The 922,746-nt window shown below is 52.9% G+C and carries 768 protein-coding genes, 12 tRNA genes, 3 rRNA genes, 1 other RNA gene, 3 pseudogenes, 2 riboswitches and 2 other annotated features (2 of these 791 only partly in view); of the genes and pseudogenes, 161 read left to right on the top strand and 626 right to left on the bottom strand.

All coding sequences use genetic code 11. From position 1 onward, the window contains the following. The 8 genes from NSU18_RS29630 to NSU18_RS29595 form a co-directional block, all read right to left on the bottom strand. On the bottom strand, positions 1-2,201 hold the 5' portion of the coding sequence (locus NSU18_RS29630; RefSeq protein ID WP_341150757.1) for an alpha-mannosidase. The gene continues 589 nt to the left of window position 1, outside the view; only the first 2,201 of its 2,790 coding nucleotides appear in the window; its start codon is at positions 2,199-2,201; its stop codon lies beyond the left edge, outside the window. 6 nt (positions 2,202-2,207) lie between these two features. Next, complete coding sequence (locus tag NSU18_RS29625; protein WP_341017866.1) at positions 2,208-3,206, bottom strand: glycoside hydrolase family 130 protein; 999 nt, start codon at positions 3,204-3,206, stop codon at positions 2,208-2,210. Positions 3,207-3,244: 38 nt separating this feature from the next. Further along, positions 3,245-4,564 carry a glycoside hydrolase family 125 protein gene (locus tag NSU18_RS29620; protein ID WP_341150756.1) on the bottom strand — a complete coding sequence of 440 codons (1,320 nt, stop codon included), beginning with the start codon at positions 4,562-4,564 and terminating at the stop codon, positions 3,245-3,247. A gap of 294 nt (positions 4,565-4,858) precedes the next feature. After that, a complete protein-coding gene (locus NSU18_RS29615) occupies positions 4,859-8,002 on the bottom strand; it encodes an alpha-mannosidase (RefSeq protein ID WP_341151118.1) in 3,144 nt (1,047 codons plus the stop codon). Positions 8,003-8,019: 17 nt separating this feature from the next. After that, the gene (locus tag NSU18_RS29610) at positions 8,020-10,314 is read right to left on the bottom strand and encodes a glycoside hydrolase family 3 N-terminal domain-containing protein (RefSeq protein WP_341150755.1); all 2,295 of its coding nucleotides are present in this window, start codon (positions 10,312-10,314) and stop codon (positions 8,020-8,022) included. 40 nt (positions 10,315-10,354) lie between these two features. Next, positions 10,355-11,272 carry a carbohydrate ABC transporter permease gene (locus NSU18_RS29605; protein ID WP_340993735.1) on the bottom strand — a complete coding sequence of 306 codons (918 nt, stop codon included), beginning with the start codon at positions 11,270-11,272 and terminating at the stop codon, positions 10,355-10,357. A gap of 29 nt (positions 11,273-11,301) precedes the next feature. Beyond that, complete coding sequence (locus tag NSU18_RS29600) at positions 11,302-12,228, bottom strand: ABC transporter permease (RefSeq protein ID WP_340752561.1); 927 nt, start codon at positions 12,226-12,228, stop codon at positions 11,302-11,304. A gap of 90 nt (positions 12,229-12,318) precedes the next feature. Continuing rightward, a complete protein-coding gene (locus NSU18_RS29595) occupies positions 12,319-13,824 on the bottom strand; it encodes an ABC transporter substrate-binding protein (protein WP_341017862.1) in 1,506 nt (501 codons plus the stop codon). Positions 13,825-14,083: 259 nt separating this feature from the next. Between NSU18_RS29595 and NSU18_RS29590 the strand changes: the two genes are divergently transcribed. Then, positions 14,084-15,088 carry a hypothetical protein gene (locus tag NSU18_RS29590; protein WP_341150754.1) on the top strand — a complete coding sequence of 335 codons (1,005 nt, stop codon included), beginning with the start codon at positions 14,084-14,086 and terminating at the stop codon, positions 15,086-15,088. A 30-nt stretch (positions 15,089-15,118) separates the two neighbouring features. Here NSU18_RS29590 and NSU18_RS29585 read toward each other — a convergent pair whose 3' ends face one another. The 3 genes from NSU18_RS29585 to NSU18_RS29575 form a co-directional block, all read right to left on the bottom strand. Beyond that, entirely contained in the window at positions 15,119-16,636 is a 1,518-nt protein-coding gene (locus tag NSU18_RS29585; RefSeq protein WP_341150753.1) for a response regulator transcription factor, read from the bottom strand. After that, positions 16,629-18,452: a sensor histidine kinase gene (locus tag NSU18_RS29580; RefSeq protein WP_341150752.1), complete on the bottom strand. Its 1,824-nt coding sequence runs from the start codon at positions 18,450-18,452 to the stop codon at positions 16,629-16,631. Before NSU18_RS29580 ends, NSU18_RS29585 begins: the two co-directional genes overlap by 8 nt. 146 nt (positions 18,453-18,598) lie before the next feature. Continuing rightward, on the bottom strand, positions 18,599-21,406 hold the full coding sequence (locus NSU18_RS29575) for an endo-beta-N-acetylglucosaminidase (protein ID WP_341150751.1): 2,808 nt from the start codon (positions 21,404-21,406) through the stop codon (positions 18,599-18,601). A gap of 517 nt (positions 21,407-21,923) precedes the next feature. On the opposite strand from NSU18_RS29575, the gene NSU18_RS29570 reads away from it, so the two are divergent. From NSU18_RS29570 to NSU18_RS29560, 3 genes are all read left to right on the top strand, one after another. After that, entirely contained in the window at positions 21,924-22,238 is a 315-nt protein-coding gene (locus tag NSU18_RS29570; protein WP_341147862.1) for a helix-turn-helix domain-containing protein, read from the top strand. Between the two features lie 5 nt (positions 22,239-22,243). Then, positions 22,244-23,176, top strand: a complete 933-nt coding sequence (locus NSU18_RS29565; protein WP_341149175.1) for an IS3 family transposase — start codon at positions 22,244-22,246, stop codon at positions 23,174-23,176. 648 nt (positions 23,177-23,824) lie between these two features. Further along, positions 23,825-25,018, top strand: coding sequence for an IS256 family transposase (locus NSU18_RS29560; RefSeq protein WP_341150750.1), 1,194 nt, complete (start codon positions 23,825-23,827; stop codon positions 25,016-25,018). Between the two features lie 311 nt (positions 25,019-25,329). Here NSU18_RS29560 and NSU18_RS29555 read toward each other — a convergent pair whose 3' ends face one another. From NSU18_RS29555 to NSU18_RS29515, 9 genes are all read right to left on the bottom strand, one after another. Further along, a complete protein-coding gene (locus NSU18_RS29555) occupies positions 25,330-26,325 on the bottom strand; it encodes a glycoside hydrolase family 43 protein (RefSeq protein WP_341150749.1) in 996 nt (331 codons plus the stop codon). Continuing rightward, positions 26,322-27,833: a glycoside hydrolase family 43 protein gene (locus NSU18_RS29550; protein WP_341150748.1), complete on the bottom strand. Its 1,512-nt coding sequence runs from the start codon at positions 27,831-27,833 to the stop codon at positions 26,322-26,324. Before NSU18_RS29550 ends, NSU18_RS29555 begins: the two co-directional genes overlap by 4 nt. Before the next feature lie 314 nt (positions 27,834-28,147). After that, a complete protein-coding gene (locus NSU18_RS29545; RefSeq protein ID WP_341150747.1) occupies positions 28,148-34,105 on the bottom strand; it encodes an S-layer homology domain-containing protein in 5,958 nt (1,985 codons plus the stop codon). Positions 34,106-34,286: 181 nt separating this feature from the next. Then, positions 34,287-35,360 (bottom strand): response regulator, encoded by a 1,074-nt coding sequence (locus NSU18_RS29540; protein ID WP_341017842.1) that lies wholly within the window; start codon positions 35,358-35,360, stop codon positions 34,287-34,289. 159 nt (positions 35,361-35,519) lie between these two features. Continuing rightward, a complete protein-coding gene (gene treR / locus NSU18_RS29535; RefSeq protein ID WP_341150746.1) occupies positions 35,520-36,239 on the bottom strand; it encodes a trehalose operon repressor in 720 nt (239 codons plus the stop codon). An 84-nt stretch (positions 36,240-36,323) separates the two neighbouring features. Next, a complete protein-coding gene (gene treP / locus NSU18_RS29530; RefSeq protein WP_341150745.1) occupies positions 36,324-38,309 on the bottom strand; it encodes a PTS system trehalose-specific EIIBC component in 1,986 nt (661 codons plus the stop codon). Between the two features lie 104 nt (positions 38,310-38,413). Further along, a complete protein-coding gene (treC, locus tag NSU18_RS29525; RefSeq protein WP_445321879.1) occupies positions 38,414-40,147 on the bottom strand; it encodes an alpha,alpha-phosphotrehalase in 1,734 nt (577 codons plus the stop codon). A 678-nt stretch (positions 40,148-40,825) separates the two neighbouring features. Then, positions 40,826-41,929 (bottom strand): Gfo/Idh/MocA family protein, encoded by a 1,104-nt coding sequence (locus NSU18_RS29520; RefSeq protein WP_341150743.1) that lies wholly within the window; start codon positions 41,927-41,929, stop codon positions 40,826-40,828. Positions 41,930-41,953: 24 nt separating this feature from the next. Then, entirely contained in the window at positions 41,954-42,613 is a 660-nt protein-coding gene (locus tag NSU18_RS29515) for a ThuA domain-containing protein (protein ID WP_341017837.1), read from the bottom strand. A gap of 206 nt (positions 42,614-42,819) precedes the next feature. Between NSU18_RS29515 and NSU18_RS29510 the strand changes: the two genes are divergently transcribed. The 4 genes from NSU18_RS29510 to NSU18_RS29495 all read left to right on the top strand — a co-directional run bounded on the left by NSU18_RS29510 (position 42,820) and on the right by NSU18_RS29495 (position 47,645). Beyond that, entirely contained in the window at positions 42,820-43,665 is an 846-nt protein-coding gene (locus NSU18_RS29510) for an AraC family transcriptional regulator (protein WP_341150742.1), read from the top strand. Positions 43,666-43,989: 324 nt separating this feature from the next. Beyond that, positions 43,990-45,096 (top strand): hypothetical protein, encoded by a 1,107-nt coding sequence (locus tag NSU18_RS29505; RefSeq protein ID WP_341150741.1) that lies wholly within the window; start codon positions 43,990-43,992, stop codon positions 45,094-45,096. Positions 45,097-45,311: 215 nt separating this feature from the next. Continuing rightward, complete coding sequence (locus tag NSU18_RS29500) at positions 45,312-46,343, top strand: ROK family protein (protein WP_341150740.1); 1,032 nt, start codon at positions 45,312-45,314, stop codon at positions 46,341-46,343. Between the two features lie 102 nt (positions 46,344-46,445). Then, a complete protein-coding gene (locus NSU18_RS29495) occupies positions 46,446-47,645 on the top strand; it encodes an MFS transporter (protein ID WP_341151117.1) in 1,200 nt (399 codons plus the stop codon). 51 nt (positions 47,646-47,696) lie between these two features. On the opposite strand, the gene NSU18_RS29490 is transcribed toward NSU18_RS29495, so the two are convergent. After that, complete coding sequence (locus NSU18_RS29490) at positions 47,697-48,377, bottom strand: GDSL-type esterase/lipase family protein (protein ID WP_341150739.1); 681 nt, start codon at positions 48,375-48,377, stop codon at positions 47,697-47,699. A gap of 238 nt (positions 48,378-48,615) precedes the next feature. On the opposite strand from NSU18_RS29490, the gene NSU18_RS29485 reads away from it, so the two are divergent. The 4 genes from NSU18_RS29485 to NSU18_RS29470 all read left to right on the top strand — a co-directional run bounded on the left by NSU18_RS29485 (position 48,616) and on the right by NSU18_RS29470 (position 51,834). After that, entirely contained in the window at positions 48,616-49,299 is a 684-nt protein-coding gene (locus NSU18_RS29485; RefSeq protein WP_341017827.1) for a pectate lyase, read from the top strand. A gap of 316 nt (positions 49,300-49,615) precedes the next feature. Next, entirely contained in the window at positions 49,616-50,386 is a 771-nt protein-coding gene (locus NSU18_RS29480; RefSeq protein WP_341150738.1) for an amino acid ABC transporter substrate-binding protein, read from the top strand. Positions 50,387-50,415: 29 nt separating this feature from the next. Further along, positions 50,416-51,075 carry an amino acid ABC transporter permease gene (locus tag NSU18_RS29475; RefSeq protein ID WP_036731532.1) on the top strand — a complete coding sequence of 220 codons (660 nt, stop codon included), beginning with the start codon at positions 50,416-50,418 and terminating at the stop codon, positions 51,073-51,075. Positions 51,076-51,090: 15 nt separating this feature from the next. Then, positions 51,091-51,834 carry an amino acid ABC transporter ATP-binding protein gene (locus tag NSU18_RS29470; RefSeq protein WP_341018645.1) on the top strand — a complete coding sequence of 248 codons (744 nt, stop codon included), beginning with the start codon at positions 51,091-51,093 and terminating at the stop codon, positions 51,832-51,834. Between the two features lie 354 nt (positions 51,835-52,188). Here NSU18_RS29470 and NSU18_RS29465 read toward each other — a convergent pair whose 3' ends face one another. The 12 genes from NSU18_RS29465 to NSU18_RS29410 all read right to left on the bottom strand — a co-directional run bounded on the left by NSU18_RS29465 (position 52,189) and on the right by NSU18_RS29410 (position 65,105). Then, positions 52,189-53,343, bottom strand: a complete 1,155-nt coding sequence (locus NSU18_RS29465) for an AI-2E family transporter (RefSeq protein ID WP_341017825.1) — start codon at positions 53,341-53,343, stop codon at positions 52,189-52,191. Between the two features lie 520 nt (positions 53,344-53,863). Beyond that, positions 53,864-54,928 (bottom strand): suppressor of fused domain protein, encoded by a 1,065-nt coding sequence (locus NSU18_RS29460; protein ID WP_341150737.1) that lies wholly within the window; start codon positions 54,926-54,928, stop codon positions 53,864-53,866. A 217-nt stretch (positions 54,929-55,145) separates the two neighbouring features. Beyond that, entirely contained in the window at positions 55,146-56,330 is a 1,185-nt protein-coding gene (locus tag NSU18_RS29455; RefSeq protein ID WP_341017820.1) for an NAD(P)-dependent malic enzyme, read from the bottom strand. A 267-nt stretch (positions 56,331-56,597) separates the two neighbouring features. Further along, positions 56,598-57,956: a 2-hydroxycarboxylate transporter family protein gene (locus NSU18_RS29450; protein WP_341150736.1), complete on the bottom strand. Its 1,359-nt coding sequence runs from the start codon at positions 57,954-57,956 to the stop codon at positions 56,598-56,600. Between the two features lie 482 nt (positions 57,957-58,438). Then, complete coding sequence (locus tag NSU18_RS29445; protein ID WP_341150735.1) at positions 58,439-58,585, bottom strand: hypothetical protein; 147 nt, start codon at positions 58,583-58,585, stop codon at positions 58,439-58,441. Positions 58,586-58,729: 144 nt separating this feature from the next. Continuing rightward, positions 58,730-59,662, bottom strand: coding sequence for an IS3 family transposase (locus tag NSU18_RS29440; RefSeq protein WP_341150734.1), 933 nt, complete (start codon positions 59,660-59,662; stop codon positions 58,730-58,732). 5 nt (positions 59,663-59,667) lie between these two features. Beyond that, complete coding sequence (locus NSU18_RS29435) at positions 59,668-59,982, bottom strand: helix-turn-helix domain-containing protein (protein WP_341147862.1); 315 nt, start codon at positions 59,980-59,982, stop codon at positions 59,668-59,670. Between the two features lie 290 nt (positions 59,983-60,272). Continuing rightward, positions 60,273-60,980 (bottom strand): response regulator, encoded by a 708-nt coding sequence (locus NSU18_RS29430; protein WP_341150733.1) that lies wholly within the window; start codon positions 60,978-60,980, stop codon positions 60,273-60,275. A gap of 109 nt (positions 60,981-61,089) precedes the next feature. After that, positions 61,090-62,688, bottom strand: a complete 1,599-nt coding sequence (dcuS, locus tag NSU18_RS29425; protein WP_341150732.1) for a DcuS/MalK family sensor histidine kinase — start codon at positions 62,686-62,688, stop codon at positions 61,090-61,092. A gap of 82 nt (positions 62,689-62,770) precedes the next feature. Continuing rightward, a complete protein-coding gene (locus tag NSU18_RS29420; RefSeq protein WP_341017815.1) occupies positions 62,771-63,256 on the bottom strand; it encodes a GGDEF domain-containing protein in 486 nt (161 codons plus the stop codon). A 15-nt stretch (positions 63,257-63,271) separates the two neighbouring features. Beyond that, positions 63,272-64,363 (bottom strand): cache domain-containing protein, encoded by a 1,092-nt coding sequence (locus NSU18_RS29415; RefSeq protein WP_341017813.1) that lies wholly within the window; start codon positions 64,361-64,363, stop codon positions 63,272-63,274. A 184-nt stretch (positions 64,364-64,547) separates the two neighbouring features. Continuing rightward, positions 64,548-65,105, bottom strand: a complete 558-nt coding sequence (locus NSU18_RS29410) for a 5' nucleotidase, NT5C type (RefSeq protein WP_341017812.1) — start codon at positions 65,103-65,105, stop codon at positions 64,548-64,550. Positions 65,106-65,288: 183 nt separating this feature from the next. Here NSU18_RS29410 and NSU18_RS29405 point away from each other — a divergent pair, with 183 nt between their 5' ends. After that, positions 65,289-66,362 carry an NAD-dependent epimerase/dehydratase family protein gene (locus NSU18_RS29405; RefSeq protein ID WP_341150731.1) on the top strand — a complete coding sequence of 358 codons (1,074 nt, stop codon included), beginning with the start codon at positions 65,289-65,291 and terminating at the stop codon, positions 66,360-66,362. Next, complete coding sequence (locus NSU18_RS29400) at positions 66,359-67,276, top strand: FkbM family methyltransferase (RefSeq protein WP_341017809.1); 918 nt, start codon at positions 66,359-66,361, stop codon at positions 67,274-67,276. The genes NSU18_RS29405 and NSU18_RS29400 overlap by 4 nt, the downstream gene beginning before the upstream one ends. Positions 67,277-67,380: 104 nt before the next feature. Here NSU18_RS29400 and NSU18_RS29395 read toward each other — a convergent pair whose 3' ends face one another. The 8 genes from NSU18_RS29395 to NSU18_RS29360 all read right to left on the bottom strand — a co-directional run bounded on the left by NSU18_RS29395 (position 67,381) and on the right by NSU18_RS29360 (position 77,873). Then, positions 67,381-67,530, bottom strand: a complete 150-nt coding sequence (locus NSU18_RS29395; RefSeq protein ID WP_238650404.1) for a lmo0937 family membrane protein — start codon at positions 67,528-67,530, stop codon at positions 67,381-67,383. 680 nt (positions 67,531-68,210) lie between these two features. Then, a complete protein-coding gene (locus NSU18_RS29390) occupies positions 68,211-71,018 on the bottom strand; it encodes an alpha-mannosidase (protein WP_341150730.1) in 2,808 nt (935 codons plus the stop codon). Positions 71,019-71,033: 15 nt separating this feature from the next. Continuing rightward, on the bottom strand, positions 71,034-71,855 hold the full coding sequence (locus NSU18_RS29385) for a carbohydrate ABC transporter permease (RefSeq protein WP_341150729.1): 822 nt from the start codon (positions 71,853-71,855) through the stop codon (positions 71,034-71,036). 21 nt (positions 71,856-71,876) lie between these two features. Further along, entirely contained in the window at positions 71,877-72,743 is an 867-nt protein-coding gene (locus NSU18_RS29380) for a carbohydrate ABC transporter permease (protein ID WP_036699600.1), read from the bottom strand. Between the two features lie 68 nt (positions 72,744-72,811). Beyond that, entirely contained in the window at positions 72,812-74,194 is a 1,383-nt protein-coding gene (locus NSU18_RS29375; protein ID WP_341150728.1) for an extracellular solute-binding protein, read from the bottom strand. A 140-nt stretch (positions 74,195-74,334) separates the two neighbouring features. Continuing rightward, the gene (locus NSU18_RS29370; protein ID WP_341150727.1) at positions 74,335-75,648 is read right to left on the bottom strand and encodes a glycoside hydrolase family 125 protein; all 1,314 of its coding nucleotides are present in this window, start codon (positions 75,646-75,648) and stop codon (positions 74,335-74,337) included. A 204-nt stretch (positions 75,649-75,852) separates the two neighbouring features. Next, positions 75,853-77,001, bottom strand: a complete 1,149-nt coding sequence (locus NSU18_RS29365; protein WP_341017803.1) for a GntR family transcriptional regulator — start codon at positions 76,999-77,001, stop codon at positions 75,853-75,855. Between the two features lie 215 nt (positions 77,002-77,216). Continuing rightward, positions 77,217-77,873: a class I SAM-dependent methyltransferase gene (locus NSU18_RS29360; RefSeq protein WP_341017802.1), complete on the bottom strand. Its 657-nt coding sequence runs from the start codon at positions 77,871-77,873 to the stop codon at positions 77,217-77,219. Between the two features lie 151 nt (positions 77,874-78,024). Between NSU18_RS29360 and NSU18_RS29355 the strand changes: the two genes are divergently transcribed. After that, the gene (locus NSU18_RS29355; protein ID WP_341150726.1) at positions 78,025-79,686 is read left to right on the top strand and encodes a ribonuclease J; all 1,662 of its coding nucleotides are present in this window, start codon (positions 78,025-78,027) and stop codon (positions 79,684-79,686) included. 322 nt (positions 79,687-80,008) lie between these two features. Here NSU18_RS29355 and NSU18_RS29350 read toward each other — a convergent pair whose 3' ends face one another. Then, on the bottom strand, positions 80,009-81,316 hold the full coding sequence (locus NSU18_RS29350) for an MFS transporter (RefSeq protein WP_341017800.1): 1,308 nt from the start codon (positions 81,314-81,316) through the stop codon (positions 80,009-80,011). A gap of 152 nt (positions 81,317-81,468) precedes the next feature. Here NSU18_RS29350 and NSU18_RS29345 point away from each other — a divergent pair, with 152 nt between their 5' ends. Both NSU18_RS29345 and NSU18_RS29340 read left to right on the top strand, forming a co-directional pair. After that, the gene (locus NSU18_RS29345; RefSeq protein WP_341017799.1) at positions 81,469-81,990 is read left to right on the top strand and encodes a DUF3231 family protein; all 522 of its coding nucleotides are present in this window, start codon (positions 81,469-81,471) and stop codon (positions 81,988-81,990) included. A gap of 149 nt (positions 81,991-82,139) precedes the next feature. Beyond that, on the top strand, positions 82,140-82,751 hold the full coding sequence (locus NSU18_RS29340) for a LysE family transporter (RefSeq protein ID WP_341017798.1): 612 nt from the start codon (positions 82,140-82,142) through the stop codon (positions 82,749-82,751). Here the strand turns inward: NSU18_RS29340 and NSU18_RS29335 are convergent. Together NSU18_RS29335 and NSU18_RS29330 are read right to left on the bottom strand one after the other, a co-directional pair. Next, positions 82,748-84,190 (bottom strand): amino acid permease, encoded by a 1,443-nt coding sequence (locus NSU18_RS29335; RefSeq protein WP_341017796.1) that lies wholly within the window; start codon positions 84,188-84,190, stop codon positions 82,748-82,750. The two genes, NSU18_RS29340 and NSU18_RS29335, sit on opposite strands and share 4 nt — an antisense overlap. A gap of 103 nt (positions 84,191-84,293) precedes the next feature. After that, on the bottom strand, positions 84,294-85,739 hold the full coding sequence (locus tag NSU18_RS29330) for a glycosyltransferase (protein WP_341150725.1): 1,446 nt from the start codon (positions 85,737-85,739) through the stop codon (positions 84,294-84,296). A gap of 221 nt (positions 85,740-85,960) precedes the next feature. Here NSU18_RS29330 and NSU18_RS29325 point away from each other — a divergent pair, with 221 nt between their 5' ends. From NSU18_RS29325 to dmpG, 3 genes are read left to right on the top strand one after another with little or no spacing between them, the layout of a single operon-like run. Continuing rightward, positions 85,961-87,730: a thiamine pyrophosphate-binding protein gene (locus tag NSU18_RS29325; RefSeq protein ID WP_341150724.1), complete on the top strand. Its 1,770-nt coding sequence runs from the start codon at positions 85,961-85,963 to the stop codon at positions 87,728-87,730. Between the two features lie 5 nt (positions 87,731-87,735). Beyond that, positions 87,736-88,626 (top strand): acetaldehyde dehydrogenase (acetylating), encoded by an 891-nt coding sequence (locus tag NSU18_RS29320; RefSeq protein WP_341151116.1) that lies wholly within the window; start codon positions 87,736-87,738, stop codon positions 88,624-88,626. A 2-nt stretch (positions 88,627-88,628) separates the two neighbouring features. Continuing rightward, the gene (gene dmpG / locus NSU18_RS29315; protein WP_341150723.1) at positions 88,629-89,630 is read left to right on the top strand and encodes a 4-hydroxy-2-oxovalerate aldolase; all 1,002 of its coding nucleotides are present in this window, start codon (positions 88,629-88,631) and stop codon (positions 89,628-89,630) included. A gap of 68 nt (positions 89,631-89,698) precedes the next feature. Here dmpG and NSU18_RS29310 read toward each other — a convergent pair whose 3' ends face one another. From NSU18_RS29310 to NSU18_RS29230, 18 genes are all read right to left on the bottom strand, one after another. Continuing rightward, positions 89,699-90,829 carry a glycosyltransferase family 2 protein gene (locus NSU18_RS29310; protein WP_341150722.1) on the bottom strand — a complete coding sequence of 377 codons (1,131 nt, stop codon included), beginning with the start codon at positions 90,827-90,829 and terminating at the stop codon, positions 89,699-89,701. A 99-nt stretch (positions 90,830-90,928) separates the two neighbouring features. Beyond that, a complete protein-coding gene (locus NSU18_RS29305) occupies positions 90,929-92,215 on the bottom strand; it encodes a collagen-like triple helix repeat-containing protein (RefSeq protein ID WP_341150721.1) in 1,287 nt (428 codons plus the stop codon). Positions 92,216-92,472: 257 nt separating this feature from the next. Continuing rightward, positions 92,473-93,357, bottom strand: a complete 885-nt coding sequence (rfbA, locus tag NSU18_RS29300) for a glucose-1-phosphate thymidylyltransferase RfbA (protein ID WP_341150720.1) — start codon at positions 93,355-93,357, stop codon at positions 92,473-92,475. Positions 93,358-93,377: 20 nt separating this feature from the next. Continuing rightward, on the bottom strand, positions 93,378-94,514 hold the full coding sequence (locus NSU18_RS29295) for a hypothetical protein (protein ID WP_341150719.1): 1,137 nt from the start codon (positions 94,512-94,514) through the stop codon (positions 93,378-93,380). Between the two features lie 96 nt (positions 94,515-94,610). Next, the gene (locus NSU18_RS29290) at positions 94,611-96,323 is read right to left on the bottom strand and encodes a collagen-like triple helix repeat-containing protein (protein ID WP_341150718.1); all 1,713 of its coding nucleotides are present in this window, start codon (positions 96,321-96,323) and stop codon (positions 94,611-94,613) included. Positions 96,324-96,961: 638 nt separating this feature from the next. Beyond that, positions 96,962-98,566, bottom strand: a complete 1,605-nt coding sequence (locus NSU18_RS32465) for a hypothetical protein (protein ID WP_445321830.1) — start codon at positions 98,564-98,566, stop codon at positions 96,962-96,964. A gap of 122 nt (positions 98,567-98,688) precedes the next feature. Beyond that, positions 98,689-99,288 carry a hypothetical protein gene (locus NSU18_RS32460; RefSeq protein ID WP_445321829.1) on the bottom strand — a complete coding sequence of 200 codons (600 nt, stop codon included), beginning with the start codon at positions 99,286-99,288 and terminating at the stop codon, positions 98,689-98,691. 30 nt (positions 99,289-99,318) lie between these two features. Then, on the bottom strand, positions 99,319-100,533 hold the full coding sequence (locus tag NSU18_RS29280; protein WP_341150717.1) for a hypothetical protein: 1,215 nt from the start codon (positions 100,531-100,533) through the stop codon (positions 99,319-99,321). 65 nt (positions 100,534-100,598) lie between these two features. Next, a complete protein-coding gene (locus tag NSU18_RS29275) occupies positions 100,599-101,828 on the bottom strand; it encodes a hypothetical protein (RefSeq protein WP_341150716.1) in 1,230 nt (409 codons plus the stop codon). A 212-nt stretch (positions 101,829-102,040) separates the two neighbouring features. Further along, positions 102,041-103,159, bottom strand: a complete 1,119-nt coding sequence (locus NSU18_RS29270; protein WP_341017779.1) for a hypothetical protein — start codon at positions 103,157-103,159, stop codon at positions 102,041-102,043. Between the two features lie 28 nt (positions 103,160-103,187). Beyond that, entirely contained in the window at positions 103,188-104,291 is a 1,104-nt protein-coding gene (locus NSU18_RS29265) for a hypothetical protein (protein WP_341017778.1), read from the bottom strand. 699 nt (positions 104,292-104,990) lie between these two features. Next, a complete protein-coding gene (locus tag NSU18_RS29260) occupies positions 104,991-106,184 on the bottom strand; it encodes an IS256 family transposase (protein WP_341149639.1) in 1,194 nt (397 codons plus the stop codon). A 361-nt stretch (positions 106,185-106,545) separates the two neighbouring features. After that, a complete protein-coding gene (locus NSU18_RS29255; RefSeq protein WP_341150715.1) occupies positions 106,546-114,000 on the bottom strand; it encodes a hypothetical protein in 7,455 nt (2,484 codons plus the stop codon). A 1,129-nt stretch (positions 114,001-115,129) separates the two neighbouring features. After that, positions 115,130-116,836 carry a glycosyltransferase gene (locus tag NSU18_RS29250; RefSeq protein WP_341150714.1) on the bottom strand — a complete coding sequence of 569 codons (1,707 nt, stop codon included), beginning with the start codon at positions 116,834-116,836 and terminating at the stop codon, positions 115,130-115,132. 189 nt (positions 116,837-117,025) lie between these two features. Further along, positions 117,026-118,093, bottom strand: coding sequence for a sugar phosphate nucleotidyltransferase (locus NSU18_RS29245; protein ID WP_341017774.1), 1,068 nt, complete (start codon positions 118,091-118,093; stop codon positions 117,026-117,028). Between the two features lie 18 nt (positions 118,094-118,111). Then, positions 118,112-118,885 (bottom strand): hypothetical protein, encoded by a 774-nt coding sequence (locus NSU18_RS29240; protein ID WP_341017773.1) that lies wholly within the window; start codon positions 118,883-118,885, stop codon positions 118,112-118,114. A 31-nt stretch (positions 118,886-118,916) separates the two neighbouring features. Further along, a complete protein-coding gene (locus tag NSU18_RS29235) occupies positions 118,917-120,170 on the bottom strand; it encodes a glycosyltransferase family 2 protein (protein WP_341017771.1) in 1,254 nt (417 codons plus the stop codon). Continuing rightward, a complete protein-coding gene (locus NSU18_RS29230) occupies positions 120,167-121,291 on the bottom strand; it encodes a glycosyltransferase family 2 protein (protein WP_341017770.1) in 1,125 nt (374 codons plus the stop codon). The genes NSU18_RS29235 and NSU18_RS29230 overlap by 4 nt, the downstream gene beginning before the upstream one ends. A 179-nt stretch (positions 121,292-121,470) precedes the next feature. Here NSU18_RS29230 and NSU18_RS29225 point away from each other — a divergent pair, with 179 nt between their 5' ends. The 3 genes from NSU18_RS29225 (at position 121,471) to NSU18_RS29215 (ending at position 125,617) form a co-directional block, all read left to right on the top strand. Then, positions 121,471-122,664 (top strand): glycosyltransferase, encoded by a 1,194-nt coding sequence (locus NSU18_RS29225; protein ID WP_341017769.1) that lies wholly within the window; start codon positions 121,471-121,473, stop codon positions 122,662-122,664. A gap of 155 nt (positions 122,665-122,819) precedes the next feature. Beyond that, positions 122,820-124,988 (top strand): glycosyltransferase, encoded by a 2,169-nt coding sequence (locus NSU18_RS29220; RefSeq protein ID WP_341017768.1) that lies wholly within the window; start codon positions 122,820-122,822, stop codon positions 124,986-124,988. A 62-nt stretch (positions 124,989-125,050) separates the two neighbouring features. Next, positions 125,051-125,617 (top strand): acyltransferase, encoded by a 567-nt coding sequence (locus NSU18_RS29215; protein WP_341150713.1) that lies wholly within the window; start codon positions 125,051-125,053, stop codon positions 125,615-125,617. Positions 125,618-125,636: 19 nt separating this feature from the next. Here NSU18_RS29215 and NSU18_RS29210 read toward each other — a convergent pair whose 3' ends face one another. After that, positions 125,637-126,305 (bottom strand): hypothetical protein, encoded by a 669-nt coding sequence (locus NSU18_RS29210; RefSeq protein WP_341017766.1) that lies wholly within the window; start codon positions 126,303-126,305, stop codon positions 125,637-125,639. Next, the gene (locus NSU18_RS29205) at positions 126,295-126,573 is read right to left on the bottom strand and encodes a hypothetical protein (protein ID WP_341017764.1); all 279 of its coding nucleotides are present in this window, start codon (positions 126,571-126,573) and stop codon (positions 126,295-126,297) included. Before NSU18_RS29205 ends, NSU18_RS29210 begins: the two co-directional genes overlap by 11 nt. Positions 126,574-126,782: 209 nt before the next feature. Here NSU18_RS29205 and NSU18_RS29200 point away from each other — a divergent pair, with 209 nt between their 5' ends. Continuing rightward, the gene (locus NSU18_RS29200) at positions 126,783-127,145 is read left to right on the top strand and encodes a hypothetical protein (RefSeq protein ID WP_341017763.1); all 363 of its coding nucleotides are present in this window, start codon (positions 126,783-126,785) and stop codon (positions 127,143-127,145) included. A gap of 106 nt (positions 127,146-127,251) precedes the next feature. Here the strand turns inward: NSU18_RS29200 and NSU18_RS29195 are convergent, their stop codons facing one another. The 5 genes from NSU18_RS29195 to rfbH form a co-directional block, all read right to left on the bottom strand. After that, positions 127,252-127,656 (bottom strand): MerR family transcriptional regulator, encoded by a 405-nt coding sequence (locus NSU18_RS29195; protein WP_341017762.1) that lies wholly within the window; start codon positions 127,654-127,656, stop codon positions 127,252-127,254. 168 nt (positions 127,657-127,824) lie between these two features. After that, positions 127,825-128,925 (bottom strand): glycosyltransferase family 2 protein, encoded by a 1,101-nt coding sequence (locus NSU18_RS29190; protein ID WP_341017761.1) that lies wholly within the window; start codon positions 128,923-128,925, stop codon positions 127,825-127,827. Positions 128,926-128,935: 10 nt separating this feature from the next. Further along, the gene (gene rfbG / locus NSU18_RS29185) at positions 128,936-130,036 is read right to left on the bottom strand and encodes a CDP-glucose 4,6-dehydratase (protein ID WP_341150712.1); all 1,101 of its coding nucleotides are present in this window, start codon (positions 130,034-130,036) and stop codon (positions 128,936-128,938) included. Then, positions 130,018-130,794, bottom strand: coding sequence for a glucose-1-phosphate cytidylyltransferase (gene rfbF, locus NSU18_RS29180; RefSeq protein ID WP_341150711.1), 777 nt, complete (start codon positions 130,792-130,794; stop codon positions 130,018-130,020). Before rfbF ends, rfbG begins: the two co-directional genes overlap by 19 nt. Then, positions 130,791-132,119 (bottom strand): lipopolysaccharide biosynthesis protein RfbH, encoded by a 1,329-nt coding sequence (gene rfbH / locus NSU18_RS29175; RefSeq protein ID WP_341017758.1) that lies wholly within the window; start codon positions 132,117-132,119, stop codon positions 130,791-130,793. The genes rfbF and rfbH overlap by 4 nt, the downstream gene beginning before the upstream one ends. A gap of 523 nt (positions 132,120-132,642) precedes the next feature. Here rfbH and NSU18_RS29170 point away from each other — a divergent pair. Further along, positions 132,643-135,699 (top strand): hybrid sensor histidine kinase/response regulator, encoded by a 3,057-nt coding sequence (locus tag NSU18_RS29170; RefSeq protein ID WP_341150710.1) that lies wholly within the window; start codon positions 132,643-132,645, stop codon positions 135,697-135,699. Between the two features lie 43 nt (positions 135,700-135,742). Then, a complete protein-coding gene (locus NSU18_RS29165) occupies positions 135,743-136,879 on the top strand; it encodes a response regulator (protein ID WP_341150709.1) in 1,137 nt (378 codons plus the stop codon). A gap of 287 nt (positions 136,880-137,166) precedes the next feature. On the opposite strand, the gene NSU18_RS29160 is transcribed toward NSU18_RS29165, so the two are convergent. Next, entirely contained in the window at positions 137,167-138,348 is a 1,182-nt protein-coding gene (locus tag NSU18_RS29160) for a hypothetical protein (RefSeq protein ID WP_341017754.1), read from the bottom strand. Between the two features lie 566 nt (positions 138,349-138,914). Here NSU18_RS29160 and NSU18_RS29155 point away from each other — a divergent pair. Next, positions 138,915-139,442 (top strand): cupin domain-containing protein, encoded by a 528-nt coding sequence (locus NSU18_RS29155; RefSeq protein WP_341150708.1) that lies wholly within the window; start codon positions 138,915-138,917, stop codon positions 139,440-139,442. Here NSU18_RS29155 and NSU18_RS29150 read toward each other — a convergent pair. Then, on the bottom strand, positions 139,422-139,625 hold the full coding sequence (locus NSU18_RS29150; protein ID WP_341017751.1) for a hypothetical protein: 204 nt from the start codon (positions 139,623-139,625) through the stop codon (positions 139,422-139,424). The two genes, NSU18_RS29155 and NSU18_RS29150, sit on opposite strands and share 21 nt — an antisense overlap. A gap of 43 nt (positions 139,626-139,668) precedes the next feature. Between NSU18_RS29150 and NSU18_RS29145 the strand changes: the two genes are divergently transcribed. The 5 genes from NSU18_RS29145 to NSU18_RS29125 all read left to right on the top strand — a co-directional run bounded on the left by NSU18_RS29145 (position 139,669) and on the right by NSU18_RS29125 (position 145,550). Next, on the top strand, positions 139,669-140,424 hold the full coding sequence (locus NSU18_RS29145; RefSeq protein ID WP_341150707.1) for a LytR/AlgR family response regulator transcription factor: 756 nt from the start codon (positions 139,669-139,671) through the stop codon (positions 140,422-140,424). Beyond that, entirely contained in the window at positions 140,411-141,712 is a 1,302-nt protein-coding gene (locus NSU18_RS29140; RefSeq protein WP_341150706.1) for an ATP-binding protein, read from the top strand. Before NSU18_RS29145 ends, NSU18_RS29140 begins: the two co-directional genes overlap by 14 nt. A 117-nt stretch (positions 141,713-141,829) precedes the next feature. After that, positions 141,830-143,869: a serine hydrolase domain-containing protein gene (locus NSU18_RS29135; protein ID WP_341150705.1), complete on the top strand. Its 2,040-nt coding sequence runs from the start codon at positions 141,830-141,832 to the stop codon at positions 143,867-143,869. Positions 143,870-144,111: 242 nt separating this feature from the next. Beyond that, positions 144,112-144,705, top strand: coding sequence for a DedA family protein (locus tag NSU18_RS29130; protein WP_341017745.1), 594 nt, complete (start codon positions 144,112-144,114; stop codon positions 144,703-144,705). A 32-nt stretch (positions 144,706-144,737) separates the two neighbouring features. Then, positions 144,738-145,550, top strand: a complete 813-nt coding sequence (locus tag NSU18_RS29125) for an undecaprenyl-diphosphate phosphatase (RefSeq protein WP_341017743.1) — start codon at positions 144,738-144,740, stop codon at positions 145,548-145,550. 381 nt (positions 145,551-145,931) lie between these two features. On the opposite strand, the gene hflC is transcribed toward NSU18_RS29125, so the two are convergent. Both hflC and hflK read right to left on the bottom strand, forming a co-directional pair. After that, positions 145,932-146,798: a protease modulator HflC gene (gene hflC, locus NSU18_RS29120; RefSeq protein ID WP_341150704.1), complete on the bottom strand. Its 867-nt coding sequence runs from the start codon at positions 146,796-146,798 to the stop codon at positions 145,932-145,934. Further along, positions 146,795-147,838 (bottom strand): FtsH protease activity modulator HflK, encoded by a 1,044-nt coding sequence (gene hflK / locus NSU18_RS29115; RefSeq protein WP_341018639.1) that lies wholly within the window; start codon positions 147,836-147,838, stop codon positions 146,795-146,797. Before hflK ends, hflC begins: the two co-directional genes overlap by 4 nt. 389 nt (positions 147,839-148,227) lie before the next feature. On the opposite strand from hflK, the gene NSU18_RS29110 reads away from it, so the two are divergent. Then, the gene (locus tag NSU18_RS29110; protein ID WP_341150703.1) at positions 148,228-149,625 is read left to right on the top strand and encodes a helix-turn-helix domain-containing protein; all 1,398 of its coding nucleotides are present in this window, start codon (positions 148,228-148,230) and stop codon (positions 149,623-149,625) included. Positions 149,626-150,061: 436 nt separating this feature from the next. Here NSU18_RS29110 and NSU18_RS29105 read toward each other — a convergent pair whose 3' ends face one another. From NSU18_RS29105 to NSU18_RS29085, 5 genes are all read right to left on the bottom strand, one after another. Then, positions 150,062-150,811 carry an amino acid ABC transporter ATP-binding protein gene (locus NSU18_RS29105; RefSeq protein WP_341150702.1) on the bottom strand — a complete coding sequence of 250 codons (750 nt, stop codon included), beginning with the start codon at positions 150,809-150,811 and terminating at the stop codon, positions 150,062-150,064. Beyond that, entirely contained in the window at positions 150,811-151,566 is a 756-nt protein-coding gene (locus NSU18_RS29100) for an amino acid ABC transporter permease (RefSeq protein WP_341150701.1), read from the bottom strand. The genes NSU18_RS29105 and NSU18_RS29100 overlap by 1 nt, the downstream gene beginning before the upstream one ends. A gap of 42 nt (positions 151,567-151,608) precedes the next feature. After that, the gene (locus tag NSU18_RS29095) at positions 151,609-152,940 is read right to left on the bottom strand and encodes a CapA family protein (RefSeq protein ID WP_341150700.1); all 1,332 of its coding nucleotides are present in this window, start codon (positions 152,938-152,940) and stop codon (positions 151,609-151,611) included. Between the two features lie 18 nt (positions 152,941-152,958). Continuing rightward, positions 152,959-153,807, bottom strand: coding sequence for a transporter substrate-binding domain-containing protein (locus NSU18_RS29090; RefSeq protein WP_341017736.1), 849 nt, complete (start codon positions 153,805-153,807; stop codon positions 152,959-152,961). A gap of 596 nt (positions 153,808-154,403) precedes the next feature. Then, on the bottom strand, positions 154,404-154,859 hold the full coding sequence (locus NSU18_RS29085) for a MerR family transcriptional regulator (protein WP_341150699.1): 456 nt from the start codon (positions 154,857-154,859) through the stop codon (positions 154,404-154,406). Between the two features lie 187 nt (positions 154,860-155,046). Between NSU18_RS29085 and NSU18_RS29080 the strand changes: the two genes are divergently transcribed. Next, positions 155,047-155,898 (top strand): aldo/keto reductase, encoded by an 852-nt coding sequence (locus tag NSU18_RS29080; RefSeq protein WP_341017733.1) that lies wholly within the window; start codon positions 155,047-155,049, stop codon positions 155,896-155,898. Positions 155,899-155,969: 71 nt separating this feature from the next. On the opposite strand, the gene NSU18_RS29075 is transcribed toward NSU18_RS29080, so the two are convergent. After that, a complete protein-coding gene (locus NSU18_RS29075) occupies positions 155,970-157,136 on the bottom strand; it encodes a leucine-rich repeat domain-containing protein (protein WP_341150698.1) in 1,167 nt (388 codons plus the stop codon). 759 nt (positions 157,137-157,895) lie between these two features. Here NSU18_RS29075 and NSU18_RS29070 point away from each other — a divergent pair. Then, a complete protein-coding gene (locus NSU18_RS29070) occupies positions 157,896-158,384 on the top strand; it encodes an ankyrin repeat domain-containing protein (RefSeq protein WP_341151115.1) in 489 nt (162 codons plus the stop codon). 218 nt (positions 158,385-158,602) lie between these two features. Here the strand turns inward: NSU18_RS29070 and NSU18_RS29065 are convergent, their stop codons facing one another. From NSU18_RS29065 to NSU18_RS29045, 5 genes are all read right to left on the bottom strand, one after another. Beyond that, positions 158,603-160,723 (bottom strand): serine hydrolase, encoded by a 2,121-nt coding sequence (locus tag NSU18_RS29065; RefSeq protein WP_341150697.1) that lies wholly within the window; start codon positions 160,721-160,723, stop codon positions 158,603-158,605. 70 nt (positions 160,724-160,793) lie between these two features. Then, positions 160,794-162,182 carry a sigma-54 interaction domain-containing protein gene (locus tag NSU18_RS29060; RefSeq protein WP_341150696.1) on the bottom strand — a complete coding sequence of 463 codons (1,389 nt, stop codon included), beginning with the start codon at positions 162,180-162,182 and terminating at the stop codon, positions 160,794-160,796. A gap of 105 nt (positions 162,183-162,287) precedes the next feature. Then, a complete protein-coding gene (locus NSU18_RS29055; protein WP_341017727.1) occupies positions 162,288-163,241 on the bottom strand; it encodes a DUF561 domain-containing protein in 954 nt (317 codons plus the stop codon). A 30-nt stretch (positions 163,242-163,271) separates the two neighbouring features. Further along, the gene (locus tag NSU18_RS29050) at positions 163,272-164,510 is read right to left on the bottom strand and encodes an L-lactate MFS transporter (RefSeq protein ID WP_341017726.1); all 1,239 of its coding nucleotides are present in this window, start codon (positions 164,508-164,510) and stop codon (positions 163,272-163,274) included. Positions 164,511-164,558: 48 nt separating this feature from the next. Continuing rightward, on the bottom strand, positions 164,559-166,142 hold the full coding sequence (locus NSU18_RS29045; protein ID WP_341017725.1) for an acyl CoA:acetate/3-ketoacid CoA transferase: 1,584 nt from the start codon (positions 166,140-166,142) through the stop codon (positions 164,559-164,561). 672 nt (positions 166,143-166,814) lie between these two features. Between NSU18_RS29045 and NSU18_RS29040 the strand changes: the two genes are divergently transcribed. Together NSU18_RS29040 and NSU18_RS29035 are read left to right on the top strand one after the other, a co-directional pair. Continuing rightward, positions 166,815-168,440: a xylulokinase gene (locus NSU18_RS29040; RefSeq protein WP_341150695.1), complete on the top strand. Its 1,626-nt coding sequence runs from the start codon at positions 166,815-166,817 to the stop codon at positions 168,438-168,440. After that, a complete protein-coding gene (locus NSU18_RS29035; protein ID WP_341017722.1) occupies positions 168,437-169,006 on the top strand; it encodes a hypothetical protein in 570 nt (189 codons plus the stop codon). Before NSU18_RS29040 ends, NSU18_RS29035 begins: the two co-directional genes overlap by 4 nt. A 48-nt stretch (positions 169,007-169,054) precedes the next feature. Here NSU18_RS29035 and NSU18_RS29030 read toward each other — a convergent pair whose 3' ends face one another. From NSU18_RS29030 to NSU18_RS28885, 30 genes are all read right to left on the bottom strand, one after another. Further along, complete coding sequence (locus NSU18_RS29030; protein ID WP_341017721.1) at positions 169,055-169,861, bottom strand: Nif3-like dinuclear metal center hexameric protein; 807 nt, start codon at positions 169,859-169,861, stop codon at positions 169,055-169,057. A gap of 19 nt (positions 169,862-169,880) precedes the next feature. Then, positions 169,881-170,774, bottom strand: a complete 894-nt coding sequence (locus tag NSU18_RS29025) for a carbohydrate ABC transporter permease (RefSeq protein ID WP_341017720.1) — start codon at positions 170,772-170,774, stop codon at positions 169,881-169,883. A gap of 12 nt (positions 170,775-170,786) precedes the next feature. Then, complete coding sequence (locus NSU18_RS29020) at positions 170,787-171,716, bottom strand: ABC transporter permease (protein WP_341150694.1); 930 nt, start codon at positions 171,714-171,716, stop codon at positions 170,787-170,789. Positions 171,717-171,786: 70 nt separating this feature from the next. Then, on the bottom strand, positions 171,787-173,328 hold the full coding sequence (locus NSU18_RS29015) for an ABC transporter substrate-binding protein (RefSeq protein WP_341150693.1): 1,542 nt from the start codon (positions 173,326-173,328) through the stop codon (positions 171,787-171,789). A gap of 319 nt (positions 173,329-173,647) precedes the next feature. Further along, on the bottom strand, positions 173,648-175,243 hold the full coding sequence (locus NSU18_RS29010) for a helix-turn-helix domain-containing protein (RefSeq protein WP_341017715.1): 1,596 nt from the start codon (positions 175,241-175,243) through the stop codon (positions 173,648-173,650). 1 nt (position 175,244) lies between these two features. Then, positions 175,245-176,963, bottom strand: a complete 1,719-nt coding sequence (locus tag NSU18_RS29005) for a sensor histidine kinase (protein ID WP_341017714.1) — start codon at positions 176,961-176,963, stop codon at positions 175,245-175,247. Between the two features lie 155 nt (positions 176,964-177,118). Then, positions 177,119-177,919, bottom strand: coding sequence for an alpha/beta hydrolase (locus NSU18_RS29000; protein WP_341017713.1), 801 nt, complete (start codon positions 177,917-177,919; stop codon positions 177,119-177,121). A 26-nt stretch (positions 177,920-177,945) separates the two neighbouring features. Continuing rightward, positions 177,946-179,412: a sucrose phosphorylase gene (gene gtfA, locus NSU18_RS28995; RefSeq protein ID WP_341150692.1), complete on the bottom strand. Its 1,467-nt coding sequence runs from the start codon at positions 179,410-179,412 to the stop codon at positions 177,946-177,948. A gap of 13 nt (positions 179,413-179,425) precedes the next feature. Further along, entirely contained in the window at positions 179,426-180,382 is a 957-nt protein-coding gene (locus NSU18_RS28990; protein ID WP_341017710.1) for a carbohydrate kinase family protein, read from the bottom strand. A 97-nt stretch (positions 180,383-180,479) separates the two neighbouring features. Further along, a complete protein-coding gene (locus tag NSU18_RS28985) occupies positions 180,480-181,412 on the bottom strand; it encodes an alpha/beta hydrolase (RefSeq protein ID WP_341150691.1) in 933 nt (310 codons plus the stop codon). Positions 181,413-181,461: 49 nt separating this feature from the next. Then, positions 181,462-182,436 (bottom strand): LacI family DNA-binding transcriptional regulator, encoded by a 975-nt coding sequence (locus NSU18_RS28980; RefSeq protein ID WP_341017707.1) that lies wholly within the window; start codon positions 182,434-182,436, stop codon positions 181,462-181,464. Positions 182,437-183,024: 588 nt separating this feature from the next. Then, entirely contained in the window at positions 183,025-184,257 is a 1,233-nt protein-coding gene (locus NSU18_RS28975) for an IS110 family transposase (protein ID WP_341148273.1), read from the bottom strand. Between the two features lie 363 nt (positions 184,258-184,620). Continuing rightward, a complete protein-coding gene (locus NSU18_RS28970; RefSeq protein ID WP_341017706.1) occupies positions 184,621-185,610 on the bottom strand; it encodes a LacI family DNA-binding transcriptional regulator in 990 nt (329 codons plus the stop codon). 108 nt (positions 185,611-185,718) lie between these two features. After that, entirely contained in the window at positions 185,719-186,546 is an 828-nt protein-coding gene (locus NSU18_RS28965) for a carbohydrate ABC transporter permease (RefSeq protein WP_341017704.1), read from the bottom strand. Next, entirely contained in the window at positions 186,546-187,427 is an 882-nt protein-coding gene (locus NSU18_RS28960) for a carbohydrate ABC transporter permease (protein WP_341150690.1), read from the bottom strand. The genes NSU18_RS28965 and NSU18_RS28960 overlap by 1 nt, the downstream gene beginning before the upstream one ends. 246 nt (positions 187,428-187,673) lie before the next feature. Further along, positions 187,674-189,038, bottom strand: a complete 1,365-nt coding sequence (locus tag NSU18_RS28955; protein WP_341150689.1) for an ABC transporter substrate-binding protein — start codon at positions 189,036-189,038, stop codon at positions 187,674-187,676. Between the two features lie 110 nt (positions 189,039-189,148). Beyond that, positions 189,149-189,418 carry a hypothetical protein gene (locus NSU18_RS28950; protein WP_341150688.1) on the bottom strand — a complete coding sequence of 90 codons (270 nt, stop codon included), beginning with the start codon at positions 189,416-189,418 and terminating at the stop codon, positions 189,149-189,151. A 38-nt stretch (positions 189,419-189,456) separates the two neighbouring features. Beyond that, complete coding sequence (locus NSU18_RS28945) at positions 189,457-189,735, bottom strand: hypothetical protein (RefSeq protein ID WP_341017701.1); 279 nt, start codon at positions 189,733-189,735, stop codon at positions 189,457-189,459. Between the two features lie 144 nt (positions 189,736-189,879). Continuing rightward, the gene (locus NSU18_RS28940; protein ID WP_341017700.1) at positions 189,880-191,193 is read right to left on the bottom strand and encodes an MFS transporter; all 1,314 of its coding nucleotides are present in this window, start codon (positions 191,191-191,193) and stop codon (positions 189,880-189,882) included. A gap of 29 nt (positions 191,194-191,222) precedes the next feature. Beyond that, positions 191,223-192,683 carry a sucrose phosphorylase gene (gene gtfA, locus NSU18_RS28935; protein WP_341150687.1) on the bottom strand — a complete coding sequence of 487 codons (1,461 nt, stop codon included), beginning with the start codon at positions 192,681-192,683 and terminating at the stop codon, positions 191,223-191,225. A gap of 28 nt (positions 192,684-192,711) precedes the next feature. Further along, positions 192,712-194,199 (bottom strand): alpha/beta hydrolase family esterase, encoded by a 1,488-nt coding sequence (locus NSU18_RS28930; RefSeq protein WP_341150686.1) that lies wholly within the window; start codon positions 194,197-194,199, stop codon positions 192,712-192,714. 48 nt (positions 194,200-194,247) lie between these two features. Beyond that, a complete protein-coding gene (locus NSU18_RS28925) occupies positions 194,248-195,081 on the bottom strand; it encodes an alpha/beta hydrolase (protein ID WP_341150685.1) in 834 nt (277 codons plus the stop codon). Positions 195,082-195,094: 13 nt separating this feature from the next. Then, positions 195,095-196,324 (bottom strand): MFS transporter, encoded by a 1,230-nt coding sequence (locus tag NSU18_RS28920; protein ID WP_341150684.1) that lies wholly within the window; start codon positions 196,322-196,324, stop codon positions 195,095-195,097. Between the two features lie 14 nt (positions 196,325-196,338). After that, positions 196,339-196,854, bottom strand: a complete 516-nt coding sequence (locus NSU18_RS28915; RefSeq protein ID WP_341150683.1) for a TetR/AcrR family transcriptional regulator — start codon at positions 196,852-196,854, stop codon at positions 196,339-196,341. A 293-nt stretch (positions 196,855-197,147) separates the two neighbouring features. Continuing rightward, positions 197,148-198,776, bottom strand: coding sequence for a response regulator (locus NSU18_RS28910; protein ID WP_341017693.1), 1,629 nt, complete (start codon positions 198,774-198,776; stop codon positions 197,148-197,150). Further along, a complete protein-coding gene (locus tag NSU18_RS28905) occupies positions 198,730-200,442 on the bottom strand; it encodes a sensor histidine kinase (protein ID WP_341017692.1) in 1,713 nt (570 codons plus the stop codon). The genes NSU18_RS28910 and NSU18_RS28905 overlap by 47 nt, the downstream gene beginning before the upstream one ends. A 58-nt stretch (positions 200,443-200,500) precedes the next feature. Further along, complete coding sequence (locus NSU18_RS28900; protein ID WP_341017690.1) at positions 200,501-202,207, bottom strand: extracellular solute-binding protein; 1,707 nt, start codon at positions 202,205-202,207, stop codon at positions 200,501-200,503. 104 nt (positions 202,208-202,311) lie between these two features. Further along, on the bottom strand, positions 202,312-203,190 hold the full coding sequence (locus NSU18_RS28895) for a carbohydrate ABC transporter permease (RefSeq protein WP_341017687.1): 879 nt from the start codon (positions 203,188-203,190) through the stop codon (positions 202,312-202,314). Positions 203,191-203,208: 18 nt separating this feature from the next. Further along, positions 203,209-204,168: an ABC transporter permease gene (locus tag NSU18_RS28890; RefSeq protein ID WP_445321878.1), complete on the bottom strand. Its 960-nt coding sequence runs from the start codon at positions 204,166-204,168 to the stop codon at positions 203,209-203,211. 593 nt (positions 204,169-204,761) lie between these two features. Further along, on the bottom strand, positions 204,762-209,090 hold the full coding sequence (locus NSU18_RS28885) for an endo-1,4-beta-xylanase (RefSeq protein WP_341150682.1): 4,329 nt from the start codon (positions 209,088-209,090) through the stop codon (positions 204,762-204,764). A 147-nt stretch (positions 209,091-209,237) separates the two neighbouring features. Here NSU18_RS28885 and NSU18_RS28880 point away from each other — a divergent pair, with 147 nt between their 5' ends. Next, complete coding sequence (locus NSU18_RS28880; RefSeq protein ID WP_341150681.1) at positions 209,238-209,462, top strand: hypothetical protein; 225 nt, start codon at positions 209,238-209,240, stop codon at positions 209,460-209,462. Positions 209,463-209,521: 59 nt separating this feature from the next. Here NSU18_RS28880 and NSU18_RS28875 read toward each other — a convergent pair whose 3' ends face one another. From NSU18_RS28875 to NSU18_RS28810, 14 genes are all read right to left on the bottom strand, one after another. Next, on the bottom strand, positions 209,522-211,891 hold the full coding sequence (locus NSU18_RS28875; RefSeq protein WP_341150680.1) for a glycoside hydrolase family 95 protein: 2,370 nt from the start codon (positions 211,889-211,891) through the stop codon (positions 209,522-209,524). 94 nt (positions 211,892-211,985) lie between these two features. Then, complete coding sequence (locus NSU18_RS28870; protein WP_341150679.1) at positions 211,986-213,719, bottom strand: hypothetical protein; 1,734 nt, start codon at positions 213,717-213,719, stop codon at positions 211,986-211,988. Between the two features lie 8 nt (positions 213,720-213,727). After that, positions 213,728-214,600, bottom strand: coding sequence for a carbohydrate ABC transporter permease (locus NSU18_RS28865; protein ID WP_340752433.1), 873 nt, complete (start codon positions 214,598-214,600; stop codon positions 213,728-213,730). A 27-nt stretch (positions 214,601-214,627) separates the two neighbouring features. Continuing rightward, complete coding sequence (locus NSU18_RS28860; protein WP_341018635.1) at positions 214,628-215,494, bottom strand: ABC transporter permease; 867 nt, start codon at positions 215,492-215,494, stop codon at positions 214,628-214,630. Between the two features lie 132 nt (positions 215,495-215,626). Then, the gene (locus NSU18_RS28855) at positions 215,627-217,219 is read right to left on the bottom strand and encodes an extracellular solute-binding protein (RefSeq protein ID WP_341150678.1); all 1,593 of its coding nucleotides are present in this window, start codon (positions 217,217-217,219) and stop codon (positions 215,627-215,629) included. A gap of 347 nt (positions 217,220-217,566) precedes the next feature. Beyond that, positions 217,567-219,816, bottom strand: coding sequence for a helix-turn-helix domain-containing protein (locus NSU18_RS28850; protein ID WP_341017680.1), 2,250 nt, complete (start codon positions 219,814-219,816; stop codon positions 217,567-217,569). Positions 219,817-219,834: 18 nt separating this feature from the next. Then, entirely contained in the window at positions 219,835-221,013 is a 1,179-nt protein-coding gene (locus tag NSU18_RS28845; RefSeq protein WP_341150677.1) for an MFS transporter, read from the bottom strand. Between the two features lie 31 nt (positions 221,014-221,044). After that, positions 221,045-222,028 (bottom strand): ROK family protein, encoded by a 984-nt coding sequence (locus tag NSU18_RS28840; protein ID WP_341017678.1) that lies wholly within the window; start codon positions 222,026-222,028, stop codon positions 221,045-221,047. A 43-nt stretch (positions 222,029-222,071) separates the two neighbouring features. Further along, entirely contained in the window at positions 222,072-223,250 is a 1,179-nt protein-coding gene (locus tag NSU18_RS28835) for an ROK family transcriptional regulator (protein WP_341150676.1), read from the bottom strand. A 150-nt stretch (positions 223,251-223,400) separates the two neighbouring features. Beyond that, positions 223,401-224,012 carry a GNAT family N-acetyltransferase gene (locus tag NSU18_RS28830; RefSeq protein WP_341150675.1) on the bottom strand — a complete coding sequence of 204 codons (612 nt, stop codon included), beginning with the start codon at positions 224,010-224,012 and terminating at the stop codon, positions 223,401-223,403. A 65-nt stretch (positions 224,013-224,077) separates the two neighbouring features. After that, positions 224,078-224,653, bottom strand: coding sequence for a TetR/AcrR family transcriptional regulator (locus tag NSU18_RS28825; protein WP_341150674.1), 576 nt, complete (start codon positions 224,651-224,653; stop codon positions 224,078-224,080). 237 nt (positions 224,654-224,890) lie between these two features. After that, positions 224,891-226,297 (bottom strand): transposase, encoded by a 1,407-nt coding sequence (locus NSU18_RS28820; RefSeq protein ID WP_341014692.1) that lies wholly within the window; start codon positions 226,295-226,297, stop codon positions 224,891-224,893. Between the two features lie 285 nt (positions 226,298-226,582). After that, a complete protein-coding gene (locus NSU18_RS28815) occupies positions 226,583-228,529 on the bottom strand; it encodes an alpha-L-arabinofuranosidase C-terminal domain-containing protein (protein WP_341150673.1) in 1,947 nt (648 codons plus the stop codon). 86 nt (positions 228,530-228,615) lie between these two features. Then, positions 228,616-229,638 carry a glycoside hydrolase family 5 protein gene (locus NSU18_RS28810; RefSeq protein ID WP_341150672.1) on the bottom strand — a complete coding sequence of 341 codons (1,023 nt, stop codon included), beginning with the start codon at positions 229,636-229,638 and terminating at the stop codon, positions 228,616-228,618. Between the two features lie 179 nt (positions 229,639-229,817). On the opposite strand from NSU18_RS28810, the gene NSU18_RS28805 reads away from it, so the two are divergent. Continuing rightward, the gene (locus NSU18_RS28805) at positions 229,818-230,615 is read left to right on the top strand and encodes a helix-turn-helix transcriptional regulator (RefSeq protein ID WP_341017672.1); all 798 of its coding nucleotides are present in this window, start codon (positions 229,818-229,820) and stop codon (positions 230,613-230,615) included. Between the two features lie 27 nt (positions 230,616-230,642). Here NSU18_RS28805 and NSU18_RS28800 read toward each other — a convergent pair whose 3' ends face one another. The 9 genes from NSU18_RS28800 to NSU18_RS28760 form a co-directional block, all read right to left on the bottom strand. Beyond that, positions 230,643-231,092: a macro domain-containing protein gene (locus NSU18_RS28800; protein ID WP_341017671.1), complete on the bottom strand. Its 450-nt coding sequence runs from the start codon at positions 231,090-231,092 to the stop codon at positions 230,643-230,645. 308 nt (positions 231,093-231,400) lie between these two features. Beyond that, entirely contained in the window at positions 231,401-233,794 is a 2,394-nt protein-coding gene (locus NSU18_RS28795; RefSeq protein ID WP_341150671.1) for a glycoside hydrolase family 2 TIM barrel-domain containing protein, read from the bottom strand. 41 nt (positions 233,795-233,835) lie between these two features. Further along, positions 233,836-235,422, bottom strand: a complete 1,587-nt coding sequence (locus tag NSU18_RS28790) for a DUF3502 domain-containing protein (protein WP_341150670.1) — start codon at positions 235,420-235,422, stop codon at positions 233,836-233,838. 93 nt (positions 235,423-235,515) lie between these two features. Further along, positions 235,516-236,427, bottom strand: a complete 912-nt coding sequence (locus NSU18_RS28785; RefSeq protein ID WP_341150669.1) for a carbohydrate ABC transporter permease — start codon at positions 236,425-236,427, stop codon at positions 235,516-235,518. Positions 236,428-236,439: 12 nt separating this feature from the next. Continuing rightward, positions 236,440-237,408, bottom strand: a complete 969-nt coding sequence (locus tag NSU18_RS28780) for an ABC transporter permease (RefSeq protein ID WP_445321828.1) — start codon at positions 237,406-237,408, stop codon at positions 236,440-236,442. A gap of 267 nt (positions 237,409-237,675) precedes the next feature. Beyond that, positions 237,676-238,725, bottom strand: a complete 1,050-nt coding sequence (locus NSU18_RS28775; protein WP_341150668.1) for a LacI family DNA-binding transcriptional regulator — start codon at positions 238,723-238,725, stop codon at positions 237,676-237,678. A gap of 97 nt (positions 238,726-238,822) precedes the next feature. Continuing rightward, positions 238,823-240,514 (bottom strand): ABC transporter ATP-binding protein, encoded by a 1,692-nt coding sequence (locus tag NSU18_RS28770; protein ID WP_341150667.1) that lies wholly within the window; start codon positions 240,512-240,514, stop codon positions 238,823-238,825. 70 nt (positions 240,515-240,584) lie between these two features. Further along, complete coding sequence (locus tag NSU18_RS28765; RefSeq protein ID WP_341017665.1) at positions 240,585-242,396, bottom strand: ABC transporter ATP-binding protein; 1,812 nt, start codon at positions 242,394-242,396, stop codon at positions 240,585-240,587. 116 nt (positions 242,397-242,512) lie between these two features. Beyond that, complete coding sequence (locus NSU18_RS28760) at positions 242,513-243,178, bottom strand: CPBP family intramembrane glutamic endopeptidase (protein WP_341017664.1); 666 nt, start codon at positions 243,176-243,178, stop codon at positions 242,513-242,515. Between the two features lie 227 nt (positions 243,179-243,405). Here NSU18_RS28760 and NSU18_RS28755 point away from each other — a divergent pair, with 227 nt between their 5' ends. The 4 genes from NSU18_RS28755 (at position 243,406) to NSU18_RS28740 (ending at position 247,371) form a co-directional block, all read left to right on the top strand. Next, the gene (locus tag NSU18_RS28755) at positions 243,406-244,140 is read left to right on the top strand and encodes a response regulator transcription factor (protein ID WP_341017663.1); all 735 of its coding nucleotides are present in this window, start codon (positions 243,406-243,408) and stop codon (positions 244,138-244,140) included. Further along, positions 244,137-245,876 (top strand): sensor histidine kinase, encoded by a 1,740-nt coding sequence (locus NSU18_RS28750; protein WP_341150666.1) that lies wholly within the window; start codon positions 244,137-244,139, stop codon positions 245,874-245,876. Before NSU18_RS28755 ends, NSU18_RS28750 begins: the two co-directional genes overlap by 4 nt. Positions 245,877-246,021: 145 nt before the next feature. Further along, complete coding sequence (locus NSU18_RS28745; RefSeq protein ID WP_341150665.1) at positions 246,022-246,723, top strand: hypothetical protein; 702 nt, start codon at positions 246,022-246,024, stop codon at positions 246,721-246,723. A gap of 3 nt (positions 246,724-246,726) precedes the next feature. Further along, positions 246,727-247,371 (top strand): hypothetical protein, encoded by a 645-nt coding sequence (locus NSU18_RS28740; RefSeq protein ID WP_341150664.1) that lies wholly within the window; start codon positions 246,727-246,729, stop codon positions 247,369-247,371. 98 nt (positions 247,372-247,469) lie between these two features. Here the strand turns inward: NSU18_RS28740 and NSU18_RS28735 are convergent, their stop codons facing one another. Then, on the bottom strand, positions 247,470-247,709 hold the full coding sequence (locus NSU18_RS28735; RefSeq protein ID WP_341150663.1) for a helix-turn-helix domain-containing protein: 240 nt from the start codon (positions 247,707-247,709) through the stop codon (positions 247,470-247,472). A 107-nt stretch (positions 247,710-247,816) separates the two neighbouring features. On the opposite strand from NSU18_RS28735, the gene NSU18_RS28730 reads away from it, so the two are divergent. The 3 genes from NSU18_RS28730 (at position 247,817) to NSU18_RS28720 (ending at position 251,053) form a co-directional block, all read left to right on the top strand. Beyond that, positions 247,817-248,131 carry a DUF6809 family protein gene (locus tag NSU18_RS28730; RefSeq protein ID WP_341150662.1) on the top strand — a complete coding sequence of 105 codons (315 nt, stop codon included), beginning with the start codon at positions 247,817-247,819 and terminating at the stop codon, positions 248,129-248,131. 417 nt (positions 248,132-248,548) lie between these two features. Then, positions 248,549-250,015, top strand: coding sequence for a cohesin domain-containing protein (locus tag NSU18_RS28725; protein WP_341150661.1), 1,467 nt, complete (start codon positions 248,549-248,551; stop codon positions 250,013-250,015). A gap of 141 nt (positions 250,016-250,156) precedes the next feature. After that, positions 250,157-251,053: a discoidin domain-containing protein gene (locus NSU18_RS28720; RefSeq protein WP_341150660.1), complete on the top strand. Its 897-nt coding sequence runs from the start codon at positions 250,157-250,159 to the stop codon at positions 251,051-251,053. Between the two features lie 120 nt (positions 251,054-251,173). Here the strand turns inward: NSU18_RS28720 and NSU18_RS28715 are convergent, their stop codons facing one another. The 3 genes from NSU18_RS28715 to NSU18_RS28705 all read right to left on the bottom strand — a co-directional run bounded on the left by NSU18_RS28715 (position 251,174) and on the right by NSU18_RS28705 (position 253,151). Then, positions 251,174-251,422, bottom strand: coding sequence for a hypothetical protein (locus NSU18_RS28715; RefSeq protein ID WP_341150659.1), 249 nt, complete (start codon positions 251,420-251,422; stop codon positions 251,174-251,176). Further along, complete coding sequence (locus NSU18_RS28710) at positions 251,409-252,125, bottom strand: hypothetical protein (RefSeq protein WP_341150658.1); 717 nt, start codon at positions 252,123-252,125, stop codon at positions 251,409-251,411. Before NSU18_RS28710 ends, NSU18_RS28715 begins: the two co-directional genes overlap by 14 nt. Before the next feature lie 135 nt (positions 252,126-252,260). Further along, entirely contained in the window at positions 252,261-253,151 is an 891-nt protein-coding gene (locus NSU18_RS28705; protein ID WP_341150657.1) for a fibronectin type III domain-containing protein, read from the bottom strand. 207 nt (positions 253,152-253,358) lie between these two features. Here NSU18_RS28705 and NSU18_RS28700 point away from each other — a divergent pair, with 207 nt between their 5' ends. After that, positions 253,359-253,586, top strand: coding sequence for a hypothetical protein (locus NSU18_RS28700; RefSeq protein ID WP_341150656.1), 228 nt, complete (start codon positions 253,359-253,361; stop codon positions 253,584-253,586). Positions 253,587-253,754: 168 nt separating this feature from the next. Further along, positions 253,755-254,138 (top strand): VOC family protein, encoded by a 384-nt coding sequence (locus NSU18_RS28695; protein ID WP_341150655.1) that lies wholly within the window; start codon positions 253,755-253,757, stop codon positions 254,136-254,138. A 16-nt stretch (positions 254,139-254,154) separates the two neighbouring features. On the opposite strand, the gene NSU18_RS28690 is transcribed toward NSU18_RS28695, so the two are convergent. The 3 genes from NSU18_RS28690 to NSU18_RS28680 are packed head-to-tail and all read right to left on the bottom strand — an operon-like array spanning position 254,155 to position 255,795. Next, entirely contained in the window at positions 254,155-254,931 is a 777-nt protein-coding gene (locus NSU18_RS28690) for a DUF4097 family beta strand repeat-containing protein (RefSeq protein WP_341150654.1), read from the bottom strand. Then, a complete protein-coding gene (locus NSU18_RS28685) occupies positions 254,921-255,481 on the bottom strand; it encodes an HAAS signaling domain-containing protein (RefSeq protein ID WP_341150653.1) in 561 nt (186 codons plus the stop codon). The genes NSU18_RS28690 and NSU18_RS28685 overlap by 11 nt, the downstream gene beginning before the upstream one ends. After that, positions 255,478-255,795: a PadR family transcriptional regulator gene (locus NSU18_RS28680; RefSeq protein WP_036724153.1), complete on the bottom strand. Its 318-nt coding sequence runs from the start codon at positions 255,793-255,795 to the stop codon at positions 255,478-255,480. The genes NSU18_RS28685 and NSU18_RS28680 overlap by 4 nt, the downstream gene beginning before the upstream one ends. A gap of 219 nt (positions 255,796-256,014) precedes the next feature. On the opposite strand from NSU18_RS28680, the gene NSU18_RS28675 reads away from it, so the two are divergent. From NSU18_RS28675 to NSU18_RS28665, 3 genes are all read left to right on the top strand, one after another. After that, positions 256,015-256,308, top strand: a complete 294-nt coding sequence (locus NSU18_RS28675; RefSeq protein WP_341150652.1) for a phosphatidylinositol kinase — start codon at positions 256,015-256,017, stop codon at positions 256,306-256,308. A gap of 434 nt (positions 256,309-256,742) precedes the next feature. Continuing rightward, the gene (locus tag NSU18_RS28670) at positions 256,743-257,657 is read left to right on the top strand and encodes an AraC family transcriptional regulator (protein WP_341150651.1); all 915 of its coding nucleotides are present in this window, start codon (positions 256,743-256,745) and stop codon (positions 257,655-257,657) included. A gap of 115 nt (positions 257,658-257,772) precedes the next feature. Further along, entirely contained in the window at positions 257,773-258,828 is a 1,056-nt protein-coding gene (locus NSU18_RS28665) for an aldo/keto reductase (RefSeq protein WP_341150650.1), read from the top strand. A 147-nt stretch (positions 258,829-258,975) separates the two neighbouring features. On the opposite strand, the gene NSU18_RS28660 is transcribed toward NSU18_RS28665, so the two are convergent. The 3 genes from NSU18_RS28660 to NSU18_RS28650 all read right to left on the bottom strand — a co-directional run bounded on the left by NSU18_RS28660 (position 258,976) and on the right by NSU18_RS28650 (position 262,200). Beyond that, on the bottom strand, positions 258,976-260,370 hold the full coding sequence (locus tag NSU18_RS28660; protein WP_341150649.1) for a hypothetical protein: 1,395 nt from the start codon (positions 260,368-260,370) through the stop codon (positions 258,976-258,978). 650 nt (positions 260,371-261,020) lie between these two features. Then, positions 261,021-261,632, bottom strand: coding sequence for a hypothetical protein (locus NSU18_RS28655; protein WP_341150648.1), 612 nt, complete (start codon positions 261,630-261,632; stop codon positions 261,021-261,023). Further along, entirely contained in the window at positions 261,625-262,200 is a 576-nt protein-coding gene (locus NSU18_RS28650) for a hypothetical protein (protein ID WP_341150647.1), read from the bottom strand. The genes NSU18_RS28655 and NSU18_RS28650 overlap by 8 nt, the downstream gene beginning before the upstream one ends. A 229-nt stretch (positions 262,201-262,429) precedes the next feature. Between NSU18_RS28650 and NSU18_RS32455 the strand changes: the two are divergent. Continuing rightward, positions 262,430-262,666: pseudogene (locus NSU18_RS32455) on the top strand (tyrosine-type recombinase/integrase); the annotation flags it as partial. Between the two features lie 63 nt (positions 262,667-262,729). Here the strand turns inward: NSU18_RS32455 and NSU18_RS28645 are convergent. The 3 genes from NSU18_RS28645 to NSU18_RS28635 all read right to left on the bottom strand — a co-directional run bounded on the left by NSU18_RS28645 (position 262,730) and on the right by NSU18_RS28635 (position 264,236). Next, positions 262,730-262,815, bottom strand: a tRNA-Leu gene (locus NSU18_RS28645). A gap of 182 nt (positions 262,816-262,997) precedes the next feature. Beyond that, the gene (locus tag NSU18_RS28640) at positions 262,998-263,474 is read right to left on the bottom strand and encodes a WGxxGxxG family protein (RefSeq protein ID WP_341017633.1); all 477 of its coding nucleotides are present in this window, start codon (positions 263,472-263,474) and stop codon (positions 262,998-263,000) included. 75 nt (positions 263,475-263,549) lie between these two features. Beyond that, positions 263,550-264,236, bottom strand: a complete 687-nt coding sequence (locus NSU18_RS28635) for a M15 family metallopeptidase (RefSeq protein ID WP_341017632.1) — start codon at positions 264,234-264,236, stop codon at positions 263,550-263,552. Positions 264,237-264,415: 179 nt separating this feature from the next. Between NSU18_RS28635 and NSU18_RS28630 the strand changes: the two genes are divergently transcribed. After that, positions 264,416-264,577 (top strand): hypothetical protein, encoded by a 162-nt coding sequence (locus NSU18_RS28630; protein ID WP_200869526.1) that lies wholly within the window; start codon positions 264,416-264,418, stop codon positions 264,575-264,577. 6 nt (positions 264,578-264,583) lie between these two features. On the opposite strand, the gene NSU18_RS28625 is transcribed toward NSU18_RS28630, so the two are convergent. Together NSU18_RS28625 and NSU18_RS28620 are read right to left on the bottom strand one after the other, a co-directional pair. Further along, complete coding sequence (locus tag NSU18_RS28625) at positions 264,584-264,919, bottom strand: YolD-like family protein (protein ID WP_341017631.1); 336 nt, start codon at positions 264,917-264,919, stop codon at positions 264,584-264,586. Positions 264,920-265,090: 171 nt separating this feature from the next. After that, complete coding sequence (locus tag NSU18_RS28620) at positions 265,091-265,693, bottom strand: hypothetical protein (protein WP_341017629.1); 603 nt, start codon at positions 265,691-265,693, stop codon at positions 265,091-265,093. Between the two features lie 201 nt (positions 265,694-265,894). Here NSU18_RS28620 and NSU18_RS28615 point away from each other — a divergent pair, with 201 nt between their 5' ends. Then, on the top strand, positions 265,895-266,386 hold the full coding sequence (locus NSU18_RS28615; protein WP_341150646.1) for a PH domain-containing protein: 492 nt from the start codon (positions 265,895-265,897) through the stop codon (positions 266,384-266,386). 17 nt (positions 266,387-266,403) lie between these two features. Here the strand turns inward: NSU18_RS28615 and NSU18_RS28610 are convergent, their stop codons facing one another. Beyond that, positions 266,404-267,900, bottom strand: coding sequence for a glycosyl hydrolase (locus NSU18_RS28610; RefSeq protein ID WP_341150645.1), 1,497 nt, complete (start codon positions 267,898-267,900; stop codon positions 266,404-266,406). A 142-nt stretch (positions 267,901-268,042) separates the two neighbouring features. On the opposite strand from NSU18_RS28610, the gene NSU18_RS28605 reads away from it, so the two are divergent. Further along, a complete protein-coding gene (locus NSU18_RS28605; RefSeq protein ID WP_341017626.1) occupies positions 268,043-268,483 on the top strand; it encodes a NucA/NucB deoxyribonuclease domain-containing protein in 441 nt (146 codons plus the stop codon). A gap of 86 nt (positions 268,484-268,569) precedes the next feature. After that, positions 268,570-268,758: a hypothetical protein gene (locus tag NSU18_RS28600; protein WP_340752379.1), complete on the top strand. Its 189-nt coding sequence runs from the start codon at positions 268,570-268,572 to the stop codon at positions 268,756-268,758. A 47-nt stretch (positions 268,759-268,805) separates the two neighbouring features. Here the strand turns inward: NSU18_RS28600 and NSU18_RS28595 are convergent, their stop codons facing one another. Next, a complete protein-coding gene (locus NSU18_RS28595) occupies positions 268,806-268,961 on the bottom strand; it encodes a hypothetical protein (protein ID WP_155991357.1) in 156 nt (51 codons plus the stop codon). Between the two features lie 169 nt (positions 268,962-269,130). Here NSU18_RS28595 and NSU18_RS28590 point away from each other — a divergent pair, with 169 nt between their 5' ends. The 3 genes from NSU18_RS28590 to NSU18_RS28580 all read left to right on the top strand — a co-directional run bounded on the left by NSU18_RS28590 (position 269,131) and on the right by NSU18_RS28580 (position 270,262). Next, a complete protein-coding gene (locus NSU18_RS28590; protein ID WP_341017625.1) occupies positions 269,131-269,307 on the top strand; it encodes a YjfB family protein in 177 nt (58 codons plus the stop codon). 144 nt (positions 269,308-269,451) lie between these two features. Beyond that, a complete protein-coding gene (locus NSU18_RS28585) occupies positions 269,452-269,994 on the top strand; it encodes an ImmA/IrrE family metallo-endopeptidase (protein WP_341017624.1) in 543 nt (180 codons plus the stop codon). A 103-nt stretch (positions 269,995-270,097) separates the two neighbouring features. After that, entirely contained in the window at positions 270,098-270,262 is a 165-nt protein-coding gene (locus NSU18_RS28580) for a hypothetical protein (protein WP_155991360.1), read from the top strand. A gap of 39 nt (positions 270,263-270,301) precedes the next feature. On the opposite strand, the gene NSU18_RS28575 is transcribed toward NSU18_RS28580, so the two are convergent. Next, positions 270,302-271,105, bottom strand: a complete 804-nt coding sequence (locus NSU18_RS28575) for an undecaprenyl-diphosphate phosphatase (RefSeq protein WP_341150644.1) — start codon at positions 271,103-271,105, stop codon at positions 270,302-270,304. Positions 271,106-271,284: 179 nt separating this feature from the next. Here NSU18_RS28575 and NSU18_RS28570 point away from each other — a divergent pair, with 179 nt between their 5' ends. Together NSU18_RS28570 and NSU18_RS28565 are read left to right on the top strand one after the other, a co-directional pair. Further along, positions 271,285-271,524, top strand: a complete 240-nt coding sequence (locus NSU18_RS28570; protein ID WP_341150643.1) for a DUF6199 family natural product biosynthesis protein — start codon at positions 271,285-271,287, stop codon at positions 271,522-271,524. 297 nt (positions 271,525-271,821) lie between these two features. Then, positions 271,822-272,181 (top strand): hypothetical protein, encoded by a 360-nt coding sequence (locus NSU18_RS28565; protein WP_341150642.1) that lies wholly within the window; start codon positions 271,822-271,824, stop codon positions 272,179-272,181. 1,161 nt (positions 272,182-273,342) lie between these two features. On the opposite strand, the gene NSU18_RS28560 is transcribed toward NSU18_RS28565, so the two are convergent. From NSU18_RS28560 to NSU18_RS28525, 8 genes are all read right to left on the bottom strand, one after another. Beyond that, positions 273,343-273,588, bottom strand: coding sequence for a hypothetical protein (locus tag NSU18_RS28560; protein WP_341150641.1), 246 nt, complete (start codon positions 273,586-273,588; stop codon positions 273,343-273,345). Next, a complete protein-coding gene (locus NSU18_RS28555; RefSeq protein ID WP_341150640.1) occupies positions 273,527-273,673 on the bottom strand; it encodes a hypothetical protein in 147 nt (48 codons plus the stop codon). The genes NSU18_RS28560 and NSU18_RS28555 overlap by 62 nt, the downstream gene beginning before the upstream one ends. A 706-nt stretch (positions 273,674-274,379) precedes the next feature. Then, positions 274,380-275,740 (bottom strand): IS1182 family transposase gene (locus NSU18_RS28550; RefSeq protein WP_341150639.1). Its coding sequence is split into 2 segments (ribosomal slippage): positions 274,380-275,170 and positions 275,170-275,740, totalling 1,362 coding nucleotides; the frame shifts between segments, so codons are not numbered across the junction. Positions 275,741-276,382: 642 nt separating this feature from the next. Next, positions 276,383-276,559 carry a hypothetical protein gene (locus tag NSU18_RS28545; protein WP_341150638.1) on the bottom strand — a complete coding sequence of 59 codons (177 nt, stop codon included), beginning with the start codon at positions 276,557-276,559 and terminating at the stop codon, positions 276,383-276,385. A gap of 367 nt (positions 276,560-276,926) precedes the next feature. Further along, the gene (locus tag NSU18_RS28540) at positions 276,927-277,220 is read right to left on the bottom strand and encodes a restriction endonuclease (RefSeq protein WP_341150637.1); all 294 of its coding nucleotides are present in this window, start codon (positions 277,218-277,220) and stop codon (positions 276,927-276,929) included. Between the two features lie 591 nt (positions 277,221-277,811). Then, the gene (locus NSU18_RS28535) at positions 277,812-279,599 is read right to left on the bottom strand and encodes a DUF262 domain-containing protein (RefSeq protein WP_341150636.1); all 1,788 of its coding nucleotides are present in this window, start codon (positions 279,597-279,599) and stop codon (positions 277,812-277,814) included. A 247-nt stretch (positions 279,600-279,846) separates the two neighbouring features. Further along, positions 279,847-280,056 carry a hypothetical protein gene (locus NSU18_RS28530; RefSeq protein WP_341150635.1) on the bottom strand — a complete coding sequence of 70 codons (210 nt, stop codon included), beginning with the start codon at positions 280,054-280,056 and terminating at the stop codon, positions 279,847-279,849. A 293-nt stretch (positions 280,057-280,349) separates the two neighbouring features. Further along, positions 280,350-280,616, bottom strand: a complete 267-nt coding sequence (locus NSU18_RS28525) for a hypothetical protein (RefSeq protein ID WP_341150634.1) — start codon at positions 280,614-280,616, stop codon at positions 280,350-280,352. A 74-nt stretch (positions 280,617-280,690) separates the two neighbouring features. On the opposite strand from NSU18_RS28525, the gene NSU18_RS28520 reads away from it, so the two are divergent. Together NSU18_RS28520 and NSU18_RS28515 are read left to right on the top strand one after the other, a co-directional pair. Continuing rightward, entirely contained in the window at positions 280,691-280,993 is a 303-nt protein-coding gene (locus NSU18_RS28520) for a hypothetical protein (RefSeq protein WP_341150633.1), read from the top strand. Beyond that, positions 280,994-281,224 (top strand): hypothetical protein, encoded by a 231-nt coding sequence (locus NSU18_RS28515; RefSeq protein ID WP_341150632.1) that lies wholly within the window; start codon positions 280,994-280,996, stop codon positions 281,222-281,224. Positions 281,225-281,350: 126 nt separating this feature from the next. Here NSU18_RS28515 and NSU18_RS28510 read toward each other — a convergent pair. The 10 genes from NSU18_RS28510 to pyrR all read right to left on the bottom strand — a co-directional run bounded on the left by NSU18_RS28510 (position 281,351) and on the right by pyrR (position 291,367). Beyond that, positions 281,351-281,424: transfer RNA gene (locus tag NSU18_RS28510), tRNA-Ile, on the bottom strand. Between the two features lie 49 nt (positions 281,425-281,473). Continuing rightward, positions 281,474-281,547: transfer RNA gene (locus tag NSU18_RS28505), tRNA-Met, on the bottom strand. 85 nt (positions 281,548-281,632) lie between these two features. After that, positions 281,633-281,797 carry a hypothetical protein gene (locus tag NSU18_RS28500; RefSeq protein WP_167347621.1) on the bottom strand — a complete coding sequence of 55 codons (165 nt, stop codon included), beginning with the start codon at positions 281,795-281,797 and terminating at the stop codon, positions 281,633-281,635. Between the two features lie 657 nt (positions 281,798-282,454). Then, the gene (gene pyrE / locus NSU18_RS28495) at positions 282,455-283,096 is read right to left on the bottom strand and encodes an orotate phosphoribosyltransferase (RefSeq protein WP_341017618.1); all 642 of its coding nucleotides are present in this window, start codon (positions 283,094-283,096) and stop codon (positions 282,455-282,457) included. Continuing rightward, positions 283,093-283,878 carry an orotidine-5'-phosphate decarboxylase gene (gene pyrF / locus NSU18_RS28490; RefSeq protein WP_445321827.1) on the bottom strand — a complete coding sequence of 262 codons (786 nt, stop codon included), beginning with the start codon at positions 283,876-283,878 and terminating at the stop codon, positions 283,093-283,095. The genes pyrE and pyrF overlap by 4 nt, the downstream gene beginning before the upstream one ends. 128 nt (positions 283,879-284,006) lie before the next feature. Further along, positions 284,007-287,228, bottom strand: coding sequence for a carbamoyl-phosphate synthase large subunit (gene carB, locus NSU18_RS28485; RefSeq protein WP_341150631.1), 3,222 nt, complete (start codon positions 287,226-287,228; stop codon positions 284,007-284,009). Between the two features lies 1 nt (position 287,229). After that, positions 287,230-288,411 (bottom strand): glutamine-hydrolyzing carbamoyl-phosphate synthase small subunit, encoded by a 1,182-nt coding sequence (carA, locus tag NSU18_RS28480; protein WP_341017614.1) that lies wholly within the window; start codon positions 288,409-288,411, stop codon positions 287,230-287,232. 84 nt (positions 288,412-288,495) lie between these two features. Further along, positions 288,496-289,776, bottom strand: a complete 1,281-nt coding sequence (locus NSU18_RS28475; protein WP_341151113.1) for a dihydroorotase — start codon at positions 289,774-289,776, stop codon at positions 288,496-288,498. Positions 289,777-289,874: 98 nt separating this feature from the next. Further along, a complete protein-coding gene (locus tag NSU18_RS28470) occupies positions 289,875-290,783 on the bottom strand; it encodes an aspartate carbamoyltransferase catalytic subunit (protein WP_341150630.1) in 909 nt (302 codons plus the stop codon). Positions 290,784-290,785: 2 nt separating this feature from the next. Next, positions 290,786-291,367 carry a bifunctional pyr operon transcriptional regulator/uracil phosphoribosyltransferase PyrR gene (pyrR, locus tag NSU18_RS28465; RefSeq protein ID WP_341150629.1) on the bottom strand — a complete coding sequence of 194 codons (582 nt, stop codon included), beginning with the start codon at positions 291,365-291,367 and terminating at the stop codon, positions 290,786-290,788. Positions 291,368-292,122: 755 nt separating this feature from the next. Between pyrR and NSU18_RS28460 the strand changes: the two genes are divergently transcribed. After that, the gene (locus NSU18_RS28460; RefSeq protein WP_341017608.1) at positions 292,123-292,683 is read left to right on the top strand and encodes a GNAT family N-acetyltransferase; all 561 of its coding nucleotides are present in this window, start codon (positions 292,123-292,125) and stop codon (positions 292,681-292,683) included. Between the two features lie 312 nt (positions 292,684-292,995). Here NSU18_RS28460 and NSU18_RS28455 read toward each other — a convergent pair whose 3' ends face one another. From NSU18_RS28455 to lspA, 3 genes are all read right to left on the bottom strand, one after another. Beyond that, positions 292,996-294,249 (bottom strand): LL-diaminopimelate aminotransferase, encoded by a 1,254-nt coding sequence (locus NSU18_RS28455; protein WP_341150628.1) that lies wholly within the window; start codon positions 294,247-294,249, stop codon positions 292,996-292,998. Between the two features lie 154 nt (positions 294,250-294,403). Next, a complete protein-coding gene (locus tag NSU18_RS28450) occupies positions 294,404-295,378 on the bottom strand; it encodes an RluA family pseudouridine synthase (protein ID WP_341017606.1) in 975 nt (324 codons plus the stop codon). Continuing rightward, entirely contained in the window at positions 295,371-295,874 is a 504-nt protein-coding gene (gene lspA, locus NSU18_RS28445; protein ID WP_036690157.1) for a signal peptidase II, read from the bottom strand. The genes NSU18_RS28450 and lspA overlap by 8 nt, the downstream gene beginning before the upstream one ends. Before the next feature lie 256 nt (positions 295,875-296,130). Here lspA and NSU18_RS28440 point away from each other — a divergent pair, with 256 nt between their 5' ends. Continuing rightward, positions 296,131-296,859 carry a TraR/DksA C4-type zinc finger protein gene (locus tag NSU18_RS28440; RefSeq protein ID WP_341017605.1) on the top strand — a complete coding sequence of 243 codons (729 nt, stop codon included), beginning with the start codon at positions 296,131-296,133 and terminating at the stop codon, positions 296,857-296,859. Positions 296,860-296,976: 117 nt separating this feature from the next. Here the strand turns inward: NSU18_RS28440 and NSU18_RS28435 are convergent, their stop codons facing one another. From NSU18_RS28435 to NSU18_RS28370, 14 genes are all read right to left on the bottom strand, one after another. Then, entirely contained in the window at positions 296,977-297,261 is a 285-nt protein-coding gene (locus NSU18_RS28435; RefSeq protein WP_340995684.1) for a DUF5665 domain-containing protein, read from the bottom strand. A 444-nt stretch (positions 297,262-297,705) separates the two neighbouring features. Further along, positions 297,706-300,798, bottom strand: a complete 3,093-nt coding sequence (gene ileS / locus NSU18_RS28430; RefSeq protein WP_341018627.1) for an isoleucine--tRNA ligase — start codon at positions 300,796-300,798, stop codon at positions 297,706-297,708. A gap of 772 nt (positions 300,799-301,570) precedes the next feature. After that, positions 301,571-302,623 (bottom strand): pseudaminic acid synthase, encoded by a 1,053-nt coding sequence (pseI, locus tag NSU18_RS28425; protein ID WP_341150627.1) that lies wholly within the window; start codon positions 302,621-302,623, stop codon positions 301,571-301,573. Further along, positions 302,601-303,173, bottom strand: a complete 573-nt coding sequence (gene pseH / locus NSU18_RS28420) for a UDP-4-amino-4,6-dideoxy-N-acetyl-beta-L-altrosamine N-acetyltransferase (protein ID WP_341150626.1) — start codon at positions 303,171-303,173, stop codon at positions 302,601-302,603. The genes pseI and pseH overlap by 23 nt, the downstream gene beginning before the upstream one ends. Next, a complete protein-coding gene (pseG, locus tag NSU18_RS28415; RefSeq protein ID WP_341150625.1) occupies positions 303,145-304,239 on the bottom strand; it encodes a UDP-2,4-diacetamido-2,4,6-trideoxy-beta-L-altropyranose hydrolase in 1,095 nt (364 codons plus the stop codon). Before pseG ends, pseH begins: the two co-directional genes overlap by 29 nt. Before the next feature lie 17 nt (positions 304,240-304,256). Further along, positions 304,257-305,054: an SDR family oxidoreductase gene (locus NSU18_RS28410; protein WP_341150624.1), complete on the bottom strand. Its 798-nt coding sequence runs from the start codon at positions 305,052-305,054 to the stop codon at positions 304,257-304,259. A 4-nt stretch (positions 305,055-305,058) separates the two neighbouring features. Continuing rightward, entirely contained in the window at positions 305,059-305,976 is a 918-nt protein-coding gene (locus tag NSU18_RS28405) for an aldo/keto reductase (RefSeq protein ID WP_341150623.1), read from the bottom strand. Continuing rightward, on the bottom strand, positions 305,963-307,762 hold the full coding sequence (locus tag NSU18_RS28400) for an N-acetylneuraminate synthase family protein (RefSeq protein WP_341150622.1): 1,800 nt from the start codon (positions 307,760-307,762) through the stop codon (positions 305,963-305,965). Before NSU18_RS28400 ends, NSU18_RS28405 begins: the two co-directional genes overlap by 14 nt. Positions 307,763-307,785: 23 nt before the next feature. Beyond that, positions 307,786-308,982: a UDP-4-amino-4,6-dideoxy-N-acetyl-beta-L-altrosamine transaminase gene (gene pseC, locus NSU18_RS28395; protein ID WP_341017594.1), complete on the bottom strand. Its 1,197-nt coding sequence runs from the start codon at positions 308,980-308,982 to the stop codon at positions 307,786-307,788. After that, positions 308,979-309,944, bottom strand: a complete 966-nt coding sequence (locus tag NSU18_RS28390; RefSeq protein ID WP_341017592.1) for a dTDP-glucose 4,6-dehydratase — start codon at positions 309,942-309,944, stop codon at positions 308,979-308,981. The genes pseC and NSU18_RS28390 overlap by 4 nt, the downstream gene beginning before the upstream one ends. A gap of 12 nt (positions 309,945-309,956) precedes the next feature. Further along, positions 309,957-310,961 (bottom strand): SDR family NAD(P)-dependent oxidoreductase, encoded by a 1,005-nt coding sequence (locus tag NSU18_RS28385; protein ID WP_341017589.1) that lies wholly within the window; start codon positions 310,959-310,961, stop codon positions 309,957-309,959. Between the two features lie 17 nt (positions 310,962-310,978). After that, positions 310,979-312,403: a CDP-glycerol glycerophosphotransferase family protein gene (locus tag NSU18_RS28380; protein WP_341150621.1), complete on the bottom strand. Its 1,425-nt coding sequence runs from the start codon at positions 312,401-312,403 to the stop codon at positions 310,979-310,981. Positions 312,404-312,443: 40 nt separating this feature from the next. Then, the gene (locus tag NSU18_RS28375) at positions 312,444-313,220 is read right to left on the bottom strand and encodes a glycosyltransferase family 2 protein (RefSeq protein ID WP_341150620.1); all 777 of its coding nucleotides are present in this window, start codon (positions 313,218-313,220) and stop codon (positions 312,444-312,446) included. Between the two features lie 179 nt (positions 313,221-313,399). After that, positions 313,400-314,200 (bottom strand): CgeB family protein, encoded by an 801-nt coding sequence (locus NSU18_RS28370; protein ID WP_341017586.1) that lies wholly within the window; start codon positions 314,198-314,200, stop codon positions 313,400-313,402. A gap of 286 nt (positions 314,201-314,486) precedes the next feature. Between NSU18_RS28370 and NSU18_RS28365 the strand changes: the two genes are divergently transcribed. After that, entirely contained in the window at positions 314,487-314,924 is a 438-nt protein-coding gene (locus tag NSU18_RS28365; RefSeq protein WP_341017585.1) for a hypothetical protein, read from the top strand. A 93-nt stretch (positions 314,925-315,017) separates the two neighbouring features. On the opposite strand, the gene NSU18_RS28360 is transcribed toward NSU18_RS28365, so the two are convergent. From NSU18_RS28360 to NSU18_RS28185, 36 genes and pseudogenes are all read right to left on the bottom strand, one after another. Further along, a complete protein-coding gene (locus tag NSU18_RS28360) occupies positions 315,018-315,503 on the bottom strand; it encodes a DivIVA domain-containing protein (protein WP_341150619.1) in 486 nt (161 codons plus the stop codon). Between the two features lie 131 nt (positions 315,504-315,634). Further along, positions 315,635-316,417: a YlmH family RNA-binding protein gene (locus NSU18_RS28355; RefSeq protein WP_341150618.1), complete on the bottom strand. Its 783-nt coding sequence runs from the start codon at positions 316,415-316,417 to the stop codon at positions 315,635-315,637. Positions 316,418-316,421: 4 nt separating this feature from the next. After that, positions 316,422-316,691 (bottom strand): YggT family protein, encoded by a 270-nt coding sequence (locus tag NSU18_RS28350; RefSeq protein WP_341017582.1) that lies wholly within the window; start codon positions 316,689-316,691, stop codon positions 316,422-316,424. 7 nt (positions 316,692-316,698) lie between these two features. After that, on the bottom strand, positions 316,699-317,142 hold the full coding sequence (locus tag NSU18_RS28345; RefSeq protein ID WP_036690181.1) for a cell division protein SepF: 444 nt from the start codon (positions 317,140-317,142) through the stop codon (positions 316,699-316,701). Then, on the bottom strand, positions 317,142-317,837 hold the full coding sequence (locus tag NSU18_RS28340) for a YggS family pyridoxal phosphate-dependent enzyme (protein ID WP_341150617.1): 696 nt from the start codon (positions 317,835-317,837) through the stop codon (positions 317,142-317,144). The genes NSU18_RS28345 and NSU18_RS28340 overlap by 1 nt, the downstream gene beginning before the upstream one ends. Before the next feature lie 4 nt (positions 317,838-317,841). Beyond that, positions 317,842-318,699, bottom strand: a complete 858-nt coding sequence (gene pgeF / locus NSU18_RS28335) for a peptidoglycan editing factor PgeF (protein ID WP_341017579.1) — start codon at positions 318,697-318,699, stop codon at positions 317,842-317,844. Positions 318,700-318,919: 220 nt separating this feature from the next. Then, entirely contained in the window at positions 318,920-319,264 is a 345-nt protein-coding gene (locus NSU18_RS28330; protein ID WP_341150616.1) for a YlmC/YmxH family sporulation protein, read from the bottom strand. A gap of 164 nt (positions 319,265-319,428) precedes the next feature. Then, positions 319,429-320,211 (bottom strand): RNA polymerase sporulation sigma factor SigG, encoded by a 783-nt coding sequence (gene sigG / locus NSU18_RS28325; RefSeq protein WP_036690188.1) that lies wholly within the window; start codon positions 320,209-320,211, stop codon positions 319,429-319,431. 78 nt (positions 320,212-320,289) lie between these two features. Next, positions 320,290-321,012, bottom strand: a complete 723-nt coding sequence (gene sigE, locus NSU18_RS28320; protein ID WP_036690190.1) for an RNA polymerase sporulation sigma factor SigE — start codon at positions 321,010-321,012, stop codon at positions 320,290-320,292. Positions 321,013-321,031: 19 nt separating this feature from the next. Next, positions 321,032-321,988 carry a sigma-E processing peptidase SpoIIGA gene (gene spoIIGA / locus NSU18_RS28315; protein WP_341150615.1) on the bottom strand — a complete coding sequence of 319 codons (957 nt, stop codon included), beginning with the start codon at positions 321,986-321,988 and terminating at the stop codon, positions 321,032-321,034. 214 nt (positions 321,989-322,202) lie between these two features. Continuing rightward, a complete protein-coding gene (locus NSU18_RS28310; RefSeq protein WP_341150614.1) occupies positions 322,203-323,066 on the bottom strand; it encodes an Rpn family recombination-promoting nuclease/putative transposase in 864 nt (287 codons plus the stop codon). Positions 323,067-323,193: 127 nt separating this feature from the next. After that, the gene (gene ftsZ / locus NSU18_RS28305) at positions 323,194-324,312 is read right to left on the bottom strand and encodes a cell division protein FtsZ (protein WP_036690196.1); all 1,119 of its coding nucleotides are present in this window, start codon (positions 324,310-324,312) and stop codon (positions 323,194-323,196) included. 63 nt (positions 324,313-324,375) lie between these two features. After that, positions 324,376-325,638 (bottom strand): cell division protein FtsA, encoded by a 1,263-nt coding sequence (gene ftsA, locus NSU18_RS28300; RefSeq protein ID WP_341150613.1) that lies wholly within the window; start codon positions 325,636-325,638, stop codon positions 324,376-324,378. A gap of 327 nt (positions 325,639-325,965) precedes the next feature. After that, positions 325,966-326,730, bottom strand: a complete 765-nt coding sequence (locus NSU18_RS28295; RefSeq protein WP_341150612.1) for a cell division protein FtsQ/DivIB — start codon at positions 326,728-326,730, stop codon at positions 325,966-325,968. 65 nt (positions 326,731-326,795) lie between these two features. Beyond that, a complete protein-coding gene (murA, locus tag NSU18_RS28290; RefSeq protein WP_341150611.1) occupies positions 326,796-328,079 on the bottom strand; it encodes a UDP-N-acetylglucosamine 1-carboxyvinyltransferase in 1,284 nt (427 codons plus the stop codon). Between the two features lie 186 nt (positions 328,080-328,265). Next, entirely contained in the window at positions 328,266-329,381 is a 1,116-nt protein-coding gene (gene murG / locus NSU18_RS28285) for an undecaprenyldiphospho-muramoylpentapeptide beta-N-acetylglucosaminyltransferase (protein ID WP_341150610.1), read from the bottom strand. 5 nt (positions 329,382-329,386) lie between these two features. Then, positions 329,387-330,484, bottom strand: coding sequence for a stage V sporulation protein E (gene spoVE / locus NSU18_RS28280; RefSeq protein WP_036724276.1), 1,098 nt, complete (start codon positions 330,482-330,484; stop codon positions 329,387-329,389). A gap of 49 nt (positions 330,485-330,533) precedes the next feature. Further along, positions 330,534-331,955 (bottom strand): UDP-N-acetylmuramoyl-L-alanine--D-glutamate ligase, encoded by a 1,422-nt coding sequence (murD, locus tag NSU18_RS28275; protein WP_341150609.1) that lies wholly within the window; start codon positions 331,953-331,955, stop codon positions 330,534-330,536. A 3-nt stretch (positions 331,956-331,958) separates the two neighbouring features. Beyond that, positions 331,959-332,924, bottom strand: coding sequence for a phospho-N-acetylmuramoyl-pentapeptide-transferase (mraY, locus tag NSU18_RS28270; RefSeq protein WP_341150608.1), 966 nt, complete (start codon positions 332,922-332,924; stop codon positions 331,959-331,961). A gap of 15 nt (positions 332,925-332,939) precedes the next feature. Then, positions 332,940-334,352 (bottom strand): UDP-N-acetylmuramoyl-tripeptide--D-alanyl-D-alanine ligase, encoded by a 1,413-nt coding sequence (locus tag NSU18_RS28265; protein WP_341150607.1) that lies wholly within the window; start codon positions 334,350-334,352, stop codon positions 332,940-332,942. Continuing rightward, positions 334,349-335,836 carry a UDP-N-acetylmuramoyl-L-alanyl-D-glutamate--2,6-diaminopimelate ligase gene (locus NSU18_RS28260; protein ID WP_341150606.1) on the bottom strand — a complete coding sequence of 496 codons (1,488 nt, stop codon included), beginning with the start codon at positions 335,834-335,836 and terminating at the stop codon, positions 334,349-334,351. The genes NSU18_RS28265 and NSU18_RS28260 overlap by 4 nt, the downstream gene beginning before the upstream one ends. A 124-nt stretch (positions 335,837-335,960) precedes the next feature. After that, a complete protein-coding gene (locus NSU18_RS28255; RefSeq protein ID WP_341018623.1) occupies positions 335,961-337,889 on the bottom strand; it encodes a stage V sporulation protein D in 1,929 nt (642 codons plus the stop codon). A gap of 90 nt (positions 337,890-337,979) precedes the next feature. After that, on the bottom strand, positions 337,980-340,211 hold the full coding sequence (locus tag NSU18_RS28250) for a penicillin-binding transpeptidase domain-containing protein (protein WP_341150605.1): 2,232 nt from the start codon (positions 340,209-340,211) through the stop codon (positions 337,980-337,982). A gap of 42 nt (positions 340,212-340,253) precedes the next feature. Continuing rightward, complete coding sequence (locus tag NSU18_RS28245) at positions 340,254-340,652, bottom strand: hypothetical protein (RefSeq protein ID WP_341017556.1); 399 nt, start codon at positions 340,650-340,652, stop codon at positions 340,254-340,256. Positions 340,653-340,675: 23 nt separating this feature from the next. After that, positions 340,676-341,629, bottom strand: coding sequence for a 16S rRNA (cytosine(1402)-N(4))-methyltransferase RsmH (gene rsmH, locus NSU18_RS28240; RefSeq protein WP_341150604.1), 954 nt, complete (start codon positions 341,627-341,629; stop codon positions 340,676-340,678). A gap of 39 nt (positions 341,630-341,668) precedes the next feature. Further along, entirely contained in the window at positions 341,669-342,106 is a 438-nt protein-coding gene (gene mraZ / locus NSU18_RS28235) for a division/cell wall cluster transcriptional repressor MraZ (protein WP_036690220.1), read from the bottom strand. Positions 342,107-342,316: 210 nt separating this feature from the next. Further along, positions 342,317-343,588 carry an adenosylhomocysteinase gene (locus tag NSU18_RS28230; RefSeq protein ID WP_341017552.1) on the bottom strand — a complete coding sequence of 424 codons (1,272 nt, stop codon included), beginning with the start codon at positions 343,586-343,588 and terminating at the stop codon, positions 342,317-342,319. Positions 343,589-343,613: 25 nt separating this feature from the next. Then, positions 343,614-345,245, bottom strand: coding sequence for a bacillithiol biosynthesis cysteine-adding enzyme BshC (bshC, locus tag NSU18_RS28225; RefSeq protein WP_341150603.1), 1,632 nt, complete (start codon positions 345,243-345,245; stop codon positions 343,614-343,616). Between the two features lie 193 nt (positions 345,246-345,438). Beyond that, a complete protein-coding gene (locus tag NSU18_RS28220) occupies positions 345,439-346,359 on the bottom strand; it encodes an ABC transporter ATP-binding protein (RefSeq protein ID WP_341151112.1) in 921 nt (306 codons plus the stop codon). Positions 346,360-346,367: 8 nt separating this feature from the next. Further along, a pseudogene (locus NSU18_RS32450) lies at positions 346,368-346,908 on the bottom strand (peptide ABC transporter ATP-binding protein); the annotation flags it as partial. Positions 346,909-346,934: 26 nt separating this feature from the next. Then, positions 346,935-347,882: an ABC transporter permease gene (locus tag NSU18_RS28210; RefSeq protein WP_341150601.1), complete on the bottom strand. Its 948-nt coding sequence runs from the start codon at positions 347,880-347,882 to the stop codon at positions 346,935-346,937. Between the two features lie 3 nt (positions 347,883-347,885). Next, positions 347,886-348,818 (bottom strand): ABC transporter permease, encoded by a 933-nt coding sequence (locus NSU18_RS28205; RefSeq protein ID WP_036724388.1) that lies wholly within the window; start codon positions 348,816-348,818, stop codon positions 347,886-347,888. A 224-nt stretch (positions 348,819-349,042) separates the two neighbouring features. Then, positions 349,043-350,755 (bottom strand): peptide ABC transporter substrate-binding protein, encoded by a 1,713-nt coding sequence (locus tag NSU18_RS28200; RefSeq protein ID WP_341150600.1) that lies wholly within the window; start codon positions 350,753-350,755, stop codon positions 349,043-349,045. Between the two features lie 150 nt (positions 350,756-350,905). Then, positions 350,906-351,265 (bottom strand): DUF3397 domain-containing protein, encoded by a 360-nt coding sequence (locus NSU18_RS28195; protein WP_305954367.1) that lies wholly within the window; start codon positions 351,263-351,265, stop codon positions 350,906-350,908. Between the two features lie 33 nt (positions 351,266-351,298). After that, the gene (locus NSU18_RS28190; RefSeq protein ID WP_341150599.1) at positions 351,299-352,279 is read right to left on the bottom strand and encodes a ketopantoate reductase family protein; all 981 of its coding nucleotides are present in this window, start codon (positions 352,277-352,279) and stop codon (positions 351,299-351,301) included. Positions 352,280-352,418: 139 nt separating this feature from the next. Further along, a complete protein-coding gene (locus NSU18_RS28185) occupies positions 352,419-353,066 on the bottom strand; it encodes an RsfA family transcriptional regulator (RefSeq protein ID WP_341150598.1) in 648 nt (215 codons plus the stop codon). A 345-nt stretch (positions 353,067-353,411) separates the two neighbouring features. On the opposite strand from NSU18_RS28185, the gene NSU18_RS28180 reads away from it, so the two are divergent. Continuing rightward, positions 353,412-353,648, top strand: coding sequence for a DUF2626 family protein (locus NSU18_RS28180; protein WP_340752288.1), 237 nt, complete (start codon positions 353,412-353,414; stop codon positions 353,646-353,648). A 173-nt stretch (positions 353,649-353,821) separates the two neighbouring features. Continuing rightward, a complete protein-coding gene (locus tag NSU18_RS28175; RefSeq protein ID WP_341150597.1) occupies positions 353,822-354,958 on the top strand; it encodes a coiled-coil domain-containing protein in 1,137 nt (378 codons plus the stop codon). On the opposite strand, the gene NSU18_RS28170 is transcribed toward NSU18_RS28175, so the two are convergent. Together NSU18_RS28170 and NSU18_RS28165 are read right to left on the bottom strand one after the other, a co-directional pair. Further along, positions 354,950-356,182, bottom strand: coding sequence for an extracellular solute-binding protein (locus tag NSU18_RS28170; RefSeq protein WP_341150596.1), 1,233 nt, complete (start codon positions 356,180-356,182; stop codon positions 354,950-354,952). The two genes, NSU18_RS28175 and NSU18_RS28170, sit on opposite strands and share 9 nt — an antisense overlap. Positions 356,183-356,584: 402 nt before the next feature. Then, positions 356,585-357,916 (bottom strand): PhoH family protein, encoded by a 1,332-nt coding sequence (locus NSU18_RS28165; protein ID WP_341017524.1) that lies wholly within the window; start codon positions 357,914-357,916, stop codon positions 356,585-356,587. 106 nt (positions 357,917-358,022) lie between these two features. Here NSU18_RS28165 and NSU18_RS28160 point away from each other — a divergent pair, with 106 nt between their 5' ends. Continuing rightward, entirely contained in the window at positions 358,023-358,598 is a 576-nt protein-coding gene (locus NSU18_RS28160; RefSeq protein ID WP_341017521.1) for a YhcN/YlaJ family sporulation lipoprotein, read from the top strand. A 34-nt stretch (positions 358,599-358,632) separates the two neighbouring features. On the opposite strand, the gene NSU18_RS28155 is transcribed toward NSU18_RS28160, so the two are convergent. The 6 genes from NSU18_RS28155 to NSU18_RS28130 form a co-directional block, all read right to left on the bottom strand. Then, the gene (locus NSU18_RS28155) at positions 358,633-359,085 is read right to left on the bottom strand and encodes a pyridoxamine 5'-phosphate oxidase family protein (RefSeq protein WP_341017520.1); all 453 of its coding nucleotides are present in this window, start codon (positions 359,083-359,085) and stop codon (positions 358,633-358,635) included. Between the two features lie 100 nt (positions 359,086-359,185). Continuing rightward, complete coding sequence (locus NSU18_RS28150) at positions 359,186-360,289, bottom strand: LCP family protein (RefSeq protein WP_341017518.1); 1,104 nt, start codon at positions 360,287-360,289, stop codon at positions 359,186-359,188. Positions 360,290-360,376: 87 nt separating this feature from the next. Continuing rightward, complete coding sequence (locus NSU18_RS28145) at positions 360,377-360,673, bottom strand: YlaH-like family protein (RefSeq protein ID WP_036724304.1); 297 nt, start codon at positions 360,671-360,673, stop codon at positions 360,377-360,379. Positions 360,674-360,828: 155 nt separating this feature from the next. Continuing rightward, positions 360,829-362,673 (bottom strand): translational GTPase TypA, encoded by a 1,845-nt coding sequence (typA, locus tag NSU18_RS28140; protein WP_341017515.1) that lies wholly within the window; start codon positions 362,671-362,673, stop codon positions 360,829-360,831. Positions 362,674-362,927: 254 nt separating this feature from the next. Then, positions 362,928-363,440, bottom strand: a complete 513-nt coding sequence (locus NSU18_RS28135) for a hypothetical protein (RefSeq protein ID WP_341017513.1) — start codon at positions 363,438-363,440, stop codon at positions 362,928-362,930. A 162-nt stretch (positions 363,441-363,602) separates the two neighbouring features. Beyond that, entirely contained in the window at positions 363,603-364,262 is a 660-nt protein-coding gene (locus NSU18_RS28130) for a TerC family protein (RefSeq protein ID WP_341017511.1), read from the bottom strand. Positions 364,263-364,444: 182 nt separating this feature from the next. On the opposite strand from NSU18_RS28130, the gene NSU18_RS28125 reads away from it, so the two are divergent. Continuing rightward, positions 364,445-365,134, top strand: coding sequence for a TerC family protein (locus NSU18_RS28125; protein ID WP_341150595.1), 690 nt, complete (start codon positions 364,445-364,447; stop codon positions 365,132-365,134). On the opposite strand, the gene thiI is transcribed toward NSU18_RS28125, so the two are convergent. From thiI to NSU18_RS28095, 6 genes are all read right to left on the bottom strand, one after another. Continuing rightward, positions 365,116-366,357 (bottom strand): tRNA uracil 4-sulfurtransferase ThiI, encoded by a 1,242-nt coding sequence (gene thiI, locus NSU18_RS28120; RefSeq protein WP_341151111.1) that lies wholly within the window; start codon positions 366,355-366,357, stop codon positions 365,116-365,118. The two genes, NSU18_RS28125 and thiI, sit on opposite strands and share 19 nt — an antisense overlap. A 57-nt stretch (positions 366,358-366,414) precedes the next feature. Then, the gene (locus NSU18_RS28115; protein ID WP_341017505.1) at positions 366,415-367,566 is read right to left on the bottom strand and encodes a cysteine desulfurase family protein; all 1,152 of its coding nucleotides are present in this window, start codon (positions 367,564-367,566) and stop codon (positions 366,415-366,417) included. A gap of 114 nt (positions 367,567-367,680) precedes the next feature. Next, a complete protein-coding gene (locus tag NSU18_RS28110; protein WP_341150594.1) occupies positions 367,681-368,391 on the bottom strand; it encodes a lytic transglycosylase domain-containing protein in 711 nt (236 codons plus the stop codon). A gap of 155 nt (positions 368,392-368,546) precedes the next feature. After that, the gene (locus NSU18_RS28105; RefSeq protein WP_341150593.1) at positions 368,547-368,957 is read right to left on the bottom strand and encodes a hypothetical protein; all 411 of its coding nucleotides are present in this window, start codon (positions 368,955-368,957) and stop codon (positions 368,547-368,549) included. 13 nt (positions 368,958-368,970) lie between these two features. Continuing rightward, positions 368,971-369,186: a DUF1540 domain-containing protein gene (locus NSU18_RS28100; RefSeq protein WP_341017501.1), complete on the bottom strand. Its 216-nt coding sequence runs from the start codon at positions 369,184-369,186 to the stop codon at positions 368,971-368,973. A gap of 156 nt (positions 369,187-369,342) precedes the next feature. Further along, entirely contained in the window at positions 369,343-369,840 is a 498-nt protein-coding gene (locus tag NSU18_RS28095) for a YpuI family protein (protein ID WP_036724316.1), read from the bottom strand. 287 nt (positions 369,841-370,127) lie between these two features. On the opposite strand from NSU18_RS28095, the gene NSU18_RS28090 reads away from it, so the two are divergent. Beyond that, complete coding sequence (locus NSU18_RS28090) at positions 370,128-371,999, top strand: S8 family peptidase (protein WP_341150592.1); 1,872 nt, start codon at positions 370,128-370,130, stop codon at positions 371,997-371,999. Between the two features lie 12 nt (positions 372,000-372,011). Here NSU18_RS28090 and pdxR read toward each other — a convergent pair whose 3' ends face one another. Continuing rightward, positions 372,012-373,445 carry a MocR-like pyridoxine biosynthesis transcription factor PdxR gene (pdxR, locus tag NSU18_RS28085; protein WP_341150591.1) on the bottom strand — a complete coding sequence of 478 codons (1,434 nt, stop codon included), beginning with the start codon at positions 373,443-373,445 and terminating at the stop codon, positions 372,012-372,014. A gap of 96 nt (positions 373,446-373,541) precedes the next feature. On the opposite strand from pdxR, the gene NSU18_RS28080 reads away from it, so the two are divergent. Then, entirely contained in the window at positions 373,542-374,756 is a 1,215-nt protein-coding gene (locus NSU18_RS28080; RefSeq protein ID WP_341150590.1) for an aminotransferase-like domain-containing protein, read from the top strand. Positions 374,757-374,900: 144 nt separating this feature from the next. Here the strand turns inward: NSU18_RS28080 and rnpB are convergent. The 31 genes from rnpB to NSU18_RS27925 all read right to left on the bottom strand — a co-directional run bounded on the left by rnpB (position 374,901) and on the right by NSU18_RS27925 (position 415,935). Next, an RNA gene (rnpB, locus tag NSU18_RS28075) (RNase P RNA component class A) lies at positions 374,901-375,318 on the bottom strand. Between the two features lie 63 nt (positions 375,319-375,381). Further along, positions 375,382-376,497 carry a Nif3-like dinuclear metal center hexameric protein gene (locus NSU18_RS28070; protein WP_341150589.1) on the bottom strand — a complete coding sequence of 372 codons (1,116 nt, stop codon included), beginning with the start codon at positions 376,495-376,497 and terminating at the stop codon, positions 375,382-375,384. Beyond that, positions 376,473-377,252, bottom strand: coding sequence for a tRNA (adenine(22)-N(1))-methyltransferase (locus NSU18_RS28065; RefSeq protein WP_341150588.1), 780 nt, complete (start codon positions 377,250-377,252; stop codon positions 376,473-376,475). The genes NSU18_RS28070 and NSU18_RS28065 overlap by 25 nt, the downstream gene beginning before the upstream one ends. After that, positions 377,249-378,073 carry a hypothetical protein gene (locus tag NSU18_RS28060; RefSeq protein ID WP_341017492.1) on the bottom strand — a complete coding sequence of 275 codons (825 nt, stop codon included), beginning with the start codon at positions 378,071-378,073 and terminating at the stop codon, positions 377,249-377,251. Before NSU18_RS28060 ends, NSU18_RS28065 begins: the two co-directional genes overlap by 4 nt. A gap of 138 nt (positions 378,074-378,211) precedes the next feature. After that, positions 378,212-379,345 (bottom strand): RNA polymerase sigma factor RpoD, encoded by a 1,134-nt coding sequence (rpoD, locus tag NSU18_RS28055; RefSeq protein ID WP_238654605.1) that lies wholly within the window; start codon positions 379,343-379,345, stop codon positions 378,212-378,214. Positions 379,346-379,385: 40 nt separating this feature from the next. Further along, complete coding sequence (dnaG, locus tag NSU18_RS28050; protein WP_341017490.1) at positions 379,386-381,221, bottom strand: DNA primase; 1,836 nt, start codon at positions 381,219-381,221, stop codon at positions 379,386-379,388. A 24-nt stretch (positions 381,222-381,245) separates the two neighbouring features. Next, positions 381,246-381,719, bottom strand: coding sequence for a YaiI/YqxD family protein (locus NSU18_RS28045; protein WP_341017489.1), 474 nt, complete (start codon positions 381,717-381,719; stop codon positions 381,246-381,248). 182 nt (positions 381,720-381,901) lie between these two features. Continuing rightward, positions 381,902-383,983, bottom strand: coding sequence for a glycine--tRNA ligase subunit beta (gene glyS, locus NSU18_RS28040; protein WP_341150587.1), 2,082 nt, complete (start codon positions 383,981-383,983; stop codon positions 381,902-381,904). Further along, on the bottom strand, positions 383,976-384,863 hold the full coding sequence (gene glyQ / locus NSU18_RS28035; RefSeq protein WP_036724333.1) for a glycine--tRNA ligase subunit alpha: 888 nt from the start codon (positions 384,861-384,863) through the stop codon (positions 383,976-383,978). The genes glyS and glyQ overlap by 8 nt, the downstream gene beginning before the upstream one ends. A 446-nt stretch (positions 384,864-385,309) precedes the next feature. Next, complete coding sequence (gene recO / locus NSU18_RS28030) at positions 385,310-386,065, bottom strand: DNA repair protein RecO (RefSeq protein WP_341017485.1); 756 nt, start codon at positions 386,063-386,065, stop codon at positions 385,310-385,312. A gap of 36 nt (positions 386,066-386,101) precedes the next feature. Next, positions 386,102-386,245, bottom strand: coding sequence for a YqzL family protein (locus NSU18_RS28025; protein ID WP_076075837.1), 144 nt, complete (start codon positions 386,243-386,245; stop codon positions 386,102-386,104). Between the two features lie 111 nt (positions 386,246-386,356). Further along, positions 386,357-387,247 carry a GTPase Era gene (gene era, locus NSU18_RS28020; RefSeq protein WP_341017482.1) on the bottom strand — a complete coding sequence of 297 codons (891 nt, stop codon included), beginning with the start codon at positions 387,245-387,247 and terminating at the stop codon, positions 386,357-386,359. A gap of 838 nt (positions 387,248-388,085) precedes the next feature. Continuing rightward, complete coding sequence (locus tag NSU18_RS28015; RefSeq protein ID WP_340993992.1) at positions 388,086-388,505, bottom strand: cytidine deaminase; 420 nt, start codon at positions 388,503-388,505, stop codon at positions 388,086-388,088. Positions 388,506-388,581: 76 nt separating this feature from the next. Further along, the gene (locus NSU18_RS28010) at positions 388,582-388,977 is read right to left on the bottom strand and encodes a diacylglycerol kinase family protein (RefSeq protein WP_341017480.1); all 396 of its coding nucleotides are present in this window, start codon (positions 388,975-388,977) and stop codon (positions 388,582-388,584) included. Further along, positions 388,977-389,477 carry an rRNA maturation RNase YbeY gene (gene ybeY / locus NSU18_RS28005; RefSeq protein ID WP_341017479.1) on the bottom strand — a complete coding sequence of 167 codons (501 nt, stop codon included), beginning with the start codon at positions 389,475-389,477 and terminating at the stop codon, positions 388,977-388,979. Before ybeY ends, NSU18_RS28010 begins: the two co-directional genes overlap by 1 nt. Further along, complete coding sequence (locus NSU18_RS28000; RefSeq protein WP_341017478.1) at positions 389,449-391,728, bottom strand: HD family phosphohydrolase; 2,280 nt, start codon at positions 391,726-391,728, stop codon at positions 389,449-389,451. Before NSU18_RS28000 ends, ybeY begins: the two co-directional genes overlap by 29 nt. 17 nt (positions 391,729-391,745) lie before the next feature. Then, positions 391,746-392,717: a PhoH family protein gene (locus tag NSU18_RS27995; protein ID WP_341017476.1), complete on the bottom strand. Its 972-nt coding sequence runs from the start codon at positions 392,715-392,717 to the stop codon at positions 391,746-391,748. Positions 392,718-392,732: 15 nt separating this feature from the next. Continuing rightward, entirely contained in the window at positions 392,733-393,914 is a 1,182-nt protein-coding gene (yqfD, locus tag NSU18_RS27990) for a sporulation protein YqfD (RefSeq protein WP_341017474.1), read from the bottom strand. Then, positions 393,911-394,204: a sporulation protein YqfC gene (yqfC, locus tag NSU18_RS27985; protein ID WP_209872075.1), complete on the bottom strand. Its 294-nt coding sequence runs from the start codon at positions 394,202-394,204 to the stop codon at positions 393,911-393,913. The genes yqfD and yqfC overlap by 4 nt, the downstream gene beginning before the upstream one ends. 182 nt (positions 394,205-394,386) lie before the next feature. Then, complete coding sequence (locus NSU18_RS27980) at positions 394,387-394,983, bottom strand: hypothetical protein (protein WP_341150586.1); 597 nt, start codon at positions 394,981-394,983, stop codon at positions 394,387-394,389. A gap of 16 nt (positions 394,984-394,999) precedes the next feature. Next, a complete protein-coding gene (floA, locus tag NSU18_RS27975; protein ID WP_341017471.1) occupies positions 395,000-396,001 on the bottom strand; it encodes a flotillin-like protein FloA in 1,002 nt (333 codons plus the stop codon). A 36-nt stretch (positions 396,002-396,037) separates the two neighbouring features. After that, positions 396,038-397,375, bottom strand: a complete 1,338-nt coding sequence (locus tag NSU18_RS27970) for an NfeD family protein (protein ID WP_341018616.1) — start codon at positions 397,373-397,375, stop codon at positions 396,038-396,040. 201 nt (positions 397,376-397,576) lie between these two features. Next, positions 397,577-398,020, bottom strand: coding sequence for a GatB/YqeY domain-containing protein (locus NSU18_RS27965; protein ID WP_341017469.1), 444 nt, complete (start codon positions 398,018-398,020; stop codon positions 397,577-397,579). A gap of 15 nt (positions 398,021-398,035) precedes the next feature. Then, on the bottom strand, positions 398,036-398,209 hold the full coding sequence (gene rpsU / locus NSU18_RS27960; protein ID WP_005547957.1) for a 30S ribosomal protein S21: 174 nt from the start codon (positions 398,207-398,209) through the stop codon (positions 398,036-398,038). Between the two features lie 142 nt (positions 398,210-398,351). Then, complete coding sequence (locus NSU18_RS27955) at positions 398,352-398,711, bottom strand: histidine triad nucleotide-binding protein (RefSeq protein WP_341017468.1); 360 nt, start codon at positions 398,709-398,711, stop codon at positions 398,352-398,354. 963 nt (positions 398,712-399,674) lie between these two features. Next, the gene (locus NSU18_RS27950; protein ID WP_341150585.1) at positions 399,675-403,253 is read right to left on the bottom strand and encodes an AAA family ATPase; all 3,579 of its coding nucleotides are present in this window, start codon (positions 403,251-403,253) and stop codon (positions 399,675-399,677) included. 1 nt (position 403,254) lies between these two features. Continuing rightward, the gene (locus NSU18_RS27945; RefSeq protein WP_341150584.1) at positions 403,255-404,436 is read right to left on the bottom strand and encodes an exonuclease SbcCD subunit D; all 1,182 of its coding nucleotides are present in this window, start codon (positions 404,434-404,436) and stop codon (positions 403,255-403,257) included. A 375-nt stretch (positions 404,437-404,811) separates the two neighbouring features. After that, positions 404,812-406,218 (bottom strand): transposase, encoded by a 1,407-nt coding sequence (locus NSU18_RS27940; protein WP_341015997.1) that lies wholly within the window; start codon positions 406,216-406,218, stop codon positions 404,812-404,814. A 370-nt stretch (positions 406,219-406,588) separates the two neighbouring features. Continuing rightward, a complete protein-coding gene (locus NSU18_RS27935; RefSeq protein WP_341150583.1) occupies positions 406,589-410,746 on the bottom strand; it encodes a UvrD-helicase domain-containing protein in 4,158 nt (1,385 codons plus the stop codon). Further along, positions 410,743-414,303 carry a helicase-exonuclease AddAB subunit AddB gene (gene addB, locus NSU18_RS27930; protein ID WP_341150582.1) on the bottom strand — a complete coding sequence of 1,187 codons (3,561 nt, stop codon included), beginning with the start codon at positions 414,301-414,303 and terminating at the stop codon, positions 410,743-410,745. Before addB ends, NSU18_RS27935 begins: the two co-directional genes overlap by 4 nt. Before the next feature lie 228 nt (positions 414,304-414,531). Continuing rightward, positions 414,532-415,935, bottom strand: a complete 1,404-nt coding sequence (locus tag NSU18_RS27925; RefSeq protein ID WP_341150581.1) for a class I SAM-dependent rRNA methyltransferase — start codon at positions 415,933-415,935, stop codon at positions 414,532-414,534. 100 nt (positions 415,936-416,035) lie between these two features. Here NSU18_RS27925 and NSU18_RS27920 point away from each other — a divergent pair, with 100 nt between their 5' ends. Further along, positions 416,036-417,025 (top strand): Na/Pi cotransporter family protein, encoded by a 990-nt coding sequence (locus NSU18_RS27920; protein WP_341150580.1) that lies wholly within the window; start codon positions 416,036-416,038, stop codon positions 417,023-417,025. A 152-nt stretch (positions 417,026-417,177) separates the two neighbouring features. Here the strand turns inward: NSU18_RS27920 and NSU18_RS27915 are convergent, their stop codons facing one another. The 13 genes from NSU18_RS27915 to NSU18_RS27855 form a co-directional block, all read right to left on the bottom strand. Next, positions 417,178-418,053: an Rpn family recombination-promoting nuclease/putative transposase gene (locus NSU18_RS27915; RefSeq protein WP_341151110.1), complete on the bottom strand. Its 876-nt coding sequence runs from the start codon at positions 418,051-418,053 to the stop codon at positions 417,178-417,180. 236 nt (positions 418,054-418,289) lie between these two features. After that, positions 418,290-420,497: an Ig-like domain-containing protein gene (locus tag NSU18_RS27910; protein WP_341150579.1), complete on the bottom strand. Its 2,208-nt coding sequence runs from the start codon at positions 420,495-420,497 to the stop codon at positions 418,290-418,292. Positions 420,498-420,823: 326 nt separating this feature from the next. Continuing rightward, positions 420,824-422,158 (bottom strand): tRNA (N(6)-L-threonylcarbamoyladenosine(37)-C(2))-methylthiotransferase MtaB, encoded by a 1,335-nt coding sequence (gene mtaB / locus NSU18_RS27905; RefSeq protein ID WP_341150578.1) that lies wholly within the window; start codon positions 422,156-422,158, stop codon positions 420,824-420,826. A 3-nt stretch (positions 422,159-422,161) separates the two neighbouring features. Then, complete coding sequence (locus tag NSU18_RS27900) at positions 422,162-422,926, bottom strand: RsmE family RNA methyltransferase (RefSeq protein WP_341150577.1); 765 nt, start codon at positions 422,924-422,926, stop codon at positions 422,162-422,164. Positions 422,927-423,089: 163 nt separating this feature from the next. Next, positions 423,090-423,773, bottom strand: a complete 684-nt coding sequence (locus NSU18_RS27895; protein WP_341150576.1) for a site-2 protease family protein — start codon at positions 423,771-423,773, stop codon at positions 423,090-423,092. A 2-nt stretch (positions 423,774-423,775) separates the two neighbouring features. Beyond that, positions 423,776-424,831 carry a 50S ribosomal protein L11 methyltransferase gene (gene prmA, locus NSU18_RS27890; RefSeq protein ID WP_341017456.1) on the bottom strand — a complete coding sequence of 352 codons (1,056 nt, stop codon included), beginning with the start codon at positions 424,829-424,831 and terminating at the stop codon, positions 423,776-423,778. A gap of 136 nt (positions 424,832-424,967) precedes the next feature. Further along, positions 424,968-425,576: a DNA-3-methyladenine glycosylase I gene (locus NSU18_RS27885; protein WP_341150575.1), complete on the bottom strand. Its 609-nt coding sequence runs from the start codon at positions 425,574-425,576 to the stop codon at positions 424,968-424,970. A gap of 108 nt (positions 425,577-425,684) precedes the next feature. Beyond that, positions 425,685-427,346 carry a DUF4179 domain-containing protein gene (locus NSU18_RS27880; RefSeq protein WP_341150574.1) on the bottom strand — a complete coding sequence of 554 codons (1,662 nt, stop codon included), beginning with the start codon at positions 427,344-427,346 and terminating at the stop codon, positions 425,685-425,687. Next, a complete protein-coding gene (locus NSU18_RS27875) occupies positions 427,306-427,803 on the bottom strand; it encodes an RNA polymerase sigma factor (protein WP_445321877.1) in 498 nt (165 codons plus the stop codon). The genes NSU18_RS27880 and NSU18_RS27875 overlap by 41 nt, the downstream gene beginning before the upstream one ends. A gap of 248 nt (positions 427,804-428,051) precedes the next feature. Beyond that, entirely contained in the window at positions 428,052-428,963 is a 912-nt protein-coding gene (locus tag NSU18_RS27870) for a methyl-accepting chemotaxis protein (RefSeq protein WP_341017449.1), read from the bottom strand. 112 nt (positions 428,964-429,075) lie between these two features. Beyond that, positions 429,076-429,435: a hypothetical protein gene (locus tag NSU18_RS27865; RefSeq protein WP_341017447.1), complete on the bottom strand. Its 360-nt coding sequence runs from the start codon at positions 429,433-429,435 to the stop codon at positions 429,076-429,078. A gap of 122 nt (positions 429,436-429,557) precedes the next feature. Further along, positions 429,558-429,737: a YfhD family protein gene (locus tag NSU18_RS27860; RefSeq protein ID WP_341017446.1), complete on the bottom strand. Its 180-nt coding sequence runs from the start codon at positions 429,735-429,737 to the stop codon at positions 429,558-429,560. 44 nt (positions 429,738-429,781) lie between these two features. Next, positions 429,782-430,141, bottom strand: a complete 360-nt coding sequence (locus tag NSU18_RS27855) for a hypothetical protein (RefSeq protein ID WP_341017445.1) — start codon at positions 430,139-430,141, stop codon at positions 429,782-429,784. Between the two features lie 571 nt (positions 430,142-430,712). On the opposite strand from NSU18_RS27855, the gene NSU18_RS27850 reads away from it, so the two are divergent. After that, positions 430,713-434,789 (top strand): S8 family serine peptidase, encoded by a 4,077-nt coding sequence (locus NSU18_RS27850; protein WP_341150573.1) that lies wholly within the window; start codon positions 430,713-430,715, stop codon positions 434,787-434,789. A 426-nt stretch (positions 434,790-435,215) separates the two neighbouring features. Here NSU18_RS27850 and dnaJ read toward each other — a convergent pair whose 3' ends face one another. The 10 genes from dnaJ to gpr form a co-directional block, all read right to left on the bottom strand. Beyond that, a complete protein-coding gene (gene dnaJ, locus NSU18_RS27845; RefSeq protein ID WP_341150572.1) occupies positions 435,216-436,343 on the bottom strand; it encodes a molecular chaperone DnaJ in 1,128 nt (375 codons plus the stop codon). A gap of 118 nt (positions 436,344-436,461) precedes the next feature. Beyond that, a complete protein-coding gene (dnaK, locus tag NSU18_RS27840) occupies positions 436,462-438,309 on the bottom strand; it encodes a molecular chaperone DnaK (protein ID WP_036732232.1) in 1,848 nt (615 codons plus the stop codon). 108 nt (positions 438,310-438,417) lie between these two features. Further along, positions 438,418-439,005 (bottom strand): nucleotide exchange factor GrpE, encoded by a 588-nt coding sequence (grpE, locus tag NSU18_RS27835; RefSeq protein WP_341150571.1) that lies wholly within the window; start codon positions 439,003-439,005, stop codon positions 438,418-438,420. A gap of 48 nt (positions 439,006-439,053) precedes the next feature. Continuing rightward, the gene (gene hrcA / locus NSU18_RS27830; protein WP_340994015.1) at positions 439,054-440,085 is read right to left on the bottom strand and encodes a heat-inducible transcriptional repressor HrcA; all 1,032 of its coding nucleotides are present in this window, start codon (positions 440,083-440,085) and stop codon (positions 439,054-439,056) included. Positions 440,086-440,375: 290 nt separating this feature from the next. Next, the gene (locus NSU18_RS27825) at positions 440,376-440,885 is read right to left on the bottom strand and encodes an N-acetyltransferase (RefSeq protein ID WP_341017439.1); all 510 of its coding nucleotides are present in this window, start codon (positions 440,883-440,885) and stop codon (positions 440,376-440,378) included. 74 nt (positions 440,886-440,959) lie between these two features. Beyond that, entirely contained in the window at positions 440,960-442,144 is a 1,185-nt protein-coding gene (gene hemW, locus NSU18_RS27820) for a radical SAM family heme chaperone HemW (protein WP_341017437.1), read from the bottom strand. Between the two features lie 143 nt (positions 442,145-442,287). Further along, positions 442,288-444,099, bottom strand: coding sequence for a translation elongation factor 4 (lepA, locus tag NSU18_RS27815; protein WP_341017435.1), 1,812 nt, complete (start codon positions 444,097-444,099; stop codon positions 442,288-442,290). Positions 444,100-444,325: 226 nt separating this feature from the next. Continuing rightward, positions 444,326-444,841, bottom strand: coding sequence for a hypothetical protein (locus tag NSU18_RS27810; protein ID WP_341017434.1), 516 nt, complete (start codon positions 444,839-444,841; stop codon positions 444,326-444,328). A gap of 29 nt (positions 444,842-444,870) precedes the next feature. After that, positions 444,871-446,250, bottom strand: a complete 1,380-nt coding sequence (locus NSU18_RS27805) for a stage II sporulation protein P (protein WP_341150570.1) — start codon at positions 446,248-446,250, stop codon at positions 444,871-444,873. A gap of 195 nt (positions 446,251-446,445) precedes the next feature. Next, the gene (gene gpr / locus NSU18_RS27800; RefSeq protein ID WP_341017431.1) at positions 446,446-447,456 is read right to left on the bottom strand and encodes a GPR endopeptidase; all 1,011 of its coding nucleotides are present in this window, start codon (positions 447,454-447,456) and stop codon (positions 446,446-446,448) included. Positions 447,457-447,636: 180 nt separating this feature from the next. On the opposite strand from gpr, the gene rpsT reads away from it, so the two are divergent. Next, entirely contained in the window at positions 447,637-447,909 is a 273-nt protein-coding gene (gene rpsT / locus NSU18_RS27795; protein WP_341017430.1) for a 30S ribosomal protein S20, read from the top strand. Between the two features lie 181 nt (positions 447,910-448,090). Here the strand turns inward: rpsT and holA are convergent, their stop codons facing one another. The 5 genes from holA to NSU18_RS27770 form a co-directional block, all read right to left on the bottom strand. Next, complete coding sequence (holA, locus tag NSU18_RS27790) at positions 448,091-449,110, bottom strand: DNA polymerase III subunit delta (RefSeq protein WP_341017429.1); 1,020 nt, start codon at positions 449,108-449,110, stop codon at positions 448,091-448,093. Between the two features lie 294 nt (positions 449,111-449,404). Next, the gene (locus NSU18_RS27785; protein ID WP_341150569.1) at positions 449,405-450,661 is read right to left on the bottom strand and encodes an anti-sigma factor family protein; all 1,257 of its coding nucleotides are present in this window, start codon (positions 450,659-450,661) and stop codon (positions 449,405-449,407) included. After that, a complete protein-coding gene (locus NSU18_RS27780; RefSeq protein ID WP_036690462.1) occupies positions 450,658-451,209 on the bottom strand; it encodes an RNA polymerase sigma factor in 552 nt (183 codons plus the stop codon). The genes NSU18_RS27785 and NSU18_RS27780 overlap by 4 nt, the downstream gene beginning before the upstream one ends. 136 nt (positions 451,210-451,345) lie before the next feature. Continuing rightward, a complete protein-coding gene (locus NSU18_RS27775) occupies positions 451,346-451,603 on the bottom strand; it encodes a hypothetical protein (RefSeq protein WP_341017426.1) in 258 nt (85 codons plus the stop codon). Between the two features lie 204 nt (positions 451,604-451,807). Further along, positions 451,808-452,449 (bottom strand): bifunctional 2-keto-4-hydroxyglutarate aldolase/2-keto-3-deoxy-6-phosphogluconate aldolase, encoded by a 642-nt coding sequence (locus NSU18_RS27770; protein ID WP_341017423.1) that lies wholly within the window; start codon positions 452,447-452,449, stop codon positions 451,808-451,810. A gap of 410 nt (positions 452,450-452,859) precedes the next feature. On the opposite strand from NSU18_RS27770, the gene NSU18_RS27765 reads away from it, so the two are divergent. Next, entirely contained in the window at positions 452,860-453,819 is a 960-nt protein-coding gene (locus tag NSU18_RS27765; RefSeq protein ID WP_341150568.1) for a sugar kinase, read from the top strand. A gap of 128 nt (positions 453,820-453,947) precedes the next feature. Here the strand turns inward: NSU18_RS27765 and NSU18_RS27760 are convergent, their stop codons facing one another. The 10 genes from NSU18_RS27760 to NSU18_RS27715 all read right to left on the bottom strand — a co-directional run bounded on the left by NSU18_RS27760 (position 453,948) and on the right by NSU18_RS27715 (position 467,085). Then, complete coding sequence (locus NSU18_RS27760) at positions 453,948-455,906, bottom strand: carbohydrate-binding protein (protein WP_341150567.1); 1,959 nt, start codon at positions 455,904-455,906, stop codon at positions 453,948-453,950. A 60-nt stretch (positions 455,907-455,966) separates the two neighbouring features. After that, positions 455,967-456,977, bottom strand: a complete 1,011-nt coding sequence (locus NSU18_RS27755) for a glycoside hydrolase family 130 protein (protein WP_341017419.1) — start codon at positions 456,975-456,977, stop codon at positions 455,967-455,969. A gap of 49 nt (positions 456,978-457,026) precedes the next feature. Further along, positions 457,027-457,863, bottom strand: a complete 837-nt coding sequence (locus NSU18_RS27750; protein WP_341150566.1) for a carbohydrate ABC transporter permease — start codon at positions 457,861-457,863, stop codon at positions 457,027-457,029. A 14-nt stretch (positions 457,864-457,877) separates the two neighbouring features. After that, entirely contained in the window at positions 457,878-458,780 is a 903-nt protein-coding gene (locus tag NSU18_RS27745; protein WP_036693549.1) for a carbohydrate ABC transporter permease, read from the bottom strand. Positions 458,781-458,885: 105 nt separating this feature from the next. Then, on the bottom strand, positions 458,886-460,271 hold the full coding sequence (locus tag NSU18_RS27740) for an ABC transporter substrate-binding protein (RefSeq protein WP_341150565.1): 1,386 nt from the start codon (positions 460,269-460,271) through the stop codon (positions 458,886-458,888). Positions 460,272-460,443: 172 nt separating this feature from the next. Continuing rightward, complete coding sequence (locus NSU18_RS27735; RefSeq protein WP_341150564.1) at positions 460,444-462,063, bottom strand: response regulator; 1,620 nt, start codon at positions 462,061-462,063, stop codon at positions 460,444-460,446. Positions 462,064-462,066: 3 nt separating this feature from the next. Next, positions 462,067-463,875 carry a cache domain-containing sensor histidine kinase gene (locus tag NSU18_RS27730; RefSeq protein ID WP_341150563.1) on the bottom strand — a complete coding sequence of 603 codons (1,809 nt, stop codon included), beginning with the start codon at positions 463,873-463,875 and terminating at the stop codon, positions 462,067-462,069. Positions 463,876-464,249: 374 nt separating this feature from the next. Then, positions 464,250-465,266 carry a LacI family DNA-binding transcriptional regulator gene (locus tag NSU18_RS27725; protein ID WP_341017413.1) on the bottom strand — a complete coding sequence of 339 codons (1,017 nt, stop codon included), beginning with the start codon at positions 465,264-465,266 and terminating at the stop codon, positions 464,250-464,252. A gap of 134 nt (positions 465,267-465,400) precedes the next feature. Next, positions 465,401-466,552 (bottom strand): hypothetical protein, encoded by a 1,152-nt coding sequence (locus NSU18_RS27720; RefSeq protein ID WP_341150562.1) that lies wholly within the window; start codon positions 466,550-466,552, stop codon positions 465,401-465,403. Beyond that, positions 466,549-467,085: an RNA polymerase sigma factor gene (locus NSU18_RS27715; RefSeq protein ID WP_341150561.1), complete on the bottom strand. Its 537-nt coding sequence runs from the start codon at positions 467,083-467,085 to the stop codon at positions 466,549-466,551. The genes NSU18_RS27720 and NSU18_RS27715 overlap by 4 nt, the downstream gene beginning before the upstream one ends. A gap of 589 nt (positions 467,086-467,674) precedes the next feature. On the opposite strand from NSU18_RS27715, the gene nrdI reads away from it, so the two are divergent. From nrdI to NSU18_RS27695, 4 genes are all read left to right on the top strand, one after another. After that, positions 467,675-468,034, top strand: coding sequence for a class Ib ribonucleoside-diphosphate reductase assembly flavoprotein NrdI (gene nrdI / locus NSU18_RS27710; protein ID WP_036732265.1), 360 nt, complete (start codon positions 467,675-467,677; stop codon positions 468,032-468,034). Then, complete coding sequence (gene nrdE, locus NSU18_RS27705; protein WP_341150560.1) at positions 468,021-470,105, top strand: class 1b ribonucleoside-diphosphate reductase subunit alpha; 2,085 nt, start codon at positions 468,021-468,023, stop codon at positions 470,103-470,105. Before nrdI ends, nrdE begins: the two co-directional genes overlap by 14 nt. Before the next feature lie 36 nt (positions 470,106-470,141). Then, positions 470,142-471,101: a class 1b ribonucleoside-diphosphate reductase subunit beta gene (gene nrdF, locus NSU18_RS27700; protein WP_341017409.1), complete on the top strand. Its 960-nt coding sequence runs from the start codon at positions 470,142-470,144 to the stop codon at positions 471,099-471,101. 501 nt (positions 471,102-471,602) lie between these two features. Then, on the top strand, positions 471,603-472,334 hold the full coding sequence (locus tag NSU18_RS27695) for an alpha/beta fold hydrolase (RefSeq protein ID WP_445321876.1): 732 nt from the start codon (positions 471,603-471,605) through the stop codon (positions 472,332-472,334). A gap of 22 nt (positions 472,335-472,356) precedes the next feature. Here the strand turns inward: NSU18_RS27695 and NSU18_RS27690 are convergent, their stop codons facing one another. From NSU18_RS27690 to NSU18_RS27660, 7 genes are all read right to left on the bottom strand, one after another. Beyond that, entirely contained in the window at positions 472,357-473,121 is a 765-nt protein-coding gene (locus tag NSU18_RS27690) for an ABC transporter permease (RefSeq protein ID WP_341017407.1), read from the bottom strand. After that, entirely contained in the window at positions 473,114-474,040 is a 927-nt protein-coding gene (locus tag NSU18_RS27685; RefSeq protein ID WP_341017406.1) for an ABC transporter ATP-binding protein, read from the bottom strand. Before NSU18_RS27685 ends, NSU18_RS27690 begins: the two co-directional genes overlap by 8 nt. An 80-nt stretch (positions 474,041-474,120) precedes the next feature. Next, on the bottom strand, positions 474,121-474,834 hold the full coding sequence (locus tag NSU18_RS27680; protein ID WP_341150558.1) for a response regulator transcription factor: 714 nt from the start codon (positions 474,832-474,834) through the stop codon (positions 474,121-474,123). Further along, positions 474,806-475,756 (bottom strand): sensor histidine kinase, encoded by a 951-nt coding sequence (locus NSU18_RS27675; protein ID WP_341150557.1) that lies wholly within the window; start codon positions 475,754-475,756, stop codon positions 474,806-474,808. Before NSU18_RS27675 ends, NSU18_RS27680 begins: the two co-directional genes overlap by 29 nt. Before the next feature lie 449 nt (positions 475,757-476,205). Continuing rightward, positions 476,206-478,926, bottom strand: a complete 2,721-nt coding sequence (locus NSU18_RS27670; protein ID WP_341150556.1) for a ComEC/Rec2 family competence protein — start codon at positions 478,924-478,926, stop codon at positions 476,206-476,208. A 153-nt stretch (positions 478,927-479,079) separates the two neighbouring features. Further along, positions 479,080-479,598 (bottom strand): deoxycytidylate deaminase, encoded by a 519-nt coding sequence (locus NSU18_RS27665; RefSeq protein ID WP_341017401.1) that lies wholly within the window; start codon positions 479,596-479,598, stop codon positions 479,080-479,082. A gap of 577 nt (positions 479,599-480,175) precedes the next feature. Continuing rightward, entirely contained in the window at positions 480,176-481,039 is an 864-nt protein-coding gene (locus NSU18_RS27660; RefSeq protein ID WP_341150555.1) for a ComEA family DNA-binding protein, read from the bottom strand. Positions 481,040-481,177: 138 nt separating this feature from the next. Here NSU18_RS27660 and comER point away from each other — a divergent pair, with 138 nt between their 5' ends. Continuing rightward, entirely contained in the window at positions 481,178-482,029 is an 852-nt protein-coding gene (comER, locus tag NSU18_RS27655) for a late competence protein ComER (RefSeq protein ID WP_341150554.1), read from the top strand. Between the two features lie 138 nt (positions 482,030-482,167). Here the strand turns inward: comER and leuS are convergent, their stop codons facing one another. Beyond that, positions 482,168-484,597, bottom strand: coding sequence for a leucine--tRNA ligase (leuS, locus tag NSU18_RS27650; RefSeq protein ID WP_341017398.1), 2,430 nt, complete (start codon positions 484,595-484,597; stop codon positions 482,168-482,170). 1,476 nt (positions 484,598-486,073) lie between these two features. Next, positions 486,074-487,141: an AI-2E family transporter gene (locus NSU18_RS27645; protein ID WP_341017397.1), complete on the bottom strand. Its 1,068-nt coding sequence runs from the start codon at positions 487,139-487,141 to the stop codon at positions 486,074-486,076. A 229-nt stretch (positions 487,142-487,370) separates the two neighbouring features. Here NSU18_RS27645 and bglS point away from each other — a divergent pair, with 229 nt between their 5' ends. Beyond that, positions 487,371-488,060: a beta-glucanase gene (gene bglS, locus NSU18_RS27640; RefSeq protein ID WP_036732455.1), complete on the top strand. Its 690-nt coding sequence runs from the start codon at positions 487,371-487,373 to the stop codon at positions 488,058-488,060. 273 nt (positions 488,061-488,333) lie between these two features. Here the strand turns inward: bglS and NSU18_RS27635 are convergent, their stop codons facing one another. Beyond that, on the bottom strand, positions 488,334-489,914 hold the full coding sequence (locus tag NSU18_RS27635) for an extracellular solute-binding protein (RefSeq protein WP_341150553.1): 1,581 nt from the start codon (positions 489,912-489,914) through the stop codon (positions 488,334-488,336). Positions 489,915-489,998: 84 nt separating this feature from the next. On the opposite strand from NSU18_RS27635, the gene NSU18_RS27630 reads away from it, so the two are divergent. Next, positions 489,999-491,747, top strand: coding sequence for a sensor histidine kinase (locus NSU18_RS27630; RefSeq protein WP_341017394.1), 1,749 nt, complete (start codon positions 489,999-490,001; stop codon positions 491,745-491,747). Continuing rightward, positions 491,725-493,332, top strand: a complete 1,608-nt coding sequence (locus NSU18_RS27625; protein ID WP_341017392.1) for a response regulator — start codon at positions 491,725-491,727, stop codon at positions 493,330-493,332. The genes NSU18_RS27630 and NSU18_RS27625 overlap by 23 nt, the downstream gene beginning before the upstream one ends. A 9-nt stretch (positions 493,333-493,341) precedes the next feature. Here NSU18_RS27625 and NSU18_RS27620 read toward each other — a convergent pair whose 3' ends face one another. The 6 genes from NSU18_RS27620 to NSU18_RS27595 form a co-directional block, all read right to left on the bottom strand. Next, on the bottom strand, positions 493,342-496,311 hold the full coding sequence (locus NSU18_RS27620; RefSeq protein WP_341150552.1) for a GH36-type glycosyl hydrolase domain-containing protein: 2,970 nt from the start codon (positions 496,309-496,311) through the stop codon (positions 493,342-493,344). A gap of 208 nt (positions 496,312-496,519) precedes the next feature. Then, complete coding sequence (locus tag NSU18_RS27615) at positions 496,520-501,094, bottom strand: carbohydrate binding domain-containing protein (RefSeq protein WP_341150551.1); 4,575 nt, start codon at positions 501,092-501,094, stop codon at positions 496,520-496,522. Between the two features lie 554 nt (positions 501,095-501,648). After that, positions 501,649-501,858: a hypothetical protein gene (locus NSU18_RS27610; RefSeq protein WP_036690502.1), complete on the bottom strand. Its 210-nt coding sequence runs from the start codon at positions 501,856-501,858 to the stop codon at positions 501,649-501,651. 14 nt (positions 501,859-501,872) lie between these two features. After that, a complete protein-coding gene (locus NSU18_RS27605) occupies positions 501,873-502,394 on the bottom strand; it encodes a PRC-barrel domain-containing protein (protein WP_341017387.1) in 522 nt (173 codons plus the stop codon). An 87-nt stretch (positions 502,395-502,481) separates the two neighbouring features. Continuing rightward, on the bottom strand, positions 502,482-503,633 hold the full coding sequence (locus NSU18_RS27600) for a cysteine desulfurase family protein (RefSeq protein WP_341017385.1): 1,152 nt from the start codon (positions 503,631-503,633) through the stop codon (positions 502,482-502,484). A 131-nt stretch (positions 503,634-503,764) separates the two neighbouring features. Then, positions 503,765-504,235 (bottom strand): DUF523 domain-containing protein, encoded by a 471-nt coding sequence (locus tag NSU18_RS27595; RefSeq protein ID WP_341150550.1) that lies wholly within the window; start codon positions 504,233-504,235, stop codon positions 503,765-503,767. A gap of 102 nt (positions 504,236-504,337) precedes the next feature. Between NSU18_RS27595 and NSU18_RS27590 the strand changes: the two genes are divergently transcribed. Both NSU18_RS27590 and NSU18_RS27585 read left to right on the top strand, forming a co-directional pair. Beyond that, positions 504,338-505,036, top strand: a complete 699-nt coding sequence (locus NSU18_RS27590; protein WP_341150549.1) for an SOS response-associated peptidase — start codon at positions 504,338-504,340, stop codon at positions 505,034-505,036. 112 nt (positions 505,037-505,148) lie between these two features. Further along, positions 505,149-506,963 carry an alpha-glycosidase gene (locus tag NSU18_RS27585; protein WP_341150548.1) on the top strand — a complete coding sequence of 605 codons (1,815 nt, stop codon included), beginning with the start codon at positions 505,149-505,151 and terminating at the stop codon, positions 506,961-506,963. A 114-nt stretch (positions 506,964-507,077) separates the two neighbouring features. Here the strand turns inward: NSU18_RS27585 and NSU18_RS27580 are convergent, their stop codons facing one another. Genes NSU18_RS27580 through NSU18_RS27520 form a run of 13 tightly spaced genes read right to left on the bottom strand, consistent with a single transcriptional unit; the run spans position 507,078 to position 519,019 of the window. Further along, complete coding sequence (locus NSU18_RS27580) at positions 507,078-507,503, bottom strand: GNAT family N-acetyltransferase (protein ID WP_341017379.1); 426 nt, start codon at positions 507,501-507,503, stop codon at positions 507,078-507,080. Positions 507,504-507,519: 16 nt separating this feature from the next. Further along, a complete protein-coding gene (locus NSU18_RS27575) occupies positions 507,520-508,278 on the bottom strand; it encodes an amino acid ABC transporter ATP-binding protein (RefSeq protein WP_341017376.1) in 759 nt (252 codons plus the stop codon). Next, positions 508,271-509,011 carry an amino acid ABC transporter permease gene (locus NSU18_RS27570; RefSeq protein ID WP_341017375.1) on the bottom strand — a complete coding sequence of 247 codons (741 nt, stop codon included), beginning with the start codon at positions 509,009-509,011 and terminating at the stop codon, positions 508,271-508,273. The genes NSU18_RS27575 and NSU18_RS27570 overlap by 8 nt, the downstream gene beginning before the upstream one ends. Before the next feature lie 12 nt (positions 509,012-509,023). Next, positions 509,024-509,881: a transporter substrate-binding domain-containing protein gene (locus NSU18_RS27565; RefSeq protein ID WP_341017374.1), complete on the bottom strand. Its 858-nt coding sequence runs from the start codon at positions 509,879-509,881 to the stop codon at positions 509,024-509,026. Positions 509,882-509,911: 30 nt separating this feature from the next. Further along, positions 509,912-510,922, bottom strand: coding sequence for a glutathione S-transferase C-terminal domain-containing protein (locus NSU18_RS27560; RefSeq protein ID WP_341150547.1), 1,011 nt, complete (start codon positions 510,920-510,922; stop codon positions 509,912-509,914). A gap of 18 nt (positions 510,923-510,940) precedes the next feature. After that, entirely contained in the window at positions 510,941-511,930 is a 990-nt protein-coding gene (locus tag NSU18_RS27555) for a glutathione S-transferase family protein (protein WP_341017369.1), read from the bottom strand. A 42-nt stretch (positions 511,931-511,972) separates the two neighbouring features. Beyond that, positions 511,973-513,169 (bottom strand): aminotransferase-like domain-containing protein, encoded by a 1,197-nt coding sequence (locus NSU18_RS27550; protein ID WP_341150546.1) that lies wholly within the window; start codon positions 513,167-513,169, stop codon positions 511,973-511,975. Positions 513,170-513,194: 25 nt separating this feature from the next. Further along, the gene (locus NSU18_RS27545; protein WP_341017364.1) at positions 513,195-513,968 is read right to left on the bottom strand and encodes an ATP-binding cassette domain-containing protein; all 774 of its coding nucleotides are present in this window, start codon (positions 513,966-513,968) and stop codon (positions 513,195-513,197) included. 16 nt (positions 513,969-513,984) lie between these two features. Continuing rightward, positions 513,985-514,770: an ABC transporter permease subunit gene (locus NSU18_RS27540; RefSeq protein ID WP_341017362.1), complete on the bottom strand. Its 786-nt coding sequence runs from the start codon at positions 514,768-514,770 to the stop codon at positions 513,985-513,987. A gap of 19 nt (positions 514,771-514,789) precedes the next feature. Then, positions 514,790-515,902 carry an ABC transporter substrate-binding protein gene (locus NSU18_RS27535; protein WP_341150545.1) on the bottom strand — a complete coding sequence of 371 codons (1,113 nt, stop codon included), beginning with the start codon at positions 515,900-515,902 and terminating at the stop codon, positions 514,790-514,792. A 53-nt stretch (positions 515,903-515,955) separates the two neighbouring features. After that, positions 515,956-517,065: an iron-containing alcohol dehydrogenase family protein gene (locus NSU18_RS27530; protein WP_341017357.1), complete on the bottom strand. Its 1,110-nt coding sequence runs from the start codon at positions 517,063-517,065 to the stop codon at positions 515,956-515,958. Between the two features lie 14 nt (positions 517,066-517,079). Next, a complete protein-coding gene (locus NSU18_RS27525; RefSeq protein ID WP_341017355.1) occupies positions 517,080-518,042 on the bottom strand; it encodes a glutathione S-transferase family protein in 963 nt (320 codons plus the stop codon). Continuing rightward, positions 518,039-519,019 carry a glutathione S-transferase family protein gene (locus NSU18_RS27520; RefSeq protein WP_341017353.1) on the bottom strand — a complete coding sequence of 327 codons (981 nt, stop codon included), beginning with the start codon at positions 519,017-519,019 and terminating at the stop codon, positions 518,039-518,041. The genes NSU18_RS27525 and NSU18_RS27520 overlap by 4 nt, the downstream gene beginning before the upstream one ends. A 233-nt stretch (positions 519,020-519,252) precedes the next feature. Here NSU18_RS27520 and NSU18_RS27515 point away from each other — a divergent pair, with 233 nt between their 5' ends. Continuing rightward, complete coding sequence (locus NSU18_RS27515) at positions 519,253-520,092, top strand: helix-turn-helix domain-containing protein (RefSeq protein WP_341150544.1); 840 nt, start codon at positions 519,253-519,255, stop codon at positions 520,090-520,092. On the opposite strand, the gene NSU18_RS27510 is transcribed toward NSU18_RS27515, so the two are convergent. From NSU18_RS27510 to NSU18_RS27500, 3 genes are read right to left on the bottom strand one after another with little or no spacing between them, the layout of a single operon-like run. Continuing rightward, the gene (locus NSU18_RS27510; RefSeq protein WP_341017347.1) at positions 520,089-520,571 is read right to left on the bottom strand and encodes a hypothetical protein; all 483 of its coding nucleotides are present in this window, start codon (positions 520,569-520,571) and stop codon (positions 520,089-520,091) included. The two genes, NSU18_RS27515 and NSU18_RS27510, sit on opposite strands and share 4 nt — an antisense overlap. Beyond that, positions 520,568-521,827, bottom strand: a complete 1,260-nt coding sequence (locus NSU18_RS27505; protein WP_341017346.1) for a DNA polymerase IV — start codon at positions 521,825-521,827, stop codon at positions 520,568-520,570. The genes NSU18_RS27510 and NSU18_RS27505 overlap by 4 nt, the downstream gene beginning before the upstream one ends. Further along, on the bottom strand, positions 521,820-522,017 hold the full coding sequence (locus NSU18_RS27500; RefSeq protein ID WP_341017345.1) for a hypothetical protein: 198 nt from the start codon (positions 522,015-522,017) through the stop codon (positions 521,820-521,822). The genes NSU18_RS27505 and NSU18_RS27500 overlap by 8 nt, the downstream gene beginning before the upstream one ends. Before the next feature lie 295 nt (positions 522,018-522,312). Between NSU18_RS27500 and NSU18_RS27495 the strand changes: the two genes are divergently transcribed. Beyond that, a complete protein-coding gene (locus tag NSU18_RS27495) occupies positions 522,313-522,693 on the top strand; it encodes a hypothetical protein (RefSeq protein ID WP_341017343.1) in 381 nt (126 codons plus the stop codon). Between the two features lie 329 nt (positions 522,694-523,022). Here the strand turns inward: NSU18_RS27495 and NSU18_RS27490 are convergent, their stop codons facing one another. Continuing rightward, on the bottom strand, positions 523,023-523,430 hold the full coding sequence (locus NSU18_RS27490; protein ID WP_341150543.1) for a hypothetical protein: 408 nt from the start codon (positions 523,428-523,430) through the stop codon (positions 523,023-523,025). 223 nt (positions 523,431-523,653) lie between these two features. Between NSU18_RS27490 and NSU18_RS27485 the strand changes: the two genes are divergently transcribed. Then, complete coding sequence (locus NSU18_RS27485) at positions 523,654-524,655, top strand: VanZ family protein (protein WP_341150542.1); 1,002 nt, start codon at positions 523,654-523,656, stop codon at positions 524,653-524,655. 109 nt (positions 524,656-524,764) lie between these two features. On the opposite strand, the gene cymR is transcribed toward NSU18_RS27485, so the two are convergent. Then, entirely contained in the window at positions 524,765-525,184 is a 420-nt protein-coding gene (cymR, locus tag NSU18_RS27480; RefSeq protein ID WP_173128615.1) for a cysteine metabolism transcriptional regulator CymR, read from the bottom strand. A 321-nt stretch (positions 525,185-525,505) separates the two neighbouring features. On the opposite strand from cymR, the gene mnmA reads away from it, so the two are divergent. Continuing rightward, positions 525,506-526,627, top strand: coding sequence for a tRNA 2-thiouridine(34) synthase MnmA (gene mnmA / locus NSU18_RS27475; protein WP_341017339.1), 1,122 nt, complete (start codon positions 525,506-525,508; stop codon positions 526,625-526,627). Between the two features lie 171 nt (positions 526,628-526,798). On the opposite strand, the gene NSU18_RS27470 is transcribed toward mnmA, so the two are convergent. From NSU18_RS27470 to NSU18_RS27455, 4 genes are all read right to left on the bottom strand, one after another. Then, the gene (locus NSU18_RS27470) at positions 526,799-529,735 is read right to left on the bottom strand and encodes a glycoside hydrolase family 48 protein (protein ID WP_445321875.1); all 2,937 of its coding nucleotides are present in this window, start codon (positions 529,733-529,735) and stop codon (positions 526,799-526,801) included. Between the two features lie 36 nt (positions 529,736-529,771). Then, positions 529,772-532,507: a glycoside hydrolase family 9 protein gene (locus tag NSU18_RS27465; protein WP_341017338.1), complete on the bottom strand. Its 2,736-nt coding sequence runs from the start codon at positions 532,505-532,507 to the stop codon at positions 529,772-529,774. 643 nt (positions 532,508-533,150) lie between these two features. Beyond that, positions 533,151-534,455 carry a replication-associated recombination protein A gene (locus NSU18_RS27460; protein WP_341017337.1) on the bottom strand — a complete coding sequence of 435 codons (1,305 nt, stop codon included), beginning with the start codon at positions 534,453-534,455 and terminating at the stop codon, positions 533,151-533,153. Positions 534,456-534,613: 158 nt separating this feature from the next. Continuing rightward, positions 534,614-534,904, bottom strand: coding sequence for a CD3324 family protein (locus tag NSU18_RS27455; protein WP_209987564.1), 291 nt, complete (start codon positions 534,902-534,904; stop codon positions 534,614-534,616). Positions 534,905-535,518: 614 nt separating this feature from the next. Between NSU18_RS27455 and NSU18_RS27450 the strand changes: the two genes are divergently transcribed. After that, the gene (locus NSU18_RS27450; protein WP_341017336.1) at positions 535,519-537,534 is read left to right on the top strand and encodes a methyl-accepting chemotaxis protein; all 2,016 of its coding nucleotides are present in this window, start codon (positions 535,519-535,521) and stop codon (positions 537,532-537,534) included. A gap of 437 nt (positions 537,535-537,971) precedes the next feature. Here the strand turns inward: NSU18_RS27450 and NSU18_RS27445 are convergent, their stop codons facing one another. From NSU18_RS27445 to NSU18_RS27400, 10 genes are all read right to left on the bottom strand, one after another. Continuing rightward, a complete protein-coding gene (locus NSU18_RS27445) occupies positions 537,972-540,185 on the bottom strand; it encodes a HelD family protein (RefSeq protein WP_341150541.1) in 2,214 nt (737 codons plus the stop codon). A gap of 271 nt (positions 540,186-540,456) precedes the next feature. After that, the gene (locus NSU18_RS27440; RefSeq protein WP_341017334.1) at positions 540,457-541,758 is read right to left on the bottom strand and encodes an NCS2 family permease; all 1,302 of its coding nucleotides are present in this window, start codon (positions 541,756-541,758) and stop codon (positions 540,457-540,459) included. Positions 541,759-541,863: 105 nt separating this feature from the next. Next, complete coding sequence (locus NSU18_RS27435) at positions 541,864-542,622, bottom strand: tRNA threonylcarbamoyladenosine dehydratase (protein ID WP_341017332.1); 759 nt, start codon at positions 542,620-542,622, stop codon at positions 541,864-541,866. Between the two features lie 76 nt (positions 542,623-542,698). Continuing rightward, positions 542,699-544,477, bottom strand: coding sequence for an aspartate--tRNA ligase (gene aspS, locus NSU18_RS27430; RefSeq protein WP_341017331.1), 1,779 nt, complete (start codon positions 544,475-544,477; stop codon positions 542,699-542,701). A 50-nt stretch (positions 544,478-544,527) separates the two neighbouring features. Next, on the bottom strand, positions 544,528-545,787 hold the full coding sequence (hisS, locus tag NSU18_RS27425) for a histidine--tRNA ligase (protein WP_341017330.1): 1,260 nt from the start codon (positions 545,785-545,787) through the stop codon (positions 544,528-544,530). Positions 545,788-546,571: 784 nt separating this feature from the next. Next, positions 546,572-547,033: a hypothetical protein gene (locus NSU18_RS27420; protein WP_341017329.1), complete on the bottom strand. Its 462-nt coding sequence runs from the start codon at positions 547,031-547,033 to the stop codon at positions 546,572-546,574. 59 nt (positions 547,034-547,092) lie between these two features. After that, on the bottom strand, positions 547,093-547,599 hold the full coding sequence (locus NSU18_RS27415) for a type 1 glutamine amidotransferase domain-containing protein (RefSeq protein WP_341017327.1): 507 nt from the start codon (positions 547,597-547,599) through the stop codon (positions 547,093-547,095). A 157-nt stretch (positions 547,600-547,756) separates the two neighbouring features. Continuing rightward, entirely contained in the window at positions 547,757-547,912 is a 156-nt protein-coding gene (locus NSU18_RS27410) for a hypothetical protein (protein ID WP_341017325.1), read from the bottom strand. 575 nt (positions 547,913-548,487) lie between these two features. Further along, positions 548,488-548,931: a D-aminoacyl-tRNA deacylase gene (dtd, locus tag NSU18_RS27405; protein WP_036690534.1), complete on the bottom strand. Its 444-nt coding sequence runs from the start codon at positions 548,929-548,931 to the stop codon at positions 548,488-548,490. Positions 548,932-548,961: 30 nt separating this feature from the next. Next, positions 548,962-551,142 (bottom strand): RelA/SpoT family protein, encoded by a 2,181-nt coding sequence (locus tag NSU18_RS27400; RefSeq protein ID WP_036690535.1) that lies wholly within the window; start codon positions 551,140-551,142, stop codon positions 548,962-548,964. Positions 551,143-551,454: 312 nt separating this feature from the next. Between NSU18_RS27400 and uraA the strand changes: the two genes are divergently transcribed. Then, a complete protein-coding gene (gene uraA / locus NSU18_RS27395; protein WP_341150540.1) occupies positions 551,455-552,765 on the top strand; it encodes a uracil permease in 1,311 nt (436 codons plus the stop codon). 118 nt (positions 552,766-552,883) lie between these two features. Here the strand turns inward: uraA and NSU18_RS27390 are convergent, their stop codons facing one another. From NSU18_RS27390 to NSU18_RS27365, 6 genes are all read right to left on the bottom strand, one after another. After that, positions 552,884-553,402 carry an adenine phosphoribosyltransferase gene (locus NSU18_RS27390; RefSeq protein WP_340757639.1) on the bottom strand — a complete coding sequence of 173 codons (519 nt, stop codon included), beginning with the start codon at positions 553,400-553,402 and terminating at the stop codon, positions 552,884-552,886. 80 nt (positions 553,403-553,482) lie between these two features. Continuing rightward, a complete protein-coding gene (gene recJ / locus NSU18_RS27385; RefSeq protein ID WP_341150539.1) occupies positions 553,483-555,885 on the bottom strand; it encodes a single-stranded-DNA-specific exonuclease RecJ in 2,403 nt (800 codons plus the stop codon). Positions 555,886-555,914: 29 nt separating this feature from the next. After that, entirely contained in the window at positions 555,915-556,880 is a 966-nt protein-coding gene (locus NSU18_RS27380; protein WP_341017320.1) for a cation diffusion facilitator family transporter, read from the bottom strand. Between the two features lie 123 nt (positions 556,881-557,003). Continuing rightward, a complete protein-coding gene (gene secF, locus NSU18_RS27375) occupies positions 557,004-557,903 on the bottom strand; it encodes a protein translocase subunit SecF (RefSeq protein WP_341017318.1) in 900 nt (299 codons plus the stop codon). Beyond that, complete coding sequence (gene secD / locus NSU18_RS27370) at positions 557,893-559,146, bottom strand: protein translocase subunit SecD (RefSeq protein WP_341017316.1); 1,254 nt, start codon at positions 559,144-559,146, stop codon at positions 557,893-557,895. The genes secF and secD overlap by 11 nt, the downstream gene beginning before the upstream one ends. 233 nt (positions 559,147-559,379) lie before the next feature. Then, positions 559,380-559,631 carry a post-transcriptional regulator gene (locus NSU18_RS27365; protein ID WP_341017315.1) on the bottom strand — a complete coding sequence of 84 codons (252 nt, stop codon included), beginning with the start codon at positions 559,629-559,631 and terminating at the stop codon, positions 559,380-559,382. Positions 559,632-559,845: 214 nt separating this feature from the next. Between NSU18_RS27365 and spoVB the strand changes: the two genes are divergently transcribed. Continuing rightward, entirely contained in the window at positions 559,846-561,447 is a 1,602-nt protein-coding gene (gene spoVB / locus NSU18_RS27360; protein WP_341150538.1) for a stage V sporulation protein B, read from the top strand. On the opposite strand, the gene NSU18_RS27355 is transcribed toward spoVB, so the two are convergent. Further along, positions 561,444-562,253 carry a DUF421 domain-containing protein gene (locus NSU18_RS27355; RefSeq protein WP_341150537.1) on the bottom strand — a complete coding sequence of 270 codons (810 nt, stop codon included), beginning with the start codon at positions 562,251-562,253 and terminating at the stop codon, positions 561,444-561,446. The two genes, spoVB and NSU18_RS27355, sit on opposite strands and share 4 nt — an antisense overlap. A gap of 201 nt (positions 562,254-562,454) precedes the next feature. Between NSU18_RS27355 and NSU18_RS27350 the strand changes: the two genes are divergently transcribed. Both NSU18_RS27350 and NSU18_RS27345 read left to right on the top strand, forming a co-directional pair. Beyond that, positions 562,455-562,847: a TIGR04086 family membrane protein gene (locus NSU18_RS27350; RefSeq protein WP_341017312.1), complete on the top strand. Its 393-nt coding sequence runs from the start codon at positions 562,455-562,457 to the stop codon at positions 562,845-562,847. A gap of 72 nt (positions 562,848-562,919) precedes the next feature. Next, entirely contained in the window at positions 562,920-563,786 is an 867-nt protein-coding gene (locus NSU18_RS27345; RefSeq protein WP_341150536.1) for a phosphatase PAP2 family protein, read from the top strand. Between the two features lie 88 nt (positions 563,787-563,874). Here NSU18_RS27345 and yajC read toward each other — a convergent pair whose 3' ends face one another. The 9 genes from yajC to NSU18_RS27300 all read right to left on the bottom strand — a co-directional run bounded on the left by yajC (position 563,875) and on the right by NSU18_RS27300 (position 573,391). Continuing rightward, a complete protein-coding gene (gene yajC / locus NSU18_RS27340; protein WP_341017308.1) occupies positions 563,875-564,189 on the bottom strand; it encodes a preprotein translocase subunit YajC in 315 nt (104 codons plus the stop codon). Between the two features lie 45 nt (positions 564,190-564,234). Next, positions 564,235-565,371 carry a tRNA guanosine(34) transglycosylase Tgt gene (gene tgt / locus NSU18_RS27335; protein WP_341017307.1) on the bottom strand — a complete coding sequence of 379 codons (1,137 nt, stop codon included), beginning with the start codon at positions 565,369-565,371 and terminating at the stop codon, positions 564,235-564,237. A 21-nt stretch (positions 565,372-565,392) separates the two neighbouring features. Then, positions 565,393-566,421: a tRNA preQ1(34) S-adenosylmethionine ribosyltransferase-isomerase QueA gene (gene queA / locus NSU18_RS27330; RefSeq protein WP_341017306.1), complete on the bottom strand. Its 1,029-nt coding sequence runs from the start codon at positions 566,419-566,421 to the stop codon at positions 565,393-565,395. Positions 566,422-566,438: 17 nt separating this feature from the next. Next, a complete protein-coding gene (locus tag NSU18_RS27325) occupies positions 566,439-568,541 on the bottom strand; it encodes a SpoIID/LytB domain-containing protein (protein ID WP_341150535.1) in 2,103 nt (700 codons plus the stop codon). 95 nt (positions 568,542-568,636) lie between these two features. Continuing rightward, entirely contained in the window at positions 568,637-569,644 is a 1,008-nt protein-coding gene (ruvB, locus tag NSU18_RS27320; RefSeq protein ID WP_036732369.1) for a Holliday junction branch migration DNA helicase RuvB, read from the bottom strand. A 31-nt stretch (positions 569,645-569,675) separates the two neighbouring features. After that, positions 569,676-570,299, bottom strand: a complete 624-nt coding sequence (gene ruvA / locus NSU18_RS27315) for a Holliday junction branch migration protein RuvA (RefSeq protein WP_341017304.1) — start codon at positions 570,297-570,299, stop codon at positions 569,676-569,678. Further along, positions 570,296-570,799 (bottom strand): crossover junction endodeoxyribonuclease RuvC, encoded by a 504-nt coding sequence (ruvC, locus tag NSU18_RS27310; protein ID WP_036690559.1) that lies wholly within the window; start codon positions 570,797-570,799, stop codon positions 570,296-570,298. The genes ruvA and ruvC overlap by 4 nt, the downstream gene beginning before the upstream one ends. A 515-nt stretch (positions 570,800-571,314) precedes the next feature. Further along, positions 571,315-572,112: a BofC C-terminal domain-containing protein gene (locus tag NSU18_RS27305; protein WP_341017303.1), complete on the bottom strand. Its 798-nt coding sequence runs from the start codon at positions 572,110-572,112 to the stop codon at positions 571,315-571,317. Between the two features lie 37 nt (positions 572,113-572,149). After that, on the bottom strand, positions 572,150-573,391 hold the full coding sequence (locus NSU18_RS27300) for a serpin family protein (RefSeq protein ID WP_341150534.1): 1,242 nt from the start codon (positions 573,389-573,391) through the stop codon (positions 572,150-572,152). 193 nt (positions 573,392-573,584) lie between these two features. Between NSU18_RS27300 and fabV the strand changes: the two genes are divergently transcribed. Next, on the top strand, positions 573,585-574,775 hold the full coding sequence (fabV, locus tag NSU18_RS27295) for an enoyl-ACP reductase FabV (protein ID WP_341150533.1): 1,191 nt from the start codon (positions 573,585-573,587) through the stop codon (positions 574,773-574,775). Positions 574,776-574,893: 118 nt separating this feature from the next. Here fabV and NSU18_RS27290 read toward each other — a convergent pair whose 3' ends face one another. The 3 genes from NSU18_RS27290 to NSU18_RS27280 all read right to left on the bottom strand — a co-directional run bounded on the left by NSU18_RS27290 (position 574,894) and on the right by NSU18_RS27280 (position 577,448). Then, complete coding sequence (locus tag NSU18_RS27290) at positions 574,894-575,604, bottom strand: ABC transporter permease (RefSeq protein ID WP_341150532.1); 711 nt, start codon at positions 575,602-575,604, stop codon at positions 574,894-574,896. Continuing rightward, the gene (locus NSU18_RS27285; protein WP_341017298.1) at positions 575,601-576,446 is read right to left on the bottom strand and encodes an ABC transporter ATP-binding protein; all 846 of its coding nucleotides are present in this window, start codon (positions 576,444-576,446) and stop codon (positions 575,601-575,603) included. Before NSU18_RS27285 ends, NSU18_RS27290 begins: the two co-directional genes overlap by 4 nt. A 105-nt stretch (positions 576,447-576,551) precedes the next feature. After that, a complete protein-coding gene (locus NSU18_RS27280; RefSeq protein ID WP_341150531.1) occupies positions 576,552-577,448 on the bottom strand; it encodes a LytTR family transcriptional regulator DNA-binding domain-containing protein in 897 nt (298 codons plus the stop codon). Positions 577,449-577,596: 148 nt separating this feature from the next. On the opposite strand from NSU18_RS27280, the gene NSU18_RS27275 reads away from it, so the two are divergent. Both NSU18_RS27275 and NSU18_RS27270 read left to right on the top strand, forming a co-directional pair. Next, entirely contained in the window at positions 577,597-578,055 is a 459-nt protein-coding gene (locus NSU18_RS27275; protein ID WP_341150530.1) for a hypothetical protein, read from the top strand. A gap of 107 nt (positions 578,056-578,162) precedes the next feature. Continuing rightward, complete coding sequence (locus tag NSU18_RS27270; RefSeq protein ID WP_341150529.1) at positions 578,163-579,305, top strand: glycoside hydrolase family 88 protein; 1,143 nt, start codon at positions 578,163-578,165, stop codon at positions 579,303-579,305. On the opposite strand, the gene NSU18_RS27265 is transcribed toward NSU18_RS27270, so the two are convergent. The 20 genes from NSU18_RS27265 to NSU18_RS27170 form a co-directional block, all read right to left on the bottom strand. Then, positions 579,300-579,959 (bottom strand): response regulator transcription factor, encoded by a 660-nt coding sequence (locus tag NSU18_RS27265; RefSeq protein ID WP_341017290.1) that lies wholly within the window; start codon positions 579,957-579,959, stop codon positions 579,300-579,302. The genes NSU18_RS27270 and NSU18_RS27265 overlap by 6 nt on opposite strands. Then, complete coding sequence (locus tag NSU18_RS27260; RefSeq protein WP_341150528.1) at positions 579,937-582,318, bottom strand: ATP-binding protein; 2,382 nt, start codon at positions 582,316-582,318, stop codon at positions 579,937-579,939. The genes NSU18_RS27265 and NSU18_RS27260 overlap by 23 nt, the downstream gene beginning before the upstream one ends. A gap of 33 nt (positions 582,319-582,351) precedes the next feature. After that, positions 582,352-582,531, bottom strand: coding sequence for a competence pheromone ComX (gene comX / locus NSU18_RS27255; RefSeq protein ID WP_341150527.1), 180 nt, complete (start codon positions 582,529-582,531; stop codon positions 582,352-582,354). 145 nt (positions 582,532-582,676) lie between these two features. Next, complete coding sequence (locus NSU18_RS27250; RefSeq protein WP_341150526.1) at positions 582,677-583,594, bottom strand: polyprenyl synthetase family protein; 918 nt, start codon at positions 583,592-583,594, stop codon at positions 582,677-582,679. A gap of 109 nt (positions 583,595-583,703) precedes the next feature. Next, a complete protein-coding gene (locus NSU18_RS27245) occupies positions 583,704-584,486 on the bottom strand; it encodes a hypothetical protein (protein ID WP_341150525.1) in 783 nt (260 codons plus the stop codon). A gap of 18 nt (positions 584,487-584,504) precedes the next feature. Continuing rightward, positions 584,505-585,332 carry a SagB family peptide dehydrogenase gene (locus tag NSU18_RS27240; protein ID WP_341150524.1) on the bottom strand — a complete coding sequence of 276 codons (828 nt, stop codon included), beginning with the start codon at positions 585,330-585,332 and terminating at the stop codon, positions 584,505-584,507. Beyond that, positions 585,316-586,230 carry a thiopeptide-type bacteriocin biosynthesis protein gene (locus tag NSU18_RS27235; protein WP_341150523.1) on the bottom strand — a complete coding sequence of 305 codons (915 nt, stop codon included), beginning with the start codon at positions 586,228-586,230 and terminating at the stop codon, positions 585,316-585,318. Before NSU18_RS27235 ends, NSU18_RS27240 begins: the two co-directional genes overlap by 17 nt. Before the next feature lie 12 nt (positions 586,231-586,242). Continuing rightward, complete coding sequence (locus NSU18_RS27230) at positions 586,243-588,183, bottom strand: YcaO-like family protein (RefSeq protein WP_341017283.1); 1,941 nt, start codon at positions 588,181-588,183, stop codon at positions 586,243-586,245. Continuing rightward, positions 588,180-589,490, bottom strand: a complete 1,311-nt coding sequence (locus tag NSU18_RS27225) for a hypothetical protein (protein WP_341150522.1) — start codon at positions 589,488-589,490, stop codon at positions 588,180-588,182. The genes NSU18_RS27230 and NSU18_RS27225 overlap by 4 nt, the downstream gene beginning before the upstream one ends. After that, positions 589,471-590,571 (bottom strand): hypothetical protein, encoded by a 1,101-nt coding sequence (locus tag NSU18_RS27220; protein WP_341017280.1) that lies wholly within the window; start codon positions 590,569-590,571, stop codon positions 589,471-589,473. Before NSU18_RS27220 ends, NSU18_RS27225 begins: the two co-directional genes overlap by 20 nt. Then, a complete protein-coding gene (locus NSU18_RS27215) occupies positions 590,552-593,110 on the bottom strand; it encodes a lantibiotic dehydratase (protein ID WP_341150521.1) in 2,559 nt (852 codons plus the stop codon). The genes NSU18_RS27220 and NSU18_RS27215 overlap by 20 nt, the downstream gene beginning before the upstream one ends. Before the next feature lie 39 nt (positions 593,111-593,149). Next, positions 593,150-594,313 (bottom strand): M20 metallopeptidase family protein, encoded by a 1,164-nt coding sequence (locus NSU18_RS27210; RefSeq protein ID WP_341150520.1) that lies wholly within the window; start codon positions 594,311-594,313, stop codon positions 593,150-593,152. Continuing rightward, positions 594,297-595,022 (bottom strand): hypothetical protein, encoded by a 726-nt coding sequence (locus NSU18_RS27205; protein ID WP_341150519.1) that lies wholly within the window; start codon positions 595,020-595,022, stop codon positions 594,297-594,299. Before NSU18_RS27205 ends, NSU18_RS27210 begins: the two co-directional genes overlap by 17 nt. Continuing rightward, on the bottom strand, positions 595,019-595,879 hold the full coding sequence (locus NSU18_RS27200; RefSeq protein ID WP_341017274.1) for an ABC transporter ATP-binding protein: 861 nt from the start codon (positions 595,877-595,879) through the stop codon (positions 595,019-595,021). Before NSU18_RS27200 ends, NSU18_RS27205 begins: the two co-directional genes overlap by 4 nt. A 42-nt stretch (positions 595,880-595,921) precedes the next feature. Next, complete coding sequence (locus NSU18_RS27195) at positions 595,922-597,763, bottom strand: YcaO-like family protein (RefSeq protein ID WP_341150518.1); 1,842 nt, start codon at positions 597,761-597,763, stop codon at positions 595,922-595,924. Then, the gene (locus NSU18_RS27190) at positions 597,760-598,818 is read right to left on the bottom strand and encodes a hypothetical protein (protein WP_341017272.1); all 1,059 of its coding nucleotides are present in this window, start codon (positions 598,816-598,818) and stop codon (positions 597,760-597,762) included. The genes NSU18_RS27195 and NSU18_RS27190 overlap by 4 nt, the downstream gene beginning before the upstream one ends. Positions 598,819-598,822: 4 nt before the next feature. Next, positions 598,823-601,237 (bottom strand): hypothetical protein, encoded by a 2,415-nt coding sequence (locus tag NSU18_RS27185; RefSeq protein WP_341150517.1) that lies wholly within the window; start codon positions 601,235-601,237, stop codon positions 598,823-598,825. Between the two features lie 73 nt (positions 601,238-601,310). Then, entirely contained in the window at positions 601,311-601,469 is a 159-nt protein-coding gene (locus NSU18_RS27180) for a thiazolylpeptide-type bacteriocin (RefSeq protein WP_339219784.1), read from the bottom strand. A 55-nt stretch (positions 601,470-601,524) separates the two neighbouring features. Beyond that, positions 601,525-601,683, bottom strand: a complete 159-nt coding sequence (locus NSU18_RS27175; RefSeq protein WP_036732414.1) for a thiazolylpeptide-type bacteriocin — start codon at positions 601,681-601,683, stop codon at positions 601,525-601,527. Positions 601,684-601,741: 58 nt separating this feature from the next. Next, the gene (locus NSU18_RS27170; RefSeq protein WP_339219785.1) at positions 601,742-601,900 is read right to left on the bottom strand and encodes a thiazolylpeptide-type bacteriocin; all 159 of its coding nucleotides are present in this window, start codon (positions 601,898-601,900) and stop codon (positions 601,742-601,744) included. Positions 601,901-602,139: 239 nt separating this feature from the next. Between NSU18_RS27170 and NSU18_RS27165 the strand changes: the two genes are divergently transcribed. Together NSU18_RS27165 and NSU18_RS27160 are read left to right on the top strand one after the other, a co-directional pair. Further along, a complete protein-coding gene (locus tag NSU18_RS27165) occupies positions 602,140-602,715 on the top strand; it encodes a DUF6609 family protein (RefSeq protein ID WP_341017270.1) in 576 nt (191 codons plus the stop codon). A gap of 89 nt (positions 602,716-602,804) precedes the next feature. Next, the gene (locus NSU18_RS27160; protein ID WP_341017269.1) at positions 602,805-603,770 is read left to right on the top strand and encodes an MBL fold metallo-hydrolase; all 966 of its coding nucleotides are present in this window, start codon (positions 602,805-602,807) and stop codon (positions 603,768-603,770) included. A gap of 407 nt (positions 603,771-604,177) precedes the next feature. Here the strand turns inward: NSU18_RS27160 and NSU18_RS27155 are convergent, their stop codons facing one another. Beyond that, on the bottom strand, positions 604,178-604,834 hold the full coding sequence (locus NSU18_RS27155; RefSeq protein ID WP_341017268.1) for a class I SAM-dependent methyltransferase: 657 nt from the start codon (positions 604,832-604,834) through the stop codon (positions 604,178-604,180). Positions 604,835-605,238: 404 nt separating this feature from the next. Between NSU18_RS27155 and NSU18_RS27150 the strand changes: the two genes are divergently transcribed. The 4 genes from NSU18_RS27150 to NSU18_RS27135 all read left to right on the top strand — a co-directional run bounded on the left by NSU18_RS27150 (position 605,239) and on the right by NSU18_RS27135 (position 609,681). Further along, positions 605,239-605,943, top strand: a complete 705-nt coding sequence (locus NSU18_RS27150) for a response regulator transcription factor (RefSeq protein WP_341150516.1) — start codon at positions 605,239-605,241, stop codon at positions 605,941-605,943. Beyond that, on the top strand, positions 605,940-606,941 hold the full coding sequence (locus NSU18_RS27145; RefSeq protein WP_341017266.1) for a sensor histidine kinase: 1,002 nt from the start codon (positions 605,940-605,942) through the stop codon (positions 606,939-606,941). Before NSU18_RS27150 ends, NSU18_RS27145 begins: the two co-directional genes overlap by 4 nt. A 117-nt stretch (positions 606,942-607,058) precedes the next feature. Further along, positions 607,059-607,826, top strand: a complete 768-nt coding sequence (locus tag NSU18_RS27140; RefSeq protein WP_341017265.1) for an ABC transporter ATP-binding protein — start codon at positions 607,059-607,061, stop codon at positions 607,824-607,826. Then, the gene (locus NSU18_RS27135) at positions 607,798-609,681 is read left to right on the top strand and encodes an ABC transporter permease (protein WP_341150515.1); all 1,884 of its coding nucleotides are present in this window, start codon (positions 607,798-607,800) and stop codon (positions 609,679-609,681) included. The genes NSU18_RS27140 and NSU18_RS27135 overlap by 29 nt, the downstream gene beginning before the upstream one ends. A gap of 330 nt (positions 609,682-610,011) precedes the next feature. On the opposite strand, the gene NSU18_RS27130 is transcribed toward NSU18_RS27135, so the two are convergent. From NSU18_RS27130 to NSU18_RS27105, 6 genes are all read right to left on the bottom strand, one after another. After that, positions 610,012-613,782: an Ig-like domain-containing protein gene (locus NSU18_RS27130; protein ID WP_341150514.1), complete on the bottom strand. Its 3,771-nt coding sequence runs from the start codon at positions 613,780-613,782 to the stop codon at positions 610,012-610,014. A 130-nt stretch (positions 613,783-613,912) separates the two neighbouring features. Then, positions 613,913-615,460, bottom strand: a complete 1,548-nt coding sequence (locus tag NSU18_RS27125) for an ABC transporter substrate-binding protein (protein WP_341017262.1) — start codon at positions 615,458-615,460, stop codon at positions 613,913-613,915. Positions 615,461-615,498: 38 nt separating this feature from the next. Next, on the bottom strand, positions 615,499-616,383 hold the full coding sequence (locus NSU18_RS27120) for a carbohydrate ABC transporter permease (RefSeq protein WP_036690583.1): 885 nt from the start codon (positions 616,381-616,383) through the stop codon (positions 615,499-615,501). Positions 616,384-616,398: 15 nt separating this feature from the next. Further along, a complete protein-coding gene (locus NSU18_RS27115; RefSeq protein WP_341150513.1) occupies positions 616,399-617,385 on the bottom strand; it encodes an ABC transporter permease in 987 nt (328 codons plus the stop codon). Positions 617,386-617,656: 271 nt separating this feature from the next. Next, a complete protein-coding gene (locus tag NSU18_RS27110) occupies positions 617,657-619,966 on the bottom strand; it encodes a helix-turn-helix domain-containing protein (protein ID WP_341150512.1) in 2,310 nt (769 codons plus the stop codon). A gap of 33 nt (positions 619,967-619,999) precedes the next feature. After that, on the bottom strand, positions 620,000-620,746 hold the full coding sequence (locus NSU18_RS27105; RefSeq protein ID WP_341150511.1) for an SGNH/GDSL hydrolase family protein: 747 nt from the start codon (positions 620,744-620,746) through the stop codon (positions 620,000-620,002). 133 nt (positions 620,747-620,879) lie between these two features. On the opposite strand from NSU18_RS27105, the gene NSU18_RS27100 reads away from it, so the two are divergent. Beyond that, positions 620,880-621,746: an AraC family transcriptional regulator gene (locus tag NSU18_RS27100; RefSeq protein WP_341017257.1), complete on the top strand. Its 867-nt coding sequence runs from the start codon at positions 620,880-620,882 to the stop codon at positions 621,744-621,746. Between the two features lie 19 nt (positions 621,747-621,765). Here the strand turns inward: NSU18_RS27100 and NSU18_RS27095 are convergent, their stop codons facing one another. Continuing rightward, positions 621,766-622,677 (bottom strand): AraC family transcriptional regulator, encoded by a 912-nt coding sequence (locus NSU18_RS27095; protein WP_341150510.1) that lies wholly within the window; start codon positions 622,675-622,677, stop codon positions 621,766-621,768. Between the two features lie 132 nt (positions 622,678-622,809). Here NSU18_RS27095 and NSU18_RS27090 point away from each other — a divergent pair, with 132 nt between their 5' ends. Further along, positions 622,810-624,801, top strand: coding sequence for a beta-galactosidase trimerization domain-containing protein (locus NSU18_RS27090; RefSeq protein WP_341150509.1), 1,992 nt, complete (start codon positions 622,810-622,812; stop codon positions 624,799-624,801). 6 nt (positions 624,802-624,807) lie between these two features. Here the strand turns inward: NSU18_RS27090 and NSU18_RS27085 are convergent, their stop codons facing one another. Next, complete coding sequence (locus tag NSU18_RS27085) at positions 624,808-625,692, bottom strand: LysR family transcriptional regulator (RefSeq protein ID WP_341150508.1); 885 nt, start codon at positions 625,690-625,692, stop codon at positions 624,808-624,810. Between the two features lie 141 nt (positions 625,693-625,833). Between NSU18_RS27085 and NSU18_RS27080 the strand changes: the two genes are divergently transcribed. Beyond that, the gene (locus tag NSU18_RS27080; RefSeq protein WP_341150507.1) at positions 625,834-626,781 is read left to right on the top strand and encodes an NAD(P)-dependent oxidoreductase; all 948 of its coding nucleotides are present in this window, start codon (positions 625,834-625,836) and stop codon (positions 626,779-626,781) included. Between the two features lie 408 nt (positions 626,782-627,189). On the opposite strand, the gene NSU18_RS27075 is transcribed toward NSU18_RS27080, so the two are convergent. From NSU18_RS27075 to NSU18_RS26845, 47 genes are all read right to left on the bottom strand, one after another. Beyond that, a tRNA-Leu gene (locus NSU18_RS27075) sits at positions 627,190-627,268 on the bottom strand. 86 nt (positions 627,269-627,354) lie between these two features. Further along, positions 627,355-627,431 (bottom strand) — tRNA-Arg (locus tag NSU18_RS27070). A 6-nt stretch (positions 627,432-627,437) separates the two neighbouring features. Continuing rightward, positions 627,438-627,512: transfer RNA gene (locus NSU18_RS27065), tRNA-Gly, on the bottom strand. Positions 627,513-627,575: 63 nt separating this feature from the next. Then, positions 627,576-627,653: transfer RNA gene (locus NSU18_RS27060), tRNA-Asp, on the bottom strand. Positions 627,654-627,729: 76 nt separating this feature from the next. Further along, positions 627,730-627,803, bottom strand: a tRNA-Met gene (locus NSU18_RS27055). A gap of 40 nt (positions 627,804-627,843) precedes the next feature. After that, a tRNA-Val gene (locus tag NSU18_RS27050) sits at positions 627,844-627,919 on the bottom strand. Between the two features lie 72 nt (positions 627,920-627,991). Continuing rightward, positions 627,992-628,066, bottom strand: a tRNA-Glu gene (locus NSU18_RS27045). 426 nt (positions 628,067-628,492) lie between these two features. Beyond that, positions 628,493-628,756: a hypothetical protein gene (locus NSU18_RS27040; RefSeq protein ID WP_341150506.1), complete on the bottom strand. Its 264-nt coding sequence runs from the start codon at positions 628,754-628,756 to the stop codon at positions 628,493-628,495. 223 nt (positions 628,757-628,979) lie between these two features. After that, a 5S ribosomal RNA gene (gene rrf, locus NSU18_RS27035) occupies positions 628,980-629,096 on the bottom strand. 147 nt (positions 629,097-629,243) lie between these two features. Then, a 23S ribosomal RNA gene (locus NSU18_RS27030) occupies positions 629,244-632,172 on the bottom strand. 370 nt (positions 632,173-632,542) lie between these two features. Next, positions 632,543-634,103: ribosomal RNA gene (locus tag NSU18_RS27025) — 16S ribosomal RNA — on the bottom strand. The 16S, 23S and 5S rRNA genes sit together here, the layout of an rRNA operon. Positions 634,104-634,612: 509 nt before the next feature. Continuing rightward, complete coding sequence (locus NSU18_RS27020) at positions 634,613-636,154, bottom strand: LysM peptidoglycan-binding domain-containing protein (protein WP_341150505.1); 1,542 nt, start codon at positions 636,152-636,154, stop codon at positions 634,613-634,615. A gap of 213 nt (positions 636,155-636,367) precedes the next feature. Beyond that, a complete protein-coding gene (gene ilvE / locus NSU18_RS27015) occupies positions 636,368-637,249 on the bottom strand; it encodes a branched-chain-amino-acid transaminase (RefSeq protein ID WP_340752117.1) in 882 nt (293 codons plus the stop codon). A gap of 3 nt (positions 637,250-637,252) precedes the next feature. Further along, positions 637,253-638,140, bottom strand: a complete 888-nt coding sequence (gene pheA, locus NSU18_RS27010) for a prephenate dehydratase (RefSeq protein ID WP_341017243.1) — start codon at positions 638,138-638,140, stop codon at positions 637,253-637,255. Then, positions 638,137-639,117 (bottom strand): homoserine kinase, encoded by a 981-nt coding sequence (gene thrB / locus NSU18_RS27005; protein ID WP_341017241.1) that lies wholly within the window; start codon positions 639,115-639,117, stop codon positions 638,137-638,139. The genes pheA and thrB overlap by 4 nt, the downstream gene beginning before the upstream one ends. 62 nt (positions 639,118-639,179) lie before the next feature. Then, positions 639,180-640,466, bottom strand: coding sequence for a homoserine dehydrogenase (locus NSU18_RS27000; protein WP_341017239.1), 1,287 nt, complete (start codon positions 640,464-640,466; stop codon positions 639,180-639,182). 8 nt (positions 640,467-640,474) lie between these two features. Further along, a complete protein-coding gene (locus NSU18_RS26995; protein WP_036698990.1) occupies positions 640,475-640,912 on the bottom strand; it encodes an ACT domain-containing protein in 438 nt (145 codons plus the stop codon). A gap of 161 nt (positions 640,913-641,073) precedes the next feature. Beyond that, positions 641,074-641,832, bottom strand: coding sequence for a hypothetical protein (locus tag NSU18_RS26990; RefSeq protein WP_341150504.1), 759 nt, complete (start codon positions 641,830-641,832; stop codon positions 641,074-641,076). Between the two features lie 15 nt (positions 641,833-641,847). Beyond that, complete coding sequence (locus NSU18_RS26985) at positions 641,848-642,603, bottom strand: hypothetical protein (RefSeq protein WP_341150503.1); 756 nt, start codon at positions 642,601-642,603, stop codon at positions 641,848-641,850. After that, on the bottom strand, positions 642,600-643,775 hold the full coding sequence (locus NSU18_RS26980; protein WP_341150502.1) for an SPFH domain-containing protein: 1,176 nt from the start codon (positions 643,773-643,775) through the stop codon (positions 642,600-642,602). Before NSU18_RS26980 ends, NSU18_RS26985 begins: the two co-directional genes overlap by 4 nt. 225 nt (positions 643,776-644,000) lie before the next feature. Then, entirely contained in the window at positions 644,001-645,308 is a 1,308-nt protein-coding gene (gene obgE, locus NSU18_RS26975) for a GTPase ObgE (protein WP_341017233.1), read from the bottom strand. Between the two features lie 15 nt (positions 645,309-645,323). After that, the gene (locus tag NSU18_RS26970) at positions 645,324-646,064 is read right to left on the bottom strand and encodes a Spo0B domain-containing protein (protein WP_341017231.1); all 741 of its coding nucleotides are present in this window, start codon (positions 646,062-646,064) and stop codon (positions 645,324-645,326) included. A 256-nt stretch (positions 646,065-646,320) separates the two neighbouring features. Next, positions 646,321-646,632 (bottom strand): 50S ribosomal protein L27, encoded by a 312-nt coding sequence (gene rpmA / locus NSU18_RS26965; RefSeq protein ID WP_020429282.1) that lies wholly within the window; start codon positions 646,630-646,632, stop codon positions 646,321-646,323. A gap of 17 nt (positions 646,633-646,649) precedes the next feature. Then, positions 646,650-646,985, bottom strand: coding sequence for a ribosomal-processing cysteine protease Prp (locus NSU18_RS26960; RefSeq protein ID WP_341017229.1), 336 nt, complete (start codon positions 646,983-646,985; stop codon positions 646,650-646,652). A gap of 12 nt (positions 646,986-646,997) precedes the next feature. Continuing rightward, on the bottom strand, positions 646,998-647,309 hold the full coding sequence (gene rplU, locus NSU18_RS26955) for a 50S ribosomal protein L21 (RefSeq protein WP_341017227.1): 312 nt from the start codon (positions 647,307-647,309) through the stop codon (positions 646,998-647,000). Positions 647,310-647,509: 200 nt separating this feature from the next. Next, positions 647,510-648,751 carry an Rne/Rng family ribonuclease gene (locus NSU18_RS26950; protein ID WP_341017226.1) on the bottom strand — a complete coding sequence of 414 codons (1,242 nt, stop codon included), beginning with the start codon at positions 648,749-648,751 and terminating at the stop codon, positions 647,510-647,512. Positions 648,752-648,785: 34 nt separating this feature from the next. After that, positions 648,786-649,628 carry a M50 family metallopeptidase gene (locus NSU18_RS26945; RefSeq protein ID WP_341017224.1) on the bottom strand — a complete coding sequence of 281 codons (843 nt, stop codon included), beginning with the start codon at positions 649,626-649,628 and terminating at the stop codon, positions 648,786-648,788. Beyond that, positions 649,621-650,487 carry a M23 family metallopeptidase gene (locus NSU18_RS26940; protein ID WP_341017222.1) on the bottom strand — a complete coding sequence of 289 codons (867 nt, stop codon included), beginning with the start codon at positions 650,485-650,487 and terminating at the stop codon, positions 649,621-649,623. Before NSU18_RS26940 ends, NSU18_RS26945 begins: the two co-directional genes overlap by 8 nt. A 165-nt stretch (positions 650,488-650,652) precedes the next feature. Next, positions 650,653-651,447: a septum site-determining protein MinD gene (gene minD, locus NSU18_RS26935; protein ID WP_341017221.1), complete on the bottom strand. Its 795-nt coding sequence runs from the start codon at positions 651,445-651,447 to the stop codon at positions 650,653-650,655. 5 nt (positions 651,448-651,452) lie between these two features. Beyond that, a complete protein-coding gene (gene minC / locus NSU18_RS26930; protein ID WP_036698972.1) occupies positions 651,453-652,112 on the bottom strand; it encodes a septum site-determining protein MinC in 660 nt (219 codons plus the stop codon). Between the two features lie 81 nt (positions 652,113-652,193). Beyond that, positions 652,194-652,724, bottom strand: a complete 531-nt coding sequence (gene mreD, locus NSU18_RS26925; RefSeq protein WP_341150501.1) for a rod shape-determining protein MreD — start codon at positions 652,722-652,724, stop codon at positions 652,194-652,196. Then, positions 652,724-653,593 (bottom strand): rod shape-determining protein MreC, encoded by an 870-nt coding sequence (gene mreC, locus NSU18_RS26920; protein ID WP_341017219.1) that lies wholly within the window; start codon positions 653,591-653,593, stop codon positions 652,724-652,726. Before mreC ends, mreD begins: the two co-directional genes overlap by 1 nt. A 67-nt stretch (positions 653,594-653,660) precedes the next feature. Then, positions 653,661-654,695, bottom strand: coding sequence for a rod shape-determining protein (locus NSU18_RS26915; protein ID WP_036698969.1), 1,035 nt, complete (start codon positions 654,693-654,695; stop codon positions 653,661-653,663). Between the two features lie 39 nt (positions 654,696-654,734). Continuing rightward, positions 654,735-655,424: a RadC family protein gene (radC, locus tag NSU18_RS26910; protein WP_341017218.1), complete on the bottom strand. Its 690-nt coding sequence runs from the start codon at positions 655,422-655,424 to the stop codon at positions 654,735-654,737. A gap of 26 nt (positions 655,425-655,450) precedes the next feature. Continuing rightward, positions 655,451-656,053 (bottom strand): Maf family protein, encoded by a 603-nt coding sequence (locus NSU18_RS26905; protein ID WP_341150500.1) that lies wholly within the window; start codon positions 656,051-656,053, stop codon positions 655,451-655,453. A 36-nt stretch (positions 656,054-656,089) separates the two neighbouring features. Then, the gene (locus NSU18_RS26900) at positions 656,090-656,335 is read right to left on the bottom strand and encodes a DUF4321 domain-containing protein (protein ID WP_341017214.1); all 246 of its coding nucleotides are present in this window, start codon (positions 656,333-656,335) and stop codon (positions 656,090-656,092) included. 199 nt (positions 656,336-656,534) lie between these two features. Further along, positions 656,535-657,893, bottom strand: coding sequence for an SPOR domain-containing protein (locus NSU18_RS26895; RefSeq protein WP_341150499.1), 1,359 nt, complete (start codon positions 657,891-657,893; stop codon positions 656,535-656,537). A gap of 76 nt (positions 657,894-657,969) precedes the next feature. Beyond that, on the bottom strand, positions 657,970-659,157 hold the full coding sequence (locus tag NSU18_RS26890; protein WP_341150498.1) for a glycosyltransferase: 1,188 nt from the start codon (positions 659,155-659,157) through the stop codon (positions 657,970-657,972). 175 nt (positions 659,158-659,332) lie between these two features. After that, positions 659,333-660,514 (bottom strand): glycosyltransferase family 4 protein, encoded by a 1,182-nt coding sequence (locus NSU18_RS26885; protein ID WP_341150497.1) that lies wholly within the window; start codon positions 660,512-660,514, stop codon positions 659,333-659,335. 161 nt (positions 660,515-660,675) lie between these two features. Next, the gene (locus NSU18_RS26880; protein ID WP_341150496.1) at positions 660,676-661,872 is read right to left on the bottom strand and encodes a GGDEF domain-containing protein; all 1,197 of its coding nucleotides are present in this window, start codon (positions 661,870-661,872) and stop codon (positions 660,676-660,678) included. A 57-nt stretch (positions 661,873-661,929) separates the two neighbouring features. After that, positions 661,930-663,087, bottom strand: a complete 1,158-nt coding sequence (locus NSU18_RS26875; RefSeq protein WP_341017207.1) for a GGDEF domain-containing protein — start codon at positions 663,085-663,087, stop codon at positions 661,930-661,932. 193 nt (positions 663,088-663,280) lie between these two features. Further along, positions 663,281-664,657 (bottom strand): UDP-N-acetylmuramate--L-alanine ligase, encoded by a 1,377-nt coding sequence (gene murC, locus NSU18_RS26870; protein ID WP_341017206.1) that lies wholly within the window; start codon positions 664,655-664,657, stop codon positions 663,281-663,283. A 7-nt stretch (positions 664,658-664,664) separates the two neighbouring features. Continuing rightward, positions 664,665-666,041, bottom strand: coding sequence for a bifunctional folylpolyglutamate synthase/dihydrofolate synthase (locus NSU18_RS26865; RefSeq protein WP_341150495.1), 1,377 nt, complete (start codon positions 666,039-666,041; stop codon positions 664,665-664,667). Positions 666,042-666,046: 5 nt separating this feature from the next. Then, positions 666,047-668,683, bottom strand: coding sequence for a valine--tRNA ligase (locus NSU18_RS26860; protein ID WP_341151108.1), 2,637 nt, complete (start codon positions 668,681-668,683; stop codon positions 666,047-666,049). Between the two features lie 160 nt (positions 668,684-668,843). Beyond that, positions 668,844-669,128: a binding site (T-box leader), on the bottom strand. Positions 669,129-669,220: 92 nt separating this feature from the next. Next, positions 669,221-669,883 carry a stalk domain-containing protein gene (locus tag NSU18_RS26855; RefSeq protein WP_341150494.1) on the bottom strand — a complete coding sequence of 221 codons (663 nt, stop codon included), beginning with the start codon at positions 669,881-669,883 and terminating at the stop codon, positions 669,221-669,223. A 201-nt stretch (positions 669,884-670,084) separates the two neighbouring features. Continuing rightward, on the bottom strand, positions 670,085-671,338 hold the full coding sequence (locus NSU18_RS26850; RefSeq protein WP_341017201.1) for a LysM peptidoglycan-binding domain-containing protein: 1,254 nt from the start codon (positions 671,336-671,338) through the stop codon (positions 670,085-670,087). A 135-nt stretch (positions 671,339-671,473) separates the two neighbouring features. Then, positions 671,474-672,895: a glycosyltransferase family 4 protein gene (locus NSU18_RS26845; RefSeq protein ID WP_341150493.1), complete on the bottom strand. Its 1,422-nt coding sequence runs from the start codon at positions 672,893-672,895 to the stop codon at positions 671,474-671,476. Between the two features lie 197 nt (positions 672,896-673,092). Between NSU18_RS26845 and NSU18_RS26840 the strand changes: the two genes are divergently transcribed. Next, entirely contained in the window at positions 673,093-674,334 is a 1,242-nt protein-coding gene (locus tag NSU18_RS26840) for a GGDEF domain-containing protein (protein ID WP_341150492.1), read from the top strand. Between the two features lie 388 nt (positions 674,335-674,722). Here the strand turns inward: NSU18_RS26840 and ypfJ are convergent, their stop codons facing one another. The 11 genes and pseudogenes from ypfJ to hemA form a co-directional block, all read right to left on the bottom strand. Further along, positions 674,723-675,589 (bottom strand): KPN_02809 family neutral zinc metallopeptidase, encoded by an 867-nt coding sequence (gene ypfJ / locus NSU18_RS26835; protein ID WP_341150491.1) that lies wholly within the window; start codon positions 675,587-675,589, stop codon positions 674,723-674,725. A 194-nt stretch (positions 675,590-675,783) separates the two neighbouring features. Continuing rightward, positions 675,784-676,335, bottom strand: a complete 552-nt coding sequence (locus NSU18_RS26830; protein ID WP_341017196.1) for a hypothetical protein — start codon at positions 676,333-676,335, stop codon at positions 675,784-675,786. Positions 676,336-676,453: 118 nt separating this feature from the next. Further along, positions 676,454-676,873: a hypothetical protein gene (locus NSU18_RS26825; protein ID WP_341150490.1), complete on the bottom strand. Its 420-nt coding sequence runs from the start codon at positions 676,871-676,873 to the stop codon at positions 676,454-676,456. A gap of 777 nt (positions 676,874-677,650) precedes the next feature. Further along, positions 677,651-678,370, bottom strand: a pseudogene (locus NSU18_RS26820) (RluA family pseudouridine synthase); the annotation flags it as partial. A 125-nt stretch (positions 678,371-678,495) separates the two neighbouring features. Continuing rightward, the gene (hemL, locus tag NSU18_RS26815) at positions 678,496-679,797 is read right to left on the bottom strand and encodes a glutamate-1-semialdehyde 2,1-aminomutase (protein WP_341150489.1); all 1,302 of its coding nucleotides are present in this window, start codon (positions 679,795-679,797) and stop codon (positions 678,496-678,498) included. Positions 679,798-679,815: 18 nt separating this feature from the next. Beyond that, on the bottom strand, positions 679,816-680,814 hold the full coding sequence (gene hemB, locus NSU18_RS26810; RefSeq protein WP_341017191.1) for a porphobilinogen synthase: 999 nt from the start codon (positions 680,812-680,814) through the stop codon (positions 679,816-679,818). 162 nt (positions 680,815-680,976) lie between these two features. Continuing rightward, complete coding sequence (cobA, locus tag NSU18_RS26805; protein WP_341150488.1) at positions 680,977-682,524, bottom strand: uroporphyrinogen-III C-methyltransferase; 1,548 nt, start codon at positions 682,522-682,524, stop codon at positions 680,977-680,979. 101 nt (positions 682,525-682,625) lie between these two features. Continuing rightward, positions 682,626-683,570 (bottom strand): hydroxymethylbilane synthase, encoded by a 945-nt coding sequence (gene hemC / locus NSU18_RS26800; protein ID WP_341150487.1) that lies wholly within the window; start codon positions 683,568-683,570, stop codon positions 682,626-682,628. 404 nt (positions 683,571-683,974) lie between these two features. Next, on the bottom strand, positions 683,975-684,613 hold the full coding sequence (locus NSU18_RS26795) for a precorrin-2 dehydrogenase/sirohydrochlorin ferrochelatase family protein (protein ID WP_341151107.1): 639 nt from the start codon (positions 684,611-684,613) through the stop codon (positions 683,975-683,977). 308 nt (positions 684,614-684,921) lie between these two features. Then, positions 684,922-685,749 (bottom strand): cytochrome c biogenesis protein CcsA, encoded by an 828-nt coding sequence (ccsA, locus tag NSU18_RS26790; RefSeq protein WP_340950627.1) that lies wholly within the window; start codon positions 685,747-685,749, stop codon positions 684,922-684,924. 5 nt (positions 685,750-685,754) lie between these two features. Further along, on the bottom strand, positions 685,755-687,146 hold the full coding sequence (gene hemA / locus NSU18_RS26785) for a glutamyl-tRNA reductase (RefSeq protein WP_341017184.1): 1,392 nt from the start codon (positions 687,144-687,146) through the stop codon (positions 685,755-685,757). Between the two features lie 331 nt (positions 687,147-687,477). After that, positions 687,478-687,580: riboswitch (purine riboswitch) on the top strand. A 125-nt stretch (positions 687,581-687,705) separates the two neighbouring features. Between hemA and NSU18_RS26780 the strand changes: the two genes are divergently transcribed. Genes NSU18_RS26780 through hpt form a run of 3 tightly spaced genes read left to right on the top strand, consistent with a single transcriptional unit; the run spans position 687,706 to position 690,372 of the window. Next, positions 687,706-688,266, top strand: coding sequence for a phosphoribosyltransferase (locus NSU18_RS26780; RefSeq protein WP_341017182.1), 561 nt, complete (start codon positions 687,706-687,708; stop codon positions 688,264-688,266). Between the two features lie 33 nt (positions 688,267-688,299). Continuing rightward, positions 688,300-689,814: an IMP dehydrogenase gene (locus NSU18_RS26775; protein ID WP_341017181.1), complete on the top strand. Its 1,515-nt coding sequence runs from the start codon at positions 688,300-688,302 to the stop codon at positions 689,812-689,814. A gap of 30 nt (positions 689,815-689,844) precedes the next feature. Further along, positions 689,845-690,372 carry a hypoxanthine phosphoribosyltransferase gene (gene hpt / locus NSU18_RS26770; RefSeq protein ID WP_341017179.1) on the top strand — a complete coding sequence of 176 codons (528 nt, stop codon included), beginning with the start codon at positions 689,845-689,847 and terminating at the stop codon, positions 690,370-690,372. An 83-nt stretch (positions 690,373-690,455) separates the two neighbouring features. On the opposite strand, the gene NSU18_RS26765 is transcribed toward hpt, so the two are convergent. The 6 genes from NSU18_RS26765 to NSU18_RS26740 all read right to left on the bottom strand — a co-directional run bounded on the left by NSU18_RS26765 (position 690,456) and on the right by NSU18_RS26740 (position 694,820). Then, positions 690,456-690,722, bottom strand: a complete 267-nt coding sequence (locus NSU18_RS26765) for a hypothetical protein (protein WP_340752076.1) — start codon at positions 690,720-690,722, stop codon at positions 690,456-690,458. A gap of 129 nt (positions 690,723-690,851) precedes the next feature. Then, on the bottom strand, positions 690,852-691,184 hold the full coding sequence (locus tag NSU18_RS26760; RefSeq protein WP_341017178.1) for a DUF3139 domain-containing protein: 333 nt from the start codon (positions 691,182-691,184) through the stop codon (positions 690,852-690,854). A 221-nt stretch (positions 691,185-691,405) separates the two neighbouring features. Next, on the bottom strand, positions 691,406-692,185 hold the full coding sequence (locus NSU18_RS26755; RefSeq protein ID WP_341017177.1) for an SDR family NAD(P)-dependent oxidoreductase: 780 nt from the start codon (positions 692,183-692,185) through the stop codon (positions 691,406-691,408). Between the two features lie 116 nt (positions 692,186-692,301). Beyond that, positions 692,302-692,619 carry a hypothetical protein gene (locus tag NSU18_RS26750; protein WP_341017176.1) on the bottom strand — a complete coding sequence of 106 codons (318 nt, stop codon included), beginning with the start codon at positions 692,617-692,619 and terminating at the stop codon, positions 692,302-692,304. 412 nt (positions 692,620-693,031) lie between these two features. Beyond that, complete coding sequence (locus NSU18_RS26745) at positions 693,032-694,219, bottom strand: hypothetical protein (protein WP_341017175.1); 1,188 nt, start codon at positions 694,217-694,219, stop codon at positions 693,032-693,034. A 202-nt stretch (positions 694,220-694,421) separates the two neighbouring features. Then, positions 694,422-694,820 carry a hypothetical protein gene (locus tag NSU18_RS26740; RefSeq protein WP_341017173.1) on the bottom strand — a complete coding sequence of 133 codons (399 nt, stop codon included), beginning with the start codon at positions 694,818-694,820 and terminating at the stop codon, positions 694,422-694,424. A 172-nt stretch (positions 694,821-694,992) separates the two neighbouring features. Here NSU18_RS26740 and NSU18_RS26735 point away from each other — a divergent pair, with 172 nt between their 5' ends. Continuing rightward, positions 694,993-695,172 carry a hypothetical protein gene (locus NSU18_RS26735; RefSeq protein WP_341017171.1) on the top strand — a complete coding sequence of 60 codons (180 nt, stop codon included), beginning with the start codon at positions 694,993-694,995 and terminating at the stop codon, positions 695,170-695,172. A 25-nt stretch (positions 695,173-695,197) separates the two neighbouring features. On the opposite strand, the gene NSU18_RS26730 is transcribed toward NSU18_RS26735, so the two are convergent. The 5 genes from NSU18_RS26730 to NSU18_RS26710 all read right to left on the bottom strand — a co-directional run bounded on the left by NSU18_RS26730 (position 695,198) and on the right by NSU18_RS26710 (position 700,794). Next, positions 695,198-696,151: a sugar phosphate isomerase/epimerase family protein gene (locus NSU18_RS26730; protein WP_341150486.1), complete on the bottom strand. Its 954-nt coding sequence runs from the start codon at positions 696,149-696,151 to the stop codon at positions 695,198-695,200. Positions 696,152-696,195: 44 nt separating this feature from the next. Continuing rightward, positions 696,196-697,218, bottom strand: coding sequence for a LacI family DNA-binding transcriptional regulator (locus NSU18_RS26725; RefSeq protein ID WP_341017168.1), 1,023 nt, complete (start codon positions 697,216-697,218; stop codon positions 696,196-696,198). Between the two features lie 65 nt (positions 697,219-697,283). Further along, the gene (locus NSU18_RS26720) at positions 697,284-698,855 is read right to left on the bottom strand and encodes a DUF3502 domain-containing protein (protein WP_341017167.1); all 1,572 of its coding nucleotides are present in this window, start codon (positions 698,853-698,855) and stop codon (positions 697,284-697,286) included. Between the two features lie 79 nt (positions 698,856-698,934). After that, positions 698,935-699,831, bottom strand: a complete 897-nt coding sequence (locus tag NSU18_RS26715; RefSeq protein WP_341017166.1) for a carbohydrate ABC transporter permease — start codon at positions 699,829-699,831, stop codon at positions 698,935-698,937. A 27-nt stretch (positions 699,832-699,858) separates the two neighbouring features. Beyond that, positions 699,859-700,794 (bottom strand): ABC transporter permease, encoded by a 936-nt coding sequence (locus NSU18_RS26710; protein ID WP_341017164.1) that lies wholly within the window; start codon positions 700,792-700,794, stop codon positions 699,859-699,861. Positions 700,795-701,199: 405 nt separating this feature from the next. On the opposite strand from NSU18_RS26710, the gene NSU18_RS26705 reads away from it, so the two are divergent. After that, the gene (locus NSU18_RS26705) at positions 701,200-704,532 is read left to right on the top strand and encodes a GH36-type glycosyl hydrolase domain-containing protein (protein ID WP_341150485.1); all 3,333 of its coding nucleotides are present in this window, start codon (positions 701,200-701,202) and stop codon (positions 704,530-704,532) included. A 29-nt stretch (positions 704,533-704,561) separates the two neighbouring features. Further along, positions 704,562-706,727, top strand: coding sequence for a beta-glucosidase BglX (gene bglX, locus NSU18_RS26700; RefSeq protein ID WP_341150484.1), 2,166 nt, complete (start codon positions 704,562-704,564; stop codon positions 706,725-706,727). A 269-nt stretch (positions 706,728-706,996) separates the two neighbouring features. On the opposite strand, the gene NSU18_RS26695 is transcribed toward bglX, so the two are convergent. Continuing rightward, positions 706,997-707,767: a DeoR/GlpR family DNA-binding transcription regulator gene (locus tag NSU18_RS26695; RefSeq protein ID WP_341151106.1), complete on the bottom strand. Its 771-nt coding sequence runs from the start codon at positions 707,765-707,767 to the stop codon at positions 706,997-706,999. Between the two features lie 1,301 nt (positions 707,768-709,068). Here NSU18_RS26695 and NSU18_RS26690 point away from each other — a divergent pair. From NSU18_RS26690 to NSU18_RS26680, 3 genes are all read left to right on the top strand, one after another. Beyond that, positions 709,069-710,037 (top strand): metallophosphoesterase family protein, encoded by a 969-nt coding sequence (locus NSU18_RS26690; RefSeq protein WP_341150483.1) that lies wholly within the window; start codon positions 709,069-709,071, stop codon positions 710,035-710,037. Between the two features lie 26 nt (positions 710,038-710,063). Beyond that, a complete protein-coding gene (locus NSU18_RS26685) occupies positions 710,064-711,008 on the top strand; it encodes a DMT family transporter (protein WP_341150482.1) in 945 nt (314 codons plus the stop codon). 69 nt (positions 711,009-711,077) lie between these two features. Next, positions 711,078-714,233, top strand: a complete 3,156-nt coding sequence (locus NSU18_RS26680) for a hybrid sensor histidine kinase/response regulator (protein WP_341150481.1) — start codon at positions 711,078-711,080, stop codon at positions 714,231-714,233. Between the two features lie 86 nt (positions 714,234-714,319). On the opposite strand, the gene NSU18_RS26675 is transcribed toward NSU18_RS26680, so the two are convergent. From NSU18_RS26675 to lonB, 42 genes are all read right to left on the bottom strand, one after another. After that, a complete protein-coding gene (locus NSU18_RS26675; RefSeq protein ID WP_341150480.1) occupies positions 714,320-714,571 on the bottom strand; it encodes a hypothetical protein in 252 nt (83 codons plus the stop codon). A gap of 20 nt (positions 714,572-714,591) precedes the next feature. Beyond that, complete coding sequence (locus tag NSU18_RS26670; protein ID WP_341150479.1) at positions 714,592-714,756, bottom strand: hypothetical protein; 165 nt, start codon at positions 714,754-714,756, stop codon at positions 714,592-714,594. Positions 714,757-714,968: 212 nt separating this feature from the next. Next, positions 714,969-715,184: an Hsp70 family protein gene (locus tag NSU18_RS26665; protein WP_341150478.1), complete on the bottom strand. Its 216-nt coding sequence runs from the start codon at positions 715,182-715,184 to the stop codon at positions 714,969-714,971. After that, the gene (locus NSU18_RS26660) at positions 715,181-715,312 is read right to left on the bottom strand and encodes a hypothetical protein (RefSeq protein WP_341150477.1); all 132 of its coding nucleotides are present in this window, start codon (positions 715,310-715,312) and stop codon (positions 715,181-715,183) included. Before NSU18_RS26660 ends, NSU18_RS26665 begins: the two co-directional genes overlap by 4 nt. Positions 715,313-715,361: 49 nt before the next feature. Continuing rightward, positions 715,362-715,673, bottom strand: coding sequence for a hypothetical protein (locus NSU18_RS26655; protein WP_341150476.1), 312 nt, complete (start codon positions 715,671-715,673; stop codon positions 715,362-715,364). 68 nt (positions 715,674-715,741) lie between these two features. After that, positions 715,742-716,551, bottom strand: coding sequence for a Fic family protein (locus NSU18_RS26650; protein WP_341017150.1), 810 nt, complete (start codon positions 716,549-716,551; stop codon positions 715,742-715,744). A 161-nt stretch (positions 716,552-716,712) separates the two neighbouring features. Further along, complete coding sequence (locus tag NSU18_RS26645; RefSeq protein ID WP_341017149.1) at positions 716,713-718,902, bottom strand: S-layer homology domain-containing protein; 2,190 nt, start codon at positions 718,900-718,902, stop codon at positions 716,713-716,715. Between the two features lie 150 nt (positions 718,903-719,052). Next, entirely contained in the window at positions 719,053-720,837 is a 1,785-nt protein-coding gene (locus tag NSU18_RS26640) for an aminopeptidase P family protein (RefSeq protein WP_341017148.1), read from the bottom strand. A 98-nt stretch (positions 720,838-720,935) separates the two neighbouring features. After that, on the bottom strand, positions 720,936-721,088 hold the full coding sequence (locus tag NSU18_RS26635; RefSeq protein WP_156949675.1) for a hypothetical protein: 153 nt from the start codon (positions 721,086-721,088) through the stop codon (positions 720,936-720,938). Positions 721,089-721,209: 121 nt separating this feature from the next. Then, positions 721,210-722,547 (bottom strand): helix-turn-helix domain-containing protein, encoded by a 1,338-nt coding sequence (locus tag NSU18_RS26630; RefSeq protein ID WP_341017146.1) that lies wholly within the window; start codon positions 722,545-722,547, stop codon positions 721,210-721,212. Positions 722,548-722,934: 387 nt separating this feature from the next. After that, positions 722,935-724,275: a transcriptional regulator gene (locus NSU18_RS26625; RefSeq protein WP_341150475.1), complete on the bottom strand. Its 1,341-nt coding sequence runs from the start codon at positions 724,273-724,275 to the stop codon at positions 722,935-722,937. Between the two features lie 493 nt (positions 724,276-724,768). Further along, positions 724,769-725,362, bottom strand: a complete 594-nt coding sequence (locus NSU18_RS26620; RefSeq protein WP_341017142.1) for a hypothetical protein — start codon at positions 725,360-725,362, stop codon at positions 724,769-724,771. Next, positions 725,337-726,110: a hypothetical protein gene (locus NSU18_RS26615; RefSeq protein ID WP_341017141.1), complete on the bottom strand. Its 774-nt coding sequence runs from the start codon at positions 726,108-726,110 to the stop codon at positions 725,337-725,339. Before NSU18_RS26615 ends, NSU18_RS26620 begins: the two co-directional genes overlap by 26 nt. A gap of 1,078 nt (positions 726,111-727,188) precedes the next feature. After that, the gene (locus NSU18_RS26610; protein ID WP_341150474.1) at positions 727,189-727,809 is read right to left on the bottom strand and encodes a YdcF family protein; all 621 of its coding nucleotides are present in this window, start codon (positions 727,807-727,809) and stop codon (positions 727,189-727,191) included. A gap of 30 nt (positions 727,810-727,839) precedes the next feature. Then, positions 727,840-728,835 carry a dTDP-glucose 4,6-dehydratase gene (rfbB, locus tag NSU18_RS26605; RefSeq protein ID WP_341150473.1) on the bottom strand — a complete coding sequence of 332 codons (996 nt, stop codon included), beginning with the start codon at positions 728,833-728,835 and terminating at the stop codon, positions 727,840-727,842. A 41-nt stretch (positions 728,836-728,876) separates the two neighbouring features. Continuing rightward, entirely contained in the window at positions 728,877-729,437 is a 561-nt protein-coding gene (rfbC, locus tag NSU18_RS26600; RefSeq protein ID WP_341017137.1) for a dTDP-4-dehydrorhamnose 3,5-epimerase, read from the bottom strand. 20 nt (positions 729,438-729,457) lie between these two features. Beyond that, a complete protein-coding gene (rfbA, locus tag NSU18_RS26595) occupies positions 729,458-730,336 on the bottom strand; it encodes a glucose-1-phosphate thymidylyltransferase RfbA (protein ID WP_341150472.1) in 879 nt (292 codons plus the stop codon). A 470-nt stretch (positions 730,337-730,806) separates the two neighbouring features. Continuing rightward, positions 730,807-732,354, bottom strand: a complete 1,548-nt coding sequence (locus tag NSU18_RS26590) for a lipopolysaccharide biosynthesis protein (protein ID WP_341150471.1) — start codon at positions 732,352-732,354, stop codon at positions 730,807-730,809. Position 732,355: 1 nt separating this feature from the next. Continuing rightward, positions 732,356-733,171, bottom strand: a complete 816-nt coding sequence (locus tag NSU18_RS26585) for a GT-D fold domain-containing glycosyltransferase (RefSeq protein ID WP_341150470.1) — start codon at positions 733,169-733,171, stop codon at positions 732,356-732,358. Positions 733,172-733,178: 7 nt separating this feature from the next. After that, complete coding sequence (locus tag NSU18_RS26580; RefSeq protein ID WP_341150469.1) at positions 733,179-734,126, bottom strand: glycosyltransferase family 2 protein; 948 nt, start codon at positions 734,124-734,126, stop codon at positions 733,179-733,181. 45 nt (positions 734,127-734,171) lie between these two features. Further along, positions 734,172-735,008, bottom strand: a complete 837-nt coding sequence (locus NSU18_RS26575; RefSeq protein WP_341150468.1) for a glycosyltransferase family A protein — start codon at positions 735,006-735,008, stop codon at positions 734,172-734,174. A gap of 16 nt (positions 735,009-735,024) precedes the next feature. Beyond that, positions 735,025-736,323, bottom strand: coding sequence for a hypothetical protein (locus NSU18_RS26570; protein WP_341150467.1), 1,299 nt, complete (start codon positions 736,321-736,323; stop codon positions 735,025-735,027). Beyond that, positions 736,316-737,248 (bottom strand): glycosyltransferase family 2 protein, encoded by a 933-nt coding sequence (locus NSU18_RS26565; protein ID WP_341150466.1) that lies wholly within the window; start codon positions 737,246-737,248, stop codon positions 736,316-736,318. Before NSU18_RS26565 ends, NSU18_RS26570 begins: the two co-directional genes overlap by 8 nt. Before the next feature lie 80 nt (positions 737,249-737,328). Next, positions 737,329-738,417 carry a glycosyltransferase gene (locus NSU18_RS26560; protein WP_341150465.1) on the bottom strand — a complete coding sequence of 363 codons (1,089 nt, stop codon included), beginning with the start codon at positions 738,415-738,417 and terminating at the stop codon, positions 737,329-737,331. A gap of 28 nt (positions 738,418-738,445) precedes the next feature. Continuing rightward, positions 738,446-739,576 carry a non-hydrolyzing UDP-N-acetylglucosamine 2-epimerase gene (gene wecB / locus NSU18_RS26555; protein ID WP_341150464.1) on the bottom strand — a complete coding sequence of 377 codons (1,131 nt, stop codon included), beginning with the start codon at positions 739,574-739,576 and terminating at the stop codon, positions 738,446-738,448. Positions 739,577-739,579: 3 nt separating this feature from the next. After that, positions 739,580-740,695 carry a polysaccharide biosynthesis C-terminal domain-containing protein gene (locus NSU18_RS26550; RefSeq protein ID WP_341150463.1) on the bottom strand — a complete coding sequence of 372 codons (1,116 nt, stop codon included), beginning with the start codon at positions 740,693-740,695 and terminating at the stop codon, positions 739,580-739,582. Continuing rightward, positions 740,695-741,717, bottom strand: coding sequence for a polysaccharide biosynthesis protein (locus tag NSU18_RS26545; protein ID WP_341150462.1), 1,023 nt, complete (start codon positions 741,715-741,717; stop codon positions 740,695-740,697). The genes NSU18_RS26550 and NSU18_RS26545 overlap by 1 nt, the downstream gene beginning before the upstream one ends. A 26-nt stretch (positions 741,718-741,743) precedes the next feature. Then, on the bottom strand, positions 741,744-742,877 hold the full coding sequence (locus NSU18_RS26540; protein WP_341150461.1) for a glycosyltransferase family 4 protein: 1,134 nt from the start codon (positions 742,875-742,877) through the stop codon (positions 741,744-741,746). 65 nt (positions 742,878-742,942) lie between these two features. Then, positions 742,943-744,088 carry a DegT/DnrJ/EryC1/StrS family aminotransferase gene (locus NSU18_RS26535; RefSeq protein WP_341150460.1) on the bottom strand — a complete coding sequence of 382 codons (1,146 nt, stop codon included), beginning with the start codon at positions 744,086-744,088 and terminating at the stop codon, positions 742,943-742,945. Further along, positions 744,088-744,735: an acetyltransferase gene (locus tag NSU18_RS26530; protein WP_341150459.1), complete on the bottom strand. Its 648-nt coding sequence runs from the start codon at positions 744,733-744,735 to the stop codon at positions 744,088-744,090. The genes NSU18_RS26535 and NSU18_RS26530 overlap by 1 nt, the downstream gene beginning before the upstream one ends. 18 nt (positions 744,736-744,753) lie before the next feature. Further along, the gene (locus tag NSU18_RS26525) at positions 744,754-745,296 is read right to left on the bottom strand and encodes a sugar transferase (protein WP_445321874.1); all 543 of its coding nucleotides are present in this window, start codon (positions 745,294-745,296) and stop codon (positions 744,754-744,756) included. A gap of 176 nt (positions 745,297-745,472) precedes the next feature. Then, positions 745,473-746,525 carry a stalk domain-containing protein gene (locus NSU18_RS26520; RefSeq protein ID WP_341150457.1) on the bottom strand — a complete coding sequence of 351 codons (1,053 nt, stop codon included), beginning with the start codon at positions 746,523-746,525 and terminating at the stop codon, positions 745,473-745,475. A 2-nt stretch (positions 746,526-746,527) separates the two neighbouring features. After that, complete coding sequence (locus tag NSU18_RS26515; protein ID WP_341150456.1) at positions 746,528-747,208, bottom strand: hypothetical protein; 681 nt, start codon at positions 747,206-747,208, stop codon at positions 746,528-746,530. A gap of 23 nt (positions 747,209-747,231) precedes the next feature. Then, a complete protein-coding gene (locus NSU18_RS26510; RefSeq protein WP_341150455.1) occupies positions 747,232-749,064 on the bottom strand; it encodes a polysaccharide biosynthesis protein in 1,833 nt (610 codons plus the stop codon). A 35-nt stretch (positions 749,065-749,099) separates the two neighbouring features. Next, positions 749,100-749,786 carry a CpsD/CapB family tyrosine-protein kinase gene (locus tag NSU18_RS26505; protein WP_341150454.1) on the bottom strand — a complete coding sequence of 229 codons (687 nt, stop codon included), beginning with the start codon at positions 749,784-749,786 and terminating at the stop codon, positions 749,100-749,102. Next, positions 749,767-750,549 carry a YveK family protein gene (locus tag NSU18_RS26500; RefSeq protein WP_341017114.1) on the bottom strand — a complete coding sequence of 261 codons (783 nt, stop codon included), beginning with the start codon at positions 750,547-750,549 and terminating at the stop codon, positions 749,767-749,769. The genes NSU18_RS26505 and NSU18_RS26500 overlap by 20 nt, the downstream gene beginning before the upstream one ends. Before the next feature lie 91 nt (positions 750,550-750,640). Beyond that, the gene (locus NSU18_RS26495) at positions 750,641-752,650 is read right to left on the bottom strand and encodes an S-layer homology domain-containing protein (RefSeq protein WP_341150453.1); all 2,010 of its coding nucleotides are present in this window, start codon (positions 752,648-752,650) and stop codon (positions 750,641-750,643) included. Positions 752,651-752,736: 86 nt separating this feature from the next. Next, complete coding sequence (locus NSU18_RS26490; protein ID WP_341150452.1) at positions 752,737-753,519, bottom strand: tyrosine-protein phosphatase; 783 nt, start codon at positions 753,517-753,519, stop codon at positions 752,737-752,739. A gap of 101 nt (positions 753,520-753,620) precedes the next feature. Beyond that, entirely contained in the window at positions 753,621-754,208 is a 588-nt protein-coding gene (locus NSU18_RS26485; RefSeq protein WP_341150451.1) for a non-ribosomal peptide synthetase module, read from the bottom strand. Between the two features lie 30 nt (positions 754,209-754,238). Further along, the gene (gene yihA / locus NSU18_RS26480; RefSeq protein ID WP_341017109.1) at positions 754,239-754,904 is read right to left on the bottom strand and encodes a ribosome biogenesis GTP-binding protein YihA/YsxC; all 666 of its coding nucleotides are present in this window, start codon (positions 754,902-754,904) and stop codon (positions 754,239-754,241) included. A 12-nt stretch (positions 754,905-754,916) separates the two neighbouring features. After that, a complete protein-coding gene (gene lon, locus NSU18_RS26475) occupies positions 754,917-757,310 on the bottom strand; it encodes an endopeptidase La (protein ID WP_341150450.1) in 2,394 nt (797 codons plus the stop codon). Positions 757,311-757,551: 241 nt separating this feature from the next. After that, positions 757,552-759,261 (bottom strand): ATP-dependent protease LonB, encoded by a 1,710-nt coding sequence (gene lonB, locus NSU18_RS26470; RefSeq protein WP_341150449.1) that lies wholly within the window; start codon positions 759,259-759,261, stop codon positions 757,552-757,554. 188 nt (positions 759,262-759,449) lie between these two features. On the opposite strand from lonB, the gene NSU18_RS26465 reads away from it, so the two are divergent. From NSU18_RS26465 to NSU18_RS26450, 4 genes are read left to right on the top strand one after another with little or no spacing between them, the layout of a single operon-like run. Continuing rightward, on the top strand, positions 759,450-760,913 hold the full coding sequence (locus NSU18_RS26465) for a spore germination protein (protein ID WP_341150448.1): 1,464 nt from the start codon (positions 759,450-759,452) through the stop codon (positions 760,911-760,913). Positions 760,914-760,932: 19 nt separating this feature from the next. Beyond that, positions 760,933-762,141: a Ger(x)C family spore germination protein gene (locus NSU18_RS26460; protein WP_341017103.1), complete on the top strand. Its 1,209-nt coding sequence runs from the start codon at positions 760,933-760,935 to the stop codon at positions 762,139-762,141. Continuing rightward, positions 762,138-762,350, top strand: coding sequence for a hypothetical protein (locus NSU18_RS26455; protein WP_341150447.1), 213 nt, complete (start codon positions 762,138-762,140; stop codon positions 762,348-762,350). The genes NSU18_RS26460 and NSU18_RS26455 overlap by 4 nt, the downstream gene beginning before the upstream one ends. A gap of 42 nt (positions 762,351-762,392) precedes the next feature. Then, on the top strand, positions 762,393-763,496 hold the full coding sequence (locus tag NSU18_RS26450; protein WP_341017101.1) for a GerAB/ArcD/ProY family transporter: 1,104 nt from the start codon (positions 762,393-762,395) through the stop codon (positions 763,494-763,496). Between the two features lie 114 nt (positions 763,497-763,610). On the opposite strand, the gene ispG is transcribed toward NSU18_RS26450, so the two are convergent. The 5 genes from ispG to NSU18_RS26425 form a co-directional block, all read right to left on the bottom strand. Next, positions 763,611-764,750 (bottom strand): flavodoxin-dependent (E)-4-hydroxy-3-methylbut-2-enyl-diphosphate synthase, encoded by a 1,140-nt coding sequence (ispG, locus tag NSU18_RS26445; RefSeq protein ID WP_341150446.1) that lies wholly within the window; start codon positions 764,748-764,750, stop codon positions 763,611-763,613. A 129-nt stretch (positions 764,751-764,879) separates the two neighbouring features. Further along, complete coding sequence (gene clpX / locus NSU18_RS26440) at positions 764,880-766,136, bottom strand: ATP-dependent Clp protease ATP-binding subunit ClpX (protein WP_341017099.1); 1,257 nt, start codon at positions 766,134-766,136, stop codon at positions 764,880-764,882. A gap of 12 nt (positions 766,137-766,148) precedes the next feature. Next, positions 766,149-766,739: an ATP-dependent Clp endopeptidase proteolytic subunit ClpP gene (clpP, locus tag NSU18_RS26435; RefSeq protein WP_036697575.1), complete on the bottom strand. Its 591-nt coding sequence runs from the start codon at positions 766,737-766,739 to the stop codon at positions 766,149-766,151. Positions 766,740-767,022: 283 nt separating this feature from the next. Beyond that, on the bottom strand, positions 767,023-768,363 hold the full coding sequence (gene tig / locus NSU18_RS26430; RefSeq protein ID WP_341150445.1) for a trigger factor: 1,341 nt from the start codon (positions 768,361-768,363) through the stop codon (positions 767,023-767,025). A gap of 95 nt (positions 768,364-768,458) precedes the next feature. After that, positions 768,459-769,388, bottom strand: coding sequence for a hypothetical protein (locus NSU18_RS26425; RefSeq protein WP_341150444.1), 930 nt, complete (start codon positions 769,386-769,388; stop codon positions 768,459-768,461). A 153-nt stretch (positions 769,389-769,541) separates the two neighbouring features. Here NSU18_RS26425 and NSU18_RS26420 point away from each other — a divergent pair. Next, a tRNA-Arg gene (locus tag NSU18_RS26420) sits at positions 769,542-769,615 on the top strand. Positions 769,616-770,779: 1,164 nt separating this feature from the next. Here NSU18_RS26420 and NSU18_RS26415 read toward each other — a convergent pair. The 7 genes from NSU18_RS26415 to NSU18_RS26385 form a co-directional block, all read right to left on the bottom strand. Then, on the bottom strand, positions 770,780-771,382 hold the full coding sequence (locus NSU18_RS26415) for an RQC-minor-1 family DNA-binding protein (protein WP_341151105.1): 603 nt from the start codon (positions 771,380-771,382) through the stop codon (positions 770,780-770,782). Further along, entirely contained in the window at positions 771,352-771,561 is a 210-nt protein-coding gene (locus NSU18_RS26410; protein ID WP_341150443.1) for a hypothetical protein, read from the bottom strand. Before NSU18_RS26410 ends, NSU18_RS26415 begins: the two co-directional genes overlap by 31 nt. Positions 771,562-771,796: 235 nt before the next feature. Next, entirely contained in the window at positions 771,797-772,678 is an 882-nt protein-coding gene (pstA, locus tag NSU18_RS26405) for a phosphate ABC transporter permease PstA (RefSeq protein ID WP_341017093.1), read from the bottom strand. Further along, positions 772,678-773,622 (bottom strand): phosphate ABC transporter permease subunit PstC, encoded by a 945-nt coding sequence (gene pstC / locus NSU18_RS26400; RefSeq protein WP_341150442.1) that lies wholly within the window; start codon positions 773,620-773,622, stop codon positions 772,678-772,680. The genes pstA and pstC overlap by 1 nt, the downstream gene beginning before the upstream one ends. 90 nt (positions 773,623-773,712) lie before the next feature. Then, positions 773,713-774,576 carry a phosphate ABC transporter substrate-binding protein gene (locus tag NSU18_RS26395; RefSeq protein WP_341017090.1) on the bottom strand — a complete coding sequence of 288 codons (864 nt, stop codon included), beginning with the start codon at positions 774,574-774,576 and terminating at the stop codon, positions 773,713-773,715. Positions 774,577-774,620: 44 nt separating this feature from the next. Then, positions 774,621-776,057: a stalk domain-containing protein gene (locus NSU18_RS26390; protein WP_341150441.1), complete on the bottom strand. Its 1,437-nt coding sequence runs from the start codon at positions 776,055-776,057 to the stop codon at positions 774,621-774,623. Positions 776,058-776,228: 171 nt separating this feature from the next. After that, positions 776,229-776,672, bottom strand: a complete 444-nt coding sequence (locus NSU18_RS26385) for a hypothetical protein (protein ID WP_341150440.1) — start codon at positions 776,670-776,672, stop codon at positions 776,229-776,231. A 184-nt stretch (positions 776,673-776,856) separates the two neighbouring features. Between NSU18_RS26385 and NSU18_RS26380 the strand changes: the two genes are divergently transcribed. From NSU18_RS26380 to NSU18_RS26365, 4 genes are read left to right on the top strand one after another with little or no spacing between them, the layout of a single operon-like run. Next, a complete protein-coding gene (locus NSU18_RS26380) occupies positions 776,857-777,588 on the top strand; it encodes an ABC transporter ATP-binding protein (RefSeq protein ID WP_341150439.1) in 732 nt (243 codons plus the stop codon). Continuing rightward, on the top strand, positions 777,585-778,622 hold the full coding sequence (locus tag NSU18_RS26375) for an ABC transporter permease (RefSeq protein ID WP_341150438.1): 1,038 nt from the start codon (positions 777,585-777,587) through the stop codon (positions 778,620-778,622). The genes NSU18_RS26380 and NSU18_RS26375 overlap by 4 nt, the downstream gene beginning before the upstream one ends. A 57-nt stretch (positions 778,623-778,679) precedes the next feature. Beyond that, positions 778,680-779,390 (top strand): TetR/AcrR family transcriptional regulator, encoded by a 711-nt coding sequence (locus NSU18_RS26370; RefSeq protein ID WP_341150437.1) that lies wholly within the window; start codon positions 778,680-778,682, stop codon positions 779,388-779,390. A gap of 6 nt (positions 779,391-779,396) precedes the next feature. Then, positions 779,397-782,741, top strand: coding sequence for a DEAD/DEAH box helicase (locus tag NSU18_RS26365; RefSeq protein ID WP_341150436.1), 3,345 nt, complete (start codon positions 779,397-779,399; stop codon positions 782,739-782,741). 489 nt (positions 782,742-783,230) lie between these two features. Here NSU18_RS26365 and NSU18_RS26360 read toward each other — a convergent pair whose 3' ends face one another. Further along, the gene (locus NSU18_RS26360) at positions 783,231-783,590 is read right to left on the bottom strand and encodes a hypothetical protein (RefSeq protein WP_341017080.1); all 360 of its coding nucleotides are present in this window, start codon (positions 783,588-783,590) and stop codon (positions 783,231-783,233) included. A gap of 192 nt (positions 783,591-783,782) precedes the next feature. On the opposite strand from NSU18_RS26360, the gene NSU18_RS26355 reads away from it, so the two are divergent. Together NSU18_RS26355 and NSU18_RS26350 are read left to right on the top strand one after the other, a co-directional pair. Further along, positions 783,783-784,088 carry a hypothetical protein gene (locus NSU18_RS26355; protein WP_341150435.1) on the top strand — a complete coding sequence of 102 codons (306 nt, stop codon included), beginning with the start codon at positions 783,783-783,785 and terminating at the stop codon, positions 784,086-784,088. 234 nt (positions 784,089-784,322) lie between these two features. Next, positions 784,323-784,545: a binding site (T-box leader), on the top strand. A 54-nt stretch (positions 784,546-784,599) separates the two neighbouring features. Continuing rightward, positions 784,600-786,618, top strand: coding sequence for an arginine--tRNA ligase (locus NSU18_RS26350; RefSeq protein ID WP_341151104.1), 2,019 nt, complete (start codon positions 784,600-784,602; stop codon positions 786,616-786,618). A 519-nt stretch (positions 786,619-787,137) separates the two neighbouring features. On the opposite strand, the gene NSU18_RS26345 is transcribed toward NSU18_RS26350, so the two are convergent. Continuing rightward, positions 787,138-787,211, bottom strand: a tRNA-Arg gene (locus NSU18_RS26345). 187 nt (positions 787,212-787,398) lie between these two features. Beyond that, the gene (locus tag NSU18_RS26340; protein ID WP_076083164.1) at positions 787,399-787,755 is read right to left on the bottom strand and encodes a hypothetical protein; all 357 of its coding nucleotides are present in this window, start codon (positions 787,753-787,755) and stop codon (positions 787,399-787,401) included. Positions 787,756-787,903: 148 nt separating this feature from the next. Between NSU18_RS26340 and asnB the strand changes: the two genes are divergently transcribed. Continuing rightward, complete coding sequence (asnB, locus tag NSU18_RS26335; RefSeq protein WP_341150434.1) at positions 787,904-789,748, top strand: asparagine synthase (glutamine-hydrolyzing); 1,845 nt, start codon at positions 787,904-787,906, stop codon at positions 789,746-789,748. A gap of 232 nt (positions 789,749-789,980) precedes the next feature. Then, positions 789,981-790,658, top strand: a complete 678-nt coding sequence (locus NSU18_RS26330; protein WP_341150433.1) for a CPBP family intramembrane glutamic endopeptidase — start codon at positions 789,981-789,983, stop codon at positions 790,656-790,658. Positions 790,659-790,722: 64 nt separating this feature from the next. Here NSU18_RS26330 and NSU18_RS26325 read toward each other — a convergent pair whose 3' ends face one another. From NSU18_RS26325 to NSU18_RS26285, 9 genes are all read right to left on the bottom strand, one after another. Beyond that, positions 790,723-791,559 carry an aldo/keto reductase gene (locus tag NSU18_RS26325; protein ID WP_341017074.1) on the bottom strand — a complete coding sequence of 279 codons (837 nt, stop codon included), beginning with the start codon at positions 791,557-791,559 and terminating at the stop codon, positions 790,723-790,725. Positions 791,560-791,754: 195 nt separating this feature from the next. Further along, a complete protein-coding gene (locus NSU18_RS26320) occupies positions 791,755-792,213 on the bottom strand; it encodes a cupin domain-containing protein (protein ID WP_341017073.1) in 459 nt (152 codons plus the stop codon). A 145-nt stretch (positions 792,214-792,358) separates the two neighbouring features. Beyond that, positions 792,359-793,294 (bottom strand): SPFH domain-containing protein, encoded by a 936-nt coding sequence (locus NSU18_RS26315; RefSeq protein WP_341017072.1) that lies wholly within the window; start codon positions 793,292-793,294, stop codon positions 792,359-792,361. Beyond that, positions 793,294-793,728: an NfeD family protein gene (locus NSU18_RS26310; protein ID WP_341017070.1), complete on the bottom strand. Its 435-nt coding sequence runs from the start codon at positions 793,726-793,728 to the stop codon at positions 793,294-793,296. Before NSU18_RS26310 ends, NSU18_RS26315 begins: the two co-directional genes overlap by 1 nt. A gap of 601 nt (positions 793,729-794,329) precedes the next feature. Next, a complete protein-coding gene (locus NSU18_RS26305) occupies positions 794,330-796,252 on the bottom strand; it encodes a glycosyl hydrolase family 18 protein (RefSeq protein ID WP_341150432.1) in 1,923 nt (640 codons plus the stop codon). Between the two features lie 279 nt (positions 796,253-796,531). Further along, entirely contained in the window at positions 796,532-796,678 is a 147-nt protein-coding gene (locus tag NSU18_RS26300) for a hypothetical protein (RefSeq protein ID WP_341150431.1), read from the bottom strand. Between the two features lie 119 nt (positions 796,679-796,797). Then, on the bottom strand, positions 796,798-797,439 hold the full coding sequence (locus tag NSU18_RS26295; RefSeq protein ID WP_341017067.1) for an XTP/dITP diphosphatase: 642 nt from the start codon (positions 797,437-797,439) through the stop codon (positions 796,798-796,800). A 1-nt stretch (position 797,440) separates the two neighbouring features. After that, positions 797,441-798,199, bottom strand: coding sequence for a ribonuclease PH (gene rph / locus NSU18_RS26290; protein WP_340938506.1), 759 nt, complete (start codon positions 798,197-798,199; stop codon positions 797,441-797,443). 192 nt (positions 798,200-798,391) lie between these two features. After that, complete coding sequence (locus NSU18_RS26285; RefSeq protein ID WP_341150430.1) at positions 798,392-799,513, bottom strand: GerMN domain-containing protein; 1,122 nt, start codon at positions 799,511-799,513, stop codon at positions 798,392-798,394. 239 nt (positions 799,514-799,752) lie between these two features. Here NSU18_RS26285 and NSU18_RS26280 point away from each other — a divergent pair, with 239 nt between their 5' ends. Both NSU18_RS26280 and NSU18_RS26275 read left to right on the top strand, forming a co-directional pair. Then, positions 799,753-800,352 (top strand): phosphatidylglycerophosphatase A family protein, encoded by a 600-nt coding sequence (locus NSU18_RS26280; RefSeq protein WP_341017065.1) that lies wholly within the window; start codon positions 799,753-799,755, stop codon positions 800,350-800,352. A 42-nt stretch (positions 800,353-800,394) separates the two neighbouring features. Further along, positions 800,395-801,219, top strand: coding sequence for a hypothetical protein (locus tag NSU18_RS26275; protein WP_341150429.1), 825 nt, complete (start codon positions 800,395-800,397; stop codon positions 801,217-801,219). 47 nt (positions 801,220-801,266) lie between these two features. Here NSU18_RS26275 and NSU18_RS26270 read toward each other — a convergent pair whose 3' ends face one another. The 16 genes from NSU18_RS26270 to nifB all read right to left on the bottom strand — a co-directional run bounded on the left by NSU18_RS26270 (position 801,267) and on the right by nifB (position 819,034). Further along, positions 801,267-801,851, bottom strand: coding sequence for a TetR/AcrR family transcriptional regulator (locus NSU18_RS26270; protein ID WP_341150428.1), 585 nt, complete (start codon positions 801,849-801,851; stop codon positions 801,267-801,269). A gap of 59 nt (positions 801,852-801,910) precedes the next feature. After that, positions 801,911-802,060, bottom strand: coding sequence for a hypothetical protein (locus NSU18_RS26265; protein WP_341150427.1), 150 nt, complete (start codon positions 802,058-802,060; stop codon positions 801,911-801,913). Positions 802,061-802,931: 871 nt separating this feature from the next. Then, complete coding sequence (locus tag NSU18_RS26260) at positions 802,932-803,927, bottom strand: MBL fold metallo-hydrolase (RefSeq protein WP_341150426.1); 996 nt, start codon at positions 803,925-803,927, stop codon at positions 802,932-802,934. A gap of 41 nt (positions 803,928-803,968) precedes the next feature. Beyond that, on the bottom strand, positions 803,969-804,706 hold the full coding sequence (locus NSU18_RS26255) for a class I SAM-dependent methyltransferase (protein WP_341150425.1): 738 nt from the start codon (positions 804,704-804,706) through the stop codon (positions 803,969-803,971). 292 nt (positions 804,707-804,998) lie between these two features. Beyond that, complete coding sequence (locus tag NSU18_RS26250; protein WP_341150424.1) at positions 804,999-806,705, bottom strand: glycoside hydrolase family 13 protein; 1,707 nt, start codon at positions 806,703-806,705, stop codon at positions 804,999-805,001. Between the two features lie 247 nt (positions 806,706-806,952). Beyond that, positions 806,953-807,723: a Cof-type HAD-IIB family hydrolase gene (locus NSU18_RS26245; RefSeq protein ID WP_341017055.1), complete on the bottom strand. Its 771-nt coding sequence runs from the start codon at positions 807,721-807,723 to the stop codon at positions 806,953-806,955. A 265-nt stretch (positions 807,724-807,988) separates the two neighbouring features. Further along, the gene (locus NSU18_RS26240) at positions 807,989-809,131 is read right to left on the bottom strand and encodes a homocitrate synthase/isopropylmalate synthase family protein (protein WP_341150423.1); all 1,143 of its coding nucleotides are present in this window, start codon (positions 809,129-809,131) and stop codon (positions 807,989-807,991) included. Further along, entirely contained in the window at positions 809,128-809,880 is a 753-nt protein-coding gene (locus NSU18_RS26235; protein WP_341017052.1) for a HesA/MoeB/ThiF family protein, read from the bottom strand. Before NSU18_RS26235 ends, NSU18_RS26240 begins: the two co-directional genes overlap by 4 nt. A gap of 34 nt (positions 809,881-809,914) precedes the next feature. Continuing rightward, positions 809,915-810,481, bottom strand: a complete 567-nt coding sequence (locus NSU18_RS26230; RefSeq protein ID WP_341150422.1) for a DUF269 domain-containing protein — start codon at positions 810,479-810,481, stop codon at positions 809,915-809,917. Next, positions 810,465-810,875, bottom strand: coding sequence for a nitrogen fixation protein NifX (gene nifX / locus NSU18_RS26225; protein WP_341017048.1), 411 nt, complete (start codon positions 810,873-810,875; stop codon positions 810,465-810,467). Before nifX ends, NSU18_RS26230 begins: the two co-directional genes overlap by 17 nt. Beyond that, the gene (nifN, locus tag NSU18_RS26220; RefSeq protein ID WP_341150421.1) at positions 810,850-812,178 is read right to left on the bottom strand and encodes a nitrogenase iron-molybdenum cofactor biosynthesis protein NifN; all 1,329 of its coding nucleotides are present in this window, start codon (positions 812,176-812,178) and stop codon (positions 810,850-810,852) included. The genes nifX and nifN overlap by 26 nt, the downstream gene beginning before the upstream one ends. Then, positions 812,168-813,532 carry a nitrogenase iron-molybdenum cofactor biosynthesis protein NifE gene (gene nifE, locus NSU18_RS26215; protein WP_341017045.1) on the bottom strand — a complete coding sequence of 455 codons (1,365 nt, stop codon included), beginning with the start codon at positions 813,530-813,532 and terminating at the stop codon, positions 812,168-812,170. Before nifE ends, nifN begins: the two co-directional genes overlap by 11 nt. 214 nt (positions 813,533-813,746) lie before the next feature. After that, a complete protein-coding gene (gene nifK / locus NSU18_RS26210; RefSeq protein ID WP_341017044.1) occupies positions 813,747-815,306 on the bottom strand; it encodes a nitrogenase molybdenum-iron protein subunit beta in 1,560 nt (519 codons plus the stop codon). After that, on the bottom strand, positions 815,303-816,760 hold the full coding sequence (gene nifD, locus NSU18_RS26205; RefSeq protein WP_341017042.1) for a nitrogenase molybdenum-iron protein alpha chain: 1,458 nt from the start codon (positions 816,758-816,760) through the stop codon (positions 815,303-815,305). The genes nifK and nifD overlap by 4 nt, the downstream gene beginning before the upstream one ends. Positions 816,761-816,793: 33 nt before the next feature. Next, entirely contained in the window at positions 816,794-817,660 is an 867-nt protein-coding gene (gene nifH, locus NSU18_RS26200) for a nitrogenase iron protein (RefSeq protein WP_036695744.1), read from the bottom strand. A gap of 6 nt (positions 817,661-817,666) precedes the next feature. Beyond that, positions 817,667-819,034, bottom strand: coding sequence for a nitrogenase cofactor biosynthesis protein NifB (gene nifB, locus NSU18_RS26195; RefSeq protein WP_341017041.1), 1,368 nt, complete (start codon positions 819,032-819,034; stop codon positions 817,667-817,669). Between the two features lie 688 nt (positions 819,035-819,722). On the opposite strand from nifB, the gene NSU18_RS26190 reads away from it, so the two are divergent. Further along, on the top strand, positions 819,723-820,550 hold the full coding sequence (locus NSU18_RS26190; RefSeq protein WP_341017040.1) for a TerC family protein: 828 nt from the start codon (positions 819,723-819,725) through the stop codon (positions 820,548-820,550). A 143-nt stretch (positions 820,551-820,693) separates the two neighbouring features. On the opposite strand, the gene NSU18_RS26185 is transcribed toward NSU18_RS26190, so the two are convergent. The 3 genes from NSU18_RS26185 to NSU18_RS26175 are packed head-to-tail and all read right to left on the bottom strand — an operon-like array spanning position 820,694 to position 823,174. Beyond that, positions 820,694-821,446, bottom strand: a complete 753-nt coding sequence (locus NSU18_RS26185; protein ID WP_341017039.1) for an ABC transporter permease — start codon at positions 821,444-821,446, stop codon at positions 820,694-820,696. Further along, positions 821,440-822,222: an ABC transporter ATP-binding protein gene (locus NSU18_RS26180; RefSeq protein ID WP_341150420.1), complete on the bottom strand. Its 783-nt coding sequence runs from the start codon at positions 822,220-822,222 to the stop codon at positions 821,440-821,442. Before NSU18_RS26180 ends, NSU18_RS26185 begins: the two co-directional genes overlap by 7 nt. Then, on the bottom strand, positions 822,203-823,174 hold the full coding sequence (locus NSU18_RS26175; protein WP_341017036.1) for an ABC transporter substrate-binding protein: 972 nt from the start codon (positions 823,172-823,174) through the stop codon (positions 822,203-822,205). Before NSU18_RS26175 ends, NSU18_RS26180 begins: the two co-directional genes overlap by 20 nt. Before the next feature lie 280 nt (positions 823,175-823,454). On the opposite strand from NSU18_RS26175, the gene NSU18_RS26170 reads away from it, so the two are divergent. Further along, positions 823,455-824,000, top strand: a complete 546-nt coding sequence (locus tag NSU18_RS26170; RefSeq protein ID WP_341150419.1) for a hypothetical protein — start codon at positions 823,455-823,457, stop codon at positions 823,998-824,000. A 252-nt stretch (positions 824,001-824,252) separates the two neighbouring features. Further along, on the top strand, positions 824,253-824,438 hold the full coding sequence (locus tag NSU18_RS26165; RefSeq protein ID WP_036695723.1) for a hypothetical protein: 186 nt from the start codon (positions 824,253-824,255) through the stop codon (positions 824,436-824,438). 108 nt (positions 824,439-824,546) lie between these two features. Here NSU18_RS26165 and NSU18_RS26160 read toward each other — a convergent pair whose 3' ends face one another. From NSU18_RS26160 to NSU18_RS26150, 3 genes are read right to left on the bottom strand one after another with little or no spacing between them, the layout of a single operon-like run. Continuing rightward, the gene (locus NSU18_RS26160) at positions 824,547-825,383 is read right to left on the bottom strand and encodes an alpha/beta hydrolase (RefSeq protein ID WP_341150418.1); all 837 of its coding nucleotides are present in this window, start codon (positions 825,381-825,383) and stop codon (positions 824,547-824,549) included. A 51-nt stretch (positions 825,384-825,434) separates the two neighbouring features. Further along, complete coding sequence (locus NSU18_RS26155) at positions 825,435-825,857, bottom strand: MarR family winged helix-turn-helix transcriptional regulator (protein ID WP_341150417.1); 423 nt, start codon at positions 825,855-825,857, stop codon at positions 825,435-825,437. Positions 825,858-825,915: 58 nt separating this feature from the next. Further along, positions 825,916-826,272 (bottom strand): winged helix-turn-helix transcriptional regulator, encoded by a 357-nt coding sequence (locus NSU18_RS26150; protein WP_341150416.1) that lies wholly within the window; start codon positions 826,270-826,272, stop codon positions 825,916-825,918. Between the two features lie 194 nt (positions 826,273-826,466). On the opposite strand from NSU18_RS26150, the gene NSU18_RS26145 reads away from it, so the two are divergent. Beyond that, positions 826,467-826,997 carry an NAD(P)H-dependent oxidoreductase gene (locus NSU18_RS26145; RefSeq protein WP_341017030.1) on the top strand — a complete coding sequence of 177 codons (531 nt, stop codon included), beginning with the start codon at positions 826,467-826,469 and terminating at the stop codon, positions 826,995-826,997. Between the two features lie 7 nt (positions 826,998-827,004). Here NSU18_RS26145 and NSU18_RS26140 read toward each other — a convergent pair whose 3' ends face one another. From NSU18_RS26140 to NSU18_RS26130, 3 genes are all read right to left on the bottom strand, one after another. Further along, positions 827,005-827,766 (bottom strand): SagB/ThcOx family dehydrogenase, encoded by a 762-nt coding sequence (locus tag NSU18_RS26140; protein WP_341017029.1) that lies wholly within the window; start codon positions 827,764-827,766, stop codon positions 827,005-827,007. A 367-nt stretch (positions 827,767-828,133) separates the two neighbouring features. Continuing rightward, on the bottom strand, positions 828,134-828,382 hold the full coding sequence (locus tag NSU18_RS26135; RefSeq protein ID WP_341150415.1) for a hypothetical protein: 249 nt from the start codon (positions 828,380-828,382) through the stop codon (positions 828,134-828,136). Positions 828,383-828,543: 161 nt separating this feature from the next. Continuing rightward, positions 828,544-828,768 carry a helix-turn-helix domain-containing protein gene (locus tag NSU18_RS26130; protein ID WP_019908812.1) on the bottom strand — a complete coding sequence of 75 codons (225 nt, stop codon included), beginning with the start codon at positions 828,766-828,768 and terminating at the stop codon, positions 828,544-828,546. 424 nt (positions 828,769-829,192) lie between these two features. Here NSU18_RS26130 and NSU18_RS26125 point away from each other — a divergent pair, with 424 nt between their 5' ends. The 7 genes from NSU18_RS26125 (at position 829,193) to nagA (ending at position 838,439) form a co-directional block, all read left to right on the top strand. Next, positions 829,193-830,170 carry a LacI family DNA-binding transcriptional regulator gene (locus NSU18_RS26125; protein ID WP_341150414.1) on the top strand — a complete coding sequence of 326 codons (978 nt, stop codon included), beginning with the start codon at positions 829,193-829,195 and terminating at the stop codon, positions 830,168-830,170. A gap of 415 nt (positions 830,171-830,585) precedes the next feature. Further along, positions 830,586-831,491, top strand: coding sequence for an iron uptake system protein EfeO (gene efeO / locus NSU18_RS26120; protein ID WP_341017026.1), 906 nt, complete (start codon positions 830,586-830,588; stop codon positions 831,489-831,491). Between the two features lie 5 nt (positions 831,492-831,496). Further along, positions 831,497-832,846 (top strand): iron uptake transporter deferrochelatase/peroxidase subunit, encoded by a 1,350-nt coding sequence (gene efeB / locus NSU18_RS26115; protein WP_341150413.1) that lies wholly within the window; start codon positions 831,497-831,499, stop codon positions 832,844-832,846. A gap of 348 nt (positions 832,847-833,194) precedes the next feature. Then, positions 833,195-835,018, top strand: a complete 1,824-nt coding sequence (locus NSU18_RS26110; protein ID WP_341151103.1) for an FTR1 family iron permease — start codon at positions 833,195-833,197, stop codon at positions 835,016-835,018. Positions 835,019-835,651: 633 nt separating this feature from the next. After that, positions 835,652-836,530, top strand: coding sequence for a MurR/RpiR family transcriptional regulator (locus NSU18_RS26105; RefSeq protein ID WP_341017023.1), 879 nt, complete (start codon positions 835,652-835,654; stop codon positions 836,528-836,530). After that, positions 836,530-837,258 (top strand): glucosamine-6-phosphate deaminase, encoded by a 729-nt coding sequence (gene nagB, locus NSU18_RS26100; protein ID WP_341150412.1) that lies wholly within the window; start codon positions 836,530-836,532, stop codon positions 837,256-837,258. The genes NSU18_RS26105 and nagB overlap by 1 nt, the downstream gene beginning before the upstream one ends. Further along, a complete protein-coding gene (gene nagA / locus NSU18_RS26095) occupies positions 837,246-838,439 on the top strand; it encodes an N-acetylglucosamine-6-phosphate deacetylase (protein ID WP_341150411.1) in 1,194 nt (397 codons plus the stop codon). Before nagB ends, nagA begins: the two co-directional genes overlap by 13 nt. A 198-nt stretch (positions 838,440-838,637) precedes the next feature. Here nagA and NSU18_RS26090 read toward each other — a convergent pair whose 3' ends face one another. Continuing rightward, a complete protein-coding gene (locus NSU18_RS26090) occupies positions 838,638-839,381 on the bottom strand; it encodes a YhcN/YlaJ family sporulation lipoprotein (RefSeq protein ID WP_341150410.1) in 744 nt (247 codons plus the stop codon). 191 nt (positions 839,382-839,572) lie between these two features. On the opposite strand from NSU18_RS26090, the gene NSU18_RS26085 reads away from it, so the two are divergent. Next, positions 839,573-840,643 carry a glycosyltransferase family 4 protein gene (locus NSU18_RS26085; protein WP_341017017.1) on the top strand — a complete coding sequence of 357 codons (1,071 nt, stop codon included), beginning with the start codon at positions 839,573-839,575 and terminating at the stop codon, positions 840,641-840,643. Positions 840,644-840,785: 142 nt separating this feature from the next. On the opposite strand, the gene NSU18_RS26080 is transcribed toward NSU18_RS26085, so the two are convergent. The 11 genes from NSU18_RS26080 to NSU18_RS26030 all read right to left on the bottom strand — a co-directional run bounded on the left by NSU18_RS26080 (position 840,786) and on the right by NSU18_RS26030 (position 851,887). After that, positions 840,786-841,829 carry a glycosyltransferase family 4 protein gene (locus NSU18_RS26080; RefSeq protein WP_341017016.1) on the bottom strand — a complete coding sequence of 348 codons (1,044 nt, stop codon included), beginning with the start codon at positions 841,827-841,829 and terminating at the stop codon, positions 840,786-840,788. Then, the gene (locus NSU18_RS26075; RefSeq protein ID WP_341150409.1) at positions 841,826-842,548 is read right to left on the bottom strand and encodes a glycosyltransferase family 2 protein; all 723 of its coding nucleotides are present in this window, start codon (positions 842,546-842,548) and stop codon (positions 841,826-841,828) included. Before NSU18_RS26075 ends, NSU18_RS26080 begins: the two co-directional genes overlap by 4 nt. 24 nt (positions 842,549-842,572) lie before the next feature. Then, positions 842,573-843,148, bottom strand: a complete 576-nt coding sequence (locus NSU18_RS26070; protein ID WP_341017012.1) for a class I SAM-dependent methyltransferase — start codon at positions 843,146-843,148, stop codon at positions 842,573-842,575. A gap of 72 nt (positions 843,149-843,220) precedes the next feature. Then, on the bottom strand, positions 843,221-843,937 hold the full coding sequence (locus NSU18_RS26065) for a glycosyltransferase (protein WP_341017011.1): 717 nt from the start codon (positions 843,935-843,937) through the stop codon (positions 843,221-843,223). Continuing rightward, complete coding sequence (locus NSU18_RS26060; RefSeq protein WP_341150408.1) at positions 843,934-844,932, bottom strand: NAD-dependent epimerase/dehydratase family protein; 999 nt, start codon at positions 844,930-844,932, stop codon at positions 843,934-843,936. Before NSU18_RS26060 ends, NSU18_RS26065 begins: the two co-directional genes overlap by 4 nt. Next, positions 844,929-845,768, bottom strand: a complete 840-nt coding sequence (locus NSU18_RS26055; RefSeq protein WP_341150407.1) for a dTDP-4-dehydrorhamnose reductase family protein — start codon at positions 845,766-845,768, stop codon at positions 844,929-844,931. Before NSU18_RS26055 ends, NSU18_RS26060 begins: the two co-directional genes overlap by 4 nt. Further along, entirely contained in the window at positions 845,765-846,751 is a 987-nt protein-coding gene (locus tag NSU18_RS26050; protein WP_340938402.1) for a polysaccharide biosynthesis protein, read from the bottom strand. Before NSU18_RS26050 ends, NSU18_RS26055 begins: the two co-directional genes overlap by 4 nt. After that, positions 846,741-847,835 (bottom strand): non-hydrolyzing UDP-N-acetylglucosamine 2-epimerase, encoded by a 1,095-nt coding sequence (wecB, locus tag NSU18_RS26045; RefSeq protein ID WP_341017008.1) that lies wholly within the window; start codon positions 847,833-847,835, stop codon positions 846,741-846,743. Before wecB (NSU18_RS26045) ends, NSU18_RS26050 begins: the two co-directional genes overlap by 11 nt. A 51-nt stretch (positions 847,836-847,886) precedes the next feature. Then, on the bottom strand, positions 847,887-849,425 hold the full coding sequence (locus tag NSU18_RS26040) for a glycosyltransferase family 4 protein (protein ID WP_341150406.1): 1,539 nt from the start codon (positions 849,423-849,425) through the stop codon (positions 847,887-847,889). Positions 849,426-849,623: 198 nt separating this feature from the next. Beyond that, a complete protein-coding gene (locus NSU18_RS26035; protein ID WP_341017005.1) occupies positions 849,624-850,757 on the bottom strand; it encodes a CgeB family protein in 1,134 nt (377 codons plus the stop codon). A 32-nt stretch (positions 850,758-850,789) separates the two neighbouring features. Next, a complete protein-coding gene (locus tag NSU18_RS26030) occupies positions 850,790-851,887 on the bottom strand; it encodes a CgeB family protein (RefSeq protein WP_445321826.1) in 1,098 nt (365 codons plus the stop codon). Between the two features lie 255 nt (positions 851,888-852,142). On the opposite strand from NSU18_RS26030, the gene NSU18_RS26025 reads away from it, so the two are divergent. Further along, positions 852,143-852,907, top strand: a complete 765-nt coding sequence (locus tag NSU18_RS26025; RefSeq protein WP_341150404.1) for an AAA family ATPase — start codon at positions 852,143-852,145, stop codon at positions 852,905-852,907. Between the two features lie 85 nt (positions 852,908-852,992). Here the strand turns inward: NSU18_RS26025 and NSU18_RS26020 are convergent, their stop codons facing one another. From NSU18_RS26020 to NSU18_RS25980, 9 genes are all read right to left on the bottom strand, one after another. After that, positions 852,993-853,166 carry an aspartyl-phosphate phosphatase Spo0E family protein gene (locus NSU18_RS26020; protein WP_341017000.1) on the bottom strand — a complete coding sequence of 58 codons (174 nt, stop codon included), beginning with the start codon at positions 853,164-853,166 and terminating at the stop codon, positions 852,993-852,995. A 116-nt stretch (positions 853,167-853,282) separates the two neighbouring features. Further along, positions 853,283-854,695, bottom strand: a complete 1,413-nt coding sequence (gene wsfD / locus NSU18_RS26015) for a glycan biosynthesis hexose transferase WsfD (RefSeq protein ID WP_341150403.1) — start codon at positions 854,693-854,695, stop codon at positions 853,283-853,285. Positions 854,696-854,704: 9 nt separating this feature from the next. Further along, positions 854,705-856,603, bottom strand: coding sequence for an LTA synthase family protein (locus NSU18_RS26010; protein ID WP_341016997.1), 1,899 nt, complete (start codon positions 856,601-856,603; stop codon positions 854,705-854,707). 243 nt (positions 856,604-856,846) lie between these two features. Then, entirely contained in the window at positions 856,847-858,184 is a 1,338-nt protein-coding gene (locus NSU18_RS26005) for a 5'-deoxyadenosine deaminase (protein WP_341016995.1), read from the bottom strand. Positions 858,185-858,246: 62 nt separating this feature from the next. Next, a riboswitch (purine riboswitch) is annotated at positions 858,247-858,345 on the bottom strand. Between the two features lie 156 nt (positions 858,346-858,501). Then, positions 858,502-859,026 (bottom strand): GNAT family N-acetyltransferase, encoded by a 525-nt coding sequence (locus NSU18_RS26000; RefSeq protein ID WP_341150402.1) that lies wholly within the window; start codon positions 859,024-859,026, stop codon positions 858,502-858,504. A gap of 194 nt (positions 859,027-859,220) precedes the next feature. Beyond that, positions 859,221-859,622 carry a hypothetical protein gene (locus NSU18_RS25995; protein ID WP_341150401.1) on the bottom strand — a complete coding sequence of 134 codons (402 nt, stop codon included), beginning with the start codon at positions 859,620-859,622 and terminating at the stop codon, positions 859,221-859,223. Positions 859,623-859,641: 19 nt separating this feature from the next. Beyond that, a complete protein-coding gene (locus NSU18_RS25990; RefSeq protein WP_341016990.1) occupies positions 859,642-859,929 on the bottom strand; it encodes a hypothetical protein in 288 nt (95 codons plus the stop codon). Continuing rightward, positions 859,926-860,261 carry a hypothetical protein gene (locus NSU18_RS25985; protein WP_036727122.1) on the bottom strand — a complete coding sequence of 112 codons (336 nt, stop codon included), beginning with the start codon at positions 860,259-860,261 and terminating at the stop codon, positions 859,926-859,928. Before NSU18_RS25985 ends, NSU18_RS25990 begins: the two co-directional genes overlap by 4 nt. A gap of 33 nt (positions 860,262-860,294) precedes the next feature. Beyond that, positions 860,295-860,588: a nucleoside-diphosphate sugar epimerase gene (locus tag NSU18_RS25980; RefSeq protein WP_081751236.1), complete on the bottom strand. Its 294-nt coding sequence runs from the start codon at positions 860,586-860,588 to the stop codon at positions 860,295-860,297. A gap of 261 nt (positions 860,589-860,849) precedes the next feature. Here NSU18_RS25980 and NSU18_RS25975 point away from each other — a divergent pair, with 261 nt between their 5' ends. After that, complete coding sequence (locus NSU18_RS25975) at positions 860,850-861,374, top strand: GNAT family N-acetyltransferase (RefSeq protein ID WP_341016987.1); 525 nt, start codon at positions 860,850-860,852, stop codon at positions 861,372-861,374. Here the strand turns inward: NSU18_RS25975 and NSU18_RS25970 are convergent. The 6 genes from NSU18_RS25970 to NSU18_RS25945 form a co-directional block, all read right to left on the bottom strand. Further along, on the bottom strand, positions 861,315-862,244 hold the full coding sequence (locus NSU18_RS25970) for a hypothetical protein (protein ID WP_341150400.1): 930 nt from the start codon (positions 862,242-862,244) through the stop codon (positions 861,315-861,317). The genes NSU18_RS25975 and NSU18_RS25970 overlap by 60 nt on opposite strands. A 287-nt stretch (positions 862,245-862,531) precedes the next feature. Next, positions 862,532-863,263 (bottom strand): sugar phosphate nucleotidyltransferase, encoded by a 732-nt coding sequence (locus tag NSU18_RS25965; protein ID WP_339220012.1) that lies wholly within the window; start codon positions 863,261-863,263, stop codon positions 862,532-862,534. A 47-nt stretch (positions 863,264-863,310) separates the two neighbouring features. After that, the gene (locus tag NSU18_RS25960; RefSeq protein ID WP_341150399.1) at positions 863,311-864,048 is read right to left on the bottom strand and encodes a glycosyltransferase family 2 protein; all 738 of its coding nucleotides are present in this window, start codon (positions 864,046-864,048) and stop codon (positions 863,311-863,313) included. Beyond that, entirely contained in the window at positions 864,045-865,034 is a 990-nt protein-coding gene (locus tag NSU18_RS25955) for a glycosyltransferase family 2 protein (RefSeq protein ID WP_341150398.1), read from the bottom strand. The genes NSU18_RS25960 and NSU18_RS25955 overlap by 4 nt, the downstream gene beginning before the upstream one ends. Continuing rightward, positions 865,034-865,879, bottom strand: a complete 846-nt coding sequence (locus tag NSU18_RS25950) for a glycosyltransferase family 2 protein (protein WP_341150397.1) — start codon at positions 865,877-865,879, stop codon at positions 865,034-865,036. Before NSU18_RS25950 ends, NSU18_RS25955 begins: the two co-directional genes overlap by 1 nt. Before the next feature lie 329 nt (positions 865,880-866,208). Continuing rightward, the gene (locus tag NSU18_RS25945; protein WP_341150396.1) at positions 866,209-870,663 is read right to left on the bottom strand and encodes a WIAG-tail domain; all 4,455 of its coding nucleotides are present in this window, start codon (positions 870,661-870,663) and stop codon (positions 866,209-866,211) included. Positions 870,664-870,882: 219 nt separating this feature from the next. On the opposite strand from NSU18_RS25945, the gene NSU18_RS25940 reads away from it, so the two are divergent. The 5 genes from NSU18_RS25940 (at position 870,883) to NSU18_RS25920 (ending at position 875,270) form a co-directional block, all read left to right on the top strand. After that, positions 870,883-871,980 carry a YheC/YheD family endospore coat-associated protein gene (locus NSU18_RS25940; protein WP_341016981.1) on the top strand — a complete coding sequence of 366 codons (1,098 nt, stop codon included), beginning with the start codon at positions 870,883-870,885 and terminating at the stop codon, positions 871,978-871,980. A gap of 91 nt (positions 871,981-872,071) precedes the next feature. Then, entirely contained in the window at positions 872,072-872,863 is a 792-nt protein-coding gene (gene asd / locus NSU18_RS25935; RefSeq protein ID WP_341016979.1) for an archaetidylserine decarboxylase, read from the top strand. 204 nt (positions 872,864-873,067) lie between these two features. Beyond that, the gene (locus NSU18_RS25930) at positions 873,068-873,370 is read left to right on the top strand and encodes an ArsR/SmtB family transcription factor (protein WP_341016967.1); all 303 of its coding nucleotides are present in this window, start codon (positions 873,068-873,070) and stop codon (positions 873,368-873,370) included. Between the two features lie 28 nt (positions 873,371-873,398). After that, positions 873,399-874,790: an aldehyde dehydrogenase gene (locus NSU18_RS25925; protein ID WP_341150395.1), complete on the top strand. Its 1,392-nt coding sequence runs from the start codon at positions 873,399-873,401 to the stop codon at positions 874,788-874,790. 33 nt (positions 874,791-874,823) lie between these two features. Continuing rightward, positions 874,824-875,270 carry a DUF1569 domain-containing protein gene (locus NSU18_RS25920; protein ID WP_341016962.1) on the top strand — a complete coding sequence of 149 codons (447 nt, stop codon included), beginning with the start codon at positions 874,824-874,826 and terminating at the stop codon, positions 875,268-875,270. A 7-nt stretch (positions 875,271-875,277) separates the two neighbouring features. On the opposite strand, the gene gpmA is transcribed toward NSU18_RS25920, so the two are convergent. Continuing rightward, positions 875,278-876,027, bottom strand: a complete 750-nt coding sequence (gene gpmA / locus NSU18_RS25915) for a 2,3-diphosphoglycerate-dependent phosphoglycerate mutase (protein ID WP_341150394.1) — start codon at positions 876,025-876,027, stop codon at positions 875,278-875,280. A gap of 224 nt (positions 876,028-876,251) precedes the next feature. Continuing rightward, on the bottom strand, positions 876,252-877,037 hold the full coding sequence (locus tag NSU18_RS25910) for an AraC family transcriptional regulator (protein WP_341016960.1): 786 nt from the start codon (positions 877,035-877,037) through the stop codon (positions 876,252-876,254). A 223-nt stretch (positions 877,038-877,260) separates the two neighbouring features. Here NSU18_RS25910 and NSU18_RS25905 point away from each other — a divergent pair, with 223 nt between their 5' ends. Continuing rightward, a complete protein-coding gene (locus NSU18_RS25905) occupies positions 877,261-878,562 on the top strand; it encodes an aminotransferase class I/II-fold pyridoxal phosphate-dependent enzyme (RefSeq protein ID WP_341016959.1) in 1,302 nt (433 codons plus the stop codon). Positions 878,563-878,715: 153 nt separating this feature from the next. After that, the gene (locus NSU18_RS25900; RefSeq protein ID WP_209875980.1) at positions 878,716-878,829 is read left to right on the top strand and encodes a YjcZ family sporulation protein; all 114 of its coding nucleotides are present in this window, start codon (positions 878,716-878,718) and stop codon (positions 878,827-878,829) included. A gap of 186 nt (positions 878,830-879,015) precedes the next feature. Here NSU18_RS25900 and NSU18_RS25895 read toward each other — a convergent pair whose 3' ends face one another. From NSU18_RS25895 to NSU18_RS25875, 5 genes are all read right to left on the bottom strand, one after another. After that, complete coding sequence (locus NSU18_RS25895; protein ID WP_341150393.1) at positions 879,016-880,236, bottom strand: ABC transporter permease; 1,221 nt, start codon at positions 880,234-880,236, stop codon at positions 879,016-879,018. Position 880,237: 1 nt separating this feature from the next. Continuing rightward, entirely contained in the window at positions 880,238-880,984 is a 747-nt protein-coding gene (locus tag NSU18_RS25890) for an ABC transporter ATP-binding protein (protein WP_341150392.1), read from the bottom strand. Next, on the bottom strand, positions 880,981-882,471 hold the full coding sequence (locus NSU18_RS25885) for a DEAD/DEAH box helicase (protein ID WP_341150391.1): 1,491 nt from the start codon (positions 882,469-882,471) through the stop codon (positions 880,981-880,983). Before NSU18_RS25885 ends, NSU18_RS25890 begins: the two co-directional genes overlap by 4 nt. A gap of 173 nt (positions 882,472-882,644) precedes the next feature. After that, positions 882,645-883,421: an SDR family NAD(P)-dependent oxidoreductase gene (locus NSU18_RS25880; protein WP_341016953.1), complete on the bottom strand. Its 777-nt coding sequence runs from the start codon at positions 883,419-883,421 to the stop codon at positions 882,645-882,647. A gap of 28 nt (positions 883,422-883,449) precedes the next feature. Continuing rightward, a complete protein-coding gene (locus tag NSU18_RS25875; protein ID WP_341016951.1) occupies positions 883,450-883,905 on the bottom strand; it encodes a chemotaxis protein CheX in 456 nt (151 codons plus the stop codon). 387 nt (positions 883,906-884,292) lie between these two features. Here NSU18_RS25875 and NSU18_RS25870 point away from each other — a divergent pair, with 387 nt between their 5' ends. After that, a complete protein-coding gene (locus tag NSU18_RS25870) occupies positions 884,293-885,195 on the top strand; it encodes a LysR family transcriptional regulator (protein WP_036701586.1) in 903 nt (300 codons plus the stop codon). A 44-nt stretch (positions 885,196-885,239) separates the two neighbouring features. Continuing rightward, the gene (locus tag NSU18_RS25865) at positions 885,240-886,049 is read left to right on the top strand and encodes a histidinol-phosphatase (protein WP_341016950.1); all 810 of its coding nucleotides are present in this window, start codon (positions 885,240-885,242) and stop codon (positions 886,047-886,049) included. 224 nt (positions 886,050-886,273) lie between these two features. Here the strand turns inward: NSU18_RS25865 and NSU18_RS25860 are convergent, their stop codons facing one another. The 7 genes from NSU18_RS25860 to NSU18_RS25830 form a co-directional block, all read right to left on the bottom strand. Then, positions 886,274-887,014: an NADPH-dependent oxidoreductase gene (locus NSU18_RS25860; protein ID WP_341018602.1), complete on the bottom strand. Its 741-nt coding sequence runs from the start codon at positions 887,012-887,014 to the stop codon at positions 886,274-886,276. Between the two features lie 584 nt (positions 887,015-887,598). Then, entirely contained in the window at positions 887,599-888,141 is a 543-nt protein-coding gene (locus tag NSU18_RS25855) for a GNAT family N-acetyltransferase (RefSeq protein WP_341150390.1), read from the bottom strand. A gap of 52 nt (positions 888,142-888,193) precedes the next feature. Continuing rightward, positions 888,194-889,129 (bottom strand): metallophosphoesterase, encoded by a 936-nt coding sequence (locus NSU18_RS25850; protein WP_341016948.1) that lies wholly within the window; start codon positions 889,127-889,129, stop codon positions 888,194-888,196. 66 nt (positions 889,130-889,195) lie between these two features. Further along, on the bottom strand, positions 889,196-890,029 hold the full coding sequence (locus tag NSU18_RS25845; protein WP_341150389.1) for a DUF3891 family protein: 834 nt from the start codon (positions 890,027-890,029) through the stop codon (positions 889,196-889,198). A gap of 376 nt (positions 890,030-890,405) precedes the next feature. Next, positions 890,406-891,170, bottom strand: a complete 765-nt coding sequence (gene sdhB, locus NSU18_RS25840; protein WP_340751908.1) for a succinate dehydrogenase iron-sulfur subunit — start codon at positions 891,168-891,170, stop codon at positions 890,406-890,408. Between the two features lie 38 nt (positions 891,171-891,208). Continuing rightward, positions 891,209-892,951, bottom strand: coding sequence for a succinate dehydrogenase flavoprotein subunit (sdhA, locus tag NSU18_RS25835; RefSeq protein ID WP_341016946.1), 1,743 nt, complete (start codon positions 892,949-892,951; stop codon positions 891,209-891,211). 207 nt (positions 892,952-893,158) lie between these two features. Continuing rightward, positions 893,159-893,824, bottom strand: a complete 666-nt coding sequence (locus tag NSU18_RS25830) for a succinate dehydrogenase cytochrome b558 subunit (protein WP_076162220.1) — start codon at positions 893,822-893,824, stop codon at positions 893,159-893,161. Between the two features lie 414 nt (positions 893,825-894,238). Between NSU18_RS25830 and NSU18_RS25825 the strand changes: the two genes are divergently transcribed. After that, complete coding sequence (locus NSU18_RS25825; protein WP_036701597.1) at positions 894,239-895,138, top strand: LysR family transcriptional regulator; 900 nt, start codon at positions 894,239-894,241, stop codon at positions 895,136-895,138. A gap of 114 nt (positions 895,139-895,252) precedes the next feature. On the opposite strand, the gene NSU18_RS25820 is transcribed toward NSU18_RS25825, so the two are convergent. From NSU18_RS25820 to NSU18_RS25780, 9 genes are all read right to left on the bottom strand, one after another. Further along, positions 895,253-896,902 carry an ABC transporter substrate-binding protein gene (locus tag NSU18_RS25820; RefSeq protein ID WP_341150388.1) on the bottom strand — a complete coding sequence of 550 codons (1,650 nt, stop codon included), beginning with the start codon at positions 896,900-896,902 and terminating at the stop codon, positions 895,253-895,255. Positions 896,903-896,967: 65 nt separating this feature from the next. Next, on the bottom strand, positions 896,968-897,867 hold the full coding sequence (locus tag NSU18_RS25815) for a carbohydrate ABC transporter permease (protein WP_341016941.1): 900 nt from the start codon (positions 897,865-897,867) through the stop codon (positions 896,968-896,970). 14 nt (positions 897,868-897,881) lie between these two features. Beyond that, complete coding sequence (locus NSU18_RS25810; RefSeq protein WP_341016939.1) at positions 897,882-898,841, bottom strand: ABC transporter permease; 960 nt, start codon at positions 898,839-898,841, stop codon at positions 897,882-897,884. A 524-nt stretch (positions 898,842-899,365) separates the two neighbouring features. After that, positions 899,366-900,223 carry an IS3 family transposase gene (locus tag NSU18_RS25805; RefSeq protein WP_341018673.1) on the bottom strand — a complete coding sequence of 286 codons (858 nt, stop codon included), beginning with the start codon at positions 900,221-900,223 and terminating at the stop codon, positions 899,366-899,368. Between the two features lie 11 nt (positions 900,224-900,234). Beyond that, complete coding sequence (locus NSU18_RS25800; RefSeq protein WP_341016938.1) at positions 900,235-900,531, bottom strand: transposase; 297 nt, start codon at positions 900,529-900,531, stop codon at positions 900,235-900,237. A gap of 112 nt (positions 900,532-900,643) precedes the next feature. Then, on the bottom strand, positions 900,644-900,850 hold the full coding sequence (locus NSU18_RS25795; protein WP_341150387.1) for a hypothetical protein: 207 nt from the start codon (positions 900,848-900,850) through the stop codon (positions 900,644-900,646). A 165-nt stretch (positions 900,851-901,015) separates the two neighbouring features. Next, complete coding sequence (locus tag NSU18_RS25790) at positions 901,016-903,283, bottom strand: AraC family transcriptional regulator (RefSeq protein WP_341150386.1); 2,268 nt, start codon at positions 903,281-903,283, stop codon at positions 901,016-901,018. 245 nt (positions 903,284-903,528) lie between these two features. Next, complete coding sequence (locus NSU18_RS25785) at positions 903,529-904,197, bottom strand: potassium channel family protein (RefSeq protein ID WP_341016935.1); 669 nt, start codon at positions 904,195-904,197, stop codon at positions 903,529-903,531. Between the two features lie 12 nt (positions 904,198-904,209). Next, on the bottom strand, positions 904,210-905,580 hold the full coding sequence (locus tag NSU18_RS25780; RefSeq protein WP_341016934.1) for a TrkH family potassium uptake protein: 1,371 nt from the start codon (positions 905,578-905,580) through the stop codon (positions 904,210-904,212). 255 nt (positions 905,581-905,835) lie between these two features. Here NSU18_RS25780 and NSU18_RS25775 point away from each other — a divergent pair, with 255 nt between their 5' ends. The 4 genes from NSU18_RS25775 to NSU18_RS25760 all read left to right on the top strand — a co-directional run bounded on the left by NSU18_RS25775 (position 905,836) and on the right by NSU18_RS25760 (position 910,297). Further along, positions 905,836-906,216: a GntR family transcriptional regulator gene (locus NSU18_RS25775; protein WP_341016933.1), complete on the top strand. Its 381-nt coding sequence runs from the start codon at positions 905,836-905,838 to the stop codon at positions 906,214-906,216. Between the two features lie 4 nt (positions 906,217-906,220). Beyond that, positions 906,221-906,952, top strand: coding sequence for an ABC transporter ATP-binding protein (locus NSU18_RS25770; protein ID WP_341016932.1), 732 nt, complete (start codon positions 906,221-906,223; stop codon positions 906,950-906,952). Then, positions 906,949-908,517 carry a hypothetical protein gene (locus NSU18_RS25765; RefSeq protein ID WP_341016931.1) on the top strand — a complete coding sequence of 523 codons (1,569 nt, stop codon included), beginning with the start codon at positions 906,949-906,951 and terminating at the stop codon, positions 908,515-908,517. Before NSU18_RS25770 ends, NSU18_RS25765 begins: the two co-directional genes overlap by 4 nt. 76 nt (positions 908,518-908,593) lie before the next feature. Continuing rightward, positions 908,594-910,297 carry a CPBP family intramembrane glutamic endopeptidase gene (locus NSU18_RS25760; RefSeq protein WP_341016930.1) on the top strand — a complete coding sequence of 568 codons (1,704 nt, stop codon included), beginning with the start codon at positions 908,594-908,596 and terminating at the stop codon, positions 910,295-910,297. A gap of 58 nt (positions 910,298-910,355) precedes the next feature. On the opposite strand, the gene NSU18_RS25755 is transcribed toward NSU18_RS25760, so the two are convergent. From NSU18_RS25755 to NSU18_RS25745, 3 genes are read right to left on the bottom strand one after another with little or no spacing between them, the layout of a single operon-like run. Next, complete coding sequence (locus tag NSU18_RS25755; protein WP_341151102.1) at positions 910,356-910,841, bottom strand: sensor histidine kinase; 486 nt, start codon at positions 910,839-910,841, stop codon at positions 910,356-910,358. 2 nt (positions 910,842-910,843) lie between these two features. Further along, on the bottom strand, positions 910,844-911,092 hold the full coding sequence (locus tag NSU18_RS25750) for a hypothetical protein (protein ID WP_341150385.1): 249 nt from the start codon (positions 911,090-911,092) through the stop codon (positions 910,844-910,846). Positions 911,093-911,097: 5 nt separating this feature from the next. Continuing rightward, on the bottom strand, positions 911,098-911,247 hold the full coding sequence (locus tag NSU18_RS25745) for a hypothetical protein (protein ID WP_341150384.1): 150 nt from the start codon (positions 911,245-911,247) through the stop codon (positions 911,098-911,100). A 36-nt stretch (positions 911,248-911,283) separates the two neighbouring features. Here NSU18_RS25745 and NSU18_RS25740 point away from each other — a divergent pair, with 36 nt between their 5' ends. Beyond that, positions 911,284-911,424: a hypothetical protein gene (locus NSU18_RS25740; protein ID WP_341150383.1), complete on the top strand. Its 141-nt coding sequence runs from the start codon at positions 911,284-911,286 to the stop codon at positions 911,422-911,424. A gap of 56 nt (positions 911,425-911,480) precedes the next feature. On the opposite strand, the gene NSU18_RS25735 is transcribed toward NSU18_RS25740, so the two are convergent. The 6 genes from NSU18_RS25735 to trxA all read right to left on the bottom strand — a co-directional run. Then, positions 911,481-916,055: a galactose-binding domain-containing protein gene (locus NSU18_RS25735; protein WP_341150382.1), complete on the bottom strand. Its 4,575-nt coding sequence runs from the start codon at positions 916,053-916,055 to the stop codon at positions 911,481-911,483. A 370-nt stretch (positions 916,056-916,425) separates the two neighbouring features. Continuing rightward, positions 916,426-916,704, bottom strand: coding sequence for a hypothetical protein (locus tag NSU18_RS25730; RefSeq protein ID WP_341150381.1), 279 nt, complete (start codon positions 916,702-916,704; stop codon positions 916,426-916,428). A 183-nt stretch (positions 916,705-916,887) separates the two neighbouring features. Beyond that, positions 916,888-918,120, bottom strand: a complete 1,233-nt coding sequence (locus NSU18_RS25725; protein ID WP_341148273.1) for an IS110 family transposase — start codon at positions 918,118-918,120, stop codon at positions 916,888-916,890. A gap of 373 nt (positions 918,121-918,493) precedes the next feature. After that, positions 918,494-919,726 (bottom strand): IS110 family transposase, encoded by a 1,233-nt coding sequence (locus NSU18_RS25720; RefSeq protein ID WP_341148273.1) that lies wholly within the window; start codon positions 919,724-919,726, stop codon positions 918,494-918,496. Positions 919,727-920,315: 589 nt separating this feature from the next. Next, a complete protein-coding gene (uvrC, locus tag NSU18_RS25715) occupies positions 920,316-922,439 on the bottom strand; it encodes an excinuclease ABC subunit UvrC (protein WP_341016924.1) in 2,124 nt (707 codons plus the stop codon). 177 nt (positions 922,440-922,616) lie between these two features. Beyond that, positions 922,617-922,746 carry the 3' end of a thioredoxin gene (trxA, locus tag NSU18_RS25710; protein ID WP_036701616.1) on the bottom strand. It continues 188 nt past the right edge of the window, so the window shows 130 of its 318 coding nt (coding positions 189-318); its start codon lies beyond the right edge, outside the window; its stop codon occupies positions 922,617-922,619.

Raw genomic sequence — 922,746 nt, 5'->3', positions numbered from 1 at the left:
TGCGCATTGCTCGGGTTCTGCCATTCCGGTGCCGGCTCATTCGGACGTTCCGCAAGCTCGAACATCGAATCCACACTGTGCGAGGCAGTAGCCAGATCCGCAGGGAAAAGCATCCGCAGACGGTGGTCTTTAGCCGTATTATCGATATAGCTCTTTACTTCCAGTCCTTGGCCGCTTCGCTCCAGTCTTAAGACTGTCCGCAGCTTAAGGGTTACAGTAGTGGCACTACGCTTAGCTTGCCGCTCCGGGTAATAGACCAGCGCCCGCTGCTCTTCTTCCAGCAGAGCAGCGGCCGAAGCCGGGATCTCCCAGGCATGGGTGATTTCAATGGAAGCGCGGTATGGCGTATCTTCAATGACAGCGATCTGCGCGTCAAGCCCCAGAGTCGTCAGCGGTACTTCACCCGCAGGCTGTCTGTACATGTATTCATTCCCGATGTCCCCGGTATTCTCATAGACACCAAGGTCACGATAAATCTTGCCGCTAGGCTTATGCTCCAGCGTGAAAGAGCCGTCAGCCATAACCTCGACCCGCAGCGTGTCGTTCTCCAGCACGCGCGCGCCGCGAACCAGCGAAGCCGGGGCTGAAGCCACCGCTTGCAGATTCGCCGCCGGAGCGCTTCCGGTAGACGAACCTTCAGCGGCAGCCGCCCCAACGAAGCGGACCCAGGCATAGGTGCGCAGCCCCAGGGCAGGCACATCCGCCGCCTCGAAGGTCAGCCGCACCTTGCGGCAGCTGTACGGCTGGCGGAAGCGGTCATCCGGCAGGTCATAGCCGAAGGACAGGCCGAGATCCTCTACCGTACAAGGAACCGGCTGGCCTTGCTCATCAACCAGGACCCGTCCGGCCAGGTCCATGGTTTTCATCAGCCGGGCATTCTCTTCGAGAGGCAGCCCGTCGCGCAGATATTGGCGGGCTGCGTCCAGCTCAACGGTTACCGTACCGGTGCGGCTCCAGCCGCTGGTATTCGACACAACAAGCGGAAGGGCCTCTTCACCGTAAGCAGCGAAGCCGGAGGTGTCCACCGCTGCGGTGATGGCCTGCATACTATCCGCTACGATACCCTCGGCGGTGTGGTAGCTCTTGTCGAAGCGGGCGACCATCTCACGGTGCACCTCATCCACGCTGCAGCCGCAGATGGAATCATGCGGATGGTTCTGCAGCAGCGTCTTCCACGCATAATCCAGCAGATGCTGCGGATACTCCCCGCCGTGCAGCTTAGCGATAACCGCCAACGGCTCAGCCACCTTCTCAAGCATGGCCTGGCCCCGCTGATTGAGCTGCTTCAGGTACACGCGGGCGGAAGCGGTATTAACCAACGTTCCCCAGCCGTCCGTGCGCTGGCTCCGCAGCTCGCCCTTCACCGTGGACAGGCTGCGGCCAGCCAGTGAAGCTTCCACTGCCTTGATATAATCCGGGAAGTTGGAATGAACGAAGGAGACCTCCGGGTGCAGCTTCTCCGCCGTGCGGATCGCCTCCGGCAGGTCGGTCTGCAGCGGCTGGTGATCGCAGCCGTTCATGAACAGCAGCTGATCGGTCGCTGCATATTGCCGGGCATCGCCCAGCTTGCGCTCCCAGAAGCGCCGGGCTTCATCCATCTCAACGGGAACCTCATTCCCGTTGGAATACCAGTTGGCGAACAGGATGCCCAGCACCTGCGAGCCGTCCGGCCCTTCCCAGACCAGCTCCGAGAACGAGGATTCATAGCCGTCATCCGAGACCATATTATTGAAGCCCGTCGGCTTCACGCCGCGCCCGAAGAAGGCGTTGGTGATACCCGCCTGCTGCATGAGCTGCGGAATCTGTCCGGTCAGACCGAAGGTGTCCGGGAAATAACCGATTTTGGACACTTCCCCATAGACTGCCGCATCCTGATGTCCCAGCTGTAAGTTACGCACATTCGCTTCCGGGCTGGTCAGGAACGCATCCTGAAGAATGTACCACGGTCCGATAAATATCCGGCCCTCCCGGATATGCCGTATCAGCCGCTCCCGGTTCTCCGGGCGGACCTGCAGATAATCCTCGATGATAATCGTCTGCCCGTCGAAGAAGAAGCTGCGGAAGTCCGGGTTCTGCTCCAGTGTATCCAGCAGCGTATCCACGAGCTGAATCAGCCGGATGTGATGGCGCTCATAAGGCAGATACCATTCCCGGTCCCAGTGCGTATGCGAGATAATATGTGCCGTCTGTTGTTTGGTCATAACCGGTTACCCCTCAATCTCCAGCGGATATTCATCCATATAGCTGATCAGCTCATCCACGGTCGTGAAGGCCAGCCCCGTCACCGTATCCGCACAGCCGTAGTAGATGGCAATCCGTCCGGTAGCCGCATCGGTCAATGCCGCGCAAGGGAACGTCACGTTCGGCACATCGCCGACACATTCATACAGCTCTTCCGGGCCGAGAATATAGTTGCGTGAGCGGGCTTTTACCTTCCAAGGCTGATCCAGATCCAGCAGCGCGACCCCCATGCGGTAGACGAACCCGTTGCAGGTGTTGATCACGCCGTGATAGATCAGCAGCCAGCCCTTGTCTGTTTCAATCGGAATCGGTCCGGGACCAATCTTCTTGGACTGCCACGCGGAAGCGTCACCGTCAACCGTACCCATCACATAGCGGTGCTTTCCCCAGAAGGTCAGGTCAGGACTCTCACTGTAAAAAATATCGCCAAACGGCGTATGCCCCGTATCACTCGGACGGCTGAGCATCGCATAGTTGCCGCCGATTTTGCGCGGGAGCAGCACCCCATTGCGGTTATACGGCAGGAAGGCATTCTCCAGCTGGTGAAAGGTTTTGAAATCGAAGGTATACGCCAGTCCAATTGTTGGGCCGTGGTAGCCGTTGCACCAGGACACATAATACCGGTCGTCGATCTTGCAGACACGCGGATCATAGCGGTACTCGCGCTTGGTGATCTCTTCATCACCCTCGAATATGATTGGCTCATGGTTGATTTTCCAGTTCACGCCGTCTTCACTGAAGCCCGCGAAAATATCCATGCTGACCGACCGCGAATCACAGCGGAACACGCCTGCGAAGCCGCCCTCAAACGGGATTACCGCCGAGTTGAACACACTGTTCGAGTTCGGAATGGCGTTGCGCGGAATGATCGGGTTGGCGGAATATCTCCATACCGGGGAATTCGTGCCCGCAGGCTTCTCCTGCCAAGGGATGTTCGGTAGTGCTTCTCCAATAATTGTACTCATGATCTGGTCTCCTTTATCTGTGAAAAAGTATGTTTGTGTTAGAGAATGCCTTCCTTCAGCGCCCGCAGGATGAGCTGCGAGAACAAGCTGTTCGACCAGGCGAACCACTTGCGGGTGAACACGGACGGATCGTCGGCGTGGAAGCCTTCATGCATATAGCCGGTATCGGCATCGGTCGCTTCCAGCATGGCGATTACCGCCAGCCGCTCTTCCTTGCTGTCTGCTGTGATGCCCTGCATCGACAGCGCCATATGCCAGATATAGCCCGGAGGGGTGTGCGGACTGCCGATTCCTTTGGCAGCTTTGCCCTCGAAGTAGAACGGATTCTCCTTGCTTAGCGCAAACCGTCTCGTATTCTGGTAGACCGGATCGTCATTGTTCAGGTAGCCCAGATACGGAATGGACATCAGGCCCGGCGTTCCGGCGTCATCCATCAGGCTGAAATTACCATAACCGTCAGTCTCGTAGGCGTAGATCGGTCCGAATTCCGGGTGGCGGTAGGTGCCGTACAGCTTGATACCGTGATCGACCTCCTGCTCCAGCTCCTTCAGCTCAGCCAGGAAATCCAGATCCCGGAACACCCATTCGGCAAAATCCTGCATCTGCCGCAGCGCCACCACGGCGAACATGTTTCCCGGAATGTTGTAGTGGAAATCGCAGGCGTCATCACTGGAGCGGAAGCCGGACCAGATCATGCCGGTGTAATTCACGGGCATCCCTAAGCCGCCGTTGCGGATGGAATCCTCGATAATCCCGTTGCTGCGCGTGAAGCGGTACGGGGACTGCTCGGCATGATGCTGCTCACGCTTGAACAGGTCGGTGATAACGCGCAGCATTTTTTTGAAGTCAGAGGTGAAGAAATCGGTCTGCTTCGTCTCTTCCCAGTAGGCATGAGCCAGCCGGATCACGAAGCACAGCGAGTCGATCTCGAATTTGCGCTCCCACACCCACGGCGACATCTCGGTCACATCGGCGGCATTCCAGTGCCAGTCGTTGGCCGATTCATTGAATGCGTTAGCGTAAGGATCGATCAGTACATACTCCGTATGGCGCTTGATCAGCCCGCCGATAATCCGCTGCAGATCAGCATCTTTTGCGGCAAAGGGCACATAATGAATGACCTGCTCCACCGAATCACGCAGCCAGCAGGCCGGGATGTCACCCGTAATGACAAAGGTAGTTCCGTCATCAAGCAGCTTGGTAGTGGTCTCCAGTGTATTCGGGAAGCAGTTGCGGAACAGCCGCTGGAGCTTGGGCCGGTGGGCCAGCTTCGCTTCGGCGTCGGCCAGCACGGCCTGAATGGATGACGGCAGCGTGAGCTCCGGCATCTCGATGCGGGGAAGTCTGAATTGTTCCAAGGTAGTAGTCTCCTTATCGCTAATCTATAGTTTGGATGCTGAATGTCTTGATGGGAGCGGGAATTGCGATTGGCTTAATTGCACATTGTACAACTAAAGCATCTGATTTATAGCCGGCTACCCGTTTAGTTGCATTTCATACATTTAAAAAAGCCTTAAGCTGTTGATTCTCACCATTTTGGCAGTTTTAGTTGTACAGACTACACTTATACGATAAAAGAATACATTTCCGCTGTTTTTAAGTGTACTTTCTGCAACTATCCGAGTACCTTGTGCTCAACCCCTCATTTACCTCTATCCAGCATGAATAATCTTAATCGTCTTAATCTCGAACGGATGGAAGTCTAGCGTCAGCACGCCGTCTTTATCCGGCAGCAGCACGGTCTCTTCCTCCAGCGCATTGGACAGATAAATAGCGGAGTGCGGCAGCGGCCAGCTGATCCGCACGGTCTCGCGTCCTCCGGCGGATTCATACAGCCGCAGGATACTACCCTTACCATCTTCCGCCAGCTTGACGGTATCTAGCACCACCTGCTTCCCTTCATAAGGAAGGAAGGAGCCGGTAGACGGATGCTGGCCCGCACTTGCCTCGCAGGCTACTGCATAGGAAGCGTGATTCAGCTCGGCGGCCTTGCGCTGGGTATGAGCCGAACGCCAGTCTCCGGTATGCGGGTAGAGCGAATAGGTGAATTCATGCTCTCCCTGATCGGCCGAATGGTCCGGCCAGCGCGGTGCGCGCAGCAGGGACAGACGGATGGTGCTGCCCTGCGTATCATAGCCGTATTTGCAGTCGTTCAACAGGCTGACGCCGTAATCATGCTCCGACACATCGACATAGCGGTGCCCGCAGACCTCATACTGCGCCTGCTCCCAGCTGGTGTTGCGGTGCGTGGTCCGCTCCAGTGCACCGAACGGAATTTCATACGTAGCCTTGCTGGTCACTACATCAATCGGGAAGCCAACCTTCAGCAGCTTGTGGGCTTCGTGCCACTGGACCTGTGTCTTGAAGTCGATCCGTTTGTCGGTGTGGTACAGGATCAGCTCCTGCTGTATTTCCGATTGGCCTAGACTCCAGCGGAAGAACAATACATCACATACAGGACCTGTGGACAGCAGCAGCTTCTCCAGCAGCACCGCTGCTCCGGCGGGCTGCTCCTCATAACGGCTGTCGATATCCCAGGCATCCCATAGAATCGGACGGTCGTGGAAGAAATGCAGCCGGTTCAGCGCTTCCCCGGACTTCACAATCTCACGCCCGGCTTCCTTGTCATACAGGTTGATGATCTCGCCCAGTTCATTGAACTGGAGCCGGTAATAGCCGGTCTCCCAGCGATCCTCGAACGCAGCGGAATTCGCCGCAGAGATTGAGTTATTGCCTGCCTCCGATGCGTCTGCCCCCTGCTGCTCCTCTTCCCGCAGCCATATGGTTGCATAACCGAATGCCGGAACCTCCGGCACCTGGACACGCAGCACCGTTTGCTTTCCTGCTGTAGTCAGCTCTGCCGGAAGCCGTGTTCCGTTTCCGTCATAAATCGCCGGAGCGGTTAGCGCTGCTCCTGGAGCAACCGCAAGCTGGGCTACCATATCCCGGGTCCAGCCCAGTCCGTTCAGGATGACATAAGGCTGTCCCTCTCCACGGGTATCAATGTCCGATACGGCAGCCTCCATGACGGACTTCAGACTGCTCTCTCCAAGGACAAAGATATTCTTGTATTCCTTGTCCGAAGTCTCATAGACCTCGGGAATCGACGAGCCGGGGATAATATCATGGAACTGGTTGAGGAGAATCAGCTTCCAGCCTTCATGCAGGGCTTGCCCTACCTCTTCCCGCCGCTGCGGGGACAGCCCGTGCCCAGCCAGAGTCTGCCACAGCTCCGCTTCCCGGTACAGAATCTCAGCCTTGCGGTTATTGCGCTTGTTCCGCGCATGGGTCGTATAGGTTCCCCGGTGCAGCTCCAGATAGAGATCACCCTGCCAGACCGGAAGCTCAGGTGCTGCCTGCTCGATGCCGGTGAAGAAATCCGCCGCCGTGCTGTAGCCTGAGGCAGGCTGACCTACCATCAGCTCGGAGCGCGACAGGTATTCCAGCATCTCCCGCGTCACGCCGCCGCCGCCGTCCCCGTGTCCGTAGAGCAGCATTTGTTCGCTGTGAACGGCTTTTTGGCGGTAGGACTGCCAGTGCTCGTGGATATCCTTCGGCAGCGTATTCTCATTCACGCCATGGTTCATATAAGATAGTAGCGCTGTCCCGTCGATGCCGACCCAGTGGAACAGATCATACGGGAACAGGTTCGTGTCATTCCAGCCTAGCTTGGTGGTCATGAAGTACCGGACCTTGCCGTGCTTCAGAATCTGCGGCAGGGAGGCGCAATACCCGAAGGTGTCCGGCAGCCATTCAATTTCGGACTGCTGCCCGAACTCCTCCTGATAGAAGCGCTGTCCGTACAGCATCTGCCGCATCAGCGATTCCCCGCTCGGAATATTCAGATCCGGCTCGACCCACATGCCGCCGACCAGCTCCCAGCGGCCTTCCTGAATCCGTTCCTTCACCTTCGCGTACAGCTCAGGATCATTGTCCTTCAGATAAGCGAACAGCTGCGGCTGGCTCTGGGCATAGCGGTATTCCGGGTACTCCTCCATCAGGGCATTCACCGTCGAGAAGGTCCGGCTGGTCTTCCGCACCGTCTCCCGGGCAGGCCACAACCAGGCGATGTCGATATGCGACTGCCCGATCATATGAATGAAGCCCTCACTGTTGCCGCCGATGGCCTTCACCTTCGCGGCCAGCTCCTGCTCAATCGCCTGTATGCCGCTGCTGTCCCCCCCGCCTGCCGCTCCCAAATTCACATAAGCGTCCATCGCCTGATGCAATGCTTTCAGCATACGGACGCGCCGGAAGTCCTGCTCCGGCAACAGCAGCATCGAATCCCGGATCACGGTCACCGTGTACATCAGCGACTGGACCGGCAGGTTCACTCTAACCAGCGCTGCGGTAATGGAGCGGACCGGCGGCTGAATCACCGCCTGCTTATTCAATGGGTCATCCGGCTCAGGGATCGGATCATACAGCTCAATCTCAATCTCCGGGTGTCTGCCGCCCGTCTCCGGGTTCAGCGTGGCATAGGTATGATTGCGGTCAATACCCTGCTGCGAGACTCCGTTCACACGCAGCAGCCCTTCGCCGCCGGAATAGAAGATCAGCCCGGTGTCCTTATCAGTCCAGTCCGCCGGGATATCCAGGGTGGTGCGGAAGTAATAGGTGGTGCCTTGCACACTCGGAAACAACCCGAACGATTCGCTGCCCGAATAAGGCTGTGCTTCGTCATAGTGGCCCGGCTGCCGGTAGATAGTGGAGAAGACCTTCCAGTCATCAAGCACCCGGTATTCCAGCCACTGCTGCTGCGAGCATTCCCGAATGAACCGGTTAATCCGTTCGATGTTTATCTGCTCCATCTTTAGTCCTCCGTAACCGTAAGATCTATATTCAGTGTGTCGTTCACATTCCTGCCGACGCCGATGCGGAAGCTTCCCGGCTCAACCACCAGCTTATAGTCCGTCCCGATATAGCTCAGATGCTCTGCATTCAGCGTGAAGCTTACCTTCTGCTTCTCTCCCGGCTCCAGTACGAGCTTGCGGAAGCCCTTGAGTTCCTTGGCCGGTCTAGTCACCTTACTGACCAGATCGGAAATGTATAGCTGCACGACCTCCGCACCGCTGCGGGAGCCTGTATTCTCCACTTCCACTGTAACCTCAGCCGTTGCGTCAGTCCCGATCACCGCAGGCTCGACCTGTAGTCCGCTATAGCTGAATTCGGTGTAGCTGAGTCCGAAGCCGAACGGATAACGCGGCTGCGAATTCCCTTCCAGATAGCGTGCTCCCCGGGAACGTTTGCCTAAGTAATACACTGGCAATTGTCCTACATCCTCAGGGAGAGAGAGAGTCAGCCTGCCGGACGGGTTGACATCGCCGAACAGAATGTCGGCAATGGCGTGGCCGCCTTCCTGCCCCGGATACCAGGCTTCCAGAATAGCGTCCGCCTGCTCAGCAATCCAAGGCTCAGCAATGGGACGGCCGTTGATATACACAACGACCACCGGCTTGCCGAGCGCCTTAAGCTCCTTCATCAGCTCCAGCTGAACGCCGGACAGATGAAGCGACATGCGGTCGATGCCTTCGCCACAGTCCATATCGCTAAGCGCATTCTCCGTCACCTTCGAGGCTCCGGTCCGCAGATCGATGCTGCCTTCGCCGAAGTCACGGGCGCTCGACCCGCCGAGGGCCAGTACAACGATATCCGCTTCGCTTGCCACCTTGCGCGCAAGCCCGAAGCCCTCGGTGGAGCTGTCCTTGATCCGGCAGCCCGGCGCATAACCTACGCGCTCCGGCTGCGCGGCAAGCTTGGCCCGTATTCCGGCCAACACTGTAACCACGCGGTCACGCGGCTGCGGAGAGGTGTAATCGCCAAGCTGATTGTAGCCAATATCTGCATTCGGCCCGATAACCGCAACCGTCCCCTTGTCCTTAGACAAAGGAAGCACTCCGTTATTCTTCAGCATTACAATTCCCTCTGCCGCCACGCTGCGCGCCAGCTCTGCATGTTCCTCGCTGCCGATCACCTGCTCGGCCACCTCGGGATCGGCATACGGCTGTTCGAATAAGCCCAGCCGGAACTTCAGCTCCAGAACACGCGCTGCCGCCTGATCCACCAGCTGCTCATCGAGCCGCCCGGAGCGCAGCGCCTCCAGCAGATATCCGCCGAACATCACGCCGGACATCTCCATATCAATTCCGGCGGAGAGTGCCTGCACTGCTGCATCCTCTCCTCCGTCCGCTGTATCATGGCCCGAAGCCAGCATATCGATGGCACCGCAGTCGGTAATGACCATGCCGCCAAAGCCCCATTCGCCGCGCAGAATCTCTTCCAGCAGCTCCCGGTTCGTCGTACAAGGCACGCCGTCAATCTCGTTGTAGGCCGGCATGATGGAGACTGCTCCGGCTTCCACTGCTTTGCGGAACGGGTACATATCGATTTCCAGCAGCTCACGCTTGCCGATATGCGCCGGACCGGCATTGCGGCCGCCCTCTGAGCTGCCATAGGCTACGAAGTGCTTGAGGGTTGCTCCCACACTGGACGCGCTGTCAAGCCGTTCGCCCTGTAATCCTTCCACCGATGCTACGGCATATTCGCCGATGAGATACGGGTCTTCGCCGAAGCATTCCTCGGTCCGGCCCCAGCGCGGATCACGCACCACATCCAGCACAGGGGAATACGTCACGGCTCCGCCCTGCGCCCGGGTCTCACGCGCTACTGCCCGGGACATCTCCCGGTAGAGGTCCACATTCCAGGTGCTGCCGATCAAGAGCGGAACCGGGAATACCGTAGCCCCGATGGCCATGTGTCCATGCGAGCATTCCTCACCGATCAGGAGCGGAATACCCAGCCTCGAATGCTCCAGCACATAACGCTGAATTGCATTGACGGCCTCTGCTCCAGCCCGCGCATCCAGTCCGCTCTCCAGCGTAACCCCTGTCCAAGGATCGGCCCGCAGAGTTCCGTATAGTGCGCCGACACCGCCTTCGCGGATCTGGCGTTTGAAGTCTTCCGTCAATTCTATCGTTCCATCTGTATGATTATAGGTCTGCCATCCGAACAGCTGCACCAGCTGGCCGACCTTCTCTTCCGGCGTCATCAGCCCAAGCAGATGCTTCGTCCGCTCTTTGACGGGCTGTGTACGGTCTCTATATAACATCCTGGCTCCACCCTCTCCTGTGATCTTAATCTATATATCTCTACTCCTTAACCGCACCCACGGTAAGCCCTTGAATGAAGTAACGCTGGAAGAACGGATATGCGAAGATAATTGGCCCGGTTGCCAGCACCACCATCGCCATACGCGAGGTATCCTGCGGCATGTTGCGAAGAGCCTCCAGACTCAGCGAGCTGTTCTGCGAGTTCTGCAGAATGAACTGCATGCTGGTCTCGATCCGCATCAGCATCGACTGCAGCGGCACCAGGTTCGGATTGTCAATATAGAGCAGCGCGTTGAACCAGTCATTCCAGTACCCCAGCGTGCTGAACAGACCAATTGTAGCGAGACCCGGCAAGGACAGCGGCAGCACGATTCCGAGGAAGGTGCGGAACTCTCCGGCGCCGTCGATTTTGGCCGATTCGATCAGCGCATCCGGCACACTGGTAATATAGAAGGTACGCAGAATCATAATGTAAAAAGCATTCACCGCCAGCGGCAGCACCAGCGCCCAAATGCTGTCCTTCAGGCCCAGCATCTGTGTTACCACAATATAGGTCGGAACCAGCCCGCCGTTAAACAGCATGGTGAAAAAGGAAAAAAACGCGAAGAAATTGCGGTATTTGAAGCTTTTACGTGAAATGGCATAGGCATAAAGCGAAATAATAAGCAGGCTGACAATCGTACCAATGACCGTTACCGCAATAGTCACTCCGTAAGAACGGAGCAACGTGTCTCCTGAGCTAAATACATATTTGTAGGCTTCCAGACTCCATTTAGCCGGAATTAACCGGTAGCCGTCCCGCGCAAGCGCCCCTTCGTCCGTGAACGAGATGAGGACAACGAACAGGAACGGGAAGATACACAGGATGGCAAAGCCTCCGGCGATACAGTTGAAGATGGTATTCAGCACCGGCGACAGCCGATGGAAATCGCGCGATTTCACAGAATTAGCAGACATTTGGATGACCTCACTTTCCTTCATTTTCCCTAGAATAATGCACTGTCCTTATCGAATTTGCGCACGATGTAATTAGAGGTAAGAACCAGCACGAACCCGACCACTGATTGATACAAGCCCGCAGCCGTACTCATTCCGATCTCGCCGGTAGTCTTAAGTCCACGGTATACATACGTATCGATTACATTAGTCACGCTGTAGAGCGTCCCCGAATCTCTCGGCACCTGATAGAACAGCCCGAAGTCGGCATAGAAAATCTTCCCGATCGCAAGCAGCGTCATGATGATAATGATCGGCTTCAGCATAGGCAGCGTAATACTGCGGATCTGCTGGAGCTTGCTGGCTCCGTCGATCATTGCGGCTTCGTAGAGGGATTTGTCTATGCCCATAATGGCGGCGAGATAGACCACGCTGTTATAGCCGACGGCCTTCCAGAGGAATACGAATATAATAATGAACGGCCAGTATTTCGATTCCGAGTACCAGGCGATATTGCTGCCGAACAGGGAGTTAAGCAGGCCCCGCTCCGAGCTCAGGAAGCTGAACGCGAAGTATCCCACAACGACCCAGGACAGAAAATACGGCAGGAACATGCCTGTCTGATAGAACTTGGCCAGTTTTTTATTGGCAATCTCGGACAGCACCACCGCCAGCAGCACCGACAGAATCAGGCCCAGGCCGATGAAGGCTATGTTATATAAAAGAGTATTGCGTGTGATCAGATAGGCATCATTGGTGCTGAACAGAAATTTGAAATTATCCCAGCCGACCCACTTGCTATTGATGATGCTGGCCCAGAAGCCATCCCGGCTGAAGCGGTACTGCTTAAACGCAATGACCGTACCCACCATCGGCAGGTAAGAGAAGAATAAAAACCACAGTGTGCCCGGCAGAACCATAAACAGCAGCACTTTATTTCTCAATATATCCTTGGCGGACTTTCCTATTTTCCCCATACTTCTAGTTCCTCCTATGCCGGAAAATTCTTATATTTACAAAAAAGATCGGGCCAAGTCTAATCACCCGCCCGATCCTCTAATAGAATGCTACTTATTATTCGCTGCTTTCCAGGCGTCGATCTGTGTTTGAGCTTCGGCAATAATTTTATCCAAACCGGCAGCCTTCAATTTCTCGTTAGCCTTGGTCAGGTATTCTTCCGAATCTACAGATCCGGTCATCAGCGGTGCCCAGAATTCTTCCTTCACGTTCTGAACAGCGGCGATTTCATTCGTCACCTTGGACGTATCGAAGTTGAAGCCGAGCAGCGGTGCGTTGATACCGGCATCATTGAACTTCTTGAATTCTTCCCATTTGTTCTCAGGGTCGCCTTCATTCAGATAGGTAATCATGATGTTGCCCAGGGAGAACGTAGACATATCATAGTTCTTCGCTTCCGGCAGATTCTTCATCATATTCTCACTGATTTTTTCGTAATGCACACCTTCGATCCCGGAGTCAATCATGTTGCGCAGCTTAGGATCAGTGTTAAGCAGGTTCAGGAATTCCATCGCTTTCTCAGGATACGCGGAGTTAGCCGAGATAGCCTGCATGGAGCCCATTACGGACCAGTTGTAGATATAAGGCTGACTGGCTGGTGTGGACACGACCGGATATCCGTAGCTTGCGGACCACAGATTATCGGCCATCGGCTGGGTGGATGCACGGTCAGTGAACCATTTGCCTGCTTTGTACAAATCATCTACCGACGAGGTACTTGCTACTTCAGGAGAGATGTAACCCGCCTGATAGAATTTGCGGACGGTCTTAAGCGCTTCCTTGATCTCTGGAGTTTCCAGAATGTTGATCACTTTGTAGTCCTTGGTATCCATATAGACAGCCATTGGCATCTTCTCAATCACATAGTCAAAAGGCATGATCGGCATGAAGTCCTTAACCATCGCATAAGGAGTGATTCCAGGCTCGTTTTCCTTGATCGTTTTGAGCAGCGGCTCCAGATCCGCCATTGTCTTCACGCTGGTTATATCCAGCTTGTATTTGTCGAGCAGCTCTTTATTGAAGCGGAATACTTCTTGAGCCGGAAGCTCTTTGTTCGCAGGAATCGCATAGTTGTGGCCGTCTACCTTGGAGCCTTCCAGGAAGGCCGGATCAATCGTATCCACAATGCCCTTGCCCTGATTCTTCAGCAGATCATCGAGCTGCAGGAAAGCGCCCTTACGTGCATTCTGCACATAATCAAATGCCCAGGAAGAGGTGAACAGGATATCCATCGGCTCACCGGAAGCTGCCATAACCTGCATTTTTTGCGTATAGTCCCCGAAGTCGATCATTTTGATATCGAGTGTTGCGTTAATTTTCTCAAGCGTGTATTTATTGACTTCTGTGAGCACCTTGTCCATATCTTTCTGCGGTGGCCCGATCGTGTACCAGATCAGTTCTACTGGCTTTTCGGTAGCCTCCGAGGCTTTGTTGCCGCCTGAAGCTGCTTCCCCGCCTGCATTGTTCTTACTGTTTCCCCCGCACGCCGTCAGCGCCAGTGAAACGGTTAAAAGCGTTGTCAACAACAAGGAGAAGTGTTTCTTTTTCTTACTCATTTGCCGTACCCCCTTTTAATTAGCTGTCCGGACCTTCAGACCTACCGGATCTTTCCGGCTGCTGCTTTCCTTGAGCTATACATTAACTTTATAAGATGAAAGCAGTTTCAAATAGAAGAGAAACTATATATATTCAGGTATGAAATAAAGAAAAACTATACTAATTCGCTGCTTTCAACGACTAACGGGTCTGCCTTTTTCCAAATATATGCTGTATACTATTAGGACAAAGGCTTAAGGGAAGGTGGAGAATTGGACATTGAACGCAAAAAAACTGCCTATTCAAAAACCAATGATTCGGGGACATTTGTATAATGCTTTTCCGTTAAGCGTGGCATCCTTTCACCCCAGCTTCTATGACTGGATTTACACTAATTTTACAAATCTCAAAGTTTTTGAGCATGATTCAAGCTTGGACATTGTATTTGATACCGGAAATATAATTGATCACCCTGAGTCCTGCCCGTTACTGAACGTAGAGAGAATTAAAAATACAGATTTTGTCCTTTCAGATTTATTCCAGACCTTCAAGCATTACATTGACACCGGGAAATATATTTATTTATTCATGGATGAATTTTATGTAAACAACAGATCAAGCTACCAAAAAAGACATTTTATACACGAGACATTCATTTACGGATATGATGACCTTAAGGAAGAATTTGAGGTCTGCGGGTTTGACGATAGGATGATTTATTGTACTAACCCTGTTCCGTATGCTTCCATTTATGAGGGGCTTGTGAATAACCTGTATACGGACGGCTGGGCGGGGTTCACCTACATATTAGAATTGGATAACGAGCAAATTTTTGATCTTAATTTAGACAAAATTTATCATTCATTTGAACATAACGTGAACTTGTCTCAGGACCAATATTCCACATTCGGCCTTGAACATAATGTAGCTGCATACGGAAATTCTATCTACTCCTTTCTGGAAGATGTATTTCTTAACAAAAAGCACAAAATAGAGCAATCTTCTGCAGTGCGAAATATGTATGTCATCCAAGAATATCATTTACTTAAGCAATGCAGCATTGAGTTCCTGCAAAGTCACGGGTACATCCATCGCCTGCCTGAAGAGCTGTTGACCAGCTATGCCTGTAATGTTAAAAATTCCAAAAATGCCGTAAATATTATTCTAAAAAACTACATTGCTAATACGCCTGATAATACAAAAAATATATTAGGGCTGTTAAAAAGCATCTCAGAAAAAGAGAGTTATTGTTCAAACTATATTCTCCAACAATTACATGGCTAATGTATGCAGCGATTTAACTCTGGGGCTGCCTCACAGCAGCCCCTTGAATTCCGTAGGCGAGATGCCGACATATTTCTTGAATTGCTTGTAGAAATAGCCCATTTCCCAGTAGCCTACATTCCTGGCAATCTCCTGAACCTTCAGGTTCGTTGAGCGGAGCAGCTCCTTGGCCTTATCAATCCGGTAGCGGTTCATATACTCGGCAAACGATTCGCCGGTCGTCTTGTGGAACAACTGTCCCAGATACACCGGATGGATGTTGAACATGAAGCCCAGCTTCTTCAGCGACAGGTCCTCACTGTACGATTTCTCGATATAATTCAGTACCTGATTCACCACCGGGCTCTTCAGCTCCCGGTCCAGCAGCCCGATGATGCCTGCCGAAGTCTGCCGGAGCGCAGCGGACAATGCGGGCAGCGAATTCGCTCTGCGGATCGCCGTCAAGCCCTCAGTAATACACTCCCGCTCCGTCTCACTGCGGATATCCTTGATCAGCACCCGGAAGAACAGAATCCATTCCAGCGAGATCTCCTCCAGCATCGCAGGCGTTAATCCTTCCATACTTGGGGCGGCAAAATACAGCTCCAGCTGCTCCTCCAGCCCCTCCGCATTCTTGGACATAATGAGCTTGGCGTAATCGCTCCAGTCCTCAGGCAGAACCGACCCCAGATCCTCCTTCCGGTCCCGCAGCTGCTCATAATAGATGCTGCTGCGCTCCGGGTGAATCTCCAGGAACTCCTGAGCCTGCTTGGCCTGCTCGTAGCTTGCGGGAGCGGCGTCCACTCCGAACACAGGCGAGCCCACTGCTGCGCGCAGCTTCTCTCCGCCGGTGCACAGGCCGGTAATCTCCTCCAGCATGGAGGCCATCTCCGCCGCCCCGGCGGAGGCTTCTTCATAGTTATGTATCAGCACCAGGTCATTGTCCGAATCCCAGAACATGAAGAACGAAGCCCCGGCCCCGGTGAGATCGGATACCCTTTTCCTGAAGGCATCCGTTGCCGGTTCTACCTGCAGCAGGGCAACCTGCACATAACGGCTGGTGAGCGGCAGACCGATCAGATTCAGCCGTTCGGAGCGCTCCTGCGGATCAATCTGCCCCCGCAGCCAGCGCAGCAGCACATTATCCTTCAGCACGGAATTCGTATATTCCCACCACTGCATATCCAGCCTGGAGACATTCAGCTTCTCTACAATCGTCTCCAGTGTCTGCTGGAATTCCTCCAGATTAATCGGCTTCAGCAGATAATTCTCTATGCCGAGCGACAGGCCTTCCTTCACATACATGAATTCATCGAAGCCGCTCAGCACCACCACCTTCATGTCCGGGCGGAATTCACGGACGGCGCGGATCAGCTCCAGGCCCGTCATCACCGGCATGGAGATGTCGGTAATCAGAATATCGGCGGGATTCTCCCGCAGCTGCTCCAGCGCCTCCTGCCCGTTCTCCGCCTGCCCCACAATCGTCAGGTCAAGCTGCTCCCAGTTGAGTATATCCTGCAGGCCGCTAAGAATGAACGGCTCATCATCCACAATAAACACCTTATACATCTGCGTTCTCCTCCTTCAGCGGGTATGGAAAAGTAATCGTAACCTCTGTTCCCGCGCCTTCCTCACTATCCAGCTCTACCCCGTAAGGCTTGCCGTACATCAGTCTCAGCCGTTCATGAATGCTGCGCAGCCCAAACGACTCGGACCCGGATAATTCGCCGTGATCCTCCAGCACCTCGCGGAGCCGGGCCAGCCGCTCCTCAGCAATCCCCTTGCCGTTATCCGTAACCGTGACCCGGATATGCACCGGCTCCGCTGTGATCACAATACGGATCACATTATCAGTCTGCCCTGTCCGCATGCCGTGCAGAACATAGTTCTCGATGACCGGCTGCAGCGACATTTTGAGTACAGGAAGCTCTTCCAGCTCGGAACTGCATTCGATCGTATAGGAGAACCTGTCCTTGTACCGGATACGGAATAGCTCCAGATACAGGCGGCAGGCCTCCAGCTCATCCTTGAATGTATATTTCAGCTTCGGACGGACATACGACTTGAACAGCATGGACAGGCTGTAGATCATTTCCCCCACATCCTTCGCCCCGCTCGAAATCGCCCGCATCCGGATAACCTCTAATGTATTATACAGAAAATGGGGATTCACCCTGGCCTCCAGCGTAGCGATCTCCGTATGCTTCTGTTTGATTTCCGCCTTATAGACCTGGTCGATATATTGGTTCAGTTCATCCAGCATGCTGTTGAAGCTCTTGGCAATCTGGCCTAATTCATCTTCCTTACTGTCCACAATCCGGGTATTCAGATCCCCGTTCTTGACTTTGCGGGTGAAGCGGATAATGCGGTGGGTCCGTTTGGCAAAATTAGAAATGAACATCGCCGGCAGCAGCACGGCAAACAGAATACAGACGAGTGCGATGGACACAATGGTGCTCCGCGCATTGCTATAGGTCTCGGCCAGCTCCTTCTTCGAGATCAGGCTGACCACCGTATATCCCGCCTGACTCTGCGTCTGGCTGGTGACGACCATCCCATCCACGGTGACCTCCTCACCGGCGTTCATTCCTTGCAGCTTCGGCAGCTTCCGGCCGTATCCCTTACCAGATGAATCGAAGATCACTTCATTCTGGGCCGAGAGCACAAGGATGTCACCCTTGAAATCCTCCTTATAATTATTCATGGCCTGCCAGATTGCATCCGAGTCGAAATAGACCAGAAGCTGGCCGATATTGAGCAGCGAGGACTTATTGTTGACCGGCAGCTTCACCGAGTACAGAGGGGCTGTCTGCATACCGATGCTTTTCAGCACCCAGATATTCGGAACAGAGACGACACTCTCCTCACCCAGCACCATCGAATCGGGGACAAAAGAATGCGCCGCATTGGTCGAGATCCGCTCGAACTGCCTGCGGTTGTCGTAATAATACATCACCTGCTGGTTGGCGCTGTACAGGATCAGGGCGCGGATATCGGGATCATCGTCAATCTTGTTCTGGAAATACTGGATGGCGTTCGAGGTGGACTGTTCCCCCAGCAGAAAGCGGTCCAGCCGGTGCTCGATATAATCGCTTAACGGATTCTCCAGCAGGAAGGTCGTATTACTGGCCAGACTCGCGTCCCTGTAGACATCACGGAGCATATCCTGAACAGATTGATATTTGTTCTCCACATAATTGCTGACGCTCTCCATGCTCTTGCGCTGGATATCCATCTGGCGCTGTACTGCCGAATCCGAGATTAGCAGCAGCACCAGAAAGGAGAAGGCGATAATGGTGGCTATGAAGATACAGGACACGATCAGCGTGAAGCGCAGGAACATATTGTCTTTAAAATACTTGCGGTACAGCGAAAGGCTTCGCATCATTCACCTCCTAACATACTTGATAGACTTGCAGGCGCGGCTAGCCGGGATACACAAGAAGCGCTCCCCCCTGCTAATTTTGCCAGAGGGTGAGCGCTTTGTGTATGTTGTGCAGAATGGGCGGTACTTATTCCCTACCCGCGGCCTTACGGCGTTGGTTGGCCCTTAAGGTATACAGGCTGCGACTTGTTGCCGCTGTAATCCTCCATGACCACTGTAACTACTGCTGCGGTAGAGGTGAAGCTCAGCGCAGCCTTAGTCGTGCGGCCGCGGATAATCATCGGCTTCATGCCCGCAGCACCGGACAGATAGGTGACCGGGAACGACCGGTTCTGGCCGTCTTCCTTAATGTACATATACCGCCAGTCCCGGGTGCTTGGCATCGGCAGGTTCAACGTATTGCCGTTCCAGGACCAGTTCTCTGCATAAGGCTCGGACACCTTGTCGGTGAACGTTCCGTTATAGGTTATTTTATCGGTATTTCCGGCTTGAACGGTAACCGTATACTCATCTCCGTTAACGGGCATATTCTGGAACAGCGCTGAGGCCGCCCCCTGCGGCACGGTCAATTCCTTCGATACCGGCTGCGGCGTGGTCGTCCAGTTCACCGACTTCACCGTAACCTTGGTGCTGCCCTGAGCACCGGCGGGATTCGTCCACTTCACCAGGAAGTCTCCATTCGCAGCGGATTCGGCAGTCACCTTGGATACCGCAGCATTCAGGTCGAAGGACAGTGTCGCCGCATCGCCCTCCAGCCCGTCTGCACCGACCGCCGCCACCTTCAGCACGCCGGATTTGGCCGGAAGCTTCTTGATATAGAAGGTCTCATCATACTTCCCGCCCGCATAGATATCATTCACGTAGATATTGTATTGCTTCACCTTGGAATAATCGGTGTCCATGCTCCACTTCACGATCATCTCATCCGTGCCCGGCAGCGCCTGTGCAATAGAGAGACCGGCAGGAGCCGATGGTCTTACCGCTGAGCCGTCATGAATCCGCAGCTGGCCAATGTTCATCTGGTAATTGGCTGCTGTAGTGGCTCCAGGGGTGAAGACCAGGCCGAAGGCCGCGATCTCCCGTCCGTCATAAGCGCCAAGATTAAGCTCGGCTGTGGTCCAGCCCGTGGTATGCTTTCCGCTATTCGCAACAGGAATCTTCACAACTTGATTCGGGTTGTCGCGGAAGATGAGACCTGCACTCAAGACAGAGCCATCATCGGCAGACGGCTTATTGTAGACGATGGACAGCTTGGAGCCCGCCTTCATGGCAAGATCGCTCTTGTAGAGACGCAGGAAGTTCTCGCTGTTCAGATTCCCGCTCACTGCCAGCGAGCTGCCGCCGCTATAACCGCCAAGCTGCTGGTAGTTCATGCGCGAATTGGCGGTCTGGTCATAACCCGGACCATAATCGAAGTCCACCTTCAGGCGGTTACCGGTAGTATCCTGCCACCATTGCCAGGTGACCGGAACATCCTGCAGGCTCATGTTCGACCACTCCGCTGCGCTGGATACCGCTCCATCCTTGTAATAGGAGAGGCCGTGGCCGGTATTGAAGCTTGTATAGAAGTTAGAATCCTTCACCACCGAGCGCTCGGCAATAACCGAAGCGATCCCCGGCCAATAGCGGTTATCGGCATACACATCGGCTACCGTATTATTGGAAGACACGGCTGTATTCTTCGGATTCACCTGCGGTCCTGACCACCATAGCTGCTCACGCAGATTAGTCATCCATTGGTAGTTGTTATCCGTGCGGTTAGAGACAGGCCAGGACTTATTCATGTCCTCATCCAGACCGGCATGGACAAAGTCCGCGCCCAGTGTCGCCAGGCTGGTCCGTGGAATTCCCCCGGACAGCTTGCTGCTCAGCGCTGAGCCCTGCACGCTCTTGAAGCGGTCGCGCCCGGCTTCCAGCCCTGCGAAGCCGGTCTCAAAGAGATTGTAGCTCGTCCCCTGAGCTGCATTGAAGGTATTCAAGTAATTCGCAGCTGAGGTAATCTGCGAGCTGCCCATCCCATAATCGAAGAAGAATGAATTCGAGACCGGCTTATGGGCCGTTTTATCATAGAGCATGGAGATATTGTTGTTATTGAAGGTTCTGGCGAAGACATTGGCTCCTGTTGCGGTATTCAGCGAATCATACCACTGCACATACAGCCCGCCATCCTGGAGCGCTTTCATAAAAGCAATATAATCAGGAAGATCCGCCGTCGCCACATTCGGATTCTGCTCCTCCTGATTCAGGAAATACCCGTCATACCCGAAGTATTCGGCCATTTCAATCATTTTCTCAGCCACCGGGAACTTGCCGGCTGCATCCTTCACAATCATCTGTTTATAAGTCTGCTGCCCGCGGTCATTGTTCGAGAAGAACACCCCGGCCAGTGACATAACCCCATTCTTATGCGCGGCATCGGTATACGCCGGATTCGGAATGTTCAGCATACCGAACTCGAACCATTTCTGCTGCCAGTCGGACTGGGCCAGATCGTCGTAATATTCCGGCGGTGTATACGCTGTTGCTGTTCCATGCCAGTAGGAATAATAGTCAATGTACTGCCAGAAGTTGAAGTGGTACTGGGCGAACTTGTTGGTGTACGGGGCATTCTCGATAAAAGCATTGCCATAATCGCCCGCAACATTCATCATCTGCACCGCCGGATTCAGCGCCGGATTGGCCTGGGTCTGCTGGAAAGGTGCAATCCGCTGCTGCAAGGGTACCCTGGAGCGCAGCAGCGCCGCGTCCTGATCTCTCTGCGGACTCCAGTCCGCTATGTGCTGGCTGGTATAGCCGTGTACGCTGGGCTGATTCGCACCGTGTGCGCTTTCCCCTTTGAACGGCCAGGTGTCTCCGGCCATGGCTGTCTGCGGCAGCAGGGTCACCAGCAGCGCTGCACCTAATACCGCTGAAGTCAGCTTACGAATTCTGTGTGTCCGGGATGTAGCTACCATTGTTCACTCTCCTCATTCTTCAGATTGATGAGAACGCATTCATAATAACTGGCTACTTGATCAACGAAATGATCACACTAACTACTCGCCACTAACCAATTCACAATAAATCCCAGTTTCCTCCTATTTATTGTTCATCCAACCCTACTATATAGCAGCTCTTCCCTGCTCTAATAGAAGCCAAATTAAAGATTTGCTGGTCAAATTAAAGGAAAAGTATAGTGCAGGGGGCCAGAACGGCTGCCTTACTGACTAGTTACTGGCTATGTTCGGTTTTTCGACTACATCCACTCCACTCACCCCACGCCTGTACATTCCTAATCGATTTTCCGACTACATTTGTCCCACACACCCTGCGCCTGCACATTGTAATCGGTTTTCCGACTACATTTGGCCGACATACTCTGCACGTGCAAAATGTAATCGGTTTTCCGATTACATTCTCCACAGCCCCCTAAAGAAGTTGGAGTCCTCCCCCACAAAAATGTAGACTAGAAACAGGAGGAGGATGAACGGTATGGGACACTTAACAGGAACAAGAGAGAAAGCCGCGCAAGAGGTGTTGTCTGGCATTAAGGCAGCGGTGGTTGCCCGAAAGTATGGGGTGACCCCATCGACGGTGAATCAGTGGGTGAGAGATTACCGCGAAGCCCATGGGGAACAAGAGCATCCGTATCCCCAGGAGCAGGTGGAGGAATTGAAGCGCCTCCTGGACGTGGAGCAGAAATACGAGAAGGCGGTCAGGATCCTCGGCGAAAAGGAGCTAGAGATCGAAATTCTGCGTGAACTGCTAAAAAAGCCAACCCCTGCTTATCCGAAAAAATCGAGGTAGCCGACATGTTCATTAAGCAGGGGAATACCGCAGCGTTGGTACTCCGTCTCGTGGGGCTCGCAGAGTCTACGTATTACGACCGTAAGAAACGCAAGAAGCAGGAGGCACAGGCCGTACCTCAGGGACGCGGAAGACCCGTACCCGGCTACTCCCTGACCGAGTCTGGAGAGAAGATTAGCGACGAGGAAATCCAGGAATGGCTGCTGGAATTAATCGCTGGAGAAGAGCATGTGTACGGATACAAACTGCTGGCCAAGTGCTTGTGGAACCAGCGCGGGCTGAGGCTCAATCACAAGAAAAGCTACCGGCTGTGCCAGGCGCTGGATATCCTGCAGCCGCAGCGCCACAAACGCTTTAAGCATCCCCGGAAGCTGCCGGAGAACCGGGTCATTACCGGAGCAGGCCAGCTCTGGCAGATGGACATTAAGTATGGGTACGTGGCGGGCCGGGACCGGCATTTCTTTGTCCTGAGTATTATCGATGTGTTTACCCGTGTCATCGTCGGCTACCACCGCGGAGCGTCATGTGAGGCCAAGCACGCCTGCCAAACGCTGGGACGCGCCATGGAGCAACACTGCGCCCCTGGCAGCGCACGCCCGGTGATCCGCACCGACAACGGCCCACAGTTCGTCAGCCACCTGTTTGGCGACATGTGTGAAAGCTGGGAAATGACCCATGAACGCATTCCGCCTCGAACGCCAGATTTAAATGCTTTTATTGAATCGTTCCACAGCAATATCGACCGGGATTTGTTCCGAAAAGAGGCCTTCGACACCTTCGAAGAGGCCTATGAAGCCGTGGACCGGTACATGGACTTTTACAACAATCGCAGAATGCATACGAGCCTTCGGAACATGCCGCCAGCTACCTTTGCGGAGTGGGTCCTGACTCTAGAAGACCGCTCCCGCTTCTTCTGGCCGAGAGAAAAAGCGAAATAAAGAGCATAGCTACGACAAGTACCGATTTGATACGGAGGACTCCGGGATAAGGGGGTCGCACCGCATTCGGCTCACACACCCCGTGCCTGCACATTGTAATCGGTTTTTCGACCATATTTGGCTCACACACCCTGCTCCAGCACATTGTGATCGGTTTTTCGACCATATTCACCCGACATACTCTTCACGTGCAAAATGTAATCGGTTTTCCGACTACATTCGGCTCACGCACCCGTACCTCCACATTGTAATCGGTTTTTCGACCATATTTGGCCCACACACCCGTACCTCCACATTGTAATCGGTTTTTCGATTACATTCGGCCCACCCACCCCAAGCCTGCACATTGTAATCGGTTTTCCGATTACATTCGGCTCACACACCCCGTGCCTGCACATTGTAATCGGTTTTTCGACCATATTCACCCGACATACTCTTCACGTGCAAAATGTAATCGGTTTTCCGACTATATTCGGCTCACGCACCCGTACCTCCACATTGTAATCGGTTTTTCGACTACATTTGGCCGACATACTCTGCACGTGGATGGCGTAAAGTAAGTTGTGTACCAAGATTTGGAGTCTAGTCAGACACCAAAAAAGTAGGGTATCCTCGGGATTGCGAAACCACCAAGGAGGAACCCTACCAATGAATATTTTACCCGAAAGTTCTCTGAATAATCTATTTGAAAAACTTGTTAAAGATTTTGTGAAAGACAACATGGAACGCCTGTTGCGCGCCGAAATCCAGGGGTTTATGGACAGTGAAGAAGCGGGTGCCAGTAATAGTCGTAACGGCTATTATACGCGAGACTTACACACGAAATACGGCCATATCGAGGATCTTCAGGTGCCCTGGGACCGCCAAAGCCTTTTCCAAACGCAGATGTTTGAGCCGTATCAGCGGCGGGACGGATGGTTAGAAGAGGCTGTCATCCAAATGTATAAATCGGGCATGGGCACGCGGGATGTGGCCCGGTTCATTGAAAGTATGTTTGGCAGCCACTACTCCCCCACCACGGTCAGCAATATTACGGCTACGGTGCTGGACGATATCCACCAGTGGCAGAAACGGCCCCTGAGCAAACGGTACTCCGTGATCTACTTGGATGGGCTGTACGTGAAGCTGAAACGGGGCACGGTCCGTGGCGAAGTGGTCTACTTTGCGATGGGGATTGACGAGGAGGGACAGCGTCAAATTCTCGGGTTTTACGTGGGCGGCCAAGAGAGTTCGAATGGCTGGCGGGAGGTACTCAAAGACCTGTACGACCGCGGAGCGCAGGAAGTCCTGCTGGGTGTGTTTGACGGACTACCGGGGCTGGATGCGGCGTTTAAAGAGACCTATCCTCAGGCAGATGTACAGCATTGCGTAGTGCACAAAGTGCGGGCCACGTTCCCTAAAATCCGGATGGAGCACAAAACTGATGTCCTTGAAGCGTTGAAAACCGTATATACCGCACCGGATGAAGTGGTAGCCCGGGCTAACTTTGATACGGTCAAAGCGAAGTGGAACAAGCTATATCCGAAGGAAATGAGGTCCTGGGAGGAACAGTTATCCACACTCCTGACGTTCTACAAGTATCCGGAATCGATCCGTAAAGCGATCTACACGTCGAACCCCATCGAACGGATGAACAAGGAAATCCGCAAGCGTCTGAAACCGATGAACAGTCTGACGAACATGGATGCGGCAGAGAAAATCGTGTACCTGGAGATGCTGGAATACAATGAACGTCATGCAGGGCGGGTCGCCCAAGGCTTTGGCATGGATGCCGTTAAAAAGAAGCTAAAAGAGCTATTCGAAACACGCTATCCCTCTTTGCCCACACCGGAAGAGACATAGCAGAGAAATCCAGTTTCTGGGGGTCGGGGTTCCCCCTCCCCCCAGAAACACTACACCCCAACCCGTAACCCCGGGGAGGTACTTCTACTCTCTTACACAAACTTCTTGACGCTACCTGCACGTGCAAAATGTAATCGGTTTTCCGATTACATTCGGCTCACACACCCCGTGCCTGTCAAATGTAGTCGGTTTTTCGCACACATTCCGCCCACACGCACCCTTGCCACGCCAAAAAAGCAGCCCCGTCAGGAGCTGCCTCATTTTACGCCTCATCTATTATCCTTATCTGCTCTGCTAATCTATCCGCCAGCTTACTCCGCATCCGGATAAGGATTGATCTTCTGGATCGTTCCGTCGGCGTTGTACTTCAGCTCGGTGTACTTCACGCAGCGCTTATGGTTGACGCCTTCGGACAGGGAGCTGTCGTGGTAGAACAGATACCATTTGTCTTCAACCTGCACGATGGAGTGGTGAGTTGTCCAGCCAATAACGGGAGAGAGAATCTCGCCCTTGAACGTGAACGGTCCCATCGGGTTCTTGCCGACCGCATACACGAGCTTATGCGTGGTTCCTGTAGAGTAAGACAGGTAGTAATCGCCGTTATATTTGTGCATCCATGGGCCTTCAAAATATCTGCGCTCTTCATCTCCAGCGAGGATCGGATTCCCGTCTTCATCGACAATGGAGATCTCGGCAGGCTTGCCCTGGAAGGACAGCATGTCGTCGCTAAGCAGAGCAACCTGCGGTCCAAGTGCAGGCTGGTCCAGCGCCGGTCCTTCCGCATCCGCTACGAAGCTGCCGGTCTGCCACTTCTCCAGCTGGCCGCCCCAGAGTCCGCCGAAGTAGATATACGACTGGTTGTCGTCATCCACCAGCACGGCCGGGTCAATACTGAAGCTGCCTTCCATATAATTCGGCTGCGGCGTGAACGGGCCTGCCGGGGACTCCGACGTAGCCACTCCCAGGCGGAAGATGCCGTCATGGTCACGGGCCGGGAAGAACAGATAGTAAGTGTTGTTCTTATAAGCGGCATCCGGTGCCCAGAGCTGCTTGGAAGCCCAGGGAATATCTCTCAGATGCAGCGCTTCACCATGATCGACTACCGGGGAATCGAAGCTGTCCATCGAGAGGACATGATAATCTTCCATCTTGTACTGGTCGCCGTTATCATTGCTCGGCTCGTCATGATCCAGATCGTGGGAAGGATAGATATAGATTTTGCCTTCATAGACATGGGCGGACGGGTCCGCGGTATAGATGTGAGTTACAATCGGTTGATTAGGCTTAGGGGGTTGTTGCTGATTCATAAGGCATCTCCTTTGATATTGGAATAATAGAATCCTTCATAATAAGCAGGGCTGGCATCCTCAGTGCCGTTGCCCGAGGCATGTACACCAAGGCAGACACCAGTGAAGCCGCCGTTGACTTCCGGAGACAGGACCGATACATGAACTGTCTCCGGTACTTCATGCCAGGAGACCCCGTCTGCCGAATAGGAGCAGTGGTAGTAATGACCATCACAGCGCAGACGAAGCTGAACGGGACCTTGACCGCTTACCTCGTACTGGTGAACCTGCCGCTCCTCACCGTTCTTCACTACAAGCTCCATCACCCGGCGGCCGCTGCGCAAGGCCAGTCCCCAGAAGAGATAGCCCCGGTTATTGAGCCGCGCGGCCAGTCCGGCATGCTCGCCTTCGATCACCGGTGTGAAGTCAAGGCTCATGCCCAGCTCCATCCGGTGATGCTGCTGGCGTAGGCATGCGAACACAGCCGGTGCTTCATCGTCCAGCGTGTAAGCATTCCCGCGCATAGCGAGGCTTCCTGTGCGCTCGGTCCAGGAATAACGCTCCGCTTCATAAGCGCGGAGGAAGGCCCACTCCGGCCCGAAGCCGTCCTCTGGCGTAAAGCGCCGCACCTGGTCCTCCAGGCTGGACTCGTCAGCGGCTATAACGGTGCCTTCATTATTGTCAATCATCGGCCAGCCGTCCTCTGTCCAGGTGACCGGAGCCAGGAAGGTCTCCCGGCCCAGCGGGGAATACCGGCCATCTACAGGACGCATGCCCAGGAAGACCGCCCACCACTGACCGGATGTATCCTCTACCAGATCGGCATGCCCAAGGCATTGAACCGGATGGTTCTTCAGTCCCCGGTGGGTCAGGATCGGCTCCGGCTTGTCCTCGAACGGGCCGTATGGGTGGCTGCTGCGGGCAATAATCTCCCGGTGATCACCCGCCGTGCCGCCGGAGGCGGTCATCAGATAGTAGACGCCCTTGATCTTGTACAGATGCGGACCTTCGACCCATGGGCCGTCATCCCCGCTCCAGATGTTGACCGGCTCCGACAGTACTTCGCCGGACAACGGATCAATCTCGTACTGAATAATATGCGATTCATACCCTGCACCATTCTGTACCGTGACATAGGCGCGCCCGTCATCATCGAAGAACAGAGACGGATCAATGCCTCCGTGCGGCAGCAGAATCGGATCAGACCAGGGACCCTCGGGCTTGTCCGCAGTCACATAGAAATTGCCGATGCCTCTGACATCTGTAGTAATCATGTAGAAACGCCCGGCATGATAGCGGATGGTAGCGGCGTAGATGCCTGACGAGCTCTTGGTGGTCCGCAGATCCAGCTGGGACTGGCGGGTCAGCACATGCCCTATCGGGGTCCAGCCGGTCAGATCCCTGCTATGGAAGATAGGCACACCCGGAAAATATTCAAAGGTACTGTTAATCAGATAAAAATCTTCATTCACACGGACCACACTGGGGTCCGGATAATACCCGGCAATCACGGGATTCCGCACGTTCATGGAATGCATCATACCCTCCTCTGGAATGAAAGCAAGCGTTTACAATCGCTAGTGTTATTGTACAAGCCCGGATTAAGCTTTCCTATGCGCAGACTAAAGGATTTCCCCCGAAAAAATGTACAACTTCCGCCTCTCACCGATTCTACTGGAAATAAACACCGTTTGCTCGCCATTTTGCTTGAGCGAATGGTCATTTTTTGCGGATTTTTAATAACAGACCTTCTCCGCACAGCAAAAAGCCGCCCCCCAGCCATGAGTCTGACATGAGGGACGACCTTAATCTTGCTCATATAGTACTTATGCGATGCTTATACTTACGGATTAATCAGATTGGATTGAATCAGCAGTCTGCGGATCGCCGCCGATGCCTCGGCACGCGTAATATTCTCTTTAGGTGCAAGACGCTGCTCGTCTCTGCCCAGAATAATGCCCGCTGATAGATTCTGTTTCACATTAGCAATCGCCCAGCCCGCTACGGATGCAGAATCGGTGAAGGACTTCAGCAGCTGCTGAGCCTGCTCTTCGCTGCGCGAAGACTTCAGCTCTGTAATACTAATCGCTCTGCTGACAATTGCCATCGCTTCCTGTCTGGAGATGTTATTGTCCGGTCTGAAGGTTCCGTCCGGATAGCCGGTGATCAGGCCGTTCCGGGTCGCAACCTGAAGCTCCAGCCCATACCATCCGCCTGCGGAGACATCGCTGAATGTAACCAGCCGCTCATCATGGGTGACAATACCGAGCGCTCTGGCCAGCATCGCTGTGAATTCAGCCCGGGTGATATTCCGCTGCGGTTCAAAGACTTCTGGCTTCGTGCCGCTGGCCACGAGTCTTGAGCCCATGTCATTCACATCCGCCTTGCTCCAGTGCTTCGCCACATCCAGGAATTCCAGCGGATTCCAGATCAGACCGAAATCGCCGTTCTCCAGGCTGTTAATCGTAGCGTAATAACGTCCGTCTTTAATGGTTACATAGGTAGGCTGGTGATAGATTTTACCATCCCGGTAGAGTACACCGGTCGTAATCTTCATATCTGCCGGAACCGGCAGCGTATATTTCACCCAGCCGTGGTTGTTTATTGTCACAGTCTGCCCCTGGTACTTCGCCTTAACGGAGAAGTTCGCAAGAAGGCTGCCGGGCTGTACATTCTGCTTGCCGGCAGCAAGCTTGAAAGCGTCCAGGCTTCCAGGAGCAGATGCGGCCAGTTCAGTATAGATGACGATGTCATCTGTATTCACATTCGTAAGACCGAACTGCTTGCTGATCTCTGCCAGATTCAGACCTGCGGCAGCCAGACTCGCTGTACCCAGATCAGACTCAACGACAATCTCGCCGCCTTTGTTCTGCAATTCCTTCAGGCTGCCGGCAGTAAGCTCTTCGCTGCGTGCCGGAACGCCAGTACCGGTTGCTTGCGGAGCCGGTGTAGCTGTCGGCTTAGGTGTTGCGGCCGGCGCAGGCTCAGGACTCTTATCTGTAATCCGCACAATCTGGAAGGTGCTGAACTTGTTAATCTGAATCTCCAGCGCTACAGGCTCACCGCTGGTATTGTACACGATCTCTGGAGTGTAGACGGCAATTTCGCCGTCGCTGTGTTCAACGTATACCCGCAAGCTGTTCAGGAAGGCATCACGCGCCCCTGAGCTTTGCAGCGGAATGTCGCCTGCGATTTCATACAGCGGCAGCAGAATCTTGGTATTGATCTTGCTGTAGTTGGCTTCAATCTCTCTTGGCGCTCCAAGCGTCTGAAGCGTCTTGTCGCTGGTCAGCGCCAGCTTGGAGACACCGCTTAGGATCGCATTGCTCTGAACCTTGAGCTGCTCCAGCATATCCTGCACCGGTACAACCCGGAAGTACAGGTCTGTAGCAGTTGCTTCGAGCTGCTCCAGGCTGGCTGCATCCAGACGGATGGAACCCAGTGCTGTGACAATATCCAGTGAAGCCTTGCGTCCGGCCAGAACCGATACCGCGCCGGAAGGAATCTCCACTGCAATCTCATCCGCCTGTGCTGCGGAATCATCCACATGATTAATGGTTACCTTCCGGTTGGCTGCATCCGGGTCATTTGGATTCACGCCTTCCACCAGGTTATACATTTCATTCTCATCAATCACAATCGTATCGATCTTCGTTCCGTTTGACAGATTCGTTCTAAGAATCGTTACGCCCTGCTGAAGCGGACTTCCATCATTCGGAGTAGACAAGCCAGCCTGTCTGGAGGTCGGCTGACGGACAGTGCCTTCCTTGGTCACGCCTTGTGCCTTAACGATCAGCAGATAATTCTTCACTGCACTCTTGCCGCCCCGGGTGAAGGTTGCGGTCAGAATGACATTCGTATCCTGGACCGGAAGAGTTACATTGCCCTTGGCCTGGTCCGCATTCTGCTGGACAGCGATGACCGAAACTTCACTCGAAGCCCAGGTAATCTTCGTATCGTATTTGCCGGTTTGCAGCAGTACGAAGGCTTCGGTGACACTCTCCCACGTATCCCCGGGAGCGAAGGTGGCCGCCGTGTTGATTCCGGTGCTTCTTGCCGCATCCTCTGCGGCTTCCTGGTCACTGAGCTTTTTGACAACAATCGTAAAGGTCTTAACCAGGGTCTCGCCCGGACGGTCAGGGTCGGCCAGCTTCACGCTAAGCTTTACTGTCACATCCTGTTCATCCGGTCCCGGCCGCTTAACCCGTCCGGTATTCGTAACAACATCCGGATTGCTGGAGGTCCAGGTCAGCACCGATCCGGTCTCTCCTGTCTTCGGCAGGAACAGATTCCGGGTCACCGACTCCTCTGAATCTCCCGGAGCATAAGTGATGGCAATATTCAATTCATCCTGAGGAAGATTGACCGGGCTGGTTCCTTTAACAGTAATGTAGAAATCCTTCTCCCGGAAAAAACCTTCCTTCGCCACACGCGCCGTCAGCCGGACTACTGTATCCTTCAGCGGACGCTGCACTTCGCCTGCGCTGCTGACAATATCGCTGCGGTGGCTTGTCCATACGACGTCGGAATCGTAGTACCCCTTCGAGATCAGTGTGATCGCTTGCGTTACGCTCTTCGCGGTATCCTGTCCTTGATACCCGATAGCCAGGAGCTGGGCAGCTTCATCAAGCTGAGCATCAAGGCCTTCACGCTTCTCCTTGACCGTTACAGCGAATTCTTTGGTCACGGTGACATTGCCTTTAGTAATGGTTGCAGTAAGGATCACCTTACGGTCCCCAATACCCGAGCCGGGACGGTTCACTGTACCGTCTGTACCCACTACGGACGGCTCCGTGGAGGTCCAGGTAATCGCGCTGTCATAGCGGCCTTGTGTCATCAAGTCCAGCTTCGTCTTCACCTGCTCCGGTGTCTCATTGCCTGCCCTGATCATGTCCCAGGTCAGCGCTTCGAGGCTCTCCTTCACAGACTCTTCATCCGTCAGCGGATGCTTGACTGCGGTGAGTACGAATTCTTTCGTTTCTGTTACATCACCCTTGGTGATAACCGCCGTCAAGGTAACAGTACGGTCGCCATCCAGGTAGGCAGGCGCCTGAAGCTTGCCATCCTTCGTAATGACCCCTTCATCTGAAGAAGTCCATTCGATGCTGCTGCCATTCTCGCCGGCCACCGGCAAGTATACATCGGAAGTTACTGATTCCTGGCTGACATTCTCTTCGCGGATCGTATCCCAAGTCAGCAGGTCTGTATCTTCGGTTACCGATTGTTTGTCGGTGCCGGCTTGTTTTTTGACTACCAGTACGAAGGTCTTGATCTGTTCAGAATCTCCGTTCTTCAGCACTGCAGTCAAAGTAACCTCCTGATCCCCCTCTGCAAATACAGGGCGTGTTACCGTTCCGTCCGGCCCAATAACGGCCTCGTTGCTGGAGGTCCAGGTAATCGTGCTGCCGAGAGCACCTGTCTCCGGTAAAAGCAGCTCTGACACAACAGACTTCTGCACCACATTCTCTTGCCGGATAGTGTCCCAGGTGATGGCTGCTGCATCGCGGTTCACCAGAGAGACTGTGCCCGGAAGCTGCAGGTCAAAGTTATTCGAGGTCACCGGTTTGACGCCGTCTACAATGACGGACGGATCTACAGTCACTGAAGCAAAGGCCGAGGCCTCAAGCTTGCCGGCTGCTTCTCCGGTGATCTGGATCTCCAGCACAGTGTCGCTGATCCGGACCACCTTGTAATCCAGACCTTCCGGCAGATTGTTGATGTTAACGCCACCGGTAACCTCTTCGGTGAATACACCATTACGCAGGGTAACCGTCAGCTTCTCTGCCGCTGTCCCGTCGCCAGCATCGTGAATCACTTCAGGAGACACCGCAATTGCTGCCGGAGGCGAGCGGAAGAGGATGGCGAAGGTTCCTGACGGAATTCCTGCCACCGTAACTGCTGCCCTGTCCACGCTGTCAGCGGACTTATGGCTGGCTGCCTGTCCGGCAAAAGCTACCGTAATCTGATTCGGACTGTCCACGGTAACCTTACCCGGCGTCAAGCCCGGCGGCCAATTCACCGCTTCAATGGCCTCGATCACTGAATCGTCGAAGGAACCGTTCTTCAGCTCCAGTACAAGGGCTCCCTCAATCGAGCCGTCATTCAGCTCAGACTCATAGAGCAGCGGTGACTTGACCACCAGATAAGGCTCTTTGTCCATGAAGTCGAATTTGAAGGTGTTCGAGCTCAGCTCTGCCGGTGCTCCTGTCAGCTTGCCGGATGCCACGGTTACATAAGCGCCGTAGACATCGCTGGTCACTGTTGCTGAACCAGTGAATTTGAGCTCCAGCTCGGTGTCGGAGACTCTGGTCACGCTCGTGCCGAGACCGGCAGGCAGGCCATGCACCTGTACATCGGCTGCATTAATTGGTGCGGCGAATTTACCGCCTGTAAGCTTCACACCGAGCGTCTCAGTAACCTCACCTGAGCCGTAGACTGCTTCAGATACAATGCCTTTATTCAGACTGAGCACCGCAGGGTCTCTGAAGGTTACACTGAAGGTCTTGGTCGTCAGACCGGAGGCGTTCCCGATTAGATTCTCCTTATCGACCGTAACGGACAGATCGTTCGTAGTCGCATCCTTGCCGTGATTAGCGGCAGCACCCTTCAGCGTGAAGTTAAGCTCGGTATCACTCAGCCGGGTCACGTCAAAATCAAGTCCTTCCGGCAGATTATTAACACGGATGTGGCTCACATCAATAGGATCTGCAAGGGTGGCCCCGACAATGTTGACCATCTGATTGCCGGTAACCGTTCCATCATTAGCCTTAGCCTCCGTCAGATCTGTACTGTCTTCCTCATCCAGCTCGATTTCCGAGATGACCTCACTGAAATCCCTCTCGTCCAGACTTGTATAATAGGTGAATTTCTTGCTCTCACGGGCAGCCATCGCACCTGAATCCCAGGTGATGGTAATTCCTGTGTCCGCTACAACTTCCTTGTCCTTGGCCGCCGGGATGTCATAAGCGGCTTCTGCATAAGGGTTGCTGTTGCTGAACCCGAAGACAGAGGCCTTCGCCCGCGGATTGCTGGAGTAGAAGAAGATCGGCGCTCTTGAATTGAAGGCCTTGTAGAGCGGATCATTATCTCCGGTGGTATTCGCTCTAACTACAGCGGCACCATCCTCTTCGATAGTGTGAGTCACCATATTGGAAGTGACAAAGGCTCCTCCCTGATCCACTGTGTTATCCGGGTCCATGGTACGCATATACCGCGCCCCGTCCCATTTTTTACCCGTCAGGTTGGTGATAGTTACCTCATTGCGGTAGAACTTCTGATCCTCTTTGAAGCTGATCACTTGCTTAATCTCCATTGCGCCAGCCCAAGTGGATACCGTAGTCGCACTTAGAGTCCCTTTATTCGTCTGCGAGGTATTTACAACTCTAGTAGGCATATCGTGGGCGTTCATCAGAGCTGAATTGGACTTCGCATATGTATTTCCCTCGCTCTGGTATCCTACCGCGAAGCGTTCTTCCGGTGTGCCCGGCAGATAATAATCGACCGGCAGGTCTTTACCTGTCCCATAGCCGTCATGGTCGGCACTCATCCCCAGATTCGGTCTTGAATTCGTGCCGCGGAAGTTAGCGGGCTTATTGCCCATCGTACCGAAATTCCCCCAGTTACTTATGCCCAGTTCAATGAACTTGCCTCCCAGGAAAAGCTCTGTTCCGCCTTCCCCGCCGTAAGCGGCACGGGCACTCCAATCCGCTGTATCTGCATACGCTGATTCAGGTGCTGCCGGGAACATAGACAACAGCATAGTGGGCACCATGACCAGCGCCAGCAGCTTCTTAAGCTTCATTGTCTCACTCCATTCTAGTAGGTTAACTTGCATGTTTATCTCTATAAAACCAAATCATTCTCACAAAATTCTCACAAATGATCGAAAAATGTCGGTAAATTGGACAAAAAGTCAAAAAAAGAAGCAGAGCACACGAGTACACGTGAACGCTCTGCCTTATGTTGATTTATATTCGCTGCGGTCAGGAATAGCCTTCCTTAAGCCGGGTATACATCTGCTGCATGCGCCGGTGCTGGTCTTCAGCCGGAAAAAGCTGCAGCAGCTGGCGGTAAAACTCCTCATTCTGCGGATCGGCCAACAGACAGGCATAGAACCGGTCCTCCGCTGCCTGAAGGGAACCACCTGATACCGCCTCGCCAATCAGCCGGAGACTGAGCTTCTCATAGATCAGACGGTATTTCTCTTCCAGGGAAATCTTCCATACATATGGCTTCCCCTGGAACAAAGGTCCCCGGTAGAGGCCAAAGAGCTTCTCCAGCTGCTCTGCCTCCAGACGCGGACCTGTCAGCATCTGTCCCGCCTGCTGATATTGCATAACGTCGTAGACGAATGAACCGGTATCCAGCGTATAGCCCTCCGGGGTCTTCTTGATTCTCATGGGGAGGGCTGCTGCTTCCATGACTCTTTTCACCCTATAGATAGCTGTGTGCAGATTGCGAAGAACCCGCTCTCCATCCATATCCGGCCAGAGCAGCTCCGACAGCTTCCATTTATCCACCTCACGGTTAGGATGACAGAGCAGATAGGCGAAGAGTTCCTCCGAGATCCGCGTAGGGAATTGGAGCAGCTGTTGCTCTTGGTTACGCACCTCCAACCGTCCAAATCCCGTAACTACCGGGGCTTGGGCTTCTATATTAGAAGCAGCTGCCTGCCGCCCCGGCGTTCTCCGGGAAGATTGCTGTCTGGCTATACGGCCGTACACCCGCTCAATCGCTTTCGGGGTAACAGGCTTGACAATGTAATCCAAGGCCTGAACATCGAAGGCTTCCAGCGCATAATGCGCATGACCTGTCGTAAACACAATATGCGCCTGCTCCGACACCTCACGAATTCGATGGGCAAGCTCCAGTCCGTTCATCTGCGGCATCTCTACATCCAGAAAAATAATATCCGGCTGCAGCTCCGGCAGCTGTTGCAGCGCCTCGGCAGGATTGGTGAACGTACCGGATATCGTGAAGCTCTCATGACGGCTGACCAGCACCTCCAGCAAATCCAGTGCAGGAATCTCATCTTCCAAAATTACGGCAGTGTACACCTAAGCCACTCCTATGATCGAGTTTGACTATTTGTATCAAGTATGAATATAACTGATAATTTTACCAGTATTATTAATAGTATAGCTTAACTGCCGGATAGACATCTATAATTAATGAAATTTTAAATTAATTGTCTGATCTGTTCCTGACCTGACCGTTCACCGCCTAACCCGTCTCGCAAAATCCACAAACTGAAACTTGTCCAGCCGGTGCCGGGATTCGGTGTATTGGAACAGCACAGTATTCTCCAGATACACATAGTTCCGCACCACAACAATATGCTGGTATTGCTTCAGGTCCAGCAGACGCTGATCCTCCCCGGTCACGGGCTCAACGGAGATCAGCTTTTTGGCATAACTGATCTTCAGACCCAGTTCAGACTCAAGGTATTCAAAAATAGAGCCTGCTGCGATCTCCTTGCTGAGAAAGGGAACGATATCGGACCGGAAATAATCCTTATCCAGAATAATCCGCTCGGCTTCGATCTCTCTGGCACGAACCACCTTCCACACCGGAGTCTCTTCAGCAATGCGCAGATGCCGGGAGAGCAGGGAGCCTGCCGGCTCCAGGACTGTCTCTTCTACCAGTGTCCGTGAGGGAACCCCGAGTGTCCCGGTCAGCTCCTGAAATGAGATCAGTCCGGTTACGGGGAAATCCATCCGCGTCATATCCAGCACGAACGAGCCCCTGCCTTTGATTTTGTTAATATAGCCCTCGCGGTACAAAAGATTCAGCGCCTTGCGCACCGTCTCCCGCGAAGTGTTATAAGCCTCAGCCAGCTCACTCTCAGAGGGCAGCTTGGTCCCGGGTGTGAGCTGGCCGGACTGGATTAGGCTGCTGTATTCCGTATAGATCTGCACAAATATATTCTCTCTCATCGAACATCACCGCCCTTAATGGTAGAAAAACAGCCCCGCAGGGCTGTCCTACATTCCTTATATTGCATGTCTGATCCGCACGGGTCAACCCTTAAGATGAACGGTTAGAATACGGGTCTGCTTCGCCGTGGCCGGTCCGCTCTGTTCCTCGATCCGTTCCACCATCTCCTGCCCGGCAGGGATGATAATTGGAGTAATTAAAGGATACCCGGCGGCACGGATGGCCTCCATATCGAATTCCAGCAGAAGCTCGCCAGCCCGGACCTTATCGCCGACCTGCTTCGTTGTGGTGAACCCTTCGCCTTTGAGCGACACGGTGTTAATTCCGACATGGATCAGCACCTGGACTCCGCTGGCATGCTCCAGAATCAGCGCGTGCTTACTCTTGATCACGTGGGCTACCGTAGCATCAAAGGGAGCATAGACCTTGCCTTCGGAAGGTTCAATCGCAATCCCATCCCCCATCTGCCGCTCAGCAAAAGCGGGATCAGGAACCTGCTCCAGCGGTACCGCTGTTCCGTTAAGCGGTGACGCCAGCTCCAGGATATTCACCGGCTCCGGCTCCTGCGAGCCTTGTACGGAACTGCGCCTGCTTAGCTCAGGGGCTGTAACAGAAGAATCGGCTGCTGCTACGCCTGCTGTTGCTTGCGCTTTGTTCAGTGCACGCTGTGCAACCGCCCGGCCATACAGTACAGTGGCCGCAAACGGCACGATCAGGACAATCGCCATCCCGATGAAGAATACGCCCCACTGGTTAGGGAAGATCGACAGGAAGCCCGGTATCCCTCCTACCCCGATGGAAGTGGCCCGGACCTGATTCAATGTGAGCAGCACCCCGCCTATCGCGGAGCCGATCATTCCGAAGATGAACGGATAGCGGTAGCGGATATTCACCCCGAAGATGGCCGGCTCGGTAACTCCTAGGAAGGCCGAGACGGATGAGGTCACCGCCAGCCCCTTAGTCTTCTGTTCTTTAATCACGAACATCATCGCCAGTGCGGCCGCACCTTGGGCAATATTGGAGAGCGCCAGCATTGGCCAGAGGAAGGTGCTTTTCTCGCTGCCGATTAGCTGGACGTCCACGGCCAGGAACGTGTGATGCATGCCTGTAATGACGAGCAGCGAATAAAAGCCGCCATAGATCAGGCCGCCAAGGATGGCGAAATGATCGAAGATATACACCAGACCGGAGGTGATGGCATTCGCAATGCCGAACGTAACCGGACCGATGATGGTGAAGGCCAGGAAGCCTGTAATGAGCAGCGTCACCGGCGCAACGACCAGCAGCTTAATGGAATCATGGACCCGCTTATCCAGAAATTTCTCAATTGCGGACAGAATATAAGCCGATACCAGAACCGGCAGCACCTGCCCCTGGTAGCCGATCCGCTCCAGATGCCAGCCGAACAGGTTCCAGGTTGGAACCGTCCCGTTCGTTGAAGCTTCCGCATACCCGTAAGCACTTAATAAATCCGGGTGAACCAGAATCAGACCCAGCACAATCCCGAGCAAAGGACTGCCGCCGAAGCGGGTCACTGCCGCCCACCCGATCAGTGCGGGTAAGAATGTAAATGCCGTACTGGCAATCGTATTAATGATAGCAGCAATATCCTTCCACTGCGGATAGACATCCACCAGCGAATCGCTGAAGAAGATCCCCGGGCCGGTTAGAATGTTGTTGATTCCAAGCAGCAGACCCGCAGTGACGATGGCCGGAAGAATGGGAATGAAGATATCGGCCAGTGTCTTGATGATCCGCTGAAGCGGATTCAGGTTGCGGGCGGCAGCCGATTTCACGTCATCCTTGGAGGAACGGGCGCCGCCGGTCAGCTTAATCATCTCATCATATACTTTATCTACCGTCCCCGGTCCGATGACAATCTGGAATTGCCCTTGGGAAGAGAATTGTCCCTTCACCAGATCATTGCGGTCCAGCGCCGCCGCGTCCACCTTACTCTCGTCATAGAGCGAGAACCTCAGGCGCGTCACACAATGCGTAGCTACCTCAATGTTCTCCTTGCCACCCACCGCCTGGACGATCTCTTCAATATTTTTGCGGTCTATAGCCATATTGTCACTCCTCGCATAGTTAATGAATGCCTGGTAGCCTATCCGATTTCAACTTGTGAACATGGGGATAAGTCTGAAGTACATTCCTGCAATTCGGGTCTCCTCTAGTCCTGGCTGATTAGCCACAGGTATGAAGCGTATGGCAGAAGCTGAAGCTCTTGCGTCAGTGCAGGATGTTCTCCGGTATTGCCAAGCAGGAGCTTATCCTTCCCCTTAGCACTTAAGTCTGCCCAGTGATCCTCCGGGAGCCGGAAGGTAATCTCTTTGCTGCTGAAGTTCGAGACCACAACAAGCGCTTCATGATCTCCGGTCCGCGCATAAGCGAACACCTCGGGATGTCCTTCGTCCAGCCTGCGGTATATTCCGTCCGCAAAAATAGCGTGCGATTTGCGCAGAGCGATCAGCTTGCGGTAGTGATGGAAGATCGAATCCGGCTGCGCCAGCGCCTGACGCACATTGATGTCCGGGTACCTTTCATCCACTTTTAGCCAAGGCGTTCCGGTGGTGAAGCCTGCATTCGCGCCCTCATCCCACTGCATCGGCGTCCGGGAGTTGTCCCTTGAACGTTCCTGCAGAATCGCGAGCGCCTCTCCGGGGCTTGCTCCCTGCTCACACAGAATCCGGTACATATTCAGCGACTCAATATCGCGGAATTCTTCAATCCCCCGCCATTTGGGATTCGGCATCCCGATCTCTTCTCCCTGATAGACATAGGGTGTACCCTGTAATCCGTGCAGTGTAGTCGCCAGCAGCTTGGCACTCTCCTCGCGGTACTTAGTGTCGTCAGTGAACCGGGAGAGTGCGCGAGGCTGATCGTGATTGTTGAAAAATAAAGCGTTCCAGCCCCCGCCCTCCTGCATCCCGGTCTGCCACTCGCTGAACAGCCGCTTAAGCGCTTCGAAATCGTAAGGCATCAGCTCCCACTTCCGGCCGTTCGGATAATCCACCTTCAGATGATGGAAGTTGAAGGTCATTGAGAATTCCCGCCGCTCGGGACTAGAATAACGGATGCACTGCTCAAGTGTGGTAGAGGACATCTCGCCCACCGTGACCAGCTCATGCGGGCCAAACACCTCATCGTACATCGCCCGGATGTATTCGTGGACCCGCGGGCCGTCTGTGTAATACTTCCGCCCGTCGCCCGGCGGCACACTCCCGTCATCATCCGGAAAGCGCTGGTCCTTGGAGATCAGGTTGATAACATCCATCCGAAATCCATCCACACCCTTGCGGGCCCAGAACAGCATCATCCGGTTCACCGCGCTGCGGACCTCTTCGTTCTCCCAATTCAGATCCGCCTGTGTCTTGTCGAACAGAGTAAGGTAATATTGGCCTGACGCCTCGTCGAATTGCCAGGCGGGACCCCCGAACTTCGACTGCCAATTGTTTGGTACTCCCCCGCCCGGAGCCGGGTCCTTCCAGATATAATAATTGCGGTAATGATTATCCCGGCTGGAGATCGCCTGCTTGAACCACTCATGCTCTGTCGAGGTATGGTTGACTACGATGTCTGTCATCAGCTTCATTTCGCGCCGGTGCAGCTCCGCTACGAGTTCGTCGAAGTCCTCCATCGTACCGAATTCCGGGTTGATCCGCTCATAATCCGCCACATCGTAACCGTTATCATGTCCGGGCGAGACATAGACCGGCTGGAGCCAGACAATGTCAATCCCCAGCTCCTGCAAATAATCCAGCTTCTCCGTCAGTCCTCTGATATCACCGGTTCCGCTCCCTGTCGTATCCTTGAAGCTCTTCGGATATACCTGATACACCGTAGACCGCCGCCACCATTCCGTTGGCCGGGCTTGACTCTCTTGATTCACATGAAGCACCTCCATGAAGAATTTGTTGACATACATTACACCTGTATATACAAGTTCAAACAGAAGGGAGCCTGATTAGTTGAGGAGGATGCTCCCGCACCAACGGATACATTAGGCCCATGTGCCTGCTTGCGGACACGATGTATGCTGTTTTTCACATACATTCGGGCCGGGTGCCTGCATGCGGGCACAATGTATGCTATTTTTGACATGCATTCGGGCCGGGTGCCTGCTTGCGGAACTATGTATGCTGTTTTTGATATACATTAGGCCCATGTGCCTGCTTGCGGACACGATGTATGCTGTTTTTGACATACATTCGGGCCGGGTGCCTGCTTGCGGAACTATGTATGCTGTTTTTGATATACATTAGGCCCATGTGCCTGCTTGCGGACACGATGTATGCTGTTTTTCACATACATTCGGCTCACGTACCCCCTACCTGCAAATTGTGTTCGGTTTTCCGCATACATTTGCCCCTCGCCCACCCCAACCTGCACATTGTGTTCGGTTTTCCGCATACATTCGGTCCACGTACCTTCACGCCGAGTCTCCTCCACTCCACCTCACAAAAAAACAGCGCCCCTCCCCGCAACCGGGGACAGAACGCTGCCTGTTGAATTCCTATTATCTTTACACTCTTCGCTTCATCGCTTATTCGCGCTGCTTTTCGCTATGCTTAGCTACTATTCGCTACTCCAAATATCCCTTAATCAGTCCCGGAGCCAGCGGCTTCGGCTGGTCGCAGGTGGTGGTCAGCTCGGCATAACGCTTCGAATCGGAGCTGGTGTGGAAGGCGTGCATGATCTCCAGCACATGGTTCGCCAGCTCGCCGTTAGCGCGCGGGGTCTCACCTGTCTCGATGCAGCGGGCCATATCAGCCACGCCAATGCCCCGGCTGTTGCCTTCATAGCTGTGCACCACCGGAATCTCCTTGAACTCTGCGCTATGCGCCGGACGCAGGAGGATCGGGCCGCCGAAGGTGTTCGGGTCCGGCACAATCAAAGTGCCCAGCGAGCCGTAGATCTCAATGCGCGGCAGTGTGCTGTGCCAGACATCGAAGCTGGTAATCATCGTGGCGACAGCACCGCTGGCGAACTGAATCGTTCCGGCCACATGCGTAGGGACTTCAACCTCAACTACCTTGCCGAACTTCTTCTCACTGGTGATCGTCCGGGTAGGGAACGAGGTTTTGGTCATGCCGCATACCGTAGCTGCCGGACCCAGCAAGGATACCAGAGCCGTCAGATAATACGGTCCCATATCGAACATCGGGCCGCCGCCGGCCTGGTAATAGAACTCAGGGTCCGGGTGCCAGCTCTCATGCCCGTGGCAGAGCATGAAGGCTGTCGCCGCTACCGGCTCTCCGATATAGCCGTCTGCGATCAGCTTCGCACAGGTCTGCAGGCCCGCTCCGAGGAAGGTGTCCGGCGCGCAGCCGATGAACAATCCTTTTTCCTTAGCCAATTCAACCAGCTCAGTCCCGTGCTCAAGCGATAATGACAGCGGCTTCTCCACATAGACATGCTTGCCTGACAGCAGCGCCAGCTTACACACCTCGAAGTGGTAATTCGGCGTGGTCAGATTCACGACAATCTCAATCTCCTCCGAAGCCAGCAGCTCCGCTGTCGTCCATACATTCGGAACCCCGTACTGCTCTGCAGCCTGCTGCGCCCGCTCCAGATTCAGATCCGAACAGGCGTAGACCTCCGTATTCTTGAAGGTTCCGGTCAAATTCTCAAAATAAATACTGCTGATATTTCCGCAGCCGACAATCCCGATTTTCACTTTACGCACGCTGTTTCCCACCTTGTCCTTCATTTATTTGGCTGCCCACAAGAAGCCCCGGCGCATCAGTTCCTTGGCCTCCGGAATATCGAACACATCCGCATGATGTCCAAGCGCGTTATAGAATACCTTGCCCTGGCCCCATTTCTTCGTATAGACCACCGGCATCGTGATCACACCATTGGCCGAATGCTCCCCTTCACTCATCACAAAAGTGGTGGTAGCCAGTACATTCACCGCCGGATCCACATGCAGATAATACTGCTCCGACTTCACCATGAAGTCCTGCATACCTTCCACAATCGGGCTGGAGCCGGATTTCACGATATTCACTTCATAATCCACCCCATCATTGAAGGGATGTGCCACCCATTGCGATCCGGTCAAAAATTGCCATTCCGTATTAGTACGGAAGGAGTCGCACATCCCGCCGTGACAGCCTGCGATACCTACGCCGGAAGCCACAGCCGCCAGAACTGCCGAGCACTGCTCCCCCTTGATTTCGCCCATGGTCCACACCGGTACAATCAGGTTCAGCGCCTTCAGCGCCTCCGCATTATTGAAGCTGTCCAGCGTATCAGAGACTTCAACCTCGAAGCCTTCGTTCGTAAGGATATCTGCAAAAATTGCCGCTACCTCATTCGGTTCATGCCCGTCCCATCCACCTTTTACAATCAATGCCTTCTTTGCCATATCAAGCTCTCCTTTTTGTCCTATTTATCCAAGTCCGGGTTATAGATTGATTAAGATCAGGTCTTCCTGAAGAAATTGTAATCCATTGCAGCCGTTCCTGCTCGTCATTTTGCTTGTGGGAATGGTCAATTTTTGCTAAATTTAAGACTGCATGATGTGGCAAGCATCTAATTACTGAAACCGCTTCCTGACGAACCGCCGGGAGGATGAGAACAGGAGTAACCATGAGAGCGTTTCACGAGAACCGGACGTACGGCTATGCGTTTCCCTTCACGGCCTTTGTTAGCCGGAACATTAATTTCCTGGCCCACTGGCACAATGATCTGGAGATTGTCTATTGTCTGGAGGGTTCGATAAGAATGGGGATCAACTCCGAGACACGGGTGCTGACCGCCGGGGATCTGGCCGTATGCAGCAGCGGAGATATCCATTATTATGACAGCAAGAACAGCGAGTCCAAGCTGCTGATGATTATTTTCAATCCTTCCCTGATCGGATATCCGGCAGGCTGGCCCCTGAATAAGCGGCTGATGTCTCCTTTTCTGGACCAGGGCAAGTCTCCTTCTGAACAAGGTAACCCCCGTCTGCCTGCAATTATGCAGGAGCTGCTGGAGGAGTATCTGGAGAAGCCCCCGCATCATGAACAGCTGGTGACCGGTCTGCTGCATGAGCTGTGTGCGCTGATTCTGCGGCAGATGCCGCTGGATATCGTGAATCCGCATAAGGATAAGCGGCGCATTACGAATATGAAGATTATGCAAGAGGTGCTGGAATACCTGGATGTCCATTACATGCACCCTATCACCCTGGCCGATGCCGCCCGGCATGCCAATATGAGCCTGTTTTACTTCTCCCGCTTCTTCAAAAGCATCACAGGCATGAGCTACGTGGCGTACCTGAACAGCATCCGCGTCAACCAGGCAGAACGGCTGCTGCTGGGTACCGACAAAAGCATTCTGGATATCGCGCTGGAATGCGGCTTCACCAATATCCGCACCTTCAACCGGGTGTTCAAGCAGGTCAAGCTGAGGACACCGGGCGAGCTGCGTTAGTATTCCGATTCCGGTGCCTCTTTTACAGGAAATTAGAGAATATTGGATAAGCATAGGTCGAATCCCAATACTCCTGACATCAGCCCTACGGTTACGTTAACTAGGGACGATGTCATTAGCCTCCTGATACACTCGCGTAGGTGCCAACCTTACAACAATGAACAAAAAGAGACAACTCCGGAAGCTTGGTCACTTCGGAAGATGTCTCTTTTTTTTATCCATATGCTTGGTTGGAGCAGATTCTGATACTAACTCCGCACCAAACCATGAAGTCTGAATATTCATATATTAATTTCAAATATAATGACAGGAAGGGATGAAGGAATGGCCATTTTATCAACAGGACCGATCGAAAATAGCCCGGTTAACGGGATGAGGCCCACTCAGCAGGTTACTGTTAAAATCGTTAACCACAGCGTTGACCCGGCTTCCTCAATATCCATTCAGGGTTATTATCTAAACGCGGAAACAAGGATTATGTATGTTAATGAAGTACTCTCTATTGCAGAGAATCAAGTCATCACGAAGGATTATTACGCTGATTTTAATGGTTTTGAATTTATATTTGTTACACCTGATCATCTTATTGATATGAATGAACCTGTTCAAATATCGGTATGGGGCAAGAATAGCACAGGTCAACTGGTAAGCGCACACCGCTTGGTATCTGAAGAACTGCTTGGAAATCATAACGGCGGAGAGAAAGGAGCTACTGGAGCGACAGGACCTATGGGAGAGCAAGGTCCTCCTGGAACCACTGGACCTACCGGAGCAGGCGCAACGGGTCCTACCGGATCAACAGGTCCACAAGGATCAACAGGACCAGCAGGCTCAGGGGCAGGGGCTATAGGCCATACCGGGCCTACTGGCATCACTGGAATGACAGGCATAACCGGACTCACGGGTGTGACTGGACTTACAGGCGTCACTGGACTTACCGGCTTCACCGGACTTACAGGCGTCACTGGACTCACTGGTGTCACAGGAGTCACCGGGGCTACTGGCACCCTTTCAACAGCTTATGCCGTTAGCTTTGCAGATTCTCCTACTGCAGCCGTTATTCTTGCTTCAAATGAAAAAATAAATTTCGTCGCACCCGCTCAATCTCTTGGTATTACATGGGATGCCACATCAAAAGATTTTACAGTTACTGCAAATGGGGTTTATCAAGTAACGTGTACTGTTTTTGTTGCAAGTGGTTCGGACGGAGTATTTGAGTTGATGAGTGGGCCTGTACCCTCACCTGTAAGTAGGTCAATCGCATATGCAAGCTCCTCTGGTTCTGTTACCATGTTAGATATTTTCTCATTGAACGCTAACGACAAAATTGCCGTTAGCAATGGCGGCAATGTCAGTGTTACGATGCTAAGCGGCACTTATGACGGAAGAACTCCAAATTATGCAATGATCACTATCGTCAAAATCTCCTGAGCCTAAGTATCACGTAAAAATGCAGTTGGATTTCACTAAATCATAATTAAGGTTCGTATTGGCAGGGAAGTCAGAGAACCCTGCCAATATGAGCTTTTTATGCGTTATACGACGAAATAATTAGCTCTTGCCCTTTCACTGTAAACTGACTACAATACACTTATTACAACTCTTTTAATAACCTCGATAAAATTATCCCGGAGGGAAAATCCGCTATGGCCCAGCCGTCTCATAATACACAACTGATCAAGAGAATAAATGTAGAGCTAGTGAAAAATGCGCTGCGCACCTCCGGCACCGGCACCAAAGCTTCGGTCGCAGGTCAGACACGGCTAAGTGTGGCTACCTGCGGCACCATCCTGAATGAATTGGTCCAGACGGGTGAAATTCTGGAACTGGATTGGGAGGAATCCAGCGGCGGCAGACCGGCAAGGAAATATCAGTTCAATGCAGATTACTCTTCTATCATCTGTATGATTGTGCGTGCGGAGGGCGGCCGGCAATCCATTACCTGTGCGCTTGCCAATCTGAACGGTGAAATCATAGAGGAAACTGTTAAGGAATGTGACGAGATTACTCCAGATACCCTTGGGGACTGGCTGGATGAGATTATTGCGGCCCATCCGAATGTGCAGGCCATCGGCATCGGCATTCCGGGGGTAATCCAGCAGGACCGCATAGGGATTTGCGATGTCCCTGCGCTTGCAGAGCAGCCGCTCGGACTTTTCCTGAAGGAACGCTATGAAGAGGTAGCGATCATCATTGAGAATGATATGAATCTGACGGTGTACGGCTTGTATCAGAAGCTTCTCCTGGACGAAGAGAGTCATTTTGCCGTGCTGACCTTCCCCAAGAATCATTACCCGGGGGCCGGCTTCATGGTGAACGGACGTTTGCTTAACGGCAACAGCTTTTTTAGCGGCGAGGTCTCTTACCTGCCTTACGGTATCCCCCGAGAAGAACAGCTCCGGCTGCTCCAGGGTGCAGGCGATCCCCGCAAGCTGGCCGTACATGCACTGGTGTCGATCATCAGCATCATCAACCCGGCCACCATTGTTATCACAGGCGATAATATCTTGCCGGAGATGCTGGAGGATCTGCGCAGCGGATGCCTGGACATTATTCCGCCCGAACATATGCCTGAGCTTATGATTCAGCGGGATACCCGGCAGGAGTACATGAGCGGACTGATTACCACAACCACGGAAAGCCTGAATTACCGGTTCCACCTGGTTGAACGAAAGTAAGACAAATCTATTTTATTATCATCCAGGAGGCTATTTACTGTGAAAGCTCAATCCGGCAATTCCGCCAGCGTACCAGGCAACAAACGTAACACCGTCTATATCATGCAGCTCGTGACAATCTTTCTGGGCTTTGTCGTCTTTGGCATCTCAGAGAATATTAAAGGGCCCGCCATTCCGCGGATTCAGCTGTCGTTCAATCTGGATGAAGGCCAGCTCGGCACCCTGCTCTCGCTGAACGCGCTGGGCTATCTGATCGCCTGCTCCTTCACCGCTGTGCTTGTCCGCAAATGGGGCATCAAGGCCGTCACTATGATTTCATTCGCTTCCATGGTCCTCTCGGGGGTGCTGATCTACCTGTCACACAGCTATCCGCTGTTCGCCTCCTCTTACTTCCTGATGTATATCGGGAACGGGATGCTGGAGATCGGACTAGCAATTCTGGGGGCACGTATTTTCGTCAAAAACACCGGGTTCATGATGAACTTATCCCACTTCTTCTATGGATTAAGCTCCACCGTGGCGCCGCTGCTCGCTACCGGAGTCATGTCGATGAGCGTGTTCGGACATCTGCTGGACTGGCGGGGGATGTATCTGGTCATGCTATCGCTCTGTCTGCTGCCAATTCTCTCGGCGCTGCGCAGCACGTATCCCGGAGATGATCTTCCGCAGGAGGACCGCACCTCCTTCCGCACTCTGACGCGTGATCCTGCACTCTGGATGATGGTGATGATCCTGTCCTTCGGCGTGGTCTCGGAGCTGGCCGTGGGCGGCTGGCTGGTTAACTTTCTGGAAAAAGCCTATGCCTGGGACACCATCCGGGCTTCCGGCCTGCTCTCTGCTTTCTTCCTTGTATTCTCTCTCGGGCGGCTCGTGCTCGGCGCACTGACGGACCGGATCGGCTTCGTCCTCTCGCTGATCATCTTCTCCTGCTTCTCGGCGGTCTGTACCTTCGCCGCCTTGGCGGGCGGGGAACGTCTCGCCTTCCTGTTCGCATTATCCGGGGCCGGGATTGCTATTATCTATCCCACCGTTATGGCCTTCATCGCCCGCCGGTACCCGAACGGAAGCGACACCGCCATTACCTTCGTCGTGACCCTGATGGGCCTCGGCAGCGTCATCGGCAATTACATTATCGGCTGGGTGATTGAAGCCGTCAAAGCATTTTACGGCTCCACCACTGAGCTCGGCCTGCTGCGCGGACTCCAGGCGGGGTACGGCTTCATCGGCTTATGCGCTGCCGTCTGCTCCCTGTCGGGCATCGTACTGTACGTGTATTTGAAGCGGCGGCGGGAGTTGATTTGAGGGAGGGAGCATGAAAGAGCAGACGGGAGGTGCCCGTCTGCTCTTCCCTTTTTACAAATACCCCTTAAGATTATTCAGCACCACCGCATACCCGTTAGCATACATATGAACGCCGTCCATCGTATACTCTTCCTTCAGATTCCCTTCGGCGTCCATCAGTCCCTCATTCACATTAATGAACTCATAGCCGTGCTTCACCGCGAGCTCCTCCACGGCCCGGTTCGCTTCGAGCAGCGCCGCATTGGTTCTCGTTCTGAAGTAGTTCGCCCGCAGCTCCTCATCCATTCCGGGGAATTCAGCCTTGGCATTCACCGGGTAATAGGCCATGACATACACCTTGCACTCCGGCAGCCGTTCCCCGATCCGGGTCAAGATCTCATTGTAATTCGCAAGCAGCTTCCCGAGCTCATACTCCCCGTCCGCTGAACTGATGTCGTTCGTGCCGATATTAATGAACAGCCGCGAAGGCGCAAGCTCTAGCACACATACCTCCAGCGCTTCAAGCAATTCCCGGGTCACATAGCCCGCAATTCCGCGGTTATAGATGACCGTCCGCTTCTCCAGCGTCTGCTGCAGTTCATTCACCGGAAAAAACTCCATCAGCGAAGAGCCCGCCAATACGGTCTGCCCTTGCAGCGCCAAGGTGTTCAGAATGCTGTACTTCTTCACCTTCTCTTCTTTCTCCTGTTGCATTTGCTCCTCCCACATTGCGTCAAGCTCTTCCTCAGTCATTCTCAATTCCTCCGTTTCTGTGCTCTACTATTCTACTATTGTTATCCTTTATCTCTCAGCTTGCAACCCTTACCTAATTGTGTCTGAAATATGTAAATTTTTTTCATTAAAAGGATTTTGTTCTATGCACACGTGTTCTGAATAGGCTAGATATCGGGTGCTGTCAGAGGTGCACATCTGGCTGGTTTGCCCGCAAAGGACCGGTACGCCGGACCTAATTCTAGAGTTGAAGGGCGGAATGTTTTTGAAAAAGGTAGTTGGCTTGCTCCTGTCGGTTGCACTGTTGTCTTCGTTCTATGTTGCCAGTCCCCCCGAGGTATCTGCCGCAACGCCCATTGTGGTGAACTCGACGATTGTCGTACCGGCCGGACAGACGTATGACGGCAGCGGCCAGACATTTGTCGCCAATCCGAGTACGCTTGGAGACGGCAGTCAGGCAGAGAACCAGAAGCCTATCTTCCGGCTGGAGAAGAATGCCACACTCAAAAATGTAATTATCGGCGCTCCCGGCGCAGACGGGGTGCACTGTTACGGTAACGCTACCATCTCCAATGTAACCTGGCAGGATGTCGGCGAGGATGCCCTGACCCTGAAGGCCTCCGGCACCGTCAATATTACAGGCGGAGGTGCGTACAAAGCCTACGATAAAGTATTCCAGATCAACGCCGCAGGCACGATCAACATCAAGAATTTCAAAGCGAATGACATCGGTAAGCTGGCCCGCCAGAACGGCGGAACTTCGTTCACGGTGAACTTCACTCTGGATAACTCTGATATCTCGAACGTCAAGGATTCCATCTTCCGCACAGACAGCAGCAGCAGCGCCGCCAAAATCACCAATACCCGCTACCGCAGTGTGCCTGCCTTATTCAAGGGCTTTGCCTCAGGCAAGACCAGTCAATCGGGCAACACGCAATATTAAAGGTGGAAAAGTAAGAAAACTGGCTTAAATACAGCAGCCTGAGGCTTAACGCATATAGCTGTAATCTGAAACCGTCTTCATTCCGGCCTGCCGGGAGGGAGACGGTTTGGTCGTTCAAACGGACGGCCAAGCACATGTGAACACGCTCAGCTCGCAGATGGAGGAGTTAGATTTATTTTGGACACATCTGCCCCTCTTAACTCTCTCAACTCTATCGACATGAACTCACATGATATGTTATCATGATACACTGATAACGTATTAACGAACTAAAGCAATCGGATGCGGCAGGCAATCTACTAGGGGGATTAGAGAGATGAAGAGACAGGGAATATGGGTTCTACTTGTAATTATGGCGCTTGCAGTGGTCACTGGCTGCTCCAGTTCAGGCGGTAAGGACGGGAAGCTGGTGATCGGCATCGACGATAAGTTCGCCCCGATGGGCTTCCGGGATGATAACAATGAGATTGTAGGCTTTGATATCGATTATGCGAAGGCGGCTGCCGCGAAGATGGGCCGGGAGGTTACCTTCCAGCCGATTGACTGGTCCGCCAAGGAGTCTGAGCTGAACAGCGGACGGATCGATATGATCTGGAACGGATACACCATCACGGATGAGCGCAAGGACAAGGTGTTATTCACGAAGCCTTATCTGGAGAACAGTCAGGTGGTCGTTGTGCTGGCGGATTCAGCACTTGCGAAGCTTCAGGATCTGGCCGGTAAGGAAATCGGACTTCAGAGCCTCTCCTCTGCCGCCGATGCCCTGGATGCGAATCCGATCAAGGCCGAGCTTGGCGGCGTGTCTGAATTCACCGACAATGTACTGGCACTGACCGACCTGAAGTCGGGCCGTCTGGACGGGGTGGTCATCGATGAGGTGGTTGCCAGATATTACATAGCCAAGGAGCCGGATACGTACAAGCTGATGGAAGAATCGCTGGCCCCTGAGCAATATGGCATTGGTATCAAGAAGGGTAATGAAGCTCTGCTCGATGAGCTGCAGAAGGCGCTGGATGAACTGGGCAGTGACGGAACAGCCGCCGGGATTTCCACCAAGTGGTTCGGAGAGAATAAGGTATTGAACTAGATGCTATCGTTTAGGAGCCGGGTGTAGACATGGATATCGATTATATTATTAGAATTTCCGGACCGATGCTGGAAGGCGCCCGGACTACGGTGCTGCTGTTCCTGATCGTAATCGTGCTGTCCATTCCGCTCGGGATGGTGGTTACGCTGATGGCCAAAAGCACGTTAAAGCCGCTGGCCTGGATCGCACATGCTTATATTTACGTCATGCGCGGAACGCCGCTCTTGCTGCAATTGTTCTTCTTCTGCTTTGGCCTGCCGCAGATTCCCGTGATCGGGGAATATCTGGTCATGGACCGTTTTGTAGCGGCCAGCCTGGGCTTTATCCTGAATTACGGCGCTTATTTCGCCGAGATTTTCCGGGGCGGGCTGCTCTCGATCGATAAAGGCCAGCATGAGGCGGCCAAGGTTCTGGGGCTTAGCCGGTGGCAGACACTGCGCAAGGTCATTCTTGCTCAGATGTTCCGCGTGGCACTGCCTGCGGTTGCCAATGAGTCCATTACGCTGGTCAAGGATACCGCTCTGCTGTATGCCGTAGCGGTGCCGGAGCTGCTGAATTTCGCCAAGACGGCGGTGAACCGTGATTTCACGGTCACGCCTTTTGTCGTAGCGGGCGTCATTTATCTGCTGATGACCCTGGTGCTGACCTTGTTCTTCAAGCTGCTGGAGAAACGTTTCAAATTTGAGTAGAAGGGCTGTATGGCTATGAGTAGCATGATTGAAGTACGGCAATTGAAGAAGGACTTCGGCAGCCTCAGTGTGCTGAACCAGATAAGCTTTGACGTGAAGCCCGGCGAAGTCGTTGCGGTGATCGGGCCCTCGGGCTCCGGTAAAAGCACCATGCTGCGCAGTCTTGTGCATCTGGAGGAGGTCACCGGCGGCAGCATCTCGATCTGCGGCAAAACGCTCGTTGAGAACGGGCGCTACGCCAGTACGGCGTCGATCAGAGACATCACCTCAAGCATGGGGATGGTGTTCCAGCATTTCAATCTGTTTCCGCATCTCAGTGTGCGGGACAACCTGGAGCTTGCCCCGCGCACGCTGAAGCGGGAGCGTGTGCAGCAGATCACGGCCAAGAGCCGGGAGCTGCTCGCCAAGGTTGGCCTCTCTGACAAAGCAGACGTCTACCCCTCCACGCTGTCAGGCGGGCAGAAGCAGCGGGTTGCTATTGCCCGGGCAATGATGCTCAGCCCGGACATTCTCCTGTTCGATGAGCCGACCTCGGCGCTTGATCCTGAATTGACCGGCGAGGTGCTGCGCGTCATCCGCCAGCTGGCCGAGGAGAACATGACGATGATGATCGTTACCCATGAGATGAGCTTCGCCCGCGATGTCGCGGACCGCGTCTTCTTTATGGACAACGGGGACATTGCCGAATCCGGCACGCCGGAGGAAATCTTCGGCAGTCCGAAGCTGGAGCGGACGCGGGCGTTTTTGATGCGGGAATAGCAGCGGGTAGAGCTTGACAGCTCGAGTAGTGCGTGGCAGCTTTGCGGCTGAAGCCTCATGCTGGTCAGAACACAGAGCGGCCACCCTACTCCTCATGGTGATTCTAATTGAAGAAGGCCTATCCCAGCCATATGATGGCTTTTGGGATAGACCTTTTTTGGGGTTCAGATCAGTATGCGGTTGTATCGGATATATACGCACAGCTCAGAACGCAACGTGTGAAGCAAGTGGATTTAGTCCATCTAATTTCGCGCTACAGACACACTTTCAGAGATTAGTTGGATAAACAACACTTACTGGGGCCGACTTTCGGCGAATCCTTAGAATTGGGCAGATTAGGTGTACTTTTTCCACCTACTCCCCCGCTTCCGCAGAAGACACCGTCCCCCCGGGCACCTGCTCCAACGGTCCCATAGGCGCTGCCGGCTCCGGCTCCTCGTCCCAGCGCTTGCGGAGGAACAGCTGGTAGAGCTTGATGATGATGATTTTGAGCATCATATAGACCGGAATAATAACCAGGATACCGATGATTCCGCCGAAATCGCCGCCTGCCAGGACGAGAATGATGGTGGTAAGCGGGTGGATATCCATGCTTTTGCCGAAGATATAAGGGGCCACCAGGTTGTCTTGGATCTGCTGTGCAACGAGCACGACCACAATCGACCAGATTGCCGTAGACGGGGACTCGATCAGACCGATGATGAAGATCGGCACAGTAGACAGAATCGCTCCGATAAACGGGATGAAGTTCATCAGCACCGCCACCAGCGTCAGCAGCAGCGCATACGGCAGGCCGATAATCAGGAACCCGATGTACATGAGCACGCCCAGCGCCAGATTGACCAGCACTCTGCCGACGATGAAGCTCCCCATCACGTTGTCAATCTCGGCAACCACCCCTGCGCCTTCCTCATGATAACGTTTGGGGAAGAAGCTTACGACCTTATCGCCGAACTTCCCGCCCTCCTTCAGCATGTAGAACAGCAGGATCGGAAAGGTGAACAGCACAATCGCAAAATTAGAGACAAAGGAGAACAGCCCGGTCACATAGCCCGTTGCCAGTGAGAAGCCTGTATTCAAATAGCCTATCAATTGGCTGGACAGGTTCATATTCTCAGGAAGCAGTCCCGACAGCAATTCAGTGTTCTCCAGCTTGCTCAGCTGCTCCCCTACTGCCCTCAGCACACCCGGCATATTGTTGACCAGGTTCAGCAGCTGACTTTGCAGCGAAGGCCAGACCCCTACCGTGAAGCCCAGTAACAGCATAGCAATCACCAGATAGACCAGCAGGATCGCCAGCGTCCGCTTCATTTTGCGGGAGGACAGGAAGTCAATCAGGGGCCGAAGCAGATAATAGAAGAAGACGGCGAGCATTAACGGCACCATCACAACCTTGAACAACGAGATAATGGGGGTAAAAATAAAGTCTACCAGTGAGCTGACATAGATAATGCCCAGCACCAGCAGCACGGCAATACACACGCGGATAAACAAATTCAATTTGGCCATAGTGGACTCCCGTTCTTATATTTTAAGCAGCGTGTCTTATTCACTTAAATATAGCCGGGGATTCTTAATTCAGACTAAACCAAGTCTAAAGATAAGCTAAAGATTGGGTCTTCAGGCTGTCTATCCGTTAGAATGATGACAAGTGGAAACGGTACCATCCTTTTAAAGGGCGGTAACGTTTCGGCGAGAAATAGAAGGATAATTTGAAGCATTTTAAAAATCATCCTAACGGATGAATAAGATTACCTTTGCGCGAACACAATGTATGCTGTTTTTGATATACATTCAAGCTGTGTGCCTGCTTTCGAACACAATGTATGCTGTTTTCCATATACATTCTAGCCATGCGCCTGCTTGCAAGCACAATGTATGCTGTTTTCCATATACATTTTAGCCATGCGCCTGCTTTCGAACACAATGTATGCTGTTTTTCATATACATTCAGGCCGTATACCGCTATACCAGCCCATTCTATTCGGTTGTACGCATACATTATCCAGACTTCAGGCCTTGGCTCTGATTATCCGATAGTTTGGACCACATTCCCTTCCTGGTCTTTGATGTAGGTCTTGCGGATCTGCACCTTCAATGCTTTGGCGGCAGACAGCCGGAGCTCCCCTTCCTTGGGCTGAAGCTTCTCCTCCAGCTCCAGGACCGCCTCTTCCGTCAAGCCGAGGCTCACAAACTCCTCGTTGACCACACTATCGTTATCGGGTCTGCGCTCCAGCATCACCTGCAGCTTCTTGCTGGTCAGGGTCAGCGGCTTCCCCTTCAGCAGACGGCCGCGCAGCAGCTTGGCTATAGTCGGTGCCTGCCTTGCGCCTATGGTCAGGACAGCAGGTGCTGTGCCGAACAGACGGCTTGTGCCGGGCTCATAATCCAGTTCATCTACATACAGAATGCCCGTCTGTGATCCGTCACGCCGGGTGCCCTGACGCACCGCTTCCTGGATGGTAGAGAGCCGAAGCAGCGAATCCCGGGCAAGCTCGGTGATATAGAGAGGGAGCACCTCCTGACTGGCCTCCAGGAAGGCATTGGTATTCCAGGACATCATCGCTTCCAGCTCGTCCGCTGTGATTCCTACCATCTGCAGGAATTCCACACGGCCGTTCGGCGTATCCACAGCCGGAAGCTCCGGGTCATCAGTGAACGCCAGCGCCGTCAGCCGGGTATCAGCCCCGAGGCATATCGGGCCATTGGCATCCAGATGATGGCCGGAAGCAAAGATATTGCCGCTGGAGAATACATATCTGGCCATGTTCTGCAGCAGATTGATCGCCCAGGCTGGAGGCTCCTGCTCGCTGCTGCTACGCGCCAGACGGAAGGTCAGCTCGAAGCCGTAGCCGCTGTATTCAAGGTCTTCAGACTCCTTCTCATACAGCTCGGAGAAGCCGAAGGTTACGAAATGCCAATGCGGGTATGGCTGCTCCGCTGCATAGGCGCTGATTCCGTTCAGCGGGTCATTGCCCCCCAGACTATAGGGCAGCATTGCAGCATAATGCTTCGGTTCCTGTTGTCCGTATAGCCCTGTCATCTGTTCCTCTATCGCATCCCAGCCGATGGCTTCCACTTCTTGCTCACTCATCTTGTTCCCTCCGATATCAGATTTATGTACAACCGGCTGCTTCCATATCCGGCCCTGAATCTCCCGTTCATTACCCCAAATTCCGAGATCATAACCAGCGCCAAGCGGCTCTCTCGCCTACAGTAGCACACTTCCTGAGCAACACCTCCAGCTTGCAAAGAAAACGGCAAGCTCATCTGACGAGCTTGCCGTTTGTGTATCTTCATTAATATAGGAATCAGTTAATGCCGACCAGCAGGTTCTTGCGGGCTACACCGCTCTTAGCTGCCGCTTCAGCTACAGCCATGCGGATTCTCTCTACTACACGCGGGTCGAAGGCATCCGGGATGATATATTTCTCATGCAGCTCAGACGGGTCAATGACGGAGGAGATCGCCTCTGCAGCCGCCAGCTTCATGTCTTCATTAATATCCGTAGCTTCACAATCCAGCGCCCCTCTGAATATCCCAGGGAAGCACAGCACATTGTTAATCTGGTTCGGATAGTCGGAACGGCCGGTCGCCATAACTCTTACATGCGGCGCGGCAATCGCAGGATCAATCTCCGGCATCGGGTTCGCCATGGCGAACACAATCGGGTCTGCGGCCATGTTCAGCACATCTTCCAGCTTCAGCACATCCGGTGCAGAGACTCCGATGAAGACATCCGCGCCTTTGATCACATCGGACAGACTTCCGATTTCCAGATAAGGGTTCGTAATCTGGGCAAAATCGCTCCAATGGCTGCGCTCATAATCCGCCAGCCGGTTAATCGCGCCCTCCCGGTCCACGCCGATCAGGTTCACCGCTCCGGCATGCAGCAGCATTTTGGAGACGGAGATGCCTGCTGCACCGATGCCGTTGACTACGATTTTGACATCCTTGATATCCTTGCCGCATACCTTGAGTGCGTTCAGCAATCCGGCAGTTACGACAATTGCCGTACCATGCTGATCATCATGGAATACCGGAATGTCCAGCTCCGCTCTTAGTCTGGCTTCAATCTCGAAGCAGCGCGGAGAGGAAATGTCCTCCAGGTTAATGCCGCCGAACGTCGGGGCAAGTGCTTTTACAATCGCAATAATCTCTTCGGTATTCTTGGTGTCCAGGCAGATCGGCACGGCGTCTACGTCCGCGAACTGCTTGAACAGCGCTGCCTTACCTTCCATAACCGGCATGGCCGCCTTCGGCCCGATATCGCCAAGCCCCAGTACAGCTGTGCCATCGGATACGACAGCTACGGTATTCTTCTTCGTGGTTAGCTCGTAAGCCTGGGACTGATCGTCGGCAATCGCCTGACAGACCTTCGCCACACCCGGCGTATAGACTTTGGACAGGTCGTCTTTGCACAGAATCGGATGCTTCAGGGTAGTTTCAAGCTTACCGCCTTTATGTAGCAGCATAATTTCTTCTAATAGTTCCATATTAACTCCTCCATTCAACTGGTTAACCATTGGTTGCATCTTTCTCGGATCTTTCTATATATAGCGGAGCTTCCTGTATCCGAACCTTTCCAGACCCGGTTGCAGCTCCGTCAACTATGCATTTCATATGCTCCTGTAGTCATTCTCCGCGATAATGAATAGATTGGCAATACAAAAGCTGACATCCGCAAATTGTCCATGATTTAGACACGTTTGGATGCGATTTCATGTGATTCAGGCGTCTCTTTTGCTGATTGAGCACCCTGCTCAGCCGCCCCATACCGCGATGAGCAGCGTGGCCACAACTACTGTAATCGCACCGCCGATCCGGGTGGAGATCTGTGCGAACGGCATCAGTTCCATGCGTCCGGAGGCTGACAGAATCGCTACATCGCCGGTTCCGCCAAGGCCGCCGCGGCAGCCGGTAACAATGGCCGCTTCAACCGGATACATATTGACCCATTTGCCGGTAAAATAGCCGGTGATCGTCATCGCTACGATAACGGTAGCGCAGACAATAATATAAGGAAGCGAGATCAGGGCGGCGACATCCTTCAGCGGAATGTACAGCATCCCGAGGCCGACCATCAGCGGCCAGGTCAACGTGCCGGAAACCAGCTTATAGAGCTGATAAGCACCCTGCTCAATTTTGGCAGGCAGCAGCTTGGAAATCTTCAGCAGTGCAGCTGCGAAGATCATCAGGATCGGACCCGGAATGCCGACGAACGGCGACAGCAGGTGTCCGGTGATGAACAATCCGCAGGCGAACAGCAGTCCCGCGCCCATCAGCAGGAAGTCCGGCTTCAGGCTGTCATACGTGCTGCCGGCCAGCTTCTGGCCGTCCTTCGCCTTCACGAGTACACCGTTACCGGTGATGGACGGATTTTTGTCAGCCATCCGCTTGAGCAGGCCCGCTCCGATAATCGCAAACACGTTGCCGATCACCGCCGCCGGAATCATCTGGGCTACATAGGAGCCGGATTCCCCGCCGAGGATCTGCGAGAACGCGATGGACAGCGGGAGAATACCTTCCCCGACGCCGCCGCCTATAATTGGCACAACGATGTAGAACAACGTCCGGTGTGCGCTATAGCCGAGCAGCATCCCTACTCCCATCCCCGCAGCGACTGCGGCAATCGTTCCGGCCATCATCGGAATGAAGATACGAATGAAACCGTTAATCAGCGTAGTGCGGTTCATCCCGGTAATACTTCCGGCTACCAGAATTGAGATGTACAGGTAGAGGAAGTTCGATGTCTTCATCAGCGTGTTGACCGATTCGAGCACCGAAGGATCAAGCACATTCCAGAATACCATGAACGATGGAATCATTAACGAAAGAATTGCCGGACCGCCGATATTCTTGAGAATCGGAAGCTTGAAGCCCAGATCACTGAGCAGCACCCCCAGTACAATAATTACTGCAAAGCCGCCGATCATGTCGTTTGGCAGTTCACCAAGCACAGAAGCCGCAAAAATAATGAGTGCAAATACCACGTAGAGCGGGAGCGGAATAACGCCTACCTTTAAATGCAGAACCTTCTGTACGAAACCCTGTTCTCCTTGCTTCAGTACAACAGGCTGCTGTTCCGGTACCGAAAGTGGGGGTTGAATTGCTTTTTGCATGTTAACCTTACCTCCTTAACTCTTTTACAAATTCATCATAGCTGCTTTGAAAGCGCTTTTGTTTTTATGAAAGTAATAAAGGGGTTTTGTAAATTATTAAAGTAAGCGCTATCAGGAGTGAAGTAGGAGTGAGGGCGGGGGGATTGACGGTGAGTATTAGAGTACTCTACATGGTCGAATTTGATTATAGGTGCTGGGGAGGAAGTATGGTGGAGTTCCGGCGGGTCAGAGCCTGGTAGTATCATGGGAAGGCAGGTAACATTAGTTAGTATGGGAGCTTAATACGTAGTCTGATTAGTTCAGGTGCACTTGTGCTCCTCATTTGCGCTTACCGCTGACTTTTGGCTAATTCAGGTGCACTTGTGCTCCTCATTTGCGCTTACCGCTGACTTTTGACTAATTCAGGTGCACTTGTGCTCCTCATTTGCGCTTACCGCTGACTTTCACCGGGGCTGAAAGGGATTTATCCCTTTCATTTTCGCCTACCGCCCACTTTTGGCTAATTCAAAGGGATATATCCCTTTCTTTTCAGCATCCAGCCTACTTTTGGCTAATTCAAAGGGATTTATCCCTTTCTTTTCAGCATCCAGCCAACTTTTGGCTAATTCAAAGGGATTTATCCCTTTCATTTCAGCATCCAGCCAACTTTTGACTAATTCAAAGGGATTTATCCCTTTCTTTTCAGCATCCAGCCAACTTTTGACTAATTCCGGTGCGACCCCCTTATCCCGGAGTCCTCCGTATCAAATCGGTACTTGTCGTAGCTATGCTCTTTATTTCGCTTTTTCTCTCGGCCAGAAGAAGCGGGAGCGGTCTTCTAGAGTCAGGACCCACTCCGCAAAGGTAGCTGGCGGCATGTTCCGAAGGCTCGTATGCATTCTGCGATTGTTGTAAAAGTCCATGTACCGGTCCACGGCTTCATAGGCCTCTTCGAAGGTGTCGAAGGCCTCTTTTCGGAACAAATCCCGGTCGATATTGCTGTGGAACGATTCAATAAAAGCATTTAAATCTGGCGTTCGAGGCGGAATGCGTTCATGGGTCATTTCCCAGCTTTCACACATGTCGCCAAACAGGTGGCTGACGAACTGTGGGCCGTTGTCGGTACGGATCACCGGGCGTGCGCTGCCAGGGGCGCAGTGTTGCTCCATGGCGCGTCCCAGCGTCTGGCAGGCGTGCTTGGCCTCACATGACGCTCCGCGGTGGTAGCCGACGATGACACGGCTAAACACATCGATAATGCTCAGGACAAAGAAATGCCGGTCCCGGCCCGCCACGTACCCATACTTAATGTCCATCTGCCAGAGCTGGCCTGCTCCGGTAATGACCCGGTTCTCCGGCAGCTTCCGGGGATGCTTAAAGCGTTTGTGGCGCTGCGGCTGCAGGATATCCAGCGCCTGGCACAGCCGGTAGCTTTTCTTGTGATTGAGCCTCAGCCCGCGCTGGTTCCACAAGCACTTGGCCAGCAGTTTGTATCCGTACACATGCTCTTCTCCAGCGATTAATTCCAGCAGCCATTCCTGGATTTCCTCGTCGCTAATCTTCTCTCCAGACTCGGTCAGGGAGTAGCCGGGTACGGGTCTTCCGCGTCCCTGAGGTACGGCCTGTGCCTCCTGCTTCTTGCGTTTCTTACGGTCGTAATACGTAGACTCTGCGAGCCCCACGAGACGGAGTACCAACGCTGCGGTATTCCCCTGCTTAATGAACATGTCGGCTACCTCGATTTTTTCGGATAAGCAGGGGTTGGCTTTTTTAGCAGTTCACGCAGAATTTCGATCTCTAGCTCCTTTTCGCCGAGGATCCTGACCGCCTTCTCGTATTTCTGCTCCACGTCCAGGAGGCGCTTCAATTCCTCCACCTGCTCCTGGGGATACGGATGCTCTTGTTCCCCATGGGCTTCGCGGTAATCTCTCACCCACTGATTCACCGTCGATGGGGTCACCCCATACTTTCGGGCAACCACCGCTGCCTTAATGCCAGACAACACCTCTTGCGCGGCTTTCTCTCTTGTTCCTGTTAAGTGTCCCATACCGTTCATCCTCCTCCTGTTTCTAGTCTACATTTTTGTGGGGGAGGACTCCAACTTCTTTAGGGGGCTGTGGAGATTCAAAGGGATTTATCCCTTTCTTTTCAGCATCCAGCCAACTTTTGGCTAATTCAAAGGGATTTATCCCTTTCATTCCAGCCCCCAGCCTACTTTTGGCTAATTCAAAGGGATTTATCCCTTTCCAGCCCCCAGCCCGCTTCCGCTGCCTGCGCAACTCAAAAAGCTCCGCCGCAGGTTGCGCGGCAGGAGCTCCAGAATTAGTTAGTTACACCTCAAATATACTTAGTAATCAATCCCTTACCGTTCGGAGCGAGCCGGTATTTCTGCACCGGACGGCCGATGCTGCCGTAGACGAGGTCCATCTCCAGCACGCCCATCTCGGTCAGACCGATCAGGTATTTGCCGGCGGAGACGCGGGAGATGCCGGATACCGCCGAGATATCCTCAGCGGAGAACAGCTCGCTGCCGCAGGCCTCCACAGCACGCCAGATGGTCTGTAACGTCTGGCGGGTGAAGCCCTTCGCCAGCTCCTGCGAGGTCGTCCGTTCCTGCTTGAACCGGGACAGCCTGTCCAGCTCCGACTGGTTCAGCCGCTCCTGGCTGCGGAACAGCTTGTTCTGCTCCCGGTATCCGTTCAATGCGGCCCGGAGCCTGGAGAATTCGAACGGCTTGATCAAGTAGTCCACCGCCCCGTTCTGCAGCGCTTCCTGAATGCTCTCCTTGTCGCTCGCCGCCGAGATTACGATAACATCGATCTTCACGCCCCTGCGCCGGATCTCGGACAGCAGCTCCAGCCCGTTGCTCTCCTTCATGTAAATATCCAGCAGGATCAGGTCATAGGCCTGCTTCTCCAGCATACTCAGCACTTCTTCCGCCGAGCTGGCCCAGCCATCGGCTCGGAAGCCCTCCACCTGCTGCACATAGAACTTGTTCATCTCTGACACCATGGGATCATCTTCAACAATAAGTACTTTGATCATAATGGCTGATCACCACTCTTCATGGGCTTTCCACCCTTTTCATTCATTATCTTCACTATTCATTCATTATCTTTACTCTTCATCATTCTCACATGCTTCATTCATTATCTTAACTCTTCGCCCTATACGGGATCTGCACCGTAAATTCGGTGCCTTCCCCTTCCCGGCTGTCGTACGTAATCGTTCCGCCCAGCTTATCTACACTTCGCCGCACCAGATACAGCCCTACTCCCCGGTCGCCGCCTTTGGTCGAATAGCCTTGTTCAAACAAATGGGCTCCATTCTCCGCAGATATACCTGTCCCATTATCACTAACCTTAAGAGTAAGCTGGTTGTCCTTATGCCGGAATCCAATCTCGATCTGCTTATTGTCCGCGCCTTGGAGCACTTCCAGCGCATTGTCCAGCAGGTTACCTGCAATGGTGACCAGTTCCCGCGCTACCTCATGATCTGCTGCTTCAGGCAGCATACCTTCATCCCGGATCACCAGCCGCACATCGGCTTCCCTGATTCTGCTGAGCTTGCCGAGCAGGAAGCCGACCATCACCGGGTCTTTGACCTGCCGGACGACCGAGTCCGCCTCTGTCTGGATGCTCTGCACAATATCCGTGAGATATTCCTCAAGCCGGTCGTATCTGCGCATCGTATTCAGTCCCATAATGACATGAAGCTTGTTCATGAATTCATGGGTCTGGGCACGCAGCGCCTCGGCGTACAGGGAGATGCCGGAGAGCCGCTCCATCAGAATACTGATCTCAGTCTTGTCCCGGAACGTAGCAATGGCGCCTTCGATAATTCCATTCACCCGGACCGGGACCACATTCACCAGCAGCGTGATGCCGCTCTGCTCCACTTCCTTGTCCTGCAAGGCCTCTCCGGTCTCCAGCACCTTCTCCATCCGCAGCAGCGGCCAGAACTGCCCGGCCTGCTTGCCTAACGGTTCCTGGTTCAAGCCAACGCTGCCCATCAGTCTCCGGGCCTCGGCATTCACAAGGGTAATCCGCGATTCCTTATCGACGGCGAGAATACCCTCCTTGGTCGATTGCAGCATAGCGCTGCGCTCCTCCAGCAATTTGGCGATTTCTCCCGGCTCCATGCCGAACATCATCCGCTTGATTTTGCGGGCGAGCAGGATGGCACCGAATATCCCCATCAGCCCGCCGACCAGGATGCCCGAGTAGATAATCCAGCGGTTCTGCTGTACGGCGGAACGGACGCTGCCCAGCGATATGCCTACAGCTACTGCTCCAACCTGCTTGCCGTCAGCGGCAAAGATCGGTGAGAACGCTCTCACAGAATAACCGAGTGAGCCTTCTGCCACGGATATGGTCTCCTTGCCGTGCAGCGCCTCCGTCTCATCCCCGCCCATGAAGTGCCTGCCAATCAGGGACGGGTCGGGATGGGAACGGCGAATCCCCAGCATGTCCATCACCACCACGAATTGCACATCATTGATAGCACTGATATCCGTTGCATATTGCTGTATACTGCCGGAAGCCGGCTCCGCAAGCAGCCCGTCCACCACTCCCGGCGTACGGGAGACCGTACGGGCAATAGTGATGGCCTTATTCTCCAGAGAAGCCCGGGCCTCTTCGGAGAATCTCATGCCGAACATCATATACACAATCAGCAGCACCAGCACAACGATCAGGCAGATCATCAGAGTGATGGTCGTCTGAAGGCGTAATCTTTTGGTACCAATTCTCACAATGCTCCACCTTCAGGAAATTTTTCTCGATTATAACGCAAAAGCACTCAAAGCGCGATAATCACAATTCAAAGTAATTCGGCTAAGACTCCGTAATCACCGACTGGTTCCGCCCTCTGCTCTTCGCCAGATACAAGGCCTGATCCGCCTTCCCGAGCAGTCCCGTAAGGTCGGCGGCATGCGATGGATAGTGGGCAATCCCCTGTGAAATTGTAAGCTGCGCTGCAATCGGCGCCTGGCTCCGCTCGACAGCAAGACGGATTCGCTCAGCAGCGCTGAAGGCTTCCGCAGGCGTAGTCCGGGCCAGCAGAATAACGAATTCCTCCCCGCCATAGCGGTAACAGACATCATCCGGGCGAAGCGAGGTTACAATGACCCGGACGACATGCTTCAGAACTTCATCGCCCAGGTTATGCCCGTAAGTATCATTGACCAGCTTGAACTTATCGATATCCAGCAGCACCAGTGAAAAGGGAACGCCTGAGCTCATCCGCTGGCTGATCGTATGCTCCAGGGACCTGCGGTTCATCAGACCGGTCAGCACATCTGTCTCGGCTTCATGGGTCAACAGCTCGGTCTGCTGCTAGATATTGGCCAGGGCAAGCGACACTCCGTCTGTCAGTAAGTAGGCCTCCCGGCTCCAATAGCGCTTCGCTTCCTGCAATTCTATCTGTTCCGTGCCCATTCGGCTCACGACATCTGCCAGATAAACAAAAGGACGCGCAAACTTGCGTGCCAGCATAATAACGCCCAGCAGCAGCAGAATGAACGGTATGGAGGAAAACCCGATCAAGGTACGAAAATGCCCGATCAGCTCTTGATGAATCTGGCTAATCGGGGAGACAACCACAATGCCCCAGCCATTAGCGGGCACACTGGAGTAACCGGCCAGCACCTCAATGCCACGGAGGTTCGTAACAGGCTGTTCTCCGCTTCGCTTATTCATCAGCTGCTGCACAACCTCATTACTGCTGACATCGGTGCCGATCCGTGCTTTATCCGGGTGATAGACCAGATGCCCTTCAGAATCCACAATATAATAATAAGCCCCCGAATCATCCTCCTGCCCATTGTCAAAAATCTCAGACAGCACGTTATTCTCCTGAAGATAGATAGTGCCGCTAAGAATTCCGGCATAGGTACCCGCAGCATCGAAGATGGGCTGGCTCAAAAATACGATTAACCGCTTGGTATTGGCTGTCAAATAAGGGGAAGAAATATATGGCTTGCGGAGCGCTAAGGCTTCCTTGCTGTTCGCTGAGCTAACGTGCATGCCTGTTGTTCCTATGCTGGCTGGTGAGACATTGCGGATAAGTCCGCTGGCATCAACCACGGTGATGGAATTGAAGAAATTGCTGCTGCTGCGCATCAGATCCAGAGAAGCATTCACTTCCTGCGGCGGCATAGCGTCTATGTCAGACAACCTGATAGCGTTGTATTCCAGAGTCCCGTGCATAGATTGAAATAATGAATCCATCGTCTTGGACATCCGGTCAGCATTGAGGTAATTCAGATGAAGCGTGGTCTCCATTAAGGATCGCTTCTTGGACTCATACGAACCGAGCAGAAGAATACTTGAAGTCAGCAGAACCACCAGTGTCACCAGACCTGTGAGCAGCGTGGTCAGGCTCAGCTTGTGATTTTGACGAAGCTTACGCTTCAAACTTATATACAACCCGCAATCCTCCTTGGAGCAAAAACGCAATGATATATTCATCATACCGCAAATACTGATAATGTTCGACAGCGGATTTATCGCAGGACAGGCGGCAGACAGGTCTTCCGGACATAACAGAATAAGCCCGCAGCAGCAAGGCTTATCTTCAGACGGTTATTCAAGTTCAAGGTTCACGTTCACCCTAAGCCTGCAAAATCTCATCCACCCGTTCCTTGGCACCCTCCCAGGAGGTCATCAGCGGAAAAGCATACTCCTCACGCGCCCTCAGGTTCCAGGGATGCGGGATGCACAGCACCTTCCTTCCGGCCTTCACGGCGGGCAGCAGGTTATGCGGACCGTCATCAATCAGCAGGTCGTAGCCGATCAGATGCTTGCGCCGGGCGGTGAAGAAATTCTCAGGCGGGATATACGGCATGTGCTTCTGCAACCAGTTCCATTTCTCACCCACCGTCTTCGGCGCGGCCGCCGTAACAATGATGACATCATACGCATAGTGAAGCTTCTCCATCTCTTCCACTACATATTCATCGAACAGCTCCAGTTCTTCATATAAGCCCGGTCTCCCGAAAAAGAGCTCCATCGTGCTGTCCGGGTGCCGCAGGTGGTCCGTATTCCAGTCCGTCATGTCCTCGTATCTAAGCGGATGCGTAGGAAACTGGATATTATTGTGGTAGATCGCCCGTTTGACGAGATGGCAGATCGTATCGTCCATATCGACGGCGATGATCGGTTTACGCATTGCTTGTCCTCCAAAATGCATTTTCATCCATTATAGGCATCCGGGGGACGGGTGTCCAGACTGTCGGGCAATACGGGCTTTGTTCCAACTGCTTTCTGCACCAAATCCGCGAAGTCCACCTTTTTCATATTCCGTTAAACCATTCATATACTGTTACTGAAAGAAAGGAGGTAATACAGCCTAATGAATAATTCTGTCATTGAGGAGGATCTGGAAGCCATTCTTGGCACCAGCTTACCCTGGCAAGAACTCTCAGGCCGCACAGTACTTATTACCGGAGCCAGCGGCCTGATTCCCTCCTATATGGTGGACACCTGCATGGCCTTGAACAGACGGCCGCTCCTGGACTCTCCGGTGCATGTCCTTGTGCTGGTAAGAAATGAAGCGGCAGCCAGGAGCAGGTTTGCCCGTTATCAGAATAATCCCCATTTGGAATTTCTGGTTCAGGATGTCTGTGAACCTGTAAGCTGGCCCGGGCGGGTGGACTTTATTATCCATGCTGCCAGCCAGGCAAGTCCTAAATACTACAACGCCGATCCGGTAGGCACCTTATCTGCCAACGTGATGGGAACCCTTAATTTACTCAAGCTTGCAGTGGAGAAGCAGGTGGAGTCGATGCTTTTTTTAAGCTCAGGCGAAATATACGGACAGGTTCCAGATGCCTTTATTCCCACAAAAGAGGAGGACTGGGGTCATGTCAACCCCATGAGCGTCCGCTCCTGTTATGCGGAGAGCAAGCGAATGGCTGAAACCATGTGCGTATGCTGGCATCATCAGTATGGTGTTCCCGTTAAGGTTGTACGTCCTTATCATACTTACGGGCCGGGAATGAAGCTGGATGACGGGCGGGTCTTCGCTGACTTCGTCGGCAATATTCTGAACCGCCAAGACATTGCCATGACTAGCGAAGGGACTGCAATACGCGCCTTTTGTTACCTGGCAGATGCCACTGCCGGGTTTTTCACCATTCTTCTTAATGGTGTGAACGGCGAAGCCTATAATATTGGAAATCCCGAAGGGGCAGTCAGCATCTCCGAGCTTGCCTCGACCCTGGTAAGCCTGTTTCCCGAGTATGGACTGAAGGTAGTAAGATCGGCTCCCTCAGGCCAGTATGTTCCCAGTAAGATCGATAAGAATATTCCGGATATCACTAGGGCTATGAAGCTCGGCTGGCGTCCTTCGACAGGGATAACGGCTGGTTTCTCAAGGACAATTAGAAGTTATTCTGCCAATTATAGAAAGGAAGGTACAATATGACAACACCGCTAATTTCAGAAAAACAAGCATTTCTCGAAGGAAGTTTCGCAAAGTCCGAATTTATCACGACCATGCATGAAAGATATCACCAGCTCTTATTTGCCTATAGCCATTACCTAAAGGAGACCGATATTGCCAGAATCGAAATCATAGACGGCAGTGTCATTATGGTCACCAGACAGCATGGCTTCAAGCTATTATGTAATCCCCAAGATCAGAGAACCGTTCCCATCGAAATCCTTAATTTCGGCGCATACGAGCAGGAAGAACTGGAATGTATCTTCAATCTTCTAACTTCGACCTCAGTCATTCTGGATATAGGAGCCAATTGCGGATATTACTCACTGCATCTGGCACGGCATTACCCGCTCAGTAAGGTGTACGCCTTCGAACCTATTCCTGCCACCTTCGAGAATTTGCAGAAGAATCTGGATTTGAACCACGTTTCCAATGTGACAGCTTATAATATAGGACTATCCGACAAGTCAGGTACACTTCCTGTCTATTTCTATAAACAAGGGTCAGGCAACAGCTCATTGCAAAATTTATCGGGCGGTGAGGAGGTCATGCAGGTGGATTGCGAATTCCGTACTTTGGATTCTTATATTGAGCAAATACCAGAGCAGATTGATTTCATAAAATGCGATGTGGAAGGCGCCGAGCTTCTCGTTCTGGAGGGTGGACTTGACATGATCAGTAAGCACAAGCCGATCCTGTTGTTTGAGCTGCTACGCAAGTGGGCCGCCAAATTCAGCTATCACCCTAATGATGTGCTGCAAATTCTGGAAAAGCTTGATTACCGCTGCTTCGCAGTGGAGTCTGGACAAATTACTCCTATTGAAAAAATAGAGGATCATACAAGGCAAACCAATTTTGTGTTTCTGCACAGGGATAAACATGCTGATAAATTCTAATTTTTGCAGGCAAAATAAATAAACACATTGAAAAAGCACGCCTCATCCTTTGCGGGAGAGCGCGTGCTTTCTCTATAAGATTGAATTAAGGCAAATTAAAATCGTTATGATCTTCGAGATCTGCCTTTAAACAGGTTCACCACGAACAGCACCGCTGCCACGAACAGCAGCAGATGGATCAGGTTACCCATGAAGTTAAAGATGACGCCGAACAGCCAGATTGCCACTACGAGTCCAATGAGTCCCCACAGCATAAGATGTACCACCTTTCTCCTCTGGGTTGTTTGACTCTATTTTACCCGTGTGGAGAAGAAATCAAACGGCTGCCCCAGGACATTGCTTAATTAGGGGTTGGACTGGTATACTCTTTTTAAATAATACAATTGTATTGTAAAAAAGGAGACGAACCCGCCACCATGAAAATCTTCCAGTCATCCGAAACCCGCTGCCCGAAAACTGCGGAACAGGCTGCTTAAGCTACTGCTGATCCTTGTATCTGCTGTCCTATTTCTCGCAGGATCAGGGTTCCTGTATGAAGCCCTTGCCGCAAGCTCCGCCCGTAAAAGCTATCCTGCACCGGGTCAACTGGTGGATGCCGGAGGTTATAACCTCCATATCCGCCAGTTAGGAGCGGGAGCACCCACTATTATTCTGGAAGCAGGAAGCGGCGAAACCAGCCTGTCGCGGAGAGATATTCCTGAGAAGTTAGCTGAACATGTCATGCGCAGCAGATGGGATATCCCGGGGTAATAGGTGGCCGACAAGGATAGCACGGTGGGATTGGCTTGGATATCTGTAACCGCCAAATCCGGTAAACTTCAAGAGGATCTAGACGATGTATCAAATAAAAGCGGTACAAACCCAAGACTCATTCCTGAATGAGCTTGGAGGTTGTACCGCTTATTTTCGGTTTCTATACAATTATTGCTATAGCCTATTTCTCCAACTGGTACACCTGTGTGACGATCTTGAAGCCGTCCACAGGCTGCTCCGCTGCCGCAAGCTTCGAAACACGGCGCTCCAGCACATCACTCTCATAGACTGCCTCTGCACTGAAGGATGGCTGGACTGTAAGCTCCGCAGGTTCGCCGCCCAGATTGTACCAGCGGGCCACGAGGTCGCCTGTCTCCTCAGCCATCTTCAGGGTCGAGAAGGCCAGCGGCGAAGCGCTGGAGTTCCAGCTTAACCACTGCCCGGATACAGGCAGGGTCAATCCGCCTGAATGCGGACGTCCATTCACGACCGGAACGCGTGTAGCAGGACCTTGAGTCTGAAGGACCGTCCACGGAATCTGGTACTGGTAGGCTTGTGCATAAGCACCAGACACCGCTCCGTCACCTGTATAAGGGATGATCGCGTATTCTACGGATTGCTGGCCCAGGCACTGTGCCTCCGGCGTCTCGAACACACCCCAGTCTCCGAGTTCAGAGGATGAGCGCAGCAGGGTTACAGCAATGGTGTTTTTGCCGTCCAGCAGTACTTCATACTCATTCAGTCCCTTGTTCGCAACCGCAAGCCCATGGACTCCGTCCGCTACGCTGACGAAGACCTGCTGATGCTGGGCATTACTCGGATTGATCCACTCCGCCGCAGGCTGGTTATTGCGTCTGGCCACCTCGAAGACAGAGTCCGCATAGTGGTGGTCCGCTTCAAGCCCTGTAGGGAACAAAGCTCTGAGCCGCTGATCCTTGGCCTGATTATCGAAGCTGGTGCTTACCTGTAACATTCCGCTTCCAGCTTCCAGTGTATAGTGTGTGGTCAGCACTAGCGGCACCATCTGAGCCGAACGCTGCGCGGTACGCTCAGTGAACGGAACCATCTGCTGCTTCTCGGTGAGGAAGGTCTCGTCTGCACTGGCCGGAACCTCCCAGCGCAGCACCGTCTCCATCACCACACGCGACGGGGACTGCTCCTTGACTGAAATCTCAGCCGTTAAGCCTTCGGTGGTCAGCACCTCACTGCCTTCCGGCTGGCGGTACACATACTCATTGCCGATGTCACCGGTGTTCTCATAGACGTTCAGTCCGGCATAGACCGCACCTGACTGTTTGTCTGTAACGGTCACGGTACCGTTACTTGCAACCGCCACGATAAGCTTCCCGTTCTCCATCGTATGGCCTTGTACACGTACACTATCCAGCCCGGCTGCTTCCGCTCCGGTGGCAGCCGCAGCGGGAACCAATGCATACGTACGGTAACCAAGCGCAGCCACATCCACTGCCGGGAAGGTCACCCGGACCTTACGCGCCATATAAGGCTGGCGGAAGCGGTCCTTGGGCAGCTCGTACCCGAAGTGAACCCCGAGATCCGCAAGGTCAGCCGGATAGACTTTGCCCGCTTCGTCCATAACCTGCCATTCGCCCAGCGGCTCCTGCGCAAGCTCCCGTGCAAGCCCCTGCGGGGTTGGGCCTTGCGGGAAATATTTCTTCGTCGTAATCAGCTCCACCGTAACCGTTCCGGTTCTGGACCAGCCGCTGGTGTTAAATACGGTGAACGGAACCGCATCCGTTCCCCAGGCCGCTACTCCGGCCACATCAATGGCTTCAGTAAGCGCAGCCGCGCTCTGCGCGGCAATCGCCTCAGCCATCTGGCTGCTCTTGGCGAACCGGGTCACCATCTCGCGGTGCACCTCATCCACGCTGCAGCCGCAGATGCTGTCATGCGGATGATTCTGCATGAGCGTCTTCCACGCATAGGTCAGCAGCGCATGCGGATAGGCCTGTACGCCGGCCAGCGCAGCGAACGCCGCCAATGGCTCAGCCACCTTTTCCAGCAAGGTCTGGCCGGATTGGTTCAATTGCTTCAGATACACCCGTGAGGATGCCGTGTTGACCAGTGTGCCCCAACCATCCGTATGCTGGCTGCGCAGCTCCCCTTCCACCGTCACCAGATCGCCGGGAAGATCAGCTTCCAGTGCCTTCAGGTACTCGTCGAAATTGGAGTGTACGAACTCCACATCGGGATACAAGCTGGAAGCTGTGCGGATCGCCTCGGACAGATCGGTCTGAATCGGCTGGTGATCGCAGCCGTTCATGAACAGCAGATGCGGAGTAGAAGCGAACTTCCCGGCGTCTGCGAGATTCTTGTCCCAATACGCCTTCGCAGCAACCGGGTCTGCCGGAACCTCCATACCGTTGCAGTACCAGTTGGCGAACAGCACACCCAGCACCTCCGAACCGTCCGGGGAACGCCAGACCATCTCGGAATAAGGAGACTCGTAGGTATCGTTCTCGCTGACTTCATTATTGAAGCCTGTCGGCTTCACGCCGCGTCCGAAGATGGCATTCGTAATTCCGGCCTGCTGGAGAATCTGCGGCGCCTGGCCCATGTTGCCGAAGGAATCGGGGAAATAGCCGGTTTTGGAGATGATCCCGAAGGGCCTTGCATCCATATGCCCGATCAGCAGGTTGCGCAGATTCGCCTCCCCGCTGGTCAGGAATTCGTCCTGGAGCACGTACCACGGACCAAAATGAATGCGTCCTTCACGAATGTAGCGGTCCAGCCGCTCTCTCTGCTCCGGGCGGACCTGGAGATAATCCTCGCGGATAATGGTCTGTCCGTCCAGATGGAAATAGCGGTAATCCGGATCTTGATCCAGCGTGCCCAGCAGCTTATCCATCAGTTCAATCAATAACAGATGATGATGTTCATAAGGCATATACCATTCACGGTCCCAGTGGGTGTGCGAGATGATATGTGCTGTTTTTTTATTAGCGATGTTGTTATCTAGGTTGTTAGCCATATCGGTAACCCTCCATTATCCTTTAGTTGCTCCGCCCATGCTGAACCCCTTGGACATATACCGCTGGGAGAACATATACAGCACTACGGAAGGCATCGTGTAGAGCAGTGAGAAGGCAGCGAGTCTGCCGTATTCGACCATGCCGTGGCTGCCGAAGAATTGATAGATGGTAACGGATGCCGGCAGCTTCTCCGGTGTCTGGAGCAGAATATACGGTACGAAGAAATTCCCCCAGCTGCCCGAGAAGGTAAAGATCGCAATCGTTGCGATACCTGGAAGCATTAGCGGAGCCACGATTCTACGTAATCCGCCCCAGACGGAGGCCCCGTCGATCCAGGCTGCTTCCTCCAGGTCGATTGGCACAGAGTCCATGAAGCTCTTCATCATCCAGATCCCGTAAGGAAGCGAGGAGGATGTGAGGAAGAGCATGGTTGCGAAGATTGAGTTCTGCAATTTGAAGAACAGGAACATTTGAAATACCGGAACCATAACCGCCGTAATCGGCAGAGCCGTCATGAAGAGGATGCTGAGCAGGAAGCTTTTTTTGAAGCGCATCTCATAACGGGATAACGGGTACGCAGCCAGGACGGATGCAAGAACAACAAGGGTTGCCTGACCTCCGGAGAGAATGATCCCTACGCCGAACGAACGCAGATTGCCGCTGTCTCCGAGCACTGCCGAGAAGTTATCCAGCGTGAAGTTCGGGAACTTAATACCCTGCTGGGCATTTGTATCAAACGAAGCGAGCAGAATCCAGAATAACGGCAGCAGGAAACAGAGTCCCAGAATGACCAGAATTCCGTATTGGATATTACGTTGAAGCCTATGCTTGACCACAGTGATGCACCTCCTTCAGGGTTAGACCTTGACTTTCATAGATTTCATATAGAACAAGCTTGCAACAATTCCGATCACCAGCAGTACGAGTGAGATTGCAGTGCCGTATCCGAATTGATAATTGACGAAGGCCTGGTTGTACATAAATACCGGTAAGGTCTGAGTGGCCGTTCCCGGTCCCCCTCCGGTCATGGTATAGATCAGTGTGAATACGCCCAGTGTCTGGAGCGTGACAAGCATCATGTTGGTGACGATCGAGCCTTTGACCATAGGAATGGTGATGTAGCTTAGAATCTTGAAGTTGCTTGCGCCGTCAATCGTGGCTGCCTCTTCAATGTCCTTAGGAATCTCATCCAGAGCAGATTGATAGACCATCATTGAGAACGCGGTGCCGTGCCAGATGTTGGCAATGATGACACTCACCATCGGGAAGCTGAACAGCCAGGAGACCGGGCTAATGCCGAACCAGCCGATGATCTGATTGAGGGACCCGTTATCACTGAAGAAGGCCACCATACAGAAGGCGACAACGATCTCAGGTGTTACCCAGCCTGCAATCACGATGATGCCGATGATCCGGCGGAAGGTTACATTCTTTTCTTTCATTAATAGGGCCAGAATGAAGCCGAGCACAACCTGCCCGATGACCGCTGAGAAAATCAGGAACACCAGGGTTCTCCAGACACTGATCCGGAAATCCGGGTCCTGGAACATATTGGTGAAGTTCTGGAAGCCGATGAATTGCAGGTTACGGGCAGCACTGCCCGTCAGAGCCATATTGGTGAAGGCAAAGCAAATGGTCAATATAATCGGTACGATAAAGAATATCAGCAGCAGCAAGACAGAAGGCGTCAAGAATAAAAATGCGCCCCGTGACTTCCTTTTCATAGGTCACTCCCCCTCCAAATCCGAAAGAGGAGAATCGCTTCTCCTCTGCGCTCGAATTCTCAATTCCTCTATTTGACTTCTACTTTATCTTCGCCAAGGGCGCGGACTACATTATCCTTCAGCTGCTTCACAGCGTCCTCCGGTGTCAGCTTGCCGGAAGCAATGCTCTCGACAATGCTCTGAATCTGGGCGGATACGGTAGCATACTCGTCATTGGCCGGGCGGAATTTCGCCACCTCCAGCAAGGCTTGCGCCTCGGCGGTATACGTGCGGTCGGTATAGCCTGCTACGTCCACAGAATCATTACGCGGGCTCAGGTTCCCCTCAGCCATTACGCGTCCGGTAGCGTTCTCCTGATTCATCAGGAACTCCATGAACTTCCACGCGGCTTCCTTGTTCTGCGATTGTGCCGGAATCGACCAGGCCCAGCCGCCGGACATGGTGATCGCTCCAGGCTCTTGACCGTTCTGTGTCGGGAATGGCGCGAAGCCCATCTTGTCTGCCACATTCTCAATCGGTGCCGCACCGTTCTCGAACCAGGTCGAACCGGCCCAGCTTCCGTCCACGGCCATCGCCAGCTTGCCTTGCGGGAACAATTGCTGGAAGGCAATGCTGCCGGCTTGTCCGTTCAGTGCTACCTGCATCGTCGGTCCAGTCTTATCTACATTGAACAACTGATCAATGAATTTGAAGGAATCTAATAGTCCGGGGCTGCTTACGACCCATTTCTTGGTTTCATCGTTGTAGAGCGTGTCATTCGTGCCGTACAGAAGCATCTCCAGCGTCTGCATCGTTACGCCTTCACCGCTCGATTTGCCCACGATCATATTCAGCGGGGTTACGCCAGGCAGCTTATCCTTAATCGTGCGTGCTGCTTCCAGCACCTCATCCCAAGAGGCAGGCTTGAACGGTACCGGTAATCCTGCTTGCGCCAGCAGTTCCTTGTTATACCAGATACCGCGTGTATCCGAGGTGGCCGGAATGCCGTAGATTTTGCCGTCTTCACCGGTCACACCGGCCTTCAGATTCTCAATGAACTTGTCCTTCCAGTCACTCCAGCCCGCAACCTGAGTATCGAGCGGCTCCAGATATCCGGCGGCGGCATCCGATTTAATAATGGAGGTATCTTCGGCTACAATATCCGGCGCGGTATCGGGCGACTTCATCTGCAGGACGATTTTGGAGGTGTAATCCCCTTCACTGGCCAGCACCGGAGCGATCTTGATCTTGATATCCGGGTTGTCCGTTTCGAACTTCTCAATCAGTCCCGATTCAAAATACTTGGTCAATGTATCCTCAGAGCCCGACGAACGGAAGGTAATTGTGACCTCCTGCTTCCCTTCGGCTGCGCCCGAACCGGAATTCGAATTGCCGCTTGAACAAGCTGTAGTCAACAGAAGAAGAGAAGCCATTGCCGCAGTCATTGAAACTTTGAATTTATTTATTTTCATTTGTCTTTGCCCCTTTTGGTTGTAATTTCTTTATCATGTGCAACATATAAATCCTTATATTTAACGCTTTCATAAAAGCTTCGAAAAGAACGGACAAGCCGTCTTTTCTACTTCGCTATCTGGTCTACTTACTATCCGGTCTACTTCACTACCCGTAATCCGCAATAATCCATAATCAGTTCGCTGAACAGCATATTCGACCAGGAGAACCACGGACGGGTGAATGCTGCGGCATCGTTGACAGAGAAGCCTTCGTGTGTCAGGCCTGTGCCGCCATCCGTATCCTGAATCAGCTGCAGTAAGCGTTCTTTCTCGCTGCGTTCCGGTGACGTAAGTCCTTGCATAGACAAGGCGATGTGCCAGATGTAACCTTCCGGGGTATGCGGACTGCCGATGCCTTCTGCAACCTGCCCTTTATAGTAATAAGGATTGTCTTCGCTGAGGATAAATCTCCGGGTATTGCGGTACACCTCGTCATTCTCGTCGGTATAACCCAAGTAAGGCAAGGACAGCAGGCTTGGCACATTGGCATCATCCATCAGATTATAGTGGCCCAGCCCATCCGTCTCATAAGCATAGATTCTCCCATAGACCGGATGATTATAGATGCCATACTCCTGAATCCCCTGATTAATCTCCTGCCCCAGCTTCTGTGCCGCTGCCGCAAGCTCCTGGTCCCCGTAGATCGCTTGAGCGATCTCTTCCAGATAGCGCAGGACCACCACAGCGAACATATTGGACGGCACCAGATAACCGTATTCACAGCAATCATCACTTGGCCGGAAGCCTGACCAGGTCATCCCGGTATACGCAGTTTCGCTGCCTTTGCCTTCACGGGTCAAGGTATCCGTGAGCGGTGCATCCAGCCGCTGGAACGTATAGGGAGAATCTGTCTCGTGATGCTGCTCCACTCTCCACAGCTTCATGATTTCAAGCGCTGCCTTGCGGAAGGTCTCGTCGAACTGCGATACGCAGCCGCTATTCTTCCAGAGCAGATAACTGAGCTGAATCGGATACGCCAGCGAATCAATCTCATACTTGCGTTCCCAGATCCATGGGCTCATGTCTGTAAGATCCGATTGATGTCCGTGGCCGTTCGACTCTTCATTGAAGGCATTGGCATACGGATCAAGCAGAATATAGTTCATCTGCCGCTTCACCAGACCCGCAATCATCGCCTCCATCTTAGGATCTTCTGCGGCAAGCAGCAGATACGGGCGAACCTGGGCGGCGGAATCACGCAGCCACATAGCTGGTATATCACCTGTTATAACGAAGGTGGTGCCATCTGCTTTCTGCGAAATGGTGGTACCAATGGTATTGATAATGCAGTCCTCGAACATCTTGGCCAGCTTGGAAGAGTCTGGCAACTCCCCTTGTATCTTGCCGATCAAATCATAGACTGACTTCGGAATTTCATTCTGCAGCTTCACGGGTGTATGTTGCACCTCCAAATGGTATATATCAGTGTTTCAAACGCTTTCATTAAAGTAAACAAATAATATCAATATGTCAATATATTATTGGTATATTTATAGATTAGTATGTCATATTGATATATTAGTTATGTTTAATTGGGTTGAGAATGCAGCAAAAAAGCCTTCGCGATGAAGGCTCATTCATTTCCGTTATGATGAAAGCGGCCTGTTGCAGTGAGGTCATTGCTTACGGACCTTCGCTGTAGACCGGCCTGAGATTAATACCGCCGGCAGAAGAATGCGGGTAATCGGCTGTTCATTCCCTTGCATCGTCAGCACATTCTCAAAGGCCTGCTTGCCGATGCTGAACTGATTCTGCCGCATATGCGTGATCCGGCAACCCTCTTGCAGCTCGGGGCTGTCGAAGCAGATGACCGATAAGTCCTCAGGAATCCGCAGGCCCAGCCGGTCTGCCGCCTCCTCCACCAGCAGCGCGATGTTATATTCGGCAGCGAACAGCGCGGTAATCTGCGGATGCTGGCGGAGATGCTCCACCAGCCGGTCCACATCCTCTATGCGGGCCTGCGGGTCAAACACATTCGGCATCGTAGAAGTGATCGTCTCCATCCATAATTCACGGTTCACCAGCAAATTCTGCCCGACATGAGCTTCGATAATACCATCGATGCGTTCCTCAATAGCGGTGGTATTCGCCGGAGGTGGTGCCAGGAATCCGATATGACGATGTCCCAGCCCAAACAGATATTGTGTGGCCTCCTTGGCCGCTTGAATATTGTCCGTACTCACAGAGGAAGCAGGAATTCCCTTCAAGTACCTGTCAATCATCACGAACGGGAACTTCTGAATCACCAGCTTCAGGATCTCTGCACTGAAATATTCACCCTGTGCCGGGAAAATAATCAGTCCGTCTACACCGAGTCCCAGCAATTGCTGTATCGCCTTCTCCTCCAGCTCCGGAATCCCGAAGGACCGCCGGACGACGAGGAACGCGTCATGGTCGCGCGAAGCCTCCTCCATCCCGTAGATCAGCTCGGTTCCATACATATCACTGAAGTGTGTAATCACCAGCCCGATAATCCGTTTCTTGCCCGTTGTCCGTACCGTCTGCGGAAGTTCAAACGGTTTCATGATTAGGGAATTCGCATCCGCTACGAACGATCCTCTGCCCGGCTGGCGGACAATCAGATGTTCGTCGGCCAGCATCTTAAGTGCTTTTTTAGAAGTAATCCGGCTCACCCCGAACTCACTGCATAGCTCTTTCTCCGAGGGAACCCGTTCCCCGGCTTTATATTCATTTTTGTTGATCCGCTCGCGCAGCGTCTGAAAAATCTTCTCGTACATCGGCATCGAGCCTGAGTCGCCCGCCATAGTCAAGCACCTCCATTACCGCTTTCTCTCGGAAAGACATATCCTAATATACCATGTTATATTAGGATTGTGAAGAAAATCCCCACTATTGAAAAAGCGCGCCTCATCCTTTGTAGGAGAGCGCGTGCTTTTTGTGGCTTGTGTATACAGTTAGCCTCATAGATGTCCCTATCTTCCACTCTCGCTGAGGAATTCAAACGGCTGGCCCACAGGGATCAGATGTATAGAGGTTTAATCTTATCCCATTTAGAGAGCATATAAGACATAACTTGCGGGCAGCCTTTGGGCATGAGAATGCCTAGACCATGGGAATGTTCAAATTGGGCAGCAGGGTGCAATTCCTGTAATTCATCCCAGAGCTGGTATACACCGAAATCATCCATGTGCACAGTAATATCATGAAATAGAACGACACCGTTGTCAGCCAGCTTGGGCAGCCACAATTCATAATCATGCTTGACCGCTTCGTAGGTGTGAAGACCGTCAATATGCAGAAGATCGATGCTGTTGTCTTCAAAATTCTCTACAGCCTCGTCAAAGGTCATACGGAGTAAATTAGAGATTCCGGGATAGAATTGCTCTCCTAGCTCGTGCACCGAATCATAAATGGTACCCGTGAAGAAGCCGGAATGCTTGTCGCCAATCCATGTATCCACCGCATAACATTTCGTATCCAGCCCCTCATCCTTCACGCCTTGACAGAAGGAGAAGAACGATGCCCCATAATAAGTTCCTAATTCCACCAATTTACCCGGCTTTAAATTACGAACCAGATCGTAACCGAACCTGCAGTGTCCCCGCCAAGCGCTATACAGATGTCCCGTTATCGAGTCCGTTTCAAAAAAAGGTTTTTCACTTTTCCATATATTCATTTATTCCCCTCCCGATGAAGTACAGTCAGTTTTTGCTTTGTTAACTTCCTGATAATAGTTAGTCTATTCGCGGGCAACGTAATTAAGAATCCGTATGATCCGCAAAATCCGGTAAATCCTAAGAACACCGAGACAAGGAGGAGTTGTAACAATGGCAAAAGAACGTCTACAGATTGCCGCCCTGGGCGGCGTCCATGAGATTGGCAAGAATATGTATATCCTGCAATACGGTGATGATATTATCGCTATCGACTGCGGGTCTAAATTTCCTGATGAGAGCCTGCTGGGTATTGACCTGATCATTCCCGATATTACCTACCTGCTGGATAATAAGGATAAGGTGAGGGCCCTGATTGTCACCCACGGGCATGAAGACCATATCGGCGGTATTCCTTATCTGCTCAAGCAGATGAATCTCCCGCTCTATGCCTCGCGCCTGACGCTTGGCCTGATCGAGACTAAGCTGAAGGAGCACGGGCTGCTCCGGGATGCCAGGCTTCACTGCATTGATGCAGATTCCGAGCTCACCTTCGGGGCGGTGACGACCACCTTCTTCCGGACCAATCACAGTATCCCGGACTGTCTGGGCGTGGTGTTCGATACCCCTGAAGGGACGGTTGTCCATACGGGTGATTTCAAATTCGATATGACCCCGGTGAACAAGCAATACCCGGATATTCACAAAATGGCGGAGATCGGCACCCGCAGCGTCCGCTTCCTGCTCTCTGAGAGCACGAATGCGGAACGGCCCGGCTTCACCCCCTCCGAGCAACTGGTCGGCGCGCATATGGAGCAGGCCTTCAAGCAGGCGGAGCGCCGGATCTTCGTCTCAACCTTCGCCTCCAATGTCCACCGGCTCCAGCAGATTGTGGACGCTGCCGGACTTACCGGACGCAAGCTGGCCCTGCTGGGGCGGAGCATGGTCAATGTGGTCAACGTCTCCAGGGAGCTGGGGTATCTGGACGTCCCCGAAGGAATGCTGGTCGAGCCTGCGGAGGCCGCCAAGCTGCCGCCGGAAGAGGTTGCTGTGCTATGCACAGGCAGCCAGGGTGAGCCGATGGCCGCTTTATCGCGCCTGGCGAATGCCAGCAACCGGCAGATGGAGATTCAGGCGGGAGATACCGTACTGCTGGCGGCGAATCCGATCCCGGGCAATGAACGCAATGTATCCCGGATTGTGGATAATCTCTATATCCTCGGGGCCAAGGTGATCTACGGCTCACGCAGCGAGCTGCATGTCTCCGGCCACGGCAGCCAGGAGGAATTGAAGCTGATGCTGACCCTGATGAAGCCGGAGTACTTCATTCCGATTCACGGCGAATACCGGATGCTGCATCACCATCGGCTGCTGGCTGAAGGGGTGGGAGTCCGGGGAGACCATATCTTCCTGCTGAAAAACGGAGATTTGGTGGAATCCGCAGGCGGTGTGGTCCGCCAGTCGGGGCGGATTACAGCGGGGCAGATTTTCGTCGACGGACTGGGAATTGGCGATATCGGCAATGTAGTGCTGCGGGACCGCCGCCAGCTCTCAGCCGACGGGGTGCTGATCACGGTCATTACCTTAAGCCAGGCCGACGGGCGGCTGCTGAATGAGCCGGATACGATTTCCCGCGGGTTCATCTTTGTCCGCAATTCTGACACCCTGATGGATGAGATCAACCAGCTCGTCAAAACCACGCTGCAGAAGATGAGCCGCGCCGATCTGGGCCAGTGGAATCTGATCAAGCAGACGCTGAAGGATACGCTCAGCAAATTCCTGTATGAGCGGACGAAGCGCCGTCCGATGATTCTGCCGATTATTATCGAGGTGTAGAGTGAAGGATACTGGTGCCTTCTCTCACCGACTGCTTATATGGAGAATTGTTGCAATTTTTGCAGGAATCCTCTATACCAAGTTTCTGGCTGGAGAGCAATGTTGCATCATTAGCAGGATTTCCGATAATTAGAGCAAGTTAGCGCTGGATTTGTTGCAATTCGTGCAGGATTTCAGCTTTGATCGCTGCTGTGGAGCAGGAATGTTGCATTTATTGCAATATTCCTCTATACGGCAGACTCCTCAATCTGATGTTCAAAAAATATTTATCCACAAAAGCACAAACAAGGGGCGCCCCACCAGGACGCCCCTTCTTTCAACCCTACCGCGCCCGCTGGCGCAACGCACCACTCTTCTTCGCCTTGAACGCACTCCGTTCTGCTTGCCCCCCGCCGTCCGCATCCTTCTTACTCGGCGTAACCGCGAAGAAGCTCAGCAGCCCGCCGACAGCACCGACACCGGCCATGGTGCCGAACAGGACCCAGTGCCCCCGGTTCATCAGCAGGGAGACTACCGGCGGACCCAGCGCCACCCCGATGAACCTCATGCTACTGTACAGGGAGGTGATGGTGCCCCGGTTCTCCTTCTCGATACCTTCCGTAATCAAGGCATCCATGCAAGGCAGAACCACGCCGATTCCGATACCGCCCAGACTTAGGAGGCCAACCATGAAGTAAATGTTCTGGCTGAAGCCGGTGACCAGCATAGACGCGGTCAGCAGGGCCATACCGCCGAAGCCGAGCCATTTCATGAGCGGTTTGTTTTTGCCGATGATCTTGCCGCTGCCGTAAGAAGCCAGACATAGCAGCGCCAGCGGAATGGCCAGCACAAAGCCCTTGGAGGCTCCATGCAGATTATATCTCGACTCCAGAGTCTCTGATAAGTAGAACAATACCCCGAAGGTTGCATACATGCAGATGCCGCCGATGGCGAAGATGGCGTACAGCCACCGGCCCCGTTCATGGAGCACTTCCTTGATGCCGCTCAGGAATTGCCGCAGACTCTGCTTACCGGCTTCCTCCTCCCTCTTCGGCGAATGAACCAGAAAGATCACCAGCGCGCAGGAGATCAGACACAATAGCGGGATCGCTATGAAGGGCGCATACCACAGCAGGGTGCCCAGGTAGGCTCCCAGGATAGGACTCAGTACTTTGCCGAACGTGTTCGAGGTCTCTATGATCCCCAGCCCTTTGCTGACCTCCTTCTCATCCTTGAACAGATCGCCTACGAACGGAATGACAATCGGGAAGGCGCCCGCTGCTCCAATGCCCTGCACAAATCGTCCCGCAAGGATAATCCAGTAAGCTGTGATTCCGCTGAAGAACCAGGCGGCTGCTACGCATCCGGCTCCGCCAATGGCGGCCAGGATAAGGCTGGGCAGAATGACCCTTTTGCGGCCGAAGCGGTCTGACAGATATCCGGCAACGGGAATCATTAGGATGGCAATCAGTCCATAGACCGTAATGATCATACTGACCTGGAAAGGGCTCACCCCCAGCTCCTTGGAGATCTGCGGCAGGATCGGCAGCAGCATAGAGTTGCCCAGTGTCATAATGAGCGGGATAGAAGCGAGCGCAATGAGTGCCGCTTTGGAACCTTTTTTCCCTCTGGACTCTTGTGACGCTTTCATGGACGAACCACCTTCATTCATAATCGCACCTGCTTATTGTGGTTCTAAGCGCTGTAATTATGCAGCTTCCAGAGAAAAAGCAGCAGCATAACAGACAGGTCTGCAGGGGTATGCTATACCTTGTTCAAATCCAACCGAAAAGGAGCTTACTTATGACAGGCATTCTAGGCGGTAACCCGAAGGAAGAACCGATGCATTATGGAGAAATTTTTATGGTGTGGGAGACCTCTATGGCTGCCAAGGGAGCCTTATCAGCCTACAGAGCTTACATGTATCACGCCGGAGACAGTGACCTGAAGAAAATTATCGCCGCAATGATCGACCAGGCAGAGTTAGAAATTAGCGAGTGCGATTCGCTGCTGTCTGAGCAGGGTATTGCGGCCGCTCCGGCACTGCCGAATCGTCCAGAAACCCGGCTGGAGGATATCCCGGTGGGCGCACGGTTCTCAGACCCTGAGATCGCAGCTATGCTGGCCGCCAATCTGGCGACAGGGCTTGTAGCCTGCAGCCAGGCTATGGGGCAGTCCATCCGTGAGGATATCGGCGCGCTGTTCGCCAAATATCATCTGACCAAAGCGGCCATCGGCGTCAAGAACCTGCATCTGCTGAAGAAAAAAGGCTGGCTGATTCCCCCGCCGCTGCTCGTCAAGCGGCCAGAGCCGGTCCACGCGTAACGCATTTAGTTCCCGCCACTTTATAGTAAAAGGCCCGCGATTCTTCGCGGGCCTCTTTCGGGTCTGGTTGTCCTATTCTCTCCTCTTGCCGAATAAGCTATCTATATAGAATAAAGGAGGAGGACATCATTAACATTTTCATAGGTTATATGGTGCTGGGATTATCCCTGTCAGCACCTATAGGCCCTATTAATGCTGCACAATTGGACAAGGGGCTGCGGGGAGGCTTCATGCCCGCCTGGGTGGTGGGTCTTGGAGCCATCAGTGCCGATATTATCTACATGCTGCTGGTCTATCTGGGGATGATTCATCTGCTGGATGCTCCGTTCATCAAGGCCTTCCTGTGGCTGTTCGGCTTCTTCGTGCTGGTCTATACCGGGATCGAGAGCATCATGCACTCGGGAGAGATTACGGCGGCAGAAACAAGAGGCAGCGGGGTCTCCCTGTCCAAATCCTTCGTATCGGGATTCCTCATGTCGCTGTTTAATCCCCTCTCCATTCTGTTCTGGCTCGGAATCTACGGCTCTATCTTGGCCAAAGCGGTGAACGAATACCCGATGCAGCAGCTCCTGATCTACAGCGGGGCTATTGTCCTCGGCATCCTGCTCTGGGATGTGACCATGGCGGCAGCCTCCAGCCTATTCCGCTCCTTCCTGACTTCGCGGGTGCTGAAGGCTATCTCCGTCCTGTCCGGCCTGTCACTGGTCGGCTTCGGCTGCTATTTCGGGATTCAGGCTGCCCGGCTGCTGTTCTTCCATTAGATCTTGTTCTTCCTCAGCCGGATGCCCTTAATCCGGAAGCCGGGTCCGCCCGGCAAGGAGTGGAAGCTTCCCGCTTGCACTTCCCGGCGCTGCTCCTGTTCCGCTGCCTCCTGCCCGTGCTTACTGCGGTGATGCTGGAGCATCCAGTCACTTAACCCAATCAGAGCTACGATCAGCAGGCTGATATAGAAGCCCGGGCGGCTGAGCTTATGGAACAGGGTGCCTGTAACGGCAGCCAGAATCAGCACCAGCCCGCTCCAGCGCTTCACACTGCTAAGCACGCCCCGCTTCAGCAGCTTGCCCGAGGAGAGCAGGATGAACGCCCAGTTATACAGAATCATCAGCCCGGCGGCGGTGGTGACATATTCATATACTTTTCCCGGCAGCAGCAGAGCCATAATGACCGTACCCGTCAGACCACCTGCAATCAGGCACAGCGCCAGCAGCGGGTACTTATCCTTCCACTTCCTGGAGAACACCTTGGGCGCATCTCCCTCCTGGGCCAGCGTAATCATCATCGAGGTAATCGCGTACAATGACGCCGTCATGGTGGAGAACCCGGCGATAATCAGCACCCCGTTGAACAGATGCGGCACGAAGGCCAGATGGTCGCTGCGCAGAGCCAGTACGAACGGACTTTCCTTCGGGTTAAAAGCGCTAAGCGGCACCATAATCACCGCCAGTCCAATCGACAAAATATAAACGGTTCCCAGCCCCAGCAGCATCACCTTCCCCGCCTTCGGCGCTTCCTCCGGCTTCTGGAGCCGGTAAGACATAATTCCCAGCACCTCAATCCCGCCGTAGGCATAGAAGGCGAAGATGAAGGCGGACCATACCCCAATGCCCCCGGACGGGAACACCTCCTTATAGCTGAGCGGAACCTTCGGGGTGAACTTGCCGCCGCCGATCCAGCCTGCCAGCAGCATAGCCGCTATCACCAGGAACATAAGAATAGCCGCCACCTTGATGACGGCCAGCACATTCTCCACCCGGTCGAAGCCCTTGTTGCCGAAGAATACAATTCCCAGAGCGACTACCGCATACCCCGCTGCAAAAATCCACATCGGTACGCCCGGGAACCAGAACCGTGAGAAGATGGACAACGCAGTCAGCTGGCTGCCCATAATCAGCAGCTCCGAGAACCAGTATACCCAGCCGCTGCCGAAGCCCGCCCAATCCCCGAAGGCCTGCTTCGCATAGGAGCGGAACGAGCCTTGCTCCGGCTGCGCCGCCGTCATCCGCGCCAGCGCATCGAACACCGCATAGGTTCCCGCTGCCGCCAGCAGATACACCAGCAGCACCGCCGGCCCGCCCATCGAGATCGCCAGCCCCGAGCCGAGGAAATACCCGGTCCCGATCGTCCCCGCAATGCCGAGCAGACTGAGCTGCCACCACTTCAGTTTCTTGTCTTTGCCCGTTGATCCAGAAGTCTGCTTCATGAACTCCGTCCTTATCTTGTCAGAATTAGAGAGGTCTCTCACCCTCTATCCTTCCCTGCGGGCGGGGTTTCATGAATTTAGTTTTCGGGCCAGAGTATTCTCTTCATGGGCGTAACGTTGAGATTTGCCGCAGCTTCATAAGGCCATCTTCGTAATAATCTTCATTCGCGTAAGAATCTGTGTAATAATCTTCAAAATTGGATACATCGCTTGGCAGATTGTATTTCACAATGATTTCGTATACCCGGAGGAGCACTTTATACAAGTGCCGTTTCTTTGCCATATGAATAGCCTCACTGCTGAGAAGCGAGCCTTCGTAATGTTGTATTGCTTCCAGATAATTCTTAATCCCCACTTCTCCTACGTTGTATCCCATTGGAGCTATTCCTGCACCCCTGTGCAGATTGCGGTTGATGATACAGAATTTAGGGTTCCTGATGAGAATTTCATAGAACCAATAGAAGTGATTGAGATTCGTGTAACCAAATTTCAGTTTATCACCAATTTGCTCCCAAACGGAACGTTTCATAGTATTCATAGTCATAGACACCGCATTATTACCTGTAAGAGTCAAAAAGTTATCACCACCCTCCAGACAATACACCTGTCCATCAGATTTGAACTGGTTCGTGTGAATCAGTGCACAATCCAAATGATTCATAATAATCCCTAAGAAATCAGGCAGCGCCCCATCAATCCAGTAATCGTCGTCTCCCTGCAGCTTGATGAAACTGCCTTTAGCCAGGGTACTGACAAGAGCAATATTACGGTCTGCGCCAATATTCTCCGCGTTTCGGCTGTATCGTGCGCTAGAGAAAAGTCTCGTATATGCCGCACTTACCTGTTGTGTCTGATCTGGGGAGGCATTGTCTGAGATCACTACTTCTACTAAATCCCCATCACAGATCTGAGTATAAATCGAATGGAGATTATTGTTCAGATGACGTGCACGGTTAAATGTCGGCATCACAATAGACAGCAATGGATGTCCATGGCGGCTGGCAAGGGCTGATTCTCTTTCCTCCTCGCTGCTCACTTTAACCCAATCAAGCAGTTCAGGAACGAATACTTCCGTAACTATGGCCGGATTGCCCGATACCCGGCAAAAGCTGGGAACATTGTCCACAACCACACTATGAGGCTCTACAATGCAGAATATTCCGATCATAATGGGTCCAGTAATTACAGAATGTGCTCCAATTATGCTTCCATCCCTTATCATTAGCTCTCCAGCAGGTCTGGGATCTTTCTCTGGTTTGGCCCAGGTTGGATAACCCGGATGTTTTGAATGTGCTGCGTGGTCTGATAGGCTGACATAGGGCCCGATCTTCACGTTCCGGCCTATGTGGACTTTATGGCTGCATTGGACATGCGAACCAGCCTCTATCTGGCTGCCATACCCGATCATTAACTGGGGAAGATTAACCGAATCCTGCTCAACAATGTTCCAGTAATACCCTCCCTGTACTGTTACGTCAGGACCTATTGACACGCAGGAAGGACGTGATATATAACCTGTCTCTTTCAGAAGTGATGGTGTAGCGTCCATGAGAAGAGCCCCCTTTTCGATAAAAACACTTTACATATAGGTATTCGTTTTACATATAGGTATTCGTTAACAGCCAAATGTGGAACCGGCAGATCTATTGGAAAATCCGGATGAAGCGAATCTTATGGACCTATTCCTGCAACATCCGCATATAAATAAGCTTATCAAGTAAACGCAGGCAGGCATGGGTATAGTTGTGTTCTTAAAAGGAGGCAGCATGAATGAGAATGAGAGTAGCGGATTATATAACGCACTCTTTATATGATGAAGGCGGGAAGACTGTATTTCTGGTCACCGGAGGAATGATTATGCATCTGACCGATGCGCTCTACCAGCATGGCAGGCAGGAGTATGTCTGCTGCCATCACGAGCAGGCAGCAGCTATGGCGGCCGAGGCCTACGGAAGGATGACCGGCAAGCTTGGCGTCGCTTACGTTACAGCAGGGCCCGGAGCTTTGAATACCATTACAGGTGTAACCGGCGCGTACGTCGATTCTTCCCCAATGGTTGTTGTCGGCGGGAATTCCAAGACTGCGCTTGCCCAGGTAAAAGGACCGCGGCAATTCGCCCTTCAGGGCTTCGATTCTCTGGATATTTTTCGCCAGATTACCAAATATGCCGTCAGGCTGGAGAATCTCTCTCAGGTCCGCTATGAAGTGGAGAAATGTATCTATCTGGCCAAGAACGGCCGCGTAGGTCCAGTCTATCTGGAGGTGCCGGTGGACCTGCAGGGCGCAACCTTTGACCCGGATGACTATGCAGGCTTCACAGAACCACTCCTCATAGTACCAGAGATTACGGATGCTGTGCTTGAGCAGGTACTGGATGCGCTGAAGCGCAGCAAACGGCCATGTCTGCTGGCAGGGGCAGGCGTCCGGCAGGGAGATGCGGTAGAAGCCATGCATGAATTCGCGGAAGCAGCCGGAATTCCCGTGCTGACCTCCCGGCTGGGAATGGATCTGATGGACCATGAGCACCCCTTGTTTGTCGGCCGCCCCGGTACTTATGGTGACCGCCCGGCGAACTTCACCGTGCAGAACTGCGATCTTCTGCTGACCGTTGGCTGCCGGCTTGGCATCGGGCTGGTGGGATATGATTTTGCCGATTTCGCCAAGAATGCGTTCAAGATCCATGTGGATATTGATGCCAAGGAATTGAATAAGCCCTCAGTGGTCCCAGACCTTCCTGTGCAGGGGGAGGCCCGTGATTTCTTCAGCCGGCTTACGGCATTATGGAGCGGAGATCCCTCTTATGCCGGGTGGGTCCGTCAGACACAGTTCTGGAAGCGGCGTTATCCTGTGAACCTGCCTGAATACGACGATGACAGCAGAGGTATCAATTCTTACCGCTTCATGACCCGGTTCTCGGAGCTTGCACCGGAGGATGGCCTGTTCGTCGTGGATACCGGCTCCTGCTTCCATGTCCATGCCCAGGCCTTCAAGGTGAAGGCCGGGCAACGGCATATCATCACAGGCGGATTATCCACTATGGGCTATACCCCTGGAGCGATAGGTGCATCGGTAGCCGCCGGCCGCAGAGAGGTCTATTGTATTACAGGTGACGGATCCTTTCAGATGAACCTGCAGGAGTTGCAGACCATCCGCCATCATCAGCTCCCCGTGAAGTTCATTCTGCTCAATAATGGCGGATATCTGCTGATCCGGCACACCCAGTCTAACTTTATGGGCGGGCGCTATCTGGGAGAAGGACCAGATTCCGGGGTAAGCTTCGTTCCATTCGAGCGGATGGCTGAGACATTTGACTTCGGCTATATGAGGATTGAACAGCTTAATGGGCTGGATGAGCAGCTCGCGGAGCTGTTCCGGCTCCCGGGACCGATGATTTGCGAGATCATGACACCAACCGATCAATTGCTTATTCCCCGGGTATCCTCCCGCCAATTGGAGGATGGAACGATGGTATCTACAGCCTATGATGATATGTTTCCTTTTCTCCCGCGGGAGGAATACCAATCTAATTGCTTGGAGTGACTGCTATGCACACGAATCCGCTGAACGTTGCCATTCTGGGAAGCGGCAATATCGGCACCGATCTGCTCATCAAGGTTCTCCGCTCCGAGTACCTGACCTGCACCCTCTTCACAGGAAGAAACCCGGAATCCAGAGGACTTCAGCTTGCCAGGAAGCTTGGTATTCAGGTGTCCGACAGAAGCATCGATGCCATTCTCGACAATCCCGGATGCTGTGATATTGTGATCGATGCCACTTCGGCCGCTGCCCATACCCGTCATTATCCCTTGCTGAAGGCACTGGGCAAGTTCGTGATTGATATGACTCCCTCACAACTGGGCACAACGTGCATCCCGGCTGTGAACCTGCGGGAGAGCCTTAATAGTGACAATGTAAATATGATTACCTGCGGCGGGCAGGCGTCTGTACCCCTGGCCTATGCCATCGCACGGTCCCAGCAGGAAGTATCGTATATAGAGGTGGTATCCAGCATTGCCTCGCTGAGCGCAGGACCTGCTACAAGAATCAATCTGGATGAGTACATCGAAGCTACAGAGGATGCGCTCCGCAGCTATACCGGCTGCGGGAAGGCCAAGGCCATTCTTAATCTGAATCCGGCGATTCCCAGCATTGATATGCAGACAACGCTCTTCGCTGTTGTCCCTGAGCCCGATATGGAGAGTCTTACTAGGGCAGTAGAGGAGATGGTTACCCGAATCCAGCACTATGTGCCCGGCTATCAGCTTATTGTTCCACCTGTAATTGAGAACGGCAGAATCGCCATGATGGTCAAGGTTGAAGGGCTCGGTGACTTTCTCCCCGCCTATGCCGGAAATCTGGATATTATTAATTGCGCAGCGATCGCCCTGGCCGAAGAATATGCCAGACGCTCGCTGATTGCACACAAAGGAGAATGACCATGCACCCACTGATCATTAGCGATCCTACGCTCCGGGACGGCTCACATGCCGTGAAGCATCAGTTAACCCGTGAGCATCTGGACCTCTATTCCCGGTTGGCGGAGAAGGCGGGTCTGGCCGTGCTGGAGGTCGGTCACGGCAACGGGCTCGGTGCCTCCTCCCTCCAGCTTGGCGAGAGCCTGCTGTCCGATGCAGAGATGCTGTCCATCTGCAGAAGCAATCTCCATCATACGCTCTTGTCTATTCATGTCATCCCCGGGTTTGCTACAATTAACCGTGATCTGCGGGCAGCATTGGAGCTGGGGGTCGATATCGTGCGCGTCGCCTCTCATTGTACAGAGGCTGATCTGACGAAACGTCATATCGAATATGTGCGTAATCAGGGACGAACAGCCTACGGCGTGCTTATGATGTCCCATATGGCATCCGCTGAGGTTCTGGGCATTGAAGCCTTGAAGATGCACAGCTACGGGGCACAGGCCGTTATTCTGATGGATTCCGCAGGAGCTTACTTGCCCAATGATGTAACCGGGAAAATTCAATACTTGCGCAGCATCCTGGATATCCCTGTCGGCTTCCATGCCCATAATAATCTCGGCCTCGCCATCGGTAATTCACTGGCTGCCGCCGGGGCAGGGGCAACCATCCTCGACGGCACCGCCCGCGGATTCGGTGCCGGAGCAGGCAATGCCCAGCTGGAAGTGCTGGTTGCAGCGCTGCACCACTCTGGCTGGAATACCGGAATTGAACTCTATGCCTTGCTGGAAATGGCCGAACAAGCGGAGAAAGCCTTCGCCAAGCCCCCTAAGCTCGGCAGCATGAGTATTATAAGCGGTATGGCTGGAGTATTCTCCGGCTTCGTGAAGCCGGTGGAACGAATCTCCAAGGAATACCATGTCGATCCTAAGGCGGTCATAGTGGAGCTTGGCCGCCGCAAGGTTGTGGCCGGGCAGGAGGACTTGATTCTTGAGGCCGCTCTGACCCTGTCACAGCAGGTTTGACCTTGTTATATATTTCAACAACATAAATACAGCAGGCAGCTTGAATCTCCCGGCCGCCTGCTTTTTTATTACTCTGGGCTATTTCGCCTCATCTCTAGAACCTGCTTCAATTTCTTTCGCTTGCTAAGCAGTACCTGGTCACCCGGCAGATAAGCTAATGCCTGCTCATTATACTGGTAAGCCTGCTGCCATTCTCCTGCAGCGGCCAGGCAACGACTGACCAGGGCATGAGGCATCCAGGTATAATAGGCCTGGGAGACCGGACGCTCTCCTGGTCCGGCGGCCTGCCGGGCGATTGCCTGAAGATACCAATAGATGGCAGCTTCCCATTCCTGGCGCTCCTCGAAGAACCCGGCGACACTGCAACAGGCATCCGCCTGGGGCAGCCCGAAGCCGAACGAACGGAAGAGGCTGTTCAGCCTAAGCTCCGCCATGCCCAGCTCCCGGTAACATTCAGACAGCCGCAGACAAGCTGTAATCCGTTCATCCTTGCTGTTGCTTGGGTCTTGTAACAGCTTTTCATAGGAGGCTGAAGCAGTTGGATAATCCCGGGCATCGAAGCATTCATTCGCATAGTGGAAGAGCAGTGTACCTGTAGCTTCGCCTTCCTCAGCGATCCAGCGCTTCATAATCTGCAGGTTACGTTCCGTATGGACGGCGGACGGACGATGGTCAATGCAGATATCCGTATTCATGGCGGCGCTTGTGCCAACTTCAAGCTTCTCATGCACCCTGCCCCGCCAGTGGAAACGCCCGTTTCTGACAATCCTGGGATGGCGCTCTGAATGCACCGGCACGAGAGCTGAAGCAGCCTGGGTGGGCTGGGAAAATAGCCGGGTCCCCATCCAAATCACCTCCACACCATTTTGTTCATGCGCCAATTGCTGCTTCAGCCGGGCCAGCTTCTCCGCTTCCCGGGCCGCCAGCAGCTCATCGGCATCCATCCAGAATACATAAGGCATTGTCGCCTGTGCAAAGGAATAGTTGCGGGCCGCTGCGAAATTCTCATCCCACGAATAAGTAAATACCTTCTCTGTATACCAGCCCGCAACAGTGAGGGTCCGATCAGCCGATCCTGTATCCACAATGATGATCTCATCCATCAGATCTCTGACCGAATCCAGACAGCGTCCCAGCACCGCTTCTTCGTCCTTTACAATCATACACAGACTGAACAGGCCCTGCTGCTCTGCTTCCATCTTCCCGCCTCCTGAGAATAATCAGATATAAATAAAGAAAACCATCCCGTGAAGGATGGTTCTGAAGCTTGCTGAATCATTGACCAGGCTCCTCCAGGATCAGGTTAATCTGTGAACAGACCATACTACACCAGAATCTGTAGCACCCAGATCCACATCCAGCGCCAAACCATTAGACTGATAGATGAGGCTGATAACATCACCTGCTGTAAGCTCGACTTCACCTGCCAAGGTGACAGAACCGCTTCTAAGAAGTGTTCTAAGAGTTAAAGTTCCTCCAATAGCTACATCCAGTACCGGTAATAATCCGGTCACCAGATCTGTTGCCGGAGCTGGCGCAGTTCTCTGGACTACTAAAGACGGATTCACATCCGGGTCTAAAGCAGCGCCGATCGCTGCGGTAAAGGCAAAGTTGACAGTGGCTTCAATAGAATATCTGCCTGTTTCTGGAATGGTATACTCACCCAGTACCGCGTCAAATGCCGCATTGCCGTAATATGGTGCCGTTTCTTCCCAACCGACAAATGTTGCTGTGGTTCCAGTCACCAAGGTTGGCAAGAGTACAGAGAAGCCTTCAGTTGCCAATATGGGACCAGTTGTTCCAGTGGCTCCTGTCAATCCTGTAAGCCCTGTGACTCCTGTAAGCCCTGTAAGTCCTGTAAGTCCTGTAAGTCCTGTAAGTCCTGTAAGTCCTGTAAGTCCTGTAAGTCCTGTAAGTCCTGTAAGCCCTGTAAGCCCTGTGTCTCCCCGATCTCCTCCGCCGGGACCTGTGGTTCCTTGAGCACCTTGGAATCCTGTAGTCCCTGTAGGTCCAGATTCTCCTGTTGTTCCTGTAGGTCCAGGGGCTCCTGAGGTCCCTGTAGGTCCAGTAGCCCCTGAATCTCCCCCTCCCGGACCGGTGGGGCCGATGGGTCCTGCTGGCCCAGGCTCACCTGCCGGTCCCCTTTCTCCTGCTGGGCCTGTAGCTCCTGCTGGGCCCGTAGCTCCCGCCGGCCCTGTTGCTCCGCCGCCGCTGCCTTTGTCAGCACCCAACAATTCCTCCGCTACTAACCGGTGTGCTGTTACCAATTGCCCCGATGAATTCTTGCCCCATAGCGAGATCTGCACCGGCTCAACTTCCTCCGAGGAATTCGGTGATGTAATAAACGTGAATTCATACGCATTAACGTCGGCGTAGTAATTCTTCGTAATAACCTGATTCGCTGCAATATTGAGCAATTCGCTTACGTACATCACTCTCGTTCCGCCGGTCAATTGATAACCCTGAATGGTGAGTGAATACGCTGAGGCCTGGCTGCGGTTATCAATCTTCACGGTAACCTGCTGAGTCGGTCTCACTCCATTCACCGGGTTATTCTCAATAGGCCCTGTTGACAAGAAAGCCATTACATGGTCACATCCTTATAGAATTGGATTTCATTCCAGTATGCGCCGGGAACCATGCTAAGTCTGCATGTACAAGGATCCCCCGGTCAGCAGCATACTTAATGATTAATATAGTAGTATTCAAGCTTACAGGTTTGGTGTGGACTTAGCGGGTAGCCTCTTCACAATGGGCTCCATTACTCCCACCAAATCTCCTCTGCTCTGTGAATACCAATATATGCGCCAAGTCCGGAATGTGTCCGTTGGCCCCATAAACCTCATACGCGAGTGATAATCGCTTCTTCTGCTATGCTTAACAAGTATTGCCCGTAGGCCAGCTTACGCAGCGGCCTTGCCAGCTCCAGAAGCTGCTCTCTGGTAATGTATCCTTTATTGAAAGCAATCTCTTCAATGCAAGCCACGTACAGCCCTTGCCGCTTCTGGACAGTCTCCACCAGATTGGCCGCTTCCAGCAGCGAGTCCGGCGTTCCGGTGTCGAGCCAGGCCATACCCCGGCCGAACAATTCCACGTTCAATTGTCCTCTGCTTAAATACTCCTGGTTCACATCCGTGATCTCAATCTCACCGCGCCGGGAAGGCTTAATATGCCTGGCAATCTCCACAACCTGCCGGTCATAGAAATACAAACCTGGCACTGCATAATGAGAGCGGGGATACAGGGGCTTCTCTTCCAGTGCCACAGCTCTGCCCGTATTGTCAAATTCAACGACACCATAGGCGGAAGGATCTTGTACCCGGCAGCCGAAAATCGTGGCCCCCTCCCGCCGCTGGATGGCTCTTCCCAGAATAGAGCTGAAGCTCTGTCCGTAGAAGATGTTATCCCCCAGAATCATGCACACCTGATCTGTGCCGATGAATTCTTCTCCGATCAGGAACGCCTCCGCAAGTCCGCGCGGCTGCTCCTGCACTGCATATTGAAAGGTTAGCCCCAGTTGTTCGCCATTGCCCAGAAGATCCTGGAACAGCCGGATGTCCCTTCCGGTCGAGATAATCAGGATATCCCGGATGCCTGCCAGCATTAAGACAGACAGCGGATAATAGATCATCGGCTTGTCATACACCGGCAGAATCTGCTTCGATATCGACTTCGTCAGCGGATGGAGCCTTGTTCCCGAGCCTCCCGCCAGAATAATTCCCTTCATAATATTCACGCTCCCAACTCTTACCTTCTGTAGACTCCGTCCGTGAGAGAGCCAGGATACAGGGAGAGATTATCAAACGTACGGACTGTGAGATCATCCACACTTATGGAGTAAATATGCTCTTGCCCAGTAGTGATCAAATACCGGCTGTCTCTTGTAAAACTTAATCCACCATAGTTGTAATCGGGCATTAAAACGACCTTGCTCTTAGTGTTATCATGAATCGGAATCAGCTTCACCGCTTCAGTCCCCTGAATACCCAACCATTGCTGATCGGAAGATAAAATCATAGCGAATTGACCGATTGCTCCTGGCAGATGAGCAATGTCATCCCCAGTCTCCAAAAAAATTCCTGTATAATTGTAATTTCCATAATGGTAATCTCCCGTTCCCATTATAAAGGTATCACCGGTATCGAGCTGAGCCATGCCGGAGGTAGTATACTGGCTCGGCACAGAATTAACATTAGTCCAGTCAGGAATGTTGGCATACACATAATAGGATCCGAATACACCGGGTGCATATTGGATTTCCTTGCCGTCAAGTGAAACTGTTATTGGATTAGAATTGAATATTAGCACATTATTCTGAAAGTCCTTGAAGATATTTTCTATAACTGTATTCGTCGCCATCTCATAGCCATACACCCTATTCTGTCCTGTAAAAAAGAAGGCATAACTCCCGTCTGGAGAAGCGGTGGAGAAGCGGACACTAAAATTATCAAAATTCGAAAAACTATTGACCGTATTATTCTCCACAAGATCATAGAGATAATTAGTTCCTGTAATAATAAAGATATGTCTCTCGTCAGGCATCAACAGCAGATTAGATATTTGTAAATAAGAGGGAATATCAACGCCACTTACAAGATTAACCTGCTCTAAAAACGTATCGAAACGATACAACTTATTCTGTACTCCATAGTAAATATAATGGCCATCTAGTGTAGCAGCGTTGGCAACGGAAGGAGAGCCGGTGATATCTCCGTTTAGAGGGACTGATTTTCTTACGCCAGATATGGCATCGAATATTTGAATGGCACCCGAAGCTATAAAATACACCACACTGTCCGTGCCCAGTTGCTCCGCCAATAAATAACTGTCATCCACTATTAAATCTAAATCATCCTGCACATGCTGATCTATCTTCACTTGCATCGAATATGCCCCCGTTCCTGTTGCATTAATGAGTCAGCCTCGTCCCCGAGCCGCCCGCCAGAATAATGCCCTTCATAATATTCACGCTCCCAACTCTTACCTTCTGTAGACTCCGTCCGTGAGAGAGCCAGGATACGGGGAGAGATTATCGAACGTACGGACTGTGAGATCCTCCACACTTATGGAGTACATATGCTCTTGCCCAGTAGTGATCAAATATCGGCTGTCCCTTGTAAAACTTAATCCACCATAGTTATTATCGGGCATTAAAACGACCTTGGCATTGGTGATATCAGGAATCGGAATCAGCTTTACCGCTTCAGTCCCCTGAATACCCAACCACTGCTGATCGGAAGATAAAATCATAGCGAATTGACCGATTGCTCCCGGTAGATAACCAATGTCATCCCCAGTCTCCAAAAAGATTCCTGTATAATTGTAATCTGCTGCTCCCATTATAAAGGTATCACCGGTATCGAGCTGAGCCATGCCGGAGGTGGCATACTGGCTGGGCTTAGAAATAACAGGAAACACCAGCAAGTTATCAATTTCGCAGTACACATAATAGGATCCGAATACACCCGATGCAAATTTGATCTCCTTACCGTCGAGTGAAACTGTTAATGGATTAGAATGAAATATTATATCATTATTTACAAAATCACCGAACATATTAAGCCAGTATTTATTCAACGAGCGGTCATGGGCATACACCCTATTCTCATCTGTAATAAAGAAGGCTAAACGGCCGTCTGGAGAGGCGGTGGAGAAAGTGACACCACCACCAACCATCAACCCAAGAGTGACCGCACTATTATCTACAAGATCATAGAGATAATTAGTTCCTGCAAAAATATAGATATGCCTCTGGTCAGGCATCAACAGCAAATTAAAGATTTTTAAAGAAGAGGGAATATTTATACCATTTAAATTCACCTGATCAACCTGCTCTAAAAAAGTGTCGAAACGATACAGCTTATTCTGTACTCCATAGTAAATATAATGACCATCTAGTGTAGCAGCACTGGCAACGGAAGGAGAGCCGGTGATATCGCCGTTTAGAGGGACTGATTTTCTTACGCCAGATATGGCATCGAAAATTTGAATGGCTCCCGCAGCAATAAAGTACACGACACTGCTCGTGCCTTCCTGTTCCGCATATAAATAACTATTCTCCGCCCTAGGATCGAAGTCATCCGGCACAGGCTGATCGATCTTCACTTGCATGGAATACTTCCCCGTTCCTGATGCATTATAATGGGTCAGACTGAATGGGCAGTCCACGCTAGCCCGCTCACCGCCCGGGAAGCTGTCTGAGCTCTGCTGAATGGAATAGAAAGAGAATTGTTGGATGACAGTAGTATTGAAGAGTACACTGACAGTGACCGCAACCCGTGTGGGGATCAAATAAGGTTGAAAGCTCACCTGGAAACTCCCTTTTAGTAACACATTCCCTACATTCTTAATGGCCAATTGGGGTAAAGCAAGCACGGTCTGGAAGTCATAGGTCAGGCCGATTGGATCTTCTATATATAGATACTGGGCATTAGGCAGCTCTACGCCCGTAATTCCCGCCGGACCAGTGAATCCGGCCGGCCCCATGGGACCTTTCTCCCCCGTACCTGTTACTCCCTGGTCACCTGGGAATCCTGTGGTTCCACGGGGGCCTGTTCCCCCCTTGCGGCCTCCGCCTGTTGTTCCTCTTATAGCCAGGCCAGTGGCACCGGTTGCCCCTGCACCCGTCGGTCCCGTCAGGCCGGCCGGACCGGCGGGGCCGGCAGCCCCCCCGGTTCCCCCGGTAGCATCCATTCCTGTTGCTCCGGGATCACCAGTTGGACCGGTCATCCCGTACCCTGTCGCCCCCGTTGGCCCATGGAGTCCCCCATCCCCATCAAAGCCTCTGTAGCCCGTTAACCCTGTAGGACCGGTCGGACCAGTCGGGCCGGTTATTCCTGTATCCGCTCTAATTGCGGTTATCGAGGCAATTCCGGCAACAGCCCTTCCTATTAGGGGATTCGCCTTAATGTTACTATAACTAATCACTCGGGCCTGGATGATGTAAGCATACGTTCCCGAATCTCCCGGATGATTGACTGTAACCTGCAGCGTTCTGGCTGCTTCCTCTGTACCGTTATGGGACAACGTGACCAGCTGAGTCTGAACGGGACTGCCGGCGAGGCGGGTCTCCAGCTCAATCCTTAGCTCTGACGGGCCGGTCGTGAGGTTATAGAAGACAAGCGGGATATGAAAAGTTATCTGTGTCTGAGGCTGAGATGCTGTAATTTGAAGTGTCTCTGCCAGATGGATTGCCGGTCCCGGCGTTCCCAGTGGAAGAGACGTAAGATTCGACATATCTTCGCCACTCCTTTCATCGGCACAGAACAACTCCCTAAACCTGCCGGTTAAAGGAGTTGTTTTAAGATGCTTTTGCAGGCACTAGCCCCTTTTTACTTGCTTTGCGCCTTATAGACACCGCTGGAAAGGGTATACGGCAGCGGCTGATTCGAAGGGTCAGTTGAAAGCTCTACGGATTGAACGTACAGATAAACCACATCTATTGAATAAATTTTTTGGGTCCCTATAACTACAACATATCGGCTGTCCCGGGTGAAATTAATGCCTCCTTGGAAGGTGTAGTCTGTCAACGGGATCCTGCGTGTTGTGAACTCACTGGTCGAGAAGAGGACCAGTTCCTGGGTTCCCTGGATGCAGATCCACCGCTCATCAGGCGAAAGAACTATTGCGAACTGATCATCCGTACCAGGGTAAGTCTCTAGTTTGGTGTTTTTACGAAACCGGGTTATTCCGGTCACATTGTTCTCTGATAATCCGCGCCCCATTACGTAAGAATCGCCATTCTTCAAATGAACCAAGCCTGAGGTTTGAGCAGAGTCCCCTGTGATCCCATAACCAAGAAAATTTATATTACTTAACTCGAGATAATTGTAATAATAGGAAGGTTCATTAGCAGTAAGCCACACCTGTTCATTATCAGGGGTCACTCCCAGAGGATTCGAAAAGGATACATTTTGTGATGAAGGATCCGGTACTTGCATAAGAGGCCCAATGTATACATCCGATTCAATATTATAAAAATAGACTGGCAGCGTGTAATTACCCGAAAAAGGGGTAGAGTATATATAAAAGAAGACATACTTGTTGTCAGGAGAAGCTGCGGAGAATAGAACATTGGTTTGATAATTAAGAGTTTTATAAAAATTTTCATTATTAATATCATATATTAGAGTTTTAGCGCTGGCCTCGTCTGAGATGAAGAGATATCTCTGGTTCGGAAGCAGCAGCAGATCAGAAGCTTTCATTCCGTTCTCCAAAGTGATTGACCTGTCTACTGTCTCCTCCTGTATGTTGAAGCGATACAACATATCGGATACAGCATAGTAGATATAATTCCCGTCAACCGATGCGGCGTAGATGGAATTGGATGGTCTAACGGTGTTATCGTACATCGAGACGGTGCTGATTGAATTCATCCCTGCATCGAAAATTTGAACCCCGCCGGCCGCAAGATAATAAGCTATAGATACACCCGCAAAAGCACCTTCCTGCTCAACCTGTTCCGCGTATAAATAACTGTTCTCCACTCTTAAATCTAAACCATCCTGCACAGGCTGATCTAACTTCACTTGCAAGGAGTATGATCCGGTCCCGCCTGCTCCATAATGCGTCAGACTGAACGGGCAGTCCTCACTGGCCCGCTCTCCGAAGGGGAAGCTATCCGAGCTCTGTTGAATGGAATAGAAGGAGTAGCTTTGAATTATCAGATCATTGAAGAGAACATTGACCACAATAGGAACCCTTATGGCGGTTAAATACGGCAGGAAAGTTACCTGAATATGCCCTTGCAATAACACATTCGCTCCCTCGTTAATGGTAACTTGAGGTAAGGTGAGAACCGACTGAAAGTCATAGGTCAGACCAATGGGGTCTACTGAATACTGATACTGGACAGGTGGAACCGTTGCTCCTGTAATTCCTCGTGCTCCAGTGAATCCGGCAGGGCCGGTAGGACCTTTTTCACCCGTACCGGTCACTCCCCGTTCTCCCGGTAATCCTGTAGTTCCCCGCGGGCCAGTTAATCCTTTGCGGCCTCCGCCTGTTGCTCCTGTTGTAGCCGGGCCAGTGACACCGGTCGCCCCTGCACCCGTCGGCCCCGTCAGGCCGGTCGGACCGGCAGGGCCGGCAGCCCCCCGGTTCCCCCGGTAGCATCCATTCCTGTTGCTCCGGGATCACCAGTTGGACCGGTCATCCCGTACCCTGTCGCCCCCGTTGGCCCATGGAGTCCCCCATCCCCATCAAAGCCTCTGTAGCCCGTTAACCCTGTAGGACCGGTCGGACCAGTCGGGCCGGTTATTCCTGTATCCGCTCTAATTGCGGTTATCGAGGCAATTCCGGCAACAGCCCTTCCTATTAGGGGATTCGCCTTAATGTTACTATAACTAATCACTCGGGCCTGGATGATGTAAGCATACGTTCCCGAATCTCCCGGATGATTGACTGTAACCTGCAGCGTTCTGGCTGCTTCCTCTGTACCGTTATGGGACAACGTGACTAGCTGAGTCTGAACGGGACTGCCGGAGAGGCGGGTCTCCAGCTCAATCCTTAGCTCTGACGGGCCGGTCGTGAGGTTATAGAAGACAAGCGGGATATGGAAAGTTACCTGTGTCTGAGGCTGCGCTGCTGCGATTTCAAGTGTCTCTGCCAGATGAGTAGCTATCCCCGGCATTCCTAAAGGAAGAGACGTAAGATTAGACATAACTCCACCACTCCTTTAAAAGGTGCAAAATCATACATTATCTGGAATAACGGTTGCAGTTAAGGTACCAATGACTGTTACACTCCACTGATCATTTACATCGGCTGTAGTCACTAGATCAAGATACATCGTCGTTGGAGGTCCACTATACATAGCTATAAATGGTATATTTTGTATCATTTGGACTCCTTGTATTCCACTGTAATTCCCATACTGATAGTAGGTATTCCCGTCACTATCGTTGAGAAATAATCCAATCTTCAGACCCTGATTGGGAGACAGTTGAGTATGTGGGCCTGACCAGCGGAGCTCCACACTGCCGGCAATTTGGCAGCGTCCAATATCCGTGGAACTCACCGGAAGTGATACAACTCTAACAGGCATATTAAATTGAGGCAGAGATAAAAATACTGAGTTAATTTTATAGATCAGGGTTGGAATATAGGAACCGTCCGCTGCCGCTCCTGTTGGTCCCTTGGCTCCCGCAGGCCCCGTGGCTCCTGTCTCATTCCCTGATCCGGCCGGACCGGGGGCACCTGTCGCTCCAGTCCAGCCAGTAAATCCTGTATTTCCTGCTGCTCCCACTCCTGTCGCTCCAACAGCTCCGATTCCAGTTCTGCCGGTGGGGCCAATAATACTTCCTCCGGTGACTCCCGTAGCCCCTCTCGGTCCGGGAGATCCTCCATTATATGCAGTTGCTCCCATTGCCCCGGTAGGACCTGTCGCTCCGGCCGCTCCGGGGAGTGAAGGACCAGGATCTCCCGGAAACCCCTCAGGTCCTTGGTAGCCCGTTGGACCAGTCATTCCTGTATTGCCTGTTGGACCCTTAGGACCAATTGGACCCGCTAAGATGACCGGACCCGGGCCGGTCTGCAGCAGCGGCGAGCCAACCCGGATATCTGAAGCGATATTCTGATCAGGCAGCCCTTTCAACCTAAGTTCATATCGATGCACTCCCGCAGGCAACTGATCGCTGAATCTTATGATTGCTTCAGCCTGGATCAAACCTGCAGCGGTGGTCTGCGACTCAACCGTTACAACACCCGCTGCAACAGGCGCATTACCTCTACGCAACTCATAGTCCAGATGCAGCCGATAGTCCCCCGGACTTAGGATATCCAGCAGCACAGGAAGAGCCAACCGTAATTCTGCGTTCGCAATCTGCTGCTCCACATCCGTCCGTATGCCCGTAAGAACCAGCACGTTGCCGCTTCCCAGAAGAAGCGACGAATAGATCTCCGTCACGTACACTCAACTCCTTATACCTAAGATACATTTCTTTGCTGCATAATTAATTCATTGGTACAAGCTCAGTTTCCATCCAGAAACACTTTTGCGGATGCATTGAGCGACGTATAGCTGATTGTTGTGTTAATTGAGCTGTCAAATATCTGCGCTGTCAGTGTATATTCGGTAGGTCCAACCGGCGGATTATCATCGATATCGAAGTAAGCCAACCCGGCAGTCGAGGGAATGGAATTGTCTGCACCGCTGTAGCTGTACCGTAATAACCAGAAATGTGGAGGATTTATGGGTTGACCATTTCGCAGGACTTGATAGATTATAGTATTATAAAAAGAATTGTTAGGCGGATTGCCGAAGCTGATCTGTAGTGCTCCCTCAATAAGGACACAGCGGTCAGCCGCATCGATCTGCAACGGTGGAAGCTTACCAACAACAAGAGCCCCTCGATTTGGGCCTGGATCTTTTACCAGCAAATCATCACTTATGACCACCGGCAAGGATCGGCTGGACCCGGGAGCACCTGTATCTCCGGTCGGTCCGGTTGGGCCGGTAATGCTTGATCCCGGGCCGGTAAGGCCGGTCACTCCCTTGGCTCCACTCGCTCCAGTAGGTCCGGCTGGACCTGGACCTGTTGGACCGGTTGCCCCGATCCCTGTCGCACCGGTTGGGCCGGTAATACCTGGACCGGTCACGCCTGTATACCCTGTTGGCCCTGTGTCACTCCCTAGGTTAATTACAACACCTGTTGCTCCTGTTGCACCCCGCAGCCCTGTTGTTCCTGCAATATTAGTGCTCCCCGGGGACCCAACCGGTCCTTGCGTACCCGTCGTCCCTGTCACCCCCCGGTTGCCGGGATTCCCCGTCTGGCCGGTTGGCCCTGTAGGACCCACCTCTTCAGCCAGCACAGAGGAGGCTTGAATGGATATGGCCGGGACACCCAACAGTGGACTCGACACGATATTCTGATAGGACAACACCCTTAGCTCCAGTTCAAAATGCTGTTCCCCCTGGCCGAAACTGCCAGTGATGCTTGCATTCACATCGGCAGATAAGATACTACCCGCTGAATTAGCGGTGCCTATATAAGGATCGGACAGGGTATGAAGAACCTTACCGTCCTTCAGAACAGACAACTCGATAATTAAGTGATAATTGCCGGACGCAACCGGCTTGAACGACAGTGGTACGCTGAAATCAATTTGGGATAAGGGACGGCCAACTTCCAGCAATACAGGACTACTCAGCCTGACTGCTGCTCCCGGATTTCCCAGTTCAACCGGAATCAATGATGACATATCGTCACAACCCTTCTTTCTCTTTCCTATTTTGCTGCTTCGCAGAAAGGCAGTATTGCCGCAAGCACTTCCACTTCCAGCTTATGCAGCAGCCAGATTGTCCAAGTCCGTTATATAAGATATTTATTTATCTCCACTAAGTCCGGCAACATGGTACCCGCAACGAAGACGCCGAAATTGGATTCTCGACGCCTTGCTGCTCTCCAAATATATTAATTGATTCGGATCAGTTGGATGTTGGCATTAACGGGTATACCTTCTCCGATAGGCTCTCCGGTATCATTGAACAATCCCAAGCCGACCTGGGTTGCGTCTGTCACTACAATAGCTCCGCCGGACACGGTTGCTATAGAAGTATTTGCTATATCTGAGCTTGCACCTCCCCCTTCAACAGCATCAATCCGTGCTCCTGTTAAATCTGTGGTATATAACTGGAAAACCATCGGGCCAGCAGGGTCAAGGGGGTTCTGCCCACTGACATAAAATTGCACAAAAATAGTAGAATTCACCGGTAGTACAAAGAAATTACCAATATTCGTATCAAGAATAATATTTCCGCTCTGCGGACCTGGTTCATTCCATATCACTGCATCAGGTGAACCCACAGTAGCTTCGCTGGCTACTGCAGAACTATAGTCGGCAAAGAAGGCGTCTCCTGTATCACCAGTCGCCCCGGTTAAGCCGGTTAAGCCGGTTAAGCCGGTTAAGCCGGTTAAGCCAGTTAAGCCGGTTAAGCCGGTAAGCCCGGTTAAGCCGGTAAGCCCGGTTAAGCCGGTTAAGCCGGTAAGCCCGGTTAAGCCGGTTAAGCCGGTAAGCCCGGTTAAACCCATGTCACCAGTCTCTCCGGTCTCTCCAGTCAGCCCAGTAAAACCTGTGATTCCCGTCTGTCCGGTTAAGCCGGTAAGTCCCGTCTCTCCCGTTTGCCCAGTGGGGCCTATTGGACCTTGTTCTCCGGCAATACCTTGAGCTCCTACGGGTCCTGGAGGGCCACCCGGATCCCCCGTCACACCGGTTGCCCCTGTGGGACCTACCATTATAGAAGCTGAGAGTACTGTTTCCAGCTTATTGGTAAGAATAAATTCCTTCTTGACAATGTCGCGCATCATATTTCTTACACTATCATTCATAGCCAGCACTTCGCCAATCGTCGCCTCGGGAGCTGTAACCCCGGGTAAGGTGCCCAGGATATATTGCAGCTTCTCTCCTTCGGCATTAATGATATGGCTAAGCCCTAATTCTTCCATCGCAATGGACGACAGCAGCAGGTTGACAGCATCATCCCTACTAATGTTTATCGTTGGGGTGATATTAGGCAGGTTCGCCTGAGACATGGAATCAACTCCTCTGTATTAAGATGGGTTAGAGCAATTTAATGATTGAGATGGTAGCAGAGAGATTGGTGAGATCGTCCCCCAAATTTGACACTACCAGTGTATTAGGATTCTCGGCTGTAACTGTGGGAAAGACGCTTCCGCCCTTCACTACATTTGGAGCTCCTAGAATAGCGGATGTTGCCTGACTTCCATCAATGCCGGTTCCGTTGAGAAGCAGCCCGAGGTCCATCCCGGCGCCTGCTGCAGAAACTGCATTTGCTGAATATTGGACATAGTATAGCGCAGGCTCATTTACACCCCCCACATCATTATTCAGTAAATTAAATGTTCCTGCTCCAGCACGAAAGATGCTCGTACCTGAATTAGCTCCGTCATCGGTAAACACCACTGGATCACCTGCAGTTACAGTTGCTCCAGTAACATAAGATACCAGCCGGTCTATTTCAGGCACACCGGAGACGCCAGGTAAGCCTGTAGCACCGGTAAGACCAGTCGCTCCGGTTGCGCCCGTTTCCCCGGTCAGACCCATTAACCCTGTCAGACCCGTGGCACCCGTTTGCCCTGTAAGTCCAGTTTCTCCTGTTAGACCAGTAGCTCCGGTTAGACCCGTAAGCCCGGTCATGCCAGTCACACCAGTCACTCCTGTTTCACCTGTGAGACCTGTGGTTCCGGTTAAACCTGGCAGACCGGTTAGACCAATAGCGCCGGTGGGGCCGGTCACCCCTGTAGCACCCTCATCTCCGGTGTCTCCAGTTACACCGGGCAGGCCTCTTGGACCTGGTGGACCTTCGTCTGGACCTGTTGGTCCGGTTACTCCGGTAGCCCCGTAATCCACAGGTGCTGCAAGCAGACTCTCTAGTTGGCTGGTCTGTAACCAAGCACTTTTAACCGTCTCCCCCAGCATATTCCTTATGCTTGAAGTAATGTCCTGAAGATTGGAAATGTTCACGACCGGAGCGGTTACTCCAGGAAGAGTACCCAGTGCATATTGCAGCTTCTCTCCTTCTGCATTAATGACATGGCTAAGTCCCAGTTCTTCCATCGCGATTGCCGATAGCATCATATTGATAGCGTCATTTCTGGTGAGAGAAATGGTTGGTGTAATATTCGGCAGATTGGCTTGAGACAAATCAATCCTCTCCTTTCTTGATTAGAATAGTCCATCATATGCCGTTCAGAATAAATGGTTCGTTAATCCGTCCAAGCTATTTAAGGAAAATCCCTTTTTTCTTTCTTAATGTTTAATAAAGGAACAAAACGCCTGCGGCATCACTATTATGGTCGGTTTTTCAACCACATCCGGCTCACGCGCCTACGCGCACAACTTATTCAATCCAACGAACATCATAATTCCTGATCAACAAGTAGAAACAGCTTTGCCGTCCTTTTAAGGACGGTATCATTTCAGCGAGAAATATAAGGATAAGTTATCGTGTGAAACATATTCATTCTTTTATTTGAACAAAATCACCCTAACGGGTGAATAAGATTACCTGCGAGCGAACACAATGTATGCTGTTTTAGCCATACATTCGGTCCATTTCCCTGCTTGCGGGCACAATGTATGCTGTTTTAGCCATACATTCGGTCCATTTCCCTGCTTGCGGGCACAATGTATGCTGTTTTAGCCATACATTCGGTCCATTTCCCTGCTTGCGGGCACAATGTATGCTGTTTTAGCCATACATTCGGTCCATTTCCCTGCTTGCGGGGGTAGCGTCAAGAAGTTTGTGTAAGAGAGTAGAAGTACCTCCCCGGGGTTACGGGTTGGGGTGTAGTGTTTCTGGGGGGAGGGGGAACCCCGACCCCCAGAAACTGGATTTCTCTGCTATGTCTCTTCCGGTGTGGGCAAAGAGGGATAGCGTGTTTCGAATAGCTCTTTTAGCTTCTTTTTAACGGCATCCATGCCAAAGCCTTGGGCGACCCGCCCTGCATGACGTTCATTGTATTCCAGCATCTCCAGGTACACGATTTTCTCTGCCGCATCCATGTTCGTCAGACTGTTCATCGGTTTCAGACGCTTGCGGATTTCCTTGTTCATCCGTTCGATGGGGTTCGACGTGTAGATCGCTTTACGGATCGATTCCGGATACTTGTAGAACGTCAGGAGTGTGGATAACTGTTCCTCCCAGGACCTCATTTCCTTCGGATATAGCTTGTTCCACTTCGCTTTGACCGTATCAAAGTTAGCCCGGGCTACCACTTCATCCGGTGCGGTATATACGGTTTTCAACGCTTCAAGGACATCAGTTTTGTGCTCCATCCGGATTTTAGGGAACGTGGCCCGCACTTTGTGCACTACGCAATGCTGTACATCTGCCTGAGGATAGGTCTCTTTAAACGCCGCATCCAGCCCCGGTAGTCCGTCAAACACACCCAGCAGGACTTCCTGCGCTCCGCGGTCGTACAGGTCTTTGAGTACCTCCCGCCAGCCATTCGAACTCTCTTGGCCGCCCACGTAAAACCCGAGAATTTGACGCTGTCCCTCCTCGTCAATCCCCATCGCAAAGTAGACCACTTCGCCACGGACCGTGCCCCGTTTCAGCTTCACGTACAGCCCATCCAAGTAGATCACGGAGTACCGTTTGCTCAGGGGCCGTTTCTGCCACTGGTGGATATCGTCCAGCACCGTAGCCGTAATATTGCTGACCGTGGTGGGGGAGTAGTGGCTGCCAAACATACTTTCAATGAACCGGGCCACATCCCGCGTACCCATGCCCGATTTGTACATTTGGATGACGGCCTCTTCTAACCATCCGTCCCGCCGCTGGTACGGCTCAAACATCTGCGTCTGGAAAAGGCTTTGGCGGTCCCGGGGCACCTGAAGATCCTCGATATGGCCGTATTTCGTGTGTAAGTCTCGCGTATAGTAGCCATTGCGACTATTGCTGGCACCGGCTTCTTCACTGTCCATAAACCCCTGGATTTCGGCGCGCAACAGGCGTTCCATGTTGTCTTTCACAAAATCTTTAACAAGTTTTTCAAATAGATTATTCAGAGAACTTTCGGGTAAAATACTCATTGGTAGGGTTCCTCCTTGGTGGTTTCGCAATCCCGAGGATACCCTACTTTTTTGGTGTCTGACTAGACTCCAAATCTTGGTACACAACTTACTTTACGCCATCCTTGCGGGCACAATGTATGCTGTTTTTCGCATACATTTGGTTCATAGGCCGTTGTACCCTCCCATTCTATAGGTTCTAAGCCTACCTCCGAATCATTCCAAGAGCTCTTATCCACAAATCTACACACACCTCTGCCGCAGCAGCAGGAAACTATAGTTTCCTATACAATAAAAAAGTCAAGATCAGCTTAGTTTCATGCTGATCCTGACTGAACGCTTAGATTACATAATCAAATTCATATTCATATTTATTGTTACTTTAACCAAGTAGAACTATTGTAACTTTAGCCGCGAAAAACGCATTAGGCATTCCTGTGGCTCTACTGGTTACAGAAGTTCCCTCATACATAAGGGCTAGTTGGATTGTTGTGGGTTCATCCGCTTCAAGGATATAGGTTCCATGTACTATAGAAGCAACGTTGTTCATTGGAGCGGCAATTTGAGACAAAGATTCCGGCATGCCGTCTAATAAAAGTTCCAGACCAGCCGGTCTGATATCACTAGACTGAATATTGGCCTGATACATGATTAGATAGCTTCCGCTTTGGACAACAAATGCATCTGTATCCGTACTATCCGGACCTATAGCATCACCACTGCTGGATGTATTAACGTAAGTGAAATGAGGAATAGGAAAATGATCACTGGTTGCTACAGCCACGGGTTCATAAAAAGCAAATTGTGCATAGCTTCGGGACATGGAACCCGTCGGGCCCACTATCCCAATCCCGGTAGGTCCTGTAGCACCTGTATATCCCGTAGCTCCAACTGGACCTGCCAGCCCGGTCGTCCCTGTTGGGCCTGCATACCCGGTGGTTCCTGTCGGGCCTGATAATCCGGTAATGCCGGTTGGACCTGTGAATCCAGTCGCTCCGGTTAGACCGGTATATCCCGTAGCTCCTGTTCGACCGTCATCGCCGTTATTTCCATTTGCGCCGTCAATTCCCTTTTTCCCCTGTGGTCCTGTTGTTCCTGTTGGTCCAGTAGCCCCTGTAGTTCCTGTTGGCCCTGTTAGTCCTGTTGCACCTGTCTCTCCTGTTTCGACAATACTTAATCCCGTAGCCCCTGGAGGACCCGTCGTACCCGTAGCCCCTGTTAACCCGGTGAGTCCTGTTGAACCTGTGATTCCCGTCGTGCCGATCGGACCGTCCAGTCCCGTCGTTCCTACCGGTCCATCTACACCCGTCGTGCCCACCGGACCATCGAACCCTGTTGTGCCTACTGGACCATCCAGTCCCGTTGTACCGACCGGACCATCAAGTCCCGTCGTTCCCACTGGACCATCGAGTCCCGTCGTTCCCACTGGACCATCCAGTCCCGTCGTTCCGACCGGACCGTCCAGACCTGTCGTACCCACCGGGCCGTCCAAACCTGTCGTACCCACCGGGCCGTCTAAACCTGTTGTGCCCACTGGACCGTCTAGACCTGTCGTGCCCACCGGACCATCCAGTCCTGTTGTACCTACTGGACCATCGAACCCTGTTGTGCCCACTGGACCGTCGAGTCCCGTCGTTCCTACTGGACCGTCTAAACCTGTTGTGCCCACCGGGCCATCCAGTCCCGTCGTGCCCACCGGGCCATCCAGTCCCGTCGTGCCCACCGGACCATCCAGTCCCGTCGTGCCCACCGGACCGTCGAGTCCTGTCGTGCCCACTGGACCGTCTAAACCTGTCGTGCCCACTGGACCGTCTAGACCTGTCGTGCCCACCGGACCATCCAGTCCCGTTGTGCCCACTGGACCATCCAGTCCCGTCGTGCCCACCGGGCCATCCAGTCCCGTCGTGCCCACCGGACCATCCAGTCCCGTCGTGCCCACTGGACCGTCTAGACCTGTCGTGCCCACTGGACCGTCTAGACCTGTCGTGCCCACTGGACCGTCTAGACCTGTCGTGCCCACTGGACCGTCTAGACCTGTCGTGCCCACTGGACCGTCTAGACCTGTCGTGCCCACCGGGCCATCCAGACCCGTTGTGCCCACTGGACCATCCAGTCCCGTCGTGCCCACCGGACCGTCTAATCCTGTTGTGCCCACTGGACCGTCGAGTCCTGTCGTGCCCACCGGGCCATCCAGACCCGTCGTGCCCACTGGACCGTCTAGACCTGTCGTGCCCACCGGACCGTCTAACCCTGTCGTGCCCACTGGACCGTCCAGTCCTGTTGTGCCCACCGGACCGTCTAACCCTGTCGTGCCCACCGGGCCATCCAAACCTGTTGTGCCCACTGGACCGTCGAGTCCCGTTGTGCCCACCGGGCCGTCGAGTCCCGTCGTTCCTACTGGTCCATCTAGACCTGTCGTGCCCACTGGACCGTCCAGTCCTGTTGTGCCCACCGGACCGTCTAAACCTGTTGTGCCCACCGGGCCATCCAAACCTGTTGTGCCCACTGGACCGTCGAGTCCCGTTGTGCCCACTGGACCATCTAAACCTGTTGTACCAACCGGACCGTCTAGACCTGTCGTGCCGACTGGACCGTCCAGACCCGTTGTTCCCACTGGGCCATCCAGTCCCGTCGTGCCCACTGGACCGTCTAGACCTGTCGTGCCCACTGGACCGTCTAGACCTGTCGTGCCCACCGGGCCATCCAGACCCGTTGTGCCCACTGGACCATCCAGTCCCGTCGTGCCCACCGGACCGTCTAAACCTGTTGTGCCCACTGGACCGTCTAGACCTGTCGTTCCCACTGGGCCATCCAGTCCCGTCGTGCCCACTGGACCGTCGAGTCCCGTCGTGCCTACCGGTCCGTCCAGTCCCGTCGTGCCCACCGGACCGTCCAGACCCGTCGTTCCTACCGGACCATCTAACCCTGTTGTGCCCACCGGGCCGTCCAGTCCCGTCGTGCCCACCGGTCCGTCTAAACCTGTTGTGCCGACTGGACCATCCAGACCCGTCGTGCCGACTGGACCATCCAGTCCCGTTGTACCTACTGGACCATCCAGTCCCGTTGTACCGACCGGACCATCCAGTCCCGTCGTTCCCACTGGGCCATCCAGTCCTGTTGTCCCCACCGGGCCGTCGAGTCCCGTCGTTCCTACCGGGCCGTCGAGTCCCGTCGTTCCTACTGGTCCATCTAGACCTGTTGTGCCCACTGGACCGTCTAACCCTGTTGTGCCCACCGGACCATCCAGTCCTGTTGTGCCCACCGGACCGTCCAGACCTGTCGTTCCCACTGGACCATCCAGTCCCGTTGTACCGACCGGACCATCCAGTCCCGTCGTTCCCACCGGACCGTCCAGACCTGTTGTGCCCACCGGACCATCCAGACCTGTCGTCCCCACTGGACCGTCGAGTCCCGTTGTACCTACTGGACCGTCCAGTCCCGTCGTTCCCACCGGACCGTCTAAACCTGTCGTACCGACTGGACCATCTAACCCTGTTGTGCCCACTGGACCGTCCAGACCTGTCGTTCCCACTGGGCCATCCAGTCCAGTCGTGCCCACCGGGCCGTCCAGTCCCGTCGTTCCTACTGGACCGTCTAAACCTGTTGTCCCCACTGGTCCATCCAGTCCTGTTGTGCCCACCGGACCGTCGAGTCCTGTTGTGCCCACTGGACCGTCTAGACCCGTCGTGCCTACCGGTCCATCCAGTCCCGTCGTGCCCACCGGACCATCTAAACCTGTTGTCCCCACTGGACCGTCTAGACCCGTCGTGCCTACCGGTCCATCCAGGCCTGTTGTTCCGACTGGACCGTCCAATCCCGTCGTTCCTACCGGACCGTCCAGACCTGTTGTGCCCACCGGACCGTCCAGTCCCGTCGTTCCTACCGGACCATCCAGTCCCGTCGTGCCCACCGGACCGTCTACACCCGTCGTGCCCACCGGACCATCTAACCCTGTTGTGCCCACCGGACCATCCAGTCCTGTTGTGCCCACCGGACCGTCCAGACCTGTCGTTCCCACTGGGCCATCCAGTCCCGTTGTGCCCACCGGGCCATCCAGTCCTGTTGTCCCCACTGGGCCATCCAGTCCCGTCGTGCCCACCGGGCCGTCCAGCCCCGTCGTTCCTACCGGTCCATCCAGTCCCGTCGTGCCCACCGGACCATCCAGTCCCGTCGTGCCTACTGGTCCATCCAGTCCCGTTGTGCCCACCGGACCATCCAGTCCTGTTGTTCCGACTGGACCGTCTAAACCTGTTGTTCCCACCGGACCGTCGAGTCCTGTTGTTCCGACTGGACCATCCAGTCCTGTCGTTCCGACTGGACCATCTAACCCTGTCGTGCCCACCGGGCCATCCAGTCCTGTTGTTCCGACTGGACCATCTAAACCTGTCGTGCCCACCGGGCCATCCAGTCCTGTTGTTCCGACTGGACCGTCCAGTCCCGTTGTGCCCACTGGGCCATCCAGTCCTGTCGTACCCACCGGACCGTCCAGACCTGTCGTGCCCATTGGACCCTCCAGTCCCGTCGTGCCCACCGGACCATCCAGACCTGTCGTGCCCACCGGACCGTCTAACCCTGTTGTTCCTACCGGACCATCTAAACCTGTCGTGCCCACCGGACCATCCAGACCCGTCGTTCCGACTGGACCGTCAAGACCTGTCGTGCCCACCGGACCGTCGAGACCTGTCGTGCCCACCGGACCGTCTAACCCTGTTGTGCCCACTGGACCGTCGAGTCCCGTCGTACCGACTGGACCATCTAAACCTGTCGTGCCCACCGGGCCATCCAGTCCTGTTGTTCCGACTGGACCATCTAAACCTGTCGTGCCCACCGGGCCATCCAGTCCTGTTGTTCCGACTGGACCATCTAAACCTGTCGTGCCCACCGGGCCATCCAGTCCTGTTGTTCCGACTGGACCGTCTAGTCCTGTTGTTCCCACCGGACCGTCGAGTCCTGTTGTTCCGACTGGGCCGTCTAAACCTGTTGTTCCGACTGGACCGTCGAGTCCTGTTGTTCCGACTGGGCCGTCTAAACCTGTCGTTCCGACTGGACCATCCAGTCCTGTCGTTCCGACTGGACCATCCAGTCCTGTTGTTCCGACTGGACCATCCAGTCCTGTCGTTCCTACCGGACCGTCTAAACCTGTCGTGCCCACCGGACCGTCCAGACCTGTCGTGCCCACCGGACCGTCCAGACCTGTCGTGCCCACTGGACCGTCCAGTCCCGTCGTGCCCACCGGACCGTCCAGACCTGTCGTGCCCACTGGACCGTCTAAACCTGTTGTTCCGACTGGACCATCCAGACCTGTCGTTCCTACCGGACCGTCGAGTCCCGTCGTGCCCACCGGACCGTCCAGACCTGTCGTGCCCACTGGACCGTCTAAACCTGTTGTTCCGACTGGACCATCCAGACCTGTTGTTCCGACTGGACCATCTAACCCTGTCGTTCCTACCGGACCGTCTAAACCTGTCGTGCCCACCGGACCGTCCAGACCTGTCGTGCCCACTGGACCGTCTAAACCTGTTGTTCCGACTGGACCATCCAGACCTGTCGTTCCTACCGGACCGTCGAGTCCCGTCGTGCCCACCGGACCGTCTAGACCTGTTGTGCCGACCGGACCATCCAAACCTGTTGTGCCCACTGGACCGTCGAGTCCTGTTGTTCCGACTGGACCATCCAGACCTGTCGTTCCGACTGGACCGTCGAGTCCCGTCGTGCCCACCGGACCGTCGAGTCCCGTCGTGCCCACCGGACCGTCCAGACCTGTCGTGCCCACTGGACCGTCTAAACCTGTTGTTCCGACTGGACCATCCAGACCTGTTGTTCCGACTGGACCATCCAGACCTGTCGTTCCTACCGGACCGTCGAGTCCCGTCGTGCCCACCGGACCGTCTAGACCTGTTGTGCCGACCGGACCATCCAAACCTGTTGTGCCCACTGGACCGTCGAGTCCTGTTGTTCCGACTGGACCATCCAGACCTGTCGTTCCGACTGGACCGTCGAGTCCCGTCGTGCCCACCGGGCCATCCAGTCCCGTCGTGCCTACTGGACCATCCAGTCCCGTCGTGCCCACCGGACCGTCGAGTCCAGTCGTTCCTACCGGACCATCAAGTCCCGTCGTGCCCACCGGGCCATCCAGTCCCGTCGTGCCTACTGGACCATCCAGTCCCGTCGTGCCTACTGGACCATCCAGTCCCGTCGTGCCTACTGGACCATCCAGTCCCGTCGTGCCTACTGGACCATCCAGTCCCGTCGTTCCCACAGGACCATCCAGTCCTGTCGTGCCCACCGGGCCATCCAGTCCTGTCGTGCCCACCGGGCCATCGAGTCCCGTCGTTCCTACTGGACCGTCGAGTCCCGTCGTTCCGACTGGACCGTCCAGACCTGTCGTTCCGACTGGACCGTCGAGTCCCGTCGTGCCCACCGGACCATCCAGTCCTGTCGTGCCCACCGGTCCATCGAGTCCCGTCGTTCCTACTGGACCGTCGAGTCCCGTCGTGCCTACCGGACCGTCCAGTCCTGTTGTGCCCACTGGACCATCTAACCCCGTCGTGCCCACCGGACCGTCGAGTCCAGTCGTTCCTACCGGACCATCCAGTCCCGTCGTGCCCACCGGGCCATCCAGTCCCGTCGTGCCTACTGGACCATCCAGTCCCGTCGTTCCCACAGGACCATCCAGTCCTGTCGTGCCCACCGGGCCATCCAGTCCTGTCGTGCCCACCGGGCCATCGAGTCCCGTCGTTCCTACTGGACCGTCGAGTCCCGTCGTTCCGACTGGACCGTCCAGACCTGTCGTTCCGACTGGACCGTCAAGTCCCGTCGTGCCCACCGGACCATCCAGTCCTGTCGTGCCCACCGGTCCATCGAGTCCCGTCGTGCCTACTGGACCGTCGAGTCCCGTCGTGCCTACCGGACCGTCCAGTCCTGTCGTGCCCACCGGACCATCCAGACCCGTCGTGCCCACTGGACCGTCAAGTCCCGTCGTTCCTACTGGACCATCTAACCCTGTCGTGCCCACCGGACCGTCCAGACCTGTCGTTCCGACCGGGCCGTCGAGTCCCGTCGTGCCCACTGGACCATCTAACCCTGTTGTGCCCACTGGACCATCTAGACCTGTCGTGCCCACCGGGCCATCCAGTCCCGTCGTGCCCACCGGGCCATCCAGTCCCGTCGTGCCTACTGGACCATCCAGTCCCGTCGTTCCCACAGGACCATCCAGTCCTGTCGTGCCCACTGGACCATCTAACCCTGTCGTGCCGACTGGACCATCTAACCCTGTTGTGCCCACTGGACCATCTAGACCTGTCGTGCCCACCGGACCGTCCAGTCCCGTCGTGCCCACCGGACCATCTAACCCCGTCGTGCCGACTGGACCGTCAAGTCCCGTCGTGCCCACCGGACCTTCCAGTCCCGTCGTGCCCACCGGACCATCTAACCCTGTCGTTCCTACTGGACCGTCCAGTCCCGTCGTGCCCACTGGACCATCCAGTCCCGTCGTTCCTACCGGACCATCAAGTCCCGTCGTGCCCACCGAGCCATCCAGTCCCGTCGTGCCTACTGGACCATCCAGTCCCGTCGTGCCGACCGGACCATCTAACCCTGTCGTGCCCACCGGACCCTCTAACCCTGTCGTTCCGACTGGACCATCTAACCCTGTCGTGCCCACTGCACCCGACGGTCCAGTGGTTCCTATCGAGCCTGTAGTCCCTGTTCTCCCTCCCGGTCCTGTTGACCCTCTCGGACCTTGAGCACCCGGTCCTACTGGTCCGGTGGTACCTTGAGGCCCTGTAGTCCCTGGAGGTCCTGTTGTTCCTCTAGGTCCTGTAGGTCCAACCCCCATATGCTTTCAACTCCTCGCAATGATGATGGATATATCTTTTACCGTAAGAGAATTAAGAAACGAATACACTTCGGTTCTAAGGAAGGTATCCGTTTCAAATTTAATAATAAGTAGTCATTTAAATTAATTTAGGGCAAAAATAGTGACAGCAGCATATTGGAATGCTTGTGCGACAGTTTGCACATTGGTTGCTGTAGACGTACCTTGGTCTCGAAGCACTACCTGCAGATCAGTAATCGGTCCATTCGTTGCATCTATAATTCGGACAACTGACACCGGACTAATCAATCTAGTCGGATCACCAATTGCACCCGAATAAAAAATGGATGAATTATCTAGCGATCCCTCATAGTAAAGTGCAAGGCCAGGAGCAGTTGTTGCTGTATATCTTATAGATGCTTGATATGAGATGTAGTACATATGGCCGCCTGGCAGAGAAAAGGTACTACCTCCAGAAAGTCCTATAGACTCACCGGGATCTGAATTAGCTCTTTGGAAACTCCCAATTGGCGTGTTAGCAGCGGAAGCTACTGTACTGCTATTGCTCAAGAATGTTCCAAAAATAGCTGAAATGGAACCAGTTGCTCCCGGACTTCCCGGACTTCCTGGTGCCCCCGTAGTTCCCGCTGCTCCCGGACCTCCTGGTAACCCCGTAGTTCCCGCTGGTCCCACACCTCCTGGTAACCCCGTAGTTCCCGCTGGTCCCACACCTCCTGGTGCCCCCGTAGTTCCCGCTGGTCCTACACCTCCTGGGAATCCCGTAGTTCCCGCTGGCCCCGAACCTCCTGGGAATCCCGTAGTCCCGGCTGGTCCCACACCTCCTGGTAACCCCGTAGTCCCGGCTGGTCCCACACCTCCTGGTATCCCCGTAGTTCCCGCTGGTCCCGGACCTCCTGGTAATCCTGTAGTTCCGGTTGCTCCCGAACCTCCTGGTAATCCCGTAGTTCCCGCTGGTCCCGGACCTCCCGATGCTCCCGTAGTTCCGGTTGGTCCAGTTCTTCCATCAATACCGTTTCCCCCGTTAGCTCCGTCAGTTCCTTTTTTCCCCGGCGCCCCGGTTGGGCCTGTTGGTCCTGTTATTCCAATTCCCATATTCCTTTTCCCCTTTCTGACACTATGTTTATAATCTTCATCTCGTGGATAACAGTCTGTTCTGAACAATAACAGAACTGATCTCATTCATACTTCCAGGCACAGACACAAATTCTCCGCTGACTGGATTACAGCTAAGCACTGTCTCGCGGTGAGCCAGACGATTCCTCTGAACCATCCAGTGCTTCTGGTCTATTCCCTCTTCCTGCAAGCATAGATTAAAAGAGATCATAGTTTTACGGCTGATCAGTGATTGCTTGAGGCTTCCCAGTGCATCAAGATCTTTTCCACAAACCTCATCATATGGATTCAACCACAGCACATAAGGAGTTGTGAGCACCTCCTGTATATTATCCCAGAACTGAAATGCACCCTCGCCATTAGTGAAATGAAGGATCTGTGCTTCCAGTTCTTCGGCAAGCCCCCTGGCGTCCTTCCCCATTCCCGCATCGATAATGATCCACTCATCAGCGAGCAGCTTCCACTTCTGAGCCCAATTAATCAGAGCTGAGCGCGGACCATCTTCGCTGCTTATCAACACTACAACGGACCACTTATTTCGCTCCAAAGTTGCAGATGAAGGACAGGTCTTCTTCAGAAGAGGATGATTAGAGGCACAACGATTGCCAGAAAGATGCCCATCCGTCCCTTGCATTCCTACCCTCAGCTGAAATAGCTTAACCGCAGCTTCAGCCAGTGCAGGCGAATACTCCAGCGCTCTGGAGTACCAGGCAGCGGCATCGCCAGGCTCTCCGAGCATTTCATAGCAATTGCCCAGGTAATAGCAGGGATAGAAGGTTCCCGCACCTCTAAGAACCATATGATGAAGAGCATTCTCTCCTAGGGACAGACAATGCTCGAAAGCGGAGATTGCAGCTTCCACTTGCCCGATATGCATAAGAATGCATCCTTTGTATAGATGCAGATCCACATAATCCGGGTAGAGACTGGTCGCCTTGTCGATACCGGGCCAGCCCTCCCTGAAGCTGCCCGATGCCAGTAAGCAACCATATTTAAGCTTGTAAAAGAGGGAAGGCGGCAGCTTCCGCTGACCCAGCGATGCGGCAATAGCCAGATTTGCCTGCCGGAAGGCATTAGCATAATCCCCAATCCGTTGATATTCACCCGCAATATGATAAAGAGTCCACGGATCGGGATTCGGTTCATCTGCAATGGATTGCTGGAGCAGCTTCAGATTACGTCCATGTTTGGATTTAATGGATGTTACGGACTGCAGGTAGCCGTAATGGAACAGCCTGAGCGGCAGCAGGAATGGTGTGTCGGAATCCTTACCGTCATGCAGCCCCGACAAGCTTAACTGTTCATGGATACCGCCGGTGAAATGAAACCCTTCCCCATTGCGGAATAGGCGGCATTGGGACAATCTGTAAGCCTCATGCGGTTTGGGCCGGAATGCGCTATTGAAATGAATGGTTTCGAGAGAGGCAAGTCTGCTGTTCCTGATACTGCTTACCTCCCTAAGCTTCGGGGCATCGGCAAGTGCAATTTCTTCATCGGCATCCATCCATAGCAACCAGTCGCCAGTCGCATGCCGAAGACTGTAATTGCGGGCCTCTGCGAAGCTCTCCGTCCAGGGGAATTGGAGAATCTTGGCACCGAGGTCATGAGCGATATCCATTGTTCTGTCATGAGAACCTGTATCCACGACAATCATCTCATCCACAGCCTCCCGCACACTCAACAGGCTGCGCGCGATCCATGGCTCCTCATCTCTGACAATCATGCACAAGGAGATTAGAGGGACGTTCGCCTTCGTTGCTTACTGTCATGCTGGAGCTGCCTCCTTTCCTGATGGATGTACCGGACCTCATGAATGGACCGGACAGGTGGATGTGAATTCAGATTGACATCACCTCTCTAACTTATGATGTCTTTCGTCAGGATAGAACGATGTCGGATAAAGTCGGACAGCCTAAGGATAAGTATTAGGCTGATTTAATCCGCTGCATTGAATACTCTCCTTGTCCGTTGCAGGAAGCAGATGCTTCAGTTGATCCGCAGCATCTTTGCGGGTAATCAGAATTCCTGCCGGACCAGCTGCAACAATCACATCATCAAGACCCACTAGCATCACAGGAATATCAAGCTCATTGACAATCTGACAGTTCATTGAATTAGCACTGATCTGGCCCCGCCCAAGAACGGTAGCTGCGAGTTCTTCAGAGAGAGTATTCCAGGTGCCTAGATCCTTCCAGGTATTCAGATAAGGTACACAGATCAGGCGGCTGTTTCTCTCCAATACCTCATAATCGAAGCTGCTCTTGGGCAGGCTGTGATATTGGTTCTGTAATTCCGTATAATCTGTCGTGAAGCCCGATGACTCCAGCCGGTTCAGAAGGTCACATAGACGAAAGGCAAAGATTCCGCAATTCCACATCGCTTGCCGCCCCAGAAGTGCTTCCGCCAGCTTCCTGTCCGGCTTCTCCACGAAGGAATCCACCTGCATATACGTTTGGTTCTCATGTACCTGGGCAGAAGATTCTGAAGAATTCACCGGAACGATATATCCGTATTTCTCTGAAGGTTCTCTTGGCTTAGCCCCAAGCAACGCAATCTCAGCTTCGGAGTGACGGAGCGCATAATCCAGTTCTGTAAGCTTGCAGAAGAAATCATCACCCACATAAGCGTCTACCGGCAGGACGATAACCGTCTCATCCAAGGAAGCCTTCTCCACAGAATATAGATAAGCCGAAGCCAGACATACTGCAGGAAATGTATCTCGGCGCCGCGGTTCAATGATAACCGGTGGCGTCGCTTCACCAAGCTGCTTCCGAATCAGTGTTTCCTGCCCTCTGGAAGTGGCAATATATGCTTCTTGGTTAAGACCTGAAGCAGTCAACTGCCGCCAAATCCGTTGGAGCATCGATTCGCGGCCACCATCTGGAGCAGGCAGTACCTGCAGGAACTGTTTGCTTCGGATACTGCCGGAGAGTGGCCACAGGCGTGTGCCGGAACCACCGGATAGAAGTACCAGCTTCATATTGTCAACTCCGTTCTCCTAATCGAAATTGTCCGCTGTAAGTCCAACCGCCAGAAATTGTTCTTCTGTATCACAGAAGGTTAACATCCCATACTTCTTGCGGTTGTCCAGATATTGCGGGATTCCCGCTTTTCTCAAACCATCGCTTACAATGACATACTCAAAACGGCCGCTGCCGTCCTCGTACTGGACTTGATCCAGAATTTCGTGCCGCATCAGATAAGTGCAATGAATAACATCGACCTGTAGCAGCCCCTTTACCCCCTGATACAAATACTGAAAATACAAATCAGATGGTTTGAAATAACCGAATTCATCTGCCACGTTGTGAAAATTGGAATAATAACTTAATGGTGACTCCGCGACCGTAAGCAAAGGACCTATTACCGGAAGATTAGTGGAAAGCAGGCTTTCGAGCGTATCGGATGCAATGAAGTTATCGCAGTCCGGAACAAAATAATGAGAATTTCTTGCTTTGGCCCATTCGACAGATTCCTGCCGTAACCTGGCCAACACTCTTAGACGGAGATAAGTCCATTCATGCGGAGCAAAATCCTGTACATTTTCCTCCACATCGCTGGCATCAAAATGAACCTCATGATATCTTTCTCCTACCCGCTCCACCCATTCTTCGAGAATTTCTTTGGTGCGGTCTTTATTGTTGTTGGTACGAATATACAGATTGATCCGGGAGGCCGGATACGTCTGCCTCTCAATCAATTCTAGATAGAGCGGAAGTACATGAGCTTTCTCCTTAGCCAATATAGCGATAGTAACCAAATCCCGTTCCATAACTTACCTCCGTTCTAATTGGCGTGATGTGCTAAATATCTGAGGATATTGCCGCGACTGCCTCATGATCTGCATGCTCAGATCTGCTGATAGTAATTCCGCTGGAATAACCAAAAAAAGTGGTCAGGCGCGGAATTTCGATATTCTCCGGATAAATTCTCTCTCCAGCTTGCCTTGTCATATAACGGGCCCCGCCCGCACCTCTGAGAGCTACAACCTGATATTCGTGGAATAACGAGAGCTTAAGTCCCATGAATCTCCGGCGTTCATCTGCCGTTAGTGTATCGCCTTCCTGAAGCCAGAGAATATAGGGCTCTACCGACATACGGGTAATCCATTCGCGGCAATCTCTCATGCTTAGCTCACCCTTAACTGAATAGACCTGTAAGGTATAGCGGGCGGCGGTTTCGGTAATGTTCTCTTTCCCTGAGAGGTTAATCACAATGATCTGTTCAGCCACATCTGCAAAAGAAGCCAGCGTATCCTTCAGGGCAGCTTCATTGCCGGATGAAATAATACCCGCGCACAGGCGTGTGGGAGGAGTATAAATTAACGAATGAATATCCGCTCCCCATTTCTGAAAAGCCTCTTTCTTGTTCTTCTGCAAAAGCGTCGGCAAATCGAAGGAAGGATTCTGCCCCATACTGGCATGACCGATATGGTGGATATATGAATCCTCTGCGATAAGCAGCTTATAGCCGTGCTGTATCGCCCGGAGACACAGATCATCATCTTCGTAATTTCCAAGCCCGTAGCGTTCATCAAACCAACCAATTTCATTCAAGACACTGCGCTTAACCAGCAGGCAAAAGCCAATCAGACGACGCACCTCTACTACCGATCCGCGTTTCGTTTCACAGTAATCCTGTGCAAATTGCTCCATATCCTTCACATCACTGTAGGTCACAGGAATACGCTGATGTCCGCTGATGTAGTTGGTCACGGGACCCGACATACCGACCGAACTGTCGCTGTAAAGTGCCTTTAGCATAGGCGTTAGCCATCCAGGCGGGACTACGGTGTCATTGTTCAGGAATAATATCGAATCTCCTTCTGCTACTGCAATCCCTTGGTTGCAGCCCTTGGCAAAGCCCAGATTTTCTTTGTTTTCAATCACTTTTAGCTCTTTGTAATGAGTCTTAAGGTACTGTGCGGTTCCATCTGTAGAAGCATTGTCGACGATAATAATCTCATGCTCTTCCGGAGTTCCGCGCTTGATGCTCTCCAGACATTGAATGGTTAAGGGAAGCTGATTTAGCGTGAGAATAACGATGCTCGTCTTCATGGGGCTAACTCCTCTCGTTCTTTAAGCTTGGGGCCGTCTATTTGTACATGCTTGTCACCCAGAAATTTAGTATAGTAATCCCGGTTATATTGGGCGCTGGGATTGATAGCGTATTGTGCAAGTGAAATCTCATTGCAATAGTCAGCATGTCTGTGTTGCCCAACCTTGTCATAACAGACACAGAGCTGCAGATGAGGCAGCCAGGTCCGGGAAGAAACATCCGCTAATCCCAGGTCATCTCTTCTCGGCAACGATACCGCAAGCTCGAACCAGTAAATTGCCTGTTCATACTGCTCTAAATCCATAAAATAATAGCCCATTTTGCAGCAGTTTTCCGCTTGTGGAATATCGTAATCGAAGGTGTGGCTCAGAGACAGCAACTGGTCCGCTTTCTCCCCGAGCGCCCCGTAGCTGTCCGCCATCCTCGTATATGCTTGAATATGCTCCTGTGGCGTACCTTTGCCATCTGCCAGGAAGATCTTATAGTTCTCCAGCGCCTCATGATAGTAACCATGATCAAATAGCTCATTGGCGAAATATAACTGGTCTCTTGGTGAGAATTCCTCTCCAGCAGACTTCATCTTCCGGTAAATATCCAGATTCCGTTCGGTGTATTCTTTGTCTTTTTTGTGCGTAATACATACATCGCTCTCCAGCGTGGGCGGCGTAACCTCAATATATTCATGAACAGCACCTGTCCATTGGAAATGGCAATCGCGTCTGAGCAGACGGTTTCGTCTTAAGATCCCTAACGGCTTACCATCGGAATCAGTAAGCAGAATATAGCTCATGGCCACCGAATGGTATTCTGAAGACAAAGAGGTCTTTAAAGCCTTGAAACGGACCCTGTCTGCCTCTTCAATGACATCATCTGCATCAAGCCATAGAAGATACTCACTGGTTCCCAGGCTGAATGAGTAATTACGTGCGGCTGCGAAGTTGTAAGTCCACTCAAAGTCATAAATACGGGCACCAAAGCTGGCTGCAATTTCCTTAGTGCGATCTGTGGAGCCGGTATCCACGATAACGATCTCATCCACTATGTCCGCAACCGATGCCAGACATCTGCCCAGGCTCTTCTCTTCATTGCGGACAATCATACACAAACTAATAGTCGGCAAGTCTTCTCCTCCTTCTTGCATATTCTGAAAATCGGATTTACCGGATTTCTCGTATATGTATATGTCGGCCTTGCTGGATCATTCAAACGGATTTGCCCGCATGATTTCTATTCCGGTTCATAAGCTAGTACAGATTCATCGCCATGTGTACTTATCTCACCTGATTGAAGGAGGATCATATGAAGTACATCCCCCCCTCGCTCTATTATCGTTTCTACAGCTATGGCAAGGACTGCAGGATTGCTTCAAACGGGGTAATGTCATTGCCGGAACAGACAGCCTTCGGCACCGGCGTAATGGTTAGGGAGGGCTACCGGTTGGATATCACTGTACCTTCTGCCGGAGAGAGTTCTCTCAGAATCGTTATCGGAGACCGCTGTGATTGCAACCGCTTCTTGACCATTCACGCTGTGAACAGGGTGGAACTGAAGCCAGGTGTAATCACAGGACCCCATGTGTTTATAAGCGATGCCAGACAAATATGGGAAAAGGAGGACAATAACCTTTCTAAGTTAGTAATCGGTGAAGGCTCATGGATCGGTGCACATTCCTCTATCTTAGGCAATGTGAAAATTGGCAAAGGGTGTGTAGTCGGAGCGGGGAGCGTTGTTATGCGGGATATACCGGATTATTGCGTAGTCGCAGGTAATCCGGCTGAATTCCGCCGGATTTACGAGCCTTCGAGCGGAGAATGGGTCCGGGTGAACAGCGAAACAGAAGCCCGGGAACTGCTGGAGAATAGGAGAGAGGAACCTCTATTGTCCATATGCTTGGCGGTACGCAATCAAGCTGGCGGGCTGCGGCGCTGCCTGGAGTCCATCTATGCACAAACCGATGATGCCGGATTAATCGAGGTCTGCGTCCTGGACGATGCCTCGGAAGATGATACAGAGGATGTAGCGCGCCACTATGGAATTCAGCACCGCAGCTTTCACTATCATCATAAACCGGTATCTTCAGGGAAAGACCTCTTTAAGGTGGCGGATATGGCACGCGGGAAATTTGTAATGCTGCACGATCCGGAAATCCCCTTCCTTCAAGGCTCTCTCACTCCGTTTCTGAATGTGCTGCACACTCATTCTGAGTGTGCTATCGTGCTGATTCAGCCCGCGGCTATCCACCGCTCTCCGCAGACAGAGGAGCTGGAAGGATTATCTGAGTTTGTCAGACATTCTGCAATAGGCGACCCTCCGTCTCTCCCCTTTGTTCTAAACAGAGAAGGGTGGGAGTCGACTGCCAATTTGGTGCAAGCCGGTAACTATATTAATCCAATGGTATTCCGGCAATATGAACTCCTGCAGTCCAATCCGCATTTCTGCCTCTGCCGTTCCAAATTGACTGATCCGCCAATCTATTTGCACCAGCTATTGTAATTGCCTTTGATAAATTTGATTGATGTTTGGGCATTACCTGAATATACATAGACTATGCCCATACAGATGGCAAAACCGAAAGCCTCAGGTCCACTAAATCCGGCAAATAACAACGATGTCAGACCTTGAGGGTTAAAGGAGAGAGCGTGAGCGACATGGATGACCGTAAAGTATGCTTTATTATTTGTGTAAATAACGAGGAGCTGGCTAAGCGCAGTGAGCAGAATCTGAGGCAATTAATCATTCCGGACGGATATAAGGTAGATATTCAATTGGTGAGAGGAGCCCTAAGTATAACGGCTGGTTATGATGAAGCTATGCGCCAGTCAGATGCCAAATATAAGGTGTATCTGCATCAGGATGTCCATATCCTTAATCCGCAGTTTATTTCGGATATCATCCGTCTGTTCTCCAATCATCCGTCACTGGGTATGCTTGGAGCAGCAGGCGCCAAAGTCCTGCCGTCGTCGGGAACCTGGTGGGAAGCAGGGCACAAGTATGGCAGAGTGATTGACAGCCACACTGGAATGCTCAAGCCGCTGGATTTCCTGCAGCCGGAAGGAGAATATGAGAGTGTGGAATCCATCGACGGAATACTGATGGTCACCCAGTATGACCTTCCCTGGCGCAAGGACTTGTTCACCGGCTGGCATTTCTATGATGCCTCGCACAGTCAGGAATTCATTGCCCACGGCTATGAGATTGGCGTTCCCAAGCAGCATCTGGCCTGGTGTCTGCACGATTGCGGAGTTGCGGATCGAAATATCGGTTATGCCGATGCCCAGCGCATCTTCCTGGAGTATTACGGATATGGAGAAATCCACGGCCAACACCGGTTCCACCGTATCGGCAAGGGATGCAATATCCACCCTACCTGTGATCTGTTTGGTATGGGAGGGGTCGCTCTAGGCAATGGCGTTAAGCTTCAAGCAGATTGCTGGATCATGCTTCCCTACAATAATGTTGTCAGTGAACCGCGCATTCAGATTGGTGCGGGAAGTGACATCGGCCGGCGGTGTAGTCTATCGGCAGTCAATCGTATCATTATCGGCTCCCATGTTGCCATTTCTCCTAATGTGAATATAGCGGATCACAGCCTGGCTTACGAGAACATCCATCTGCCCATCATTAAGCAGGGAGTAGATTCCTTTAGCCACACTGTGACAATCGGCTCCGGAAGCTGGATCGGTGCTAACAGCGTTATTTCCGGGCAAGTGTCCATTGGTAAGGGATGTGTCATTTGTGCTGGCTCGGTCGTTGTATCCGGTACAGTAATTCCCGACTATTGTGTAGCAGCCGGCGCGCCTGCCAAAGTAATCAAGCAGTATGATCCCATTTCCCGGCAGTGGCTGAAGACGGATGTCTCATCCAGTGAACCAAAGATCCCGTCAGAACCAGAAGAGATTGTACCAGTTGAAAGCAACAGCCCGCCTTTGCTGCTCAGCATTTGTATTCCTACTTATAACCGCGAAGCAGAGTTGGATTTATGCTTGAACAGTATCTACAGCCAGAACACTAGAATGCAAGATTTCGAAGTAATCGTTTCCGACAATGCCTCTACAGACCGAACCAGAGACATTGTCCTTAAGTACCAGTCACGCTTTACTAATTTGCGCTACTACCGCAACGAATTCAATGAAGGTGCAGACTCCAACTTTCTGAAATGTGCTGGATATGCCCGCGGTGAATACATTAAGCTTCAAGGTGACGATGACTATTGGCTGCAGGGTTCCCTGGAAGAGATATTCCGCCTAATAGAACAAAACAAGAACTGCAGCCTGTTCTTCATTGATATTCTTAGCAACACCGGACAGGTTGACCATTCTGCCGGGGTAAGCAATTATGTGCAGCATGTATCGATTTACAGCACATTTGTTTCGGGAATCATCATGCGTAAGCGGGAATTTGCGCAGCTTCCCACGCCGGAGCTTTTCGTAGGCTCCAATCTCAATCAAGTCTACCTGACGTTCTCTATTCTTGGAATTACACCGGATTATTGCGTGTATCGCCGCAAGCTATTAACAAGCAGCGGCAAGATTGAAGGAGGATTCAGCTTCGCCCAGACATTCATTCAATCATATTTGAATATTCTAAATTATTTCCTGGACAAAGGATTGAGTGAAGAGGCATTGGCAGCTGAGAAGAAACATATTGCCTACTCTTTCCTGCTCTGGTGGTACAATTATATATTGGAGAATAACCTCCAGCAATTGCAGCCCAAAGATTTTGAAGAAGTCTTAATTGAGGCCTACCACAACGAATCATACTTTACCGATCTCCTTACACATATAAAAACCATTCAGGCCAGGCACCACTTAATCTGACAAATTGAACACTGGGCGGGTCTGAGAAGGGCTCGCTTAGTTTATTGAAAGGTGGAACTAAGATGGACTTCATCAGCGAGGATTTTCAAAATCTTTTTTACCGCTACGGACCCGGCAGTCTGATCATGCAAAAAACCGATATCAACTGTCCAGAGAAAGTCGCTATCGGCAGGAATGTACTTATACTTGAGAATAGCTGGTTCACGGTCGTTCACCCCGGCCAAGGAGAGCCGCCCGCCATTTCGATCGGGGACGGCTGCAGCTGCAGCCGCAACTTGATCATTACCTCCGCGAACAGTGTCATTCTGGAGGAGAATGTCGTCGTTGGTCCGGATGTATATATTGCCGACACGGACCACCAATACCGCCAGGTCGGCATACCGATCCGCGACCAGTGGATCACCTCCACCAGCCAGCAGGTGCGGATTGGCGCCGGCAGTGAGCTTGGCGCCCATTGTGTCATTGTGGGCGAAGTGACGATTGGTAAGGGCTGCAGGGTCACACCTAACAGCGTAGTAACACGCGATTTACCCGACTTTTGTATCGCGGCAGGTAACCCTGCCAAAGTGGTGGACACCTTCGACCCCGAAGCAGGACTATGGCAGGTGTCCGGTGAGGGCAGCTGTTGATCGTAGAATAAGAAGTACATTATAGGGAGTACTTCAGGTTGGACGAGATTCTGATCCCTTGATAGTCAACGGGCGGCTGTCTATTCATAGATTGCGTACTTCTTGGCTGCTGCCGTTCCACCGTCTGCTTCGGCTGCTTCTCCGCCGTCTTCTTAGACTGCTGCCGCTCTGCTGCTTTCTTCGGCTGCTGCCACTCCAATGCCTTCTTCGGCTGCTGCGGCTCCACTGCCCTCTTCGGCTGCTGCGGCTGAAGAGAAGGCTTCAGCTGTTGCCGCTGCTGCCGCTTGCGTTCGCTGGCTGCGCCTACTCCTATTGTCTGCCCACGCTTCTTGTGGGACGTCCGTTTGCGCGTGGCCTGCGCAGATCGACGCTGGATGAACCGGACGGACTTACCCGTATTATAAAGATACTTGCCCCCGGATACATAGGCATCCGCAGGACGAATAGTCTGCTTGATAACGGTGGAAGCCTGCTCCCTATGCTCCGGTTCTTGTCTCTCAATCTCCTGTCCTGTGGACTGAGCCCGTTCAAGCAGCCGTTCTGTCTCGCGCATGAACAGCGCCAACTCATCATCCGCCTTGACTGAGAGCCGCAGACAAGCCTGCTTCAGCTGCTCCATCTGTCCCATGGTTTTATGAATCGCCTGCACCAATAGCTCATCCTCCGATTTCCGGGCTTCAGCCTTCATACCTATTCACCTCACGCCCCAGCCGTCTGCTGGTTTCCAGTGTCCGGCAGATCATGGCCTGATGCTGGGCCAGGGCCGTGATGATTCTTGCCACCGCCTCTTGCAGGGCCTCAAGCCCCCCCATATCTAATTCTTCATCCCAGCCGTACCCATCGTCATACATATATTCCAGCTTGCGGATTTCAACCGCAATCAGAGCCGAGACCGCTTCTTCCTCCAGCGCCGCAGCCAGAATAATCGCTTTGATCAACCGTTCCCGCTGTAGCATTGCTTCATCCCCCCTGTTGCCTGCTTTGATTTAGCTACTGTTATATATATGTGCTTTTGAGTTGTCCCTATCACCATTCGTCCAAGGTATATCGGATTTGGCGGATTTCAAAGAATAACAGGAATAGGACAATCTTAGTCTGAGGTATACATATCTATAACTGGATAACAAAGCGCAAGGCAACCTTTCAAGTTCTGGAGGAGATCTGCATGTCAATGCCTCACATTCCCAATATCACCCCCGATATCTCGCTTACACGAGAGGAAAGCATCTCTCTCCTGCTGACCTCAATCGCTATTAATGAGATGTCCTTGTCTCACATCATCAATGCCGAAGCTGAAGCGATGCAGGCCTTCGTGCAATCCAATCCCGGAAATATGAATTTTAACAACATTATTAAATTAAATAACACAACCGCCAGATTGTTAGAAGAGATAACCAAGGGCCAGTGGCTTAGTCTAAGCAAGATGGACCGGATTCTGCGACTGCTGGGCGATTCTGTCAGTCTCTCTGAGAAATTGATAGATGAGCTTACGGAAACTGAGACAGATGTGGAGGAGGATGAAGAATAACGGGCTCCCGTTGTTCTTCGGCGTTACACCCTTGAAACTGGCAGCTGTAGAATGGACAAGCCCCGGGCACATCAACAGTCTTATCCACCGTTCAACCGGCTTGGTTCTACTGCACCTTCCATTGCTTCAGATGATCGGCAAGCCGGATCAGCTCATTGGCCAGTGCCGACAGAGAGGTCACGAGATGCTGCTGCCGGTCCGTCTCCGCAGCCGCGGCTACAGGAATGCTGTTCTGCTGTGGCTCTGAAGCAGGGGCGTCCAGCTCTCCTTTACTATACATCGGGAATCCTTCTTCTATCAGCAGACGTACAATGGTGCTTAAATGGTAGCGTTCCATGCGCAGCTCACTGATCCGTTTTAACAGTTTCAGAGTTTCATAGGGATAGAGCATCTGGTCGCCCTGGCGTATTCCTTGCACGAAATAAGAGAAATAATCTAGCCATCGCTTCACAGTAGTCGGTGGCAGCTTCGATAAATTAATTAATTCCAGTTGTGTATAATGGCGTACCATAACATCTCTCCTCAATATTAAGTGGACTTATTTACTTTAATGGTATTCATGTGACCTGAAATAAATGTGTAAAAATACCTATTTGTTATTTGGAATCAAAAAAAGAACGGATAACTGCCTACCTGAGCAGTTGTCCGTTCTTTGATTTGGCAATGGAAATATTAGCACTTATGAAGAAATTGGAATTAAATTCACATATGATTCGCCTAGGAGCTCCTGGAAATATTTACGGTTACTCAGCATACTTGAGTGCGACGGATAGTAGGAAAGTGCGACTTCGTTGTGGTAATTTGCTTTGACATGCCGGCCTAAGCGGTCATAACATACACATAATTGCAGATGGGGAACCCAAGTAGTGGAAGTCATATCCTGTAGGCCCATGGTTTCCCTCTTGGGAAGGGTAGTAGCCAGCTCAAACCAGTAAATGGCGTGATCATAACGGCCTTGATCCATCAGATCATACCCAAGGCGGCAGCAGAACTCTGAACGGGGAATATCGTAACTCAAGGTTCGATAAAGCGCCTGCAGCTTTCCTTGTTTGTCCCCGAGGCGGTCATGGCATTCAGCCATCTTCAGGCAGGCTTGATAGTTGTCCTCAATCCATCCTTGACCAGTCTGTAGAAACTTTTCGTAATAATCCAGCGCTTCTTCATTGAAGGCATGATCCCGAAGCTCATTGGCGAAGTAATATAAATCCCGCGGTGAAAATTCCTCTCCTCTGGCCTCGCGTCCACGGTAAATGCGCAGGTTGCGGTCCGTATAAGATTTGTCTTTCTTATGTGTAATGCATACGTCGCTCTCCAAAGTAGGGCCACCTGCTGCCAAATACTCATGTACCGGGCCTATCCATTGAAAATTGCATTCCCGCCGGACCAGCCGGTTCCTACGGAGGCTTGAGGTGACCCTCCCCTCGCTGTCTACCGCCAGATTGTAGGGCATGTTTACTGAATGGTATGCTGTGGACATCGTCGCTTTCAGCTTCTTGAATTTCTCACGGTCAATCTCTTCAATGGTATCGTCTGCATCCAGCCAAAGAATATATTCCTTTGTGGCTTTGCTGAAGGCTTCGTTACGGGCCGCTGCGAAGTCGTCAATCCATTCAAAATCATAAATCAGCGCACCGTACTCTGCAGCAATTTCCTTAGTCCGGTCCGTGGAGCCTGTATCGACAATGACGATTTCATCGACAATATCTTTGACACAATCCAGGCAACGGCCCAGGCCGTTCTCTTCATTGCGTACGATCATACATAGACTGATGGTAATCATTAGTATCCTCCTATAGGTTAACTGTCATATATTCCCGAATCTGCTGCTCACTGATCCGCCGCATGTCCTGTTCTGCATCCAGTGCCCGCTGCCAGTCAACGGTCTTTTGCAGCGCTTGTTCTACCGTCCATCGCGAGCGCCAGTCCAGCAGACGGCGGGCCTTGGTGCTGTCAAGCTGCAGCTCCCCGGCCTCGTGCAGCACCGGGGAATTGACGATATCCACACAGGCTCCTTCTCCCCAGAGCTCTGCCAGCCGGGTGGCAACCTTCTGCACACTGTGGACACTCTGCTCCCCGGGTCCAAAGTTCCAGGCAGCAGCATACTCTGCTCCTCCCTGCACCAGCTTCTCTGCCAGCAGCAGGTAGCCGCCAAGCGGCTCTAATACATGCTGCCAAGGCCGCGTCGCCCCCGGGCTGCGCAGCAGCGGCCTCTTACCTGCTGCGAATGCCCGCAGGCAGTCCGGTACCAGCCGGTCCAGGGAATCATCGCCGCCTCCGATGACATTCCCCGCTCTCGCGGTAGCGATAGCTACGCCATGCTCGGCATAGCGCACCGGATGGAAATAGCTGTTGCGGTAAGCCTGCGTCACCAGCTCGGAACATGCCTTGCTGGAAGAGTAAGGATCATAGCCGCCCAATGGATCGGTCTCGCGGTAGCCCCAGATCCATTCACGGTTGTCATAGCATTTATCTGTTGTAACGTTGACGACGGCCTTCACTGAAATGCCGGAATCAACGGCGCTCGCGACCGCCTCCAGCAGGTTCACCGTTCCCATCACATTCACCTCGAAGGTGTCGGCAGGGAACTGGTAAGAGGTACGGACCAGCGGCTGGGCAGCCAGATGGAACACCACCTCCGGGGCCGCTTCACGCAGCGCCGCATCCAGGCGTTGCCGGTTCCGCACATCCCCCCAGACCGTATGAACTTCCGGCGCAGCTCCGATCAGCGGGAAGAGCTTATGCTCATCCCGGTCCCAGGCATAGCCGCTCACACTTGCGCCCAGCATTGTCAGCCACCGGGTGAGCCAGCTTCCCTTGAAGCCGGTATGCCCGGTCACGAAGACACGGCGGCCCTTCCAGAATTCTGCAGGTATCATTGCGTTCTCATCCATGGGAGGCTTCCCTCCCGCCATAACTGCTCCAGGTTCCGCTTGTCGCGGAGTGTGTCCATCGGCTGCCAGAAGCCGTGGTGCTTGTAAGCTCTTAGCTCATCCCTTGCGGCCAGCTCCCGGAGCGGCTCCTGCTCCCAGACGGTGCTGTCACCTTCGATCATAGTGAATACTTCGGGCTGGAGTACGAAGAACCCGCCGTTCACCCAGCCTTCATCCCCTTTGGGCTTCTCTACGAAGCCGGTAACCTTGGTGTCCTCTACAATTTCCAGCGCACCGAAACGGCCTACCGGCTGTGCAGCGGTAACCGTCGCTAATTTTCCGTGAGAGCGGTGGAAGTCCAACAACTCAGGTATATTGACATCTGCAATACCGTCGCCATAAGTCAGCATGAATGGTTCATTGCCGGTGTATTTGTGGACTTGCCGGATTCTTCCTCCAGTCATTGCCTCCCTGCCCGTGTCCGCGAGCGTTACCTTCCAATTCCGCTGCTGCCGGTTATGGCGGGTGATCTGATTGCCGTTGCCGAAATCGAACGAAACATCCGAGCTCTGCAGGTAGAAATCGGCAAAATATTTCTTGATGACATGCCCCAAATACCCCAAACAAATGACAAAATCATCGAAGCCATACGAGGCATAATGCTCCATAATATGCACAAGCAGCGGCTTATCGCCGATCTCAATCATCGGCTTGGGCTTCACATCGGTCTCTTCACTGATCCGGGTCCCGTATCCCCCGGCCAGTATGACTACCTTCATGCTTTTCCCCCCTTGCCTTCAAGCAGACCTAGAAGCACTTCTGCCGTGTAGTCCAGCATCTCCGGTGTAACTCCCGGATAGATTCCTGTCCAGAAGGTATCGTTCATAATCCTGTCCGTCTGGGTCAGCGGTCCGGCTACACGGTAAGACGCGCCGGAATAAGCCGGCTGCTTCAGCAGATTCCCGGCGAACAGCAGCCGGGTGCCGATGCGGGCCTCTTCCAGCTTGCGGACGATCTCATTGCGCGTTAAGGGCGACTCTTCCCGCACTGTCAGCGGGAAGCCAAACCAGCTCGGCTCGCTGCGCGGCGTGGCTTCCGGGAGAATAAGCCATTCCTCCGCAGGCTTCAGCAGCTCCTTCAGATACTCGAAGTTGCGTTTGCGGACTGCATGGAAGCCACCCAGCTTCTCCAGTTGGGCTACGCCGATGGCTGCCTGCATATCGGTAGCCTTCAGATTGTAGCCGATGTGGCTATACGTATATTTGTGGTCGTATCCGGCAGGCAGTTCACCTTTGGTCCAGTCATACCGCTTGCCGCAGGTATTGTCGGCCCCCGGCTGGCACCAGCAGTCCCTGCCCCAGTCGCGGAAAGATTCGACGATTTTCTTAAGACGGGCGCCGGAAGTAAGCACTGCGCCACCCTCGCCCATCGTCATATGGTGGGCCGGGAAGAAGCTGACGGTTGCCAAATCCCCAAAGGAACCGGCCGGCTGTCCTTCATACAGCGATCCTACCGCATCGCAGGTATCCTCGATAAGCCACAGACTATGACGGTCTGCAAATGACTTGACACTGGCGAGGTCAAACGGATTGCCCAGTGTGTGCGCCAGCATTACTGCTCTGGTACGGGAACTGAGCGCCGCATCAAGCTGTGAAGTATCTATATTGTAAGTAGGCAGCTCTACATCAACGAACACGGGAATCAGCCCATGCTGAATCAGAGGGTTCACTGTAGTGGGGAATCCGGCGGCTACTGTAATGACCTCATCCCCCGGCCGCAGGCGGCGTTCGCCAAGCTGCGGCGAAGTCAGTGCCGCAACGGCAAGCAGGTTCGCACTGGAGCCGGAATTGACCAGCAGCGTATGCTTTTTCCCCATGATCTGGGAGAAGCGGCGCTCGAACTCAGCGGTATACCTGCCTGCGGTTAAATGAAAATCCAGGGAAGCGTCAACTAGATTGATTAACTCCTCCCCGTCGAATACCTTACCGCTGACCGGTACGTAGTCCCGGCCTGCCACGAATGACCGTCCAGGCCAACGGCTGCCGTAGAACTGGCCCGTCAATTCCAGTATTTGCTCACGCAAGGTTGAAGCTTCAGTAGGCAATGCCTCTCCTCCTTTACGATGGTGACTTGTTTAGTTTTATGGATTTAATGGACTCGGTACATCATCTATATGCAATGGGAACGAGAAATACGATTGAAAAATAATGGAATAAAACTTCCATTTTTGTTCAGTTCTTGTCTATGAGGGTTCTCTATAATGGGCTTGACTTGAAATGAACCGTTATGGAGGGATGCACATATGGGAAGACTGAGAGCCGTCAACGAAAGAAAATGCACGAAAGAGGACTGCAATAGAAGACATTATGCGAAAGGGTTATGCAAGCAGCATTATTGGCCCGCCTGGAAAGCAGGACAAAAGAACGAGACCGAATCACAGCCCCAGCGCCAGAATCTTTCGTGAATTTTTCGCACAGTCCTCTGATAATTGTTCAATAATTTATTTAATTTTTATGCAGGTGCTTCCTTTAGGTTGTCGAACTCTCTAATTTATGATGAATAAAAATTCCAGATATTACTTAAAACATCTGACCTTAGTGGTCATATATATCTCCCTGTTGTTAGGCATGCAAAGGGTATGGCAGCAGATTTTTGCCCTGCCGGAGCAGCCCGGTGCGGCTGCAGGCGTGCTTGATCTGCGCGGCTGGACCTTCAAGGATACCCATTCAGTTGTTCTTGACGGGACTTGGTCTTTCTATCCGAACCGTCTGGTCAGCGAAAGCGATATCCGCTCAGGCGCCGCCGGAGCCGCTGTCCCTGTTGAAGTGCCAGGCAACTGGAAGAATTCCCTGTCCGGCTCCTCTCTGGGCTATGGCACATTTGCCCTCCGCATTCTGGTAGATCAGCCGCTGGATGAACCCTATAGCTTCTGGGTCCAGCAGATCCAGGCCTCTTCCCGGATTGAGGTCAACGGCCGTGTCCTGCGGACCATGGGGCAGCCGGCTGCTGACAGGGAGCTGTACCAGCCCAAGGCGGTTCCCTATACCGTTCACTACTTCTTGCCTGAAGGAACACAGGAGATGCTTGTTCTGGTTCAAGCCGCCAATTTCGATCATGAGGCGAAAGGCGGAATCTCCTATTCCATCCGTCTCGGCGCGCAATCCTCTATTATCAAAGAGCGGTGGTATTCCTCTGCTTTTCAATTGACCACCATTGTTATTCTCCTCCTCCATGCGCTGTACGTCTTCATCCTGTATCTGCTGTCCCAGAAGAACTGGCCCCTGCTGCTGTTTGCCCTTATGCTGGTCACAATCGCCGTCTCTGTTGGCACAGATAATGATCTTCTGTTATATATTGTGCTGCCGCTTGGCTATAGCTGGGGGATCAAGCTCAAGATGCTGTCTTATCTATGGATGGTCTATTTCATGCTGCTGCTGACTTACAGGTTCTATGGAACCCCGGCGTCCGGCCGCGTATTTAAGCTGTATAGCTTCCTTCTTGCGCTGTACACGCTTGCCCTGTCTGTATTGCCTATACATGTCGCCTTAACCCATGCCATCCTATTCTTCAATCTGCTGTATATGATTCCGCCCTGCTGGATGTTCGTTGTCTTCGCAAGGATGGTCTATCAGCGCAAAAAAGATGTCGCCTTCCTGACCTTCACCGCCTGCTGCCTGATCTCGGGCGTGGTCTGGGGAGCTACCGTGAATAATTATCACAAGAATCTTCCCTTCTATCCGGTCGATATTCTGGCTGCGATCATTGGATTCTCTTCCTATGCCCTGAAGCAATATATCCGGCGCTCCAATGAGAACAGGCTGCTCTACGAACAGCTCTTGCAGGCAGACAGGCAAAAGGATCAGTTCCTGATGAATACCTCACATGAGCTGCGGACTCCGCTGCACGGCATGATGAGCATTGCCCAGTCGGAATATGACCAGAAGCGGATAGCCTCTCCGGAAGAAGACGCCGGAGACCTGGAGCTGATGGTGCGGATCGGGCGGCAGATGTCACAGCTGCTGGATGATCTGCTGGATCTCACTCTGCTGCGCGAGAACCGGATGGTCCTTCATCCTGCTCCGCTGTCCGTCCATACCATCGCCGCAGGAGCTGCGGATATGCTCCGTTACTTAACGGACGGCAAGAACCTGACGATTCATGTAAGCGTATCCGCTTTGCTGCCTCGCGTCTGGGCTGATGAGAAGCGGCTGATTCAGATCCTCTTTAATTTGGTACATAATGCAGTGAAATGGACAGAGCACGGCAGCATCCTTGTGACTGCCGAAGAAGCGGACGGGCAGCTGCTGGTCAGCGTGGCCGACACGGGTGTGGGGATGGAGGAAGAAGCTCTCGCCCGCATCTTCCTCCCTTATGAACAGGCTGGCGGACAGAACCGCGGCGGTCTGGGTCTGGGTCTTAGCATTACCAGGCAGCTGGTGGAGCTGCACGGGGGGAGCCTGAGCGTGGAGTCCAGGCTTGGGGAAGGCTCAGTCTTCCGCTTCACCCTGCCGCTGGCACACGAAGCCTTCTGCATAGATGAGCGGCTCGGCAGGGCAGAAGCAGTGGACCCAGTGGAAGCCCTGGGTACTGCATCCACCGACTGGAGTATCCGTTTGCGTAATAAGGACGAAGAGCCGTTCCTGGCGGGGGTACCACCGTCCCCCTCCGGCCTCTATGCGGATGAAGACGTACTGAAGATCTTGGCCGTAGACGATGACCCCGTTAATCTGCGGGTGCTCTCGACCATTTTGCATGAAGATATCTATCAGTTGACCTCTGTGTTAAGCGGGGAGGAAGCCCTGATCCGGCTGGAGGAGGAAGCCTGGGATCTGCTCATTACCGATGTGATGATGCCCGGGATGTCCGGCTATGAGCTGACCCGCCGGGTAAGGGAACGGTATCCTGCGTCGGAGCTGCCTGTGCTGCTGCTGACGGCGCGCGCTATGCGCGAGGAGATCTACTACGGATTTCAGCAGGGGGCGAATGATTATGTGACCAAGCCGGTAGACAGCCTGGAACTCAAATACCGGGTGACCGGACTGGCGCGGCTGAAGCAGACGATCGACCATAGCCTGCGGCTGGAGATCGCTTATCTTCAGGCGCAGATCCGCCCCCACTTCCTGTTCAACGCCCTGAACTCTATCGCCACACTCAGCACCATTGATATCTGCCAGATGCAGCAGCTGATCGAGGCCTTCTCCGCCTATCTGCGCTCAAGCTTCGATCTGATGAATACCGGCTCATTGGTTCATTTGAGGCAGGAGCTGTCATTAGTAGAAGCCTATTTATATATCGAGCAGGTGCGTTTCGGCGAACGGCTGGAGGTCAAGTGGGAGCGGAATGATACCGGACTGCTGCGGGTTCCTCCCCTGATCCTGCAGCCGCTGGTCGAGAATGCCGTCCGTCACGGGCTGCTCAGTCTTATAGAGGGCGGCCTGCTGACTATCCGTATTGAAGAGGAGGAGGAGCAGGTCCGGCTTACGGTGCAGGACAATGGCAAAGGCATGGAGCAGGCGCAGATTGACCGCCTGCTGATGAAGCACAAAGACAAGAGCTCCGGTATCGGGATCTGGAATACGAACCGGAGGCTGATTGAACGCTATGGGCAAGGCTTGTCCATTCAGAGCCGCCCCGGCTTTGGAACCACCGTCTCCTTCATGATTCCGCTCCGGCGTGCGGAGTGAACCCTTCCTCCAGCCGCTATAACCTGTACAAGGAGGTGCTACAATGCTTCGGGTAGTGCTGATCGATGATGAACGACTCGCCCTGATTCAGCTGGAAGCAACGCTCAGGGCGTTAGGCTCGAACATTGTAACGGCAACCTATACCAATCCCTTGCTGGCCTTAAGCGAAGCGTCCGGCTGGGAGGCAGATATTATCTTTCTCGATATTGATATGCCGGGAATGAACGGCATGGAGGTTGCGAAGCAGCTTGAGGAGTGCTGTCCCGGCTCAGCCGTTGTCTTCGTCTCCGGCCATAACAGCTTCGCTCTGGAAGCCTTCGAGGTCAGCGCGCAGGATTACCTGCTCAAGCCGGTCTCCAGGGAACGGCTGAGCCGGACCCTCCAGCGGATCAGGAGCCGGAAGAAGGTTAGCCTTGAGCACACGGACAAGCCAGACACGCTGCTGATCCGCTGCTTCAATGCGATCCAGTTCGAACGGGGAGGCGTGCCTGTCCGGGATTTCCGCTGGCGGACCTCCAAAGCCCAGGAGCTGTTCGCCTTCCTGCTGTATCATCATGACCGGATCGTCGTTAAGGACAAGCTGGTCGAGCTGCTCTGGCCCGAGGTCTCATTCAAACGTGCCTCTACCCATCTGTATACGGCCATCTACCAGATCAGGCAATCGCTGAAACGGGCGGACATCGGCCTTGTGATCAGCAATGCAAGCGTGGGCGAAGGGTATATGCTGGAGAGCGGCGACGCACAGATCGATGCGGTGCTGTGGGAGGAAGGTGTCGTCTCTCTGGACTCGGTGGATGATTATAACGCCGCAGAACATGAAGAGCTGCTGAAGCTCTACACCGGCGATTACCTGGGGGACTATGAGTATCTGTGGGCCGAGAGTGAACGTCAGCGGCTGCGTAACCTCTCCTTGCAGCATGCCACGGAGCTGGCTGATTATTATACCGTCAAGGATAACATCACCAAAGCGGTTAACACCTATCAGCGGATTGTAGAGCTGCATCCCTACCACGAGCCGGGTTACCTGGCGCTCATGGAATTCTATAACCGGCTGGGCGAGCTAAGCTTCGTACAGGAGCAATATGAGAAGCTTCGCAGCTTGCTCTGGCGGGACCTGAAGCTTACTCCGTCCGCCAAGGTCGAGCGCTGGTATGCGAACTGGAAGCGTCTATATACTTGATTCCGTGCCGGAACTACTGCGATAACAGAATCCATACAAAAACGGTATGCCGCCCCCCGGTCAGAGGTTAGGCATACCGTTTCTTGTTGCACCCGCAGCTTCCATTATAGCGGCAGGACCTGCGCATGCGCGCTGTCCCGTCCTTTCAGTGAAGAGCTGCAGGACATGCGAATCCGCTGACATAACCGGTGTACACTGATTCTCGTGCAGTAGCTACCCATGCCAAACGGACCCTCACTCTTTCAATGTACCCGTTATGGAAAAGTTAAAACGCTCTGGCGCAAGGTTTAGAAATTCATGTAGACCACCGTGTAATCGGGAAAACCCTCCATCCATTTCACAATCGTCTTCGGCAGCTTGCTGGTGCCCGGAACATTGGTATAGAACCGCACAAAGGTCTCAGGAATCTCCTCTGAATCTGAGGGTTCATCCGAATCGAGCGCAGCCGCCCAGAAATGCCCCTGCTTATCATACATGATAATGGCTTCCGTAAGGGTGAACAGCCCTCTTACGCCGCCCTCTATCACTTTTGCCCCTTTACCGTCCAGATCCTTCGGCTCATTCAGCAGCTGCATACTGTACAGAAACAGGTCATAATCTTCCCCTACCAGCTTACGGAAGGCCTTATCATCTGCGGCTGTCTTGAAGACACCGGTGTCCCGCAGCGTGTAGACGGTCTCTTGCGGGTCTCTTGTATAGTGGCCGGTATAGGTTACATTCGCCCCGGCGGAATATACCGGTGAAGGGCTGGTAACATACAAATTGCCGTTCAGCAGATAGAAAAAGACCACGGAACCGTCCTCTTCCTTGTAGACGGCCATCCGTTTGCGGACTACTGCCGATTCTTCATACAGCTGGCCGGAATGGGCTCCATCATAGGCATCCACCGAGAAGACCAGCTTATCGCTCTTCACATTGCTGAATTCAACATAAGCCCCGAAGAAGGGCGAATAAGATTCCATATACCATTCCCCGCTCCAGTCCGCTGCGGCCGGAACCTTGGCGCTGGCTGCGGCGGCAGCCGTCAATGCCTCCACCGGAAGCTGGCGGGTGCCGTCCGGGTTGCTCCACACTCCGGCGAAGCCGGTGCCGGGAATCCACCAGCCCTCGAAATGGCCGGTTTCCTTGCCCTTCGCATCGTATTCATACATATTTGCGTATTTGCCGCTGACTGTACCGGTGAGCCTGATCGTCTTCTTGTATTTATCATAATAATAGCTTCCGGTCAGCTTCCCGCCGCTCTCCACCTTAATGGACATATGAATCGGCAGATTGCCGTTGATGGCGCCGGTCAGCGGCACCAGCCCGTTCGTGGCCAGACTCTGGGCGGGTGCAGCGGCAGCGGCCACCGTCCCGGACGGTGCAGCTTTCGCCCCGGCGGGTGCAGCCTGTGCCCCCGGCGGCACCAGAATGGCAGGCAGCAGCAGCGCGGCTGCCAGCAGGGTACTGATTTTACGGATAATTCTCACTATATTCCCTCCCTTTCGCAACCCTCTATAACAGCTACGTTACACTGTATGCCATCAATTACCCTTTTACAAGCAGGTAGAAAATAGCCCCGCTATATTATTTGCACTTATAATTTCACCAATCGCAGGCTGAGGAGCGCAGAGTCTCATTCGCGCAGCAGTCATTCGGATGCTGTAGGCGCTGGAACGATAGTAACTGCATTTTGTACAATAGAATGCTGTAAAAAAGGCTTCCCAATAGAATCTATTGTATTCGGTACAATGGAATGTTGAACAAAGGCCTTTTTTCAGCCAAAACCCAACATTCCACTGTATGAAATACAATAGAATCTCATTTTGCGGTCAGATATTCCTTTTCTATTGCAGGAAATACAATCAGTTACAAATTTAAGAGTAGAGGTCGGCTCCGGGTGCGGTATCAGCCTAACATTAGCTCAACGTTCATGCTCAGCTTTAACATCCCTGAGGTTCAATATTATAGTTTTAAAGCTATTTTCAGAAGTTACATTACCAACCTTAGGGTAATTCTATATATATACCAAAATTCACGCAGGAGATGATCCGTTATGTCAGAACACAATTCGGTAAGCCGGGAGCAGAACGAATCTATAATGAAGCTCAGCTTCGAGCCGGATGGGCTGCTGCCGAACAACCAGAAGCTTCCGGTCCTGCTGTATAAAGGTGTTCTCCGGGACCACCCGGAAGACACCGAACAGATCTTCAATGCCAACGGCTGGCTGAACAGCTGGGTGAATGGCGTCTTCCCCTATCACCACTATCACAGCAACGCGCATGAGGTACTGGGCGTGATCTCCGGCAGCGCCAGCCTCCAGCTTGGCGGAGATGCCGGATACACTGCCGAAGTTGAGGCCGGTGACGTCCTTGTGCTGCCTGCCGGAACGGCACACAAAAAGCTCACGGCCACGCATGACTTCCGTATCGCCGGTGCTTATCCCGGCGGCATGGACTATAACACCCGTCAGGCCAATGCAGACGACTTCGCGGCGGCGCTCCCCGAGATCCGCGAAGTTCCGCTGCCGGAGCGTGATCCCGTCTATGGCGAAGCTGGGCCGCTACTGCGGCTGTGGAAGTAGCAGCAGTGCCTGAGACATACGCTTAAACAGCGGAGCGGGCGGAACGACCCGCGTACCAAGCGAAGCGTTCGCCTTAATCTCCTGATTTTCACCGCTCCCCTTCTGCAGTCCAGGGATTAACTTCTGCGTTTGGCCCTTGATCCGCTCATTCCGCTGGACAATACTATATAATGTTGTGTACAACTATCCACTTAGGCCGTGCGCCTGAATGAAGGGGGCCCCTCGAATGTATCGAGTAGCGGTATGTGAGGATGAAGAACAGCAGCGGGAGCTGGTGAAGAGAATTCTGGTCGGCTTATCCGTCAAGACGGATACCGAATTTGAAATCGATCTGTTCCCTTCGGGAGAGGACTTAATCTCCCACTACGAACGGGGCGAAGCCCCCTTCCATATCCTGATTCTGGATGTGGAGATGGGCGGCATGAACGGGATTCAGGCGGCGCACCGGCTCAGAAGCCGGAAGCATTTTGACGAGCAGATTATCTTCCTGACCAGCTACCCTGAATATATGGTGGAGAGCTTCGACGTGATTACCTTCCAGTATCTGATCAAGCCCGTCGCCCCGCAGCTGCTAGAGGAGAAAATTCTTAAGTTATGTGACTACTTCCAGGCGCAGGATAAGAAGTTCATCGTCATCAAGTCCGGGTATGAGGAGGTCGTCCTGCGGCATGATGATATTATCGGGATTGAGGCGGCCAAGAGCCTGACGGTCAAGAGCAAGCTGAATGTGATTACCACCACGGGAATCTATGAGACCAGAGGGATTATTGCCGAGTACGCTTCAGCACTGCGGGACAGCAATTTTCTGCATATCCACCGTTCGATTATTATCAACCTGTTGCATGTCCACAAGTTCGGGGGCGGCTGTGTGCTGATGTCAGGCGGGCAGGAGTTCCCCATCGGCCGGTCCAAAATCAAAGAAGTTAAGGACTTCTACACCAAATTCATGATCATGAAGGGCAACTCCTATGACTCATTATAATCTGACCCTCGTCATTTGTGTGATGCTGGTGATGTGCTTTCAGACCCAATTCTTCTTTGCCTCCGTATTTGACAAGTCTGCCAGGAAGCCTAACCGGATCATGTACTTCCTAATCTACGGGGTACTCTGTTTCCTCTACCTGGTCACCCCGCTGTCCCCTATATTATCTTCCGGCGTAGCCCTGCTGATGATTTTCAGTATGGCGCAAGCCTATAAGGTGGAGGTGAAGACCCAGGCGATCTTTTCCCTGCTGTACGCTGTGCTGATGACGGTGGTCAGCTTTATGTCGCTGTATATTTTCTCAATGATAGATTCGGTTGACTACACCAGTATGGACGCGGGTACGGGGATTGACCGGCCGGCCTTCATCAAGGGGCTGATCCTGAGCTGTATAATTATGTTCCCGGTGATTCAGATCATCCGGCTGATCTCTAAGCGGCGAAGTGTCTCCTTGCCCTACCGGTATTATGTGATGTTCCTGCTCGTCCCGCTCATCAGCACCTATCAGATCAATGTCCTCACCGAAGACTCCAAGAAGAATATCTATTATTTCATGGCGATTCTCGGCTTCCTGTTCCTGAATGTGATGATCGTCTATATCTTCGATACTATTACCGACAAGTTCCAGTTCATGCATGAGAATGCCCAGCTCCAGCACCAGATGAACTATCAGGACGCCAACTATGAGAAGACGGTGCACAGCTTCAAGTCGATCAAAAGAATCATCCACGACACCCACCAGCAGTTCCTCTACATTGAGGAGTGTATCCGGCGCGATGATCCGGCCGCCGCTCTTGCGCATATCAAGCTTACGCTGAATAAAGTGGAGGATGCCTACCAGCGGGTCAACACCGGCCATCTGGCGGTGGATGCGCTGGTCACGAACACACTGAATATTGGACAAGCGAACGGCATCCGCATCGATACCCGGCTCAAGCTGCTGCCCGGTGAGCTTCACATCGACCGTTATGACCTATGCGTCGTGCTGGGCAACATGCTGGACAATGCCATTGAAGCCTCCAAAAAAGTACGGCTCGCCGAGGACCGCTACATTCTGATCCAGATGCACTCCACTGAATCCGCGCTGTTCATCCGCATCCTGAATCATACTGCCCCGGAGACTACCTCTTTGCAGAGCCGGAAGCAGGACCCGGAATACCATGGCATCGGCCTGACCAATATCTCCAGAATCTGCGAGAAGTACGGCGGGAATATGACGATAGAGGCCGGGCAGCGGGAATTCAACAATATGGTGGTCCTCCCCTTCTCGCGCGAAGCTTCTATATAAAATGCGCTTAAGGGATCGTAATCCGCGTTTCAGGGTTATTCGGGCGTAGCTCTTCTCTTCTGTCTGTATGATAACTTCAGGAAGGTTATCTAAGAGACACAAGAGGAGGAATTCAAGATGAACAAGTTAACTTCAGTCGTACTGGCCGCCATGCTGGTGATTCCCGCAGCCCCGGCTTCAGCCCAGGAAAAGGAGTCGGCAGCGCAGGCCAAGGCGCAGGAGCTGGGTGAGAAGATCTTATCCGATTACGGAGTAAGCGGACTCCAGTATGCCATCCGGGACCAGGGCAAGGTTACAGTGTCGGGCGGCTTCGGTGTATCCGATAAGGCAGCCGGGACGCCCATCACCAAGGATACGATGTTCGGCATCGGCTCCATCAGCAAAATGCATGTCTCCGCTGCCACCATGATGCTGGCAGAGGATAAGATCATCGACATCGATCAGCCGCTGACTACGTATCTGCCGCAGTTCAAGATGGCCGATGAGCGCTACAAGAAGATCACGCCGCGCATGCTAATGAACCATTCTTCGGGCCTGTACGGCAGTCACTACGGGAATAGCATTCTGATGGACGATAACGATACACAGAATCATGATGACCTGCTGACAAGGCTTCAGTCCGAGCGGCTCAAATCCGATCCCGGCGCATATTCGGTATATTGTAATGACGGCTTTCAACTGCTGGAGCTGATGATTGAGCAGGTGACGGGGAGCAGCTATACAGAGTTCCTGGATAAGCACATGAGTAGCCCGCTGAAGTTAAGCTCCACCAAAACGCCGCTGGACACCTTTGACCGGCAGAAGCTTGCCAAAACCTACTTCCCAGGCCTTACACAGGCAATGCCTGCCGAGAATGCCAATATCCTTGGAGCAGGCGGCCTCTATTCCACAGCCGAAGATCTGACCACATTCGCCGAGATGCTGAACGGCAAGATCCCGGATGTTCTGTCGAAAGCCTCCGCTACAGCGATGCAGCAGCCCGAATACAAGAATGGGCTCTGGGTGCCTGAAGAGAGAAACAGCTTCAATTACGGTCTGGGCTGGGATGCCGTAGATCTGGCACCATTCGGTGATTACGGAATCAAGGCCTTATCCAAAGGCGGAGATACCATCATGTATCACGCTGACCTGATTACCCTGCCGGAATCCGATATATCCATCGCAGTGCTCTCGTCGGGGGGAAGCTCCATTTATAACACCATTTTTGCCTCCAATGTGCTGCTGGCCTACTTGAAGGACACCGGGAAGCTTCAGAAGATTCTGCCGGACGCTACCTTCACTCCTCCAGTCAAAGCGGCGATGCCTGCCGAGCTGGAAGCCTATTCTGGATTATACGGGACTGTCGGCTCAACCACTGCCATAACCATTAAGGACGGAGCGCTTAACCTGCCTGAGCTGGAGGGCGGACTCATTCCTGCGCAGAAGTATATCTATACCGGCAAGGGACAGTTCACGAGCCCGGACGGCAGTGCAGCCGTGAGCTTCGGCAAGCAGAAGAACGGCAAAACCTATCTGAAGCTGAACACCCACGTGACTATCCCCGGTATCGGTCAAATGCTGATGGTCACATATGAATATCAGAAGCTGGATGCAAATCCCTTGAATGCTTCTACGAACCAGGCCTGGGCACAGAGAGACGGGAAGCATTACTACGCTGTGGATGAGAAAATCAATTCCTTCTTCTACCTCTCCCCGTCCATCTTGACGAAGACTGTTAAGGTTGAACAGGGCTACGCCACCGGGACGCGGATTGTGGACGAGAATACCGCCGTCAATGCGGCTGAGATTCCGGTCATGAACGGCAGAGACGCCTTCGATCTGACCTTCTCCAAGCAGAACGGTGCCGAATATCTAACCATAGACGGCAATGAGTATATCAGCGGGGATGCCGTGAAGCCCATCTACGGAGGCCGGGCATCGGTCAGCACCGTTCCTGCGGACGGCCAGAGTGTATGGTTCAAGATCGACAAGAAGGCCGCCGGCAAAACTATGACCGTTACAGCTCCTCCAAGCGGCGGATACGTTGTCTATGATGCAGACGGGATGATCGTAAGCCACTCCAGAGTGAGCCAGGACCCTTCAGTGAAGTTGCCGCAAGGCGGAATGGCCGTCTTCGGCGGGCAGGCGGGCGATGTGTTCAAGATTGAACTGAGATAACGCCCAAACTTGCTTAATGGGTTACAGTTGTGTTTTAATGTTATCAAATTGAATAATACTCTTATCCAGAGTTCGGTGGAGGGCTTCGCCCGATGATACCGCTGTGACCGGCATGCTATAAGCATATCAGGCACAGCACTAGAGGCATCCCGGATGCCTTGCAAAGATGAGAGGGTGCTGACAGTTGATGAGACTGCCCCCTTTAAATAGGGGGCTTTTTGTTTGAGAAGGGAGAGAACAGCATGACAGAATGGATTACGGAATTTATACTTTTCTTTAAGGATTTGTCGTATGCGGGAATCATGATCGCCTTGTCGTTTGAATTTGTGCCTGCTGAAATCGTACTTCCGCTTGCCGGATATTGGGTGTATCTGGGGGATATGAAGCTTCTGCTGACCATTCTGGCCGGTACGGTCGGCGGTACCCTCGGTCCGCTGACATTGTATGCCCTGGGCCGGTTCGGCGGCAGACCTGCAATTCATAAGTACGGGAAGTACTTTTTCATCCGTCCGCATCATCTGGAAGCCTCTGACCGTTTTTTTGATAAATACGGCAGCGGTGTGGCCTTTTACGGGCGCTTCATCCCCGGTGTGAGAACACTCATCTCCATTCCTTGCGGGATTGCCAAAATGAATGTGTTCAAATTCAGTCTGTACACCTTCCTTGCCATGCTTCCGATCACTTCGATCTATGTCTATCTGGGCTACAAGCTGGGTTCGCAGTGGGAGCATGTGGACGAGATCGTCAAGCCTTACATTCTGCCGTTGGCCACCCTGTTCCTGTTAGGGTTCGGGCTGTACGTCCTGTCCAAGCGGTACCGCAGACGGCAGGCTTAATAATAATGCATTTTCAACTTTAGGAGGAAAATATGGAATCTGCGTTCGATTGGCTGAAATACCTGCTCTTAGGCCTGGTCCAGGGGGTTACGGAACCGATTCCCGTCTCCTCCAGCGGGCACTTAATCATTGCCCAGCGGCTGCTCGGGATGAAGCAGAATGGACTCTCTTTTGAAATCTTAACGAATACGGCTTCATTGATCGCCATCTGTTTTATTTTCCGCAAAGATATCAAGGACTTAATCACAGGGTTCTTCCGTTATCTGAAAACGCGCGATGCCAAGTACCGGTCCGAATTCATGTTCTGTATCTACATCGTTATCGGCACAATCCCTGCAGCGGTTGCTGCCGTATTCTTCAAGGATACGATCGAACGTGTCTTCACCTCTGTACATACCGTATCCATCAGCTTACTTATTACCGGGGTAGCCCTCTGGCTGATCCGCAATCTGCGCGGCCAGAAAAGAGACGGCAACCTCAAAGTGAAGGACGCCATCATCGTCGGGCTGGCTCAGGCAGTCGCCCTGATTCCCGGCATCAGCCGTTCCGGTTCAACAGTCATCGCCTCGATTGCCGTCGGGATGAAGCAGGAGACCGCACTCAAATTCTCCTTCATGCTGTACATTCCGATCAGCATCGGGGGCCTGATCCTCGGCGCGTCTGATATTGCGCATGATCCGAACCGTGCGGCGCTGGCGATGCCCTACTTGATCGCCTTCCTCACCACGCTGGTCGCCACGTACTTCGCCATGCGCTGGTTCATCGGTATTATGGCGAAGGGGAACCTGATCTACTTTTCATACTACTGCTTCGTGGTGGGTACACTGCTGCTGATTTTCTTGTAACCAGGACTTGTAAAGGGGCCCGGCTTGAAGGGAATCCACCTCCTTCTCTGGCTCCTGAACCTTCTGTTTTGCCCCTCCCCCGAGTTGTATCACTTACCATAATTGGATAAACGTATCTTAATTCTGCGATTAATGCAGGATCGACGGAAGCAAGTGGAAAAACAACAACTAAATCAGTCCATACCCGCCATTTTCGCTGAATTGGGTTAATTTAAGTGCTGTTTTTCCAACTGCTGTTTTCGTATCGCCCATTTGCTGATCAGCAAGTGCCGGAAATCCAACTATTTTCCGTCCAAGCGGGAAGCTAGCGCTTCCTCTCAACGAAAAGAGCAGCACTCCTCCTAAGATGGAAGAAGTGCTGCTCTTGTATTTGTTACACTATTACTGTCCCATCAGGATCTTCGCATACGGCGAATCGATCGGGATCATGATCACCGGCTCATTCTTCAGCGTGGTCACATAACTCTGCAACGTGCGGTAGAAGCTATAGAACTGGGGAGATTTTCCATAGGCTTGGTTATAGATTTTGGCAGCTTCCCCTTCGCCTTCGGCGATAATCTTCTTGGAGTCGGCTTCGGCCTGGGCCATCAGCTCCCGGGAAGCACGGTCCGCCTTGGAGGTAATCTTCTTGGATTCCTCGTCCCCTTCGGACAGGTAACGCGCAGCGATGGACTGGCGGTCCGAGATCATCCGGTTGTAGACGCTCTGCTTGTTCTCTTCCGGCAGGTCGGTACGCTTGATCCGTACATCAATGACTTCAATGCCATAGTTATCACGGGACAACGCGTCACTTACATCCTTGGTAATCTCATCATTAATATTGCCCCGGCCGGTATCCTCACTGATGATATTCTCATAATTGATCTCCGACAGCTTGCGTCGCACCGAGTTATAGACGGCTTCATCGATACGCTGGACCCCGCCGCTGACCGATTGAACGGTTCTCAGGAACTGTGAAGCATTGGTGATTCTCCAGACGGTATAATTATCGACCACAATCGGCTTCTGGTCCTTGGTCAGAATGCTGGTCGGCGAGCTCTCGTACGTCATCTGATACTTGGGCAGCTCCGAGACATTCTCGACAAAAGGCAGCTTGAACTTCAGCCCCGGCTCCTCCACCGCACGCATCGCTTCACCGAAACGGAGAACAACCTTATATTCCCCTTCCTTCACGATGTACATAGAGCCGGCCAGCAGAATAATCAGAACGATAGAGGATATTAATAGGATGATCGGGTTTTTTTTCACTTGGCATCTCCTCCTTGCGGTGCGGCTGAAGGGGCCGGATTTACAGCGGCAGGGGCAGAGGTGCTATCCTTGGTGCTGCGCATCAGCTCATTCAGCGGCAGATAGTTCACCGTATCACTGTTCGAGTTGGTAATGAAGATTTTGGCATTAGGCAGGATCTGCTCCAACGTCTCCAGTACCAGCCGGCTCTCGGTGACGCTCTGATTGTTGGCATATTCGGCAAAAATCGCATTGAACCGCGCCACATCCCCCTGCGCATTCAGGATACGCGACTTCTTCTCGCCTTCGGCCCTCTCCAGCAGGGCCTGCGCTTCACCGCGCGCCTTCGGAATGATATCGTTCTCATACTTCTTAGCGTTGTTGATCTTCGTATTCTTCTCTTCACGGGCGTTCGTCACCTCGCGGAAGGCTTCCTCCACCTGGCCGCTTGGCGGCTCAATATCCTGGAACTTAATATCGATGATCTGAATACCGGTGTTGTATTTCTTCTGCAGATCCACCAGCAGCACGCGTACCTTATCCTGAATGACCGTCTTTCCGTCGGTAATCGCATAGTCCAGCTTCTCGGATCCAATCACCGCACGGATCGAGGAGCTGGCTGAGTTACGCAGGAAATGCTCCGGGTTATCGATGTTATACAGGTAATCACGGATATTGCTGATCTTCCACTGGACTACAGCATCGGCAGAGACAATGTTCTCGTCGCCCGTAATCATCATAGCTTCATCATCCACAGGCACCGCTCCATCCGACTCCTGGCGGTATCCGATATGAATCCGCTGGGTCAGCTCGGCAGGAACGGTAATTACATCCTGGATGGGATAAGGCCATTTGAAATGAAGCCCGGCTGAGCTCTCACCCGTATACTTGCCGAAGGTCAGAATAGCTGCACGTTCCTGCTCCTGCACCGTATAAAATGAGGTCGCGCCGATATACAAGAGTACAGCCGCTGCGGCTACCCCCACCCCTATCCTTTTGTACATGCCCGGCTTCAATTTCGGCAGCTTGAACCCTGGGATATTATCGCCATTCTGGTTCATGAAATTCAAGATGCATCGCTCCTTTTGGCGTATTTTAGTCGTATTAAAGGTATATATACGGATACAAAACAAAAAAGTCTCAAAAATTGCGACTTTAATGAATGTAGCTGAATATTGCTGCGATTCTCGCGGGTTTGGCTGGTTGACCGCAACGGAAAATGAACTCCCAATCAGGAATATTTTAACCTTAAAAGCGGAAAATTCACAGATTCTTAACTTATCTTTACTCTACTATTGGAACTTCCTCAGGCGCTGCGTTTCTCTCGGTCAATTGCCACTATTTCACGGTTTGTACTCATTTGAAATATTGACCATTGGAATATTATAGAATAATATTACAGCTATAAAATAAAAATATAGTTCTTGGAATCTAGTCAGGTGGTGAGTACATGGTCCCGACACTAACGACCATTCGCGATGCATTAACAGGGTATCTGTCCCAGCAGAAGATGACTATTAATCAGTTTGCCGGACAATCCGGAATCAATTCAGGAACGCTCAGCCGGCTTATTCATGGTCAGCAACCCATTGCCATGAACCATCTGGAGCGGATTACGAGGGCAATGGGGCTTCCTGAGGATCACTTTTACAGCCTTTATGTGGAAGAATGCTTCGATCATTCCCCGCCAACCTGGCGGCGGTTACGGCCGTTTCTAGTACGTTCAGCCGAGCTTGGGCGTCTGGATTGCATTGAACAGGTGGTTCAGCAATTGCTGGAGAAACTGACCTACGCTCCCATGTTATTTGAGGTGGCAGAAGGGCTGTTTCAGGAGGGTCTATGGCAAGCAGCAGAATTGCTGTATAAGAACGTGAGCGACAGTGAGAAATACCAGAACTCTGAACGGCTGGCCTTGTGTCAATACCGTCTCTTCCGCATTGCCCTAGGAGACGACCAAACCCGGAATCTGCAAGCGGCTCATATCTTTGAATGTTATTTGGATAAGCTCGATGAGGCGGATCAGTTGGATGGAATTAAGCACTTAGTAAATGTGTATTATTCACTGCATAAATGGGAAAAAGCTGATAAATTAGCTCAGGATATGCTTCATCTGGCTACTCTTCGCTATAATCTTCAACGTCAATCAAACCGCAGGATGGGTGAAGAGAAAAAACCTGAAAAACCGCTATGCTTCTATATTTATTACTCTCATCTCATGCGCGCAAGTATATGTGAGGAACATAATGATTTTACATCGGCTTTGAAATTTGTCAGTCTGTATACAGATACAAGCTGGATACAAAAAGATGATAAAGAGGCAAAACGAACAATAGCTCAGTTTCAGGAATGGGGCAAGGCAAATACTTTGCTCTATCAGGTTATGTCTGGTAAGCAGGATGTCCTTTCAGAGTATATTGAACATATTTCAACCCAAAGAGATGAATTATTTGTAGCTTTATCTAATATCCTAGCTTCAGCTAACCGTTATGGCTGGAATGTAGATCACGTTCTGGAACGGTTTGCTGACTACATTCCATACCAGACATATGCTACAGAGTTTGGTGAGTACAACCAGTTGATTATATCGGATCAACACACACGGTTCCTCGTAGAGCTGGCTGCCTATTATATACGAAATAAGCGAAATGAAGAATTCAGCTTCGTACTGCAAAGTTTAGAATCTGCTTCCAAGATTAACAACGAGAGCATAGCACTCGCTTGTATCAATATGTTTGAACAATATCGGTATGAAGCCGGACAAGAAGAGCTGGAGCGATATAAACTGCTGATCAGAACAGTGAAAAATTCTAATACTAAGAATTTCTATTCGGCTTCTAGCTCTCTGTAGTCTGGGTATTGCAATTCTTATACCCGTGATACCCACAGAACCTATAGTAAATGTAAGCACTCCATTGTCAATTTCAACTATGGGACACGGTACGGGTGGAGGCTGAACCTTTCCTGCATATTCATAATTTGATACAAATTATCTTACTGCCCTTTGCTCGCATGAAAGCCCACAGACCAACAGACATTCCCGCAGAACCGGGGACGTCTGTTTTTTGCTTCGCGGCTATCCTCAAAGAAGGATAGCTATAGAAGTGGAACGAAAGAAATTAACGAAAAGCAAAAAGGGGATATTGGGAACTGTAGGAGCGGTAGCGTCCGCCTGAAAATGTTCACCTCAGTGACAACGAAGCTTCGATTACCAATTTAATTGCACATCCAAAAAAACCCGAAAAAGCGCAAACCTGCGCCTTCTCGGGGTTTTTACTATAATGCTCTTAAATACTAGACTTATTGCGGAAATAATTATGCAGGAACTCCTTGGCCCGCTCGGACTTCGGATGGTTGAACACCTCGTCCGGCGTTCCTTCCTCGACAATCTTGCCTTTGTCCAAGAAAAGCACCTTATTCGCCACTTCATAGACAAAGCTCATCTCATGCGAGACGAGAATCATGGTCTGGCCGGTAGCGGCGGTCTTCTTAATCGTCTGCAGCACCTCGCCCACCAGCTCAGGGTCAAGCGCTGAGGTCGGCTCGTCCAGGAGCAGCAGCTTCGGATTCATCGCGAGCGCACGGGCAATGCCCACCCGCTGCTGCTGGCCGCCGGACAGATGCTTCGGATAATAATGAGCACGCTCAGCAAGGCCTACCTGCTCCAGCTGCTTCTGAGCAATCTGCGCGGCCTCGCGGTCATTCATCCGCTTCACAATCTTCAGGCCTTCCTTGACATTATCCAGCGCCGTCCGGTGCTGGAACAGATTGAATTGCTGGAATACCATCGCTGTCTGCTTGCGCAGCTCCAGCCGCTGCTTGTTCGTGATCGTGCTGAAATCGACCTTGAAGCCTTCGAGATCCAGCGTGCCCCGGTCCGCCTGCTCCAGGCAGTTAAGCGAACGCAGGAAGGTGGATTTGCCCGCACCGGACGAACCGATGATGGCCACGACATCTCCCTTGTTAATCTCGACAGAGAGATCGTCCAGAATCAGATTGCCGTGAAAAGACTTGGATAAATGGCTCACCTTTATCATCAGATCTCCCTCCTTCCCCAAGAGAACCAGCCGCGGTTCATGGCTCCGGTAGCGGAGTCCGGAATGGAGAATCTTCGCTCCAGGAATCTCAGAAGCTGCTCAATCAGAATCGTCATGATCCAGTAGATAATCGCCAGCGCGAGATACACCTCGAAGAAGCGGAAGTTGCTGCCGGAGATGATTTTCCCCTTGGCGGTCATTTCGATTACACCCGCAACGAAGGCCAGTGAGGTTCCCTTCAGCAGTCCGATCAGGGCATTGCCCAGCGGCGGAATCGCCACCACAAGCGCCTGCGGAACAATGACTCTTCTCAGCACCTGAAGATACGTCATCCCCAGGGATTCAGCGGCCTCGATCTGGCCCTTATTCACCGACTGCAGCGCAGCACGGATCGTCTCCGAGTTGTATGCCGCTTCATTGAACGCGAAGGTGACCAGCACGAAGATCATCGCCGGAATGGCATTGATATTATAATCCGTTCCGTACTGCTGATTAATGAATTTGAGTAACAACGGAATTCCGTTATAAGTCAGATATAGCTGCACAATGATCGGCGTTCCACGGATGAACGAGATGAAGAGTGTGACTAGCTGGCTTAGCACGGGAATTCGGCGCATACGGATAATGGCGAACAGCAGGGCAAACACAAGACCGACGATCATCGAGATGACCGTAATCTGCAGACTCACAGGAAGGACCTCTAACAGGCGAGGAATCGCTGAGAACACCGCGTTGATATCAAAAATCTCTCCCATAACGACTGACTTCCTTCCACGTTCAATTTACAGGGCGACGCTCTAACACGGTCTGACCGTCAACCGTCTGCCCTCATAGATAATTTCAGTATGATACCGTTCGTTGCTTACCTTATTCAGCCGCTCTACCAGAGAAGCCGCCGCTTCGTCCGAAGCCAGTACCGGAAGCCCGCGCTTCGTTACTGTCTCATGGGTAAGTCTGAGATCAATCGGAATCAGCTCATAGCTGAACCGCTTGTCCTCCACACTCAGATCGAACATGACCAGGAAGTTCTCCGAGAACTTGCGGTCGCTGTAGAAGCCCTGCCAATTCCCTTCGCTGTCCTTGGTTCTGTTCTTGTGCAGAGTAGATGGAGCTTCATTCTCAGCATACCCGTAGGCGGTGAACATCTCTGGAGATACAATCGACTCTCCTGCTTCGAACTCCATGAACAGACTGCCCAGGTTATAAAAAATCGGCTGCCCCTTATACAGCTCCACCCCACGGGTGAAATGAGCGCCATGCCCGAAGACACAGCTCGCCCCGGCATCCACCGCACCCCGCGCGAAGGTCTCAATGAACTCTGCCGGATAATCGGAGTACCAGTTCTCGTTCTCCCCTTCATGCGTATGGAGGCTGACAAAAACATAGTCACTGCGCTCCGCCGCATCCTGGATGCTGCGGTAGATTTCCTGCTGATCCTGCTCATGCGCTGCCGTCTTGACGCGGGACTGTTCACCCTTCTCGAAGGTTAAATAGCCCTCAAACAGCGAGCCGAATTCATAGTGGTTCTCCGACTTGCTTTTATACGTCTCAATCCTCTTGCCTTCCTCCATGCTGGAAGCGATGCCGATACGCTCACTGATCTCCTGGAGCGTGCTGAAATCCTGATCGTTCACGACATACGTACGCGACCAGCGCAGCGGGTTGACCCCCGGACGGGCCGGAACGCCGTTCCCCGGATTCGAGGCAGCGAACACTTCGCTTCTCGTCACATCGATGGTGATGATCGCAATCCGCCCGTCTGGCGTATCCACAAACACCGGCTTACGCGCTTCATGCAGGCTCATGCCCACTCCAAGCGGGGTCAGACCGCGGGCTTCCGCCTCTTCGATCGTATCCACAAGACCCTGGGTCCCATAATCCCCCGTATGATTATTCGCAAAGCTCACATAACGGATATTGAGCTTCCCGAATTCGTCCAGCGCCTTGGGGCGCACACTGGTCTGGTAGCCGCGGCCTGCCGCCGGAGCGGTATTGAGGCGCGGAGTCACGAACTCTGCATTGGTAAAAGCTTCATCGGCCCCTTGCAAGAGAGCCAGCAGCTCCGGGTCCATCGTCTTATCTAAATTGCTGCTGGAGAATAATGCATCTCCCGAGACTAGAAATTTCATATGCTCACCTTCCTCCGGTTACTCCATCAGCTCTTTTTTAGGCAAATAATCGCCGCCAAGCTGCTCTTGGCTAATCTTCAGCAGGGTGCCGTCTGCATACATTTCCTTGATTCTCTTGTTGACGGTATCCAGCAGGGTGCTGTCCGCAGACTTCGAGAGCAGGATATAAGATCCTGGATCGCTATTCTCTGTAGAGAACGCAACCACCTTCAGGTTGGTGAAACCGTGCTCCTTGATGGCCTTCTCGGCAGAGACACGGGAAATGATGCGCACATCGTACTTGCCGGCTTCAATACCTTCGAACTGCTTCACGAAATTCTCGTCGGTGTAGATAATCTCTGCTTTGGCATCCGGGTTCGCTTCATTATAATTCTCCAGCAGGGTGGCACCGGAGTTGCCTACTTCGGTTACGGCTTTATAGCCCTTCAGGTCTTCTACCGCCTTAAGGGTGTTATCGTCCTTGCGGACTACGAATACATTGGCATTCTCAATAATCGGGAGAGAGAAATTGTATTTGCCGCGTCTCTCGGGGTTCGAGCTGAAATTGTTCGCCCCCAGCTGGAAGCGTCCATTATCCAGGCCGGTCAGAATCCCTTCGAATTCAATCGCCTGCACCTCTAGCTTATATTCCGGAAGGTCCTTGAAGATCGCCTTCATTACTTCCACATCGTAACCTGTCAGCTGGCCGTCCTTCTCGTAGCTAAAAGGATTACTTACCCCGCTCGTTGCAGCAATGATGGTCTTCGTACCGGCTCCCGCGCCGTTTGTCTCTGCGGAACCTGCGTTATTCTTATTTCCATTACCGCAGCCTGCAATAACCAATCCGAGCAACATTATCAGAATACCTGGCACAAATTTCTTCTTCATTATAACTTCCCCCTCGTCTAGTAAAAGCTCTCTCTTGTTGTCCTATGATGTCCAACTTATCATAGTCTTTTAGTCTGGAATTATTATGTCACGGGGTATACAGTGTGTCAAGGTAAACGGGCAAAGGATTTGACGAATGCTGGCGAATAAAGTCGATTGGGAGCTGGAGTGTGCTTGGTTGATCTGCCTAATATATGTATCCCCCAGGTAACCTGGGAGTATTCCAAATTAATGTATACCTGTCTACTTATGCTCGATGAGATCAGGTGTATTAGTGCTCTTCATTTACGCCTTTGACCCCGATTTGTGAAAATCAAGTGCACTAATGCTCTTCATTTGCTCGTTTGGCCGACTTTTGTGAAATTCAGATGCACTAATGCTCTTCATTTGCTATCCGGCCACATTCTGCACCACCAAAGGGATTTATCCCTCTCATTTCGACCATTTGGCCTTTTACAGCGCCACCAAAGGGATTTATCCCTCTCATTTCATCCATTCAGCCTCTTTCGCCGCCACCAAAGGGATTTATCCCTCTCATCCGCCATCTTCCCACTTCCAGCAGCCCGAAGCCCGCTCTTCTCACTATCCCCTGACTCCTAAGAAGACCGAACCACTCTCTTCCGGCGCGCCGGAACCTTGACACCCTGCTCCAGCAGCTTGCCCCAGTTGCCGGGATTGGTCAGGTCGGGGATACGCTGCTCCAGAATGGCCTGATACTGAAGGGCCTTCTCTTCCAGATGGGCAACGCGCTGCTTGGCCTCTTCCAACTGAATGAGCGCCGCTTCCCTGTATTCCATCATCATAGCGAAGCGCTGGGGGATGGTCGAATCCCCTTCGAGGCAGAGATCGACATAGGTTTTGATGCTTTCAATGGGGAGACCTGTCTGCTTGAGGCATTTGATCCCGTACAGCCAGTTCACCGATTCATCGTCGAATACCCGGATGTTGTTCTTATCACGCTGAATGCTCGGCACCAGACCTTTATCCGTATAGAAGCGTACCGCATGCTCAGTGAGTCCGGTTATAGCGGCAGCTTCTTTGACCGTATACATAATATCCCTCCCGGAAAAAAAATAATAAGCCCTGCTTGACTTCGTGTTACACGAAGGCGATAGGCTTATTGTATAGCAAATTGGCAGCCGGCGAAATCCCCGCTGAGGTGCCTGCTGTTCGGGATTACTTTTCCGGGATAGCTATCCGTTTGCCATAACTATAAATATACCATAGGAGGACAAGATCATGCAGACTGTAACTTTGAACAATGGAGTGAAAATGCCGATTCTCGGCTTCGGTGTCTATCAGGTTCCAGATAGCGAAGAATGTGAGAAGGTAGTGTACGAAGCACTGATGGCAGGCTATCGACTGATCGACACCGCTGCCGGATATCTGAATGAAGAGGCGGTGGGCCGCGCCATCAAGCGCAGTGGTATACCGCGCGAAGAGCTGTTCATCACCACCAAGCTGTGGATTCAGGATGCCGGATACGAGAGTGCCCAGCTTGCATTCGCCAAGTCCCTGAAGAAGCTGGGGCTGGACTACCTGGATCTGTACCTCATTCACCAGCCGTTCGGGGACTATTACGGAGCTTGGCGGGCGATGGAAGAGCTGCACCATGAAGGGAAAATCAGAGCGATCGGGGTCAGCAACTTCCTCCCGGACCGGCTGATGGACCTCATCGTCCATAATAAGGTTGTGCCTGCGGTCAATCAGGTGGAGACGCATCCGTTCCATCAGCAGACGGATAATGCTGCTTTTATGAAGGAACAAGGAGTGCAGATTGAATCATGGGGACCATTCGCTGAAGGACGAAACAACTTGTTCAGCAATGAAGTGTTATCCGGGATTGCCGCTAAGCATAACAAATCTGTCGCACAGGTTGTGCTGCGCTGGCTGATCCAGCGTGATATCGTGGCGATTCCGAAGTCTGTGCGCAAAGAGCGGATTGTGGAGAACTTCGATATTTTTGATTTTGCGCTGAGTGCAGAGGATATGGCGCAGATTACCGCGCTCGATACAGGCGAGAGCCTGTTCTTCTCCCACCGGGACCCGGAAATCGCAAAGCGGCTGGGTAACTGGAAGGTTGAACTGTAAAAGCTCCATCATACCTCAGCAGCACAAGGCCCATGCTTAATCGCATGGGCCTCTGTCTATGGCATACCTGCCTAATACATTTCATAGATCAGCTCAGGGTCCAGCTCCCCCTCAGAATCAAACGCTGCATAGATACATAACCGGCCCGCCGGTGTGTCCCCGGCATCATAGCCGATACGGAAGGAACCGTCATCAGCGAAGTTAAGCTCGGCCAGCTCCAGCTCATTCACATCTTCATCCGGATGGGCCCCGGCAATCTGTAGCAATACGCGGTCAAGCAGCTTGTCCAGTTCAGCCCATACTTTTTGAATCTGGGAGGTCAAATGCTCCGCATCCGTCTTGGTCTTAACCTCCGCGGTCACGGGAAGCTCATGGCCCGAATAGGAAAAAGCTGCGCTATAGCATGTGAAGGTATTATCATACCGCAAGGTTCCGACACCCTCCACCTCATGATCGGGCTGGATGATAAGATTGTTGGCATAATCCAACTCCGTAAGCTGCGGATTATGGCTCGTATCCAGTACCGTCAGCTTGTTCTCCGAGCAATAGAGCTTGGTCAACTGCTTATTGTGGCTGAGGTCCAGACCCGTAAGATGATTATTGAAGCAACGCAGACCTGTAAGTCCTGGATGCTTGCTGGTATCCAGGCGGGTCAGATGATTATGATTGCAGCGGATTTCAAGAAGCTCCGTACACTCTGCGATATTCAGAGTAATGATATAATTGCTGCTGCAATCGAGCTGCTCCAGTGCTGTATTGTGCCCGAGGTTCAGTTCATGCAGCGAGTTATAGGAGCATTGGAGTACCATGAGTCCAGGATTATTGCTTAAGTCCAATCTCGATATCATATTCTCCTGACACTCCAGCTTCTCCAGCCTGGTGTTCCGGCTGAGGTCCAGGGTACGGAAAAGATTCAGGCTGCAATCCAGCTCTTGCAATAACTGATGAGGCGACATGTTCAGCTCGATCAGCAGGTTACTGCGGCAGTTCAGCTTAACCAGTTCCCGGTTCTGCCTAAGATCAAGTAAGGTTAACCCGTTATAGGAACAATCCAGCTTCTGAAGGGCCGTAAAATGCTCAATTCCTTGCAGACTTGAGATTCCAAGGCCACTCAGGTTTAATGCGGTTACTGTGTCTATGTCACTCTTAAGTATCGATTCACGTTCACCGCAGAAGTTCTCCTGTACAAACTCCCGGAAACGTTCATCTGCGAAATCATGAGTAATCTCAAATTGCATGGTTCTCCTCCTCCCGGATCGTTGGAATTATTCTACCATACCTTGGAGAGTTGATCACTCTGGATGAAGTCGCCTCCATCATTAGGCGTTTGATATTCTGTTATAATGAAGGAAATCTAAAGATGCTGGCAGATGCCGGGATGATTATGGGACACTGCCGAACCGAAAACGGAGGAATTACCGGATGAACACGGAGCGTTCTCAGACATGGATGACATATGATGATCCGCTGGCGAAGTCTGTGGTACAGGCGATTCGTACCGGCGATGTACCGGGATTGACAGAATTACTGGCTGGAAACCCGGGGCTGGCTACAGCCCGGATTGTTGGGACTGAAGAGGGACGGGCAAGTAACGAAGGGACTGGCGGCGGGGAGACTGGCGATGCCGGGAATACAGAGACTGTCGGTGTGGGCGTTAGTAACACTGGGGCTAGTAGCGAAGGCACTGGTAATCCTGATGATGGCGGGGGCGTTAGTTACACCGAGACTGGCAGCAGGGACACTGGCAATGCTAACAGTGGCGGCGACGCTGGGGCAAGCGCAAACGGTAAGAACACAGGCGGCGGCACTGAAAGCGAAGAATCTGGAGCAAAAAGCGTGAACCCTGGCAGCACTGATCGCGGGATGTCGCGCACGCTGCTGCACATCGCCACGGACTGGCCGGGGCATTATCCCAATAATGCAGCGGTCGTTGGCGTGCTGATTGAGGCAGGCGCGGAGGTGAATGCGCAGTTCAGCGGGGGCACCGCGAGACGCCGCTGCACTGGGCAGCAAGCAGCGATGACACCGAGGTGCTGGACCTGCTGCTCGATGCCGGTGCCGACATCGAGGCCCCAGGTGCGGTCATCGCCGGCGGCACCCCGCTGGACGATGCTGTGGCCTTCGCGCAGTGGCGGGCGGCGCAGCGGCTGGTGGAGCGCGGTGCGCAGCCTGCACTATGGCACGCGGCGGCGCTTGGTCTGCTTGATGCGCTGGAGGCCCACTTCGCCGGACATCCGCTCCCGCGCCGCTATCCTTGGGGCGCAAGCTCTGCTTCAGCAGCACCGGACGAGGTAAACGTCGCATTCTGGTGCGCCTGCCACGGCGGACAGCGCACCGCCGCCGAATATCTGCTCGGCCGGGGAGCCGAGCTAAGCTGGCCCTCCCCATGGGACGGCCTCACTCCCCTGGACGCCGCGAGACGCTGCCAAGCCACAGAACTGGCCGCATGGCTGGAGGGCCTGGGCGCTAAGTCCGCACATATGTAAGCTGTGCCGGTGGATTCAAGTGTATTAATGCACCTCATTCGCTCATCTAGCCGACTATTACGAAATTCAAGTGTACTTATGCACCTCATCTCCGCTCTACGCCCGCTTCCCGCAACATTCCGAAGCGCCAGAAATGAAACAGGACCGGCCCAAGGCCGGTCCTGTCATTCATTATCCAGAAGGCTGCCCCTCGGGACAGCTTCCAACCCATTAATACGTTACTTCCCCCCGTCCCCAGCCTGCTGCGACAGCTTGGATACGATCTGGTCGATCGGCTTGGTGAACAGGGCGTACAGAATGGCGGCGTTCTCCTTTTTGCTCAGCGCTTCTCTGGACTTATAGTCCACAGCGCCCTTGGCATCCGGCTTGAAGTCCGGTCCGTACAGGCCCAGGGCGACAGCCATCTTCACGGCCGGAACGGCCCATTTGTCTGTAGTGCCGGACAGCTTCACCTTCTCGAACAGCTTATCCGGGTATTGCTTATTATATGCTCTCCATATCAAGACCGCAGCCTCCTGGCGGGAGATCACCCGGTCCGGCTGGAATTCTCCGCTGGCCGTTCCTTCAATCATGCCCAGCTCAACAGCCTGCTGAATGAAAGCGGCATCGGGATGGCCCTGCAGATCCGGGAAGGCCAGCTTCTCAGTCGAACTTCCCTTGAGTCCGCTGCTCTCCATCATCAGCCGCACATACTGGGCGCGCGTAATGCCCGCCTCAGGCTGGAAGCTCAGCGTAGCATCATTCGGCAGATAACCCAGCGACTGGAGCATCTGAACCGGAGCGGCATAAGGATGGCTCGCCGGAACATCGGCATAACCGACGCCGTCCGGCCCCTTTTGCCCGTAGCTGAACGGATTGAGGTAAGGCTCCTTGAGATAAGCGCTGCCTCCGTCATCCTTAATGGTGAAGCCCGTAAATTTGCCGGTCAGCTCATCCGTGAACAAATTATCGTCTACCTGAATCAGCTTGCGGGAACCCAGAAAACCATCGTTAATCATTAGCGCACCATTCTGCACAGAGACTGTAGACACCAGACTCTTCATACGGAGATCCGCATAGTAGCCAGTGAAGGCCTTCAGCGCTTCAGTGCTCTTCGGCTTGTAGGCATCCAGCTTCACCGGTGCGGCATATTGCGGGAAGAAGCTCTGAATAAAAGCCGGATAAAACAGCTCCCGCAGTGTACTCTGCTGATTATAGGCAATGAATACCCCGGTGTTCTGCTCGGGGATCAGGAACATATAAGTGCTGAAGCCAATTAAATCGCCAGCCTTGGTGATAATCTTGGAACTGCTGCCGGCTCCCGGAAGCTGTAAAGGCGCTTCAAAGCCGTAGGTGGTATTCGGTAGCATAGGATGAATGGAAGAACGGTATTCCTCCATCGATTGTACGGTGTCAGCCTTAAGAATGCGGTTATTGTCAACCGCTCCTCCGTTCAGAAATGCCGTCATGAACTTGGCAACATCATCGCCAGTAGACAGCATGCCGCCTTGAGGCATCACGGTTGGCGTCACATTGTACAGATCGACCTCTTTGCCCGTGGCATCATAAGCAGTAGCAAGATTGTCCTTCAGCTTACCTTCCAGCAGGAAGCCGCTTGAATCCATCTTCAGCGGGGCGAAGACATGCTGCTGCATGTAATCCTCATACGGCATGCCGCTGGCCTTCTCTACCACCAGACCAAGCAGCATCGAAGCGAAGTTGTCATACATGTAAGAAGTGCCCGGCTCACGCACCACCGGCGGCATATGCTTCACCACATAATCCTCAATCGACACCTTGGTGGTGAAATCCTGGTTGATATCCTCCGGCAGCGGGTCCTGAATACGGAAGCCGGTGGTGTGAGTCAGCAGATCCGCAACCGTTACCGGAACTCCGAAGGGATTGTCGAAGGCCATCTTGCCGGTATAGGTTTGAAAATCCGCCTTCAAATCGAGCTTGCCCTGCTCCACGAGCTGCATGGCAGCAGTGGCGGTGAAGGTTTTGGAGACAGAGGCCATACGGAAGACGGTCTTGTCAGGGTCTACCTTGGTTTTGGCAGCCTTATCTGCGTATCCGAAGCCTTCCTTCACTACGGCCTTGCCGTCCTTAACGACTACAACAACGGCACCGGCAAGCTGTGCCTGCACATCCTTCGAGCCGAAGAACGGCTTAAGGAAGGCATCCACATTCTCAGTAGTCAGCGGCTTGCCCGTTACAGCGGCAGCGGCCGGAGCGGCCGAAGAAGCAGGGGGAACAGCGGCGGCATGGACAGCCGGGGCCGTCAGTGTCAGAACCAGTGCAGCCGATAACACAGTCCTCGTCCACAAGGCAGAGCGGGAACGTAACCATGACACATTCATTTAATTCACTCCATTTCCATAGAATTATAGGCATAATAGTTAATACGCCTAATCCTGGAAATTGGTTCACTTAATTCCCCAGCACCTCTTCCATCTTCTTCAGCTTTCTGTAAATCACCGACCGGTCTACGTTCAGGCGCTTGGCCGCCTCGGTCCCGTTCCCGGCACAATCCTGCAGCACTTTTTTGATATAATGGCCCTCCGCTACGGCAGTGAAATCCTTCAGGGTGGAGAGCTGGTGCTTATTCTTCTCGATGAAATGGTCAAGGGAGAACCAGTCGCCGATCTGCTCTTCCTCCTGCGGGCTCTGGCCCACATGCTCGGTCACCACCAGCCTCTCGATGTAATTCCTTAGTTCTCTCACGTTTCCATGCCAGGGCTCGTTCAGCATCTTATCGAACTCTTCGGCACTGAGCACATATTTCTTGCCGTACATCTCATTGAAGCCGGCGATGAAGCTGGAGATTAACCCTACCAGATCCAGCTTGCGGTTGCGCAGCGGCGGGATATGAATCGGGATGACGTTAATCCGGTAATACAGATCCTCGCGGAACAGCCCCTTCTTCACCAGACTCCACAAATCGCGGTTCGTCGCGGAGATCACCCGGCAATTGACCGGAATATTTGTAAGACCGCCCACCCGCCGCACTTCATTGTTCTCCAGCACCCGCAGCAGCTTGGCCTGCATCTCCATCGGCAGATCAGCAATCTCATCGAGGAACAGTACGCCGCCGCTCGCAATTTCAATCATACCGGCCTTAACCTCCGTCTGCCCCTCGAGCACGCCCTTCTCATACCCGAACAATTCGTATTCAAAAAGAGCCGGAGCAATCGCAGCGCAGTTAATCGGAATGAATGGCCCCTTCCACTTCTCGCTCTTCAGATGGATGTACTTGGCAATCACTTCTTTGCCCGTCCCGGACTCGCCGTAGATCAGCACCTTGCTGTCGTAAGACGCAATCTGGTTACAGACCTTGATAATCTGCTTCATCGCCAGACTCTCGGCCACGATGCCCTTCTTCTTCTCCGCCGCCATACCGCCTAACTGCTTATGGATCTGCTGGGCGACAGGCACATTTGCTTCATAATAGTTCTGCTCCTGGCTGAATTCGTTGGAGGTGGTAACGACCAGCTGTACCTCCCCGTCCTTGTCCAGAATGGGAATCGCCGACGAGAAGACATGGAAGCCTCTGGAGGTATTGACGGTCCGGGATACCTTCTGCTTGGTCGCGATAGCCTCCATCGTGATGGAATGGCTGTAATAGCCCGCCTTCACCAGATCCTGGACATTCGCCTTAAGCAGTTCTTCCAGATGGATACCGATGGTTAGCGCGGTGAATTCATTCGAGATGAGGATATTCCCGTTCTGATCGGTCACAAATAATGTAGACGGATATTCTTCCACGAACTCGTCGATGGAGGGTTTATTGGTATTTTTGTTTTTTTTGGTCACATTCATCAGTCCTATACCATAATATGGACGCTTACATTCCGGCTAGACAAAAAGCCAAACCGCATCATTATATAAATGATACCATTTGGCTAATGGTTAGCAAAACCTTAATTAGGCGTGTGCTACAGCTTCAAAGGTTACTTTGCCCATCTTGTCCATGACTTCCTGCGCCTCAGCGAACATGGTGGTGATCATCTCTTCCACGGTGGTAATTTGGTTGACCATCCCGCAGATCTGTCCAGCCATTACGGAGCCAGTATCGGTATCTCCTTCATATACAGCTCTGCGCAGCGAGCCCAGGCTTAAGCTCTCCAGCTCCTCACGCGATGCCTTCTCATTCTCCATTCTTAGGAATTCGGCAATCATGCTGTTCTTAATGCTTCTTACAGGTCCGCCCAGACTGCGGCCGGTTACGGTTGTGCTGGTATCATCGGCGTTGATAACCGCCAGCTTGAAGTTCTCATGTGTCGGGCATTCCACAGTTGCGAGGAACCGGGTTCCAACCTGAACCCCCTGGGCTCCGAGTGCAAAAGCAGCGGCAATCCCGCGTCCATCGGCAATCCCGCCGGCCCCGATTACCGGAATCGATACCGCGCTGGCGACTTGCGGCAGCAAGGCCATCGTCGTAGTTTCACCAACATGTCCGCCAGCCTCCGTTCCCTCAGCTACAATCGCATCGACACCGAGCGCTTCCATTTTCTTGGCGATTTTGACGGAAGGGACTACCGGAATCACGATAATGCCATGCTCCTTCAGAACCGGCATATAAGGAGCGGGGGTGCCTGCGCCTGTGGTTACGATCTTCACGCCTTCTTCTATAATAACCTGGATCAGCTCAGGAATATTGTTCATCATCAGCATCAGGTTAACGGCAAACGGCTTATCGGTGCTTGCTTTGGCCTTGCGGATCTCGTCACGGAGACGGTCGGCGGTGAATCCGCCGGAGCCGATGATGCCCAGCCCGCCTGCGTTGGATACAGCGCCTACCAGCGGAGACACGGCAATCTGAGCCATACCGCCCTGGAAAATCGGATATTTAATTCCTAACAGTTGTGTAATCGACATTATAATTACCTCCATATATTAATAAATTTTTTAAGCCGCCTTAGCCACTTCCGGCTCGGGCTTCTGCTTGTTCTCCATCGCTTTGTAGACGAAGGTTAAGGCGAAGCCGACCAGGGAGATGACCAGCGCGATGTAAAAAGCATTCGTGAAGTTGCCGTCATTGGCTGCCGCTACACTGCCGGCAATTCTCGGTCCAAAGAATGCGGCTCCCGAGTAGCCGATGAAGGTGACACCGTAGTTCACGCCGTAATATTTCATGCCGAATTTCTCACCGACAATGGACGGGAAGATGCCCATCGTTCCGCCGAAGCATAAGCCGATTCCGGCAATGGCGACAGCAAATCCGGCAACAGAAGAGGATAAAGCAATCGTGAGCATCATAGCTGCAATGACAAGGTAGATCATCAGCAGGCATTTCACCCGGCCGATTCTATCGGACACTGCGCCCCAGAATACACGGCCCAGACAGTTGCTCAGGGAGTACAAGCTGACATAGAGCGCTGCGGCGGCTGCGGTTAAGCCGAACATTTTTTGACCGATAACAGATGCGTTCGAGGTCACCATCATACCAGACAGGGCGCCGATCAGGAACAGGCAGGCAATCACATAGAATATCGGCTTCTTAATCATCTCGTTCCACCGGATGTTGGCTCCGCCCTTTACAGCTGCGGCAGCCGGAGGCGTCCAGCCCTCAGGAGCATAACCGGCAGGAGCAGGCTTCACCAGCAAGCCAAGGCCCAGAATAACCACCAGGAAAGCAATACCGAGCGTAATTAAAGCAGATTGTACACCATTGCTAGTGATCAGCGCATTAGCGATAGGAGCGATAGCGATGGTGCCGCCGCCATATCCGGCGGTAACGATCCCCGCTGCCAGCCCTCTTTTATCCGGAAAGAGCTTGACGCTGTTCCCGATGGTCGAGGAATACACGATTCCCTGGCCAATCCCGGTAATGACGCCATAAGTGATATACAGCATCCAAGGTGCAGTAGCCAGACCCGAGAGAATGAAACCAATCCCGAACATTGCACCGCCGATGAAGACCGCCTTCTTGGCCCCGCCTTTATCCACCAGCTTGCCGCCCAGAATCATCGGAATCGGGGAAATCGCCCCATTAATTGTAAAAGCAATCATAATAACCGGCATCGTCACATCAAATACCTTGGTCAGCGGCAGTGCAAAAATACTAAAAGCATAAATCGCGCCTACACAGATGTTAATAATTGTTGAGGCAATGAGTATCCTCCAGCGGTTCAATTCTACGTTCATGATCTCATCTCTTTTCTGATATGGTTTATGATTAGAGCTTGCTAATGCTTACACTTCCTGCAGCACCCGGTTCTTATCGGCGATAATCGACTTCAGCATGCCCCAGTTCTCTTGGAACATAGCCGCGTCCATCTCCTTCAGATTCGGTGAAATGACCGGCTTGAAGTCCATCTGATCCAGAATCTCTGTCTGCAAGTCAATGCCTGGCGCGATTTCGGTTAAGGTCATTTTCCCGTTCAGAAGTTCAAAGACAGCGCGCTCCGTAACATACACAACCGGCTGCTGTACCTTGGCGGCATAAGATCCGCTGAAGGTGATCTGCTGTACCTTTGAGATGAATTTCTTGGCCTTGCCCTCTTGAATGATGTGCAGCTTACCGTTCTCTACCTTGATCTGCAGCCCGCCCGCTGTAAAAGTACCCGCGAATACCAGCTTCTTCGCCGCCTGAGAGATATTGATGAATCCGCCGCAGCCCGCAACGCGTGTGCCGAATTTACTGACATTCACGTTTCCCGACTCATCCGTCTGGGCCAGGCCAAGGACCGACAGATCAATGCCGCCGCCGTCATAGAAATCGAACTGGGAATCATGATCTACAATCGCCTCGGAGTTGTAGGCATGCCCGAAATCCTTCAGACCTGCGGGAACACCGCCAATCGAGCCTGCCTCTGTCGTCAGAATCAGTTGGTCGTCCACGCCCTCTTCAGCAGCAATGTTCGCTACATTCACCGGGATGCCGACGCCGAGATTCAGAATGGTATTCGGCTGAAGCTCGACGGCTGTGCGGCGGGAGATGATTTTGCGTTCATCCAGCGGCAGGACTTCAATCGAATCCACAGGCACTTTCACATGACCGGAGAATGCCGGGTTATACTGCGTATTCTCGGTCTGGTAATGATTCTCCGGGGTGGACACGACGAGGTAATCTACCAGAATGCCCGGCACCTTCACATCCTTCGGATTCAAGGTGCCGTTCTTGGCCACGGTCTCTACCTGGGCAATCACGATGCCGCCGGAGTTGCGGACCGCCTGGGCAATCGGCAGCACCTCCATGTGCAGTCCTTCTTTTTCCAGCGTCAGGTTGCCGTTCTCGTCCGCTACGGTTCCGCGGATGAGGGCGATCTGAATCGGGAAGGTCTTGTAGAACAGCCACTCCTCGCCTTCCAGTTCAATCACCTTCACAATGTCTTCCTTCGTAGAAGGGGACATCTTGCCGCCCTCCACGCGGGGATCGACGAAGGTCTCCATGCCTACCTTGGTAATCACACCCGGACGCTTAGCGGCAATCTCGCGGTAGAGCTGGGTAATGACTCCCTGCGGCAGATTGTAGGCTTCGCATTTATCTTCTTCGATCAGCTTAGCTAGCCCTGGGGAAGCGATGGCGATACCGCCAATCCAGCGTTTGATGAGGCCTTCATGGCCCAGGTGGCTCATGCCCTTGTCGCGGCGGTTGCCGACGGCACTGGCGTGCATCACGGTCAGATTCTTCGGTTGTCCGGTCTGCAGGAAGCGCTCTTCAATGGCGATCCCCATCTCTTCTGCCCAGCAGGATAATCCAAATCCGCTCGCTGCTACGGTGTCCCCGTCCTTGATGAGTTCTGCTGCTTTGGCTGCTGAAATTACTTTTGTCATTTCATCTGCTCCTCTTTATGTGAATTATTTCACTACACATATTAAAAAAATAATAGCCTTTCTGTGTGTCTCATTTTTGCTGATTTGCGAGACTGAATTTCCTTGTGAAACTTTTCTCAATGTCATCGTAATACAGAATAAAAGACCGGTCAATAGCTCCAAAATACCTTGAATTCAAGGCATTTTTCTGTTGTTTTTTTGCGACTGGCCTTGGCGGCTTCACAAATTGTTGGGGAGCTGTTCTCTTAATTCAAGCCTACTTAGGTTTGAACTCAAAGCTTGGCCGTCGCTGCGGTGAACATTTGGACTTCCGGCCGCTGCCCGCCATAAGATTTCTTGATTTGTACCGCTAAGTATATTTTCTGCGTTTCCGCGGGACCCGCCAGTCGCAAAATAACCACACTATTTTCTCCAGCCGGGCCGGATGGGCATTAAAATGAACAAGGTCCATGACCTATCCTGTCCGGCGGATCTGACAAAGGGTTGGAGATAAGACTTCAAGACATTTTAGCGTGGCCAAAAAAAATAAAATATTTTTCTTACGGAGGGTTTATTGCAGATTTGCAACAGCCAATCAGGATAAAGTCAGTTCAAAAAAGAGCCGAGGGGTTGTACACTATTGCTTGTATATGTTATATTCTGGACAATTTTAGCCAGAGGGGGAACGCTATCATGACGCATTCCATCAAACAGGCGATTGTTCAGGGAGAAACGTCGCTCGGAATTGAGTTTGGGTCTACGCGAATCAAGACTGTGCTGATCGATCACCATTTTGAAACGATTGCCTCCGGCACCTATGAATGGGAGAATCAATTCACTAATGGGTACTGGACCTACGATCTCAGTGAAGCAGTTCAAGGGCTGCAAGCAGCCTACCAGCAATTACAGCAAGCGGTTCAGCAGACCTATGGTGTCACACTGCAAACCGTCGGCTCTATAGGCTGCTCGGCCATGATGCAGGGGTATATTGCGCTGGACCAGGCGGGAGAGCTGCTCGTTCCATTCCGTACCTGGCGCAATGCTACCACAAGCGCCGCTGCATCGGAGCTAAGCAGGACATTCCAGTTCAAAATTCCAGAGCGCTGGAGTATCGCCCACTTGTATCAGGCTATTTTGAACAGTGAAGAGCATGTGGCCGGAATAGATTATCTTACGACTTTATCGGGTTACATTCACTTGCTGCTGACGGGCCGCAGGGCGCTCGGGATCGGGGATGCCTCCGGGATGTTCCCCATCGACGAAGCAACGAAGCAGTACAATGAAGAAATGGTGAAGCAGTTCACCACTCTAACTGCCGGCAGGGGTTATCCATGGAAGCTGCAAGATATCCTGCCTACAGTGTATACAGCTGGTATGAATGCAGGAAATCTCAGTGAAGCAGGTACCCGGCTGATCGACCCGTCAGGCCGTTTGCAGTCCGGTATTCCGCTATGCCCGCCGGAGGGCGATGCCGGAACAGGCATGGTCGCTACAGGCAGCGTCAGGAAACGCACCGGCAATATTTCCGTGGGAACGTCGGTCTTTGCCATGTTTGTGCTGGAGCAGAATCTAAGTGCGGCCCACCCCGAGATTGATATCGTAAATACACCGGAAGGCAGCCCGGTTGCTATGGTGCTTGCCAATAACTGCTCCAGCGATTTGAATGCCTGGGTCGGCTTGTTCCGTGAATTCTATGAGGCCATGGGCTTTACGCCAGACATGGACCAGTTATTCAGTGTCCTGCTGAACCAGGCACTGGAAGCGGATGCGGATGGCGGCGGCTTGCTGAGCTACGGTTACTATTCAGGCGAGAACATCACCGGAATTGCCGAAGGGCGTCCGCTATTCGTCCGTTCGCCGCAGAGCCGGTTCACTCTGGCTAACTTTATGAGAGCGCACCTGTATAGCGCCTTCGCTGCGTTAAGACTCGGAATGGAGATTCTGACCGGGCAGGAACGGGTAACTATTGACCGTATTTCAGCGCATGGCGGATTGTTCCGCACCCCGCAGGTTGGCCAGCGGATCTGTGCAACTGCTCTCAATGTTCCGGTCTCAGTCCTGTCTACGGCTGGTGAAGGCGGCGCATGGGGAATAGCCATTCTGGCCTCTTATATGAGGCATAAGGAGCCGAACGAGAGCCTGGCGGATTACTTGAGCTCTAAGGTGTTCTGTAACATGGAAGGACAGGAGGTAGCGCCTGACCCTGCCGATGTGGATGGCTTTGCCCGCTATATGGAGCGTTACACCAGCGGGCTGCCCATCGAGCAGGCGGCGGCAGAGCATTTACTGGAGAACCGGAAGAGAGGAGAATCTCTATGATGAAGAATAAAATGCTGTTTGCTGCATTGCTGGCGCTCGTGCTGCTGGCTGCGCCCACTCCCTTTGCTTACGCTAAGGCACCGGATGCTAAGGCATTGCTCAAGCAGAAGTTCCCTGGAGAAACGGTACGGTTGCTGAAGACCGCAGACCTGAATAACGATCAGAAGAAGGAGAGCTTCCTGCTCACCGAGTCGGGCAATTTGTATCTGGTGAACTCCAAGGGTGTAGTGGTGTTAATTGATAAGCAGATTATGGAGTTCGAAGAGGATGAAGCGGATATGCATATCTTTGCCGTCTCACCTACGGAGAAGCAACTGGCGGTTACCGTGGATTATCTGCCCTCGAACACCCAAGTCTCGGTCTACCGCCTGAACTATGGCACTCTGACCAAGAAGCTTCAGTTCATGGGCGATCAGGGAGCCGAGATCGATAAGAAGGGGCGCCTGCACCAATACTGGAAGGACTTCAAAGACGAGGGCGGCGGCTGGGACCTGGCAGAGGGGATCTTCACCTGGGACGCCAAGGCGGGCAAGTACAGAGCTACGGGCAATTACGTCTTGCAGTAGTATAAAAAGCAGCCATCCTCCCGGTAGCGGGGGATGGCTGCTTTTGTCTCACAAATACACAAACGGCTCCCTCGTATCTACGAATGTAACCGGAAGCCCGTCCACCAGCGGCGCCAGCCACTCGGCCATATACTTCATGCCCCATTCCTCGGAGCGCTCGTGACCGATCACGATCATCGCCTTGTTCATGCCCAGCATCGCGGCGTCATTGATGTAAGCACATAAGGTCCACTCCGTAATGTCACCGCAGACCATCACATCCAGATTCTTCTCCTGCATCAGCTCCATCGGCATCTGCTCCCGGCCCAGACCCAGACTGCCGCCGCCGACAAGGATACCGATACGGGAGCAGAGCGCCTCCGGGTTGCCGACGATCTGAATCACCTTCATACCCAGCCGCTGCTTCAGGAAGCCGGCCAGCCCGCCCACGGTAGTCTCCTCGATCAGATATCCCCAGGCGTCCTTGTCGTCCAGCTTCTTATCTGCCCAATCCAGCTCCTTCAGCAGTCCATCATAGATCCGGTCCGTATCCGCCAGATGCATATGGTCATGGAAGCGCCAGATTGTAATGCCGTGCTCCTCGATCAGCTTTTTTTTCGCCAGATATACGGGGTCCTGCTGCAGCCAGTCCAGCGTATCCTTGCCGGTATAGTAGGTTGGCTCATGGGTGATAATCAGGTTGGCGCGAGCCGCAATGGCTTCCTTAATGACCTCTACCGTGGCCATGAATGTTGTGACAATCCCTGTGACCTCCATCTCTTCACTGCCGCTCGCCAGCACATCACAGGTCTGCTCCAGCCTCCGTCCCCCGCAGCAATCGAGCAGAATCCGGTCAATCACCTCTTGCACTTTCATACGCTCATCTCCTTCATATTTAGCCTTTGACAGCTCCGATCACCACGCCGCGGGTCAGGTACTTCTGCATGAACGGCAGCACGAACAGCACCGGCACAATGCCCAGCACCGCCATCGCCATCCGCACCGCTGTACTTGGCAGCGAGACCGTGTCGGCTCCGAGCACACTCCCGGCCTGGCCGGAATTGAGGAACTGGATATTGCTCATGAGCTGCATCAGCAGATTCTGAATACCGTACAATTGCGGCTTAGATACAAAATATAACGCATTGATCCAGTCATTCCAATAGGCCAGGCCCATGAACATCCCGACCGTTGCCATGACCGGCATGGACAGCGGAAGCATGATGCGGAAGAAGGTCCGCAGCTCCGAGGCACCGTCGATCTGGGCAGCTTCGATAATCTCCAGCGGCACATTATTCTTGAAGTAGTTACGGACCAGCAGGACGTTGAACCCGTTCGCCAGCAGATTGGGCAGGATCAGCGCCCACAGCGTATTTTTGATATGGAAATACTGGGTCCACATGATGTACGAAGGCACAATCCCCCCGCTGAACAGCATGGTGAAGAACACGACAAAAGCCAGCGTATTGTGATATTTGAAATCAGACCGCGACATTGGATATGCGAGCATGCTTGTTATAAGCAGTCCAATGGCGGTTCCAAGAATCGTCACCAGAAAGGAAACCCCGTATGCTCTGATGAAAATATACGCCGAGGACTTAATGTACCGGTACGCCTCCAGGCTGGTATGCTCCGGGAAGAAGCTGTAGCCGTTGCGGATCAGGGCCGTCTCCTCCGTGAACGAAGCAATTACAATCAGCAGGAAGGGCAAAAAAGCAAAAACCGTCAGCAGGATCATCACGACCGCAGAAAACACCGTAAACGTTCGTTCTCCTCTTGTTTGGATCATCCGAATTTCCTCCTAGAACAATGCGTTTTCTGGATTGACCTTTTTGACGATGGCATTGACCGTAAGCACAAGTGCAAAGCCGACCAGCGACTGATACAGACCGGCGGCAGCCGACATTCCGATATCATTGAGCTGCATCAAGGCTCGGTAGACATACGTATCAATCGTCTGGGTAGTGCTGTACAGCGCACCGGAGTTCATGGGCACCTGATAGAACAAGCCGAAGTCAGAGTTGAAAATCCGGCCCATCGACATCAGCACCAGCACAATAATGGTCGGCTTCAGCAGCGGCAGGGTAATCATGCGGATCTGCTTCAGCTTCCCGGCACCGTCGATTTTGGCTGACTCGTAGATGCTCTTGTCAATTCCGGCAATCGAGGCAAAATAAACAATCGATCCGTAGCCTGCCGTCTTCCAGATCTGTATAAGAACCAGCAGGTAAGGCCAGTACTTCGCTTCGGAATACCAATTGATCTCCGGGATGCCCAGCGGACGCAGAATCGAATGGTTCACGAACCCGCTGTCGGCATTCAGAAAAGCGAAGACGAGCAGCGAAAGCACGATCATCGAGATCAGGTTCGGCAGAATCAGCCCGGTCATGAACAGCTTCGAATACAGCTTATTCAGCAGCTCCGACATCAGAATGGCAATGATAATGGAGACTATAGTTCCAAGCGCGATAAAGGCCAGATTGTACAGCAGCGTGTTGCGGGTCATAATCCAGGCGTCACTGGTCTGGAAGAGAAAGGCGAAGTTCTTGAAGCCGATCCAGTCGCTGCCGAAGATGCCCTTCGCATAATTGACATCCTTGAAGGCGATGAATACCCCGAACATGGGGAAATAGCTGTTAATGAGAAAATACAGCAGGCCTGGACCCGCAAGTATAAGGAGCGGCAATGTTTTTTTGAGCGGCTTGGATGGGGACTTGCGTCTGGCAGTCATGCCGGTTCACCTCCATGGCCGGGGGCAGAGCCTCAGTTACTGCTCCGCCCACAGCGCATTCATATAATAATTATTGCTGTTGCGCGGCAAGCCACGCATCCAATTGCTGCTGCTTGCTGTCAATAATAGCCTCTGCACCTGCATCCTTCAGCGCACTGATGAATTTCGGAATGATGGTCTCCGGGTCCACCGATCCGCTGACGAGTGCCGGCAGGAACTGGCTGACCACGTTATTCACAGCACTGATCTGCGTCTTCACTTGGCCCTGGTCGAAGATGAAGCCGAAATACGGCGATCTTGCGGTATCCTTATTCTCCTTCAGCTTCAGCTCGACATCCGACCAGTCAATTCCCTCCAGCTGATACTGGAGCGATTCAGAGCCTACGATCCCTGAGCTAAGCATGGCTGTATAAGGCACCGTATTGGCGTCCATGCCTTCAGGGAATTTCACATGATGCTCATCTACCTTGAGGTAATCCTCCCCTTCGATTCCGAAGAGAATGGTGTTAATCAGCTCCTTATCCGTGTAGAGCAGGTTCAGGAACTTCACAGCGGCCTCCGTTTCCTTCGAGGTGCTGGAGACCATCCAGGTTACCGAGTTCACGGCGCTTGTATCGAAATAAAATGGGGCGATGCGCTTCGTCTCAATATTTTTGCCGACCTGCGCACTCAGCTGCTTGCCAACCTCCATGCCGCTGTAGCCGCCCAGGAAAGAGAAGCCGCGCCCGGAGGACACCATCTCCATGGCTGTAATGGTTGTGGTTGCGGTATCCTTCTGCAAATACCCGGCCTCGAACCAGTCTCTCATCATCTGAATTCCGTTCTTGAAGACATCCGATTCGTAGAAGTTAACGACCTTGCCGTTGTCACCGATCACCACGCCGACCCCGGTCGTATCGGTCAGATAATCCACCTTGCTTGCCCCCTTCATCCAGTTCACAAGTCCCGTATCCGTCGGATTCACGTTGATCGGGCCAAAGGGAACCACATCCGGCAGCTTCTGCTTCACCGCACCGAACACGGCAGGCAGATCCTCTACCGATTGGATGGAGTCTGCTGCTACGCCCGCCTCTGCCAGCATATCCGCGTTGTAGATGATATTGGTCGGCAGCGCCATCCCTTTATTCACCGGAATGCCGTAGATATGTCCGTCCATCGTGGTGGTTTTGAGAATATCCGGCCCGAAATCCTTGTCCAGAATGGCCGTCAGCTCTTTGCCGTGTTCGGGAAGCAGCTCTTCTAGCGGAGCTACCTGGCTCTTGGATACATAGTTGGAGAATTGTCCGAGGGTGGTGAAGACATCCATCTTCTCCCCGCTCTGAAGCGCAAGATTGACCTTCTGGGCATAATCCGCCGGGCCGAAGAGACGGAAGTCCACCTTCACCCCGATCTTCTCCGTTGTGATGGCGTTGATCGCATTCGTTACCTTGCTGAGATCATCGGGAATCCGGTTGAAGGAGGGCAGCGCGAATACAATCTCAGCCACCTTGGCCTTAGCTTCCGTATCCCCGGAATTCTTGGACGATGTATTGGAATTGCCGCCGCAGGCGGAGAGCAGCGAACCGCAGATTACCATGGACAGCAGCAGTGAACCTAACCCCTTGTTCTTCATTATCATCATGCCTCCTGTTCTGTATTTACACTCTCATTGTAGCGGTCCTGGAGGGGGGCGGTCTTTCAATAATACGGGCTGTTTTTATAAAAAACCGCACTGGGCGGGTAGCGAGGATGCCCGGCTCTGCCTAGCTAATTAGCTCCCTGGGGGATGACGGCAGAACGCCCGGCCTTGGCAAACAAACAAGTGGAAAAACAGTCAGTCAATCAGCAGGATGCTGCACACCTTAGGCATGATACCTGCCTGCTCAGCAAGAAGCCCCGCCTCCGGTAGGAGAAGCGGAGCTTCGTAAGCATAAGGGTCATCATTATCATGACTATAAGGCGGATTTGTGCCTCAAGCGGTAGGCTGCCGGGGTTTCGCCAGTCCATTTTTTGAATACGGTGGAGAAATAGGAGAGGGTATCGAAGCCGGTATCCATGGCAATCTCCCCGATGCTCGCCGTGCTCTCGACCAGCCTCTGCTTCGCCGCTCTGATCCGGCAGTCGTTCAGGTACTCCTTCACAGTCTGGCCGGTCCCGATCTTGAACACCTTGGCCAGATAATCGGCGGTCAGATATACGCTGGCTGCTACATCCTCCCGGCTCAGATCCTGGGTATAGTGCTCCTGAATGAACCGCTTGGCCCGCTCGACAACCCCTTCGGACTGCAGCACCTCCTTGATGGCATCCACCGTCTTGTCCGTCAGCGCCTGTGCCCATCTCATGAAGTCGAACACACTGCTCTCGGCATCCTGGGCCAATTGCTGACTGAGCTCGCCCTCGAAAAGGCGGTGCGCCTGAATATGGTGCCGCGCGAGCAGCGAATACACTACCTGAAGCAGGTCCTCGCGGATCGAATGAAGCGTGGCCGCATCCAGCTTGTTCAGACTCGTCAGCAGCTCCAGTTCTTTCTTGAGCCGGTTCACAATCTGCGCCTTCTCCTTCTGGACGAACAGCAGCGTGAACAGCTCCGTATCCAGGGTGAAGCGCTCAGTCAGATCCACATGGAAGGGCTTATTCGGCAAATGCAGCTTGCCCCGGAAAATAATATTCGACTCGTCTGCCTGCTCCAGCTCCGTCTTAAGCTGCGCCAGGCGGGAGATCGCCGCAGGCTCACTAAAGTAACAGGTAGCCGTACATTTCAGATACTGCCTCGACAGCCGGATGATCTCTCCGGCGTCCGCCTCCAGCTCCTTCATATCCGCCGGACTCTCGGCAATGATCGCATTGTAGAATACTTTATCCACCTGATAGGCAATCATCCGTCCGCAGCCCACCCGGCTGCTGAGAATTTCCGAGACCAGATTCGAGAGAGCATAATGGAAGATACTCTCATCCCATTCCCGTTCAATCTGGGAGCGGGGAACACTTACCAGCAGCAGCCTATATTCCGCATGCACCTGAACGGACAGCTCCCGCTTCTGCACCTCACTCTGGATCAGCTCACGCCGGGGAGAGATCGTCGCCGTCAGCACATCGCTCCAGAAGCTGCGTTCTATCAGGTCCTGGTTCTTCAGCCATGCATGGCCGAGCTTGCTGTATTCGCCTAACATGATTTTGTTCTTCAGCGTATCCATTGACTTACGCAGCGCTGCCTCCAGCTCCTGCTTGTCCAGCGGCTTGACCAGATACGAGTCGGCGTCATACGAGATCGCCTTGGAGGCGAAGGTGAAGCTCTCATGACAGGTCAGGAAGATAAATCCGCCTTCATAATGACGGTCTCTGGCCCACTTGATCATATCAATGCCCGATCCGCGCGGCATTTCAATATCACAAATAATCAGATCCGGCTCGCCGTTCTCGAATAGTTGCTTCGCATCCTGTATATTATGAGCGGACAGCACTTCCGTAATTCCGTATTCCTCCCAATTCACAATGCCGCGCAGCGCTTCAATTGTAGGAATATCATCGTCAATCAGCATACAACGCATATTATCCTCCCTCTAAGCCGGGCTGGCTCCATTCCGTTGGCTTCACAGGAATCCACAGCTCAACCCTGGCACCTGACGACTGGTTGTTGGACAGCTTCAGCAGATCCTCCCGTTTATAGAGCAGTCTGAGAGTCTTACGGATATTGGCAATTCCCACTCTGCCTCCGTTCTCCCCTGCCTCTTCGCGTTCCGGCTGATCCAGCCATTCAGAAGCGAAGCCTGCCCCGTTATCTTCAATGACAATACTGACAAATGAACTATCATCCCGCTGCTCCATCCGCACTCTGATGAAGATAGACAGCAGTTCCTGAACGAACATAGCATGCTTGAACGTATTCTCCACAAAGGTCTGAATCATGAACTGCGGAACCGGTACCTGCCGGGCTTCCTCCTGGATCTCAATCATGAAAAAAATCTGCTCAGGATAACGGATCTCCTGCATCCGGATATAATTCTCAGTATGCCGGATCTCCTCCTCCATCGCCACTTCCATCAGCCCCCCTCTGAACATATACCGGAGATGCTCGGAGAGGCAGTGGATCAGCGTGCGGATCTCCTCGTTTTTATTCTGATAGGTTAGGCTGGTGATCGTTGAGATCGCATTCAGGAAAAAATGGGGCCGGATCTGCATCTGCAGATACTTGATCTCGGCGCGGCTGATCTCGATCTGTTCTTCATAGGACTGGATCTTCAGATCCTTGATCTCACTGACCATGGACTCCAGCGCATGGAACAGCTTCAGGAATTCCAGAGAGTAAGGGGTATTCTGCGGAATCTGGTATTCCAGCTGCCCCTGCTCAACCGCCTTCGCCGCCTTCACCAGCTCCAGAATCGGCCTCAGTACATCCCTCGTCAGGAATCTCAGCACCAGCGGCACCACGATGACCGAGAGCACCGCCAGCAGGGCGATCCCCCACTGAATCAGCTTCAAGCCCGAGAACAAGCTGCCTTTGGCAACCATTTGGGTCATCTGCCCGAACTCGCCGATCGGTTCCGATACAATCAGGGAATCCCGCTTATACTGCCTGCTTAAGCTATCAAGCGTCGTCTCTCCTTCCTGCAGAGAGATATTACTCGCTGCCAGTATAGTTCCCTTCGAATCACTGAGCACATACCGGTTCTGATCATTCCCACCCCTGTCGACCATTGCCAGCAGCGTGTCCGCTTTCACCAGCGTTCCGAAGCTGACCCCTGAATACGAAATATATTTGAACAAGTAGGACTCGCCGCGGATCTGGAAGACCTTCCATTCCCCGCTGTTTTCTGCCGGAGCCGTACTGAATGTATGCATATTGATAAAATCCACCAGAGCCAGCTTATCCTCCGATTGAATCCGGCGGTTGAACTGCTCCAGCACCAGCTCATCCGAGAGCCTGATGAACAGGCCGTCGCTTGAATTATCGCCTGCCATTTTGGCTTGAAGGCTATTCTTGAGCTGCTGGACCCTGAAATACCGGCTGTTCTCATCCATCCCCGCCGAATTCACCGCAGCATCGATGTTATGGTCGAATACCTCTATGAGGTCCTTGGAGAAATTGTTGAAGTTATTATGAATGTTGGCCTGATAGAGGGCCAGAGTATTACGTGAGCTGGTCAGTGCATTGCTCCGCACCACCTCCAGGGAGTAGATGTTACTCAGAACAAGGATGGACAGCAGGATCGCAAGAATCACTGTCATCTGCAACGAAAATTTGAACACGATACTGTTGGTTCGGATCATCCCTGCCTCTTCCTTTCCCCGGAATTCAGCACGCCCCTGAGCCGATACCTTCTTAGGCCAGACCCAGGGGCGTATAAGTATGCAATTTGCTGTTGATTACGTGAACATGATTCGCATTGGGATAGCCGTGACTCGCCACTTTTCCCAATTATTATTCAGCTCACAGGAGCAGCCGCCCAGCTTAAAGCAGCTTCAATATGCTTATCCCAGTACATCCAGTTATGGTCGCCTTGGCCCTCTACATAGTAATGGGCAGCCTGCTCGCTTTCCAGGAACTGATGGAACCGGCGGTTCACATCCAGCAGCATATCCTCGGTTCCGCAGGCCATGTACAGCTCCGGCAGGGCAAGTCCCTGCGCCTTCACATCACGCACCAGCTGCTCGGGGTCCTTGTCGCTGCCAAGCAGCTTGCTCAGATCGCCGAAGACGCTGGCATAGTAGGAATAACTGGCAATTCCGTCTTTATAGTCTGGGGCAATATTGGCTACTCTATACGGAATTAAGGCCGAGGATAAGGCAATAATCCGGCCGAAGCGCTCGGCGTATTTCAGGCCGTTGCGGATCGCACCGTAGCCGCCCATCGATAAGCCGCCGATCCAGGTATCCTCTCTGGCTGCTGATAGCGGGAACAGCTTGCGGGTGAAGTCTACCAGCTCCCTGCCGATATACTCACCGTAATATTCTTCCCTAAGCTCATCATTGACATAGAAGCGGTTCTCTCCGGCCGGCATGAATACTGCCACCTGATGCCTGTCCGCCAGCTCCCTGATCCTGGAGAAGTTCAGCCAGTCGTTCTGGCTGCCGGAGAAGCCGTGCAGCAGATAGAGCGATTTCAAAGGCTGCCCCGACCAGGCAGGTAATCCCCAGCCCTCCGGCAGATCCACCGGCAATATGGCCTGGATCGTGACCTCCCGCTTCAGACTTGCCGAGAACAGGCTGATTTGCATTGTAGCCATCATCATTCCCCCTTAACGAATTCGAATCAGACCCAGTATACCGCTTCTTGTCCCTGCTGATCTATATATTCGATAACAGTCTTATAATTCTGCAGGTTAATATGCAGCCGGCAATATGCTGTTCCTTGCTCCCACATCAGCCTGATTTCATCCGCCTCTGCCTCCAGCACCCGGAAGGTTCCATTGAAGGCGCTATACTCATTGCGGAAGCGGATCAGCTTCATCAGCCGCTGCACAACCTCGCGCTGTGATTCGGCTTCAATCTCCTCCAGCGTATAGTTATGGCGGTTAATCTCCCGGCCTTCTCCCGTCAGGGCGACCTGCTCCAGATCATTGCGTCCAGCCAGCAAGCCTACATAATAGACCTGCGGAATACCCGGCGCGAAGAATTGAATCGCTCTGGCTGCCAGATACGCATCGTCATCCTCGTTCAGTGCACTGTAATACGTGCAGCGGATCTGATGGACATCGAAGCCATCCGGCGCTTTATGCTCCTCGGACAGAATCAGGCTTAGGTTCGCCCCGCGCTCCACGCAGAGATCCACCAGCTCCCGCGCTTCCTTCGTATCGATCAGACCATCCAGATCCGGCTTCACCGGAACACCGTCATGACAGTCCAGCATCGTGAACTGCTGATGCGGGCGGGTCCGCAGATAGTCGTACAGCGCCGTATTGGATCTGCTAGTAAGCGCCTCAAGCACGCGGTAAGGCAGAATGAAATCATAGATCCAGCAGCCATATTCCGATAGCTTGGTCTGGATACTGTGGTGAGCATGAACCTCCGGCAGCAGCTCTATGTCCAGCGAATCCGCCATCTCCTTGATCCAATCCAGGAATTCATAAATTTCCGGCTCCACATAGAAACAACTGGTGCCCAGCTTCTTGATCACGTACCCGACTGCATCCAGCCTGACGATCTTGACCTTCTGCTCTTTGAAGTTCAGGAAGAACTGCCGCAGCAGGTCGCGGGTAAGCGGAGAATGGATATCCAGATCAATCTGTTCGGAAGGATCGGTTTTGCCAAAAGTGGTCCAGACCTTCTCTTCCTCCCCTCCGGAGGTTGTGAAGGTAGAATACGGCAGCGGCCGCCGCAGGAACATCTTCCCGATATCCGCACGCACAGGCTCCCCATTCTTCCAGATTTTGTCCAAAGTAATGAACAGATCCGCATATTCAGAAGACCGGCCATGCTCCAGGAAGTCCTGGAAATACGGCGATTGCCTGGAGATATGATTGACCATCAGATCCACCAGCACATCGAATTCTTCCCCAAGGCTGCGGATGTCCTCCCAGGTGCCGAATTCGGGCTCGATCTCCAGATACGTCAGCGGCGCAAAGCCGCGGTCCCCCGAAGAAGGAAAGGGCGGAAGGATATGAATCCCCCCGGCAAACAGTCCGGCGAAGGGACCTTGGAGCACCTGATGCAGCTGCTTCAGGTCTCCCCCCAGCGAATCGGGATAGGTAATTAACTGTACTTGATTCTTCAGTGTCATCTTAAGAAGCCTCCTACAGGTTGAATAGTTGCTTAATGACTTCAAGCGCAGGCAGATCGACTACCGCACCCGTGAATTTCAGTTTGTATGCGCTGACAGCAAATCCAAGCTCCAGCGCCTCTGTGAGCGTATACCCTTTGATCATAGCTGTATAGAATCCGGACCAGAAGGCATCCCCTGCTCCAGTCGTATCTTCAATCTGCGTAGCCTTGGTGGCAAACGATATCGTTTCGCTGCCGGTGGAGACGAGTGCCCCGTCCTTGCCCAGCGTCAGAATGACCAGCTTCGCGCCAAGCGCAAGGAATCTGGCGATCTGCTCCTCCGGCGTGCCGGGTCCGAACAGACGCTCGGCGTCATCCTCGGAAGGCTTGATGATATCCACCTGCGGGATGATGCTTTTGACATAGGCTACGCCGTCCTCCCCCTTCTGCCAAATCGAGGGATGATAGTTGGGGTCGAAGCCGATCAGCACCTTATGCTTCCTCGCCGTCTCGATCACCCGCTCTACCGCCCTACGGGACGGGTTCCTTGAGATCGGCCAGCACGAGAAGTGGACAATGCTGGATTGAATCAAGGCTTGCTCCAGTGCCTCATTGTACTCCAGCCGGTAATCCGCCGCACGGTAAAAGATTGGAACCGGTGTAGCCTGACTCTTCGTAATCACCACCATACTGGTAGAATCATCGACCTGCTGGATGCCGCTTGTCGCCATTCCGGCGCTCTGCAGCCGGTTCATCAGAAAGTTGCCCAGGCTATCCCTGCCCACCGCCGAAGCCACATGCGACCGGATGCCCAGCTTCCCTGCATTAATGGCAATATTCGAAGGCGATCCGCCAAAATAACGGGTATATCCATCACATACCGTGTCCTCGCCATACTCATTGGAGATCATATCCACGAGCAGCTCGCCCACTGTTAACACATCGTTCGCCTGTTCTTCAAACCGTATTGTCTCTCCGAGTCTAAACACCCGTACTCCCCCTTGGCACTCCAATATCCTTGCGTCCTATTCATTCTATGGTTTCTGAGTACGCAATACTTTCAAAAACCCGTCCTCTTTTTACAATTTAAGAGTTCAAGGCTCTTGCTAAGGCATGGATATAGCCTTCTCTGGCTCTGCGGGCGACCTCGGCTGCAGGAACGACATGCTCGAAGCCATGATAGCCCCCCGGGTAGAGATGAAATTCCACTTCTACACCGGCCTGTGCCAGCCGGGCCACATAGTCAATCGTCTCATCCCGGAACGGGTCGAGCTGTCCGACGCAGGTATAGGCGGGCGGAAGCCCCGCCAACTGATCCGCACGGCCGGGTGCCGCATACGGGGAGGTGTCTGCGCCTCCCGCAGGGCCGCCCAGGTACATCTCCCACGCTGCCAGATTGTTGGCCCGGTTCCACACCGCAGGATGCGTCACCTCATAGCTGGAAGGTGTAATGTTGCGGTCATCCAGCATCGGGTACAGCGGAAGCTGGAAGCAGAGGGCAGGGCCGCCCTTATCTCTAGCCATCAGGGCCAGGGCCGCCGCCAGACCGCCGCCTGCACTGGCGCCACCTACGGCAATCCTGGCCCCGTCAATCTGGAGATCATTCCCCGGATCTGCAAGCCACACTAATGCCGCGAAGCTGTCTTCCACCGCTGCCGGGTACGGATGCTCCGGGGCAAGGCGGTAATCGGGCGACACGACAACACAGTTGGCCGCTATAACAAAGCTCTCGCATAACGCATCATCGCCGCTAGGCTGGCCCAGAATATAACCCCCACCATGAGTCCACAGCAAGGCAGGCAGCTTATGCTTACTCCGCTTCGCCGATTCATAGATTCTGATCCGCACCGGCCCGGAACCGGCAATCAGGACCCGCTCCGTAATGCGGACGCGGTCCGACGGTTCAGCAGGCAGCGGGGCCATATTCCGGGCTGCGGCCAGATCCCCCGGCAAATGCAGCGGCGGCAGGCCAGCGATCCCTTCCCTTAATTCCGGGGCTACGCGGTGAATGAAATCCATGTATTGTTCCTCCATATCGTTCGTAGTGAATGAATCCTGTGTACGTTCATCATGTGGTTCCCTTCTCCGCTAACCGGACGGGAAGAATGGTCTCCAGCGGGACCGGCTCGCCGGCAATCTGCTGAAGCAGATATTGAACAGCCAGCTCACCCATCTTTTTAATCGGCTGTACGATGGTAGTCAGATCCTCCGCATCCATGGCGGCAATTCCGTCATAGCCTACGACCTTGACTTGACCGGGCACAGCTCTGCCCAGCCTTCTGCATTGCTTCAGCACCTGCAGCGCCAGCATATCGCTGCTCGCGAATACACCGTCCAGCTCAGGGCGTTCCTCGAAAAGACTGCTAACCAGCTTCTCGTAATCCTTATACTTGAATCCGTTAAGATCGGTTTGCCGGACAGTATATTCAACCTCTTGTCCACTGACCTGCTCCAGGAAGGCGTCATGCCTTTGCTTGGCCAGCAGACTCAGGCGCAGATTCCCGCTGAGATAGGCGATGCTCCGGCATTTTTTGCGCAGCAGCAGCCGGGTCGCCAGCACTCCCCCCTGATAGTTATCAGAGGCAATGAACGGAATTGACTTAGAGATCTGCCGGTCCAGCGACACCAGCGGCAGGTTGATCGACTTGTAATCGTTCACGCTCATCGTATGGCTGCCCATGATAATGCCGTCAACCCGGCTGGCCCGCAGCAGATCGATATACTCTTTCTCTTTTTTCTTGTGATGCAGGGAATTGCACAGCATAAGCTTATAGCCTTGTTCATAGGCATAGGCCTCAATATGCTTGGTTACCTCCCCGAAGAACGGATGGGAGATATCCGGCAGAATCAGGCCGATTATATTGGACTTCTTGCGCAGCAAGGAGCGTGCCACCTCACTCGGATGGTAATTCAGCTCCTCCATGGCATCGTTCACCTTTTGCTTCAGACTCTCACTGAGGTATCCCCGGTTATTAAGCACACGGGAGACGGTAGTGACGGAGACGCCGACCTTCTCGGCAACATCTTTGATGGTTACAGCCATCCGTACCTCCTGACCCGGGTCAGCCATCCTGTTCAGCGGAACAGGGCAAGGCTTTATGTTAACCGGTTGAAATAATAGGGCAGCAGCAGCTTGAAAACTATAATGAACATCGAGGGCCTACTCCTACTCCTACTCCTACTCCTAAATTCAAGTGGGTAATTGTATTTCCTGCAACAGAAAACGCATAGCTGACCGTAAAATGAGATTCTATTGTATTTCATACATTGGAATATCGTTTTTCGGGAGAAAATGGGCCTTTTTCCAACATTCAATTGTACGGAGTACAATAGATTCTATTTTAAAGCCTTTTTTGCAGCATTCTATTGTACAAACTACATTTGCTACCGTTCCAGCGCCTACAGCATCCGAATTACTCTTGCGCGAATACTCACGATGCTAACTCTGATGCTCTAATAGGGCAGCGTCAGATTTAAATGCTGGATTGGATCAGCAAGACGAAACCACCTACTATTGTATTCGGTTTAATACGAAAATAAAAGTACCGGAAAATGCGCAGCAGAACGGGTTTTGACAAAAAAAGACCCACCGCCCCAAAAAAACGTTTCGTTTTTTTTGAAAAAGGGAAGACTATTGGATAGGATTTAATTGCACGCTATATCCTAACTGCTGGATATAGTTCACGTACCTATCTAACGTGTTTTTCTTGGACGTCTCATCGCCTAGTGAGACGTCTATTTCTTGGTATGACCTCTTCTCCCGCATCAGGGCATGGAGGATTCGAATCAGCAAATGCGCGGTGGCGACGTTTGCTTTTTTATCGCCTCTTCTCTTACGTATTCGTCGAAAAAATTGGCCGATCCGGTTCGAGGAGCGAGAGTTCGCCCAAGCCGCCTGACACAAGGCCCCTTTCAGATGCTTGTTCCCTTGCATCGTTTTTGACTTTCTTCGCTTTCCCGCGCTTTCGTTGTTCCCTGGACACACCCCCGCCCATGATGCAAACTGCGCATCACTCGGGAACATTTCCGCGACATGCGGCCCCACTTCGGCAAAGATGGTCACGGCAGACGTCCGCTCAATTCCTGGAATGGAGTCAATTTGTTCAATCACCTCCAGGTACGGTTCTGCCTTCGCCTCGATTCGAGCTTCCAGCTCCGTGATCCTTTTCTCCAAATAGACCAAGTGGTCCCAGTGGTCTCGAATCATCTCGCGGTGATGACGGCGCAACTTGCCATTGAGCGCGTCTAGCAACTGCGGAACTTTCTTTTTCAAACGGGTTTTGACCAGGTTTTTAACGGTCCCTTCGTCGATGACCTCGCCGTCCATGATCTTCTGGAGCAGGCCCCGTCCCGAAACCCCATATAGATCGGACATAAAGGTGGTTAGCTTAATGTTGGCATCCTGCAGGATTTTGTGAATGCGGTTTTTCTCCGCCGTCACCGCCTGCACCATCTTACTCCGGTAACGGGTCAAGTCTCGCAAATCCCGGATGTCTTGTTCGGGCACCATACTGCCTTCAATGAGCCCGCAACGGTGCAATTGCGCTAACCAGCGCGCATCTTGCATGTCACTTTTTCGACCCGGCGTATTCTTTACCCGCTGGGCGTTGGCCAAGACCAGATCACAACTGCCCTCTAAGATGTTCCATACCGGTTTCCATAACACGCCCGTACTCTCCATCACCACCTCCCGACAGCCTTGTTCACTCAGCCAATCTTGCAGGCCTAGCAATTCTTTGGTTGTCGTCCCAAAGGTTTTCAGGTGACATTGGGGTTTCTGTTCGATCGGTCCTTTCAACACGCAGGCCACAACGGTTTCCTGGTGCACGTCCAGACCGGCGCAACACATACGTACAGCATCCATTCCAATCATCCTCCATCGTCAGCTTACAAATCATGCGCTCGAGTGAGTGTAATTTAATACACGTACTTTTGGGGGCTACAATAGGCGATGCTCGAAAAGCGCAATAGAACAGTTTTTCGCACGGGGTGTATCCCAGTAACCGTTTCCGCCCTTTGATTTGTATATGTAGTGTTGACGACTACAGCCTCTTTTAGAATGGATGCGACGGATGCCACCCACTTATTTTCATTCCTGGGGGTGACAAGGTCTCTGTCTTGTCATGCCTGTTTTTCGCATACATTTGTCTCATCCTGCCTGTTCCACTATATTAATCTGATACTCTATTAGGGCATATGCTGGCAGGAGGTCTGCCAGTCCGGCGTATCAGGTCGTGCCGCGTTCCACAGCCGTTACCGGGAACGTATTGGTCATCGCCACCGCCTGGCCCTCGATCTGCTGAACCGCCAGCTCCATAATGGCTTCGCTCATCTGCTGAATCGGCTGCCGGACCGTGCTTAAGCGCGGTGAGATCATGGAGGCGAGCTGCACATCATCATAGCCCACAATGCGCATCGCGGAAGGAATCTCCTTGTTCAGCAGGTTGCAGGCATGAATGACCTCGGCGGCAATCACATCACTGCTGGCAAACACGCCGTCGATCTCAGGATGCTCCTGGAGGTAGGCGGCAATGGCGGTGTCCCCTCCGGTATAGCTCCCCTCTTCAACCTCCAGCTGCAAGTACAGCGGCGCAAGTCCGGCGCGCTTCATCTCCTCTTCGTACCCCTGCCTTCTCAGACCGGCCAGCATGAAGTGATGCTGGGGACCATCGATCCCCCGCTGGATATAGACCGTGTGCCGGCAGCCCTTGCCGGTTAATAACCGGGCAGCCAGCCGTCCGCCCTCCAGATTATCCGAGGTGACCACCGGGATGTCCTCCGAGATTACACGGTCGAAGGAGACAATCGGCAGACCGAGATGCAGATAATGCTGCACATCCAGCACGGCACTGCCCATGATGATGGCATCGACCTGGTTTTTTTTGAGCATCTCGATATAATCTACTTCCTTGGAGACGTTGCGGTTGGAATTGCAGAGCAGCAGCTTGTAGCCCTTAAGGTCTGCATAATATTCGAGATAGGCGGTCAGCTCGGCAAAAAAAGGATGGGAAATCGCCGGGATGATCAGCCCGATCATATTGGATTTTTTGCGGAACAGGGCCCGGGCCATTTCATTCGGCTGATAATTCATTTCCTTCATCACCCGGTAGACCTTCTCCTTCGTCTTGTCACTGATATACCCTCTATTGTTAAGGACTCTGGACACTGTATTCACAGAAAGTCCTGCCTGCTTTGCGACGTCTTTCAGATTCGCCATAGGAACCACCTTGCTTTTTAGTTCCAATTATAGAGGAATTTCGCATGGATTTCAGCTATTGAAGCGTAATCGTCGCTACGGTGAACATTTGGACTTCCCCATTTCCCCTTATTTCAGCGCACCTTCCGTGATCCCCTTGATGATCTGTTTTTGCAGGAACAGATAGATGATCAGCACAGGAATAATTGTCATAATCAGCCCGGCCATCAGCGGCGCATAGTCCACAGAATAGGAGGAGAAGAAGGTATACGTGGACAGCGGCAGGGTCTTCTGATCCGGCGACAGCAGCACGAGACTGGGCAGAAGATAGTCATTCCAGATCCAGAGCACATCGAGCACCAGCAGGGTGACGAATACCGGCTTCAGCAAGGGCAGCACAATACTGAAAAACGTCCGCAGCGTGGTGCTCCCTTCGATAAACGCCGATTCTTCCAGCTCATATGGAATCCCTTTGATAAAGCCGTGGAACGTGAACACACCAAACGGCACCCCGAAGCCGAGATACATGAACAGCAGCGTTAGCTTGGTATTCAGCAGCCCCATATTCCCGTACAGCATGACCATAGGAATCATCAGCACCTGGAAAGGCAGAGCCATGGAGGCCAGCATGAGGAAGAAGAAGATGGAATTCACCTTCCATTTGTAGCGCACGAACAAGTACCCGGTCATCGCCGAGAAAATAATAATGATCGTTACGGAAATCCCCGTAATGATCAGCGAGTTCATGAACCCCTGCATAAAGTCCATATTGTCAAATGCGCTCGCATAGTTCTTGAAATTAATCGTTGTCGGCAGGGACAGCGGGCTCTCGAAGAATTGCTGGGTGGTCTTGAAGGAGTTCATAATAATCAGCAGGAACGGTGTTAAAAAAGCGAACAGCAGCAGGTACAGGAATCCTGTCCGCAGGCCCGAGAGGATGCGCCGGTTAGCATTCATTAAGATTCCACCTCCAGCTTCTTCAGCAGATAGGATTGCGTCAACGCGATAATCGCTACGACAGCGAACAGAACGACTGCCTCTGCCTGGCCGACACCGTATTGATTGGAGAGGAAGGCTTTTTGCACGATATGGTAGGTGGCCAGCTCCGTTGAATTGAACGGTCCGCCCTTCGTTAAGGCCAGGTTGATGTCATACGTTAAGAAGGACCGGGACAGGGAGATGAAAATACAGATGACGATCGCAGGAACCGTCAGCGGCAGAATAATTCTGCGGATTACCGAAGTCCGCCCTGCCCCGTCGATGTTTGCCGCCTCCAGCACATCATTCGGAACGCCTGTGAAGCCCGCGATATAAATGATCATCAGATACCCGACCAGCTGCCAGGCGGTCGCAATAATCAGCGCCCAGAATGCCGTTCCCGTATTCGTCAGCCATGAGGTCTGAAACAGCTCCCAGCCGTATTTAGCGCCAAGGTAAGGCAGCACTTGTGAGAAAAGCGTCTGCCACAGGTAGCCGAGTACGATCCCGCCGACCAGATTGGGTGTGAAGAAGCCTGTGCGCAGCCATTGCTCGCCTCTCCCGCCTCTTGTCAGGGTAAGCGCGATGAAGAAGGCGAACACATTGGCAATCACCACGGTGAAGAAAACATACTTCAGGGTGAACCACAGCTGCTGAAGGAACACCTTGTCCCTGAACACCTCCAGATAATTCGTGAAGCCGATCAGGCTGCTGTCGCCTGTACGGACATCCCAGTTCGTGAAGGTCAAATATAAGCCGACGATGAACGGTATGATCACAACGGCGGCAAAAGCGAAGATAGAGGGACCTCCGAAGACCAGAAACGTCCCCGCATTCTTCAGTGATAGCTTTTTGTTCATAGTGCTGCCCCCTTTCCTCTTAACAGGCTGAACTGGAGAATTTTTTATGTTTTGGGATTAGCCGCGACCCCAGAGAAGTTTTGGACTTCCGGCCGCTGCCCTTCTGCAGATTTCTTGATTTTCATACCGTTTTTAACGGTTGAAATCCGCAGACAAAGGCGGTCGCTATCGCTCCTTCAGTTCCAAAATTCCCCTCCGCCACTTTTCCCTTAACTTAAGTCTTCAAGTTCAATAAATAGAAATTCTCTATTTCCCTGCATACGATTTCCAGTAATCCTGAACCTCCTGCGCAAGCCCCTGGCGGTCGATATTGCCTACCAAGTACTTCTGCATAGCAGCTCCGGTCTTGGCCCAGTAATCCTGCGGCAGGTAATTAATCACACCGATATTGATAATCTTCCCTTGCTTCACGTATTCGCTGACGGCATTGGACATGATGTTCGTGCTCTTCGCCTTAAGATCCTTATACGGCATGGACAGCCCCATATCGCTAATGATGGCCTTCTGCCCGTCCTCGCTGCTGACCATCCATTCGATGAACGCTTTGGCGGCTTCCTGCTGCTCCGGCGTAGACTTAGAATCATCAATGGCGAACAGCTTAGGCTCGCTGTAAGCGACTTGCGTGTTGCCGAAGTCCTCCGGGTTATTGCTCACCGGCAGCGGCAGGATACCGAAGTCGGCATCGCGGCCCTCCAGCGTTCCGATGACCGCCCAGCTCCAGTCCCCCATGAAGTAGAAGGCGGCAGCTCCCTTGGCGAAATCTGCACTGTCGCGGTTATAATCGGCAACGAGCGGGTCGCTCTTACGCGCGTTGTATTTTTTCAGCAGATCGAAGGTATCCATCAGTCCGGTGAACTGCGGATTCTCCGTCAGGTTAACCTGCCCGTTCTTCAGCTCCTCTACGAACTTCCGGTTGTCCTCCACCTTCTGCGACTGCAAGGAATAGGTTAATCCCAGATAGTGGGCGCCGAGCGACCAGTCTGCTCCGTGAAGCATGACCGGTGCTTTGCCGGCCGCTTCAATCTTTTTGAAGACCGCTTCCAGATCATCACGGGTCTTCACGGATGCAGGATCAAAGGCACCGTCGATACCCTCTTCTACCGCACGCTTGTTATACAGCAGACCATAGCCTTGGGCAGTCCAGGGAATACCAAGGAATTGTCCGTCCAGCAATGCGCCGTCGATGGCTCCCGGATTGGTGAGGGCTTCATACTTCGCCTTCTCCGGCTCTAAATCCAGGAAATCATCCTTATATTGAAGTATGGTGCCTGCATCCAGATTCACGATTGTCGCCGGATTGCCGGAGGCCAGCAGGGATTGGAACTTCTCAAGCTGCGCACCGCCGATCGGTGTAGGAATCAGTTCAATCGTCACCTGCGGATTCTGCTCATGATATTTCTTGAACAGCTCCTCGAATACGGTATTGACTTCTGCGGAGGTATTGAAGAAGGTGAGCTTAACGTCCTTGGAGGCTTGCTGTGTCTGTGTTCCCTCATTCCCCTTGTCTTCCTTGACGGCACTATTAGCTGAATTCCCCTTGGAGCAGCCTGCGAGTAATCCGGTGACCACCGTCAGAGCGATAGCGAAGCTTGCAGCTTTTCTCAATTTCAAATGAATTCCCCCCGTACTTATGATTGTTTTGAATGCGCATACATTTTTCGGATGCAACTTTATGATAACCGGTTAACATATTTATGTCAATCGGTTATCATATTTAAATTTTAGCTAATAAAACCCGCCGCCGCTTCCGGTGGTATTGTAATCGGTTTTTCGATTACATTCCGCCCACGCGCCGCTCCCGGTCCAATTGTAATCAGTTTTTCGATTACATTTGGCCCACACGCCGCTCCCGGTCCAAATGTAATCGGTTTTTCGATTACATTCCGCCCACGCGCCGCTCCCGGTCCAATTGTAATCGGTTTTTCGATTACATTCCGCCCACGCGCCGCTCCCAGTCCAATTGTAATCGGTTTTTCGATTACATCCGGCACACACGCCACGCCCGGTCCAATTGTAATCGGTTTTTCGATTACATTTGGCCCACGCGCCGCTTCCGGTCCAATGTAATCGGTTTTTCGATTACATTTGGCTCACACGCCACGCCCAGTCCAATTGTAATCGGTTTTTCGATTACATCCGGCACACACGCCGCTCCCAGTCCAATTGTAATCGGTTTTTCGATTACATTCCGCCCACGCGCCGCTCCCGGTCCAATTGTAATCGGTTTTTCGATTACATTCCGCCCACGCGCCGCTCCCGGTCCAATTGTAATCAGTTTTTCGATTACATTCCGCCCACGCTTTCCCACAGTCCTCGCCGCTGCCCATTGTATTTGCTTTTACCCGGCCAGCAGCAAAAAAGGCTTCAGCCCAAATGAGCCGAAACCTTTCTGTTATAAGGGATAACGCTTACAAACTATATCTGTATAAACTCTGCCCCTTCCTACACTCCGTTATGGCACGGTGGAATCCGGTTCCACAAGCGGGCTTAGCTCTTGCGCAGCCGGTTTCTCCCCCTTGAATTGTCCAATCTCCGGCAAATATCTCACGCATACCATGCTGAGGAGCAGGAAAATCCCAAAGGTCAGGAAGTAGGAGGACCATCCGACCAGGCCTATTACTAGTGGAGCAAGAGCGGGTACGATGGACTGCGGCAATGTATTCGCCACGTTCATAATTCCGAAATCCTTGGCGGCATCTTCCTTACGCGGAAGAATTCTGGCTACAAGTGCGGTATCCACTGCCGAGAAGCAGCCTGCCCCCAGACCGAGGATAACTGCTGCTGTCATGATTGCCGGGAATTGCGGAACAAACGCAAAGATCAGAATTCCAATGATCATAATCGCCGCTGAGGTATACAGGAAAGGCTTTTGCTTCCGTACCTTGTCCGACCAGGCTCCCCCCACAATGCTCATCAGTGCCATCGCCAGAATCATCGCAATATTGATGACTCCTAATCCTTTGGTCGCTTCCTCTTGCGTATAGTTCATCCGGTTAACCAGCATAACTGTAAGATAACTGGCACTGCCGAAACCCAGCATCAAAAAGAACTTAGCTACAATCGCGAAGGTAAACGACGGATATTTTCTCGGGCTGGGATAAATTTTGCTGATCTGCTCCATAACCTTTACCTTGGATTTGGGAGCAGCTGTAATCGTTACTTTACCATCCTTGATCAGGAACAGGCTGACCACAGGTCCGATTACTCCCAGCAGAATTAGCAGCGTCCACTTCACCTCCGCGCTAACGGAAGTCATCACCATCATCAGCACCATACCCGCCGATGCAGCAGCCGGACCCACAAGACCGATAATTCCCGAGATCGTCCCCTGCTTCTCCGGTTTCACCTGTTCCGGGATAAGGGCCATATAAGAGGCCATCGCGAAATTGAAGAAGAATTGTGCAGCAGACCAGCCGATCACGATTTGCCAGATGGCGGTCCCGAATCCGACCAGAACGAGCCCGGCGCTGCCAAGCAGCGCCCCAAGCAGAATCCACGTACGGCGGCGTCCAAACGCGATATTCGTCCGGTCACTGACTGCACCGCCTATGGGATTACCAATCAGGGCAAAGAAAGCCCCAATCCCGGCAACCATACCGTATGATTTTAAATATCCGTCCGGGTCAATATCCATCATTCGGAAGGTCAACAGCAGGATTCCTGGCGTCAGCAATGCGAGCATCATTAACCCGAAACCAATAACGATCCCCACGGTCAACCGGCCTAACGGTGTAGTGGCCTGGCCGTCAATTCTTGTCTCACTCATTCTTAATTCCCCCTATTATTGGTAAAAGGCTACAGAACAACTTTCATCTTATTCTCGTTGTTATAAGCAATATGGAAGTCTTTAGTTCTGAAATCAGCCCAAAGGACCGTCTCGTATGCCTCATTAGCCCAGGTAATCTCCAATTGCCCATTCTCTAACTGATCGTTAACGGCAATAGTTCCGTCAAAGGCCGGATAGCTGTTGCGGAAACGCATAATCTCATACAATCGCTGAAGCAACGGAAGCTTCAACCGGTCCTTAATCTCGGACGTCGTATAATTGTGGCGGTTAATACTTCTTGGTTCCCCGATACGCTTCAGGCTATCCAGATCATTCTCGCCTGCCAGGAGACCGACATAATAGACCTGAGGAATTCCCGGAGCAAACAGCTGCACCACCCGTGCAAGCAGATAGGCCTCATCATCTTCATCCAGTGCAGAGTAATACGTTGACATCAACTGATACTGCTTGGCTTGCGAACCAGACATTTTGACAATTCCGGCTGGCCTCTTGATATACTGCTGGGCTTCTGTTAATTTCTCGTTCACCTTGTCTCTCACCAGGTCGATCTCGCTCTCCTCCAGCAGGCCTGCTACATCGACCACTCCGATCCCGTCATGCGTATCCAGCGTAGTAAATTGCTTGCGGGGACAGATGTTGAACCAATGGATCAGCCTGTCGGTCCGGCCTGTCATTAAGCCATGGAGCATCAGCATCGGCAACGCAAAATCGTACACCCAATGTCCCTGATCAGCCATCTTAAGCTGGACTTTATAGTTCTCATGAATCTCAGGAAGCATCTCCGTGCCGTACGCCTGAAGCGGCTCCATCCCAATGTCCAGCACCTCCCATACGTCCGGTTCAACGAAGAAGCAACTGGTCCCCGGTTTCTTGGTTGCATAGGCAAAGGCATCGAACCGGATTAACGGAACATACTGGGCAATATGCTCTAAGTTACGCTTGAAATAGTCCTGTGTAGCCGGTGCCCAAGGGTTAACATCCACCTGCTCTTCAAAAAAGGTATTCCAGAGCTTCACAACCTTGCCGTCATCCCGGGTGAATTCCTTATACGGCCCCTGCAATTTGCGGCGGTACAGAGCTTCCATTTCTGCTTCGGTCGGCTCTCCGTCAGGCCAGAACTCGTCCCAGTGAATGAACATTTCCCGGTAAGGCGAGGAATCTCCGTTCTGCATATAGTCCTTGAATTCTTCACTGCGGATGGATACATGATTAATCATGAAATCGGCCATCAGATAATATTTCTCCGAGAATCTGCGGATATCTTCCCAGTCGCCAAAGGCCGGATCTACGATATCATAATTAATGACGGCAAACCCCCGGTCCCCCGACGAAGGATAAAAAGGCAGAAGATGGACACCGCCGATAACTCCCTCATAATGGGTATCCAGCACCTCGTACAGTTCCTTGAGATCCCCTCCCATACTATCCGAATACGTGATGAGCATAATTTTGTTCTGCACCTTTTGCATCCTGGTTCCTCCTGGTTAGTAAGTTTCATTAAGAGTCATTTAGAATTTCATCCCGGATCAGACGGGCCATATGAAGCGACAGCTCCGCATGATGATCGGTGATATACAGCACATCTTCGCAGGAAGAGACATGATAATTGAAGAGCCGCTGGCAGATCCACTGAATCGGAAGATAGAGCTCCCCGTCCTTGAATACCGCTTCACACAGCATCGAGTACACCCGGTTCTCCACCACACAGCCAATGCTTCCACGAGTGAATTGCAGTGTTCTTCCATCCCTCAGAACCATCTCCACCGATTGCCCTTCATTGGAAATGTTGCAGCGCTCGCCGCCGAATACATCAGCCACAAACGACGCAGGCACCAGCAGATATTCCCCCCGGATAATCGCGTTTCCATTCAGTCCGTGATACTTCAGCTTCTGATGCTTCAGGGCCGGACCACTCATCCGAACCAATGTGTTGTTAAAATACACCTTAGCGCTCCCGGATGCGATCGCTATAGCGAACCCGTCCCCTTGTCTTGGAATGTTAGGCTCGGTATGGACAAGGCGGCCCTGTTCATCCCTGCTGACACCGGAGAACAAATAATCCCAGACAATCTCGGCATCATCAATGGTCTGGCCGTGGTCCCGGTTCTTCACATCGCGGAAGACCAGGTCGGCATATTCACCCTTGTAAAAAGCAAGGTTATCCTCGCCTGCAATTTTGATTTCCGGTAAAGTATAACAACGGTTAATCCGCTTCCAATACTCCCGGTTGCGCTTGATCACTTCAGCGGAATCACCCGGGTAATGCGGCGGTACCTCATCCAGCTCAAGACGGGTCTGCCAGACGGCCAGCGGTCCTCCCTGATTGATCACTTCATCCTTCCCGTCAAACAGAAGGCGGGGGTCCGCCGGACCGGCAGACCCGGCTTTACCGGCAAACACCGGAGCATGATAACGGGCCATCTGGCTGGTCATCAGATTTCCCATCGACATTCCCTGAATGAAGACTCTGCCCGGATCAATGTTATATTTGCTCTTCATCTGCCCGATAAGGGCCAGCACCAGCTTCATATCAGGGTTGTTCCCGGGATCAGCGGGCGGAGGGTTCAAGAATATGCCTTCCTCATTGGGCGCAGTGGCCGCCTTGTGCTGCTCTGCATCACATTCTACCGTCCAGAATCTGCGTTCACAGGCATTGGGGAACAGGACAATAAATCCTTCACGGTCGGCAACCAGTGTCCACGAGCTGTACACAGCCTGCCCCCACCCCGTCATTAACCCTCCATGCATCGATATAATTAGAGGGACTTGACGCGTCCCGTCGTATGAGGCCGGCACATATTCATACCAGATATTATGCATTCCCTCCACCACCACGCCGGTATGCGCCGTTAATCTTGCCGGATAGACCTGAGAGTTATTTCCGTTCTCGTTTACAACCATATCGGAGCCTTTTATCGCTTCCGGAAGAAACTCCCGATTCTCATAATTGGTAGTTCCTGGAAGAATGACAATCTTCCTGTCCATAGAGATCCATCCCTTATGTTTAGATATAGTGTCCTTGACAGCCGGAATTCAGAACGGGCGATACTCTGCATGCTCCAGCCCGAAGAAGTCCAGGGCATGTTGTATCGCCAGGTCCCAGAATCTCCATTCATGTCCGTACCCTTTCAGCGTCCAGAACTCGGCCTCAAGTCCAATCTCCTGTGCATGGTCCTTGAACAATTTCAAGTTATCATAAATCAGCGTATCCTCGGTGCCGCAGGCGAACAGCAGGCGCGGAAGCTTACCGCTGTCCGCAAGCGAATCCATAATCGCCCATACATTCTCATTAGAATGAATAAAGGCATCCAGTCCACCTGCATTAATCACCATCCCGCGCAAACGCTGCGACATTGGGTCGTCCTGTAACAAATCGGCTTCCGTCAGGTGTTCCATATTCACAGGGGCTGCGGACAATACCGCCGCCGCAGCGAATTTCTCGGGATAATTCACTGCATACTTGATCGTCCCCCGCCCTCCCATCGACAGTCCTGCAATGAAGTTATCCTCGCGCTTGCCGGATGCAGGAAACCAGTTGTAGACCATGGGCATTAGTTCTTCCGTCAAATAGTCATACATATCAAACCCCAGCATGCTGCTGCTCCAGTTGGAATAATTGCTGTTGAGCGCACTGGGCATCACTACGATTAGATCCTTCTCGCAGGCGTATAATTCGATATTGGTTTTTCTGAGCCAGTCCGAATGATCGCCAAAGGTTCCGTGAAGCAGCCAGAGTACCTTGTATTTCCTGGAATCGTTATAATATTCTTTTGCAGGAACATGTTGAGGCTTGTTTGGTAAAATAATCGTAATCTCATGATTGGACTTCAGATACTGGCTCTCAAAATTCATGTTCAGAACGGACATACCTATTTCCTCCTCAGGATTGATCCACAGCAGCCTTACTTGCAGTCAAATGCTTCCGGTTCCATAAGAAAACGGCAAAAGCTATTAAAATCGGAATCGTCATGAACCGGTACATCGCTGCATACCCGTTAACTTCAGTGCCTCCCTTATCCTGTACCATGGATACAATGAATCCGGCAATGGACGGCGTGATCAGGTATCCGGCATCTACACCTATATAATTCGTATTTCCTGCAACTCCGCGTCTCTCGCTGGGTACAAGCTTCATGCAGAGGGTCTGGATCGAAGGCTGGCAGATACCATATCCGCAAGCAGAGACCGCTCCGGCGAAGATAAACATGGGCAGAGACCGGGAGAAGCTGATCACGACAAATGACAGGGCAAAAATCAACATTCCTGGAATGATCGTTGCACTGACGCCGTATCTTTCACTGATTCTGCCGCTGACGGGTCTGGTGAATAACAGACAAACCGCATAGGCTGTAAAGAACAATCCGATTTCTTCTATGCCGATGGCCCCTCCATAGATCAGAATAAAGGAATTAATACAGGAGAACGCACCTGCCAGGAAAAACATGATAATTGTCGGTATGATGACCTCAGGTGCAATAATATTATCCAGGGAAATGGTAAACCTCTGATTGGGAGCCGGTGCTTCAGTCTTCAGTCTCAGCGAGAGCACCAGCACAAGACAAGTTGCACCTGCACTAATCAGGAATACCGCAGTGTATCCATAGGCTTGGACCAGCTCCAGGCCCAGCATCGGGCCTATAGCCGTGGCGATGGCTTGACCTAATGAAAAAACACCTATTCCCGAAGCAATTCTGCTCTCCGGCAGCGCATCACTGGCTAATGCTAAACTGACCGGAGCAAGAAACCCCATGCCGATTCCGTGAAGCAGACGTCCGGCGATAATCATGGAGATGCTGCTGGCCAGGCTGTAACAGATAAACGCCAGAATAATGATGGCGGTAGAGGCAGCCAGTAAATTATTTTTTTTGAAATAGCTGCTTGAGGGGCCAACGATTGGCCGTACACCCAGTGCAGTGATCGCGAACATGCTGGTAACTATTCCGATAATAGTAGCAGTAGCCCCTAAATGGGCAGCAAACTTGGGAATCAGAGCCGTGGTCATAAATTGGTTCAGATTCAGAATGATATTAATCACAAAAATACTAATAAAAGCAGGACTCCAGATACTTTCCTTGCCGGCAGTACTTTTACTTTTGTAAGACCTTCTCATATTTAGCTTCTCCATCACCTCAGACTATCAACAAATAATTGAACCACCATAATAAAGCTCTCATCAATAGACACGTTAGACATCTCGAAATATCCGGTAATCTCCAATGAAACAAAGCCGTGAATCATACTGCGGTAGGCTCTTAACAGATTAATATTGTCATAGCCATCCTTCGAAAAGCCCCGCAGTGCATCCGCCATCGGATCGAGAATCACCTTGAGATATTCTTTGCCGTGGACGGAGGGCATGTTGATAATGACTTTATATAGCTCCGGATGCTGAAGAGCATACTTCCGGTACCCGACCGCATACTCCATTAACAAATACCGGCTGTCCTCCCCATCTTTGGTGGCGGCTGTCATAGACTCATACAGTTTCGATACAGCTACTTTCCCTACTTCTACACTTAAGTGGGCAGCACTCTCTATGAAGTTATACAGCGATGCTGTTGTGACTCCAAGCTTCTTAGACAACCTGTGCAACGAGAAGTTATCATACCCTTCCTCTTCAATCCATGATACCGCTGTCATCACGATCAGCTCTTGGGTTAACCCTTTTCTGCCAATATCAAACGCCCCCAAAGTTAATAGTGTTAACTTAAAAACTCATGTTATCTTCCAACTAAGTTAACAGTGTTAACAACACAATAAATTAACACCGTTAGTTTGTCAACATAAAAAATAATTCTCCTGCTCTATAGGCTGAGAACCTCTTCACTCTCCTAATGAATCCGCTTGCAAAAATGTGCACAAGCAGGCTAGGCTAACTGATCCGGTAGCCCCGGCAGCAAGTTAGCCCGTGTTGCCTGTTGTCCGCCTAAGTGCTATAATTTCCCCCGGTAATCCTGGGGCGTCATGCCGAATTGCTCCTTGAACACTTTGATAAAATATTGGCTGTTGGCGTAGCCGAGCTGCTCAGAGATCTCATAGATCTTCAGATCGGAGTTGCGGAGGCTTGCTACGGCCTGCTCCATCTTCATATTCAGGATATATTCGCTGATGCTGATCCCGCTGACCTGCTTGAACAGTCTGGAGACATATGCCGGATGAAGCGAGACCGCGTCCGCAACGAATTGCTGGCTGGCCTCCGCCAGATTAGCCGCGATACAGCTCTGCATCTCCTTGACGATGCCCATCCGGTTATTCTGTGTATCCCGTTCGAGCTTGCTCTGCAAGGTATCCACCAGCGCTTCTCCCCAGCTGATCAGCTGGGACACGGAACGGAAAAGAGTCTTATCCAGCAGCTCCCGCCCGACCAGATCAGACAACAGACTATGATTCTTATGGGCAATATAGTGAAAGGAGCCGAGAATCATGGTGCGGATCTCCTCAATGTATTCTTCGTTATAGGCCGGCAGATTGTTGCTGAATTCCTTCATCTGCTGCAGCCGTTCCTTATACCCCTGCCACTGGCCGGTTTCCAGCAGATGCATCAGTGTCGGAGAAGCATATAAGTCCTTGAGCGGCTGGACCGGCGAACTCTTCTGCTTATCCGTCAAGGAGATGAAATAGCCCTTGTCATTGCCCACTTGCTGCCTTAATGCCGACTGGGAGTCCTCATACATGGCGCGGAGATCAAGCGGGAATTCGCCCGGGTAGGACAGAATGACCGAGATTCCGCCATTCAGATATTCATTCACACTGCTATGCAGCTGATGGGTATTATGGGTAAGCTGCTTCAGGATCTTGCCCTGGTCACCTCCCCCTGCTTCATTACTCTTCACAATAAACACCAGGTTCTCGTATGCATCCCGGCCATGCCACATCTCGAAGCCCGGGCCCAGCAGCTCGCAGGCAATGTTCGTCACCGCGTATTCAAAGAGCAATTGGCTGTCCAGCCCAAAATTCGTGAAATGCTCCTCCAGACGGATCAGAATCAGGAAGACCCGGTCGTTCAGCTGAAAATCAATCTGATATCCGCTAAGCTTGTCCTTCAGCCGTTCCTGCGGATAGGCTTTGCCCTGAATCAGCTCGGCCAGCAGCTTGTCCTTCAGCGCCGGAAGATGCTCACGGAAGGCCAGCATCGCCTGCTCATAAGAGGCCGTCCGGTCAAACTCCCTCTTAAGGGTTTTAATCGTGCTCTCCAGAGCCGTCCGCAGCTTCTGATGATCGAGCGGCTTAACGAGATACTCTACCACCCCATACTGAAGGGCTTCCCGGGCATATTCGAACTCGGCGTAGCCGGTTAGCAGAATACACTTGATTCTCCGGTGAGTCCGCTGTACCTGCTTAACCAGTTCCAGCCCGCTCATCCCGGGCATAGCAATGTCCGTAATGACTATATCGACCGGATTTTGCCCGATCATCTGCATGGCCTGGGCGCCGGAATAGGCTTTGTATACTTTTTCAATCCCGAAGTCCTGCCATGGAAAAGCAAGCTCCAGATCATCTACGACATATTGTTCATCATCTACCAGCAGAATTTGCAGAATGAGCTTCTCCCTCCTTTTCAATACGAATCCGGTAACAGGTGCCTTCGGACAGCACGGAGTCTACGAATAACCCGGAGTCCTTGCCAAAATACAGGCGCAGCCGCTGATTCACATTCCTTAGCCCGGTTCCAAGCTGTTCATTACTGATGATATTGTCCTCGATATGGCGGCGGACCGCGCCGAGCCGTTCCTCCGTCATGCCGATTCCGTTATCCTTCACGGTAATCAGCAGATACGAAGCATCTTCTTCGGCGGCAACCGAGATGATGCCAGGCCTCAGGCTAGGTTCAATCCCATGCTTGATGCAGTTCTCCACCAGCGGCTGCAGAATCATTCTTGGCAGCCGGTATCTGGCCGCCTCTGCCGTGACGCCGAATTCGAAGGTGATTTCTTTTTTGCGCAAATGGACCATATGCAGATAATGCTCGACGAAATCCAGTTCATCCTGAAGCGTGGAATCGAGCTGTTCAATCTTGTGAATGTACCGGCAGTACGAAGCCAGATGCAGCGTCATCGCGGTGACCGCATGATAATCCTCAATACTTGCTTTGCTCTGAATGAAATTCAGGCAATTATAGAGAAAATGCGGATTAATCTGCGCCTGATACTGCTTCAGCTTCGCTTCCTTCACTTCAATCTCGCCCAGCAGGACCTGCTCAATCAGAATCTGGGTATTCTGGGCCATCCGGTTAAAGGAATTGCCGAGTACCTTGAATTCATTGACCTGCAAGTCGACGGCACGGCTGGAAAAGTCGCCCCGGTCGAACCGGTCAATCGCCTTGCGCAGCATGATTACCGGCTTCTGGACCTGCTTGCGGAGCAGCAGTGTGTAGAACATAATACCAACCAGCACCACCAGTACCGCATAGAGGAACAGCCGGTTATTGCGGTTAATCGGTTCGATATACTGGCGCTTGGGATAAGCGTCTATGAAATACAAATCCAGCATGTCTGACTTCATATAGTTAATCTGGTATTCTGTACGGTTCTCTGTAGCGGAGATGGTTCCTCTGTTCCCGTTGATCCCAGGACGGATCGACTGTAGCAGCTCCTGCGGAAACGCCGCCCCCGGCTGAATAAAGGCCTGTTCAGAGGCATCGTACAGCAGCGGCATACCCGAGACATACTGATCCATCATTTTCACAAGGTTATCCAGAGAAATCCTGACTTCAATTAACAGCGAGCTGATATGACTGCGCATGATGTTGGAGTAATATCCCTTGCCTTCCTTATCCATGTGCAGCACCCAGCGGTTGCGCGCCTGCTCCGGGGGGCTGAAGGTGCTGAAGGAGAAGGAGGAATCTGAGGATACTGTCTCTTTCTCATCCTCATAGTACAGAATCACTATATTCTTCCAGGAGGTGGAGGCCGTGTTCAGGGCCAGCTTATCGATGATGGTCAGCTTCATCTCATATTTGGAATATTGGTCCCCGAACTTCAGAATATAAGGATATCCACGCACAGACTGGTCCTGTGACAAAGTAATAGTATTTGTCAGCACCTGTTCAAACTGCGTGGATAGCTGGGAGGTCATGAACTCAACCTCGTACATTTTATTTTTTCTCAGCTCGTTCTGAATGTCCTTGACGTTCAGCCTGTAGATGAGCCAGAACGCCCCTACAATGATCAGGAGCATCAGCATCAGAACTAACGACAACCACTGAAAGATAGACAGGCGATATTTCACATTTGGCTCCTCCGAATGAAAGGACGGCCTTAGGGGCCGCCCTTGTCTGCAGATTCTGTTACTTCTGAATGGATTCGTACCATTCATTGACCTCATCGGTCACTTTATCGCCGCCTGTGGTTTTCCATTTCTCTACGAAAGTATCGAATTCATCCACAGAAGCTTTGTCATAAATGATTTTGTTCAGAATTTCCTTCTCCAGCTTCTCCAGCATATCTCCACGGGAGAGCTGAGTCTCTGTAGGTGTACCTGTGAACATCTCAGGCATTACACTGTCCTTCTGATCGATGATGATCTTGGCAGCTAAGATCTGCTCAGGAATACGTTCGGACAGGTTCTTCTCGTACTGGTTAGCAGGCTCAGCGCCGCCGGCCAGCTTGGCCAGTGTATTCATCATCAGGTTAGGAATAATAGCTCCATCGTAAGTCAGAGTATAACGGATCGCATCCACCCAGCCGCCTGGAATCTTATCCGTATCCTGCTCTTTCAGGACGGTTCCGTCTTCAGCGATATCATAGTCGTAGCCTTTGGCGAAGCCGTTCACGAAGGTTGTGCTGTCCGGGTTAGCCCAGTTATCAAACAGATAGTTCTGGTAGACGAAGAAGGCGTCCTTGTGCTCCATGTCCTTGTTGATCAGAACGGCGCCGGAGGCGATCTTCGTACCGTGTCTGCCCACCTTGCCGTCAGGTCCTGCCGGAAGCGGATAAGCCTTATGCACTGCACCCGGAACGTTCTTCTGCAGATCCGGCAGCGGCCAGCCCGTCATCCAGTAAGGGCCGACAATAATACCGGCTTTGCCTGCTGTGAAGGCTTCTGTCGCTTTGTTCTCATCATACAGGCCGGATTCCGAGGAGATATATCCTGCCTTCATCCATTTTTGCATGGTTGCCAGGCCTTCCTTCATCTCCGGCTGAACCGAGCCATAAGCCAATTTGTTATCGGCTGTCTTGTTCCACTGGTTCGGCATAGCGCCGAACATTCCGAAGATCCAGCCGGATTCAGACATCCAGGTATTCAGATTATTTTTGAAGCCTACTGCGAGTCCAGTCGTATCCTTTTTGCCGTTGCCGTCAGGGTCCTGGTTCGTGAACGCATCGAGGACAGTTTCCAGCTCAGCCAGATTCGTCGGAGCCTTAAGGTTCAGCTTCTTCAGCCAATCCTCACGGATATACATAACCGGATCATTATTATAAGCGTTTTCCAGAATCGGGATACCCATACGCTTGCCGTCTCTCATGTAAGGATTCCATACGGTTGGCTCTTCGGCCATCGCTTTTTTGTAGATATCGGAAGCATATTTATCGAACAATTCGCCCGCATCCGTGAACTGGCCGCTGTCGATCAGGTCAGAGATCAACGAAGGACTTCCGCGGAAGGAGATAATATCCGGCATCTTCTCGCCTGAAGTGAGCATCAGACGCAGCTTGGTCTCATAGGCGTTATTCTGGTCGCTTACCGTCCAGAGATACTTGATATCAATGCCCAGTGTATCCTTAGCCCACTTGGTGTGTACGTTATTCTCAATATTCTCGCCATTCTTGAATTTCAGGCTGCTTGCGATGGGAAATACCGTTGAAATGGTTACCGGTTCTGTATATTTGCCATTCTCAAAGGGAGCCGAATACATAGCGTCTTCGCTTGCCGCCGGCTTGTTGTCCCCTTCTGCCTTCTTGTTGTCAGCATTGCCGCCGCATCCGGCCAGCAAGCTGCCCAGCATGACTGTGGATAACACTGCTGCCGCAGAGAATTTCATTTTCTTTATCATTTAATCTTGCACCCCTTTAATTAAAATTTAATCACATTAATTATATGAGTCAATCTTTTTTCGCTTCCAGCGCGTGCATCACCCCCTTTAGTTAGGAAGGGCGGCTATTCCTTAACCGCCCCGAGGACAATTCCTTTCACGAAGAAACGCTGCAGGAATGGATACACGATGAGAATCGGTGCCATCCCGATGAAGATCTGGGCGGCTTTGACCGTCCGCTGCGAGATATTCTCCAGATCCTCCGGACGCACGGTCACTTTACTGAAGTCCTGCTGGACAATGACCGACTGCAGGAAGGTCGCCAGCGGATAGTTGCGGTGATCAGTCATATAGAGCAGGCCATCGAACCAGGAGTTCCAATGCCCGACGATCGTGAACAGCGATAGTGTGGCAATGGCCGGCATGGATACCGGGAGATACACGCTGAACAGTGTTCTGAAATGACCGGCGCCGTCGATGAAGGCGGCTTCCTCCATTTCCTTAGGCACAGCCCGGAAGAAGTTAAGCAGCAGAATGATGTTCCAGACCGAGACAGCACCCGGCAGAATCAGCACCCATAAGGAGTTCATCAGATGCAGCTTTTGAATCAGAATGTACATTGGTACCAGACCGCCGCTGAACAGCATCGTGAACACCAACAGCCAGATATAGAGATTCCGGCGTCTGAACCGGGCGCTATCCTTGGACAAGGCATAGGCAGCCAGAAGGACGATTCCCATGCTAAAAGCAGTTCCCAGCACCGTCCGCTGCAGCGTCACCCAGATGGACCGGGTGAAATTCTCATTGGCTACGGTCTTGGTATAAGCGTCCACTGTGAAATCTACCGGCCACAGTCCGACCAGGTTGGCATTGGCTGCCGATTTGCCGCTGAACGATACAGCAAGGACGTGAATCAGCGGAACAAGACACATGATCGAAATAGCGATCATCAGAGTATAGTTGAACACGGTGAAGATGCGGTAAGATTTTGTTTTATGATACATGCCCTATTGGCCTCCATTCTAGAAAATACGGTAGTTAGCAAATTTATACGAAAGGCGGTAAGCTGTTACGATTAAGACAAAGCTGACTACGGATTTGAACAATCCGACCGCTGTGGAGAAGCTGAACTTACCGTCAACAATTCCTAGTCTGTAGACAAATGTGTCGATGATGTCCCCTTTATCGAAGACAAGCGCGTTGTACAGGTTGAAGATCTGGTCGAAGCCGCCGTTAAGCACGTTCCCCAGCGCCAGCGTTCCAACCACGATGGTAATCGGCAGCATGGCCGGCATTGTAATCGACCAAGTCTGCTGCCAGCGCCCTGCTCCGTCCACTTCAGCCGCTTCATAGAGCGCAGGGTTGATGCCCGCCAGCGAGGCCAGGAAGACAATCGTGTTGAAGCCGAACTCTTTCCAGACGTCACTCACTACAACAACGAATCTGAACCAGTTCCCGTCACCCAGGAAGAAGATCGGCTGGATGCCGAATACACTCACCAGGACCTGATTGATTAAGCCTCCATCTCTGGCCAGCAGGTCGGAGAGGATACCGCCCAGGATTACCCAGGACAGGAAGTGGGGCATATAGACAATGGTTTGTACCATTTTCTTGAACGCCATCTTGCGGATCTCATTCAGCAGCAGTGCGAACAGGAACGGAACGATCAGGTTGGCGAGCATTTTCAGCCCGGCAATAATCAGGGTGTTCCAGATGACCTGCACGTTCTCGGGAATGCTGAACAGATATTCGAAATGCTCCAGCCCCACCCACTTGGAAGCGCTAAAGCCTAAGCCCGGCTTATAATTCTTGAAAGCAATCGCAAGTCCTGTCATTGGAATGTAGGCGAAGATCACAGTTAGGATCAAAGCCGGCAGAACCATCAGATCTAGGCTAAGGTTCTTGGTCCATTTCGATTTTTTTCGGGGACTCCCCGCATTTACATCCAGTTTCTCGCCTTTTACGCTGGCTGGCGTAACCAAGTTTTTCATGCTTCTGCTCCCCTTTGCTGGTCAACGTGTATCCGTTTACTTTGTTTATAAATTAATCATACCTAGCCGGACATGACAGTTACATGATAAATACAAAGCATTGATAACAAAATGATAACCATCAACTTCAAACAGCCATGAGTAACTTCAGCAACTCCGAGTAACCCCGGCAACATCGAGTAACTTCCAGTTGCGCCGCCGCCCAAACAATGATTGCACAGCCTACTACAGAATTAGTTGAAAAACGTATCTTAATTTAGCCGGTTTGGAGCTTTTGAGGAAATTAGGTGGATTTATGCTATTTATTTTTGCGGAATTCGTTTATTTGTCCTGATCCCGGCGCAACAAGTGCCTTTTGTCCAACTACTGTCTGGCCGGGTCCATTCCGCGCGCGAACAAGTGCCCAAAATCCAACTATTTCCTGACGTAGAAGTCGGTTATTCGCCCGCTCCAAAGCGACATTCTCCACCCATCAATATTCGCCCGCCCGGATGGCATACTCCCTTCCATCACAAAAAGCAGCGGCCTCCTTATCGGGAGAACCGCTGCTCGATGAACGCTATAGACTCGCGGATACTACTCTGCTAATTGAGGCTGATAATCCGGTACACTACCACGGCAGCCTGCTCCTTAGTCATCTGGGCCATCGGCAGGAAGTTGCCGTTCTGTGCGCCTTGGATGACTCCGGCAGCCTGTAGCTTCTCAATAGCGCTTGAAGCTTCTGCGCTCAGCTGGTTCAGATCCTTGAAGCTGGGAACAGCAGCGGGATCACTCTTCAGCTTGATCTGCTCCAGCTGGAGGAGCCGGTTCAGCATGACCGCCATTTCCTGACGGCTGAGTGCATCGCCCGGACTGTAAAGTCCGTCTGCTCTACCTTTTACAATACCCAAGGCTCCAGCAATGTTGATAGCCTCGGCATATGGGGAATCCTTACTGACATCCTTGAAGCCTGGGACTGCTGCTCCAGCTTGGAGGTCAAACGCATCGACCAGCAGCTGGGCAAATTCCGCCCGGTTCATCAACACCCCTGCCTCATAGGAAGCCTCTGCTCCCAGAGGAAGTATTCCGCTTGCCGCCAGAGCTTCAACGCTCTCGGCAGCCCATTTGCTGCTCTTGTGACCCGGCAGCTTCACTGTGGCCGCCGCATATTGTCCAAGCTCCTTGGTCTTGAAGGAGACATAGCCTGTCGCCGGATCATATTGACGATCCTTCACAACTGCAAGCTTGCCATTCTCCTGCACCTGATAGACCGCAAGCTGGTGCGCCCGCTCGCCTGGCTTAAGTTCATAAGGCAGCAGCAGGGTAAGCGCAGCAGCGTCCACCGCTGTGTTCTTGGCTCCACGGATCGCAAGCGAGAAGTCCAGTACAGCCGCTCCATCCAAGCGGGTCTTCACTGCTGCCGGCCATCCGTCCTGGCCTACACGCTTAACTTGAAGCTGAAGAACATCCCCGGCCAGCATATCCTGCAATTTCAGCAGTTGTGTGTTCAGGCTCAGCACTGCCCCGAAGCCGCTCTCAATTCGAATCTCTTTAATCTTCGGCTGTGCGGCCAGACCCTGAAGCGGAAGCCCCAGCTGCAGCGCTTCGGTCCCGGAGGCAGGCTTGACGGCAATCTTCAGAATGCCGCTGTCCAGCGACTGAAGCACGGCCTGACTTACTGCATCCGGCGTGAGATCAACATTCAGCACTCCAGCCTTATCCGGGGAAGTCTGAACGGTCAGCTTGCCATCTGCGAAGACCGCTGCCGGAGCAGGTGATTTCACAGATGGTGCCGAGCCTGGCGATGGAGACGAAGAAGTGTTATCTGTAGGGGTTTGCGGTGCCGCCTCAGGCAGCGCAAAGGTCAAAATCCCGAAGTTTGAGGTATCCCGCCACGTATCCTCTCCCCTGTCATTCCATTTACTCGTACTGCGGGTGCCGTCGCCCCGGTCATCATTGATCTGGAGATCAAGCCCGATGGAGCTTCCCGCCGCCCCCTTAATCGTGCCGAAATTAATCTTGGCTTCGACGCGGTACCCGGTGTCCGTATGGACCACCGCGCTGGTCAATCTGCTGTCCGAGGCTCCTCCGCCAAAGGACGCCACATTATTGATATTAATCCGGTATTGGCCGTCATCCCCCTCATAATACGGGGTTCTGCTGAAATTCTCATCGATGAAGATCTCCACGGAGTCCTGGTCCCATGGATTCGCGGCATCCGCCTTCAGCAAGGCGTCCTTCACATCAATGATCAGATAGAGGCTGTCCTCCGTCCACATCGATCTGGCTTCTGCGGTGGTGCTGTATGGAGCGGCAGACATTGTCACCTGAAAAGGCTTCGCCTTCTCCCACTCCGCATCCATCTGTCCGTCGATCTTCACCTGACCCTTCAGCGATTCCGCTGAATTAGGCATTGCAGAGAGTCGGAGAACACCGTAATGACTGGTGTCTGTGTCCTGAGACCGGCTTCTGTCATTCCAGTAGGCAGGAACAGAATCCGGAACACCGGCGTCACTGACACGGATATCGAGACCCAGTTCAGCGCCAGCGGCACCCTTGACGCTTACGAGCGGAATTCTCGCTTCAATGATATAACCGCCCTCACGTTCGGTACTGGTGAAGCTGACTCCTTCGGTCCCGGAGCCCGAACGCGGCAGGCTGATCTTGCGGTCATCCGGCTGATACGCCGTAGTCTTCCCATTGTTCTCATCCAGGAAAAGCTCAACCTTGTCTTCCGCGTTCCGGCTAGCATCGGTAACGTCGACCTTCACATACAGGTTATCTGTATCCCAGAGCGTATGAACCTTGGCAGTTACTGTACTGCCCTGTTCCAGCGGAATCCCTGCTGTTTTGCTCCACAGGGCTTTCCCGGCTTCGCCGCTCTGAGGTGTACCCTCAAGCGCCACGGCTACATTGTGAATAGCCGGCAGCTTAGACGGGTCCACCGCCCCCCAGAAAGCAGGCTTGGCCTTCAGCTGCTCATCGAACAGCATGGCATGGTTGTTGTAGCTTTTCTCATCCTGCACGCCCCAAATGGAGACCGAGGAGATCGTGTCCTTGTACTTCTTGTAGAGCTCGAACAGATCATTATAGCGTTTGCCCTGCCGTGCAGCGATATCTGCAGGCAGCGGAGCAGAAGGGCTAATGCCCGAATCTACGTCCAGCTCAGTGATTTGAATGTCCAGCCCAAGCTGCGAGAATTGCTGAATCGTCTTTTCAATCTCCGAAATGGATGGGGAGAACAGTCCGTGATGAGACTGGAGGCCCACGCCGTCAATCAGATTCTTCGCCTTGAGCGTCTTCAGCAGCTTGTAGATATGCTCACGCTTTTCCGGTACCTCTGTGTAATAATCATTGTAATAGAGCTTCGCTTCCGGGTCCGCCGCACGGGCGAATTCAAATGCCTTCTCGATATAGTCCGGACCAATCAGCTTATACCATGGGGACAGTCTCATCCCGTCCGGGCCGCCGCCATTGTCGGCAATCGCTTCGTTCACTACATCCCAGGCGTAGATTTTGCCCTTATAGCGGTGCATAACAGTCTCGATATAACTCTGTAGACGCGTAAGCAGCAGCTCTCTGCTTGCCGGCTGGCCGTCAGGACCCGTGAACATCCACTCGGCAGCATCCACATGCCACAGCAGCGCGTGTCCGCGAAGTCCCATTCCATTCGCCTCTGCAAAATTCACATATTTATCCGCCCCGTCGAACACATAAGTGCCCTCGGAAGGAGCAAGGAATTTGGGCTTCATTTCATAAGTAGCTGTGATGCTGTTGAAATGCTTCTTCAGCAGCTCACCGTAGACCCCTTCCATTTGCCAGGAGTACGCAGCAGCACCAATGGCGAAATCGTTCGCATAGATGTCTTTTAGCGCAGGGATATCCTGTTCAATGCTCATCTCAGGCGCAGGTTCAATAACCACATCATCTACATAAAAAGATAACGTATCCACAGTCTCCTCTGTAATATAAGGAGTCTCCACGAACAGGTTCACCTCAGACGGCTGGTCGCTGTACTGGAAGGTCCCCTTCAGCAGATGCCACTGATCCCACTGATCGGCCTTAATGTCAACCTTATCAATCGCATTCCAGCTCTCGGAGCCGGCCTTTTTATACACTGTCATCTGCAGGCTTTTGTCGGCCTCCGGCTTCTCCTTCAGGCGGACATACAGCGAGAACTGGTAGCTCTTGCCCGGCCGCAGATGCTCCTTCACACTCAGGCTTGGCCCATGGAAGCTGCGCTCTCTTCCTTCGACCTGCATACTGTGAGTTCCGGTATTAGCCGTATCCTGACTCACCGACAACGATTCCGGGCCAATCCGGTTCTTCCAGCCCTGAAGCGATCCGTCTTCAAAATCCGTGCGCAGCCCTTCCTCCCCCTCCGGGACTTCAGCCGCTGCGGTGGTAATCTTGATATCATCCACGTAGAATGCAGTTCCTGCTGCTGCTTCTGCATAAATCTCCGTGAAGCCTACCTTATCTCCTGTAATAAAAGTACCTTCCAGATACGTCCATTCCCCTGACCCCTTCGCTCCGCTAAGTTCCGCTACAAGCATCCAGTCCTCTTTTTCGCCGATTTTGGTATGTACCGTGAATTTGACCGGCGCCGGAGATTTCACCCATGCTCCCACGGTGTAGGCTGTGTTCGGAGTCATGTGATCTGTCAGAACCTGATTGGGCCCTTCCCAAGCCTTGGTCCGCCCATCTACGTACAGACTGTAGGAGCCTCCATGATAGACCTCCTTCGTTACTGTAAGCTGTTCGTCGCCCTTCTTGGTCCAGCCCTGTGCGGTGCCGTCCTCAAAGTCCGAAGCAAGAACAACTGCCGGGCCTCCCTCAGCCGCAGCATAGACCGGTGTCCGCATCGGCAGCACCGAGGCCGCCAGGACGACCAGCGCCAGCCCTAAGCTCATCATTCGTTTACGCTTGAGCATCTGTACCCTCCTAAGAATCTTCTTTATAAAGCGTTTACAGATTGAATTATAGCTCTGTGGAAATCGTTTACAAATAACAATTTGATAGTATTGATAACAAAATGATAAGGGGAGCAGAAAAATTAGCGGTTTTCCGTATCCCCCCTCGTGCCAGCACATGATTCGGACCACACGCCTCCGCCTCTGCATAATGATGTAATCGGTTTTTCGATTACATTTAGCCCGCATGGCACCACCCGGCGCAATGTAATCGGTTTTTCGATTACATTCGGCCCGCACACCACCACCCGGCGCAATGTAATCGGTTTTTCGATTACATTTAGCCCGCGCACCTACCTGAACAACACAAAAACAGCACACTCCACAATCTGAAGCGTGCTGCAATCTTCATAACTAATATTCACTCTGCCATATTAACTCTGTCTTAACTACTAAACATACCGTACACTTACACGTTCCCCCGCCTGCATCTCAATACTCACCAGGCTGTCTGAATCCGGGTCCAGCAATAGCCGGTCTTCTCCGCGCGTAATCTCCAGAGGGCGCTCTGCCAGAACCCGGCACTCTCCACCAAGATGAGCGGTAACCTCCGCTTGCCCGAGAACGCCACCGCTCCAGGTCAGGTTCACCTCATAGCCGCCTCGTGCCCGAAGGCCCTTCACTCTACCTTCACTCCAGCTTGAAGGCAAGGCGGGCAGAAGCTCCAGATATCCCTGGTGGGATTGCAGCAGCATCTCGGCAATTCCGGCTGTAGCTGCGAAGTTCCCGTCAATCTGGAACGGCGGATGAGCGTCGAACAGGTTCGGGTAGACGCCGCCGCGCTCATTGTTAACGGCCTCCGGCTGAACCAGCGTCAGCAGGTTCGTGATCAGCTGCTTGGCGCGGTCACCCTGTCTGAATCGGGCCCATAGTCCGATTTTCCAGCCCAGGCTCCAGCCGGTTCCGCCGTCTCCGCGTATCTCAAGCGAGGTTCTGGCGGCTTCATACAGCTCGGGGACTAGCTTCTCCGTTACCGATCTGCCGGGGTAAACTCCGACCAGGTGGGAGACATGGCGGTGATGCACATCCTCATCCTCCATATCCGCCGACCACTCCTGAAGCCGCCCTCCGGCACCAATCTGCAACGGCAGCAGCCGTGCGCGTGCCTCCTCCAGCTCAGCCGCGAATTCGCCGTCCAGCTCAAGCAATCCGGCAGCAAGGCTGCAGTTCGTGAACAGCTCCGCGATCAGCGACAGATCCATGGTTGCCGCTTCGCTGACGGCATACTTCTTGTCGCCGTCTACGATTTTGTGCTCAGGAGAAGTAGATGGTGAGGTAATCAGGTACCCGTCCGGGTTCTCGATCAGCCAGTCCAGGCAGAACAAGGCCGCTTCCTTCATTACCGGATATGCGGTCTCCCGCAGATAGGACAAATCGCCGCTGAAGGCATAATGCTCCCACAGATGCTGGGTAAGCCATACCCCGCCCATCGCCCAGGATGCCCAGACCGGATCTCCATCGCCGTAGCCGCCAACGGGAGCCGACTGTGCCCAGAGATCGGCGTTATGATGGGCTACCCAGCCGCGTGCGCCATAGTTAATCCGGGCCGTCTCGCTGCCGTTAGCCGCCAGCCTCCGGGTATAGTCAATCAGCGGCTGGTGCAGCTCGGACAGATTGCAGATCTCCGCCGGCCAATAATTCATCTCCGCATTGATATTCAGCGTGTAATTGCTGCTCCACGGCGCCCGGGTATCCTGATTCCAGATGCCCTGGAGGTTCGCCGGCTGTGTGCCGGGACGGGAGCTGGCAATCAGCAGATAACGGCCGTAATGGAACAGAAGCTCTACCAGCCCTGGATCATTGCTGCCATAGGCGGCAATTCTCTGATCTGTCGGCATGCCCTCTGGAGCCAGGCTCTCTCCCAGATGCAGCTCTACCCGGTCAAACAGCTCCCGGTGATCGTCAAGATGACGGCCCAGCAGCCCGGCATAAGGCTCACCAATGATCCGCTGTACAGCCCCAGCTGTCTGCTGACTTACATCATAATCCGCCTTCACTGTGCCGGATTCCGCATCGAAGGAGGTTGCCGAACTGAAGTACAGAACCGCTTCCGTTGCGCCGGTAACCTGGATACCGTCTGCACTTGCTTCCAGACGGCCTCCAGTCTGGACCGCAGCCAGACGGCCGTGGAACTTCAGACTCCGCGGGGACGCTCCGCCGTAACGGACCGGCTGATCAACTTCGTAATAATTCGGCGCCACATATTCAGGAGCATGTCCGCTAATCGTGTAGTGCTCACCGTCTGCTTCCGAACAGTGGCGGAGCGGACTGTCCAGCTTCGCCCGGAAGCTGAGCCGGTGCTCCTCGCTGGCCGTTAAGCGGACAATGATCGCCTGGTCCGGGTGAGAGGCGAAGACCTCCCGGGTATACCGGACACCGCCGATTACATAGGAGACGGTACCAACACCCGTGGACAAGTCCAGCTTCCGGCTGTACTCCCCGTCTATGGTCTGCCCGTGCTCCATCGTAAGCAGCAGATCCCCGAATGGCAGATAGGACTGGGCGTAGGGGCCCATCATTTTTTTGCATAGTTCATCCGCTTCTTCATTCCTGCCTTCTGCAATCAGCGCCCTAACCTTAGGAAGAACCTCACGGGCTCCCGGATTATTCCAGTCAGTCTTGTACCCGGACCACAGCGTGTCCTCATTCAGCGCCAGACGCTCCTTCTCAATGCCGCCAAAAATCATGGCTCCCAGCCGTCCATTCCCGACTGGAAGCGCCTCCACCCAAAAAGTGGCAGGGGTATTAAATGAAATATTCATTGCGCAGCTTACCTCCATACACCGTAATTTCTAATCTGGCTGAACCCTTCCATCCTGATAAATCCTGATAACCCTTTCATTATATAGGCATATGTCAGGAAAGACGAATCCGCAGAGTATATTCAAGCGGAGTGATGAGCGTTACAATGACTTTCTGGCAGCCTTCGGGATAGCTCATCCCCCGGATATCGGCCAGGTGATGCTCATGACAGCCCTGCTCAAGCTCCATCCAATCCTCCCCGGAGCTGTAGCGCAGCGTCCCGGCGGTCCAGAAGGATGCTCCGTTCATGTCCGGCACCGGGACCAGCCCCGGACTGTCCAGGATACCCTCGCTGCCGAAGAGCAGCACGACCTGGGTCAGCACATCTGCCGGGGACGGTGCTGAGAAATGCAGATCCCAGCCTGCTTCCCGCTCGCTTACCTTCACGCAGACCCTGCTGGTCTGGTTATGGGTGAGCGGCCGCTCGCTATGAGGCAGCAGATACCACGGGCTGGCAGGCAAGCCGGTGCGCGAAGGCAGCTTATCTGCGGGAATAGTGCCATAGTAGCCCTTATCGGCAGCAGACTCCAGCTGGAATCCGTCCGCTGTCTCCGTAAGTGAATCCATCGTAATCAGACCCGGCCCGAAGCTTGAAGCCAGCTGAACTCCCAACAGCCTTGCCCGGCCATGCCGCAGCGAGAACAGCGAGGAAGCCTCGGTCATCACGCTTACACTGGTCTCTCCGCTGCGCACCCGGGCAACCGGAGCGCCGAATTCTGTATGCTGCTTGCTGTGGCGGACAGGCCCGCCGTAGCCGTCCTGACCGATCCGGCCGATCAGCTCCTGACGCTTGAACGCGCCATCTATTACCTTGCGGTAGCTGTCCGGCAGTTCTCCCGGCGCGACTGAAGCCGCCTGCATCTGCGGATAGAGCAGGAATCCCAGCATAATCTGATTGGGCAGCGAGCCCGGGTGCATCACCGAGCGGCTTGCCAGCTCCGCAAGCGCGGCGAATTCCGGGTCGCGGTCCTGCTCTGCCATCAGCTGATAGCACAGATAGTAGTCAGCCAGCGAGTAGACGCTGCCGAAATCCTGCCGCCCCGAATAATCGGTGACCACCTCACCGCCCGGGTGAACCAGATATTTCATCATCCGCAGATTCAAGCGGACCGGCTCCAGCAGCTCAGGGCGGTTCAGATCCTGCGCGGCGTAATAGAGCATAATGTCACTGACCGTATTGTAGATACCGTTACTCCGCTCCGTCCATTCCCCGTCCGGCGTAATGTCCATCCCCTCCTGAAGCCATTCTCCGGCTCTTGCCTGCAGCTCCTCCAGGCCAAAAATCCGGTACAAAGACCCCAGCGCGGCAGTCAGCACCCAGCGGTGATTGGGGGTATGTACACCCCCGGTCAGCATCGCCGGAATCGTCCGCATAAGGAAGGCTCTAAGCTGATCCGTCACCGGCTGGAGCGGCGGCCAGCTCTGCCGCTCCAGCAGCGTGAGGATATTGGCTAGTCCGACTACCACGAACGCCGTATCCGGCGGGGAATGATAGTTCGTCCAGCCCGGCGAGATCGTGCCGTCCTCATGCTGGAACCGCAGCATGAACGCCATCCCCTCATGCAGCTGCCCCAGCAGCGCCAGATCCCGGTAATACCGGGACTGCGGATTCACCAGCGCTGCCGCCCATGCCGCCAGATACTGGGCCGTGCCGGTATGATTCGGCCAGGCTACGCCGCTCAGCGGATCACGCACACCCCCGAAGTACCGGCTCTCCCGGTCATTAATCTGCAGCTCCATGGATTCCTGTGTCCATTTGTCATTAATGTCCGTTATCTTCTTGAACATCTGTCTGCTCACCCCTTCACAGCCCCGGTCATCACACCCGAGACAAAGTATCTTTGCAGCCATGGATAGACGAGTAGAATAGGCACTGTGGCGAACACTACAGTAGCCGCCTTCAGACTCTCCGGCACAACCGTACTGATCGCATTCCCTTCCATTCTCATCATATCGGTGACCTGGCTGTTCTGGATCATATGATAGAGCTTAAGCTGAAGCGGATACAGCTCCGGCTTCGTGATATACATCAGCGTATCCTGGAATCCGTTCCATCTGCCGACGGCATAGAACAGGCTTAGGGTAGCAAGCACCGGCATGGATAATGGCAGAATAATACGGATCAGCGTCCCGAATTGGCTGCTGCCGTCAATCTCAGCGGACTCCTTGAGCGCGTCCGGAATCCCGGCCAGAAAAGAAATCAGGATAATCATATAGAAGGGGCTGATCAGTCCGGGCAGCACCAGTGCCCAGATCGTATTCAGCAGATGCAGCTCCCGTGTCAGAATATATTCCGGAATAATACCGCCGCTGAAGAACATGGTGACGACAATGATGAACATGAAGATTTTACGGCCCTTCAGATCCTTCTTCGACAGGGCATAGCCCGCCGCAACCGTCATCATCATGCACAGCGCTGTGAACAGCACCGTCAGAAATATCGTGAAGGCCAGCGAGCGGATCATCGCGGCATCACCGAACACTTTTTTATACGCCTCAATATTGAAGTCCATAGGGAATAAAGTCACTTTGCCCGAAGCAATCGGGACCGTTCCGCTGAAGGATACAGCGAGAATATGCACGAACGGAATCAGACATGCCAGCACCGATAAGGTCAAGCAGATCACAATCCATGTATCAAACGCCTTGTTAGCTGCTCTTTCATTCATAATGTACACTCCCGATCCAAAGGTTGATTATAGGATGCTCTCGTCTGTTAGCTTCTTGGAAATATAGTTCGCTGCCAGCAGGAATAGAAGTCCGACCACCGCCTGGAACAATCCAACCACCGTAGCCAGCGTATACTGCCCCGATTCCAGACCGATCCGGTAGACGAAGGTACTCAGCACATCCGAGTATTCCATAACCGCAAGGTTACCGATTACGAACGGCCGCTCGAAGCCAATCGAGATCATATTGCCCAGATTAATGATCAAGAGCGTAACAATCGTCGGCTTGATCCCCGGAATCGTGATATGCAGAATGCGCTTGATTCTCCCGGCCCCATCGACCTCCGCCGCTTCGAACAGCTCTTTATTGATGCCCGCCAGTGCCGCCAGATAGAGAATCGTCCCCCAGCCTGCGCTCTGCCAGACACCGGTCAGCAGGTAAGTGATCAGCCAATAATTTTTGTCAGAGAGAAAAGGAATGGCATCCAGTCCCAAGCTCGTTAACAGGTTGTTAATCATTCCGGACTGCTGGCCAAAGAGCTGATACACAATCCCGCCGATGATTACCCAGGAAATAAAATGCGGAATATACAGAATCGTCTGAGACAGCTTCTTGAACCAGACCACCTTCAGCTCAAACAGCATGATTGCAATAATTAAAGGGGCGGGAAAAGAAACAATCAGATCCAGAACGTTCAGCATCAACGTGTTGCGTAAGGTTATATAAAAGTCCTGATTCGCAAATACCTCGCGGAATCCGTCAAGACCAATCCATTCACTGCCACCGATACCTTTGAAAAAGTTGAAGTCCTTGAACGCAATCTGCACACCATACATTGGACCGTACTTGAAAATAATAAAAAACAGGATGGGTAAGACCAGCAATGCGTACATCTGCCAATTTCTGCGGAAATAACGGGTGTATCCCACAACGATTCCTCCTCCACTGTACCCCTGAGGGTGTAAGGGGAAGCAGCCAAGACCGGCAGCCCTGCCGCTCCCCTCCCTCACGGACCGCTAATTCAATTATTTCTGCTCGCTGTAGGCAGCCTTGCGTTCATCCAGAATAGCCTGTCCGCCGCTCGACATGTAGTCCTTCAGCATACTCTCATAGGTGACTTCGAATTCGCCTGGGGAGACCATTGTAGATTTGACCATCAACTGCTTGATTTTATCGCTAAGAGTCGTACCATATTTGCTCTCCGCCTCAATAGGACGGCTGGTGAACACCGGCTCAATCGGGTTAGTGGTGGAAATCGTCAGTGATTTCGCGATGATGTCCTGATACTGGGTGCGGAAGCTCTTCACAAAGGCTTCATTATTCTTCTCCTGGCTCTCAAAAATCCGTCCGTTCGCGATAATCCCGATATCCCCGCCGCCTGACAGCTTATTGGAGGATTCGACAGACATATCAGGAATAGAGACCGGCACGCCGCCTTCCAGCGTGTAATGCTCGCCTTCAATCCCGTTCTGGATATATTGCAGATGACCATCTGTAGCCATCCAGTCCAGATACTTAATAGCTTCCACCGCATGCTTGCTGGACTTCGGAATCATAATATACATCCCGTTTGGAGCAGATACCGGCTTGGCTGTCTTCCCCTCGCTGTTCGTGAACGGATCAATGGCGCTCAGTACAGCCTTCGGGTTATTCTTCGTCATAACATCGTAAGCACCGTCAGGGTAGAAGATCGCATCGTTATCATCGCTGAATGCGCCCACAAGCCCGTTCCCGATATTCTGTGTAAGAGTCTCTTTATTCTCATCCAGGGCAAAATCCTTGCTGATCAGCCCTTCGTTATACAGCTTGTTCATATATTGAATGGCATCCTTGAATCCGGGCAGCAGAATCGGGTAGTCCCGGGAGCTCAGGTTCTGTGTAAGCTCGAAGCGCTCCTGCTCACTGACCGGCTTAATGAAGGACCAGACCAGCGAATCATACTGCGCCGCAGCAATCGTCATGCCCAGCGGAATCACCTTGCCGCCGGTTTCACCCGGATCTTTGGTCTTGAAGGCGGTCAGTGTATTGTACAGCTCCTCTGAGGTAGCCGGAACGGGAAGCCCCAGCTTATCCAGCCAGTCTTGACGGATGAAGGAAGCATATTTACCTACCGTAGAACGTTTGGCGGGAATGCTATACTGAACACCGTCGTATTGACCATAGCGCAGAGTATCCTCGCCAAGGAACTTGGTCAGGTTCTGTCCATGTTCCTTCAGCAGCGGAGTCAAATCCGTCAACCCGCCTTGCTCGGCATATTTATTGAAGGTACCTGAGTCATAGGTGAAGACGATATCAGGAACATCGGTTCCGCTGGCCATCAGGACATTAAGCTTGGTCACTTCTTCCGAGCGGGGGATAGGGACGAATTCCACATCGATATTGTTCGCCTTGCCGAAATTCTCTTTCACATAATTGGTGAGGAAGTTATCGGATGCCGTAACACCGGCCGGCGCATTGCCACGGTCAAAAATTTCAATCTTCAAGCTGCCGGCTTGTGCTGCACCGTTGCCGCTTGCTTCATTGGAATCTTTAGACGAGCATGCAGACATTACCACGGAAGACATAAGAACCGCTGAGAGACCGAGAGCCAACTTTCTTTTACCGTTATCATTTGTCATATTTCCTACCACCTATCCCTTTCGATTTCTGATTTCAATCAGCCTGTTGTCTCTGTATGATGCTTACGGCTTGACCATGTGATGAATTATTACATCGTTTGCGGAATTCGACAATATACATGTTTCTTATTGAATTTTCATGAAAAAACCAATGAAATTGCAGCATTTTTCATTTCGGATATACAATTATCGTAGGAATACTTCACGAAAATTGTATGATAAACCAAAATACCTAACTCATATATTACTCATTATGTTATGTAATTATCATTCTTCGCCTCATATCTCCCCCAACAAATAAAAAAAGCGCAAACCCGGAATCAGCGGAAGCCGGATTTACGCAGTGCTTATTCATCTTTAGGAAGCTTCAATTTGCGGTAATCCCCCGGAGTCATACCCGTAATGCGTTTGAAGACCCGTCCGAAGGTAATAGAGTTAGCATATCCAATCTGCAAGGCAATATCCTGAATGCTCTCTGAAGTCGTATCCAGCAGTTCCTTGGCCTTCTTCAGCCGCAGCTCTGCGAGAAAGTCCACGAACTTCATATTGAATTCTTCCTTGAACAGGTAGCTGGCGTATTTCGCAGAGATCTGGAACCGTTCGCTCAGATGATTCAAGGAGAGATCAGGATTGGCATAATGCTCCTCAATATAATGCTTAACCTCGGTAATCATCACCCGGTGGCTCTTCAGCTCATTGACCGACACATAGACATGGTAGGTTTCATTCAACCAGCCAGTCAGCAGCTCCCGGATCTCTTCAAGGTCGGTGCTACCCCGGATGCGTTCCCGCAGACCGCCGGTCCATGCTGCGGCAAGCTGACGGTCGAGCGTCTCCGCTATACCCTTAAGCTCCTGCTCCAGCGCCTGAAGCAGCACTTCCAGCAGCATATAGATCTCTTCGTCCTTCAGGCGGTCCTTGCGGAAGGAATCGAAGATTTCGTCCAGCCGGATTCGCCAGTTCTCGCCCGAGAGGCGGAATTCACGGACAAGCTGGGTGAAGCTCCCGAAGTATTTATAGCTCTGCAGTCTCGAATCGTCCTGCTGATTCATTTGGACTGCAGCAATATCTGTTCCCAGAGCCAGCCTGTGACTCAGCACCTCAGCCGCTGCTGCGTAAGAATTCCGGATCTCCCGCCAGTCCCTGACGACCGTCCCCACTCCGAAGGTCAGAGATACCCGCAGATTATCCATAATCCAGCGGTGGCAGTCTCTTGCCAGCTCCAGCATTGTATCGCTGTTATTCTTCACCGGCTGGAATCTGAGGCCAATAATAATCCCTAACCGCTCCCCGCTGATCCATTCGGCCCAGGCCTGAAGCTGCTTATCTGCCATCAGGTCTCCCAGTACATTGGTTAAGGCGAATTTCAGCAGGTTCTGATCCTGAGCAGGCAGCGCATGCCAGTCCTTCTCCCGGTTAAGCTCGGCTGCGAATACAACGAAGGCTTCGAACTCCCTGGTGCCCTCAAAAGGGTCCAGCGACTCCAGCCGCTCTGCCGCATCCTCCAGCCGCTGCCCGCTGAGGAAATCCTGGAACAGCTCCCGTCGCTGAATGACCAGATTCTCGTAGCGTTCCCGCTCATAGTCGGTAGTGATCTGCACCAGCCGGTCCAGTGCGTTATGCATCAGGGCCAGCTCATCGGAAGCCACGGCAGGCGCGGCATGCTGGGCTGCAGGCTGGAGTCCTTGAATCCGCACCATCAGTTGATGGATGGGCCGGTAATTCCGCCGGGTGATGTAGATGATATACACTACGCCCAGCGCAATCGTGAGCAGCCCGAGAATGAACCAGACGTAGGAGATCACCGAGATCCAGTCGAATAAGCGCCCGGCCCGCAGCCCGCTCTCGAAGGTCCAGCCGAGATCCTTCGCCTCGACCTTCGAGAGCGTTCTGTTATTCCCGCCGTCTGAGGCCGGAGCAGAATCATAGACCGGTGTCCCCGAGACATCCATGATCCGCAGGAAGGACAGGTCTCCACTCGTCAAGCTGTCCACCAGACGCTGTATGCGGTACACACTGACATTAATAACAATATAACCGTCGGAGCCCCATGGAATCGGCAGTCTGCTGGCCAGGCTAATCACCGGCCGTAAGTCCTGAGAGTTCCTGGGCTGAACCATCCGTACAGCCCCCCACCCCTGCTGCTCCTTATTCGCGGAGAGCTGCTGCAAATATTCTGCCTCCAATCCCTGGCCCTGTCCCGGATTCACGTATCCGCTCTGGCCCAGCATCAGCTTGTCCTTGTTACGGTAGACATAGATTGAATCAATGAGGCTGAAGCGTTCAGATAGACGGTTCATGCTCTGCACAATTTCATATGAACTGCCTGCCGGTGATTCCGTGCCGGAGGGCGCATCCAGGAAGTCATTATAAGAATAGTTATTTCCGATCTCCTGCAGCACCCCCAGCTCTATATCATTCAAGGTCCGCTCTACCGTATCCGCCACATAGCTGGTGGATATGTAGTTGGCCTTCTCCGTCTCGCTGCGTGACAGCTCCGTAATGACCATGAAGGCCAGGAAGATTAGAACAGTGACTACAAGCAGGAAGACAGGGAAGTATGAGAATAGCATCCGACTATACCAACTGCGCTTCATAGAGCTTCCCCCTTCTTCTTATTCAGACTGCTGCTTACGTGAAATTGAGCTTACCTTGTACAGCAGCAATGCGCCGAGTGCGGCGCTGACCGTACAGGAGAAATACATCAGCCCCGGGCCGCCGGTCTCCAGCAGATACCCGTTCAGCAGATTCCCGGCAATGCCGCCAAGACCGACAAATACCATATTGAACAGGCTTTGTCCTGTGGCTTGCAGCTCTTTGCCTGTAATAGAGGCCACATATTCCACAGCTGCAATGTAAAAGAAACCAAACGACATGCCGTGCAGCGTCTGGACACCTATCATAACACCGGGAACAGGAATGAGCCATTGGATCGCCCAGCGGAGCATGTAGACAACAGAGGCCAGCATCAATGTTTTCTCATAACCGTACTTCTTCAGGACTCTTGCGGCCACAAGCATTGCCGGAACGCTGGTAATGGAAGCAATCATCAGGGCGATGCCTGACCATGCGAAGCTTCCGCCCGCCATCTGGAAGGTCAGGACAAAGAAGGAGTTGAAGGCCGTTAGCGTCTGGTTCACCAGAAAACAACCGGCGAGAAACAGCAGAAAGACCCGGTTGCCCAGCAGCTGCCTGATTCCGCTGGTGAAGGTTACATGCTGCGTCCGCCGCTCCACATTCACCGGGATGGTAATCACGAGCAGAAGAGCAAGCAGGTTGAAGACCAGGAAGGGAATCCATAGCTCTGTAACTCCCATCCAGTTCAGATACAGTCCGCCGAAGTACCCTCCCAGCGCCGTGCCGATACTGCCGAACAGCCGGATGGTGCCGAACGAGGTACCTGCGGCTGAAGCTGCATTCACTGCATAAGAGTCGGCAATCGGCGTCTGTGTACTCTGAAAAATTGTGTACAAGCTGTATACAAGCACAATAACGACAAGCCATTTTACATTGTAGAGATAGACTATGGTGCCGGGAACAATCAGGGTAAGCATCAGTACCAGTCTTGTCCGTTGATAGCGGTCCACCAGAATTCCCCATAACGGCTGAAACAGAATCGCCAGCAAGGTGCCGAAGGCCATCATCACTCCGATCCTCTGGCTCGTCATTCCTTGATGAACCAGAAGGGAGGTGACATACGGGTTGAAGCTGCCCCCGGCCAGACCTGTGAACAGATACAGCCCGCGCATCTTCAGCAGGACCTCACTCTCCTTGCTGCCTACAGAGAATCTCATTATACTTGTTCCGCGTCTCATTTTCATACCCTCAATTCTGCCCGGTTCCTGCGTTCAGCCTGCTTCGGGCCGCGGCCGCAGCACCTATCGCTCCCGCCTGATTACCAAGCACCGCCTGCCGGATCAATAAAGATTGCTTGGGTGTATACCGGCTGACCCGCGCTGCCACCTCCTGCACATAGCCAGGGTTCTTCTCCACGACACCTCCGCCCAGAACCACCAGCTCCAGATCGAGCGTAATCGCAATATTCTTGACTGCCGCTGCCATCTGTTCATACGCATGATCCAGCAGCGCAAGTGCGGTCTCATCCTGCTGCTGCGCCGCTGCAAATACATGCTCCGCCCGGACTGTACCGCCCTGGGCCAGCTCCCGGATCAATGAACTGCTGTTATTCCCGTGCAGTCTGGCTGCCGCCTTCGCTCCGATTCCCGTGCCGGATACCTCCATCTCAAACGGGCCGAACTCACTGTACTCCGGATCGGCAGCAGCATGAACGGCTCCCGGCTCAACGATGAGATAGCCGATCTCACCCGCAGCGAAGCTGGCTCCCCGGTAGAGCTGGCCGTTCAGGAACAAGGCGCTGCCCACTCCCGTCCCGACCGTGATCATCATGAAATGCTCAGACCCGGCAGCCGATCCCGCTGCATACTCGCCCATTGCGGCCATATTCACATCATTGTCGAGCACCACCAGTCCGGGATAATAAGCGGCAATTATCGGACGGATATCCATAGCTCCTGGCCAATTAAGCGCCGGTGCGCTGGTCAGTGTGCCGGTGCGCTCATTCATGACTCCCGGGAACCCGATGCCCACTCCCTTCAGAGAAGCGAGCGTAGTGCCGTTACGCTTGCAGAGCTGCTCCAATTCGGCGAATAACCAGCGGAAGAACACCTCAGGCTCCCGGCTCAGCTGCGTCTCCACCTTGTACTGCTCAAGCACCGTTCCATCTTCATCCGTCAGGCATAGCAGTGTTTTGGTTCCGCCCACATCAATTCCTGCTGTTAACATATTCATCTAGGATTCCCCCGTCATTCTATAAAATATAAGCTTATGCTCCTTAGGCCCGCATCTCACCAAAAGCCAATTGGACCGCGGTCAGCACCGCTCCAAGCACCACATCCCTGTCCCCGTGGCTGGACGCAGCCAGCCGGGGCTTCCGGTGAAGCCCGCTTACCCGGGATTCCAGCTTCTCCAGCAGGATCTCCCCATGGCTGCCCAGTTCGCCTCCAAGGACCACCGTTGTTGGAGCCATCACGGTACAAATACTGCCTATTGCCTCTGCAAGCAGATTGCAGTAGGCCTCGATAATAGCAAGTGCAAGAGGCTCACCTCTGCGCACTTCATTCCATATCTGCTCCGCCGGTCCTCCCGGTATGGACAGCAGATACGCTGTTTCACCTGCACCGGTGTGTTCTTTTGACATCCGGTTAGCCAGCTGCCTTAATCCGTCCGTAGACAGTACATCCTCCAGCCTGCCCGCGCTCAGCATCAGATTGGCTAATTCACCTGCACCGCCGCCAAGCCCCCGGTAGATCTCCCCGTGGATAATGAGGCCGCCCCCGGTTCCTGCGCCGATGGAGAAGTACAGGAGAGAGGCGCTTGCCTCCATCCCCGAAGAGGTATATTCCGCCAGCGCCGCGAGGTTGACATCATTCTCCGTCACAACAGGCACGGGGAGCAGCCGGGCCAGATTAGTCCTTGAGAGCACCCCTTCACACCCGCGCAGCGGGGCAACGAGGTCAGACACGCTGCCATCTGCCGGGTCCACTACGCCTGGAATTCCGAAGGCCGCGGCCCGCAGCTTCTCCCGGGAAATCCCGGAATCCGCAAGCAGTCCCTCAATGCTCTGCACCAGAAAATCTTGACACACCGCCTCTGTCAGCCCTCTCTCCGGCATAGGCAGCTGCTTGTAATAGCAGATCTCTCCGCTCATATCCGCAAGCGCTATCCGCAGGCTGCTTCCCCCTACCTCAGCCCCCAGGGTATAGAAGCATTTCGGATTGAATTCCACTAGAGTCGCTTTGCGGCCCTGGGTATTCTCCGCTCTGCCGGTCTCTCTGACCAGTCCGCGTTCTATAAGATGAGCAATGGCCGAGGATACCGTAGGCTTGCTTAAGCCGGTATACCGGCTAAGATCCGCTCTGGATTGCGGTCCGCCGCCGATGATCCGGTCCAGAATCAGAAATTCATTCAGATTGCGCATGACCTTGGGGGTCCCCGCCGTTTGAATTTTCACGATTCATACTCCGTTCTATATATAGTTAATTAAGTTTACTAACTTAATGTTTAGTCTAATATACAGTCTTTCGGGCGATTTATCCAGCCCCTATCACCCCATAAAACGCAAAATCCCCGATCCTCCTGCGGACCGGGAATAAGTGCCAGGCTAATTTAGCATTTTCTCCATATGCAGCACTTTGTGGAAGCCGGCCTGCGAGGAGAACAACCGGGTATTCTGCACCTTGAAGGTCCGGAAGCCCACCCGCTCATACAGCTTCTTCGCCAGCGGATTGGTATCGACAACCTCCAGCAGCACCTTACTGCGGTCCGCTTCCCGGGACCATGCGAAGACGGCCTCCAGCAGCCGGGTTCCGACACCCAATCCTCTGGCCTGCTCGGACACTACAAGCGGATCGATATGCACTGCATTAGAGGGGGTATTGCCATGAAGCAGGCGGAAGATGCCATAGGCTGCATAGCGCCAAGCGCCGCCGAACAACCCGAAGGTCTGTCTGAGCGAACGGTAACTCAGCGTCATGAAGAAGCCCTTTCCCGTCTCCATACCGGCAAAGCCTACGACCCTTCCCTCATACACCGCATACAGGGCCTTGTCATAATGCAGGCAGCGGCTCAGCACGTCCACAATCTCCTGCTCTTTACGGGAGAAGATCCATATTCCGCTGAATTTCAAGGTGAAAGCCTGATAATATAGCCTGGCGACCTCAAGTTTCTGTTCTTCATTCAGGCGGCTCACAATCTCTACTTGCAGTGTTGACATAATGCATCCTCCTTATTGTTCGGCTCCCGATTCTATCCGCCTTGTTGAACATTCCCTCTTCACAGTTACCTGCCCTCCCCATGCCCTGTTCTGCCGAAGCCTTGGAGGACTGTAGTAACCAGCAGCTTCGGAGCATCATTCTTCGCAATATTCCCCTTCTGGATCTCCTGCCAGGCAACGAACAAAAGATTATACATGACCGTGATGATCCAGTGGGCGCTCATTCCGGCATTCAGCAATCCGCGTGCCTGCCAGCCCTCCACCGCTTCCCGCAGCGGCTGCTTGATCCGTGCTTCTTCGGCTACAATATGCGGATTCTCGTCCACTGAGGCTGCAGAGCTGAGAAAAGACACCTTGCCGCCCAAAGGAATCAGCGCCTCGAACACTTCCGTCAGGAATAGCAGCATATCATGGTCCTCTGCGGTAACTCCCCCGAGCGCTTCTTCCACCAGCCCGATCGCATTAAGCGCCAATGCATCCAGCAGCAGCTCCCTGGTAGAGAAATACCGGTGCAGCGTTGCAATGCCGATCCCTGCGTGATCCGCGATCTCCTGCAGCGTAGCCGTCTGCTTGAGCGCCAACAGCTCCGTAGACGCATCCAGAATAGCCTTTCGTTTGGTATCTTTGACACTGATTTTCATGAATTTAGGCCTGCCTCTGCTGTAGGGTGGGTGATAGTTTTCAGTGAAATGATATTTCAGTTATTATAATGATATGTTTATCTATCATTTTAATTTATTTTATACCGGGATGTTGGTGGTGTCAAAATTCCAATGCGCGTCGGCTGAAGGTTAACTGTAATTCGGAGTCAATTTCATAATTCAGTTTACTGAAATGCAAGATTGGTCCAAAATCTAAGGTCATATTTTTTAAAAAAATCAGGCCACTTGCTGGGAGTCTCTCAACTGCTGATTCAATTTGTCTAATGCAAACTTACTCAAATTGTACGCGAGCGTACTGAGCTGGAAATCGACACTTGCCCGGACACCCCGGTGACGTGTGCGTTTCATCCCGAAATACTCTTTGAGATAGGCAAACACACGCTCCACGGCCGTCCGCTTGTTGTACAGGGTGGTAAAACTTTCGCTACCTCTGGCGGGATAAGTGTGCAACCGCAAATCCGTTTGCATGCGAATTTTAAACACTTTTTGGCAATCGGAACCGGAAAGCTCACAGCCTTTGCATTCGCTAGGCCGGGTGTACTTCAGGGTCTCATACTTGGCATCAAAACTGTCGTAACGGTACGTATGTCCTTGAGCGCACACCGGCGTGTAATCCAGATTCATTCCTGCAGGCGGGTCTTTATGGTGAATCAGGGAAATCGCAGGATAGGCGCCGAGCGTATGAATCAACTGGTAGATTGCCGCGCAGTCGTAGCCTTTGTCGCCCAAGATATGCTTGACCTTTAGCATCGGAAACTTTAGGAGCAGGCCTTTGAGAAGGACGACCGCCATACGCTGGTCATTCGGATTGGCCGAACTAAAGAGCCCACTGAGGATATACTGGCTGTCCGTGTCGACCAGCAGATTCGCCTTGAACCCGTAATAGCTGGTCATTCGGCCCTTCGTATTTTTCTTGTCACAACGCGCAGCATGCCGGGGCAACTCGGTCAGCAGTTCATCGTACGTGTACGGCAACATCGCTTCAATGGTTTTCTGGAACGGTCCGAGACTTTGTTCATAGGCTTCCATTTCCTCGCGCCGACGTTCCTTTTCGGCCTGGGATGGACGACCTGGCTTGCTGTACCTGGGTTTCTTCAGCGGCGCGTTCACCGCCTTCGGCTCAGGCTCTTGATGTTCGAGCTGAAGTTGTTCGGCCCCCGGAGCTTCGCCTTTCTTTTGCTCCCGGCGAGCCGCACGACGCTTGGAGGCTGATTCGCTAAATTGGCAATCCCATGCCTCAACCATCGAGGAATCCACAGCCAGATGGGTGCCGCTCACAAAACCTTCTTCTAGGGCAGAGGTGACTAGGCGATCCTGAAGTTGTTCCAGCATTCCCGTTTGCGCTAGGGCATGAATCAAACGAGAATAGGAGGCCTGACTGGGAATATTGTCCGAGCCCGTAAACCGGCACTGGACTCGAAATTCGTGGCTATGATTCAATCGCCGGACCAAGGCAGAGACAAACTCGATGTTCTCCATTTTGGCAATCAGCAGCGAGTAGATCATGGCAGGTACGTTTAGTTTTTCAGGCCGTCCACGGTGGCTCTTTTTCCGCAGTGCGAACAGAACTGGAGCTAAATGTAAGTGTTCAAAGATTTGGCTATATTTATCTTCCGGAGCCATCTGGAGCAATTCCTCAAAGGAAAACAGTTCTTCTTGTCGAATAGAATAGATAGGGATTACCTCTTTTCTTCTCGGGTGTTGGTTTCGTCACCTATAACTTCGAGAATTTGGGGAGGTACTCCTTTTTCTATGCTCAAAAAAACCAGGTATAGCAAGGGTTTTGAATTATGAAATTGTCTCCGGAATACAATTAAACTGACTCCTCGAAAAAGAAGGGGAGACGGCAACCTCCCGTCCCCCCCATATTCCTTTTATTTGATCTTGCGAGCACTACTTTCGCCCACATTACCTTACCCCGCACTCCATCCGCAGCACATGGAACGACTTCGGCTCAAGTGTATAAACCATCCGGCTTGCGGTTTCAAGCGGCACACGCTTAGGCGCGATGTTGCGTGGAGCCTCAATCGAGTTCACTTCCGTCTCCTCGCCCTGCATCACATAGGCTTCGCCGCTTCCGGTCAAGAACAGCGCAGTCTCCAGCTCCACCTGAATGGTACGGTCCTGCGTGTTCACCAGCTTCACATAGAGGGCCTGCTGCTCCTCATCATAAGATACAGTGTAAGGAATCTCCTCCTGGTCATGTACCGTCTGCAGCACCTTCGTTCCCATCAGCGTACTGTACAGTTGCTGCACATAGTAGCTTGGCGTACCGTAGCTGTTCTCGCCATCGAACCAGATCATGTCCGGCGACCATTGGGCATAGCCGAGTCTGGCAAACAGCGGCGCATAGGAGGCCAGCACGACGATATCGGCATTGCGCTCAAGGCCCGTCAGGAATGCGGCTTCTGCCAGCGCAGCGCCCCAGCTGTTGAAGTGCGGCGAATTCATCCCGTTGCCATAGTGGCCCGCATATTCCCCGGCGAACACCTTGATATCCCGCGGATATTGATCATAGAAATGCACGTTCTCGCACAGCCATTCCGGCTTCACATAATAATGCTCATCGATAGCGTAGACAAAGTTTGGATTGCCCTCAGCCCGCTTCCGGTAATATTCCCAAGCCCGGGTGTAGTTGTCAGAGCTGACATCCGGCCCGGCAGAGCCGATTAGCTGCACAGACGGGTAAGCCGCATGAATCGCCTGCTCGAACAGATCGTATCTGATGAAAAAGTCCGCATGCTCCGTCTCCCACTGCTCATTGCCGATTCCGATCATCTCCAGACCGAACGGCTCCGGGTGACCCATCTCACTCCGCAGGCGGCCCCACGGTGAATCGACCGGTCCGTTGGCGAATTCCAGCAGGTCCAGCGCATCCTGAATATATTCCTGGAAATCTTCATCATGTACGCCCACATGCTCAGTAGACTGGAACTGGCAGGCCAGCCCCACATTCAGCACCGGAATCGGCCGTGCCCCCAGGTATTCACACAGCAGGAAATACTCATAGAACCCGATCCCCAGGCTCTGATTATAGTGGCTGTACTCGCTCGTGTACTGATTCTCTTCATTATTCCCGTGCAGCGCCCAGCGGCTGCTGTTATTCTTGCGCTGCTCAGCGGCTCCCACACTCCGCTTCCATTGGTAGCGGTTCTCCAGGTTATAGCCCTCAACAATACAACCACCCGGGAAACGCAGGAAGCCCGGCTTCATCTCCTCCAGCAGCCCGACCAGATCCCGGCGGAACAAGCCCAGCACCGCATCGGAGGGAATCATGGAAATGAAGTCGAAGCAGACCGTGCCCGGCTCATCCAGCCGGATGACGAAATCCCCATACGATACAGGCTCACTGCTGCTAAGCTGCGCCGTATAGCGTGTCCATTCACCACTCACCGCTGTCGCGATGACAGCCTGCGCCATAACTGTGCTATTTCGCTCAACGGAAACTTCAATACCCCCTGCATACCCCTCCGCTCTGGCATAGAAGGATACCCCATACGTAAGTCCCGGCTTCAGAGACACGCCATCATAGGCCTTATTGGTAAAAGCGTTCTGCATCTCCCCGGCGGTAAACGCCAGGTAATGGGGATTGACCTCATTCTGCGGATGCTCCGTCCCAATCTGAAGGGTGGCTCCGCTGGCCTCTGCGGGATAAGCCGTCCAGCCATAGAGCCCGTCATGGCTCTCACTGTAGCTCCCTCTATCGCCCTGCGCCTTCATGAACTCGAAGGAACGGTTCTCAATCATCTCAGCATGCAGCCCGCCGTCCAGCCCATAGTTGATATCCTCGAAGAAGAGCCCGATCATCCCCTTGGAGATCGACACTCCGGGTTTATCTGTAATTTGTATTTTCATTTATAAGACCTCGCTTAGAAAAAAGTAGTTAAACTGTGAAGTTTCCATTACGGGGTAGCCGTGACTCCAGAGAAGTTTTGGACTGCTTATAAATAAGCAATAATCTCAGACGTTATACTGCTGTCGTACCGGTCCGAGATGCCGAAGTCCATCTTTTTATACGTCCAGGCGGCCCGGCCTATCTTGTATTGCTCGAATACCCCATGCACATCCCGGTACCAGTTCACCACACCCTGCGGCGGAGCTTGCTCAATGACCCCATATTCGCCGCAGTACAGATACACATTCCGCTCCGCAGCAACGTCGATGGCGTTCTGAATCAGGCTGGTCATGTACGCTGGACCCATCTCGCTGATCCCATCTGCATGAAGCCCGGAGCCAAAAGCGCCAATAGCCGCCGAAGTGCTGCGGTAGTTCGCAAGGTCCCCCGGATACTCCATGCTGCTCTTAGGCATCTGCTCCACCCAAGCCGCACGCTGGTGTGTGAACAGGAACGGCTCATAGAAGTGGAATGTGTACACGATATTCTCATCAAAAGGCTGATCCAGCAGCACGAGGGTGTGCACGCTGTTCCACTGGATGCCGCCGATAACGATTTTGGTCTCCGGCGCATGCTTGCGGATCTCCGTAATCGTCCGGTGGGCCAACGCATTCCAGCGGCTGCTGTCTTTCTCCACAATCTCATTGAGCAATTCAAAAGCCACAGTATCCTTATAGCTGGCATACCGGCTGGCAATCGCCTTCCACAGATTCAGGAACCGCTCCTGGAGCGCCGGATCATCGAACAGGGAATTCGCGGCCACGCTGTCGAAGGAGAAGCCCGGTGTCTTATGCAGATCAATAATGAGATTCAGCCCATGAGCAGCACACCAGCGGATGCAATTGTCGATATGCTTGAACCCGGCGTAAGTCTCTGCATTCCCCGTATCCTCTATCACTTCATAATCCACCGGCAGCCGGACATGGTCCAGACCCCAGGAGGCAATCGTCTCGATATCCTTCTCTGTAATGAAGCTATCATAATGGGAATGCTGATACGGACACTGGGACAGCCAGCCTCCGAGATTCACCCCTCTGGTATAACCAATCCATTCTTTCATCTCGATCATCCTCTCAGGCCTCAGCCTTCATTGTATACTCACCTTGCTTACCTGCCTTAAGCATAGATAAACCCTGGCCCCAGAACAATTACACATCGTGCGTAAGTACTAACTTATTGTGCAATCGATGATTGCAAGACAGCCTGTTTGCTTCTACAATAGATCTATCTGCTATGCGGGAGGCTCCTATGAACATACACAACATCGGCTATAATCACAGCCATGACGCGGATTTTATTATCAACAGGCCTCAAGGGTCAGGAGACTATATGCTGCTGTTGCTGAAGACGCCGGCCATCTTTACTTTGGAGGGAAAGAGCCGGGTGACAGGTCCGGACTCCTTCATCCTGTACAGTGAGCATACGCCTCAGTTCTACCGGGCATACGGGTCACAGTTCACCAATGACTGGTTCCATTTCCGGCTGGACAAGCCGGGGGATGAAGCGCTGCTGGACCGGCTGGCGATCCCCAGGGATGAAGTGATCCCGATTGGCGACCTGAACGAGCTGTCGATCATCATTAACCATTTGTGCTATGAAGCGTATTCCGGAAATCCGCATAAGGACGAGACGATTGAATTATATCTGCGGCTATTCTTCATTAAGCTCAGCAACCGGATTCATTCGACCCAGAGAGAAGTCGGCAACACACACTACAACAAGATGTCCATTATCCGCACCAAAATCTACAATCAGCCCTTCCTCAACTGGACGATCGATGGATTATCCCACGAGCTGACCATGAGCCGTTCCTGCTTCCAGCACCTGTATAAAGACTACTTCGGTGTAAGCCCGATGGCCGACGTCATTGCCAGCCGGATCGAACATGCCAAGTACCTGCTCGCCACCACAGATATCTCCGTCAAAAAGACCGCCGAAATGAGCGGCTACGCCAGCGAGATTCACTTCATGCGCCAGTTCAAGCAGCAGACGGGGCAGACGCCCACCCAGTACAGGGAGCACAAAATAAAGCCAGACCGCTTGTGAGCAGTCTGGCTTTATTTTTAATCATATTTAAATCTTATACAACGTAACTTCATAGTCTGCAAAAACCTTCCCAATCATCTCCTCTACCAAACTCCACTCCCCGTTCGCCAGTCCGCAGCCAATGTTGTACGGGAGCGCGACAGACAGCCCCCTCGCCTGTGCTTCTGTCTTCAGTGTAGTTAATGCTCGCTCCAGCGCACCATAATCGGTGTACCGGGTTTTGCTCCTTCCATAGTTAAGCTGGCCGAACAGATTCGCCGTGTGCTTCTCGCCCGTCTGCACCAGCTGGCAGTGTCCGAGCAACCCGTCAGGCGTGTGCTGGTCACAGTATTTTTTATACTCAGGATATAAGTTCGGATAACGGTCCCGCAGGATCTTCGCAATCCCCGACCCCATCACTCCCTGACAATTCACCTGATGTCCCAGAATATCTTCACTGGCTTCTAATAGATCGCCGTTTACGAGTTGGATGGTCATGGTTTTCTCCTTGTTGTGGTTTGGGTGTTTGATGAGGAACCCACGTAGCCATATAGCATTCCTCCTGAGAATAACTATACTCCGATAGCATGTACTTTCAAGTTTGGTATCTTATGAACCTGCACATTGTATGTTGTTTTCCGCATACATTTACTGCGATGATTCGGCCCGCGGGCTTCACAGAACCTAAAAGGTGGGAGAAGAGGATTGCGGTTTTATCCCGGCACAAGGCGGTGAAATCGTAAACAAAAAAGACTGCGCCAGAATTGGCAGCAGTCATTTCATTAGAACCGATTGTGGTATTCCCTCTAGGGGTGAATATAAGAATTTATTTCAAGCTCTGCCGGCGATAGCCCTGGAGTGACCGCAGTGACCTTAATCGTTCCGGGGACTGCTCCGGCCCGGATATAGGCCAGCAGCTTACCGTTATGGGTATTTCGTGTATGGGAACGGTAAGGCTCCAGATCCTGCACATTTCCATTCTCTAGTCCCAGAAATTCACCCGCTCCCTCTACGGTCACCGTGACAGGAACCTCCGCGCCATAGACCCCAATGCCCGCCGCATCCACAATTTCGAACTCCACATGGACGATATCACGCAGGTTCGCCCGCAGCTGCAGGGTATCGGCTGTCAGCCTGAGCTGCTCAGGCGCTGCCGCCGTGTGCAGCTCCCGCTTGACTGTTCGGCCCTGTTCGTCTGTCCCCGTTAAAAGCAGCGTCCCCGGTTCAAAGTTCACCTCCCAGCTCAGCAGCAGCTCCCCGCTCTCATCAGGACTTCCTCCCCCCAGCAGCTTGCCATTGAGGTACAGTTCCGCAGCAGCAAGATTGGTATACCCGTCTACAATTAACCGCTCGCCCGGCTCCCAGTTCCAGCTTGGCCCGCCGCCTGCCCGTCCACCAGTGTCTGATATTCCCGGTTCACCTGCTCTGCGGACGGCGAGATAAGCCATCGGCGTATCGCTCCACAGGCTCTGGCGGTAATAATAGCTTGGTTTCGGGAAACCGGCAAGGTCTATGAATCCTGCCTGCGAGGCCCGTATCGGCCAGCCATGCGCTTCGCCCAAATAGTCGATTCCGGTCCATATAAACTGTGCGCAGATATCGGTGTTATCGCGGACCGCCAGCCACTCCTGCAGCCCCGGAGAATTCTCGCTGCCGTAGAGCACACGATCCGGATAAGAGCTCCGATCCTTTTCATATAAAGACTCCCTGTAGTTATAGCCAACCACATCGAGTGTATCGGAATAACCGATCAGATTAGCTAGTTCGGGATAAGCCAGCGCTGCCGTTACTGGCCGTGTCTTGTCACAGGCCTTCACTGCCTGCACCAGCTTTCCGGCTATGACAGTAAGACGTTCAGCATTCGGCTTGTTCGGATCATAGACACGTTCTGCAGCAGACTTGTTGGCATCATTGTTGCCGGTCATCGTCTGGAAGGAGGGGTGACAGTAAGGATCGTTAGGATAGTCTACCTCATTGCCAATACTCCACAGAATAATAGAAGGATGGTTTCGGTCGCGCAGCACCATCTCTTGAATATCCGTAATGCCCCATTCCGGGAAATCCACATAATAACCGAAGTGCTTTGGAGGATAGACATTATGTCCGGTAGACCACTTGTTCTTGACACCCTCCCATTCATCAAAAGCTTCGTCCATCACCATAAATCCCATTTGATCGCATAAATCCAGGAGAACCGGAGCCGGCGGGTTATGGCTCATGCGGATGGCATTGCAGCCCATGTCCTTAAGGTAGCGCAGCCGCCGGACCCAGACATCGCCAGGAACGGCAGCGCCGAGGCACCCGGCGTCATGATGCACACAGACTCCCTTGATCTTAAGAGACTTTCCATTCAGCTTGAACCCATCCGCCGGATCGAAGTGAATGCTCCGGAGACCGACGGGAGTGCGGACCTCATCAACCGTTGCACCCTTCCAGATTATTTCTGTAAGGAGTGTATACATGTTGGGAGCTTCCGGCGACCAGAGCTTCGGTTCCTTCACTTGAATGACTTGTTGACTGCATTCCGTACCGCCCGCCGCCGGCAGCAGCTCAAATGAGGTTCCCGCATCGATGCCCTCCTCATCCACAAGAGTATGACGTACACCAATCTCTGCCGGTTCCCCTGTTTCGTTCAGAATTCGGGTCTCTACCTGCAGCTCCGCCCCATCCCGGCCAATCTCAGCTGCCCATGCAAAAACACCGTACTCTGCAACATGAATGTCATGCGTAAAGGTCAGATATACATCGCGGTAGATACCCGAACCGGTGTACCAGCGGGAGTCTGCTGTCTCCGCATGGTTCACTTTTACAGCAATGGTATTCACAGCTCCTCCATACGCCAGCAGATCCGTGATTTCATAAGTGAACGTGCTATAACCATAAGGACGTTTGCCCAAATAATAGCTGTTAACCCAGACCTGCGAATGGTTGTAGACGCCCTCGAAGGTAAGGTACGCACGTTTACCCTCCAGCCGGTCCGGCAACACAATATGCTTGCGGTACCAGCCGGTTCCACCGGGCAGATACCCGCTGCCGCTGGAATAATCTCTGGAGAAATCAGCCTCGACGGCCCAATCATGCGGAATTGTGACTTTACGCCAATCGTTGTCGTCATATCCCTTGTACCATGCCTGGGGTACATCCCCGTTATGGAAACACCACTCCGCATTAAGCCATAGCTTGCTTCTGGACTCGTTCATGCGCTTCTCCTTAAATTTTTTAGTTCAATCTATATAGCCGTTTATTGCGCAGCTTCCATTTTTTGCTTAAAAGCATCCAGCTGCTTCTGCAATTCCGCCTTGACCTTATCGTATCCGGCAGTCTTGATTTTCGCTCTGAACTCCTCCACTGCTTTGGCTGGATCGCTTACCTTCCCGAAGTTGATAGCCGGCCCAAGCTCCCCGGCCACCTGCGAGATCGCAGTCAATTCACTCTCTACAGGCGTTTTGTCGAAGACAAACTGGCCGTAAGGATACGGAATTTTGATTTTGTCGTATTCGTCATAGAGGGTGCCGATTTCACTCCACACCGTTTCGCTTGGGATTTCGAATTTGTCCATCCGGCCGCCCCAGAAATCGGCATAGAAGCTGTCAGAAGCTTCGTTGTAGTTGGCCGGCAGCGTTCTTTTTCCATCCTTGATCTCATATTGCACGCCTTCGATACCATAGTTGATCAGGTGATAGATTTCCTCGTTGTTGCGGATCAAATCATACGCCATCAGCGCCCGCTCCGGATTTTTGCTATGCGCGCCCAGGGAGGTACCGCCGTGTGTAATCGACAGCTCCATGAGATTCTTCCCGCCGGTCCGGTTGAACGGGAACATCTGCAGCTCGGAGCCTGGCTGTGCTTTGTCCATCTCTACACGGAGCGTGGAGAAGGTTTGAGTGTGATGCTGATCCAGACCGGATAACCCGGCTTTGAGAGCTATGCGGTTGTCATTTTTGTTATTGAGCGCATCCTCGCGCCAGAATCCTTTGTCGGCCCATTCCTTCATCAGCTTGGCATAATCCAGGAAGAGATCGCTGAAGATGGGCTCAGCTACGGTATATTTCTCATCGTTCGATTGCGCTGTAAATACTGGCATGTAGCCTGTAGAGATCGGGAGGTCAAGGTTATCCGTGTAGGACTGAATATAGCCGCCCCATGTCACCGCACCTGAAGCCATATCCCATGGAATGACATCCGGCTTGTTGTCCTTGATATATTGCAGATACTGGCCGATTTCTTCCCAATTCTTGATCGGCTCGCTCAGCCCGGCTTCCTTGGCCCAGTCGCCGCGGTAGAAGAATCCATGATTGACCCATTGCGTGTAATCGTTCTCAGGAATCAGCACAATTTTGCCGTTGTAACGGCTCTCGTTCCAATCCTCCTCCGGGATGGATTTCCAGGTTTCCGGTGCATACTTGGGCAGCAGCTCATCCATATTCATGAAGGCTCCGCGCTGCGCATTGGCCCAGGTATCCAGCCAATCCGTGCCGATGGTGATCAGATCAACTGCCTCCCCGGAGGCCAGCAGCAGGTTGTATTTGGTCTGCCAATCGGCCCATTCGACCCATTTCCATTCCAGCTCGGCATTGATTTTTTCCTTCATAATTTCATTGACCTTGGCCAGCACCTTTTCGAATTGCCCATTCTTCGGCTTATCACCCAGGACCACATAACTGACCTTTACGAACTTGGAGGTGTCCGGCGCCGAGCTGTCTTGCTTTCCAGCGTTATTCGTCGTCTTAGCCCCATTGTTAGCCGCATTATTCCCGCCACCACAGGCGGCCAGTGTAAACAGTAAGAGGAACGTCAACAAAATCCCTGATGCTTTTTTGATCCCCATTCTTGTACAACCTCCCTGTATTTAATGTACTCTATGTGAGAAGGCTTGATGGCCTTGGCACATCGTTGCAGTGGAATTGAAGGGTCTGGAAGATCAGCCCTTTACGGCCCCTACGGTGATACCCTTAATGAAGTAGCGCTGTACGAACGGGTAGAACAAAATGACAGGACCCGTGGCAACTACGGCTGTCGCCATCTTCATGGACTCGAGTGGCACATCGCGAAGCTGCACATTCGAGGCGGCAGCGGAATTGCGGACAAAATCAGCGCTGGTGATCACGTTATACAGAAAAAGCTGCAAGGTGCGATATTTCATATCCGGCGACAGAAACAGCATGGAGTTATACCATTCGTTCCAATACCCCAAGGCGATGAACAGCCCGATTGTGGCCAGGGCGGGCGTGGTCATGGGCAGAATCAGCCGGAGGAAAATCGTAAAGTCGCCTGCCCCGTCGATCTTCGCCGATTCCGTAATGGCATGAGGAATAGAGCGGACGAAGCTTTTCATCATAATGATCAGGAACGGACTTAGCAGACCAGGGAGCAGAACCGCCAGATAGTTATCTTTTAAATGGAGATACTGGGTGATTAACAGGTAGAACGGCACCAGACCTCCAGAGAACAGTGTAGTGAAGTAAATGAAGAAAGAAATTTTGTTGCGGTACATGAAGTCCGGCCGCTGCAGCGCATATCCCGTCATAGCCACCAGCAGCAAACCAACCGTTGTTCCCACAATCGTCATAACTATGGTTACTATATACGATCCGATGATCAGATCGGGATTCTCAAATACAATTTTATAAGCGAACGTACTGAATTCTTTGGGCCAGAAGTTGAAGCCGGAGAGCTTAATGGCCGATTCGGAGGTGAAGGAGGTCCCCAGCACCAGCAAGAACGGCAACAGGCAGCAGAGGGCGAAGAAGCCGATAAACAGATATCCAATCCACCGAACGACAAGTCCGCTGGCGTCGGTTTTTTTGTGTGCGCTTACAAAAGTCTCATCCATGGGCAAGTCCTCCTAAAAAAGTGAATTGTCAGGCGATACCTTTTTGACCAGCCAGTTAGCAGTTAGCACAACGATGAATCCGAACAAGGATTGATACAGACTGACCGCACTGCCCATCGAGAAGTTGAAGTTGGTCATCAGCGAGCGGAACACATAGGTCTCGATAATATCCGTAGAGGCGTATAATGCTGTGTTGTTAGCACCCACCAGATTGAAGAATAATCCGAAGTTCCCCTTAAGAATTCCGCCAAGCGAGAACAGCAGCAGAATGATGAAGGTCGGTTTGAGCCAAGGCAGTACGATATATCGGATACGCTGAAAAGCATTGGCTCCATCGATCTCCGAAGCCTCCACAATCTCACTGTCCAGCCCCATAATAGCGGCAAAATAAACAATGGAGCCATATCCGGTGCTTTGCCATAAATACGTGATAACAATGATAAAAGGCCACGCCCCCGGACTAGAGTAAGCCTTCACCGGATCAAGTCCCAAGGAGTGCAGGACCGAGTTCAAAATGCCATAATCATAACTCAGAATGTTGTAGGCGATGAGGCCGATCAGAACGGCGGATACGAAATACGGCAGGAACATCATGGTCTGGGATACTTTCTTAAACCATTTGGACCGCATCTCGTTCAGCAGCACAGCGACCGTAATCTGAAGCATGTTGCCAAGGAGGATAAACGCGATGTTATAAGCGATGGTATTGAACGTCAGGCGCCACAGATCACCCGTCATGACAAGGAACCGGAAATTCTCCAGCCCGGCAAAGGCGCTTCCGAAGATGCCGTCAGAATAGTTGTACTTGATGAACGCCAGATACAGCCCAGGCATAGGCATATAGGAAAAGATAAGAAAAAACGCTACAGCCGGAAAGCACATCAGCAGCAATGTCTTGTTGTTCTTAAAACGTTTCCAGCGGCCGCGCTTGGGTGTGGTATACCTCTTCTCTGTCAATTGGGCAGGTGAAGCAGTGGACATAAGACCCCTCCTTAATTGATTAGATAGCAGCTACCGGCTGTTAAATTTATGAAACCCATTTCACAAGAAAATAAAAAAATGAAACCTGTTCTTCATCCTGTCTCTCTTCTTCTCGCAAATTTCCCAGGGAGTTTCCTTGTTCATTCAGCAAGTAATCGGATTATAGGTGAAATGGGTTTCATTAAAAAATAAAATGTAAGGGCTTTCTTCAACAGAATAAGCCCTCGTTATTTCAAAGTCAACTATTAATTTATGTTCACGGATCAATTATTTCCGGGGAGGTGCTGTCGTCTGGCGTACCCTTAGCTCGGGAATAACCGAATGTAAACGGGACACCTGTTTGCCGGCGATCAGCTTATGCAGCATGTCTGCCGCCAGACCGCCGATCTCGCTGGCCATCAGCGAAACCGTGGTCAGCTCAGGAATGCTGAAGGACGCAAAAGGAATATCGTCGTAACCCACGATGGACAATTCCACCGGCACAGCGAGGCCTGCCCGGTCAGCCGCTTTCAGTGCGCCGATGGCCACCAGGTCGTTCATGCACATGATCGCTGTCGGCCGGTCCGGCAACTTCAGCACCTGCTCTGCAAACTTAAAGCCCATGTTGACAGAGAATCCCCCTTGGACCATCCATTCCTTACGAACCTCCAGACCGTTGTTCCGCATGGCCGTCCGGAATCCCTGAAGCCGCTGCTGCGTATTGGACATATGCAAGAAACCGCCAATGACGGCGATATCCCGGTGTCCAAGATCGATTAAATGCTGTGCAGCCAGCTCCGCTCCCAGCCTCTGGTCGACCGCCACCCGGTGAATCTTCGTGTTGGGCAGATTCCCGTTAATCATCAGCACCGGAACACGTTTGGCCGCTTCCTCTACCTCACGCACCAGCGCCGCATCCGGCTTGGACAGATCCAGTCTGCCGCCAATCATCACGATGCCATCGACCTGCTTCTCCATCAATATCCCCAGATACTGTGATTCCCGCGCATACTGGAGGTCGGTCTCCTCGTCCGAAGAGACGGTATCGCACAAAAAACAGGTGTAGCCCAGTTTTCTCGTCTCCCGGTCAAAGCTGGCCAGTACCTCCGGAAAAAACGGATTGGTGATATCCGGCAGGATGAACCCGATCATCCCGGTTTCTTTGCGGATCAGGCTTCGCGCAAGCGCATTGGGCTGGAACTGGTGCTTGTCGATCAGCGCAGTAATCCGCTCCCTCGTTTCTTTTTTGACCGGGGCGGTATTATTAAGCACTCTGGATACGGTGGCAACCGAGACGTTGGCTTCCCTGGCGATATCATATACGGTAACGGGTTTCATTCTGTTCCCTCTCTTCGCCCATCGGCAATAACTGGTTTTGGCTTCATCTTATCGTTAAGCTCTGTATTAGTAAACCATTTATTGCTATTTGGCTCCCCTACACATACCACTTCCGCTGCGCCTCATACATCGTCCGGTATTCACCCGGCATGCTCATGAGCTGCTCATGCGTGCCGTCCTGCACGATCCTTCCGTCCTTCATCACGAGGATTCGGTCCGCGAGCTTCACGGAGCCTAACCGGTGGGAGACGAGGATTGCGGTTTTGTCCCGGCATAAGGCGGCGAAGTCGTTATACAGCCGTGTCTCCTCCAGGGGATCGATGGCCGCTGTAGGTTCATCCAAGATCATGTAGTCGCTGTCCCGGAACAATCCGCGGGCAATCGCTACACGCTGCCACTGGCCGCCGGAGAGATCCGTGCCGCCGAACTCGCGTCCCAGCATCGTATCCAGCCCTTCCTTAACCCCTTCACCGGACAAAAGCACCCCGGCCTCTTCACAAACGGATACTATTGTAGCATCATCTGCTGGTTTGGAATGTTGGCTGATCCGCACATTCTCCCGCAACGTCTCCTTATACTTGCGATAATGTTGAAAAACTGCCGATGTTCGCTCATAGCCAGTCTGCGAAGCCTCCACGTTCCCGTACCACACTTCCCCTTCCGTAGGCGGGTATAAGCCCATAATGATGCGGCATAGCGTGGTCTTCCCGCTTCCGTTCTCCCCTACAATCGCCAGCGTCTGCTTACTCGGAAGGATCAGATTGATCTCCTCCACCGCATTCCGGGTCGCCAGCGGATAGCGGAACCGGACAGCTTTTAGCTCAATATCACTGTCTGCGGGTCTTGGCAGGTTGTTCGTCCTCTCAGCAGGTTCGTCGATGAAATCCAGAAAATTCTCAGTAGACCCGATATTCTCCGTAGCCCAGGCAATTCTCTCGGTGATCAGCTTGTTCATGAACCGGTATAGACTGCCAATCGAAGCCAGCACCGCCGCAAAAGCTCCAATCGAAATCTCCTGCCTCATCACAGACACAAACAGCATATATACGATCAGGCCGTAGCCCATAACCGTCACTATATTCAGAATGAGCTGAACAAGCTGCTTGCGTACCTGCGTCCGAAGTACAATAGCGTTCAACCGTTGCAGAGCCGAGGTATACAGGTTATTGAAAAATGAAGTAGCCCCCAGCAAGCGGGTCTCTGCCAGATACGACTTATCCGTCAAGCACTGCTCATAATACTCAGCTTCCCGCCGGATCGGGGCCGAAGCCGCCTCCAGATTCTTGAACGCTGACATCATCACCCACTGGGATAGCATCACCGGAACGAATACGACGACAATACTTAGCGCAAGCACCGGCTTGAGCGTGAACAGATACCACCCGATGAACACGAAATAAGTCGTATAGTAGAACAGAATGTCCAGTAAGGTCGTCCCGATCCAGATCAGCTTGCCGCTCCCGTTCACAGCCTTGTGGATATAATCCAGCCGCTTCGTGTCCTCGAATTCAGAGACCTGCAGAGAATCTACTCGCTTAAAAATCATCAGGTTCAGGTGCTTGCCCACACTTAGCCCGTAAATCTCCTCATAACAGTTCCCGAATCCGTCCATGACGTGATAGAACAGATACATAAGGGCCAGTACGCCCAAGGAAAAGAGCATCATTTTGAAGTCTATCCGGTCCGTAGCATAGGCAGCGGCATCATCCAGAAACTTTTGCATAAATAATACCTGCAAGACCCAGGAGACCGCCTGGAGCAAGGCAATGCCGATGTATGTATAGGTCATCCCGGGATTCACCTGGAATAAAAGCCGCAGGCATCTGGCCCCGTTCCTCAGGAATCCCTGCCTCTGTATTCTATCCATGCTGCACCATACTCTCTGCCTCATACCACGACTTCTGGCTGGCGAACATCTTCTGGTATAAGCCATCCGGGTGTTCCATCAATTGCTCATGTGAGCCCTGCTCCGCAATCCGCCCGCAACTCACCACCAGAATCTCATCCGAGATTCTCGCAGCACCTAGCCTGTGGGTGATGTAGATCGTGAACCGGTCTGCGCGGATGCTGCTGAACATTTCATATAGCCGGCTCTCTTCTATGGGGTCCAAGGCAGCTGTTGGCTCGTCCATGATATGGATGGCAGAGTCAGAGTACAATAGTCTGGCTATCGCTAAGCGTTGCCACTGCCCGCCGGAGAGGTCCAGGCTGTTCTCTTTGATTTTGCCGACATAAGTATCGAGACCGGCTTCCAGCCCCTGAACCATCTCACCCAGATTCATCTTGCTTATGCTGTGACGGATTCGCTCTTCATCCAGCTTCAGGATATTCCCCAACCGGATATTATCCTGGATCGTCAGCGCGTATCTGGCGTAATTCTGAAACACCACAGCGATGATGCTCTTCAGCTCAGGGTAACTATACTCCCGGAGGTTCCTATTATTTATGTAGATTTCGCCCTCGTAGTTATCGTACAACCCGGTAAGCAGTTTGATTAGGGTGGACTTACCGGCCCCGTTCTCCCCGACAATGGCATAGCTCTTCCCGCTAACCAGGGTGAACGAGCATTGATTCAATATGTATCTTTCCGTATCCGGGTAGCGGAAGCTCACCTGCCTGAACTCCAGCGATTGAAAGACGAAGCCGCCCAACTCCACAGGCAGAGCAGCGGCATCCGTCTTCTCACTGAGTCCGGCAAAAGCAGAGAAGTCCTGCAGATACTCCTTCATGCGCGCATGCTCCTGCATCGTCTCGGCTAACTGCCAGGACATCCTCTGCACAAGACTGAAGATCGCGGTCACCAGCGAGATGTACAGGCCAATCGTTAGCTCGCCCAAGTGCAGCGCAGGCAGCAGCAAGGCCACTATGATGATGCCGATCAGTAGGGCGATGATCGAGCCGCTTTTCAAATGAATAAAGCTTCGGATCTGTATCTTCTTCTCCACTGCGTACGTCTGATCATACAGCTTGCCGTACCGATCCCTGAGCGCCGGACTATATCCGAATAACGTGCGTTCCTCCGCATCCTCCCGGCTAGTCAGAATATGAGCCAGATCCGCACTCCTCCTCCGTATCCGCTGCGCCTCCATCCCCAGCACATAATTCGCCTTGCCCGTCTTCATGGCAATATAGAACAAAGGCACCGCAACCAGCACAATCACAATTCCCGTAATGAACGTGGAAGACATCACAATCACAAGCAGCGAAGCGGTCCCAATCAGCAGATTCAGTCCACTCATCAGATTGTTGAACCCGCCCATGAAATGACCCACCGGATCACCGCACACCCTATGGATTAACTCTGCGGTCTCCTTATTCTCAATATGCTGATACGCAAGCCGCGCCCGCTTGAGCACCATCTCCCGCTTCAGCCGCATATTCAGCCGATTGCGTCCCGTCAGCTCAATTAACTGCATCAGGCTGGGGAGCAGATGAGTGACAATCACATAACCTATAATCAGCGCAAGCGGCCTATAGATTAACGAATACTCGGCCTGGCCATTCACAATCTGGGTCGCCGTATTAATGAAATAAGCCATCACCAGCGTCTGATACGCAGGCAGCAGGGCATCCACCAGCATATACCCCATCGCTGCCACCGTCTGCACCGGAATCACCCGGAGCGGAATCCCGATCAGATCGAATACCGTATATTTTCTTGCAATAAGCATGCAGCAGTCTCCTTGTTGGAATGAATGATAGTGGGGACGAATCACAATAGAAAAGACTCGCAAAGCGTGCCCTAATTCATAGTATCATTTCCATCAATGAGGAATAACCTGTCAGATTATAGGGATAGCGTGGAATAATAAAGAAGATTAAGACCGTTATACACGATATGCACCACAACTCCCGGCCAGATAGAGCCGGTCTTGCGGAACAGGTATGCTACCAGAACGCCGACCATGAATGCGTCTAGCAGGATAACGGTGAATCCATGCACCACGCCGAAGATTGCAGCGCTGCCTACGATTCCGGCCCATGGGCCATAACGGTTCAGGGCATTGGCAATGACGCCGCGGAATACAAATTCCTCGCTGAGCGGCGTTAGGATCGCCCCCGTGATAAGCAGAATAAACATGGAGAGCGGGCCGCCTTGCGCTGCCGTCTGGAAATCCGCCTGGGTATTGATCTCGGTAATAAAGTGATAATAGATTCCTTCGATCACAAAACATCCCCCGAACGCAGCAATCCCGATGACGACCGCCACCAGCAGCCATTTCCGCTCCGTCGTCCGAAACCCGAAAGCGCGTAAATTGCGAATCCGCAGGGCGTAGGCTGCGAACAGAGCCAGGAAGCCAATCAGACCATTGCCCGCACCTCCGATATTAATCCGTAGGATGGCTTGCTCATCAGGAATTTGAAGCATCCAGACCCCAAGGATAACAACGCCGATCATATAGAGGGACAGTGCAGTTAGGATCTCTGGCCAGCCGGGCCGGGTGTGTGGCATTTCAGACAGAGATGGACTACTCATTGCCATCCCCCCGATTGCGGTCTTTTTTACTCATACTATTTTCCTCCTACTCTTCTCATCGAAGCTCGAATGTGTTGCTCAAACCTATCCTACTAACCCCACTAGAACAGAACTTAAACGAACCTTTGAATTTTTGCTTAATTTTGTCCCCGCTGTTTAGGTTCTGTTAAGATAAATATGCTATTTTGAACAAGGGTGACAAAATGCCAAATCTATCCGATATTAAAATCGCTATCATCGACGACGAACCTTCAATCATCACCATGCTGCAAATGGTGCTTCGCCGTGAAGGTTTTCAACAACTGTACGGGGCTTCCACTTGTGCTGAAGCTATCAGCTTGGTACAACGCGTGGCCCCCGATATCGTCCTGCTCGACATTATGTTTCCCGATGGCAGCGGGCTGGAGCTCTGTTCCAAGATCCGCGAATACGGGAATCCTTATATCCTGTTCCTGACAGCCAAAGCCACTGATCTCGATATTCTACGAGGCTTCGCCATGGGCGGGGATGATTATATCACCAAGCCCTTCAACCCCCTGGAGGTAGCCGCAAGAATTCAGGCGCGCATACGCCGGTTGGAGCCGGAAGCCTTGGCGTCCGCTGCTGCGAAGGTTCCCGGTGCGGGAATTTACCGGTTCGGCCGCTTCACCATTAACGAGTCGGAAGGTGAGCTGACCGTAGAGGGACAGCCTATTCCTTGCCCTGCACAGGTCTTCCAGCTATTACTGCACTTCTGCCGGCATCCCGGAATCGTCTTCTCCAAAACCCAGCTCTACGACAAAGTCTGGGGCATCAACGGCCAGGGCGATGATTCGACCGTAATGGTGCATATCCGCCGAATACGGGAGCGGATCGAACTCGATCCCGGCGACCCGAAGCTGCTGCTTACCGTACGCGGACTCGGCTATAAGCTGGTGAAGGAGCCGGACGAACGATGAAGATTCAGCAACGTATGGCTTTCCACTTCACGTATCAGTTGATTTTCTATGCGCTGGCGATTGTGACCATTGCCTTGGCTGCCTGCATCATGTTCTTCCAGAACATGACCAGCAATGAGATCCGCCGGAACTTTCCGGTTGGCGTCCTGGAGCAGATCTCCCAAGAAGCCCAGTATAAAGACGGGAAGCTTCACATCTTCTCCCAGTGGAGCAAGCTAATTGAGGAGAAAGAGATGTGGCTGCAGGTGGTTAATGCACAAGGAGACGTAGTATACAGCATTAATACAACACAGTATTCTGCCCTGCCTGCCTCCTACTCCACCGCTCAATTGCTCGATATCCAGGAGACACGGAGACTCGGGGCTTATGATGTACAGACACAAATGAACTTCTCGTTTCAGGACCCGCTGCTATATGTGCTCGGCTATCCAACCCCTGACCTCGACCAGCTTACGGCGTGGTTCAACGCATACGAACAGCAGGGTGTGGTAAGAAGAGAAGCCGTTCCCCTCTTGGAACAGCAGCTTCGGGAGACTGGCAGTTATCTGCAAGTGATTAATTCTGAGAGTAACACCGTACAAGGTATTGGCGATCAATCATATGTACAACGGGCATATCGGCCTCTGGACATTCTGGCCATCCAGCAGTCTCCAGACAACTACGACGCGGGGATTGTGGCCCACCGGGATGAACCGAGCGGAATGACCTGGATCGTCTATACGCCCCATGCAGCGGGACTCCCTCTGAAGCATCCTGTATTAGAAAATGTAACGCCGAGACTCATCTGGATTGCAGTGCTAATCCTGATCCTCGCGCTGTCGATCTCCATCTGGCATGGCTACCGCTTCGGGCGGCCCCTGATTCTGTTCGCAGGCTGGTTTGAACGGATGGGCCAAGGACAATATGACGAGGTGCTGACCGCCAAGGACAAGCGCAAGGTCTTCCGCCGCAACGGCACGATGCGAACCCGCAACCGGCTCTACCAGGAAGTCATTCAAGCCTTTTATCAGATGACTCATCAATTGGCTCAGATCGAGCGGGACCGCAAGAGGCTGGAAAAGGAGCAGGCGGAGTGGATGTCAGGAATCTCCCACGATCTGCGCACCCCTCTGGCCACGATTCAAGGCTACGGATATATGCTGGAGAAGCTGCCTGAGCAATGGAGCCAAGAGGAAATGCGGATCATGGGCGCGACTATCCGGGAAAAAGGGGATTACATGCTGGAGCTGATCTCCGACTTCTCGCTGATCCATCAGCTCAAGCAAAGCAATTCCATCATGGTGCGCCGGGAGACAGATCTGGCAGAGTTGGTGCGCTGCTCCGTATTGAAGTATGTCAACGACGCTACGATGTCTGAATATCTGTTCCACTACACCGGGGAAGAGGATTCCCTGCTCATACAGGCAGATGTAACCTGGTTACAGCGGCTGATGGACAATCTGCTGTCCAATGCCGTCAAGCATAATCCCCCAGGCACAACCATTACCGTCACTCTTACCCGAGTCCACGACAAGGCTTGCATACGGGTACTCGATAATGGAAAAGGGATGGACGAGGAAACACTGCATCACCTGTTCAACCGCTACTACCGCGGAACCAACACCGAGGAATCCACCGACGGCTCCGGCCTCGGCATGAGCATCGCCAAGACTATCGTGGAGGCACACGGCGGCGAAATTAAGGTTCAATCGACAACCGGGCAGGGTACGGAATTTGAGATTATTTTGCCGTGCTGAGCAAATAAGGTTTCCAGCTCTAATGAGTTGGAAACCTTATTTGCTTAAAGAATGCTTCTTACAGGAATTTCCTGTCAGATTATAAGGTGAATCAGAAGTAACTGTCGCCATTCTTTATAATTAAAATAACAATTTTTTAAATATTATGGAATCAAAAAATATTAAATGGTATAATTATACATGGAATTTATTTGAGGAAAAATTAGATTATTCCCATAATGAATTCCTATTAAAAAACCATGAAAAGGCGGTGTATTTTAGAATGATCCGTAGACTTATGTCAAAGAAGAATTGTTTGCTTTCATTATTTATTGCTTCATTTATGATTTTAGTCCCCATTGCAAATGCTGAAACTTATCCAGGTGGTCGAAATTCAGCTGTTTTCTATGCATATTATGATTCATCCGTTGCAAGTTATGGTTACACTGCTCAATATGATGCAGCACGTTCTAACTGGGCAGGACTCTCTTCCAAAGTAGCTGTTAACAAAAGTGGTTCTATAACTTCTGGTACAGATAAGTATTATGTTGGATTAACTGCGAATGTAGGGTATTTAGGTCAACATATTCCTTACAATAGCTCTGGTATTCAAACAAATAATAATTCATCTTGGGGATATTCTACCGTAGCAATATATCACAATACTATGACTAATCCCCCGCCTCCTTACAGTCCTTTAAGTTATTCAGAAGTTGTATCTAATGCTACACATGAAATAGGCCATAGTCTTAGTTTAGACCATACGAGTCAGTCTAGTTCAGCAATTTCGGTAATGAAGCAAGGAATTCAGGCAATCGGCCCTCAATCGTACGATATCAATTCACTTCGATCCAAATGGGGGAACTAAATTATGATGAAGAATAAAAAAACTATTTTTGTTATTTCAGGTGTAGTCGTTCTCCTTATCTTAGCTTCAGGTGCATCTTTCTTTAAAAACTCCAGTTCTGAATCAGCAACTTCAGAACCCACTTCAAATGAAATAAAAACTGTTTCAGTGAGTACCAATTATCTGAAGTTTGAAAATGTAGATGCGTTGGACACGGCTGCGGATTTGGTTGTTATAGGAGAAGCCACTCAGGATTTTAGTAAACGTAAACACATGACCACTTATTTCGATGATGGAACAACGCTTCAGGACTTTTACACATTAACAGAGATCAAAGTCGATCAAGTTCTCAAAGAATCTGATGACATTAGTAAAGCAGCAGACGGGCTGACCCTTGAAATCGTCGAACCCTTAGCCCTGGTCCAAAACGCAGGAGAAACAATAAAGTTAACACATGAGAACTATACTGAACTCCAAAAGGGTGAGAAGACAGTTATTTTTCTCAAGAAAAACACGTTCGGACAGTATTCTATATTCAACCAGAATCTTGGCAAATTCAGCTTAAATTCATCTGGAACATCCAAAGCTCTAATCGGAGATGAGGCTGCTGAATACAATACATTTAAAAGCGATGTATTAAAGAAGTATGGGGTGCAGGAAGTAGAATAGTTCTTGAATAACCTATCAAATTATAGATTTAAAATTGAATGGATAAAACCAAAAAAGACTGTGCAGAAATCTGCAACAGTCTTTTTTGTGTTATATATTCACTTGGCTTCCGCAATCTCTTCCTCCACAAGCCTAACCAATTCCGATGCCTTCATATTCAACGCCTCAGCAAGCGCCAGTAATGAGTTCAGCGTAGGCTGGTGAATCCCTCGTTCAAGCATCGATATGTAAGTCCGATCAAGATTACTTTCAAAGGCTAACTTCTCTTGACTCATCTTGTTTCTCTTCCGAATCGTCTTTAATACTTGCCCAAAGATCTCTTCTGATTTCAAGGCCATACCTCTTTTAGGTTAATTATCTAGTTGTCCGAACATCCAAATCCACGTAGTATACTCTACAAAAAGATAATAATTCATGTTATAATTTGCATAAAGGGGATGAGGAAATGAAGAGTCTTTTAGAGAAGCTATATCATGGCCATTTGCATCCGAGCGAAAACGTAATACCTAGTGACCCACAATACACTGAATTATGTCAACAAACATCTGAAATCATAGAGACCTGGAAGAGACGACTTACGGAAGAGGAGTTCCAACAACTTGAAGCATTGTTAGACCTAAATGCACAAACACACGGCATGGAGCTATCCTCGATTTTCAAATATGGCTTCCGTCTGGGAGCAGGCATTATGGTAGAGGTTTTAACGGGGGAGGAGGATCTTGCTAGTAGATTGAGTAGTGTTGGTGATAAAAATCAGTGATTAACAGAATGAACTCTGCGTGGTTCATAAATGTTATACATAAAACCTCACTTAAAAGTAATCAGAAACCTTGATTTCTCAAGGTTTTCCTCGTAACTCCAGGGACGGGTTAGCTTAGATCTTTTACTGAGCTCCCGGTCCCTGGTCCTTAACACCTTAATTTTCCACTCTATGATTTTCCCCGCTTTATTCAGGCATACCACTGCCTACATTCCCATAATTATGTACTTTTAATGTCTTCAATCTATATATCCCAAATATAAGAATTATTGTTTAGACGTATTACAATTATTGCCTTAGGATAGTCCAGGCAACTAAATACAAATTAATCTACGAAAGGGGAAATAAGTCTGCTGATTAATGAGTACATAGAAAATCTATTAATGATGACTTGAAAATTAATGTGAGGTGGGTCAATTGAAAAAGGTATTATTAATCATCGTTTTACTGTTTGCGGCGCTGCCTTTGCAGGGGGCTTTTGCAGACATTTCGTCTGGTGATAAGCCAAAGACGATAAGAATCAATTTCGGTAAAACCTATAGCATAAATGAATTTCATGTTAGTGGAATGGGCAGGTTTGATTCTTTTAAATTTTTCGACAAAAATGGCGACCAGACTTTCAACGTTAATTTCGCTTCAACTATTCCGTTAAATGCAAGTACTAGTTCAACCTTCAGTACCGAGTATATGGTAATTACGCTATCTGCGAATTCATCACTTAGCACGGTGGAACTGTTTAACGGAGGCGGTAGTCCAATAGGGGTTTTTACTGATACTGATTTTATTGATCTTGACCCGACACCAACACCTAAACCTAAAGGGCTTTTGTATGGACTGAATTTGAATCTCAGTAGAGCTCCTGGGGTTCTTGGAAGTTATTACAATCAACCTACTGATGGTGATGATACTACTTTTATGAGCATAGAATCCGGGCAGTATCTATGGTATTCCTTCCCTACTCCCCAGAATTTACACACTTTACGTGTTGTAAGCGAGGAATCAGGTGGTGTGTACTTTGCGGCATTGGATTCAAGTGGTAATGCGATAGCTTCGGTTACAAGCGTTCCTGGTGGTGATCAGACTATAAAAATAGATGCAAAAAATGTTAAAACCGTTTACTTGCTTAGACAGTATAGTGGTAGGAAAGTTATGACTTTTGATGTTTTCGGGGAAAGGTCAACGCCGACACCAACGCCGACACCTACTGTTGCACCCGAACCAACACCAAGCCCTACGCCAACTGCTACACCTGAACCAACACCAAGTCCTACACCAACACCGGCCTTGAAGCCAACTCTTGATGTAGCTATTACACCAGAAAAGATTGGTTTAGGCAAAGAATTTACAGCTGATGTATCACTGAAAAATGTGAAAGATATTTATGCTGAAGACTTTGAAGTGAAGTATGACAAAGAGCACTTGCAATATCTCGGGTTTGAAGAGGTAGCCGGTTATAAAGTATACAATAAACCCGTTGATCAAAACGGTGCTGTCCGTTTTGTAGTAGCCAGTCAGGGTGAAGAATACGGCATCAACAAAGATACGGTTGTCGTAAAACTCAAATTCAAAGCCAAGGCTAAAGGCACAGCAGTCGTCGATGCAACTAAAGCGAGGATTGCAGATACCGAAGAGGAATATGACTTGGAGAAGGATAACTGCCTGGAAGACAGTATCATCATTGAAGCAACTGACGTCAACAAGTCTGGTACGTACACCCTTGTTGACCTTGCGATTGATGCCAGATACTTCAAGTATTTCGCCCCCGATGTTGATCCGGTAAAGTATAATGCTCAGCAAGCCGGTGATGAATATGTCAATGATGATGACCTGCTCTTTATTGTTGATCAAATTCTAAACAATCCAGATTATCTGCCTAATACTTAATTATACAAAAACAACCCGTTAGCCTTAAAGTCTGACGGGTTGTTTTTCACATATATTTATTAATCTCCAATATAAGCAATAAAGTTTAGTATTGTTTAATTCTTCACACATTTTATTCAATTACAAAGGTGGTATTTAAAAGTGTCAAAATCATTTAAGATTATCGTTTCAACTTTAACCGTTCTATTACTTATCGGTGTACTTTCCTCGTTTGCTTTTCCTTTATCAATATCCGCTGAAGAGAGTTCAGCGCCAAAAAATTTGATTCCTATCATGACTTCAAATGATTCTCCACTTGGTCATACTACTGCAAGTAGTATTTGGGCAAGCAGACACCAACCTTTTAACCTTTTCAATGGAATTAAGGACGATGCATATGGATGGGCGAGTAGTCAGACAAAGCCGTTTGGATGGGTCTCATATGAATTTGACAGCCCTGTTGTTATTAATCAATTTGCATTATGGCCTCGTTCCGACATTACTCAAGATGCTTATAAAAATGAAACTCCTAAAGACTTCACCTTTGATGCTTGGGATGGTGATAATTGGATTCTACTTCATTCAGAAACAAACGTTACTGATTGGCAAGCACACGTAGAGAAAGTTTTTTCTTTCAGTAATGAAAAATCCTATACAAAATATAGATTGAATATTTTAAATAATAACGGTTTATCTGGTTTCACTGCATTAGGAGAAATGGAAATGTACCACACTGTTACTGCAACGCCTGAACCGACTGCACTTCCTACATCATCCCCGCCCCCTATTCCAACTAATTTACCAACACCTACTCCAGATGTGTCATCTGGTGATCGCGCATTACTTACTATCGAACTTTCAAGTGGTGCAGAAAAGGAATACGATCTGTCTATGTCAGAAGTTAATGCTTTCTTGAACTGGTACGATTCAGCAAACGGATCTAGCCGGTACGGTATTAATAAACACAACAATAACAAAGGCCCTTTCAGTAACCGTACTGAATATGTGATACATGATAAGATCCTAACCTTTGAAGTAAGTGAATATACAGCTCAATAAACAAAAAGAGACCCGTCAGGCATAAGCCCGGCGGGTTATTTTTTCTTTTTTCGATTTTCCCATAAGGTATTTGTTATAAGATCAACAATTAAGTTCTAATATAGAAAACAATCACTCACCTCATTTATGAGAAGTCCGCAGGGATACGCGAAATTCAAAATGCTCCCGATTAAATAGAGCACCGGCTATCTTTATTGACTCTGGTGTATATCCCTCAACTAAACCACCATAGTCCATCAAGTGGCCAATTGGGTCCGGTTCTGCCTGATACCATACTGATACCTTAAACTGTGCTAGGGCGGCCAGCAGCAAGTCTGTATCGCTTTCAAGGATTTTATGTTTAGTGGTCAAAAGCTCAATCCCTATCAAACGTTATCTTCTTTTTTTTATAAAGATTATTAGTTTTATTGTAAAACTGATTGTTATACAGAACTGCAAAAATATACAAAATAAAAATTAGCAATGATATGGCTAAAGCTGATCCTGCTATCTCAACTGAAAAAGCATCTAATTTAAATATTATGTTTGTCGCAATTAGAGCCCACATAACAATGGAACAACTTAATCCAAGTTCACTTATAAACTTTAGAGTTGCTAACAAATCTAAGAATAATGATTTTACTGGATGAAAATGATGATTTTTGTAACGTATATGTTCTTTATAGATGATATTGTGAGCATCCCAAAATTCCTTATTTATCTCATCATTGAATTTTTCAAGGCACTCAAGAAATTTTTCCTCATAGCTTTCCTTGTTATTTTTATATGCTCTATAAAATCCTGTCAATTCAAAGTAAATATTTAATGTTTTTACTGCTCCTATTAAGTGAGTCTTTGAATTTACCAAACCATAATCATTAAACATCTTATCTATAAGCGCTTCTTTTTCTTGTCCCTTGGGAGTTCCATTTATTTCTTTTAACAAAAAAAGAATGGGCGAGTACACTTCCCCGTAACTCTTCAAAAGTTCTGCATGAGCCAAATCTCGCTTTTTCTCCCTAATTCTAAATTGATATGCAACGAATGCAGTAAAAACGGCAACAACTAAGACTGAAATTTGTATCCCGAACAATAATACCCCTCCGTGTTTATATATGTACATCAAATATAAATCATTTGGAACATTATGTATATGTGAGTAAGGAAACTTTTCCTGAATGCAAAAAAACATCCCGCCATTACTGGCGGGATTGGCTAAGACAAAATTCTATTTTGTAGAATACTCGTCCACACTGAACGTGAGTATCTTATCAAAGATTACATAATCAATACGACTGGTAAATGGCCCTTTGTTATTGTCGTGCTTATTAATTCCATAACGGGCCGATCCAGAGGCTGTATCGTACCAGTTTAAAAAGGCATTGACCTCAGACATAGGAAGATCAAATTCTTTTTCAAGTCCAGTGTTCATCGTTACAACCAGGATTGCGCGATCTCCTGTAGGTTGTTCGGGAGTTGGTGACGGTGTTACTGTTGGCGTTGGCTCAATAGTTGGTTCTGGAGTAACCGTTGGTTCTGGTGTTGGTTCTACTGTAGGTACAGGAGTTGGATTAAGTGTTGAATATCCTACCGTGATTTCGCTAATAGCGATCCAAGTACTACTTCCAGTACATTCTATCTTAATACCGTTATACTTTCCGGGTTTTACAACAAAGGGTTCTAAAATAGTGTATTTTTTAGTTGCATGATTCTCTACATCCCTATTAACTTTTCCAGATATATCAACCCAAGCTCCCGACTGTAAACCATATATCTTGTAAGTAACATTCGTTTTGGGACTAGCAGAAGATGCTATTTGAACAAAATCCAAATATAATTCTTCAGGAAATTTCATTTCTATAGAACCGTTATACCCACCGCTATTCCAAAAAGTCTCTAAATTTGAATCTACTACATTGTTAGGTGTCATCCCACCGTATGAGTTATTTGCAGATACTATTGTTCCATCTGGAGGTAATGCTCCCTGCATCCCATCAGCTACTGTCCCACCCTCGGCATATGAAACATTCCCTTGCACTGTTGGGTGGATCAAAATAATAGATAACAATAGACTCATCACCATTGCCAACTTACTTATAATGCCTATTTTCTTTTTCACAAACTTCCATCTCCTTTAATATGTATGCATCAAGCCTACACTAAATAAAGGCGAACAAACAGTCTGTTTCTCGACAGGAATTCACAATACACTTAAGGGTTATTGAGGTAATATGTGGAATGGTAAAGAAGTGAGAATCATGTAAGGAAAATTTTCCTTAGCTATAAAGTGGCTGTATAATAATCAGAAAAGCTCCGGGGTGCAATAATGGATAAACAACTTAAACAAAGCATTAAGACTGCGGCCGTAAACCGAGAAATGATTGTTGTATGGCTTCATGGTGGAGGAAAGGCGAAAGGCATTCCGGAGGTATCAGCAGATCCTGATCGGGTAAAGATCAATACCATCGAGGGGCCGGTTTGGGTGCCATATGTGGATATGAAAAGTATTTCACCAGTCATTAGACTGCGGGTTGAAGGTAAAACGAATGAATAAACCGTCCCCCAATTAAGATGGAGATGGTTATTCTGGTAACTATTTTCTAACCTTTATTGTTTCCAGCATGGCGGACTGACGATCTAGCAAACTAATTACCCGAGCACCGCCGTCCATTTTAAACCTTACTGATAATTGGTTAGGCAAATAACAAGGAGGTCCAACTCATTGATACATCATATCGAAATTAACGTTTCAGACCTTAGACGTTCGGCAGAGTTCTGGGGATGGTTTCTGTCTGAGCTGGGTTATACTCTATATCAGCAATGGGAAGAAGGCATCAGTTGGAAATCAGGTAACACCTACCTTGTCTTCGTTCAAACCAAAGAAAAATACCTGGAAGCCTCTTATCATCGCAGTCAGATTGGATTGAATCATCTGGCATTCCATGCAAATTTAAGAGAACAAGTAGATGAACTGACTACAAGGATTCGTGCTAAAGGTATGAATATTCTTTACGAGGACAGGCATCCTTTTGCAGGCGGAGAACATTATTATGCTCTATTTTTTGAAGACCCCGATCGAATTAAAGTAGAAGTAGCCGCTCCTTAAAATGATAAATATATATCTATGCACCTTCGCCTGAATACTGTTCCACCTTAAGGTCTCCGGTGTCAGAGATCAGCTCGACGAGCGGCCCGCCCTCACCGATAGAACCTTCCTGATAATCCGGCAGCGTGACCTGAACCGTTCCAGAATCCGCAGAGAACTGGGTGCGAAGGGCCTTAGGCGCTTCAGCCGTCTGGATAGTAATATCTCCACTGTCCGAGGTGGCATGGATATCCTGACTAATGTGCTCAACCGAGGCGGTGATTTTCCCCGTATCCGTCTTCGCATGGATAATCCCCTCTGCGATAACCAGCTTGATCGCTCCCGAGTCGCTTACCACCCGGTATTCCTTCGCCAGGACGGGGCCGATATCAATTTTTCCGGAGTCCGTTACCACCTCAAGCTGGTCTAGCCGGGTCGCAGGAATCCCAACCGTGAGCTTAAGCTCCGTATAGATGTCAAAAAAGCGGTAGCGGTTATCCTGAACAACCTTTATCCGGGTCTGCCCCTGATCCTGAGTAATGTCCAGCTTGTAATCCTTCATTAATGCCTTGGTCGTCTTCCCGCCTAAGGTTGCCTTGATTTCATCTCCCTGAATGGGAACCACATCAATCGTTCCAATCTGATTTTGAAGAAGAACGCTGGTGGTCTGGTCCATCCGGACAGGCTGTTCAAACGATAGCTCATGCACATTGAAGGGTGAATTGCCTAACAGATACAGCACTACATTTCCAATAACTCCAGTTGCAATCAGGAGCAGGGCAAGTCTGGTTACGTTCCGGGATCTATTTTTCAAAAGAAACCACATCCTTCTTGATAACTGTCAGATTATACTTCAGGTACCGGATCACAAGATGGTAATACAGCCGGGTGAGCTTCAATGTTCCAAGGGCTACTAGCAGTCCCACGCCGACCATGCCCAGCATCAGAAAAAGGCTATTGATAGACAGCGCAATCGACTGATACTGAAGAATTAACAGAACCGGAGAAATAAGCAGGGAAATAGCAACCACGAATACCCCGGCAATCACAGTTAAGGAAGTGATAAAAGGTAGCAGAACGATAACCAAGTTGAACAATCCTAAGCTCACCGTGGCCATAACCGCTCTCGTCACGCTTACGAGGGTTGGGGATTTGTCCGCTCGCTCAATCTGTGACTGGGTCAGTAGTTCACGGGCAATCACCCGGGGGTGGCCCAGCTTGGTAATTACGTCTGCTTCAGACCGCCCGCTTAACCGGGCAAACTCGAAATGCTCCTTGAACTCCCCCATAAGCTCGGCACATTCCTCAGGAGGAAGCAGCTTCAGATACCGTGCCAATTCATTCAGATAGGCCTCTTTATTCAATCCGATCCCCCCTTAATAATCTCCTGCACCCCTATTGCAAAAGCATTCCATTCCTCAATCATGTCGTGCATGACTCTCCTTCCTTCATCGGTAATCTTATAGTACTTCCGGGGCGGCCCCTCCTCCGATTCGGATAAATAGGTTGAGAATAACCCGTCTGCCGCCAGCCTTCTTAACAATGGATAGATGGTTCCCTCCGCAATGGCAAATTTCTGCGAGATCTGCTCCACCAGCTCATATCCGTACCGGTCCTTCTGTGAGGTCAACACAAGCACACATAGCTCCAGCACACCCTTCTTGAACTGAACATTCAATCCTTATCACCACGCTTTACTTAGTACTGTGTAATAAACAGTAGTCCCTGATACAAAGATTACCATTGACTACTGTTTATTGCAAGGTAGCTACTGGCAGCAGTTATATTTTACAGGATTAATTCATTATGAATTTTGTGTGCTATAGGCATATGCCGTGATGGATATAGGTTATAGTCCATAGACTATTGACGAGATAGTATTTGAGGAGGTTACCCCATGGAAACGAATTATCAACAAGTTGCCTGGAATTGTATGAATAAGTATGTCGGTATTACTACAAGTGATGGTCAGTCTCACGACGGGTTTATTGCTCAAATCGATCAGAACAACGTTATACTTGCCATTCCCACCAATGAAATGGTTGGCCAGATGAACGGAATGCCTGCTAACGCAACAACCTACAGACAATTCGGATACTATCCGGGTTTCTACCCGCGCCGCCGCTTTTATCCAAGACCTATCCCCTATGGTGCCATTACAGCTTTGTACTTGCTTCCATTTTTCATTTAATAATGATTAAGGAATACGTTATTGCGTGGGTACCCGCCCAGCTCTTGAAGTGGGCATTAGCATAGGATGATGTATAACCATTTGGGAGGTAACAAAGTGCTGAATAATCAAATGTATCCCATGTGCGAGATTGTCTGGATCATGCCAGAATAGTTTTTGTGAGGGAGCTACGACAGTAGCTCTTTTTTTGATAGATAAGAATCTATAAGTTTTGGGGTCCCCGCAAAGTACCTGAGTCATCACCTACGCTAAAGCCCCACTTTGTGGGGTTATTTTGCATACAGCAGTTGTTCATGCGGCAATAAGGTTGACGGGGTTTCTGTTATTAGCTTTTCACATTCCTATGTTAAAATAAGGTACGCGAATAACAACGGATGGTTATCATGATGAACATTACATAGACCTAAAGATAAAGCTTTTACAGGAGGAACCCTATGTTTGACCTTAATGATTATTTGCAAAAAGAGCTTGCGGAGCTCGTGGATCGCCATACTCCTATAGATGGTCCCCACTCTACATTAGTTTCGTCCCTCAGCTTTTCCCGTTGTTCTATTCCTTACCATTCTACCGAGACTGAACCTCCCTTCAAGCTTAACAACCCCTCACTCTGTATCGTCGTTCAAGGTCTAAAAGATATAGTTATTGGTAATGAGCGCTACCGGTATGGTCCCCCACACTACCTTGTAGCCTCTATGGATTTGCCGATCGTTGCCGAAGTGCTGGAAGCAACGCCCGAAGTGCCCAACTTAACCTGTAGGATTGAATTTACGCCCGGCCACATTTTAGAGCTAGTAGGCGATGATACACTCAAGGGGAACTTCAAAGGAACATCCAAACGCGGTATGAATGTTGGCGAATTGGATGTCCCTCTGTTAGATGCTGTTGTGAGGCTGGTTCGGCTGCTGGATACACCTGAAGATATTCCTGGTCTGGCGCCGCTTTTTGCCAAAGAAATTCTATACAAGATACTGCATGGTGAACACGGTGACTCCTTAAGACAAATTGTAACGGAGGGGAGTCCAAGCGTTCATATTAAAAATGCCATCGAGCACATTCTGAATCATTATCAGGAAGCATTCCGCATCGAGGATCTGGCACACATCGCGAAGATGAGTGTTCCGTCATTCCATCGGCATTTCAAGGAAATCACCGGCATGAGCCCGATTCAATTTCAAAAACAGCTAAGACTTCAGGAAGCCCGCCGCCTATTACTATCCGGGTCAGAGAATGCAGCGGGTGCTGCTTATCAGGTAGGTTATGAAAGTCCGACGCAATTCAGCCGGGAGTATTCCAGGATGTTTGGCTCTCCACCCAAAGAGGACATGAAGAAGTTTAAAAGTCGTCCGTGATAGGATTAGGCAACCTTTTGATCGGATCGGAGTACCGGTGGTTTGGGCATTCGCTGTATATTATGGATACCTTCAATAAGGTTCAACAAGAATAAAATTTATTCAGGAGGTATTCATGCAATATATTAAACTAGGCCACTCCGGCCTCGAAGTTTCACCGGTCTGTATCGGCTGTATGGGTTTTGGTGATCCCCTCATTGGTTACCCTGGCTGGGCGCTGGGCGAGGAAGGCAGCCGTCTTGTGATCAGACATGCGCTTGAGGCGGGAATCAACTTCTTCGATACCGCTAATCTGTATTCGCACGGAACCAGCGAGGAGAGCCTCGGCAGGGCGATCAAGGATTACGCTACACGGGAGAACGTCGTCATTGCCACCAAGCTGGGGGCTCCCATGCGTTCAGGACCTAACTCATTCGGGCTCTCTCGCAAGGCGATTATGACGGAAATTGACCACAGCCTGCGGCGTCTTGGGACAGATTATATCGACCTGTACCAGATTCATCGTGCGGACCCTTTTACACCGTGGGAAGAGACACTTGAAGCCCTTCATGATCTCGTAAAAATGGGCAAAGTGCGCTATCTGGGCGCCTCCACCATGAGAACTTGGCAGTTCGCCAAGGCTCTGCATCTCCAGAAAAAGAACAGTTGGGCCCGCTTCATCACCATGCAACACAACTACAACCTGATCGCCCGCGAGGAAGAGAACGAGATGCTCCCGCTCTGTGCTGACGAAGGGATTCAGACCATGGTCTTCAGTCCGCTGTCGCGAGGCGTCCTTGCCCGGCCTTGGGGTACACAAACGCCCCGCTCCGAGACCGAAGCCGGTGCTGCCCAATACTATCAGGCAACTGCGACAGCCGACCAAAAGATTGTGGAAGCCATCGGTCAAGTTGCAAAGGAACGCGGAGTTAGCCGCGCCGAAATCTCACTCGCCTGGCTGTACCGCAACCCAGTCGTTGCCGCCCCCATCGTGGGAGCTCTCAAAACCAGTCATATTGACGATGCGATAAAAGCCCTCTCGATCAAGCTATCCGACGAAGAAGCTGCAAGGCTGGAAGCCGCCTACACCCCCCGCATCGACGTAAATGTTAGAAATTCCGATCCGAAGTCGATTGCCCGCATGGCCGCAACCGTTGGGCATGAGGTTGTGCTTCCGGGTGGGGGGAAGTGAAATGAATGGATTAAGGGGCCCGTGCAGTTGCATGGGCCTGCTTGATAAATGGGAAAAGCAATAAATTTTCTATCCTGCCGCCTGATTTATGACACGTTGGCCAAGACAAGCTAATCAATACAATATAGTCAAGTAGCGCAAATGTCATCACAAAACTTTTATATAATGTGTTCTGACTCTTTCTTCTTGGGGATTGTAGGGACGAACAAAAGTATGCCCTAACGGAATTTCAATACCATGCTCAGTTGCGTGACTTACAGCTTCTCGACTTGCACTTTGCCCTTCTGGTAACTTTCTTACATGTCCTGGTACAAAATGTTTTTTCAACTCATTCTCATAGTCGCCGATACTTGTTGAAATTAATTTTGCTTTTTGATGTATAGGTCTCGGTACAAACCTTTTACCTATCGTTTTTTGTTCTTTAGATAAGTCATTAGCTTCCTCGCTGTTTAAAGAACTTACGTTAATTGATTTCATCCCGAATTTCCTAAAAATAAAGTCAGAACCACATACTATATCAGCATAGCACTCCCAAATGAAATCGTACAAAATGAACTCAAACTCAAGAAAGTCAACAGTATGTCCAAATTGACTTGTAGGGAATCCAAGCAAACTAAAGTATCCACAAAACTCAGATCCGCTTGAATCTTCTATTAATTCATCTTTATGATTTAATTTATGACCAAAAGAAGAAAAATGAACTTTGAATAACAAATGCCCTTTTCTTTCCAACAGAATGACTTGATCTATATCCCCTGCATTATAGCAATCAATTACAACTCCGTTAGGATTCATAGTAAACTTTCTATTATTCTCCAAAATATCAGTTTCATATTCACTCCATTTTATTGTTCTGGGCAAGGAAATTTTGTTGTTTTTTAACATATCATAATTTAACTGTGATTTCGAAAGTAAGTCCAAACTGTCCTCATCGTATAGTCCGAAAGAAAATGAATGAAAAATTAACAGTTCAGCAGCATGCAATTGGATAGTATACAGTTCTTTGGTCTTTTTTCTTCCTATTGATAGTTGATCATCAAACATATTCAACACTTTTTCTGTTATATAAAATGGAGGTTTATCAATAATCAGTTTTCCATACTTATCAATTCCCAATGGAACCTTTTTACTAGGCATGAAGTACCTAAATAAATCCATTAATTCAAACTGAATTTGGGTGTCTATGATACCTATTCCTTCGGTTATTAGATGTTTCTGTATTAGGTAATAGGATCTCCATAAATCAAACCACGCTTTATTATCTAGAGCGAACTTATATATTATTTTTAGAATGCTAATTCTCTCACTCACATAATATCTTGGTTCTTTTTTTGCTTTAAATAATAAAGTTGTCAGGTAACTTCCCAATACCGTTTGATTGATATTTTCATATTCTATTAAATGCTGCATCAGATCTGCGGCACCTTCTTTTTGTTCTGAGTGAGACAATGTGTTTTCATGTACAGATTCAATTACATACTTTCTATATCTAGATTCAAAATGCTTGTTATTTTTGACATAAAACGACCCGCTTTTTTTCAAAAACCTCACCTCCAAGAAATTAAGAAAAATAGATATCAACTATAAACTTAATATATGGCACTAGGGATATTATGTAAATGCTATACTCGCGAAGTTCACATATTAATTAAAATAAATACCTTCTCCCAAGTAATGAGGAATCTTATTTCAAAGATTTTCAATGAATTTCCGAGTTCTGCTGTGTAATGAGTTAGCCGTATTCTAATCTCAGTCCTGATGACATCCCGGACTGCTCATCAAGGATAAATCGTATATTCCGCTGTTTAAATTCCTTCTGCAACTGCTAGGTATCCTGGATCGGCGGCCAACATTTATGTAGGCCCGCTGAAGCATCTTTATTGTTGATAATATTTTTCATACCAATGGCATTAAATAATATTATGTGGATTATAAGGCCGACAGACAACGTTTTGAGGGTGAAACAAATGAATTAATTGTCCCCCATTTCTAGTGTGAGAAACGTTTTTTATGTATATGACGGTAAGAAAATATTCCTGAACGCAAAGAAATACCCCGCCAGTAATGACAGGGTGGCAAAATTTCTTCAGCATAATCTTATTATGATCCATTTTAAAAATGTTACTATTTTTACTAAAAAACCTACTTCGCCTTAATTTATAGAATAGATTTTCAATAATTCTGCAAATATTTCAACCACCCTTTAAAGCTGCCCATATAGTGAAACAAATGGTTGCTGCTATGCCTATTACAGCTACTATAGTAGAAATATTACCCCAAAAATTTTGTCTAACAAGACTTTGGACATGTTTCACATTTTCATTAACTTCTTGTTTTACTTCTTTTAATTGATCCTCAATTCGTTTTGAGCTCCCATTAACAGCCGCGAGAATCCTCTCTTCTCGCTCCTTAGCTTCTTCCCGTAATCTACGATCCTGCTCTTTCATTTCTTCGCGATAGCGATTTTCCCGTTCTTGTGCATCTTTATGATAACGATTCTCTCGTTCCCTTGAATCTCGCTCCATTCTTTCAAACATCATCTTTGTTGAATCATCCATGATATCATCACCGCCTCTTTCCAATGAATCATCCATTTTAGGCGCTACCTCTGCCGCCCCTCTGTAAAACTCTTGTGCAGCTCTTCTCATCTCCCCATTATTTGCCTGAGAATCAAAAACGGTAGAAGTGGCACTACGACTTGCCCTTATTAATGAATTAACCATATCTCTCATATATTTCTCACTATTTAGAAGTCCGCCAGTATGAACCTCGGGCTTCCAACGTTCACGAGAACTTTCACCCATTTGTATCCCCCAAATCTAAGAAAATTTCACTTATCATTTCAGAAAACTCCTTTGATCTTTGTTCTATGTATTCTTTATCTTCATCGTTCAAACTTTCACTATTATATTGATTTGCTAACACAGAAAGGCTGACATTCATTAAATGAAAAGCTGCAAATCTATCTAATTCTACATCATAGTAACTATTATCCACTCTGAAAATTCTAAATAAATTTCTTTTATTATTAATTTGATCTATTGTGAACAAGGCCAAAGGTGACATTATTTGAGCACTAAAACCCTTAAGAGCTCTCTCTTTAAAAAGAGTATTTATACACATATAAAATGTTTGATGGGGACTCTGAAGACCTTTAAAATTATCAGATTCATCAATTATTATCCTCATTAATGAGGCACCAATATTATCACCAAAAACCTCATCCATTTTGGTAATAACTTTCTGATTTGGTCCGTCAATAAACTGTTCAATTATTTTAAAAATGAATTCTTTATTCAGTGGATCTTCAGATAATATTACATCTATTTTTGAAAAATCAACACTCAAGTTACTAACCACATTATCACTCATATTTCACCCTCCAAATCTATGATCTTACCATCAATATACCAGAAATTTTTACCAATGCCACTTAATTTTTAGTCAAGTGACATTTTTCTATTATGTATGAAGAAAAGCAACCGGAACATGGGAAGGCGGAGATCGAAACTTTGTCTGTCATTCATGAACCGGTAAGCCATATTACCACACAATACTCTCGCAACAATTGAAAGTCTAGTGTAAACGGAATGGTTTCCGCGATGTATCACTGCATGGCCTGCGCCAAACTAACGCAACCTTCTTGCTAGGCCAAGGCGCATCCATTAAAGAGATCCAACATCGGCTACGGCACTCTACGTACCAGATAACCACAGACACATATGCACATGTCACAAAAAGGCTGAGTCGTAAAACAACATCACACCTTGATGTCTTCGATCCTAAAGTTCGCCCCCAATCTGTCCCCCAACCCGAAAAAAATTCCCATTCTCTATAAGCTGGCTTAAGCCATAAAAAAAGAAACCCCTTATATATCAAGGGATTCCCTGTTTTTTTAGTATGCCGAGGACGGGGGTCGAACCCGTACGAAGGTCACCCTTCGCAGGATTTTAAGTCCTGTGCGTCTGCCTGTTCCGCCACCCCGGCATGTTGTGTGCGCGTTATACGCGACAAGAGATATAATATCATGTATCTGGAGGATACGCAATTCCTTTTTCCAATATTTCTTCTTCATAAGCAGCAAATAGCCCGCTCAGCCGAGACTGACACGGGCTTTACTGCTTGGCGCTGCTGTTCCTTACTTGCAGAACTGCGGTGCCCTGCTCCGGCTAGTGGCGGTCGCGCTCGCCGGTTCTGCTGCGCATGCCTGCAAGGCCCAGGAGACCTACAAGACCGAGCCAGCCCCAGTTGGAGCGGTTGTCGTTGTTAGTGGTGCCTGTGGTGGTTGTGCTCTGTGCCCGGTAGCGGCCCGTCCGGTTATCGTTGGACAGCGGGGAGACGGAGCTGTTGTCGCCGGTACGGATTTTGTCCTTCATGATGGATTCGGTCTTATGCATGGAATCTCTGGTCTCGTTCATCAGAGTATTGCCCCGATTGTCCATCGTCCGGTCGTCCATATCGCGCATATTCATGTTGCCCATCCGGCCATCAGTGGTTGTGCCGTTCATGCCCGGAGCGGTGGTGCTCATAACGCCAGGAGTCGTAGTAGTCATACCGCCCGGTGCTGCTGCGGAGATGTCACCTGCTCCGAGCAGACTCATGGACAGGACGGTACCGCAGGCAAGACTTGTGATCAGCTTGTTCAAAATGTTGTGCCCCCTTCATGGATGTGGTTAATCGCTGATAATTTCCCCATCCGGCACAGCATCTATGCAGAGAAGTTATTCCTTCACAATGTTCACGGTCTTACTGGACGCATTATACGTGACCTTGGCTCCAAGCGCTTCGGCAATCGCACGTACAGGCGCATAGGTTACCGCATCGTCCATAACACCGGTCGTCAGCTTCTTACCATTAAGCGTAATATTTACAGGGATATCCTTGTTCACCTCTGGCTCACCTCCGGTTATGCGGCTTAGTGCGGCTGCACTCTGCTGGGCGGTCGGCCGTCTGCCTGCCTTCAGATCCTGGATGCTAAGACCGAAGCTCATCTGCAGATGAGCGTAATCCTTGAAGGAGGTCCAGTCCCCGCCCCATTCGAACCCCAGCTTCTTCCCCTCCTGCGCCACCTCCTGCCAGTCTGCCACCTTATCGCCATCCCCGTCACGGTTCATATCCCAGGACACATTCCTGCCATCCGGCAGCAGCAGCGCGAAGTCTATTGCCAGTCCGTAATTATGGTAGCTGTCGCCTCCCCGGGCATTGGTTACAATGTCGCCCTTCTTAGTTCTCCCTTGAGCATATAGCTCATTCTGCTGCGCTATCGTGCGCATGCCCTGCGTAATGAGGATTGGCACCCCCCGGTTATAACTGCGTCTAATCAGCTCGTTCGCCCCGGCCAGTACAGCCGGATGCAGCTTCGTAAGCCTTGCGGCCGACTTCTGCTTGACCTGCTCCAAAGTAAGCATCTACTCACCCCCTGGTATAGTATATGCCCGCTTTGGCCGGGCGGCTTACGCCAATGACCGTTTTTTCGTCAAAAAGAAGCGGTACCGCACCTGATCTCCCCGGATGAACTGTGCACCAACAGGCCAGAATAAGAATGCAGACCTGTCGTCAGGTCATTCTAACGGAAAGGGGGATGAACATGGAGATTCACAGCGACAGCTACAGAATAGCCCCGCTAAGCGACCAAGAGGATGTGGTGGAGGTGATCCGCCAGGCCGAATCGGAGATTGCCCGGATGACCGGGAACCCGGAGGTCACGCTGATTGCCTATGAGAAGACGGACGGACACCGCAGCAAGTAAAAGCTGTCAGACAATATAAGCCTCCACAATGTCATCTACAAGCAGCCACTTCCATTCCTCTGCCCACTGCAGCTTGATTTCCCGCGAGTGGGTATGGATGGAGGTCACGAACCCGCTCAGCTTCACCTGCTCCAGAGGACCATACAGCACCAGAGTTACCCGTACATGACTACGCAGCGATAAGGCCAGCGTATGCTCAATCTCCTCAAGCTTCTCCTCATCCAGCACCGGCTTCAGGCTATGCCAGGTCTCCCGCTGCTCTCTCCCCATCCGTCCGATCTGCTCCGGAAGCACCCTTCCGCTGCACTCCGGCAGACGGTTCCCTTCAAGCTTCTTGCCCATAGCCGTTCCTCCTATTCTTCATACAGAACATATGTTTGTATTATATCTGCGCTTTAGCAGCTTAGGCAAGCAGAAATATTTAGGTATTCCTCCATAGCAAAAAGACGCCCACAGTTATGCTGTACAGCGTCTTCCTTTGAACCCTTTTGCTATAACAAGTCTTGTCTCTGCCTATTTCACTGACGAAGTCCCTGCGCTTCCGGTACCCTGTTCCTGCTTGGCATCTGTGCCTGCATCTGACACAGTTCCTGGTACGGATTGCTCCGGATCAATCAATCCGGCGGCTTCTCTGGCTTCATTCAGCTTGGAGATGCCGTAGAGCATTGCTACGTCCGCCTGCTGATTCATCGCATTGAATTCCTCAGCGGTTACATCGGGCGATACAGCGCTCTTCGAAGCTTTCTCCTTGATCTGATAGGCACTCTGGAAAGCGATCATCGAATCTCTGAGGAGCTTCTCGATCGTATCCGGCAGGCCGCGCGCAATTTTAATATCGTTCACATGATCTGCAAGCTCGGAGGCGGTATCCTGGAAGCTGTCTACAGCCTTCTGGAATTCTTTGTCTGTCGCTTGTCCGGTGGAATAAGAGGTAAATGTCGTGTTGAAGTTCTCTAGCGAGGATTTGCCCATTTCGTCGAATTTCGACATTTCATCGTAAAAGTTCTGTACCGTCTCCTGCACCGCTTCCGGGGAAGCCGGCTCGGCGCTGTTATTGCTGCAGGCACTGAGGATCATGACGGCCATTAGCAGTCCTGCAAGTAAAGCTTGTCTCATAGTTAATATCCCTCCACTTAACAGAATAATATCGATTTTTGTTAAGTGCAAATGAAATTAATGTAAAATTCGCGGTAATGAAACATCTGTCAGCGGTTAAGCGTATTCATAGGAAGAAACAGCGGTCCATAACCCGTTGATGACTGGCAATTCCTGTTATACTATAATGAATTTATCCCTTCAAGGAGAGGAAGATTTATCATGGCTTATTGCACAGCATGTGGTGCGGAATACAAGCAAGGTGCCAGATTCTGCGGGGAATGCGGGGCAGGCACAGAAGAAGCCGGTTCTCCGGCAGCAGCACGCCGTCCGGCGGCTGGCCATAGCTCCGGTCCCGAACAAGAATTATGGCAGGGCAAGCCTGCCGGCATCTCTGACCGTCTTAAGGGACTGATCGGGCTGAATACCACCAGGTATACGATTACGTCCCAGCGGATTATGGTGAAGAGCGGACTGATCGGCAAGGATGTCGAAGAAATTGAGCTGCTGCGGGTCAACGATTTCTCCGTCACCCAGTCGGTTATGCAGCGTATGCTGGGCATCGGGACGCTGATCATTTTGTCGGATGATGCTTCATCTCCGCAGCTCCCATTCTATAGAATCCGTAAGGTTCAGACTGTCAAGGATACGCTGCGTCAAGCCGTCCGCGACGAGAAAATCGCCAACAACATCAGCTACCGCGAGCATATCTGACGCTTCGTTACACTTTGTTATGGAAGGTAGAGGGCTCCTGCCGGAATTACGCCTTTGGCCTGGCTGGGGCTCTCCCACATCAGTACCGCCCGCGCATCCCCCTGGTTCTCATAGTACTCCACCTTCAGCTCATGCAGCTTCCCCGCAATCAGACTTACGGTGCCTTGCCGCTCCTGCCCGCTCTGCTTGATCCAGCTGTCAATAATCAGCTTCCCGTCGATCCATATCCGTATTCCGTCATCTGAATAGGAGTAGATCGTGTAGGTCTCACTGTAGGCAGCGCTTATCCGGCCGCTCCAGCGTACCGAGAACAGATCTGCGTGAACAGCCGGATCAGGCGCCGCCTGCCTCCAGGCGAAGTTAATATTGGCATCTGTCCGGGTGAGGGCAGGCGTGCCGCTAAGCGTAATATTGTTATAGTACTGTCCGTAGAGGCCCGGCTTGGGTAGCACCCCTCCTGAAGAAGCATACGCCGCTGCCTTGGCCGAGTAATCATCTCTGGAGAATACTGCACTATTTTTCATAAAAGCCTGAATCACTGCCTCCTTATTGCGCTCATACAGCATCTTGCCCCAGGTCATCTGGTAGCTCCATTTGTTCTGCGGGCCTGCCAGCACAGCTGGCGGAGGAAGCTCCCCGTTCTCGCCGATGGCGATCAGCTTGCCGCGCCCCAGGTCCCAGAGCGTATCGTGATGGATTGCCTTGTAATCCCCCTCGAAAATATCCGCCGCCAGCACATCCACCCTGCCGCTGCCCGGATAATACTTTGCCGGCTCCTCACTGTTCTTGTTCTTGGCATTCGGACTCCACACCCACAGCAGATTGTGCAGCTTATGGTAGACCGTGTACCGCTCGAACATGATCTCCCACAGAGTCACGAAGGAGGCTTTCTGACCCCACCAGAACCAGCCGCCGTTCATCTCGTGGTAGGGTCTCCAGAGTACGGGGACACCGGCGTCATTTAGCTTTTTCAGGAAAACAGCGACCTTATCGAGCTCTGCAATCATTGCCGTATACTCTGGCGTTCCCGGTGTGATGTATTTGCTGAAATTAGCTTCGCTGAGACTCATGGAGACATTCGTCCAGGCTGGAGCCGTGCCCGGCAGGTTGGCATGATAGGTCATCGCTACGATGCCCCCGGCCTTGTGCCACCGGATCGCACTGTCGGTTACGCCCTGCCGCTGACTGCTGATGAGCTTCTCCGTCTGGCCGCTGATCGGCCCCATCTCATAGCCGTGCAGCCCAGCATAGGTGCCCGCCGTATTCTTCAGCTTGTTGTTGATATCATCCGGGCTCTCCAGGTAATCATGCTGGCCGCTGATCATTCCCTGGCCCTGCAGCCAGTACAGCGTCTCCAGCAGCTTCCGTGCGGGCGCCCCCAGCTCCGCGTCAGCGGGAGCCATCTGTATTTTGCGAAAAGCCGCTTGCCACTGCACATCACCAATCAGCCGTGAGGCTGCATCCAGCAGGTCCCTGAGGTTGCGCTGTTCCACATTTTCCACCATCCTTTTCATTGTGTTTGTACATATTATGACGAATTATGGAACTTCAGCACGGCTGCTGCACAGAATTCGGGCTGTCACAATCCGTTATTCTTACGCTATACTATTCAAGGCACAGGCATTATACCCCATACCCATTTACAAAGGAGCAGATATGAAAGCCAAAAAGTCCATCATCAGTCTCATCATTATTGCCCTGCTCAGTCTGTCCGCCTACCTCCTGGAGGAGAACGGGCAATGGCTGCCGCAGACCCCTTCCGGCCACTCTTCGGAGGTCATGAAGCTGAAGTTCCCGTCAGACCGCTACCCGGAGACCGCAAGGCACATCCAGAAGGCCATCCGTAAGGGAGAGTCAGCCATCTGCACCATCGACCGCAAGAATGCGGAGGAGAACCGCAAAGCGTCTCTGAAGGGAGTTCCCACGAAGAAAGGCTATGACCGGGACGAATGGCCGATGGCCATGTGTGAGGAAGGCGGAGCCGGGGCCCATATTGAGTACATAACCCCCAGTGATAACCGCGGAGCGGGAAGCTGGGTCGGCAATCAGCTGGAGGCGTTCGCAGATGGTACGCGTGTAGAGTTTATTTTTAAATAAGCTGGCCTGTGGGGGATGTTATTCAATTTCACTGCGATAAAGCGTAGAATGAAATGGGATAATATAACTTAGATGGAGAGCCGCATGTGTTCTATATCTGTTACCGGGGCAAACGGCTGTACGGCCCTATGTCCGAAGCTGAAGCCCTGCAGGAATGGTTTGCGCTTGCCGGAACAATCAAGGAGCTCTATATCATTGAAACGGATGCAGCAACAGGCAGAATCAAACGCCAGATCGGGCCAACGGTCCGTGCTCATAAGAAAAAAAAGAAATAGCCCTATCCGGCACAGGCCGGACAGGGCTACACTGGCTATAGGCTGTTCTAGAACAAACAGGCTTTTGTGATGATAACCAGCAGAATGAACAGAACCAGAATTGCACCTGTCGAAGTCCAAGGGCTTACTACCGGAACGATTGGAGGTCCCTGATTCACTCCACCTACGTTATTTCCACAACCGCAACCATATTCTGCTCCCATGATTAATTCCTCCTCTTGAATATTGAATACAGCACAGAATATGTGGAATTCTGCTTCATTGCATGGGCCAATTGGCAAAGAAATACCATTCACCTAACGGACAGGCGTCCAGTGGTCGATATAGAGTATGAAGCCATAGCTTCACAACAAATGGAGGGAGGAATGCCGGATGGATATTGCTGCATTATCCGTAGTGATGAGTCAGTCATCCTTACAGCAGGCCGCAGGGCTGCAGGTCATGAGCCTTGCCAAGGAGCAGGCGCAGAGCGGTGCCCAGGATATGGTTCAGATGCTGAGTCAGGCCACGCACCCCACCTTGGGAAAAACACTTGATATTCGAGCGTAATTCCTTTATGCTTACATACACAGGAACACCCGTTCCATATTTCAGCCGATGAAGAGTCGCGTGCTGAACTGCTGCTTAGCCCTTACGGGCTTTTCTTTTGGCCAATAACACGAACACACGATCTTATATATGGGGTGATGGATTATGCAAGGCTATTATCAGATGACCGCATTGGAGAAATGGACAGAGGATTTATACCAGCGCATTGGTGTCCGCAAGCCGTCCGACATCTCCATTGATTACATATCGAAGCGGCTCAATATCTGGGTACACTATCTCGATGTCCGCAGCAAGGCGATTGAGGCTACGGCCGGAATGTACAGCATGTTCATCGACAACCGGCTCCCTCCCGAGCTGCAGCGGCTGGAATTCCTCCACGAGCTGTGTCATCTGCTGCGGCATGCCGGCAAGTCTACGCTTATGCCCGGAGAGTTCACTCAGGCACAGAGAGATGAATCCGACCGGTTCATCCTGTATGCCTCCATGCCGTACAGCATGATTTCTGCGAACACGCTGCCCGAGCTCCGTGAGGATGCCGTTACTGAGCTTGCTGTAGCGTTCCAGGTCCCCGTCCCTCTCGCGCTGCAGCGGATCGACCAGATCCAAAGACGTATTTTCCAGGGGCAATTAATGGCTGTTATGGAACGTAACGAAGACAGAAATATCATCCACAGACATATTCGCTAAGCGCTGCGGGGATAATACAGACCATAGCTCAGCACAACAATGCAGCTCCGAACAACAAGCAATGTCATGATGAGATTCTACTGTAAAGGGGATCAAGATCAACGTGGAAGCCCTGAAAGTCATTCAATTATTGCTGACTCATCCTGAATACAGCGTGGATGCCGTTCATCCTGAAATTCCGGATTTTGTGGGTATCGAGACGATTGAAGTGGACCACGTGACCCAGACCTTCTCCATCCTGCTCCAGGAGCCTAAGGAATACGGCTGAGTAATGAACCGCCGGAGCTGATCACACCAGAGGGACCCATTACATGATAACAATTACATAGAACAGCCCCGCTAACACGAACCGGTAGAGCGCGAACCATTCCAGGCGGAGCCGCTTAATCAGCTTGATGAATGTGACGACTGCAATCATGGCTACGAGGAAGGACGTCACGAACCCGATCAGCATCAGGGTCAGTGAATCTGAATTCAGCAGATCCCGGCTGTCATAGAGGTCCAGAAGGCTGGCTCCGAACATTACCGGTACTGAGATCAGGAAGGTGAAGTCCGCAGCGGCTTTCTGGCTGGTTCCCAGCAGGAGGCCCCCTGAAATCGTCGAGCCGGATCTGGAGAACTCGGGCCATAGCGCTAAGCACTGGAACAGCCCGATGCCGAAGGCTTGCGTATAGTTAAGACCGTCCACCGTCTCTGACGTAACGGTTCTCCTGCTGCGCGCGGCGAAGATCATCAACAGGCCACCGGCAATCAGACCCATGAGGACCGGCTTAGGGCCGAACAACTGGCTCTTGATCGTATCTTTGAAGAGCAGATATACCACCAGTGCCGGAACCATAGCCAGGATCATGTGGATGGCATTCAGTCCCTTGCTCTTGGTGAAATCCAGCTTCAGCATATTCATCCCGATGTTCACATACTTTTTCCAATACAGCAGCAATACGGCCATTACCGCACCCAGCTGGATTACGATTTTGAAGGTAACCGCAGCCTCCCCTTCGAACTTCAGCAGATCCCCTGCCAGGATAAGGTGCCCGGTAGACGAGACCGGCAAGAATTCAGTCAACCCCTCAATAATCCCTAATAGTATTGCTTTGATAGCTTCAGTCACTGGTGAATAGCCCCTTTCGGAAGTAAATCAATATATTTCCAGTATAAGAGACGCAGATAGAATTCCCCATCGAATGGGCTAACAATATGGGGGTTGGTGTGACATAAGTGTCATGTGGGCCTGGAAGAATTCCGCGTTGTTAATTTGAAGCTGCATCCAGAAATATGCAACTTCATGCAATGAGCTTTCGTAAATGGAGAAAGGAGCTGGTAAAAATGGTTGTTATTTTCGCTGTTCTCTTCGTATTGATTGCAGTATTGAATATCTTCTTCCCGGCCATGGGCTGGCATATGCGTTACGGCTGGATGGTCAAGGGCGACTCCGGGCCCAGCGAGGCTTATCTTATGATGAGCAGAATCACCAGCGTGATCGTTCTTATTCTCTTTTTCTTGTTCTTCTTGCCTTCTATGTTTGGTTAATTCCCTAATTTAAAGCATTAAAAATCAAATATTGAAATTTAGTTGAACACGCGGGCCACAAAATGGCCCGTTTTTTCATTAGTAAAACTTATATATAATTGCATTTTAATAATAACCCTTACAAAGTCCTAGGACATATTATTCAAATCCAATTAAAAATCAACAAACGACATTAACCTCCAATATATTACAAATAATATCATTAAAAACCATACTTATTACTTATATACATATAAATCCATTTAATCTATTATTACTTATGTAACACACAAAATACTCATTTTGGAGGTTTGAAGTATGAAAAAGAAACTTTTAGTTGGCCTTTTAACCGTTACAGCTTGTTTCGCTTTAGGCTCCACCTCTTTTGCAGCAACTGCATCCATTCAGACTCCTGATCTTCCCGCAGTATCTACTCTAAACAAGGTTACTCCACAAGATGTGAGTGCTAAGGCTAGTTTTGAACAAATTATTGTTCACATGAATTCAGGATATTGGAAGTATCTCCCCGGATCACTTGAACTAATTTTTAATGATGGGGCTATTGTATTGTATGAAGATGGATGGGTTCAAGCTGTTCAATATGGAGCCTCAACTATATTTTCATATGATGAATTCGGGAACATAACTGCATATACTATTTTAGTAGATAGAAATTAAAACTAGCTCTTCTTTAAGACAGAACGTACATAAGAAAAGGAGCCGCCGACGCTTCCCTATCGGCAACCCCTTTTCTTATTTTCTTTTAAAATCCTTATTCCAGTTTAAAGTTAATTTTTGAAGGCTAACGGGTCTGTTCCAACTTCTACCATTGGTCTCCCATTCCTTGACCGCTTGCAAATAAGGTGTGTAAAATCTCCAATCGCTTATATCCCACGAACAATAAATTTTCCGATAGAATTTACCATAAGGAATACCTCGGGAGTATCTTCGCACAGCCTTGCTTGCCTGTCGTTTGGTCCAGGGATTTGCCTGATCTTTACTTACGGTTGTTTTCTTAACGCTTCTACTCAACTCAGCTCTAACCTCCTTCAGGGAAGCTAGAGACCGTCCAGTAATTTCATTGTTTCACCCCTTGATCAAATCATACACTGATTATATTTCATCTCCTTTAATTTTCACAAGATAAGGCTTACGCAACAAATTATATTTGTAAGCCATAAAATACGACTCCTTTTCCTTCAAAAAGGCCAGACGATTGACGGCACTTTAATATTTTCAAGGGTCCCGTTTTCCAACTTCACTTCAATATATAAATGATTATTCTTTTCCACTTTCTTTTCTATTCTTCCAACCGCAGCAGTACCTCCGCTTACGAAAAAACAATAAAAAATACATATGATCAGAATAATCACTGTTAAATTAACGATTTTTCTCTGGTTCGTAATTCCTCCTTATTGGGATAATGGAAAACTAAAGATCAGCTTGAAAGCGATACATGCTGATTCTATATTGTATAATTATAAAATAATGTATATGAAAGGTGAAATAATGAAGAACAGTACTAAATGGTTTGTTTACATATGTTGGTTCGGGGCTCTTGCTATTAATATTCGGTTGTTAATACGATCAATTTCAAACAATGAGCCTGTATTCTCTAATATAGTAGGTGTAATTTTATTGGTAATTGCTATTATTAGCTTACATTTCAGTGAGAAAGCTAAAGAACAAGAGAATGGAAGTAACAAGCTTTAAAAAATTTTAAGAAGTTCATGAACATAGTTATTGAGCATTTGCAAAAGCTATAAAATAAACCCGCCTGGCTTAATGCCAGACGAGTTTATTGTTTGAAAGTGTTTGAGAACACATATAATAGGCCCTCTAAAAACACAACTGCGCCAGCGCTTCATTATCCCAGCGGCCAGACACTTTGTTCAGCGCCAGATTCAGCAGACGCTCCCGCTCGGGGTCCAGGTTGACAACCGATACAGCTAGCTCCGTGTGGCCCTGCTCATTGACCAACACCTTACACCGCTGATGGCCTCCGACCATATTGCCGGTCTGCTCATTCCAAACAATCGGGTCGAATATAGCCGAACTCGTCCAGGCTGCGGCGAAGCTTCTCATACTCAGGATCTCCCGGCTGAAGATCGACGAGGGGATTATAGACAGCTGCGTTAAGCTGGTCAATCGGTATGATTCTGATGTCCATAAGGACCCTCCTTGGTAATATTTATTTTGTGTCAATATTAGTAACACCCTATAATCCTCACAACAATTGCTCATGCTAAGTTCGATCCCAAATCAGAAAGGATGAAGATAAGTGCCTCATGACCACCATCCTCACCACAATCACTTAATACCGATGCAGATCGAAGAGTATCACGAAGCTCACTGTCACCCTGACCATTGCCATGTTGGATCTTTTGTCCAAGGTCACACGGCTTTCGTCGACCCTCACACTTCTATCCCCACCACAAATCCTCCTGGACCAGCTCCCGGTGGATATCACTGGGCCTTTAATCCAAGACATACTGATGATCCAAATGGTGGCCACTTCCATGATCCGGAATGGGTATTACATCACAATGGACATTAAACTAATTTAATTGAAAAGACATATGCCTATTTTTTAGGTGTATGTCTTTTTCCCATTTGAGTTGAGTTGGTTTTTCATCTTTGGTCAGGCGAAAATCCAGCAGGAGACGGAGAGAACCTGCCCGTCCTGCCCTTTTTCACCCTCTTCAAAAACACACGTTCCTGAAAACAAGCCCTGAGAACGGCTTATAGAAGGTCATTTATATGCATAAAAAAAGCACCCGTTAAGGTGCTCAGATTGTCGAGAAACCCAGGTCATTTAAAGACCCTGGGTTTCTTTTGTATTTCAATGACTACCTGCAAACGGGACAACGAGGGGGTTACCCCTGTTTTTCCCGGCGATCCAGTTGAATCGCCATCTTCTTCATGTTCTGCACGGCTGCTGTCATCAGTGCTTGTTCCCTGACATTTGGCAACCCGCGCAACCGGCAATAGCGAAACCCATGGAGCTCTTTAGCATCCGCGAAGCTTCGCTCAATCGTTTCTTTTCGTTTGCGGTACAACTGCTTACCTGACTTACTAAGCCGGTTGTTCCGGACCCACTCCTTGCTGTCCTCCCAGACATGCCGGGTCACCACTTTCCGGTGGTTCTTGGACTGCGTACACTCGTTTAAAAACGGACAATTTTTACATTGCTCCGGATCTGACGCATACTGCTGGTAGCCTTTGCGGTCCGTCGTCCGGTACTTCAATTCTTGGCCGGCTGGACAGACGTACAACTCTCGCTCACCATCAAAAGTAAACTTCCATTTGGGAAACAGTCCTTGCTTGGGATGGAATCTCCGGTGAGCAATAACGGCAAATATCTTTCGGTTCTGTAAACCGCGGCAAATCGGCGTTGTTAGATACCCTGAATCTAGCGCAATAGCTTCCACTTGAAATCCAAAACGTTCCCTCTGACGGTCCAGACGCGACAAATACGGCACGGAATCATGGACATTTCCGGGCGTGACATGGACATCTGTAATGAGATTGTATTTCAGATCTACCGTCCGGTGGTCCAGATAAAAGAAGCCTTCCGGCTTACCGTCGCGGATCATATACCCGCTGTCGGGATCCGTCTTGCTCACTTTAATTTCTTTTTCTTCGTTCACTTCCTCTCTAGGTTTCAGGGCTTTTTTTCATGGTTTTTCCGGTCTGCTTCTACGGTAGCATTGAGCTCGTCCACATAATCCTTGGTACTTTGCAGTACCATTTGTTTCGTGTATTGGTGTTTGTTCGCACTCGCCTTGACGTGAGTAGAGTCTGAGACAAGAACCCGTCCGCCCACCATCCGGTGCGAAATGGCCTGAAGCACAATCTCATCGAAAATATCCTGAAAAATGTTCGTATCTTTAAATCGGGTTCGCCGATTCCAGCTAATCGTAGAGTGGTCTGGAACCTTGTCGGTTAACCCCAGCCCCAGAAACCAACGGTAAGCTAAGTTCGTTTGGACCTCACGTTCTAACTGACGTTCGGAACGAATGCCGTAGAAGTACCCCAGGAAAATCATCTTGAACAGCACGACTGGATCAATCGCAGGGCGTCCGTTATCCGAGCAATACAGGGGTCTAACCTTCTCATCGATAAACGAAAAATCAATATATTTATCTACTTTGCGAAGCAAGTGGTCTTGAGGAACCAAATCTTCAATAGAAACAAATTCGTAAGCTTGTTGCTTTTCTCGATTGGAACGCAGCATGTCGACACACCATCCGTTCTATAAATAGTTACATATATTATATAACATTAACGCGGTGTCGTGTGAAATCAAAATCACATAAAGAAGGCTGTCGAGACTTTCTCGACAGCCTGAGCACCCGTTAAGGTGCTCTTCTCTCTTTCATTAATCTTCATACCAGATAAATGCAACGTGACTATTTTGTTCTCTTTGGTACTGGATAGACTTCACCGTGACATTCTTATGTCCATGAAGCCATGAGTTTACAGTTGTTTGAAGACTCTGGATGGTTGCATGATGGATAATTTCGACGCTATTTTTCATTATTCTCACCTCCATAAGTCAATATTCGACGATTAGGAATTTTTCCCCTTCTGACATTTCAATCTGCCACAAAACTGTGCTGTCCCTTCCCAACGGCCCCATATGCATCCTGTACACTTCTTTGGTTGTATGGGAGGATCTTTCAGCGAATGACGAATATTATTCTGTTTTTTCCTCATGATCATTATCCTTCCGTAAATATAAGTACATCCACTGGTTCACAGCACACTTGGATACTGATCTTGATTTAAGAGCAGACTTCGAATCACGTTTCCAGGCTTCCGAACCAACAGCTTCGATCTTCCGCTCCAGTCCGGGTCTTGTCTTTCGAAGCAGAGTCTAGGCGGTGATCTTAAGCGCCTTGCAGATATCGCCGATCTTCTTGCTTTTGTTATCATCCAGCAGATAAGCGAGCAGGCGCTGCTCCTTTGTATTGAGCCTATAAGGTCCGGCCAGTTCAACTGCGACCTCCTCGCAGGTCATTTCCAAATCATGAAGCTCTGCTGCTATCTCCACCAGAATCACCCTTTCCTCATAATAAAAAGCCACCCAATAATGAGCGACTTCGGAATATGTATATAGTTAATATGTGCTGAAAGCCTGGCCAGATTAGAGGCGTCCGCTCCGCATCCGCAGCAAATACACTGCGCTCTTTGCTTAAAACCTTTGCGGACTTTGTAACAAAGGAGGACAAGACCATTTTACAGAGCCGGCGAAATAAGAGTCTAAGCCACCAACAGTGAATATCAGCCTTGAGCAGATCTATTCACTCATCATGCTTTTCATTGCTCACTATTTCGCTCAAGCGCTCGTCTTAGCATTATTGGATTTTTTAGCAGCTACCATCTTCTCTCTCATTTGAAGAAGCATTTCGATAAGCTCTTCACGGCCGCACATTATTTGACTTTGCTAGCTTGTAAGCCTGCTCAGTATACTCTCTATTCGTTACAACCCAGGTAGCCGAAGCGCCATAATGTGAAACACCTCCACGAACTTCTTGCACTGCCTTCAATCCAACGTTCTTTCTGTACCGCTTAGCCTGGACAACAATTCGCTTCCCGTCTTTGGAAAGGACCAGATCAGCACCGTAATCACCGGCTGCTTGTGTAACTTCAGCTTTGTATCCTTGAGAACGGAAGAGATGGCCAAGATATTGTTCAAATTGTACACCTTCCATTTTATCAATCTCAGCAATACCAGATTTTTCAAGCGCTCAGCCCGCTTCTGCCCTACCACAATCATCAATGCAACTACAATAGCCACACCGACAGCAGCGCCAACTATAGCACCTTGTATAGTTTTGGTTAAATAGTATCCTCCGAGTGCTAATCCCATTGCTGCTAAGCCCACCAACCCTTGGAAAAACTCCTTTTCCTGCTTTGCCTCACTCTTTCTTCTTGCCATTTGTAACCCCTCCGCTAATATGATCGTATAGGTCTGTATTCGTCACAAAGGAAGGAATTCCCTCTTTTGGTATCGAACTTTAGTCCTATAAATAATGGAGGTGACTATCTTATGGATAGAGTGAGCGAAGCTTTTAAACCAGTCATATTAAAAATGCTTTTTGGTGGTGCATCAATAGCCATGATCTTCAAGCTACTTCAAATATTTTCATAGAAAAAGCGAGAGGAGGTACGCCCCAGTTAATCGCCGCAGGTACGGTCGTGCGTGTCAGTCTCGCTTGATTGCCACATTACATATATATCATGCTATATGCTAATGAACGGCTATTGTCCGGTCAATAATCGGTCAAAAAACGGTCAAAAGATTATTGACTAAATCTTCTAAAGAAGCTTGGATAATCTTTAGGTTCCACTTCATTAATATTTGCTCCATGCCGTGTATAGTACTTATCCTGATAAATCATAGGATTTGCAGTAGATTTAACAGTAATTATCAATACATCTTTCTCGAAATAATTAATTATTCTAATGTTCCGCGACAATATATCTTTAGCCTCATCAGAAATAGGCTGTTTTTTAATTTCTTGAATTATCCATCTATAGAAGGAATCAAGATCCTTTTTTAAAATCTGTGCTTCATGCCCTATTCCTGTTATAAAGAACCCTCTATAATTCGTTGGTTCAACTCCATATATTTCTTTTATTCGCTGAGCATCTGTAAATTTATCAGAAACACCCACGCACACATATCCAACTGAATGAGGGCTGTTATTAGCCATAGCAGTCAACGTTTTAACTATTTTAGCGAAACTATTAGTATCAAAAGCATTAGATGAATCCAATACTGTAAAACCCTGTTTGAAATCATAGAGCGTTTGTTCTGTCTTTGACTGCATTAATAATGATTCAAATTCAGTTAACCATCTATGACTCGCTGGATCCTCCACGGATTTATTCTTAAAACAACTTTGCAAGATGCCAGAAACAGCATTAACATTATCATTTTTATTAGAGGCGCTCCAATTTCCACCTTCAGTTATTCTAATGTGGGAAGCTATGCCTGTTAACTTCTTTTCCAATTCTGTATAACTACTTATTTGTTTATTTTCTCTAATTAATAATTTATGAAAAGCTAAGAATACAACATGGAAATATCTAGGCAACTTCAGAGCAGGATCACCAAATACTATTTCTCTAAAATTTTTGGTACTTATATGCAGAACCGCTCGTATCTCATCATATACATTTATAAATTGCTTTTCTAGATTTTCAATGCCTATTTTTCTAAGCTGTAATTCCAATTCAAAAGATCTTTCACTCTCTTTCAAACCATAGTACTGATCCGATATTGTTGAACTAGAGGGTGGTATATCAGAGAAAGCCATTGCTGCTATAATATCAGATATGAGTTCCTCGTCCCTAGCCTCTCTTACCATTTCTTTAGTTAAGACATTATTCTTAACCCAAAAAATTTCCTCAACAGGTATGCCATAATCTAATCCAGTACTAGTTATACTAATCTGTTTCATTTTGTTTAAATTAAGAATATTCCCTGGTGAAACATCCGTTCTTATCTCAGCAGCTAGTTTTTTTACCAAATCATTAAATATTCCGAGTGTTCCAGCCGACCTTAATTCTTGCCTAGATAAATGTTTGCCATAACTATTTATTCTAATAAATATTTCATCTACTTTCTTTTCATCATTAAAGGAATAAATAGACAACGGTAAGACATAACTAGAGAATACTTCACAGACATTTCTATCAAGCACCGGTTTTTTTTGAATCAAAACACCTTTATCTAATAAAGACTTTGATTCGACCATAGTTTCAAGATCAAAATACATGTCATTATAACTAAATTCTCCCTCAATAAAAGACATTACTGCGTTCAATCTTTGCATACCGTCAATAATTTCAAAAACAGAGGTCCCGTCATTAACACTATCTGCTAATAGTATTAAAGGGACTGGATATCCTTTAATTAAAGAATCTACAAACTTCCTTTTTTCTTCGATAGTCCAGATAAGCTTTCTTTGATACCTTCTATTAACATAAAATAATTCGTTCTGATAGAAATTAAAAAGTCTTTGAATTGTCTCACTACGAATAGAAAGCTCCCGCTGTAGTGAAGACACTATTTTTTTCTCCATAGTTTACTCATTCCTTTTACAGAGTATTTTTTTAAAACCCCTTAAGTTCTATAATAAAATTCGCTATAATTATTTTAATACCTTTTAATTGACTGGATTAATTTCCCTCCATTAGAACCTCTAACCCTAATGCACACGCTAAAATATAAATTGCCCTCGACTTTACCCGCCGATACTTGCGTTCACTCATACCTAGTTCCCCTCACAGTATGGAATCATACTCATCCTCATGCTCCAAATAGCGCAGCTAAATGATCTCCCGCTCCGCCTTCTTAAGCCGGCTAACAGCAATATCCAACAGTTTTGACTGTCGTTCCAATTCTATCTCTCTATCCGTATTCCATACCGCTATATTCTCCGTCATCCGGCTTATCGCATTGGCAGATCCATGATACCGCGGCTCCGGGCTGGCCGTGAGTGCCGCCTGGCGCCGTACGAAGCCAATCTGTCGATACACACGAACCGTCTCCAAATATCCATCCACCCGGCGGCGGGTCTCTTTTTCGTCGACCGGGAGGATGTCAAAAGCCAGTTGGATTGCTAATTTGTCGCTTTTCCCAATGATAATCCCCTCACTCGTGGTATAATTCGAATGAAGGTAAGAGATTGGACCCCAGTCCCAGCCAAGGTAATGGGGGTTTTTGTATTATTGCTTCTCACTGACTGCAAGCTTTTCTCGCAGTTCTGCATTCTCCTGCAGTAGCCGGACAAACAGGTGATTATTCAAGTCTCCTAAGGTATTCCGCATTTTCAGCCCCCCACTGATTTGAGTTCAGCACCCTCTGTTTCTTCCATTGTAATTGTAGCCATACCGTCCCAGGTCTCGCGGATCCCCTTAGCCTTGGCAGACACAGCTGCAGCCTGCTTCGGCTGAAGGACAATTCCTATCGATTCTTCGTAATGCTGCTGGGCCTTGGCATAAGCCCGGGAGTGAACGAAATTCATCCAGTTCCAAAACTTAATATTCGACATCGACTTTACTTTTTGAAATATACGCCGGCGTTTTTGCTCATTCATTTACGCGCACTCGACTCCTTCCATATTATTGAATCCATTCTCCTAAATCTCCGTATTAGATTCGAGGTGATATAATGACGATCAAAAAAATAAAATTATGGGCAAGAAGGATATCTGCAATAATATTTATGTTTGCAATAGTTGGTGTGATTTTCATGATCTCAATCATGATTTTCTTAGCCTTCTTTGATGATCAAGCTATTACCAATGCAGCAATAATGAATCGACTAACCCTCATACTTGCCGCTTTATCATTACCGGGATTGTTCATCCAGTTAATCTCTTTGCTCACTATTAACGATAAGAAGACATTTACCCTAGAAAAAAAGTGCCCTCATTGCAAACATCTTATTGAATTAAAACTTACCGAAGATTGAATGGATGGGATTTACTCCATCCGTTTCCATGATCAGCGTCATACCCATGCTTCATTTCTCCTAGCGATTGGCATAAATCCAAAGGTTGCTGCCGAACGGCTTGGTATGACTCCAGCGATGTTCAATGAGAGGTACTCGCATCTGCTCCCGATCATGCAGGAAGAGGCCGTTGACAGAATTGAAGATGAACTCAATAAATTCGCAGAAAAACAGTTGCAAGCTGTGAAATAAAAGCCCTCGTTAGCAAATCCGTTAGCAAGATAAAAAAACGGCCTTTCCCTGCTCAAGCATATTCTATTCACTCCTATGAGCCTAATTACAGCAAAAAACCCTTACAAAGTAAGGGTTTAAGTGAAGTGGGCCCTACAGGACTCGAACCTGTGACCAATCGGTTATGAGCCGACCGCTCTAACCAACTGAGCTAAGGGCCCGGACTAGGATATCCGTATTAGACGAGTGCTGTCCGGTGTAATAAGGTAATTGCGGGGGCAGGATTTGAACCTGCGGCCTTCGGGTTATGAGCCCGACGAGCTACCGGGCTGCTCCACCCCGCGTCAGTTAAGAATTATTTAAACAGCGACAATAGATAATATACAATATAGCCATGGATAAAGTCAAGGATGATTTTGGATTTTCTGTCTAAGGCAGAAAACGCACACCATAACGGCCCTTGCGCGAACGGTATATTTCCACAAAACTCGGATCATGATACCCATAGATCCATCCGTCCTGCTCCAGTCTTTTGGCAAGGCAGCCCGCTTGAAATCTGGTCCTGAATAACTTGGCAAAATAGATCCAATTCATGATACCCTCTTCTCCTTCATCGCAATAATATATGTCCCGGTGCTATTTATCATGCCCAGTTTTGCAAGAAAATTAGAGGAATGCTCTGCGGAGTGGATGGCAATTTCTGCCCGTATGCTTAGGTGACTGGTTGAAGCATAACGCTGGTATGAAGCAGATTACTGGGATATGGAGTATAACAAATGAGTTAAGAACAGGAAGAGAGTGCGCAGCTAATTAGGGGCTGTGGAGATTGGAGATACTGAGCAGTTAAGGGAAACAGTTGGATTTTGTACACTTGCTTGGGCGAAAGTCGCCTCTTCAAAGGAAATAAGTGGATTTAGGTCATCTATTTCATGCGGTAATTACGCTATTGTCCATATCGAGACTCAACAAGTGTATTTTTTCCAACTAAAGTCACCAGAAGTGCGCTAAGCGATTGAATAGATGCTGTTTTTCCACTTCTTTCCCTTGAGGGGGAGCTTCTACTTGTTAGTCAACATCCACTTCTCCAGCCAGCCTACAACTTAGCCAGCCTATCAGCTGACTGGAGTATGAGCGTACGCTCTACATCAAGCCCAAAAACTAATTATAAGCAATAAAAAAAGAAGCCCAGCCCCTGGCAAATGGGCAATGCTTCTCATCTTCTTCCTATTCTCTTCTTCCCTGTCTCCTGCCCTACACGCCAAACGCCGCAGGGTCCTGGCGCCAGGATTGCAGCAGCGCTACATCGCTCTCAGCGATTTTGCCTTGGGCCAGCGCCACATTAATCAGCGTGCTGTAGTTAGACAAGCTCTGGAGCGGAAGCTCGGCAGCGGCGAAAGCCTGTACGGCGCGGTCGAGCTCGTAGCTGAAGATAGCCAGCACGGCCAGCGGGAGGCCGCCTGCTTCTTGTACGGCCTGTGCGGCTTTTATGGAGCTGCCGCCAGTGGAGATCAGGTCCTCGATCACGACGACCTTCTGCCCGGGCGTGATCAGTCCTTCGATCTGGTTCTGCTTGCCGTGGCCTTTGGCCTTGTCACGGATGTAAGCCATCGGGAGACCGAGCTTATCGGCCACCCAGGCCGCATGCGGGATACCGGCGGTTGCTGTCCCGGCAATCACCTCGGCGTCCGGGTAGCTGGTTCTGATCAGCTCTGCGAAGGCCTCCGCAATGTAATTGCGGACTGCCGGGAAAGCCATGGTCAGACGGTTGTCGCAGTAGATCGGCGATTTGATGCCGGAGGTCCAGGTGAACGGCTCCTGCGGGCGCAGGGCTACCGCTCCGATCTCCAGCAGATGACTTGCGACCTGTTCACTTCGATTCTCTAATATGCTCATGCTTGGCTCATCTCCTCAATAATAGTCAGTGCTGCCGTACGCGGGTCTGGCGCTGCGGTAATCGGCCGGCCCACTACCAGGTAGTGGCTGCCTTGACGGATAGCCTGTCCGGGTGTCATGACCCGGGACTGGTCGTCTAGTGACGCACCTGCAGGCCGGATACCTGGTGTAACCGTACGGAATTCGGGTCCGCAGGCTTCTGCAATCACCAGAGATTCCTGTGGGGAAGCTACGACTCCATGCAGGCCTGCTTCTGCGGCGAGCTTGGCGTAACGCACCACTGCATCAGTCACTGTTCCGGCTATGCCGATTTCGCGGTTCATCACTTCCTGGCTGGTGCTGGTAAGCTGGGTTACTGCAATGATCAGCGGCATGTGCAGCGACGGCTTCAAGCTGACCGCCTGGGCCGCTCCTTCCAGCGCAGCCGCCATCATGGCTGCGCCACCGGCGGCATGTACGTTGAACATGTCCACGCCCAGCCCGGCTAGGCTCTCTGCCCCGCCCCGGACCGTGTTGGGGATATCGTGCATTTTGACATCAAGGAATACCGAATATCCGCGCTCCTTCAGCTCCCGGATGAAGTCTGGACCGGCTGCATAGAACAGCTGCATGCCTACCTTCATGTAACAGGGGATGCCTTCGAGCTGTTCGATCAGCGCCCGCGCCTGGTCTGCATTCGGGTAATCCAGGGCGACCATCAGCCGTCCGGCCATTTCATTCCATTTCTCAATCTGCCAAGCATTCTCATGTACGTGCTGCTGCTCTGCTGCTGTCCGTTCCATTCGCCAACCTTCTTTCTTAGTTATCTTATCCAACACCTTCGATATTAAGGTCCCGGGCATAGGGGAACGGTCTGCGTTAACGCAAACCGTTCCTGTAGCAGCCTGTTACAGCTGCCTCACCCTCTATCTTATTGTCCGACAAAAGCAGGCATCGACTGGGACGAGAAGTTAATCGTCTGCAGCATTCTCAGCAGCGCCGTTACCGTATCGAGCGAGGTCATACATACGACTCCGTTCTCTACCGCTTCACGGCGGATGCGGAATCCGTCACGCTCAGGCGTTTTGCCCTTGGTCAGTGTATTGAAGACGAAGTTCGCTTGACCGCCGCGGATCAGATCCAGAATAGTCGGCTCGCCCTCATCCAGCTTGTTAACGTTCATCACGTTCAGTCCCGCCTGCTCCAGCGCCGCTGCTGTACCGCCGGTGGCGATGATTTTGTAGCCCATGGCATGGAAGCCCTTCATCAGCTCAACCGCTTCAGCCTTGTCTTTGTCGGCTACGGTTACGATGATTGCTCCGGTAGCCGGAATCTTCATTCCTGCACCGATCAGGCCTTTATAGAGCGCCTTGGCATACAGCTTGTCGCGGCCCATAACCTCACCCGTAGATTTCATCTCCGGTCCGAGCGTAGGCTCTACTCTGCGCAGCTTGGCAAAAGAGAACACCGGCACTTTTACCGACACATAATCGCTCTCCGGCCACAGGCCTTCTGTGTACCCGTCTTCCTTCAGCTTGCCGCCCAGAATGATCTTGGTCGCCAGGTTCGCCATCGGAATACCGGTTACCTTGCTCAGGAACGGAACCGTGCGCGAGGAGCGCGGGTTGACCTCAATGACATACACTTCATTCTGATAAATAACGAACTGGATGTTCACCAGACCGATGGTCTTGAGCTCCTTGGCAATCTTGATGGTAATCTCGGCAATCTTCTGCTTCAGACCTTCATCCAGATATTGCGGCGGGTAGACAGCGATGGAGTCGCCGGAGTGAACCCCTGCGCGTTCCACATGCTCCATGATGCCCGGAATTACAACTGTCTCTCCGTCGCAGATGGCGTCCACTTCCACTTCCTTGCCCAGCATGTAACGGTCGATCAGCACCGGATGCTCCGGATTCACTTTGACCGCTTCAACCATGTAGCTGAGCAGCTCTGTGTCGTTGTAAACAATCTCCATGGCGCGTCCGCCCAGGACATACGATGGACGAACCAGCACCGGATAACCGAGGGATTGCGCAGTTTCGACGGCTTCATCGATGTTGATTACAGTCTTACCCTTAGGTTGTGCGATATCCAGACGGGCCAGCAGCGCTTCGAACTTCTTGCGGTTCTCGGCTTCATCAATGCTGTCCAGGCTGGTACCCAGAATGTTCACACCCGCAGCAGCAAGCGGTGCAGCCAGGTTAATCGCGGTCTGTCCGCCGAACTGTACGATGACTCCTATCGGATTCTCCTGGGCAATGACGTTCATGACATCCTCGAAGAACAGCGGTTCAAAATACAAGCGGTCCGAGGTATTGAAATCCGTTGATACGGTCTCTGGATTGTTATTGATAATTACAGCTTCGTATCCGGCATTCTGAATCGCCCACACGGCATGCACTGTGGAGTAGTCAAATTCAATCCCCTGGCCGATACGGATTGGACCGGAGCCGAGGACAATAACCTTCTGCTTGTCGGAATGGATGACCTCATTCTCTGTCTCATAGGTCGAGTAGTAGTACGGCGTAGTGGCCTCAAATTCAGCGGCGCAGGTATCTACCATTTTGAATACCGGAACCAGACCCTGCTGCAGACGCAGCACACGTACCTCTGACTCCTTGGTGAATGCTCCGCCTGGACGGCCTTCGGCACGGATCTCGGCAATTGCCCGGTCTGTGAAGCCCTTGCGCTTGGCCTGATACAGCGTGTCAGCAGACAAGGTCTCTTCAGCCCGCAGCTCATCCTCGAACTTGACAAGTCCTTCGATCTTGGAGAGGAACCACCAGTCCACATTCGTAATATCCTGAATCTCCTGCAGCTCATAGCCGCGGCGGAAGGCTTCCGCGATCAGGAACAGGCGCTCATCATCGGCTTTGGCCAGTCTGGTGCGCAGCACACTCTCTTCCAGCAGCTCTGCTCCCGGCAGGCGGAAACGGTGAACACCGATCTCCAGCGAGCGGATCGCCTTGTGAATCGACTCTTCAAAGGTACGGCCAATCGCCATGACCTCACCGGTCGCCTTCATCTGTGTGCCCAGCTTGCGGTTCGCCGAGGTGAATTTGTCGAACGGCCAGCGCGGGATTTTGCTGACGATATAGTCGAGTGTAGGCTCGAAGCAGGCATACGTCTGGCCGGTTACCGGATTGACGATTTCATCCAGCGTATAGCCGAGGGCAATCTTGGCCGCCATCTTGGCAATCGGATAGCCGGTCGCCTTCGACGCCAGCGCCGAGGAGCGGCTGACACGCGGGTTCACTTCAATCACGTAGTACTGGTAGCTCTGCGGGTCCAGTGCGAACTGAACATTACAGCCGCCTTCAATATTCAGCGCGCGGATAATCTTCAGGGAAGCACTGCGCAGCATCTGATATTCACGGTCGGACAGCGTCTGGCTCGGCGCCACAACGATACTGTCGCCCGTATGTACGCCAACCGGATCAAAGTTCTCCATGTTGCAGACTACGATACAGTTGTCGTTCGCATCACGCATAACCTCATACTCGACTTCCTTCATTCCGGCGATGCTCTTCTCGACCAGACATTGGCCAATCGGGCTGTAACGGATACCCGCCTTAACGGTCTCACGCAGCTCTTCTTCGTTGTCGCAGATCCCGCCTCCGGTTCCGCCCAGCGTGTAAGCAGGACGAACGATCAGCGGATAACCGATTCCGGATGCGAAGCCCAGGGCTTCTTCCACACTGGTGATGATTGCACTTTCCGGTACTGGCTGATCCAGCTCGCGCATCAGCTCGCGGAACAAGTCCCGGTCCTCTGCTTTCTCGATGGAGTCGAGCTGGGTGCCCAGCAGCTTCACATTCTCCTGCTCCAGGACTCCGGCGCGGGCCAGCTCTACGGCCATATTCAGACCAGTCTGTCCGCCGAGGGTCGGCAGCAGTCCGTCCGGACGCTCCTGGCGGATAATGCCGGTGACGAAATCGAGTGTAATCGGTTCGATGTATACTTTGTCAGCCATATTGGTATCGGTCATAATCGTCGCCGGGTTACTGTTGATCAGTACAACCTCGACGCCCTCTTCCTTAAGGGCCTGGCAAGCCTGTGTGCCTGCATAGTCGAATTCGGCAGCTTGACCAATAACGATCGGGCCGGAGCCGATAACCAGAATTTTTTTGAGTTTGTTGTTCTTAGGCATGTTATAGAGCTCCTTTCACGGCTTCAAGCTGGGGTGATGATGATTTCGGTGCCGTGATTCTGGCATTCGCCGCAAGCTGTGCCTGGCGCGATCCGGCCGGCCGCTGCGCCTTATGTTCTGCGATCAGCTGCAGGAAGCGGTCGAACAGATAACTGCTGTCATGCGGTCCCGGGGCCGCTTCCGGATGGTACTGCACCGAAAAAGCAGGGTAGCGGGTATGCTTCAGTCCTTCAACGGTTTTGTCATTGTTATTGATATGGGTAACTTGAAGGTCTGTGCTCGCAATCGATTCCTCATTCACGGTGTAGCCATGATTCTGGGAGGTGATGAAGCAGCGTCCGCTCTCCAGCTCCTTCACCGGATGGTTCCCGCCGCGATGGCCGAACTTAAGCTTCTCTGTATCAGCGCCGCAAGCCAGTGCAAACAGCTGGTGTCCCAGGCAGATGCCGAAGATCGGGTATTCGCCGAGCAGCTCGGAGATCGTCTGTACCGCATAAGGCACATCCTTCGGGTCCCCAGGGCCGTTCGAGAGCTGAATGCCGTCCGGGTTCAGGCGGCGGATCTCGTCTGCGGTGACATCATGGGGGACAACCACCACATCGCAGCCGCGGTTGTTCAGCTCGCGCAGGATACCGGTCTTCGCGCCGTAATCGACCAGCACGATGCGTTCCTTGGTGCCCGGGCTGCTGTAGGCTGCTGTAGTTGAGGTACGTGCAACCTGATTGCGCAGCTCCTCAATCGTAGTGTCGCCCATCATCTCCATCAATTCTTCCACACGCTTGTTGGAAGTGGTGAGGATCGCCTTCATAGTGCCGTAGTGACGGATAATCCGGGTTAGCATACGGGTATCAATCTCGCTGATGCCGGGAATGTCATATTCCTTCAGCAGATCGTCTACACTGTATTCAGCACGCCAGTTGCTGGGTACGGATTCGTGACGCCGCACAACAAAGCCGTGTACAAAAGGGCGCACGGACTCGAAGTCATCACGGGTAATGCCGTAATTCCCGATCAGCGGATACGTCATGGTGACGATCTGGCCGCAGTACGAAGGGTCCGATAGTACCTCCTGATAGCCTGTAATTCCTGTGTTAAAAACAACCTCGCCCGTCTTCTCGCCTTCCGCGCCAAATGCGGTGCCTGTGAACAGTGTTCCGTCCTGAAGCAGCAATCTCGCCTGCATGCCTTCCACTCCTTCTTGTTTCTGTAGTCTGATTCTTATGTCACAGCCATGCAGCCGGGCTGCATGGGCTACTGCTTACTTCTGTTAAGCCTCACTCCATACGGCTCTGCCGTCTACCCAGGTCTTCACCGGCCAGCCCTTAAGCTTCCATCCGGTAAAAGGTGTATTGCGGCCCTTGCTCGCAAATGCTGTAGGGTCTACTTCCTTCTCTTCATTCAAATCAATCAGGGTCAGATCGGCAGGCGCCCCTACTGTAAGGCTGCCTGTATTCAGTCTGAACACCCGGGCCGGATCAGCGGTCATCCGCTGCACCAGCAGGGACAGATCCCATTTGCCTGTGGCCACAAAAGCGGTATACAGCAGCGGGAAGGCTGTCTCAAAGCCGACGATGCCAAAAGGCGCAAGCTGCATGCCCTTAGCTTTCTCTTCTTCGCTGTGCGGGGCATGGTCGGTCACGATGATATCCAGCGTGCCGTCCAGCAGCCCTTCGATGCAGGCTTCCACGTCGCGGCGTGAGCGCAGCGGCGGGTTCATTTTCCAATTGGCGTCCATGCCCGGAATATCCTCTTCCGAGAGCAGCAGATGATGCGGGCATACCTCAGCGGTCACCTTAATGCCGATTTGCTTCGCCTGGCGGATCAGCCGGACCGATTGCTCGGTGCTGACATGACACACATGATAGTGGACACCCGTTGCTTCAGACAGCAGAATGTCACGGCCCACATGAATGGCTTCCGACTCATTCGGAATTCCCTTCAGGCCATGCTTGTCGGCAAAAGTGCCTTCGGCTACCGGCGCTCCTTCCACCAGCGAGTTATCCTCACAGTGGGCAATCACCGGCATATCCAGTTCCTTCGCCAGCTTCATCGCATCCTTCATCATCTGTGCGCTCTGCACGCCTACGCCGTCATCGGTGAAGCCGATCGCCCCTGCTTCTTTCAATGCAGCAAAATCCGTCAGTTCGCGTCCCAGCTCATTCTTGGTAATGGCCGCGTAAGGCAGCACCTTCACAAGCCCTGCTTCGCGCGCCTTATCCTTCACCAGCTGTACGATCTCTGCACTGTCAGTTACCGGGCGTGTGTTCGGCATGCAGGCTATTGTAGTGAATCCGCCCTTGGCCGCCGAACGCGCACCCGTCTCAATCGTTTCCTTATGCTCGAAGCCCGGCTCACGCAGGTGCACATGCATATCGATCAGTCCCGGTATCAGCAGCTTACCTTCCGCTTCAACGGTCTCTCCGGCTTCCTCTACCGCCTCGGCGGCATCCTGAATCTTCGAGATAACTCCGTCCTGCACAACAATATGCTTGCGCTCCAGCACGCCTGCTTCGTTCAGTACACTGGCATTTTTGATGATCACGGTTATGATTCTCCTTTGTGCCTTCCGGCCGCAGCCGTAAGCTCTGTAGTTATTATATAATAAAAATTCATCTTTGTGTATATTTATTAATACATTTCTGACCGCTATTGCAGCGCCCGTTCCATGACCGCCATCCGTACCGGCACTCCATTCGCCATCTGCGGGAAAATCCGGGACTGGCTGCTCTCCACCACCGCATCGTCGATCTCCACATTGCGGTTGACCGGCGCCGGGTGCATGATGATCGATGCCGGATTCAGCTTGGCTGCCCGTTCTTCGGTCAACCCGTAGTCTCTCCGGTATTCCTCTGCCGATAAAATAATTCCCGAAGCATGACGCTCCAGCTGCACTCTCAGCATCATGACCACATCCGCCTTCAGCGCTTCTTCCATTGACACGTATGGAGCGTAGGCCGCAAGCTCAGGTGCCTGCATATTCGCAGGGGCGCAAAACTGCACGCTTGCCCCCATTTTGGTGAGTGCCCAGAGGTTGGACCGTGCTACCCGGCTGTGCATAATATCCCCGATGATCGAGACCTTCAGGCCCTTCAGTCCGCCAAAATGCTTGCGCATCGTGTACAGGTCCAGCAGCGCCTGGGTCGGATGCTCGTTGTTGCCGTCCCCTGCGTTGATGAGCGGAACGCCTACCTTCTCGGCAAGCTGCTGCAGTACCCCGGCGGGCTTCAGCCGGACCACTCCGGCATCGATGCCCATCGACTCTAGTGTGCGCACTGTGTCGTAGATGGACTCGCCCTTCTCCACACTGGAGGCCGCAGCCGTGAAGTTCAGTACTTGTACACCCAGGCGTTTCTCGGCCATTTCGAAGGAAAAGCGGGTTCTTGTACTATTCTCGAAGAACATATTGGCAACAAAATGTGCTCTCAGCACCGGCGTGAGCTTCTCGCTCTGATTATCCCAGTAGGCTGTTCTGTTTAACAGCTGGTTAATCTCCGACTCCGCCAGCTCCTTCATCCCCAGCAGACTGCGTTCCTTCACTTTGGTTGCCGTCATCATTGTTATCGTTCCTCCCGGTTTGAAATAATGTACACTTCGTCCTTGCCGTCATATTCGCTCAGGGACACTTCAATCTGCTCATGCCTGGAGGTGGGTACGTTCTTGCCGATATAGTCGGGGCGGATCGGCAGCTCCCGGTGGCCGCGGTCAGCCAGTACAGCCAGCTGGATCATCCGGGGCCGTCCGCAATCCATCAGCGCATCCATTGCCGCGCGGATCGTTCTTCCGGTGTACAGTACATCGTCGAACAGGATCACTTTCTTGTCCCGGGTGCCGCTTGAGCCCGGAGGGAGGATCAAATTGCTGTTCACAACCGCCTTGTCCATCGCTTCCCGGTTGTCCCCGCCGCCTTCGCGGTCATCGCGGTAATGGGTAATGTCCAGCTCCCCGTAAGGGATGTCCACGCCCTCGATTTCCTTAATGCGCTCCGCGATCCGCTGAGCTAGGTAGATCCCCCGGGTCCGGATGCCGACCAGCAGGCAATTCTCGATACCCTTGTTTTTCTCCAAAATCTCATGTGCAATGCGTGACAGTGCCCGGCGAATCGCCGTTTCGTCCATAATGACATTTTTTTCAGTAACCATCCTCTTTGCCATCCTCCTGCTTGATCGCCTGTTCAAGTTCCCCGGATAAACTAAAAAACTCCTTGCCCAAAGCAGGCAAGGAGTGAAATCCGCAGATTCAAAAAGATGGCGTGTCCGCGCGCAGAAAAAGGCCCTCCGTACTCCTACGGATTCCTGCTTTCTTACGCGAACCTCGATTCACGTTACCTTGCCAGCCTCACGGGACTGAATTAAAGGCGCTATTCAACTATAGGGAATTATGACAGATGGACGGGGGGATGTCAAATTTTCTTCACAGACATTTCATTTAGGTGAAGGGCGCGGCTGCGGTGATTTTGGACTTTCGGTCGCTGTTGTCTCCAGATTGATTTGAATTAACCGCTAAGCGGATTAAATCCGGAGACAAAGGCGAACGCTATCGCTCCTGCAGTTCCAAAATCCCCTCCGCCACTTTCACCTAAACGGTGCAAGGGACAAAGACTTGCCATCCCCCTTGGGAGAGAGGCAGGTAGATAAGCACTATAGCGCTGCGCTGATAGTGCATTTTCGTGTATGGCGGCGATTGCCGCCATACTGCAACAACTGCGGAATACAGGAATTGCACAAATGGCACAAGACACCGCATCAGCGGCAATATCCCGGCTCATTTTAAAAAAGTGACCGCCACAATCAAACTTAGGAACAACACGGGGATACACGAGCGATCTACCCTGATTTCGTTCCAGCCCCTGCTCTGTTATGATAAAACTGGAATGGAACTGGAGGCGAATACAATCATGAACATGGAGTTTATTACTATAGAAGAGTGGGATGAAGCGTGGTGGGGGCGGATGGAGGGGATCTACCATGAAGCTTTTCCGAGCGGGGCTAAGACCAAGGGAATTCTGCGCAGTATGCTGAACCGGGGGATTGGTTACTTACATGCTGGGGTTCAGCAGGGGATGGTTGTTGCGATGGCAGTTACGGGTGTTGTCGGAGATGCTGCGGACAAGATCCTGATTATCGATTACCTGGCGGTAGATAAGGCCTTGCGCGGGCAGGGTACGGGGACCTGGATGCTGAAGCAGATCAAAGCTTGGACGGTGCAGGAACATGGTGTCCGGGGAGTCATCATTGAAGCGGAATCGGGGGCTACGGGGTCGCATAAGGAGCGTATTCATTTCTGGGAGCGGAACGGGTTCGTCCTGACCTCCTATGTCCATCAATATCGAATGGTACCGGAGCCTTATCAGGCCATGATGCTGCAGCTGGGTGGCACGGGGAATGTGCCGGATGACGGCAAAGGATTGTTCCGTTATATCAATGCTTTTCATAAGGTGGCTTACCGGAAGGGATAGGCTGCACTGATGCTTTACTAATGCTCTACTCATGCTCTGATGTTGCACATTATGCAGGAATTCTTCCGCTCCTGTGTGCTGCTGCGCCAATTGTTGCAGTTTTTGCAGGATTCATGCCAAATATTCATCATCACCGAATGGATTGTTGCAAAAAGGGCAGGATTAGCGTGTCCAAACTTGGTTTGAGCGGTGCAAGGCTGCAATTTGTGCAACAATTCGGGCCGGGCTGGGCGGGAGTTCGCTATGTTGATAGACGGAACTACAAAGAAGCCGCTGCAGTTTTCTCCGCAGCGGCTTATTCACTATCTACATTTAAAATTCAAATTCAACGTCGCTCAGACGTCTTTGGATTTCGGAGATGACACGTTTCTCGTCTTCCTCGCCCTTGGCGATAAAGGTCACGGAGAAACGCACGAACGCGCCGGCATCATCCCAAGGCACGGTGGAGATGAGCTTCTCGCGGATCAGGAACTGCGAGAAATCCTCGCCGGATTCAAAGCGGCGTCCGCCCTTGACGCCTTTTGGCGCGGCAACATAGAGGAAGAAGGAGCCCTTCGGCTTCTCGGCCTTGAAGCCCAGGCTGTTCAGCGCATCCACCAGCATGTTGTGGCGGCGGGAGTATTTGGCGGCAATCGCTTCGGTAATCTCAGGATGAGAAAGGCCGTAAGCGGCAGCTTTTTGAATCGCGATGAACTGGCCGGAATCATTGTTGTCCTTCACATCACTGAACGCCTTCACGATCAGCGGGTTGCCGGCCACAAAGCCGATTCTCCAGCCGGTCATGTTGTAGGACTTGGACAGGGAGTGCAGCTCCACGCCGACATCCTTGGCACCAGGCACGGACAGGAAGCTCAGCGGCTTCACGCCGTCATATGTCAAAGCAGCATAAGGAGCGTCATGGATGACGACTACATCATATTTTTTGGCCCAAGCTACCACTTCAGTGAAGAACTCAGGTGTGGCACTTGCACCCGTAGGGTTGTTCGGATAGTTGAGGTAGAGCAGCTTCGCCTTGCGGGCAACCTCTTCAGGAATGGAGTTCAGGTCAGGCAGGAAGTTGTTCTCCTTCTTCAGCTCCACGGAGTAGACTTGTCCTCCCAGATACTTGGTATGGGTGCCCAGCACCGGATAGCCCGGAATGGTCATGATTGTGATGTCGCCCGGATTAATGAATACGGATGGCAGCATAGCCAGCGCAGGCTTCGAGCCGATGGAATGCACGATTTCCGTTACAGGGTCAATTCCGTCCACCTGAAAAACTTCCTTAAGGTACACAGCCGCTGCTGCCTTGAATTCAGGAATACCGTTATCGGAGTAGCCGCGGTTCTCTTCCTTGGCCGCTTCCAGCGCAAGTCTGGACACGATGCCTTCATCTGCCATTTCGTCCGGCTCGCCGACGCCCATGTCGATCAGCTCAATGTCCGGAAAATCCTGCTTCGCCGAGGCTTTGGCACGTTTGATTTTCTCAAATTTGTAGATGGACGTATCCTTGCCGTATCCTTCGCCGCCGATGCGGTCTGCAAAATTCGTCTGAATGAATGTTGCCTGATATTGTTCAATGCTCATAATCTTCTACTCATCTCCTGGGCCTATGTTGTGAATCTATATAAGCTGAACTTAAGAATGGAGCAAGCTGGATTCTTAAGTTCACTCTGTTATGCTCTAAATATGACGCAAATCCGGCCGCTGTACCATGGATTTATAATCTATTGATTTGTACTTATCTGCTGCGCAACGTATAAAGAAGTTCTTCCATATCCGCCGGAATCGGCGCGCTGAACTCCTTGTATTCGCCTGTAGAAGGATGCACAAAACCGAGTACCGCTGCATGCAGGGCTTGTCCGTTCATGGTAGTTCCCTTGCTGCGGCCGTAGATCGGGTCCCCCACCAGCGGATGGCCGATGAACTTCATGTGAACACGGATCTGATGCGTGCGCCCTGTCTCAAGTTGTAGCTCCAGCAGTGTGCAGTCGCCAAACCGCTCCAGCACGGTAAAATGCGTCACGGAGCGCTTGCTGTTCTTCTCGGTTACGGTATACAGCTTGCGGTCATGCGGATCACGGCCGATCGGAGCATCTACGGTTCCCTTGTCATGAGACAGATTGCCGTGCACCACTGCGATATAGCGGCGGGTCACACTGTGCTCCTTAAGCTGGGCGGACAGCGAAGCATGACTGGCGTCATTCTTGGCCGCCATAATCAGACCGGAGGTATCCTTGTCGATCCGGTGGACAATGCCTGGACGAATCTCCCCGTTAATGCCGGACAGATCCTTGCAATGATACATCAGCGCATTGACCAAAGTGCCGGAGGGATGTCCCACTGCCGGATGCACAACCATGCCGCGCACCTTGTTCACCACAATCACATCGCTGTCCTCATAAGCCACTTCAATCGGGATATCCTGTGCGATCAGGTCCGTAACCTCGGGTTCCGGCACCGTAACGGTTACCTTATCGCCTTCATTCAGCTTATAGTTCGCTTTGACCGGCGCGCCGTTGACCACGACATGGCCGCTGCTGATCCATAGCTGAACCTGGGAGCGTGAAATCTCGTCTTCCATGGCCTCTGTAACGTATTTATCAATCCGCTCCCGCGCATTGTCCTCGGCAACGATCCATTCGGTGACGTCTCTTCCTTCCTCGAGGGCGCCAGAATCCGCCAGCTCTTTGACGTCTTTGTTCAAATCATTCATTCCCTTCTTTGACTTCCTGTGATTCCTTCACCTCGGTGACTTCCTGTTCGCCCTTCACTTCCAGCAGCGTGTCCAGAATAATCAGACCCACTCCGACCACGATACAGGAATCTGCTACGTTGAAGATCGGGAACGTATAGCTTCCGAAATTGAACATGAGGAAATCCACAACCTCACCGTTAAGAATCCGGTCCAGGAAGTTGCCGACAGCTCCGCCAAGGACAAGCGCCAGCGCGGTAGGCAGCAGCTTGCGGGTCTTGCGGGCCTTGTTCAGATACCAGACGATTCCGCATACAACGATTACTGTAATCACAATGAAGAACCACTGCTGTCCCTCCAGAATTCCGAAAGCGGCTCCACGATTACGGTGTGACGTAATAATGAAGAAATCCTTGATTACCGGAATCTGCTCTGCGAGCTCCAGCCGGGTGGCAATCAGATATTTGGTACCCTGGTCAATCAGAAATACAATTAGCGCAATCAGAAAGTACACCACAGAAGTTGTCACTCCGTTCTTATTTTTCCCGCGGCTTCGCGGTCCGAATACTGTATAAAGACTTGTATATTGTAGCACAGGCCTCAAGATAACGTCCATGGCATGGCCATACGGATCTGTAAAGTCAGGGCACTATTTGCCAGCGCTAAAAAAGGGCCCGGGAGGCCAAGCTACCTATAGAAGCGGAAACGGTTTGGCCGTCCTTTTAAGGGATAGTACCGTCTCAGCGATTAGCTACCGAAAGGAGCTCACAGCAATGAGCCATCTGACACCACAGCAGCTCTCCGGGCTGCGTACTGCTCTCCTGCAGCAGCAGGAGGATATCAAGCACAGGCTGAGCAATAGCGGACAATATGGACTGCAGGAGGCGATGCGGGACAACACCGGAGAGCTGTCCGAAATTGACAACCATCCCGGTGATGCCGCCACAGAGCTGTATAACCGTTCCATGGATATCTCCCTGCTGGAGCGCGATGAGCATGAGCTGGACGATATTGAATCGGCCCTGCGGGCGATGGACGAAGGAACCTACGGTATCTGCATCGCCAGCGGCGAACCGATTCCCTATGAGCGCCTGGCTGCCCTTCCCTCCACCCGCTACACGAAAGAGCATGCTCCCCGCCAGAGCGCTCCATTCACCCGTCCGGCCGAGGAGGAGCTATTGTCTCCGCCGTTTGGCCGCACCAGTCTGGATGAGCGGGATGACCAGAATGGCTCGGGTGGCGAGGATGCCTGGCAGATCGTGGAGAGCTGGGGCAATTCGGATTCCCCTGCCATGGCTGAAGGCAGCAACATCGGCTCCTACAATGATATGGAGATCGAAGCGGACGAGACCGAGGGCTTCGTGGAGCCCTGGGAGAATTTCGTAGCCACCGACATTTCCGGCAATCATCTGATGATTATCAAGGGCAACAGCTACCGCCATTACATGGATGACGAGGAAGGCGACTATCTGCTGGACCCGACCCGAAAAGGACGGAAGTAGCACAGCTGGCACATCAAATTAGTAGAAGCCATGTCAGTTAATGCTTGGAAGGGGTTAGGAACGATCCGCTGAAGAGAAAACCCCACCATTGTGGGGTTCTTTCAGGTTCAGCCGCGCTTAGAACGTCTTCAGCTCCAGCTGATGCTGGACAATCCGCACAATGTCCGCGATATAATCGCCGATGATCGGCAGATTGAGCGCACCCAGCACCTGAAGCACATAAATAATCGTCGCCGCAAAAAAAGTGAACCCAAGCGCAATCCCCAGTCCCCTGGCCACTCCGGAGAGGATGTTCAGCCAAATCAGCCGGAACGGGGAATACAGCAGCTCGGTATATTCCGAGATTCGTGACTTCTCCATCTGCTGGGCCAGACTCGTGGTCATCCGGTACAGGGCGTTCAGCTTCTCTTCCGGGGGAAGACCGGCCGGATCAACGGCTCCGGTGACAGCCGATGCAGGCTTGAGCTGAGAAGCGGCGGGGTGATTTTTCTCAGGATATTCTGTGCCCGGATCTGTCTTGCCCGATGGTTGGCCTGCTTCAGAATGCATGGGCTGCTTCTCTTGCGGTGCTTCCTCCCTGTTGTTCCCTCTGTCAGTGGTTCTATTTGAAATTCTACCCGGCCCTTCCGGCTGCTCAGCAGGATTCTTCCCGCTTTTCCATCCACCCACGCCCCTGCACCTCCTGGTTGTCTATACACCGCAAAACAAACGAGCCCGGTCGAAGAGAATTTTCTCTTCAAGCACAGGGCTCGTCATTTGCATTCTAACCCGTGGAAACTTTTCCTTTGCGGCTAGTATATACCATACATGGACAAGTAATGCAGGAAATGCGCGGCCGCTCTGGAGTTAAGCGCCGATATGAATACCGAAGCTCTTGCCTCCGGCGTCCACTGTCTCATAGATATAATCTCCGTCAAAATCCACCGTAGTCACAAGTACGTTCTCACGCAGCACATGCTCGAATGCGGTCACCGCCGCCTTCAGCTCGTCATCGACCTGCAGGGTCAGGGCAATCCGCTTGTCGATCGGCAGATCCAGACGTTTGCGGTAATCCTGCACCGCACGTACGACTTCGCGTACCCAGCCTTCCTGTACCAGCTCCGGCGTGATTTCTGTGTTCAAGGCCACTGTCAGTCCATAGCCGGATGCGGAAGCAAAGCCTGGTTTGGCCTGCTTCTCAACCAGCAGCTCCTCGGACGTAATCTGCAGCTCTTCTCCATCTGGTGACACAATGGCGATAACGCCTTCTTGTACCGCTTTGCGGGTAGCGTCACTGTCCATCGCTTTGAGGAAGCCTTGCAGGAAGCCGACGCTCTTGCCGTATTTCTTACCTGCCACCTTCAGGTTCAGCTTCAGGGTGAAGTCAACGAAGCCGCTGTCGCTGTGCTCAATGACGATATTTTTGACATTGATCTCTTCTTTGATCAGCTCTTCATAATCCGCCACGTTGAAGTCATCCGGAGTGGATGCGATCAGCTCGGACAACGGCTGGCGGTTCTTGATGCCGCTCTCGTTGCGGACGTTACGGGCCAGCTCGACGATGCCGCGGGCGTACTCCATATCTTTTTCCAGGACGAGATCGATCAGGTTCTCATCCGCTGCCGGATAGTCTGCCAGATGCACACTCTCCCCGCCGCCCAGGTTCGTGAAGATATCCTCGGACAGCATCGGAGTGAATGGAGCCATCAGCTTGGCTGTGGTCAGGAGGACATGCGTAAGGGTGCGGTAAGCATCCAGCTTCTCTTCGCCCAGCCCGCTGCCCCAGAACCGGTCACGGGATCGGCGGATGTACCAGTTGCTCAGCTCATCCACGAAGTTCTCAATAGCCTTGGAGGTGTTCACGAAGTCATTTACGGCCAGCCCTTTATCAACCAGCACAATCAGGCTGTTCAGACGGGACAGAATCCAGCGGTCAAGCTTATGCTCAGACACCTTGAACGGGTGATCCGCAGGATCATAGCCGTCGATTCCGGCATACAGCGTAAGGAAAGCATGCGTGTTCACCAGAGTATCCACTACCTTGGACTTCGTCTCCCCAACCAGACCGCGCGAGAACCGCTTGTTGTTCCACGGCGCACTGTCAGACAGAATCGCCCAGCGGAAGGCATCCGTGCCGTATTCGTTCATGATTTCCCATGGATCGATGACATTGCCTTTGGATTTGGACATCTTCTGGCCGTTCTCATCAAAGATATGTCCGTGGGCGATAACCGCCTTGTACGGCGCCTTGCCCGTGAACAGGGTTGATACCGCCAGCAGGCTGTAGAACCAGCCGCGCGTCTGGTCGATCCCTTCGCAGATCATATCCGCCGGATACTGGTCCTCGAACCGGTCTTGATTCTCGAACGGGTAATGACTCTGGGCGAACGGCATCGAGCCGCTGTCGAACCAGACGTCGATCACTTCAGGAGTGCGGACCATGATGCCGCCTTCGCTGAACGGGCTGCGCAGCTGGATATTATCCACGTACGGCTTATGCAGCTCGATATCCTCAGCGACCTCGCCGATCGCCATCTCTCTCAGCTCGGCAATGCTGTGCGGCGCGAACTCCTTGCCGGTATCCTGGCAGACCCATACGTTAAGCGGTGTCCCCCAGTAGCGGTTACGGCTGATATTCCAGTCCACCAGCTCCTCCAGGAACTTGCCGAAGCGCCCTTCGCGCACATGGTCCGGGTACCAGTCCACACTGTTATTGTTGGCAATCAGCTGATCCTTGATCGCAGTCGTCTGGATAAACCAGCTGTCTGTTGCGTAATAGAGCAGCGGGGTGTCGCAGCGCCAGCAGAACGGATAGCTGTGCTCGTATTTCTCCTTGTGGTAGAGCAGTCCGCGTTCGGACAGCACCTTCACGATATCCAGGTCACAATCCTTCACGAACCGCCCGGCAAAATCACTCACTACATCCGTGTATTTCCCGGAAGCATCTACTACATTCACGAAGCTGATCCCATTCTCGCGGCAGCTCTTATAGTCGTCTTCCCCGTGTGCCGGAGCCATATGTACGATCCCGGTACCGCTGGAATCCGTTACAAAAGAGGCTCCGACGATTACATTATGCTTCTCCGCCTTGATATAACCGAACGGCGGCGTATAGCTCTGGCCGATAAAGTCAGCGCCAGTGTGTGTAGACAGGATGGTGTACTCGCCCTTCAGCACTTCGTCCACCAGATTCTTTGCCAGTACATATACGCCGTCTTCCTGCTGTGCACGCACATATTCCATATTCGGATTCATCGCCAGCGCCATATGCGCCGGAAGTGTCCAAGGCGTGGTCGTCCAAGCCAGCACATAGTCGCCGCTGCCGTCCAGCTTGAACTTGGCGGTAGCACTCAGATCCTTAACCGTCTTATACCCCTGAGCAACTTCATGGGAGCTGAGGGTCGTCTGACAGCTCGGGCAGTACGGGCTGACGCGGTGCCCCCGGTACATCAGGCCTTTCTCATGAACCGTAGCCAGGATGTTCCACACGCTCTCGATGTACGTATTGTCCAGCGTTACATACGGATGATCCAGATCGGTCCAGTAGCCGATCGCTTCTGTGAATTCCCGCCACTGCTTCTCATAGCCGAAGACACTTTCCTTACATTCCTTGATGAACTTCTCGACGCCGTATTCTTCGATATCCTGCTTGCCGGAGATGCCAAGCTTCTTCTGCACCCCGAGCTCTACCGGCAGGCCGTGCGTATCCCAGCCCGCTTTGCGGATGACGCGGAAGCCCTTCATGGTCTGGTAGCGGCCGATAAAATCCTTGATGACCCGGCCCAGCACGTGCCCGATATGCGGCACCCCGTTCGCCGTCGGCGGCCCTTCATAGAACACATAGTTCGGGCGTCCCTCGCGGTTCTCCATCGAGCGGCGGAATGTGTCCTCCTCGCTCCACTTTTTCAAGATCCGGACATCTCTGGCCCGGGCTTTTTCTTTGACGTCTACCTTATGCATAATGGTCAATCCCTTCGTTTAGTCTTAAACCTTATTCGGATTACATCCGAGCCTGTTTTTTTAGAAACTTAAATTCTTTTTACAAACTAAATTCTTTAAAGCTTTTCGATCCCTCCCAAACCCTCCCTTCGCCAAGGGAGGGCCCCAAGGGCGCTGCCCTCTGGACACCCTAAATCAGTGCATCGTGTAAGGAGCAGGGTCAGTGGACGGGAAGGATTACTTTGGCGGAGTCCTCAGCCCTTCTTAGGCTGCCCTGACGGGTACGCCTAAGAAGGGCCGGTCCTACGCCGAACAAATTTTTCCCCTTCCGCGGACGCCCCTCCAACCTCGATAAGCACTTATTGCGGGTGTCCAGAGGGCGGCCAGCCCTTGGGGTCCCCCTTGGAAGGGGGATTTAGGGGGATGCCCACCACACAAATAAACGCCGCCCCGCCCCCAAAGGGGCGAGACGACGCTCGCGATACCACCCTAATCTGCACTGCACGCACATCCTAAGGGGTGTGAATTCAGCACAATCTCAGTCCGCAGGCAATAGACAACCTTGCGGGTCCGGGATAACGTCCGGCAGACGGCGGAGCCTACACACGTATACACGCTTCAGCTTAGCTTCTAGGGGAGGATCTTCGGGTAAGGCGTGAACGATCGGCTCGCAGCAAGCACCGACTCTCTGGAGAACGTTACCTTATCGTACTTGTCCCGTCATCGAATTTGGATTCAATGGATACAGATATGTTCTAGTTATAGACGTTTTCGCCCCAATTGTCAAGGCGGATTACAGCAGCAGGTCCCAGCTCAGCGGGGTGCCGACGGGCAGATCGGTTCTCAAGCGTTTGCCGATGAGCAGATCATAATATTTGGGCGCGAGGCCGTAGCCGGGACGGATGACTTTAAGGTTATCCGCAGTGAGCAGGTCTCCGGCCTTGATATCCTTGGAGGTATAGACAGACCGTCTGAACTGCAGGGATTTCTCTTCTTCGGGGGTGGGGCCGATGGAGACGCCGCCGAGTGCCCTCCAGGCCGTATCTGTCTCCCGGATCAAGGAAGCGAACTCTGCCGGCTCCAGGGAGAATGCAGCATCCACCCCGCCTTCCGCACGGTTCAGGGTGAAATGCTTTTCGATCACAGTACTGCCCAGCGCTACGCTTGCTACTGCTGCCCCTACACCCAGAGTATGGTCGGACAGGCCCACCTGAGCACGGAAGACGTCACGCAGATACGGAATGGTATTGAGGTTGGTATGCTCGGGCGAAGCCGGATAGCTGCTGGTGCATTTGAGCAGTATATATTCCCGGCAGCCTGCCCCGGTTATGGTGCGGACAGCTTGCTCAATATCGCCGAGCGAGGCCATCCCGGTGGAAATAATCATCGGCTTCCCTTTGGAGGCCACCTTCCGTAATAAGGGAATATCATTATTTTCAAAGGAAGCAATCTTGTAGCAGAGGGCGCCGAGGCTCTCCAGGAACTCTAGCGAGGACTCATCGAACGGGGTGCTGAATGGAATCATCCCGAGTGCCCTGCACGAAGCAAAGATTGGCTCATGCCACTCCCAGGGCGTATATGCTTCAGCATACAGCTCATACAGCGACTTCCCTTTCCACAGCCCGTTCGATTCCCCAATCATGAAATCCTTATTCCGTAGATTAAGCGTCATGGTGTCCGGCGTATAGGTCTGGATTTTGAACGCATGTGCACCAGACCGGGCGGCGGCCTTAACGATTTCGAGCGCACGGTCCAGGGACTGATTATGATTACCGGACATCTCCGCGATGACAAAAGGCGGATGTCCGCTGCCGATGGTGCGGTTACCGATCCTGATTTCCTTCATGGCTTGTCGTTGCCTCCTCTGTCAGCCGTAGCCTGCGGCTCTCCCATTGCTCCCGGAACAGGGCCATCAAGACCACATCCACTGGCTGATGATTTCTGATCCGTTGCCTGCATAGCCTGCCTTCCTCTACGAAGCCTAGTTTCCGGTGATAGGACAAGCTCCGCTGATTGAAATCCAGAATTTGCGCGCATACCTTACTTAGCTGCTCTACCTGGAAAATATGCTCCAGCGCCAAGATTCCCATCATGGTGCCGGAGCCGGGGGGACAGCTCTTCTCCCCTATATAAAAGCCCCATTCACAGATTTTGTGGACCCTGTCGATCTGCGAGAACTGCACGAAGCCCACCGGTGTGTCCAGATAGTAACAGATCCGGACGACCCGGCTGGTATCCTCCGCTATGGCATCCATCCAGCTAAGATGCTCTTCCAGTGGAATCATCCCGTCATGATTCATATAGGGCCGGATGTGATCGGCATTGCGCCATTCCCATATTAGCCGGCTATGCTCCCGGCTCAGCTTCTCAAGCCTGTAATCCCTTAGGTCTGCCATAGTCCCCTCCCATAATCCTGTCTATAACCTCATCCCATTTATCCTCGCCCATCAGGCGGAGCGCCTGATCTGACATGACCCGTACCCTCGCCGGGTCAGCCAGCATAGCCTTAAGCCCCTGCTCAATTGCTTGGGCTGTCACTTCATTACTCTTCCCCAGGCTTAATGCAGCCCCCTGCGCATGAACCAAGGCCGTAATCTCCCGCTGATTATCCGCCGTAATAATGCACAGCGAAGGCAGGCCCAGGTAACAGCGCTCCCAGGTAGTACTTCCGCCTGCTCCGATGGAGAGGTCCGCCTTCTTCATCAGGTCAGCCATGTAATCAATCTGACAATGGAAGGTGGAATTCGGCATCGAGCCGCATAGGAAGGCAATCTCATCCTTGCGGCGGTTCATTCCGCCTGCTACGACATCCAGCCGCAGGTTAGCGAAGGCGGGACTTTGCAGGGCCTGCAAGGTTTTGAGAGTCTCCCCCGTAGGATCGGTGCCGCCAAAAAACACCAGAACCCGGCTTATGCTTCCGTCCCGTTCAGCCAGCCCCCTCTTAGCCGCGCGGAATTCAGGCCGGAGCAGTGTATAGCAGGTGCCTGTCAATTTCGTGCAGTAAGCAGGCAGCAGCCCCTGGTAACGGTCTCTGGCAGCGGATGGATTGGGGTCCAGCAGCAGATCACACTCATGCGGGCGGTCCGCCAGATCGTCGATGGCTACTATCTTTTTCACTTTCCCCTGTACCCATGTCTCCCACCGCTTATCAATCCCATAATGGTCGATAATGAGGCAATCCGCAGGAGCAGCCCCCTCCAGCCGCTGCACCGTCTCCATAGCATCGGTCCGCCAATCCACCTGAAGCCAGAATGCGGCGTACGACGGATCATCCGGGGGCGGCAGCAGCTCCACCGCATAGCCCTGGCCTCTGATATAGTCGGCCAGATTCCCCGGCAGCTCGCGGCAAATGAACGTGATCTGCCCGCCTCTGGCGGCAAGCCCGCCTGCAAGTGTCAGGCAGCGCATGATATGGCCCGTGCCCATTGAATACGAAGAATCGGCCCGAATCCATATATTCATTGGATTAGCTGCTGTGCTTACCATGCGGTCCAGCCTCCGTCAACAGAAATATTCTCACCTGTAACATAGCTTGAGGCGGCGGAAGCCAGGAACACCATCACTCCCTTTAGATCTTCAGGGGTACCGATTCTGCCCAGCGGATTCTTCCGTTTCAGATCCTGGATGAACTGCGGATCAGCAGCTTGAACCGCTGCATTAGGAAAGGGCCCGGGCGATACCGTATTCGCTCTGATTCCGTGTTGCCCGAAGTGGCAGGCAATGTAACGGGTAAACTGGCCTATCGCTGCTTTACCGGCTCCGTAATTAGCGGGATTATCCATCCCGCTGTCTCCGTAGACCTCCGGGTTAGGCGAGACCAGCCCGTACATCGAGGAGACGTTAATGATGGAGCCTCTCTTTTGCTCAACCATATAGGGCAGGACCGCTTTGACACATCTGAAGGTTCCGTTGATCGTCCCGTCCAGCCCGGCCAGCCACTGTTCTTCACTCATATCCGCAAGCCTTGCGGCTGAGCTGAATGCGGCATTATTCACCAGGATATCGATGCTTCCGGCCGCTTCAGCGATGCTCTGAATACATTCTCTGACTGATGCTTCCTGCCGGATATCCATCGCCTTGCCGAAGCAGGCTGCTCCGGTGGTGCGGGCGATCGCCTCAGCGGTCTCCTTGCAGCGCTGCCCATTCGAGCTTACCAGATAGACCGCCGCACCAGCCTCAGCCAGCCCCTCCGCTATAGCTGTACCCAGATAACCAGCCCCTCCGGTCACAACCGCTGCCTTGCCTTGCAGATTAAATAATTCTTGAAGAGTTCGCATCCGGTTACTTCCACCTCCTGGGGTCAATGATCTCTACAGGCATATCCGTAAAGGATTCACCAAGCGTCTGCCTCACCGCCCGGCTTAGAGGGGGCAATGCCATCATCCGCAGGTTCTCCTGCACCTGCCGCGCCGTCTCGCAGCCAATCACCAGCCCGGATATCCCCGGAAGATCCCTCACATAGAGGAAGCACAGCTCTTTAACAGGTATCCCGGTTTCCTTGCTGTAGCTGTTTAATCGTAACAACGGCTGCTTCGCTCGCCTCAGCCCCGCCGGAAGCTGCTCCGGTGCCATCAGCAGCAGACCTTGCAGATAGACGCTGCGGACGAAGATTTCTGTTCCCTTCCGGGTGAGCTGCTCCAGCATTCCATTCGCGAGCCATCTCTGGTCCAGGACATTCAGCGGAATCTGAATGCTGTCCAGCCCCTCCACGCGCATAAAATCCGCAATATCCTCCGCATCATACACAGATACACCGATTCTGCGGATCAGCTGCAGTTGCTGCATTTCCTGCAGCGTTTGCAGGATTTCGCCGCCCTGGTAAGTCAGATCGAGCGGATCATGCAACAGACAGACATCCAGCGCAGAACACTTCAGCCGGTTCAGGGAAGTATGCACGGAAGAGATGACGAACCTCCTCCGCGCTTCCTCCGTATGCAGCCGCAGCCGCTGGACGGAAGGGAGCTTCGTCACAATCTGCGGCCGGCTCTGCGGATCTGCACCTTCCAGGCAATCTCCGATGACAGACTCGCTGTCCCCGTATCCCGGCGCGGTATCCAAATAACCGATCCCTGCAGAGAGGGCATATTGGAGCAGCTCGTTCCTCTGTTGCACAGAGGGATTCGCAGCTGTATTCGCAATCCCGTAATTTCCGCCCAGCTGGGCCGTCCCCAGCACAAGACCCGCTTTATTGATCATCATTTGACGCCCCGCTAACGTTATCATTATTGTTCAAGGTGGTAGCTGCATTCAGCTCCTTGACCAGCTCCGTATCATCCCGCCATTTCACCTGAATGCCCCGGTTGCGCTCAGCCACCTCAGGGTGTTCCTGAAGGAATGCCTTCAATTCTTCGAAGAACAGCGGTCTTGGCCCCACATCCAGTGCCTGGTAGGCCGCCTCGAACAGCTCCAGATCCTGAATCTCATCCATGGTTAACCGCCACTCGGGATGCACCCACTCCGCAGGAAGGTCCACAGCATTGATCTTGAAGAGATGCGGATTGTTGAAAAAGTAAAAGGACAGATACTCCGCATGCGTAAGCGGATTGGAATAGTGCAGCAGCCTTCTCAGCGCTTCAACGGTAAATATATCCCCGACCGTCCCCATAGTTGATTCCTTGGCGTAGGTGAAATCTGCACCGCTTGCCAGATGCCGGCCTATTAGAGTCTTAAGCATCTCCGGAGAGACCGCCGGATTGTCGCCGGTCACCCGGACTACGATATCCGCCTGGACCGCTTCAGCCACGCTCAGCATTCTTGCAGCCACATTGTCCGGGTCACCGGTTACCACCTTCACCTGACCGTTCAGGGTGAACGCCGTAAGCGGCTGGTCGTCCGGCAGATTCGAGGTGGCTAGAACTACCTCATAGCCGCCCGGCACAGCCAGACAATTCATCAGGCATCTCTCGATGGCCGCAATGCCGTGAATCTCGCGCAGCGCCTTGCGGCGGAGCCGGGTGGATTTCAATCTGCAGATGACAGCAATGCAGATTTTGGGTGCTTTTACCTTCCCGGGCGTGATGGGTGTGTTCGCAGGAATTACCGAGGTGGCAATCATAGGAAATTGTACGGAAGCATTGCGGGCCATGAAGGCATCCGGCATAGAGGAACGTTTATAGCATATGTTCTCAGGCGTGATCATTTCACCCGGGCGCAGCTCTCTGCGGGAGACGATCCTCAGAGAGGAATCCTCCAGATACCGTCTTTCCGAGTCCTTAATTTCGAGGATGCCCTGTACACACTCTGCACGGCGCAGCTTCTCCACCATCCGCCCGAATTCCTCCGGCGTAAGCGCCGAATAATAGTCAATCCCTTTCTCGGCACGGTTCAAGGTAATGTGCTTCTCAATGACACTGGCCCCCAGCAGATAGGCATACACCGGAAGATCCACTGCCATTTCATGATCAGCATCCTCATGATCCGCGAAGCCCACCTCCAGCTGATAGGTCTGCTTGATATGGGCGATGCGGCTCAGGTTGGAATCCTCTGTCCGGGTCGGATAGCCCTGGAAGCCGTGCATGAGCACGATTGGACCTTTGAAATGGCTCCGAATGTAGGATAATTGCGTATCCATCTCTTCCTTCAGCCAGCCGCTCACACCGATGAGTAAGGGCTTATTGAACTTGTGCAGGCCTTGAATCAAGGGGAGTGACTGCAAGACGGTTGTGGGTAATTTCAAACCGTCCACCTGATCTTCAAGCTCCGCGAGCAGCCCGACTCCCCATTCATCATATAGGTCTACCCAGACCTCCAGTCCCTCAGCCTTGGCAAGCCGGACAGCCTCCGCCCATTGCTGCTTACCGATGAACAAATCAATATACGTCTGATAATGGATGAAATCCGGCGCCGCCAGGCTGTCGTAATGGAACCATTGAAATTTCACCCCGTCAGCGCCGCTGCGTGCGGCTGCGAGGATCAGCTCCCGCAGCCGGCGGAGGTCGCCCCAATGGGCATTGGCAATTTCGGCAATCACCTTCACTTTGCCCACATTAATCCCTCCCTTCTCTATTGTTACTTGGAGTAGTGGCGGATCACCTTCTTGACTGCGGCGACCACATCCATCACATCTTCAGCTTCCATGCCCGCATATAGCGGGAGTGTAATGAATTCCTCGTAGCAGCTTTCAGCGACCGGACAGATTCCCTTGCGGAACCCCAGGCTTTCGTAGTACGGATGCAGATAAGCGGGGATGTAGTGGACGTTGACTCCGATGTTCTCCTTTTGCAGCGCCTGAAAGACCGTCTTGCGGGTGGCCTTCAGCCTTGCGAGCTGAAGTCTGACAATGAACAGATGCCAGCTCGACTCCGCCTCTGGAAGCTGATGCGGCAGAATAAGCTCCTTGGTCCCGCTCAGCTCCTGCAGATACAAGGCGGCAAGCTGCTTACGCTTCTCGATGAAGCCCCCGATTCTGCGCAGCTGGGAGATGCCGAGTGAGGTCTGGATATCTGTGATCCGGTAGTTGTACCCGAGGAATTGCATCTCATAATACCAGGGTCCGTGGTTCTCCCTTAACTTGCGCTCATCCCTGGTGATGCCGTGGGTGCGGAACTGCAGCAGCTTCTCATAATACACCGGGTTATTGGTCGTAATCATTCCGCCTTCTCCCGTTGTTATATGCTTTACAGGATGGAAGCTGAACATGGTCATGTCCCCGATAGCCCCAATACTTCTATTCTTATATCTCGCACCAAGCGCATGGGCCGCATCCTCAATCACGATCAGATTATGCTCCCCTGCAATCTCCAGAATCTCATCAAGCTGTGCCGGCTGGCCGGTGAAATGGACGGGAATAATCGCTTTCGTTCGGGCCGTAATTCTCTCCCTGATCCGCTGCGGATCAAGATTATACGTCCGCGGATCGATATCTGCGAATACCGGTACGCCCCCCTGATACAGTACACAGTTCGCAGTAGCGGCAAACGTCATGGGAGTCGTAATCACCTCATCCCCTTCGCCGATCCCGGCGGCATAACAGGCCCCGTGCAGGGCCGCAGTTCCGCTGGAGAAGGCCACCGCATATTTTGCCCCGGTAAACGCTGCGATCTCTGCTTCGAATTGCTCAATGGCCGGGCCGCTGGTCAAATAATCACTTTGCAGCACCTTGACCACGGACTCAATATCCTCGTCATCGATCATCTGTCTCCCATACGGCAAGTAGTGCGCACGTACAGGCTTCCCGCCGTCAATGGCCAGTTTGCTTTTACTCATGATTGGTTCGGCTCCTTTCGGTGAAAGGTCTCAAGAATCCATTGCTCTGTCTGCCGGATGCCCTCCTGGATGGTAACCTTAGGTGTCCAGGACAATTGCTTCTCTGCCTTGTTATAATTGCATAACAGCTTCTGGATCTCACTCTGCGGGTGGATATGGGGAACATGCTGGACTGGTGCCTGCCCGTCTGCAATCAGCTCGGCCAATTGATTGACGGTGATATCCTCACCTGTGCCTGCATTGATAATTTCTCCATGCAGCTTATCGCTGTAACCCGCCTCCACTACGAAATCTGCACAGTCTCCCACATATAATAGATCCCGTGACTGAGTGCCGTCCCCGTAGATATTCAGCGGCTGGCCTTTTAATTTGCTGTGGATGAAGATCGCCACGACCCCGCCTTCGCCGCCGGTTTTCTGATAGGGACCATACGTATTAAATGGCCTTACGACCACCACCGGCAGATCATAGGCATAGAAATAGGATAGTACCATATTCTCCGCAGCGATCTTGGCCCCGGCGTAGGGAGAGGCTGGCTTGATAGGGGATTGCTCATCAATTCCCTGTTCATCCGCCGCTCTGGCATAGACCATGCAGGTACTCATGAAGACCAGCTTCACCTGCTGCTTGCGGCATTCCTCCAGCAGATAGAAGGTCGCCAGCGTATCATTGTTGAACGTGGTCTCAGGATCATCTATGCTGTCTTGCACATTAATGCTTGCCGCGAGGTGGTAACACAGGTCGAACGAATTCTCCCGGAAAAGCTCCTTCAAGGCTGCTCTGTCCTTAAGGTCCATAATCTGCACCTTCTGCAAATGCTCGTTATCCTCATACTCCTTCAGATTATCCAACGATGAATTCGCCAGATTATCAACGACCCATACCCTTTGTCCATCCTTTAACAAACGTCCGACCACCCATCTGCCGATGAAGCCGGCACCTCCGGTTACAAGTATATTCATAGTAAGCCTCCACTAGATTAGATTTTGTTCCGATGCCAGCTTCTTGACCTGCTCCTTGGTCAGCGGGGTCTCTCCTTCGGAGCTGTAGGTGCCCGGCTTCGGCCTGGTTGCTTCCCGGTAGGACTGCGGTGCAGCATAGGGGGAAGGGACAATGTATACATCCTTCAATTCATAAGCGCTTAGTGATTCCTCGCGGGTCATCAGTTCTTCGTATCTCTTCTCGCCTGGCTTCAGGCCGATCTCCAGGATCGTCACCGTAGCCGGGAGGGTCCCATATTTCTTCGGCACCTCCTCGGCTACAACCTCAGCCAGATCCTTCAGCCTGATCACCGGCATCTTCAGAATAAAAGTCTCACCACCCTTCGCCAGCTGCAGGGACTGAACGGTCAGCCGGGTCGCCTGCTCCAGCGTCATCATGAACCTTGTCATGGACAGATCTGTTACGGTGATCGCCCTGCCTTCTCTCGCCTGCTTCACAAACAAAGGAATAACAGACCCTCTGGAGCCCATCACATTCCCGAACCGTACGGTGCAGAACACCGTTTGGCCGGAGCCGCCCGAGGTGACGGCAGAGGAAATCAGCTTCTCCGCAGACAGCTTGGTGGCTCCATAGTTGTTGGTCGGTGAAATGGCTTTATCTGTGCTTGTAAAAACGACCTTGCCTACCTTCTGCTGCTTCGCTGCCTGAATCACGTTATGAGTGCCGATAATGTTCGTAAGTACAGCCTCGAACGGGTTAGTTTCACAGAAGGATACATGCTTCATAGCAGCAGTATGGAACACATAATCTATCCCCTCCATTGCCGCCAGCACACGGTCATAATCCCGGACATCTCCAATCAGGCAGCTAAGTCTTGCGTTCCCTTGCAGCTCATCCTGCAGCTCGAACTGCTTATACTCGTCTCTGCTGAGAATCCGGATGATCTCTGGCTCCTGCTTCAGCAGAAGCTTCGCAATACTTTTCCCGATGGTGCCGGTACCGCCGATGATCAGAATCCTTTTATTCCGGAAGAACATGCTCTCCACCTCCCGCTTCATCGATTCCCGCTTCCATGGATCAGCCGGTCCATGAGATCCGCAAGCGCTTTGCCGGAGTCAGGAATCTGATAGGATTGCTGCAAGAATTTCTCTTTTACAATCTTGTAGTTTGATTTCTCTATATTGCTGGAATAATAACGGGCGATGATACGGGTTAAGTCCGCCGGTTCTTTTTGAATATAGCGGTCAAGGGCATCATAGTAATCATATTCACGGTTAGCCTGAATGAATTTATAGACAAATACAGGCTTGCCGAATAAAAGGCCTTCGAGGGCAACTGTAGAGAGGGTGGCGACCACAGCGTCCGATTTCATAATCAGCTCACGGGTATCTGCCTTCCGGTCAGTAACCACATGAACATTGCTATATTCTTCTTCGTACCCGGTATACAGCGAGATCAGCTTCTTGGACAGCTCCCAGGGATGTGGCTTGATGATCAGCTGGAACTGCGGATGTGAGGCCAATTGGGTGAGCAGGGTACGGATCTTGTATTCATCCAGCGTCGGTCCGGTAGCGATCAGTAAGGTGATTTTATGAGGATCAAGCTGGTAGGTTTCTCTAAAAGACTCTGTAGACGTAACCTTCGAGGTAAAGATATCATCGTAACGGGCATGGCCGGTAATCACGATCCGCTCAGCTTCAAGCCCTCTGCGCACATACCAATCATGTTCATATTGCCCGTAAATTGCGATATGGCTGGAGAATACAGGAATGAAGGCTTCCTCTCCCATCAGAATTCCGTGCTGCAGACATACGCTGGGAATCCCCTTAATCCCTGCAACGACGGCAAGCGCCCGGCTGGCTACATCTTCTGTCGTACCTACCATTACAGCGGCTACCGGCAGGTCATTGTAGAGATTAAATACCATTTCAATGGTATCTACAATGGAAGGAATCCGGCTTAGGAAGGTCTGGACAAAAAATTCATTACTGAACGCAGGATGTCCTTCGGCCTTCGCAAAAAGGTCAGCAGCGCGCCGGACCAGCTCTTCTGCAGCAGCTTTGGTATCCTGCTTGTAGCCCAGGCTGTATACATTGGGGATGCCAAATAGCTCCTCCGCTCTGGAGCGGGATAGAATCATGGCCGAATCTCCGCTGAAATACTCACTGATTGTTTGCTCCGACATTCTGATATAGTCCAGATTGATCAGTATTTTGCCCTTCAGATTGGACTTCACAGGCTGATAGAGCAGCGCAACCCACTTTTCAAAGAAAGGCTGAATCTGGTGCTGCTCATGAATACCGGAATGCTCCAGCTTCAGCCTGAACCCGCTGCTCCCCATCTCGCTCCTAAGCTCATCGTTGATTTGTTGATAGAAGTTTGTCATCAGGGCCAGAGGGATATTCCTGTACTTCAGTTCCTGCGCAGTATGGATAAATTCACTATAGAGTGACCAGTAATTGGACAGATAGGTGGACAATCCGTTCTCCCTCCTCGTGGTTCCTGTCTAGACAGAGATTTTATTTCTTTTGCTGCTGAATGAGCTTTAGCTCTTCCCTGAGTTCCTTGCAGGTCCGCTGCGGAGGAAGCATCTGGATGAACTGGCTCTTCTCCTGATGCTGCAATTGATAATGAATCGACAGCTCGGTGATATAGTTATCATCCAGAACCTCGTCAACCGGGTAGAAATCCCAGAACTGGTTAAGCCGCCAAAAGAACCTGCCGTCACCTATTCGATAGAACTCCGGATTCTCATCCCAGTAAGACCCGAACTTGTCATGAATGACCGGAAGAATCGAGCTTCTGTGCAGGATGGAGCAATGATCGATGACACAAGGGGCCACCGAAACGATTTTTTTGGCCGGTCTAAGCTGGCTGCGGGTCACTTCATCCTGTTCGTTCAAGTAGTTGACCAGCGACGCAGAGTAGGCAATCATGACTTCGGGATTCTCCTCCAGATAGTCCACCATCTGCTCAAGTCTAGTATTTCTGTAACGGTTGTCATCGGTAGCATAGGAAATATACTCTCCCTGTGCTTGAGCGAGGGCTTGATTGATCAGCGCGGAGTATCTGACCTTTTCTACTCTCTGCTGCAGGGTTTCCGTATCGCTTCTGAAGAATTTGATTCTCTCATCCTTGAGATAGGGCTCAATCACTTTCAGAGTTTCTTCATTCGAGTTATCATCCATCAAGTAGAATTCAAAGTCTGTAAGCGTCTGATTCAGAATGGATTCAATGGACTTTGCGACATATGCGGCCTTATTGTAGCTGGTCATAATAATCGTAACCTTTGGCAATCGAATACCTCCCCCGCTGTTTACTTGCTATCATATGTATCCTTCTTCGAAACGTTATAGGTTAGAAGACTAAATTTTCAACTGGAGGACAAAATAGCGGACTTAGTCTATGGGCAAACCTGAATAAACGCCCGGCAGATGAACTGCGGAGCGTCTATCAGGTCCGGTGAATCCGTCTATTAAGCTTGCACGTTCATCAACAAAACATGCAGCCGGTGCTCAAAGGTATGGGCTGCCAGCACCTGTTGCCTCGCTGCTTCAGCGATCCGCTTGCGCTCCTCGTCATGCGCCATGTAGTAATGGATCTTTTGCAGCAAATCCTGCTTATCCTGATAAGAAACCACCTGTGTGCCTTCCTCGAACTGATGGCGGAGCCCGCTTTTATGATCGGTAAGCTGGAACGCTTCGCAGCTGGCTGCGTCAAAGGTGCGGTTGTTGATGCTTGTGGCGATAATCCCTGCCCGGTTCCGGTTGTACTTCTCAGCGGAAGGGCGGTGGACATTCAGCACAATCTTCGCCCCGTTATAAAACTTAGCAGCCGTCTCCGGCGGGACCCAGGCATTCACCAGCTCCACATTGCGCTTAGCGCCATGCTTCCACTCATGATAGTACCGGCCCCACCCCCGCCCCACTAGCTGGATGTGATAGGCTGTGCCTGCAAGTAAGGCTTCTATAAGCTCAATCCGGTTACTGTAAGGCACGCCTACTAAGCAGATATCACATCTATACTCCTCGGATACGGCTGCGGGGTGAAACAGCTCAGGATCTGTGCCCAGCGGCAGATGATAGACCCGGGGGTGCCCCAAGGCTTGATAATGCTCCACTGCAGCTTGGTCAATAGTGAAAATATAATCAAAATAAGCAATCAGCGGAGCTGTCCAATCCATGTAATAGGGGTCCTCTGTCATCCATACCGCTGATTTCACCCCGGATTGTCTGATGCACTCCAGCACAGGCTCTGAGACCTTCAAACCAGCCATAAGCAGAATTAGCTCCGGCTGCCAAAAAGGCTGGTTAAGCTTTAATTCACCTAAAGCACTGTCAGGCTGCAAAGCTCTGCAATGGTGCCCCGCTTTCTGTAAAGCCTCTGCAATACGCTGTTCGAAGAAAGAATACACGCCCTGGAAGCCTGAAGTTATAAATAGGATATTCATAGCTATCACCACCAAAATTTCCGATATTTTTCCAGTCCATAGGGTGTTGTCTCTAACATAATATTCACTTAAAACATAGGATGGAACTATGCCATAATATGGAGGTGAAAAAATGCCGCATACCCTAGTAGAATTTGCCCGAAGTGTCAGTAGCAATCTATCTTTTGGACCTCCGATTCCAATCGACGGAACACAGCACCTGATCTTGGAATTCGGTATGCCCGTTCCTCCTGCTCCAAGCAATTTCGTAGAGCTGTCTACAACTGTTGGCTGGGAGGCTACTAACGTCTTTGCCACACCGCCTGTTCAACCCACTCTCCTGCTGGAAGTGCTTGTAAATGGAATTCTCGTAGGCAGTGCCGAACAATCCGCTATCCCGGCGGACGGAGATCCGATCCGAATGACCACCATGTTCCAGACGATCCTTACCGATCTGCCCGAAGGCTATTATGCTTTTCAGGTCTTTGCCTCTAACCTCGAAGATCTTCAAGGCGAAATTAACCTTAGGGGCCCTATCCACATTACAGGAAAAGTGATCGTGCCCGTGTAGAATGGACAAAAAAACTCCCTAGCAGAGGTCTTGATTGACCTACTGTTAAGGAGTTTTTGTGTATTATAGTACAAGCTAACTGTCATCTTAGGCTCAGAGCGCGTTCTCGCTAACCTCGCGGCTCTCCAGCGCATTCCAATCATCCTGGGACAGCAGCTCCAGCTGGGCTTCCAGCAGCGTCCGGAACCGGGTACGATAGATCGAAGCCTGCTTGCGCAGCTCCTCGGTCTCGATCGTCACCTTGCGGGATTTGGACAACGCTTCGTTGATAATCCGGTCGGCATTCTTCTCCGCTTCCTTGAGGATCAGCTGGGATTCCTTCTTGGAGTTGTTCTTCACATCATCTGCAGCCTCCTGGGCTACAAGAATAGTCTTGGACAGACTCTCTTCAATATTGACGAAATGATCCAGGCGTTCCTGAAGGGTTAACAGCTGGTTGTGCAGTTCCTTATTCTCCCGGATCACGCTCTCGTAATCCTTAATCACCTGATCCAGAAATTCATTGACCTCATCTTCATCATAACCGCGGATTCTCCGGGAGAATTCCTTGTTATGTATATCGAGCGGTGTTAATGGCATGCTGTGCACCTCCTAGAAATTTCGGTGAAGATTATAGATGAAAGACAATTACCGGCGCACGGCCTGCTAAATGTCCATATTTCCCTGAGTTTATCAATTTCGACAAGCACAGCTGTAATCCTGCAAAGACTTCAGACAAATTTGCCTACCAAAATCCGGTAACGGCCCTTCTTCGTCAAGCTGCCGATCTCCAGCACCTTGAACCGTCCGAAGCCCTGGATCGAGACCATGTCCCCGTCCTTCAGCGAACGGGACGGATCTTCCTCAACCTTCCAGTTCACCCGGACGCGCCCGGCCTTGATCGGGGCCAGAATCTTGCTCCGGCTCAGCCGCGTGACATCCGCTGCAATCCCGTCAAGCCGGAGGGACGCCACTGTGAATTCCAGCTTCGTAAGCTTGACCTCACTGCTGCGCAGGTCCGATAACGGCAGGATCTCCGTACTGACATTAATCCGGTGTACTCCAGTCAAATGAATGGACAGGTAATCCGCGATGTCAGCAGCCACCACTACGTGGCAGCCGTCTTCCAGCACATGAATATCACCGATCTTGCCTCTTTTGATGCCAAGTCCCAGGATTGCTCCCATATAATCCCCATGTTCCAGCGAGAGAAATTTCTGTTCCCCTGAGGTGATATTCAGCACGCTTAATTCCATATCCTCATTCGTTAGGTCACGATAATCCGGAGCCACCATGCCCCGCTTCCGCTCGGCATCCGAAGAACCGCCCTCCCAGCGCACAATCACATCAGGATGGCGGTTCACCAGACTCTGCAGAATATAGGCCTGACGGGGGTCCAGGAATTCGGTCAGCTTCGTCTCATGATACTCCCCGGCATTCGTTACCCACTCCCAGGCCTTGTCCACAAACGGACGCTCATCCGGGTGGAAATGCCCGTAGATTTCAATCTTCATGGGATTAACCGAAGACCGAAGCCAGGATTGATTTAAGCCCGACTGCGGCAAAGCGCAGCAAGATAATCGCGACAATCGGGGAAATATCCAGCGTTCCAAACAATGGAGGGATAATTCTCCGGAACGGTGCCAGATACGGCTCCACCAGCTTGCCCAGCAGCTCACCGATAAAGTTCTCACGCAGATTCGGCAGCCAGGACATCAGAATGTATACGAGGATCATGTAATAGTAAATCTGAAATAGGATGTCTATAATTGAAGATATTTCATTCAAACCCTGCTCACCTCATTCGGTTGTAGTCTTGCTCGTCACCCAGGATCTCGGTAATGGAGCCTTGAATCTCCACGGTGTCCGGTGTGCACATAAATATATTGCCCCCAATTTTGGATATTCCTCCACCCAGAGCATAAACAGTTCCGCTGAGAAAATCGATAATTCGCATCGCCTGGTCATTGCGCACCCGCTGCAGGTTAATGACTACCGTGCGGTGTGAACGCAGATGGTCAGCGATCTCCTGCGCCTCGTCATAAGAACGCGGCTCGTAGAGCACAACCTTCACATTTTTTTGGGAATGAATGCTAACGACGTTGGCCCTCTGATTCTTGCGTGTTTCTACAGGGGCGGGTTCGTATTCATCCTCATCACGGGAAATTTGCTCCCGCTCCACAATCTCCTCTTCCTCCTGCAAGCCCAAGAAACTCATAAACCGGTTCATCACGCCCATCATTCTCCCTCCTCATGACCTACTAATACCGTTCCCAGACGAACCCGGGTGGCTCCTTCCTGTATCGCCACTTCAAAGTCATTCGACATGCCCATCGACAGCTCTTGTATTGGCTCAGGTGTCAAACCCAACAGATTCAAGCGGTCACGCAGCTCGCGGAGTCCGCGGAATACCGGCCGGGTCGCCTCGGGGTCTTCCTCATGAGGGGCCATCGTCATCAGACCGATGACCTTCACCCGGTCAAGCGGGGTGATCTCCCGCAGGAAGTCCTCCACCGCTTCCGGCGCCAGGCCGAACTTGGTATCCTCGCCTGAAATATTCACCTGCAGGAACACCTTCACCTCAAGTCCGGCAGCTTCCGCCTTCTTATGCAGCTCCCTGGCCAGCGACAGCCGGTCCAGAGAGTGAATATATTGAAATTTACCGATAACGTCCTTCACCTTGTTCGTCTGCAAATGCCCGATAAAATGCCATATTCCCTTATGCCCCAGCGCATTCCATTTCGGCTCCGCATCCTGCCAGCGGCTCTCGGCGATCTCCTCAAGTCCTGCCTCCAGCACAGCGGCAACCGTATTCAGCGATACGTATTTCGTTACCGCAATCACCTTGACTTCACTGGCATCCCGGCCGCTGGCCGTGCAGGCCCGTGCGACACGTTCCCGGGTAGTGGCTATTCTTTCTTGTAGCGAGGCCAAAATTTCAACTCTCCTTTATTCCGATCCAGCTCGTCATTCTCCCAGTGACCCCGTTTTCCTTCCGGTAGGAAAAGAACAGATCACTGTTACAGCTTGTACACCAAGTTGTACATTCGATATGAGTCGGCAATATTCCTGCTTTTATCATAATGCGTTGATTCAATTCTTTCAAGTTCAGCAGCATTTTGCTGCTGTCTGTCTCGGATGGTCTATATATAGCCCGTTCGCCTTCTGCAGGAGCCGGCAGGTTCAGCCTGGCCTCCAGGCGGCGGACAGGGTCCATTACATAATCATCCACCTCATAGCAGCAGTCTCCGATGGAAGGTCCTATAGCGGCCTGTATGTCCTGTGGACGGCTCCCATACGTGAGCCCCATACGCTCCACCATCGCGGACGCGATTTCCGCTACGGTCCCCTTCCAGCCTGCATGCGCCAGCCCCACCACCTGGTTCAGCGGATCATGGAAGAACAGCGGTACACAATCAGCGTAGAAAGAAGTCAGCAGCACTCCGGGCACATTCGTCAGCAGTCCGTCAGTGGCCTGAAAGGCAGAGGCCCGGTCCAGGCTGCCCCGGCCGCGTTCCTTTTCTGTAACGACAGCGATCTCTTTGCCATGGGTCTGTTCTCCGCAGGTCCAGTCAGCCAGCCGGAAGCCCAGACCCGCAGCCAGCAGGCTGCGGTTAGCCAGCACATCCGCCGGATCATCGCCTACATGAAAAGCACAATTGAAGCTGTCATACGGTTCTTTCCCGCTGCCGCCTGCTCTGCCGGTGAAGCCTGCAGTAATGCCCCTGTACGGCTCACGCCACGGCTCCAGATGCAGCAGCATGGGCGCTGCGCCATTTTGCATAAACGGTTCCATCTCTTCACCTCCGCTTAAGTGTACCACACTCAGCCCCACAAACTTATCCCCACAAACTCTACCCCACAAAGTGAAGTAATGCTTCGGAGTGAATTCAAGTACTTTGCGGGGGCCCCGAAAACATACTTCGTAAACATACAACACAAACTCAGCCCACGCCGTACATTTCTCAATCCACTCTATGACTTTACCCAGATAGGCAGAAAAAAGACGCACCTCATTAATAAGTGCGCCGTTCACTGCGTTCCGGCCGTTCCAGGTACATCATCTCGCGGTCTTCCTGTCCCTGCGGCATGCGGGGCTCCTCCAGCTTCACGAGCACGACATCCGCACCGATCTTCACAATATTCCGCCACGGAATCACCAGATCGGCACCGCCGCCGAACAGCCCCATGAACCTTGTATACCCCGGGACAATCACAGCGTCAATGACGCCTCTGCGCAAATCCAGCTCCAGATCGCTGATCTGGCCCAGCCGTTTGCCGTCCACAATATTGATTACATCTTTAGTTTGGAAATCGGATATTTTCATCTTTTTACCCGAAGCTGACGTTTCCTCAATCATCCTGCCACCCCTGTACATTCAGACCTATAGCTTCAGTATATGTCCTTAGGGCTTGGCCGCATGACTGTATTCCAGCCTCTGTGCCCCGGACATATAAAAGGATATCCCGGATGGCCGCCAGGTGCCGCCATCCGGAATATCCTCCGCTCATTTATAGACTGTGGTCAGGACTTTACATGCTTTTGCATTTGCTGGATCGCTGATTTCTCAAGCCGTGAGACCTGGGCCTGCGAGATGCCAATCTCGTCAGCGACCTCCATCTGGGTCTTGCCTTCGAAGAAGCGCATCGACAGAATGCGTTTCTCGCGCTGCCCCAGCCGCTGCATGGCCTCCCGGAGTGCAATCTCCTCAATCCAGGAGACATCCTTGTTCTTGTCGTCACTGATCTGATCCATCACATAGATCGGGTCCCCGCCGTCATGATAGATCGGCTCGAACAGGGATACCGGGTCCTGGATCGCATCAAGCGCGAAGACAACATCCTCCTTCGGAACGCCGAGCGCTTCGGATATTTCGAAGATCGTCGGCTCCCGCGAATTCTGGTTCGTCAGGCTGTCACGCACCTGCAGCGCCTTATAGGCAATATCGCGCAGGGAGCGGGATACCCGGATCGGGTTGTTGTCGCGCAAGTAGCGGCGGATCTCTCCGATGATCATCGGCACCGCATAGGTGGAGAACTTGACATTTTGCGATAAATCGAAATTATCGATGGCTTTCATGAGTCCGATGCAGCCTACCTGAAACAAATCATCCACGAACTCTCCACGATTATTGAACCTTTGGATTACGCTTAGCACAAGCCTGAGGTTGCCATTTACCAATTTCTCTCTGGCGGATCGCTCGCCCTGCTGCTGCAGCGAAGTGAACAATGCCCGCATTTCCACGTTCGTAAGAACAGGCAGCTTGGCGGTATCCACACCGCAAATCTCGACTTTATTTCGGGTCATGATGATTAACCTCCCAAGGAGAAACATTACTGTACATTATCTCCCCGGTCCGGCATTTTATTCCTCAGCTTTCATCACTTACACCATCTTGTTGAACTCCTTGCGCAGCCGCTTGATAATTCGTTTCTCCAGGCGGGAAATATAGGATTGGGAGATGCCCAGCAGATCGGCTACATCCTTTTGTGTTTTTTCTTCGCCGCCGCGCAGCCCGAATCTCAGCTCCATGATCAGCCGTTCCCGCTCGCTGAGCTTCTCCAGCGCCTTCTGCAGCAGCTTGCGGTCCACCTGCTCCTCGATGTTGCGGTAGATCGTATCATTCTCCGTACCCAGCACATCCGAGAGCAGCAGCTCGTTGCCGTCCCAGTCAATATTCAGCGGTTCATCAAAAGAAACCTCGCTTCGGGTCTTGCTGTTACGCCGCAAATACATCAGAATCTCATTCTCGATGCAGCGTGAGGCGTAGGTGGCGAGTTTGATTTTTTTCTCCGGATCAAAGGTGTTGACCGCCTTAATCAGTCCGATCGCGCCAATGGATACCAGATCCTCAATGTTAATTCCGGTGTTCTCGAATTTCCGGGCGATGTAGACCACCAGCCGCAGATTGCGCTCAATCAGCATGGCCCGGACCGCCGCATCTCCGCTGGAGAGGCGCTGGAGCAGGAATTCCTCCTCCTCGCGTGTCAGCGGCGGCGGCAGCGCCTCACTTCCACCGATATAATAAATCTCCTGGCTCTTCAGACCGAGCAGAAACAGCATGCGGTAATACTGCAGTTGCAGCACAAGCTTGAATTTGACCATTATTGTTCCTCCTATAGGTTACTTAGCCCATCACCTTGTCAGCCGGCACTTCTTGCGCACTCTCTTTATGGGTCAGGTCAGGATGTATGACCGCCCGGTATGCGCCGTCTCCCGACAGTGTCCCGCCATCCAGCCCGATGAGTACCCTTGTGCTGCAAAAGGTATCACCGCCAAGCTCTATCCTTACCTTATCCGGCTTCAGCGCGAGCATGAAGGATGCCCCGCGGTTGACGCCCCTGTACGGCACCAGCCGCACTCTGTCCTGCCAGGGGAACGACTGCCCGTCCGTTTCCAGTACAAGTGTATCTGCACCCGTCTGGGTTAGCCTCCCTTTCCAGGAAGCCGGCAAATGCCCTTCCCACAGCGAGGCTTCCATCACCATGACCGGAATCCTCGTCAGCGGATCGCTGAGCCGGTTCCCGGTATCCAGCAGTCCGGGGCAGGTAACCGACACTCCGCCGATTTCTACTGTCACTTCCCCGATATAGGAGTCCAGCTGCTCTCTGTGCCGGCGGGAGGACTGGATCCCCTTGAAGAGCAGCAGCACCAGCGGAAGCAGGGTAAGCACGAACCAGAACCCGATCTTCAGCCGGTAAGCTTGGCCTCCCGATGAGGTGAAGATCATGCCCTTCCAGAGGTCACCAGAGCTTTGCAGCAGATAATGAACGCCTATGATCCCTCCCGCCGCCGCAAAATTAATGATATAAAACGCCCCGAATGCCCGAAGATAGCTTTGCAGACTTCTAAATCCAAAGGCTATCCAGATCATCAAAACCGATAGACCGAATTTGACGAGAAAGGTATACATAAAGGACAGCTCCGGTACAAACATCATGACAACATAGAGCGCCCCTGCCAGCGCTGAGAGAGTCAGGCGCCACCAGGATATCTTGTGCTTAACCAGCCAGCTTGTCAGCCACAGCAGGACTCCGTCGATCAGCAGATTGGCGGCAAAAATCAAGTCAATATACACAACCATCGCTCTCACCTGCCTGCAAGCGGATATCTATCCGGAGGCCGGGGTGCAGGCTCTCTTTTTAGACGATAAGATTAGTATAGAAACTCCCGCATCCAAAGTCTGTCTAAACATGGGGGGCGTTCTTGCAGTTTTTTTGTCGAGTTATGGGCCTTAAGAGGAACCTTAATGCACAACAAAAGCCAACCTTGGGCGGCTGGCTTCATGCATGACGTATTTAATTGTTGATAGATTTCAACTCTTCTTCGGAAAGTCCGGTTGCCTTCTGCACAGAAGGACGATCCATTCCCATAGACAGGAGATTCTTCGCTATTACCCGCTTGGCCTCCTGTTTACCCGCCATAGTGCCTTCCTCCACGCCCTTAGCAAAGCCTTCTCTTAGCGCACCCTCCCGCTGCGAGGCTTCGTCCATCAGGAACTTCTGGCGGTCCTCATACTTGCGGCGGGCCTCCGAATCCTGGCTCAGAAATTCCAGCGTCTCCATCGCCTTCTTCAAGGCCGGCTCATTCATTTGCAGCACCTCCCAATCAGAGTAGTCAATCCCTTTCAGGAACAGCAGCCAGTTCACAAGGCCGCCCTCGCCGGGCGTAACCGGCTTGTTTAGCTTAGGCAGCTCCAGGAAATGAATCTCGATATCATCTGTCAGCGGCGCTCCGCTGCTGTCCTCCCGCAAATGAAATACACTGTGTGTATGTTCATTAGGCAGCACCTTGTAATTCAGAATATTAATCGTCACGCATTTCTTAAGCTCGGTATATTTCCCGCTGACCTGAAGCTGCCCGGCATAACGCTTGCTCCAATAATACAGCGTGCGTTTCTCAATATCATATTTGTTGAACAGCTGCATCTCAATATTGATCATCTTGCCGCCCACCGTCTTGGCCCATATATCAAATATCGCTTGCTTATCCAGCGGATCATCCTTATCTGTATAAGGATTGAGCAGCACCACTTCCTCCAGCGGAAGATCGCCCGCATCCAGGAATATCTGATTCAGAAAGGCGAGCAGTACATCCTTGTTGCTCTCGCTTGCAAAAATCCGCATAAATACAAAATCCACCCGGGGGTCCAGCATTTCCATGGTATCGTCTCCCGTTATCGTTATTATACAGCCTGAAAAGCAAAAAAACACCATACCCCGCAGTTCAAAGCTGCGTGATACGGTGCTTCCGTAACAGTCTATGCTATTAATAGCGATTTAAAGGCTCTTAATCATTATTGCCGCGTGTCCGGTTGCGCAGGAAGGTCGGAATATCCAGCTGATCAGAGCTTGTCTGATTCCCGAACGGACGAAGATTCTCACTCTTGCTCTTATTATCAGCAGCCGGCTCGCTGTTTGCCGCAGGACGGCGTACAGGAGCTATTGGAGAAGGCTTGTGTTCAAATCCGGTCGCAATCACAGTAACCTTGATTTCATCCTTCATACTCTCTTCGATAATGGCACCGAAGATCATATTCACTTCAGGGTCGGAAGCAGAGGTAACAATCTCGGCAGCTTCATTCACTTCGTACAGGGAGAGGTTAGAGCCGCCTGTAATGTTCATAATAACACCGCGCGCACCTTCGATGGATGTTTCAAGCAGCGGGCTCATAATCGCCTTGCGGGCCGCCTCAGATGCTCGGTTCTCGCCGGTGGCAATCCCGATGCCCATAAGCGCTGAACCGCGCTCGGTCATAATCGTCTTCACATCGGCAAAGTCAAGGTTGATCAGACCGGGAACCTGAATAAGGTCGGAGATGCCTTGTACTGCCTGCCGGAGTACATTGTCCGCTTCACGGAACGCTTCCAGCATTGGAGTCTTCTTATCCACAATTTCCAGGAGGCGGTCATTCGGAATCACAATCAGCGTATCAACCTTTTCCTTGAGCGCTTCGATTCCAAGCTCTGCCTGATTGGCACGTTTTCTGCCTTCAAAAGTGAACGGGCGGGTTACAACGCCTACCGTCAACGCTCCACACTCCCGGGCGATTTCAGCAATGACAGGCGCTGCGCCTGTTCCGGTACCGCCCCCCATGCCTGCGGTAACGAAGACCATGTCCGCGCCCTTCAGCGTATTCGAGATCAGATCGCGGGATTCCTCTGCCGCCTTCTTGCCGACCTCAGGATTCGCTCCTGCGCCAAGTCCGCGGGTCAATTTATCCCCGATTTGTAATTTATGCTCCGATTTGGCCATATGCAGCGCTTGGGCGTCTGTATTAACCGTGATGAACTCAACACCCTGAACGCCATTTTCAATCATCCGGTTCACAGCGTTGCTTCCTCCGCCGCCGACGCCGATGACTTTTATTTGCGCCAAGCTCTCCATTTCAAAATCAAATTCCAACATATTGTTTCCATCTCCCCCTCGAGTAGTGCTTGGATGGCCAATCCAAGTATATCTGGATTACTCTTATATGAACTCGCTAAACATATTCTTTAGTCGTTCCACCAGACCCGGCTTCTTGGAAGAATCCTGAACCGGCGCTGCGCTCTGCTTGCTGCGGTTAACGGTCTTCTTGTTGGCACTTCCGCCGCTGCTGCGTCCACGGTAGTTGCGCACCACATTATGAAGGATGCCTACACCGCCGGTGAAGCCGGGGTCACGCACTCCGATATAATCCGGCACAGCGATCCGTACGGAGGCTGCCAGCTCGTTCTGGGCTACCTTAAGCACCCCTGGCATCGAAACTGTGCCACCCGTAAGTATATAACCTCCCGGGAGCTCCGTATAACCAAGCCGCTTCACTTCCTGACGGATCAGGTGGAAGATTTCCTGGACTCTCGGCTCGATAATCGCTGCCAGATCCTCCTGGTTGAATTCCTTCTCCACATTACTGCCGATACGCAGAACCTTGAAGACTACCTCAGAAGCGGCATCATCGATCCAGGCACAGCCGTATTTCAGCTTGACCTTCTCCGCCTGGTCGGTAAGTGTACGAAGTCCGTACGCAATATCATTGGTTACGAATTCTCCTCCGATCGGAATCGTGGAGGTTGCACTAAGGGAACCTTCTTCATATACAGCTATCGTGGCTTGTCCGGCACCGATATCCACCAGTACAGCCCCCATTGATTTCTCATCTTTGGAGAGCGCTAATCCGCTAGCCCCGAGAGACATAAGGACAAGATCTTTAACCTTCAGACCTGATTTCTCCACGCAGCGGAGCAGATTATGTATGGGGGTCTTGGCACCGGTGATGATCGTAGCCTCCACTTCCAGGCGGACGCCGATCATGCCGCGCGGGTCCTGAATGCCTTCAAGGCCGTCGACGATATACTGCTTGGCGACAACATCAATGACCTCGCGTTCCGGCGGAAGTGCAATCACCTCCGCAGCCTTGATTACGCGGTCGATATCATCTTCGCCGATCTCACGGTCCTCATTCTGAACGGCAACTACGCCGTGGCTGGATTGCAGGCCGATATGGTTGCCGGATATGCCGACATACACCTCGGATATTTGAATACCGACCATTTGCTCCGCATGCTCTACGGCACTCCTGATCGATTGCACAGTCTGATCGATGTCTACAATCGCACCCTTGCGTATCCCTTCCGAATCAGCAGATCCAACGCCAATAATATTGAAGGTTCCACTAGTAACTTCCCCGATTATTGCCCGAACTTTGGATGTACCGATGTCCAAACTAACAATGATGTCATTGTTGCTCAAGCCCTATGGCACCTCCTGTTATAATCATAATAAACATGTCTTTGATCCCGGTCGCGGGAAACATCTCTGTACATATTCAACATCCCTAATCCTTTCCCTCTTTTTTCAACAAATTTTTTGAGAGGAATAATATGACAAGGTATTCACGTGCAGGCAGGCACCCTCCGCTTAGCGGGATCAGCACCTGACATTCAAACAAGTGGAAACTAGAGAACAGCGGCTATATCCTGGATTACATCTCAAAAAATCCGCAGAAAAAAGAGGGATATTGCTTATTACCCGTAAAACAGATTGTAGCATTTTTTCCGCCCTATTAGTAGGGACTATTTACTCCCCCGCATCTGCGTCTTCCCCGGTGTCCCCGGCTTCGGTATGGAACGGAACATAGGAGTCCGCCTCCAGCATTTTGATCAGTCCCGGCTCCTCCGTATGAATCACCTGATTCAAATAGCCTACTTTATCCTTGAGCAGCGAAATCGCCGTTATGACCTCAAACCGTGAACGTGTATAGAGCTTAATCCGGTCCGGAAAAGACAACGTCGGGGAAGGTACAATCTCCGATATATCACTGGTCAGCTCATTCGGAATTCCAGCCAGCGCCTGGCACAGCTTGGCCTTAAAAGGGTCTTCAGCCTTCCAGTTAGTCAATATCGGCTTCTCTACAGCAATTCCCGTATCCGTCACAGAGACGGCGGCCCCGCTCGACAGAATAGCTTCCAGCACGCCTGCCTGGTCCAGCTCATAAGCAACCGCCGGGTACTCCTTCACGGTAATTGTAACCACTCCGGGGAACTTCTTGCTTACTTGGGCCTCCTGAACCGTATCCAGCTCCTCCAGCGCCTTCCCCACAGAATCTCCGGAGACGGCGAAGAACTGTCCCCCGATCTTCAGGCCGCTTGCAGCCAGCAGCTGCTCACGGGACGTATATTTATCCCCCTGCATTTCAATGGCTGTAATCTTGCTGATCGACGAACGGAAGAAGATTACAGCCAGCAGCGCAGTAAACAGCAGTGCCAGAATGATGATGATTTTACGGTTTTTTCTCTTGCTAGGCTTGTCCTCTTTCAAAAGAGGTATTCGCGTTTTTGGCATTCTCATATCTCCGTAATAAGGCCCTGTCTCCTTCCTCACGGCTACGCCGAAGGAGACAGGGAGCTTTAATTGGCCAAATCCAGCGGGTCAGGCACAGGCACCTTGCGGGTAATGCGCGCCCCCAGCTTTTGAAACAATAATTCGATGCCGTCATATCCCCGGTCAATATGATGCGCCTGCTCAACAATAGTCGTTCCCTGAGCAGCCAGCCCGGCGATTACCAAGGCAGCTCCGGCCCGCAGGTCAGTGGCCTCAACCGTGGCTCCATACAACCGCTGAACGCCGCGTATGAAGGCCCTGCTCATATCAATAGAGATATCCGCTCCCATCCGGGCCATCTCCTCCACGTGCTTGAAGCGCCCCTCAAAAACCGTTTCCTTGATTACACTGAATCCTTCCGCCAGGGACAATAGAACCATAACCTGGGATTGCAGGTCTGTAGGAAAAGATGGGTACGGAGAGGTAACAATACGCTCAACTGCACGGGGACGTCCCATGCAGCTGATATTAATTATATCATTGCATACTGTTATTTGAACACCGGCGCGCCTAAGGATGTGGATCAGGGAGGTCAAATGTCCTGCATTGGTGTGGGTCAGTGTGACATTTCCCCGTGTGGCGGCGGCGGCAATCATCACGGTTCCGGCAACAATCCGGTCGGGGATCACCTCATAGCTGCAGGCATGGAGCTTGCGGACACCCTGAATGGTGATCGTATCGGTCCCTGCGCCGATAATTTGTGCCCCCATCGCATTGAGGAAGTTCTGCAGATCCTGGATTTCCGGCTCTCTCGCTGCCCCGGAGATAGTGGTCGTGCCCTCAGCCATGGCGGCGGCCATCATGATATTCTCCGTGGCGCCTACGCTGGGATAATCCAGATGAATATCACAGCCTCTCAAGCCGGCAGCCCGGCAGCAGATCCGGCCGCCCGTCTCCTCAATCTCTGCCCCGAGCAGCTTGAGGCCATGCAGGTGAAGGTCGATCTTGCGCTCACCGATGGCACAGCCCCCCGGCTGATAGATCGTCACTTCCCCGAACTTGGCCAAAAGCGGGCCCATCAGGAATATGGAGGATCTCATCTGCCGCATCAGGTCCTCCGGAACATGAGAGGTCAGGAGAAAGGATGTATCTACGGTGACCGTCTCCTCTTCATGCACTGTCCTGCAGCCCAGCCGCTGCAGAATATGCAGCATTGTTTCGATGTCCAGCAGCTTCGGCACATTATGCAGTGAGTGAACTCCTTCGGCCAGCAGGCTGGCTGCCAGAATCGGCAGTGCCGCATTCTTTGCTCCATGGATACGTATGGTGCCTGACAGGGGGGTTCCACCCTCAATCACCAATTTGTCCAATGTATCACCTCCGAGATTACCGCTCACCCACCGTAAGCACTTCCTGGCCCCGCTGTCCTGCGTAATGGGCCGGAACGGATTCCGTCTCCAAGGCTCAGACATCAAGAAGCGCTCTGGGTGATTGTCACGATTATAGGATCATCCTATGTTAGGAGTCCCGTGTGTGTGACAATGTAAGCCCGGATTCTAGCGTTTACGTCCTGCAGCCAGCCTGCGCAGCTCGCTGACTACCAGGGAGGCGGAATCTCTTTTGCCCAGGCGCCTTGAGGCCTCCGACATGCTATGGCGCAGCGTATCCGCTCCGATGATCTTCTGAACCGCTGTGAACAGCGCCTCGCCGCTTAAGTCCTTCTCCAGCAGCACCACTGCCGCCCCTTCACCTTCCAGCGCTCTGGCGTTGGCTTCCTGATGGTTGTTCGTTACATTGGGAGACGGAATGAGCACAGAGGGTATGCCAAGCGCGGTAATCTCTGCAAGAAAAGAGGCGCCGGCCCGGTTAACGATCAGGGAAGTGCAGGCCAGCACCTCAGGCATATTGTGAACATAGGGGAGGACATGCAGCCAGTTCGGAATACCGCCGAGCTGCTCGCGTACCGCTTTGCGGGTATCCTCAAAGTAAGATTCTCCAGTCACATACACATAGTGAACACCATTACCCTTACCCACAAATGGTGCCATTTCAATCATGGCGCGGTTAATCGCCTTGGCTCCTCCGCTTCCTCCGACAACCAGCACCACCGTGCTTCCTTCGGGAATGCCGAGTGAAGCAAAGCCGCGCTGCGGGTTCGCCGTCATGACCGTAGTGGCCCGGGGATTGCCCGTATAGATTACATTTTTGGCCCCGGGAAAAGCCGGCTCTGTGCCTTCAAAGCTCACCGCGACTGTGCTGGCATACCGGCTGAGAAAACGGTTGGTCAGTCCCGGAATTGCATTCTGTTCATGGATCAGCGTCGGGATGCCGAGCCGGGAGGCTGCATACACAACAGGTCCGCAGACATACCCCCCGGTACCGACAACCACATCAGGCTTGAACTCGCGCAGCATGGCCTTGGAGGCTTTGACCCCCTTAAGGAACCGCATAACCGTCTTCACATTATCTATCGACAGCTTGCGGCGGAAGCCTGTAATATCAATGGACTGGAAAGGCAGATTCTCCTGGGGAACCAGCTTGCTCTCCAGACCCCGCTTGCCTCCGATATACAGGAAGACAGAATCCGCATCTTCGGATTCCAGTTGTCTGGCTACGGCTACGGCAGGATAGATATGTCCACCCGTGCCGCCGCCGCTAAGTACAATACGCATGTCTTTCACCTCGCATAACGGGATAAATTAAGCAGAATGCCAAGAGCTGTGAGCATCAGAGTGAGTGATGAGCCGCCATAGCTGATCAGCGGAAGCGTGATGCCGGTTACCGGAATCAGACCGATCACCACACCGATGTTGATGACCACCTGAACCGCAACCATACATACTATGCCTACAGCAAGATAACTGCCGAAGCGGTCCGGCAGGCTCATGGCTACCTTCATTCCGCGCCAGATCAGCAGCAGGAACAGCAGCAGCACAGCAAGCCCCCCGATGAACCCCAGCTCCTCGGCCAAGATAGAGAAAATAAAATCAGTCTGCGGCTCCGGGACGTAGCTGTATTTTTGCCGGCTCATCCCGAAGCCCAGTCCGCCCAGCCCGCCGGGCCCCACCGCATAGAGTGACTGGATGATCTGATAACCCGCACCCAGCGGATCGGACCAGGGGTCCAGAAAGGCGGTAATCCGCTGCAGCCGGTAAGGCGCAGCGGCAATGAGTCCGGCGAACCCGGCCAGCCCCAGCGCACCGAGGGAGAGCAGATGCTTCATCCGCGCCCCCGCTGTGAAGACCATCATCATGGCTGCGCCGAACATGACAGTGCCTGTACCGAGATCCGGCTGAAGCATAATCAGTGCGAATGCGGAGCCGATCAGCGCAAGCGGCGGAAGCAGCCCGCGCATGAAGCTGGAGATGTCATACTCCTCGGTTCCAAGCCATTTGGCCAGGAAGAGGATCATCCCCATCTTCATGAACTCCGAGGGCTGAATCCCGAAGGAGCTGATGCCGAGCCAGCTGCGTGCACCGCCGCGCACCACGCCGATGCCGGGGATCAGCACCAGCACCAGCAGGGCGAAGCACACGAGCAGGAGCGGCCGGGCGAACCTTTTCAGCACCAGATAATCGGTGTTCGCCGTAATGAACATCGCGATGAGGCCGAGGCCTGCGAACAGCATCTGTCTTTTGACAAAATAAAACGAATCGCCATAATTGCGGAAGCCCAGAACGGACCCGGCACTGTATACCATTACCATACCGATAGCCAGCAAAGCCAGTATCGGAAGCAGCAGCCAGATATCGGGCGCATGACGGGATTTGTTCATCAGGAGCACACCTCTTGCATCCGTAGTAGGGGCTTATCCACCCCCCTACTTAAAGGTTATGCACCGCCTCTTTAAAAATACGCCCGCGCTCCTCATAGGAGGTAAACATATCCCAGCTGGCACAGGCAGGGGACAGAAGAACTACATCCCCGGCTTCCGCCAGGGCCGAAGCCTCCCGCACAGCCTGCTCCAGCACAGCAGCGGCACTCTCCCCATTATCGACGGAGATCACCGTCTTTACTCCTGCCAGCCGGGCTACAGCCGCCAGCTTGTCCCGGGTCTGCCCAAGCGCCACCAGGGCTTTGACATTCTCTCCAAGGACAGGCAGCAGCTCCATATAATCCGAGCCGCGGTCCAGGCCCCCGGCAATAAGAATGACCGGCTTCCGGAAGGAGGCCAGCGCCATGGAGGTAGCTTTGGAATTGGTAGCCTTGGAATTGTTATAATAGGCGGCCCCTGCCTTATCTGTTACATACTCCAGCCTGTGCTCCACCCCGCGGAAGGAAGCCAGCACCGGGCCCAGCACCGCCGGGTCCGCCCCTGCGGCAATGGCAATGCCGCAGGCAGCCAGCGCATTTCCCACATTGAAGCGGCCGGGAAGTCCGATAGAATCGACATCTGCTATTTCAGTCTCGCTCTCGGTGTAATCGCGGTAGATAATGACCCGCTTCAGCTCGTCTACCGTATCCGCCACGTAGGACGGGCGGACGAAGATGCCCTGCACCAGCTCCTCGTTCATGGAGAAGGGCAGAATACCCGCCTTAAGATAGGGCACCAGTTCGCGGCAGACCGGATCATCCCAGTTCAGCACAGCGGTATCCTCCGGTCCCTGATTCGCGAACAGCTTGGATTTGGAGGCTACATAATCCTCCATGCCCCCATGGTAGTCGAGGTGGGTCTCCGCGACATTCAGCAGGGCAGCAATCTTTGGCCGGAACGCTTCCGTGCCCTTCAGCTGGAAGCTGCTTAGCTCGACCACCATCCAGTTGTCCGCGTCAGCCTCCTGTGCGGCCTGGGAGAGCGGTGTTCCTATATTCCCGGCCACAATGGGCCGCATCCCCGCTGCTTCCAGCATATGGCCCACCCAGGTCGTTGTGGTGGTCTTGCCGTTAGAGCCGGTGATGCCGATCATCGGGGCAGCGCAGAGGTGATACGCGACCTCTACCTCGGTCACCACCTCAATCCCCAGCTCCAGCGCCTGCTGTACCGGAGCAACCGAATAAGGAATCCCCGGATTCTTGACAAGCAGCTCCACTCCCTCGTGGATCAGACTCTCCGGATGCCCGCCGCATATAACAGAAATTCCCAAAGATTCCAGTTCGGAAGCTTCGGGACTCTGATCTCTTTCCTTTTTATCATTGACCGTCACCACAGCGCCGTGTTCATGCAGCACCTTGGCCACCTGGACGCCGCTTTTGGCGAGCCCCAGGACAACCACCTCTTGACCACGGTACAGATCCGGATGTTTCATTCGTTACAACCCCTTGATGAGATATAGTCCAGCTGCCGCCAGCACAAGGCCCACCGCCCAGAAGGAGACGACTACACGCCACTCCGACCAGCCGCCCAGCTCAAAGTGATGATGGATCGGGCTCATTCTGAATACCCGTTTGCCGCGTGTCTTAAACGAAGCAACCTGAATAATTACAGACAGCATTTCAACCACGAAGACTCCGCCGATTACCACAAAAAGCAGCTCGGTCTTGGTGACAATAGCAATCGCGCCAATCGCCCCGCCGATCCCGAAGGAGCCGAAATCGCCCATGAACACCTTGGCAGGATGGGCATTGAATACGAGAAAGCCAAGCACTGCGCCAATCATCGCAGCCGCACAGACACCAGCGGCAATCGAGGTGGCCTGCATGGCTACCACCGCGAAGGCAGCGAGCGCAATCGCGCTTACGCCTGACAGCAGACCATCCACGCCGTCCGTGAAGTTAACAGCATTCGTAACCGCCATCATCATCAGCACAATGAACGGATAATAGAACCAGGGGCCCCAGTCGAAGCTGAAGGAGGTTCCCGGAACGCTGATATTCGTAAGATGTCCGGCCGAGATCAGCAGAACGCTGAGCACGACGCCAACCAGCAGCTGGCCCAGCAGCTTCTGCCGCGCCGTAAGGCCTAGGGAGCGCTTGAACACAATTTTGATATAATCATCCAGGAATCCAATGAGTCCATAGCCCAGCGTAGCGGCCAGCAGTACATAGAAGTCCGAATTAATGACCGAGAATTTCAGAAAAGACAGCGTGAACGCGACCATGATAATTACGCCGCCCATGGTCGGGGTTCCCGCCTTTTTCAGATGGGTCTGGGGCCCGTCGTCACGAACCTGCTGCCCCAGCTTAAGCCGGCGCAGCAGCGGTATGATCAGCGGAGCGGCAATGACCGCAAGGATAAAGGACACAGCAATAGTCAGCAGAAGTAATTGATAATCCATGGGTACACCCCTCCTTTAGTTAGCATTCGCTTCAGAATGTTCTTTCAAACGCTTCAGCACTTCCTCCAGCCGCATCCCTCTGGATGCTTTGAACAACACAACATCGTCATTGCCGCACTTCGCATTCAAGGCATCGATCAAGGCTTCTTTATCCGTAAAAGCAAAGATATGCCCGGCCTCGAACCGCTCCGAGGCCGCCGCCGCAAGCTGCGCCGACAGCGGACCGAAGGTGAATACATCATCCGTCAGCGCCGGATCGAGATAGCTGCCGATCTGCCGGTGGAACTCCAGCTCCTCCGGCCCGAGTTCCAGCATGTCCCCCAGCACCGCGATTCTGCGGCCGCTGCATTTCATGGACTGCAGCACATCAATCGCCGCTCTCATCGAGGTGGGACTGGCATTATAGGCATCATTCAGCAGAACCAGTCCGCTGGCCGCCTGAACAACCTCAATCCGCATTCCAGTCAGCTTGAGGCTGCTTAGTCCTTCTGCCATATTCTCATCCGTCACCTTATAATGACGCGCCACTGCAAGCGCAGCAAGCGCATTAATTACATTGTGCTGTCCGGGCAGCGGAAGGGTAAAGGCACGCTCCCCGTGCCGCAGCGAGGTAAACGTCATCCCCGCGCTGTGTGTCATCAGGCCGGTCGGATAGTCATCATTGTCAGCCGACTGCCCGAAGCGGAAGGTCTGCAGCCCTTCAGGCGTGCGGAAGCCCGGCTCTGCCAGAACCTCGGCAAGCAGCGGCTCATCGCCGTTATAGATCAGCAGCCCGCCCGGCTGAAGTCCGTCCACAATCTCCAGCTTCGCTCTTGCAATCTCCTTGCGGGAGCCAAGCTGGAGCAGATGGGATTCGCCGACATTGGTAATCACCGCTACGTCAGGAGAAGCGAGCAGAGACAGCAGGGCGATCTCTCCCCGTGAGCTCATGCCCATCTCCAGCACAGCGATCTCCACATCACTGTCCATGGAGAGAATCGTAAGCGGCAGGCCGATATGATTGTTGAAGTTCCCTTGGGTCTTGTGTACCTTGTACTGCACTTCCAGCAGTGCCGTAATCATATCCTTGGTCGTCGTCTTGCCGTTGCTTCCTGTTACGGCAACCACTTGGGGGGCCACCTGAGCCAAATAGGCGGAGGACAGCTTCTGCAGTGCCGCTAGAGTGTCCTCTACCAGTATAACCCCGCCGCCTGCGGGTGCAGGCCCCTTATCCCTCTGCCAGAGGGTAGCGGCAGCTCCCGCCGCCAGCGAAGCGGCCGCATAGTGATGGCCGTCGAAGTTCTCCCCAACCAGCGGGACGAACAGGCAGTCCGGCGATATTTTGCGCGAGTCGGTTACAACTCCCTGAATCTCTATATCCTTAGCTTCGGATGAGGACAGCTCTCCTCCGCACATTTCCGCGACATTATACAATGTTCTAATAATCAATAGCTTCGGCCCCTTATCACTTCTTTGGCAACGATTCGGTCATCGAAATCATGAACGACTCCCTTGATCAGCTGATAGGTCTCATGACCTTTCCCCGCAATCAATACTACATCGCCGGGGCTTGCCATTTCAATAGCTTTTGTGATGGCTTCCCGCCGGTCCGGAATCATCTCATAGCGCTCACGCGCCACGCCATCCTCACGGAGGCCGGCCTCAATATCAGCCAGTATCTGCAGCGGGTCCTCTGTCCGCGGGTTGTCGGAGGTGACCAGCACATGGTCGCTGTACTTCGCAGCAATTTTGCCCATGAGCGGCCGTTTGGTCGTATCGCGGTCCCCGCCGCAGCCGAAGACCGTGAGCACCTTGCCTGCTGCAAATTCACATACCGCCTTCAGCACATTCTCCAGACCGTCCGGCGTATGCGCATAGTCAACGATGACTGCGAAATCCTGTCCGGCATCCACCGATTCGACACGGCCGTCCACGCCGGCAACCGACTCCAGACTGGCCTTGATATCCGCAAGCGGCACATCCTCCAGCAGCGCAGCCGTAATCGCCGCAAGCGCATTATAGACGTTGAATTTACCGACCATGCGAAGCGAAATATCGGTCTCTCCTCTAAACGTCTCCACATGGAAAAAAGTTCCTTTGGCGGTGATCGATATTTGCGATGCCCGGACATTGGCGGTCTTGTCGATACCATATGTAATGACCTCCGCTGCGGTCTGGGCGGCAAAATAGGCGCTGGCTTCATCGTCGGCATTCAACACCGCATACTTGCGTTCTTCCTTCCACGGGGAGATCACATTGCCGAGCCGTGAGAAGAACAAGCCCTTCACTGCGCGGTACTCCTCCATTGTATGATGGTAATCCAGGTGATCCTGGGTCAGATTCGTAAAGATCGCGGTGCGGTAGTCGGTCCCCTTTACCCGGCCCTGCTGGAGCGCATGGGAGGAGACTTCCATTACACAGCACTGCACACCCTTAAACGCCATATGATTCAGACTGCGTTGAAGCTCCAGAGATTCCTGTGTCGTACCGGACACCCCATAGCTCTGACCGTCATACCGCATCTGGATCGTTCCGATCAGGCCGGTCTTCACCCCATGATCCTGCATGATCCGTTCAATCAGATAGGTGGTGGTCGTCTTGCCGTTGGTACCTGTGATGCCGATCAGCTTCATCCGGCTGCTCGGTGAACCGAAGAAGGCATTGGACAGCACAGACATGGCATACCGGCAGTCATCCACCACGATCTGCGGCAAGTCAATGTCCAGCTTCCGCTCGCAGACCAGAGCAGCCGCACCCTTGGCGGCAGCCTGAGGTGCGTAATCATGTCCGTCCACTGTATGTCCGGGCAGACAAATGAACAAATCGCCCGGACCCACCTTGCGTGAATCGGCCTGCAAATCTGAAATTTCTATGTCTCCGTCCCCGTATAGACGGGCAGCGGCCAGACAAGAAGAGAGTTCTTTAATTAACATAGCTATCCCTCGCTCTGCATTTGTACTTGTAAGTATTTCAGTATGGGATTACCGTGACTTCCGCCACTTTTCCCTGTCTGTGTATTTTCAAGTTAAATTTATATAAACCTTTATATGATACGATTTAGGGTTCGCTTGGCGTTCCCATATAAATCCGGATGGTGGAGCCCTGCTGCACTCTTGCCCCGGCCTTCGGGGCCTGATTGATCACAGTATTGCCGGTGCCGGAACGGACCAGCATGAAATTCATGTTCAAGTCCTCATAGATATCCTGAACTGTTGCCCCCGTAAGATCAGGGACCGTCACTATCGGAGTCTCTCCGTATTTATAGGTTCTCGGCAGCTGATCCTTACGCTCCGGAACCTTCAAATACAGAAGAGAATCCTCAAGAATATTCTGGACAATCGGAGCGGCAACTACACCCCCGAACTGAATTCCCTTCGGGTTATCGACTGCCGTATAGACTACGATCTGCGGATCATCCGCCGGCGCAAAGCCGATAAAGGATACGATATGCTCTGTAGGAGAATACCGGCCGTTGATTACCTTCTGTGCTGTCCCTGTCTTGCCGCCCACACGGTAGCCGTCAATAAATGCCGGCCGGCCTGTGCCTTTGGCAACTACGCTCTCAAGGGCAGCCCGCACTTTCTTCGAGGTCTCCTCCGAGATCACCTGCCGCACTTCCTCCGGCTCAGTCTCGGAGACAACGTTCCCGGTATCCGGGTTAATCCAGGCTTTGGCCACATGCGGAGTATACAGCTTGCCGCCGTTGATCGCTGCCGATACCGCAGCAATCTGCTGAATCGGCGTGACGGATACCCCTTGGCCGAATGCCGTGGTTGCCAGCTCCACCGGGCCCACCTGGGCGGGCTTGAACAGAATTCCGTTCGCTTCACCGTTCAGATCGATGCCCGTCTTGCTCCCGAAGCCGAAATCACGGATGTACTTGAACAGCGTATCCTTACCCAGACGCTGCCCCAAGGCAACGAACCCCGGGTTGCAGGAGTTCTCGACCACTTCAAGGAAGGTCTGACTTCCGTGACCGCCCTTCTTCCAGCAGCGCAGCTTCGCTCCGCCGACTTCAATGTAACCCGGATCGAAAAAATGCTCATGCTGCAGATCTACCTTCCCCTCCTCCAATGCCGCAGCCAGCGTGATGATCTTGAAGGTGGAACCTGGCTCATACGTCATCCAGATCGGAAGATTACGGTTATATACCTCAGCATCGTATTCCTGGTAGCTCCCTGGCTCATACCCCGGCCGGCTCGCCATCGCCAGAATCTCGCCGTTACGGGGGTCCATGGCAATAGACCAGGCGCCCTGCGCCTGATATTTCACCATGGCCTGATCCAGCTCGCGTTCCATAATGGATTGAATCTGCTTGTCGATGGTCAGCTGCAGGCTAAGTCCATCCTGCGGCTGCGTGTACTTCTCGGAGGACCCGGGCATCAGCCGGCCTCCCGCATCGGAGAGATAGGAGATATTGCCCGCACTCCCCTGAAGCAGCTTATCATAGATGCTCTCAATCCCGGTAATCCCCTGATTGTCGATTCCGGTGAAGCCCAGAATATGTGCGGCCAGATCCCCGAAGGGATAATACCGTTTGTTATCCTCAGCGACAACGATGCCCGGCAGCTGCAAATTACGGATGCTCGCGGCAAGCTCCATCGTAATTTTGCGGCCGCCGGGCTGCAGTTTCACTGAGGCTTTCTTTTGGGTGAGCAGCTGGGTCAGCTTCTCCTCGGTCATGCCGAGCAGCGGAGCCAGCTGCTTCGCAGTCTGTTCCTTCTCCTTCACCTGTACTGGAATGGCATAAACCGTGGGTGAGCTGATGTTATACGCCAGCGCCACACCCTCCCTGTCCAGAATCTCACCGCGTTTGGCGGTGAAGGGGATATTCCGCCGCCATAAATCCTCGGCCTTCTCGCTCAGCTTCTCGCCTTGGGTCAACTGTACATAGGCAAGGCGCACAGCCAGCGCACCGAACAACACGGCCAGTCCCAGCAGCGTCCACAGCATTCTCCGCCGGCTAACGACTTTTGATACCTTCACTCTGTTCTCCCCGCTTTCGCTCATAGACATGATCTCTTACCTTCATGACTATTCAGGACAAACAGGGGTTAGAACAAGCCTATAGGTCTGCTACTTTGCAGCTTCATCCTTATCGGCATCACCGGCTAAGGCAACAGGGATATTCTCCCCATACTCATTAAGCGGGCTAAGCGTCAGTGCAACCTGGGTTTTTCCGTTATTCTTGGTCTGCGTCTGCTCCGTGACATAACCTTCTCCATTGACGGAGATCCCCACCTTCAGCAGGTTCAGAATCTCCAGCGCATCGCGCAGAGATTGCCCTCGCAGATCAGGAAGCGTCACGTTCTCTCCCTGCTCACTTAACAGATAGATGCGCTGCCCGGCGGTCAGGGCGGTGCCCTTCTCAGGGTACTGGCTGACTACATTTGCCCCTTGACCTACGGCTTCAAAATCAAAGCCCTGATTAATGAGCAGCTGTCTCGCCGCCTTCACCGTCTTGCCGGTCAGTTCCGGCGCTTTGCGCTGGGTGGCAGCCTCGGCCTTCACTGTCTTCTTGTCAGCAGGACCCGTAACATCTCCCGCTTTGGGCACGCCCATATAAGGAAGCGCCTGAGAGACGATATCCTTGAAGACCGGCCCCGCAGCGGCACCGCCGCCGGCAGCATCAGCAGGCTCGTCAATAATGACGAAGACTGCGATCTTCGGGTCATTGGCCGGTGCGTAACCGAGGAAGGAGGAGCGAACCTTGTCACGGTCATACCCGCCCTTACCATCCGGCTTAATCGCCGTACCTGTCTTGCCGGCCACCCGGTAGCCCTCAATGTAGGCATGCCGGCCGGTTCCGTGCTGCTGATCGGCCACTACCTGCTCCAGGTAGCTGCCCGTCTCCCGTGCGCTTGCCTCGGAGAGCACCTGACGTACAACCTCCGGCTGGGTGACCATGGTCTTACCGGTATTCGGATCGGTAACCTCCTTCACCACATGCGGCACCAGCAGCTTGCCGCCGTTCGCAATCGCAGCGACGGCTGTGAGCTGCTGGATCGGGGTCACCAGCAGCTTCCCGTGTCCATAAGCAAGGGTTGCATTTTCCACTGCCCTGTTTGGATCAGGGTTGACAACACCCTTAACCTCTCCAGGGAGGTCAATGCCCGTCTTTTCCGTGAACCCGAAATCCGTGATATACTGCAGCAGCTTCTCCTTGCCCAGCATCTCATAGCCAAGCTTGACGAATGCAACGTTACTCGAGCGCTTAACCCCTTCCAGGAAGGTAATGGTTCCATACCCGGCTCTGTTCATATCATAGATAGGCTTGCTGTATCCCTTAATCCGTACAGAACCGGACTGGAAGGTGGCATTCGGATTGAACAGCTTCTCCTGCACGGCACCCGCCAGCGGGACGATCTTGAATGTTGAACCCGGCTCGAATCTCGTCATAATAGCGTGGTTATAGAAACCGGCCGCATCCTGATTCAGATCATAGTACTCATTCGGGTTAAAAGTTGGCATATTCGCCAGACCCAGAATCTCCATCGTCTTCGGGTCGGCCGCAATCACACTGATCGACTTCGGCTTATACTCCGCATACGCCTTTTTCATAGCCTCTTCAATATAGAACTGAATCGTGCTGTCAATCGTCAGCTTGTAGTTGCTTCCATTCACCACAGGCTGGAACGTATCCTTGGAATCGGGCAGCTTGATGCCCTTGCCGTCACTCTGGTAATTCAGCTTGCCGTCCGTCCCGGAGAGCTGTTTGTCCAGGAGCTTCTCCAGTCCCATCATTGCTTTGCCGTCTCTGTCGGTGTAGCCCAGAATATGCGCAGCAAGCGAATCCTTAGGATAATAGCGCTTCTGCTCCCTGACGAGCCCGACCCCAGTCTCCAGCGTATCATGTTCTTTCTTAAGCTTCTCTACAAAAGCCGTCACTTTATCGGCCAGCTCCTGGTTAATCTTCCAGCCTTCATTACGGATCTCGCGGTTCTTCAGATATTTCCCGTCTTTATCCTTGGCCTCCACCAGCTTCTTCAGCTCATCCGCCGGTTTGTTCAGCAGCTCATGCAGGCCCTGAATGACCTCTTCACCGATTTTTTTCTCGGCAATGACCTCAGGGTTAACCACTACCGTATAGGCAGGCACATCGCTGGCCAGAACATTACCGTTACGGTCCTCAATCACCCCGCGGACGGCCTTGATGGTTGAAGTATGGGCCCACTGCTTAGCCGCGGTCTCCTGCCACTCCTTACCTTGCAGAACCTGAATCCAGAATACTCTGGCGACTAAAACAAGAAAAAAGAGGGTAATACACCCTCCTATAAACAGCGTGCGAAGTTTGATTCTCTTAACCATAAGGTACCTCACAACCTCTATTATTGCGATTGCCGTTCATCGCTATTTTTTTCCGGCTTGGTCAGTAGCCTGGCTGCTTAGCGGAACATAGATGGTAGAATCCACAGAAGGGACCACATAGCCCATTTCCTTCGCCCGCGGGACGATCGTCTGCTCGAGCGTCTGCTTCTCCATCTTGTACGTGGCAATTTGCTTCTTGTTGACCGCGATTTCGCTGTCCAGCTTCTGGGCCTGCATATTCAAATCGTAAATATGGACGTAACGCCAGATCAGGGAGGCTGCTACCAGAATAAAGGCTCCCAGCGTCAGCATGTACAAAAGCTTCTCCTGCAGCGGCAGCACTCTGCGTCTGGTGACAACTTTCGTTTTCTCACGGTACAGCGGGTTTGCCTCTTGTTTTCTCTTAGGTTGAACTGCTAAATTTCCGCGGGTATAAGCCATCTCTGATTCTCCTTTATCGTCATCTACAATTTCTCTGCGATACGCAGCTTGGCTGAACGGGCACGCGAGTTAAGCTCCAGCTCTTCTTCCCCCGGCACAATAGGCTTGCGGTTGATCAGCTTCAGGGTGCCTTCGGCACCGCACACGCAATACGGAAGGTCAGGCGGACAAGTGCAACGGCTTAAGTAGCTGCTGAAAATCTGCTTGCAGATCCGGTCCTCCAGCGAGTGAAAGGTAATAACGGATACCCTGCCCTCAGGAGCCAGACAGCGTACAGCCGCATGCAGCCCTTCCTCAAAAGCACCCAGCTCATCATTCACGGCAATCCGCAGCCCCTGAAAACTCCGCTTCGCCGGATGTCCTCCGGTCCTTCTTGCCGCCGCAGGAATGCCTTCCTTGATCAGCTCGGCCAGCTCTCCGGTGGTCTCTACCGGGCGTTCTTCCCTGCGCTCTACAATCTTCCGGGCAATCCGCCGTGAGAATTTCTCTTCTCCATACTGGAAAAGCACCCTGGCAATCTCCTGCTCACTCCAGGTGTTGATGATATCTGCCGCACTCAGCTGTGCCGACTGGTCCATCCGCATATCCAGCGGGGCGTCATGGTTGTAGCTGAAGCCGCGTTCCCCTTCATCAAACTGCGGAGAGGATACCCCCAGATCAAAGAGAATCCCGTCTACCTGGGGAACTCCGTCCTTCTGCGGAACAAACGGCAGTTCCTTGAGCACCTGCTCCAGATCGCGGAAGTTAGTCTTGACGGTTACCACCTTGTCGCCGTATCCGGACAATCTCTCTTTCGCGTTGTTCAGCGCCCAGTCATCCTGATCCAGACAGATCAGCCGTCCAGTGCCGCTAAGCTTGGATGCGATAAGGGCGCTGTGCCCGGCTCCCCCGAGCGTACAATCTACATATAGGCCATCCTTCTTGATGTGCAGCCCTTCTGTCGCTTCTTCTTTTAGTACCGTGATGTGGTGAAACAAGCTGCATCCCTCCAAGGCAGTAATTCGAAATGTTATGTTCTATAGATCAAAATTGAAATCCACCAATTTCTCGGCGATTTCGTTGAACGATTCCTCTGACTGTTCGAAGTACTGCTCCCATAGCTCCTTGTTCCAGATCTCCACCCGGTTCGAAACGCCCAGAATAACACAGTCCTTGTCCAGCTTGGCATATTGCCGCAGATTCCCCGGCAGATTCACCCTGCCTTGCTTGTCCCATACACACTCCGTCGCTCCCGAGAAAAAAAAGCGGCTGAAGGCACGGGCATCCGATTTCATCAGTGAAAGGCTTTTAAGCTTTTGCTCCATGATTCCCCATTCTTCCATGGGATAAACAAACAGGCAGGAGTCCAGGCCACGGGTCGCTACGAAGGAGGTTCCGAGCATATCACGGAACTTGGCAGGGATAATGATCCGGCCTTTATCGTCAATGCTGTGCTGGTATTCCCCCATGAACATGCTCATTCCCCACCCCTGAATCCCGATTCCCCACTTTGCCCCACTTTTCACCACCTAAGCATAATAGATTCGCCATTAAAAACCAAAAACCTTTTTCCGGAGCAAGGTAATTTTTTCTTGTTTGTCAAGAGGCTATTCTTTACACCCCATGCGGACACGCAAAAGCCCGGGCCAATGTGATTGGCTCCGGGCTCGTGCAGATCCATATCCTTAGTCGTTCAGATTCCAGCTGTCCAGATACTCCACTTGCGCCTGTGTCAGACTGTCGATGGATATCCCCAGACTTTCCAGCTTGTAACGCGCTACCTGCTCATCCAGCACATAAGGTACATTCTCCACTTTGACACCAATACTCTTATAATTATCGTTAACATATTTAAGGGACAAGGCCTGGAGTGCGAAGGTGGTATCCATAATCTCTGCCGGATGACCATCGGCTGCGCCCAGGTTCACCAGACGTCCTTCAGCCAGGAGGTACAGCTTGCGTCCATCCTTCAGCTGATACTCTTCGATGTTCTTGCGCACCGTCCGCTGGGACACTGAGCGCTCAGCCAGCTCCGGCTTGTTGACCTCCACATCGAAATGTCCGGCATTGCAGAGAATCGCGCCATCCTTCATCACATCATAATGCTCTCCGCGAATGACGTACCGGTTCCCGGTAACAGTTACGAAGAAGTCTCCTTGCTTCGCCGCTTCCAGCATCGGCAGGACATGGAATCCGTCCATATGCGCCTCTACCGCCTTGATCGCATCCACTTCCGTAACAATTACGTTCGCTCCGAGTCCCTTGGCCCGCATCGCTACACCTTTACCGCACCAGCCGTAGCCCACCACAACCACAGTTTTGCCGGCTACAATCAGGTTGGTAGTGCGGACAATGCCGTCCCATGCCGACTGTCCTGTGCCGTAACGGTTATCGAACAAATATTTGCAATAAGCGTCATTTACGGCAACCATAGGGAATTTCAGCATGCCCTGCTTCTGCAGCGCCTTTAAGCGGATAATACCTGTGGTTGTCTCCTCAGCTCCCCCGCGGATATTTTCCATCAGATCGGGGCGCTCGGAGTGCAGCAGGGTGGCGAAATCGCCGCCGTCGTCGATAATCAGATCCGGCTTGCTCTCCAGTGCCCGGATGTTCAGTGCCTTGAACTCTTCCGGGGAAGGATTGTACTTGGCAAATACGGTAATGCCATCCTCAACGAGTGCAGCACACACATCGTCCTGCGTAGATAACGGGTTGGAGCCTGTAATCGTTACTTCCGCGCCACCAGCCTGCACTACCTTGGCCAGATAAGCGGTCTTGGCTTCCAGGTGAAGGGTGATCGATACCTTGAGCCCCTTGAACGGCTGCTCGGCTTCGAACTGCTCACGGATACGGTTCAGCACCGGCATATGCTGGCGAACCCAGTCGATTTTGAGATGCCCCTCGGGTGCAAGCGACATATCGGCAACAATACTGTTTTGCTTGGATAATGAACTCATAGTAGGACCCCCTAGAATAATTTGCTTACATATAAATAATACGGTGTGTTCCGCTGTAGTCAGCAGGCACAGCCATCAATTCCTCCAGCCATTCCAGCCCGTACCGGTTCAGATAATACATCATATTATAGACACGCTCCTGAAGCTTGCCCAGCGGCATGAGCGACAGCTCGATCCGTTCCCACTGGCGAAGCGCAGCCTCATTCTGTTTCTCCATCGCATCCAGTGCTTTGCCCTGCAGGAAGGAGATCTGGTCGATAATCTTATCCTTGTTATTGCCGCCCAGCTTCAGCAGCCCCGCCTGAATACTGCCAAGCTGTTCAATCAGCGGCTCGTACATCCCGGAGAATGCTGTCTTAATCTCTTCGAATTTGTCTTCTAGCTTCAGCTCATCCTGAGCACTTAGCCACGCCTTGCGTTTATCATCCAGACCTCTCTGCACATCTGTGAAGGACAAGCTGTATTTATCCATATGCTTGCGAAGCGTTCCCTCAATCACTGTAAAAGACATGCGCGGAATAATCAGCGGCATCTGTCCGTCCAGCACCCTGAAGGCTTGATGCGGAATCGCCCAGTAAGCCATTTCCCCTTGTCCGAGCACTGTAGCGAGCACAGGAAGTACATAGTCCTGCATCAGCGGGCGGGTTAGCACATTGTTGCTGAACCGTTCGGGATGGCTCTCCAGCAGCTCCAACAGCTCAGAACGGGAGAACGAGACCGTGGCTTTCCGGTCTGCGAACCGTCCCTCCGCCTTATGGAGCAGAAGCCGTGCACCCTCATGAATATAGAAAAGATTCGCATTTCCGGGCGTCACATCGGCCTGCAGCTCATATCCGCTGTCTATAATCCGTTCAGCTGCGGCAAGATAAGCTGCCTCCAGCTCGTCATTCCGCTCAATCATGGAAGCGAACATGGGCGCTTCCAGCCTGCGCAGGGCAGGATCGGCCGAATCCAGCAGAATCAGTCCGAATTTGCCGAACAAAGCTCCCATCAGCTTGGCGAACGCCTCCGTCATATTGCCGGCGCCCGTAGATGCAGCCGTAACCAGCTCCATCAGCTGCGGTTTGAATTCACTGTCCTGCAATAAGCCATCCAGCTGCGCAACCGCCTGAAGCCAGCTCTCAGCATCCACCTTGATCTCGCTGACCGAGGACCGGGGGCCTTCGCCTTTATCCAGCTTAATCCGGGTAATTTCGCCGCTCCGGTTCAGCACATAGGTATGATTGACCTCATCCCAGTCATGATCCTCACCCGCAATCCAGAACAGCGGAACGACCGGCCGGCCAAGCTGGGCCGCAGCCTCCCGGGCTGCCTGAATGGTAGTAATGGCCTTATAGACCACGAATAGAGGGCCTGTGAACAAGCCGCTCTGCTGGCCGCCTGTCACTACAAGGGTCTCCGGCTGTTCCAGCAATTCAAGCGAACGGACAACTGCCTCATCAGGATTGTGCTTATTGTTATAGCTGCGCAAATATGAGACAACCGCTGCGCGGTCTGCCCGCAGGCTTCCTGTACGATCAAGCCACGCTGCGCGTTCAGCCCGGCTCTCCGGGCTGCGGAAGTCCCCGCCATACAAATGTCCTACGGTTTCGTATTGATGTATATAGTCACTGGCGAGCGCAGATCCGCCCGGCAGTGGTTCCGGTACAACATTCATTGATAATGGCCTCCTTGTTCTGCAATAACCCGCTGCTATATGTAATTCATAAATCGGTAAACCCTTTATGATTGTATCCAATGTTGGGTGCGGCGTCAAAGTAATATACGCCATCCTAATGAAGGATATCCCTTAATCGAAAGAATAGGCGAGAGCTGAATGCTCCCGCCTACGTTCCGCTGCCATCTTAAGTTTAAGCAAATTGCTTGGCTACGAAATGCCCCTTGGACACCTCTACCAGTTCATAATCGCTGTCATTTGTCTTCTCGCCGGCCGCATAAATCGGGCTGCCCAGCTCATCATGCAGATGAATGCGTTTTTTGTTCGCTTCAATCTCCGGGTCTGGAACCGGAATCGCCGAGAGCAGGGATTTGGTATACGGATGGATCGGATTAGCGTATAACTCTTCGCTTTCCGCCAGCTCAACCATTTTGCCCAGGTACATAACGGCCACACGGTCACTGATATGCTTAACCATGGACAAGTCATGGGCGATGAAGAGATAAGTAAGTCCAAGACGGTCCTGCAGCTCCTTGAGGAGGTTAACGACCTGCGCCTGGATGGATACGTCGAGTGCCGAGATCGGCTCGTCACAGACGATGAACTTAGGGTTCACGGCAAGCGAGCGGGCAATCCCGATACGCTGACGTTGACCACCGGAGAATTCATGCGGATAACGGGTAGCGTGATCATGGTTAAGGCCAACCATATCCAGCAGCTCTTCAATCCGCTTCTTGCGTTCCTGGCGGCTTCCGGCCAGACCATGAATGTCCAGCGCTTCACCGATAATGTCAGACACCGTGAACCGCGGGTTAAGCGAAGCATACGGGTCCTGGAAGATCATTTGCATATCACGGCGCATCGTCTTCATCTTGCTGCCGGACAATTTGTAGATATCTGTACCATTGTATTTCACGCTGCCTGCAGTCGGCTCATACAAACGGAGAACGGTACGGCCTGCAGTAGTCTTTCCGCAGCCGGACTCCCCTACCATTCCCAGGGTTTCGCCTTCACGGATGGAGAAGCTAATATTATCAACTGCCTTAAGAACTCTTCCCTTGCCTACATTGAAATATTTCTTAAGACCTTCTACTTCAATCAGATTCTTGCTCAGATTCTTACTCAAACGAACTGCACCTCCTTGGCCATCGAATGCAGATTCCAGCAGTGCGCGATAAGCGTATCACTGAACTCTGTGATGCCGGGATCAATCCACTCCTTCACAGGAGGCACTGCTTCGCTGCAGTGCGCTGTATAGGGGCAACCGACCGGCGGCTTAATCAGATCAGGGTAAGCTAAAGTGATTGGTATCACCGGCCCGCCCTTCTTCGGGTAAGCTGCGGCACCAGCCGCACAAGACCCTTGGTGTACTACGATAACCCGGTCACATCTCCCGGCATTTACGCCAGGAATATGTTATCAGGATGATGGAGGTCCCAAGCGAATGTTGCACATCGCCAGAGAGTTCTTGGGGATATTGGTTAAAGCGAGCCTCCGCATTCACAATGCTCACTAGCTTCAGCATTTCAATAGCTTGATTATTCGCTTCGGCCGCTGATATATTCTGATGTTAGATCAAAACTTCGGTTATCTGTTTGCCCACTTGGATCATTGGGTTCAAAGAAGTCATCGGGTCTTGAAATATCATGCCAATATCTTTGCCGCATGGGTTCCACCATTGTTTAATTCCTATTTCTTCAGCTTAGGATCAAGCGCATCACGCAGGCCGTCACCAAAAATATTAAAGGAAAGCATCGTTAAACTGATAAGAATAGCCGGGAACAGGAAGCGCCACGGATAATAAAGCCAGCCGGTCAGTGAGTCATTGATCATCGAACCTAGTGAAGCTACCGGAGCCTGTACACCAAGACCGAGGAAGCTCAGGAACGCTTCGGCAAAGATGGCATTCGGCACGGACAGCGTAATCGTTACAATAATCGGTCCCACAGCATTCGGCAAAAGATGCTTGAACAGCAGCCGCTTGGACCCTGCACCCATCGAACGCGAAGCGAGTACGAACTCACGGTTCTTAAGCTGCATAATCTCGCCGCGCACAATCCAGGACATCGTAATCCAGCCCGTTATCGTCAGCGCCAGGATAATGGTACCAAGGCTTGGTTCAAGTACTACCAGCAGCAGGATAACTACCAGCAGGTATGGAATGGAGTACAGAATTTCAGAGATTTTATTCATGATATTGTCAACACGGCCGCCGAAGTAACCCATGATTCCGCCGTAGATAACCCCGATGAAAAGGTCGATCGCAGCAGCGGCAAGGCCGACAATCAGTGAGATTCGTGCACCGTACCAGGTACGGACAAAGATATCGCGTCCCAGATCATCTGTACCGAACCAATGGTCGGATGAAGGGGGCTTATTCGTGTTGAGCAAATCGTTAGAATAGTAATTGAACTTTGAGAAGAATGGCGCAAAAATAGCAGCCAGTACAATCAGACCAAGAACTCCCAGAGCTGTCATTGCCATTTTGTTCTGGCGCAGACGTTCCCAGGAATCCCGCCAGGCGGACAGACTTTCACGCTGAATGACTTCAGCCTGCCGTTCGTCAATTCCAACCTTACGGAAATCTTCCGGTTTCAGGTTCGCATCCTGCGATACCAAGTTTTTGTCAGAAGCCACTCGTTAGCCCTCCTTTCCGCCAGATAGTTTGATACGCGGATCTATAAACACATAAGCAATGTCAGTGATGAACCGGGCTACCATAAGCAGTACACCATAGAAGATGGTAATCCCCATAATAACGGTATAATCGCGGACACCGATCGCTTCAACAAATTGCTTGCCGATCCCGCCGACACCGAAGATCTGCTCAATAACAACAGAACCGGTTACGATGTTAGCTGTCATAGGTCCCATATAGGTTACTACAGGCAGTATTCCGTTACGCAGCACGTGACGGCTCAGGATAGCTGCCCAGCTTAGGCCCTTGGCCTTAGCCGTCTTGATGTAATCCGCATGTAGGACCTCCAGCATACTTGAGCGCGTCAGCCTCGCTATGAAGGCTATAGGCTGCGCTGATAACGCGGTTACCGGCAAGACATAATACATCGGCCCTTTAAACCCGGAGACCGGGAACATGTGGAACTTGTAAGCAAACACATATTGCAGCAGCGAGGCGACTACAAAGCTCGGAACCGCAATTCCCAACACCGCCAGCACCATTGCTGCACTGTCAATAAACTTGCGGTGATAGAGTGCCGCCATCATGCCGAGGAAGACTCCGACAATAACCGACACAAGAATTGCGATAAGCCCCAGCTTCAGAGACGCCGAGAATGTCTGGCCGATCAAGTGTGTTACATCCTGATTCAGACGCTTCATGGATACACCCAAATCACCCTGGGCAATTTCACCCAAATACTTGAAATACTGATGATAGAGCGGCTTGTCCAATCCATATTGCTCGTATAAACGCGCTTTTATTTCTGGTGGAATCTTCTTTTCAGAAGTAAACGGGTCCCCCGGAATAGCTTTCATCAGAAAAAAGGTCGCTGAAATCAGCACAAATAGCGAAACAAGCATATAGAAAAACTTATTGGCAATATAACGAACCATCCCCATCAACACCTCCTTTTACTTTTTTGAGACACATAATTAGATTTTATGAAAAAAATGGCCGTTTGTCTAATTTCTTATTTTGTAAGTTCGTGAAATCTTTAACAAAAAGCCCGAAATGCAAAAAAAAGGGATATATATGGAATTCCACATATATATCCCGAAGTGTAAGACTCCCTTCAGACTATCACTATTCAGTTCATAAGCTGAAGGTTCTGCATTTCTTAGTGCTCAAGCAGGTAAGCACGAGTGAAGTCAATGGCACCGCTGAAGTCAAGAGTTACACCTTTGAGGTACTCTTTAGTCAGGGAGTTGTTGGTGTAGTAGTAGAATGGAATCAGGATCATGTCATCCTGAATGATCATTTTCTCAGCCTGAGCAAACAACTCTTGGCGTTTTGCCAGGTCAGAGCTTGTTTTCGCTTCTTGAATCAGCTTGTCATACTCAGGGTTAGCGTAACCTGTATCATTGTTACCGCCGCCTGTTACCCACATATCCAGGAAGGTCATTGGATCATTGTAATCCGCAGTCCAGCCGGCACGTGCGATCTGGTAGTTCAGGTTCTGACGGTTGTCGATGAATACTGCCCACTCCTGGTTCACCGTGTTAACAGTGATACCCAGAGCCTGTTTCCACATATCAGCTACAGCCAAAGCGATTTTCTTGTGGCCTTCACTTGTGTTGTAGGACAATTCAACTGGCGGCAATGCAGTCAGACCTTCTTCAGCCAGACCTTCTGCCAGCAATTTCTTAGCTTCTTCTGCATCTTCTTTGAAGTAATCGTCTTTAACCGCATTACGGAATTCACCGTCAGCGCCAGCGATACCCGGAGGTACGAAGCCGAACGCAGGAAGCTGTCCGCCCTGTGCTACGTTGTCAATCAGCGATTGACGGTTAACTGTCATAGCCAATGCTTTACGGATTTTAACGTTATTGAATGGTTTTTCAGTGATGTTGAATTCATAGTAGTAGGTACTTGCGATACCTTTTCTCTGGAATTCGTTAGGAAGCTCTTTCTGTACGATTGGCACCTGTTCTTGCGGGATTTCACCGTGAGGTGCACCAGCGCGGTCCAGTTCGCCGTTCTTGTAGCTCAAGAGTTCAGTTGCTCCACTGTTAACCAGGGAGAAGTCGATTTTAGCCAGTTTGATGCTTGCAGCATCCCAGTACTTATCGTTCTTGCTAACTTGCAGAGATTGGCCGGTAGTCCACTCAGTCAGTGTGAACGCGCCGTTAGTGATCATAGTATCTTTGCTTGTAGCCCATTTAGCATTACCCTCAACGGATTTGTGTACAGGGTAATAAGTATAGAAGGACAGAAGACCAAGGAAGTAAGGAGTTGGTGCTTTAAGCGTAACTTCAAGAGTTTTCGCGTCAACAGCTTTTACGCCCACTTCGTTGAAATCTGCAACTTTCTTAGTATAGTATTCTTCACCATTCTTCAGGTAGTACAATTGATAAGCGTAAGGTGCAGTAGGATCTGTGTTAGGGTCGAGCACGATTTTCCATGCGCGAACGAAATCAGCAGCTTCTACAGGGTCACCGTTGCTCCACTGTGCATCGCGCAGGTGGAACGTATATACCAGTCCGTCAGCGGAAATATCCCACTTCTCAGCAATACCCGGCTCAGCTTGGCCAGTTTCATCATTCATGCGGGTCAAGCCTTCATACATAGTTTTCAGGACGGTGTTGGCTTGGCTGTCCTGAGCTTGTGCAGGGTTAAACGTAGGTGGTTCTGCAGTCAGGTTGACTCTAAGTGTCTGGTCAGCAGCCAGCTTCTCGTCACCTGTTGTTCCTGTGTTCGTGCTGCCCTCTGGTGCAGTCGTCGCCGCAGCATTAGTACCGCTATTGTTCTTGTTTCCGCCGCAGCCAGCAAGCACTGTGCCGATCACCAGAACTATTGCGATCATGAGCAATAGACTTTTACTCTTCTTCATCTAGCAGTTCCCCCTAAATAGAATGTGGTATATGGTTTATGATTATACAACCAGTGGTCAAAAAAATCTAGAGCAATATTTTCTGAAAACGACTTTTTTTTAATTCTTTAAAATTTTGTGACGTTGACGCTTCACCGGAGCAGTGGAACGTTACATCGCTTGTGATATGTATTGAATGAGGCCTACAACCATAAATAATACGTAACCTACGCCCAGGAAAAAGAAAGAAAGCCGCCACACAGCACGAAGTAACCGTTTTCCGTCCACCCCTCCTTTGAGGCGGTTTTGGGCGCCGCCAATCAGTCCGGCGGATATTAATACAATAAGTAGTATAAGAAAGAATCCAAAGGTTGAGTCAAAAATAATATTAAACAGTCCCGAAACTGACAGCAATAAAAATAAAGTAGTTACGTCCATCGCCAGCATCATTGTTTTCCTCTTATCATGCCTGAGCCCGATTCCTGCGAAATATACAATCAAAAAAGGAACAATCGGAATAACGCTTAACACGCCGAACGAATTCCGGAGAAATTCCAAACAGCCTCACCCCTCCCTCACAGTCATGCCTTCTACCAGTCCGCAAATCCAGCGGTGCAGCGGAGCCTGAATGCCCTGCCGCAGCCCCATATTCACAATACTTCCATTAATCCAGCGGATTTCCGTTTCCCTTGAAGCAAGCACATCAGCCAGCATCGATGATGTATTGCCCGAAGTCGCGCGGCATACTTCAAGAATGGTGTCCCAGACATCGTGCTCAGGGGAAATCCCGCAGGCCTCTAATATTCCGGCTGCCTCTGTATACAGTTCCTTCATAAGCTGTACACGTGCAGCGGAGGCCAGTAATTCGCCGTTCCTTACCCGCCAAATGGCGGTTAGAGGATTAATGACAGCATTGATCAGTAGCTTCCGGTAAATGATGGTATCCACTTCTTTCGACAGAGAAGCGCGAAATCCTGCTGAGGCAAGAGCTTCTATGAAACTAATTATGGCCTCAGGCTCAGATGCCTGCAGATCAGTTTCATGAATATTTATAGGAGAGCTGCTCTTCCCTATACATATTTCCCCTTTACCCGTATGAATAACCTCTGTTAATGTTTTCCTCTTGGCCGCCTCTGTTGTTACAGCCGCCCAGATGGATGACCCCGGCAACAGCCCCCTAAGCAGCTCCAAATGCCCGCAGCCGTTCTGGAATCCTATGATTACAAGCTTCCTGCGGCTTAGCGGCCGGAGAATCTCAGGCAGAGCCTCATGAAGCACCTTTTGCTTTACCGTTAACAGTGTAACCTCCCCGGGTTCATCCAGCTGACACCGGGTATATCCTTCTACCGGTGCAGCAGAGAAACTTCCGCCTGGAAGCCGTGTTGCCTCCCTGCCATCTTCATAGCTGACAGTCAGCCCCCGTTCGGATAGCGCCCTGCTCTGCTCCTCGCCCCTGCACCATATCCGCACTTCAGCCCCGCCGGCGATCAGCCGTCCTGCAAGCAGCAGCCCCAATGACCCCGCGCCTATCACATCTATTCTCATGCTAATCCTGCCCCCTGCCATGCATTGCTCCAATAATTTTCCTAATTATATCCTGCCTGTCTCTGCAAAAGCAAAACAAAAAACCCTGCTAATCCGGTGCTGTAACGCACCTGGACGCAGGGCTTGCTGCCTAACTATTCTATTCAATCCGTTCCAGGTTTCCGTTCGCATCCATTTTGAAGCGGGTCTTCTCATCATCCTCTTCATTAAGAAAGGCCAGCCTGCGGGCACGGTCCATAATCTGGATCAGCGCCTTGTAATCATCGTTAACCACACGGTAATCGCTCTGGGCAAGATTCACTTCTCTGGATAGACGTTCATTCTCAACTCTCAGTTCAGAGAGCTCCTCTTCCTTCTCCCGCAGATCACGCTCTAGCATCTTAAGCTGTCTGCCGGCCTCCTGGAATGTCCCCTTCCACTGCCGCAGGAAGCGGATGACGGCATCGATGGATAAGCTATTCTCGCTTAATCCTTCGCTGCGGCTGTAGTCTTCCTCAATGTCACCGAGAATCAGTCCGGCTACCTGAGCCCCGCGCGAGGAAGGCTGTTTCTTCAGATAGCTCCGTTTCTGCCGCTGTCCTTTGGCAATCCCGATAGCATCCTCGTAGCTTTTGCGCACGCAGCTGTTCCAGCGGAAACCGCAGGCCGCCGAGGTTCTGCCGATTTTTTCACCCACCTCTTCAAAAGCAGCAAGCTGTGTGCTGCCCTCGCGGATATGACGCAGCGTTATTTCTGCCAATATCAGATCATCTTCTGCACTCCAAGCATCCTGTCTAACGGCTGTCATAAAGCCTAACCCTCCTAACAACATCATGAAATAACCATCTTCAGAACCGGCAGCTCCGCCGGGTAGTGAATAGGGATAAAAGCTGCTTACTCCATTTCTATGCCTCTATTAGAGTTCATAGAATCTATTTGATACTAATTTGTATTGCCAATTTGTCTGCACCTCATACTACCTTTGCTATAAATTCCTCTTTTCCGTCCAGAAGGCTTGTGTCAATAATAAAAATCATATATTTTATGAATTTTGAATTTTTTTCAATGAATTCGTTTACAGTGTTTTAGACAGCCGTTATAATAAATGGTAAGCAGCTGTTAGCCGGATTCATACTGGAAGGGGGACCCTCTCTTGGACCGCATGTTTCGCGTTTTAGGATTTTTCACACTCACCATCGGACTTATGGCTTTTGCCGGTAATCTGACGGAAATGGCCCTGCTATTCTTTTTGCAAACCGCTTTTTTTGTGATTCTGGGCTACATGAAATTTACGGAAAAGACCTACATCCTGCTCTTTTGGGGGTATATGATCCTGACGTTTACAGGCTTCAGCTATTGGACGATATTTGAGATGGGATTGCCGCTATAACGAATATATATAGGAATGAACGGATATGGCTTCTTGCCTTAAGGGAGCATTTCCGTTCTTTTTGTTTGCAAAATTGTAGTTCGGGGAGACGCAAAACAGGGTATGATATTTTAACAGGCTGAAACATATTAATAGTACATACCTGTCTAACTCTGTTCAAGGTGGTGGTGCAAGTGTTATCCCGTAAACCTGTTCGCCGGTTATTCGCAGCAATATTGATCCTCACCTGCATCGCTATGCCGCCGGCTTCTCCGGTGTATCTGTCCGCCGGTTCCGGCTCCGCTTCAGGAGTCAGCGCTCCGCCGATCTCCATGCCGGATGATGAAGAGACCCGCAAGCTGCTGGAGCAGACGCTGTCCTCCGCAGAGATTGAACGTGAGATTGCCCGGATTACCGCAGAACAACAGACGCTGGAGCGCAATGCCGCAGACCTGGAAGAGCAGGCAGCCGCCAAGCAGAGTAACATCGCGGATCAGCAGGAACGGGCGGGTGCTGTTGTGCGTGCCTATTATATGGGGGAACGGGATGGGCTTCTTACCGCATTCCTCTCCGCCAAAAGCATCAGCAGGCTAATCGCTCTAGTCGATTATTATGAGATTATTATGGGGCAGGACCGGAAGACGCTCACGGAATATGAGACTCAGTACAAGGATTTGAAAAGCACACTCACAGCCGCACAGCGCAGCAGCCAGGAGCTGGCAGAGCTCAAAACGGCGCTCGAAGAGCAACAGAAACGTGTGTTTGCCTTAGATAAGGAGATTGCAGGCGGGATTCAGGCCAGTACAGATCCTGAGAGTATGCAGCGGCTGCTGGAGGAGTTCAGTAAATATTGGGAGAACATCGGTCTGCATGAGGTGCGGAAGTATTTCAAAGCGCTGGCTTCTGCCATGAAGCAGCTGCCGGAGTTTGTCCAGGGCCGGGATGGCGTGCTGGTGCGCAAGGGGATGACCTATAATCTCGCCCTGTCCGAAAAGGATCTGAATGAGTTTCTGGTTACCCAGAATCCGCTGTTCCGGGATTTCCGGTTTACGTTCAAAGACAATTCAGTCACGGCGACGGGTAAAAGCGGGGGGTTGTCACTGTCGCTGACCGGCCGCTATACCATACAGCAGGAGCCTGTCAACGGCTTGATGTTCCATGTTGATCATGTGGTGTTCAATGGTCTGGAGCTGCCGGATACCACCCGCCAGGCACTGGAGGAAGAATTCGATCTCGGCTTCTATCCGGCGAAGATCGTCTCCTTCCTGCAGGCCACCGAGGTCACAAGCTCGGACGGCATCCTGCATGTAAAGCTGTCCCTCTCATTCTAAAGGAGGCTTCACCACTGCTTCATAATCGGCGGCATTCAGCTTGCCGGTTAACAAACCAAGCACCGCCTCCGCCTTCCGGCTCCACTCTGCCTCAGAGCCGGGACCGGGGGTGTTATCTTCGGCAAGAAACCATCCGGCTTCCATCGGCAGCTTCCCCATCTTGGGCTGAGCGGAGCGATATAGCTCATCCAGTGCCGGCAGACGGTCCGTATTCTCCAGCCATTCCAGCTGGGCCGTGCTTGATGTGACGTAGGCAAGCCATTTGACCGCCGCTTCCGGACTGCCGGATTGTGCAGGAAGCGCAAAAAAGCGGCTGTGAATGACCTCATAGCTCGGTACACCCTCCTGCTTCTTAGGCATCTGCACCGCAAGTGTAGAATTTCCGTGCTTCTTCCACTCCGATAGCGGCACAGCCGCCACCGCAAGCTTCCCATCCTGCAATAGCTCCCAGATCTCCTTATTAAACCGGCTGGTCAGATATAAATAGCTGCGCGCCGCTTCTGTCCACTGAGCCTGCCCAAGGCTGGCGGAGCGCAAACTGCTGCCCATGCTATGCAGCATGGCGGCATAGCCGTATGGATTCCGCTTATCCATAGCCAGCAGATAACGCTTCTTCTCCGGGTCCTCTTTCAGCCGGACCAGCAGCTCATTCCACTGCTCCAGGCTTGCGGGCACCTCCGCAAACCCCATCCCGGCGAGCCGCTCCGGCGAATACACGAGGACATAGGGATCGATATCCAGCGGCACTCCCCAGTTATATCCGTTCCACTGCATCTGTGGAATAAGCATCGTAAGCGGTGTACTGCCGGGAACACTCTGGTAGATATCTACAGGCAGCAAATAGCCCCGGGTCGCCAGATCATAAATACTGTGACCGTCCAGCATCACGATATCCGGGCTTGTCCCAATGGTTAGTTCTTCACGCACCAGTGCTCCCCCGTCTTCCGTCTCTACATTTTTAAGGATCACGCTGACTCCGCTGGATAAAGTGTACTCTTTGCTAATCTGCTCGAGCACGCTGAATTCCTCCACACTGAGCGAGACGCGGATCTGCAGACTCTCGACTTTCCCTGCTTCCCCTGAAGGAGGACGCTCTGATTGGTCCAGCGGCTGTCTGGGCGGATAGCTGCCATGATCCGTATTCAGCTCCATGCTGGGTGACAGGCTTGTCAAGGCCAGCAGCAGAACTGCAAACAGCAGCCAGTAATTTTTGCGTTTCAGCACATGCGCTCTCTCCTTCAGCGTTTCTTATTCCTCATTTTAGCAGAGATGCCGGCGCTTGTCTTGGGTTGTGAAACCGTTCTCTTTATATAGAAGGAAACGGCGGAAAGGGAGCGCCTGAGGAACATGGTAGCAAGTTGGCGGTAGCCGCACCTACGGTGAATATTTGGACTTCCGGCCGCTGTTGTATACAGATTTCTTGATCCAAACCGCTGTTCGCGGTTGAAATCCGTATACAAAGGCGGACGCTCCCGCTCCTACAGCTCCAAAATTCCCCTCCGGTGCTATCGCCATGTTGCTCCAGCTAACCCCAGCCAAATCCCCTCCCGCCGCTTCCGGGGGCGGGCAGGAAAAAGCCGGGAGTGGTGATCTCCCGGCTGGAATAAAGTTTGTTGTTGGTGCGGGTTAGAGCAGATCGGCGGCCAGCTGGGCCAGATGCGAACGCTCGCCCTTTTCCAGTGTGATATGTCCGCTTATGCCCTGCTGCTTGAACTTCTCCACGATATAGCTGAGCCCGTTGCTCGCCGCATCCAGATAAGGGTGGTCAATCTGCTCGGGGTCCCCCATCAGGATCACCTTACTGCCCTCGCCGGCCCGGGAGACAATCGTCTTCACTTCGTGGCGGGACAGGTTCTGCGCCTCATCAATGATGATGAACTGCGACGGGATGGAGCGGCCGCGGATATAGGTCAGCGCCTCTACCTGGATACTTCCCAGCCCCATCAATATTTTATCGATATCCCCTGCCTTCTTGGTGTCGAACAGGAATTCGAGGTTATCATAAATAGGCTGCATCCACGGACGGAGCTTCTCATCCTTCTCTCCCGGCAGATAGCCGATATCCTTACCCATCGGTACCACCGGGCGGGCAATTAGCAGCTTCTTGTATTTGTGTTCATCCTCTACTTTGAACAATCCGGCGGCTAACGCCAGCAGCGTCTTGCCTGTACCCGCCTTGCCGGTAATGGTCACCAGCGGAATATCATCATTCAGCAGAAGCTCAAGCGCCATCCGCTGCTGCGCATTCCGGGCACTGATGCCCCATACCGCATCGTTGCCCAGATAGAGCGGCTCCAGACGGGAGGCATTGCTGTTGACCTTTAGCAGCGCTGATTTGCCGCTTCCGATCTCATCCTTCAGAATTACGAATTCATGCGGATACAGCGGATAGGACAGCGACAGCTGCTTCGTGGACAGGAACCGGTGACTGTAATACTCATCAATCAGTGAAGGATGGGCCATCAGCGACTGGCAGCCGGAATAAAGCTCATTCAAATCGCCGGTGCGGTCGGACAGATAATCCTCCGGAGTTATACCAAGCACATCCGCTTTGATGCGGACGAGAACATCTTTACTTACAAGTACCACAGGACTCGGGTCAGCCTTCTCATTCTCTTCATGAAGATAATTGAGCGCTACAGCCAATATCCGGTTGTCATTAGAGACTTCGCCGAACATCTCCTGTACCTTGACGAAGCTGCGGTGATTAAGCTCTACCTTCAGCGTGCCTCCATGGTCAAGTACCACCCCGCTATGCAGGTGGCCCAGCTCCCGGAGTCCGTCTAACAGACGCGATACGGTGCGGGCGTTACGGCCGATTTCATCGGCATTACGCTTCTTGGAGTCGATTTCTTCCAGGACTACAGCAGGAATGACCACTTCATTCGCCTTGAAAGCAAAAATCGAATTGGGGTCGTGCAACAGCACGTTGGTGTCCAGTACGAATATCTTTTTCATGTTATCCCCTCCACAGCGCCTGGTTTGATTGATCATACATAACTCTTTTCAGCAAGGGCAACATAAGGTAAATCACTAATTCTCAGGCTGAAAGGAGTACGCACATATGAGAAAATCAATGTGTCTGCTAATGGTACTGCTGCTGCTGACAAGCTGCGGTATCGCTAATAAAGAGACATCACCCTCTCCTCAGGATAAACAGTCGGCTGAAGCGGTGCACAGTCAGGGGAGCCGCGGAGTACGGACATTGTCGGAAGATGGTACAGCCGTACAAGAGCCCGCCCCGGATTCGGGACAACCTTCAGAAGACAAGCATGACAATGATGTGGCACTCAAGGATCATTTTGAACAATTAGCGCGAAGAGTCCCGGGTGTAGAAGGCGTCCACTGTGTCGTTATGAACAACGTTGCTGTGGTCGGTATTGATGTGGACGGCGCCCTTACCCGTTCGCGGGTAGGAAGCGTGAAATATTCGGTAGCCGAAGCGATCCGCAAGGACCCCAGGGGCGTAAGAGTTCTGGTGACTGCCGACATGGACCTCAGCAGCAGGCTGGCCGAGATGGGCAAGCATATCTCCAAGGGCAACCCGGTCTCCGGCTTCGCCTCCGAGATGGCCGATATTATCGGCCGGATCATTCCGCAGCTGCCAGAGGATATAGAGCCGCAGGGCAATACCCGGTAGATGCAAATTTCAAAAAAAGCCTAGTGATAGCACACTAGGCTTTTTGCATGGCGGCAAACACTTGTCCGTCCAGCTTCTCGGCCGCACGTGCATCGTATACCTTCGCATATTTCGGAGCAGATTCCAGGTGCGCGCCATAGAACAGCGCATTGCGGACCGCTTCAATCTCAATATCAAAACAGCACATCTTAAACGGAACATCCGGCAACGGGTCCAGCCGAACCGCAGCATGACCGTTAATGGCATGCACCGTCCCTTCGCCAAACACGGTAATCGTTACTCTCGGGTTAACCTTCATGTTGTTTACCAGTCTGGAGCGGTGGTCCACAGCCAGCCGGACAACGGAAGGGCTCACAGCATAGATCCATGAGATCGCAGTCGACGTAGGTCCGCCTGATTCTGCATCCACAGTGTTTAGAAGAACAAACGTCTCCGATTGCAGCATAGCTAGCAGAGTTTCATTGAGCTGAGCAACGGCTTCAGACATAGTTACAGGCCCCCTATGCGGCAAGAATACATTCAATTTATTATATTATAGCACAGGACGAAACTTGCATTCAATTTACAGATTGTACCCTGACCGCTGCTCAAGGCTGACCTGAGACCGCTGCAGCAGACACTCCGGATATCCGGTCCTGGAGGCTTTTCTTGGCTGCGTCCAGCTCCTTATCGTTAATATATACATAGGGGCTGCGCCAGGTTCCGGTTACCGGTACATATTCGACATTCTCCTTAGAAATATCCCAATAAGTGGCGATCAGACTCTTAATCTGCGCATTCTCGATATCGCTCTCCAGATTATTATCCACTGCATCCAGCACCCGGCCGATTTTGAGGACACCGCCCAGCGACTGCATCTGGGAGATCAATGAAGTCAGCACCTCGTTCTGGCGCTTATTGCGTTCAAAGTCATCCGAAGGCTTCGTCGCCGGCTTGCAGTTGGACTTGCGGTAACGCACATAATCCAGCGCTTTGTCTCCGTTTAGTTGGGCTTCGCCTTTTTTGAGATTAATATTGGTGCCGTCCACACTGTCCGTGTAACACATATTGGCGCTGATATTAACGTCCACGCCGCCAAACTCATCTACGATATCCCGGAAGCCCTGGAAATCCAGCACCGTCGTGTAATCAACCGGAACCCCAAGATACTCACCCATCATCTTCTTCATCTGGTCCTTGGCAAGCACGCCGGATTCCTTCTCCTTGCTCTTGAAGCGGGAGTAGAACGCATTGATCTTCGTCTTCTTGTATCCGCCAAGCTCGACATATGTATCGCGGGGTAAGGAGACCACCGTAGCCGATTTGGTCTCCGGGTTCAAGGCCGCGACCATGATCACATCCGTCAGATTGGACGGGTGCTTCGGACGGTTGTCCGTACCGAGCAGCAGCATCGTCAGCGGCTTCTCCGAGGCAGATTGCCCTGCAGCAACCGGCTCATCCACTCCGAATCCTCCGTGGTCCACCTTCCAGTACAAATACCCTGCATAGCCTAATGCTGCTATAACAGCAATCAGCAGAATGATGAACAGCACTCTCATCAGCCGGGCGAAGAATCCGCGTTTTTTTGGTTTCCGTGCTTTTTTCTTTGCAGTTGTAGCTGAAGCAGCAGACCTCGGCTGCTGCCGGTTAGTGCTGGTGCTTCCTTGCTGGCCGTTCCTTCTGGGTGGCAAATTGCCCTTGCTTGTATTCATAATCCGTTTAGTTCCTTTTCATTCAACTGGAATTGAAGTAGATAACTTCGTAATAACTTAGACGAACCCTATCATCAAAAGTTGCGCCTACTGCCGTTTTGCAGCCGCTGCAGCCTTCCGCTTCTGCCGGGCTTCCACCAGGTAGCGGACCCGCACAAGCAGCATCAGCCCGACCGCTACCAGCAGGCACTGGATGATCGGCAGCTTATCATGCTGGAAGATAAGAAGCATGCCTGAGCCTGCCGCCATCATCACATACAGTACGATCTCTTTGCCGATCGGCAGCTTCTGATTGACGCGGAATACTCGGTTATACACATAAGTGAGTAAGATGAAAATTACAATATAAGCGATAACTGGATGCTCAGCGAACCAGCTTTGCATAGCCGCTCACTCCTCCCGGATCATAAGTTACGCTTACATTATATCACCCGCCGCCGCTTTATACTGCTATTAATCTCTGCAATTTGAAAGATCCGGTGCCGGGAAAATAATAAAAGCCGCCGGATTGTTCATCCGGCGGCTTCATTGTCATCCGCTTATGCCTGGCTGGCTTGCGCCGCCTTACGTTGCTTCTCTACACGCTCGCGCTCGCCCTTATTCAGGATCTTTTTGCGCAGACGTACAGATTTAGGAGTGATTTCACAAAATTCATCATCATTCAGGTATTCAAGCGCGCCTTCCAAAGAGAAGGTACGTGGGGTCTTCATTTTTACAGTATCATCTTTGCCTGAGGTACGCATGTTGGTAAGTGCTTTTTCTTTGCAAATGTTGACGATAATATCGTTATCACGTGTATGCTCGCCTACAATCATACCTTCATAAATTTCTGTACCTGCATCCAGGAATAGAATACCGCGATCCTCAACACCAACGATTCCGTATTGTGTTGTTGTTCCACTTTCGCTTGCTACAAGCACACCCTGATGACGTCCGCCAACTTGGCCGCCAACCAGTGGAGCATAGCTGTCGAAGGCATGGTTCATTACACCGTAGCCGCGTGTCAGCGTCAGGAAGTGTGTGTTATAGCCAATCAGGCCGCGTGCCGGAATCAGGAATTCCAGACGGACTTGGCCGGTGCCGTGGTTGATCATGTTGACCATCTCGGCTTTGCGGCTGCCCAGACTTTCCATAACGGAACCCATGCTTTCTTCCGGAATGTCAATCATGAGGCGCTCAAGCGGCTCGGATCTGACACCGTCGATGTCTTTAATGATTACTTGCGGTTTAGACACTTGCATTTCATAACCTTCACGGCGCATATTCTCGATCAGGATACCAAGGTGAAGCTCACCGCGTCCAGAAACGACAAACGCATCAGGACTGTCAGTTTCATCTACACGCAAGCTTACATCCGTTTCCAGTTCTTTGAACAAACGCTCACGAAGCTTACGGGAAGTAACCCACTTGCCTTCCTTACCTGCGAACGGACTGTTGTTCACGAGGAACGTCATCTGCATAGTCGGCTCGTCAATCTTCAGAACAGGCAGCGCTTCAGGATGCTGCGGATCAGCAATCGTCTCACCGATGTTGATGTCCTTGATACCCGCAATAGCGACGATATCGCCTGCGCCGGCTTCTTCTGTCTCTACGCGCTTCAGACCCTGGAAGCCGAACAGCTTCTCGATACGGGCAGTCTTGCTCTTGCCGTCACGCATGATGACTGTAACGGATTGGCCTTGCTTGATTACACCGCGGTTCACGCGGCCAATGGCGATACGGCCCAAGTATTCATTGTAGTCCATCAGAGTTACCAGGAATTGCAGCGGTTCTTCAACCTTCTCAGTTGGAGCCGGGATATGCTCAACGATGGTTTCGTATAGTGAAAGCATCGTCTCATCCTGCTTCTCTGCATTCATGCTCGATGTGCCGTTAAGCGCAGAAGCATAGACTACAGGGAATTCAAGCTGGTCGTCACTGGCTTCAAGCTCAATGAACAAGTCCAGCACTTCATCAATAACTTCCTTCGGACGCGCAGCCGGACGGTCAATCTTGTTCACGACTACGATCGGGGTCAGGTGCTGTTCCAGCGCCTTGCGCAGTACGAATTTGGTCTGCGGCATGCAGCCTTCATAAGCGTCAACAACGAGCAGTACGCCGTCAACCATCTTCATAATCCGTTCTACTTCGCCGCCGAAGTCAGCGTGTCCAGGTGTATCTACGATGTTAATCAGGAACTCTTTATAAGTGATTGCTGTATTTTTAGCCAGGATTGTGATTCCACGTTCCCGTTCGATATCGTTAGAGTCCATGGCGCGTTCTTGAACGTGCTCGTGTGCGCTGAAAATCCCGGACTGCTGGAGAAGCTGGTCGACGAGTGTTGTTTTACCATGGTCAACGTGGGCAATGATCGCAATGTTGCGGATATCTTTTCTTGAATGCATGATTTGTATCCAAATCCTCTCATTTATCAAATTAAAACTGTTTAAATTCTTAGCATGTCACGGCAGTCTCACAAAAGAAGCGCCAGGCAGAAAGCCGACGCTCCAACATTCCTTAATTTTATAGTGAAAGTACTATGAAAAGCAAGTCTTTTTCTGAAAAAAAACGTTGCCAAGTCCGCTTAATTTTTCTAATTTTGCCTCATGTCCGGCTCAGCGGTCTTGAATTGTCCTATCAAGGCGTGTTGACGATCTGTTTACCAGCCACCGTTCCACTTCTTGCGGCTTCCCGGTCTGCCTCTTCCCAGCATCAGCCACAGTCCCGCAGCAACCAGCACAGCGCCGAGCAGATAGAGCGCCCCAGTACCTAAAAGGGTGAAGATAACCAGCACTACACTAAGCAATCCAAGGATAACAGCGGCTGATGTTAACCCTCCGGTTCTGCCGGAGGCATACAGCGAATATTCATATAGTCCAACTGCGATTCCGAGCAGAAGTACAGGCCATAAGTGTCTCATGAGGTCCCAGCCCCAGGTATTGCATAAGCCGAAGAGCAAGCCGTACACCGATAGTATGCCCGCTGGAATAAGTACAGATGCAGAAGCGCGGCGGGTGAAAAAGAGCACATGCAGGAACAGGCCAGGAACCAGAATGATGAGCGGCCATAAGGCCCGTCCCAGAAAACCGAACACCCCCAGCTTGCCCAGCAGAATCACGAGGCCGGCGGCGGCGATGAACACACCCAGTTTCATGTCATTTTTGGAAGACATCTTTCACCTATCCCTTCAAAATTTCGTGTCTTTATTTTAGCTGATAAACGCATAAAACACCATCATTCTTCACACATCGCGGCGGAGCATGCTCAGGAAAAATGAAATAAGGCTGTACCAATAGCTTTCCAGCTTTTGGTACAGCCTTATTATTGCCGGTTATCAGCCTGCGGATACTTTCCGGTGCTTCAGCATGCCCGTAACAACCACGATAATGCCCAGCAGGATCGGCAGCATAGCATGAAGCGACGGCAGCAGGAACGAAATCACCGGACCGAATTTGGCATCCTGCAGCAGCATGTTCCCGGCGGTATACGCCAGAATATAGGCACCGATGAACACCAGCACCGGGAAGCGGTGCAGCCAGCCCACGATAATACCGCTCCCCCAGACAACAATCGGAATACTGATCGCAATCCCGATTACGATAAGTGCCAAATCCCCTTTGGCAAGCCCGGCAATCGCCAGTACATTATCCAGGCTCATGATGAAGTCTGCCAGCAGAATGGTGCGCACCGACTTCCAGATGCTGGGGCTTCCCTCAATTCTCAGCTCTCCCTCGTCCTCGAGCAGCAGCTTGAAAGAAATCCATAGCAGCAGCATAGCCCCTCCGGCTTCAATATAGGGAATCTTGAGCAGCAGCACTGCGGCGAAGGTCAGGATACAGCGGAGCGCGACCGCTCCGGCTGCCCCCCACCAGACAGCCAGCTTCCTGTGCTTCTCCGGCAGATTTTTGCTGGCCATCGCTATGACCATGGCATTGTCTCCGCTGAGCACCAGATTAATCATCAGAATTTCACCAAGCAGCAATAATGAATCCATCCACCTCAGCCTCCCTGAACTCCATGTATCTACATGTATGCCGGGGGGCGACAAGCTATGCTTCTTGTCCCGCTATTTTAGAAACTGCGCATGTGCGGCCGGATTGCCGCGTATATCTATAGTCTACGGCCTGACTGGCTGTAAGGGACTGTAAGCCACCAAACCTATAGGAGTGACCCGGGATGAATACATCTGCTGCGGATTTCATATTATCTCTGCTGAATATTGTGTTCCTCGATCTGATTCTGGCGGGCGATAATGCCATCGTCATCGGCCTGGCCGCTCGGAACCTGCAGGGAAAGCGGCAGAAGCAGGCGATTCTGCTTGGTACAGGCGGTGCAGTGATCCTGCGGATCATCGCGACGATTCTTGTGGTGTGGCTGCTTAAAATTCCATGGCTGCTGGCAATCGGGGGGCTGCTGTTAATCCTTATAGCTTATAAGCTGCTGTCCGGCGGCAGTGCAGAGACGGATATTCAGGCCGGCGGAACTCTGTGGGCAGCAGTCCGGACGATTGTGATAGCCGATGCAGCCATGGGACTGGACAACGTTATTGCTGTTGCCGGTGCAGCGAATCATAATATTACGTTAGTGGTGCTGGGACTGCTGATCAGTGTGCCTATTGTGGTCTGGGGAAGCACCCTGTTTATCCGGTTAATCAAGAGATATCCATGGATTATCTATCTCGGGTCAGGCGTACTTGGCTTCACAGCCTCCACCATGATTTCCGGCGAGAAGGTCATTGCCCCTTATTTCAAGGCGCATCCCCTGCTGCACATGCTGTTCATCGCCGCAGTAATTGCCGGTATTCTGGCTGCGGGTCACTGGAAGCGCCGCCGGATGGACTTCGCTCTTCAGAACCACTCTTCCTGAAGGCCTGCCTGTGCCGGAACTAAGTCCGCCGGCTTCTCATCGCCATAAGGTGTAATAAGCACGGTCTCGGTTCCGGCAACCGCCGTATCGAGTAACGCCTGATAGCCCGGCAGCGTCGCTTCAATCTTGTCTACAATCCGCATGTTCGGATTCGTCGTCGGCGATTTGGGTACGAACAGTGTACAGCAATCCTCATATGGCAGGATGGACAAGTCATACGTACCGATGGTCTGCGAGAGCTCCACGATCTCACTCTTGTCCATCATCACCAGCGGACGCAGCAGCGGCAGAGCCGTTGCACGTCCGATTACATTCATACTTGGCAGGGTCTGACTGGCCACCTGGCCCAGACTGTCGCCGGTAATCAGCGCAAGCGCCCCCTCCTTCTCCGCAAGGGCAGTAGCAATCCGCAGCATAGCCCGGCGCATCAGTGTAATAATCAGATTATCCTGACCGATCCCGGTAAAAGAGGTCTGCACCTCCGTGAACGGAACCAGATGCAGCTTAATTACACCGGCATAACGCGACAAAATACGCGTCAAATCTACAACCTTCTGCCGGGCAAGCTCGCTCGTATAAGGATAGCTGTAAAAGTGAACGCACTCTACCTCCAGCCCTCTGCGCATCGATGACCAGCCCGCAACCGGACTGTCGATCCCGCCGGAGAGCAGCAGCATAGCCTTGCCGTTCGTTCCCAGCGGGAAGCCGCCGACTCCGGCAATATTCTCGCAGAAAATAAGAGCATGACCTTCCCGAATCTCAATCTTCAGCTCAAGATCGGGAGACTTCACATCTACCAGCAGCCCCGGATAGCCTTGCAGCAGCGGGGTAGCTATAAGCTTATTCATTTCTATGGAGCCATAAGGGAAGCCCTTCCACACCCGGCGCGCGCTGACCTTGAAGCTGGTTCCCGCTCTAGGAGCGATAAGGTGCAGGAAGGTCCGGCTGGCATCAAGAATATCCTCGAAGTCCGGCCGGGAGACCTTCACCGGGCTAATCGAGGCGATTCCGAATACTTTTACGAGCGCCTCCGTTAATTCTCCTGCGGGATCACCGTTCAATTCGACGTAGATCCGCCCGAATTCCCGGGTCAGCTTCACGTTCGGATACGGCTTCACCATCTCCTTCACATGCCGCAGTACGGTCTTCTCGAACCGGCTGCGGTTCTTGCCCTTCAGAATGAACTCCCCGAAGCGCAGCAGGAGCATATCCGCATAATCCATGCTGCTCCCGTATCCGGCTTTCTGTGCTCCGCTACCTGTCTCTGTTGTTGTCATTGGTTATTTCATGCCTCCTTCTGCAATCTTCAAGGATTGGACGGCTGCCAGCAGCGCCTGCTCCAGCCGGCTCACATCCAGCTGTGTGTGGCTGTCGCCCAGGCTGATCCGTATACCGCCAAGCGCAGCCGCATTATCCCTGCCCATGGACAGCAGAATCCGGCTAGGCTCAGCCAGACGCGAGGAACAGGCGGAGCGTGTGGCGACTGCCATCCCGAGCTCCTCCAGCCTGCGCGCCAGAACCTCCCCCTTCATGCCGGGGTAAGAGAAGTGGACAATATGCGGCGCCCCGTCCTTACTACTGTTCAGTACAAGCTCCGGTATCCCTGCTATATAATTCTCCAGCTGAGCCTTGAGCGGACGAATCCGGGCGCTGAAGGTCTCCCGCTGTTCCCCGCTCATCCGCATGGCCTTAGCTGAAGCTACAATATTCGGCACATTCTCTGTCCCGGCGCGCTTGCCCTGTTCCTGGGACCCGCCCGTCAGCAAGGGAAACAACGTAACTCCTTCTCTGACATAGAGAATTCCCGTCCCGCGCGGACCGCGGAATTTATGTGCGGACAAGCTGTACAGATCTGCCTGCCAAGCCTTCAGTGGAGCCTCAAGCTTCCCGTAGCCCTGCACGCCGTCTACATGGAACAGGGTCCGGCGGTTCACCGCCTTGACCTGTTGTCCGATCTCGCGCAGCGGCTGTACCGTGCCAATCTCATTATTCACGTGCATCACACTGACCAGCACCGTATCCGGCCGGACCGCAGCAGCAATCTGCGAGGGTTCAACTACTCCATGAGAGTCAGGGGCTACGAAGGTAACCTCCCAGCCCAGCTTTTGCAGCTGAAGACAGCTCTCGTAGACCGAAGGATGCTCCAGCTCCGTGGTTACGATATGCCGCCCTCTGCTCTGATACTGCAGTGCAGCTCCTTTGACCGCCAGATTGTTACTCTCGGTAGCACCTGAGGTAAATATAATTTCCTGCGGCAGCACATCAAGCGCAGCTGCGCATACTTCGCGCGCACGCTTGATCAGCTTGTCCGCCTCTTCTCCCGCCCGGTGCAGGGAAGAGGGGTTGGCGAAGTGCTTCCTCATCACCTGCTCCAGCGTCTGCACTACCTCCTCATAGGGAGGGGCAGCAGCGGCATAATCCCAATACAGCATATATCGGCGTTCTCCTTTGTGGATTAGAATTCGTAACTGCTTATAGGTTGCAAAAAGGATCAAACGGCCCGCCCCCTAAAAGAACAGGGGTACAAATTCCGTTTGATCCTTATATTATACCGCGAATTGCGCGCGGGCGCGTTCTATTTTGGCAATGTAGGCCTGGGTCTCCTTCGGAAGCTCAGAGAGGTTCGCCATAAGCTCAGCATCGCTGCTGACTCCAAGCTTGTTCACCCGGCCCGGTCCGGCATTATAGGCGGCCAGTGCCATCTTCTCCTGTCCGTCATAGCGCTTAAGCTGGTACGAGAGGTATCGGACACCGCCGTCTATGCTTTGGGCAGGATCGAAGGGGTCGGAGACACCCAGTCCGTTAGCCGTTCCGTCCATTAACTGCATCAGTCCTTTGGCACCGGCAGAAGATACAACATTCGGATTAAAGGAGGATTCCGTATCAATAACCGCCTTGATCAGATCAACCGGAACGCCATATTTCGCACTGGCCGTCTGAATCAGCTGTTCATAATCTGTCGGCACAGTCTGCGTTATTTCCCCGGAAATGTCACTTTTGGGTTCTGCTGCTTCCCCAAGCTGCTGCCACAGCAGATTATCCGTCGAAGAGGTACCTGCAAGAGCAACGTATGTGCTTTTATTGCTGCTGTTAGTGGCTTGAGACGTTCCGGCCGCCTGCTGGAGCATCGCGGTGAACGCTGCCGCGGAAGAGCCGGTAACTCCGGGGTTCGCTTTGGTATCCTCACGCTTCATGCTTGAGCTTCTTAAGTCTACCCATTTCAACTGACCGCTTGGCGCAGCGGCATTGATTGACATGCATCCATTCCCTCTTTCACAAGAAGTCTTATATTTGAACTTTACTATTTATTCTCAGTAATTACTATATGCCTAAGCGAAAAAACAGACTTCAGACCTGCATAGTTAGGTCTGATAGCCTGTTTTGAAAAGCGGATGTGCGGATTCAGCGTGCTCTAACGGGCAAAAGGAATTAAGACAAAATAGCTCAAAGTGGATACAATCCCCAGCCCCATCGACCAGGCTCCGGCTGATTTTTGACCTCTGGCATACGCATAATACCCCAGAACAGCGGCAATCGGCCCCAATATAATGGACCAGATGAATAAGGATACGACACCGAAGCCCAGCCCGATATAGCCGATACTCCGGTCCTCTCCCTCTCTTACACTGCCCGTAGTCCGCTGAGCTTCCCCGCTCCGTTCCATCGTGCTCTGAAGCTGCGACGGGAGCGGACTGAGCTCGGCGGCATACTCCTCATTGTGGCTTCTGTCCCGGCGGGGGTAATCGACTCTGCTGCGCGGGCGCAGAATAACTTTTCTGCGGGCGGAACGGTCCACTTTGGGTTCATCATTCGGATTATCCATAAGGGCCTCCTTCTCAGGCGTTCGGCTTGAACGTCAGACAACAGGTTGCGGACGAGGTTCCGGCATGATCCTGATGATTACCCGCCGTCAGTTCCTCTGCGTATTCCTCCATGTAACGGCTGCCTGCATGCTGATCGATCTCAATGACAATTTCCTCGGCACGGCACAGGTTCTGTTCTCCCCAAAAATGACAGTTGCTCACACTACACTTCACAAGCGGTTTTGTCATAATGATCACCTCGTCATGTATTATGCCCGCCGGACAAATCGGCTATGCGGCTGAAGGCTGCTCACCCGGGGAACAACAAAAAGACCGCCCCAAGCAGCCATATTGGCAGTTGGGACAGCCTTTTAACAGAAATAAGGTTATAGACCGGACAATGGATTACACCTGATTCTGCATCCGCTTCTCCGTCAAATAATCATTCTCATAATAAGTCAGATCATCACGCAGTTCCTCATAGACCTTGGTGATCTCCATAATGATATCGCGTGCCGGACGCACAGGCTTCTTGCGGAAACGGATCGCATCCTGCCCGGTATAGGCATAACGTCCATCCTCCGAATAACTCTCATTCTTAGGATAGAAGAAGTTGTTAACTCCGAGATGATATACATTATATAGCGCTTTTTGCGCGAAAGGTTCATCAAAGGTAGCGCGGCGCAGTGCAAGCCCAAGCTTCTCATAAGACATTTCCGAGAACACCAGCAGATGGCGGAGATCGGACAAGAACCCCCGATAGAAATGCAGCGTTTCTTCATCCTCTTCGGTAACAAGCTGCGGCAGCGCATGCTCGTTCAGGAACAGTTCCATTTTGTCGATAACGGATTTAAGCTTCTCTCTCGTCGATTCACACAATTTCTGCACACTTACTGCTGACATGGCGGTTGCTCCCCCTTATTGTTCCTTGCATTAGTGGTTGTTAATGACACTTAGACATTGCAGTTGTACTCTCTTGATAGTATCACAAAATCTCTTAAGCCTCCACCGTACTGATACCGGAGAAGAATCCTGCTTGTGAAAAGAACGGTACAAACCCCGGAAGGCGCTTTCTTTTTGATATTAACATAAAACCAAGGACGGCGGTAGCCTTTTCGTAAGATGCATAAAACCGGCTTCAGCTCCGAACCCTAACCCGTATATGAAACCACCAGAAAGGAGCGGAAATCATGTCACGTAAAAATTTAACCGTCGCCGGTATAGTCACTGCTGCGTTGACCGTACTGCTGCTCACCTTCGCCCTGCGGCCGGAAGGCAGCGGCGGCACCCTTCGGCAAGCGTCTGTGCCTAATCCCTCTGAGGAAAAAGTAATCAAGAAAACCACCCTTGTGCAGGATGTTACAGCCACTGACAAGCTGAACCGCGTTGATGTAAACAGACATCTGAGCACCTTTCTGGCCGATATGCACCACGCTTCGCCTGAAGCTATCTCAGCATATGCGCAGAGCCTTCAGCAGGGGCACGGGCATATCACCATGCTGATGCTGGTTGATTTCAACACCCGTAAGACAACCACCTTCAAATCTTCTCTGCCGGAAGGCACTGACCAGGAGAATAAGCAGCTGCTTCATTATCTGAACACCGCCAAATCTGCGATCAAAGGCCACCAGTCCTATGAATCACCCTCGTTCATCATCGGTGACAAAAAGTATTATTTCGTAGCCCAGCGTAACCGGGAGGGTCAAATGGCTGTCATCGCCCTGATTAACCAGAAGATTCTGGACCGCGTTGCACTGCATCAGCTTAAGAATCTGCGGCTCATTCCGTACCCGAAGGAAGGCAAGTACCGGATAGAATCCGTCCACGCTGATACCTTGAAGGACATCACGGTCAAGACCGGACATGACAATGAGAACGCCAGCCATTACTACGAGAATGAGATTGTCGTCCGTTTCCCGAACGGACATCCCACAGCGGCACAGCTTCAGACCATCACCGCCGATATCCGCTGCAAGGAGCCGCGCAAGCTGGGGTATGCCTATATTTTCCGGTCGGAGCAGATGAGTTACTCCCAGCTCAAGACATACTTCGCCAATAAGTGGCATCCGCTCTACGCAGAGCCTCACTATATGTACTTAACCAATGATACGGTCAGTGAAAATACGGGAGCTAATGTGATTACCCCTAACGACCTGCTCTTCTCGACTTACCAGTGGAATCTGCCGGCGATCGAAACCCCGCAGGGCTGGAATCTGTCCAAGGGCAGCAAGGAGATCGTAATCGCCGTTGTGGATACCGGTGTTCAAGCAAACCACCCGGATCTGAAAGGGCAGCTGCTCAAAGGCTACAATGCGATTACCAGCGGCAGCACACCGGATGACGATGTCGGGCATGGCACCCATGTGGCCGGAATCATCGGAGCGTTAACCAATAATGAGGAAGGCGTCGCCGGCATTAGCTGGTACAACAAGATCCTTCCGGTAAAAGCGCTCGATAATTCCGGGGCGGGCACCACCTATTCGGTGGCCGAAGGCATTATCTGGGCGGCAGATCAGGGGGCCAAGGTGATTAATCTCAGCCTGGGCAACTATGCCGACTCACAGTTTATGCATGATGCAATTAAGTATGCCTATGACCGGGATGTGGTGATTGTCTCCGCTTCCGGCAATGACAATACAGAGCGGCCGGGATATCCGGCAGCCTACGAAGAGGTGATTGCCGTCGCCGCAACGAATGCCGCGGGAGAGCGTGCTTCCTTCTCCAATTACGGGGACTACATCGATGTGGCTGCACCCGGGGAGAGCATTGCCAGCACCTATCCCGATAATCAGTATGCAGCGTTATCCGGCACCTCGATGGCCAGTCCCCATGTAGCGGCGCTGGCCGGGCTGGTGCGCTCCTTGAACCCTGCGCTTACGAACAAGGAAGTGGCTGCACTCTTGACCTCTAATGCCATCGATCTGGGTACCGCCGGCCATGATAAGTATTACGGCTGGGGCCAGGTGGATATCTACCGCACCCTGCAGGCGGCAGGAGGAGGCCAGGTTCCGCTCCAGCTGTTCCCGCAGCAGGTCGGCAAACAGCTCGATTCCATACAATAAGCTGCTGCCGTGTTAAGAGCCCAGATGCCGTTCCAGCAGCAGCAGGAACCGGCGGAGTCCGCGCTCCATCCCCTCCTGCGTCAGCTGCGAGTAGCTTAAGCGGATATGCCTGGAGGGTATATCCCCGGCATAGCAGACATCCCCAGGCAGGAAGGAGATCCCTTCCTGCTCAGCCAGAGCGTGCAGCTCCTCAATCGCGGGGGATTCCGGCAGCTGCAGCCACAGATTGAGTCCTCCCCCTGGCAGCTGCCAGCTTACCCCGGCTGGAGCATACTGCTTCAGCAGCCTCGCTGCCGCCTCCTGGCGGACACGCAGCGCTGACCGCAGCTTCGCTGCGTACCCGTCATACTGGCGCGCGATGAAGGGCAATACAGCCCGCTGGGTCAGCAGCGGACTGCCCAAATCACTGGCCGACTTCGCGGCGATCAGCCGGGAGAGAATATTGCCTTCAGCGGCGACACAGGCGATCCGGCAGCCGGGGGCGAGGACTTTGCTGAAGCTTTTCATGTAGACGACATGCCCGGCGGTATCCAGCGATTTGATGGACGCCGGAGGCGGTTGATGAAAGTACAGGTCACTGAACGGATCATCCTCCACAATGAGACAGCGGTAACTGCGGGCAAGCTCCAGCAGTCGCTGTCTTCTTGGCATGCTCATGGTGACCCCGCTCGGATTCTGGAAGGTCGGATTGGTATAGATGAGCTTCGGCGGCCTCCGGTCACACATCGCTGTAAGCCGGTCCACCCGCATGCCGTCCCCGTCCATCGGAACGAAGATCATCTCAGCCCCCCGGCCGGCAAAAACATCAATCGCCCCCGTATAGCTGGGTCCCTCCAAATACACCGTGTCCCCCGGGCCGACAAAGGTCCGGGCAACCAGATCAATCCCCTGCTGTGCGCCGCTTGTGATCATCAAATCATCCGCGCCCAGCAGGATTCCCCGGCTCTGCAGATGCCGGCGCATTACCTCGCGCAGCTCAGGATCACCCTGAAAATTACCATAGGTGGCCATCAGCTCAGGCTGCTCCTTCACCAGTGCAGCCATAGTCGTGCCAATCGGCCCGAGCGGAAGCAGGCTGCTGTGAATGGAGGCCAGATGAAAGGGATAGTCCACCTCGGAATAATCGAAGTTACGCCAGAGCTGGGCCCGTGGCAGGTAGTCATCATAACCGTCCTGCCACCTTCCCTCTGCACCTTGCCTGCTCCGGTCCCGTTCCGCCACATAACAGCCCTTCCCCTGGCTGCATAGAATATGCCCGCGCAGCTCCAGGTCAGCGTAAGCCTTGCTTACCGTTACCTGGCTCACCTTCAAGGAGGAGGACAGCCCTCTGACGGACGGCAGCCGCGTACCCGGCTGGAGCAGCCCCGAGGTGATCCGCTGCGCGATCGTCTCGCTGATCTGCCGGGGCAGCGGTTTGTCGCCGCTGCGGAGTAAATCAATATGCATGGCCCGTCCCCTCCCAACTGTTATATTTACCGCTTTACTGTTATACCGCTATACCGTTATGATACTACAAAATTCAGAATAGCAGGGAGCATGAATATGAAGATCAATTACGCGGATATGACTAACCATCTGGGGTCCTCCGCAGTCCGCGATATCCTTAAAATCACACAGGGCAAGGACATCATCTCGCTTGCCGGCGGACTGCCTGCCGAGGAGCTGTTTCCGGCAGAAGCGATCCGGGAGGCTTACAGCCGTGTTCTGAGCGGCGACAGCTCTGCGCTGCAATATGGACTGACAGAAGGCTATCTTCCGCTCCGTGAACAGCTGGCCGCCAGACTGGGGCAACAGGGCATCCTAGTCTCCGCCGGGGAAATGATCCTCACTACCGGCTCCCAGCAGGCCATAGATTTGCTATGCCGAATTCTGCTTGATCCGGGAGACACCGTACTTGTAGAGGCACCGACCTATCTGGCCGCTTTGCAGGTACTGGGCTCTTACCGTGCAGACATCCAGGTTGTAAAGGGGGATGAGGACGGGCTGCTGCCGGAGCATCTCGAAGAGCAGCTCCGAGTACACCGCCCTAAGCTGTTGTACGCTGTTCCCACCTTCAACAATCCTTCAGGCGCAACCTGGAGCAGGGCACGCCGTGAACAAGTGGTGGAGCTATGCCGGAAATACGGGGTGCTGATACTGGAGGATAATCCTTACGGAGAGATAAGGTTCGATGAATCCCCGGAGGCCTATCCGCCTACCCTCGCAGCCATAGACAGGAATCTGGGCGGGGATACCTGCGTGGTCTATACAGGTACTTTCTCCAAGATCGTAGCTCCGGGACTGCGGACAGGCTGGATCATTGGCCCTGCCGGGCTGGTCTCAATGATCGCCAGAGCCAAGCAAGCCGCCGATCTGCACTCCAGCACCATCGATCAGCGAGCCTTGCATGAGCTGCTGCTCACCTTCGACCTTGAAGCCCATATCCGGCTGGTCTCCCGGGAATATAAGTCACGGATGAAGCAGCTCTCGGCTGAGCTGGCTTCGCAGAGCTGGCAGGGCACATCCTTCCTGGAGCCGCGCGGCGGCATGTTCCTGTGGCTGAGCCTGCCGGCCCGGATTCATACCGCCGAGCTGCTGCCGCTTGCCGTGGAGCAAGGAGTTGCCTTCGTTCCCGGCGAGGTCTTCTATCCGGAGCAGCCCATGAAGAATACGATGCGCCTGAATTTCACCCATACCCGGCCGGAGCTGTTGCCGCTTGCGGTGCAACGCTTGACTACCGCGCTGTCCCGTTATGAGGAGCGTGTGTTGTCTCTATAATGGGATCAAAGCCCTCATTCGTAGCGATATAGGGGTCCAAAGCTTAGGAAATAACAAAAAGGCGGCCCCCGTCAGGAGGCCGCTGTCTTATTGTCTGTGTGTGTAATAATTAATTACTGCACTGTTCTTATTAGAGTTGTCAGTTAGGAAAGTTTGCCGTAAGCCGGGTTCTGTGCTCGTTGTGGTTCAGACGGGAACTACCCTCCCACCATAAGCGACAATCATCTATCTAGGCCATACATTACTGCACAGCTCCAGCGACCAACCTAGACACGCCTCAGGCGAAGGCTGCGGCTTCCGGTTAGGGAAGCAGCTGCGTCTCATTAGGTCTTGCTCCAGATGGGGTTTACCAGGAACGAAGTCACCAGCGTTCCTCGGGGTCTCTTACACCTCGGTTCCATCCTTGCCTGTGCCGCCCGAAAGCGGCCATCGGCGGTCCATTTCTGTGGCACTATCCTTCAGCTCGCGCCGACTGGACGTTATCCAGCACCCTGCCTTGTGGAGCCCGGACTTTCCTCCCGCATACGCTCTCACGCATACCGGCGATTGTCTGTCAAACTTTCCGAAACAACATTGTATATTATACAGATTTGCCGCCTAGTGCACAAGTGTAAATAATGGCGGCTTACAGAAATGTAAAAGGCTCGGTATCCGGCTGCGAGGCATGCACTGCCGTGCCGTACTTATGCTCCGTCAGCTTGCCGGCCAGAAACTCCGCTACCTTCACCTTCATGATCTTCTCCGCATTATGGCCCGGATCGATCAAGGCGATTCCCGCGAGGTGGGCATCCTGTGCGGTATGGTAATCGATATCGCCGGTTACCAGCACATCCGCTCCCTTGAAGATAGCGCTGCTGTAGTACTTGGCACCGGACCCGCCCATGACTGCCGCCTTGCGGATCGGGCGGTTCAGATCTCCAACCACACGCACGCTCTTCACATCCAATCCGTGTTTGACTGTCTCGATGAACTCACCAAGCGTCGCCGGCTCCTTCAGCTTCCCTACTCTTCCGAGTCCAAGGCTGCGTCCCTTAAGGTCCATGGAGTAGAGGTCATAAGCCACCTCTTCATAAGGGTGGGCCTTCAGCATGGCCTGTACCACCTTGTTGCGGATGGGATGCGGGACAATCGTCTCGATGCGGACCTCTTCCGCCCGCTCCAGCTTGCCTGGCGTACCGATATACGGGTCTGTTCCTTCCTGGGGAAGAAAGGTGCCATAGCCTTCAATATTGAAGCTGCAATGGCTATAGTTCCCGATCTGGCCTGCCCCGGCGTTCAGAATGGCATCCAGCACCTTCTGGTGATGATCCTTCGGCACGAATACAACCAGCTTGGACAGCTGCTCGGTATGAATATCCTTGATCGGCGCACCGTTCTCAATGCCCAGCGCATCGGCCATCCAGTCGTTCATTCCGCCTTCGGCCACATCCAGATTCGTATGGCTGATGTACACGGCTATGTCGTTTTTGATCAGCTTCTCATATAAGCGGCCTGCCGGGGTATCCGTCAGAATTCCTTTGATCGGCCGGAAAATCACCGCATGATGGGCAATAATCAGATTACAGCCCTTGGCAACCGCTTCATCCACAATGCTCTCGTTGACATCCAGCGCCACCAGCACCCCGGTAATTTCCTTCTGGAGACTGCCGACCTGAAGACCGACATTATCCCATTCTTCAGCCAGATGCTTCGGGGCAAGCTGTTCCATATATCCAATTACGGTCTGTCCTTTGGCAAACATTCCAGCACCTCCGCAATCTGTTTAATCTGAAGCTTGATTCTGCTGCGCTTCTCCTCAGCCGCCTCCAGCTCCGAACGTGCGAGTGAGGCCAGGATGCTCTCCAGCTTGGAGATTTCACCCTGCCATTTGGCAGCGAAGACTTCATTCGGCGCTTGCAGCAGCAGCGGTCCCATCTCCAGCAGCAGCGCCTGATTAAGGGCCTTCTTCCCTCCGGCAAGCAGTCGTTCGCTGTACAGCTCTTTATTCGTCGCCGCCGCTTCAGCGCCCTCAGGGACAGCGGTCAGGATCTCATAGATTTTGCCGTCTTCCTCCAAAATATGCTCCGAGACCAGTACCCAGCTGTTAGCCAGCAGCCAGCGGCGCAGAATATCCTCGCCTACATTAGGCTGTAGCGCGAGCGTCTTCACCCCGGCCAGCTTGCCTAGCTTCTGCCCTCGTTCCAGAATCGCCGCGATCAGCGACCCGCCCATCCCGGCAATGGTAATGCAGTCCGCTTCCCCCGGCTCCAGCACCTCCAGCCCATCTCCGCGCCGTACAGCGATCCTTGCACCGAGTCCTGCTTCCGCAACGCCGCGAAGCGCCGCTTCATAGGGTCCCGGATTGACTTCTCCGGCAATAGCCGAAGGCACACGGCCGCTCTTCACAGCGGCAACAGGCAGCAGGGCATGATCTGAGCCGATGTCGGCAAGTCTGCTGCCCGCAGGGACCTGCTCCAGCAGCAGCTGAAGCCGGTCTGATAATTTTACGTTGTTCATGAGGCCACCCACGTTATCCATTTTTTTCTGAAGAGGAACAGCAGCGCAAGGCCCACTGCAATCTTCAGTATTAATATAAGCGAGGTCCATTCCGGGAATCCTGCTCTGAGCCATAGCGCGTCTACCTCCGGCATCAGCCAGAGGGCAGCTCCAGCCCCCAGGTACACCCCTGAGACCCCGCTAACCTTGTGATACATCAACCAGCTCATCCAGATCATAAGCACACACAGCGGCAGCCAGAGCAGCTCCAGCTCCAGAAGAGAGGCATCCGGCCGGACATGCCCGAAGAATCCTGCATAGAGCAGAGCCCAGAAGGCATATCCGCAGAAATGAAGCAGCCCGATGCGCAGAAAAAAACCAAGCACACACCACAGCAGCCCGCAGGCCGCAATCAGCAGCGGTGTCCAAAAATCAGCATCCAGCTTATGCAGCTCAATCAGCCACAGTCCGAATCCCAGCGTTAAAATGCTGCCGATTCCTGCCAGCATCAGACTGATTGTCTTGTTGCGGTTCAGGTAAATCGCTGAATATCCATAACAAATAATTAGGACACTGAGCGCTGTAGCAAGTTGCAAAGGCCAGGGAAAAACGCTAAAATAAAGACTAATCAAGAAAATCAAGGAAATAATTCCAAAACCAAACAGCCAAATTTTGATGCTTCCCTGCTGGAGATTCCGTAACGATACCGGATTGCTGTCCTCCACCTCTGCCTGATCATCATACAGGTTGGTCAGGAAGTCACAGTATTGCTCCGGCAGAAGCTTGCTTCTTCTCCAGTATTGGATTTCTCTTAATATAGTATCACGTTTCTCCAGGTTCAACCGGCATCCCTCTTTCCAGAACTTGCCTTCACTTCATTACAAGCTCCCGCACATGGCGGGGCTCCAGCATTGGTGAATCCCCTTGACAACATAATAGGACCTCCTGCCACCGTGCAGCAGAAGGTCCAGTTGTAAGGTCTATTCGAGGAAATCCTTCAGCCGCTTGCTGCGGCTAGGATGACGCAGCTTACGAAGCGCTTTGGCTTCGATCTGGCGAATCCGCTCACGGGTTACGCCGAACACCTTGCCCACTTCCTCAAGGGTTCTCGTCCGTCCGTCATCCAGTCCGAAGCGCAGGCGGAGCACATTCTCTTCACGCTCAGTCAGCGTGTCCAGCACATCCTCCAGCTGTTCCTTCAGCAGCTCATATGCCGCTGCATCGGCAGGCGCCAGCGCCTCCTGGTCCTCAATGAAATCTCCCAGATGCGAATCATCTTCCTCACCGATTGGTGTCTCCAGAGATACCGGCTCCTGGGCGATCTTCATGATCTCCCTAACCTTCTCAACGGTAAGCTCCATCTCCGCTGCAATCTCCTCCGGCGACGGCTCGCGTCCCAGCTCCTGCAAGAGTTGGCGGGAGACCCGGATCAGCTTGTTGATGGTTTCAACCATATGCACCGGAATACGGATCGTACGCGCCTGGTCGGCAATCGCACGCGTAATCGCCTGACGAATCCACCAGGTCGCATAGGTACTGAACTTGAAGCCTTTGTTATGGTCAAACTTCTCAACCGCCTTGATCAGACCCATATTGCCTTCCTGAATCAGATCCAGGAACAGCATGCCGCGTCCGACATAACGCTTGGCGATACTGACCACGAGCCGCAGGTTCGCTTCTGCCAGTCTCCGCTTCGCCTCCTCATCACCATTCTTGATGCGCATCGCCAGTTCCACTTCATCGTCAGCCGATAACAGCGGCACGCGGCCGATTTCCTTTAAGTACATCCGGACGGGGTCGTTGATCTTGATACCCGGAGGCAGCGACAGGTCATCGTCGAAGCTGAAGTCGTCACCTTCTTTGTCCTCATTGTCATCGCTTGGACGGAGGCTGTTCACCTCTTCATCATTCTCATTCACAACCTCAATCCCCAGATCGCTCAGTTGTTCGTAGAATTCCTCCATCTGCTCGGGGTCCTGATCGAATGGCGACAATTTCTCCATGATATCTTTGTAATTAAGTGATGATCTTTTCTTCCCGTGATCAATAAGCTGATCCTTAACCTGATCCAGAGTAAATTCCGCTTCCAGTTCAGTGTGCTGATCGTTCGCCATAATTCGACTCCCTCCTCCCTAGGTACATCCTGTCAACAGCTCATTGTCTCTCTAGGGCTAAAATTTCACTTGCTATTTGTGCTGCACGCAAAAAGTCACCGGATTTCTCCGCCTGAATCATCTCTTCACGCCTATGTTCAATTTTGCGCTGCAGAGGATACTTCCGCACTTCACGAATACAATCGTCCAGAACCTGGGTATTCCAGTCTGGAGGGGTGTCCATCATGGAGATCGCCGTTGCGGTCTTCTCCAGACGGTCGTCCTGAAGCGATGATAGAAACCGGCTGATGCCGGGTGGTTTGCCTTGCGCATAATAAGCATATAGATAAGCGGCGATTGCCGCATGATCATCAATATTGAACTCTTCCCCGAGCCGTTCACCCACATAGGCCGCCGCTTCCGGGTCTTGAATCATGAATGATAACAGGCGCCGTTCTGCAACATGGTAAGCAGGCAGCAATGTAGGTGTCTGCACTTGCCCTTTTTTATGCCTACCATTATTCCACCTATTATCGTTATTATCCCCTTCGGGATTGTTTTTTTGCATGGAGGCCCGAAGTAAATTGCAATCCTGCTTCAGACTGTCGTAGGACAGCTCAAGCTCGGAGGCGATTTCCCGCAGGTACACCTCCCGCTCCGTTGAAGAATGGAGTCCGGCGATAATCTCCAGAGCCTCCTTGACATAGGCAATTTTGCCGTCTTCCTCTAGGAGTATATGGTTTTTTTTCAGATATATAAGCTTAAATTTGATGGAAGACACGGCAGAGTCAATCACCTGTTCTCTGAATCTGTCCCCGCCATGACGGGAGATGAATTCATCCGGATCGAGGCCGCTGGGAAGCAGGGCAACCTTGACCCGCAGACCGCTGGACTCCAGAATAGGAATGGCCTTAAGGGCGGCAGCTTGTCCAGCCTTATCTCCATCATAGGCAAGCACAATCTCATCTCCAAGGCTCTTCATTAAGCCCACGTGACCCTCAGTAAGCGAGGTTCCCATCGTGGCTACCCCGTTCTGCACACCTGCCTCCCAAGCCGAAATGACATCACCGTATCCCTCGAACAGGACGATTTGCCGCGTTTTGCGGATGGATGCTTTGGACTGGTGGAGATTGTACAGAATCCGGCTTTTGTTGAATAAGCGGCTCTCGGGAGAGTTAAGGTACTTCGGCTGCCCCTCCCCGAGAATACGTCCGGCGAAGGCAATCGTCTTGCCCATACGGTTCGCAATCGGAAAAATAACCCGGCCGCGGAAGCGGTCCAGATATCCTTTGCCTTCCCCTCTGGCAGACAATAGCCCGCCCTTCTCCATCTCGGCGAGATCGAAGCCGCGCTTCTCCAGAAACTGCAGCAGCGTATCCCAGCGGTCCGGCGCGTAGCCGATCTGGAACTGGTCAATCATTTTGTCGCTGAACCCCCGGGTTCTTAAGTAATCCATGGCGGCAGTGCCGTATTCCGTGTTCTTCAGCAAAAAATGATAAAACTTCGCCGATAATTCATACGCCTGAATCAGCCGGTCCCGCTCAGGGTCGGGGGCAGCCAGCGCCCCGCCTCTACCCTCAGGAACAGGGATATCACTCTCTTCCGCCATGATTCTGACTGCTTCGGGGAAGGATAATCCTTCGATTTCCATCCTGAATTTGATGGCATTTCCGCCCATACCGCAGCCAAAACAATGAAAGACTCCCCGGTCAGGGGTAACAGTGAAGGAAGGGGACTTCTCCGAATGGAACGGGCAAAGGCCCCATAAGTATTTACCCTGCTTGGACAATTGGACAACCTTGCTGACTGTATCGACAATATCATGCCGCGCCAGCACGTTCTCGATAACCTCTTCGGGAATAGGACCATGTCCGCTAGCCACATTAGCCACCTTCATCTCTTAACAGTTAAATATAATTCGCTATAGCTGGACATTCTCCTGCAAAATTGTTAAAAGTTTTGTCAGTTTATGTTGAAAAAGATTTTTTTCCTCTGCGGTAATCGCTTTGGGACCCTTGGAATAGTGCCCGCGCCTGCGTTCAACCGCCTTGGCATGCCTGCTCTCCAGCATAAAATCCATGGTAGAATTCTCATATTCCTGGCCCCGGTTCGAAAGTGCAAGGCAGCGTTTGCCCAGCGCCAGCGCCGCCAGTCCATAATCCTGCGTAATTACGACATCTCCTGCAGAAATATGATTGGCGATATAGAGGTCGGCACTATCCGCCCCGCGGTCCACCTGAACCACCGTAACGCCTTCTTCCGCCCGCAGCACATGATCGTAGGAAGAGACCATCAGCACCGGAAGCCCGAACCTGCGCGCCACAGCAATAATCTCCTGCTTAACCGGACAGGCATCACCGTCCACAACAATCTTCCTTAGCCGGGAAGTTTCCAAGCTCAGCCTCACCAAATTCCTGTGTAATATATATTACGCTCTAACCATTCAAAAATCCTTCTTTGGTAAAGCATAAATACGGAACGAATGTCAACTACGCATTGGCACCGTTCCGTATATTTATACCCTAAACCCTCGATCTATACCATAAAATCGCAAACATTACTTAAAACCTGCCTAAATTACCACACCAGCTTGCCGAAATCAGCAAACAATTTGGAATCCGTATGAATGCCGGCCAGCAGCGCCAGACGGTTCGAGCGGACGGCTTCGTCTTCGGCCATAACCATAACCGAATCGAAGAATCCGGTAACGGCTGCTTCAAGTCCCGACAGAATCTGCAGGGCTTCAGCGGCATGTCTGGAAGCAAGGGCTGCGCGGTAAGGCTCATGAATACTCTGCCAAGTCGAGTACAGCTTCTGTTCCGCTTCTTCCTTAAGCAAGGCCGGGTCGATAACTGCACCCTCCGGAGCTTTGGCGGCCAGATTGCTGACACGGGTCAGTGAATCCACGGTGATTTTGAAATCAGCCAGATCGGTTACTGCATTCATCAAAGCAAGACTTCTGCCTACTACGTCAACGATATCATCGAATCCTGCGGCAAGCGCTGCATCCACAACATCATAACGTACATTGTTGTCGGCTAACAGGCGTTTGACGCGCAGACCGAAGAACTCATACAGGGTTATACGCAGTTCGGGGGAGAAATGTTTCTCTGTACGGAAACTTCCATGGACTTCCAGTGCCGCTGCAAAAATCTCCTGCAGGCTTAGGCTCAGCTGATGCTCCAGCACGATCTGGACAATCCCTGCCGCCTGACGGCGCAGAGCATACGGGTCCTGGGAGCCGGTTGGAATAATTCCGATGGAGAAGCAGCCGACAATCGTATCGATTTTATCAGCAAGGCTGACTACAAGACCTGCCTGTGTAGAAGGAACGGCATCTCCGGCGAAGCGCGGCTGATAGTGCTCGAAGACCGCTTTGGACACCTGCTCTGCTTCCCCGGCCTTACGGGCATAATCCTCACCCATCGTGCCTTGAAGCTCAGGGAACTCTCCTACCATCTGGGTTACCAGATCGAATTTGCAGATATCCGCTGTACGGCTGACTTCCGCAGCAGCCTCTGAAGACAGCTCAAGCTTCACAGCCAAGCGGTCAGCAATGGCACGGATACGGCGCACTTTGTCACCCACACTGCCCAGCTCTTCATGGTAGACGATATTCTCCAGCTTAGCCAGCGCATCGTTAATCTGCAGCTTCTGGTCCTCTTCATAAAAGAATTTGGCATCTGACAAGCGGGCGCGCAGCACCTTCTCATTCCCCTTGGCGATGACATCCAGCGATACCGCATTCCCGTTACGCACTGTTACGAAGAACGGCAACAGCTTGCCGTCTTCACCGAACACCGGGAAGTAACGCTGATGCTCACGCATAGAGGTGATCAGCACCTCCTGCGGAATATTCAGGAAGGCCGGATCAAAGGTACCGAACAGCACCGTCGGCGTCTCTACCAGGAACAAGACCTCTTCCAGCAGATCCTCTTTGACCGCAATCTTCCAGTTTTTCTCTTCCGCAAGCTTATGAATACCGCTTAGAATCAGCTCTTCGCGTTCCTTCACATCCACCAGCACATGCTGGCTGCGCAGAGCTTCAACGTATGCAGCAGGCTCAGCGATCACAGCTTCTTCCCCGAGGAAACGGTGGCCGCGGCTCACATTGCCCGCCTTGACTCCGGTAATCGTAAGGTCAATGATCTCTTGGCCGAAGAGGGCCACCATCCAGCGGATCGGACGGACGAACTTGAAATCATAAGCGCCCCAGCGCATATTCTTCGGGAAGGTCATGCTGCTGACAATGCCAGCCAGGCCTTCGGAGAGAAGAGAGGCTGTCTCAATGCCGGTGCTGCTCTTGGTCACATAGATGTATTCTACGCCTGCCAGTTCCTTGAACGTGAACTGCTCCGGGGTTGCACCCTGACTGCGGGCAAAGCCCAGGGCCGCCTTGCTCCACTCGCCGCTGGCATCCAGCGCAATTTTGCGTGACGGTCCTTTGACCTCTTCGCTTACATCCTCTTGGCGCTCTGCCGCATCCTTCACCAGTACGGCAAGGCGGCGCGGTGTTGCATATGCACTAACGCCCTGATGACTGATGCGTGAGGCCTCCAGCCATTTCGCCGTTCTGTCCTTCAGTTGCTCCATCGCCGCCCGGATAAAGCGTGCAGGAATTTCCTCCAGACCGATCTCGAACAGAATATCCTTAGACATGGTCAGCACCTTCTTTCTTCAGCAGCGGGAAGCCCAGCTTCTCGCGTTCCTCCAGATATGTCGCCGCTACGGTGCGGGCCAAATTGCGTACTCTCGTGATGAAGCCTGTGCGTTCCGTTACGCTGATTGCGCCGCGCGCATCCAGCAGATTGAAGGTATGCGAGCATTTCAGCACGTAATCATAGGCCGGGAAAACCAAATGATTCTCCATCGCCCGGCGCGCTTCCTCTTCATAGGTGTTGAACAGGGTGAACAGCATTTTGACATCCGAGACCTCAAAGGTGTAGGTGGAATGCTCAACCTCCGGCTGATGGAATACATCTCCGTACGTCATGCCGTCCACCCATTCCAGGTCAAAGACATTCTCCTTATCCTGAATATAGGAGGCCAGACGCTCCATCCCGTAAGTAATCTCCACCGCTACCGGACTTGCTTCAATTCCGCCAACCTGCTGGAAGTAGGTGAACTGGGTAATTTCCATACCGTCCAGCCACACTTCCCATCCGAGGCCCGCACAGCCCAGGGACGGATTCTCCCAGTTGTCTTCGACAAACCGCACATCATGCAGCAGGGGATCTACGCCCAGTGCCTTCAGACTGTCCAGGTACAGCTCCTGAATATTGTCCGGGGACGGCTTGATGATCACCTGGAACTGGTGATGCTGATACAGGCGGTTCGGGTTCTCCCCGTAACGGCCGTCGGACGGACGGCGTGAAGGCTCCACATAGGCAACCTTCCACGGCTCCGGACCCAGGGAACGCAAAAAAGTCATAGGGTTCATCGTGCCCGCCCCTTTTTCCGTATCATACGGCTGGACGAGAATACAATTCTGGGCGGCCCAGAATTGCTGCAGGGTCAGAATCATCTGCTGAAAGTTCATAACTACCGGCTCCTTCGCTATACAAGTGTGGTACTGCCTCTTGCTTATGACTGGCTCTTGCTGCTACGCGATGGAGGCGGCACTAGCTTCTATGTACTTGCGGTCTGTGATGGAAGAAGGATCTCCCGCACAGCCACAAGTCAAAAAGCTCCCGCCCCCATGCCTGATGAACAGACATAGGGACGAGAGCTCAAATATGTTCTCCCGCGGTTCCACCCTACTTGATTACGCAAAGATCACGCAATCCACTTTTCATGCTGCCGCTTCCGTACTCCCGGGTGCCCTGTTCATGAACGTCGTCCCGCCAGGCTTCCACTACCCCCGGCTCGCTGCTGCGACCATACGCCCACTACTTCCCCGATCCACGCACTCTCTCCAGTTCTGGAGCAAACACGGCAATCTTATAAAAGAAACTGAACTTATAGTAACGGATAATTTGCGATTCGTCAAATATTGTATTTATCGAGCTGGTCCAGGAAGCTCTGGGACTTCAGTCTGAGCCCCAGCTGCATATCCATGAATCCCCGCATAACGGTCTTCAGTTCTGCACGGGTCTCCGGCCTCACATCCACATTCCCCAACCTGGTCAGATCCAGCGCCGCGAAGATCCGCAGCAGCTTCAACGCACGCGGAGAAATCTCCATGGCCGGCGGATCATTATGCCGGCAGCTGCGGCAGAGGACTCCCCCCAGACGGGGGCTGATTCTAAGCTGCTCATCCGGCTTGTCCTTGCCGCAGACGATACAGGAATCGAGCTGAGGCCCGTAACCGGCAGCCTGCAGCACCTTCATTTCAAATACATTGATGATAATACCCGGTTCCTTGTCTTCCTCCAGTGCATTCAGACAGGCGGTCAGCTGGCGGTACCAGAAGCTGCCTGTCTCTTCATCATGCAGCACCCGGTCCAGCAGCTCGCAGGCATAGGATGCATACGCCGCCTTAACCAGATCCTCGCGCAGCGGATGATGGGACTTCGTGATCTCTCCGGCGTTCAGTGTTCCCAGTCCGCCGTTGTTGCGGAAGAAAACGAATTCACCTGTTGTGAACAGCTGGATCAGGGCAGCATGACGGCTTTTGACCTTCTTGGCGCCCCGCACCAGAACCCCTACTTTACCGGCGTTCTCGGTGCAAAGCGTAATAATGGCGTTCCCTTCGCCGTAGTCCATGCTGCGGATGACGATCCCTTCCACCCTGTATAGCATGCCTCTTCCCCCAACCACTCGGCAAGCAACCAGTCCTTATTGCGCTTCTTCATCGATAGCCATCTCTTCCTCCGCCGGCAGCGGTCCGCTGCCCTCGGGCGAATCCCCAGCTTCCCTGTACAGCAAATACGCATCGAGATCTCCAGTCATTGCAAAATACTTCCACGAAAAATTCCGCATTCGTATTCATCCTTTCTTCGGAAACACGATGTCTCTCCAGATGTAGGATGTGCGATGCCCCAGGATCTATCCGTGCAATTCCTGCCAGGAAAGAGGCGGCGAGAGAGGTGATCATTCTTTATGGAAGCCCAAATCCCGCAGGACGCGGTCCTGGTTACGCCAGTCTTTTTTCACCTTCACCCATAATTCCAGAAAGATCTTCGAGCCCAGCAGGTTCTCAATATCCGTCCGTGCGCGGCGTCCGACTTCCTTCAGCATCGCTCCCTGCTTGCCGATAATGATCCCCTTCTGGGAATCGCGCTCCACAAAAATAACCGCCGAAATATGCACGACCCCATTCGGCTCCACCTTCATATCCTCAATCGCCACGGCGATGGAATGCGGCACCTCTTCACGGGTCAGATGCAGAATCTTCTCGCGGATCAGCTCGGCGCAGACGAACTGCTCGGGGTGATCAGTAATTTGGTCGTCCGGATAATACTGCGGGCCTTCCGGCAAATATTTCTGCACCTGCTCCAGCAGCGTGTTGACGTTATTGCCCATCTTGGCAGAGATCGGTACGATCTCGGCGAACGTGTGCAGCTTGTTATACTCCGTAATCATCGGCAGCAGCGCTTCCGGTTCAATCTTGTCAATCTTGTTCATGACGAGAATGACCGGAGTCTTAATGCTTCCAAGCTGTTCCGCGATAAAACGGTCTCCGCCGCCCATTCCTTCAGAAGCATCCACCAGGAACAACACCGCTTCCACTTCATGCAGCGTGCTCATCGCGGTCTGATTCATGTAATCACCGAGCTTGGACTGTCTTTTATGGATACCCGGGGTGTCCAGGAATACAATCTGTGAGTTATTGGCCGTATAGACCCCGTGAATCTTATTGCGGGTGGTCTGCGGCTTGTCCGACATAATGGCAATTTTCTGGCCGATTACCTGGTTCATGAGTGTTGATTTGCCTACGTTTGGTCTGCCGATAATGGCGACAAACCCTGATTTGAATTTCATATGATCTTCCTTCCTTACTACGTGGTTATAATTGTCCATGGCGTTTTAGATGGATCTGGTTTAAGAGCGTTAAATCCCCCTTCGCCAAGGGGGACCCCAAGGGCCCCGGCCCTCTGGACACCCGGAACTAACGTGGGCGCAGCGGTTGACGCGGTAAGAGACTTTGGAGCATGAGCGCTTGCCGTTCCCTGTGGGAACACGCTTGACTGCGGCGTGCAAAAAGAAACTGGTTACTTAACAAACCAACTAGTGCCTTAATTGTATTTTGTACACTTATTCTGCTCCAAAACAGAGGTTATTAGAGTTTAGTTGTAATTCATACATCTATTCTCCGCATCAAAGTAACTTTCAGCGATATCCGATAAATTTAGTTGTACAATTTACACTTAAATCAACTTTTGGAGGGAACAGGGGGAATTTAGTTGTACAATATACAGTTAACTCCCGAGCACGAGCGCGTGCAGCTCCCTGCGGGAACACGCTTGACTGCGGCGCGCAAAAGAAATTGGTTACTTTAACAACTAACTAATGCCTTAATTGTATTTTGTACACTTATTCCGTTCCAAATTAGCGGTTCAAGCGGTTTAGTTGTAATTCATACATCTATTTTGCTCATAAACGTCACTTTCGGCGATATCCGATGAATATAGTTGTACATTTTACATTAACTCAACTTTTGGCGGGAATAGGGGAGAGTTAGTTGTACAGTATACAGTTACCTCCGGAGCGCGAGCTCTTGCAGCTCCTGCGGGAACACGCTTCAGTGCGGCGCGGTTGATTGGTCAGTTGCAATACTTAGACCCACGCGATTCCCGCACGCATACGCTAGCTCCTGCCGTCACTCCGCGCTCTGTCCCTGCGCCAGATCCGCCGGGCCGAAGGCACCAGGGAGCAGGTCACGCACAGTAGTCTCCACAATATCGCCCTTCAGGTTGCCGAGAATGACCGGCATATCGGGGCCGCACAGCTCGACCATCACCTGGCGGCAGACGCCGCAAGGCGATACAGGACCATCCGTGTCCGCTACGACTGCGATAGCTTTGAAGGTACCGGGCTTATGCCCGTCCGCAATGGCGCGGAACATGGCCGTCCGTTCGCCGCAGTTGGTGGGACCGTAAGCGGCATTCTCGATGTTACAGCCGTGGTGGACCTTGCCGTCCTGATCCAGCAGCGCTGCACCCACCCCGAAGCGGGAATAGGGTATATATGCATTGGCTCTTGCCTTAATCGCTTCCTGAAGTAGTAGCGCAGAATCCATAGTTGTCCTCCTAATTAAAGATGACGGAGCGCGCAAAGCGGGTCCGCCTCTTACACCAGCTAAAGTTGTAAACTGATTATGACATAAGACCGGTGATCCAGTCCATCACGGGATGATAAAAAACATAGATTCCGGCAATCACGGCAAACACCGCCGTAAGCAGCACGGCGCCTGCGGCGGTATCTTTGGCCTTCTTGGCCAAGGGATGTATCTCAGGCGAAACCAGATCAATTGTTGCTTCAATCGCCGTGTTCAGCAGCTCCGCAGTCAGAACCAGCGTAATGGACAGCAACAGCAGCATCCAGCTTGCCAGCGGAAGCCTGAACACAGCGGCGGCAATCACTACAAGAACAGCAAGGCCGCTGTGCACCTTCATGTTCAGCTCCGATTTGAAGGCTGCTGCAATCCCGTGTGCTGCGAAGCGAAAGGAATGCCAGAATTTTTTATGGCCCACCGCCGTATTTTTGACCATTAGCGTGTCAACCCGACCTGAGCCAGCGCCTTCTCCTGCTTGGACATCATTTCGGCCTCAGCCTCCGGCTCCTGATGGTCATAGCCCAGCAAATGCAGGAATCCGTGGACGAACAGGAAGCCCAGCTCACGCTCCAGCGAATGGCCGTATTCCTCAGCCTGCTCCTGCGCCCGCGTAACCGAGATGATAATATCCCCAAGCACATTCGGTACTTCTTCCAGCTCTTCGTCTTCATCTGCTAAGCCGTACCGGATCTCCAGCTCGTCTTCTCCTGCCTCATTCATCGCGAAGGAGAGCACATCTGTCGGACGGTCAATGCCGCGGTACTCCAGATTCAGCTCGTGAATGCGTTCGTTATTGACGAAGGTCAGATCCACTTCCCCGGAGTCAATCCCTTCAGCATCCCCTGCTGCCCGAAGAATCCGCTCCAGCAGCTCGATCAGATCGCCGTTAATTTCATATTCATCCTGTTCATTGTTCCAAACGACGCTCAGGCTCATTTTTGATGGCCCCTTCCTCTTTTTTGGGCTTGCGCACATCCTCGGGGTATTCAATCCGGGAATGGAAAATGCCCATTACTGTCTCTTTCAATGTCCGCGAAATAATATCCAGCTCCTTGAGCGTCAGATCGCATTCATCGAACTGATGGTCATCCAGCCGGCTTTTGATAATCTTCTCAATCATGGTCTCCACCTGCACCACGGTTGGCTTACGGAGCGAACGGACGGCGGCCTCCACACTGTCGGCGATCCCGACAACGGCGGATTCCTTCGACTGTGCCTTCGGGCCGGGATAACGGAAATCCTCCTCCGTGAAGTCCGGCTCTACACCCTTGTCCTCTGCAAGCTTCAATGCCTTATGATAAAAATAATGCAGGAATGTCGTGCCGTGATGCTGCTCCGCTATATCGCGGATCGGCTTTGGCAGCTTGTATTCCTTCTGCATCTCCACCCCGTCCCGGGCGTGGGCCACAATGATCGATTTGCTCAGCTTCGGCTCAATCGAGTCATGCGGATTCTCCATATTGTTCTGGTTCTCTATGAAATAGAACGGGCGCTTCGTCTTACCGATGTCATGATAATACGAGCCTACCCGGCACAGCAAGCCGTCTGCACCAATCGCTTCGGCCGCAGCCTCGGACAGATTGCCTACCATTACGCTGTGGTGATAGGTTCCCGGCGTCTCAGTAAGCAGCTTGCGCAGCAGCGGGTGGTTCGGGTTAGACAGCTCTACGAGCTTCAGCGCCGACAGAATGCCGAACGTCACCTCGAAGAACGGCATCAGGCCAATAACCAGCACTGCGGTAAGCAGCCCCCCGGCAAAGGAAAAGCCCAGGGCATATAACGTATTCGTCTCGTTCCATACGCCCCCGCTCAGCATCGTCAGAATGGCTACGGTCAGGCAGCCTAGCAGGGACACCATAATACCGCCCTTTAGCAGTGTTGAGCGCTGTCCGGCACGGTGCGTCGAGAAGATGGCAACATAACTTACGATTAGGGCAAAGAAGCCGAAGGTGAAATCAAAGATAGTATTCTGCTGAACATTCAGCAGGATACTGGCCAGAATGCTGAACAGAATGGAACAGAAATAGGCTAAAGTCATGTCCAGCAGCATGGAGATCAGCATCGCGCCTAGAGCCACGGGTGCCAGATAGCCGATATACGTCCGCACATCCGTCTGCAGGAAGGCCGTCAGCTTCATCATAACAATCGTAATAATAAAGACCAGTACCAGCATAAGCAGCTGGGAGTTATTGTATTTGAAGCCTGAGGCTCCGCCATTGTAGCGGATGAAGGTCATCAGACCAAAGGACAACAGTGCAGAGAGCAGCAGCAGCCCAAGTTGCGGCCAGTAATTAATCTCTTTGCTGAGCAGCCCGTTCTCATCCAGCAGCTTGTACAGCTCAGGGGTAATCTCCTGATTCTTGGCAACCAGCACATCCCCCTGCTCGATGAACACATCCGGCGTATTCTGACGGGCCTGCACCTTCGCTTCCTTGGTGGCATCCTCGTCATAGAATTTATTCGCAGTGATTACCAGCCGCACCAGCTCCTGCACCACCTCACGGGCGGTCCGCTGGCCCAGCGAACTGACGCTGACCTGCTCGGCCACCTTGGCGCGAGCGCTCTGGGCATCGGTAATCTGGTCATTCATCAGCTTGGTGACAATATCCCGGGCCACCGGCTTCATTTCGATGATATCCTGCTGAGTCAGGCGCGGGATCTTGATATAGGTCTCTTCCGGAATGACGTAGGCCTGATCCTTGATGACGGACTGCATTTCATTCAGCAGATGCTCGGAGTAAGTCCCGGCCTTCTGGCTGGCAGCCACGAAATTAAGAATAAAATCATTCGCCCGCCGCGGAATCTCCTCCCGGTAAATCTCCGTCTTCTCACTCTGTGAAATCGTATCATCCTGATTCAGCCCGCCGATCCGGTCCAGCAGCAGAGTTACTAGATTCTCCGCCCGGATAGGAATAATGGCATAACGGTTGGTCACATTCTCTGCAGCAGTCTCCTGGGCCTTGAGCTTGGCGTTGGTGTCCAGGATTTGCTTGGGAGCTGTAATCTCCTTGGCACTGCGTGTTCCCTCTTTGATATCATACCTTTTGGGCAGCAGATCAGAGGACAGGCTGAGGTAGAAAACAACGGCCAGTAACAGGAAAAGAGCATAGCGTGTCACCGCGCTATACTTCCATCCGCTGCTGCTATATACAAATCCGCTTAATTTCGATGGTTGCTTTGAGGCCATGAAGACAATCCCCTTTTTTATTGGAGGTTTTCGGCAGAGCGGTCATAGGCAACGATAATTTTCTGCACAAGGGAATGACGGACAACGTCCTGCTCTGCAAAGTAGACAAAGCCAAGCTCCTCGATACCGGAAAGAATCGTTTTGGCTTCGATCAGCCCTGACTTCTTGCCGCGCGGCAAATCGATCTGGGTCACATCGCCCGTGATGACCATCTTGGAGCCGAAGCCCAGACGGGTGAGGAACATTTTCATTTGTTCGGGCGTGGTATTCTGTGCTTCATCAAGGATGATAAAAGCATCCTCCAGCGTACGCCCGCGCATATAGGCAAGCGGTGCAATCTCGATCAGCCCGCGCTCCAGCGCCTTCGCCACCTGATCGGGCCCCATAACGTCGTACAAGGCGTCGTAGAGCGGCCGCAGATACGGATCTACCTTCTCTTGCAAATCTCCCGGGAGGAAGCCCAGGTTCTCCCCGGCCTCTACAGCCGGGCGCGTAAGCACGATCCGTTTGACCGAGCCTTCCTTCAGCGCCGTCACCGCGAGGACCACAGCCAGATAAGTCTTGCCTGTGCCCGCCGGGCCGATGCCGAAGACGATATCACGCTTTTTGATGGTGCTCACATAATGCTTCTGGCCAATGGTTTTGACACGGATCGGCTTGCCGCGGAATGTGGTTGTAATCTCGCCCTTGAACAGGTCCAGCAGCTGGTCGGCACGGAAATCCTTCGCCAGCTCCACGGCGTACTGCACATCGCGTTCGCTCAATATGTAACCCCCGCGAACGAGTGACAGCAGCACGTTGAAGAGCTGGCCCAGCATGTCCACTTCCCGCTCCGTACCTCGAATCGTAATTTCGGCCTCGCGTGAATTAATAACTGCCGGAATTTCTTTCTCAATGATTTTCAGGAATCCGTCCTGCGGGCCGAACAGGGATTGCGCTTCTCCCGCATTGTGCAAAGATATTTGAATGCTTGTAGTCTGTTCTGACAAGTAGCCTCATTCTCCTCAATTGTTTACTATCGGAAGTTCTTCCGCGATTCTCTCTTCCACCTCAAACAGCACTTTCATATAAACTTTACCATTCTCTTTCTTCTCATGCAAAATTTTTTGACTTTTGATGACGCTATCAGCGCCGTAACGCGCGAAAATATCGCTCCTCACCCGCGTTAATCCTTCCGCCCTGGCTGCCTCTGGAGTAAGCGCTTCAGCTGAAGCTTTGATCTCCAGCTCCTTCTCGGTCATCAGGCCCAGCGGCAGCTGAAAAGAGCGCCACGACAGCATGTCGGGCTCTGAAAGCGTGCGGGACTTCGCAAACCCGGAGTCCCCGTAGCCCCACAGCTGAATCGCCCATTTGCCGAGAACAAGATAGGTGCGGTCCTTGCGTTCTCCTGTATACACACTGCCCGTTCTTTTGAGCGGTACCTCCAGATTATATTCATGCCATACAAGGCCTTTAACTATGCCTTTAGCGACTACAAACTCGGTATTCTCCTCGTCACCAAGCGCTCCGGAGATGAGGATGTCCCCTTTTTTGACCCGCGTATTCCGGCTGACCACCGGCCTGCCCTGCTCCGCATAGATTTCGGTCACCACCGCATCGGTCCGGCTGATGAGATGGCGCTGGCTGAGCAGCGGTTTATTATCCGGGCGGTCGGCTTCGACTACCTGGATGGTAATGCTCGTCCCGTTCCGGTGGAACCCGGCCCATGTCAGGCCCGGAACCAGGGTGGTCAGCTCCCGGGACAGCTCGTCCGACTCCTGCATGCGCCAAATCCACTGAAACGGATAGACGCCCTCCTTGCGTGCAGCTTCCAGAATGTCCTCGGTCGGAATGCGGGTATTCCCTTCCACCTTGACACTCCAGATCATCGAGGAGAGCAGCAGCAGGCCTACACCGAAGATCAGCATCCCTGCGGCAAAAAACTTCCGTCTCCACAAGCGCGCGAGGCGAAACGGAAGTCCGTGCCTGGCTGTAACATGCATGCGGCAGCCTGTCTTTTTGAGGAGCGGGCGGAGCCGGAAAAAGTCATCCAGCAGCAGATTCAAAGAAGCGCCGTCCCCGGCAGGCCTCACATCCCAGATGATGATGCCCGCTCCGGTTACAGCATTAATCAACTTCTCCACCTGCGGTCCGCTCACATGCAGTGTAACGAACCCCCGCAGTGATGACAGAGGCGGTTCTTTCATGGATTCTCCCCACTTTCCTTATATCTGATTTCACCGATTACTCCAATGACGGCAAGCTCCTGGCCCAGAATGTTGCGGATGACCAGTCCTTCGCCGGAAATCTCCAGCACTCCTTGGGTTAATGCCAGCCTGAGCTGCTCCGAAGAGAAATGCAGCACGCCGCGGTGGTTCTCAATATACAGCTCCTTATTGCCGATCAGGGTGATCCGGGGCATCTCCTGCAGCACATCCTGCGGTAGATCCAATATCCCGTTTGTCCATCCCCGCAGCCTGCGGCCGATACGGGTCATAAGTAGACGCTCCCCCTTCCTGCCTTCTGTACACCTTATGCGGCGGGGCAGCCGTTTATGAGAAGAACTCACATGCGGTCTCCTTGGCAAAATAGCAAAAAAGCCTGAATCCTTTCCCGCTAAGGAATAGATCCAGGCTTATGTGCAGCATTACATGTTGATCAGGAAGCGAAGGCAAGAACTTAACGCCGCGTGGAATGCGGCTGGCGGGCACGGGGCGGACCCAGCACTTCCGCCCAAACCAGGCCGCTGCGCAGCGTGTCAGGGTCGCCTGTGAGCGGATGGCGGGCGAATGCCGGTGAAGCTGAGCCACTGCTCTCTCCGCCTGCTTCAGAGCCCGCAGACGGTACAGCAGCCGCCATTCCGTCGAAGGCAGCCTGCAGCTCCTCCAGCTCCTGCTGCATGCGTTCTGTGCGGGCCTCCACGCTGTCTGGGTCATCGGCCTGCTCCAGAGACACCCCTTCGCCGGTCTCATCAGCGGCAGCCGGCTGCTCAGACCATGCTGGCGAAGACGGGACCTCCTGTGCAGCCGGCTGCGGGGCAGGCTGGTCCGTGTCTTCCCTTGCCGCTGCAGGCACCGGGAATCCGCTGCCCTGCTGCTCCTGCTCCGCACGCCCGGCCTTCCGGCGGCGGGGCAGCGTATTCCCGATGTCCCCTCCGCCGCCGCCAAAGGTAGGCATCCCCCCGCGCGGGGCCTGTTTGTCTTTGCCCTTTCTCTTGTTCAGATTAGTGATGATCGCTATAGCCGCAAGCACCAGGAAATAGATCACGCTGCTCATGGGAGCTCACATCCCTTTATTTGTGGGGCGGACGGCTGGTGTCGTCCCCATCGTTTAGTTTGCCGAGGGAGCCGCGCATCTGCGTATCTGCCTCGATATTTTTCAGATTCATATAATCCATCACGCCAAGCTTGCCGGAGCGCAGGGCTTCGGCCATCGCCAAGGGAACCTGGGATTCAGATTCAACGACCAGCGCCTTCATCTCGACCACGCGGGCTTTCATCTCCTGCTCATGGGCAACCGCCATGGCCCGGCGTTCTTCAGCCTTCGCCTGGGCGATGCGCTTATCCGCTTCTGCCTGCTCAGTCTGCAGGTACGCACCAATGTTCTTGCCTACATCCACATCCGCAATATCAATGGACAGAATCTCAAAGGCCGTCCCGGAGTCCAGACCCTTGGAGAGAACGGTGCGGGAGATAGAATCCGGATTCTCCAGCACATCCTTATGCGAGTTACTGGAGCCGACTGTGGTTACAATCCCCTCGCCTACACGGGCAATAATCGTCTCTTCGCCTGCACCGCCGACCAGCCGGTCGATATTGGCCCGCACCGTTACCCGTGCTTTGACCTTGACTTCAATTCCGTTCTTGGCCACAGCCGCAACAATCGGCGTCTCAATGACACGCGGGTTAACGCTCATCTGAACCGCCAGCAGCACGTCGCGTCCGGCCAAATCGATGGCGGCGGCACGTGTGAATTCCAGCGGAATATCCGCTCTCTGGGCGGCAATCAGCGCGTTCACTACCCGGTCCACGTTCCCTCCGGCCAGATAATGGCTCTCCAGCTGATTGATATTCAGCCCCAGCCCGGCCTTGGTCGCCTTAATCAGCGGATTGACAATCCGGCTCGGCGTTACCCGGCGCAGGCGCATCGCTACCAGCGTGATAATGCTGATTTTGACCCCGGAGGCCCAAGCAGATACCCACAGCATGACCGGGAAGAAGCTGAAGAATACGCTTAGTACAATAATCACGGCTACCGCGATCAGCAAAAAAGTAATCATAGATGCTTCCAACATACGCTTACCAACCTCCTATATTTTGATAGACAACGATCATTTCGTTGCTTCCTTCACGACCACGCGGGCACCTTCAACCTTCACTACGGATACGGCGGTCTGCGCCTCGATGAACCCGCCTTCTGTCACCACATCAATCCGTTCACCGTCAAAGTTGGCGGTTCCGGCCGGACGCAGCGGGGTTACGCTCATGCCGGAGGCTCCAATCAGACGTAGCTTCTCCGGGACAGGCACAAATCCTTTCTCTCTGGTTAGGCTATCCTGAAGAATGAACCGGTTCCAGATCCCCCGCTCCTTGAACACCACGGCTACAATCACAATGACCACAGCCGCCGCCGAAAAAGCAATGCCAAGGCTGAACAGCGCATGTGTAAAGCTGTAAGCAGCTCTCACAACACCCGCCACCAGACTGATGGACCCGAGTATCCCCAGAATACCGAAGCTCGGCACGAACAGCTCCAGAATCAGCATTACGAGTCCCAGAATGAACAGCAGCAGCGTCTCTGCCCCGGCGAAGCCGGCCACATAGTTGCCGAAGAAGTAAAGGGCGAACGCCAGCGTACCGACAATTCCGGGCACCCCAAAGCCGGGCACCAGCAGCTCGATGAATACACCGGCAATGCCCACGAAGAGCAGAATCGTCATGACCACCGGATGGGTCAGAAATTGCGACATTTTCTCCGCACCGGTATGCTCAATGCGGAAAATGTCGCCCGCTGAGTAGCCCAGCCAGGTAATCGCCTCCTGCTCCGTTCCGGCAATCCGGTCGGCGTACCCGGCCTGAAGTGCCTCATCGCTGCTCAGAGCGATAATCTCGCCTGCCTGCTTGTTCACGCCCAGCTCCGGGCGGTTAACTACCAGATGAACATCCATCATGCCGGCAGCCACTTCAGGATCACGCCCGTTCAGCGAGGCTGCTCCGGTCATTTTGGATTTCCAGTACGATACCATCTTGGCATCCTCCACGCTCTTCCCGTTCATGTCCACCAGCGAAGCGGCCCCGATCATGCTGCCCGGCTTCATGATAATGGCGTCCGCGCTCAGTGCAATATAGCTGCCTGCGGAAGCGGCGTTGCCTTTGATATAGGCCACCACCGGAATTTTGCTGTCTCTGACCAGGGTACCGATTCGTTCGGCAGAATCCACCCGTCCTCCAGGTGTATCGATCTCCAGAACAATCAGAACTGCGCCGTAATTCGCGGCCTCCTGAAAGCCCCGTTCCAGAAAGCTCTGCAGCCCCCGCTCAATCTCCTGGTCCACCGGAATAATGAACACAGGTCCGCTGACTACTGTACCCGAAGCTGCTCCCGGTGCACGGACCGCTTCATTATCCGCCTGAACGGTCCCCGCCAGTGGCAGGAACAGAAGAAGCATCAGCGCCGCGATACAGGAGAATATGATGGTGCGTAACTTATTCAAGCCTGCGCCCCCCTTTTGTACATGAACCATTTGCATTCTCAACTTATCATTGTATGTACGCCTGCATATAATTCCTAGTATACCTTATACGCAGGTCTATCCAAAAAGCTCCACATAATGAAAAACACCCCTTATAAAAGGGGTGCTAGCGTTATATTATTGCAGAAATTGCTGAACCGCCTGGTTCACAAGTTTACCATCGGCGCGACCTTTGACCTTAGGCATCAGTGCGCTCATCACCTTACCCATTTCACTTTTCGAAGAAGCACCGGTTTCCTGGATGGTCTGCTGTACAATTACTTTAATTTCTTCTTCGGTAAGCTGCTGGGGAAGATATTTAATGATAATCTCGATTTCTGCCTTAGTACTCGCGGCAAGCTCATCGCGACCCGCTGCTTCAAATTCTTGGAGGGCATCTTTGCGCTGTTTGATCTCACGACTAAGGATATCAAGCACTTCGTTGTCGTCTAATGTTCTCTTCAAATCTATTTCAAGATACTTTATTGTAGAACGAACCATTCGAATGGTGGAGAGTGTGAACTTGTCCTTACTCTTCATCGCTTGCTTCATATCTTCGTTCAATCGTTCGCTAAGATTCATGCGTGGGTAATCCTCCTAAAACTTTCTCTTACGAGCAGCCTCAGACTTCTTCTTGCGCTTTACGCTTGGCTTCTCATAATGCTTGCGTTTCTTCACCTCAGCCAAGACACCATCCTTAGCAATGGAACGTTTAAAGCGACGAAGTGCAGCATCAATTGTCTCGTTTTTGCGAACTTTCGTTTCAGACACCAGTTTTCCCTCCCTCCGACCAGACCGTCCAAGAGCATAACAACACGGTTCATCACCTTTCATTATAGGTCAAACCTAAATAAGGTGTCAACCTTCGCGTTATTCTTTTTTCAGTCAGGCAGTATATGGTTACATTGCTTACTCAGGCATGAGAACTGGAGTTTCCGGTCAGGGCCCCAAGCTTGGCTCCGCCCAGCAGATGATAATGCAGATGGGGCACTGCCATTCCGCTGTCCGGACCGCAATTGTTAATCAGACGGTAGCCGCTATCGGCAATTCCAAGCTCTGCGGCAAGCTGCTGTGCTACGGCATGAATCTCGCCAATCAGCGGCAGATCCTCAGGTGTAACCTCATTCATGGAAGCAATGTATTTCTTCGGGATAATCAGCACATGCACAGGGGCCGCAGGCTCAATATCGTGGAACGCCAGAATCCGCTCATTCTCGAATACTTTTTTGGACGGAATTGAACCTTCAATAATTTTGCTGAATACAGTTTCCATACCACGCTTCCTCCCAAAAAATTTGTAATGCAGAAGCTTGCATCCGGCACTTTCCGCAGCACTGGCTGAGATCACAGACACGAACACTACTATCCTTCGTGCAACGGCCACCTGCCACACACAGGCGATGATCTGTTATCGTTCAATACAGCCTGAGCTCTGCGGGACGCACACGCCTGAAGATCTTCTGGCTTCCGGCCTGATCGGCTTCGCGACAAATTTCATTTTATGGAACTAATCATACAGGATGTTGAGCAATTACGAAAGGCGGAAGGCTATATTCCGGTAAAATCCATTGTTCGGGGCGGATTACGCTGGGATTGTGAGGGAAAGTCGGCGGGAGCTATGTATAGGTATACTGGGGAGAGTAACAAGGAGCGTGGGGTCAGGGATGAGGAGGGAATAGGGAGAGAAGCCTCGAAGGGAGGACTGGAGTATCACGATAACAGTGAGTATAGGGAGGACAGACTGTATTATAACAGGTCTAGCGGCACGTTGTGTTCGTTTTTTTGAATACAATAATCCGGTAACACCACCATCAGCCTAGTTGGCTTTCTAACCCTTGCGGTGGCGCATTGTACTCGGTGTATCGTATACATTCGGTCCAGAAACACCTTCATTAGCAGAGTTATCCCTCTAACCTCGCGAGCACAGTTGTCCCCCTAACCTAGCGGTTGCAAATGTATTCGTTTTTTCGCATATATTTTGTTCGATTGCCTTAAAGGAGGGTGCTCCTTCCTTGGGGTATGATCGTTGCTAATTTTGAGCTTGTACACAAAAAAAGACAAAAAAAAGGAAACACCCTTCACAGCTCATATGAGCTGCTTCGGCGGCGGACGTATAAGAAGGAGTAGATTCCCTTTCATACGTCCGCCGAGGTGTTTCAAATAATGTCGGCTTAGCTGTATTATAACAGGGGGTTGGAGGTGTATCTGTGATTCTCATCACAACCAACCCCGTCTTTCACATTTTTTCCAAAAGAATGGTTGAACCCCCGCCGCCCTGCTCTGCAGGAACTACAATCAGCTTGCGCGGCAGGCGGGCCCGAAGCTCGGGAACATGGCTGATGATGCCTACGGACAACTGGTCATTATGCAGTCTCTCCAGTGATGTGATGACGGTGTCGAGCAGATCCGGGTCCAGGGTGCCAAAGCCCTCATCCAGGAAAAAGAATTGCAGCGGATATTGTCCGCGCAGCTGAATCTGGGCTGACAGGGCAAGCGCCAGCGACAGGGAGGTCAGGAAGGTCTCTCCTCCGGATAACGTGGACACCGGACGTCTTACGCCGCCGTTCCCGTCATCCCGGATGACGAAGCCGCCGCCTGAATCCACCTCCAGCGCGTAACGCTGCTTACTCAGGAACCGCAGACGCTGCGACGCAGCCTGGCATACCTGCATCAGCTGCTCCTCTGCAATATACTCCACAAAAGCATTGCCGCGCAGCACGGTCTGCAGCTTGGACAGACGCTCCTGCATCGCCGCATGTCCAGCCCGCTTGTCCTCCAGCTCTACCCAGCGGATATGGCGCTGCTGCAGATCCTCCAGATCCCGCTCTGCCCGCGCCCGGGCCTGAAGCGAGGCTTCATCCTCCTCTTTGCTCCTAAGCAGCATGTCCTGGCTCTCCTGCCATTCTTCACTGCTGAGCTCAGCTCCAGCCAGCTTCTCTTCAATGCTCCGCAGCTGCAGCAGGCACTCTGCCTCCTCTTTGCGGTAGGACTTCACACATTCGGCGGCCTGTGCCCGTTCTCCAGTCTCCAGCGATGAGGCCTCCACCTCTGCGGCCGAAGCAAACGGCGAAGACTGCAGACTCTCCTCCCACTGGGCGGCGGCGGCGGTATAATGCTCCTGCGCCGATTCTGCCGCCTGGCGGGCTACCGCAGCTTCGCGGGTCTGCTGCTGCGCCTTGTCCGCTGCCCGGCGGTGTTCCTGCCGGCTGCGTTCCAGCGCAGTCTGCAGCTCCAGCAGTCTGCGTTCACATGCGGCCAGCAGTTCCCCGGCAGGCTGGCCGCCGGTCCCTTCGCGCAGGCGCTGCTCTTTATCACGGGCAAGCGCTTCTTTGCCCTCAAGCTGCGCATCCCACTGCGCCAGCTCCTTATCCAATCCGGCCAATTGCTCGTTCAGCGTCTGCACGGCAAGGCTTTTGTCGTCCAGGAACTTGACACTGATCTCCAGCCGGCTGCGGATCTCCTCAGCGCGTTCATCCTTGCCGAGCATTTCCTGATACGTTCTCTCCGCTTCCTCCGGGGCAAGCTCCGGGAAGAGACGGCTCCATTCCTCTCTTAGCTTGCCGGCTGAAGCTGCCAGCTCCTCTGCCTTGGCAGACAGCCCCTGCAGCCAGGTCTTCTCTGCTTCGGCACCCGCCGCCTCCTTGTGATACACCTGCTCCAGCTCCTGCAGGGAACGCTGCCAGTCTGAAGCTGCGCGGCGCAGCTCTGCGGAGCGTCCCCGCAGCGCGACCAGCTGCTCATTCAAGCCAGACAACCGGCCATCCATTGCGGACAGGGCTTCTTCATCCGGGAGGAGCGTGGTTGCCAGGGGGCCGGGAGACTCCGAGGTGCTTACAGAATCAGGTTCGGCGTGGAAGCCGGAACTGTTCAGAAAGTCAGGTCCTGCATAAGAGCCGGAATTGCTGGAGAGCTTGGGTGCGGGCGGGGCTTGGAACGACATGCCTGCCGTCTTGTCCGCAGCCGGCTCTGCGCCGGCCGCACCCGCGGCGGACTGGTGCAGCGCCTCTTCGGACGTGCCTCCCGCCAGCCCAGCGAGCCACGAGCTGTCCTGCTCCAGCAGGCTGCGCAGCAGATGGCGCGTCTCCAGCGCCTGACGGGCCTGAGCGCGGACATGGCGGAGCCTATTGTCCAGCTCCTCCGGGTTCCCCTGCTCCTGCTGAAGCGCAGGGGAAGGGTGATGCTCACAGCCGCATACCGGGCAGGGAACCCCTTCCCGGAGTTCACCGGCGAGCGCCTGCGAGAGCCGGTGAACCTCCTGTTCCTTAAGCGCAGCCTCCAGCGCGCTGATGTGCTCCTCCAGGCGGCCGGCAGCGTCTCCCGCTGCCCCTTCGGCCGTACGCAGCTCTTCCTGGTGCAGGGCGGCGGCGGCCAACAGCTCCCCGCGCCCGGCATCCAGCGCCTGCCGCCGGGACCCGGCGGCGGCCAGCCGCGCTTCCGCCGCCGCGAGCGCCGCCGCGCGGCCCTGGCGTTCACGTTCTGCCGATTCCCGCTGGGCCTCGGCAGAACGCAGCCCCTGCAGTCTCTGCATGGCTTCCTGCAGAGACTGCCGCTCCTGGGAGCGGACCGCTAGCGGCTGCAGGCTCTGCTGCAGCTCGTGCTGTTTCTTTTGGCCGCGGGCCAAAAGCTCACGCTCCCGGGCCAGGCTCTCCCGCCCGGCGGCTAAGGACCGGGCGGCTTCCCCGCGGCGCGCCTGCAGCGCCGCCCGCTCGCTGTGCAGCTCGCCGAGCTCGGCCTCCAGCTCGAGCGCGCGCCGATACCGGCCCTCCTCCTCACGGAGGGCCGGCTCGCCTGCGGATAGCGCGGCCTGGGCCGCTGCTTCCGCTTCTGCCCCAGCCGCCGCCTCCTGCACGGCGGCGGCGGCCAAGGCCTCAAGGCCCACTGCGTGTGCCGCCCGGGCCTTCCAAGCCTCCTCCGCGCTGCGCCAAGCCTTCAGCGCGGGCAATCTGCGCTCGGCCTCGTCCGCCTTGCCGAGCTTCTGCTCCAGGAGGAGGATCTGCTCCTCCTGAGCCAGCAGGACCTGCCGCTGCGACTCGCGGCGGGCCCGTTCCTCTTGCAGCTCGCGGATGCGGACGAAGCGCTCGGCGCGCTCCGCAGCCTCCGTGAGACGCTTACGGCAGTCCGCCGCATGACGGATCGCCTCCTGCACACGGACAGCGGCCGCTTCCACATCCGTCTTGCCCGCACTGCCCAGCCCCTGCTGCTCTGCTTCCAGAGCGCGCAGCGCCGCCTCGTTGTCCTTGACGCGGCGGCTCAGCTTCAGTGCCAGCCCGTCACCGTACTGTTCCAGATGGAACAGACGCTGGAGCATCTGCCTGCGGTCCACGCCCCGCAGCGACAGGAACTCGGCGAATTTGCCCTGCGGAAGCACAACGGCCCGGGTGAAGTCGTCCATCTTCAGCCCGATGTGCTCTTCGACACAGCGCGTAACTTCCGCCAGCTTGTCGGCCATCACAAAATCGCCGTCCGCCTTGACCTCGATGAACCGGCTGATCGTATTGCTGACCGACTGCTCCCCGGTGCGTTTGAACTTCCGTTCCACGCGGTAGCGCCGTGCCCCGGAAGAGGAGTTCAGCTCGAAGGTGAAGGCCACGCTGAGCTGGTCCTCGGAGTGGTTCATAATCCCCTGGGTTCCGTTCACGGCGCGCTCCACTTTACCGTACATCGCCAGTGTAATCGCGTCCAGCAGACTGGATTTGCCGCTGCCCGTCGGACCAAAGATCCCGAACAGCCCCGTCTCGGTCAGGCTGGCAAAATCAATCTCCTGCTCCGCCCGGTAACTCTGCAGCCCGGATAGTTTCAACAATATCGGCTTCAAGTCAGTTCTCCTCCCCTTCCGCAGCATCATGCCGCTCTTCTTCCGCCAGCTCCAGGAACAGCGCAATCAGGCTGTCATCCGGCTCCGCACCGCCGGTCTGGCGCTGATAGAACCTGCGGAACAGCTCCTGTACAGGCATACGGGAGCGGGACATCTCTTCCAGCTCCTGCTCCATCTGCGGATAGATGGGCCGGATATGGACGATGCCCTCCCGTGACTTGCGCAGCCGCTGGATATCATTCATGGACATCGCCTCGGTCAGCCGCAGCTCCAGATCAATAAATGCCCCGGCGTCCCTGCCCTCATCCAGCCAGCCGTAGACCTCCTGTAATCCGCCCGTGGACTTCCAGTTCACCAGCGGACGCCCGCAGGAGAGATAGATCTCCTCGAACACCGGCTCCCCGCCGGGTGCGACATCAATCATAGCCACCGACTTGGCCTGGCCTGCTTCAGAGAAGCTGTAAGCCAGCGGAGAGCCGCTGTAGCGGATCATCCCGTCTCCTTTGACCCGCTGGGCGCGGTGAAGGTGTCCAAGTGCTGTATACTGCGCGCCGCAAGCGAGTGCCAAAGGATCAACGGTATAGGCACCGCCGACCTGGATCGGCCGTTCGGAGTCGCTCTCCACGCCGCCCAGCACATAGATATGGCTCATCGCCAGATTGACGGTCTGCGGGGTGAACTCGCGCCCAAGCAGATTCATCAGCCGCCCGACCCGGGCGCTGTAAGCCAGCCGCAGCTCCGCCTCTCCGCTGTCTCCGGCAAGCAGCTCGCCCAGCCGGGCTTCGGAGGGGTAAGGGAGCGCAGCGATTTTGGCAACTTCGCCGGTTCTGGCCGCATGCACTGTGACCGGTTCCGAAGTCGGCATTCCGACGAGCGTAATCCCCTGTCTGCGGACAAGCGGAGACACGGAAGCTACGCGCTCCGGCTGGTCGTGATTGCCCGAGATAACCACCAGCGGACGGCCGCCTGCCGTCAGTCTGGCCGCCGCGTCATAGAACAGCTGCTCCGCAGCCGCCGGAGGATTCACCGAATCGTAGACATCCCCCGCCATCAGAATCAGATCCGCCCCGGAGGAATCCGCAATCGTAACCAGCTCATCCACGAACTGCTCCTGCTCCTTCTGCCGGCTCCGGCCCTCCAGGGTCCGACCCAGATGCCAGTCTCCCGTATGCAATATGCGCATTTCCGCCCTCATTTCCCCGCCTGTCTGCGGCAATCATAGATTCAACTATTATCTTTAAAATGAAACTTCTATCCAGTACCCAGGCTTACCCTCCACACGGTTCCGTCAGCAGTTGCACCGCTTATCGACCAGGAATCCTGCACTAAATACAACTTCCCTGCGCTAAGAAAGTTCTTCTACCGGAATTGTTGCAAGAAAGGCAGCATTCCCCCTGCTTCAGGCCGATGTACAGAGCTATTCTTGTATTTCATGCAGCAATTCGGTCCAATACACAGCGATCTCTACACTGAAGCTGTAATAAGGAGACAATTTCATAATTCAGTTTACTGAAAAGCAAGATTGGTCCAAAATCTAAGGTCATATTTTTTAAAAAAATCAGGCCACTTGCTGGGAGTCTCTCAACTGCTGATTCAATTTGTCTAATGCAAACTTACTCAAATTGTACGCGAGCGTACTGAGCTGGAAATCGACACTTGCCCGGACACCCCGGTGACGTGTGCGTTTCATCCCGAAATACTCTTTGAGATAGGCAAACACACGCTCCACGGCCGTCCGCTTGTTGTACAGGGTGGTAAAACTTTCGCTACCTCTGGCGGGATAAGTGTGCAACCGCAAATCCGTTTGCATGCGAATTTTAAACACTTTTTGGCAATCGGAACCGGAAAGCTCACAGCCTTTGCATTCGCTAGGCCGGGTGTACTTCAGGGTCTCATACTTGGCATCAAAACTGTCGTAACGGTACGTATGTCCTTGAGCGCACACCGGCGTGTAATCCAGATTCATTCCTGCAGGCGGGTCTTTATGGTGAATCAGGGAAATCGCAGGATAGGCGCCGAGCGTATGAATCAACTGGTAGATTGCCGCGCAGTCGTAGCCTTTGTCGCCCAAGATATGCTTGACCTTTAGCATCGGAAACTTTAGGAGCAGGCCTTTGAGAAGGACGACCGCCATACGCTGGTCATTCGGATTGGCCGAACTAAAGAGCCCACTGAGGATATACTGGCTGTCCGTGTCGACCAGCAGATTCGCCTTGAACCCGTAATAGCTGGTCATTCGGCCCTTCGTATTTTTCTTGTCACAACGCGCAGCATGCCGGGGCAACTCGGTCAGCAGTTCATCGTACGTGTACGGCAACATCGCTTCAATGGTTTTCTGGAACGGTCCGAGACTTTGTTCATAGGCTTCCATTTCCTCGCGCCGACGTTCCTTTTCGGCCTGGGATGGACGACCTGGCTTGCTGTACCTGGGTTTCTTCAGCGGCGCGTTCACCGCCTTCGGCTCAGGCTCTTGATGTTCGAGCTGAAGTTGTTCGGCCACCGGAGCTTCGCCTTTCTTTTGCTCCCGGCGAGCCGCACGACGCTTGGAGGCTGATTCGCTAAATTGGCAATCCCATGCCTCAACCATCGAGGAATCCACAGCCAGATGGGTGCCGCTCACAAAACCTTCTTCTAGGGCAGAGGTGACTAGGCGATCCTGAAGTTGTTCCAGCATTCCCGTTTGCGCTAGGGCATGAATCAAACGAGAATAGGAGGCCTGACTGGGAATATTGTCCGAGCCCGTAAACCGGCACTGGACTCGAAATTCGTGGCTATGATTCAATCGCCGGACCAAGGCAGAGACAAACTCGATGTTCTCCATTTTGGCAATCAGCAGCGAGTAGATCATGGCAGGTACGTTTAGTTTTTCAGGCCGTCCACGGTGGCTCTTTTTCCGCAGTGCGAACAGAACTGGAGCTAAATGTAAGTGTTCAAAGATTTGGCTATATTTATCTTCCGGAGCCATCTGGAGCAATTCCTCAAAGGAAAACAGTTCTTCTTGTCGAATAGAATAGATAGGGATTACCTCTTTTCTTCTCGGGTGTTGGTTTCGTCACCTATAACTTCGAGAATTTGGGGAGGTACTCCTTTTTCTATGCTCAAAAAAACCAGGTATAGCAAGGGTTTTGAATTATGAAATTGTCTCATAAGTACAACATTTCACATCATTCTAAGGGACATTGACTGGGGCGGACAGTGATTTTGATAAACAGCCATATTTAGTAAGCAGCCACTTCATTCTTTGATCCAACGATCGCCAGGCCGCAAGAATATAATTTGTCTCAACTACCGCTCAGCACCTATATCCGCCGCAGTTATAGCATCAATCCCCCCACTCACAATCTCACAGCATGTCCGCCGTCGAAAAAGTACAGCCAAACCTCGCTGACCGGCTCGCCCAGAATATCCAGCAGAGCCTTGCTGTACAGCTCCAGCTGGAAACGGTATTTGTCCGACAGCTGTGCCAGCCCATCCCCGTGCGGAGGGATATGATCTGTTTTGTAATCCAGCAGAATCAGCCGTCCCTCTTCCCGGAACAGGCAGTCGATCACCCCTTGAATCAGTACCGTCTCCGCAAAATCACCGCCGCCCGGCTCATCCGCAAGTCCGGCAGCCGCTTCATCCAGATAGTCAAGCCCCCGGTAGGCTTCACCGGCTGGCATTGTGTAGCTGAAGGGCTGTTCTCTGGTCTTCCAGGCAGAGTGGAAGAGTCTGTGGCCCAGCTCACTCCGGCAGAACTGCTCTACTTCCTCCAGCACTACCGCTTCCGCCTGTTCCCTGCTAAGGATCGCAAGCCTTTCAAGACGCACAAGCGTAGCCTCCAGCACAGACCGGTCTACCGGCTCATCCAGCGGAATATGCTGCATCACCGTATGGTAGGCCGTTCCGCGCTCGGCAGGGGTAAGTCCCCGTTTTTCCATGAATTTCGGCCGCTGGAGATGCAGGCTGTCCCTATACCCGCGTTCGTTCCGTTCATCCGGCCTACCTGGGAGCTTCCGCTCCTCCAGCTGGTCGTACGACGGCTGCTCCTGCATCGACAATAACCCCTTGAGCTCGGTGACCGAGGTCTTAGCAGGGATGCTTGACGCTGCCGCATACCGGTAAGTCCAGCCCAGTCTCTCTGCAATCTGCGCAGCTGCCAAGGTCTCGGGTGTTGACACCGCCCTGCCCCTGCGGAGCGCCTCCAGCATCACCCGGCGTTGTTCGTTTTTGTCCTGATCGCCGTCCCCGGCAAGAAAGGCACCCGGGCTAAGCTCCGCTGCACCAGTCACCGTAATGCTCCAGTTCGACTCATCGCCATGCAGCACTGTGGATACCGGTCCCTCACTGCCTGCCAGCTTGCGCAGAATAGCAGCGGCAGGGTGGCGGATCAGCGCTGGCCCCACCCAGTCCAGATAGCTGCGGCCCCTGGCCAGCAGGTGATCCGCCAGCAGCAGTTCCTCGCGGCCCTGCATCGCGGCCCAGCCGGACACCGTGCGCGGCAGATCCCTGACCGTGCCGACCAGAATCATTTTGTCGCGCGGACGGGTCAGTCCGACATAGAGCACGCGCATCTCCTCAGCGAGCAGCTCCAGCCGCGAACGGCGGTTAATCGCCAGATAGGGCAGCGTCGGGTAGCTGACCCGGGTCTCCCGCTCCACGAAGCGCGGTCCGAAACCAAGCTCCTTGTGCATCAGGAACGGAGAGTGGAGGTCCTGACGGTTGAACATTTTGGCCATACCTGCCAGGAAGACAACAGGGAATTCCAGCCCCTTTGACTTGTGGATCGTCATAATTCTGACGCCCCCGGCCTCCTCGCTGCTTCCTCCCGCAACCCCCAGATCGCCGCCGTTCTCTCTCAGCCGTGAGATAAACACCAGGAAGCGGAACAACCCTCTGGCCGAGGTCTCGTTCTCGAATTGAACAGCCCGGTCATACAGCGCCTTTAAATTGTTCTGGCGCTGAAAGCCTCCGGGAAGCCCCCCGACCCACTCCAGATACCCGCTCTCACGGTAGATCCTCCAGATCAGCTCGCTTAAGCTTCCTTGCCGGGCCGCATTTCTCCAGTTCTCCAGCATGTCCAGGAAGGCCTTAAGCTTACGCTGCAGCGTAAGCGGAATATCCCGCAGCGCCGCTGAAGCATCGGTTCCGTCAATTATATCTTCCTGTACCCCCTCATTTCCTGACGATGGCGTAAGCTCTGACGCAGCGGCCGTCTCACCGGCTGTGTCACCAGTACCGGCATCCTGCCCTGCCAGCAGCCCGGCCTCCCCGAACAGATCCGGCGGATCGTCCCGCAGTGCCGCCCCTGCTTCAGAAGCCGCAACCAGCGCATCGTAGAACGTCCCTCTGCTGCACAGCCGCACCTTCGCCAGCTCCTCCTCCCGGAGATTCACCACCGGTGAGCGCAGCACTCCAGCCAGCGGAATGTCCTGACGGGGATTATCGACAATCTGCAGCAGGGAGAGGGCAATTTCCACCTCGGTAGCCTGAAAATACCCCTTGTTCTGGTCCCCGTATGCCGGGATGCCTTCACCCCGCAGCTCCTCAATCATCAGCGGCGTCCATACCCGGGCCGAACGCAGCAGAATGACAATGTCGCCATATACTACGGGACGCATGATCCGCAGTCCTTTATCATAGATCAGCAGCGGCTCACCGCCGGTCATTCCCGTCATCTGCGAGATGCGCCGGGCAATAGCCCGTGCTTCCAGCTGTGCAGTCTCACTCTCGGCAGCCTCCAGCTCCAGAAGAGGCAGCTCATCGTCCTCTGCTGCTTCATCCGCCGGCCCCGGGGAAGAGCTCCCCTTGTCGATCAGCAGCAGCTCCGGCGCAAAATAAGTATCCGGCCCTTTCTCTTCGGCTCCCGGAAAATTCGCTCCGTACACCAGCTCTGCCCGCTCGTCGTAACTGATCTCCGCGACATTGCTGTCCATAATCTGCCGGAAGACCATATTCACCGCATTCACCACTTCCAGCCTGCTGCGGAAATTGCGGGCCAGATCGATGACGAGACCATCCTCCTGTCCCTCCAGTCCCAGATTAGCCTCCGCCCGGCCATCTGGCTTGTCTCCGTAGGACAGCTCATTACTGAACCTGCGGTATTTGTCCAGGAACAGGCCCGGCTCCGCCAGGCGGAACCGGTAAATACTCTGCTTCATATCCCCGACCATGAAGCGGTTTCCGGGGGCTTCCCGGGAGATCAGCCGGACAATCTCCTCCTGCACACTGTTGGTATCCTGATATTCATCCAGCAGCACTTCGTCGAACTGGCTGCGGTACTCCATCGCCGCATCCGACGGGAGCGAATGCCCCGGCTGTGAATCCGGATGACGCAGAATCTGCAGGCAGTAATGCTCCAGATCACTGAAGTCCACCAGCCCCCGGCCCGCCTTCTCCAGACGGTAGCGTTCACCGAAGGCGATTACGGTCTCCGCCAGCTCCTGCATCAGCGGAGCCGCTGTATGAAGCTCACCCAGGAAGGATTCTGCCGGACGGCCGAACAGGGATTTCTGCAGCTCCAGCAGGCTCTTCTTCACCTGATCCCGGATCGCCTTCACGCTCTCCTGAAGCAGCGGAACGGTAGCATCCTTCTTGCAGGGCTTCAGCTTCCCGAAGGAGATCTCCATGAAGATATCATATAATCCGGCCCAGGGCTGCGAGTCCACCGCGTCCAGCAGGCCCTGCGCCATCTCCAGATCGGCCGCAAGATTCTCCGCATAAGGCGCCGGACCGCCGGGCTGAAGCGCGATCTCACGCCCCTGCTCCAGCTGGCTGATCGCCCCCTTCAGTGTAAGCCGGGCTTCGGCAAGAATGCTCTGCACCCAAGGCGTATGGCTCAGAGCCTCGGCATCCGGCAGCGCAAAGTCGGCTGCGGTATCCCGCAGCCACTGCGCAGGCCAGGGATGGCTGCGCGCGAAATCATGCAGCCGCTGAATCAGCGAGTGCACCGCATCATCGCTCCGTTCACCGCTGAACCAGTCTGCGAGCTGCACGAACAGGGTATCTTCTCCGTCCCCGGCAACCTCGCCGTATTTCTCCTCCAGCAGCTCTTCCAGCAGCTCCTGGCGCATCATCTCCGCCTCATGCTCATTCAGGATACGGAAGCCGGGATCAATCGGAATCATCTGGTAATACCGGCGGATGACTTCAAGGCAGAAGGAATGCAGCGTGGTAATGGAGGCTCTGCCCAAGAGAGCAAGCTGGCGGCGCAAATATTCGTTCCCGCCTTCACTGTCCTCCTCAAGCTTACGCTCAAGCGCTTCCCGGATACGCTGGCGCATCTCGGAGGCGGCAGCCTTGGTGAAGGTTGCCACCAGCAGCCGGTCTACGCTGAATCCTGCTTCCTCATTGCTAATCTTGCGGATTATCCGCTCGACGAGAACCGCCGTTTTGCCGGAACCGGCTGCCGCCGCCACGAGAATATCGCTGCCGCTCTCGGCAATGGCACGCCACTGGTCATCACTCCACAGACTGCCCTCCGGCTTCGTTTCGGGTACAGGTCTTGTGCTCACAGCTTCTCTCCTCCTTTGCGGGACAGCAGATCCCAGATCACTTCTTTGCCCGGCTTGCTGAGAATGTTATAACTATTGCCCTCCACCGCCTCATCGAACTGGCAGACGGGACGGAAGGAGCAGAAGGTGCAGGCTGTTTCCTGCTGGATGCGGTAAGGCTGTATCGCCACATCCCCCTCTGTAATGCTGGTCCCGATCTCAGAGATTGTGCTGCGCACCGAGGACCGCAGCTGCACCCATTGCTCCGGGGTAGCTACGGATGCACTGCTGTAGAAGCTGCCGTCACTCTTCAGCGCTACCGGAACAATAGAGGAATACCCTTTGTCGAGTGTGGTATCCATCAGCGATACCACCTCGCGGTCGGCGGTCAGCAGGCCCTTCATCTTGAAGCGCTTCATCAGCTCCTGCTCCGCCTGTTCCCGGTTCATGCCGTTGGCTGAGGTCAGGAGCGGATCATGAACGTGGAAATAGAGCGCACCGGCAGGCAGTGCTGCCTGGCCAAGCCATTGCTCGGAATAGGTCAGCAGCACATCAAGATACGTTAACATTTGCAGCGACAATCCATAGTAGACCTCATGCAGCTTGAGATCCTTCTGGCTTGATTTGTAGTCGATAACCCGCAGCAGAATTCCCTGCTCTCCTTCAGCCTTATCCACCCGGTCAATCCGGCCGACCACCTCCATGACACAGCCGTTCGGCAGTGTGATTCTCAGCGGAGGCAATTCCTGACCCGGGCCAAAATCCAGCTCCAGCCCGACCGGCTCGAAGCTCCCCCGGCGCGAATGCTCCCCGAGGATGACCGAAGCGCGGCCGACAATATTCTTCAGCTTGCGCGAGATATAGCCGTAGCGCTTGCTGCTCATCAGAATCTCTCCCTGTAACAGCGGAGACAGCTTGTCTACGGTCTTCCCCGCTTCCGTGCGGCACTCCTCCGCAGTCATGCTGCCCCAGCTGCGGCCTTGCTCCTGTAGCCGCTTCGCCATTTCACTGAGGGCCGCATGGAAAAGCTGTCCGATATCCGGGGCCTGGAGCTTGTAGAGCTGGCGCTCCTTCAGCCGCAGACCGTAGGAAGCGAAATGGGAGAAGGAGCAGGCAACGAACCGCTCCATCCGCGACACGCTGCCGCGCAGCGTGGAACCGCCATACAGGCGCAGACTGGTCTCCTTCTTCAGCCGTATCCCCTCATTGCGGTAGAACAGCGAGCCGAGCAGCCGCTCCAGCTTCAGCTTCATGGACAGATCCGCATGACGGTATTCCGCTGCCTGTTCATCCGCAGGCTTGTCTGCACCCTGCTCCGCCGCAAACCAGTTATAGACCTCCCACCACATGCCGGGTATCTCTGCTCCTTGACGCCACTGGCGGAGCTGAAGCAGCAGCATGCGCAGCGTCTGCTCAGGATGGCCGATGAAGTCCATATGGACTTCATCGTCATCATTGCCGCTCTGCGGGAAGCCGGAGAGGAATTGTTCATCTAACTGCTGCGGGAACATTCCCTGCAGCTGGCGGATGACCTCCGAAGGCAGCAGCGCCTTGCCCTCATCGTCAGCTACGGCATAGCTGATCCACAGCTTCCTGCTGGCCGTCGTAAGCGCATTGTAGATCAGGAAGCGTTCATCCAGCAGCTTCCTGGATGAGCCCGGTGCAAGCTCCATACCGGACTTCTCCAGCAAGAGGCGTTCCCCTTCGGACAGAATGCCGTCTTCCTTGAACTGCGCCGGAACCACGCCTTCGTTGAAACCGAGCAGGAAGGCGTACTTCACCCCCGACACCCGGGTGCGGTCCATCGTACCTACCAGCACCTGGTCAAGTGCAGGCGGGACGAGCCCCATCTTAAGCTCAGCCAGCCCGGTCTCCAGCACCCCGGCGAACAGGCTGAATTCTATCCGTTCCTTGCCCATCATCTCGGCAATCTGGTCCAGCAAGCCCAGAACAGCGCCCCAGAGCTGGCTATGCTCCCGGGCGGCTTCGGGACGTCCTTGCTTCAGAGACTCTGCTCCCATCTCTTCGAGCTTGCTTGCCGCTTCCGTATCCTCCAGCAGCAGATATACTGCCTTGCACAGCTCCAGGCCGCTGCGGCTGGCCTTGATTCTCTGCTCAAATGCCTGCAGCGGTTCAACAACGGCCTTCCGGCAGGCCTCCATTCTTGCCAGCATCGCTTCATCTACAGCTTCACTGCCCTCCAGCGATAGGCGCGGAATGCCCTTCCAAGAGCGCCCGTTCGTCCAGCGGGAGCCGTGAATGCCGCAGGCCAGCACGTAGTTCTCCAGCTCATCCATATGAGCGCGGGTAATGCTTCCGTCCAGCGGCAGCAGCAGCTCCGTCTTCACGCAGCGGAACACATCTTCATAACGCCAGCGGCGGCGGACGACATCCAGGGCGGAGCGGATGAATTCCACCAGCGGATGATGCAGCTCACTCTGCTTCTGATCCAGGAAGAACGGAACGCCGAAGTCCTGAAACAACGGGGCAATCAGCGGTTCATAATCGGCCATATTGCGCATGAATACCGCCATTTCCCCATATTTGGCTCCAGATTCTCTGGCCAGGGCCTGCATCTCGCGCAGCACGCCCTCCACCTCGGTGCGGCGCGAAGCCGCAGCCCGGATGCTGACGGCTTCCTTCACCTCTTCAGCCGGTCCTGTCCAGGAACGCCGGCGCTGTAACCCGCGCTCCAGATGGGCAAGTACTGGACTGTCCTGGAACCTTGGCAGGACGGGCGGGGCGAGCAGCTCATCCCATACGGTAAGCCCCATCTCCTCCGCCATTCCCCGCAGCTTAATGTAAGTTACCGCTGCCGGATGGAACAGCTCCAGCTCATGCGGGGCAACATCAGGAGGATAGATCCGGTCCAGTGTGAGCGCAATGTTCATTGTGCCGGCATACTGCATCAGCTCACGTAAGACGACAATTTCCTGGTTGCTGAAGCCGTGGAAACCGTCCACCCAGATCTCGGCGCCGCGGATATAGGCAGAGTCCGCAATATGCTCAGCGAGTTCGGCCAGCCTGTCCTCTTCATCTATGTAGAGCTGTGACATCTCCTGGTCCAGCTCGCTGAAGACGAGATGCAGATCATCCAGCTTCCCGGCCAGAATAGGGCTGCCCAGCGTGGCATCCCGCATTCTGCCGATCTGCTCTTCCAGGTCTCCGGCTCCAAGACAACAGCGCTTAAGCTCCGTGTGCAGACTGCTGAGCCGCTCCACAAATCCCGGCCGGTCCGAGGAAGCACCGAACAGCTTCAGCTCCTCTTTGCGCTTGCTGATAATCTTGTAGATCAGCATCTTTTTGCCTTCTTCACTGATGGGCAGACTCGCGCTGCCGCCGGTCTCCTGCTTCACCCGGTAGGCGAGACGCGAGAAGCTGAGCGTCTGGGCACGCAGACTTCCCTTCACGCCGCCTGCCGCCAGCAGTCCCCTTTCCGCTCCGAACGATCCCTGCTCGGGAACAAGTATAATGATCGGGGCCCCCAGCGGCTCTGCCTTTAGCCTGGAGGATACCCGCTCCCATATTGTAGTCGTCTTGCCGCTGCCCGAGCGGCCGATGATGAAGTTAACCGTCATTTCAGCAGACTCCTTCCGTTGAACCCTGGTACTCTATGCAGCACCAGAATCTATGAAACTTCTCGTCTCCATAGTATAGCACACCTCCATCGCACGCTCCAGAACGTACGTTTGCCATTGTTTGCAAATGCACCAAGTGGACACGGTACAAATACATCAAAAAAGAGCCTCCTTAAAAGAGACTCTTCCCGCAAAACCGGCTGCCCCGCCGGTTCTGACACTTCTATTCTATTTGCTGCGCACCTCAAAAATGGCGAACTTCAGATAATGGCCCTCGTCCACGCCGAGAATCTGCGGATGATCCTTGCCTGCGGCCCGCCATTCGATCAGTCTCAGCACCTTGCCGGCATCCTTGGCTGCTTCCATGATCGTATCAAGGAACAGCTGCGGCTGCATGTGGTACGAACAGCTGGCCGTGACCAGATATCCGCCGTCATTCACCAGCTTCATGCCCTGCAGATTGATGTCCTTGTAGCCGCGTACGGCCCCTGCCACTGCGCTTTTGGTCTTGGCAAAAGCAGGCGGGTCCAGAATCACGACATCCCACGTACGTCCGCCCCCGGCAGTCATCGGCTTCGCAGTATCCGCCTTGGCACCCGGTTTGCTTCCGGTTTTCCCTTCTGCCGTCGCGCCGCCCGTAGCACGCTCAGTGCGTTCCTCCTGGCCCTTGACCTGATTGCGCAGGTAGGCAAATGCATCATCTACCACGAATTCCACCCGGTCATTGAACCCGTTGATCTCCACATTGGCCTTCGCACTCTCGATGGCATGCGCAGACACATCCAGACAAGTTACCTTCTTAGCGCCGTACTTGCAGGCATGCAGTGTGAAGCTTCCCGTATGTGCAAAGCATTCCAGCACAGTTGCACCATCCCAATATGGGAAGGTGACAGGCTTGCCGCTTTTGTTGACCGGCAGCATCTGGAGTGTACCGTCCTCTGCTGCTAAGTTCTGCAGTGTAATTCCGCTGCGCCCGCCCCAGCCCTTCATCAGCGGAGCAATCGATGCTCTATTCTCCCGCTGATCGAAGAAGTAGCCGGTCTTCTGCCCCTCTTCAATATCGACGATCACCTTCAGCCCGTTCTCGCTTACGGTAATATGTCGCGGGCATTCACCGTAGAGTACACCCGTGGTCTGTTCCAGTCCCTCCAGCTCCCGCACACTGACATCGCTGCGCTCGTAGATGCCGCGCGGCGCCATCACCTGCACCAGCGCCTCCACAATCTCGGAGCGATGCTGATCCATAGCCAGGGTCAGCAGCTGAACCACAAGGACTTCACCGAAACGGTCAATGATCAGCCCCGGCAGAAAATCCGCCTCCCCATAGACCAGACGATAAGCGTCCGCCCCCGGAAGGAAGCGTTCCCTGTGCCGCAGACAGTCCGCGAACCGCTCTACAAAAAACGCCGTGTCCATTGCCGCCAGCTTATGCTGCGACAGAATTCTTACCCGGATCTGTGAAGCCGGATTATAATAACCGGTTGCCAAGTACCGCCCCTGATGGGTCAGAACATCCACCAGTCCGCCTGGCTGCGGATCTCCGTCAACAGATGCTACTTCACTGGCGAAGACCCATGGATGGCCCTGCTCCAGTCTTTTTTTACGGTTGCGTTCCAGAATTACTGATGCCAATACCTTCAACTCCCTATTCTTGTTGCCAGATTAATATACATGTCCTATGCCTGGCATTCATATATTGGTACAACCCCCGTTCAAAAAGGAGCCTGTCCTTATGATCCGTGAACTGTTATTCCCTGTCCTCTACGGTCTTGTCATATTCCTCGCCGGCATGAAGGTGATGGAAGCCTCACTGTCGCGGCTGGCCGGTCCGCTGCTGAAGCGCAGCCTGCACAAGGCTACCTCCACACCGGCCAAAGGCCTGATCGTCAGCGCCCTGCTGTCAGCGCTGCTACAGAGCAGCACCGCAGTAACGGTGCTTACCATCGGCATGGTCAATGCCGGGCTGCTGACTTATGCCCGCACGCTTGGCATTATTCTCGGCAGCAACATCGGCACCTGCCTGACCACGGAGCTGATCAGCCTGCAGATCAGCACGCTGGCCGCGCCGCTGCTGATCGCGGCGCTCTGCCTGTGGGCCGCCGCCGTGATGGCCGGCGAGCTGGCCCCGCAGTCCCGGCGGCTGTTTGAGCTCTGCCGCCGGATCTCGGGACCGCTGCAGTTCATCTGCCTCGCGGTCACCGGCTTCGCGCTCGTTCTATGGGGCATCGCGGTCATGCAGTCCATCGGCCCCGCTCTGGAAGGCAGCGCCCTGTTCCGCTGGTTCCTCGGGCATGCCGCAACCAGCGCACTCTGGGGGCTGGCCGCCGGGGCTGTGCTGACGGCGATGGTGCACAGCAGCGCCGCAGTTATTGGCATGGCGATGGGCCTCGCCGCCAGCGGCGTGATGCCGCCTGCGCTTGGCATCGCCATCGTCCTCGGCGCGAATATCGGCACCTGCGTCACCGCCGTCATTGCCGCCATCGGCAGTACGCCTTCCGGCGTATTCGTCGCTTGGTCGCATGTGGCACTGAATGTCGGCGGCGCCTTACTCTTTCTGCCCTTCATAGGGCCGCTGCAAGCTCTGTCCGCCTCGATCAGCGGCGGACCTGCCGCCCAGCTCGCCCATGCCCAGACTATTTTCAACATCGTCTGTTCGCTTGGGGTACTCCCCTTATGCTATCTGCGCGTCTGGTCCAGGCTGGAGCAGCGGCTGCAGTCCTGAGTCTTCCAAGAATCATAATCGCAGTCCTCATTATACTTCAAATCCGCCGGACAGTACTAATCCAATTTGCAAGGGAAGCATAATCAACAAAGGCGAAATTCACGCAAGCCTATAGAAAAAAGACCTAGGGCGCCATCGCCCCAGGTCGATATTTACATCAGCTTCTTAATCTTATCCATCGGTAATTCAGCAGCCTTAGAGACCTCTTCGGGAGAAAATCCATTGAGTAGCAATTTACGGATAAGCTCCGCTTGGCCTTCAGCTTTTCCTTCCTCAATACCTTCAGCTTTTCCCTCTTCGTATCCCCAACGCTTCCAGGCAGGCATCAATTCCATGATAGCTTCTCCCTCCTCCGGGTAATGATCAATTAATTCTCTTAGAATCTCCTCATCCTGTGCCCGGTCCGGCTTAAAATACAAATCCGCCACTGACATAATCAGCGCCAGCCGTCCCTGGTCCAACCGGGTCCTCAGCTTGATGAACATACGCAGGAATTCCCGCCGTACTTCTCTCGCTTCTCTTGTAGTATACCCCATCTTCGCTAATAACGCAGCAGCCACTGCATTGTCTGAGTCGATGAAGCGCCGCCAGTTCTGCTTACGCAGTTCCACCTTAAGGAACTGGAAGCGCAGAATGGAGTGCTCGGGAATAGACATCTCCAGTGTATCTACCTGTTCCCGTACTTCATCTGAGGTAAAGATCGCAATCGGTATAATCAGCTTATGATCTTTGCGGTAACGCTCGAAAAGACGGCTGAAATAAATAAACATTCTCTCATGAAACGCGGTATCCCTATACGATTGCGGCTCCAGGTGAATTAGAATATAACCGTCCAGCCCTATGTAACGGGTCTCCAGCAGCAAATCAAGCTCCCTAGCTTCCTCGCCGACAATATCCACCAGCAGTTCCTGCATCAGAAACCGGGTCTCACTATAGTCGAGCATGGCGTCCAACTCAGGAAAAAACAGCTCAATGAATTCCTGAAAAAATGTCTCCAGCAGCTTTTTAAACGCTTCATCATGCGGTATGGAAATATGTGTCCCCTCCTGTTATGGGTTTGAGCTTGTTCTGTGTGATTATATTCCATTTATTTGGGTTTGTATATAATAAAAGGAACATACATTCGCGTCTAAATGTGATCTCTCTAAGTTCTTTATCTTGAGCCTTCCGATTCCTCACCATAAACAAAAAAACCGCACACCGTCCACATGGACGCATGTACAGGTCTTCTTGTGCCCGCTCAAACCGCCGGCAGCATTACACTCTATTTCACGCTAACATATACCGAGACGGTCTTAGTTCCCAGTTTTCCTTTAATTGATGCGCTTCCCTTGCTCACTGCTGTAATCATCCCGTTAGCATTCACCTGGGCGACAGCAGGTTTGGAGCTGGTCCAGACCATGCTTCCTGTGACAACCGCAGTGCGGCCGGTATCATACAGCGCGGTTACCACTACGTTTTTGCCTGCACCCGGTGCAAGATTCAGCCGGTTCTCACTGACCGTAAGCTTCATCAGCTTGGGAACAACCGTAATCTTAACCGTCGCCTGAATGCCCTGGTAGGAGCCGGTCAGGGTTGTAGTTCCCTCAGCCAGCGCTTTGACCGAAGTCCCGTTAATGGTAGCCACAGCAGGGTTTGAGGATTCCCAGTTCATTGCACTGGAGAAGTTGGCAGATTTACCATTTGAAAAGTATCCGGTCGCCTTAATGGACTTGGAGGCCTTAATATTCATTTCCAGCGTTGCCGGGTCCACCACCAGCTTCACGACCTTCTGTGCAATCGTCACCGGAACACTGATAGTCTTATTGGAATAAGTCCCCTTCAGGGTTGCTGTACCTTTGACCAGTCCCTTGATAGTCTTCGCAGTGCTTGTCTGCTTAAGAACAGCATTGCTGCCGCTCAGCTCCCACTTAATGCTTCCTGATACGTCCAGCTCGTCGCCATTCTCCAGTACAGCCTGGACAGCAGGCAGCGGCAGTTCTTCGCCAATGACTACGCCCAGTGCTTCATCAGGCCCGATCAGGACCAGCACTTTGTTCTGAACCGTAACATTAAACTGAACTGTCTTGGACCGGATAGCTGTAGCGGAAGCGGAAGTCACTTCGCCGTTCTTGAGCTTACCTGTCAGGATAGCCGTGCCTGCCTTGCCGCCGACAAACTTCCCGTCCTTGATGGACACAATCTCTTCATTCGCAGAGGTCCACTCCATCTCATCACTGATGTCGAGCTTGGTTCCGTCATACTTGGTTCCGTTCACCTTCGGCAGGCTTACTGCATCCGCCGTGTATATTTCCTGCTCTGTCTTCTCCAGGCCCAGCTCAGTCAAGGTCGGATAGACAGTGATCTTGAAGCTTTTGCTGATTCCCAGATAGCTGGCCTTAATAATTGAAGTTCCTACTGCTTTACCCGTAACAGTGGCATAAGCATTGCCTGCATCTGCCGTATTGGCTGTTACTGTTGCATTCATCAGGTTATCCGAGGTCCAGACTGCGGACGCTGATTCGTTGGAGGTCGAATTGACGGCATTACGCATTTCTGCGGTTACATTCAGACTCTCTCCCAGGAAAAGCGACTGGTCGCCGGAAGGCTTCAGCACAAGCGCTTCATAAGGCGCACGCACATAGACATCCACCGACTGGGTGACACCCAGATAGCTTGCGGTGATGACCGTTCTACCCACACCAAGGATGGTAATCTCGCCGCCTTTAACAGTAGCTACGCTCTCGCTGGAGCTGCTCCATTCCACCTCATTGCCCAGGGTGATTTCTGCACTTGCCGAAGTGGCTTTAGTCTTGGCGTTCAGCTTGACCGGGTTGTCCCCGACCAGCATTTCCATTTCCTTGACAATGTTGTTCTTGATGTCTTGCAGTACAATAGCGGCATAAGGAAGTACTACCTCCACTTTTAAAATCTCCGTTAATCCTTTGTACTTAGCGGTAATGGTAGCCTTACCTTCACCGACAAGCGTAATTTTGCCCGCAGCAATGGTCAGCACACCCGTATTCGAGCTGCTCCATTCCGCATCCTTCGTGACATCCTTCTCCGCAGTGGCCGAAGTTCCGCCGATGGCGGTTGCCGTAACAGACAACAATTCATCTTTATCGCCTAATTTATAGCTGCCCTCTGTGCTGCGGGTCAATTTCAGTTCCTTGAAGGAATGGGTGACCGATACCTCTACAGAGGCTATCGCATTATTGTAGGTTGCTGTGATCATCGCCGTTCCGGCACTTACCGGTCTAAGCTGCCCATTAATTACTGTAACTACGTCGGTCTTGGAAGAAGTCCAGGTCGCGGCTGCCGTTACATCCCGTTTGGACGCGGAGCCCTCTACATTGGCATATACCTTAAGCTGCTTCGGTGACTGGCCCATGGTAAGCTCAACCTTGGCTGCACTGTCGAATTCAATAGAGATAGTGTCTCCAGCAGCGGCAAAGACGTTTACCGGAAAAGCGGCTACAACGAGCAATATCATAATGAGGAGCGTTTTTGTCATTTTCCTGTACACGGTCATCTGTTCTCTCCTTAGACGGTCTGATTATCGGTGGACTTTTTTCCCACTCTCTTCCACTATATCGACAAATCCGGACCAAGTCTTTACCCCATTTTCCGTATTTCACGAATCCCGGGCAAATTCAGGTCTTTGTAACTATATAAATTGTAGTTCCAAAATTCCCCTCCGCCACTTTTCCCAATCTGTTTTTTCAAGTCCAATTTAAATAGATAATTTCGGTATAACGAAAAAAAGGATGTCTTTCTGCCGTCGAAGGCACAGAAGACATCCTGTAGCAGTCTGTCCGGTCAGGGGGTTGGCACTGCCCGGCTAACACTAACAAGCTCGCCGCGGCATTCATTCACGCCGGCTTCGGTTACCTTCACCTGGCACAGCTCGCCCTGCAGCGAATCGTCGCCGCTGAACAGCACCTGAAGATAGTTGTCGCTGAAGCCGTGCTGTACGCTGCGTCCCGCCGAGCCCTTGGCGGCCCGTTCTGGAATGACGGACAGCGTCTTGCCGACGAACCGCCGGGCATAGGCCAGCTGCATCTCTTCGGAGAGATCGATCAGCTCCTGCACACGCGCATTCTTAATCTCCTCATCCACCTGATTCAGCATCCGCGCAGCCGGGGTTCCGGTCCGTTTGGAATACGGGAAGACATGCATCTCCGAATAGTTGACCGCCTTCATGAAGTCGTAGCCTGCCCGGAACATCTCATCCGTCTCACCCGGGAAGCCGACGATCACATCGGTTGTGATCCCTACATCAGGCATGGCCTGACGGATCAGCTGCATTTTGGCAAAATACTCTTCCGTGGTATACTTCCGGCGCATCGCCTTCAGCACCTCGTTATGGCCCGCCTGGAGCGGAATATGCAGATGGCGGCACATCTTGGTGCTGCGGTTCAGCACCTCCAGCAGCTTCTCGTCAATCTGGCTCGCTTCAATGGAGCTGATGCGGACACGTTCCAGCCCGTCCACCTTATCCAGCTCCCAGAGCAGGTCGGAGAGACGGTAGTTGTCCAGATCATCCCCGTACCCGCCGGTATGGATGCCGGTCAGCACGAATTCCTTGTATCCGGCCTCCACCAGCTGATGCGCCTGGGCGACAATCGATTTCGGATCACGGCTGCGCGAGAGACCGCGCGACCACGGAATGATGCAGAAGGTACAGAAGTTGTTGCAGCCGTCCTGAATCTTCATGAACGCCCGCGTCCGGTCAGCGAACCCGGGCACATCCATTTCCTCGAACTCACGCGTCTTCATAATGTTGCGGACCGCATTCACCGGCTGGCGCGACTCCTGAATATTCTTCACATGGGTCATGATCTGTTCACGGTCCTGGTTGCCGATGACCAGATCGACTCCTGGAATATCGAGAATCTCTCCCGGTGAGGTCTGCGCATAGCAGCCGGTAACCGCTACGATGGCATCAGGATTGCGGCGGACCGCCCGGCGGATCATCTGCCGGCTTTTTTTGTCGCCTGTATTGGTCACCGTACAGGTGTTAATCAGGTAGACATCTGCGGAACCCTCGAAATCTACCTGCTCATATCCATCATTCTTAAAGAGCTGCCAGATGGCCTCGGTATCATAGAAATTGACTTTGCAGCCCAGTGTATAAAAAGCTACAGATGGCATGGTTTAAGCTCCTCCCATTTCTCCGGATTCATATAAAATGCAGGCGGCGGCAACCATACCTGCGGTTTCACAGCGCAGAATACGCGGCCCCAGCCCGACACAGACTGCTCCAGCCTCCTCAGCCAGCCGGCATTCCTCCGTACTGAAGCCGCCCTCCGGCCCTACAACGATCATCACTTTGGCCGCAGCCTCCTGCGGAAGCGATGCGAGCCATGGTGCGGCTGCGCTGCGAAGCTGGAGACCCTCTTCCTTCTCATAGCAGAAATAGACGGCGTCATAGCCGCTGAAGCTCTGAAGCAGCTGCTTCCAGCTAAGCGGTGAATGCACCTGCGGAACAATATTCCGGTGCGCCTGTTCGGCAGCCTCCTTGCAGATTTTGCGCCAGCGCTCTACCCGCTTACTCTCCTTGCGCTCATCGTACTGCACGATGGTCCGCTCTGAGAGGAACGGCGTGAAGGCTACCGCCCCGATCTCCGTGCATTTCTGAATGACTGTCTCCAGCTTGTCCCCTTTAGGGAGGCTCTGGGCAACAGTAACCTGGATGCGCGGCTCATGAGTCATAGCCAGAGGCTCCAGTATGCTCACGGTGACCAGGCCGATCTTAATTTCAGCAATCTCAGCCAGCGCCTCGCGGGACACACCATCGCTGACGATCAGCTTATCCCCGGCCTTGCCGCGCATGACCTTGGCGATATGGCGGGCGTCTTCACCGTCAATGCTAACCTTGTCTGCTCCGAACTGTGCCGGAGTTACGAAATAACGCTGCATCTCTCATCCTCATCCTGTCCGTTATTCAGCGTAAAAGCGGCGTAGTCCCCGTCAAATCAGGTCCCGGCCGCCGCTTCACACGTATCATTCATCTACTTAATAATCACATTATATTCTACAACGTTTGCCTTGCACTGAACAGCCCCTGTCCGTACTGCTCTGATCAGACCCCGAACATGCGCAGGAACAGCTGGAAGAAATCATTGCCCGTCCGGGTCGCCCAGTAGCTAAGCGGTTCAATCGTATAGGCGCGCAGACCCGGAATGAAGATGATCAGCAGGAAAAGGAAAACGGTATATTGCTCATACTGCTGAAGTTTTCCCCGGATCGGACGCGGTGCGATATCCTCTACAATCCGGTAACCGTCCAGCGGCGGCAGCGGAATCAGGTTGAACACAAAGAGGAAGAAGTTGAAGTGAATGAACATCCCGAAGAACCAGATCACCGCCCGGAGCACCTGCTCGTTCTTGATCGAATCCATCGTGCCCGTGCCCACAAGAATCGCATAGATCAGCGCGCCCAGAATACCGAGCAGCAGATTGCTGATTGGCCCGGCGGCCGAGACGATGACACCCATCAGGCGGGGACGGCGGAAGTTATCCCGGTTCACGGGAACCGGACGCGCCCAGCCGAAGCCTGCAATCAGCAGCAGAATGATACCGAAGAGATCAAAGTGCACTGCCGGATTCAAGGTCATACGGCCCAGAAGGCGCGCTGTAGGGTCCCCGAACTTATTGGCAAAATAAGCGTGGGCGAATTCATGCACCGTAAACGCAATAACAATCGTAATCAGAAAAAACGGAAGCTGCTGCAAAGGATATACTAAAATTTGATCCAGTGAACCCATGTCTACCTCTTTCCGGCTGTGAACGCCACCCAATCTTCTTCGCGGGTTACTTCTAAAATCTCGAAACCGGAGGACATAAGCGCTTCCGCGACCAGCTCTTCCTTATCCTTATAAATCCCCGAGGTAATATAGATCCCCTCCGGCTGAAGCGCGCGGTAGACATCATCCGTGAACAGCACAATGATCTCGGCCAGAATATTCGCCACGACAACCCGGACCGGCAGAGTCACTCCCAGCCCGTCTGCCGCCGGGGCAACCGCAGGCACAGCCTCCTCAGCCGCATTGCTTGGCCGGGCTGAAGGCCACATCTCTCCGGCTGCGGTATCCGCCGCCCCCTCACCGCCCAGCAGCGAGAGCAGATCGCTCTCCTTCACGGTGATCGCTGACTCCAGCCGGTTCAGCGCCACATTGTCGCGGGCGCTCACCACAGCGACCGGGTCCAGATCCAGCGCCAGGACGGAGGCTGCACCGAGCAGCATCGCTCCAACAGCAAGGATGCCGGACCCCGTACCTACATCGATGACTTCGTCGCCGCTGACAATATGCTTCTCAAGGGCGCGAAGGCACAGCGCCGTTGTCGGATGCGTCCCGGTTCCGAAGGCCATACCGGGGTCAATTTCAATGATTTTCTCATCGGCAGTAGCCGGGGTATATTCTTCCCATGTCGGCTTAATGGTCAACCGCTCGGAGACGCGCAGCGGCTTGAAGTACTGCTTCCAGGCATGAGCCCAATCATCCTCATCCACCGTCTTCCAGGAGATCCGTGCCAGTCCGGGGTCGATGCCGAACTCTCTCAGCTCTTCCACCCTTGGCGCCACCTCGGCCACAACCGCGTCCATGTCCACCGATTCCGCATAATATCCTTTAATGACCGCTTCCCCTTCGGGGATGTCATTGAGCGGTTCATCGTATAATTCACCGTAACGTGTATCCCGGGTTTTATTCAGCGTCCCGGATTCCTCAATAGAGACTCCGCCCGCTCCCGCCTCAACCAGCAGATTGGAGATCATCTCCTGTGCTTCCTCCGTTGTATGTACCGTCAATTCGTGCCATAGCATGGTAATAAATCCTCCTAAAAGTTTGTAAGCGTTACTTCTCTCGATTCTGCTTCGAACAAACTTACTTCGGAAGCATAGACTTAAGTTTTGCGAGCATAATCTCCCTCGAAGCGTATCTTAGCTAGTATAGCATTTCTTACCCGTTCAGCGCCAAACTGCGTTCAACTCTCAACGGCAGACGGGTGCTGCGGCAAAAACAATCCAGCGCATGGTCATCTACCATCCCGGAGGCCTGCATAAACGCATAGCAGATCGTTGAGCCGACGAACTTCATCCCTTTACGCTTCAGTGCCTTGCTCATCTGATCGGACTCAGGGGTGGTGGCGGGGACCTCCGCCCTGTTCTTCCACTGGTTTACAACCGGCTTTCCGCCGATGAAGCTCCACAGATAACCTGAGAAGCCTCCCTCTTCCTCGCGGCAAATCTGCTGGTACACCTGTGCATTGGTAATCACTCCCTTAATCTTTAGACGGTTGCGGACAATCTCCGCATTTTGCATCAGCTCTTCGACTTTGTCCTCCCCATACAGCACGATCTTCTCCGGATCAAAGCCGTCAAAGGCCTCGCGGAAGCCCTCCCGCTTCTTAAGCACCGTATACCAGCTCAGTCCGGCCTGCATCCCCTCCAGCATCAGCAGTTCGAACAGCTTCACGCCGTCAGTCAGCGGTTTGCCCCATTCTTCATCATGATAAGCTATGTATAGCGGGTCCGTGTTCACCCAATCGCAGCGCTTTAATTCCACCATGTCTCTCTCCTCTGCCTTATGTTCCTTCATCATTTGTATAGCCGTATCTTTTAACTGTATACGAAAAAAAGAGAAGAACACAAGGTTCTTCCCGTTAAAATAATGTTACTACTGTCCTTGCAGCTGTACCCGCGTCTCTTTGTCCGGTTCATTTGTAGTGTAATAGAACATATATATTGAAGCTTCTGTGCCTTTGAAATCCTTGTATACATCAATATTCCGGTTATTTCCGTCTCCACGGAAATTCGTGGTTACAATGCTGCCGATGAGCGCATCCTTGCCCTTGCCGATGTGCGTCTGATTAACGCCGCCAAAGTTAGGGTCGTCGCTCTTCGTCTCCACATAAAGATCGTTGCCCTGCTTATAGTAGGTCCACTGTACCGGGTACCCGCCGGTTTGCCGGATCATGGTCTGCTTCTCGGCCGAGATGTTCTTCAGCAGCAAAGGCTCCTTGTCATCCTCATGCGTAGTTACTTTGTATTTCGCGACAAGCGCCATGGGGGTTGCTGTAGTGATCTCAAGACCTGCCGGCCGCTCGAAGCGGAGAGTCGTCAAATTTTTATCCTGGGAAGGCGAATACCACATTCCACCCTCCAGCTGCCGCCCGTCAACCTCAAGTGTATAGTTCACATAAGGCAAGTCTGCATACTTCTCCTTGCTCCGCACCTGCACACGGACTTGAGTAGGCGTGACTACCATCTGCTCGATAATGTTGCCCTTGTCCCCCGCCTCCAGCGGCAGATCCAGCGCAGTCTTGAGAGTAGCGCCTGACATCTGCTTCTTGCTAAGTTCAAAATCAAATGCCCATGGACCGGCGATATTCCGTTCCAGCTTGGTGTAGCTGAGCTTATACGTGGTCTCCGTCTTAGGGACATCGCCGGGCTTATAGTACTGGAGCGAGGTGTATTCCCCGTTGTCTCCGGGCTTGCCCATTGTACCCGGCTTAGAGTTGTTCACCAGTTGCCCGCCTCTGTAGGCTATGATTTGCGGAGAAGCCACGCCCCGTGCACCCGGATCATTGAAGATCGCGGCCGTAGACAGCATCAGACGCTCATTCCCTTCCTTGAAGGGTTGGACACTGAAGGACTCCAGTCCATCCCGGTTCACAGGGAAGCTCTGCCGTTCCGGCGAGTCCGTATCCAGCTTCAGCTCCACCTCCTGCTGGGAGTAGGACTGAATTCCTGTTGCGGTAAGGCTCACCTTGACCATCTCCTGGCCCAGGCTCCAGTCTGTCTCGAAATAGCCGTTGTACCGCTTGGTTTTCTCGTCCCACTGCTGATAGTGGGATTCCATTTCATCGTTGTTTCCCTTGGCATCCTTCAGCGACATTCCGTTCACGTCCCAGTATCCGTTACCCTTATCTCCCCCGACATCCAGGGTATAGAGAATCACTGTGCGGTTCTCATCCGAGAGTGCCGTGTGCAGCGTCAGGGTTACTCCATCCTTCGTGATCGTCTGACCCAGCGGCTGACCCAGGTTCTTGGACAGCGCAGCCTGTACACCACTTCTATGATTGAGCAGATTCCCCCAGTCATATTGCACAGCGGCATATACAGGAACAGCCATCAACACTACGCTGAAGGAGGCTGCGACAGTGATCTTACGCCAGTTACGATGGCGGACTTGGCTATTCGCTCCCGCACGGCTGCCGCCCTTGGAGGAAGTATATCCGGCTTGCTCCATCCGGCCCCACATTTGCTCGAAATCAGGGTAATTCAGCTCCTGATCCTCATTTAAGCGACGCTTTAACTGTGCTTCGGTTCTGTCCATATTCATCGTCCTCCTTCGTTATGGGCTGAACGCCCGCTTCTTCAAGAATCCTCTTCATCATCCGCAGCCCCTTGTGCTGTCTGGACTTCACGGTCCCCAGCGGGATATCCAGCATCTTGCGGATTTCCTCCAGACTGAAATCATGCATATACCGCAGAGTCAGCACCGCCCTGACTTTCGCCGGGAGCCGGGACATGTAGCCCGCCCATTCCAGCTTCGTTTCCTTCTGCTCCACCAGCTTGTCTACCAGCGGCTGCGGATTCTCCCTGAACATATGGAGATGGGCCGTCAGCTTCTGCTGCAGGCTGTTCCTGCGCTTCAGATGGTTCAGGCAGGTGTTGACGGTGATTTTCATAATCCAGGCCTTCAGATATTCAATGCCTTGCCACTCGCTGCGGAAGAGAGTGATGAATACCTCCTGACACAGATCCTCAGCATCGGCAGCATCATGCACCATATAGTAGCAGGTGCGGTAGACCTCCTTGCTGTAGGTCTGGAATAATTCCTTGTTATCCACTTGAGTATCCCCTCCTTTCTTGTTCGTTCTGTTCTTATAACAACTCCGGGCGGTAAAAGGTTCATTTTCAGCAGCATATCCGGCAATGTGTATTAAAAAAGCAGCATGTCCACCTGAAAAGCACAGGCTACATACTGCTTACGATAGATTGTACGCGAATAAAGGCTTCTCTTCAGAACAAGCACAGCTTAGATAATGTTCATAACCTCGCGCGCCTGATTGTCCAGCTCCTGCGCAGAGCTTGCGATCAGCGTGAATTCATCCAGCGCCACTTGAATCTGCTGCTGGCTGAGCTGCACATTATCCTGCACCTGGTTCAGTCCCGTGGATATTCGGCCGACCTCTTCTGTAATGGCCTGGACACTGTCCCGGACTTCGGTAATCTGGTCCTGCACCATCGCGGACAGCTTTCTTACCTCTTTGGCCACCACATCGAATCCCCGGCCGAATTCTCCGGCATGTGCAGCCTCAATAGCTGCGTTCAGGGCAAGCAGATGGGTCTGGGATGCAATATCACGGATGGTCTGCACTACGCCGCGGATCGCGGCAGCCTGCTTTTGCAGACTTAGCAGTGTTTCGGTGTTCTCGCCCGATACCTCGGCAATCCTGTCAATACTGAGCAGCAGCTCCTGACTCCGCTCGATTCCTTTGTCCGCACGCTGATTGAGGCTATCCGCCATTCCCTGCATCAGTTCCACAACATGGCTCATGTTATTCTGTCTCTCCGTAATGTTGGTGGCCACCTTGGATACGCCGATGACATGGGTCTCTGTCTCATCAAACACCGGCATATAGGTAGCCTCCAGCCAGACTGAATTCCCCTCTGCGTCCATCCGTTCAATTTTGTCCTGGAAGCTCCGGCCAGCCATTAAATTCTGCCAGAACAATTCATAATCCGGGCTGTTCACCAATGAAGGGAAGCACAGCTGGCTATGCTGCATGCCGTACATATCCTCCGCATTGTATTTGACCGACCGGGCAAAAATCTCATTGACGTAGGCGACACGGCGGTTCAGGTCAAACCGGATCATGGCGAGGTTCTTTTCCAAAGCTTTGACAACCAGTTCGTCTGTAACTACTTGGTCTGCTAGATTTTCCATGTTGACTGCTCCCTATACATCTCATTTTTTAACTATTATGCCGGACGACATTCGCTTATTTCACTTTACTCTTATTAACGGCTGTTTCGGCTTTTAAAATGATATGGTTTTTCTAATTCCCTATCTTAATCCCCCATACGCTGTCCTTCCGGTGCGCAGCCGCTTCCCGCAGCTCTGGAAGTCTCGTGTCCTGCGGATAATGCCGCTCCAGATACTGGACGAAGACCTGGCGCAGGCCGATCTCCTTGTCCAGCTTGTTGAATTCATTGGGGTGCTTTTCCATTTCGGCAATAGAAGCTTCCCAGCGCCCAAGATCTGCCGCCTCCGACTGTTCTGATTGGACCTTATCGGCGAGTATTCGCAGCTCCCGGTAAGCCTGTTTTACTTTGGAGGAATAGACCTGCTTCTGGTTCAGAAAGGTTAACAGCGCAACCAGCAGCGCCAGCCCCACCCACATTATCACTGTATTCACTTATGTATCCTCCCGGCCTCGCATATCCCTCCATTATACACGCCACAACACAAAAATACACCACTTTCGCGGGGTATCGACAGCAACAATTCGCCTGTTCATCTCTTCTTGACTTTACTGAATTATTCCTTCTTCATAATCTCATCCAGCTGCCGCTTGTCCGCCTCCCGGGAACGGTCCATGGCTTCAATATCATCCTGATCTGCTTCAGCCGCTGAGAATTCAACATCCTCGGCCTTCGCCTCATAGAGCATTTTCATTTTTTCGGTTTTGGAAAAGATTTTCGAGTTCTCTCTGTCCATAGCTTGCCATCAGCCTCCAATGTATTTATCTGATTCTCTAAGCTTCAAATCATTCCGCCGGCTTCCTCAATCAGCGACATCGCCTGACCATAGACAGCCGTATCGACAATAACTGTCAGCAAAATATTTCTGCCTGTCGGTCCGCCATCCCCGCCGTGGCTCATTCCGCTCCCGCTCGTATGCGCCGCAGCTAATATGCCCGTATGGTCACTGACTGCCGTCATCGAATCCATGCTCGCCAAATTGCCGGTTACCGGATTCACTCCCGGCTCCTGCCCGCTCCCCCCAAACCTGCTGAACCGGTCAATCGAAATCTCCTCTGCACGCAGGGCCTGGAGCTTACGGGAGACCCCTTCCGCTTCTTCCGGGGTTTTGAAGTAGGCCAGTATACTTTTTTCAGACATCGGAATTCCCTGCTTTCTGCCTGGTATTCTCTCGTTCAGCTTACTTGGGTATTTTGGATTTTCGGACAGGAATTTATACATTTTGGTTTGCTGTGACTCCAGTGAATATTCGGAGTTCCGCCCTGTGTTATCTGTTGATTTCATAATTCTAAAGCCATACTTCTAAATGTATAGCCCTGTTTTTCGTCCAGCATCCATGTCAGCATTTATGACGAATTTTGTTTTTTCATCTGTTTTTTTGTATATTTTTGTCTTTTAAGATTTCGTAAGTAGTTTCAAAAGACTATTTGTGTCAACTAACATTCCACATTAAACGAAAATATTCTCAAAACTCTATAAATTTTGTGTGGATTTTACAAATAACCAGTGGTAAAATCTTCTTAATATTTTTCCTAGTAAACTTGACGGAAATAAACCGGATTAATAGAAAAGGAGAATCCGCCTACTGTCTGTAGCAGGAGAGATGTAAGCCAGAACCAACATCATATTGTGGAGGGGATTACATTTGGAGTGGACAAAATTACCTCGTAAACTATCAATACTAACTTTATCATTAGGTGTGGCTGCAAGTATGATTCCAGGCGCGGCATTCGCCGCCAGCAGTTTGAAGACACCCGTATCAGGCAATCATCTTCCAGCCGTGATTCCAGCGAATCAGCCTTATATTTCTCCACAGATTAATACCAAATCCTCAAATCTTGTCCGGGTAATCGTTCAACTCAGCGGTCAGCCTGCTGCGGTCGGCAAATATGCTGCCAGACAAGGAATTACAGCGCTCGCCAATACAGCGACTGAAGCTGCGGTAAATAGCCAACAGGAAGAAGTACTTGATAAGGCTGATGCCAAAAAGATTGACCTCACCGTCAATTACAAGTACGACACCGTATTGAACGGCTTCGAGGTCACGGTTCCGGCAGACAAAATTCCTGATCTGGCCAAGATTTCCGGCGTAGCTTCCATCTATCCGAACAGCACCTGGTACGCGCTTCCTGATCAGACAGTGACCGAAGTGACTTACAGAAACGACAACGCTCCACTGAAGCAGATTCATGCCGACTGGGCAGCAGACCAAGGCCTCACCGGAGCCGGACTGAAGGTCGGTGTGATCGATACCGGTGTCGACTACACGCATCCGGATATTGCAAAGGCCTATAAGGGCGGCTATGACTCCTTTTACCAGGATGAAGATCCTTATGAAGAAGTACCGCTGACTCCGGGGGAAGATAAAGAATACGGTGTAGGCTATGCGGGAACTTACCACGGTACGCATGTAGCCGGCACAATCATCGGTCAGTATGCAGCTAAAGGCGATGTTGCGCAAAAGGGCGTTGCTCCGGGTGCGGAACTGCACGTCTACAAAGTCTTGGGGCGCAATATTGATAAACCAAACACCTCCTCCGGATCTTCCGCCCAGGTCATTGACGGAATTGAGCGTGCGGTGAAGGACGGCATGGATGTCATCAACCTGTCGCTCGGCTCCGATTCCGAGAAGGACGTAAACTCCCCGGATTCCATTGCGATTAATAACGCTGTACTCTCTGGAGTAACTGCTGTAATTGCGAATGGGAACAACGGAGAAAACGGTTATTTCTCCATGGGCTCACCGGCTGCCTCGCAATTGGCCATTTCAGTAGGTTCAGTAACCAGTCCTATTGATGCCTATTCCGGCAAATTTAAGGCGGAAATTGCAAACTCGGTAACTTCTGTTACTTATGACACTTATTTTCCATTCCATATGATGGCGTATGAGCTGGCAAATGATGATTTCGCTACTATTATTGGTACTAAGCCCGTACGCGTTGTGTATGCCGATCTTGGAGCAAAAGAAGATTATCCTGCCGAAGATATCAGCGGTTCCATCGTATTGGTATCACGTGGTGAATTGGGCTTTGTAGATAAAATTGCGAATGCCAAAGAGCGTAAAGCTAGAGCAATCGTAATTTTCAACGGAAATGCCCACAAGGTGGATGGTAAGAGTGAAGCTATTCTAGACGAAGACTACAAAGATCGTAGTGATTTCATCGATGTGAATCTAGGTAATGGATACCAAAATATTCCTACGTTTGACATTGAAGGCTCCAAAGGACGACAATTAGCCAGAGCCATTCTGAAAAATGGTAATAATCCAACCTATTTCACTTTTGGTCCCGAATATTATCATGAAATGACGACTGGTGATACAATGAGTAGTTTCTCTTCATTAGGACCAAACTTTGACGGTAATCTGAGCATCAAGCCGGATATTGTTGCTCCTGGTGATGGAGTATTGTCTACATGGCCGGCTTATGGCAAAGGTCATCCTGACACAGATTATTCCAAAGCATACAATCGTATTAGTGGTACAAGCATGGCAACACCGCACGTTGCGGGTTTAGCACTGCTAATCAAACAGAAACATCCAGAGTACACACCATTTGATATTCGGGCAGCTCTGGCGAACACTGCAACACCAATTCTTTACGAAGGCTCTCCTGAAGACTTCTATCGTCAAGGCCCTGGACGCGCCAATGTAGAAGATGCCATCAACACACCGGCACTGCTGCAAGCGATTGAGCCAATCTCCATTCTGGACAAGAACTTTGTCTCCCAGAATGTGATCAACTACAATCCGTCCACAAGCTTTGGCACATTGCTGCCAGGTTCTGAAGCTGCGAAAGTCCTGCAGTTGAAAAATATGAGTGATAGCTCGCTCACCTACTCCGCCTCCGTGGAATGGAACTATGGTGACCCTAAGGTATCTGCGGTTCTCGATAAATCATCAGTAACTGCTGCTGCAAAAGGTGCCTCCACGTTCAACCTGAAGGTCACCGTTGCTGCTGATACCGAGCCGCAAATGCTGCAAGGTAATATCGTACTAAAAGCAGACGGACAGCCAACACTTCACTTGCCGTTTGCAATCAATGTAGATAAGACAACCGAACAACCTAACTGGGGTACAGGTATTCAAGAGGCAGCACTGAGCCAGCCGATCGTCTACACCAATTCAAGTGCTGTTCTGAACTACAAGCTCAAAGCCAAGAATATTAACTACTATGAAGTGAATCTGATTGGCCTTGATGATATCAAGATGGGCTCTTTCCAGGTATCCACGACCGGTGCGCCAGATAAATTCTTTGCACCTGGCAACTATAGCACGGTGATATCATCTACTTATCATCCGTATGACCACAACGGTGATCCAATCCTGGATGCCAGCGGCAACCCGGCAGTAGCCAGCCTGACCGACGGCGTATACAAGCTGGAGGTTCTCGGCATTACCGCAGAGGACAACACCAAGACACCAATCAAGATCGACTACAACAATGATAAATACTACAGCACATACACCTCATTCCGCTTTATCACTGTTTCTGGCAGTGGAAGCAATGGTGGCGGCGGTAGTGGCAGTAGTGGAGGTGGTGGCGACACAGTAGCAACGCCGACACCTGTAGTAGTTCCAGAACCTGTGAAGTCCCTTGTTGAAGAAGGGGTTCAACAGGTAACGGTAACACCTCTAACTGCATCGAAGGACGGTGTAACGACAGTAACCGTCAGCGACAGCGACCTAAAGGCGGCTCTGGCCAAAGCCGCTACTGTCAAGACAGCCGTTGTTGTCTCTCTTATCAGCATCTCAGATAAGTCTGCTGAACTAAGCCTGACTGCTGATCAGGTGAAATCACTGGCCGCCATTCAAGCAGGCAGCACCATTATCGTGAATATTGGCGGATCTGCTGTAGCCCTGCCGGTATCCTTGCTTGCGGCTTCCCCTGCAGGCCAGAGCTTGAAGCTAGTAATCAAGCAAGAGCCGGATGCGGCCAGCAAGCTGATTGCAGGTACTCCGGATGCCAAGGTCATCGGAACTCCGGTATCCTATGAAGCTTCATGGACTACAGCTACAGGCAGCACTTACTTGAACGTACCAACCAACGTATTCATCAAGCGCACCTTTACTGTACCAGGCAAGATTGAATCCAAAACTGCGGGTGTATTGTTTGAGAAAGACGGACTGGTGACTCCGGTTGCTTCGGTCTTCACACCGCAGGCCGATGGAACAACCCTTGTGACCGTAAGCCGTCCAGGCTTCTCTGTGTATGCAGCAGTCAGCAAACCGGCAGCAGCCTTCACCGACATCGCTAATTCCAAATCAGCTGTTGCCATCCAGACGTTGGCCGACAAGCTGATTATCCAGGGAACCTCGGCAACTACTTTTGCACCGCAGAGCAACCTGACCCGCGCTGAGTTCACAGCACTGTTGACCCGTGCACTGGGTCTGCGTACCGATGCCAGCGTAACCTTCTCCGATGTGAAATCAACGGACTGGTACGCCAAGGATGTAGCCGCAGCCTCCAAGGCTGGTCTGATTCTCGGCATCGGCAATGGTAAATTTGCACCTACGCAAAAAGTAACCCGCCAGGAGCTCGCTGTCATTTTGGACAGAGCAGTGAAACTGACAGGCACTGAACTGAAGGCTGTTGCCAATCCTTCGTTCACAACCTACTCCGACAGCGCTAAGGTAGCCCCTTACGCCAAGGACAGTCTGCAAGCCCTGACCAAAGCCGGCGTCTTCGCCAGCGAGTCGGGAATTGCCTTCAATCCAACAGCTCCTGCAACCCGTGAGACAGCAGCCGCTGCACTCTATGAATTGCTGAGCAAGAGCGGATTGATCTAGTAAGCAGAATACGCATAATAAGCATAAGAGGCTGTCCCAGTAGTCATTACAGACTACTCGGGTCAGCCTTTTTTTGTTAGGTTAAGAGCTGTTTGAGCAATTGAACAGAAGCTACACTGCCACAATGTACTTACTCCTCTGATTGCATTTACTACATTAGATTTCCATTTCATTCGTCCTAAAAGGTATTCTGTTGTATTTCATACATTTGATTTTTAGATTTCTGTTTAAAAATGCCCCTTTAAAGAAATTCTACTGTACGTTGTGCAATAGATTCTCATTTTGGTGCATTTTAAAAGCATTCTGTTGTAGCAAGTACAACAGGACCACAAATGCAATGCAAAAAAACAGCGCTCCGCCTCCAATAATGGAGATGGGGCGCTGTTGTACAAGCTCTTCCAACCGTATTTCACATTACCTAAAAGTTCAGTCTCCCCGGAACGCCTTCTTCACGCGGTCGAAGAACGACTGCTCCTGCTCATGCGTGTTCTCTCCGTTGTGGGAGGCGAACTGGCGGAGCAGGTCCTTCTGCTCTTCGCTGAGCTTGCTAGGCGTAACGACGATGACGCGGACATGCTGGTCACCGACGCCGTTGCCGCGAAGATGCGGAACCCCTTTGCCTTTGAGACGGAAGAAGGTACCGGTCTGGGTGCCTGCCGGGATCTTGAGCTTCACCTTCTCGGTCAGCGTTGGGATCTCAATCTCATCGCCAAGCGCCGCCTGAGCGAACGTCAAGGGAACCTCACACATAATATCGTTGTTCTCGCGCTCGAAGAAATCATGATTCTTCACGCGAATCACAATGTACAGGTCTCCGGCCGGGCCGCCGCGTGTGCCGCCTTCGCCCTCACCGGTCATGCGCAGCTGCGCGCCGTCATCGACACCGGCAGGGATACGCACATGGATCTTGCGCTGTCTCTTGACCTTGCCCTGGCCAGCGCAGGTGGTGCATTTCTCTTTGATGATTTTGCCTGTGCCGCTGCAATGGGAGCAGGGACGGCGGTTGCGCATCTGTCCAAGCGGTGTATTCTGTACGAATTCCTGCTGCCCGCTGCCATGGCAGACGGAACAGGTCTCAGGCTTCGTACCCGGCTTGGCTCCGGAGCCAAAGCAGGTATCGCAGGTCTCCGTGCGCGGAATGGTAATGTCGGTCTCTTTGCCGAACACCGCTTCCTTGAACTCAATGGTCATTGTATACTGCAAATCTCCGCCGCGCTGTGGTGCATTCGGATCACGCCGTCCACCGCCGCCGCCGAAGAACATATCGAAGATATCACCAAGACCGCCGAAATCTCCGCCACCGCCGCCAAAGCCGCCGCCCATACCCTGATTAGGGTCAATATGCCCATATTGGTCATACCGCGCCCGCTGCTGCCCGTCACTCAGAACGTCATAGGCTTCCTTAACCTCTTTGAACTTGGCCTCAGCATCACTGGCCTTATTCACATCGGGATGGTACTGGCGCGCCAGCTTGCGGTAGGCCTTCTTTACTTCGTCTTCTGAAGCATCTCTTCCGAGGCCCAGAACCTCATAATAATCACGTTTATCTGCCACTGCTTTCACCTCCGCGCATCGTTAATTTCCCCTATATACATGGTAAAAGGAAAGCCAAAACCCGGGATGCCCCGGTCTTGACCTTCCCTCTCACCACATTAGAACTTATCGTCTAAGGTTACCCTTGATTCTTCTCATCGTCAACCACTTCGTAATCAGCATCTACCACATTATCCTTCTTGGCATTGCCTTCAGAAGCATCCTGACCCGCTTCAGCGCCCTGCTGTTCCTGTGCAGCCTGCTCATACAGCTTCACGGACAACTGTTGTACAATTTCATTCAGCGCCTCTGTAGCGGCAGTGATTTCTTCCAGGTTGTCGGTTTCAAGTGCAGCCTTCACCTTGTCCTTGGCTTCATTGGCTTTGTCGATCTCGGAAGCATCGACCTTGTCGCCCAGATCCTTGATTACTTTATCTGTGGAGTATACGAGCTGGTCAGCACCGTTCTTGGCTTCGACCAGTTCTTTACGCTTGCGGTCTTCCTCAGCGTGCAGCTCGGCATCCTTCATCATCTGTTCCACCTCTGCGTCGCTCAGGCCGCTGGAAGAAGTAATGGTGATTTTCTGGCTCTTGTTGGTGCCTTTATCTGTAGCAGAGACATTAACGATACCGTTGGCATCGATATCGAAGGTAACTTCGATCTGCGGTACGCCGCGCGGTGCCGGTGGAATCTCGTTCAGCATGAAGCGTCCCAGCGTCTTGTTGCCGTTCGCCATCTCGCGTTCACCCTGCAATACGTGGATTTCCACGCTAGGCTGGCTGTCTGCGAAGGTCGAGAAGACCTGCGATTTGCTTGTAGGGATCGTAGTGTTACGCTCAATCATCTTCGTGAACACGCCGCCTGCAGTTTCAATACCAAGGGACAGCGGAGTTACGTCGAGCAGAACTACGTCTTTTACATCGCCAGTCAGTACGCCCGCTTGAACAGCAGCACCCAGGGCTACTACTTCATCCGGGTTAACGCCCTTGTGAGGCTCTTTGCCGGTAAGCTTCTTAATTGCATCCTGTACAGCAGGAATACGGGTGGAGCCGCCGACCAGGACGATTCTGTTCAGATCCGCAGGGGTCATTCCAGCATCCTTCAGCGCTTGACGTGTAGGGCCCAGTGTACGCTCAACCAGACTTGCAGTCAGCTCGTCGAACTTGGCACGGGTCAGGTTGATCTCCAAGTGCTGAGGCACTCCGTCAACAACCGTGATGAACGGAAGCGATACTGTAGTTGTAAGTACGCCGGACAGCTCTTTTTTCGCCTTTTCCGCAGCATCCTTCAGACGTTGAACAGCCGCCTTGTCCTTGCTCAGGTCAATGCCTTGCTCTTTCTTGAATTCAGCTACGAGATAATCCATAACCAGTTGGTCAAAATCATCCCCGCCCAGACGGTTGTCACCGCTGGTAGCCTTTACTTCAAAGAAGCCGTCGCCCAGCTCAAGGATAGATACGTCAAAGGTACCGCCGCCAAGGTCATAGACCAGGATGGTGTGATCTTCGGATTTCTCCAGACCGTAAGCAAGAGCTGCTGCTGTTGGCTCGTTGACGATACGCAGCACTTCAAGGCCGGCGATTTTACCTGCATCCTTGGTGGCCTGACGCTGGCTGTCATTGAAATAAGCAGGAACTGTAATAACCGCCTGAGTTACAGGCTGGCCCAGATAAGCTTCGGCATCGGATTTCAGCTTCTGAAGAATCATAGCCGAGATTTCCTGTGCAGAATAGTCTTTGCCGTCAATGCTTTCTTTGTGGCCTGTACCCATGTGGCGCTTGATCGAAGCGATCGTACGGTCCGGGTTCGTAATGGCCTGGCGTTTTGCCGTTTCACCGACGATGCGCTCGCCGTCTTTCTTGAAGCCTACAACCGATGGGGTTGTACGCGCGCCTTCCGGATTCGGGATAACGACGGCTTCGCCGCCTTCCATAACGGCAACGCAAGAGTTCGTGGTTCCTAAGTCAATACCGATAACTTTACTCACTGTAATGTGCCTCCTCAGAAATAATGTGAAGCCCGGGGCTTCATCCATTTATATTATTGTGGAAATTGATTTCACAAGCTCTACCCGCTTATCTTATATAGAACAGAACTACATGCTGACTTTGACCATGGCCGGACGAAGAACCTTATCCTTCAGGAGATAGCCCTTCTGGACCTCCTCCGTCACGATGCCTTCCTCGTGCTCCTCGCTCTCCACCTGCATGATCGCCTGATGATATTCAGGGTTAAAAGGCTGTCCTACCACTTCCATAGCTGTAAGTCCTTCAGTCTTGAGGACTCCCTCCAGCTGACGGAAAATCATATTCACGCCTTTGATGAACGCTTCAGCGTCTGCACCTGCTGCAGGTGTCGCCAGTGCGCGTTCAAAGTTATCCATTACCGGAAGCAGCTCGGTTACAAGCTTGGACGTTGCGTACTGCGCCAGCTCTTCCTTTTCTTTCTGGGTCCGGCGGCGGAAATTATCGAAATCAGCCTGCACACGCAAGGTGCGCGCCTGATGCTCATCTGCCAGCTCCTGGAGCTTTCTGTATTCCTCATTGCCTGAAGCCGCCTCGCCGGCCTCTTCAGCCGTGAATGTACCGCTACCTGCTGTGGTGTCAGCCTCTTCAGCCGCGTGATTCTCATTCACCGAGGGATCATTCTTCTCATTCATTTCCTGAACCTCTTCCTCTTTCAAGTTGTCTTCACCTCCTTAATATCATTCACATGGACTAGTACACTCTGTTCACTTATACCAGTGTGCCAGCATCGCTGTCAAATCCCGGGACAAAATCCCCAGAATACCCATTACACGTGCGTACTCCATACGGGTCGGACCCAGGATACCGATGCTCCCCAGCGGCTTGCCGTCCAGCGAATAAGTGGCGGTAATCAGACTGCAGTTGGCAAAAGCCTCATGCTTATTCTCTGTACCGATACGCACCTGCATTCCTGCTTCGCTGCTGGCCGGGGTGAGCATCTTGAGCAGCGTAGGCGTCTCCTCCAGCAGATCGAGAATCGTCTTGACCTTGTCGACATCCTTGAACTCCGGCTGGGTCAGCATATTCGTGGCTCCGCTTAAGTAAATCCGCTGATCCTGGTCGCTCTCAAGCGCCTTATCCAGCACCTGCATTAATTCTTCATAATGGGAGATGTGGCGCTGCATTTCTTCGCCCAGCTCAGAATAGAGCTGACTCTTCAGCTTGTAGAGCGGTACATTGACCAGCTTGCTGTTCAGCAGATTCACGACCTTCTCCATCTCGGACACAGAAATCTCCGGAGGAAGACTCACGGTTCGGTTCTCTACCTGCCCGGTGCTGGTGACGATAATCGCCACAGCGGTCTTGTCATCGAGCGGAAGCAGCTGGAAATGGCGCAATGAAGTATGAAAAACCTCCGGTCCCAGCAGGATGGAAGTATAATTCGTCATATTGGACAGGATCATTGCCGCATGTTGGATAACCTGCTCTGTAGCATTCAGCTTCTCGGCGAAAAAAGCGCGGATCGTGCCCAGTTCGGCCGTTTCGGCGGAATTCCACGGTACCAGATGATCCACATAATAGCGGTAGCCCTTATGGGACGGAATTCTCCCTGCCGACGTATGAGGTTGCTCCAGATAACCCAGATCCTCCAGATCGGCCATTTCGTTGCGGATCGTGGCTGGACTGTAGCCCACATCCCCGCGTTTCGAGATACTGCGCGAGCCCACCGGCTCAGCTGAAGAAATGTAGTCATCGACAATGGCATTCAGTATCATTCTCTGGCGTTCAGTTAACATGTTATTCCCTCCTATCCGGCTGTGGCTCCGATTCGTTAGCACTCTAACGAGATGAGTGCTAACCACTAATACAAAAATACCAAACTGACCTCAGCATTGTCAAGTGAGTTCAGCAACTTGATTGTGCCTATTTTAGTTAAAGCAATATAACATCCATACATCCGTCAGGCATCATTGTTGTACGTTGTGCTTGTATCTGCAAAAAACCACTCTCCTCCTGAAGCATCAGCTTCCCCGGAGAACAGTGGTTTCTTATTATATAGTTTACCGGGAGCTATTGTCCCGCCGGATTAGTCCAGTCTCTTCAGCACGGCGATCTCATCGCAGGCATGCTGCTTCTTGCAGTTCACACAATCGGTCCAGACCTTCTCAGGGAAAATCTCCTTCTGCACCACATCGAAGCCGTTCTTAAGGAAGAAGTCCACGGCATAAGTCAGCGCCATAATCTTCGGGATTCGCTGGCGTCTCGCTTCTTCCACCAGCTTCTCCAGAATCATCGTGCCCACGCCCTTGCCCTTGCCTTCATCACGCAGTCCGATGGAACGGACCTCAACAAGGTCACTTCCGAGCCGGAACAAGGAACCGCAGCCGACAAATTTGCCGTCAATCTCAGCAATTACGAACTGGTCAATCTGGCGGGTCAGTGCTTGCCTTGAACGGGGCAGCATAATCCCCTGCCTGGCATACTCCTCTATCATCAGATACAGCGGCTCTACATCCTCCACCGTAGCATTTCTGCATATCACTTGCTGCTCTCCCTCTGGAGAAGCCTTTTGGAAATGATCCGTTTTGACAAGCACCTTGACTCACCCCTTGTTGTTAATATGAATAAATATACAACACAGTGAATTACAATTCAAGAGATATTTCAAAATTAAACCTCTGTCAAAGCACCGACAAATTCCCCGAAAACATCGTTGCCAAACAGGATTCCCTGCTTGCTCAGGCGATAATTGCCACCGGACTGCTCCAGCAGTCCCGCCTTCAGCATTTTATGCAGCGGCGTTGCAAAAACAGCCTCCAGCGGTTGTCCAAATTGCGAGCGGAACGCCTGATCCGATATCCCTTCGCGCATCCGCAGGCCGACCATCATGAAATCCTCCATCGCCTCCTGCTCGGAGATCCGGTAGGTGTCCAGACGCGGCAGCCCGCTGCGCGAAGCCTCGTTATACGGGTTCACTCCCTTGATATTCATGTGCCGCTGACGGCCCACATATCCGTGCGCCCCTGCGCCCAGACCGTAATAATCCTCGTTGCGCCAGTACGTGATATTGTGGCGGCTCTCCAGCCCCGGCTTGGCAAAATTACTGATCTCATACTGCGTATACCCTGCGGCCTCCATCGTAGACATCAGCAGCAGATACATCGCCAGCTCATCCTCTTCATTCGGCAGCGGAAGCTTATTTTTGTTAAACAGCGTGTGGAACAGCGTGTTCTCCTCCACCTTCAGGCTGTAGATAGAATAATGAGGAAGGTCCAGCGCTAACGCCTTGTCGATACTCTCTTTGAGCATATCCACCGTCTGATTCGGCAGGCCGAACATCAGATCCAGCGACAGGTTATTCAGGCCGACCGCACGGGCATTCTCCAGACTGCGGTATACATCATTCACATCATGGATGCGGCCGATTCCGCTAAGCAGCTCATTCTGGAACGCCTGCACCCCGAAGCTGACCCGGTTGACGCCGCCTTCCTTCATTACTCTAAGCTTGCCGATATCGGTAGTGCCGGGGTTAGCCTCCATCGAGAATTCAATGTGCTCATCCCACTGCGGGAAATGCCTGCGGACCGATTCCAGGAAATAAGCCATCTCATCAGGCCCCAGTACAGTAGGCGTACCTCCGCCGACAAAAATCGTCTTGATCACACCCGGAGGCGTGTGCTGCACCGTCAGCTCCATCTCGCGGTCAAGCGCGTGAAGATAGTCCATCACCGGCTGGTCCTTCAGCACGTAAGAATTGAAATCACAATAGAAGCATTTATTGGTGCAGAACGGGATATGAATATATACGGCCTCAGGGGGACGGCCATGGTGTGCAGTGCTCGTAGATGTATTCATTAGCTGTCTCCTTTGTTCTATTAATATACAGGCCTGTCACAGTACCTGCTGCTGAAAAGCAAGAAGAAACGGCTGCACCGCCCTGCGAAGGACGGCACCCGTTTCTGTGATAAACCGGAAGCTCCGGGGGAGCTTATATGCTGCTACTCAATCTGAAGCACGGCCATGAACGCTTCCTGCGGCACCTCAACGCTGCCGACCTGCTTCATGCGCTTCTTCCCTTCCTTCTGCTTCTCCAGCAGCTTCCGCTTACGCGAGATATCGCCGCCGTAGCATTTGGCTAATACGTTCTTGCGCATGGCCTTAACGGTCTCACGCGCAACCACCTTCGTGCCGACGGATGCCTGAATCGGCACCTCGAACATCTGGCGCGGGATAATGCCGCGCAGCTTCTCACAGATGACCCGGCCGCGGTTGTAGGCGCGGTCCCGGTGAACGATGAAGGACAGCGCATCGACTTGCTCATTGTTGAGCAGGATATCCATCTTCACGAGATTGGACTGGCGGTAACCGGAGATCTCGTAATCATAGGATGCATAACCCTTCGTGCCGGATTTCAGCTGGTCGAAGAAGTCGTAGACAATCTCTGACAACGGAATCTCGTACGTAATAGTTACACGGTTGCTGTCCAGATACTCCATGTTGACGAATTCACCGCGTTTGTTCTGGCACAGCTCCATAACGGTACCCACGAAGTCGTTAGGCACGATAATGGCTGCTTTGACATACGGCTCTTCAATGAAGTCAATCGTTCCGATCTCCGGATAATGCGACGGATTGTCGATCTGAATGGTCTCCCCGTTCGTCAGCTTAATGCGGTAAATAACGCTTGGCGCGGTAGTAATCAGCGGCAAGTTGAACTCGCGTTCGATCCGCTCCTGAATAATCTCCATATGCAGCAGTCCCAGGAAGCCGCAGCGGAAGCCGAAGCCCAGGGCGCTGGAGCTCTCCGGCTCGAAGCTCAGGGAAGCGTCATTGAGCTGCAGCTTCTCCAGCGCTTCACGGAGATCATTGTAATCGGAGGTCTCAATCGGATAGAGACCGCAATAGACCATCGGATTAATCCGGCGGTAGCCCGGCAGCGGCTGCGGGGTCGGATTCTTCGCATCCGTCACCGTATCCCCGACACGGGTGTCGCCTACATGCTTGATCCCGGCCACAATGAAGCCGACATCGCCGATGTTCAGCTCCGGCACAATGGTCATGCGCGGCATGAAGGCTCCGACCTCGATCACCTCAAAGGTTTTGTCGGTGGCCATCATTTTAATCTTGGAACCGGCACGGATACTGCCGTCAATGACACGGACATAGACGATAACGCCCTTGTACGGGTCATAATGGGAGTCGAAGATCAGCGCCTTGAGCGGTTCTTCCGAGCTGCCTGACGGCGCCGGAACCTGCTTCACGACCTGCTCCAGAATCTCCTTGATGCCGATGCCCGCCTTGGCGGAAGCCAGCACGGCTTCACTGGCATCCAGCCCGATGACATCTTCAATCTCCTGCTTCACGCGTTCGGCGTCAGCATTCGGAAGATCGATTTTGTTGAGTACCGGAAGAATCTCCAGATTGTTGTCAAGCGCCAGATATACGTTAGCCAGCGTCTGGGCCTCAATCCCCTGCGCCGCATCCACGACCAGCAGTGCGCCTTCACAGGCCGCCAGACTGCGGGATACCTCATAGGTGAAATCGACATGCCCCGGTGTGTCAATCAGATTCAGATAATAATCCTGTCCGTCATCGGCACGGTACGTCAGACGTACGGCCTGCAGCTTGATGGTGATGCCGCGCTCGCGCTCCAGGTCCATCTGGTCCAGAACCTGCTCCTGCATTTCACGCGAAGTGAGCGCACCCGTATACTCCAGAATACGGTCAGCCAATGTCGATTTGCCATGGTCTATATGTGCAATAATCGAGAAATTGCGAATTTGTTGTTGTCGTTTCTGAACGTCAGTCATTCCTTACCCCCACAGACAGCCTAATGTTAATCCACTTATTATAACAGTACGGGCTTCGCCCATCAATCCCGCCAGCCGCCGGAAAAGAAAGAATCCGCCCGGACCCTCCACAATCGCAGGCGGAATCCCGCAAAAAAAACGCACAAACGGGTGCGGGCTTCCATCATCCGCAGCCGTTTGTGCCCTCATTCTCATGGTAGCCCGGGAGATTCCAGGCTGTTCCCGCTCACTCTTCCGAAGAGTCGAAGAGTGAGACCACCCAGCGGATGCCCTTCTGCGAAGCCTGCTGGAGCAGACCGGCGGTCTTATCAGCCAGCACATCCACTGTCGGCTTCTGCTCCTCCGGGATCAAAAGCTGCTCGGGACTAAGCGCAGAGTAGTCCTTCACCTCCTGCTGCGGGAGACTGTCCGTGCCGCCAGCCGTCTGAGCCTGTGTACCTGCAACCGGCTGCTGCATCGGCAGCACGGTGTAAGCGCCCGTTACCGGATCAATAGTCACGGGTACGTATACATAAGCCTGGCCGCCCGGGGCCGTGCCGGCAGCCGGAACGTACGCAGTCCCGGCTCTGCCGTTCTGGCCGGCAGGAAGCTGACTTCCAGCTGCACTGCTCCCGGCCGGCTTACTCCAGTCCGGCAGGATACCGGAGACTCCCGAACCACCGCCGCCGAACTGCAGGCCGGCCAGCAGCCCCACGCCCGCCCAAATTCCGAACATCACCATCTTTTTACCGAACCGTGTCATAGTCTCCGCTCCTTTTCAGCTATTATCCGTCAGGAAGCCTCTCCTGTTGATGTCTCTCCCCCGGAGCCTCCAGACTGTGTACCGGCCTGATCTGGCGCAGCTGCCTTTTCAGCATCCCGGCTGCTCCAATACACATCAGCAATCGCATCTGCCAGAAGATCGGCCGTCCGCTTCAGCTCATCGGCGCTGTTGTCAATTCCTCCTACCTCAATCAGCACACTGTTCGGGGACAACGTCTGGTTATATTCCCCATTATTCCCGTTTCCGGATGATTTCCCCCATATCCCGCGTGAAATTCCAGGATAATTTTTCTCCAGCAGCTGATGGATTTTATTGGCGAAGGCCTCGTTTTGCTTCCAGTTTTTATTCGCATGCCCCAAAATAAAATAGACCTGGGCATAATTTTTCCCGTTAATGACAGCTGTGGTTTTGCCGTGCCGCTGCGAATCGCGGTGGATATCAATCAGCTCACTCATCTGCTGATTGGAGGCCATGGCGGATTTCACCGTCATACGTGAATATTTATAAGAGAAGTTCCAGTTGTAGCCCGGCACCTCTGTAGCATAATCCTCCTGGGCATGGACCGTTCCGATCCCGCGTTCTTCCAGCCTCTTGGAGATATAGGAGCCTACCAGCATCACATTCTTGGAAGGGACGGCCGAGCTGGGGTTGTCGCTCTGTGCGCCAAGCAGCGGATTATAGGCCTCCCGCGGATGGGAATGATAGACGAGAATACGTTTGACCGAAGTATCTCCCGTGCCGTTCTCGGCATCTCCGCTTCCGGAGTAACCCTCGTCAGGCCCTGCATCAGGCGGGTCCGGAACAGGCGAAGCCTCAGGCTGTACCGTGCCTTCCCCCGGATTGTCATGGCCATTATCAGCCGCTGTACCATTCCCTGAATCTGGAGAAGATCCAGGACCCTCCCCCGCTCCGGAATCTTCCCCTGTGGCCAGTTCATCTCCCCCCGGATGGTAGTCTGCCGGCGCTCCTGCACTTCCTCCTGAGCCTTGCCGCAGCAGGAAGGGATCATCGGCAGCAAGTCCGGGCATCTCACGCGAGACCAGACTCTTGGGATCACCAGGATCAACACTGGTAAGCAGCCGGAATACGAAGGAGGTCACCTTGTCCCCGGAGAAGGCCGAAGGCTCCTCGCCCTTCGGCAGATGGGGAACCTCCATGCCCAGCAGCTCCATGAAGAATCCGCTGGAGAGTGAGGCCGCCAGACCTTTCATTGAAGGAATGGGCGAAGAATTCAGCTTTTGCCCGGCCAATCCGCCGGCTCCAAGCAGCATGAACAACACAAGCGAACCTCCGGCCAGCAGCAGCATCGTCCTTCCCAGCGACAGAATATCCATCAGCCGTCCGCGCAGCCGCCCTATATTCCATAGCTGAAACCATTTTCTGTTCATGATTGTTATGTCCTCCTCTAAGCCCTCTGTAATCTCTCATACTCCAAATCTATGAGCGGAAGGGTTATGCTAGAACCACAGAATGAGAGATAGCAGGGAGTATAGATAGAGAAGTGCAGCGGCAATTCATACAAAAAACCCGCAACCCGTTCTGCGTTATAGCAGGGCGGTGCGGGCCAGGTGATAAGTGACAGATCAGTGAGTATAAGCTCCGACATTGCCCGGATCTACCGCTTCATGCAAGGCGGCATTCAGTCCGCTTGCCACAATGTTCGCGATCTCTTCAATGAATTCATCGATTTCTTTGGGGGTCACAATCAGGTCATGGCCCAGCGGCTCAAGCACTTCTTTCACAAGGGCAAGACGCTCCTGCTCGGAGATATCGTCAAGGAGACCCATAATCTCTTTGGTATGGGCGCCACCGTCAGCCATCTGTCCGAAATGGGTCCGCATCATCTCCAGCACGTTGTTGACAATCGTGGAGGCATAGCAGACTGTAGGGACGCCGATGGCAATGCAAGGCACGCCCAGCACCTCCTTGGTCAGCCCTCTGCGTTTGTTCCCGATCCCTGAGCCGGGATGAATGCCGATGTCAGCAATCTGGATAGTGGTATTGATTCTCTCCAGTGAACGGGAGGCCAGCGCATCAATGGCTATAATGACATCCGGGCTGGTACGGTCCACAATTCCCTGCACAACTTCGCTGGATTCAATACCCGTCAGGCCGAGGACTCCGGGAGCAATAGCGCTGACATTCCGGTAACCGGGCGAGACCTGGTCAGGCACCAGCTCATAGAACTGGCGGGTAATCAGCGAATTCTCAACGACCAGCGGGCCAAGCGAGTCGGGCGTCACATTCCAGTTGCCGAGGCCCACGATAAGGACCTTAGAATCGCGGTCAATGCCGATTTTATCCAGAAAGTGCTCGAATTCGCGGGCAAACACTGTAGAGACCTTCTGCTGGAGCCCGGTATCCCCGCCGCGCAGCCCAGGCACCTCCAGGGTCACGTAATTGCCGATAGCCCGTCCAATCGCCTGAGAGCCGGCAAGGTCTGCTACAGCAAGTCTCGTGACCTTGATGCCGCCCTCTTCTTCCACTTCCTCATTGACACCCGGGATCGGTGCATTGGCGTGCCGCTCTGCCATTTCCTTCGCTTCCACCGCCAAGTCCGTACGTACCGAATACAGCTGAAGATCCAGTTCCATTCTTAGTTCAGCCTCCTTTTGCATATTGCTGATAGTGTGCGAGAGAAAGCCGCCGTTTATACAAACCTCACTAAGGGAATTCTAAAGCTTTTTATCTTGCTTTTTACTACCCTTCATGCTAAACTATTTTAAGTTGTGAATCATTTGTTGATTTCGAATGTCTTTCAGGAGGTGAATGCAATGCCAAATATCAAATCCGCGGTAAAACGCGTCAAGACGATCGAGAAACGCCGTGCACTGAACGCTTCCCAGAAGTCCGCGCTTCGTACAGCTGTGAAAACTGCTGATGTAGCAGTGACTGGTACGGAAGTTGAAGTAGCTCAGGCTGCTTTCCAAGCGGCTTCCAAAAAGCTGGACAAGGCTGTATCTAAAGGCCTGGTTCATAAAAATGCGGCTGCCCGCAAAAAATCCCGCTTGGCTAAGAAATTGAACGCTCTCAAGGCTCAAGCCTAAGCCAAGGGCGACAATCATAACGAGCACTGAAGAACCTGACCGCTATGCTTCATACGGTTAGGTTTTTTTATGCCTGTTAGCTTCACTCATTGAAATCCGCTGTACAATTAAAGAGCCTGCCCGCCCGCATGTATCACGGGATGGACAGGCTCTTCGATGCGTTCCAAAAGAGGCCCTCTGTTCAGGCTCCGAGGCGCAGCATGAACATCTCCAGCCCCAGCACCTTATCGACAGCCCCCGTCTTCATCTGATAGTCCAGATCCGCCAGAATACTCAGGATCTGCCGCAGCCGCTGGCTTCCGAACTTATGCGCCTGCTCTCCGGCCAGCTTCACTGCATACGGATGCAGTCCGAGCTGGGAGGCAATCTGTCCCTGCGAATAGCTGAGGGCTGACAAATCCTTGACCTGAAGGATGATTCTGAACTGCCGGGCAATCAGCGAAGCGATCTTGATCGGCTCCTCCCGCTGCTTAAGCAGCTCATAGAGCGTATTCAGCGCCTTGTCCAGGCGCAGATTCGCAATATCCTCCACCAGCGTGAAGATATTCTGCTCGGTTCCCCGGTGGACCAGACTCTCCACTGCTGCCGCATCCACCCGCCCGCCAGTACCGGCGAACAGGCACAGCTTGTCCATCTCCGCAGACAGGCCCTGGAGTCCGGTGCCGCTGCTTGCGATCAGAGCCTCTGCCGTCCCCGGCGCAAGAGAGCAGCCGCGTTCGCGGAAGCCCTTCTCCACCCAGCGCAGCAGCTCCTCCGCACCCAAAGGATTGAAGGCCAGTACGGTGCCGGAGGCTTTGATGCTTTTGACGATTTTTTTACGTTCATCCAGCTTGTCGCCGTTCACCATAAATACAATCACGCTGAAATCAGCAGGGTGCTGCATATATTCGCTTAGCATCTCCACGTTATGCTCCAGCTTCGCCTTCTCCTTGCCTGCCGTGAACAGAGCCGCATCCCGCACCAGCAGGAGCTTGCGTTCTACCATGAACGGAACCGTCTCCGCCTCTTCAATGACCGCCTGAACCGGGGTTTCAGAGAGATCGAACGGGATCACCGCGAAATCGCGGTCTTCTTTGGCTATCAGGTGTTCTTCCAGCATGGCCGCGAACTCATTCATCCGGAACTTCTCACTGCCGTACAGCAGGTACAGCGGAGAGACCTTTCCTTGCTTGATGTCTTTGGCTGCCGTTTTGGCATCCATCCTGCCACTTCCTTTTTTAAGTTCTTGAGTGATACATTCGTACATTTTATCAAAAAAACGGCTCAAAACATAGGCATCTATAGCAAAGTATTCTGCCAGGAACGCAAGCAAAAACGGAGCAACCTTGGCAGCCAGGGCCAAAGCCACTCCGTTTCAGCGGCGCATCTATATAAACGACGGAGGGAGCAGCTCTAGAAACTGTCCCGGCCGCCGGTCATACCGATGATACTCGCAAAGCCTGTAATTCATGTCCTCTTGCCTTAGCATATTCCGCAGGCTGGAAGAAGGTTCCGGTTATTTACCGGACGTTGCCGCGTCCGGGGTGATAGCCGGGCTGGGGACCGCTGACGCAGAGGCCGCAGGAGAAGCGGTAGGCGCTGGCGAGTTGGCAGGAGCCGGGGAAGCGGATGGAGCAGGTGTTGCGCTCTCAGCCGGAACCGTGTATACCTTCGTCGTCTGCGTACCATCCTCAAGCTGTAGTACATAAGTGAACTGGGTGCCGTCTTCCGACCACACACCGGAGACCCAGTTCCCCTCCAACGGGAGCGAAGCCAGTGTTGTCCGTTGTTGTTCTTCTCCCTCTGTGGCTAAGCTGTAGATTACCACATGCTGGCCAGTCAGCTCAGCCATATGCTGCCCGTCCGGTGAAGTCCACGAAGACTCTGCAAGCATAAACGACATGGCTCCTGCCTCGTTAGCATCTGGAGTCGGTGCTATCCGTGCATCCCCCGCAGACGCTTTATCGTCCGCTATATTGTCTTGCGTTGGCGCACTCGACTGCGTGCTTTGGGGTTCCGCTGACCGGCTCTCCGCTTTCTTGGTGCTCTTGGGGCGGTCCGCCGGAGACGCAGTAGCGGCACGGTTGCTGACCGGAGCTTCGCTTACCGCAGGCACCTTGTCTGAAGCCGTACCGCCGCCAGCTGCGGCCGGCTGATCAGCACCCTCACTGGGAGCAGGCGGTGCAGATTTCAAATTAACGTCCGCAGTTTCACCCGGCGCGGTCTGGTCCGTCTTTTGAAGCTCACTGCCGCCGCTGTTATTCTGTCCGTCGACCTGCGGGGTGTCCGCACTGCTCTCCGTACTCACGCTGGAATTCGCTGCCCCGCCGCTCATTAACTGGGGTGACATATCCATATCTGCGCCCGGCAGGCTCTTCGGCATATTGAATACGGCGATAAGCAGAATCACAGCTGCCGCCGCAGCACCAATGCCTGTCCGCGCAGCCAGTGAAGGTCCCTTGGGCTTCTTGCCCCGGTTATTTGAACGGGAGAAAGGAATAACCTTCGGATCTTCCGGCTCCATTACAGCAGGCTCTTGCGGGACACCACGGTCCAGCTGTTCAAGCTGAGGCAGGATAGAGTCAACCAGACTGAAGGGGGGCTTCACATCGGGAAGCTGCTCCAGCTGCTGGGAGAGCAGCGTCAGCCGGTCCAAGACTTCCGCGCAGGAAGGACAATCGTCGATATGACGGAACATTTCAAGCATTTCTTCCTGACTGAGATCATGATCTAAATAGCGGTGCATCCATTCCATCACCTCCGCGCACTTCATCCTGACACACCACCTTTCTGATACTCCTGAAGTCTATTCTGCAGCTGCTGCCGCGCCCGGAACAGGTATGATTTGACCGTGTTCAGAGGCAGATCCAGACAGTCTGCAATCTCGTTGTAAGAAAAATCCTGTAAATAGCGGAGCACGATTACCGTCCGGTGATGCTCCGGAAGCTGGTCGATGGCCTCACGGATATCCTCCGCCAGGTAACCCGACATCACTTCGCGCTCTACATTATGTTTTTTATCCTGGAACACCATTTCGTGTTCATCGATAGAAACGGTAGGCTTCGTTCTCCGGAATTTGTCTATACATATGTTGGTTACTATTCGCTGAACCCATGTTTTGAACTGCGCCTTCTCCTCATAGGAGCCGATCTTGGTGTACACCCGGATCAACGCTTCCTGGGAGGCATCCAGAGCATCCTGTTCATTATGCAGAATGTAGAAGGCCGTCTTATATACATGCCCTTCAATTTCTCGCAATAGGGTGATTAGAGCGTCGCGATCGCCCGCTTGAGCGGCTCTGATGAGTCCCTGCTCCACCACGAAGGTTCCCCCTCTCTATGCAATCTTACTGACGCGCAAGACTGCGAAATTGTTGCAAACCTGTAATGATTATTTTAAAAGATAAAAATTCGCTTGTAGTCCACAATCCCTACTAAGCATACAAGGGATGCTGCAATCATTCAAATACTCTTTTTAATGTATATAATGTAGTTGCGCACACCAGGAGCACCGCATAATTCTCTCTGGAAGCATCATCAAGCACATATACTTCTCCCTGCTCAAAAAGTTGCGGATGATTATAGTTACGATACAGCTTATAAAGGGCTCCCGCCGTCACCCTGCAGCCGTGGACTGCAGTCCGGACCTCCACATAATCGGCTTCTTCCACTACCAGTGTCGGGTACAGCTTGCTGCGAAGATCGTCGCCAGTCATGGCATCACCTTTCAGGTATACTTCTCAATGTCCGCAGGCGCTTAGGGCACTCTGCCTCTATTATAAGTATTGCCCGAAGCGGCAGCAATTCCATCATTTAGGCTTATCTAACATTCAAGCGGAAACGGCTTTGCTCATTTCTTATATTTCAATAAAAAAATGCCCTGCCCCTTAGAGGCAAGACATTCCTGTTGTACATGTATGTTACTGGCCTTGAATCTCCTTGAACTTCGCTACATACTGTGCAGCCAGCTCTGTGATCTGGTCATAACGGCCTTCCTTGGCCGGTGCGGTCAGGTTGCCGCCGATGCCGACAGCGATGCAGCCGTTCTTGATCCATTTCTCCATATTGTTCAGATCCACGCCGCCGGTAGGCATAATGTTCACATGCGGCATCGGCCCCTTAACCGCCTTGACATAGTCCGGTCCGAACGCACTGCCCGGGAACAGCTTCAGCACATCCACGCCCAGCTTCAGGGCTTCCTTCATCTCATTCAGCGTCATGCAGCCCGGCATATAAGGAATGCCGTACAGATTACACATCTTGGCGGTATCCTCTTCAAAAGAAGGACTGACCACAAATTCCGAACCCGCCAGAATAGCGATTCTTGCCGTCAGCGGGTCAAGCACGGTGCCGGCACCAATCACGGCGCGGCCCCCGTATTCTTCCACCAAACGTTTGATCGCTGCTTCGGCTCCCGGAGTCGTGAAGGTAACTTCGATATTATTCAGTCCGCCCTCGATACAAGCCACAGACATGGCATAAGCATCATCGGCATTATCCGCACGGATAACAGCTACTACCCCAACAGAGGTGATATTCTGTAATACTTTGATTTTCTTCATGGTTGTTACTTCCTCTCTGGTTATATTCCACTTAAGAATATTTATTTAGATAAACTAATTTATCTATTTTACTAACATCAGGCTTTATCCTTCTAAGAAAATAGTAATAACATTGCCGCTAACAGTCAATATATATTTATTCAGGAAGCGGTAACATTTCTTCGAAAATCGTATGAAACCCTTATGTATCAAGGATAAACGAATCTACCCGCCTGCTTCCTGTACAAAATAAGACAGCAGAATGAGCATTGCTATATTGTACAAAACCGTTTTATGTGATAATTTCAACTTATATTCTATCCCAAACCATAAACTAGGATCCAATTATACCCCTGCTATGCTTCCGAAGCGAATTTTGCGAAGAAGAAGCAAGGAGTGTATGCTATCAAAACTTTTAGGAGGAACTATTCATGAATAAACAGCTGGATGCAGTCACCTTCGGGGAGCCGATGGCCATGTTCTACGCCAATGAAGCCGGCCCCCTGCATGAGGTTACTTCCTTCTCCAAAGCGCTGGCAGGAGCGGAGAGCAATGTAGCCACCGGGTTATCGCGCCTTATGCATCTGACCGGTTATGTGACCAAGCTCGGCGAAGACAACTTCGGCCAGTTCATCACCTCGGCACTGAATAAGGAGAAGATCGATACCGCGAGCATCACAACGACCAAGGAATTCTCCACAGGCATGCTGATCAAATCCAAGGTACTGACCGGAGATCCCAAGGTCGAATATTTCCGCAAAAATTCCGCCGCCTCCAAACTGAGCCTCGCCGACTTTAATGAAGATTATTTCGCTTCCGCAGGCCATCTGCATGTGACCAGCATCTCTTCGGCACTTTCGGCTTCGTGTCACGAGTTCTCGCTGCATGCCATGGAGTTCATGAAGCAGCGCGGGAAGACTGTATCGCTCGATCCGAATCTGCGCCCGACCCTGTGGCCGGACACAGGAACTATGGTTAGTACGATCAACGACCTGGCTACCCGCTGCGACTGGTTCCTGCCCGGACACGGAGAGGGCAAGATCCTTACCGGTCTTGAGACGCCGGAGGAGATTGCCGGGTACTATCTGGAGCGCGGCGTATCCCTTGTAGTGATCAAGCTCGGCCCTGAGGGCGCTTACTATAAGACCTCCGCTGGTGAAGAGGGCTATGTGGACGGCTTCAAGGTCGAGCAGGTTGTCGATACAGTCGGCGCCGGAGACGGCTTCGCAGTTGGGGTGATCAGCGCCATGCTGGAGAAGCTCAGCGTAGCGGAAGCCGTGAAGCGCGGCAATGCGATTGGCGCACTCGCCGTGATGTCGCCTGGCGATATGGACGGACTGCCTACCCGTGACGCGCTGGAAGCCTTCATGAGCACGGGCGTTAAGAAATAAACAGGCTCTCCGCAGGGCGTGACTGTAACAGAAACTGCAAAAAGGTGTCCCACAAGCCGGCCGGCTTGGGACACCTTTTTGCGAACCATCAGAGATAAGTGCTGCAATGAATTCAAACCGTTTCCATCCTATTTGAACTGGAACCAGGTTAAATTGGCCACTGTGGTTGAATCGGACTTCACAAAAGTAACATATACCGTGTGGGTTCCTACAGCGGTCCCGGCAGTAAGCGGGATATTCTTGAGGGACCATGTCTGCCATCCGCCTGTGCTTTCTGCCGTCCAAGAACCCAGCATAGTGCCTGTAGGACTGTCCAAGTGGAATTCGATCCTTCCGCCGGAGTTAGCAGATGCAACCTTTAGATCAATACTTGTTTTAGCTGTACTGCCAAAGTCAACATTTTTGAATGCGATATAGTCGCCATTACTCCCGGCACCCACATTCAGCCCGCCGTCAGTGCTTGACTCATAGGAGAGAACACCTGAACTAAGGTTATAGCCTTCCGCTTCAAATTTCAATGTGTTGAATTTGGGATCAGCAGCATAGCTGTTCGTATCTGTTATTTTCAAATCTGTCAAATTATTTACCGCAGCTCCACCGACGCGGACATTGTTTAAGGTAACTCCGGAGACCGTAGAGGTGTCACTCCAGCCCTTCATGATGGAAACTTCACCCAGAGCGCGTAAATTGATATTATTATAGACCACATTTTTGATCGGACCGGTTTTTGCCGAAAGATCAAACCATCTGGAGTGAACACCGGATCTTGGCCAGAAGCCTTCTACATCTATATTATCAAATACGATGTTCTGTGCTGCCGGAGTCCCATACAGATGACCTACCGCTAAAGCGCGCCAGCACCGGTATACAAAAGAGTTTTTAACAACGATGCCATCCTGAAGCTGTTTCACTCCATCTCCAACCTTGAATGCCCCGCATCTGCTCCAGGCCAAAGCATCATCCACAACTACATTGGACTGGTTCTCAGGAGTTCCCGGCCAGTTAGCAGCGATATCCGTAGTGGCTACATCCCAGGTCTTAAAGGAGTAGGTGTCATCCTCCGATACGGCTACAGTGTGCTTGATGAGTACATTCTGGCTCTCTTGAATATCGATTGCATCATTTTCATAATCCAGCTCATTGTTATTGAAGTGCTTGGTATTCTGGAAGGTTACATTATTAGATCTTGTCACGATTGTAGCCCAGCCGCCGCTGTCTCTGATGGTTATGCCGTCAACCGTGAAGTTGCTGCACTGCAAGGGTACAAGAATATTGTTCAAATAATTGTTTGTATTCCTCATATAATGGCCATTGCCGTCAATCGTTCCCCTGCCGTATATCTTAATATTGTTGGCATTGGTTTCGGTATAAATAAACCAGGTTCCATCCTTATTCAGAGAATTTTTATGGAAATGGGTAGTGTAATCACTTGGATTTCCTGAACCCCTTATCACAGAACCACCCGCCAGATAAACCGAGACATTGCTTTTTAGAACAATGTTGCCGCTCTTGTACACGCCGGCTGGAACGTATACGATACCGCCGCCTGCTGCGTTAGCCGCATTGATGGCGTTCTGTATGGCGGTTGTAGCCAAAGTAGCACCGGTACTGTCAGCACCGTACTGGGTTTTAACATTGTATATTCCTGTACCGGATGAGGCCGGAATATTGGTTTCAAGCGCATCTGCCGCAATCACCAGATCTTTCAGGTTATTGATTTTAACGATAAGGTAGGTTGGTGATGAAAGTGTAAAGGTAAGTGTGTTTCCGCTCTTGGTTGCAGTGATTCCCAAGGCTTTGGGAGAGATATTATAGGTATTGATGGGCTCGCTTGCTGTTATTGTGATTGTAGTCGTACCCGAAAAAGAGAAATTACAATAATTATAGTTTACAAATACCTCTGAAGTGTCGATTACCGGTATATTAGTAGAGTCTGCTGTTACCGTGTATTGATTGGTTGCGTTATAGACCGACGGTAACGGATAGCTTACAATGGTACCCGCTGCGCTTGCTGTCAAAGGAAAGACTGGTAACAGATTGGCCATACAAAAAATTAATAATGCACTTAATAATTTGAACCTTTTCAACATCATTAAACACCTCTTTCGTTAAGTTGATATATTTCTGCCCTCAGCCAGCTTCCAATCTTATTGATTCCCCGGCTCCAGACAGAGCCTGAGCAGATCGTCCACATGGGCTGTTGCCAGACATTCCACCGTATCCGCAGAGCCATAATAGATCTTGACCTCGCCGTCATCCTCCAGAATCATCCCACCCGGGAAAATCACATGATTGCGGAAGCCGCCGCCAATCTCATAGTCTGTCTCCGGTGCCAGCAGCGGCTGCCTGCTCATGCCGATCACCTTGCGGGGGTCCTCCAGATCCAGCAGCATAATTCCGGCGGTGTAGCGTTTCTTCCAGGTGTCTTCCCAGCCGTGCTTGCCTCTGGCCGGGTCCACATCCACCGCATGGAAGGTGGTCAGCCAGCCCTTATCCGTCCGGACCGGAGGTGCAGCCGGGCCAACCTTATCATTGGCAAACGGCACCTGCTCGACGGCGAGCAGCAGGCTGGAGTTGCCCCAATGCTTGAGGTCCGGCGACTCGGAGATCCAGGCGTCGAAGCGGTCCCGGCCGCCCCGGCTGTACACCGTAAAGGGACGCTCCAGCCGGACATATTTGCCGCCGAGCAGCTCGGGAAACAGCACCATATTGCGCAGGTCCGGTGTAGACAGGCTAAGCACCTCGAAGTGTTCCAGATCATCGGTAACGGCAATCCCGCCGCGGATGCCATGGCGCGTATCCACGGCAAAACACATATAACAGCGGCCGCCGAGCACGGTCAGGCGCGGGTCGTAGGCGCGGATAGTCTCCTCGTCATGCATTTTGAACACCGGCTTCGGGCCGGCGGTCCAGCTCAGTCCGTCATCGCTGTAGGCAATGCCGAGATCCGTGGTGTGGTGCGGCGCAAGGCTCTGATCGGCCAGTGAGCCGTAATCATTGCGGAAGATCATCACATATTTGCCGTTGAATTTCGTTACACCGGCATTGAATACCAGTGCGGTGGGGTAAGGAACCTTCGCTGCATCCAGCACCGGATTGCCCGGATACCGCTGGATGCACGGGGCGGAATGCAGAATTGGCGGAACGTGTTGAGTCATGGGGTGTACCTCCTTGAATATTGAATGTTATGTGCGCAGAACCGGACAGCTACCCCTTCAGGGAACCGGCTGTCATCTGCATGAAGGATTTGTTGGCGAACAGATAGGCCACAAGAATCGGCAGAATGGATAAGCAGGCACCCGCCATCATGTAGTGGGTCTGGGAAGCGGCCGAAATCCCGTACTTCAGGTTCGCCAGCCCGACGGTCAGCGTCTGCAGCTCCGGCTTCGTCATCGTGAACACGAGCGGCAGCAGATATTCATTCCACGCGCCGCGGAAGGTGAACAGGGCACCTACGCCAAGTCCGGGTCCGAGCAGCGGCAGAATGATCCGCCAGAAGGTCCGGCCGGGAGAGCAGCCGTCGATCAGCGCCGCCTCGTCCAGCTCGCGGGGAATTCCCTTCATGAAGCTTGCGAGAATGAAGAAGATCGAAGCATGGGCGGAGATCAGAATCAGGATAACCCCCCACAGGCTGCTGTGCAGATGAAGCTTAACCATCAGATCGAACTGCGGACGCAGCACGACCGCCCCTACAGCCACGAACATGGTGAAGGACTGCAGTCCGATATACCATTTTTTGCCGGCAAAATCCATCCGGTCCACCACATAAGCCGCCATGGATGAGACCAGCAGCGTGCCGGCCACTGTCGCCAGAGAGACAATCAGGCTGTTCAGGGTATACCTGGAGAAATTGGCCTGCGACCAGGCTTCGGCATAGTTCGAGAAGTGCCAGCTCTTCGGCAGGAAGGTCGCACCCGCAGTCAGCTCAGCATTGGTCTTGAAGGAGCCCAGGATAGTGATCACTACCGGAATCAGGGTGATAAAAGCAACGGTCAGCAAAAAAATCCACAGAATGGTTTTGCCCAGTATGGTATTTAGTCTCATAATAGCCTCTCTCCTCAATCGGTCTGATTCATGCGTCTGGATGCGTAGAAATAAATGAGTGAGATCATCCCTACAATGACCGCAGACACAAAGGCAACCGCACTGCCGTATCCGAACTCCTGGACCTGGACCGCCGCGCTGCCCCCGCCGACAGGGAAAAATAATTTGTACAAATACAGGAACATGACCTCCGTCTTGCCTACAGGACCGCCTTCGGTCAGAACCATGATGCTCTCGTAGCCCTTCAGGGCTGTAATGATCGCCAGCATAATAACCATCTGCATGACAGGCCCTAGCATCGGCAGGGTGATATAGCGGAACTGCTGGATTTTGCCTGCCCCGTCCAGGGAAGAGGCCTCATACACATCCTCGGGAATATTCTGCAGACCGGCGAGGAAGAGCAGCATATAATTGCCGACCGCCCCCCAGGCCGCAACCAGAATGACGGTGAGCATGGCATATTTCGGCCCCAGCCAGTCCACGCCGGAATCCGAGAGGCCCGAGCGGATCAGGAACTGGTTGAGAATCCCGTTATACGAGTTGAAAATCGTGAAGAAGACTACGGCCATTACGGCGGTACTGATGACGGTCGGCATGAAGAAAATCCCCCGCAGCAGCTGTCTGCCCCGCAGCCCCCGGTTCAATATGGCTGCCAGCAGCAGGGCCAGCGGAATAGTGATCAGCAGCTTGCCGCCTGCATAGACAAATGTATTCACCACCGAATCCCAGAACTGGGTGTCCTTCAGGATGCGGCTGAAATTGGCCAAGCCGGTAAACCGGGCCGTTCCGAACCCTTTGTAATCATAGAACATATAGCGGAACGCCCAGGCAATCGGGTAAATTCCGAGGACCAATGTGAGCAAGGCACTTGGAAAGATAAAGCTATATGAAAATAAGGCATGTTTCGTTTTGTTCATCTGGTTTCTTCCGGCTCCTCTCCCTTGCGGCCAGAGCAGAGGGATGGGAAAGCTGCTTCCCCATCCCCGTTATCCCGGCCTGTATCTCTATCCCTAACCTTCTGTCTACTTGGCGAACTTGCCGCCCAGAGCGGCGGGATCAAAGCCGGCATCCGGCTCGGCCTTCACGCCGTCATTCGCAATCACACTGTCCAGTGCAGCGTTGTAGCGCTTGTTCAAATCAGCGATAATCGCCTTCAGGTCGCCGCCGTTCAGCATATATTTGAAGAAGGCGTCATCCGATTTCATTCCTTCCGGTGCTACAGACGGATAGACCGGCCATACCCCATCGTTCTTGTTCGGCAGGAAGCCTTCAATGCCGTTCACATCCGGTGTCTTGGCTGCTGCACTAATGGATGGAACCATGGAGATGCCGAAGCCTTTTTCCTGATAATCCGTCAGCACCTGATCGCCGTACATGAACTCCATGAACTTCCAGGCTGCTTCTTTATGCTCTGTTTTTGAGCTCAGCGCCAGCCATTGGCCTCCGAGGAAGCCGGAAGCCCCCTTCACATTGCCGTCGATGGTCGGAACCGGAGCAGCCGCCCAGTCAATTTTGGCCGGGAACTGATTCTTGTAGACGCCCGGCTCCGAGGAGTAGGACATGTACATTCCGATCTTGCCTTCCGCAAACTGTGCCCGCAGCGGATCAATATCCAGCGATTCTACACCCGGCAGCATGCTGCCGTCGTCCTTGATCTGCTTAAAGGCATTGATGATCGGCTCGAAGCCGCTGAAGTCGTAGCGGGCCGTCTTGAAATCATACCCGAAGCCGCCATAGCCGCTCATTTCCGCAACCACCCGCGCCGAACGCGCGAACGCACTGCCGGGGCTCTTGAAGTTAAGGGCGAAGCCGTAAGCGCCGTCGGCTTTGCCGGCTGCTGTCAATTTCTTAGCTGTATCCACCAGCTCCTGTAAGGTAGTCGGCGGATGCTCAATGCCCGCTTTGGCGAACAGATCCTTGTTGTACACCAGACGCATGGTCGTTCCATAGTTCGGCAGACTGTAACGCTTGCCGTCGAATTCGTTCAAGTCCGGCATGGCCGGGAATTTCGCCTTCAGCTCATCGTTCAGGAACTCGTCAATCGGAGCAAGAAAGCCTTTTTTGTAGAAGGTCTGGACGGTGTTCTCCTTCACCCGGATCACATCCGGTGCATCGGAGGTCTGGAAGGACAGATCAAGCGCGGTATCGAAGTCATCGCCCTTGACGACCAGTTCCACCTCAATCCCGTCTTTATTAGATGCGTTGAACTCGGCTACCTTCTCCTTCACGAAATCCGCATCGTGGCGGTCGCCTGTCCAGTAGCTGATTTTAGTTTTTTCCCCCGAACCAGCTTTCGCCCCGTCTCCCTTGCCTTCAGTTGCATTGCCGCCACTGTTACCGTTGCCGCAGGCTGCTAAGCCAAGTGCCAGGACCAGGCTCAGAGATGTCATTAGCGTACGCTTCATCATTGGTAGTTCCCCCTTATATATCCCTTCTGTATTCGCTTACAAATTGATTATAGACGGATTGGCGCATCCGGATAAGGCGGGTAAGCCCACATTAAGGGCAGATATTTGCAGGAGTTCTATACAGATAAGGGAGGTAATCTCCGCCCTGCGGAAATCCCTCCCCTGCTGATTCCTATTCTTTTCCAAGATAATGCAATTTGAACTCGGACGGGGTCATGCCGGTATATTTCTTGAACACCTCGCTGAAATAGCGCCTGTGCTCATACCCCAGATCCTGGGCGATCTCCTGAACCTGCCGGCCGCTAATCAGCATCGCCTTCGCCTTCTCCATCTTCTCATGCATCACATACTGCTGGAACGAAATCCCCTGCACCTTCTTGAACAGATTGGAGAAATACCCCTGGCTTAGGTTAATCTGCTTCGCCATCTGCTCCAGCGACAGCCCCGTATCCAGATGACTACGGATATATTCGACGGCCTGGCGGATAATCCGCGTGGACTCCAGGGAACGGGCCTCTGTAACCATTGCACAGGCCTCCCGGCACAGCCAGGACAGCAGGTCCCGGATATCCTGCAGGGAAGGATGCACCTGATTCTTCATGGCGGCAATTCTGAGTTCCAGCGGCTCCACCTGCCCGTAAGGGAACTGCTCCAGCAGGACCCGGCAGATCCTGGAGCTCAGCTCATAGCCGACACTTTCAACATAACGCGGATCAGGCAAAAGCCCGCTGTCCAGCAGCTCCGAGAACAGCTGGTCCAGCACCTGCAGGCTTTTGGCGGAATTGCCGGAACGCAGCGCGAACAGCAGCTCCTGCTCGGCGGCGGCGGAATAGCTGTGGAGCGAGAGCGGTTTATTCTCGATGTTGCTATAATGATAGACCCCGCCCCCCCCGGTATAGAAATGATACCCCAGTGCGCTAAGCGCCTGCCTGTAGGCCGTGCCCAGCTCCTGAATCGCCGCCGCGCCCAGACCCACGCCAATAGAAATGGTATGCCGCGAGAAGCGGCTTACATTCATGCAGCAGGCCTCCGTAATCAGCGCGGCGGTCTCCGGGTCCGAGCCGTTCATGATGCAGATATACCGGTCTGTCGCCTCCCGGATAATAACGCCGCGGGTCAGGGCGGAAATCGTCTCTTCGAGAATATTGTGCAGGCTGAACCTTAGCAGCTCGACCTCCTGCACAGGCTGTCCGCTCAGCTTCTCCGCGAAATGATCAATCTCGGCGACAAACACGAAGAAATCATGCTGGTCCAGCGGGATATCAAGGTAGGCCCAGCGGGAACGGGCATCCGCCTCTGTCGTCTGGTGGTGCAGCAGGAAGGTGAGATATTCCTGGCGGAGGATGGGCAGACTTTCCCTGATTTTGGCCTCCATCACAGCAAGTCTGGCGCTCTCCTGCCGCTCCTCCCGGCACAGCTCCCTGGCCTTAAGCACCGCATTCACAATCTCCTCCAGGGAAAAGGGCTTCTTCACGAAATCCAGCGCTCCCAGCCGGATGGCTTCCTGGGCATAAGAGAACTCCGAGTAGGCGCTGAGGATAATAATCTTGCAGTCCGGCAGCACCTCCAGAATCGCCCGGGTCATCTGCAGGCCGTCCATTCTTGGCATCCGGATATCCGTCAGCACAATGTCCGGCCGGGTCTCGCGGATGAGCTGCAGCCCCGCTTCGCCGTCAAGCGCCGTACCGGCGACCTCAATACCGTGCTCTTGCCACGGCGGCTTGCGCGAGACCATGTCCACCACACTTTTGATATCGTCAATTACACATAATTTGAACCTGTCCGGCTCCATGCCTCATCGCTCCTCCCCTGACGGAATCCACAGATCCGTCTGTGATCCCTTACCTGGCCCGCCGCTAACGTCCATACGGGCTTCGGCCCCGTAATACAAGGCCAGCCGGTGCCTGATGTTGAACAGGGCATAGCCTTTTCTGGACTGCGGGGCTATGGCCATCCCCTGCTTGACCTGTGCAGCATCGAGCCCCCGTCCGTTGTCGGTAATGCAAATATGCAGCAGCCCCTGCTCCCGGGTGACCGTGATGTCTATGCTGCCTCCTATTGTCCGGTCGCTGAAGCCATGCTGAATGCTGTTCTCCACCACCGGCTGCAGGATAATCTTCGGCAGCAGGCAGGACAGCAGGGCTTCGTCCTCTACCGTCACCGTGTATTCAAACAATCCTTCATAGCATTTCTGTTGAATGGCGAAATACTCCCGCATGTGGGACAGCTCATCCTCAAGTGTAATCAGATCCTTGCCTCCGCTGAGCCCGATCTGGAACATCTGCGATAAGGACAGGATCATCTCATTCACATCGTCATTCTCGCCCATGACCGATTTGCAATAGATGGTATTCAGGGTATTGTACAGAAAGTGCGGCTCCATCTGCGCCGTAAGGGCACGGATCTCTGCATGCCGTTTACCCTCCTCCTTGGTCTTCACATCCGCGATCAGCGTCTTAATCTCCGACATCATCCGGTTGAACTGAAAGCCGACCTGGGCCACCTCGTCCTCATAACGGCTCTCATACACCACACTGAGCTGGTTCTCTTCGACTCTGCGCATCAGCCGCCGCAGCTTGAACAGCGGCTTCAGCAGCACAGATGTCAGCTGATTGGAGATCAGCCAGGTGGCCAGCAGGAAAACAACGATGACATAGAGGGTGATGCGCTGCACCCGCTGCAGCTTGCCCAGCAGCTGGTCCCGTGACTGCATCCCGGAGATGATCCAGTCTGGCGATGAGGCTGAGCCTGTATAATTAACCAGATATTCCTTGCCTCCGTAGCTGTAATAGTGATCCTGCGGATCGGCTGCTGTCCCGGCTTCGGCAAGCACCGGCTTCCAGGGGAACCTGCCCCGGAACGGCCAGCGGGACTCCACCACCGCCTCTCCTTCCCTGCTCACCAGATAATAATTCCTCCCTGCTTGTTCTCGGCCTGTATTCAGCAGCTCATCTATCCGGCCCTCCCTGATATTGACCACAATAAATACATTACTGATCGGCGTGTAAGGGTATTCATAAATCCCCCTGACTACGAAGGAGACCACCCGCTGGTTGCCTGTGAACAACCGGTCATAATGTCCTTTGGCCCAGTAGCCGCCCGGCTGCTCCTTGCTCAGATCATATAATTCCGAACCGTAGAACGAGTTGTCCTGCGCCCGGATCTGCGTAGTGGAATAGAAATCGCCAATCGGGGTAACGATCAGCACATTCTCAATGATCGGCTGGTTGAACGTTGCCTGGGAGAGCACATATTGCAGATCCGACAGATGCACATAGTAATTTGACACATCGTGGCTGAACACATCAAGCATCATTTTGCGGTACGCATCGCTCAGCATCAGGGACTGCACGGACAGCGCCACATCATTCAGGCGGGAATCCAGCAGCTGTGCCGTCTTGCTTACCGTCTCCCGGCTGCCGGCGTAGGCGTTATCCTCGATCTCCTGCGCGGCAATCCAATACGAGAAGGTGCCCATTGCACCGATGGACAGTGTGATCAGCACGATGAACGAGAACAGAATTCTCTGTTTGATGGATATCCGGTAATACCTGCCGGCGATCTGCCGCCAGAGCTTGCGGCCATAGGCTGTCAATGTATTCATAACATTCCCTTCTGAAGCATGTACCCTGTACCTCCCTTTGGTTGTCGGTTCTTGTCACTTGTACCATACGGCTGCTGCGGCCCGGCGTCAAGATAACTTGCTCGTTAGACAGCAGAAGTTAAGTCCAGGAAGGGGGAAACAACAAAATGACTGCGGCATCCCCATTGTGGTCGGTTTTTCGACCATATCCAGCTCACACGCCTCCACCGCATCGAACGAAAATCACGATTTCCTAATCAATTAAAAAACCGCTAAAATCCTTAAATCAAGGTTTTTAGCGGTTTTCCGGTCTTTTCGGAGGCCCGAAAAGGTTCGCGGCATCCGGGCAAAATAAAGCCTTACGGGGACGTTCATACCGCCTGTTGCTATTCCGGCTAAGCGGGAGGCTGCACTGAATCGCCCTGCTGCAAGGAAGGCGGGAATCTGTAGGTGATGGGGATCGCGCCGTCCGTGTCGTTGATCAAGGAGAGCATGATCTTCGCTGCCTGCATCCCCATCTCGTAGGCGGGCTGGCGGATCGTTGTAATATCGGGATTATAGATCCGGGCGAATTCCGCATCGTCAATGCCGATCACTGACAATTGGCCGGGGATGGAGATGGCCTTACGGTTCGCATATTTAAGGACCTCGCCCAGCACCAGATCATTGGCGGCAAGCAGCGCTGTCGGCGGCTGGGGCAGCTGCAGCAGCTCGTCCAGTGCGGAAGCGATATCTTCGCGCGACACACTGCGCATATACGAATCTAGCAGCGGCAGACCTGCTTCCTCCATCGCTTTTTTGTACCCGCTCATTCGCTCTTTACGCGGGGTAATCGCATGTACGCCAAGCGGCAGGGATAGAATAGCAATCGCTTCATGGCCGTGGCCGGTCAGTTCCCGGATAGCAGTCTTTACCGCCATTTCATTATCCAGCAGCAGGCTCTGGGTCGTAATGCCGTCAACCAGCCGGTCCATGAAGACCAGCGGATATTCTGCTTCAATTAACCTTGTGTAAGGCGCAGGCTGATCTCCCGCCGGGAAAATAATCAGGCCATCCACCTGACGGGCAACCAGCGTCTCCACATAGGTATTCTCCTTGTCCGCATTCTCATCCGAGTTGCAGATAATCACCTGGATGCCGTGACGCTGCAGCTCATTCTCAATCGCCCGGATGCACTGAATGGACAGCGAATAATCTATATTGGCCACAATAATGCCAACCATATGCGTGCGGTTCTGCTTAAGGCTGCGGGCAAGCCCGTTAGGCTGGTAGTTCAGCTCATCGATAACCTCCGCAATACGGTTTTTGGTCGCCTCACTCATATACTTGAACCGTTTATTCAAAAACTGCGAGACTGTGCTTTTCGATACACCCGCTTTCTGGGCCACATCCTCAATAGTCAGCTTCTTCATTGATCCCGCTCCACTCTTCGATATCCACTCCAGAAGTAAACATTAACCAAGTTTACTTAGAGAGATTATCAAAAAGTATAGCTTTTTTTTAGTAAATTATCTATAAGATCCACGTAAAATAATTAGGAGCCCCGTCACTTCCCTGTCTTGGCAGGATCAATCTGCTGTCCGTGCTCCTGATAAAACCAATCATAATACCACTGCTGACCGAGGAGCAAAACGACATCCGCTTTCCGCTTCTTCCCGTTTACTTCATAAATTGCCGTCTGCTGCTGGCCTTGAACATCCATGCCAATTTTGCTGTTTATATTCTGTACCGCTCCAGTAGCAATATCGTACAGATTGCCATGAATGTCATAACCATTCTTTTTATCATCACTGTAATATACAAGCAGCATCTCGCTATTATATTTATCAATAGCAATAAAGGATCTGTACAAGGAATATTTGTCACCTAAGCTGCTTAAATCTAACAGTTCCTGCGGGGTTATTGTTTCACCTGCTGCGGCTGATTTTAAATTCAAAACGGTTAACTTTTCAGGTGTCATTCCTATCCCTTTCCCCAAGGTGATCGTCCCGATACCCAGCACTATATAGTCCCCTCCATCACAGATCCCCGTAAGCTCATAATAACGCTGCGAACCGCCTGCATACAGCGGTAAGGTGTAGATCCGTTTAGCCGTAGCTTCAGATAGCTCGGACTGGCCTTTTGGTGACAGATACAATGTGTAAGGTTCCGTAGGATGGGTGTACTTGGGCTTGCTGTAATTGACCATCGGAGGCGGGGGCGACCAGACAATCCCGGCGTTGGTCTCAACGGCACGCGCACGGGTCTTATCTCTGTCCAACGATAAGGGCATGTAATACTTCCTTCCGCCAAGCTCGAACTCTGCAGAACCAACCGGCGGGTTGTAAGCTTGCGGCGATGCTGGTGAAGCAGCGTTCTGAGTAGCCGAAGGTGACACCGCCGGCTGCACCACAGCCGCTCCCGAGTCAGGCTTAAAGACCGCTGCGAGCCTCCCTGCCGGATCAAGCCCGGCCCCTGGGCCAAATGGCCAGACCAGCGCGCCAAGCAGCAGGATGGCTGCCAGTCCGCCGAAGGCAGCCATACGGCTGAAGCGGCGGCGGCTTGTACGATTAGAGGATTCATGGGCAGCCTCTTCAATCCGCGCCATAAGCTGTGGCGTGAATCCCGGTTCTACAAGCGGACTCCGTCCGGCTTGCTTATACCAGTCCTTCTCCCCGCTCATCACCTTCACTTGCTCATGCTCTTGTCTTGTCTTCACTGGTCTTCCTCCTTCATCGCTGCTCTCACTTTCATTCTGGCCCGTCCGAGCCTGGATTTGACCGTCCCCTGCGCGATTCCAAGCAGCGCGGACAGCTCAGCGACTGACAGATCCTGCTGAATATCCAGCACCAGCACCTCCCGGTACTTGTCCGGCAGCTCCATGATGATCTCCCAGATGCGGTTCGCATACTGATTGCCGATAGCCTCTTGTTCTGCGGACAAGGCACCCCCCTTATCCTGATGGCTGCCCAGCGGAACGAACCTCCGCCAGAAGCTGCTCTTCCTTAAGCTGAACGCGGTGTTGCGGGTAATGGTGAGCAGCCAGGTTTTCAGAGTGGACTGTCCCCGGTACTTGCCGATGCTCTTGTAGGCCTTGAGGAATACCTCCTGGCTGATATCATTCGCCTGCTCCCGGCTGCGGGTTAAGAAAAAAGCATAATTCCATACATCCTGCCCGTAGGTCTCCATCATCTCACGCAGCGATACCGATGAGGCACAGGTCATGCTATACGTTAGTTCTTTACTCTGCATGTTCTCTCCCCTCTCACCTAATAAGACTCCTGCCGACCGATATGGTTCCCTGTTATTGAAAATCTTGGGGCACGCCGCCCTCGCCATCAATTATTGTTTGCTGAATGTACTGATTGCAGTTCCTGCATTAGAATTTCGAGAATCTGCTCAATTAGCCCCTGTTAGCTGAAATCAAGTGTACAAAATACAACAGATCTGATCCCCCAAAAAATTGGAGCAGCGTCTAATGTAAGAAGTGCCATCAAAACTCCATCCGCCGACGGCAGAGCGCTTTCAAATTTTATAGCCGCTTCCCCTTCTCCAAATGCCCCGTTCGAGCCATTCCTCAACGCAGCAAAATGCTTAAAAAAAATACTAATTAATTATAAGAGAATAGAATGCAGGCGGGGCGTGGGATTGGCGATTTAGAGAGGCATTTTGGGCGGCTGTGAGGGCTTGTTCACCGCTTGACTTTTCAATATATGGTATATAAAATGATTAAGCATTACTAAATATAGTGTATATAAGAGCTAAGCCCATAAATCTAGTAAAACCGCTATTCTTCATTTGTCAAGTAGAATGGGCTACATGTTATAGGAGGTTAGGAGCCATGTTGATTGCTTACGATTCCAAGACCGGCAACGTTAGAAGATTCATTAATAAATTGAAGCTTCCGGCGGTTCAAATCGAAGAGCATATGACGATCGACGAGCCTTACGTGCTTGTTACATACACTACCGGATTTGGACAGATTCCAGAGAAGGTGTCAACATTCCTTGAACGAAACCATTCCAGGCTGAAGGGCATCGCCGCAAGCGGCAACAAAAACTGGGGTGAGCTATACGCGCACAGCGCAGATCTGATTGCACAGCGTTACAACGTACCGGTGGTCGGCAAGTTTGAATTGTCTGGAACCTTCGGGGACGTACAGCGCATAAAACAGGAGGTGGACCGGGTTGCGGCATATTGAATTGAACAACATGTTGATGAAGAGAGACGAAAGCGGCTTTTTCCAATTGGATAAGGACCAGGAGGCAGTAGCCGAGTTCATGCAGGATGTGGAGCGGCGCAGCCTGACCTTCACAGATACGAAAGCCAAGATTGATTATATGATTGCAAATGACTACTACGAGGACCTGTACGACCGCTACTCCGCTGCTGAGATGGAGGATGTCTACCGGATCGCCCATGAATATAATTTCCGCTTCCCTTCCTATATGGCGGCTTCCAAGTTCTATACCGACTATGCCGTCAAAACCAATGACCGTAAGCAGTACCTGGAGCATTATCCGGACCGCGTAGCGGTAGTGGCTCTGCATCTGGGACGGGGCAACGTGGAAACTGCCTGTACTCTCGCGCGCTCGATGATGGAACAGCGCCTGCAGCCGGCGACACCAACCTTCCTCAATGCCGGCAAAAGCCGCCGCGGCGAGATGGTCTCCTGCTTCCTGCTGGAAATGGATGACTCGCTCAATTCGATCAACTATGTGCTGAATACCTGCATGCAGCTGTCAAAAATCGGGGGCGGCGTTGCCGTCAATCTGTCCAAGCTGCGCTCGCGCGGCGAGACGATTAAGGGTGTCGAGGATGCGGCCAAAGGCATCATGCCTGTCCTGAAGCTCATGGAAGACGGCTTCTCCTATGCGGACCAGATGGGCCAGCGTAAGGGTTCGGGTGCGGCTTATTATAATATTTTTGGCTGGGATGTACTGGAGTTCCTGGACAGCAAGAAGATTAACGCCGACGAACGGACACGCCTGAAGACGTTGTCTATCGGCCTGATCGTGCCTAACCGCTTCTATAAGCTGGCGCAGGATAATCAGCCGCTGCATGTGTTCGCTCCTTACACGGTCTACCAGGCGTATGGTACGCATCTGGATGACATGGACCTGGATGTCATGTATGATACCCTGCTTGCCGATCCGCGTGTGAAGAAAAGAATCGCCATGAGCGCACGCGACATGCTGACCAAGATCGCCATGATTCAGCTTGAATCGGGCTATCCATATATTATGAACAAGAGCAACGCCAATGCTGCTCATGCCCTGCGGGGTGTGGGCCAGATCAAGATGTCGAACCTGTGCACGGAGATTTTCCAATTGCAGGAGACTTCGGAGATTAACGACTACGGACAGCAGGACGAGATCCGCCGCGATATCAGCTGCAACCTGGCTTCCCTCAACATCGTGAACGTGATGGAGCACGGTAAGATCCGTGAATCCGTACATGAGGGCATGCTCGCACTGACGGCTGTCAGCGATATGACAACTGTCTCCAACGCTCCAGGCGTGGCTAAGGCGAACAAGGAAATGCACTCCGTGGGTCTGGGCGTAATGAACCTGCATGGTTATTTTGCCAAGAATAAAGTCGCTTATGAGAGTGAGCAGGCCCGTGATTTCGCACGCACCTTCTTCATGACGATGAACTTCCATTCCATTGAGAAAAGCATGGAGATTGCCGCTGAGACCGGCGAAACGTTCTATGGATTCGAGCAGTCCGACTACGCCAGCGGCGTGTATTTCGACCGTTATCTGACTACAGACTACCGTCCGGTTACGGCAAAAGCGCAGGAGCTGTTCGAGGGCATCACCATTCCTACTACAGAGGATTGGAAAGAGCTGCGTGACAAGGTGATGAAGCACGGCCTGTACCATGCCTACCGTCTGGCAATTGCGCCGACTGCGAGCATCTCGTACATCCAGAATGCTACCTCCAGTGTCATGCCGATTGTAGAGCAGATCGAGACCCGCACGTATGCCAACTCGACCACCTACTATCCGATGCCTTACCTGCGTCCGGACAATGTGTTCTATTATAAATCCGCCTACCAGATGGACCAGTTCAAGGTCATTGATCTGATCGCGGAGATTCAGCCTCATATCGACCAGGGTATTTCAACAGTCCTGCATGTGAACAGTGATGTCACCACCCGTGAGCTGGCCCGTTCTTACCTGTATGCGGCGCACAAAGGGCTGAAATCCCTGTACTATACCCGGACCAACAAATTGTCTGTCGAGGAATGCCTGGCCTGCTCCATCTAAGAGGGGCACAGGTACAGAAAGGGAGAATATACGATTATGAGCGCAATTCAAGCCGTGAACTGGAACCGTCCCGACGACGATTTCTCGCTGATGTTCTGGAACCAGAATATTATGCAGTTCTGGACCGATGACGAAATACCACTATCCGATGACAAAATGTCCTGGCTCACGCTAAGCGAGACCGAGAAGGACTCTTATATGAAGGTGCTGGGCGGATTGACCCTGCTGGATACGATTCAGGGCGGCGTAGGGATGCCGCAGATTATGGAGCATGTGGACGGCTTGCAGCGCAAGGCGGTCCTCGGCTTCATGGGCATGATGGAGCAGATTCATGCGAAGTCGTACAGCAGCATTTTCACCACACTGGCTTCGACGGAGGAGATTGACGGGATTTTCCGCTGGGTGGAGGACAATACGTTCCTGCAGTTCAAGGCGGAGACGATCTCGGAGTATTATCAAAAGATTGAGACGAAGAAAGACCTCTACCTGGCGATGTCCGCCTCGGTCCTGCTGGAGAGCTACCTGTTCTACAGCGGCTTCTTCTACCCGCTCTATCTGGCCGGACAGGGCAAAATGACCTGCAGCGGCGAAATCATCGACCTGATCCTGCGCGATGAGAGCATCCACGGCGTCTATGTCGGCGTGCTGGCCCAGGAAATCTTCGAGGAGCTGTCCGAAGAAGACCAGAGCGATGTCTATGAGACCCTGGTCGGCCTGCTGCGTCTGCTCCACGCGAACGAGGAGCAATACACCGAGCAGATCTACGCCCCGATTGGCCTGGTGGAGGAAGTGAAGACCTTCCTGCGCTACAATGCCAACAAGGCGATGATGAACCTCGGCCATGATCCGCTGTTCGATGAGGAAGAGATCAACCCGATTGTGCAGAACGGAATCAGCACCCATACGAAGCAGCATGACTTCTTCTCGAAGAAGGGGAACGGGTATGTGCGGGCGATGAATGTAGAGCCTTTGCGGGATGAGGATTTTCAGTTTTGAGTGGGTAGATTGAACTTGTACATTCCGATTTCGGGATAGTCGTGGCTCCAGAGAAGTTTTGGACTTCCGGCCGCTGTTAGGTTTGGATTTCCTGATTTTAAACCGCTGTCTGCGGTAGAAATCCAAACCTAAAGGCGGACGCTACCGCTCCTACAGTTCCAAAATTCCCTTCCACCACTCACCCTGTATTAGTTATTAACAAGTTCAATCTATTGGATTGGTATGTAGATAAGCACCCGTCAGCTTGGATAAGCTGCCGGGGCTTTTTTTGTGATACACAGTTCTAGGCCCTGCGAAGGTCCTGAGTAAACATCGAAACCCAAGCTTCACTTTTCACTGAAGCGGTACCGTCCTGAAAAGGAAAACAAAGCCGGTTCTACTTATGAGACCATATTGTTACTGGGACGTAGGAGTAGGGAAGGTTCATTCATTTACAGGAATGAGGTATGCGGAGTGGCTATACATATTCAAGAGTACGGTGACCCGAATGGGGAGTGTCTGATGGTCTTCCTGCATGGCGGCGGCGTAAGCGGCTGGATGTGGGAGAAGCAGGTAGCGGCGTTCGCCGGTTATCATTGTCTGGTCCCGGATCTGCCGGGGCACGGGTTCAGCCGGGAGGATCAGGAGTTCACGATCCGCAGCAGTGCAGAGGAGCTTGTATCCATTATTGAGGAGCGGGCTAAGGGACGAAAAGTCATCGTTACCGGATTCTCGCTGGGTGCACAGGTGCTGGTTCAGATGCTGGGGATAAGACCGGTGCTGATTGACTATGCCATCATCAACAGCGCATTGGTGCGGCCGATTCCCTCTGCCAGCAGGCTGATCGGACCGGCGGTCAGACTGTCTTTTCCACTGATTAAGTACAGATGGTTCGCGAAGCTGCAGGCCAAGACGCTCTATCTGGGCGAGGAATACCTGGAACGGTATGTTGAAGAGAGCCGGCAGATGGAGCTGATGACGCTGATCCGGGTGCTGGAAGAGAATATGTCGTTCCGCATTCCAGCCGGGTTCAGTGAAGCCGCAGGCAAAATACTGGTTACTGTAGGTGAACGTGAGAAATCTGTCATGAAGCAATCCGCCCGTGATCTTGTAGCTGTGAATCCCCGCTCCATGGGTGTGGTGATTCCCCGGATGGGACATGGCCTCTCTCTGGCGAAGCCGGAGCTGTTCAATAAGCTGGTCAAGGCCTGGATTCAGGGCGGGGAGCTGCCCGGGGAATGCAGAAGAATCTGATCCCCTCAGGCGCAGAGTGACGCTAGTTCAGATCCTCCCGCATTTTATAGCGGACAGCAAGATAGCTTAAGAATAGAATCGCCGTAATAGCTACTCCAAACGTATGAATCAGGTCTGCTGTACTGCCCAGATCCTTGACCCGTACGAGCGTATTGATCAGCAGATATTTCGTTAGATGAGTGCTTGTAAGCAGAGTCTCTAGCGCACCCAGTACCATCCCGATCACATTCAGGGCCAGCACGAGGCCGGCACTCAAGCTGATAAGCAGGTTCCTCGTCATCATGGCAATGCAGAGAACAAGCAGTGAGAACGCCCAATGCAGCAGGAATTGGCCAGCCAGCAGAGTAATGAGCGTGCCTAGATCTCCCATATCCGTCTGTCCCATAAACAGCCTTCTGCCGATTCCGTCTGCAATTAGCAGGGTCAGGAACAGCATGGCAATAAACAGGGCGAGAATCGCCATTTTGGAGAGGACGGAGTGGATTCTTGCCTGCCTCATAGAAACATAATTCTTATGGAAGCCGGAATTCCATTCGCTCATATAGAAATAGATCGTGAACACCGCAATATAGATCAGCATCCAGGAAGGCGGCTGTGAGATCGTATACTGGATGAAGCCTATCTCTGTTAAATTTCCGATCTGAACTCCGCCTTCCTCCACTGGCTGCGCGTATTGCTTCATCATATAAATACCAAAGATCTGGAAGGCACAGAACAAGAGCAGCAGCAGGTACATAATCTTGTTCCGTGTGAAGCGGTACAGGTCCATTTTAAACAGATTAATCATGGCGTCCACCTGCACTTTCCGTGCGCTCCAGGAAATATTGCTCCAGACTCTGCTTGTGTCTTGAAATGGAATCCACCATTACCCCATGCTGCGCCAGTACCTGGACAATCTGCCGAATGTGGATATGCTCGTCGTATACGTACACGGTGCGGCTGTCCACCACTTTATATTGTGTAATCTTCAGTTCACGCTCCAGCACCGGAAGGACCTCGCGGGCTTCCTCTACCTCCAGTTCAATCCGTTCCTCACAGCGCTGCTGCAATTCTTCCTTGGAGATCACCTCGGCGAATTCTCCCTGATGAATGATGGCGTACTTGGTGGCGATTTTGGAGAGCTCCTCCAGAATATGGCTTGCGATCAGAATCGTCAGCCCCCCGGCGTTCAGCTCCAGGATGAGCTCCCTAATCTCTACAATCCCCTGCGGATCAAGCCCGTTAATCGGCTCATCCAGAATCAGTACATCGGGACTCCCAAGCAGAGCCACCGCGATGCCCAGCCGCTGCTTCATGCCCATCGAATAGCTTTTAACTTTGGCGGTATTCTTAGGGTCCAGTCCTACGAGCCGCAGTAACTTCTCTATCGTGGTACCCCTGTCACTTAGACCATATGCGATGGCCAGCAGCTTCAGGTTCTCATAGGCTGAGACGTTCGGGTATAATCCGGGCTGCTCAATCAATACCCCCATCCGCTCAAAAAAAGACTGTTCCCCCGCCGCCGCACGGTTGAAGAAATGCAGCTCTCCCGAGGTCGGATACACGTGCCCGCTGATCATTTTGAGCAGGGTAGATTTACCCGCCCCGTTCTTCCCGATGATGCCGACAATCTCTCCTCTGTAGATTTTGAGATTGGCATTGCGCACGGCCGCTTTCGATGGGTACAGCTTGGTCAGTCCGCATAGTTCAATAATGCAATCAGTCATGTCTGCCACCTCCTTACCCTAAGTTAACAGGATGAAGACTAATTGTTCGCCAACAAAAGGTTAAGAAAGTTCAAAGTTCATCATGGACTCAGCCGGAAGCCGATGCCCCAGACCGTATCGATATAGGCTTGGCTGTCGTGCGCTTTGATTTTATTGCGGATATTGCTGACATGTACCGTTATCGTCTTGTCCTCGCCCAGATAGATCTCCTCCCAGGCCAGCTCATAGAGATCCTGCTTCGTGAACACGCGGGTAGGGTTCCTGACCAGCAGCTCGACAATCCGGTATTCCTGACGGGTCAGAGCAAGCACGCTGCCATGAATCCTGACACTGTAGGATGTGCAGTCCAGCACCAGATTTTTATGCCTGAACTCCTTCACCGGCTCATCGGCAGCCGACCGCTGGATATGAACATGGATGCGGGCAATCAGCTCCTCCAGCTCAAACGGCTTGGTCACATAATCATCAGCGCCCAGCGTGAACAGATCCAGCTTATCCCCCAATTGATCCTTGGCCGAGAGGACAATTACCGGAATCCGGGACTTCAGCTCCCCGCGCAAGCGTTGCATGAATGCCTCCCCGGACAATCCGGGCAGCATCAGGTCCAGGACAATCAAGTGGTATTCACGCTCTGCCAGATTCAACATCCCCTCACTGCCTGAATAGGACTGGGTGCACTGATACCCTGCGGCGGTAAGCCCGTCGTGCAGAATTGCGTTAATATGCCCGTCATCCTCAACGATGAGAATGCTCCTGCGCTGCCCGTTATCCTTGAGATGGGTGCTCATGGCCATGCTCCTCCCTCCTTTTTGAGAATCCGATCCGTATGCTGAAAGTATCCGCCGTACACCCGGCCTCTGCATGACCGTTCATTTTCTCCATCAGCGCCTTCACAATCGAGAGCCCCAGACCTGAGGAATGCCGGGTACGCGACGGATCTTCTTTGTAAAAGCGGGTAAAGATCTTCTCCGTATCCACTCTGCTGCCTGCCTTAAGCCGGTTCGTGAAGCGTATACCCAGCATGTCCTGCCTGTCTTCAACCTCTATGGCCAACGTGCCTTCGCCGTGAATGAAATAGTTGCCGATGATATTGGTAAAAATTCGTTCCAGCGCATGGAGTTCCCCCATCACCCGGGGAGAATGCTCCGGCAGCCGCAGCTCCGGCTCTTCCCCTGACCGGTTGAAATCATCAATGAAGGTGAACAGGTTCCGCTTCAGCACCTCCATAACGTCCACTGGCTGCAGCTCCAGACTGTATTCGGGATTCTGCAGCTTGGTATAGAGGAACAGCTCATCTACCAGCTTGATAATCTGCTGTATTCTCGACTGGGCCAGCCGCACGTACCGTTCCTTCTCCTGCTCCGCCTCCGTCCGCAGCGCCAATTGCAGATACCCGTCCAGGGAAGTGAGCGGGGTCCTTATATCATGTGACAGGCTGGTGACCGCCAGATTCATCTCCTGATTCTTCCGGCTAAACTGTTCCCCCATCGCGCTCTGTCGGCTTAACAGGTTGTTGCAATCCTGTACCAGTCTGCCGATCTCCTTCGGCTTCAGTTGGGTAACTATCCGCTTACGGGAATCGTGCTCCATGATAAAAGAGAGCTGGCTGCTGATCTGCTTGACCTGTCTCCGATAATTCAGCAGGTAGATGGTCTGAGTAATCAGCAGCAGCAGGAGTCCTGCCAGAACAATAAGGATACGATCAACTCCTCTCATATGGTTTTATTATATACGATTACAGAGAATGACAAAAAACGACCATAACAGAACAATGAATTCTGTTAGGCCGTTAAAACAAGAAATATTATTTTAGCTTCTTTCATTTCTTTTTTGAATAAGGTAGATAATCCCGCCGACCACAATTCCACAAACAATTCCAGATATAATAGATTTGAATATGGCTAGAATTATTTCATTTGTGGATGACCCAATAGCAACTATGTTACCAATGAACAATATACTAAATAGTGATGCTGAGATTAGAAACGGCTTAGAATTAAGGAATTTAATCATTTATTCGCCCTCCATCCAAAACAATTTACTTTTTTTCTATTTTCTATTTTCTTTTCGGTTTAATACAAGTGTACTACGATAACAAATAGTTTTTCATCAATAAGTCTTCTTTTTGTTGATTTAGTTTACTACGTATTTTCAAGAATTTAATTTTACTCCTTGTCTCCCAGTCTGTATCTCACTGCTATCCCTTCGCTACGGACTCTCAACTGAATCTCCCCCTGCTGATCCGTCCGGTAGACGCTTGCTTCGGTAACGGCCAAACGCTCCAGCACGGTCCCATGCGGATGTCCGTACAGGTTATTCACGCCGGCTGAGATTACAGCAGCACTGGGCTTCCAGAAGGCGAGCCAGTCTGCGCTGGTGGCGGTTTTGCTGCCGTGGTGGGCGACCTTGAGGACGTCAATGGGGCTGACTTGCTTAATCCCGGATTGACTTGCGGACCGCAGGATCGCTTCCTCTGCCGCCTCATCCATATCTCCTGTGAAAAGAAAGCTCCGGCCGTTCATCTCCAGCCGGAACACCACCGATTCGTGGTTCTGGTCCTCCACTTCCTCCGGCAGGGTCTGTCCATCCGCTGGAAGCTCCGGCCAGAGGAAGTTCAGCCGCGTGGCCTCGTCCGGGGCCAGCGTCATGCCCTGCTGTACGGGATACAGCCGGACACCCGCGTCCAGCGCAGTCGTCATCAGCTTGGTGTAGGGCTCAGTATCTGCTAATGTTCCGTTGAACAGCAGCGCCGATACCGGCATACCTTCCAGCACCGCCTGCAATCCTCCGGCATGATCCTGATCGCCATGTGTCAGGATAACCGCATCCAGCCGGTGGATACCCCGCTGCTTCAGGAGCGGCAGCAGCGTTTTTGCCCCGACCTCAAACGGGCTGCGGCGGATACGCCATTCCTCCCGGTTGCCAAAGCTCACGGTCCCGCCGCCGTCCACCAGGATATGGGCTCCGCCCGGTGTAGTAATCAGGCTGCTGTCTCCTTGCCCTATATCCAGGTAGCTGATGGAACCGGAGCCATCGCGTATAACCTCGGCGTTATAGCCTTTGTAGAGCAGAATGGTCAGGCCTACAGCGCACAGTATCGCTGCGGAATTGCTCCAGCGCGTAGCTCCAGTCGGCGGATAGGTTTGGAAGGCCCGCGCGGCTCTTCCGCTGTTCGCAGCCCCCGCAGAGTTCAGAACGTCATTGCGTTCAGCTCTGCCACGGATGTTACCTGGCAGTTCCGGCCTCTCCAGCTCAGCCAGCGGGCGGGTCTCATCGTCCATGAACTGGGGAACAAGCTTGGCCTCAGTCCTCCGTTTCAACATGTGTAACAAACCATATAACAGGCAGTAGTAGAGGCAGATCCACAGGATTGACGGCGAAGCCCAGATCAACACCCCGGAGGTGAACCCGTTCACCCACTCTACTGCCGCAAAAGTGATATTATTCAGTATTTCCGCAAGCTGCGCAGTCAGGAGTGCAGCTGCACTCCAGACCCTCCCCAGGAGCAGCGCCAGTGTTCCCAGTGGCAGCACCAGGAAGGTGATGAAGGGAACCAAGAGCAGATTGGCCGCAACGGATAACAGCGAGAATTGGTTGAAATAATAGATTGTCAGCGGAAACGAGACCAGTTGAGCAATAATCGTTACCGAGAGGCTGCTGCCCAGCCAGCCCGGTAACCGCCTGAATAGCGGCGCAGCGAGCGGTGTATACACCATGAGTCCGGCCGTCACCAGAAAAGACAGCTGAAAGCTGACACTAAGCAGCAGATAAGGATTCCAGACCAGCATCATCAGAGCGGATGCGGCCAGAATATTCAGTCCATCCTTGAGCATGCCCAGCCTTGCCGCCAGCAGGGCAATCATGCTCATGATCCCGGCGCGGATCACAGACGGTCCGGCCCCGGACAGCAGCACATAGACAGGAACCAGCAGCAGGGTCACCGTCAGTGCGGTTTCTCTGGTCAAGCGGCAGCGGCGCAGCAGAACCAGGATCACTCCGACGTACACCGCCACATGCATCCCCGAAATGGCCAGGATATGGGTGAGCCCGAGCTGCGAGAACTGTCTGAAGGTCTCCGGGTCCAGTTCCTTTTGGATGCCGATGACAAGACCCTTCATATAACCCGCATGAGGCTCCTGAAATAAGCGGCTCATTTCTGCACCGAGCACAGATCTTGCCTTATCATTCCAGCGCAGAATCGTGGACGGCTCCCACGAGACTTGAGGGTTAACGGTTACACTGGCTGTTCCCGTTCCTTTTAGCAGCCAGTGAATCTTTTGGGTGAGCAGATAGGCACGGTAGTCGAATCCGCCGAAGTTGCGCGCTATCTGGGGCTGGATTAATTCCCCCTCGATGACCACCCGGTCTCCCCGCTGCCACTGCGCAGCCACCGCAATTTCACTCTTCTCCTGGAGCTTGAGCTGTACGATTACACATTCACCTTCAGGGTCACTCCCCACCGCTCCCGCTGCCGTCTCGCCTTCCTCCACTTCTGCGGCAGACTGTTTCCCTTGCTGATGCAGCCTGATCCCGGACAGCTTCACGACAAAATCAACCCTATCCCCGTCCCGCTCCACCGGAGAAGCAATAACGCCTGCGGCTGTTATATAAGCCTCATTCAGTTCGCTCACCGATTGCCCCAGCACCTCAGGCAACAGACTCACATTCCGGATCTCACTATATTCCCAGTATAGGGCCGACACAATCAATCCCATAACCAACACCGCTGCCGCCCTCCAGCGTATGCCGCCGCTCACCGCCCAGACTACAGGCAGCAACAGCATAACGGCGAGGCAGAACAGCAGACTGCGGCCAGAAAACAGACAACCTGCGGCAATTCCCGCCACCCAGCAAACCGTGAAGCTTAATAACGGCCTTCTGTTCATGATTATCTCTCCTTCCTATTAGCTCTAGACGCCAAAAAACCTCTGCATACGCATACTACATGCGTGTACAGAGGTTCTTCCCCTGGGGCCAGTCCATATTCTAGCGGGATCTTGTTCACTCGAACTAACATTGAATCCTGCCGTTGTACGCCGTTACTCAGATATCGAAATCATTGTTTCCTTAGGCGGCTCGTAGTTCTCCAATTGGCGGAACACGATTCCTTTGGAGGAGAGCATCGCCTGCACCTTCTCCATGTCTTTCTTGTAAGGACGCAGGTAGACGATCTCCACGATCCCGCTGTTAGCAAGCATATTGGCACAGGTCCAGCACGGCTCATCCGTCACGTACACCGTACTGCCTTCCCGGTCGCTCCGGTCGGTGAACAGCAGCAGATTCTGCTCGGCATGGATTGTGCGGATGCAGCGCTGCTTTTTAACCATTGTCTCTACACCGTCAACCAGTTCACGCTCGTATTGCTCAGAGACCATACAGCCTGCTTCCGAGCAGTCAGGAACGCCCATCGGTGCACCGTTATAGGCCGTACCCAGCAGCTTCTTCCCCTGCACCAGCACCGCACCGACATGGCGGCGGGGACAGCGCGAACGGGTGGAGACCATGCAGGCAATATCCATGAAGTATGTATCCCAGTTCTTGCGGTAAGCCACAGTCATCAGCAATCTCCACTTTCTCTAAATAGTTGTTCATTATTGTAGCATACCTGGCTGCGTTTTCACTAGGATATTGATAGTACGCAACAACGTACATTTCCCCTGACTCTCGCTCAGATTTCCCGTCCAGCCACTTCTACACCTCATGTGCTCATCCCCAGAGCAGGGGTGATTGCACTTCATATAATAGAAATGGCATTCACAGCGCCTAGGTAACGTTCTGCTGCACTTCATACAATTGGTTCTCTTCTCTCATTTAGTATCCAAAGACCCTCTTTTGCAGAATTCTAATGTACGAAGTGCAGCAGATTCAGTTTCCAGGCAGATTTATGGCTAATCTAATGTACAGAGTGCAGTTGAAACTTACTTTGCCTAGGCCCATGCTCTGAGAATGAAGCCCGTTAAGTGGAAAACTACACTTCTTTCGTTACAAATCGCTGATTCTGCGCATTCGGTCCAAATTAGATGCCCTAAATCCACTTACTGTTCGTCAGGGAAACGTTAGAGATTTATTAAGTGTATGAAATCCAACTGCTTCCCATGGCAGACAGATTACTCGTATACAATCAGGACGGCAGCCTTAAAAAGTCACCAGCGGCTTCAGCTTCTCCAGCAGCTTGGGGCCGATGCCCTTCACCTTGCCCAGCTCCTTCACGCTGCGGAACGCTCCCTTGCTGCTGCGGTAGTCGATAATCGCCTGCGCCTTCTTCTCTCCAATGCCTGGCAGGTCCATCAGGAGCTTGATGTCGGCAGTGTTCACATTAATCCGGCCGTCAGCCGCTGCCGGGGCTGCAATGCCAGCGGCTTCTACTGTTACAGCCGCTGCGCCACTTGCACCGCCGCTTTCTGCGGCTCCTACGGCCACTCCAGTATCCGCCGCGCCCGCACCCGCTATCCCAGCACTCACCGTTCCAGCGCCTTCCGTTCCGCCACTGGTAGACGCACCGTCAACAACTCCGCTACCCGCCGCGCCTGCATCATTCCCGCCAGTACTCCCACTCCCCGCTGCTGTATTACCACCTGCTACACTCCCGCCAGCCACTCCACTCCCTGCCGCTCCGCCACCGGTGACCGCACCACCTGCCGCTCCATTCCCCGCAGCGTTGCCACCTGCTACACTCCCGCCAGCCACTCCACTCCCTGCCGTTCCGCCACCGGTGACCGCACCACCTGCCGCTCCATTCCCCGCAGCGTTGCCACCAGCCTGATTCCCGCCAGCACTTCCACTCCCCGCTCTAACTGCTGTCACACTCCCGCCATCAGCCCCGGCGGCTGCACTGCTGGCCTCACCTTCAGCCGCCACTCCCAGCGACTGCGCCATTCCGGCGTTCAGCGTCGACCATCCGGCGATGCCGGCATCCTGTGCTCTGTGGTCTGCGGCCCACACCAGACCGCCGCCCAGCAGCGCTGCGGTGATGGCGCAGATGATCATTCTTCTATCCATCAGGTTGTCCTCCCTCATCAAACTGGAATTTTATTCAAAAATCCGGTTAAAACCTGTCATTGGTCCAAGTCCGGCCTGCATACACTTAACGAAGAGTATTCCTGTAAGCCAGCAGCATAAGAAAGGAGGTACCACAGGATGAAAGTGGGATTTATCGGAACAGGCAGCATGGGAAGTCTGCTGATCGACACCTTCCTTCGGTCGGGAGCCCTTGATCCATGTGATGTGATGGCCAGCAACCGCAGCCCGGGCAGGCTGATGGAGCTGAAGAAGCTTCATCCCGGAATTACGATATGCTCCGGCAACATTGAAGCCGCCTCAGAGAGCGACCTCGTGTTCCTGTGCGTCAAGCCTTTGCAGTTCAAACGGGTAACCGATGAGGTCGCCCCTTATCTGCGCAGCGACCAGATCGTTGTATCTATTACAAGCCCTGTGCAGCTCTACCATCTGGAATCGGTCCTGCCCTCCAAGGTCGCCAAAATCATTCCCAGCATCACCCATTCCGTCAGAGGCGGGAGTTCGCTATGCATTTTCGGAAGCCGATTAAATAAAAAAGACAGGCTGCTGCTGCTCCAGTTATTCTCCTGCATTGGAGTTCCTGAGGAAATTCCAGAAGGTCATACGCGGATTGCCTCAGATTTCTCCAGCTGCGGTCCGGCCTTTCTGAGCTATTTCCTGGAGCGGTGGATTGAAGCGGCTGTTGAAGCAACCGGCATCGACGAAGCCCTGGTCACCCGGCTGGCGGGTGAGATGCTGCTGGGTACGGGTAAGCTGCTGACCGAAGGCTCGTTCACCCCGCAGGAGCTGCAGGAACGGGTTGCCGTCCGCGGGGGTATTACCGCGCAAGCCCTCAATCACTTGCAGACCAGTCTGGAGGGGGTATTTGAACGCCTGATTACCACCACACATGACAAGTACGATGAGGATGTGGAAAAGCTCGACGAGCTGTTCGGACTCGGCAGCATCGCCCAGAGCCGGCTCGACCGCTAGCAAAATGTATCCATTATGAAGGCTATTTCCTCCATATAGCAATCAGCAGTCCCTTACACCTCCGCAGAAAGTGCCCGAAACCAAGAAAGCCCGCAGCACGGAACCCTCCGTTGCTGCGGGCAGAATTGCGTTCTTCGCTTAACCCACTACGATATTTACCAGCTTGCCGGGAACGGCAATGATTTTGCGTACGGTTTTGCCTTCGACGGCCGCTTTCACATTCGGCAGGGCCAGAGCGTGGTCCTGCATCTCCTGTTGGCCCATATCCGCCGGAATCAGTGCGCGCTGGACGATTTTACCATTCACCTGCACCACGATCTCAACCTCAGCATCTACGGTCAAGGCTTCATCATAAGACGGCCAGGCAACATAGCTGATGCTTCCTTCATGGCCCAGCAGCTCCCACAGCTCTTCGGCAATATGCGGTGCCAGCGGGGACAGCATCTGCACGAAATGTTCAGCAGCTTCCTTGGACAGACTCTCCTGCTTATAAGCATCATTGATGAAAATCATCAGCTGGCTGATCGCCGTATTGAAGCGCAGCAGCTCGAAATCCTCAGTGACCTTCTTCAGCGTCTTATGCCAGGTGCGTTTGAATCCATCCGTGCCGCCGCCCTCTGTAATCTTCGCGCTGAGGCTGCCGTCTTCATTCACGAACAGGCGCCATACGCGGGAGAGGAAGCGGTGAATGCCTTCAACGCCCTTCTCATTCCAAGGCTTGGTGGCCTCCAGCGGCCCCATGAACATCTCATAAACGCGCAGGGTATCTGCCCCATAAGCTTCCACGATCTCATCAGGGTTAATGACATTGCCGCGCGATTTACTCATCTTCTCGTTGTTGTTCCCCAGGATCATTCCCTGGTTGACCAGCTTGTGGAACGGCTCCTTGGTATCGACTACGCCGATATCATAGAGTACCTTATGCCAGAAGCGGGCATACAGCAGGTGAAGCACCGCATGCTCGGCTCCGCCGATGTACAGGTCAACCGGCAGCCATTCCTTCTGCTTCTCCGGTGAACACAGCTCCTGATCATTGTGCGGATCGATATAACGCAGGTAGTACCAGCAGCTGCCGGCCCACTGAGGCATAGTGTTGGTCTCGCGGCGGGCCTTCATGCCGGTCTCGGGATCAACCGTCTCCACCCACTCGGTCACATTCGCCAGCGGAGATTCACCGGTGCCCGATGGCTTGATCGCATCCACATCCGGCAGAACCAGCGGTAGCTGATCCACAGGCACGGTCTTCATCGTGCCGTCCTCCAGGTGCAGAATCGGAATCGGCTCGCCCCAGTAACGCTGGCGGCTGAACAGCCAGTCGCGCAGGCGGTAGGTCACTTTGCCCTTGCCGCTGCCCTTCTCTTCCAGCCAGGCGATCATCTGAGCCATCGCTTCTGTATTGGACAGGCCGTCGAGGAATCCCGAATTGACATGCGGACCGTCGCCGGAGTAAGCTTCTTCTTCGATATTGCCGCCCTGCACCACTTCGATAATGTTCAGGCCGAACTGCTTGGCGAATTCCCAGTCGCGGGCATCATGGCCCGGAACGGCCATAATCGCTCCGGTTCCGTAGCCGGCCAGCACGTAGTCGGCAATCCAGATTGGCACCTGTGCACCGTTCACCGGATTAATCGCATACGCGCCAGTGAACACACCGCTTTTCTCCTTCGCCAGATCCGTGCGTTCCAGATCGCTCTTGCGGGAAGCCTTATCGCGGTATTCGGCAACGGCGGCCTTCTGCTCCTGCGTGGTAATAGCATCCACCAGCTTATGCTCGGGTGCGAGTACGCAATAGCTTGCTCCGAACAGGGTATCAGGACGGGTAGTGAACACTTCAAGCACAGCCTCATGCCCCTCAATGGCAAAGGTCACCTCAGCGCCGGTCGATTTGCCGATCCAGTTGCGCTGCATATCCTTGATGCTCTCTTCCCAGTCCAGCTCCTCCAGATCCTCCAGCAGGCGGTCGGCGTATTCGGTAATCTTCAGAATCCACTGGCGCATCGGTCTGCGGACGACGGGATGGCCTCCGCGCTCGCTTTTGCCGTCGATGACTTCTTCATTCGCCAGAACGGTTCCCAGCGCCTCGCACCAGTTCACCGATACTTCGGCTACATAAGCGAGTCCACGGTTATAGAGCTGGATGAAAATCCACTGCGTCCACTTGTAGTACCCCGGATCGGTCGTGCTGATCTCGCGGTCCCAGTCGTAGGAGAAGCCCAGCGACTTGATCTGGCGGCGGAAGTTATCAATGTTCTTGAAGGTAATGTCACGCGGATGCTGGCCGGTATCCATGGCATACTGCTCAGCCGGAAGTCCGAAGGCATCCCAGCCCATCGGGTGCAGCACGTTGTAGCCGCGCATCCGCTTGAAGCGGGACACGATGTCGGTGGCGGTATACCCTTCCGGGTGGCCTACGTGCAGCCCTGCGCCGGAAGGATACGGGAACATATCCAGGGCGTAGAACTTCGGCTTGCCTGCTTCTTCACTGGTCTTAAAGGTCTTGTTCTCGTCCCAGAATTTCTGCCATTTCGGCTCGATGGTCTGGGCGCGGTATCCAATATTGTCGCTCATCTTGTGCTCCTCCTTGGAGTGTTGCTGTATTAGGTGATACTGCTACTGTCTTAAAAAGTTAAGAGATTAGTCTCCACTACAAGAAAGTTTTGGGCCTCCGGTCGCTGTTATTCTCTGATTTCTTGATTTGATCCGCTTCTATATAGATTGAACTAATGTTTTTATGTTTTGGAATTACCGTGACTCCAGAGAAGTTTTGGACTTCCGGCTGCTGTTGTCTACAGATTTCATGATTTGTTACCGTTATAACGGTTGAAATCCGTAGACAGCTGATGCTTCCGAAGTGAGCTTTCCTACGGAAAGCTTTAAGGCGGTCGCTGCCGCTCCTCCAGTTCCAAAATTCCCCTCCGCCACTTTTCCTTTAACTTAATTTTTTTGTTCAATCATATATTTGTTCAATCATATAGCGGTAGAAATCCGAGAATAAAGGCGAAGATTTCTCCAGCTCCAAAATTTCTTTCCGTTCCGTTTCTCTGTAACTTAGGTTAACATCATCTGTTCACCCGGCGGAACAGCAAAGCCCAAGAGCCGCCCATGATTCGCCGGGCAAACGGGGACAAAATCATCCGAACAGATGAATAAGTATACCTTTGCGCGAAGACAATGTATGCTGTTTTTCACATACATTCTGGCCGCGTGCCTGCTTTCGAGCACAATGTATGCTGTTCTCCACATACATTCAGGCCATGCGCCTGCTTTCGAGCACAATGTATGCTGTTTTCCACATACATTCAGGCCATGCGCCTGCTTTCGAGCACAATGTATGCTGTTTTTCACATACATTCAGGCCGCGTGCCTGCTTTCGAGCACAATGTATGCCGTTTTCCACATACATTTGGTCCATATGCCTCATTTCGAGCACAATGTATGCTGTTTTTCACATACATTCAGGCCGTATGCCGCTATACCAGCCGATTGTATTCGGTTTTAACCAGAACTTCAGTCACATTCAGCAACATAGTCATTATACGAAACCTTCCAAGAACTCTTATTCACAAATTCACACACACCTTTTTCACAGCAACAGGAAACTATAGTTTCCTATTACAGCAAAAAAACCTCCCATCCCTAGCGTATAATCGCTAGGGACGAGAGGTTTGAATTCCCGTGGTACCACCCTAGTTAGCGCGGACATTCTTTGCCCGGCACTCACTTTGACACCCTGTATCGGGGGTGAGCCGACGGCGGTTCACTCGCATGCCCCCTATAAGGAACCTGCGGCTTGCGCCATTACTCGGAGGTGAGTTCACTGCGGCCCGTTAACCGGCTCGCACCTTAGGTGCCGGCTCTCTGCAATAACGGTCTCACGAATTAATACTCCTCTTCATCGCACTGCTATGATAACTCTTCTTATCGTAATATTCACCACATTATAACCAAAAGATACATCTACAGTCAATCCTTTCACATGAAGTCACGGCGAAGAAGCCGCCATTGCCCATATAACTGAAGCGGTGGCGGGATCGGCTGCCGCTTCTACGCCGGCCTTCTGCGGATGTAATAGCCGATGATATGCTGAATGACCACCTTGGCGGCGGCGAAGAAGGGCACGGCCAGAATCAATCCGATCATTCCGGCGGTCTCCCCCCCGACCAGCAGCGCGAAGATGATCAACAGCGGGTGCAGATGCAGCTTCCGGCCTACAACCTGAGGAGAGATCACGTTGCTCTCCAGCATTTGGCACAGGGTATTCACCACCGCCACCAGCAGGACAAGCCGCCATGACAAGGTCGAAGCCATTACAATAGCCGGAGCCGCCCCCAGAAACGGACCCATATACGGAATAATGTTGAACACCGCGACCACACAGGCGAACAGCAGCGCATAAGGCATGCCGATAATTGCGTATCCGATATAAGCGAGCACGCCGATGATGATACAGACGAGAAACTGCCCGCGGATATAGTTGCCGAGCGCTTCATCAATGTCTTTTAACAGCATCACAATCGACTTGCGGCGCGAACGGGGCAGACAGGATACCACCATCCGTTCGAACACCTCGAAGTCCTTCAGAATATAGAACACGAGAAAAGGCACAATGAATGCGTTGAACAGCACGCCAATGGTCGAAGCGATATTATTAAGGAAGTGGGAGATGCCTTCGGCCAGGCGGTTCTCCAGCTGATAGAACCAGTTATTCATTCCCGTCTCCACCCCGGGCGGAATCAGTCTGGAATTCATGCCCTTCATCAGCCCCTGCGCGTGCAGCGTCATCTCCGGGAGATGCTCATTCAGCTCTTCCAGCTGTTCAATGAACATCGGGATCAGGTTGATCAGAATCACCGCAAGCGAGGTCAGGAACACCGCATAGATCAGCAAGACAGCTACGCTGCGCGGCATTTTTCTTCTGGAGAGCATAGTGACCACCGGATTCAGTACATAGGAGATAATCATGGCGGCCAGGAACGGGGCCAGGATCGCTTTTAGAAACAGGAATACCCCATTCAGCATCGGACGGAGCAGCCAGACGAAATATAGAATAATCAGTGAGAGCAGCACGCCGGTCATCCAGCGGAGCCATTTACTGCGGAACCACTCCTCCATAATCTCCCTCCTGAACGTGTACAGCCCTTAACCATCATGCCCTATTAGTATGTGTGGGAGGGGAATGAAATACTCTGCTCTGCAAAAAATTGGTTTTTTGTTATTTTAGTTCGCAGGTTGGTATAGTGCCGGGGTTCAAGGTTCGCTACAATCATAATGTAAAACGCTTACATTATTGAGGAGGGTATTGTATATGAGGAGAAAGCTACACAAGTTATTCGGTGCAGGAATGACCCTGCTGCTTGCCGGTCTGCTGACAGGAGCTCCGTCCGTTTCGGCGGCCACCGTCTTTGATGAGCCTCTGACTTACTTCAACCCCGCAACCTGGCAAAAAGCAGACGGATACTCGAATGGCTCCATGTTCAACTGTACCTGGCGTGCGAATAACATCTCATTCACCAGCGGCGGACAGCTTCGTCTGGCCCTGACCAGTCCCAGCAATAATAAATTTGACGGCGCGGAATACCGCTCTGTCTACAAGTACGGCTACGGCAAATATGAGGTCAGCATGAAGCCGGCCAAGAACAGCGGGATCGTCTCCTCCTTCTTCACCTACACCGGGCCTTCAGACGGGACGCCTTGGGATGAGATCGATATTGAGTTCCTCGGCAAGGACACCACCAAGGTCCAGTTCAACTATTACACCAATGGCGTTGGCGGCCATGAGAAGATTGTCAATCTTGGCTTTGATGCTTCCCAGAGCTACCACACGTACGCCTTCGACTGGCAGCCGGGTTATATTAAATGGTATGTAGACGGGGTCTTGAAGCATACGGCCACCAGCAACATCCCCTCCCGGCCCGGTAAAATCATGATGAACCTCTGGAACGGAACGGGAGTAGATTCCTGGCTCGGTTCCTATAACGGGGCGAACCCGCTATACGCCTATTACGATTGGCTGAAATTCACAGGCAACTAACTTGCAGGCAGGTGATGGACCCCGGCGATGCGCAAGCGGCATCCGCCGGGGTCCTTTTGTCAATGCGGATCATAGCGGATTATCTTCAATATTTGTTATTCCAATCGCCACATTGTTATGGCGGCTGCAGCCGCCCTTCTGTACGATATATAGAAGAATGCAGCACAGGGGGAACAGAATTATTGGGGCCGCCTGGTACGTTAGCAGGAGCCCCATGTGTATCTACGACAAGAAACCGCCTTTTATTGAGGCGGTTTCTTGTCCCTGCGGCAACTAGCGGCTGCTGCGGTCCCAGGCATTGACCTCCAGGGTTTCAGTAAGCCCGCCGTAGGTGTTCCACTTGTGCACGAATTCGTCGAATTCTTCAAGCGGGCTGTCCGCGAAGATGATTTTGATGAAGCTTTTCTGCTCCAGCTTCTTCAGCAGCTCGCCGTCGCGCTGCATCGTCGCTGTCGGCGGTCCCGTGAACTGCTCCTTGCGGGAAGCCTCCTTCTGGCCCAGCAGCACAGGAGCAATGTCCTTCGGGATCTCCCGGATGACGCCGGAGGGAATCCGGGCCCCGTCGAAGGTTAGCGTGTACGAGGCTACGCGGATGCCGCCCAGCGGCAGCGCCGGAGACTGTGCGCTCGGCTGGCCGCCCGCCATGGTAAAGTCATAGCCCTCTGCAAGACCATGAGCGAATTCACCAGTCGAGGTAGCATATGAATCGAACAAATAATTCTGATACGTAAAAAAGATCTCAGGGTGCTTCATCTTCTTATTGATCAGAATGGCACCGTTAACAGGCAGGGTCCCTCTTCTCATAGTGAGGCCGCCCGGTCCTGAAGGGATGGCAATTGCCCGGACACGCGCCTTGGCGTCACTCTTGGCCAAGGAGGACAGGGGCCAGCCACCCATCCAGTAGGGTCCGGCAATGATACCCGCCTTGCCGGAGATGAACTGGTTCGCCGCTCCCTCTTCATCCAGCCAGGCACTGTCAGCGCTCAAATAACCGCGCTGTACCCATTGCTTCATGAGCTGGACAGCCTTCCTTGCCTCGGGCTGGACGGAGCCGTACTCCAGGGTGCCGTCACTCCGGCGGTTCCACTGCTCAGGAACCGTTCCATAGGCGCCGAACACCCAGCTGCTGTCTCCCATCCAGGTACTGGGGCCGTTGCGGAATCCGGCCGACAGACCGTAGGTATCCTTGATCCCGTTGCCGTCCGGGTCCCGGTTGACGAAGGCATCCATGACCTGCTCCAGCTCATCCAGGGTCTTTGGTGCTTTCAGATGAAGCTTGTCCAGCCAATCCTGGCGGACCCAGAGCAGCGGATCGGAGTTATATTCATAATCCATAATGGGAATAGCGTACCTGTGCGCGCCGCGCACGAAGGGGTCCCATGCCGAAGCATCCTCGGCAACAGCCTTCTTCCACACCTCGGACGCATGCTGTTCGAACAGGTCGCCGACTTCCATGAATTGCCCTGAATCAATCAGCTCCTGGATAATATCGGCATCTCTGGTCGTTACGATGTCGGGCATATTGCCTTTGGCCAGCTCCAGCCTCAGCTTGTTGGCGTAGGTCTCTGAGGTGCCGGAGATTGTCCATAGATAACGGATACGGATGCCAAGCCGCTTCTCGGCCCAGGCTGTATGTACGTTGTGCTCCAGGCTCTCCCCTTTGATGAAATTGAGATTGGGGTTCACGGAGCCGACCGTATACAGGTCTACCGGAGGATCATATTTGCCTTCCTTAACATCGAAGTGAGGGGTTGTACTCTGCGGTGAAGACGGCGGCTGACTATATTCGGTGCTGTGCCAGGAGCAGCCTGACAGGATCAGGAGCAGCAGCAACAGCGGGGAACGGACTTTCATGAAACCACCTTCTTTTCGTAGAGTTCATATTCTTATGATACACTTCTCCATATTACAGCAAATGTCTTGAAAAGGATGATCTTTATGGTGGCATTTCGTCCCAACCTGTTCCTTAAAATGGTGGCAATCCTGCTCTCGCTGATTGCTGCCACACTCTTGTTCTACGGAATGTCCTACCGTAAGGATGTCGGAGTCATTACCAGTCAGATCAAAATCACCGACCTTAATCATCTGGAATTCCTGACCCAGCAGATGGATAACAACATCAACCAGCTCGCGGGCAGCATGTATGCGCTGCAAAGAGATCCCACCATCCGCGATTATGAGCAGATTACGCAGCTGGGCCATCTTATTGATCCCGCCCAGACGATTATGACGGTGCTCGAGAAGCTGTCCCTCCAGACCAGCTCCAGTACGTGGGAGAACCGGATTGTCTTGTACAAGCCCTTCAGCGGAGAGACCTTGGGCTCGGATTCCTCGCTGTCCTTCGATGTCTCAGTCCTGCACAAACCGCTTCCGGCAGGCTGGGAGTATATCTCGGCGGACAGGGCCGGCGCGGAGGCAGGCTTCCGGCTGCTCCTGTCGGACCCCGCCCAGGCAGCAAGCCGGCCGCGCGAGGCGCAGCTGCTGATGTCCATGTATCTGCCGGTCTCCAATATTGAACGGATGTTCGATGCCTACCAGTCGCGGAACACGGGGGACACCTTCTTGTACCATCCGTCATTCGGGGTCATCCTCTCGCGGAGTTCGGACCGGCAGATGGCGGAGCAGGTCACTGCGGCACTGAATATCACAGCCGGGAAGAGTACCTCCGACATCTTCGACCTTACGCAGGGCAGCTTCCTGGTCAGCTCGGTGCCCTCCTCGGCCATCGACTGGCACGTCGTGCATTATTCACCGCTGAAGGAGATTCTTGAGCCAATCCGCAGCAGCCGCTCTTCCTTTCTGACAGGCTCGGCCATCCTGCTGGTGATGAGCCTGCTATTCTCCTTGCAGCTCTACCGCCAAGTGCAGCGTCCGGTGAGCCTGCTGCTGCGTTCACTGAACCGGATGAAGGAAGGCCGCTGGTCTACACGTATCCATACCCGGACCAATCCGGAGTTCACGCTGCTTAATGAGGAATTCAATGACATGGCCGAGAAGATTCAGTCACTGATCGAGCAGGTCTATCTGGAGCAGCTCCGGGCCAAGGATGCCCATCTGAAGCAGCTTCAATCACAGATCAATCCGCATTTCCTGTACAACTGCCTGTTCTTCATCAAGAGCAAGGCCGCTATAGGAGATACAGAGTCTGTCGAGGCCATGGCACTCAGTCTGGGCGAATATTACCGCTATATTACCAGGGTTGATCATTCCCTCACCACCCTTCAGGATGAGCTGAAGCTGCTGGAGACTTACCTGAAGATCCAGAACCTGCGGAAGCAGCGTATACGCTACGAGGTCGATATGGAGAGCGGGCTGCTGGACCTGCACATTCCGCGGCTGCTGATTCAGCCTCTGGTAGAGAACAGTATAATTCATGGCATTGAGCGAAAAATCGGCCCCGGCTCCATCCGGATCACCGGCCGCCATACCCGGGAAGCCATTCTCATTACCGTAGAGGACAACGGTGCCGGTATGACAGAGGAAGCTATTGCAGCACTTCAGGTGCGTATCAACGAAACCACGCGTGAGGATGGAGGCTGCGGGCTATGGAATGTCCAGCAGCGTCTCAAATTACATTACGGCGAGGCATCCGGCCTGATAATTTCCCCTTCACCTGAAGGCGGTCTAATAACAACTCTCCGTATGGAGAAGAAAGAGGAACCTGATGCACCAAATTCTATTGGTTGACGATGAACCTTATGTGGTCGATGATCTGTCCATTTCAATTCCCTGGGCAGAGATGGGCTTCGGACAGGTCCACAAAGCTTATTCCGGGTATGAAGCGCTGGAGCTGCTCCAGCGTTATCCTATCGATATTGTAGTCACAGATATCAATATGCCGGAGCTGTCCGGCACCGAGCTGATTGCCGCCATCCGCAAGCGCTGGAAGCATATCCGGGTGGTGATGCTGACCGGCTATGCGGAGTTTGAATATGCCCGCAAGGCTATTGAAGAGCAGGCCAGCGCCTATCTGCTAAAGCCGATAGCGAACGATCAGCTGATCGCCGTTATCGGTAAGCTGCAGGAGAAGCTGCGCAGTGACTGGGAGGCCTGGTCCTCCCACCAGCGGACGATGCAGACCTTCCGCGAGCATCTGCCGATTCTGCGGGACCGCCTGCTCGGGGAGCTGCTGCAGGGAAGGAAGCTGCCCGGGCCGCAGCTCCAGGAGCGGCTGGACCAGTTCGACCTGCCGCTCAGGGCCGGACTGCCGGTCTGTCTGGCCGTCGTCCGTCCCGAGGAATTCTTCCGGCGCCAGGATATGCACAGCATGCTGCTGTTCGAATATGCGATCATTAACATCGCTCAGGAGCTGTTCCAGGACCGGTTCCTGATCTGGTCCTGCAAGGATGTGCATGATTATCTCGTATTCCTGCTGCAGCCCAGGGAGGATTCGGAACTCGGCGGCAATCCTGGAAATGAGGTGGCCCAGGCTGCCTATCAGCTGCAGAATCATGTCAACACCCTGATGGGAGGCGGCCTGTCCGTGGTGACCACCGGCTGGGGCGACTTCCCGGATCAGGTCTACACTCTCTATCAATCTGCCATCTCCGCGATTCGCCAGCATATCGGCAGCGAGACCGGCATCTATCTCGATACCACAGATAACAGCAGCTCCCAGCCGGTGGAGATTCTCCAGCCGCTGTATGAGCCTCCGCTGCTGTTCCACATGTTCGAAGCGAACAACTGGCAGGGTATTGAAGACAAGCTGAACGCTATCGTCTCGGAGCTGGCCCATAGTCCGGAGCGTTCACTGGAGCATATTCAGGAAGCACGTCTGCACCTGGAGACCGCCTTCTATTACTTCGCTCATAAGAATAACAAGCTGCTGAGCGAGATTGTCGGCAATCCGCTGCTGGAGCAGGCTCCCTTTCAGACACCGGACAAGCTGCGGGAGTGGGCCATGGAGGTTATCCTTCTGCTGAGAGAGCATACAGATTCCGAACGGCGGAACAGCCGGACCGTGCTGATCAGCAAGGTTCATGAGTATATCAACCGCAATCTGCACTATGTCTCGCTACAGGCCATCGCCGACCATGTCCAGATGCATCCGGTGTATCTCTCCAAAATGTACAAGCTGGAGACCGGCAAGCGGATCAGCGACTACATCAGTCAGGTAAAGATGGAAAAAGCGGCGTATCTGCTAATCCATACGCCGCTCAAAATTTATGAAGTTTCCTCGGAGCTCGGGTACTCCAATGCCCATTATTTCATCAAGCTCTTCAAGGAATATGCGGGGATGACCCCGCATGAGTACCGTGACCGGGCGCTGTAATTCCGTCAGTTACGCGAAGATAAGCTCTACCTCATGGGCGAAGCCGTCATCTACGGCCGGTACCAAGCCGTTCTCCAGTACCCGGCCGTCCAGCGTCAGGCGGGCTGCCCCGTCCTGCATGCGGTGGAAGCCCTCCGGCTTGCGGACCTGAATCCGGTAGGAGGAGCTGCCCAGCTTCAAGGTATAGGTAAGCTCCGTCTGCTCTTCCCGCAGCACCGGACTCAGTGCTATGCCCTGCTCCGTATATTCAATACCCAGCGCTTCCATCAGCGAGAGGGTGAGCCAGGTCGAGGTGCCGCTAAGCATCGGACCGATGTTCTCACCAGTCTCGCTGTTGTTGTATTGGGTACAGAACCGCGGATTCCCGCAGACGGCAAAGGGATCATCCATCGTCTTGAACGGCATAATCCGGTCCAGCAGCCAGTAACCCAGGCGGCAGAGCTCAGCAGCCAGATCCGGGCTGGATACTTCCTTGGCTCCCTTGAACATAGCCGCAGCAGCCATCATGCAGGCATGCTTGAATACGCCGCCGTTCTCACGGTCACCCGGGAAGTATTCATCCGATGCCGTGTGCGTGGATACCCGGCCCAGCGCCACCGGAGAGACCAGCTTCATGCCGTAAGGCGTCATCAGATGTGCCTTCATTGTGTCCAGCATTACCGCAATCTGTTCTTCATCCGCACAGCCAGCCAGAATGCTCCAGCTGAACGAATTCAGAAAGTACGAGCCGTCCTTCGCCGGATCGGAGGACATCCCGTCCCCGGCAGCGCCGAGATACGTATATTCTCCGTTCGGATAACGGTTGAACAGCACACGGGCGAAGAAATCTCCCTTCCAGGCATGCTCCTGGATGCGTTCGCGCAGCTTGGCTCCGAAGCCCGTCAGCTCGTCTGCATATGCCTGCTCGCCTTTGCGGGCGGCCAGGGCGGACAATTCATCGACCGCCACCTTCAGCAGGAAGGCGTTCATGACGCTCTCGGAATAATCACTCTCCAGCGAATCCCCGAAGACACCGCCGGCCTCCAGCTGCTTCCGGTAGAGTGCTTCCTTGGCCGGGCCGTTCAGATAAGTGTCATCGAGCTTCAGACAGTCGTTCCAGTCTGCGAAGTCGAGCAGCGGCAGGCCGTGGCGTCCGATCGAGATCTGCCCGGAATAGACAATAATCGCCTTCAGGGTCTCGAATACAGGGCGTTCGGTATCCGTGCCTGCTACCGGACAAGACTCATCCAGGAACTCCGTATCTCCGGTCAGCATGACATAACGGTAGACAGCCTGGATCAGCCATAATGCATCATCGGACCATTTGCCAGGTTCTTTGCCCACCCAGAAGAAATTGTGATACGCATACCCCAGCTCAAATACCATGCTGGTCCACTCTTTCAGCAGGCTCTTGACGAGGCCGCCCCGGCCCATCCCGACGAAATAATACATCGAGGCATACATATCCTGAATTTCACGGAAGCCGATCTCCCGGTAGCCCTTCTGGGTCTGACAGAAGGAGCGGGAGACAAAGCTCTGGTAGAGCACCTGAAAAGGCAGGTTGCGGTTCACGAACTGGTCGAAATCCGCGTCCCCGGAGGATACCTGCAGGAACCTGGAGTAATTCCGCACGAACTTCAGGGATTGCACCAAGGCTTCTTCAGCCGCGCTGCGGCTTGTGAAGCGGGCGATCAATGCACCTACTTCTTCCTCCAGTACTGTATCGCTCCAGGTAGCACCGCTCTTGTCGGAGACAAGGCCCGTCAGCTGGTCAACCGCTGCAGAGGCTCCGGCAGCAACCTGAATCTCCCCCGCTACCGCAAAGAAGCCCGGGCCCTTGCGGTGCAGAATGCTGCTCAGCTTCAGCGCACCGGATGGGCGGTGAAGCGAGCCGGTGCCGACGAACTCATTGTAGCTGACGCAATATTCGCGCGGCAGCACCGGTCCGTCTTCCCCGTGGATAATCATCGTGTGGAAGCGAAGATCATGACGCCCGCCTTCCGGGTAGTAGTCAGGGCTGATTGCAGCCACGGCACCATCAGCGTCCTGCAATACGCCGCCTTGCATAATAACATTGCTATACAGCACATCCTCGAACAGAGCGCCCGGGGCTGCCGAGCCGAACATGCCCGTATACACCAGACGAAGCTGGCGGCTGCTCTCTCCATGGTTCGTAATCGTAACCCGCTGCATCTCGGTCGCCAGCGGCAGACCTTCAGCATGCGGCAGAATGAAGATCGTGCGTGTAATCTCAAGTCCGCCGGACAGGCGGTACGTGATGATGGTTACATTCTGTGAATGGCGGCAGACCGCCGATTCAATGCCTTCTCCGCCCGGATCAGCGGAATAGAAGATCTGCTTCCCGTCCTCGAACAGATAGAATTGACGGTTGGCCGGGAAGCCGTTCTCCTCCTGGCGCATATCCCAGCGGGTCGCCAGCACCTGGGTAGCCGCATGGGAACGGAAGCTGCCCCCGCCAAGGCGGTCGACCACGCTCTTCGGTGTAGTCTGGAGCGGATGAGGGAACTCCAGACGGTTGCCCAGCAGCAGATTGACCGCGAAGTGAGGACCCGGAACGGGGGAGCGCAGGTCAATGACATGTTCGCCTTCTGCGTTAAGGGCACCAGCCCAGCCCGGCGCAGCCTGAAGCTGTACCAGCGCCGCGCTTGCAGCCGCCTCCGGTATAGCTATTGCCTGCTCCTGTCTTCCCGCATGACGGATATGCAGGGATAGTGCCGTACCAGTATCATTCACGGTGAACAGTGCGGATGTGCCAGCTTCCTTCGGCAGCAGCGCTGCCACTTCCGGGAGCTTCAGCAGTTCCTGAATGGCAGGCAGCCAGAGCGGAAGGCCCGCTACACCAACAGCTCCGGTGCACTGGGAATCCGTGAAGACGGCGCTTAGCCGGCCGCCCTGGTCTATCCGGTCTGCGAATGCCTGTCTCAGGATATCCTCAGGCGAAGCAGCCGCCGCTCTTGCGGTATTGAATTTCAGCATCATGAATGGTTCTCCTCTTTTCCTGTTTTCTGTTGAACGATATTCATTCCCTGTTATGTATACGCATTGGGCTGCAGAATTGGGGGAAGTTCTGAACAAGCATGGAGAACGGTTGCCCGTCCTCCATGTAATAATTATAGAAGTGTCTGCGTCCAGTCTAAATACCAAATCGTAAGCCTGAATAACAAAATCCAAAGCATGTTCAAGATGCTTAAGGTGCTGCTGTTCCGTTATTCGTGAGCACGATATCATCCACGTTCACAATCAGATGCCCGGTGCCGCCATCCTTGATATCTCCCAGCTCGAAGGAAATGCGGCCGATGGAGGTGCTGCCCCCGGCAACATCGAATTCTACGGTATATTCCTGATATTCACTGTTCAGATCAACAATTTTGCTCGTATACCCGTGCCAGTTGTAATTGTCCGCTACATCCAGCCAGCCGATGCTGATATTCATTTTGCGTTCAGCCGAGGCCTTGGCCTTGAAGGTAAGTGTATAATGATTGCCTTCGTTATAAGCGACTCCCTCATAAAAGACCTGCCGGTCCCAGGTGTTCGTTCCGGTGGAGCCCACCTTGATCTGCAGCGCTCCATCCACATTGTCAATGGATAACTCTCCGTTGTCGGAGGAGTAGCTGCTCCAGCCCTTAAGCGGCGCCGAGAAATCGCCGTTTGGAATCAGATTCTCCCCGTAAGCCTCACCGTCCAGCACCGGGCTTACCTGAAGCAAGGAGATATTGCTCAGGTTGACCGTATGCGCTCCGAGCTCTTCGGTAATCTTGCCCAGACTGAACTGAAGCACGGCTGCAGGATCAGTGGCCTTCGCGGTGAACAGGTATTCATAATGCCCGCCGTCCGGGCTGAGTCTCAGCTCCTGTTCCAGATAAGGAGTCCAGTTGCCATCCTCAGTCCCGTCACGCTGAACCAGCGCTCTAATATCCCGGGCCAACGAAGCATCCGCATCGAAGCGCAGCAGATATTTCTTGCCCTGCTCGACCGGAATGCCCGCTTGCTTCACCTGTGCATGCCAAGCCTCCGTTCCAGTTCCGCCGAGGCTAACCTGCAGTTCTCCATACACAGCCTTCATTACAGTGCTCTTCCCGGGATCATCCGGTTCCCAGTCCTTCTTGAACAGCGTCCAGTTGTCGGTGGAAGCATCCTTGAAGCTGCCGTTCACCACCAGCTCGCGGGACAGATCCAGCCAGGCCAGATTGTAGCCGCTGCCGCCAAGACGGATGTAATAGCTTCCCGCAGGCAGCGTAAGCGGGGCTCCAATGATCGCCCGGTAGGACTGAAGGCCTCCGGTATCGCCAACTGCCGTGCTGTAGACAGATTCCGTCACTACATTCTGCTTGCCGGCATCCAGCACTGACAGCGTAAGCTCCGAATCGGCGCGCACACTGGATACGCGGGTTACCGGAACAATGCTTCCTGCCTGAGGCAGTACCACCTTGTATTCCACATAGTCGCCCTTCTCCATATCCGTGATATCCTTGCCGCCTTCACCGCTTGGAATCAGGCCGGTTCCCGAGGCTCTCCAGAACTGGTCACCACGCAGATGCAGGTAGTTATCGAGCACTGGCGGATCGGTCATCCGTACCAGACGCACATTGTCAATCTCGGTCTGTCCCGCAGCCGCGCCCAGAAGGAATGATAACGCAGCTTCCGTGCCGGACCCGCCGGACAGCTCAATTTCTGCTGTATAGCTCTTCCACTCCGGTGTCAGAGTGAAGGTGGTTCCGTCAGGATAGACCGTCTGTCCGCCGCTGCCTGCCAGTTTAATGCCAAGCGGCTGCGCCTCGGCCGATCTCGCATCGAAGGCAAGCTGGTAGACGCCTGCCGCGGACACAGGAATTCCTGCCTGGGTCAGCGTCACATCCTCCGGCGATCCTCCGGCCTGCTGCACGTCCGCCCGGAACTCCCGCTTCATCATCGGCAGAGCAAGTGTATTGGTTACACTGGCCTTCGCCGCTGCTTCCGAGCCCTGCTTAACGGCAAAGCTCCAGTATCCAAGCCGTGCTTCTCCCAGATCGAAGCCTCCGTTATAGATCAGGTTACCGTCAGCAAGCGGGGTGCGTACTACCGGCGGCGCTTCTGTCTCTACCACCCTTACATTCGCGAAGTAGGCAGATATGTTGTTCAGACCCAGGTTGAACTCAAAGCGGGCATTATTGTCTGAAGCCTTCGTCATCGTAAAGCTGTACTCATACGGCTGCCAGTCCGGTGTAAGCTGGAAATTACGCTCTCCGGAATACGCCGTCCATCCGCCGCCGAATTCGGTCAGCTTGCTCATCAGCGGCCGGGCTGCGTCCGCTTTGGCATCGAAGGTCACCTTGTAGGCTTTGTCCCTCTCCAGCAGCAGCGGCTTCTGCGCAAGCTGAATGGAGTAGTTCTGGGTTCCGGCCTCATGGACAGCAACCTTCACCGCCTTGCCCTTATCCTGATCCTCAATAACGGAGACGGTTCCGCTTCCGCCTTCATTCGCAATCAATTCCCAATATTCGGGTTGACCCTGGGCTGCTGCAACACCCTTGAAGTCCCCGTTGTAGATCTGATTCCCGTCTGCCAGGGCAGGACGCTGCGGGGTCGACAGTCCCGGATCTACCGGCCGCTTCCCTGTTACATCCGGCCATTGATCCAGGTCCTTGTATTTGTAGACCCGTACGTAGTCTACATACATTTTATCCGACTTGAAGTCGGCCTTCGGATCACCCGGCCAGTCGCCGCCCACAGCCAGATTCAGAATCATATGGAACGGCCTGTCAAACGGGGCAGGGTACGTATAGTAATCCGGCTGGCCTTTGGCCATCGTCCCCCAGTCACTTGTCTCAAAATACATTTTATCGTCCACATAATACCGGATCAGACCCGGAAGCCACTCCAGCGTGAAATCGTGATAATCATCAGCGAAGGTCTGACCTTCCGGCAATACATAGGTCTTGGTCTGGCTAGTTTGCGGAATGTCATAGTGAATCGAGCCATGGACCGTTCTTGGATACAGATCTGCTCCTGCCTTGCCGGCGACCGGTCCCGTCAATTCCATAATGTCCATCTCGCCGCTTCCCGGCCATGGTCCATACTGCGTCTCATCATCGGTTGGCATCATCCAGATGGCTGGCCACATGCCCTGCTGAACCGGCAGCTTGGCCCGAACGGTGAATTTGCCGTAGGTCCAGTCACCCTTCATCTTGGAGGTCAGCTTAGCTGAAGTATACTTCTTCCCGCCGTAAGCCTGGTTCCGGGCTTCCAGCTCCAGTACGCTCTGCCCGCTCTCTGTTGTAAGTGAAGCATTGTCCGGGTGATAATATTCCAGCTCGTTATTGTACACCGTGCCGGTATCCTGTACATTCCATTTCGTCTCATCAATGGTCTGACCGTCGAATTCGTCATTCCAGACCAGCTCCCATGGATTGTTCTGGATTGGCGGGGTTGGAGTCGGTGTTGGCGTTGGTGTCGGTGCCACCGTTGGCTCTGCGGTTGGCGCTGCCGTAGGCTCTGGCGTTGGTGCTACTGTAGGTGCGGCTGTTGGTTCAGGCGTTGCCCCGCCTGCACTTCCGCCGCCGCCCGCTTGGACTGGGGCAGTGGTTGCCTTGGCACTTGCCTGCGCTGTAGCTTCCGTTCCCGACAAGTCCTGAAGCGTCTCGCCGGGCTTGAGCGCCTGGCCGTTCAGCAGCACACGGTCCGCCTGGTTCTCAAGCCGGCCGATCTGCCCCCGGCTCACGATCTCTGATCCGGCAGCGCCTGCACCGATGACCACCGTCTCTGCGCGGGAGCCCGCTCCGATCTCCACCTTCGCCGGCTTAAGCAACTCTATCCGGGCTGCGGTGCTGCCCTCCTCCAGTACCATTCGTACCAGGTTGGTGAGCTTGTTCAGCTTGATCCGCCCCAGGGTGGATTGGCGGAACACCACCGAATGGTCTCCTCCTCCAGAGAGATGTGCCGTTCCCTGCACCTTGATGCCGGAGAAGCCAACTTCCCCTTCTCCTGCTCCGGCTGTGACGTAAAGATTGCCGCTCACGGTTCCGTCTTCAAGCTGCACATTCGCCCGGTTAACAATCACATTGCCGGACACCGCGCCAAGCTTCTGGCTTCCCTCGCCGGAACTGATCCACCCGACCATCCGGCTCAGCAGCTCGGCGAGCTCAGCCCGGGTCATCTGCGCCTGCGGATTCAGCTTGCCGCCCGCATCGCCGCGCAGGTAACCGGCGTCCAGCATCGCACTCACGGCTTCCCGGGCATAGCCGCTGACCGCTGCCGCATCAGACTGCGCAGCCAGCGTACCCGGGGAGCCCGCCTCCAGTGTGAATGCCCGGCTCAGCATGGTTACAGCTTCCTGGCGGGTGACAGCCGCTCCCGGCTGGAACCGGCCGTCCGCGTAGCCTTGAATAACGCCTGCGGCATTCACACGGCTTACATCCTTGCCATACCAGGAAGAAGCGCTTACATCATTGAATACAGTGCTGCCTGAATCCGCGTAACGGAACACACGGCTGATAATGGCGGCCATCTCTGCCCGTGAGACCGCTTGTCCCGGTCTGAATTGTCCTGCCTCGTCGCCCTGCAGAATTCCTGCGGCTGACAGCCTGTTCACTGCGGCTGAAGCCCAGTGCTGCTTCATATCGGCGAACCCAGCCGCCCGGACTGCCTCTGCCTGTTCTGTACTTGCAGACAGCCTGTCTGCGTCTTTCCCGTTATCTGCCTGCACTATTCCTGTAGTTCCCGGAAGCTGAATCCCTGACAGCAGCAATCCGGCAATCAGAAGCTTGGATATTCCTTTGCGGTACATCTGAACATTCCCCCTCGTGATAGAACCTTGTTGAATTCTGGTCTCGTGCCAGTCGATTTCAGTATAGGGTCCGTATCCCGGAGACGACATACCAATTCCTTATCACGTATAACAAAGATGCAACTTTGTCCGGAGCTCCTGTAAACGCCGCTCGCGCGAGTCCAATGTAATCGGTTTTTCGACCACATCCCGCCCACACATCTCCGCCGCCCCGAATGTAGTCGGTTTTTCGATTACATCCAGCCCGCACGCCCTCGCTTGGCGAAATCTCATCGGTTTTTCGATTACATCCAGCCCGCACGACCTCGCTTGGCGAAATGTAATCGGTTTTTCGATTACATTTGACCCGCACGCCCCGCACCTGCCCATTGTATTCGGTTCTCTACGTACATCCGGCCCACACGCCCGTTAGCCTGCCGAATATGTTCTTTTTTATCCGCACCAGAAGAAAGCCTAAAAAAAGCCCAAACACCCGGGCAGCTTAAACAAGCAACCCCTGTGTTTGGGCATAGCGGAACTATGTAACTGTTGTCACATTATAAATCAGGCAATGCTCAGGAGGAAGCGTGGATTTGCGGGAAATCCTGTGCAACCTCTTCACCCGAGAACAGATCGTCAAGCGAGCTGAGCGTGCCATCCTCTTCAACCTGATACACCGACATTTTCTCGCCGTTGACCGTTAGTTCGATGAAACAGCCCCAGCAATAGAACTGGTGGGAGCCGATCTTGCCGATATCCTTGGAGTTGCAGTTTGGACACTTCATATAATACATTCCACCTATCCGTTAACAATATTAATGGCATTTTGGAGCCGTTCTTCACTCATCGCGGGAACCAGTACAGAATCCTCTCCGATAGTCATCTCTTCAGAACAAGGCAGCCATTTGCGGCCTTCGATCAAATCAGTTACAAGCCCGTCACTGATTTCCAGCGCTACTATTGTGTTTCCCAACTTTTGGTCAAAATAAACATCCGATATTCGCCCAAGCACCGTTCCCGATGCTGTAAGCACCTGCCTGTCCTTCAATTTGTTCTTTCCCAAGAGGAAAGTGTAGGATATATGGTCAGCGTCGACCTTAACAATCGACTCTTTATTGCGGATCATGACAGCATCTTCGCCATAAGCGGCAATATTATCCCATGCCACAACTTTCACATGACTAGAGAAAAAAGATTTGCTCTCCAGTTCAATACCCGTAATATTCCAGTTTGAATCCAGTCCGATATCGATTATTTCACCGACTTCAGTACCCTCTTCAACTTCATACACAGTGAGGCCAATCATATCTTGCAGCTTCATGGTATCCCAAGTCCCCTCACCTTAGTATTGCATACGGGTTCCCATGGGCCGGAGTACCTCTTAAGCGGCTGCCAGAATGCACGGACGCTAGTCTCTAGTACGCAGCCGGCTCAAAACGGTTCCAACTTTTTGGGCAACAACCTGCATTTCTTCATTAGTATTACCCAAACCTGTACTAAAGCGAATCGCCGAGTTCAAAAGTTCTTCCGGAAGCTTCATTGCCCGGAGAACATGCGAGATTTCCAGAGATCCTGATGTACAGGCTGAGCCGCTGGCCGCCGCAATCCGTTCCATGTCCAGGTTCATCAGCAGCACATCTGTTCCGGTTCCGGGAAAGCTGATATTCAGGATTCCAGGCACCGTATGCTGTTCATTTCCGTTGACGACATATCGCTCTGCTCCGACCTGCTTGTCCAGCTCCTTCAGCAGCGTGCTGCGTAGCTCCAGTGTCTGCTCATGATGACCCGGCAGCCCTTGCACAACCAGTTCAACGGCTTTGGCGAACCCGGCGGTATGAGCCAGACTCTCCGTGCCCGCCCGCCGGCCGCGCTCCTGAAGTCCGCCATGCTGTATTGGCGTAAGCGGCGCGCCCCGCCGGACGTACAAGCCTCCAATTCCCTGCGGACCTCCGATCTTGTGGGCCGAGAAGCTCATATAGTCGACCGGCAGGTCGCGGAGCACCAGGGGCAGTGTTCCCAGAGCTTGTACACCATCTACATGCACAAGCACACCCCTTTCGGCCGCCAATCTGCCAATCTCTTCTATAGGCTGTACAGTTCCCACTTCATTATTCACATACATTATGCTAATCAGTACTGTATCCTCGCGCAGAGCCGATTCCACATCCTCCAGAGAGACACGGCCGGTAGAATCAACAGGAAGATAGGTGACCTCGAAGCCCTGCCCCGCAAGCTCCGCACAGGTATGCAGCACTGCATGATGCTCAACCGCTGTAGTAATGATATGTCTACCCTTGGAAGCAGAAGCATAGGCTGCGCCGAACAGCGCAAGATTATCACTCTCCGTGCCGCCGCTTGTGAAGACCCACTCCTCAGGAGAACAGCCCAAAAAGCCCGCGATTCTGTCGCGCGCCCCATTAATAATTCTCTTGGCAGACCGTCCGAACTGGTGCACACTGGACGCATTGCCGTACTCGTTCAACAGCATATCATACATAACCGCTGCCACCTCCGGATGAACCGGTGTTGAGGCGGCGTGGTCCAAATAGATGGGTTTCATAACGAAATTCTCCGCTTCTTGAAATTCAGGATTTTCTTACAGGACTACTAGATTATACTGCTGAACTGCCTGTTTTACCACCTGTTAATAAACACAATATTGTAACATTTGTCCATGGTCAGTGCCCCGGATCAGCCCTCTATTCCCGGTAACCGCGCCGCGAGCTGCTCCTCGGAGATCACTTCAATACCATGCAGCCGCAGGAGAGCTGTGGTCACCCCTTCTCCGGGGATTTTCATGCCCGCAAATTCTCCGTTATAAATCCTGGAGCTGCCGCAGGAAGGGCTGTTCTCCTTCAGGACAACAAGCGTGGCAGCTAAGCCCCGTACCTGCTCCAGCGCGGCATACGCACCCTCTACATACATTGCGGTTACATCCTTCCCTGTTCTGTCAACCACCCGGGCCTGCCCCTCCAGCACATCCCTGCCGCTGCCGCCTATAATCTCTGCCGGTTCTCGCGGGGTAGAGAAGCCGCCCAGCAGCTCGGGACATACAGCAACCGCCTGCCGGCTGTCCAGCAACTGCCGGATGCCCTGTTCCAGACAATCCGTTCCATTATATCTGACCTTCATTCCTGCCAGGCAGGAGCTTACGATAATCATTGCCCGCCCTCCCCCTTCGCAATCCTCAGTCTCATCTTATATAATGCTAAGACAAGCTGTCCGGTCTGTAAACCATTAACGATCCAGGGAGGTATAGACAATATGTGCGGAAGATATACGATCACGGTAACGCTGGAGGAGCTGATCGCCAAGTATTTCATCCGGGAGCATCCGCTCATCCAATATGCACCGAGGTATAACGCGGCTCCGATGCAGCATATTGCCGCTGTTATTCATGACGGCACACAGAATAAGCTCGGAGAACTTCGCTGGGGGCTGCTCCCTTCCTGGTCCAAGGAGGACAAGAATGCTGCCAAGCTAATCAATGCCCGCAGTGAGACTCTGCTGGAGAAGGCTTCGTTCAAAGGACTGGTGGCCTCCCGGCGCTGTGTGATTCCCGCAGACGGCTTCTATGACTGGAAGGTCCAGGAAGGCGGCAAGCAGCCGATGCGGATCACGATGCGGGACGGTAAGCTGTTCTCCATGGCTGCTCTGTATGATATCTGGACCGGCCCCGACGGGGGCAGAATCTCCACCTGCACGATCATCACCACCGCCCCGAACACTCTCATGAAAGACATCCATGACCGGATGCCGGTCATTCTGGGTGCGGACGGGGAGGCGCAGTGGCTGGAGCGCAGCAACCGGAATATTCCCGCCCTGATGAAGCTGCTGCGGCCTTACGATGCGGAGCAAATGCTGGCCTATCCCGTCTCCGCAGCCGTGGGCGATGTCAGGAGTGACTACCCGGAGCTGATCCGCAGAGCCGGGCCGGAGCCGGTGCAGGGGACCCTATTTTGACTACGGCCCTGGAAGTAATATCTGCTGTTTGAAACCTCTGGTCCCAGGGTATTAACTAAGGCTCATACCTCATAATATCCATCCACTATACGAATCCCAGGAGGAAATTCATATGACTCTCAGCAGACAATCAGTGTCCCCCCCCTCATCCGCCTCCTCCATCGAGCTGGAATGTCTCTATCATTCAACACAGGGGAGATGGGCGTATGCTTATAACAAGGACATCTTCCACTTAAGAATCCGCAGCAAAAAAAACAATGTAGACCGGGTATTCGCACTGACCGGCGACAAATACGACTGGAAGCAGCATCATCAGGAGCTGAGCATGCGCAAGGTGGCTACCGACAGCTTCTTCGATTACTGGGAAGCAGAAATCTTCCCCGAGTTCAAACGATTCTCCTACGGCTTCCGGCTGGAATCCGGCCAGGAGACGGTATGGATGCTGGAATCCGGCTTCTTTACAGACGGGCTGCCCGAGCCTGCCGGAGGGTATTATGAAATGCCTTACCTCCATGAGGTTGACCTGCTCCAGGTTCCCGAATGGGCGAAATCTGCGGTCTTCTATCAGATCATGCCGGACCGGTTCGCTAACGGCGATCTGGCGAATGATCCCGAAGGAACGCTCGAATGGGGCGAAACGCCCACCCATGACAGCTATTTTGGCGGAGACCTGCAAGGGATGATTGATCATCTGGATTATATGGTGGAGCTTGGCGTAACGGCGCTGTATCTGACCCCGATCTTCCAGGCTCCCAGCAACCATAAATATGATACCGTTGACTACGCAGCGGTCGATGCCAGCTTCGGGGATCTCGATAAGCTCAAGCAGCTGGTGGACCTGGCCCATTCCAAAGGACTTAAGGTGGTCCTCGATGCCGTCTTCAATCATACCAGCTCCGAGTTCGCACCGTTCAAGGATGTGCTGGAGCATGGAGCAGACTCCAAATATGCAGGCTGGTTCCATATCCATGATTATCCTGTACAGGTGGTGGACGGCAAGGCCAACTATGATACCTTCGGCTTCTTCAGCGGAATGCCCAAGCTCAACACTGCCAACCCGGAAGCCAGAGATTATCTGCTGGATATCACCAAGTTCTGGCTCAAGGAGGTACACATCGACGGCTGGCGGCTGGATGTCGCTAATGAGGTAGACCATGTGTTCTGGCGGGATTTCCGCAAGGCGGTCAAGGAGATTAACCCGGAAGCGTTCATCATCGGCGAGGTGTGGAGCGACTCCCTCAGCTGGCTGCAGGGCGATCAGTTCGATTCGGTGATGAACTATCCCTTCTCTGACCGGCTGCTGAAGTTCTTCGGCGCGGACAACGACATGGATGCCGACACCTTCGCCGCGCAGATCTACGGGCTGCTCATGCGTTATCCGCGCCAGGCGAACGAAGTGCTGTTCAATCTCCTGGCGAGCCATGATACGCCGAGAGTGCTCACCCGGCTGGGCGGAGACAAGCAGCGGCTGAAGCTGGCCATCACCTTCCTCTTCACGTTCACCGGTACGCCGTGCATTTTCTATGGAGATGAGATCGGAATTAGCGGCGGGGATGACCCGGATTGCCGCAAATGCATGATCTGGGATGAGGACCGGCAGGACCGGGAGCTGCTGCGCTTTTATCAGAGCCTCATTGCCCTGCGCCGCGAACACGAGGTGCTGCGCACCGGCCAGTTCCGCTTCCTGCTGAGTGATCCGGGCAGCCCGGGCCTGGTGTATGAACGCTGGAATGAGCACACCCGCTTCACGGTCTGGATGAACAGCTCTGACAAGCCGCTGACCCTTACGCAATCACTGAGCGGCGGAGCTTGGCTGGATGCCTTGAACGGCGAGCCCGTGGAGCAGGATGGGGAGCTTATCCGTATGACGCTGGAGCCGCTGGAATACCGGATTTTGTATAGTGGACAAGCTGGCGGCGAAGGCTGAGAACTAAATGAACTATACTGAGAGCTCTATAATATAGACAAGAACAAGCCCCGGGAAGGGGCTTGTTTAGTTATAGCCGTTTGTTACACTTTAAGGACAACCGGGAGCCGCCCTCTATATGAACTCCATCCGCTCCATTGCCATGACTTTATCCGGGTGATACAGCACCAGACCTGTCTTCATTCTCCTGAAGCTCTGCTGCTCATACCAGGAGACGGTATCGGGATGTGTGTACAGAATCACATTGCAGCCCGCCGTCTCCTCCAGAATTAGCGCGATGAGCTTTTTGCCGAGTCCCTGTCCATGATAAGCCTCATCTACAGCAATGTTATAAATCGCCGCCTGCGAGATTCCATCGGACAATGCCCGTCCGCACCCGATCAACTTGTCCCCGTTGAGAATGAACACATTCACCGCACTGTTCTGAAATGCCCGCTCCGTCTGAGACGGTAACCAATTCGTTAATCCAAAGCCGTTCAGCAGGCTGGTCACTTGCGTCCAATCTATATTGTTTCTGTCTTTCCGGTAAGTGTAGGTCATCACAGTTCCTTCTTCATTAAATGGTAAATTCCGGTTCCTGATCGCGGTAGTAATTAGCGAGGAATCGCTTGGTGCGCTCTGACTTTGGATGGGAAAAGACTTCCACCGGTGTTCCGTCCTCCACAATGACACCCTGATCCAGAAACAGCACCCGTGTAGCCACCTTACGGACAAAGCTCATCTCGTGCGAAACGAGCAGCATGGTATTGCCTGCCTCCGCCGCCTTACGAATGGTATCAAGCACCTCACCGACCAGCTCCGGATCAAGCGCCGAGGTGGGCTCATCGAACAGGAGGATTTTGGGCTGCATGGCGAGCGCCCGGGCAATGCCGACACGCTGCTGCTGTCCGCCGGATAGCTGCTTCGGATAATGGTGCATCCGGCCGGCCAGTCCTACACCTTCAAGCTGCGCCGCTGCAATCCTCCGCGCTTCATCCTTGGACATACCCCGGACCACAATCAGTCCTTCCATTACATTCTCTAAGGCCGTCTTCTGCCGGAACAGATTGAACTGCTGGAACACCATCGCCGTACTCTTCCGTAATTCCAGCACATCCGCTTTCGTTTTCCGGGCAAAATCGACCTCCAGCCGGTCCAGTCTGATCGTTCCCGCATCCGGCACCTCAAGCAGGTTGATCGACCGCAGCAGGGTGGATTTCCCGGCACCGGATGAACCGATGACTGCCACCACCTCCCCCTTGCGTATCGTCAAATCGATATGATCCAGAACCTTGTGCTGGTGAAAAGACTTCGTTAACCCCCGGATCTCAATCAAGGATCACATCTCCTTTACGCTTCCTCAGGCTCTTGAAGTCAATATCCAGCCGCTTCTCCAGCAGGGCAATGACCTGCTCAATCAGAATTGTCATCGCCCAATAGATCAGGGCAAGCGAGCAATAAGATTCGAAGAAGCGCAGATTATTCCCCGCCAGAATTCTGGACTGCGCCGTAATCTCCACCACCGAGCAGACGAAGGCCAGCGAAGTCCCCTTCATCAGTCCGATCAGGGCATTACCCAGTGTGGGCAGCGCAACAATGAAGGCCTCCGGCAGAACAATCCGTTTCAGCACTTGACCGTAGGTCATACCGAGGGAATGCGCAGCTTCAATCTGCCCTTTGTCTACCGACTGCAGGGCCGCACGAATAACTTCAGAGTTATAGGCCGCCTCATTCAGCGATAATGCCAGCAGCACATAGAAGATGGACGGAATGGAATTCACATTGTAGCTGGTCTCATGATAGTAATTATAGTATTTCAGAATCAGCGGAATGCCGGCGTATGACAGATACAGCTGCACCAGAATCGGAGTTCCCCTGACAAAAGAAATGAAGACAGCACTGAGCTGATACAGCACGGGAATGCGCTTCATTTTGATGATGGCCAGCAGAAGCCCCAGAAGGAGCCCTGCCAGCATGGAGAATACCGTCAGCTCAAGCGTAACCGGCAAATAAATCAGCAGCTTGGGAATCAGGGTGAAGACCAGCTCCAGATCAAATATATTAGGCATGGTAATGATCACCTATTGAGCTTCCGGTGCAAAATCACCATTCAGATACTGCTCGCTCAGCTTGGAAATGCTGCCGTCCTTAATCAGCTCCTGAATGCGCCCGTTGACATCCTTCAGCAGCTGGTCGCTAATCCCTCCCTTGCTGAGAATCAGATAGCTGTACGGCACGCCAATCCGGTCCGTATCCTCCTGGGACAGCGGAATCGCCTTCAGCTTGAGGCCATACTCCTTGATATAGAGCTGCAGCATGGCGGCATCGATCAGATTGAAGTCATCGGCTCCGCTCTCGACATTCTGCAGAATGGTCACCAGCTCGGCATCGCTGTACTTCAGCTTCACCGGGGTCTTGGCACTCTCCTTGTTGTACTTCTCCAGAGCCACCGTATAGTTCACACTGGGGCTGACCTCCGTTGTCTTCCCTTCCAGATCAGCGAAGGACTTTATGTCCTCACGGTCGTCCTTGACGGCAATCACGAACTGGTTCTTGAAAATCGGATCAGAGTAATTGTATTTCTCTCTCCGCTCCGGATTGCTGGCGAAATTATTCGCCCCGATCTGATAACGGTCAGAATCGAGTCCCGCGAAGATGGACGGGAATTCAGTCTTTTCAATGTGAAGCTCATACTCCGGCAGCCCTGCAAAAATCGACTTGACCACCTGAATATCGTAGCCGTCAATTTCATTCTTGTCATTCACATAGGAGAACGGTCTCGGCGCGCCGCCTGTCGCCACATTCACCGTAATTTTCTTGTTGTTAGCTGAACCTTCGGCTGCAGCCCCTGCCGGCTCCTTGTCATTTCCGCAAGCGACGATCCCCGTAAGCAGTACTGCCGCTGTAAGTCCCAGTCCAAGCCTTCTCCATGTCTTCATCTCTGTAATCCCCCTATAATCTGTTGATTTCTATGATTGTAGCTTGAATTTCTGCTCCGGATGACCGCTCTTCTCCTGCCGGTTATGCGGCTGTGACCAGCGTCCCTCGTAATCGATCTGATCCCAGAAGCGTGTGTTGTAGTCGATAAAAAGCGCTGATTTGTCTCCGTTTCCTCTGGCCAGATCCCGCAGATAGGTATTATTCCTGAACGCCGGAATTTCGTACAGATCGCGCGCGTACCCCCAGATATTCTTGAAATCTGCAATCCGGTTGCGCAACGGGCCGAGATTCCGGAAATAGTAGGTATCGAAGCGGGCCAGGGTAACGAATAACCGGATATCGGAGTCTGTCACGTAGTCGCCGAACAGAAACCGCCGGTCCTCCAGCCGCTCTTCAATGGAATCCAGAGCCGCATAGAGATGTTCGTAAGCATCGTCGTAGGCCGCGATTGACTGGGCGAACATCGCCTTGTAGACGCCGTTATTCACATTGTCGAACAGGAAATCATTATACTTGTCGATATCCGCCCTCAGCTCTTCCGGATACAGATCCGGAGCACCAGCCTTATGGAACGGGGCAAATTCATTCTCCAGGTAGTTTGTCAGCCAGACATAGTCGTTATTGACCACTTTGCCGGTCTCTACATCGATAACTGCCGGAACTGTCGGTCTGCCCTTATAGTCCGGATCGGCTTTGGCATATAGCTCGCTTAGAAACTGCACGCCCAGCACAGGATCAGTCTGATTCTCATCGTATACAAACTCCCAGCCGAGATTCTGCTCATGCTTGCCGTGGCCAACCAGATTAATGCTGATGACCTCCTCCAGACCGAGCAGCTCTCTGACGATTGAGGCACGGTTCGACCAGTGGCAGCCCTTGGCCCAGATCAGACGGTAACGCCCCGCTTCTACAGGCAGCTTGCCCTCCCCTTCGCCGAAGGGAGTATTGAAATGATTCTTTTGACGGACAAAATATCCCTGCTCATTAATCTCATGCTCCGTTTCTTTCGGCCGCACACGTACATTAGCTTCAGTGCTCATAGGGAATGCCTCCTCTTGTTATTGTTTATCAGGCTTACTGAACCGGCTGCGGTCATGCGGGTCGTTCCAGATCGAGAGATCCGGACCTTTGGCCAAGAGCTGATGGGGATTATTCGCATGGTTGCCGAGCTGATAGCCTCTTTTGATGGAATCGAAGTCTGTTGTATCCCCGAAGCCCGGCGTCTGGTACAAATCCTTGGCATAATTCCAGAGGTTCGGATAATCAATGATCCGGTTCCGGTTCGTCCGGAATACCGAATAATAGGCGGCATCGAAACGCACCAGTGTTACATATAACCGGACATCGGAATCGGTGATGGTATCGCCGAACAGATATCTCTGCGCAGACAACCGCTCCTCCAGCTGATCCAGCCTGGCGAACAACACATCATAAGCCTGCTCGTAAGCCGCCTGGGATTGGGCGAATCCAGCCTTGTAGACCCCATTATTCACTTCATGGAACAGCAGTTCGTTGAAATCGTCGATATCCGCCTGTAAATGCTGCGGGTACAGATCTGGAGCATCTGCCTTATGAAAAGGCTTGAACGCCGTTTCGAAGTAGTTGGTTAACCGGAAATAGTCGTTGTTCACGACCTTCCGCTCCAATACGTCCACAACCGTCGGCACGGTCGCTCTGCCGCTGTACCCGGGATCAGTCTCCGCGTAGATTTCCGGCAGATAACGGATACCGAGTACAGGGTCAACGCCGCCCTCGTCGAGTGTAAATGCCCAGCCGTTCTCCGTCCGCACCGGACTGGCCGTTCCAAGGCTGATGACCTCCTGCAGCCCCAGCAGCTCACGGACAATGACTGCTCGGTGCGCCCAAGGGCAGATTTTGGCCCAGAGCAGACGATAGCGCCCATCCTCTGCCGGCAGCTCACCGGGCTGATTACCGAAGGGGGTGATGAAACGGTTCTTTTGCCGGTTGAAGGCCCCCTCCCCCGTGATCTCCTTGGCGATCTCATGATTCACAAGATTCGAGCCTGCGATAGTATGGTTACTGGACATAATGACGCTCCTCTGCTTGTTCGATTTCTTTCTCGGTATGCCCTACCCCTTGATAAGCAGCCGATACGCTGCAGCCAAAGCCCGCACACCGCGTGCGATCTCCTGTTCATTCGAATAGCTGAAGCAGAGCCGGAGGAAAGGGGCAGGCGCCTGGTTACCGGCGAAGAACTGCTCGCCAGGCACAACAAGTACACCTTGCTCCTTCGCTAACCGGGCAATTTCCAGCGCACTTACGTTCTCCTTAAAGGACAGCCACAGGAAAAATCCGCCCTCCGGCACATGGAGGCTAACCGCCTCCTCAAATTCGGCCGCCAGACACTCCGCCATGAAATCCCTCCGCGCGCGGTAACAGTCCCTCAGCCGGGAGATTTGCGCATCATAGTCATAGGTCTGCAGCAGGCAGCCCACAATCTCCAGGGTGAACGGGGTCGGCGGGCTATTCAGGGTAAGGACCCGTAACCGTTCGGCTACTTGAAGGGGGGCGATAACGGTACCCAGCCGAAGTCCGGGGCCCAGCGTTTTGGAGAACGTAGTCAGGTAGATGACCCGCTCCGGCGCAAAAGAATACACCGAAGGCAGATCATGCCCTTCATAACGCAGCTCACCGTAAGCGTCATCCTCCAGAATGAACAGATGGTACGTCCGGGCCAGAGCCGCAAGCTTCTGCCTTCGATCTGCCGGCAGAGTGGTTCCGGCGGGATTCTGAAAGTTCGGAATGACATAGATCAGCTTCGGAAGAGCAGCGCCCGCAGCCTCGGCCGATCTCAGCAGCTTCTCCACCTGGTCCACATCCAGCCCGTACTTATCTGCACGTAATCCAACGGTCTTCGCCCCCGCATGACGGAAAGCGTCCAGTGCGTTGAAGAAGCTCGGTGCCTCCGTCCACACTGTATCCCCAGGATTAAGCAGCACACGTGCTGCAAGCTCAATGCCCTGACCGGCGCCGTATACCGCCAGATAGTTCTCAGCCTCTGCCTCAATGCCGAATTTCCGCAAGCGGTTCAGCTGCCATTCCTGAACCTGAGCAACGCCTTTGCCGCCGGTATAGTGCAGAGCATCCGCACCTTCAGGATTCAAGCTTTCAGCGGCGGCGCGGTTCAGCGCTTCCACCGGCAGCAGTTCGGTAGCCGGGAACCCAAAGGACAGATTCACGCTGTTCTTGGCTGCCGCAGCCCCCCTGCCGACAGGCCGCACAACAATCTCTCTGTTATACTCGTACTCCGTTTCTTTAACACTCATTGCTGCTCCCCCTTCACGTTCCCTGTCAGATGGAGTACTGAACCGGCCGGACAAGCGGCGTTTCTTCCTCATCCGCCGCTCCCATGACATGCCTCAGGATCAGATTCTCATAGTGGGCGAATCCGGAGTCACGCACGCGCGGCCGGCCCAGCGCAATTCTCTCATCCAGTGTAATCTCGCCCTCCCGGATGAGCAGCACCCGGCTGGCCAGCGCCACAGCTTCACTGACGTCATGGGTGACCAGCAATACCGTGAAGCCCTGCTCTGCCCAGAGCCGCCCGATTAGCTGCTGCATCTCCAGCCGGGTCAGCGCATCTAGCGCACCAAACGGCTCATCCAGCAGCAGCAGCCGGGGCTGGCCGGCAATAGCCCGCGCCAGAGACACGCGCTGCTGCTGCCCTCCGGATAATACCCCCGGCCATTCTCCAGACCGCTCGTTCAGTCCGACAAGCCTCAGGGCTTCCTGCGCCCTCAGCCGGTCCCGTCCGGGCGCACCCATCCGGACATTCTCAATGACCCGCTTCCACGGCAGCAGCCGGGATTCCTGAAACAGTACCCTCGCCTCCGGATGAATGCCGGACACAGCAACACCATCCAGCTCAACGGTTCCGGCAGAGGGTTGCTCAAGTCCGGCGAGCAGGCGGAGCAGGGTGCTTTTGCCGCAGCCGCTCTTCCCTACAACTGCGATGAATTCTCCCGGCTCCACCCTCAGGCTAATTTCGTTCAGCACTGTGCTGCTTCCGAATGATTTGCTCAGACCCTGGGTCTGCAGCCTAAAGCCCCGTTGTGATCTATCCATTCCATTCATAGCTCCCTTATCGTTGTGCGGCATAATTCGAATGCCAGCGCAGCCAGCTTGCCTCCAGCAGCTTCGCCAGACTGTCCGACAGCTTGCCAAGCAAGGCATACAGCAGGATGCTGAGTACGATAATATCCATCCGCATATACTCCCGGGCATTCATCGCCATATAGCCGATACCGGAATCTGCTGCCACTGTCTCCGCCACAATCAGCGTCAACCACATAATGCCAAGCGATTGCCGGACGCCTACCAGGATGGCAGGCAGTGCTCCGGGCAGAATAACATGTCCATATAAGGAAGCTCCCCGGTAACCGTAAACCTTGCCCATCTCCACCAGCTTCGGGTCCACCGAGCGGATGCCATGGAAGGTATTGAGGTAGATTGGAAAGAACACCCCGAGCGATACCAGCACCAGCTTGGTCTCCTCTCCGATACCGAACCACAGGATCGCAATCGGAATGAGCGCCAGATGAGGAACATTGCGGATCATTTGAATGGTTGTGTCAAGCAGCAGCTCCGCCCTCGCCCATACTCCGTTGAACAACCCGAGCAGGAAGCCTATCGCGCCTCCGGCCAGGAAGCCTAGAACCGCCCGCCTTGTGCTGATTGCTACGTTATCCAGCAGTTGTCCGTTCTTCAGAAGTTCGACTGCTGCCCGCCCGACCTCAACCGGCTTCGGCAGAATGTTACCGGCCAGGAAGCCGGTAGTGGTGAAGATCTGCCACAGGATCAGGACAAGGATAGGCAATGCCCAGGGCAGAGCCGCCTGCGGAAGCCTTTTCCCATTTCTGTTGTTCATTGCTCCTTCCACCCTTATGCTATTTCTTCAGAATAGCGTTGATATCGTCGTCAAAGGCATGGCTCCAAATTATAGATACATCTACCTTCTTAGGCAGCAGTCCTAACCCGGTGAAGGTATCGGCAATATCCTGCTGTGAGGCAATCGCCTGCTCTGAGATACCCTCAAGCTTCAGCGGTCGCTGCTTGTCGCCGTTCACCAGAGTATCCAGCACTTCGGCCTGCTTCTGATGTGTATTGCTGGCTGTAATCTCAGCCCACTGCTCCTGATGATTCTGCGTCCAGGTATAGTAGCGGGTTAACCGCTCCAGGAAGTCAGCTATTGCGGCGTGCTTGGCTGGATCATCAATGGACTTCGTGTTGACGTTAACCGGGAAATTACCGGATAGAATATCCGCTGCACTGGCAAGAGTTGTGGCCCCGTTCTGGCGTGCCGCAATAATGGAGTTGCCATAGCTGGCCAGCGCGTCAACCTTGCCGCCGACCAGTGCGCTCAGCCCTTCGGCTGTTGTCAGCTTGACCGGCTCGATATCCTTCCAGCTCAGACCGGCGCCCTCCAGCATTTTGACCAGGAAATACTGCGCCGTTGTATTCGGCACATAAGCTATCTTCTTGCCCTTCAGCTCCGCAACACTGGTCACCACTGAACCCTTAGGGATCACCAGCTCCTGATTCAGCGTATTCCACCGCTGGACTCCGATCACTTTGAAGCTCCCCTGATTGGCCGCCTGGGAAGCGAAGATCGGCGGGATTTCACTCGTAATGGCGAAATCCAGCTGGTCAGCGGCAATAGCTTCGAGCTCCAGATTCCCGCCCTGGAAGACACTGAAGCTCAGGTGGTACGGTGTGTCCAGCAATCCGGCTGCCTTGAAGCCTTCCTCCCATTCCGGCCAGCCTACTTGGCCGATCCGCAGGGTGACTCCGCTAAGATCCGCTTCCGGCGACGGAGCACTCGCGGGTACAGCCGTGGCTTGGGCTGCGGGTTCACTTGCAGCCCCGGCCGCAGGTTCGGCCGAAGGCGACACTGCAGCCGCCTCCCCCGAGCTGCCGCAGCCGCTGGCTGCCAGCGCGATAGCGAGTAAGGGCATGAACAGCAGGGTGTGCTTGAGTCTGACTGTCTGTATGATTTTCACTTGTCTATCTACCACCTTTGAGTAAATATGAACTCAGTTCAGGGTTCGCGCCTCTACTTGCCAGTGATTGCACTGAAGATAAGGCTGTTCTTCTTGGTCTGGCGGCCTAATTCATCCGCTTCCCTTATCGCCTGCACTATACTGCTGTTGTCATATGCAAAAGCCAACCCTCCAGGCGCCGGAACGATTTCACTGCCTGCGGCAATGCGGGCAATCAGCGCCTCCTCTTCAATACCAAGCTCCGCAAGTGTAACTGGCAGCTCATAGCGAAGCAGCGTACCCATCAGCTCAGGGATATCTTGCCGGCCTTCCAGCAGTGATTGCACAATGAGGCAGAACCCCACCTTCTCTCCATGCAGCGAATCATGCACCTCCTCCAGATGAGTCAGGCTGTCATGAATGGCATGAGCGACAAGCGCGCGCCGCTTTCCCGCCCCCACTGTACCTGCCAGTCCTGTCAGCATAATGATTGCGTCCGCCACTTCCCGGAATGCTTCATCAGGTGTACCCGTTTCTGCCTGCCGGTAGGCGGCATCGCCACTGCGTCTAATAATCTCAAGCGCCAGCCTGGCCGGTTGCAGACTCAATTGAATATCCAAGCCGTCTGCCCCGTCCTGCCGGTTCAGAGCCACTTCATACCACTTCGCCAGGGTATCCCCGATCCCTGAAGCCAAATACCGCCTTGGAGCCTTGGCCAGAACTGCCGTATCAGCAATAACCAACCGGGGAGCGGCCTTCAGGAACAGAGCGCCATCCGCTCTGCCTTCATCATCGTACAGGATACTCAGAGCCGACCAGGCGGCGCAGGTGGCTGCGATTGTCGGAACCATGACTGCAGGAAGATCCAGACGGTCGGCCACAGCCTTGACCAGATCCAGCACTTTGCCCCCTCCGGCGCCCACGACGAAGTCTGGTGCGGCCGCAGAGAGCTTATCTGCATATTTGTGAATATTAGCCAAGGTAACTTCACCCGTGTGGATCTCCACAGCCACCTCAATGCCTTCAGCCTTCAGGCTGGACTCCAGGACGGCCCCTGTCTGCTTCAACGCATTCTCCCCGCCGATCAGATACGCCTTGCGGCCATAAGGGCGGGCTAAGGCGCCCAGGCGCTGCAATGCCCTCGGTTCGTTCACATAGATATCCGGTGATTTAAATGTCAGCATCCCTGTCCACCCTTTCAGCTATGACGGCCATGCGGAGTGTTCCACTGGCTTACATCGGGTCCCTTGGGCAGAATCCGGTATGGATTGGACCCTTCAGCGGCAAAAAGTGCAGACAGATGATAATGCCGTTTGATCGCATCGAAATCCGTGGTATCTCCAAATCCTGGAGTCTGATATAAATCCCGGGCATAAGCCCACAAGTGGCGGTAATCGGCAAGGCGCTGCCGGTTGGCCCGGAATGCCGTGTAATACGCGATATCGAAGCGGGCGAGCGTCGTGTACAGGCGGACATCGGAATCCGTCAGCTGATCCCCGAATAAGTACCGGCTAACGGAGAGGCGCTCCTCAAGCTCATCCAGCCGCTCGAATAAGGTATGATAGGCCGCCTCGTAGGCTTCCTGCGAGCGGGCAAACCCGGCCTTATATACACCGTTATTAACATCATGGAAGATCTGTTCGTTCAGTTGATCAATCTCCGCCCGCAAATGAAGAGGATACAGATCGGGTGCATCCTGCTTATGTAGCGGAGCCCAGGCGGTCTCCAGGTGATTGGTCAGCTTAAAATAATCGTTCTGAACTACCTTCCCTGTCGCAACCTCCACAAGGGCCGGAACGGTAGGACGCCCGGAGTAAGCGGGATCGGCTGTCCGGTAGGCCTCACTCAGGTAGCGGATACCCAGCACAGGATCAACGCCGCCGGCATCCAGTGTGAACGCCCAGTCCGTATGCGGAAGTGCCGGCCGGAGCGGGTCCACTGTACCCAGGCTGATCGCCTCCTCCAGACCGAGCAGACGCCGTACAATGACCGCACGGTGCGCCCAGGGGCAGGCTGCTGACCAGATCAGGCGGTAGCGGCCCTGCTCCACTGGAAGCTCATCAGGGCCATCACCAAAGGCCGCAAAGAAACGGTTACTCTGTCTTACAAAAGCGCCGTTTGCGATAATTTCTGCCGGGGAATTCTGAACTTGTTGACTCATCGGGAATACCCTCCTTTTAAATGTGCCCGCCCATGGGGAGCAGCCCAATCCCGTTCATCGGGACCCAGGGGATAAATACCGTACGGATTGCGGGCAAATCCCCTTAGATGAGGAGAGGCATGATAGCTGCTGCGGATCGCTGCCAGATCGGTGGTATCGCCAAAGCCGGGAAGCTGATACAGATCCCTCGCATAGCCCCACAAATTCGGGAAGTCCGTCAAGCGGCTGCGGTTCGTGTTAAATACCGGATAATAGGCCGCATCGAACCGGACAAGGGTGGTATAGAGCCGGACATCGGCATCCGTAATGAAATCTCCAAAAAGATAACGGCTGTGTTCAAGACGTTGCTCCAGCTCATCCAGCCGGTTGAACAGGGTATCGTAGGCCTGTTCATAAGCGGCCTGCGAATGGGCAAAGCCCGCTTTGTACACCCCGCTGTTGATATCGCTGAAGATCAGGTCATTAAGTGCGTCAATTTCGCCGCGGAGCCGCTGCGGGTACAGATCCGGCGCTCCCGCCTTATGAAATGGCGACCATACCGTCTCCAGATAGTTGGTCAGCCGGAAATAGTCACTGTTCACGCCACGGCCTGTCTGCACATCCACGATAATAGGTACAGTGGGACGTCCCTTATACTGCGGGTCCTCTGCATCATAAATCTCCTTGATATAGCGGATACCCAGCACAGGGTCAACGCCGCCCTCATCAAGCGAGAACTCCCAGCCGTATTCCGTCCGGAAATGGCTGGCCGTGCCCAGGCTGATCACTTCCTCCAATCCCAGCAGGCTGCGGACAATCACAGCACGGTGGGCATAGGGACACGCCTTCATCCAGAGCAGCCGGTAGCGTCCGGACGCTGGCCGGTGCTCGCCCAGACTATAGCCGAACGGGATGGTGAACAGATTGGCTTGCGGAACGAAGGAACCATCCGCCTTCAGTTCACCGGCAAATACAGGATGCCTGCTGCTTACACTCATGCTCCTTCCCCCTTTTTCAAGTTCTAAATCCCACCCTAATAACCAACTAAATTTATAGGTTTATACGATTATAATTCCATAGGCCATTCACTTATAGTAAAAATCGGAACCCCCTGTTCACACTTTCGTTGCTTGACTTGAAGATCGGAACTCGTTTTAATGTGAATATCTTATCTAATACTTATTTTTCCCACTGGTTAAATGTGTTTTCGGATAAAAGGAGGTCCCTTCATATGTATTTGCCAAACAGAGCATCTGAGCTCTACCGTCCCGTTCAGCCAACCTTTAAAAAGCATCTGCCCTCCTACTCCGAGTACGTTCCTTCCTTAACTGCCCCCTTTGGCGGCGGCATTCAATTCCACGGATTTTTCATGGATGACTTCAACATGGAGCAAATGTTTGTCTTTCCGGAGGGGTGCATGAATCTGGTCATTTGCTGCTACCCGGATCAGCCGTCAGCCAATATATGCGGTACTCTGTACAAAGGCAGACAGGGAATTTTCGTGCGGTCGGGGTGCGAATACTTTGTGATCCGGTTTCTTCCGGGCTATGCGGAGCATTTCTTCGGGTATCCGGTCGGTGAGTTCAGCGAGCTGGAGATTCCGATCGGGGACGTTCTTCCTCATGCTGCAGAGCTGCTGGAGCGGGTGGTGGAGAAGAGGACTTTTCCTGAACGGGTTCAGGCGTTTGAGGACTACTACAACCTCTATGTACTGGGGCGCATGGAAATCCCGCGGCTGATTGACTATTTGACCCGTCAGATTATCCGCAGCCACGGTACCTTGCATGTTAACGATTTATCGAGGGATACAGGCTATTCCAGCCGTTATATGATCAAGGCCTTTGAGCGGTATATCGGGGCATCCCCCAAGCTGTTCAGCCGCATTATCCGCTTCCAGCATGTACTGGAGCTATTGGAGGGCAATGATTACAGGAAGACGCTTGAGCGTATCTTCGAGCTTGGTTATTTCGATCAGAACCATTTCATCAAAGAGTTCAAGGAATTCAGCCTGACAACGCCAAAAAAATACATCATCCAGCGTACCTCGGGAGCTGCAGCCGATGAATGCTAGACATGTTCTTTCAGATACTCCTTCAATGCCTTTCCCAGCTCTGCCGTATACCGGGTCAGCCGCAGGCTGATCTCCGTGCGCATCACGTCCCGGGTGAGTCCGAAGCGTTCCTGATAGCCCCGGCAAAAGATTTTGTAATACACCAGGAACTCCTCCTGCTCATCGGGCACCACCCGGATATTGCGTTGCTTCAGCTCCTTCTGCAGCCGGTGCGTATCATCCATAATGCGCTGCTGAATCGCCTGGCCGGCAATCATGGAGGCCCGCTGGAGAATGCTGCCGGACAGCTCAATCTCGCGCAGGCTTTTGCTGACCATGGTGTCCAGGTAAGGGAGCAGAATGAGGTCACGCACCATCGTCCGTTCCTCGACCGTAATCATTCTTCGCCCCTCTCCCCCCTGCTTCTGTTCATACTGCTGAACATGCTCTGTCATAAGCATCTTGGATTTCCAGCGTTCGTTGCCATCCAGCTTGCTCATTTGTAATGGCCCCCGATCTGCTCAGCCCGTTCCAGGGCAACCGCGGATTCCAGCAATGAAGAGGCGCGGATCAAGGCCTGGCTGCCATACCGGGTCTTGATCTGGTCAATCGCCTGTTCCCTGCCCAGCGTTCGCATACGGTCATCGAACAGGGTCAGCTGCATCACGCGGTCATCCGTTAATTCGGAGATGGTAATCGCCAGACGGCTTAGCGGCATCCCCGTCCAGTGGTCCACGAACAAGCGGTACGCTGCCGCCGCCACCTCATGGGTCAGCGCGGACGGCTCGGGCAGTGTCGTCTGACGGCTGTAGGAATTGGAGGTATTGCCGTCCGTCTCGACTACTGCAACAGACACCACCGCGCCCATGTACCGGTATTTCCGCGCCCGCTGGCAGACCTCAATCACCAGCTCCAGCAGCACCACCTCAATCTCCTCCAGCCGGGTATACAGATTCCAGCGCAGCGCCTTCCCGTGGCCGACAGACTTCATCTGGTGGCGTATCCCGGTTACCACCGGGCTAGGATCGATGCCGCGTGCGGTCTGCCAATAATATTCCGCCTGGATATCGCTCTGCTTGCCCATAGTCCTGCGCATCCGCTGCTTGAACTCCCCCAGCTCCATCCGGGCAATATCTCCAATAGTCGTAATGCCCATACGGTAGAAATTCTTGGTCATCCGGCCAGCCACCATGAACATTTCATGCACTGGGCGCGGCCATAGCTCTGTGTCCAGATTATCGTAATCCAGCCGGAAGATTCCGCCCGCCTTCTTCTTGGCGAAGTTGTTGGCCATTTTGGCGAGGATTTTGGACGGCCCGATGCCCACCCGGGTCCACACTCCGGTAGATAACAGAACGTGCTGCTGGATGGAGTGAATCAGCTCCGGCAGGTCTCCTCCGAACGCGCGCAAGGAGCCGGTCACATCCAGGAACTGCTCGTCGATGCTGAACGCCTCCACCAGATCGGTATATACTTGGTAGATCTCGGAGATCAGGAGGGAGACCTTAATGTAGGTCCCCATCCGCGGCCGGATGACTATGAGCTCCGGGCATTTCGTCAGGGCTTCCCCCACACGCGAGGCGGTGGTCACCCCGCGGGATTTGGCGAGCGGACAGGCCGCCAGCACAATCCCGTTCATCCGCGTGGGGTCGCCGACCGCCACAGGCTGATCCGCATATTCGGGATGGGCCGCCTTTTCGACGCTGGCATAGAAGGACTGGCAGTCGGAGAGCAGAATAATCCGCTCTCTAGGCATACCGTTGCCCCCGTACCGGGCGCCACGACAGAATATTCGCGGTCAGGAACACACGGGGCTGGCCGGTGCTCAGACAGGTGGCCCGAATCCGGCCGTCCCGCATCCCGCACACCTCAATTTTCCGCTGCGTAATCCGGCCCGCCTTGTCCAGATATATCATTTCTATAGTTTGGCCGATGCTCATCTTCATGATTGATCGCCTCCGGATAAAGTGGGAACATCTGTTTGTATTATAACCAGCATTAAGTTTTTTAAGCAATGGTAAAATAGAACAGGCGTTCTCTTTTCGAAACAGTATATGCAGCTAGGGGGATAATTAGAACCGGGAAGGGAAATTAAAGGGTAAGAAACGCTGGAACAAACAGGAGATTTACCGTGTTTCTTAGCTGGAACTTAAACCCAAAAGGCGGTAAAATTCATATTAAAGCTAGCGGAGATTATAACTGTATCAACCGATATTTGTACAAGGAAGAGGTTCAAGCATAATGAGAAAAATCGCCGTTGGCGGACACACTTACTGGTGGAGTTATCAAACGGTCAGAGATGTGCATTGCCGTTCAAAGCTGACGCTGATCACAGAGGACAGAAAGACCAAATGGATTGTTAAGTTTACCACTGTAGACCCCATTACTGCCGGAAGTCCTCTGAATGAAGGATTACGGGTCATCAAAGAGGGGCAATCCTATGCTCTCAATCTAAACCAGCCCAAGTATGTTGCCGAAGTGTTGCAGTATGTACTAGGTATGGAGCTGGATACATCTGCGAAGAACGTGCATGAGCTGAACGGTAATGATCTGCTGGCTGGCATGGGGTACCGGGACACTACGGGGATGTTGATACCCGCAGCATTCAACCGGATGCTTTAGGCGCTGGAACGATAGCAACTGCATTTTATACAATGGAATACTGTAAAAAAGGCTTCGAAATACGATCTATTGTATTCCGTACAATGGAATGCTGAAAAAAGTCCCTTTTTCACCCGAAACACAATATTCTACTGTATGAAATACAATAGAACCTCATTTTATGGTCAGATATGCCTTTTCTATTGCAGGAAATACAATCAGCTATGATGTACTGGAGACGCAAACCTAAAACTTAAGCCTACACTGATCAAGGAGAACAAAGGATGAATGGAACGATCTAGTATAAAAAATCCCGCCGGCCAATTAAGGCTGACGGGTTGTTTGCTCTTTTATCCAGTCGAAACTCCTGAGAACGTCACGGGGCCGGTAATGCTGGCCGTATTAAGCAGAATATTGGTGCTGTTATTGGCTACCCCCAAAGAATAGGCATGATAACCGCTTGGAACATTTAAATCCAAATAAGAGATCGTAACCGGCTGTATTGCGAGTATAGCAAGTCCGCTTGCTCCTACATTAAAAATTGGCTGGTTATCCCGATATAACGTAAAAACTACATTCGGGACGCCAAGCGTAGTCTGAAAACCAATGGTTGCATTCAGCAAAACATCGCCGTTTGTAACCGTTGCAATTCCGAACTCCGCCAATATCTGATTCTGACCCGGTGCGAGAATTGGAATGGACAGGGTCTGAGTGCCTGTAGATGCTGTACTCCGTCCTACATCAATAACTTGTGCCACGATCAAGCCACCTCCCTTCCTGTAATCTATTAATAGATTATGTATGGAAAACAATTCCAGATTGGATAAATGGCAAGTATGATTGACACATTATTATGTGATGATAGGAAAAGCTGAATGTAAAGCCCCCACCCCGCCTTGCTGGAGATATCAGGATAGCTTATACTTCCTATGTTATCCCTGCAAAGGAGACTAAACTAAGGATAAGGAGAGGTCAAACATCATGTTTCAAGGCAAAACAAGGACCGCCGTCTGGATCGGTCTCGGTCTGTACACTGGCCTCATCTTATTTTTCTTGTTTGCCGGCTTCAACCGTTCATCGGCTCTGCCCGAGACAGGCTTACGGTATCGCTTGGCTTTTGACGGCATTCCGTTGCATTTTCCGGGCGGGGGTTATTCGAATCTCTGGGTCTTCAATCTGGGTAACTATCTGGCCTTCGTACCGTTCGGCCTCGTCCTCCCGCTGCTGATCCGCTGCCGGTTCCTGCCGTTCCTCTTGGTCTTCTTAGCAGCCATTACAGGAATTGAGCTGATTCAGATGGTAACGGGTCTGGGTTCGTTCGATATCAACGATATCGTCATTAATACGCTGGGCGCGGTTGTCGGCTACGGCGCCCAGCGGCTAATCCGCCGCGACCGTACAACCACAAAAGGTATGCTCAAGCTCCTGTCATCAGGCGCTGTCTTGACGTTAATCGTCTACTCCGCTGTGAGCGGTATCAACTATTATCTGGATCATGGCCGCGGGGAGATCCGAGCGCTGGACCAGCTCCCTATTGAGCAGGGTGAAATACGGTGGGAACAAGGACTCCATAGTTTCACTATGGCACAGGAGCAGGTCGAACCGGTGATCAATCTCTATAGCCCTGAACATCCGGGACTTCATGAGTTCTCACTGCGCCTGGATGGACAATATAAGGAGTTATCCGGGAATTTCGGCGTCCCTGACGATGCTATACCTGCTAAGGGCAGCGGCACCAGCAGTGTCATAATCAGCGCCGACGGAGAAGAGCTTTACTCCCTGGAGGTGAATATCGCACCGGGCGAGAATCAGCCGCTGTCTTTTCAGGTGCGGCTTGAAGGCAAACAGCAGCTGACTCTTGCAGTCAAAACCGATGCTGCCGACCCGCGAACCCATGCGGTATTGTGGGACCTTACGCTCACAGAGGCCAATACCGGCCAAAAGCTGGCCGCGCGGCTTCACCGGCTGCTGGGCGGGGGATAAAATAACCAGGTCCGCTAGCCAAATAGCTCCTGCGCCCCTGAAAGCAGGCTCAATCCGTTATAGACAAAAGACCCTTCAAAGCCGGATGGCTTGAGGGGTCTTTCCATTTCTAGATATAGAACATGTAATTATCCGCTTGGCTCTCTTCCTTGAAGTTGATCAGGTCGGATAGCGTGGTGGAGTCCAGGACGTCCGCGATGCTGTCGCGGATGCGCAGCCAGAGGTCGCGCTTGGCCGGGTCGTCTTCTTCGGTGAAGTCCACCGGGGAGATCGGGCCTTCCAGGACACGGATGATATCTCCGGCGGTAATGGTGCTGGTCTCGCGGGACAGTATGTAACCGCCGTAGGCTCCGCGGATGCTCTTCACCAGGCCTGCATTGCGCAGCGGGGCGATGAGCTGCTCCAGGTAATGCTCGGACAGTCCGTTTTTCTCGGCGATGCTCTTAAGTGATGTAGGCCCTTCGCCGAATTTCAGGGCAAGCTCCATCATAATGGTTAATCCGTAACGTCCTTTGGTTGATATTTTCAAAGGGGCACCTCTTTCGTATAGTTGCTGGTTCTGCCTGTGTCTGTTCAGCGTGACTGGACATGCGATATGTCATATCAACGTATTCCGATGTCTGCTCTCAGCTTATGTTATCATATCTATAGATACATTTGGAACAGCAAACGGTAATAATTCGCGATTTTGTTCGCCACTGGTGGACAAATTGTCAATTTCGGACTGTTTTTCGCTATATTTTATAGCCTGGGTGTCCTCGTTTGGGGTAGACAGGTATGTTATAATACACAATGAGCCGGGTGTTCAGTGAGAACGCCGGTATTTTGTGTACAGAAAATGGTGATCACGATGACAAAAGCTAATCAGGATATCCGGGTCGTCGTCGGGATGTCGGGCGGTGTGGATTCCTCTGTTACAGCGCTGCTGCTGAAGCAGCAGGGATATGACGTCATCGGCATCTTCATGAAGAATTGGGATGATACCGACGAGTTCGGCGTATGTACGGCCGAGACCGATGCCGAGGATGTGCGCCGCGTCTGCGAGCAGATCGATATTCCTTACTATACCGTTAATTTCGAGAAGGAATACTTTGATAAAGTCTTTTCCTATTTCCTTGAAGAATATAAGGCTGGCCGGACCCCGAATCCGGATGTGATGTGCAACCGCGAGATCAAGTTCGGCGAATTCCTGAACAAGGCGCTGCAGCTTGGCGCAGAATATGTCGCTACGGGGCATTACGCCCGGGTCGTGGAAGAAGACGGACTGTTCAAGCTGCTGCGCGGCGTGGACAACAACAAGGACCAGACGTATTTCCTCAATGCGCTGAATCAGTACCAGCTCTCGAAGGCCATGTTCCCGATCGGACATCTGCCGAAGCCGGAGGTACGCCGGATTGCCGAGGAAGCCGGACTCTATACCGCGAAGAAAAAAGACAGCACCGGCGTCTGCTTCATCGGCGAACGCAATTTCCGCGAATTCCTCAGCCAATACCTGCCTGCACAGTCAGGCAATATGGTCGATATCGCTACGGGCGAAGTGAAGGGCCGGCATGACGGCCTCATGTACTACACGCTGGGCCAGCGCCAGGGGCTGGGTATCGGCGGCTCGGGGACAGGCGAGCCCTGGTTCGTCGCCGAGAAGGATCTGGCCAGCAACACCCTGTATGTGGTGCAAGGCGAGAAGCATATCAGCCTGTACTCGACCAGCCTTATAGCCTCAGGAGTGAACTGGATCGATCCGGACACTCTTGGCGATGCGCCGCTCAAATGTACGGCCAAGTTCCGCTACCGCCAGCCGGATCAGGGAGTTACCCTGACGAAGCAGGCCGATGGAACCGTCCATGTCGCCTTTGATGTTCAGCAAAAGGCGATTACGCCCGGACAAGCCGTGGTCTTCTATCTGGGCGAGACCTGCCTTGGCGGCGGAACGATTGAGACGGCCGACAAGGTTGTGCCGCTGGCGCAGGCCTGATTGGGGAACAATGGCGTGGTGCTCAGTCTAATGTGATCGGTTTTTCGCATACATGCTGCTTAGTACATCCAAAAAAGAACCTTCAAACCACAGCGCGTGGAGTTGAAGGTTCTTCGTCATTGATGGGCAGGATACAGAGTCACGCCGGGGCTGACTCACAGGGCGGCAGTCTTATTGCGGCTGAACACCCCAGACCAGTACACCGTTGAGATACAGCGGTACCCGGTTCCAGTCTGTGAAAGATGTTTTGGTTGCATCATAGGAGTAATCGTCAGCCTCATTGTAATTACTCCAGTCGGTCTTGTTAATGCGCAGTTGAATCTCGCCGGTGTTCGCACCTGCTGCCAGACTGCCGGCACCGGCGCTGAAAGAGATTTCCAGATAATGGTCTGCGCCTGTAACTGCAGATTCAAGCTTCACGAAGCTGCCCAGCACATTGCTGCCGCCGAGAGCCGCATAATCGACATTGAACTGCTGTGCCCGCTCGCCGTCAATCGTGTAGTAATACCGGACCTTAACCTTGCTGAGGTCTACCGCTGTGGTCCCATTATTGACAATCCGCAGCTGTGGACGGAACTGCGGGTCGGTGGCGTTCGTATCCGTTGTACGGTATTGAACGACCAGATTTCCTACGGCAGGCGTAGCGGTTGGTGCGACTGTCGGTGTAGCCGTTGGTACTGTTGTCGGTGTAGCCGTCGGTGCGACTGTCGGTGTAGCCGTTGGCACTGTTGTCGGTGTAGCCGTTGGCACTGTTGTCGGTGTAGCCGTCGGTGTAGCTGTCGGTGTGGCTGTTGGCACTGTTGTTGGTGTAGCTGTCGGTGTTGGTGTAGCTGTCGGAGTGGCCGTTGGCGTGGTTGTAGGGGTAGCTGTCGGCATAGGGCCGCTGCCGTTATTAATCAGCCGGTCATATTCGGCGTAGGCTGTAGCCATGTCCACCTGTGACCAGAAGCGGTGATAGGTGAACTCAGGCGCGCCATTGTCCCAGGTCTTGGTGGTTTTATTGTAGGAAGTATTGTATTTTCCTTCGAGATAACTCCACTTGGGATCATTTTTGATTTTCGGGAGAATATCGGTGTAGCTCGCATACACTCCATTGCCGCCCTTAGCCGGGTCAGATGGAACTGTCGCGTTCCCCGGAATGGTATTGCCCTGGCCGAAGGTACCGCTCCAGCCTGCCGGGAAATAGACCTCTTTGGTGAAGAACCGGAAATAATCGGCACGCTTCTCCAGAGTGGTAATTCCAAGGCCGTCATTGTAGCCCCAGGCGGTATCCAGCATCGACTTAGCCAGCTGCGAAGCGGTTCCGCCGAGCGCAGTGTAGTTGCCGTGCTCTGCCTTGTTCCCTGCGGCGAAGAACGTGAGGGCTTTGATATAGCTGCCCAGTACGCCGGTATCCTGCCCTGGGTCCTTGGTCACTGCCTTCAAGCTGCTGTTGCCGTTAAAAGAGCTGAAGCCGTTCCAGGTATCCGGCTGGCCGTGCCACTCTACATTGCCCGGAATCCAGAATTCGCCCGGTGCAGCCACAGTAGCCACCTGCGGGTTGGCTCCGCCCAGAATCCGGTTGCCCTGCTGATCCAGATAATAGCCGGCGGCATCCGATACGGGACGGCTGCCTACAAAAGCATAATCTGAAGACCAGTCAATCCAGTTCTCAATGACCCGTTTGGCCATTTTGAAATTATCCGAGGTGGTATCCCCGCTGGAAGCCAGGATATAATACAGCTCTGCTACGCGCTCCATACTCCAGGACTGCATCCCGAACCAGTTGTTGGATGGCGGGTCCTGATAGACAGGTGCCTCATCGTAGAGCATGCCGTAGAACGTGCTGGCTCCGGCAGGATAAGCACTGTAAGAACCGCCGTAGCTGTTGGTGGCACCGCCTGCAATCGCTCCTTCAGAGGATTGCAGCCAGTTGTAGAATTCCAATTGGCGGGTCAGCGATTTGCTCCAATCCGTTCCGGCTGTAGCGGAAGACGGAACCAGCCCTGCAGTTGCAGTGGACAGCGCATAGGCTGCAACCACATTCTGGTACCCTTGGTGCGCATGGCTTGCGCCGATTCTCCAGGCCCAGTCTCCGCCGCTGCCCAGACCGCCGCCCCAGGAGGTATACCAGGCCATCAGGTACTGGTTGGAATCCTTGCCGGTTCCCGGCTGAGGCGAACCGTTAGCCGCACTTCCAACCTTCTGGAAGTACTTATCGTACATACCGTAACGGAGGAAGTCGCCCATTTTCTTGGCTTTGTTCAGATAGACCGTATTGGTATAGCCAAGATCCTTGGCCCAGTACATCGCCTGCACAGCGCGTGCATCGGCGTCTGTAGCATTCGTGTAACGCCACTGCGCGGAAGGCGCACTATTTTCCTTGGTGAACAGGCTCATGAAGCCTTCATTCGGCTTGCCGAAGGTCTTGTTATCCTGCGAAGGATGGGAGACCGCCTCCCACACCGATTCCTGCACGCCGCGCTGGAAGGTGTTCACATAGCTGGCGGTGTGCTTAGGATTCAGCAGGTTGCCGAACCCATACCAGTTGTCCACATCCACCAGCCAGTGCATCAGATAGGTCTGGTTATTGCCGTAGGTGGCCTTCAGCTCTGCATCGAGCGGGTCCTTACCCGGAGTGTACTTGCCGTTCAATGCACTTGGATACTGATCCGGCTGAGGGAGCTCCGAGGCGTAGGTGGCCGGGCTGTTCGGGTTGTAGCTGCTCATCGTCGGCTGCTCCTGCACACCGTCGCCTTCATTAATTGGAATGATGTATTTCTCCATGTTATCCCAGGCTGATTCGAGCTTGCTCCAGTCCCCGGTGTTATGGCCATACAGCACTTCAAGCCACATCCAGTAGCTATAGGCCTCGGAGGTAGTCATATGCCCATAGTTGGGCGCCTCGCTGAGCAGGGTCTCTACCGCATGATACGGGATGCCTTCAGCCGAGAAATACCCGCTGGCCGGGTCCTTCAGCTGGTCATACAATTGCAGGAACCGGGTCTTCTCCACCGATGCCGCCTTGGCGGTTCCAGGGCTGAAGCTTAGGATTCCGCTGGTGAGGGAAAGGGTCAGAACGGCAGTCATGACTATGGAGGCCGGTTTCTTGAATGAACTTAGCTTCATCTTCATCATTTCGGCATACTTCCTCTCTGGTATGGTTTAGGGTTCGAGGCCCCAGACAAGTGTTCCTCCACGGTACAGGGTGACTTTGTTCCAATCCGCGAAGGTCTGCTGGGTACCGCCATAGGAATAGTCATTGCTCTCATTGTAGGCCGTCCAGTCTGACTTGTTGAAGCGCACTTGAATCTCCCCGCTGTCTGCCCCTGGCGCCAGGCTTCCTGCTCCTGCCGCAAAAGAAATCTCCAGATAAGAGTCGGCCAGGGTAACAGGTGCACTAAGCTTCCCGAAGCTTCCGTTCAGGTTCCCGCTGCCGACAGCTGCATAGTCACAGTGGAATTCCTGCGGCTTGTCCCCGTCAACAGTGTAATAGTAACGCAGCTTCAGACCGCTGAGCGGAATGGCCTCGGTTCCTGTATTGATAATCCGGAACTGGCTGCGGATCTGTGAATCGCCGGGACTGGTATCATTGGTGCGGTACTGCACGCGCAGAGCGCCGGCAGGCACTGTAATCTCGCGCGGCTTGGCGCTCACCTGTACGGACGCTGTACTCTCCCCTACGCTGTTCGAAGCGGTTACCACATAATAATAGTCCACTCCGTTCGTTAGTCCGCTGTCGCTGTAGACTGCTGAAGTAGCCGTACCCACTGTAGTGTACGGTCCGCCGCTCACCAGAGAGCGCTTGACGGTATACTTCGTCGCACCGCTGACTGCATTCCAGCTCAAGGCTACGCTGGCATTGCCGGGCTCCGCCTGGAGGCCGGACGGACGTCCCGGAACCTGCGGTTCACCTGGCGTTCCGCCGCCGGAAGGCAGCTCCCCGTACACTTTGACACCTGCATCGTACACCGGGATATAAGGGTTCTTCGTTGCCGCTGAAGCATTCGCGGCCACTCCCTTGAAGGAGAAGTCATTGCTGTTGTCCCAGAAGGTGGTGTTCAGCGGTCCGGCAATCCGGAACTGAACCTCCTTGCGGTAAGCTGACTGTCCTCCCGGGTAGATCGGGGTGCCGGAGAAATCTACTTTGGTGTAGTAGATATGGTTCGCTTCATCGTAAGGCAGCAGTTGGGAGACAGTGGCTCCCTGGTTGTAGCCCCCTGCCTTAACCGTGATATCGCCCGGACCATATCCCGCAGCAACAGCCTCGCTGATGTCCAGATAGTAGTTGAAGGACAGCTGGCTGCTGGAGCGGGCAGGCCATGCAGAACGGTTATTGAGAACCGCGCGGATCTCCACAAAATTGCTGCCGCTGGCATTCACGGAAGTCTCCGTGAACATCTCATCCTCACGCGTTTCGGCCGGAGGGAAGTTCGCAAGCGGGCTCTGCCCCTGCCCGTGAAGCATCATCATCCGGGCCAGAGAACCGGTAAAGGCTGAATTGTAATCGGTTGCAACTTCATTAGAGACATAATCGCTGATTGCATCTGTGTACGCATCGGTCTTGGAGGGTCCGCCAACGAGTGCGCCGTAAAGCACATGCCGGTGGTTGGCCGGGGTGGTCTGGCTGTCGCTCCAGGAGCCGTGTGAGGTACGGTGGTGAGGATGCTCAGGTGCATTCGCGCCGTAGCCGATAACATAGCTGCTATTACGCGGATTGTCGCCCAGCATATAGTTAATCTGGCGCTCTGCGAAGGCCTGGGCGGTATTCTTTTTCACCGGATCAGTCACCCAGTCTGCATAGACAAAAGCAAGGAAAGCATGGTTGGCTGCATACCGCAGCGCCCCCCATTGATCCAGATGGGCCAGCCCGCCTGGAGTATACGTTACCCGGTCAGAGGTGCCGTTCACCCCGGTCGTCCAGAACTGCATATTGCGTTCCGTGGACTGGATGAACTTGGGGTCCTCGGTGATGCGGGACAGCAGGAGCTGTGCCCCGTAATGCTTGTCATCCCAGGATTGGGTCCATTGGTAGCCCCAGTCACCGGCCTGGTTGGTGCCCCACAGTTCACTGGCGGCAACCGCCTTGTCCAGATAGGTCTGCTCACCGGTCGCCAGGTATAGCCAGACACCGCCCCAGCTTAATTCATCGGCATAGCTGCTCCATGAATTGTAATACTGCTTGGCGTCCGTGATGGTATCGGAGTAAGCCCCCCGGTACGTATCGGCAAAATTGTATAATTGCTTGGCATGCAGCAGGAGCTTGTCCGCATAAGCGGGATCTGAATCCCTGAAAATAATGGAAGCCGAGGCAAGGGCGGCGGCAGTCTCACCAGCCAGATCCGAGCCGGGATGTGCAGCATCAATCTTGTAGGCCGGGCGCGCCATAGGCATGACCTCCGCCGGTCCCCACCAGTTATGGTCCGCCGTGCCGTTACCCACCTGTCCCCACAGCTCATTCGGTGCAGTATGCGCTTTCACAAAATAGTCTGTGGCCCAGCGGATATTGTCCAGAATCTCATCCAGCTGCCCGGACTGCACGTAACCATCCTTGTATTCATAGACCGACCATGCCAGCATGGTCGCAGTATACGCCATCGGAAAGCCGAATTTGACATGATCTCCTGCGTCGTACCAGCCTCCCGTCAGGTCATGGCCGACATCGGCACCATCCTGCAGCCCCGAGTCGCCTCTCCATTCCACGCGGTTGTCCGCCGGCAGTTCACCCGAGCGCTGGGCCTCGTAGAAATAGATCGATTTCTGCAGTGCCTCTGCATAATTAAATCCGGCGCTTGCCGCTTCGGTGACAGACGGGCGGACTGCCGTCCCTGAACCAATGGTGAAGGCTAACATCAGGCTTAGTGTAGCGATACAGCCGGTCTTCCGTTTACTTTGACTCATCCTTGCTCATCTCCCTTCGATTTCTTGATTTTTCAGTCCGTCAGGACTCAGGCACGCACAAATACCTCCCCAGTGTCCATAATTAGACATCATATTTAGGCACGTTCCATATACCACCTCTATCTTACAAATTAAGGTAAAATACCTCTACCTACACATATACCACATATAGTAAATTAATTCTATATATTTACATTACAATTTTCTGAGGATACCGGTTTTTTTGCCAAAATATTTCTATTTCTATCATATTTATCGCCTGCAGGGTTGTTCCTGTTCGCCTGCAAATTCGCTTACATACATTCGTCCTGCGCATTGTGATCGGTTTTCCGATTACATTCCGCCCTCTCGCCTCCGCCACGCCCATTGTGATCGGTTTTTCGATTACATTCCGCCCACTCGCCTCCGCCATGCCCAATGTGATTGGTTTTTCGATTACATCCGGCCTGCGTGCCCCCATCCTGCGCATTGTGATCGGTTTTTCGATTACATTCCGCCCACTCGCCTCCAGCACGCTCATTGTGATCGGTTTTCCGATTACATCCGGCCCGCACAGGCTCATCTGGCGCATTGTGTTCGACAGTCCGCAAATACTTGCACGCACAAAAAAACCACCGTATGAAATACATACGGTGGTACAGAGCTATTGCCCGCGCCGCAGCTGCTGGTTATGGCGGATCTTCGCCTCATTGCCCTGCTCGGTGGCCTGATAGAAGACCTTGCGGGAGATTGCCTTCGGCAGATAGTCCTGCTTCACATAATGGCCGGGGAAGTTATGCGGATACTGGTAGCCCTCATGGCCCAGCTGGGCCGCACCTTTATAGTGCGTATCCCGTAAATGCAGCGGCACCTCGGCCGACTTCAGATCCTCCAGACTGTTCATGACGTTCGCGATAGCGGTCACTACCCCGTCTGATTTCGGGCTCTCTACGGCGAACAGAATCGCCTGCGCGATATTCAGCTTGGCCTCCGGCCAGCCGTTATTGCGGTAGGCATCCAGCGCGCTGACTGCCTGGACCATCGCTTGCGGGTTCGCCAGGCCGATATCCTCGCTGCTGGCCGCGATCAGTCGGCGGATGAAGGTCATCGGGTCCATGCCAAGCTTCTCCACCGCGTAGAGGAACCAGAACAGGGCGGCGTCACTGGAGCCGCGGATGCTTTTGTGAAAAGCGGACAGCACGTCGTACTGCGTCGACTCGTCCGCCTTCACAATCGGGCGGCGGATCGACTCCTCCGCCACCGCAAGCGTAATATGCACGCTGCCGTCACGCTCCGGCGCCGTAGTCATCGCCGCCAGCTCCAGAGCATTCAAGGCCCGGCGGATATCGCCGTTCGCCATGGCGGCGATATGCAGCAGCGCGTCTTCATCAGCCTTCAGGTCCATGAAGCCGAGCCCCCGCTGATCGTCAGCAAGCGCCCGCTTCATCGCAATCAGGCTATGTTCGCTTGTCAGGGACTCCAGCTGAAACAGTGTCGAGCGGCTCATCAAGGCCCCATTCACGTAATGGAACGGGTTCTCCGTTGTCGCACCGATGAAGGTAATCGTCCCCTTCTCCACGGCCGGCAGCAGCGCATCCTGCCGGGAGCTGTTGAAGCGGTGTACCTCGTCCAGGAACAGAATCGTCTTCGAGCCGTACAGCGCCTTATTGCTCTGTGCGCGTTCAATGACCTCCCGCACATCCTTCACCGAAGCCTCCACCGCATTCAGCCGCACGAATTCACCTTGGGTGTGATGCGATATGATATGGGCCAGAGTGGTTTTGCCGCAGCCCGGAGGCCCGTAGAGCAGGATAGAAGAGACCTGATCCGCTTCAATCGCTCTGCGCAGCAGCTTGCCCCTGCCTACAATATGCTCCTGTCCGATATATTCATCCAGATTGCCGGGCCGCATCCGGTCTGCAAGCAGCCGTCCGCTCCCGTTGTCTTCACCCTGCGAGAATAAATCCATCCCTACACTTCCTTGCTATCATCTAAGATTTCGATAGAATACATACACTTCTCCTATCATACCATACCTGTAGCGGTCGTTAAAAAGAGCATGACCCCGCCGCCACCGGCGGGAGCCATGCTCTTTGTTCTAGAATTAGAACTCATATACGTTCCAGACTAGCGGTTCATCGCCAGCCGCATCTGCCGCATTTTGGAAATAATCTTGCGGATGCTTTCTTCGGATAAGTGATATCTCTTCTGCAGCTCGTTCACCGAGCAGCCGCTGCTGTGACTACAGAAGATCTCTTCGTTGCGGGCAGCAATCTCTTGCCGGGAGCCGCTGTTCTCGCCCCATCTCACCCGTTCTTCCGCTTTCTTCGGGATGTATAACAGCTCACCCTGTATGTAACCCTGCAGCTCTTCGAGCAGCCCCGGGGGGAGCACATCCTTTCCATTGACGTAACTCACGTTCAATTTCCTCCTTCAACAGGTGTATTCCGTTCAGTCCGATCACTGTACTGTTCTGAATAATCATTCCACCTGCCTCCTTTCTTCTCCTCAAATTTGGTAAATCACCTAAATTCATTATATTAAACCCTGCGGTTATCGTCTACATTCATTATAAATCAGCAGCAATCTGTCAGTGGTTGGTCAGTAACATTCTATATAATATAGTAACCGGAATTACATATCCGCTCGTGTTCGCTCGTTATACATAAGGAGGCCTCGCGGCCTCCCCCTAAACAGGTTTCCGTCTTAGACGGAAACCACCTCGTATTCTGAAAACATATCTTCAGCCTCCTTCCAGAAGTAATCTTGCCCGGCCGGACACTTATTATTAAGCCACAGGCCGCCCGGGGTTACAAGTTCAAGAATAGTTATAATCGTTCTCCACCTGAAAGGCTGGCGCGCGTACTACTTGGAACGAGGAAGAAACCGGGAAGAATGCGAGTTAATTTTTTTGACGAAAAACTAATTATTTAGTCGATCTCTGTCGAAATATATATTAAAATATCTAGTTACTTCGAGATATGGAAATAAATTTTAACCGCCATCCATTCAGAAATTCAGGAGGAACTTCCATGCCAACACCGAAAAAAACCCGAAAGCACCTATTTCGTATCACGAAGCTCAGAACTGAACTGATGCTGCTTATCATTACAGCTATTGTGCTGCCCTCACTGGCTCTGGTGGCTATATCAACACAAACCTCAGAATCGGCTCTGCGCTCCAAAATGGAAGACACCACACGTTCAAGCATCCACCTCCTGGATAAAACACTGTCGCAGCTGATCCTGCTGGAGAGTGCCGCAGTGAATGAGCTGGCGTACGAGATGAGCAGCGCCGGGCTGACGAACAACTCTCCACAGCTGCGCAAGCTGATCGACAACTTCAAGCTCGAGCATCCTGAGGTAGATATCGTGGCGATAGGCAACGAGGACGGGAAATACATGTTCGCGCCGGATTCCAAGCTGGACAATTATGATCCCCGGATACGCGATTGGTACATAGATGCACTTAAGACTCCGGACAAAACATCGGTAATTAATCCCATTTTCTCCAAAGTAACGAACAGCTACATTCTACCGGTCTCCAAGGCTTTTCCGGACGGTAAAGGTGCTATTACAATCAGCATCAGCATGAAGGAGCTAATGGAGCTGGCGAAGAATGTCAGTCTGGGCGACAGCGGATATGTCTTCATCCTGGACGGCAATAACAAGGTGATCTACCACCCTGCCATGGAGGTTGCTTCAGAGGCCACAGGCGCAATGACGGCTGGAACCAAGCAAGGCCCGGCGGGCAAAATCTCCTACAAGGATACGGCAGCCGATACGCAAATGGACGGATACTACATTACCAATGATCTGACCGGCTTCACTCTGGCCGGAGTGCTTCCGGAGAGTGAATACACGAAAGCGGTCTACCCGATTCTGTACAAATCAGCTATCGTTCTCGTGGTCGCGCTGCTGCTTGCTGCAGTGATTACCTTCCTGATTATCCGCCGGATTACCGGGCCGGTAGAACGCCTGAACCGTTCGGCCAAGCGGGTAAGCGAAGGATATCTGGATGAATTCGTCCAGACCAGCCGCAGGGATGAGATCGGTCAGCTTGCCGGCAATTATAATGAAATGGTCTCTTCACTGCGCACCATGGTGCAGGAGGTTGCCGAGACCTCCGGCCAGCTCGCCGCTGCCAGTGAACAGCTCACAGCCAGCACGGCTGAGAACAGCAAGGCGGTCGAGTATGTGACAGAGCTGGTGGAGGAATCCACCCGGGGCGTGGAGACCCAGGCGTATGCTTCCGCCGAAGTCGCTACAACGATGGAGGAGATGTCTACCGGTATCCAGAAAATCGCTTCCGCTTCAGAGGCAATTGTGAGTGCCGCTATGCTTACGGAAACGGATGTCGCAACCGGCAGCTCCAGAATGCAGGAGACCCTGCAGCAGATGAAGACGATCCGCGAATCGGTGCAGCAGTCCGGCACCCTGATCGCTGAGCTTAACGGCTTAAGCACCCGGGTCGCTGAGACCAGCACGGCGATCTCCGCCATTGCCAAGCAGACCAATCTCCTGTCGCTGAATGCCGGTATCGAAGCGGCCCGGGCCGGAGAACACGGGCGGGGCTTCGCCGTCGTAGCCGGTGAAGTGCGCAAGCTATCGGAGGCTACGAATAGCAGTGCCGGACAGATTCAGGAGACCATCTCCGATATGGTCGGCCTGATCGCCAGCGCTTATGATGTAATGAAGCATAAGGTGGCAGAGGATGTGGAGCAGGGCATGGCGCTTACGCTGGAGGCAAGCGAAGCCTTCCGGCAGATTGAGCAGTCCACACGGCAGGTCGGCGAGCAGATCCATGAAGTCTCAGCCATTACAGAGCAAATGTCGGCCAGCAGCTCCGAAGTAGCCGCCTCCGTCCAGGAGATGGCTACCATCGCCCGGTCCGCGCTTGACTCCTTCCAGAGCGTAACGGCAGCTACCGAGGAGCAGCTTGCTTCGATGGAGGAAATCACCTCCTCCTCTGCGGCACTCTCCGGCATGGCTGCGGATATGCAGGGACAGGTGGAGCGGTTCCAGTTCGATGCGAAGGGTAAGGCTTAAAGAGAACAAATTCACTCTGCGGTTGAATAGGATTACCTTCGTGCGAGCACATTGTATGCTGTTTTTCGCATACATTCGGGACATGCGCCTGCATGCGAGCTCAATGTATGCTGTTTTCCACATACATTCGGGCTATGCGCCTGCATGCGAGCTCAATGTATGCTGTTTTCCACATACATTCGGGCTATGCGCCTGCATGCGAGCTCAATGTATGCTGTTTTTCGCATACATTCAGCAACATAGTCACTGTGCGAATCATTCAAAGAACTCTTAGCCACAAATTTACATTCACCTTATCCACAGCAGGAGGAAACTATAGTTTCCTATACAATAACAAACAAGGGGTGCCGTTCAAAGCCATCAATCCGGCTTTGAACGGCACCCCTCTTTTTGACGCAACAGTTCCGCGCTGTTATCCCTCATACGCTCTGAACGTCTTAATTCCCCTCTTCAAGCTCCGGCCAGCCGGAGACGGTCTCCTCTGTGTTAAGCTGCACGTAGGACGGAAGCGCTCCGCTGCGCAGCAGCCACAGCTCATGCAGGGCACGCGTACAGCCCACATACATCAGCTTCGCATCCCAGGCCGCCGCTCCATAATGGTCACTGTCGGCATCTGCCAGAATGACGGCATCGAACTCCAGTCCCTTGGACAAGTAGACGGGCAGAATCGACAAGCCGCCGCGGTATTCCGTGATGCTGCCGTCAATCAGATGAAGATCCTCGAATTGACCAGCGAGCTCAGCGTACAGCTCGGAGGCTTCCCGCAGGCTGCGGGTCAATACCGCCACCGTGCGGTATTCGCGCCCGGAGAGCTGCGCCAGCGCGCTCTTAACCGCGCTGAGCCGCTGGTCCGCCGGAGCAGCAGCAGCCGTTCCCGGCAGCACATCCTCCTCATAGGAGATCAGCCGCACAGGATTCCCGCTGCGGAAGACCGGAACGGCCAGCAGCTCACTGCCTACACCCGCAGACAGAATGCCGTTAGCGAACTCAATAATCTCCATCGTTGAACGGTAGCTTCGGGTAAGTGCATGGTAAGCAGTGTGTTCTTCGGCGAACAGCGTCTGCATCTCTCTCCACGCATGCACTCCCTTGTAAGCGTGGATGCCCTGCGACAGGTCACCCAGAATCGTGAAGGAATGCCCCTTCACATACAGATCCAGTACGGCAATCTGGAACGGGGAGAAATCCTGCGCTTCATCGATCACAATATGGTCAAAGCGCTCAGTACCTTCGTTACCGTTCAGAAGATAATGGATATAGAGCAGCGGGGGCAGATCCTCTTCGCGCAGAATGCCCTTTTTCAGCTCCTTGACGGTCTCCTTCAGCACGGCAGGCGGAATCTCTTCCGGCGCTCCTGCCGGCCAGTCCTCCGGCGTCTTCGCCGCCCGGAAGATCTGCTTGTAGATGGCGAGCGGCTCGTATTTCGGCCACTTGGCGCTGTAAGCCTTCTCACGTGCCGTGCCCTTCTTCTTACGCTCCTTCAGCGCAGCCGCCGAAGGGCTCTTCTTCAGCTCCATCTCGATCCAGCGGTGAAGCCGCGCCATCACCCGTTCCTTGCGCTTCGCCGGAGGATACGGTGCGTATTCCTCATTGTGCCAGCGCAGAATCACCTGGCGGCTCAGCACCGCCCCGTCCCAAGGGCTGAAATCGCCCTCCGGCACAGCGCTGGTCTCCAGCAGCTTGACGCTGGATTCAATGACGCTCATCAGCACCGTTGAGCCCTTGAAGCGCCCGGGGGTCTCTTCCGTAATGACTGGCATCGCTCCGGCCGTCTCGAACCAGCGGCTCATGACCTCCGAAGCATCCTGCTCCGGCAAGTCCACACCCAGCACCTCTGCCGCCCAGTCCGGGAACGTGCTCTGGGCAATATTGCCGACGCCCAGCTCCGGCAGCACATCTGAAATATAGTCCAGGAACATGCGGTTCGGGGCGAAAATAATCATTTTCTCCGCCGATACCTGCTCCTTGTATTGATACAATAAGAACGCCAGCCGGTGCAGCGCGACGGTGGTCTTGCCGCTTCCCGCGACCCCCTGGATGATCAGCGCCGTGTTCTTGGCCGCCCGGATAATCTTGTCCTGCTCCTCCTGAATCGTGGAGACGATATCCCGCAGCCGGTTATCCTTGTTCTCCCCCAGCCGGTAGACCAGGAATTCATCCGATACCGCCGGCGCGTCGCTGTCACGATTATACGTATCCGCCACCCGCTCCAGGATCTGCCTCCGGATCACCACGTTACGCTTGAGATAGACCAGCCCTTCGATCAGCCCCTCCGGCGCTTCATACGAGGCGGCTTCCGTTCCTCCGGTAAAAGAATAAAACAGGCTTGCCACCGGTGCCCGCCAGTCAATGACAAGCGGACGGTCGCTTACCTGCTCGCGGTCTACGCCGATTTTGCCGATATAGAGTGCCTTGCGGTCTTCCTCATCATTGCCCTGAAAATCAAGCCGTCCGAAATAAGGCTCCTGCCTAAGCTTGGCAAGATCTTTGCGCCTCTGCTCCCTTGAATCCTCCAGCACCTGCTCGGTATAATCGTGTCCTGTGTACACTGGTGTTGAGCGCAGCCGCTCAAGGGTGGAATCAATCTCTGTCAGCACGTGGTTCAGCCTGTCTTCTTCCTCTTGATAGGCACTTTGAAAGTTGTCTTCCAATTTCAGTTACCTCCTAAAAGTTTTGCGAGCGCTACTTCACCCGACTTTTCTTCGCGCAAAACTGCTTCGAAAGCATACGCTTAGTTTTGCGGGCATTCGCTTCCTGAATCACTACGAGCATAACTCGCTTCGGAAGCATGCACCTTAAGTTGTGTGAGCAGTCCATCTTATCACAACAGGATAGGGAAAGCCATATATTTCTAGCAACTGCCCAAGCTGCGGATAAGAGGAAGAGGAAGAGGGAAAAGGAGCCCCCCTTCCACCTTAGCCGTCAGCCCATCAGCGCATGCAGCACGAAGTTCGCAATGAACAGCCCGGCAATACCGTACAAGGCAGGAGGAACCTCTTTGCCTTTGCCGGTAGCCAGCTTCACCAGCGGATAGGTGATGAAGCCAAACGCCATGCCGTCCACGATGCTGTAGGTGAAGGGAATCATCACCATGACCAGGAAGGCCGGGAACAGCTCCGTCATGTCGCCGAGATCCATCTCGCGCACATTCTGCACCATCAGCCCGCCGATTACGATCAGAATCGGCGCAATCGCGCTGTCCGGCACATAAGCCAGCAGCGGGATGAACAGGAAGGTCGCCCCGAACAGCAGGCCGGTGACGAGTGAAGTTAAGCCGGAGCGGCCTCCTGCCGCAATTCCGGCGGTGGATTCGGCAGCGGCGACCACCGGGCTGCTGCCGAACAGACCTGCCGCGATGTTGGCGAGCGACAGCGCCCGCAGACTGCTTTTGAAGCGTTCCGGACGTCCTGCCATCAGCGTCTGGGAAGAGATCAGGCCGATATTCTCAAACACCACAATCAGCAGCAGCAGGAAGACGGCAATCCAGAAGACAAGGCTGACGAAGCCGCTCCAGTCCATACTGGCGAACACGCTGCCGTAACCGCTGAACACATGTCCCGGCTCTGTATTCTTCGGCGCATGGGCGGCCCCCAGCAGATAGGCAAGACCTGTGCCCACGAGCATACTGATCAGCAGACCGCCGCGTGTGCCCCGGATGAACAGCACCAGCGCCAGCAGCAGCGTCACCACCGAGGTAATGACCGCAGGATCACTGAAATGCCCGATGGCGACGAAGGTGGTGGCGTGGGCAATGACAATCCCGCTTTTTTGCAGGCCGATGAAGGTCAGGAACAGCCCGATGCCGACGGTGATCGCATGCTGCAGATTATGGGGAATCGCATCGCTGAGAATGCGGTAGAGCGAGGTGAAGGCCACAATGGCAAACAGCACCCCGGTCACCACCACCACCGCCAGCGCCTCGCGCCAATCCAGCTTCATAGAATGCACCAGCGTATAGGTGAAAAAGGCATTGATCCCCATGCCCGGGACGACGATAATCGGCGTTTTGCCGCCAAAAGCCATCAGCAGACAGCCCGTCACCGCTGTCAGCAGCGTGGCAACCATCCCGGCCCGCAGCGGCATGCCTGCATCTGCCAGGATCGCCGCATTAACCATTACAATATATACCGAAGCGAAATACGACAGGATACCGGCCGCCCATTCCTGCTTCCAGTTGTCGCCCGGCTCCATTCCCACACTATTCCGCCAAATATTCGATTTCATGTTACAACCTCCACTTAAGTTCTTCTCATAGGATGCCATGTATATCTCCGTAATAAAAGGGCATATAGCCGGAAGCCGGCTACACACCCTTTTACCTGATAGCATTCATTCAAATGTAATGCCGCCCGTTTCGAGCAAATCCCGTACCGTTACACTGACCATAATCAGGCCGACTACAGGGGGTACAAAAGAAGTACTGGCCGGAGGCTGCTTCGCCTTGCGCCGGTCCGGCGCATTCGCAGGCACGATCTGCTCCGTCACATCCTCGCGCGGCTTCACAGGCTTCTCGGTGGAGAAGACCACCTTCACGCCCTTCTTAATGCCTTCCTTGCGCAGTCTGGTGCGGATCACCCGGGCAATAGGGTCCATGCTGGTCTTGGAGATGTCGGCGACCTGGAAGCGGGTCGGGTCCATCTTGTTGGCCGCACCCATACTGGAGATCATTGGGATCTTCCGGGCCAGACATTCCTTGATCAAGTGAATCTTATAAATAATCGTATCCGAAGCGTCAATTACATAGTCCAGCTTGTATTTGAACAGCTCCTCATACGTCTCTTCGGTGTAGAACATATTCAGCGCAATCGCTTCGCATTCCGGGTTGATCAGCTTGATGCGGTCTACCATCAGATCCGTTTTATTCTGGCCGATGGTCGTGGTCAGCGCATGAAGCTGGCGGTTGATGTTGGTAATATCCACCGAATCCTTATCAATCAGAATAATCCGGCCGATGCCGGTCCGGGCCAGCGCTTCCGCCGCCATGGCGCCGACTCCGCCGATCCCCAACACAGCCACTGTGCTGTTCTTCATAATCTCCAGGCCCTCCGGCCCGATCGCCAGCTCCGTACGCGAGAACTGATTCAGCATGATGCCAGCCTCCTTGGGCAAGGCTTCCGGGACGTCCCTCTGCTCTATTGGTGCGCCCCGTCAGTCCATAGTTGATTTATTTCTTTTCTTTCTCCGGTTTCGGTGCCAGCTTGATGTGCAGCTGCTCCAGTTGTCCCGCATCCACCGGGGATGGGGCATCCATCAGCAGGTCCGTTGCACTTGCCGTCTTAGGGAAGGCAATGGTCTCACGCAGGTTCGTGCGGCCCGCCAGCAGCATAATCAGACGGTCGAAGCCAAACGCGATGCCGCCATGCGGAGGCGTGCCGTATTCAAAGGCATCCATCAGATAGCCGAATTTCTCATAAGCCAGCTCCTGCGAGAAGCCGAGTGCATTGAACATTTTCTCCTGAACGTCACGCTTGTAGATACGCTGGGAACCACCGCCTACCTCGTAGCCGTTAAGCACCAGGTCATACGCCTGTGCGCGGATGGCCCCCGGATCGGTATCGAAGAGATGCAGGTCTTCATCCATCGGGCGTGTGAACGGGTGATGCTCAGCCACATAACGCTTCTGATCCTCATCGTAGCCGAGCAGCGGGAATTCCGTTACCCAGGCGAATTTGAACACACTGTCGTCGATCAGACCAAGCTGACGGCCAATCTTCAGACGCAGAGCACCAAGCACATCGGCTACCACCTTCTTGGTATCAGCGGAGAAGAGCAGCAGGTCGCCATCCTCGGCACCTGTGCGCTCCTTCACGGCAGCGATTTCTTCCTCGGAGAAGAACTTCACAATCGGTCCCTTGAACTCGCCGTCTTTGACCTGAATCCAGGCCAGACCCTTGGCCCCGTAACGGGCAGCATATGGTCCAAGATCGTCAATCTCCTTACGGGTCCATGTGCCGCAGCCCTTGGCGTTCAGACATTTCACTTCCCCGCCCTTCTCAATCACGGAAGCGAACACCTTCACACCGCTCTCAGCCACGATATCATTCATCTCTACCAGCTCCAGGCCAAAGCGCAGGTCCGGCTTGTCAGAGCCGTATTTGCCGATTGCTTCGGCATACGTCAGCCGCTGGAACGGTGCGGATACCTCTACTCCCACCGTCTCCTTCAGCAGGCGCTGCATGAGCTTCTCCATCATCGCCAGCAGCTCATCCTGCGGCATGAACGAGGTCTCAATATCGAATTGTGTGAATTCTGGCTGGCGGTCAGCGCGCAGGTCCTCATCGCGGAAGCAGCGGGCCATCTGGTAATAACGCTCGATGCCGCCAACCATCAGCAGCTGCTTGTAGATCTGCGGCGACTGCGGAAGCGCGAAGAATTCCCCTTCATGCACACGGCTTGGCACGAGATAGTCACGTGCGCCTTCCGGCGAGCTTTTGGTCAGAATCGGCGTTTCTACATCGATGAAGCCCTCATTGTCGAGGAAATCGCGGAAGATCTTAGCCGACTTGGAACGAAGCAGCAGCGTCTTGTGCATCTCCGGACGGCGCAGATCCAGGTAACGGTATTTCATGCGCAGGGATTCGTCTACTTCCACCCCGTCTTCGATGAAGAACGGAGGTGTCTTAGCCGCATTCAGCACTTCGATGTCTGTAATCTGCACTTCGATCTCACCGGTCGGCAGATTGCGGTTGATGGTCTCCTCATCGCGCTTAACCACAGTACCCGTCACGGACAGCACATATTCACTGCGTACCTTATCGGCAATCTGCAGCGCTTCACCGGAATAGTCAGGGTTGAATACAATCTGTACAATCCCTGTGCGGTCGCGCAGATCAATGAACAGCACGCCTCCAAGGTCACGGCGGGTCTGCACCCAACCGTTCAATGTTACTTTCTCACCGATGCTCGCTGTCGTTAATTGGCCACAGTTATGACTTCTGGTCATCTTATATCCTACCCCTTCATGTTTAAAATTACATATGCTCGCCTGCTCGCTTAATTCTGAATCAGCGCCTCTGCCAGCTCGTCCAGCTTCACCGTCCGCTGCTCGCCGGTCTCCATCGACTTGAGCGCGATGACGCCGTTATTCAGCTCGTCTTCACCGAGAATCGCCGTATACCGGGCTGACATGCGGTCCGCCGACTTCATCTGCGCCTTCATCTTGCGTCCCAGGTAATCGCGCTCCGCAGAGAAGCCCAGGCTGCGCAGACGGAACAGCTGCTTCGTAATCTCCAGATCTGCTGCTTCGCCCAGTGCAACGAAGTACACATCCAGCGGCTTCGCCGCTTCCAGCTCGACACCCTGATTCTCCAGAATCAGCAGAATCCGCTCCAGGCCAATCCCGAACCCGATACCCGGCTGATCCGGCCCGCCGATCTCCTCGACCAGACCGTTGTACCGGCCGCCGCCGCCCACCGTGTCAATGGAGCCAATGCCTGCCGCTTTATACTCAAACGCCGTATGCGTGTAATAATCAAGGCCGCGCACCAGGCGTGGGTTGATGCTGTATTCCACACCCATCACATCAAGATGACCTTTCACCTTCGCAAAATGCTCTGTACACTCTTCATCCAGACTATCCAGAATAGAAGGCGCTCCGCCGAACTTGTCCTGATCGACCTTGCAGTCCAGCACACGCAGCGGGTTGCGCTCCATCCGCCGCTGGCAGTCGCTGCACAGGCTCTCTCTCATCGGTCTCAGGAAATCCAGCAGCTTCTCGCGGTAAGCCGCACGGCTCGGCGCGTTGCCGACCGAATTCAGCTCTACCCGCACATCCTTCAGCCCCAGATCAATATAGAACTGGTACCCCAGTGAGATGACTTCAGCATCAATCGCCGGGTCCACCGCGCCGAAGGCCTCGATGCCGAACTGATGGAACTGGCGGTATCTGCCGGCCTGCGGACGTTCATAACGGAACATCGGTCCGATGTAATACAGCTTGCTGACATCCGGCTCACCGTATAGCTTGTTCTGGACATACGCACGTACCACGCCTGCTGTCCCTTCGGGACGAAGCGCCAGATCACGGTCGCCCTTGTCCTTGAAGGTATACATCTCACCTTCTACAATATCCGTTGTTTCGCCGACTCCGCGCTCGAACAGCCCGGTGTGCTCGAACAGCGGGGTACGAATCTCCCGGTAATTGAAGCGGCGGCACAGCTCTCTTGCCTTGGCCTCCACGACCTGCCATTTCTCTACTGCACCCGGCAGCACATCCTGTGTACCTGTTGGTTTCTCGAATCTTTCTTTAGCCACGCCTATCCCTCCTGAAAATAACCCCTAAAAACAGCAAAAAATCCCTCATCCCTGTTCAATTACAAACAGGGACGAGGGATTATCATAACCAATAATTCACCCGTGGTACCACCCACATTCCGGGCTTAGCAACTTGCTCTGCCTAAGCTCCGCTCTAAGCGGTTAACGCCCGCCTACGCGCATCCGGCTACTGACTGTAGGCAATCCTGCTGCCTGCGTTCGCCGTGCGTTCTCGGGGAGGTCATTCGTCCGTTCATCAACAGAATCCTTACAGCCTTGCGGATCAGTATACGGTCCTTCTTACCTGGACGACAGCCATGATCTGCGGGATTCCTCTCTGGGGTTGTGGGTTACGGATTACTTGGTCCCGTCATCAAAACAATATAAACTTACCTATACTGTTAGATTCTACTGAACCACTGCGCTAAAGTCAAGGATTGAATTAGTGTGAACCTTTAAAATAAAAAAGTGACCTGCAGCCGATTGCTGCAGGTCCATCATCATATATTATAAAAAAGGGGGTCATGCTTCTATTATAAACACGCTATATTAAGGAATCATGTATGTAGTGTTACAGTTGCATTACAGAAAAGAAAGCGTTTCACCAAGCCGTTCAAATCCCCGCTGTCATGCTAATCCATAGGTTACACCATCCCCATGCTCCTGTCTACACCTATCCTGCCGTCCTCTCTTTTATGCTGCATATAAAACAGCTCCAGCCTCTCTATACCAGAGGGCTGGAGCTGAAATGAACTGTATACCGGCAGTGATTCCGCTTGCCTTTTTAATCAAAAATCTCTACATAGGCCTGCTTGCCGCGCAGCACCTCAACAACCTCGTTGTAATGATTATCGGCTACCTTGAGATCCATGACATAATGCAGGTGCTCCAGGTCGCTGCTTGTCAGCTCTTCCCCTCTATGCACTTCGCCCTCCGTACGTACTTCATCGGCACGTACTTCATCCGTACGATTCAAATTATCATCTGCTGCAACTGCGGGGACAATGGCCGCACCGGAACCCATACCCGTTGCACCTCCGGCAGCGTACACGCCCCCGGCACCTGTTGAAGCAGTATTGGTGGACCCCAGCGGAATCAGAATGTTACGCCGGTTATTTACTCCATTATCCAATGGGTCGGTTAAAGCCGACACCTCAATCCCGTCTACACCGTAAGGAATCAAAGAAGTCTTAGCACCTTCCGCTGCATCTTCTGTACTGAAATAGGCCTGGATTCTTCTTGTCATTGTAAATCCCTCCCATAAAGTTGTATTATGCCAAACGGGTTATGCATGTATTTCATGTATTACAACACCTTAAGCAGCTCACGCACAAAAGCGGGCTCATCCTTGGGTGTGCGTGAAGTAATGTAGTTGCCGTCTACGACGACCTCTTCATCCTTGAACTCCGCGCCGGCATTGATCAGATCATCCTTCAGCGGCGGATAGGAGGTAAGGGTGCGGCCTTGCAGCAGTTCAGCACTGATCAGAATCTGCGGGCCGTGGCAGATCGCGGCAATCGGCTTGCCTGCACGGTCAGCATCCTTCACGAATTGCAGAACATCCGGGTCAAGACGGAGATTCTCCGGCGAAGATCCGCCTGGAATGACTATCGCATCATACTCTTCCGCTGTGACCTCGCTGACCGCTTTATCGGCGGCATAGGATACGCTCCCTTGTTTGCCGAGCAGGGTCTCATTTTTCTTCAGACCGATGATTTCTGCCTGATGTCCTGCCTGTAAAACTTCTTCGTAAGGAACCTTCATTTCAGAATCTTCAAAGTCATTGGCAAGCAGAAAAGCTACTTTACTCATGAGATCCATATCTCCTTTCTGGGCTGCTATCGTCTCGTCAATCTATTACCCTCATTCCCCCGCTTTATAACGAAGCCTAAGCAGTTACCATAAATTCTGTTCCGTACGTACTGCCTCCCTGCTTAAAAAAATCCGCTCCCGCATACCTTCTCCCCGGTCAGGTACGCGGCAAAAGACCGCGGCCTCTGCGCTGGAGTCCCTGCGGCTCCTTCGGGTCGCCGGCTTCCTTGGCTGTCGCTGAAGCTTCGGTCATCGACCCGGCCACATGGGCCTGAATCATGTTCCACATCCATGCTTGTGGTGCTTGTCTCATTTTGCTTGCTCCCCGCACTTGAATAATGGTGCATCATTCATAGTCTATCCAAGCAGGGCTGCTGCTATCCCGCTTGCTAATTCTCTGAACAGACACCGCGGGCAATTGGGAATTCCACACCATCCAGATGCTACTCTCCCGACGAAAGAGTTGGAAAAAGCACACTTAATTTTGTCTTTTTACTGTAGTTAGGAGCAGCAGTTGGATAATGTACAGTTAATTCTTTCAATATCAGGCGGTGGAGAATAAAGAGGATAATTAAGTGTTACTTTTCCATTTGCTATGGCGCAGTATGACATTCTCGAGTAATTAGTTGTACAAATTCCACTTGCGTTCCCGCCCCCACTACTCCAATGCACCTGTATCCCCCCGTTCAGCGCAATCAAGCGTTCTTTCACCCAAGCGGAAACGGCTATGCCTTTGTAGAGAAGGTACCGTTTCTGCGGGAAATAGAAGGATACATGATGAGATACCATACATACATAAGTTTTGCTATCTCGGCAAAAAAGGACCCCACCATGTGGAGTCCCGTGATATATCATATACAGTTAAGGCGGTGTCTGCCGCCTCCATTTCTAACCCTTGCTGTCCAACAGCAGCGTAACCGGTCCCCAGTTGGTCAGGGCGACATCCATCATCGCTCCGAACACACCGGTCTCTACCTGCAGTCCTCCGGCACGCAGCTCCTGGTTGAAGTAGTCGTAGAGGCGCTCTGCCTCAGCCGGAGCCGCTGCTGCCATGAAGTTGGGACGTCTGCCCTTGCGGCAGTCCCCGTACAGCGTGAACTGTGAGACGGACAGAATGGCCCCGCCGGCCTCCGTCACACTGTGGTTCATTTTACCAGCCGCATCTTCAAAAATCCGCAGTCCGGCGACCTTGTCAGCCAAATACTTGGCATCCTTCTCCGTATCCTCATGGGTTACGCCGACCAGCAGCAGCAGGCCCTCTCCAATCGCTCCGGTCACTGCTCCGTCCACCGTCACACTGGAGTTCTTGCAGCGCTGCACAACTACTCTCATCTCATTCTTCAGCTCCTTGCCTTAGCACCTCTATTGCATAATGCGGTTAACAGTATAGACATCCTTGACCCGCTTCACTTTGTCGACCACAGACTGCAGGTGATCAGTGTTGCGGATCAGAATCGTCATATGGATCATCGCCATCTTGTTCTTGTCGGAGCGCCCGGTGACCGCTGAAATATTGGTCTTGCTCTCCGATACCGCCTGCAGCACCTCATTCAGCAGCCCATTGCGGTCATGGCCGGTAATCTCAATATCGACGCTGTAATTAGCCTCCATACTGCCTTCCCACTCCACTTCGATCACGCGGGCCGCTTCCTCTCCGTCCATCTCGTTCGGAATGTTCGGACAATCCTCCCGGTGTACCGATACGCCCCGGCCACGGGTCACATAGCCGATAATATCGTCGCCCGGCACGGGATTACAACATCGTGCGAAGCGCACCAGCAGATTGTCAATCCCCTTGACACGGACCCCGTTGGTCGGCTGGTTGCGCTTCTCTCCGCTGGATTTGATTGCCTTCATCTCAGAGGTAAGCTCCAGATGGCCTGCGGCCTCCTCCTGGTCCTTACGCAGCTTCTCGGTCAGCTTGGAAGCGATCTGCGCCGCAGTAATCCCGCCGAAGCCGACCGCCGACAGCATATCCTCCACATCATTGAAGGCGAACTTCTTCGCTGCCTCCGATAATTTGTCCTCCGTCAGCCAGTCAGAGACCTCTACGTTCAGGCGCTTCAGCTCGCGTTCGATAGCCTCCCGGCCCTTCTCGACGTTCTCCTCGCGCTTCTCCTTCTTGAACCACTGCTTGATCTTGCTCCGCGCATGCGAGGACTGGGCAATCTTCAGCCAATCGCGGCTCGGACCGTACGAATTCTTTGAGGTCAGAATCTCCACGATATCTCCGGTCTTCAGCTTATGGTCAAGCGGCACGATACGCCCGTTCACCTTGGAGCCGATCGTCCGGTTCCCGACCTCGGTATGGATGCGGAACGCGAAATCCAGCGGCACCGAGCCGGCAGGCAGCTCTACTACCTCACCCTTAGGCGTGAATACGAAGACCAGATCGGAGAAGAAGTCCATTTTGAGCGACTCCACGAATTCTTCGGCATCCTTGGCTTCATGCTGCAGCTCCAGGATCTCGCGGAAGAACGGCATTCGGTTCTCGGGATTGACGTTGTTGCTGCTGCCTTCCTTGTACGCCCAGTGCGCGGCGATCCCGAATTCGGCCGTGCGGTGCATCTCCCAGGTGCGGATCTGCACCTCCGTCGGCTCTCCTCCCGGACCAACTACGGTTGTATGCAAAGACTGATACATGTTCGCCTTGGGCATAGCAATATAGTCCTTGAAACGACCGGGCATCGGCTTCCAAAGCGTATGAATAATACCCAAAGTGGCATAACAATCCTTAATATTGTCGACGATAATGCGGATAGCGAGCAGATCATAGATCTCGTTGAACTGCTTGTTCTTCGTGTTCATCTTGTTATAGACACTGTAGATATGCTTCGGGCGTCCCGAGAGATCGCCTTCGATGCCCATTTCATCCAGCTTGGCGCGGATGCGGCCGATGACACTGTCAATGAACTGCTCACGTTCTGCCCGTTTCTTGTGTACAAGGTTGGCAATCCGGTAGTACTGCTGCGGATTCAGGTAACGGAGCGCAATATCCTCCATCTCCCACTTGATCGCAGAGATCCCCAGCCGGTCCGCAATGGGACAAAAGATCTCCAGCGTCTCATAAGAAATCCGGCGCTGACTCTCTTCGGACTGGTATTTGAGCGTACGCATATTATGCAGACGGTCCGCCAGCTTAATCACGATTACCCGGATATCCTGCGCCATAGCGATGAACATCTTGCGGTAGTTCTCGTTCTGCTGCTCCTCCTTGGAGCGGAAGCGGATGCGTTCCAGCTTGGTCAAGCCGTCCACAAGCATTGCGCAGGTATCGCCAAATTTCGTGCGGATCTGCTCCAGGGACACTGTCGTATCTTCCACCACATCATGCAGCAGCGCAGCAATAATGGATATGACATCCATTTGCATATTGACGACAATATCTGCGACCGCGAGCGGATGCAGAATGTATGGCTCCCCCGACTTCCGGACCTGCCCGTGATGAGCCTGATCGGCGAATTCATAAGCTTCACGGATGCGGAGAAGATCTTTTTCTTTTATATAGGCGCCAGCCTTTTCGGTTAATTGCTCTATGCCCATTCTCGTCGTATCCGTTTCCCTTCTATAATAAAATGAACCTGCAAGCATGCAGAATTTGCAGGTTCCGTGCGTTCCCGGCTGCATTACGCTCAGGTTAAAGTTGTCTATAATTATGACGCTTACGAGGGATTCCGTCAACACTTGCCATAGCGTGGTATTCCTGTCAGGGAAAGGGTCAAGAAAAGACAATTTTGTGGCACGGGTAAAAATGTTGTTGTAAAAATCCGCCGATCTATTTAATCTAGTAAAGGCGGTTTTTTATAAGATAAGAATTGTCAAATCAAATTAGATCAGAAAGAGAAGTGAACTCCATTGCAACGCGAAATTCAAGTTAACGAAAGACTCCCTTGGGGCCCGGGCTTCCTCCTGAGTCTTCAGCATCTGTTCGCCATGTTCGGCAGCACCGTGCTTGTTCCCAACCTGTTCGGGGTAGATCCCGGCATGATCCTGCTGATGAACGGTATCGGCACCTTGCTCTACATTCTGATCTGCCGCGGCAAAATCCCCGCCTATTTGGGTTCAAGCTTTGCCTTCATCTCTCCCGTGCTGCTTGTGCTCAAAGAGCATGCCGGCGATCATGAGCGCGGATATTCGCTTGCACTGGGCGCTTTTATCGTGACTGGCGTTATATTCATTCTTGTGGCCTTAATTGTACGTTATGCCGGTACCGGCTGGATTGATGTCGTGTTCCCTCCGGCAGTTATGGGAGCAATTGTTGCCACGATCGGACTTGAGCTTGTGCCTGTAGCCGCACGGATGGCCGGACTCATTGCTCCTGAGGGTGTAGCTACCGCTGAATGGACGCCTGACGGCAAAGCCATTACCCTGTCGCTCGTCACACTCGGTGTTACCGTGCTCGGCTCCGTGCTGTTCCGCGGCTTCCCCAAAATCATTCACATCCTCATCGGTATCGTTACCGGTTATGTACTCGCTTATATCTTGGGTGAGGTGAATACTGGTGCCATCTCTCAAGCAAGCTTCCTCTCGCATCCCACTATTATTACCCCATCCTTCAACTGGCAGGTTATTCTGACGATCATTCCGGTATCACTTGTAGTCATTGTAGAGCATATCGGCCATTTGCTGGTTACCAGCAATATCGTCGGCAAGGACCTGACCAAGGACCCGGGACTGGACCGCTCACTGATGGGAAACGGGATTTCTACTGTACTGTCTGGATTCCTGGGGTCTACGCCTAATACCACTTATGGTGAGAATATCGGCGTAATGGCTCTGACCAAGGTATACTCGGTATATGTTATCGCGGGGGCTGCTGTAATCGCCATTGTGTTGTCGTTCTCCGGAACATTCTCCTCGGTCATTGCCAACATTCCTCTGCCGGTCATGGGCGGTGTATCCCTGCTGTTGTTCGGGGTTATTGCGGCATCAGGCCTGCGTATCTTCGTTGAACAGAAGGTCGATTTCTCCAAAGCCACCAACATGATTCTGGCTACGCTCGTCCTGGTTGTCGGCATCAGCGGCATTTCGCTGAAGCTTGGCGGTGTAGAACTGAAGGGAATGGCACTGGCGACTATCGTCGGTATGGTTCTCGCCCTGCTCTTCAAGCTGATCGAGGTTCTGGGCCTGTCCAATGAACAGGAAGCTGACAAATCGGCACATTAAGTAACTCTCATCCTTTATTGTCCACCCACTTCGGCCAATAACTAAAAAAGCGGACTGCTGTCTTCATTCGACAACAGTCCGCTTTTTATTTCCCGGGAAAAGTTGCCGGGCACCGGGATTAATCCTCGTAAGTCAACAAGGTAACCACTTCAATATCGGACAGCTTGTCCCGTCCGGACAGAGCTGTCAATTCGATCAGGAATGCAGCGCCGACCACCTGGCCGCCAAGCTGCTCTACCAGGTTAACAGAAGTAGCAATCGTACCGCCTGTAGCCAGCAGATCATCCGCAATCAGCACCTTCTGGCCTGGCTTGATCGCATCGGTATGCACAGCAAGGGTATCCTTGCCGTATTCCAGATCATAGCCTACTTCGATTGTCTCATAAGGAAGCTTGCCGCTTTTACGGATTGGCACGAAGCCTACCCCCAGCGCATAAGCCAGCGGCGCACCCACTACAAAGCCGCGCGCCTCCGGTCCGGCAATGACGTCGATCTCCAGGTGGGCTACCAGGGCCTTAAGCTCATCGATGGCAGCACGGTATGCAGCGCCGTCCTTCAGCAGCGTAGTAATATCTTTGAAGCTGATTCCTGCCTGGGGGAAATCCGGAATTACGCGAATATTGTTTTTGAAATCCAACATCATCATCTCCTAAAAGTAAGCGGGGATCACCCCGCTGAAGTTACTCAAACCAATGACCGTGACAGCATGTACAGCTGTTATGAGGCCCCTAAACGTCGTGACAGCATGAATTCCTGCAATTCACTGCGGCTGCCTTCCATGAAATACTGCTCCATCTCCGCCGTCTTGCCCAGTCTGACGAAATGCTCTGATGTGCTCAGACTCTTGGCGGCAGGCTGCGGAACAAAAGTAATTGTGCCGCCGCTGCGCTCAATGAAGTCAAGCTCATCGAATACATCCAGCATTCTGCTCACCATACGCACACCAAGCGCCGACTGGCGGCTGAGCCGCAGCAGCACTTCATGCTCAGGAGTTGGAGCTGCAGCGATTGCGGCAATCCATTTATATAACAATTTGAAATGATCACGGGTAGGAACCTGCAGACGGTCACGCCCGTCACGGATCGAATGCAGCAGGGCAATGTTCTCCGCCTCAGGAAAAGCAGTAAACAGCGCTTCCAGCTGTTCCGGGGACTCGGGCATATCCAGCACACAGAGCAGCGACAGTCCCTCTTCATCATGCGCGCCTTCCGGCTGATGTACAGCAGAGATCCCGGCAGACTCATCGTATACCCAGAGGGACATGCCCTTAAGATCACGCAGCGGCGTCGTCCGGCTGTTCTGGAAGACCGCAGCACTCCGGCCCGGATTGCTGCCGCTATAGGTGCGGAGCAGCTCCTGAATATGCGCTGCCTGCTTGACAGCATCAGCTGCGCCGCGCAGATCGAACAGCTGCGCCTTCGGCACCGCCAGATCCTGCAGCATCAGCTGAGGCTTGCGCGAGCCGTTCCATTCATTGACGGACAGCTCTGCCAGTACATCCACGGCTGTGCCGTCCGGCAGCAGCTCAGCCAGTGGACCCTTGCCGAAGGCTACAGCTTCAATCGTCAGCTTGTCCTGCTGGAGCACAAGCTTCAGGTGCTTACCCTCCTGGCCCATCTTCCTTGTCTCCTTCACAACCGCTCCGCGCAGAATGAATCTTGGCAGCGGATTAGCCATGCCGAACGGCGCAAGCCGCTCCAGCTCAAGCGCAGCCTGGAGGGTCAGATCGGCAATGGAGACTTCGCCGTCCGCAGCTGTAACCGCTACGAAGTCCTCCGGTGTCAGAACAGACGCAGCATAGCTATTCAGCGCAGCATCGAAGGCTTCCAGCTTGCCCTGCGGCAGACTCATCCCGGCAGCGGCCGGATGTCCTCCGAAGTGGTCCATCAATTCGGCGCATGAGGATAAGGCCGCATAGATATCGAGACCCGGGATGGAGCGGGCAGAGCCCTTGCACATCCCGGTCTCCGGATGAATGTCCAGAATAATGACCGGACGGTAATACCGCTCCAGCAGCTTGGAGGCCACAATGCCGACTACGCCGACATTCCAGCCCTGGTCCGCCAGCACAATAATATCCGGCAGCCCGCTCCGGCTGATTCTCTCCTCCAGCTTGGCCGAGGCTTCGGTGACAATTCGCTCCACAACCAGCTGGCGTTCCTTGTTCAGCAGATCCAGCTCTCCGGCAAATTGCTCAGCTTCTGCCGTATCTTCCGTGGTCAGCAGTGTAACAGCCCGGCCTGCATGATCCAGTCTTCCGCTGGCATTAATACGCGGAGCCATCCCGAAGGCGATATTCACCGCACTGACGGTGTTCATGGCAATACCGCCCACCGAGAGCAGCGCCCGGATGCCGGGGAACGCGGAATTCCGCATGCTGCTGAGGCCTCTGCGCACCAGACTGCGGTTCTCGCCCAGCAGCGGCATCAGGTCAGCTACGGTACCGATGGCGGCAATCTCACACCATTCCTCCGGCACTTCGCTGCCCAGGAGCGCCTCAGCCAGCTTGTAAGCCACCCCCACTCCGGCCAGACCCTTGAACGGATACGGGCAGTCCGGCAGCTTCGGGTTAATCAGGGCATAGGCCTCAGGCAGCAGCTCCGGCGGCTCATGATGGTCCGTGACAATAACATCAATGCCAAGCTCAGAGGCGTAGGCAATCTGATGATAGGCACTGATACCAGTATCAACCGTAATGACGAGAGATACACCCTGCTGGACCGCCCAGTCCAGCGCATGATTATGCAGTCCATAGCCTTCATTGGAGCGGTGGGGAATATAAATGTCAAAGGAGGCGCCGAGATGACGCAACAGGTAGATCATCAGCGCTGTGCTGGATACCCCGTCTGCATCATAATCACCGTACACCAGAATATGCTCTTCCTCTTGCAGTGCCTTCTGAATCCGCGGCACCGCTTCCGCCATTCCTTTGAGCAGGAATGGATCATGTCTATCTTCCGCTCCTCCATCCATGAATACTCGCGCCTTGTCAGCGGTATCCATACCTCTTTGCACCAGCAGTGAAGAAAGGAGCGGAGAAATAGAAAGGCTCCGGGCCAGTTCCTGAATACGCTCGGAATCGGCTGCCGGAGATTGCCAGCTTGTTTTTGAATGAAGCAATACAGCTCACCTTTCTCTCACCTTGCAGACTACTGAAGCAGCGTGGGAATATCGTTGTCCACGAGCTCGTGATTGCTTTTATAAGGATAACCCGGATCATACGGCACAACATCCATATGAACCTCACCGACATGAACGAACCGGTGCTGCAGCAGCTTCCTTGCGCATTCCGAAATATCCTGTGCCTCCATCACGCTGATCCGCGGATTCACACTAATCTTCACATGCAGATTCACATAGTTGCCTTCCTCCAGCGCCCGGAGCTGCTCCACCCGGATGACTCCGTGTACCCGCTGAACCGTCTCAATGAAGCTGGCTGCTTCCTCGGAAGGAAGCTCCTGAATCTTCTTGCTGTATACAGAGGAAGCAATTAATGAATAGCCTTTGCGGAGAATCAGACATCCGGTCAACAGAGCTGCGATGGGGTCCATGTAGAGCAGAGGATGCCAGTTCAAGTATCCTCCGGTTATGGCCAGGGCAATCCCGATAAATACAGTTATAGATGTATACAGGCTGAACCGGTGGCTGTCGGCATAAGCCGCGTGACTGCCGTCACCCTTTTTTTTGAAATAACGGTACTGGTATTGAAATACAGCCTCTTTGAACACAATGCACAGCAGGACAGCAACAAGTGCTGACTCCTCCGGTGCCGACAGATGTCCCCTTGTCAAATCACGGATAGCCGAGAAAGCAACCTGCAGCCCGCCCATAATAATCAGCACGGAGAACAGAATAGCCGCCATCGGCTCCCTGCTTCCTTGCGCAGTCCGGCCGCGTTCCGCTGAGCCTGCCGCCTTGTGACTCTGCTTCAGGTTCCACGGAATCACCCCTGCCGCTCTGGCAGCGGCATCTGCTCCGGAATAGATTGCATCCCCCAACAATGCTTTGCTGCCTGATATATAACCGATACTTCCCTTAGCTACAGCGAGCAGAACATCACTTAGGATTCCGGTCCAGGCAACAGTTTGTTTCCGGGGTAATGGTTTGTCATTCATAACGAGGCCCTCCTTACCACTAGCAAGTAAACTCATGATGATGAAATCAAGCAAGACGCCCTGACCCGAAGATTCCGAAAAGCCGCGTCGCTACAGACGCGGCTTTTACAGAATAACCGGTTATTAGGCTTTGGCCGGGGTCTTCGCCGCAGGCTTCTGATTCTTTTTCAGGAGCAGCCAGAGCGGACTTGCAATGAAGATCGATGAATATGCTCCGAAGAGCAGACCGATAACCATGGCCAGCGAGAACATGCGGATCGACTCCCCGCCCATAATCAGCAGGAAGAATGCAGCAATAAATACGGTGAAGGCTGTATAAAGAGAACGCATGAGTGTCTGCATTACACTTTTGTTAACCAGGTGCTTCAAGTCCTCATACGACTTCTGCTTGCCGAAGCGCAGATTCTCGCGTATCCGGTCAAAGATAACGATCGTATCATTAATCGAGTAACCGATAATGGTCAGCACCGCGACAATGAAGGTAATATCAACCTCCAGACGGAAGATCGAGAAGACCGCCACTACCATGAATGCGTCATGAAGCAGTGCCACAATGGACGCCAGCGCAAAACGCCATTCAAAACGGATACTTACATAGATGATAATCCCGATACTGGAGAGCAGCACGGAATAGATCGCATTACGGGCCAGCTCCTTAGCCATCTCGGTATCTACGGTATTGATTTCAAAAGACGCCTTGTCATCAATCTTGTTGATTGACTTCTTGAGGGTCTCACTTTGTGCATCACTCAGCTCTTGATCATAGCGGATGTTGACGCGCTTGTCGCCGACGGTAATGGTGGGTTCATGCTCGATGCCCGCATCCTTTAAGGCTGGCTGAAGCTCAGCCAGCGTAACACTCTTCGAGAGCGCTACGTCTACATTGGACCCGGCCTTGAAGTCAACGCTGTAGTTCAGGCCGAAGGTTGCCAGAAAGACCAGACCCGCTACAGTAAGGGCAATCGAGAAGATATAGAAGAATTTACTTAAATGTACGAAATCAAGCTCTTTCTTAAAGCGCACTGATGTCACTCTCCTTTACCCCAAATTGCTTCGGCTTGTTGAGTGCGCCGGCTTTAACCAGCACTGTCAGCAGCCAGTGGGCAAAATAAAGGTTTGTTACGATACTAAGTACAATTTCCACGATCAGAATCAGCGCGAAGCCTTTGACCGCACCAGTACCGAAGGCGAACATGACAGCCGCTACGATAATAGTGGTTACATTCGCATCCATAACTGTACGGAAGGAGGTCTTGTTCCCTGCTTTGACGGAAGACATAATGCCCTTACCGCTGCGCATTTCTTCCCTGATCCGTTCATTGGTAATGATATTGGCGTCGACGGCCATCCCTATACCGAGAATGAACGCGGCGATCCCGGGAAGTGTCAGCGTAAAGTCCGCCAGGACAAATACCAGAATCAGCAGCCAGGTGTGCAGGATCAGCGCGAAGCTGGCCAGTACGCCCGGAAGACGGTACATAAGCAGCATGAAGATCAAAATAATCACAGAACCGACAATACCGGCTCTGACGGTCTCATCCAAAGATTGCTTACCCAGTGTAGCCCCTACGCTCTGGGAATATTTCTCTGTCAGCTTCAGCGGCAAAGCACCGAGGTTGATCGTATCGGCAATCTCACGGGCTTCATCCAGGGTATATCCCCCGGAGATCGAAGCCTTACCATCGGTCAGGACAGCTCGTACCGTTGGAGGCGCAGATAACAGGTTCTCATCCAGGTAGATGGCAAGTTCCTTACCCAGCAGACGCTCAGTAATCTCTGCGAATTTCTTCTTGTCTTTGATGGAGATGCTGATTTCGGGACGGTTGAGCTGATCGCGTTGAACCTCTGCCGCACCTTCCACGAAGTCACTGCCTACAAGCTCAATCTTACTGAATACTCCGGGAGCATCCCCTTCCTTGGCACTGCGGAAGGTGAGAACTGCGGGTTCTTTCATTTTCTTGCGGACCTCTGCTTCGTCGGTAACACCTGCGATCTTCAGACGGATGCGGTCCGTTCCTTCGGTGGTCACCTCAGGCTCGCTGGTTCCGAGTGCATTCGCCCGCTTCTCGAGACTCTCAGCAGTCTTCTGCAGCGAAGCGCGGGTCAGAGTTCCTCCCGTATCCATTGGCTCTGCGTGGTACAGAATTTCGAATCCGCCCTTGAGGTCAAGACCCAGACGGACTCTGTCCAGCAGCCCGGGAGTAGTAAATACCATGACGCCTGTTAGAACGACCACGGTAATGATAAAGCTCAACATTCTCTTCATGCTCTAGCTAGTTCCCCTTTCATTACATCAATATTCCTATTATAGCTACGTGCGAAATGACCGTCAATTCAGGAGGAATGACGGTGTCTTGATTCACACAAAGAAACGGCAGGTTCTGCTGCACAGCGAGGATACCTCCGTTTGATAGGACAAGTCTGAACACTCTTTACTTACTTTACTGCTTCCCGTACCCGTTTGCAAAAGAAAATCGTTCCTTTTGGCAAATCCCCCCGTTAATTCAATCCCCGGTAGGCCGCCAAGGTCAGATAAGTCATATAACTGCCTGACTTAAGCGAGTAGATGTCATTGACCAGCCTGTGCAGGGGAGGTCTTCCCTCCTTGGCATAGTTGCGGCTGATGCAATCCCAAATATCCTTACCGGTCACATATTCATAGCCGAGGAGCCGGAATTCCTCCGCTTTGCTGATGCACATGGCTTCGATCTCTTCACTAAGCTCGTCATATGTCCATTGTTCCGATTCCACGTGCAGGCACCTCCAAAGATTCCTCAATTACGTATGCTCAGTGGTACGTATTCGACCTTGCGCTCATACTTTCCTGCTTTCGGCCAAAAAACTTGTCTATAGAATGCTTGTCATGCAGCGCACCGGTACCGGCATATCCTTATACAAGCCTGGCTTGATAATTGCGGTAATTCACCTGCAGTTTCATCTCATATGTAGGAAGAAGGAGTGCCCTGTGAGAAAACAGACCTTTATACAAGGAACGATCATCCTGCTGCTCGCCGGTATCATTAACCGGATGCTTGGCTTCATTCCCCGGATTGCCCTGCCCCGGATCATCGGCGCTGAGGGGGTGGGTCTGTACCAGCTCGGATACCCGTTTTTTATTGTCCTTATTACGGTAATTACAGGAGGAATCCCGCTGGCTATTGCTAAGCTGGTAGCGGAAGCCGAAGGGGAGAACCGCCCGGAGCAGTCCCGCAAAATTCTGCAAGCCGGCCTTGCCCTCAGCTTATCGCTGGGCATTGTGTTCACCTTCGTCGCCCTGTTCAGCGCCTCCTGGGTATCCAGCGTTCTTCTGACGGACCAGCGTGTCTACTACACCTTCGTCAGCATGACCCCCATGATCGCCATCGTCGCCGTCTCATCCATCTACCGGGGATACTTTCAAGGCAGGCAGAACATGATTCCCTCGGCCTTCTCCTCCGTGCTGGAATCGGTCATCCGGATCTTCTTCATGCTGTGGTTCTCCTGGATGCTGCTGCCGAAGGGCATCGCCTTTGCCGCTGCAGGTGCCATGCTTGGCGTGACTGTGGGGGAGATCGCCGGAATGCTGGCCCTGCTGGGACAATATTATTTTAACGACAAAAAAGACAGGTCCGAACCCCCGCCTTCCGTGGATGTAACTGCTCAGAATATACAAGGCGGTGCCGGAAGCGAGCCCGGACAGACAACCACACCTGTCTTAAAACGTCTGATCGGTATTTCTGTGCCGGTAACCGCCGGACGGCTGATCGGCTCATTCTCTTACCTTCTGGAATCCATTATTACCGTGCGTAGCCTCGCGCTTGCCGGAATCGCGGCCGCCGCCGCAACTGCACAATATGGTTCCCTGCAGGGAATGGTGATTCCGCTGCTGCTGTTGCCAGGTGTGCTTAGCTCCTCGCTGGCCGTCTCCCTCGTCCCTTCCTTATCCGAGGCCGCCGCCCGCAACGACCTCCCCACGATTCATAAAAGAATGCACCAGGCGCTGCGGCTCGCCATGGTGACCGGTGCCCCGTTTGCTGCCGTTATGTATATTCTTGCCGTACCGCTCTGTACACTAATGTACGGCAATGCGGCGGATACGGCACCTATGCTTAGAATGATGGCCCCGTTCGCTGTGTTTCTCTACGTACAGGCTCCATTGCAGGCAGCCCTCCAGGCCATGGACCGGCCGGGCAAGGCTCTGATTAATACACTGATAGGCGCCGTTGTCAAAATCCTGCTGATTCTCCTGCTGGCCTCCCGTCCCGAATACGGCATTCTGGGCGCCATCATCGCCATTATGGTTAACAGCCTGCTTGTCACGCTTCTGCACGGCTACAGTGTGGTCAAGCTGACCGCCATGTCCTTACGCTGGTCGGACCCGCTCAAAATCCTGGCCGCTACGGTCATCATGGCCGCCGGGATGTCATATGTCTATACATCTGTTCCGATCTCACAGTCGCAGTGGATACAATTTCTGGCCGCTGGTACTTGTGGCATGGCCATCTATCTAAGCATCTGCCTGTTATCCGGGCTGATCTCCAGGCGTGACCTGGAACGGGTGCCCTTTTTTAGACGCTGGCGCAGTTAGGTCTGCTTCCCCTTATGGGGACTAATCGGGGCAATATAGAGCTCCCCCTTATGATCCACAGAGCACAGGAACACATCCCGGAAATCAGAGACACCCTTCTGCCGGATCTGGGTTCTAAGCCAGAAACGGTTCTTCCCGATCATCTCCAGATTGCCGTCCTGCACCTTCCCGTCCATAATCAGCGGAATCGGCAGACCTTCATAACGGATCTTATGCTTCGGCAGCTTCACAGAAGCAGAGTCACCGCCGGATGATTCAGCATCGCCGGAGTCCTTCTGGTTATCGCCGTTCTTCTCCTTCCGCTCTGCGCCGGAGCTGCTGTTGCCCGACTGATTGGATGAGGTGACATTGGCATTCTTCTCAATCACCGTTAACTGCCCGCTTGTCTCCAGGATCGCGAACTCCACATCAGCGGGACTGACAATATTCTGCCCGCGGAGCTGCAATAGCAGATCATCAATGTTATACCGCTGCCTGCGCATTTCGCCCCGGTGAATCTTCCCGTCCGAAATCAGGATGCTGGGTCTGCCATCCACCAATAAGCGCAGCTTCCGGCTTTTCAGACTGAGCTGTGCGACGATAACCTGAATCAGCACCAGAGTCGCCATAGGAACGACACCATCATAGATGGGGCGCTCGATATCCTCAATTACAAAGACAGCGATCTCGGCAATCATGATGGAAATGGTCAGGTCAAATACAGACAGCTTGCCGATTTCGCGTTTGCCCATGATGCGCATGCTCAGGAAAATGAAGATATACATCAGCACGGTGAGAAAGACATGGGTCGTAATATGCTGGAACATATTCTCTTCGCTCCCCTTCCGCTACTCCACCGTATAGGCGGATTAATGTAACCCTATTCTGACCTGACCTCCTAGGGAACATTCGGAAAGCTGCTGCTTAATTACTGGTAAAAGTCATCCCGCCTATTCTTGTACTATTGGGGCAAGCCTCCCCATACAATAATTAGTATCTTGGTTAACAAACTTTTAGGGGGTTTTACCATGTCTCTGATCAGGCGTCTATTCTCATGGAAAATATCTAGTCCGGTATTATCGGGTTTAATCCGCTCGTTCCTGTGGATGATGCTGGGTGCGTTCATCCTTTCCCTCCTGCTCTGGGGCAGCGGACTGCAGGAACAGGACCTCACGATGTACACCTACATTGTACACGGCGTCGCTGCCGCATTCGGAGGCCTCACCGCAGGCAGCAGAGCCATCCGCAGAGGCTGGTACCAAGGAGGACTCACAGGCATGTTATACGGACTGGCTGTGCTCCTGATCGGATTTCTCGCGCTTGACAGTTCACCGGGAGGAATGGACTTCCTGTGGGTTCTGGCGGCTGCAGGCATCAGCGCACTTGGAGGAATGTTTGGAGTTAATTTACAAAAATCCTAATTAATATAATTTTCGAAATTTGAAACCTTCCCTTGAAAATATGGTACACTACCTATATCTGACTTCATAAGAGTGATTATCAAGGAGGCTTCGAATGCTTTGCTGTACCAGTCCATGAATCTTGTAGTTGTGTATACCGTAGCCATTGTTGTAATCCTAATCTGGATCGGCGCAGGGCGCAATCCGCTGATGGCCTTAGTTGAAATCGGGAGAGAGCTGCTGCGGTCCTATAAATTTACACTCATTATTATAGGAATGTTCAGCATTCTTGCCCTGAATAAATATGAGCTGCAGATCGAAGAGAAGATGCGGCTGACCGCAGATTACACCGGCTTTATCTTCGGCCTGGAGGGGCATTTCGTCCGGATGGTTCAAGAGCTATTCTACGCTCCCTGGCTGACACCGGTAATTGTCTTCTTCTATATCTTCATGCTGCAGGCCGTGCTGGCGGCCTCGCTCGGGGTCTATCTGCTGGACAAAAACCGTGTGATCCTCTATGCGACCTGCTACACCATTATTTTAACCTATGCTATCGCTATTCCGTTCTATCTGTACTTTCCGGTTAACGAGGTATGGTCCTATGCGCCTGCAGGGGTACGGTTTGTCATGCTTGATGTTTTCCCGAAGTTTGAACAGGAATACCGGCCGCTATCCGGTCTCAATAACTGCTTCCCGAGCCTGCATACCGCTATTTCCGTATCCATGGCCCTGCTCGCTTACCGCTCCGGCAACCGCCGCTGGATGGTGATCAGTACAATCTCAGCTGTTATTATCGTGTTTGGAATCTTCTATCTTGGCATTCACTGGCTGACCGACATGATTGGCGGCACTTTGCTGGCTGTGCTGTCCACGGCTATCGCCGTACCGCTTGCCAAGCTTACCCTGCGCAGCGGGGAACAGGGCCTTAGAGTGCGGGGCCGGGTCACGAATACACGGTAGTGCCAGCAATTGATAAGCATTATATAAAAAAATCGGCGTTTTCTCCTAGGAGAAACGCCGATTTTTATGTAATTTGGCAGAGAGACTATTACATCTTGTCTTCTACTTCCACAACCGCGTGACTGATCGAGCCCCGGTCAAACGTCAATCGGGTCACATCATTAACCCGCAGAATAACGATGTCATCCGAAATCTCCATGATCGTTCCGTGCAGACCGCCGATGGTAACTACCTTATCGCCCTTCTTCAGCGCTTTGAGCATTCCGTTGCGTGCCTTGGTCTTCTTCTGCTGCGGACGAATCAGCAGGAAGTAGAACACGACAAACATCAGTACAAAAGGACCTACTAGACCCAGAATACTGCCTCCGCCGCCTGAACCTGCTGCCATATAAAATTGTGACATATCATTTCCCCCCTTTCAAGAATAAACATGAACACTCCGTACGCTCTAGAAGCCTTTTAGATTATCATATAATCCGTATTGTGCAAAAAACTCATCGCGAAAATCAAGCAGCCGATCTTCCATGATGGCTTCACGCACTTTACGCATCAATTCCAGCAGGAAGTGTAAGTTATGGTACGTTGTCAGCCGCAAGCCGAAGGTTTCGTCGGCCTTGATCAGATGACGCAGATAAGCACGGGAATAGTTCCGGCAGGTGTAACAGGTACACTCCGGGTCCAGCGGCCCGAAATCACGGGCATACTGCGCATTGCGCACGACGAGTCTCCCCTGACTGGTCATCGTTGTTCCATTACGGGCAATGCGGGTAGGCAGAACACAGTCGAACATGTCTATTCCGCGGATTGACCCTTCCAGCAGCGCATCCGGTGAACCTACGCCCATCAAATAGCGCGGTTTGCCTTGCGGCAGCAGCGGAACCGTGTAATCCAGCACTTCATACATAAGCTGCTTGGACTCTCCGACGCTGAGTCCCCCAATAGCATACCCCGGGAAATCCATGGAAGTCAAATCAGCCGCACTCTGGCGGCGGAGATCCTCATGCATGCCCCCCTGCACGATGGCGAACAGCCCCTGGTCATTTGGACGGGCATGGCTCTTGAGGCAGCGTTCGGCCCAGCGGGTGGTGCGTTCAAGCGATTTTTTCACATACTCATATTCTGCCGGATAAGGCGGGCATTCATCGAAGGCCATCATAATATCGGAACCGAGCGCATTCTGGACCTCCATAGCGACTTCGGGAGACAGAAACTTCTTGTCCCCGTTCAGATGGGAGCGGAAATGAACCCCTTCCTCGGTGATCTTACGCATATCGCTCAGGGAGAATACCTGAAAGCCGCCGCTGTCGGTCAAGATCGGGCGGTCCCAGTTCATGAACTTATGCAGGCCGCCCGCTTCGCCGATGATTTCATGTCCCGGACGAAGGAACAGATGGTACGTATTGCTCAGAATAATCTGCGCTTCCATCTGCTTAAGCTCTTCAGGACTCATCGTCTTGACAGTAGCCTGAGTGCCGACCGGCATGAACGTAGGTGTCTCAATAATTCCGTGCGGGGTGTGGACTCTTCCGAGCCGTGCCCCGGATTGCTTACAGGTCTTAATGTGTTCGTAAGTGATGGCTGCCATTAGTTTAACCCTTCCTCTTGCTTAATAAATGAACATTGCATCGCCGAAGCTAAAGAACCGGTACTGACGCTTAATCGCTTCTTCATACGCAGCGAGAATCAGCTCCCGGCCAGCCAAAGCGCTTACCAGCATGACCAAGGTTGACTTGGGCAGATGGAAATTGGTGATCAGTGCGTTAACAACAGTGAATTCATAACCCGGATAGATAAAAATATCCGTCCAGCCGCTGCATGCCTCAACCGGCCCGCCCTGGCATTGTCTCCCTACGGTCTCCAGGGTCCGGCAGGAGGTTGTGCCTACAGCTATTATTCTTCCGCCCCTTGCTCTGGCTTCATTAAGCGCATCTGCCGCAGCCTGGGACAGCTCGAAATACTCGGCATGCATGACATGCTCTTCCACGGTCTCAACAGACATTGGACGGAAAGTCCCCAGACCGACATGAAGTGTGATATAGACGATATTCACACCGATGGCTGCAATCTGCTCCAGCAGCTCTGTGGTGAAATGCAATCCGGCTGTCGGTGCTGCCGCTGAGCCTTCATGCCGGGCATACACGGTCTGATACCGCTCACGGTCATCCAGGGTTTCCTTGATATAGGGAGGGAGCGGCATGGAGCCGAGCCTGTCCAGAATCTCCTGGAAAATCCCCTGATAGATGAAGCGGAGTGTCCGCCCGCCCATATCCGCCTCATCTTCAATCACGGCACGAAGCTCTTCGCTGAAGACGATGACCGCTCCGGTCTTCAGCTTCTTGCCGGGCTTCACCAGCGCTTCCCAGCGGTCACCCTCCAGATTCTTAAGCAGCAGGACTTCTGCCTTGGCTCCGGTATCTTCCTTGACTCCGAACAGTCTGGCGGGAATAACCCGTGTATCATTAAGTACAAGCGTATCTCCCGGGCGGAACTGCCCCAGTATATCCGTGAAATGACCGTGGTCCAGTTGTCCATTCTCCTTGTCTACCAGCAGCAGTCTGGATGAACTGCGGTCGGCAAGCGGAGTCTGGGCAATCAGCTCCTCCGGCAGATTGAAATCATAAAGTTCAACATTCATAATAGGATCTTCATTCCTTAATTCTTAATTATAGTAACGTTATTAAAATAGTGTTGCAATATTTGCTTATAATCATACCCTTTGTCGGCCATTCCCTTCACGCCCCATTGGGACATGCCGAGTCCGTGCCCGTAACCCCAGCCGATGAAATAGAAGCCCGGACTGCCAGTGACGACTCTTGCGGTCTGATCCGCGCCCATTACAACCGTTCCGCTTCCGCTGGACGTCACTTGACCCGATGCAGACAGCACTCCGGCCGAGCTTGTTCTGCCGATAGCAGCTGTAGAGCCGTCAGCGCCTAATACAGTATAACTTCCGGCAGGTACAATATCAAACAAGGTGCTGGGCAATCCGCCGAAGGAGGAACGGAACAAATCGGGGTACTTCACCTGCAGGATCTGGCCGTTCGCCTTGACCTCCACTGCTCTTCCCGATGGTCCGCGCCGGGTAACCTCCAGAGTGGTTATGGAAGAGGGCAGAGTGCCGCTGGTCTTGCCGGCCAGGCTCTTCAGCAGCTCTGCTGAAGAATACGGCCCCTTAATCCAGCTGTAGCTTCCAGATTCATAGACCTGATTCAGCACGACGGCGTTCTGGCCGGGATTCAGCTTGCCTGCCGGAGCAGCACTGCTGTCAACAACAGGAAGTGGCCGGATATTCACATCCTTGGCTGTGGCTGTGGCAATGGAGAGCCCTGCGGCTGTCTTATCGCCTGTTAATTTGATGTTATCTTCCCGGGCATAGCCGGAAACGCCGCTGTCCAGCAGTACATAGTACCACTTCTTGGCCGAACCCACCGCAGCCACATCCTCTGCGCTGGCCACACTGGCATAATTGCCGCCGCTGTTCCATACTTCCGACGGGTCAGCCGTAACGCCGCCGCTGTTCGAGGAGAATACCGCCTCTACGACCTTGCCGCCGCTCTGCAGCACTTCACCTGCGGTTGCATCGACTGCCTTGATGATAGTGGGTGCTTCTGCACCAATTCCGTTATAGACCTGGCTGAGCGTTGTATCCACCACATTGGCAACATCAAAACGGTTCCCTTGGGACAACGCGTAGCTGCGTGCCGCTACAGCCTGGGCCTTGAGCGCTTCTTCCGGCCAGCTAGAGGATACCTCTCCTCCCACTACGGCATACAGATATTGCTCCAGCGGAACCACGTTAATGACTGACAATGAACCATTCAGATTGCCAAGCTCCATATCGCCGCGATAGATCCGCTTGGACCTTTCTGTAAGCATAATTCCCTTATCATTGCCGGACAAAATGAACTTTGCGTTACTTCCGGATAACAGATAATGAAAGGCCTGGACTTCGCTGTTGAAATCAAGCCCTGCGTCCATGCGGATCATTACTCCCGGTGCACCCGGAGCCACAGGCGTCAAAGCAAGCTGAGGAAGCAGCGCAGTTGCCGAAGCAGAGACCGCTGCCAGCTCGCTGTCACTTGAAGCCTCGCCTACCCATACCTCGGTCCGCGCACTGCCGCCCTCACCGGATATGAATACCGGCCAGGCATCTAAGCCGGCAGTGGTCAGACTGCTCACTACCGCCTGGGCTTCCTCAAGTGTAGCGTAGGAGCCCGCAGACAGATGCTTGGTTCCGGCCACCGCCGGTGTCTGCCCCTCAGGAATCGCCAGACCGGCTTTGAGGACTGCGTTCAGCCCGTTATTGGCTGCACTCTCACTGGCATAGCCTCCGGTATATAGCTGATATACCTTAGCTCCGCCTCTTGCAGCCATGAAGATCTGCGGCTTATTGGAAGAAGACTGAAGCTTCTTCGCCGCATCCGCAGCGGTCTGCCAGCTTGGCGTCTCCAGCACCTTCACCCGGAACCCGTCCAGACTGACACGGACCTTATTCTGGGCCGGAACCGACAATAACGGGCTGCCGCCGGCTGCCGGAAGCAGGCTGAAGCTCTGCTCGGACTGCAGGGTTACCAGCGGTACGGTAGATTTATATTTGCTGCCAATGTCGGCATACAGTGCAACCCGGATAGGCCCGCCGGAATCGGCGCGGGCGTGATCTGCCGGAATGAGCAGACTGCCTGCTGCAAGCAATGCAGCCAGAGCCCCCCGGCCCAGCAGCCCGATTCCTGTTGTTGTCCACTTCGCAAGTTTCATTGTAGGCCTCCTATAAAGTATTAGTGATAAATCAACTTTGGTTTGTAGCCCAGATCCTACGCAAGATGTTGTACTATGGGCAGGCTTCTCAGCAATCAGTTCTGCTGCGGGGGAAGCGGAAGGCCCAGATGGTGATACGCCGCAGGCGTAACAATGCGGCCGCGCGGCGTACGCTGCAAGAAACCGATCTGCAGCAGATAAGGCTCGTATACATCCTCAATGGTCTGGCTCTCTTCGCCTATCGTAGCGGCGATGGTATCCAGTCCGACAGGCCCGCCCCGGAAAGAGCTGATCATGGACTGCAGCATCTTATGGTCGATGCTGTCCAGCCCCCGGGGGTCCACCTGGAGCATCTTCAGCGATTCGGCGGCAATCTCCGGGGTGATGATTCCGTCGCCCCGGACCTGGGCGTAATCGCGTACCCGCTTCAGCAGGCGGTTGGCAATCCGCGGCGTCCCCCGGGCCCGCAGGGCAATCTCCTCCGCTGCATCGCCCAGAATCTCGATGCCCAGCAGTTCAGCGTTGCGCGCCACGATGAAGCTCAGTTCATCGATGGTGTAATACTCCAGCCGGCTGACCACTCCGAAGCGGTCACGCAGCGGAGCAGACAGCAGTCCCGCGCGTGTCGTCGCCCCAATGAGCGTGAAGGGCGGCAGATCGAGCCGGACCGACCTTGCACTCGGCCCCTTGCCAATCATAATATCCAGCGCGAAATCCTCCATCGCCGGATACATGACCTCCTCCACCGTCCGGTGCAGACGGTGGATCTCGTCAATGAACAGCACATCGCCTTCCTGAAGGTTCGTCAGCAGCGCCGCCAGATCGCCGGGCCGTTCAATTGCCGGGCCGGAGGTGGTCCGCAGATTGACTCCCAGCTCGTTGGCAATAATATTGGCCAGCGTCGTTTTGCCGAGACCCGGAGGTCCGTAGAGCAGAACATGATCCAGTGCTTCGCTGCGCATCTTGGCCGCTTCTATATATATTTTCAGGTTCTCTTTCACCTGGTTCTGGCCGATATATTCACCCAGATAACGGGGGCGCAGACTTAATTCCACCGCCTGCTCGTCCATCATCAGATTAGCCGATATAATCCGGTCATCCATTCTTCCTCACTCCGTTCTTCAGGGACCTATCCTATTTGGCGATATACAGCAGCCCCAGCGCCTTCTTCATCAGCACATCCACCGGTCCGGTGTCCGTGCCTTCCTGCTTCATCTTCAAGTGCACCCGGTCCAGCTCGGCATCGGTGTAACCAAGCGCCTTCAGCGCATCCCGGGCTTCTTCCCACGGCAGTGCCTCTGCCTTGCTCTGCGCTTCAGCCGCCACTGCGAACAATCCTGTCTGCAAGGCTGCCCCGCCGAAGCCGTCCAGCTTGTCCTTCAGATCCAGAATCATCCGCTGCGCCGTCTTCTTGCCGATCCCCGGCAGCTTCGTCAGGAAGGTGATATTCTCCTGATAGATCGCCGCGATCAGCTGGTCCGGCGTTCCGCCGGTCAGAATGCCCAGCGCGACACGCGGGCCGATGCCCGATACCTCAATCAGCTTGCGGAACAGCCTCTGCTCCTCACGTGACGGGAATCCGAACAGCAGCGTAGCATCCTCGCGGGTCTGATAATGAATGAACACAGTCACCGGACCCTCAGTCTTGGCGAAAGCATAAGGGTTCGGGCAGAATACCCGGTACCCTACGCCCTGCACATCCAGCACAACATATTCCGGCTCCAAATGTGCAACCGGCCCTCTAAGAAAATCTATCATTTTCGCAATACCTCATTTAATTTGGAATTAAGACTCACGGAATGGGCATGGCATACGGCTACCGCCAGCGCATCCGCCACATCATCGGGCTTCGGCACAGCCGTTAGCTTGAGCAGCAGCTTGACCATCTCCTGCACCTGCTTCTTCTCCGCCTTGCCGTAACCGACCACAGCCTGCTTCACCATCATTGGGGTGTACTCTGCCACCGGAAGCCCGCGCTGCACGGCTGCCAGAATCAGCACCCCGCGTGCCTGCGCCACCGGCAGAGCCGTGGTCACATTGCGGCTGAAGAACAGCTTCTCTACCGCTACCGCATCCGGCTTATATTTATCTATCAGCTGTACCATGCCTTCATAGACATGCAGCAGACGCTCTTCTTCCGGGGTATGTGCCTCGGTCTGGATGCAGCCGTATTGGACGGGTGTTAATTTGTTGCCAACCTTATCTACGAAGCCAAAGCCGACAATCGCCAGCCCCGGATCAATCCCCAAAATGCGCAAGATCCTTCTCTCTCCCCTATGCCCGGGCGGATAATCCGGCCCTAAAGCGAACATATGTATTCCTTCCACCCATTATAGCAAAAAAAATTCCCCGGGAGACAAAAAGTTTGTCCCCGGGGATTTGTAACGCTATTGTTTGTCTACATGTCAGGGCCCAGGAGATTCAGGGGCACTAATGCTCCTCGTTTGCTCAGTTGGCCCGTTTCTGGTGAATTCAGGTGTACTAATGCTCCTCGCTACGATCCTTTAGGCGCACTTGGCGCACCGTATGGGATTTATCCCTTTAAATTTCACGTTTGCCCCTCTTTCAGCCGAATCTATGGGATTTATCCCCTTTATTTACTCATTCAGCCTACTTTCTGCATCACCAGAGGGATTTATCCCTCTCATTTACTCATTCAGCCCACTTTCTGCATCACGTATGGGATTTATCCCCTTCATTCCCCGCACAAAAAGACCCGCAGGCCACTTGCGCGCCGCGGGTCTTCATGCTGCCGCTAATTCTATAGTCTCCCTCACTCCGGATGCATCACCTGTTCCGAGGAATCACGCGCATAGTCGCTGAAGGTGGAGAGTACGCTGTTGTACTCCTCCAGATCCTGCACCCGGATGCCTTGATGAAGCTGCTCCCAGATGCCCTTGGGCAAAGAGGATTTAATCGAGCCCATGTCCATTTGGAAAAAGGTCTTCATGACCCGCTCCGCCTCGGGCGGTCCTTGGAACAAAGTCAGGTTGCCTTGCTCGTCCACCCCGAAGTAAGCTTCCTTCTTGGTCAGCGGCGACAGGTCATTGACCCGCTGCTCCAGCCACAGGTCTCCTTCCCGGCTAATCCTGCCGCTCCAGCCCGCATGGCGGACAATCAGCTCGTTAAGCTGGGCCGGGGTCTGCTTGCCGGGCAGGGTCTGCACCTCTTCACCAGCTACAAAGAGGGTCCTGAGATGCACCGTTCTGCTAATGGCTTCCTTGCCCACAGCCTTCAGCAGCTCCTGACTGTTCATCACGGCGGCATCCTCTCCGGTATCATCGTCTGTATGGTTATATACGGCGGCTACAGCCGGCAAGCTGCTTCCGGGCTCCAGGTTCTGCCCTGCGCTGCCGCTCAGGAATGACGAAGATTTAAGCAGCGTGCTGATCTCTTCCGGAACCTGCATGCCGCGCCAGGCGAGCAACGTCAGCACGAGGCATGCCGCACCTACCCAGGGAGCTTTTTTCCAGCGTCTCCACCGCCGCCACAGTTGTTTTTTCAGGCGAAAAGCATTCACGTTAATCCCTTCATTCTGGTTTTTTCCTATTGTGACCTGTGAAGGGATCATTTATGCGTAAATGCTTGAAATTCATCCCAGGGCGGATTCAATCCGTGCGCTGCGGATTCTCAATTGCTCCAAGAAACAGCACGACTCCGGTCTGCGTGTCCCGGATAGCGTACAGGAACGGCCGGTTAACATTCATTTCAAAGGGCTTATCTGCTGGAGGCGCTGCTCCGGCATCCATTTGAATTAGAGTAGAGGCCGCTGCCTCCGTTCCCTGCTCGTTCACATCGATATAGGTTCTGTGGATGACCTGTGCAAAATATATCGGGTCGTCCAGATCCGCCATAAGGGAGAAATCGCCCCGGTTCGGATCAAAAGCCAGCTTCACGCCCAGCGCCTGCAGCGCCTTGGAGAGCTCTGTCCCATAGCTGGCCGTAAATCTTGGCAACAGCAGCGTCCCCGGGGTACTGGAGAACCCTTCATCCAGAGGCAGAGTCCCCTGCTCCAGATGACTCACAAGCTCCGCGAGCGAAGCTTGTTCACCCGGGAGAACCACTACCATCTCCAGCTGTCCCTCTCCGTAGGGAAGCTTTACCGCCTGCCAATCCTCATGCGCTGCATACTCGAACATTCCGCCCCGCTTCATCATCATCACCTGCACTGCCGGTCCGTCCGGTGGATAAAAGTCCGCCTGCTTCGTAGCCTCTTCCTCGAACACATCGGTCCAGCCGCCTTTGAAATACAGCGCATTGACAAGGACGGCCACAGCCTGCGGTCCGGGCGGCTCCGTGAGCATCTCCTGAATCTTATCCCCCGTATGGTCTGCCACCCATCCGTTAATCTCCTTCACAGACTTCTCTGCAGCCAGGTCCGTGGTCTTAATCTGCGCATCATAGAAATCCTTACCGGTCTTGAGATAGTCTCTGCGCAGCGGCAGGCCCTTCATCCCCCAGACCGAATTCGCGATCTTCAGCTCCACGCCCGGTCCTCCATGATTCATGAGCTTCATTAATGACTGATGGCCGGTATTCAGCTTCTGCCGTTCGCCCGGCGCATAGCCCAGCAGCTTCCCCAGCTCCTCTGCCGTCTCGCCGGCACTGCCGTTATAGGCCAGGGCCAGAGCGGCAGCTACACTGTAAGGGGATATCGTCAGGTTCCCGCCCCCTTGCTTCCATAACTGGCTGAACAGCTTCACGCCCAATTGGTTGCTGCTCTCAGCCAGAGCCGGATCAAGCTCTGCTGCGGCAGCCTGTCTCTCCGTGTAATTCATGCCCGAACCTCCTCCACTGCAGCCGCCCAAAATCAGCACGGTTAGTATAAGTACGGATAATCTTTTACCCATGCCAAGCCCTCCCCGAATTCTCCATAGCCTCTCTATCCACTGACGCTGCGGATTGGGAAAAGTTGCAAATTATTAGCGGCAGGCCTACAAAATTGCTATTCGTTATATTGAAGGCTTATCTTTCTATGCCATCATTTGCTATACTCTATATTAACGAAAAAAGTTAAAAACTAAAACAAAGGGGATATCCTTGATGATTATTCAGCCAAAAACACGCGGCTTTATCTGCACAACAGCTCACCCGGAGGGATGTGCCGGACAAATACAGGAACAGATTGATTATGTACGTTCCCAAAAGAAGCTTACCGGCCCGGTGAACGTGCTGGTCATCGGCGCTTCCACAGGCTATGGACTGGCTTCGCGGATTGCCGCTGCCTTTGGCGCGGGCGCGAACACCATCGGCGTCTTCTTCGACAAGGCTGCTGAAGGCACCCGCACCGCCTCCGCAGGCTGGTACAATTCTGCTGCCTTTGAACGTGAAGCAGCCAAGCAGGGGCTGAAATCCTTCAGCATCGTCGGCGATGCCTTCTCGGACGCCATCAAAACCACAACCATTGATCTGATCAAAGCCGAATTCGGCACCGTTGATCTGGTCGTGTACAGCGTGGCCTCCCCTCGCCGCACCCATCCGGTAACCGGGGAGTTGTTCTCCTCGGTAATTAAGCCGGTAGGCCAAGCCTATTCGAACAAGACGATGAACTTCCATACCGGAGAGGTCACCACCGTTACCATTGAACCGGCTACAGAGGATGAAGTCCGCCAGACCATCGCCGTGATGGGCGGAGAAGACTGGGGCATGTGGATCAGCCAGATGCAGGAGGCCGGTGTGCTTGCAGATGGAGCAACTACCGTAGCGTACTCTTATATCGGCCCCAAGATTACGCATCCTATCTACAAGGACGGAACTATCGGCCAGGCGAAGAACCATTTGGAGCAGACCGCTATTGCCTTGAACGAACAGCTCTCCGCTACCGGGGGCCGGGCCTTCGTATCCGTGAATAAGGCACTGGTTACCCAGTCCAGCTCGGCGATCCCGGTAGTGCCGCTGTATATCTCTGCCCTGTACAGAGTCATGAAGGAGAAGGAGCTGCACGAGAACTGCATCCAGCAGATGTACCGTCTGTTCGCGGACCATCTGTATAACGGCGGTGAAGCCGCTGCGGACGGCAGCCACCTGATCCGCATTGACGACTGGGAGATGCGCGAGGATGTGCAGATCGAGGTCATGAGACGCTGGAATGAGCTGGAGACGGGTAATGTGCCTGAGCTGGCGGATCTGGCAGGCTATCAGGACGACTTCTTCCATCTGTTCGGCTTCCGTACCGAAGGCGTAGACTATGAAGCGGAGACAGACCCTGCCGTAGAGATTCCTAATATGGTGTAAAAGCTTGAAGTTTGCTGTACGCAGCGCAAGAAAGCCGCCCCCTCCCGGGAGCGGCTTTCTTGGCGTTCTATCCAGCCTTCGGCGCGGCCTGCGCCATAATCCGCACAGCACCGCCAGTCTATTCGTCGCGGAGCCGCTTCTGGTACAGCACTACAGACACAAGCGTCAGCACAACTGTCCATGCCGCAATAATCAGCAGAGGCGACCACACCTCTGCTGCCGGATAACCGGCAGGGCTCAGGTTCAGCAAATGTATTAATTGGCTGCTTGGCATATAGTCCAGCACTCCTAATACTGGATAATCCTTCGCCAATACTGCTACCAACGGTGCACCCATGAAGATGCAGGCTACCGGGATGATCGATAAGGACGCATCCAGCAAGGTTTTGGAATAGAGACCGCAGATCGTCCCGGCTGCCGTGTAGAGTACAATGGAAAGCACGATCGCGGCTATAAATGCCCCTATATTTGCAGGCTCATAGCCAAATAACAAGGCAGTGATGGTGAGAACCACCGCTGACATGACAAAGACCAGACTGCTTTTGCCCATGAGCACATCCATTGTAGTAGCCGGAGTCATCATAAGGGACCGCAGCGTGTTACGCTCCTTCTCTTCCGCAATCAGACAGGCTTGAGCGAAGCAGGTCAGCAGCACAAACGAGCTGTTGAACAGAAGTCCGGCGGCTCCCGGCAAGGATGTACCTGCACTTTTGAACAGCAGCGCAAACATAATCGGAAACAGCAGCATAATGGATAGCGCATAATTGCGCGAGAATTCCTTGTAATCCTTCACAAAGATCGCGCCGGCCCGCTTATAGGAGATGTTCATAGCAGCTCACTTCCCGTCATTTTGATAAAAATATCACCCAGACTCGGTTCCTTCGTCTCTACCCGCTCAATGAGCCCCCGCTTCATCCAATCCGCGATCCGGTCCGCCGTATCCCCGTCCACCGGAAGCTCATGAGCCTCTCCGCTGGTCAGCTCCACCCGGATCACGTTCTCCCGGTGCTGCCGCTTCAGCTCCCGCGGAGAGCCGATGGTCTGGATGCGTCCCTGGTAGAGAATCGCCACACGGTTACAGAGCAGCTCTGCCTCCGCCATATCATGCGTGGTGATGAAGATGGTCGTGCCCTTCTCATTCAGATAACGCAAGCCCTTATAGATATGCGCTGAATTCACAGGGTCCAGTGCCGAGGTCGGCTCATCCAGGAACAGCAGCTCCGGCTCATGGATAATGGCGCAGGCCAGCATCACCCGCTGACGCATTCCTTTGGACAGCGTATTTGTTTTCTTTTTGCGCTCACTGCTCAAATTAACGAACTGCAGCACCTGATCCACCGCAGAGCGGGGAAGCTCATACAGCTTCCGGTACAGCTCCAGATTCTCCTCTATGGACAACCGCTCGTACAGGCCGCTGTTATCGGTCAGAATGCCAAAACGCATCTTCTGGGCCGACTGCTGCATCGCCTCTGCCGGCTGATCGAATACTTTGGCCGCTCCGCCTGACGGCTTCAGCTGTGCAGTCAGAATCTTAATCAAGGTGGTTTTCCCTGCACCGCTCGGACCAAGGAACCCGAAAATCTCCCCCTTTGGAATACTGAAGGACACCTCTGTCAGCGCATCTCTCGCCCCGAAGGTCTTGCGGACCTGCTCTACCTGAATAACCGCCATCTCGCCACATCCTTTAGTTGTTGATGGCTTAACGTTATCCAGAATTCAGCCTTTCAGCCACCAAAACCGGGTGAATTGTACCCATTCCGGCCTGAACGGTACCTTTTACAGCTTAAGCAGTGCCTTAAGTTCCTGCAATTTGGAGCGGGATAACGGGACCACGGCCTCCTTGCCGGTGTTCAGCCGCAGACTGTAGCTGTTCTTCGTCCAGGTAATGATCTCGCGTACCTTTTGCAGATTGACGATGTAGGACCGGTGGCACCGGAAGAAGCCGAAATTCAGCAGCCGCGCTTCGAGCTGGGTCAAGGTCAGGGCACAGTCATAATGCTCACCGCCGACATGCACCAGGATAGAGCCTTCTACACTTTCAATAAAATCAATCTCAGGCGGGTCAAATAAGATCACCTTATCCTCCCGTTTGGTCGAGACCTTCTGTAAGGTGATGTTGGCCTCATCCTGCTTCTGTGCCTCCTGCCTGTCCTCTTCCGAATCGCGGATATCCAGCTGATGAAGCCCGGACCCGCTCAGCCGGTAGATGACATCACAGGAGATCAGCGCATCCTCCAGATTCGAGGTCAGAATGAGCAGCCTTTTCTGCTGCGCCAGGTCATCCAGTATCCGCTTCAGCTGGCGGCGGTCCTGCTCCTCCAGATAGAAATACGGCTCCTCCAATACGAGCGTGGACTGATGGGCGAAAAAAGCCCGCAGCAGGGTCACATACACCCTTTTCGAAGAGCTGAGCTGCATCAATCTGACCTTCCGTTCCTCCTTCAGCGCAAAATAATCAGTTAACACAGCCGCCCGCTCCTCGCGTCCCGACATCCGGATCAGAAACGAGATCAGCTCCTCTACCGTGAGCCGCATATATTCGTTCTGCCCGGCCCACGACAAATAATTGCCGGAATCCCGGGACAATTGCTCCATTAACAATTGCTTGCGCCTCAAATCTGTGATAATACCAACCGAAGAGTTCGCTGACAGATCAAGCTCGAGCTTCGGCATTATTAATTCTCCGTCTTCATATATAGGTTGAAATTGCATGTCTTCCTCCCGCTCCAGGCTCTCTAGGATATATAATGCAATTATAGAGTTTTGCCATGTATTTGTCAGGTATGGTCACTATCTATGCAAAGGAAGAAGGATTTCTGCGATGGGACTGCATGCTCAGGGTTTTATCATCTCATTACTCGTATTACTGCCGAATCTGATATTCCTATTCTTCCCGCCCCGGAGTGTTCCTGGCTCCCTGGACTCCGCCCCGCTGGTCTTCACGCTCCTGGAACGGGCAGGCCAGATCACCTGCTTCATGATGCCTATTCTCTTCGGCCGAATGATTTCTGCTCAGCCCCTGGGAGTATCCGCTGGAATGATGGCACTCTGCATGCTGGTTTACTACGGCTGCTGGGTGCGTTATTACCGGAGCGGGAGAGCTTTTGCGGTGCTGTTCAAGCCTTGGCTCGGCATCCCCATTCCTATGGCCGTCTTCCCGGCCCTCTATTTCCTGCTGCTTGGCGTTTGGCTCCAGTCCTGGCTGTTCATTGTTCCGGCCTGTCTGTTCGCCGCCGGTCATTCAGTCAACAGCTGGAGCGTCTACGGGCAGGTCCGTTGATAGCAGATCCGCAATATATCTATAGATTTGTGCAACAAACCTACAGCTTGATCGGCTTATAATGTGGTTGAGCACACTATAGCGATATTATGGAGGTTATGGCGGGTATGATGAACTGGGAGCAGGCGATTGAGCAGACGCTTACGACTACGCGGCTTAATGTGAAGCGATTTGGGGAGAGGTTTCCGATTGTAAGTATGGGGGACGGCAAATATCATCTGACCGACCACACCAACTGGACGGAGGGCTTCTGGCCCGGCATTCTATGGCTAAGCTATGAATACAGCCGGGACCCGGAGATTCGTGCCGCCGCCATCCAGGCGACTGACTCCTTCCGCCAGCGCATGCGGGACGGGCAGGCGCTGGATCACCACGACATCGGCTTCCTCTACTCGCTCTCGGCCAAGGCCCGCTGGATTGCAGACAAGGATGAAGCCTCGCGCCTGCTCGCCTTGCAGGCAGCGGACCAGCTAATGAAGCGCTGGCGCCCCGGTCCGCAGCTCTTTCAGGCTTGGGGGGCCGAGGGCGATGAAGACAACGGCGGACGGATCATTATCGACTGCCTGATGAATCTGCCGCTCCTCTGCTGGGCCAGCGGACAGACCGGCGACCCGGCCTATGCCAGGGCAGCCCGTATTCACGCCGAGACAAGCCGCCGCTTCCTGGTGAGGGGCGACGACTCTTCTTACCATACCTTTTATTTCGACCAGCAGACGGGGGATGCCCTTCGCGGGGGAACAGCACAAGGGTATCAGGACGGCTCCACCTGGACGCGGGGACAGGCCTGGGGTGTCTACGGCTTCGCTCTCGCCTACCGCAGCTTCCAGGAGCCTCATTACCTCGAAGCCTCCAAAAGAATGGCCCGCTACTTCGTGGAGCATCTCCCTGCTGACCATGTAGCTTATTGGGATTTCGATGCTCCGCAGGAGGAAGGTACCCCGCGCGACAGCTCCGCCTCCGCCATCACCGTATGCGGTCTCTTGGAGCTGCTGGAGCATCTGCCGGGGAATGATCCGGACAGGGACTATTTCAGTAATGCTGTGAACCAATCCATGGACTCGCTGATCAGTCACTACTTCACCGCAGGCCACCCGTCAGAAGAGGGATTTCTGCGGCACGGCTCCTATTCGGTCAGAGGCAACGCCTCCCCGGATGATTTCATGATCTGGGGCGATTATTTCTTCCTGGAAGCACTGCTGCGTCTTGCGCGGGGAATTCCGGGGTATTGGTACGAGCGGGGAGGCCTATAAGAAATTGCGGTCTCCGATTAGTCCCAGTTGCTTGGCCTTCACCGTAGCCTCGGAACGGGAATGAACGCCAAGCTTCTCGAACACCCGGGTCAGATTATACTCTACGGTACGCTGGCTCATCAGCAGCTTACTGGCAATGTCCTTATTGCTGCGGCCGTCCGCCACCTCCTGCAGAATCTCCTGCTCCCGCTCGTTAATAGAGATATCTTCCATCTGCTGCTCATCACGGGAGGCAGACACCCGCATGTCACTGCGGCGAAGCTGCCTGAGCAGGCTGACAGGGATAACGGATTCTCCCCGGAGCGCACAGCGGATGGCGGTAAGCAGCTGTTCTCTGCTCGCTGTTTTGCTGACTATGCCCGAGACGCCGGCTTCCACCAGAATGTTGAAGTTTGAGCTGATCTCGTAGCCTGTATAGATCAGAATCCGGAATTCCGGATTGATGCTGATCAGCCGCTTGGTCAGCTCAAGTCCGCTTAGTACAGGGATATTCAGATCAAACAGCATCAGGTCGTATTCCCCCGATTTAGCCATTTCCAGGGCCTCCGGTGAGCTGTACGACACGGTTACATCCATCTCGGGGTCCTGCTCGATCATATTTTTGGTCCCTTCGCAAACCGATGGATGATCGTCAACCAGTAATATACGAATCATCATCATAACCTCCTTCTTGAATGCCGGCTGTCAGCGGAAGCACAAGCCGTACTTCAAAACCCTGATCCGGCGCCGATGCAAATTTGATCTCGCCGTCCAGACTCCGCACACGCTCCTGAATACCAGATATCCCCATGTGACCGAATGAATCCTTGAGCTCCTTGAGATCCAGCCCTTTCCCGTTATCCTTATAATAGAAGTATAATCTACCGCTATGGGATTCCAGCGACAATATGATGTGTGAGGCCTTGGCATGTTTGTCTGCATTTCTGAGCAGCTCCTGAACGATGCGGTACACCGCCAGAATCTGGACATCATCCATTTCTATGGTATCAGGCTCCGTCTGAAGCTCTACCGTGTAATCGGAACGGATCTGCTCCTGCTGGATCAGCTGCTTCAAGGCTTCCACAATCCCCATCTCCATTAACAGCGGCGGCCTAAGCTCATTGCAGGTCTGCCGGATCTGATGGATTACATCAAGGAGCCCTTCCTTAATCTGGTCGAGCTGAACAAGCAGGCCAGGCTCCATCGGGTAGTCCAGCATCAGCGATTCCAGCTTGCGGTACCAGATCAGCTGATCCTGAAGTGCCGCATCATGCAGGTCGGAGGCCAGCCGGCGGCGTTCGTTCTCTGACAGGGTGAAGATCAGACGCAGCACCCATGGCGGAGCCAGCGCATTGCGGTTCTTGATTTCACCCTCCAGATTCTCAATCAATCCCGCTACAAGATACAGGTTCTCGTAGATAATGCTGCTATAATGCGCTAAGGTTTTCAGCCAGTTTTTCTCAGCATAGTTAAAACTGGTGTAGTTTGTTTTGTCATCGAGCCAGAGAATATGCCGGGAGGGACCATAATTTCCAATCACCAGGCAAATCCCCTGATACATCCGGGTCATTTCACCAGCGGCAAGACCATTGACCGCCTGCTCCAGGTCCTGCTCTATCCGCGGATCGGCTCTCCCGTCACTGGTCACACTCGCCTTACCCTGCTCACTCCCGCGCGTAATCTCCAGAAAAGAAACCGTACGTACCGCCAGCACCAGTCCAATCTCCCGCTCCAGAAATTGCTCCAGGTCCGACCGCTTCATCACCTTCGAGATGCGTTTGGAGAAACGGTCAATACTCCCCTGGAAATCCTGTAAATCCTTCATGAAATAAGGACGCAGCCGGTAATCCATCAGTTCCTTGAAGAACAGAAACAGCGTGATCATCAGATATACCGCGAGAAAAATTTGCACCCAGACAATCCAGCCGTACGGATTCTGGTGAATCAGCAGGCCCATAACACCAAGGATCAGCAGCGCGGGAACCAGCGACAGCGCCGTATAATAGAACAGCCGGTTAAGCAGAAAATCGATATCAAACAGTCTATGGGTCACGAAAAGGTAAAAGTAGACCACAGGAATCGCATATACAAAGATCGCGGTCATTTCTGCGGAAATAAACGTCACGCCAAACAGTCCTGGCAAAGCGTTAAACAGCAGGAACGGTGAAAAAGCCACCGCATGCGCCGTCAAGGCAAACTTGAACAAGGTATGCAGCTCACCTGCCCGGTGCTGGCGGAAGCCCGAAATCAGCTTATAGACAATCAGGAAATTAGCGGCTACAAAAAAGATCAGCAGCGTTTGCGTTTCAAGCGGATGAATCCGCCGGGTCAGCGCCACATCCAGAATCATCAGCACACTTACCAGACCTGCACAGACATACATAACGTTCAGAACGGCTCTGGACAGGAACGGCTCCTTGAACCTTTGAAGATAAGCCTGCATAAAGTGAACGAAAAAAACGGGAACAACAGCGAAGCTGGTACCCAGACACACTCTCCCAACCTTATCCGCCATCCCGGAGGGCGTTGAACTGAAGTAGCTTAGCCCGATACTGAGAAAAAACAGAATGAGCTGCAGCGCAGCACGGTCATTCCGCTTTTTCCGGTATACGTATACGGAGAATCCGAAGAGCAGCAGCAAAGAAATGCCGGGGATCACCAGACGGAAGATCAGCTCATGCGCAGACAAGCCCGGCTCAACCTCCAAGCTGGAAGTCACCGGGTTGCCGCCCGGTTCCGTATGCTGAATGACGAGTGAATCCACATTCTCAATACTGTTGTATTTGCGGATCGTCTCCAGAAGCAGCGGATCTTCCCCGTTAGCCTTAAGAACCGTATCTCCGGGGTGAATTTTATGCTCGCTCCAGCTGCCCGCTGCAACGCTAGTTACAGTAACTCCGCCTTGCGGCGTTAACTTCACATCGATTCCTATCACAGGGCGTGATAGAATCACATAGGTCAAATATGCGGCCAAGAGAACAAAAATGGACAGGCCCGCAATAATTTTGGGATGATGGCTAGATAATTTAGGCAATGAGACAAGCCTCCAGGAATAAATTATATGCTTTTAACACCAGTACATCTCTCTAAGAAGAGTCTGGCCGTTATCTTTATCGCGGCTGTTCATAACATCCATCAGGGCCCGCTCTTCCAGCACAGACATTCCGGCAAGCTGAAGCTGTCCGCTCTGTAGCTGCATTAGGGACCCCGGCTCTTTTACCAGCTTACGGATGATTTCTTGTAACATAATTTGCTCCCCCTTATTATTGGTTCGTTTCTTCTTCCTGCAACCAATATATCAGGTTATCCCCCCGGGCAAAACGACATTATAGCCCGTAATTACCGCCAATCTGTTGCGGTTCCCCGCATGCGGTATTGCGTGGCTCCGGGCACTACATTGCGGCCTCAATAATGAGATCCCGCCACTTGGAATCCAGTTCCATACGTTCAATGACCTCCAGAAACCGGTAATAATGCGAACGCATCCGCACCGAGGTATACAGCTGGGTGCCCGTACGTTCCACCGCCTCGCCGAATTCCGCGAACCGGTGCAGCACATCCTCCGGCTCCAGGCTGCCGGCAAAGCATTCCGCAATCCACTTATCGTTCTCCCCGATCTCTGCAAGCAGGAACAGCAGGGGCAACGTCCGCTTGCGGCGGATGAAATCATTTTTGCCATCCCAGTTCAACAGATCCCGGTAGTCATTCTTGATCTGGGCAGCAATTCCGATCTCTTCGGCATATTCGGCTACGCGCTGATCTGCACTTCCCGTAGCCAGAATTACACCGGTCATACAGGCACATACAAGGAGCGCCGCTGACTTCTGCCGCACCATGCTGAGGTAATCCTCTTCGGTCTCAATTTCATTGAGCAGGTCTAGCGTCTGTCCGTTAATGGCTGCCAGAAGCTGATCGTTGAATAATGCTGCAATGCTTCGGACCTGTTCGGCAGGCCAACCACTGCGGAGCAGAGCCTCCTGGGAGAGGCTGAGGAAACCGAGGGCCAGATTAAGGGCGATCTCCTTGGGCATCCGGCACCACGGCATATCTGTATGATCCTCATCCTGTATGTCATCGATAATATCAAGCGCCAGAATCATCATTTCCACGGCAGCAGCCGCTTTATATATCCCGGTATCCTTCCCGCCGAACATCCGGTAGTGCAGCAGGGTCATTTTACCAAACAGCAATGATTCTGAACACTTTATCTTGATGGCCGCCTGGGCCGCTTCGTGCAGCAGCTTCACCCTGAAGTACCGGTCGATCTGAGTCTGAAATTCGGTCATTACGTTTACTATAAAATACTCCATGAACCGTCCCCCGCCTCTGTATCTATCATCTTCTGCTTCTCATGGTTCATTTTAATAGATACGGCCCGGGAATTCCATTGTTTTCCTGTAAAAGAAATCCTCTCATTCTCTATTTCTGACATTGACAATGAGCGGAACGCGGGGAAATCAGGCTGGTGTAATGCATTGCACCAGCATCTAATACAATTTTACGCTCATGTACGTTAGAGAGAAGCGTAATGTATGAGCTGTAATGATCGACCAGCGCGCGCAGGAATTCCTCCTCCAGCACAGCAGACCGTTCCCCTGACAGGGGGCTTGTCCAGCGGATATGATAGGTCTGAAGCCTGTCGATAAGGCAGTCGAAGCAAAAGGATGGATGCAGCGCGTAGACCGGCCCGATCTCCGTAATCCCGCCTTCTGCTACCCGGCAGAGAAATATAGTATCCCTGCGTTTCAAATCAACCTCCTTACGCAGTCTCCGCAGCTGCAAGGGATCACTGTACATTACAAGATGATGCTGCGGGGCATTCTCATCCTTGATTAAAGGGGCTGAAGCATAAGCAAAGGGGACACCGGCTCCGGCATACCGTATGACCCGAATCTCGGAGCGCAGATACCCGCTGGTCAGCACAAGTGATAGAGCATACGGGTCCACGTCGGCATCCACACCTGTGAACATCTCTTTGAAGCGCTCAAGCGCCGCCAGATGAACAGGGTCCACCAGGATGCCATTCTCATACAGCCGCCCCGCCCCCTTGGAGTCAGCAGAGAGCTGACGGTCTTCAAGCACCCGCTTCAGCCGCACCGGATCACGGTGGGAGATCGTGTAGAGCGGGCTGGTCCGGCGGTAGCAATTCATGACCTGAAGAGTATCCTCTGCTGCCTGCAGTTCAAAAAAAGCATTCAACATGTTCTTCTCCTCCTTCGTTTAGCCAAGCACTATGCCATACACACAGTGCTGGTATTTATGCTCCCTTAACAGCAGAAGCTCCTCAACCTTGTCCGCAAAATACCCGCAGATCGGCAGCGTATTCTTATCCATGGCGGTGCTGAGCAGCTGTACATTCTGGGCAATATGGCCGGCTTCGAGCAGGGCAAGCTTATAGGCCAGACGGCCGTATTTCTTGAAGCTGTATTTCAAATCCGCCATGAAGAACAGCAGAATGGATGCCCCTTCCAGCGCCAGGCTTCTCGCATCCGTCTTGTACAGGGTCATGGGGAAAAGACGCTCCAGTTCTTCCGGCGGCAGTGCGCTGCGGAACCGGTACAGCTCTTTTTGCAGCGGCGCATAATAGTACACACCGTCCTCAAGCCCTTCCACTCCGCGGATATACATATACAGCTTGATCGAATACATCGCCCCGCCCGAAGGATAGGTCCGCATGGAGATCTGTTTGCCTGCATGATGGCTGCCCATATGCCGCTGCTCATCGCGCGGTCCGGCGGACCAGCACAGCAGGGCAGCCAGCTCGCCCAGTGACCAGGACGCCCCCATCTGGCCCAGCAGTGTAGATCTGCGCTTCAGCAGCAGCTTGTCGAGCCGTACCTCGTATTCCTCCGGCAGGGACGGGCCGCGTTCCAGGCTGACCTTGTCCAGGTATTCCTCCAGCGGGACTTCATTGCCGGGGAACTCGTAGTTGTCCAGCGGCCGCTGGTTGAATCTCCAGGCCACAGAGCGAGGCTCCTCCCCGGCTATTTCCCCGAACAGCAGATCATAATCATAGAACTCGGATATCTGATTATGGGACGGTAACATTTGAACCCACCTCCTGATTAATTGTGAGACTAGAGAGCGTCCGGTACAGCGCATATTCATATTCCGGACTGATTCCGCAGCGGTTGTTCAGCATATGCAGGTGCGAATACAGAATGGATCTTACCCGCTGTTCATTCTGCTCCGCTGCTGCAATGGCGGCATAGCCCTCCAGCAGAGCGGTCCGCAGGTGTCCGTAATTCCCCTCGCTGAGCAGCAGACGATCCACCGGTTCCCGCCAGTCCGGGTGCGCTGTACACCAGCGGACCAGCTTGGTTATCAGCTCCATGTCACCGAGCTGATACAGCCGCTGCCAGCTCTCCGCACTCTTGCGGTAAAAGGATTGGAGCTCCCCCAGACGGGGAAGTCGTGTAAAGAGACTCTCCGCAAGCTCTTCCAGCACCCGCATTCCCGTCAGCAGGCGCCGGGTGAAGGCACTGCCGGCCGTCAGCTCCAGGATACAGGCGGCCAGCCTGCTGGACTCCATGAACAGGGATTCCGTCAGCGGCATCAATGCCGTACCGCCGTAGCGCTCAAATTCCGGTTCATACGGCTTGCTGATAATCTCGCCCTCCTCATACCAGTCCAGTTTCTGCAGCTCCAGCGGCTCCCCGTCGAATTTATGACCCTGGAAGTATTCTTCCTTGCTCAGCCTGCGGGCCGAGGGATAACGCTGTATATAGGCTCTCACCCTGTCAAACAGCTCGTCTTCCCCAAGCTCTCCATCCATCAGATACCGCACCCGGATATGCGGGCCGTCTTCCCAATACCTCAGGAAGAACCATTTCGAGATTCTTCCCGTGGCCGCAAGCCGCTCCAGTTGTTCGGCCAGCAGCAGAATCAGTCCGTCATACCCCGGCTGGAACTGGTAATACACCCTGTAGCTTTTCCACGTTTGCATAAATGTCCCTCCTTACGGGAATGGATGCGGATCGGGGTTCACCGTGAAATCTTTTCCCAGCCCCCGCCGCTCTCTTTCCCGGATCAGTCTTTCCATAATCACGCGTCTATGCTGCTCCCCGAACGTCATGGGCAGCATGCCGGGAACCAGCACCTTGGCCGCGCGGTACCCGAAGTCCGCCACTTCATCCGGAGTCACATCGGCTATATACAGCTCCCCGTAATGGTCAATGACGGCAGCGGCCAGCTCCTCCAGATCACCGGCCAGATCATCATGAGTGAACCGGCCTCCGGGGTCATAGGCATCCGGGTAGAGTTCCTCCAGAGAAGCTTTCTGCCGCCCATCCCCCCGCAGTACAAAATCCAGTCCCTGGCGGCAGTTGCTCTCGCTGGCATAATACAGAACATGGTCCTCGAATTCGGTGACCGCCCCCGGATTATTCTCAAGCTGCTGCGCTCTTGTGAATGCATGGCCGCCTTCCTTCAGCTCTGCCGCATAGATCGGCAGCGAGGTGATGACTTCCATCGCTGCGGATTCCACAGCCTTACCGGGAATAATATGGGCGGCGGCGGCATTATAGGCCTTCATGACAGCCCCCTCGCGCGTATCATACGCCAGCGCCCATACACTGGGCACCTTAAGCTCCATTGAAATATCGAAGAAGCGGATTTGAATGCCTTCCAGCTCCAAGAAATAGATGAGCTGCTTCAGCTCCTCCAGCGGACTGCCGGAAATGTCAATCTCCCGCAGGGGAAGCCGGTTGTACCAGGCGCAGAGGAAATTATCGCGTTCGATGACCTCGAACAGGCCATGCAAGGCCGCCTCTTCCCAGGTGCTGCCCAGTGCCAGGCCATTGGAGCTGTCGTAGACGAACCTGTTCGTTCCGCTTCTGAAATGTCCGTCTGCGAAGTACACCAGCTGCTCCGGCACCAGTACTTCCCTGCGCTCCTTCATGGAAAGCACCGGCGTCCAGTATACAGGCAGATTTTCCTTGTACTGCAGCAACCTAAAGGCCGGATGCGCCATGGCTATAACGTCGTGCAGACCGAATACCGCAGGGTCCACCGCCTGCTCAGAGACCTGCTCATAGGAGAACCTCTTCGCCGCAGGTGCGGTTCGGTCACACATTCCGCAATACCGCTCCAGGGCTTCAAGCACCGCCAGCTTCATGGCATCCTGCCGCCGGTAAGCCCGGCCGAAGCCGGTCTCCACATAAGCCGGACCGATCCGCAGCTCCATTCCGCCCGCTTCAATATAGGAGGAACGCAGTTCGCGGTAGCGGTGGGTGATCGTTCCGCCATCGGGATCATACCACTTGCGCAGGATCGCCTCTGTATTCATCTCTGAGCGCAGCCGGTAGATACGGCTGCCCTGCTTCACCGTATCTGCCGTCTGTGGATGGCGCGGTGCAGTCACAGATGGAGCCGTGCCGGAGCATACGGGACAGCCGTCATGCCTGCGCAGCAGAACCCCCTCCACGCGCAAGGCATCCCAGTGGATATGCTCAACATGGCCTATGTAACGGTGAAGATGATCCGCCGCAAGGAGGGCACCGCGGATACAATCGGCAGCGAATCCTGCCGCCTGCGGCTGAGGCACATACTCCGTCTTCTCGCCATAGAGCAGCGGCAACAATCCTTCCCTTCCGGTGTCCTTATATTTTTGCGCCAGGCAGGCCATGCAGCCCCCGGCGTCTGCCTGATGGTACAGGGGACCCGCAAGCAGCGTGTCCAGCAGATGATGGAGGAAGAAGATTCCGCCCGGACCGGGAGTCTCCCGGTAGAAGGGACTAAGTTCCTCCGCCAGCAGTTGATCCAGGATGACAAACAGCACGGAGCCGTCTGCTGCAGACCGCTCATCCGTCAAACGGTAAGGGATCTCCTGCTTCTCCAGCTCAAGAACAACCTCCCGCAGAAACAGACTGTCCGTCCGGTATAACACGGCTTCCTTCATAGCCCCTCCTCCTTTCGCTGCACCTGCAAGATGGTTATTCCCGTATTCTCCAGGACCGGGATCAACAGCTCCCGGCTGTCATATCTGTCCTGAAAGGCTTCCGTGAGCTCCTGCTCCGGCTGTCCCGCCGGTGCAGCGCTGGTCTGCTCACCTGCGGAATATGCAAGCGAAGTGCGGATACCATTCTGCTGCACCTGAGCGTAGAAGCGGATTAACGCTTCCTGAATGGCTTCCTGCTGATCGGGAGCGCAGCAGCAGCCGGTCCAGGCGCCGCCTGCTCTCCCGGCAGCAGCACGGTAAGCGCGGATTCCCGGAATCCGCTCCACATAGATCTCAAGCTGCTCCGCATCAGGTACGAAACGGCGAATCATGGCCTGTATCCGCGTATTCCCCGCAAGCGCTGTGAAAGCAAGCATCCGGCCTTCCAGCGCTGCCGGGCCTTCCTCAGCTTCCCATGCCATGAAGAGCTGCCCGGCCAGCCGTTCCAATCTGTGCTGCCGCCCGGCCGTAACCAGCCATTGTCCGGGCGGGCCGGGATGAACCTGATTCAGCAGCCGCTCCAGATTGCGGCAGGAGGCGCGGACGATCTGCTCTGCATTCCCCTCGCCGCTATGGTAGCTTCCGTCTGAAGCGGTGGCTATTTTATAGGGAATCTGCAAGAGATCATTTCCATGAAACACAAAGCTGTGCACAAGCTGGTTCTCCAGACGCTCCAGGGCATCCAGGCAAGTGGTCCAATTCACAATCTCCGCCGGTTCTGCAGAACAGCTCCCCTCTTCCCGCGCAGCAGAACGCAGAATATCGGCCAGCAGCCGTTTGGGCTCAACCACTCGCTTAGCGCCGCTAAGGTCAAGCTGAATGACGCGTTTGGCTGCCTGTGCTTCCTCCCCCTTCAGTCCTTCGCAGGCCGCTGCTATACTTCCGGCATAGCTGAGCAGGAGCGGCTGTGCCGCTGCACTCTTCCACTGCGGATTGCCTTCCTCCACGGCAGCGCTGATCTCCGGTTCGTCATCCGGGGACAGATTGCGCAGCAGCAGCGCTTTGTCCGGAGTGATCACCCGCAGTTGCCATTCCCCGCAGGAAGTAAGAATACCATCTGAATTCCCGCCAGCAGGCACAGAGCGCTGCTCCCCGGGAAGCAGCCGCGCCGCCAACGCCTCATCAACCGGCATCCAGTTTGCGGAGCGGTTACCGAACACGGCCTCCTTAAGCTTCCCGGCGGTTTGCGGGTTCACTTTTAACTGGTGCAGCCCCTGCTTGCCATATAGATACAGCCGCTCCTCCCGTCTAATGAACCAGTGTGCCATGTCCGCTCTCTCCCGCCATCTTCATCTCCAGATAACTGTAAGCATCCTTCCAGTCCATCCCGTAGCCTGACTCCACGCTCTCGGAGGCCACACCGGTGATACGCTGCTTGCGCATAGGCGAGATTTCCAGCATCGGCATTAAGGAATACAGGACAGCGGCTACGAAACGGTAGACGACGAACCCTTTGTCGTGATAATGCTTCAGGAAATCGGGGTTAGAGAAAAAAGTCTGATGAAACGCACTGACCTGATCATGCCGCTCGAAGAAATCATCGCCGTAATACAGCTTGTCATGCACCAGCTCTCCCCGCTCATACGCCTGCTCCAGAATTGTCCACAGTGAACTGATGAAGATCCGCAGCCGCCCGAAAATAAACTCCCGCTCAAACCGGCCTTCTGTGAAGCTTTGCACTCCGCCTGCTATAAATTCCTTTTCGGTATCCGTCCGTCCGTGCAGCGCTTTGTGAATTCTGGACTCCATCTGTTCATCTTTTCTGAACTCGGCCAGCTGGGTTTTGAAATATTCGAAATTGGAGCGGAGTGACAGGTACCCTATCTTAAGCCCCCCTGGACTGTGACTGCCGGTAATAAAAAACATCTTGGCCGCCTCCACATTCTGTCTGTCTTCAGGCAGCTCCGCCCAGGACTCATAAATATCCGCAATCAGCCGGCTCTTAAGCAGCTCAATGCTGTAATTCACTCTGGCGCTGCACAGCGGGTTCCCGTGGGTCAGCATACTGCCCTCCTCAACCGTCACCTCACCGTCACGGCGAAGCGGCAGGAACGTCCCGGAATACTCCTCCATCAAGGCCAGCTTATTCACCATACGCTCGTATTTCACATATTCCTCCTCAGACCGCTCACGGGAATATCGCGCAGCATGGCGGCGGATCAGCTCTTCAAGCTGCGGATTAGCATTAGAGGCATCCAGCGTAACCTTAAGATGGAACCCATAGACCCAGCTTTTCTGAAGAATGAGATTCTCCAGCTTAGAGGTCTGAACGAACGACAGGATGGACCGGACCAGTAAGGCAACCGCTTTGCTGTCGTATAAATAACAATTAATAGTTCGCAGCTGCATATTCCTCTTCCCCCCCGCATGTAATTTCGTAGGTATACTCCAGCACATGATCCCGCTCCGGGTCCGCCACCGGATATTCCTCTTCGATTAAGAGATGTTCTCCCTTGGCCGCAAGCTGCAGGAAGACCTGGAAGAGCAGCGGCGAGGACAGATTGATGAATTGCGGCTTACGTTCCGTCGCCTCTGAAGCCGGTTCAGTGCTTGTGCTGAACGGCCTGGCGAAGAAGCGGGCAGGAATTCCGTTACTGTCACAATAATCAAGGGTGCGCTTCCAGGCTGCGAAGCGGTCCTTCTCACTGAGCGCTCCCGATAAGGCTGAAGTACTGAGCAGCCATTTCTCCCGGGAAACCATCAGTTCATGTTCGCCCAGCCAAATCCGGGGAACATGGATAACCGTCTCATTCATTCCTGCTTCCGGCTTCAGCCGTTCACGCAGAACCAGCTCCCCAAGGTCGAAGTAACTGGTCCCATGCGAGGACAGGATATCGAAGGTCGTCAGAATGGCCGGGGCGGCTACCAGCACCAGCGTACCCAGAAATTGCGGACGTACGGTGTTACCCGTCGCAGGATCAAAGAACTCAGGGCTTTCTGTGGAGGGATTGTACCGGAATCCCAAATCCAGCCATGAGAGGGACTGCCCGCTCTCGGTCATAGACTGAATGGGCAAGGCGATCTCTTTCTGCACCGTTCTCTTACGGATATTGGCATTGAAGCCGAAGGTATTGCGGATATCTGCCACCTGATTACCATCGAAGCATTCGCGCAGATAAGCGGCGTATTCGCTGCCGGAGTCCTCCAGATATTTCAGGAAGCGGGCGAAATAAATCGAGAATCCCTTATACATATGGTTCAGTACCATACGCTCACCGCTCTCCTGTACAAAAAACGAGTGCGAGAGCAGCCGGTCCCCGAGCACCTCCTGAATCTCACTCTGCCAGGCTGCTGTCTGTGTGTCGGAGATGAGAATCTCATCCTGTGCGGCGGCTTCGTTCAGGAATCCCGTCAAGCGGCTGGCGATATTGTGCAGACGCTGAGTCTTCTTATGGCTGAAGGCTTTATCCCAGTTGAACAGTCCCGACGTCTCCTTCAATAACTCCGGGTCCGAGAAGAATACCTGGGCCATATCCCGGAGTACTCTTGAGGCCTCCTGCGAGTTCCCGGGAACGTAACTTGTACCGTAATGGCTCTTGAAGAACTCCCCGGCGGCGAATTGCATCTTAACGACCGTATCAAAGCACATCATCAGCCATTGATAACGGGACAGCTGGGCCAGCCGGCCTTCACGGCCCGGATAGTCCTGGGTCTGCACCGTCTCATTGATGCCGTCAATATACAGCAGGCTGCGGCGGGGCATCGGCTCCAGACCGAACAATGCGGCCAGCGCTTCAGCACAAGCATACAGGCGGTCCGTAGCTTCCACATCCAGTGTGTCGCTGAATTGTCCGGTCAGGGCGTTCAGTTCGTGCAGCAGCGGAATACACGCATGATCAACCCCGTAATACTCCAGCTTCAGCAGCAGCTCTTCCGTCAGATTGCCGGCCTGCTCATTCAGATAGTCCGTCCGCTCCAGCACTCCGTTACTGATCAGCTGGCACAGCGTATTGTCTGCCTGTTCACCGGAGACACCAAGAGCACCGAATACCTCCCGCATCGCCGGATACGGGAGCACCTCCGCCTCCTTCAGACTCCCGAACAGCTCACGCAGTGCTTCACTGGCGCGCAGTGTGACCAGCCCCTGTCTGGATTTGTACAATTGGCGTTCACCCTTGGTGTTCTGCAGCACGGTAATATAATATTTCCCCTCAAGCTCCACGCAAGTAGCATTCAGGCGGTATTCGAGCCGCGTAATCCACTCCGGCTCCAGAAATAGCTTGTCGTAGATTTGCAGGATCAGCGAATCATTCAGCCGGGGATAGAGCCGCTTGGCGCCTGTCTTCCTCACTCCACTGAAATTCCCGATTCCGGAATAAGTGAGATTCGCGAAGGGGCTGGTCTTCATACTGGCCCGCGTCAGAAATTTAACCAGGGTATAATCCAGCTTGCGCAGATTCCGGTCATGCTCCTCAGCCGGAGTCCGCAGGTATTTATCAAGCTTGGCGGTAATCGCACTGTTCACAAACGTCAGCGCATCCCGCAGCTCCCGGTCCTCCAGATAGATTCGCTGCAGCCAGCGGCGGTCCGCTGCGGCAAGCGCCTCGAATGCCTTCTGCACCTCTTCCATCCGCTCCCGTTGCTGCTGCCGCAAGGCGAAGACCTGCCGGATCTCGCCGCGCAGCTCCTCTGTGAACAGAGCCTCCACTTGGCTGTACCGCTTCTCGGCACTGGCCCGCTCATTGAAGAAGTCACGCTTGAACCGGATCGCCTCCATCCGCTCGTCATCCTGCTCCAGGCTGCCGATCTGGCGCTGCATTTCTTCCGTTATCTCAGCCAGCCGCAGCGCCGGTTCTCCCGCGCTTTGCCGCACCGCTGAATACTGTCCGCTAAGATTACCCATATACTGGGCTACATATCTAAGCGGGAAATTGGTTTGTCTGTACATATAAAGGGGGGCTACCCGCATTTTTCCCACTCCTGTCTATTATTCGGGGACCCTCCGGGACCGGCCGGCCTGCCCGAACATTTGAATAATGGCCTGATAACTTTGGAGTCCAAACAGCAATGCATGCTCGTCAATGTCAAAAGCTCCGGTGTGAACGTTGTTATTCTCCCGCACATAAGCGCCAATGAAATAGTAACAGGTCTTCACGCCAGGCAGTTCCCTGGCATAGAAGGCAAAATCGTCGCTGGAGAACAGGAACGGTGCCTCCAGCACCTGCTCCCGGCCAAACCTCCTGCCAAGCAGCCGGGCGGTGAGCCCCGCAAGCGCCGGATCATTCACGCAGCAGGGATACTCGGAAATAATCCGGCTACCCAGAATCCCCCGCACCTGAGAGGAGGCGGATACGGCATCTATTAGCTGCTGGTACCCGTCCCGGAGTGCGGCTGCTTCCGCAGAGCGGAGAGTAAGATACAGCTTCAGCCGGTCCGGGATCACATTGTAGTAGCCATTCGTTTCCACATGCGTAACCTTGCAGAACTGCCCGGCTGTATGATAAGCCTCTTGGAAATGCTGCACCTCAGCAAGTACCTGGAGAACATCCGGCTGGTCAGAAGCATGGCCGGAGGCCAGCTCCAGCAGCAGCTCAGCGTTCAGACAGCCTGCCAGAGCAAGACCGGGCCGCAGGGAGAAATACCCGGCATACAGATCTGGTGTGACATGAAGCGAATACAGGTATTCCAGCTTCTGCGCCTGAAGCAGGGGGAGGAGCTCCCGCGCTCCCGCCATCACTTCCTCGGCTGCCTGAAAGATAAAGCAGCAGTTCACGGCCGGTGCGCTCCGGTCCACCCAGCGGATGAGCTGCAGCAGAATGGACATATGGGCATCATGTCCGCACGCATGGCTTAAGCCGGGATGCATGCTCCGGTAAGGAGCATCCGCCTTGGCATCCTCAACCGGCAGGGCATCCAGCTCTGCCCGGAATCCAATGACCGGCAATCCGGCGCCGCCCTGATATGAAGCAATGATCCCTTTATCCGAGGAATGCTCGATCCTGATTCGGCTGGTATGCCTAACGATGTAATCTTCAATATATGCCCGGGTCTTCTTCTCCTGCCGGGCAAGCTCGGGGATACGGTGCAGCGCCCTGCGGGTCATCCGCAGCTCTTCCAGCTCACCGGCTCCTGGCTTAAGCGGCGACTGCATTCTTTTTGTAGCGGTAGACTACGAGAGTTACGATCAGCAGCAGCCCGATGTTCAGCGTCATCATCAAGATGCTCTGAAGGGCATCGCCTCCGGTATAGAGTGTCTTAACCGCTTTGCTCAGATAATAGCCCGGGAAGAAGCGCTGGATATGGGTCATGAAGCCCGGCACCGAGAAGCCCAGATCATTCGTGATGTTCATAGACATGAAGGCCAGGTACAGCGGGAAGGAGATGGATTGCAGCGACACAATGTCCAGCAGGAACCCGAGAATCAGGCCGAGGAAAATATAATATAAGCTGGAGTACAGCGCCAGCAGCTCCATCTTCAGCAGCACCGTGTCCATTCTCAGGTGGAAGACAGCTGCGCCAAACGTGATGATTACAGCCGCGATAACCACATTCAGAATCAGTTGAACCAGAGCGGTGACGAAGATGAACTTGCCCTGCGAGTAAGGAGTGACAGTGTAGATGCTGCTGATATATGACTTCTCTTTGGCTACCCGGGTGCTCAGCGTATTCAGCCCGCTGCCCGCTGTTCCGAACAGGGTACAGAATACCGCCAGATAAGTAATAAACTCCCCTTGGCTGTGATCCGGCTTCACGAAGGCATTCAGTGCAAGGAAGAACCCAAGCGGCATCACGAGTGTGAAAAATACAAATCTCTTGTTACGCAGCACCTTGAGAATTTCATAGCGGATAATTGTAATCATGCCTGCATCACTCCTTCTTCATAGTGGTCATAAATTTCACGGTAGCAATCCTTAACTTCCTTAAGCCGTTCTTCATAAGGAATATGCCGCTCCTTCAGGACATCCACCAGCCGGGATTGCTCTGCCGGATGAAATACATACAGCCGTCCATCCTCCACCAGACCGCCGAACCGGCGCTGCAGCTCCTCTGCTTCCTCTGCTTGCGCGGGATGCACAACGAGGATTTTCTGGGCATTCAGATCCTCCTTGCTGACAACCGCAGCGACCTTTCCTTCTTTAAGGAAAATAAACCGGCGGCAAAAGTCGTTCAGCTCATCCAGATGATGTGAGGTTACAAATATGGATTTGCCCTGCCCCTGCAGCTCCTTGATCTTGCTCCAGAACATTCTGCAGGCGGTGACATCCATGCCGACCGTCGGTTCGTCCAGGAACAGCAGCTTCGGATTGGCCGCCAGAGAGAGGGCGAAGGACAGTCTGCGCTTCTGCCCGCCGGACAGGCTCTGCACCATGCTGCGGGTCTCTTGCACCAGATCCCCGGCCTTCAGCAGCTCATTCGTATCCACCTTGGATCTGCTGTAGCTCTTATGCAGCTCAATCAGCTCCTTGACCCGCAGTCCGTCGGGAAAAAGATCCTTTTGCAGCATTATTCCGACATCCTTATGGTTATCGAAATGCCGCTCTATGACCCCGGCATCGATACTGGTAAGCCCCAGAATGGAACGGATCATCGTCGTCTTCCCCGCCCCGTTCGGTCCGATTAAGGCGATACTTTCGCCTTCCGCCACATCGAAGCTCACTCCGGCCAGCACCTGCTTATCCTTGAACCGCTTCTCTACATCTTCTAATTTCAGCAGCATTTGCAAGTTGTTCTCCTTCTTTCTGTTATCGTTTATTGTGTTTCAGGGAAATGGATGGGGCGCCTGATAGGCCTCTGCCGAGTCCATCCTCCAGTGCTGCGCAGCCTGCCGGATACGCCGTCCGCAGAGCATCCGGCTGGCTTCACCGAACCACATGGGCTGCATCTGAGGCACAAGCACTTTGACTGCCTCCAGTTCAAGCGCCTTGTATCCTTCGGGTGTCTGACGGACGATGAACACTTCGCCGTAATGCTCTGTCATCCGGTCCAGCAGCCTTGAGGTTTCTTCTGCCAGATCAATCACCGTATGCTGAAGCTCCCCGTAGAACCGGGCAAACCGCTCGCGGATGCCATATTGACCGCCACCGGCCAGGAAGCCGAAGTGATGCCGTTCCTCCTGAAGGAAATAGAGAATCGGATGATCCTCGACCCGCTGTACCCCTTCATGGCGGATGCGCCGGGCTTTCTCATGAATCTCTGCGGTATGAGTGCCGTAGTATTCCAGCGCCAGCAGCATTTCCTCCAGCGCCGAGAGGATGGCCTTCTCCGGATCGGGATGGGCACCCGCCGTACTGTAGGCCGCGAACTGGTTCCCGGTCTGTCCCAGACAGAGAGCCCAAATGACAGGAATCTCTGTCTCCATCGTGATGTCGAACAGCTGTACGGTATACCCGAGTGCCGTAAGCCGTCCGGTCATATAAGTGATCTGTGCATTCTCTGCCGAATCCGGCAGAATCTCAGGCGGTGAACGCCGCAGGTACCAGTGATTCAGGAAAGCATCCCGCTCAATCAGCTCCAGACAGGCATAATAGATACCGTCAAGCACGGTTGTGCCCAGTGCATTCCCGTTGGAATTGCCTTTGTAAATCCGCGGCCCGGCTGAATATCCGTCATCCGGCTTATAATAGGCCAGGCATTCCGGGACATAGACTGTGCCTTGCCGCTTCCAGCCGAAGGCAGGTATCCAATTCAAGGGCAGCTCCTCATGGTAAGCGGCTATCTGTCCGCTTCCCTTCACCGCACCGGTGAACAGCAGCGGATCGATGGCTGTCTCCCGCTTCTGCAGACTCCGGGTGCCGGATCTGATACTCAGCCCTTCCCTGCCGCGCGGGTGCATTCCCGCATAACGTTCCAGCGCCTCACACCTCGACTTTAGCTCGCTGGCTCTATAATCAGTAGAGCTGCCGATGCCCAGCTCATAGGTCTCCTCCCTGTAGATCCTGAAGAAGCTGGTCAGCGAAAAGAAGGAACGGGTATTTCGATCCCGATAAATCATAAAATTGGAGTCGGCATTGCCTGGCGCGAACACGGCATCGCATACCGCAGTGGACTCAGCCCGGTATGAACTGCCATACCGGAACATCGCTTGCCGTTCGAACGCCTGGCGGATCACGGCGGTGTCGTCCTCCGGTTCAGCTTCAGCACAGGACTTGCAGCGCTGTGCGGGCCAGAAGGAATACCTGCGGACATTACCGCCGCCAGGCTCCAGCCGGTAATAATCCAGCACTCCGGGCGTTCCAGCCTGCCGGAGCAGCAGAGCCAGACACTCCTGCACCAGCTCTTCATCCACGCTGTAGCTGCCAACAAGTTCGCTTCGGCCTTCATCTCCAGGCAGCCGCTCATTCGCTCTAAGGTTCTCGTTCCTCCGTTGCGCGAAGCAGGACGGACAGCCTATCCCGCCCGGATTGAAGACAGGTCCGGCAAGCACTTCGTGAACATCCACGTGCAGAAGTGCAAATCTCTCCTCCCGGGGCCAGTTCCGCTCCCTGCCCCGCTGGTGGGCGTAGGCTATGAAGCATAGCAGCCGTTCCCCGCCGAGCTCAAGCACTACCTGTTCCTCCAGGCGGTGTATCGCCTGATCCAATGTCATTGCAGCTGTCCTCATCGCCATTCACCCCCTAAGAGAGCGAAGCCGAATTTGCGGGACAGACCGTCCTCATACCTGCACAGCGTACCACCGGCCGTCTCAGGAGAAGGAGACGGGTAAGGCCAGGCAGGATCACAATCCTCTCTACGAATCCGGCTCCATACCCGGAACACCGCATCTTCCAGGTCTTCACCAATTGCCCTGTACAGCTTCCCCTCATATTCAGCCTCCATAAGATACACAATCATCAGGGCTTGTAACTTCTTATGCCTGACCTGTGAAGGAACCGGCTGCTCCGTACCGGGCCAGAAGGCAAGGCAGCCTGAAGTCCAATCCCCCTGCTCCAGTTCTTCGGCATCCCCGGCTCCGTGGCGGTTCAGGTAATGCAGGTAGGCGGCCTGGTCAGTTAACCCCGGCGATAGCTGACGATAGCTGTAGCATTGCTCCAGTACATAAGCATACAGATCCTCCAATACCCGGCGTTTGCTGGACCCGGCGAAGCTCACCACCCTGCCGCAGACTTCAGCGTCCAGCCTCCAGTAACGGTCGAAACGGAATTGAATGTTCTGGACCACAGCGCTTACCAGCTCCTGTGAAAGAACCCCCTCGTCAACGGCTCTCTCCTCCAGATGCTCCAGCGGACTGCAATGAAGCGGGCAGCATTCGGCATGAGCCACTTCAGGCAGGGACTGGATGGACTGAAGTCCGCAGGCATCCAGTCTGACCAGCTTGTTACCGGTATACTTCCTTGCACTCATAAAGGCAGGAAGCTGTAATCTGAACCGGCTTGCTACAGGATACTGCAAGCCAAGACAGCGCGGGCAGACTCCGGCGGACAGAATCACCCGGTCACCCAGTTCATACGCAGCTGCCTCTATGGATATCTGCTCTTCTCCGTTCAGCTTGTGCCGGAGATCCTTCAGCCGCTGTGCTTCGGCAGGAGACGGCTGCGGATTGGTAAAGAGCCGGACAAGCGGCTCATAACCTGCCGTTTTGAGCCTGAGCCTCCTTTTGCGGCCAATGACTTCAGCGCCATCTTTCGTTTCCAGAATACGTACCGGTTGCTCACCCATCGTTTCATCCCCCCATTCTGAGCGGTTCTTCATGCATTTCGTACACAACCTCAGCGGTATATTCATTGTCATACGGGTCGGGAAGCGCCTCCTCGAACACAACAGCTAATTCCCCGTACTTCCTGCGGCAGCGTTCCATATGCTTAAGCCATTCCATACAATACTGCGGCTCCTCAGCATCCAGAAAGATCGGCTTGTGCAGCCCGGACTCCCCATATTCGATGTGCAGCCTGTTGTTACGGACAGGAAACAGCCGGATGAATGAATGCAGCGGGACAGCATGGGCCTCAAGCACCTCATGAAGCCGCAGGTATCCGTCCAAATCCGGGGTCACTCCGGCAAACAGCTTCTCATGAAGAATAGTTCGCCTTCTGTGCAGGATCAGCTTCCCGTAACTGATTCTGCCGATATGCCGGTATTCATCAATGCCGAGCTCATCATAGTCCAGCCCGGTTCCCGTGATGAAGCCGGATTGGGTGAGCAAGGCAAGATTCCTGTACTCCTCCGGCAGGCAAGCCGGTGCAAGTGATCCTGTATATAACGGAACAATCCGCTGCTTTCCAAGCTGGAGCTCGAAGCTATGACGTTCAGTATTCCAAATCAGCCCGGCAGCCTTAAGATCAGCAGCGATACTATTGCCTTCTGCAAAACCATTCATATTGGGATTGAACCCGCAGGAGGGGGAGTAGGTGATTAGCTGCGCCTCGTCCCCGCAGTGGAGCACATCTTGCAGCCGTTCAGCTATGGCGTCATGACTCTCGGGCAAATGATACATGGCATAGGCCAGATAGCTGTTCTTGCAATCATTCACTACAAGCTCTCCCGTACCGCTCCGCTGAAGCCAGAATCCTGCTACAGCAGGCTGGCGGATGCGGAGTTTCCGCAGCCCTGCCGTAAGCGGAGCCAGATCCGCACGCTCCAGCACAACATCCTCTCCCGCTGCTGCCGCAGCCAGCTTCATCCGGTATTGATCTCTGAGCTCCTCCAGGCGCGCTACTGCGGGAGCATTCTCAAATATACTTCCTTTGCAGGTTCGGTTGAGTGCCACATGCTGCTCATACTCTGCGGCATACCTGGACAGGCCGGGCTCAAGGGAGGTATACGGCACAGGGAGCGTATCATGCAGCTGATGCTCCATATAGAGCCGGAACTTCAGACGGTTATCGAAGACTGGCAGAACTTCAGCCCATTCCGCAAGCGGATCACCGAACGGCTCCACTATAGCAGACGGTACACCTGCTTCCGCATAGCTGTCCTCATTGAACGGGTTAGCCGGATATTTGCCCTCCCATCCGAGCAACTTACAGCAGCGGTTCACATGCTTCCGGGTAATTTCCAGCAACCGCTCCCTCTGCGGAACCTCACTTGTCTGTTCGAGCTGACCGGACAACAGACGGATGGCTTCCAGATGCTGAGCCAGGGACTGTATCCTGCTGCTTCCGTGACGCAGTGCAGAGACGGCTTCGATGAATAACTCCAGCGTAAGCGGCTCGCTCTCCCTGTAATTCGCATGCTTGAGGTATCCGCAGCGCAGCAGTGCAACAGCCTTGGCTGTCATAGCTTCTATGCTTTCATTCCATATCTGTGCCAGCTCATCCAGGCTGACTACGCTGCCGGGTTTGATCTTAGCCGCAGCCGGTGTCTTCAAGCGGTAGCTTCGCTTCGTTCTGCTATATATTCCGGGCTCCGCCGTTTGCGGTCCGGTACTTCCCTCCGTCAGGAGGGTCCCTTCTTGCTCCCTGTAATCCACCTTATAGCAGCTGGCCCGTATCACCTCAGGAAGCAGCAGCCATAACTCATACCAGTGAAGGAGAATCCATTGAGCGAAGCTGATCCGGCTCTTCTCTCCTGTTCCCGGTCCCCGGCAGATGGAAGTGAAGGAAGAGAGCGGGGCTGTTTTGGCAAAAGAACGCATCATTATTTTCCATACCTTTCCGCTTTTTTTCGAGCTATACGATTTGTTCAATGAACAATACATTTCATAGTTAGTTAGCAGCAGTGCATTCTGCACACTCGGTTGCTCCCGGAACAGCTTATACAGCTCCTGTTCCTGCATTTTACATTCACTCTTGAACCGGATGGTTAATGCCTGATACCGCTGTATCAGTCCGCTGCCGGTCTGCTCCAGAGAGAGTGCCTCCTCCATGAGCTCCGGTGCGATTAGGTTTACCTTCGGAATCTTTCCGGGCTGGATATGTCCTTTGCGGACTCCCTGTTGCAGCCGGATATAGGCAATCCGTACCTCCGGCTCTTGTTCTATGCGCTCAGACAGCCGCTGGTGCAGCCATTCCTTACGCTGATTGAATCCTTTACGTTCTTCACAATAAGCTAGAAGCTCCTGGTAGAAACCATGCTTAATCTGCATCAGGTCACTGGAAGGAACATGATTCCGTCTTTCAAACAGGAAGGTTCGACTCAACACGGCTCCCCCTTCTGGGATTGTTTTTGGATGGGCGCGGCTGATGCCGCCCCATCCATGGTTTAGCTAACAATTAGGCACAGGAAGAGGAACACGACGAACATGACGACGAGCCGCAGGTGGAAGAGCTCCCGCTTCCGCTGGATGCCGCCGTTGACGGAATAGCCTCCACTTGATCCAGTTCAATCAGCTCCAGGTCCAGATCTTCCAGTTCTTTATTCAAATCTTTCATGATTTATCATCCTTTTCATAATTAGTATTTTATTATCATTACGATACTGTTAATCTTAAGCACAGGAAGAAGAACACGACGAGCATGAGGACGAACCGCAGGTTGAGGAGCTGCCGCTGCCGCTGGTTGCCGCTGTTGACGGAATAGCTTCCACTTGCTCAAGTTCAATCAGTTCCAGGTCCAGATCTTCCAGTTCTTTGTTTAAATCCTTCATTTTTTCATCATCCTTTTCATAAAATTAGTGTTTAAGTATTCTTGTGAATCGGTCTGTCTTACGCGCAGGAAGAGGAACATGACGAACATGATGATGATCCGCAGGTGGATGAACTGCCGCTGCCGCTGGTTGCGGCTGTCGATGGAATGGCTTCCACCTGATCGAGTTCAATCAGCTCCAGGTCCAGATCTTCAAGCTCTTTTTCGAATGGTTTCATAGGTTACTTCACCTCCTTCAGTCCGTCCGGAATGCTGCTTATCAGGCGCTCCGTTTCAGTGGTTATTTTCTTTCTGAAGTAAGAGTATCACAGCTTATTCAAGCCTTCACCGACTACCATTCCAGTAATTCCCACAAATAAATTGCGGTGCGGCTGCAGGTTTTTTGCGGGTTAACACGCTCATTCAGGTGTCAATACTGATAAAGCTCAACAAATATATCCATAAGGGGAAGAAGACAATGAAGGCAGACGGAAGACAAGTACGGAGCAGAAGCTATCTGAATAAAAGAGTGTGCGGATTGTGGCTCATCTGGGTGGCCGCCATCCTGTTTGCGGGGCTGCTTGCGGGGGGAGCGCAGCTGATCTCCATGCCGGTATTTTCACTCGGGTATATGGCCGGTTTTTTCTGGATCCTGACCGGCAAAACGGTCAGCCGCAAGCTGTCCTACGGACCGCAAACGGCCTTTCAGGGCAAGATGACTCTCTACTCTATCCTTCTAATGTTCGTGATTATGGTGCTGGTAGGCGGTCCTCACTTCGGGGACGGCAATTACCGGATGGTCTGGCTGGGGGCTTTTTTGGCAATAGGTCTTCATTTCATTCCGATGGCCTGGGTGCATGGACGTTCCATGCTTCTGCTGGCTGTCCTGCTAAGCGCTAATGCTGTGGCGGGGATGGTGTGGCCTGAGCTGTCTTTTCACACCCTGGTCTATGTGGATCTTGCTGCCAAAGTGCTCTGGGGGACTCTGCTGCTCTTGTCTGGCCGCCCGGCTGCTGCAGAACCGTTCGCAGGCTCTTCGAATATCGCCAACTAAACGGAGATCAAATGGAAATCCAGAAAAATATTGTCTAACAGACTGAGATAGCGTATAGTATATTCCCATGTTGGAAGGGAGAGATTACTATGCTCAACAGGATTGAATCATTTCAAGGCTCCAGGCATTTCCGTCTGCAATATATTGCAGATAGCACCGTTGCAGCGGTTGCGGTTCCAGGCACAGGCTCACTCGCAAACGCGGCCATTATTGACCTGGGGGGACTCACGCTGGTGGTAGACACATTCGCGACGCTGGAGGCGGCTCAGGATTTGAAGGCTGCGGCTGAGCATCTCACAGGGAACCCTGTATCCTATGTGATCAACACACACTGGCACAGCGATCATACCACTGGCAATCAGGTGTTTGTGCCTGGTGCTCAGCTGATTGCAACATCCGGCACCCGTGAGACGATGAATACATTCGCCAGAGACCGGGTAGCCCAATACCAGAACAACAGAGAGAAGATGCTAGAGGCGATCAGAGAGGCAGAATTGCAATGTGCGCAGGAGACGGATCCTAAGCTGCAACAGGAAATGGCCTGGGAGAATGCAACAGACCGTGAATTTGTGAATATGCTGCCGCAGCTGGTGCATACGGTACCGACGATCACTTTTGACCAGCACATGACCCTTCACGGCAGCAACCGCAGCGCTCAGCTCATTACATATGGCGGAGGGCACACGCAGAGCGATGCTATTGTGTACCTCCCGGAAGATAAAGTGCTCATTATCGGGGATCTTGTGCTCTCGAACCACCATCCGGTGCTGGCTAATGCCAACCCTCAGGAGTGGCTGCATATTTTGGAGCAGATTGAATCGCTGGACGTGGAGACGATTATACCGGGGCATGGTGAGGTCTGCTCCCTGCAACAGCTTCATGCGGTGAAAGGGTACATAAGCAGGATGATCGCCATCGTGACCGAAGCCGTTCAGAATCAGCAGAGTATTGAAGAGATCGAAATCCCCGAAGAATACCGCGCTTGGTATTTCACAACCTATTTCAAGACAAATTTGAATAAGCTCTATGGCCTGATTACTGCTTCAGGGGAATAACAGAGAGCATTCGGCGTATATCGTGTAACCAGTAGAGGGAACAAAATCAACCTCCGGATGAATAATGCTGGCGCCTTCTTTTATCGGTCGCTTGTGAGGAACAGCATTGTTGCACATTTTGCAGGATTCCTTTATAAATGTTACTGACTGAAGTACAATGTTGCATGATTTGCACAAATTCAAGTGTTTAGAGCAAGTTAACGCTGAATTTGTTGCATTGCTTGCAGGATTTCAGCAGAGACTGCTTCTATGGTGCAATATTCTTGCACTTTTTGCAAAATTCCTCTATAAATGTTATTGGCTTTAGAGCATAGATTTGGCCCACATACCTATGTGGTAGTCATAATTTCCTAAACTACAAGAAAAGAAGAGCATATCCCTTCTTTTCTTGTTTTTCTCTATGCAAGCTATCCCTTCCTAAGTACAAAACATAGTGTGTCTGCTCCCCCCGTATACGGACTGCCGCAGCTATCATCGTAAACACTGTCCAGCTGGAATCCCCAAGGCAACACTTCCTCCGCAAGGGTCTCCTGTGTAAACACCGTGTTCCAGATCAAATAATGATGCAGCCTATGATCGGTAAGGATGACGGTCTGACGGGCCTCCACGGTATGCTCCTCGAAGAAATAAGACGCTTCGAGACATACATGCGGTTCAGCATTCCAAAAGCCTCCGTCTGGCTGAACCGACCACGAAGTGCTATCCTTCTTACTCTGAATCGTCTGATGCGTAAATACATCCATAATAAACAAACCCCCAGGCTTTAACGCACGGTGCAGCTTGCCCAGCAGAGTGTACCGCTCACTCTGTGTAAGTGCGCCATAATCACAATAAATCAAGGTAATCATATCGAACGCTTCCGAATAATCCAGCTCTAAATAATTCTGATAGATGTACCGGCTCCGCGTATCCTGCTCTTGGGCATAGGCGATGGAGCGGCTTGAGAAATCAAGCCCCGTTACGTTATATCCCTGTTCAGAGAGACGCTTGGTATAGAGTCCAGGTCCACAGCCAAGGTCAAGAATACGGCTCCCCGGCAGGATCAGACCGCTAATCCACTTCACTGAACAGTCAATATGCAGTGCCTGCGGCTCGCCGCTTCCCAGTCCGGATTCAGATGTGCTTCCAGCATTTTCTTCGAGATATGCCCGTCATTCCAAAACGGTTCAACGCTTCGTTGCCACAGCACAGGTTGTACAGCAAGTGAAAACAGGTGATTTAGCATATGGTTTCCTTTCATAAAAAGATTCCGGGCCGTTATACTCTCATTAACTCCCTGTCCTAAATGGTAAGCGATCCTCTATGTCTGTCTCCAGGCACAGAATGAGTATAATAAAAGTTGCTGGTGCAGGGCAGTGAGCCCATTCGTATAGCCGCTTCTACCCACTCTGACTCCCCCTAACTTCCCTTACACCCTCACCCGTGTTATATATGTACTTAACTGAACAAGACAAGGAGAGCCGTGAAGATGTCCAGAATCATGATTGTAGAAGATGATCCGAAGATTGCAGACTTGCTGCACTCGGCTGTTGAGAAGTACGGATATGAGGTCGTCAGGGTCAGAGACTTTCGCCTGGTATTGCAGGAATTCGAGGAGATGGGACCGGAGCTGGTGCTGCTGGATGTGAATCTGCCCAGCTATGACGGTTATTACTGGTGCCGGCAGATCCGCAAGGTCTCCACTTGCCCTGTGCTGTTCATTTCGGCGCGGGACGGGGAGATGGACCAGATTATGGCGCTGGAGAACGGCGGGGATGATTATATTCCGAAGCCCTTTCACTCCGGGATTGTACTGGCCAAAATCCATAGCCACCTCCGCCGGGCCTACGGGGAATATGCGGCAAAACGCGAGGAGCTAATGCTGGAGAAGGAAGGGCTTAAGCTCTATCTGGAACGGCTCGAGTTGCAGTATGAACAGTCGGCCGTGAGCCTAACCCGCAAGGAAGCGGATCTCACCCAGAGCCTGATGGAGCGTTATCCGCGGGTGGCCAGCCGGGAAGCCCTGCTGGAGAAGCTGTGGGACCCGGAGGCATTTGTGGATGAGAACACGCTGAATGTGAATATTGCGCGGGTACGGAAGAAATTTCAGGAGCTTGGGCTGCACGATGCCGTGCTTACAGTCAGAGGTTCGGGCTACCGGCTGAACCCAAGCTGGACCGAGGCTAAGCCATGAAGCTGTTTATCCGGGAGCACGCGCTATTATTCGCAGTTCAGCTGATGCAATTCGCTGCTATATTGTCTATTTACTGGCTCGACGGCTACCGTGATCTGCCCACCGCGCTCTATGCAGTCTTCATAGGCTTCTTCTTTCTCGGCTGCTATCTGATCTATCAATATATCAGCAGGCGGCGTTATTATCTCCGGCTCAGCAGACCGCTGGAGGCACTGGACGAATCCTTCCAGATCCTGGAGGACCAGCCTGCCTCTAAGGCGCTGGAGCAGCTCCTGCACTCTCAGTACCGCCATTATCAGCAACAGCTCACTGCGGTGAAGCTCCAGCAGGAGCAACACCTAACCTTCATAGACCAGTGGGTGCATCAGATGAAGACCCCGCTGTCGGTGATCGAGCTGACTGTACAGAACCTTGACGAGCCGGAGGCTGCCAGCATCCGGGAGGAGCTGGAGCTTATGCGGCGGGGATTGCACACTGTGCTGTACATGGCCAGGCTGCGGGCGTTTGAACAGGATTTTCACATTAAGCCTGTGGTCCTGCCGAAGCTGGTAAGCGAGGTGGTCCATGATCACAAGCGGCTCTTCATCCGCAACTCTATCTTTCCCGAAGTGAAGGTCTCCTCTCCCGGCATTACTGCCCAGAGCGATGAGAAGTGGCTGTTCTTCATGCTGTCCCAACTCATAAGCAACGCCATCAAATATTCCGCAGCAGCGGACAAGACCGGTAACGGTCAGAAGGTTACGGTATCCTGCTATCTCAGGGGAGCACACGCGGTCATTGAAGTGAAGGATCACGGCATCGGCATTCCAAAGTCCGATCACAAGCGGGTGTTCGGCCCCTTTTTCACCGGTGACAACGGGCGGGGACTGCGGGAATCTACGGGAATGGGACTGTACTTGACCAAAGAGGCGGCCGACCGCCTCGGACACCGGCTTGAGCTGGAATCGGCGGCTGGTGAGGGAACGGTAATCAGGATTATTTTGACGGCCCAGCCTTAGCTTACCTTACAAGCGTGTAATAAAAGTGAAATCTTAATCGATAGCTGCACGGCTGCTGTCTCCGCTATAGTGGTCCTACAACCATTCTATTGCTTATACAGAGAAGGAGAGAACCCTATGCTGGAGGTACAACAGGTCAGTAAAATATATGAAGGAAACGTAGCCTACCGGGCGTTGACCAACATTGATCTAACGATAGAGTCCGGAGAATTCGTAGGGATTATGGGTCCATCGGGAAGCGGCAAAACCACGCTGCTGAATCTGATTGCCACCGTTGATGCTCCGACCACAGGAAGCATTGTGATTGGCGGGAAGGACACCGGCACGCTGGACAAAAATGAACTGGCGGTATTCCGCCGCCGCGAGCTGGGCTTTGTCTTTCAGGATTTCAACCTGCTGAACACCTTGACGGTGGAAGAGAATATCGTGCTTCCGCTCACACTGGATGGAACAAAGGTGCGTGTGATGAGGCAGAAGGCGCAGGAGATTGCGAGGAAGCTGGGCATTGAAGACATTATGAAGAAGCGTACCTATGAGATCTCGGGCGGTCAAGCCCAGCGGACAGCGGTCGCCAGAGCGATGATTCACTCTCCGAAGCTGCTGCTGGCGGATGAGCCTACCGGCAATCTGGATTCGGGTGCAGCCAGGGATGTGATGAATCTGCTGGAGACAATCAACGAACAGCAGGGAACCACCATGATGCTCGTGACGCATGACGCTGTTGCGGCCAGCTATTGTCACCGTGTGGTCTTCATTAAGGATGGCCGATTCTATACAGAGATCCACCGCGGGGACAACCGCCAGAGCTTTTTCCAGAAAATCATTGATACACTTTCGCTGTTAGGGGGGTATAGCCATGACGTTCCGCCAGTTCGCATTCCGTAATGTCACCCGGAACAAACGGCTGTACACCGCCTATTTTCTCAGCAGCATGTTTACGGTAATGGTCTTCTTCACCTTCTCCATCTTCGCCTATCATCCGGTATTCAGCGCAGACCGTCTCCAATCCAGCGCTGCTCTGGCGCTTTCGGTCGCCAAATGGATTATTTATGTGTTTTCCTTTTTCTTCGTGCTGTACTCTATGAGCTCCTTTCTGCAATCGCGAAAACGGGAGTTCGGGCTGATGATGATGCATGGCATGACTACCCGCCAGCTGCGGCGGATGATTTTCCTGGAGAATATGATGATCGGGGCGGGGGCTACGGTCAGCGGCATCGGGCTCGGCGTGATTTTTGCCAAGGGGATTCTGCTTGCCGGAGAGCGTGTGCTTTCCCTTCATGAGCGTCTGTTGTTCTATTTCCCGGTGAAGGCGATTGTGCTGACCCTGATTTCCTTCATGCTGCTGTTCGCCCTTATCTCCCTCTTCATTTCGGCGGTGCTGCGCAGCGGCAAGCTGATTACGCTCATCAAGGCAAGCCGTCAACCCAAACCGGAGCCAAAGGCCTCTATTCTGTTGTCTCTGCTGGTGGTCCTGCTGCTGGGAAGCGGCTACTTCCTGGCGCTGCGGACCAGCGGACTAAATGTAATGCTGATGCTCGTGCCCGTTGCCGTTATGGTGATCATCGGCACCTATCTGCTGTTTACACAGCTAAGCGTCTACCTGATCCGGGAGCTGAAGGCGCGGGAGGGGCTGTTCTGGCGCAGAACCAATATGCTGCTGCTCTCAGATCTCTCCTTCCGTATGAAGGATAATGCCCGCTCGTTCTTCCTGGTGGCTATTATCTCTACTGTTTCTTTCAGCGCTATAGGAACCCTCTACGGATTTCAGTCCATGCTGAACGGGGCGCTTAAGGAAAAGAATCCTTATCTGTTCACCTATCTGTCTGCACAAGGAGACAGCAAGGCAAAGGCCCATATCCAGCTGATTGACGAGAGCCTGCTCAAGGCCGGGATTACAGCAGGCAGAACAGGTCTGGCGCTGAGCTATTACAAGACCGCGGACGGGGGCCGGTCACTGATTCTGGTGAAGCAATCGGAATATAACCGCCTGGCGGAGCAAATGGGAATGAAGCCCATCCGGCTGAACAGCGGGAAGGCGGCCATTGTGGATTTCGGACTGTCCCGTAAGGGGGAAGAGCTGCTTAACCAGCCGGTAAAGCTGCAGTCAGGGGCTGTAATCGAGGCGGATCAGGCCGTCGTCTCTGCGGCGCTCCGGGCGGTCAGCGGGTATTATGTCGTCTCCGACGAATGGATGGCCCGGCTCGCCCAGCCGCTCAAGGTAAGCCATTATTACGCGTGGCTCGGGGAGATTGGACAGCCAGGGATTGAGAGTATAGGGCAGCGGCTGACGAACAAGCTCCCCTATAATGAATTCTATAATTTCTATGCGCTGGAATATGAGACCTCCAGAATTAATGATTACTTTGGCCCGCTGATGTTCATAGGACTTTTTGTCGGGATCGTCTTCTTCGTCTCCGCCGGCAGCTTCCTCTATTTCCGTCTGTACAGTGATCTGGATGAGGATAAGCTGAAGTTCAAGGCGATTTCTAAGCTGGGGCTGAGCCACAAAGAACTGGGTCGCATATTGAACCGCCAGATCGGCCTGCTCTTCTTCGCCCCTATTGTAGTCGCTCTTATCCATGGAGCCGTCGCCCTTACAGCACTGTCCCATATGTTCCAGTATTCCCTGTTCAGGGAATCTCTGCTTGTGCTGGGTCTGTTCTTTTTCATCCAAGTTATCTACTTCCTCATTGTCCGTTTGTTCTACACGAGACAAATCCGGTCGGCCTTGGCCGGATAAAAACCTGCAAAACACAAACAAGGGGCTGTCCCAAAAGCCATGAAACGGCTGCTTGGGATAGCTCTTTATGCTGGAGCAAATTCAACGTGAACACTTGGGGGAGTGGGGAAGCTCCGATTCGGGCCTCACACCTGCGTGAGTGCAAATGTATGCTGTTTTCCACATACATTTGGCTCCTCGCGCCTTCAGCAAGCCCATTGTATGCTGTTTTCCACATATATTCGGTTCTCAGGCCTGCGCGTCAGCAAATGTATGCTGTTTTCCGCTTACATAATTCCCGCAATAAAAGGAGCTGTCACTTTTGGGACAGCTCCCTCTTTCCGCTAAGACTTAAGGCAGAACCGAGAAGACAATATCGTCGAACAGCATGTAGGCGAAGCCGCTGGTGTAGAAGCCGACCTTGCCGGACGGGCGGTGGCCCGGATCGCTGCCGGAGAGCCTTGGTGCGCCGTCCACGGTTACAGCGATGTCCCCGCCCTTCGCCGTTACCTTCACCGCGTACTCCGTATCCGGCTGCAGGTCATGTCCCGGCAGCACCGTCTCGGTCAGCTTCTGCCATGCAGTGTCATAGAGTATCCAGGCCGAAGATCCGTCTGCCCGGGTCCGGTAGCCGATCCGGGTCGAGCCGCTGCTGTCCTGGCGGTCGAAAATGTACAGGATGCCGTTATCCGGCATCACCGCCGGTGTCTTCAGCTTGAAGTCCAGCTGATAGGCGGTGAAGCTGCGGTCAAGCAGTCCGGTCGCGCCGTTCAGCAGCTTATATTTGCGGTTGCCGTCCGGGTCAGCGGCAATGCTGCGGTTCGGGTCGACCGGCCAGCCGTTGCCGCCGTTCTCGAAGTTCGTCTCATGCATGATATTGGAGACTGTTACGGCAATATCAGCTTTTATCAGCGGATTTACCACCGACACAGCGGTGATTACCGTATCCCCTTCATACACTGCGCTGACCACTCCAGTCTGATCGACTGTTGCCACCGCCGGGTTGGCGGACTGCCAGGTCACCCCTGTATCCGGCGTATCCGCAGGATCGTAGGAGACCTGCAGCGGCCGCTGCTCTCCGGCGGCCAGACGCACGCTGTTCTCTGCCGGGATAATCCCGGCCAGCGTAGTCGTCAGCTCCTTGAACTGGATGTCATCGAAGTGCATCTGGCTGACACCCGCGACATAGAAGCCGACCTTCCCTTCCGCATTATGCCCCGGGTCACTGCCCTTCAGGCGGAACGCTCCGTCCAGATAGACGCTGATGTCGCCGTCCTTCACCAGCATGCGGACCGTATATTCCGTATCCGGCTGCAGGTCATGTCCCGGCAGCTTCACTGCCTTCAGCACCGTCCAGGCAGAATTGTACAGCAGCCAGGCGGAGCTTCCGTCCGCACGGGTCTTATAGCCGATCCGGGTAGAGCCGCTTCCGGCCTGACGGTCGAAGATATACAGAGTCGTGTTATCGCCCATCACCGCCGGGGTTTTCAGCTTGAAGCTCAGCTCATAGTCCGAGAAGGATTTGGGGCTAAGGGCGGAGGCTCCATTCAGAATCTTATACCAGCGGTTCGTGCCGAGCTTCTCGATGCTGCGGTTCGCATCCTGCAGCCAGCCGTTCGCGCCGGACTCGAAATCCGTGTAGTCCATCACGCCATCGCCGGCCTCCACGTGAACTGTAACCGTGGCACTCAGCAGCGGATTCTCCGTTGAAGCTACCGTGATCACCGTGGTCCCGACCGCCCGGCCGGTAACAACACCTCCACTATCTACAGCCGCAACCCCAGGATCTGCCGATGTGAAGGTCAAGGCGGGATTATCCGCATTCCAGGGCAGCACTGCCGTGCGCAGCTTCACCGTTTTCCAGCGGTCTACAGTAATCTCGCTGTCATAGACACTTACCCCCTGCACGGGATAGCTGTCCGCACCGGCTGTCGTGCCTGCCTTACCGATAACGCCGATCTCAGCAAACGGAATTTCCGGGAAGCCGGGAATCATATCATATACGTCCGCATCCGGCCGCAGCGACAGATCGCCTCCCGCCAGATCGGTGAAGCCGGGATCACCCGCAGTCACCCAGTTATTCGCATACTGGACCAGCCCGAATTTGTCGTACGCGCCATACACATTAGTGGTTACACTGCGCGGAACCGACGGGTTGTAGACGACATTGCCCTGGAAGGTATTCGTGTCAGGATAATAACGGTTCTCCGTGAAGAAATCCGCCAGCTCGGGATACTTGGCCAGATAAGGCGTTCCGGTGAAATTATTGTTCGCCGCGAACAAAGCCTGCCACTTCGGCATATAATTCAGCGGCACCTGATCATCCGGCTCATCGCCAAGGAACATATCCGCATAGTCATACGGAATCTTGCTGTCAATGAAGATATTGTTGCGGGTCAGGATATGGGCACCGCCGTTATTTTTGATAGCCGAATTGCCCATCTTGTAAAATATATTCTCGTCGATCGTCAGTCCCATCGTGAAATTATCCGGGTACACGCCCTCTACCCCTGCTTTGCTCTCGCCGATGTTATGGAAATAATTGCGCCGGATCACCGTGCCCCGCTCATGGGGCTGCTCCCCTGCGTTCATGTAGATCGCTCCAAGATCGGAGAAGGTCGTACATACATCATAGATCTCGTTATACTCCACGGTATGGTCATTGCCGAAGATCAGCACGCCGGGATGGGGCGCATCATGCAGCTCATTGTGCGACATGCGGTTGCCGACACCGGACAGCAGAACCCCCGGATTATAGGCTTTGTGATAGTAGGCAAAATCGTGAATATGCGAATTCTCCACCCTGTTGTTCCCCGGCGCAAGCGTGGTTTTGTTGCCGCCGGTCAGCGTAACGGCCGTGCCGCCGATGTGGTGAATATGGGTGCTGATAATAGCGTGGTCTGTCCCCGGTGCCCCTTCAAAATTATTATAGTAAAACCGGCTCTGGGTGTTGACCAGCACTCCGCTGTTGGTGAAATTGTGGATCTCGCTGTTCAGGATACGCAGCTGCTTGCCGCCCATGAACACCGCTGCCGAATCGCGGCCGTTCTCCAGCACCAGCTCGGAGAAGTCGATGTACGAGGCGTTCAATGCGTTGATCATCGGCGTCTTCAGCATCGTGACTTCAATATCCGGGTCCGCTGAGGCGGCAAATCCGGCATTCGGCAGAAAATACAGCTTCCCGGCCTGGCGGTCAATATAATATTCGCCGGGCATGTCGATCTCCTCCAGCAGGTTCTGCGCGAAGTGGAAGTCCGGATACCAGTTCTTGAAGATACCGCTCATTTCGCCGTAGCGGAGGGTGATGCTTTTGGCCGCGGTATCAATAGAAGCAATCTTGTTATACGACCATTCCCAGCTGTAGCCGAAGATCCCGTCCAGCCAGATGTCGTCGGCCTGCGTCCAGTATTGGGGACGGTCATACGTATAGGTGAAGGTGCCGCCGCGTGTATGCACCTCCCCGTTCGGGTCCTTGCGGGTCGGGCCGGGATCGAGAATCTCGTCCATCTGGACCGTGCCTTCATTCGGCCAGCGGGCCAGCGTCATTCCCTGCCCAGCCACGTACAGCTCCATCGGCGGGACCTTGCTAAGGTCATTAGCCAGATAATAGCCGTGGCGGCTGAGCTCGCCGTAATCGGTAATCCCGAGACCCGCGAGATCCGCCTCCAGCACCTTAGTTCTCGCTTCAGTGCTGATGATCCGGCTGAGCACGGCGTTGTCCGTGACCGGAACGAACGCTGATTTCTCCAGCTTCTCCGATCCTGACAGAGTGACCTCTTCCCCCGGATATGCCGTGTACGTGATGGGCTTATTTGCCTCGCCGGAATCCTGCTCCCGCAGCTCGAAGCTGCTGGTCCGCTCATACCTTCCTTCCCGCAGATACACGGTAACCCCGCCCTCAGGCAATCCCTCCTCCGCCTTCAGCGTACGGATCGTATCGCGCGCCTTTTCAAGACTCTTGAATGGGGCATTCAGCGTCCCGGAATTGGAATCGCTTCCATTGGTGGCTACATAAAAAGCCGTCCCGGACGTCCCCCCCTCAGCATAGACAGGGGCTTCAAACGGCAGAGACGGCATCAACAGCAGACTGGCTGCAAAGGCGGCAAGCAAACGTTTTTTCACCAAGGCTCCTCTTCCTTTCAACTTGGGATGTAGGGGCTTACGCCAGCTTAAGCCTGGCGAAGTCCCTCATGAGCAGCAGGTTTCTTTCGGTTCTCCTCAGCCGTGCAGATCTATTCTGTTTCCTTACACCTTATTTCTTCAGACCTTTATCCTTCAGGAATTGTTCAAACTGCTTAGTAACCTCAGCCACATACTTCTCTTCGCCCGCTTCCTTCAGCTTGCCATAGAGGGTAGGCCAGGTTTCTTCAAAATCAAGCGTACCGGTCACAAGTCCCCGCTTATATTCCCCCCACACCGCATTCAGATTGGCGATTTCGGTATTCACCGGCTCGGAATTGAACTTGAAGGCACCGACCGGGTTCACCTCTGAATCGGAATTGATCTTCTTGGTCTCTTCCCATACATTCTCCGGCTGTCCTTCCTTCAGGTAGGAGTTGAATACGCTGCCGAACACCCAGTCCATATTCGGCAGGTAGCGGGAATCCGCTTTGGCCTTGATGTACTCTCCCTCTGCCTTATCATAATGCTCACCGGCAATCCCGTTACAGAGCAGATTGTACAGCTCCTTGTCGGTATTCACCAGATTCAGGAACATCATCGCGCGCTCCGGATTAGGGGCGGTACGGCTGATCGATTGGTTGGTGGTAGCCGAATAACCGTTGGAGAACCAGTCGCTGAGCGGTACAGTGATGACGTCATTGCCGCCGTTTTTGGCCTTCACCTCAGCCTCAACGCCCGGCTTCAGCGTCACGTTGAAATCGACTGCAAGCTGGCCTTTGGCGAGGTAATCATTCGCTTTTTCAGTAGCGGCATCCTTGTAAATATAGCCATCCTTATACCACTTGCTGGCCAGCCGGAAATTGTCCAGTTCTTCTTCCGGGTACCGCTGGAGCGTATAGGAAGGATCATCTGTCTTAATATAGAAATGGTCATCCAGACCCGGAACTACCCAGTACTTGTCGTCATGCGACTGCGGATTGATGAAGGAAGTGCCGAATACGCCAAACGGAATGATATCCTTCTCGTTCTGCTTAATCTGGGCCAGGAACGGCTCGATGTCTGCGATTTTTTTGATGGAAGCGGTGTCAAGTTTATACTTGTCAGCGAAGCGCTTCTGGATGATGAAGCCGTACCGGGAACCGTTAATCTGCTGGTTCGGAATGCCGTAGATCTCCCCGTCCACCGAGAGGCCATCCCACATCACCTGCGGCACCTCCTTCTTCAGCTCCGGCGCATACTCCTCAAGCAGCTTATCCAGCGGCTGGATCGCACCCTTGCGCACCAGCTCCTCCGGCTTCAGCATATAACCGGTCCAGAGAATATCGAACTTCTCGCCCGCTGCAAGCACGGTGTTCATCTTCTGCACGTAATCCCCAATCGCTACAGGCATCAGCTTGACGGTGGCGTTAATCTTGGCCTTCGTAAGCTTGTTTACTTCCTCCTGCACTTTATCCTGATCGGCCTGAAGCTGGGACAGCGGATAGTACCAGGTCAATTCTACCGGCTTCAGCCCGCTTGCATTTCCCGATTCAGGAGCCGCACTTTGCGCGGCATCCGTTCCGCCGCCTTCCGTACCTTTCCCGGCATTCGTGCCGCCATTATTGTTGCCCCCGCAGCCTGACAGCACAGATGCAGCCAGCATTACAGATGCCAATACGCCAACCAGCCCTTTTTTCATGTGAGTGACCTCCTGTACTTTGTACATGTAATTGTATGTTAACCCTTTAGGGAGCCAACCGTAAGCCCTTTGACGAAAAACCGCTGAAAAAACGGGAAGATGACCAGCATCGGTCCGCCGGCCAGTACCGCAATCGCCATCCGGGCCGAGCTGTTCGGAAAACTCGACAGATCAATGCCAAGCTGCCCGGTGAATTCCGAGTTCGTCGTCAGAAACTCAATACTGTTCAGCGTCCGCACCAGCAGCAGCTGCAGCGGCACCTTGTTCGGATCGTCAATGTACAGCATCGCGTTGAACCATTCGTTCCAGTAGGTGAAGGAGATCAGCAGACCCAGCGTCGCCAGCGCCGGAGTGGACAGCGGCAGGATGATCCGGAAGAAAATGCGGAACTCCCGCGCCCCGTCGATTTTGGCCGACTCAATGATCTCCAGCGGAATTTTGGACATGAAGCCCTTCATGACCATAATGTTGAACGGCGACAGCAGAATCGGCAGAATCAGCGCCAGCAGGCTATCCTTCAAATGCAGGTATTGCGTAATTAGGATGTACGAGGGAACAAGTCCCCCGCTGAACAGCATGGTGAAAAATACATAGAACGTCGTCGCCCGGTTATACCGGTAATCCTGCCTTGAAATCACGTAGGCGGTCATCGCGGTCAGCAGCAGTCCGGCCAGCGCGCCGATAATCGTCACCGTGAACGTAACGCCATAAGCCCGGAGCAGAATATCAGGAGCGTCCAGCAGATAGCGGTAGGCATCCAGACTGAAGGATGAAGGAATGAACTGGTACCCGTTCTCGGTCAGCGACTTCTCATCCGTCAGCGAGACCACGATGACCAGCAGGAATGGCAGAATCACCACCAGCGACAGCACGATAAACAGCAGATTAATGAACAGCTTCGAGAATTCAAATTTTTTGCCCACGCTTCGGGCACCTCCTTACCAAAGGGAATTATCGGGATCGACCTTGCGCACAATTCCGTTAGCCGTCAGTACCAGCACCAGACCGACAACCGACTGATAGAACCCGGTAGCCGCAGACATGCTCACATTGCCGACCTCACGCAGCGCACGGTACACATAAGTATCAATGATATCCGTAGAGCCATAGAGAAAACCGGAGTTATTCGGGATGAAATAATGCAGGCCGAAATCCCCGCGGAACATATTGCCGATCGACAGAATCAGCATAATAATAATGATTGGGGCCATCAGCGGGATCGTGATTTTGAAGGCCATTTGCCGCTTGGTTGCCCCGTCGATCCGCGCCGCCTCGTAATACTCACTGTTAATGCCAATAATGCCCGCAAAATAAATCAGCGTGTTGAACCCCACCACTTTCCACAATTGAACCAGAATCAGAATGACCGGCCATGGTCCGGGGTTCTGATACCAGCTCACCGGATTCAGCCCGAAGGATTCCAGCGTGCGGTTGATGAAGCCGTCCGAGTGGTTCAAGAAGGCATAAGCCACATAACCTACCAGCACCCATGACAGAAAATGGGGCAGAAACAAGGCCGTCTGATAGAACTTGCTCCACTTAGCCTTAATCTCATTCATCAGAATAGCCAGCAGCAGCGCCGCTGAGGTGCCAATCAGAATATAGGCGGTGTTATACAGGACGGTATTCCGGGTAATCCGCCACGCCGTGTCCGTAGTGAACAAATACCGGAAGTTGTCCAGCCCTACCCATTTACTGCCGAAGATCCCAAGATCATACCGGTAATTCTTGAAGGCGATAATCAGACCAATCATCGGAATATACGCGAAAATCAATTTGTACAGCAATCCCGGCAGCGAGAGCAGGAACAGCTCCCGGTTGCTTTTGAAATGAGTCAGCTCCCTTCGGAGCCAGGATTTTCTGCGCGTGGCCGGCAGCGCTCCTGAACTTGCCTGCTGTTCCGCCAGCGGAACCTTATTCAACATAACCTTGAGCCCCTTCCTTTCCTTCCTTAGCTGCAGCTGTGTGCCTATTGTCCCAGGCTTTGCACGACTAACAATAGCGCAGAATCAGGCCGCTGCGTTACTGTACAATTGCAAGAATGCTGTAAAGCCGGGCTGTATTGTTGCCAGATTCCTGTCTAGCGGGAAGCAGACTCCAGCGCGGCACAGCAAAAAGCCCGCCAAATGAATAGTGCTCATGTAGCGGACCCTGCTTTACGTATTGGACGCTGCTTGACCCATTTGGGTAAAGGAATCATCTGCTGCGGTCAATGGCTGATTTCAGGCGGTACTCCTTCGGCGTGGTGCCATAGCAGCGCTTGAACAGGCGGTAAAAATAACTCTCGTTCCCGAACCCGACCTTCTCCATAATCTCTGTTACGGTGAAGTCCTCTTGCTCCAGGTACTTCTTGGCACTGGCCAGCCGGGCGGCGTTGATCTGATCCACCACGCTCGTGCCTTCCTGCGCCTTGAACACCTGGCCCAGATAGACCGGACTCATCTTGAGCATATCGGCAATCCGCTTCACATTCAGGTCAGGATCGGCGTAATGCCTGTCAATAATCTCCTTCACCGTGTCCGCGAGCAGCCGGTTCTTGTCCTCGCGCCCGCTCCGGCGCTGCCCGGCGACTTCCCGCACCACCTCCAGCAGGACCGTCTCCATCTCATCCAGCGTCTCCTTCTCCAGAATCCGGCGGTTGATCGCCTGCAGGTTAAGCGAGACCGGATTGACACTCCGGCTGTTCATCTCGGCTAGCGTCTGGCTCAGAGTCACGGCCAGATGAAGCACCGCAGAATACATATTCTCATAGCTGAAGCCGCCAAGCAGCGCTCTCCACTTGCGGATCGTCTGCTCAGTCTCGGCCAGATCCCCGCCCTTCAGCCCTTCCGTCAGCTGCCGCTCCAGCTCCTGCGGAATACGCAGCGCTTCATTCTCTTCATTCGCCCGGAGCATTTCAGGCTCCAGCACTGCTCCTTTGCCGTAGATCATCCGGTAATTGGCATGGCGCTGCGCCAGATTATAATGCGCCGTGATGCTGCGGTAATCCGTGAAGACCTCGCTTAGCGTGACTGTAAAAGTAATATGATAATAGTTGCCGATCGTCTGCTGGAGCTCCCTGAACCGCTCCTCCAGCTTCGCCAGCTCCCCGTCCGCACTCCCGGCAATGAAGACCAGATGCCCGCTCTTCATATCTGCAGCTTCACAGGAGCCCTGAAGGCGCAATAATTCCTGTCCGATGTTGGAGATGGCGAAGTACAGCAGCGATTCCATCGGCAGTCCCGGCTCTGCCGCCAGCCCCTGCAGGTTGTCGATCTGCACGAGCGCCAGCCGGAGCGGAGACGGATGGGCAATATCGATGCCGTGCTGCTCCCTAAGCTGCAGGAAGGACTGCTCATCCAGACTATGGCTTGAAGCGATCAGGCTGCGGAGCTGATAGAGCTTGGCAATATTGGACTGCGAGGCCCGCTCCAGCTCCAGCCCCTTCAGCTTGCTGATCATCTCCGTAAGGTTGGCTGCAATTAGTGACAGCTCATCCTTAGCCTGCGGCGCACCCCGCACATCGCCTGGAACCAGAGTCAGCAGCTGGCCTACCGGCTTATACAGCCGCACCGCGAAGAACACGGACAACAGCACGGCCAGCAGAACAACAGACAGCGTGACCGCGATCTCCGTCCATTTCATCTGCCGGACACTGCCCAGCACCACATCATAATCCTGCATGCTGATAATCTGCCAGTTGTTCAGGGCTTTGCTCAGATAAGTCACTTTATATTTCCTGCCGTCATGACTGTAGTTGAAGGAATCCAGCGGTCTGCCCGAAGCACTGATCCGCGGCAGCAGCTCTCCCTTCAGGTTAAGCCCTTCAGGAACCTGCCCGCCGGTTGCGATCAGCACCTCACCGTCGGTATCGGTCACGAATAACACATCATTCTGCCGTTCCGCTACTTGGTTAAGCGCTTTCATATTATCAAGCATCCATCCCGGCTTGACCGTGAGGATCAGCACATTGTCATTGATTGAACCCAAGGTATCCCCGTCATACAGGAAGAAGGCAAAGACATCAATCCCCCCGCCCTTGCCGTCCAAGTCGAGCGGAATGAGCTGGAGCTTCGGCAGATCTGCCCGGGAATCCATATAGTTCTGCAAGGAGCTGTACAGAAGACTATTGTTAATCTCATGATTCAGCGACGAGAAGAACCGGTGCTGGGCCCCATTATAAAAGACGGCCGCATGCAGATACGGTGAGGCTGCGACCGTATGATTCAGCCGCTCAATCTTGAGGATGCTCTGCCTGTAATCCGCGCCGGACTTCAGCGCCAGCAGCTCCTCGTCATTGTACAGGGAGACCGCCAGATCTTTTACAATTCCGTTCATGTTCTCGATATTGTAATTGATCTGGGTCAGCAGCTTGCGGTCCGCTTCATTCTGGAGGCTGAGCACCTTGCTGCGGGCACCCGAGTTCATCAGCAGCGAAGCCACAGCCAGAATGGCGACAACAAGCATAAAACTGAGTAGGATCCGCTGCAAGTATTTACGCGAACGGATCGTCTGCAGTACGTTCATGTGATCCCTCTCCCGGCTCTTAAGGTGTCCTTACTATAATCCCGCGCCAAAATACTTGTCAATCTGCAGTTCCGGCTCCCCGCCGGACAATTCCCGAAGCAGCGTCCGTGCGATCACCCGGTGCCCCGGGGTGTCCGGATGGATACCGTCGCCATATCTGTAAGCGGTGTTCTGCGAGCGCTCATGCCGGATCAGCTCCAGCAGCGGTGTGCGCAGATCGATTACTTTGTCCGCAGGGCAGCCCCCGGACAGCAGCCAGTCCGCATAACGTTTCAGCACCTGATCGTAGTCCCTGTATGGCGCAAGATAACTGAAGTCCGCCGCGTCTGTGGGCTGTAGCTCCCCCGTCATGGAACGGGCATCGAACGGCGGAGGTGTCATGAGTACGATCCCGGCTCCTGCTTCACGGATCCGGGTGCTGAGTGCCAGCATACCCGCCTGATAAGCGGCGAACCGCTCTTCCGAGAAGGGATGATAGATCCCGTCATTCATGCCATAGCAGGCTATAACCACATCTGGAGCAGCCTCCGCCAGCTCTCTGGCCAGCCGCTCATGCACGCAAGGGCGCGGATTGGGATGCGCCGCTTCGCTCAGACCCGAGACCGTCTCGCTGGGAACACCGGATGGAATCAGCTCGGCGGTCCATTCCGGCCGGTGCGTGTTCAGCCATTCCCGGATCAACCTTATATATTGTCCGTCAGCAGTAATGCTGTCCCCGAGGAACAGTATCCGGGGATTTCTGTTATTCTGTGTAATTCTATCCTTAAGTATATTCCGCATTCTTTGCCCTCCTGACCTTGGCACAGGTCTCACTGCCGGCCACAGCCGGGCCGGTACACCCGCCACCCTAATGGTAGCGCCGCCGGCACCTTTGCGCCTTGACGATCCCGACCTTCTTTAGCATAATATGGCCATGACTACCAAAATCCTAGCGCGGGATATCGGCCTTGAGCCGGGTTTTACCTTTCGAATCCAGAAATGCCCGCTGACCCATGATTACTACGTCCACAGCCATGATTTCTCTGAGCTTGTCGTTATTCTGTCGGGACACGCCATACACATCATTGAAGGGAGAGAGGTGCCGGTTAAGGCCGGACAGGTTTTTCTAATCCACAGCAACGTTTCCCACGGCTACAAGAATGTTGACGGAATTGAATACGTGAATGTGATGTTCCAGCCGGAGCAGCTGCTCCAGCAGTCCGAGCTGAGGCTCCTGCCCGGCTTTCAGGCCTTATTCTATATTGAGCCGTTCTACCGGAAGGAGATGTATTTCAAGGGGATGCTCTCGCTGGAAGCGGGACAGCTCCGGGAAGCTACACGGCTGCTGGATGAGATTCTTGAGGAGCATGACCGGCAGCCTGAGGGCTACCGGCTGATGATCCGTACCTATTTCACCGCTCTGGTAGGCATGCTCTCCCGCTATTATCAGAACAGCAGCAGTCATGAGGATAACAAGGCGCTGCGGATCGGGGAGACCGTCACCTACATCGAAGAACACTTCCTGCAGCCGATCACGCTGCAATCCATGGCAGACCGGGCCTATATGTCCACCCGCCAGTTCCTGCGGGTCTTCACCCGCAACTACCAGACCACCCCTATGGATTATGTCATCCGTAAGCGGCTGGATTATTCCTGCACCCTGCTGCGCAGCCCGGGTCTGAGCATCTCACAGGTGGCGATGGACAGCGGCTTCCATGACCAGAATTATTACTCCCGCCAGTTCCGCAAGGTATTTAACTGTAGTCCCAGCCAATACCGCGAGCGGATGCTGGGTTCCTGACGGCTTCACGGCCGGGTGCTCAGCCCTCCCCCGGACCGTTCACGGCAGCAGCCTCATCCCGCTGGCGCAGCCGCTGCCGATAGGCTCCGGGGGTTACTCCGAATCTGGCGCTGAACAGCCGGGCCATATAATTGGGGTCCTGAATGCCTACCCGTTCGGCAATTTCCGAGATGCCAAGCACCGTACCCCCCAGCAGCTTCTTCGCTTCTTCCAGCCGCAGGTGCAGCACATACTGCAGCGGCGTGGTGCCGATATGCTGCTTCATGCATCTGGTAATGTAATCAGCCTGGAAATGCAGCTCCTCCGCAAGCCCCGCCAGATGAAACGGCTCCCGCCAATGCTCCGCCAGATAGGCTGCGGCCGCCCGGGCCAGCCGGACCGCCGGCTCCGGCGGCTGAGCTGTACGCTCACATTCCGCCTGAAGCGCCGCCAGCAGCCCGGCCAGCAGCAGATGAAGCCGCATGGCATTCTCTGCGCTGAGCCGGTTATGAAGCTCGTTCATCTCCTGCAGGATCGGCTCCAGCCCCCCCAGATCAACGGCTGTGAACTTCGGCAGATATAGCCGCTGCTGTACCGAAGGCTCCTCATCCTCCACCGTTCCCTTTGCCAGTAGTGTAGACCAGGGGATATCCCCGCGCCGGATATACGCCGGTTCAGGAGCGTGAATGAAATGCACCCAGTAAATCTCCGTATCCTCCTCACAGGCACGGTATCCGTCATGCGGTAATCCAGCCTCAAGCAGCAGCACCATCCCCGGCCCCACCGCATATTCCTTATCCGATTCCATCATATAGAGCGTCCCCCGCTTGACCAGCAGCAGATCATATACATTGAAGGTGCGGGCGAAATGCCGGTCCCCCGGCGACCAGACGGCATGCCCTACCGTGACAAACTGCGGCAGCGGCGGAATCGGAAACTCCAGGCACAGCATGCTCTCCCCCTCCTCTCCAAAGTCGGTTTTGTGCTATTCCAAGTCTATATTATCACTGGCTGATCCCGCAATAAAGAGGTACAGTGACTGGGAATCTTCTTTTCATTCCATTCCATAAGGGGTTGTGTATCCATGCGTTTTCGTCAGGTTCATCTTGATTTCCATACCTCAGAAGCCATTCCCGGCATTGGCCGGGAGTTCTCCAGAGCCCAGTTCCAGTCCATGCTGCGTACAGGTCATGTAGACTCGGTCACCGTATTCTCCAAATGCCATCACGGCTGGGCCTATCACCCCAGTGAAGCCAATGAGATGCACCCTGAGCTCACCTTCGATTTGCTGGGTGAGATGATTGAGGCTGCCCATGAGATCGGAGTCCGTACACCCGTGTATTTATCGGCCGGCCTGGACGAGAAGCTCGCCCGCCGCCACCCGGAGTGGCTGATCCGTGACGCCGAGGACCGGACCCGGTGGGTGAAGGATTTCATGACACCGGGTTACCACGAGTTCTGTATGAACACCCCTTATCTGGATATTCTGCTGGCTCAAATCCATGAGGCGGCTTCCCGCTACGATGCCGATGGTATCTTCCTGGATATCGTTGGTTGCCGTAAATGCCGCTGCCAATATTGCGTCGCCGCTCTGCGGGCTGCGGGCCAGGACCCCCGGGATGAAGCCGCCGTCATCGCCCTCGGGGAGCAGACTTACCTCCACTATGCCCGCCGTGTGCGGGAGACTCTGGATGCCGTGAAGCCCGGACTTCCCGTCTACCACAACAACGGCCATCAGCAGCGGGGACGCCGTGACCTTGTACAGGTCAACAGCCATCTGGAGCTGGAGTCCCTGCCCACCGGCGGCTGGGGTTATGATCATTTCCCGCTGTCCGCACGCTACGCCCAGACGCTGGGCATGGAATTTCTCGGCATGACCGGCAAATTCCATACCTCCTGGGGAGAGTTCGGCGGCTATAAGCATCCGAACGCGCTGCGGTTTGAAACTGCGCTTAGCCTGGCTCACGGTGCCAGATGCTCCATCGGTGACCAGCTCCATCCCTCCGGCCTGATGGATGAAGCGACTTACGCCCTGATCGGCGCTGCCTACAGCGAGGTAGAGGCGAAGGAGGAATGGTGCAGCGGGGCCACTGCTGTGGCCGATATTGCCGTCTTATCGCTGGAAGCGGCACGGGAGGCCTGTCCCGGCGGGCAGGCACGCAAGGGAGAGCGTAATCTGGCTGACGCGGGAGCAGTGCGGATGCTGACCGAAGGGCATTACCTGTATGATATCGTAGATACATTCAGCGATTTGAGCGCGTACAAGGTGCTGATTCTCCCGGATGAGGTATCTGTATGGCCTGAGCTGGCCGATGCCATAGTGAACTTCACGGCTGGTGGCGGCAAGGTGCTGGCTACCGGACGCTCAGGATTGAATCTGGCCGGGGATGCCTTTGCCCTGGACCTGGGAATCACCTGGCTTGGAGAGAACTCGTATCAACCTGCGTATTTCAAGCCCTATTTCACTCCCGGTGCGCTATTGCCTGCCTCTTTTGTCATGTACGGTGAAGGGCAGCTAATTGAATTACAGGAAGGCCGAGGAGAAGCACTCGGACATCTGGAGAACCCTTATTTTAATCGTGACGTCTTCACCTTCTGTTCCCACCAGCATACCCCGGGCGCCATGGCGAACAATGGTCCAGGGATGGCCGAGAGCAGCAGCGGCATCTATATCGCCTGGAAGGTATTCAGCGAGTACGCCGAAGCCGGCTCACTTATCCTGAAGGAGCTGGTACTGCATGCCCTATCGCGGCTGCTGCCTCAGCCGTCACTGCGTACGAATCTGCCGGCCCGCGGCATAACGACCCTGCAGTATCAGCAGGCAGAGCAGCGTTATGTCAATCATCTGCTTTATGCCGCGCCTGCCCTGAAGGGCCGGATTGAAGTCATCGAGGACCTCGTGCCGCTCCATGATATTACCGTCAGCCTGCGGCTCCCGTCTCCCGGCCCCGTCCACAGGGTCTATCTGGCCCCGTCCATGACAGAGCTGCCGTTCACGTTCAGTGAGGATGGCGAGATTACCTATACCCTTCCTTACCTGGAGAATCACCAGATGGTAGTGGTTGAGCTGGTGTAGATCAGGTCACTGGACTCCAAATGTATCTCGCAGATAGTGATCAAGAATCTGAAGGGGCTCCTGTAACGCCTGGTTGGGAAACTTATGAGTGACCTTATAGCCTACTCTGGGGGGCACTGACACCGCCAGCTTCTGAAGAACAAATTCTCCCATACCCATCATATGGACGCCAATCGAAGCAGGCACAATCGTCCATTGTCTGTCATTCGTCAAAAAAGTAGTGATGAGTCCCGCTGAGTCCAGATGTACACGGGAAGGACACAGCGGGTCCCACCACTGGTCATGCCTGAATTGAAACTCCCGATTCCAATTGACGAGGACCTCATGCTCTGCCGCCAATTCTTCCATTTCCACCGTATCTCCAGCCAGCCGCCCTGGTGCAGCTAAACGCAACAGCACCATTTCTTCAGTGAAAAATGGTTGAACAGTAACGCTAGGCGATACAATTTCCCGTACCACAAACGCCACATCCATCTCACGCCGTTCAATACTGTCAAAGGCCTCCTGAGTATGCTGCGTACGAATCTGCAATCGGATGGAAGGAGTGTGCTGATTAAGCATTCTATATACCGGAGGCAAGACGAAGTGGCTTATACTTTCGGCAGCGCTTATGGCCAGACTTAACTGCGAACCATTCGCCTTTAAAATTTGAGTTTCCCTCCAGAGCGCCTCCCATCTTTCCGCAATACTAAAAAAGTTCTCCCCTTTTGGGGTCAGGCTGATTTTGGCTGCCCCTTTTCTCCGCTCCACCAACAGGCCGCCCATCCCCTGCTCTAATATCTTTAACCGGTAGCTTACCGTTGCTTGTGACAGGTGCAGCAGTTCAGCCGCTTTACTTATACTCCCAGTCCGTACGATAGCTAAAAACGCTTCTATCCCAGGAAAATACATCGAATACCTCCTCAATATATAGAAAATATTAATATAGTTCACAAAATATTTGCGTTTTACAGCATTATTCTTTATGTCTAAAATTATCATTAACACAGACAAGGGGTCAAATAGTCCAGGTTAGGAAAAGGTGGTTTAGCCATGAAGGTTCTCATCGTTGGTCATTTTAACGAAACTGCACAATCAAAGATTGCCGGACATCTTCCGCAAGACTGGAACGTTGTCATTGTCCCGCCCGGACAAGAGATGCTGCATCATATTGAAGATTGTCAGGTCCTCATCCCTGAACATATCCAAGTGGACCTTAGCCTGCTCGCTAACGCCAAAAAATTAAAATTAGTACAGACAGGTGCAGGTTATGATAATGTCGATATCCCTGCCTGTACAGAGCTCGGCATTTGGGTGGCCAATGCGGCAGGAGTGAATGCACAGGCCGTGGCCGAGCACGTAATGGCACTAATGCTGGCTTATTATAAAAACATACCGTTTCTTGATCATTTCATGAAAACCCGGATGGATGAACACCACTTGGAGTACACAGGGAGTGAACTAGAGGGCAAAACCATTGGGATTATCGGGCTAGGGGCTATCGGAAAGAAAGTCGCTGCATTTTGCAGCGCTTTTGATATGAAGGTGATAGCTTATGCGCGAAAGACAGTAGTACAGGCCGACGGTTTGGTAACAATGACGGATCTCGATACTCTTCTAAGCACATCGGACATCGTCAGTGTACATGTACCCTTGACTGAGCAGACCAAGCACCTGATCAACCAGACAGCATTTCAGAAAATGAAAAGTAGCGCTCTGTTCATCAACACGGCCCGCGGCGGGATTGTTAACCAGACAGATTTGATAGATGCCTTAACAACCGGAGTTATTTCCGGCGCCTGCCTGGATGTGTATGAATCCGAACCGCTTCCCTCAGATAGTGAGTTACGCACACTGGGTAATGTGGTCCTTACTCCCCATACCGCAGGAATGCCTGACGGCCGGAAATTCCACCAAAAAAGATATGATTTCTTCATCAAAAATATAAAGCGTGTACAAAACGGGGAAGAGCCTGAAAGCAGGCTAAATCAGTTAGTATAGTTGCGGTATATTAAAAATAGAATAAATCACCCTAAGGACTGCTTGTATCGCATTGTTGCACACTTTGCAGGATTCCTCTAAAAATGTCACGGGCTTCGGTAGATTGTTGCATCATTTGCAGGAATTCCGGTGTTTAGTGTAACTTAATGCTGGCATTGTTGCGTTTCATGCAGAATTTTCACCATTGTTTGCTTCGATTGAGTAGAAATCCTGCACTTCTGGCAGTATTTCTATACAATGTTACGGGCTCCGGAGCATGGGGCCTCCCCCTCTTCGCAGCAGTACCGATTGTATTCAAATTTCAGCATACATGTGGCCGCTTATCCCCAACAAAAGAAAATTATACTTTCCTAAATACTAAAAAAGCTTATGACATTGTACAAAATACAATGTCATAAGCTTTTTTAGTACCGGCGAGAGGACTCGAACCTCCACGGTTTCCCACTCGATTTTGAGTCGAGCGCGTCTGCCATTCCGCCACGCCGGCTTAATATTATATATACCCACTATGGATAATTAAATTTTAGATCGTTCGAATCTGAAGGATACTTTGATAAATCAGAGAAGTATTAATGGCGCGCCCTGAGAGATTCGAACTCCCGACCTTTTGATTCGTAGTCAAACGCTCTATCCAGCTGAGCTAAGGGCGCAAAATATGGAGCGGACGACGGGAATCGAACCCGCGACCCTCGCCTTGGCAAGGCGATGCTCTACCGCTGAGCCACGTCCGCACACGGTATGTATTCAACTGCTTCAACGAACCCAGGGAATTCTCATTCCTTAAGCCATTAAAATGGCGGAACCGACGGGATTCGAACCCGCGATCTCCTGCGTGACAGGCAGGCATGTTAGGCCAACTACACCACGGTTCCAAGGTAAAAGGGTTTGGGGCCCCCGTAAAGTATTCGGAATATGCTACAGAGCACATCTTCACTTTGTGGGGATTAATTGCGGGGGCAGGATTTGAACCTGCGGCCTTCGGGTTATGAGCCCGACGAGCTACCGGGCTGCTCCACCCCGCGTCAGTAATAAAATATTCTCTTCTGGCTTGCAAAGTCTGCATGGTGGAGGCTGAGGGGTTCGAACCCCCGACCCTCTGCTTGTAAGGCAGATGCTCTCCCAGCTGAGCTAAGCCTCCATCGAAGAAGCAACTTAATGATCATAACACATATCCATAAGATATACAACCATTAATTTATCAAGATAAATGTGGTGACTCGTATGGGATTCGAACCCATGTTACCTCCGTGAAAGGGAGGTGTCTTAACCCCTTGACCAACGAGCCAGATAAGTAAACAATCTTTCGACAACAAAAGATATTATATCAAATATATGAGAATAGTGCAATAGGAAACAACATTATTAATAGAAAACTAATGAGCTTCTAGTTCAACTTCAATGCTAACCTGAACAGACGATTCACGCTCTCACTGTCCTAATCCTGTGTTTCTATCATAGCTATAATAATCTCAGCAACCTGTGAAATCGACTTATACTCCGTATCCACATGATGTTCGAAGACCTTGTTCTTAAGCCCTTTAAGACATCTCTGCATCTGTAGAGCAGCCCAGGAGTCCTCTGCCTTCTCCACGGCTCTTAAGTCTGTCAAGCAGGGTCTCAGGTGAAGCAAACAACGTAAAATGACGAACTTGCCGGCCATCCCTTCTTAGTCTACCCACTATCTCCATAAAATAGTCCGGATCCACTAGAGTCATAGGTACAATAATCGTTCCTTCATACTCTGAATAAATGCATTTAAGCATCGAATAGGTAAACTCACGCCACAGATAGTGATTTTGGAAATCATCCTCTGCCATTTCAGCAGGAATATTATCACGGATATAATACCTGCATTCTCCGGGTCGAATACATAAGAATCTGGAATTCTCCTGTGGAGCTCAGCCGCCGTCTGAGTCTTCCCCGAACCAAAGGTTCCATTCAGCCAAATAATCACACCTGCACCTCTTTCATACATATATCCCTCCACCTTGTTGTACTAAATACAACTTGGCTTCCCCGAAACCATTGCACAACCAATCAGCTCATAACCCCATCCTGAGTGTATCAAGTTACGCCTGTTACAGAAATAGCCAATAGCTCCATATTCCCTAAGGTGGAAGTTAAGATAAATGATAATATGTAGGTTCAGCTTACCCACAACAAAAAACCACCATTGATAATCAACAGTGGTCTTAAGTGCTTGGCAACGTCCTACTCTCCCAGGACCCTTCGGTCCAAGTACCATCGGCGCTGGAGGGCTTAACGGTCGTGTTCGGGATGGGTACGTGTGGAACCCCTCCGCTATCGCCACCAAACGGGCATTTGAATATCAAATGCTATTATTCAGGTCTCAGCATCGCCAAATGCTGAAAACAAATTTTCTTTACCGAGCTACTTGAGCTCCATAAATTACAATTTGATTCCTGAAAACTGAATCCGAAACGAATCTGCGTGATCGAAATTTGGATAAGCCCTCGACCGATTAGTATTGGTCAGCTCCATGCATTGCTGCACTTCCACCTCCAACCTATCTACCTCGTCGTCTTCAAGGGGTCTTACATGTTGGGAAATCTCATCTTGAGGGGGGCTTCACGCTTAGATGCTTTCAGCGCTTATCCCGTCCGTACGTAGCTACTCAGCCATGCTCCTGGCGGAACAACTGATGCACCAGCGGTACGTCCATCCCGGTCCTCTCGTACTAAGGACAGCTCCTCTCAAATTTCCTGCGCCCACGACAGATAGGGACCGAACTGTCTCACGACGTTCTGAACCCAGCTCGCGTACCGCTTTAATGGGCGAACAGCCCAACCCTTGGGACCTACTTCAGCCCCAGGATGCGATGAGCCGACATCGAGGTGCCAAACCTCCCCGTCGATGTGGACTCTTGGGGGAGATAAGCCTGTTATCCCCAGGGTAGCTTTTATCCGTTGAGCGATGGCCCTTCCATGCGGTACCACCGGATCACTAAGTCCGACTTTCGTCCCTGCTCGACTTGTAGGTCTCGCAGTCAAGCTCCCTTATGCCTTTGCACTCTGCGAATGATTTCCAACCATTCTGAGGGAACCTTTGAACGCCTCCGTTACTCTTTAGGAGGCGACCGCCCCAGTCAAACTGCCCGCCTGACACGGTCCCCGTACCGGGTTACGGTACTAGGTTAGAACCTAGATACGATCAGGGTGGTATCCCAACGGCGCCTCCACAGAAGCTTGCGCTCCTGCTTCAACGGCTCCCACCTATCCTGTACAGATCGTACCCAAATTCAATATCAAGCTGCAGTAAAGCTCCATGGGGTCTTTCCGTCTTGTCGCGGGTAACCTGCATCTTCACAGGTATTAAAATTTCACCGGATCTCTCGTTGAGACAGCGCCCAAGTCGTTACGCCATTCGTGCGGGTCAGAATTTACCTGACAAGGAATTTCGCTACCTTAGGACCGTTATAGTTACGGCCGCCGTTTACTGGGGCTTCGGTTCACAGCTTCGGACTTGCGTCCTAACCGCTCCCCTTAACCTTCCAGCACCGGGCAGGCGTCAGCCCGTATACTTCGCCTTACGGCTTCGCACAGACCTGTGTTTTTGCTAAACAGTCGCTTGGGCCTTTTCACTGCGGCCCCCTCGGGCTATTCACCCTACCGAGGCACCCCTTCTCCCGAAGTTACGGGGTCATTTTGCCGAGTTCCTTAACGAGAGTTCTTCCGCGCGCCTTAGAATTCTCTTCTCGCCTACCTGTGTCGGTTTGCGGTACGGGCACCTTCTCCTGACTAGAGGCTTTTCTTGGCAGTGTGAGATCATGACCTTCGCTACTGTAATTTTCGCTCCCCATCACAGCCCAGCCTTCACGGTGTGCGGATTTGCCTGCACACCAGCCTCACTGCTTAGACGGACATCCATCAGTCCGCGTCACTACCCTCCTGCGTCACCCCATCGCTCATAGCGGATTACGGTGGTACAGTAATTTCAAACTGTTGTCCTTCGACTACGCCTGTCGGCCTCGCCTTAGGTCCCGACTTACCCTGAGCGGACGAGCCTTCCTCAGGAAACCTTGGGCTTTCGGCGGATCAGATTCTCACTGATCTTTTCGTTACTCATACCGGCATTCTCACTTGTATGCTGTCCAGCGCTCCTTACGGTACACCTTCAACCCACATACAACGCTCCCCTACCCCAGATGCAAAGCATCTAGCCATAGCTTCGGTGGTGTGTTTAGCCCCGTTACATTTTCGGCGCAGAGTCACTCGACCAGTGAGCTATTACGCACTCTTTCAATGGTGGCTGCTTCTAAGCCAACATCCTGGTTGTCTGTGCAACTCCACATCCTTTCCCACTTAACACACACTTGGGGACCTTAGCTGATGGTCTGGGCTGTTTCCCTTTTGACAATGGATCTTAGCACTCACTGTCTGACTCCCGGCAAGAAGTAAATGGCATTCGGAGTTTGACTGAGCTTGGTAACCCTTGCGGGCCCCGCACCCAATCAGTGCTCTACCTCCACCACTCCATTCACCGAGGCTAGCCCTAAAGCTATTTCGGGGAGAACCAGCTATCTCCGAGTTCGATTGGAATTTCTCCGCTACCCCCACCTCATCCCCGCATTTTTCAACATGCGTGGGTTCGGGCCTCCAGTGCGTGTTACCGCACCTTCACCCTGGACAGGGGTAGATCACACGGTTTCGGGTCTACGTCCACATACTCATTCGCCCTATTCAGACTCGCTTTCGCTGCGGCTCCGGCTTCTCACCTTAACCTTGCATGTTAAACGTAACTCGCCGGTTCATTCTACAAAAGGCACGCCATCATCCATAAAGAGGACTCTGACTTTTTGTAAGCACACGGTTTCAGGTTCTATTTCACTCCCCTTCCGGGGTGCTTTTCACCTTTCCCTCACGGTACTGTTTCACTATCGGTCGCCAGGTAGTATTTAGCCTTAGCAGATGGTCCTGCTGGATTCATACGGGGTTTCACGTGCCCCGCACTACTCGGGATCCGTCTCGGAGAGAATACCATTTCGGCTACAGGGCTTTTACCTCTATCGCGGGCCTTTCCAGACCTCTTCGCCTACCGTATTCCTTTGTAACTCCATGTGAGACGTCCCACAACCCCAAGAGGCAAGCCTCTTGGTTTAGGCTGTTCCGCGTTCGCTCGCCGCTACTGACGGAATCACTATTGTTTTCTCTTCCTCAGGGTACTTAGATGTTTCAGTTCCCCTGGTCTGCCTCTGCGTATCCTATGTATTCAGATACGAGTAACTGCGAATTACCACAGCTGGGTTTCCCCATTCGGACACCCCCGGATCAAAGCTTGCTTACAGCTCCCCGAGGCAGTTTCGTTGTTCGCCACGTCCTTCGTCGGCTCCTGGCGCCTAGGCATCCTCCGTGTGCTCTTAGTAGCTTAACCAAATCGCTCCGGTATTGGCTTATTCGCTCATCTTGTTTTGAATAGCGCAACCGGATTACTCCGCCTGCTAGAATATTCAAAGCCAAAAGTCCCTCATAATCCAAAACCATCGCTCAGTATCGCTAAAAACTTCAAAACTTGTTTACACAAGTTCAGCTTAAAGGAATGTTCTAAAACGCAAATTCGTTTCGGTATCCAGTTTTCAAGGATCAAGTTGTAGTCTGAAACGTTTAACGGCACTTTCGTGATCGTCCAAACCTTTCAGAAACTGAGAGCTTAAACTCTCAAAACTGACCAACGAGTGAGTAACTAGCCGACCGGCTAGATTTAAAATTTGAATGTCTTCATTGCAGAAGACGATTCTCCATAGAAAGGAGGTGATCCAGCCGCACCTTCCGATACGGCTACCTTGTTACGACTTCACCCCAATCATCTACCCCACCTTCGGCGGCTGGCTCCCTTGCGGGTTACCCCACCGACTTCGGGTGTTGTAAACTCTCGTGGTGTGACGGGCGGTGTGTACAAGACCCGGGAACGTATTCACCGCGGCATGCTGATCCGCGATTACTAGCAATTCCGACTTCATGCAGGCGAGTTGCAGCCTGCAATCCGAACTGAGACCGGCTTTGCTGGGATTGGCTCCACCTCGCGGCTTCGCTTCCCGTTGTACCGGCCATTGTAGTACGTGTGTAGCCCAGGTCATAAGGGGCATGATGATTTGACGTCATCCCCACCTTCCTCCGGTTTGTCACCGGCAGTCACTCTAGAGTGCCCAGCTTCACCTGCTGGCAACTAAAGTCAAGGGTTGCGCTCGTTGCGGGACTTAACCCAACATCTCACGACACGAGCTGACGACAACCATGCACCACCTGTCTCAACTTTCCCCGAAGGGCACCTGATGCATCTCTGCTTCGTTAGTTGGATGTCAAGACCTGGTAAGGTTCTTCGCGTTGCTTCGAATTAAACCACATACTCCACTGCTTGTGCGGGTCCCCGTCAATTCCTTTGAGTTTCAGTCTTGCGACCGTACTCCCCAGGCGGAGTGCTTACTGTGTTAACTTCGGCACCAAGGGTATCGAAACCCCTAACACCTAGCACTCATCGTTTACGGCGTGGACTACCAGGGTATCTAATCCTGTTTGCTCCCCACGCTTTCGCGCCTCAGCGTCAGTTACAGCCCAGAAAGTCGCCTTCGCCACTGGTGTTCCTCCACATATCTACGCATTTCACCGCTACACGTGGAATTCCACTTTCCTCTTCTGTACTCAAGTCACCCAGTTTCCAGTGCGACCTCAGGTTGAGCCCAAGGTTTAAACACCAGACTTAAATAACCGCCTGCGCGCGCTTTACGCCCAATAATTCCGGACAACGCTTGCCCCCTACGTATTACCGCGGCTGCTGGCACGTAGTTAGCCGGGGCTTTCTTCTCAGGTACCGTCACTCCGGCAGCAGTTACTCTACCGGACGTTCTTCCCTGGCAACAGAGCTTTACGATCCGAAAACCTTCATCACTCACGCGGCGTTGCTCCGTCAGGCTTGCGCCCATTGCGGAAGATTCCCTACTGCTGCCTCCCGTAGGAGTCTGGGCCGTGTCTCAGTCCCAGTGTGGCCGTTCACCCTCTCAGGTCGGCTACGCATCGTCGCCTTGGTGGGCCGTTACCCCACCAACTAGCTAATGCGCCGCAGGCCCATCCCCAAGCAGCAGATTGCTCCGCCTTTCATTCTCTCCTCAGGAGAAGAAAGAAATTATCCGGTATTAGCTACCGTTTCCGGTAGTTATCCCAGCCTTGAGGGCAGGTTGCCTACGTGTTACTCACCCGTCCGCCGCTAAGTCTGAAAGGAAGCAAGCTTCCTCTCAGACTCCGCTCGACTTGCATGTATTAGGCACGCCGCCAGCGTTCGTCCTGAGCCAGGATCAAACTCTCCAAATTGGTATTTAGAAAGAGCGATTGCTCATTTTGAAACATCTGACGAGAATTTACATTCTCACGATGAATTTCTAAAGCGTACAAGACGCTGTGAAAATCATCATTTTTGGATCTCACCGAAGTGATCTCCAGATACTCACTCGTTGTTCAGTTTTCAAAGATCAAGCTCGTTGTCAGTGCCGCTCACCGCGTCACCAGCAACTTTTATAATATAACACGTTCATCTTCTGAATGCAACACTTATTTTTGAAGAAGCGAAATGTGTATTCATCAGAGCAACATGTCCAATCTTCTTGCAAGGCACCCGCCTTGCGACTGGATATATAATATATCATGATATATACCTGCTAACAACCCTTAATTTTATACCATTTTTCAGATAGTACTATAGCCTTTCATAGATATCCTATACAAGCCTCTGTACCTGCATAACCACGTCCCAAAAGCACATGCCGGCCCTCATATCCAGCAGGACCTGCATGTGCCGCTCTCTCCTAAGGGGACTCCCCCTCTTAATTCGGAATCCAAGGAGTCTGATTCTTTTTAGCTGTACTAGAACGCCCATTTGAGTTCGAACGCGGCTTGGCGTGGGCTTTATCTTTGGCGGCAGAAGCCTGGCTGGAAGTTTTCGCTTTTGCCGCTGCCGGTTTCGACTTCCCTGGTTTTGTATCCTTTGCCGCTGTGGCTTCAGTGCGCCCCTTATCCGGCAGTTCCTCCGCTTCCTCCACCACAGGCTCAGGAATCTGAATCTCGGGTACGCGGTTGTGAGCGAAGTTCTCCATGCCCGGATAAGCCGGATATGGCGGAATGTTAGATACCATAGGCTGTTCATACACCGGTGACACCGCGTTAGGCATGGCATTCATTCCTCCAGCATAAGGAGAAACCATCCCCATCGGCGGCATGCCGTACACCGGATACCCGTTATACATCGGCTGCTCATAAGGATAAGGCTGAATCGACATTGCGCCGCATCCGCAGGAAGGCCAAGGAAGGTAAGCCTGCTCGCTCAGGTACTGCGGAGCAAACGCAGCATTGTCACTGACAGGGCTGACTGCAGACATATTCATATTATCATAATCCGGCGCTGCATTAGGATACCATGCTCCGGGATATTGTCCAGGTGGACAAGGATTAACCGGCTGGGCATAGAACGGCGGGCAATCCGGCATAAATGCTGCAGGCTGAACATAACTCGGAGCGTTATTCATATTGTTCATACCCATATTGTTCATATCCATATTGGCCATGGGCTCATATACGGGATACACCGGTGCATAATTCATGAAATACGGATTCTCGCTGAGGCCGGGATAGCCATCGGTCTTTCCCCACGGTGATGTTTTACCCTCATCCCAGGCGGTAGGCTGAACCTCGGTCTTATTATGATGCACTTCCTTGGTTTTCTCCTCCTGCGCGGGAACAGAGATTTGTACATACAAGCTTTGTTTCTCATGGACGACTTCCTGAACCGGCTTGACTTCCGGCGCTTTATTAGGTGCAGGGTTAGGTGCAGGAACCGCCAACGGGATAGGGACTGCTTCTGCAGCAGGTGCAGGAGCTGGCGCAGGAGCCGGCTTTTCGATCACACCGGTGTAGGTTTTACCGCCAATGGCCGTTTTATCAACCACTGCCGGAGCGGTGGACTGAGCCTGAATGGGGGTCGTATTAGCTTTTACCGGATCGATGGATTGGGCCTGGATTGGAGAAGTACTGACTTTCTTAGGGATGTTCACGACTTCCCCAGTCATCAGCGCATTAGGGTTCTTAAGCTGCGGGTTGGCATCAATCATATCCTTGAGTGTAATACCCCAAGCCTTGGAGAGCTTCCATAAGGTATCGCCTTGCTTGACTGTATGCTTATAGTAGATATCGTTGTTGTCCGGAACAGGCAGAGCTACGGGCGCAGCCGGGATCTTAACCTTGTCTCCTACCGCAAGCACATCCGGATTGGTGATTTGCGGATTGGCCTCGATGATTTTTTGCAGCGGCACTCCATACTTCTGTGATAACGCAAACAGCGAATCACCTTGCTTAACAATGTGTATTTTCACGCAGCATTTACCTCCTAAAAGTATCTATTGATCGGCACTGCACCCCGGTTCAGGGATGATAGCCCTCCAGATTCGGTAGTTGCGGTACAGCCGCCTCCTTCGTTACTACATCTTATGCAGCCCATGGGCGAATGACATCCCTATATGCAAAAAAATCCTTCCATGCTTGGCATGAAAGGATTTTTCTCTATTCGCTCCCGCGAAATTAATGTGCTATTCCCAAACCTTATAACCGTCTTTATCAACCACATTGCGGAATTCTTCCAGCAATTGCAGGGTAATCGGCCCGGCCTGGCCGGAACCGATGACTCTGCCGTCGATCTCACGGGCAGCAATAACTTCAGCCGCTGTTCCGGTGAAGAAGACTTCATCGGCAATATAGACATCATGCATGGTGAACGGTTCTTCCTTAAGCGGCAGTCCCAGCTTCTCACACAGCTCAATGATCGCCAGACGGGTGATTCCCTCCAGGGCGCCCAGGTAACAAGGCGGTGTATAGACTACGCCTCTTTTGATAATGAAGATATTATCGCCTGAGCCTTCGGTTACATAACCCTGAGCGTTCATCATGATTGCTTCATCGGCTTCCGCCAGATTCGACTGAATCTTCACCAGAATATTATTCAGATAGTTCAGCGATTTGATCTTAGGATTCAGGGCATCCGGGAGATTGCGGCGCTGGGAGACCGAAACGGCACGAAGTCCGTTCATATAAGCCTGCTCCGGATAGATGGCAAGCTGCTCAACAATGATGATTACACTTGCTTTGGGGCAGCGGCGCGGATCAAGACCCAGGTTGCCGGGACCGCGTGATACGATCAGCCGGATGTAACCGTCCCGCATGTCGTTCAGGCGGATGGTCTCAGCCATTGCCTCTAGCATCTCGTCATACGTCAGCGGAATGTCCAGCATTATCGACTTCGCCGAATCATACAGCCTGTCCAGATGCTCCTTGCACTTGAAGATGTTGCCGTTATAAATACGGATACCTTCGAAGATTCCGTCTCCATATAAAAAACCGTGATCGAATACGGACACCATTGCCTTGTCCTTTGTTACATGTTGTCCATCCAGATAGATCCATTGCTCAGCCATGAACTACTGCACCTCCGCTTTCTCTTCCTCATAGGTGTATGTGGGATAGGACCCCAGAATCCGTACCTGACAGCCCAAGGCTTTGATCTCTTCGATCGCGCCCGGTAGCAGTACCGACTCTATCGGTTCCAGCACATCAATATAGAAATAATAAGTACCCAGCTTCTTCTTCGTCGGCCTTGATTCAATACGGGACAAGTTCAGCTTACGCCAGGCAAAAGCAGCCAATACCTGATGCAGGGCACCAGGGAAATCCTCAGGCAGCGTAACAAGAATACTCGTCTTGTCTCCACTGCTCTTCTGCGGAAGCTCCAGCTTCTGCGGGCCCACCAGGACAAACCGCGTGTAATTGTTATTATGATCTGTAATCTGTCGTTCCACAACCTCCAGTCCGTGCGTAGCGGCTCCAAGTGCGGTACCGATGGCAGCCCAGCCTTTGCCGGGATTGCCCTTCACAATCTCCACCGCTTCAGAGGTGCTTCCCACAGACTCCAGCTCAGCCCAGGGCATAGCCTTACGGATGAACTGCGTGCATTGGGCCATAGCCACCGGATGGGACAAGATTTTGACAATCTTCGTATAATCCTTATCCCCGTTCTCCTTCGTGAACTCCTGCGGACAGCTGATCAGATTCTGTATCGACGGGAAAATCCACTCCGCCTGCATCGGCAGGTTCACTTCATTAATGAGCCAGTCGATATGCAGGCTGACCGAGCCTTCTATCGTGTTCTCAATCGGAATGACACTGTAATCGGTGACTCCGCCAGCCGTGGACAGGAAGACATCGGAGATGAGCTTATGATGCTCCAGATGAACAGGGTTACCGCCAAATAAATGCAGCAGCGCTTCATGCGAGACAGAACCCTGAGGCAATAACGCTATCGATTTCATGGCTGTAATTCTCCTTTTATCATATCCAAAAATGATTCGTTGTGCATCCCGTTTCTTTCAAGCAGCTCCGCAGTGACACCTGTGGTGCATGGGGACAGCCATACGGTACGGGCAGAGATCCCGTTCTCCTGCATGGTCTCTGTCAAAAACAGCTCCAGCTCCTGCTTCCGCTGCTCGCTGCGGTCCACCATACATAACAGAGTCGGGCCAGCACCGCTGAGCGCAATCCCCAGCGCGCCGTGGCCCGGAGCTTCAGCCAGCAGCTTCTCCATTCCCGGCACCAGCGGTGCACGGTAGGGCTGATGCAGCCTATCCTGCATCGCTGTACCAATCAGATCCAGACGTCCTGCGGCTAACGCTGCAGTGAGCAGTGAGGTACGGCTGATGTTATGGACAGCATCACTGACCGTAACCTCAGCAGGCAGCACACCTCTTGCCTTGACAGTCTCCAGCTCGAATTCAGGGATGACCACAAGCACTTCAAGCTCCTGAGGAGGCTCGATCCGGATGTAATCGGCATGTTCGCCGTCCCACACGGCCGTAATAATTCCCCCGAACAGCGAGGCCCCGACATTATCGGGATGCTTCTCGATCGCTGTAGCCATATCGAACAGCTTCGCCTGACTCAGCGGTGAACCTATCATAGCATTCGCCGCAGCCAGCGCGCCAATAATGGCCGAAGCACTGCTGCCAAGCCCGCGGGTCAGCGGGATTTCCGAATACATGGAGATGGACAACTCCGGAACCTGAACCCCGGCCTCTGCAAAGACCATTTGCGCAACCTTGTAGAGCAGATTGCTTTTGTCCCGGGGAACGCCGGCCATCTCATCTCCATGCAGCTGAAATACCGTTTCAGCGGCTTCCTCCATTTCAATCCAGGCATACAGCGACAGAGCCATGCCCAGCGTATCGAAGCCCGGACCGAGATTGGCGGTACTCGCAGGGACCTTCACTCTAGACCTTCCGTAAATACTCATGGCGGGTAAATCTCCTTCATTATATTTGCGCGCAGGGCTGTGTTCCAGGGAACCTGCGATATTTAGCCTTCTACACGGTAATGGCTTTTAATGCGGTGAATGACATTCAGTTGTTCCAGGTGGCGCAGCACTTTGTTCATACTGGCTCTGCTGGCGTTATGGGTGACAATGATAATTTCGGCATCAGGATTATTAGGATTGGCCTGCTGCACTACGGAATCCAGACTCACATCATATTCGGCAAACACCTGGGTAATCTTCGCCAGTACCCCGGCCTTGTCGTCGACATGGAGCAGGAGGAAGTTTTTGTAATAGATATCCTCGTCGCTCTTCAGCTTCTTCTGCTTATACGGCACAATCTGCTTAAGCCCGTTGACCCCCAGCTTCAGGTTCTTGATGACCGCCACCAGATCCGCCACAATCGAGGTTGCCGTAGGCATCGCCCCTGCCCCCGCACCGTAGAACATCGTCTCTCCTACAGCCTCACCATATACATATACCGCATTAAACACACCGTTAACGGAGGCAATCGGGTGGTTCGTACGGATCATCGTCGGCTGAACGCTAATGCTGAATTCTTCATCCTGGCGTTCAGCGATCCCGAGCAGCTTCATCTCGTATCCCAGCCGTTTGGCAAAAGCCATATCCTCCTTGCTGACCGAGGAAATTCCGCTTACACTGACGTCGCTCAGCTCCACATTTGTCCGGAAGCCCAGCGTGCCCAGAATGGCCATCTTGCGGGCTGCATCCAGCCCCTCCACATCGGAGGTCGGATCAGACTCGGCGTACCCCAGCTCCTGCGCTTCCTGCAGGACGTCCGCGTAAGATGCGCCTTCCTGGCTCATTTTGCTGAGGATGTAGTTGGTTGTCCCGTTCACGATCCCCATAATCTTCATAATCTTATCCGAGGAAAAGCCTTCGATCAGGGTGCGGATAATCGGAATGCCTCCCGCCACACTCGCCTCATAGAACACATCGCACTGCTTCTCCTGCGCCTTAGCCAGAATCTCCGAGCCGTGCAGGGCCATCAGGTCCTTATTGGCGGTTACGATATGCTTGCCGCGCTCCAGCGCCTCCAGAATGTACTCCTTCGTCCCTGCGATCCCGCCCATGACCTCAACAATAACATCAATCTCTGGGTCACGGATAACCGCCCATGGATCATCGGTAATCTTGGACGGGTCCACTTCAATATCACGCGGCTTCTCCGTATTCTTCACGGCAATACGTTCAATCAGAATCGGCGAGCCCACCTGGCTGCTCAAATCCTCCTGATTCCCTTCCACAATACGGACAACGCCCGTACCCACAGTACCCAGACCCAGCAGACCTACTCTAACCGGCTTCATTCGTATTCTCACCCCTGACCAATAATTAACGCACGCTTCACACCGGGAATTGCCTTGAGACTATCCAGCAAATCGCCCAGCTCTTCATTCAGATGGGAGATCTCGACAGAGATCACCACGTTGGCCCGCCCTTGCAGCGGGATACTCTGATGGATTGTCAGCACATTCGCCCCGTGGACCGCCACGGAACCGAGCACCTTGGACAGCATACCCGACTCGTGCTCCAGATCAATCGAGATCGTCACAATGCGCTCGCGCTCCAGCTGATGAATTAAGTGTATCCCATCTTTGTATTTATAAAAAGCACTGCGGCTAAGCCCGACCTGTTCCACGCCCTCGTGTACGGTTTTGGCATCTCCTGCTTCCAGCAGCTGTTTGACCTGCATGGTCTTCAGCACCGCATCGGGCAATATGTCCTCCCGGACCAAATAATAGCGTTCTTTCACGAACGTCCTCACCCCAAAGACTTTTGTATGTACATAGTGGACATTATACGGGATTGAAGGCTTTTATTGCAATAACTTTCTGCAAACAAGCGAAAAAGGCTATTCCCCCTATCATCTAGGAGGAACAGCCTTCTGAAAAAAGTAATACTTACCGCGCATGCTCAGCTGTAAGCAATGGTCGTCCCGCAGTAATCACAGCTGGTGGACTGGTTAGGAGCTACTGTATTCTGTGCCCCGCAGCCCGGGCAGCGTACCGATTTCGGCAGTTGCTGCGGACCGCGCTGCTGATGTTGCGGTCCGCCGGCAGGCGGCGAGAACGGAGATGACGCCGCCTGGCCTCCCTGCGCCGCCGAAGCTGCTTCATCCGCCCCTTCATGAAAGAGGAGGCCGGAGTCCAGCACTCCATACTTCTGCAGATAGAGGAGGTCTCTGTTCACATCCGCTTCGCTCTGTCCGCTCCGGTCTGCCAGATCTCCGGTATAGCGGACTCTCTCCACCGTGATCAGATGTACATACTGATTAGCGAGCTGCGAGAAGCGGAATCTGGCCTTGGCTGCGCTTCTGGCAAATACGGCCGCAGGCAGAAGCGTTATCAATGAGAACATAATTAACATTCCAATCAACGTACCAGTATCAACAGCGACTTCACTGAAGATGGAAAAGACGATAAATCCCATCATCTGCACGAAGCCGCCCACAAACACATGATGCATCAGACTATAATTCACAGCCTTGCGGTAATTTTTATAGTGGGTACTTAACATGCGTACCAGTGCAAGCACAAGTCCGAGCGGCATAAACAAATATCCTGCACCGATAGTTACAACATCCAAAGTAGTCCGCTCATACTTAGGCAGACTATCAGACGGTTGCCCTTCCCGGCCCGGCAGCAGTCCGCCCGGCTGATTCCCTATCCCCATTGCTGTCTACTCCTCCTATTTAAGCGCCGCCAGCTCCAGGTTACGCCGCTGGAGCGTGCCGGCAATACTCCCGGTTAATTCTTCTGTCTCCGTGTCCCAGCTGGCCGGCAGCTCCTTCAGGACAAGCAGCAGCGCCACATGGTCATGCAGCAGAGAGATCTGCTGCCTAATGATATCTTCCGTTGCATATAGTCCCGGTCTCGATACCGGGTCACTGTAGAGGAATTTCTCCTCCAGAGCCCCGATCAGCTCCACCAGCCTGCCTGCTTCAGGATGCTTCCAGCTGCCGGCAATCCCTCTGATCTCCTGCAGCTCCTGCATATGACTACGCAGGCTCCGCGAAGCGTCCGCAGCCCTGCGCTCCCCGGAGGCGGCATTCCAGCCATATCCCGCTGTAGCTGCAAGCACGATCACAGCCATAATCAGGATAAGCAGCTGCTCTCCAGCATACCAGAGCGGGCTCAGCTCCAGAATCCAGTCCAGCAGAATAGCCGAAGCTAGTACCGCAGCCAGATAGAAGGCTATAATTACAACTCCGCTGATGAATACTGGCGAAGTCCTGCCTGCTTCAGGAGCACGGCGTAGCCATAGCATACAATATACGTAAACCACAGTCTCTGCCATACCTACAGCAAGCAGAGTCACTACGAAGCGCAGCAGCGATTCCGAGAATCCAAATGTGAAGAAGGTGCCCGCAGTAACTGCCAGAACAGCAACATAAATGCCAGTGACAAGACCGGTATATGACCTCTGCCTCTGCATTCCGTTCACCCGTTAGCCGCTCTGGTACCGCACTCTGGACAGAATTTCTGTCCGGGCTTCAGCTCATGCCCGCAGCCTGCACATTTCAGGATCAGGCCTTCTCCGCAATGCGGACAGAATTTGGCACCAGGGATGACCGCCTTGCCGCAGCTGGGACATACCTTATTCTCCGCTTCCGGCGGCGGTTGCAGACTGCGGCCGCAGCCGGTACAGAAGCGTGCATCTGCCGGATTAAGGGTTCCACAGCCCGAGCAGGATTTAGAAGCAGCAGATGCCGGCTGGCTGCCCGTACTGCCGTCCAGGGACATGCTCCGGGTCATCCGGGTGGCTATCTCAGCCGCAGGTCCGGCCAGCCCGAAGCCCATGCCGAGCCCCAGCCCCGCATTCATCATGCCCACGCCTGCGTTGCCCGGATTGCCTGCGGCCTCCTCCATAGCATCGAAGCTACGTTCCTGCTGATAGGTGAAGCCGATAATGTCCATCTCCGCTTTTTTGGCCAAGGCCTCCTTAAGGCGCTGCGTTGCCGGATCATCATCGGGAATATTGATCGAGTCAATATAGAAATTATTAAGCTCAATCCCGCTGTCCAGGAACGTGGAGAATAAGCGCCCTTGAATGTGCTTGGAGATTTCAACCACGTAGGCATTGATCTCCAGGATGCTGATTTTTTTGTGCACCAGATAAGAAGATATAAGTTCATTAATATTGGACATCAGCAGCCCGCGGAAATAGTTGATCAATGTATCCTGATCGAAGACCGGCAGCGTTCCTACCAGCTTCAGCAGGAATTTGCGGGGATCTTCGATCCGCACGCCAAACTGCCCGAAGGCACGGACCGCTACCATGATCTTGTATTTAGGGTCCTGCAGCTGAAGCGGTGCACTGGTCCCCCACTTCACATTCATGGAGTTTATCTTGTTCACAAACCATATCTCTGCGGTGAATGGAGACTTGCCGCCGAACGGCAGGTTCACCACATTCGACAAAATTGGAATATTCGCTGTGCTTAAGGTGTGGCGTCCGGCTGTGAAGGAATCCAGCGCCTCTCCACCCTTGAACAAAATCGCTTCCTGAGATTCATTTACGATCAGCTGTGTCCAGGTCCCCAGCTCCTGATTCGGATACTTCCAGGCGAAGACACCCGGAGGTCCGTCATATTTGACTACTTCAATAATTGCCATCTGTCCATTCCCTCTTTCCTGACAGGTATGTATGATATACGCAGATTACACCCTTTGGATTCAACTTAACATCACTTATATAATGATTGTAGTAAATTAATCCAGATATATAAAGAAAACTTTATTAATATAAATGGCTAAACCCTCTGTGAAGCCCACCTGACTCCCATTAAAAAAGGCCGCATCCCCCTCTCGGAAGATACAGCCGGTATACTTGAGTCTCTATTAATAGTAGCTGCTGTTCTCGACAAATTCGAATTCAAAATCAGCAATGCGCACGATTGTACCTTCAACAGCGCCGCGTCTGCGCAGTTCGGCATCCACACCCATGTGACGCAAAGTACGGGCCAGCCTGAGAATGGCATCATGTGTGCTTAGCTGCATTCTCTTAATCATCCGCTCAATCCGCGGACTGTTGACTACAAAGGCCTCGTTGTCACGGGTAATCGTGAATGAGTTATCCTCTTCCGCTTCGAGCTTATACACCTTGCGCTCTTTGCCGGCTACTTCTTCAACCACCGGAGCCACAGGAATACTGTCAAGAATATCTGTAGCACGGTAGAGCAGCTCCTGAACGCCCTGACGGGTCAGGGAAGAGATCGGCATAATCTCAAGGTCCGGACGAAGCTCCGCGATACGTTCACGGAAGGAAGCCAGGTTCTCCTCGGAATCAGGCATATCCATCTTGTTCGCCGCCACGATCTGCGGACGGTCAATCAGCGCCGCATTGTATTGCTTCAGCTCATCATTAATCAGTACCCAATCTTCAAAAGGATCGCGGCCTTCCGAGCCGGACATATCCACGACATGAATGATGATACGCGTGCGTTCAACGTGGCGCAGGAACTCATGCCCCAGGCCCACTCCTTCACTCGCGCCTTCAATCAGTCCAGGCAGATCCGCCATTACAAAGCTGCGGCCATCCCCGACATCAACTACACCCAGATTCGGGGTAATCGTGGTAAAGTGGTACGCTCCGATCTTCGGCTGGGCAGCAGATACGACCGACAGCAGCGTAGATTTACCTACGCTAGGGAAGCCTACAAGGCCTACGTCGGCCATGACCTTCAGCTCCATTACGATGTACCGCTCCTGGCCCTCTTCCCCATTCTCAGCCAGCTCCGGCGCTGTATTGTTCGCCGTCGCAAACCGGGTATTACCCCGGCCTCCCCGGCCTCCGCGGGCCACTACAACCTGTTGTCCATGACGGGTTAGGTCGGCAAGGATCTCCTGGGTATCATCATCAATCAACACAGTTCCTGGTGGAATCCGCACGATCATATGCTCGGCGTTTGCCCCGTGCTGGCTCTTGTTGCGTCCCTTAACTCCCTTATCGGCCTTGAAGTGCCGCTGATAACGGAAATCCATCAGGGTCCGCAAGCCTTCATCCACGCGGAAAATCACATCTCCCCCACGGCCGCCATCGCCGCCGGCAGGACCGCCATCCGGTACATATTTCTCCCGGCGAAACGCTACGAGACCATCTCCGCCGTCTCCGCCTTTTACATAAACCTTAGCCTTATCTACGAACATAAATGTTCACCTTCCTTACATCTCCAGCGGTAACCGCAGTTCCAAATAACCCTTGGCAGGCTGAACCTGCTCCGCCTTCATGATTTTTCCTTGTACTATATTATAAATTTGCTCCTGAAGCAGTTCGGGATTCCCTTGTTCTCCCTCACCTTTGAAAGAGATCAGAATGTCCCTGCCCTCCTGTGAAAAGCTGAGTTCAAGCTTCCGCGTGTCTCCATGCTGTGTTATTCCGCTGTACTGGTACGCCCTGACCGTCTGCATAATGACCGAAGTCAGCTCAGCCCCTGCCTCAGGACTCAGCTTGTCCTCCAGCTGGAGCTCTTCTTCCACCTGTATGTCCAGCTCCAGACTGCTTCTGAACGTACGGAAGGATTGCAGGTAGAACACCAGGGAAGGCACTCCCAATTTGGCAATACGGCTGTCGAGCGCAATACGCTCCTTTATTCTTTCCACACATTGTACGGATTTATCAGGCTTGCCCAGCTGGATATATCCGTAAAGCACCTGCAGATCATTCATCCAGTCATGACGATGATGATTCAGTGTCCGGTTTGCCGCCTGCTGCAGAGTATTCTCCTGTATACGCAGTTCCTCTTCATATTGACGCCGGTTGTAAACAAAGCTGAATGCAAGCACTGCCGCTACCCAGACTCCGAGCAGCAGGCATGTGAAAAGGGAGGTTTGCCAATACACGAGACCTAAAGGAAGCACTGCGGATAACATGACTGCCCAGACCTTACTTTTCCAGGATTTCATTCCTTCTCCCCGTCCCTTGGTTCGCAAAATTGTTTCCAATGTAAGCACTGCTTATCTTGCTTCATATTCACCATTTCCCAGTATAACACAGGCTTTCTCTGCAATCACCAGAATCCCGTCACAAAGTGGGGCTTAAGCTTCGATGCTTACTCAGGTGCTTTATAAGGACCCCGAAACATATAGATTCACTTTACATTTCAAAAAAAGCCCCCGGCACTGATGCCGGAGGCTTCTCATCTTCATAGGTTCCGTAAGCTTACGCTTCCAGTGCCGCTGCTACCGGAGCGACATCCACCGGATATACGCTCACTTTTTTGCGGTCGCGTCCCCAACGTTCGAACTTCACTACGCCATCCACAAGTGCGAACAGTGTGTCATCTTTACCGATGCCCACGTTCGTGCCCGGGTGGATTTTGGTTCCGCGTTGACGAACCAAGATGTTGCCGCCGGTTACTGCTTGACCGTCAGCCCGTTTCACGCCAAGACGCTTAGAGTGGGAATCACGTCCGTTCTTTGTGGAACCTACACCTTTTTTCGATGCGAATAATTGAAGATCCAATTTCAACATGTTGTCAACCTCCTTCTTCAAATGATAACTTCCTGTATCTGAATATATTTCTTATAGGATTTAGCAATATCCTTGAGCATCAGCACCATGGATTCCAGCAAGAGCTGTACCTTGGCGGAGACTTCGGAATCATTCACGGGAACCAGCGTTCCGCTTAAGAACCCATCCTTCATCGAAGTATCCAGAACTACACCCGTCAGGCTCTCAATCGCATTCACTGTTCCAACGGTAACCGTCGAAACACCCGCGCAGACGATATCCCTGCCATTCCTTGCGTATTCCGCATGCCCCTTGACGGCAAAACCGACAATGACACCCTGAGCAGAAGCCCGTGTAATCCGCACGTTAATCATTAACGCACCTTCTTACGCTTGAATCTTCTCGATAGTTACTTTGGTGTACGGTTGACGATGGCCTTGCTTCTTGTGGTAGTTCTTCTTAGGTTTGTATTTGTAAACTACAACCTTCTGTCCCTTACCATGTTTCTCGACTTTGGCTGTTACAGACGCGCCGCTTACCAGCGGAGTTCCTGCAGTCAAACCACCTTCGTTAGAAACAGCCAAGACACGGTCAAACGTTACGCTTGCGCCGTCTTCAGCTTCCAGCTTCTCAATGAACAAAACATCGCCCTCTTGGACTTTGTATTGTTTACCGCCAGTTTCGATAATTGCATACATTGTACTTGCACCTCCTCATGTCTCAGACTCGCCTAGTCAAGGTGGCAATCCCCGGAGGAATCACGCTTCATCTACCCGATCGGAGCGGTTACAGCATGTGCAGGAATGGAACAACCAAACACATACTTGAAGATATTATCACACATATGGGTCCTAGTCAATATCCCCTTACAAAACATATACAACCTGACTGTCTCTTCCTACTCCAGCCAAGTCCCGACCTTGCCTGTACCGCCGCAGCACTGGCAGATCACCGGGGCAAACCCCGCGGAATCATGTCTGGCCTTCTTACGGGTCATCTCCAGCAGACCGAGATGGGTCCAGCCGAGAATATGCGTCTTGGTCCGGTCGCGGCTGATAATGCTCTCCAGCTTGTCCGTCACCTGCCTGCGGTGCTCTTCCCGTTCCATATCAATGAAATCAACAATAATAATACCGCCTGTATCCCGGAGCCGGACAAGCCGCCCGATCTCCTCCGCAGCCAGCAGGTTAGTACGTGTTACTGTATCCTCAAGGTTCGTCCCGCCGGTGTACTGCGCTGTGTTAACATCAATCACAGTCAGGGCTTCTGTCTCGTCCCAGATCAGCGTAGCGCCGCCTTCGAGGATGATTTTACGGCTGAAGCTCTTGTGCAGCTGATCCGTCACCCCGTAAGCAGAGAAAATGGGCTCCTGTCCCCTGTAGAATCCCACAGGCTTGTACCCTTCCGGAGCCATATCCGTCAGGAAGGCTTCCGCTTCCTTAACCGCCTTGGCCGAATCAATCATCAGCTCATCACGCTGCGGATTGAAGGCATCCCGGATGAACCGCTGGACGATGCTCAGATCACAGTGCAGCAGAGCCGGCGCCTCCACTTCCTGGGAACGCCGGGTAATCACTTCCCACTGCGCCCGCAGAAAAGCCAGATCTCCCTCCACGGCTTCCACCGGCTCATCCTCGGAGACGGTGCGCATAATGAGTCCTTCCTCACCCTGACGCAGCCGCTCGCCGATGCCTTTAAGCCGGCTGCGCTCGGATTCCCGGCATATTTTCTTGGAGACCCCGACATATTCGGCAAAGGGCATGTACACCATCCAGCGTCCGGGCAGCGTATAATGCGTGGTTACCCGCGCGCCCTTGCCGCCCCGCGGTTCTTTTCTCACCTGAACCACAATCTCCTGACCGGGCTGCAGCAGCGTCTCAATCGAAGGCTTGACGGCCGGCTGCTTGTCCAGATGGGGATGGAGTACATCATCTACGTATAGAAATGCATTCTTTTTCTGTCCGATATCTACAAAGGCCGCCTGCATACCAGGCAGCACATTCATTACCCGGCCTTTATAATAACTCCCGACCAGACCCTGCTGCTGATCGCGTTCAGCCGCATATTCCACCAGCCTCCCGTTCTCCAGAAGTGCCATGCGGGTAATATGCTGTGTACAGTGAACGATCATTTGTTTCATGGCTTCACCTCTGGTTTGAATCGTTTCTCGCTTGTTACTTTCCGAAATACGAAGCAATCAGACGCTGCTCCGGCACAACGGCTACGATATCCCTATCGTTGTTCATCACATAGATATAATGATAATGGTTACGTTTAAATAGACGCAATATCTCATCCAAAGGTTTCGCGAGCGTGGCAACTATTGGGCGGGCAATGTTCTCCGCCACTAGATACCGCTCATAAATCCGCTCACGGTTCATCAAAAACCCGACAAACCGGTACGGCAAATTGCGCTGGTCCGTCCAATTAGAATAGAGCAGAAACGCTCCGATCATGAGGAGGTTAAGCCGGAGTCCATCTCCGTTCCCAAGCGGAAGCAGAGCGAACCCTATCACAAGCAGACTGGCCGCAATGCTGACTCTGCCGGTCCACAGCAGTGTGTAATAATACGGAAGCAGCAGACTCAGGGCCGCCTGAAGAATTTTGCCACCGTCCAGCGGAAGCACCGGAAGCAGATTGAATAGAGCGATCATGGCATTAGCTCCGATAAAATAATCCAGATAGGCGATATTTCCATACTCCACCTGCTTAAGCGCCAGCGCCATCAGAATCATAATTCCGTTCTGCAGCGGACCAGCCAGGGCAATCCCGATCTCACGGACAGCTGTAAGCCGTCCATGATCCTCTATAACCGCAACGCCGCCGAATGGCAGAAGCTCCACCGATCTGACGGTAACGCCGGCCAGCAGCGCCGCACATACATGTCCAAGCTCATGAATGAATACGATCAGGAACAAGGTGAGCAGCTCCAGGAACTGTCCGGTAAGCACGGAGACCATGAGAATCAGCACGAAGAGCGGATGCAGTGACAATTCAATGCCGAAGACCCTAATCAAACGATACCACTTCGGCCGGATCAATATAAGTCTTGTCTTTCATAACTGCAAAAAACAGCAACGGGACCCGGGCATCCTCCGTCCCCTGAATCCAGCCTATTTCGTCTCCGCTCTGCACCCAGTCATCCACTGCGAGCCGTGTCCCGCTAAGATGACCGTATTCTGCCGTGATCTCCCCGGTATGCCGGACCGTAATACGGATGCCTCCCCGGGCTTCCTTCGAAACGGCCAGCACACGGCCCGTATCTACACTTTTCACCGTGACGCTGGCACTTGAATCGTCTGCCGGTATAATTTCGATGCCATTAAGCGAAGCAGCAAAGGGACGAACAATGCTTCCTGCAAGCGGAGCGCTAAGCTCATGAGCAGCCGTCACCTTCTCCGCCGGTACCTGTTCATCTCCGAAAATCGGAATAAAGGACGGGGCTCCATTGAAATGTTCCTCGTACCACACCTGTGCTGCTGCAAAATCCATATCATTGCTGAGGATGTCTGTAACAAAGTACTGTGCCTTCACTGCCCACGGCTCCTGCACGGCAAAAATGCCCCATACAGCGCCGAAGACCAGCAGACTGGCCACCGTCCGCCGCAGCAGACCAGCACGGAAGCCCTGCCCCGGTCCCTTGCTGCCTTCATCTTCCCAGTGGTTGCGCTGCTGCTTCCACATTGTCTCGGGGTCAGGCTCAAGGGAAGAGTCAAATTCATTCCTGTCCCCAGCCCCCCATGCTCTGAATGAGGAAGGACTGCCCGGCAGACCGAGCCGCTCTGGTGCTGGTGCTGCTCCGGCTGCCGGCTTCTCCTCCAGCAGATTTTGTATACGTTTCTTACGGCGGTTCTTGGACTCTCTCGGGTATTTCATATTGATCCCTCCGGCGGGCTTGTTTTACTTCCATTTTATGAGTGGCGGAAGCCGCTTTAGAACAAGCCCTGTCCAAGTTACTGCACAACAAAAATAAGCCCGCCAGCGATTTCTCGTCAGCGGGCTCCTACGGAAGAATGCCATATATAAGTGCCTGGCCGGGATTCAGCCCATTCCAAAAAATTTCTTGAGCTTCTTGAAGGCGCCCGTCTTCTGATCAAGCTGCATCAGCGGCACCGCATCGCCCAGAATACGCCGGGCAATATTACGGTAAGCTATCGCAGCCAAGGAGTCCGGATTCATCACGGTAGGCTCTCCGTTGTTCGCCGCCCGGATGACCTGTTCATCATCGGGTACAATCCCGATCAGATCGATATTCAGCACCTGCAGAATGTCTTCAATATCAAGCATATCCCCGGACTTGATCAAGCCCTGACGAATCCGGTTGACCACCAGCTTCGGAGATTCCACCGCTGACTGCTCCAAGAGACCGATAATCCGGTCTGCATCCCGTACCGCAGCATGCTCCGGAGTGGTGACTACAATTGCTTTGTCGGCACCGGCAACCGCATTGCGGAAGCCGTGCTCAATGCCGGCCGGACAATCGATCAGAATATATTCATACTCCTTCTTGAGCTCCAGAATGATATCCCTAACCTGCTCCGGCGTAACTGCAGTCTTGTCCTTGGTCTGGGCAGCGGGCAGCATGTACAGCTCATCGAAGCGCTTGTCCTTGACCAGCGCCTGATTCAGCCGGCAGCGGCCCTCTGCCACATCGACCAGATCATAGATAATCCGGTTCTCCAGCCCCATGACAACATCCAGATTCCGCAGTCCAATGTCCGTATCCACCAGACATACTTTTTTGCCCTGCAGGGCAAGCGCGGTCCCAATGTTGGCTGTTGTGGTTGTCTTGCCAACTCCGCCTTTACCCGAGGTTACGACAATCGCTTCTCCCATGGAGGCTACACCCCTTTAAACACATTTAAATCCTGACGTAACTTCACTATATTATGAATTTTGTCGATTTGCATAGCACCGCCCGATAAATAGGCAAATTCCATACTGCTCTCCCGGGTTCCCCATTCATCAGGCGGTCTGCTGATAATCTCAGCAATCCGGAGTTGGGTAGGCGCCAGAAGGGAAGCGGCAATAATGGCCTCCTGGTTACCGTTGATTCCGGCGTGTGCCATTCCTTTGAGTGCACCAAGAATATAGATATCTCCTGAACAGGTAATCGTGCCTCCCGGATTCACATCGCCGAGGAACAGCAGATTGCCCTCATGATGCAGTACCTGGCCCGAGCGGAGCATTCCGCTCATCATGAACAAGGCCTCTGTATCCTTCTCTTCAGGATCTTCAATAGCTTCAACCGAACGGATCAACAGATTTCCCTGACTCTTGAGGATCTCAAGTACCGCCTCTTTATCTTCTTCGGTAACAGCACGGTTGCCCAGCTTAATATCCACATGCACAATCGGTCCGGTCAGAATATTTTGATGGCTGTGCTCCAGCTTGTAGCGAAGCTCGCTTAAGAGATCTTCAAAGGGACACTTGTCGTCTAGCAGGAATACCAGGCCATCCTTGATGCCCTTAATCCTTACGTGCTTGGATTTAACTGTCATATGCCTGTCCCCCTATCCTCATTCATTCGTGCCGGGCCGGGCAAATTCCTTCTTTGGGCGATAAGAAAAAACCGCTGCCGCTTAGGCAGCTTCCTCATCAAGTGTCTCTTTCTTCAGCAGCTCCAGCTGTCGCCGGAGCGGAATGTAGAGAAGCAGGCCTGCAGCAAAATGAATGAGCATGGTAGGCAGCATATGATGCAAGAGCGCCCAATTATATGGCTCCTGGCTTAGATTAAACACATTATAGATGGCAAAAAGAATGCTGTCTTCCAGCAGACTGCCCAGCAGCACCACTGTCATCATAAGCGGCAGCGGCGCGCGGGGAATCTGGAATACCAGCCCGATCAGGTACGCAGATAGGCCCATAGCGAAGGAATGAGCACCCAGTATGCGACCATAGAAGACCACATCATGCAGCATACCGAACGATAAGCCCAGAATAAGCGCTGTATGCCGGTGATGGTATACCGTTACGAACAGAATGACGATGAAGACGAGATTAGGAATAATCCGCATCTGCCAGCCGTCAGGAATCAGCCAGGGAAGCACTGTGCCTTCCAGAATAAATAAAATGAATAACAAAAGTACCAGGACAGGTCTGCGCATCCTCACTATTCTACACGCTCCTCCGTATAGACAACGAAGAGTTCCTTCCAGTCCTGGAATCCTGCCGCCGGCTTGATAATCGCTGTAGAGGTTAATCCGAATTGTCCGATCTTCACTTCTTTCACCGTACCGATAGGCATACCGCGCGGATAGCGTCCGCCAATCCCAGAGGAGATAATGACATCATCCTTGGCAATCGGATCGCCTACGGGGATTTTGTTCATCAGCAGCATCCCGGTCTGCTGGTCATAGCTCTCAATCATTCCAAAGGTCTTGCCTTCCTTGTTAACAGCGGTTGCTGCTATAGGAGGCTGTGAGTTGGGGTCGTTGATATCCATCATCGTCATCAGCTTCACGGTAGAGGTGAAGTTACTTACATTGCTTATAACTCCTACAAGCCCCTCGATAGAAGTTACGGACATATTCAGTCTAATGCCATCTTTCGCACCCAAATCAATAACAAGTGTATTATTCCCCGGTTCTGTCGTAACACTGACCACATTGGAGATCAGATATTCATATTTATACATGTTCTTTTGAGCTTTAGTGAATTGAAGATCCTTTTCATATTCTTCATTCTTGGCTTTAATGAAATTAAATTGCGCCTTATCCCGGGCGTACTGTGCAGCCAAAATCTTAAGCCGCTTGTTCTCTTCGGCCATTTCGCGGAGATTGCCAATATCTTCGAAGAAGCCCGCTACGTATCCAGCGGGCTTGTAGAACAATTTCTGCACGAATCCGGTCGTATCTCTGAGGAAATTCTCCGGCCAGGACAGGGTCTTCCTCTGCCCCAGGCTGAAGCCCATCAGAACGATAAACGTAACCAGCGTAATCAGCAATATAAACAGTCGTTTATTGTTAAACAGCTTGAACAATCTCGAGCACCCTCTAATAACCGTATTTCTCCAACCTCAGGGGTTGACGTTCACAGTCCGCATGTTCCTAGCGTTTGGAGCGGAGACCCGAACTGCTGCGGCTCTTGAACAAGTGGATATTCTCCAGCGCCTTGCCTGTGCCGATTGCAACACAGTCCAGCGGATTCTCGGCCACAATCACCGGCATTCCGGTCTCACGCGCCAGCAGCTTGTCCAGGTTGCGCAGAAGTGCGCCGCCGCCCGTAAGCACAATGCCGCGGTCCATAATATCGGCGGCCAGCTCCGGCGGACATTTCTCCAGCGTAACCTTCACGGCTTCAACAATTGCATTCACAGTGTCGGACAGAGCCTCACAGATTTCATCGGAGGTAATGGTCAGCGTCTTCGGCAGACCGGTTACCAGATCGCGTCCGCGGATCTCCATCGTCTCAGCCTTCTCAAGCGGCAGGGCGGAGCCCACATCCATCTTAAGCTGCTCGGAGGTGCGTTCACCGATCATAAGGTTATACTGGCGCTTGATGTATTGGATGATAGACTCATCCGCATCATCTCCAGCGACACGTACAGAACGGCTGGTAACAATACCGCCGAGTGAGATTACCGCAACCTCGGTAGTTCCGCCGCCGATATCTACAACCATACTGCCGGTTGGTTCCCATACCGGAAGATCTGCACCGATCGCAGCAGCGAATGGCTCCTCGATAATATAAGCTTCCCGTGCTCCGGCCTGCTTCGTAGCATCCTCGACCGCACGTTGTTCAACGGCTGTAATTCCGGAGGGCACACACACCATGACATTCGGATGGCGCTGGAACATCGAGCGCTGCTTCTGGGCCTGGCGGATGAAATATTTGATCATGGTTGCTGTAGTATCGAAATCAGCGATGACCCCGTCCTTCATTGGACGGATGGCACGGATGTTGCCCGGCGTGCGTCCGATCATTTTTTTGGCAGATTCTCCTACGGCTTCAATCGTCTTGCTATCTGTATTAATGGCTACCACGGACGGCTCTCTGACAACAATCCCTTTACCGCGCACGTAGACAAGCGTATTCGCTGTCCCCAAGTCAATTCCTAAGTCTTTCGTAAAACCACCTAACATCTTGTATGCTCCTTTTCCATGTGAATCTAGACAATTGTATTACATGTAGCCTTTCTCTTTCAAACTTACGTAGCTGCCGTCTCCGATCACCAGATGATCCAGCACATCAATGCCGACAATCTCGCCTGCCTGCATCAGCCTTGCGGTCAGGGAGATGTCTTCAGGGCTCGGCGTAGGATCACCGCTCGGATGATTATGTGCGCATATAATTGCTGCGCTGCTGCATTTCATGGCTGCCCGGAACACCTCGCGGGGATGCACAATGGAGGCATTAAGGCTACCCATGGACAATGTTTCCTGCGCAATAACATGATTCTTCGTATTCAGGAACAGGCAGATAAAATGCTCCTTCTGCAAATAACGCAGCTGTTCGGTCAGAATCTCCGCCGCGTCCTGGGGACTGCGGATAATAACCGGTTCGGTAAGCCGGGAATTCGCCATGCGTCTTCCCAGCTCTATGCCTGCTTTGAGTTGCACGGCCTTGACAGGGCCGATGCCGTTGATTGTTGTCAATTCTTCAATGCTCAGATCCGCCAGTCCGCGGAGACCGCCTGCATGGCTCAAGAGCCGCTGGGCGATAAGAAGGGCTGATTCACGGTGCGCACCTGTGCGCAGCAGAATAGCCAGAAGCTCCGCTTGACTTAATGATTCCGCCCCATAATGCATCATGCGCTCTCGTGGTCGTTCTTCATGGGGGAGGTCACGCAGCATAAATGTTTGCGACTCCATCCCTAACCTTCTTTCTTCGGCTACCCTTACCGGTTCAGCACTGAAATGCCAAACCCGGACAACATGCCGCTCAGCAGTGACAGCGGCAGACCGACCACGTTAAAATAGCAGCCTTCAATTTCTTCCACCAGGGTGGCGCCCAGTCCTTGTATCGCGTAAGAGCCGGCTTTGTCGGCAGGCTCCCCGGTCGCTATGTAGGCGGAGATTTCCTCTTCGCTCATTGCTCTCATAGTTACAGAGGTTACCCTATGATCTACCAGGGTACGTCCCTCTGCGGAACCGATGCAGGCCACCCCGGTGTATACCTGATGCGTCCGGCCTTGCAGCATCTCCAGCATTCTGGCGCTGTCCTGCTCATCCGCCGGCTTGCCGAGCACCATTCCGTCAAGCACAACAATCGTGTCGCTGCCGATAATAACGGCATCACGGTCTCCGGCAACAGGAACCACAGCTTCTGCCTTACGCAGAGCCAGATTCCGTACAATAGCTTCAGGATTCCATTCGGGCGGTGTACTCTCATCAGCATCACTGGACAGCACCTCGAAAGGCAGTCCAAGCGAGGCTAACAGCTCACGCCGCCGCGGTGAACCTGAAGCCAGAATAATATGCCGTGAATTGTCATGCTCCACTGTAATTACGTCCCTTCCTGATGCTGCCAGCTAAGGCTACAGCCTGCGGTACAGCCATACGGCTGTAATAATTCCGGCAAGACTGAGCAGGCACAGTTTCAAATGGATTGTGATGTCATAGGTTATGATGTCTAAATCGGCTTGCGGCGACCACTTGAGAACAGTCGAAGCTGTAAGAAAAGACAGAGCCCGTACAGGTTCCAGCAGCTTGGCAATCCAGGCTCCGGCCAGCCAGCCCAGAATAAGAAATAACAGCAGTGTTCCTACATTTTTCTTCTTCATTCAAGTCTTCCCTCGCCATTTTTTGACACCCTAATTATTATACGGTGAAACGGAGTGCAATACAAACTCAAAATCCATCCAGGGAATGTTTACCACGTAACCGGCAGCCTCTGGAAATGCAACACTCCCCCGCCGGGCATATGCCATACGGGGGAGTGTTTATTTAGTCTATAGTCAGCGGTTCGTTACGCCTCTGCTGTCAGCTCATGGCGGACAACAGGCTTTTCTGGCCGGTCAGGAAGCTCATCATGGCCTCCTGCACCTCCCAGAGCAGCCCCTCCGCCTTATTCTTATTGTATTCGTTCAGGGCGGCTATCCCCTGGCTCATGGATTTCTCCAGCCCGTCAGCGATTCCCTGCCCTTCCGGTGTGAGGCCCGGCTCCAGTGCCTTGACTGCCTGGGTCCACTGCATATGGAGATCGCTTACCGCTCCGCCAGCGTCCCCGCTGCTCCCCCCGCCAAGCAGGGAAGCGGACAAGCTGCTCAGCCTGCTTAACAGCTGGCTGCTGAGCGCGAAGTAGCTGTCTACTGCCGCTGCCGTTCCGGTATAGCGGACCTGATTCACAGCGGGCAAAGCCACTTCTCTCACATACAGCTCGATGCCTTGGCCCTTGAGCCCATTGCTAAGCAGTTTGGCCTGTTCACGGTCAGGAGACATTCCGGCGTACACACGGTTGCCGTCTGCCGGGTCAAGACCTGCGGCAAGGCCGGCGGTCAAGAGCTCCTGCCGGGCTTGCTCCGCTCCTGCCGGTGTGCTGAACACGCCATATTGCAGCAGATAATAGCTCTGGGGCGCAACCTGAACCGGAATCTGCGCGCTCACCGCTTCTCCCGTCTGCTCAGCAGGCACGCCCGTTATGTCTGCTGCATTAGTGCTGGTTGCCGCCTTCTGCCCCTGAGTGATTCCCGCCTTAACCTCCGCATTGCCGGGAGCTTCAGCAGTCTCCCCCGTCCCTCCTGTGATGAACGACAAGGCTGCGTATCCGAGCAGAATCCCCGTTCCCAGCGCTCCAGTTATGGACAGTGCGAACTTCCACCAATACGAGGGACGGTGGGTATGATAAGAGCCGCCGTAGCTATCCCGGTGAGCGCCGGATTGCTCATAACTGTCTGTAGCAGATTCACGGTTATCTTCATACAGCGGATAGTGGTCGTCTGTTGAATGCAGCAAACCTTGTTCATCCGCCCCTCCATAGGGGGAATCCTCCTCCGAGTCTTCCCTCTGTTCCCACAGATTCCTTGCAGAAGCAGGACGGACAACAGAATACAGTCCCAAATCATAGTCATCCTCAGGAGCTTTCGGTTTCCGGCGGCCGGCGCCCGGGGGCTTCATGTAAGCTGTCTCTAATGGCCGGGGCAACTCCACCTTCTCCAGATCCACAATATATTCATCGGCCTTGGTATAGGAGGATGCCTTCCCCCCCCCGGGCTGTACCTTGTAAGTCCCCTTATCCTCAAGAACAACACCGGTTTCGTTCACCACCCGGAGCGCTGCCTTCTCTGTCCGCTGCCTGCCCTGGTCCCCGTCGAAGCGGAAAGTCATTCTTCCGTTATTCAATGCCCTCACCTCGCGATCTTCAGTTCTATACTGAAAGATATGAAAGATGCGAGAGAGATATGCTATTTTAATATATTTACACCAGACTAAGCAGCTTCGCCTTCACTCCGTCTGCGGCATAATGCCTGCTGAGCGTACGGTAGGCCTGATCCGCAATAATAGAACCAAGCTCCGGCGACGTCAGCAGCCTGATCAGATGATCGGCAGTGCCCGCCGTTGTTCCTGCCAGCAGAATGTTCCGCCCCGGCTCGCAGATCAGCTCCTCCGAGCCCTTCGGGGTGCTGACCACCGGCGTGCGGAGGGCCCAGGCCTCCAGAATGCTGCTCTGACTGCCGCAGTCCTCACAGCATGAAGCAACCACAGCTCTGGCCCTGCGGATATAATCGGCTGTCTGCATAGCTTCTCTGATGATTAGAATAGAAGAGTTCTTCTCGGCGGCAGCTGCGACCTCAGCATGCACCTCACTGCTGATAATGCAGCAGCGGGTATCCGGCACTGCCGCCCGAATCAGCGGATATACCTTCTTGAAGAACACCAGCGCTGCATTCTTGCCGTTAGTGGAATGCATGTCCCAGTGCAGAACGATGGAGTTATCCTTGGCAGTATCTCCGGGAGCCGCATACGGCGGGGCGCTCAGATCAACGTACGGAGGAACTACATGCACCTTGCCTGCGTCGGCAAAGGATAACGCCTTAAAGGACAGTGCCTCTTCTTCTGAAGCGGCCAGCAGGAGGCTGGTCTTGTTCATTAACCGGCGCTCTTCCCGGCGGATCAGCGCATCGTTCAGCTTGCGGTAGCCTGTGCTGATTCCCCGCTTGACAGCCGCCCGTCCCTGCAGCCGTATGCCGCCTGCACGCCGGGCATCGGTGACGATAACAGCTTCAGGAAGCAGCGAAGCGACCAGGTCCAGCCCGTTGCCGAGCATGGCATAGGAGACAAACACATGGCTGTAGGCGTGCTGGCTGCACAACTCGCTAATTACCGCCCGCAGCGACTTGTCATTGCCGAGCATCGAGGCATCCGTACGTAGTCTGTTCAGCGGAAACAGCAGGCTTCTGCGGCTGGACGCAGGCCGCTTCACCTGATGCACGGTCAGGGCAGGACTGCGCAGAATTTGCGTCTCGCGGCGGTGGTGGCAATACTCCAGCAGATCAATATCAAACCGCTCCAGCAGCATATCAAGGAAATTCTCTGTTCTGATGTCTCCCTCCCGGTCTTCCGGCGTGTGACTCCGGGCAGAAAGGAACAACATTCTCTCTCTCATGGCTATAGCTCCTTGGTTCTATGTAAATGTGTATGAATGTGTACGAAACAAAAAAGGCCGGATGACATCCAGCCCAGAAATGTGAAACTATCGATGTAGATCTATAGTAACGCAGTCCTCCTGAGAAGGTTGTCGATTTATGGGGAAAAATAATTATTTTACATTCCATACCCCTTCAGACCAGACGAAGCAGCTTATCCTTAACACTTTCCGCCTCATAATTTACCAGCAGAGTCTCGTATGCACGGTCCGCGAGCACTATTCCTCTTTCATGATCCTGAAGCAGCAGTGTCACACTGTCGGCAAAGGAAACCGGGTCATCGGCAATCATAATATTCTGCGAATGCTCATAGAGCAGCCCTTCTGCCCCTTTGGAACTGGATACGACAGGGGTCCTCAGGGCCCAGGCCTCCAGAATTTTCAGCCTTGTCCCGCTGCCTTCCAGGAGCGGAGCTATGACTACCTGCGCCTTACGTATATAATCCGCCACACTGTCCACATACCCGGTAATGACGATAGAGGAATCCTCCAAGGCGAGCGCCGCTAATTCCGGGTGTACGTCCCGTCCGACAATATACCACTGGATATCCGGCACGCTCGCCTTAACCAGAGGATATACCTCACGGTAGAAGTAGAGGGCTGCGTTAATGTTAGGGAAGTAGTTCATATTACCCGGAAGAATAATCCATTTCTCCTTGGGCAGCTGCGTCTTGGTCCGGTAATCCTCCATACGTATGAAATTGGGAATGACATGGACCTTCTCTGCCTGGCTGGGGGCCAGTGCCTTGAAGGCCAGAGCATCCTCTTCCGAAGTGGTCAGCAGCAGATTCGTCTTGTCCATCAGCCTCAGCTCATCCTGGCGCGTCCATACAGCATTAAGGGAATAATAGACCTTGGCGATCCCCTTTTTCCCGCCTGCCAGCTGTGCAGACAATCCGCTCTCGAAATTATGCGCATCGGTAATGATCACAGTGTCAGGCAGGCAGCGCTGTACAATGTCGATGCAGCAGCCCAGCAGGCTGTGCGAAATGAATACATGACCGTAGGAATTCCGGCTGCAGAGCTCTATAATCTTCGCCTTCATGTCCACATCCACATGGCTCATATACGAGCAGTTCCGCCAGGTATACAGGGAACGGAGAAGCGCTTTGCGGTAGGTGACCGTACGCTCTACTTCATGCACTGTAAGTGACGGAAGTCCCTCCAGCGTCCCTGTCTTCCGGGAATTGGCATAGGTGATGAGCTCTACCTCATATTTGCCGAGCAGAAGCTTCAGAATATTGCCTGTTCTCAGCTTGCCCCCGCTATCCTGCGGATATGGATTCTCTGCAGAAATGAATAGCAACGGTTCCTTCATGGCCTCTTCTCCTACTTTCCATTGATCAATTGGCCCTGGACTCTCCGGGACACCCTAGGATCTATTACCCAAATTCAGGTGGTGCCGTCATACAAAAAAGGCGGTCCCCCGATAACCGGAGAATCGCTGTCATGCGGCATACTATTGAAAACCGGCCCTTCCTATTTCGTCAGAAAACCGGCTTCCGGCACCTTCCCCTTGTAGCTGTCACTCCTGACCACGCAGTTCCTGCCCCGCTGCTTCGCCTCGTATAGAGCGTTGTCGCTCAGTTTGTATAAGGTGCCTAGCGGCACTCGTTCACCTGAAAGAATCGTAATCAGACCGATGCTGACTGTATAGGACAGCGGCATGCCTTCGACCGTCGCACCAAGCACAGAGCAACGCAGCCGTTCCGCTATTCGTTCACCGTCTTCCTCATCCGACCGGTGCAGCAGCACCGCGAATTCCTCGCCCCCGAATCTTCCGAAGAGATCTCCGCTGCCAAGCTGGCGCTCAATTCTGCGGGCGAAATCCTGCAGCACCCGGTCTCCCGTATCATGGCCATAGGTGTCATTCACCTGCTTGAAATGGTCCACATCCAGCAGCATGAACGAGAAGGGCGTCATCTCCTTGGCCGCGGCAGCAATCAGAGGCTGGGCGCGCAGCACGAAGGCCCTGCGGTTCAAGACGCCCGTCAGCTCATCATACGTTGCCACACGCTCCAGCTCCGCATAGGACTGTTCCCGGGAGAGCAGCATGAAGCCCGCAGTTCCGAGGAACATCAGCAGATAGATCCCGGCATAGTAAAAGCTCTGCAGCCACACCGCTGCAATCGAGCCTGCCGGCGGAAGATAGAACAGGCTGCTGGCCTTACTGAGCAGAGCGAGGATCGCCACGCCGTACAGCATACCCGTAATTTCCTGCAGCGGGGTCTTTCTGACCTTCCAGGATAACAGATAAGCCGGATAGAGCAGCAGAATCGCACCCGTAAGTGCAGATACTGCAATCAGACGGGGGACATCCGAATGCATCAGGTAGAGTATGAGCAGACCTATCGCAGATATCCCCGCCAGCGTGTAATACCTCTGCTTCATTCGTTCGGAATCGGCTTCAAGCTTCTTCAGCAGAGCCAGAATCTCCGCAGTACCTGCAGCCACGCTCAAGAGAATAAGACTTGGAAGCACGAACGGAATATCATGAATTCCCTGTAATAACAACAGCTGCAGAATAGCAAGCTGCAGAATTTTGGCTGTCAGGAACAACGGGGTTGTCTTCTCTTTCGGATAACTGGGCCGGTATGCCAGAATAAGCAGAACCGTAAATAGATTGCCGAAAAAAAGACAAGCCAGCAATGTCTTCAAATCCAAGCCGGCGGTCATCATGTCCACCCCTTTGTTTAACGATATATCTATTATGATATGTATTTGAGGGTCCGTTTACCCGGACCGGACCACACGGTCCCGGCCTGCCTGCTTCGCCTGATAGAGCGCCAGATCACAAAGCTTGTAGAGTGCGTTCAAGCTGGTCTGCTGATCAGGCAGCACAGAGACTATACCAATGCTAACCGTATACCCGCAGGGCAGGCTGTGCACAGAAGCCTCCTTAAGCGTCTCCCGCAGCGCTTCTGCCTGATGGGTGCTGCTCAGCTCATCCTGCCCGTACAGCAGAATGGCGAATTCCTCACCGCCTACCCGTCCGAGCAAGTCACCGCCCGCAAGCGTACTCTCGGCAGTAAGGGCGAAATCCTGCAGCACACTGTCGCCGGTGTCATGCCCGTAGGTATCATTCACTTTTTTGAAATGATCCAGATCCAGCAGCAGCAGGGAACAATATTCCCGCTTCCTGGCGGCAAACGCCAGCTTCAGTTCGGCTTCCAGCAGGAAGGCCCGGCGGCCCAGAATCCCGGTTAGGCTGTCATAGGTGGCGATACGCTTCAGCTTCTGGTAGGAATGCTCATTGGAGAGCAGGATGAAGGCGGCAATGCCACCAATCAGCATCAGGAACATCCCGAGATAATACAAATACTGCGCCGGATTAGCCGTGAGCGGGCCCATATCCGGTTCCACCGCCAGCGCAACGAACGACCTGAGCAGCATCACCGCTGCAATCGCATAAAAAACGGTGGCGAGTATCTTCTGAAGCGGAGAGCGCTCCGGGCCCGCTGTCAAGCGGCAGCCAGGGTAGAGCACAAACAGCATGACCCATAATGAGGTCGTTGCGACCCGTATATTCGGATGGTTAAAGAACAGGGCAACGATAACGAAGCTGAGTATGCTTCCTGCCGTAATTGCCAGATAAAAGAGCTTCGCCCTGCGGTCCAGCATGCCCATCATCAGCAGCAGCGCAGCGATCTCCAGCCCTCCGCCGGCCAGAATGAGCGCATTGCTCAGAGGTACAGCAATTCTATGGGGAATATAGTCCCACAGCAGAATGGAGCTCCAGAAGACCACCTGAATCCACTTGGAGGCAATAAATAGACTGGAGGCAATGTCTTTGGGGAAGTGGTAGCGGTAAAACGTAATCATCAGACCGGAAAATAAATTCCCCAGAATGAACAAGTATAACAGCGACTTAATATCAAGCTGAAAGCCCATCAACACACCACCGAACTATCCGGATATACCTGCTCTATTCCGAACGATAACATTCACAGCTTATATCGGCAATATCATTATTATCTATGACCTCTAATTTCTTGTCCGCCGGATGCAAAAAGGAGCTGTCCCAATTAGCCTTTTATGGCTTATGGGACAGCTCCTTTTTTAAAATTCAACGGTTCCTGAAATCTTACCGGCTCTTCAGGCTGTCTGCCAGTGCATAACCGACCTTCCAGATATCCCCCGCACCCATTGTGATAACCAGATCACCGGGAGCAATGCGGTTCTGCAGATCTGCCAGCACAGCTTCCTTGGTCGGGAGATGACGCGCACCGGCATTGCTGTTCTGCACAATCAGCTCTACCAGCTTGGCTGAGGTGACGCCCTCTATCTGCTTCTCACCCGCAGGGGAGTAGATATCGGTAATAATCACTTCGTCCGCTTCGCTGAACGCCCGGCTGAACGCATCCAGCAGGAAGAAGGTACGCGTGTAGCGCTGCGGCTGGAACACGGCGATAATGCGTTTGCCTGTTGCCTTAGCGGCGCTGATCGTAGCCTGAATCTCTGTTGGATGATGCGCGTAATCATCAATGACGAGAATCTCGTCAACCTCGCCCAGCACCTGGAAGCGCCGTTTGGCGCCGTGGAACTTCACAATCGCAGCCGCAATGGCTTCAAAGGCAATGCCCGATTTCAGACAGGAAATCACTGCCGCCATGGAGTTATACAGATTGTATTGTCCCGGAATAGAGAGCTCAATACGGCCTAATACCTCTTTTCCATGATTCATGGTATAAGATACCTGGCGGTCACCGAGCACAATATCAGTCGCTGTATAATCGGCCGTCTCCGATTCGATCCCGTAGCTGATCACTTTACCTTGCACCTTAGGCAGCAGGGATTTCAGATTCTCATCATCCGCACATACGATAGCTGTTCCGTCCTCGCGCAGCTGATTCATGAACTGAACATAAGCATCCTTCAGCTTGCCGAAGTCGCCGCCGTAATTCTCCAGATGGTCAGCTTCAATGTTCGTCACGATTCCCAGCCAAGGATGGTATTGCAGGAACGAGCCGTCGCTCTCATCGGCCTCGGCCACGACGAATTCCCCTTGTCCCGCTTTGGCATTCGTGCCGACATTCATAATCTCCCCGCCGATAATGTAGGTAGGGTCCACGCCGCAGTCTTCCATAACCAGAGCAATCATGGATGAGGTGGTAGTCTTGCCATGCGCTCCGGCCACCGCTACGCCCTTGCGCTCATTCAGCAGCCGGGCCAGCATCTGCGAGCGGTGCAGAACCGGTATCTTCAGACGCTCTGCTTCCACCCATTCCACATTATCCGCGGCAAGCGCCGTGGAATAGACGACCAGATCCGCACCTTTTACCTGCTCCGCCGTATGCCCGATGAACACCTTGGCACCTTTGGCTATCAATTTCTCCGTTAACTCCTGGGCAGCTACGTCAGAGCCTGTAACTGTATATCCCATCTCCAGCATCACCCGGGCAATCGCGCTCATACCATAGCCGCCGATCCCTATAAAATGCACACGTTCAGTAGTATCCAACAGTTCGTCACCAGCCTTTTTCAGAATCGGGTTGCCGTAAAAGCGTACTGCGCACATCAGAAATCAAATACAGCGTTCCGGACACAACTGCGAGGTCATCGTCCGCTGTGATCGTCTGCAGCTTCTGCAGCGCTTGGCCCCAATTACGTTCTACTATGATTTCCAAGTTTTCCTTGGCATATTTACTCCGCAGACTTTCTGCGATCGCCTGCAGATCTTCCGCGTCCATTTTCTTACGGAAATCCGGTTCGGTCAGGATGAGCGTATCCACTATAGGCAGTATATGCTTGAGATACGACTCGTGATGCTTATTTGCCAGCATCCCCATGAGCAAATTTAATTTACCGTAAGGCTGGAACTGCGGAAGGCTCTTTGCGAGGCTCTCAGCCCCTTCCGGATTGTGCGCGCCGTCCAGAATAATTCTGGGCGAGGTGCTCACTTCCTCCAGTCTTCCGGCCCAGAAGGTGCCGCGGAAGCCCTCCAGCACATCCTCGTCCTCCAGCATGAAAGCCATATACTGACGCAGCACCTCAAGCGCCATCATTGCTCCGGCTGCATTCTGCAGCTGGTGTTCGCCTTTCATGGCAATGTCCAGCTCAAGCCCCCGGAATGGCCCGTTGAAGGTGAAGTGCTGGCAGCCATCTCGCTGCTCAACTCCGCTATAGCTGAAGTCTTCTCCCGCTAAATAGAGTGTCGAACGGGTAGCCGCCGCCTTGGCCTTCAATACAGCTACAGCTTCGGGCTGGCTCACACAGCTGACTACTGGAACGCCCGGCTTAATAATCCCGGCCTTCTCGCCGGCGATCAGTTCCAGCGTATCTCCCAGCACATCGGTATGGTCATGTCCCACGTTAGTAATGACCGACACCACCGGAGTAACGATATTCGTTACATCCAGCCTTCCCCCAAGCCCCGTCTCCCATACGACTACATCGGGATAACAGACTTCGCCGTAATAGAGAATCGCCAGCGCCGTCGCCACCTCGAACATGGTCGGTGAGCCCAGCTCAGTGCCCGCAATCTCCTCTACCAGCGGACGCAGCTGATTGGCAAGCGCAAGCAGCGTCTCCTCAGGAATATCCGTCCCGTTGTACTGGAACCGGTTCGTGAACTTCGTGATATAGGGAGAGGTAAAGGTCCCCACCGAATATCCGCTCTGAATAAGGACCGAGGTCAAAAAGGCGCAGGTCGAGCCCTTGCCGTTCGTCCCGGCCACATGAATGAACTTAAGCTTACGGTGCGGATGTCCCAGCTTCTCCATTAGAAGCTCTATCCGCTCCAGGCCCGGCCGGATTCCAAAAGGAATCAGACTGTTGATCCAGTCTACCGCTTCTGTATAAGAACTTAAGGGAGCGGCAGCGCCGCTCCGGGTGATCTCTTCCATGTCTGTTATCCTCTCAGCTCTGCAATACGGGCCAGCACTTTCTCGCGTCTGTCGGAATAATCCGCCTGCTTCGCCCGTTCTTCTTCGATGACTTTCGCCGGAGCTTTGGCTACAAAGCCCTGATTACTGAGCTTCTTTTCCACACGCTCCACTTCGCTGTTCAGGGTCTGGACTTCTTTCTCCAGACGGATAATCTCCTGATCGATATCGATCAGACCGGACAGCGGCAGGAGCAGCTCCGCTCCGGTAACCACGGCGGACATCATTTTATCCGGCGTCTGCGGCGCAAGGCCTGCTTCGAAAGAAGAGGTGTTGCAGAAGCGCCCGATGTAATTGTCGTTGCGGGAAATAATGTCCAGGGTGTCCTGGCTGCCGGCCTTAATGATCAGCTCAACCTTCTTGCTCATTGGCGCATTCACTTCCGCACGGATACCGCGAACAGCCCGGATGATATCCATCAGCAGGTTCATCTCTGATACCGCCTGCGGATTCTCAAGCGCCGCATCGTACTTCGGCCATTCGGCCAGCGTGATCGATTCTCCTTCATGCGGCAGATGCTGCCAGATCTCCTCCGTAATGAACGGCATGAACGGGTGAATCAGGCGCAGTGTACGGTCCAGCACGTAAGCCAGAACAGACTGGGTCTTGGCCTTGGCGGCTGCGTCCGCTCCGTACAGTGAGAGCTTGGCGAATTCGATATACCAGTCGCACAGATCATCCCAGATGAAGTTGTAGAGCAGGCGTCCGGTCTCGCCGAACTCATACGAGTCAATTAGACGCGTAATATCGCGGGAAGTTTCGTTCAGGCGGTGCAGAATCCAGCGGTCTGCTGTGCCAAGCTCACCTGTAATGTCAATATCTTCAAAGGCTACGCCTTCCAGATTCATCAGCGCGAACCGGGAGGCATTCCAGATCTTGTTGGCAAAATTGCGCGCCTGCTCTACCTTTTCCATCCGGAACCGCAGATCCTGGCCCGCTGTACTGCCGGTAGTAATCATATAGCGCATGGCGTCAGCGCCGTACTGCTCGATAACATCCAGCGGATCGATACCGTTGCCCAGCGACTTGGACATCTTGCGTCCTTCGGCATCGCGTACGAGTCCATGCATCAGCACATCCGAGAACGGCTTCTGTCCTGTGAATTCCATGGCTGAGAAAATCATGCGCGCTACCCAGAAGTAAATGATATCGTAGCCGGTAACCAGTACGTTGTTCGGATAGTAACGCTGATAGTCACTGCTCTCCCCGTCAGGCCAGCCTAAGGTAGCGAACGGCCAGAGGTTGGAGCTGAACCAGGTATCCAGAACATCCTCATCCTGCTTCAGGTCGGACAGCCCGCTGATACGGCGTGCTTCTTCCTCGTCGTGCGCAACTACAAGCTCCCCGGTAGATTCGGAGTACCAGGCCGGAATCCGGTGACCCCACCACAATTGGCGGGAGATACACCAGTCGCGGACATTCTCGATCCAGTTCAGGTACGTCTTCTCGAAGCGGTCGGGCACGAAGTGGACCCCGTCACCGTCCTTCTGTGCAGCGATGGCTGCTTCTGCCAGCGGCTGCATTTTGACGAACCACTGGGTGGACAGATAAGGCTCTACAACAGCCCCGGAACGCTCACTGTGCCCAACCTGGTGTACATGATCCTCAATGGAGATCAGCACGCCTTGCTCCTTCAGGTCGGCTACGATGGCCTTACGGCAGTCGCTGCGGTCCATTCCCTGATAAGCGCCCGCTTCCTCATTCATCACTCCGCCTTCATCCATTACATTGATCTGCGGAAGGTTATGGCGGACACCCATCTCGAAGTCGTTCGGATCATGCGCCGGTGTAATCTTAACCGCACCGCTGCCGAACTCCTTATCTACGTAATCATCAGCAATAACCGGGATCTCCCTGCCAATAATCGGCAGAATCAGCGCCTGGCCAATCAGATGCTTGTAACGGTCATCCTCCGGGTGTACGGCTACGGCTGTATCGCCCAGCATCGTCTCAGGACGCGTGGTAGCCACCGTGATATGGCCGCTGCCATCCTTAAGCGGATAACGCAGATGGTACAGATGCCCGTTCACTTCCTTGTATTCTACCTCGATATCCGACAGCGCTGTACGGGCAGCCGGGTCCCAGTTAATAATCCGCTTGCCGCGATAGATCAGACCCTTCTGGTACAGCTCCACAAATACCTTGCTTACCGCCTTCTTCATTCCATCATCAAAGGTAAAGCGTTCGCGGGAGTAATCGAGGGACAGGCCCATCTTGGCCCACTGGTCATGAATAGTCTTGGCATACTGGTCTTTCCAGTCCCATACCTGCTCCAGGAACTTCTCGCGTCCCAGATCATGGCGGGAGATTCCCTGCTGACGCAGCTTCTGCTCTACCTTGGTCTGTGTAGCTATCCCTGCATGGTCCGTACCCGGCAGCCATAGGGTATCATAGCCCTGCATCCGCTTGGTGCGGATCAGCACATCCTGAAGCGTGAAATCCAGCGCGTGTCCGATATGCAGCATTCCTGTTACATTCGGCGGCGGAATCACGATGCTGTAAGGCTCCGCATCCGGACGCTTGCCGGCTTCGAAGAAGCCCTTCTCCATCCAGTAAGCATACCATTTCTTCTCTGCCGCTCCCGGATCATATGTAGTCGGCATATCGCTCTGCTTGTGATTAGCTGAAGCGGTAGCTTCTGCCGCATCCTGCCCGTTCGGCAGCTCTGCTGCTGCATTGTTGTTATCAGCCATTGTGAACCCTCCACTGTTAAATGTATTGAGTAGCTAGCGGTTTTTCGAGAATACAAAAAGGCCCTTCGTCTCAAAGGACGAAAGGCCATTCTTTCGCGGTACCACCTTTGTTTCGCGCCAATAAAAAATAAACCACTGCCTTAAGTTCCCTTGCAGGTTCCCAAAGCTTAGCGCGACACTCATGCAGGGTAACGGCTGCAACCGGCCGCATCCTAACCGGTCTTCATGATGAAGACAAGCTCAGAAGGGCAACTCCGGGGCGACTTCGGGGGCTGCATCCTGCGGAAATTCACACCAATGATAATCCCGCTCTCTGAAGGGCTGACCGCCTACTCTTCCCGTTCCCAGTCTTTATGCTAGTTATTACTTAGTTCAATAATACATTCAGTGTTATCCCTAGTCAACCAGCATATACACAAAGGGCGCGCAGCAGACGTACCTTGGCGCTTACTCCCCGCTCCAGATCACTTGAACCACGTTGAAGCCCTGGCGGCTGCCCGTTCCGGGAGCCCCGTCCACGGTAACAGCAAACGTGCTGCCTGCATCAATAATCTGGAAGGCGGCCGCAGAGACTTCTTCCGATTTGGAAGTGGCGCCCTTTTGCGCAAAATAGTCCTTGTACGTATTGCCGAGCGTCTCCAGTCCTTGCTTGGTGGTGTAGCTAAAGGTAGCTGACGGCTTGCCGGTCGCCGAGCCTTCGATCAGATCAAATATCTTCGCGTCCGCCGGAAGCGGGAAGTCCGCCGGCAGACTCTTCGGCCGCTTCACAGAATCGGCTGGTGTTCCTGCGGACGAGCCGCCGGAGGAGACAGCCGGAGCAGCCGCATCACCGATGATGACCCGGCTGGTCGCAGCATCGTAAGTGACAGCGGTGTTCAGCGCTTCGCCGATGGAGCGTACAGGCAGATAAGTGATGCCGTTGTAGGTAATCGGGGCGAGGGTTTTGCCGTTGCCGTCTTTGGGCGTATATGCCTGACCGTTTACGACGATCCCGATTTTGTTGTTCAGGAGCGCCTTGATCTCCTGCAGATTGCTGGCGGCGTAGACACCGGCCGAGACTGTGAGCGTCAAGCTTAGTGCGGCCGCAGTGGCTGCCACTTTTCTCTTCATGTGAGTTATCATCCTTCCAGAAGTGGTGTACCAGCGCATAGCTGCCTGAATGTGTAATGTATGTAGGCCGGTATTGACTATTACCCCGGCTTAAGCGTTTTGTAAACCAGAAGCGGAAATCATACACAGAAACAGGAACAGCCCCATCCGTAAGGCAAGGGCTGTTCCTGTTAAGCCTGAATTCTCCGCACATCATCAATCTCAAGGGATGTATAGTACCTGTCCCTCTTCTACAATCTGACCGGACAGCCGGTTGTACATGGTCAGCTCCCGGGTGCTTAGCTGGTATTTCTCGGCTATGGTGTCCAGCGTCTCTTCCCGCTGCACAATGCAGAGCCTTACCTTGCGGAACAGCTCCGTCCCGCCCATGCCGCCGATGAACCGGCTCTTCCACGCTGTGTCATTGCCGGCCTCAGGAACAGCCTCCGCTACAGAGTCTAAATTGCCCGACAGCAGCTCCTCCTGCTCTCTGTTGGCACGGCTTGCGCTGAGCAGCGAGGAGAAGGTGAGCGGCTCCTGCTCGGCGGCTCCCGGTTCTTTTTTGCTGCCAAGGGCAACCTTGAGATCCTGCTTCTCCTCAGGGGGAGTCAGAGATTCCGCAGACAGGAAGACTTCATTGTCTGTGGCCTGGATCTCCTCTGCCGCCTCGCCTTCTTCGTTCCCGGCAAACAGCGCAGCAGCATCATTGGCAGCGGAGGTTAGCACCGGCTCCGGCTGCGCGGCGGAATGAAGCTTCGCATTGCCCCAATGATCCACTGTGTTCAAGGCGGCGGTGCCTGCCGGAGAAGCCGTATCCAGGCTATGTGTCCTTGCTCTGGGTTCCTTGTCCTTCAGGGGTGGAGAGAGATAGGCGGCGGGCTGGGTGTACGTAGTCTCTTCAGCATACAGAGGTTGGACTACAGCCTCAGCCGGGTTAGCGTAGCTCTGATCTTCTTCAGAGCCCTCGGCTGCCCCCTCGCCATAGGTCCAGAGCGAATTCTCATACAGGGTATCATTCTCCGGACTGCGGAATTTCTCCTCAGAGGCATTACCGTCTCCTGCCTCCGGCGAATAGGCTACCGTATATTCCTCCTGCTGCCAGGCCGGCTGTGCATCTGCACTTCCGATTCCGCGCAGCGAGAGCACACCGGTAATGTTAACGGTTCGCATCGTCAGCAGATCAATATCGAAATTCTCGATCTCCACCCCTATGTCATCAAGTGAGCTGACCCGGGTCAGCGGAACAGTGATTTCAACAGGAATTGCATGCTCCAGACGCTGTGTAAGGTCATCCTCCCCCCGGTAGAGTCCGGTGAGCAGCAGTTGTCCGTGCAGCTCGGCCCGGTCCTCCCGCTGGATGACCTGGATGTCGGGAACCAGCTCGACTTCCTCCAGCTCTGCTATTCCCGGAAGCTCTTCCGAAAGGTGAATGCGTTCATAAATATCAAACCGCAAGCCATGGGACTGGTCAAACACGGGAAATGTCCTCCTTCTTGGCATAATCTATCCCTGAGACAAGCCCAGAGTATAAGCCCAAAATGTTACTCCCCTCATGTATATGCTTCAATCAGGCAGGCATGACAACTTTGCCGCTTCAATTGCGGACAGCGCCTATGCCAGGGGAGGAAGAGCCGTACGTGCATCAGGAATAGAGTAGTGGTGTGGAAGCTTGACACGCAGTGTTACGGCAAGCGGATTCCCCGGACTACACTCGTTAACCACATCCGCCGGATGAAAAGCTGCCGGCAGCGCACCCGCTCCCGGTTCTTCCTCAAAGCGGAGGTGATCCGGAATTCCCGGCCGGCCCGCCCGCAGACTTAGCGCTCTCTGGTATACATTAAGTGTACCCGCAGCCATAACATCCAGAGAACGGGTCTGCTCTGCCCACTGCTTAGCCTGGAGGCCGGTGCGTCTTCTCAGTTCCTCATTCCCCAGCAGCTGCTCGATCTGCAGGGCAAGCTGCCCGGCATCTCCGGGAGGAACAATCCAGCCCGTCTCTCCCTGCCGGACCATCTCCGGCATGCCTGCCGTTCCGGCGACAATCGGCGCGATCCCGGCAAGCTGCGCTTCCGTAACCGAGAAGGGCTGCGTGTCCTGGAGGGAGGGCTGCACATAGATGTCGGCTGCCCGGAGTGCAGCGGGAATGTTGTTCAGCTTCCCCGTGAAATGGACCTTCCCCGCGATACCCAGCAGGCGGGTCTGCTCCATGAGCTCCTCCAGGAGGCTGCCGATTCCGGCCACTGCACAGATCCATTGCTGACAGCGCTGCTGCAGAATGCCCAGCGCCTCTATCAGCACATGGACGCCTTTGATATATTCAAGTCGTCCGGCATACATGATCACAGGAATTCCTTCTGCAAATTGAAGCGGCGGTGTCTCCGCAGCACGGGCTGCGTATTGATGCAGGTCCAGCCCGTACGGCAGGGTATGGATACGGTCTTGGCTGACGCCCAGGCTCTGCGTAAGCTGTCCGATCCACTCCGAAGAGACCAGAATCTGGTCGGCCGCCTGGGCCCCCAGCGTCTCAAGCCTGCGGAAATATCTCCAGATCGGCCGCTGCTCATAGGCCTCCCGGGTCAGTCCGGGCTCAAGTCCCTTGTACTCATAGTAGGTCTCCTTGGTCAATGCCCCATGCACACTTGTAACCAGCGGAACAGGACGGCGCATGATCCGCCGCAGTGCATAGGAGGCGATAGGGTCCTGGGCATGAATGACATCATAGTCCTCCAAGCCCAGCACAGCAGCGCCGCCCTCGAATACATAACGCCCCAGCTCAAAGCTGAAGATGCCGTGCTCCAGATGCAGCGAGGGAAACCGGCCGATATCAAGCTGCGGCAGCAGCAGCGAATAGAACGCTTTTTTATCAAAAAACTCTGTCCGGTTCAGCAGATACAATGTATTGTTCTCCACATGGCTGCCCATCACTGTAACGGAATGGCCCTGCTCGCCCAGCTTGTCAGCCAGTTGCTTCATATATGTCCAAATTCCGCCCATATTGGTAAGGCCCCAGTAGGTGACCAGCAATATCTTCATGCATTCCTCTCCCCGGCTTACAGATTTATTTAGACACAGGTGCAGTCTGCTCCACCTTAATCAGAATAGTATATGTAGGCTGCGGGCAGGCGGAAAGGGATATATGATCATTCCCTGCAAAATTTCAAAAATATCTTTTAATCAAGATTCATCTTTTCGGGTATAATCGGTATAAATCCTGAAAGGAAATTTCCGACATGTCAAAAGCGAGGGTATTTGACCTTTTCCTATTTGTCGCAGCCCTGGCTATAGCCTTCATTCCCGCGCATGCTGTAGTCCTGGACGCTACCTATATAAAAGCATTATTGCTATACACTATCTTCTCAAGCATCTATTTCCAATTGCGGATTGTGACCCGGAGCGGGAACTCTACAATCGATTATGCGATCAGCTATACCTCCTCCTTCGGGATTTTTGCCGGTCCGCTTGGCACGCTCCTGTTCGAGACGGTATACCGGTTCATCGTATATTTCTATAAAAAGAAAACGAAGACCGCCGATCCCGGAGAGTTCCTGGATACCTTCTACAATATCGGCTCGTTCACACTGGGCGGCTCTGCTGCGTACTATCTGTATACGGCGCTATCTCCTCTGGCGGACAAGCTTCCGCTCGGATACTGGCTGCTGTTCCTGCTCGTGGTCTGCGTCACCACCCTGCTGTCATCCACCTTCCTGGTGCTGACCTTCGCCCTGTCGGGAGATATCAAGACACGCCGGGAAGCGCGGAACCTGTTATTTCGAAGCCGGAATCTGCTGGACTTCAGCAAGGTGGCCCTGAGTAACGCCCTGCTGCTGCGGCTGCTGCAAATGGAGAAATGGGAGATGCTGATCGCCTTGTTCGTGCTCAATTATGTAGTCAGTATCTCGTTCTATTCCAAATCGCAGAGTGCCCAGCACAAATATGAACGCGACAAATTCGAGCAGATGGCCTACCGCGACTTCCTCACCGGAACCTATAACCGGGCGCATATGGATAAGATGATGAAGGAGCTCAACCAGAGCGGGGAGTACATCGGAATTGTAGTGGCGGACATCGACCGGTTCAAAAAAATCAATGACACCTACAACCACGCCGTAGGCGACCGGGTCATTGTTCATTTTGCGCAGACGCTGCAGAAGCATCTGCAGGAGGGAGACATCCTGTTCCGCAGCGGCGGGGAAGAGTTCACGCTGCTGCTGAGGGACAAGACCTTCGAGGAATGTCAGATGCAGATTCAGGATATTCTGGACAGCCTTCACGATCACAGCGTAAGTGCGGAATTCGAGGAGCAGATGATCCGCGTGCCGTATTCGGCATCCTTCGGACTCTTTTACTATAAGGCGGACCCGGACCAGAAGACTTCTATGGAAAAAGGGTACGTCTACGCCGACCAGCTCCTGCTGGAGTCCAAGAAGCTTGGCCGCAACCGTCTCTCTTACCGGAACGATGTGCAGCCGTAAACACACGTTCCCGCGCAGGGGGGCGGGCTGTGCGGGCCGGTCCGAAGGTATGCTGTTTTTGGCATACATCCGGCCCGGGCGCTTGCGCGGCGGCCATTGTATGCTGTTTTTGGCATACATCCGGCCTGGGCGCCTGCGCGGCAGCCATTGTATGCTGTTTTTGGCATACATTTGGCCCGGGCGCCTGCGCGGCAGCCATTGTATGCTGTTTTTGGCATACATTTGGCCCGGGCGCCTGCGCGGCAGCACAATGTATGCTGTTTTTGGCATACATTCCAGCTGCCCGGTGGAGCAGACACGGCTCCTCATCATAATATTCCAAATAAGAATAAGAGCCGTCCTCCGTCAAGCGGATGGGCGGCTCTTATGTTGACAGAACAGCTGCAGGTTACAGCTCAGCAGCTTTGAAGGTATCTCCGCCGGCAATCGTGCCGGAGTTGAAGCCCTTATAGAACCAGCGCTTGCGCTGTTCGGACGTTCCATGTGTGAAGCTGTCGGGCACCACATATCCCTGCGCCCGCTTCTGGATCGTATCGTCCCCCACCGCACTCGCGGCAGTCAGCGCCTCCTCCAGATCTCCTTCCTCCAACAGATTCTGGCCCTGGACATGATGGGCCCAGACCCCGGCATAATAATCGGCCTGCAGCTCGAAGCGGACCTGAACCTTGTTGAATTCAGTCTCGCTCAGGCGCTGGCGCTCTGAATTCAGCTGCTCGGAAGCGCCCAGCAGTGTCTGCACATGATGACCCACCTCGTGGGCAATTACATACGCCATGGCGAAGTCGCCAGGCGCCTTGAACTGCTGCTGCAGCTCATCATAGAAGCTGAGATCGATATACAGCTTGGCATCCCCGGGACAATAGAACGGGCCGACGGCTGAGCTTGCGGTTCCGCAGGCAGAGTTCACACTGCCGCTGTAGAGCACAAGCGTCGGGTCCTGGTAAGTCATCCCCTGCTTCTTGAAGATATCGGACCAGACATCCTCGGTATCGGCCAGCACCACGGATACGAACTCGGATAGCTCCTTCTCCTGCGCGCTCTGTTCATAGGGAGCACTTGAGTTCGTACCCGAACCGGTTGAGGTCAGATTCCCCATAATATCGCCGATATTCCCGCCGCTCAGCAGCGTAACAATCACTATGATCACGATCCCGCTAATTCCGCCGCCAATCAGCTTGCCCCCGCCCCCGCCCCCGCCCCCGCGGCCTCTGCGGTCTTCCACATTAGAACTGCCTCTTCTGCCCTGCCATTTCATGGCCTTCCCCCCAGTTATGAATACTCGCGTATACTGACGCCTTTGTACTTATTACTGTTATACCCATAATTGCAGGGGTGCCACTCTCTTGAATAGCGGAGCCGGTCTGGTGACAAATGGAAACCGCATAGCAAAACCCCTCCACAGCCGCAGCCATGAAGGGGTTAACATCGGTTAAATGATGGAACAGCCGTTTATTTTGCAGCTTTGGCTGCGTCTAGAATCGCTTTCAGGTAGCCCTGGGTATCCACCAGAGTTGCACCGCTTACAGCATCAACGACTTGCTCTTTGGTTTTTTTAGTCAGTGTAGCTTCTAGGGATTTAATCGTTTTGCCAGTTGCAAATTTCTCGATGGCCGCCAGGTTCTTGTCATAGGCTACTGTCGATTTGGCTTCTTCCTTCATGTGCTCACTGTAGTATTTGGCATTGGTCTTCTTGGAAGCCAGCACCATGTTCGGATCTTTGTAGTTCTGGCCAAAATCCTTGTCCGAGTTCGGTACGCCAGTGGCTACATCGGTGCCCAGGAACTGATAATCATCGAGCGAAGCCGCAACGATTACGCCATTCTGTACTACAGCAACCGCTACAGTGAAGCATTTGGTGCCATGGGCAGCCGCTTCCACCCGGCCTACCTTAAGCGGTGCGCTCGCTGCCGAAGTGACGTTGTTCAGGGCGCCGCTGTTCCCCACCCCGACAAGTGCCAATGAGATGCCGGCCACGAGCATTAACTTTGTAATTTTTTTCACAATAATTCCCCCAGTTCATCGATTAGACTGCGCTTACACTCTATATTTATCAATATATTGGAAGGCCGTCAGTTACAAATGTTACTAGGAATCTGCAAATATATGGATTACTTATAGATTAGCTGCAGTTTTGTTCGATTGTCACCTTGTCATTCGTAATAATAACCTTGGAATATCCGGATAAAGTCTCGGTGTAGGAGCATACTCCGATGGTTTTGGGAACGTCGGGTTCCCTAGAGTCTGAATACTTCAAATAAATACCGCCCTCACCGCTTAAGGTTAGCTGGGGTTTAATTTTTACTGTTTTTTCGCTTTTGAGTATCTTGCCAACTTCGTCTACTGACGCCTCCGCTGCTGAGCTGGTTGCCACTCCTGTCTCCAGTATACGCAGCTCAAAGTCCGATTGATTGTCTACCCTCAACTGGAAGCTCTGAAGCTGGGCAACCAGACCCAGAACGCCATATTTGTTGTCCAACTGCACAACCCTCATTATTCCGGCGGCAATCACCAGAGTGGAGGCGGTTAAGATCACTAACACTAAGCGATTCCTTCTTATTCTCACAGCCAGATCATCTCCTCATACTAGTAAGACAGGCTTGAGCGCGGAAATGTATCAGAGGGGACGCGGGCTAACTGGTGGCTTCAATGAAATAAGTGGAAAAAGAGCAACTGTTCAACAGTAAGTCTACGAATATCCGGCAACAGTTGGATAAACAACACTTAAATAAGCTGAAAATAAATATATAGGACATATTGAGAAAATTAGATGCCCTAAATCCACTTAACGTTCCCTGGAGAGTACTGTTACGTAAATTAAATAGCATAAATCCACTTATTGTTCGATGTTTCGGCTGGGGGAGGCCGCACTGGACAACAACCAAAAAGCCGGGCCGCACTCCTCCAGAGTTCAGAGAAACGCGGTCCGGCTGGGCATGGCATGTATTGAGTTAGCTTAACCTCACAGAACCCAATGGTTAATAGTCTACTCCTGATCTACGCCGCCGATTTGCTCACGCAGACGCCGCATATCCTTCGGCCAGGGATCGGCTACCTCCAGCTTGCTGCGGGTCCAGGGGTGGGCGAAGATCAGCTTCTCTCCGTGCAGCGCCTGGCGGTCAGCACTATCCTTCTTCGCCTTGACTCCCGGCTTGGAAGGTGGAGCCGGCTGCTTGCCGGGGACTTGCAGACCCGGGGTAAGGCCTGCCTTCTCCTGCTCTTCAAACCAGGCTGTAATGGCAGACTTCACCTGACCTGGCTTCGTACGCGGGGGCTTCTCATCATATAAAGAAGGAATACCCGCAGTATGCCAGCCTGATCCGCCGTAAAGGTCATCCCCGAAGAGCGGATGCCCTGCATGGCTGAGGTGGACACGAATCTGGTGCGTCCGGCCCGTCTCCAGCTGCAGCTTCACTACGGTTCCGCCGGGGAGGGCTTCGCGCCCTGCAATCCGTGTTACCGCCGGCTGCCCTCCAGAGGATACCCGTCTGCGCGCCGCATGATGGCGGTCACGGCCGATGGGGGCATCGATCACCGTAAGCTCAGGCGGCACTGTGCCTTCAACAATCGCGGCATACAGGCGGGCTACCTTCTTCTCACGCATATCTTCATCCAGCACAAGCTGGGCGTATTCGTTCTTCGCATACAGCACGGGTCCGGTAGTATCCTTGTCCAGCCGGTGGATATGGCGGACGGCAATCCCTCCGCCGGAAGCCGCATAATGCGCAGCGACGATATGATCCAGCGTCACCTCGGTGCTGCTGCCGTCCGGATGAACTGCCATACCCGCAGGCTTGTGGACCACGAGGCAAAAGTCGTCCTCGAACAGCACCTCAGCCGCAGCTTCCTGCCATACCGACTCTATTCCCGCTTCCCGGCGGGGGAACAGGGCCAGCCGCAGCCGGTCGCCCCTCCACTGGATGCCATCCTCGTGGCGCAGCCGGGCGTGCAGCTTCTCCGGCATCCCGGCTACGCCCAGCAGCCAGGCATCGATGGCTGCCGGTCTGTCGGCAGCCCCCGTAATGACCCGGCCAGGCATGGCTTCCAGCCATTCCCCGCGCCGGGTCCACTTGCCGCCCCCCGCGAAGGGGGCGCTGGCGGTATCACTTCCGTCTTGGCCCGCGCCGCTGCCCTGCTGGCCGGACAACTCCTCCGGTCCGGCCGTCATAGCGATTTCAGGGCCTGGTAATGGCCCGCAATTGTATCGTCAATATCCTGCTCGCTATGCGCAGCGGATACGAACATTCCCTCGAACTGGGACGGCGGAACGCTGATGCCCTGATCCAGCATTTTGCCGAAATAACGCTTGAACAGCTCCAGGTTACTGGTCTTGGCTGTCTCGAAGTTAATGACCGGCTCCTCCGTGAAGAACGGACATACCATCGAGCCCACGCGGTTAATCGTCAGCGGAATTCCCGTCTCCTGCGCATTGCGTTTAAGTCCGGCTTCCAGCCTTGCGCCAAGCGACTCCAGACGGGTGTAGACCTCAGGGGTCAGCAGCGCAAGCGTGCTGTAGCCCGCCGCCATCGCCAGCGGATTTCCGCTGAGTGTGCCTGCCTGATAGATCGGGCCGGACGGGGCGATCTGCTCCATGATCTCTCTTTTCCCGCCATAAGCCCCTACAGGAAGCCCGCCGCCGATCACCTTGCCGAAGCAGGTCAGGTCCGGGTCCATTCCGAACAATCCCTGCGCACATCCCCGGTCCACCCGGAAGCCGGTCATGACCTCGTCAAAAATCAGCAAAGCCCCGTACCCCGTCGTCACCTTGCGGAGACCCTCCAGGAAGCCCGGAAGCGGAGGTACAACGCCCATATTCCCGGCGATCGGCTCAACGATGACAGCGGCAATCTCGTTGCCGTAGCGTTCAAACGCGATTTTGACCCCGTCCAGATCATTATAAGGGACCGTGATCGTGTTCACTGCCACACCTTCCGGCACGCCCGGACTATCCGGCAGCCCCAACGTAGCCACCCCGGAACCGGCTTTTATCAGCAGGCTGTCGGCATGGCCGTGATAGGAGCCTTCGAATTTGAGGATTTTGCTGCGTCCGGTGTAGCCGCGGGCCAGTCTGATCGCGCTCATCGTCGCCTCCGTTCCCGAATTCACCATGCGGACAATGTCCACCGAGGCTACGCGTTCTACCACGGTTTTGGCCATTGCGGTCTCAAGCAGGGTCGGCGCGCCGAAGCTTGTCCCTCTGGCCGCAGTCTCCTGCAGCGCCTTCACCACCTCAGGATGGGCATGTCCCATAATCAGCGGTCCCCACGAGCAGACGTAGTCAATGAAGCTGTTGCCGTCAATATCGTAGATCCGCGAGCCTTCGCCCCTCTCCACATAGACCGGGGTCAATCCTACGGATTTGAATGCCCGGACCGGACTGTTCACCCCGCCGGGAATATATTGTTTTGCCTCTTCAAAAGCGGTGCGGGAAGCCTCTTCCCGGCGGTTCAACGGAATATTGCCCATATTCGTTCCCTCCTGATCCTAGCCGCGCAGCCAGCGGGCTGCGTCCTTGGCGAAATAGGTAATAATTATATCTGCTCCGGCACGCTTCATGCCGGTCAGCATCTCCAGCACCACCGCCTGCTCATCGATCCAGCCCTGCTGCGCAGCTGCCTTGACCATCGAGTACTCACCGCTGACATTGTAGGCTACGAGAGGCAGATCGAACTGGTCGCGGATCGTACGGATCACATCCAGATAAGCCAGAGCAGGCTTCACCATCAGCATATCCGCGCCTTCCAGCACATCGGAATCCGCTTCGCGGATGGCTTCCCGCAGATTGGCCGGGTCCATCTGATACGTCTTGCGGTTGCCGAACTGGGGAGCGGAATCCGCCGCTTCGCGGAACGGGCCGTAGAAGGCGGAGGCGTATTTTACCGAATAGGACATGATCGGCACCTGCTCGAAGCCATTCGCATCGAGTCCGGCACGGATCGCCTGCACGAATCCGTCCATCATGTTGGACGGCGCGATAATATCCGCCCCTGCCCGGGCCTGCGAGACCGCTGTGCGGGTCAGCAGCTCAAGCGAAGCATCGTTGATTACATCCCCGTGCACTACACCATTCACCGTATGGGTATGCACCATGCCGCAATGGCCGTGATCGGTGAATTCACACAGGCAGGTGTCGGCGACGACCAGCAGGTCGGGATACCATTTTTTGATTAACCGTGTTGCCTCTTGCACAATGCCATCATCTGCGAAGCCGGACGAGCCAACCGCATCCTTCGTCTCGGGAATACCGAACAGCAGCACCGCCGGAATGCCCAGGGAAGCAATCTCATCCACCTCCTCCTTCAGCGTATCCAGCGAGAAATGATAGACGCCGGGCATGGAGCCGATCTCATTCTTCACACCCGTTCCATAGGTTACAAAAATCGGCTGGATGAAATCCAGCACATTCAGCACCGTCTCGCGCACCATGCCGCGAATACCGGCCGACCCGCGCAAACGGCGGTGTCTGGTTATTGGAAAGCTCATTGCTGTAAACCTCCTGTTCAGTAAGTAGTTAATAAGCAGTTTAAGTAGTTACACACATCTATTCGGCTTAAGCCGTATTGAGATGTTAAAGTTAACGAAGCTAATAGGCCGGACCCGATTGTAACGCTCAGAAGCAGCACTGACAGATCTGGCAGGAACAGACTAGTTAAGCCTCGTCGATTCATTCCAGCGGCACAGCTCCTGCACCAGCCCTTCGATGGTGGATTCCTCCGGGAGCAGTCCCGGAGTGAGTCCTGCTTCGACTGCGGTCTGCTCGGTAACCGGACCGATGCAGGCAATCTTGATGCCCGCCAGCATCGCCAGCGGATCTTCCAGGCCCATCCGCTTCAGGATGCCGAGGAAGTTGCGCACCGTGGACGAGCTGGTGAAGGTCACCGCATGAATGCGCTTCTCCTCCAGCAGCTTCACCAGTTCAATATCATCCTCGCCGGTAACCACCGTCTCATACGTATCCACTTCGGTCACTTCCAGCCCCAGCTCCCTCAGCTTACCAGGCAGCCATTCACGCGCCAGGTCGCCGCGAGGAAGCAGCACCTTTTGCCCTGGCAGCAGCTGTGAGCCAAAAGCTTCAATCATCCCTTCCGCCTGGAAGCGGCCGGGCAGCTCCTCGGAGATCAGCCCGCGCTCTGCGAGCGCTGCGGCCGTACCCGGGCCCACCGCGCACAGCCGCGCCCTGTGCAGGCTGCGGATATCCAGCTTCTGCTGCGTCAGATGACGCATGAAGAAGTCCACGCCGTTCGGACTGGTGAAGAACACCCAGTCATACGACGCAAGCCCGCCAAGTGCCGCAGCGATCTCCGCCTGCTTGTCCGCATCGCGCTGCATCACCGTCTCAATGACCGGGAACTCGTACGGCTCGCCGCCCAGCTCCTCGATCCGGTCCACCAGCTCACTTGCCTGGGCGCGCGCCCGCGTCACTACAATGCGCTTGCCGAACAGGGGGAGCGCCTCCACCCACATCAGGTGCTCCCGCTGGAGCACAACATCACCGACCACAATAACCGCCGGCGGCTGAAAATCCGCTGCCGTAACCTTTGCCTCAATATCGGCCAGCGTGCCGGTCAGCGTCTCCTGATCCGCACGGGTCCCCCAGCGCACCAGCGCCACCGGTGTCTCCGGCGGACGGCCGTGCTTCATAAGCTGGGCGCTGATGTAACCGATTTTGGCGACACCCATCAGGAACACCAGCGTGCCGGTCGCATTCGTTACTTTATCCCATTGAATGGAATGATCCAGCTTATCCGGGCTCTCATGGCCGGTAATAATCGACAGGGAAGACGACGCCTCCCGGTGGGTCACCGGAATACCGGCATACGCCGGGACGCTGATGGCCGAGGTAATGCCCGGCACAATCTCATAGTAGATACCGTTCCTGCGCAGCAGCTCTGCTTCTTCGCCTACCCGGCCAAAAATCACAGGGTCCCCACCCTTCAGCCGAACCACCGTTTTGCCCTCAAGCGCGAGATCCACCAGCAGCTGATTAATATCCTCCTGCTTCATCGTATGGCGGTCCGAGAGCTTGCCTACGTATATTTTCTCACCGCCGGGCTTCATCCATTTCAGCAGCCTTGGACTGGCCAGCCTGTCATAGACCAGCACATCGGCCTTCCGGATACATTCCAGCCCCTTGACTGTAATCAGCTTCGCATCCCCCGGACCTGCACCTACCAGATATACCTTCCCCGCCATCTCCGTCATCCCCTTATCCCTATACACATGCGATTCTGCCCTGCATAAGCTTCTCGGTAACCTGCGCTGCTCCCCTGTATAACCCGTACCCCATGTACTCCTTATTCCCTTACATCGGCCAAAATCTTCTCCGCACCTCGGGCCACCAGCTTCCGTGCAACCTCCGCACCCAGCTCCACCGGATCATTGCCGGTGCAGGTCTCCTTCAGAATAACCGTACCGTCCGGTGTCCCGACCATTCCGGTTAACGTTATAGACGGCCTCGCAGCTTCGCCTTCCGGCTCAAGGATCGCGTAAGCGCCAATCGGTACCTGGCAGCCGCCGTTCAGAGCGCCCAGGAAGGTACGCTCCGCCGTCACCGTAAGCGCCGTGCGCTCATCGTTATACAGCGCCAGCAGCCTGCGCAGCTCCTCATCGTCCTCACGGCACTCAATACCCAGTGCTCCCTGGCCTACAGCGGGCAGGCAGACCTCAGGCGGCAGATATGCCGTAATCCGGTCCTGCCACCCCATACGCGACAGCCCCGCCGCTGCCAGCAGAATCGCGTCATATTCGCCGCTCTCCAGCTTCTTCAGCCGCGAATCAATATTGCCGCGTACCGGCTCAATGAGCAGATCCGGCCTTAGCGCAGCCAGTTGGCTGGAGCGCCGCAGACTGCTGGTGCCTACGCGAGCACCTTGCGGCAGACCCTCAAGTCCTGCGCCGCTGCCCGAGATCAGAACGTCGCGCGGATCTTCCCGCTTCGGCACCGCACCATTCATCAAGCCTTCCGGCAATTCGGAAGGCATATCCTTCATACTATGTACTGCCATATCAATGTCCTTCGCCAGCATCGCCTGTTCAATCTCCTTGACGAACAAGCCTTTGCCGCCCACCTTGGACAGGGTCACATCGAGAATCCGGTCACCCTTGGTAACGATCTTATGCACCTCAAAAGTAAAATTAAAACCATGCTCCACGCTAAGCCGCTCCAGGTCAGCAATCACATGCCCCGTCTGCGTCAGAGCCAGCGCACTTTGTCTGCTGCCCACGATAATCTTCCGCATGTCCATTCCCCCTGTTCAAGTCAGTCCCTTATTCCAGCCCCAGCCGTACAACTTTACCCTGGATTTGCTCGCTTGAGCCGCTTTCGCTAAATTCAAGGGTATTTATACTCTTCATTTGCTCAATTGAGCCGCTTTCGCTAAATTCAAGGGTATTTTTACACTTCATTTGCTCGCTTGAGCCGCTTTCGCTAAATTCAAGGGTATTTTTACACTTCATTTACTCGATTGAGCCGCTTTCGCTAAATTCAAGGGTATTTATACTCTTCATTTGCTCGCTTGAGCCACTTTCGCTAAATTCAAGGGTATTTATACTCTTCATTTGCTCGCTTGAGCCACTTTCGCTAAATTCAAGGGTATTTATACTCTTCATTTGCTCGACTCGGCCGCCCAGTCACTTCCGCCGCCTATTCCACCCGGTTGCGCGCCACCCAAGCTTCAATCTCCTCGGGCGTCCACGGTATAAAGGTTCCCTGCCGCAGCTCATTCAACACATCCAGCTTCCCCAGCCGCCGCAAGAGCCGCGCCCGGGTCTCTGCCGCTGGCTCCAGCTGCTTAATCGCCGTCCGCAGCTCATGCAGGAAATCCAGATACGGCTCGTAATCCTCGCCGAGCAGCCCCGCAATCTGCTGCGTAATCTCCGCAGCCGCAGACGGTCCCGCCCCGGAGGTCGAGACCGTAACCGTCAAGCGCCCGCGGCGGAGCACGCCGGGCGTAATGAACGTGCCCGCCTCCGCATGGCTGGCCACATTAACAGGCAGCCCCAGCTGCCGGGCTTCCGCAGCAACAGCCTCGTTCACCGCCCTGTTATCGCTGGCGGCATAGACCAGAACAGCTCCCTGGAGATCCCCGGGAGCATACGGGCGGCTGATCCATTCCAGCCGCCCCTCATCAGCCAGCGTCCCGCTGAGCGAGGGGCTGATCACCACCAGCTCCGCGCCCGCTTCCAGCAGAGGAGCCGCCTTGCGCATAGCCACCGCCCCGCCGCCAACGATCACCACCCGCCGCCCTTCCACATCCAGCATAATCGGCAGATACTTTTTCATCACGCTCACTCCACCTATCCCAGCACTTCCAACTCGCTCTCATCCAGCGTCCACCCCACTGGCTAGCCTCTCCATCACGCTCACTCCACCCATCCCAGCACTTCCAACCCGCTCTCATCCAGCGTCCATCCCACTGGCTAGCCTCTCCATCACGCTCACTCCAGCTCCCCAGCACTTCCAACTCACACTCATTCTACGTCCATCCGCAAGCTACTCTCCAGCCCGATCACACTCACTCCAGCTCCCAGCAGTCCCAACCCGCTCTCATCCATCTTCCTTCCCACTGGCAAGCTACTCTCCATCACGCTTCACTCCCCGCCCCAGCCATGGAACTCCGACCAGGAATTCAGCAGGAAGTTAAGAATAATGAAGCCGTACCCGGCAATCGCCCAGCGGGCCATGACTGTACCGCTTCGGCGGCCGGAGAACTTCAGCACAAGATATACAATGTAGACGCCAAGGCCCGTAAGCGTAGTCAGGACCTTCGTATCCTGAAACAGCGGCGTCCGCCCTTCCGCAACAATCGACAGACCCGCCAGAATCAGCGAGGCCAGCAGCAGCGGAACTCCGGCCAGGATCGCCGTGTAGGAATATTTGTCCATCGTCTCCAGGCTGGGCAGCCTGCGGACGCGGTCATCCCACTTCTTATTCTTCAGCTTCGTATGCAGGAATAGATACATTATCGCAAATACCGTCCCCAGTGTCAGTGCGGCAAAGCTCAGATTCGCCAAAATCACATGCATTGCCAGCCACCCGTGCACCGCACTCCAGCTCTGCAGCGTATGATCCTCAGCCGTCAGCCATACCCGGTTCAGCAGGAATACGCTGAAGCCCGCCATGCTGAGCAGCAGCACCGTGAACTCACCGCCGCGAGTATACGTCACTGCGAACGAGGTAACCACCATGCTGAAGGAGAACCAGAACAGGAAATCGTAAGGTGTGAAAATCGGCAATCCGCCCTCCTGGGAGAAGCGGATCGCAAGTCCGGTCAGCTGCAGCAGGCCCACAACAGCAAGAAGCCCTGTGCCCAGCCGCTTTCCGCCCGGATTACGCCGAAGGCAATCCGAGAAAACAAACAGCAGGCTCAGGGCATATAGCAGCAGAGCGGCATCATATATTCCGTTCAGCAGTAGCATGCGGCTCACCCGCCCAGCAGACCGGCTGGGGTAAGCACCGCTCCCGGCATACGGATCTCTCCGCCGGAGGGCCGTTCAGCAGCGCTGCGCTGAAGCGGTTCAACACTTTCACCGGCCGGACCTGCATCCAGCTGCTCCTGCAGGGCGAAGATTTGAGTGAAATACTCCAGCGCTTCATTGCCCTGCTTGCCGCCGGACATCTCCTTGATTACGTTGATCGGATCATGCATCATCTGGTTGACGATGCTCTTGGTCAGCCGGCGGATCACCTTGCGCTGATGCTCATCCAGCTCAGGCAGCTTGTTGAACAGGCTATCCATCGTTTCTTCATATATTCCATTCGATTTGTCCTGCAGCGCACGGATTACCGGTCTGACGCCCAGCGTCTTCAGCCATTGCTGGAAATCCGCCATTTCGCCTTCAATCATAACCTCGATCTTGGCAGCTTCACTGCGGCGCATCTCCAGGTTGCTCTCCACAATGCCTTCCAGATCGTCGATATCATAGAGGAATACATCCGGCACACTGGCAGCAGCAGGGTCAATATCGCGCGGTACCGCAATGTCGATCATGAACAGCGGCCGTGAAGGGCGGCGCTTCATGCCCTCGGCTACCTGGGCAGCCGTCAGCACATAGCCGTCCGCACCCGTGGAGCTGATCACAATATCCACTTCATCCAGACATTTCAGCGCCTCTTCAATTGTGCTGGGCTTCCCCGAGAATTTCTCGGCCAGCTCGATGGCACGGGACAAGGTACGGTTGGCGACAATTACTTCCGCCGCGCCGCTGCTGTACAGATGCTTGACCGTCAGCTCGCTCATTTTGCCGGCGCCTAGAATGAGCACTCTTTTGCCGGTGAACATGCCGAAGATCCGCTTCCCCAGCTCCACAGCCGCATAGCTGACCGACACTGCACTCTCGCCAATCGAGGTCTCACTATGCGCACGCTTGCCGAGCGTCACCGCCTGCTTGAACAGCCGGTTGAACCAGGTTCCGGTAACCCCTTCCGCCTGAGCCGTCAGGAAGGCGCTGCGCACCTGACCCAGAATCTGTGTCTCGCCAATCACCATGGAATCCAGACCGCAGGTGACACGCATCAGATGGGCAATCGCCTGCTCGTCTTCATATATATACATATGTTGCGTAAATACATCACTTCTTACTCCGAACCACTGCTCCATGAAGCTGCGGATGAAATATCCGCACATATGAAGGCGGTCCACGACCACATAAATTTCCGTCCGGTTACAGGTGGCGACAACGACCCCTTCCAGAACGCTCTTCGTCTGCAGCAGCTGATGAAGCGCGGCAGGCAGATCCTTGTCAGCAAAAGCGAACTGTTCCCTCACCTCTACGGGAGCCGTACGGTAATTCAGGCCAACGACGACAATATGCATCGCTTGTTCACCATCCTAATCTATATTCATTGGTGTAGGCGCTGTTACTGCTTATCAGCTAATAATAGAATTAATTTCACAAGATCTCAAAACGCTGTGTTAAGTATATCACATCAAAATACGGCTTTTAACAAAACCTTTGAACTATTTATGAATTGCAGATAATAATTATTATAAATAAGCGCATAAGTAAATAAATATAACATATTGATGAAATATTGACACACTTTATTGCGGATGATAGCATATAACAAATGATCCGAGTTAACTTTTATGACATATGTAGCAAAAACGATCTGATTATCTGTTCCCAAGTTAACATCGCGTTAGTTATGTCCTTTCAAACCTCTCTTGTATAAGCCCGTTAATCCGGAATGGGCGTATCTACAGGCAACCGTAAATTGCCCCAGGCTACAAGAGGCCAGACCCCTGCTGGATAAATCAGTGTGAGCTTACGGGTGAAACCGGGCTTTTCTCTGCTGATGTATCCTGCTTTGGACTGCGCCTCCTTTAGCCTGGGTTTTTTTGCATCCATTATATATAGAAGGAGTGAGGGCAAATGAGTGCATCCTACGCAAGCTTAAGTGAATCAATCCGTAAGGCCAGAAATGTGAGGATCTATAAGAACAAGGACACCGCCTATGACTTCAAGCTCTACCCCTTCGGAGAACGCGGTACGTATATCGCCCCCGAGCTGATCCGTGAAATCACTCACAAGCTGGCGGATGCGGTAACGGAGCAATTTCCCGATTTTGATTACATTGTCTCCCCTGAACCCGGCGGTCATACCTGGGGGATGCTGGCTGCGTACAAGCTGATGAAGCCGATGAATATTCTGCGCCTCAGCACTGAGCTGTATGAGAATTATGAGGTTAGTATCCGGCGCGAGACGGCGTATAATGAGAATTATATTTATTTTGACGGCTTCTCTTCCGGTGACCGCGTGCTGCTGCTGGATGATGTGATTAGTTCAGGCGCTACGATCCGCTGCATTGCTGCTCAATTGTCCGTGATGGGCGTTACACTTGCCGGAGTGCAGGCTATCTTAGCCAAAGGAGAGCATTACAAGCAGCTGGAAGCGGACATTGGAGTACCCGTCAGGTTCCTGTCCCAGGTATGAGTTGTCCAAAAAATCGCAGGGGAGTGACAAGCTATGGCTTATTATTATGAGCAGCCTTCAAGAACCTTCAGTGAGTTCCTGCTGGTGCCCAGCCTGACCACCAAAGATTGCATTCCCGGAAATGTGGATCTTAGCACACCGGTAACCAAATTCCGCCGGGGAGAGACTCCGGCATTGACCATGAACCTCCCTGTGACTTCAGCGGTCATGCAGGCGGTGTCCGACCATAACATGGCAATCGCGCTGGCCAAAAGCGGGGGCATCTCCTTCATCTATGGCTCCCAGTCTATCACGCAACAGGTCGAAATGGTCCGCCGGGTCAAAAAGTTCAAAGCCGGATTCGTCCTCAGCGACTCGAACCTGCGCCCGGAAGATACGCTTAAGGATGTGCTGGTGCTAAAGGAGCGCAGCGGCCACTCCACTATTGCCATCACAGACAACGGAGAACCGACAGGCAGACTGAAGGGCATCGTCACCAGCCGGGATTACCGCGAGAACCGCCTCCCTCCGGAGTGCCCGATTACAGAGTTCATGACCCCGCTTGCTTCGCTCATCTACGCCGAAGAAGGCATCACGCTGACAGAAGCGAACGACATGATCTGGGATCATAAGCTGAACTGCCTGCCGATTGTGAATGCCAGCGGCCATCTCGTCCATCTGGTCTTCCGCAAGGATTATGACAGCCATCAGGAGTATCCGCTGGAGCTGCATGACGATAACAAACAGCTCATCGTGGGTGCCGGAATCAATTCGCGGGATTATAAAGAGCGTGTACCGGCGCTGGTGGAGGCTGGAGCAGATATCCTGTGTATCGATTCCTCTGACGGATATTCGGAGTGGCAGGCAGAGACCATCCATTATATTAAGGAGACTTTCGGGGAAAGCGTGAAGGTCGGCGCGGGCAATGTTGTCGATAAGGAGGGCTTCCTGTATCTCGTGGAGGCGGGAGCTGATTTCATCAAAGTCGGTATAGGCGGCGGCTCCATCTGCATCACCCGCGAGCAAAAGGGCATCGGCCGGGGCCAGGCCTCCTCCGTCATCGAAGTGGCGGCGGCGCGCCAGGAATATTATGAGCAGACCGGCATCTATGTCCCCATCTGCTCTGACGGCGGAATTGTTTATGACTATCATATTGTGCTGGCGCTGGCGATGGGCGCGGACTTCGTGATGCTTGGGCGCTATTTTGCCAGATTCGATGAGAGTCCCGGACGCAAGCTGCTGGTCGGCGGGAACTTCGTGAAGGAATATTGGGGCGAGGGCTCCAGCCGGGCCCGCAACTGGCAGCGTTATGACTTCGGCAATGCTGATAAAGAGAGCAAGCTGGAATTCGAGGAGGGGGTGGATTCCTTTATCCCCTATGCCGGACGGCTGAAGGATAATCTTGATCTCAGCATCAGCAAAATCAAGTCCACCATGTGCAATTGCGGCGCGCTGACCATCCCGGAATTGCAGCAGAAGGCCAAAATCACCCTTGTCTCCTCGACAACGATCTTTGAAGGAGGCGCACATGATGTTATGCTTAAGGAAAAGGACAGATCATCTTCCTGATCCCATCCTGATCCATAAGGAGCGTCAACCATGAGCCAAATTACCAAAGTTCTCGTCAGCAAAGACCAGCTACAGCAGCGAGTACAGGAGCTGGGCGCTGAAATATCGCGCGACTACGAAGGCAAGGAGCTTGTGCTGATCGGTATTCTTAAGGGCGGCGCTGTATTCATGTCCGACCTGATGCGCGAGATTACTTTTCCGGTTGGCATTGATTATATGTCGGTCGCAAGCTACGGCGCCAGCTCCACCTCGTCCGGTGTCATCACGATCAAGAAGGATATCGACCTGGATATCCGCGGCAAGCATGTCTTGCTCGTCGAGGATCTGATTGACACCGGCCTGACGCTTCAGCATCTGAAGGAGCTGTTCGCCCTGCGCGAAGCTGCCAGCGTGCGGATCTGCACCATCCTCAGCAAGCCTTCCCGCCGTCTGGTCAATGTTCCGATTGATTACAGCGGGATTGATATCCCGGACGAATTCGTCGTCGGCTACGGTCTCGACTATGCCGAGCAATACCGTAATCTGCCGGAGGTCTGGATCATCAAGACTAACGAATAGGCAGCCACCGCGCAATGAAACACCCGCAGCCGGAGATCATCTCTCCACTTCTGCGGGTGTTGTCTTGTTTCTTAATTTTATAGCTAGTAGGTGCGGCTATCCTGGACATGAATATAATTTACGCCCTGCGCCGTCAATTTGGAGCCGCTTGTATCCACGACGCGGACCGCTTTTTTGCCTTTGCCGCTGAGCGAGAAGCTGATATTATTCGCCAGCTTGTTCTCAACAATCTGCTCAAGCGCACTGTGGAAGCCCCCGACCGTCACTCCCTCCAGGTTCTCCAGCACCGGTTCTTTGCCCTCTTCAATCGTCTTGAGAATTTGATAGATTAACGACTTGCTACCGTCCATCCTGTTCGCCTCCTGCATCTATTGTGAGCGTTTACAACACAACCGCCTTGCATGCAAGCTTTTCCATTATTATGTATATTCTCTTATTCGACAACGCAGAACGATTACCTCTTACCTGGAAATTACACTTTAATAAAAAGTTTCATCGATATGTCTCCCGTACATGCTGCTGACTCCGACGAGTCTGAACACTCCATTCACTTTGGCATAGGTGTAATGCTGATCCGGTTCATCCTTATACCTTACCTCCGCTTCATAATCGCCCGATTTCAGGCTATAGACTCCCCGGATCGCTTGAATATCCGCTTCGGGATATGCTCTGATATGAATCAGGTAGGCTTTGACCTCATCAGCGATTTGACTTCTTTTATAAGGTAATCCGGTTAGCGACAGGTAGATCCCACCTGCTACGACAACGAGTACCACAGCAGCAATTATCGTACCCCGGTTAGTAAGCCTCATGCCGATAACCTCCATTCATAAATATAGTTTTAGCTCAGAGTGATAATTACACATTTTTACATATACTAATTCATTTTACCACACCGGTGAATGCCGGCAAACAAATTGTATTCGGTTTTTCGCATACACTCGGCTACTCGCCTACTCTCCAGACTGAACGCAAAAAAGCACCCTTCAAGGTGCTTCCTGCCACTAGCCGCTTCTCCTGCGACTTTCCATCCTTATGCGTTCTGGCGGTATATGGGTGCGCCCAGCGGAGAGCTGCCGGCTCCGCCGTCGACGGCGATATCTGCGCCCTGGATGTACGACGAATCCTCGGAGGCCAGGAACAGCGCTACCTTGGCAATCTCCTCGGGTACACCCGCGCGGGCCAGAGGAATCGAAAGGGCCATGCCCGCCTCAATCTGCTTCCAGTTATCCATTGCCGATTCGCCCCAGATCGGAGTGCGTGTTACGCCAGGCGCGATGTTGTTGACGCGGATGCCTAGCGGGGACAGCTCGGAGGCCAGTACCTTGGTCATGCTGCTGACCGCTCCTTTGCTGGCGGCATAGGCAGAATTACCGGGTCTTCCGGCCTTGGCTAACACAGAGCCCGTCAGAATGACGGAGGCTCCGGCCTTTAGATGAGGCAGCGCAGCCTGGACGGTGAAGAACGTACCGGTCACATTGACCCGGAGCACTTCCTCGAAGGCGGCAAGCTCTGTACTGCCCAGCGGTGTAGAGCCGGCGATCCCTGCATTTGCATAGACCACATCCAGTCTGCCGAAGGCCTCTATCGCTGCATTCACAGCCTTCACCGCACTCTGCGGATCAGTAGCGTCCGCTTGAACAGCAACTGCATGCTCCGCGCCCAGCTCTTCTACCGCCGCATGCAGGGATACCGGATTGCGGCCGGTAATGACCACTCTGGCGCCCTCCGCCACAAACAACCTGGCACTTGCCAGCCCAATCCCGCTATTCCCTCCAGTAATCAAGGCAACCTTCCCGTCAAGCTTCCCCATCGTTACCACTCCTCATCGTTTTTATTTGAGACCGTACGTTCTAATATAATCAAAAAAATAATTTCTTTCGTATCCGCATCTTAGCATATTCGAGAACGATCAGTAAAGAATTATTTTTACCGGACGTTCTCGAATAGCATCAGCCATGCAAACAACAGAAAATATCCCGCAAGCCACAACAGTGCCCCTATTATGATGAAGATTCCGATGTACCCCGCCCAGCCTGGCGGTTTCTTAATGTACTTCAACAGAAGAAGCGATGCAACAACCAGAACCGCAGAGGGGATGCCTAATATCTGAAACATCAATATATTTATGACATCCAGGATGAACCCTTGGCTGAACCCTGGGTTCGTCAGCAGGACAAAGAGCGCCAACCCTACGATATTAGCGACGACAGCAATGATCCAGAGTATTCTAACGGGTCTAACCATGCTTCACCCCCTATGCTATCCCATTACCCGCTACTCACAAATATTACACCAATGCTAACGTCACTCTCCACAATACCTGTTCTGCTGCTGCACTACAGTAGAAACGACTTTGCCGTCCATTTAAAAGACGGTATCGTTTCAGCCGAACACATCGTATGCTGTTTTTCGCATACATTCAGGCCGGGGGCCTGCTTGAGAGCACCGAATGTAATCGAAAAACCGATTACAATGGGACGGCGAGCGGCACGTGGGCCGAATGTAATCGAAAAACCGATTACAATGGGACGGCGAGCGGCACGTGTCCTATTACAACAAGCAAGACGGGCCCTCCCCCATAGGAGAAGACCCGTCTCGCCACTCATCTTCGCCACTCATTCTTGCCTTCGTCATTCATCATTACCTTAAGGACAACCTACCGCCCAGCCGTCTCAAAAGAAAACCGTGCTGTCCAGGTAGCGCCTGCATCCTTCGTCGCATAGAGGGTGGAGCTGTTCATATCCTTCACAGCCATCCAGCCCTGATTGGCATCGGTGAACGAGATCGTTCCTTCGAAGCCGGGAACGGTCTGCTGATTCTTCCAGCTCTGTCCGTTGTTCTTGGTGACCCCGATGCCCACCTGCTCCGCTGCCGGCTGGTAGCCTGCCAGGAAGGCAGTCTGCGTGCCGATCAGCACCATATTCCCGGGGGTGCCCGAAGCCGGGCCTTTCTTCGCTACGGCTGCTCCGCTGCCCGGAGCCGGACCGCCGCCTGCGGTCTCCTGGGCAATCACCCGCTTCCAGCTGCCGCCGGAATTAGAGCTGCCGTAGAGGGAATACGAGGTCTGCGACATGCCGACGCCGCCATACAGCAGCGCATACACCTGACTGCCCTTGGCGTAGATCTGTCCGTAATTCGCCTCAGGGGCGGAGGCACTAAGCACCTGCTTCCAGGCTGCTCCGCCGTTAGTTGTCTTCATTACCCGGTAGCCGCTGCCGGGAACGACCACCACAGCCCAGCCGTTATTCCGGCTGGTGAATTCCGCTCCGCGTGTGTTGGCAGGCGTCTTGATCAGACTCCAGCTCTCCCCGCCATCCTTCGTATAATATGTAGATGCGCGGTTGTAGCCGAAGCCCTGGCTCTTGTCCAGGAACTCTATACGTTCAAAGGCTACTGCCTGGTTCGACAGCCTTGTCCAGGTAGAGCCGCCGTCTGCCGTTCTTAACAGATATTTAGCCTGTCCGTCCTTAACCGCGGCAAGCGCCCAGCCGTGAACATTATCGGGGAAATCAATCTGCTGGAAGCTCCACTGTCCTTCATAGATCTTCTGGAAATGGCAGCCGCCGTCCGAGGTTCCGATCAGGAAGCCGTTCCCGGCTGCACGCCCGATATTCGCATTCAGAAACTCCACATCCGAGAAGGTAAGCGGAATGCTGTCCGATCCGCTGTGTGCCTTTTGCAAATCCTGAAGCAGTCCGTGATCTCCAGTCCCGCAAGCCGGTGCTGCGGCCGAAGCTGCTGCCGCCTGAACCGGGGAAGCCGCCGCTCCCCAGCCTGACAGGGTAAGCAGACCTGCGGTAAGAAGAGTTACGGTTATCTGCTGTAATCTGGTTGTTCTATTCATCGGTAACACCTCCTAAATATATATACCCTCTCTACAGAACGCTACTCCGAAGGTATATGATTATTGTAACCAGAGCTCCTGATTCACATGATACAATTGGAAACGGCTTTACCATCCTTTTATTCTATATTTTAAAAAGACCGCATTCCGTCACTAAAGCAACAGAATGCAGCCTATTCATTAGGTATAAAATATCTGTCCGCTACACCCTCACACTCTGGGTCAGAATGCAGTATTGCAGCGTAAGCTCCCGCTTCACAGATTTCAGTACAGCCTGCGGTGAGCTCTCCCATACGTACGTATCCTGCTTCAGATAATGGAGCACCGTCTTGCAGCTATGATCGAAGCTGTTCATTTGGCATGGATTATTCCGCTCCTCCAGATCCATACGCATCCGGGTAACCAGAATCATATAATCCTCAATCAGGGCATTCTTGGCCAGGGAGCCAGCCGTACCAGTCTCATCCCACTTATAGATGCCGCCTTCAATGGCTTCAGGAGAATCCTCCACCAGTACCAGTCGTGAATTCACTCCAAGCAGCCACTGTATCCGCTCACTGATCTCTGCATAATCCAACTTGAATCCATGACTATCACTCATAGCACTTCCCCCTCTTCAGACAGCGCTATTAACAATACACCCCCATCAGCCGAATGTATATAAGAAATGGTACAAAACTGTAACCAATTTTGCTGTTAAAATCTCCTATCCGTGTTTAATAATAAGTACAGAGGTTTACAAGCACACTGCATTCAAGGAGGAAGTGGACGGTATGATTAAACAGGATATTCAGCATGCACTTCTCTCCAATCTATGGCAGCGCGTGCATTTAATCAGCGGAGAAACGTACACCGGAATATGCCAGATCGACCACTCCGCAGATGCACTGCATATCGAAACGAATAAAGGGACCCTCACCGTCCCCTATTGGACGATCAAGCGATTCATCTAATCACATAACTACAACCCAAAAGACCTCACGGCCACATCAGCAGATGTGAAGCATGAGGTCTTTCTTGTATACTCAAACAACCGGATTGGGTATCATAGTGCCGCCCCGGCAATGCTTCAGGTAATTCAGTGCATGGACCTGGCCTGTCATCTCCAGCTCGTCCCGGTAGATCCCGGTAGACCGGATCATGCCAGCCTTCAATATCAATCGTGCCCTGATAGCCGCCCTGCCGGAGAATCGTGATGATATCCGTCCAGTTCGTATCCCCGAAGCCCGGCGTCCGGTCCCACACATAGGGCTTCGGACCATGAATCCCGTACTCCTTGACTATGTCCCAGGCAACCGTTGCGTCCTTGCCATGAACATGGAAGATCTTATCCACCCATTTGCGCAGCTGCGGAACCGGATCAATCAGCGCGGTCAGCTGGTGGGCAGGCTCCCATTCCAGACCGAGGTTATCTGCCGTAACGGCGTTGAACATTTTCTCCCAGGCTGTAGGGTTATGGGCAATATTCCAGTCCCCCTTCTGCCAGCTCCCGCCCATCGCACAGTTCTCAAAAGCAATCCGCAGACCCTTATCTGCCGCCCGCTTCGACAATTCCCCGAACACCTCGGCGAATCTCGGAAGCGATTCGTCAATCGACGAGCCGGGCAGCCGGCCGGTAAAGCCGCCGATAATGTCCGTCCCGAACAAGTGCGCGTGCTCAATCAGCTGCTCCCAGCCTGCCAAGGTGGCCTCTGTCTCAGCCTCCGGCCCGCCGCCCAGCGGATTGCCGTAGATGCCGACAGCAGAGATGACGAAGTGATGCTCCGCCGCCAGCTCCCGGACCCGGACTGCAGTCTCCACCAGATCGATTCCGCCTGTCGTCTGCCAGAAATTCAGTTGAAAGGATTCGAAGCCATGCTCCACAATCTGCGGAATGACCTGGACGGCTTCACCGCCGCGTACAAGCGTCCCTATTCTCAGTGAATCTTGCATTGTTGTTGTCAACTCCAGTTGGTTTTATAGTCAGCGCCCTGCTGTTAACGGCTCTTAATCATCTTGCAAGAGCCCCGTTTGAGCAATACCGCATCATAGACAATGTGCTGATGGGAGGAATGTTTGGTAATCAGGTCGAACAGCACGCCCACACTGGACAGTGCCATTTCAGTGCCCGGCTGGCTGATCGTATCCAGCGCAGGATGATAGTACTCAGCCATCTCAATACCGTCGAAGCCGATGATGGAAATATCATCAGGGATGGATAAGCCTGCGGTAAGCACAGCTTTGGCCGCACCGATCGCAATCGTATCGGAGGCCGCAAAGATAGCGGTTACGGTTCTGTCGCGGTTAAGCAGTCTGCGTGCAGCATTGAAGCCTGAGCTTGGACTGTATTCACAGTCCTCTACAAATCCCGGATTATAAGGTATGTTATGTTCTTCCAGCGCCAGCTTGTAGCCAAGAAGGCGGCGGCTGCCCGTGGTGTCTTCCAGTAAGGGAGATTTGGCGAGAAAGCCGATGTTCCGGTGTCCAAGTGAAAGCAGATAAGAGGTTGCCTTATAGGCTTCCTTGGATTCATCGATCGTTACGCTTGAGAAGATGGACGGGTCCACCTCCTGTGAGGTGGTAATTGTTGTGAGTACGAATGGAACGGTTAATTGCTTGAACTTCTCTTCGGAGTGATTATAGGTACCGCCCATGAAAATAATCCCGCTGAGATTCTTCTCCTTCACCAGCTGAATGGCAGCGTTAATCTCATCGGTGCCGTCCTCTACCTGATGGATAAGAAACGGATATCCGCGCAGATTGACCTGACGTTCAATCTCCTTGATCATAATGGAGAAGAACGGGTTAGTAATCCCTTTTACCATAAGTGCAATATTTTTGGATTGGGTTGTTTTCAGATTTCGGGCATTGGAATTGGGAATATAGTTATATTCCTTGACGACACTCAGGACCTTCTCCCGGGTGGCATCGCTCACCAGCCCCTTGTTATTGATCACTCTGGACACTGTTGAGATGCCGACACCGGATATCCTGGCGATATCCTTAATGTTTACGTCCACTCTACTCCCCCATTTACAGGTAAGGGAGCTATAAGATATAGCTCCCCTGTAACCTATACAATCTTTTAGTTAACAGGTGTAAATTCTGCCAATTGTTTCTCTACTTCGGCAATGACCTTGTCAACTCCTGCTTTTTTCAGCTGATCACGGTATTCTGCTACAGCCGTTTTTGGATCTTTGCTTGTTTTACCCAGCATGAGCTGAATACCAAGCTGTGCATTTACGTTCGAAATGGAAGCAATTTCGGTAGTTACATTAGCCGGGTCGAAGCTGAAGCCGTTGTACGGATCATCAATGGCTTCTTTATCCCATGCAGCGAACAGATCTTTACGGATCGGGTTCTCAGTATCACTAGGAATGACGAACTTGTCGTTTCTGAGCGACCAAGCCGAGAAGCCGCCGCCGTCTGTCTTTTCATTGAAGCCTGGAGGCTGTTTCTTCACGCCGTCTTCAATGATGTAGTGCTTGCCTTCAATACCGTACTGCATCAGGTTGTAGTAGCTTTCATCGGTCATGAATTTCTCAATAACCATCAGAGAACGCTCTGGGTTAGAGGAGTTCGCGCTGATAACTGTCGAGTTATCTACACCCATCTTACGTTTGATTTTCTTATTGGCTTCAGCAAAAGTATAGAAGGCTGTAGGAGAGTCAGGCAGCGCCTTGATATCTCCGCCGTATTGGCCGATCCAGTCCTGGGCATGAGTCAGATAACCCGCAGAGTTCGCGGCTCTGAAGTTGTCTTTGCTGCCGAGGGAAGCGGACAATACGTCTTTGCCCCAGTAGCCCTTGTCGCCCCACTCACGCATTTTCACAGCCCAATCCTCGAATTCCTGGGTGAAGGCCGGATGGAATACCGTCTTGTAATCCTCTGGGCTCTTAGTGACCAGGTTCAATTCATTCAGCGAGATACCAGGTGCATTCAGCCACATGCCTGTAGTATCTACGAGCATTCTGTACATGTTCTGTGCATCCTCAGCCTTACCGTTAATTGGCGGGAAGGATTCATTCGCAACCACGTTATCCATGTATTTAACCATATCATCAATGGATTTAATGTCAGTCATACCGTATTTCTTCAGCAGATCGGTACGGTAAGCATAACCGGCAGGCGTATATTCACTGAACAGACTCGGTACGCCGTAGATTTTGCCCTTCACCTTGGTGTTCTGCCAGGAGGATTCTGGAATCTCAGCCTTCAGCTTAGGCGCTACCTTGTCCAGCATGTCGGTAATGTCAGTCAGCGCACCTTCAGTTGCCAGGGTGTAGTAGGACACAGGAGCACCAGGAGAAGCATGCGACAGATCGAACGCCTCACCGGAAGCGAACAGCAGCGGATACTTCGTCGCTACGTCCGGCCAGTCAATATATTTGATTTCAAGGGTAGTATTCAGATCAGCCTTAAGCTTCTTGTTAATCTCAGCCAGAATGTCTTTATTGGTAACTCCCTCACTGCCCCACAGGTAATACGTCAGCTTCGCTTCCTTAGAAGTGTCTACGCCTCCGGAATTAGTGGAAGTAGATGGAGTATTCGACGAACCCGTATTTCCATTTGCATCATTGCTTGACGAACAAGCGGATAGCACTCCAGTAAGCATGAGGACAGCAGCTAGAGAAGAAGCAATCTTTTTACCTTTCATTCGGTAAGCCTCCCTTTTCTTTTCTATAATATGGATCTTGCATCTATAACAAACACCCTTCAGTTGAAGCAGGCGTCCATTAACCCTTAACAGCACCGATGGTAAGACCGGTTACGAAGTAACGCTGAATGAATGGATACAGGAGAATAATCGGGCCTGTGGCCAGCACGGCTGTAGCCATTTTAATCGATTGGGTCGGAAGATCGGCTGTATTAATGACCGCCCCCGAGTTGATGAGACTGCCCATATTGGCCTGATTGATCATGCGCTGCAGGAAGTACTGGAGCGGGAACTTGCTCTGAGTGTCCATATACAGCATTCCGTTATACCACTCATTCCAGAAGCCCAGTGCCGAGAACAGTCCGATCGTTGCCAGTGACGGAACCGCCAGCGGCATGAAGATCCGCCAGTAGATGCGGAAATCACCTGCGCCGTCAATCGTCGCTGATTCATACAGGGAATCCGGGATCGCCTTCATGAAGTTACGCATCAGGAAGATCGACCACGCCCCTACCACCGCCGGCAGGATCATAGCGAACAGGTTGTCCTTGAGATGCAGATGCTTAACCATCAGGATGTAAGTCGGAATCAGTCCTCCGCTGAACAAGGTGGTGAAATAGATCAGGAAGGAGAAGAAGTTACGGTATTTGAAATCCTTGCGGTTCAGGACAAATCCGGCCATGGACATCATGAACAGCCCGAGCGCCGTACCGACGACTGTGATAAAGATCGTTACCTGATAAGCATCCACCAGCTTGGAGGAGTTACTGAGCAACAATTCGTAAGCTTTGAAAGAAATCTCATTCGGAATCAGCTTGTACCCCTCGCGGACAATCTCCTGCTCATTCATGAAGGAGGAAGAGATCATCAGCGCAAAAGGAAACACACAGAACAGGGCAAACACGGAGATGCAAATGTAGCTGATCACCTTAATGAAAATGCTCCCTGAATCCTGTTTAATAGTATTACTTGCCATATTAACACCCCTGTTTCTCATCTTGTCTTAGAACAACGCGCTGTCCGGTTCAACCTTGCGCACAATAAAGTTGACGACAAGCACCAGAACCAGACCGAATAAGGATTGGTAGAAGCCTACAGCAGCACCCATGGAGAAGTTAAATTGTCCCACGAGCGACCGGAAGACATACGTATCTATAATATCCGTCTGCGGATACAGCACGGAGTTTGTTCCAATCAAATTGTAGAAGAGGTCGAAGGAGCCTTTGAGAATTCCGCCCATACCGAACAGGAGGAGCAGAATGAAGGTTGGCTTCAGAATCGGCAGAGTCATATAACGGATACGCTGCCAGGTAGTGGCGCCGTCCATATAGGCTGCTTCATAGAGATCATGGTTAATCCCCGTAATGGCTGCCAGATAGACAATCATACCGTAACCGGTACTTGCCCAGATCTTGAACGCGACAATGATGTATTTCCAGATTCCAGCATCGGAGTAGAACTCAATCTTGTCTAAGCCTGTACTGGCAAGCATCGTATTGATAAACCCGGAGTTGAAATTGAACAGGTTATACGCGAACACGCCGACGATAACCATCGAGATGAAGTTCGGAAGCAGAATAACCGACTGGGAGATCTTCTTGAACCACTTGCCTGCAATCTCCGACAGCATGATGGCAAATACAATCTGGATGATGTTACCCAGTGCAAGGAACACCAGATTGTAGAGCAAAGTATTCTTGGTGATATTCCAGAGGTCTCCGTTCTGAATCAGGAACTCGAAATTCTTGAGTCCGATAAAGTCACTGCCGAAGATCCCTTTGTTGAGCTTGTAATCTACGAATGCAACGTAAGCGCCAGGCATTACCGCGTAATGAAACACAGCAAAATACACAATGACAGGCAGCAGCATGAGATACAGCACTTTGTTCTTTAATAATTCCCGGACAACATTTCCGCCCGATTGTACAAATCTTGCCAATGAACCCACCTCCAAATTGAACAATGCATTCTACTGCAACTAATTAACCCTTTTCGTCCATATAGAAACGTTTCCATTATTTCTTTGTGTTTCCCCTTGCTCAGAGCATACTCCTTCCTTGTATACGCTGTCAAACATTTTTTATTTTTAAATAACAAGTAATAAAATTACATTTCATCGATCATAATAGATAAAAAGGCGTTTTTTTTATAGATAATTGACTTTTTTCGGTCAAAAGTCTAAACTCGAAATGTATCGCCTATGGAAACGTTTCTATTTATTCTTTACATGGACATGTCAGCCCTTTTTTTGTGACATCTGATGATGAATTCCCCCGTTCTGATCGATTTCATGTCCTAACTTAAGCACTGGAAAGCGAGGCTCGATATGATATTCAAACAACAAATGAACATGATTACCTTAACCCGGGATGACCTGTCGTATACATTCCTGCCTACAGGAGATATTTTTGAATTCACGCAGGGCTCCACTCTTATTAATCTGTTCCAGGGTAATCCGGCAGAAGGCTCTTCCAATAATATCTATCTGCGCGTATATACGGAGCAAGGAATCCAGAGCTATCCGCTGCTGGGTATTCAGTCGGGCTCCAAGCTGTCCCGTACCGATGACAAACTGATTTTTGAAGGTTCTATAGAAGCAATCAGCTACCGCGTTACCTTCGCACCGGCCAATGACGGCATCTGGTTCTGGCAGCTTCAGCTCTCCGGCAACGGCGAGACTGTAGATGTAGTGTACGGCCAGGATGTCGGCATTGCAGAGAAAGGCGGCATTCTCGCCAATGAGCTCTACATGAGCCAGTATCTGGATCACAGCATCTGGGAAGGCCCGCAGGGCTATGCTGTATGCTCGCGCCAGAACCAGCCGCAGGGAACAGAATTCCCGTATCTCCAGCAGGGTGTAGTCGGCTCACGGGCTGTAGGCTATTCCACAGATGGTATGCAGTTCTTCGGCATTTCCTATAAAGGCAGCTATGTGCCTGAAGCGCTTAACGGCAATCTGCAGAACCGTAACTATCAATACGAGCTGGCTTATACCGCACTCCAGACCGAGACTATGGTCCTGTCGGCTCCGGTAGAATTCGCCTTCTACGGCCTATACCGCCCGAATCATCCCGCTGCTGTAACTGAGCTCGAATTCCAGGCTGAGCTGCAGGCAGCTTACGCAGAGATCGACTGGAGCGGCAAGGAAGCCGTGCCAAGCCGGGATGTCCCTCTACTGAGTGGCGATATCGGCAAGCCTTATGTCTCCGCGCAGTGGTCACAGGCCGAGATCGATGCTGCCTTCCCTAACCGGAAGCTTGAGGAAATAGAGAACGGCCAGCTGCTCTCCTTCTTCACTGACGGGCATGTCCATGTGGTTCTGCAGCCTAAGGAGCTGCTGGTGGAACGTCCGCATGGCCATATCATCACCTCGCTGCTGGGCGACAAGCAGGTAGACAACAACCTGATCTCCTCCACTAACTATATGTACGGTATCTTCAACGGGCAGACTGTAGTGGGGAATACCTCCTTCCATAAAGGGCTCTCCACGCCGCGCGGCCTGCTGAATATTCAGCGCAACAGCGGTCAGCGGATCTATGTCCGCATGGACGGGGTCTACCGGATTCTTACACTGCCGGCGGCTTACGAGATGGGCGTGAATTTTGCGAAATGGCACTATCAGCTTGAGGATGATGTACTGACCGTTACCTCAATTGCCGCAGCAGGCCAGCCGGATGTTGCCCTTCAGGTTCAGTCGAAGCTGGGCAGATCCTACGATTATCTGATCACGAACCAGCTGGTCATGGGCGAGCATGAATTCCAGCATCCGGTACGGGTGGAAGAGAAGGACGGCATCCTGCAGCTGCTTCCTGATGAAGCATTGCTTCAGAAGCTTCCTTATCCGGGCCTGCATTTCGATATCCAGCTGCCGGGAACTTCCTATACGTATAGTGACGACCGGATGTTCTATGCCGACAGACAGCCGCGCAACGGCACTCTGCTTACCTTGTCGGTAACGCAGTCTTCCGGCTTCCAGCTCGTGCTTCAGGGCAGACTTACAGCAGCAGAGGCTCTTCCTCTGACGGCCCCTTACACACTGGAGAAGGAGCAGGCACAGTATAACGAATTCTACGCTTCGTTCACTTCCGGCTTCCAGCTTGAGCTGGATGGAGCCGAGCAGTCACGGATCGATATTCTGAATGAAACGGCATGGTGGTACACCCATAATGCGATGACCCACTTCATCATGCCGCATGGCCTTGAACAGCCGGGCGGAGCAGCCTGGGGGACACGCGATGTCTGCCAGGGGCCAATGGAGTACTTCCTGATGACCCAGCATTATGAGCTGGCCCGCAATGTTCTGCTGAAGATCTATTCGCATCAGCTGTGGGAGAGCAAGGAATGGCCGCAATGGTTCATGTTCGACCAGCATCCGGTTCAGGCCCATGAATGGCATGGCGACGTTGTACTCTGGCCGCTGAAATGCATCAGCGATTACATCATGGCTACCGGAGACTACGCGATTCTTACCGAAGAAATCGGCTATCACCATCTGGCGAACGCTCAGCCAAGCCAGCAGACCGAGACTGTCCTTGAGCATGTGAAGGCTGCCGTAGAGACCATCCGTGAACGCTTCATACCGGGCACTGCTCTGATCAACTATGCCGGCGGCGACTGGGATGACACCCTGCAGCCAGCCAATGAAGCGCTCAAGACCAAGCTGGTCAGCGCATGGACGGTCGCGCTCGCCTTCCAGGTGATCCGCAATCTGTCCCAGGTGACTTCCGCCGATCCTGAATTCTCCGCCAGCCTGGCAGCTATGGCTGAAGAGATGAAGGAATCATTCCGGACCCTCCTGATCAAAGACGGCGTGATCGCCGGCTTCGCTTACTTCCAGGAGGACGGCAGCATTGATTATATGCTTCATCCGCTGGATCAGCAGACCGGCATTCATTACAGGTTATTGCCGATGACCCGCAGCATTATTGCCGAGCTGGTTACGCCGGAGCAAGCGGCAGCCAATCTGCGCTTGATCGATGAACACCTGAACTGCCCGGACGGCGTGCGTCTTATGGACCGTCCTGCCCGCTATGAAGGCGGCGTAAGCACCATCTTCCGCCGTGCAGAGCAAGCAGCCAGCGTGGGACGCGAGATCAGCCTGCAATATGTACATGCCCATATCCGCTATATCGAAGCTTCCGCCAAGCTGGGCGAAGCGAAGCGGGCCTGGGACGGCCTGTTCCAGATCAACCCGATCAACATCCGGCAGAGCGTGCCAAATGCCCAGCTGCGCCAGAGCAACATGTACTTCAGCAGCTCGGACGGCGACTTCCCTGACCGTTACAGCTATCAGGAGAACTTCAACCAGCTGCGTGACGGCAGCGTAGAAGTGAAGGGCGGCTGGCGGCTGTATTCCAGCGGTCCAGGGATCTATCTCAATCAGCTGATCTCAGCCGTTCTGGGTATCCGCTTCAGTGAAGAAGAGCTGATTATCGATCCAGTCCTTCCGGCCAGCCTTGACGGCCTGCGCTTCACTTATGAGTGCTTCGGCAAGAAGATGACCTTCGTCTATCACATCAGCGCAGGTGAGGCCCTCACCCCGGAAGTGCATGCAGCAGGCGTTGCTGTTACCGGCCAGGTTCTGCCGAATCCATACCGCCCGGGCGCGGTAAGCATTGCCAAGAATCACCTGCTGAGCCTGCCCGGCGATGAGCTGCATCTCTATGTAACACAATAACTTTCAGTACGCTTACGAAGGAGTTAGCCATGACTAAACCGTTTATCCAGGATCTCGTGAACGATATGACACTAGACGAGAAGTTAGCCCAGCTTACCCAGCTTGGTCCATACTATTGGGGTCTGGATGATACCGTGGATTTGACGGGTCCATTCAAAGAGCTTAATATCGAGCCGCAGGTGATCAAAAGCATAGGAAGCGTTCTGAACGGCATCGGCGCACGGAACGTCATTGAGCTGCAGACCCGGCATCTGGAATCCAGCCGCCTGAAGATCCCGCTCCTCTTCATGGCCGATGTCATTCACGGCTACCGGACCATTCTGCCGATTCCGCTCGCTATGGGCTGTTCCTTCGATCTCGATGCCTGCGAGCAGTTCGCTGAGGTAGCTGCGCGGGAGAGCGCTGCCGCCGGCATTCACCTCACCTTCTCTCCGATGACCGACCTCGTGCGCGATCCGCGCTGGGGCCGGGTCATGGAGACCTCCGGTGAGGACCCTTACCTGAACGCCCGGGTGACCGAGAGTATGGTCCGGGGCTACCAGGGCAAGGATCTGAAGGAGCCGGGCCGGATCGCTGCCTGCGTGAAGCATTTCGCCGGCTACGGCGCGCCGGAAGGCGGCCGTGAATATAACACGGTGGACATGTCCACCGGCGTGCTCCGCGAATTCTATCTGCCAGCCTACAAGGCGGCAGTAGATGCCGGTGTCGCTATGGTGATGGCGGCGTTCAATACCATTGACCGCATTCCGTCCAGCGGCAACAGCAAGCTCCTGCGCGGTATTCTCCGCGAGGAATGGGGCTTCGATGGCGTCACCATCGCCGACTTCAACTCCGTGAACGAGCTGGTGCCCCACGGCGCAGCGCAAGACGGACGTGAAGCCGCTCTGAAGAGCCTGGTAGCGGGACTGGATATCGAAATGATGTCCACCCACTATCTGAACCACGCTGCTTCGCTTGTCGAGGAAGGTCTTCTCGACCTCCGCCTGATCGACGAAGCGGTTACGCGGGTACTGGAGCTTAAGGATGCCCTCGGCCTGTTCGACAATCCGTTCAAGGATGCCGACCCTGTAGCTGATGAAGCCGATAAGCCAAGTCCCGAGCATCTTCAGGCGGCACGTGAGATGGGCGCCCGCTCAATCGTTCTGCTGAAGAACGAAGGCGGAGTCCTGCCGCTTACGCGCGGGATGAAAATCGGCCTCGCCGGTCCCTTCGCTACCTCGATCAATGTTCTTGGCGGCTGGGCCGGTACGGAGAAAGACCCGGCAGTCTCCCTCTACACCGGCATCACCGGTAAAATCCCGGCAGCAGACCTGCTCACAGCAATGACAGGCGAGCTGGGAAGCATGCTGGAGGGTGTATTCGATGTGGAGGATGCTTCCGAAGCGGCTTACGAGCAGTTGAAGGACTGTGATGTGATTCTTGCCGCAGTCGGCGAGAATCAGCAGGATACCGGGGAAGGCGGCAGCAAGGCCAGCCTGCGGCTGTCCGCCAATCAGGAGAAGCTGATTCACCGCCTCAAGGAGGCCGGTAAGCCGGTGGTTACCATTGTGTTCAGCGGACGTCCGCTGGAGCTTGCGCCAGTGCTCGCGTCAAGCGACGCGCTGGTACAGGCCTGGTTCCTCGGCACCGAGTCGGGAAATTCCATTGCAGATGTGCTGTTCGGAGATTATAACCCGTCCGGACGCCTCTCCATGAGCTTCCCTTACTCTGTGGGACAGATTCCGGTGTACTATAACGCTTATCAGACGGGACGCCCTTATGATCCGCAGTATCCAAATGTGCGTTATGTAACCCGCTATCTGGATATTCCGAATGATCCGCTGTTCTGCTTCGGCTATGGCCTTAGCTATTCCACCTTTGCTTACAGCGGCTTCACTGTAGAAGCTGCGGCAGACGGCAAGGTACTGGCCTCTATCCAGGTGGAGAACACCTCGGAGGTTACCGGCAAGGAGACCGTTCAGCTCTATATCCGCGATGTTACCGCAAGTGTGGTCCGTCCCGGCAAGGAGCTGAAGGGCTTCAAGCAGGTTACCCTTGCCCCGCATGAGAAGCAGACGGTATCCTTCGAGATCACCAGAGACATGCTCATGTTCTACGGCCAGGAGGATCAGCTCGTGTTCGAGCCAGGAGACTTCGACATTATGCTTGGTGCAAACTCTGGCGATCATAGCACGCAGCGGATCTGGATCGGCTGATTATACTAACCCATTAGACATAATAAATAGGGGTGTCCCGTAAGCCATAAAATGGCTGGGACACCCCTTGTTTTGGAGTTGGATGGACGTTTGCGCAAGGTGAGGACGCTCCGCGGACGAAACGTTGTTACAATCGCTGTCCTCGTAAGAATTTTTTTCATTCCCCTATTCGGTGAAAATCCGGAGACCAAGGCGACCGCTGACGCTTTTCCGCGGGTCATTTCGTTCTCTCCGCTGTTTAAGCGGGAAGTGCAAGCCTGTGCTCTGCATTACGCCCCGGTCAGCAGCTCGATATCCAGCCTGGCGAAGGTATCCTTCCATTCCGCAGAGCAGCCGCTGTCGGTCAGCACCATGGAGATATGCTCTAGCGGGGCGATCTGGGCAAAGGTAGTGATGCCGAATTTGGAATGATCCGCGACCAGAATGGATTCCTCGGCCCGTTCCATCATTTTGCGGGAGATGAGAGCTTCCTCCAAGTGATAGTCGGTAATTCCCTCCGAGAGCGAGATCCCTCCGGCCGAGATGAATGCCTTATTCACCTTGAACTGGCCGAGCAGATCATGGGCGGTTCCCCCTACTGCTGCCTGATACCCTGCATTCACCTCTCCCCCGGCAAAAATAACCCTCCCCGCAAACTGCTCCAGCGCACAATTCAGCACGGGGACAGAGTTCGTAATCACCGTCACCTGTGTACGGTCCTTCAGCGCGCGCATGATCTCAAGGGTCGTTGTCCCGTTGTCGAGGATGACCGTCTCGCCGTCCTGAATGAGTGAGGCGGCCAGCCTGCCGATGGCCTGCTTGTCCTGGAGATGCATCTGCGCGCGCTTCATGAACGTCGGCTCATGATTCTCCGAGCGGATTCGTACCGCTCCCCCGTACACCTTGCGCAGCCGCCCCTCCTTCTCCAGCCGGTCCAGATCGCGCCGGATCGTCTCCGTCGTCACCCCGAACCGCTCCGCGAGAGAATGCACCTGCACCTTCCCCGCAAGCTCCAGCTGGGCGAGAATCGTGTGCTTGCGTTCTTCATAGGTCAGCGACATTCCTGCTTCCTCCAGTTCGTTGTGGATTTTATATAGATTGTACTTGGGATTTGTTCTGTATTGGGATGGCCGTGTCTCCAGAGAATAGTTGGCCTTCCAGCCGCTTTTGTCCCAGATTCCCAAGATTCAGCCACTTTTCGCGGGAGAAATCCGGTGACGGCTGCTGCACGAAAGTAACCAGGCCCGATGTATGTCAAAAACAGCATACAATCCGCCTACGCGAAGGTATCAGACCCAATGTATGTCAAAAACAGCATACAATCCGCCTACGCGAAGGTATCAGACCCAATGTATGTCAAAAACAGCATACATTCTGCTTGCGCGAAGGTAATCAGGCCCAATGTATGTCAAAAACAGCATACATTCTGCTTACGCGAAGGTAATCAGGCCCAATGTATGTCAAAAACAGCATACAATCCGCCTACGCGAAGGTATCAGACCCAATGTATGTCAAAAACAGCATACATTCTGCTTGCGCGAAGGTATCAGACCCAATGTATGTCAAAAACAGCATACAATCCGCCTACGCGAAGGTATCAGGCCCAATGTATGTCAAAAACAGCATACAATCTGCCTACGCGAAAGTATCAGACCCAATGTATGTCAAAAACAGCATACAATCCGCCTACGCGAAGGTATCAGACCCAATGTATGTCAAAAACAGCATACATTCTGCTTGCGCGAAGGTATCAGACCCAATGTATGTCAAAAACAGCATACAATCCGCCTACGCGAAGGTATCAGGCCCAATGTATGTCAAAAACAGCATACAATCCGCCTACGCGAACTAGTTAGTAAATTCAAATTTTTGTTGGGTACCTCTAGTCAAAATGTTGTTTCTAGTGTATTGATGTTGTTTTCACCAGTATATGAATCTGAATTTCACTTGTCAATGCGAGACCCCTGCCACAGAAACATCCTACATACATAGCTATGTAGGTCTAGCACACATTGTACTTTATACAGCAGATTACTCCAAAATCGTCCGAAAATAGCCTCTGCTGCACTTTGTACACTAGAATTCTGCTAAGAGGAGGTTTGGAAGCTATATTAGTAAAATCTAATGTATAAACTGCAGCAGAATCAGCTTTTGCCCAATATCGCGCTAATTCTATTGTATGGAATACAATCAGCAACAAAGGCGGCTTGACAGAATAACTAAACGAGCCTAAAATCAACATGAAACAACATAAAGAAACATGAATCAACAACAGATCAAGTCGACAACTCTACACTGTTACATCACCACACGCCTTACTGCCTTACCCATAATCGGATTGACAAGAGAGGGGATTTCCCGCATGAACAGTAAATTATCATTTCGGCCAGACGGTACCTTCACCATCGTACAGTTCACTGACCTCCACTGGATGGATGGAAGAGCAGAGGACCAGCAGACCCGGGAGCTGATGGAGCTGGTGCTGAAGGCGGAGCAGCCCGACCTGGTTATTTTTACAGGGGATACCATTTATACAGGTCCGGTCCGTGAAGGCGAGCTTCCTTGCCAGGACCCCAAGCAGGCCTTCCGCGATGCCGTGGCTGCTGTAATGAATTCCGGTGTACCTTGGGCGTTTGTATTCGGCAACCACGACACAGAGAACGGAGTGACCTACAGCGAGCTGATGGAGATTGCGCAGGAGTCCCCGCAGTGTCTGGCTGAGGCTGGTCCGGCGGAGCTGGCCGGTTCAAGCAATTACGTCCTGGAGATTGAAGGCACGGGCAATCATGCGGGAGCCATCCTCTATATGCTCGATACAGGTGCCTACTCTCCGCTGGAACAGATTCCCGGGTATAGCTGGGTCCGGCGTAACCAGATGGAATGGCTGGCAGAGCAGTCTGCACGGCTGAATCCCGGAGAAGGTCAAGCGAAGCGGCCGGCGCTGGCGTTCTTCCATATCCCGCTGCCCGAATATGACGAGATGTGGAACACCCAGGTTTGTTACGGACACAAGTATGAACGGGTCTGCGCTCCGGTTCTGAATTCAGGATTATTCGCTGCGCTTGTAGAGATGGGCGATGTGGCGGGCACCTTTTGCGGACATGACCATATCAATGATTTCACCGGCACGCTGCATGGCATCCGCCTAAGCTATGGCCGGGCAACCGGCTATAATACTTACGGGCACGACAACCTCAAACGGGGGGCGCGTGTCATCCGTCTGAAGCAGGACCATCCGTCCTTCGATACCTGGCTCCGGCTGGCAGACGGCTCCCGTTGTACCGAACAGCCTGCCCATACACCTCCCCTGCTGCAGGGTTCACAACACTAACTTACTTCTTGAGGGGCTGACAATCTATGCTGCTGCCAATTCTTTTGGTGCTGGCTTCCGGAATGTGCCACGCGGTGTGGAGCATGTTCACCAAAAGAAGCCTGAATAAAAGCATCTTCCTGTGGTCGATCATGATGGTCTCCACAGTGCTGCTGCTGCCGGTGCTGCTTATCGAGCTGTGGACGCAGCCGCTGGCCGCCGGCGCTTACGCCCTGCTGCTGCTGTCTGTAGCGCTGCAGGCCTTGTATTCCTGGCTTTTATCCATAACCTATGAGATGGGCGATCTGTCCCAGATCTACCCGGTGATGCGGGGGACAAGCACGCTGCTGATCCCGCTGATCGGCGTTATTTTCCTGAAGGAATCCTTGTCTGTCTACGGTTGGATCGGGATCTGCTGCATGCTCGGCGGCTTCGCTGTCCTCAGCGGAATAGGCTCCAGAAGAAGCCACCCGGCTTCATCCGGCTCTGGGTCTGTGTCCGGCACCCTGGCTTCATCCGGCTCTATATCTGTGTCCGGGACTCCAGCTGCATCCCGCCCCGGCACCACCTTAGGCTATTACACACCGATGCTCATGGCCCTCTGCGTGGGATTATGCACTACCTGCTACGTGTTCGTCGATAAGCTGAACCTTCAGCATATGTCGCCGCTGGCGCTGCTTGAGGTGACCAATATCGGCTTTGTTGCCGGACTGACCCCCGCCGTCCTGAGATCGCGGAAGCTGCTTGAAGAGTGGCGACGCAACACATTCACCATCCTGCTGGGCAGCGTGCTCAACCCGGGCTCCTATCTGCTGTTCCTGTTCGCACTTCAGCAGGCGCCGCTCGCTCATATCAGCCCGCTGCGGGAGATCGGCACCATATTCGCTACGCTCCTCGGTGTGCTGCTCTTGAAGGAGCGTCAGGGCGTGCGGCGGATGATATGCTCGGTTGTCATTTTTTGCGGAATTCTGTTAATTGGCATCTGGGGGTAAGCAGGATAAGGATCACAGATGTCGAATTGAAACCGTATGATGAAGATAACCTCGATGAGTACACACCTAATGAAGGCCCGAGCCAGATTCAACCCCAAGCAGGCTCTGTTGCTGCTTCTTTACTTAACCATTCTGATCAGTCTGCGCTATCTGTGGTTCAATGCCAATACAGCGTCTGAGCATCCCGAGGCACAGCAAGGTGTGCTGGATATGCGGGGCTGGGACTTCGGGAATTCCCCGTCCATCCAGCTCGATGGAGAGTGGGAGTTCTATCCCGGCCAGCTCCTGGGCTATGAGGATTCCGCCCTACTTGCTGCGGCCACACCGCATGTGGTCCAGGTTCCCGGCGACTGGAGCAGCGGCTTCCCGGAAGGAGAGCAATCCTCGCTGGGCTATGGCACATACAAGCTGCGTATACTCGTAGACCCGTCACAGACGGAGTCTTACGGCTTCTGGATTCAGCGCATTCAGGCCACCTCCAGCATCGATATTAACGAGCAGAGAGAGACGAGCTTCGGGAAGCTGTCCACGGATAGCGGGGACTATATCCCTAAGGCGGTCTCTTACACAGCAGCCTACGAGAATCCGGGAAGGCAGGAGATTGTTCTCCTCGTCCGGGCAGCCAACTACGACCATCCGGTGGAGGGCGGGATTGTAAGATCGATCCGTTTCGGCTCCCAAGCCGCGGTGGATACGGAACGGATGTATTCCATCGGCTTCCAGCTGGTGGCGTTCATGATCATGCTGCTGCACGCGCTGTATGCGGGGATTTTATTCTTTTTTAACCGGAAGCAGCGGGCGTTTCTGCTCTTCTTCCTCCTGCTGATGGCAGTAGCAGCTACCATTGTAGTGGATAACGATACGATTCTGCTGATCTGGTTCCCTATTAACTATACATGGGCACTGAAGCTCAAAATGCTGGCCTATCCTGCGTTGTCTCTGTTCATGCTGCTGCTGACGCGCAGCTTCTCGGCCTACGAGCGCCCCGGCCGTCTGTTCAAAATCTATCAGCTGGGTCTCCTGCTCTATACCGCTTATGTTCTGATCTTACCAGCACATTACGTGGTCTATGCCAGACCGTTCTTCTCCGTTTTCTACCTGCTTCCGGTAGCCGGAGTCATCTATTCTATCGGCCGGATGGTCATGAGGCAGGAGCAGGATTCCTTCTTCCTGCTGTTTGCTGCCGCGGCCATCGGCTCCAGCATCATTGGCGGGGCCTTGGAATCCAATGCCAAGGGGAGTATTCTGTATTATCCTGTAGATGTCATTGCAGCCATTATCGGCTTCTCTTCTTACTGGTTCAAGCGGTACTTCCGCAATGCGGAGGAGAACCGGCTGCTCAACCTGCAGCTGAAGGAGAGCGACCGGAAGAAGGACGAATTCCTGGCCAATACCTCCCATGAGCTGCGGACACCGCTGCACGGCATTATCAGCATTGCCCAGACAGTAGCCTCCAAGGAACAGCAGGTGCTGGACGAACAGAGCTCTAAGGATCTGGAGCTGCTCATTACGATCAGCCACCGGATGTCCCTCATGCTTAACGATCTGCTTGATGTGACCCGTCTGCAGGAGAAGCGGATTGTGCTCCAGCGCGAGCCGCTGGCCATGGGTTCACTGGTCTCGGGCGTGCTGGGGATGTTCGAATTCATGATCGAAGGCACACGGCTGCAGCTGCGTAATGAGCTTCCCGCTTCATTGCCGCCGGTCTGGGGGGATGAGAAGCGGATTGTGCAGATCCTCTATAACCTGCTGCACAATGCAATCAAGTACACGCAAGCCGGAACGGTCACCGTATCCGCTGCAGCCGACGGCAAGCTTGCGTGGATCAGCGTAGCCGATACCGGAGCAGGAATCGACAAGGAGACCCAGGCGCGGATCTTCTCGCCGTATGAGCAAGGCAGCAAAGGCATCATTGACGGCGGCGGTATCGGCCTCGGCTTAAGCATCAGCAAGCAGCTGACCGAGCTGCACGGCGGTAACCTTACACTAGACTCTGAGCCGGGAAAAGGGTCCGTGTTCACATTCACTCTTCCGCTGGCCTCCTCTGCCGGTGCACGGGAGAACACCGATCAGGATACAGCCGCCGCAGGGCAGCCGGACAACCCGGATCTGCAAGGGCTGCTGCTTGAGGAGAGCCGGCTGCTATTACAGCAGTCCGATATCCGCAATCTCACAGTCCCTGTGGAGTTAACGAATCCGCCGAAGATACAGGATGCCGCCCAGGAGGCCAAGTCTCTGATCCTGGCCGTCGATGATGATCCGGTCAATCTCAAGGTGCTCTCCAGCATGCTCTCGGCAGAGCATTATCAGCTGGTCACCGCCACCAGCGCCGAGGAAGCCCTGGAGCTGCTGGGTACCGAGCCGTGGGACCTGCTGATCGCCGATGTGATGATGCCGTACATGTCCGGCTATGAATTGACGCGGATCGTCCGGCAGCGCTTCTCCCTCTCGGAGCTGCCGATCCTGCTGCTCACAGCCCGCAACCAGCCGGCAGACATCTATACCGGCTTCCTGGCCGGAGCCAATGATTATGTTGCCAAGCCGGTGGACGCCCTGGAGCTGAAATACCGGGTCCGCTCACTGACCGGACTGAAGCAGTCCGTTACCCAGAGCCTGCGGATGGAGGCAGCTTATCTCCAGGCACAGATTCAGCCGCATTTCCTGTTCAATACGCTGAACGCGCTGCTGGCGCTGAGTGAATTCGACCTGCCGAAGATGCGTGGTCTCGGCGAGGCCTTCTCCTCCTACCTGCGCATCAGCTTCGATTATATGAACTCACAGCAGCTCGTCGGATTATCCCATGAGCTGGAGCTAATAGAGTCCTATCTCTTCATTGAGAAGGCGCGCTTCGAGGAACGTCTGCAGATTGAAAGGGAGGTTGATCCCGGCATTGAGCTGCTGCTTCCTCCGCTCACCCTTCAGCCGCTTGTGGAGAACGCCGTCAGACACGGCCTGCTGAGCCGCAAAGCCGGAGGCAAGCTCCAGATCCGCATTCACCGCCAGCAAGGATACACCTCCTTCGAGGTGGAGGATAACGGCAAGGGCATGAGCGGGGAGCAGGTGGTCCGCCTGCTCGACGACACCTTCCAGGCCCACCGCGGCATCGGCCTGCTGAACACCAACCGGCGCCTGACCCAGCTCTACGGCGAAGGCCTCGTGATCCGCAGCCAGCCTGACGTTGGCACTACAGTATCCTTTGTGATTCCTGAGCGGAGGCAGGGCTGAACCGCCCGCTCCATAACGGCAGCATAAATAACCCGCAGTTCAGGAGAAGACTCCAGAGCTGCGGGTTATTACCCGTGTACTTCAAACTACGGCAGCAGCTTGTCCCACTGCTCTTGATATACCTTATAGACCTGAGGATATTTGCGTTTCATTTGACGAATGCCTTCCTCCATGAAATAATCGGTTGTTCCCGGTCCACCCAGGTCATCGAGGAGATCCATTGGATTGAAAGTATCATCCATCTCCTCTGCTTCCCCTTCAGCCTTCCTACGGATTTCATCCTTGAAGAAGGACACTGCCTGCATTTTGATACCGGGATAGATCTGCTTATCTCGCACCAGCCGGTCAATCTCCAGAATCAGCTTCGTTCCGGCTGGGTCTCCAGCGCCTTCAGATATAGCTCTTCCGCCAGCGGGTAATTCCCTGAAGCGAATGCCTCTCCAGCCTGAGCGAGAATCCCTTCCACGGAGTCGCCATATTTGCGCGTGAAATCATATTCCGCGCGCCGGGCAGGATCACGCAAGATATCATAAGCCTTGCGTATATTCTGGAATTCCTCCGGATAACGCTCAGGCGGGAATTCCTTGATCTTGGAGACATAAGCGACTTAATCGATTGCGGGGTCCCATTCACCCGTACCCCCAGCAGCTTGTAATAATCTGCTTGGATCTTGTGCGGGTACCGTGTCTGGGCGCAGTTGATGATGTTGAATTCATCCTTCAAGCAGGCTTGTCTCTACACCTTCCAGCACTTCCCGGGCCTGCCGTACCAGCCATCCTGCCCCACGATAATGTTCCCCTTCGGATCAATCAGCACTACAGAAGGCAGCAGGTATTGCCCGGTCGCCGATGCAATAAGCTCCGGCTTACCGCCACGAATGTAAGCAATAGCAGAGTTGGTAGTCCCCAAGTCAATCCCTACGACAGGATGGCTTGTATGTTCCTGATTCATGACTGCCCCTCCTTAAATAATGTAATGACTTGGGCCTTACGGTACAGGCTGCCATCTTCCAGCAGGTAGCCTCTTCTTAAGACGGACATCACCTCATAAGCAACCGCTGCTTCTGAATTCGGAGACATAGGGACGGTCCCAGCCCCGCCTCACACAGGGCCGGATCGAATACCTTGCCTAGTCCGAGCATCTGCTCCTGCCAGTGCAGGTCAGCAGCGCCCATCCATCGGAAGCGCTCCCCTCTTGCTGACTGCGTCCAGCCGTGAGGGCGTCCAGATCATCCAGCCAGCCAATTATAGCTTCGGCTGCTGATTGCAGCACCGCAGCACTCTGCTGCCGCTGTGCCTGCTCCTGCTCATACGCAGTCTTCCAGCCAGACTCCTGGTTCTCCAGCAGACTGGCGAGCCGCTCCAGCTTGTCCGCCGTGTCTTTTCCACTCTTATACGTAAGCCGTGCCAGCTTATTCCCCTGCTCACCAATACCGGTCAACTGTCCCTCCACTTCTGCGGCTGAACCCTCTACTAAGATACGCCTCCTGTCTAACACCCTGTTTGAATTCAGTTATTATTATTCCGCAGATCCACAGATCTGGATTTCGTAATTGTAGGCAGGTCAGTTAAAGACTTCACCATTTGTCTGTATGAAGCTACAAACCATGATAGATATGGCACATAACTTCCTGTATTGTAATACTCTAAGATTGCTTCAATATAACCGCTACTCTTCACATATCCTGCCAGCAGAGGCATTTCTCCATTGCCCAGTAGTGAGAATGTCTGCACCATGCGTGCTGTCCGTTTGTTTATATCTTGAAAATACTGTAGATAACATAGGTTAAGCTTCAGATAAATGGCGCGTTCAAACGGATTGTTGATGGTTCCAGCCACCTCAAGTAGATACTTCAATTCCTCATTTAAATAATCTCTGCCCACAGGGGGGGAGTAGTCCGTTCCAGATATTCTGACAGCATCCTCACGTGGAGCTCCGCAATTTGCTGCTGGCAATAAATCTTTGGCCAGGATGGAATGCACATCAATTATAAAGTAACGATCTATTGCTTTATCTTTTGAAGTAAGCACAAAATTATAGGCATCTCTTAAATTCAGAATCATTTGCGCATCAGAATATAACTTACCTCCAGCGGTGATGCCCATTTTTAGAAGATTGATGGTGTCCACTTTGGAGTATGTATTTCCCTCTAACTTAGCAGAAGAATATACAAAATCAATTCCAATCTCCTCTACATTTCGGTAGTTCGTCAGAAAAGACTCCAGTGGATATCTCAAAGAGGCCTCCTGAAGTTGTTTGCTTTGAGAGCCTGTTAATTGGGGAAACTTATTTAATCGCTCCGGATCATAACCTGACATTTCAATTCCTCCTGCTCTACAGAAAGTTCTTCATCCTAATTTTTCATTTTAACATTAATTCTATAATACGTATAACGGATTCTCCCCAACCCATAGCAAAAAAAGACGAGACAGAGTATTCTCCGTCCCGCCTTCGAATCAGTTACTTCAATGTTTTCATCCTACTCTTTACTCTCCTCCGGCGTATAAACCACCATCTTCTCAATCGTAACCACCTTGCCGAAGCTGTTGGTCACCTTGAATACGAACGTATTACTGCCCTCGGTCAGCGTCACCGACTCATAGAAGCTGCCATAGCTGCTGATCAGTTTGTCATTCAGATAGACTTTGGGACTGCTGTCGTTTGCATCCGTTGCACTCCCAGTCAAGGTAAGCTGCTTCGTCTTGGTCGTCTCAGGAATATAATCCAGCTTCAGCACCGGCTCACTCACGTTAAACGTAATAGTCTTGGTCACAGGCTCCGAGCTTTTGCCCAAGCTGTTAGTCGCTTTGAAGGTGAACGTATTCGTTCCTTCTTGGAGCGTTACCGTCTTGTTGAAGGAGCCATATTCGCCTACAAGTGCGTCGTTCATGTAGATCTTAGGATAGCTATCATTCTTGTCACTCGCCTTACCGCTTAAGGTAACTGTCTTGCCGCTGCTCGTCTCGGGAATCAGATCAAGCGTCAGCACGGGACTGTCCACAGCAAAGGTAATCGTTTTGGTGGCAGTGGCCGAACTTTTACCCAGACTGTTAACAGCCTTGAAGGTGAACGTATTCACTCCTTCCTTAAGCGTTACTGTCTTGTTGAAGGAGCCATATTCGCCTACAATTTCGTCATTCATATAAATCTTCGGGTAGCTGTCATTCTTGTCAGTCGCTTTACCGCTTAGGACTACCGTTTTGCTGCTGCTGGTCTCCGGGATCAGATCGAGCGACAGCACAGGTCCGTCTACATTAAAGGTGATTACCTTGGTAATAACCGCTGAGCTTTTGCCCAAGCTGTTCGTAGCCTTGAAGTTAAACGTATTCGCCCCTTCTTTCAGGGTAACCGTCTTGTTGAAGGAGCCGTATTCGCCCACAAGCTGATCATTCATGTAGATCTTCGGATAGCCGTCGTTCTTATCGGTAGCCTTCCCGCTCAGGGTAACCGTCTTGCTGCTGCTGGTCTCCGGAATCAGATCCAGGGTCAGTACAGGCCCGCCCAGGGTCACGACAATCTGTTTCTCCACCACTGCTTTTTTATCATTTTTGTTGACTGCGGTCACCACAATCTTGTTCAAGCCTTCCTTCAGCGTTACATCCGCACTGAATTCCCCGTTGTAAGACACGTAGGCGGTCTTATCATTAACCGTAACCTCTGGATTCATGTCGCCGCTGTCCTTGACTTTACCGGTGATCTTGGCTGTAAGCTGATTGGACGTTTCGGGAACCTGCACCGTAAGCTGCGGCCCGGAGGTCTGATAGGTCACCTGCTTCGTCACTGTATTGGAGCGTCCGTTCGGCAGAACCGCCTTGAAGACAAATTCGTAGACCTTCTCTCCCCCATCCAGTTCATACGCCTCGGCAAAAGTGCCCTCCACATTCTCGACTTCTTCATCGTTGATGTACACCTTGGCATCCGCATTCACTTTACCCGTAAGCTTAACCGTTTTGTCCGACACCTGTGCCGGAACTTGTACGTCCAGCTTCACATCCTGTGTAGCGGTAGTATAGGAGGACTTCAGCACACGGTACAGCAAAGTAGCTACAGAAGCCCGGTTAATCGGACTAGTCGGCCCGAAGGTTCCGTCCGGGAAGCCCTGAATCAGCTTATTCTCCACAGCCACCGCTACTTCCTTCGCCAGTTGTGGAGTCACATCCTCATAGTCATCGAATCTGTACCGCAGAATATTGTCCGCGTCTACATTATCCGTCTCCAGTCCCATCGCACGTACCAGGGCAACAGCCACATCTTCACGTGTAGCGCTCGCCTGAGGATCGAAGAACGGCTTGCCTTTCACTGGAAAATACCCGGTCAGATAATCCTTGGCTGTCTCCACATATTTGTAGGCCCAGGAGGAAGGAGCGACATCCGAGAATGTCTGCGTTCCATCCGAGACCAAATCAAGTCCAAAGGTCAATGTAATCAGCTTGGCCAACTGCTCTCTGGTAATGGCCGCTTCAGGCTTAAAGGACCCGTCCGGGTTCCCCGTAATAATGCCTTGATTCGCCATACTCTGTATCGCTTCATTGGCCCAGTACGTGGTCTTCACATCCACGAATACATAAGACGTCTTCTGCTCTACCACCGTTGCTGCACTAGCCACTCCCCCGCACAGCATACTAAGCAGCATCACCCATGCCGATACTACTCTCCATCTTTTCGCCATCACACTAATCGCCCCCAACCATAGTAAGCAGCCCCGGCCATCCACTCTTCTATTAATATCCTTAAGAGAGAACAGCCTGCTAGACTCGCAGAGACAATTATACTCCAAATAGTTCCAAGGTAATAGTTCCTAAGCTATAAAATATTTTCCTCACACCGCCAAAGCCGCCGTCTCCCGCTTCAGCCACGCCCGGTGCTCCTCATCCAGCAGCGGAGCCAGCTTATCGTACACCTCAGCATGATAATGATTCACCCAATCCAGCTCTTCCTTGCTTAGCATAGACAGCTCAATCGCCCGGGTATCTATCGGCAAATAACAGAGGTCTTCAAACTTCAGGAATCTGCCAAACTCCGTAGTCACATCCTCCGTAATCAGCAGCGTATTCTCCGTGCGGATACCATGACGGCCTTCCTTGTAGACTCCCGGCTCTACCGTGATAATCATCCCTGGCTCCAGGACAACAGGATTCGGCTTGAAGCTGAACCGCTGCGGCTCTTCATGCACATTGGAGTAATACCCCACGCCATGCCCGGTTCCGCACTTGTAATCGAGGCCGTTATCCCACATAGGCTTACGTGCGAGAATGTCGAGCGTAGATCCGGTGGAGCCATAGAGGAACTTGGCCGTAGACAGCGCAATCACAGACTTCAGCACCAGTGTAAAATCTCTCTTCTCCTCATCCGTCAGCGGCCCAAGCACCAGCGTGCGGGTGATATCCGTTGTCCCGTTCTGGAAGTGCGAGCCCGAATCCAGCAGATACAGGCCTCTGGCTTCCAGCTCTACCGGATGATCGGCGGACGGCGAGTAGTGCATCATCGCAGCATTCGCGCCGTAGGCAGAGATACTGGAGAAGCTTAGCTCAGCGAATAAAGGCTGCTGCCGCCGCAGCTCCAGCCCCTTCTCATCGGCTTCAAGCTCGGTCACCGGACGAAGCGGAACCGTCTCCTGCAGCCATTTGAACAGTCCGACCAGGGCAGCCGCATCCTTCAAATAGACATCACGGATATTACGGATCTCCACCTCATTCTTGATCGACTTAAGGGCCACCACAAGGCCCGGCGCTTCTATAGGATGAGCGGATTCCGGTATGGCTGCCGCCAGGCTATACCCGGTTTTGTTCGGATCATACAGCACGGAAGCCGCTTCAGGGAGCGTCTGCAGGAACGGAAGGATGTCCTCATACTCTCTGATCTCCACGCCATCCCGGGCCAGCGTCTCCTTATCTCCCGGGGTGGCCTTATGTCCTCCGGCGAACAAGATTGCATGATCTACCCCTACTACGGCAAAAGCGGTCACATACGGATTGAACGGGATGTCCCGTCCCCGGATGTTGAACAGCCAGCACAGATCATCCAGTGCGGACAGCACATAATAATCAGCGCCCTTACGCTTCATCCCCTGCCGGACCTGCTCCAGCTTGTCCACCCGGCTGAGGCCCGCATACTGTTCATCATGCAGCATTAGCGGCTCGGCAGGAATCGCCGGTCTATCCGTCCAGATCGCGCCTACCGGGTCGAGGTCTGTAATCGTCTGAATCCCTTTCGCCGCGAACTTGGCCTGCAAGCCCTTCATAGCGGTTACGGACAACGTTCTGCCGTCTACGGCCATACGTGCGCCCTGCGGTAATTCCTCAGCCAGCCATTCATCCCATTGCGGGACGCCCGGCTCTGCCATACGGAACATACGGATACCGGAACCCTCCAGCTCCCGCTCCGCCTGAATGTAATACCTGCCATCCGTCCACAAGCCTGCGTCCGTTGCCGTGATTACAGCCGTTCCTGCGGAGCCGGTGAAGCCGGTAATCCAGCGGCGGCTTTTCCAGTGCTCCCCCTCATATTCACTTAAATGCGCATCCCCGCTTAATACCACACAGGCCGCTATCCCGCGCTCCGCCATCCATTCTCTTAGCTTATGTACTTTCTCCTTAGGCAACATATCAGCATCTCCTTCTCTCTATCTAGTCTACTGAACCATCATACACCTGCCTCTCAAGGAAAAAAAGGAAAGACACCTCAAAAAAAAGATGAAGACCCTCAGGTCTCCATCGTGTCACTATCGCCTTTCCGTACCAGCTGCCGCCGCTGCTTCCCCTTCTTGATCCACAGCCGGTCCTGGTCATCCCGGTAGAATCTGATCCCGAACAAGCGCAGCGGTGTCCACACTTCCCTAAAATAATAATTAGGCATGGTCCATTTCTCCCAGACTATAAATAGATTTGCTCCTAATTATAGACCGGGATACCTGGTTTGTTTGTCGCATTGTGGAGGGCAATGGGGAATAGCATTACTTTTTTTGTAAAAAGACACTTTATAGGTAGGCTCCAATTTGAACTTTGTATTGTTCGTTCTCTTCTTCATCTGCTTGATTCCGATGCTGCCCAAACAGATCGACACATTTGATTACATTGCTCTCGTTATTGATTCTAGCGGACGATTCCAAGCTTTGCAGGATGAATCTAATTCCTTCTTTGCGCTTGTTATTTAAATAATAGGCTGCTAATTCAGCAAGGAATTGAGTGTGTTGGTCCAACATAACCTGCCTATTATAATCGCCAAATTCTGTAGAATACGTCCGGTAAGGAATATAGGCTGCAAACCGCTCCAGAATAGAATCAACATTCCAATTGTAGCGGTTAGCCGATGAGATAATATTGTGTAAAGCTATGAATATCTCATCTGGTCGCTCAGAGATAAATTCGACATATTCAGAGAGGCCCTCATATTGGCCTCCCATCACCCGATGGAGCAGTCTATTTGCGGTACCCCACTCCTGGAACTGAGCCATAGTCCGCTTCACTTCTTCATTGTCCTCCTGTATCCAGCTCCCATCCATATAGAGGAACACCCAATCTAATGCCGATTGATAGTCTCCTAATTTCTCATACACAGTTGAACGGATAAGCTGAGCGTAAAGGATATAAAAGTACAGGGGTTTTTCGGGTTTTTTCTCGTTACTCTCTCTACGGTCCGACTGAAGCTGAAGATTATAATGAAGAGTTGCTAAACACAGCATTTTCTTCGCCAAATCATCCACTTTATGCCACCGATGCATTGTAGCATATACATGACCCAAATGCTTCAACCCGTCCAATTGATCCGCTTCATCCAGCCGGTCCAAGTAACTTTCGAAGAGTAGCGCCGCTTGCAAATTCTGCGTCTGGTCATCACCAATGGCGATACGGAACAGACGGTATTGGCACAACGCAAGTCTCTCAGAATTCTGATATTTCTCACTGACACTCACATTCTTATACAGCAACTCGGCAGCTTGCCACAGCCCCTCTCGAAACAGTCCTTCGGCCACTTCAAACAGCATGGGGGCATAGACCAGATTCTCCAGCAGATTCTGAACCACCTGTTCAACGCAATCCAGACGGCCCAGCTCAGCCGATCGCACAAGAAAAGGCCGCAGACGCCGCCAATTGGGTGACGAGAAAAAGAAACATTCATCCACGTATAAGCTGTAAAAATGATCCTCCGGTAGATCCATTGCCTTGGTGATTCTCTCCAGATGGTTCATAGCAATGGGCTGCTGACCACTAAGTATCCGGCTGAGCGTTCCTGAATTAATTCCGGATTGTCCAGAGAATTGATGAATAGACATTCCCTTCTGCGACAAATGCAACGCTAATAGATCACGAATCATAGTTCTAGTAGTAGGGACCACGCAAACACCACCTAACTGGAATCTAATATAATTTCTTTTATAGTTGTAATAATATGTCACATTGTTCTGATGGTCAATAACGTAGAATACTACAGATGAGTATAATCCGTGAACTACAGGCAACCCATTTGCATTATGGTAAAAAATTAGAGACCCTATTGGTCTCATAGGGTCTCTATCGTTTCGAAATCATATTTGCTTAGCCGCTGTCTCTGCTGTTTCCCAAGCTTTGAAAGCATATCATTGCTGCCCGGTGAGCATCAACCATCACCTAAACCGTGCCCCATAGTTTGAATAAAAGATTGAGTGCTGATATTTGCTACGAGCTCAGTAGTACCAACTGGTATAATAATTGCAATAGCCAGACTACAGGAAGCTAGAAGTTTGATAAGTTTCCTTTTCATGTGAAACCTGCACCTCTCTAATTAGAAGTTTGTATTGCTCTTTCTCTTCTTCATCTGCCAGATGCCGATACTGTTCGAATAGATCAACACATTTGAGAAGATTGCTTTCGTTATTGATTCTAGCAGATGATTCCATACTTTGCAGGATGAAGATAATTCCTTCTTTGCGCTTATTATGTAGATAATAGAATGCCATTTCAGCAAGAAACCGCGAGTACTGGTAGGCTATGACTTGTTTGTTATGAAGAATGCCGTACTCTACAAGATTTGTCCGGTAAGGAATATAGGAAGCAAATCGCTCCAGAATATAATCAATATTCCAATCGTAGCGGTTAGCCGACAAGATAATATTGTATAACGCTATAAATATCTCATCTGGTCGATCGGATATATATGCAACATAGTCAGAGAGCGCCTCATATTGTCCTCCCATTACCCGATAGAGCAGTATGTTTGCCGTACCCCACTCCTGGAATTGAGCCACAGTCCGCTTCACTTCTTCATTGTCTTCCTGTATCCAGCTTCCATCCATATAGAGGGATACCCAATCTAATGCCGATGGGTAGTCTCCCATTTGCTCAGACACATTTGAACGGATGAGCTGTGCGTACAGGATGTAGAAGTACAGGGGTTTCTCAGGTTTTTTCTCGTTACTCATTCTGCGGTCAGACTGACGCTGGAGATTATAACGTAGAGTCGCTAATTGCTGCATTTGCTTCGCCATCTCATCTACCTTATGCCACTTGTTCAATGAAACATATACATGAGCGAGATGCTTCAACCCGTCCAATTGATCCGCTTCATCCAACCGGTCCAGGTAACATTCGAAGAGATGTGCTGCCTGTAAATTCCGTGTCTGATCATCACCAATGGCGATACGGAACAGACGGTATTGGCACAACGCGAGTCTCTCGGAATTCTGATACTTCTCACTGACACTCACATTCTTATACAGCAATTCGGCAGCTTGCCACAGCCCCTCTTGAAACAGGCCTTCAGCCACTTCGAACAGCATGGGGGCATAAACCAGATTCTCCAGCAGATTCTGAACCACCTGTTCAACACAATCTAGACGACCCAGCTCAGCGGAGCGCACAAGAAATGGCCGCAGACGCCGCCAGGTGGGCGACGAGAAAAAGAAACACTCATCCACATATAAGCTGTAGAAATGGTCTTCCGGTAGATCCATCGCCTTGGTGATTCGCTCCAGATGGTTCATAGCAATGGGCTGGTGACCACTAAGTATCCGGCTGAGCGTTCCTGAATTAATTCCGGATTGTATGGAGAATTGATGAATAGACATTCCCCTCTGCGACAAATGCAACGCTAATAGATCGCGAATCATAGTTCGAGTAGTAGGGACCACGCAAACACCACCTAACTGGAATCCAATATAATTTCTTTTATAGTTGTAATAATATGTCACATTATTCCAATGGTCAATAACATAGATTGCTGCAGATGAGTATAATCCGTGAACTACAGGCAAGAGGTTTGCCATTATGGTAAAAAAATAGAGACCCTATTAGTCTCATAGGGTCTCTATCGTTTCGAAATCATATTTGCTTATCCGCTGTCTCTGCTGTTTCCCAAGCTCCACCCACGCCGATCCGCAACATCCCGGTAGAACCTAACGGTATCCATCGCGAAGGTGTCGTGCCTTATCAGCGGAACCAGCGCTTAATCTGCTCAAGCGACCCCTTCGCTTCAGAACCATTGTAGCTGAAGGCATTGCCAATCATCTTAATTCAGGTTAAAAAAAGAAGAACGTTTCAATTGTGAAACGTTCTTCTTTTTTAAAATTTGTATTGTTCCAAAAAAGTTGTTACAGAATTAACAGCTCTATTCAGTTCTTGAAACTCAATGGGTTTATCATTAGATATTATAGTTATTTTAATCAATATATTATTATAAGATAGTATACATTCGTTAAACTTTTGAAAGAATGGATTTTCTCTAGAAGTCTCTGTAGATGCTGGCAAGAAAATCATATCTTTACCTACTGAAGAGTGTAAATAAATCAAATCAATTAGAGCTAAGTTTTCATTCTTTATATTCGTATAAATGATTCTTTCTTGTGTTTCTTGATTAGTTTGTTCACCTGTCAAAGTTAAAATAGATCTCGTACCAAATGACGATTCTTTGTCAATTGCAACCAAGTTAACATTATCAGTTTTTTCAGTTATTTCCGAATCTGCTATCTTAAGTTCTTTTATCATATTATCAAATAAAGATCTGTACTGATTATAGGATATAGGTGATTCACCATTCTTGAGTACTTCATCATGAGATTTAACATCACAGGAAGAAACGGTTAAAGCTACTAGTATAACTAAAAGAAGAGGTAGAGTTCTTCTATAAAACTTAAATTTTATGATCTGCATAGACATACTTTGTAACTGAATCATTAACAGCCCAACCAGACTCACCTGTGTAGTACAATCCAACTAAAGAAGAAGTGCCTTTGATATACTTTTTCCATCTCGCTTGTCCTTGACCATAACCGCCACCTTGATATTTAGTGAAGGATGCAGCCCATCCTGAAGGAACATTTACTGGTCCCATTTCAATAGTTGTACTAGCGTATGATGTTTTAGATTTACTCCAATTTCCACCTAATGAAACTGTTAAACTAGACAAAAATTTCGGGCCAAATTCAGCTTCAGCTGAAATATTGGCACCAACTGACCATTGCGTTGTAATTGAGTTTTGTTGGGTGTATTTTAGTGGCAATGGTTGAGAACTATGGTTATCAATAGACACTTTAGAAACATAAAATCTATAGTCATCTAGTTGTGTAGAACTTAAAGTCCAGCCGTCAAAAGCGTAAGTATAGTTGCTATCGCTCCAAGATTGTGTCCCAATAGTGCCCTTAGTTGCATTTCCTAATGCAGAAGGGACAATGTACGGTACTGTTTTTTTATTACCATTTAGATCAACTTCCCAAGCAGTAGGGGGGGCAGGTTCGTATTGCTTCTGACGTTCAATCTCTTGTTGATCAGGAACAGAAGTAAATACGTTAGTTGGTGAAGTGGTTGAAGTATCAACATTTGTACTGGATTCAGCATTAATGCTGGCAGGGTAAATAGAGCACAAAAGTCCAAAGGTAGCTAGCATTGTCAAAGCTTTCTTGTTCATAAATACACTCCTGATATTGTATTTTAGATTGGAATGTTTAGAAAAAACCATTTTTCGGTTTAACAAAATATTCCACTAATGATCTTGATTATACATGTAATATCGTAGAAATCAATCCAAAAGATAGTATTTCGTTGTTAGTTCTGTGTCCGTTTGGCTTCTCCCTCCAACTGTTCCCTAAGGTCGCACACTAGCCTTGTATTTTTTTCACATATCAAAGAATTCGAATTCACTCTCTTGACATCGTGTAGCACCATACACTGTTCCTATAAAGGCCATACGCTTACGGAATCCTGGCGAATCTACCTTCATTATTACTACAATATCGATAAAGATCCCAATTCAGAAAGAAATCCGGTGTATTGGTTGGCTATGACTTGTTTGTTATGAAGAATGCCTTACTAATTAACATTCTAATCATAGCGGTTAGCCGATAAGATAATATTGTATAACGCTGTAAATATCTCATCTGGCCGGTGGGAGATATATTCAACGTATTCAGAGAAACCTCATGCCACTTGTTCAATGACACATATACATAAGCAAGATGCTTCAATCCATCTAACTGATCCGCTTCATCCAGCCGATCCAGGCAACATTCGAAGAGTAGCGCCGCCTGTAAATTCCGCACCCGGTCATCACCAATGACGATAGGGAATAGACGGAATTGGCATATCGCGAGTCTCTCGGAATTCTGATACTTCTCACTGGCACTCACATTCTTATATAGCAAATCGGCACTTTCCACAGTCCCTCTTGAAACATTCCTTCAACCACTTCGAACAGCACGGAGACATAGACCAGATACAATGGGTTGCTGACCACTAAGTATCTGGCTGAGCGTCAGATTAGTATAATTCATGAACTACAGGCAACCGGTTTGCCATGATCGCAAAAAAATAGAGACCCTATGGGTCTCATAAGGTCTCTGTCGTCTGATATCATATTTGCAAAGTCGCTGCCTAGGCTGTCTCTGCTGTTTCCCAAGCTCCACCCACGCCGATCAGCAACATCCCGGTAAAATCTGACTTGTTTCTATCGCTAAGGTATCCGCACTTCTTTTGTTGTCAGACCTGCCTTATCGACGGAACCAGCGCTTAATCTGCTCAAGCGACCCCTTTGCTTCCGGGCCATTGTAGCCGAAGGCATTGCCAATCATCTTAATATATTCGTTAAAAGTCGTCTCCCGGCTATACCGGTCACTCCACCACGCCTTCGCGTTATAGCCCGAGTCCGCCCCGATATACGTCAGCTCAATCCCCGACTTCCTATACACATGATCGAAGATAAACTTCACCCGCCGCATATGAAAATCCGACGACACCACAATCGCCGACTTAAAGCCCTTCTGCTTCATGATTGGGAGCGTGAGCTGCGCGTTCTGGTAGGTACTCTCCGCAGCATCTTCCGTCAGAATAGAGGATTCCGGGATGCCCAAGGAAAGAGCCGTTTCGCGCATGTCACCGACAGGACCTGCTCCTTCCTTAGCGTTAGACAGCAGGAGCTGCGGAGCATAGCCATTTTGAAACAGCTGAACCCCTTGCTCCACCCGCCCTCCCCCGCCACTGAGGATGATGATGACGTCTGCTTGCTTAGGAGCCTCGGATACGTGAAGGAATCGCCCGGCGCACAGGAACAGCAAGAGCATTAACAGAAGGGGCAAGTACAGAAAGAGAATTCTTTTTCTACGCTTGCCCATCTTGGTCCTAGTTAGGTTACGGCTCATAAGCTACTTCCGGTACTCGCCGCTAAGAATCTGTTCCCACCACTGTGCATTTTCCGTATACCACTGAATGGTCTGGGCGATCCCGGTCTCAAACGTGTACGTAGGCTTCCAGCCCAACCGCTCCAGCTTCGTTGGATCAATCGCATAACGTTTATCATGACCCAGCCGGTCAGTAACGAATTCAATCAAATCCTCAGATTTCCCTAAGGTATGAATAATCGTCTTCACAACCTCAAGATTGGTGCGTTCATTATGCCCGCCTACGTTGTACACCTCACCGCTTACGCCCTCATGCAACACCAGGTCAATCGCAGCACAATGATCCCACACATGCAGCCAATCCCGGATATTCGCGCCATCTCCATAGACAGGAACCTTCTGTTCATTCAGGACCTTAGAGATCGTAAGGGGAATGAGCTTCTCCGGGAAATGGTACGGGCCATAATTATTAGAGCAGCGGGTAATGTTCATCGGCAAGCCGAAGGTCTCGTGATACGCACGGACTAACAGATCGGACGACGCTTTGCTTGCACTATAAGGGCTGTTAGGCTGCAGCGGGGTCTCCTCAGTGAAGAATACAGCAGGGTCCCAGTCCAGTTCACCATACACCTCATCCGTAGACACATGAACGAACTTGGTCACTCCAATCGCACGGGAAGCATCCAGCAGCACCTGGGTTCCCATCACATTCGTACGGACGAATACCGCCGGATCTGTAATAGAGCGGTCCACATGACTCTCGGCTGCGAAATGAACCACATAATCAAATCGCTCCTCTGCAAAAAGAGACTGAATAGCCTCACGGTCCGCAATATCCGCCTGAACGAAGTGGTAGTTATCCCGGTCTTCAATCTCCTTGTGCTTAGAGAGGTCACCGGCATAGGTCAATAGATCCAAGTTATAGACATCGTAATTGGAGTACTTATCGATCATGTACTGCACGAAGTTCCCGCCAATGAAACCGGCACCTCCGGTAACCAGCAATTTCTTTCTATTCATCAATTACACCTCAGAATCATTCAATTGGATTTCGTTCTGCTTCAGGGAGTATAGGTAAAATTCAGAACAGCATCTTGCAGGAGCGGAGCCTGCTCATCTTTGCCGGAGAGAACGGGGGTAACGTGGAGCGGCCACTCAATCCCGATAGCCGGATCATTCCAGAGAATGCCGCCATCACAGTCTGGAGCATACAGCTCATCACACTTATACTGAACTTCAACATCCTCGGTCAACGTCATGAACCCGTGGGCGAACCCCTTGGGAATCAGCAGCTGCTTCTTATTCTCTGCGCTTAGTTCAACACCAAACCATTTGCCGTAAGCGGGACTGCCTGCTCTGACATCCACAGCCACATCGAATATGGCCCCACGGGTACAACGTACCAGCTTGGTCTGAGCCTTGGGATTGAGCTGATAATGCAGGCCGCGCAAGGTGCCTTTAACCGCAGAATAGGACTGATTATCCTGGACAAAAGCAATATCAATGCCCTGCTCTCTGAACTTCGCAGCACTGAACGTCTCCATGAACCAGCCCCGGTGGTCTCCGAATACCGCAGGTTCAACTATATACACGCCTGGAAGCGCCGTTTCTGTTAACTTCATATCCTCTACACCTCTACTGCTTAATATTGAATTTTTCCGGTAGCAACCTTAATCAGGTATTGGCCATACCCCGTCTTGCTTAGCTTCTGCCCGCAACTCAGCAGGTGCTCCTTCGTAATCCATCCGTTAATATATGCAATCTCTTCCAGCGCGGCAATCTTGATCCCCTGATGATCTTCAATCGTCCGTACAAAATTGGTGGCATCCACCAGACTCTGATGAGTCCCCGTATCCAGCCAAGTGAAGCCGCGGCCCAGGAGTTCGACATCCAGCTCTCCCATTCTAAGATATGCTTCATTAATGGAAGTAATCTCAAGTTCACCCCGGGAAGAAGGCTGCACGTTCTTGGCAATCTCCACCACACGGTTATCATAGAAGTAGAGGCCCGTAATCGCATAATTAGACTTAGGCTGTACCGGCTTCTCTTCCACACTCAGTACCTTACCTTCATCATTGAACTCCACCACACCGAACCGTTCCGGATCTTGCACATGATACCCGAACACAGTCGCCCCCTGCGCCTTCCCGGAAGCACGCTGAAGCATCTTACGGATGCCATTCCCATAATAAATATTATCTCCAAGAATCATAGCCACAGCGTCATTCCCAATAAACGATTCGCCCAAAATAAAAGCCTGAGCCAAACCGTCAGGACTGGGTTGTACTATGTATTGTAGAGAGATCCCAAACTGAGAACCATCCCCCAAAAGACTCTCAAACCTCGGAGTATCCTCAGGAGTGGAGATGATAAGGATATCTTTGATTCCCGCAAGCATTAGAGTAGATAACGGGTAATAGATCATAGGCTTGTCGTAAACAGGCAGTAGCTGCTTGCTGGTAACCATGGTTAATGGGTAAAGACGGGTGCCTGAGCCTCCGGCTAGGATTATGCCTTTCAAAATAAACCAACCCTTTTCAAATTTTTAATAAACAAAATAAAAACACTTCAAGAACTCCTCCCAGTAGTAAAATCACTTGTTACATCTTTGTTAAAGTCTCAAAGTTTAATGGTGAATTTAGCCAATACCTCTATTTGTATTCCACTTTAGTTTTCCCAACTTCTATAATATTGGCAAAACATAATGCTATATCACCCGATGATCAGCGGTCTACTTAACATTAAACCCTGCCTCCAATAAAGCAATACAAGTATGCGAATCTATGCAATCCACACCGACTGTCACTGTGATAAGCACAAGAACCTCCTAATTAATAATTATCTAATCTATCATCAGACAGATTCTGAAGTCTACTACAAAGAATTATAAATAGAAACGAGCGCACTCCCCTTAACAATTTCATAAAAATAAATTTAAAGTATTGAGTTTCGTTAAAATTGTTTAAAGAGCATTCCTTCCTTAATAATAATTCAATTACGTAGTGTTTTTTTCAAACGCAGCTTATGAACTATTTTTATCATTAAGGAATTAAATTCTTTCGTTTTTTTAAACATTATTAATATAATTACATTAGGAACAGTTATACTAATCATCAATTTCAACATAAAATCTCCAATTGTATTTTCTAATGTAATAAAAGTTCCTATCCTGTATGTTATTCCTACAACTATTAAACTAAGTAAAGTGTAAACTAATTGTTTTATATAAAACTCTTTGGAACTTTTTTTAAATACATATTTATATACATTCCATGGAATAACATAGGTTGGTAGTAGTGTACTTAAAGAAGTAGCTAAAAATATTCCAGTCATACCCATATTTAATCCACCTGCTAAAATTATAGCTAAACACAAATTTACTAATGCTTCAACAACTATCCAATATTTAAAAAATGGGTAAGGACTATAAAGACCAGCGGCACTTTTTACTAATTCTACTGCACTTCTCATTGAATCAGAATAAAAATTATAAACTAAAATGACTACTATCACCCCTGGAAGTAACATACTACTACCAATCCACAAATGAATAAATGGATTAATTAAAAGTAGAAGGGCCGAACTACAAAAGGTTGAAAGCCAAAAGTTGATAAAAAACATAATTTTAAATATTCTATCAGCATCATCAAGCGTTGTATCAGAGGCCAACAAGTTACCAAAACTTGCTGTAGTTCCTACAAATACTTGTGACAGAAATCCTTTAACTGCATTAAGAATCATTGTATAGTTAGAATATAAACCCACAGTAGTTACATTTGTGAAAATAGACAATAGTAGATTGTCTGTACCAAAAATAAAGTACACGGAAATATTAGCAAGCAATAACGCCTTTATATTTTGTATTATATTTTTCTTTACTTCAGGGTCTAATGGTTTTTTTGAAGCACCTCTCAAATATGGATAATTTTTATTCGTAATATAATAAATAATTAAATTTAACCCTACTCCAAACACTAATTTAATAGATATAAAGAGAATGAAATTTTGTGTTAGATACACAATAGATACTTGACTAAAAGTCAACACAATTGAATACAATATAGTTAATTTATTAAGAATTGAGGCTTTCTGGTCAGCAATTAACAAGGTTCTTCTATAGGCTAAAAAGTACGACATCATTGTATCAACCAATAAAATTAAAAATATTAGTCTTATATATGACGAAGAATAACTAGATTCAATTACACTGCCCATAAATGGTAATATTAATAAGCCTATAACTAATACTGTTAGAGCAACATATTTGTAAAATTTCGCATACAATCTAATAATAGTCTTAACCTGATCTTGATCATTTTCACTTAGCGGTTTATACAAACTATAGGAAATTGCTATACCAATCCCCATTTCAACTAACCCCAACATAGATATTATGTTCGTCAAAACACCATGTACCCCTAAAATCTCCACACCCATGAAATCCAAGAAAATCTTTCTAGAAATAATATTTAGTCCAATTGCAACAAATTGCAATATAATACCACTGACAATATTTTTAAGTGAATTATTAACTCTCATTTTATCCTCTTGTATCTTTTTTAATTAATGGCAAACTTTCAGGGGACGTTATAATGCCTAAATACTGCTCATAGCAATTTGTTAAATGTCCTACATCAAGTGCTTGAATCCCCTCTTTAGAAAGATCAAAAGCTAAGACAGTTGCAGTTGGTCCAGCAGCAATTAAAAATAAACTATCCATTTTTTCTAATAAGCATTTTTTTAAGGTATTTTTGTAATCACTAAACGCATTAGTCGGTGAGATCAGAATTGTTTTTTTGCTGGACACATTATCAAACAATGGACTATTAATATCAAATCTACCGCCTTCACCATATACAAAAACAACATCCCTATTACTCCATATTTCTTGAATTATATTAATATTATTTTCATAAAAGACAGCATCTCTTGATACAAAAGAGTTTCCGTAATTATCGTTCTTTAAAAGAGGAGCTATGTTTTTATACTTCTTAAGCCAGTACCATTCCCAAAAAGATAATTTCCCAAAATAATTCTTTATATTATTATAATTTGAATTGAAAGGAGGAATACATATGATTACATTATCTGATCCTTTATAACTAAGAATTTCAGTCAAACGATTCGTTAACTCATTACTTGGATTTTGATAAGGATCTAACTTATTTTCTTGATTGCAAATATCAAATTCCCCATCTCCAAACCTAGATATTGATGCTTTTTGACTTACAATCAATTGAATAGTTTCTGCGGTAGACAAGACCTCAGGAAATTTATCATTTATATTTTTTAATATTTCCTTTTCAGTTTTTGAAATACGTTGTAAAAATATTTTTGCAATGGTTTTTATTCTCATCTTAATTTTATTCATCATAACCATTCTCTTTCAAAATATTAGTAAGGTAGTTTTTCAACTCATCATTTTTTACTATTATATTTTCTTCGATAAACTGCTTATGATATTTAGAGGCAATTGACTTATCATATTCTTCATCCAAATTGAGAGTTCCTTCCTTCCAACCTTCATAAAAATATCTCCAATGTTCTCCAATATTATTCTTGAGTTTACTATTCCGTTCGTATGCCTTACCGCCATTAATCATTTTATTTTTAAAATGTTCCAAACTCCTAATACTAAAATGGTATATTTTTATGTCCGAACTAATTTCTTCTCTTTGTAATTTCATTTTCACAAAATGATTTCCAGTAAATATTTGCTTATAACCCTTTGATCGATGAATTACTTTCGGTATTTGTTTAGTAAAAATATTGAATTTTGACAAATTATAATTCTGCATAGAATTATCAACATTTTTTTCCACTAACCAATCACTTAAATAAAATTTCCCCACTTCAGTAGGAAGCATATTATAAATGTTGCATTTAATCACATTTGAATTAGAATTTTTAATATACTTTTTTAAATTCCCACTTTTACTATACCAAAACTCATCAGCGTCAGCATTAATTATCCAGTCAGCTTTATACTTATCAGCAGCCAATTTAATCATTCTATCTACCCACTCTTGTTGAGAAATATCTTCTCCTTTCTCTTCAATTATCTCCTTAATCCAACCTTTATCTTTATATTTTGACAAAATCTCTTTAGTCTTATCTGTTGAATTGTTATCTGTTACTATAAAACTATCTACTCCCATACTCTTATGAAAAATTATATTTTCCTCTATAATATCTTCTTCATTTTTCACTAGTAGTGTCATTACTAGTTTCATTTCATTGAATTTGGGATGTATTAACACTATATTGCTTATTTTATTTTTAAACCCTCTTAACGCAATTCTAACTTTCATTAATTTCAACTCCCTTGGAAATCTACGGCTAATTCCACTCACAAACTATTTCGCTAGATATAAAAGTTTGATTTTCTGCAATGCATATTTTATTTTCAAATAAAATTTCATAAAATACAATTCAAATTTCGATTTATATACAGGCTCAATATCACTTGCTTTTACTTTATATTTTGCATATAAATTTTCATGATTTTGGACTATTTGTTTTATCATTTTTAATCTTTGCTCTAAGTTCCCAGTAGAAGTTTGAACATTGCGAGAAAATGATTTAATACGATAGAAGAAAAGAATTTCGTTAATTCGAAAAAATTCATTCTCATTTTCAATCATAGATAACCAAAAATCCCAATCTTCATATCCATAAATCATATTACTGTTATAACCTTTAGTCCGGTCAAAATCAGATTTTCTAAACATCGCACTACAAAAAACCAAATTTTGTTTAAGCATTTTGCTTACAGAAAAATCATCTAAAACAAAAATACCATTTTTGTAGCCAAAACATTTACCGATGCAATACACTATATTTAGTTGGCTGTTATCATCTAATATTTGTACACATTTTTCAATATAGGTAGCTGCAATTTTGTCATCGCCATCTAATGGAAGGATATAGTGCCCCCTACAATTCAAAATCCCATTATTTCTGGCATTACAAACACCGTTGTTACTCTGATTGATTATTTTTATATCCTTTCTAAATTTCTCTAATTCATTTAGAAAATTTATAGTTATTTCATCAGTAGAACCGTCATTAACAATTATAACTTCGATATTTTTGTAGGTTTGCTTATCTATACTATCAATACATTCTCCTAAATATAGACCTTGGTTATAACAAGGAATAATGATGCTGACAAGTTTTTTCAATTGAATCACTCCGAATGAATCTTATTTATTCTGCAGAATAAACCTTCACTTTCTCACATTCGATATTTGTATTTACATAAGCGACCTGCAAAATTAGTAAAGGTAAAAACAAGATTAACAATCTATCGAAACTATATAAATAGGGATTAGTGGCATTAGAGAACATAAAGGTAGAAAAACCAACTAATACAGTAAAACAAATTATTTTAAGATTATTATTCAACTTTATTAGTTTTATCCCTTCAACATATATCCAGATAATTTGCAATAAAAAAATTAAACTTCCAACAAGACCTCTTTGCATTAACAAAGCAAGGTAGGATAACTCGTAAATCCCTCCTAAGTCATTTCTAGTTGGATTAATTGATATTGCTGCATCTCCCCAACCTAAGAGAGGTTTATAGGTCCAAGTTTTTATTAAATCTTTAAATTGATTAATTCTTATACTGCCACCCGAATCTATAATTCCACTGTTATTAATAATATTTTCAGAAGAAAAAGATCCTGAAACTTTTTCGAACAAAAGTTTAAAGTCGACACCCAAAAAAGTAACCAGAAGAACTATGAAAAGTAGTGAGTAAAATACAATTAGCATTAACTTCCTTTTATCGATGAGAATTTTCGATTTATATGCTAGAAATATTATTACCATGGGAGTAATGATTAAAGTTATAATAAAAGCCGTTCTTCCAGAGAAAACTGCAGATAAAACGCCTAAAAACATTAAGATCAAATACATATTTTTCCTTTTTGTATTTTTCTCTCTTATTAAATAGGTTGCAAGTATCATTGGAACGAAAAAAATAAAATAAGAAATGCTCTCGCTTGAGTATTTAATAAAACCTAAATCCATTCCACCTATATTTTCATTAATGTTAAAGAAAATATTTTTTGGAATAAAGCCAATATATCCATTAATAACAAAAACATAAACAATATTGTAAATTAATGTGATAGAAAAAGATGCAATACTAGCCTTAATAACATACTCAAAATATTGAGAATTGCTAATAACTATTATAAAAATAAAATAAATTATAGGATATATAAAATAGACTCCAAATAAATTCAATGGTTGTGGGTTATTATTATAAATTGAAATAAAAGTAAATATAGCACTAGCAGTTGTGTATATATAAAACCATTTAAATACTCCTGGATGAATTTTTATTGTGCTTCTGTGTTTAATTAAATAAAGTATGCTTATTACCATAAAAATAACAACTAAAGCAATTTTCATTTTCATCATCTGTGCAGGAGCAAAAATCATTAAAAATATTAAGCTGAATATCAAAAATTTTAAAAGATTAAATTTATCAATCAATTTTGCTATTCTCCTTTTGATATTTACTCAAGAGAAATATATAAAAAATAATTGTCTCTAATAAGGAATTTTTTTTAACACTAAATTTATATGCTTTAATAACTCGGATAAAAAAATCACTTAGTAAAATGTTTTTATACTCTAGCAATACTTGATTATTATCTTCTTGATACTTGGTAATAAAATTTAAGTTTTGTTTAATTTGCTGTTCATAAGATGAAAATTGGTTGTTAATTTTTTTAATTTTTGATTTTAGACTTCTATTATTTATACCTCCCGTTACATTTGCTTTATGCTGTCTATATAACATTGTTTCTTTTTCTATATGATAAATTATTCCTTTGTGGGCAGCATGAAGGGCTAACCAATAATCATGATTTTGAGCTGCTTTACTTATAGGATAAGCTTCATTTATTAATGCACTATTAGCGATTATGGTGCAACCCCATATAAAATTAAAGCTTAACAGTGTACGAAGATTTTTATTTTTAGGATTAGAATTTTTTATGTTTAATGGCTTAAGATCTTCAGTAACATATTTCAATTTTGAATAAGCAATAATAGGTACATTTTCGCCATATCTTTCTTCAATATTTTTTATATTTTTCAAAGAAATCTCTATTTTAGAATCAAGCCAAATGTCATCTTGATCTGCAAACATAATATATTTTGAGGAAAGTGAATCTTTAATTAACTCATTAAAATTTAAAACTGGACCTAAATTTTTTTCTCCACTTATAAATTTAATTCTAGTATCTCTTAGACAGTATTCTTTTATAATGTCTGGAGTATTATCTTTTGAGCAATCATCTCGAATCACCAGACACCATTCTTTATACGTCTGCTTGATAATACTATCTAATTGTTCTCTTATAAATCTCTCGCCATTATATGTAGCCATAAGAATTGTAAGCGTTTCTTCCATAACAGCCTCTTCCTTATACCTTTTCATTTAAATTATGGAGATTAAACGGAAAAGTTGATATCTCATTAAAATAAACCTATTTATTCCATTATAATTCCCAACCATGAATGATTGGAATTAAATTTTCTATTGAAACTAAATACCTCTTGAATTTTCAGCATTCCAAAAATTGATTCGGCCCATTTTTGTGAATCATTATGATCTACAAAGGTAACACCATTATATCCTTCCAATGCTTCTCTAGCATATTCTAAGTCTGATGCAACTATGGGCTTTAAGAGTGAGGCTGCTTCAACTAATGGAAGACCGAATGTTTCAATATAGCTAGGGAAAGCAACTAAACTACAATCTTCATAGTATTTCATTACTTCTTCATGTGGCAGATTACCTACAAAAGCAATTTGATCATCTACGCCAACTTGCTTTGCTAAGTGTTGTAGTGCAATTGCGTATTGACTTTCTAAAGATAAAGTGAACATAAATATTAATTTAATCCCATAATATTGTTTAATTATAGATGCGGCTTTTATTAAAACTTGATGATTTTTATAAAATTGTCCTGATGCAGGAAAGAAAACAAAACTATTTAAATTGTTGTTAATGAATCGATTTTCATTAGCTTCAACATAAGGCTTAATGATATATATATTATTCTCTTTTATATTATGAAGATCAGAAACTCTTTTTTTCAACCACTCACTTTGGACAACAATTTTTGTTTCTTTAGTTAGTGAAAGATGAATCAAATATTTGTAGATATTTCTGTAAAACCAATAGGGTCTCTCTTCTTTTTTTGACAATTTCCATTTGTACTCTTTATAATATGGTAATGATTGATGTAAATAAACGACTTGTTTTATACCCTTGAAATTATAAACTCCTGTATTTTGCAATGAAAGTATCAATGACGGAATTATTCCATTCTTCTTGCTCCATCTTTTCAAACCATAAAAATCCCAATAAATTCTAAAAAACCAATTTTTGGAACTGTTCAACACAATCATCTTAATATTTTGATTTTCATATTTAATTAAATCATTGGAAGAACAAAAAATAAAAAAGCTAATTTGTTTATTTTTTTGTGCAACTTGTTCAATAAATTGTTTAAGAATTGTTAATGCTCCTCCACTACTAGCTGCTGGATTATTAACAAAAACTATTTTATTCATTTATAATTTACCTTTCAGAATAGTCATTTTATTGGATTTTGTTCCACACTGTTTGATTGATAACTCTAACGAAACTTTGTACAATTTTGATCACTTTTACAGAAAAATTACTATCTTGATAATCATCTGCTAATACTATTTTCTCATGATTTTTCTTCATTGAGATTGCAAGGTTAATAGACTGCTCAATACTTCTATTATTTATCCCCCCTATTATGACTGTACCTTTATCAAGAACCTCTGGTCGTTCAGTAGAAGTTCTTAGTAATATACCTGCAAAATTCAACATAGCACTTTCCTCAGAAAGAGTGCCACTGTCAGAGAGAACACAGTAACTATTCTTTTGCAATTTATTATAATCCAAAAAACCAAATGGATTCATAATTTTAACTAAAGGGTGAAATTGAAAGTTTCTACTTTCGATATATTTCATACTTCTAGGATGCGCAGAGTAAATGACCGGAATTTGATAACTTTCGGCAATTTTATTGATAGAGTCCATTAATGAAATGAAGTTATGTTCATTATCAATATTCTCTTCACGATGAGCTGAAACAATTATATATTTCCCTGACTCTAGATTTAATCGTTCAAGAATATTACTTGCATCGATCTTATCCATGTGCGCTTGAAGAACTTCCTGCATTGGGGACCCAGTAACAAAGATATGCTCTTTACGGAATCCTTCCGATAGAAGGTATCTCCTGGAATGCTCTGTATAAGGCAGATTAATATCCGAAATATGGTCAACAATCTTACGGTTAATTTCTTCAGGTACATTTTGATCAAAGCATCGATTTCCTGCTTCCATATGAAAAATCGGTACTTTAAGCCTCTTTGCAGCAATCGCACTAAGTGCACTGTTTGTATCACCTAAAATCAGCAACGCATCAGGCTTTTCCTTTTCTAAAACTTCAAAGGATTTTGCTATTATATTCCCCATCGTTTCCCCTAGATTTGTTCCCACTGCTTCAAGGAAATAGTCAGGTTGCCGAAGTTCAAGTTCGTCGAAGAACACTTGATTTAATGTATAATCCCAGTTCTGTCCAGTATGAACAAGAATGTGATTGAAATATCTATCACAAGCTTTAATACACTCAGACAAACGAATGATCTCTGGTCTAGTCCCCAGGATTGTCATGACTTTAAGCTTTTCCATTTATTAAACCTCCAAATAATATGTATCTGGTTTCTCAGGGTTGAACAGTTCATTAGCCCAAAATAGGGTTATTACATCAGTCGTACCTATATTAGTTATGGAATGTGTGTATCCAGGCGGAATATCTATTACCCGTAGTGATAAACCATTTACCGGATATTCTAGGGTTTCTTCTCCTTCAATCTGACGGAATTTCACGACAGCTTCTCCTTCAATAACAAGGAATTTCTCCACCTTAGTATGATGCCAATGATTCCCCCGTGTGATGCCTGGTTTGGTACGAGATATAAATACTTGGCCAGAATGTTCAGTTTTAATGAACTCTGCTAACCATCCCCTATTATCATGCTTCATTTCTAAGTCATACCCGAAATCATTCTCAGGCAGATAAGATAGATAGGTACTATAAAGAAAGCGTTCAAAATCATTTTTCAAATCTGAAATAACAAGTGTATGCCGGCTTGATTTAAAGGAAACTAAGCAGGCTTCAATATCTTTAAGCTTAACTTTGAAGGAACGGGAAATATCATGGTAATCACTTATATAGGATGCGTCTGGATCATCCATCGAACCTATGAATGTTTCAATAACATCATCAATATAAACTAATGTAACTTCTGCATCAGGATTATTTACCTGTATCGGTATTTCTCTGCTAATATTGTGGCACCAAGTTGCGATAACAGAATTATAATTTGGTTTGCTCCATTTTCCAAAAACATTAGGCAACCTGTACACAAATGTATTTACTCCTACATTATGACCATAAGCAAAAACCGCTTCCTCTGCTGCTCGCTTGCTGCTCCCATACGGGTTATCTTGTTCCGCTTGAATTGATGAAGAGAGCAATATAGGAGTCTTTTTTTGATTCGAGGATAAAATATTTATTAGATATTGGGTGTAACCCAAATTTCCCGTTATAAATTCCTCAGTATTCTCAGGTCGATTAACACCGGCAAGATGATAAATGAAATCTGCTTTTAAGGCATATTCTGCTAATTCCTCAAGTGAGTTTTTGGAGTCGATCCTCATAACTTCAACGTCTTCTCTTCTGCTTAAAGTAGCGACCAAGTTACGTCCAATAAATCCATTAGCACCTGTTACCAAAACAGTTTTCATTATAGAATTCCCCTACCATTTAGTTCATTTCGGATTAAATCTAGACTTAACAAGAGTTCTTTTATTCCTTGAACATCTAATCTTTCTGTATTATGCGAATTGTATTCCCAACCTTCAGAAATTTCTCTATTACCTTCTTCAAAGAACTTGTCATAGTTTAAATCTCTTGTGTCTGCAGAAATCCGATAATAGCTGCCTAAGTCATTAGCTTTAGCCATTTCTTCACGCGTCAGCAATGTCTCATATAACTTCTCACCATGTCTGGTTCCAATAACTCTTGTGTGGCTATCTGATTGAAATAGTTCTTTCAGGGCGATAGCCAATTCCCCTATTGTTGAAGCAGGGGCTTTCTGAACAAAAATATCTCCTTGTGCAGCTTTGTTAAAGGCAAACAATACTAATTCCACAGCATCCTCTAAGGACATGAGATATCGTGTCATATCAGGATCAGTAATTGTTACATCCTCATAATTTTTGATCTGATCAATAAATAATGGAATCACAGACCCTCTAGAACACATCACGTTTCCATAACGTGTTCCACAGATTAATGTATCTTCAGGAGATACCGTTCTCGATTTAGCAACCATTACTTTTTCCATCATTGCTTTTGAAATACCCATAGCGTTGATAGGATATACAGCCTTATCTGTCGATAAACATACAACTTTCTTTACTCCAAATGCTATAGCTGCATTAAGAACATTCTCAGTCCCAATAACATTTGTTTTGACAGCTTCCATAGGGAAAAATTCACACGAGGGCACTTGTTTTAGTGCAGCCGCATGGAACACGTAATCTACATTGTGCATTGCAGATGCCACACTGTTATAGTCACGAACATCTCCTATGAAGAATTTAACTTTATCGTTTCTTAGTTCCTTACGCATATCATCTTGTTTTTTTTCATCTCTGGAGAATATTCTAATCTCGCTAATTTCTGTGTCTAAGAATCTCTTTAGAACTGCATTCCCGAAAGAACCAGTCCCCCCAGTTATCAATAATGTTTTTCCAGTAAACATACCAATACCCCGCATCCAATTTTCATTTAATGAGCAACAATGATTTCATAAGTTTTATCCACTGTAAAGTTTTCTTCCAGGTATCCCCTTCCATTTGAACCCATCTCCAGACGTAACTCCTCATTGCTATTCAAGCTAATTATGTTGTTTCTGAAACTATCTAAATCTCCACTCTCAGACCACAATCCACATTTTGCTTCGTACAGCATATCCTTAACATCCGTATTGACATCTGTTGCAGCTAAAATCGGTATTCCGAACTCCAAGTAAGAATTGATTCTTGAAGGGAAATTAGGAATTGTAAATCTTTTATCCAAGAATACTAGTCCGACATCACTCACAGACAAAATCTCATCAAATTCATTCTTAGGCATGAATTGTTCTAGCCTAACATTAATTTGATTACTCAAAGCTATTTGTTTCTTAATCTTATCGAACTCAGTACCTGAACCTATTATTAAAAAATATATATTTTTCAAATCTTTTATACTGTCTAAAATATCAATTAAAAAATCTACACCCTGTGGCTTTCCTAAATTGCCGCCATAAATATAAACAACAGAATCTTTAGGAATCTTGTACTTAATTCTTATGTCCTCTTTTTCTTTTAAAGAATGACTAGGTATGTCCACTGGTTTAATAGAGTTAGGACAAACCTCAATCTTACTACTACTAACTTCATTATTATGATTAATTACGTAATCCACATTTGCCTTTGACATGCATCCAATATTATCAGATATTTGGTAGAGACTCTTTTCTTTATTTCTGAAGTAATACCTTATCAAGCTTTTCTCTTTAATAATTCCTAAATCAACCGCATTCTGCGGGAATATATCCTTCAATAATAAATAGGTCTTACTTCCATCTCTTTTTTTGAAATATTCAACGACTTTCACAAAAGTAATTGGTGGAGTTGAGTAGAGTATTAAATCAAATTTAATTTCTTTAAAATACTCTTTTGCTGCCTTTATAAACTGTCTTTCAATTAACAAAGTAGATATTCCTTTTTCAAGGAAGCCTGTTTTAGTTACATTCCCTGTTCTCACTCTTAATACTTGTATTCCATATTCATTACTTATTTCTGTTTCTTTATCATATCTTTTCTCGCGCTGACAAATAACATAAACTTCGTCTCCACGATCTTTAAACTCATTCATTAAGTCAACGTATAAATTTCTAACGGCTCCCCCTTCTGGATAAGCCAGTGTAAGAAACAGCACTTTCATTGCTTCACCGATTCAAAGATATCTTTAAGTGTATCTATAACTAGTTCTAGCTGTTCTAAAGTCATGGAAGAGCCTGAAGGAAGACAAATTCCATATTCAAACAAATTGTTACCAATACACTCTGTTTCACTGTGATAGAACATAGGTACATCTATGAAAATCGGCTGCAGGTGCATCGGTTTCCACAATGGTCTAGATTCAATATTTTCCATCTCTAATTTATTGATTATATATTCAGGATTCAATTCAACATTTTCTTTCAGAGTCAGCACTGTTAACCAGTAATTAGGATTTCCTAAATCAGAGATTGGCATAAAACAGATTGGTAATTCTTTAAGTTTATTTTTATATTGTTCGAATATAAACTTTCGGTTATCTATAAAACTATCCAAAGCCTGGAGTTGCCCTCGGCCTATTCCCGCACTTATATTGGAAATTCTATAATTATAACCTACCTCTTTATGCTCATAATGCTTTGCTGGCTCCCTAGACTGCGTGGCCCAGAAACGCATTTTCTTAATTGCTTCTTCATCGTTAGAAACGATCATTCCACCGCCAGAGGTAGTGATAATCTTGTTCCCGTTAAATGAAAAGATACCAATGTGACCAAATGAGCCGCACTTTTTCCCCTTGTATGAGGCTCCGAGGGCTTCTGCTGCATCTTCAATGACTGGTACACCATAATGCTCACAGATCGGAAGTAATGCATCATAATCTGCACTTTGACCATATAAATCTACTATAATAACTGCCTTTGGCATTTTATTTTCTTTTTTGGCCCACTCGAATGCTTTCTCTAAAGCAATGGGTGACATGTTCCAAGTTTCCGGTTCGGAATCAATGAATACTGGATTCGCATACTGGTAAAGAATCGGATTACAGCTTCCTGCAAAAGTTAAATCTGAACAGAACACATAATCACCAGGACCTACACCAAAGTATTTCAGTGCCAGGTGAATTCCTGCTGTCCCCGATGACAAGGCAAGCCCATGCTCCATGCCAACATAGTCGCAGATCTCTTCTTCGAACTTATCAACGTTAGTACCTAAAGGAGCAATCCAGTTACTATCGAATGCCTCCTGTATGTATTTCATTTCATTTCCACTCATATGTGGAGGTGACAAATAAATACGCTCCTGCATTACGTTTCATCTCCAAAGCATTTTTTTATTTGTGCTGGTACACCTGCTACCATTACACTATCAGGAATATCATTAATTACTACAGCGCCAGCTGCAACAATCACATAGGAGCCTATAGTGATATTATTTACGATCTTCGACCCTACACCTAGCCAAGTGAAATCATTAATTGTAACTGTTCCGCTAACATTCGTGCCAGGAGAAATATGAACCCCGTTCCCAATCACACAATCATGATCAATCGTACTTGAAGTATTGAGGATGCATCCCTTTGCGATTCTAGCGTTTGCATTGACCACAACACCAGCAAGTACTACAGTACCGGACTCAATTTCACAGAATTTACTTAATATGCTGGAGGGATGAATTATTACAGGAATTTTGTAGCCTGCTTGTTCAAGTGTAGTCAGCCAAGTCAATCTACTGTGATTATTCCCAATGGCAACGATCGCACTAGAATATGTCTCTTTATGGTTAGGATAAGTATCGAAACCCCCAATAACAGGAATCCCTATTACCTTATTAAGAGTACTATCATTGTCTAAAAAAGCTATTTCATCCCATAGACCAGTACGCAAAGCTGTTTCTGCTACAACCTTACCATGTCCTCCAGCCCCCAAGATCAATAAGTTTCCCAATGAATTCACCTGGCCTTGATAGAATAATCAGCTTTCAATTGTATTGCCACCGGTAAAGACTGGCATCGTATCTGTCTGAGAATTGTTAACTCCTTCTCTAATCAAAACATTCTTAACCGTTTTCCAGAAAATCCTCATATCGAGCTTTAAATTAATATGATCAACATACCAAACATCATAATCGAACTTTTCTTGCCAGCTGATTGTATTTCTTCCATTCACTTGAGCCCACCCTGATATTCCTGGTGTAACTTCATGTCTACGATTTTGTTCAGGTGTATAATATTCAAGATATTTGACTAGCAGAGGACGGGGCCCAATGAAGCTCATATCCCCCTTAAGAATGTTAAACAATTGGGGCAGTTCATCAATGCTCGTCTTACGCAAAAAAGAACCTACCTTAGTCATTCTTTGAATATCGGGCAAAAGCTCTCCGAGCTCATCCGTCTCTAGAGACATTGTCCTAAACTTATAAACCGTGAAGATTTTGCAGTTTTTCCCTGGGCGTTTTTGCTTAAACAAGACAGGCCCCTTAGAGCTAAACTTCACAGCTATAATTGCTGCTATCATAAAGGGGGAACTTAATACAACAAGCACACATGCAATGAGCCAATCAACAACCCTTTTTACTACTAAGTATGGCCTCATTCACTATCAACCTCTGTTTTCAGATAATGAAAATAGCGGATGTTAACCCGCCATCTTCTCGACAATCCCTCTTTTTTGATAAAGCAATTCAACACCTGCTATTTCCCCATACCCTCAGCGATAGCTCTTCCCTTATCCAGGTCAGCCTCGAAGGCCGCTCTATACTGAGCAATAATAGCCGTGCTATATCCATTACTGTTTAGTTTTTGTTCAGCGTCAGCGATTATACTGTTAAATGAGGCTTTAAAAGAAGCTAGTTGCTGTATCCCTTTTGCCTTGATACTTTGCTTGGTTCCAGCATCTGTAGCACTCATATATTCAAAGGCAGTTGCTAACAATGTAGAGGTGCTCTGCGACTGTAGCGAGCTCAGCTTCGCCTCAGTCTCACTAGTGATACTCTCATAAGAAACCTTACCAGACCCTGTTCCTGCCGATCCTGAGCCGCCTGCTGCTCCACCTGGTTCAGCCGCTGGAGTTGCTGCCGGTGCCGGGGTTGCACTTGCAGATGGGCTAGCTCCCTTGTCGGTTGGTTTCGCAGAAGCTGTATTTTCTTCGTAGTCTTTAGAATTTGCTGTTATGGTCTTTGTTTTTGGATTCCAGCTAATGGAATTTCCTACAGATTCCGATAAGAATCTTAGAGGGACATAGATCGAGCCGTTCAGTAGATAACTAGATTGGCCCTTGGGTAACGCCTTCGTGCTCCCGCTAAATACATAACTTGCATTAACGTTGTTCAGGGTAATATTTTTGGCTGCAAAAGAAGGACTGGAAGTCGCATTCATCAGGTATTCCTTAATGACTACCATCTCTGAGCTGCTTGGCTCAGCCACGGTTACTTTCAGATTCTTGGCATCCCAGCTCACGCTCTTCTGCAAGGCATAAGACATGAAGCGCAAAGGAACATAGGTGGTGTTATTGTACATGAACACATGTTGTCCGGCTGGCGGCTGTAGTGCTACACCATCGAATAGCATGGTCACATCCACATTCTGCACTTTGATAGAATTGGACGCTTTGATGGGCGCTGCTGTTGCAGTGGTTACAGGAGTTGCTGCTGCTACTGTGGTAACTGGAGCGGATGCTGTCAGTGGCTCACAGCCCATTAAGGCTACGCTCAGAAGTGCTGCTGCTGGAATCTTGATCTTGAACATGCCTATTCACTTCCTTTTTCTTGGGCTTTGAGTTGTTCTTCTTCAGCTAAGATCTGATCCCGGGTCTTGCCTTGGCTGACGCCGTATTTCTTGGCAATCTGAGCTAATTCGTTATATTGCTCCTCTGAGACTTTACCGAGGATGATGCTGCGGGCTTCCCGCTTCTCCTCAGTTGTTAGTCCGCCTTTGGCTAACTCTTGCAATCTCTTAATATCTGATACACTGAGCTGTGAGGCTACGATCGCTGCCACATTTGCTTTATCTGTGATCGTTACGTTCTCTTGAACTTCCTTAGCCTTGTCCGTTGAAATATGTGCTAATCCATCAACTCCTGCGGGTGTGGGGACAGGTATGCTTGCGGGTTTGTCAGTACTTACCGGCTTATCCTTGTTTGCAGCTGCCGGAACAACCGTATTACCAGATACAGGTGTGCTATCTGGTGCAGAGCTTATTGCCGGAGCAACAGAAGCTGCTGGCTCCGCAGACGGATCACTATCTGCTACTACAGGCTCAGTCACTTGTCCTTGAGGGACACTGGTCGTATTACCAGCTTCCATATCGAAGCCGCCCGACATTGAGTTCATCAGCTTATCGACAGCATAATTAGCCGCGAACACTCCGCCAATACCTAGCACCACGATGACCGACAGCGTCCAGATCAATACTTTTGTCCATCTTTTCACTTCAGGTACCTCCACATCTCTAATTAGCTAATGGCTGCCTGGATGACTGGCTGCATCGGCACGATCTGGTTAATCACTTCGCGGATGGCCTCCGCATCTTCTGTAATAACCCGTTCTAACCGTTTGAATTCAAGCTCCATTTGGCTCTGAGTAAAGACATTAGGTCTGCCAATGAAAATCCGGTCATGATGAGTGGAACCCAGGTTCTCCTCATCTGTCAGCAACTCTTCATACAGCTTCTCGCCTTCACGAATTCCTGAGAATGTAATATCAATATCTGTATACGGTTCATAACCAGATAAAGTAATTAGATCCTCGGCAAGATTAAGTATCTTCACTGGTTCACCCATGTCCAACACAAATACCTCTCCACCCTTGGCAAAAGAACCAGATTGAATAACTAATTGAACAGCCTCAGGTATTGTCATGAAATAACGGACCATCTCCGGATGAGTAACGGTTACTGGTCCCCCAGCAGCAATCTGCTTTTTGAAAGCTGGAATAACACTGCCTCGACTGCCAAGAACATTTCCGAATCGAACTGCCGAGAACTTCGTTTGGCTTGAGGTATTTAAGCTCTGCACATACATCTCGGCAATCCGCTTCGTGGCCCCCATGACGCTGGTCGGGTTCACGGCCTTGTCGGACGAGATCATCACGAAGCGCTCTGCGCCATATTTGTCTGCACAGTCAGCTACATTGCGGGTCCCGAAGACATTATTCTTGATTGCCTCCGAAGGATTACGCTCCATCAGAGGAACGTGCTTATGTGCTGCCGCATGAAAGACGACCTGCGGCTTGTAGCTCTGGAATATATCCATCAGCCTTGACCGGTCCTGAATATCAGCAATCACGGTAACGATTTCCAGGTAAGGGAAGCTCTTACGCAGCTCCATTTCAATTGTATAAATACTGTTCTCGCCATGTCCCAGAATCAGCAGCTTATCCGGTGCAAAAGGAGAGATCTGGCGGCATAGCTCTGATCCGATTGAACCGCCTGCGCCCGTAACCAATACGGTCTTGTTATGAACATAGCCCAGAATACTGTTCATGTCTGCCACAATCGGCTCACGGCCCAGAAGGTCTTCTACACTGACATCGCGGAGCTTCTTGACAGAAATCTTACCTGCAATCAGGTCATTCAATGCAGGGATAATCTTCAGCTTGGCTCCTGTTGTCTTGGCCAGGTTAATAATCTCGGATATTTCAGTTCTGGAAACTGAAGGCATGGCAATAATAATCTCATGAATGTTCTTTTCCTTCACCAGACGGGGCAGATCATATCTATTTCCCAAGACAGGCAGTCCCAAAATAGACATATGATATTTATTGGAGCTGTCGTCAATGAAGCCTACCAATTTCGTATCGGCAAACGATGGACCCATCATTTCCTTAGCAATTAACATTCCACAATCTCCGGCTCCGACGATTAAAGCATGGGTCTCTCTATTCTTGTCATTAATCCGTTCCTTTCGAAGGAATCTCCATAGGAAGCGGATGCCACCAACCAGAACTAGAATGGTCTCCATAATCCGAACCTCTACTCCGAAGGGTACACGCGCTGGTAGAATTAATAGAGCTATACCATAAGCTATGATTGCCCCAGTCATTATAGCCTTAAGAATAGATACTATTTCACCAATACTGGCATATTGCCACATCCGGCGATATAACCCGAAATAGACTAAGTTCCCACCAATCGCAACAGTAGAAATTATTCCAAACTGAATCATCTGTACAACATATTCATGAGGAATGCCATCAAAGAAACGGAACATATACGAAGTGACTACACTAAACCATATGATCGCAATATCAATTAGAAACAACATAAACACTCTTGTTTTGGCTGTCATTTTCAGTGCCTCCAAAAATAACAATTTATCTCAATTCAATTGCCATAGTAGTAATAGTAGTAGCCTTCACTGGCCTTGCGCTTCACGTTGTTCAGAACCACGCCCAGCATCTTGGCTCCGACCCGGTCGAGATTGTCCTTGGCCTTCGCTGCAATATCGCGCTTCACCTTACCGTAGCTGACCACCATAATTACGCCGTCACTCTTGGAGGCCACAATCTGTGCATCTGTAACGGCCAACAGCGGAGGTGTATCAATCAGAATTACATCATATAACTGGCGCAGCTCCTGCAGCACCGCACTCATCCGGTTGGAGGCCATCATCTCGGCAGGATTCGGAGGAATCGGGCCGGAGGTCATCAGATACAGGTTATTCACACCGGATTCCTGAATAACTTCAGACAGATTCGCCTGCTGCGAGAGCAAAGAGGATAATCCATACCGGTTACTCAGGGAAAAAGTCTTATGCGCTGTAGGCTTACGCAAGTCACCGTCGATCAGCAGCACCTTCTTATCCGCTTGCGCGTACGCAGCGGCCAGGTTAGCGGTTACGGTTGATTTCCCTTCCTCCGGTCCGGAAGAAGTGACCATAATAATCTGGATCTGTTCATCTACAGAGGAGAAATCAATGTTCGTGCGCAGTGCCCGAAAGGCCTCGGATACCGGCGAACGCGGGTTGGTCACGGTGATCAGATGGCGTTGTTTATTTGGCTGCTGTGACATGCTCTAGTTCCCCCGCCTTTCTGCTCTGTGTCTGAGCCTGCTGCCCGGTGGTCTTGGTTTCTTCCTGGCCCAGCCGGGTAATCATAGCTATAGTCGGAAGTCCAAGGTATTTCTTAATGTCGTCTTCTGTCTTCAGCGTATCGTCGAGATACTCCAGCAGGAAGGCAATCCCCAGACCGATCATCAGGGATACGATAAAAGCAATCGCGAGGTTCATGACCACATTCGGCTCCACCGGTCCGGGTGCAACTGGCGGATTAAGCTTGGCTTCGTTGAGGATGGACACATTCTGTACGTTGAACAAGGACGGAATCTCCTGCTTAAATACAAGTGATATGGCATTCACGATCTCTGCGGCTCTCTGGTATGAATTATCTCGAACGACAAGTGTCATCACCTGCGTATTATTTACGGAACTCACGTTAACCTTCTTCAGCATCTCCTCTGCCGTAATCCCGAACTCAGGATAGTTCTTAGCCACAACATCGAGAATCGCCGGAGTCTTGATAATTTCCTTGTACGTATTGATCAGCTGAATGTTGGTATTAATCTGATTCAGATCCAGCTGCGCCGCCGTAGCTTGGGTAGGCGTCTGATTAACAATGATCTTGGTTGAAGCTTCATAGACGGGATTCTTGATATATAAGCTGTAGATCCCGGCAAGAACACAAGCCACGATAACAATGCTGATAATCATCCACAGTCTCTTCCTGACAATCTGGAAATAATCGCGCAAATCCAATTCTTGTGCTGACAAGTGCATTTCCCTCCAAGCTGTAAATTCTTATTCCCTATATCCTAAAAAGTGCCTCCTCTCTATACGACGAGAGGAGGCTCTCCACAATACTATTTACTTACTTGAAGTTGATCGTACGGTAGATAATCACTGCAGCTTCAGCACGTGTAGCTGTGTTGTTAGGATTGAACTTGCCGGCGTTGCCGATAACCAGGTTATTGCTGGCAGCGAAGGCTACTCCGTCTTTCAGGGAAGCAGCGATCTTGCCTGCATCGGAGAACTTGCTCAGGGAGCTGACATTCGTAGCAGCTTCCGGCTTCTGCGACTTCACGGCACGGGCAATCATTGTTGCCATTTCGGCGCGCGTAATCGTTGCATTAGGATCGAACTGGGCTGCACTGCGTCCAGTAATGATGCCCTTCTCAGCAGCAACAGCTACATAAGGAGCATACCAGGCAGTGGAGCTTACATCGCCGAAGCTCTGCTTCGCGGAGTTATTCTCCAGGTTCAGTGCGCGGATCAGCATCTTGGCGAATTCTGCACGGGTCACGTTGTTCTTCGGAGCAAAGTTGCCGTTACCTACGCCTTCAATAGCACCCTTGGCTGCTACTACAGAGATCTGTCTTCCAGCCCAAGCCTGAACACTGGCAACATCCTTGAAGCTGACTTTGTTCTCCAGTACAGCGTAGGAAGAGAAGCTGTCACGCGGTTCAGTGATGTAATCACCATCTACAACACCGCCCTGGTATTGCAGTTCTTTGTAGACTACCTTAGCAACGGACAGCAGTTCACGGTCAACGCCTTCTGTATTCTTAAGCGGCAGCTTGATGATGATTGGCTGCTTGAAGGTGGATGTAACCACACCGCCCACATTCAGTTGGAAGTCATACACGCTGGATGTCAGCTTATTGCTGGACAGGGAAGTTACGGTTGCATCTGCTACAGTGGAAGTAGTCAGTGTAATAGCTTCACTGAACTGTCCTACTGGAATCGTTACGGTCAAGCCGTTGAAAGTAATTGCAATGTTGGCAATGCCTTTCGCCTTGGCTGCTTCGATAATTGCTTTGGACAATGGCACTTCTACAGTTGCCGCGTTCACTGTGCCCAGGTTCAGGGTAAGCGTAAGACCTGTCTTACCGGCATTAGCTGCAACCAGTGCGTCAAAGGCTTTCAATACGTCAGCATCTACCAGCTTCAGGGTTGCTTTGTCGCCTACAATCGTTACCAGCTTGGATACATCATACAGGCCTGGTGTAGCTGTAGGGTTCGTAACTGGAGTTGTTACTGTGCCGTTGCCGCCGCTAGTGCCAGTTCCAGGAGGGTTAGTAGTACCGCCACCGCTGAAGCCGTAAGCTTTGATATAAGCTGTAGCCAGGGCTTTCACTGCTGGCTTCGTTGCTGGAACTGCAACACTCAGGTTCTTCAGGCTCTCCTTAACATCAGCAGGAGAAATGTGAAGATTGTACACTACTTGGCTTACTGTAAGGGCTCCAGTACCTGTCTTGTGGTTAAGCACTGTAGTAATGGCATCATTAATCAAGTTGTCCTGGCTTGCAGGATTAGCAACGATGTCCAACAGTTCCGAGCTAGTTTTGCTGCTGAGTAATGCGCGGAGCTGGGCTTCAACACCATCCGCGCCGAACAGGAATTCAATGAAATCATCCGTTGTAAGATTCTTTACGCCAGCCTCAGCAGCAATCTTCTTCAGCAGGTCCACATTCTTCACATCATAACGGATATTCTTGATTGCCGTGTAATCCTTGTCATACACATCATAGACTACACTGGATACGCTCTTGAATGCTGCATGGGCAGTTATCACGTCAGCTTCTTCCAGGAAGGTAAGCTTCTCAAGTACTGGCTTGAAGATTTCTCTGAATGCTGCAAGATCCACAGCGTTTGCTTGATTTTTGTAATTCAGAAGCAATACTCTGTCGGCTTCTGTCAGCTGAGCATAAATCTTCTCAACCTTAGCCTTCACATCTGCCTGCGATACTGCTGCTGCGGAAGCTGTACTCACTCCAAAATGTTCAGCCAGCCCCTTGCTGCTGAACGGGAATCCGGCAACGGATGCCGCTGCCATGCTTACTGCTAGTGTAGATACTGCCAGTTTTTTCTTCAAAGTCACTTGTCATCCACCTCTTTGTATGTATTTGTATTAAGAATAGTGCAAGAATCCAGTAATACCCATTCTACCATTAATGACACGGAAGGTCACCCCTTACGAGAAAAAAATCCGAACAATCTATGAAGTTTGCTGTTAGATTGAATAGAATTAACTCGATTAATCTCCTTATTTGCAAGGATATCGCGCGAATTGTGTAGAAAAAAGTCGACTGACTCTGCTCCTAATTCCCGCCTCACCACCCCGTAAGCCTCGCTTAATCCAAAGGGACGGTGCAGCGAATCATGCGCATCGGATGCAATCATATGCACGGCTTGCTGCCGGCATAATTTGAGCGACAGCTTCTGCAGCTTACTCCCGAAGACGCCGGCGATGCTCTGTGCAGTAACCTGTCCCATGGCACCGAGCTCTATTAACCGCAGCAGCTTGGACGGATCGGCAGCAATCTCCGCGTTGCGCTCCGGGTGGGCGATAACCGGCACCATTCCCTGGATGACCAGCTCATGGCAGGTCTCTTCCATCGTGCGGGGCACCCGTGAAGAGGGCATCTCCAGCAAAATATACCGGGAACCGGCAAGCGTCAGCAATTGTCCGCGCTCCAGATCATCGAGCAGCTCCCCGTAGATCCGGATCTCCTGCCCCGGCAGCACGACCAGCGGATTGCCTGCCTCCTGCAGCTTCGCATTCAGCACCCGTACCGCCGCTTCAATCTCCGGGGCCGGATTCATATAGACTCCGTTCGCATGGTGGGGGGTAGCTACTACAGTTGTAATACCATCGTTATGGGCGTCAAGCGCCATGGCGAGAGCGGCGTCATAATCAGCAGCTCCGTCATCCATGAAGGGTAGAATGTGGCTATGGATATCTATCATATGTTGTTTATCGGTCCTTTCGTAGAGGATATGTATAGTTTTCGCAAAAAAATACAACCATTTCACTAGGAAATGATTGCCATATTTTAAAACAATATCACCTACGCTTCCAGTCGGAACAGCCGGCCGGCCGCTTCTGCAAGTCTCTCATCTACTTCGTTAATTACTGCCTGCTGCCTGCTGCGGTTGCGCAGATCGAGCAGTCTATCAATCTCTTGCCGGAGCTGTTCAATCTCACCTTCTACGCTCTGACGCTTGTAGACAGCCAGCATCTCTGCCACTGAATATTTATGCTGATAGATCAGCTTGGTGCCTTCCGGCCTCACTTCCGAGATCCGGCGCACCGAGCCGCCTTCATAGTAATACATCATCGTTAGATCCTTATAAATGCGGTTTACGGTTCCCGTGCCTTTATAAGTGAAGAATAATTTGCGGACTGCATTAATCAGATGAGGATTCACCACCCTGCAGGACAAGGAACCCATATAGATGCCGCCTTTGCGTTCAAAAGACAGATGGACCTCCTCGCCTCCGGCCTCCTCCAGCACAATCTCCTGTTCTCCCGCGCCCAAAACCTTCACACGGTGACTGATATAGCTGGTATCTGCGGTCAGCAGGAACTGGTTCAGCTGAAATTCGGTCATTTGCATCGTTGCATTCACATATTCCATCGCCAGACGCTGAGCCATAAACATCCCTCAATTCTTAATGACAAACCCTTAAGTCTCGGAAGGCGCTTCGTGCTGCGGTTCATCCCCGGAATTCGGATCATCCGGTTCTGCCGGAAGCTCTTCTTCGGTGGGTAGAGTGTGTCTATCTATAAGTTCCCATAATTCGTCTTTGCCAAGTCCAATCTCTGATGAATACGCAATGAAGCTGTCTCCCGGCAGCACACCGAGCTCCTGCTTCATTACCTTGATATGCTTCGGCCAGCGGGTCTTCGGAATTTTGTCCGCTTTGGTGGCCACTACGCAGAGCGGCAGATCGTAGTGCTTCAGCCAGTCGAACATCATTTTGTCATTGGCTGTCGGCGGGTGGCGCAGATCCACGACCAGCAGGACCATCTTCAGCGTCTCGCGTTCCGCCATGTACTTCTCGACCATTTTGCCCCAGGAGGCGCGCTGTGTCTTCGAGACCTTGGCATAGCCATAGCCCGGGAAGTCAACGAAATACATGCTCTCATTCACCAGGTAATAGTTCATATGCTGCGTCTTGCCCGGTGTAGAACTGGTGCGGGCCAGATTCTTGCGGTTAATCATCCGGTTGATCAGAGAGGACTTCCCTACATTGGAGCGCCCTGCCAGAGCAATCTCCGGCAAGGCATCCACAGGGTATTGGTCAGGGCCTACGGCACTGATAATAAATTCGGCGTTGTTAACTTTCATATGACTTCCTTTCTAATGCACACTACTGGGCGCTTCAATGCTTATTTCTGTATCTGAGTCTGAGCCGGTATTGATGCCTTCTTCATGATCTACGAGCGCGTGCTTCAGTACCTGATCCATATGGGATACCGGCACGAACTCGACATCACTCCGGACACTCTCAGGAATATCCTTGAGGTCGCGCTCATTGTCCTTCGGGATAAGAATCTTCTTGTAGCCTGCACGGTGGGCGGCCAGCGATTTCTCCTTAAGACCACCGATAGGCAATACGCGTCCGCGCAGCGTAATCTCACCGGTCATGGCTACATGCTTGGAGACATAACGCTTGGTAAGCGCGGAGATCAGCGCCGTGGCGATGGTAATCCCTGCGGACGGGCCGTCCTTGGGAATCGCACCTTCGGGAATATGGATGTGAATATCGTTCTTCTCGTGAAAATCAGGGGCAAGCCCCAGCTCCTCCGCCTTAGAGCGGGTATAGCTGAAGGCAGCCTGCGCCGACTCCTTCATCACATCGCCGAGCTGGCCGGTCAGCGTCAGCTTCCCGGTGCCCTGGACCACCGTTACTTCAATCAGCAGCGTATCGCCGCCAACCTCTGTCCAGGCCAGCCCGGTAACGGTACCAATCTGATCCTCCAGCTCTGCCATTCCATAGCGGAACTTGGCGGCTCCCAGGTAATCCTTGATCTCCTCCGGAAGAATGCTGACGCGCTCCTTCTCTTCGGAGACAATCTGCTTCGCCGCCTTGCGGCAGAGGGCAGCTATCTGCTGCTCCAGATTCCGCACCCCGGATTCGCGGGTGTACTCGCGGACAATCTTCAGCAGCGTATCGTCTCCGATGGACAGCTGCTCTTCCGCAAGGCCGTGGCTCTTGCGCTGCTTGGGCAGCAGATAACGGCTGGCAATCTGCAGCTTCTCCAGCTCCGTATAGCCGGGAATGAACAGCATCTCCATCCGGTCCAGCAGCGGACGCGGAATGTTGTGCACGGCATTCGCTGTAGTGACGAACATGACGTTCGACAAGTCGAACGGCAGCTCTACGAAGTGATCGCTGAACGTATTGTTCTGTTCGGGGTCCAGCACCTCCAGCAGGGCCGCCGACGGATCGCCGCGGAAGTCCGCCGCCATCTTGTCGATCTCATCCAGCAGGAAGACCGGGTTGATGCTGCCTGCCGTCTTCATCCCCTGGATGATCCGGCCCGGCATTGCGCCGACATATGTCCGGCGGTGACCCCGGATCTCAGCTTCATCCCGCACGCCGCCCAGCGAGATGCGGACGAACTTGCGGTTCAGGGAGCGGGCGATGGAGCGGGCGAGCGAGGTTTTGCCGACGCCCGGAGGACCTACCAGACACAGAATCGGCCCCTTCAGCCCCTTGACCAGCTTCTGCACGGCCAGGTATTCCAGCACCCGTTCCTTCGGCTTCTCCAGACCATAGTGGTCTGCGTCCAGCACCTCTTCCGCCTTGCGGATATCCAGATCATCTTCCGTGGCTTCGCTCCAGGGCAGACCGAGCAGCCAATCCACATAGTTGCGGATGACGCTGCCTTCGGCTGAGCTTGCCGGCATTTTCTCCAGCCGGTCGATCTCCTTCAGGATCTTCTCCTGCACCCGCTCCGGCAGATTCTTCTCTTCCATCTGGGTGCGCAGCTCATCGGCTTCACCGGCCCGGCCTTCCTTCTCGCCAAGCTCCTTCTGGATCGCCTTCATCTGCTCGCGCAGGTAATACTCCTTCTGGGTCTTCTCCATCTGCTTCTTCACGCGCTGGCTGATCTTGCGTTCGAGCTCCAGCACTTCGCGCTCATTATTGAGGATGTCGAGCAGCTTCTCCAGACGCTTGCTGACGTCAATGGTCTCCAGGATCTCCTGTTTGTCCTTGATCTTCAGCGCCAGATGACTGGTGATGACATCCGCCAGCCGCCCAGGCTCCTCGATATCGGAGACCGCAGCGAGGGTCTCTGGCGTTACTTTTTTGGACAGAGTGATGTAGTGTTCGAACTGGCTCAGCACGCTGCGCATCAGGGCATCGCTCTCCTGGTCCACATCCTCCTGCTCCGGCAGCTCACGCGCCATCACCTCATAATACTCCTCGTTGTCCGTATAATGAATAATCTCGGCCCGCTCTACGCCCTCCACCAGCACACGGATCGTACCGTTGGGAAGCTTCAGCATCTGCCGCACATTCGCCACCGTACCCACGCGGAATATATCCTCTTGCCCCGGCTCCTCAATATTGACTTCAGACTGGGAGCAGAGGAGAATCAGATTATCTTCAACCATAGCTTTCTCTAATGCCCGCACGGACTTCTCACGGCCTACATCCAGATGCAGAACCATACTGGGATATACAAGAAGACCTCTAAGCGGTAATAAAGGAAAACGACGACCTTTGGATTTACTTTGTATCATCGCTTTCGCACCTCCCATGGTTCATAAGTAGTGTCATATGCATTCATTCTAACAAAAGCCGCATGAAAACACCAACCACCCGTGTCCGCAATTGGTGCAATTGGCGTTATTGGCACGCTCACCCATCGGTGTGTAGTATTCGCTGAACGTTCGTGTCCTATGCCGCCGAGCCCCCTGCTCATCCACCAAAAAAATCCCCCGGCAGCTGCCCGCCAGGGGATTCCTTCCTAATGTGCCTGTCTTAACCGGGCAACCCCTCGCCCGAAGCGTCCGCCTTCAGCAGTGAAGGCGCGGAAGAGAAGGTCTCGCCGGATACGGCAGGCATTCTGATGTCTGCTGTATCGGTGCCGAACAGGTGGCGGAAGACCTCCTCCACCGTGTCCACCGGGATCACCCGCAGCGCGCCGAGATCGGCGAACAGCGACTGCCAGTTCTCCTTCGGAATCAGCACGGTCGTTGCTCCCGCCTGGAAGGCCGCCTCCACCTTGGCGACCACGCCGCCGACCGGCTTCACCCGGCCATGGATGCCGACCTCCCCGGTGATTGCCACCGTGTTGTCCACCGGCAGCTGCCGGATGGCCGAGACGATGGCCACCGCCATGGCCACCCCGGCGGACGGCCCGTCAATAGGCGTCCCTCCGGGGAAGTTAATGTGCAGGTCATACTTGTCCGGCTCCAGCTTCATGGAGCGCAGTACGGTCAGCACATTCTCAATGGAGCCCCGGGCCATGCTCTTGCGGCGCACAGTCCGCGAGCCGCCGCGCGTCTCCTCTTCATCGACTACCCCGGTGATGTTCAGCCTGCCCGGCCCGTTAAGCACAGGCGCGGCGGAGACCTCGATCTCCAGCAGCGTGCCCATGCCGGGGCCGTAGACGGCAAGGCCGTTGACCAGTCCGACCTGCGGGGCGGAAGGAATCTTGCGTTCCGTCCGCAGCGGCAGCTGGCTGCTGCTGGCGACCCATTCCACTTCCGCAGCGCTCAGCGAGTCCCGGCCCTCGGTCAGCGCAAGACCGGCAGCCAGCTGGATCATATTCACCGCCTCGCGGCCGTTCGTCGCGTACTGCTGCACGACCTCCACCGCTTCCGGGCTTGGCTTCAGCCCGATCTTCTGGACGGCATCCCGTCCAATCACGGCAATCTCCTCCGGCAGCAGCGGACGGAAATAGATCTCCATGCAGCGCGAACGCAGCGCCGGTGAGATCTCGTCCGGCGACCGTGTTGTGGCTCCGACCAGCCGGAAATCGGCGGGCAGGCCATTTTGGAAAATATCATGAATATACGCGGGTGTATTGCTGTCCTCCGAGTTGTAATAGGCGCTCTCCAGCAGCACCTTGCGGTCCTCCAGCACCTTCAGCAGCTTGTTCATCTGAATCGGATGCAGCTCGCCAATCTCATCGAGGAACAGAATTCCCCCATGCGCCTTGGTTACTGCGCCCGGCTTCGGCTGCGGGACTCCGGCCACGCCCATGGCCCCCGCTCCCTGATAGATGGGATCATGTACGGAGCCGATCAGCGGATCGGCAATTCCGCGCTCGTCGAAGCGCGCCGTAGTGGCATCGATCTCGGTGAATTTGGCGTCACGCTTGAACGGCGACAACGCATTTTTCTTCGCTTCCTCCATAACCACCCGCGCCGCTGCCGTCTTGCCCACACCCGGCGGCCCGTAGATAATCACATGCTGCGGATTGGCGCTGCATAGCGCGGCCTTCAAGGCGCGCAGCCCGTCCTTCTGTCCGACGATATCGTCGATGGAGGCGGGGCGTGTCTTTTCTGAGAGCGGCTTGGTCAGAGAGATCATCCGCATCTTCCGCAGCTTATCCAGCTCCTTGCGCGATTCCCGGTCCACCGCCGTCTTGTTCGTCTTCTGTCCCCGCAGCAGATTCCAAAAATAAACGCCGATGACCAGCGCGAAAAAAAGCTGCACGACCATCAGCAATATACTTAGTTCCATAGGTCACCCTCCTGTATCCTTCCGTCTGCCAGCTCTGTATTCAGCTACTACTAGGTAGTATAGCCGTTTCAAACATTCGTAAACTCCCGCAGCAAAAAAACCGAATCCCATTCTCCTTCCGTGCTCATAGATTGCATAGGATTTCCACAAACGGAAAGACTATACCGGATGATTGGAGGTGAATGATCATGACACATCTGGAGAATACACAAGGTCCGCAGGAGAAGCTGCCGCACGCCCTGTCCGCGATAATAGAAGGAATGCAAAGCCGCCTGGGCAAAAGCACAGATATCATCTACCGGTTCATCACCCTCGGCCCTTCGTCCGCAGTCATTATCTTCATTGAAGGACTCGCAGATCCGCAGGAGATGATTCAGGCCATCCATGAGGACTCCAGTCTGTATCAACAATTCAGCCAGCCTCATCCGGAGAGCTGCCTGAAGCTGCTGCAGGAACGGACGCTCTCCCTCGGCAAGGTCGGGGAGGTCAGCAACTACACGGAGCTGGAGCGTGAGCTACTCGCCGGTAACTCGATCCTCATCATTGACGGAGCTCCGAAGGCGCTATCTGCCGGTACGGAGGCACTGAAGCAGCGGGCAGTCGAGGATGCCGGCTCACAAGCCGTTGTAAGAGGGCCGCGTGAAGGCTTCACGGAATCGCTGCGGGAGAATACAGCGCTGATCCGGCGGAGAATCCAGAACCCGAAGCTGCGCATTGAAGAGCGAACCCTCGGGGAACAGACGCAGACGAATGTAGCTGTAATGTATATAGAAGGCAATGTAGATCCCGGGGTGCTGAATGAGCTGCGCAGACGGCTGGATGAAGCCAGGCTGGACAGCGTACTGGAGAGCAACTATATCGAGGAGATGATTCAGGACCCGCAGTACAGCCCTTTTCCGACGGTGTATAACACGGAACGTCCGGATTCCGCCGCATCAGCACTGCTGGAAGGACGGATCACGATCCTGGTGGAAGGTACGCCGTTTGTGCTCATCGTTCCCGCCTTGTTCGTACAGTTCTTCCAGTCCAGTGAGGATTACTATCAGCGGAGCGATTTTGCCAGTCTGGTCCGCATCCTGCGTTATTTCTGCTTCGCTGTAGCACTGCTGACCCCGGCCTTTTATATTGCGATCACCACCTTCCATCAGGAGATGATTCCCACAACCCTGCTGGTCAGCCTGATCGGGCAGCGTGAAGGCATCCCGTTCCCGGCGTTTCTCGAAGCCTTTCTGATGGAGATCACCTTCGAGATTCTGCGTGAGGCCGGTATCCGCCTGCCCAAATCGATGGGCCAGTCCGTATCTATCGTAGGTTCGCTGGTCATTGGCCAGGCTGCGGTAGATGCAGGGCTAGTCTCGGCTGCTATGGTCATCGTCGTCTCCATTACAGCCATATCCAACTTCGCCCTTCCCGCCTTCAATATCGGGATCTCGGTACGGATTCTGCGCTTCGTGATGATGGGCATTGGCGCTTCCTTCGGCCTATACGGGATTGTTGTCGCCTTGATTATTCTGGGTCTGCACTTATGCAGTCTGGAATCCGTAGGTGTTCCTTACATGACTTCCTACGCCCCCTGGCAGTGGCTTAGCCAGAAGGATAGCCTCATAAGGCTGTCAAGGCGCAACATGAAGAAGTATACCGGACATAACTGACAGAGAGGAGCAACCTTCTATGCGTATTCAACAAGCAGTCTGTCTGCTCCTGGTCTTCAGTCTGGCGGTGTTGCCCGGATGCTGGAGCCGCAAGGAGCTGAACGATCTGGCTGTGGTCATGGCGATGGGAATTGATGCCGCACCTGAGGGTTATGCCGTTTCTGCACAGGTGCTGAATTCGGGAGAAGCACGCAGCACCAAAGGAGCAGCAGGCAAAAGTCTGCCTATTCTTACCTACAAAGCCGTAGGCCAGACGGTTCCCGATGCTCTCCAGCACATGCTCAGTACAGCGCCGCGTACTCTCTACTTGTCCCACATCCGGGTGCTTGTCCTCGGAGAAAAGCTGGCGCGGCAAGGTGTCAGTGACATCCTTGATTTCATCACCCGGAATCATCAGCTCCGCAGTGATTTCTTCCTGTTGGTCGCGAAGAATTCCCAGGCCTCTGACATTCTGGAGATTAATACGCCATTCGAGCAGATTCCGGCCAATTCGCTCTACTCCTCCATTCTGGTCTCCCACAAAAATTGGGCAGCCACCGGTAAAGTCACCTTGCAGCAGTTCATTCTTGAACTGGAGCGCGGCGGCTCCAATCCGATTATGTCCGGCGTAAGGCTGCACGGCGATGTGTCAGAGGGAGGGACAGTCAAGAATATAGAATCCATTGTCCCGAAGACCCAGATCATCCAGGCGGGAATTGCTATTTTCAAAAAAGACCGTCTGGTCGGCTGGCTGGGCGAGAACACCAGCAAAACAGTCAACTATGCGCTTAATGAGGTTAGCTCCTCTAACGGCGATGTTACCTGCCCGGATGGTGGCAAGGTCGGCTTCATCGTCACCCGTTCCGAGAGCAGTATCCAAACCAGTCTGAATCCGGAAGGGCAGCCGGAATTCAAGCTCATGATCAATGTGGAGGCTGATCTCACTACGATTCAGAGCACAATTGATCTCACGCAACCCTCCAATATTGAGATGATTCAGACCGAAATCGAAGACAAGTTCAAGTCCAATATGCAAGGTAGTATTCAAAATGTGCAACAGCGCTACGCCTCCGATATCTTCGGCTTCGGCGAAGCGCTGCACCGCAAATATCCCCAGGTCTGGAAAGCTTACCGTGGGGATTGGGATGAACATTTCAAGCAAGTGAAGATTACCTCTGACTGCCGAACCCATATCCGGCGGATCGGCTCCATTATTCAGCCGCAGAGACGGGAGATGGAAATGAAATGAGCTGGAATTGGCTGCTGCTTCTGGTCCTGCTAATCACTGCCTTTACACAACTCCCTGCATTGCTCCGCCTGCGTTCTCCGCAGGATACTGCGGTATTCTGCGTGTTCTGGCTGATCACCGCTTCGGTCACTGTTGCTGATATGGCAGGCTCCACTGCAATTCGTCCGATGAACTGGGTATACAGTATCATTAAGCTGCTCTCCTTCTGACCTGACCACTAACCACTAACCTGCCTGAAAGGAGACGGACCTGTGAGCAAGTCTAAGAAGCTCTCGTCTTTACAATTATTCATCCTGACCTTCGGTCTGACGACCGGAAGCTCCATTCTTGACCTCCCTGGTACAATGGCACAAATCGCCAGAGAGGATGCCTGGATCGCCTCTCTGTTCTGCCTGCTTATCAACCTTATGATGGTTGTCTTATGTCTTATGCTCTCCCGTCTGTACCCGGGGCAGACCCTGTTTGAGATTCTAGAATCTGTACTGGGCCAATGGCTGGGCAAGGCAGTGTCGCTTATCTACTTATTCTATTTCCTTATCCTTACCAGTGCCTTGCTGGGCGATCTGGGTTCCTTCATCACCACTGAGGTCATGCCCGAAACTCCGACCGAGGCGATCAAAATGATATTCCTGATTGTCATCATCGTCAGCGCATACAAAGGTATCGTCATTGTGGCCCGTTTAAGCGAGCTGCTCTTCCCTTGGTTACTGCTTCTGTTGACGCTGCTCGTTCTGGCCCTGATTCCCCAAGCGAACTGGACACATATCCTTCCCATTCTGGAGGATGGCCTGAAGCCGGTCATGTCTGCCGGCATCCAGTCCGCCATGTTCCAAGAACCTATTGTATTGTTGAGCTTCCTCCCTCTGATGAAGCAGTCCGGTAAGCAAGCCCGGGCCTTACTCGGCGGAACTGCTCTGGGGGGGCTGATTCTTTTCGTGCTGACATTGCTTAGTGTGCTGGTGCTCGGCATTGAGCAGACCTCCAACAGCAACTACCCTGTGTTCATTCTGGCAAAGGCTATTAATATCGGCAACATCCTGCAACGCGTCGAGGGAATGTTAGTAACGATCTGGATTATGACCTTCTTCATCAAGATCTCCTTACTCTTCCTGCTGATCCTGCAGAATTTCCAAGCCGTGTTCAGCCTGAAGCGGACCACCTACCTGATCTTTCCGCTCGCAGTTCTGTTATTCGTCTTCGCCTCCAATATTTATATCAACCTCATCTATCTTATACATATGGTGCAGACGGCCTGGTGGAAATTCGCTGCCATCCACCTTGTATTCCTGCCTGTGCTGGTGTGTCTGATTGCACTGATCCGCCGTAAGCGGACTGCCTCCGCAGCCAAGTCTTAAGACCCGGTTGTACGTGCTAACTTACTGAACCAGGCATACAAATGCTTCTAATTCAAAAAAGCCCTGCCCGTTTGCAGATCATCCGCAACGGGCAGGGCGCTGTTATATATAGAATTAGTTCTCTGTGTTGCCAACTGGTGTTGCCGGAGCCAATCCAGCGTGGCTGCGGCCGGGAATCTCGCCGGTCGCCTCGAAATGCTCGACAATAATGTCAATCTCTTTCTTCAGCTCGGAGACGAGCTCTGCCTCAGGCACCTTGCGGATCATCTTGCCGTAACGGAACAACAGCCCTTCCCCGCGCGCACCGGCGATGCCGATATCCGCTTCTCTGGCTTCCCCCGGACCATTCACCGCACAACCGAGCACGGATACCTTAATTGGCACCTTCAGCTTGGAGATGTACTCCTCAACCTCGTTCGCAATCGAGAAGAGGTCAATATCCAGGCGTCCGCAGGTCGGGCAGGAGATCAGGGTAGCGGCGTTCGAGATCAGACCGAAGGTCTTCAGCAGCTCACGCGCCACCTTCACTTCCTCCACCGGATCAGCACTCAGGGAGATCCGCACCGTACTGCCAATGCCCATGGAGAGCAGCGCACCGATCCCGGCCGAGCTCTTCACTGTTCCGGCGAACAGAGTGCCGGATTCGGTGATACCCAGATGCAGCGGATAAGGAATTACTTCTGCAGCTTGACGGTAAGCCTCGATGGCCATCGGCACATCAGATGCCTTCAGGGACACGATGATATCGTGGAAGTCCAGCTCTTCGAGAATGCCGATATGATACAGGGCACTTTCAACCATAGCCTCCGGTGTAGGATAACCGTATTTCTCCAGCAGATGATTCTCCAGTGAACCGGCATTCACGCCGATCCGGATCGGTATTCCCTTGTCCTTACAGGCCTTAACGACAGCTTCCACCTTATCACGGCGGCCGATATTGCCGGGATTGATCCGCACCTTGTCGATGCCGTTCTCAATTGCCAGCAAGGCCAGCTTGTAATTGAAATGAATATCCGCTACTAGCGGGATATCAATCTGCTTCTTGATTTCCTTAATCGCTGCTGCCGCTTCCTCATTGTTGACCGTTACACGCACCAGCTGACAGCCGGCTTCCTCCAGCCGCAGAATCTCGGCCACGGTTGCCTCCACATCGGCGGTCTTGGTCGTACACATGCTTTGAATTGCAACCTCGTTGTTACCCCCGATAATTACTCCGCCAACATTGACGGGACGGGTCTGGTGTCTCAGGAACATGATTTTCTCCCCCATAACGATCAAAGCTCCACCCTCTCCGCCCCCGCAGGTCATGCGGGATGTGCGGGAGAAAGTGGAGACCCTGAGCTGTATTGTTAAGCCGGGTCAGGCCGGGTAATGAAGCCTGACTTACGCGCTTTCTTCTTTTTTCTTATCCTTCTTGAGACTAAGCTCCGGCAGGGACTTCTCCTTAACAACCTGCTCGGTAATGACACAGTCCTTAATGTCATCACGTGAAGGCACCTCGTACATCACATCAAGCATAATGCTCTCAATGATGGCACGCAGTCCACGGGCACCGGTGTTGCGCTTGATCGCTTCCTTCGCAATTGCTTCAAGAGCAAGCGGCTCGAACTTCAGCGCTACATTATCCATCTCCAGCAGCTTCACATACTGCTTCACGAGCGCATTCTTAGGCTCGGAGAGGATACGTACCAGTGTAGTCTCATCAAGCGGCTCCAAGGTCGAGATGACCGGCAGACGGCCCACGAACTCGGGAATCAGACCGAACTTCAGCAGGTCCTCAGGCAATACCATGGACAGGTATTCACCGGCCTTAAGATCCTTCTGTCCTTCAACCGCAGCATTGAAGCCAATGACTTTTTTGCCGATACGGCGCTTGATCATTTGCTCCAGTCCGTCGAAGGCACCGCCTACGATGAACAGAATGTTCGTTGTATCGATCTGGATGAATTCCTGATGAGGATGCTTGCGTCCGCCTTGCGGTGGAACCGAAGCAACCGTACCTTCCAGAATCTTCAGCAGCGCTTGCTGAACGCCTTCACCGGATACGTCACGGGTAATGGACGGGTTCTCGGATTTACGCGCTACCTTATCAATTTCGTCTATATAGATAATGCCGCGTTCGGCTTTCTCCACATCATAATCTGCCGCTTGAATCAGCTTCAGGAGAATGTTCTCGACGTCTTCACCCACATAACCGGCTTCCGTAAGGGAAGTGGCATCTGCAATGGCAAAAGGCACGTTGATGATCTTCGCCATCGTCTGAGCCAGCAGGGTCTTACCGGAGCCTGTAGGTCCGAGCAGCAGAATGTTGCTCTTCGTCAGCTCCACATCTTCAATCTTGCTCTGGCTGTTCACACGCTTGTAGTGATTGTATACAGCAACGGAGAGCGATTTCTTGGCTTGCTCCTGGCCGATCACGTATTGATCCAGAATATCGCGGATTTCCTTCGGTTTCGGAATATCCTTCATATCCAGCTCTTCTTCGTGGCCCAGCTCCTCTTCCACAATCTCCGTGCACAGCTCGATGCATTCGTCACATATATAAACGCCAGGTCCCGCTACGAGCTTACGAACCTGCTCTTGTGATTTGCCGCAAAAGGAACATTTCAATTGCCCTTTTTCATCATTAAATTTAAACATCTTACCACCCCTTTAAGATATGATCGGTGAAGAGAGAACCTGGTCAATGAGCCCGTATTCCTTCGCTTCTTCAGCGCTCATGAAGTTATCGCGGTCTGTATCCCGTTCGATTTTGTCAAGGGGCTGACCTGTGCGCTCTACATAAATCTGATTCAGCTTCTGCTTCGTCTTGAGAATCCAGTCGGTGTGAATCCAAATGTCGGACGCCTGCCCCTGAACGCCGCCGAGCGGCTGATGAATCATGACCTCGCTGTTGGTCAGCGCATATCGCTTGCCGGGCGCTCCGGCTGTCAGGAGCAATGATCCCATACTGGCTGCCATCCCTACGCAAATCGTTGAAACATCCGGTTTGATATATTGCATCGTATCATATATACCCATGCCGGCTGTAACAGAACCACCGGGCGAGTTGAGGTACAAGTGAATGTCTTTTTCGGGGTCATCTGCTGCCAGGAACAGCAACTGCGCAATAACCAGATTGGCGACATCATCGTCAATCGCACTGCTCAGGAAGATGATGCGATCCTTGAGCAATCTGGAATAGATATCGTATGAGCGTTCTCCCCGGCTTGTCGTTTCCACAACCATTGGTACCAGACTCATGCCACCAACCTCTTTTCTCTATACAGATTAGTCTTTCCGTTTCAGAAATATTTTAACACGTTCAAAGCGGGATGTCATTTATTCACTGGGTCCCTAAACCGCATTGTTCATGTGCATGCCATTATAACGCAATTCCACGGACAATGCCAATTGAAGGGTTCATGATATGTACTGCCAAACGCCCGGCCCCCGATAAAAATAAGGCACGTAACAAAAACTTACGTGCCTTATCAAATCTCTATGGAGGCTAATGAATAGCCGTTCTTAGGTAAAGGATTGAAGCTTACTCAGCCTTTGCTTCTTCTGCTGCTGCTTCTTCTACTGCTGCCGGAGCTTCAACTTCCACGCTGTTACTAACGAGGAATTCGATTGTCTTGCGCAGGGAGATCTCATCATTCAGGCTGCTCAGGGAACCATTGGCTGCCAGGATGCTGCGGATTTCTTCAGGAGTACGCTTGTAAGCTTCAGCCATAGTAGCCAGCTCCTGCGTAACTTCTTCTTCCGACACTTCGATGTTCTCTTCCTTAGCAATCACTTCCAGAACAAGGTTGTTACGAACGCGCTTCTCAGCATCGCCCTTCATTTGTCCCTGCAGATCTTCACGGGTCTGGCCGGAGAAGCTGAGGAACATGTCCATGTTCATGCCCTGCTGGCGGAGACGGGTATCGAAGTCACGAACCATGTTCTCCACTTCGCTGGCGATCATCGCCTCAGGAATTTCCACTTCAGCATTTGCTGCTGCTGCGTCAACTACTGCGGATTCACGAACGCTCTTCAGCTCTTCCTGCTTGCGGGATTCGAGCTGTGCCTTCAGGTCTGCTTTGTATTCTTCCAGTGTGTCGAATTCACTAACGTCCTTGGCGAATTCATCATCCAGCTCAGGAAGCTGTTTGCGCTTGATTTCATGCAGCTTCACTTTGAATACAGCAGCTTTGCCTGCCAGTTCAGCAGCGTGGTAAGTCTCAGGGAAGGTTACTTCAACATCCTTGAAGTCTCCAGTGGACATGCCCACTACCTGCTCTTCGAATCCTGGAATGAAGGAATTGCTGCCCAGCTCCAGGGAATGACGCTCAGCCTGTCCGCCTTCGAATGGAACGCCGTCAACCGAACCGTCAAAATCAATTACAGTGATGTCGCCGTCCGCAGCTGCTCCTTCTTCGATAACCACAAGCTCAGCATGACGCTCCTGCAGACGCTTCAGTTCAGCATTCAGCTCTTCGTCAGTTACTTCTGCCTTCTGTACTGGTACTTCCAGACCTTTGTACTCGCCCAGCTTCACTTCCGGCTTAACTGTGATCTTCGCTTTGAAGATGAACGGCTGGCCCTTGGCGAATTGCTCGATGTCCACTTCAGGACGGTCTACAGGGAAGATATCAGTCTGTTCAACGGCTTCACCGTAAGCTTCAGGAAGAAGAATGTCGATAGCATCCTGATACAGGCTTTCAACACCGAAACGGGATTCAAAAATCGGCCGTGGTACTTTACCTTTACGGAATCCAGGAACGTTTGCTTTCTTTACCACTTTATTAAAGGCTTTGTCGAGTGCTGCAGCTACGCGTTCCGCTTCAACTTCGACTTCAAGAACTCCGAGGTTCTTCTCTATTTTTTCCCAAGTTGCTTTCATAATATACTTTTCCCTCCAAAAATAGGTTACATGTTTACTTAAATAGTCCAACATTTCACGCACAGAATAACCACTATATTATATACAACATTACTTTATTTATCAAGTAGAGAACTCTTTACAAATCCCCTGAGCGAACGGTAGGCACCCTCAAATTGGAAGCGCATGCTATCGGTGATGCCGTACATGCTCCGTGTTTCCTCTTCTTTGCGGTTCCCGTTCAGGCTCTCCGACACCATCTGGTGCAGGGCTCCCGCCCAAATATCCAGCTGCGAATACTCCCCGTCCAGCAGCTTGCGGTAATCCGCCGTCCCGTAGATGGACATGACGAACTGCCCCCACAGCTCCTGGGCAAAATAATACAGCGTCGGCTCATGCACCTCCGCCTGCTCGGCCACCCGTTCCAGCACTTGGCTGATCTGCGGCGGGAACTCGTCGTTCTGCAGCGGCACGGTCTCGATCTCCACCTCAGCGGCCTCATGGCCCCGGCTTAGCCTGATTGCCCCTTGCGCCCCTCTGCGCCGCAGCGTCTGCAGTGTGCGGAATTGCAGCAGCGGATGCACCTCGGCCTGCTGCAGCCAGCCGGTCAGCGCTTCATCTACCCCGCTCCCCTCCAGGTAGGAGAGCTGCTCCAGCGCCAGCACTGTCGCTTCGGACAGCGGTTCATTCATGACCCGCTTCAGCAGCTTATCCGGGTACTCCGCATCCTCCTCCAGCTTGGATCTGGCCAGAATCCGGGCCATATCCTCTTCCCCCAGATCCATCTCCTCCGCATCCGGGGCACCGTTCCCGTCACCGCCCTGCGCCGCGTAGGGGAAGGCCGCCACCAGCCATTCCAGCAGCGACCGCCATTCCTCGTAGTGCCGCTCTTCCTGTCCCTGGCACTGCAGCAAAAAACGCAGCAGCTCCATCGCTTCCCCGTAACGTTCACTCTCCAGCATAACTGTGAGCTGAATCTGATAGTAATCCAGGGTCTTGGGAAACAGCACGATGTTCTCTTTGGCGGGGGAATTGAATTGATTCATGAGGGCACCTCCTTTTCTCCGAACTGTAATCGCTTCTGAACCTTAATCAATTGTAGATTATAGCATATCCCTGCACGGTTTCAAAAAAACAAGTTGAAAAAGTTAACTATGTATGATAACATAATTTTTGCTTGCTTTTCAGTCTATCTTCATGTCCCGGTAGCTCAGTTGGATAGAGCATGCGCCTTCTAAGCGCACGGTCGGGGGTTCGAATCCCTTCCGGGACGTCACAGTAAACAGCCTTCCTTCGGGAGGGCTGTTTTGGCGTCCGGAGGATGAGAACCCAACGCGTCAGCGAGGGGACGTTGGAGCATAAGCTTCGATAGCACCACTTCGCAATCAGCCCGAATGGGCTGTATCCCTTCCGGGACGTCACAGTAAACAGCCTTCCTTCGGGAGGGCTGTTTTGGCGTCCGGAGGATGAGAACCCAACGCGTCAGCGAGGGGACGTTGGAGCATAAGCTTCGATAGCACCACTTCGCAATCAGCCCGAATGGGCTGTATCCCTTCCGGGACGTTACAGTAAACAGCCTTCCTTCGGGAGGGCTGTTTTGGCGTCCGGGGGATGAGAACCCAACGCGTCAGCGAGGGGACGTTGGAGCATAAGCTTCGATAGCACCACTTCGCAATCAGCCCGAATGGGCTGTATCCCTTCCGGGACGTTACAGTAAACAGCCTTCCTTCGGGAGGGCTGTTTTGGCGTCCGGAGGATGAGAACCCAACGCGTCAGCGAGGGGACGTTGGAGCATAAGCTTCGATAGCACCACTTCGCAATCAGCCCGAATGGGCTGTATCCCTTCCGGGACGTTACAGTAAACAGCCTTCCTTCGGGAGGGCTGTTTTGGCGTCCGGGGGATGAGAATCCCCTTTTTATTTTGAGTAGGATCAACGTGGGTGCTTGGGTAGACGCTGCGCGAACGGACCGTTGTTCCAATCGCTGTGTTTTCCAGATTTTTTTCATTCCCCTAAGCGGTGAAAATCCGGAAACCAAGGCGAACGCTATCGCTTCTACACAATCGTTCCGTCCTCTCCGCTGTTTGAGCGGGAAATGACCTCCCAAAGAAACCACCACTCTTTAATAGTGGAGGAAGCGAAACATGCACGCACTATGCGGACTGGAGATCCCTTATTCAGGCGGATCACGCCTGTCCGCAGGGTTATGCGGACTCAGGGGCCGTTAAGTAACCTGTTTCTCCGCTTTTTCTGCTCGAATGCACAGTTTAGCGTCCTCTGAGTCCGTTTATGACAGAAAAGTTGGTTTTTTCGACGAATAGCGGCTCCTCAGTCCGGATAACTCTGCTGGCGGCTACTTTTCTATTCCCGGAGCAACAACGCCCTTTCCTGCAAAGAGTCTCTTAACAATTTGACCGACTTTCTTGTTCAATTCCTGCCTATTCACGTATACCGTCCTCCGTATTCCTGCAATGCCCGCACTTCTCCGGGAAGTAAATGCCATCTGCCCGGTAGCAGCTAAAATCAAGGTGATCGAATACAAACGGACCGTCGCATTCCTGACACATAAGTATAACGGGATCTCGCGAACGTACAATCAGCGATTGCGCACGTTCACGCAGCAGCTCATGCCACTCCATCTCCCCCAGCCGTTCACACTCATTCAGATCTGCAATAACCTGCCTGATCTCAGCCTGTACCTTCCTGAACTCTATGGGCTGCCATTGCTGTAAAAAAGGGATGTATTTCCGGTCACCGGAACACAGGACTTTGAACAGAAACATCAGAATCATGCCCCGGTTCCGGTCCTTCAAATACTCCATACTGACCGGCGTGATTCCTTGATCCAGCCAGTTCTCCCACTCCCGCAGCAGTTCCTCCGCTCTTCGTTCCCGCTGGACGGTCCAGCCGTAGACAATGAACACGATCATGGGAAGCTTCCCGGACAGCTCGGTCTTCAGGTACCCGGCTTCTATAAGGACGTCCACCTTCTCCATGGTCTGCTCCATCGTCAGTTCGCGGTAGAAGCCATAGGCGGGAATGTGGTCCAGGCCGAGTTCAAGCAGCTTCTTCTCCTTCGAGCCCTTCCCCCGGCGGCAATAATCTCATCGGCTGTCTGCAGAACGGCTAGCAGCTCCGGCCTTGGCAGCGGTGTATTCAAGCGATACTCATTCGTCTGCTTCCGGTTCGGCTTACGGCGGTTGGTCTTCTGCATACTCACAGCGTTCTGCCTCCTTGTCCTTATCATGGGCACAGGTTAGTCCACCTACCAGTATGGTCGGATTATAACATATCCAGACCCGGAAACAGGAGATTTAGAGATGAGTTTCAGCGCTTCCCGGAGCACTCAGAAGCTCCAACCACTTCACAGCAAACAGGCCGCCCGCCATGAAACTTCCATAGCAGAGCAGCCTGTTCTTCCAGGATATAGCTCTATTCTCCCGTTTGCATCCGTCTCAGCGTCCCCGGCGGCGGTTGCCCAGCCACAGCGGGAAGCGGAACATAAAGTTGATTAGCAGCACGACAAAGACCAGCACAGCGGCAGACTTATCCGCGATTTGCCGTGCATCCTCGACAATGGCCTCAGACTGCACGTACCACAGATGCACAGCCAGAGTCTCACCCGGCGAGAACAGATTGAAGTCCCACATCTCGCCGGAGGTGCTGAGTCCGGCGGTCAGGATGATGACCGCTGACTCCCCGAAGGCGCGTCCGGCCACCAGGCAGACGCCGGTGACAATCGCCGGAAGGGCTACCGGCACGACAACCTTGCGGATGACATGGAACTTCGTCATGCCGAGGGCATAGCCGGCTTCACGGATCTCGCCGGGCACCGCGCGCACCGCCTCCTCTGTGACGCGGGCCAGCATCGGCAGATTCAGCAGCGCCAGGCTGACACCCCCGCCGAGAATCGTCAGGCCGATGCCGAGATACTCGGCGAAGATCGCCAGCCCCAGAAGGCCGAACACGATGGACGGCACCGAGGACAGGGATTCCACGCAGATGCGCAGCGCACCTGTGAAGGCATTATCCGGTGCATACTCCGCCATATAGATCCCTGCCCCGATCCCGAGGGGAATAGAGATCAACAGGGAGATGAACAGGATATAGAAGGAGTTGAACAGGACGGGACCGATCCCGCCGCCGGGATCGATCTCCTCCGGCTGCTTGAGCAGGAAGTCCAGTCTGAGCGAAGGTAAGCCTTTGCTAAGGATGGTGAACAGCAGCCAGAAGATCAGCAGCATGACCAAAACGCCCAGCGTATAGAAGCCGATGGTCGCCAGTTTATTGCGCCGCTGGGCTCTGGCCGTATGGCGTGTGCGCGTGAATCCGTTCATCAGGCATCCCTCCGTTTGCGGCCCAGGAGCCGGATAATCAGAATCAGTACAAACGAGATCAGCAGCAACAGGAAGGCCATCATATGCAGGGAATAGTTCCAGGTGGAGTCGAACTCCACGTTGGAAATCTGCATCACGATATTACTGGTCAGCACCGAGGTGGGTGCGAACAGGCTCTTCGCCAGCTGCGGCGTGTTGCCGATGACCATCACCACCGCCATGGTCTCTCCGACTGCACGGGTCATGCCCAAAATCACAGCCGAGATAATGCCCCGGCTGGCAGCGGGCAGCACGACGCGCATAATGACCTGAAGGCGGGTCGAGCCGAGCGCATAGGCAGCGTCGCGGTATTTACGCGGAACCGCAACGATGGCATCATCGCTGATCCGGCAAATGGTCGGCAGTACCATGAGTGCCAGCACGAGTGCGGCGGCGAGCAGCCCGTCTCCGAGACCTTCTCCGCTGATTCTGCGCAAGAAAGGTAACAGCACGGTCAAGCCCAGATAGCCGTATACAATAGAAGGAATACCGACCAGCAGATCCAGGACCGGACGGATAAAGCTCTTCAGCCACTTCGGGGCAATCTCCGCACAGAGCACAGCCATCCCAACCGAGACGGGCACGGCAATGACCAGGGTCAGCGCGGTAAGCGACAATGTATTTACGATGAAGGCGGCGGCGCCGAAGGCATCCTCTTCCGGCGTCCAGTTGAACGAGAAGAAGAAGTCCTGCGGGGAGATGCGGGTGAAGAGCAGCAGCGCCGTTTTGCCGATGAATACAATAACTAGTCCCAGCACAAGACAGAGCGCAAGGATGCTGAATAAGAAATAATAACGGGAGATGCTGTTGCCGAGCAGATGTCTGCGGTGCCGCTTGGTGTTACGTTTAACTTCTTCCAGGCTTGTCTGTGCCTTAGCGCTCAGGCCATGAACCGGTGCCCCCATACTTTCCCTCCTGTAAGAGGCCAACCCCGTAGTTCCCGGAGCTGGCCGCTGTTACCTATCAATCTATTATGCTTGCTTGGTTCAAGAATCTTAGGATTGCATAGCAGAGATTGGAATGAACTTAAGCTTCTTAAGCGAGCCCTGCTGGAACTTCTTGCTCTGTACATATTCGATGAATTCTTTGGTCGCGCCGGTCGGCTGGCCCTTCGTCATGTAGTAGCCGTAAGCCCAGATCTTGTACGAGCCGTTGATTACGTTATCCGTGTTAGCTTCCACGCCGTTGAACTTCACAGCCTTGATATCGCCGCCCGTTACATAGACAAGGTCGATGTATCCGATAGCGTTAGGAGTGGTGCCTACTGCGGTTTTCATGTCGCCGCTGGAGCCGGTTTCCTTGTAGTTCTTCTCTTTCTTCACGATATCTCCGCCGCCCAGCGCTTTGGCCTGATAGTTAACGCGGGTCCCGGAGCCGAAGGCACGGGTGATCACTACGATGTTCGCATCCGCTCCGCCGACCTCTTTCCAGTTGGTGATTTTACCGGCGTAGATGCCTTTGAGCTGCTCTGTAGTCAGGTTGTCGACTCCGACATTCTTATTAACGATGGTTGCAAAAGGAATCACAGCGACCTTATTCGCCACCTGTCCGTCAAAGGCCTTGAAGCCCGGAACATCAATGCTGGCATCCCAGTCGCAGGCTCCGATATCGGCAATCCCCTTCTTCACGGCCTGCGGTCCGGTCACGGAGCCCTTGCCGGAAGCGGCGATCTTCACTTTAGGATGAAGCTTCTGGAATTCCTTAGCGGCCTGCAGCGTCAGCGGAAGCAGGGCCGTAGAACCGTTAACGGTGATTTTACCCTTGAGGCTGTCCGCTGCTGCGGCTACCCCTGCAAAGGATGCGGTAACCGCGATCACCGCGGTAAGTGCTGTAACTGTGAACTTTTTGAATAGCTTCATGTCTGAATTCTCCTCCCGGCGGTGTGCGCCGATAAATGTTGTAATTAATTTGCTACTTCCGGTGATACTGACAATTGCAGCGCTTTGCCGTTCTGAATGACCATTACCTTGCCGTCGCTGATCATCGCCAGCTTGCTGCCATCTGCCGATACTGCTACTTCCGATACATCTTCGGCTGTCCGGTACAGCTCAACCGGTGCTGCGCCGTCTGCAATAGAGTAGATTACCGTGCTGCCATCCGCTGTAGTTCCGGAGACTACGAGGCCCGTGCTAACCCCTGTGGACCAGTTCGCCTCTGTACCGAGGGCGACATCTGTGCTTTTACCGTCTGCTGTGATCAGCTTCAGCGTGTTGGCGGCATTGCCGTCTGCATCCGCACTCAGGTAGGACACGCTGCCGCCAGCCAGAATCTCTGGGTACAGCTTGTTGTCAGGTGTAGTCGTCAAGGCTACTGGCTTAGCACCTTTGGTCGTTAGATCCAGCTTATAGAGCTGTTCTCCGGCCTTGCTGAAGTCTACGGTAAGTGAATCTTCTGTGCTGTCGGCATCATTCTTCGCAGTACCGGTGATGTTGACAATGTACACCGCGCTTTTGCCGTCTGCCGATATGCGAAGCTCTGATTTGTTCTCTACTTTATCTTCAAGCAGAGTCTTAACCTCTCCGGTCTCTACTGAAATCTGTGCCAGCTTCTCCTGCTTGTCGCCCTGGATGAAATAGAGCGTCTTGCCGTCACTGGACCACACGATATCTGTCTTCACGCTGGTATCCTTGCCGAGTGGACTGATTAGGCCGGTGGACAGGCTGATCAGCTTCAGCTGGCCGGTCTCATCGCTGAATGCGCCCCACTGCTGGTCGGCGGAGACTGCGAAATCCACCGCGCTTTCGCTGGAAGAGAACAGGTCATAGTTGCCTGGAGTCTGGGTGAATTTATAGAGCAGTGTGGCCTCAGCGTCGTTCTGATTCGCAATCAGACCACCGTCAGCGCTCCAGTGAAGGGTGTCAAATGAACCGGCTGGCCGGGCGAAGCTCAGAATGGTATGGGCATCCGGCTCCAGCTCACCGCCAAGCGCGATAACCAGCTTCGTCAGCTCCACATACGTCTTGCTGTTACGCACGACGGGGGCCACTGTGAATTCCAGGGTTTTGCCATCCACCTGATAGCTTTTCACGCCTGCCTGGATCTGCACACTATGTAGACCTTTGCTGTCATTCAGCTGGATTCCGCTGCTGCTATGCACAAGTCCTGCACCCAGCTCTGCGGCTACCTGGCTCAATGAATAGAGCTTGTACCCTCCGCTGTTGATTGTGCTGAGTGTAACCGGCGTACCGTTGATGCTCCAGGACATGCTGCCCTCTACAGCTGCTGCTGTGTTGACTGCTGCGGCACTTACTTGACTGCTTGTCGCCAGAACACTAACAGATCCCCCTGTTACGAGAAGTGCAGAAGCCAGAGCTGCGCCGATCCATTTACTATTCTTCAATTAGATTCACCCTTTTCCTATAGGTAACTGCTAATGTTATTTTCGTCTACGAGTGTCAATTCTGTTGCGCAGGAATGTTATGGAAATATTAACTGTAAAAATAATTACAAGCCCAAACCAAACAAGGCCCGCCCGGGAACCCTCCCGGACCGGCCTATTGTAAACCCTGTGTTAATTCACAATCCAAGTCACGATAATCTCATTTCCGCCGCGCTCTGAATCCGAGGGGCTGCCAATAATAGAATACGAATAAGAGCCGTTCACTTTGCCGTTGATCAGCAGGTTGCGGCTGTCCACAATCTCTGTCCCGCGCTCCAGCTCCTTCTCTCTTACATACTTCTGGTATGTAGTTCCAAGAGCAGCCATACTCTCCTTCGTCTGATAGATCAGCATGGAGGATTTCTTCCCCTCTGACTGTTCACCTTGGGTAAAAGTAATACCTGCCCCTTCGGGAATCGGCAGATCCTCCGGCAGATATTGCTTTGCCTCCGTCTTCTCCTCAGCCAAGGTATGAAACCGTCCGCCGCCAGCCGACTGGTCTGCATCGCCGCAGCCGCTAAGTCCAGCCGAAGCCAGCAGCACGCCTAGAGCAAGGAACAGCTTATGTCCTGCCATAATTCCACCGCCTTTAGTGAATTGGGTCTCAGGATGCCGGTACACATAGGATGTCCCTTTTATTACCCGGATCAAGAGCGGGAGTAACGGATAATCCTTACAATTTCATTTACTTTTGAGCAGGAAATCATTAGTATAATGAGTGAGCACTCACTCATTATCATGAGGAACGGAGGAGAGTATTATGGATGAAGGGAAGCCAGTCATTGCGGTTACTCATGTGAACCGGGCTTTTGGCAATAAAACCGTGTTGAAGGATATCACTCTTCAGGTGCATCAGGCAGAGACGTTCGGAATTCTGGGACCCTCCGGCTCCGGCAAAACCACGCTGGTCAAGCTGCTTACGGGCATAGACGAGGTAACCTCCGGTGAGGTCACCGTGCTGGGGGTGCGGATGCCGAAGCTTGCCATGCTCCAGCAAATAGGATATATGGCCCAGTCGGATGCCTTGTATACCGAGCTTAGCGCCAAGGAGAATCTGGAGTTCTTCGCTGCGCTGTATGGACTCAAGGGCGGCAACCGCACGCGGCGGATCGGGGATGTGATGGAGCTGGTGAATCTGCAGGAGCATCTGCGTAAGCGGGTGGACCAATTCTCCGGGGGCATGAAGCGCCGATTGTCCCTGGCGATTGCCCTGCTGCACGAGCCGCCGCTGCTGCTGCTGGATGAACCGACTGTCGGCATCGATCCGGTGCTGCGCCAGTCCATCTGGAAGGAGCTGAAGGCGCTGAACCGCAAGGGAACAACAATTGTCCTGACCACGCATGTGATGGATGAAGCAGAGAAATGTGACCGGCTGGCGATGATCCGGGACGGCGTGCTGCTGGCGGCCGATACTCCGGCCGGACTGCTTCACGCTACCGGTGCCGCCAGCATTGAGGAAGCCTTCCTCTATTATGGAGGTGCACGCCGGTGAGAATACGGGCCATTACCCTGAGAATTCTGCAGCAGTTCATCCATGACCGGAGAACCATGGCGCTGATGTTCATCGCCCCCCTGCTGGTGCTTAGCCTGATGAGCCTGGTGTTCGGCAGCGATGCTTATGAGCCTAAAATCGGTGTCTCTGGGGGCGCGGCAGTATTCAGTTCAGCGCTGGAAGCCCAGCAGGCTGAGGTTACCGGCTACGCCGAGGAAGCAAACGGGCAGGCCGCCATGAAGGCGGGAGATATCGATGCTCTCCTTACAATGAAGGGAGACGCACCCGCTGTTATTCTTGAAGGCAGCAATCCGGCGGCTAACCGCGCTGTAATCATGGCGCTCCAGGAAGCTGCGCAGAGCCTCCGGCCGCAAGCGCCGGGCGGAGGACAGCTCCAGCCGCAGATCAGCTATCTGTATGGCGCGGAGGATATGAAGACGATCGACCGCTTCGGCCCGATTATGATCGGGGTGTTCGTGTTCTTCTTTGTCTTCCTGATTGCCGGTGTCTCCTTCCTGCGCGAACGGACCACGGGCACGCTGGAGCGTCTGCTCTCCACCCCGCTGAAGCGCTGGGAGATCGTCACCGGTTATGTCTGCGGCTTCGGCATCTTCACCGTCTTCCAGGCTCTGCTGATCTCCTGGTTCTCCATCCAGGTGCTGGGGATTATGATGACGGGCAGCTTCGGCTACGTGCTGCTGATGACGCTGCTGCTGTCGATGTCGGCGCTGACCCTCGGCACCCTGCTCTCGGCGTTCGCCGCCAATGAGCTGCAGATGATCCAGTTCATCCCTCTGGTCATTGTGCCGCAGATCTTCCTGAGCGGATTATTTCCGCTGGATACCCTTCCCCTCTGGCTCCAGCGCATTGGACTCGCCACTCCGATGTACTACGGTTCACAGGCACTGATGGATATCATGGTTCGCGGCAGAGGCTGGAGCAATATCGCCGGGGATGTGTTCATGCTGATCGGCTTCTCTCTGCTGTTCATGCTGCTAAATGTGCTGGCTCTGCGCAAGCACCGCAGAATGTGAAGAGTGAACGGGCTATGGTACACTAGAAGGAACTGCAAGAGTCTGGAGGTTCTATTGATGGAGAATAACCCTGCTGCCGATCAGGAGCAGCTGGAGCAAGACCAGTGGATTCAGGAGCTGCTGGATCTCAGCGAGAAGGAGCAGGTCACGCCCAAGCAGCTGTCCATTCTGCGGGCGGCGATTGATGTGTTTGCAGAGAAGGGCTTCTCGGCGGCCGCCACCAGTGAAATCGCCCAGAAGGCGGGCGTGGCCGAAGGCACGATCTTCCGTTATTACCGGACCAAAAAAGATCTCCTGCTTGCCATCGTGGTCCCCACCATGAGCCGGATGATCGCCCCGTTCGTGCTGCGCAACTTCAGCGGTGTGCTGGATGTGCCGTTCGAGAGCTACGAGGATTTCCTTAAGGCCTTCATGGTGAACCGGCTGGAGTTCGTCCGCAGGAATCTCAAGATCGTCAAAATTCTCATTCAGGAGATCCCCTTCCAGCCTGCGCTGAAGGAGCAGCTGACCGAGAATATCTTCGAGCAGGTCCTGGCCCGCGTTACTGCAATTACTGAGCACTTCAAAGCGGAAGGTGAAGTGATTGACGCGCCAACGCCTGCAATTATCCGCTTCACGATATCGGCGATTATCGGATACCTGCTGACGCGGCTGGTGCTGATGCCCGAGCAGGACTGGAATGATGAGGCTGAGATTGAACAGACTATAAGCTTCATTCTGCATGGGATCGGCGGGAATGGCTTAGACAGAAGCAATAAAAGGAAGTGAGTATACGTGGGTTATCAGGTGCCGGAACGGGTAATCAAGCTGCTGTGCGGCAACGCCGCTTTTGACCAGGGGGCAGCTTATTATCATGCCCATAAGGTGGACCTTGTCTATACGGAGCATAATGAGGAAGACGAGTATTCCAAATACCGCGCTGAGGTCCATGGGCTGGACAGCCATGAGATTGCGCTGATCATCGACAGTGACGGGGATGTGCAGGGAGAATGCACCTGCCCGGCTTACTATCACGGCGGCCCCTTTTGCAAGCATATTGCGGCGGCGCTGGTGACGGTTCTCTACCGCAGCCGGACAGCCGGAGCTGAAGAGGCTGAGGAGATGCAGGCAGATGCGGGGGAGGCTCATCCCGCACAGGCCGGCAGTCCGCCGCTGGCAGAGGACAGCTTCGGCCCCGCCGGGGCAGAGCACCGGGAGCGCAGCGGAGACCGGCAGCTGGTGAGCAGCATGCTCGGGATATTCACCGGAGGACGGCAGCGGCCAAGCGGTGCAGGCACGTATATCGATCTGCGGACACCGCTTCAGGTGGAGTTCATCTGCCGGCCCTTCAACTTCAGCTACGGCAGCACGATGCTTGGGCTGGAAGTGAGGCTTGGTCCGAAACGCCTTTATATTGTGCAGAAGATCAGATCTTTTTTGGAGCAGGTGCACCGGGGCGAGCCTTATGAATTCACGGCGCATTTCAGCTATGATCCCGCCCTGCACAGCTTCTCCAAGAAGGATAATGAGGTCCTGCAGAAGCTGATTGAGATCATGCTCAATGAGAAGGTCTACAATAGTCTCACCAGCCCGTATGGTTCCCGCACTAACCCTACCGGGAATGACCGGCTGCTGCCGGTTGCCCCTTTTTTCTGGGAAAGTCTGTATCCCCTGCTAGAAGCAGCGCCTGCCGTTCGCCTTCAGCATGGACAGCTTCTGATGGAACGCTTGTCCCTCTCGGAGGAGCTGCTGCCGCTCAGCTTCCAGTTCGACCAGGCACAGGAGGACGGCTACCGGCTGGATGTCCGGGGACTTGAGCAGCTTACGATTCTGGAGAGCTACGGGCTGGTCTTGACCGAGGGCAGGCTGCTGAAGCTTCCGGCGCAGGAATGTGGGCGGCTCTCCGAGCTGAAGCGGATGCTCAGCGGCAGCCGGCGGGACAGCCTGGCGATTGCACCTGAGCAGATGGAGCCCTTCATGGAAACCGTCATCCCCGGGCTGAAGAAGCTGGGCAGGGTGAGCATTGCCGACTCCATTGCGGATAAGATCGTCCAGACCCGGCTTCACGCCAGACTCTACCTGGACCGGGTAAGGGACCGGCTGCTGGCCGGGCTTGAATTCCAGTACGGCGGGATTGTTATCAATCCGCTGGAGGAAAAGGCCCATGAGCGGAGCAGCGAGGTCATTCTGATGCGGGACGGGGAAGCCGAGCGGCGGATTCTGGACCTGATGGCCCATGAGTCCTTCTCGCGGACGGAGAGCGGATATATCATGCGTGACGAGGACGGGGAATTCGACTTCCTGCATCATACCATCCCGCTGCTGGAGCCGCTGCTTCAGGTCTATGCGACCACTGCAGTCAAGGATCGGGTGCTTACGGAGCATGCTCCGCCCAAGGTCAGCCTGAGCTGGAACGAGAAGACCGACTGGCTCGACTTCAAATTCGCCATGGATGGCATCACGGATAAAGACATCACAGAGGTCCTGAAATCTCTTCAGGAAAAGCGTAAGTATCACCGGCTCAAGGACGGAGCCCTGCTCCCGCTGGATACCTCAGAGTTCCAGGAAATTATCGACCTGATGAACGAGCTCGGCGTCCGCAGCGTGGATATCCGGAGTTCGGAGTTCTCCCTGCCGCTGGTCCGCGCCCTCCATCTCCATGCAGGCACCCTCCAGGGGCAGACGATCGAGACCGGCCGCTCCTTCCGGCGGCTGCTCGCTAATATGGCGAGTCCCGAGAATCTGGACTTCCCGCTGCCGGAGAGTCTGGCTCCCGTGCTGCGGGATTATCAGCAGTACGGCTTCCAGTGGATGAGGACGCTGGCCCATTACCGCTTCGGCGGGATTCTGGCGGACGACATGGGCCTCGGCAAAACACTCCAGAGCATCGCCTTCCTGCTCTCTGAGCTGGAAGACATCCGGCAGAGCGGCGTACCTGCGCTGGTGGTTGCCCCTGCTTCCCTGGTCTATAACTGGCTTAATGAGCTGAAGCGCTTCGCCCCGGAGATTAAGGCGGTCATTGCTGACGGCAACTCTGGTGAACGCGGACGGATCGTGCGGAACACGGCCGGGCATGATGTCATCATCACCTCGTACCCGCTGCTGCGCAGAGATGTGGACGAGTACGCCAAGCGGTCGTTCCATACGCTCATTCTGGATGAAGCGCAGATGATCAAGAATCATGAGACCCAGACTTCACAGGCGGTCAGATTGCTTCAGGCCCGTTACCGTTTTGCGCTGACCGGTACACCGGTGGAGAATGCACTGGAGGACCTGTGGTCGATCTTCAGCGTTGTCTTCCCCGGCTTGTTCCCCGGGAAGAAAGCCTTCCATGACCTTCCCCGGGAGACGGTCGCCAGGCGCGCCCGCCCCTTCCTGCTGCGCCGTCTGAAGAGCGATGTGCTGAAGGAGCTGCCGGACAAAATCGAGTCCCTCCAGGCCTCCGAGCTGCTGCCGGAGCAGAAACGGCTCTATGTCGCTTATCTGGCGCGGCTACGCAAAGAGGCGCTCAAGCATCTGGACAGCGACAGCTTTGGGGGCGGCCGGATCAAGGTGCTGGCCGGACTGACCCGGCTGCGCCAGCTGTGCTGCCATCCGGCCCTGTTCGTGGACGGATATACCGGAGGCTCCGGCAAATTCGAGCAGCTGCTGGAGATCATCGATGAGTGCCGCAGCTCCGGCAAACGGATGCTGATCTTCTCACAGTTCACGCAGATGCTCGGTATGATCGGGCGCGAGCTGGCCCTGCTCGGGATTCCGCATTTCTATCTGGACGGACAAACCCCGGCCTCCCGGCGGGTTGAGCTGTGCAGCCGCTTCAATGAAGGCGAGCGCGACCTGTTCCTGATCTCGCTGAAGGCTGGCGGCACCGGCCTCAACCTGACCGGTGCCGATACGGTCATTCTCTACGACCTGTGGTGGAACCCTGCGGTCGAGCAGCAGGCGGCCGACCGCGCCCACCGGATCGGGCAGAAAAAGATCGTCCAGGTTATCCGCCTGGTAGCCCAGGGTACAGTGGAGGATAAGATGTACGAGCTGCAGCAGAAGAAGAAAAATCTGATTGACGAGGTGATCCAGCCGGGGCAGGAGGCGCTGCCCGGCCTGAGCGAACAGGACATCCGCGAGATCCTCTCTATCTGAGGCATCTGCGAGTTGTTGCCAGACCCGGCCTGGGAGATTTTCTGCTGTATTTTGTACACTAGAATAAGGCCATATTGGCTGAGAAATCGGATCTGTTGCACTTTGTACACTAGAGTTTTACGTATCTGCTGTTTCCGAGCAGAAATTCAAAAATCAAATGTATGAAATGCAGTAGAATGGTTTTTTGCGCCCAAAAGTACAGTTTCTATTGCACAGAATACAATACCAGCAAAATGCGTGCTTTGAAGACGGGACAAGAACCTGAAGCGGAACCCGGTTTGGACGCATCCGGCAAGTCCGGTATACTGCGTGCCGGCCAACTCGATTGGCTGCAATGTGAAGTGGGAGGGCCAGGATGCCCACTGGATGCCTGCCGAGGCTTGCGTTCCGGTATAACCCAAATATAAACAGGGACCTTCTGAGCGAGCAGCTCTGCAAGGTCCCTGTTTCATTTTACAGCTGGCAAGTCCAGAATAATATCCTAACCCTCTATACGTCTGAGCTTAATTTCTCATGCGTCACTACACGGTGTGCATTCACCAGCTGGCCGGTCGATGTCTTGCCCCACACGGATATTCCAATCTCATCTTCATCTACTTCTCCAGTGATGAACACAAATTCAAAGGCATTGAGATCGGCAAAATAATCCCGGGTTACCACCTGATTCGGAGCAACATCAATCACCTCACTGACATACAGCGTTCTGGTAGCGCCCAGCACGTATCCCTGAATACTAATAGAGGTGCTGCCTGGGGCACTCCGCTTGACAATTCTTACCGTCACCGTCTGCGTAGGTCTGACTCCCGAAACGGCATTGTTCTCTATCGGTCCTGTTGACAAAATCGCCATCCTGTCTCGCCCTCCCTTGAAGTTCTAGTGTCAATGCACGATATATTCATATTCGGACGTTCCTGTAACGGTGTGGACACAGGCCTGAGCCCAATCACCAATGACCGCAGGCACGCATATCCTTGAATAAGGAAAGACTGCCCATAGGCTGAGCTTTCTGCATACGAATGCCGAACGGAAGAAGGGACTCCCATGCCCCCTCCAGGAAAAGGAAAGAAGCCCGCCGCCAAAAAAACATCATCCAGCTCCAAAACCCAGACCCCTAAAGGGCTTGAATTCGCCGTAGCCGCACTTCTGTTGACCGGCAAGCTGAAAGTAGACTCTATCCAGATGTACACGGACGCATCGATGTTCGTCAGTCTGGTAGGCAAATATAAAACCCTAAGCGATCTGAGTAGTGACAATGTCGATAAGCTGGTCAGCTTCCTCGATGACAACAGCAGCCTGACGCTGAACGAGATCATGACCGCTTTGAAAAAGAAAGCCGGGAACATCTGAACACTTACGAAAGTAAAATGGGAGGGATGGGGTTATGGACAGTTTTGACGGAGAAGGATTTGCCGGCGGGCTCCTGCTGGTCATTGTAATTATGCTGCTGATTTATGGTTCAACAGACATTAAGAATCTGACAGGAGCGCCCAATGACGAGTAATTATTAACCGGAGGACGCCTGCTGCACAGTAATCTGCTCTTGCTTTCTCCCAGAAATTCGCTATACTGATACAAATCCATATTCAATCGATGACCGGGAGAGTAATGGTCTTATATCTAGTCCCCAGCGAGCCGGGTTAGTGGAAGCCGGTACAGATTAGAACCATGAAGCGCACCCGTGAGATGGACTTCTGAACCTTAGAGTAGGAAGCCCCGGCCGAGGACCGTTAACCTGTAAGGTGGCTGAACCGTAAGGCTTCAGCAACGAGAGTGGTACCGCGAGCGCACAAGCCTCGTCTCTTAGGAGATGAAGGCTTTTTTTGTCGTTATTTTATTCAGGAGGTTGTTATTGATGCCAATGTTAAGTGAGCTTATTCAAGAAAGCCTGAAGCAGTCTGTTCACACCATCGCGTTAACCCTGGGCGTGCCCGACATCGCTGAAGTCCATATTGCCCTGGAGCAGCCGGCGAGTGCCGACCACGGGGATTATTCCAGCAATATCGCTATGCAGCTCGCCCGCCCCTTGCGCAAAGCTCCACTGGCTATCGCCGGGCTAATCGCCGCTGAGCTCGAAGCTTCGGGCTCTGTGCACGGACTGGTGCTGAGAACCGAGGTAGCCGGTCCGGGGTTCATTAATATGTATCTGGATTGGCAGGCCTGGGCACGGGCGAAGGGGAATTTCACGCTTCCTCAGCATGCTGGGGGGTCGAAGGTGATCGTCGAGCATACGTCCGTTAACCCGAATAAAAGTATGCATATCGGCCATTTAAGAAACTCCTGTATCGGGGATGCGCTGGTGAGAGTACTGCGGGCGACCGGCCATTCTGTTGAGGTACACAACTATGTGGATGATCTCGGCAATCAGCTGGCAGATACCGTTGCCGGTCTGCTGAATGTTCCGCTGGCGGGAGAGCATGTAAGATTCGGAGACTACTGCTGGGACATCTATGCCGAGATTAACAAAACGTACGCACAGCAGCCGGAGATGGTGCAGAAACGGACCGGGATTCTTCATGCGCTGGAGGAAGGCCATGGTAATACTGCCTGGATTGGCAACCTCGTCGCCGGGCAGATTGTGAAAGAGCATGTGGAGGAGATGCGGGGGTTCGGCATTGACTACGATCTGCTGGTGTGGGAGAGCAGCATTCTGAAGGAGGGCTTTTGGGCCTCCGCGTTCGAGCTGCTGTCGCAGACGAAGATCTTCGTGCAGGAGACCGAAGGCAAGCTGGCAGGCTGCTGGATTCTGAAGCAACCCGCTGAAGACGCTGCACCGGACATGCAGGAGGAGCATCAGAAGGATAAGGTGCTGGTGCGCTCGAACGGAATTCTGACCTATACCGCCAAGGACATCGCCTATCATCTGTGGAAGTTCGGACTGCTGGAGAAGGATTTCAGCTACAGCGAATTTCAGAGCGGGCTGTGGACGACCGGCTTGAGCGGACAGGCTCTGCCTTTTGGACGGGCGGACCAGGTCGTGAACGTCATCGATTACCGGCAGGAATACCCGCAGCTGATGGTCAAGCAGGCGCTCAAGGCACTGGGATTCGGTGCGCAGGCAGACGCGCTGCATCATGTCAGCTATGGGGTGGTCTCGCTGAGTCCCGCTTCTGCAGCCAGTCTGGGCATTGATACCTCCAGCGGCAAAAGCTCCTACGCCATGTCCGGGCGCCAGGGAATCGGCATTAAGGTAACCGAACTGGTCCGGCTCATGGAAGACATGATTGAATCCACCCGTTCGGATAAAAACGGCCTATCCAGCAGGCTCATCGCCACCGCTGCCATCCGTTACTACCTGCTGCGCTTCAATCTGGGCACCGAGATTGTGTTCGACTTCAAACAAGCGATGGAAATCTCCGGCAACACCGGCGTTTACCTGATGTACGCCTACGCCCGGGCGCAGCGCGTACTTAGTAAGGCTGCGACGGGTGGCGTGGGCGAGTCTCGCGCTGGCGGGTCTGGCGCTGGCGGGTCTGGCGCTGGCGGGGCTGGCGCTGGCGGGGCTGGCGCTGGCGGGGCTGGCGTGGGCGGGGCTGGCGCTGGAGAGTCTGGCGCTGGCGGGTCTGGCGCTGGAGAGTCAGGCGTGGGCGGGGCGCCTCTGTTCCCGGCGCAGCTCGAAGCAGCTGAGCTTGCCCTGCTGAGACAGCTCAGCTTGTGGCAGGACACACTCTATACAGCAAGCCGGGAGCTTACGCCGAATACGATTTGTAACTATGCCTATTCCCTGGCCTCGTTGTTCAGTAACTTCTACTCAGCTTGTCCGATTCTCAAAGGCGGGGAAGCCAGCATCACCTTCCGCCTGTGGCTGACCCGCAGCTTCACCGATACGCTGGGCGAAGCATTGGATGTGCTCGGTCTGCCTAAGCCAGAGCGGATGTAGACACACCGATCCTTCATCCTCTTAAGAACCAATCGCTCTAGCGGATGAATGAGCAGCAACCTATGCGGGTCCGTGCAGCTTGCACGGCTCCCCCTTCTCCATCCGCACACTTCTGCGTGCATCCTGTGTAATGAGGTGCACTTCTGCACCTCATACGCTCATTTTGCTCAAATCTGGTGAACTCAGAGGAACTTATACATTACATTCGCTTATTTGGGCTGCATTCAGTAAATTCAGCGACAGGTAGTCCATGCTAAATTGTGCGTACTAAGAACGCTACTTGGGGATGAATGGTTTTTGAGCTTTAATAATGTTATGTATTTCGCATCCTCCAAACAACAAAGCAGCCCTCCCGAAGGAAGGCTGCTGTTATGACGTCCCGGAAGGGATACAGCCCATTTGGGCTGATTGCGAAGTAGTGCTATCGAAGCTGATGCTCCAACGTCCCCTCGCTGACGCGTTGGGTTCTCATCCTCCGGACGCTGAAACAGCCCTCCATATGGAGGGCTGTTTCATATACGTCCCGGAAGGGATTCGAACCCCCGACCGTGCGCTTAGAAGGCGCATGCTCTATCCAACTGAGCTACCGGGACACGTAGAGTAACGTGGGACAACCAAAGCTTTTAAATAGTTATGTATTAATGCAACGTTATTTATTATACCTGATTCGCCAGAATTAGCAAGACCAAACTCTTCCAGTTAAGAAGCTTCCCGTGACGTGATACGGAAAGCCTCCTGCTCTATATTCAAGCCTGGACATGAACTGCGGAAGATGCGGACTCAGGGAACCTGCCGGAAATGCTCGCCCAGCTGCCGCTTCAGATCGCCGAAGATCAGCAGCTCGCGCTGGAACTTGGAGCGTTCATCCTCCGGGGTCATCACGGTGCTGCCGGTGAAGCCGCTGACCGTAACGTCCTGGAAGGCATCATGCAGATTATTGTCGAACCAGTCGGTGGCCGTATCCGCATCATTCGTCAGAATCCGGACAATTTCATAGCCCTCCTCGCGCTGATCCTCAACAATATACACCAGCAGCGCGGAATCGCCCACAGCTCCAGGCAATACGCCAACCTCTGCGCAAGGCGCACCGTCGTAATCAGTCATTCTGCGGATTTTGGCGTCTTTAATGTAATACACTTGTCATCATCCCTCCTGGCAAATTTCCCTCTCCCCTAGTGTTCGGATAAGGACATACATTTTATCCCTTCAATCGGCATATATCTGTATTACTTGGCAAAAAAGAAAGGACAGACAACAATCGCACAAAAGAGAGGATGAATCAGACATGTGCGGAATAACCGGATTTGTCCAGTGGCGCGGTGATCTTACAGGGCACTCGCAACTGCTCGTCAGAATGACCGAAACGTTAGCCAACCGCGGACCGGATGCAGCCGGAACCTGGATTTCAGGACCTATTGCCTTCGGTCACCGCCGACTCAGCGTCATCGATCCTGAGAATGGTGCACAACCGATGATTGCCCGCCATGAAGATAAGCTGTACGCAATAGTATATAACGGCGAGCTATATAATGCCCCTGAGCTGAAAAAAGAGCTGAAGCAGCGCGGGCATCATTTTCTCACGGAATGCGATACCGAGGTTCTGCTGCATGCCTACATCGAATGGGGGCCGGATTGCACGGAGAAGCTCAATGGCATCTTCGCCTTTGCCGTCTGGGACAGCCTACGCGATCAGGTATTCCTGGCTCGTGACCGCCTGGGCGTGAAGCCGCTGTTCTACAGCCAAGTCGATGACGTTTTCGTCTTCGGGTCGGAGCCCAAGGCGCTGCTGCAGCATCCCCTCGTCCAGCCGAAGGTCGGACCGGAGGGTCTGGCCGAGATTTTCATAATCGGTCCGGCACGGACTCCGGGACAAGGGGTATACAAAGATATATTCGAGCTTCGCCCGGGTCATGCCATGATTTACAGCCGCAGCGGAATCCGCAGCTATGCCTACTGGAAGCTGGAGAGTGTCCGGCATACCGATAACGTGGATGAGACGGCAGCACGGGTGCGCGAATTGCTTCAGGATACGCTGGAGCGCCAGCTGGTCTCTGATGTCCCTGTCTGCTCACTGCTCTCCGGCGGACTGGACTCCAGCGCCCTGACCGCGCTTGCCGTAGATTATTACAAGCGGACCGGCCAGGGCCGGGTCGATACCTTCTCAGTCGATTATGTAGACAACGACAAGCATTTCAAAAGCCATACCTTCCAGCCCGGAGCCGACGGTCCCTGGATTCAGCGGATGGTCGACGAGCTGGACACGAACCATCACTATATCGCTTTTGACACACCGGAGCTGGCAGCCGCACTCGATAATGCCCTGTACTCCCGCGATTTGCCGGGGATGACCGACGTGGATTCCTCACTCTATTTGTTCTGCCAGGAGATCAAAAAGAAAGCCACCGTAGCCATCTCAGGCGAAGCAGCAGACGAAATCTTCGGCGGCTATCCCTGGTTCCACCGTGAGGAGATGTTATCCTCCGGTACCTTCCCCTGGTCAGTGGCACCCAACATGCGTGCCGGATTATTATCGCCGGAAATCCGGGAGTGGATACGTCCGCTGGAATATTTAGGAGACCGGTACAGCGACGCGGTGGCCGAGGTACCGAAGCTTGACGGTGAGACCGGCAAACAGGCACAGATGCGTGTGATGTCCTATCTCAACATTACCCGCTTCATGCCGACCCTGCTGGACCGCAAGGACCGGATGAGCATGGGCGTGGGACTGGAGGTACGCGTTCCGTATTGTGACCACCGGCTGGTGCAATATGTTTTTAACATTCCATGGGAAATTAAGATGACAGGCAACCGGGAGAAAGGCATTCTGCGCAAGGCGCTGGAGGGCGTACTGCCGGACGATGTGCTCTACCGCAAAAAAAGCCCGTACCCCAAAACGCATAACCCTGCCTATCTGAACAAGGTGCGCTCACAGGTGCTGAGCATTCTGGACGATCCCTCCTCCCCTATCCTCCCGCTCATTGATCCGGCCAAAATCCGGGAAATCGCCGCGTCACCAGAGTCTTCGACCAATCTGCCATGGTTCGGCCAGCTGATGTCCGGCCCGCAATTATTCGCTTATCTGGCCCAGGTCAACCTGTGGCTGAAGACTTACAATGTGTCGATCGGCTGATTACAGGCGGGATCTGTGATCTTTGCCGCAGACTCCCCGGAGGCTACCCTCTACAACAATAAATGAAGCACATCCGGTGATTTAGGGGTCTGATCCAATGCAGTCTATCGTCAAATCGGATTCTCCGTCCAAAAGCAGGCTGACCCTCTTCATGCTGGTCACCTTCGGGTTCACCTAGCTCTGCTGGCTGCCGCTGCTGCTTAACAAACAGTTCGCAGCTGGCCTGCCGGTCTTGCCCAGCCAGTTCTATCTCGGCTCCTTCGGCCCGCTGCTCGGCACATTAATCAGCCTGAAGCGGTCTGGAGAGGAAGGCATTCTGGTGTGGTGCAGAACTGCATTTTCTCTGTCTTTTTCTCTAAAATGGCCCCTGATCGCAGCCGGTCTTCCGCTCGCTTATGGAGCAGCTGCGGTGCTGGCCCACACCTTAATTACCGGCAGCTTACCAGATATGCAGCAGTTCGGTCTAACCTCCGATCTTCCTCCCCGGTTCGGCATCGGGATGACTTCCCTGGTGTGGATGCTGACCTTCGGCATCGGGGAAGAGAGCGGCTGGCGCGGTTACCTGCTGCCGAAGCTGCACCGGCACTATTCACTGTTCACTTCGGCCCTGCTCGTAGCCCTGATCTGGATGGCCTGGCATCTGCCGGCGTTCTGGTTCAACGAGAACTATCTCGGAATGGGCTTTGGGGTGCTGGGCTGGGCAATCAGCCTGGTCTACGGCTCAGTTGTGTTGGCCTGGATCTGCGCCGGAAGCCGCTGGAGCATTATTCCAGTCATTGTATGGCACGGGATCTTCGATCTGCTGACTGCCAGTGATCAGGCGGCCGATGTTATGGCGATGGTCTGCAGTATGCTGGTCATCCTCCACGGCATCCTGCTGATGAGGATTCTCCGCCGGAGAGGCCGTTAATGCACAAGAGCAGACCGCCCGGGGCGGTCTGCTCTTGCTTTTGCTCCAAATTCTCATTCTATAATCAGAAATTGAAATTATCCGGGTCCGGGCCGAAGCGGTGGTTCTGATTCAGCTCCTCGATGGCCTTAACATCCTCATCGCTAAGTGTGAAGTCAAAGAAGCCGGCGTTCTCAATGATCCGCTCCGGATGGACCGACTTCGGAATGGTGATGACGCCCTGCTGCAGATCCCAGCGCAGAACAATCTGCGCTACCGTCTTGCCGTACCGCTCCGCCAGTTCCTTCAGCAGCGGCAGATCCAGATTCCCCTGCATAAGCGGACTCCAGGCCTCCAGCTGGATATCATGCTCCCGCGCATATTTCAGCAATTCACGCTGGGTCAGCAGCGGATGGAACTCCACCTGGTCTACCACTGGCACCACGCCGCTGTCGTCGATGATATCCTCCAGATGATGCGTCTGGAAATTGCTCACCCCGATGGATTTGACCAGCCCTTCCTTTTGCAGATGGATCAGCGCTTTCCAGGTCTCTTTATATTTGCCGGCCACCGGCCAGTGAATCAAGTATAAATCTACCTGCTCCAGACCCAGCTTCTTGCGGCTGACTTCAAAAGCCTTCAGGGTCGATTCATACCCCTGATCCGGGTTGCGGACCTTGGTGGTAATGAACAGCTCTTCCCGGGGAACGCCGCATTCACGGATCGCCTGCCCCACACCCTCTTCATTGTTATAGCCGGCCGCTGTATCAATACTGCGATACCCCGTCTCCACCGCAGACTTCACGGCGCGGATAACCTCTTCGCCATCCTTAGTCTGCCATACACCGAGGCCCAGCCACGGCATCGTTACTCCATCGTTCAAGGTAGGCCCGCCTGTAAATGGTGCGTTCTTTTCAGTCATATCGATACCCTCCAAGCCTAATTTGAATTCATCAAGCTTCCTTAACCGTATTACCGCTCTCATAATCATCCAATTGTGAAATCCGTTCACCGTTATAGCGAATAGGTTGCCAAATTGTGAAGATTGTATGCCCGCTTGTACAAAAATGAAAATGGAGCACAGCCCCTTCCCGGCCGCACTCCATTACAAAACAGCTTATTTCTTGTCAATCAGCTTGAAATCGTCAAAATGGAACTCCGGCGATACGATGCAAGAGACCAGTGCCGGCTCTTCGCCGAGCGGACGCGCGGCCTGCCATACACCGGGAGGAATCACTACCTGCGGCTGCTGGCCCGCGGCGATATCCAGACCCAGGATAACCTCTGTTACGTTCTCCGGCTCTGCGCCGTTGCCTCCCAGACTAAGCACGATCGGGCTGCCGGAATGATACAGCCAGATTTCGGAGGACAGCACCGTATGCCAGTCCGAAGTCTCGTCAGCATGAAGCAGGAAATAGATCGATGAAGCTGAAGCGCGCGGGCCCGAGTATGCCTCTCCCAGCGTGTCCTTGGGAATCTCAAATGGTGAATTCCACAGTCTCTTGTACCATCCGCCTTCCACGTGGGGCTGCAGCCCCAAGGTTTCTACGAGCGGGGAAATCTCTTTTTGCGTCATGGGTTCTTCTCCTTCAAGTCTTGCACAGCGGCAAAACAGTCTTCATAAGCAAAGGCTTAAGAGGTACAAGCGTACCTGCTAAGCCTCGGCCTGATTGTGCTATTAACTGTAACGGATACTGCAGCAATTGTAAATTGTCTTAAGCTTATTTGCCTTCTTTGCCCGCCTTGAATACTTCGGCAATGGCTCCCAGGCTGCCCAGCGTTTCCACTGCACTGGTTGGCAGGAATATTTTGTTCGCTGGTCCCTTAGACATATCAGTCAAGGCTTCAAAGGACTGATAAGCCAGCACTCTTTCATCCAGCCCTGCGCTGGCAATCATGGCAATCCGTGCCTTCTCGGCCATCGCCACTGCTTCGATTGCCTTGGCCTGGCCGAGGGCTTCCAGCTCCTGCGCCTGACCGAGACCTTCCGCCTGACGGATGCGGGCTTCCTTATCCCCTTCCGCCTTCAGGATCTTACTCTGCTTATCCCCTTCGGCACGAAGGATCATATCCTGCTTGGCGGCTTCCGCCTCCAGGACAATCGCACGCTTGCTGCGTTCTGCCTTCATCTGTTTGTCCATGGCTTCCTGAATATCAAGCGGCGGCTTGATGTCGATCACTTCGACACGCTCAATGCGCACGCCCCACTTCTCTGTCGCTTCATCCAGCGCGAGACGGATATCGGAGGAGATTTTTTCACGGCCGGACAAGGTTTCATCCAGCTCCAGCTTACCGATAATCTGACGCATGGTGGCTGTGGAGATATTCCGTACCCCATACACATAATCGGAGATTCCGTATGTTGCTTCTTCCGGACCCACTACCTGATAGAAGATAATCGTATCGATCTGCACCTGTACGTTATCCTTCGTGATTACCGTCTGCGGCGGTACATTCGCCTGTTGAATCCGCAGGTCATGATAGACCCGCACCTGGTCAATGACCGGAATCAGAATGTTCAGACCCGGTGTGAGCAGCCGGTGGAATTTACCCAGACGCTCTACAACTCCAACTCTTTGCTGCGGGACAATCTTGATCGTCATTGCGATAAATACTACGACTACAACAAGAATAATTCCGATAATCACCAATTCCATTAGTACATATCCCCCCATCGTTCTACTTCAATAATGGTCGTGCTTCTTCTTACTACAATTACCTGCTGACCCTTGCCCAGTGCGACTGTAGAGGTTGCACTCCATGTATCGCCGCCAATCTTGACCTGCCCGTAACGCCCAGGCTCAATCGGTTCAACGACCAGACCTTGCCTGCCGATAATCTCGGTACCCGTATCCTTGAAGCCCCGCGCATTGCGCAGCCGCTCAGACAATGGCTTGGTGAAGAACGTCAGGACCAGGGCTAACAACGAACCCGCTACAACCTGCAGCAGCCATGCATCCGGCAGCACAAGCGCAACCAGTCCGGCAGCCAAGGCTCCCAGGCTAAGCCATAACAAATAGAATGTAAACGTAAACATCTCTACAACAAACAAGACGCCAGCGGCAATCAACCACAATACCCACATACTCATTGGTGAACCCACCACCTTCCGCTATATACTACTATAACGAAATAATCGGCATCACGTTTCACAAAATTTTTGGAGGCCGGGACAGCCGCCTGTCTGTTTATTATACTTCACCCTATGGAAGCTTATGAACAGCAAAGGTAAATACAGTACGGCTAAGATGTATTTAAACATAAATATATCCAATCGAAGCAAGTGGATATTGTACGTCTAATTCGGAGTAATTGTGGCACATTTAGAAATTAGTTGGAAAAACAACACTTAATCGGTCCGTTCTTTCGTGAATCGAGAAAGTCCGGCGGATTAACTGTACTTTTTCCAACTCTTCCCTTTGCGTAATTCATTTCGGAGAAATTAAGTGCCTTTTTTCCAGTTATCTCCACTCACTCCTCCTAATTAACAAGCAGAATCATGCTCTGTAACGCATTCTATTCGAAAGAGCACTTAAAAACGGTGCCAGCTTAAAGCCGGCACCGCTCCTTCTTTTATACTTAGGCATACTTATGCCCTATGGCTGGATTCCTATGGATGAACGTTAACGCTGTATCACCCTATAGTCAGCTTCTTCCTATCCTCCTCCTGAAGAGCGCTGTCCGCTCCGCCATTAGTTCAGCTTCCAGAGCGCAGGCGCGACATTCGGCTCCCAGCCGGCAAGGGCGGTATGCGCCTGCAGGCAGGTGTAGGATTGCCCGCTGAAGGTTACGATACTGCCGACACTATAAGCGGTGCCTGCTTTCCAGGCAGCAACGCCTGGCGTAGCCGAAGGGACTGGCGTCACTACAGGAGTTGAAGTTGGCGCTATCGTCGGCGTAGCCGAAGGACTTACTGTCGGGAGTGGCGTAGCTGTCGGCTGTGGGGTAGCGTTACCGCAGGTACCGGTCACCCGCCACACTCCGAAGGCACCGCTGAGATCCGGCCGGTCTCCCTGCGTCCACCACTGGGCCTGATAGATCAGCCCGCCATAGGAGACTTGCTGGCCCTGTGTGTAGACAGCGGTGGAACTCCAGGCTGCCGTAGAGCATTGCCCCGGCGTTGCCGTCGGTGCCACTGTCGCGGTCGGCGTAGCCGATGGCTTCACCGTAGCCGTCGGTGCCACTGTCGCGATCGGCGTAGCCGATGGCTTCACCGTAGCCGTCGGCGCTACCGTCGCCGTCGGCACCGGCGTAGCTGTTGGAGTTACCACTCCGCCGCCCAGCTCAGCACTGAGCTTAGTCTGCAGCGTCTTGTTGCGGTCTCCGCTGGTCTCCCAGAACATTGCCCCGGCGAGGCCTTTGCTCTTGAGATAACTGGCTTTGTAGCCGATGGATTCGGCATCATCATAGCTGATGAAGGTCTGGTTGGTCGGGTTATAGAGATAAGGGACCTTGGAGGTGTTGTTCCAGTAACGGGTGTAGCCGTTCTTATTGATATAATTGGCTTCCAGATCACTGAAATCGTAGTTGCCCTTCTCCCAGGTTCCGGTCTGGGAGATCCCGGCAGATACCTGATACTGACCGTTGCCCGCAGCAGGAGCCCCGCCCCAGCCCCGGCCGTAGAACGGCATGCCGAGCACCAGCTTATTAGCCGGTACGCCTGCACTCAGATAGCTGGTCACCGCCTTGTCGATGTTATAATTCGCCGGTTCGGTCAATCCGGATGAAGCGGCAGCCGGATCATAATACAGCGGTGCATTGTGGCCGGTAGTAGGGTTCCAGCTGCCGTTGAAGTCATAGGTCATAATGTTGATCCAGTCCACCACAGAGGCGATTCCGCTGAGATTGTTATTCTGGATGTAGGTCGGACCTGCACCCGAGGCAATGGTCAGGAGATAGGTTTTGCCGTCGGCAGCTCCGGCGGCATTCAGCTTTTCCCGGATCTTTTGGAGCAACAGGATGTAGTTCTGTTTATCCTCAGGACGGTAGCTGTTGCCCGCAAGCCCGCCACTGACCGGGTATTCCCAGTCCAGATCGACGCCGTCCATCTTGTATTTGCGGATGAAATCCACGGAGGAGCTCGCGAATACCTCACGGGTTGCCGCTGTGGCAGCAACATCCGAGAAGCGGTTGGACCAGGTCCAGCCCCCGACGGAGATCATGGTCTTCAGATTCGCATTCTTCTCCTTCAGCTTCCAGAGCTGCTTCAGATTCCCCTTGATCGGGTCATCCCATTTATCATCACCGAAGCTTTTCTGGGCATCGATCCAGGGATCGCCCAGCACTACGGTGCCATTGGGAACGCTGATCGCCTGCCCCTGCTCGTTCTGGCAGGACCAGGTAACCGGATTCGGTCCGGTCGGGTCGGGATTGCCGTGTATTCCATTCCAGCAGATGTCGGCAAAGGCATAGTTGATGACATTCATTTTGCCAGGGTCGATATCCGTTACATTATAAGCCCGCCCATAGGCGGCCCAGGAAGCATAATAGCCGACAATCTTGTAGTCACCGGCTGCCTGAACAGTTCTGCTATTTGCACCAAAAGCCGAAAAAAGAGTAAGGAAAAGGACTGCCGCCAAGCCAAGCACAAAGGATTTTCTTTTGATAAAGGCCATTTCGTGATTACCTCCCCGGTTCAATGCGTAACCTGTAAGCCTGCTTCATGGACATCCATGCGCCTCTGCCATTAAGGATATTAAGTGACCGTTCTTCCCTTGCCGCGAATGAGAAAGCTCAGCGTTCACCTCCCGGACCCGATTGGCCTTGACCTTCACCCTGTGAAACTATTAAATTCCTGGCAGTTGTAACTGGTAGACTAGGGAAACACAGCCAAGTGGAAACGGCTTCGCCGTCCTTTTAAAGAACGGTACCGTTTCTGCGAGAAACTTATATTTTCAGAAAAAGCGCAGTTCAGCGGCATACGGATCACTCGCACCGCTGCGGGTGGGTTGTTGTTTGGTACTGGTCAGGATGGGTAGAATGCGGCGATTTGCGGGAGGATGCAGGATCTGCGAAGGGGTGAAGTCAACTCTTATTCTCATACAAAGCCGGAGGATATGCTAGGGATAAATTTCCATAATCAGGGGGGATTATTATCTAAAAAACAGAAGCAGCCCCAAGCATAATCTGCTTAAGGGCTGCTTCCAGGGTTCCAAATCTTCTATTGACCGCTGCTCTGCGCGGCAGCAAGCTTCTCGGTCAGACGCCGCAGCGCCGTCCCGCGGTGGCTGATCGACTGCTTCTCCGCAAGCGTCAGCTCAGCCATCGTCTTCTCGTATTCCGGGAGATAGAACAGCGGGTCATAACCGAAACCGCCGGCGCCCGCCGGCTCGGAGGTAATCCAGCCTTCGACCGTCCCCTCAGCCGTCCATTCCCGGCCGTCCGCCGGATCATAGAGCGACAGGGCACAGACGAACCGGGCGGGACTCAGCAGCGGCTGTCCGGTATCCTCGCCCTGCTTCAGCCGTTCCAGCTCGCTCATCAGCTTCAGATTATTCGCCTCATCATCCGCCGCCTCACCGGCATAGCGGGCCGAGTACACGCCGGGACTTCCGTCCAGCGCCTCTACGCAGAGACCGGAATCGTCTGCCAGCACCGGCAGTCCAAGAGCGTCCCCTACAGCGCGGGATTTCTTGAAGGCATTCTCGGCAAAAGTGGCCCCGTCCTCGACCACATCCGGCAGGTCCGGGTAGTCATACATGCTTTTGACCGTAAGTCCCAGGGGAGTAAAGGCATGCTGGAACTCCCGCACCTTACCTTTGTTCTTCGTCGCGACAATCAGAACTCCGCTGCCGGACTTCATCCTACACCTCTTGGCCGGTCTGGCCGGCAGGGATTTTGAGCGCGATGGCGCCAAGGACTTCTTTTTGCACAGCGATCAGCTCGTAGATTCCCTTCTCTCCGAGACCGAGCAGCTGATCCAGCTCCTGGCGGGTGAACGGCCGCTCTTCGCCCGTGCCCTGAACCTCAACGAAAGCGCCGCTGCCCGTCATGACCACGTTCATATCCACCTTCGCCTTGGAATCCTCTTCATAATTCAGGTCGAGCAGCGTCTTGTCGCCGACGACCCCCACACTGATAGCCGCCAGGTAGTCCGTAATCGGGAAGACCGTCAGCTTATTCTGAAGGGCAAGCTTATTCATAGCGAAGGCCATCGCTACAAAAGCGCCCGTAATCGAAGCCGTCCGCGTTCCCCCGTCCGCCTGAATCACATCACAGTCCAGCGTAATGCTGCGTTCGCCAAGCGCCTGCAGGTTCACCACCGAACGCAAGGCCCGTCCGATCAGACGCTGGATTTCCATGGTCCGCCCGGTCAGCTTGCCGCGCGCGGCTTCACGCTGGTTGCGGGTCTGGGTCGCGCGGGGAAGCATCGAATATTCGGCGGTTACCCAGCCCTTGCCTTGTCCTTTCAGAAACGGCGGGACCTTCTCGTCCACGGTTGCCGTACAAATGACCTTGGTATCTCCCATCTCAATGATGACGGAGCCTTCTGCATATTTGTTGGTCTGGGTCGTTATTGTTATTGGCCGGAGCTGATCTTCGTTGCGTCCGTTTGATCTCATCTTTTCTGCCTCCTACATCGTATAGCGCGAAGTTTGTATATACATTCATCCGTATCTTATACGCAGAAACGGGTGCCGCCCCCTGTGGAAGAGAACGGCACCGCTGCTCCTGACCCGTTATTCGGATGAACAATACTTTATTCTATCAAAGAGTAGGCACAAAAGCATCTTTTTAAGCCGGGGGGATTCGCTCTAAAGCGGCAGCTCATTCACATATTCCGGCGCGGAGACCGGCTGTCCGTAATCGACATTATTGGTGCCCGTAACGGTATCCTTGCCGTTCAGGCGGATCTGCACCAGCGAATCATCTGTATTCTGGGCCACCGTCAGCACGACCGACTCCAGCATCTCCTCAGGAATGCTTGTGCTGCCATCGAACATATCATCGGTCAGCGATACGGTGACTACCCCGTTCTGCCCTGCTTTTACAGAATCAACTATCGTCCCCTGCGTCATGACCATCTCCAGACCGTTCTCGGACTGCGGTCCGGCAATCAGCTCGCTCAGCGCCGCCTTCACCGTATCCCCGCCAGCGGGTACAAAGCGGGTAACCGGAACATAATACTGGTGGCCGCTATCCGGTGAAGCTGCTGCGAAATAGACCGTGACTGCGCTGGAATTCATCATCAGTGAGTTATTCTTCGGCAGGTTAATGCCCATCGTACGGGACAGCGGACGATCCAGCGGTGTGCCTTGCAGCGGCATTTCGTTCAGCTTTTTGCCATCAACCCAGAGCTGCACTCCCTTGATGTCATCCTGACCGGTCAGTGTCCAGGTCAGCGCTTCTAGGATTTTGCGTTCATCTGCAGGATCGTAGTCGTTAAACGCCGAGTTGAATTCAACAATGGCGACATGGTCCTGGCCGACAGATACACTATTCACTTTCGTCCCTGCGGGCAGTACGCCCTGGAAACCCTTAGGCAGTGCAGAGGCATAATCCCCCTTGCTGACCAGTGCCGTGAGGGAATTCTTCAGCATGGCTGTGTCCTCGCTTTTCGGAAAAGACAGAGCCACCGGAGCCAGCAGACCATTCTGATCCTCCAGATACACAGTGGTCCGCTCCCCGGCTACAGCAGGCGCACCGGTATCCTTCACCCCGGCGGACAGATCCGTCTCATCCAGAGAGGCCGGCCCGAATACACCAGTATCCAGCGTATCTTCCCCGCTCACTTGCAGCATTTGAGCTTCTACGGCGGCGGGCGGCGGGTCCACAGCGGCGGATTCTGAACCGAACAGACTGCAGCCGGAGAGCACAAGCGGAACGGCCAGCAGGCAAGCCGCTGACGCCCCGCGGAGGTGTTTCACAGGTTTCATCAATCTTCATTACCCCTTTCTAGCGTTAAGATCAGTTTGTACTGCTATGTATACGAGCCCTGTGTCCAAAAAATAACAACAGCTTATCCTAAATTACAGAAGATCTGCCGGAACCCCTGAGTGGGGGCAGAGCCTGCTTGCGAGATACAAATCCGGACGTTTCTGGACATCGGTCTTGCGCTTGCGTACAATTTAGTACATACCCAAATCACACCCGACTCACGAATGGAGGACTTCCTATGACTGATGCCAAAATTCCTTACAGCCTCAACAGCAAAGCCGTTGCCGAAGCGACCCGGTACTGGCTGCACAAGCGCGGAGTCACCCTGGAGGAGATCGCCGAGCTTGTCATGCTGCTGCAGAAGAAATACTATCCGGGCCTGACTATGGAGGAATGTATTCATAACGTTGAGATGGTACTCAGCAAGCGTGAGGTGCAAAATGCGGTGCTGACCGGCATCCAGCTCGATGTACTGGCGGAGGAGGGCAAGCTGTTCTCGCCGCTCCAGGATATGATTGAGAACGATGAAGGCTTGTACGGGGTAGACGAGATTCTCGCCTTCTCGATCGTTAATGTATATGGCAGTATCGGGTTCACCAACTATGGTTACGTGGACAAACTCAAGCCCGGCGTACTGGAGAGGCTGAATGACAAAACCACCGGCCAGATCCATACCTATCTGGATGATATCGTAGGGGCTGTAGCCGCAGCGGCCAGCAGCCGTATTGCCCACCGCAAACAGGCGGAACGTGAGCAGGAGCTGGGTCTGCCCCATGCCCCGGAGGACGCGGAAGAGGCAGCGCGGCGCAGCCGGTTGGAGGAGACGTTGCCAGAATAAGACGAGAGCAATTATTTATAAAAGGAAAGGTGCGAAGTGTGCATGACCTATTCGTTCGTAGTGGAGCCGCTGGCTGTCCAGGAGTTCGAGAGTGAGGATGAGCGGATTGAGCGGTGCAAGGAATGGAATCTTCTGCCCGGTTCAGCCACCCGCGTCAAGACTTATCTGTACAAGCGTCAGGGCGTGACCCTGCCTTGTGAAATTGTCGGGTTTGTGGATAATCAGACGGTCGTGGTCGAGTTCGAGAATAAGCAGCAGCACTGCATCCACCCGGCTTACCTCAAAGAAATGCAGACCGCAAGCTTCGGCCAGCGCGCGCAAGCGGCGGCGGATGCACGGTCCGAGGACCCGGCAGACGCTGCCGGAGAAGCCGGGGTGCTGGAGAACCAGCCGGTTGAGAATGATGCGGAGGTTCGCGGTGAGGCTGATGTGGAGGGCGCGGGAAGTGCTGGTGCTGTGGAGGGCGCTACTGCGGAGCGTTCAGAGAGTGGGAGTGCTGCGGGGACAGCTGCTCCTGCAGAGAAGCCGCGCAAGCCAGCCGCCTCCAAAAAGAAGCCTGCCCTCCAGCTGCCGGAAGACAAGCTCAAGGTTACAGCGGTTGTCAAAGAGTTCACGACTGTTCCCAACCACTTTTCGGATAACGATGATGAAGTAATTATTTATGACAATGTAGCGATAGAAGGACATGAGCTGGCCATTGACGAAGTCTGGTCAAGCCACAGTGCCACGCTGAAGAAGCTGGAGCTTAAGGAGGGCGATCCCGTTTCTTTTGAAGCGAAGATTGTAGCTAAGAAGCTCTCCCAGCATCCGGTCAAATACAAAATCAACAACCCGTCCAAGATGAAGGTGATCCAGCCGGATTCTTAAGATTGGGAATAACCGCAGGCCGCAGGCCACTGAACGACACCGTCAGATTATTGTCTGGACAGAGCGTCCAGCGGCTGCGGTCCCATTTGGTTGCGTTCGAGGAGGATACTGATATCCTCCATCAGTTTTTTGGCCGAAATCGGCAGCGAGTGTGTAATCCACCATTCCATGACGCCCACAGCAGCCGAAGCCATAAAATGCAGCAGCATCTCCTTATTCATCCCCCGGTTCACACCATCCATATCGATCTGCTCCGCCAGTCCTTCCATCAGCATGGCATGCAGACGGCTTCTGAAGGCAGGAATGCCGCTGTTATTAATTAATGTAATGAAGACGGTGGCATGCTGCTCCACATATTCAGCAGTACGCAGCAGAGGACCCGAAGAGGTGAAATCCAGATTCTCCTGGACGCCCATACAGCGGTCACGCAGCTCCGTCATTTCCTTCTCCACACACTGATCCAGCAGATCATACTTATCCACAAAATGCAGATAGATAGTCCCTCTGCTGACATTGGCCCGCTCCGCAATCTCTTGAACCGTAAGCTGCTCAAAGCTCTTCTCTTCCATCAGACTAATAAACGCCTTAAAAATAGCCTCCCGCGTCTTCCCGATCCGCCTGTCCACCGCCATCCCTCTTACCTCTCCTTCGCCTGAGCACTAATGTTGCATTTATTATATTTAACAGTTGTTCAAAAAACAACAGGCGTGTAGAATTCAGGTGTATTTGTGCTCTTCATTTTCGCTTCCCGCCCACTTTTGGCTAATTCAGGTGTATTTGTGCTCTTCATTTTCGCTTCCCGCCCGCTTTTGGCTAATTCAGGTGCACTTGTGCTCTTCATTTAGATTGCTCAAAGGGATTTATCCCTTTCATTTCGAACCATCTGCCACTTTCAGCTAGATCAAAGGGATTTATCCCCTTCATTTTGGACTATCCGCCACTTTCAGCTGAATCAAAGGGATTTATCCCTTTCATTTCCACCAATCCGCCACTTTCAGCCAAATTAGTGGGATTTATCCCTTTGGATATCACACGCCATCACACGCCACCTGCTTGCAGCCAACTTTGGAGGAAGGATGAGTAGTATTGTTTACAAGCTGCAAGCCTCGCCTACAAATCAACCATTTTTTTCAAGTATTCCAGTAGTTGAAGTTTCCAGAATAGTGTGAGGGCAACAATAGGCAAATGAGCCGTTTTCGGCCAGCGGGTTGTACGCAGCAGGGAATCAGCAGCGGGTTATAAGCGGAGGATTATGAGCATTGAATTAGGGCTACGTGTTGTGAGCTGTGAGTTGCGTGTTGTGGGCTACGTGTCGTGAGTTACGTGTTAAGCTATGTGTGATGAACTGCGTGTGATGAGCTACGTGTAATGAGTTACGTGTTATAAGCTACGTGTTATAAGCTATGTGAAATGAGCTACGTGTGATGAGCTACGTGTGATGAGCTACGTGTGATGAGCTACGTGTAATGAGCTACGTGTAATGAGCTACGTGTAATGAGCTACGTGTTATGGGCTACGTGTTATGGGCTATGTGTTATGGGCTACGTGTCGTGAGTTGCGTATGATGAGCTACCTGTAAGTGTTATGAGCTAAATGTCATGAGCTATGTGCATGTGTGATCAGCTACATGTTATGAGCCGCTGGTTAGCGGCAGCAGATTACAGTATCTTAGTAATCTGCTGCCAGCAGCCTGCAACGTTCCCCGCGCAGGCTTACTCCACAGCCGTGAAAAGCAGGCCGCCGCCAGGCCCGGCCTCCGTCTCGGCCGCCCGCCCCCGGCGCACCAGCTCGGCCAGGTGGGCCAGCGCCTCGCTCATGGCAAACCGCATCTGGTGCGCTGTCGCGACCCGGCTGCGGAACAGCCCCTCGCAGACCGCGAACCCGCTCTGCGGTCCGCCTGCGAGCAGCGCGGCTGTAGTATCCAGCCGCTCCTCATGATGCCGGAGCAGGCTGTCCGCCCGCGCCGTGAACCCCGGGAACGGTTCCCGGTGGCCCGGGAACGCCAGCGTAACCTGCAGGCTGCGCAGCTCCCGCAGCCCTTCCAGGAACGTCAGCAGCGGCTGCGGATCGCTGCCCGGCTGCAGGCCGACATTGGGCGAAATCTGCGGCAGCACAGCATCGCCGCAGAGGATCTGCCCGCTGCCGCCGTGGTAGAACGACACATGCCCCGGCGCATGCCCGCCTGTGATAATGGGCTGCCATTTCCGGCTGCCCATTACAAACGGCTCCGCGGCATTGATGTAGGTGACCTCCGGCTGCGGGGTCACCTCGGGCAGGAAGCTATCCAGATGCTCCCGGATACCCTCAAGCCACTCCTCCGGCATCCCATGCCGCCGGAAAAAGAGCGGCAGCGCCTCGTTCAGAATCGCCGCGTCCCCCCAGGCCAGACCGGCCTCAGCATGTGCCCGCTCACTCATCCATACCCGTGCTCCGCTGCGGGACTGCATCCAACCGGACAGCCCGTAGTGGTCGGGATGATGGTGGGTCACCACGATATCCCGCACCTGCGTCCAGGTAAGGCCCAGCGTCTCGAGCACCTCCTGCCAGGCAAGCTCGGCAGCCGGTGTATGCGGGCCTGGATCAATGACCGTAACTCTGCCGTCCTTATCCGGCAGCAGATAGCTGTTAACCTGGCGCAGCGGCAGCCCCATCGGTACGGATACCTGAAGAACTCCGCCGTCCCAGGCTTGAATGCTCTCCTTGTTCAACCTTCCTTCGCCTCCTCTAAGCCCTCTCCCTGATGCCATCTCTAAGGTCTACCTCCCATGAAAATCATGCGGGCCGAGGCCTCAGCGTCATATTCCTCTTCATCGTAGCCGCCGTGAACGGTATCCAGCCGCAGCCCGGCAGCGTCAAGCATTCTGCGGAAATCCTCCAGCGTATAGAGCTTTACCCGTTCCTGGCACTTGCGGGCCGGAGTGCTTCCGGCCTTCGAGGTCAGCAGGATGTCCTTTTTCACATACCCCTCCTCGATCCGGCGGGTTTCATCAATCCGAACATCTCCGTCCTCCCGGACCGAATGGGGCACCAGATGGCGGATGACGTAAGCCGGGTTCAGGAAATCAATGATGAACCGGCCCCCCGGCTTCAGCATCCGGCAAATCTCCTTAAGCACCTTAATCTGCTCCTCATCCTCTTCAAAATACCCGAAGGAGGTGAACAAATTGACCACAGCATCGAAGCCGCCCGCAAGCGGAAGCTCCCGCATATCCGATTGCAGCCAGGTTACCTGCTCTGCCCCAGCCTGCGCACGCGCCTCACGCAGCAGCACCTTCGACAGATCCACGCCCGTCACCTCATAGCCAGCCTGCGACAGAGCCAGTGAATGGCGGCCCATGCCGCAGCAGAGGTCCAGCACCTTCGCGCCACGGGGCAGGCCAAGCCACTGGATCATGCTCTCCACCTCATGACGCGCACCGCTGAAATCCCTGTGTCTGTATACAATCAGATAGTCCTCGCCAAAACATTTCTCATACCACTCACTCATCTCTCTTCTAACTCCCTCCATACTCCGCTTCACCGCACGGGCTTATCCCTGTCTCTAATAACGCCTATTGTACCGCCTTTTACTGTAGAAGCCCAGCGAAGTCACAGACCTGCAACACATAATCATTTATTTATAATTAAAGGAACAGGATCACTGTGCGGATAAAAAACATATGATCTCCCGGCGTATATGTATTCAGTTTTCCGCATACCAAACAGCAGTCCCCGTAACCCGCCGGGACTGCTGCACATCTCTAGGTTTGATTACAGGCTCAACTATCGCCTCATTTCGGTTATGCAGAACCCGCCTCTATCCGCTGCAAATACACGCGCGCTTCATAAGGGCGGAGCTTCAACTGCTGGAGATCCTCCCCCTTGGCAGGCTCATAATTGGAGATCAGCAGCTCCAGCTTCGCGGCGGGCCGGAATTCCTCCGGCAGCTCGAAGACCGGCTCATGTCCGAAGAAATTCAGAATTACGAGCAGGCGCTGATCCTCCAGCGTCCGGGTATAGGCATAGATTTCGGGATGCTCCTCCAGCAAGAGGCCGTATTCACCATAGACGATGACCTGATGTTTTTTGCGGAGCTGGATCAGCTTTTTATAATAGTTGTAAATGGAATCCGGGTCCTTGACGCTGCTGGCTGCGTTAATCTCCCGGGAGTTCGAGTTGACCCTGATCCAGGGCGTACCTGTGGTGAACCCGCCTTCCTCGCCATCATCCCATTGCATTGGAGTCCGGGCATTGTCACGGCTCTTGGTATGAATCGCGGCCATGATGTCGGCTTCGGGAACACCGGCGTTGCGCTTTTCCTCATAATAGTTCAAGGTCTCCACATCCCGGTAATCATCGATCGACTCGAAGGCTACATTGGTCATACCGATCTCCTCGCCCTGATAAATATACGGCGTGCCCTCAAGCATATGAATGAAGGTGGCGAGCATTTTCGCCGACGGGACCCGGTAGTACAGGTCATCACCGAACCGCGAGACTGAGCGCGGCTGGTCGTGGTTACACAGATAATTGGCGTTCCAGCCCCGGTTATGCAGAACGGTCTGCCAGTCGCTGATGATCGCCTTAAGATCTGTCAGCTTCCAGGGCACCACATCCCACTTCCCGCTGCCCGGCGAGGCGGCATCCAGATTCATATGCTCGAACTGAAAGGTCATATTCAGCTCACGGCGTCCGTCACCGACATAATCCAGCGCCTGCTCCGGCCCAAGCCCCGAGGTCTCCCCTACCGTCATAATGTCGTAATAATAGAGCACCTGATCGTGCAGATTCTGGAGCAGGGTATGCACATGATTCAGGTTCGAGAACATGTCATAGGCGCGGACCGTCGGGGTACCGCCAGGATTCAGGGCGTCCGGGTAGCCCTCCGCCTTCACAATATGGGCAATGGCATCGAAGCGGAAGCCGTCCACCCCCTTCTTCAGCCACCACTGCACCATCTCGTGCAGCTTATCGATGACCGCCGGATTCTCCCAGTTGAGATCGGGCTGGAACCGGGAGTACAGGTGCAGATAATATTCATCCGTCCGGGGGTCCAGCTCCCAGACCGAGCCGCTGAAGTAGGATTCCCAGTTGTTCGGGGGGCCGCCGTTTTTACCTTTGCGCCAGATATAATAGTCCCGCTTTGGATTGTCCTTCGAGCTTCTGGATTCCACGAACCACGGATGCTCATGCGAGGTATGATTCAGCACCAGGTCCATCATCAGCTTCATACCGCGGGAATGCATCTCGCGCAGCAGCTCATCGAAATCCGCCATCGTGCCGAATTCCTTCATAATGTCGCAGTAGTCGCTGATATCATAGCCATTGTCATGGTTCGGGGATTTATAAATCGGGCAGACCCAGATCACATCCACGCCGAGCTCCTGCAAGTAATCAAGCTTCGACAAGATCCCGCGCAGATCTCCAATTCCATCGCCGTTACTGTCCATGAAGCTGATCGGATAAATCTGGTAGACTACGCTCTCTTTCCACCATTTAGGGTTCAATTCAGACGCCTCCGCTCTTGATTCCTGTTGTATAAGACATTTAATATATCTTAACCATACTGGCTGAAGTGAATAACAATTTATGCTCAATAAGCCTCCGCTGCTCCACGCACAAAATACCCCCACAAAGTGAAGTAATGCTTCGGAGTGAATTCAAATACTTTGCGGGGACCCCAAAACATAAAAGCAGGATACCCGGTCCGGTACCCTGCTTCCTTCACTCGCTGCATCCCCTTCGTTCTCCTGCCTAGAGCAGCCCGACCATCTTCAAGCCTTCAAAGATGCCGTCCTCACGGACAGACTTCGTAATGAAGGAGGCGGCAGCCTTCGCTTCCTTCTCGCCGTTGCCCATGGCAATGCCATACCCGACATACCCCAGCATCTCCACATCATTCAGCCCATCGCCAAAAGCATAGACCTCTTCCTTCTCCACCCCGATCACCTTCAGCATCTCTGCGATCCCGTTCGCTTTGGAGCCGTTGCCGGGCAGCACATCCATACACAGCGGGTGCCAGCGGATGAAATTCAGCTCTGGGTACCGTTCGGCATATACCACCTGGCTCTCCTGCGGACAGAAGATCATCGCCTGGTAAATATCATTTTTCAAGAAATATCCCGCATCATGCGTCGGAAATACCAGCTTCAGCGAACCAACGCTCGTATTGATGTACTCATGATCGGCCACATTCACTCTCATGCCCGCCGTATCCGTATACGCAACAGGGTGATCCAGCTTCTCCGCGAACAAGGTCAGCTCCTCCAGCACACTGGTCGCAATCGGGTTCTTGTACACCGGCTTCCCTTCATAGACCACATACTGCCCGTTCAGCGAGACATATGAGTCAATCCCCAGCTCCTCGCGCAGCCCCTCGAACATATAATCCGCTCTTCCGGTAGCAATCGCTACATGATGCCCGCGTCTCTTCAGCTCCGCTATCGCTTCTCTGGTGGAAGCCGGAATATTCTTGTCTTCATCATAGATCGTACCGTCAATATCGAAAAATACCGTTTTCTTCAAAGTGATGCCTTCCCTTCTCCATACGCTCTGCCTATTTACAGCCTGCTCAAATTGTAACAAAATCCTCCGTCAAAGTGGAGTCTATTCTCCCCGCCGCCCTGCCAGACCAGGATATCATCTGCCCAGATATTCCAAAAAAGCTGCGCCGCACTCCACATGGAGGACAGCCCAGCTTAAGCATCAACATATATATAACGCTATCGCTCCTACAATTCCAAATTTCCCCTCCGCTTCTTTTTGCTTTTTGTTATCTATAGTGCGTTGCCTACACCGCATTCTGCGCGCGCTGCTGCTCTTCCATCAGCCATTGCAGCAGCATGACTTCCGGCACAGTGCCCTTGCGGGCCTCCGCGTAGGCCCGGACCTTCTCCAGCAGACGGCCGGCCGTCTCGGCGCTGACCGCAAGTCCCTGCTGCTCCAGCACATGGGCCACGCCGCCGCTGCCGGAATGCTTGCCCAGCACATAGCGGTGCACGCGGCCGACCACCGCCGGATCGAAGAACTGATACGTCTCCTGCTCCTTCATCAGCCCGTCCACATGAATCCCGGATTCATGGGTGAAGGCGAGCTGCCCGACGACCGGCTTCGCATCGCCGACACTGCGTCCGGACGCGGCAATGACCTTGTCCGCGAGGCCCTGGAGCCCCTCCAGCCGGACCGCACATTCCCCGCCGTACAAATAGCGCCAGGCCATGGCTACTTCCTCCATGGCCGCATTGCCGGTCCTCTCGCCGATCCCGGCCACCGTCGTACTGGCCCACACCGCTCCGGCAGCTATGCCGCTGAGCGTGTTCGCGCAGGCCAGCCCGAAGTCATTGTGACAGTGTACCTCCAGCTCTACATCCTCAGGCACTTCTCCCAGCAGCCGGCTTACCCGCTCTGCCATCTGGCCCGGATGATGGGCCGAGACGGTATCTGCATATCTGAACCTGCGGATGCCTTCCTTGTACAAGGTATTCACCACTTCAATCAGGAAGCTCAACTCCGCCCTGGAGGAATCCTCCATGCCTGCCGATACAGTCATGCCCTGCCGCAGCCCGTACTCCACGGTACGCAGCAGCTTATTCAGACCTTCCCGGGGCGTCAGCCCCAGCTTGCCCTGCAGCTGAATCTCCGACACCGGAATGGAGATATGGCTCCAGTTCACGCCGGTAACCTTGGCCTTGTCAATATCCCCGGGGACCGAGCGGTTCCATGTCATTAGCTTCATGGGCAATCCCAGCTCAGCAACAGCGGCAATATCCTCCTGCTCATGCTTGCCCATGGCAGGAATGCCTACCTCTGCCTGCTCTACTCCGTTCTCCGACAGCAACTTTGCGATTTCCAGCTTTTCCGCCCTCGTGAATGAAACTCCAGCCGCCTGTTCACCATCCCTGAGTGTCGTGTCACATAGCTTGAGACGTTTCACGGTTTACCTCCCTCTCCGCAGCAAGCGCAATTCGGATTACGGGCAATACGGACGCTATAACAGGCGAAGTCGAGTGAGCTGAAGCGATGCATTACGCCCGCGTAAGTTGTCCCTACCCCTGTAATCCATTTTACGGCCTCCAGCGCTGCCAGACAACCGGCAATCCCGGAGGTGGCGCCCAGAACCGGGAAGCCGAGCGGCTCCCACTGCGGCGGCAACTCCGGATACAGGCATTCGAGGCAAGGCGTAAGTCCGGGAATCACTGTCGTGAGCGATATTTCAAAGCCGTACATGGCCGCCTCCACCATCGGTGTATCCGTAGCTACACATAGCCGGTTCAGCGCATAACGCTCCGGAAAGTCGTAGCGGGCATCGATGACAATATCGGCTGCCTCCACCCAAGGCCATGCCGCAGGATATTCAATTCTGGAATTATAGCCTTCAATTTCTACATGCGGATTCAGCTGCTTCAGCCGGGCAACCGCCGTACTCATCCGCTCCTGGCTGAGATGCTCACTGTCCATCAGAATCTGCCGGTTCAGATCCGGGGCCACAATCACCCCCTCATGAGCCAGAATAAGCCGGCCCACGCCAGCCGCCGCCAAATAGAGGGCAGCCGTTCCGCCAAGCCCGCCGATGCCGGCTACCATAACCGTCGCTTCCTTCAGCGCCTTCTGCCCGTCTTCCCCGAGCAGCTTCAGCTGCCGGGTGTACCGTTCCAGCTCCAAACCTCCGGCAAGCTGCTCCATCCCTGACTCCCCCTGTGACTGAATTCATATACTCCTAGCCCTCCAGGCTAAGCAGGCCGTGCTCTGAAGTCATCTCCTTATACTTCTCCAGAAAAGCCATTCCTTCTTCAATGCACTCCACCCCGTACGAAATCGTCTTCTCTGCCGAAGTGAACGGGAAGGGGAAGCCGGCCCTCAGGCTCTTAAGCACCAGAATGACTCTGCCGCTATAGAGCAGCCCCCGTCCGAAGCCCTCGCCGTTAATCTCCGCTGTACTCTGAATCATAAGGGCGCTTCTCTCCTCCATAACGCCTGCCATGGCCTGGAACAGCAGCGGCACCTGCTGGCGGACCTTGGGCGACACCGCGCAATTAAATTCCGATTGATCCTTATCCCCGGCAGATGCCAGGAACAGCTTCGCGATCTTCTCCAGCGGAGGAAGACTGCTGTTACGTCCGAAGAAGTCTCCGGCGTCCAGCAGATGACACAGACGCCGGATCAGGGCATCTGCGGTCTCCGGATTCAGCTCCTTGCGTGCTCTGGGACTGCGCTGCCTCGCCGCCGCAGCTCCCGGAATCACCATACCCTGCAGCGCAGCACTCTCATTAGCCATGGGTTCCATCCGCTTCTCCTCCTTCATTCTCTTCCGCTTCCTCTGCCCGCAGCACCTTGGCCAGCCACATCGGCGGCTTGCCCTGAAGCATCTCAACCAGCCGCTTCAGCTGCTCCTCGATAGGGCTGCCCAGCGGAACCTTCACCGGCATAATCTTCCGGCGTGTTACCCGCGCAGCGGCCGATGCGCCGATCTGCATGATGAAGATCAGAGTGCAGTCGCCTACGGAATCCAGGCGGCTTTCGATTTTGCCCGCTTCATCCTGGTGCGGTACGGCAGACAGTCTGCGCAGCTCCACCAGCTCGGCCCCGGCTTTCGTTACATTATATACAGCGAACATCGGACTCTGTCCGAAATGCGCATTCACACGGCTTCCATCATCTGTGGCGAACGCTACTTTCACGGCTGCCTGCCTCCCTTTGCATTAACAGATTCCCTGCTTTATTACTCCATTCCATGGCTCCCCGGTACCCGGCCGAGACGGACATGTACGCGCCTAGCTCATTCCAGACCGGGAACCCGGCCGGCATGAACGCAGCCCCCGTCCGCTTCGCCCCGGCGATCCCGTGGGAATTGCTGATCCAGAGATCCGCCCCCTTGCCCAGCACCTCGGCATCATCCAGGTCGCCTACCCACACCTCGCGCTCCATTCCGGCAATGAGCGGAGTCTCGAACGAAGTGATCAGCGCCTTCTGCTCGACGCCCAGCTCCTCCAGCCATCCCGAGACCGAATGCAGATGATCCGGTTCCAGTGCGGCAACAACCGACATTCCGGCAAATTGAAAATGGGCGTCCAGCATGCTGTCGAGCAGATTCTCCCGCTGCCAGCAATACCGCAGCGGTACCGGCTCCCCGCTGATCTGATGCAGGAAATGCAGCAGTTCATCGGTTGCTTTAAGCCCCATCGCCCCCTCGAATACCTTATACGGGGTACCTATGGCATTATGCAGCCGTCTGGCCGGTCGCTCCATGCTGCCGCCCACCGCAATTGTCAGCCCGGACTGCAGGCTCTGGAGCATAGAGTCCAGCGGAACCCCGCCGCGCGTCAGCGGCGAGAAGCCGGTAAGCAGATGGCCGGACAAGGAGGTCGAGATATCCGGCAGCGCAATCACCTCGAAGCCGAAGGAGGAGATGATTTCCTTCAGCTCCATCACATCCGCCGGGGTTAAGAACGAGCCCGGCAGCAGCGTAATCTGCCGGGTATTCATGCTTCGTTGCCCCCGGTGTCCTACCTGCTGGATCATCTCGTCAATCATAGACTCCACCGTAGAGCTGAAGCCCGATTCCAGCGATCCGCGAAAATCAGGCAGAACCACAGAGAAGGCGAGACCTCCGCGCATATTCCGCTCTCTTTTATACGTCTTAAGCATGTTCTGATAATCCACTCCGGCTACATCCGTCAATTCCGTTCCAATGATGCCGATAATATCCGGGCGGTGCTTGCTCAGCACCAGATTCAGCGCCTCCTCCAGATTGCGGTTGGCATCGAAGATGACATCCATCTCCTGCAGCGCCGAGGTCTGCACAGCAATCGGTTCCCGGAAATGACGGGTCAGAAGCGCCTTCGGAAAAGCAGAGCAGCCCTGGGAGCCGTGAATCAGCGGCATGGCCCGGTAGCAGCCCTGCAAGGCCAGCACGGCACCCAGCGACTGCCCGATCTTCATCGGGTTGACCGATGCGGGCTTTTTTCTCCGGTTAACGGTCATAGGGCGGCGCCTCCTTATCCCAGGGAGCAGGGCTTGCCGCCAGCTTCCAGATCGGGTTCGCAAGTGAATAGGTCAGCTCTTTGGCCAGCCGCAGCAGCCCTTCATATCCGGCATACGCCTTGTGGCGCTCCTGATTAATATCAATGAAGGGGATCTGCTCTTTCATCGCCACATACATATTGCGGCCCCCGGCAATCATAATATCCGCCTTGCGCTCTCTTACCGTCTTGATAATCCGGCTGGCCCCTCCCTCGGGAATGTATTCCGTATCATCGCCCACACGGTCAGCAATCCGCCGCACATCATCCTCCGTGCTTTTGTTCGTGCCTACCCCGACGACCTGAACGCCCAGCTCCTTCAGCGCCGAGATGACGGACCAGCTTTTGACCCCGCCCGTATAAAGTACGGCCCGCTTCCCCCTCAGCAGCTTGCGGTAAGGCCGCAGCTCCTGGCTTAACCTGGCTTCCTCCCGCTCGGTGAGCCGGTCCACACGCCGCTCCATCTCCCGGTCATTCATCAGATAGGCCATCTGGCGCAGCGAGTAGGTCGTCTCCTTCGCACCATAGAACGAGCCTTCGAAATACGGGATGCCGTATCTCGACTCCATCTCCCTGGCAAGGCCGAGCAGCGCCCGGCTGCAGACCACCATATTCACTCTCGCCCGGTGCGCCCACGTAATCTCCTTATAACGGGCATCCCCCGTAATCCGTGAGGTTACGGCGATCCCGGCGCTGTTCATCAGCTTCTCAATATCCCACATCTCACCGGCGATATTGTACTCCCCGATCAGATTCACCCCGAGATCCGTCTCCGGCTCCGGCTCTCCCGTCCCGATGACATACTGCAGCAGCGCATCCCCCGCCAGCCGGTTCCCGAGATTCTTGCTCCCGACGAAGCCCGGGCTGTTCACCGGGATCACAGGAATCCCGATCCGGTCCGCCGCCTCCTTGCAGACCGCATCCATATCTTCGCCGATCAGCGCGGTCACGCAGGTTGAATATACAAATATTGCCGGAGGCGCAAAGCGCCCGGCAATATAATCAATGCTGTCCTTCAATTTCTTCTCGCCGCCAAAAATAATATCAGAATCCGTAAGATCCGTAGCGAAGCCGTATTGGGACAGGGAGGGGCCGCTGGATAACGTGCCTCTGCTCTCCCAGCTGTTTCCGGCGCAGGCAATCGGTCCATGAACCAGATGTGCAGCATCCATAATCGGCAGCAGCGTGATCTGGGCTCCGTCGAAGGAGCAGCCTCCAGCAGCTTCACCCGGCTTAGGCCTTGGACAGGGCTTCGCCTTAGGCGCCATGCTCCCGCAAGCCTGGGAATCAAATTCATCTTGCCGTAAAGGGTCCATTGGCTCTTCATCTCCTTCGCTTAAGAGGCTTGTGTTCCACACGAATCTTGCGCACTCCCTGATGAGGCAGGTGCCCATGATGGCAAGAATCCCGGCCCTTCGCCGCCCCTTCCGGATGAACTGCAGCCGCAACAACCGCTGCTGCATATTCCGGGGGGAGGAGAAGGCCAGGTTAGCAATCCCATCCTCATATAATGGCTAAAGACAAACAGCCCTAGCGCACCAGCTCAAAATTAAAGCCGGAGTTATGATCATCAAGCTGCTGCAGAATCGTGTTCACGATCAGGCTGAGCAGATTGAGTGTTCCCTGATACCCTATAATCGGATAACGGTGCATGTGATGGCGGTCGAAGATCGGGAAGCCGACCCGCACCAGCGGCACCTCCGCATCCTTGGCGGCAAATTTCAGATGGGAGCTGCCAATCGCCAGATCCACCTTGTCATTCAGCAGCAGCGAGCGCATATGCCACAGGTCTTTGCCGACATGCACAGTAGCTTCGGTGCCATACGGACTTGCTGCCAGCAACGCTTCGGCCTCGTCCTTGAACTTCACTTCATTGAAGTCCACATCACCATTCGAGCAGATAATATGCACCGGCTCCATCCCGGTCTCCAGGCAGAACCCGATCAGACCAATAAGCAGATCCGGGTCACCTACCAGCGCTACCCGCTTGCCATGCAGGTAAGGATGACTGTCCATCAGCGCATCCACGACACGGCCGCGTTCTTCCGTAAGCGTTGCTGGAACCGGCAGGCCGGTCAGCTCACTGATCGTAGCCAGCAGAGTATCTGTGCCCTTAATGCCCAGCGGTGTGGATAATGCGGCCAGCTGCTGGTTCCAGGTACCGCTGATATATTCCTGGGTCTTCTTCAGCGTATACTTTTGCAGGGACAGGGTTGCAAGCGCATTGGCTGCCTGCGGAACATCCGCCAGCTTCGTGCCGCCGTAGTAGTATTCATACTCTCCGGTTGCCGGTGAATCGTAGTTCCCACTGTGGTCTCCAAGTATGGTGTACTTGGTATCGAAGGCTCCCAGAATCTTGCGCAGCTCTGCAAAGTTGCCGGTGTACGGCTCAAAGCCCAGCATCACATTCAGCTTCTCTCCGCTCTCCTCGCCGCTTCCCGGCTTGCTCTCTATACCCGAACGGGTGTAGAGGTAGCTCAGGATACCCTTGATCATGGCATCGTAGCCAGTGATATGTGAGCCGACGAAGCTCGGCGTGTTGCAGTAGGCCACCGGATATTCCTCACTGATCACCCCTTTAATGCGGGCATTGCCGATAAAAGAGTTCAGGTCATCCCCGATGACCTCAGCCATACAGGTGGTACAGATCGCAACCATCTCCGGTTTGTACAAGGCGACACTGTTCTCCAGACCGTCAATCAGGTTGTTCATCCCGCCGAATACGGCTGCATCCTCTGTCATGGACGTGGACACGGACGGCGTAGGCTCCTTGAAGTGGCGGCTGAGATGGCTGCGGAAGTAGGCGTTGCAGCCCTGCGATCCGTGTACGAACGGCAGCGTCTTCTCGAATCCGAGTGCGGCCATCACCGAACCCAGCGGCTGGCACGCTTTATGGGGATTGATCACCACATTCTGGCGGCTGAAATTCTTCTCCATATATTCGGCAGACTTGGAGTACGCGAGTGCTTCGGCGGTCTCCTGCTCGCTGCAGGGCGCTTCGAACTGCTTCTTGTTCTCCCGCTGCTGCACATAACGCTCTTCCTTGAACAAGCTGGTATTATCTTTAATGTTCAGTTCATCCCTGCTCATACGCCCGCCTCCTTCGGCTCCATTGTTCCTTTTCTGCTCACCAGATCCCATACCGGGCTGTTCACAGTCATATCCATATCCTTCGCAAACACCTTAAAACCGTCGAAGCCGTGATACGGGCCGCTATAATCCCAGGAATGCATCTGACGGAACGGCACACCCATCTTGTGATAGACATATTTCTCCTTCACGCCTGAGCCTACCAGATCAATGTTCATCTTCTTCGTAATTTCTTCCAGCTCGTAAGCTGTGGGATCATCCATGACAATGGTTCCCTCGGCAAGCATCGGGAGCATCTTCTCATAGTCATCCTTGTGGGCGAATTCATAACCGGAGGCTACGATATCCATCCCCAGATCTTCATAAGCTCCGATGGTATGGCGGGAACGCAGGCCCCCGATCATCAGCATGACGGTTTTATTTTCCAGGCGCGGTCTGTATTTGCGGATTACTGCATCCATAACCGGCTTGTATCTGGCGATCATCTGCTCACAGTTCTCCTGAATCGTAGCATCGAAAAGCGCTGCAATCGCCCGCAGGCTCTCATACGTCTTCGTAGGCCCGAAGAAATTGTATTCCAGCCAGGGGATGCCGTAGGCCTTCTCCATATGGTCCACCATATAGTTCATGGAGCGGTGGCAGTGGATCAGGTTCAGCTTCGCCTTGTGGGCTACCTCCAGCTCGTTCAGAGAGCCGTCACCGGACCACTGGGCAATAACGCGCAGGCCCATCTCCTCCAGCAGGATACGGGAGGCCCAGGCGTCGCCGCCAATGTTATAGTCGCCGATGATATTCACATCGTAGGGACCGGTCTCCGCCAGCTCGGCACGGCCCATCACGAAGTCACGGATCGCATCGTTCGCAATATGATGGCCCAGCGATTGGCTGACCCCGCGGAAGCCTTCGCAGCGTACCGGAACAATCGGCATTTCCAGTTCCTTGGACATCTTCTTCGACACCGCTTCGATATCATCGCCGATCAGACCGACCGGACATTCCGACTGGACAGAGATCCCCTTAGCCAGCGGGAACATCTCGGTAATCTCACGCATAATGACAGCCAGCTTCTTATCCCCGCCGAACACGATATCCGTCTCCTGAAAATCACTGGTAATCTGCATCGCTGTAAAGTTATCGATGCCAAGCGTCCCGTTCGCAAAGTTACGGCGTGAGCCCCAGCTATACTGTCCGCAGCCCACCGGCCCGTGACTGATATGGACCATATCCTTGATCGGACCCCAGACCACCCCTTTGGAGCCGGCATAGGCGCAGCCGCGCGGGGTCATCACACCCGGACGGGATTTGATATTGGACTTCACCGCACAGGTGCTGCAATCAATGGCCTTTTCATCCGCCACCTGAAAATGCTTCTCGCGGTCCTTCCGCGCCTTTTTGGGATAGGCTTCCAGAATCTCCTCAACCAGCTTCTGATTCTCTTCAATATTCAGTCCCATGATTTGACCCTCCTTTTCTCTGCGCCTCAGAGCTTATTGCCCGGAAGCCTGCAGCTTCTTGATCGCAGCTTCTTCATCTTCAATGATGCCGAATTCCATCAGCAGCTCTTCCAGCTCTTCCATCGAGATCGGGGTAGGGATGGTCAGCATTTTGTTATTGAGGATTTTCTCGGCCAGGATTTCATATTCTTTCGCCTGCTGGTGCTCAGGATTATATTGGGCTACGGTCATTCTGCGCAGCTCGGCATGCTGAACGATGTTGTCGCGGGGAACAAAGTGAATCATTTGTGTGTTCAGGCGGCGGGCCAGCTCCATAATCAGCTCATCCTCACGGTCAGTATTCCGGCTGTTACAGATCAGGCCGCCGAGTCTTACACCGCCGCTGGTCGCATATTTCAGGATACCGCGGGCGATATTATTGGCTGCATACATCGCCATCATCTCCCCGGAGCAGACGATATAGATCTCCTGGGCCTTGCCCTCACGGATCGGCATGGCGAATCCGCCGCATACCACGTCACCCAGTACGTCATAGGAGACGAAATCCAGATCCTGATACGCCCCCTCCTGCTCCAGGAAGTTGATCGCAGTAATAATCCCGCGTCCTGCGCAGCCTACCCCCGGTTCCGGTCCGCCGCACTCTACGTTGATAATGTCGCCGAAGCCTGTCTGCAGTACATCCTCAAGCTCAAGGTCCTCTACGGAGCCAAGCTCAGCCGCCAGCTCCAGCACAGAGTTCTGGGCTTTGGTATTCAGGATCAGACGGGTGGAATCCGCCTTCGGGTCACAGCCTACGATCATGACTCTTTGTTCGAATTTGGTGGCCAGCTGAGCCAGGGTGTTTTGTGAAGTTGTCGATTTACCGATACCGCCTTTACCGTAGAACGCTATTTGTCTCATTGTTCATCATCCCTTCGAAATGTTTATATTTTCAAAATAAGAGCTGTACTTCACGCTTTCGAGAATGGCTTCCTGAATGCCGCCTTTGCGGACAAGAGGCAGGACACCGATTTTGTTCAGGCTGGCCCTTGGGGCCTCGCCGATGCCGGAGCAGAGAAGAATGCGGCAGTCACTTAGAATCGATATAATTTCTTGCAGCGTAGCTGCTTTGTCACCGTTACAATCGGCCTTGCCATGGCAATAGGCTTGAATCTTGCGGACACCCAGGAGCTGTACATCCGTTCCGTCGGTGTCGTAGACCAGGAACTCGGTGGCATGACCGAAATGCTGATTCACCTTGTCGCCGCCTCTGGTGGCAACCGCAACCCGTGTCTTCGGCCCTCCGGCCTGAATGCGTCTGGCCTGTTTGGCTAAGACACGCTCGCGGATCTTGGTGTCCAGCTCACTCTGGAACATCGCCCGGGCTTCTTCATTAATGACCGGCTCGGCCTCCATCGCTTCCAGCGGGAAATCCTGATTGCGATCCTGGCCCAGCAGCCCGATCGCATCGGCCCGGCATTGCCGGCAGTGGCGCATAACCTTCATCCCGTCGCGGCCCAGCTGCTCCTGCAGGTTAAGCAGTTCCTTCGGACGGGGCGCCTTGCGGCCATCCGCTTCATACTGGCTGCCCGGTGCGATAATAAGAGGTGTTACATTGTGCAGTGTGGCCCCGAGCTCTTTTACCCGTGCTGACACTGCAGTCAGATGATGATCGTTAACTCCCGGAATCATAATGGAATTTACTTTGACCAGAATCCCCAGCTTCGCCAGCATTTCCAGTCCCAGTAATTGACGGCTGATCAGCAGCTCGGCTGCCTCTCTGCCTTCGTACCGGACCCCTTCGTCGAACACCCAGGGATAAATCGCCTGGCCGACATCAGGGTCGATGGCGTTGATGGTGATCGTGACATGGCGGATGCCCAGCTCCATAATCTCATCCACATACCGGTACAGCGTGAGTCCGTTAGTGCTGAGACAGAGGGAGACATCAGGCACATGCTTCCTGACCCGGGCGAAGGTATCGAAGGTCTGCTCCGGGTTCGCCAGCGGATCTCCGGGTCCGGCCACACCCACCACTGAGAGCTGCATCAATTGGGCGGCAACTCCCCGCACCTTGCGTTCCGCCTGCTCTGGAGTAAGCACCTCACTGACCACGCCCGGCCTGCTCTCATTCACACAGTCGAACTTGCGGTTACAGTAATTGCACTGGATGTTACAGGCGGGAGCAACCGGGATGTGCATCCTGGCATAAAACCGGTGAGCCTCCTCGCTGTAGCAAGGGTGGCGGCTAATCTCCTCCTCCGCTTCACTTGATAGACATGACGGCTGCATCATTTCCCACCTCCTAAAAGTTTTGTAAGCTAGGCTTCTCTGCGCATTCTACATACAAAACTCGCTTCGGAAGCATTAACTTAAGTTTTACGGAGCATTTGCTCCTTGAAACCACTTCGCAAATCTACTTTTTTCCTATACGACGGTTCAAACAGCCTTTGATTTGGTTAATGTTATTTTATCTAACACTTAACTTACTTGGCCGCTTTATTTAATCTCATCATATTTTCATTACAGGGGGTCGTCAATTACTCCAACGTTTATTTCGCCCTTCTTTTCCTTTTGTTTGCAGTTTCGCCATATGATATGTCAACTTATATGACTCAAACTTATCATGTTTCCGTTTTCAGGCCTGTCATTTCCTAATGATATTTGTTCTCAAAAGGCATTGACAACGCCTCTTAACTCGGATATGATACTTTTAGCCAGAAACGAAACACCTAAAATTTCATATAATCCCGTAAAGGGGAGTAGCTGTTAGATAAAATCGTCAATACGAGAATATGAGGATATTCTCCGGTTTTATCGGCAATAGATTATTGTTAGCGAGACCTTTACCAACCAGGTTACCTTTATTCCAAAGGCTAATCTGTTTGGTAAAGGTCTTTTTTATATATATTTTTGGTTAAACTAAGGGTATCACCGTTAGTTTAAGCACAAAGCAGCTAAACCACTTGAGGAGGAAACAGCAATGGATTGGGGACTACTATTAGAATACGGATGGGTATTGCTCGTTCTCGTAGCACTGGAAGGGCTGCTAGCCGCAGACAACGCACTTGTACTAGCGATTATGGTTAAACATCTTCCTGATGAGGAACGTAAAAAGGCATTGTTCTACGGATTGGCCGGAGCATTTGTGTTCCGGTTCGGATCACTGTTCGTCATCTCCTATCTGGTAGATATCTGGCAGGTACAAGCTATCGGTGCGCTATATCTGTTATTTATCGCGGGGAATCACATCTTCCGAAAAGTGTTATTCGCTAAGCCGGTCACGGAAGACGCCGCTGAAAGCGGAAGCCCTGAGGCTGTAAACAAAAAGAAAGCCAGCTTCTGGTTCACCGTACTTAAGGTCGAAGTAGCAGATATCGCCTTCGCCGTAGACTCCATCCTCGCAGCCGTAGCCCTGGCCGTTGCTCTTCCTGCCAGTGGCATCCGCAACATCGGCGGCCTCGACGGCGGACAGTTCCTTGTAATCTTCGCGGGCGGCTTCATTGGTCTGGTCATTATGCGTTTCGCTGCTTCCTTCTTCGTCAAGCTGCTTCACACCCGTCCGGGTCTCGAGGTTGCTGCCTTCTTCATCGTCGGCTGGGTTGGGGTTAAGCTCGCTGTCATCACGCTGGCCCACCCTGCTCTGGGTGTATTGTCCGAAGACTTCGCACACAGCACCTGGTGGAAACTGACCTTCTATGTAGTTCTGATCATCATTGCGGCTACAGGCTGGTTCATGAGCAGTGTCAAGACCGAAGAGAATGCCTCTGAGAATCCGGTCAAGGAAGTCGACAAGCAGCTCGGTAAATAATCTCTATTATTAAAGAAAAGCTGGTCCATAAAATAAAAAGAAATCGCCCCTTTGGGATGGACGGTAGATCTTCCATCTTACAAAAAGGGCGATTTCTTTTTTAAGTATGTGGAACTTAGGTGCATCGCAACCCGCTTAAACAGCTATCTCCGCCACTTCATGAATCGGTAATCCAGCACATCCACCAGCAGGAACAGCACGAACCCCACCAGACTGAACAGCATAATTCCGGCATACATCTCAGGGTAGTCCAGCCGCAGCCAGGCATCCATGATAAAGAAGCCCATGCCATGCTCCGTACCGTAGATTTCGGTGAAAAAGAGTACGGAAATCGCTGTACCCAGCGATATGCGAATGGTACTGAGGATCACAGACAAAGCGCCGGGAAGGGTCACATTCCAGAATTTCTGCATCGTGCTGGCACCAATACTCGTCAGAACATCATAAGTACTCTCGGGGATAGCCTTCACACCATCACGTACCGAGATAATGACCTGGAACAGCAGAATCAGCATAATCATCAGTACCTTGGAGGTTTCTCCGAGACCGAAGAAGAGCATGACCACGGGCAACAGCGCGATTTTGGGAATCGGATAGGTCAGATAGACGACCGGGTCCAGTATTCGGTTCCAGAAGGGGGAGCGGCCCATCAGCAGACCGGCCAGCAGACCGAGCAGCAGAGCCAGCAGCACACCTTCAGTGATCCGCATCAGACTGTATCCGACATTCAGCACCACATCATGGGCCCCCAGCTCAAACATCGCGTTATAGACCGCGCCCGGGCTGGGCAGAATTGCGTGATTCATGAGCAGATAAGCCACATACCAGACAACATTCATTCCGGCAAAAACGAGCAGCAGGCGCAGCAGGTGAATCAAATGCCGTCGTTTCACCATTTCTCCATCATTACCTTTCGGATTCTCTTGGACTGCATGAAGTATTCATCGCTCTCCCGCTTCTCGGCATGCTTCATGGCAAACACAGCGGCGTTATCAAGAATCTCCGGCGGCTCCTGCTGTCTGGGCAGCATGATGATAATCTTCTGTCCCAGGAGAATCGCCTCCTCCACATCGTGGGTGACGAACAGTGTGGTCGCCGGATGCGCCTGCCAGCTGTCGATAAAAATCTGCTGCAGCCCTTCCCGCGTAATGGCATCCAGCGCCGAGAACGGCTCATCCAGCAGCAGAAGGGTCGGCAGAATGGCGAAGGCGCGGGCAATGGCTACCCGCTGCTGCTGACCGCCGCTCAGCGAGAGCGGAAACCGGCCGGCGAGCTGGGCAATCCCCATGGCTTCAAGCCATTGCATAATTTGCCGGTCCTGCTCCCGCCTGCCCCGCCCTGCTCCGTCCGGACGGGCGATACGCATCGCAATCCGGATGTTGTCCCGGACCGTCTTCCAGGGCAGCAGGCCATAATTCTGCGGCACGAGCCCGATCAGCGTCTCCTTATCATGAACAGATCTGCCATTGAACAGCAGCTCCCCCTCATAACCGGGCAGCAGGCCGGCAATCGCCCGCAGCAGCGTAGATTTGCCGCTGCCCGAGGGGCCGATCACCGTATAAATCCCGTGCTCCGGCAGGGTCAGGCTCATCTCACCCAGAGCCAGCTGCCCGTTCTGATAAGCTACATGCAGCTGATGAATGCGGAGACCGCTATTTTTTAAACTGGACATCGGAGATCACATCTTCAGCCGATAGCGTTTTGGTCAGCAGTCCTTTTTCACGGGCCCAGGCAAAAGCAGCCTCCACTTCCTTCACATCCACCTGGTTCGCAGGCAGATACTCCGGCACCTTAATTTCATTCTTCAGCGTTTCAGGATAGCCTACTTCCTTAATAATCAGGTCGATATATTCCGATTGGTCATGCGTCTTCATATAATCAACTGCCTCATCATAAGCGGCGTACATATCGCGGATTCCCTGCCCCTTGGCATCAATGGCACTCTGCGGAAAAGCCAGCACAAACGGATTGATCCCCGCACTATGGGTGGAACTGAGAACGCGCAGGCCGGCAGTACGGCCCATGGTTACAAAGGGCTCCGGCAAAACAGCCGCATCCGCCTTATTATTCTTAAGCAGCTCCAGACGCGTTGGAATCTGCGGCACTTCCGTTACGGTAATATCGGCTTCTGCCAGGCCTGCCTGCTTCAGCATCATGGCGACGGTATACTGGGTTGAAGTGTTTTTGGACAGGATGACGGTCTTCCCCTTCAGATCCTTTACCTCTTTCACTGCATCATTTCCGGTCAGCAGGTCGAATTCACCTGTGGTGGTGCTGGTGATTTTGACATCGAGTCCTGCTTCATTATAGATTGAGATCGCCACCAGATCCGCACTGAGGCCATCTACCTTACCCGCCTGAAAAGCCACATCACGATCCTTCGCGCTCTTGAAGGTCTGGATATCCAGGTTCACATGATGCTTCTGATCAAATCCCTGCTCATGGGCAATAATAAAAGGAATCGCATCGATGGATGGCAGCAGTCCCAGCGATATCGTAACAGCCTCAGCAGGTGCAGCTGCAGCAGCTCCTGTATTTGCATTCTTGGCATTTCCTGCCTGATTTGCGCTACCGCATCCGGCAGCTGTCACGCTGACAGCCGCAGTCAGTACGACTAGCTTCATAAGGTGTTTCCAGTTTCTTGTCTTCATGAATCTTAATTCCCCCATCTCTTATCGGTTACGCTTCATGCGAATTTATTCACATACATAGTACACCCATTGTCCTATTTTGTATATTTATAAATTTAAATATCAGTTCTCTAATGTCCAATAGCTTCATGGAATTCTTTTTACAGCAGCACCCAATAATGACGCAAATATGCTATAATGACCTGTACCTATTCCGCAGGTATCCCCCTTCAAGCAGCAGTCCTACTCCAACCTATCTAAGGAGCTGTGCCCTATGAGCGATGTAATTCTCCAGCAGATTCTTGCCGAGCTGCAAGGCGTAAAGTCAGAAATTACAGGAATGAAGTCTGAAATTTCAGGAATCAAATACGAACTTTCCGGATTGAAAGCCGATGTTCAAAATCTTCAGTCAGAATTCACTGCATTCAAGTCTGAAATTACTGCCGAGCTGGTGATCATCAAGGATGAAATCGAAAATATCAAAACCGACATCGTTACCATCAAGGATGATATTGTTACCGTCAAGGCTGACATTGTTACCGTCAAGGCTGACATCGTTACCGTCAAGGCTGACATCGTTACCGTCAAGGCTGACATCGTTACCGTCAAGACTGACATTGAAAGCATCAAGGAAGATACGAAGCTAATTCCGCTGATTCAACAAGCGGTGGCCGAAGTCAACACCGAAGTCGTTGCCGGCCGGGATTCTCTGGAGCGGATCGACCGGAGCCTGCGAGGACATGACGCAACGCTGGATATCCTGGCCCGGCGTTCTATAGATCAGGAAGCTGAATTGAAACGGTTAGCTGCATCTGCATAACATCCTGCCCCGAAGCGACCGCCATCCCGGCTGCCGCTTTTTTTGTTTCCCTCGGGTAGTCCATCCCACAAGGACATTGTTCTCTTAGATAAATACAAACCCAGTTATCACAACATTATTCCTTATTTATTTGTCTTTATCAGGCGGACATTTCATTGCTTTATGAATTATATATGTTATAATGAAAGCGTAACCAAAAGAGATGTCCCAGAGGTTCATTACCGTATTTCATCGCCAAGGAGGATGAATGCAATGCTGGCAGGAATTAAGGAACTGAAGAATTGGGTAACCGGGATGTGGCAGCCGGGGATGGCTTCCGGAGAAGAGGATTACCGGAAGATGGAATATAGCGCACATCGCCATCTGCACACACCACCAACCCCAAGTCCGCTTACTTACGAACAGGAATCACGCATCAAGACCGTCAAATTCCACTAATCTCTAGTTAGATGTATATATAGAACACCCTTCACCTATCAAATCAAGGCCGCTAAGGAACGGGAGCATCCCGGTTCAAGCGGCCTTTTATTTGTTGCACTAGATTCATTATCTCGCCAACCACCGCAGGATCGTCTGTGCCCCTTCCAGATAGCGCTGTCCTACGAGAAGTCCGGTATGGGTGGTGCCCCAAAGACCTGCGTAGGCTGCGCGGAAATACGCTGCATTGGCTCTGCCCCGGCGCTCATCCTCATCACTGTTAACCGCATGGATGACCAGACAAGGACATGCAATGTTTCTGCTGTCTACGGATACCCCTTCTGCCCCAAAGTGATAAGAGAAGGTTCGAAACGCCTTGGCAGACTCCATCGTCAGATACTTCCGCTGAAACGCTACGTCTTCTGCCGTCTCATCCAGGCTGGTCTCCTCATCGCGGACCGGAGCGGGCACTACGTTGCCTGGTACCGTGCTGACAATATCCGTATAAGGAACCTCCTCATGTACCTCTCTGCATAGACTTGAATCAATCAGCACAAGTCCGGCCAACCCGGCCCTCTCCGCCACCTTCTGGCTAAGAATCCCGCCCATGCTGAACCCGATCAGGACAGGAGCAACTCCGCATTCAGCTTGGATCACCCGCGCCACTTCATGGATATCCTCCAGATAATCTTCGAAGGTAATTTGCGTCATATCCAGCACCCGGCTCCGGTAATGACTTCTCAGATTCATCACATAACACGTCCAGCCTTCACGGATGAAATGGGGAATGTACTTGCTCCACATCCAGCTTCCGGTATAGGCACCATGTACAAACAGCAGGGGTACCTTATTCTCCTGTTCCTGGCCTTTTCTCGCCTCTTCTCCCTTGTAAATCTCCAGATAGAGATCATGCTCACCGACATATCTCTCTGTATGCGGCGGTAACTCATCAGTGTAGTCTCTCATTGTAATGTCCTTTCCATAATTAGTTTGACATCAAACTATCATGCAAATTTTTTAGAAATTATGATTGATTTTCATTAAAATTGCCAGCAGAGTTATCTGCTCCTCTTCCGTAATATCGCGGTAGAACTGCTCCAGCATGGCAGAAGAGACCGATTCAAATACCGGCTCCAGCTCCTTCCCCTTCCTGGTTAGAGTAACATATACGTACCGGGTGTCCTCCTGATCCCTCTCCTTCATAACCAGTCCCAGCCGGACCAGCTTATCCACAAGTGCTGTAACTGTAGATTTGTCCTTATGAATATGTGCCGAGATCTCGGCCATGGTGAGTCTGTGCTTAGACAGCAGCGCATACAGAATATCCCCGTGCGAAGTGGCAATGCCGTCTACTCCCTGCTTCGCCATCTCTTGTAGGATGAACCTGTTAACCTTCTCGCGGATCTTGGATATAAGTGAAATAGCATCTCTGGTTTCCATAAAGGAATTATAGTTTGACGTCAAACTATTGTCAATAGATCAGTATTTCCGCGTGCTCCTATTCGGGGTCCTTATCAAGCAGCATGACTTCCTCACCCCGCTGCTGCCGGATCGCAATATTGGTTCTGCCCCAGGAGCACATCAGGTTAATGATCTCATTGGCTGTGATCCCATACTCGGTGATGTAATATTCCACTTTGGGCGGCATTTGGCTATAAACCACTCTGCCGATGATCCCGTACCGTTCCAGCTCGCGGAGCTGCTGAATCAGAACCTTTTGCGAGATACCCGGAATACTGCGCTGCAGTTCACTCGTCCTCTTGGTCCCCGACATCAGTATACATATGATCAGCGACTTCCACTTCCCGCCGATAATCTCAAGCGTCGCCTCAATCCCTAAATGATATTGCTTCATCCCCGGCACCTCCCCAGCAGTCATAACAATGCGCTGATCTAATGATTTCTATTCTGCCACAACCGGCACCCGATTCCAATGCATACCTGGAGGTAACTAGGTTACTTCATTGTGTGTATTTACATTTTCAGGAATTTACAAAATAATAGAAGCACCTGCACAACACAAACTATACACCAGAAAGGTGATCCCTAATGACAACCCTGGTAATCCTGGCGCACCCCGATATAGAGGCTTCAAGAGTGAACCGGAGATGGAGACAAGAGCTGCTGCTGCATCCGGAGGACGTTACGGTCCATGAGCTCTACAAGGAGTACCCGGACTGGAGCATCGATGTTCCGCAGGAGCAGCGTTTATTGGAGGCGCACGACCTGATTATTTTTCAATTCCCCTTATACTGGTATAGCTATCCCCCGCTGCTAAAAAAATGGCTGGACGATGTGTTCACTCACGGCTGGGCGTACGGCTCAAGCGGCAACAAGCTGAAGGATAAGAAGCTGGGCATAGCTATGACCATCGGCGATAAAAAAGAAAACTACCTGCCTGCCGGGTCCGTTTCTTTTACAGTAGAGGAGATCATCGCCCCGTTCCAGGCCAGTGCCATCCATGTCGGCGCAACCGCCCTGCCTTACTTCGCCGTGTTCGGCGCTTCCTTCCAGGCGAGTGACGATGATATTAATCAGAGTGCCGTGGATTATTGGGAGTATATCCTTCGGAACCGTTAATATTCCGTTATTCCCGCTTCTTCCCGACCGCGCCAAGATAGATCACAAATTCCTCTTCGCCATCCAGTTCGAGCACCTCATCAATCAGCTGTTGATCATAGATTCCGATGGCACAAGCCCCGGCACCGATGGATTCACTGGCCAGGTACAGATTCTGGCAGACATGCCCGGCATCGATGAGAATTTTTTTGTGCGCGGAGATATCATATTTCCATTCAGACCGGTAGGGTGTGGTGCTCCAGGCGAACAGAACCGCAGCTTTCTTGGCGAAGTTGGGGACAAAGGGCTGCTCCAGCGTAATCGCATCAATCTTCTGTTCCAGTTGGTCTAATTCAAACATAAATAACAGCTTGTGCTCTACAGGAAGGTACCGGTAGATGCCCTGTGGTATCCCTTCTACCCGCATAATCATCAGGTAAGTCTCAAACGTATGGGTCGCCCCGCTGCACGGTACCGTCCGCAGAGTCAGTCCGTTCTTGCTCATCCCCGTAATGCCCTGGGTGGCCCATAGTAAATAGGATAGCTCCTCCAGACTTAGCGTGTCGGCCGAATAGAATCTTGTACTCCTTCTTTGGCTGATGCAATCCATAATATTGTTCTGACTCACAACGTCCCGGCTGACCTCAGGCAGCTCAATGATCTGTGCCCCCTCATTATAGGGCTTCACAATCGGCGGCTGCGCCATGCCCTTAATCTTATCTGTTCGGATATGCTTGAATTCTTGAAAATTCGATTTCAGCAGTTGTCTCTGTTGCTCGTATCTTGTCATGTTGAATCCTCCCGGCGTCCCTTGATCCTATAAATTTATCATGTGTTTTGAATTAGTTTGTGATTATAATCACTATCTTTGCAAATACAAAGCTATTTTTGCAGCGATGACTGTCCAAATTGAAAAAAAGACCAAATGAGGCCCCCTTTGCCGGCGGCAATCACTTGGTCTATTCAATATTGTAGCATGGAAGCGATATCATTAATGCGAACGCAACTCCATCTTTTGCATATCTATGATAAAACCATGGGTCTGTAAGATATCCAATCCAAGCAATCCTTTGTGAGACTTCGGAAGTATTGCAGCGTTCTCCCTTGGTAGCATACGGAAATATCTATTGTCAGGAGTTGTCCATCATAAGCTATCTTCATGACCGCCGCCTCACTCTCATCACTGGGTCTCTGCGCAGATGAATAACGCACTCCTCATTGGCAGTGTGATAGACAAGATATCCTGGTTCAGCGCTGAAAAATTCCTGGTTGGCGTTCTTCTCAGATACTGCACGAACAGGAGCTACTTCCGTTATAATTTTCTTATCATCTTCCTCGCGATAGTCAAGAATGGAAAGCAAAACAAATTGGTCAAGTAACAATTCTCTTACTTGCTGCCATTTCATTCTTTCACACCTCCCGGGTAGCCATCGATAAAAAAGTGGTTCTAATGAATTCATTTATCATAATTTGAAATCGGATTGAGAGTTGGCAAACAACAAAAAACCTCCCCTCACCCCAAAAAGGTAAAGGAAGGCTTAAACGCATCACCTCTGAAGCAGGGCAGCTAGATTTTCAGCTCCCCAAGCTTGATCAGCTCGACAACCGCTTGCGAACGGCCTTTTACGTTTAATTTTTGCATTACGTTGGAAATGTGGTTGCGGACGGTCTTTTCGCTGATGAATAACAGTCCGGCAATATCCCGTGTAGTTTTGTCCTGCACAAGAAGCTCGAATACTTCGCGTTCACGATGCGTCAACAAAAATTTGCTATGATGTTCGTTGCCTTTCAATGGTGTCACCCCTCCTTGCCCTGGGTTTGTTTGGTATAACAAGGTAAAGGGATACAGTCAAACCATACTATGTGGGGGGGCAGTTAATGGTGCTGTCACAGCATTAAATTGGGCGGGGGCAGGCGCGGAGTCTGGACAATCCCGGCACATCACAGCCAGGACGCAGCAAAACCGGCCGCAGCACCTTACGCGTTAAGGGCGGCAGCCGGCGGGCAAATACTATAGAATTTGCGTCACAGCAGCAAGCTGTACCGGTCCGTCACGCCCTTGCGGTCACGCCGGTTTCTCCGGTAGAGCTGTTGTTGCACACCCAGTGTAATGTATGAAATGGATTCCATAGCAAGCTTTTTTATCGGCCGAAAAGCGGTTCATTTCTATGTTAGAATAAGGTCATACGAGTCTCACACAGGGGGCGTAGACGAACGTGGCTAATATTAAAGAAATCGCCCGGATGGCCGGAGTATCTGTAACGACCGTCTCACGGGTGCTGAATAATCATCCGTATGTCAGCAAGGACAAAAGAGCCGCTGTACTGCAAACGATTGAGCAGCTCGACTATACCCGCAATATGAACGCCGTTCATCTGATTACCGGACGTACCGGTGCGGTGGCGGTGATTCTGCCGTATATTCATGCTTTTTATTTCTCGATTATTATGAATGGCATTGCCCACGAGGCGCTGCTCTCGCAATACCGGCTGATTCTGTGCCAGAGCAATTATCTGGAGGAGGAAGAAATCAAAGTGCTGGAGATGCTGCGCCATAAAGAAATTGACGGTGTCGTGATTGTATCTACTGCGCTGAAGCCGGACATCATCGAGGAGTATACGGCCTACGGTCCGGTTGTCACTTGCCAGGACAGCGGAGAGCGGCGCTATTCTTCGGTCTATATTGAGCATTATGCGGCTTTCAAGGAAGGGCTGGCGTACTTGACCGGCAAAGGTTACCGCTCCATCGGATATTGCGAAGGACGGAGTAATGGCAGCAGTGCCGTGATCCGTCAGGCTGCTTACCGCGAATTCATTGCTGAGCATAAGCTGGCTTTTGAAGAGGAATGGATGATCTATGACTGTACAACGGAGGAAGACGGCGCTGCCGTTGCACAATCTCTGCTGATGATGCCGCAGCGGCCGGAAGCCATGATTATTACGGGAGACCATGTAGCTGCCGGGCTGATTATTGAAGCGCGCAGAGCCGGCCTTAGCATCCCTCATGACCTCGCAGTGATGGGCTTCGATAACCAGCCAATCGGACGTCTGCTTCAGATCACCACCATGGATAACCACCTGTATGAGATGGGGGCCGCCGCCTTCCGCATTATCCATGAGCAGATTCATTCGGAGCACCTGGGGCCGGTCTACCGCAAGCTGGACTACCGGATTATTGAGCGGTCCACGGTGTAGTCACGGATATGACGGTTGGTTGAGCTATGATAGGATTTCAGGAGTTTCCGCGATTACACATCGTTGTAGGTATTACAACTCTATTCTTGAATACCCGGGTGTCCGGGGGGAATGTTGTACGAAATACAGGAATTTCCCAAATTTTCTCGGAAAAACATAGAAATTGCTGCCTTTTCTACAACAAAACTTGATTTTTCCCGTTGTTATGAGAAAAGTATTGCATTTTGTGCAGGAATTCAGATAATATCTGCGTCTTCTGGGTAGCCGAAGGCGTTTTTTGTTATTTCATTTGTGCGCTTCTGGATGGATATGATAATTATCACATTTTTATTGACAGCTAATAGCTGTGGAATTATGATAAGTCCATCATTGATAACGATTATCATTTTCATAAGCGAAAAGGGGGTTCCACCGGATGAAAATAGGTTATGCAGTACCTGCGGGTCTGCTTGCAGCGTCCCTCCTGTTCGGCGGATGTGCGGGCAAGGACAACAGCAATAACAATGCTAATAACAGCAATAATTCGGAAAGTAATGCCGCAGCCCAGGCAGGTAGCGGGGCAGAAAGTGTAGCGAAGGCCGGAGGTGAGGCGAACGCAGATTTCACCACTGCCATCGACGAATACCGCAAATACGTCATTGAACAATGTGATGCGTTCGTCAAGCAGACCGAAGGCTTCACGGATGCCGTCAAGGCAGGCAAGCTGGAAGAGGCTAAGGCGCTGTATGCTCCGGCGCGTATGCATTATGAGCGGATCGAGCCGATTGCTGAAGCACTCGGAGATCTGGACCCGAATATTGATGCCCGCGAGAATGATGTGGATGCCGCGCAGTGGCGCGGTTTTCATAAGATTGAACAGGCCCTCTGGCAGAATCATACCACGGAGGGCATGACAGATGTCGCGGACCGCCTGCTGAAGGATGCGCAGCTGCTGCGCGCCAAGGTGGAGACGGCCGGGATTGATGCCAATCTGCTCGTTACCGGGGCGGTTGAGCTGCTGAATGAGGTCTCCTCCTCCAAAGTAACGGGGGAAGAGGAGCGTTATTCCCATACGGATTTGTATGATTTTGTGGCGAATGTGGAGGGGGCCCAGAAGATCTATGAGCTGCTGAAGCCGGAGCTGGCCAAAAAAGACCCGGCCCTTGAGCAAACTATCGGCGAGCGGTTCACCGCCTTGATGAATGAGCTGGCACCGTTCAAATCGGGGGAGGGCTACGTCTCTTACGAAACGCTCAAACCGGAGGAGATCCGTAAGCTAAGCCAGAATCTCGATGCCTTGGCCGAGCCGCTATCCAACATGGGAACGATTCTGGGAGTGTGACGAGTATGAACAAGAAAGATAAGAATTCCCGGAATAAGGCTGACGCGGATCATGGAATTCCTGCGCCGGAGACCCAGCTGTTCAATACCAAATTCAGCCGCCGCGATATGCTGCGGCTGACCGGTGCCTCAGGTCTCGGGCTGCTGCTGGGCGGAGGCGGTGTAGGCGGCTTTATGGCGGCACGCCAGGCAGCGGGACGGGCAGTCCCGGCCGCCGCAGCCTTCGGGCAGAATGAAGAACAGGCGGATACGATCCCCTTCTACGGCAAGCACCAGGCGGGGATTCTTACGCCTGCACAGAATTTTCTGTGCTTCGCTTCATTTGATCTGACGACGACCATGATCAGTGATCTGAAAAAACTGCTGGAGGACTGGACTGCCGCCGCCGCTGCCCTGACCTCGGGTACGATGATCGGCACGGCGAACGACAAGCCCAATCTCCCGCCTACCGACACCGGTGAGGCGGATGGCCTCACCCCCTCTAAGTGTACCCTTACCTTCGGAGCTGGTCCGGCCCTGTTCGACAGCCGCTTCGGGCTGGCCGGGAAGCGGCCCGCCTCCTTCACTGAGCTTCCGTCCTTCCCTGGAGACAGCCTGGAGCCGCAGTGGTGCGGCGGTGATCTCTGTGTTCAGGCCTGTGCGGACGATATGCAGGTGGCGTTCCATGCCATCCGCAATCTGGCCCGCATCGCCCGGGGCACAGCGGTGCTGCGCTGGACGCAGGAAGGCTTCCAGCGCAGCGCCAGCGCCGATCCGTCAGGCGGCACCCCGCGTAATCTGCTTGGCTTCAAGGACGGTACGGGGAATCCGGACGTCACCGATGACACGCAGATGCGAAATATTGTCTGGAGCGGCAGCGCCGATGGCCCGGCCTGGATGAACGGGGGCACGTATCTTGCGGTGCGGCGCGTACGGTTCCGTATTGAGGTCTGGGACCGCTCCCCGCTGAGCGATCAGGAAGCCACCTTCGGGCGGCACCGGCAGAGCGGCGCACCAATTGGAGCCCGGGATGAATTCGCTGAGCTAAATCTGGCAGCAGCCGATGCTGCCGGCAAGCCGCTCATCCCGCCGGACTCCCATTCCGCTCTCGCCCACGGAGACGGCTCGGTCAAAATGCTGCGCCGCTCCTACTCCTATTCCAGCGGCATGGATCTCAAAACCGGCCAGCTTGATGCCGGTCTGGTGTTCATCAGCTTTCAAAAGGATCTGATGAAGCAGTTCGTCAGCATCCAGCAGCGCCTCTCCAAAAATGACCGGCTGAATGAGTATATGGTTCATACCGGCAGTGCTGTCTTCGCCTGCTTCCCCGGTGTCCGGGAAGGCGGTTATATCGGGGAATTACTGCTCGAGGGTTGAAATACCTAGGCTGTGACGGGTGATGCTGAGGAGGCTGGGGCCCAGGGATTCTGAGGCTGGAAGTGCAACCGCGATTCGGACACCGGTGCTGCGGCGATTCGGGCACCGGAGAGGACGGACAGGTGGCTGATCGCTGCGGACTGAGAGGCCTTTATTTTCTCTTTCGAGCATATTCAGCTACTCGAACGGACTACACGGCGCTTATTTCCGCTACAGCGGGCGTTTTCCTCCCAATTTTTTGTACATAAGCTCCACTGAGTCCGTTCAACTTGCAGAAACGTTAATAGTGCTAAAATAAGCGCAGCTGAGTCCGTTGCAAGTGACCCCTACTCGCTAAACTTGAAGGGAATGATCCCGATGAAGATCACAGTTACACATGGTTCCTGGCGGCAGATCAGGGCAGCGCTGCTGCTCCTCTGCCTGCTTGTGCTGCTCCCCGGCGCGCCGGCTTCTGCGTCAGGCGCGCCGCTGGATGAGCTGCTGCCGCCTGTAGGCAGCGCGCTGGTCGAGGCCGGCCAGAGCCGCTGGGAGGCGGCGGCGGCCGATGTCGAATCGTTCGCGGCGCTGTGGCGCAGCGCGAACAAGAGCAAGCCGGACCCGGCACTCGCCGGTCCGGCTGCTGTGGTGGACGCCGCGCTGGACGCTGCGGCGGAAGCCTTAGCGGGCGGCGGCGGAGCGCCCGCCAAGGCGGCCCTGTCCACGCTCGCCCGCAGCGTGGACGCTTATGTTACCGCCGCCGCAGGCGAAGGCGGCGGTAACACGGGCACCGCCGGACGCGCAGCGGCGGCGAAGCTGCTGCCCGCGGCGGAGCGCACGCGGGATGCGGCGCGCAGCGCCGACTGGGCCGCGGCGGCGGAAGCCTACCGCGCCGTGGTGAACGGCTGGACGCCGGCGGAACGCGGCATCCGGGCGGACAATCCCGCCGTCTACGGCTTGCTGGAGACGAAGATGAGCCTGCTGCGCATTGCGCTGCAGGCAGAGCCGGTCCGCGGAGAGGCCGCGCAGGCGGAAGCGGAAGCGCTGGTGACGCTGCTGTCCGGCTACAGCGAAGGCAAAGCCGTCGATACCGGTGGTGCGCCGAGGCCAGCTTCCATCGAGGGGCTGATCAGCTATCTGAAACAAGCCTCCGCCTCCGCCCAGGCCGGAGACAGCGCAGCAGCCGCTGATATCATGGAGCAGTTCATCACTGCCTGGCCTTCGGCCGAAGGCCAGGTCCAGCTGGCTTCACCCAAGGTCTATGCCAGCATCGAGAACGAGAGCACCGCCGTCACCGGTTATCTGCTCTCCAGCCCTCCGAAGCTGGACCAAGCACTATCACTTATGGATACGATGCTCTCTGAGCTGACGCCGCTGGCCGGGGAACAGACATATACCGCATGGGATGCGGCACTTATTCTGCTGCGGGAGGGGCTGGAGGCGATTCTTGTACTCGCCGCCCTGCTTGCCTATCTGCGCCGCGAAGCAGTACCGGCAGCCAGCCGCTGGGTATGGTCCGGCGCGGCGGCAGGTCTGGCCGCAAGCATCGGCCTCGCCGTGTTGCTGACCTATTCCCTCTCCCAAGCCGCCTCCGGCGGCGCACGCGAGCTGATCGAAGGCATCACCGGTCTCGTCGCCGTGGTCATGATGCTCACCGTCGGCCGCTGGCTGCATGGCAAATCCAGCACAGCAGCCTGGAATAAATATGTAGACCTCCAGATGCAAGGCGCCCTTGCCAAAGGCAATCTGTGGTACCTGTTCTTCATCGCTGCGCTGGCCATTTTGCGCGAAGGGGCGGAGACTACGATTTTCTACGCAGGGATGGCACCGGCCATTGACACCTCTCAGCTGCTGCTCGGGATTGGCAGTGCCTTGGTGATCCTGATCATCCTCGGCTATGCCATGATTGCACTGAGTGCCAAATTGCCGCTTGCTGCCTTCTTCCGCGCTGCTACAGTGCTGATCTACTATCTGGTGTTCCGCTTCCTCGGTGAGAGTCTTCACGCCTTGCAGATCGCCGGCAAGCTGCCAGCCCATACCGGGCACAGCCTGCCCTCCATCGGCTGGCTTGGCATGTATCCGACCTGGGAGACCACCATCCCGCAACTGCTCATTCTTGTCCTCATCCTATGGGAGCTGCTGCGCGGCAGACGGGCTGCCAACAGAACGAAGGCCGCAAACGGGATCACTAAGTAAACATACTAATTATGTAAAAACTGCAATCTGTGCGTGTGCCTTCAAACGCGCAGATTGCAGCTTTTTGTATTTCCTGCCATATGGGTTAGCCGCATTCCTCTTGCCAATGCCTTAAGCAGAAATGAATAGGTGGAAAAACGTCACTTACTAAAAGAGTAGAATCCTTTTTATAGATGATAGATGGAAAAACAGCATTTATTTATTGCCGCAATCAGCTCAAAATGGAATTTGAGTAAAACTAAGCAGCAAAAATCCAATTAATTTTCACAAAAAACTGAATGATGAGTTAACAAGTAACAAAAATCCAACTGTTTCCTCTTATCAATACTCCTTCCTTCCTCCTCCTTCCACCCTCCCTCCACTCCCCTATCACAAATCCACACCTCCCTCTCCTTAATCCAGCCCAAGAGCAGCCTTAAGCCAAACTGCCTATTGCAACCTTCCGCAATTTGTTTTATTCTGATTATGAAAATAATTTTCTTAATTATTGTGTTTATTATGTAAAATAATTTCAGGAGTAAGCTTTAGGCCAAAACTTAACCTGCCCATTTCCGCATGTCGATTTCTACATTTTCATTCGGGTAAGTAGAGAAAGCTACATGAATCTGAATCTATAGTAAAGAAGGTGAGTGCTTGTCTCCCATTCTGCATGCTCTGGAGCATGACAAGCCCAAGCTGTCGCAAATGGAACGCAAGCTGGCTGAGCGCATTCTGGCCTCGCCCGGGGAAATTGTCCATATGGGCATCACGGAGCTGGCGGAGGAATGCGGCATCAGCACGGCGACGATTACGCGGTTCTGCAAAGCGCTGCATTTCAAGGGTTATCCCGATTTCAAGCTCAAGCTGGCGGCTGAGCTGGCGCATAGCGACGGCTCGCCGGAGACCGGCAGCTCCTCTTATCAGGACATCGTGGCCGGCAATCCGCTGCAATTCATTGTAGAGGCCATGCAGGCCAACCACCTGGCCTCGATCCGGGACACCACCTCGCTGCTCGATCTGGGCCGGCTGCAGCAGGTCATTGATCTGCTGTGCAGAGCCCGGCGGGTCGATCTGTACGGGATGGCGACCTCATCCATCGTCGCCCAGGATTTCTATCAGAAGCTGATCCGCATTGGCGTGAACTGCACCGCTTTTGCCGATTCCCATATGCAGATTACTTCCGCTTCCTCACTCTCTTCCGGCGATGTGGCCTTCGCAGTCTCTTATTCGGGGGAGACCCCGGAGACAGTGGATGCCTTAACCTGTGCAGCCGCGAGCGGTGCAGCCACGGTATCGTTAACCTCCTATGGAAGCAGTACTCTGGCTACACTCGCTGATATTCCCCTGTTCTCCTCGTCTCTAGAGCAGGGCATGCGGCGCGGTGATATGGCGTCACGGATCGCACAGCTGCATATTATCGATATTCTGTTCACCGGCATGGTCAGTGCCCGGTTCGGGGATTTCATCCCCAGGCTTGAGCAATCTTACCGGAACGTCCAACATTACCGTCATAAACGGGGAGGTCAAATCTAATGAATATTTTGAAATTTCAGCATGAAGAAGATTTCGCAGCCACAGGAGCTAACCTGATCGCCAGTCTGCTGCAGAGCAATCCCAGAGCTGTTCTCGGGCTGGCTACCGGAAGCTCCCCTGTCGGGGTGTACGAGAAGCTGGTGGAGATGCACCGCAAGGGCAATGTCAGCTTCGCCAAAGCCTCATCCTACAACCTGGACGAATATGTCGGACTGCCTGTGGATCATCCGCAGAGCTACCGGAGCTTCATGAATGAGCATCTGTTCAATCATATCGATATCGACCTGGCCCGCACCCATGTGCCTAACGGAAATGCTCCCGATCTTGCGGCCGAATGCCGTGCGTATGACAAGCTGCTGGAGGATAACGGTCCGGTGGATCTGCAGATCCTCGGCATCGGCAGCAACGGTCATATCGGCTTCAACGAGCCGGATGCCAGCCTGAGCAGCGGAACGCATGTCGTCGATCTGCTGGAAGAGACCCTGGAAGCCAATGCCCGGTTCTTCGACCGTGTAGAGGATGTGCCGCGTCAGGCGGTAACGATGGGCATCGGCGGCATTCTCAAAGCGAAGCAGATTGTACTGCTTGTCCGCGGTGAAGAGAAGGCGGAAGCGGTTAAAAATGCGCTGAAGGGCCCGATCACCACCCAATGCCCCGCTTCGCTGCTTCAGAGCCATCCGAATGTGGTCGTCCTGCTGGATGAAGGAGCCGCCAAATGGCTGAAATAAACGGTATGAACGGAGAACTTTTGTACGGCAAGGTGTTGACTCCTGACGGAATCATAGAACAGGGTGTAATTGCCGTAGCGGATGGCTTGATTCAATATGCCGGAGAAGCTTCCTGGCTGCCCGCAGCTTATGAGAGCTGGCAGACAGTCACCCGGGAGCCGCAAGGTCTGCTGATCCCCGGATTCGTTGATGTACATGTGCACGGCGGAGCCGGACATGACTTCATGTACAGCGATGCAGATGCTCTCGACACCATCACACGGTTCCATGCCTCACACGGGACGACCTCTATGCTTGCTACAACCATGACGGCTTCCAAGGCAGACATCGATCAGGTACTGGCCGAGGTGGATGCTTATCGTTCCCGTGAAGGCGGCATGCCTTATGCAAGGCTGGCAGGTGTCCATCTGGAGGGACCGTTCATCAGCGTAAGATGGCCTGGAGCGCAGAATCCTGAGCATATCGTTCCGGCTAATATAGAATGGCTGGAGGAATGGGAGCACAAGTATCCGGGAATGATCCGTCAGGTCACCCTGGCTCCTGAGCGTGAAGCTGCCCTGGAAGCGATCCAGTGGCTGCGCAAGCATGGCATTACGGCTGCGCTTGGCCACACAGATGCCACATTCGAGCAGGTAATTACCGCTGCCGATGCCGGACTGAACCAGGCGGTGCACATGTTCAATGCCATGACGCCGCTGCATCACCGCAAGCCGGGAACGGCCGGTGCCGTACTGTTCGATCCCCGGATCAGAGCCGAGGTCATTGCCGACGGTATCCATGTTCATCCGGCAGCCATCAGCCTCATTACCCGTCTCAAAAACAATCATAACCTGCTGCTGATCACAGATGCCATGTCAGCAACCGGACTCAGCGACGGAGAATATGCGATCGGTGACCTGCCTGTGATCGTTAAGGACGGCATAGCCACGCTGAAGGAGCATCCTGAAGCACTGGCCGGAAGCACACTGACGATGATTAGCGGGTTCCGTTATCTGGTTCAGGAGGTCGGTCTAAGCCTGCTGGAGGCCTCACAGGCTGCCAGCCTTAACCCGGCGCTCTCGCTCGGCATGCAGCGGTCTATCGGAACGCTGGAAGCAGGGAAGCGCGGCGATATCCTGCAGCTGGATCAGGACCTGAATCTGCGCGGCGTCTGGATCGGCGGACGCAAGCTGGAGGCCTAAGTCCAGGGCAGCAAGATACTACTTCATGTCCATATAAACACAGACAATGCAGCCCTCTCACCCGGCTTTCCGGGTACGGTGGCTGCATTGTTTGCGTCCATCTTCTTTTACCGTTTGCCTGCCCTGTGCCCGTCCTTTGAATAAGCCTCATATCCCTCTGGAATACTATCTTCATTCAAGGCATGTGCAGTAATCTGCTTACTGTCCGCTGCGCGCAGGGAAAATCCGTTCCGCCATGATGCGGAATTCATTCGCGAAGCCTCTGAGCGGATGTCCTGCACGGAATTCCCGGGCATAATAATCAGCCCGATCCACGAAATCCGGGTTCGCCGAGACGTACACATTGCCGATGTATGTGTTACCTTTTTTAAGCTCTGCGGCGATTTTATTCTTAATCTCCCCGGGAATCAAGTCTGTATCATCCCCCATATTGCTTCTGGACATAATCCCGTTATTGCCATTCCCCGGATAATCCTCGGGAGCCGCCATGCCTGTACCGCCAACAGTGCCGGTGCCTGTCAGACTCCCTGGAATGCCGGCCATAGAGCCGCCTGTTCCCGTCATTCCGGGAACACCGGCAGCAGTTCCTCTTCCGGTAGCTTTCTCGCGGGTGGTACTACGGGTGTGTACTCCGCCTGAAGCATGCTCCAGCATTACAGCGACATAAGCGCTTCGGCCAACCATAATAACGTTAGCGGAACGGACTTGCGGCATAGCCGCTACACGGTCAGCCAATTCCTTGCTCATCTCCATGCTGCCGAAGTCATCATCACGCTTCATGTCCCGTGTGGAGTTCACGTGGATTCGCCCGTCTGTCCCCCGTACACTTTTCGTCTGCATATTGCCATTATCTGCCGAATGGCCGGCACTGCAGCCGGTCATACTTAAGGCGCCGACCAGCAAGGCAGCAGACACGGACAAGCCGAATTTCGAGCGCAACATTCCTTCATCTCCCTTAACAGAATAATGTAGTGCAGCGTAACAAGCCTTAGCATGGCTCCTCCACTGCCGGGCTATCCAGAAAGGATTTGGCAATGCCGCCCCCCACAGTCACATGCAAGAGAAATCAGGCGTATCTTATATAACAGCAGACTGTGTTTCTCCGCAGGCAGTCCAGATCAGGAGGGGTAAGCTTGAAAATTCTATTTACGTTTTATGTACCGAGCGGCGGGGTGGAGACCCTGAACAGGCTGCGGTGTGAGAGTCTTCAAAAGAACGGCATCGAATGCCATGTACTCTATCTCATGCCGGGGTCCGGCACTCACAATAGTGTAAGCTTCCCGGTATTCATCACTCCTCAGGATGAAGATATCAGGGCCGTACTGAATGCCCATCATTATGACGCCATCATCGTAACCTCAGATTATCTGCTGCTGGAGCGCTTGCGCCGGCTGGGGTATGGAGGCATCCTGATCTACGAGTCCCAGGGTCTGGGAACACGAAGCGAAGCCCGTAATGTGATTATAGATTCTGTGCCTTATCTGCAATCCTTCTGCAATGCTGTGCTGATTCCCCCCACCGATCATTTACTGGAGCTGTTTATCGAGATCTGCCCCTGGCTCCAACGCTATGTTATTCCGAACCTTGTGGATGTACAAGGATTTCGCTATATCCCCGCCGAGGCGCCGGTTGATCCTGTCATCGCCTGGGTAGGGCGGCTGGAACCCAACAAGAACTGGAGCGAGTACCTGAAGATTGCCCACCATATCCGCAAAGCAAAGCCCAACCTGCATCTCTGGATGTTCCATGATCCAGGCTTGGCCTCCGATGAACAGAAGGCGGCATTCAATGAAGAGCTGCATGCTCTTGGCCTGAATGACCGGCTGAATGTGTTCACGAATATGCCTAACCAGATGATGCCTGTCTACTATTCATCGATTGCCGCTTCAGGAGGCTTCCTGCTGTCCAGCTCGGTCACAGAAGGCTTCGGATATGCGGTAGCTGAAGCTGTCTGCTGCTCCTGTCCTGTACTCAGCACGGATTCCGACGGGGTCAGATCCTTCATCACTCATAATATTACGGGCAAGTTCTACCCCATTGGCAATATAGAGGCTGCCGTTAACGAAGGATTAGAGCTGATGAATAATATCCCGCTGCGTGAAGCCATCTGCTATCAGGGCCGTCAGCATATGGTTACGCATTTCGGATTCGATCAGTATGCACATTCCTTCCGCGAGATGATGAATTCCTTCTCTATCTTTTAGCCATTACAAGCTTCATATCTCCCCAGTCTTCCGGCAAGCGGAAACGGCTTTGCCGTCCTTTTATTCAAAAAAACCTTCAATTCCAGACGTTAGCCTGGGTTGAAGGTTTCTGTGTGTTGTATTGGCATTCTGCCCGGAGGCATCATATCCCCTGTCTGGATACCATCTCAAACAGCTCAGCCTGGAAGACCTGCACACTTCTCTCCCAGGTGAAATTCAAGGAATCCTGCTCTCCCCTGGCGGCCAGACGCCGGCGAAGCTCCCCGTCGTTAATGAGCGTCACAATATCCGCAGCAAGACGGTTCTCATGACGATACGACATCAGGCAGTTTTGCCCGTGTGCACAGTATTCGAGATTTCCTCCTGAATATACAGTAACCAGTGCAGCACCGCAGCGCATCGCTTCCAGTCCCGGCAGTGAACCGGCATCATTGGTACTTGCGCTGACAAAAATATCTGCCTCATTGTAATGATAAGCCAGTTCATCATCATTCCCGGGTGTCCGCAGCTGATAGCTCCCGGTGTTAAGCAAGGCCTGCAGACTCCTTGAAGCGGCATATTCAGCAGGGGGAGTTATAATATAGAGCTCCACCTCAGGATGAAGCCGCTTGACCATATCAAGCTGCTGAATCAGGTATTCCTGTTCCCGGTGGCCGGAGAATCCGCCTTCTGGACGCCGCATAATAGCCGAGACGATCAGCGGCTTGCCCGGGTTGTCTCGGAAATGCATATTATGGAAATCCGGGTCAACACCGACCGGAACAATTCTCCCTTTAATGCCGTGATTGATCCGTATGACCTCCTGCTGCCAGCGGGACAATACAAGCAGGTTGCGGGTAATGCCGTAGGAGGCGAACGACTGATTATTATCCGGCAGGAAATTCGGCTCATAGCATAAGGCCAGCCGGATATGCAGTCCTTTGCCCTGACGGCTGGCCCGCTCAGCAACCGGCACGGTTGTATAATAATTAGAGATAATGACATCCCCGTATGGGAAATGATCTTCTGTAAGGACCGGGGCGGGCACAGGGATAATCGGACAGTTCATCTCATATTCCACAACACCTAAGCTGGGCATCAGAACAACAACTTCATGGCCTATTAATGTCAGGGCGTTCGCCAGCTCCGCTATCATCCGCTGCGCACCGCCTCTGGATAAGGTCAGAACCGGAAAGGTCAGTCTCAATTCCTTCTCTCCTTTCTCAGCAGCTCCGTCAATTTCCCTCTGTGCATGAACTGCACCTTGGCAATTTCCCGGTTCTGCGCTTCGCTGTGCAGAACCGAGCCCATTTCATTATGAACGCGGTAATCCAGCAGCGGCTCTTCTATATAAGACCACTCATAATGAGGCAGAATCCGCAGCCACATATCATAATCCTGTGTATACAGGAGGCTCTCATTAAACCTGCCCACCCCGGAGAGGATCTCCATATCGAGCAGCACCGTGCTGCCGTTCACCGGACAGCCGGACATCATGGTCTGTATGAGGGCCGGTCTGCTCAAGGCCGGCATTCGGACTATATCGGAGAACCGCTGCCCATGCTCATTAATATAGTAGTAAGCCGTATGGTTGAAGGAGGTACCCGAGCTGCGGATGGCTTCTATCTGCCGTCTGATTTTATCGGGATGAAACAGATCGTCCGCGCTTAACCAGGCAAAATAAGCTCCGCTTGCCGCCTCAATTCCCTTATTGAGGGCCGAGCCGGTCCCTCCGTTGGTCTTGCGGATATATACAATCCGGCTTCTATAGGCGTCAAGCTTCTCCGTATGGAGCGTTGAACCGTCATCCACCACGATCAGCTCAATATCCGTGTAGCTCTGGGCCAGCACGCTTTCGACCGCCAGATGTACGTAAGGACAATTGTAGAACGGAATCACCACCGAGACCTTGGTCTTCTGATTCATGCCCCGGCCTCCTCCCTGAGTCATTTATACGGTCTTGCAGGCGAGCAGGGCGTCCAGCGGCGCGTGATTCTCACCGAAGGCTTCCCGGAATGAAGGATTCTCCGCATGGTGGAAGCCCTTCAGTACAGTTACAGCGTAGCCCAGCTTCAGAAAGTCGTCAGGCTCCCAGCCGCTCCAGTGTTTCTGGTAATACTCTCCATGCAGGTTGAAATGGTCCTTCCCCTCCTGCGGGAAGAAGCCCCGCGGTGTAAATACGACGACACGGTTCGCAGCGATGAGCTCTGCCTTACGCAGCAGCTCCATGCCTTCACTCATCGAGAAATGCTCCAGCGAATCGATCAGAGTGACCGCAGAGAAGGTTCCCGGCAGAAACAGTTTATCGATATGACCGGCATCGGCATGAACCGGAATGATATGGGGAGCCTTGTATTTGCGGTGCAGCAGATAAGGTCTGTGGATATCCAGTCCCAGCACCACAGCGGCTTCATACCGCTCCAGCAGCGTACCGGTACCGCTGCCGATATCCAGTATACTCTCGGAGAATTTCAGCTGCTCCAGCAGGACCGGCAGGAAGTCTTTCACTTCGATTTCCCGGTACATATGCTCTCCCTCCTAAGCGTGAATTGCCTGACCCTGGGCTGTGCTGCAGTGCCGGCTGTGCGCTCCGGCGAGCTAGCCGCCCATGGAAGCAATCAGGGCACTTAACGGAGCGTGATAACGGGCACTGGTTGCTGCAGCTTCAGCCATAATGACATCGTAGTGTCTAAGCGTGCCCATTCCCTCATGCCGGCGGTAAGCCGTCAAAGACTGGTTCAGCATCACCGGTGCATAACCGTTCAGAATCGCCCGGTACCACAGATCATAATCATGGGTATACGGCAGTGCTTCATCGAACATTCCGATGGCTCCGAAGATCTCCCGCTTGAACATTACCGTACAGCCGTTGATGGGATTGCCGTACAGGAAGCAGCGCAGATATTCAAGCTGGTTCGGGAATACGGCCGCAGCATTCAGCTCCGTCGCCTGCGAGTTTTCGTTAATGTAGTTGAAGTTGGTATACGAGATCAGCAAACGGTTCTGTTCCATGAACAGAACCTGATTATTGATCTTGTCACGATAGAACATATCATCCGAGCTAAGCCAGACTACATAATCTCCCGTGGCATGGGCAATGCCGTGGTTAAGAGCCGAAGCAGTACCTCCGTTGGCCTTGCCCAGATAGTGAATGTGGGGTAGATAGGGAGTAATCCGCTCTGCATGCATAGTTGAACCGTCATCCACTACAATAATTTCATAAGGCTGCCAGGATTGGCTCATGGCGCTCTGGAGCGCTTGCTCAATATAAGGACAATTGTAAAAAGGAATCACTATGGATACTCTGGGCTTCATAACAACCTTCCTTCCTTACCGGCCCTTGTATAGCCGATAATATCCGCCAGTGAACGGTCCAGTGCAATCTCCGGCTTCCAGCCGGAAATAACAGCATAGTTTCCCGATTCTTCAGGCGTTTCTTTAGTATCAGCAGATTCAAATGGAGGCTTCGCCGGAACGGCAGATGACAGGGAAGGATTGCCCCGGCTGTACTCCTCCTGCGGGCCCCAGTCCACCCTTACCGGAGCCGCAGCATGAGCCAGCAGCTTTGCTGTAACCTCTCCCAGTTCACGCTCTGTCCCCGAATCGATGCGGTAGATCCTGCCGGTCTCGCCCGAATCCAGAATGAAACCATACGCCCTGACCGCATCACGTACATCCAGAAAATCACGCAGCGCATGGCGCGAGGAGAGCCGGAAGGCAGCTGGAGCAGCCGATCCGGCTGCAGCGGCTGCTTCACTGCGCACAATATGCTGCGCCAGCAGGGAACAGAAGCCGGTGGACGGACCAGGGCCAATCAGATTCGAGGGCTCCGCCATCAGCACAGGCTGTGCAAACAGCGTTCCCCAGGCCAGCGATACCAGCTCTTCCAGCGTCTTACTGAGGCTGTAAGGATGAGGCGGGTCTGCCGCACCCGGTCTGTACTTAAGCCGGGAGCCGGCCACCAGAATACGGCTGGCCGGCTGGACACGCAGCGCCTCAAGCAAATATAGAGTAGCCATTACATTGGTTTCCATATAGAGCAGCGGGTCCCGCCAGGACTCCGGGACCGAGTTCCTGCCTGCCAGGTGCAGCACCTGATCCGGCTTCACCGCTCCAATCATTGCCGCCACAGCCCTGCGGTCCCCCAGGTCACAGACAACCTGCTGAACACCCTCCGGGAACAGCTCCGTTTCTGGCTTGCAGCGGACTACAGCAGTAACCTCCGCTCCTCCGGCAGCGAAGTAGGCTACGGCATGCCTGCCGGTAAAGCCGGAAGCTCCGGTAATAAGGAGACGCCGCCGTCCGCTCATGTCGGCAGCTCTGAGCGGCGCATAAAGCCCTCAAGCTCGCTAAGCATACGGGGATAGGACGGCAGCTCAATCGTAACATCGCTTCTCGTGCTGATCAGCGTCCGGTCCTGGACCGGCGTCGGCTGCGGGATGATCTCAACATCCTCTTTATGAAATGCTGCCTGCATCATCTGCAGCAGCTGATATTTGCTTACAGGCTGCGGGTGGGCCAGATGAATCAGCCCGGAGAGATCCGAGTCCAGCAAGGAGTCAATGGCCTTGGCCAGCTCCAGGGTAGTGACTCCATTCCACATCACGCATTCATATCCCGTTACCCGGCCCTTCTGGGCCAGGAACCATTCCATGAGGCCGATTCCGCCGGAGCGGATCTCAGGCCCGATAATGGAGGTGCGGATCGTAAGATGTCCGGGATCACGCACTTCTCCAAGACTCTTGGTAAGGGCGTAGACCGAGGTTCCATCCGCGGCATCCTCCTCTGTGTATCCGCCGCGTGTTCCTTCGAACACGCAGTCGGAGCTGATGTGGATGAGCCGGGCATGAATCTGGTCCGCTGCCCGCCGCAAGCGGTGGGGCAGGAATCCGTTGACATGGTACGCGCCGATCCGGTCCCGTTCGGCGAATTGATTGAGTACCCCCATCGCATTAATAATGCAATGGGGGGAGACGATTTCAACCAGCTTTTCTACACCGGCGATGTCGTCGGCGTCTACATACAACCCTCCAAGATCCTTCTTATCCCGGGTTGTATGGAAGATGTGGTGCTTGCCCTGGCGGCGGAAATACTCCGCCAGCATATGACCTGCCATACCATTTCCGCCGAGAATAAGGAGCTTCACTGGAGGAACCCTCCCCGGATCAGAATGTCCTTGATTTCAGCCTGCTCCATCAGATGATTCTCCGAGCTGAAGCTGCTGAAGGACACATGGGGGTAATGACGGTAATGCTCCTTCAGCTCCGGCATATCAAGCGTAGGCAGAATAACGAGGTACTGCTCGTCGTAGACCACCGTAGTCAGGCTCTCGAAATCGCTCATCAGGATCTCATGGATTTTCTCACCCGGGCGGATGCCGGTCTCAATCATACTGACATCCGTCCGCCCGGAAGCTTCGATCAGCACATCGGCCAAATCCACGATCCGGCAGGTCGGCATGGTCATGACGAAGATCTCGCCGCCGATACTGACATCGGATGCCTTGAACAACAGGGTAATGGCATCGCGCAGGGTGAAAAAGAACCGGGTCATGTTCATATCCGTAATTCTTACCTGTCCCTTGTCCTTGATCTGCTTCATGAACAGATGGACCACGCTGCCGTTCGTTCCCAGCACATTGCCTCCGCGCACGGTAACAAACTTGGTGCCTGAGCCGATCAGATTGGCATAGACGAACAGCTTCTCACCGATAGCCTTGGTCATGCCGTAGAAGTTCGACGGATTAGCTGCCTTGTCGGTAGAGATGTAGATCGCCTTCTCCACATTGTTGGCAATCGCCGCTTCAATGACATTTTGTGTGCCGACCACATTCGTCTTAAGTGCCTCGTATGGCTGGTCTTCGCAGACAGGCACGTGCTTGAGTGCAGCCAGATGAAAGACATAATCCACACCGCGGCAGGCAGCCACCAGCGCATCCTTGTCACGGATATCGCCGATGATGAAGCTGAGATGCTTATCTTCAAATTCACGGCTCATGGCTACCTGTGCAGACTCACTGCGGGAGAATACGATGATTTCTTTGGGATGCTGCGGCAGCAGCTGCCGGATCAGCTCATGCCCCCAGGAACCGGTACCGCCTGTAACCAGAATCCGTTTATTATTGAACATGCAGGTTCCCTCCAAGCAGAAATTTAACTACCTTTACCGAGACACCTTGGGCAAGGTACCCTTCCGGCGCCTCCCAATCGGGCTTAAGCGACGTCATCAGCACGGTGCAGCGCAGAATGCTGTTCTGTTCTACCCCGGACACTACATTACTTCCGCAATCGACGGTCTCCGGGCGTTCTGTCGTCCGGCGTATGGTTACCGTAGGTACTCCCATCAGGCAACATTCCTCTTGAACGGTGCCGCTGTCGGTAATGGCGCACAGGGCATAACGTTCCAGATGAACAAAGTCAAAAAATCCGAAGGGTTCGTGAAACTCCACCAGCGGGTTCATAGTCAGCGGGAACTGCTCCGTAAGCTTGGAGCGTGTACGGGGATGGATGCTGCAGATCAGGCGGAGCCCCAAATGCTCAGCCACCAGGTTCAGGCCGGACATAATCTGGTGCAGCGACTCCGGATCATCGACATTCTCGGCCCGGTGGGCGGTCACCAGCAGATACCGGCCGGCTTCAAGCTTCAGCCGGGACAGGATGCCGCTGGCTGCGATTCGCTCTTCGTAATGCGTAATCACCTCATGGATGGGATTCCCGGTTAACACGATACGCTGGCTGGGGAACCCTTCGCTGAGCAGATGTCTTTTACTCTGCTGGGTATACGGCATATTTATGGTAGAGACGGCATCTATGACACGGCGGTTTTTCTCCTCCGGCACTTTCAGATCGTAACAGCGGTTGCCTGCTTCCATATGCACCACAGGGATGCCCATCCGCTCGGCCAGAACGGCACACAGCGCACTGTTGGTGTCACCCAGCAGCAGCACCCGGTCCGGCTGCTCCTGGAGCAGAATGCTCTCCAGGCTGCCGAACATGGCGGCCAGCTGGCCCCCGAGTCCGGCCTGCTTATCCTGCAGCACGTAGTCCGGTGCGCGCAGTCCCAGCTCGGCGAAGAATACCCCGCTCAGGCTGGCCGTGAAATTCTGTCCCGTATGCACCAGCACATGCCGATCCGCATACCGGTCCAGCAGCGGGATGATGACACTTAAGCGGATGATCTCGGGCCGTGTGCCCAAAATCGTCATGATCTTCATGGGTTCACTCCCCTTTGATTATGGCCTGCCCTCAGGAACCGGGCAGGCTGCTCAGGATGCCTTGCGCCGCCGCTTGCTCCGGCGGCTTCCGGCATGGCCCGCGCGGCGCTTCTTGCCGCCGCCGCTGGCCCGCCCGCGCGCGGAGCCTGCCGCGCGCTTCTTGCGGCGCGGGCTCTTTCCCGCCGCGCCGCTCCGGGACTTGGCGCGGCGCAGCCTGCCGCGCCGCAGCTTCGCGGCCCGCAGCCGTGCGGCGCGTCGCCCGGACTTGCCCCGCGGCGGCTCGGCCGCGGGGGCGCTCTTCCCGTCCGCCGGCGCAGCTGCGGGCGGAGCTTCGGGGCCGCCGCTGAGCTGCGGCGGCTGGAGGCAGTAGCGGAGATGCCATCTCTCCGCTAAGCCTTGCAGCCGGGCGCGGTAAGCCGCCGGGCCGTAGACGGCCTCGATGTGCTCCCGCGCCTGCCGGCCAATGCCGGCCGCCATCGCCTGGTCGGCCAGCAGCGTGTTCACCCGCCCGGCCAGCGCGTCGATGTCTCCCGCCGGCACAAGCAGCTCGCCGCAGCCTGCGGCGTTCAGGATCTCCCGCAGGCCGCCGGAATCATAAGCGACGACCGGCTTGCTGAAGGCATAGCCCTCCAGGGCCGTCATACCGAAGCCTTCCCGGATCAGGCTGGGGACAACGAGCAGATCCATCGCGCAGTAAGCGGCCGGCAGACATTCTTCGTATCCGACAAACCGGAAGCGTGAGGTCAGTCCCTCCAGCTTCACCTTGCGGACACAGCGCTCATAGTAGCTTTTATCACCGGGAGTCCCCACTACGAGGTAGCGGGCAGCCGGATGCTGCTCATGCACCAGAACCGCCATCTTGACGAAATGCTCCAGCCCCTTCTCCTTATTAATGAAGGAAGAGACATAGCCGATCAGCGGGTCCCCCGGGGCAATCTTCAGCTCACTCCGCCGTTCTCCGCGCAGCTTGCTCCAGGCCTCGAACATCAAATCCGCGTCACTCCATGACGGAGGCAGCTGGGTCACCTTGCTATCGCGGATCTCCTCGGGGAAGCACGCTGCCGCTGTCTGTGAAATCGCCAGAATCTCATCGCTGTGTTTGTGGATCAGCTCTACGCTGACCGGGGTGAACTCGTTGTCTGTAATGGTCTCCGAGATCTTCCAGATCACCGGTATGCCCAGTGTCTTCGCCGCGATTGGCGGCAGGGCATGCACACAGGTGCTGGTAATCACGAAGGACGGGCGGAGCTCCGCAAGCCAGTGCGTAAGCTCATGATATTCCCGGCCCTCCTGCAGCTTGCGGATGTCTGCCGGCAGACCGGCATAAGGGGTGTACACTCCATAGACCAGCGGAATAGACATCAGCCGGACCTGAAGGCCGTAGCTCCGGGCCAGCTGTGTCAGCTTCCCGTCCTGCGGAGCTACGAGGATACAATTGAAGTAAGGAGACAGCTCCCGGCTGAAGAATAACAGCAGCTTCTCCGCACCCGTAATACTGCGTGTGTTGGAGACATGGGAAAAGAGGACGATCGTCGCTTTGTCGGCCATGGTGTCTCGGCGCTCCCCTGCGAAGGGCTGTGGAGCAGCCATTCACCTCCTAATTTTGAATGCACACAATCAACTATCACTCAGCAGTGCTCCTGCTTGGGACGGGTATATTAGCTGACAGGCTAACATCTCTCTGCCCGGTACTCCAGTATATTGAGGGGGCACAGATGCCGGCACGACACCTGTCCCCTGTGATACGCACATTTTGCTGACAGCCTGTTCTACGATTGCCCTGCTGGCTTACCCGTAAATTATAGTGAGCAGCTGACTTAGACGTCTGGTATACGTGTGATCCCTCAGCGTCCGTTCGAAGGCGCGGAGGGACATCTCCCGGCGCTCTTCCTCGTGCGTCAGATAGTACTGGATTTTGTCCAACAGCTCGCGGGGGCTGGAGTAGGTGTCGATCTCTTCGCCCACCTTGTAGAAGGAGCCGAGATCGTCACGGGCATCGCAGAGCTGCAGCGTGCCGCTGGCAGCAATCTCGAACGTACGCGGATTCGGCGATACGGCCGGAATATACAGCGTGTTATTGTTGACGGCATCGTCGATATGCGAGCGGTGAAGGTTGATCACAATCTTCGAGCCGCTGTAAGTTACAGCCGTCTCCTGAGGGGACATCCACTTGCCGATCTCAATCCGGTCGCCATAGAGCGGCGCTTCAGGCAACCGGTCCCACCAGATTCCGTTAATGACCGTGTTGTAGCTCATCAGCTCCGGCATAATATCGCGGAAGAAGTTAATCCGGTTCCAGTACGCGGACCCGATGAAGCTGACATCCCGGCTGACCGGCGACCGGCCGGTAGTCGGACGGTAATGCTCACGGTGCGCGGCAAAAGGCAGATAGTGGACCTCCGTGCAGCCAAGGCCGCGGTAGATCTCTACGCAATTACGCTCCAGAGTGAATACATAATCATAATGGGCCACAATCTTCATGGTGAAATCCGTGTAATACGGATCATCGGTCAGCCAGATTGCGGTCTTGATGCCCTGGCCGCGCAGAATAGCCACCTGCTCCAGCGGCAAATCCAGACCATCCAGCACCAGCACGAGATCAGGACGCTGGGCGGCTGCCAGCTCCACCAGATTCTGGCGCACATCGGTAATCGTGACCTGAACCGTCTGCCGCTGCAGAGCGAAGAGCACTGCATCATCCAGCGGTGAATACGGGTATCCCTTGCCTGAAGCCACGTACATCACATGGATATTCCTTACCGGCTGCGGCTCCTCCGGGCGTCCGTCCAGCACAGCCAGCCGGCCCCGCAGATAACCTTCGTCATAACCGCCTTTGAAGCCGGTCAGGCGGCCCCGCAGCTTCTCTTCCTCCGCAGGGGTTCTCGGCAATGGCGGGGCAGGCATAATAAATTCATTGTTCATGAGTATTCGCTCCTTTTGATCCATAATGAAATTCACCCTCTTGAAGTAAGAACACCCAGTAAATGAGGCAAACGTGAAGCAAAGGTATGCCGGCGCAGCGTGGTCTGCAGTGCCCGCAGCGCATACCCGCGGCGCTCCTTCTCGTGCTTCAGGTAGTAATCAATTTTGCGCTTCAGCTCATCGGCAGAAGCGAAGGTCTCCAGATCCCTGCCCGGCTTGTAGTGGATATCCAGATCCTGCCGGATATCGGTCAGCTGCATCGTCCCGCAGGCGCTGATCTCATAGGTCCGGGGATTAATGGAGAGGGACGGAAGCTGGAACGTATTCCGGTTATCCATCCCTCCTTCCCAGGGCCGGTGGATATTGATGACCAGCTTGGCGCCGCTGTAATAATTGGCGGTCTCCTCCGGCGGGATGAAGCCCTCTCTGATGTACGGAGACAGCTCCTGGAAGTGGGCCAGCCGCTCCCAAAATCCGCCGGCGATCAGCACCTTCTTCCCCCGCAGAAAGGGGACCAGTTCATCGAACAGCTCCGTACGGTTGCGGAAGGCATTGCCGATGAACACGACATCATAGTGATATTGCGGTCCGATGTGGCGCGGATAGAACATCTGGGGGTTGACGCACAGCGGAAGGTAGTGCACAGATGCCGTCCCCAGCGAACGGTAGAATTCCACACAGCCCAGCTCATGCGTGAATACATAATCGTAATGCCGGCAGATGACGGATGTGTCCTCGGTGAAATAAGGATCATCCACAAACCAGATCGCCGCCGGAATACCCAGCTGCCGTATTGCCGTAATTTGTTCCAGATGATTCTCCGGAAATACATGCAGACCGTTCATCACCAGCACCGCCTCCGGCATTTCGCGCGCAGCCACCTCCAGCATAGTTTCCGGAGAACAGATGATCAGCTCGCTTACCAGCAGCCGCAGCGCTTCTGCGACTCCCGTATCGATAGCCTGAAACCCCTGGGGAACATACATCAGTTTTAACGGCTGGCGTTCCCCCGCTTCAGGGGTATTCAGGCGCTTCACGGCTTCGCACAGGCCGAGATGGTACCCTTGCAGATAACCATCCCGGTAATCCCGTGGAAGCCCGCCTCTCTTTTTTGTTTTCACGGCCTTCACCCTGCCCCGTTAGATTCTCAAGACAGTAGTACTATATGCGGAGTCAGCATCCGCCTCATGGACATCTGTCTGTGTCGCGGTGAAATTGGCTGATGCCCCCCGTCATTCGCCCGCTTGGCCCGAACCTCTGCAGAATTCATCCACTCTTGTCCAGCGAGTGAAGAGCCTGCACTCTGAAGCCTATTCAAGTCCTTTGCGGGTACAGCGGAAATCATCTACAATTAAAGGCATCACCTTTCGAGGAGGCACTAAGATATGAGTTCAATCTATGGCCCTATGCTGTATCTCCGCCATGTCGAGCTGCTGCGCGATGCGGTCCCTTCCTTCGGAAGCTATCCGTTTAATCTGCCGGTGGTACGTACCCTGGAACGGCTTGCTTTTCAGAAGCAGGTTACTTTTCTTGTAGGGGAGAACGGCAGCGGAAAGTCTACCTTGCTGGAGGGCATTGCTGCTGCCTGGGGGTTCAATCCGGAAGGCGGGACGCTGAATTTCTCGTTTAATACCCGTGCCTCGCATTCCAGTCTCTATGAATATTTGCGGATTGCCAAAGGGGTGAAGCGGCCGAAGGACGGCTTTTTCCTGCGTGCGGAGAGCTATTACAATGTAGCTTCTTATATCGATGAGCTGGATGAGGAGCCGGGCATGGGGAACCGGATTAAAGACTCCTATGGAGGAAGCTCGCTGCATGAGCAGTCGCATGGAGAATCCTTCTTCTCCACGTTCGTTCACCGCTTTGGCGGACAGGGCATCTATATTCTGGACGAGCCCGAGGCTGCATTGTCTCCCCTGCGGCAAATGTCACTGCTGGCGCGGATGCATGAGCTGGCGAAGCAGAATTCCCAGTTCATCATCGCCACCCACTCCCCAATCCTGATGTCCTATCCAGGTGCGGATATTCTTCAGCTGGAGGGGGAGAGTATTACGCCTGTTGCACTGGAAGATACGGCTCATTACACGGTCACCCGCGCCTTCATGACTAACCGGGAGAAGATGCTCCGCGAGTTGCTGGACGACCGTTAAAATAACCCAAAAACTTAAAAAAGACACCTCAAGGCGTTGAACGCCCGAGATGTCTTTTGAATTGGCATAGCTGCTCTGTATTTCTCTAATAAAGCTGGTCATCCTTCTCTGTATTACAATCACTGTATTCATTCAGGAGCGCATCCAGCTTCACCGATTGGCGGAGAACCCGGACATCCTGCATCCCGTACTCCAAGGCCAGTTTGTTCAGTTCCTGTCTTGCCTGTTCGATCTTATCCTTGTATTCTTCATTCCCCATAGCGGCCCCCTTGTAGGATGAGGCTGTATCAAGCCATTTCCACTCTTTTACTAAAGTTCCAAACACATTGTATTCTATAATCCGCTAGGGGTCAATTAAGGGTTTGACATGACAGGTTATTTCAGCAGCCTCGTCAGCTTATGCAGCGTCCAGCCCAGCATCGCTACCGCCATCATATCGAAGCAGACATTGAACAGGAACAGATGCTTGCCGATATCCGCACGGCCGTCACCGAGGATCGGAACCAGGAACGAGAACAGCCCGATCAGTCCCAGCAGCATCATCAATTCTCCGGCGATCCGCCCCGCTGCCTCCTTCGTACGGAAGTATTGATAGAGCACTCCGGCGTAATACACTAGATAGAAAATTGCCAGGAATCCGAGGGAATGCGGCAGATGCTTGTTCTTAAGCTCGCTCCACCCGCTGTACATTCCTGCTACCGCGCCCGCAGGCTTGCCCTCGCTTTTCTCATAGCTTCCGAGATAGTAGGGACGGATCGACATGCTGTTAGCAGCCGCATGCTTCATATTCTCTATTAACCGGCCGGGATGCTTCATATAAAAGAAAAGCACATCCTTATGTGATACACGGTCATAGAAATCCGGACCCAGCGATGGATCATCCTGCTTGATCGCCGTATCCCCCTGGAAATAATTCGTCCCCGCCAGTACTTCCAGGTGCTCCGGCAGCCCCAGGTCGCGCAGATCCCCGCGCACATCCGGTGACTCATTCAGAATGCCGAAGAACACCGTCTGATACAGGTTGATATGCTTAAGCTCCTTCGGCGCTGTCACGTACATAATCACGGATACCAGTGCTGTAGCCACCCCAAGCCCAAGTGCCAGCTTACGCCAGTTGCCTGTTCCATGCAGCGTCCGCAGGCGCAGGAAGATCAGCGCGAAGGCGAGGCCGACGGGGGCATTCTGGATTTTGGAGCAGATCAGGAACAGCACAGCCACGAAGAACAGCGTAAGTCCTTTGGAGGACGGCTGCTCCTGCCCGGTAAGCCTCAGACCCAGCGCGAACGTAAGCAGCATGAAGACCATCGACACGGGTTCGCCGAACAGAGAGTTGAAATAAGCCAGATAGCCGATATCGTAGAACACAAACAGCATTCCCGCACCCAGCAGCAGTCCCGTGGCATAGGAGCTTTTCGCGCCCAGTTTGACGATCATCCACGTGGCAGCCAGCAGCAGCACTGCATATACAACTGCCAGAAGACGGATATCGAAGTAACTGCCGTGAAATACCCCCGCAAGCAGCCTTGGCACCAGCACCAGCAGAATTTGCGAGGACGGGTAGAAGCCCTTGAACAGATCATCATAGGCAAATTTAGAATGACTGTAGCTGAAGAAGCGGTCCGCATAATCCTCCCCGGCATCAAAATAATTCAGTCCCACTGTATTCATCATCCGCAGAAAATCGCCGTTATCGGCAACGCCTATGAAGGGCCGCACGAACAGCAAATATAGGATCAGCACAGCACCGGCCAGCGAGATGAGAACCTCGGGTTTCCATAATCTTTTCATAACATCCTCCTAACGCTGCGGAAGCAGCTTCGCATATTCATCAGATAAGCCCATCAGCTTCAGGATGTAGTCGTAATCGCTCTGATAGGCACTGAAATCTTTAACGGGCTCATGCGTATCCAGCGAGACTGCCACACCGTCCGCGAAGCTTTTACCGGGCACGAACAATACTTCATCATTGAAAAAAGAGCCTGTCGGCAAATAATAGCGCATGCCCACCACGTTGCGGTCCACATTCAGCAGATCATGCCCGAACGCTGTGAACCCTTCGTCCTTCAGCGATACCCCGAGCAGATTGGCTACCGTCGGCAGCACATCCAGCTGTCCGCCGGTCCGCTCCACAACCTGTCCCTGCTTCATGCCGGGCACATGGATCACGAGCGGAATGTTGAACCGGCTGATCCGGTCGTCATACTTGATGCCCAGCGCGTCCTCTACCTGCTCCGCCGGGACATCCTTCGGCTGGAGGCCGAAATGGTCTCCGTACAACACCAGCACGGTATCATCCCACATCCCCTGCTGCTTCAATTCGTCAATCAGCGTGCCTATCGCATAATCCGTATAGTTCACTGCGGTCAGATAATCGCCCAGCATCGTGCCCTGGAGCTTGTCCGGCACCTGAATGCGGCGGAAGCTGTCCGGCACCTTGAACGGATGATGGCTGGAGGCCGTCACCAGTTGGGCATAGAAAGGCGTGCCCTTCTGATGCAGCACCGCCAGCTTCTCCACGGCAGTAGCATAGAGCTGCTCATCGGAAGCCCCGAACGAATTGAAATGGTCATTTTTGAAGGAGCCCTTGTCATAGTATCCATTGAAGCCAAGCGCCGGATAGAGCTCATTCCGGTTCCAGAAGCCCACCTTGTTCACATGGAACGTATACGCCTCATACCCCTTATCCCGTAAAAGCCGCGGCAGTCCCGGCAGCTCCCGGTCCCCGAAGCCTGTGGACATGGCCAGCGAAGCGATCGGATAGATTGAGGTGTTGCTCATGAATTCCGCATCCGAGGTATTGCCCGGACCTACCTGCTGATACACATGCGGGAAATAAAAGCCCTCTGCGGCCAGGCCATTCAGCACCGGCGTCAGCTCCTGACCCTCCAGTGACTGATGCAGCGGGAAATTCTGAAACGCCTCCATCTGGATGATGATGACGTTTTTCCCTTTTTGCGATCCGAAATGCTCCGGCAGTCCGCCTGTCGCAGCCTTGTATGGATAGGTAGCCTCCAGCGTTTGCACCTTAGCTATCGTCTCCTGAATATCACCGGTCCCGATGAGGCCGTTATCCTCCCGGGCCTTGATCGCCGCCACCACCTCATAATTCAGGAATCCGGCCGTCTCCGCCTGAACCAGCTCATTGGTAATTCCCCGGGCCGAATGAATCGAATACGCTGACAGCGAGCCGCCTCCAAGGATTGCCACCAGCAGCACCACCAGATATACGCTTCGTGGTCTGCGAGCAAGCTGACTATCCCTCTGCCACTGCGCAGAGCCCTTCTTCCATCTGCGGAATAGCGAATAGATCATCACTATCAGCAGATCGGCAAAAAACAGATAGTCGATCCACTCAATCGTAGATTCCACACTCTCTTTTACCTGAAAGACCTGGTTCAGCTCATAGAGCGCCAGATAGGTAGGTACCGAGCCGAAATGATTGAAGTACACACTGGCCGCGAAGAACAGCAGCGACAATAGGCCATTTAAACTCCAGAAGACCCCTTTTCGCATCCGCCGGGGTGTGATTACAGCCAGTACACCCAGCAGCAGGAGTACCGGCGCCAGATCCGCAGCGATCCACTCCCAGGCAATCCGGTCGAAGAACAGCCCTCTCAGCAGCATCAGCTTCAGCCACAGCAGTCCCGCCACGATATAGAAATGAGCCTGCGCAGACGCAGGTTTGCCCTCTCTCATTGCAATCCCCTCTTACTCTCTTCATTAATAGTGGTGTAAAATTAATTCCTTGTTTCTGTAAAAAGCTCACGTTGCTCTAGTATAGCAATACTTGTAAAGGGAATCAAAAGAGGGCCACCCTATTAAACAACCGAGCGGGAGAAAAGGTTCATTATTCTTTTCTGGTCAAAAAAAAGCAGAGGCACGAAGTCCCCTGCTAGGCTACGGTTTGAATCTAAGAGCTGACGGTGAAGCCCCTTCCGTTCAGGATAGCCGCGCGCTGCCCAGCAATCTTTTGATGGAACGGTTTGCTTCATGAAGTACGACTTCCTTATCGATGGTCTTCAGCCGTCCTGTGTGCATGAGAATCTCACCGTCAACCATCGTCGTCTCCACATCAGCACGGGTGGCGGAGTATACGATCCGCGAGATCGGGTCCACATCATAGGAGGGGAAGGTATGGAAATTATAGAGGTTAAGGATAGCCAGATCCGCTTTCTTGCCGACCTCGATGCTGCCGATCTGATCCTCCATCCCCACCGCCTTCGCGCCTCCGATGGTCGCCATCCGAAAGACGCTCCGGGCATCCATCGTAGTCGGGCCATGCCCAGGCTTCTGGATGACTGCCGCCAGACGCATCTCGTTGAACATATCCAGGTTATTGTTGCAGGGCGCGCCGTCTGCACCCAGGCTGAGGTGGATATGGTCATGAAGCATGCCCGGCGTGTCAGCAATGCCAGAGGCCAGCTTGAGATTCGAGCCCGGGCAGTGGCTGACATGAACCCCGCGGTCCCGCAGAATCCGCTTCTCCTGCTCATCCAGCCAGACACAGTGCGCGAGAATCAGACGTTCGTTAGCCAGCCCCAGGTGATCCAGATAGACGACATTGCGCATACCGGTCATCGCCTGCACAAGCTCGATCTCACCCAGGTTCTCGGAAGCATGGGTATGCACCTTCACCCCGTAACGGGCCGAGAGGCTCTGCACCTCCCGCAGCAGCGGCTCCGTACAAGAAATAACAAAACGAGGGGAAAAAGCATACTGAATCCGGCCGTTCGCATACCCGTTCCATTTCTCCAGCAGATCCACACTCTCCTGCAGCGAAGCTGCCGTCTCCTCCTGCAGGGCCGCCGGTGCATCGGGGTTCTTCCGGTCCATCATGACCTTCCCTGACAGGGCGCGGATACCGCTCTTCGCAATCGCCTGGAAGGCATAATCCGTATGATGTACCGTCTCCATATCCACGATGGTCGTTGTGCCGCTGGTGATTAATTCCCCAATACCAAGCATGGCCGAATAGTACAGCGACTCCTCATCATGCGCCGCCTCCAGCGGCCAGATCCGCTTGCGCAGCCAGTCCATCAGCTCCAGATCATCTCCTTTGCCGCGGAACAGCGTCTGGCAGAGATGAATATGCGTCTGGATGAAGCCGGGGATAACCGTCCGGTTCCTGGCGTCGATGACAAGCTCATCCCCCTTCACTTCAAGGCCGGTGCCAATCTCCACAATCAGATCACCTTCGATGCGGATATCGCCGTATATAATGTCTTCCTGCTTGTTCATCGTAATAATCTCCGCATGCTTGATCAGGATATTCGCCATTGTCTTCTCCCCCTAGTCTTGTTGATGTCCGGCTGATCACTAACACAAAAAGGCCACAAAAATATGCCTCAGCATATTTTCGTAGCCAGAAATTTACGGTTCCCGGTAGAGACCCTTAAACCAATTATTAAGGATATACGAAAAGGACTATTCCATTGCTTATGAATAATCCCATCATAATCGAAAGACAACTTTCCTGTCAACAAAAGTTATTAAAGTTACCATAAATATCTGAATCAATGAGGATAGGGCACTTTTTAACATTTTAACACTTGAAAATCAAGGTTAAATGTAATATTACCTCACACAATTGAAAATTAGTTCTTCATATTCTCTGTCAGCACCTTCTCAAACACCGGAAAAGCTGCGGTACGGCCGGGAAAGCGAATCTCGCCTCTCTGCCAATACCCAAGTGAAGGATACAGCTTAAGCGCCCTGTCATTCTTCGCATATGTATCGAGCCGGATGCTTCTGTACCCGCTGCTGCGGGCGAAATCCTCGGCAAAGGCGATCAGCCGCCGGGCAATCCCTCTCCCCTGAATCTCGGGATGTACCGCAAGCCGGTGCATGATCAGATGCGGCCCCTGCTGCTGTTCCCATTCGATGCCTGCATATTGCTCCGCCTGGTTCTCATCCAGCACAAGAATTCCGGCGATCGCCTCATGCTCCAGGCAGACAAACAAGGTTCCCTTAACGATATCCTCACTAATGATTTCCCGGTTAGGGTACCCTTCATCCCATTGATCGCTTCCGCCTGCCTGCATAACTTGTACACATTTGGCAATCAGATTCATGATCTCCTGGATCTCTTCACTCCGTGCTCTTCGTATCTCATTCCCCATCATGTGCGTTCCCCGCTTTCCTGCCCGAATAGTGAACCCGGTAAAGATTCTGTTAAGAAGTCTACCATATCCGGCCGGAAATTCCGATAGCCCGCCTTATCCCAAAGTTCCCCATGTGCTATAGGGGCGGCGCAATATGCGCCAGCCCCTGTAGCCGCTGTATCGGCCTGCATGCTGCTGTGCCTGCGGCGCTGTCAGCCAAGCTCCAGCTTATGCCCGTCCTCGAAGCCCTTGGCGAAACCTGCGTCGAACCCCACGTTGTATGCTTCGGTGTAGCCCTGCTGATAGGCGTCTCCCGGCGGCAGTTCCGGCGGGACGCCCAGATCCGGGGGGAGCGGAATCACCTGAGGCTCTAGAGGGGGCTCGATAGCCGGGATGACCTGTACCGGCCTAACCACTCGGGATTTGCGGAGCAGCCGTCTGCGTAGTCTTCTTTTTCTGCGCAGCTGCAGGGATTTCTTCCCCGGCTTGCCGAGCAGACCCTTGCGCGATTTGCGTCCGGGACCTTTGCGTATTCGTGTCTTCCGCGACAGCAGCGGTCTGCGTCTGCGCCCCTTGCCCGTGGAACCAAGCTTGCCCTGTCTCTTTCTCTTCATCTTCTACGCCTCCTGTACTTCATCTACTCCTGGCGTTCCCCTCTGAGCAGACCTTGCTCAGCCAGGGGGCTGCAGGCACTCCTTCTTTGGGCTCATGCAATGAAATACCGGATATCATCCGGCACATTGAACTCTGGTACCCGCTAAGAATCCTGATATTGTCGCTCAGCTTGCGGGCTGTCAGCTCCGATTGCCCCGTCACTTCAGCAATACTCTCGAGGATGGCTGCGAGCGCTGCCTGGCTGCGGGCGATCGAGCGGATCATCTCCAGCTTGACGGCATGTTCGGAGAGCAGCCCGCCGCTCATTTGCTGTCGTCCCCGAAGCTGAAGCCCTCGCCATCCCCGCCGAAATCGCCGCCCTCGTCTTCCCCGCTGCCCAGCACCGCCTTCAGGTTGCTGTACAGCCCGTTCTCCAGCTTCGTCAGCCCCTCTACCATTTCCACGATCACCTCGTGAATAGAGATGGATTCCTTCAGCTGGTCTTCGTGGGAGTCGAATGCTCTAGCGTGGATGTGATGATGGGTCCACTGCTTCACTTTTTCCGCTTCCACCGCTTTGGCCTCGAGAATCATCGCGATGTTCCACTGGATGGCAGCGGTTGACTCCAGCATTTGCAGATATGCCTTTTCTCTGCTCATCCTCCGCCTCCTTGCTCAGGTTACACGTTACCCTTACTCTTCTTCCTGACCGTTTAATTCCTTGATGACCCTGCCCACTCCCTCTGCCATCGCCTCTTCGAGATCGGCAAGTGCATTGAGGTAAGCAATGATGTTTTTGTTGACTTGGCCTGAGCTTTCCACCAGCCCACTGAATCCGCCGAAATCAGGGTCCGCATCCGGCAGATCGTGAACTATTTGCGACATACGGACGGCTACATGGCGTTCGGCGTCGAGAATCCGTGCCATTTGTTCGTGCGTATGGGCCATGTGCTGCAGGACTTTTGTAATTTTACTCTGCACCTTCATGTCTCCTTTGCTCAAACGCCCTGCTACAGCATATGCGGCATCCGCCTTGGCGGTGCCGGAGAAGCGCCGCAAGTTGGGCTGGAACATATCGCACGATGACCATTAATTTAGACGTCAAATCCCCGTGTCCGCTTCAAGGTATGGGGAAGGCTGTAGGCTGGAGTATATTGACAAGGAACGGGACGGCAGACTATGCTTGGCTGAAAATACATCCAAATGATGTATGTCCGCGTATGTACCGATTAGAACTGGAGGTAATCTATGAAACTAACAGGCGAACACCTGGACCTATCCCCCTTGGGCGCTTCAGAGCTGGCGTTAGCCTTACAGGATTACGCCGGGCTGGAGCAGAGGCTGGACCTGAACGTGACGGGCACCGCCACCCTGCTGGATGATGAAGAGATGCGCTATGCGATGCGGGTCAGGCATGCCAAGGTGCTGCAGGATGAAGATAACTACCGCTGGCTGACCATGTGGGCCATCATCCACCGGGAGCAGAAGCAGCTCATTGGCTTCCTGATCCTCAAAGGCCGCCCGAACGAACAAGGGGAAGTCATCGTCGGTTACGTCCTGGACGAGAGATACCGGGGCCAAGGCTATGCCACAGAAGCGCTGCGGCAGATCACCGCCTGGATCTTCAGCCATCCCGGTGCACGCTGGGTCATTGCAGATACAGAGAAGGATAACTTCGCCTCCCACCGCGTCCTGCAACATTTGGGTGCGGAGCTATACCGCGAGACCGAGGATTTGTTCTGGTGGAGAATCGCCCGGCCAGCCAATAGCTGATGGTGATATTACTGAAGGCGGTATGCTGAGGGCTGCAAGCTGGGGCGATATGTGCGGACGATATGCTGAAGGCGGTATGCTAACGGCGGTATGCTGGCGGCGATATGCTGACGGCGGTATACTGGCGGCGATTTGCTGACGGCGGTATGCTGACGGCGGTATACTGGTGGTGGTGATAGTGACCGCTGTGGCAGTTCGGCCGCCTTTCGCCCCCTGCGCCCGCTTGCGGCGGGATTCAGGGGCATTTGTGCCCCTGATTTCAGCCTCCAGCCCACTTCCGGCGAATTCAGAGGGATTTATCCCTCTCATTTCAGCCTCCAGCCCACTTTCGGCGAATTCTAAGGGATTTATCCCTCTCATTTCAGCCTCCAACCCACTTTCGGCGAATTCAGAGGGATTTATCCCTCTCATTCCAGCCTCCAGCCCACTTCCGGCAAATTCAGAGGGATTTATCCCTCTCATTTCAGCCTCCAGCCCACTTCCGGCGAATTCAGAGGGATTTATCCCTCTCATTCCAGCCTCCAGCCCACTTCCGGCGAATTCAGAGGGATTTATCCCTCTCATTTCAGCCTCCAGCCCACTTCCGGCGAATTCAGAGGGATTTATCCCTCTCATTTCAGCCTCCAGCCCACTTTCGGCGAATTCTAAGGGATTTATCCCTCTCATTTCAGCCTCCAACCCACTTTCGGCGAATTCAGAGGGATTTATCCCTCTCATTTCAGCCTCCAGCCCACTTCCGGCGAATTCAGAGGGATTTATCCCTCTCATTTCAGCCTCCAGCCCACTTTCGGCGAATTCTAAGGGATTTATCCCTCTCATTTCAGCCTCCAACCCACTTTCGGCGAATTCAGAGGGATTTATCCCTCTCATTCCAGCCTCCAGCCCACTTCCGGCAAATTCAGAGGGGTTTATCCCTTTAGTTACCTTTGACCACTCAAGTTTACTTTAATCCCCATCCTCTTCCTATGTAGCCAACTAATTGCTCTTGCCTTTCCCGCTCTCCCCTCCCTTTCCCCGTCCTCCATAATCACCCTAACTTACAGATTGGAGACGGCTTTGCCGTCCTTTTAAAGGACGGTACCTTTTCGGCGAGAAATAGAAATATAGTGTATAGCGTGAAACATATAAATTCTTCTATTTCAAAAAAACGCCGCCCCTCAGGGCAGCGTATCTCTCAGCTTATCTCCGGCTTCGCGCAGAGACTGGAAGGTTCCTGCGTCGCTCCACCAGCCTTGCAGCACATCATAGCTCAGCTTGCGTTCTACGGCATACAGGTTGTTCACATCGGTAATCTCCAGCTCGCCCCTCCTGGAAGGCGAAATCCGGCGGATGATATCGAATACAGCTTCATCATACATATATATGCCTGTAACACAGAATTTCGTCTTGGGCTGCTCCGGCTTCTCTTCAATGTATGCAATCAGGGAAGCATCGGCGCTGTCAAACACCGGAACCCCGTATCTGCGCGCATCCTCGACAGGCTTCAGGAGCACCTTCGCGGTCCCCGCCGGCTGCTGCAGATAACTTTTCACGTAAGGCTCCAGACTATCCATGAACAAATTATCCCCCAGCAGCACGACAAACCGTTCTCCCGGCAGGATGAATCCTTCCGCCAGCTCCAGCGCTTCTGCGATGCCGCCTGCCGCCTCCTGGATTTTGTAAGTCAGAGAGACGCCGAATTCCGCGCCGCTGCCCAAAAAGTCAGTGTACTGTCCTGCGGACTGTTTGCTGATAACCAGGAGAATATCGGTGATCCCCCCCTGGCGCAGCCGCTCAATCCCGTAGCACACCATAGGGTATTTGCCGACCGGAAGCAAATGTTTATTCATCAGCCGGGTGAGCGGGTATAGCCTTGTTCCTGTTCCGCCTGCCAGTATGACTCCTTTCACTTACGTTCCTCCTCTTTCTCTACGTCTTTTGCCTTCGGCCAGCGGCCTCAGATGAACTGCGACGGGTCCACATGCCATTTCTCCATAAAAATCCTGCGGTTGCGCTCCACCAGCTCCTGCAATGAGGCGGAATACACCTCCTTGAAGCTGGCGCTGCCTTCATGATGAACCAGGCAATCTCCGGCAATCAGCAGCCGGTACCCCTGCAGCCGGGCGCGGTAGCAGTAATCGTCATCCTCATAATGGCCCGGCGAGAACCGTTCATCGAGCAGGCCGATCGCGTCCATAAGCTGTCTTTTGAATAAAAAGCACAGACCTACAAGCCTGCGGGTCTCCTGCCACTTCGCTGCATCAGGAATATTAGTCCGGAGCGCCTCAGCATGGAAGCCTGCAATATCGGTATAGCCGGTCTGTACCTGCTGCCGTCCGCTGGCATAATTCGTCACCGGTCCGACAATTCCTATATCAGGGGCACTGTACAAAGCGCTCTTCAGATTATCCAGCCAGCCTTGCGACACAATAACGTCATTGTTCAGCAGCAGCAGCTCCTCCCCCGCAGCCAGCTGCAGCCCGATATTGCAGGCCAGCGGAAAACCGCGATTCTCCGGGAGGGAGATGAACTTCAGCTTGCTGGCGCGGCAGTAGGCTTCGGTACCATCATCCGAGGCATTGTCCACTACAATAATCTCAAAGGCAGACCGGGTATGCGCTCTGATCGATTCGACGCAGGAGCGCAGCAGCCCGAGCCTGTTATACGTAGGAATAATAATGCTCGTCATTGTCATAGCGCATTCCTCCAGGCGGCAATCTGCCTGCGGTGCTCCAGCAGGTTCTCGGCCGGCAGCTGTCCGCTGCTCTGCTGGTGGGCAATCACGCACACCAGCGCTTCCGCGTGATCACCGGCAATCAGCTGCTCCATGGCATTGCCGGCTCCCGTGTTGCCCTGACGCAGCCGGTTCTGCTTAATCACATTCACCCCTCCGGCCTTTTCCACCCGCAGACGGCCCAGAATAGAGAGCGCCAGCGCCCGAGGCGGCACCATCAGCTCGCGGTAGCCGATTCTCTCCAGTGCCCGGCGGGATAAGGCATGCGGAACGGCTGTCATGGAGCTTGCTCCGAGATCCGGGCGGCCCAGAACCTGATTCAGGTAGAGCTTGCAACGGGTAACCGCATCACTTAGCCCGAAGGGCGGCAGAAGCGGATCAAGATCGTTGAGCGCCACATCCACCCCCCGGTCCACCGCAGCCACAAAGGAAGACAGCTGCCCGGCAGAGATCACCATATCGCCATCCAGAAACAACAGGATATCCCCCCGGCTGAGCTTGGCGCCCAGCGAACGCCCCACATCATGTCCGGCAGATTCCGGAATGTACACTATGCTCGCCTGAGTGCATAACCGGGTCCGCTGAAAGCTGCGGTCGCTGCAGCCGTTCAGCACCACAATAATCTCCTGCGGCTTCAGGCGTTCCACCTGCTCCAGCAGCTTCGGCAAAGTCTGCTCCTCATTCCGGGCCGAGATAATGACCGACAGCGAGCCTTGCGATGCCGGCAGCGGCAGGCCCCCCCGCCCGGAAGCGGGCTTCCGCTTGGAGCGGGAAAGGCCCGGCCCGTTCCCCGCAGGCTTGCTGCGGCGCTGTGCAGGCCGCTGCTTGACCGCGCCTCTGCGCACTGCAGTGCCGCGTCCGGCGGTGCGGCCTTTAGAGCCGCTGCTTCTGGGGGCTGTACGCCCTGCTGAAGACCGGCCGCTGACGGATACTTGCCGCTCTTCCATCATCTCACCAACTCCCTTCGCCGGGTGCCGTCCCCGAAGCCTGCCCGGCCGCCCTTGCGCTCCAGCACCAGGGCAACGGCATCCAGGTGGTCTCTGAGGATAGCCTCCTGCAAAGGATCGCTGCCGCTGTGCTTCCGGCGGACCGCGTTCATCCTGCCTACAGGCACGTTATGCACCGCTGTCACAACCAGGCCCTCCAGCACCGCCTGCGCATGGGCGAGCGGCGGTCTCGACAGCAGGCCGCTGCCCAGCACCTCCAGCGCCCTGCGGCTAATCGCATGTGGAACGGCAGTCAAGGAGCAGCCCTTCAGTTCAGACCTTCCGAGCAGAAGATTCAGCGCATGCTTGGATAACACCACCGGATGCGGAACTCTGCTGCGGACCGGGCCGGAGTAATCATTCAGTGCCAGATCCGCTCCGCCGCTGACCGCGGTCACGAAGGGACGCAGCTGCGAGGCGGAGATGACCAGATCCCCATCCGTGAACAGCAGAACCGTTCCCTTGGCCGCCGCAGCGCCTACGCTTCGCCCGACATCATGCCCGAGCGGCTGTTCATAGACCATTACGTTCGCTCCGCAGGAGCGCGCAATCTCTGCGGTCTGATCCGCAGAACCGTTAACAATCACAATAACCTCACAGCGGGGATGAACGCCTCTGGCTCCGGCGATTACCGCGGCAATCGTCGCCGCCTCATTCATGGCCGGAATAATAACCGACACCTCAGGCTGCGGATGATTCACCGCAGGCGGCGGTATAACAGGCCGTACCGGCCGTGCCACCGGCCGCCGTGCTGTCCGGGTTGCCCGCCGCCCCGTGCGGCGGGCAGATGTTCCTTTTCTTTTCATGCTCATCCACCTTCCTTCACAGGGCTGCTCCCGGGCTGAGGGTTACACCATAGTCTATGTATCCCGCCACCCCCGGTAACGGCAAGTGTCTCCCCGAGCGCAGATAATTGGACAAATGCCGCTATATGCCTCCACCCGGCAATAAGCCGGAAAGGGATCGCTTACAGGAGGAAAACTTCAGATCATAGCCCCTACAACATTTCTCCCGGCCTCCCTGCTTCTACAATTAGCAGAATTGTATAGCGTGAAGCCTATATATGCTGGCGTAACCATGCACAAAAGGCGCAGCCCGCGGCTGCGCCTCATGTACAATATTATCCTGCCCTGAATCAGTCAAAAGCGCGATGCTCCACAGCAGGTTTGACCAGCGGAGTGCCTAGCGCAATCCATGACAGTACGCCATAGAAATGCTGGGTCTCACGCAGCCGCACTACCTCAATCGTTGCTTCACCGCCCGTTCTGTTCTTCAGCGACGCATGGAAGTACGGCTGGTTAGCCATGGCAACCAGCACATAGCCGGTATGGCCGAAGCTCTCGTCAAAAGAAACCGTCACCTCCACACTCTCCGCCTCACCATTGAACATAAACGCCGTCATCCCGAACTGCTGCAAAACATCGCGGTTCCCGACACTCTGTACGGGATGGAAGGACAGATGCTCCGCATTGACTGATCCCGGAGACAGATGATCTCCGTTCACTGCACCCTGAGCAATATGGTGGCTCTGGATGCTGCCTTCTTCCAAATGCCGGGACTGGACGGCAAAGGGAGCGATTTTGGAAGCCTTAACCGCCTCATCCTGCAGTTCAGTGCTGCCTACCGCACCTTCAGCCAGATGTCCGGTGCCGACGCTGTGAATCGCAAGCTTCGCTCCGTTCACACTGTGGTCCGGGAGCAGCTCAGGGGTCAGCGCATCCCCGGCCAGATGCTCCAGGCCGATGCTGCCGGGCCGGATATGGCGCCCGTCAACGATTCCGGGAGACAGATGGCCTCCGTAGATGCTGCCCGGAGCCAGATGATTAGGCCCCACCGCTCCTGGCGCCAGCTTGCTGCCGTCTATGCTGCCTTCTCCAAGCAGCTCAGAGGTTAGTGTGCCCTCTGCCAGATGCTCACGCTGGATGCTGCCCGCGCGGAGATGGCTGCTATCCACTGAATCAGGCGCCAGATGATCCCCGCTCACCGCATTTTGAACAATGTGGTAGCTCTGCACGCTGTCTTCTTCCAGATGCCGGGACTGGATGGCAAAGGAAGAGATTTTGGACCCATCCACTGCCTCATCCTGCAGCTCTGAGCTCCCTACTGCGCCTTCCGTCAGATGCCTGGTTCCAATGCTGTGAGGTGCAATCTTCCCCCCTGTAATACTGCCGTCCTGCAAAAGCTCGGAGGTCCGGGCATCCTGAGCCAGATGCTCCAGGCTGATGCTGCCGGGCCGGATATGACAGCTGTCCACAGCTTCAGGCGCCAGGTGACCGCCATAGATACTGCCGGAAGCCAGATGGATAGAGCCCACAGAACCCGCAGCCAGCTTGCTTCCTCTAATACTGCCATCCGGCAGCAGCTCTGCACTTTTCGTCTCCTCGGCCAGATGCGCAAGCCGGATAATCCCTGAACCCACATGACGCTCCTGAATCACTCCGCCTGCCAGATGCTCTCCAGACACACTCTGCGGCTGGAGATGCTGCGGTCCCACTGCGCCTTCGGCCAGCTTGCTTCCACCTATGCTGCCGTCCGGCAACAGCTCCGCACTTCTCGTTTCCTCCGCCAGATGCGTAAGCCGGATAATTCCTGAGCCCAAATGACGCTCCTGAATGATTCCGCCTGCCAGATGCTCTCCATACACACTCTGCGGCTGGAGATGCTGCGATCCCACTGCGCCTTCGGCCAGTTTGCTTCCACCTATGCTGCCGTCCGGCAACAGCTCCGCACTTCTCGTTTCCTCCGCCAGATGCGTAAGCCGGATAATTCCTGAGCCCAAATGACGCTCCTGAATGATTTCGCCTGCAAGATGCTCTGCGTCCACGCTCTGCGGCTGGAGATGCTGCGGTCCCACTGCACCTTCAGCCAGCTTACTTGCGTCGATGCTTCCATCCGGCAGCAGGTCCGCTCCCCGCGTATCCGAAGCCAGATGACTGAGCTGAATGCTGCCGGCGCGGATATGCCGGCTGCTTACCGCATCCGCAGCCAGATGACCGCTATACACACTTCCCGCAGCCAAATGGAAGGCACCTACTGCCCCTGCTCCCAGCTTGCTGCCTGCGATGCTGCCATCCGGGAGAAGATCCGCGCTGCGCGCCTCCTTGGCCAGATGCGCCAGCGTAATCTCTCCGGCACCGATATGCCGGGCTTCCACCGCTGCCTGCGCCAAATGAACAGCCTGCACACTCGCTTCAGCTAAATGAACTGATTCTACAGCACCCGCTGCCAGCTTCTCTGCGCCAATGCTGCCGTTAGGCAGTAGCTCCGCACTGCGGACCTCCTCCGCCAGATGCGCCAGACTAACACTGCCATCCGCGAGATGCCGCCCTTCTACTGAGGCCTCAGCCAGCTGGCTTCCGCCAACACTGCCGGGAGTGAGATGGCGGGAAGCCACCGCTCCCTCGGCCAGCTTCGTGCCGCTGATGCTGCCATCCTGAATCTGGATGGAGGAGACAGAGCTTGGAATAAGATGCCCGTTGCCAACCGACATCGGCCGGATATGTGCACCACCCACGCTGCCCGCTGCCAGATGTCTGCCTTGCACAGAGGTATCCTTCAGCGAATCCGGGCCGACTGCGCCTTCCGACAGATGCTCGCTCTGCACTGCTGAGGCTGCCAGCTTCTCTGCACTCACACTGCCGTCCGCCAGTTTAATGGAAGTGACGGCCAGATCACCGAGCTTATCCGTTGAGACACTCTCCGGCGATAGCTTCAGGGAAGTGACGGCATAGTCAGCCAAATGATGCGGCTGCACAATCGCCGCAGCAAGATGGGCCTCCTTGACGGCACCGGAGGACAGCTTATCTGCCGTTACTGAACCGGATTGCAGCGCGGATGAAGTCACACTGCTGTCTGCCAGATGCCGGCGTTCTATAGCACCGGATGCCAGATGACCGGCATCTACTGCCTCCTCCTGCAGCGCACGCCCACTGATGCTGCCGTCCGCCAAATGCTTCTCCTCCACGGCGCAGACCGCAATATGCTCTCCGCTGACCGCTTCTTTGGCAAGAATCGTACCTCCGACCGCGCCCATGGCCAGCTTGGCGGTAATGATGCTGCCGTCCGCCAGCTTGGCTGCGGTAATACTCTGGGGGCTAATATGTTCTCCTGTAACAGATTCATACCCCAGTTGTTCTTCTGTAACTGCCCCTTTGGCCAGATGGCCGGTCAGGACGGAATGCTCCTGCAGCTGGTCTGAGCCTACAGATTCTGCAGCCAGATGAGAATTATCCACGGCCTCGCGCTGCAAATGCGCCGAAGTGACAGCCTGTGCGGCAATCTGCGCACTGCGCACTGCAGATTTCGCAATATGGCGCGTCATCACGGCTTCGTCAGCCAGCTTATGGGCGAGAATGCTCTGATCTGCGATTTTGGAAGAGGTAACCGCCTGCTCAATCAGCTGTGTAGTTCCTACCGCACCGTCCGCCAGTTTCACAAAAGAAATGCTGCGGTCTGCCAGATGACGGCTGCCAACCTCACCTTCGGCGATATGGTCCGCATGGATGCTCTCCGGGTTAATGTGCTGGCTGCGGACAGCCTTCGCCGCGATCTGCCGGGACCCGGCAGCCCCATCTGCAAGATGCCCGCTCTCAATAATACCGGGCTGAAGCTGCTCCTTGCCGATCAGGCGTGCCGCCAGCTGTTCCCGTCCAATAGCCCCCGGTGCCAGATGCCTCGCGGTAATAACGCCTTCCCCTACATGCCGGCTCTCGATCACCGCATCACCCAGCTTGACACCGCTGATCTCGCCATCGGCGATTTTGTCGGCGGACACCGCTTCGTCAGCCAGCTTAGAGCGGTCAATACTGCCGTTGCTGAGATGGCGGCTGTCAATGCTGCTGCTGAGAATCTTCTCACCGGTCACCGCCCCGTCATCCAGCAGCTCCGCTGTGATAATGAACTCACTAAGATGCCTGCTGCTGATTGCTCCATCGGCAATATGTTCTCCGCTGATCATCCGGTCTGCCAGCTTCTCGGGACCAACGCTGCCATCCTTCAGCTTCTCGCCGCCAATGGAGTGATCCAGCAGTTTGCCCCCGCTGACACTGCTCTCCGCCAGATGCTCACCGGTAACGGACTCGGGCGCTATCTTCGAGGAGGTAACCGCCCGGTCCGCAAGGTTGATGCTCTGCACCGCATAATCCTGCAGCCAGGGTGTGCCGATAATGCCATGCTTCAGTCTGGACCCGTCAATGGTCCGTGGAGCAATCTTGGCACCGGTGACGGCGCCATCAGACAGATCATCGGTGTATACGGGCTGCAGGCGTTCTTTTTCCAGAGGAGCCGTTACCTCAGATTCAAGCAGGGCAGCACGGTCCTCCTGCACGCGTAACTCTTCCGTCACCGTTCCCTCTTTCCCCTCCAGTGCAGGTACAGTCTGCCGGAGCGGCGTGGTCACTTCCAGCATCTCCACCCCGCTCACCTGCAGGGTAATATCTTCTGCCTCTGCCGATTCCACCGCTTCCGATTGTTGGGGTTTCTGTGTTTTGGGACTGCTGTCTATCATGCTAAGTTCAGTCGTATCGGGATTATCCACGTAATAGAGCGGTCTTTTGGCACTGCGCTGCTGTTTTCGTTTGGGACCCTTCACAAGCAGTCTCCTCCTTCCATCTAATGTATCTTCTAGGCATCATATGCAGCAGCATAGGCGGATGACACCCTTCTCCTTACCGTCATCCAATCTTCTCCTTCCAAAAAAGGGCATCTGCCGCCGCGCATCCGTCCAACCCTTACGGGCACGTACATACATACAATGACAGGAGACATAAAAACAGCCGGGAAGTACTTCAAGATAACAGGAGGAACGAACATGGGGCAAAAGCTCGTTGGGATACTGCTAAATGCCGCTATGCACGGGGGCGTTCCCCGGTTAAAAACCGGACAGGAATCTCTGGCCAACTACGAAGAGGCCGCCGCCGCATACGGATTAACCCCTTGCTTTGTGAAGCTGTCCGACATCGACGTGGCGTCCGGCTTCAGCAGTGTCTATATGAAGAAAGGTCCGCAAGGCTACCGCAGACAGACCGTCCCTACGCCGGAGGTTATCCACAACCGGGCAATCTATGCTCCCGGCAGCACCGGTGTTGAGCGCCTGCTGCGGCAAGGGATTCAGGTCTACAACAGCTGCAACCGCTACGGCAAGGATCAGATTCACGGCCTGCTGGAGCGCAGCTCCGAACTGCAAGCTTATCTGCCGGTCACTGCAAGCGGACTCTCCGGCCTGAGGGAGATGATGAGCCGCTACCCGGATCTGATCCTCAAGCCTTGCCGGGGCAGCGTAGGTAACGGCGTTATGCGGCTCACCCGCAGCGGCGAAGGCCGCTGGCTCTGGAGCTACTCTCTCTCAGGCTCAAGACGCAAGATTAGCAGAGCCGTTAACCCGGACGCCCTTCCCCGGGTCCTCCGCGCCCGGCTCTCTTCTGTGCCTTATCTGGTCCAGGAACGGATTCCGCTGGCCGAGATGAACGGACGCCCCTTCGACCTGCGTGTCACAGTACAGCGGGGCTGGGGCGGAGCGTGGCAGGTCACCGGCCTGTTCGCCAAGCTGGCTGCGCCCGGCGGCTTTGTATCGAACATTGCCAGAGGGGGCGAAGCCCTGAAGTCCTCTTTTGCCCTGGAGCAGGCATTCCCCGGAGAAGAGGCAGCCAGAATCCGTATGTCCGTCCTCTCCCTCAGTCTCGCCATCGCCCGTGAGCTGGAGAAGAGTCTGCCGGGGCTGGCCGATATCGGTCTGGACATCGGTGTCACGAAGCACGGACATCTGTATTTCATTGAATGCAACGGGCGCGACCAGCGTTACGGCTTCCAGAAGGCCGGACTGCGCGGGGTATGGAAAGACAGCTACCGCCAGCCTATGGGCTATGCCAGATATCTGTACGAAGAAGCATTAAGAATGAACTCTTATTGATTTGTCTCCTATTCTATGTCAATATAATGCAGAGCGGGTGGAGTCCCTTGGCACGGGATTTGTACTGCTGCATGATGGAAGGGAGATGGGCATGGTTAAACAATTGCTGCGGCTGATGACCGAGCTATCCTCGCACAGATGGCTTTCCAGGTTGATGGGGGCTTTATCCCACAGCAGACTCAGCCGCCTTATGATTCCGGTATTTATTCGTTCCTATCAGATTCCTGCCGCCGAGGCGGAGAAGGCTGCCGGAGAATACCGTACACTGAATGAATTCTTCAGCCGCCGCCTGAAGCCGGGAATGCGCCCGGTGGCCAGCGGTGAGCATGCCGTAGCCAGTCCTGTAGACGCTATGATTACGGCAATGGGCGAAATCAACTGCGGCACGATAATGAATGTGAAGGGGCAGGATTATACACTGGAGGATTTGCTTAATCACTCGCCACACCTCGAACTGTACAAGAAAGGCTATTATTTTGTCCTCTACTTAAGCCCTACCGATTATCACCGGATTCACTCCCCGTTAACCGGACAGCTGAGGGAGAGCGATTATATCCGCGGACGGGCTTACCCCGTGAATGATTTCGGCATGCGCCATATGAAGAGTGTCCTGAGCCGTAACGAACGGCTGATTACTTATATAGCCGGCAGCTATGGCGAGACCGCCGTGGTCAAGGTAGGCGCAATGAATGTGAGCAGTATCCGCTACACCGATGAGGCGGCCAAAGAATGGCAGCGCGGTGACGACCTGGCTTATTTCGAATTCGGTTCCACGGTTGTTCTGTTGATGGAGAGCGGCACCTTCACCCCGCGCCCGGGGCTTACCCCGGACACGAAGGTGAAGATGGGCGAGCTGCTGGGAGAGATGCGGCGGCCGGTGTAACACCAGGTGCTCCCAGCCTGCATAACAAGACTAATCTACAGAATAACCCCCGCCCAAGGACACGAAACCGTGGCCTTGAGCGGGGGTTATTTGGATGTAATTGAATCCACTACTTGATTATGAGAAAAAAAAGGAGTATCCTAAGAATCATCAAATGGTCCAAATGTTTAAACATTTAATCATAAAGCAAAGGAGATGACCACATTGAGCAAACAGGCAATTGCGATTTTCCGGGAAAGCCTGCCGATTCTTCAAGTCCTAAGCGACCCGCACCGGCAGGATATTCTGCTCTATCTCTCCGAGAGTGGCCGGAGGACAGTTAATGAAATTACAGAGCAGCTGACCCTATCGCGTCCGGCGGTCTCCCATCATCTCAAGCTGCTGAAAACTGCAGGGGTTGTCACGGTCGAGCAAGCAGGCACTCAACGCTATTATGAGCTGTCCATGCAGGAGTCGGTGGATCTGTTAAGAAGATTATTAACCGCCCTGGAGCAGGATTGTCTCTAAATCATTATCTAAGTATAAGGAGGAGCATATGAAACAGTGGAAGCAAGAGGAGGTCACAGAGCTTCTGCAGGAGCATCGCAAGAAATTCCGCAGCGGCTACACTCTTAGTGCGAAATTTCGTCAGGAACAGCTTCAGAAGTTGTCGGACGCGATCCGGCGGTACGAGCCGGATCTGTTATCCGCTCTCTATCAGGATCTCCACAAAAGCGAATTCGAGGCCTACTCGACGGAGATCGGCTTCACGCTGGACAGCATTCGAAACACAAAAAAACAGCTTAACCGGTGGATGACGCCGAAGAAGGTCAAAACACCTTACTTTCACGGTCTGTCCAAGAGCCACATACACAAGGAGCCTTATGGTACCGTTCTGATTATCGGACCGTTCAACTATCCGTTCCAGCTGTTAATTGAACCGCTGATTGGAGCGATCTCAGCCGGGAACACAGCCGTTCTGAAGCCTTCGGAGAATACCCCGGCTGTTGCAGCAGTAATCAAGAAGCTGATCGAGGAAACCTTCGACAAGGACTATATTAGTGTAGTCGAGGGCGAGAAGGAAACCACCTCACTGTTAATTCACGCTCCCTTCGACTACATTTTCTTCACCGGGAGCGTGCCGGTGGGCAAGATCGTCATGGAGGCGGCCGCCCGCAACCTGGTTCCCTTGACCCTGGAATTAGGCGGCAAGAGTCCGGCTATTGTGGACCGGACGGCTAATCTGGAGGTTGCCGCCAAGCGGATTCTCTGGGGGAAGATGATGAATGCCGGACAGACCTGTATCGCCCCTGACTATGTTCTGGCTCATGAAGAGATTAGGGAACCGCTTCTTGATAAGATGAAGACCGTCCTGACCGACTTCTTCGGAGCAGATCCCCGGCTGAGCCCAGACTATGGCCGGATCGTGAACGAGCGCCAATTCGAGCGGCTTGCTGGCATTCTCGAAGCGGACCGGGCAAAGGTATACGCCGGCGGCCACACCGTCAAGGAGGAGCTCTATATCGAGCCTACGCTGCTGGATCAAGCCTCCTGGTCTGACGCTGCCATGCAGGATGAGCTCTTTGGCCCGATTCTGCCCGTTATCGGTTATACGCAATTGGATGAGGCCATTAAACAGGTGAATGACCGGGCCAAGCCGCTCGCGCTATATCTATTCACCGAAGACTCCCATGTACGGCAGGAAGTGCTCAGCCGCGTATCCTTTGGCGGAGGTTGTGTCAATGACACTATCAGCCATGTGGCCAATCCACATCTGCCCTTCGGTGGAGTGGGCCATGCCGGAATCGGCGCCTATCACGGGAAATACAGCTTCGACCTGTTCTCCCACACGAAGAGCGTGCTCAGCAAGAGCACGAAAATAGACATTTCATTCTTGTTCCCGCCTTATGGCGACAGGGTGAAGTGGGTTCGAAAGATCTTGAGATGATGCCAGAGAATCGGCAAGAAGGAGGAAAATAGGATGAGTACCTTACAATTAGCATCACTGGATGAGGTGAAGAAAGAGCTGCTACAGCTGGAGGGTAATGAGGATATTCCGACCAGCCAGTGGCCTCTCTACGAGATTCTGGCGCACTGCGCCCAGACTATTGAGTATTCTATGACGGGCTATCCTCAACTGAAGCCCAAGCTGGTGAGAAACACGATCGGGCGGGTAGTTATCCGAAAATTTCTGAAGCAGGGCTTCATGAAGCACAACCTGACTGCCCATGTGCCGGGTGGGGCAAAGCTCAAGACTTCAGGAACGGCCAAGGAAGGAATGGAGCTGCTGCGGCAGGCCATTGACACCTTCCAGGCTTACCAGGGTCCGCTCGCCCCCCATCTGATCTTCGGTGAGCTGAGCAAGGATGAATATGACCGGTATTTCGCCATGCACATTGCCGATCATTTCTCGGAAGTTCAGCATTAAAGCCGCCTTACTCCGTAACCTTACTCTGGTTCGCAACGTCGCGGGCTTTCTGCTGCACCTCTTCCGGTTCGCCGAGGTAGAAGCGGCTGATCGGCTTCACATCGTCGTCGAGCTTGTAGACCAGCGGAACGCCGGTCGGGATATTTAGATCCAGCAGTGCGGTCTCGTCGATATCCTCCATATACTTGATCAGGGCCCGCAGCGTGTTGCCGTGCGCCGAGATCAGGACCCGCTCCTTCTTGCGGATGAGCGGCACAATCCGGTTGGTCCAAAAATCTCCAACCCGGTGCACGGTATCCTCCAGACTCTCGCCGTGCGGAATGTCGCCTGGCCGCACTTCCTTATAACGGACATCATGTCTGGCATAACGCGGATCATCCGACTCCAGCTGCGGAGGCCGGACCGAGAGGCTGCGCCGCCAGATGTGGAGCTGCTCCTCGCCGTATTTCAGCGCGGTCTCGCTCTTGCTGAGGCCCTGCAGCGCACCGTAATGGCGCTCATTCAGCTTCCACGACTTCTGCACCGGAATCCACAGCAGGTCCATCTCATCCAGCACATAGTTCAGCGTCTTGATCGAACGCTTCAGCACCGAAGCGAATGCAAGATCGAAGGTGTATCCGTTCTCCTTCAGCAGCCGGCCCGCTTTCTTGGCCTCCTCCACGCCCTTCTCCGTCAGATCGGGATCACTCCAGCCCGTAAACAGATTCTGCCGGTTGTATTCACTCTCACCATGCCGTATCAGAACGATTTCGTACATAAGTATGCTCCTTCTCCCGTGTATATATTTTGCTGTGCTTTCCTTTATTGTGTCACAGTGCAGTGTGCGCTTCAACTTCAGGCCTGACTCGCGGACTGGGAAGCCGCTATTTCAGCTATTCTGCCAGATCACGCAGGGCAAACGGACTCAGCATACACAGCACACACAGCACATCTAACACCCGAAGTACCTATACCACACTCAGCACGATACTCCCCGCCGCTTCAGCGGATCTCCGAAGGACTTTTCCCGGTGTGCTGCTTGAATTGGCGGCTGAAAAAGAAGATGTCCCGGTAGCCGAGCGCATCCGCCACCTCCGTGACGTTCATGCCCGCATACAGCAGCAGATGCTGCGCCCGTTCGATCCGTGCACGGATCACATAGGACTGGACCGAGGAGCCGGTGATCTCCTTGAACTTGATTGAGAAGTAACGCGGGGACAACCCCGCCCGGGCGGCCAGATCCTCTACCCGGTGCGCCGCCCCGGGATGCTGGCTGACATAGTTGGCGACCTCGTGGATCACCTCCGCCAGCTGGTTGCTGACATGGCGCTCGACCGGCCTTGCCTGATCCTGGCGCAGCAGATGAATCATGAGCTGCTTCAGAATCAGACGCCCCTCCTCCTCCGCCGCATAAGTCTGCACCAGGAACAGCCGGACATAACGGGCCAGCAGATGCTCGAACTCCACCGTCTCCGTCAGCTCATGGTAAGGGGCCGGCAGCTCTGTGACCTCCTCCGTCACATCGAAGTGAATATATGTAATGACAAGCGGTTTCTGCGGATTATGTGTGGCACTGGTATAATCCCCCGGCCGGAACAGGAAGCAGCTTCCCTTCCCTACCTGATAGGGCACGCCGCTACGCACAACCGTACCCTCTCCACTCCAGACATAGAACAAGTCATAGTTTTGCAGCGGCTTCTCTCTTTTCTGCCATTTCCAGCCCGGTTCACAGACAATCTTCGCCAGAGCCGGGAGGATGACAAAAGAGGATGGCGATGCATGAAGCATATCGTTCCCTCCTATAAATGTAGCGTAAGCTTACTTTTCATAATACCTTGTCCGGTTCCTGTTTGTACATCTTCCGCATGCCGCAATGGAGCAGACCGCCGCCGGATTCCAAAACTATTTATCAAATCACCGCATTACTCAGTGACGGCGGCAATCCACGGTGTTATAATGTTAGGCAATGTTAACGTATATATCCCAGAAGAATACCGGAAGGATGAAACTGATGAATCCACTGGCTGGACAATTGAATGACAGCATCAAGGCAGGCAATGAACATGTATACGATATGCTCTCGAGTCTCGGTAAAGCCATCTATTTCCCCAAAGAGGGGATTCTGAGCCAATCCGCAGAGGCAACGGCTCATGCTAAAAAGTATAACGCCACCATCGGGATTGCTACCGAGAACGGGTTGCCGATGCACCTTGGCGTAATCCAGGATAAGCTCTCCGCTTACAGTCCCAAAGACCTGTACGGTTATGCGCCTCCAGCAGGCAAGCCGGAGCTCCGCTCCGTCTGGCGGGAGAAGATGCTGCGTGAGAATCCGTCGCTTGAAGGCAAGTCTTTCAGTAATCCAATCGTCACGAATGCGCTGACCCACGGGCTTAGCATCGTTGCCGATCTGTTCGCAGAGCAAGGAGATGCCGTCATTTATCCGGACAAAAACTGGGAGAACTACGAGCTGACCTTCGGCATCCGCCGGCTGACCGAAACCGTGAATTACCCGCTCTTCACGGAGGACATGAGCTTCAACAGCGAAGGCCTGCTGGATGCCCTGCTGGCCCAGAAGGACCGCGGCAAAGCCATCGTCCTGCTTAACTTCCCGAATAATCCAACCGGATATACGCCAGGCCTTGCAGAAGGCGAGGCCATTGTTGCCGCTATCCTGCGTGCTGCCGAAGAAGGCATTAATGTGGTAGTGGTGAGCGACGACGCTTATTTCGGACTCTTTTTCGAGGATTCACTCAAGGAATCCCTGTTCGGCAAGCTGGCGAATCTGCATCCGCGCGTGCTGGCGGTCAAGATTGACGGAGCCACCAAGGAAGAATTCGTCTGGGGCTTCCGCGTCGGCTTCATCACCTACGCTTCGGAGAACAAGGAGCTGCTGGCTGCGCTGGAACAAAAAACGCTCGGCATTATCCGGGCTACCATCTCCAGCGGCGCGCATCCGTCGCAGACCTTCGTACTCGACGCACTCAAGGCACCGGAATTCTCAGCCCAAAAGGAAGAGAAATTCCTGATCATGAAAGGCCGGGCCAACAAAGTGAAGTCGCTGCTGGACAGCGGCAAATACGGTAATGATGTGTGGACCTATTATCCGTTCAACTCCGGGTACTTCATGTGCCTGAAGCTCTTTACCGTCTCAGCGGAAGATCTGCGGCTCCACCTGATCCACACCTACGGCCTGGGCACCATCGCCCTTGGCGAGAGTGACCTGCGTATTGCTTTCTCCTGTATCGAGGAGGATCAGCTGGAGGATCTGTTCGATCTGGTCTATGCGGGCGTCCGTGATTTGGAGAAGGCCTGAGCATCCCTTTGCATACCTGCGTCAGCCCCGGAAGGCCGGGGCTGATTTTTTTTGCCCGTGGCTATGGCATTGGCCTATACACGTTCTTCCCTCCGCACATACAATACGATGTACTCAAGTACAACACACTCACACGCGAAAGGGGAATGAACAATGAGCGAAGAAGTTAGAGGCGGATACGGATACGGCGGCGGGTTCACAAGCACTGGAGCGATTCTGGTTCTCTTTATCCTGCTGGTTATCATCAGCCGTTCACTCTTTGTCTAACAGGGAGTGAGTCCCCTGGAGGGAGCTGCGCGCTCTCTCCGATCCACGTGTTATAGCATTCCCTGCTCCAGCTGATATGAAGAGGGAATTCCCTTGCATACATTCTTTGCTTCTGAAAATGGCCTCAGACTCCGCATCCGCGAGAGCCTGAGGCCATTTGTGATAAGCACACCCGCTTGCGGGTGTCTACAGGTCGTCTTCATCCATACGCGCTTCCTTGCGGGTGGAGTTGACCTTGAACAGATACGCCAGCAGGAATCCGCAGGCGAAGGTAGCCAGCACTTCCAACGGCCGCTGCCCGGCCTGAAGCAGGAGCGGCAATCCGGTCAGCAGCGCCAGGACCAGATGGGCCCGGAATACAAACTGGATCGTTCCCTTGCCCTTGCTGCCCTCCGGCAGCGGGTAGACGGTCAGCCAGAACGATTCGCTGTGCAGCTTGCGCAGTGCCGTCAGCTGAATGCCCATCAGGAAGAGGAAGAATACATAGATGCCGCTGCCGAGGTAGCTGTCCTTCATCATCCAGACCAGGAACAGATCCAGCACAGCCATCCGCAGGACGATGCCGAAGACATCCCCCCGGGCGAAGCTTTTGGTCAAGAGGAACCGGTAGGCGGAATCCCGCTGCCAGCTCAGTCCGCTGCCCCAACGCGACAGATAACGGCGGGCATAGACCCGCTGCTCGCGTCCCGGAACATCGACGAACCAGCCAAGGACCATCAGCGCCCGGGTCCCCTGATTCTTTTCCATAGTGATTAGGCGTTCCCACGGAACAGCATGCCGTCCTGGAACAGCCAGTGCGGCCACATAGGCTGCGGCCAGAATCAGGATGAAGATCAGGGCGCGCATGGACGGCTGCCATAACCATGCGGCAACCATTAGACCACCTACTGCCCAACGCAACAAGTTATAACCTGCCGCAGCGGGGCGGGAGAGCATCGCCGTCTCCCGCCATAACCCGTAGCTGGATAACAGCTTGACCAGAATCAGCACCAGCAGGGTAGCCAGCAGTCCCCGGGGTGACTCCTCGGTGCGTATGTACAGCGGCCATAATGTAATGAGGATGAAGGCCATGCGCAGAATCTTCCACACATTGCCGCTGACCCAGGACGGGGCGAAATACTCTCTCATCCGGTGGCCCTGCGGCAGCAGGAAGATCGTATCCGGGGTCTGCAGATACGTCCGGAAGCTGCTGTGCACCGCCGCAGGCACCAGCAGGACGAACATAATCCAGCGGATCGGTATGCCAGAGGGAATATCGCGCAGCAGCGCTGTATACCAGGCGGAGAACATAATCAACACCAGCAGGAACACCATGGCTACCCCGCTCTGAATGATATATCCGGCATAAGGGATCAGGCTGCCTGTGAACCGGCTGCGCCGCTGCCGGCGCAGCTCCTTCAAATCCATATCATTTCCCTCCCTGAACCAGCTCGTAGAACAGCTGCTCCAAATTCAAGCCCTGCCGCCCGGCCTTCGCGGTCATCTCGGCCAGCGTTCCCTCCGCAATCACTTTGCCGCCATGCAGCACAATGAACCGGTCACAATAGTTCTCAATCGTGGAGAGAATATGCGAGCTGAGCAGAATTGAAGCTCCGGACTTCTTCAGGTCCAGCATGAAATCCAGCAGAGAGCGGATACCCAGCGGGTCAAGGCCGAGGAACGGCTCGTCGATCACATACAGGGCCGGGCGCGCTACGAACGCGCACATGATCATCACCTTCTGCTTCATTCCCTTAGACAGATGAGAGGACAAGGTATCCATCTTGTCCTCCATATTGAAGAGTGCAGCCAGCTGGCTGGTGCGTGATTCATAATCACTGCGCTCCACGCCATATGCTCTGGCCGTGAATTCCACATGCTCACGAACCGTCATTTCCTCATAGAGCAGAGGGGATTCCGGCACGAAGGACAGCGCACTGTGGTAGCTCCCGGGATCGCTGCTGCGCGTCTTCCCCTGTACCGTAATCTCACCCTTATGCGGGGACATCAGCCCCAGGATATGCTTCATTGTAGTGCTCTTGCCCGCACCGTTCAGTCCGATTAACCCAACCATCTCACCGGGCTGCACCTGCAGGCCGATGTCATGCAGCACCGGCTTGTTCAGGCTGTAGCCTCCGCTGAGGCCCGTAATTTCCAATACGGGAGCTGTATTCATTGACCGTCACCTCTCGGGGTTTTGTTCTTGAGCCATTTCGGGGCTCCCTTATTCTTGCGGTTCTGCTCCCGCTCCGCCTGGCTGCGGGCCTTGCCCCCCGGCCCCGCCGCGCTGCGCGTGCCGGCGCTCACTCCCGGCCGGTGCTGCTCGCGCCGCACCGTAACGCCACTGCCGCCGGTAGCTAGCCCCGGCTGGCCTGCCGGAGCGTCGCCGCCCGTCCCTCCGGCTGCTGTTCCAGCCGCCGAGGTCCGCACCTGCGGCTTGCCGGTGCGCGGCGCTGCAATGCCGCCGCGTGGTTCAGCCCCTTCGCGGCGCTCCTTCACGCCGCCGCTGCGCAGCTCGGCGCGTTCGCCTTCCGCCAGCGCCTTGCCGAAGGCCATCTCCCGCTCGTCCAGCTGGATATCCAGCTCGCGGGCGAATTTGCGCATGATGAACGTCTGCTGCTCCGTAACGATCGTTACGGATAAGCCGCGTTTGCCCATGCGCCCGGTCCGTCCGGCACGGTGGACATAGTGCTCGGAGTCAAAGGCCGGATCGAAGCTGACGACAAGCGTCAGATTCTCAATGTCCAGGCCCCGCGCCGCTACATCACTGGCGACCAGAACCTTAAGCTTGCCGTCCCGGAAGCGGGTCAGCACGTTTGCGCGCGTCACCTTGTCGGCATCGCCGTACAGCGCTGCGGCCGGAAGGCCCAGGTGGTTCAGCTTCGCCGTTACTTCAGCGATGTCGTCGGTCGCATTCACGAAGACAATGGCCCGGTCCGGCTTATAGTGGCGGATCACCCGGCGCAGCATATCGATCTTGTTCCGCTCCTCGCACACCACATAGTGGTGCTCCAGGCTCTGGGCAGTCATCATGCCGGGATCGATGCCGACCTCCGCCGGATTCTTCATCTCCCGGTTCGCCAGCAAACGGGTCTCCGGTCCAATCGTAGCCGACAGCATAACCAGCTGCCGCGTACGCAGCGCGCTGCTGACGATCTTCGTTACTTCGCCCGCGCCGCTAAGCTGGAACATCTGATCCGCCTCATCGAGAATAATCGTGCTCACCTCATGCATCTTGAGCTTGCGCAGCCCGATCAGCTCACGGATGCGTCCCGGGGTGCCTACCACCAGATGCGGATGCTCCCGCAGCTTGTCAATCTGGCGCTTAATCGCCGCCCCGCCGATCAGCCCTATGGCCCGGATGCCCCGGTGTGCCCCGTAGCGCTCTGCTTCACGGAGAATCTGCATCGCCAGTTCCTGGGTTGGGGCCAGCACCAGCTTTTGCACCGCTTTCGAATCCGGGTTAATCCCTTGCAGCAGCGGCAGCAGATAAGCCAGTGTCTTGCCTGTTCCTGTCTGGGATGCGGCCAGAACATCTCTTCCTTCCAGCAGAAGCGGAATCGTCTGCTCCTGTACAGGGGATGGTTCGGTGATGCCGAATTCAGACAACCGGGCAGCAAGGTCTTCCTGGATGCCGATAGCCGCAAAAGAAGCTTTATTCATAATAGGGTTTCATCCTTTTCACTTAAGATAATATGTTCATTATATGCCAAAAAGGCCTCTCCACCAAATGGAAGGCCATAAAATCTAAGCTGGGGCCGTATTTAAACGGTCTTACCATCCTGTATACCAAAGGGGGACAAGTCTTCACGCCATACATCGAAGCTACAATTTATTCATTTTCTGTTCATCAGGTTATAGGTCAGCTTGTCTGCCAGCCGCGGGAACAGGCCATAGAGCCGGATGCCGAAGCCTGCCAGAGCGGGCAGGTCCACTTCCTCTTTACCCTTATCCATCAGCTTGACGATCTTCGCGGACACATGCTGCGGCGTCATCATGATCCGGCTTACGCTTCGTTCATAATTACCGGAAGGGTCGGCGGTCTTGAAGAATTCGGTCGCGATGGGGCCGGGGTTCACAGCCGAGACAATAATCCCGCTCCTCCGCAGCTCCTGCCGGAGCGCATTGGTGAAGCCGAGAACGGCATGCTTGGTGGCCGTGTAGGACACTGAGCGTGCGGTTCCGATTTTGCCGGCCATGGAGGCCACATTCACGATCTGACCGCTGCCGCGCGTAAGCATATGAGGAACGACAGCCTTGGTGCAGCGCACAATTCCCATATAGTTAACATCCATCATATCAGCGAACTCTTCAGACTCCATCTCTGTAAAAGCCGCAAACCTGCCGTAACCGGCATTATTGAGCAGAATATCAATTCTGCCGTATTGCTCCAGGATCTCCGTAAAGGTACGCTTCACCGCCGCCTCATCGGTCACATCACAGACGAACAGCCCATGCTCCCCCTGGATGCCCGCCGCAACCGCCTGCAGCTTGTCCCTGGACCGGGCCAGAAGAACGGGAATCGCCCCTTGCCCGCTGAGCATCTGCGCCGTAAGCGCGCCAATCCCGCTCGAAGCTCCTGTAATTACCACAATCTTGCCTTGTAATGCCATGGAATAGATTCAACTCCCGATTATCCGCCTAAGAGATCATTACCTGAATATCAAGCTCCCCAATGCCTTCCATCACAAGAGGAATACTCAGCGCTTTGCGCGGCAGAACAGTCATGCTCTCGGACTTCATCAGCTTCGGCGGGGTAATGTCTACCGACACCCCCTGATTGGAGAGAATAGTACTGGCATTGCCGCTGATCATATTGCCCAGCTCGGAAATGGCGCTCTGGCCCATCTCATCCATTTCTGTTATCACATAGCCGCCCATCATGGCAGACACGATCTTCAGCGCTACCTGCTCGGCAATCCCGAAGATAATATCCCCGCTGAGCTGACCTGTCATTCCCACTTGAATCCATATATGATCATCGATCAGTTCAATATCCTTGATCCCAAGCATACCGGTGGATGGCGAGACTTGGATCACCTGTTCAATAACAATGCGCGCAGACTCTAAAAACGGATTGATTACTTCTGCTTTCATGAAAGTGCTGTCCCCCTCGACCAGTCTTTAGTCATATACCAAAAGTCCTATGCAATAATGATTTATTATACTTCATATATCGGCATTATTCACCAAAAATTAATGGTCTGCTCGAATGATTTATGAAGATAGTTTGGACCGCAACATTGCCCTCCCGGGAGGAATCTCCTATAATTTAATCAATAAACGTAAGATCTGCGGCGTCACACCCTCCGAGTGCAGCACTCACAGCGACCCTTGTACCTGTCTACTTTGTCAGAATCCGCGGCTTGCAGACTCTAATTCTGGAAGCTTGCATGTGCACATATGCCCTCCGGAAAGCTGCGGCTTTCCCTGTTTGTACAAATATACGGCGGCACCATCCGGTAGCCATAAGGGGGACAGTCCATGAATATCAGCCAGCTCGAAACACTGATCACCATCTCCAAAACCATGAGCTTCCGCAAGGCGGGCGAGCTGCTCAACCTGACGCAGCCGGCAGTCTCGGCCCAGATCAAAAGCCTGGAGGAAGAGTTCAAAACCCAGCTTGTTGACCGGAATCAGCCGGTGACGCTGACGGACAGGGGCAAGGTCTTCCTCGCCCACGCGGAACAGATTGTTGGAATCGTAGATGAGCTTAAGCAGCGCCTTGCCGATCTCGAAGAGAATCCCCAAGGGCATATTATTCTCGGTACGACCACCTCCATCGCCATCCAGATTCTCCCCCGGGTGCTCTCCTATTTCCAGGATCAGTTCCCTCATATCAAAACCTCGATCTCATCCATGTCCTCCTCCCAGATCTACCAGCAAGTCGAGAACGGGATTGTGGATGTCGGCATCGGCTATCTGATCGGCCGCAATCCGGGAATGACGACCTCGGTCCTGTATTATGATACTTTCGAACTGGTTGTTTCGCCCCGCCATCCGCTGGCCCAGGTCAAAACAGCCGGGATCGAGGCACTGGGCACCATCCCGCTCATCCTGCTCTCACCGGATACCGTCGGCCGGAAATTTGTCGACGAGGTGCTGGCAAGGCACGGTATTCAGCCGCTGGTGATTATGGAGCTGACCAGCAGCGAGGAAGTGAAGCGGATGGTCGAGCTTGATCTGGGAGCGGCGGTCATCTCCAAGCAATCGGTCACTGCCGAGGTCAGAAGCGGTACCCTGCGCATCGTCCCGATCATTGAGCTTGAGGTTACCCATCCTGTAGGTGTCATCACCAAGTCCGGCAAGTATGTCAACTCTGCGATGAGACAGTTCCTGAGCGACCTTAAGGGAATGCCCGAGACCCAGTTCATCGGCTCAGAGTAACCTGCACCCTATTTTGCCATATTAGCCTAAGGAGATGTTCCATTATGAAGTTCGACCTGCATACCCATCATTTCCGCTGCGGCCATGCTGACGGCACGATCCGGGACTATATTGAAGCCGGAATCGCGGCGGGGCTGGATGTTATCGGGATTTCCGATCATTCGCCTTACTTCGGAAGCCCGTCCGAGCAGGCTTTTCCGCGCATTGCCATGGCCAAGTCAGAACTGGTCCATTATGTGGAGGAAGTGTTATCGCTGCAAAAAGAATACGAAGGCCGCATCGATGTCCTGCTCGGCATGGAATCCGACTTCTTCCCGGAGCATGCGGAGCTGTACCGCAAGACCTACGCCGCATACCCGTTCGATTATGTAATCGGCTCCGTACATCATGTTGAAGAGGTCAGTATCTTCAACCAGGGCCGCTGGAAGGGACTGGACCCCGGGCAGATGCTTGCCTCCAAGGCCGAGTACTACCGGCTGATTGCCGAATCCGCACGCAGCGGCATCTTCCAGATTCTCGGCCATATCGATGCCATGAAAGGCAATTATCCGCCCTTCTCCGGGATCGCTGCTCCCAAGGAGATTGACGAAGCCTTGCGCGTGATCGGCGAATGCGGTCCGGCCATCGAGATCAACACCTCCGGCGGCACCAAGCTGTGCGGCGGCTGGTACCCTTCCGATGAGATTCTGGAACGGGCCCTGCACTTCGGCGTGGAGGTCAGCTTCGGCTCCGATGCCCATCTCCCTGCCCGTGTTGCCGACCAGCGCAATCAGGTAGCTGCACGGCTGAAGGAGATTGGCTTCGAGTACTGGGTCTATTACAAGCGGCGCGAGAAGGTTAAGGTCGCACTGTAGGGAACCGCATACTTCATTTCAAAAACCCCGCCTTGCCAAAGTCTGCATCAGACTTGCAAAGCGGGGTTTCTATTAGGCTAAGGCGATACTATTAGAGCATCGGACAGACTACAAACTATTAGCTGCTACCTTCCAACTCTTCACTCCTAGCATCTAACAGCCACCTGCTCACGAACCGAGTCGCAGGTCCCGGTTGAATCTGCAATCCTCCGGCCCTTAACTAGTTACTCCTTATTTAGATTCTCACAGGTGAAGCCCTGCTGCTTCAGCGTACGCTGCGAGTCCCCATACTGCGGATTCAGCGCGTAGAAGCGGGCAATTATGCTGGTCCAGCTCCGCTCCGTCATTCCTTGGGACTTGAGCAGCTCCCGGTGGGTCTCATTGTATTCTTCGATCAGGTGTTGCTGATCCGGGTTATAGACTTCTTCATGATATACCGCCGCTATAGGCAGGCGTGAACTCTTCGGCTGTTCTCCCGCCGGATAGCCGATGCAGAGTCCGACCACCGGGAATACATACTCTGGCAGCTGCAAAAGTTCGATCACCCCAGCCGTATTGCGGCGCACGCCCCCAATCGGGATAATGCCCAGTCCCAGTGACTCGGCGGCAGCCACTGTGTTCGCTAACGCAATGCCGACATCCGTAGCCCCAACGAGCAACGCGTCTACATCCGCAGCCGTTTCGAACGGCTGGCCTTCCAGCTCCGCTGCAAGCTTCGCCCGGTAAAAGTCCATGCAGAACACCAGAAATACCGGCGCTTCCGCCACATGCTTCTGGTTGCCGCTCAGCGCCGACAGCTGCTGCCTGCGTTCCTCGCTGCGTACCGCAATCATCGATACCTGTTGGCCGTTCACCCAAGAGGGTGCCGCCTGGGCTGCCTCAATAATCGTCTTCAGCTTCCAAGGCTCCACCTCCTGCCCGCTGTAGTTCCGGAACGAACGGTGGTTCATAAGTAATCTAATCACATCATTCAAAGGTTCATTTCCTCCCCCATCTATACTTGTCATATCCACTGTATCATGTACACTATCATAGCCCAATCCCCTTGGAGACTGCCAGCCCACAATGTTTGCTACCGCACTAATGCTCCTCAATTGGCTATTTAGCCGACTATCTACGAATTCAGGGGCACTAATGCTCCTCATTCGCTCGCCCAGCCGACTTCCGGGCCAATTCAAAGGGATTTATCCCTCTCATTTCCCCGTACAGCCCACTTCCGGCCAATCCAAAGGGATTTATCCCTTTCATTTCCCCATCCGGCCCACTTTCGGGCCAATTCAAAGGGATTTATCCCTCTCATTTCCCCGTCCAGCCCACTTCCGGGCCGATTCAAAGGGATTTATCCCTCTCATTTCCCCATCCGGCCCACTTCCGGGCCAATTCAAAGGGATCTATCCCTCTCATTGGGAAGCCCATCAGGAGCCCATACCCACACAAGCCCAAAAAAAATGGACCCGAATCATCGGGTCCCAGCAGCAGTTATATTTTCAAAAGGGGGTCATGTACTTAGTTTAACCGCTGACTGTTAGAATTTGATAACGGCATTATTTCATTTGTATGACAATGTGAAGACTTTCATTACATCGCCCGAGCCGTCCGCCATCGGCAGGGTCCGCTCCAGCGTCAGGCCGTTCCTCAGCATGACCTGGGCGGACCGGTAATTGTCCCCCCGGCAGCGCCCCTCGACCCTCTTCAGTCCAAGTTCCCTGAAGCCGTAGGCCAGCAGCAATCCCAGTGCCTCAGTCGCATATCCGCGGCCCCACCATGACGGATTCAGCATATAGCCCAGCACGGCATGGCCTTCCTGCCGGTTCCAGTTCTGAAGGGAGACTGATCCGATCAGCTCCGGCTGTCCCAGGATATAGATACCTGCATGCAGTGAGCCGGGATCATAGCCATGCAGCATCCGGGTCACCAGCTTATCCAGCACGCCCTGCCGGGAAGTCGATGCATGACGCAGCTGAATATGCGGCTGTACCTCCGGGTGGGAGAGCAGCGACTTCAGCAGCGCTCCGTCGCCGGACGCCATATTCTTCAGTTCCACCCTGGACCCTTGCAGCGACATCCCCATGATCATCTCATAAGTGCTCATGAACTTCTCCCTCTTCTTCTCCCGCTTATGGCGCCCCTCTCTTGCAGTCCGGCTATCCCCGGCGCAGAGTCAGCACGGTAAGCTCCGGGCGGCATAAGAAGCGCAGCGGCATCATGGTCTCGCCGAAGCCCCTGTTCACATACACCGGCATCGCCTTATTCTCTGTATAATACAAGCCGTCTATGTATTTCTTAGATCCGTAAGGCGTGAACGGCGCTCCGACCAGCGGCAGACGAATCTGACCGCCATGACTGTGACCTGAGAGCTGAAGGTGAAAAGGATAGGCTTCCGCCACCTCGGCGTAATCCGGTTCATGCATCAGCAGCACCGTGAAGATGCCGTCTGGAATATCCCTGACAGCTGCCTCCGGGTCCGGCTTGCCGTGCAGCATATCGTCCAGTCCTGCTACAGCAATTGTTGCTCCGCCTTGCTTGATCAAATATGACTCGTTACGCAGGACGCGGAATCCGGCCTCCGTCAGCAGACGGGTCAGCAGCTCCGTATTCTTGTAATCATGATTCCCGAGGATGGCATACTTCCCAAGCGGAGCCTGCAGCTCTGCCAGCAGGGGGACCGAGTCGGTCAGATCTTCGGCATAGCTGTCTACGATATCCCCTGTGAAGCAGATCAGATCCGGCTGCTCTTCCTTGATGTGCTTTGTCAGCCGGGCCAGATCCTTCGCATCCTTGTTGAAGCCCAGATGCACATCGCTGAAATGGACCAGCCGGGTCCCGGCGAACGCGGACGGCAGCTCCGCAAGCGGCAGCTCCCGGCGGGTCACCTCTAACCAGTTCGGCTCTCCCTGCCAGGCATAGCCGCCGGCGAGGAGGCCTGCGCCGACTACCGCGCCTGCTCCCCGGGCCAGAAACTGGCGGCGGGTCATCTTACGGCTGCTCCGGCCTTCCGGCTTCGGGGGGCCTGTTCCCGCGCCATCCGCAGCCGCAGAAACTGTACGTTCGGGAGAGCCCCCGAACGGATTTTTGCTCATAGGGAGTATCTCCTTTCTGTACTCTAATCTATTCCGTAAATCCGCTGAGGATTGTATATCGTCCCGTTACCTGTCCGCACGCTGGCTGCTCCCTGACTTCACCGCTGTGTCTTCCTCCGGTCCGCTTATGACTCTGATCCGGCATTCTTCCTCAGGAGCCTCGCGGTAGGCGCGGGCAATTCCCCTATCCATAATGTCTGCCCGGCTGACCCGCCGCTGCTTGAAGCTAACTTCAACCTCCTGCGTGAACGGGAACGGAGTCAGAGTCAGCGTAGAGCTGTCCTGCCACTCCGCCTCAATGGCACGGCCAGAGGTGAAGCTGAACTCCTCACTGCCGGAGAAGCCGTCTACGAACCAGGGATGCTTCTCGGATTCGGCGCTGCCCGGCTTGCTCAGCGCCAGGAACAGCGACAGATCATCGCAGAATTGCAGCAGTCTGGCGTCATAATACAGCTCGCCTTCTTCAAGCGGCTGGCTCTGCTCCAGCGCCCGGTGGATACGGGCCCGGCGGTCCGCTTCACCCTCCAGATATTGTGTCAGCTCCGGGCATTCCTCCCCCGACACCTCAATCAACCGTTCAAAATGCGAGCTGCACAGCAGCGCCCCGTATGGCGTCTGCGCTTCAATCTCATCGATGCCCCGTCTATAAAAGGTCAGCTTAGGCACAACGGGGAAATCGAGGAAGCTGTACGGCTGCCCCTCCGCATCATTCCAGAACGGTGTCTCATCCAGATCAATCCAGCCCCGGTCATGGTTGCTTACTGCCCACAGTACCTCAGCCCGGCGGCCTTCCGCAGGCGTATGCTCTTCCTTGAACCACTTCGCAAATTCTCCGGCCAGCAGCCCGTGCTCATGCTGCTTCGTCATTACAAGCGTTCCATCCTGTTCACGGCAAATCACAGTCATTCCTCCCCGTTATCCGCTACCCTGGCGGTTATCTTCAAAATATAAGAATTTATAGGTTTTACGCTATAAATTATCCTTCTATTTCTCGCTGAAACGATACCGTCCTTTAATAAGGACGGCAAAGCCGTTTCCACTTGGCTATGTAGATTATAACATATTGACCTATATTTATCGGAACCTGCAGACGTATGGCTATTCTATGCAGCTTCAGGCTCTTCATTACAGGCTGTCTATACATGTACCCTTTTTCCAGCCGGCCAGAAACATCCGTACCTGTCACTATGTCCGGTGCAGCCAAACAGGCCACCCAGGAATGACACCTGAATGGCCTGCTACGATTCTGCTTATAAACGAATGGTCTGAAAAAAGGTCAGACACCCAGCCAGCGCTTGAACATATGCTTCGTTGTCTGCTTGTTAATCTCGGCAATGGAGGTTGTGAGCGGAATGCCCTTCGGGCAGGCCCGCACACAGTTCTGCGAGTTGCCGCAGCCGTCGATGCCGCCGTCTCCCATGACCGCATCCAGGCGTTCTTCAGCGTTCATCTCACCTGTCGGGTGAGCGTTGAACAGGCGCACCTGCGAGATGGCTGCCGGCCCGATGAAGTTGGTCTTCTCGTTGACATTCGGGCAAGCCTCCAGGCAGACGCCGCAGGTCATGCATTTGGACAGTTCATAGGCCCACTGGCGCTTCTTCTCCGGCATACGCGGTCCCGGACCGAGATCATACGTGCCGTCAATCGGAATCCAGGCCTTCACACGCTTCAGGGCATTGAACATCCGGCTGCGGTCAATCACCAGGTCGCGCACGACCGGGAAGGTCTTCATCGGCTCAATGCGCACCGGCTGCTCCAGATTGTCAATCAGCGCTGCGCAGGCCTGACGGGGCTTGCCGTTGATGACCATGGAGCAGGCGCCGCAGACCTCTTCCAGACAGTTGGATTCCCAGCATACAGGAACCGTATTATCGCCTTTCGCATTCACCGGATTCCGCTGAATCTCCATCAGCGCACTGATTACGTTCATCCCCGGACGATAGGCAAGCTCGAACTCCTCCGTATAGGGGCTGGTCTCCGGTTCATCCTGGCGGGTAATAATAAATTTCACATTTTTGGGAGCTGCTGCTGTTTCCGCCATGTCAGTTACCTCCTAGAAAGTTTGGTTGGTCTAACCGGTCAGTCCTTCGAGTAATCCCGCACGCGCGGAGGAATCAGCGAGACATCGACTTCCTCGTATGAGATCTGCGGGCCGTCTGCTGTCCAGGCGGCTTTGGTTGTCTTGAGGAATTCCTCATCATTACGCGTCGGGAATTCCGGCTTGTAGTGGGCGCCCCGGCTCTCATTGCGCAGCAGCGCTCCAAGCGTCATCGCCTCCGACAGCTCCAGCATGTTCCACAGCTGGCGGGTGAACGCTACCCCCTGGTTGCTCCAGCGCGAGGTGTCGCTCATGCTAATGTTCTTGTAGCGCTCCTTCAGCTCTTTGATTTTGCCGATGGTGGCTTCCAGCTTCTTATTCTCACGCACCACGGTCATGTTCGCCGTCATCCACTCGCCAAGCTCCTTATGGATCACGTAAGCATTCTCTGTGCCAGTCATCCCGAGCAGCGACTCATATTTATCTTCTTGCGTCTTGTGGAAGCTGTCGAACACCGTGGAGGAGATATCCTGCACTGATTTCTTAAGACCCTTGATGTATTCCACAGCCTTCGGACCGGAGACCATCCCGCCATAAATGGCAGAGACCAGGGAATTCGCACCCAGACGGTTGGCCCCGTGGTATTGATATTCACATTCCCCTGCTGCGAACAAGCCGGGAATATTCGTCATTTGATTATAGTCGACCCACATGCCGCCCATTGAATAATGCACAGCCGGGAAGATTTTCATCGGAATTTTGCGGGGATCATCTCCCATGAACTTCTCGTAAATCTCAATAATCCCGCCCAGCTTGACGTCAAGCTCCTTCGGGTCCTTATGCGACAGATCCAGGTAGACCATGTTCTCGCCGTTAATACCCAGCCCCTGATCCACACACACATTGAAAATTTCACGGGTAGCAATATCGCGCGGCACCAGGTTACCGTAAGAAGGATATTTCTCTTCGAGGAAGTACCACGGCTTACCGTCCTTATAGGTCCAGATCCGTCCGCCTTCACCGCGAGCCGATTCCGACATCAGCCGCAGCTTGTCATCGCCGGGAATGGCCGTCGGGTGAATCTGAATGAATTCCCCGTTCGCATAATGCACACCCTGTTGGTACACGGCGCTTGCGGCGGTTCCTGTGTTGATGACCGAATTCGTCGTTTTGCCGAAAATAATCCCCGGACCGCCGCTGGCCAGAATGACCGCGTCCGCCGGGAAGGTCTGAATCTCCATCGTCTTGAGATTCTGGGCGCTGATGCCGCGGCAGACCCGTTCGTCATCCAGAATCACCGAGAGGAATTCCCAGTTCTCGCTCTTAGTAACCAGGCCTTCCGCTTCCCAGCGGCGCACCTGCTCATCCAGCGCATAGAGCAGCTGCTGGCCGGTAGTCGCACCTGCGAAGGCTGTGCGGTGGCGTTTGGTTCCGCCGAACCGGCGGAAGTCGAGCAGCCCCTCAGGGGTACGGTTGAACATTACGCCCATCCGGTCCATCAGGTGAATAATGCCCGGTGCCGCTTCGCACATGGCTTTCACCGGAGGCTGGTTGGCCAGGAAGTCGCCGCCATAGACAGTATCATCGAAATGCTCCCAAGGCGAGTCGCCCTCGCCCTTGGTATTGACGGCGCCGTTGATGCCGCCCTGCGCGCAGACGGAATGTGATCTTTTGACAGGGACCAGTGAGAATAGATGTACATGCGCGCCGGATTCAGCGGCCTTAATGGTAGCCATCAGGCCGGCCAGACCGCCGCCCACGATGATGATATCGGCTGATGCCATGATTGTTCCCCTCCTAAAAGTTTTGTGAGCGTTTGCTTCCTGACTCCTCATCGTACAAAACTCGCTTCGGAAGCATACGCTTTAGTTTTGCGGAAGATCCGCTTCTTCGAGATAGCTGTGCAGCAAAACTTGCCTCGGAAGCATAGGCTTAAGTTTTGTGAGCGTGTCCGCAGCATAAGTTAACCGCTTCCACTCACCTTTATATCCTTAAATGAAACTGCGCACTGACTGCATCGCCGTAGCGGCAGTTTGGAATTCATCGTTACGGAAGGTAACCAGCGACAGGACGAACATGAAGGTAACGATAACAAAAATACCGAGGCAAAGTACGGACGATACTCTCTGCGAACGCGGACCCACCGTGATTCCCCAGCTGATCAGGAACGACCATAGACCGTTGGAGAAATGGAAGCAGGCAGCCACGATTCCGACAATATAGAGAGTCATCAGCAGCGGCTGGGTCACAATGTTATGCATCACTCCGCCAAGCTGATCATGCTCCACCTTGCCGAGCGCAACCTGGACGCGGGTGTCCCACAGATGCCAGACAATGAAGATGAAGGTGACGACTCCGCTGATCCGCTGCAGCGTATAACGCCAGTTGCGCTCAAGATTGTAGCGGTTCAGGTTCGGCTTCGACTGGTACGCGATGTACAGGCCGTATACTCCGTGGTACAGCAGCGGCAGCCAGATGCCGAACAATTCCAGGAAGAAGACCAGCGGCAGGCTGTTCAGCCACAGCACACTGTCTGTGAAACCAGAAGCGCCACCCTCTACTGCTGCGAAGTTCGTCAGCATGTGCTCAAGGAAGAATGCCCCGAGCGGGATAACGCCGAGCAAGGAATGAATCTTTCTGGAATAAAATCCTCTCATGCAAAGTGTCCCCTTTCCATATAAAACAGCGTTTTCACAAGTCTTTTTAAAGAGCATACACCGCCGGGAGTACAGTTGAAACAGGGCAGCGGCAGGCTTGATTTAGCGGCTAACAGTCTGTTTGCACCACTATCCATTGTTTTCCCGGACTTTGCTGAATAATTCACAATATGTGAATATCCTGTGTCACTTTTCATGTTACTCTTTTTTTGCTTATAAGGGAATTGCAATCTAATTATTAATCGTTATACAATAATTGCATAAGAATATTTTTAATATGATAATAATTCTCATTTAGCTTCGTTTATAACTTACAATATAGGGTTGTCTTCCTGCACATCAGGAGAACCTTCGCTCATCGGCTATGCCATTTATCACAGTTGTATGGAATTTGGAAGAGAGGAGCACTATGAAATGTATGATGATTTAGATGCTTTTGCTGCGGTGGTGGAGCACTCCAGCCTGAACCGGGCCTCTCGCCAGCTCAACCTGTCCCAGCCGGCCCTCTCCCGCAAAATCTCCAAGCTGGAGGAGCGGCTCGGCGTCGCCCTGTTCAACCGCTTCGGCAAGCGCCTCGAGCTTACAGAGGTAGGCCGTCTTACCTACACCTATGCGCTGGAGCAGCGTCAGCAGCGTTCCAAGTTCCTGGAAGCGTTATCGAAGTTCAAGGAGGGCGAGCCGCAGCTCGTAACCCTGGGTGCCAGCCTGACCACCTTGCAGACAACCCTGCCTCCTCTGGTAAAAGCGTACACCGAGAAGTATCCGGCAGCCGAGCTGAAGCTCATCACCGGGAAGACCCATGAGATGGTCACCGCGGTCAGCGAAGGCAAATGCGATGTCGCCATCATCGCCTCCCAGGTTCAGGAGCCGGGGCTGCGCTGCATCCCGCTGTTCGAGGACCAGCTCCGGCTGGTCGTCTCCGAGCAGCATCCGCTGACCCTGACGCCGCGGCTCACCATGGAGCATCTGTCCCGGCTGCCGATGATTCTTTTCTCCAAGGGAACCTGGTACCGCCGGACGACAGATGATCTGTTCCAGCGCTGCGGGGTTGATCCCGATGTACGGATGGAGATCGACTCCTTCGAGGCCATCGTCCGCCTGCTGCCGACGATCAAAGCTGCGGCCCTGCTGCCGAACTCTTACTTGCGTCCGGAGCTGCTGAACGGCGGGGGACTGGTCTCCCTGCACATCAAAGAGCTGGAGCAGACCCAGCGGACCACTTGCCTCATCTACCAGAGCAGCGGCGGACTCAGCACGGCAGCGCGCTGTCTGGTGCAGGTGACGGAGGATGTCTTCCTGAACAGCCGCGAGTAGCGGCGGGGAACACAGCAATCACCCGGCAAGCCTCCGTAATACTACGGATCGGCCTGCCGGGTGAGGATACTGCCAGGTACTTCTTTTGCTAAACTAAGCCAGACTTACACTGCATTAACGGAATTTGCCTGCATCAATTGCTGCCTGCTTCTCATCGAGAATCTCCTGGTAGCCTGCCTCCAGATACGTCTTCTTGGCGGCTTCATACGTAGCATCGAATTCAGCCTCCGGAGCAAGCACCACCTTCACGTACAACTCCTGGAACAGCGTGTTCAGATCGGCCTTGTATTCGTTCACCTTCTCCAGCACCACATTGAACAGCGCATCCGGTGTACGGAATTCGGCAACCTCGTCATAATACTTCACCAGATCATCCGCCAGCGGCTCATAACCGGACGGTGCCCAGTTACGCAGGTTGGCCTTGCGGGTCTTGGCTTCATCCGGGTACTGGGCGATTTCCGTCACCAGGCCCCAGTAGTCCTTGTTATTGTTCTGTGCCAGCACCGCTTCTCCCTTATAATCCGGGTTCTTCAGGGCAATGCCGTCTGCGTCAAGCGTATAATTCTCCCCTTCGAGCCCGTTCTGGAACTTGAACAGGTTCTCCGGCTGGCTGAGCCATTCCAGATACATCCACACGGCTGCACGTTCTTCCGGCGTGGATTCATAGTTAATGCCCATAATGAAGCCGAACGGCCAGTAAGCGCGTCCCTGAGGCTTATTGCCTTCCGGAACTCCCGCATACGGAGGCACTACCGCAAATTTGGCATCCGGGTTATTCTGCAGCGTAGCCGCAAAGACATCGGTGTTGTTCGCCAGATAGAAGCCGAAGTTGCCGGTTTTGCCTGCCACGAATTCAGCCTTAATCTTAGGTTCATCGTTGCGCAGATAGAATTCCTTATCAATCAGGCCATTGTTATACTGATAATTGAGGTTACGCAGGTAAGCCTCAGTCTCCTTCGTAGTCAGATCAGCTACGCTGAGATCGGAATACAGCGCCCGATATTTCGCATCCACCGGCCATTCACGGAACGGATAGTTGAAGTTGAAGAAGTTCTGCTGCAGATTGCCGCCGCTTACGCCGAGTCCGGCTTCCTTCCACTTGGCCAGCATCTCGTTATACTTTTCCAGTGAGGTCAGATCCTCAACCTTCATGCCTACCTTTTCCACCCAGTCCTTGCGGATAATATTGACGAAGTTGTCAGCTTCAGGGCGTGCAGCGAAGAAGAAGGTCTTCTGATCATCCACGGTACCATACTGTTCAATCGTATTACCCATGTTCTTCCAATAGGTCGGCGCATAATTTTGGATCTCTGCATAGTCGAGCGGCTGCATCACATCCTCGCCATAATAAGTAAGCGCTTGCGGCATATCATAGTGGAAAATAATATCCGGAGCCTTGTGCGAAGCCAGCAGCTGCTCGAAATCCGTTACTTCCTTGGAGCGGGTAATCGGCACATAGTTAACCTCTATATTATATTTGTCGCCGAACTCCGCCTGCACCCAGCGGGTATAGTAGTTATCGGACACGTTCCAGCCTTCATAGGCACGCTCATAGACCGGAATATCGAGCGAGACTTTTTTCTCGAAGCCCTTGGAATAATCAGGATAGGCCCCTTCGGCCTGGTTCGTAGCCGCGGCGGTCTCGGCCGGCTTATTGCTGGATTCGGCTGTATTCTTGGTGTTATTTCCCCCAGAGCACCCGGCCAGCAGGCCTGCCGTCATGACGGATGCCATCATTAACGAATACACGCTTCTTTTACTCATCGCAATTCCCCCATTTTTTGAATTTTCGTAATTCCAAAGAATGACTATATACCAGGGACGCAGGATTACTCCTTAACGGCTCCGAGCATAACACCTTGAACGAAGTACTTTTGGACAAATGGATACACACAGAGTATTGGCAAGGTAGCGAATACAACAACTGACGCCTTCAGGACTTCGGGATTGCTGAGCTGTACCTGACTGGCCTCCAGCTGGAAGCTTTCACTGGCCTGAATGACCAGATAATACAGCTTGAGCTGAAGCGGCCGGAGGGAGGTCTCATGCTTGATATAGAACAATGCGTCCTGATAAGCATTCCAGCGGCCTACCGCATAAAAAAGGGCAAGTGTCGCCATAATCGGCTTGGATAAAGGCAGCACAATGCTGAACAGAATCCGGAAATGCCCCGCACCGTCGATCCGCGCTGACTCTTCCAGACTTACGGGAATCCCGTGCGTTAGAGAAGTCTTCATAATTAACAGATTGAAGGCGCTGAAGGAGAGCGGCAGCACCAGTGACCAGATGGTATCCATCAGCCCCAGATTGTTGATGTTCATATAGTCGGGGATAATGCCTCCGCTGAAGTACATGGTGAACAGGAAGATGAAGGTGATCACCCTGCGGCCCTTGAACTGGGTTCTGGACAGCGGATAGGCAGCGCAGATGGTCAGGATCATGCCCAGAATGGTGAACAGCACCGTCACGATGACCGAGATGTACAAGGAACGGAGGATGCTGGCATCCGCGAAGATTTTTTTATACGCTTCAATGGTGAAGCCCTGCGGCCACAGAAAAACCTTATTGGCAATGACGAAGGAGTCAGAGCTCAGCGATTTCGATACGACATGAATGAACGGCAGCAGGCAGAATAGCGACACAACAATAATGACGAGACGGATCAGCGTTTCCCAAATATCTATACTTGCTTTATGGGGTGCGGCAGGGCCTCCGGCTATGGCTTTCATGGTTCCTCTCCTTTCTACAAAATCCCATCCTCGCCAAGCTTCTTGGCTACGCGGTCCGCGGAAATAACCAGAATAATTCCGATGACTGACTGGAATAATCCGATGGCGGTTGCCCGGCTGAAATTGCCGCTCTCAATCCCCCAGCGGTATACGAGGACCGGTATGGTGGTAGTGAACTCCGTGGTCGCTTTATTTTGCAGCGCATAGATCCGCTCGAAGGAGCCGTCCATTACTTTGCCCAGCGCCATAATCAAGAGCGTCACAATCGTTGCCCGGATCGAGGGAAGGGTGATATTCCAGACCTTTCTCCAGCGGCCCGCCCCGTCTACCGTAGCCGCTTCGTACATCTCGGGGTTGATCCCGCTCATCGCCGCCAGGTAGATAATCGTGCCCCAGCCCATGCTCTGCCAGACCCCGATCACGAGATAGCTGATCAGCCAATTCGTATCCTGCTGCAGGAATGGAATCCGGGTGCCTCCCATCAGTTCTATGAGGTTATTGACAACACCGCCCCCCTCACTGAGCAGCTGATAGGCGATGGCTCCGATAATGACCCAGGACAGGAAGTGGGGCAAATAGAGCACCGTCTGATTGATTCTTTTGAACCGTACGCTCTTGATCTCGTTCAGCAGCAGAGCCAGCACAATCGGCATCGTGAAGCTGAAGATCAGGTCAAGCACGTTCAGCAGCAGGGTGTTGCGGACGGCCCGGATGAAATCAGGCTTGGCGAACAGGTCCTGGAAGACCTGCAGTCCGGCCCATTCGCTGCCCCAGAAGCCTCTGGCAATCTTATAGTCTTTGAAGGCGATTACAAGTCCGGTCATTGGCAGATATTTGAATACGATGACAAAGGCCAGCGGAAGCATCACCAGCAGATAGAGCTGCCAATCCCGCTGTAAATAATAGCTGAACCCCTGTTTCCTTCTTAATAAAGGACTGTGATTCGTTTGTGAAGCGCTTGCAGCTTTCAACATCTTCACCTCCTGCCTTGAATTCTTCTTGCCGTCTGCCGGCTCAGGTTCTCCGGCCTGACTCCTATGCTACCGCCTTTGCTGGGGCTTGAATATCATGAGTATTGATGATTACCTATCACAATTGATTCACAAATGATTGTTGCCCGGCGCACCAGGCCTCAGCCGCAGGTGAATAATCAAAACTGATAGGCATTCCCAAAAATAATAAAGCGCTTTCATTTGGAGAGTCGGGTCTAATTAGGATAAAAATTGGATGGTGAGGGAGGGGGCCAGGGGGGATTAACGGGGGATTACTCCTCATTTACTCGTTTTAGCCAACTTTCCTGGAATTCAGGGGTACTAGTGCTCTTCATTTCCGATCAATGCCCACTTTCAGCTCCATCAGAGGGATTTATCCCTCTCATTTCCCCATCCAGCCCACTTTCAGCTCCATCAGAGGGATTTATCCCTCTCATTTCCCCATCCAGCCCACTTTCGGCTCCATCAGAGGGATTTTGGACTCCTGTCAAGAAAGTAGACAAAACCTACAACGTTTTTCGCTTAAATGTGGCTGCAAACTGAACCGGAGAAACGTACCCCAGTGCCCCATGGATTCGTTTACGGTTGTAGAAAAATTCAATGTACTGGAAAATGGCATCATACGCCTGTTGCTTCGTTTTAAATCGATTCCAGTACACCAACTCTTTTTTTAAGAGGCTGTGAAAAGATTCGATACAGGCGTTATCATAACAGTTTCCTTTGCGGCTCATGCTTGCGGTCATCTGGTACGTCTTTAGGCGTTCCCGGTAGTCTGCAGAGGCGTACTGGGAGCCTCGATCCGAATGGTGAATCAAGCCCTTTCCGGGGCGTTTGGCCTGGTAGGCAGCGTCCAGAGCGCCCTGTACGAGGTCAGTGGTCATCCGGTCGCTAAGCCGCCAGCCGACAATCTCCCGGGTACACAGGTCCAGCACGCTCGCCAAGTACATTCGTCCTTCCCGGCAGGGAATGTAGGTGATATCCGCTACCCACGTCTGGTTCGGCTTTTCCGTGTGAAATTGCTGGTTTAACAAGTTGGGGGCAATGGGTAGCGGATGGTTGGAGTCGGTGGTGCATACGCGAAATCTCTTTGCGACACAAGAGCGCAGCCCCAGTTCTTTCATGTACTTGCCTACCGTGCGTTCACTGACCTGGTGCCCTTCACGCACTAGGAGAACCTTGATTTTGGGGCTGCCATAGCGACCCTTAGAGTCGTGAAAATGATAGGCAATCCGCTTTAGCAACAAGGCTTTACGAGTGGCTTGAGGGCTGGGCTTCGCTGTTCTCCATTTGTAATACCCGCTCCGGGACACCTGAAAGACACTGCACATCTTCTCCACGCGGAACTCGGAGCGATGATCTTCAATAAACCGAAATCTCAGTTCTTTGGATTGCTGAAGATGTGCACGGCTTTTTTTAGGATAGCCATCTCCTCTGTCAGGTCTGCGAGTTCTTGCTCCCGCTCCTTCAGTTGACGTTCCAGCTCTCTGTATTTGTCTGGAGTAATGATGGGCTCATTCTCAAACTGCCGGTACTGACCTAGCCATTTATGCAACGTTTTGGCGGGGACATCCAGCTCCAGGGCCAATTCCGCCACCGTTTTCGTCTGCTCCTGGATGTACTTTACGGCCTGTCTTTTGTATTCTTCATTGTAGCTTCTCCGTGTTCCACTCATGCGGACACCTCCTCGTTAAACTCATTATCTCTATTCTCTTAACGGGTGTCCACGGTTAACACTAACAGCATTTATCCCTCTCATTTCCCCATCCAGCCCACTTTCAGCTCCATCAGAGGGATTTATCCCTCTCATTCCCGCCGCCTGCCCACTTCCCAGCTCCATCAGAGGGATTTATCCCTCTCATTTCCCCATCCAGCCCACTTTCGGCTCCATCAGAGGGATTTATCCCTCTCATTTCCCCATCCAGCCCACTTTCGGCTCCATCAGAGGGATTTATCCCTCTCATTTCCCCATCCAGCCCACTTTCCAGCTCCATCAGAGGGATTTATCCCTCTCATTCCCGCCGGCTGCCCACTTTCCACCGACAAGCCGAAACAACACGGTGCTTGAAAGGAGTTACCATCCGCCAGGGATAATGTTTTTATCGGATTTTATAGGTTTCTATGGGCTTTTTTGGGCTTTCAAGGCCATCAATGAGCTCCTAAGAACTCTTGCTCTTCGCTGACTTGTAGCCGCTTGGCGGCATGCCTTCATATTTGCGGAAAAAGCGGTTGAAGCTCTGCACATTGGCGTAACCCACCTCAGCGGCAATCTGCTTGATGCTCAGCCCCGAATCCAGCAACAGCTCCTTGGCCTGCTCGATCCTTAACTGATTGACGAAGTCAATCATGCTGCTGCCGGTCTGCTCATATACAAGCTTGCGCATATAGGAGTAGCTGATGCCTATCTGCTTGGCCATATCCTCGAAGACGATCTCTTCCCGGTAGTGCTGCTTCAGGTACTCCATGATCCGCTGCGCATAATTGGTCTCATGGGCACTGCGGTCCAGGCTCTGTACAATCTCACAGTAGAAATCATACAGGTACTCCTCCAGCTCATCCAGCGTATCCATGGCGGCGAGAATCGAATACACGTTGCCCCGGCCCACAATCATCCGTCCGGTCCCGAGGTGATTCTCGCGCAGATGCTTGATCGTCGCGCCCATCAGCTGATGATAGATGAACATAATATTATCGTAGGAGATATTATCCTCTGCGGAGATCTGGCTACGGATGCTCTGCAGCTCCTTGAAGATTCCCGCCAGGTCGCCGGCATCCAGGAAATTCAGAATTCGCCGCTCGCTGCTCTCAGAGTCGACGTACTTACGGCTGTTATCTTCCCCGTCATGCCAGTACATGATGCTTCCAGCCCCTTTGATCATCCGGCGCTTGATCACCTCCATCGCTTCGAACAGCCGCAGCGCCACCCTCTCCGGAGCATCCGTCCGCTCACTTACCCCAATCGTGACCGAATGCTCCAGCAGCTCAAGGGACTGGTCGCGGATCTCCTCCAGCGCCTGATGAATCAGAGTGCTGTGCGCCTCTCCCTCCTCCGGCGTATAGTTCAGAACAATCACCGTACAGCCCTCATTATGATAGACACAGCGGGCTACCAGCGCCTCAGGGAAAAGACTCTCATACTTGGCACTCAGCAAATACCGGTGATAGCTGCGTGTCTCTACATTGGTATGTCCCACGTATCTTCTGTATTGGTCGATGGAGACCACCACCACTCTGTAACAGGCATGCGGAAAAACCTCCGTGATCCGCGGCGGAATTTCACCGCGCAGCAGACGGTGTACGGCCAGACTGCGGGTATCCTGCTCACGCTCCTGCAGCAGCTGGAACAGGCTCTCTTCCTCCTCCTGCATCCGTTTGAAGGCCAGATCCAGGAAGGCCAGCTCATTCCTGTTCACTACGCCCACATCAATCTTCGTGCGTATCGTCTGCACCAGCTGCCTCAGGGGCCTGGACAGCCAGGTGGCAAGGAAGATGGCCAGCAGTGTCCCCAGTACAATGATCGCCCCCGTCAGCAGAATAATATTCCCCTGCATCTCTCTGGATTTGGTCATCAGCTCATCCATGGAGCTCCAGCTTACATTCCACCACCCGGACAAGGAGGAACGGCTCCAGGCATACACCATCCGTTTGCCCTCCAGCTTGCGGAAGGTGTAGCCTTCACTGGCTTCCTGATTCAGAATCTCCTGTAAGAACGGCAGCTTACGGCTGTCAGAGAGCAGCATGGACCGGTCATTGAAGGAGATTACCGTACCCGCAGCATCCAGCAGCAGGTAGTTACTGTCACCCACCTCGGTAGCATGCAGATATTTGCCGATCTGGCTCTCCTTCATGTTGACGACGATTACTCCCCGGGTGGTGGTGGACAAGCGGTTGAGCGGGTACACATAAGACACCACATTCTCGCCCGACGCAAGCTTACGGGGCACCCATACCCCGCTGATCCCCCTGCGCCCCTTAAGCGCTTCAGTAATCCATCCGATAGGCTCATAGCGGGCAAGTGTCGTGATGCTGCTGTCGGTAGAGAAGACATAATCCGAATCCTCCAGAACAAAGAATGAAGAATACACACCATCCACCCGGCGGTTCAGGTTCAGCAGCTCCTTAGTCACGGACAGAGCCAGACTTACATTGTTATAGTTGGCGTTAATCTCATCGTAGGTCTCGAAGCTGCGGATGCGGTCAAAAATATTTGTCGCCGCCAGACGCGACGTATCCTGGGCCAGATTGGCTAGCGCGTTCTCATTCAGCCTGCGGTTGGCATTAAGCCCGGCCAGCGTGGATTCCCCGATAGCGGCTTCAGAATTCTGTATAATCTGTGACCCGCTGTACCAGGTCAGGACTGCTGTAGGAATAGCCATAATGCAGAATAGAATCAACGCCAGCTGCAGGATCATCGGTGCTTTTTTCATCACATATCCCCCTAAGGATTTCAATGTTACCGCTTTCAATATTTTTATTTTATCATTTCAGGATACATTTTACATATGTGTATAGGAAAATTTTTCAGTCTCCGCGACGCATGCCACGGGCTGGTGTACAGCGTTCTAATGTGCGGCTGCAGACTTACGCAGAAACAGCAAAAACGCCAGGAGGTATGGCTATCCGGGCGTTTATAGCTTTCTTTTATCGGGATAGGCTGGCTGACAGGAAGTGTTTACTCCACATTCACCGCTTCATCCTCGAACTCCTCGATGCTGTCGTTGGAGCCGATCACCACCATGATATCCCCCTGATGCACATAATCATGCGCGGTCGGGGCTACGATGATGCCATCCTCGCGGTTCAGGGCAATGATGCTGCAGCCGTATTTGGCGCGGGTGTTCAGCTCGGAGAGACTTTTGCCGTTCATGCAGGCAGGCACCGTCAACTCAACGACCTTGTAATCCTTGGAGATCTCAATATAATCAAGCAGATTCGGCGTCACCAGCTGGTGTGCCACGCGGATACCCATATCCCGCTCCGGGAAAATCACCCGGTCCACCCCCAGCTTCGACAGCGCGCGGCCGTGCAGAATGGAGATGGCTTTGCCGACCACCTGCTTGACACCCAGCTCCTTCAGCAGAATCGCGGCCAGAATACTCCGCTCCATATTATCGCCGATCGCCACAATGCCGCAGTCAAAATTACGCACTCCGAGCGAGCGCATAATCCCTTCATCCGTAGCATCCGCCATGACTGCATGCGTTAGCCGTCCGGTCATCTCCTCCACCCGCTCCTCCTGGTGGTCAATGCCGAGCACCTCGTAGCCCATGGACATCAGCTCCAGCGCCAGACTTGAGCCGAAGCGGCCCAGGCCGATTACAACAAACTGCTGTGGTTTCATGACTTGATTCCCCTATCCAATTATCATTTTGCCTTCCGGATATTTATATAATGGTTTACCCTGTCTCGGACCGAGCGCATACGCCAGCGTCAGCAGTCCCAGCCGTCCGGCGAACATGGTCAGGCAGATCAGAACCTTGCCGACCTGCGTCAGCTCCGGGGTCAGTCCCAGACTCAGTCCAACATTGGCAAAAGCCGAGATCGTCTCGAACAGAATCATCAGATACGGCAGCCCCTCTGTAGTCGAGAGCATCATCGAGACCGTAACGATCAGCAGCAGCGCCAGCAGCGTGATGGTCAGTGCCTTGAACACGCGCTCCTGAGCCAGCCGGTAACGGAACAGCACGATGTCTTCGCGGCCGCGCAGCATGGAGATTACAGCTCCGATCATCAGCGTGAAGGTCGTGGTTTTGATGCCGCCGCCGGTAGAGCCAGGGGATGCCCCGATGAACATCAGGATCACGATGAAGAACTGCGTGGCCTGACGCAGGCCCGTGATATCCAGTGTGTTGGCTCCTGCCGTACGCGGTGCTACCGATTGGAACAGGGACGCCCATAGCTTGCTTCCGAGATTCAGCGGTCCCAGGGTCCGCGAATTGGTGAACTCAAAAATGAAGATGACCACCATTCCGGTCACAATCAGTCCGGCCGTCATCGACAGTACCACCTTGCTGTGCAGCGACAGCCGCCGGGTACGGCGGAAGTCGGCCAGGTCAGAGATGACGATGAAGCCGATCCCCCCGGAGATGATCAGGGACATCACCACCAGGTTAATGACCGGGTCGCCGACATAGCTGATTAAGCTGTGATCATGCCCGCCGAACAGATCAAATCCGGCGTTATTGAACATTGATACCGCATGGAACACCCCGTAATAGACCGCGCGGCCAAATGGCATATCCACCGCCCAGCGGATAGACAGGAGAAGTGCTCCCGCTGCTTCAATGACCAGGGAATAGAGCAGCACCTTGCGGATCAGCCGCACAATCCCTTCCATCGAGCTCTGATTCATCGCTTCCTGAAGAATCAGCCGGTCACGCAGTGAGATTCTGCGTCTGAACACCAGCGCAAACAGCGTGGCCATCGTCATGAATCCGAGCCCGCCGATCTGGATTAGCACCAGTATGACCGCTTGTCCGAAGCCGGTAAGATGGGTCCCGGTATCCACCACTGCGAGCCCGGTCACACAGGCGGCGGAGGTGGCCGTGAACAGCGCGTCCATGAAGCGGAGCGGCTGACCGGGCACGCTGGATACCGGAAGCATAAGCAGCAGTGTGCCGATGAGGATGACCGCAGCGAAGCTAAGCACCAGAATTTGCGGAGGAGCCAGCTTCAGGAATCGGAGGCCGGTGATCTTGGAAGACGGTGACGCCAAACTTCTCATCCTTTCAGGGTTTCTTATTTAGAAGTTACGAATCGGTCAGTATCAGATAAGCATACAAAATTATATACGTTATTGCCTAACTTCACAAAGACTCATTTTTATAACCAAGCAAACACAGCTTGAGAAGCACATGAAGTCCTGCTTTTCAAAAATATGGCTTGAAATTGTATGGTGACTGGTGGTACACTTGGTCCATAAAGTGTATGGCGAGTATCCACACACACCATAAAGAGAGTTATAGAAGGGAGGACACAGGTGGATTCTACCTTTGAGCTATTACCGGAGCACTTCCTGATTAACCCGTCACTTCCGATCTATGAACAGTTTGTTGGCGCTATCCGGGAACGGATTGTTAGCGGCATCATTCCACCGGGAGCACGTTTACCCTCTGTCAGGGACCTGGCAGCCGGCAGAGGTGTCAATCCCACTACTGCCGCCCGGACGTACCAGGAGCTGGAGCGGATGGGGCTGATTGTGACCTACCGTGGTCAGGGAACCTTCGTCACCCGGGAGGAAAGTGTCATTAAGGATGCACGCAAGGCAATCATCCGACAGGCTGTACAGCAGTTCAAGGACACTGCCGCTGCGCTCGGGCTTACCGCCGGGCAAATGCTGCAATTCGATGAGGAGGATTGAAATAATGAATATGAATAGATCGGCACAAGAAGCGCCCGCCCTTCCCGCTGCGGTTGAGTGCAAGGATTTACGGTTCGAGATTAAAAGCCGGGTGATCCTGGACGGCATCAGCTTCCACATTCCCCAGGGCAGTATCACCGGCCTGCTTGGACCCAACGGTGCAGGCAAGTCCTCCCTGCTGCGGATTATATCCGGGCTGATCCCCGCAGGGTCCGGCACGGTCAGCATTAACGGGAGACCCGCTGGTGTTGAGCGGCTCGGAGAGCTCTCCATGCTTCCTGACCGCAGCAGTCTGCCCGGCTGGCTGACCGTACAGGAATGGCTGGGCTTCGCCGCGGGCATCTACCCGGACTGGGACAGCGGCAAGGCCGCAGAGCTGCTGCTCAGCCTATCCGTCACACCGGACTCGCTAATCTCCACCATGTCCCGCGGCGAGGAAGCCCGGCTGCAGCTCTTAACCTGCCTCTCCCGTCAGGCAGCGCTAATTATTCTGGATGAGCCGTTCACCGGCGTGGATCTGATCTCCAGAGAAGTGATCGCCTCTGCTGTGGTAGGAGAGATGGCAGGCGGCGGGCGGACCTTCCTGATTGCCACCCATGATATCCGGGAAATGGAGCTGCTCTTTGACCGGCTGATTCTGATCGGCGGCGGCCGGATTCAGGGAATTGATGATGTGGATCAGCTGCGGCACTCCGGCTATTCTGTGGAGTCACGCTACCGGGAAGTGTTCGCATGACGGCGCTTAAGACGCTTGTGAAGCTGGAATATAGCCGCTATCGTCTGAAGAAGGTACATGAGCTGCTGGCTTGCTTGGCACTCCTGGCTGTATTGCTGCCTGCCGGTCTGTTCTTCCCGTTCTCCGGCAGCGCAGCGCAGTCTCCGTTCCTTACGGCTGCGATGCTGCTGTGGATCATTGTGATGGGTGTATCCGCTTTACATATGCTGACCTTCTACGGGCAGCGGCACAAGGATTGGTTCCTTACTTTTCCGGCTCCGCGTCTTACTTTGCTGCAGGCCAAGGCGCTCAGCCTGCTGAAGCTCAGTCTGAGAATAGCCGTTCCCGTCTTCACTGCTGCCGCTGCGCTCTACGGACTCTCTGTTCTGTCCGGCCGGTATGAGCCGCTGTCCGCCTTCGGGTTCATCTATACATTGATAACTTACGGCTTGCTTATTCTCACCCTCTTGCCTCTGGCCATCATGAGCGGCCTGCTGATCTGTGTGCTGATGTCTATCCGCAGCCTGGTTCTGAATCTGCTGCTTGCCGTTCCTTATTCGCTGCTCTGGCTGGCACCTATAACCGCCGCCATCCTGCTGAATGATACCACTACAGCCGCTGCCTTCTACGGGTCTGAGTATGTATCGCTGCAATTTATGCTAATATATAGCGTGGCGTTGCTTGTTATCGACCTAATCGCTTGCTATCTCCTGTTGCCCGTAATTGCCGGCAAGGGATTCCGTTCGCTGCCGCAGCCGGAGAGCAGGCTATCTGGAGCCTCGCCCCTGCGTTCCGGCTCTACGCAGCCCCGGAGAATAGTCCGTTCTGCACGATCTACAACCAGCCCTTCTCCCTTGCTGAGCTTATACAGACTGGATGCCAGCCGGCTCCACTCCATGGAAAGGCACAGGAGTGTAGTGGTATTGAAGCTCGCTCTTCCGGTTCTTATGATGGTTGCCGCTTATTTCTTAACCAGCGACCTTGAGGCATTCCTGACATGTATCGGAATTCCCTTTACTCTTCCTGTGATGTTCGGGTTCTTGTGGATGCTTTCCCGGAGCAGCCTTGAACAGAAGCAGTTGTCCTGGTGGCTGCTCTTTCCCCAGAGCCGGCTGCGTCTGCTGCTCTCTGGAGTTGCCGCTGTATGGGTTACGGTCATGCGTATCCTTCTTGTGCTGGCCTGCTCCATGCTTGTCGGTATTTTGGCAAGAATGGTTATCGGGAGTCCCGCTCCATATCACATCAGCCTATATCTATCCTGGCTGTGGTATTCCCTTGTTGTCTACACACTGGCCTTGACACTGGGGCTGGGTGTGCTGCAAAGCATCTATTACCTGATGAAATCCAAGACACTGGCACCGTTGCTCTTTGTAGTGATAATGGCCGTCTTGCTCATCCTGCCCCAGATCAACAAATACCTGATCCCGGAGCAGTTCGCCAGCGCCCCTTATCCGTCCTGGACCATCCCCGGTCTCGCCGCCTTGATCGGTCTCCCGCTTGCCATGTGCTGCACCGCGGCTGGCGCCAAGTATTTTCACCTGGCACTGGGAACAAATAAAGAGCAGGCGGCCAAGAAACAGGCATAAGCCCGGCCATCTTCACGTAAGAGGATAGTACGGCTTTTCAAGAAAGCAAGATAAATTCAGACCAAGGAGGCGTTCCATGAATCCCGTCGGCCAGCCCCTGCACCAGCGGCCCCTTACTGCCAAGCTTATCCTTGCCGGAATTCTCGGACTCATTCTATTTGTCATGTTCCAGATCGCTCCCCAGCTCATCTCCAGTTCAGATGGGGATACAACTATTCTCAGCAAAAGTGAAATCCGGGAGAAAGCCGCCGCGTTTGCCGCCGGACAGCTCGGCTACGAAGCCGCAGCCGGAGATGAATGGGTGATCCTGTACAAGACCGACTCTTCCTTCTACGGCTATATGTCCCGCGAGAAGCTGCTCCCGGACTATTCCAAGAATAAGCTCGACCAGCGTTATCCATTCGATGTGTACCATGCGGTGCTCTATACGTCCGGAGAGGCGGCAGCCCGGCTGGCAGTCGACCTCAATATGTATAACGGCGAGCCCGTAGCCTTTGCCGTTGGTGCCGATGCCGATGCTGCGGCCGGGCTGAATTACGGGGAGCGGCCCACGGCTGCAACCAAACGTACCGGTACTGCCAATCCTGCAAGCAGCATACCGGATCTGAGCCTGGAGGCAAAAGAGAGGCTCGCCCTTCCCTGGCTGAAGCTCTGGGGGGCCAATCCCGCCAAGCTGAAGATTGAGGCTAACCTTGACGGCTACGGTCTTGTCTATTCCGACAGCTCCGTCACTATAGGTGAATTACCGCTTAGGTACCAATTCAATTATCTCAACGGTGAGGTCTCGTACTTCCGCGCCGGATTCTCGGCTCCTGCCTGGCATGACACTTATGTGGACGGACAGACCTCGCTGGCCAAGAAGCTGACCTTGTACGGCTATGGCTTGCCGACTCTGTTGCTAGGTCTCCTGGCACTGATCTACGGCATTCTGCGCAGGAAGCATACTTCCTGGAAGCGCGGAATATTCCTGAGCTCCGTTCATTTCCTGATCATGATGGTCAGCAGCTACAATGTAGTGTCTGAATCCGGCAGCGGCAGCGCTGAGGCAAGAGTTACAGCCGTAGTCATGTTCATCATCTATGTTCTGTACAGCCTGCTGATGTCGCTCCTGCTCTACTTCTCTCTGGTCGGAGGGGACGGCTTGTGGCGCTCCGAGGAGAAGCTGAATCCTTGGCCCCGGGCCTCCGAGCCCGGCTACGGCCGCTATGTACTGAAGAGTATCCAGGCAGGTTATATCTGGGCCTTCATTCTGCTTGGCGTGCAGACCGTCATGTTCATTATTCTGTCCTATACGCTGGATAACTGGTCCACCACAGACGCCAGCCAGTCGCCTTACAATATGAAATATGCCTGGCTGCTGCCGATTGTCGCCTGGCTGGCCGGCCTCTCGGAAGAGGCGGTCTACCGGCTGTTCGGGATTCAGATGCTGAAGAAGCTGGTCAAGAATACACTTATCGCTTCACTGATCACGACCCTGATCTGGGCGCTTGGACATACGCTCTATCCGATCTATCCGGTCATCTCCCGGCCGATTGAGTTGACGGTGATCGGTCTGCTGTTCAGCTATATTTTCATCCGGTACGGGTTCATCGCCGCGATGTTCAGCCATGTCGTATTCGACAGCATCCTGATGGGGGCAACGCTGATCTTCATGAAGGATACGGTGAATATCGGAGCCGGTATCGTCACGATCATCCTGCCGTTCATTGTCGGTTATCTGGTGTACCGCTTCAACCCTCCACGTAAGCCTGATCCGGCGGAGCCGGTCCATAGTCAATAAGCACATACAGCGGCTGCGCTTCCTCCTCCGGGATAGCGCAGCCGCTGCTGTTGTATAGCTATAGCTGTTGTGCCTCTTCCATCAGAGAACGATACGGGCGGCAGGAAAAACGGAGCCAGATCAGCGTTCCTTCACCCAGCGAGCTATGAATAGCTACACCATACGGTCTGCCGTACTGCAGCTTGATCCGCTGGTCCACGTTACGGATGCCGTAGCCGATGCCCTGGCCCGCAGGCTCAAGGATCTGCCCGATCAGCTCCTCCTTCATTCCGAGCCCGTTGTCCTCCACCTCGAAGACCACATCCTCCTCTTCCCTATAAGCACGGATAATCAGTGAGATATCATCGTCATACCAGGCGTGCTCCAGCGCATTCTCTACAAACGGCTGCAGAATAAATTTCACGCCCTCGCTCTCCAGCACCTCCGGTGCAATCGCATAGGCGACATGAATCCGGTCCGCATTCTTGATCCGCTGAATATCGAGATACGACTTTGCAATCTGCAGCTCCTGTTCCACCGGAATAAGCATCTCTCCCCGGTGCAGCGTCAGCCGGTAGAACCGGGCCAGCGAGCGGATGACCTCATGCAGCTTATCAATCTCCCCAAGATCTGGTACAGCCTGCCGTCTTCACTGCGCAGCATGTTCAGCGTCTTCTCGCCGACCGTCTGGACGAATTCAGGATATTGCTCCAGATAAGAGTCCAGGGCCACCAGCTCGCCCGCCTTCTGCAGCCGTTCCACATCTTTGCCGCGATCCATAACCAGTACATCGGGAAGCTGATCCGAGACAATCATCGCGTTCAGCTTCTGGGCGGCCGCCTCGCCTGAGGTACCGGCAGAAGCGTAACCTTCAGATGATCGGTGATCCAGCAGCTATGTGGTCCGCTCTCCCAATCCGGCGCGGTATACCAGTCATAGTTCACAAAGACGGAGAACCGGACCGGCTTCACCTTGGCGGCCAGCTCTGAGAGGGGGGCGGCTGAAGGATGGCCCGCAGGCAGCGGATGCCGGAACTGCTGCTGTCTGCGGCATCCCTGCGGTTAGCGGTATCAGCATTGCCGGTGGTACTGGCGTTAGCGGTGCTGCTTGCCGTGGAGAGCCCCCGGCTTCTCCGGGAGCCTGTCTGAGCAGGCACTAAGACTGCCCAGAACCAGCAAGAACAAGAGTGCCACAGACCTGTTCATTAATAGACTGACATTTCCCATAGAGAATAGCCGTATTGTGTGCCGCGCTCCGTCCCGTTCACCTTCACATACCGCGCGCTGACTGGAGTGAAGCTAATGTCATCGATATCCCCGTCTCCGGTTGTTGTCGCATAGACCGTTGCCCAGTTCGTTCCGTCTGCCGATGTCTCGATGGTATAGGCCTTGGCGTACGCGCCCTCCCAGTTCAGCAGCACACGGCTGACCGTCTGGGCAGAGCCTAGGTCAACCTGAATCCACTGCGGATCACTAAAGTCCGATTCCCAGCGGGTGCCTGCATTTCCGTCCACAGCTAGGGCAGCAGGCTGCTTCGGATTCTCCGCAGCAGTAACCGCTTTGTTCAGCGCAAGGTTTCCGGACGGTGTTGTTCCGCCAGTAATCACTTGCTGCACCGAAGTATCGGTGTATCCGTCTGCTGTTACTGTAACCGTGTAAGTCTTCGCTGCGGGGAACAGCGCGGTGTTCAGTGTGATTTTACCGGCTGCCACGGTATAATTCGTCGCTGCCGCTACAGTTCCATCCACCTTCATTGCAGTGATTGCATTTCTCCAGGCCGCATTCTCCGTGAATGTCAGCTCAATCGGCTGGCCGGCTGCGTTCCCGGTGATATCGGCTGTTAGGGCAGGCGGAGTAAGCGGTGTTACAGCGCTGCCGCTGCCGTACACCTCCAGCTCCCATAAGGAATACCCGTACGGCGTACCGCGCTCTGTGCCGTTCACCTTCACATACCGCGCGCTGACTGGAGTGAAGCTAATGTCATCGATATCCCCGTCTCCGGTTGTTGTCGCATAGACCGTTGCCCAGTTCGTTCCGTCTGCCGATGTCTCGATGGTATAGGCCTTGGCGTACGCGCCCTCCCAGTTCAGCAGCACACGGCTGACCGTCTGGGCAGAGCCTAGGTCAACCTGAATCCACTGCGGATCACTAAAGTCCGATTCCCAGCGGGTGCCCGCATTTCCGTCCACAGCTAGGGCAGCAGGCTGCTTCAGATTCTCCGAAGCGGTAACCGCCTTGTTCAGCGCAAGGTTTCCGGACGGTGTTGTTCCGCCAGTGATCACTTGCTGCACCGAAGTATCGGTGTATCCGTCTGCTGTTACTGTAACCGTGTAAGTCTTCGCTGCGGGGAACAGCGCGGTGTTCAGTGTGATTTTACCGGCTGTCACGGTATAATTCGTCGCTGCCGCTACAGTTCCATCCACCTTCACCGCAGTGATTGCATTTCTCCAGGCCGCATTCTCCGTGAACGTCAGCTCAATCAGCTGCCCGGCTGCATTATCGGTGGTATCGGCTGTCAGGGCAGGCGGAGTGAGCAGCGTATCTGTGGTTACCTTTGTCGGGTCCACCTTCACCAGCTTCCGGGCCTCGACCAGAGCTGAGCCTGTAACCCCTCCGCTATTGCGGAACGTAACGGTTATGGCCGCTTTCGTCGGATTCCAGACCAGCGCGCGGTAGTCCGAGCCTTTTTTATACACCGTTGCACTGTATCCGTTCTCTGCCCAAATGTCCTTGGTGCGTGATCCAAGCGTGGCCATATTGTGCACGAACCAGTACGTGTTGAACAATTCGTTCTGCTGCGGCAGTGCCGGATTCCATTTATTCAGTACCGCCTGCGGATCGCTCAGCGCCTGAATCGGCCAGACAATATGATACCAGTCCGGTTCCGGCCCGCCGTTATCGGCCACGAATCCGCTGTATAATCCGGCCGCCTTGGCCGTATCGAACCCGTAGCTGGTCAAATACTCTGCTGTAGGCAGCCAGTGAATGCCGTAGACATACACCGGATTCCCGTTAAAAAAGGTGCCGAAGAAATTGGAACTCCCGTAAATCTGTCCCACCGTTTTATGCGTATAGCCCGGCAGCCAGTTATCCTGGTCGTAGTTGAACCAGTACTGCTGCACCGCTCTTAGCTCCGTCGTGAAGCCCATAATGGACGCATCGCGGAAGGCTGTGTTGCCGGTCAGTGTGCTCCACATATACTGGCCGACCCAGCCGAACAGCGATTCTCCGGCCGCCTCCTGGTTATTGCCGCTGTCATTGTCGGCATAACCGCCGGCCCATGAATGACCTTCATACAGGTCGAAGTTGCGGAAGTAAGGATATTTCGGATCGCTCTTCGAGGGATTGGCATAATCCCGGATCAGCTCATCGACCATCCCGCTGAATTTGTTCCTGAAGTCGGTATCGTAGGTGGCAAGCACGGCGGAGGCAAAAACATAATAGCCATACGTGAAATGATGATCCGTGATGCCGGAGTTCGCACCGAACTCGCTGTGCTTATAGATCAGTGTTCCCCAGTCGGAGTTGTAGTCGAAATAATAATCGGGTTCACCCGAGGTGTACGTATACCAGTCTGTAAGCACTGCCTTCATCCGGGAGAGGAACAGATTCTTGTAGCTCTCATTCCCGATCTGATCGGCGATCAGCACGCCCATGGCCAGCGGATGCAGCTTCTTGCCCTGCCAGTACGCATCGGCCTGCATCAGATTGGTGGCGGTATCCGTATCCAGCAGCGCCAGGTAATCAAGCAGATCCTGACGGGAATAGGTGGAATCGCCCGGCTCGGTGAACTGCGGCACAATACCATAGAATTTATCCGTAGTGGCAAACGAATTGCCCTCTGTCACCTTCATCGTTCCGCGGATGGACGGGAAGGAGACGGCAGTCAGCGGTGTTGTGGTAACCTTCCACTGGTGGGGAAGCTGTGCCATCAGCGCGGTATTCGGGAAGCCCGAACGCTTGAGTTCTGTTACCGCGTTGAAGGTAGTTGTGACATCCGAAGTCGTCTCGTTGAAGGTATAGGCCACCTTGGTGTCCGTCACGAAAGCGTAGCCGTGCTGGTAGAAATAATTCAGATTGGACGGTGCCGGAAGTGCCGACAGGGACAGGTAATTCTGGCCTCCGCCGAGCTGGATTTTGAGCTTGGCGCCGACCCGCTTGAAGGTTGTACCGGCCGGAGCATACAGCCCATAGTGTCTGGTCACCATTACAGGCGTTGGCGCCCCGTTGGAATTGGTTACTGCAATGCCGATATGGTCTGCGGTCAAGGTGTCACCGTCAGCAGCCAGAACCGTTGTATTGCTCTCATTGAAGAAGCGTGCCCCTGCCGGCAGATACACCTCAGGACTGGACGGATCGCTGAATTGTGAATAGAGATAAGGCGAGCCTTTGACGAAAGTAGTCTTCATCTTCTCCGCAGCGCCATCGCTTAATACAGCTGTCGCCGACCAGTCGCCGTAACCGGTAATCCGGTTCGACATCCCTGAAGTATTAATGTTGCCGGCCATCAGGAACAGGTCCGGGCTTCCCGCCGCTTCCTGCGCCTTGCCGTCAGTGATTAAGTAGCCTGCGCCCGGATTCAGAATGCTTAGGCCCTGCTTGGTATATTTCGATTTGAGCGGAAGCGTGATAATGCCGTTGCCAAGCTGATTAATCATGATGGATTGCCACCAGTCATTGGAAGGCAGCGGCGCAGTCAACGTATCCGATTTATACAGCGGATATTTGGGCTGGGGAACCGAGAGATCATTCGCCGCATGGCTGCCCTGGCCTACGGCCACAGTAGTCAGCTCCGGCAAGGCCGGAATGTTATAGACCGGCTTCGAATCGCCTGCCACATAATCGTAGGCCTGGAATTCAAAGATCGAGTAACCGAAGGAGGTGGCTCTGCTGATGCCCTTCATCCGCAGATAGCGGCCGCTGGCATAGACGGGGAGATTAAGGGTGCCTCCGTCGCCGTGAAGCTCCCGGTATACCGTAGTCCATGAGGTTCCGTTATCCGAAACCTGAATATCATAGATCCGGCCGGCGGCTGCTTCCCAGTTAATAATCACCCGGCCCAGCGTGCGTATGCTGCCGAGGTCAACACTAATCCATTCATTATCGGTAGCGTTGGAGGACCAGCGTGTGTTCAGGTTACCGTCCACCGCCAGCTCCGGCAGGGTCGAGCCGGGAGGCAGATAGTCGGCCACCTGATAGGATGAAGCCGTCGCGGGCTTGTTCAAGGCCACATTTGGCCCCAGAACCACCGGAGGAGGATTTACGCCGCCGGTACCATATACCTCGAACTCATAGAGGGAGATGCCGTATTGCATCAGGATTCGCTCCGTGGCAAATACCCGGACATACCGGCCAGTGCCACTGAGCGTGAGCTCATCTACACCGCCATCACCTGTAGTTGTGGAGTAGATATCGCTCCACGTCAATTCGTCAGAGGATACCTGGATTTTGTAAGCCTTGGCGTAAGCCCCTTCCCAGCGGAGCACCACACGGTCTACGGTTGCGGTTGCCCCGAGATCTACATAAATCCAGTTCGGGTCCGTCCCCCATGAGCTGCTCCACCTTGAACCCGCATTGCCGTCCACCGCCAAATCCGGGGTATTATTACCCTCCGTGCCCGAGGCATACGCCGGCCGGTCTTTGGAGAGCAGATATGAGTCCGCAGCATGTGCCCGCCCGGGCGGAAGCGTCAGCACGACACTCAGCAGCATGATGATGCTCAGGACAAGAGCGGTCCCGCTCATTCCCTTACTGCGTCTTACTGTTTTTGAATATGCCATTCCTTAGTCCTCCTCTTTACGATTGAATTGCAGCTCTTCAGCCGGTAAATCTGGCTTTCTCGCTGTACACCTGGCTTTTTCCGGAGCTCTTTGCTCGGAGTTCATTTCCGGGAGTACTTATCCTGGAGTCCCTGTCCAGGAGTCCTTTACCCAGAGTCCTCATCAGCCCCCCCTTACCCTGCTTCTAGAAGTCTTGACCTTTTACACAAACGCTTTCATAGATTCATAATAAGTATCCATAATAAGCGTACCCTTTACCGAAACCGGTTGCAATTGCACAAATCAACGATTTTATGCAGAAAGTAAAGATTAAGTTAATTATGCAGCAACTCATCGTGTTCAGTCTACTATGTACCTTCCGCCCACGCTCCTACACGCCCATTGGCCTACACAGCACCATCCGGCGCATTGTAATCGGTTTTTCGATTACATTTGGTTCGCACACGACCACCCGGCGCATTGTAATCGGTTTTTCGATTACATTTGGTTTGCACACCACCATCCGGCGCATTGTAATCGGTTTTTCGATTACATTTGGTTCGCACACGACCACCCGGCGCATTGTAATCGGTTTTTCGATTACATTTGGTCCGCACACGACCACCCGGCGCATTGTAATCGGTTTTTCGATTACATTGTGCTCGCACACCGCCGTAACTCCGATTATGTTCGGTTTTTGGCATACATTTGGATCGCGCCGCCGCCGTAACTCCAATTGTGTTCGGTTTAATACGAAAATAAAAGTACCGGAAAATGCGCAGCAGAACGGGTTTTGACAAAAAAAGACCCACCGCCCCAAAAAAACGTTTCGTTTTTTTTGAAAAAGGGAAGACTATTGGATAGGATTTAATTGCACGCTATATCCTAACTGCTGGATATAGTTCACGTACCTATCTAACGTGTTTTTCTTGGACGTCTCATCGCCTAGTGAGACGTCTATTTCTTGGTATGACCTCTTCTCCCGCATCAGGGCATGGAGGATTCGAATCAGCAAATGCGCGGTGGCGACGTTTGCTTTTTTATCGCCTCTTCTCTTACGTATTCGTCGAAAAAATTGGCCGATCCGGTTCGAGGAGCGAGAGTTCGCCCAAGCCGCCTGACACAAGGCCCCTTTCAGATGCTTGTTCCCTTGCATCGTTTTTGACTTTCTTCGCTTTCCCGCGCTTTCGTTGTTCCCTGGACACACCCCCGCCCATGATGCAAACTGCGCATCACTCGGGAACATTTCCGCGACATGCGGCCCCACTTCGGCAAAGATGGTCACGGCAGACGTCCGCTCAATTCCTGGAATGGAGTCAATTTGTTCAATCACCTCCAGGTACGGTTCTGCCTTCGCCTCGATTCGAGCTTCCAGCTCCGTGATCCTTTTCTCCAAATAGACCAAGTGGTCCCAGTGGTCTCGAATCATCTCGCGGTGATGACGGCGCAACTTGCCATTGAGCGCGTCTAGCAACTGCGGAACTTTCTTTTTCAAACGGGTTTTGACCAGGTTTTTAACGGTCCCTTCGTCGATGACCTCGCCGTCCATGATCTTCTGGAGCAGGCCCCGTCCCGAAACCCCATATAGATCGGACATAAAGGTGGTTAGCTTAATGTTGGCATCCTGCAGGATTTTGTGAATGCGGTTTTTCTCCGCCGTCACCGCCTGCACCATCTTACTCCGGTAACGGGTCAAGTCTCGCAAATCCCGGATGTCTTGTTCGGGCACCATACTGCCTTCAATGAGCCCGCAACGGTGCAATTGCGCTAACCAGCGCGCATCTTGCATGTCACTTTTTCGACCCGGCGTATTCTTTACCCGCTGGGCGTTGGCCAAGACCAGATCACAACTGCCCTCTAAGATGTTCCATACCGGTTTCCATAACACGCCCGTACTCTCCATCACCACCTCCCGACAGCCTTGTTCACTCAGCCAATCTTGCAGGCCTAGCAATTCTTTGGTTGTCGTCCCAAAGGTTTTCAGGTGACATTGGGGTTTCTGTTCGATCGGTCCTTTCAACACGCAGGCCACAACGGTTTCCTGGTGCACGTCCAGACCGGCGCAACACATACGTACAGCATCCATTCCAATCATCCTCCATCGTCAGCTTACAAATCATGCGCTCGAGTGAGTGTAATTTAATACACGTACTTTTGGGGGCTACAATAGGCGATGCTCGAAAAGCGCAATAGAACAGTTTTTCGCACGGGGTGTATCCCAGTAACCGTTTCCGCCCTTTGATTTGTATATGTAGTGTTGACGACTACAGCCTCTTTTAGAATGGATGCGACGGATGCCACCCACTTATTTTCATTCCTGGGGGTGACAAGGTCTCTGTCTTGTCATGCCTGTTTAATACGAAAATAAAAGTACCGGAAAATGCGCAGCAGAACGGGTTTTGACAAAAAAAGACCCACCGCCCCAAAAAAACGTTTCGTTTTTTTTGAAAAAGGGAAGACTATTGGATAGGATTTAATTGCACGCTATATCCTAACTGCTGGATATAGTTCACGTACCTATCTAACGTGTTTTTCTTGGACGTCTCATCGCCTAGTGAGACGTCTATTTCTTGGTATGACCTCTTCTCCCGCATCAGGGCATGGAGGATTCGAATCAGCAAATGCGCGGTGGCGACGTTTGCTTTTTTATCGCCTCTTCTCTTACGTATTCGTCGAAAAAATTGGCCGATCCGGTTCGAGGAGCGAGAGTTCGCCCAAGCCGCCTGACACAAGGCCCCTTTCAGATGCTTGTTCCCTTGCATCGTTTTTGACTTTCTTCGCTTTCCCGCGCTTTCGTTGTTCCCTGGACACACCCCCGCCCATGATGCAAACTGCGCATCACTCGGGAACATTTCCGCGACATGCGGCCCCACTTCGGCAAAGATGGTCACGGCAGACGTCCGCTCAATTCCTGGAATGGAGTCAATTTGTTCAATCACCTCCAGGTACGGTTCTGCCTTCGCCTCGATTCGAGCTTCCAGCTCCGTGATCCTTTTCTCCAAATAGACCAAGTGGTCCCAGTGGTCTCGAATCATCTCGCGGTGATGACGGCGCAACTTGCCATTGAGCGCGTCTAGCAACTGCGGAACTTTCTTTTTCAAACGGGTTTTGACCAGGTTTTTAACGGTCCCTTCGTCGATGACCTCGCCGTCCATGATCTTCTGGAGCAGGCCCCGTCCCGAAACCCCATATAGATCGGACATAAAGGTGGTTAGCTTAATGTTGGCATCCTGCAGGATTTTGTGAATGCGGTTTTTCTCCGCCGTCACCGCCTGCACCATCTTACTCCGGTAACGGGTCAAGTCTCGCAAATCCCGGATGTCTTGTTCGGGCACCATACTGCCTTCAATGAGCCCGCAACGGTGCAATTGCGCTAACCAGCGCGCATCTTGCATGTCACTTTTTCGACCCGGCGTATTCTTTACCCGCTGGGCGTTGGCCAAGACCAGATCACAACTGCCCTCTAAGATGTTCCATACCGGTTTCCATAACACGCCCGTACTCTCCATCACCACCTCCCGACAGCCTTGTTCACTCAGCCAATCTTGCAGGCCTAGCAATTCTTTGGTTGTCGTCCCAAAGGTTTTCAGGTGACATTGGGGTTTCTGTTCGATCGGTCCTTTCAACACGCAGGCCACAACGGTTTCCTGGTGCACGTCCAGACCGGCGCAACACATACGTACAGCATCCATTCCAATCATCCTCCATCGTCAGCTTACAAATCATGCGCTCGAGTGAGTGTAATTTAATACACGTACTTTTGGGGGCTACAATAGGCGATGCTCGAAAAGCGCAATAGAACAGTTTTTCGCACGGGGTGTATCCCAGTAACCGTTTCCGCCCTTTGATTTGTATATGTAGTGTTGACGACTACAGCCTCTTTTAGAATGGATGCGACGGATGCCACCCACTTATTTTCATTCCTGGGGGTGACAAGGTCTCTGTCTTGTCATGCCTGTTTTTCGCATACATTTGGCCCGCGCGCCGCCGTAACTCCAATTGTGTTCGGTTCTTCGCATACATTTGGCCCGCGCGCCTCCGTAACTCCAATTGTGTTCGGTTTTTCGCATACATTTGGCCCGCGCGCCCCCGCAACTCCAATTGTGTTCGGTTTTTCACATACATTTGGCCCGCGCGCCTCCGTAACTCCAATTGTGTTCGGTTTTCCCCATACATTTGGCCCTCCCTTTGCCTTCCAGGGGTACCTTCACTGCCTACCCAAACCCAAAAAAAGCCGGCCCTATGTGGGCCGGTTACCATTTCGTTACCGTTCTAGCCTATCTATATTGACGACTCCTCATCATTGAGCGCCTCCAGAATCTGACCGGCCAGCTTCTCGCCGATGGACAGCACCTTGAAGTCCTCGATGGAGGCTTCCTTGATCTTCTTAAGCGACCCGAAATGCTTCAGCAGCAGCTTACGGCGCTTATCCCCAATGCCCGGAATCGAATCCAGCTTCGAGGTGACCATCGATTTGCCGCGCTGCTCCCGGTGGAACGTAATGGCGAATCGATGAACCTCATCCTGGATACGCTGCAGCAGGTAGAACTCCTGGCTGTCTCGCGCGAGCGAGACCGGCTCGGCGGAGTCGCCGACCAGCAGCTGGGCGGTTCTGTGCTTGTCATCCTTGACCAGACCGCAGACGGGAATGAACAATCCCAGCTCATTCTGCAGAATATCGATCGCCGAAGAGATCTGGCCCTTCCCTCCATCGACTACGATCAGATCCGGCTGCGGCAGATTCTCCTTCAGCACCCGTTCATAACGCCGCCGGATCACCTCGCGCATCGTCTCATAATCATCCGGCCCCTGTACGGTGCGGACCTTATACTTACGGTACTCTTTGCGGGCAGGCTTACCGTCGATGAAGACCACCATGGCCGAGACCGGATTGGCCCCCTGAATATTCGAGTTATCGAACGCTTCGATCCGGTTCAGCGAGTCCAGCCCCAGGCTCTGCCCCAAACTGCTGGCCGCCCCGGAGGTACGCTCTTCGTCCCGCTCGATCAGGCGGAATTTCTCATTCAGCGCAACCCGGCTGTTCTGGCAGGCCATGCCGATCATCTGCTTCTTCAGCCCGCGCTGCGGCACCAGTACCTTGATGCCCAGCCACTCCTGCAGAGCGGCTGCGCCTCCGGCCGCATCCACGGTCCCTTCAGCTGCCGCCTCCTGCTCTGTCAGCCCCTGCACAGCTTCAGCCGCCTCTTGCTCCGATTGCTTTTGCAGCATTTCTGCCGCAGCCAGAGCACCCGCAAGGGCCTCCACTGAAATTCCCGTCTCACCGGTCTGCTCCCCGGCCTTCGTCTCACCGGCCTTCGTCTCACCGGTCTGCTCCCCGGCCTCCGACTCATCCTCTGCGCCCAAGGCCGCCATCAGCGCCTGGCCGCTCGGCATCACACCGGCTGCCTGCACACCGCTTTCCTGGCCAGACACGCCTCCCCCTTCCGGCGGAAGCATTCCGGCGCTTGCCATATCCGGCAGCAGGATTTCCTGCGGCAGTGCGGGATTATCGCTGTAATACTGCGTCACATAAGACATGAAGTCACTGTACGCCTCCCCGTAGAACGGAAAAGCCGACGAGTGGCGCTGAATCATTTTCCCCTGCCGCATGTAGAGGATTTGCACACACATCCAGCCCTTGTCCACCGCATAGCCGAACACGTCACGGTCCTTGGTGTCAGCCGTATTGATCTTCTGCTTCTCCATGACGGCGTCGATGTGTTGTATCTGGTCGCGCAGCTCCTTGGCCCGCTCGAAATACAGCTCCTCGGCGGCCTCCTGCATCTTCTTCTGCAAGTCCTTCTTCACCGCATCATGTCCGCCCCCTAGGAAGGAAGAGATATTCTGTATAATCTCCTCGTAGGCCGACTTCGGCACTTCCTTCTCGCACGGCGCAAGGCACTGGCCCATGTGATAGTACAGGCAGACCTCCTTCGGCATCACCCCGCACTTACGCAGCGGGTACATCCGGTCGAGCAGCTTCTTGGTCTGCTGGGCGGCGTAGCTGTTCGGATACGGTCCGAAATATTTAGCTTTATCTTTCAGCACCCGGCGGGTAACCTCCAGGCGCGGATGGGCTTCGTTGGTGATTTTCAGATAAGGAAAGGTCTTATCATCCTTCAGCAGCACATTGTAACGCGGCATATGCTTCTTGATCAGATTGCACTCCAGAATGAGTGCTTCCATATTACTCGATGTCACGATATATTCGAAATCAACAATATTGGCAACCAGCCGCTGCGTCTTCCCGTTGTGGCTGCCGGTAAAATAAGAGCGCACCCGGTTCTTCAGCACCTTGGCCTTGCCGACATAGATGATCGTGCCCTCTTGATTCTTCATCAGATAGCAGCCGGGCAGATCAGGCAGCAGCGCAAGCTTGTTGCGGATATTATCCATATAATCCATAAGTTCTCCCCCACCTGTTACTACACGGTTATAAGGTAAGTTTAGAATAGAATGTACTACACATTCAAGCCTTAATATAGAACACCCGTTTCTATCGACAGACAAAGCGCCCCCGGAGTACCGAAGGCGCTTTGTCTGAAGGGGCCGTAAGGCCCCGGTTACAGCAGGTTATATCAATTATTGGTGCTTAGCTACGATATTCTTAAGGGAATCCTTGGAGTTCAGTCCTACGACTTTGTCCACAGGCTGGCCGTCTTTGAAGAAGATCAGAGTGGGAATACTCATTACTCCAAAACGGGAAGCTGTC

The organism is Paenibacillus sp. FSL H8-0048, assembly GCF_038002825.1.
Lineage (GTDB): Bacteria > Bacillota > Bacilli > Paenibacillales > Paenibacillaceae > Paenibacillus_AQ.
The sequence above is the reverse complement of the archived record's forward strand: the minus strand, read 5'-3'. Positions and strand labels throughout refer to the sequence as shown.

Coding starts and splice junctions, on each gene's coding strand:
- NSU18_RS26520 (WP_341150457.1), bottom strand. CDS start 746,525: ATGTTCAAGATCAAGATTCCAGCAGCAGCACTTCTGAGCGTAGCCTTA.
- NSU18_RS25920 (WP_341016962.1), top strand. CDS start 874,824: ATGAGTACCTTACAATTAGCATCACTGGATGAGGTGAAGAAAGAGCTG.
- NSU18_RS27270 (WP_341150529.1), top strand. CDS start 578,163: ATGATGAACTGGGAGCAGGCGATTGAGCAGACGCTTACGACTACGCGG.
- NSU18_RS28975 (WP_341148273.1), bottom strand. CDS start 184,257: ATGGATGCTGTACGTATGTGTTGCGCCGGTCTGGACGTGCACCAGGAA.
- NSU18_RS26580 (WP_341150469.1), bottom strand. CDS start 734,126: ATGAAAGTTAGAATTGCGTTAAGAGGGTTTAAAAATAAAATAAGCAAT.
- NSU18_RS26525 (WP_445321874.1), bottom strand. CDS start 745,296: ATGATAGCAGCAATTATAGCTGTGAAGTTTAGCTCTAAGGGGCCTGTC.
- NSU18_RS27870 (WP_341017449.1), bottom strand. CDS start 428,963: ATGGAAAATCTAGCAGACCAAGTAGTTACAGACGAACTGGTTGTCAAA.
- NSU18_RS27135 (WP_341150515.1), top strand. CDS start 607,798: ATGACGTTCCGCCAGTTCGCATTCCGTAATGTCACCCGGAACAAACGG.
- NSU18_RS28355 (WP_341150618.1), bottom strand. CDS start 316,417: ATGAAGATTGAAATCTACGGGCATTTCCACCCGGATGAGCGTCCGTTT.
- NSU18_RS27675 (WP_341150557.1), bottom strand. CDS start 475,756: ATGAGAGGAGTTGATCGTATCCTTATTGTTCTGGCAGGACTCCTGCTG.
- NSU18_RS26265 (WP_341150427.1), bottom strand. CDS start 802,060: ATGAAGAGCACAAGTGCACCTGAATTAGCCAAAAGCGGGCGGGAAGCG.
- NSU18_RS26640 (WP_341017148.1), bottom strand. CDS start 720,837: ATGTTGCCTAAGGAGAAAGTACATAAGCTAAGAGAATGGATGGCGGAG.
- bglX (WP_341150484.1), top strand. CDS start 704,562: ATGACTAAACCGTTTATCCAGGATCTCGTGAACGATATGACACTAGAC.
- NSU18_RS25995 (WP_341150401.1), bottom strand. CDS start 859,622: ATGAAGAGAAAGAGACAGGGCAAGCTTGGTTCCACGGGCAAGGGGCGC.
- NSU18_RS28940 (WP_341017700.1), bottom strand. CDS start 191,193: ATGAGTGAGACAAGAATTGACGGCCAGGCCACTACACCGTTAGGCCGG.
- NSU18_RS29595 (WP_341017862.1), bottom strand. CDS start 13,824: ATGAGTAAGAAAAAGAAACACTTCTCCTTGTTGTTGACAACGCTTTTA.
- NSU18_RS29165 (WP_341150709.1), top strand. CDS start 135,743: ATGCTTCGGGTAGTGCTGATCGATGATGAACGACTCGCCCTGATTCAG.
- NSU18_RS28625 (WP_341017631.1), bottom strand. CDS start 264,919: ATGGGCAAGAAGCTTGAAGGGAACCGTCTGCCGGAGTGCAGCGGAAGG.
- NSU18_RS26380 (WP_341150439.1), top strand. CDS start 776,857: ATGGATGAAGGGAAGCCAGTCATTGCGGTTACTCATGTGAACCGGGCT.
- NSU18_RS26320 (WP_341017073.1), bottom strand. CDS start 792,213: ATGACGCAAAAAGAGATTTCCCCGCTCGTAGAAACCTTGGGGCTGCAG.
- NSU18_RS25955 (WP_341150398.1), bottom strand. CDS start 865,034: ATGGAAGAGCGGCAAGTATCCGTCAGCGGCCGGTCTTCAGCAGGGCGT.
- NSU18_RS28745 (WP_341150665.1), top strand. CDS start 246,022: ATGGAATCAAAAAATATTAAATGGTATAATTATACATGGAATTTATTT.
- NSU18_RS26510 (WP_341150455.1), bottom strand. CDS start 749,064: ATGACAGCCAAAACAAGAGTGTTTATGTTGTTTCTAATTGATATTGCG.
- NSU18_RS27265 (WP_341017290.1), bottom strand. CDS start 579,959: ATGATTCGTATATTACTGGTTGACGATCATCCATCGGTTTGCGAAGGG.
- NSU18_RS29545 (WP_341150747.1), bottom strand. CDS start 34,105: ATGAAGCTTAAGAAGCTGCTGGCGCTGGTCATGGTGCCCACTATGCTG.
- NSU18_RS28735 (WP_341150663.1), bottom strand. CDS start 247,709: ATGGCCTTGAAATCAGAAGAGATCTTTGGGCAAGTATTAAAGACGATT.
- NSU18_RS29220 (WP_341017768.1), top strand. CDS start 122,820: ATGGATGACCGTAAAGTATGCTTTATTATTTGTGTAAATAACGAGGAG.
- NSU18_RS25855 (WP_341150390.1), bottom strand. CDS start 888,141: ATGAGCACTTATGAGATGATCATGGGGATGTCGCTGCAAGGGTCCAGG.
- NSU18_RS28765 (WP_341017665.1), bottom strand. CDS start 242,396: ATGCTTATTGCAAGAAAATATACGGTATTCGATCTGATCGGGATTCCG.
- NSU18_RS26040 (WP_341150406.1), bottom strand. CDS start 849,425: ATGGCTGCTCCACAGCCCTTCGCAGGGGAGCGCCGAGACACCATGGCC.
- sigG (WP_036690188.1), bottom strand. CDS start 320,211: ATGACCCGAAATAAAGTCGAGATTTGCGGTGTGGATACCGCCAAGCTG.
- NSU18_RS27885 (WP_341150575.1), bottom strand. CDS start 425,576: ATGGTGGAATTAAAGCGCTGCGATTGGGTGAACACGGACCCGCTATAC.
- NSU18_RS28410 (WP_341150624.1), bottom strand. CDS start 305,054: ATGCGAACTCTTCAAGAATTATTTAATCTGCAAGGCAAGGCAGCGGTT.
- NSU18_RS27530 (WP_341017357.1), bottom strand. CDS start 517,065: ATGCTGACATTTAAATCACCGGATATCTATGTGAACGAACCGAGGGCA.
- NSU18_RS26155 (WP_341150417.1), bottom strand. CDS start 825,857: ATGGAAACCAGAGATGCTATTTCACTTATATCCAAGATCCGCGAGAAG.
- NSU18_RS29560 (WP_341150750.1), top strand. CDS start 23,825: ATGAATATTTTACCCGAAAGTTCTCTGAATAATCTATTTGAAAAACTT.
- NSU18_RS28635 (WP_341017632.1), bottom strand. CDS start 264,236: ATGCTTACTTTGGAGCAGGTCAAGCAGAAGTCGGCCGCAAGGCTTACG.
- ispG (WP_341150446.1), bottom strand. CDS start 764,750: ATGTTCCTGAGACACCAGACCCGTCCCGTCAATGTTGGCGGAGTAATT.
- NSU18_RS26860 (WP_341151108.1), bottom strand. CDS start 668,683: ATGCCGACTACATATGATCCGGGAGCGGCAGAGAAGAAATGGTATGCT.
- NSU18_RS27745 (WP_036693549.1), bottom strand. CDS start 458,780: ATGAACAAAACGAAACATGCCTTATTTTCATATAGCTTTATCTTTCCA.
- holA (WP_341017429.1), bottom strand. CDS start 449,110: ATGGATGCCAAAACGGCAGCCAAAGACATCAAGCAAGGAAAGGTCTCT.
- NSU18_RS26940 (WP_341017222.1), bottom strand. CDS start 650,487: ATGAAATACCCGAGAGAGTCCAAGAACCGCCGTAAGAAACGTATACAA.
- NSU18_RS28795 (WP_341150671.1), bottom strand. CDS start 233,794: ATGAACGAGTCCAGAAGCAAGCTATGGCTTAATGCGGAGTGGTGTTTC.
- NSU18_RS25900 (WP_209875980.1), top strand. CDS start 878,716: ATGAGCGAAGAAGTTAGAGGCGGATACGGATACGGCGGCGGGTTCACA.
- NSU18_RS26170 (WP_341150419.1), top strand. CDS start 823,455: ATGAGCGATGTAATTCTCCAGCAGATTCTTGCCGAGCTGCAAGGCGTA.
- NSU18_RS25830 (WP_076162220.1), bottom strand. CDS start 893,824: ATGAGAGGATTTTATTCCAGAAAGATTCATTCCTTGCTCGGCGTTATC.
- NSU18_RS28900 (WP_341017690.1), bottom strand. CDS start 202,207: ATGATAAAGAAAATGAAATTCTCTGCGGCAGCAGTGTTATCCACAGTC.
- NSU18_RS29000 (WP_341017713.1), bottom strand. CDS start 177,919: ATGGCTACAATGCAAATCAGCCTGTTCTCGGCAAGTCTGAAGCGGGAG.
- NSU18_RS29065 (WP_341150697.1), bottom strand. CDS start 160,723: ATGAATGTGTCATGGTTACGTTCCCGCTCTGCCTTGTGGACGAGGACT.
- NSU18_RS29010 (WP_341017715.1), bottom strand. CDS start 175,243: ATGCGTTGTATGCTGATTGACGATGATATTCCTACAATTGAAGCGCTG.
- NSU18_RS28700 (WP_341150656.1), top strand. CDS start 253,359: ATGGATAAACAACTTAAACAAAGCATTAAGACTGCGGCCGTAAACCGA.
- NSU18_RS27805 (WP_341150570.1), bottom strand. CDS start 446,250: ATGAACAGAAAATGGTTTCAGCTATGGAATATAGGGCGGCTGCGCGGA.
- NSU18_RS29470 (WP_341018645.1), top strand. CDS start 51,091: ATGAGTAGCATGATTGAAGTACGGCAATTGAAGAAGGACTTCGGCAGC.
- NSU18_RS29155 (WP_341150708.1), top strand. CDS start 138,915: ATGTCAGAACACAATTCGGTAAGCCGGGAGCAGAACGAATCTATAATG.
- NSU18_RS28800 (WP_341017671.1), bottom strand. CDS start 231,092: ATGACCATCCAACTCGTAAACGGCGATCTATTAGAAGCCAGTGAAGAT.
- prmA (WP_341017456.1), bottom strand. CDS start 424,831: ATGCTATGGCACGAATTGACGGTACATACAACGGAGGAAGCACAGGAG.
- NSU18_RS27440 (WP_341017334.1), bottom strand. CDS start 541,758: ATGAAATCGAATATTTGGCGGAATAGTGTGGGAATGGAGCCGGGCGAC.
- NSU18_RS29260 (WP_341149639.1), bottom strand. CDS start 106,184: ATGAGTATTTTACCCGAAAGTTCTCTGAATAATCTATTTGAAAAACTT.
- yihA (WP_341017109.1), bottom strand. CDS start 754,904: ATGAAAGTTAACAACGCCGAATTTATTATCAGTGCCGTAGGCCCTGAC.
- NSU18_RS26775 (WP_341017181.1), top strand. CDS start 688,300: ATGGCTTATTATTATGAGCAGCCTTCAAGAACCTTCAGTGAGTTCCTG.
- glyS (WP_341150587.1), bottom strand. CDS start 383,983: ATGTCTAAGGATATTCTGTTCGAGATCGGTCTGGAGGAAATTCCTGCA.
- pseI (WP_341150627.1), bottom strand. CDS start 302,623: ATGAAGGAAATCAGGATCGGTAACCGCACCATCGGCAGCGGACATCCG.
- NSU18_RS29015 (WP_341150693.1), bottom strand. CDS start 173,328: ATGAAGAACAAGGGGTTAGGTTCACTGCTGCTGTCCATGGTAATCTGC.
- NSU18_RS27180 (WP_339219784.1), bottom strand. CDS start 601,469: ATGAAAGATTTGAATAAAGAACTGGAAGATCTGGACCTGGAGCTGATT.
- NSU18_RS26005 (WP_341016995.1), bottom strand. CDS start 858,184: ATGGCGAATATCCTGATCAAGCATGCGGAGATTATTACGATGAACAAG.
- asd (WP_341016979.1), top strand. CDS start 872,072: ATGGTTAAACAATTGCTGCGGCTGATGACCGAGCTATCCTCGCACAGA.
- NSU18_RS28110 (WP_341150594.1), bottom strand. CDS start 368,391: ATGTCAATCAATGCCGCTGCGCCAAGCGGTCAGTTGAAATGGGTAGAC.
- NSU18_RS27605 (WP_341017387.1), bottom strand. CDS start 502,394: ATGAAGCTGCAAGATATGATTGGCCTCACTGTGTATGAAGTTGAAGAG.
- murG (WP_341150610.1), bottom strand. CDS start 329,381: ATGCGTATTGTACTTAGCGGCGGCGGCACGGGTGGACATATCTATCCT.
- NSU18_RS27170 (WP_339219785.1), bottom strand. CDS start 601,900: ATGAAACCATTCGAAAAAGAGCTTGAAGATCTGGACCTGGAGCTGATT.
- nifE (WP_341017045.1), bottom strand. CDS start 813,532: ATGGACCCTTTACGGCAAGATGAATTTGATTCCCAGGCTTGCGGGAGC.
- typA (WP_341017515.1), bottom strand. CDS start 362,673: ATGCATTCAAGAAAAGATATCCGCAACATTGCGATCATTGCCCACGTT.
- dnaG (WP_341017490.1), bottom strand. CDS start 381,221: ATGAAGGTGGCTAATGTGGCTAGCGGACATGGTCCTATTCCCGAAGAG.
- rfbF (WP_341150711.1), bottom strand. CDS start 130,794: ATGAAGGTAGTCATACTGGCCGGGGGATACGGGACCCGGATCAGTGAA.
- treP (WP_341150745.1), bottom strand. CDS start 38,309: ATGGCTATAGACCGCAAAAATATTGAAGAGATCGTCCAGGCGGTGGGT.
- NSU18_RS27465 (WP_341017338.1), bottom strand. CDS start 532,507: ATGAGTCAAAGTAAACGGAAGACCGGCTGTATCGCTACACTAAGCCTG.
- NSU18_RS27920 (WP_341150580.1), top strand. CDS start 416,036: ATGATCCGTGAACTGTTATTCCCTGTCCTCTACGGTCTTGTCATATTC.
- NSU18_RS26960 (WP_341017229.1), bottom strand. CDS start 646,985: ATGATTAACGTGCGGATTACACGGGCTTCTGCTCAGGGTGTCATTGTC.
- NSU18_RS28015 (WP_340993992.1), bottom strand. CDS start 388,505: ATGGATTCTGCGCTACTACTTCAGGAAGCGATTAAGGCAAGAGCCAAT.
- NSU18_RS29170 (WP_341150710.1), top strand. CDS start 132,643: ATGCAAAGGGTATGGCAGCAGATTTTTGCCCTGCCGGAGCAGCCCGGT.
- NSU18_RS27415 (WP_341017327.1), bottom strand. CDS start 547,599: ATGAGTAAAGTAGCTTTTCTGCTTGCCAATGACTTTGAAGATTCTGAA.
- NSU18_RS27965 (WP_341017469.1), bottom strand. CDS start 398,020: ATGAATCTTAGCGAACGATTGAACGAAGATATGAAGCAAGCGATGAAG.
- NSU18_RS29375 (WP_341150728.1), bottom strand. CDS start 74,194: ATGAAAATAAATAAATTCAAAGTTTCAATGACTGCGGCAATGGCTTCT.
- NSU18_RS27230 (WP_341017283.1), bottom strand. CDS start 588,183: ATGAAGGAAGCCGTGTTATACCGGACGGACAGTCTGTTTCTGCGGGAG.
- NSU18_RS26190 (WP_341017040.1), top strand. CDS start 819,723: ATGGATTGGGGACTACTATTAGAATACGGATGGGTATTGCTCGTTCTC.
- NSU18_RS28295 (WP_341150612.1), bottom strand. CDS start 326,730: ATGCCAAAAACGCGAATACCTCTTTTGAAAGAGGACAAGCCTAGCAAG.
- NSU18_RS25990 (WP_341016990.1), bottom strand. CDS start 859,929: ATGAGCGGCGGGCTGCTCTCCGAACATGCCGTCAAGCTGGAGATGATC.
- hflK (WP_341018639.1), bottom strand. CDS start 147,838: ATGAACCAGAATGGCGATAATATCCCAGGGTTCAAGCTGCCGAAATTG.
- NSU18_RS29360 (WP_341017802.1), bottom strand. CDS start 77,873: ATGAATATATGGAAAAGTGAAAAACCTTTTTTTGAAACGGACTCGATA.
- NSU18_RS26140 (WP_341017029.1), bottom strand. CDS start 827,766: ATGACAAGATACGAGCAACAGAGACAACTGCTGAAATCGAATTTTCAA.
- nifB (WP_341017041.1), bottom strand. CDS start 819,034: ATGATGCAGCCGTCATGTCTATCAAGTGAAGCGGAGGAGGAGATTAGC.
- NSU18_RS29335 (WP_341017796.1), bottom strand. CDS start 84,190: ATGAAGCAGACTTCTGGATCAACGGGCAAAGACAAGAAACTGAAGTGG.
- NSU18_RS29030 (WP_341017721.1), bottom strand. CDS start 169,861: ATGAAAGTGCAAGAGGTGATTGACCGGATTCTGCTCGATTGCTGCGGG.
- NSU18_RS29105 (WP_341150702.1), bottom strand. CDS start 150,811: ATGATAAAGGTGAGCCATTTATCCAAGTCTTTTCACGGCAATCTGATT.
- NSU18_RS26840 (WP_341150492.1), top strand. CDS start 673,093: ATGTCAAAAGCGAGGGTATTTGACCTTTTCCTATTTGTCGCAGCCCTG.
- NSU18_RS26355 (WP_341150435.1), top strand. CDS start 783,783: ATGCCCCCTCCAGGAAAAGGAAAGAAGCCCGCCGCCAAAAAAACATCA.
- NSU18_RS26540 (WP_341150461.1), bottom strand. CDS start 742,877: ATGAATGAGTTTAAAGATCGTGGAGACGAAGTTTATGTTATTTGTCAG.
- NSU18_RS28805 (WP_341017672.1), top strand. CDS start 229,818: ATGAACATACACAACATCGGCTATAATCACAGCCATGACGCGGATTTT.
- NSU18_RS27855 (WP_341017445.1), bottom strand. CDS start 430,141: ATGTCTGAAAAAAGTATACTGGCCTACTTCAAAACCCCGGAAGAAGCG.
- NSU18_RS26715 (WP_341017166.1), bottom strand. CDS start 699,831: ATGGCAAGTAATACTATTAAACAGGATTCAGGGAGCATTTTCATTAAG.
- NSU18_RS25740 (WP_341150383.1), top strand. CDS start 911,284: ATGGCCCGCAGGCAGCGGATGCCGGAACTGCTGCTGTCTGCGGCATCC.
- NSU18_RS27325 (WP_341150535.1), bottom strand. CDS start 568,541: ATGAAACTTGCGAAGTGGACAACAACAGGAATCGGGCTGCTGGGCCGG.
- NSU18_RS29555 (WP_341150749.1), bottom strand. CDS start 26,325: ATGAATCAGCAACAACCCCCTAAGCCTAATCAACCGATTGTAACTCAC.
- NSU18_RS28555 (WP_341150640.1), bottom strand. CDS start 273,673: ATGGACATCAGAATCATACCGATTGACCAGCTTAACGCAGCTGTCTAT.
- NSU18_RS29290 (WP_341150718.1), bottom strand. CDS start 96,323: ATGGATGCTACCGGGGGAACCGGGGGGGCTGCCGGCCCCGCCGGTCCG.
- NSU18_RS26630 (WP_341017146.1), bottom strand. CDS start 722,547: ATGATTCGTGATCTATTAGCGTTGCATTTGTCGCAGAAGGGAATGTCT.
- NSU18_RS26060 (WP_341150408.1), bottom strand. CDS start 844,932: ATGAGCGGACGGCGGCGTCTCCTTATTACCGGAGCTTCCGGCTTTACC.
- NSU18_RS29400 (WP_341017809.1), top strand. CDS start 66,359: ATGACAACACCGCTAATTTCAGAAAAACAAGCATTTCTCGAAGGAAGT.
- NSU18_RS26000 (WP_341150402.1), bottom strand. CDS start 859,026: ATGGGGAATGAGATACGAAGAGCACGGAGTGAAGAGATCCAGGAGATC.
- NSU18_RS25720 (WP_341148273.1), bottom strand. CDS start 919,726: ATGGATGCTGTACGTATGTGTTGCGCCGGTCTGGACGTGCACCAGGAA.
- NSU18_RS26300 (WP_341150431.1), bottom strand. CDS start 796,678: ATGAGAATAAGAGTTGACTTCACCCCTTCGCAGATCCTGCATCCTCCC.
- NSU18_RS27110 (WP_341150512.1), bottom strand. CDS start 619,966: ATGAACGTACTGCAGACGATCCGTTCGCGTAAATACTTGCAGCGGATC.
- NSU18_RS27730 (WP_341150563.1), bottom strand. CDS start 463,875: ATGAATACATTGACAGCCTATGGCCGCAAGCTCTGGCGGCAGATCGCC.
- NSU18_RS26425 (WP_341150444.1), bottom strand. CDS start 769,388: ATGAATCAATTCAATTCCCCCGCCAAAGAGAACATCGTGCTGTTTCCC.
- NSU18_RS29040 (WP_341150695.1), top strand. CDS start 166,815: ATGACGCATTCCATCAAACAGGCGATTGTTCAGGGAGAAACGTCGCTC.
- NSU18_RS26890 (WP_341150498.1), bottom strand. CDS start 659,157: ATGAGAGAGAGAATGTTGTTCCTTTCTGCCCGGAGTCACACGCCGGAA.
- NSU18_RS28000 (WP_341017478.1), bottom strand. CDS start 391,728: ATGGCCTCAAAGCAACCATCGAAATTAAGCGGATTTGTATATAGCAGC.
- NSU18_RS27220 (WP_341017280.1), bottom strand. CDS start 590,571: ATGCAGCTGCGAACTATTAATTGTTATTTATACGACAGCAAAGCGGTT.
- NSU18_RS26795 (WP_341151107.1), bottom strand. CDS start 684,613: ATGAAAAAGTATCTGCCGATTATGCTGGATGTGGAAGGGCGGCGGGTG.
- NSU18_RS26765 (WP_340752076.1), bottom strand. CDS start 690,722: ATGGACGGTAGCAAGTCGTTAATCTATCAAATTCTCAAGACGATTGAA.
- NSU18_RS29110 (WP_341150703.1), top strand. CDS start 148,228: ATGGTCCCGACACTAACGACCATTCGCGATGCATTAACAGGGTATCTG.
- NSU18_RS26990 (WP_341150504.1), bottom strand. CDS start 641,832: ATGGGGATAGGGAATCAGCCGGGCGGACTGCTGCCGGGCCGGGAAGGG.
- NSU18_RS27450 (WP_341017336.1), top strand. CDS start 535,519: ATGCCAACACCGAAAAAAACCCGAAAGCACCTATTTCGTATCACGAAG.
- hemB (WP_341017191.1), bottom strand. CDS start 680,814: ATGAGCTTTCCAATAACCAGACACCGCCGTTTGCGCGGGTCGGCCGGT.
- NSU18_RS25790 (WP_341150386.1), bottom strand. CDS start 903,283: ATGAAAAAAGCACCGATGATCCTGCAGCTGGCGTTGATTCTATTCTGC.
- NSU18_RS25785 (WP_341016935.1), bottom strand. CDS start 904,197: ATGAAACCACAGCAGTTTGTTGTAATCGGCCTGGGCCGCTTCGGCTCA.
- NSU18_RS29510 (WP_341150742.1), top strand. CDS start 42,820: ATGAGAACAGGAGTAACCATGAGAGCGTTTCACGAGAACCGGACGTAC.
- NSU18_RS29080 (WP_341017733.1), top strand. CDS start 155,047: ATGCAGACTGTAACTTTGAACAATGGAGTGAAAATGCCGATTCTCGGC.
- NSU18_RS29125 (WP_341017743.1), top strand. CDS start 144,738: ATGGAATCTGCGTTCGATTGGCTGAAATACCTGCTCTTAGGCCTGGTC.
- NSU18_RS25815 (WP_341016941.1), bottom strand. CDS start 897,867: ATGAAAGCCATAGCCGGAGGCCCTGCCGCACCCCATAAAGCAAGTATA.
- NSU18_RS28260 (WP_341150606.1), bottom strand. CDS start 335,836: ATGTTAATTAAAGAACTCTCTTCTTGTCTGGCCGCTGCCCGTCTATAC.
- NSU18_RS29145 (WP_341150707.1), top strand. CDS start 139,669: ATGTATCGAGTAGCGGTATGTGAGGATGAAGAACAGCAGCGGGAGCTG.
- NSU18_RS26880 (WP_341150496.1), bottom strand. CDS start 661,872: ATGACCGCCGGCTTGGATTTGAAGACATTGCTGGCTTGTCTTTTTTTC.
- NSU18_RS27175 (WP_036732414.1), bottom strand. CDS start 601,683: ATGAAGGATTTAAACAAAGAACTGGAAGATCTGGACCTGGAACTGATT.
- NSU18_RS29515 (WP_341017837.1), bottom strand. CDS start 42,613: ATGGCAAAGAAGGCATTGATTGTAAAAGGTGGATGGGACGGGCATGAA.
- NSU18_RS28665 (WP_341150650.1), top strand. CDS start 257,773: ATGCAATATATTAAACTAGGCCACTCCGGCCTCGAAGTTTCACCGGTC.
- NSU18_RS27105 (WP_341150511.1), bottom strand. CDS start 620,746: ATGCGGAATATACTTAAGGATAGAATTACACAGAATAACAGAAATCCC.
- NSU18_RS29330 (WP_341150725.1), bottom strand. CDS start 85,739: ATGGACGCTACACCATCACTTCTGAAAGAGACAGGTTATATATCACGT.
- NSU18_RS26745 (WP_341017175.1), bottom strand. CDS start 694,219: ATGAATAGAACAACCAGATTACAGCAGATAACCGTAACTCTTCTTACC.
- murD (WP_341150609.1), bottom strand. CDS start 331,955: ATGAAACATCCGGATCTGTACCGTGGTCAAGAGGTGGTTGTCCTGGGG.
- NSU18_RS26310 (WP_341017070.1), bottom strand. CDS start 793,728: ATGAGTATGTGGGTATTGTGGTTGATTGCCGCTGGCGTCTTGTTTGTT.
- thrB (WP_341017241.1), bottom strand. CDS start 639,117: ATGAGTATTTACGGAAGGTCTAGAGTGAAGGTCCCTGCGAGTACCGCC.
- NSU18_RS28675 (WP_341150652.1), top strand. CDS start 256,015: ATGGAAACGAATTATCAACAAGTTGCCTGGAATTGTATGAATAAGTAT.
- NSU18_RS27140 (WP_341017265.1), top strand. CDS start 607,059: ATGCTGGAGGTACAACAGGTCAGTAAAATATATGAAGGAAACGTAGCC.
- NSU18_RS29135 (WP_341150705.1), top strand. CDS start 141,830: ATGAACAAGTTAACTTCAGTCGTACTGGCCGCCATGCTGGTGATTCCC.
- NSU18_RS28525 (WP_341150634.1), bottom strand. CDS start 280,616: ATGAATGAGCAAAAACGCCGGCGTATATTTCAAAAAGTAAAGTCGATG.
- NSU18_RS26110 (WP_341151103.1), top strand. CDS start 833,195: ATGATCCCGATGAAGATCACAGTTACACATGGTTCCTGGCGGCAGATC.
- NSU18_RS27645 (WP_341017397.1), bottom strand. CDS start 487,141: ATGGAGGAGTGGTTCCGCAGTAAATGGCTCCGCTGGATGACCGGCGTG.
- NSU18_RS28885 (WP_341150682.1), bottom strand. CDS start 209,090: ATGCTCAAGCGTAAACGAATGATGAGCTTAGGGCTGGCGCTGGTCGTC.
- NSU18_RS26645 (WP_341017149.1), bottom strand. CDS start 718,902: ATGGCGAAAAGATGGAGAGTAGTATCGGCATGGGTGATGCTGCTTAGT.
- NSU18_RS28775 (WP_341150668.1), bottom strand. CDS start 238,725: ATGAAACCCGTTACCGTATATGATATCGCCAGGGAAGCCAACGTCTCG.
- NSU18_RS26950 (WP_341017226.1), bottom strand. CDS start 648,751: ATGAAACAAATGATCGTTCACTGTACACAGCATATTACCCGCATGGCA.
- NSU18_RS25980 (WP_081751236.1), bottom strand. CDS start 860,588: ATGAAGGTGCAGAGTAAAATTACAAAAGTCCTGCAGCACATGGCCCAT.
- NSU18_RS29255 (WP_341150715.1), bottom strand. CDS start 114,000: ATGGGGGTTGGACCTACAGGACCTAGAGGAACAACAGGACCTCCAGGG.
- pdxR (WP_341150591.1), bottom strand. CDS start 373,445: ATGCATATTGATTTACTCCGCAGCGGCGACAAACCGCTGCCCCGGCAG.
- NSU18_RS25770 (WP_341016932.1), top strand. CDS start 906,221: ATGAATATGAATAGATCGGCACAAGAAGCGCCCGCCCTTCCCGCTGCG.
- NSU18_RS27520 (WP_341017353.1), bottom strand. CDS start 519,019: ATGAGTGTAAGCAGCAGGCATCCTGTATTTGCCGGTGAACTGAAGGCG.
- NSU18_RS29085 (WP_341150699.1), bottom strand. CDS start 154,859: ATGTATACGGTCAAAGAAGCTGCCGCTATAACCGGACTCACTGAGCAT.
- gtfA (WP_341150692.1), bottom strand. CDS start 179,412: ATGACACTGAAGAATCAAGTACAGTTAATTACCTATCCCGATTCGCTG.
- NSU18_RS25865 (WP_341016950.1), top strand. CDS start 885,240: ATGAAGTTCGACCTGCATACCCATCATTTCCGCTGCGGCCATGCTGAC.
- wecB (WP_341017008.1), bottom strand. CDS start 847,835: ATGAAGATCATGACGATTTTGGGCACACGGCCCGAGATCATCCGCTTA.
- NSU18_RS29270 (WP_341017779.1), bottom strand. CDS start 103,159: ATGTCTCAGGCGAACCTGCCTAATATCACCCCAACGATAAACATTAGT.
- pyrR (WP_341150629.1), bottom strand. CDS start 291,367: ATGGTTACTGAAAAAAATGTCATTATGGACGAAACGGCGATTCGCCGG.
- NSU18_RS26315 (WP_341017072.1), bottom strand. CDS start 793,294: ATGGAATTGGTGATTATCGGAATTATTCTTGTTGTAGTCGTAGTATTT.
- NSU18_RS25725 (WP_341148273.1), bottom strand. CDS start 918,120: ATGGATGCTGTACGTATGTGTTGCGCCGGTCTGGACGTGCACCAGGAA.
- NSU18_RS25795 (WP_341150387.1), bottom strand. CDS start 900,850: ATGGAGCTGGAAAGTGGGCTGGATGGGGAAATGAGAGGGATAAATCCC.
- NSU18_RS26590 (WP_341150471.1), bottom strand. CDS start 732,354: ATGAGAGTTAATAATTCACTTAAAAATATTGTCAGTGGTATTATATTG.
- NSU18_RS28840 (WP_341017678.1), bottom strand. CDS start 222,028: ATGAATATGTTAACAGCAGGAATTGATGTGGGCGGAACCAAAACACTG.
- NSU18_RS26740 (WP_341017173.1), bottom strand. CDS start 694,820: ATGAGTGATAGTCATGGATTCAAGTTGGATTATGCAGAGATCAGTGAG.
- nrdF (WP_341017409.1), top strand. CDS start 470,142: ATGAGCGCAATTCAAGCCGTGAACTGGAACCGTCCCGACGACGATTTC.
- NSU18_RS26160 (WP_341150418.1), bottom strand. CDS start 825,383: ATGAGAGACTACACTGATGAGTTACCGCCGCATACAGAGAGATATGTC.
- NSU18_RS29430 (WP_341150733.1), bottom strand. CDS start 60,980: ATGATCAAAGTACTTATTGTTGAAGATGATCCCATGGTGTCAGAGATG.
- NSU18_RS25780 (WP_341016934.1), bottom strand. CDS start 905,580: ATGAGAAGTTTGGCGTCACCGTCTTCCAAGATCACCGGCCTCCGATTC.
- NSU18_RS28825 (WP_341150674.1), bottom strand. CDS start 224,653: ATGAAAATCAGTGTCAAAGATACCAAACGAAAGGCTATTCTGGATGCG.
- NSU18_RS27215 (WP_341150521.1), bottom strand. CDS start 593,110: ATGTACAGACAAACCAATTTCCCGCTTAGATATGTAGCCCAGTATATG.
- ftsZ (WP_036690196.1), bottom strand. CDS start 324,312: ATGTTGGAATTTGATTTTGAAATGGAGAGCTTGGCGCAAATAAAAGTC.
- NSU18_RS28650 (WP_341150647.1), bottom strand. CDS start 262,200: ATGAGTGATAATGTGGTTAGTAACTTGAGTGTTGATTTTTCAAAAATA.
- NSU18_RS27740 (WP_341150565.1), bottom strand. CDS start 460,271: ATGATGAAGCGTACGCTAATGACATCTCTGAGCCTGGTCCTGGCACTT.
- NSU18_RS27735 (WP_341150564.1), bottom strand. CDS start 462,063: ATGGAGCCGGACAGGTTCAAATTATGTGTAATTGACGATATCAAAAGT.
- NSU18_RS28670 (WP_341150651.1), top strand. CDS start 256,743: ATGTTTGACCTTAATGATTATTTGCAAAAAGAGCTTGCGGAGCTCGTG.
- NSU18_RS26090 (WP_341150410.1), bottom strand. CDS start 839,381: ATGTTGCGCTCGAAATTCGGCTTGTCCGTGTCTGCTGCCTTGCTGGTC.
- NSU18_RS27460 (WP_341017337.1), bottom strand. CDS start 534,455: ATGGATTTATTCTCGCAGGGTGAAGACAACGGGAGCGGACGGCTGCTT.
- NSU18_RS26010 (WP_341016997.1), bottom strand. CDS start 856,603: ATGAGAGAGGGCAAACCTGCGTCTGCGCAGGCTCATTTCTATATCGTG.
- NSU18_RS27195 (WP_341150518.1), bottom strand. CDS start 597,763: ATGAGGACAGCTGCAATGACATTGGATCAGGCGATACACCGCCTGGAG.
- NSU18_RS28655 (WP_341150648.1), bottom strand. CDS start 261,632: ATGGGTGAAAGTTCTCGTGAACGTTGGAAGCCCGAGGTTCATACTGGC.
- NSU18_RS28115 (WP_341017505.1), bottom strand. CDS start 367,566: ATGCTGTATTGGGATTATGCCGCTGCTGCCCCTCCCTATGAGGAGGTA.
- NSU18_RS29350 (WP_341017800.1), bottom strand. CDS start 81,316: ATGAAAGCGTCACAAGAGTCCAGAGGGAAAAAAGGTTCCAAAGCGGCA.
- NSU18_RS29610 (WP_341150755.1), bottom strand. CDS start 10,314: ATGTTATATAGAGACCGTACACAGCCCGTCAAAGAGCGGACGAAGCAT.
- NSU18_RS29485 (WP_341017827.1), top strand. CDS start 48,616: ATGTTTTTGAAAAAGGTAGTTGGCTTGCTCCTGTCGGTTGCACTGTTG.
- NSU18_RS26165 (WP_036695723.1), top strand. CDS start 824,253: ATGCTGGCAGGAATTAAGGAACTGAAGAATTGGGTAACCGGGATGTGG.
- NSU18_RS29505 (WP_341150741.1), top strand. CDS start 43,990: ATGGCCATTTTATCAACAGGACCGATCGAAAATAGCCCGGTTAACGGG.
- NSU18_RS27500 (WP_341017345.1), bottom strand. CDS start 522,017: ATGAAGATGAGCATCGGCCAAACTATAGAAATGATATATCTGGACAAG.
- rpoD (WP_238654605.1), bottom strand. CDS start 379,345: ATGGCGAACGATCAGCACACTGAACTGGAAGCGGAATTTACTCTGGAT.
- NSU18_RS29075 (WP_341150698.1), bottom strand. CDS start 157,136: ATGCAATTTGAGATTACTCATGATTTCGCAGATGAACGTTTCCGGGAG.
- comER (WP_341150554.1), top strand. CDS start 481,178: ATGAAAGTGGGATTTATCGGAACAGGCAGCATGGGAAGTCTGCTGATC.
- NSU18_RS25975 (WP_341016987.1), top strand. CDS start 860,850: ATGAAACTAACAGGCGAACACCTGGACCTATCCCCCTTGGGCGCTTCA.
- NSU18_RS28145 (WP_036724304.1), bottom strand. CDS start 360,673: ATGCAAAGCTGGTTCGCTGAGCATCCAGTTATCGCTTATATTGTAATT.
- NSU18_RS26490 (WP_341150452.1), bottom strand. CDS start 753,519: ATGATAGATATCCATAGCCACATTCTACCCTTCATGGATGACGGAGCT.
- NSU18_RS26845 (WP_341150493.1), bottom strand. CDS start 672,895: ATGAAGATATTGCTGGTCACCTACTGGGGCCTTACCAATATGGGCGGA.
- carB (WP_341150631.1), bottom strand. CDS start 287,228: ATGCCTAAGAACAACAAACTCAAAAAAATTCTGGTTATCGGCTCCGGC.
- NSU18_RS28385 (WP_341017589.1), bottom strand. CDS start 310,961: ATGTTCTTCCGGAATAAAAGGATTCTGATCATCGGCGGTACCGGCACC.
- NSU18_RS28925 (WP_341150685.1), bottom strand. CDS start 195,081: ATGTCCGTTCTGAACATGAATTTTGAGAGCCAGTATCTGAAGTCCAAT.
- NSU18_RS28130 (WP_341017511.1), bottom strand. CDS start 364,262: ATGGATTCATTATTGCTGCTTGGTGAAATTCTGATGATTAATCTGGTG.
- NSU18_RS28570 (WP_341150643.1), top strand. CDS start 271,285: ATGAGCTTTCGTAAATGGAGAAAGGAGCTGGTAAAAATGGTTGTTATT.
- NSU18_RS28865 (WP_340752433.1), bottom strand. CDS start 214,600: ATGAATGAAAGAGCAGCTAACAAGGCGTTTGATACATGGATTGTGATC.
- NSU18_RS27680 (WP_341150558.1), bottom strand. CDS start 474,834: ATGGCCATGAGCACCCATCTCAAGGATAACGGGCAGCGCAGGAGCATT.
- NSU18_RS29340 (WP_341017798.1), top strand. CDS start 82,140: ATGGTGCTGGGATTATCCCTGTCAGCACCTATAGGCCCTATTAATGCT.
- NSU18_RS26615 (WP_341017141.1), bottom strand. CDS start 726,110: ATGAACAAGAAAGCTTTGACAATGCTAGCTACCTTTGGACTTTTGTGC.
- NSU18_RS28755 (WP_341017663.1), top strand. CDS start 243,406: ATGCCAAATCTATCCGATATTAAAATCGCTATCATCGACGACGAACCT.
- NSU18_RS28165 (WP_341017524.1), bottom strand. CDS start 357,916: ATGAAAAAGATATTCGTACTGGACACCAACGTGCTGTTGCACGACCCC.
- NSU18_RS29625 (WP_341017866.1), bottom strand. CDS start 3,206: ATGAGTACAATTATTGGAGAAGCACTACCGAACATCCCTTGGCAGGAG.
- NSU18_RS27280 (WP_341150531.1), bottom strand. CDS start 577,448: ATGCCGAAGCTCGAGCTTGATCTGTCAGCGAACTCTTCGGTTGGTATT.
- NSU18_RS27980 (WP_341150586.1), bottom strand. CDS start 394,983: ATGAGCAGCGTGATCTATTTCCTGGTGCTTGCGGCTATAGCGATCATC.
- NSU18_RS28535 (WP_341150636.1), bottom strand. CDS start 279,599: ATGGAGAAAAAAATAGTGTCTTCACTACAGCGGGAGCTTTCTATTCGT.
- NSU18_RS26235 (WP_341017052.1), bottom strand. CDS start 809,880: ATGGAGCAGCTTGCCGGAGGTTTGGAGCTGGAACGGTACACCCGGCAG.
- NSU18_RS28155 (WP_341017520.1), bottom strand. CDS start 359,085: ATGTCTGAAGCCGTTGCTCAGCTCAATGAAACTCTGCTAGCTATGCTG.
- NSU18_RS29345 (WP_341017799.1), top strand. CDS start 81,469: ATGACAGGCATTCTAGGCGGTAACCCGAAGGAAGAACCGATGCATTAT.
- ypfJ (WP_341150491.1), bottom strand. CDS start 675,589: ATGAAATGGCAGGGCAGAAGAGGCAGTTCTAATGTGGAAGACCGCAGA.
- NSU18_RS27850 (WP_341150573.1), top strand. CDS start 430,713: ATGATTCCAGGCGCGGCATTCGCCGCCAGCAGTTTGAAGACACCCGTA.
- NSU18_RS28920 (WP_341150684.1), bottom strand. CDS start 196,324: ATGAGAAGGTCTTACAAAAGTAAAAGTACTGCCGGCAAGGAAAGTATC.
- pstC (WP_341150442.1), bottom strand. CDS start 773,622: ATGGGGGCACCGGTTCATGGCCTGAGCGCTAAGGCACAGACAAGCCTG.
- rplU (WP_341017227.1), bottom strand. CDS start 647,309: ATGTATGCAATTATCGAAACTGGCGGTAAACAATACAAAGTCCAAGAG.
- NSU18_RS25880 (WP_341016953.1), bottom strand. CDS start 883,421: ATGGCATTACAAGGCAAGATTGTGGTAATTACAGGAGCTTCGAGCGGG.
- NSU18_RS25905 (WP_341016959.1), top strand. CDS start 877,261: ATGAATCCACTGGCTGGACAATTGAATGACAGCATCAAGGCAGGCAAT.
- NSU18_RS27585 (WP_341150548.1), top strand. CDS start 505,149: ATGACTCTCAGCAGACAATCAGTGTCCCCCCCCTCATCCGCCTCCTCC.
- NSU18_RS27755 (WP_341017419.1), bottom strand. CDS start 456,977: ATGACTCAACACGTTCCGCCAATTCTGCATTCCGCCCCGTGCATCCAG.
- NSU18_RS29045 (WP_341017725.1), bottom strand. CDS start 166,142: ATGACAAAAGTAATTTCAGCAGCCAAAGCAGCAGAACTCATCAAGGAC.
- nagA (WP_341150411.1), top strand. CDS start 837,246: ATGGCTGAAATAAACGGTATGAACGGAGAACTTTTGTACGGCAAGGTG.
- NSU18_RS27670 (WP_341150556.1), bottom strand. CDS start 478,926: ATGAACAGAAGGCCGTTATTAAGCTTCACGGTTTGCTGGGTGGCGGGA.
- NSU18_RS29205 (WP_341017764.1), bottom strand. CDS start 126,573: ATGCTACAGCGGGAACGGTTGATCAAAGCGATTATTCTGGCTGCGGCG.
- ilvE (WP_340752117.1), bottom strand. CDS start 637,249: ATGGCTGAGCAATGGATCTATCTGGATGGACAACATGTAACAAAGGAC.
- NSU18_RS28540 (WP_341150637.1), bottom strand. CDS start 277,220: ATGGAAGGTGTACAATTTGAACAATATCTTGGCCATCTCTTCCGTTCT.
- NSU18_RS26550 (WP_341150463.1), bottom strand. CDS start 740,695: ATGAAAACTGTTTTGGTAACAGGTGCTAATGGATTTATTGGACGTAAC.
- NSU18_RS28780 (WP_445321828.1), bottom strand. CDS start 237,408: ATGTCCACTGCTTCACCTGCCCAATTGACAGAGAAGAGGTATACCACA.
- NSU18_RS27665 (WP_341017401.1), bottom strand. CDS start 479,598: ATGACTGTGGCTTACCGCAAGAACTGGGATACATACTTCATGGATATT.
- NSU18_RS26285 (WP_341150430.1), bottom strand. CDS start 799,513: ATGAAACCTGTGAAACACCTCCGCGGGGCGTCAGCGGCTTGCCTGCTG.
- NSU18_RS27910 (WP_341150579.1), bottom strand. CDS start 420,497: ATGATATTGCTCGTTGTAGCCGCTTTTCCGGTAAACGTCTTTGCCGCT.
- NSU18_RS28200 (WP_341150600.1), bottom strand. CDS start 350,755: ATGAAGAAGAGTAAAAGTCTATTGCTCATGATCGCAATAGTTCTGGTG.
- NSU18_RS28450 (WP_341017606.1), bottom strand. CDS start 295,378: ATGAATGATTTGAACAAAGACGTCAAAGAGCTGGCGGATTCTGGCGCC.
- NSU18_RS29500 (WP_341150740.1), top strand. CDS start 45,312: ATGGCCCAGCCGTCTCATAATACACAACTGATCAAGAGAATAAATGTA.
- NSU18_RS28330 (WP_341150616.1), bottom strand. CDS start 319,264: ATGATTGAGGAAACGTCAGCTTCGGGTAAAAAGATGAAAATATCCGAT.
- NSU18_RS27200 (WP_341017274.1), bottom strand. CDS start 595,879: ATGCTGCTGAAATTAGAAGATGTAGAGAAGCGGTTCAAGGATAAGCAG.
- NSU18_RS27550 (WP_341150546.1), bottom strand. CDS start 513,169: ATGAGTGTTAAAGAAACGGAGTACGAGTATAACAGAGAGATTGTTGTG.
- NSU18_RS27350 (WP_341017312.1), top strand. CDS start 562,455: ATGTCTCTGATCAGGCGTCTATTCTCATGGAAAATATCTAGTCCGGTA.
- rfbG (WP_341150712.1), bottom strand. CDS start 130,036: ATGGATGAGAACGCAATGATACCTGCAGAATTCTGGAAGGGCCGCCGT.
- NSU18_RS26050 (WP_340938402.1), bottom strand. CDS start 846,751: ATGTTCAATAATAAACGGATTCTGGTTACAGGCGGTACCGGTTCCTGG.
- ybeY (WP_341017479.1), bottom strand. CDS start 389,477: ATGAGCCTGAGCGTCGTTTGGAACAATGAACAGGATGAATATGAAATT.
- NSU18_RS26680 (WP_341150481.1), top strand. CDS start 711,078: ATGAAGGCCCGAGCCAGATTCAACCCCAAGCAGGCTCTGTTGCTGCTT.
- NSU18_RS29435 (WP_341147862.1), bottom strand. CDS start 59,982: ATGGGACACTTAACAGGAACAAGAGAGAAAGCCGCGCAAGAGGTGTTG.
- NSU18_RS29460 (WP_341150737.1), bottom strand. CDS start 54,928: ATGAGTGAGCAAGAAGTGGAAGCCATCGGCTGGGATGCGATAGAGGAA.
- NSU18_RS28245 (WP_341017556.1), bottom strand. CDS start 340,652: ATGGCTTATACCCGCGGAAATTTAGCAGTTCAACCTAAGAGAAAACAA.
- NSU18_RS28190 (WP_341150599.1), bottom strand. CDS start 352,279: ATGAGAATAGATGTGATAGGCGCGGGGTCATTGGGGCTGCTGCTTGCA.
- NSU18_RS28980 (WP_341017707.1), bottom strand. CDS start 182,436: ATGGCTGTAACCATCAAAGATGTTGCCGAGAAGGTCGGCGTCTCCGTC.
- pseH (WP_341150626.1), bottom strand. CDS start 303,173: ATGGCAGACCTAAGGGATTACAGGCTTGAGAAGCTGAGCCGGGAGCAT.
- spoIIGA (WP_341150615.1), bottom strand. CDS start 321,988: ATGGTTGTGTATATTGACTTGATTTTTGCCGCCAATCTGCTGATCGAC.
- NSU18_RS26230 (WP_341150422.1), bottom strand. CDS start 810,481: ATGGAACCCATGGCTAATGAGAGTGCTGCGCTGCAGGGTATGGTGATT.
- NSU18_RS27225 (WP_341150522.1), bottom strand. CDS start 589,490: ATGGCACACTGGTTCATTAGACGGGAGGAGCGGCTGTATCTATATGGC.
- spoVE (WP_036724276.1), bottom strand. CDS start 330,484: ATGAACAAATCCCGTCATGCGCCCGATATCTGGCTGCTGCTTCCGATA.
- NSU18_RS26565 (WP_341150466.1), bottom strand. CDS start 737,248: ATGGAAGAAACGCTTACAATTCTTATGGCTACATATAATGGCGAGAGA.
- NSU18_RS27695 (WP_445321876.1), top strand. CDS start 471,603: ATGGTCTTCCTGCATGGCGGCGGCGTAAGCGGCTGGATGTGGGAGAAG.
- NSU18_RS27690 (WP_341017407.1), bottom strand. CDS start 473,121: ATGATTAATCTGTTTAAAATGGACCTGTACCGCTTCACACGGAACAAG.
- NSU18_RS26755 (WP_341017177.1), bottom strand. CDS start 692,185: ATGGGGAAGCTTGACGGGAAGGTTGCCTTGATTACTGGAGGGAATAGC.
- NSU18_RS29190 (WP_341017761.1), bottom strand. CDS start 128,925: ATGATTACCATCAGTCTATGTATGATCGTACGCAATGAAGAGAACGGC.
- NSU18_RS28830 (WP_341150675.1), bottom strand. CDS start 224,012: ATGTCAACACTGCAAGTAGAGATTGTGAGCCGCCTGAATGAAGAACAG.
- pheA (WP_341017243.1), bottom strand. CDS start 638,140: ATGAAATCGATAGCGTTATTGCCTCAGGGTTCTGTCTCGCATGAAGCG.
- NSU18_RS27615 (WP_341150551.1), bottom strand. CDS start 501,094: ATGTACCGCAAAGGAATATCCAAGCTTCTGATTGCCGGATTGCTGCTG.
- NSU18_RS29130 (WP_341017745.1), top strand. CDS start 144,112: ATGACAGAATGGATTACGGAATTTATACTTTTCTTTAAGGATTTGTCG.
- NSU18_RS25760 (WP_341016930.1), top strand. CDS start 908,594: ATGAATCCCGTCGGCCAGCCCCTGCACCAGCGGCCCCTTACTGCCAAG.
- NSU18_RS26020 (WP_341017000.1), bottom strand. CDS start 853,166: ATGGGGAATGAAGAATACAAGGATAAGATCGAACAGGCAAGACAGGAA.
- NSU18_RS26900 (WP_341017214.1), bottom strand. CDS start 656,335: ATGAAGAAGAAAAATGTAGGAACACTGCTGTTATTTCTTATTCTGGGC.
- mraY (WP_341150608.1), bottom strand. CDS start 332,924: ATGGATTATCAATTACTTCTGCTGACTATTGCTGTGTCCTTTATCCTT.
- mraZ (WP_036690220.1), bottom strand. CDS start 342,106: ATGTTCATGGGGGAATACCAGCACAGCATTGACGATAAAGGCCGGATC.
- NSU18_RS26610 (WP_341150474.1), bottom strand. CDS start 727,809: ATGGGCAAGCGTAGAAAAAGAATTCTCTTTCTGTACTTGCCCCTTCTG.
- NSU18_RS29575 (WP_341150751.1), bottom strand. CDS start 21,406: ATGGTAGCTACATCCCGGACACACAGAATTCGTAAGCTGACTTCAGCG.
- NSU18_RS29235 (WP_341017771.1), bottom strand. CDS start 120,170: ATGAAGACGAGCATCGTTATTCTCACGCTAAATCAGCTTCCCTTAACC.
- NSU18_RS27125 (WP_341017262.1), bottom strand. CDS start 615,460: ATGAAAAAAGGGCTGGTTGGCGTATTGGCATCTGTAATGCTGGCTGCA.
- NSU18_RS27955 (WP_341017468.1), bottom strand. CDS start 398,711: ATGGAAACTGTATTCAGCAAAATTATTGAAGGTTCAATTCCGTCCAAA.
- NSU18_RS26730 (WP_341150486.1), bottom strand. CDS start 696,151: ATGCAAGATTCACTGAGAATAGGGACGCTTGTACGCGGCGGTGAAGCC.
- tig (WP_341150445.1), bottom strand. CDS start 768,363: ATGAAAGCAACTTGGGAAAAAATAGAGAAGAACCTCGGAGTTCTTGAA.
- efeB (WP_341150413.1), top strand. CDS start 831,497: ATGAACAAGAAAGATAAGAATTCCCGGAATAAGGCTGACGCGGATCAT.
- NSU18_RS27765 (WP_341150568.1), top strand. CDS start 452,860: ATGAATAAACAGCTGGATGCAGTCACCTTCGGGGAGCCGATGGCCATG.
- NSU18_RS28630 (WP_200869526.1), top strand. CDS start 264,416: ATGGAGATTCACAGCGACAGCTACAGAATAGCCCCGCTAAGCGACCAA.
- radC (WP_341017218.1), bottom strand. CDS start 655,424: ATGGAGTCGCAAACATTTATGCTGCGTGACCTCCCCCATGAAGAACGA.
- NSU18_RS28185 (WP_341150598.1), bottom strand. CDS start 353,066: ATGACAGCCGTTAGACAGGATGCTTGGAGTGCAGAAGATGATCTGATA.
- yajC (WP_341017308.1), bottom strand. CDS start 564,189: ATGTCACAATTTTATATGGCAGCAGGTTCAGGCGGCGGAGGCAGTATT.
- NSU18_RS28785 (WP_341150669.1), bottom strand. CDS start 236,427: ATGGATGAGACTTTTGTAAGCGCACACAAAAAAACCGACGCCAGCGGA.
- NSU18_RS29245 (WP_341017774.1), bottom strand. CDS start 118,093: ATGAAGCTGGTACTTCTATCCGGTGGTTCCGGCACACGCCTGTGGCCA.
- NSU18_RS29275 (WP_341150716.1), bottom strand. CDS start 101,828: ATGTCATCATTGATTCCGGTTGAACTGGGAAATCCGGGAGCAGCAGTC.
- hemC (WP_341150487.1), bottom strand. CDS start 683,570: ATGCGGAAGATTATCGTGGGCAGCAGACAAAGTGCGCTGGCTCTGACG.
- NSU18_RS29355 (WP_341150726.1), top strand. CDS start 78,025: ATGGCAAAAGAACGTCTACAGATTGCCGCCCTGGGCGGCGTCCATGAG.
- NSU18_RS27725 (WP_341017413.1), bottom strand. CDS start 465,266: ATGAAGAAGCTGACTATTGAGGATGTGGCCCAGAAAGCGGGTGTATCG.
- hemL (WP_341150489.1), bottom strand. CDS start 679,797: ATGGGCAATATTCCGTTGAACCGCCGGGAAGAGGCTTCCCGCACCGCT.
- NSU18_RS29480 (WP_341150738.1), top strand. CDS start 49,616: ATGAAGAGACAGGGAATATGGGTTCTACTTGTAATTATGGCGCTTGCA.
- NSU18_RS26325 (WP_341017074.1), bottom strand. CDS start 791,559: ATGACTGAAAAGAACGCACCATTTACAGGCGGGCCTACCTTGAACGAT.
- NSU18_RS26695 (WP_341151106.1), bottom strand. CDS start 707,767: ATGTCGCTGACCTATGAAGAACGCAAGCACACGATTCTCGCCCAGCTG.
- NSU18_RS26305 (WP_341150432.1), bottom strand. CDS start 796,252: ATGGCCTTTATCAAAAGAAAATCCTTTGTGCTTGGCTTGGCGGCAGTC.
- NSU18_RS28080 (WP_341150590.1), top strand. CDS start 373,542: ATGAAGATCAATTACGCGGATATGACTAACCATCTGGGGTCCTCCGCA.
- NSU18_RS26875 (WP_341017207.1), bottom strand. CDS start 663,087: ATGGGCTTTCAGCTTGATATTAAGTCGCTGTTATACTTGTTCATTCTG.
- NSU18_RS28370 (WP_341017586.1), bottom strand. CDS start 314,200: ATGGCTGGTTTGAAGGTCTCAGAGCCTGTGCTGGAGTGCATCAGACAA.
- NSU18_RS29320 (WP_341151116.1), top strand. CDS start 87,736: ATGCACACGAATCCGCTGAACGTTGCCATTCTGGGAAGCGGCAATATC.
- NSU18_RS29570 (WP_341147862.1), top strand. CDS start 21,924: ATGGGACACTTAACAGGAACAAGAGAGAAAGCCGCGCAAGAGGTGTTG.
- NSU18_RS26280 (WP_341017065.1), top strand. CDS start 799,753: ATGACTGATGCCAAAATTCCTTACAGCCTCAACAGCAAAGCCGTTGCC.
- NSU18_RS29310 (WP_341150722.1), bottom strand. CDS start 90,829: ATGGAAGCAGAGCAGCAGGGCCTGTTCAGTCTGTGTATGATTGTAAAG.
- NSU18_RS26885 (WP_341150497.1), bottom strand. CDS start 660,514: ATGAAGGAACCGTTGCTATTCATTTCTGCAGAGAATCCATATCCGCAG.
- pyrE (WP_341017618.1), bottom strand. CDS start 283,096: ATGAGCATATTAGAGAATCGAAGTGAACAGGTCGCAAGTCATCTGCTG.
- NSU18_RS26625 (WP_341150475.1), bottom strand. CDS start 724,275: ATGTCTATTCATCAATTCTCCATACAATCCGGAATTAATTCAGGAACG.
- nagB (WP_341150412.1), top strand. CDS start 836,530: ATGAATATTTTGAAATTTCAGCATGAAGAAGATTTCGCAGCCACAGGA.
- NSU18_RS28390 (WP_341017592.1), bottom strand. CDS start 309,944: ATGAATATACTTGTAACCGGAGGTGCCGGCTTCATCGGCAGATGGGTG.
- NSU18_RS25750 (WP_341150385.1), bottom strand. CDS start 911,092: ATGATTGTCTCGGATCAGCTTCCCGATGTACTGGTTATGGATCGCGGC.
- NSU18_RS26145 (WP_341017030.1), top strand. CDS start 826,467: ATGACAACCCTGGTAATCCTGGCGCACCCCGATATAGAGGCTTCAAGA.
- NSU18_RS25985 (WP_036727122.1), bottom strand. CDS start 860,261: ATGAGCAGAGAAAAGGCATATCTGCAAATGCTGGAGTCAACCGCTGCC.
- NSU18_RS28620 (WP_341017629.1), bottom strand. CDS start 265,693: ATGAGACAAGCTTTACTTGCAGGACTGCTAATGGCCGTCATGATCCTC.
- NSU18_RS27940 (WP_341015997.1), bottom strand. CDS start 406,218: ATGGCTCCGGAAGATAAATATAGCCAAATCTTTGAACACTTACATTTA.
- NSU18_RS28365 (WP_341017585.1), top strand. CDS start 314,487: ATGCCGCATACCCTAGTAGAATTTGCCCGAAGTGTCAGTAGCAATCTA.
- hemW (WP_341017437.1), bottom strand. CDS start 442,144: ATGAATACATCTACGAGCACTGCACACCATGGCCGTCCCCCTGAGGCC.
- NSU18_RS27145 (WP_341017266.1), top strand. CDS start 605,940: ATGAAGCTGTTTATCCGGGAGCACGCGCTATTATTCGCAGTTCAGCTG.
- NSU18_RS27150 (WP_341150516.1), top strand. CDS start 605,239: ATGTCCAGAATCATGATTGTAGAAGATGATCCGAAGATTGCAGACTTG.
- NSU18_RS26255 (WP_341150425.1), bottom strand. CDS start 804,706: ATGAGTGAGTGGTATGAGAAATGTTTTGGCGAGGACTATCTGATTGTA.
- bshC (WP_341150603.1), bottom strand. CDS start 345,245: ATGAATGTTGTACCGGAACCACTGCCGGGCGGATCTGCGCTCGCCAGT.
- NSU18_RS28615 (WP_341150646.1), top strand. CDS start 265,895: ATGGCTTATTGCACAGCATGTGGTGCGGAATACAAGCAAGGTGCCAGA.
- rph (WP_340938506.1), bottom strand. CDS start 798,199: ATGAGATCAAACGGACGCAACGAAGATCAGCTCCGGCCAATAACAATA.
- NSU18_RS25910 (WP_341016960.1), bottom strand. CDS start 877,037: ATGCTTCATGCATCGCCATCCTCTTTTGTCATCCTCCCGGCTCTGGCG.
- NSU18_RS26275 (WP_341150429.1), top strand. CDS start 800,395: ATGACCTATTCGTTCGTAGTGGAGCCGCTGGCTGTCCAGGAGTTCGAG.
- NSU18_RS29395 (WP_238650404.1), bottom strand. CDS start 67,530: ATGCTGTGGGGACTCATTGGACTCGTAGTGGCAATCTGGCTGTTCGGC.
- mnmA (WP_341017339.1), top strand. CDS start 525,506: ATGACAAAAGCTAATCAGGATATCCGGGTCGTCGTCGGGATGTCGGGC.
- NSU18_RS29240 (WP_341017773.1), bottom strand. CDS start 118,885: ATGGAACGGGATTTGGTTACTATCGCTATATTGGCTAAGGAGAAAGCT.
- secD (WP_341017316.1), bottom strand. CDS start 559,146: ATGAAGAGAATGTTGAGCTTTATCATTACCGTGGTCGTTCTAACAGGC.
- NSU18_RS29445 (WP_341150735.1), bottom strand. CDS start 58,585: ATGAAAGGGATAAATCCCTTTGAATTAGCCAAAAGTTGGCTGGATGCT.
- NSU18_RS29005 (WP_341017714.1), bottom strand. CDS start 176,963: ATGATCCGAACCAACAGTATCGTGTTCAAATTTTCGTTGCAGATGACA.
- NSU18_RS25890 (WP_341150392.1), bottom strand. CDS start 880,984: ATGAATACAGCTCCCGTATTGGAAATTACGGGCCTCAGCGGAGGCTAC.
- NSU18_RS29565 (WP_341149175.1), top strand. CDS start 22,244: ATGTTCATTAAGCAGGGGAATACCGCAGCGTTGGTACTCCGTCTCGTG.
- NSU18_RS29550 (WP_341150748.1), bottom strand. CDS start 27,833: ATGAACGTGCGGAATCCCGTGATTGCCGGGTATTATCCGGACCCCAGT.
- NSU18_RS28605 (WP_341017626.1), top strand. CDS start 268,043: ATGAAAGCCAAAAAGTCCATCATCAGTCTCATCATTATTGCCCTGCTC.
- NSU18_RS26465 (WP_341150448.1), top strand. CDS start 759,450: ATGACACATCTGGAGAATACACAAGGTCCGCAGGAGAAGCTGCCGCAC.
- NSU18_RS26685 (WP_341150482.1), top strand. CDS start 710,064: ATGCTGCTGCCAATTCTTTTGGTGCTGGCTTCCGGAATGTGCCACGCG.
- thiI (WP_341151111.1), bottom strand. CDS start 366,357: ATGGATTATGCGGATATGCTCCTGCTGCGCTTCGGGGAGTTCATTCTG.
- NSU18_RS28310 (WP_341150614.1), bottom strand. CDS start 323,066: ATGGAAATGCTGGACCCCCGGGTGGATTTTGTATTTATGCGGATTTTT.
- nifH (WP_036695744.1), bottom strand. CDS start 817,660: ATGAGACAAATAGCGTTCTACGGTAAAGGCGGTATCGGTAAATCGACA.
- minC (WP_036698972.1), bottom strand. CDS start 652,112: ATGACAGTTAAATCCAAGCACGTAAGGATTAAGGGCATCAAGGATGGC.
- NSU18_RS27205 (WP_341150519.1), bottom strand. CDS start 595,022: ATGATTACAATTATCCGCTATGAAATTCTCAAGGTGCTGCGTAACAAG.
- NSU18_RS26070 (WP_341017012.1), bottom strand. CDS start 843,148: ATGTACCGGGAAATCGAAGTGAAAGACTTCCTGCCGGTCCTGCTGGAG.
- NSU18_RS25825 (WP_036701597.1), top strand. CDS start 894,239: ATGTATGATGATTTAGATGCTTTTGCTGCGGTGGTGGAGCACTCCAGC.
- NSU18_RS29380 (WP_036699600.1), bottom strand. CDS start 72,743: ATGAAAAGGAAGTCACGGGGCGCATTTTTATTCTTGACGCCTTCTGTC.
- NSU18_RS27380 (WP_341017320.1), bottom strand. CDS start 556,880: ATGAATGACAAACCATTACCCCGGAAACAAACTGTTGCCTGGACCGGA.
- NSU18_RS26535 (WP_341150460.1), bottom strand. CDS start 744,088: ATGCAGGAGCGTATTTATTTGTCACCTCCACATATGAGTGGAAATGAA.
- NSU18_RS28070 (WP_341150589.1), bottom strand. CDS start 376,497: ATGTTTGCCAAAGGACAGACCGTAATTGGATATATGGAACAGCTTGCC.
- NSU18_RS28850 (WP_341017680.1), bottom strand. CDS start 219,816: ATGAAGCGCAGTTGGTATAGTCGGATGCTATTCTCATACTTCCCTGTC.
- rfbC (WP_341017137.1), bottom strand. CDS start 729,437: ATGAAGTTAACAGAAACGGCGCTTCCAGGCGTGTATATAGTTGAACCT.
- sdhB (WP_340751908.1), bottom strand. CDS start 891,170: ATGGCGGAAACAGCAGCAGCTCCCAAAAATGTGAAATTTATTATTACC.
- NSU18_RS28915 (WP_341150683.1), bottom strand. CDS start 196,854: ATGACAGCGGTATCATGGATTGAAGAGGAAGGGTATGATAACTTCTCG.
- NSU18_RS27630 (WP_341017394.1), top strand. CDS start 489,999: ATGGTGGCATTTCGTCCCAACCTGTTCCTTAAAATGGTGGCAATCCTG.
- nifK (WP_341017044.1), bottom strand. CDS start 815,306: ATGAGCAGGGATGAACTGAACATTAAAGATAATACCAGCTTGTTCAAG.
- NSU18_RS27355 (WP_341150537.1), bottom strand. CDS start 562,253: ATGTTCCAGCATATTACGACCCATGTCTTTCTCACCGTGCTGATGTAT.
- NSU18_RS28930 (WP_341150686.1), bottom strand. CDS start 194,199: ATGGACAGGAAGATTGTCATTCTTCCAGGAACTACCAATTATGAGAAT.
- carA (WP_341017614.1), bottom strand. CDS start 288,411: ATGCAGGCGAGATTGCTGCTTCAGGACGGAACACTGTTCACAGGCACC.
- NSU18_RS26350 (WP_341151104.1), top strand. CDS start 784,600: ATGTTAAGTGAGCTTATTCAAGAAAGCCTGAAGCAGTCTGTTCACACC.
- NSU18_RS28810 (WP_341150672.1), bottom strand. CDS start 229,638: ATGATCGAGATGAAAGAATGGATTGGTTATACCAGAGGGGTGAATCTC.
- efeO (WP_341017026.1), top strand. CDS start 830,586: ATGAAAATAGGTTATGCAGTACCTGCGGGTCTGCTTGCAGCGTCCCTC.
- NSU18_RS29215 (WP_341150713.1), top strand. CDS start 125,051: ATGGACTTCATCAGCGAGGATTTTCAAAATCTTTTTTACCGCTACGGA.
- NSU18_RS29585 (WP_341150753.1), bottom strand. CDS start 16,636: ATGTATAAGGTGTTTATTGTGGATGATGAGCCGTTCATTCTTAGCGGC.
- NSU18_RS28790 (WP_341150670.1), bottom strand. CDS start 235,422: ATGGGGATCAAAAAAGCATCAGGGATTTTGTTGACGTTCCTCTTACTG.
- NSU18_RS28135 (WP_341017513.1), bottom strand. CDS start 363,440: ATGTCTTCCAAAAATGACATGAAACTGGGTGTGTTCATCGCCGCCGCC.
- NSU18_RS27190 (WP_341017272.1), bottom strand. CDS start 598,818: ATGGGTGAGCAACCGGTACGTATTCTGGAAACGAAAGATGGCGCTGAA.
- NSU18_RS27580 (WP_341017379.1), bottom strand. CDS start 507,503: ATGACCTACACTTACCGGAAAGACAGAAACAATATAGATTGGACGCAA.
- NSU18_RS26500 (WP_341017114.1), bottom strand. CDS start 750,549: ATGCACTTGTCAGCACAAGAATTGGATTTGCGCGATTATTTCCAGATT.
- NSU18_RS28090 (WP_341150592.1), top strand. CDS start 370,128: ATGTCACGTAAAAATTTAACCGTCGCCGGTATAGTCACTGCTGCGTTG.
- NSU18_RS27595 (WP_341150550.1), bottom strand. CDS start 504,235: ATGATTATCGTAAGCTCCTGCCTGGCAGGAATGAAGGTCAGATATAAT.
- NSU18_RS28065 (WP_341150588.1), bottom strand. CDS start 377,252: ATGAACAACGTAAAATTATCAGACCGGCTTCAGCTGCTGCTGGAGCAG.
- NSU18_RS27770 (WP_341017423.1), bottom strand. CDS start 452,449: ATGAAGAAAATCAAAGTATTACAGAATATCACCTCTGTTGGGGTAGTA.
- gpr (WP_341017431.1), bottom strand. CDS start 447,456: ATGGAACTGGATCTTCAGCTGTATTCGGTACGTACGGACTTGGCGGTG.
- NSU18_RS29100 (WP_341150701.1), bottom strand. CDS start 151,566: ATGGGAGAGATTTTTGATATCAACGCGGTGTTCTCAGCGATTCCTCGC.
- treR (WP_341150746.1), bottom strand. CDS start 36,239: ATGAGAGAGAATATATTTGTGCAGATCTATACGGAATACAGCAGCCTA.
- NSU18_RS26295 (WP_341017067.1), bottom strand. CDS start 797,439: ATGAAGTCCGGCAGCGGAGTTCTGATTGTCGCGACGAAGAACAAAGGT.
- dtd (WP_036690534.1), bottom strand. CDS start 548,931: ATGAGAGTAGTTGTGCAGCGCTGCAAGAACTCCAGTGTGACGGTGGAC.
- NSU18_RS27000 (WP_341017239.1), bottom strand. CDS start 640,466: ATGAAGCCGGTTAGAGTAGGTCTGCTGGGTCTGGGTACTGTGGGTACG.
- NSU18_RS28845 (WP_341150677.1), bottom strand. CDS start 221,013: ATGAGATTCTCTGTAGGCAGCAAGGAGAGTGAGGTCCTGCTGAAGATG.
- NSU18_RS28770 (WP_341150667.1), bottom strand. CDS start 240,514: ATGACCTATACATACATCGGCATTGCCTTGCTCCAGGCGGTCTCCTGG.
- NSU18_RS27860 (WP_341017446.1), bottom strand. CDS start 429,737: ATGGACAGAGAGAACTCGAAAATCTTTTCCAAAACCGAAAAAATGAAA.
- NSU18_RS28895 (WP_341017687.1), bottom strand. CDS start 203,190: ATGTATCATAAAACAAAATCTTACCGCATCTTCACCGTGTTCAACTAT.
- NSU18_RS27620 (WP_341150552.1), bottom strand. CDS start 496,311: ATGATGCTGAAATTCAATACCGCAAGAGCGGCGGCTGCTTCGCCTGAG.
- NSU18_RS29090 (WP_341017736.1), bottom strand. CDS start 153,807: ATGAAGAAGAAATTTGTGCCAGGTATTCTGATAATGTTGCTCGGATTG.
- NSU18_RS25960 (WP_341150399.1), bottom strand. CDS start 864,048: ATGACAATGACGAGCATTATTATTCCTACGTATAACAGGCTCGGGCTG.
- NSU18_RS26665 (WP_341150478.1), bottom strand. CDS start 715,184: ATGAATCAGGAACATACAAGCCATCCTGTCGTAGGGATTGACTTGGGG.
- NSU18_RS29455 (WP_341017820.1), bottom strand. CDS start 56,330: ATGGAACTATTAGAAGAAATTATGCTGCTACATAAAGGCGGTAAGCTT.
- nifD (WP_341017042.1), bottom strand. CDS start 816,760: ATGGGACTGAATATTGAAGAGAATCAGAAGCTGGTTGAGGAGATTCTG.
- NSU18_RS26505 (WP_341150454.1), bottom strand. CDS start 749,786: ATGTCACAGCAGCCAAATAAACAACGCCATCTGATCACCGTGACCAAC.
- NSU18_RS25850 (WP_341016948.1), bottom strand. CDS start 889,129: ATGAGCAAAAATCCGTTCGGGGGCTCTCCCGAACGTACAGTTTCTGCG.
- NSU18_RS26690 (WP_341150483.1), top strand. CDS start 709,069: ATGAACAGTAAATTATCATTTCGGCCAGACGGTACCTTCACCATCGTA.
- era (WP_341017482.1), bottom strand. CDS start 387,247: ATGAAATTCAAATCAGGGTTTGTCGCCATTATCGGCAGACCAAACGTA.
- gpmA (WP_341150394.1), bottom strand. CDS start 876,027: ATGTACGAAATCGTTCTGATACGGCATGGTGAGAGTGAATACAACCGG.
- NSU18_RS27495 (WP_341017343.1), top strand. CDS start 522,313: ATGAGAAAAATCGCCGTTGGCGGACACACTTACTGGTGGAGTTATCAA.
- NSU18_RS27160 (WP_341017269.1), top strand. CDS start 602,805: ATGCTCAACAGGATTGAATCATTTCAAGGCTCCAGGCATTTCCGTCTG.
- recO (WP_341017485.1), bottom strand. CDS start 386,065: ATGCTATACAGGGTGGAAGGGATCGTCATCCGCAGCATGGACTACGGC.
- mtaB (WP_341150578.1), bottom strand. CDS start 422,158: ATGCCATCTGTAGCTTTTTATACACTGGGCTGCAAAGTCAATTTCTAT.
- ruvB (WP_036732369.1), bottom strand. CDS start 569,644: ATGGATGACCGGATTATATCGGCTAATCTGATGATGGACGAGCAGGCG.
- NSU18_RS27085 (WP_341150508.1), bottom strand. CDS start 625,692: ATGTATTTTCCTGGGATAGAAGCGTTTTTAGCTATCGTACGGACTGGG.
- NSU18_RS27435 (WP_341017332.1), bottom strand. CDS start 542,622: ATGCTGAATCAGTTCTCGCGTACGGAGCTGGCGATCGGGCCGGAGGGC.
- dmpG (WP_341150723.1), top strand. CDS start 88,629: ATGCACCCACTGATCATTAGCGATCCTACGCTCCGGGACGGCTCACAT.
- NSU18_RS25895 (WP_341150393.1), bottom strand. CDS start 880,236: ATGGATTTGAAGGAGCTGCGCCGGCAGCGGCGCAGCCGGTTCACAGGC.
- hemA (WP_341017184.1), bottom strand. CDS start 687,146: ATGCATATTGTCGTCGTTGGCCTGAATTACCGTACGGCTCCCGTAGAG.
- minD (WP_341017221.1), bottom strand. CDS start 651,447: ATGGGAGAAGCGATTGTCGTAACCTCGGGTAAAGGCGGAGTTGGCAAG.
- NSU18_RS25820 (WP_341150388.1), bottom strand. CDS start 896,902: ATGAGTAAAAGAAGCGTGTATTCGTTAATGATGGCATCCGTCATGACG.
- glyQ (WP_036724333.1), bottom strand. CDS start 384,863: ATGAACTTTCAGCAGATGATTCTGACCCTGCAGCAATTCTGGGCCGCC.
- NSU18_RS26650 (WP_341017150.1), bottom strand. CDS start 716,551: ATGTCAGGTTATGATCCGGAGCGATTAAATAAGTTTCCCCAATTAACA.
- NSU18_RS27810 (WP_341017434.1), bottom strand. CDS start 444,841: ATGACACGGTTCGGTAAAAAGATGGTGATGTTCGGAATTTGGGCGGGC.
- NSU18_RS27635 (WP_341150553.1), bottom strand. CDS start 489,914: ATGAAAGTCCGTTCCCCGCTGTTGCTGCTGCTCCTGATCCTGTCAGGC.
- NSU18_RS28590 (WP_341017625.1), top strand. CDS start 269,131: ATGGATATTGCTGCATTATCCGTAGTGATGAGTCAGTCATCCTTACAG.
- NSU18_RS28470 (WP_341150630.1), bottom strand. CDS start 290,783: ATGATGACGGCAACCAAAGTGAAGGAACGCAGTCTGCTGGGGATGAAG.
- NSU18_RS25765 (WP_341016931.1), top strand. CDS start 906,949: ATGACGGCGCTTAAGACGCTTGTGAAGCTGGAATATAGCCGCTATCGT.
- pyrF (WP_445321827.1), bottom strand. CDS start 283,878: ATGGAACGGACAGCAGCAGAGCAGCAGCACGTACATGAGAATGCTTGG.
- NSU18_RS28100 (WP_341017501.1), bottom strand. CDS start 369,186: ATGACAAAACCGCTTGTGAAGTGTAGTGTGAGCAACTGTCATTTTTGG.
- NSU18_RS27410 (WP_341017325.1), bottom strand. CDS start 547,912: ATGAGACAAGCACCACAAGCATGGATGTGGAACATGATTCAGGCCCAT.
- NSU18_RS28025 (WP_076075837.1), bottom strand. CDS start 386,245: ATGCGGAATTTTTCGTGGAAGTATTTTGCAATGACTGGAGATCTCGAT.
- NSU18_RS27510 (WP_341017347.1), bottom strand. CDS start 520,571: ATGAGCAAGCTGGATGGCAACGAACGCTGGAAATCCAAGATGCTTATG.
- NSU18_RS29195 (WP_341017762.1), bottom strand. CDS start 127,656: ATGGTACGCCATTATACACAACTGGAATTAATTAATTTATCGAAGCTG.
- NSU18_RS27165 (WP_341017270.1), top strand. CDS start 602,140: ATGAAGGCAGACGGAAGACAAGTACGGAGCAGAAGCTATCTGAATAAA.
- NSU18_RS27245 (WP_341150525.1), bottom strand. CDS start 584,486: ATGTTGAATGCTTTTTTTGAACTGCAGGCAGCAGAGGATACTCTTCAG.
- NSU18_RS29250 (WP_341150714.1), bottom strand. CDS start 116,836: ATGATTGTCAGAGATGAGGAGCCATGGATCGCGCGCAGCCTGTTGAGT.
- clpX (WP_341017099.1), bottom strand. CDS start 766,136: ATGTTTAAATTTAATGATGAAAAAGGGCAATTGAAATGTTCCTTTTGC.
- NSU18_RS27210 (WP_341150520.1), bottom strand. CDS start 594,313: ATGCAGTCGCCGCTTAAGCCAGGAGCCGGTGAGCTGGAAGAGCTGCGG.
- NSU18_RS26970 (WP_341017231.1), bottom strand. CDS start 646,064: ATGAAATCCTGGAAAAGTAAGGTCTGGGCAGTCATGTTATCCGCAGTG.
- comX (WP_341150527.1), bottom strand. CDS start 582,531: ATGTTACAAGAAATCATCCGTAAGCTGGTAAAAGAGCCGGGGTCCCTA.
- pstA (WP_341017093.1), bottom strand. CDS start 772,678: ATGAACGGATTCACGCGCACACGCCATACGGCCAGAGCCCAGCGGCGC.
- NSU18_RS29465 (WP_341017825.1), bottom strand. CDS start 53,343: ATGGCCAAATTGAATTTGTTTATCCGCGTGTGTATTGCCGTGCTGCTG.
- NSU18_RS28500 (WP_167347621.1), bottom strand. CDS start 281,797: ATGAATTGGATCTATTTTGCCAAGTTATTCAGGACCAGATTTCAAGCG.
- tgt (WP_341017307.1), bottom strand. CDS start 565,371: ATGGCAGCCATCACTTACGAACACATTAAGACCTGTAAGCAATCCGGG.
- NSU18_RS29305 (WP_341150721.1), bottom strand. CDS start 92,215: ATGGCTTTCTTGTCAACAGGGCCTATTGAGAATAACCCGGTGAATGGA.
- NSU18_RS29475 (WP_036731532.1), top strand. CDS start 50,416: ATGGATATCGATTATATTATTAGAATTTCCGGACCGATGCTGGAAGGC.
- NSU18_RS27115 (WP_341150513.1), bottom strand. CDS start 617,385: ATGTTGAATAAGGTTCCGCTGGCGGAACAGCAGGCAAGTTCAGGAGCG.
- NSU18_RS27400 (WP_036690535.1), bottom strand. CDS start 551,142: ATGGGCATAGAGCAATTAACCGAAAAGGCTGGCGCCTATATAAAAGAA.
- NSU18_RS27240 (WP_341150524.1), bottom strand. CDS start 585,332: ATGTTACCGTCCCATAATCAGATATCCGAGTTCTATGATTATGATCTG.
- NSU18_RS28125 (WP_341150595.1), top strand. CDS start 364,445: ATGAATACATCTGCTGCGGATTTCATATTATCTCTGCTGAATATTGTG.
- ruvA (WP_341017304.1), bottom strand. CDS start 570,299: ATGATAGATTTTCTTAGAGGGCCGGTTGCACATTTGGAGCCGGAATAT.
- NSU18_RS28440 (WP_341017605.1), top strand. CDS start 296,131: ATGAGCCATCTGACACCACAGCAGCTCTCCGGGCTGCGTACTGCTCTC.
- NSU18_RS27750 (WP_341150566.1), bottom strand. CDS start 457,863: ATGAGACTAAATACCATACTGGGCAAAACCATTCTGTGGATTTTTTTG.
- NSU18_RS26150 (WP_341150416.1), bottom strand. CDS start 826,272: ATGAAGCAATATCATTTAGGGATTGAGGCGACGCTTGAGATTATCGGC.
- NSU18_RS25940 (WP_341016981.1), top strand. CDS start 870,883: ATGGGGCAAAAGCTCGTTGGGATACTGCTAAATGCCGCTATGCACGGG.
- gtfA (WP_341150687.1), bottom strand. CDS start 192,683: ATGCAAAAGGTGCAGAACAAAATTATGCTCATCACGTATTCGGATAGT.
- NSU18_RS27875 (WP_445321877.1), bottom strand. CDS start 427,803: ATGGTGCATGATGCTGCCGATGCTGAGGATCTGTGTCAGGAGGTATTC.
- NSU18_RS28105 (WP_341150593.1), bottom strand. CDS start 368,957: ATGGATAATCCGAATGATGAACCCAAAGTGGACCGTTCCGCCCGCAGA.
- NSU18_RS25800 (WP_341016938.1), bottom strand. CDS start 900,531: ATGAGTGGAACACGGAGAAGCTACAATGAAGAATACAAAAGACAGGCC.
- NSU18_RS26370 (WP_341150437.1), top strand. CDS start 778,680: ATGGAGAATAACCCTGCTGCCGATCAGGAGCAGCTGGAGCAAGACCAG.
- NSU18_RS27250 (WP_341150526.1), bottom strand. CDS start 583,594: ATGGAGTATTTTATAGTAAACGTAATGACCGAATTTCAGACTCAGATC.
- NSU18_RS29390 (WP_341150730.1), bottom strand. CDS start 71,018: ATGGCTAACAACCTAGATAACAACATCGCTAATAAAAAAACAGCACAT.
- NSU18_RS25885 (WP_341150391.1), bottom strand. CDS start 882,471: ATGAATAAAGCTTCTTTTGCGGCTATCGGCATCCAGGAAGACCTTGCT.
- NSU18_RS26915 (WP_036698969.1), bottom strand. CDS start 654,695: ATGTTAGGTGGTTTTACGAAAGACTTAGGAATTGACTTGGGGACAGCG.
- NSU18_RS26270 (WP_341150428.1), bottom strand. CDS start 801,851: ATGGCGGTGGACAGGCGGATCGGGAAGACGCGGGAGGCTATTTTTAAG.
- NSU18_RS26180 (WP_341150420.1), bottom strand. CDS start 822,222: ATGTCCAGTTTAAAAAATAGCGGTCTCCGCATTCATCAGCTGCATGTA.
- pseC (WP_341017594.1), bottom strand. CDS start 308,982: ATGAGTAAAAGCAAACTGGCCATTGACGGCGGGAAGCCTGTACGTGCG.
- aspS (WP_341017331.1), bottom strand. CDS start 544,477: ATGACCAGAAGTCATAACTGTGGCCAATTAACGACAGCGAGCATCGGT.
- yqfC (WP_209872075.1), bottom strand. CDS start 394,204: ATGACCCGTATCGGCCGCAGGCTGCGGGGATGGACAAACGGGATATTG.
- NSU18_RS26750 (WP_341017176.1), bottom strand. CDS start 692,619: ATGGTTAGACCCGTTAGAATACTCTGGATCATTGCTGTCGTCGCTAAT.
- NSU18_RS27305 (WP_341017303.1), bottom strand. CDS start 572,112: ATGATCCCTTCACAGGTCACAATAGGAAAAAACCAGAATGAAGGGATT.
- NSU18_RS26865 (WP_341150495.1), bottom strand. CDS start 666,041: ATGGAAGAGATCACCCGGAGCGGCGCTGCCGCTCCCTTAAGTTCTTAT.
- lon (WP_341150450.1), bottom strand. CDS start 757,310: ATGATACAAAGTAAATCCAAAGGTCGTCGTTTTCCTTTATTACCGCTT.
- NSU18_RS28875 (WP_341150680.1), bottom strand. CDS start 211,891: ATGAATATTTCATTTAATACCCCTGCCACTTTTTGGGTGGAGGCGCTT.
- NSU18_RS25870 (WP_036701586.1), top strand. CDS start 884,293: ATGAATATCAGCCAGCTCGAAACACTGATCACCATCTCCAAAACCATG.
- NSU18_RS28345 (WP_036690181.1), bottom strand. CDS start 317,142: ATGGGCGTGATGAACCGGTTTATGAGTTTCTTGGGCTTGCAGGAGGAA.
- NSU18_RS29440 (WP_341150734.1), bottom strand. CDS start 59,662: ATGTTCATTAAGCAGGGGAATACCGCAGCGTTGGTACTCCGTCTCGTG.
- wecB (WP_341150464.1), bottom strand. CDS start 739,576: ATGGAAAAGCTTAAAGTCATGACAATCCTGGGGACTAGACCAGAGATC.
- cobA (WP_341150488.1), bottom strand. CDS start 682,524: ATGGCGGGGAAGGTATATCTGGTAGGTGCAGGTCCGGGGGATGCGAAG.
- NSU18_RS27590 (WP_341150549.1), top strand. CDS start 504,338: ATGTGCGGAAGATATACGATCACGGTAACGCTGGAGGAGCTGATCGCC.
- yqfD (WP_341017474.1), bottom strand. CDS start 393,914: ATGAAAGAACCGCCTCTGTCATCACTGCGGGGGTTCGTTACACTGCAT.
- nifN (WP_341150421.1), bottom strand. CDS start 812,178: ATGACCGTTAACCGGAGAAAAAAGCCCGCATCGGTCAACCCGATGAAG.
- NSU18_RS28740 (WP_341150664.1), top strand. CDS start 246,727: ATGATGAAGAATAAAAAAACTATTTTTGTTATTTCAGGTGTAGTCGTT.
- NSU18_RS29055 (WP_341017727.1), bottom strand. CDS start 163,241: ATGTCGATTACACAACTGTTAGGAATTAAATATCCGATTTTCCAGGGC.
- NSU18_RS27880 (WP_341150574.1), bottom strand. CDS start 427,346: ATGGACAGAACCGAAGCACAGTTAAAGCGTCGCTTAAATGAGGATCAG.
- hpt (WP_341017179.1), top strand. CDS start 689,845: ATGAGCCAAATTACCAAAGTTCTCGTCAGCAAAGACCAGCTACAGCAG.
- NSU18_RS26035 (WP_341017005.1), bottom strand. CDS start 850,757: ATGAACAATGAATTTATTATGCCTGCCCCGCCATTGCCGAGAACCCCT.
- NSU18_RS27485 (WP_341150542.1), top strand. CDS start 523,654: ATGTTTCAAGGCAAAACAAGGACCGCCGTCTGGATCGGTCTCGGTCTG.
- NSU18_RS29060 (WP_341150696.1), bottom strand. CDS start 162,182: ATGAATGTGACCAAAAAAAACAAAAATACCAATAAACCCTCCATCGAC.
- NSU18_RS25925 (WP_341150395.1), top strand. CDS start 873,399: ATGAAACAGTGGAAGCAAGAGGAGGTCACAGAGCTTCTGCAGGAGCAT.
- NSU18_RS29095 (WP_341150700.1), bottom strand. CDS start 152,940: ATGAAATTTCTAGTCTCGGGAGATGCATTATTCTCCAGCAGCAATTTA.
- NSU18_RS27515 (WP_341150544.1), top strand. CDS start 519,253: ATGTATTTGCCAAACAGAGCATCTGAGCTCTACCGTCCCGTTCAGCCA.
- fabV (WP_341150533.1), top strand. CDS start 573,585: ATGATTATTCAGCCAAAAACACGCGGCTTTATCTGCACAACAGCTCAC.
- NSU18_RS27625 (WP_341017392.1), top strand. CDS start 491,725: ATGCACCAAATTCTATTGGTTGACGATGAACCTTATGTGGTCGATGAT.
- NSU18_RS27300 (WP_341150534.1), bottom strand. CDS start 573,391: ATGGGTAAAAGATTATCCGTACTTATACTAACCGTGCTGATTTTGGGC.
- NSU18_RS28150 (WP_341017518.1), bottom strand. CDS start 360,289: ATGAATACAAGCAAGGGCAATTTGCCACCCAGAAGGAACGGCCAGCAA.
- NSU18_RS29025 (WP_341017720.1), bottom strand. CDS start 170,774: ATGATCCAAACAAGAGGAGAACGAACGTTTACGGTGTTTTCTGCGGTC.
- NSU18_RS28010 (WP_341017480.1), bottom strand. CDS start 388,977: ATGGTCAAAAATACGGCGGTGGGCCATAAAAAATTCTGGCATTCCTTT.
- NSU18_RS28960 (WP_341150690.1), bottom strand. CDS start 187,427: ATGAACAAAAAGCTATCACTGAAGAATGCGGGGACGTTTCTGGTCTTC.
- NSU18_RS26980 (WP_341150502.1), bottom strand. CDS start 643,775: ATGGCAATTATTGAAGTAGTCAAATATGACGGACCTCCGGGTGTCTTC.
- NSU18_RS28815 (WP_341150673.1), bottom strand. CDS start 228,529: ATGAAAATACAAATTACAGATAAACCCGGAGTGTCGATCTCCAAGGGG.
- obgE (WP_341017233.1), bottom strand. CDS start 645,308: ATGTTCGTAGATAAGGCTAAGGTTTATGTAAAAGGCGGAGACGGCGGA.
- pseG (WP_341150625.1), bottom strand. CDS start 304,239: ATGAATATATGGATTCGGGCCGATTCTTCGTATTCAATGGGCACGGGC.
- NSU18_RS29495 (WP_341151117.1), top strand. CDS start 46,446: ATGCAGCTCGTGACAATCTTTCTGGGCTTTGTCGTCTTTGGCATCTCA.
- NSU18_RS27895 (WP_341150576.1), bottom strand. CDS start 423,773: ATGGGTTCACTGGATCAAATTTTAGTATATCCTTTGCAGCAGCTTCCG.
- ileS (WP_341018627.1), bottom strand. CDS start 300,798: ATGCATAAGGTAGACGTCAAAGAAAAAGCCCGGGCCAGAGATGTCCGG.
- NSU18_RS29035 (WP_341017722.1), top strand. CDS start 168,437: ATGATGAAGAATAAAATGCTGTTTGCTGCATTGCTGGCGCTCGTGCTG.
- lonB (WP_341150449.1), bottom strand. CDS start 759,261: ATGGAACTAAGTATATTGCTGATGGTCGTGCAGCTTTTTTTCGCGCTG.
- NSU18_RS26455 (WP_341150447.1), top strand. CDS start 762,138: ATGAGCTGGAATTGGCTGCTGCTTCTGGTCCTGCTAATCACTGCCTTT.
- NSU18_RS28985 (WP_341150691.1), bottom strand. CDS start 181,412: ATGGATTTCATTCACCGCGTAGCCCCGGAATTAAGGGAAGGGATCGCT.
- NSU18_RS26620 (WP_341017142.1), bottom strand. CDS start 725,362: ATGTCTATGCAGATCATAAAATTTAAGTTTTATAGAAGAACTCTACCT.
- NSU18_RS27040 (WP_341150506.1), bottom strand. CDS start 628,756: ATGTATGAAAGAGGTGCAGGTGTGATTATTTGGCTGAATGGAACCTTT.
- NSU18_RS28965 (WP_341017704.1), bottom strand. CDS start 186,546: ATGAATGCTAACCGGCGCATCCTCTCGGGCCTGCGGACAGGATTCCTG.
- NSU18_RS28585 (WP_341017624.1), top strand. CDS start 269,452: ATGCAAGGCTATTATCAGATGACCGCATTGGAGAAATGGACAGAGGAT.
- NSU18_RS27470 (WP_445321875.1), bottom strand. CDS start 529,735: ATGAAGCTAAGTTCATTCAAGAAACCGGCCTCCATAGTCATGACTGCC.
- wsfD (WP_341150403.1), bottom strand. CDS start 854,695: ATGAAAAGATTATGGAAACCCGAGGTTCTCATCTCGCTGGCCGGTGCT.
- NSU18_RS25810 (WP_341016939.1), bottom strand. CDS start 898,841: ATGTTGAAAGCTGCAAGCGCTTCACAAACGAATCACAGTCCTTTATTA.
- NSU18_RS28565 (WP_341150642.1), top strand. CDS start 271,822: ATGAAAAAGAAACTTTTAGTTGGCCTTTTAACCGTTACAGCTTGTTTC.
- NSU18_RS27600 (WP_341017385.1), bottom strand. CDS start 503,633: ATGAAACCCATCTATTTGGACCACGCCGCCTCAACACCGGTTCATCCG.
- NSU18_RS28405 (WP_341150623.1), bottom strand. CDS start 305,976: ATGATGATCAATAAAGCGGGTCTTGTGCTGGGGACGGCCCAGCTGGGC.
- NSU18_RS27970 (WP_341018616.1), bottom strand. CDS start 397,375: ATGCTTCTTCTGTTCCTGCCACTGGCGGGGACCGTTCAGGCGGATAAT.
- NSU18_RS27565 (WP_341017374.1), bottom strand. CDS start 509,881: ATGAAGACATGGAGAAGGCTTGGACTGGGACTTACAGCGGCAGTACTG.
- NSU18_RS26395 (WP_341017090.1), bottom strand. CDS start 774,576: ATGAAGCTATTCAAAAAGTTCACAGTTACAGCACTTACCGCGGTGATC.
- NSU18_RS26660 (WP_341150477.1), bottom strand. CDS start 715,312: ATGTCTCCGAATTCAGAAGCAGCGGTTGCTTATGAGGTGATGTCCGTC.
- NSU18_RS25970 (WP_341150400.1), bottom strand. CDS start 862,244: ATGAGAGGGATAAATCCCTCTGAATTCGCCGAAAGTGGGTTGGAGGCT.
- clpP (WP_036697575.1), bottom strand. CDS start 766,739: ATGAGTCTGGTACCAATGGTTGTGGAAACGACAAGCCGGGGAGAACGC.
- queA (WP_341017306.1), bottom strand. CDS start 566,421: ATGAATGTTGAACTTTATGATTTCAATCTGCCGGAGGAGCTGATTGCC.
- NSU18_RS27090 (WP_341150509.1), top strand. CDS start 622,810: ATGCGTTTTCGTCAGGTTCATCTTGATTTCCATACCTCAGAAGCCATT.
- NSU18_RS27235 (WP_341150523.1), bottom strand. CDS start 586,230: ATGCAAACGTGGAAAAGCTACAGGGTGTATTACCAGTTCCAGCCGGGG.
- NSU18_RS27420 (WP_341017329.1), bottom strand. CDS start 547,033: ATGACAAGAAGAATCCAGGCCTATTTCAGTACAGAAGATGCAGCGGAA.
- NSU18_RS29050 (WP_341017726.1), bottom strand. CDS start 164,510: ATGAACGTAGAATTGAACCGCTGGAGGATACTCATTGCCTCAACAATT.
- pgeF (WP_341017579.1), bottom strand. CDS start 318,699: ATGGAACCGTTTATGCAAAATGGCGCAGCGCCCATGCTGCTGCATCTG.
- treC (WP_445321879.1), bottom strand. CDS start 40,147: ATGGAGGTGCTTCATGTGAATCAAGAGAGTCAAGCCCGGCCAACGGAA.
- NSU18_RS27775 (WP_341017426.1), bottom strand. CDS start 451,603: ATGACTGGCGACGATCTTCGCAGCAAGCTGTACCCGACACTGGTAGTG.
- NSU18_RS26855 (WP_341150494.1), bottom strand. CDS start 669,883: ATGAAGAGAAAAGTGGCAGCCACTGCGGCCGCACTAAGCTTGACGCTC.
- NSU18_RS26460 (WP_341017103.1), top strand. CDS start 760,933: ATGCGTATTCAACAAGCAGTCTGTCTGCTCCTGGTCTTCAGTCTGGCG.
- leuS (WP_341017398.1), bottom strand. CDS start 484,597: ATGAGCGACAATATTGGATACCGCGCCCAGACCATCGAGCCGAAATGG.
- NSU18_RS26065 (WP_341017011.1), bottom strand. CDS start 843,937: ATGAAGCCCAGAGTATCCATAGTGATTCCTTTTTACAATTGTCCTTAT.
- rpsT (WP_341017430.1), top strand. CDS start 447,637: ATGCCAAATATCAAATCCGCGGTAAAACGCGTCAAGACGATCGAGAAA.
- NSU18_RS27290 (WP_341150532.1), bottom strand. CDS start 575,604: ATGAACATCTCCTATAAGCGGGCCGGCGCGATCTTTGTGAAGGATTAC.
- NSU18_RS27570 (WP_341017375.1), bottom strand. CDS start 509,011: ATGCCTAATATATTTGATCTGGAGCTGGTCTTCACCCTGATTCCCAAG.
- NSU18_RS27900 (WP_341150577.1), bottom strand. CDS start 422,926: ATGCAGCGTTATTTCGTAACTCCGGCACAGTTCGGAGCAGACAAGGTT.
- NSU18_RS28750 (WP_341150666.1), top strand. CDS start 244,137: ATGAAGATTCAGCAACGTATGGCTTTCCACTTCACGTATCAGTTGATT.
- NSU18_RS29295 (WP_341150719.1), bottom strand. CDS start 94,514: ATGCAAGTGAAGATAGATCAGCATGTGCAGGATGATTTAGATTTAATA.
- NSU18_RS27540 (WP_341017362.1), bottom strand. CDS start 514,770: ATGAACAACAGAAATGGGAAAAGGCTTCCGCAGGCGGCTCTGCCCTGG.
- NSU18_RS27100 (WP_341017257.1), top strand. CDS start 620,880: ATGACTACCAAAATCCTAGCGCGGGATATCGGCCTTGAGCCGGGTTTT.
- floA (WP_341017471.1), bottom strand. CDS start 396,001: ATGTTGGAAGCATCTATGATTACTTTTTTGCTGATCGCGGTAGCCGTG.
- NSU18_RS26735 (WP_341017171.1), top strand. CDS start 694,993: ATGATTAAACAGGATATTCAGCATGCACTTCTCTCCAATCTATGGCAG.
- NSU18_RS29490 (WP_341150739.1), bottom strand. CDS start 48,377: ATGACTGAGGAAGAGCTTGACGCAATGTGGGAGGAGCAAATGCAACAG.
- NSU18_RS27080 (WP_341150507.1), top strand. CDS start 625,834: ATGAAGGTTCTCATCGTTGGTCATTTTAACGAAACTGCACAATCAAAG.
- NSU18_RS29140 (WP_341150706.1), top strand. CDS start 140,411: ATGACTCATTATAATCTGACCCTCGTCATTTGTGTGATGCTGGTGATG.
- NSU18_RS28860 (WP_341018635.1), bottom strand. CDS start 215,494: ATGTACGCATTGCTGGTCTTACCCATCCTGTTTTTTATTATTTTCAAG.
- NSU18_RS29365 (WP_341017803.1), bottom strand. CDS start 77,001: ATGGCGGGCGACTCAGGCTCGATGCCGATGTACGAGAAGATTTTTCAG.
- NSU18_RS26560 (WP_341150465.1), bottom strand. CDS start 738,417: ATGAATAAAATAGTTTTTGTTAATAATCCAGCAGCTAGTAGTGGAGGA.
- NSU18_RS28230 (WP_341017552.1), bottom strand. CDS start 343,588: ATGAGTTCATTATCCAAGCAAAACAGTATTGTTGCCGATATGTCGCTT.
- NSU18_RS27275 (WP_341150530.1), top strand. CDS start 577,597: ATGGGACTGCATGCTCAGGGTTTTATCATCTCATTACTCGTATTACTG.
- NSU18_RS26360 (WP_341017080.1), bottom strand. CDS start 783,590: ATGGCGATTTTGTCAACAGGACCGATAGAGAACAATGCCGTTTCGGGA.
- addB (WP_341150582.1), bottom strand. CDS start 414,303: ATGACGGTTAACTTCATCATCGGCCGCTCGGGCAGCGGCAAGACGACT.
- NSU18_RS28870 (WP_341150679.1), bottom strand. CDS start 213,719: ATGTTCAAGAAGATAACGGACATTAATGACAAATGGACACAGGAATCC.
- hrcA (WP_340994015.1), bottom strand. CDS start 440,085: ATGTTAACTGAACGCCAGAGAATGATACTGAATGCCATTGTCGATGAC.
- NSU18_RS28760 (WP_341017664.1), bottom strand. CDS start 243,178: ATGCCACACACCCGGCCCGGCTGGCCAGAGATCCTAACTGCACTGTCC.
- NSU18_RS27785 (WP_341150569.1), bottom strand. CDS start 450,661: ATGAAGTGCGCGGAGGTGATGGAATGGATGCACCGCTATTTAGATCAT.
- NSU18_RS29600 (WP_340752561.1), bottom strand. CDS start 12,228: ATGGGGAAAATAGGAAAGTCCGCCAAGGATATATTGAGAAATAAAGTG.
- NSU18_RS26720 (WP_341017167.1), bottom strand. CDS start 698,855: ATGAAAGGTAAAAAGATTGCTTCTTCTCTAGCTGCTGTCCTCATGCTT.
- NSU18_RS29450 (WP_341150736.1), bottom strand. CDS start 57,956: ATGCAAAAAGCAATTCAACCCCCACTTTCGGTACCGGAACAGCAGCCT.
- NSU18_RS28515 (WP_341150632.1), top strand. CDS start 280,994: ATGGATGGGATTTACTCCATCCGTTTCCATGATCAGCGTCATACCCAT.
- NSU18_RS27660 (WP_341150555.1), bottom strand. CDS start 481,039: ATGGATAGAAGAATGATCATCTGCGCCATCACCGCAGCGCTGCTGGGC.
- NSU18_RS25950 (WP_341150397.1), bottom strand. CDS start 865,879: ATGAAAAGAAAAGGAACATCTGCCCGCCGCACGGGGCGGCGGGCAACC.
- NSU18_RS28160 (WP_341017521.1), top strand. CDS start 358,023: ATGAGAAAATCAATGTGTCTGCTAATGGTACTGCTGCTGCTGACAAGC.
- NSU18_RS26175 (WP_341017036.1), bottom strand. CDS start 823,174: ATGAAGCTAGTCGTACTGACTGCGGCTGTCAGCGTGACAGCTGCCGGA.
- NSU18_RS29210 (WP_341017766.1), bottom strand. CDS start 126,305: ATGAAGGCTGAAGCCCGGAAATCGGAGGATGAGCTATTGGTGCAGGCG.
- NSU18_RS26545 (WP_341150462.1), bottom strand. CDS start 741,717: ATGTTTACTGGAAAAACATTATTGATAACTGGGGGGACTGGTTCTTTC.
- rfbA (WP_341150720.1), bottom strand. CDS start 93,357: ATGAAGGGAATTATTCTGGCGGGAGGCTCGGGAACAAGGCTCCATCCG.
- NSU18_RS28855 (WP_341150678.1), bottom strand. CDS start 217,219: ATGACAAATGATAACGGTAAAAGAAAGTTGGCTCTCGGTCTCTCAGCG.
- NSU18_RS26135 (WP_341150415.1), bottom strand. CDS start 828,382: ATGAAATGGCAGCAAGTAAGAGAATTGTTACTTGACCAATTTGTTTTG.
- NSU18_RS29225 (WP_341017769.1), top strand. CDS start 121,471: ATGAAGTACATCCCCCCCTCGCTCTATTATCGTTTCTACAGCTATGGC.
- uvrC (WP_341016924.1), bottom strand. CDS start 922,439: ATGGATTATATGGATAATATCCGCAACAAGCTTGCGCTGCTGCCTGAT.
- NSU18_RS29325 (WP_341150724.1), top strand. CDS start 85,961: ATGAGAATGAGAGTAGCGGATTATATAACGCACTCTTTATATGATGAA.
- NSU18_RS28455 (WP_341150628.1), bottom strand. CDS start 294,249: ATGAGCATTGAACAATATCAGGCAACATTCATTCAGACGAATTTTGCA.
- NSU18_RS26780 (WP_341017182.1), top strand. CDS start 687,706: ATGAGTGCATCCTACGCAAGCTTAAGTGAATCAATCCGTAAGGCCAGA.
- NSU18_RS27715 (WP_341150561.1), bottom strand. CDS start 467,085: ATGCAGAGTAAAGAACTAACGTATAGCATGACCTGTGCCTCATCGGTA.
- NSU18_RS26025 (WP_341150404.1), top strand. CDS start 852,143: ATGAGTTCAATCTATGGCCCTATGCTGTATCTCCGCCATGTCGAGCTG.
- NSU18_RS29200 (WP_341017763.1), top strand. CDS start 126,783: ATGTCAATGCCTCACATTCCCAATATCACCCCCGATATCTCGCTTACA.
- NSU18_RS28360 (WP_341150619.1), bottom strand. CDS start 315,503: ATGCCATTAACACCGCTCGATATACATAACAAGGAATTCTCCCGGAGA.
- NSU18_RS27525 (WP_341017355.1), bottom strand. CDS start 518,042: ATGAGTCAACAAGTTCAGAATTCCCCGGCAGAAATTATCGCAAACGGC.
- NSU18_RS25735 (WP_341150382.1), bottom strand. CDS start 916,055: ATGGCATATTCAAAAACAGTAAGACGCAGTAAGGGAATGAGCGGGACC.
- NSU18_RS28560 (WP_341150641.1), bottom strand. CDS start 273,588: ATGAGAAGCTTCGCCGCAGCCTGGACGAGTTCGGCTATATTCGACCCG.
- lepA (WP_341017435.1), bottom strand. CDS start 444,099: ATGACTGACGTTCAGAAACGACAACAACAAATTCGCAATTTCTCGATT.
- NSU18_RS28730 (WP_341150662.1), top strand. CDS start 247,817: ATGAAGAGTCTTTTAGAGAAGCTATATCATGGCCATTTGCATCCGAGC.
- rfbB (WP_341150473.1), bottom strand. CDS start 728,835: ATGAATAGAAAGAAATTGCTGGTTACCGGAGGTGCCGGTTTCATTGGC.
- NSU18_RS29410 (WP_341017812.1), bottom strand. CDS start 65,105: ATGCGTAAACCGATCATCGCCGTCGATATGGACGATACGATCTGCCAT.
- NSU18_RS28250 (WP_341150605.1), bottom strand. CDS start 340,211: ATGGTTAAGAGAATCAAACTTCGCACGCTGTTTATAGGAGGGTGTATT.
- NSU18_RS29580 (WP_341150752.1), bottom strand. CDS start 18,452: ATGCGAAGCCTTTCGCTGTACCGCAAGTATTTTAAAGACAATATGTTC.
- sdhA (WP_341016946.1), bottom strand. CDS start 892,951: ATGGCATCAGCCGATATCATCATCGTGGGCGGCGGTCTGGCCGGCCTG.
- NSU18_RS28460 (WP_341017608.1), top strand. CDS start 292,123: ATGAACATGGAGTTTATTACTATAGAAGAGTGGGATGAAGCGTGGTGG.
- NSU18_RS27555 (WP_341017369.1), bottom strand. CDS start 511,930: ATGTCCAGTAACCATACTATCGCAGGCTCGAATCTTGTGAATCATGAG.
- bglS (WP_036732455.1), top strand. CDS start 487,371: ATGACCCTGCTGCTTGCCGGTCTGCTGACAGGAGCTCCGTCCGTTTCG.
- NSU18_RS27285 (WP_341017298.1), bottom strand. CDS start 576,446: ATGGCGGTTATTCAGGTAGAGCAGGTCCGCAAGACCTTCGGGGCGAGA.
- NSU18_RS26705 (WP_341150485.1), top strand. CDS start 701,200: ATGAACATGATTACCTTAACCCGGGATGACCTGTCGTATACATTCCTG.
- NSU18_RS26385 (WP_341150440.1), bottom strand. CDS start 776,672: ATGGCAGGACATAAGCTGTTCCTTGCTCTAGGCGTGCTGCTGGCTTCG.
- NSU18_RS27945 (WP_341150584.1), bottom strand. CDS start 404,436: ATGCGCATATTGCATACGGGAGACTGGCATCTGGGTCGGACCCTGGAG.
- NSU18_RS27545 (WP_341017364.1), bottom strand. CDS start 513,968: ATGGATAGATCACAACGGGGCTTTAGGCTGCAGACCCAGGGTCTGAGC.
- ccsA (WP_340950627.1), bottom strand. CDS start 685,749: ATGCTACTGCTGAACGGAATATATGATGCCGCTCTGCTGCTATATGCC.
- NSU18_RS27505 (WP_341017346.1), bottom strand. CDS start 521,827: ATGCCTAGAGAGCGGATTATTCTGCTCTCCGACTGCCAGTCCTTCTAT.
- NSU18_RS26760 (WP_341017178.1), bottom strand. CDS start 691,184: ATGAGGCTTACTAACCGGGGTACGATAATTGCTGCTGTGGTACTCGTT.
- rpmA (WP_020429282.1), bottom strand. CDS start 646,632: ATGTTGAAATTGGATCTTCAATTATTCGCATCGAAAAAAGGTGTAGGT.
- NSU18_RS28610 (WP_341150645.1), bottom strand. CDS start 267,900: ATGAAAAGGATGGTGGAAAATGTGGAACAGCGCAACCTCAGGGACCTG.
- NSU18_RS29020 (WP_341150694.1), bottom strand. CDS start 171,716: ATGACTGCCAGACGCAAGTCCCCATCCAAGCCGCTCAAAAAAACATTG.
- NSU18_RS27560 (WP_341150547.1), bottom strand. CDS start 510,922: ATGAGCACTGAAGCTAATGTACGTGTGCGGCCGAAAGAAACGGAGCAT.
- NSU18_RS28205 (WP_036724388.1), bottom strand. CDS start 348,818: ATGGTTCGTTATATTGCCAATAAGTTTTTCTATATGCTTGTTTCGCTA.
- NSU18_RS28820 (WP_341014692.1), bottom strand. CDS start 226,297: ATGGCTCCGGAAGATAAATATAGCCAAATCTTTGAACACTTACATTTA.
- NSU18_RS29605 (WP_340993735.1), bottom strand. CDS start 11,272: ATGTCTGCTAATTCTGTGAAATCGCGCGATTTCCATCGGCTGTCGCCG.
- NSU18_RS26635 (WP_156949675.1), bottom strand. CDS start 721,088: ATGCCTAATTATTATTTTAGGGAAGTGTGGACACCGCTGCGCTTGTTC.
- NSU18_RS25875 (WP_341016951.1), bottom strand. CDS start 883,905: ATGAAAGCAGAAGTAATCAATCCGTTTTTAGAGTCTGCGCGCATTGTT.
- NSU18_RS26185 (WP_341017039.1), bottom strand. CDS start 821,446: ATGGTGAAACGACGGCATTTGATTCACCTGCTGCGCCTGCTGCTCGTT.
- NSU18_RS26075 (WP_341150409.1), bottom strand. CDS start 842,548: ATGAATCAGAAGACCAAGGTCTCGGTGGTGATTCCGTTCTACAATTGT.
- NSU18_RS29405 (WP_341150731.1), top strand. CDS start 65,289: ATGAATAATTCTGTCATTGAGGAGGATCTGGAAGCCATTCTTGGCACC.
- NSU18_RS27610 (WP_036690502.1), bottom strand. CDS start 501,858: ATGAAGTGTCCAAACTGCAACTCCAAGGATATCGGCAAGATCGGCTCC.
- NSU18_RS28595 (WP_155991357.1), bottom strand. CDS start 268,961: ATGGGAGCAGAATATGGTTGCGGTTGTGGAAATAACGTAGGTGGAGTG.
- NSU18_RS27685 (WP_341017406.1), bottom strand. CDS start 474,040: ATGACTGATTGCATTATTGAACTATGCGGACTGACCAAGCTGTACCCA.
- asnB (WP_341150434.1), top strand. CDS start 787,904: ATGTGCGGAATAACCGGATTTGTCCAGTGGCGCGGTGATCTTACAGGG.
- NSU18_RS26485 (WP_341150451.1), bottom strand. CDS start 754,208: ATGGCTCAGCGTCTGGCGATGGAATATGTGAATGCAACGATGCAAATG.
- nrdI (WP_036732265.1), top strand. CDS start 467,675: ATGTTGATTGCTTACGATTCCAAGACCGGCAACGTTAGAAGATTCATT.
- NSU18_RS27095 (WP_341150510.1), bottom strand. CDS start 622,677: ATGCTGTGCCTGGAGTTTCCGATTCCGCCGCTGCCGCAGTTTGTCACG.
- NSU18_RS28520 (WP_341150633.1), top strand. CDS start 280,691: ATGACGATCAAAAAAATAAAATTATGGGCAAGAAGGATATCTGCAATA.
- NSU18_RS26585 (WP_341150470.1), bottom strand. CDS start 733,171: ATGAGAATAAAAACCATTGCAAAAATATTTTTACAACGTATTTCAAAA.
- NSU18_RS32460 (WP_445321829.1), bottom strand. CDS start 99,288: ATGTCTAATCTTACGTCTCTTCCTTTAGGAATGCCGGGGATAGCTACT.
- NSU18_RS28970 (WP_341017706.1), bottom strand. CDS start 185,610: ATGGCGAATCTGAAAGACGTCGCAAAGCAGGCAGGACTTTCTGTGAAT.
- NSU18_RS28095 (WP_036724316.1), bottom strand. CDS start 369,840: ATGTCAGCAGTAAGTGTGCAGAAATTGTGTGAATCGACGAGAGAGAAG.